The sequence below is a fragment of the Bradyrhizobium sp. BR 1433 genome, from assembly GCF_051547665.1.
In the GTDB taxonomy this organism is placed as follows: Bacteria; Pseudomonadota; Alphaproteobacteria; order Rhizobiales; family Xanthobacteraceae; genus Bradyrhizobium; species Bradyrhizobium australafricanum.
In genome coordinates this window covers 7062888-7985633 of sequence record NZ_JBPUGG010000001.1, presented here as the reverse complement: position 1 = coordinate 7985633, position 922746 = coordinate 7062888, and the positions used below count along the sequence as shown (strand labels likewise).

Here is a 922746-nt window from a genome sequence, read left to right as displayed (position 1 = left end):
GTACAAGGAGTTGAAGCCAACCCTGCTCAAGATCGGCGCCGTGACGCTGGCGCCGTCGACCGTGTCAGGCAAGAGCTCCGGCCTCACCTTCCACTACCCGCCCTATGCCGTCGGCCCCTACGCCGAAGGCCAATACGTGATGTTCGTGCCGTGGGAGACGTTGAAGCCCTATCTGACGCCGGAAGGCGCAAAGATCTTCGCCGGCGCACGGCCCAAGGGCGATGCGGACGAGCAGCAATAGTTCGTAGCCCGCATGAGCGAAGCGATATGCGGGGCCGGTTTCCCCTGACATCGCGGAGCCTGTCATCGGGCGCGCGTTCGCGCGACCCGTTGGCTCACCCGGGCTACGGGCGTCTGCACGATTTCTGGATAATGGAAGAATGCCGCTGAGTTGCCCGACGTGTCAAGTAGCCTTGTCGAACGCCGGCAGCCAGCCGCCGGCTCCTTTGCATGGGGTTGTTTTCGACATTTTGGCAGTGCGCCCCTGCGACGTGCCAATCCGCCTCCCCCTCGCCTGCAACAGCCAGCCGTTGTAAACCAAAACCATGAACGCCTCGAAGCCTGCCGCTCCCGACATCAGCGCCCTCGCCAAGGGCCTCCGTGCCGGCCACCGCGCCGCGCTGGCGCGGGCGATCACGCTGGTCGAGAGCCGGCGCGGCGATCATCAGGCGGCGGCGCGCGAGTTGGTGCAGGCGCTATTGCCCGACACCGGCAAGGCGGTGCGGGTCGGCATCACCGGCTCGCCCGGCGTCGGCAAGTCGACCACCATCGATGCGCTCGGCATGTTCCTGATCGAGCGCGGCCACAAGGTCGCGGTGCTGGCGGTCGATCCCTCCTCGGCGCGCACCGGCGGCTCGATCCTCGGCGATAAGACCCGGATGGCGCGGCTCGCCGTCTCCGACCAGGCCTTCATCCGCCCCTCGCCCTCATCGGGCACGCTCGGCGGTGTCGCGGCGAAGACTCGCGAGGCGATGCTGTTGTGCGAGGCCGCCGGCTTCGACGTCGTGCTGGTCGAGACCGTCGGCATCGGCCAGTCCGAGACCGCGGTCTGCGATATGACCGATTTCTTCCTGGCCTTGATGCTGCCCGGCGCCGGCGACGAGTTGCAGGGCATCAAAAAGGGCCTTGTCGAGCTCGCCGACATGATCGCGATCAACAAGGCCGACGGCGACAACCTCAAGCGCGCGAACCTCGCCGCCGCCGACTATCGCAGCGCGCTGCACATCCTGGCGCCGCGCTCCGAGCACTGGCATCCGCCGGTGGAGACCTATTCCGCGCTGACCGGCGCCGGGCTCGACCGGCTCTGGCAGAAGATCCTCGACCACCGTACCGCGATGAACGCCTCGGGCGAGGTCGCCGGCCGCCGCAGGGAACAGCAGGTGAAGTGGATGTGGTCGATGCTGGAGAGCCGGATGATGGCGCGGCTGCGCTCGGATGCCGCGATCCGCGCCAAAGTGAAGAAGATGGAGGCCGAGGTCGCCGGTGGCCGCATCTCGCCCGCGGTCGCCGCCGAACAGATCGCGGAGATGCTGCATTGAGCGGCAGGCTGCGCATCCTCGTCACCGGCTTCGGGCCGTTTCCGGGTGCGCCGTTCAACCCGACCATGCCATTGGTGAAGCGGCTGACCGCCCTGCGCCGCCCGGCCTTCGACGACGTCGCGCTGTCGAGCCACATCTTCGACGTCACCTACGCGGCCGTCGATCGCGAATTGCCGGAGCTGATCACACAACACCACCCGCAGGCGCTCTTGATGTTCGGCCTCGCCGGCCGCACCGGCTATCTGCGGATCGAAAGCCGTGCCCGCAACGCGGTGACCACGCGCTTCCCCGACGCCGGCCGCCAGCATGCGCGCAAGGGATCGATCGAGGGCGGCGCCGATGCGCGCATGTTCGGGCCTCATACAGAAAAACTACTGCGCGCCGCGCTGGCGACCGGGATCGACGCGCGAGCCTCGCGCGATGCCGGCAGCTATCTCTGCAACTACCTGAGCTGGCGCGCGATCGAGGCCGTCAACCACGACAATGACTTGCGCCTCGCGCAATTCGTCCACGTCCCGCCGCTCGCCCATGACGGCACGGCTGCACCCGGCAAATCATCCATCACGCTGGAAGCGCTCGTCGATGCCGGCGAGGCCATGCTGATCGAACTGGTAAAGCTAACGCGGCAAGCCGCACGCGCGTGAGCGTGCGGATCGGGCGGTGTAAGTACACGCCCTAGTTGGCATCCTCCAACTCACGCGTACGCAAGCTGCGCATCATTTCAATGAATTCAGGCTCCGCGGGATCGATCTTGCGGAATCTGTAAGGTTCGAACCCAATCATCGGGGGAGGTAACGCGACGCCTGCTAGCCCGACGGTCAGACTCCCCGTCCAGGTCGTCCCGATGAAATTGACACGGTAGATGCGCCCCTTGTGCAGCAGATGATGGATGGGCACGACCGGCCCAATGGCTCCTTTCTTCGGGCCATTGTCGATGCAGACAACCAGGTCTCCCACGTCAAACACCGGTCTCTCCTCTCAAGCCAGCGGACGAGCAATACTCCAGACGCGTCAACCGTAGACCCCGGCAAATACTAAAATTGGATCGAATGACGAGGTCTGCAGCGGCGTGAATCGGTTGCACCCGCGATTAACCCTACCGCCAACAATCGCCGCGCTGCGTCGGCGTGTTCACCATGCCGCGCCGCCTTTCGCGCTACCACTCGACCCGCGAACGTCACCGCTCGCGAATGTTGCGAGGGCCTTGCCCATGGACGTCAACCGCCGCCATCTGATCGGAGCAACCGCCGCCGGCGCAGCCGGCGCGCTTGCGATGTCGCCGGACGCCGCGCGTGCCGCCGCGCCATCGACCGGCTCGCTCGGCCGCGACGTCACGCAATATGGCGTGCATCCCGGCAGCCCCGACGACCAGACCCGCAATCTGCAGCGCGCGATCGACGACGCCGCGCGGGCGCAGGTGCCGCTCGCGTTCCCGCCCGGCGTCTACCGGACCGGCCCGTTGCGGCTTGCCCCCGGCAGCCAGCTGATCGGCGTGCGCGGCGCCAGCCGGCTGCTGTTCAACGGCGGCGCCTCGATGCTGGAAGCCGAAGGCGCCGGCGGCGTCGTCCTGATGGGCCTCAGCTTCGACGGCGGCAACGTCCCGCTGCCGAACCGGCGCGGCCTCGTGCACTGCCTGTCGGGCCGCGACATCCGCATCACCGAATGCCGGTTCACCGGCAGCGGCGGCAACGGCATCTGGTTCGAGCAGATGTCGGGCGACGTCAGCAACAACGTCTTCACCGAGATCGCGACCACGGCGCTGGTGTCGTTCGACGCGCTGGGCCTGATGGTGTCGCGCAACACCATCAAGGGCACCAACGACAACGGCATCGAGATCCTGCGCACCGCGATCGGCGACGACGGCTCGATCGTCGCAGACAACCGCATCGAGGACATCAAGGCCGGCCCCGGCGGCTCCGGGCAGTACGGCAACGCCATCAACGCCTTCCGCGCCGGCAACGTGATCGTGCGCGGCAACCGCATCAAGAACTGCGACTTCTCGGCGGTGCGCGGCAATTCGGCCTCCAACATCCACATCACCGACAACAGCGTCAGCAATGTCCGCGAGGTCGCGCTCTATTCGGAGTTCTGGTTCGAGGCCGCGGTGATCGCCAACAACACCGTCGACGGCGCCGCGATCGGCATCTCCGTGTGCAATTTCAACGAGGGCGGCCGCATCGCGGTGGTCCAGGGCAACATCATCCGCAACCTGCTGCCGAAGCGCCCTGCAGGCACCGACCCGAACGACGGCGCCGGCATCGGCATCTATGTCGAGGCCGACAGCACCGTGACCGGCAATGTGATCGAGAACGCGCCGACCTTCGGCATCGTCGCCGGCTGGGGCAAGTACCTGCGCGATGTCGCGATATCAGGCAACGTGGTCCGCAACGCCTTCGTCGGCATCGGCGTCTCGGTAGTGCCGGGCGCCGGCACCGCGTTGATCAACAACAACATGATCTCGGAAACCCCGCGCGGCGCGGTGGTCGGGCTCGACCATGCCCGCCCGATCACGCCGGATCTGTCGGCAGGCGGCGCCCAGCAATATGCGCAGCTCGTGGTCGGCGCGAACGCGGTGCGGCGCTAGATCCGGAAAAGGGCGAAGCGGTTTTTCCTCGCGACAAGCACGGAGATCACGCTCAAAAAATAAGCGAGAGCGGTCGCCTACAGCGTGTTGCGCAGCAGTGGATAGCGCCGCTGGATGGTGTCGAGATCGAGCACCGGCGGCGGCATGACCGGCGGCATCTCCAGCGGCGGCGCGTCGGCCACCGTGGGCGGCTGCTCCAGCACCTCGGCCGCCGTTTCCAGCGCGGCCGCGACCGCTTTCATCGCCGCCTCGGCCAGGACCGCAGCCTCCGGCCGACGCTCGGGCGGCGGCGAGATGGCGGCCGGCGGCAGTTTCGACCTGCCGCGGCCAAGCCAGGACAGATCGATTGGCGAATTGTCGAGCGAGGCTTCGCGCGACAGCAATTCGCGCCAGATGTCGACCGCGGCGCGGGCTTCCCTGATGTTCTCGAGGAAGGCCTGCTCGCTGTGATAGCGCCGCCAGCGCCCGGTATCGAACAGTTCGGTAAGGTGCTCCAGCCTTTGCTCGGCGAGGTTGCACCAGCGTGCAACGATCTCTTGGCCTCTGGCCACGTCGGTCCGATGTGTCATTCAAGTTGCCCGCAGGAAAAGAAACGGACGCAGACGCAACCGAACCGAATCAACTGGACGTGACGCCGATATTCTGTGGAAAAGGTAAATAAAGTCTAACTAAATTCTTAATCGCGAACGGACGATCGAAGAAGTCCGCTCTACTACGGAGTTTCTCGCTCGAACTGCCTCAAGTCATCGACTTGCCGTGGTGGCGATGCGCACCGCTCCTGGGGCGGAATGATCCACAGCAACCGCCGCCGTCGCGCGTCTGCCCATCCCGTTGCGATCGGTCGGCGCCATCGTGCCGCGCACCGTCGAGTCCGTCACGCAAGGGTGCCCCCAAAATGAAAGACCCGTCCGGGGGGACAACCGGACGGGTCAAAGCCATATGGGCGCTTGGGGTGGATGGGCGCTCGCGCCTGATATAGCCGGGGAGGGTTAAACCGCTCCCACACACATAAGTCGTGAGAGAAAGGCGGACGTTCAAATCGCCGGCGATTTTTTTAACCTTCTCGCGCCGCGGTTCCATCGCACCGTTGCAGGCGTTCGGCGTCGAAATTCACTGCGCAGCACCGCGATTTGCAGCGGAATCCTCCGATGCGATCGACGGCGCGGGTTCATTCGACGTGCGGCTCACGGAAGTGTTATTGCCGTCGGCCTGCTGTGCAGGCTGCGACGGTTTGTCCGCGGCAGAGGCAACGGGAGCACTGGTCGCCGCCATCACCGCGGCAAGCGCATCCGCTTCCCCCGCACCGAACAGATCGTCACGTCCAGGTGTCCCGAGATCGCGCGCCGTGCTGGCCAGGACCCGTCGCACCTCGGCAGGCTTCAATGCCGGATTGCGTTCCAGCACCAAGGCCGCGATGCCGCTGACGAACGCGGCCGAAAACGAGGTGCCCGACATCAGCTGGTATTTGCCATCGGGCACCGGCACGAGGAGGTCGGCGCCCGGCGCCGCCAGCGCGATATGGCTGCCGCGGTTCGAGGCGGCCATCAGCCGGTCGCCGGCATCGGTGCCACTCACTGCGATCACGTCGGGATGGGCGGCCGGATACAGCGGCGGCGATGTCGCGCCGGCATTGCCGGCCGCGGCGACCAGCACGACGTCCCGCATCACGGCAGCGGCCACCGCGCGCTCGACCAGGGCGTCCTTCGGTCCGGCGAAGCTCATGTTCACGATCTGCGCGCCATGCGCCACCGCGTAGTCGAGGCTCCTGAGGATCACAAAGGAGGTGCTCCCGGCGCCGCCCGCGACCGCACCGAAGGCGTGGATCGCCAGGATCCGCACTTCCGGCGCGCTCCCCGTGAGCCTGACACGCGCCGCAATCGCGCCGGCAATGGCGGTGCCGTGGGCGTTTGGAGCATCCTTGCTGCCGAGCGCATCGAACGTATCGGCGACCGTATTCGCCAATTCCGGATGGGCGGCGTCGACGCCGGAATCGATCACGGCAATGGTGACATTCATCCCGCGCGCCAGCTTGTGGGCCGCGGGCAGATGCAGCTGTGTCTGGGCATATTGCGCCGGATCGCTGCCGCCCGACGCCTTCTGGTCCTGCAACGCGTAACGGTAGTTGGGCTGTACGGAGCGGATCCCGGCATCGCTTGCGAGCTCGCGGCTCGCCATTTCGGCGGAACGATTGCCCAGGATGCGGAACAGGCCGATGGTCGCACCCAGCAGCGCGACATTCTGCGAGGCGATCCGCCTCAACCCATGACGGCGCGCGAGTGCATCGGCCTCCGCCGCCGTCAAGGCACCGTCGATTTCGGCCACGAGCTCGTTCGGCACGGTTCGCACGCTCGACGCATCCTGCGCACGCAAACTGCCGCCACCGCCGGCCCTGCCCTTCCGCGCTGCGCCCTTGCCGCCGCCGTTGCCGGCAACCGGCCGGTCGGAACATTGGCCGCGATCGCCGTCGTGGCAATTGGCGGAGCGACGGGGCGCGGAGCGCACAGGGAGCGGCACGTACGATCGCGGCCCATCGTCGGTCCACGACGTGGCCGGGCCGCGGTTCACCGATGGCGGCATGCGGCCAACTGGGCCGCCGACGGGATTGCCACCAACACGGCCCATACCGGGATTGGCCCGCAGCCCAGGCGAGACCTGTGGCGCGCTACCCGGCGGCGATCGCATGAAATTCTGGGCGGAGGCGGAGCCGGCAACACAGACCAGCAACAATGCTGCGGCTGCGGCGATCGCGTGGTTCGTCGATCTGGTCCGGCCGTTGGCGGCCATGGCGACCTCAACTCGGCGTAGAAACCGTCAGCCGCCGATCACGGCGTTTCCACCGCGAGGCTGACGATCTTCTCCTTCTGCAAACGCGCAATCAGCGCAGCGACGCTGCTGTTGTCCATTGCGCGGAACTGCAGCCGGAACATCCCGCCCTTCCCGTCGAGGATCGAGGCCTGGTAGTTGTCGAGCAGCGACGTGATGTCGGCGACCCTGGCATCGGGTGTGAAGCGCACCAGCAGCCGGGTCGGCGTCGCCGCCACGCTGGCGCCGAGGTCGCGGGTGATCGGCGCACTGGGCGCGACCGGCGCACTGCGCTCGGCGACATCGAGCGACGCCGTCTGGAACAAAGCCGGCTGGCTGCGCATCAGCACCGCGCCAATCACGCCCGCCTGCAACAACACCACGACCGCACCGAGGCCGGACGACCACGCCAGCGTCCGCGGCGACAATTTCGAAAAGAACTCCGAGACGGAGGCCGACATGCGCGAGCGCATCGACGGCTTATGCTCCGGCTCGGCATCGATCGCGGCGAACAGCTTCTGCATCGCGCGCGCCGAGGGCGCACCGAGGCTCTCGTTGAGGCCGATGGTCTCGGCATATTCCTCGCGAATGACGGCATATTGCCGGGCGAGTTCCGGATCGCTCGCAAGCGCGTCCTCGACGCGGCGCGCATCACGCGCGTTCAGCGTGCCGGCCGCGTGCCAGGGCAGCAGCATCTCGATATCGTCAGGCTCTTGCACCTTTGTTCTCGCAGCCATCATGGCCAACCTCGCTCGACACCGGCTGCCTTCAGCAACTCGGCAAGTTTCTTGCGCGCATAGAACAGGCGCGTCTTCACGGTATTCTCCGGAATCCCCACGATCTCAGCGACATCTTCCACGGATTTCTCGTGATAGTAGACAAGATCGACAATTTCCCGATGTTCCGCCGATAGTCCCGTCAGGCACCTGCGCCAGCGTGTCACCGGTGTCCTTCTTCTGCACCACCGTTTCCGGATCGTCGGACGTGTCCTCGATCGCGTTCGCGGCCTCATCGTCCAGCTCGGCGTCCTTCCTTCGCCGCAGCGAAGACAACGCCTTGAACCGGGTAATCGCCAGAAGCCAGGTCGAAACGGCGGATCGTCCCTCAAACTTGCCCGCCTGACGCCACACGTCCAGGAAGACCTCGCTGATGAGGTCTTCCGCCACCTGTTCGTCCCGCACGAGCCGAAGCCCGAAGCGGTACACCCTGACATGGTGCCGCCCGTACAGCACCTGCATGGCAAGCCGGTCGCCTTGAGCGATCCGAGCGATCAGAACGTCGTCTGAAGCCGCCTGTGTCGCGCTCAATGCCCGTCTCGCAAAGTTGGTCTGAAGGGGGCGGTGCGTGGTTCGACGCGAGAGCCAAAATTCTTCACATTACGGCAATGTCCGCACTGCATGTGTGATCTATGCCACAGTCGGCGCTTCCAATGAGGAAAAATCAGACGAGACTCGATAAACGGTATCATGATAGTGAAAACTCTCGCGGACAGGCACCATCCGGCGCGACCATACCAAGGCTTTATCGGCAAGCCAGCACCGTCACGAAGTCCGCCACGGCGCACGCTTGCCGCACATCGCTCCCGTCTCGCCTCTGCGAACGGATTCCCCTTACGAAACAAGGGCGATGACCGGGTTACACCGGGGGTAAATTCGGTTCCAAAAGATACCAAACCTAAAGGCTTTCCCACGTAGATTTTTGCCGGATTTCACCAATGGCGGGACCATGGGCAGCGCTGCGTCGTCACTTCCCAGCCCGATCGCGGGCGCATCGGAAAGCGGCCGTCCCAGGCTGACGGCCGAGCGCCTGGCGCGCCGGGCCAAGCAGCGCCGACAGATCCAGTCGATGATCGCGGCCTGCTTCGTGCTCGACGCCGTCGTGCTGCTGATCTACGCGCATGGCGGCACCACGTCGGTTTGGGTGGCGGCCGCCTACGCGCTGACCGGCCTGTCTTTGGTCGCCGTCTACGTGGTGCTCTCCGAGCGCGGCTTTCACGAGCGCTTCCGCGACCACTATCTGGTCGCGCCGCAATCGGCGATCAACATGGTGAACCTGCTGGTGTTCACCTACATCGCGCCGGAAGTCGGCGTGCTGTTTCTCTGCAACCTGTTCGTGGTGTTCGGCTTCGGCGCGCTGCGCACCTCGGCGCGGCAGACTGCGATCGTCTGGACCGTCATGGTGCTGGGCCTCGCCGCGCTGTTCCTCGGCACCGACAAGGCGATCGGGATGCCGACCGCGACCCGGATCGATCGCCTCGCCACCATGCTGGTGTTCGCGCTGACGATCGGGCGCTGCATGTGCCTCGGCATCTTCTCCAGTTCGATGCAGCAATCGCTGTACCAGAGCGGACTGAAGCTGAAGGAGGCCTACCGGCGCATCGAGGAGCTCGCGGAGCTCGATGAACTGACCGGCGCCTCCAATCGCCGCAGCATCATGCGCACGCTCGAGGAGGAGATCGCGCGCTGCGCCCGCAACGGCAGCTCCTGCGCGGTTGCGCTGATCGACCTCGACCATTTCAAGCGCATCAACGATGTCTACGGCCATCCAATCGGCGACGAGGCGCTGCGCACCTTCGCCATCGGCATGTTCGCCAACCTCCGCAGCGTCGATCGCTTCGGCCGTTACGGCGGCGAGGAATTTTTGCTGGTGCTGCCCGACCTGTCGCAGGATCAGGCGATGCGCGCGCTCGAACGGCTGCGCGCGATCATCGCCGATCTCGACTGGAGCGCATTCTCGCCCGGCATGCGGGTGACGATCTCCGCGGGCGTCACGACGCTCAAGCCGCGCGAAAACTCCGATACGTTGCTCGCCCGCGCCGATGGCGCGCTGTACGCAGCCAAGGCCAGGGGACGCAACCGCATCGCCAGCGCCTGAAATCCATTTCCCTCTTCGGCGCCGGAGAAGCCGTCGCCACCGCTCCAGGACAGAGTCATGAGTTTGAAGCCCGAGACCGCCCCCGAAAGTCTGCTCGAACGAGCTGCAGACGACGCTCGCGCACGGCACCGTCGCACGCCGCGTCGAGACGCTGCGCCGCGTGACCGACCTCTTCATCAACGGCTCGGTGAACTATTCCAACGAGCAGATCGTGCTGTTCGACGACGTTTTCCAATGCCTGCTCGAGCACATCGAGAACTCGGCCAAGGCGCTGCTCGCCGACCGCCTCGCCCCGATCGACACCGCACCGCCGCAGACCATCCGCACCCTTGCCTTCGACGACCTGATCGAGGTCGCGGGCCCCGTGCTGACGCTGTCGCCGCGGCTCGACGACGACACCCTGATCGAAACGGCGCGCAGCAAGAGCCAGGCGCATCTGCTCGCGATCTCGAACCGCAAGACGCTGAGCGGCGCCGTCACCGACGTGCTGGTGCTGCGCGGCAATGACGAGGTGATCCAGAGCGCGGTCAACAATCCCGGCGCGGAATTCACCGAGCGCGGCTTCACCCGCCTGGTCAGCCGCGCCGAGGGCGACGACAACCTGTCGACCTGCGTCGGCCTGCGCCCGAACATCCCGCGGCATCTCTATCTCAAGCTGGTCGCCAAGGCCTCGGACGCGGTCAGGCAGCGGCTCGAGACCGCCAATCCGCAGCAGGCCAAGGAGATTCCGATCGCGGTGAAGGAAGCGACGCGGCGCGCGCGCTCGGCGCCGGCCGCCGTGACGCCGGACACCACGATCGCGCATGCCTTGGTCAAGTCGCTCTACCAGGACGGCCGGCTCGACGAATTCCAGCTCGCAGCTTTCGCCGAGGCCGGCAAGTTCGACGAGACCAATGCCTCGCTCGCCGCGCTCGCCAACGTCTCGGTCAGCGTCGCCGAGAACATGATGATCGAAACCCGCGCCGAGGGCGTCATGATCCTGGCCAAGGTCTCGGGCCTGTCATGGTCGACGGTGCGGGCGATCATCAACCTGCGCGACGACATCTCGGGCGGCGAGCCGACCGATCTGCAGGCATGCAAGGACACCTATGAGCGGCTGCGGCCGTCGACCGCGCAGCAGGTGCTGCGCTTCCATCGCATGCAGCAGTCCGCGCCCGCGGCTTAGTAGCGTAGCGCCCGGTTTCCCATCAGCGCGCCGACGCTCGCGACGATCGCGGTCGCCAGCGTGTACCAGGTGGCAACGAACAGCGGCGAGTCATCCGTGCAGTGCGACGCGTAGACGGTTGCCGCGAGCCCTGCCGAGAGCAGGCCGGCTATCGCACCGGCGACCGCCGGCCGCGCCGGCGCGCCCTGCCGCAGCCCGTACAGCGCGCCGACCAGCAGCGGCAGCGACATCGCGGGGATCGCGGTCATGCAGGCCATCGAATTCTTGCCGATCAGCCGCGTCATCATCGGCGTACGCTGCGGCATCATCATCTCGCCGCTGATGGCGGCGACGAGGATGCCGGCGGGAAATCAGCAACCACCAGCCGAAGCCGCGCAGCGAAGCCTCCGGGCGCGACAGATGCAGGCTGACCGCGATCGCCGAGGCGGCCAGCGCCAGCGTCACGGCGAATTTTAGGTCGAAGAACGGATTGTGCATCGCGCTCATCACGTCGGGCCGCACGCCGAGTTCGGCGAAGAAGATCAGGAGCGAGACCGGCGCCGCCGCCAGCAGTGCCAGCATCAGCGCAAGACCGATCGGACGCGCGCGATAGGCATTGTCGGCAGCAAGGGTTCGAATGAGTTGATCGGTGTCCATGCTCATCGATCCCGTAATTTCGCAGTGAGGCTCGCAAGCCCGCGATGCAGCGCGACCCGCACCGCGCCCTCGGTCATCGAGAATTTCGCCGCGGTGTCCTTGATCGAGGCGCTGTCGACCGCGATCGATTGCAGCACCTCGCGCTGCCGCGCGGGCAAAGCCTGCAGCTGGGCGCTCACCTCGCCCGGCGAGGCCGTCGGTTCCGGTGTTTCCCCGGGCAGCGTCTCGGCGAAATCATCGATGTTGACGAAGATCCGCTTGCCGCGGCGGCGCAGCGCGTCGATCAGCTTGTTGCGCGCGATCGCGAACAGCCAGGGCGCGAACGCCGCGCTGGTGTCCCAAGTCTGTCGCTTCAAATGTACCGCCAGCAAGATGTCCTGCACGATGTCCTCGGACTGATCGACCGGTTGTCCCGCGCGCGCCAGGCCGCGGCGCGCCGCAGCACGGAGTACCGGCGTGATGGCCTTGAGCAGGCGATGGTACGCCGCATCATCGCCTGAAATGGCCGACCGCATCAGGCCGGTCCATTCATCCTCACGTTCGCGCACGCAGGCTCCTGAATTGCAATTCGGCCGATCTTTCAGTTCGTTACGCGGCACGCCAGACGATCACGAATTCGTGATCTCTATTCTCCGGCAAGCCCGCGCCGAGGATCGGCCTCAAAGAATCGCTCCGGCGGGTTTCCAGACGTCACGGCTCATAACACCGATCGGTCCGACAAACATCGGTGCTGCTGCCGTCGATGGGCCACTGGGAAGAAATTGCCCAGCTTTTGCCCCCGGATGCCCGAAGATTCCCTTTTCTGCCCCGGTGTGGACACGCAGCGGGGTCTCTTTTCGCCCTTGGGCGGGCGACATGGGGAGATCATCAAAATGAAGATCAAAGCCAGCGGGCGCTTGGCATTGATGGTTGCGACAGGACTGACAGGGCTTCTTGTGTGTCTCGCGGCTCCGTTGCCGGCGCATGCGGCCGGATCGGACGCATCGGCATCGAAATCCGACAGCGCAACGACCGACAAGTCCGCCGGGCAGAGTTCGCGGCATGGCCGGCGCTCGGCACGCCACCGGTCCTCCAGGACCGCTGACAAATCCGACAGCAAGAACGCCACCAATAACGACGCCGGCAGGGTCACCTCGGCAGGCATTCCCGCTACCGTCGCCAACGCCAATGCGGAGCTGACCTCCGGCGACGACAATGCAGCGGCGACGCCGGTGAAAGCCAATGTGTTGATTGCCGCGGCCGACAAGCCCGCAGATCAGTCCGACGGTAATGTGGTCGCATCCGACCAGCTCAACGAGGTCGACCGCGCCCTGCAGCAGGAGCAGCCGGCGGAACAGCCGCAGCCGGCCCAGCCGCAGACCGCTCAACAGGAGGCATCGCCGGCGCCGCCGCCGACGGTTGCCGTGGCTGCACCCAAGCCGGCCCCGGTTCTGGCGAGCAGCGACAGCGCGAGCTGGGACCAGACCTCGCTGATCGGGAAGATCTTCATCGGGTTCGGCGCTTTGCTCACGGTGGCCTCCGCCGCGCGCATGTTCATGGCCTAGCGGAGGCGCCTGCGGTGCGGCGCGGGGGGGCGCCGCACCGCAGCCCAAAGCCTCGTTTCAGCCACTTGAAGCGCATCCCGTCAGCGGGCACATTGCCCGGCAAATCAGGCACGGGGTTTGCGTCCATGGCTACGTTCGAATTCATCATTGTCGAAAGCAAGGGACCGGTCGGCGTCATCACGCTGAACCGGCCGAAAATGCTGAATGCGCTCTCGTTCGGCGTGTTCCGCGAGATCGCCGCGGCGGTCGATGATCTCGAGGCCGACGACAAGATCGGCTGTATCCTGATCACCGGCAGCGAGAAGGCCTTCGCGGCCGGCGCCGACATCAAGGAGATGCAGCCGAAGGGCTTCATCGACATGTTCAACAGCGATTTCACCGCCATCGGCGGCGATCGCGTCGCCCGTTGCCGCAAGCCGACCATTGCCGCGGTCGCGGGCTATGCGCTCGGCGGCGGCTGCGAGCTCGCGATGATGTGCGACATCATCATCGCCACCGACACCGCCAAGTTCGGCCAGCCGGAAATCACCCTCGGCACCATTCCCGGCATCGGCGGCACGCAGCGCCTGACCCGTGCGATCGGCAAGTCGAAGGCGATGGACCTCTGCCTGACCGGGCGGATGATGGATGCGGCGGAAGCCGAACGCTCGGGCCTCGTGTCGCGGATCGTGTCGGCCGACAAGCTGCTCGAGGAGGCGCTCGCGGCAGCCGAGAAGATCGCCTCGATGTCGCGTCCGGCCGCCGCGATGGCCAAGGAAGCCATCAACCGCGCGTTCGAGACGCCGCTCGCGGAAGGCATGAATGTCGAGCGCAACCTGTTCCACTCGACCTTCGCGCTCGAGGATCGCTCCGAGGGCATGGCGGCGTTCATCGAGAAGCGCAAGCCGGTCAACAAGAACCGCTAAAGCATGATCCGGAAAAGTGCGAAGCGGTTTCCGGACAAGATCATGCGCAGACGACAGGCTAAAGCGCGATGGTCTCATCGCGCTTTAGCCCATCCGGCTCCGTTGCAAGGCCGCGGTGACGAGCGCGCGATAGGCGCGCTCGGCGAAATGCGTCGGCTTGTCGAGACCGAGCCGCGCCAGGCATTCGCGGTCGGCGGCATCGGGCGGATGCCGCATGCCCTGCCACAGCAGGCCGGCGAGTTGCAGCGGCGTGTGCTGCGCCTGCTGCAAGATCTGCAAGGCCGGAATCAGCCGCTGCTCCACATCGGTGAAGTCGCTGCCGAACGGGAATGACGGCAGCAGCCCGGCGTCGCGCGCGGGCTTCAGCGCAGCACCGATGCGCTCGGGATAATTTTCGCGATGCGCCGCGGGAATCTCGTGGCTGCGCGGCAGCTTGCCGGCGTCCTTGGCCTGCCGCATCAATTCGCCCTGGAAGCGGGAGTCCGAGACCTGCAGCATTGCGGCGATCACGTCGGCATCGGATTTCCCCCTGACGTCGGCGACGCCATATTCCGTGACAAAGATATCGCGCAGATGCCGCGGGATGGTCTCATGTCCATAGGACCAGCGGATGTTCGACTGCGCCTGCTTGCCGGACTGACGGGTCGCCTCCAGCGCCAGCACAGAACGTGCGCCCTCGAGCGCGAATGCCTGCGCCACAAAATTATACTGACCGCCGACCCCGCTCACCACCTGGCCGTTCTCGAGGCCGTCCGAGATCGCAGCGCCGAGCAGCGTCGCCATCATCGCATTGTTGACGAAGCACGCATCGACCCGGGCGCGACGCTTGCCGTCCTCGTCGCCGAAGATCTCGTTGGTGAAGGAAACCGGCATCATCTGGATTCGCGCCAGCTGCTCCGGTGCCATCTCGCGCAGCGCCCGGTAGAATGATGGCGGGCCCAGGAAGAATGCGCCGTGCAGGATCACGCCGCCGACCTCGCGCTTGAGGATGCCGGCGTCGATCAGCCCGAGGAACGCCTCGAACAGCATCTCGCTGACGCCGTAGAGACCCTTTTCGAACGACCCGGTCTCGGCCGCGGCGAGTTGCCCGGTACCGGGCGCAAGACGCTGCATGATGCCGTGGAATTGGGCGTTGTCGCGATGGCGGACCACGAGCCCCTGCGCCAGCGCGTCGCCGACCTGCCCGATGCCGATCTGCAACGTGCCGCCGTCGCGGACCAGACCGGCGGCGTGCAAGCCGATCGCATATTTGGTGTCGCTGATCGGCTCGGACGGCGGCGCGAACAGCGGGAAATCGGTCTCGGGACTGTCGAGCACCGCGGCGAATTCATCCGCCGGCAGATCGCCAGCGCCGGGCATGAACGGCAGCTCGGAATTGACCTGGCCGATCAGCTTGAACGACACCCGCCCTTGCGCACGGGCGCGCAGCACGTCGAGCGTGGTGTCGGTGTTGCAGCTCAGGCTGTAGCGCGGCGCGCCGTCGACCATGCGCTTGGCAACGAGCTGAGGCACGACATTCAGTCCGCGCGACAACAAATATGACGCCGCATGGGTGTAGTTGGCGGAAATGTAGTGCTGTTGCGCGAATGGCTGGTGCAGCCACTGCCCCGCGAGGAAGAAGAACTCGATCACCTTGATGTTGGGCGGAAGTGCGCCATGATGCAGCGCATCCGCGTAAGCGAGATCCGGATAGCCGCCGAACAGGCGATCGATCACCGGACCGATGAAACGCCGTTCGAGCAGGCTCTTCGGTTTCGGCTTTTCCAGCGTCAGCGCGGAGAACAGCGTCAGGTTGATGGAGCGGTCGGCCACTGCTCGCGCATACAGCGCGTTGACGATGTGGTTGGCCTTGCCGAGGCCGAGCGGCAGCCCGACCACCAGTTCGGTTCCGACGTCACGAATGATGTGCTCCGCGATCGCCTCGGGGTCGGAGAAGAATATCGGCATCAGCAATGGACCCGGACGAGACGGTGGATAACCGGCATCGTTGAATCGACGGCCGGCGGTTCAAACTTATACTTCATATGACCGATACGTGCGCCTGTGACGAACCGGCAACAGACAAGAACTGAAATGATGTGCAGATGTCGCGCGGCGGTTTGTCTGTGGCGGCACCGCCCCGTAAACAGGTAGATGTGTCGGCGGCGTCGGCGGGGGCGCACTGCCGGAGTTTTGGTTTGCGGGATCACATGGTTGAGCGTGCCGCGAGGGTCGGCGACGTAGCGAGGCGCGTGCTTTTGTCGGGCATCGGCCTTGGCGTGCTGGCATGTGCGCTGCTGACGGAGACCGCGGCCCGCGCCGAGAGTCTGCCGGACGCCCTGGTCAAGGCATATCAGACCAATCCGCAACTCAACGCCGAGCGGGCGCGCCAGCGTGCGACCGACGAGAACGTGCCGCAGGCGCTGGCCGGCTACCGTCCCCAGATCATCGCCGGCCTGTCGGTTGGTCTGCAAGCGGTGCGCGACCAGCTGCCCGGCAATGTGATCCAGACCGCAACGCTGAAGCCGTGGCAGATCGGCGTCACGGTGACGCAGACCCTGTTCAACGGCTTCAAGACCGCCAACAGCGTCCGCGTCGCCGAGTTGCAGGTGCAGTCCGGCCGCGAGGCGTTGCGCAATGTCGGCCAGGGTGTGCTGCTCGACGCCGTCACCGCCTACACCAACGTCCTGGCCAACCAGACCCTGGTCGAGGCGCAGCGCGCCAACGTCGCCTTCCTGAAGGAGACACGGGCAATCACCGAACGACGCCTCAATGCCGGCGACGTGACGCCGACCGATACCGCCCAGGCCGAGGCGCGGCTCAACCGCGGTCTTGCCGATCTCAACGCCGCCGAGGTCAATTACGCGATCAGCCAGGCCACCTATGCGCAGGTGGTCGGCAACGCGCCATCCCAGTTGCGTCCGGCCGAGACCATCGACCGGCTGTTGCCGCGCAGCCGCGAGGATGCGATCGCGCTCTCGCTCCGCGAGCATCCCGCCGTCACCGCGGCAGGCTTCGACGTCGACGTCGCCTCGACCTCGATTCGCGTCGCCGAGAGCAGCTTGATGCCGAATGTCTCCGTGCAGGGCAGCGTCAGCCGCAGCCGCGACACCGACACCACGCTCGGCAGCTTCGGCACCGATCAAGCCTCGGTGATCGGCCAGGTGACGCAGCCGATCTATGACGGCGGCACCGCCGCGTCGCAGACCCGGCAGACCAAGGAGGTCGCGGCGCAGAGCCGGCTGGTGCTGGATCAGGTCCGCAATCAGGCCAAGACCGCCGTCGTCAGCGCGTGGGTCGCCAATGAGGGCGCCAAGATCGCGGTATCGGCCTCCGAATCCGAGATGAAGGCCGCGGAGGTTGCGCTGGCCGGCGTGCAGAAGGAAGCCGCGGGCGGCCAGCGCACCACGGTGGACGTGCTCAACGCGCAGCAGGATCTGATCACCGCGCGGGCACGGCTGATCGGTGCGCAGCGCGACCGCGTGATCGCCTCCTACACGCTGCTCAGCGCGACCGGGCGCCTCGACGTCAAGACGCTGAACCTGAAGACGCCGGATTATCTGCCCGAGGTGCACTACCATCAGGTGCGCGACGCCTGGCACGGCCTGCGCACGCCGTCGGGACAATAGGCACTACGGAACCGTTCGCTCCGCGAACGGGCCCTTCCCGCCCGCTCTCTCCGCCGATAACCTCCGCCCCCGCCGGCAACCCATAATGCCGGCGCGCGTATGACGCGCATAACAGCCGAGCACGCAGGGAGACGTCCAATGCTGACGCGACGCGATATGATGCTGGCTTCCATCGCAGCCGGAGTGACCATGACCAGCAGCAACGCATTTTCCAAGGCAGCGCAACCATCGACCGCGGTAAACTTCGACGTGCCTGCCGGGGCGTGCGACTGCCACACTCACATCCATGGCGACCCCGAGAAATTCCCGTTCTTCGCCGGCCGCGTCTACACGCCGGAACCGGCCTCGCCGGAGGAGATGAGCGCGCTGCACAAGGCGCTGCATGTCGAGCGCGTGGTGATCGTGACGCCGAGCGTCTACGGCCCCGACAATTCGTCGACCCTGTTCGGCATCACGGCCCGCGGGCCGACCGCGCGCGGCGTCGCCGTGATCGACGACAAGACCAGCGAGAGCGATCTCGATGCCATGAACAAGGCCGGCTTCCGCGGCATCCGCCTCAACCTCGCGACCGGCGGCGTCAACGATCCGAATGTCGGCCGGCAGCGCTTCTCGGCCGCGATCGAGCGGATGAAGGCGCGCGGCTGGCATGTGCAGCTGTTCACCAGCCTCGCCATGATCTCCGCGATCAAGGACCTCGTCGCCACAGCGCCGGTGCCGGTCGTGTTCGACCATTTCGGCGGCGCCGAGGCCGCCCTCGGCACGGACCAGCCGGGATTTGCCGACCTGCTCGCGCTGGTCAAATCCGGCAAGGCCTATGTCAAGATTTCCGGCGCCTACCGCGCCTCCAAGCTCGCGCCCGATTATGCCGACGCCACGCCGCTGGCGCAGGCGCTGATCGCGGCCAATGCCGAGCGCATCGTCTGGGGCACCGACTGGCCGCATCCGGATTCGGTGACGCCGCAAGGCAAGAAGGTCACCGACGTGACGCCGCTGTTTCAGATCGACGACGGCCGCCTCCTCAACCAGCTTTCGGTCTGGGCGCCGGACGCCGCGGTCCGCAAGGCGATCCTGGTCGACAATCCGGCGCGGCTCTACGGCTTCACCTGAGGCTGTCCTTCGGCCGGCGCGAGAAGTAGGAGATCAAGACCGGCAGCGTGATCAGGATCACCAGCGGCGCCAGCATCATGCCGGTGACGACGACGATGGCGAGCGGCTTCTGCACCTGCGAGCCGATGCCCTCCGATACCGCCGCCGGCAACAGGCCGACGCCCGCCACCACGCAGGTCATCAGCACCGGACGCAGCTGCAGCTCGCCGGTGCGGATCACCGCGCGCATCCGGTCGTAGCCTTCGTCGATCAGCTGGTTGAACTGCGACAGGATGATGATGCCGTCCATCACCGCGATGCCGAACAGCGCGATGAAACCGATCGCCGCCGACACGCTGAACGGAATCCCCGAGATCAGAAGCCCGAGCACGCCGCCGAAGATCGCCATCGGGATCACGCTCATCGCGAGCATGGTGTCGACCATCGAGCCGAAATTGAAGAACAGCAGCACCGCGATCAGCGCGAGGCTGATCGGCACCACGATCGACAGCCGCCTGATCGCGTCCTGCAGGTTGCCGAACTCGCCGACCCACTCGACACGCGATCCCGGCGGCAGCTGCACCTGCTCGTCGATCTTCTGCTGCGCCTCCCGGATCGCGCTGCCGAGGTCGCGCTCGCGCACCGAGAACTTGATCGGCAAATAGCGCTCCTGCTGCTCGCGGTAGATGTAGGCCGCGCCGGAGATCAGGTTGATCGAGGCCACCTCCGAGAGCGGGATCTGCGTGATGCCGCCATTGGCGTTGGCCACCCCGATCCGCAAGTTCTGGATCGCCTCCGCGCTCTTGCGATATTCCGGCGCAAGGCGGACGATAATCGGGAAGTGCCGGTCGCTGCCGGGCTCATAGAGGTCGCCGGCGCTGTCGCCGCCGACCGCAACCCGGATCGTGGCGTTGATGTCGCCCGGTGACAGGCCATAGCGCGCGGCGCGCGCACGATCGACGTCGATCTGGATGGTCGGCTGGCCGAGCGAGGTGAACACCGCAAGATCGGTGACGCCCTGCACCGTCGACAGCACCGACTTGATCTTGTTGGCGGTGTCGGTCAGCGCCTGCAGATCATTGCCGTAGAGCTTGATCGAGTTCTCGCCCTTCACGCCGGACACCGCTTCCGACACGTTGTCCTGCAGATACTGCGAGAAATTGAATTCGACGCCCGGGAATTTCTCCTGCAACTGCGCCAGCAATTGCGCGGTCAGCACGTCCTTGTCGTGAGTATTTGGCCATTCGCTGGCCGGCTTCAGCGGCGCGAAGAATTCGGCGTTGAACAGGCCGGCCGCATCGGTGCCGTCGTCGGGACGGCCGTGCTGCGACACCACCGATACCACCTCGGGACGGCTGCGGATCAGCTTCCGCATCTCGTTGACATAGGCATTGCCCTCCTGCAGCGAGATCGTCGGCGGCAGCGTGGCGCGGATCCACAGATTACCCTCTTCGAGCTTGGGCAGGAATTCGAGGCCGAGGAAGCGCGCGAAGATAATGGTCATGACCACGAGGCCGGCCGCGCCGGCCATCACCAGCTTGCGGTTGGCGATCGCCCAGTTCAGCACCGGCAGGTAGATCGCGTCGAGCTTCTTGACGATCCAGGTCTCGGTCTCGTGGATATGCGCCGGCAGGATGATCGCGCTGAGCGCTGGCGTCACCGTGAACGTCGCCAGCAGCCCGCCGGCCAGCGCGTAAGCATAGGTGCGCGCCATCGGGCCGAAGATGTTGCCCTCGACGCCGGACAGCGTGAACAGCGGCAGGAACGCCGCGATGATGATCGCCGCGGCAAAGAAGATCGAGCGCGACACGTCGGCGGCCGCCGACAGGATCGCGTGGCTCTTCATCCCCATCACCGTGTCCTCGGAGATGTGGCTTCGCTCGTCTTCCGACAGCGCGGTGGTCTGGGACAGCCGGCGGAAGATCGCCTCCACCATGATCACGGTGGCATCGACGATCAGGCCGAAATCGATCGCGCCGACCGACAGCAGATTGGCGGATTCGCCGCGCAGCACCAGGATGATCACCGCGAAGAACAGCGCGAACGGGATCGTCGCGCCGACGATCAGCGCGCTGCGGAGGTCGCCGAGGAAGATCCACTGCAACAGCACGATCAGGAGGATGCCGACCACCATGTTGTGCAGCACGGTGTGGGTGGTGAGCTCGATCAGGTCCTTGCGGTCGTAGATCCGCTCGATCTTCACGCCGGGCGGCAGGATCGAGGAATGGTTGATGTCGTGGACCAGCTGCTCGACGCGGGAAATCGTCGGCGAGCTCTGCTCGCCGCGGCGCATCAGGACGATGCCCTGCACGATGTCGTCGTCATTGTCGAGGCCAGCGATGCCGAGCCGCGGCTTCTCGCCGATCGTGACATGGGCGATGTCGCGCACCAGCACCGGATTGCCGCCGGACTGCGAGACCATGGTGTTGGCGAGGTCGTCGATCGAGCGGATCAGGCCGACGCCGCGCACCACCGCCGATTGCGAGCCGATGTTCACGGTGTTGCCGCCGACATCGATGTTGGCGTTGGACACAGCCTGCAGCACCTGCGGCAGCGTCAGGCCGTTGGCGACCAGCTTGTTGAAGTCGACCTGGATCTCGTAGGTCTTGGTCTTGCCGCCCCAGCCGGTGACGTCGATCACGCCGGGCACCGCACGGAAGCGGCGCTGCAGCACCCAGTCCTGCAGCGTCTTGAGGTCGAGCACGCTGTAGTTCGGCGGTCCCTTCAGGCGGTAGCGGAAGATTTCGCCGATCGGGCTCAGCGGCGAGATGCCGGGCAGCACGTTGCCCGGCAGCGGCGCGAGCTGCGACAGGCGGTTGAGCACCTGTTGCAGCGCCTCGTCATAGGTGTAGTCGAAGGAGAACTGCAGCTTGACGTCGGAAAGGCCGTACAGCGAGATGGTACGGATGGTCTTGAGGTTCTTGATGCCGGCGACCTGGGTCTCGATCGGGATCGTGATGTAGCGTTCGATCTCCTCGGCCGAGAGGCCCGGGCTCTGCGTCACGATATCGACCATCGGCGGGGTCGGATCGGGATAGGCCTCGATGTTGAGCTGCTTGAACGCGAGCAGGCCGCCGATGAGGACGGCCACGAACATGGCCACCATCAAGTAGCGGCGATTGACGGCAAGGGCGACGAGGCGATCCATTCAGATCGGCGCTTTCAACTGGAAGGGAATTTTCTTATTGAGCGTGATCTCCGCGCAAACGCGTTGCGCGTTTGTCGGGAGGGAAAACCACTTCCCGCTTTTCCGGATCATGCGCTTAGGTGCCTGATGCGGCGCGGTCGATGAAGAGGCTTCCCTTCGTCACGATCTGCTCGCCCGGCTTGAGGTTGCCGGCCACCTCGACGAGGTCGCCATTGATGAGGCCGGGCTTGATCTGACGCAGCTCGATGGTCTTGTCGTCGGCCCTCGCGACCCAGAGCCGAACCTGGTCGCCCTCGTAGATCAGCGCCTGCTTCGGCACGCCGACGGCCGGGTGATCGCCCTTCGAATACAGCGTCACATTGGCGAACATCTCGGGCTTCAGCCGCTTGTCGGCGTTGTCGATGGTGGCGCGAACCAGGAGCCGGCGCGAGGTCGCGTCGATCGCCGCGGCGACATAGTTGACCCGGGCGTTCAGCGTCTTGCCCGGCAGCGCCATCACGCTGAAGGTGAGGTCCTGGCCGACGGCGACATTGTCGGCGTCGGATTCGCGGACGAAGGCGATCAGCCAGACCGTCGACAGATCGCCGATCACGTAGACCGGGTCGCTGGCACCGGTCGAGACATACTGGCCGGGACCGGCCTTGCGCTGGACCACGGTGCCGCCGATCGGCGCGAACACCGTCGTCTCCGGATTGAGGCGGCCCTTCTGGCGCAGCGTCGTGATGTCGTCGTCGCCGAAGCCGAGAATGTGCAGCTTGTTCTGCGCCGCTTCCAAAAGCGTCTGCGCCGAGCGTGCATCGTTCTGCGCTTGCACCAGCGCGGTCTGGGCCTGCTGATAATCCTTCAGCGGGATCGCCTTGCCCTCGGACAAATCCTTGGCGCGCTTCTCCTGGATCTGCGCCAGGTCGAGCGCCGACTGCGCCTTGTTGAGGCCGGTCATCGCCGCGATGTAATCGTTCTGCGCCTGCACGGTGTCGGCCGCCTCGATCACGAACAGCGGCTGGCCCTTCACCACGGCATCGCCCGGCCGCACCATGAGGCGGGTGACGCGTCCGGTATAGGGCGAGTAGACCGGGGTGGAGCGGTCCTCATCGATGCCGATCTTGCCCTCGGTCACCAGCTCGGAGCGGAAGGTGTGCTCGCTGACGGTCTGGAAGGTCAGGCTGGCCCACTCGGCCGCCGACGGCGCATAGCGCGCGCCGCCCTTGCGGGACTGGCTGGAGACTTCCGAAGATGTCTGCTTTTCTGAGCCGAAACGCGTGTAGCCATAGGCACCCGCGCAGGCAACCGCCAGCAGCGCCGCGGCCACGACCAGGCGCGGGCGGCTAAAGCTCTGCATTCTCTTGGTAAACTCTTTCACCATGCGGTCCGCGGGGTCAATCGTTGCAGCATCCGGCGGGACGGCCCCAGCGGTGCGCTAATAGTGCTGAATTGGCGTCTCAAACAACCTAAAAATCGCCCTTCGGCGATGCCTGTCGTTAAAGTTTGCATAGCCTGAACGGCAGCTGAATGTCTCATCCGGGAAACTCCGGGGCAGGAAACTCCGGAGGGTGGCTGCCGAGCGGCATGGCCGGACGGGACCAATGGGCCGGGGTCCTGGACAGCACGGCGGCATGCCGGACCGAACTCAGCGTGCCAAAGCCTGACGGCAGCCGTTCGATGAAGGGCTGCACCGCATCCGCCTTCAGGTCCTCGGTCGCAAGGCCTCCTTCGAGGCGGCCGAGATTCCACAGCCAGCGTCCGGTCTGCGCCAGCGATACCCGGACGTGCCAGCTGCCGCCTTCGCGGGCCTGGCGGGCCTTCGCCATCATCGCACCGAACGCCATGAAATATCCGGTGGCGTGGTCGAGCATCTGGGCCGGCAATTCCTTCGGCCCATCCGTGCCGGCCGCCTGTCCTTCGGCGTGATTGAAGCCGGTCGTGGTCTGTACCAGCGAGTCGAAGCCGCGGCGCTCGGCCCATGGTCCGGCATGGCCATAGGCCGACAGCGTCACATAGACGATCCCGGGATTGATCCGCGCCGCTTCCTCCGGCGAGAAGCCGAGCCGCGCGATCGCCTGCGGCCGATAGCCCTGCGAGAGAATATCGGCCTGCGCCACCAGACACTGCATCACGCCCCGCCCCTCTTCGCTCCGCAGCTCGAGGAAGCTCGTGAGCTTGCCGCGGCCGGTGTCGATGGTGAGCCAGGGGATCGCCGGCAGATCGGGACCGGAGATCAGCAGCACGTCGGCGCCCTGCGCCGCGAGGGTGCGGCCCGCGACGGGACCGGCGATCACGCGCGACAGGTCGAGCACACGGATGCCGGCCAGCGGCCGGTTGCCCGCAGGCCACGGCTTCGGCGCGGCCTCGCCGATCTTCTCGATCGAGATCAGCGGCAGTTTTGCCAGTTCTTTGGCATGCGTCGTCGCCGACCACTCGTCGTGCGAGCGCATCAAGGCGACGACGCCGCCGGCGGCGTAGGCCGCGGTCTCGAACGCCTCGCCGTCCCATTGCAGCAGCGCGGCCTGGACCTCGTCACGCTCGGCGTTGCAGCCGAGCACCTTGCAAACGGCGTCGCGATGATGCGGGAAATTGGTGTGCAGGCGGACAAAGCGGTTGTCTTTGACACGATAGACGCCGGCGATCTTGTCCCAGGCCGGCGGCGGCGGCTTGTCGTCGACGCGCAAATAGCGCTCGCTGCGGCATTCGACGACGGCATGGCGGATGTCGACCGCGACGTCCTGCTGCTCGCCGCTGCGGGCCTTCCAGATCTCGGCCGCGGCGAGGCCGGCTGCTGCGATCGGCGCCTGCGCTGCGGCTGCGACCCGAAACGACGACGGCAGCTGCGGCTCGCTGCCGGTCAATGTGACCGCATCGAGCGCGGCCGGCGCGCCGCCGGCGCCGGTCCAGACATCGGAAAGGATTTCACGAATGTCCTGCATGCGCATACCCGTTTGCGATTATCCTATGCCCGAGCATGATGACAAAAAGGCGGTGCCCGATCCCAACAATCATTTCCGGCCCTGCTTATATCCAGCTCTGCCCGACCCACACAGGAGTTGCAATGGCTGCCATCGATCCTCTCACCGCCGGCGCTGTCTTCCTCGCGACCGCAGCGACCGACGCGGTCTATGTCATGTTCACCTCGGCGGTCGTGGCGCGCAAGCGCGTGCCGGCGGCGACCTGGAGCAGCGTCTGGTATGTGCTCTCCTCCTATGCGGTGATCAGCTACACCGAAAACTGGCTCTACGTCGCCTTCGCCGCGCTCGGCTCGTGGGTCGGCGCCTACGCATCGATCACCTTCCTGCACCGCCCGCCGGGCGGACCGCCGGTCGGCGCCGCGGTGGAGTAGCATGCAGCGGCCGAGGAAGTCATCCATCGTGATGCGACATGGGGCCCGTCCGACAGGACCAGCTGTAAGCTACGTGTCAGCATTGGCGTGTAGGCTACACGTTCGCATTCGCGCGACATCAGTCGATGAACTGGTTGGATGGACAATGGCGCGTTCGCGCCGCATGAACTCGGAGAACCCATACGCCGCGGCGAATGTTGTAGGCGGGACTCGCCGTTGCAAGAGTGCATGGCAATTTGCTTCGGTGGTTAAGTCCCAGGCGTCGTCCCGGCGAAGGCCGGGACCCATACGCCGCAGCGGATGTTGTGGATGGCACTCGTCGTTCCAGCATCGCGTAACCATTTGCAACGGTGGTTATGGGTCCCGGCCTTCGCCGGGACGACGGCGAGGATGAGTCGCAATCCAAGATGTCAAACAGCGCGGTGTCATCACCCGCGCATGCGGGTTTTGAACCGAGAGGACACGTCCTCCGCTGTCGTCCCGGCGAAGACCGGGACCCATACTCCGCAGCGGGTGTTGTGAATGGGACTCGTCGTTCCGGCGTCGCGCAAGACAATTCCCATTTGTGGTTATGGGTCCTGGCTTTCGCCAGGACGACATTGCGTGTGTGGCGCGGTATGTGAGTCATACATCCGCATTCTCGCGACACGATCTATCCGAGCTTTCGTTTCGCTCGCGATAACGTGGATAGAGGATACCGTCATCCTGAGGTGCGCGCGCTTGCGCGCCTCAGGATGCACGGCCCCGCTGGCAGTCGCGCGGAGAAAGCCGGGCCGTCGCCCTTCGAGACGACCGCTCCGCGGCCTCCTCAGGGTGACGGTGAGAGAGCCGTCGCACGCGGTTCAATGGAAATCGCGGGACGGCGGCAGGATGCGGACGTTGCGCGGGTGGCGGATCTTTTGCGGCGAGTTGTCGCCGTGATCGCGGCGGTCGTCGTTGAGCGGCTCGATCAGCGCGGGGCCCGCCGGCACCGGATGCTTGCGGCTCAAGGATTTATTGGCGAGGCCGATCAGATCGTGGGAGCGATCGGTCATGCGCTGCGCCACCAGATGCGTCACGCCCTCCGGGCTGCTCTGGATATAGCCCTCGACCAGGATCAGGCGCGCGCCCATCACCTCCTTGCGGTACTGCTCCATCACCTTCGGCCACACCACGATGTTGGCGATGCCGGTCTCGTCCTCCAGTGTCATGAACACGACGCCCTTGGCGCTGCCCGGCCGCTGCCGCACCAGCACGACGCCGGCACAGCGGACGCGGCGGCGGTCGTTGCTCCGGTTGATGGTGTGACAGGCGACGACGCGCTCCTTTGTAAAGGTGTCGCGCAAAAACTCCATCGGATGGCCCTTCAGCGACAGGCGGATGGTCTGATAATCGGCGACCACCTGCTCCGGACGCGGCATCTCCGGCAGCGGCTTGGCGCCCTCATCCGGCTGCTCGCGTGCGGTGGCGGCCTCGAACAACGGCAGCGGCACGTCGTCGGGCAGCCGGCGCACCGCCCACAGCGCCTCGCGGCGGTCGAGCCCGAGCGAGCGGAACGCATCGGCGTCGGCGAGCAGGATCAGCGCGCGCTTGGGCAGGCCGGTGTCGCGCGCGAAGTCTTCCAGCGAGGTGAACGGCCGGCGGTTGCGCGCGGCAACGATGCGGTCGGCCCAGTCCGTCTCAACACCGTCATTCCGGGGATCGCGAAGCGAGAACCCGGAATCTCGAGATTCCGGGTCTGGTGCTAGCGCACCATCCCGGAATGACAGTTGAAGCTGTTTCAGCCTCTCCTCGTCCTCATCCAGCCAGTGAAATCCGTCGATCTGGCGAAAGCCGAGCCGCACCGCGCAATGATCGCCGACCTTCTCCTCGAGCGTGTTCTGCGCAAAGCTATGGGAGACATCGACTTCGCGCACCGTGACGCCGTTCTTGCGGGCGTCGCCGACGATCTGGGCCGGGGCATAGAAGCCCATCGGCTGCGAGTTGAGCAGGCCGCAGCAGAACGCATCCGGATGATGGTGCTTCAGCCATGAGGAGATGTAGACGAGTTGGGCAAAGCTCGCGGCATGGCTTTCCGGGAAGCCGTAACTGCCAAAGCCCTTGATCTGGTCGAAGCAGCTGCGGGCGAAATCCGGATCGTAGCCGCGCGCCACCATGTTGCCGACCAGCTTCTCCTCGTAGCTGCCGATCGTGCCGAGATTGCGGAAGGTCGCCATCGAGCGGCGCAGGCCGTTGGCTTCCTCCGACGTGAAATGGGCCGCCTCGATCGCGATCCGCATCGCCTGCTCCTGGAACAGCGGCACGCCGAGCGTCTTGTGCAGCACGTTGTAGAGCTCGTCCTTGTCGCCGTGGTCGGGCGCCGGCGATGGATAGCTCACCTTTTCCTGGCCGTTCCGCCGGCGCAAATAGGGATGCACCATGTCGCCCTGGATCGGCCCGGGCGCACGATCGCGACCTCGATGACGAGATCGTAGAAGGTCTGCGGCCTCAGCCGCGGCAGCATGTTCATCTGGGCGCGGCTCTCGACCTGGAACACGCCGAGCGATTCACCGCGGCACAGCATGTCGTAAACTTTCTTGTCGTCCTGCGGGACCGAAGCTAGCTCCCAGTGCTCGCCCTTGTGGTCGGCGATCAGGTCAAAACATTTGCGGATGCAGGTCAGCATGCCCAGCGCCAGTACGTCGACCTTCATCATGCTAAGGGCGTCGACGTCGTCCTTGTCCCATTCGATGAAAGTGCGGTCGTCCATCGCGGCGTTGCCGATCGGCACATAGGTGTCGAGCCGGTCCTGGGTCAGTACATAGCCGCCGACATGCTGCGAGAGATGACGCGGAAACTCGATCAGCTCGGTGGCGAGCTCGACCGCGAGGTTGATCATCGCATTTTTGGGATCGAGCCCGGCCTGTCGCACCTGCATGTCGTTGAGGCCCTTGCCCCAGCTGCCCCACACGGTGTCGGCGAGCGCCGCGGTGACGTCCTCGGTCAGCCCGAGCGCCTTGCCGACGTCACGGATCGCGCTGCGCGGGCGATAATGGATCACGGTGGCGATGATCGCGGCGCGGTGGCGGCCGTAGCGGCGGTAGACATATTGCATCACCTCCTCGCGCCGCGAATGCTCGAAATCGACGTCGATGTCGGGCGGCTCCAGCCGCTCCTTGGAGATGAAGCGCTCGAACAACAGATCGACCTTGGTCGGATCGACCGAGGTGACGCCAAGCACGAAGCAGACCGCGGAATTGGCTGCCGAGCCGCGTCCCTGGCACAGGATGTTCTGGCTGCGCGCATAGTGCACGATGTCGTGCACGGTGAGGAAGTAATGCGCGTATTTCAGCTCGGCGATCAGCGCGAGCTCCTTGTTCAGGGTGGTGCGAAGCTTTTCGTCGATCTCGCCGCCGAAATATTTGTCGACACCGGCCCAGGTCAAATCTTCCAGATGCTGCTGCGCGGTCTTGCCCGGCGGCACCGGCTCGTCGGGATACTGATATTTGAGCTGGTCGAGCGAGAAAGAGATGCGTGCAGCAAAGCGCATGGTTTCCGCGATCGCGTCCGGCAGATCGCGAAACAGCCTGATCATTTCATGCGCCGGCTTGAGATGCCGCTCGGCATTGGCCTCGAGCCTGCGGCCGACCGCCTCGATCGTGGTCTTTTCGCGGATGCAGGTCAGCACGTCCTGCAGCGGGCGGCGCGCCGGATGGTGATAGAGCACCTCGTTGGTGGCGATGAGCGGCACACCGGCGTCGGTGGCGAGGCCATGCAGCCGCGCGAGGCGGCGCCTGTCGTCGCCGCGATAGAGCAGGCTTGCGGCGAGCCAGACGCCGTCGGCGGCGCTTGCCTTCAGCTTTGCAAGCAGATCGAGCGTGCCTGCCTCCTCAAAGCGATGCGGCAGCGCCAGCACCAGGAGCTGCCCCTCGACGAAGTCGAGGAGGTCGGCGAGCTTCAGATGGCACTCGCCTTTCTCGATCCGCACGATGTCGTCGCCGCGCTTGCCGCGGGTCAGGAGCTGGCACAGCCGGCCATAGGCGGCGCGATCGCGCGGATAGACCAGGATGTCGGGCGTAGAGTCGATGAAGACGATGCGGGCGCCGATCAAAAGCTTTGGCGGATGGGCAACCTTCTCGCTGTCGAGCTCCTTCCAGGCGCGCACCACGCCGGCCAGCGTGTTGTGATCGGCGAGCCCGATCACGGGAATCCCGAGTTCGCTCGCCTGATGCACATAGGCGCGCGGATCGGAACCGCCGCGCAGGAAGGAGAAATTGCTGGTGATGCCGATCTCGGCATAATCAGGTGGAGGTGCGCTCATGCGAACAGCCCATGCACATACCAGTTGGCCGGAACGGGCTTGCCCTCCTCGTCGCGCAGCTCGCTCTCGTAGAGACCGTCGCGAAAGATCCAGAAGCGCTGGCCTTCGGCATCCTCGACGCGGAAATAATCGCGCGTCAGCGACGCGCCGTCCTGCTTCCACCATTCCATCGCGATGCGCTCGGGGCCCTCGACCCGCACCACCTCGTGCTGCGCGCGCCGCCAGGTGAATTGATGCGGCGGACCGTCGGGCACGGTCGCGAACGGCACCTTGATCGGTTCGGGCTGCTCGAATAGCCGCAAGGGACGCAGCGGTGGTTCGCTCGCAACGTGCTCCGGCCAGGCGGCGGCGCTGGCCGCGGCCAGATGATGCTGCGCCGGCAGCGCGAGCGCCGATCGTTCGGGGATGTGGCTCTCCAGCGGCAGATGCACGACGACGCGTTTTCCGCCGATGCGGGCGGCGATGCGATCGATCAGCACCGAGAGCTCGTCATTGTCGTGTATGGTGGCGTCGAGATCGCGCTGCTGCTGCACCACAATCTCGGTGCGGCCGGCGGCGAGGCGAATGAGATCGAAGCCGAAGCCGGGATCGAGCGGATCGTTCAGCGTATCGAGCCGCTCGCGGAACAGGCGATCGATCATCTCGGGCCGCGTCACCGGACGCCCGGTCTCGACCATGATCGCGCGCACCGCGCCGTCGGTGCGGAAGAAGCTCGCCTTCAGCTGCCGGGCGCCCTTGCCCTGCTTGTCCATCGCCGCAACCAGCATCTTGGCGAGGCTTGAGAGCGTCAGCGCGATCACGGTGTCGGTCGCGATCGGCTCGGGGAAACGCTTCTCGACGATGTAATCGGGCAGCGGCTTGCGCGGGCTGATCGGGGCATCGCCCTGCCCGAGCGCGTGGCCGAGCAAGGTGGTGAAGGCCGCACCGAACCGCGCCGAGATTTCATGCGGCGCGCGCGAGGCAACATCGCCGATGGTCTTCAAGCCGGCGCGGCGCAGGCCGGTGGTGACAGCGGCATTGGCACCGAGCGCCGACACCGGCAGCGGGCCGACCGCCGCCGCTTCCTCGCCATCGGCGACAATCCTGCCCGAGGCGGTGCGCGTCAGCGTACGCGCCGCGATCGAGGTGCCGGCAATCGCCGCGCTGACGGCAAAGCCGCGCCGGCTCAGCGCCCCCGTCACGGTCTGCAGCAGCACGCGCTCGCCGCCGAACAGATGCGCGCAGCCGGTGATGTCGAGAAACAACCCGTAAGGCAGATCGAGCGCGACCAGCGGCGTGAAGCGATCGCACCAGTCGGCGATGTCGTTCAGCGTCTTCAGATCGGCAGCGGGATCGGCATCATAGACCGTGAGCTCCGGACAGATCGCCCGCGCATTGGCGAGCGGCAGCCCGATCGACAGCCCGGCGCGCACCGCGGCCTCGTCGACGGCATGCAGCAGGATCGCGTTGTGGTCTTTTGTGACGACGACGCTGGGGAGTTCTGCTTTCTTCGCCTCTCCCGCTTGCGGGAGAGGGAGCCCTGCCACCTCCCGTGCATCAACTTGCGAGGCGATGTCCTGCGCGAGCTTGCGCTTGATGCGGTCGATGGGCAGGCGTGGCAGCCACAGGCTGAGGATACGCCGACGGTTCACTGAATTGGCACTCATCACATTTCCATTCCATGATCCATCGCCCGACCGGGCCATGACGATTGCGCACGAGTTCGGCCTCGAAGCGCGGCGCGCCCCACACGCTCGCGGCATTGCCCGGCGGCGAATGCGCCGCGCGCACGATCCAGCGCGTCTCCGCGGTCGAGGGGATCGGGGTTGTCGCGATCCGCAGCACCAGCGCGGTGACGCCGGAGGCCTGCGCGGCCAGGGTCAATTTGCGGCTGGCGACGAGATCGAGCTGGCGCGCCTGGCCCCAGACCTCGAGCACGACCGCGCCGAGCGCATCGCAGGCGAGCGCGTCGGCCGCGGCGCGCAGGCCGCTATCGACATCGGCAGCGCGCACCGTGACCAAGAGGCGCGGATCGAGGCCGAGCTCGGCAAGCCCGCGCATCGATAGCGCGCCGTTTTCGCGATCGGAAAAATCCTGCCGCACCCAGACCAGCGGCTTGCGTGCCGACAGCCGTCCGGCGAGCCCCGCAATGAAGCCGGTCGCCGCGCCGCCTTGATGGCCGGCCGCGAACACCTCGTGCAATGCCGCCGGCGCAAGCCCGCCGCGCAGCATCGCATCCGCGCCGGCGTGTCCGAGCGCGACTCGGTTCGGCATCGCCGCATCCGATGGCGCCTCGATGCGCGCGATGCTGCCGCGCAGAGACGCAAGCGTACCCATGCGTGCGGCGGCGCATGATCCGCCAAAGTGTGAGCGGTTTGGCGACAAGATCATGCGCCTTTCTTAAAAAAGAGGAGCGCGATCGGACGCAAAACCGGCGACCACTTTTGCTGATCGCGCTCCGGCATATGCGCCGCTCCTTCCAACCAAAATTTGAGGCCGTCACTGGTCTGAACAGAGAACCAGGGACTGGCTCATTTGTTCATGATATGTTCTAATATAAAGCTAACAGGGCCCGCAGAGTCAATCGGATTGGTGAGCTCATTGATTCATGAGTGGAATCAATGGGATCAGCAGCCGCCGAACCGGACGGGCCCTGATCTTCCGCAGTGTTAGCCACGCAGCCCCGAAAATGGCGCGTGACGGAAACGGAGCAATCGCATGCGCATCATCGTGCTCGACAACGACACCGATTTCGAGGGCTGGCGCAAGGCCGCGCGGCGATTGGCGCTGAACGATGTGAAGCCCGCAGAGATCACATGGACCGTACGCAGCGACGACGAATTGTCGTCGGCATCCTGCATGAATGAATTGCCGGATACGCCGCAGGCGCGGTTCAATGTGTCGGCCAAATTCGTCGAGCTCGCAAAGGCCGCGATCCTGCATCGCAGTGACGAACGCTTTGCCCTGCTCTATCGCCTGCTGTGGCGGCTGCGCAGCCGTCACGATCTGCTCAGTGCGACCGATGATCCCGATATCGCCGAGGTCCACGCGATGGCGCGCGCGGTCTATGTCGATATCGACAGGATGCATGCGCATCTGCGCTTCCGCGAGATCGGCCGCGAGCGGACGGCGCATTACGTCGCATGGTTCGAGCCGGAGCATCACATCGTCGAGCTTGCCGCGCCGTTCTTCGCCGGCCGCTTCGCCGACATGCCGTGGTCGATCCTGACCCCCGACGTCTGCGCACATTGGGACGGGCACGCGATCTCGATCACGCCGGGCGTCGCCAAATCCGAAGTGCCGACCGAGGACCGGCTCGAGGAGGCCTGGCGGCGTCACGACAACGGCCGCTTCAATCCCGCACGGCTGAAAGTGATGGAGATGCCGCAAGCCTATTGGAGGAACCTGCCCGAGGACTCGATCATTAAACCCCTGATCGAAGACGCAATGCGCATGACCAGCGGCCCCTTCATCGCACGCAAGGCGGCCGAGCCGCAGAAGCGGCAGGATACGCCGATGCCCCGCAAGCAAGTTCAAGGCAAGCAAGTTCAAGACAGGCAAGCTCACGACACGATCGCGGCCTTGCGCGAGGAGGCCGCCGATTGCCGCGCCTGCCCGCTATGGAAAGACGCAACCCAGACCGTGTTCGGCGAGGGACCGCAGAGCGCAACGCTGATGCTGGTCGGCGAGCAGCCCGGCGACAAGGAAGATCTCGCAGGCCACCCCTTCGTCGGACCGGCCGGCCAGATGCTCGATCGCGCGCTGCAGGAAGCCGGCATCGATCGCCGCAAGGTCTATGTCACCAACGCGGTGAAGCACTTCAAATTCGTGCCGCGCGGCAAGATCCGGCTGCACCAGAAGCCGAGCACACCGGAGATCCGCGCCTGCCGCCAATGGTACGAGCGCGAGCTCGCCACCATCAAGCCGGACCTCGTGATGGCACTCGGCGCCACCGCCGCGCAGAGCGTGCTCGGCAAGATCACGCCGATCAACAAGAACCGCGGCCATCTGATCGACCACGACGGAACCAAGGTGCTCGTCACCGTGCACCCATCCTATCTGTTGCGGCTGCCGGATGAAAAAGCCAAGGCGCTGGAATATCAGCGCTTTATCGACGATCTGAAAATCGCCGCACACCAGTTGCGCAGATCAGCCGACGCAGCGTGAGTTCCGCAAAATCGACGGAACCGAAGAACCACATCGCAACGAGAAATTGTTCTAAGCTGCGGACAAATACCTACAACCTTGAATTGATCCGTGGTAAGGTGGCGTGTTCCGCAGGTATCGGGCGTCATGTTCACGCCATGACGTACCCTGAGGCGGGCGCGCTGCGCGGTTTGCTAGCCCCGATCGTGCGGCGCGCCACCTCATCTCTCAATCCCCCTCCCTCATTTCGCAACCTTTCACTCGCAGGCGTCCGCCGAATTCTCCGGCTGCCCGGCCGGCCGGATGCCGGTGTGATGCCGTCCGCACATTGTCTCGTCCTGCGAAACGCAGGCCGCAGCTTTCCGTCGCGATCAGCGATCCCTTGTTGCTGAAGATTGCCACGAGGCCGCGAAGCCACGTGCGCGCTCAATGCGTTGCACAAAACTTCGGCTCGATGTCCACCGCCACGGGAGACCGGCGCGGCTCGCGGGCCGGATTTCAATTGCTTGTCATATGCATCGATCAAAATCGGGAGCATTGGGACAGGAGTTTACCATGAGCGATATGGCGTTACCCGGCTCGATCGAGCCCGCCCTGAAAAAGGGTCCGGACCTCGACAAGGGCTTTCATCCTCTCACCGGGGTTATCTATTTGGGCGTGGTTGCGGCCGCGCTGCTGTTCGTTGCCTACAGCATCTATGTCGATGTCGACGCCACCGGCACGCGCATCACCTCGTTCCTGCCGTATATCCTGCTGTTCGTCGCGCTGCTGATCGCGCTCGGCTTCGAATTCGTCAACGGCTTCCATGACACCGCGAACGCGGTCGCCACCGTGATCTACACCCGCTCGCTGCCGGCGCATGTCGCCGTGGTGTGGTCGGGCATGTTCAACCTGATCGGCGTGCTGCTCTCCAGCGGCGCCGTCGCGTTCGGCATCGTCTCGCTGCTTCCGGTCGAGCTGATCCTGCAGGTCGGCAGCAGTGCCGGCTTTGCCATGGTGTTCGCGCTCTTGATCGCCGCCATCATCTGGAATCTCGGCACCTGGTGGCTCGGCCTGCCGGCCTCGAGCTCGCACACCCTGATCGGTTCGATCATGGGCGTCGGCATCACCAACGCGCTGCTGCGCGGCCGTGATGGCACCTCGGGTGTCGACTGGTCGCAGGCGACCAACATCGCGAAGGCGCTGCTGCTGTCGCCGCTGTTCGGCTTCGCGCTCGCCGCCGGCCTGCTCTACCTCCTCAAGATCGCGCTGCAGCGCGCGACGCCGGCGCTGTTCGGCGAACCGGTCGGCGACCAGCCGCCGCCGTGGTGGATCCGCGGCATCCTGATCCTGACCTGCACGCTGGTCAGCTTCTTCCACGGCTCCAATGACGGTCAGAAGGGCATGGGCCTGATCATGCTGATCCTGATCGGCACCGTGCCGACCGCCTATGCGCTGAACCGCGCGATGCCCTCGAGCCAGATCGAGCTGTTCACGGCGCACTCGACCGCGGCCAGCAAGGTCATCGAAGGCAAGGCCGCCGGTTACAACGTGATCGGCAATCCGCGCCCGGCTGTGACCAACTATGTCGCGCAGCACCAGATCAACGAAGGCACCTTTCCGTCGCTTGCGGTGCTGGTGCGCGACATCGGCCAACAGGTTGCCCAGTATGGATCGCTGGCCAAGTTCCCGGCTGACGCGGTCGGCAACACCCGTAACGACATGTACCTGGCGTCCGAGGCGATCCGTTTCCTGATGAAGGACAAGGAAGCCGAGCTGACCGCTGCCGACATCGCCACGCTGAACGCGTACAAGGGCTCGCTCGATGCCGCGACGAAGTTCATCCCGAGCTGGGTGAAGTTCGCCGTCGCCATCGCGCTCGGCCTCGGCACCATGGTCGGCTGGAAGCGTATCGTCGTCACCGTCGGCGAGAAGATCGGCAAGACCCACCTGACCTACGCGCAGGGCGCCTGCGCCGAGATCACGGCGGCCGCGACGATCGCGGCGGCCGACGGCTACGGCCTGCCGGTCTCGACCACGCACGTGCTGTCGTCAGGCATCGCCGGCACCATGGCCGCCAACGGCTCCGGCCTGCAATGGGCCACGATCCGCAACATCGCGATGGCCTGGGTGCTGACGCTGCCGGCGGCGATGATCATCTCGGGCGTTCTGTACTACGTGTTCTACCACCTGTTCTGACGCCCCACGCTTTCGGCGCAGCAACGCGCCGGACAAAGGCCCGCACTCCGGTGCGGGCCTTTTGCTTTGGACCTGCAGCCCGGCTCCTTGCTCAGGCGGCGCAGGCCTTCGCAACCTCGGCCAGCAGGCCGCGCGCCCATTTGTGCAAGCCGGATTTGGCCGTCCTGGCGCCCCAGTGCATGTCGATCGAGATCGGCACGCGGAACGGCAGCGCAGCGACATGGAGGCCGCCGCGCATCGCCCGCGCCAGATGATGCGGGATAGTCGCGACGAGCCTGGTGCCTGTGATGATGCGCTCCAGACTGTCGTGGTTGGGCAGGCTGACCACTGGCTCGATCTCGATCTTCCTCGCCCTCAGCGCCGCGAGATAGAGCGGCTGCCACTCACCGCTGTGGGTGATGAAGACATGCTCGGCCCTGGCATAGGCCGACAGCGCGATCCGGCCGCGCGCGAGCGGATTGGCCGGATCCATCACGCAGACATAGTGATCGGCGAGGATATGGCGACGGAAGAAGCCTTCGCCGGCGATGCCGACCGGACCAAGCACGATGTCGCACTGGTTCTGCTTGAGATGGACATTGCCGTGGCCCGCGGCATCGAGCAGGACGAGACGGACCCGCGGCGCGCCGGCGCGCAGCCGCGTGCTGAACTGCGGGATCAGGGTCTGGCGTTCGTGATAGTTGCAGGAGATCGTCACGCTGCCCTGCGCCGTCGCCGGATCGAACTCCGCCGGTGAGGCAAGCCCGTCAATTTCGCCGATCATCTCTCGCGCCCAGGCGACCAGCGCCGCGCAGCGTTCGCTCGCCGTCACGCCATTGCCGCTGCGGACGAACAGCGGGTCATGCAGCGCGCCGCGCAGCCGCTCGATCGCATAGCTGATGGTGGACTGATTGACGTCGAGCCGCTTGGCGGCGGCGGAGAACGACTGCAGGTCATAGACCAGCACAAGGGTCCGCATAGTTCCGATGTCGATCGGATCGATCGAGGAATTGGCCGCCACGCTGCACCTCCCGCATTGCTGGCGGCCCAGCCTAGCACAAGGTCATGGAATATTTCGATGGGCCAGATCAATCCCATCGAATTGAGCGATCGCGCACCCGGAGCTAGCCTTCGCGAAAAAGCGCTCCCGGGAGGACCAATGACCAGCGCCGTGCCTGTCGTCACCGATATCGCGTATCAGGATCTGCTCGACGACCCGTATCCGATCTTCCGCCGCCTGCGCGAGATCGCGCCGGCGGTCTTCGTCGCGCCCGCGAAGCTGACACTGGTGACGCGCTTCGACGACATCATGCGGATCGAGCGCGATCCCGCGACCTACTCGGCCGACAATCCGGCCTCGCTGGTCAACAAGGTGATGGGGCCGACCTTCATGCGCAAGGACGGCGCTGAACACGCGATCGGCCGCAAGGCGATCGAGCCCTCGTTCCGACTGGCCACGATCAAGGAGCATTGGGCACCGAAATTCACCGCGATCGCAGAAAAGCTGATCGACGAGCTGGCCGGGAGCGACGGGGCCGATCTGTTCTCCGCCCTGGCCGCGCCGATGGCCTCGACTCAGCCTGATGGCGATGATCGGCTTTCGCGTGATGCCGTGGCAGACCCTCGCCGAGTGGTCGCAGGCGCTGATCGACGGCGCGGGCAATTACGCCGCCGACGCCGAGATCGAGCGCAAGGCGATGCAGGCGAGCGCCGATGTCGATGCCGCGATCGACGCGGTGCTCGACGATCTCCGCAGCCAGCCAAATCCTTCGATCCTGTCCTCGATGGTCAATGCCGATCCGTCGATGCCGATCGAGGGCATTCGCGCCAACATCAAGGTGATCATCGGCGGCGGCCTGAACGAGCCGCGCGATGCGATCCTGACGCTTGTGCTCGGCCTACTGGAAAACCCGGCACAGAAGGACGGCGTGCTGGCGAAGCCGGAGCTGTGGCCGGCCGCGCTCGAGGAAGCGGTGCGCTGGATCTCGCCGATCGGCATGTATCCGCGCCGCGTCACCCGCGATGTCGAGCTCTCCGGCACCACGCTGCCGCAAGACCTTCAGATCGGCCTCTGCGTCGGCGCCGCCAACCGCGACGGCAGCCGCTTTGTCGAGCCCGATCGCTTCGACGTGACGCGGCCCAAGCAATCGCATCTGGCATTCGGCGCCGGACCGCATTTCTGCGCCGGCACCTGGGTGTCACGGCTCACCGTCGGCAAGATCGTGGCGCCGATGCTGTTCGCGCGCTTGCGCAATCTGCGCCTCCGCGCGGAGGCGCCGCCGGTCGTGCGCGGCTGGGTGTTCCGCGGACCGGTGACGCTGCCGGTGCGATGGGACGCGTGAGCCTCACGCCGCCAGCGCGTTCTCCACGATCTTCACGAAATACGAGGTCCCATAGACGATCGCCTCGTCGTTGAAATTGTAGGCAGGGTGATGCAGGCCGGCGCTGTCGCCATTGCCGCAGAAGATGAAGGCGCCGGGTCGCGCTTCCAGCATGTAGGAAAAATCCTCGGCGCCCATCAGCGGCGGCATCTCGTGCACGTTGGACGCGCCCGCGACCTCGCGCGCGATGCGGCTCGCGAATGCGGTCTGCGCCTCATGGTTGACGGTGACCGGGTAGCCGCGCTCATAGGTCAGATCGATCTTCGCGCCGGTCATCTTCGCAACGCCGTCGACCACCTCGCGCACGCGCTTCTCGATAAGGTCGCGCACCTCGCGGGTCAGGGTGCGCACGGTGCCGCGCAGCTCCGCAGTCTGCGGGATCACGTTGCGGGCGTTGCCGGCGTGGAATTCGCACATCGAGATCACGGCGGAGTTGAGCGGATCGACGGTGCGCGCGACGATCTGCCGCAAGGCGGTGACGAGCTGCGCGCCGACCAGCACAGAATCGATGCATTTGTGCGGACGCGCGGCGTGACCGCCGAGCCCTTCGATCTTGATGTCGATCGCATCGGTCGCGGCCATGATCGGGCCGGTGCGGATCGCGAACGAGCCGATCGGAATCCCGGAGCCGTTGTGCATGCCGTAGACCTGCTCGATGCCGAAGCGGTCCATCAGGCCGTCCTTGATCATCGCGGCCGCACCGGCACCGCCCTCCTCGGCCGGCTGGAAGATCACGACCGCGTCGCCGGCGAAATTGCGCGTCTCGGCGAGATAGCGCGCCGCCCCCAGCAGCATCGCGGTGTGGCCGTCATGGCCGCAGGCGTGCATCTTGCCCGGCGTCTTCGAGGCGTAGGGCAAATTCGTCTGTTCGTGAATCGGCAGCGCGTCCATGTCGGCGCGCAGGCCGATCACCTTGACGTCGCCCTTGGCCGGCCCCTTCTTGCCCTTGATGACCCCGACCACGCCGGTCTTGCCGAGCCCGGTCGCGACCTCGTCGCAACCGAACTCGCGCAACCGGTCGGCGACGAATGATGCAGTGCGATGCACATCGTAGAGCAGCTCGGGGTTTTCATGGATGTCGCGGCGCCAGGCCTGGATATCGGGTTGCAGATCGGCGACGCGGTTCACGATGGGCATGAGAATTCTGGCCTCAGAGGTTGGACGTAAGTCATCTCTAGCATGCAAGAGCCGGTCCACCCAAACAGATGTGGCATGCTCGCGGCTGGGGCCTGCATTCGCAATCGGGATGCGGGCCGTCCCTCGCTGGACTTTGCGCAGACCTCGGGCCTGAAATCATCGCATCCGACCAAAGCCTAATAGTGCGGGACCTATCCCGCACGGATACTACCCCAGGTTTCCCGCACCGAAATCCTCTCGCCTTCCAACACGGAGCGGCTGCATGACGCCGGATCAGGCGGTGTTGTTTTCCACCATCATCCTGCTGGTGCCGATGGGATACTTCCTGCTGGCGGCGCCGGCGTTCCTGCTTGTGAAGCTCGACGTCCCGCCAGTCACGCGGCTGCTGCGCGGCATGTTCAATGCCTACTTCCTCGTGCTCACTGTCTCGGGCGTGATCGGCGCGCTCGCCTTTGCCACGGCCGGCCGGTTCGCCGTTGCGCTTGGCATCGCCTTGATCGCGGCGTTCGCGGTGCTGGCGCGCCGATGGTTTTTGCGACGGCTCGATGCCGAGGCGGACGCGCGAGAACTCGGGTGATCCGACCGCGGTGCGGCGGCTACGCCAGCTGCATTGGGGCGGCATGCTGTGCAACGCGGTGCAGGTGTTCGCTCTGGTCGGCAGCATTCCCTACATGGCGCCGCTGCCCTGATCGCGGTTTGCTCGCTCGTCCGGATGCGGTTCCCGGCTGCCCGCTATGCGTCACGTTTCCGATGCGGATCGTACTTCGAAAGGACGTCCTTGAGGTAATCCCGGCTTTTCCATTCCGGAGCGGGCGGCTCGTACCCGGGCCGAGGCACGTACAGATTCGCCGGTACGTCCGCTGAGGCGCCCATCAGGTCCGGAACGTAGCGCGGGCAATTTGGAAAGATCTCGCATTTGACGCGCACGACGACCTTCGCGCCATGATGCCCGGCAAGCACTTCGGCGCCGTCGTGGATCGTTGCCTTGCCTCGGATGCGCGTGCGAAACGTCTTGCCGTCGAGCCGTACGAACAGCAGCCCGACATTCGGGTTGCGGTGAATATTGCCGAGCGTGCGGTACATGTTGTTGCCGTCGTACTCAGGGAATTCAAGCGTATCAGGCCCGGTGATCTTCACGAAGCCGGGATCGCCGGAACGCATCGAGCAATCGACGTTGTCCTGATAGCTGGTCGCGATGAAAAAGAAGCGCGTCTCCTCGATGAGCTTGCGGTCCTGTTCCCAGAACTCGAAGTGGAGGCGATGCTTCTCGAGGCCGTCGGCGACACGCCGACCGTCGAAGCGGTCCTGCAACTCACGCATTCCGTCGTGATAGAAAGGGGCGCGGACTGGGTCGGCCACGGGAATCCTCCGGCAAGTTGAGCAATCGATCTGCACTTTGACGTGGCCGCGATTTTCCTTGGCAGTTCATCCGGCCAGCAAAGCGAAAGACTATTCATTCGGCACGGGCGTGAAAAGCCATCCAGGTCCGGAGCGGGTGAAAAGGGCGTCGATGACGGCCGTTCCCTACCCTGATGTGAGCATCTGGCTGCGGATCTCCTGCGCCGTGCGGCGCAGCGGCAAGAGATACTTCTTGCGCGCGCCGGCTTCGCTCACCGTCCCCGAGATCGTGTTGACGCTGAGCGCGGCGACTACCGCGCCCGCGGGATCGCGCAACGGCACCGCGATGCCGCAGATCGCCGGATCGAGTTCGCCGTCGACCCAGGCATAGCCGTCGCTCTCGACCCGCGCGAGCAACTCGCCAAGACGCTTCGGATCGGTGACCGTGCGCGGCGTGACCTGCCTGAAGCCCCCGGTCGCGAGATAAGCCTCGCGGGTGCCGGGCGGCAGCGCCGCGAGCATGACGCGGCCGAGCGAGACCAGATGCGCGGGCAGTCGGCTGCCGACGCCGAGATTGGCGGAAAGAATCCGCCGCGCCGGCAGGCGCAGCGCATAGACGATCTCATCCTCGTCGAGCACCGCCATCGCGCAGGACTCGCCGATCTCGTTGCGCAGGTTTTCCAGCGCACGCTGCGCATGACCCCAGTATGGCAGCGCGTTGAGATAAGACAGGCCGAGCCCGAGCGCGCGCGGCCGCAGGCTGAAATAGCGTCCGTCGGAGGCGCAATATTTCAGCGCGATCAGGGTCGCGAGGATACGCCGCGCGGTGGCGCGGTTGAGGCCGGCAGTATCGGCGGCCTCCGCCAGCGTGTGCCGCCCCGGCGGCTTGCCGAGTGCCTCGATGATCGAGAAGCCGCGCGCAATCGCGCGCACGAAGCCGTCACTCTCTTTGCTCATGGCGGGCGCCCAGCTGGTTCCGTCATCGCGCTCATGACATCGCAGCCCGCATGGCTGCCTGCACATGACGCGGCCCTGCGCGCTTGTCAGGGGCTCCCGACCGCGCTAGCGTGAATTCATACAGCGAATTAATTGTTCGCCTGACGAACTCAATAGCAGGAGGATGCACGATGGCGCAAGCAGAAAGTTCTGCGGCCACCCCGTTCGAAACCGATTTCTGGAAAGACGCGAAGCTGCGCAAGGTGTGGGACGACATCGTCCCCGGCGAGCCGCGCAAGACGCTGCCCTACAAGCTCACGCAGGAAGCGATCGCGCTGTACTGCCGTGCAGTCGGCGAGACCAATCCGCTCTATCTTGACGAAGCAGCCGCCAAGGCCGGACCCTATGGCGGGCCGATCGCGCCGCCCGCGATCCATATCCTGCTGATGTTCGCCTGCACGCCGGCCGACGACTGGATGCGCTCGCCGGGCACCGTCAATGCCGGGCAGTCGTGGAGCTACAACATCCCGGCACGCCCCGGTGACACCATCACCCTGCAGGCGCGCGCGCTCGACAAGTTCATCAAGCGCGAGCGGCTGTTCGTGGTGCACGACAACGTCTTCTTCAACCAGCATGGCGACGTGATCTGCTCGGGTCGCGGCCAGACCATCCGTCCGATGTAAGGAGGATCACCATGACCACGGCGAATTTCGAATCTCTCAAGGCCGGCGACACCATCGACGGCCCGGCATTCGCGGTTTCGCGCGAATCGATCCGCCTGTTCTGCGATGCGTCGCTCGACTACAACCCGCTGCATCTCGACGACAACTACATGAAGGGCGATTTCGGCAAGACCAATTTCGGCGGCATCATCATGCACGGCATGAACAATTTCGGCCTGATCTCGCGCATGCTGACCGACTGGGCGCTTCCGGCCGGCGCGATCCATCGCAGGCTCGAAACGCGCTGGCTGAAGCCGGTGAAGCCCGGCGACACCATCCGCCCGGCCGGCACCATCAAAGCCAAGCAAACGACCGCGAAGTCACGCTGGGTGCTGGTCGACGTCGCCGTACAGAACCAGCGCGGCGAGACGGTCGCGGCCGGCGAAGCGATGCTGGAGTTTCCGCCGAACGCGAAGGCGGGATAGCCGCGCGCACTCGATCGGAGCAACGGGCTCGACTTACCTCGCCCCGCCTGCGGGGAGAGGTCGGGAATGCATCGCTAGATGCATTCCGGGTGAGGGCGAGCCTCCGCGAGGGTTGCTGTCACCGTCTATGGGGAGACGGTCCCTCACCTCAACCCTCTCCCCCTAAGAACGGGGCGAGGGAGCCTGCCGCCGTCGCGGCACCAACAAACAATCAAATAATCACTTGAGGAGACTTTCATGCAGGATGCGGCCCATTCGCGGCTCTATGGACGGATCGCCTGGCGCCTGATCCCGTTCCTGCTGGCTTGCTACACGGTTGCGATCATCGACCGCTTCAACATCGGCTTTGCCAAGCTGCAATTCCTGCACGACCTGCAGATCGACGACGCCGTGTTCGGGCTTGCTGCCGGCATCTTCTCGGTCGGCTATGTCGCGCTCGAAGTGCCGAGCAATCTCCTGCTGGTCAAGGTCGGTGTCCGCAAGACGCTGCTGCGGATCATGGTGCTGTGGGGTGCTGTCACCATCCTGCTCGCGCTGGTGCAGAACCAGTATCATCTCTATCTGCTGCGCTTCCTGCTCGGCGCCGCCGAGGGCGGCTTCTTCCCCGGCATCCTGTATTATCTGACGCTGTGGTTCCCGGATCGCGTACGCGGCCGCATGACGAGCCTGTTCGTGATGGCGGTGCCGCTCGGCGGCGTCATCGCGGGTCCCTTGTCGGGCCTGATCATGGATCACATGCAGGGCGTCCATGGCCTGCATGGCTGGCAGTGGCTGTTCATCCTCGAAGGCGGCCCGGCCGTGCTGCTCGGCATCGCCGCCTATTTCTACCTCGCCGACGGACCGCAGGTCGCGAGCTGGCTGAGCGCCGACGAGCGGCGGCAGGTCGCAAGCGACCTCGCCCGCGACCGCGCCGCTGTTCCCGGCACCACGCGGAGCTTCGCGGCGGCGCTGCGCGAGCCGCGCGTCTATCTGCTCTCCTTCATCTACTTCGCGTTCTTCTGCTCGCTCAACACCATCCTGCTGTGGACTCCGACGCTACTGAAACGCGTCGGCGTGGCGACCACCACCGAGATCGGCTGGCTGAGCGGCGCGATCTCGGTTGCGTCCGCGATCGGCATGGTGCTGATCGGCTACAGCTCCGACCGCACACGGGAACGGCGCTGGCACGTGGTCTGCTGCGGCCTCGTCGCAGCGGCCTGCTTCATCGCCTTGCAGGCCGCGCAAGACAGCGTGCTCCTGACCGTCACGCTGCTTGCCGTCGCCTCGATCGGCATCTTCGCGATCCTGTCGCTGTTCTGGACGATTCCGAACGCGATGCTGGAGGGCAGCGCCGCGGCCGGCGGCATCGCGCTGATCTCAGCGATCGGCTCGTTCGGCGGCGCGGTCTGCCCTGCCCTGATCGGCTGGATGACTGCCGCAACCGGGAGCATCTACGCACCGCTCGACCTCGTTGGCGCCGTGCTCGGCATCGGCATGCTGACGCTGATCGTCTGTGTTCCCCGCGCGAGACATGAGGTCACACTGGCCGAACCGAGCCGCCCCTGATCATCCAGCGCACGCCCGGCATCCACTGCCGGGCTTGTGTCGGCCCGCTGCGTCTGGATAGAACTCGGTCCTGACTCTGTCAGAACCGAGTTCTATTTTCTTGTGTTGACGCGTTTTCTTCACGCGAACCGGGCTCCACTTCGCTCGAAAACGCTATAGAAGGGGCCCGAACAAAAGACGCTTGCCGGGAAAGAGGACATGCCGCGAAGGCTCGAGGGTGATTTCGACTACATTATCGTCGGCGCAGGCACGGCGGGCTGCATCATGGCCAACCGCCTGTCGGCCGATCCGAAGAAGCGCGTGCTGCTGCTGGAAGCCGGCGGCAACGACAACTGGATCTGGTTTCATATCCCGGTCGGCTATCTCTTCGCGATCGGCAATCCGCGCTCTGACTGGATGTTCAAGACCGAGGCCGAACCGGGCCTCAACGGCCGCGCGCTCGCCTATCCGCGCGGCAAGGTGATCGGCGGCTCCTCCGCCATCAACGCCATGATCTCGATGCGCGGCCAGGCCGCGGATTACGACCACTGGCGGCAGCTCGGCCTCACCGGCTGGAGCTACAGCGACGTGCTGCCGGCGTTCAGGCGGCTGGAGGATCATTTCTTCGGTGAAAGCGAGCATCACGGTGTCGGCGGCGGCTGGCGCATCGAGGCGCCGCGGCTGTCGTGGCAGATCCTCGACGCGGTCGGCGATGCCGCCGAGGAGATGGGCATCAAGCGCATCCCGGATTTCAACACCGGCGACAACGAGGGCACCAGCTACTTCCACGTCAACCAGAAGCGCGGCCGGCGCTGGTCGTCGGCGCGCGGCTTCCTCAAGCCGGTGCTGAACCGCAGCAATCTCAGGCTCGAAACCGACGTGCTGGTCGACCGCCTGGTGATCGAGAGCGGCCGCGCCGCCGGCGTGCTGTTCCGGCAGGGCAATGAGACGGTGGAGGCGCGCGCCCGGGGTGAAGTGATCCTTTGCGCCGGTTCGATCGGAACCACGCAGGTGCTGCAGCGCTCCGGCATTGGTCCGTCCGAATGGCTGTCGCCGCTCGGCATCGACATCGTGCTCGACGTGCAGGGCATCGGCCATAATCTGCAGGACCATCTGCAGCAGCGCGCGATCTACAAGGTCTCCGGCGTGCGCACGCTGAACGAGACCTATTACAATCTGGTTCGCCGCGGCCTGATGGGCCTCGACTACGCATTTCGCCGCCGCGGGCCGCTGACCATGGCGCCGTCGCAGCTCGGCATCTTCACGCGCTCGGACGCGACGCGCTCGCGCGCCAACATCCAGTTCCACGTGCAGCCGCTGTCGCTCGACAAGTTCGGCGATCCGCTGCACCGCTTCCCGCGATCACGGTGAGCGCCTGCAATCTGCAGCCGAGCTCGCGCGGCACCGTGCGCATCAAATCGTCCGTTCCCGACGACAAGCCGTCGATCGCGCCGAATTATCTGTCGACCGACGACGACCGCCAGGTCGCGGCCGACGCAATCCGCACCACGCGCAGACTGATGAAGCAAAAGGCGCTGGAGAAATATCATCCCGAGGAATTCCTGCCCGGCCCCTCGGTCGGCGACGACGATGCCTCGCTTGCCAAGGCTGCCGGCGACATCGGCACCACGATCTTCCACCCCGTCGGCACCGCGAAGATGGGAACGGCCAACGATCCGATGGCCGTGGTCGACGAGCGGCTGCGCTTCTACGGCCTGCACGGCCTGCGCATCGCGGATGCCTCCGTGATGCCGACCATCACCTCGGGCAACACCAACACGCCGACGGCGATGATCGCCGAGAAGGCGGCCGCGATGATCCTGCAGGATGCGCGATAGAGCGACGATGAACGCCCCGAAGCGCTTTCTGGTCGGCGATACCGGTGCACAGGTTGCGGTGGCGCAATGGGGCGAGCCGGCCTCGGACAAGCCGCCGGCGCTGCTGCTGCACGGCACAGGCTTTGTCGCGGAGGTATGGACCGAGGTCGCGGAGGCGCTTGCTGCCGATCACGCCGTCTATGCGCTCGACCGCCGCGGCCATGGCTTGAGCCACAAGCCGCCGGCCGATCGTTATCACTTCCAGGATTTTGCCGAAGACGTCCGCATGGTGGTGGAGCGCCTCGACCTCCATGACATCTACGGCATCGGTCACAGTGCCGGCGCAACCGACCTGTTGCTCGCAGCCAGACTGATGCCCGGTCGCTTCGCGCGCCTGCATGTCACCGAGCCGACCGCGATGGACCCCCGCGCGCCGCGCGCCGGAGGCCTCAGCGACATCGCGAACGGCTCGGTGCAGGGCGTGCTGCGCCGCCGGGCCGAGTTCGACAGCGCCGACGATCTGTTCCAGCGGCTGCGCGCCGCGCCGGCCTTCGCACCATGGACCGAACGGTCGCTGTGGGCCTATGTCCATCACGGCTTTGCGCGGCTCGACGACGGCCGCATGCGGCTGCTTTGTACGCCGGAAATCGAGTTGGCCCTGCTCGGGCCGATCTTCCAGGCCATGGAGCAAATCTACACCGGCGACGCCCGCGGTAATCCGTTCCCCTGGTTCTCCGACATTGCCTGCCCGGTCTGCATCGCGACCACCGAGCAGTCATGGCCGATCTACAAGGAAATGGCCGACCGCGCCGCGGCGCTGATCCCGCATGCGAGCCGCTGGACCTTCGACGGCGTCGGCCATTGCGTCGCGCAGGAAGCGCCGGAGCTGCTGGTGGCAGCGCTCACGACATTTGCCGCGCGTGCGCGTTAAGGCGTGCACGTATCAATGCGTTGCGTCTAGCCGTAGTGATCGAACTCGCTCAGGGCAATTCGGACCTCTCGCGCGAAATCGACCAACGACACGATGAAAGCCACAACGGCAACAATGAAGAGAATGGCAACGCCCCGCTCGTGCTGGATGTGAAGGAACGCACTCACAAAGCCGACGACGATGACAACGCTGATCGAGATGCTTCCCATGATGGACCAGAAGATCGCACGATTGATCATGGTGGCGCGCCGAGCAAGACGCGGCAGGTCGGCCTTGAGCCGGCATCTCGCCTGATCCTGATCCGAAATTTGGTTCAGGTAAATCGATCTGTCGATGATCCGGTTCAGGCGGGAAATCAGCACCGCGATAAAGGCCGCCAATGCGCCAAGCAGAAATGCGGGCGCAGCCGCTTGAGAAATCACTTGAGAGAGCTGACTGACCGACGGCGTATCTGGCAGCATCAACTCAACTTTCGGGTTACACAATCGAAGCCAGCAACAGCGCTGCTATTTTGTCACGACCCGTCGGGTCGGCGTCACGGTGCTGGTCGGCGCCATCGGAGAGATCGAGAACGTCAACCAGGTATTCCAGCCGGCCGGGCGGTTCTCTGCTGAAAATTCTCCATACCCTTTGAGATTCAGATAACCCTGCATGTCGCCTACGGGAAACAGGAAACCGATCTGCGGACCAACGCCAAGCACGCGGGACCGGAAGCCTCCCAGGACAGGGTGCTGGCCGAAATCGTCGGTGATCTGCTGATAGGCATATCCAACCAGGCCAACGAAAACCTGCTTTGATAGGAATTGGGAGGCGCCCCAATCCAGATGGAAGTCGACCCCGTTCTGGTACTGGGTATCCGGATTCTTGAAATTGTAGGTGAAGCCTGCGACCGCGGAAAATTCGTGGCCCGCCTGCTGGTTGAAGTAGGTGTAGCCGCCGCCGGCATCGATGGCCGCGTGACCGATGCCGAGATTGGCAAGGCTGCTCGCGCTGTATGCTCCGACCGGAACGTCTCCCGTTACATAGCCCATGAAATTGTGCACCCCTGGCGTTCCACTTCAGCGTCGCCTGCGGGTAGAGGTCGCCGACCGATGTGATCGAATCGCCGAAGCTGCCGGTGCGGGTTGTCGCCAGCGGACCGACGGCCGCCGTCAGCGTCCCCGCAAGATCCGCGCTCGACCGTCCGAACAGCCCGGTCACGCCGATGGCAAGTTGGCCACCCAGCACCGGCGTTGCGAACGTATAAGTGGGATCGAGAAGGATGAGATCCGCCTGCGCGTTGAGATGCAGGTTTAGGTTGACGTTAGCCGCGGCGGGGATCTTGCCGACCTGGATCTCCCTGGCGGCCGCGGCATTGCCGAATGCACTTACGCTGGTGTGATAGTAGACCTCCGCCATCGACCAGCCGGGGACCTGCGGGTCGCTGCGAGGCTGCCGAAGCGACCGGGAAGCCAATATGAAACTCCCCCTTCGTCGGCACGGGCGACCCCAGACGAGAACGACGCCATGACCATTGTCATGGCGATGGCGACCTCCCTGAGTGTCTTGCCTCGCCCGTTTGGTCGCCGCCTCTTCGAAAGATCATGATGCCGCATTTCGCACCCACCCACCTTTGGCGCATCGCAGAACAATCTGGTCCGGCTCGCGCAAGCGTACGATTCGCGACCGCAAAATCGAAGCACGTTGGTTCGTGCCGGCCCCGGTGGCGCCGGCACGAAGCCAGATCTCAGCTCGACCTTCTTGACGGCAGGCACCGTCCACGTGCCGTTGATGATCGATGGGTCCGTTTCCTGCGGCCAGTACATGCGCAGCATGAGGATGAAATCCCCCTCGGGCGCAGGGAGCCAGTTGGATTCCTTGTCTTTGCCGGGCGAGTCTCTTCTGAATGTAGAGATCGGTCGAGCCGTCCGGATTCTCCTTCAGATTTTCCCGCGCACTGATCGAATATCGGTTGAGCGGATTGTTCACGAAGAAGTAGCCGCTGTCGTACATCGTGAGCGACCAGAATCCTCGGCCGGAGGCAGGTGGCCTTTGGGAAACCGCATGACGTACTTGTTCGCGCCATTGTACTTGCGGTCCTCCGCATCCTTTTGCGAGGTCGGGTAGACCGCGTCCTGCGGACGATTGGCGCCAAGCCCGATCGCAGTCACCAGGGCCCGCATCAGGTAGTCGGTGCCGTAGATGCCGGTTTTCGTCGTGAACGCAAAGCCGTTCTCGTCCTTGACCGCCTTGTTGACCTTGAACTGAAGCATGATCCTGTCGAATGACACCTCCGGGACGCGCTTCAGGAAGTCCGCCTTCAGCTTGCTCTCGTCGAAATCCTGTCCGGGGACGATGCCGATGCGGGCAAATTTGGCGAGCTGGGGCGCGTCTGCCGCATATGGCGGGTTGGCTTTCATCAGTTCGCACAGCAGCTTGAGATACGACACCGCATCCATGCGATTGACCTGTTCGCGGACCGCCGTCTTCATGTCGATCGAAGGATCGACCTTGCCCGGAGGTGGCGTGTACGGCTTGCCGTAAGCGCTGAGCGGAACGAGCTTGCACTCGTCCTGCAGCTTGTGGACGGCTGCATAGTCCTCCGGCGTGCCGGTGCAATAGATGCGGCCGAGCAGCCACACGATGTTGGTGGGCGATTTGTACTCCTTCACGCCATCCGGCAGCGTGCCTTTCCAGCCCGGCCCGGTGATCGCGTAGGTCTGTGCGCCCGTGCCGGTGGTGCGCTTGCCCGGCACCTGGAACACCGTGGTCCAGCCGTCCAGCATGGGCATCAGGAAATAACGCCCCTTCATGTCCGGGATGCTGAGGACCCACGGTTCTTTCCCGACGTCGAAGAAGGACGTGGTGTAGAGCGTGTCCGCATTGGGTGCGGTGACATCGCGGAACGACGCATCCGGATACTGGCGCAGCTTGATGATATGGCCCATCGGCCCTCGCGTGCCGACAGGCTCGGCGACGTTGGTGATGATCCGGCGGGTCATCTCCATCGTCACCAGCGGATAGCCGAATATGTAGGCGTCGCTCGCGAGCCAGAAATCCTCCAGGCCTTGACCGATACCCAGGAAAGCACCTTCCTCGGCGACGGCCGGTCGACCCATCGCCGCTCCGGTGAGCAGACCCATTCCGCCAAGCGCAAGATTGCGACGAGTGATGTCCATGGTTCTCTCCTTGTGTCAAAATCGAATGATCTTCAAACGATCGCCAGGCTGCTCCGAGGTCGGCCTGTCGTAAAAGGTGTCCGAGCTCGCGATTACGGCTGCATCCTGATCCCGAGCGCCGCTCTCATATCCTTGAAGACTACTGCGATCGCCTCGATGATGAGCTGGTCGGGATGAGCCTTGCAGTGCTGGATCACCTCGTGCTCGGCCTCACGGGACTTCTTGATATCGAGGTAATGCTTGCGCGCGAGGCCGTTGTACCAGCCGCTGTACCAGGCAGTGAGGAGATCGGCGTCTCCCTGCCACGTTCCGGCGAGCTGTGCGCATGTCAGTTTCTGAACATCCAGATAGCCTTCCGCGTTGGCGTAAGCGCTGAGGTCGGTCTGCGCATGCGCTGAATGAACGCCGGCGACAATGAGTGATGCTGCAATCATGGCGGTTGGTCTCATGATCCCCTCCTGCGAGCTTGTGTGTTCGGCTTAAGTCCGGCCGACCTTGCATCAGTCGACCCGGAGGCTGCGACGTAGCCAGTCGCGCTGCTCAGTAACAAGGCGGATACGGATAGAATCCGCACCGCGGGGCGTAATAGGGATAGGCAGCCGCGGCGCCAAGGGCGGCTGCACCGGCGACTGCAGCGCCGCGATAATAAGCCCCTCGCCAGGCGGTTCGACGGGCAACGCCGGCAAAGGACAGCGGCGTGAATGGGCGACCAATGATGTCGATAAAGATCGACGCCGGTCCATCAGCTCCAGCAAGGTCACCTTCGAGCAGATCGACATCGAAAGTCAGCTTGTCGCCGTCGAGCTTGGGCGACTTCAGGACGACGACGGCGTCGGCTACCGACGATCCGTCTTTCCTGAACCCGGACACGGTGGCGTTTGGAGGATCTTTCGCGAAATTGTCGGTGCCATTGCCCCAATCCTCGACAATTCGCGATGTGAGATCGTGACCGGCTGCCCGCACGGGCCGATCGGCGAACACGATCGCATTCGGTGAAACCCCCGTCAGCACGAGCTTGCCGTCCTTCAAGCTCGCACCGCGCGAATTGAGGACGAACAGCGATGGCACGACCTCCGGCTTTGCCTGACCTATCGACTTCTCAAGCGGTACGTGTGGTTTGGTCTCGGGTGCAGATTGGGAAAGCACCTTATGGGGAGCGGCAATCAATCCGGCGACGCAGAATACCAGCAGAGCTGAGCGAAGGGTCATGGTTGTTATCTCCTTTGGCGCCCTTGGGGGAGCGCCGCAATTATTTCGGCAATCAGCTTCGCTACGCATTTCGCGCCAATTCGGATCGCGCGTCTTGCCATTTCGCGCCAATGATACAACTTCTCATCGCCCGGCGGCGTGAGATCTCTTGCGATGGTTCGCCCGGCCCGGCCAATCGGCAAGTTGCTGCCGCCTGTACGCGATGGGTTTGATTTTCATCAAACGCACGAAAGTGCGGCTGAAGCTGCTGGCGTTGCTGTATCCCACGAATTTCGCGATGTCCGACAGGCGCTTGCTTGAGTCCACGAGCAGGCGGCAGGCGATGTCCAGGCGAACTTCTGCGAGCATTTCGCTGTGGCTGGTGCCCAGGCGACCAAGGTGCCGCTGCAACGTGCGCGAGCTGATCTTGAGGGCCTGAGCGGTACTATCCAGAGTTGCGTCACCGTGTCGCAGCGACGCGACAATGGCCGCGCGGACCGCCTGGGCTGAAGGCAATCGGACAGCTCTCATCGGTTGGTTTGAGGCGTAAGGCCCGTGCTCCTGCAAGAGAAACGACGCTTCAGGATAGAGCCGCTTCCGGGATCAATCTGGCCATCAGCCGCCAAAATTGTCGTCAAGCGAAATTCGCGAATACGTTGTCACGTCGGCTGCTCGATAAAGACAACGCAAGAGGAGTTCCGGTCTGCTAAGCTGCGATCGCGGCAAAACTTCTTGGGCAGGTAGTAATGACCGTCATTCCATTGACCCGTTGTCAATTTCTGATCCCGTTCGCTGAGCTCCATTCTGAAATAGGCGGCCCGACGGCAGCACTTCTCGCCAGATTTCAACTCCCGACGTCCTTTGAAGAAAAAGCGGATCATTACGTGCCTTTGCTGCCGGCGGTTCGGTTCGCGACGGCCGCTCAGCAAAAGCAGGGCCTATCGGAAATTGCCTTTCGCGCAGCCCAGCGGCTCTCGTTCGAACATTTGAGCGAAGCCATGCGGGCGCGGGTGCGCCATGCGCCAACGCTTCTGGTTGCCCTGCAGCAAATATGCCGGTGGGCGCCGTGCGAAGATACGATCCTCCAGCTATGGCTCGAGCCAAGCGGCGAGAGTTTGAAGATTTGCAGCAAGCTTATTGGAACGGAGGGCATTTCCCATCTTGAGATATCCCAGTGGCTTCAGAACATATTCGTCCTGCACATCGTCCGTCAGTTCGCCGGGATCAGTTGGTCTCCGAGAGTGATTGCGTTTGAAGCACTCTACACGCCGAGCCCGGAGGTCCAGTCGCATTGGCCGAACACGCGCTTCATGTCGGGTCAAAAGGCGTCATCGATCGAAGTGCCGGTAGAACTCCTCAGTCTTGCAAATCCCGCAAGCGACGTTCGGCCGACGCCCGCCGATCACGAGCCGCAGTCATTCGGAAAGGACGTCGTCAGCGCACTGAAGCTAAGCTTGCCCTCCTACCTTGATCAAGGAGGCCTCACGATCATGCAGGCCGCCGAGATGATGGGCGTGAGCACCAGGAGTCTGCAGCGGAGGCTTTCGCTCGCTGGTCTGACATACTCGGGTCTGCTTGAGCAGGCTCGCTTCAACAATGCGGCCAAGCTTCTGGGCAGCACAGAAATCAAGATCATCGACGTTGCATTCTCGTCGGGCTATGCCGACCCTGCCCACTTCACGCGGGCTTTCCGCCGGATTTCCGGCTGCACCCCACGGGAGTTTCGGCAGAGGTCGAGGAACGGACAAGCCACGATCGATCGGCCTGCCTCCCGATCCAATGGCAATCGCCGCGCCTAGGGAAGGTTCTCGCCTTGAACGCGCCGCCACGTAACAACGCGGGGCTCCTGGCTCCCGGATCGATCTTGAGCGCGGCATTGTGCGCGCTGCTTATCGCCGTCCCGGTTGCGCAGGCCTTTGCCGCAAACGATGATGGCCTTGCCAATGCTTCGGTGCCGACGATCTATCTCGACCTCAGGACGATCTACGCACAGGTTCCGGCAGGATCGCTCGCGTTCGGCTTTGGCCATCCGACGCTGTTCAATACGCAGACGCTTGCAACATCAGGCGGCGCGGCATTTCCGGTCGGCCTGCCAGCAGCGAAATCCCTCAATATGGATTTTCCGCTGACGGTCGATGTCACCGAGAGCGCCTCGCTCTATGCCGGCGTCTCCGGCAGTTCGACGAGCTTTGGAAGCTCCGGCTTTTCGTCCCTTCAAATCACAAGCTGGAACATCGGCTTCCAGGCCGACCTTTACGAGCAGAACGGTGGAACCTTTCCTACCGTGACGCTGCAGTCGACTATCACAAAGTCGATTCCCGATGGTCCACTGAGCACAACCTCCTTCAACAACATTCTCGAATTTGACTATGCGCTCGATTCCGATGAGACCAGAGGCTTCCTCAGCGGTTTCCAATACACGCGAACCGACGTCGACGGTGCGCTGGGCAGGATCAACCCGAACACGATTGCCTATGTCGGCGGCTACTATCAATGGCCGAACAATTGGAAATTTACCGGCCGCGTGGGCGTGCAATCCTTCGAGGGCGCGCAGCTTCTGAACCTCGCATCGATTCAGCCCTTTGCGCAACCGATCGTGCGGATCGATCTCGACCGCGTGGACGATAATGACAACCGACTGTTTGGCGTCACAGCCGAAATCATGTGGGTGCCGAAACCGGCCTATCAACTGACGTTCAGAACGCCTCTGTATGCCGTCAAGAACTCGCCGGCGCCCCGGCCGCCCGAGCAAGCAAGCACCGAGACCATCCGACGAGGGTGCGAGCGACCCGCCCCCGACCGTGCTCCTACGACAGGTAGTTCTGCCCCGGTCACTTTGACTGCGTCCTCTGCGGCCGTCACCGGGTCGGCCATCGGCGCGCCGGGATGCTGCGCCAATCGGTGCAGTGACACGGCCAAACAGTCATGGCGTCAGCCGTTACCTCAAAAACCGAAGCGCGCTCGCGGCAACCAATCGTCCGGCTATTGTTGATCGTCGATCGGTTTGACCGAGTAGGCCGGCGCGCGCACCGGCTGGATCGTCAGCCGATAGGCGATCAGGTTGGTGCCATCGAAGGCCTCGAGCAAGTAGTCGCAAACGGGACAGCGATACTCACCCTTGGCGCCAGGTTCGGACCATAGCTCCAACCGTCGGAAACCTGCGCCACAGCACGCGCACGTCACATCCGCTTTGCGCACGTTGATCCTCTTGGCTGCGTTCCGCAGGACGTAAAAACACCAGGTGAACTCGGCAATGAAACGATGGCTGTCGCCTGACTGAGGCGAAAAGCAAATGCCATGGAACTCACGTTCGCATTCCAGGCAAGATGCTTCGGCAGCAAAGTACAGATTGTACCTGGGGTTGATGACAGCTGCCTGACCCTTTTGGAATGCGCGCCCTACTGCATTCCGTTGATCTACGTCAATCTCGCGAGGCGAAATTGTCGCAGTGTCGCCGTTCGCAAATTGTCCCATAGGGAGGACACGCCATGCTTCGTTGCATCCTCGCCGCTCTGGCGGCTCTGGTTCTCGTCGCTGTCTGCCTGATTCCTGATGACGCCTATGCCCGTCGCGGAGGAGGCGGCGGCTTCCGCGGCGGCGGAGGCGGCTTTCACGGCGGCGGGATGCGTGGCGGTGGCATGCATGTAGGCGGCGGAAGAGTTCACGGTGGAGGATATCGCGTTGCCGGCCGTCCAGGTGGCCGACCGATTGCAGGGCGTCCGGGCTATCCCGGTCGACCGATTGCAGGGCGCCCTGGCCGCCCGGTCGCCGGCTATCCCGGCTACGGCAGAGGCTACTATCGGCCGGGCTGGGGTTATGGTGCTGCCGCCGTCGGCGCTGCAGCCGCAGCCGGCGCGTATGGCGCCTATGGCTACTACGGCAACCAAAGCTGCTACTACAATGAATACGGGCAAATGGTCTGCCCGCAGTATTGATCCGGCTGAGCTGCAATGGATGGACATGCGGTTGCACCGCACCGGCTCGCTGTCGAGCTTCGGTCAGGCATCGGCATGTCCATGTTGAATGGATCGACCGCAAAGAGACGCCGCGATCGCCATCGTGGCGGTCCCTTGAATTTTGCTTTTCCAAGGAGACGGCTCGATGGAGTACGACGCCTTCACCGACGCGAGCCTTAAGATGATGTATGAGGCTGTTCGCGGCGCGCTCGAAGCCGACGATGAGTTCGAGGCAAACGGTGAAGATCCAAAATTCCGGGTCCGGTCGACGGCCGAATGGAAGCGGCATGCCAGCAATCTTGAGGCCGAGATTCTGAAGCGGGGGCTCCAGATCGACATCATCGACTGGACGCGCGGTCAGAGCGAGCTACCGCACTAAAGCCATCAGGGGTCCGCGTGAACGCGACGAAGAACACGCGCCCTCGTCCGGATTGGTGCCGGCAACGCTCGCCGTTGATCAAACCGGGCCGTGCGATCCAGGTGGCACCATGTACAGGGTCATGGCGAAAATCACGTAGATGAGCACGAGCAAGGCGCCGATAAACCATGCCGACCGTCCGCTGTTGGTGATGAAGCAGGACGTCACGGAGGCGATCATGACCATCGTCACGGCGCCCGGCCAGAACTGCAAATCCATCGGCTTCGGACCGACGACGTAGCTCAGAAGCACCAGTGCCGGCGCGACAAACAAGGCGATTTGAGACGCGCTGCCGAGCGCGATGCTGACGCTCATATCGAGACGGTTCTTGCGCGCCGCAGAAAACGCGACCGCCATTTCTGCCGCGGCGCCGACCAGCGCGACGATGACGAAACCGACGAACGCCGGGCTCAATCCCAGCGTCTCGCCCGCTTTCTGCACCGAGCTGACGAATATTTCGCTGACCAGCGCAACCAGCACCGTGACGACGAGAAGGGTGCCTAACGCAAGTCCGATCGGCCAGCCGGCGCCGCCGGTTTCGCCATGCTCCTCGCTTGCGAACAGCTCCTTGTGTGTCTTGAGCGAGAACAGCAAGCCGAGCCCATAGGCGCATATCAGCAGCACAGCGAGGCCCGTACTGAGAGCCAGCGCCATGGCCTCGCCGCGCGCCGGATCGAGGTCGGCAACAGCCGAGGGCGCAAGCAACGCAATCGTGGCCATCAGCAGCAGCGCTGCGTACATCCTCCCGCCGGCCCGATTATACTCCTGAACGTGATGGCGGAGCCCACCGAGCAGGAACGATGCGCCGAGCATGAAGAGTGAATTGGTGACGATCGCACCAGCGATCGATGCCTTGACCAGCATGTACTCTCCGGCATGCAGCGCAGCGATCGCGATGATCAGCTCGGTCAGATTGCCCAAAGTTGCGTTGAGCAGGCCTCCGACTGCGTCGCCGGTTTTCTCTGCGACGCTCTCCGTCGCGTGGCTGAGAAGGGCGGCCAACGGCACGATGGCCAGGACGGCGAGCACAAACAGGGCGGTGTGGGCGGACGGAGCTGCCGTCTCGACCGCCAGCACGATCGGTACGAAGACCAGCATCCAGAGCAGTGGATTATGTCGAATTTCCTTGAGCAGAAGGTGCATGGTGCCGCCCGGTCGAAATGAGTTCGACGCCAGTTTCTGAACACCGCAGGCAGCGTAACCTTGATCTAGCTCAACAATCCGGCGCCGCCGTCGCGCCGGTCATGGCTTGAGCCGGACCAACCGATCCGGAGCCTCACGGAACTTCCCGAACGGTCAGAAGCGCGTCCATATTTTCCGGCTCCCTCTCCCGCTTGACCTAGATCAACCCGTGGCTGACGTGATTGTGGTTGCTCTCGCGGACATCCTTGATGACCAGCTCAGGAGCTTACAATGACGAGGAACGCAGCTGTCGCAGCGATTGCATTTTTGGTGACGACCTCGTCTCTCGCTTTTGCAGCAGAGACATCCACAACAGTCGGAGCCGCGCAACCCAGTGCAGCCGATCTGAAGAGCCTGACGGACATGCGTGTCGGGATCGTCAGGGCCGCCTTGCAGCTGACACCCGATCAGGAGAAGTACTGGCCGGCCATCGAGGATGCCATCCGTGCGCGAGCGAAAAACCGGCAGGCTCGGTTGGAGCGAATTGCCGAACTCCAGGAGAACGGACCGATGGAGGCCCTTGGTGGAAGCAATCCGGTCGAGATGATGCAACGCAGGGCCGACCGGCTAATTCAGCGCGGGACCGATCTCAAGAAGCTCTCCGATGCCTGGGAGCCGCTCTACAAGACATTGAGCGATGATCAGAAGCGAAGGATGGCATTCGTGTCGTTCGCCGTCATGCGCGGCGTGCGAAACGCGATCGAGCAGCGTGGCGGTCCGGACGACGAAGACGAATAAGGCCAACCGGACGCAAGCGAACGGCCCCGCGCTGGTTTGTGCGTGAAATGGACGCTCGACCAACGCGAGCGTCACGCGCAGCCGCCAAAAAGAAAACGCCGTATTGCAACCGTCCATCTATGTTGCGGGCGCGGCGCGCATAGCCGCGTCGCCGGAAAGCGCCGCGTTCATCAACCCGGTCATTCCGGCGGCGGAAACCGGTCGAAGGTCGGCAGCTCATGCGCATCCTCCATCCAGCGCAGCCGCTCCGCGACCTGGATATGCATCGTGGCCGGCGCCACGTCGGGATCGTCATAGGTACCGCTCTGGATGTCGATGAACCCGGGCAGCATGTTGCCATTGGTATAGAAAAGTCCGCTGCCGCAGTTCGCGCAGAAGTGCCGCCGGCCGTGCTCCGAGGATCGGTAGATCCTGGGCTGCCCCTTCGTCACCTTGACCATGTCCTCGGCAACCATGACCCAGCCAACCATCGGCGCGCCGGCGTGGCGCCGGCAATCGGTGCAGTGACACAAAGCATGGACGACCGGTTCGCCGGTCACCTCGTAACGGATCTCGCCGCAGTGACAGCCGCCGGTGACGTCAGCCATGTTTTCCTCCGCTCGATCAGTGGTTTGCCGGATCGATAACGCTGCGAGCAGCAAAGCTTCAATTGCGCATCTTGCCCTTGCGTCGAGCTGTCGCGCGGTCCCCTGCGCCTGCCGATCATGCGGGCCGGCGTCGCACCTCACGAAATCGTCATCCCTGCCCTCGGCCCCGCCCAGGCCTCGGGAATAAAGCCCCAGCCCCGCCGATCACCTCCCCGGAAACCCAATCCCTGGGCCCACGGGAGACTTGCCATGAGCGGACACGATCACGACCATCGCGATGAGGAAAAAGGCGTCAGCCGACGCAAGGTGCTGGAATGCATGACCTGGGCCGGCACCGGCGTGCTGTGGACCGTCACCGGCGGCGTGCCGCATTCGCTCGGCATCGTCGGCTCGGCCGCGGCTGCGGAAGCTGCGCCTGGCATGACCTTCATGCAGATCAGCGACAGTCATGTCGGCTTCGACAAGCCGGCCAACCCGAACGCCATCGGCACGCTGGAAGAGGCCATCAACAAGGTCCGGGCGATGCAGGTCAAGCCGTCCTTCATGATCCACACCGGCGACATCACGCATCTGTCGAAGGCATCCGAATTCGATGACGCCGATCGCATCATCTCGCAGGCCAAGCTCGACGTGCACTACGTGCCGGGCGAGCACGATTTCATCGACGAGGAGGTCAAGCTCTACAAGGAGCGCTACGGCCGCGGCACCAAGGGTCCGGGCTACTATTCGTTCGATGCCGGCGGCGTGCATTTCATCGGCCTCGTCAACGTCGTCGACCTCAAGGGCGGCGGCCTCGGCAATCTCGGCAACGAGCAGCTCGAATGGCTGGAGAACGACCTCAAGGGCCGCTCGAAGTCGACGCCGATCGTGCTGTTCGCCCACATCCCGCTGTGGACGGTCTATCCGCAATGGGGCTGGGGCACCGAGGACGGCGCCCGTGCGCTGGAATACGTCAAGGGCTTCGGCTCGGTCACAGTGCTCAACGGCCACATCCACCAGGTGATGCAGAAGGTCGAGGGCAACGTCACCTTCCACACCGCGCGTTCGACCGCCTTCCCGCAGCCGGCGCCGGGCTCCGCCCCCTCGCCCGGCCCGATGAAGGTGGAGGATGCCAAGCTGCGCAGCATGCTCGGCGTCGCCAGCATCAACTTCAAGCAGAACAGCCAGCCGCTGGCGATCATCGACACGCCGCTGCAAGGCTAAGGGACAAGACCGATGAGTTCGATCAATCGACGCGACTTCGGGATCGCCGTGGTCGCGACCATGCTGCTGCCGGTCACGGCGGCCCGCGCCGAAGATACCGCGGTCCATATCGACAACTTCTCGTTCACCCCGCCCCAGCTTGAGGTGAAGGTCGGCACGACAGTGACCTGGACCAACCGCGACGACATCCCGCACACCGTGGTGTGCGCGGGCAAATTCCGCTCCAAGACCATGGATACCGACGGCACCTTCTCGTTCACCTTCACGGAGCCCGGCGAGTACAAGTATTTCTGCTCGCTGCATCCGCACATGACAGGCAGTGTCAAGGTTGGGTAACGTGACAACCCATACAATCACAACCATGCCCGGCCGGTGGCCCTCCGCCCCGGCCGGGCACGAGCCGTTTCTCGACATGCCGGGCAGGACACGATGGTTGTCAACGCGTCGCAAGACGATCCCGAAAAGGCGCGACGCTTCCGCGAGGCCGCGCTGCCGTATCTTGACGACGCCTATACGCTGGCCCGCTATCTGCTGCGCGATGCCGCCGACGCCGAGGATGCGGTGCAGGAATGCTATCTGCGCGCCTATAAGCATTTCGACAGCTACCGCGGGCCTGCGATGAAGCCGTGGCTGTTCGCGATCCTGCGCAATGTCTGCCGCGCCGAATATGCAAGGCGCAAGACCGCCCCGACCGCGGTCGAGGAGTTGCCCGAAGGCGGCGAGCAGACCCCGCTGTGGAATGAAGCCCCGGAGACCCCGGAAAAGCAGCTGCTGCGCCGCTTCGACGGCGAAACCGTGCGCAAGCTGGTCGCGGCGCTTGCCGAGCCGTTCCGCGAGACCTTCGTGCTCAGGGAAATCCAGAATCTTTCATACCGCGAGATCGCCGATGTCGCCGCCGTGCCGGTCGGCACCGTGATGTCCCGCCTCGCGCGCGCCCGCGCCATGCTGAGATCGGCCTGGCTTGCGGAACAGGAGCAAGCGAAATGACCTGCGAGGAAGCCGAAGTGCTGATCCACGCGCTGATCGACGGCGAACTCGACGCCGGCCATGCGCGCGAAGTGGAAGCCCATGTCGAGGGGTGCGCGCATTGTGCCGCGCTCATGAAGGAGTATCAGGAGATCCGCCAGGCGATCGCCGAGAGCGATTTGCGCTACAAGGCACCGCTCGAGCTGCGCCGCAAGATCGAGAAGTCACTGCCGCAACCACAAGTGCAGGCGGCGCCGACACGGCGCTCGGTGCTGCGCGGCTTTGCGCTGGGCTCCGCGGTGTCGGCGATGGCAGCGACCGGCCTTGTCGCGATCGTGCTGCGCAACGATGACGAGCAGCGCATCGAGAACGAGGTGGTGTCGGCGCATCTGCGTTCGCTGCAGGCCGGCCACCTCACCGACGTGATCTCGACGGATCAGCACACGGTCAAGCCCTGGTTCAACGGCAAGCTCGACGTCTCGCCGCCGGTGATCGATCTCACCGCGCAGGGCTTTACCCTGATCGGCGGCCGGCTCGACTACGTCAACGCCCGCGAGATCGGCGCCGTGGTCTACAAGCGGCGCCAGCACGTCATCAACCTGTTCGTGGCGCAGACCGCGAACACCGAACGCAAGGCGGCGAAGATCTCGACGCTGCAGGGCTTCAACATCCGCCGCTGGAGCGACCGCGGCCTGAACTACTGGGCGGTCAGCGATCTCGGCGCCGACGAGCTGAGTGAGTTCGGCGACAAGTTCGAGGGCGCGATGCGCGCGAACAAGGAGGGGTGATTTGCTTCCCTTGGCCGACCGTCATTGCGAGCGACAGCGACGAAGCAATCCATATCTCCGTCTGTCGCGCGATGGATTGCTTCGCTGCGCTCGCAATGACGGATAAGGCTCCTTCGTAGCCCGGATGGAGCGCAGCGCAATCCGGGAACGGTCTTGCCGGTTGTGAGAATCCCGGATTTCGCTTCGCTTCATCCGGGCTACATCGTGAGGCCTACGCCGACTTGCGCACCGCGTTGTCAACCAGCGTCTTGCCGAGCGACCAGATCGCGCCGGGCACCTTGTGGCTGCCGGCGATCACGTCGTCGAACGACTTCTCGATCCAGGTGCAGTCCTCTTCGGTGATCATGAGCGGCGGCAGCAGCTTGATGGTGTGGAGGCCGTGGCCGGCGACCTGGGTCAGGATCTTGTGATCCTTGAACAGCGGTACCGTGATCAGCTGGCAGAACAGGCCCTTGTTGGCGGTCTCCAGCAGATTCCACGACGCCTTGAGCCGCAGCGATTTCGGCGGACCGAACTCGACGCCGATCATCAGGCCCTTGCCGCGCACTTCCTTCATCAGTTCATAGCCGGGCACCATGCGCGTCAGCGCAAGACGGAGCTCGGCGCCGCGTTTGGCGGCGTTCTCGACGAGCTTCTCGGCCTTGATGACGTCGAGCGTGGCGATGCCGGCGGCCATCGCCAGATCGTTCTTGGCAAAGGTCGAGCCATGCACGACCGCGCGGTCCATCTGGTTGAAGATCTTGTCGAAGATGTTCTTGCGCGTCAGCAGCGCGCCGATCGGCACATGACCGCCGGATAGCGCCTTCGCCAGCAGCACCATGTCGGGCTCGATGCCCCAATGCTCGATCGCGAGGAATTTTCCGGTGCGGCCGATGCCGGTCTGGATCTCGTCGGCGATGAACAGCGTGCCGTATTTGCGGCACAGCGCCAGCGCGCCGGGCAGGAACTCGTCGGTGGGCATGTTGACGCCCTTGCCCTGGATCGGCTCGACGATGAAGGCGCCGACCTGGCGCGACGACAGCGCCTTCTCCAGCGCTTCGAGATCGTTGAAGGGAATCGGAGTGCAGCCCGGCAGCAGCGGCTCGAATCCGCCGCGGAAATTCGAATCATCCGTCAGCGACAGCGCGCCGTAGGACAGGCCGTGGAACGAATGCCCGCAATAGACGATGCCGGGGCGGCCGGTCGCGCCACGCGCGAACTTGATCGCGGCTTCGACGGTTTCGGCGCCGGAATTGGCGAAAAACACCTTGTCCAGATATGGAACATGTTCCAGAAGACGTTCAGCGAGCACGCCGGCGAGCGTCGAGACATCGAGCTGCACGAGATTGGGCAGATCGGCGTCGAGCACGCTCTTCAGCGCCTGGCGCAGGGCCGGATGATTGCGGCCAATCGCAAAAACGCCAAATCCGCTCAATAGATCAAGGTAACGAGCCCCCTGACGATCGAAGAGGTATTGGCCTTGCCCCTTCTGGAAGCCGACGTCGTAGCCGATGGTCTTGAGAACGCGAACGAGCTGCTCGTTGAGGTGACGCGTGTGCATGGCACCGCGCTGCCCCTCGCGCTCCACAAAAATCTCGGAAACGTCTAAATTGGAACTTACCATTCGTTACATACGTCGGTTGATGGCCATCTCGTCAACTTAAAACGCCCGCTAGCGGCGTTTTGACCCCCGCTCGGATCGTCCAGTTAAGCACAGGTTTGGACCATGTTGCACTGCCCAAGAACTTTCGCGCGTACAATAGCCTTTTCAGGTTTATTTTTGGCCACCGTATTATCACCGGCACTTGCAGCGGACCCGACCGGCGACTGGAAGGTCGCTGACGGTGTCGCCACCATCCGCGTCGCCCAGTGTAATGGCAACATGTGGGGTGCGGTATCCTGGGAAAAAACCCCGGGCGGCAAGGATAAGAACAATCCTGATCCTGCGAAGCAGAGCAGGCCGACGCTCGGCATGCCGATCCTGATCGACATGAAGAAGAAGGCCGGCGCCGATGCGTGGGAAGGTCAGGTCTACAACGCCAAGGACGGCCAGCTCTACAGCTCGACCATCAAGCCCATCGGCACCGATCAGCTCGAGATCCAGGGCTGCGTGCTCGGCTTCCTGTGCGGCGGCGAGACCTGGACCCGCGTGGGTCCGCCGATTCCGGTGAGTGCCGCTGGCAATCCGGCGGCGAAGGGCACCCAGCCCAAGTCGACAGCGCCGCAGAAAACCACCGGCGCCGTAGCGCCGGCCACCAAGCCGGCTCAAAAGCAGGTTCCGGGCAACGCCAATGCGCAGGCTGACGCCGTGGGCGATATTTGCCTGCTCCCGGACATCGCGCGATCGACGCATTAGCGGAAGCCTGCGGGGAACACCGCCGCTGACATCGCGGCTCCGCGGCGCCTGCCGCCAGGCCGGTTCGACAGCGAATCGCCAACGCGTCAGGTGACGTCGTTGGCGATATCCTCCTCCTTGACCTCGCGCGGCTTGCCCATCAGCGCCGGCTGGAACAGCAACACCGCCGCGAGCGTGGTGACGAGCGAGAGCGCCAGCAGCTTGCCCATGCTGGCGGTGCCGGGATGGCTCGACAGCCACAGGCTGCCGAACGCGGTCGCCGTTGTCAGCGCGCTGAAAAAGATCGCGCGCGTCAAGCTCGACTGCAGCAGATTCGTCCTGCCCTGGCGCCACGCCGTGACATAGTAGATCTTGAACGCCACGCCGACGCCGAGCAGCAGCGGCAGCGCGACGATGTTGGCGAAGTTGAGCGGCAGCCCGATCAAGACGCAAATCTCCAGCGTGACGATGCCGGCGACGAGGAGCGGCACCAGCGTCATCAGCACGTCGACGACGCGGCGCAGCGTGAGCCACAGCAGCAGGCTGATCGTGACCAGCGCCAGAATGCCGGCGTGGATGAACGCCTTCACGATGACGTCGCCCGACTTCAGGATCGAGACCGGTCCGCCGATCGCGGTCGGCTCGGCGGCGAGCACGGCGTCGGCAAAGCGGCGCAGATTGTCGTTGTCGTTCGGATCGCCCTTCGGCTCCACCTCGACACGCATCAGGCCGTCCTTGGTCTTCCAGCTGGCGACGAGTTCCGGCGGCAGGTTCTGCAGCGTGACGGTCTGGGCCTGCAGCGTATTGCGGAGCTGATCGAACACGATCTTCATCGGCGCGACGAATACGTCCTGCGCCTTGTCGCGGGTCGCCTCATTCGCATCGGCGAGCTTCTGCAGCGCGTCGGCGAGCCGGCGCGCGGCCAGCGCACCCGGCCCCTTGCCGTCGCCCGCGGTCTTGCGCAGGCCGTCGACTGAGCTCTTCAGCGACTCGACATTCTCCTGATCCGACGGCGCCGGATCGACCGAATCCGGGTTGAGCGCAGGGCCGAGCGTCTTGGCCGCCTGCGCGATCAGCTTCAGCTTGGCCGGCTGGTCGTCGGGCACGAAGCTGTCGAGCGACATCACGCGCGACACTTCCGGCAGCTTCTCGAGCTTCGCCTCGATCTTCTTGGCGTCGGCTTCCGAGCGCGTCATCACATTGATGGCATTGGCGCCGGTGTTCGGATCCTTCCTCAGGTCGAGGAAGGTCGCGATCAATTCCACCTTGGAATTGCGCAGATTGATCGGGTTGAAGTCGAACTTCATGTAATGGAGCAGCGGCAGGCCCGCGACCGTGACCAGCAGCGTGCCGACGATGATCGGAACGCGATGCTTCTCCAGGAAGTTATCGAGCGGCGCCAGGAAGGCGTAGCCGACCGGCTCCTTCTCGCCGGGCGGATTGAGCAGATCGAGCAGCGCCGGCAGCACCGTGATGCTGGTGACGAACGCCACCAGCATGCCGGCGCCGGCGATCTTGCCGAGCTCCGAGATGCCCTTGTAGTCGGTCGGCAGGAAGCAGAGGAAACCGGCAGCGGTCGCCATCGCGGCGAGCGACAACGGCACCGCCGAGCGGCGCGCCGCGTTTTCCAGCGCCAGCGTCAGATTGTCGTTCTTGAAGCGCTCGGAGCGGTAGCGGACGCTGAACTGGATACCGAAGTCGACCCCGAGGCCGATGAACAGCACGGCGAAGGCGATCGAGAGCAGGTTCAGCGAGCCGACCATCATCAGGCCGACCGCCGTGGTGATGGCAAGCCCGATGAACAGGTTCACGAACACGGCGAAGATGATCTTGCCGGAATGCAGCGCCATCCAGAGGATGACCAGCACGATCACCACGGTGCCGATGCCGTTGGTGATCGCGCCGTCCTGCACGGTGGCGTATTCCTCGTTGGCGATCGGCACCGGTCCGGTCAGGCGAACGCGCGCGTGATATTCAGTCGGGAATTTCAGATCGGCCGCCGCCTGGCGGATCGCATCGGTCGCGGCCTTGCCCGGCTCCAGCGCCGAATAGTCGATGATCGGCTTGATCTCGATGAAGGCGCGCTTGTCCGAATCGGTCAGCGGCTTGTCGCTGGTGAGCTCGCGCCACGAGAAGGTCGCGTTGCCCTTGGCGAGGACGGTCTCGACCGTCTCGGAGATCAGGTTGAAGGGCGGCGCGGCATTGTCGAGCTTGACCTGCCCGCGCTTGACGCCGGCAAGGCCGGTCTCGAGCGCGCCGGTCAGGCCGCGTATCGAGGGATCGCCGGCCATGATCTCGATCAACGGTGCAGCCAATTCGAGCTGGCCCGCGACCTTGCCGACCTCTTCGGTCGGCAGGAACAAGAGGCCATTCTTCTCGAAGAATTCGCCGGAGCCGAGCGCGGTGATCGCTTCGAAGTTCTTCTTGTCGGCCTGCAGCTTCGCGGTGAGCGCCTTCGCGGCCGAGCTGGTCAGCTCCGGCGTCGCTGCCTCGACCACCGCCAGGATCAGCCGCTCGCGATCAAATGCTTCCTCGAACTGGTTGTCGCGCTTGCGCCAATCGAGATCCGGCGAGATCAGCTTGTTGATGTCGGTGTTGATCGAGAAGTTGCGGGCCGTGTAGAAGCCGGCGCCGATCGACAACAGGACAGAGATAATCACAACCGGAAGGGCAAAACGCGTACAGGTTCTAACAACGGAGACGACAATATTTGTCAGCACTTCGTTTCTTTCTATCTCGGGGAAGCATGGCCGAAAACGCCCGCTCTGTAGCGGAGTTCCCGGGACCGATCTAATGTTGTTTTGGTTATCTTCCTCGACGGGACGGCGAGGAGGTTCCAAACCACAGGAACGGCCACGAATGGCCGGTATAAACCGCATCAGTGGGCGATAAAGTGACGAACAAGTGAGGGAGACGGACGGTCGCGGGGTCGAAACCCACACCATATTACCTCTAACGCCCCTCGTCCGTGACCACGCCCCCATCGAACCGCTACCTTTTTGCCACAAATCGCTGTATTTCCATGCGCTTGGGGCGCAGATCCCGTCCAGGAACTGTGATGGCTCAGACATTGCAACTGACGTTGCGACGTCCGACCTGTGGAGTGCGTTGCCGAAAAGGCCGCAGGGCATTGAACGAGATTGGTGCAATTTGCGTAACGGACGTCAGATGGAAGTGTTTCTTGCTCAGCCGCGCGGCTTTTGCGCGGGCGTTGTGCGCGCGATCGAGATCGTCGAACGCGCGCTCGAGAGGTATGGGCCGCCGGTCTATGTCCGCCACGAGATCGTGCATAACAAACACGTCGTCGAGAGCCTGAAGAAGAAGGGCGCGATCTTCGTCGAGGACCTCTCGGAAGTGCCGGCCAAGGCGGTGACCGTCTTCAGTGCCCATGGCGTTGCTAGGAGCGTCGAGGAGGAGGCGGAAGCCCGCGATCTGCCGGTGCTCAATGCCACCTGCCCGCTCGTCACCAAGGTCCACAACCAGGGCAAGCGCTATATCTCGAAGGGCCGCGCCCTGATCCTGATCGGGCACGCCGGCCATCCCGAGGTCGAGGGAACCATGGGCCAGGTTCCGGGGCCGGTCCTGCTGGTCCAGAGTGTCCAGGACGTGGCGGAACTGAGGCTGCCGAGCGATACGCCGGTCGCCTACATCACCCAGACCACCCTGTCCGTGGACGACACCAGGGACATTATCGCGGCCCTTCAGGCAAAATTTACAGATATTCAAGGCCCGGATATCAGGGATATCTGCTATGCGACACAGAACCGCCAATCTGCGGTAAGGGACCTCAGCAAACTGGTTGACGTCATTTTGGTGGTGGGGGCCGCCAACAGTTCCAACTCGAACAGGCTTCGTGAAATCGGCACCGAGGTCGGCGTCGCGAGTTATCTCATTGCCGATGGGAGCGAACTCAATCCGGATTGGCTCAAGGATGCGAAGGCCGTCGGCATTACCGCGGGCGCTTCTGCGCCCGAAGTTTTGGTCGACGATGTGATCGAGGCTCTGCGGCGGATCGGACCGGTGTCGGTCTCGGTCGTTCCGGGCCGAGAAGAGAATATCGAATTCCGGCTGCCGGCCGAACTGACTGCGGGCTGATCTGAACCCACATCCCTTTGATAAGTGCAGAAAGAAATCGTCTAATGGCTATACCGTTCTTCAAGGAAATGCGTATCGGCGGTTATCTGATCAAGCAGAAACTGCTTGGCCGCAAACGCTATCCGCTCGTGCTGATGCTGGAACCCTTGTTCCGTTGCAACCTCGCCTGCGTCGGCTGCGGCAAGATCGACTATCCCGATGCGATCCTCAATCGCCGCATGACGGCGCAGGAATGCTGGGATGCGGCCGATGAGTGCGGCGCGCCGATGGTGGCGATTCCCGGCGGCGAGCCGCTGATCCACAAGGAAATCGGCGAGATCGTGCGCGGCCTCGTCGCCCGCAAGAAGTTCGTCTCGCTGTGCACCAATGCGCTGCTGCTCGAGAAGAAGCTCGATCTGTTCGAGCCGTCGCCCTATTTGTTCTTCTCGGTGCATCTCGACGGCCTGAAGGATCATCACGACAAGGCGGTGTCGCAGAAGGGCGTGTTCGATCGCGCCGTCTCGGCGATCAAGGCGGCGAAGGCGCGCGGCTTCACGGTCAACGTCAATGCCACAATCTTTGATGGTCACCCGGCCGAGGAGATCGCCAAGTTCCTCGACTTCACCACCGAGCTCGGCGTCGGCGTCTCGATGTCGCCGGGTTACGCCTATGAGCGTGCGCCCGACCAGGAGCACTTCCTCAACCGCACCAAGACCAAGAAGCTATTCCGCGACGTCTTTGCGCTCGGCAAGGGCAAGAAGTGGAATTTCATGCATTCCGGCCTGTTCCTCGACTTCCTCGCCGGCAACCAGGAATACGAGTGCACGCCCTGGGGCATGCCGGCGCGCAACATCTTCGGCTGGCAGAAGCCCTGCTATCTGCTCGGTGAGGGCTACGCCAAGACCTTCAAGGAGCTGATGGACACCACCGACTGGGACACCTACGGCACCGGCAAGTACGAGAAGTGCGCCGACTGTATGGCCCATTGCGGCTACGAGCCGACCGCGGCGACCGCTGCGATCAACAATCCGCTGAAGGCGATGTGGGTTGCGCTGCGCGGCATCAGGACATCAGGCCCGATGGCGCCCGAGATCGACATGTCGAAGCAGCGTCCGGCGCAGTACATCTTCGCCGAGCAGGTGCAGAAGAAGCTCTCGGAGATCCGCCGCGACGAGGCTGCGGCCGCCGCCGCCAAGCAGCAGGCGAAGGCCTCGACCGCCGCCTGACGCGCGATGTGAGCGAAAGCAACATGAAAGCCCCGGTTCAGCGAACCGGGGCTTTTTTCGTTCAGGATGCCGCCTGCTCTTCCAGTCTCGTGCGCAGAAGCAATTTCTCGATCTCCGCCGCGCGCGGAGCGCTAAGTGTACCGCGCTCGATCCCGAGCGGGACATTGCGCAAAGCGAGCTCGCGATACAGCGCGCCGGATGGAGGAAATCGCTCATCCAGCGCCCGGAGGTGCTTGAGGATCGTTCCGACGTCGCCGCGCGCCACGCAGCCGCCCATGCCGTTGGCGAGGCCACCGTCGAGAACAGCCGCGACCGTCCCCCGCAGCAGCGGCATCATCGCGCGCAACGCGTCGGCCTCGCTGGCGCCAAAGCTCTTCCAGAGCTCGACGCCCTCCTTGAGCAGCGCGATCAGGAACGGACCGACGTAATAGGCCGACGCATGATAGAGCGCCCGCGCACCGGCCGGCAGCGCCAGCGGTTCACAACCGATGCGGGTCGCAAGCAATTCCAAGTCACGCCTGAAGTCGCCCTCTGCCTCGATGCCGACGGTGCATCCGCGCAACCCCTCGAGCGCGACGTCGGGATTGGCGAACATCTGCATCGGATGAAATCCGCCGGTCGCGGCGCCTGCGGATTTCGCATGATCGAGCGCGGCCAGTTCGGTCGCGCCGCTGCAATGAACCACGCGGTGACGCAGCTCCCAGCGCAAGTCCCGGCAGACCGGCAGGATCGCGTCGTCGCTCACGGTGAGGAACACCATGTCGCAGCGGTCAACAACCTGCTGCGCGTCCGTCATCGGCCGCGCCGACGGGATGCGGGATCCGAGCCGCTGCGCGGCATCGGCACCGCGGTTGTAGAACGCCGCGACGTTCAGCCCCGCGCGGGCGAACGCCGGCGCGAGCGTTTGCGCCACGCGGCCGGCGCCGATGAAGCCGATCCGCAACGCCGCCAGCGCCGTGCTCATTGCGCGTAGCTCCCGTCGATGCGGTCGAGCCTGCGCCGCAGCGCCGGCCATTCCAGCAGGCCGTAGCCGGCCTGCAGATTTTGCGCCGCTTCATTCAGCACCGGATTGGTGTCGCGCTCATTGTCCAGCGTGATCTCGGTGCCGGCAAAACAGGTCACCGTGTTGCCGATCGCCATCTCGGTCGGCGCATGCAGCAGCCGGCCACAGCCGAGCGCGTCGACCTGGATCCGGCAGGCCTGCTCCAGCCAGTAGATCGCATTGAACGCCTGCGGAATCGTGTTGCCGCAAACCAGCAGTCCATGATTGCGCAACACCAGCACATTGTTGCGGCCGAGATCGGCGACGACCCGGTCGCATTCGTCCCGATCGATCGCCGGCCCCTCGAAATCGTGATAGCCGATCCGACCGTGAAACCGCATCGCCGTCTGCGACAGCGGCAACAGCCCTTCGGCAAGCGTGCTGACGGCGGTGCCAGCCCTGGTGTGAGTATGCAGGACGCACTTCACGTCGGGCCGCGCGCGATGGATCGGGGCGTGCAGATAGAAGCCGGCCACGTTGACGTTGTAGCCGTGGTCGGGCTGCAGCAGGGTGCGGCCCTCGATGTCGATCTTGACGAGACTCGACGCGGTGATTTCCTCATACAGCATGCCATAGGGATTGATCAGATACTGATCGTGATGCCCCGGGACCTGTGCACTGATGTGGTTGTAGATCAGGTCGGTCATTCCGTAGAGCGCGACCAAGCGGTAGCACGCCGCAAGATCGACGCGGGTTGCCCACTCCTGTTCTCCCACGACGGCCCTGATATCGTTGACGGCACAAACTTCGATCTGACGCATGTTACTGGGGCCCTTGGTGTCGGATGACGGATGCGCGCTCGACGATATGGCTGAGGCTTTCCGTCGATGGAAGCCCGCCGAATACCTGCATCCCGTCCGCGCCAAGCCTGGATTTCACGAACAGATCGGCGGCAGCGGCGTCGCCACGCCTCAGCATCTCGGCAGCCTGCAGCGCATGCGCCATGCGGGTGACGAGCGCTCTCGCGTGCCCGTCGTCCGGGTATCGAGCACGCAAGCGATCGGCGAGATCGTCCGTGCTTCGGTCATAGACCGGATTGAGGCCCCTGCTCGCACGCAACTCGTCGACGAATGCGTCCCGGCAATTCGCATCGCGTTGCATGGCGCGCAAAACGTCCATGCACATCATGTTCGAGGTGCCTTCCAGATCGAATTCAACGGCGCCTCGCGATAGAGCCGGGCCATCGGATTCTCCATGATGAAGCCGTTGCCGCCATGCACCTGCAGGCATTCATAGGTGAAGGCCGGCGCGCGCTGACAGTTCCAGAACTTCATCACGGGTGTTGCGACCCGCGCCAGCAATCGCTCGTGTTCGCTTGACTGCAGGCCATCGGTCGCGCGCGCCACCCGAAACGCGCCGAGCATCGCCGCCTCGCTCTCGAGCGCGAGGTCGGCGAGCACGTTGCGCTGCATCGGAAGCTCGGACATCGGCTTGCCGAACGCCGTTCGCGTTTGCGCGTGGTTGAGGGCGAGGCTCAGCGCCTGGCGCATCAACCCGGCGGAGCCGACTGCGAAATCCAGCCGCGTCAGATGCGCATGCGAAAGGATTTCCGCGATGCCGCGGCCCTCTTCGCCGACCAGGATCGACCACGTATCGTGGTACTCGATCTCGCTCGATGCGTTCGATCGGTTACCGCACTTGTCCTTCAGGCGCTGAATGTGGATACGGTTGGCGCTGCCGTCCGGCAACAGGCGCGGCACGAACAGGCAACTGACGCCTGACTGGGTGCGCGCCAGCGTGTAAATCCGTCGGCCGCCGGCACCGAGAAGAACCATTTGTGGCCGGTGAGCGCATAAATCTCGCCATGCGCGCCGCGCTCGACAAAGCGCGCGGTGGTCTGGGTCTCACGCAGATCGGAGCCGCCCTGCTTTTCGGTCATGGCGTAACCGATGACCGCGGCGCGCTTGGCCTCGATCGGAAGCCGCCGCGGATCGTAGTCCGCCGCCAGCGTTCGCTCCAGCCACAAATTGAATTGCGGCTTGCCGGAGAACCCGGCGATCGCGGCGTACGCCATCCCGGTGGGGCAACCGACGCCGTTCTCGATCTGGTTCCAGAGATAGCTCAGCGCCGCACGCACCAGATGGCCGTGTGGTTCGCGCGTCGACCAGGCGAGGCTATGCACCTCGCTCCGGAACGCCAGCGCCATCAATTGATGCCAGGCCGGATGAAATTCGACCCAATCATTGCGGTTGCCATACCGGTCATGGGTCAGGAGCTTCGGTTCGTGCTCGTTGGCCAGCCGTGCCGCCTCCTGCACGGATTCGCTGCCGGCATGAGCTCCGAGCGCGGAAAGCTTGTCTTTCGCCCACGGCGCGATCGTCGCGATCAGGCCACTCAGCGCGCGGTCGTCATCGAACGCATTGAAGCCGAGCGCCGGCCGCGCCTGATTGCGTACGTCATGGGTCGCAAACGGAGCGGCTTTCGCTTCGGCGGCGGCAACCGGCTGGACGCGCGCATTCATGCGGAGACTCGCGATACGGGGGTGAGTTCGGGCGTGGCGTGGCGAAACAGCATGCGCGCGGAAAGCCCCGCGATCGATTGTGCGATCGCCCTCGCCGCGTCGGAATCGGGGGCCGCTTCGGGCGCGAGGGGACCAACCAGCGCCTCCATGAAGGCGCCGGTCACGCAGGATGCCGCGACGTTCGCGTCGATCTCGACGAACTCACCGCAGGCGATGCCGCGCCGGACCAGCCTTGCGATCTGATCGGCCAGGGCCGCCCGGTATTTCAGGCGCGCCGCGTCGATCTCGGGTTCACAGGGTTCGGCGATCAACGCGTAGGCCAGGCGACGGCCGCGCATCGCTCGGACCGAGAAGGTGTAGATCGCATCCACCAGACATTGGGACGCCGAGCCTTCCGCCTCGACGATCGCGGCGACGACGGCCACCTCGCGCTCGGACACCAGTGCGAGCACCTGCGCGTACAGATCCGCCTTGGAGTCGAAGTAGCGATACACGCTGCCCGTGGCCACGCCGGCCCGTGAGGCGATCAGGGCGATCTGGGCGTCCTTCCAGCCACTCAGCGCCACGGCCTCCCTGGCGGCACCGAGAATGCGCGCTTTGGTTTCGACCAGTTGGTTGAGACGAACGGCAGCGATTGCCATCGTGAACCTTAATTCATGAATAGAGGATCATAATTCATTCTCGGACGGATAACCGTCGCTGTCAAGGATCGACCCAGCGCGGTCCGCGTATGGCCCCTTCCCGGGGCGCCGGCACGCTGCTGGCAAGTCGTCAGAGGCTGGCCGCGCGACCACCGGCGCGAGGTACACGGATATGCGGGGTCTCTCACCGCACAGCCGACCGCAACTCCCAGCTGATCGCGGGGGCCGGCATCGAGCGAAACCTTTGGGCATCAAAGCAAAAGGCCCGATCGCGATGCGACCTGGCCTTTGTTTTGAGCTTGATACGGCGAGAACCCGGTCCCGGCCCGGCGCAGCGGATCAGGCCGCCTTCGCCGTGATCAGAACGTCTTCCACCGGCATCAGCACGTCATTGCCGAGCAGGAAGCCGCGGCAGCTGCGCAGCGAGCGCAGCGCGCGGTTGAAGTCGATTCCGGTCGACACCAGCGCGCGCAGCGTCCGTGGATTGCGCGCGATGCCGCGCAGCACCTTGCGCAGGTCGATGTCGCCGTTCGGCTTCACCGCGGATTTCGCAAGTTCCGGTAGCGCCCGGTGCGCGGGATCGCTGATTACGCGCAATGCGGCAAACGGAATGCGGGCCTTGGCGGCATAGGCCGCCGCAATATGGCTCTCCATGTCGACTGCGGCTGCGCCCGTCATCGAGCGCAGAGCGGCCTTGCAGGCCTTTGCCGCGATTACCTCTTCCACGCCGGCGAGACTGCCGCGGACGATCCTGCGGCGCTTCAGCGCGGCGCTGGCGATCATCTCTTCGTTCAGCGCCGATGCGGCCAGAAAGCGGGTATCGCCCGACATCACCTCGGTCGCGACCACGACGTCGCCCGACTTGAGCGACGGATCGAGCCCGCCGGCCACGCCGAACGAAATCACGCCACGGAAGGTGGTCGGATCCAGCGTCGCCAGCAACTCACGCAGCTGCTGCGGATCGCTCGAACTGCAGATTACGATCATGCCGGGGCCTGCCGCGATGCGGGCCTCCTGCACCAATCCAGTCACAATCAATACCGGCCGAGGATCAATTCTACTGCCCACGGTCTCGGCGGCCCCCGCCTCAACAATCACATCCCGACCCCTACCACCCTGCTATTGGTGCTTCTCAAATTTCGATACCGCGCCAGCGCCCAGAGCGGAAAGAACTTCGAGTAACCATGATATCGCAAGTAAAATACCCGCGGAAACCCCGTAGCTGTGTATCGCTGCTCGTCCCACAGCCCTTTTTCCGTCTGTGTTGCCTTTAGGTACTCCACACCCCGCGCAACAGCGCGATTTTCGACCTCTCCGGCCGCCATCAATCCAAGCAAAGCCCATGCCGTTTGCGAGGAGGTCGACGGCGCAACTTCATAACCCTTGTAATCCAGCCGGTAACTGACGGCGTCCTCGCCCCAGCCGCCGTCCTGATTCTGGACTGACGCCAGCCAGTCGACCGCCTTCCGAATCATCGGGTCGTTGCGATCGACCCCTGCGACATTTAGCGCCGAGAGCACCGACCAAGTGCCGTAGATGTAGTTCAGGCCCCAGCGGCCGTACCAGGAGCCCTCGGCAAGCTGGGTGCGGCGCAGATAGGCGACGCCGTCAGCCATCGCCTTGTTGCTCTCGGCGGTCTCGCCGAGCTGGCCCAGCATCGAGATGCATCGCGCGGTGACATCCTCGGTCGGCGGATCGAGCAATGCGCCGTGATCGGAGAACGGGATGTTGTTGAGGTAATATTCGAGGTTGTTGACGTCGAACGCGGCCCAGCCGCCGTCGCGGCTCTGCAGCCCCTCGATCCACTCGCGGCCGCGCGCGATGGACTCATCATATTCGCTGGTTCCGGTATGACGCCGCACGCGATCCATCGCCATCACGACCACCGCGGTGTCGTCGAGATCGGGATAATGGTCATTGTTGTACTGGAACGCCCAGCCGCCCGGGCGGACGTCCGGCGCCTTGACCGCCCAATCGCCCTTCAGCTCCAGCACCTGGCGCGGCTTCAGCCAGTCGAGGCCTTGCCTGGCCTTGGCCAGGGTATCGTCGCCGCCCGCTTCCTGCAGCGCATGACAGGCCAGCGCGGTGTCCCACACCGGCGAGACGCAGGGCTGGCAATAGGCCTCGTGTTCGCTAATCACGAGCAGCTTGTCGATGCCGCGGCGGGTGGTGGCGCGCGGCGGGAAATTCTCGTCCTTGCCGAGCGCCTCGTACATCATGACGATGTTGGCCATCGGCGGATAAATCGCGCCCATGCCGTCTTCGCCGTTCAGCCGCTCTTCGGTGAAGGCGAGCGCCGCATCGATCGCGCGCTGGCGCAGGCTCTGGGGAAACATCGGCTCGATTACCCGCAGCACGGCGTCGAGCGAGCGGAACAAATAGAACCAGCTCGCGCTCTGATGCGGCGCCTTCGGCGCCATGCGGACCGATTTCGGATCCTCCAGGAACAGCTCGTCGATGCCGACGCCTTTCGGATTCTTCGCACGCGGCTTCAGCGCGGCAAGCACCATCAGCGGCACCATAGTGGTGCGCGCCCAGTAGGAGATCTTGTTGATGTGGAACGGCGACCACATCGGCAGCAGCATGATCTCGATCGGCAGCACCGGCGTCGCGCGCCAGCTCACGACGCCATAGAGCGCGAGCAGGAATCGCGTGAACACGTTGCTGCCGGAAGCGCCGCCACGCGAACGGATCGCCTCGCGCGCCCGCGCCATGTGCGGCGCGTCGACGGAATCGCCGATCATCTTCAGCGCGAAGTACGACTTCACGCTGGCGCTCATGTCGAACGGGCCGTCATGCACCAGCGGCCAGCCGCCATGGGCGCCCTGGACGCGGCGCAGATAGTTGCCGATCTTGGCCTCGAGCCCGGCATCGATCGGCTCGGCCAGGTAGTGACGCAGCAGGACATATTCGGCCGGAATGGTGCTGTCGGCCTCGAGCTCGAACACCCAATGTCCGTCGGACTGGCGATAGCCGAGCAGCGCTTCGGTTGCCTTGGAGATGCTCTTCTCCAGCGCGACCGGGTCGACTGCAACGCTGTGATCTCTCGCAAGCATTTCGCTCGATATCCTCTTCATCGCGGCCCGGCTGATCGAAAGCCGCGGCCGCTCCAGAGCATGATCCGATTGCATCGGATCACGCTCTTGTCCTTTGTTCAGTCGCGTTTGCTTAACGCGAACCGGTAGCCACTTCGCTCGAAAACGCGCCAACAGGTCGAATCTAACGTCTGGCCAGAACCAGATCTGCGGCGCGATCACCGGATCGCACCGATCCCTCGATGGTTGCCGGCAACCCGGTAGCAGTCCAGTCGCCGGCAAGGAACAGGTTTTTTTGCGCCGTCGCGGGCCCCGGACGCAGGGCATTCTGTTCCGGCGTCGCCTCAAATGTGGCACGGCGCTCGCGCACGATCTGCCAGGGCGGCAGGTCGCCGGAAACCCCCGAGGCCTCGCAGATGTCCTGCCAGATCGCCAGCGCGAGCTCCTCGCGCGGCATGTCGACCAGGCGGTCGCCGTTGCTGATCGTCACCGACAGCCGTTGCGGGAACGCGAACAGCCACTCCACAAGGCCGCCGACCACGCCGAGAATGGGCACAGCGTCGCGCGGCGGATCGACGCGGAAATGCGCATTGACGATGGCGCGGAATTTGGTCGGGGTTTTCAGGCCGGGCAGCAGGGATGCCGCAGCGCGCGGCGGCACGGCGAGCACGACCGCATGGTCGGCTCCCAGCGCAATCTTGTCGCCATTGCCAAAATCAAGCTCACTGATGCGATCACCCGACATGCCGAGCGCACGCAATTCGTGGCTGAACTGAACGCTGTGGCCCCTCCCCTGCAGCAGCTTCACGGCCGGCTCGATCAGGACCGAGCTCAGGCCGTCGCGCGCGATCAACGGACGGCAGGCCTGCCCGCCCGCGAGCAGCGTCTCGCGCACGATGGCGCCGGCGAGCCCGGCCGAGCCCTCCGGCGGATCGACATTCAGCGCGGCGAGCAGCAGCGGCTGCACCAGGCGGTCATACAGCGTGCCCTTGCAGGGAATGGTGTTGCCGACCAGCGCGCCGGTGCCGGCCCAGGCCAGCGGTGCCAAGGCGAGATAGTCGCGCAGGGTCGTATCCGGGACGCGGCGCGCCTCGTCGAACACCCACAGCGGCAGGCGGGAATCGCCGAGGTCGAGTTGCCAGCGCCGGCCGCTGGCAAGATCGACGAACGGAAACTGCGCGCGCGCGGGCCCGACGAGGCCGGCCTCGGTGCCGATCGCGCGCGCGTAGCTCAGCGCATGGCGATTGCCCGACAGCAACAGATGGTTGCCATTGTCGATGGTGAGACTGGTGGCGGCGTCGAAATAGGAGCGGCAGCGGCCGCCGGCCTGCTGCGTCGCCTCATGGACGAACACCTTGTAGCCGCCATTGGCGAGGCGCACGGCCGCGGAGAGGCCGGAAATGCCGGCGCCGATGATATGAACGGTCTTTTGCATCAGATGATCGCGTAACGAAGAAGGATGCCGATCTTGGCGGCCTTGGACACACGTACCGGCGCGCGCGGCGCGGTGAAGCCGCGCGCGATCAGAAGATCGAGAATCGCGCGGTAGTATTTCGACATGATCCGCGGCGCGCGCACGGCGCGGCGCGAATTGCGCTTCATGATCTCGTCGGATTTCTGGAAATGCATCTTGGCCCGCTCGGCCAGCGGCGCGCACACTTTCGGCAGCGCGCGGTCGGCGGTGACGCGGGCCGGATCGTTATTGGTGATGCCGGCGTGCCAGAGCCATTCGCGCGGCAGATAGAGCCGGCCGAGGCCGGCATCCTCGTCGATGTCACGCAGGATATTGGTGAGCTGCAGCGCGCGGCCGAGGTGGTACGCGAGCTGGATGCCATCGTCCTCGGGCAGGCCGAACACGCGCACCGACAGTCGGCCGACCGCGCTCGCGACGCGATCGCAATACAAATCGAGCGTCGCGAGATCCGGCGCGCGGATGTCCTGCGGCACGTCCATCTCCATGCCGTCGACGATCGCGACGAAATCCTCGCGCTTCAGGCCGAAGGTCTTCACCGAGGCGACATAGTCCTTCAGGCGCTCCGGCGGATGCCCCGCATAGAGCGCGTCGATATCGTCGCGCCACTGCTGCAGCGCGGCCAGCCGCTCCGGCCGCGGGCCGTCGGAATCGGCGATGTCGTCGACCTGCCGGCAGAAGCTATAGATCTGGAACATCGCCTCGCGCTGCGCGCGCGGCAGAATGCGCATCGCGGCGTAGAACGAGCTGCCCGACGCGGTGCTTCCGTAATTTGCGTTGGCCGCCGCCTCAACGCTCATGCGCCAGCCGCAGATTTGGAGACCGCACGCCGTCCGGTCGCACGCCGCGCCGTCTCGCCGGCCACGCCGCCAAGGCTCTGCAGCAGCAGTTCGAGCGGGCTCAGATGCACGCGCTCGCTGAGCGGATCGCGCACCTTCAGCATGTTGACGATCTTGTCGGCGAACGCCTGGATCACGGAGATCTCGAGCCCCAGCCTGAAATCCTTCACCTTGGCGGCGAGCGACTTGCTCTGGTCGAGCAGCGCCTCGGTGCGCACGGCGAGCGCCTGCAGGCATTTGAGCAGGGCCGGCTGCGACTTCGCCTCGCCGAGCATCTCGACGGTCGCGCCCGCGGCGGCCAGGGCATCGCGCGGCAAGTAGACACGGTTCAGGTTGCGGTAGTCCTTGCCGCAGTCCTGAAGATGATTGTTGATCTGCAGCCCGGCGCAGAGCGCGTCCGACGCCGCCCAGGTCGAGGTATCCTCGCCGTGCACGTCGAGCATGAACCGCCCGACCGGCATCGCCGAGTACCGGCAATAATCGATCACGTCGTCCCAGTTCTCGTAACGCAGCTTGGTGACGTCGAGGCGGAACGCCACCAGCACGTCGAGCGCGTGCCGCGGCGGCATGCCGCGCTCGGCGAAGGCGCGGCGCAGATTAACCGCTTCCTTCTGGGTGTCGCCGTTGCCAAGCAGCTCGGCCTCCATGAGGTCGAGGTAGCGCAGCTTCTCCTCGGCGGGCAGCGTGGCGTGATCGGCGATATCGTCGGCGGTGCGGACGAAATTATAGAAGGCCAGGATCAGGGCACGATGCCGCGGATGAATGATCCACGACGCGACCGGGAAATTCTCGTCGCGGTGGGTCTTTCCGGATCGCAGGTCGCTCGCGGTGGTCATGGGAAATTTGGGCTACACTGGTCATGGCACGACGCAGGCGCGAAAGGTCAGCGCATGCGGGGGATTTGCGAGCCCCATATAGGGGAATACGCCACCAAAACCAATGCTGTCCGTGACCGCCAGCATACCAAGCCCGTGGCCGGCACACATGCCGAGCACGGGCCTTGCGGCGATCCATGGGGCCCGAAGCGGCCTTACTGGCCGTGGGTCTTCGGCACCTGGTCGCAGGCGGTGCTGATCTTGCTACGGTTCTGCTGCAGGCAGGCGAGAATGGTGAAATCGCCCTGATCGATCACGGCGCGGCAGTGACGCTGCACGTCGCGCGTGCAGGCCTTCTGCTCATCGGGTGTCCCGCGCGTCTGCTGCTGGGCGAAGGCGCTGGACGAGAGCGGGATCGACAACAGGGCAAGAGCCAAGAGAAATTTACGCATCGTATTCCTTCATTTCCGACAGCAGAAAATCTGTTCCCGAAAAGCGCTTCGGCATGGCCGGGACGGATTTTGGGGATTGCAGACGCCACGTAACGCGGCAATGGATTGACGACAAGCACCGTTAAATGCGGCTAAATTTGCGGCGCTGTAAACCCCTACATAAGTTATTGATTCGCAATGACAATTCGTGCCATCACTTTGTCGCGTTCGGCTATTGCGGATAGCAGTTGCGCAAAGCTACATGCCGTCACGAAGCCGACGGTTTCTGATTCTGTTCGATGACAATATGGGCGCCGCGCGCCGTTTCTGTCGTTTGAACCTAACATTCTTCGGTGACACTAAACCTTCGATGCGGCGAGACGCTTTCTTGCGTAGGAAGCGTTGATTTTGATGGGAAAATTCACAATGAAACGGTTTGGTTCCAGCCTTTATGGTCAGGCTCTCAGGGCTGTGGGCGTCGGCGCCGCACTGATGCTCTCTGCCTCCGCCGTCCACGCCCAGGCCAGCGGGCCGTTTGCCGGTTTTGCCGGCTCGTGGACCGGAACGGGCACGGTGGCGCTGTCCAACGGCACGACTGAACGGATTCGTTGCAAGGCGGATTACAAGGTCGCGCCCTCGGGCATGAGCCTGAAACAGTCCCTGCATTGCGCCAGCGACAGCTACAAGTTCGACCTCTCCAGCGACGTCACCAGCCAGGGCGACCGGATCTCCGGCAACTGGAGCGAGGCGAGCCGCAACATCTTCGGCAATCTGCAGGGCACCGCGGGCGGCGGGCGGATCGACGTGTTCGTCGAGGCATCCGGCTTTGCCGCGAACCTGAACCTGCAGACCAACGGCTCCAAGCAGGTCGTGCAGATCGACTCCAAGGGCGAGATCCGCGGCGTCTCGATCACGATGACGAAGAGCTGACGCTCCCGGCCGATTGCGCCCACAAGACACAAAGGCCCGGTTCCGAACGCTTCGGAACCGGGCCTTTGCTGCAGCTTTTTGATCGCTCGTCGATCAGGCCTTTTCGATCGGCGCGGGCTGGCCGCCCCTGCCGCGGAGCTTTTGCGACAGGTTGATCAGGAACATCGAGGTCGGCCGCAGGATGAAGAGGTCCGCGACCAGGGCTGCTACCATTGAGAACGCGCTGAGCCAGCCAAACAGGCGCAGCGACGGCAGGTCGGAGAACACGGTGACGACGAGACCGCAGGCCAGCACCACCGTGGTCAGGATCAGCGCAGGACCGACCAGGACGGTGGCGCGCTCCACCGCAAGTTCCGGCGTGACACCCGGCTTGGTCTCGAGCCGCAGGCGATTGAGGAAGTGGATGGTGGCGCTGAGGCCGAGGCCGAACGAGACGGTAAGTGCCACGACGCTGGCGAATTGCAGCCCCTCCCCGAGCAGCCACAGCACCGTGCCCGACAGCACCACCGGGAAGATGCCCGGCAGGATGCAGGAGAACATCACCACGATCGAGCGGAATGCGAGCCCGATGAAGATCGCGACCAGCAGGAATTCGATGGTGAGGCCGTGGTTGAGCTTTTCGATCATGCTGGCGCTGTTGCGTGCGGCAATCACCGACAGACCCGTGACCGCGATCTCGTAGCCGGGATGCTCGGCGCGCACCTTGTCCAGCGAATGATCGAGTTTGTTCACCACCGGAAGCAACTGGCTCGAGTCCACATCCGGGACGCGGCCCGACACCACGACAGCATCCTGATTTTTGTCGATGAACCGGCGCACCAGGTGTTCGGGGATCAGGTCGACATATTCCTTCAGCGTCGCGACATCATTGCTGCCAGCCTTTTCGGCGAGCCAGCGCCGCAAGGTCTCCAGCGACCAGACGTTGCCGACGCCGGCAGAGTCCTCGACCATTGCATGGACATCGGCAATCGTCTTCAAGGTCTCCGGCGAGTACAGCGATTGCCCCTTGGGGAATTCGATCAGCACATCGACCGGATTGGCGCCGGTCAGCTTGGCGTCGAGCCGGCTCGACGCCGCCACCGCCTGCCGCTTGTCCGGCACCTGATCGGCGAGCCGGTAGCGCGGCTCGAGATTGGCGTAGATGATGCCGAGGCCGCCGACCACGATCAGCGCAAGCAGGCTGAACAGCCCGGGACGGCCGACCATGCGCACCGCGATCCAGTAGCAGAAATTGCGCAGCGCCTGCACGCCGGCATCCGCGCTCTGGAACTTGACCGCAAAGATCTTCTCGTTGCGCACGAACAGCACGCCGAACACCGGCACCAGCGACAGCACCGCGATCAGAGCGATGATGGTCGCCGCAAGCCCGGCCTCGCCGAACTTGCGGATCAAGTCGGAATCCGAGAACTGCAGCGCGATGAAGGAAATTCCGGCCGTGCCGTGCGTCAGCACGCAGGCCGGTCCGACCACCAGCACCGCATTCTTGAACGCGGTGAACTTGTCCTGCCCGGCGATCAGCCGGTCGCGCGCCGCGAATGTCAGCTGCATCGAGTCGGAGAAGCTGATCACCATGATGAGCGGCGTCATCACGTTGAGGAACATGTTGAGATTGAAATTGGCCCAGCCGAGGCCGCCGAGCGCGAGCAGGATCGCGATCATCGGCGGGAACGCCGCCGCCACCATGAAGGATATCTTGCGGAAGAAGATGATCGCGATGATGCAGCCGGCCAGGATGCCGAGGATGTTGTAGGTCAGGCCGTCGCGCTCGACCGCGTTGCGGATCTCGAGCTGCATGACCGGCACGCCGGACAATTGCGCATTGAGCCCGCTGCCGCCGAGGTCGTCGGCCATGATCTTCCTGATGTCGCCGACCACCTTGCTGAGCTTGTTGCTGCCGACCACCTCGGGCTCGAGCGACAGCACGATCAGCGCGAGCGTGCCGTCCTCCGACAGCAGCTTGCCGCGGATGATCTCGTTGCTTTTGACGGTCTCGACGAACTTGTCGTAGGCCGCGCCCTCGGGCAGCTCGTTCGGGAACAGCGCCGCCGGTAGCTTGCCGGGCTCCGGCGCCTGGCGCGCGGAGAACAGCGACACCAGGCCGCGCACGCCCTCGACGAGCTGCAGGTCGGTGACCATATCGCGCAGCTTGCCGAGATTGTCGCGCTCGAGCAGCGTCTTGCCTTCGACCACGACGAGCACGTCGAACTCGGTCGCCGGGAAGCGCTTGGTCACCGCCTCATACTGCTTGTAGTCCTTGGAGTCGGAGCGGAACAGCTGCGACAGCGAGTCGTCGATCTTGATCCGGTGCACGCCGAACACGGCGCCGATCAGCAACAGAACGAGGACGATGCAGGACAGGATCGGCGCCCGCATCGGGATCAGGCCGAGACGCTCGATCCCGAACGCGATGCTGAGGCCCGACCGCGGCTCTTCGATCTTCTCGACGTGGACCTGACTTTCGGAATTCTTTTCGAGCATGCCCTGTCCAGTTCTGAAAACGGCTCAATCTGTCTAGCTTGGGTCTCGGGGCGCGAATGAGGCGGGTGAGCGCAACTGATCGGCGCTAGTCCTTGAAAACACGCGAATATTGACCGGCGCCGGTTTTACCTGCCGCCCCTTTGCTCGCAAGCGCGAGGGGCTGACCAAATCGACAGGGAACCGCCGATCCCCGCCATTAAGTATCTGATTTGTCACACCCTGGTAGCGCATTCCTCGACGATCCACCGCCGCTTTCATCTTTCAGCGCGACCCCTGTGATCTGGCGTGCCAGGCCCTCGCGCACAAGCCACGAAATCCTGAATGCGGCCTCCGCATAGCTCAGCCCGGCATGGTGGATGTTAGAGATGCAGTTGCGGTCGGCATCGGTGAGGCCGATCCGCGGCGCGAAGGTGAGATAGGCGCCGAGGCTGTCGGGTGCGGACAGGCCCGGCCGTTCGCCGATCAGCATCACCAGCATGCGCGCGCCGATGATGGCGCCGATCTCGTCACCGAGCGCGACCCGCGCCCCGGACGCTGCGATCACCGCGCCGGCGTCGATCTTGTCGGCCGCAAGGCGCGGCACGAGATGCCGAATCAATTCGACGGCATGCACATTGACCGCCGTGGGCGACAGGCCGTCGCCGATCACGATGGCGCAGGGGCATGTTGTGATGCCGCAGGTCTCGAGCGACCGCCGCGACGCAGAATCCAGCATGCGCCCGAGATCGGGCCGCCGCAGATAGTCGCGCCGGCTGTGCGCCTGGCTCGATACCTCAAGCGGCGTGATGCCGAGGCCGGCAAGACCGGCCGCGATCCCTCTGACATCGAAGGCGGCGTGGACGGCGTCGCGGGCGCGGGCATGGTCGAGCGTGAACGACAGCAGCGCATCGGTCGGCAGGCTGGCCCCGGACCGGCCAAGGCCGACGCGCGCCGGCGTGAGCTCGCGCAGATCGGCAAGCGAAGGGGACAAGGGCGCCGGCGGTGTCGTCATGCTGTTATTCGGCGGGGACGGAAGCCTCGCGCAGCCGGATCGAGTAGTTCGAGGCGTTCTGCCGGCCGCTGGAGGCTGCACGCGCAAAGGTGATCAAATGATGCGCAACCAACGTCGCCGAGATCAATCCCTCGATGTCGCCGCGCTTGAGCCGGCCGAGCGCAAACTTCCAGAACACGCGCTTGTAGTCGCCGAGCACGCCGACCTTCCAGAAGATGTTGCGGAGCATGATCAGGCCGCGCCGGATGTTGGCCCAGCTCTTCATCTCCGGGCTAACCGGCACCTTGATGCGATTGGCATAGGTGTAGTTGCATTGATGCAAATAGCGCGCGAACAGCTTCTTCGGCTCGTAGGCAACTTCCATGCATTTGCGCCAGGAACTGACCACGTCCTCGTAGGGCAGCAGGAACTCGACATTGGAGTCGCGGCCCTCGTCATCGATCAGGCGCCCGGCTTTTTCGAGCCGATCCCACAATGGCGTCTTCGGCAGCGCCTGCAGCAGGTTGATGGTGAGCAGCGGAATCCGCGACTCCTCGACGAAGGAGAGCAACGCGTCGCCGGTCTGGGGCTTGTCGGTATCGAGCCCCATGATGATGCCGGAGACGACCTCCATGCCGAACGAATTGATGGTGCGCACGCCCTCGAGGATCGGAACCATCATGTTCTGATCCTTGTGCATGGCCTTCAGCGCGTCGGGATCGGGCGTCTCGATGCCGACGAAGATCGTCACGAAGTAGGCTTCGCGCATCTTCTCCAGGATCTCGGGACGCTTGGCGATGTTGAGCGTCGCCTCGCAAGCGAGGCGCGTGACATATCCGGTCCGCTTCTGCCACTCGATCAGGTGCGGCAACAGCTCGCTCGCGGCCTTGCGGTTACCGATGAAATTGTCGTCGACGAAATACACGGTGTCGGTGGCACCACAGGCGCGCAGGCTTGTTCGAGCTCGGCGATGATCTGCTGCGGCGACTTCAGGCGCGGATTGCGGCCATAGAGCCCGGGGATGTCGCAGAACTCGCACTGATAGGGGCAGCCCGAGGAGAACTGGATGCTGCCGAGGAAATACTTCTTGGTTTCGGCGAGCTCATAGGCCGGCAGCGGGAATTCCGTCATCGGCCAGCCGGTCGATGGTTTTAAGCACCACCTGCTCGTCGGGACGGCTGGTATCATCAGCCAGACGCTTGATCAGCTCATTGGTCGCATCGCCGAGCTCGCCGACGTGGAGGTAGTCGAATGAGGGATAGTAGTCCGGGCAAGCACTGACCGACGGGCCGCCGATCGCGACCACCAGGTCATGGTCATGCGCGCGATGGCAGATGTCGTTCATCTGCTGGCGCTGGATATGCATACCGCTGACGAACACGGCATCCGCCCATTCGAAATCCTCCGCCGTCGCCGGACGCAGATTCTCGTCGACGAAACGCACCGGCCAGTTCTCGGGAAGGTATGCGGCGATCAGCAGCAGGCCCTGCGGCGGCATGAACGCCTTGACGCCGTCAGTGAGGGGGTAGGCGTGCTCGAAGGTCCCAAACGACGACGTATAGCGCGGAAAAACGCAGAGGATACGTCGTACTGTCTTTATGCCCTCAGCTCTCATCAAACGACCCCGAAGCACCGGCAAATCTAACCACGGCGCGGAACGCTGGGCCAGAAATTCTTCAACATTGTGGCACTACTTAACGTCATAACGACGAGATAGTTGCTCTGCAGAATTTCGCTATCCCCCTCAGGTCAGCAGCCTGGCAGCGAGGTCGGGCAGCCGCTCCGCACCGGCCACGAGGCGGAAGTCCTGCCCGGCAAGGCCGACGCGCGCGAGCCAGTCGTCGAATTCGGGAGCCCGCTTCAAGCCGAACAAGTCGCGGACATAGAGCGCATCGTGAAACGATGTCGACTGATAGTTCAGCATGACGTCATCCGCGCCCGGCACGCCCATGATGAAGTTCACGCCGGCGGCCGCGAGCAGCGTCAGGAGATTGTCCATGTCGTCCTGATCCGCCTCGGCGTGGTTGGTGTAGCAGACGTCGATCCCGAGCGGCAGGCCGAGCAGCTTGCCGCAGAAGTGGTCCTCGAGCCCGGCGCGGATGATTTCCTTGCCGTCATAGAGGTACTCAGGACCGATGAAGCCGACCACGCTGTTGACGAGCAGTGGATCGAACGCGCGCGCCACCGCATAGGCCCGCGCCTCGCACGTCTGCTGGTCGACCTGGTGATGGGCATTGGCGGACAGCGCCGAGCCCTGCCCGGTCTCGAAATACATCACATTGTCACCGACCGTGCCGCGCCGCAGCGACAGCCCCGCTTCCCGGGCTTCCCGCAGCAGCGAGAGGTCGACGCCGAAACTGCGATTGGCCGCCTCGGTGCCGGCGATCGACTGGAACACGAGATCGACCGGCAGCCCCTGCCCGATCAGTCCGAGCGTGGTCGTGACATGGGTCAGCACGCAGCCCTGCGTCGGAAGCTCGAGCCGCGTGATGATGTCGTCCAACAGCCGCAGCAGCGTGCCGATGACTTTCGGATCGTCGCTCGCCGGATTGATGCCGATGCAGGCATCGCCCGATCCGAGCAGCAGCCCATCGAGAATCGAGGCGGTGATGCCCTTGGGATCGTCGAAAGGATGGTTCGGCTGCAGCCGCGTGCTCATTCGCCCGCGCAAACCGATGGTGTTGCGGAAGCGGGTCGTCACCTCGCATTTCTTCGCGACCAGGATCAGATCCTGGTTGCGCATCAGCTTCGACACCGCCGCAACCATCTCTGGCGTGATGCCGCGCGAGATCTTCTTGATCGCTGCCCCGCTGGCTGCATCCGACAGCAGCCAGTCGCGGAATCCGCCGACGGTGAGCGACGACACCGGCAGAAAGCCGGCAACGTCGTGGCTGTCGAGGATCAGGCGGGTGACTTCGTCATCCTCATAGGGGATGACAGGCTCATCGAGGAATTGCTTGAGCGGAACGTTGGCCAACGCAAGCCGTGCGGCGATCATCTCCTCCGCGCTGTCGGCCGCGATGCCGGCCAGGCGGTCGCCTGAGCGCGGCGGCGAGGCCTTGGCAAGCAGGATGCGCAGATCGTCGAATGCGTAATTGGTGGCGTCGATGGTGTGACGATAGAGCATGGGAGGTTCGTCGCGGGCTGGGGCAGCGCAATCTAGCACCTCTTTGCGAAAGGCGTGCCATCGGCTTCGCCCCGCGTGCTGGCGCCTTTGCCGGCAACGGCGGCGCAGCCTCGGCACGACCGCAAGCCGCGAGCACCCGGCAGACTCAAAAGCGGCCCATAAGACATTGGGATTATTTACAGATTTTAACGGTTGCGGCTGCACAAATCTCGCGCGTTAAGAAATTGTCCATGAAAATTTTGCATAAGCTTTAATCGGCCGAAGGTACTCCCGGCCTCTTGGAGTGCCCCGCAATGCCCGCCCCCGTCACATCCCCCATCTCCACATCCCGGCCTCCAATGGCATCCCGATTCTCGCTTGCTGCCAGGCTGTACTCGACGTTTGCGCTGATTGCGGCGCTGACCGCGGCCATCACCTTCCTGTCCGAATACAATGCGCGGCGTAATGCCGAGCTGACCGAGGCCGTCGACCTCGCAAGCCGTGCAGCACTCAATGTCGAGCGGGTCAATTCACTGGTCTACGCCGTGGTGATGGAATCCCGCGGCATCTACATGTCGACCGATCCGGCAGCGGTGAAGAAATACGGCGACGGGCTGCTGGCGTTCAACGAACGCATTCTCGGCGTGGTCAAGAACTGGGAAACCCTGGTGCAGGCCGACGACGCCGCCCAGTTCGCGGTGTTCAAGAAGCGCATCGAACAGTTCATCGATTTCCGCAAGGAGCTGGTACGCCGCGGCATCGAGATCGGCGCCGCAGCCGGGCGGAGTGGGGCGACAACGACGCCAACCGCGACGTGCGCACCGCGCTGAACAAGGATCTCGAGGCGCTCTCCAAGGTCTATGCCGAGCGCAGCAAGAAGCTGGCGCGCGAGACCGACACCAACCGCACGATGGCGCTGGTGCTGACCGGCCTCGGCGCCGCGGCCTTGATTGTGGTGGTACTCGGCGTGCTGATCATCGCCCGCTCGGTGGCCCGGCCGCTGTCGCAGATCACCATGACGATCAAGCGCGTCGCCGAGGGCACCGACCATGTCGAAGTACCGCATGTCGGGCGCAGCGACGAGATCGGCGCACTGGCACGCGCCATCAAGGTCTTCCAGGAGGCGATGGACCGCAATCGCAGCCTCAACGCGCAGGTCGTACAGGATTCCGAGGCGCGCGACGCGCGCGGCCGGCATATCGAGACCTTCGTCGAAGCGTTCCGTGGCACGATCGGCGAGGTGCTCCGCGCGGTGCACGACAACGCCGCGACGATGCGTCAAACCGCGCAGACCATCGCAACCGTCGCGTCGGACGCCAGCGGCCGCGCGGTGGCGGCGGCAGGCGCCACCGAACAGGCCTCGAGCAACGTCTCCGCGGTGGCGGGCGCAGCCGAAGAACTCTCCGCCTCGGTCGAGGAGATCGGCCGCCAGGTCAAGCAGTCGTCCGGCGCAGTCGATCAGGCCGGTGCGCGCACCGACCGCTCGATCACCGAGATCGAGGGCCTTGCCGCCACCACCCAGCGCATCGACGGGGTGCTGAGCCTGATCCAGGCGATCGCCGAGCAGACTAACCTGCTCGCTCTCAACGCCACCATCGAAGCCGCCCGCGCCGGCGATGCCGGCCGTGGCTTCGCCGTCGTCGCGCATGAGGTCAAGGCGCTGGCCGGCCAGACCGCGAAGGCAACCGCCGAGATCAGCGAGAATGTGGGCCTGATCCAGGCCTCGACCCGCAACTCGGTGGCCGCCGTGCGCGAGATCGGTCAGGCGGTGCGCGAGATCAGCAACGTCACCGCGAACATCGCGAGCGCGGTCGGCCAGCAGGACGCGGCGACGCGCGAAATCTCCGCCAATGCCCAGATGGCCGCCCAGGGCAACGAGACCCTGGTCACCAATGTCGGCTCGCTCCGCGATGACATGGACCAAACCAGCAAGGCGGCGGAATCGGTGCTCGCGGCCTCGAACGATCTGACCACAACTGCCGAGACGCTGTCGCGCGAGGTCGAGCAGTTCTTCCGCAACCTGCGCAGCGACGCGGCCGACGGCCTGCAGCGGACCGGAACCTGAGCGGCGATCTGGCGGGGCCCTGCGACAGGGCCCCGGCAATCCGGATGGTTAAGACTTCTCCCAACGCACGGACACAAATTGCCTCCGCTTCGGGTCGCATTTCTCAATTTGATGCCTCCATAGAAAAGCGTCGCTGCGCGAGGGCGCGGGGAAGTGGAACCGAGCAATGAACGGGCTTTTGCCAAAGCCGAAGGCAGTGCCGACCAAACGGCTCCTTGCGCTCGGGATCGGCCTCGTTCTCTGCTTTTCGGCGATCTGTGCATCCATCCTCTGGGAGATGGCGGGCAAGGACTATCAGCATGCGAAGCAAGGTGCGACCAACCTCGTCGCCTCCATCGCCAGCGAGATCGACCGCAACATCGACCTCTACGACCTCTCGCTCCAGGCGGTCGCCGACGGCGTCAAGCTGCAGGAGCTGGGCAAGATCAGCCCGGAGCTTCGCCAGGTCGTGCTGTTCGACCGCGCCGCCACGGCCAAGGATCTCGGCTCGATCCTTGTGCTGAATGCGGCGGGGACGTCACGCTCGATTCCAGGACGTTGACGCCGCGGGCCGCAAATTTCGCCGATCGAGACTTCTTCCGGGCACATCAGACGCGAGCGGACGGCGGGCTGTTCATCAGCGCTCCGTGGATTACCTCTGACGGCGAATATCTGATCAGCCTCAGCCGCCGCATCAACAATGACGACGGTTCCTTTGCCGGCGTGGTCGCGGGCAGCATGCGGCTCAGCTATTTCCACAATCTGTTTCGCAAGCTGAATTTCGGCTTCGGCGACAGCATGGCGCTGTTCAACAGCGATGGCGTCATACTGATGCGCGCCCCGTTCGACATCAGCAAGATCGGGCAAAGCATCAAGGACTTCTCTGGTCTTCAAGCAATTTCCGGCACGGCAATCCGGCTCCTACATCACGAAATCGATCGTCGATCATGTCAGCCGGCTCTATGTTTTCCAGGCGGTCGGACACAATCGCCTGCTCATCGCCGAGGGTCTTGCGCTCGACGGCATCTATGCCGACTGGTGGCAGCAGGTCTGGCTGATCGGCAGTGTGGTGGCAGCGCTCTGCGGCTTCTCGATCGTCCTGATGTTCTACCTGGTGGCCGCTCTCAAACGGCGGGCCGCCGCGGAAGATCGGCTCGCGCACCTCGCGAGCACGGACGCACTGACGGGCCTCGCCAACCGTCGCCGCCTCGACGATACCCTTGACGTCGAATGGCGCCGTGGCATGCGCGCAAAGGCGCCGGTCTCGCTTCTGATGATCGACGTCGATCATTTCAAGATCTACAACGACACGTACGGGCATCAGGCCGGCGACGCCGTGCTCACCACCGTGGGACGGTGCATCGCAGGCAGTGCCAAGCGTGCAACTGATCTCGGCGCCCGCTATGGCGGCGAAGAGTTTTCGGTGTTGCTGCCGGGCATCGGCAAGGCGGGCGCCCTGGAAATTGCCGAACGGATCCGCGCCAAGTTGGCGGCCGTGCGGGAATCCGAGCCTGAGTTGCCGACCGTCAGCATCGGATTGTCCTGCCTCGTCCCGGACCATGAGCGCACATCGCGCGATCTGCTCAAGGCCGCGGACCTTGCGCTCTATCAAGCCAAGCGTGAAGGCCGCGACCGCGTCGTCGTCAGCCCGATCGGGTGGGACAAATCGGGCAAGCGGCACGTCGCCTGATCGCGACCGGATTGGCGCGGTCGAACGCGCCGCGCGCCCATGCCGGCTCACTCCACCGGCAACACGTCGACCGCAACGGCGAGCTTCTGCTTGCGCGCGCCGACGATGACACCATCGACCGGCGAGACGTCGGCAAAGTCGCGGCCGATGGCGAGAATGATGTGGTCGCTCCCGACCATCAGATCGTTGGTCGGGTCGAACCCGACCCAGCCGAGCGCGCTGCCGCACCAGACCGAGACCCAGGCATGGGTGGCGTCGGCGCCCTGCAGCCGCGGCTGGCCCGGCGGCGGAATGGTGCGCAAATAGCCGCTGACATAGGCCGCGGGCAGGCCGAGGCCGCGCAGCCCCGCGATCATCACATGGGCAAAGTCCTGGCACACGCCGTGGCGCTTCTCGAACACGTCGCGAAGCGGTGTCGAGATCACGGTCGCCTTGGGATCGTATTTGAAGTCGTTGCGGATGCGGCGCATCAGGTCGGCCGCCCCGGTGAGGATGCCGCCGCCGGGCAAAAAGCTCGCGGAAGCGTAGGCCGTCACGGGCCGTAGCACCGGCACCAGTGCGCTGGCAAAGACGTAGCCGACCGGCGAGGCCGCATCGAGGCTCAATGCCTCGAACGCGTTGTCACGCACGTCCTCCCAGGGCGGACTGGCGGCGTCGCGCGCCGGCGGCTGTCGCGCCACCGAGACCCGCGAGCGGGCATCGATGCGCAGACTGCGATGCGCGGTCTCGATCAGGACGCTTTCAGTGAGCGTGCCGAAGAAGTCGCGCCTTGCGGTGCGTTCCGCGGGCCTCGGACGGATCTCGACCGAATGCGAGATCAACTGCTGCCCGTCGCCAGTGACCGGCTCCAGCCGCAGCGAGCAGCGCGCGAAGCTGACCTGGGTCTCGTAGCTGTAGGTCGTGACGTGACGGATGTCGTAGATCACGCCAGCCCCGTGAGCTTCTCCGGCCGGCTGGCATTCGGTCCGTGCGGGAAATAATGCAGCCCGATCGCGTCGGCGAGGTTGAGCAGATCCTGCTCCAGCGCGAACAGCGTCTTGACGTCGAGGCTCGAGGCTTCAGCCGTTGTGAGCATTGCCTCGACCGCGACGGCAAGACGCTGCGGCCGCTCGATCAGGCCATGCTCCTTCAGGCTCGGCAGCGCGGCAATATGCTCGTTCAGCGCCGCGACCTGGAATGCGACCGAGCGCGGATTGTAGGGGTCGAGCACCGCCAGATCGCGCACCGGTGCGAGCAGCGGCTGCACCAGATAGCGCGAGCGATAAGTGATCTGGCAGTCGACCAGCGTGAGCAGAACGTCGAGGTCCTCGTCACCGGCTTCGTCATAGGCGAACTGACGGGCAAAGCGCGTGGTGTTGACGGCGCGCTCGGCGCGGCGGCCCATCTCGAGGAAGCGCCAGCCGGCGGCGCGGTTCATGTTTTCCTGCGCGAGGCCGGCGAAGCTTGCGAGCTCCTGCAAGGTCAATTCGGCGGCGCTGACGACGCCGTCATCGTCATGAACCTCGATGGCGAGCCGATCAGCCATCTCGGTGATGACCTGCCAGGCGTCCGGCGATAGCCGCTCGCGGAGCGAGGTCGCCGTGCGCTGCGCGGATCGCACCAGCGACAGCGCCGAGCCGAATTTCTCCTCGCTCTGCAGCGCTTCGAGCGCGACCTTGGCGAGATTGGCGCGCGCGGTCTGCGAGGCCGCGCCCCAGGCGACCAGCATGCGCTGGATGCGCTCGGCCGAATGCATCGCCGGCGCCGAGCCGTTCGAATTCGCGCGCGCAGGATCGCGCAACGGCGTGCACAGCGCGCGGATCAGCCGGATGGTGGCCTCGGCGCGCTCCAGATAGCGGCCGAGCCAGAACAGATTGTCGGCGGCGCGGCTCGGCAGCACGCCGGCGATGCGGCGGATGCGGACGGTGTCGACCGCCGGCAGCAGGGTCGAGGTCTCAACCGCCTTGTCGGAAACCACCCAGACATCGGCGGACACCGCGCCATCGCCCATCGACACCGCGCGCGCATCGGCCCGATCGGCGATCCGGCAGAAGCCGCCGGGCAGCACAGTCCAGCCGCTCGGCGTCGCCGCCGCGAACACCCGCAACACGAACGGACGCGGCGCGATGCGGCCGTTCTCCCATACCGGCGTGGTCGACAGCCGCACCAGCTCCTGACCGACATAATCGATGCCGCGATGGCTGATGGCATCCTTCAGGCGGTCGCGGTCCGCGGCCGACAATTCGCCCGGGAGCACCGGTCCGTTGCCGGGAAAATCCGCAACGCCGCGGCCATAGGCGCCTTCGATCGCGAACTCGTCGAGCCGCGACAGCACCTCTTCGCGGGCGGATTTCTGACCGCACCACCAGGTCGCGATGTGCGGCATCATCAGGTCTTCAGAGAGCAGGCGCCGGCACAGATTGGGCAGGAAGCCGAGCAGCGCCCTCGCCTCCATCACGCCGGAGCCCGGCATGTTGGCGACCACGACGCCGCCCTTGCGCAGAACCTCGACGAGCCCGGGCACGCCGAGATAGGAGGAGGCGTCGAGCTCGAGCGGATCGAGCATGTTGGAATCGACCCGGCGCAGCAGCACGTCGAGCCGCTTCAGCCCGGCGACGGTGCGGATGTGGACGCGGTCGCCGGAGACCGCGAGATCGTCGCCCTCGACCAGCAGGAAACCGAGATAGCGCGCCAGCGTGGCGTGCTCGAAGTAGGTCTCGCTGAACGCGCCGGGCGTCAGCAGGCCGATCCGCGGCTCGTCGCGGTCGGCGCTGGCGCGCAGCGAATCGCGGAACGCCTCGAAGAACGGCGCGACGCGCTCGACATTCATCGACTTGTAGAGATTGGAAAAGGCGCGCGACAGCACCAGGCGGTTTTCCAGCGCATAGCCCGCGCCCGACGGCGCCTGCGTGCGATCGCCGAGCACCCACCAGCGGCCGTCGGGCCCACGGCCGATGTCGGCGGCATAGAGATGCAGATAGCGGCCCCCCGGCGGCTTGATGCCGCTGACCGCGCGCAGATACTCGCTGCTGCCGGCGATCGCAGCGGCAGGGATGGCGCCGTCGGCAATGAGGCGGCCTTCGCCGTAAAGATCGGCCAGCACCATCTCCAGAAGCTGCGCGCGTTGCGCGACACCAGCGGCGAGCTGGCGCCAGTCCGCCGCGTCGATGATCAGCGGCAGATGGCTGAGCGGCCAGATCCGGTCGGAAGTGTCGCCCGGCGCGCGATAGGTGACGCCGGCCTCATGCAGATGGCGATCGGCGGAGGCGAAGCGGCGCTCGATATCGGCCGGCGACAGCGCGGCAAAGGCGTCGAAGAAGCGGGCCCAGACCGGCCGCGGCGCGCCGTTGTCTGCAATATACTCGTCGGGAATGCCGGGCAGCCGAACATAGTCGCGGGTCCACTGCGCCATCCGGCGCTGACCGGGACGGGCCCTGCTCTCCTGACTGCTGCCTTGACTATTGCCTTGGCCACCCGATGCGGACATTCCACTTCCCCTTGACACAATTAGTGCAGGAGCGGCGTCCGCAAGTCGAGGGTCAAGGGAAACTCAATTGTGCGTTCCTCGGGCGGCGTCTCGATCTTGCCGGGGGTGTGGCCGTGCTCCTGGAAGCGCGCCAGCCGCCGCGCCTCGGCCTCGTAGGAATTGACCGGCTTGGTCTCGTAGTTGCGGCCGCCGGGATGGGCGACATGATAGACGCAGCCGCCGAGCGAGCGGCCGTTCCAGGTGTCGATCAAGTCAAACGTCAGCGGCGCATGCACGGGAATGGTCGGATGCAGGCCGGAGGCCGGCTGCCAGGCCTTGAAACGAACACCGGCGACCGCCTCGCCGGCACGGCCGGTCTCGGTCATCGGCATCCGTCTGCCGTTGCAGGTGATGACATGGCGTCCCTCGACGAATCCGGTCGCCTTTACCTGCAGCCGCTCGACCGACGAATCGACATAGCGCACGGTGCCGCCCGAGGTGCCCTCCTCGCCCAGCACATGCCATGGCTCGAGCGCCTGCCGCAGTTCGAGACCGACGCCACCATGATGAACGCGGCCGAAGGCGGGGAAGCGGAATTCGAGCTGCGCCTGGTACCATTCCTGCTCGACGTCGTAACCAGATTGCTTCAGCTCGGCGAGCACGCCCAAGAAATTCTCCCAGAGGAAATGCGGCAGCATGAAGCGGTCATGCAGCGCGGTGCCCCAGCGCACGAACCGGCCCTGCTGCGGCTCACGCCACAGCTTTGCGATCAGCGCGCGGATCAACAGTTGCTGCGCCAGCGACATCCGCGGGTCGGGCGGCATTTCGAGCGCGCGGAATTCGACGAGGCCAAGCCGGCCGGTCGGGCCGTCGGGCGAATACAGCTTGTCGATGCAGATCTCGGCGCGATGGGTGTTGCCGGTGATGTCGACCAGGATATGCCGGAACAGGCGATCGACCAGCCACAGCGGCGCATCCATGCCCGGCGGCGGCACGTGCGACAGCGCAATCTCCAGCTCATAGAGCCCGTCATGCCGCGCCTCGTCGATGCGCGGCGCCTGGCTGGTCGGGCCGATGAACATGCCGGAAAACAGATAGGACAGCGACGGATGCCGCTGCCAGTACAGCACGAGGCTCTTCAACAGATCGGGCCGGCGCAGGAACGGTGAATCCTCCGGCCTGCTGCCGCCGACCACGATGTGGTTGCCGCCGCCGGTGCCCGTGTGGCGGCCGTCGATCAGGAAACGGTTGGCCCCTAACCGCGTCTTGGCGGAGTCCTCATAGAGGCCGAGCGTGATGTGGACGGCTTCGCGCCAGCTTTGCGCCGGCTGCACGTTGATCTCGATCACGCCGGGATCCGGCGTCACCTTGATCACCTCGATGCGCGGATCGAAGGGCGGCGCGTAACCCTCGACGTGGACCTGCAGCTGCAACTCTTCGGCGGCGGCTTCGATCGCTGCGATCAGGTCGAGATAATCCTCGACCTTCTCGACTGGCGGCATGAAGGCGCACAGCACGCCGTCGCGAACCTCGATCGACATCGCGGTGCGCACCGGCAGCGGCTCGGGAATCTCCTTCAAGGCTTGCTGCAGCTCGTCGGAAAGCACGTCGCGCGGCGCCATCGGATCGCGTTCGACGACGTAGGGATAATCGTCCGGCGGCACATATTCGAGCGAGGCGATCGGAAGCCGCAAGCCCAGCGGCGAGTCGCCGGGTGACAGAAACAGATGGCTGCGCCGGATCTTCCAGCGCTCGCTGCGCCAGCGTGCCGGCACGCGATCACCGAGCGGGCTCCAGCGCTGGATCGGCAGCACGTAACCTTTCGGCGTGGTCAACCCCTCGTCGAACACCCGCGCCATCCGGGCGCGCTCTTCCGGATCGGTCAGCTTGGAATTCGCCGGGCTGACATTGGCCGGCAGGCCGGCTTCACGCTGCAGCCAGAAGGCGGGATCTTCATAAGCCGGCATGGCATAGTCGACGCCGAGACCAAGCTTGGTTGCTGTTACTTCGACGAAACGCTGGGCCTCCGCGATCTCGGCCCTGCGCGAATTCTCAATGCCGGCGATCAACTCGGCATTCTTCCAGATCGGCTTGCCGTCCTTGCGCCAGTAGAGACCGAACGCCCAGCGCGGCAGGCTCTCGCCGGGATACCATTTGCCCTGGCCGTAATGCAGCAGGCCGCCCGGCGCGAACCGCGTGCGCAGCTTGCGGATCAATTCGTCGGCGAGCGCGCGCTTGGTCGGGCCGACCGCGGCGACATTCCACTCCGGCGATTCCAGATCGTCGACCGAAACGAAGGTCGGCTCGCCGCCCATGGTCAGGCGCACATCGTCTTTCCTCAGATCGGCATCGACCTGCTCGCCGAGCCGGTCGAGCCGCGCCCAGGATTCATCGGAGAATGGTTTGGTGATGCGCGGCGCCTCGCCGATGCGCCTGACGCTCATCTCGAAGCCGAATTCGACGTTGGCGACACCAGCGGTACCGGTCACCGGCGCAGCCGAGCGGTAGTGCGGCGTGGCGCAGACCGGAATGTGGCCCTCCCCCGTCAGCATGCCGGAGGTGACGTCGAAACCGATCCAGCCCGCGCCCGGCAGATAGACCTCGGCCCAGGCGTGCAGGTCGGTGAAATCGCTCTCGACCTCGCGCGGCCCCTCGAGCGGATCGATGTCCGGCCGCAGCTGAATGAGATATCCGGAGACGAAACGCGCGGCGAGCCCGAGGTGGCGCAGCGTCTCGATCAAGAGCCACGCCGAGTTGCGGCAGGAGCCGGAGCCCGCGGCCAGCGTCTCCTCCGGCGTCTGGATGCCGGCCTCCATGCGGATGACGTAGCTGATCTTTTTCTGCAGCTGCGCGTTCAGCTCGACCAGGAAGTTGACGGTGCTGTCGGCCTGGCGCGGAATCTCCTTCAGGTAAGCCGCGAGCAGTGGCTCGGCCTCATCGGTCTCGAGATAGGGCGCGAGCTCGGTCTTGAGATCGCCGGGATATTCGAACGGAAAGCTGTTGGCATAGGGCTCGACGAAGAAGTCGAACGGATTGACCACCGTCATGTCAGCGGTGAAATCGACCTCGACCTTGAGCTCGGTCGCCTTCTCGGGGAAGACGTAGCGCGCCAGCCAGTTGCCCTGCGGGTCCTGTTGCCAGTTGACGAAGTGATTGGCGGGCGTGACCTTGAGCGAATAGCTCGTGATCGGCATGCGCGTATGCGGCGCGGGCCGAAGCCGAATGGTCTGAGGCCCGAGATCGATCGGCCGGTCGTATTTGTAGTGCGTGACGTGATGCAGTGCGACTGATATCGACACGGACCGAGGGCTCCAGCAGCTTTTTTGAGCAGAACACTGCTGCCGGTCGACATCAAGCACTAACAACGGGCACGGGGTGCCCAAGGTAAGGGCGCGATCCGTAGCCCTGATGGAGCGAAAGCGAAATCCGGGGCCTTCATCCGCAGGAAGAGTCCCGGATTGCGCGGAGCCTGTCATCGGGCGCGCATTCGCGCGACCCGTTGGCTTCATCCGGGCTACGCGATTGCTAGCGGCCGATCGCGCCGGATACCTGCGACGCGAGTTGCTCGGCGAGCATGTGATAGCCCTCGGGGGTCAAATGCACACCATCGGGCTGATGGGGGAGTCCACCCAGCATCCCGTTAGGGAGCATGATCACCGCGATGCCACGGGCGCTGAGACGACTTTGGATATCCGCGGTCCGGTCAGGGCTGCCCTTGCGCCGGTCATTGCCGCCTGGCTGCAAAATAACCGCACGGGTCCCGTTCGGGACGGCGCGGTCCAGGCGTTGCAGCATCCCTTCCGTGGTGTCGCCGTTGATGCCGGCGTTCACGATGCGGACGCTCAATCCCTTCGCCCGCAAGATCGCTTCGAGCTGCGCGGGATAGGCCTGGTTGCGCGCCACGCCCTTGCCGTAGGTATTGCTCGCGCCAAGCGCGACTATGGTTGCGGCGTCAGCCGAACCGACGCCGAGGCTCAAAGCGGCGAGAAATGCGACGCATCCAACAATTCCCAACCGCCGCGCGCGCATGCTTCCTCCGTCCAATCCGAAGCCCGGATGGAGGGCAGCGTAGTCCGGGAAGCTTCATTCGCCAACGTACTTCCTTGTCGTCCCTGCGAAAGCAGGGACCCATACCGCGTGATCCTAATGATAAAAGACGGTGGCAGACACCTTTCGCATAACCGCAGCCGGTGGTTATGGGTTCCTGCTCCGTGCGCAATAGCGCACTCGGCAAGGACGACACTGAAGTGTGGGCTATATCGAGCCTCTCTCACATCGTCGCGCCGAGCACCCAGGGCGCGAACTCGGCGCCGCCGAAGTCAAAACTCTCGCTCTTGGTCGGCTGGCCCGAGGCGGTCTTGAGGATGAGGTCGAAGATGCGCTGGCCGCATTCCTGCACGCTCTCCTCGCCGTCGAGGATGGTGCCGCAATTGACGTCCATGTCGTCCTCCATCCGCTTGTACATCGGCGTGTTGGTGGCGAGCTTGATCGACGGCGCAGGCTTGCAGCCGAACACGCTGCCGCGGCCGGTGGTGAAGCAGACGAGGTTGGCGCCGCCCGCGACCTGCCCGGTCGCCGCGACCGGGTCGTAGCCGGGCGTGTCCATGAACACGAAGCCCTTCTTGGTGACGGGCTCGGCGTAGTTCAGGACGTCGACGAGATTGGTGCTGCCGGCCTTGGCCATCGCGCCGAGCGACTTCTCGAGGATGGTGGTGAGACCGCCGGCCTTGTTGCCGGGGCTCGGATTGGCGTTCATCTCGGCGCCCTCACGCTGGGTGTACTCCTCCCACCAGCGCATCAGGCCGACCAGCTTCTCGCCGACCTCGCGGCTGACGGCGCGTCGAGTCAGAAGATGCTCCGCACCATAGGTCTCGGGCGTCTCCGAGAGGATCACGGTGCCGCCGTGACGGACCAGCAAATCGCTCGCCGCGCCGAGCGCCGGATTGGCGGATACGCCGGAGTAACCATCCGAGCCGCCGCATTGCAGCGCCACGGTGAGTTCGCTCGCCGGCACCGCTTCGCGCTTGACCTTGTTGGCATCGGCGAGCGCCTCCTTCACGAAGGCAACGCCGGCTTCCACCGTCTTGCGGGTGCCGCCGACCTCCTGGATGTCCATCGCGCGGAGGCGGCCGGCGAGCTTCTGCTCCTGCATCAGGCCGCCAATCTGGTTCACCTCGCAGCCGAGGCCGAGCACGATGACGTTGGAGAAATTGACGTGCCGCGCATAGCCGCCGAGCGTGCGGCGGAGCAGCGCCAAGGGCTCGTCCTGGGTCATGCCGCAGCCGGTCTTGTGGGTCAGCGCCACGACGCCGTCGACATTCGGGTAATCGGCGAGCGGATTGTCGCCGGTGAACGGGTTCTTCTTGAACATGTCGGCCACGATGCCGGCGACATGGGCGCTGCAATTCACCGAGGTGAGGATGCCGATATAGTTGCGGGTCGCGACGCGGCCGTCGGCGCGGCGGATGCCTTCGAAGGTCGCCGGCAGATCGAAGTTCGGCACCGGCTTGACGTCGGCGCCGTAGGCATAATCCTTGGCGAAATCGCCCATGCCGCAGTTCTGGGTATGCACGTGCTGGCCGGGCGCGATCGCCTGGGTCGCGAAGCCGATGATCTGGCCGTAGCGCCGGATCGGCTCGCCTTGCGCGATCGGCTTGATCGCGACCTTGTGGCCCGCGGGGATCCGATCGACGGTGGTGACGCCATCGGCGACCTCCAGCCCCGGCGGCAGGCTCGCGCGCGCGATCAGGACGCTGTCGTCGGCGTGCAGGCGGATCACTTGTGCCGTGGCCATGGGAGTTCTCCTTGGTGTCTTCTTCACTCCTCCCCGTCCTTTACGGGGAGAGGTCGGATCGCGTCAGCGATCCGGGTGAGGGGCGAGGCACGATGTCACTTACAACGATGGTGCTCGCCGGATAGAGGCCCCTCACCCCAACCCTCTCCCCGCATCCGCCTTCGCCCGAAGGCGGGCTTCGGCGGACAAGAGAGCGGGGCGAGGGAGCAGAGCTAAAATCGCGGACAGAACTTACGCCTTGCCGCCGGACTTCTCGCGGGTCGCGTTGACCTGCATCTTGGCGTAGACCTGCATCAGGCCGACCTCGTTCGACAGCGTCACGAGCTTGAAGCCCATGTTGATCGCGCGCACCGCGCCTTCGGCGCCCGAGCAGTGGATGCCCGGGTTGAGGCCGCGCTTGCCGCACTCCTTGATGATCTTCTCGTAGATCTTGAGGATCTCCGGCTCGTCGCGATCGAGCTTCGGCACCAGGCCGTAGGAGAAGCCGAGATCGGACGGGCCGATATAGACGCCGTCGATGCCTTCGACATCGAGGATCGCTTCCATGTTCTCGACCGCGGTCTTGGTCTCCATCATCGGCAGCAGCACGATCTCGTCGTTGGCGGTCTGCTGATAGGTGCCGGCCGAGCCGTACATGCCGGCGCGGATCGGGCCGTTGGAGCGCACGCCCTTCGGTGGATATTTGGCGTAGGAGACCAGGTTCTTGGCTTCCTGCGGTGTGTTGACCATCGGGCAGATCACGCCATAGGCGCCGCCGTCCAGCACCTTGCCGATGATGCCGGGCTCATTCCAGGGCACGCGGACCATCGGCGTCACCGGATGGGCGTGCATCGACTGAAAGCACTGCACCATCGACTGATAATCCTGCACACCGTGCTGCATGTCGACGGTGACGCTGTCGAAGCCGCATTGCGCGATCACTTCGGCGGAGAATCCCGAGGGGATCGCGAGCCACGCGTTCACCACCGCCTTGCCGGATGCCCAGACTTGCTTGACCTTGTTTGCCATTGATCGCGTTTCCCTTTGCGGTTTATTGGGGGACGAGCCTCTAGCTGGTCGCCCGCTGGATAGAAACTTCGCTGACGCCGACTTCGCGCGCAGTATTCACTATCGCCGCCCAGGTGTCGTCAGGCAAGGGGATGCCATTCCTGGTGCGATCGGCACGGGTTTTCCGCTCCGGATCGCCCGGAACCAGTACGGAATCCGTGCCTGCGATCGGCTTGGTGGCGCGGATGAAATCGGTATAGCGGGTGATTTCGTCGTCGAAGAAATTGCTGGTGTCGATCACCTTCGGGTCGATGTAGAATGCCATCATGCCGTTGGCGAAGCGCCGGTCCGACGACGTCGCGCCGGTGCCGGTCAGCGCGCCGCCGAGCAGTTCGCAGATGAAGGCGAGACCCGAGCCCTTGTGATCGCCGAAGGCGCGGATCGCGCCAGTTCCCTTGGTGTGGTCGCGCGGTCCGTCCGGCGTGTACGGCCCATACAGCACGTGGGGATCCTCGCTCAGCGTGCCGTCGGCATCGACGAGCGCGCCGATCGGCAGCTTCTTGCCGCCGCGGCTTGCCACCAGGCACTTGCCCTCGGCGACAACCGAGGTCGCAAAATCGAGCACGATCGGATCCTGGCCCTGACGTGGAATGCCGACGCAATACGGCGCCGTGGACAGGCGCTTCTCGACGCCGCCGTAAGGCGCAACCAGCAGCGAGCCGGCCGCGGTCACGAAATGAATTGAAACAAGGCCTTCGGCGGCGGCCATCTCGGCCCAGTCGCCGACGCGGCCGAGATGACCGGAGTTGCGCAGCGCGACCGCGGCAAGCCCCGCCTTCTTGCACTTCTCGATGCCGAGCTTGACCGCAACCGGCGTGACGGTCTGCCCATAGCCGAACTTGCCGTCGACCACCGCGAGCGATGGCGTGTCGACCACCACCTCGGGAGTTCTGGTTCGGCACGATCGAGCCCATCTTTTTCCACCTGACATAAACCGGCACGCGGATCACGCCGTGGCTGTCATGACCTGTAAGATTCGCGGTCGTCAGATAGGTCGCGATGCGCTTCGCCTCTTCCGGAGAGGACTCCGAATGGGAAAACACCTCGGACACGAAGTTGATGAGGTTATCGACCTTGATGGTGACCATGAAAAACCAGCTCGCTCAGTAAAGCACGGGACGTTGTCAGGCGTGGGTTTTGGCGTGGCCGCCGAGATAGGCCGCGGCGATGGCCTCATTGCCCCACAATTCGTCGGGCTTGCCGCCCAGCACGATCCGCCCCGTTTCCAGGACAAAGCCATGATCGGCGACCGAAAGTCCCATGCGCGCATTTTGCTCGACGAGCAAGACCGTGGTGTCCTTCCTGATCTGCGAAATGATGCGGAACACCGCCTGCACGATCACAGGCGCCAGCCCGAGCGACGGTTCGTCGAGCAGCAGCAGCCGCGGCTTGGCCATCAGGCCGCGCGCCACCGCGACCATCTGCAGCTGGCCGCCGGACAGCGTCCAGCCGAGCGCGTTGGAAAAGGCGCGGATGTCCGGGAACAGATCGAACATCGCGTCGGCCTCGCGCGAGATCTGCGACGCCGGCACCTTCCGGTTCGATGCGCCGAGCATGATGTTCTCTTTCACGGTGAGGCCCGGAAACACGCGGCGGCCTTCCGGCACATGCGAGATGCCGAGCCGGACGATCGCTTCCGGCCCGAGGCCCGCGATCGAATGGCCGTCGAACATGATGTCTCCGGAGGCGGGCTTGGCGAGGCCTGAGATCGCGCGCAGCGTGGTCGACTTGCCGGCGCCGTTGGCGCCGAGCAGCGTGACCACCTGGCCCTGCTCCACGGCGATAGTGACGCCGCGCAGCGCCTCGATCTCGCCGTAGCGGACCACGAGATTACGGATTTCGAGCAGCGGCATCATTCGCTCCCGAGATAGGCGGAGACGACGTCGGGATGGCGCAGCACCGCCATGGACTCGCCGTCCGCGATGCGGCGTCCGAAGTTCAGCACGGTGATGTGCTGGGCAGCTTCCGACACCAGCGTCATGTCGTGATCGATGATCAAGATGGTAAGGCCCTGGGCTGCGATGCGCTTGAGCAGCTCATGCAGCTCGAGCTTCTCGGTCGAGTTGAGGCCGGCGGCCGGCTCGTCGAGCAGCAGCAGCGTCGGGTTCGACGCCAGCGCCCGCGCGATCTCGATCAACCGCTGGTGGCCGTAGGAGAAGCTCGAGATCAATTCGTTGGCGCGGTTGCCGAGCCCGACGAAGGTCAGCGCCTCCATCGCGCGCTCCGTCAGCGCGTCCTCGCCCTTCCCGATCATGGTGTTGCCGGGCCGCTCGGCGCCGATCTCGACATTCTCCAGCGCCGTCATCGAACGGAACAGGCGGATGTTCTGGAAGGTGCGTCCGAGGCCGGCCGCTGTGCGCTGATGCGGCGCCATGTTGGTGATGTCGGTGCCGTCGAGCACGATCCTGCCCGCGGTCGCCTTGTAGAGACCGGACAGCACGTTCAGCGTCGTGGTCTTGCCGGAGCCGTTGGGCCCGATCAGCGCATGCACACTGCCGCGCTTCACCGCGATATCGACGCCGTCGACCGCCTTGAGGCCCCCGAAATGCTTCGAGAGCCCGGTCACTTCGAGCACGATGTCGCCGCCTGACGTCGCCGGCTTGAGCTGCAAGGCCGCCGCGGCCGGCGGCGCCTTGGTGTGCGCACGCCAACGCGTGAACGCGTCCGACACAAAACCCCAGATACCGTCGGGCATGAAGCGGATGATCAGGATGACGAACAGGCCATAGATCGCCAGATAAAGTCCGGGCACGCTCTTCAGGAAGCGCAGCCATTCCGGGATCAGGATCAACAGGCCCGTGCCGATCACCGAGCCGATCGGCGAGGCCACGCCGCCGAGCAGCGACATGGTCAGGAACACGATCGATTCCGCGAACGAGAACTGGTCCGGGCTGACATAGGCGAAGCCGCCGGCGAACAGGCCGCCGGCCAGACCGCCGAGCAACGCGCACAGCCCGAAAGCGTAGATCTTGGTGCGGAACACGTCGATGCCGTTGACGCCGGCCGCAAGCTCGTTGTCGCGCACCGCCCGCATGGCGCGGCCGAGCTTGGTATCAGGGAGATGCCAGACCAGGTAACCGACGATCGCGAGCATCGCGACGCAGAAGGCCAGATAGCTCTGCGAGGACTGGAACAGCTCCGGCCGGCGAATGTTGGCGACGCCGTCCGGCCCGTGGGTCACGCCGATGGCATTGATCATCACCAGCGTCACGATCTGCTGGAACGAGATCGTCACCATCGCAAGGTAGTGCCCGCCCAATCTGAGCGTCGACATGCCGAGGAACGCGCCGGCGATCAGCGTGATCGCGCAGGCGCCAACCAGGCAGAGCCAGAAGTTCAGGTGCAGGTCCGCGGTGCCGAGCCCGACCACATAGGCGCCGAAGCCGAAGAACGCGGCCTGCGCCAGGTTGATCTGGCCGCACAGGCCGAGCACGACCGACAGCCCGAACACCGCGATCGAGAAGGTCGTGGCCTGCAGCAGGATGTTGAGGATGTACCCGTCGAACCGCATGCCGGCGGCGAGCGCCACCAGCACCGCGGCGCCGATGAAATACGGCAGATGACGGATGATCAGCGGCTTCGAGCGCACGGCCGGCGCGGGGATCATGTTGTCGCTGACGCTCATGCTTTCTCCGCGACACGTTCGCCGAAGATGCCCTGCGGCCGGAACACCAGGAAAGCGATCAGCACCAGGAAGGCAAAGCCGTCCTTGTACGGCACCGAAATATAGGCGGCGCCGAACGTCTCGATGACACCGAGCGCGAGGCCACCGACGATGGCGCCGGCAACGTCACCGAAGCCGCCGATGATGGTCGCGGCAAACGCCTTCAGCGCAATCGTCGAGCCCATCTGGATCGAGACGAACAGCACCGGCGCCACCAGGATGCCGGCGAGACCGCCGAGCACGGCCGAATAGATGAAGGTGATCATGATCATGGTGGAAACGGAAATGCCGAGCAGCGAGGCCATTTCCTTATCCTGCGAGGTCGCCTGCAACTTCTTGCCGAGCAGCGTCTTCTCGAAGAACCAAAAATTGAACAGCACCAGGAGGATCGTGACGCCGATGATCAGAAGATACTGGCTGTCGAGATAGACCGGGCCGAGCTGGATGCCGGGCGTATCGAACCAGCCCTGCAGCACCTGCGGCTGCGGGCCGTAGATCGCAAGCACCGAGTTCGACAGCAGGATCGAGGCGCCGATGGTGGCGATGATCACGGGCAGATAGGTGCGATTGCGCAGCGGATAATAGACGCCGAGATTGAAGATGACGCCGAACAACGCCATGCCGGCGAGCGCGATCAGGAACGACAGCCAGTAAGGCCAGCCGAGATCGACCGAGAACACCACCATCAGATAGGCGGCGACCATCGAGAACTCGCCTTGCGCGAAGTTCACCACGTTGGTGGCACGGAAGATCAGCACGAAACCGAGCGCGACCAGCGCGTAGACCGCGCCGATGCCGATGCCGGTAAAGAGCAGTTGGAGGACGAGATCCATGACGAGCGCTCGATCTGAGAATTGTGTCGCGGGCGAACGGCCTCTCCGAGGTGGCCCGGAGAGGCCGAACCGCTATCAATCGTTGAAGTCGATATGCTTGTCGTAGACGATCTTGCCCTTGTCGTTCTTCACGACATTGTAGCCGTGCAGACCGTCGCCGTTCTTGTCGAAATTGTACTCGCCCTCGGCGCCGGCGAACTTCTGCGTCGCGAGGATGGCGTCGCGGATCTTGTTCGGATCGGTCGAGCCGGCCTTGTTGATTGCCGCCGACAGGATGGTGATCGCATCGTAGGGCCAAGCGCTCTGGTTGTCGGGCGCGGTCTTGTAGGCATCGCGATAGGCCTTGCCGAACGCCTTCGCCGCATCGCTTGAATCCTCGGCGAAGTCGGCGACGCCGTAGGTGTTGAACAGCGCGGGGCCGGCGAGCTTGGTCGAGGAGACCGCCACCACCGAGGGCGAGCCGACCCAGGGAATGTTGACGCCGAGCTGGCGCAGCTGCCGGGCAAAGATGCCGAGATCGTTCTCGAAGGTGAAGTAGGTGCCGAGCACGTCAGCGCCGGACTGCTTCACGGCCAGTACGACCGGGGTGAAGTCCTGACTCTGATTGGCATAGCCCTGGTCGAGCACCGGCGGCGCGCCGAGCTTGGTCAGCGCTTCCGAGAGCGCCTTGCCGCCCGCCGTGCCGAAGGCGTCGGTCGAATGCACGATCGCCCATTTCTTCTTTCCGAGCGTATTGACGCCGAAGTCGGCGATCACGCGGCCGGAATAATTGTCGTTCGGACGGAAGCGGAACAGCCAGGGATTGCCGGAATGGGTGAGGTCGGGATTGGTGCCGCCGATCATCACCGGCTTGCCGACCTTGATCACGTCGGGCGCCATCGCCTGCACCTGGGTCGAGCGGATCGAGCCGAGGAAGGCGACGATGTCGGATTGCGCGGCGAGCTTGGAGAATGCCAGCACGATGCCCGGATTGGTGGTCTGATCGTCCTCGATGACGAGTTCGACCTGCTTGCCGAGCACGCCGCCGGCCTTGTTGACCGCGGCCAGCGCCAGCTTGGCGCCGTTCTGGGCCCACAGCCCCTGCTCCGCCGCGGGTCCGGTCACCGGCACGCACATGCCGATCTTGATCGTCGCACCCTGCGCCCAAGCGCTGCGCATCAGCGCGGGTGCAGCGAGACCTGCCGCCAAGCTGGCGGAAAACTCACGTCTCGTCAGTTTCATTCCATCCTCCCTGTGATGCGCCGAACTTGCTGTCGGCTGCGTTGAGACGAGCTGACGCGTCGATCTGTTGGCCCGTCCGCAGCCATCAAACGGCGCGACGAGCAAACGTGAGCACCGCTGCAGCGCGCAAGCCGTGCAACGGCGACCATCAATCTGGCGTTTGACCCAGCTAAACATGATTGCACATTGCACGCAATAGTCAAAAGTTCGCTGGCAGAGGTGCGTAAATGCCTGCTACGAGCGACCATGACGCGATCACGTGATAGTGTGGCCAGCGGGCAGCCATTCCATGTCGATTCCACGAGCGAAATCGCAAACCAGACGAAAACAGCCGGCCTACGCGCTGATCAAGAGCGCATTGGCAAAGCACATCCGCGCTGGTGACGTGCCACCTGGCACGGTTCTTTCCGAATCGGCGATCGCGACCTTGTTCGGCTCCAGCCGCTCTCCGGTGCGGCAGGCTTTCGAACAGCTCGAGCATATCGGCCTGGTGCGGCGGTTCGACGGTCGCGGCGTCATCGCCGGCAAGCGCAAGGTCGACCCTCGGCGCGTCCCGATCACACCGGAAATGTTTGGGCTGACCGACGGCCCCGTCGATGCCGTGCGCAGCGACGCCTGGGATACGCTCTACTACAAGCTCGAACGTGAGATCATTTACCGGTCGCTGTTCGGACGCTTCCGCGTCAGCGAGCTCGCATTGGCGCGGCATTTCCGGGTGGGGCGCACGGTGGCGCGCAACCTGCTGCTGCGCGCGCAGGCGATCGGCATCCTCGAGAAGGGCGCCAAGGCGCACTGGTACGTGGTGCCGTTGGACGAGGACCGCCTCCGCGACATCTTCGAGGTGCGCGCAACGCTCGAGCCGCTGCTCCTCAAATCCGCGACGGCGACAATTCCTGCCGCCCTGCTCGACCGCATGGCGGAGCGGCTGCGCGAGGGGATCCAGCACCGCGACCGCGTCGGCGTCGGCGAACTCGATGAGATCGAAGGCGACCTCCATATCCGCTGCCTGGGTTACGGCGCCAATCGCGAGATGATCGAAGCCCTCAAGCGCACCCACTGCGCTTTCGTGATCGGCAAGCACATTCAGGTCGCCCTGACCGCGCCGCAGATCGATTCCTTCATGGACGAGCATCTGGTGATCATCGAGGCCTTGCGCACGCGTGACGGCGACGCGGCGGCAGCCATCTTGCGCCGCCATATCGAATGGTCCCACTCGAAGGTCGCGGGCTGGATTGCCGAATTCCGCGCCATCAACGTGATTTCGCGCGTGCCCTACATGGCCTGAGCGCGAATGCCGCGCATGATCGAAGCTACTCGTCAGCCTCGACCTCGGCGTCATCGGACGAGCCCATTCCGGCCAGGCTCGCTTCGAGCGCGCCCAGCATCTCCTGCAATTCGGCAAGCTTGCGCGCCCCGAAGCGCCGGGTGATCTCGGCATAGATCGTCTCCGACGTCGGCGCCACCGCCTCGATCAGCTTCAACCCCTTGGCGGAGATCGAAACCACCGCGCGCCGCGCGTCGTTCTCCGCTGCCTTGCGCTCGATCAACGCGCGGCCCTCGAGATCGCGAAGGATTCGCGACAGGCTCGGGCCGAGCAGAAACGCCATGCGGGCGAGTTCGGTGACCTCGATCTCGTCGACCGCGGTGAGCGCGCGCAGGATCCGCCATTGCTGCTCGGTCAGCCCGTGATTGCGCAGCGACGGACGGAATTGCCGCATCACCGCCTCGCGGGCGCGAAGCAGCGACATCGGCAGCGAGCGCGAGAACTCGCGCATCGGGGTCCGTCGCGCCGCCACGTCCTCGCCCTGCCCCGGCCGAATGTCGTTCGAATTTTTGCGCGCCATTACCTAATCCTGCGCAACGAAATTTTGCGTTGCAACATGCCTTGATTCAGTTTGCGGGAATTCACTTAACATGTTAATCATCTCCCGACATCCACTTTTGTGTAGCACGCATGGCCCTCTCCAAGGACGATATCCGCGCTGCCGCCGAACGGCTCGACGGCGCGGAAAAGACCCGCAAGCAAATCCGCCAGCTTCTCGCTGGAATACCCCCGCATCACCCTCGAAGACGCCTACGCGATTCAGAAGGCCTGGGTCGAGATGAAGGTGGCGCAGGGCCGCGTCGTCAAGGGCCACAAGATCGGCCTGACCTCGAAGGCGATGCAGAGCGCGCTCAATATCGACGAGCCCGATTCCGGAATCCTGCTCGACGACATGTTCTTCGCCGATGGCGGCCTGGTCCCGACCGACCGCTTCATCGCCACCCGCGTCGAGGCCGAGCTTGCCTTCGTGATGAAGCATCGCCTGACCGGGCCGAACTGCACACTGTTCGATGTGCTGAACGCGACCGATTTCGTGGTACCGGCGCTGGAGATCCTGGATACCAGGGTCGAGCGCGTCGATCCCGAGACCAAGGTGACCCGCAAGATCTTCGACACCATCGCCGACAACGCCGCCAATGCCGGCATCGTGCTCGGCGGCCGGCCGATCCGCCCGCTGGACGCCGACCTGCGCTGGATCGGCGCGCTGTGCTTCCGAAATGGCCAGCTCGAGGAAACCGGCCTGGCCGCCGGCGTGTTGAATCATCCGGCGACCGCGGTGGCGTGGCTCGCCAACAAGATCGCGCCGAACGGGCTGGCGTTGGAAGCCGGCCAGGTCGTGCTGGCGGGCTCCTTCATCCGTCCGATCGAGACCCGCAAGGGCGACACCATCCAGGCCGACTACGGACCGTATGGTTCCGTAAGCTGCTACTTCGCCTGACGCCTTCAGGAGGAGCGCTGCATGCCGCATTTCACGCTTGAATACTCTGCCAATCTCGACGATCTGGTCGACATGGGCGCGACGGTCGAACTGGTCCGCAAGGCCGCGGTCGAGACCGGCATCTTCCCGCTCGGCGGCATCCGCGTCCGTGCCGTCAGATGCGAGCACTACGCGATCGCCGACGGCCGCAAGTATTACGGTTTCCTCGACATGGTGCTGCGGCTCGGCGAAGGCCGCGATCTCGCCACCCGCAAGAAGGCCGGCGAGTACATCTTCAAGGCGCTATCGGCTCATCTCGATCCGGTCTTCGCCAACAGCAAATTCGCGTTGTCGTTCGACATGCAGATCAACGACAAGGAAACTAGCTGGAAACGCAACAACATCCACGACGCACTGAAGGTGGAGACGGTCAATGGATAAAGCGACAGCGAAATCGCCAGCCGACGTGTTCCAGGCCAACCGCGATCGCGCCGGCCCGCTGCTTGCAAGCTTGAAAGCCGAAGGCATCGGCCATGTGATCGACGGCAAGATCGTGCCGGCGGCCTCCGGCCAGACCTTCGAGACGAGATCGCCGATTGACGGCACGGTGCTGGCGACGGTCGCACGCGGCAATGCCGAGGATATCGACCGTGCCGCAACCGCGGCGTCCAAGGCCTTCAAGGCCTGGCGCGACATGCCGGCGGCGCAGCGCCGCAAGCTGCTGCATCGCGTCGCCGATGCGATCGAGGCGCGCGCCGACGACATCGCCGTGCTCGAATGCATCGACACCGGCCAGGCGCACCGCTTCATGGCCAAGGCCGCGATCCGCGCCGCGGAGAATTTCCGCTTCTTCGCCGACAAATGCGGCGAGGCCCGCGACGGTCTCAACACGCCTTCGGACGAGCACTGGAACATCTCGACCCGCGTGCCGATCGGCCCGGTCGGCGTGATCACGCCGTGGAATACGCCGTTCATGCTCTCGACCTGGAAGATCGCGCCGGCGCTCGCGGCCGGCTGCACCGTGGTGCACAAGCCGGCGGAATGGTCGCCCGTCACCGCCGATCTGCTGGTCAAACTCGCAAAACAGGCCGGCATCCCCGACGGCGTGCTCAACACCGTGCATGGTTTCGGCGAAGAGGCCGGCAAGGCGCTGACCGAGCACCCCGCCATCAAGGCGATCGGCTTCGTCGGCGAGAGCGCGACGGGCTCAGCGATCATGGCGCAGGGCGCGCCGACCTTGAAGCGGGTGCATTTCGAGCTCGGCGGCAAGAACCCGGTGATCGTATTCGATGATGCCGATCTCGATCGCGCGCTCGATGCCGTCGTGTTCATGATCTACTCGCTCAATGGCGAGCGCTGCACGTCGTCGAGCCGGCTGCTGGTTCAGGAGAGCGTCGCCGGCAAGTTCATCGAGAAGCTGACCCAACGCGTAAAGGCGCTCAAGGTTGGCCACCCCCTCGATCCCGCCACCGAGATCGGGCCGCTGATCCATGAGCGGCATCTCGCCAAGGTGTGCAGCTATTTCGACGTCGCCAAGAACGACGGCGCCACGATCGCGGTCGGCGGCAAGCCGCATGACGGTCCTGGCGGCGGCCACTATGTGCAGCCGACGCTGGTGACCGGCGCGAACGCAAAAATGCGCGTCGCGCAGGAGGAGGTGTTCGGCCCGTTCCTGACCGTGATCCCGTTCAAGGACGAAGCTGACGCCATCGAGATCGCCAACGGCGTGCAGTACGGCCTGACCGGCTATGTCTGGACCGGCGACATGGGCCGCGCGCTGCGCGTGGCGGATGCGCTGGAAGCCGGCATGATCTGGCTCAATTCGGAGAACGTCCGCCATCTGCCGACCCCGTTCGGCGGCATGAAGTCGTCAGGCATCGGCCGCGACGGCGGCGACTACTCGTTCGACTTCTACATGGAAACCAAGCACGTCTCGCTCGCGCGCGGGACGCACAAGATTCAGAAACTGGGAATTTAGCCAGCCGTCGTTCCGGGGCGATGCGCAGCATCGAACCCGGAACCTCGAGATTCCGGGTTCTCGCTTCGCGAGCCCCGGAATGACGATAGAATTGAGGGGAAACACCGATGCCCGTTCCAACGCACGTTTTCGATCCGCCGTTCAACATCATCCGCTGCAGCCACGCCGTGCTCGACGTCACGGACCTCGACAAGAGCGCCGCCTTCTACGAGAAGACCGTCGGCCTCCACATCGAGGACCGCGACGACAAGTCGGTGTATCTGCGCGCGAGCGAGGAGCACCAGCATCACTCGGTGGTGCTGCGCAAGGCGCCGAAGGCGGCCTGCAACCGGCTTGGCTTCAAGGTCGGCAACGACGGCGACCTCGACAAGGCCGCCGCCTTCTTCTCCGAGAACGGCATCGCCTACGCTTTCGTCGACCAGCCGTTCCAGGGCCGCACCCTGCAATTCACCGATCCGTTCGGCTTCCAGATCGAGCTTTACGCCACGATGGAGAAGCGCCCGCATCTCTTGCGGCGCTACGATCTCTACAAGGGCTGCCATCCGCAGCGGCTCGACCATTTCAACGTGTTCGCCGCCGAAGTGCAGGACACCGTCGATTTCTACGCCCGGCTCGGCTTCCGCCTCACCGAATATGCCGAGGAGGACGGCGACAACGGCCGCATCGCAGCCGCCTGGATGCACCGCAAGGGCAACGTCCACGACTTCGCGATCACCAACGGCCGCGGCCCGCGCCTGCACCACATCGCCTATTGGGTACCGACCGCGATGAACATCGTGCATCTCTGCGACGTGATGGCCTCCTCCGGCTACCTCAAGAACATCGAGCGCGGCCCTGGCCGGCACGGCATCTCCAACGCCTTCTTCCTGTACATCCGCGATCCCGACGGCCACCGCATCGAGCTCTACACCAGCGATTATTTCACCGGCGATCACGACCATGAGCCGCTGCGCTGGTCGCTGCGCGATCCGCGCCGCCAGACGCTGTGGGGCGCGCCGGCGCCGCGCTCCTGGTTCGAGGAAGGCTCGACCTTCGCCGGCCAAGCGGTGCGCGAGCCGCGCTTCGTCGCCGACGTGCTGGTCGCGGACTAGTGCGCGCCTTCCTCCTCACGTCGTCCCTGCTTTCGCAGGGACGACACCGATTATGGGACTACTGATGCCCTCTCCTCGCCTCGCCACCTATTCCTTCAACGGCGCCACCAGCTATGGCGTCGTCACCGACACCGGCATCGTCGACCTCTCGTCGCGCTTCGCCAAGGACTATCCGACGCTGCGCGAGGCGATCGCCGCCGGCGCGCTGAGCAGGCTCGTGGAGGATGCCGCCAGGCGCGCGCCCGACCATGCGCTCGACGCAGTCGACTGGCAACCGCCGATCCCGGCGCCGGAAAAGATCATCTGCATCGGCGTCAACTACCCGGACCGCAATGCCGAATACAAGGACGGCTCGGACGCGCCGAAATACCCGAGCATGTTCCTGCGGGTGCCGCGCTCCTTCGTCGGCCACAACACGCCGGTGGTGCGGCCGCGCATCTCGCCGCAGCTCGACTATGAGGGCGAGCTGGTCCTGGTGATCGGCAAGGCCGGCCGGGACATTGCGGAGAGCGCCGCGCTCGATCACATCGCCGCGGTCACGCTCTGCAATGAAGGCACCATCCGCGACTGGGTGCGGCACGCCAAGTTCAACGTCACCCAGGGCAAGAACTTCGATTCCACCGGCAGCCTCGGCCCGTGGATCGTGCCCTACACCGGTGAAACGCAGATCGCCGATATCCGTCTGACCACGCGGGTGAACGGCGAGACCCGCCAGGACGACCGCACCTCGCGCTTGATCTTCGGCTTCCGCTACCTCATCAACTACATCTCGACCTTCACGACGCTGGTTCCCGGCGACATCATCGTCACGGGCACCCCAACCGGCGCAGGTGCGCGGTTCGATCCGCCGCGCTATCTGAAGCCCGGCGATGTCGTCGAGGTCGAGGCCGAAGGCGTCGGCATCCTGCGCAATGGCGTCGTCGACGAAGCCACCTAACCTCGCAAGCAAAGTGGACAGTGCCATGACCTCAACATCCGGCGGCGAAGCGATCGTCAACGGCCTTGTCGCCCACGGCGTCGACACCGTGTTCGGCCTGCCCGGCGCGCAGATCTATGGCCTGTTCGATGCCTTCCACCAGGCCCAGCTCAAGGTGATCGGCGCCCGGCATGAGCAGGCCTGCGGCTACATGGCGTTCGGCTATGCGCGCTCCAGCGGCAAGCCCGGCGTGTTCAGCGTGGTGCCCGGCCCCGGCGTGCTCAACGCCTCGGCGGCGCTACTCACCGCATTCGGCTGCAACGAGCCGGTGCTGTGCCTGACTGGTCAGGTGCCGACGCAGTTTCTGGGCAAGGGCCGCGGCCATCTGCACGAGATGCCGGACCAGCTGGCGACGCTGCGCACCTTCGTGAAATGGGCCGACCGGATCGAATATCCCGACAACGCGCCCGCGCTGGTGTCGCGCGCGTTCCAGGAGATGCTGTCGGGCCGGCGTGGCCCGGCCTCGCTGGAGATGCCGTGGGACGTGTTCACACAGCGCACCCAGGTCGCCCCCGTCAAGCCGTTCGATCCGTTGCCGGCGCCGCAGCCCGATCCAGACCGTATCAAGGCAGCTGCCGACCTGATCGCCGGCAGCAAGGCGCCGATGATCTTCGTCGGCAGCGGCGCCATCGAGGCGCGCGAGGAGATCCTCGAATTGGCCGAGATGATCGACGCATCGGTCGTCGCATTCCGCAGCGGCCGCGGCATCGTCTCCAACGCGCATGAACTCGGGCTCACCATGGCTTCGGCCTACAAGCTCTGGCCGAAGACCGATCTGATGATCGGCATCGGCACGCGCCTCGAGCTGCCGACGATGTCGCGCTGGCCCTACCAGCCCACCGGACTGAAATGCGTGCGCATCGACATCGATCCGGTCGAGCTGCGGCGCTGGCCGGCCGATGCCGGTGTGATCGCGGACGCCAAGGCCGGCACCGCCGATCTCGTCGCCGCCGTGCGCAAGGTGGGTTACCGCAAGACCTCCGGCCGCCGCGCCGCGATCCGCGAGGCGACGGCCGCGACCGAGCAGGAGATCCAGCGCATCCAGCCGCAGATGGCCTATCTGAAGATTTTGCGCGAGGTGCTGCCGGCGAGCGCCATCGTCACCGACGAGCTGTCTCAGGTCGGTTTCGCCTCCTGGTACGGCTTTCCGATCTACGAGCCGCGGACCTTCGTCACCTCAGGCTACCAGGGCACGCTCGGCTCGGGTTTCCCGACCGCGCTCGGCGCCAAGGTCGCCAATCCGGACAAGCCGGTGGTCGCGATCACTGGCGACGGCGGCTTCATGTTCGGCGTGCAAGAGCTTGCCACCGCCGTGCAGTTCAAGATCGGCGTGGTGACGCTGGTGTTCAACAACAACGCCTATGGCAACGTCCGCCGCGACCAGCGCGAACGCTTCGACGGCCGCGTCGTCGCCTCCGACCTGGTGAATCCGGACTTCGTGAAGCTTGCAGAATCCTTCGGCGTCGGCGCCGCGCGCGTCACCTCGCCGGATCACTTCCGCCCCGTGCTGGAGAAGGCGCTGGCCGACGGCGGCCCTTACGTGATCTCGGTGGAAGTGCCGACGGATTCGGAAGTCTCGCCCTGGGCGTTCATCCATCCGGCGCGCAACAGTTAGCCGTCATTCCGGGGCGATGCGCAGCATCGAACCCGGAATCTCGAGGTTCCGGGTTCGCGCTGCGCGCGCCCCGGAACGACGGTGAAGACTAAGCGCTCTTCACCACGCGTTGCAGCCGTGACGCGGCGATCACGAGCAGGCCGGCGCCGGCGACCGACCAGCAGGCGACCGGCGCCCAATGCACCAGCGGCGCATAGTCCGGCATCTTCTGCAGGCCACCCGCGACGGCCGCCATCCGCGCAAAGGTCGCAAGCGCCAGCGCCGAGAACACGAGGCCGGTGACCTTGCCTTCCGCGCCGGTCTCCCCGATCGCGAGCGCCGCGGACACCGCGCTCATCAGCATGCAGCCCCAAGCGGCCCCCGCCATGAATTGCGCCACGATCAGGACGTTGAGACTGCCGGCGATCTCGGCGGCGATGATCGCAAAGGCACCGAGCAGTCCCGCCGCGCCCATCACGATCAGGCCGCCGCGATGCTTGACGACGATGCTTGCCGGAAACATCGCGATGTTGAAGCCGATCCAGAATACCGGCATCAGCCATTGCAGCTCGCCCGCCTTGGCAAAGCGCAAATAGAACGGCGCGCTGTTGATGTTGAAGTGCAGCTGGTAGCCGAGCGACAGCAGCACCATCGATCCGATCAGGAACATCGGCACCGCGCCGAGCCGCTTCGCCGGGGGCGCCAGCCGCGCCGGCTGCGCCTCTGTCGCGATGCGGCGCTCGACGCCTGAGAAGGCGAGCGCGGTCAGCAGCAGCACGACGCCCGACAGCATGAACGGCAGCCGTGCATCGTGGTTGCGCAGCACGACGCCAAGATAGGGCGAGACCGCGCCCGCAACGCCGTAACCCAGCATCGCCAGCGCCGCGAGGAACGGCACCGAGGGTTGCGCGCGATACTTGCCGAGCAGCGTCAGCGGCGGCGCCCGCAAGGCCGACGACGTCACGGCCCAGATCACGATCAGCACGATCAGCCAGACCCTCGCGCCCGGCCCGGTGCCGGCGACGTAAGGCAGCGCGATGAAGGCGGCGCAGGAGATCGCGGCAAGGATACCGACAAACAAGCCAAGGCGGCCGACCAGGCTCGAGATCCTGTCGGCAGCCATGCCCATCGCCGTGTCGGTGACGGTGAAGATGCCCTGGTCCATCATCAGGATCAGGATGACGGTCAAAGGCGCGATGCCGACATCGGCGCACAGCTTGGGCAGGTAGATCAGGTAGGTGGTCCAGCCCAGCGTGAAGACGAGCTGCAGCACGGCGAGATAGACGCCGGTGCGGTTGACGGCGCGGTTGGCCTTGGTGATCATGATCCGAGTTTAGACCACCAGGCCCGCTTGCGGGAGGCCTTTGGTCTGACTGCGTCGGATGCTCCCTTCGTCGTCATCGAGAGGACCTCGCGACAAAGTTGCATAGCAATTTTGCACTGAAGCGGCGAAGCAAGGGTACACGCTACCAAAATATCGAAAACAACCCCATGCAAAGGAGCAAGCGGCCGCCAGCATTCAGAATAGCGCTTGACGCGTCGGGCAAATCAGCAGTATATTTCCATTATTCCGAAATTGTGTAACCGCCCGCCGCCGCGCAATAGCTAGCGCACCTTGCGGAACGTCAAATTGATGCGCTGGCGGCCGAGCACGCTGTGCTCGCCATCGGCGAGCGGTGCCACGCCGTGATAAAATAGCCGTGACGGGCCGCCCCACACCGCAACGTCGCCATGTTCGAGTCGATAGCGGCGCGGCGTGTCGCTGCGCTGCAGGCCACCGAACAGGAAGATCGCCGGCAGCCCGATCGAGATCGACACGATCGGTGCGCGGTAGTCGAGCTCGTCCTTGTCCTGATGCAGCGACAGTTTTGCGCCGGGGACGTAGCGATTGATCAGGCAGGCCTCGGGCGCGAAGCCGTTGAAGCCGGCTTCATCAGCGGCGCCTGCGGCGAGCCTGCGCAACACCTCCGGCATTTCAGGCCAAGGCTGTCCCGAGTCTGGATCGATCGGATCATAGCGATAGCCGCGGGGATCGGAGACCCAGCCGAGGCTGCCGCAATTTGTCATCGCGACCGACATGCGGTGGCCGCCCGGCGTGATCAGATGCCGGAACGGCGCCTGCTTGACGATGACGCGCAATGCCGGGATCAGCTCGGCCTCGAACGGCCGGACAAAGCCGCGCAACAGCACCGCGCCATCCGCGATCGTCTCGCGCGATGGCCGGGCATCGCCAATGGTCTCGAACAGATCGGTGGCCACGCCTCTCTCGCACTCACTTCGCGTCGTGGAAGATCACACCAACGGTGTGGCGATGGCCGGAGCGAATCCTGCTAACGCCGTGGCGCAGATTGACACGATACGGTCCGCGCGTCCCCTGCACCGGTCGATGATGCACGGCAAAGGCCACCGCGTCGCCCTTGGTGAGCGGTACCACCTCGGGCCGCGACTGCATCCGCGGTCGCTGCTCGGTCAGCACGAATTCGCCACCCGTAAAATCGCGCCCGGGCTGCGACAGCAGGATCGCGACCTGGATCGGGAACACATGCTCGCCATAGAGATCCTGATGCAGGCAATTGTAGTCACCCTCGCCATATTGCAGCAGCAGCGGCGTCGGCCGCGTCTGTCCGGCGTCATGGCAGCGCTTCAGGAACGCCGCGTGCGACGGAGGATATCGGATATCGATCCCCATCGTCTCGTTCCAGCGATTGGCTGTCGCGGTAAGCCGCGTATAGAGCGCCGGCCGCAGCTCTGCGATCAAATCCGGCAGCGGATAGGAGAAATACTTGTACTCGCCGCGGCCGAAGCCGTGACGGCCCATCACGATCCGGCTACGGAACTGGCTGTCGTCGGGATACAGCGCGGCGATGGCATCGCATTCCCCAGGCGTCAGCAGGCCGTTGAGGACAGCGCATCCCTGCCCGTCGAGGTCGGTGTTGATCCGGTCCCAGTCGAGCCCGTCGACGCGGGCCGGGATGCCGGTGGGTGGACGCGTGATGGTTTTGGCTGTTGCTGTCATGGGACGGAATCTGGCCCCTGATTGCGGCCAGCGCCACCCGATTTCCGATCGAAAGATGCAGAGAACGTCACCACAATTACGGTGTCGTCCCGGCGAAAGCCGGGACCCATAGCCACCGTCGTCAGTTGTTGAGATCGGTGGGGCCACAGCGTGCCAACCACAACACTCTGTGGTCATGGGTCCCGGCATTCGCCGGGACGACGCGTGGAGAGAGTGTTAGCCGACTTTTTCTGGCACGACCTGCGACGAAATCAGCCCCTCACCGGCAGCGTCACCACATCGTAGCCGTGGCTGATCTTCCGCTTCAGCACCGGGTCTTCCAGCTCGAACTCGAACCGGCTGGCCGGGCGGATGCCGCCCTTGGCGGCGAAGGTGCCGCCGAACATGGCGCAACCGTCCGGCAGCGCGCCCTGGTCGAAGCCGCGCGCGATCAGGTCCTTCACCGGCAGCATGTGATCGAGCGTGCCTTCCTGATAGAGCACGCGCTGGCCGCCGATCACGGCCCAGGAGCGCAGCACCAGCTGGTCCCAGTGGCCGATGACGTCCTCGAGTTCCCACAGCTCCGACGCCATCGGCTTGTCGCACATCTGCTTCGACACCGTGACGCTGTAGCTCTCGACCTTGCGGTCGGTGTGGTCGGAGCCGCAGCCGACGAAAATGCGGCCCTGCCAGCCGATCAGCACGAACTCGACCTCGCCGCTCGAGTCCTCGCCGCAGACTTCGATGGCATCGGCGAAGGTGAGCCGGCGCGCCGAGCAGCGGTAGTAGATCGGCGTCGTCGCGGGCCGCGCGATGCCGAGCGCCTCGAGCTCGGCGATATGCTTGTCGCGCGCCACCGGATCGCGGCCGGTCCAGCCGGCGATCACGGCCTGCCTGATTTCCAGTGTGAGCGGAGTGGCGACGCCCTTGTCGTCGACATTGAAGGTGAGATCAAACACGGATCACGGTCTCCATTCCGGCAGCGAGCTCGAAAATGCGCCGATCCGAACCGCCCGCGGCGGCGAGCATCAGGCCGACCGGCGCCTCGCCCTCGTGATGCGCGGGCAGCGAGATCGCGCAGCCGTCGAGCACATTGATCAGCGTGCAATTGCGCAGCGCGCGCAAATTCTCGGTGGCGAACGCCTTGTCGTCGGCGAGGCTGGCGATCGTAGGCGGCAGGTTCGCCGTGGTCGGCAGCACCATCGCATCATAGGCCGCGATCCGCTTCTCGGTACGGGCGATGAAGGAGCGGCGTGCGTTGAGCAGATCGATATAGTCGGCGGCCGGAAAGCCCTCGCCGCGCTGGATGCGCACGGCGACGCGCGGATCGTAGATGTCGCCCTTGCTGGCCAGCAGGAAGCGATGCCAGGCATAGCTTTCGGCGGCGGCAAAGCCGCCCTTGGCGTTCATGACGCCGACATCGAGCAATTCGGGCACCTCGATCCGCTCGATCAAGGCGCCTGCGCGCGACAACGCCGCGAGCGCGCGCTCGAAGGTTTTCGCGACGGCATCGTCGAGGTCGTCGAGAGCGACCGTGGTCGGCACCGCGAGCCGCATGCCTTTCACCGGGCGCGGCGAGACCGGCGTCACCGGCTGATCCGCCAGCACCGCGTCGAGCGCGGCGCAGCAGGCCACCGAATTGGCCAGCGGGCCGTAGCTGTCGAGCGTGAACGACAGCGGCACGCCGCCATCGAGCGGAATCCGGCGTTGCGTCGGCTTGTAGCCGACGATGCCGTTGAAGGCGGCGGGAATCCGGCAGGAGCCGCCGGTATCGGTACCGAGCGCGCCGAACGCCATGCCGTCCGCGATCGAGACCGCCGCCCCCGAGGACGAGCCGCCCGGCACGTGGCCGGCGCTCCGGTTCCAGGCGCTCTTCGGCGTGCCGTAATGCGGATTGATGCCGATGCCGGAATAGGCGAACTCGGTCATGTTGGTGCGGCCGATCACGATGAAGCCGGCGCGCTTGAGCCGCGCCACGACAGGTGCATCGGCATCCGCCGGCGCGGAATCCTCCAGCGCGCGCGAGCCCGCCCGCGTCACCTGCCCCTTGATGTCGAACAGGTCCTTGATCGAAACCGGAATGCCGGCAAATGGCGACGGCGCGGCATTGGCCTTGCGCAGCCGGTCCATGGCGTCGGCGGCCTCCAGCGCGGCGTCGCGGTCGACATGGATGAAGGTGCGTTGGCCCTCGCCTGAGGGATCAGCGATTTTGGCGATGCACTGCTCGACGAGCTTGCGGGCAGAGGTCGCGCCGCCGGCGAGATCGGCGGCCAGGGAGGCGAGTGTCGGATTCTTGGGCATGGCTTTCACTTCACGGCTTGCACTTCACGGCTGGCACTTCATGGCTTGCAGCTGATTGTCGCGCGAACCGGGGCCGATTTCCAGTCCGCCGGCCCCTCACCTCGCATCACTTCAGCCCGAAATAGGCGCGGTGCAGCTCTTCATTGCCGCTCATCTCGGCAACCGTGCCAGAGAAACGGATCCGCCCGCCTTCCAGCACGAATACGCGGGTGGCAATCTCGAGGAAACCGATATTTTGCTCGGCGATCAAGAGTGCCAGCCCGCGGCCCTGCAGGCTCGACAAGGCGCGCAGCACTTCCTTGACGAACAGCGGCGACAGCCCGGCCGAGGGCTCGTCCATCACCAGCAGCTTCGGCTCGGCCGACAGCGCCTTGGCGATGCCGAGCATCTTGCGCTGACCGCCGGACAGGCTGGACGCGGGATCGCGGCGCTTGTCGCGCAGCACCGGGAACAGGCCGTACAGTTCGTCGACCCGCGCGCCCGGATTGGCATGCCCCAGCGCCTGCGCGCCGACGCGGATGTTCTCCTCGATCGACAGGTCGGGAAACACCGCAAGCTCCGACATGTAGGTCATGCCGCGCTTCATGCGGTCCGACGAGCGCATCCTGGTGATGTCCTCCCCGCCGAGCTTGATGTGGCCACTGCGGGCTTCGATCAGGCCCACCAGGGACTTCAGGAACGTGGTCTTGCCCGCGCCGTTGGCCCCGAGCAGCAGCACGGTCTCGCCGGGGCGGACGTCGAGATCGACGCCCCAAAGCACCTGCATGGTGCCGTAGCCGGCATCGACGCCCCTGGTGTCCAGAAGCGACACCGCATCAATGGGCATGCTCGCCTCCCAAAAATACCTCAACCACCTGCGGCTCGCGTACAGCGGTCGCCAGCGTGCCCTCGAAGATCTCCTTGCCCGCATTGAGCACGATGACGCGATCGGTGATCTGCTCGATGAACCCCATCAGATGCTCGACCACGATGATCGCCATGCCGGTCGCGGCCAAGGCCTTGATGCGGCCGGCGATCCAGTCGAGCTCCGCCGGGTTGAGGCCGGCCGCGAGTTCGTCGAGCAGCAGCAGCCGCGGCCGCGTGGCGAGCGCACGGGTCAGATCAAGCATCTTCTGCTGCGCGCTGTTGAGATCGGCGGCCGGACGGTCGGCGACCTCCTTCAGCCTGAAATCCTCGAGCAGTTCGGCGATCGACGGCGCGCCGGTCGCGCCGCCATAGGCCAGCGCCACCTGGATGTTCTCGCGTACCGTCAGCGACAGGAACGGCTTCGGCACCTGGAAGGTGCGGTTGATGCCGCGATGAACGAGCTTGTGCGAGGCGACGCCTCCGGCGGATGCGCCGTCGAACACGACCTCGCCGCCGTCGGGCGCATAGAGACCGGAGATCACATTGATCGCCGTGGTCTTGCCGGAGCCGTTCGGGCCGACGAGACCGAGGATCTCACCCGGCACGACGTGAAAGCTGAGGCCGTCGAGCGCATGGAAACCGCCGAAGCGCTTGACCAGCTTGGAGACCTCAAGGATCGGGCTTTTCTCAGGGGACATGCCACCCCCTGCGGGTTGCCAGCGACACCAGTCCTGCGGGCAGGAACAGCACCAGGCCCATGATCAAAAGGCCATAGATCAGCTGAAAATATTGCGGCGTCGTGAACCCGATCAGATTGTAGATGCCGTAAAGGATCAGCACACCGACGATCGGGCCGGTGATGGTGGCAACGCCGCCGAACAGCGCGAACACGATCGCGAAGATCGAGAACTCGCCGGAGAACACGTTGTCCGGATAGAACACCGAGACGTACCAGGCGTAGATGCCGCCGGCGAGGCCGGCGACCAGCGCCGAGGCGAGCCAGGCAATCACCCGCATCTTCACGATATTGACGCCGGCCATCGAGGCCGACACCGCATCCTCGCGCACGGCCTGCAGCGCCAGCCCGAACGGCGAGTTCTTCAGATAGACCACGGCGCCGACCGTCAGCGCCATCACGACGACCGCGGCATAGTAGGCGTGGGTCGGGTTGAAGGTGCCGGTGAGCGACACGCCGTAGGGGCCCTTGGTGATCCCCTCCAGCGCGGGGTTGGCGACGAAATGCAGCACCGCGAGCGAGGCCGCGAGGTTGGCGATCGCAAAATATGCACCCGACAGCCGCAGCAGTGGCGTCAATAGCAGGCCGAGCGCAACCGCCACGACGCCGCCGACCAGCACGGCGAGCGGCGCCGGCGTCTGCAGATGCATCACCATGATGGCGAAGCCATAGGCGCCGGCGCCGAAGAAGCCGACATAGCCGAATGGCAGATAGCCGGTGAAGCCATAGATGATGTTCACGCCTTGCGCGAGGATCAGGAAGATCACGAAGTTGAACAGCAGCAGATGGTTTTGATAGACGCCGGGCAGCAGTGCGAACACCACCACCAACGGCGCCAAGATGAACAGCAGGTGTTTCGAGGCGTTATGCAACGCGCACCCGCCTTCCGAGCAGACCGCTCGGGCGCAACAACAGGATCACGATCAGCAACACATAGGGCAGCAAGTCGGCCCAGGAACTGAGATAGGTCTGCACCAGCATGTAGCAGAGACCGTAGACGACACCGCCGAGCGCGGTGCCGAGCGGATTGCCCAGCGAACCCAGCACGACGATCGCAAACGACGTCACGGTCGCGTCGGCGCCGAACGCCGGCGTCACCGAGCCGAACATGAAGGGCGCGAACACGCCGGCGACCGCCGCGATGCCGAGGCCGATACCGAACGCCGCAGCCGAGACGCGATCGACATCGATGCCGGTCGCCAATGCCTCGTCGCGCCGTGACATCACCGCGCGGGTCAGGGTGCCGAGCCTTGTGTGGTAGAGGTAGAGGTAGACCAGCGCGATCGCGATCAGGCTGGTGATGGCCGCGATCACCCAGGGCGCGGGAAAGCCCTGGCCGAAGATCTGGATCGGCCCTGCCCCGCCCGCCTTGCCGCCGAACCACTTCACCTTGATGGTCGTGAACACGGTGCCGAGCAGCCGGCTCTGGATCGAGCGCTCGCTGGTGCCGGCGAAGATCGTGGTGACGGCCTCGATCACCTGCGACAGGCCGAAGAACAGGATGATCGACAGCATTTCCGGATTGGCCGAGCCCTGCAGCCGCGGCACCAGCACCCAGTACAGCAGCACGCCCACCAGCACGAACACCACGAAGGCGAGCGGCACCGCGAACAACGGGTCGATGCCGGCTAGGCCGACCACGCCGAGCGCGATGAAGGCGCCCAGCATCAGGATGTCGCCATGCGCAAGGTTGACGATGCGCATGACGCCGAACACGAGATTGAGACCGATGCCGACCAGGCTGAAATACAGCCCGAACAGCACGCCGGCAACGAGCGCATAGGTCATGCTACCGCTCGCCGCCGAAGGTTACGCCTGCCGCACTCACCTGCATCACGGCGCCGGATAGATCGGCTTGCCGGTGGCGGTCTCGTGCGGATAGATCGAGACGAACTTGATGTGATCGTGCTCGTCGACCGTGAGCTGGCCGAGCGGCGTCAGTTCACCGATCTGACCGCCGGTCTCATCCAAGGCAAAGGTGCCGTCCAGCGTCTTGAGCTGGCCGCTGAGCGAGAAAACTGCCCGGCGCAGCTCCATCTGGTCGAGGCTGGTCGCAACCGACAGCGTCTTCTCGATCACCAGCGCCGTGGTGTAGCCGGCGACCGCGTTGAAGCCGAACTCCATCTTGCCGTCGTTGTACTTCTTGATCCAGGCGGCGCGGAAATCCTTCATGTTCATCCCGAAATTGACGGGATAGTCCAATTCGGACGGCGGCACATAGGTCCAGATGTGCTCGAGGCCCTTGGCGCCAACGTTCTTCTCGAGCAACTCGGTCTCGAGGCCGGCATAGATCGCGAACAGCATCTTGAACTTGGTGCCGACGTCCTGGACGTTGCGCAGGAAGGCGATGTCGTTCGGCGCATAGCCGAAATGGATCACCGCGTCCGGATTGGCGTTGCTGATGTTGTTGATGATGACGTTGTAGTTGGTGGTCTCGGTCGGAACGCCCTGGTCATAGACGATCTCGATCGGCGCGCCGGACTCCTTGACGAACTTGCGGAACGCGTTGGCCTGGGTGCCGGTGAACTCGTTGGTCGAATAGAGGATCGCGACCTTCTTGATGCCGAGGCCAGGGCCGTCATGGCTGATGAAGTCCGCGACCGGCTTCGGCCACACCGTCGACACCGGATCGGCCATCAGCGCGATGTAGGGATTGTCCTTGGAGAAGAAGCTCGCGCCGGTGCCGGTCTGGTCGAACAGGAACATCTTGTGATCGCGCGCGATCGCAACCGCGGGCGCCGTCAGCACCGATCCGGAATCGGCGACCAGGAGATCGACCTTATCCTGGGTGACGAGCTGATTATAAAGCGTCGAGGCGGTCGCGGTGTTGCTCTGGTCGTCATAGGAGACGAGCTTGATCGGGATCTTCTTGTCGAACGCCTTCACGAACACGCCGCCCTCGGCGTTCTTCTGTTCGACCCACAATTTCAGCGAGCTGTAGACCGGCATCGAGATCGAGGCGTAGCGCCCCGACGACGCATAGAGCGTGCCGATCTTGATCTCCGACGGTGCGTCGGCGGCCATCGCCTGCGTGGCAAATGCGAGGCTGGCAGCGAGTGCCGCGCCGATGATCCTCAGCATGATATGTTCCTCCCGGCTATCTTGAACGTGTCTTGGACGTATCTTGGACGCGGCCCTTCTACGCGCCGGATCGGAGCGACACAAGCAGCGCGGCCTTAGCAATTGTGCGAGGGGCGGAATATGCGGCATGCGCGGGACACAGGCCGCTGCGCGGAGCATGGATGGACCGTTGACGGGCCTTGGTTCAATGTCGCATCAAGACTGTAACGATTTCGGGAGGAGACATCAGACATGGCCGAGCCCGCGCGCGCGAAACCAAAGCCGACACCGGAGACCCAGCATTTCTGGGATGGCACCAAGGCTGGCGAGCTGCGCCTGCAGCACTGCGATGCCTGCGCCAATGTCTACTTTCCGCCGCGGCCGTTCTGCCCCTCCTGCGCCTCGCGCAAGGTCTCGATCTTCAAGGCCAGCGGCAAGGGCAAGCTCTACAGCTACGTCATCAACCATCGTCCCGCCGCGCCCGGCTTCACGCCGCCTTATGCGATCGCCGTCGTGGAGCTCGACGAGGGTCCGCGCATGATGAGCAACATCATCGATTGTCCGCAGACGCCGGAAGCGCTCGAGCTCGACATGCGGCTCGAGGTCGCCTTCGAGGCGCTCGACGACAAGATCACGCTTCCTTTGTTCCGTCCGGCAAAGGGATAACGCAATGCGCAGGAACCAGGTTGCCGTCGTCGGTGCGGCCGAAACCACCGAACTCGGCGTCATCCCGAACATGTCGCAGATCCAGTTGCACGCGGACGCGGCGCTGAATGCGATCGCGGATGCCGGCCTGAAGCTGTCGGACATCGACGGCTTCGCTACCGCGGTCGAGACCCCGCAGCAGATGGCGCACTATCTCGGCATCACGCCGACCTGGGTCGACGGCACCTCGGTCGGCGGCTGCTCCTTCATGCTGCATGTCCGCCACGCCGCCGCCGCGATCGAGGCCGGCCTGTGCAAGACCGTTCTGATCACGCATGCCGAAAGCGGCAAGTCGATGATCGGCAAGCAGCCGCGCTTCACGCCCGCCGACAGCCTCAACGGCCAGTTCGAGGCACCGTTCGGTGTCTACGGGCCGCCGAGCATGTTTCCGATTCCCGTGCTGCGGTTCATGAAGACCCACGGCATCACGCATGAGCAGCTCGCGATGGTCGCGGTGGCGCAGCGCGAATGGGCGGCGAAGAACCCGCGCGCGACCATGAAGGATCCGATCACCGTCGCCGACGTCCTGAACTCGCGGATGATCGCCTATCCGCTCCGGCTGCTGCAATGCTGCCTCGTCACCGACGGCGGCGGCGCGCTGATCCTCACCTCAGCCGACCGCGCCAAGGATTTCCCGAACAAGCCGGTCTACATCCTCGGCACCGGCGAGAGCGTGGAAACGCCGATGGTCAGCCAGATGAAGACGTTCGACTGATCGCGCGCCTTCAAAGTGGCAGGGCCGCTGGCCTTCAAGGAGGCCGGCATCACCCACAAGGACGTCGATCATCTGATGATCTACGACGCATTCGCGCATCTGCCGCTCTACGGCCTCGGCGACCTCGGCTTCATGCCGTACGAGGAGACCGGCAAGTTCATCGCCGACGGCAACACCCGCCCCGGCGGCAAGCTGCCGCTCAACACCAATGGCGGCGGCCTCAGCTACATGCACTCCGGCATGTACGGCATGTACGCGCTGCAGGAGAGCGTGCGGCAGATGCGCGGCATCGCGCCGGCGCAGGTGCCGAACGCAAAGATCTCGGTCTGCCACGGCGTCGGCGGCATGTTCGCCGCAAGTGGCACGATCATCTTTACGAACGAGAAGTAACAACTCCGTCGTTCCGGGGCGCGCGAAGCGCGAACCCGAAACCTCGAGGTTCCGGGTCTGGTGCTTCGCACCATCCCGGAATGACGGAGAGCAAACCAGGAGAACCGACATGGCAAAATCACTGCAGGATAAAGTCATCATCGTCACCGGCGCGGGGCGCGGCATCGGCCGCGAAATCGCGCTGCTCTGCGCGGCGGAAGGCGCCAAGGTCGTGGTCAACGATCCCGGCGGCGCCGCCGATGGCGCCGGCACGAGTGCCGCGCCCGCCGAGGAGGTGGTCGAGGAGATCAAGAAGCGCGGCGGCACCGCGGTCGCCAATTTCGAGTCGGTGGCGGAAGCCATCCCCGCCAGCAAGATCGTGAAGACCGCGACCGATCATTTCGGCCGGCTCGACGGCGTCGTCAACAATGCCGGCATCCTGCGCGACATGATCTTCCACAAGATGAGCGTGGAAGCGTTCGAGGCCGTCATCAAGGTGCATCTGATGGGCTCGTTCTATGTCAGCCACGCCGCGGCGCGGATCTATCGCGAGCAGGAGTCGGGCTCCTTCGTGCACTTCACCTCGACCTCCGGCCTGATCGGCAATTACGGCCAGGCCAACTACGCCGCCGCCAAGCTCGGCATCGTCGGCCTGTCGAAATCGATTGCGCTCGACATGGGCCGCTTCAACGTGCGCTCGAACTGCGTGTCGCCGTTCGCCTGGACCCGCATGATCGGCACCATCCCGACCGAGACCGACGCCGAGAAGGCGCGCGTCGAGAAGATCAAGCAGATGGGGCCGGAGAAGATCGCGCCGGTCTGCGCCTATCTGCTGTCGGACGCGGCCAAGGACGTCACCGGACAGATCTTCGGCGTGCGCATGAACGAGATCTTCCTGTTCGGCCAGCATCGTCCGGTGCGCTCGGTGCATCGCGGCGAAGGCTGGACGCCCGAGACCATTGCCGAACACGGCATGCCGGCGCTGAAGGGATCGTTCGCCAAGCTCGACCGCTCGGCCGACGTCTTCACCTGGGATCTGATCTGAACCCGATTTGATCCTCCGATCTGATCTGACAGTTTTGTGAAATCGTCGCCTCCGCGAACTCCGCGCGCAATCGCGCGCTAGGCGGAGGCGACACACTCTTTGGTTGTTTCATCATGGCGTGCCCGCATTGTGCCAGAATTGCGGGGGTATGATCGTCCTCCCGATAACAAAAAAGCCTGGGAGGACTTTCGTGACAAATCCAAGCAACATTCAGAAACACGAGGGCGACGGTGCGAAGGCGTTCGACCGTCGGACAATCTTGCGCGGCGCAACCGCGCTTGCTGCAACCGCGATGGCCGCATCCGGTGCCGCAGCGCGCGACTTCGGCCCCAACGCGGAGCCGCAGCGCTATCCCGATCCAGACGTCGTCGTGATCGACGACAAGCGCTTCAAGGCCAAGGTCGGCAACACCGCGATCAAGCGGCTCTACACCGGCTGCCTGTGGGCGGAAGGCCCGGCCTGGAACGCGCAGGGCCAGTATCTGGTCTGGAGCGATATCCCGGCCAACCGGCAGTTGCGCTATCTCGACGATGACGGCCACATCTCCGAGCAATTCCACAAGCCGTCAAACGAGGCCAACGGCTCGACCTTCGATTTCGAGGGCCGCCAGATCACCGCCGAGCGCACCCGGCTGGTGCGCTACGAGCACGACGGAACCGTCACGCCCTTGGCGGAGCAGGCCAATGGCAAGCAGCTCAACGGGCCGAACGACATGGTCGTGCATCCCAACGACAAGTCGATCTGGTTCACCGATCCCGGCTACGGCGCGATCTCGATCTATGAGGGCCAACTGGCCAACACGGGATCGAAGCAGCCCTACCAGAAGGAAGCCGTGTATCGCATCGATGCTGCGACCGGCCAGATCACCAAGGTCGCGGACGAGCCGTTCAAGCCGAACGGCATCGCCTTCAGCCACGACTACAAGAAGGTCTATGTCTGCGACACCGGCACCACGCATTACCCGAATGCCAAGAACATCGTCTGGCAGTACGACCTCAACGGCGACAAGCTCTCCAACCCGCGCACGCTGATCGACATGACGCTGGACGGCAAGTCAGGCTTCCCGGACGGCCTGCGTGTCGACGTCGACGGCAATATCTGGGTCGGCGCCGGCTGGGTCGGACCGGGCTACGACGGCGTGCAGGTGTTTGCGCCCGACGGCCAGCGGATCGGCCAGATCCTGCTGCCGGAGACCTGCGCCAACCTCACCTTCGGCGGCAAGAAGCGCAACCGCCTGTTCATGACGGCAAGCCAGTCGCTCTACGCGGTCTATGTCGAGACGAAGGGCGCGCACAACTGTTGATCTAACCGTCGTCCCGGCGAAGGCCGGGACCCATTACCACTGCAGTTGGTTGTTGAAGAAAGCTGGGGCCCACATCGTTCACGACACTCCCGGTCGTGGTTATGGGTCCCGGCCTTCGCCGGGACGACAGCGTAGCTAGCCGCTATTCCTCAGCCCCGCCGAAATCCCGTTGATCGTGATCTGAATCCCGCGCAGCACCTGCTCGTCCGGGTTCTGCGCGCGATACTCCTTCAGCAATTCCACCTGCACGTGATTGAGCGGATCCATGTAAGGGAAGCGGTTGCGGATGCCGCGCTCCAGCAGCGGATTGCCCTGCAGCAGCCGGTCGTGCCCCATGATGTCGAGCAGCGTCTCGATCGACAGGTGCCATTCGCGGCGGATCTGGCCGAAAATCTTCTCGCGCAACGCGACGTCAGGCACCAGCTCGGCATAGCGCGAGGCGATCGCGATCGAGCTCTTCGCCAGCACCATATCCATGTTGGAGAGCAGCGTGCGGAAGAACGGCCATTCCCGATAGAGCTCCTGCAGGAACGCCATGCCCTGCTCCGGATGCTCTGATATCCAGCTCTCGACCGCGCTGCCGAAACCATACCATCCCGGCAGCATCAGCCGGCATTGCGCCCAGGAGAACACCCACGGAATGGCGCGCAGGTCCTCGATCTCGCGGGTCTTCTTGCGCGAGGCCGGGCGGCTGCCGATGTTCAGCGTCGCGATCTCGTTGATGACGGTCGAGCCCCAGAAATAATCGGCGAAGCCTTCGGTCTCATAGACGAGGCCGCGATAGGCCTTGAAGGCGAGCGCGGAAATCTCCTCCATCGCCTTGAGATATTCGGGGCGCGGCGCGCTCTGCCGAGGCTGCAGCAGACTGGTTTCCAGCGTCGCCGCGGCGAGGATTTCCAGATTGCTGCGGCCGACCTCGGCATTGGAATATTTCGACGAGATGATCTCGCCCTGCTCCGTGATGCGTATCTGGCCGTTCACGGCGCCGCCGGGCTGCGCGATGATCGCGTCATAGCTCGGGCCGCCGCCGCGGCCGACCGAACCGCCGCGGCCGTGGAACAGGCGCAGCCGCACGCCGTGGCGCTCGAACACCTCGACGAGGCCGATCTCTGCCTTGTAGAGCTCCCAACCCGAGGTGACGAAGCCGCCATCCTTGTTGCTGTCGGAATAGCCGAGCATCACCTCCTGCACGCTGCCGAGACTGTCGACCAGCTTGCGATAGTCGTGCAGCACCAGCATGCGGTCCATGATGCCGCTGGAGGCCTGCAGATCCTCGATGGTTTCGAACAGCGGCACGATGTTGACGGCGCTGCGGCCGGACGGGTTGACGAGCCCGACCTCCTTCAGCAACACCGCGACCTCAAGCATGTCGGACATGCCCTGGCACATCGAGATGATGCATTGGGAGATCACCTCCGGCCCGAACCTGGCGTGCGCCTCGGCCGCGGCTCGGAACACGGCGAGCTCGCTCTGGGTCTCCTCGGAATATTTCACGAAGGGCGAGGCCAGCGGCCGCGCATTGCGCAGCTCGCCGAGCAGCAGGCTGACGCGGGCGTCCTCGCCGAGCGCCAGATAGGACATCCCCGGATTGGCGGTGTCGAACAGTTCGGCGATGGTGCGCTCGTGCACCGCCGAGTTCTGGCGGATGTCGAGTCGCGCCAGATGGAAGCCGAAGCAATCCACCGCCCGCCGCAACAGCCGCAGCCGGCCGCGCGCGATCACGCTGGAATTGTTCGCAATCAGCGAGCGGTTGAGCACGTCGAGATCGGCCTGGAATTCCCTGGCGCGCGCATAGGGCTCGGCCTTGCCGACCGGCGGCCGCGTGGTCTCGACCTCGAGCCGGGAGGCTGTCGCCGCAAGTCTCGCATAGATGCCCGATACGGCCAGACGATACGGCTCGCCGCTGCGATGCGGTGAGGTGTCGGGCGAACGCTCGGCGAGGCTCCGCAGCTCGTCCGAGACGTCGGCGAGATGCGCCGCCAGCGACAATTCGGCGCCAAGCGCATGCAGCTCCTCGAGGTAGAAGTTGAGCGCCTGGCTCGACTGCAGGTGCAGCGTGCCGCGCATCACCTCCGCGGTGACGAAGGGATTGCCGTCGCGATCGCCGCCGATCCAGCTTCCCATCCTGAGGAAGGAAGCGAGTTCGCCGGCCTCGCCGCCCTCCTTGTTCAGGCGGTCCTCCAGCGCGCAATGCAGCCGCGGCACCTCCTGCAGGAAGGTGTAGTCGTAGAACGACAGGCCGTTGGCGACCTCGTCGAGGACGGTCAATTTGGTCCGGCGCAGCAGATTGGTCTGCCACAGCGTCACCACGGCGCGGCGAAGCTGCTCGTCGCTGGCCTCGCTCTCGTCCGGCGTCATCTGCAGCCGCTCGCGGCGGTCGAGCAGATCGGCGATCTCCATCTCGCGGTCCATCGTGCTCTTGCGGCGGACCTCGGTCGGATGCGCGGTCAATACCGGGCTGACCAGTGCACTCTTGAAGAAGCTGCGCAAATCGGCCGGGCTGATGCCGGCCTGACGGGCATGCACCAGCGTCTGTTCCAGCGTGCTCGGCCGCGGCGCCCCGCTCGGGCCGCGGCTGCGCATCTGGCGGATGTTGTTCTGGTCCTCGGCGATGTTGGCGAGGTGGGAGAAATAGCTGAAGGCGCGGACGATCCGCAGCGTCTCGGCAATCGACATGCCGTCGAGGATGCTCTCCAGCTCCCGCCGCGCCAGCTTGTCCTCGTCGCGATGGAAGCGAACCGAGGTCTGGCGGATGCGCTCGACCAGGTCGAATGCATCGGCCCCTTCTTGGTCGCGCACGGTGTCGCCGAGAACGCGCCCCAGCAGGCGGATGTCGTTCCGGAGCCGCGCATCCTCCTCCTGCGCAGTCGCTTCCAGAAGGCTGGCCTCTGCGGCACGTTTGGCGCGGATTTCCGTCTCGGGCGGCATGGTCTGGGGAGGCATTACCTGGGGAGACATGGCTCGGCTACTCCGGAGGCTGCCCGGCTCCTCCCGAGTGTGCGCTTTTTTTGCCGCAGCGCAAGATGAACTTGGTGGCGGTGCACACACCAATGTCGTCCCGGCGAAAGCTGGGACCCATCACCACCGGCGGCTGCGGTCAAAGCAAGCTGGGGCCACTGCAGCGCGCAACACGGAGATTGGTGGTTATGGGTCCCGGGTCGCGCGGAGCCTGTCATCAGGCGGCGCTTCGCGCCGACCCGTTGGCTTGCCCGGGACGACGGGCTAGATCCTCCGCCCCGCCCGCTCCCAATAGGGATCGCGCAGCCGGCGCTTGAAGATTTTTCCGGAATCCTCGCGCGGCAGGCTGGTCTGGATCTCGATGTGCTTGGGCACCTTGTAATCGGCGAGCGCGGTCTTCAGCTGGGCGCGGACGGAGGCGATGTCGAGCACGACGCCGGGCTGCGGCTCGACCACCGCCATCAGCGCCTCGCCGAACTCGGCATCGGGAATGCCGAACACCGCGCAGTCGTGCACGCCGGGGACGGCATGCAGCACCGCCTCGATCTCGGCCGGATAGATGTTGACGCCGCCCGAGATCACCATGTCGCGCTTGCGATCGCAGATGAAGACGTAGCCGTCGGCATCGATATAGCCGACGTCGCCCGAGGTGATGAATCCCTGCCGGTCGATCTCGGCGCGCTTCTCGGCCTTGTTGTGATAGGTGAAATCGGGATTGCCCTTGATCCGCGAATAGATCTCGCCTATCTGGCCCTGCGGCACCTCCTTGCCGTCGTCGCCGATGAAGCGAAGCTCGGCACCGGGCGAGATCTTTCCGACCGTGCCGGGCTTCTTCAGCGCGTCCTCGGAATTGGCGAAGGTCACCGCGCCTGACTCGGTCGAGCCGTAGAACTCGTAGATCACCGGCCCCCACCATTCGATCATGGCGCGCTTGACATCGGGCGGACAGGGCGCGGCGGCATGGATGATATGGCGCAGCGACGACATGTCGTACTTCCGGCGCACCTCCTCTGGCAGCTTCATCAGGCGGATGAACATCGTCGGCACCATGAAGATGGTGTCGATCCGCTCGCGCGCGATCAGCTGCAGAAACTCCTCCGCGTCGAAGCGCGGCATCAGCACCAGCGCGCCGCCGAGCTTGCCCGAGCGCAAGCCGAAGGAATTCGGCGCGGAATGGTAGAGCGGTCCGGGCAGGATCGCGCGTGCACCGGGCTTCAGGCCGTAGATCATCGCGCGCATTGCTTCCGCATTGGCGGTCTGCTCCGGCGTCGGCGCGAAGCGGCGCACGCCCTTGGGATGGCCTGTGGTGCCCGAGGTGTAGATCATGTTCTGCGGCTGCGGCACCACCGGGCCGTCATAGCGCGGGAACTGCGCCAGCCAGGCTTCGAAATCGATCGCGAAATCCGGTGTCGCCAGATGATCGGGATTGATCTTGTAGTTGGCGAGGATTTCCGGTGGCGTCGGCACGCTGAGCACGATGACGCCGGGCGGGATCGCGCCGCGCAGCGGATGCAGCATGTCGGCATGACCGATCAGGACGCGCGTGTCGGAATCCGTCAGCACGTAGTTGATCTCCTCCGGCTTGAAGTGCCAGTTGATCGGCACGCCATAGGCGCCGAGCCGCATCGCGGCATAGGCAGCCTCGATGAAGGCGATGTCGTTGCGCATCAGCATGCAGACGCTGTCGCCCGGCTTGACGCCGAGCTCGTTGAGGCCGCTGGCAATACGGTCGGCGCGCTCGGCCACTGCAGCGTGATCGCGCCGGCGACCGCCGCTGACGATGCCGAGGAAGGGCTGGGACGTTTCCATTGTCGTTGTCCGATCTTTCGTCGGGTTAATGTCATTCCGGGGCGCGCAGAGCGCGAACCCGGAATCTCGAGATTCTCCGGTGCGCAATTGCACACCATGGTTCGATGCTTGCGCATCCCCCGGAATGACTGCGGTCGTTACCCCGCATCCGCAAACCTTGGCGCGCGCTTCTCCAGATTGGCGCGCACGGATTCGGTCTGGTTCGGGCTGCCGAGCAATTTCTGCTGCTCGACCGATTCCGCGAGCAGCGGGGCCGCCGGGTCGACCGACAGATTGTTGAGCATGCGCTTGGCGGCACGGATCGCATCCGGACTCTTGCCGGCGATCTCGCGGGCGACCTCGAGCGCCGCGGCGCGCGGGTCGTCGCAGACGCGGGTGGCAAGGCCGTAACTTCGGGCCTCCTGCGCCGAGAAGATGCGCCCGGTATAGGTGAGCTCGCGCAGGATGTCGTCGCGCACGAGGCTCGCCAGAATCGGCGTGCCCGCCATGTCGGGCACAAGACCCCATTTGATTTCCATGATCGACATCCGTGCATCCTGCGAGAGGAAGCGCATGTCGGCGCCGAGCGCGAGCTGGAAGCCGCCGCCGAACGCGACACCGTGAACCGCTGCGATCACCGGCACCGGAAGCTGGCGCCAGCCCCACACCGCCTGCTGCGGGAAATTGGCCTTGCCGTGGGTGCGGATGGTGAGATCGCGCTTCTCGCCGCCCGGCACTCCGTTACCGCCGTCCTTCATGGCGGCGAAACGGCCCATGTCGAGCCCGGCGCAGAACGCCCGGCCCTCGCCGGACAGCACCACCACCCGAACGGCTTTTTCCCTGGAAAGCCGGTCGGTTGCGGCGACCAATGCCTCGAACATCGCGGCGTCGAGCGCGTTCATCTTGTCCGCCCGCACCAGGCGGACATCGGCGATACCGTCCGAAATCGATATCGAAACGCGATCTTCCATTGAAATCTCCTCCGCTGTTCCTTGTTGGCGCTTTACAGAAAGGCCGTTGTCCGCTTTTAGTCAATCGACCAATTAACTGACAACCCCCGTGGAGGGAACGATGTTCTCTGATCAGCTTCTTGCCGGGCGGCGCATACTGGTAACCGGTGGTGGCACCGGTCTCGGCAAGTCCATGGCCTCGCGGTTCCTGCAGCTCGGGGCGGAGGTGCATATCTGCGGCCGCCGCAAGAGCGTCTGCGACGAAACCGCCACCGAGCTGATGGCCGAGTATGGCGGGCGCGTGGTCAGCCACGGTGTCGATATCCGCAACGCCATGGCGGTCGACGAGATGATCGAGGCGATCTGGACCACCTGCGGCCCGCTCACCGATCTCATCAACAACGCCGCCGGCAATTTCATCTCGCGTTCGGAAGAATTGTCGCCGCGCGGCTTCGATGCGGTCGCCAACATCGTGATGCACGGCACCTTCTACGTGACGCACGCGGTGGGCCGGCGCTGGATCGCCGGCGGCCATCGCGGCAACGTGGTGTCGATCACCGTGACCTGGGTGCGCAACGGCTCGCCTTACGTGGTGCCGTCGGCGATGAGCAAGTCGGCGATCCACGCCATGACCATGTCGCTGGCGATCGAATGGGGCCGTCACGGAATCCGCCTCAACACCATCGCACCTGGCGAGATCCCGACCGAAGGCATGAGCAAGCGCATCAAGCCCGGCGACGAGGCCGGCGCGCGCACCAAGGCGATGAACCCGATGGGCCGCGTCGGCACCATGGAGGAGTTGCAGAACCTCGCGGTGTTCCTGATTTCCGGCGGCTGCGACTGGATCAACGGCGAGACCATCGCCATGGACGGCGCGCAGGCGCTCGCGATGGGCGGCAATTTCTACCAGCTGCGCGACTGGAGCGACGACGACTGGACCAAGGCGCGCGAGTCGATCAAGGCCCAGAACGAGAAGGACCGCGCGGCGCGGGGCTGAGGCCCGCGCTTGCTCCTCAATCACCACTGTCGTCCCTGCGAAAGCAGGGACCCGAACCACCGCTGCGCGTTGTTGAGCTCGCTGTGGCCCCAGCGTCGCGCCACATACAGATTCGTGGTTATGGGTCCCGGCCTTCGCCGGGACGACGATGTTGAAACAGCGCGGCCAATTCCTCCGTATTGTTTTTCCCGCGCGATGCCGCCACACTCCCTGCAACCAAAACAAGACGTCACGGGGGAACATGTCCGACGCGCAGAAACTAACCAATCTTGCCGACATGGTGCGCGAGCGCGCCAAGAGCCGCGGCGATGCGCTGGCCTATGAATTCGAGGGACGGCAAACCAGCTTCGCCGAGTTCGACATCAAGACCAACCGCGTCGCCAACGCGCTGATCGCGATGGGCGTCGAGAAGGGTGAGCGCATCGCCTATCTCGGCAAGAACAGTGACTTCTATTTCGAGCTGTTGATGGGCGCGATGAAGGCCGGTGTGGTGATGGCGCCGGTGAACTGGCGCCTTGCAGGCCCCGAAGCCGCCTTCATCGTCGACGACTGCAAGGCCCCCGTCCTGTTCGTCGGCCCCGAATTCATCACGCAGGCGCGCAACATCCGCGACAAGCTGCCGAGCGTTCGCACCATCATCACGACCGAGGGCGGCGCGCCGGAATGGCCCGACTTCGTCGCCTGGCGCGATGCGCAGGGCGGCGACGACCCGCGCGTTGCGATCGAGCCGAAGGACATCGCGATCCAGCTCTACACCTCGGGCACGACGGGCAAGCCGAAAGGCGCGATGCTGTCACACGCCAATTTCCTCAACCTCGTGCAAAGCGGCAACGAGGCCGAGAAGCCGGAGTGGAACCGCTGGACCACCGACGACGTCTCGCTGGTCGCGATGCCGATCTTCCACATCGGCGGCTCCGGCTGGGGCGTGATGGGCCTCTATCACGGCGCCCGCGGTGTAATCGCGCGCGAGTTCGACCCGACCAAGGTGCTCGACTTCTTCGAGCAGTCCGGCATCACAAAGCTGTTCATGGTGCCGGCGGCGATGCAGTTCGTGGTGCGGCAGCCGCGCGCGCGGCAGGTCGACTTCTCCCGCCTGAAATACATGCTCTATGGCGCCTCACCGATTCCGGCGGCGCTGCTGAAGGAGTGCATCGAGGTCTTCAAATGCGGCTTCGTGCAGATGTACGGCATGACCGAGACCACCGGCACCATCGTCGCGCTGCCGCCGGAAGACCATATCGAAGGGCTCGACCGCATGCGCTCGGCCGGCAAGGCGTTGCCCGGTATCGAGCTTGCGATCCTCGATCCGGACGGCAAGGCGCTGCCGCCGGGCGAAGTCGGCGAGATCGCCACCCGTTCCGGCTCCAATATGGCCGGCTACTGGAATTTGCCCGAGGCCACCGCGCGCACCATCGACAGCGACGGCTGGCTGCGCACCGGCGATGCCGGCTACATGGACAAGGACGGCTACCTCTACATCCACGACCGCATCAAGGACATGATCATCTCCGGCGGCGAGAACATCTATCCAGCCGAGGTCGAGAGCGCGCTGTGCGACCACCCCGACGTGGCGGAGGCCGCTGTGATCGGCATTCCCGACGACAAATGGGGTGAAGCGGTGAAGGCGGTGGTGGTGATGAAGCCGGGAAAAGCCGCGACCGCGGCCGACATCATCAACTTCACGCGCGAGCGGATCGCCGGCTACAAGACGCCGAAATCGGTCGACTTCATCCCGGCGCTGCCGCGCAACCCGTCGGGCAAGATTTTGCGGCGGAGCCTGCGTGAACCGTATTGGGCGGGCAAGGACCGGCAGGTGAATTAGCCCTCGCTGTCGTCCCGGCGAAGGCCGGGACCCATAACCATCGTTGTTCATTGTCTGTCGACGCTGGGGCCACATCTCGTTCAACCAATAGCCGACTGTGGTTATGGGTCCCTGCTTTCGCACTAGCGTGTCTACACGGTTTTGGGGCGCGACAGATTCAACTCGGTGCAGCAAGAAGTGGCGTCTCTGCAGCATGTTGTATGATTCTCTCACCGGCGCTTTGATTCGAAGGAGCGCCAGCGATGCAGCCGGATTTGTCTTTGGGTGAGTTCGGGGACGTTCGTCTCGACAAAAGGGGGCGACGCTTCTCCGGGCTATGCTTTGCACGCGCAGCGTCTGCTTGCGCCAGATGGCCCGGGGCGATTGGGCTGCCAATATGGCGTTCTGGCGGTTTGTGAACAACCCCCAAGTCACGATCGATAAATTGATTGAGGGCTGGAGCGCGCAGACGCGGACTGCGGTCAGCGGGCGTCATGTGCTGGCGATCCAGGATACGAGCGAGGTCAAGTTCCAGACCCAGGCGGGACGGCGGCGCGGGCTGGGCAAAGTCGGCAAGGGCAATGCTCGCGGCGTGCTGTTGCATGCGATGATGGCGGTGGATGCCGACAGCGGGGTCTGTCTTGGCCTTACTGGCGGCAACGTTTGGACGCGCAAAGGCAAGGTAAAAATCCCGCATGAGCGGCGCGCCTTGGCCGACAAGGAGTTGGCGCGCTGGGTGACGGCCGCCGAGCAAGGCCGCGACGTCCTGGCAGATGCCCGCATGATCACCGTCGTCAACGACCGCGAGGGGGATTTCTTTGCTCACTGGGCGCTGACGCCAGCTGAGAATGTCCATCTTCTGTCGCGTGCCATGCACGACCATGCGCTGGTCGATGGCGACACACTTTATCAGGCGGTCGAGCGGAGCCGCTTCTGCGACAACGCGGTGATCGATCTGCCGCAGCGAATGGATCGGCGCGGCCGGCAGGCCCATCTCTCGATGCGCTTCGGAACCGTCGTGCTCAAGCGGCCGCAGAGGCCCGGCGTCACCGACTTGGCGGAGGGCATCAAACTCAGCTTCGTAGAAGTGGTCGAGTTGCATCCGCCGAGAGGTGCGGAGCCCATTCGCTGGCTGCTCCTGACCACTCATCCGGTCGCCACCGTTAAAGACGCCTGGCAGATCGTCTCCTGGTACCGCCAGCGCTGGATCATTGAGCAACTCTTTCGCTCGCTGAAGAGCCAGGGTTTGCGCATCGAGGATAGTCAGATCGAGAGCGCCGAAGGCCTGATCAAGCTCGTGGCGGTCGCCACCAGAGCGGCATGTATCGTCATTCAACTCGTTCAGGCCCGCAACAGTGGCGAAGAATTGCCGGCTGAATTTGTCTTCACCGCAGAAGAGATCGAGACGCTCAGGGCCATCAACAAAACCATGAAAGGTCGCACCGAGCTTCAGAAAAACCACCATCGCCCCAACACTCTTGCTTGGGCGGCATGGATCATCGCAAAACTCGGCGGATGGACCGGCTACGCCTCCCACCGTCCACCTGGACCAATCACCTTCCACACCGGAATGGCCCGCTTCCAAATCCTCGCAAATGGCCCGACAAACGTGTAGATGCACTAGTGCTTTCGCAGGGACGACGGTGGAGGGAGTGTCGCACTTCACTTCTTCCCCGTCCTCTCCCGCAAGACGCGCCACCGCTCCTGCGCCTCTTTCGGCCAGACCTCTTTCCGATCGTAATACTCGGCGAACACTTTCGCGCCCGGCGGGAACGTCACCCAGGGCTGCTTCGACGAAGTGAAGATGTGCGCATCCGGCGGGCACTGGCTCGGATCGTCCAGCGTGCCGACGCGGACGAAGCGAACTGCCGGTCCTGCGCCCGGATAGTTGCTCCACACCGCGACCTTGCAGATGGGGCAGCGCGCGATCTTCTGCCCCTTGCCGCTCGCCGAGGGCGTGTCGACGATCTCGGGCTCGGCCGCGATGTGCTCAACCCGCTCGGCCTTGTACAACGCGTTGAGCGCGTGCACGGTGCCGGTCTCGCGCTGGCACCAGGTGCAGTGGCAGGCGTGCACGATCAGCGGCCTGCCGGTCAGGCGGTAGCGGACGTTTCTGCAGGTGCATCCACCTTCCATGCTCATGCCGCCTCCTCTGCGTTAGTGCTTGCCGGCTCCCATGTAGCCGAACAGGAAGCCGGCCACCTTGCGCTTCTGGATTTCCTCGCTGCCTTCGGTGATGCGATAGCGGCGGTGATGGCGGTAGATGTGCTCGAACGGCTTGTGGCGCGAATAGCCCATGCCGCCATGCACCTGCATCGCGCGGTCGGCGGCCTCGCAGCACAGACGGTTTGCCCAGAAGTTGCACATCGAGACCCGGTCGGACAGCGTGTGCTCGACCTGGGCCTGGGTCAGTTGATCCATCTCCCAGGCGGTCTTGCGGATCAACAGCCGCAACATCTCGGCCTGGGTCGCAAGCTCGACCAGCGGCCACTGGATCGCCTGGTTCTCGGCCAGCGCCTTGCCGAACGGCTTGCGCTCGCGAGCATATTTCACGCTCTCATTGATGCAGTACACCGCAGCGCCGAGCGAGCTCGCCGCCTGGCGGATGCGGTTCTCGTGCACGAAGCATTGCGCCAGCGACAGGCCGCGGCCGACCTCGCCGAACTGCGCATCCTCCGGCACGAACACATCGGTGAAGCTGACCCGCGGATGGTCGGTCGGCATGTTGAAGGTCCACATATACTCTTCGACCTTCACCCCCGCCGATTTCGCCGGCACCAGGAAGCAGCTGATGCCGCGCGCGTCGCCGTCATTGCCCGAGGTGCGGGCAAACAGCGCGCAGTGCGTGGCGACATGCATGCCTGTCGTCCACATCTTCTCGCCGTTGATGATCCAGCCCTTGACGTTGTCGCGCGTGGCCTGAACCGCTTTGGTTTCCATATGGGTGGCGTCCGAGCCGTGCTCGGGCTCGGTCAGACCGAACGTGATGCGGTACTTGCCGGTGATCGAGCCGTCGATCATCGCCTTCTGCTCGTCGGTTCCGTAGCGGTCGAGCATGGTCACGATCGGCAGATTGCCGACGATCGAGTGTTCGTTCTGCAGGTCGTTGTGCAAACCGAGACCCTTTGAGGCAAAATGTTCGCGGATCACGGCCATCCACAGGTTGGAGCCGTCCTTGCCGCCATAGCGCTTCGGGATCGCGAAGCGCAGATGGCCGGCGGCATCGGCCAGGTTCTTGGCCTTGCGCAGCAAGAGCTCCCATTCATGGCGCGGCAGGCCGCCCTTGTCGAAATCGGTGCGCGCCCATTCACGGCGATGGTCGAAGAAGCGGATGTTGTCGTCAGCCTCTTCCAGCGGCTTGATCTCGCGTTCGATGAAGCGATCGAGCTCGGCGAGATAGGCTGTCAGGTCAGCCGGCAAGTTGAAATCCAAGGCGGTCTCTCCCGGAAATATTGTCGATTCTGATTTTGCGTCTAGACGCTGTCGCGCATCCGCGTTCGGATTGATTAAGGTGAGAAGCCTGTCGCCAAGTCAAGCAGGCGAGCGAGGCTTGCACGCGCGGTCGCCTTGCGTAATTGGATGGCACGGAACGACGCGCAGGCGCTAGGATATCAGCAATATTCTTCGCCGCAGAAAATCGACGGGAGCAAACATGGATCTGAAATTCTCCAAGGTGACGCGCAAGGGTCCCATCACCATCGTGACGCTGTCGCGGCCCGAGGTCTACAACGCGCTGCATATCGACGCGCATTTCGAGCTCAACAAGGTGTTCGACGAGTTCTCCGCCGATCCCGAGCAGTGGGTCGCGGTCGTCACCGGCGCCGGCGACAAGGCGTTCTGCGCCGGCAACGATCTGAAATGGCAGGCCGCCGGCGGCAAGCGCGGCTGGGACAAGGGCGGCTTCGCCGGCCTCACCACCCGCTTCGACTGCGACAAGCCGATCATCGCCGCCGTCAACGGCGTCGCGATGGGCGGCGGCTTCGAGATCGCATTGGCATGCGACCTGATCATCGCTTCCGAGAATGCGACCTTCGCCCTGCCCGAGCCGCGCGTCGGCCTCGCAGCGCTGGCCGGCGGCCTGCACCGGCTGCCGCGCCAGATCGGGCTGAAGCGCGCCATGGGCATGATCCTGACCGCGCGCCATGTCAGCGCCAAGGAAGGCCTCGAGCTCGGCTTCGTCAACGAGGTGGTGCCGCAGGGCGAGGCGCTGGCAGCCGCCGAGCGCTGGGCCGAGACCATCACCAAGAACTCGCCGATGTCGATCCGCGCCTCCAAGCAGGCGATCCAGAAGGGCCTTGAAGTGTCGCTGGAGCAAGCGCTGGCCGAGCAGCGCGAGTATCCGGCGGTGAAGGCGATGGCCGCCTCGCAGGATTACATCGAGGGACCGAAGGCGTTTTCGGAGAAGCGCCCGCCGAAGTGGCTGGGGCGGTGACACGTCCCTTCTGTCATTCCGGGGCGATGCGAAGCATCGAACCCGGAATCTCGAGATTCCGGGGCTGGTGCTGACGCACCATCCCGGAATGACGGCGATCCTGTCATGACGACGTAGGATGGGTAGAGCGCAGCGAAACCCATCGACGCTTGCCCGCGTGTCGTGATGGGTTTCGCTGCGCGCTACCCGTCCTGCTTGGTCTCCAGTTCCCGCTTGTAGGACGCGTAGTTCGGCTGGTCGACGGCGAGCTTGTCCAGCGTGGTCTGCCAGAGATGCTCCGATAGCCCCGGCGTTTTCAGATCGACCTCGCCGCCTGCGATCTTCTCCGACAGCACGCGGTTCAGCTCCATCAGCGTCCCGTCGGCGCCCAGCAATTGCTTCAGCCGCGCGGCCTCGGTCGCATCGCCGGCCTCGGCGAGCGCGAGCTGCCGCGTCACCAGATCGAGCGCGTTGATGCCGACACGCAGCTTGAAGCCGTTGTGCCCCTTGATCGCGGGCGCGATCTCGCTGCGCAGGAAATCGGCGACGGCCTTGATCAGTTCGGTGGGTGTCGGTTCGTCCTGCATGTCACTTGCTCTCTTTCTGGCGCATGATCGGTTCCGAAAACCGGTCTCCAGGTTTCGGAATCATGCGCGCGGCGCCAGCAACCGCAGCAGATCGATCTCGGTTTCCGACGCGCGCCGCCCTATCATGGCGCGCTCCATCGAGTGATCCGGGCCGCTTCGGAAGCGCTGCATCATGCCGCAACACATCACGCCCCAGCGCAGCGTGCCCATCACTTCCCAGAACATCACGCGCTCGGGGTCGGCCTTGCGGCCGGCTTCTTCATAGCCCGCGAACAAATCTTCGCGCGTGCCGAAACCGCCGACCGGCTTGTCGATCTCGCCGAAGCGCCATGAGTTGACGCAGATCCATCCGAGATCCTCCATCGGATCGCCGGTATGCGCGAGCTCCCAGTCGAGCACCGCGCGCACCCCGTCGTGACCGATGATCAGATTGCCGTGGCGGAAATCGCCATGCACCAGAGTCGTCTCCGACGACGGACCGGGATCGTGATCGCGCAGCCAGCGCAGCGCCAGCTCGAACACCGGCCGCGGCCAGTTGAAGCTGTGATACTCGCGAGAGATCCTCGATCTCCCTGGTCGCGGTCAGGCTGCGCAGCTTCGGCAGTTTGGCCTGCGGCAAGCCATGGATGCCGGCGATGACGCGGCCGAGCTGGCGGGCGAGAATCGGCCGCGCGCCAGCGAATTCCTCGTCGCGCAAAATTTTCCGCGCGATGGTCTCGCCTTCGACCCGCGCCATGATGAAGCCGCGGCCAAGGCCGTCCTCCGGCCTCAGGACATGCATCACCTTCGGCGACGGCAGGCCGGCGTCATGCGCGAGCTGCATCAGCGTCGCCTCGGCATCGAGGCCGGCGGCGCGGCCCGGCGCGGCACCGTAGCCCGGCGGCGCGCGGCGCAGGATCGCGCCGACAGTGCCGTTCGGATGCACGATGTCGAACGTCCAGGTCTCCTGGCTGGCGCCGCCGGAGAGCTTTGCGGCGCCGGTGACGCCGGTCGCGCCCGGATGAAACGAGGCGACGCAGCGGGTGAGTTCGGTCTCGATCATTTGCCCTTGAACTTCGCCGGCCGCTTCTCGAGGAAGGCGGTGACACCTTCCTTGAAATCCTCGGCGCTGCCGGCAAGGCGCTGCGACTCGAATTCCAGATTGAGCTGATCCTCGAGGGTATTTTCCGGGCTGTCCCAATAGAGCTTGCGGATCAGCGACAACGCCACCGTCGGGCCGTTGGCGAGATCGTGCGCGAGCTTCATGGTTTCTTCCATCAGCGCGGCGTCGTCATAGACGCGGTTGACGAGACCCCACTCCAGCGCCTTCTCGGCCGGCAGCCGCTCGCCGAGCAGCGACAGCTCGACCGAGCGCGCCTTGCCGATCAGCCGCGGCAACAGCCAGGTCGAGCCGCAATCCGGCACCAGGCCGATGCGGCGGAACGCCTGCAGGAAATAGGACGAGCGCGCGCACAGGATGAGGTCGCCCATCAGGGCGAAGCTCATGCCGGCGCCGGCGGCCGGGCCGTTCACCGCCGTCACGATCGGACAGTGCAGCTTACGCAATCGGCGCAGGAACGGATGGAACGCGGTCTCCAGCGCCGCGCCGGCATTGCTCTTGCCGGGCTTCTGCTGGTTGCGGCCCTGCAGATTGGCGCCGGTGCAGAAGGCACGGCCCGCGCCCGTGATCACCAGGCAGCGCACCTCGTCGCGCTTGTCGTCGATCGCATCGAGCGCCTCGGCAAGCCCGCCCAGCATGTCGATCGAGACCGCGTTCATGACTTCCTGGTGGTCGAGCCTCAGGATCGCGACCGATCCGTCGAAGTCGAGCGTGACGTGTTTGAACTGCATGGTTTCCTCTTCACCTTGTTTCGGCGGCGGGTACCGCGGTAGGTCGATGCTTCGACCCATATTTGATTTTTGTGCCGGGCTTGTCCATGGTCGGCGGCAAGCCCATCCGTGAACGCGTGATTAGCGCGCACCAAACCAAATGGAAACCCCAATGAGTGGCATCTTCGATCTCACCGGCCGCGTCGCTGTCATCACCGGCGGCAATGGCGGCATCGGCCTCGGCATCGCGCAGGCGCTGAACGCCGCCGGCTGCAACGTCTCGATCTGGGGCCGCAACGCGGAAAAAAATGCCAACGCCGCGGCCTCGATGAAGGCCGGCCCAGGCAAGGTCGCGACGCAATTCTGCGACGTCAGCGATCCCGGCTCGGTCAAGACCGCGATGAAGGCGACGCTGGACACCTTCGGCCGCGTCGACGGCTGCTTCGCCAACGCCGGCATCGGCGGCGGCGGACGTAGAGCCTTCATCGACCGCACCGAGGAGGAATGGCGCAAGATGTTCGCGACCAATCTCGACGGCGTGTTTCACGTATTCCAGGCTGCGGCACGCCACATGACCGACCGCGCCGAGGCCGGCGACAAGTTCGGCCGGCTGGTCGCGACCTCGAGCCTCGCCTCGCTGTTCGGCACCGCGCGCAACGAGCACTATGCCGGCACCAAGGCGGCGCTGAATGCGCTGTGCCGTGCGCTCGGCGTCGAACTCGCGCGCCACGGCGTCACCGCGAACGCGATCTTGCCGGGCTGGATCAAGAGCGACATGACCGCCGGCATCATGGCCAACGACAAGTTCGTCGCCAATGTGATGCCGCGCATCCCCCTGCGCCGCTTCGGCGAGCCAAGCGATTTCGGCGGCATCGCCGTCTACATCATGAGCAAGGCGTCGTCCTATCATACGGCGGATTGCTTTGTGATCGACGGCGGGTACACGGCGTTCTAGCCCGGCTCTTGCCGCATCAACGCCGTCGTCCCGGCGAAGGCCGGGACCCATACGCCGCGGCGGATGTTGTGAACGGGACTCGTCGTACCAGCATCGCACCACAAATGACATCGGTGGTTATGGGTCCCGGCCTTCAACGGGACGACGCTGAATATGTGGCGCGCGGTTGAGTCATACATCCGCACCCTCGCGGCGCAGTTGCGTGACGTGGAATGACGGCCGGAGAGTGACGGATAGAACAACGCGCGACGCAGCGTCGCTTCCGTCGTGGCAAAACTGCTGCTAGCGTTTGGGCCGCAAGGGACGCAATGAGGCGGCTTTTAACAAGCAGGGAGGATATTTCAGATGTTTTCACACGTGATGGTTGGCACCAACGATCTCGACAAGGCCAAGGCATTTTATGATGCGCTGCTTGGCACGCTTGATGTCCGGCCGGCCCGGGTTGACGGTCACCGCATCATGTACCTCACCAAGGCCGGCATTTTCATGGTGTCCAAGCCGATCAACGGCGAACCGGCGACGCATGCCAATGGCGGCACGATCGGCTTTGCCTGCTCTTCGCCAGAGCAGGTCCATGCCTGGCACGCGGCCGGCGTCGCCAATGGCGGCAAGCCTTGCGAGGACCCGCCGGGCGTACGGGAAGGTTCTGGCGTGAAGCTCTATCTCGCCTATCTGCGCGACCTCGACGGCAACAAGATCTGCGCGATGCATCGGATGAGCTAACCGGCGTCCGCCGGACTCTTTTCACGCTGTACGCGGCGGCGTTCAAACAACGTTTGAAACGCCGTCGCGAAATTCCGCGATGCGGTAGAGGTGATCGGAAAATCGGTACTCGCGCTTCGCGTCGCACGCGTCTATTGTCCGCCGCGAAACGCGCCTTCGCGAGGGAGAAAAGACAGTGAAACATGCCTATGTGCCGCGCACCACGAACTACACGCTCAGTCCAGGCGACGAGCTCAATGACCTGCGCATGTCGGACAAGGTCCGCCCGCTCTACGACCATGTGAAGCAGTTCATCCGCGACACGGTCGACCCGATGTCGGTCGAGTTCTATCGCGCCGGCGAGAAGAAGACCAACCGCTGGAGCTTCACGGACGAGCAGCTCGCGATCCTGCAGAAGGCCAAGGACAAGGCCAAGGAAGTCGGCCTCTGGAACTTCTTCCTGCCCGATGCAGAAACCGGCGAAGGCCTCAACAACCTCGACTACGCCTACATCGCCGCCGAGCTCGGGAAGAGCCCGCTGGCCTCCGAGACCATGAACTGCTCGGCGCCCGACACCGGCAACATGGAGGTGCTGGAGCGCGTCGGCACCAAGGCGCAGAAGGAGAAGTGGCTGAAGCCGCTGCTCAATGGCGAGATCCGCTCGGCCTATGCGATGACCGAGCCGAACGTCGCCTCCTCCGACGCCAAGAACATCTCGACCACCGCAAAGCTCGTCGGCGACGAGTGGGTGATCAACGGCGAGAAGTATTACATCTCCGGCGCCGGCGATCCGCGCTGCAAGATCATGATCGTGATGGTGAAGACCAATCCCGACGCCGCGCCGAGCAAGCAACAGTCGCAGATCCTGGTGCCGATCGACACCCCCGGCGTCGAGATCCTCGGGCCCATGCACGTGTTCGGCCACGACCACGCGCCGCGCGGCCACATGCATCTGCGCTTCAACAATTGCAAGGTGCCGAAGGAAAACATGCTGCTCGGCGAAGGCCGCGGCTTCGAGATCTCGCAGGTCCGCCTCGGACCGGGCCGCATCCATCACTGCATGCGCACCATCGGCAAGGCCGAGAAGGCGCTCGACATGATGGTGCAGCGTGGCCTGACCCGCGAAGCGTTCGGCAAGAAGATCGCCCATCTCGGCGGCAACATGCAGATCATCGCCCAGGCTCGTTGCGAAATCGAGGCTATGCGGCTGATGGTGCTGAAGGCGGCCAAGGCGATGGACGTGCTCGGCAACAAGGAAGCCCGCGTCTGGGTCTCGATGGTCAAGGCCATGGTGCCCGAGCGCGCCTGCAAGGTGATCGACCAGGCGATCCAGATGCATGGCGCCACCGGCATCTCGCAGTGGTCGCCGCTCGGCGAAATGTACCAGGACGTCCGCCATCTCCGCTTCGCCGATGGTCCGGACGAGGTGCACTGGATGGTGGTCGGCCGCCACGAACTGAGCATGCCGTAGTCTTGTCTTCCCCTTCTCCCCGCGTGCGGGGAGAAGGTTGGGATGAGGGGGAGTCTCCGGGAAGTCGGTGAGAGACGGGATTCGCGGAGAGTCCCCCTCACCCGGATTTCAAGCTACGCTTGAACTCCGGCCTCTCCCCGCAAGCGGGGCGAGGCAAGCAAGAAGTCCTCCGATGGAATATTCCCCAAGCGACCTCACCCAGCGCGAACGCTACAAGGTGCTGACCTCCTTCGTACTGCCGCGGCCGATCGCCTGGGTGACGAGCACGAGCGCGGACGGCGTGGTCAATGCGGCGCCGTTCTCGTTCTTCAATGTGTTCTGCGAGGATCCGCCGCTCTGCATGTTCGCGGTCAACCGCAGGCCCGACGGCCGCGAGAAGGACACCCTGGTCAACATCCAGCGTCTCGGCGAATTCGTGGTCAACCTGACCGACGAGCCCCTGGCGCAAGCGATGCATGAGACCTCCGGCGACTTCCCGCCCGAGATCGGCGAGCCCGATTATCTCGGCCTCAAGCTCGCGCCGTCGAGCAAGATCGCGGTGCCCCGGCTTGCGGATGCGCCGTTCGCGATGGAATGCAAGACCTGGAAGCTGATCGACGTCAATGGCGACCGCCAGCTGATCATGGGCGAAGGCATCCATTTCCACATCCGCGACGAATTGTGGGACCGCGAGGCGATGCGCGTCCACATGGAGCGCTACCACCCGATCGGCCGCATGTTCGCCGACCGCTACTGCCGCACCGACGACCGCGTGGTGTTTCCCGCGGCCGAGGGCACAAAGAAATAGAGGATCAGACAATGAGCGAAACATTCCGCGACAACGAAGCGCAGAGCCGGTTCGAGCTCGCCGTCGACGGCTCAACCGCTTTCGTGGTCTACCGCAAGACGCCGGACACGATCACGCTTGTGCACACCGAGGTGCCACCGGAGCTTGGCGGCCGCGGGATCGGCTCCAAGCTCGCACGCGCCACGCTCGACGCCGTCCGCGCGCAGGGCATCAAGCTCGTCGTGAAATGCGAATTCATCCAGGACTTCATGAAGAAGCATCCGGAGTATGACGATCCGTTGGGGTGATCGCAGGGCGGGTTGGCAAAGCTGTCATTTCGTCACGACGCCACCGGCTCGCCGATCTTGTCCTGCGTCTTCGTTTCGAAATCGCTGGCGTCGTGGCGCTCATGGAGCTGGCTCGACGGCTCGCCCCAGGTGCGGTTGACCATGCGGCCGCGCTTCACCGCCGGCCGTGCCGCGATCGCGTCGGTCCAGCGCTGCACATTCTTGTAGTCCTGCACCGAAAGGAATTCGCCGCCGCCGTAAAGCAGACCCTTGGCAAGACTGCCGTACCACGGCCACACCGCCATGTCGGCGATGGTGTAGACATCGCCCGCGAGATACTCATTGTCGGCGAGCCGTCGGTCGAGCACGTCGAGCTGGCGCTTCACTTCCATCGCGAAGCGGTCGATGGCGTATTCGATCTTGGTCGGCGCATAGGCGTAGAAATGCCCGAAGCCGCCGCCGAGATAGGGCGCGGCGCCCATCTGCCAGAACAGCCAGGAGAAGGTTTCGGCACGGGTCTTGACGTCGGTCGGCAGGAACGCGCCGAATTTTTCCGCGAGGTAAACCAGGATCGAGCCCGACTCGAACACCCTGATCGGCTCCCTCCCGCTGCGGTCCATCAGCGCCGGGATCTTCGAGTTCGGATTGACCGCGACGAAGCCGCTGCCGAACTGGTTGCCGTCGATCTTGATCAGCCAGGCGTCGTACTCCGCGCCCTTGTGACCCACCGCCAGCAGCTCTTCCAGCATCACGGTGACCTTGACGCCGTTCGGCGTCGCCAGCGAGTAGAGTTGCAGCGGATGGCGGCCGACCGGCAGTTCCTTGTCGTGGGTGGGACCGGCGATCGGCCGGTTGATGCTGGCGAAGCGCCCACCGCTCTCCTTGTTCCAGGTCCAGACTTTCGGCGGCTCGTAGGCAGGAATGTCATTCACGTCGTTGGCTCCCGATTCATGTTCTTGCTAGGTGGCGCGGCGGCGCCGTGCCCATCCCCATGTCCGCACTAGATGGTGCGCGGGCTGCGCTTTGCCCACCCCGCGGATCGCATTTTCTATCCAGCGGAATGCGCTGCTAGGGATGCAGCCGGAGCAGCGCCTGCACGCAAGATCGCCGTGGCCGAAACCCGCTTGGCTTCGCGGACCGTGATGCGCTAGCGTTGCAACGGCTGACGCCAACAAGCACAAGAAGCAGCCGCCGGGAGAGAACCAGTCCATGAAATCACCGATCTGCGACATGCTCGGGGTAGACTTCCCCCTGCTCGCCTTCAGCCATTGCCGCGACGTGGTGGCGGCGGTCAGCCGCGCCGGCGGCTTCGGCGTGCTCGGCGCGACCGCGCATTCGCCGGAGACGCTGGAGCAGGAGTTGACGTGGATCGACGCGCATGTCGACGGCAAGCCCTATGGCATCGACGTGCTGATCCCGGAAAACATCTCGACCGCGGGCGAGAAGAACGTCACCTGGAAGAGCCTCGAGGCGCGGGTCTCGCAGGAGCATCGCGACTTCACCCGCAATCTCTTGAAGAAATACGACATCGAGCTGACCAGCCGGAACGTCGCCGACAACCAGCCGCAGCCGTTCGACGCCGAGACCGCGCTGCAACTGCTCGAGGTCTCGTTCCGGCATCCGATCCGGCTGATCGCGAATGCGCTCGGCGTGCCGCCGAAGGCGATGATCGAGATGGGGCGCAAGCACGGCGTGCCGGTGGCGGCGTTGGTCGGCTCCAAGGAGCACGCGCTGCGCCAGGTCGCGGCCGGTGTCGATATCCTGGTCGCGCAGGGCACCGAGGCCGGCGGCCATTGCGGCGAGGTCTCGACCATGGTGCTGGTGCCGGAGGTGATCAAGGCGGTCAAAAAGATCCGCGACGTGCCGGTGCTCGCCGCCGGCGGCATCATGACCGGCAGCCAGATGGCGGCCTGCATGGCGATGGGCGCGGCCGGCGCCTGGACCGGCTCGGTGTGGCTGGCCACGGTGGAATCGGAGACCTCGGAGATCTTCCGCGAGAAGATGATCGCGGCTTCCTCGCGCGACGCGGTGCGCTCCAAGGGCCGCACCGGCAAGCCGGCGCGGCAGCTCCGCTCGGTCTGGACCGACGCCTGGGACCGCTCGCCGGAGAGCCCCGGCGCGCTGCCGATGCCGCTGCAAAGCATCATCAGCCGCGACGCCTTCAACGCGATCGACCGCGCCGCAGCTGGTGGTAACGAGAAGGCCCGCGATCTCGTCAGCTATTTCGTCGGCCAAGGCGTCGGCCTGATCGACAGCGTCAAATCCGCCGGCGCCGTGGTGCAGGAGTTCAAGGAAGAGTTCGTCGAAGCTGTCGAGCACATGAACGCGCTGGTGGCGGAGTGACGATCCCTCCCCGCCGTCATTGCGAGGAGCGAAGCGACGAAGCAATCCAGCTTTCCCCGTGTCGGAACATGGATTGCTTCGCTTCGCTCGCAATGACGCCCATAACGACCATCGAGTCCAAGACCGCAGAGTGAACCAACAAGAATGTCGAACAGCATCCCCGAAGACCGCATTCCCGTCATCGTCGGCGTCGGCGAAATTGTCGATCGTCCGAAGGACATCGCCGCCGGCCTCGAGCCGCTCACGCTGCTTGAGGAGGCGCTGAAGCGCGCCGAGGCGGACAGCGGCGCCAGGCTGCTGTCCGACGTGCAGTCGCTCGACGTCGTCAACTTCCTGAGCTGGCGCTACCGCGATCCCGAGAAGCAGCTCGCCGCACGGCTCGGCATTCAGCCTTCGCATCTCTATTACGGCCCGGTCGGCGGCGAGAGCCCGATCCGCTATCTGCACGAGGCTGCGCAACGCATTGCGCGCGGCGAATGCAGCGTCGCCGCGGTCTGTGGCGCGGAGGCGCAGTCGACGGCGACCAAGGCGCAGCGTGCCGGCGTGGAGCTGCCGTGGACGCCGTTCGCGCACGACGTGGAGGAGCCGAAGCGCGGCGCCGCGTTCCAGAAGCCGATGGCCGTGAGCCTCGGCGTGTTCAGGCCGATCACGGTCTATCCGCTCTATGAATCCGCAACATCGGCGCATTGGGGCCAGACGCCGCGCGACGCGCTGAAGGAATCGGGCGAGCTATGGTCGACCTATGCGCGCGTCGCGGCCGACAATCCGAACTCGTGGCTGAAGAAGACGTTCACCGGCGACGAGATCACCACGGCCACGCCCGACAACCGGATGATCGCCTGGCCGTATACAAAGCTGATGGTGGCGAACCCGACGGTGAACATGGGCGGCGCGCTGATCCTGACCAGCCTCGCGAAGGCGCGCGCGGCCGGCGTGCCGGAGGACAAGCTGATCTATCCGCTCGGCGGCGCCTCGGCGGAAGAGCCGCGCGACTATCTGATCCGCGATCAGTTCGTCGAAAGCCACGCGCAGACCGCGGTGCTGAAGGCGGTGATGGATCTCGTCGGCGGCGACGGCAAGAAGTTCGACGCGATCGAGCTCTATAGCTGCTTCCCCTGCGTGCCGAAGATGGCGCGCCGGACGCTCGGCCTCGGTGCCGACGTGCAGCCGACCGTGACGGGTGGTCTGACGTTCTTCGGCGCGCCGCTCAACACCTACATGACGCACTCGGCCTGCGCGATGGTGCGCAAGCTCCGAAGCGGCGGCACGCTCGGCCTGCTCTATGGCCAGGGCGGCTTCGTCACCAAGCATCATGGCCTCGTGCTGTCGCGCGCGGCGCCGAACGTCGCGCTCGAGCAGGACACGTCCGTGCAGGCGGAGGCCGACCGCAACAGGCGCAACGTGCCCGACTTCACCGCCGAGGCTGCGGGAAAGGGCAAGGTCGAGGCCTTCACCGTGATCTATCGCGCCAATGGCGAAGTCGAGCATGGCGTCACCATGCTGCGCACCGAGGACGGCCGGCGCGCGCTCGGCCGCATCCCGGCGAGCGACACGGCGACGCTGGCCTATCTGCAGGACATGGACCGCACGCCGGTCGGTACCACCGGCGACATCGTCACCGCCGGCGATGGCATGCTGGAATGGCGGGTGGGCTGACAATTCCTGCCACGCCGCAAAATCCGCCGTCATCCTGAGGTGCGAGCGGAGCGAGCCTCGAAGGATGGGCTGCGAACACCGTCGTGATCCCATCCTTCGAGGCGCGCAAGGGCGCGCACCTCAGGATGACGGCAGAGCAAGCGGCTTGAGGTGAGAGGCAGGAACGAGCTTACCTGTCATCCCCTACCCCTTCACGTCCTGCTTTTCGGATGCCGTGGTCGGCTTGCCCTTGGCGCCGGCACCGGTGACGCGGACATGGTCGCCGTCGGCGAGGCCGTCCGGCGGGGCGGTGATGATGCGATCGTCCGGCGCGAGGCCGGTGGCGATCTCGATCTCCTTGCCGAGGTCGCGGCCGATCTTCACGGTCTTGAACAGCACCTTGTCGTCAGGACCGACGGTTGCGACCCGCAGGCCACTGCTGTTGAAGATCAGCGCGCTGGCGGGAATGCTGAGCGGCGTGGATTCGCGCTGCAGATTGAGCTTCACGCTGGCATAGCTGCCCGGCATCAATTCGCCGGAGGAGTTGTCGAGCCCGAGTTGCATCCGCGTCGTGCCGGAGGCGACATCGACCGCCTGCGAGGAGGCTTCCACCGTCGCCTGGAAGGTGCGGTTCGGGTAATCCGGCAGCGCCAGCGTCGCCTTGGCGCCGATCTTGATCGCCGGGACGTAGTTCTGCGGCACGTTGACATAGACGCGCAGCTTGGTGATGTCCGAGATCGTGAACATCGCCGGGCCCGAGTTGCCGCCGGCGTTGATCAGCGCGCCGACGTCGGTGTCGCGCGAGGTCACCACGCCGTCGAACGGCGCCGTGATCTTCTTGTATCCGGCGAGCGCTTCCAGCCGCTCGACATTGGCCTGGCCGGCCTTGACCGCACCGTTCTTGTTGGAAAGGTCGGCGGTGCGCTCGTCGATCTCCTGGGCGGAGACGAAGTTCGAGGCCACCAGCGTCTTGCGCCGGTTCAACGTCGGCCTCGGAGAGCTTGGCCGAGGCCTGGGCGCTGGCGAGATCGGCGCGCGCCTGCAGCAATTGCTGGTCGAGGTCGGGCGCCTCGATCTCGGCGATCACCTGGCCGGCCTTGACGCGGGCGCCGATGTCGGCGTCCCAGTTCTTGAGATAGCCGGACACCCGGGCATAGATCGGCGCGCGGGAATAGGCCTCGAGCCGGCCCGGCAGGTCGATCGTGGGGCTCAGCGCCTTGGCATTGGGCAGCGCCACCGCGACGGTCGGAATGGCCTGGTCGTCGGTCCATTCCTTCAGCCGCGTGTCCTGTTCCTCACGGGCGCGGATCCCGGTGCCGACGATCAGGCCCGCCCCGACCAGGGCCACCACGCCGAAGATGCCCAGCTTCCGGCGTGAGACCGGGGGGCGCTTTTCAGTGGGCGGCATGCGGAATCTCCGATGAGGCGGCGGCTTTGGCGCCTTGCTTCTTGTGTACCATACTGAATACCACGGGAACAAACATCAGCGTCGCGAAGGTGGCGAAGATCAGGCCGCCGATCACGGCCCGGCCCAACGGCGCGTTCTGCTCGCCGCCCTCGCCCAGCCCCAGCGCCATCGGCGCCATGCCGATGATCATGGCAAGCGCGGTCATCAGCACCGGGCGGAACCGGACGAAGCCGGCTTCCAGGGCCGCCGCGACGGGATCGCCGAGTTCCTCATAGCGCTCGCGGGCGAAGCTGATCACGAGCACGCTGTTGGCCGTCGCCACACCCATGCACATGATGGCGCCGGTGAGCGCCGGAACCGACAGCGTGGTCTCCGTCGTGAACAGCATCCAGACAATGCCGGCGAGCGCAGCGGGCAGCGCCGTGATGATCACGAACGGGTCCGACCAGGACTGGAAGTTCACGACGATCAGGAAGTAGATCAGCACGACGGCGCCGAGCAGGCCGAACAAGAGGCCGGTGAAGGCCGAGTTCATGGTCTGCACCTGGCCGAGCAGCACCACGGACGAGCCCTTCGGCACCTCCTTGGCAGTGTCGGCGATCAGCTTGCGCACGTCGGTCGCGACGCCGCCGAGATCCCGGCCTTGCGTCGTGGCGTAGATCTGCACCAGCGACTGGATGTCATATTGCGACACCACCGCACTCGAGGTCGCGCGCTTGATGTCGGCGATGCCGCCGAGGATCGGTGCCTGGGTGTTGCCGGTCGCGGTGATCGGCAGGGTCTGCAGCGCGCTCAGCGAGTCGATCTGGTATTGCGGCGTCTGCATCACGATCGAATACGACACGCCGTTATCGGGATTGAGATAATAGGTCGGCGCCACCTGCGAGGAGCCGGCGAGGTTGACCACCAGCGAGTTGGTGACGTCGCGCTCGGTCAGGCCGACATATTGTGCGCGGGTGCGGTCGACATCGATGTTGAAGGTCGGGTTGTTCGGCGACTGCTGGATCCGCGCATCGGCGATGCCGGGGATGCGCTTGATCCCGGCCAGCAGCTTGTTGGCATAGGCGAAGTTGGCCTCGAGATTGGCGCCGCGGATCTGCAGGTCGATCGGCGCCGGCGCGCCGAAGTTCAGGATCTGGCTGACGATGTCGGCCGGCAGGAACGCGAAGCTGGTGCCCGGGAACAGCCGCGGCAATTGCTCACGCAGTGCGCGGACATGCTGTTCGGTCGGCTTGTGGCCTTCCTTGAGGCGGATCTGGATGTCGCCATCCTGCGGACCGATCACGCCGGTGTTGTTGTAGGTCATGTTGATGCCGGAGATCGGCATGCCGATGTTGTCGGTCATGGTCTCGATCTCGCCGGGCACCAGCTTGCGGATCGCCTTCTGGATGTCGGCGAGCTGGTTGGCCGTCTCCTCGACGCGGGTGCCGACCTGGGTGCGGACATGCATCAGGATGTTGCCGGCATCGACCGACGGGAAGAAGTTGCGCCCCAGGAACGGCACCAAGAGGAACGACGCGGCGACGACCGCGAGAAAGCAGCTCACGAACACCGTGCGATAACCGAGCGCCATCGCGAGCAGGCCGCGATAGCCGGCGCGGATGCGCTCGAACCGCGCCTCGAAGCCGCGCTGGAACCAGACCAAAGGATTGCGCGACTTCGGCGGCGCGCCCTCATGATGCACATGCGCCTGCAGCAGATAGTTCGCCATGGTCGGCACCAGGGTGCGCGACAGGATGAACGACCAGATCATCGCGAACATCACCGCTTCGGCCATCGGCACGAACAGGAAGCGCGCCACGCCGGTGAGGAAGAACATCGGCACGAACACGATGCAGATACAGAGCAGCGAGACGAAGGCCGGCGTCACGATCTGGTTGGCGCCGTCGAGGATCGACTGCTCGACCGGCTTGCCCTGCTCGAGGTGATAATTGATGTTCTCGATCGTCACCGTGGCGTCGTCGACCAGGATGCCGACCGCGAGCGCGAGGCCGCCGAGCGTCATGATGTTCAGCGTCTCGCCGATCAGGGACAGCATGATGATGGCGCCGAGCACCGACAGCGGGATCGACACCGCGATGATGACGGTCGAGCGCCAGCTGCCGAGGAACAAGAGGATCATGATACTGGTGAGCAGCGCGGCGATCACGCCCTCGAAGGCGACGCCGGTGATCGCGCCGCGGACGAACACCGACTGGTCGCCGATGAAGCCGATCTTGAGCGCATCCGGCATCTGGTCCTTGACCTCGATCACCTTCTGCTTGATGCCGGAGATGATATCGAGCGTCGAGGTGGCGCCGGCCTTCAGCACCATCATCAAGACCGAGCGGTTGCCGTCGACATGGACGATGTTGGTTTGCGGCGGGTTGCCGTCGCGGACCGAGGCGACGTCACGCACATAGACCATCGCGCCGTTGACCTGCTTGATCGGCAGGTCGCCGAGCTCCTCGAGCCGCAGCGGCGAGTTGTTGAGGTTGATGGTGTATTCGAAATTGCCGATCTTCTGCGTGCCGACCGGCGTGATCAGGTTCTGCGCGGCGAGCGCGTTGGCGACGTCCTGGCCCGACAGGCCGCGCGCCTGCAGCGCGGTCGAATTGAGATCGATCTGGACCTGGCGCTGCTTGCCGCCGAACGGATACGGGATCGCCGCACCAGGCACCGTGACCAGCGGCGTGCGCAGCTGGTTGATGCCGATATCGGCGAGGTTCTGCTCGGTCAGTCCCTCGCCCGACAGCGCGACCTGGATGATCGGAACCGTCGAGGCGCTGTAGTTCAGGATCAGCGGCGGCGTCGCGCCCGGCGGCATCTGCTTGAGCAGGGTTTGCGAGATCGCGGTGACCTGCGCATTGGCGGTGCGGATGTCGACGTTGGGCTGGAAGAAGATCTTGATGATGCCGACGCCGTTATAGGAATTGGCGACGATGTGCTCGATGTCGTTGACGGTCGTGGTCAGCGCGCGCTGGAACGGCGTGGTGATGCGGCCGGACATCTGGTCCGGCGGCAGGCCGGTGTACTGCCAGACCACGCCGATCACGGGGATGCGGATGTCCGGGAAGATGTCGGTCGGCGTGCGCAACGCCGCCAGCGGTCCGATAATCAACAGCAGGATCGCGAGCACGACGAAAGTATATGGCCGGCTCAGCGCGATACGGACCAGTGCGATCATAAAACAAGCGTTCCCGAAATGAAGCCCGCCCAGGCAGAGGAATCGACATTGCAAAAGCCGTTCCGTAGCGGCCGATTTACCCGATGCCGGGCAAAACGCCAACCCGCGGAGCCGCGGCGGCTTTCACTTCCTCGGCATAGTGCGTGAGGCTGCGCGCTCCGAGCGACCATGCCGGGCGCAGTGCCGCCGATCGCGTGCGGATCATCGTCAAAAAGAGACGGCTCTGCTGCGAATGCGAGCCGGCCGAGGATGCTATTTCGGCCGACGCGAGGTTAACGCATCGCTGCTCTGCGAAAATGTAAAACGTGGTGGGCCGGGTCAGCCCACCACGTCGGCATCGGTTAGGCGAAGGATGGCGGCCGCCCGAGCGGCGCCGCCGGATCAGGCGGCGCGGACGGCGTCGAGGAACTTGCTGACCTCGAGCTTGAGGCGGCTGCTGTCGCCCGAGAGCGATTGGGCCGCCGACAGCACCTGGCTCGACGCCGAGCCGGTCTCGTTGGCGCCATGCTGGACGTCGGTGATGTTGGCCGAGACCTGCTGGGTGCCTTGCGCCGCCTGCTGCACGTTGCGGGAGATTTCCTGCGTCGCCGCGCCCTGCTCTTCGACCGCGGCCGCAATGGTGGACGAGATTTCCGACAGCCGTTCGATGGTCGAGGAGATTTCCTTGATCGCGCCGACCGACTCCTGAGTCGCGGTCTGGATGCCGGCGATCTGCTGGCCAATCTCGCCGGTCGCCTTGGCGGTCTGCTCGGCCAGCGCCTTCACCTCGGACGCCACCACGGCGAAGCCGCGGCCGGCGTCGCCGGCGCGTGCCGCCTCAATGGTGGCGTTCAGCGCCAGCAAATTGGTCTGGCCGGCAATGGTGTTGATCAGCTCGACGACGTCGCCGATCCGCGCGGCGGCCTTCGACAGCTCGCTGACGCGATCGTTGGTGGTGCGCGTCTGGCCGACGGCATCGCCGGCCATCCGTGCCAACTCCTGCACCTGGCGGCTGATCTCGGTCACCGACGACGACAGCTCCTCGGTCGCCGACGCCACCGACTGGACATTGGTCGAGGCCTCCTCGGACGCCGCGGCAACCGAGGTGGTCAGCTCCTGCGAACGCCGGGCGGTCGACGACAGCGTGCCGGCGGAGGCTTCGAGCTGGGTCGAGGCCGACGACACGGTCTGCACGATCTCGCCGATCATCTGTTCGAAATTGCGGGTGATGGTGTCGACCCGGCGGCCGCGCTCGATCTTGGCTGCGGCGTCGGCAGCCGCGGCTTCATCGGCCGCCTTCTTGGCGACCAGGGCTTCCTTGAACACCTGCAGCGTATCGGCCATCGCGCCGATCTCGGTCTTCTCGCCCTGATGCGGGACGTTTGCGGTCAGGTCGCCGCGGCCCAGCGCCTGCATCGGGCTCACGATCGAGGCGATGCCGGCCGAGACGTCGCGGATCATCAGGAAGCTGACGCCGACGCCGACGATGATGGCGGCGCCAAGGATCATCGCAAGCAGCATGACGGCCGACGCGTAGCTGTTTGCCGCCTCCTGCGCCGCCTTGTCGGCGCCGGCATTGTTCGAGCTCGATGTCCTTGCGCAGGATCTCGTCGGCCTCGAGGCCGATCTTGTTGACGGTCTTGGCGTTCAGCTCATGCGCATCGTGCGGGGCCTTGCCGACATCCCTGCGCGACAGCGCCATCACCTCCTCGGTGCCCTTCTTGTAACGGGTCCAGGCATCGACCCATTGATCGTAGAGCGCGCGCTCCGCGGGGGTCGCGATCAGCGGCTCGTAGATCGCGCGGACCTTGAGGTTGGCGTCGACCACCGAGGTCAGGGTCTTCTCCTGCGCGAGCTTGTCCTCCAGCGTCTCGGACAGCATGTGTTCGCGGATCACGTTGCGATAGGTGATGACGCCGGCGCGCAGATCGCCGAGCGCACGCACGCTCGGCAGCCAGCTCGTCGTGATGTCGACGGTGTTGGCGTTGATCGACCGTAAATTCACGACCGCGAGCAGGCCCATGCCCGTCATCGCGACAAGCAGGAACGCAACCACGGCAATAATCTTGGCGCGGATCGAGAATTTGGCGAACATCGTGGGGGTCTCTTGATATCGGGCTCGCGAAGCCCGATCGAATGGCTGGGGGCGTGGCGGGACGCCGCAGACATCAAAGCCAGCCCCCCTCCTTAAGTAGGGTTAATTTGGTTCCCCGTTGAACTACGGAGGCGCTCATCTACGGCGTGGCATGATGCGCGCCAGCCGCATCAAGGCATCAACACGAGCGCATCCGAGAAAAACTCCGGCCCGCCGAAATTGCCTGATTTCAGGGCAAGCACCATCTCACCTCTCCCGGCGCCGACCGCTCGCAGAACCGGCACGCCGGCGGCGATTTCCGCACCGACCAGGAATCCAGGAATGCGCAGGCGATCGACCACGGCGCCCGAAGTTTCACCACCGGCGACCACCAGCCTGTGCACGCCCGACTGCACCAGACCATCCGCGATGTCGGCCATCGCCTGCTCGATGGCATGCCCGGCTGCATCGCGACCATGACGGGATTGCACGGCTGCCACCTGATCCGGGGTCGAGCTGCTCGCAATCAGGATCGGCCCCGCCCCGAGCCGGTCTCTGGCCCAGGCGAGCGCACGCTGCGTTTCGTCCTTGCCGGCGACCACCCGCTCGGGATCGAGGTGCAGGACCGGCATCACCTTCTCGGCGTTTGCGATCTGGCGCAGGGTCGCCTGCGAGCAACTGCCGGCAAGGCACGCCGCCGGGCCGCCGACCGGCGTCGTCAGCATCGCATCCGCGCTGTCCGGTTTGGCCTTGCTCGCGGCGACCAGCGCCCGCGCCAGGCCAAGCCCGATCCCGGAAGCGCCGACTGAAAGACGGTGATCCAGCGCGACCTGCCCGATGGTCTCGAGGTCGCGGTCGAACACCGCATCGACGATGGTGGCGCCGATGCCGCTTTGCGTGAGCTCGGCGAGCTTTGCCCGGACGGCGTCCGCGCCACGGCTCAGCGTCGCCAGATCGACCAGGCCGACCTTGGTCGTGCTTTGCCGCGCCAGCACGCGAACCAGATTGGAATCATGCATCGGGTTGAGCGGGTGGTCCTTCAGCGGACTCTCGTTCAGCGGCACCGAGCCGACGAACAGATTGCCCTGGTAGACGGTGCGGCCGGTCTCCGGGAATGCCGGAGTCACCAGCACGATGGCATCCCTGGAATCGGCGCGCAGCGCGTCCATCACGGGGCCGATGTTGCCGGCATCGGTTAAATCGAAGGTCGAGCAGATCTTGAACAGGATATGTTTGGCACCGCGGCCGCGCAGCCAGGCCTCCGCTGCGCGCGAACGCGTCACGGCGAGGCCGGCCTCGATCGAACGGCTCTTCAGCGACACCACGACGGCGTCGACCTCGGGCAGCGCGAGATCGTCCGCAGGCACGCCGATGGTCTGCACCGTGCGCAGGCCGGCGCGGGTCAGCGTGTTGGCGAGGTCGGAGGCGCCGGTATAGTCGTCGGCGATGCAACCGAGAGACAGTTTTCCGGCTCGCGTCACGGCTTCACTCCGGCATAGGGCTTGAACCAGGCGAGACCGTCGGTGGTCTTGCCGCGCGGATTGTACTCGCAGCCGACGAAGCCGCCGTAGCCGAGCCGGTCGAGCTCGCCGAACAGGAACGGATAGTTCAGCTCCTCGCCGTCGGGCTCGTTGCGCGAGGGGATCGACGCGATCTGGACGTGGCCGATGATCGGCATCATTTCACGCAGCCGCATGGTGACGTCGCCATGGATGATCTGGCAGTGGTAGATGTCGAACTGCAGCTTCAGGTTCGCGATACCAAGCTCGTTGATCAGATCGCGCGCGAAGATGAAGTCGTTGAGGAAGTAGCCGGGCACGTTGCGCGGATTGATCGGCTCGATCACGACGTCGAGGCCGTGCGGCGCGAAGAACTCTGCGGCATGGGCGACCGATTTGCGAAACGCGGCGACCGCCCTGGCATCGCTGCGGTCGGCTATTCCCGCCATCAGATGCACCCGCTTGACGCCGGTCGCCTGCACATAGGGCAGCGCGGTCTTCAGGCTTTGCTGGAGGTCGGCGAAACGGTCCGGCAGCGCGGCAAACCCCTTCTCGCCGGCGTTCCAGTCGCCCGGCGGCAGGTTGAACAGCGCCTGCGTCAGCCCATTGCCATTCAGCCGCTTGCCGACCTCCTCGGCCGGATGGTCGTAAGGAAACAGGAACTCGACCGCGGTGAAGCCCGCTTTCGCCGCCGCCTCGAAGCGGTCGAGGAACGGGACCTCGTTGAACATCATGGTGAGGTTGGCGGCAAAACGGGGCATTGCAGGATCCTCTTATTTCTCGCCTGGAAGCTTGGTGCCGGTAACCTGCGCATACATCCGCGCCACCGACGCATCGTCGTCGCGGCCCATGCCGGCGGCCGCGGTCATCAGGAACATCTGCAAGGCCGCGGCCGAGACCGGCACCGGGAAGCGTGCATTGCGCGCCATGTCCTGGATGATGCCGAGGTCCTTCACAAAAATTTCGACGGCGCTGCGCGGCGCATAGTCGCCGTCGAGCACATGCGGCATGCGGTTCTCGAACATCCAGGAATTGCCGGCGGAGGCGGTGATCACCTCATAGACCTTGCGGATGTCGAGCCCCTGCTTGGCGGCGAAGGCGATCGCCTCGGAGGCGGCCGCGATATGCACGCCGGCCAGCAGCTGGTTGATCATCTTGAACGCGGCGCCCTGCCCCGCGGCATCGCCGAGCTCGTAGAGTTTCGCCGCCATCGCATCGAGTGCCGGCCGCGCCTTCGCAAATGCCGCGGCGCTGCCGGAGGCGAGAATCGTCAATTCGCCCTGCGCCGCGCGCTGCGCGCCGCCAGAGATCGGGGCGTCGAGATAGTGCCGGCCGGTCGCCTCGAGCTGCTTTGCGAGGCGCCGCGCGATATCAGGGTCCATGGTCGCCGAGGAGATGAAGACGGCGTCCTTGGCCAAGGTCTCGGCAACGCCGTCCTTGCCGAACAGGATCGCTTCAGTCTGCGCCGCGTTGACGACAACGCTGACGACAATGTCGGCATCCCGGGCTGCCTCGGCCGGCGACTTGGCGCCCTTGCCGCCGTCGGCGACGAAGCGCGCCACCGCATCGGCCGACACGTCGCAGCCGGTCACCTCGAAACCGGCCCGCCTGAGCGAGGTCGCCATGCCGTATCCCATCGAGCCCAGCCCGATGACGGCGACACGTGATGTTGCGGAACTGGACATTTGGCGATCCCTGAACATTTTTAGTTGTTTGAGCATGACCTTTTCGGAAAACCGGCTGTCACTTTGCGCCAGCGCGGCCTTCCGGGCCCGGTTCATGCTCGTTGCTGCTTGCCTATCACGGCTTGGCCGCGCTGCCAAAGCATGAGACAAAGCGGAAAACGGATAGCGCCAAAGATGGCGCCACGAGCGAAACCGGATGAGCGAAACAAAGCATCGTGAGGACATCTGCCGCTTCGGCCGCTCGCTGTTCGAGCGCGGCCTGACGCCGGGCTCCTCGGGCAATATCAGCGTCCGGCTCGCGGACGGCGGCTGGCTGGTGACGCCGACCAACGCCTCGCTCGGCTTCCTGGATCCGGCGAAAATGTCACGGCTCGACGGCAACGGCCGGCTCGTCTCCGGCGATGCCCCGACCAAGGAAGTGCCGCTGCACACCGCGCTCTACCAGACGCGCGCCTCCGCCGGCGCCGTGGTGCACCTGCACTCGACCCATTCGGTCGCGCTCTCGATGCTGCCTGAGATCGACCCGCGCGCCGCGCTGCCGCCGATGACCGCCTATTACGTCATGAAGTGCGGCCAGACCGCGCTGGTGCCCTATTATCGCCCCGGCGATCCGGCCGTTGCCGACGCGATCCGGGGACTGGCCGGGAAATATTCATCGGTGCTGCTCGCCAATCATGGGCCCGTCGTGTCGGGCGATACGCTGGAAGCGGCGGTGTTCGCGACCGAGGAGCTGGAGGAAACCGCAAAGCTCTATCTGCTGCTGCGCGGGCTGAACCCGCGCTATTTGTCGCCCGACCAGGTGGCGGATTTGACCAGGACGTTCGGGCTCGTGCTGCCGGATCACCCCCACTAGATCAAGCGGAGGATCGATATGCGGAAGACAGTCATGATGAGGTTCACAGGCTTGGCGTTAGCGATTCCGTTCGCCGTCGGCCTTGCGGCGTCGGACGGACGGACCGAAGAGACCTTGCAAGGCATGCTGGCAACCCAGCTGCGCGCGCAAGGCTATGCCTGCGATAAGCCGCTCAAGGCCGAGCGGGACGACAAGCTCTCGAAGCCCGACAACGAGGCCTGGACGCTGACATGCAGCAACGCGACCTATCGCGTCAGCCGCGTGCCGGACCTCGCCGCCAAGGTCGAGAAGATCGACGAGAGCAAGTAGGCTGCGTGGGCTGGATCAGTAGCCCGCATGAGCGCAGCGATATGCGGGACGCCCCGGATGTCGCTGCGCTCATCCGGGCTACGGGCTGGATTGCGCGCACCACATACACTGGCGTCATCCCCGCGCAAAGGCAAAGCCTTTGTCGCTGGAGGTGCGAGCGGAGCGAGCCTCGAAGGATGAGCCACAGCGCCCGCGGCCATCCTTCGAGGCGCGCCGAAGAGGCGCGCACCTCAGGATGACGTCGGTGTGCGCGGAGAATCCCGCTACAGCCCCAGATACGCCTTGCGCACATCCGGATTGCCGCTGATCTCGGCGGCGGTGCCCTGCATCAGCACGCGGCCGGTCTGCAGGATGTACGCGCGGTCGGCGATCTCGAGGCATTCGGCCATGCGCTGTTCGACGATCAGCACCGTCATGCCGGCGTCGCGGATGCGCTTCACGGCCTGGAAGATCTCGTCGACCAGTTTCGGCATGATGCCCTGCGACGGTTCGTCGAGCATCAGAAGCCGCGGCCGCGTCATCAGCGCGCGGCCGATCGCAAGCATCTGCTGCTCGCCGCCGGACAACGTCTCTGCGCGCTGGTCGAGCCGTTCGCCAAGCCGCGGGAACAGCTTGAACACCAGATCGAGCGGCGCGTCGCGGTCGGATTGGCTGCGATAGAGATAGCTGCCGAGGCGCAGATCGTCGCGCACCGAGAGCCGCGGAAACAGCCGGCGGTTCTCCGGCACGTAAGCGATGCCGCTTGACGTGATGACGTGCTGCGGCTGGCCGTCGATGCGCTTGCCGTCGAAGGTGACGGTGCCAGCGCGCGGCCGCTCGGCGCCGGCGATCGATTTCAACAGCGTCGACTTGCCCGCGCCGTTGGCGCCGGCGACGCAGACGATCTCGCCCTTGGTGACGTCGATCGACACCGAGGAGATCGCGACCAGGCCCTGATAGGCGGTGGTGACTTCACGCACCGACAGCATGACGATCCCCGAGATAGGCAGAAATGACTTCCGGATTGCGGACGACCTCAGTCGGCTTGCCCTCGACCAGCACCTTGCCGAGATTCAGCACGATGGCGCGATCGACCAGCGGCATCACGATCTCCATCACATGCTCGACCATCAGCACGGTGATGCCGGCGGCGCGGACCTTCCGCACCAGCTCGACGCCGGTCTGCGCCTCGACCGGCGTCAGCCCGGTGAGGACTTCGTCGAGCAGCAGCAGCTTCGGCTCGGTCGCGAGCGCGCGGGCCACCTCGAGCCGGCGCTTCTCCGACGGCACGAGGTCGGCGGCGAGCTTGTCGGCGCGCGCCGCAAGGCCGCAGAACTCCAGCACCTCGTAGGCCTTCTGCCGCGCGATGCGCATTTTGGTGTTGCGGATCAGCGCGCCGACGATGACGTTGTCGATCACGGTCATGGTCTCAAAACTCTTGACGACCTGGAAGGTACGCCCGACGCCGCGCTGGCAGCGTTCCGCCGCCGGCAGCTTGGTCACGTCCTCGCCGTCGAAGATGATCGAGCCCTGGGTCGGCGGCAGCACGCCCGCGATCAGGTTGAACAGCGTCGACTTGCCGGCGCCGTTGGGGCCGATCAGGCCGACGATCTCGCCGCGCCCGACCGAGATCGAGACATCGCTGTTGGCGACGAGGCCGCCGAAGCGCTGCCATACTGCGCGCGTTTCCAGCAGCGCCGTCATCGTGCAGCTCCCTTGCGCAGGGAGAACACGCTGACCAGGCCGCGCGGCAGCGCCAGCGAGATCACGACGATCAGCGTGCCGTAGACGATGAGGTCGACGCCGCGCCCGGAGCCGCCGATGAACGAGCGCGTCAGTTCGGTGAGCGGGATCAGGATGACAGCGCCCAGTACCGGGCCCCACAAGGTGCCGATGCCGCCAAGCACCGCAGGCAGCGCCATCAGCAGCGAGAACTGGAAGCCCATCACGCTTTCAGGATCGATGTAGGAGACGAACTGGGCGTAGAAGCTGCCGCCGACCGCAACGAGGAAGGCCGAGACCGCCGCCGCGCCCATCTTGGAATTGAACACGACCACGCCGAGGCTTTCGGCCGCATCGGGATTGTCCTTCACCGCGCGCCACCAGTAGCCCCATTTGGAATCCTCCAGCCACCAGGTGACGAACCAGGCGATGCAGGCCAGCGCCAGCGCGAAATAGAAGTAAGGCAGCTTCGAGCGGGTGAACTGGAATTTCAGCCAGCTGTCGCCGCGCACCGGGATGTCGATGCCGAGCGCGGCGCCGGCCCAATCCCAGTTCTGGATCAACAGCAGCGCGATCTCGGCGATCACGATGGTCGCGATCACGAAATAATGCCCGCGCAGGCGGAAGCAGGGGTAGCCGAGCGCCATCGCGATCAATGCGGAGATCGCCCCGCCCGCCAGCATACCGAACCACGGCAGCACGCCGAACTTGGTGAACAAGAGCGCGGTGGTGTAGGCGCCGAGCCCGAAATACAGCGCATGGCCGAGCGAGATCTGTCCGCAATAGCCGGACAGGATGTTCCAGCTCTGCGACAGCGCCGCATACATCAGCGTCAGCACCATGATGTTCTGGACGTAGACGTCCTTGACAAACAGCGGCACCAGCGCGGCGATCACCGCGAGGCAGGCCGCCACGATCAGGTCACGCCTGCGGCGTTGGGCGAACTGGGTGTCCATCACATCGATCCGAACAGGCCACGCGGGCGGATGAAGACGACCAGCAGGTAAACGGCATAGATGCCGACCGATTTCAGCGACGGCGGCAGGATCAGCGCGGTGGTTGCTTCCACCAGGCCGACGATGATGCCGCCGGCAAAGGCGCCGAACACGCTGCCGAAGCCGCCGAGCGCCACGGTGACGTAAGCGATCAGGGCAAACGACGCGCCGACATCGGGATAGACGTAGAAGAAGATCGCCATGATGGCGCCGGCGAGGCCGACCAGCGCCGCACCAAGGCCCCAGCCGAGCGCGAACACGCGGTTCTTGTCAATGCCGACCAGCGCCACCGCGCCGGCGTCTTCGCGCGTCGCCTCGAGCGCGCGGCCGAAATCGGTGCGATTGATGAAGAAGTACAGCGCGACAAAGGCCGCGATCGACAGCATCGCGCCGATCAGCTGCGGCTCCGGCAGATAGATGCCGGCGATCGACACCGTCTTGCCGCCGACCCAGGAGTTGGTGACGCTGCGGTAGTCGGGCGTGAAGAAGAACTGGGCGAGGCCCCGCATCACGATCGCCAGCCCGAAGGTCGAGAAGATCTGCACCATGCCGGCATTGGCCTTGGCGCGCATCGCGAAGCGGACGATCAACAGATAGACCACCGCACCGAACACGAACAGTGCCGCGGCGACCAGCGGCGCCGAGAGCAAGGGATCGATCGCGAAGAACGCGAACAGGAAGAAGGTCGCGTACATCGCGATCATCAGGAACTCGCCGTGCGCGAAATTCACGACGTCCATCAATCCGAAGATCAATGCGAGGCCTGCGGCGATCAGTCCGTAGAGCAGCCCCATCAACAGGCCGCTCGCCAAACTCTGGATAATGGTCTCGGCTGTCACCGTCGACGCTCCATGTTCCGACCATTGTCTTTAGCCCCCGTCATTGCGAGGAGCGAAGCGACGAAGCAATCCATGCTTCCTTTTCGCGGAGACGTGGATTGCTTCGCTTCGCTCGCAATGACGGAACATGCGAGACTCTGAATGATGTCTTCGGCTGTCACCGCCGTTTGCCCCCTCAATAGCGTTTTCGAGCGAAGTGGATACCGGTTCGCGCTAGGAAAACGCGTCGCAACAAGAATCCAGAGCTCCGTTCCGATACGATCGGAACGGACGCTCTGGCGCCCGACCGATCAGCTGTTCATCGGCCAGATCGCCTCGGAGACGGCGGCCTGTTCCGGGAAGATCGTCACGAAGTTCTTCGCGGAGTACTGCAACAGCACCGGATCGGCGAAGTTGTTCTGCCCCATCTCGTCGAACTTGACGCGCCGCCACGGCATGATGGTCTGATCGCCCGGCATGTCGGTGGCGACCAGCGCCTCGCGGATCTTGTCGCCGTCGGTCGACTTGGCGCGGTTGATGGCGTCCGCCATCACGATCAGGCCCATGAACTGGCGCGACGAATAGTCGTTGAAGTCCTTGCCCGACTTGGCGCGGTACATCTCGTTGATCAGACCGACCATCGGCCGCTTCTGCGCCAGGTCGAGCGAGAAGCTGCCGCGCGAGATCACGCCCTCGAGCTTGTCGCCGACCGCGTCATAGGTCGCCTTTTCCGAGAAGCCGGCGTCCTGCGCCATGATGTTCTTCGGCTTGTAGCCGAGCTCGGCCATGGTCTTGACCAGGAGGATCGCGTCGGTGGTGTAGCTCGACGGCATCAGCACGTCGGCATTCGCCGCCTTGAGCTGCTGCACCTCGGCGGTCAGCGACGGCGAGTTGGCGCGGTACTTGATGTCGGCCACGATCTTGTAGCCGCGCTCGCCGGCGAGCTTGGTCTGCGCGTTCGCCGAATCGGTGCCGAAGATGGTGTCCTCGTGGAACAGCGCCAGCGTTTCGATCTTCTGGCCCTTCTTCTTCATCGCATCGAAGAAGTCGAACATCGCTGTCGAGAACATCTCGTCATGCGGCGAGGCGCGGAAATAGTATTTCAGGCCGCGGCGATGCAGGCTCGGCGAGGAATTGTCGGCCGAGAGGAACGGAACGCCGTAGCGCTCGCAGATCTGGCTGACGGTGACGGCGACCGCGCTCTGATAGGTGCCGATCACGGCGCAGACCTTCTCCTGCGTGATCAGGCGCTCGGCTTCGGCGCGGCCCTTCTGCGGATCGGCCTGGTGGTCGGCGAACACGAGCTTGACCTTGGCGCCGCCGAGGCCGGACAGGCCCTCGCCCTTGGCGAGCGGCAATGCGAAATCATAATTCTTGTTGATGATGTCTGCCGCGGTCTCGAACGCGCGCTGCGCGTCGACGCCGATCTGGGCGCTGGCGCCCGACAGCGGATAGATCACGCCGATTGCCACTTCACTGGTCTGCGCGCGCGCGGCCATCGGACCGAGCGCCGCGGCGGCAGTGGCACCCAGCAACACGTTACGGCGAGAGATCGTCATCGAAATTTCCCCTTGGTCAGCTTGTTATCATCGATGTGACGCTTGTAGCGCGCAGTAAAGCCTCAATGAATTGCACGAATTGCCTATTCAGAGCACAGCGAGCTGCTTGTTCCTGAGATCGGTCACCAGCATCAGGCCCGGCGAATGCGTGATCGCGAACGGCAGCTTCGCACTTGCGATCACCGATTGCGGCGTCACGCCACAGGCCCAGAACACCGGGATCTCGTCATCGGCGACCGGTACTGCATCGCCGTAATCGGGCTTGGCGATATCCTTGATGCCGATCGCATGCGGATGGCCGAGATGGACCGGCGCGCCATGCACCGACGGGAAGCGCGAGGTGATCTGCACCGCGCGGATCGCATCCGCCGGTTTGAACGGGCGCATCGACACCACCATGGGTCCCGCGAACGGCCCGAACGGGCTGCAGGCGATATTGGTGCGGTACATTGGCACACGCAGATTGCGTTCAATGTGACGGATCGGCAGGCCCTCATCCAGCAGCGCCTCCTCGAACGAGTAGGAGCAGCCGAGCACGAAGGTGACGAGATCGTCGCGCCAGTATTTGGTGATGTCGGTCGGCTCGTCCGCCACCTCGCCGTCGCGCCAGACCCGGTAGCGCGGCACGTCGGTGCGGATGTCGAGGTCGAGACCAAGGGCCGGAATGCGGGGATCGCCGACGTCAGACATGCCGATGATCGGGCACGGCTTCGGATTGAGCTGGCAGAAGCGGTGGAAGGCGCCGGCGAGCTTTTCCGGCAGGATCGCGAGATTGCCCTGGACGAAACCGTTGGCGAGGCCGGCTGTGGTGGCCGAGGCCACGCCGTCACGGCAGGCGCGGCGCGCTTCGACGCTCGCCGGCACTGGTTCCCCCTGAGATCGCTGCACTGCCGCAAAAACAGTCATGGGATTCTCCTGCCCATAATCTCGACAAGGACAAACCAACACCAAGCGTGATATAATGTCTAATCGTCCTTTCTAATCAAAATCGATAAAACAGATTTATCGATCGGGAAAATGCTTCCAATGACGGACTTCCGCTCGATCGAGACATTTCTTTGGGTCGTCAAGCTCGGCAGCTTCCGCGGCGCCGCCCAGCGGCTCAACACCACCCAGCCGGCGATCTCCCAGCGCATTGCCCAGCTCGAGCGCGAAATGGGCGTCAAGCTGCTCAACCGCGACCACCGGGTGGCCTCGCCGACCCCGAGTGGACGGCTGATGATGATCTATGCCGAGAAGCTGATCGGCCTGCGTTCGGAGATGATGGCCGAGGTCGGCGACCGTTCGGCGATGCGCGGCGCGCTGCGGCTCGGTGTCGCGGAGACCATCGTGCACACCTGGCTGCCGCGCCTCGTCAAGAGCGTCAACGAGGTCTACCCGAACCTGTCGTTGGAGATCGAGGTCGACATCACGCCCAATCTGACGCAGCGGCTGCTGGCGCAGGAGATCGAGCTCGCCTTCGTGCTTGGACCGGTCTCGGCGTCCGGCGCGCACAACCACGTGCTGTGCGATTACCCGATCGGTTTCCTGGCGAGCCCGGCGCTCGGCCTCGGCGACGGCCCGGTGGCGCGGCAGGACCTGGCGCGGTTTCCGATCATCACCTTTCCGCGCAAGACCCAGCCCTACGAGACCGTGCGCGCGCTGTTCAACGCCCCCGATCTGCCGCCGATCCGGCTGCACGCCTCGACCTCGCTCGCGACCGTGATCCATATGGCCAATGAAGGGCTTGGCATCGCGGTGATCCCGGCGGCAATCGTCGAGAACGAGCTCGCCGACGGGCGCTTGCTGCTGCTCGATACCGACCTCAAGCTGCCGCCCCTCACCTTCACCGCGAGCTGGCTCGCCTCGCCCGATGCGGTCGCCATCGAGCGCGTCGCCAATCTCGCCCGGCAGATCGCGCAGGCGAGCGTGGCGGTTGACGGCGCGAGAGTGGCGCGTCATTGAACGATTGCCGGATAGATGAAGTGTCATTCCGGGGCGATGCGTCAGCATCGAACCCGGAATCTCGAGATTCCGGGTTCGGCTCTTCGAGCCGCCCCGGAATGACAGATGAAATGGACTGACGACATGAGCCGAGCCGCCACCAACCTGCAGATCAATTCCGCCCGCCTCTGGGGCACCATCCACGAAACCGCGCAGTTCGGTGCAACGCCCAAGGGCGGTGTGCGGCGGCTGACCTTGAGCGCCGAAGACAAGCAGGTGCGCGACTGGTTCCGCAAGGCATGCGCGGACGCCGGCCTCGAGGTGCAGGTCGACGCGCTCGGCTCGATGTTCGGGTTGAGGAAAGGACGGGATATGTCGAAGCCGCCGATCGGCGTCGGCTCGCATCTCGACACCCAGCCGACCGGCGGCAAATATGACGGCGTGCTCGGCACGCTGGCGGCGCTCGAAATGGTGCGCACGCTCAACGATGCCGGGATCGAGACCGAGCTGCCGATCTGCATCTGCAACTGGACCAATGAGGAAGGCTCGCGCTTTGCGCCGGCAATGATGGCATCGGCCGCCTATGTCGGCGATTTCACCACCGACGACATCCTGTCGCGCAAGGACGCCGAGGGCGTCACGGTGGCGCAGGCGCTGGACACGATTGGTTATCGCGGCGACGCCCCGGTCGGCCGCCAGAAGTTCACCAGCTTCGTCGAGCTGCATATCGAGCAGGGTCCGATCCTGGAGGCCGAGGGCAAGACCATCGGCGTGGTCGATTCCGGCCAGGGCGTGTTGTGGTACGACGGCAAGATCACCGGCTTCGAGAGCCACGCCGGCTCGACCCCGATGCCGCTGCGCCGCGATGCGCTGGCGACGCTGTCGGAGATCGTGCTGGCGATGGAGAGCATCGCGAAGAAGCACGGCCCGAAGGCAGTCGGCACCATCGGCGAGGCCGTGATCGCCGCGCCCTCGCGCAACGTCATCCCCGGCGAGATCGCCTTCACGGTGGATTGCCGCAGCGCCGACGCTGGAATCATGGATGCGCTGGATCGCGACCTGCGTGCCGCTGTGAGCGAGATCGCAGCAAAGCGCAAGGTCGAGGTGCAGCTTGATCTCGTCTGGCGCAAGGCGCCGACGCACTTCGATCCGAAGCTGGTCGACGCGGTCGAGAACGCCGCCAAGCAGCTCGGCTATTCGCACCGCCGCATCACCTCGGGCGCCGGCCACGACGCCTGCAACCTCAACACGGTGATGCCGGCAGCGATGGTGTTCGTGCCCTGCAAGGACGGCATCAGCCATAATCGAGCTGGAAGATGCCAAGCAGACAGATTGCGCCGCTGGCGCCAACGTCCTGATGCATACGGTGCTGGCGCTCGCCGGCGTCGCGTCCTGATCATCATTTCTCCTCATCGGATGGAGGCTTTCGTGCGCGCAGTGTTTGTCGACGCCAATGAATCGCTTGCTGTCATCACGGAACGACTGGAAAAGGCCGGCGATCCCAGGATGCGGATCAATCGCAACCCGGACATCAAGTCCGAGGACTATCCGGCGGTGCTCGACGGCGCCGAGATTGCGGTGGTCGACCACACCGCGCTGCCGACCGATGTTGCGAAGAAGTGCGCCGGCCTGAAGCACGTCGTGTTCCTCGGCACCGGCGCGCGCAGCTACATGAACCCGGAAGAGCTTGCCGAGCTCGGTATCTCCGTGCACCTGATCAAGGGCTATGGCGACACCGCGGTCGCGGAATCAGCGATCGCGCTGATGTGGTCGTCGGCGCGCGTGATCGCGCAGATGGACCGCGAGATGCGCGCCGGCAACTGGCTGCGCGAGGACGGCATGCAGCTCACCGGCAAGACGCTCGGCCTGGTCGGCTTCGGCGGCATCGCCGCCGAGGTCGCCCGCATCGCACTCGGCAGCGGCATGAAGGTGATCGCCTGGAACCGGTCGGCCAAGAGCCATCCGGGCGTCGAATTCGTCGATCTCGACACCGTGCTGGGGAGCAGCGACGTGGTCTCGATTCACCTGCTGCTGAACGACGAGACCCGCGGCCTGATCACGCGCGACAAGATCGCGAAGATGAAAAAGGGCGTGGTGCTGATCAACACCGCGCGCGGCGCGATCGTCGACGAGCAGGCGATGATCGATGCGCTCAATTCGGGCCACATCCGCCACGCCGGCCTCGACGTCTACAACATCGAGCCGCTACCGAAGGATCACCCGCTTACCAAAATCCCGAACGTGACGCTGTCGGCGCACTCCGCCTTCCGCACGCCCGAGGCGAGCGAGAATCTGATCCACGCGGCGTGGGAGCACTGCCGCAGGATCGTGAAGGGGTGATCGTAGGGCGGGTTAGCGAATCGTAACCCGCAGACTTTGTACCCGTGGAAAGAAACGGTGGGTTACGCCTTCGGCTAACCCACCCTACGCACTACTCCACTGTCGTCCCGGCCAAGCGAAGCGCGAGCCGGGACCCATAACCACCACTGCGCATTGTCACGAAGGCTGGGGCCACAGCCCGTCACAATAACTAGAACTCTGTGGTTATGGGTCCCTGCTTTCGCAGGGACGACGATGTGGCGATGGCGCGAACTAATCCACCATCTCTGCGACGGCCTTGCCGCACGTCGTGGTATCGGCATTGCCGCCGAGGTCGCGCGTGCGCAGCGTGCGTTCGCCGAGCGTGCGCTCGATCGCGCCGACGATCGCAGCCGCCGCCTGCTTCTCGCCGAGATGCTCCAGCATCATGGCGCCCGACCAGATCATGCCGATCGGGTTGGCAATGCCCTGCCCGGCAATGTCGGGCGCCGAGCCATGCACCGGCTCGAACACCGAGGGGAAATCGCCTTCCGGATTGATGTTGCCCGACGGCGCGATGCCGATCGTGCCGGTGCAGGCCGGGCCGAGATCGGAGAGGATGTCCCCGAACAAATTGGAGCCGACCACGACGTCGAACCAGTCCGGATGCAGCACGAAGTTCGCGGTCAGGATGTCGATGTGGTACTTGTCCCACTTCACGCCGGGATACTTCTTGGCCATCGCCTCCACGCGCTCATCCCAATAGGGCATGGTGATGGAGATGCCGTTCGACTTGGTCGCCGACGTCAGATGCTTCTTCGGCCGCGACTGCGCCAGATCGAACGCGAATTTCAGGATGCGGTCGACGCCGGTGCGGGTCATCACCGTCTGCTGCGTGACAAATTCGCGGTCGGTGTCCGGGAACATGCGGCCGCCGATGGAAGAGTATTCGCCCTCGGTGTTCTCGCGCACCACCCAGAAATCGATGTCGCCGGGCTTGCGGTTCGCCAGCGGCGACGGCACGCCGGGCATCAGCCGCACCGGGCGCAGATTGACGTACTGGTCGAACTCGCGGCGGAATTTTATGAGCGATCCCCACAACGAGATATGGTCAGGTATTTTCGCCGGCCAGCCGACCGCGCCGAAATAGATCGCATCATGCTTGCCGATCTGGTTCTTCCAGTCGGCCGGCATCATCTCGCCGTGCTTCTCGTAATAGTCGTAGGAGGCGAAGTCGAAATGGTCGAATTTCACGTCGACGCCGTGCTTCTTCGCCGCCGCCTCGATGACGCGCAGGCCCTCCGGCATCACTTCCTTGCCGATGCCGTCGCCGGGAATGACCGCGATCCGATACTGCTTCTTTGCGCTGCTCATCGAGAACACCCTTGTGATTTGCCCGGCCGGCAATGCCGCCTATTCTGATGGCCCTGCAATGGACCAAACTTCGCGCGAGCGCAACGCTGCAGTGCAGTGTTGACCGCGGCGCGACCCTGCCCACCAAATTCGCCGACACCCACTCCTCATACCCAAGCGAGACATCCCATGGATCTGCATCTGCGCGGCAAGCGTGTCCTGATCACCGGCGCCTCCAAGGGCATTGGCGCGGCCGCCGCCGAGGCCTTTGCCGAGGAAGGCGCCAACCTGCTGCTCGCGGCCCGCAACGGCGACCAGCTCAAGGCGCTCGCCGAGCGGCTGCGCTCCGCGCACCAGATATCTGCCGCGACCAGCGTGGTGGATCTGCGCAAGTCCGAGGATCTCGCGCGCCTCGCCAAGGAGGCCGCCGACATCGATATCCTCGTCAACAATGCCGGCGATATCCCCGGCGGCTCGATCGACAAGATCGACGAGGCGACCTGGCGGCATGCCTGGGAGCTCAAGGTGTTCGGCTATGTCAACCTGACGCGCGCGATCTACGAGCAGATGAAGGCGCGCGGCGGCGGCGTGATCGTCGACGACATCGGCGCGGCCGGCGAGAAGTTCGACGCCAATTACATCTGCGGCAGCGCCGGCAATGCGGCGCTGATGGCGTTCACCCGCGCGCTCGGCGGCAAGAGCCTCGCCGACAACATCCGCGTCGTCGGCATCAATCCCGGCCCGGTCGGCACCGACCGCCACGTCACGCTGCTCAAGACCCGCGCCAAGAACCAGTTCGGCGACGAGAACCGATACAAGGAGTTCCAGAAAGGCCTGCCGCTCGGCCGCCCCGCGCATGCGCGCGAGATCGGCGACCTCATGGCGTTCCTCGCCTCCGACCGCGCGGGCTATACGTCGGGCGTGATCTACACGGTCGATGGCGGGCTGACGTCGGGGTGGGGTTAGAATCGCCCCCTCCGCTTGTACCGCCGTCATCCTGAGAGCCTGACTGAAAAATGGGTGAGTGATCTCAGTGGGGTGTGATTCCATCGGATTTGCAAAGATTCGAGGGAGAGCACGATGCCCTGGACCAAGATCACTCGGAGCAATATCGGCGGGACGATCTGCGTTATGCAAGCGATATGACCGATGCGGAGTGGGCGCTGATCAGACGCCTGTTGCCGCGAGCGAACCGGCGCGGCCGGCCGCGTAAGACGGAGCTGCGTCGTGTGATCGAAGCGATCCTCTATATCGTTTCGAACCGGCTGCCAGTGGCGGGCGTTGCCGCAGGAGTTCCCGCCCTATTCGACGGTGCAGGGCTATTTTTATAGATGGCGGGATACAGGCCGGTGGCAGAGGATTGTCAGCGTGCTTGTCCGACGGGCGCGAAAAAGCTTGGACGGACACCGAAGCCGACGGCAGCCGTGATCGACAGTCAAAGTGCGCCAACCACGCAAGCTGGCGGACCGCGCGGCTACGATGCAGGCAAGCGCATCTACGGCCGCAAGCGGCATATCGTGACGGATACCAATGGCCTCCTCCTCGGGGTTCATGTTCATCCGGCCAACGTTCAGGACTGCCATGGCGCCGTACCGCTGCTGAAGAACGTGCGGATGAACTTCCCCCGGCTGCGCCACGTCTTTGCCGACCGGATCTACCGCGGAAATCAACTCCTCGACGCGCTCTCAGACTGCGGTCCATGGACTGTCGAGATCGTCGAGCGGCCCCAAGGCGTCAAAGGCTTCCAGCTTCTGCCGAGGCGGTGGGTGGTTGAACGCACATTCGCTTGGTTCGGCAGATGCCGCCGCCTCGCCAAGGACTTCGAGGCGACGGTGGCAACCGAAGCTGCCTGGCTGCTGATTGCACACATCAGGCTCCTGACCCGCAAACTCGCGGCTGCACCTAAGGTTGGGTGATTTATGAGTCGAACTCTGAGGAGCCGCGCGTAGCGCGACGTCTCGAAGGATGGGCCACGGGCTACGTCATCCTTCGAGGCTCGCGAGAGCTCGCACCTCCAGCGACAAAGGCGAAGCCTTTGCGCGGGGATGACGTCAACTCGCCGTCCGCTCGAACAGCTGCCGGATCAACGTCGTGATGCGGCCCTGCGGCGCCAGCATCTGGTTCATGATGGAGAAATGATCGGCGCCGGCGATCTCCTCATAGGTCACCGGCAGGCCGTAGCGGGCGCGATGGCCGGCGAAATCGGCGGTCTGCTTGCGCAGCAGCGGCAATTCGGCGCTGCCGACCACCAGTGACAGCGGCTTTGCCGTGCCGCCCTCTTGCATCATCGGCGAGTTGCGCCGCGACGCCGCTTCGTCGAGCCTCAGCTTTTCGTTGAGGTAGGAATGCCTGATCGGCTCGAGGCCGTAGATTCCTGAGATCGCCATGCCGGCCCGGACATGGGCGTTCGACAGCGCCATCGATGTCAAATGTCCGCCGGCCGACCAGCCCGACACCACGATAGCATCGGCAGCGGCCCCGAGCGCGGGCAACTGCCCGGCCAGATAATCGATGCCCGTGTGGATCTCGGCGACGATGTCATCGAGCGTCGCATCCGGCGCCAGCGTATAGCCGATCAGCGCGACATTGATGCCGTGGGCCATCGGCCCCGCGGCGAAGATCGTGAACACTTCCTTGGCACGGGTCTGCCAATAGCCGCCGTGGATGAACAATAACGTCGGCGCGCCGTCGCGGGCTTTCAGGAAGTCGATCCGGTTGCGCTCGCGCGGGCCGTATCTGAGGTCGAGATGGCCGGCGTGCTTTTGCCGCAGCGCTGCCGAGCGCTGCTCCCAGCCGGCGGCGATCTCGGCGCTGCCCTTGACCGCAACGCCGTTGTTCAAACCGAGATCGCGCTCCTGCTGGCTCATCGCGCGCCAGTCCAGCGCGGAAAACAACGCTGCCATCCCTGCCCCTTCCGTTCACGTCGCATTGCCACGACGGCAAAAAGTGTTCTACAGCACAAGCAAACAGAAGGCATAGGAGCAACGGCGCATGGCTGATCAGGGCTTGGTGAAGGAAACGGCGTGTGCCGTCGTCGAGAAGCTGAAGGCCGGTGACGTCACGCCGCTCGATCTGCTCGACGTGCTGGAGACGCGCATCGCCGAGGTGGACGGCAAGGTCAACGCACTGCCGACGCTCTGCTTCGACCGCGCCCGCACCCACGCCAAGTCCCTGATGCAGAAACCGGTCAGCGAGCGCGGCCTGCTCGCGGGCCTTCCGGTTCCGATCAAGGACCTCACCGCCGTCTCCGGCGTGCTGACCACGCTGGGCTCGCCGATCTTCAAGGACAACGTCCCGGCGAAGTCGGACATCCTGGTCGAGCGGCTCGAAGAGAATGGCGGCGTGATCTACGCCAAGTCGAACACGCCGGAATTCGGCGCCGGCGCCAACACCTTCAACGAGGTGTTCGGCCCGACCCGCAATCCCTGGGACACATCGCGCTCGGCCGCCGGCTCCTCCGGCGGCGCCGCGGCGGCACTTGCGAGCGGCACCGCGTGGCTGGCGCACGGCTCCGACATGGGCGGCAGCCTGCGCAATCCGGCGAGCTTCTGCGGCATCGTCGGCCTCCGGCCGTCGATCGGCCGCGTCGCGCAGACGCCGAAATTCGGCGTCGACCGCACGCTCGGCCAGCAGGGACCGATGGCACGCAATGTCGAGGACCTCGCGCTGCTGCTCGACGCGATGAGCGGCGAGCATGCCGCCGATCCGCTGTCGCTGCCCGCACTGCCGACGTCGTTCCTGTCGGCGGCGCGGTCAGGCAGCAGGCCGAAGCGCATCGCCTATTCGCCCGATCTCGGCATCACGCCGGTCGATCCCGAGGTCAAGGCCGTGACCCGCAAGGCGGCGGAGCGGTTCGCGGCAGCCGGTGCGATCGTCGAGGAGGCGCACCCCAATTTCAGCGAAGCCCATGAATGCTTCCACGTGCTGCGCGCGTTCGATTTCGCAATCAGCAAGGCCGAACTGCTGCGCACCAAACGCGATCTGCTGAAGCCCGAGGTGATCTGGAACATCGAGGAAGGGTTGAAGCTCACGGTCGAGAAGCTCGAACGCGCCGAGGGCGCAGCGCGTCGCGATGACGGCGCGTGCGCTCGAATTCTTCGACAAGTACGACCTGCTGCTGGCGCCCGCGACCATCGTGGCGCCGTTTCCGGTCGAGAACCGCTATGTCGCCGAGTGCGACGGCAAGAAGTTCGACAATTACGTCGAATGGCTCGGCATCGTCTACGCGATCACGCTGGCCTGCTGCCCGGCGCTGTCGCTGCCCTGCGGCTTCACCGCCTCGGGCCTGCCGGTCGGCCTGCAGATGGTCGCAAAGCCGCGCGCCGAGGCGCAGCTTCTGGCCGGCGCGAAAGTGCTGGAGGACATTCTGGGCGTGCGCGGCACCACCCCGATCGATCCGCGGCCGCCGCAATCCTGACCCTTATGGTGGAGAGGCGGGCGATACCCTCCACTTCGTCATTGCGAGCGAAGCGAAGCGATCTGTCACCGAGCGCGCAGAACGATGGATTGCTTCGTCGCTTCAGCGCAAAATTGCTCTGCAATTTTGTCGCGAGCTCCTCGCAATGACGGGGCTATCTATCTCTATGGCACGAAGGGATAGGCTGCAGACGATCTGCCCTACGCCTTATCCTCCGTCGCCTGCAGCGCCACGGTGAGTGCTGCCTTGGTCTGCTCGACGATTTCGTCCAGCAACTCCTCGCGGCTGATCTGCGCGGACTCGCCGGTCAGCAGGCCCTGCTCGGCGAGCATCACGATGCCGTGCAGCCCGGCCCAGATCTTCAGCGCCTGCCGCTCGCGCAATAGCCCGACCGCCGGCGCCTCGAACAACTCGATCAGCAGTGCCAGCGTTTCCATCGCCGCGGTGTGCAGCTCGCTGCCCTTGGGCGCGCAGGCCATGGTGCGCGACGCGAACATCAGCCGGTAGATGCCGTGGCGCTCGAGCCCGAAGGCGAGCGCGGCCTGGGCAAAGCGCGACAGCTTCGAGCCCTTGCCGGACTGCTCGATCGCCTCGCGCATGACCACGTTGAACTGCCGGAACGCTTCCGCGGTCACCGCCTCCAGCAGCGCCTCGCGGTCGGCGAAATGCCGGTACGGCGCCGGCTGCGAGACGCCGAGCTGCTTGGCCAGCGCCTTGATGCTGATCGCCTCGGGACCACCGAGTTCGACCTCGCGTAACGCGGCCTGGATCAGGGCTTCGCGGAGGTCGCCATGGTGGTAGGTTTTGAACGGCTTACGAACGATTTGTCCCATTGCGGCAATGATCGCTGAATTTTCGCTTGACGCGCAAGCGCGACGATAATGTAATATACTATAACTTGGTGATCCGGTTAAGAGGCCGGCCGCCAAGCAAGCCAAGAGCTTGCCTAAACAAGAACTTGCCTAAACAAGGCTTGCATAAACCGGAATGAGGAACCCGGCGCAACCCACAATGCGCCAGAGCCGAGGGAGGTGCTTGCATGTCCAAGCTCAAAATCCGCGTCGACCAGGACAAGTGCCAGGGTCACGCCCGCTGCAAATCACTCGCCCCGAACTGTTCGAGCTCGACGAATACGGCAATGCCCATGAGGTCGGCGACGGGACCGTCCCGGCCGGGCTCGAGGACAAGGCCTGGCTCGCGCAGACCAATTGCCCGGAAATCGCGATCGAAGTCACCGAGGAATGACGGCCAGCCGGGGACGGCCGTGCGCCGCCCGTTGAGCCAACCAGCGTTTGATCGAACGAGAAGGAAACGAGCTGATGTCCGATTCCCCGTCCGCAAGCTATCTGCCCGAACATCCCCCGGTCTCCGACTGGGTCCATGATTTCGACCATACCGATCCGGTCTGGACCGACGACCCGTTCCCGATCTGGGAGACGCTGCGCGCGGCTTCGCCCGTCGTGCATACCGAGCGCTTCCTCGGCTGCTACATGCCGACCACCTATCAGGCGGTGAAGGAGATCGCCTACGACACCGAGCACTTCTCCTCGCGCCGCGTCATCGTGCGCGACATCCGCCCCGAGATCACCGCTCGCGCGCCGCCGATCACCTCCGATCCGCCGGAGCACAAGCCCGCCAAGCAGGTGCTGCTGCCGCCGTTCACGCCGGACGCGATGAAGCGGCTGGAGCCGCGGGTGCGCGCGATCTGCAACGAGCTGATCGACGAATTCATCGCCGATGGCCATTGCGACGCCGCCGCGCGCTACACCAAGCACATCCCGGTGCGCGCCATCGCTCACATGCTGGGAATTCCCGAGAAGGACGGCGATCTCTTCATCAAATGGATCCACCAGATCCTCGAGCTCGGCATCAAGAACGAAGACGAGCTGATGAACGGCGTGCGCGAGATGACCGGCTACTTCGTGGCCCATCTCGAGCAGCGCAAGCTTGAGCCGGGCGACGATCTGATCTCGCAGCTGCTGCGGGCAAAGGGCCCCGGCGGCCAGCCGCTCACCGACGAGCATGTGCTCGGCTCGCTGCGGCTGCTTCTGATCGCCGGCATCGACACCACCTGGAGCGCGATCGGCTCCTCGCTCTGGCACCTCGCCAAAACGCCGGCCGATCGCGAGCGCCTGATCGCGGAGCCGGCACTGATCCCGACCGCGATCGAGGAATTCCTGCGCGCGTATTCGCCGGTGACGATGGCGCGCGAGGTGATGAAGGAGACCACGATCTCCGGCTGCCCTGTGAAGGCAGGCAACATGGTGCTGCTGTCCTTCCCCGCCGCCAATCGCGATCCCGCCATGTTCCCCGATGCGGACAAGGTGGTGATCGACCGCAAGGAGAACCGCCACGCCGCCTTCGGCCTCGGCATCCACCGCTGCGTCGGTTCCAACCTTGCGCGGATGGAGATGCAGGTCGCGATCGAGGAATGGCTGAAGCGGATCCCGGATTTCCGGCTCGATCCGGCCGGCAAGGTCACCTGGTCGGAAGGCACGGTGCGCGGCCCGCGTCAACTGCCTGTTCTGTTCGGCAACAACGCCTGAGGAACCGGACAGCGGTTACATCACGTCACCCAATGAGGTAGCTTGCCCGGAATCGAACCGACGAGTCCGGGAGCAATGCAATGTCCGAACAAACCGCTCAGCCCGCGAGCGATCATCTCGACATCCACGACGTCGAGCGGCGGGTGAAGGCGATCTTCATCGGCTCGGTCGGCAATCTCGTCGAGTGGTACGATTTCTACGCCTACACGGCGTTTGCGCTGTATTTCGCGCCGGCGTTCTTCCCGCACAGCGACCCGGTGGTGCAGCAGCTCAATGCCGCCGTGCTGTTCGCCGCGACCTTCCTGATGCGTCCGCTCGGCGGCTGGCTGTTCGGCTTCATCGCCGACCGCTATGGCCGCCGGCTGTCGTTGACGCTCTCGGTGGTCTGCATGTGCTTCGGCTCGCTGATCATCGCGGTGACGCCGACCTATGCCTCGATCGGGATCGCGGCCCCGGCGATCCTGGCGCTGGCCCGCGTGATCGAGGGCCTGAGCCTCGGCGGCGAATATGGCGCCAGCGCCACCTATCTCAGCGAGGTCGCCGATCCCAAGCACCGCGGCTTCTATTCCAGTTTCCAGTACGTCACGCTGATCGGCGGTCAGCTCACCGCGATCATCGTGCTGCTGTTGCTGCAAAAGGTGTTTTTGACGCCGGACGAGCTGAAGGCCTGGGGCTGGCGAATTCCGTTCGTGATCGGCGCCATGCTCGCGATCGTCGCGGCGGTGATGCGCCGCAGCCTGCATGAGACCGAGGCCTTCGAGGAGGCCAAGAAGGTTTCCAAGCCGACCGGCTCGATCGTCGGCCTGTTGAACTATCCGCGCGAATTGCTGCTGGTGGTCGGCCTCACCGCCGGCGGCACCGCGGCGTTCTATACCTTCACCACCTACATGCAGACCTTCGTGAAGCTGTCGGTCGGCCTCACCGAGGACCAGACCACCTTCGTGATCTTCGGCTCGCTGATCTTCGCGACCATTCTGCAACCGATCTATGGCGGGCTCTCCGATAAAATCGGCCGCAAGCCGCTGCTGATCTTCTTCGGCATCGCCGGCACGCTCGGCACGATCCCGATCCTGACCGCGCTGAAGGATACCAAGTCGCCGTTCGTGGCCTTCCTTCTGATCTGCGGCGCCTGGATCTTCGTCGCCGGCTACACCTCTATCAACGCGATCGTGAAGGCCGAGCTGTTTCCGACCAATGTCCGCGCGCTCGGCGTCGGCCTGCCCTACGCCATCACGGTGTCGATCTTCGGCGGCACCGCGCCGGCGGTCGCGCTCTATTTCAAGAGCATCGGGCATGAGGACTGGTTCTACTACTATCTCAGCGGCATGATTTTCCTGTCGCTGCTGATCTACTCGACGATGCGCGATACCAAGCGCGACTCCGCGATGCATCGCCACGAATGATCGCACGACGCCATGACCGACGATAACGAACCGCCCGAGAGCAAGCTGACGCGCAGCAAGCAGCGCTGGGCACGCGAAGGCAAATTCCTCACCGGCAAGGTCACCCGGCCGGAGGAGCAGCGCCTGCCGCCGGGCCAGCATCTGACGGCGGATTGGCCGGTGCTCGATCTCGGGCTGATGCCGAACATCTCCCAGGAGCGCTGGCGGCTCGACGTCTACGGCGCGGTCGAGCAGACCATCTACTGGACCTGGCAGCAGTTCATGGCGCAGCCGCAAACGCAATTCGTCTCCGACATTCACTGCGTCACGACCTGGTCGCGCTACGACAACCAGTGGGAAGGGCTCGCCACAAGCGACCTGCTCGCCGCCTGCCAGCCGCGCGAGGATGCGCGGTTCGTGGCACTGCATTCGTATGACGGCTATACGACAAACCTGCCGATCGAGGACTTCGCCGCCGAGGACGCGCTGCTCGCCCATAGCTGGTCGGGCAAGCCGCTGGAGCAGGAGCATGGCGGCCCGGTGCGGCTCGTGGTGCCGCACCTCTATTTCTGGAAGAGCGCGAAGTGGCTGCAGCGCATCGAATTCCTCACCGAGGACGCGCCCGGCTTCTGGGAGGTCCGTGGCTATCACAATCGCGGTGATCCCTGGGCCGAACAGCGCTATTCTGGCGACTGACACACCAACAGAATGATGGAGCCTGCCCGTGCCGCACGAACGCTTTCAATTCACCGGTGTTGGCGGCCATCAGCTTGCTGCCGCACTTGATACGCCCGACGGGCCGATCAAGGCCTATGCGCTGTTCGCGCACTGCTTCACCTGCGGCAAGGACGTGTTGGCCGCGAAGCGCATCGCGGTCGCGCTCGCGGCCAAGGGCATCGCCACGCTGCGCTTCGACTTCACCGGTCTGGGCTCCAGCGAGGGCGAGTTCGCCAACTCGACCTTCTCGTCGAACGTCGCCGATCTGGTCCGCGCCGCCGACCATTTGCGCGCGACGCACAAGGCACCCGCGATCCTGATCGGCCACAGCCTCGGCGGCGCCGCGATCCTCGCCGCCGCGGGTCAAATCCCCGAGGCCAAGGCGGTCGCGACCATCGCCGCGCCGTCCGATCCCGTCCATGTCACGCATTTCTTCAGGGACCGGATCGAGGACATCCGCACCCAGGGCGAAGGCGAAGTCTCGCTCGCGGGCCGCCCGTTCCGCATCAAGCGCGAATTCCTCGACGACGTCGCCGAGCAGAATTTGATGGCGCAGGTGAAGCAGCTGCACAAGGCGCTGCTGATCATGCATTCGCCGACCGACGACACCGTCGGCATCGACAACGCCACGCATATCTTCAGCGCCGCCAGGCACCCCAAGAGCTTCGTCTCGCTGGCCGGCGCCGATCATCTGTTGAGTGGCAAGCAGGATGCCGCCTACGTCGCCGACGTGATCGGCGCCTGGGCCGAACGCTACATCGATATCGCGCCGCAGCCGGCGGCAGATACCGGCACTGCCCCGCGCAACGTCGTGGTGCAGGAGACCCGCGCCGGCAAGTTTCAGCAGATTGTCACGGCAGGCCCGCATCGCATGCTGGCCGACGAGCCGGTCGCGGTCGGCGGCCAGGATTCCGGCCCCGGGCCGTACGACTTCGTGCTGGCCGGGTTAGGTGCCTGCACCTCGATGACGATGCGGATGTATGCCGACCGCAAATCGCTGCCGCTCGATCGCGTCACCGTGACGCTGACGCACAGCAAGATCTATGCGAAGGATTGCGAGGAGTGCGAGACCCGCGAGGGCATGCTCGACCAGATCGATCGCGTCATCAGGATCGAGGGCGAACTCGATGCCGACCAGCGCAAGCGGCTGATGGAGATCGCCGACAAGTGCCCGGTACACAAGACGCTGACGTCGGAGGTGCGGATCGTCACCAAGGCCGCGGAATAAGCCTGCGACGCAGCGAGACGGTCCGAGCCGTAACAGCATGTCAGCGGCATCGGCCCTCGCGCCTGCGGGCCTCGCAGGGGTGCGTTGAAAAATATCGAAAACAACCCCATGCAAAGGTGCCGGCGTCCGACAAGGCGACTTGACACGTCGGGCGACCCAGGAATATATTTCCAATATTCCGAAATTGCGCAAGCGCCCCTCTACCCACGCGCAGCGCGCTTCCCCGTCAGGCAGTTCGCCATGATCCGCACCGCGGCGCCGATCTCGCTCTCGCGCCAGGCGGCGAAGCCGAGCAACAGGCCGTGGTCGCGCGGCCGCTCCAGCGCGAGGCTCGACAGTGCGCGCACCTCGACGCCGGCGGCGACCAGCCGTGCCACGGCGTTCCGGTCCGCGGTGCCATCCTTGAAGCGGGCAATCAGCTGCATGCCGCCCGGCGGCACCTCGGCGGTGAGCACCTCGCCGAGCTGCCGCGCCAGCGCCGCCGCGAGGTGGTCGCGGCGCGCGCGATAGATCCGCCGCATCCGCCTGACATGCGCCAGGAAATACCCGTCGGCCATGAAGCCGGCCAGCGCCTCCTGGACATGCACGGAGGCGATCAGCCCGAGATGGCGTTGCGCGATCTCCATCGTCCGCGCCAGTGATGGCGGCACCACCAGATAGCCGATGCGGATATCGGCGGTCATCGCCTTGGCGAAGGTGCCGAGATAGAGCACGCGTCCCTCGCGATCGAGCCCCTGCAGCGCCGGCATCGGGCGGCTGTCATAGTGAAACTCGCCGTCGTAATCGTCCTCGACGATCCAGGTCTTGCCGGGCTCGGCAGAAGCCAACAGCTCGGTGCGGCGCGCGACCGGCATCACGCGCCCTGTGGGGTGCTGATGTGACGGCGTCGCGAAGATGAGCTTCGGCGCGCGCGTCGCGCGCATCCGCATCATGCCCCATTGATCGAGCCTGGCACCGACGACGTTTGCACCGGCGGCACGAAACGCCGCCGCCGCACCGGGATAGCCGGGATCCTCGGTCCAGACCGCATCGCCGGCGACGATGGCGGTCGCGGCGATCAACGTCAGCGCCGCCTGCGCCGTCGGCAGCATCAGGATCTGATCGGCCTCGGCGCGCACGCCGCGGCTGACTTCGAGATAATCGCGCAAGGCTTCGCGCAGGCTCGGCCGGTTGACCACGGTCTGGTCATTGAAGCGGCGGCGCAATGCGCTGCGACGCAGGCAGCGCGCCCAGATCTCGTGCGGAAACTCCCGTGCATCCGCAAGCCCGGGACGCAGCGGCCGGAAATCGGCCTGGTAGGACAGCGGCCAATCCGTATCGGAGAGCTGCAACGCCCAGGGCGACAGCAGCGGCTTGCGGGCGGCATCACGGCGTGGCGCGGGCAGAGCCTTGGCGAAGCGCGCCTCGATATCGTCGGTCACAACCGGCCGCCGCCGCGCCGCGACCCGCAGATACCCTTCGGCGACGAGCTGCTCATAGGCATGCGTCACGGTGTTGCGCGCCACGTCGAGCTCGGCCGCAAGGCTGCGGCTCGATGGCAGCATGGCGCCGCTCCTGATCCGGCCGCTCGCCATCAGCGCGCGCAGCTGTTGCGTCAGCTGCGCGGCCAGCCCGGCATCGTCCGATCGCTTCAGCGCGAGCAATTCGGCGAGGATCAATCTGGCTCCCTCGTTCTACAAAATCTGGCTCTTTGGATAGAGCCAGCATGATCCTATTCACAAGCGGTATCGCCTGCAAGGATTCTGCCGTGAACCAGTCCCTCTCCCCCGCCAGGGCCGCCGCCCTGTTCATCGTCGTGGTGCTGGCCTGGGGTATCAACTGGTCGGTCACGAAATCGCTGGTCGAGGCGGTGCCGCCGCTGTGGACCGCCTCGATCCGCAGCTGGGTCGCCCTGATCGCCCTGCTGGTGATCCTGCGCGCCAGCGGCAATCTGATCATTCCGCGGATCGCCGATGTCCCGGTCGTGCTCAGCGTGGCGCTGCTGCACATGACGTTCTTCTCGACGCTGGTCGCCGCCGGCCTGCGCTATCTGCCGGCCAGCAAGGGCGTCGTGCTCGGCTACACCACGCCGCTCTGGGTCGCACTCGCCGCCGGCGCCGCACGGACGGAACGGCTCGGGACATTGAAGCTGATTGGCGTCGCCTCCGGCCTCGCCGGCCTCTGCGTGATCCTCAACCCGGCGTCGCTGGACTGGAGCAATCTGCATGTCCTCGCCGGCGCCGGCATGATCATCATCGCCGCAATCTGCTGGGCCGCGAACATCATCTATATCCGCTCGCACCGCTGGATCGCGACGCCGCTGCAATTGCTGCTGTGGCAGGTGCTGGTCGCGACGCTGGTGCTAACGATGTCGGCGCTCGTCACCGAAGGCGTGCCCGAGGTGAAATGGTCGCCACACCTCCTGCTGCTGTTCCTCTATTCCGGCTTCATCGGTACGGCGTTGGCCTATTGGGCGATGTCCATGGTCAACAAGAGCCTGCCGGCACTGACCACCTCGCTCGGCACCACGGCGACGCCGATCGTCGGTATCGTGACCGCAGCCCTCTTGCTCGGCGAGCCGATCGATCTCTCGCTGGCGATTGCCGCGGCCCTGATCGTCGGTGGGATCGCGCTGAGCTCGCTCGCGGATGCGCCATTACGTGTAATTAGGGCCTGTGCTCATAAATTCGTCACGTCCGCTTCGGTCTCGGAAGCTGACGTCGAAACCGACGCGCTGCATGTCGGCCTTGGGCCCAGGCTGTGTGAGAACCCTGTTTTCAATTGGCGGGCGAGATGTTCCCGCACCGGTTTCGTAGCTCGTCTGGGCTGCCAATGAGCTGCCAGAAGGTTCTAAGCGCTGAGGCGCCGGTACAATGTCGGGTTACGTCTGCATCGCTTCCAGCAGTGTGGCGCAGCCCAGAATCGCTATTACGCGTTTCATGTTGTAGGCGAGCACATTAAGCGCCATTTCGGTCGCAACCTTGTGTCGTCGTCGCATCAGGAAGTGCGTCGCACCCATCCAGGCCTTGATGGTCCCGAACGGATGCTCCGCCGTCTGCCGGCGTAAGGTCATCTTGTTGGGGTCTTGGTCAAGTCGCTGCTGAACCTTCTCCAGCACAGCTTCGTGCTCCCAGCGCGTGATACGCCGTTCGGGGCCGGTCGTGCACTGAGCCTTGAGCGCGCAGATGCGGCAAGCAGTCGTCCAGTAACGGCGGAGTATCTTGCCATCCTCCTCGACGGTGAAGCGATACGTCAGCCGTTCACCAGCAGGACAGCGGTAGATGTCTTCGGTCGCGGCATAGATGAAGTCTTGCTTGCCGAAACGGCCTGCAGCTTTCGCACCTGAGGTCATCGGTTTCGGCAGTGTGACCGTGATGCCAGCCTCCTCGCAGGCGCGAATCTCTTCGCTGTCGTAGTAGCCGCGATCAGCAACGGCATCGAGTGTCTCGACAGCCATCTCGGCACGCGCCTGCCCGGTCATGTTGGCGAGCTGGTGGCGATCGCTGCCCACATTGGTCACCTCGTGAGCCACGATGAGATGATGCTGCGTATCAACTGCAATCTGCACGTTGTAGCCAACGATGCCAGTATCCTTGCCACTTGTCGCCATCGAGCGAGCGTCAGGATCGGAGAGCGAGATCTGCTTGTCTTCACTCTTCATCATCTCTGCGTTGATCGCGTTGAGCCGGACGATTTCCTCCTTGAGCTTCTCGATCTTGCCCTTCAACCGCTCAACCTTCACCTCCGGCACCGCATCGCCATGCCGATCGGCGGTCTCCAGTTGAGAGAGATAGCGGGCGATGCTCTCATCGATCCGCTCAAGACGCCTCTTCATCTTGGCCTCGGTGAAGTTCTTGTCCCGGGCATTGATAGCCTTGAACTTCGATCCATCAATGGCGACGCTCGCGGCACTGAACAGATCAAGCTTGCGGCACAGCGCGACGAACTCGCGACAGACCTGACGGATGGCCTTGCCATTGTCCTTGCGGAAATCCGCGATGGTCTTGAAGTCCGGTGCTAGCTGCCCCGTCAACCAGATCAACTCGATGTTGCGCTGGCATTCCCGCTCGAGGCGCCGGCTCGACGGAATCCGATTAAGGTAGCCGTAGATATAGAGCTTGAGCATAGTGCCGGGATGATAACTGGGGCGGCCGGTGTCGAGTGGCTGGACACCTGCAAACCCGACCTTGCGGAGATCGAGACCGTCAACGAACACGTCGACCGCTCGCACCGGATTATCCTCGGTCACATAATCGTCGAGCGATGCCGGAAAAAGTGTGCTCTGCCCGCGATCCAACCCTTCGACGAAGCGCTTCATCTGATCCCCCGCAAGTCGTCGGAGAATCTTATCGCGCGAATCACTTCAAACAGAAGGTTTTCACGGTTTTCACACAGCCTGGGCCAAAAGGAGACATCCGGTCGTCGCCCGATCATGGGAGTTGGAACGCCTTTTTGAAGATTGCCTTGACGGCTTGCTTGGCTTCACGGGTAGCGACCGGATCGTGGCCGATGTGCACGCCGTGCACGACGCACGTGTCCGTATAGGCGAATGGCCGCTTGGTGTCGGTGTTAATGAGCAGCCCATCGGCATCCTCTTCGATCAAGCAATTGCGCACACTCTGGTATCCAGGCAGCATCGCTGCAGGCTGCGCACCGCGCGGGTTGTCGAATGCGTGCGAGGCGTTTGGATACTCGGTCAGTTGGACATCTGCGCCAGCGGCTCGCAGCCGCTCGACGTACGCCTTACAAGCGGCAATCGGGTTGTAGTTATCCGGCGTACCGCCGAAGATGCGGATGGGTCGACCGACGACATCGGTATCGGACAGGAATTTCGTCGCGCAATCCGGGTAGAACGAAACGTAGGCCGCAAGCTCTACGCCTGACCTATTCCACAGCCGATGAAAGCGCTTGAGGCTCGCATAGAGGCTGGCCTGGCCCCCACGCGAAAAGCCCATCAGCGCGATGCGTGCCGGATCGACTTTCGGATGTTTCGCCAGCACCTCGAGGGCACGATAGATGTCGAGTATGAAATTGAGGCGGCCGAGCAGGGCTTGATTGGTGTTTACCTCGATGAGCCCACGTCCAGTGAAGCCGTCGAGCGCAAATGTCGAAACGCCGATCTTGTTGAGCTCCCTGACCCACATCTCGACGTTAGGCGCCATACCGGCGGAACCATGCTGCAGGACCACGACCGGCAACTGACCAGAGTTCGTCGCGAGCCGGAGCTGTCCAGAAGTCGTCGTTGCCTTCCCGACGGCCTCACCGCGCAAAAATTGCGTATCCGATAGCGTCAAGGTGTCAATCGAATGCAGTTCGGTGCGTGCAGCCATATCCGGCAAGATGGGCTCGATATTCGCCTCGTCTGCCGACGGCACGGCTGCTTGTCTCCGCTCCACGCGCTCGTCGCTCATGACGCCCCCCGCCCGGGAAATCCGATACCACATGTAGCAGAAAAATGGCTCGACGTTTGCCGAATGTCCGAGCTGGGTCATAAGCCGCCGATAACTACCGAACCGGGCAACTTCCGCTTTATGACGGGAAGCCGACGGTTATGAGTACACGCCTAGGCCGTCGCAAGCGGCCTGACCCGCAAGCTCCCGCGCAGGCCGGCGCCGGTGCCGAGCATGATGCCGGCGATCGCGATGAGGGACGACAGCGAGAGCGTCGACAGCCCAGTCAGCCCCTGCCCGACCGAGCAACCGAACGCCATCACGCCGCCCGCGCCCATCAACGCGGCGCCGCTCGCCGAGCGCAGCATATGCTGCGGCGACCGGTAGCCTTCGAGCTGGAAGCGCCCGGTGGCGATGGCCGTGATCAGGCTGCCGGCGAACACGCCGAACACGGTGACGATGCCGAAATTGAGCGTCGAGCCGGTCGACAGCATGACGTATTGCAGGGCGTTGGCGATCGGCGCGATGAAGGTCAGCGACGTCACCGGCACCGGATTGAAATCATCGGCGCCGAGATAGCCGGTCGCGTACCAGCCCCCCGCCACCAGCAGGCCGACGATCAGGCCGGCCGCGATCTGGCCCGGCGACTTGCGGAATGGCGCATGGGCAAAGGCGAAAATAATCAAGACGGCTGCGAGAACCGAGGCCGCCACCATCCGCGCCGGCACCGCGCCGAGCCCGATGTCCGCCAATAGCGCCGGCACCGAATTGGCTGACACTGTGGCCTGTGACGCCTGCACCATCGCGATTCGCGCCGGGGCGATCAGGCCCTTCAGCGTCATCTCGGCGAAAATGCCGAGCACGATCACGACCACGAAGGAGCGCAGATTGCCGCGCCCGAGCAGCACCAGCGCCCGCGAGCCGCAGCCATTAGACAGCACCATGCCGTAGCCGAACAGGAGCCCGCCGAGGAACATCACCGGCGCCGAGAAGGACGGTTGCAGATAGATCGACTTGCCGAGATCGACGAGGCCTGCCGCCGCCAACAGCTGCGAGGCCGCGATCGCGACGCCCATCGCCAGCGCATAGGTGCGCGCCAGGCGGCCGTCGCCCTCCGCCCACCAGCCGCGCAGGCCGCTCATCATGCAGAAGCCGCTGAGCAGCCCGACCGAGCCATAGATGAGGCCGATGGTCAGGGCGGCAATGATGACGATCGTGGCGGGGTCCATAATAGTCCTTCAATTACGTTCGTCATTGCGAGCGACACGAAGCAATCCATACTATCACGCTGGAGAGAATGGATCGCTTCGTCGCTTCGCTCCTCGCAATGACGGTGAACTAGGGTCGCAAAATCACGCGGTCGCGCGACGAGCCTGCCACGGCAACAAACGCCGCCTTGGCCTGTTCCAGCGGGTAGATCGCGCTCGGCTTGATCGGGAATGGCTTCAGATGTCCGCCGGCAAAGCCCGGCGCGAGCTCGCGCAACACCTCGCCGGTCGCAACCGACGACAGCGCAAGCGTATCGATGCCGACATAGGTGTGCTGGCCGCGGTAGAATTCGAGGATGTTGAACTGCACGATGCGGTCGACCGCCGCGATCAGGATCTGGCGGCCGCGCAGCGCCAGCGACTTGTGCGCGGCCTGGAAGTAGGGATCGCCGACCGTGTTGTAGACGATGTTGGCGCCCTTGCCGCCGGTCAGCTCGCGCACGCGAGCGGCGACGTCGGTGGTCGAGGCGTCGATCACCTCGACCGGCGAATTGCTGTGGCCTTCATAGGGCTCGCTCTTGCGCACCACGCCGATCACGCGCGCGCCGTGCCAGCTCGCGATCTGCACCGCGGCCTGCCCGACCTTGCCGTTGACGCCCATCACGAGCACGGTCTCGCCCGCCTTCGGCAGGCCGGCGCGGCGCAGACCCTCCATCGCGGTGACGAAGGGCACGCCGATCCCGGCGGCTTCGTCCCAGGAAATGCCGGCGGGTTTTTCCACCACGGCATCGCGCTCGACCACCAGATGCGTGGCATGGGTGCCGTCGCGGCGGATGCCGAGGTCGCCGGACGAGCCGAACACCTCACGCCCGATGAATTCAGCGGGACCATCGATTACGACACCGGCGTAGTCGCGGCCCGAGGTACGCGGGAATATGGCATAGGGCATCAGCCCGGTCGCGGCCTTGACGTCGGACGGATTGACCGCCGCCGCCTTCACCTCGATGAGCAGATCGTCCGCCCCGCGCGACAACGCAAGGGTCTCGACCGCTGGCGCCACCGCCGCCGCGTTCTCCGCCTTCGTCAGCAGGCGGACGCAGCGCGCGTCGACAGGATGACGATTTGCTTGCGGGGCCGGCGGCATCAGCGTTCCAGTCTCGGTCATGGAGCGCGCCGCAAGGCACGCGGATGGTGGCGGCCGGATGGCCTCGGGCCATGACTAATCGACTGACCGATCAATTCAAGGGGCTTGTTGCGACAGGCCGAGTTCAGAGCTTCGGCGGCGGGGCCGTGCCCAGGATCGCCTCGATCGACAGGCCGAGCCCAAGCAGCCTGGCGTCGCTGCCGACCGGACCGTCGAGCTCGAGCCCAACCGGCAGGCCATCGGACGTCATGCCGGCATAGAGCGACAGCCCGGGAAGGCCGGCATTGCTGCCGGGATCGGTGTTGCGGATCAAGGTGCCGAAGGTCGGCACCTGCGCGCCGCCATTGACCGACATCTCGCCGGACCCGGTCTTTTCGTCGATCAGCGGCGCGGGCGCGACCGTGGTCGGAAACAGGATGGCGTCCAGCCTGTTGTTCCTGATGTAGGTGGCATAGATCGCCTGCAGCGCCGGCCGCTGCACGTTGATTGCATCATCATAGGCGGCGCCGAACGCGTCCGTAGTGATGGCACCGAATGCGCCGACGACATCAGGACTGGCGACGCCGGCCGCGATGTCGGACAGCGTGATCCCCTCGATCCCTGAAGCGGCAAGCCAGGCCGGGATATCGGCGATCGGTTCGTGCAGCGCGACCACGAAGGACACCTTGCCGTTCTGCTCAAACAGATCGGGCATATCGACATCGACCAACACCGCGCCGGCCGCCGAGAGCCGGGCACAGGCTGCGCGGGCGACGGCTTCGACATCGCGATCGAGGCCGCTCCAGAAACAGGCGGGAATGCCGAGACGCACGCCGCGTAGCGGAACGGTTGACGCCAGCGGCGTGCCTGATATCACGGCATCGAGCAGCACGACATCGGCAACTGTGCGTCCCATCGGGCCGACGGTGTCGCGGGTATGGCTGATCGGAACCACCTGGTTGTCATCGTGATAACGCCGCTCGGCGCCGCCATCGCCGACTGAAGGCCGAAGGCCCACGGTCCCGGTCAACGCCGCGGGCACGCGGGTCGAGCCGCCGGTGTCCGATCCGAGGCCGCAGGTGGCGATGCGCGCGGCGATCGCCGCCGACGTTCCGCCGGACGACCCGCCCGGGATCCGGCTGGTGTCGTACGGATTCCGCACCGGTCCTGCGAACGGCGCGAGATTGGTGCTGGTGATACCGAAAGCGAGCTCGTGCAAATTGGTCTTGCCGATGACGACAGCGCCCGCATCGAGCAGCTTTTGTAGCGACGGCGCGTTGCGCGCAGGCCGCGCGTGTTGCAGCGCCGGCGTGCCGCCCGATGTCGGCAGATCTGATGTGTTGATGTTGTCCTTCACGACGATGGGAAGACCGGCCAGCACGCCGGTCCGCGTGCCGGCATCGACCTCGCGCGCCGCGGCCAGCGCACCGTCGCGGTTCAGCACGATGAAGGCGTTGAGGTGCTTGAGCCGCTCCGCACGATCGAGCGCGGCCTCGACGACACTGACCGCCGTTACCTTGCCGGCGCGGATATCGGCCAGGATCTCCGCAGCGGTCGTTTCATTGGTATCGGCCATACCCTGCGCCCTGTTGAATTGCAGGGATTAGGCTATTCTTTCGGCCGCTTGTCGTAAACACGTTTCGCCTTGCCGAGCGAACGCTCCAGCGTCTCGGGCGCAACGACGCGGACGCGGGTGGAGATGCCGATCGTGTTCTTGATGAAGGCAGAGACCTTCTCGGCGTGTGCAGTCAGCCCCTCGCCGTCCCAGCTCTCGGGCCGTGCCTCGGCGAGCACCGTCATCTCGTCCATGCGGCCCTCGCGGGTCAGCTCGATGACAAAGTGACCGCCGCACCAGTCGGTCGCCAGCAGCGCTTCCTCGATCTGGGTCGGGAACACGTTGACGCCGCGCAGGATGATCATGTCGTCGGAACGGCCGGTCACCTTCTCCATTCGCCGCATGCCGGGCCGCGCCGTGCCGGGCAACAGCCGCGTCAGGTCGCGGGTGCGGTAGCGGATGATCGGGAAGCCTTCCTTGGTCAGCGAGGTGAACACCAGCTCGCCTTTCTCACCGTCGGGCAGCACCTTGCCGGTCAGGGGATCGATCACCTCCGGATAGAAGTGGTCCTCCCAGATGTGCAGGCCGTCCTTGGTCTCCACGCATTCCTGCGCGACGCCGGGACCGATCACCTCCGACAAGCCATAGATGTCGGTGGCGTCCATGTCGAACGCCTGCTCGATCTCGACGCGCATCGCGTTGGTCCAGGGTTCGGCGCCGAAGATCCCGAACTTCAGCGACGATTTGCGCGGATCGAGGCCCTGCCGCTTGAACTCGTCGAGGATCGCCAGCATGTAGCTCGGCGTCACCGTGATGATGTCGGGCCGGAAGTCGTTGATGAGCTGCACCTGCCGCTCGGTCATGCCACCGGAGATCGGGATCACCGTGCAGCCGAGCCGCTCGGCGCCGTAATGCGCGCCGAGGCCGCCGGTGAACAGGCCATAGCCATAGGCATTGTGCATCAGCATGCCGGTGCGGCCGCCGGCGGCGCGGATCGAGCGCGCCATCACGTCCGCCCAGGTGTCGATATCGGCTTTGGTATAGCCGACCACGATCGGCTTGCCGGTCGTGCCGGAGGACGCATGGACCCGTACCAATTGTTCGCGCGGCACCGCGAACATGTTGAAGGGATAATTGTCGCGCAGATCCGTCTTCACCGTGAACGGAAATTTGGCGAGATCGGGAAGCTGCCTGAAGTCGGACGGCTGCACGCCGGCGGCATCGAACGCCTTCCTGTAGTGCGCGACGTTGTCGTAGGCATGCTCGAGCGACCAGGCCAGCCGCCTGGTCTGCAACGCCATGATCTCGTCGCGCGAGGCGCGTTCGGCCGCATCGAGCTCGGCGTGATAACCGCTATCCCTAACCTTGAGCTTTGCCGTTGCCATCGACGTTTCCCCTGAAGCCTTTATGCCTTGATGTCCGTGTCGGGCAGCCAGCTGCCCGATATCACCCGCGAATGCCCGCGGAATTCGGCGATCACGCTGTCGCCGGCGGTGACGCGCACGTCGTAGATTCCCGAACGGCCGCTGCGCGAGACCTCGCGCGCGGTTGCCACCAGGCGGTCGCCGAGCTTACCCGGCCGGATGAAAGTGACGTTGCCCTGCGCCGCCACCGCGCGATCGTTATGGCTGTTGCAGGCAAAGGCGAAGGCTGAATCGGCCAGCGTGAAGATGTAGCCGCCATGGCAGATGCGCTGGCCGTTGACCATGTGCGGTTGCACCGTCATCGCCATCACCGCCTGCCCCGGCCTGATCTCGACGAGCTCCATGCCGAGGCCCTTGCTGGCGTCGTCCTCCTTCCACATCGCGTCGGCGCAGGCGCGGGCCAGATCTTCCGGCGTCAAGTCCTCGGGCGATAGCGTGGCCTTCACGTTCACATCGAACTCCCTGTGCGCGGGCCCGTTGCGGAGGGCCTCTTGTGCCGAACTTCAATTTCAAGCGCGACGCACGAGGCGTCAACGCTACTTCCGTCATTCCGGGGCGATGCGCAGCAGCGAACCCGGAATCTCGAGATTCCGGGTTCGCTTCGCGACCCGGAATGACGACAATCTCAGACGTGGTCGTAGTCGACCACGACCTTCTCAGAGCACGGCTTGGCCTGACAGGTGAGGATGAACCCCGCCTTCAGCTCCCACGGCTCCAGCGAATAATTCAGGTCCATCGGCGCCTCGCCTTCGACCAGCTTGGCGCGGCAGGTCGAGCACATGCCGCCCTTGCAGGCGAACGGCAGGTCCATGCCGGCGCGCAGCGCGGCGTCGAGGATCGACTCGCCGTCGGCCACCGGGACCTCGCGGCGCTTGCCGTCGATGATCAGCCCGGCAATCGCCTTCGGCGGCGCGCCGGCCGGAACGACGACCTTCGCCCGCGGCTTGCCGCCGAATTCCGACACGAAGCGTTCGACATGGATACGCTCGTCGGCGATGCCGATCTCGCGGCAGGTGGCCTCGATGGTCTCGCTCATCGCGGCCGGACCGCAGACGAAGACGTGATCGACGGTCTCGGCCGGCACCAGCGAGCGCAGCAGCACCCGCACCTTCTCGCCGTCGAGCCGGCCGTGCAGGATCGGAATGTCCTGCTCCTCGCCCGAGATGACGTGGAATACCGAGAGCCGCTGCATGAAGCGGTCCTTCAGCTCCTCCAGCGCCTCGCGGAACATGACGCCTTCGGTCGAACGGTTGCCGTAGAACAGGAAGAAGCGGCTGTCCGGCTCGCGCGCCAGCACGCCCTTGATGATCGAGAGGATCGGCGTGATGCCGCTGCCGGCGGCGAAGCCGACATAGGTCCGCGCCTCGCCCGGCGCGTGGGCGACGCCGAAACGCCCGGTCGGCGTCATCACGTCGAGCTCGTCGCCGGTCTTCAATTCCTCCGCCGCCCAGTTCGAGAACGCGCCGCCGTCGACCTTCTTCACCGCGATGCGCAGCTCGCCATCGTCGGGGCCGGAACAGATCGAATAGGAACGGCGAACCTCCTCGCCGTCCATCGTGGTGCGCAGCGTCAGATACTGGCCCGGCGTAAAACGGTAGTCGCCCTGCAGATCGTCGGGGATCGCAAAAGTCATCGAGATTGCGTCCGACGCCTCGCGGCGCAGATCGCTGACGGACAGGCGGTGGAATCGTGGTGTCGACATGGTCAATGACACTTGAAGTAATCGAAGGGTTCACGGCAGCTCTTGCAACGCCACAGCGCCTTGCAGGAGGTCGAGCCGAATTCGGAGAGCAGCTCGGTATCAACGGAGCTGCATTGCGGGCACGCGACCTGCTGTTCGCCGAACAGCGCGCGGCGCGAGGAGCCCGGCAGCGGCGGCGCGATGCCGTACTCCTTCAGCTTGCGGCGGCCGTCCTCGCTCATCCAGTCGGTGGTCCAGGCCGGCGACAGCACGGTGCGGACCTTCGGCCCATGAATGCCTTCGCGCTCCAGCGCGAGCTCGATCTCCAGCGCGATCATGTTCATCGCGGGACAGCCGGAATAGGTCGGCGTGATCGCGACCACGACGTGACCGTCGCGGACCGCGACATCGCGCAGCACGCCGAGATCGGCGATGGTCAGCACCGGGATTTCGGGATCGACCACCTGCGCGGCCGCGCTCCAGGCGCGCCGGCGCAGATCGGCATCGCTGAGCGCGACGGTCACCATGTTGCCCCCGGAAAGGTCCGCTGCATCGATTGCAGCTCGCTGAGGAGATGGCCGAGATGCTCGCTGTGCCGGCCGCTGCGGCCGCCCTGCTGCATCCAATCGCTCTTCGGCAACGCCAGCGTCGCCTCGTTGACGATGCCGGTGACGGTCTTCAGCCAGCGCGGCTGCAAAGTGGAAGGATCAATCGCAATGCCGGCGGCGATCAGGCCGCGCTCGCCGTCGTCGACCGCGAACATCTCACCGGTATAGGCCCAGAGGTCGTCGATCGCATCCTGCGCGCGGCGGTGGCTCTCCTCGGTGCCGTCGCCGAGCCGGACGATCCATTCCGACGAATGCCTGACATGATAGGCACTCTCCTTCTCCGACTTCGCCGCGATCGCGGCGAGCGTCGGATCGGACGAGGCCATCATCGCGCGCCAGTACAGATCGGCGAATGCCGCATAGAAGAACTGCCGCACCATGGTGCGGGCAAAGTCGCCGTTCGGCTGCTCGACCAGCAGCAGATTGCGATACTGCCTGACGTCGCGCAGATAGGCGAACTTGTCTTCGTCGTTGCCTCGGCCCTCGACCTTGGCCGCGTAGCTGTAGAGCTCACGGGCCTGACCGAGCAGGTCGAGCCCCATATTGGCGAGCGCCATGTCCTCTTCCATGGCGGGCGCGTGGCCGCACCATTCGGACAGCCGATGGCCGAGGATCAGCGCATCGTCGGCGCGGCGCAGCGCGTAGAGCACCAGCGGCGTTTCGGAGACTTCGATGTTGGCGGTCGCCATGTTCTCTATTCCACCTGCATCCACTTGCTCGACGTCATCCTGAGGAGCCTGCGCAGCAGGCGTCCCGAAGGATGGCCGCGGTTACGATCGGGCGTCATGGTTCGAGACGGCGCTGCGCGCCTCCTCACCATGACGGGTGAAATTCACATATGCCCGACTTCGTCGGGGACGTCGTAGAAGGTCGGATGGCGGTAGATCTTGGATTCCGCCGGCTCGAACATCATGCCCTTCTCGGACGGATCGGACGCGGTGATCGCGTTCGAGGGCACCACCCAGATCGACAACCCCTCGCCGCGGCGGGTGTAGATGTCGCGCGCTGCCTGCAGCGCCAGCGTCGCATCGGCCGCGTGCAGCGAGCCGACATGCTTGTGCGCGAGGCCATTGCGGCTGCGGATGAAGACCTCCCAGAGCGGAACGTTCGGCGTGGCCATCTCGGCGCTCCCTTATTCTGCGGCTTGCGCGAGCTGGCGGCGCTTGCGCTTCTCGGCATAGGCCATCGCGGCCTCGCGCACCCAGGCACCCTCCTCATGCGCCTTGCGGCGCGCGGCGAGACGATCGCGGTTGCAGGGGCCGTTGCCTGCCAGCACCTGCTTGAACTCGTCCCAGTCGATCGGGCTGTGTTCCCAATTGCCGTTTGCGTTCTGCTTCATGCCGGGATCGGGGATCGTCAGGCCCAGGAATTCGGCCTGCGGGACGGTGGCGTCGATGAATTTCTGGCGCAGCTCGTCGTTGGAGAAGCGCTTGATCTTCCATTTGGTCGAGGTGTCGCTGTGCTGGCTGACCTGGTCCGGCGGACCGAACATCATCAGCACCGGCCACCACCAGCGATCGAGCGCGTTCTGCGCCATCGCCTTCTGCTCCGCGGTGCCGCGGCACAGCGTCACCATGATCTCAAAGCCCTGGCGCTGGTGGAACGACTCTTCCTTGCAGACGCGGATCATCGCCCGCGCATAGGGGCCGTAGGAGCAGCGGCACAGCGGGATCTGGTTCATGATCGCCGCGCCGTCGACCAGCCAGCCGATGGTGCCGATGTCGGCCCAGGTCAGCGTCGGATAATTGAAGATCGAGGAATATTTCGCCTTGCCCGATAGCATCGCATCGACCAGCTCCTCGCGCGAGGTGCCGAGCGTCTCGGCGGCGGCGTAGAGATAGAGGCCGTGGCCGCATTCGTCCTGCACCTTGGCGAGCAGCGCAGCCTTGCGGCGCAGCGACGGCGCGCGGGTGATCCAGTTGCCCTCGGGGAGCATGCCGACGATTTCGGAATGGGCGTGCTGGGAAATCTGCCGCGTCAGCGTCTTGCGGTAGGCGGCGGGCATCCAGTCGTTCGGCTCGATGCGTTCGTCGGCATCGATGCGGGCCTGGAACTGACTGGCACGGGCGGCATCCTCGACGCCGCGATCGTCGCCGTCGGATGAGTTGAGCGCCTGCGTGTACATGGCCGACCTCCCAATGTGTTGTTAGGCAGGAATATATAACACAAATTTTCGAATGCAAGAAGTTTTTGTAATATGTTCAGACACCCTCGAAACGGCGCGCCACCGCCCCGTTTGGCTTCGGCAGCGGCCCGTCCTGGTTGGTCGCGTGGTCGTCAAGCCATTGTTCCGACGGCGAAAGCAGCCCGCGATAGATCTCGCCGCAGAGTTTCCGCGCCGCCCTGCCCGGCCAATCCTTCGGCAGCAGCGGATACGGCAGCAGCGGATCGCGCAGCACGACGCGGCGGTAATGGTGGATCAAGAGAATGCGCGCGGTGAAGGCGTCGGCGTCGCTCAGCGTCTCGCCGCGGATGATGGAGCCGTGCAGCGGCTCGAACGTCTTCATGAACTTCAGATAGGCGTCCGCGGTGCGGTCGAGCGGCCAGCTTTCGCTGAGCAACCGGCGTCCGCTGTCATCTTCCGCGGAGACTTCGAGCCGGATCGCACGCGACGCTTCATCGGGGATCGGTACGCCCGACGGCGCGACCCACACGCCGGGCAGCGGGCTGCCGAAGCCGGCATTCTTCAACGCCTCGCGCGCGGCGTCGCGGTCCTCGGCATTGCCGATCAACAACAGCTCGAAGCGGCCGGTCCAGTCCGACGGCGGCGGATCGTAGATGTGCCGCGTCGCAGTGTCGAAAGTCTGCCGGCCCTTGGCGTTCAGCCGATAAAAACTGTTGCGGCCGACCTTGTTGCGCTCGAGCCAGCCGTCGGCGGCGAGCCGCGACATCGCGGTGCGCACCACATTGCCGTCGATGTCGAGCGACTTGAAGAATTCGAGCAGCGTGCCGAGCCACACCGAACCGCCGCGCGGCACGATGGAATCTCCGAACACGGTAATGATGATCGAGCCGGTGCGTGACGGCTCGCGCTTCAGCTGATCGACGATGCGGGCAAGCGGCTGTGGCATGCCTCAACGCATAGCGCGTTTTGTCGATTCACGACAATGCGGGTTCTTCTCCTTCTCCCCGCGTGCGGGGAGAAGGTCGGGATGAGGGGGCTCTCCGCAATCACGGTGCGAGTTGCGCTCGTGGAGACTTCCCCTCACCCGGATCGCATTGCGCTGCGCTTCATGCGATCCGGCCTCTCCCCGCAAGCGGGGCGAGGCAAGGAAGAGACATGTCAGCGATTGGGATCCGGATAGACGATGCTGCGCCAGCCGCTGCGATCGAACGGCGCCCACTCGCCTTCCTTCTGCGCGAGGCGATCGGCAACCGCGTAGACCACGGCCGGGTGATGACCCATGCCGCAATGGCTGCTCTCGACCTCGATGCTGTCGGTCATCGACGAGGCCTGCTCGCGGCAGCCCTGCCAGGCACAGACGCCGTCGGTGCGGCTGAAGATCGCGGTGGTCGGCACCGGCGGCGCGCTGGCGAGCGAGCCGCCGAAACGGGAATCCTCCTCGTCGGCGCGGCGGCCGCTGGCCATCTCATAGACGCGCCAGGCGTTGGTCGACTTCGGGCCGGCGGCAAACGGGCTGCCGAGCGTGATCACCTGGCGCACGCGCTCCGGCATCATCTTGGCGAGCTGGCGCGCATAGAGGCCGCCGAGGCTCCAGCCCACGACCGAGACCTTGCAGCCGGTCGTCTCATTCATCTCCTGCAGCAGCTCGACCATCCCGTCCTGCACGCCGGCGCGAAGCCCGAGATTGCGGCCCTGGCGCCAGCCGCTGACGGCGTAGCCCTTGCTCCTGAGAAAGTCGCGCAGCGGCCGGGTCGACATGTCGGAAGCAATCAGCCCCGGCAGCACCAGCACCGGATGCCCATCGCCGCGCGGCGCGAGGCTGAGCAACGGCAATGCACCGAGGAAGGCGCCGAGCTCATGAATGGCGCGGCCTTCCAGAAACATCAGCGTCCTGGACGGCGGGCGTAGCGTCTGCGCAGCAACGGACATTTCAGCTCCTCTTCCGGCAGGACCGCCGGCGATGGGACCAACGAGAATGGGTCAACGGGATTGACTCAAACCCGGCGGAATCGTTCCGCAACGCAACAATCTGTCCTGAAAAGCTAGGGAACCGGACACTTTCGTGCAAGCGGTCCGGGTCACACTTGCCACAACTAAAGTGACGTTCGTGCCCAATCGGTCACAGCAGCCGCAGCGTGTATTCCAGGGTGTAAAGCGCAAGGCCGGCAAGCCCGCCGATCAGCGCGCCGTTGAAGCGGATGTATTGCAGATCCTTGCCGACATTGACCTCGATCAGGGAGATCAGCTGCTCCATGTCCCAGCTCTTCATCTGGTCGGCGATGAAGCCCGAGACGCCGCTCTTCTGCTCGGCGACGACGGTGCGCAGGATCGCCACCAGGCCCTGATTGATCTCGCCGCGCAGGTCGGTGTCGCCGTCGAGCGCGTCGCCGGCCTCGACCAACATTCGCGCCAGCTGATGCTGCAGCACCTGCGACTCGCCCGAGGCGCTGCGTTCGATGAAGTCCTTGACGTTGGCCCAGATGGTGCGCCCGAGATTGGCAAGCTCCGGCCGCGCCATCAAATCGCGCTTGAGACCATCGATGCGGTCGGCGAATGCCTTGTCGCTGCCGAGCCGGTCGACAAAGGACAGCAGCATGCGGTCGAACTCGCCGCGGAACGGATGCTGCGGGTCGTTGCGCACTTCCTCGAAGAATTTCGTGGCGGACGCGATGATCCGGTTCACCACGAACTTGTCGGCACGATAGAGCCTGAGCAGCGTCGGCATCTCGGCGCGGACCTTGTCGCGGATCACCGCCATGGTCTCCTGCTGCGTCAGCGTCTGGTGCAGCACGCGCAGGATGTCGTCGAGCAGGCCGCCATGCTTGCCCTCCTGCACGAAGCCGCGCAGCGCGCCGGCCGCGAGCGGCGCGAGGTCGATCGAGAGCACCTGCGTCGTGACGCGGCGGCTGATGAACTGCATCAACCCCGAGCTCTCGGTCGCCGCGAATGCCTCGGGCAGCATCCGCAGCACGAAGCGGGCGAGATCCTCCGAACGTTTGCGGTCGCGCAGCCAGTCGGCGATGAACGAACCGAAATCGATCTCGCGCAGCTTGGCCTCGACCGGCCCGGATTCCAGGAAATTGTTCTCGATGAATTCGCCGAGCTTCTCGGCGATGCGCGCCTGATTGCTCTGGATGATCGCGGTATGCGGGATCGGCAGGCTGAGCGGCCGCTTGAACAAGGCGACGACGGCATACCAGTCGGCGAGGCCGCCGATGGTTGCGGCCTCGGCAAACGCGGCGATGAAACCGAACACCGGATGCACCGGCAGCAGTGCTTTCGCTGCGATGAAGATGATGAAGGTTGCCGCCAGCACGCCGGTCGCCAGCCACTTGACGCGCCGCAGCTCGGCCGCGCGTTCGACGTCGACTGGCGTTGCGATGAGGGCGGCGGGAAGGGTCATGGGGTTTCGCGGGGGTGACGAACGAAGCATAGCATGGCTCACCGCCGTCATTCCGGGGCGTGCGAAGCACGAACCCGGAATCTCGAGATTCCGGATCGCCGCTTCGCGTCGTCCGGAATGACGGTGGACACATGAGCTATGAAGGACACCGCCAAAAAAGAAGGCCCGCAAAATGGCGGGCCTTCGAAAAGGGCAGTTGGTCAGCGCGGCCGCGATCAGGCGGTCTTGCCGTAGACCTTGGCGAAGTTGTCCTGCGCGGTCTTCGCACCATCGGTGACGAGCTTGCCGAGATACTCGGTGGTGGCCTTCGCCCGCGAGACGAACAGTTCGCCACGCGCACGGGCCAGCTCCGACTGGATCTGGGCGGCTTCGCTCAGCGACTTGGCCGACGCGAGCTTGTCGATGCCGGCGAAGAACGCCTCGGCGTCCTGGTAGATCGCCTGCTGGATGTTGCGGCTGATCTTGGCGGCTTCGGTCACCGAACCGGCAACAGCGAACTCGATCACGTTGGTCACCTTCTCCGAGCCGGCATAGGCATCGGCAGCGCGGGTCTTGGCCGCCTCGGCCTGCTTCTTCACGAACTCACGGGCGGCTTCCGGAACTTCCAGGTTCTGAAGCTTGGTGAACGCCTCGGTGACGGGCGCGAAGGCTTCCTTGACGCTGTTCAGCACGGAATTGGTTTCGGTGGTCATTGGGGTCTCTCCATCCTCAGGTTTGAGCTATGGGCTCACCCCGTCCGGTTTGGCCCGGGGCAACGGTGTTATGACACGCCTCATGGTGCGCCGCAACATCTATGTTGCGGCGCGATATCACGAACCTGTGAACAGTACGAAGATCCGGCAGATTGCCTAGAGAACCAGCAGGAAACGGTTTCTAATTACCATTGACCGCGTCGGACACCCCGTACGCCTCCATCTGTGCCTGGACCTGCGCCACGTTGTGCCCGAGCACGACAATGTCGTGGGTCTTGCCCTCGACGTCGCGAACATGGTCGCGCAGCAGAGCCTCCGCCTTGAAGCCGAGGCTTTCGAACAGCGCGATCGCCGCCTGCTGGTCGACGGTCATCTGCACCGAGAACTTCTCCAGCCCGGCACCGAGCGCGATGGCGAAGGTCTCCTGCGACAGCGCCCGGCCAACGCCCTGCCCGCGCACGTCGAGCGACACCACCATCCGGATCTCGCCGACATGCGGCGACCAGGAATGCGGATCGCGCACCAGGGTGCCGCAGCCGACCACCTTGCCGTCCTTGATCGCGAGCAGGCTCGTGATGTCGCCGCGCTCGATCTCGTTGATCCAGGCCGACAGCACCTTCGGCTGGCTGATGTTGCGCGGCAGGAACAAGAGATCATGCGTCGGCAGCTTTTGCGCGAAGGCAAGCACCGCGGCCTCGTGGTCCCGAATCATCAGGCGAAACTCGATGTCGCCCGCCTCGGTCTTGACGCGGCGCGGATAGGAACGTTGTTCGGTCATGTCGATCTCTCTCAAGTCGACCCTTCTTAGGTCGATCTCTTGCCCAGCCAGGAGTCCAGTTTCGGCCACAGCCGCTTGATTGCGTTGGCGCCGGCGACCAGCGAGACGTGACCGCCTTTCAGCATCACCTCCTCCTTGTCCTCGGAGCCGATCTTGGTGATCAGATGTTTTGCCGCATCATACGGCACGATGTGGTCGTGCTCGGCGACCGCGTGCAGGATCGGCACCTTGATGTCGGCAAGCTTGGCCGCGCGGCCGCCGACCGTCATGGTGTCGTTGTAGAGCTTGTTGTCCCACATCAGGTCCTTGGTGATGGAGCGGAAATATTCGCCCGCGAGCGGCAGCGTGTCGGTCGCCCAGCGATCGAACATCCGGTACGACTTGACGAACTCGTCGTTCCAGATGTTGTCCCAGAGCTGGATCTGGCCGACGACACGCGCGGCCGGCCGCAACATGTCGAACGATTGCAGGATCAGTTCGGGCGGCATGTTGCCGGTGCTGTCGATCAGGCGGTCGACGTCGAAATAGCGGCGGTCGGCGAAATTCGAGAACAGCTTCATCTCGCGGAAATCGATCGGCGTGGTGAAGCAGATCAGGTTCTTCATCGGCCCGTCGTTGAAGATCGAGCCGTACAGCAGCGACAGCACGCCGCCGGAGCAATAGCCGATCACCGAGACGTCCTTTTCGCCGGAATCCTGCTGCACGCGGCGGACCAATTCCGGAATGAAGTCGAGGACGTAATCCTCCATGCGCAGCGATTTTTCCTCCGGCTTCGGCGCACTCCAGTCCAGCATGTAAACGTCGAAGCCGCGCCTGAGCAGAAATTCGATGAAGCTCTGCCCCGGCACCAGGTCGAGGATGTAGCCGCGGTTGGTGGTCGCCATCACGATCAGCACCGGCACGCGATAGACTTCGCTGGCCAGCGGCCGGTAGTGATAGAGGTTCATGGTGCCGCGCGAATACAGCACGTCTTTCGGCGTCGAGCCGAGCGACGGGCCGGAGCTCGAGAAATACTCGACGCCCTTGATGCTGCGCTGGATCGCGCGCTGCACCTCGGACTGGACCCGCTCGGAAATCGAGGCGAAATCAAAGGGGGTGGGAGCATTCATTTGCTGCCTCCCTCCGCTGGTGGCTGCTTGGTGCGCGGTGGCCGCGGCGTTGCGCCATGGCCGTCGTCCGGCGCCAGCGAATTGTGGTGCACCTGCTGCAGCAGCGTCTTGATCTCGTTGAGCTGGTTCTCCATCGATTGCAGGCGCTCCGCCATGCCGACGAGCTGGGCGCGGCTCGGCAGATTCATGGCGAGAAGATATTTCTCCATCAGCTCGCCGAGCTGCTTCTGCGCGCCGGCCGCGACGCCGCCGGCCTGGTTCATCGCCTTGGAAAATTCCGGCGAGCTCATGAGCTGGTTGCCGAAGGAGTTGAACCCCTTCTCCATCTCGCCAATCATCGTCTGCCAGATCACGGCAGGGTCGTTGCCCTTGTCGGCCATGCGGCGCTCCTCCACACCAATTTCGGGCGCTTGCCGCGCTTCGATTTGTTTCTGCCATACGACACTGTTGCTGCTGATCGGTCAACTGCGCGGCGCGACCGGCGACGCCGAGGCTCTTCTGCGCTGCGTCAATCCGTGGCATAGAGGTTCCTGACCGCGACACCAGCAGGGGACGCCCGTGACCACGCTCGCCCATCAGCCGCCGCAGATCATCCGCGCCAATGGCATCGACATCTGCTACGAGATTTTTGGCGATGCGAATGCCGAGCCGCTGCTCCTGATCATGGGCCTCGGCGCCCAGATGATCCATTGGGACGACGAGTTCTGCCGCCAGCTCGCCGCCCGCGGTTTTCGCGTCATCCGATTCGACAACAGGGATATCGGCAAATCCTCCCGCCTGAGCGGCGGCAAGCGGCTGACCGCGCTCGAATTGCTCAAGCTCCGCTTCCTGAAGATCCCGGTCGCAGCGCCCTACAAGCTGGCCGACATGGCGAGGGATACGATCGGGCTGATGGATGCGCTCGGCATCCGCACCGCGCATCTGGTCGGTGCATCGATGGGCGGCATGATCGCGCAGGAGGTTGCCATCACCTTCCCCGAGCGCGTGCGCTCGCTGACCTCGATCATGTCGACCACGGGCAATCCAAAGATCCCGGGCCCGACCCGCGAGGCGACCGCAGTGCTGATGGCGCCGCCACCGAAGAGCAAGGAAGAGTATTTCGTCCGCTTCGGGCAGACCTGGAAAGTCCTGCGCAACGGCTCGTTCCCTGAAGATGAGGCGCTCGATCCCGAACGCGCGCGGCGCACCTTCGAGCGCGGCCTCAATCCGGAGGGCGTCGGCCGTCAGCTCCGCGCGATCCTCGCCTCCGGCAGCCGCAAGGAGCGCCTGCGCGGCGTCAAGGCGCCGACGCTGGTGATCCACGGTACCATCGATCCGCTGGTGCATCCCGAAGGCGGCAAGGACACCGCGGTCTCGATCCCGGGCGCGAAGCTGGTGATGATCGAGGGCATGGGCCACGCCCTGCCGATTCCGATGTGGCCACAGATCATCGACGCCATCGACAAGCACGCGCATGGCGCGGCGGCGAAGGCGGCGTGAGGCCGGAGCGTTTTCGAGCGAAGTGGATACCGGTTCGCGTGAAGCAAACGCCTCAAAGCCAGAATCGAGAGTCCCGTCCCGATTCAATCGGAACGGGGCTCCGGTATCTCCCGGTAACCATGTGAGCCGGGAGTGCGTTCTTCCGGGCGCGGCATGGACGCTGTAGAGAGCGCTATCCACCGCTCAGCCACCGGGAGCAACCAGATGAAGACGCTTCTCCGGCCACGGACGGCCGTCGCCGCTCTCCTCCTCGCACTCGCGTCTTCATCGGCAATGGCGGCCGCCGGCGAGGCGCAGCAAGAGGCCAACCGCAAGGCGGTGCTGGCGTTCTACGAGAAGGGGCTGAACCAGAAGGACGCCGACGCAGCGCTCGCCTATGTCGGCAACCGCTATGTGCAGCACAATCCCGGCGCGGCCGACGGCCCGGAAGGCTTCCGCAAGTTCATCGGCTTCCTGCGCGAGAAGTTTCCGAACTCGCACAGCGAGATCAAGCGCTCATTCGTCGACGGCGACTACGTGATCCTGCACGTCCACGCCGTGCGCGAGCCCGGCACCCGCGGCAACGCGATCGTCGACATCTTCAAGCTCGAGGACGGCAAGATCGTCGAGCACTGGGACGTGGCGCAGCCCGTTCCGGAGAATCCCGCCAACAACAACACGATGTTCTAAGGCATCGTGACGGCTTGTGCTCAGTCACTGGCATGATCAGGCTGGCGAGCGCGCCGGGACGCCGGCTATTGCTTGACCGCGATCCAGATCACGTGGCGGACACCGCGGCCCCGGCCGGTGGCTCGGACGGCAATTTCGTTGACCGCGAACCCGGCCCGGGTCAGCGATTTCGGGAACTTGGCGTTCGGACCGGACGACCAGACCGCAAGCACGCCGCCGCGCCGCAATGCCGCGTGTGCGATCTTGAGCCCGGAGACATCATACAGCGCGTCATTGGCCTTGCGGGTGAGACCTTCAGGCCCGTTATCGACGTCGAGCAGGATGGCATCGAAGCTGAGCGGTTGGCGTTCGATCACGCTGGCAACATCCTCCTCCCGGATATTCACACGCGGATCGTTCAGGCTGTCGCCGAAGATCTCCGCCATCGGGCCTCGCGCCCAGGCAACGACAGCCGGCACCAGTTCGGCCACCACGATTCTCGCCTCGGGCCCGAGCACGGCGAGTGCGGCCCGCAGCGTAAAGCCCATGCCGAGGCCGCCGATCAGAAAATGCGGCCGTTCGACCGTCTCGATCTTCTTCGCGGCAAGCGTCGCCAACGCCTCTTCCGAGCCCGACAGGCGGCTGTTCATCAGCTCGTTAGTGCCGAGCATGATCGAGAATTCGCGGCCTCGCCGCATCAGACGCAATTCACCCTCGGTGCCGGGAATGCGCGTGGTATCGATCTTTTCCCATGGAATCATGCGGCGGTTTGTATCATGGCAGGCACCTCTGCCGTAGCCCGGATGGAGCGAAGCGCAATCCGGGAACAGCGTCGCCGCAGGAGGAGATTATCCCGGATTGCGCTTCGCTCCATCCGGGCTACAACGAAGCAGCTACCCACCTGTCCAGACGTCGAGCACGTAGCGGTTCCTGGTGCCCATTTCCTCGATCCAGCGCGCGGCGGCGTCAGTGTCGACACCGGTGCGCTCGCGATAGATCGACATCAGGGTCGCCTTGACGTCGGGCTCCATCCTGCCGCCGTCGCCGCAGACATAGACGATCGCGCCCTTCTGGATCAGCTCCCAGACCCGGTCCTTCTGCGCGGCGACGAGGTGCTGCACATAGGTCTTCGGGCCATCGGCACGCGAGAAGGCGGTGTGGAGTTCACTGACGCCATCGGCTGCGAACGCCTTCAGCTCATCCGCATAGATGAAGTCCTGCTCGGGATGCCGGCAGCCGAAGAACAGCATCGCCGGGCCCAGCGTCGCGCCCTGCGCCTTGCGCGCGGCGCGCTCCTGCAGGAAGCCGCGGAACGGTGCGAGCCCGGTCCCCGGCCCGATCATGATGATCGGCACGGCGTTGTCGTCGGGCAAGCGGAAGCCGGCCTTGGTCTCCTTGATGGTGGCCTGGACGGTGTCGCCGGCGCGGCGACGCGCCAGATAGTTCGAGCAGACGCCCTTGTAGATGCCGCGCCCGGAACTTGCCGGCGCCTCCACCACGCCCACGGTGACACTGCAGCGCTGCGCCTCGCCGGCCGGAGACGACGAGATCGAATAATAGCGCGGCGCCAGCAGTGACAGCATTTCGAGATAGAGGTGGAACGGCAGCTCGCAGGCCGGATATTCCTCGAGCAGGTCGAACACCGATTTGCGCTTCGCCAAGACGTCGGTGCGATAGCACCCGGCCGACGCCTCGTCGTCGCCGACATAGGCCATCAGCTTCGGCTTGGTCACCGGGCAGCGGGTGTGCTCGGCCATGATCTGGATCTGCTTGCGGGTCGCGACCTGCTGCAGCTCGACGAACTCGGTGAGCAGCCGTCCGACCGAGACGGCGTTGCCGACCGGCAATTGCGCGCGGCGACCTTCGGAGACCTGCAGACGGATCTGGTCGGCCGGCAGGAAGCCGAAGCGGCGCGCAACGGAATCGACCAATGTCGGATCGTTGCGCGGCACCACGCTGAGATGATCGCCGACGCGGTATTTCAGACTGGCCGGCAGCTCGACCTCGATATGCCGGGTCGAACGCTCCGACGGATGAGCGCCTGCCTTGGTCTGCAGCTCGCTGTTGGCGAGCACCTTCATCGGCACCGCGCCGCCTTGCGTGACGATGGTGTTGACCGCACCCTGCGCCACCGGCTCGATCGCGTAGAGCGGCTCGTCCTCGGCGGTGCGGGTGAAATTCCAGTCGATGCCGAATTCCTTGGTCGCGACCTTGGCCGCCTCCGGGAACCATTTCTGGAACTGGCCGTCGAGATCGCTGCGCGCATCGCCCTCGCCGCGCGGATAGACGGCGCGCGCACCATGCTTGGTGAGCTGCTCGTCGATGAAGCGCGGCACCGACTGGTAGGTCGCCGCCCAATCGCTGTTGCCGCAACCGAACACCGCGTAGCGGACCTTGGCGAAGGCGTCCTTCGGCAGGTCGCTCTCGAGCCATTTGACGAACTGGGTGGCGTTGTCGGGCGCCGCGCCATTATAGGAGGCGCAGATGATCAGCACGCCGCCCTCCTCCGGCAGCTTGCCGACATAATCGTCCAGCGGACCCAGTCGCGTGGCGAAGCCGTTGATCTCGGACAGATCGGCCATGCGGGTCGCCAGCTCCTCGGCGGAGCCGAGATTGGAGCCGTACAGCACCAGCATCGGCGTGTTGTGGCCGGGACGCGTGGCCGGCGCGCGCGGTGCCTTCGGCGCGGCCGCAACCGCGCCCGTGCTGCCGGCGAACGCGCCGCGGTCCTTGTCGTCGCGCGGCCGCACCTTGATCCTGAAGCCGTCGGGCTTGACCGTCAGCGTCTCCTTCAGATGCATCTGGTAGCGATGCACGTCGATCAGCTTGAAGCGTTGCAGGATCATCCCGATCGCCAGCGCCGCCTCGTGCATGGCAAAGCCGCGGCCGATGCAGGCGCGCTGGCCGTTGCCGAACGGCTTCCAGGCATTGATCGGGCGCTTGGCCTCCGCCTCGCGGCTGAAATTCTCGGGATCGAACACGTCGGGGTTCGGACCCCAGACGCTGGGATCGCGGTGCAGCGCCATCACCAGGATGGTGATGAAGGTGTTCTTCTTCAGCTTGTATTTGCCGCCGATCATCTCATCGTTGAGCGGCGCGATGCCGTAGGCCGGCGCCGGCGGCCACAGCCGCAGCGCCTCCTTCAGGCATTGGGTGATGTAGGTGAGCTGCGTCACCTGCTGATAGGTCGGCCGCGCGTTGACGTCGGGCCCGAGCACACGATCGACCTCCTCATAGGCCTTCTTCAGCACCTCCGGATGCTTCAGCAGCGCATAGATCGTGCACGACAGCAGGCCGCTGGTGGTCTCGTGGCCGGCGATCAGGAAGGTATTGATCTGGTAGCGGATGTTGACGTCGTCGAGCTGCTCGCCGGTGGCGCGGTCGACGCCGGTCATCATCGCCGCCAGCATGTCCTTTTTGTCGTCGGTCGCGGCGGTGTTGCCGCGCCGCTCGGCGATGATCTCGTCGACCATCTTGTTCATGAAGGCGACGTCGTCGGCGAGCGTCTTGCGCCGCTTCTGCATCCACAGACCCTCGAGCGGCAGGCCGCGGGTCATCATGATGGTTTCGAGCGAGCGCACCAGCGATTCCACGAACGGGTGGTAGTCGCGGCGGTAGAACGAATTGAAGCGGTAGTCGAAGCCGCAGAGGCCGATGGTGTCGAGGGTGAGCGCCGTCATGTCGTGGACGACCTCGATCTCCTCGTCGGCGTTGAGGCGCTCCCATTTCTTGACCAGCTGCTCGGCGATGTCGACCATGCTCGGGTGGTACGACTGCATGGCGCGGTTGCCGAACGGCTGCATCAGGATGTTGTGCGCCTTGCTCCAGTTCGGCTCCCTGGTGTCGGCGGTGAACAGGCCGTCGCCGCCGACCGCGCGCACCCGGCGCAGCGAGCCGCGCACCGCCTTGTCGAAGCGCTTCTCGTCGGAGAGCTCGTCGACCAGGTCGTGGCCGGACACGATCACGAGCGGCGCGCCCATCATGTCGAGCCAGAAGATCGGTCCGAGCTCCTTGGAGAGCTTGACGAGATGCTGCACCGGCGCGGTCGAGTCCAGCGACAGCATATTGCCGACCACCGGCTTCGTCGGCGGATGCGGAATCGGACTCAGTCTGTTGCCGGACGCCATGTTGAGATTGCCCCTCTAACCTCAGTCATTCCGGGATGGTCCGAAGGACCAGACCCGGAATCTCGAGATTCCGGGTTCGATGCTGCGCATCGCCCCGGAATGACGACGTCGTCGTCACCCAAATCGCTTCCTGCGCCATTCGATCAGCTTCGCACTGACTTCGTCAGGCTTTTCCTGCTGCGTCCAATGGCCGCTGTCCTTGACCAGGTACTTCTCGAGGTCCGGCACCAACTTCTCCATGCCGTCGGCGGCCGAGGGCGGCAGCACCGCGTCGTTCTCGGCCATGATCATCAGCGACGGCACCCGGACGTGATGGTCCAGGCCGGCCGAGCGCTCCCAGTTGCGGGTGAAATTGCGATACCAGTTGATGCCGCCGGTGAAGCCGGTCTTGGTGAAGGTGTCGACGAACACCTTTTTCTCGTCCGCGGACAGGATCGGCGTGCGCGGATCATGCTTGGCGTCGTAATTCGCGATCATCTGCGGAAACGCCAGGTTGAGCCGCGCCGAGGCGCCGACGCCGGCGATCGGCTGTTCGGGTGGCGCGTCCGCCGGACGCGGCACCGGCTTGCGCATGAAGGCGTCGAAGGTCTGCTCGACCCGGCTGCCGAAGATGCGGTCGGGCTCGCGCGCCGGATCCTGGAACTGGACGATGTACATGTGATCGCCGAAGCGCTGGCGGAACAGCGCGACCGGATCCATCGGTGCGCGGTCCCAATGCGGCGTGTTGACGCCGACGACGCCGGCGACCCGCGCAGGATGCCTGAGCGGCATCTGCCAGACGACAAAGCCGCCCCAGTCATGACCGACGAAGATGGCCTTGTCGATCTTGAGATGGTCGAGCAGGCCGACGAGGTCGCCGGTCAGGTGCTCCATGTCGTAGGCCTCGACCGGCTCCGGCCGGTCGGTCGCGCCATAGCCGCGCTGATCCGGCGCAATCACCCGGATGCCGGCCTCGCCCAGCGCCTTGATCTGGTGGCGCCAGGAGAATGCCAGTTCAGGCCAGCCGTGGCACAGCACCACCGGCGGCGTGTCGGTCTTGGGGCCTGCTTCATAAAACCCCATGCGGATGCCGTTCGTCTCGGCGAACTGCAGCGGTGGCATCTCAATCATCGACAGGGATCCTTATTCGGCTGCGCCCTTGATGTCCGCAGGCGGGGGAGCGAACGCCGCCTCGAGTACATCGAACTCGAGCGGCAGCATGTCGCACATCACCTGCACGTGGGGAATGATGTTGGCGCCCACGATGAAGCCGAAATCGAGCTGATCGCGGTAGCTCTGCACGGTGATGTTGAGCGCCACGCCGTGGGTTGAGATCGAAACCGGGAAGATGTGCAGCAGCTCGGCACCGGCCGCATACAGCGTCTGCCGCGGCCCCGGCACGTTCGAGACCGTGATGTTGGTGGCCGGCGGCAGCACGTTGGAAAGGTCGGAGCGGCTGTAGAGCAGCGCCAGGATCTGCACCAGGATCGGTGCGCCCAGCAGCGAGATGTTGGTGACCTGCGGCACCAAGGCGCGCAGCGGATGCGACATCTCCTTGGACTTGGTCGACTGCGCGATGATGGTTTCCAGCCGCTTCCGGGGGTCCTCGATGTCGGTTGCGATCGAGCAGATCATGCCGAATACTTGGTTGTTGGATTCGGCGTTACCCTCCTCGCGCAGCGAGATCGGAACACCTGCCGTCAGCGACTTGTTCGGCAGCGCGCCCTGGCTGATCAGATAGCGCCGCACCACGCCGGAGGCGAGCGCCAGCACGACGTCGTTGAGCTTGCCGCCGGACACCTTCGCCAGTGCCTTGGCACGCGACAACGAGATCGAGGTGCCGGCAAAGCTGCGTTCGGACGAGATCGCCTTGTTGAGGATGGTCGGCGGCGAGGACATCGCCTGCAGGCTTTCGCGCGATCTCGGATCGGCAACCTTGGCGACGACGTCGGACAGGCTCTTCATGACCGTCGGCATGGAGCCGGCGAACTTCACCGCGCTCTCGATCTGGAACATGGCGTTGTCGAACAGGATCGAGCCGAGGTCGCTCTTGCCGGAACGCGGCAGCTCCAGGCTCTTCTGCGCGGCGGCGGCCGCCTCGAACGGCTGGGTCCAGAGTTGCTGATAGGCATCGATCAGATTGGCCGCGATGTCGCGCGGTTCCTGCGCGACCTTCTTCGCGCTCGGCGGCTCGATCTCGCGCGGCACCGGCGTCAGGTCGTAGATCATGCTGGTCAGCGCGGCGCCGGCGCCGCCGTCGATGCAGGCGTGGTGCATCTTGGAATAGAGCCCGATCTCGTTGTCCTTCATGCCCTCGAAGACGTAGAACTCCCAGAGCGGGCGGGCGCGGTTCAACAGCTTGGCGTGCATCCAGCCGACGATACGCTCCAGCGTCGCGCGATCGCGCGGCGCCGGCAGGCTGGCGCGGAAGATGTGACGGTCGATGTCGAACTGATCGTCCTCGACCCAGGACGGATGGTCGATGTCGAGCGGCGCCTTCTGCAGGCGTGCCTTGAGGATCGGCGCGATGTGCAGCCGCGAGGCGATCATCGCCTTGAACTCCTCGAAGAAGTCGCCCTTGTAGCCGTCGGGCAGGCGGAAGATCGCCATGCTGCCGACATGCATCGGCATTTCCGGCGTTTCCAGATAGAGAAACGATGCGTCCAGCGAGGACAGCTTCTTGGCGTCGCTCATGATCTCCTCCCGAGAGCCTACTTACGCGGGCGCCTTGGGCGGCGCTTCTCGTCGTTTGGTCAGGATAGTGCCTGTTCTGCCGGCCCGTAGGCAATGGCAAAGGGGCCCGAGCGGTCAAAATGCCGGAATTCCCCCTCCGGTTGGGCCAGCCGGTCCGCAATCGCCCACAGCGCCGCGGGATTGACGCCGAGGCCGATATGGCTGGCGAAATGCACCTCGATGTTCTCGGCGGTGGCCGACGGCCGCACGCGCGAGGTCCGCCAGTTCACGATGCCATCGGTGCGGGAATAGATCGAGGTCGTCGGCACCGGCATGTCGCCGGCGATCGCGGCGCGGATCTCAGGGATGTCACCCACAGCTTCGCCGGACAAGAGCTCATAGAGCCGCGTCGCATTGGTGGCGCGGATGTCGTCGGCGAACGGGCTGCCCAGCGTGATGATGGAGCGCACCAGCTGCGGCATCTGCGACGCCAGGTCGCGCGCATAGACGCCGCCGAGGCTCCAGCCGATGATCGAGACCTTGCGCCCGGTCGCCTCATGAACCCGCTTCAGCAGATCGCGCAGCGCAGCCCGCCTGCTGGAAATCCCGCCGAAATTGCGGCCCATGTTCCAGGCATAGGCGTCGTAGCCGAGCTCCTTCAGATAGCGCCGCATCGGCGCCATCGACAGGTCGCTGGCGAGGAAGCCCGGCAGTGCCAGCACCGGATGACCATCGCCCTTCGGCGCCTGCATCAGGAGGGGCGACAGCAGCAGGCTCGAATTGAGTTCGAGCACGCCGCGCGCCTCCGCCAGCATCAGGAACAGGCTCGGCGGGCGCAACCGGCGTTCGGTCCCATCAACGCTCCTGTCCATGCCGGTCACTATTTCTTCTTGCTCGCGCCGCCGAAGCCGGCCATCGCCACGAACATGTCCTGGAAGCGCTCGGCGAGCTTGGGATCGAAGGTGAACCAGCTCTGCATCAGCGATTCCGGTGAGATCTTGTCGATGTTCGACGTCATCTGCTGCTGCAGCTTGTCCATCACCGCGGTCTGCATCGGTCCCACATCCGGCAGGCCGAAGAACTGCCGCGCTTCGAGGGGCGTACAATCTATCTCGACGTTGACCTTCATATCCGCCTCCTCAAATGCGCCTTGGCCCGCCACAGTATCGCCGGGACGGGGCGAGTTGCGCAAGCGAGCCGTACCTGCCCCGGGGGGCAGTCGGCCTCGATCATCCGTTATGGTCAACCAAACCGTTTGGAGCGGTTGCTCCAAACCGTCAGGAGCGGTTGCTCGAGGCGCGCCGGTGATCCTTCCCGTGACCGACAAGCGGCACTCCGAAAGTCGAATGTCACGCGTTCGCGCCAACAGCCTACTCTCCAATCCGGTTCATTGCGCTGCACCCGCGCGGACGGGTTAACCCCTTGGCAAATCGCGCTTGCGCGGCCGGTAAACTCTGGCAACATGGATCAATAATACCAGCCGGACAAAGCAGCCGGCGGACAAGAACGGGGACGCGGGATTACATGTCGGTACGTTGGAGTTTGTTTGCGGCGACTGTCGCCGCACTCGTCGCCTTTGCTTTGCCGGCATCGGCCCAGACGCTGAAGTATGCGAACCAGGGCGAGCTGAAGTCGCTGGATCCCTACACGCTGAAGGAAACCACGACGATCGCGCACCACGCCCACGTCTACGAAGGCCTCACCGCGCGCGACAAGGACCTCAAGATCATTCCGGCCCTGGCGGAAAGCTGGGAGACGCTGAGCCCGACCAAATGGCGCTTCCATCTGCGCAAGGGCGTGAAATTCCACAATGGCGATCCCTTCACCGCCGACGACGTGCTGTTCTCGGCCGAGCGCGTCCGCGCCAAGGGCTCCAACTTCCTCAGCAACGTCCCGGCCGACGCCAAGTTCAGCAAGGTCGACGACTACACCGTCGACGTGACGCTGGACTCGCCCAATCCCATTCTGATCTCACAATGGGATAGCTGGTACATCATGGACAAGAAGTGGTGCGAGGAGAACAACTCGGTCGCACCGACACCGGCCTCCGCAACCACGCCGAGCTACGCGGCGCTGCACGAGAACGGCACCGGCCCCTTCACGATCGAGAGCCACCAGCCCGGCGTGAAGACCGTGTTCAAGGCGTTTCCAGGCTATTGGCGCAAGCCCGAGCATAATCTCAAGGAGATCATCTTCACCCCGATCGGCTCCGACGCCACCCGCGTGGCCGCGCTGCTCTCGGGCGAAGTCGACGTGATCGAACCGGTTCCGCTCCAGGACATCCAGCGCGTCAATTCCAGCGGCGTCGCCACCGTCATGACCGCGCCGGAGATCCGTACCATCTTCATCGGCATGGATACGGCGCGCGACGAGCTGCTGTATTCCAACATCAAGGGCAAGAATCCGTTCAAGGACATCCGCGTCCGCGAAGCTTTCTACAAGACCATCGACGTCGATCTGATCAAGACCCGCGTGATGCGCGGCATGTCGACCCCCTCGACGTTGATGATCGCCCCCGAGCTCTATCCGCTGTCGAAGGAATTCACCCGGCCGAAGCTCGATCCTGATGGTGCCAAGAAGCTGCTGGCCGACGCCGGCTATCCGAACGGCTTCGAAGTCACGATGGACTGCCCGAACGACCGCTATGTCAACGACGCCGCGATCTGCCAGGCGGTGGTCGGCATGCTGGCCCGCATCGGCGTCAAGGTGAACCTGCTGGCGCAGCCGAAGGCGCAGTATTTCGCCAAGGTGCTGAAGCCCGGCGGCTACCAGACCTCGTTCTTCATGCTGGGCTGGACGCCCGCGACGTCCGACTCGCACAACGTGCTGCACGACATCCTCGGCTGCCGCGACGATCCGAAGGATGCCACCCGGGGCGAGGCCAATCTCGGCGGCTATTGCAACAAGGAAGTCGACGCGCTCACCGACAAGGTCCTGATCGAGGGCGACACTGCCAAGCGCGACCAGTTGATCAAGCAGGCCTACGACATCGTCATCAAGGATTACGGCTACATTCCGCTGCATCAGCAACCGCTGGTGTGGGGCGTGTCGAAGAAGGTCAAATTGACCCAGCGCGCGGACAATCAGGTGCTGCTCTACTGGGCGACCAAGCAGGGTGAATAGTGGCTTTGGCGAATTCGGGTCCCGGAAGCGCAGGCTTCCGGGACCTCGCGTTTTCCGGCCGCGCAAAGCCGCGCGCCGAATGTCAAAGGCAGTGAAAGGTAGAGATGCTGGCTTTCACTCTTCGCCGCTTCCTGCAGGCGATCGGCGTGATGCTCGCCGTGGGCGTGATCGCGTTCGCGATGTTCCGTTTCGCCGGCGACCCGGTGAACCAGATCGTCTCGATCGACACCTCGGCCGCGCAGCGCGCTGAAATCCGGCACTCGCTCGGCCTTGACGATCCCGTGCTGGTGCAGTTCGGCCGCTACTTCATCAATGCGCTGCAGTTCAAGTTCGGCGTGTCCTACCAGTTCCGCCTGCCGGTCTCCTCGCTGCTGGCGGAGCGGCTGCCGGCGACGCTGGAGCTTTCGATCTGCGCGACGCTGTTCGCGATGGTGGCCGGCATCCTGATGGGGGTCTACTCGGCGCTGCGCCGCGACACCGTGCTTGCCAAATTATTCCAGGCGGTATCGCTGATCGGCATTTCGCTGCCGACCTTCCTGATCGGCATCCTGCTGATCTATCTGTTCGCGGTGACGCTGGGCTGGCTGCCCTCGTTCGGCCGCGGCGAGGTGGTGAAGCTCGGCTGGTGGACCACCGGACTGCTGACCGTCTCGGGCCTGAAGGCGCTGATCATGCCGGCGATCACGCTCGGGCTGTTCCAGATGACCCTGATCATGCGGCTGGTGCGCGCCGAAATGCTGGAAGTGCTGCGGACCGACTATATCCGGTTCGCCCGCGCCCGCGGGCTGACCACGCGCGCGATCCATTTCGGCCATGCGCTGAAGAACACCCTGGTTCCGGTGATCACGGTGGCCGGCCTGCAATTTGGCTCGGTTATTGCTTTCTCGATCATCACCGAAACCGTGTTCCAATGGCCGGGCATGGGACTTCTGTTCGTGCAGGCCGTGCAGAATGTCGATATCCCGATCATGGCCGCGTATCTGTTGATGGTCTCGCTGATCTTCGTCACCATCAATCTGGTGGTCGACATCCTCTACACCGTGGTCGATCCGCGCTTGCGCTCGACCGTCGGCCGCGCGGCGTGAGGGCTGACCGATGTCCGATGCCGTCGTCCCCCATCGTTCCAGGACCACCAGGCCCCTGCCGGCTGGTTCAGGCGCGCGCTCGACAGCGACATCTTCTATTCGTTCCGCCGCTCCAGGCTGACGATGGTCGCCGGCGTGATCACGCTGCTGTTCTTTCTGCTCGCAATCTTCGCGTCGTGGCTCGCGGTGCAGAACCCATTCGATCCGGCGCAGCTGCAGCTGATCAACTCGCGGATCGCGCCGTTGTGGACCGCCGACGGCCAAAGCCCGTTCCTGCTCGGCACCGACGAGCAGGGCCGCGACGTGCTCTCGGCGATCCTTTACGGATTGCGCATCTCGCTTGCGGTCGGCCTGGCCGGCGTGGTCTTTGCCGGCGCGCTCGGCATCGCCCTCGGGCTGATCGCAGGCTATTTCGGCGGTGTGGTCGATACCGTGATCATGCGGATCGCCGACGTGCAGCTCACCTTCCCCGCGATCCTGATCGCACTGCTGGTCAACGGCGTCGCCAAATCGCTGCTCGGCAACCGGCTCGACGAGATAAGCACGCTCGGCGTCCTGATCATCGCGATCGGTCTCAGTTTCTGGGTGCAATATGCCCGCACCGTGCGCGGTTCGGTGATGGTCGAGAAGAACAAGGACTACGTGGCCGCGGCGCAGCTGATCGGCCTGCCGGCGCCGAAGATCATGCTGCGGCACGTGCTGCCGAACACGATGGGCCCGATCCTCGTCATCGCCACCATCAACCTCGCGCTCGCGATCATCACCGAGGCGACGCTGTCGTTCCTTGGCGCCGGCATGCCCGACACCATGCCCTCGCTCGGCACCCTGATCCGGATCGGCAACAACTATCTGTTCGCCGGCGAATGGTGGATCGTCGCCTTCCCCGGCATTGCGCTGGCCGGCCTGATCCTCTCCATCAACCTGCTCGGCGACTGGCTGCGCGACGCCCTCAATCCGAAGCTCCGATGACCAAGCCTGTTCTTTCCGTGCGCAATCTCGAGGTGGAATTCGTCACCCGCCGTGCGACCTTGCGCGCCATCAACGGCGTGTCGTTCGACATCGCCAAGGGCGAGGTGCTCGGCGTGGTCGGCGAGTCCGGCGCCGGCAAATCGGTCACGGGGCTAGCCGTGATCGGCCTGATCGATCCGCCCGGCCGCATCTCCGGCGGCGAGATCGAACTGTCGGGCACGCGGATCGACCATCTTCCGCTGGAGGAGATCCGCCGCATCAGGGGCAAGCGGATCGGCATGATCTTCCAGGATCCGCTGACCAGCCTCAATCCGCTCTACCGGATCGGCGACCAGATCATCGAGACCATTCGCACCCACAGCAATCTGAGCGAGAGCGCCGCGCGCAGGCGCGCCATCGATCTGTTGGCCGAGGTCGGCATTCCCGCGCCGGAAAAGCGCATCGACGGCTACCCGCACGAATTCTCCGGCGGCATGCGCCAGCGCGTCGTGATCGCGCTTGCGATCTGCGCCGAGCCCGAACTGATCATCGCCGACGAGCCGACCACCGCGCTCGACGTCTCCGTGCAGGCGCAGATCATCGCGCTGATCAAGCGGCTCGGCCGCGACCACGGCACCGCGGTGATGCTGGTGACCCACGACATGGGCGTGATCGCCGAGACCTGCGACCGCGTTGCGGTGATGTATTCCGGCCGCATCGCCGAGATCGGCCCGGTGCAGGAGGTGGTACGCAATCCGCTGCATCCCTACGCCAAGGGCCTGATGGGCGCGATCCCGACGCTTGCCGGCGAGGACAAGCGCTTGGTGCAAATCCCCGGCTCGATGCCGCGGCTGTCGGCGATTCCGCCGGGCTGCCCGTTCAATCCGCGCTGCGCGTTTGCCTTCGATCGCTGCCACGTCGAACGCCCCGAGCCGATCCGGCAGGGCACGCAGTTCGTTGCCTGTCATCTGTTCGAGCCGGCGAAGGAGACAGCGGCATGAGCGGAACATTGATCGAGGTCAGGAACCTGCGCCGCGTCTTCGACGTCTCCAAGCCGTGGCTCAACCGCGTGATCGAGGGCGGCCATCTCGAATTCCTGAAAGCCGTCGACGGCGTCTCCTTCGACATCAAGCGCGGCGAGATCTTCGCGCTGGTCGGCGAATCCGGTTCCGGCAAGACGACCGTCGCGCGCATGGTGGTCGGCCTGCTGCCGCCGAGTTCGGGCGAGGTCGTCATCGACGGCGTCTCGATGACCGATCCGCGGCAGGGCCAGGCGCGCCGCCGGCTGCGCCGGCGCATCCAGATGGTTTTCCAGGATCCCTATGCGAGCCTCAATCCGCGCTACCGGGTCGCCGCTATCGTCGCCGAGCCGATCCGCGCCTTCGACCTGATCCAGGGCGAGCGCGACATCAAGGCCCGGGTCGGCGAATTGCTCTCGCTGGTCGGCCTGCACCCCGACGACGGCCAGAAATTCCCGCACGAATTTTCCGGCGGCCAGCGCCAGCGCATCGCGATCGCCCGCGCGCTGGCGTCCGAGGCCGAGTTCATCGTCTGCGACGAGCCGACCTCGGCGCTCGACGTTTCCGTGCAGGCGCAGATCCTCAATCTGATGCGCGACCTGCAGGACAAGTTCGGCCTCACCTATCTCTTCATCAGCCACAATCTCGCAGTGGTCCGCCACATGGCGAGCCGGATCGGCGTGATGTATCTCGGCCGCATCGTCGAGATCGCCGAGGGCAGAGAATTGTTCGAGAACCCGCGGATGCCCTACACGAAGATGCTGCTCGGCGCGGTTCCGGACCTTGCGATGTCCGGTCGCCAGCGCATCCCCGTAAAGGGCGAGATTCCGAATCCGATCGATCCGCCGCCGGGCTGCTCGTTCAACCCGCGCTGTCCCCTCGCCTTCGATCTCTGCCGCCAGAAGACGCCGGAACTGATCGACGGCGTGGCCTGCCATGCCGTCAACAGTCCCGCCGCCGTTCCGGCATGATCACGCGGATGGGAGCGGCCATGTGCACCAAGCGGTTCGGCATACCAGCCGGCCTGTGATCAAGTGCGCCCGCCGAGAAGGCCCAACAACAAACCGACGAACGGTCAATCGCCATGAGCAACATCAACCCCGATCCGTTCACAACCCGGCCCGAGATCGAAGGCACCTTCGGCGTCGTCACCTCGACGCACTGGATCGCCACCGCGGTCGGCATGGCAACGCTGGAGAAAGGCGGCAACGCCTTCGACGCCGGAGTGGCCACCGCCTTCACGCTGCAGGTGGTCGAGCCGCATCTGAACGGCCCCGGCGGCGACGTTCCGATCATCGTGCACGACGTCAAGCGCGGCAAAAGCGAAGTGATCTGCGGCCAGGGCCCGGCGCCGGCGAAGGCAACCATCGCGCATTATCGCAGCGAGGGCCTCGAGATGGTGCCCGGCACCGGCCTGCTTGCGGCCTGCGTGCCCGGCACATTCGAATCCTGGATGCTGCTGCTGCGCGACTACGGCACCTTGAAGCTGCGCGACGTGCTGGAGCCCGCGATCGCCTACGCGCGCGACGGCTATCCGCTGGTCGAGCGTGCATCGGCCACCATCAAGACCGTCGAACAGCTGTTCCGGAAATACTGGACCACATCGGCCGACGTCTATTTGCCAAATGGCGAGGTGCCGAAGCCCGGCACCATCTTCACCAACAAGAAGCTCGCGGAGACGTACGCACGCATCCTGACCGAGGCGGAGAGCGCCGGCGGCGATCGCGTGGCGCAGATCGAGCGCGCGCGGCAGGCCTGGTCGAAGGGCTTCGTGGCCGAAGCGATCGACAAGTTCTGCCGCACCCAGGAGGTGATGGACGTTTCCGGCTCGCCACACCGCGGCGTGCTGTCGGCCGACGACATGGCGCGCTGGCAACCGACCATCGAGGCGCCGCTCACCTACGACTACGGCCGTTACACCGTGCAGAAGGCCGGGGTCTGGAGCCAGGGTCCGGTGATGCTGCAGCAGCTCGCGCTGCTGAAAGGTTTTGAGCTCGACGGGCTCGATCCCGCAGGCCCCGACTTCATCCATTTGCAGATCGAAGCCGCCAAGCTCGCCTATGCCGATCGCGAGACCTTCTACGGCGACCCGAAATTCACCGAGATCCCGATCGAAACGCTGCTGTCCGATGCCTATAACAACCAACGGCGCAAGCTGATCTCGAAAGACAAGGCGTCGCTCGACTTCCGCCCCGGCTCGGTCGAGGGCTTCGGCGGCGTCGTGAAGTTGCGACACGCCGAAGGGCATCGTGAAGCGGTCGGCGCCATGGGCGCGGGCGAGCCGACCGTCGGCCGGTTCGGCGAGGTGCGCGGCGACACCGTGCATTTCGACATCATCGACAAGGCCGGCAACATGATCTCGGCGACGCCGTCCGGCGGCTGGCTGCAGTCCTCGCCGGTGATTCCCGAGATCGGTTTCTGCCTCGGCAGCCGCGCCCAGATGTTCTGGCTCGAGGAGAACCACCCTGCCTCGCTCGCGCCGGGCAAGCGGCCGCGTACCACACTCTCGCCGACCATGGCGCTGCGCGACGGCGAGCCGTATCTCTCCTGGGGCTCGCCGGGCGGCGACCAGCAGGACCAGTGGATCACGCAGTTCTTCCTGCGCCACGTCCACGCCAAGCTCAATCTGCAGGAGGCGATCGACGCGCCGGCCTGGCACTCCGAGCATTTCCCGATCTCGTTCTGGCCGCGCACCTCGCGGCCCGGCGTCCTGGTGCTGGAAAACCGCGTGCCGAAATCGACCATCGACGAATTGAAACGCCGCGGCCATGTGGTCGAGATTGGTCCCGATTGGTCGGAAGGCCGCCTCACCGCGGCCTCGAAGGTCGGTGCCCGCCGCCGCGCCGCCGCCAATCCGCGCGGCATGCAGGGATACGCCGCAGGCCGCTAGACACGAAGGTTTGAGATGACCTGGTCGATCATCGCCCGCGACAGCGCCACCGGCCAGCTCGGCATCGCCGTCGCGACGCGGTTCTTCGCGGTCGGCGCGCTGGTGCCACACATCGCACCCGGGATCGGCGCGGTGGCGACGCAGGCGCTGGTCAATCCTTATTACGGCATCGACGGCCTCGCGCTGCTGCGCAGCGGCAACAGCCCGCATGAGGTGATCGCGGCGCTGATTGCGCCCGACAGCGGCCGCGAAAGCCGGCAGCTCCACGTCATGGACGTCAGGGGCCGCATCGCGGCGCATTCCGGCAAGGACTGCATCGACTGGTTCGGCCATATCGCCGGCGACGGGTTCTCGATCGCCGGCAACATGCTGGCCGGCCCCGCGGTGCTCGACGAGACCGCGCGCGTCTATGCCGAGAACGAGAAGCTGCCGTTCGCGGAGCGGTTGATCAAGGCGATGTTCGCCGGCGAAGCGGCCGGCGGGGACAAGCGCGGCAAGCAATCGGCGGCTCTTCTGCTCCACGGCGCGGAGGAATGGCCATTCCTCGACCTGCGCGTCGACGACCACGCCGATCCCCTGCGCGAGCTTGAGCGGCTGGAGGCCGTCAGCCGCGAGCACTGGGTGCCATTCCGGAGCTTCATGCCGACCCGCGACAACCCGGCCGGAACCAGCGATCGCGCCACCATCGACGCTGGCATCGCGGCGGCAACCACGAGCCGTAAATGACAGCAGGCCCGCTGATCGAGATCGAAGGCCTGCGCGTCACCTTCCAGGGCGATGACGGCCGCACCACGCATGCCGTCGACAGCGTCGATCTCTCCGTCGCCAAGGGCGCCACGCTCGGCCTGGTCGGCGAGTCCGGCTGCGGCAAGAGCGTGACCTCGCTCGCGATCATGGGGCTGTTGCCGAAGCAATCCGCCGCGGTGTCCGGCGCGATCCGCTTCGACGGCTTCGACCTGCTCGAGGTGCCGGACGAGACGTTGCGCGACCTGCGCGGCGATCGCCTCGCGATGATCTTCCAGGAGCCGATGACCTCGCTCAATCCGAGCTTTACCATCGGCGACCAGATTACGGAGACGATTCTGCGCCATCGCGGCGGCTCCCGCGGCGCGGCGCGCGAACGCACCATCGAGCTGCTGCGCCGCGTGCATATTCCCTCGCCCGAGAAACGCATCGACGAGTTTCCGCACAAGCTGTCCGGCGGCATGCGCCAGCGCGTGATGATCGCGATGGCGCTGGCCTGCGATCCGCAGCTTCTGATCGCCGACGAGCCGACCACCGCGCTCGACGTCACCTTGCAGGCGCAGATCCTCGATCTGATGCGGGAGCTGAAGGCTGCGAGCGGCGCCGCGATCATCCTGATCACCCACGATCTCGGCGTCGTCGCCGAAGTCTGCGACGAGGTCGCGGTGATGTATGCGGGCGAAATCGTCGAGCGCGCGCCGGTCGACGAGCTGTTCGCCAATCCGCAGCATCCCTATACGGTCGGCCTGCTCGGCTCGATCCCGCGGCTCGATCGCCGCACCAGCCATCTCGCCACCATCGAGGGCATGGTGCCGAACATGGCGAACCCGCCCGCCGGCTGCCGCTTTGCCGCGCGCTGTCCGTTCGTCGAGGATGCCTGCAGCAAATCACCGCCGCCGCTCGCGCTGCTGAGCCCGACCCACGCCTCGCGCTGCATCCGCGCGCCGCTGGAGCGACTGGTGTCATGACTGCGCTGCTCGAGGTCGAAGGGCTGGTCAAGCATTTCGTCGCCGAACGCTCGCTGTTCGGCCGGCCGACCGCCCATGTGAAGGCGGTCGACGGCGTCAGCTTCACGGTCGAGGCCGGCAAGACGCTGGCGCTGGTCGGCGAATCCGGCTGCGGCAAATCCACCGTCAGCCGGCTGGTGCTGCGGCTGATCGAGCCGGATGCCGGACGGATCCGCTTCGAAGGCCGCGACCTCGGCACGCTCAATGCCGAGCAGCTCCGCGCATTCCGCCGCGACGCGCAGCTGATCTTCCAGGACCCCTACGCCTCGCTCAACCCGCGCATGACGGTGAGCCAGATCCTGACCGAGCCACTGGCGCTGCACAATCTCGTCCCGGCCGCGGACCGCCGCGCGCGGGTCGAGGAGCTGCTGCGTCTGGTCGGGCTCGAGCCGCGCTTTGCGCGGCGCTATCCGCACGAATTCTCCGGCGGCCAGCGCCAGCGCATCGCGATTGCCCGCGCGCTCGCGGTCGAGCCGAAGCTGATCATCTGCGACGAGCCGGTGTCGGCGCTCGACGTCTCGATCCGCTCGCAGATCCTGAACTTGCTGCGCGACCTGCAGGACCGCCTGAAGCTCGCCTATATCTTCGTCTCGCACGATCTCGCCGTCGTGAAGCACATCGCCGATCGCGTCGCCGTGATGAATCTCGGCACCATCGTCGAGACCGCCGATGCACAGGCGCTGTTCGCGGCCCCGCGCCATCCCTACAGCCGTGCGCTGCTATCGGCGATCCCGGTGCCGGAGCCGCGCGCCAGGCGCAGCCGCATCGTGCTCGAGGGCGAGTTGCCGAGCGCGCTCAATCCGCCCTCCGGCTGCCGCTTCCATACCCGCTGTCCCTATGCGATCGCGCGCTGCCGCAGCGAAGTGCCGCAATTGCGCGAAGATGGCACCGGATATGCAACGGCCTGTCACCGGACGGGCGAGCTGCCCGGCGCGGAGGCGATCGTGCCCTCCGATGGCGGGTTCTCGCCGACACTGGAAAAGCTGGTGGCGGCGTTCAATGCGGCGGAAGCCTCGGGGCAGCCTGGGGTTATTTCACAGGGAACAGAGGCCTAGGGAATAAGGGGTTGGCGATGAGATTTTGGCGCTTGGCGGTCCTGATGGCGGCCCTCGTGACCTGGTGCGGAACGAGCGCGCGTGCCGAGACGACACTTCGCATCGGGCTCGCCGAGGACCCCGACATCCTCGATCCTTCAATCGGACGCACCTATGTCGGCCGCATCGTCTTTTCAGCCTTCTGCGACAAGCTGTTCGACATTGACGAGAAACTGAACATCGTTCCGCAGCTCGCGCTGTCTTACGAGAACTCGGCCGACGGCAAGGAGATGACGATCAAGCTACGGCCGGGCGTCAAGTTCCACGACGGTGAGCCGTTCGACGCCGAAGCCGCCAAATTCTCGCTGGAGCGCCATCTGACGCTGCCGACCTCGTTTCGCAAACCGGAATTGGCTGCGCTCGACCACGTCGACGTCGTTGACCCCCTAACCATCAAGCTGGTGCTTAAGACGCCCTACTCGCCTCTGATCGCCCAGTTGACCGACCGCGCCGGCATGATGGTTTCGCCGAAGGCGGTGAAGGAGGCGGGTGACAAATTCGGACTGCATCCAGTCTGCGCCGGACCCTACAAGTTCGTCGAACGCGTGCAACAGGACCGCATGGTGTTCGAGAAATTCGGGGATTACTGGAACAAGGACAACGTCTTCATCGATCGCATCGTGTTCCTTCCTATCGTCGATGCCACGGTGCGGCTCGCCAATCTGAAATCCGGCGGGCTCGATCTGATCGAGCGCGTGCTCGCCACCGATATCAAGGACGTCCGCGCCGACAAGCGGCTCGTGCTGTCGACCGCACCTGAGCTCGGCTATCTCGGCCTCACCATCAACATCGGCAACGACAAGAGCAAGGGGCCGCTCAGCCAGTCGGAAAAGGTGCGCCAGGCGCTCGATCTGTCGATTGACCGCGAGGCGCTCAACCAGGTCGTCTTCAACGGCGAGTTCACGCCGGGCAATCAGTGGGTCAGCCCGACGCACCCTTACTATCAGAAGGCGTTTCCGGTTCGGGGCCGCGACATTGCCAAGGCCAAGGCGCTGCTGAAGGAGGCCGGTGTCACGCTGCCCGTCGCCATCGACTACATGGTCCCCAAAGGCGCCGAGAACGAAGCCGTAGCCCAGGTCGTGCAGTCGATGGCGGCCGAAGCCGGCTTTGACATCAAGATCCGCGTGGTCGAATTCGCGACGACCTTCAAGCAGGCCCAGGCTGGCGAATTTCAGGTGTTCCAGATCAACTGGAGCGGCCGGATCGATCCTGACGGCAATTCCTATGTCTTCCTGCACACCAAGGCGCCGCAGAACGACGGTGGCTATTCCAACGCGGAAGCCGACAAGCTGATGGAAGATGCGCGGCTGATCAACGATCCCGCCCAGCGCAAGGCGATCTACGAGAAGATGACCAGGACCGTGCTCAATGACGAGCCGATCATCTATCTCTATCACCGCACACTCCTGATCGCGCATTCCATCAAGGTCGAGGGTTACCGGCAGATGCCGGACGGATTGGTGCGCGTGGTCGGGCTGAAATTGAAATGATCGCCACAGCGCAGGACACGCGGGGCCGACAATGCTGAACTTCCTCGCCAAGCGGCTGGTTCAGCTGGTCCCGACGCTGTTCTTCGTCTCGCTCCTGATCTTCTCGCTGCAACATTTGCTGCCCGGCGATCCGGCACTCGTCATGGCCGGCGAGGAGCGCGATCCGGCCGTCATCGAACAGATCCGCCGGCAATACCATTTGGATCAACCGATTCCGGTGCAATATGCCTATTGGGTCAAGGGCGTGCTCACGGGCGACCTCGGAGAGTCCCTGCGCAACAAGATGCCGGTGTCGAGCCTGATCGCGCAGAAGCTGCCGGTTACGATGCAAATCGCCGGCATGGCGATCGTGGTCGCCTTCCTGATCGGCATTCCCGCCGGCATCATCTCGGCGGTGAAAATCGGCACCGCGTGGGACTATGGCGCCAATTTGTTCGCGCTGTGGGGTATCTCGACGCCGAATTTCTGGCTCGGCATCATGCTGATCTTCCTGTTCTCCGTCGAACTTGGCTGGCTGCCGGCCTCCGGCTACGTGCCGCTCAGCGAAAACTGGCGCGCGAGCCTCGCCGCATCGGTCATGCCGGCCTTCGTGCTCGGCAATGCGATCGCGGCGATCCTGATGCGGCATACGCGAAGCGCGATGCTGCAGGTGCTGGAGAGCGACTATGTCCGCACCGCGCGCGCCAAGGGCCTGTCCGAGCGCACCGTGATCCTCAAGCATGCGATGCGCAACGCGCTGACGCCGATCATCACGCTCGGCGCGCTCGAGCTCGGCACGCTGCTGTCGGGTGCGGTGCTCACCGAACAGATCTTCTCGATCCCTGGCTTCGGCAAGCTGATCGTCGACGCCGTGTTCAACCGCGACTATGCCGTCGTGCAGGGCGTGGTGCTGACCACGGCCACGATCTACATCACGCTCAACCTGATTGCCGATATCGCCTACATTCTCGTCAACCCGCGGCTGAGGGGCTGATCGGATGACCGACGCTGCACTCAGCCCCCTCGCTCCGCTTGCCGTCGCCGAAACGCTCGAGAGCCCGGCGCGGCGCGCCTGGCGGCGGCTGATCCGGCGCAAGGGTGCCGTGCTCGGGCTCACCGTGATCGCGCTCTTCATCCTGCTCGCCGTGTTCGCGCCGCTGATCGTGCCCTATGATCCCATTGCGACGAGCTGGTCGCTGGTACGCAAGGCGCCGTCGGCGCAGCACTGGTTCGGCACTGACGAACTCGGCCGCGACGTGTTCGCCCGCGTCGTGTTCGGCGCCCGCGCCTCGCTGCTTGCCGGCGTCATCTCGGTCGGCATCGCGCTTGCGATCGGCGTGCCGCTCGGCCTCGTCGCCGGCTATCGCGGCAGCTTCATCGACGCGCTGATCAGCCGCATCACCGATGCGATGCTGGCCTGCCCGTTCCTGATCCTGGCGATCGCGCTCGCAGCGTTCCTCGGCCCGAGTTTAGCAATGCCATGATCGCGATCGGCGTCTCGGCGACCCCGATCTTCATCCGCCTGACCCGCGGCCAGGTGATGAGCGTCAAGGTCGAGGACTATGTGGAGGCGGCGCGCGCCATGGGCAATCCGCGCTGGCGCATCGCGCTGGTCCACATCCTGCCCAACATTCTGCCGGCGCTGCTGGTGCAGGCGACGCTGTCGATTGCGGCTGCGATCATCGCCGAGGCCGCGCTGTCCTTCCTCGGCCTCGGCCAGCAGCCGCCGGCGCCGTCCTGGGGCAGCATGCTCAACGCCGCGCAACGCTTCCTGACAAGCGCGCCCTGGATGGCGGTCTGGCCGGGGCTTGCGATCTTCCTGGTCGTGTTGTCGTTCAATCTGGTCGGCGACGGCCTGCGCGACGCGCTGGACCCGAAGGCGCGGTGACCGCGGCGACGGCCAAGTCTTCCGTCATTGCGAGCGAAGCGAAGCAATCCATTGTCACCGAGCATGCGGAGGTATGGATTGCTTCGCTTCGCTCGCAATGACGACGGAAGCTAGATCACCACCTCGCGCAGCACCCTGCGGCAATCCATCTCGTATTCGAGATCGACCACCGGCGGGCGGCAGAAGTGCCATGTCAGGCCGGAGCGGGTGGCGCCGCGGCGGACCAGCTCGTCGACGAGCACGGGATGGATGTCGTGCACGGTGTAGGCCTGCACCGCCGTCGTCTCCTGCCAGCCGAAGCTGAACTCCGCCAGACGGCGTTCCATCTCGCCCGCGGTGAAGCGAACCTTCTCCCGCCACGCGCCGGGACTGAGATCGCGATAGCAAACGATGCGGTCGGGATAGCTGGCGGTGCCGCCGCGTGCCTCGGCGCCGCCGGCGATCACGAAGGAGGGCGACGTCGTCGTGCTCGGCCGCGTGAACGAGAACGCATGGAACGACGGCTCGGCCGGCGGATCGATCTCGGGACAGACGTTGCTGCGCGCCACCGGATTAATGGTGCCGTCGAACAGGCCCCATTCGGCGAGCGTCTTGACGTAGTGCTGATTGAAGGCGCGGAAGCCGTCTTCGGTGAAGGCGGCCGGCGAACGCAATTCGCAGGCGCAGAACGCGGTCAGCGGCCGGCCGGCGTCGCGGATGTAGGCCGCGATCCGCGCAAAACCTTCCGCGAGCGGCAGCAGGCGATCGAAGCGCACCCGCTCGATCTCATAGCCCGCGTTCGCCTGCGCGCCGCTTGAATATTGGAACACGGCCGGAATGAACCGGTAGTTGCCCGCCGCAAACTCGCTCGCCATGCCTGTTTCCTCCGGATTTCCTTAAGGCGAGTGCTTTCTGCCCGCCGTCGGCAAAGGCTATCACGAGACAAAGAAAAGGCGGCAGTGGCTTTCGCCAGTGCCGCCTTCCCTGCGAGCATGAGCTTGGAGGGCTCAGGTCGGTTTCAGCGCGCCGCCGCGACGGTCGAGCTCGTAGTCGGCGATCTGCTTGGCGCGATCGGAATGGGCCGCGGCCTGGTGGTCGGTCGCGATCACCGTGTAGACCATCGGCAGCACGAACAGCGTAAACAGCGTGCCGATCGTCATGCCGGCCACGACCACAAGTCCGATCGAGAAGCGGCTGGCAGCGCCGGCGCCCGAGGCCGTGAGCAGCGGCAGCAGGCCGGTGACCATGGCCGCCGTCGTCATCAGGATCGGACGCAGACGGATCCGGGCGGCCATCTCGATCGCCGCGCGGCGGTCCAGTCCCTCGTTGAGCTGCAGCTCGTTGGCGAACTCCACCATCAGGATGCCGTGCTTGGTAATCAGTCCGACCAGCGTCAGCAGGCCCACCTGGGTGTAGATGTTCATGGTGGCGACGCCGAAGAACAGCGGGATCAAGGCGCCGACGATCGCCATCGGCACCGAGATCATGATCACGAACGGATCGCGCAGGCTCTCGAACTGCGCCGCCAGCACCAGGAAGATGATGATGATGGCGAACGCGAAGGTGACCAGCAGCTGGTTGCCTTCGTGGACGTATTGCCGTGAGTCGGCCAGGAAGTCGTAGCTGAAGCCGGACGGCAGCTTCTTGGCTTCACCCTGCAGGAACTCCACCGCCTGGCCCATCGAAACGCCGGGCATCGGCACCGCCTGGAAGGTCGACGAGTTGAGCTGGTTGTAGTGGGTCAGCGCATTGGGATCGACGCCGGTCTCGACCGAAACCACGGTCGACAGCCGCACCAGCTGCCCGGTCGCCGTCGGGACGTAGTAATCGTTGAACGCCTCAGGCGCGAGCCGGCTGGCGCGCGGCACCTGCGGGATCACCTGATAGGAGCGTCCTTCCAGATTGAAGCGGTTGACATAGTTGCCGCCGAGCAGCGTCGCCAGGGCGCCACCGATCGACTGCATGGTGATGCCGAGGTCGCTCGCCTTGGAGCGATCGACCTTCACCCGGACCACCGGCTGGTTGAAGTCGAGATCGCTGTCGGTGACGATGAACAGGCCGCTCTTGCGCGCCGCATCCTTCAGCTTGCTCATCTGGTCGAACACCTGCTGGAATCCGGCCGTCGAAGAGATCACCATCTGCACCGGCAGACCGCCGGGGCCGCCGGGCAGCGGCGGCAGGCTGAACGCGAACGCGCTGATGCCCTCGATTTTGGACAGCTCGGCCTGAACCAGCGGCTGCAGCGCCTGCGCGCTGCGCTTGCGCTCATCCCACGGCTTGAGCAGCATGCCCGCGAAGCCGCCCTGCGGACCGGTGATGCCGTTCAGGATGAACCGCAGGTCGGTCTCGGGAAACTTCTGGAACTCCTTGTCCATCTTGTCGCCGTAGAAATCGATGTAGTCGATGTTGGCGTATTTCGGCGCCTTGGTCACCGCGAACACGATGCCCTGGTCCTCCTGCGGCGCCAGCTCCTTCTGGATGTGCATATAGAGGAAGCCGACCAGACCGAGGATGGTCACGGCGAACAGCGCCGTGATCGGGCGGTAGTCGAGCGAACGGTCGAGCTGACGGCCATAGGCCCGCGTCAACGCGCCGAACACGCGATTGACCACCCTGGCGAAACGCCCCTCCTCCGCGCTCTTGAGGAACACCGAGCACATCATCGGCGACAGCGTCAGCGCGATCACGCCCGACACGATCACCGAGCCCGCCAGCGTGAAGGCGAATTCGCGGAACAGCGTGCCGGTCACGCCGCCGAGGAAGCCGATCGGCGCGTACACCGCCGCCAGCGTGATCGTCATGGAGATGACGGGACCGACGATCTCCCGGGCACCCTTTAGCGATGCCTGCACCGGTGGCAGGCCCTCCTCGAGATGTCGATGGATGTTCTCCACGACAACGATCGCGTCGTCGACCACGAGGCCGATCGCCAGCACCATCGCCAGCAGCGTCAGCAGGTTGAAGCTGAAGCCGGCGGCCAGCATCAGGATGCAGACGCCGATCAGCGACAGCGGGATGGTGACGACGGGAATGATCACCGACCGCAGCGAGGCCAGGAACAGGAAGATGACGACGACGACGATCAGGACCGCTTCGGTGAGCGTCTTCTCGACCTCATCGATCGACGATTGAATGAACTTGGTGGAATCGTAGGCCACCTTCATCTTCATCGACGGCGGCAGGTTGCGCTCGAGGTCGGGGAACAGCGCGCGCACGCCCTTCACCAGGGTCAGCGGGTTGCCCTGCGGCGTCGCCTTGATGCCGATGAAGATCGCATGCTCGCCGTTGAAGGCGACGCTGGCGTCCGTGCTCTGCGCGGCGAGCTCCACCGTCGCGATGTCCTCGATGCGCACAAAGCCGCCGTCCTTCGCCTTCACGATCATCCGCTTGAACTGATCGATGTTCTGAAGGTCGGTATTGGCCGAGACGTTGGAGACGATGAAGAAGCCCTTGGTCTGGCCGGCGGCGGCCTGGAAGTTGTTGGCGGCGATCGCGGCGGCGACGTCGTTGGGCGACACGCCGCGTCCGGCCATGCGGGTCGGATCGAGCCAGACGCGCATCGCGAAGGTCTGGCCGCCGAGGATGTCGGCCGAGGCGACGCCATCGACCGTCGAGAGCACCGGCTGCACGACGCGGGTCAGATAGTCGGAGATCGACGATCCGGTCAGCTCCTCGCTGGAGAAGCCGAGATACATCACGGCGATGGTGTCACCGGTCGCCTTGGTCACGACGGGATCGAAGGCTTCCTTCGGGATCAGGTATTTGACCGAGTTGACCTTGGCGAGCACCTCGGTGAGCGCCTGGTTCGGATCGTGATTGAGCTTGACGTAGACCTGAATCGTCGAGGTGCCGAGCACCGAGTTCGACGTCATGTAGTCGACGCCTTCGGCCGACGCGACGGCCTGCTCGATCGGCGTGGTGATGAAGCCGTTGATCAGCTCGGGGGACGCACCGGGATATGACGTGGTGATCGTCACGACGGTGTTCGAAAGATTCGGATATTGCCGGATCGGCAAAACCATCGCCGCGCGCAGGCCGATCAGCAGGATCAGCAGACTGACGACGACCGACAGCACCGGGCGCTTGATGAAAATATCAGTGAAGGCCATCGCCAACTCGATTCGTGTTCTGCCGGCTTGCGGCAAGATGTGGCGGAGGGCCGATGGCCCTCCGAGTTCGATGAATGAAGATCAGTAGCGCGGCGGTTCGGCCGGAACCGGCGGCGGCGGATCGGTCGAGATCGCAACCGGCATGCCCGACTGCAGCTTGATCTGGCCGACTGCGACGACCTTGTCCCCCGCCTTCAGACCCTTGAGGATCTCGACACGGCCCTCGACGCGGTTGCCGGTCTTCACGAAGGTGCGGTCCGCGGTCAGGGTGGTCTTGCCGTCGTCGCCCTTCTTCTCGGTGATCAGGAACACCGAGTCGCCGTACAGCGTGTAGTCGACCGCGGTTTCGGGAATGGTCACGACCGGCGGCTTCCCGGGCAGCACGATCGTGGTGGTCGCGAACATGCCGGGCTTGAGGATGCTGTCCGGATTCTGGATCGTGGCCTGCACCCGGATGTTGCGGGTGTCGGTCGCGATCTGCGGCTCGATGGTCGTGATCTTGCCCTCGAAGGTGCGGCCCGGATAGGCGTCGACCGAGACCCGTACGGCCTGGCCGACCTTGATCTGCGAGCTCTGCTTCTCGGTGACGGTCAGGTTGGCGTACAGCACCGACAGATCGGTCAGCGACACGATCTGCGTGCCGGCCGTCAGATACTGGCCGACTTCGACCTGGCGCACGCCGAGATCGCCTTCGAACGGTGCGCGCACCAGCTTCTGCGAGATCAGCGCTTCGGTCTTGGCAATGCCCGCCTTGGCCTGGTCGTAAGCCGCCTGCGCCGTATCGACGGTCGACTGCGGACCGAACTGGCGCGACGCGAGTTGCTTGGCGCGGTCGAGCTGCAGCTCGCCCACGGTCGCCTGCGCCTTGTAGTTGGCGAGGTCGCCCTGCTCCGGTGCGTCGAACAACTGCACCAGCGGCGTGCCGGCCTTTACGTGGCTGCCGGCGGTGAACTGGATCTCGGTGATGCGGCCCGGCACGTCGGTCGTGACGTTGACCTGGTGCACGGCGACGAGATCGCCGACAGCGGTCAGCAGGTTCGGAATCACCTCCGTCTTCGCCTCGACGGCCGACACGTTCGCCGGCGGCGGCTTATTGTTGGCAAAGAACTGCGCGATCATGTGGCTGCGGAAGGCGTTGAAGCCGACCAGCGCACCGACGAGCAGGGCCAGCAACAGGCCTACGATGATGAACCAGCGCACCATGCGGACGGGACGCTTGGCTTGCTTCTCCTTGATCGGTTGCCCCGAGATGTGGCTTTCGGTCTGAATATTCATGTCATGCACTTTCTGCAGTTACCGACGGTCCTGCGATCGGCGACGGCTGGCGGCCCAAATGAGTTGAAATTGCGGCTTCGGTAAGTCCGATGCCGCGAAGGATGAATTGGCAAAGCTGCCGCTCGGCCGCAGCGGCATCGCCGTAGGGGAGACATGGTGTCGCAGGCAGCTGGGTCAGCGCACCCATCAGCACGGTATGGTGCGCAAACCAGAATAGGTTGAGCGGCTCGTCGCCGATCTTCGTGGCCTCGCCGGCGGAGATCGCCCGCTCGAGCGAGGCGGCGAAGGTCGGGCCGATCAGCTTGCCGACCTTGTCGTAGAGCAGGCGCGCAAACTCGCCGTCGTCGAGATGGCTCGTCACCATCAGCCGCATGCGCTGCGCCTCTTCCTGGTCCGGCGCATCACGCAGCTGCATGAAGTGACCGACCATGCCTTGCACCAGTTCCACAAGCGTCGCGGTCGAGGGCTCCTGCCCGAGCAGATGCGCGAGATCGGGATCCGCCTCGCACTCCTCGGCAAGGATCTCGGCATAGAGCGCCGCCTTGGACGGGAAGTGCTTGAACAGCAGCCCTTCCGAAATGGCAGCCGCGGCCGCCACGCTCTTTGTCGTGGTGCCGGCAAAGCCGTTGCGGGCGAAACACCGCTTTGCGGCGCTCAGGATCAACTGACGCCGCAAGTCACTCGTCATGCGTAAGGTAGACATTTGGGTCGTGAGTAATCACTCACTTTACCAAAAGTCAAGGTTCTATTGCACCGCGAAAGCCACTTTAAATAGGAGTGTGGCCGATCGACCCTCTGATGCGGTTCACGAGGTAGGTGCCGTCGCGGCTGGACAGCACGCGCTCCAGATTGGCCCCGTCGATCTTCGCGCTGGCGAACCGCGGCCCCGCCGTAACGTCTTGCAAAGACGAGGCAAAAGCCTCGACCTCAGCCATCGTGCTGATCGCCCGGCTATCCCCGATTCCGCAGGCTTTGGCAACACCCACGAGGTCGGCGGTTCCGCCGGTGTGGCTGGCCTGGCCGCCGGTCTCGCCGTAAGCCTCATTGTCCAGCACAATGATCGAGAGATTTTTGGGCTGCTGCAGGCCGACGGTGGCGAGGCTTCCCATCCCCATCAGCATCTCGCCGTCGCCGGTGATCACGACGACCGGCAGCGTCGGCTGGGCCAGCGCGAGGCCGAGCCCGATCATCACGGCGCCGCCCATGCCACCCCAGAGATAAAAGTTGCGGTCGTGGTCACCAGCAGCGGCGATGTCATAGGTCGAGGCGCCGAGGCCGCCGACGGCGAACGCGCCCTTGCGATCCTTCAGCAGTTCGGAAACGACGGCACGGCGGTCGAGGAGATTGGCTTTGCTCATTTGGTGAAGACCTTTGCCCCGATCAGGCGCTGCGACAGCAGGACGGCGGTGGGCGTGCAGGCGTTAAAGGCCTGCGCTGCGCCGGCCTCGACGACTTCGCGGACTTCTTCAGGGTGCGAGGCGCGCAGCACCTTGATCCCGGACAGTTCGAGTATCCCTTGCGTGTTCGAGCCCATCGGCACCTGCCAGGGATTGAACTCGCCCCATTCGCCGCGCATCGTCACCAGCGTCAGGAACGGCAGGCGGAAGATCTGCACCAGCGACAGCATGTTGATGCAATTGCCGACCCCGCTCGACTGCATCAGCAGCACGCCGCGCTGGCCGCCGGCCCAGGCGCCCGCGAGCAGCGCCACGCCCTCTTCCTCGGTGGTCAGTGCGATGCCGCGCATCGAGGACGACCCCAGCACCCGCTCGATCAGCTCTGAATGGCCGGCGTCGGGCACGTAGGGCACCTGACGCACCTCGAAGCGCTGCAATATCGAGAAGATCTCCTCGGGCCAGGAGGCCGCAGTGTCGGCACGGGCATGCATTGGCGTTTCCGGTCTTGTTGTTTGGTCGCGACTGTAGAGGGGCGCGCGCGCTTCATCAAAGCGCAAAACCGCATATGGCTCTGCGATTTGCTCGCACCACGCGACGCCCCGGCGCGCTGTTCCCGGCCCCAGCAAATTGTGTTGCGCGGCCGCCGCCCGCGGCTTACGATAGTTGCAAATGAAACTAATTGGGTTGGATGCGCCATGAACGGACACGCGCGCGAGCTGGCTGACGGCTTCGACCTCGAGAAGCTGACGCCGGAGTTCTATGCCGACCCCTACCCGACCTATCGCGCGTTGCGCGAGAGCGCGCCGGTCAAGCGGCTGCCGAACGGCTGCTATTTTCTCACCCGCTACGACGACCTCATCGCCGCCTACAAGAACACCAAGGCATTCTCCTCCGACAAGAAGAAGGAGTTCTTGCCGAAATACGGCAACTCGCTGCTCTACGAGCATCACACGACCAGCCTCGTCTTCAACGATCCGCCCGCGCATACCCGCGTGCGGCGGCTGATCATGGGCGCATTGTCGCCGCGGGCGATCGCCGGCATGGAGCCTGACCTGATCGCGCTGGTCGACAGCCTGCTCGACCGGATCGAGACCCGCGACCGCTTCGAGCTGATCGGCGACTTCGCCTCGGCCATTCCGGTCGAGGTGATCGGCAATCTGCTCGACGTGCCGCACGACGAACGCGAGCCGCTGCGTGACTGGTCGCTGGCGATCCTGGGCGCGCTGGAGCCGGTGATCGGCAAGGAGGCGTTCGACCGCGGCAACAATGCGGTGAAGGATTTCCTCGCCTATCTCGAAACGCTGGTTGAACGCCGCCGCAAGAAGCCGGGCAATCCCGAACGCGACGTGCTGACAAGGCTGATCCAGGGTGAGGACAATGGCGAGCGGCTGACCGCGAAGGAATTGCTGCACAACTGCATCTTCCTGCTCAACGCCGGCCACGAAACCACGACCAATCTGATCGGCAACGGGCTGGTGACGCTCAGCCAAAATCCGGATCAGAAGCAACGGCTGATCGCGCAACCCGAACTCATCAAGACCGCGGTCGAGGAGATGCTGCGCTACGAAAGCTCGAACCAGCTCGGCAACCGCATGATCGTGGAAGAGACCGAGCTCGGCGGCATCAAGCTGCCGGCGGGCACGCTGGTCACGCTGTGCATCGGCGCGGCCAACCGCGACCCCGCGCAATTCCCCAACCCCGAAGCTTTCGACGTCGCGCGCACGCCGAACCGCCACCTCGCCTTCGGCACCGGCGCGCATCAATGCGCCGGCATGGCGCTGGCGCGCCTCGAAGGCGCCATCGCGATCTCGCGGTTCCTCAAACGCTTGCCGAACTACGCGCTCGACGGCGCGCCGGTGCGCGGCGGGCGGGTGCGCTTCCGCGGCTTCCTCAGCGTGCCCTGCAGCATCAGCGCATAAGACGACACATTGTCGCCTGCGAATTTGGCTGGCGACACACTTCCCTGTGGAGGAACTGATGCCCAAATCAACTGCAGGCACGATTTGATGTAGTCTCTCGTACGCTGCAGCGGGAGTGACGCATGATGAATGCATCGGTCACTGATTTCCTCGCAACCGAAGCGCAGTTCGGCACCTACAACTATGAGCCGATCGGGGTCGTGCTGTCGCGCGGCGAAGGCGTCTGGGTCTGGGATACCGATGGCAACCGCTATCTCGACTGCCTCTCCGCCTATTCGGCGGTGAGCCAGGGCCACTGTCATCCGAAGATCCTCGCAGCCATGATCGAGCAGGCGCATCGGCTGACGCTGACCTCGCGCGCCTTCCACAACGACCAGCTTGCTCCCTTCTACCGCGAGCTCGCGGAGCTGACCGGCTCGCACAAGGTGCTGCCGATGAACAGCGGCGCCGAGGCGGTGGAGAGCGCGATCAAGTCGGTGCGCAAATGGGCCTATGAGGTCAAGGGCGTGCCGGACGGGCAGGCCGAGATCATCGTCTGCGCCAATAATTTCCACGGACGCACGCTCGGCATCGTCGGCTTCTCGACCGATCCCGGCTCGCGCGACCATTTCGGCCCGTTCGCGCCGGGCTTCAAGATCATCCCGTTCGGCGATGCCGCCGCGCTCGAGCAGGCGATCACGCCGAACACCGCGGCCTTCCTGGTCGAGCCGATCCAGGGCGAAGCCGGCGTCGTGATTCCTCCGCCAGGCTATTTCGCCCGCGTGCGCGAGCTGTGCACCACGCATAATGTGATGCTTGTGCTCGACGAGATTCAGACCGGGCTCGGCCGCACCGGCAAGCTGCTCGCCGAGCAGCACGAAGGGATCGAGGCCGACGTGACGCTGCTCGGCAAGGCGCTGTCGGGCGGCTTCTATCCGGTGTCGGCGGTGCTTTCCAACAACGCCGTGCTCGGCACGCTGCGGCCCGGCCAGCACGGCTCGACCTTCGGCGGCAATCCGCTGGCCTGCGCGGTGGCGCGGGCGGCGCTGCGCGTGCTGATCGACGAGGGAATGATCGAGAACGCCGCGCAACAGGGCGCCCGCTTTCTCGCCGGATTGCAGGACATCCGCGCCAACGTGATCCGCGAGGTGCGCGGGCGCGGGCTGATGTTGGCGATCGAGCTGCATCCCGAAGCCGGCGGCGCCCGCCGCTACTGTCTGGCGCTGCAGGCGCGCGGCATCCTCGCCAAGGACACCCACGAACACACCATCCGGATCGCTCCACCGCTGGTGATCACGGCCGATCAGGTCGACTGGGCGACGGAGCGGATCGCGGCGACCCTCACGCAGGACGTCTCCTGACGGTTCCCCTCGCCGGAAGACCGTAACGCCGGCCGTAGCCACAACGAACGAATCCGACGTCGGTGCGTTAAAGCACTGCGGGCGACTGTTGAACGGAGAGCCAAGCTCATGCTTTCCCGCAGCGCTTTGTTTGTTGTCTTTTCGATTGGCAGCTCGATGCTCGTGCCGCACGGCGGCGCGTCCGCCCAGCCACACGGAAAGGGTCCACCGGCGGCAAGGCCGGCTGCACCGGCCGCAATGGCGCGTCCCGCCGCGCCGATGGTACACGCCGCCCCTCCCGCAATGGCCAGGCCGCCCGCAATGGCGAGACCGCCTGCAATGGCTCGGCCACCCGCGATGGCACGGCCGGCAGCACCCGCGTTCCACGCCCCGCAGCGACCGGCGATGGCGCCGCGCCCGACCCCGCATTTCGCCGCCCCGTCTGTGCGCCAGGCCCCCCATATCGCCGCGCCGCGTGTCGCAACGCCACGCCCCGAATTCCGTCGAGGAGCACCGCAGCGCCAGGCTCCGCATATCGCGGCACCATCACGTCCGAGCCCACCTTCGCGCTTGAGCGAGCGGCCGTCGCCGACGGAGCGCGTTCAACAGCGCGCGCAGCAGCATCAGCAAATGATCCAGCAACGCCAGCAGGCGGCGCAGCAGCGGCAGCGTGACGCGCTCTCGCGCCAGACCACCGAGCGGCAAACCCGGATCGATCGCCTGCAGCAGCGCGTGCAGCAATTGCAGTCGCAAAGGGTCCAAGGCACACGCGCGCAGCGCATTCATGACCGCGCCCTGCAGGCGCAGAACCGCCTGTTGCAGCGCGAGCAGCGTGCGCAGCAGGCCGACGTTGCCCGCCAGCAGAGATTGGCGCCGGCAGCGACGGTTGGAGCCGCGGTCGCGACCACAGCCGCGACGCAGGCGGCGCAGCGCGAGCGGTTTGCCGCGCACTTCCGCGAGCAGGCAGGCGCGCAAGGCCAGGCAGGGCTTGCGGCGCGCCAAGGCGGCTGGGCGCCCCGACATGCCTGGCGACGCGGCAGCCGCGCGGCCTTCGTGGCGTGGCTTGGGCCGGTGTTCTGGCCCTACGCCTATTCGGACATCTTTGACTACACGTTCTGGTCCTATGCCTACGAGCCCGGCTATTGGGCCTACGCCTATGACGACTTCGTCGACACCGTGTTCTGGGACACCAACAGTCCCTACTCCGCCTATGCCAGCATCAATCCTGGCGACTATCCGGCGACCGCGGGCCGCGATCGGTCCCGTCAGCGCACCGACACGAGCCCGCAGGCAGTCAAGCAGCTCTGCGGCGAACCGGACAAGGGCGTCACGGCCTGGCCGCTTGCCGACATCGCGCGGGCGGTACGGCCGGACCAGCAGCAGCGCGCCCTGCTCGACGAGTTGAAGACATCAGCGGCAAAGGCCGCCGATATCTTCAAGGACTCCTGTTCGGACAGCTATGCCATGACGCCCACCGGCCGCTTGCGGTCGATGCAAAACCGCATCAGCGCGACGCTCGAGGCGATCAAGATCGTGCGGCCTGCGCTGGAGAATTTCTACAGCTCGCTCAGCGACGAGCAACAGGCCCGCTTCAATGCGCTCGGTCCACATGTCGGCGAGCGTTCGCCGCAGCAGGAGGCGACCGCGCAAGCCGGCAATTGCGGCGATTCGAAATCCGACCTGGCGCACCTGCCGATCAACCGGATCGCGGCCTCGCTTCATCCGGCCGGCAAGCAGAAGGAGGCGCTCGACCGCCTGAGCGATGCGACCACAAGAGCCATAGCGGACCTGCAGGCGGCCTGCCCGAACGACGTGCCGCTGACGCCGGTCGGCCGGCTGGAGGCGATGCAGCACCGGCTCGAAGCCATGCAGAAGGCCGCGAAGCTGATCGAGCCCGCACTGGACGAGTTCTATGCGATGCTGAGCAGCGAGCAGAAAGCCCGCTTCAACACGCTGCAGCGGGTCGCGAGCCCCTCAGACGGCCGGACGGCGATCCGGATCGCCGGGCGCGCCACAGAATGCCAGCCCCCCATCTTGCCTTTGCGGCCGGCGCGCAGCAATGTCTGGTACCGGCATCCTGATGCAATGCCGAATGACGGGGCGGGAATGAAGCGCGGCTGGATGAGCACTGGCGAGCTACGCGAGCGCTGGGGCGATTCCTTGTTGACGGTGCTCACTGTCCTGCTCCTGGTCATGATTTTCGTGGTGGCGCCGTTGCAGGCGTTGGGGCTGTTCGAGTTCCAGATTTTTGAGCTCCTGCTCGCGCTGGTCCTGGTCGGCGGCGTCTTCCTGATGTCAGGCAGCACGCTGGCGGTCGTCACGATGCTGGTCGCGCTCGTCATGATCGTCACGGGCGGGATCCTGAGACTACGCTCACCTTCAATTTTCGATCTCAACCTGTTCGCCGCATCCTGGCTGCTCGTCGGCCTCACCATGGCCGTGACGGTGGCGCGCGCGACGTTCGCGCCAGGCCGCGTCACCTATCACCGTGTGATCGGCGCCGTCCTGCTCTATCTCACGGTCGCCGTGATCTTCGCGGCGCTCTACACCTTTGTCGGCACGCTGAGGCCCGACGCATTTCCCGGCATGAAGGTGGAAGACAGCCCGACATTGGCGAGTCGCGTCCTCTATTTCAGCTTCGCCACGCTCACGACGACAGGTTATGGCGACGTCGCTCCGCTGCATCCGATCGCGCGGAGCCTGTGCAATCTCGAGGCGATCTTCGGCCAGCTCTATCCGGCAACGCTGCTGGCGCGGCTCGTCACGCTGGAGATCGAGCACCGCAACGAGGAGTCCTGATGAGGCGGGAAGCGGGCAAGCAGCGCTGTGTCCACCTGCCGGCGTTCTAGACCACCGTCCGGTGCCGCTCGATGCAGGTTCGCAGCACCTCGTCCAGCGGACGGCCCCACCAGTCATTCGAGAAGATCTCGATCTCCGAATAGCCGTCAAAGCCCTGCGCCTCGACGGCGGCGCGCACCGATCTGATGTCGATGACGCCGTCGCCCATCATGCCGCGGTCGTTGAGGATGTCCTTGGTCGGCACCAGCCAGTCGCAGACATGGAACGCGAGCAGGCGATCCTGGCCGGCGCGTGCGATCTGGCGCATCAACTCCGGATCCCACCAGATGTGATAGACGTCGAGCGCGACGCCGATCGCGCCGGTTCTGTCGGGATCGAGCGCGTCGCAGATATCGAGCGCATGCTTCGTGGTGTTCACGCAGGCGCGGTCGGCGGCATAGGCCGGATGCAGCGGCTCGATCGCGAGCGGCAGCTTGGCCTGCTTCGCGTAATCCAGCATCTCGGCGATGCCGTCGTGCACCTGATTGCGCGCGGCCGCGATGTCCTTGGACGCGGCGCTGCCTGGCCGTGAATATTGCGGCAGGCCGCCGACCACCAGCACGATGCAGGAGGCGCCGAGCGCCGCCGCCTCGTCGACAGCACGGCGGTTGTCGTCGCGCGCTTCGCTGCGATGCGCGCCATCTGCCGTGAACATGCCGCCGCGGCAATAGCCCGACAGATCGAGCCCGGCATCCTTGACCGCACGGACGGCGCGATCGAGGCCGACGGCAGCGACCTGGTCGCGCCAAGGATCGATGGCGCGGATGCCATGGCGCGCGCAGGCCTCGACGATGGCGAGGAGATCGCCCTGCTTGCGGACGGTCGCCGTGTTCAGCGACAGCCAGCGATGATCGTTGGAGAAGTTGCGCATCAGGCGTCGATGCCGCGGATGGTCAGGATCGTCGTCATCCGGCGCGTCGCGAGCCCCGGATTGGCGAGCAGACCGGCCTTGTCCGCGAGCCGGAACAGCTCGGCAAGATGCAAGGTCGAGCGCGCGCTCTCTTGCCCGCCGACCATGGTGAAATGATCCTGGTGCCCGTTGAGATAGGCCATGAACACGATGCCGGTCTTGTAGAAGCGCGTCGGCGCCTTGAAGATGTGGCGCGACAGCGGCACCGTCGGTCCAAGCACATCGTGGAAGCCAGTCTCATCGCCCGCGGCGAGCCGCGACAGCGCATAGGATGCCGCCGGCGCGATCGCATCGAAAATGCCGAGCAACGCGTGGGAAAATCCCTTGTCGTCACCGGCAATCAGTTCGGCATAGTTGAAGTCGTCGCCGGTGTACATTTTGACCCGCGGATCGAGCCGGCGCCGCATGTCGATCTCGCGCTGCTTGTCGAGCAGCGAGACCTTGACGCCATCGACCTTGGCCGCATTGGCGTTGATGATCGCAACCGCCGTATCCATCGCCTTGTCGAGATCGGCCGTGCCCCAGTAGCCTGATAGCGCCGGATCGAACATGTCGCCGAGCCAATGGATGATCACGGGCTCACGAACCTGCGACAGCACGCGGTCGTAGACCCTGGCGTAGTCGTCAGCGCTCTTGCCGAGCTTTGCCAATGCGCGCGAGGCCATCAGGATGATGCGGCCACCGGCCTTCTCCACTGCCGCGATCTGCTCCTCATAGCCACGGATCACATCATCGATCGACCTGGCATCTTCCACCGCGAGATGGTCGGTGCCGGCGCCGGAAAACACCAGCGCATTGCCCCTGGCCTTCGCCGCCTTCACCGAGCGCTGGATCAGTTCGAGCGAGGTCGCCCAGTCCAGCCCCATGCCACGCTGCGCGGTGTCCATGGCTTCCGCGACGCCGAGGCCGAGGTCCCAGACGCGCTCGCGAAACGCGATCGTCTTGTCCCAGTCGATCGCCGCGGCCAGCCAGGGATCGACGTCGGCGCGCGGATCGGCCACCACATGCGCGGCCGAGAATGCCACGCGGTTCAGCGTACCCTCGAGCTTCGCCGGAAAGGTCCGCGACGCCGCCAGGCGATAGGTCTCGAGGCCGCCGCCAGCGGTCGGCAGTTTCAGCGACAGCGATGACATCGGTCGGACAGGCTTGTTCATGACAAAGTCCCTTCTCAGACTGATATCGGGGCGACGTCGATCCAGCGCCGCTCCTTCCAGCTCTTCAGCGCGCATTCGGCGAGCTGGACGCCCTTGGCGCCTTCGAGCAGGGTGTATTTGTAGGGCGCGTCCTCGCAGACATGGCGGATGAACATCTCCCACTGTTCCTTGAAGCCGTTGTCGTAGACGACGTTCTCAGGGAGCTTTTGCCAGTCGGTATAGAAATCGTGCATCCGCTTCTCGTCCGGATTCCACACCGGCCGCGGCGTCGCCTGGCGTGCCTGGATCACGCAGTCGGTCAGGCCCGCCACCGCCGAGCCATGGGTGCCGTCGACCTGGAAGGTGACGAGGTCGTCGCGGTAGACACGCGTCACCCAGCTCATGTTGATGTGCGCAATGACGCCGCCCTTCAGGCGGAAGGTGGCGTAGGCGGAATCATCGGCGGTCGCCTGGTATTTCTTGCCCTTCTCGTCATAGCGCTCGGGGATGTCAGTCGTGCCGAGGCAGGTCACGCTCTCGACTTCGCCGAACAGATTGTCGAGCACGTAGCGCCAGTGGCAGACCATGTCGAGGATGATGCCGCCGCCGTCCTCGGCGCGGTAGTTCCACGACGGCCGCTGCGCTTCCTGCCAGCCGCCCTCGAACACCCAATAGCCGAACTCGCCGCGCACCGAGAGCATGCGGCCGAAGAAGCCGGAGTCGCGCAGGAAAGCGAGCTTCTTCAGGCCCGGCAGGAACAGCTTGTCCTGCACGGTGCCGTGCTTGAGGCCCCTGGCATTGGCGAGCTTCACGACCGCAACGGCCTCCTCGAGGTTGGTCGCGATCGGCTTCTCGCAATAGACATGCTTGCCGGCGTTGATCGCCTTGGTCAGCAGCGAGGGCCGCGCCTGCGTGGTCGCGGCGTCGAAGAACACGGTGTCGCCCTTGTCCGCGAGCGCACGATCGAGATCGGTGGTGTGGCGTTCGATGTTGTAGCGTTTTGCCAACGCGCCGACCTTCTCGGCGTCGCGGCCGACCAGGATCGGATCGGGCATGACGCGGTCGCCGTTCGCGAGCTGCACACCGCCCTGCTCGCGGATCGCGACGATCGAGCGGATCAGATGCTGGTTGAGCCCCATCCGGCCGGTGACGCCGTTCATGATCAGGCCGAGGCGTTTGGTCGTCATACTGCTTGCTCCTGCGAAACGCGTGGTGTTGGCCGCTTGAGCGGCTGCATGGTGGACCAGTCCGGATGGATCGAACTGGCAAAGCCCGGCGCGGCGGCGATCGATCCGGTCAGCAGATCGCCGTCATGGATCGCGAGGCGGACCTTGCTGCGCTCGCGCGTGTAGAGATCGGAATGCGCGGTGAAGAAGGCGTCGGCCTCGTCAGCCGGGGTGTCGGCAAAGCCATCGACATAATGATGTCCGTTGCGCTCGGCATGGGTGACGCCGATCAGCGCGCCGAGCGCGAGGTCCTGCTGCACGCCGAGCCCGGCCTGGCAGGTCAGGTCCTCGCCGCTGACGAAATACCGCTCGCGGTCCGCGCTCCACGCCGCCGCGCGGGTGGCGTTGATGATCGACTTGTAGATGCCCTTGCAGGATTTTGAGGAGATGCCGCGATAGCCGAGCACGCGGGCCTGCGGGAATGCGTCATAGGAATCGTCGGCTTCGTCGATGATGAAGCCGTACGCCGCCAGTTTCCCGAGCGGCGAGGCTCTTGTGATATCGCGCGGCATCGGCTGCTCGATATAGAGCAGGTTTGCCCCGATCGGCTGCAGCGCCGCGTCATGGTCGAGCCGGTCGACCAGCGCGTTCAGCGCGGCAAGGTCGGCATATTGCTCGTTGGCGTCGAGCGTGATCCTGGTCGCGTAAGGCAGCTTTGCGAGCTCGCCGCCGATCCGCGCCAGCCGCGCCGCGTCATGTGCGGGATCGCCGTTCAGCTTAAGCTTGAAATAGCGCGCACCGGCGTTCTCGTTGCGGTCGGCGACGCCGCCCTCGCCTTCAACCTTGTCGTCCATTCCGACCGTGTGCCTGACGGCGACACGCTCGAGCCGTCTGCGTGTTGAAAGGAACCGCGCGATCGCGCCGTCGTCGAGATCCGGCGTCAGCCGCGCGTCGATGCCGGCGACATTGCCGGCCATGCCGTCGAAGAAGTTCGCGCCGGCCGCGCGCAGCAGCGCATCCAGGATTGCCTTGTCGATCTCGGCCGGGCCAAAGCCGGCGGCAAGCGGCGGAATGTCTTCGGCAGCGCAGGCCGCAACCTGCGGGCCGATACGTTCGGCGTGGAGGCCGAACGCGGTCTCAAAACCCTTGTTCGCCAGATAGAGCTCGCGTGCAATCGCAAGCGAGCGGCGAAGTCCGTCGAGCGACTGCGCTTCGGTCAGATGCGGCCGCTTGTCGAACCATTTCGGCGCCAGCATCTCGGCGCTGGCGCCGGTGGCGCGGCCCTTGCCCTCCACCTCGATCTCGACCCGCACGAACATCTGCGTCGACGCGGTGATCGTCACCGCGCCGAAGCGGAACGGCCGGGCGAACACCAGCGGCCGTTCGAAGAAGGCGATATCGTTGACCTTGAGGCGAAGCGGCATTGACGGCTCGGGTGTTAGTCCAGCGACCCCTGTGAGAAGAAATGCTTCCGGATCCGCTGCACCAGTTCGTTGAAGACAGGATCGGACATCGTCTCGAGCGAGCGCGGCCGCGGCATCGGCACGTCGTAGATCGCGGCGATCGCGCCGGGCCGCTCGGTCATCACGAGCACGCGGTCGGCGAGGAACACGGCCTCGGGAATCGAGTGCGTGATCAGCAGCACCGTCTTGCCGGTCTCGCGCTGGATCCGCATCAATTCGACGTTCATCCGCTCGCGCGTCATGGCGTCGAGCGCGCCGAACGGCTCGTCCATCAGCATGATCTTGGGGTCGTGCACCAGCGCGCGACAGATCGAGGCGCGCTGCTGCATGCCGCCGGACAGCTGCCAGGGCAGCTTCTTCTCGAAACCTTCGAGGCCGACCAGCTTCAGCAGATCCTTGGCGCGCGCGAGATACTTGTCCCGCGGCAGCTGCTTCATGTCGATCGGCAGCATCACGTTGGAGAGGATGTTGCGCCACGGCAGCAGTAGCGCGTTCTGAAACACGATGCCGACATTGCCGTGCGGCTTGGTCACCGGCTCGCCGTCGACCAGCACCTCGCCGGTCGTCGGCGGTAGCAGGCCCGAGATCATCTTGAGCAGCGTGGACTTGCCGCAGCCGGAGGGCCCGACCACGACAAAGAACTCGCCGTCGTTGATGGTGAAGTCGAGCGGCCGCAGCGACGGCACATCGCCGTCGCGTGACCGGTAGGTCTTCGAGACGCCGGAGAGTTTGATACCCGGCGTGGCATCCGCGGCGCGGTCCGACACCAGGCGCAGATGCGCGGCGGGCTGAACATCGGCTGGTTTGGTTGCAGGATTCATTCTGTCGAATCCACTGGGATGTAGAATGCTGTCATTCCGGGATGGTCCGAAGGACCAGACCCGGAATCTCGAGATTCCGGGGTCGATGCTTTGCATCGCCCCGGAATGACGGTGTTTGTTGCGCTCACGAGTCACCCTTCGGCAGATAGTCGTTGGTGTAGAACGCCTTCGGATTGGCCTTGGCCTTGGCGTCGAGGCCGCCATACTCGACCATCAAATTGACCGACTCGGTCATGTTCTGGTCGGTGACCTGGAACGGCCGCTTGGTCCTGGTCTCCGGCGTGCGATAGAGCGGAATCGTCAGCTCGAAGCCTTGCGTCAACGTGTCGATCTTGCCGCCCTTCGGGTTGGCGTCGAGGATCGACTGCGCAGCCGCCTTGGGGTCCTTCTCCGCGGCTTCCACCGCCTTTGTCGTCGCCGACATGAAGCGGCGGACCAGGTCCGCATTGGCCTTCACATAGTCGGAGTTCGCGATGATGCCCGACGACACCATGTTGATACCGTAGTCGGCGAACTTGATCGGATAGACGTCCTTGCTGGTGGCGTCCTTGATCTTCATCGACTGGTCCATGACGTAGCCGAGCAGCAGGTCGGCCTGGCCGTTGATCACGGCGTTGAGCTTGGTCTGGCCGTCGCCGGCGACGGTGTTGAAATCGCTTTCCTTCAGGCCGGTCTTCTTCAGGAACAGCGGCCAGATCTGCGTCATCGAATCCGCCGGCGTGATCGCGACCGTCTTGCCCTTGATGTCCTCCGGCTTCCTGATGTTCTTGTCGGCAAGGCTCATCGCCGACATCGGGCTAGTCTGCAGCAGCACGCCGGTGGCGATCACGGGCGCGCCCTTCACCGCAGCGCGCATCATCGTCGGCACGTCGACATAGCCGAAATCGGCGGTCTTGGCGGCCACCGCCTGCGTGGTCGCGGCCGAGCCGCGGCCTTCCTGGATCTCGAGGTCGATGCCCTCAGTGGCGTAGATGCCCTTGGCCTTGCCGTAATAGAACGGCGCATGCTCGCCATAGACGTACCAGTTCAGCATCAGCACGACCTTGTCGGCCGCGGATGCAGGGGCCACCGCAAGCGCGGTCCAGGCCAGCGCGGCAATGACAGCAGTGATCAATCGCATCGGATATTCCTCCCGTCGTCCTTCTTCGTCATTGCGAGCGAAGCGAAGCAATCCAGCGTGCAGCAAGTCGAGAAATGGATTGCTTCGTCGCTGTCGCTCCTCGCAATGACGCTTGCTGTTGTTCCTGTACACAAGTCTTAGGAAGCGAAAATGATGTCGTCGCGCTGGCTGACGTGCCAAGGGATCACCAGCCGCTCGATGCGGTCGACGATCCAGAACAGGATGACGCCGAGCAGCGCGAGGATCACCAGCGCGGCGAACATCGTCGGCAGGTCGAAGGTGCCGATCGAGCGCTGCATCACATAGCCGATGCCGGAGTTGGAGCCGACGAACTCGCCGACGACGGCGCCGACCACAGCGAGCGTCACCGAGACTTTCAGGCCGGAAAAGATCGCGGGCATCGCGTGCGGCAGGTTGACCGCGCGGAACACCTGGAAGCGGCTGCCCTGCATCGCGCGCGCCAGATCGACCATGTCAGGGTCGACCGACTTGAAGCCCTGCACCGCCGAGACCACCACGGGGAAGAAGCCGAGCAGGAACGCGGAGATTACCTTGGGGATGATGCCGAAGCCGAACCACACCACGAACAGCGGCGCGATCGCGATCTTCGGCACCGACTGGGAGAACACCAGCAGCGGATAGACGTAGCTCTCGACCGTCTTCGAACCCGCGATCAGCATCGCAACGGGAATGCCGAACAGCGCCGAGAGCAGGAAGCCGCAAATCGTTGCATAGGTTGTCGGCCAGGACTGCCGCAACAGCTCCGGCCAGTCGCTCCACAGCACCGCGACGACGTCACCGGCCGAGGGAATTTGGTAGGCGGGAATATGGAACAGGCGGATCGCGAGGTCCCAGGCCGCCACGATGACGACCAAAAACAGGAACGGACGTACCCACGCCGCATTCAGCACCTTCGACAGGCCCGAAGGGCTCTTTGCCTCCGCCACGTCACGCTCCCTTTGCAGTCTCTCCGTTCGTTCAGAAATTAACCCGTTGGATAAATACTGTCCAGCCCCAAGCGCGCGGCAAAATCGCGCCGAAATACGCAACTTTCGTCAGGCGAGAATTTTTGTCGGATGAGACTTCGTAGCCCGGATGAAGCGCAGCGAAATCCGGGACCGCTATCCGCGGATGCAACTCCCCGGATTGCGCGGAGCCTGTCATCGGGCGCGCGTTCGCGCGACCCGTTGGCTCAATCCGGGCTACGGATCACCGCAATGATCGCAAGACCTCACACCACGCGGTGCTCGGCCGCGCGCAGCACCGGCATCGCGCCGCCGAACGCCGCCGTAGATTTGCCGGTCAGCGCCGCCAGCACCAGCGCGGTCATGTGCTCGAGGCGCTCGTCGCGGGCGTCCTTCTTCAAGAGGTCGCGGCCGAAGATCACGCTCAGCGTGGCGCTGTTGGAGAGATAGAAGAACGCCAGCCCGGCGATCGAGATGTAGAGCTGCACCGGATCGACCGCGACGCGGAAATCGCCACTCTCGACCCCGCGCGTCACCACGGTACGGATCATCTCGACAAAGGGCGAGTGCATCGACTTGACCTTGGTCGAACGCTTCAGGTGTTTTGCCTTGGAGAGGTTTTCGGTGTTCAGGAGCGCCAGGAACTCGGGATTGCGCAGAAAATAGTTCCACGTGAAGTCGATCAGACGCCCGATCGCCTCGGGCGGATCGAGATGCTCGAGATCGAGGGTGCGCTCCTCGGCGCGGATCTTCTCATAGGCGCCTTCCAGCACCTCGAGATCGAGATCCTCCTTGTTGCCGACGTGGTAGTACAGCATGCGCTTGTTGGCGTCGGCGTTGGCCGCGATGCGGTCGACCCGCGCCCCGGCGAGGCCATGGGCGGCGAATTCCTGCTTGGCCGCCTCGAGAATCCGCAGCCGCATCCCCTGGGGGTCGCGTTGCCATCTCTGAATTCGCTTTGCCTTGGCCAAATCGATCGCCCGTGATGCTGAATTGATGAATGTAGCATGACGAACGACGTTTGAGAACGAATGTTGTCGTGACGGCCATGCGGGAATATTTCTCGCAGACGCGGCATGCAGCGTCCTCCCTGCCATTCCCGGATGCACGCTGTCGTGACGACGCGCGCATGAAACGCGGCCTAGTCCGGTTTTCCTTGCGAAGGCTGCACCAGCAGCGTCGGCACGCCGCAGGTGCCGTTGCGCACGGTCATCACGCGCGTGCCGGGCTTGCGGCCGGTACGAACCTCGGAGACGTCGACGCCAGCGGCGATCAGCCGCGCACGTGTGGCATCGATATCGGCGACGCGCCAGCAGATGCCGCGCAGCCGGTCCGGCGCGTCGGCCTCCGCCTTGTCGTTTTCCTTGCCCGGCCGGTGCGTGACCTCGACCACGAGGTCGCCGCAGCGGAAGAACATCAGTCGGCCCCACTCCGGATGCGACCGGTCGAGCGCCATGTCGAGCCCAAGCCGCGCGCCATAGAGCGCGGCGGCGCGTTCCGGATCGGCGGTCGAAACCACCACATGATCCATCGCCGTGATCGATGCGGTCGTGGTACGCACCGACAACGGCCGCTCCTGCTCGCGTTCCAGGAAGAACATGCGCACGCCGCGCGTCGCATCGGTCGCGGCCCGCGTACGCTTCCACGACAGCACGGCGCCGCTGGTCTCGTCGCGGCTTTCGACTTCGGTGACGGGTTCGGGCTTCAGCGTCAAGCGGTCGAGCCTGCGGTGTGTCCTGGCGATATCGCTGGTGCGGAAGCACAGGCTCGCAAGCCCCTCGCCCTGGGTGGCAAGCGCGCTGCGGACGCGTTGGGCTGCATCATCGTCGCCGTGCGGCGCCACCAATTCCAGCGTGGTGTTGTCGAGCGTGAACAGCGTGCGGTCCGCGCCGCCGCCGCTATAGCGCCAGGAAGGCGTCCGCGCGAACAGCGTCTCGTAGGCGGCGCCGGCAGCAGCGATGTCGCTGGTCAGGACGACGACGTGATCGAGACCGGTAATCATGGCTGCAACCTCCCCGAATCTGCCGTCATTGTGTTTCTCCCTCAACCTAACCCGGAACCACGGACTGCCGCCGGCCGTTATGCCGCATGCCAGAACGGCCCGGCGCAGCCATCATCTCTACCTGTAAACCAGGCAGGGTTGCGAATATTTTCAGCGATCTCGGCCGATCAGCAATGCTAGTCTGGAACCGCCGGCCGGGACCACACCAAGCCACGACGGAAAGCGAATGCAGGCTCTCTTCATCGGACAGACCTATATCGACGTCACCTTCATCACAGATCACATGCCCGTCGGCGACGAAAAGCACGTCGCCGACGCCTATGCGGTGTCGTTCGGCGGCAACGCCGTGACGGCAGCATTCTGCTGCGCCAAGCTCGGCGTCCCGCCGGACCTGATCGCCACAATGGCCAATGACTGGCTGGGACGGATGTTCTGGGACATGGCCGACCGGTACGGCATCTCGTTCCACCCCCGCAAGGTCAACTCCTCCTCGCTGTCCTTCATCATGCCGAACGACGGCAAGCGCGCCATCGTCCGCTGCCGCGACGACCAGCACATTCACCCCTTCCCGCTGCTGAACATCAAGGGCTGCCGTGCGCTGCACATCGACGGCCACCAGCCGGACGCCGCGATCCATTATGCGAAGCTGTGCCGCGAGGATGGCATCCTGACCTCGCTCGACGGCGGCGGCCTGCGCACCAACACCCACGAGCTGCTCGCATTCATCGACATTGCGATCGTCGCCGAACGCCTGTGCGAGCAGATGGACAAGACGCCGGAGCAGATGCTCGACTATCTCAAGAGCCGCGGCTGCAAGGTCGGCGGCGTCACCATGGGCGAGCGCGGCCTGCTCTGGTATGACGAGGCCGGCACAGTGCGCACGCTGCCGGCTTTCCCGATCCCGCGCGCGCGCGTGATCGACACCAACGGCGCCGGCGACGTCTTCCACGGCGCCTACATCTACTCTTACCTTTCGAACCCGAGCAAAGGCTGGCATGAGCACTTCAAGTTCGCGCGTGCAGCCTCGACCTTCAAGATCCAGAAGCTCGGCAACGAGGCCGGCTTGCCGACACTCGCCGATATCGCAGCGGTCAAGCAGGAATTTCGCGCCGAGGCCTGATATCGGTGAACGGGGCTAGTCATGAGGCACGTCTTCGTCGCCGGCAGCATCAATATGGACGTGGTGGCGACCGCCGAGCGCCATCCGCGGATCGGCGAAACCGTCGCCGGCGAGGCCGTGCTCTATTTTCCCGGAGGCAAGGGCGCCAACCAGGCGGTGGCTTCGGCCAAGCTCGGCGTAGCGACCACGCTGATCGGCCGGCTCGGCACCGATGCGTTTGGCAAGGAGCTGCGGGCGTTCCTTGCCGCGCAAGGCGTCGATCTCACCTCGGTCAAGACCACGCACGGCACGCATTCCGGCACGGCGATCATCACGCTCGCCAATGCCGACAACACGATTGTCGTCGTGCCAGGCGCCAACGGGCTCGTTGACGCTCATGATGTCAAGGTCCCCTCACTTATGAAGGGTGACGTCGCGGTCAGCCAGTTCGAGATCCCGCTGCCGGCGATCGCGGCCTTCTTCCGGCGCGCCCGCGCCGTCGGCGCCACCACGATCCTCAATCCGGCACCGGCAAAACAGGCCGACAAGGCTCTGCTCGATCTCGTCGACATCCTCGTTCTGAACGAGACCGAACTCGGCTACCTGACTGGCACGGAGCTGCGCGACAGCGACACGCCGGAGCGCTTCTCCGAGGCGGCCCGGGCGTTGGGGCAAGGCAGGATCGTCTGCGTCACGCTCGGAAAGCGCGGCGTGCTGGCGCTGGTCGACAACCAGCCGCGGCTCGTGCCGGGACGCGAGGTCAAGGCCGTCGACACCACAGGCGCCGGCGATTGCTTCGTCGGCGCCCTCGCCTCACAGCTCGCCATCGGCAAGCCGCTCGGCGACGCACTGGCTTACGCCAACGCCGCCGCCTCGATTTGCGTGCAACGGATGGGAGCCGCGCCGTCGATGCCGACGGCGGATGAGGTGGAGGACGCTCTCTCCCAAGTCGTCCCGGCGAAGGCCGGGACCCATAACCACCGGCCACAGTTTGGGGGCACACGCGTGGCAACTGCGTTCGTCTCCGCCAACGACTGCCGCGGAGTATGGGTCCCGGCTTTCGCCAGGACGACGCTTGCTTATATTTGCGCCAGCGCACTCTTCAGGTCGAAGCTCGCATCCGCCGCCTGCTCCGGCGTGATCGAGCCGCCGGCGCCGAGCAGCCTGCGGCCGAACATGTGATCGCCGGCGCGGTTGACCGACTCGATGCCGAGCAGTTTGTCGCCGCGATAGCAGAACGCCGAGAACGCGCCCTGCGCGCGGTCGCCGCGCACCACGACGTGGTCGTAGCCGGTGGTGAGACCCGCCATCTGCAGCTTGTTCGGGGCCCTGGTCGCTCCAGAACCACGGCAGGCCGTCATAGACCTCGGTCTTGCCGGTCAGCCGCGACGCCACGCAGCGCGCATGGTCGGTCGCATTCTGCACCGACTCCAGCCGCAGCGACCCGCCGAAGCGTTTGCTGGTGTAGAGCGCGCAATCGCCGATCGCGGAGACATTCGGATCGGCGGTCGACAGATGCCCGTCGACGATGATGCCGGATGCCACCGGCAGCCCGGCCTCCGCCGCAAGCTCGACATTCGGCAGCACACCGACGCCGACCACGACGAGGTCGGCCGGGATATGCGTGCCGTTGCTCAGGCTGACACCGGTAACCTTGCCGCCATCGGCCTCGATCGCCGTGACCTGCACCCCGAGGTGAATCCGGATGCCGGCGGCGCTGTGGCGGGATTGCGAGAACTCGGAAATCTCCGCGGTCACCGCCCGCGCCATCACACGGGAGGCGAGTTCGACCACGTCGACCTCGAGGCCCTTGGCCCGCGCAGTGGCGGCGAATTCGAGCCCGATGAAGCCCGCACCGATCACGACGACGCGCATGCCGGGCGCGATCAAGTCGCGCAGCGCCTGGCTCTCATCCAGGATGCGCAGGTAACGGACTGCGTCGAGCTTGGCGTTGGGGATATCCAGCAGCCGGTTCCGCGCGCCGGTGGCGAACACCAGGTGTCCGTAATCGAGCGACGCGCCGGAGGCGAGCGCCACCTTCCGCGCATTGCGGTCGATCGCATGGGCGCGATCGGTGATCAGCTCGATCTTGTTGTCCTGGTAGAACTTGTCGGGCCGGAACATCAGGCTCTCGGGCCCGCCGGTCCCTTTCAGATAGGCCTTCGACAGCGGCGGCCGCTGATACGGCAAATGGCCTTCGTCATTGATCAGGGCGATGCGCTCGGCGAAGCCGGCCTGGCGCAGCGACGCCGCGAGCTGGAAGCCGGCGTGTCCGGCGCCGACGATGATGACCGAGCCTGTCATCGGAACAACCCAAATACGCGCGAGCAGGAGTGACCCATGCCGTTTCCTCTTGTCGATGTTAGCTTGCTTGCCCCGTCCCCACAGCGCTCGTGTCTGCGTACCGAAGGCGCATGCCATTTGGCCTCATGGCTCGTACCGATGCAAGGGGGTCCCGGGCGATTCTGGGCGCGCCCGCGGCCCCCGGGCGCCGGGCCGGATTGCCACGGCTCCCGCCAAGGCCTTAAATGTCCGGAACCAACAAGCCCAAGGTCTTCAATATGCCAGCACCCGCCCCCTCCGCCACCGACCCCGCTTTGCTCCGCATCGACGGCGCCATCGCGACCATCACACTGAACCGGCCGGCCGCGTTCAACGCGATCGACATGACGATTGCCAAGAAGCTCGAGCAGCTCAGCGCCGAGGTCGAAGCCAACAAGGACGTTCGCGTACTGGTCATCGAGGGCGAAGGCCGCGCCTTCTGCGCCGGTGGCGATTTGCAGACCATCGGCGCCGCGACCGAAGCCAACAATGTCGCCCCCGTGGTCGGCGAGATGCTTCACCACTACCATGCCTTCATCGAGACGGTCCGGCGGATGCCGAAGATCGTTCTATCCAGCGTGCATGGTTCGGCGGCCGGCGCCGGCATGGGCCTCGCGTTCGTGACCGACCTTTGTATCGCCGCGGACGATGCCCGCTTCACGCCCGCCTATGCCAAGATCGGCGTGTCGCCGGATGGCGGCAGCACGGTCGGCATCGTCGGCACGGTCGGTACCCGCCGCGCGCTGCAGATTTTCCTGGCCGAGGATGGGTTCACCGCGCAGCAAGCCTATGAATGGGGTCTCGTCATCAAGACCGTCCCCGCGGCCGAGCTGAAGGCGGCGACGCGACAGCTCGCCGAGCGCCTGGCGCAAAATCCGCCCGCCGCGATCGCGGGGACCAAATCACTGGTCTATCAGGCCGCCACCACGCCGACCAAGCAGCAGCTCGACGCCGAGGAACACAAGATCATCACGGCGATGCATACCGATGATTTCCGCGTCGCCGTGAAGAAGTTCACCAGCAAGTCGAAGTAGGGGTTTGGCTAGTTCGGGCAAATGTACCCCGTGCCGCCGGGTGCCTTGAAGCAGCCGACCGATTCCGGGATCACCTGTTTGGGCAGCCACAGCACGACCTTCGGAAAATAGATCGTGAAGCAGATCGTGACCAGGAACACGACATAGATCGGCAGCGCCGCCCGCAACGCTTTTGCAAAACTGATGCCGACGAATTTCGAGGCCATCAGCAGCACGAGCCCGTAGGGCGGCGTGATCAGGCCGAACGCCAGCGTTGCGATCAGCACCACGCCCATATGCACGCCGTTGATGTCGCCCGCCTGGGTCAGCGCGTTGACCAGCGGCATGAAGATGATGATGGTCGGCACCGGCTCGATGAAGTCGCCGACCACGGTGAACAGCAACACCATCAAGAGCATGATGAGGTGCGGGTCGTTACCGGCGATCGAGGTGATCCAGTCGGCGATGTAGATCGCGCCGCGCAGATAGGCCAGCATCCAGCCGAACGCGTTCGCCGCGCCGATCGTGATCAGCGGCAGCGAGAAGATCAGGCCGGCGAGGCAGAAATCATACGGGATCTTCTTCAGGTGCCCGCGGTTCAGCGCCGGGATCACCACGACGATGATGTAGGCGACCGCGACGACCCCGGCCTCGGTCGGCGTGAACCAGCCGGTCAGGATGCCGCCCAGCAGGATCACCGGGATCATCATCGGTAGCGCCGCGTCACCGGCGGCGAACGCAACCTGGCGCAGCGGCGCGCGCGGCTTGCGCAGGCCCGAGGGACCGAAGAAGTAGCAGTAGATCATCAGCCCGAAGCCGATCATCAGCCCGGGGACCACACCGGCCATGAACAGCCCGGCGATCGAGACATTGCCGACCGCGCCATAGACCACCGCCGTGATGCTCGGCGGCACCAGCGCTGCGATCGTCGAAGCCGAGGCGATGATCGCGGCGATGAAGGCCGGCTCATACCCTTCCCGCCGCATCGGCCCGCCGAGCGCCCGGCTCATGACCGCGACATCGGCGGTGGTCGAGCCGGACATTTCCGAGAAGAACATGCTGAAGACGACAACGACCTGCGACAGCCCGCCCCTGATGTGACCGACCAGCGAGACCGACAGATTGGCGATGCGGACCACGACATTTGCCGAGCTCATGAGCTCGCCGACCAGCAGGAAGAACGGGATCGCAAGCAGCGCCTCGGAATCGACGCCGTCGAAGATCTTCTGGATGATCGCCGCCAGCGAGACGTCTGATAGCACTGCGCCGACGAACACGCCGGCCATCAGCGAGAACGGCACGGGCACGCCGAGATAGCCGAAGAACAGGAAGCAGAACGACATCAGCAGAAGCACGACCGGTGCGCTCACGGCTGCACTCCCGTCGTCGCGCGGGTATCGATCGCAGGAATCGGAAGGTGGTCATCCGGCGGCTCTGGATGGTCGAAGCCATTGCGGATCCCGTTGACGAGCTGCTCGATCGTGAACAGGCCGATCAGGATGCCGGACAGCGGGATCACCGCATAGAGCGAGGCGATCGGCGTACCGGACGGCAGGCGGAAGCTGCCGAAGCCTCGGAGGTAATTTTGATAGCCGTACCAGACCAGGCAGAAGGCGACACCCAGCACCACCAGACGGATGACGATCTCGACGATCAGCCGCGACCTGCCATGCAGCGCTTCGGAGATCGCGGTGAGATAGAGGTGGTCGTTGCGCCGTGTCGCGACCGCGGCCCCGATGAAGATCGCGTAGATGAACAGCGTCGAGGTCATCTCCTGCAGCCACAGCCAGGGATGACCGATGGTGCGGGTGACGATGTCGGCGGTGACAGAGAGCGAGAAGCCGAAGCACAGCAGGCCGCACAGCATCATCAGCATCAGCTCGAGCCGGTCGAGCGCCCGCCATTTCAGATGCCGCTGCCGTTGCAGCACCAGTGTGTCGGCGATGGCCATCGAATGCTCCGTCCTCGTATGCCGTCCCGGCGAAGGCCGGGACCCAACCACCGGCGCCTGATGCTTTGAGAAAGAACGGCGGCCCGGTGCTTCAATGGACGAGCCGCGGCGTATGGGTCCCGACCTTCGCCGGGACGACGCAGGAAGTGGGCTAGTTGATCGCGCGGATCAAATTCTTGATCTTCTCCGCATGCGGGCCGAGATCCTTGGCGAGCTTGTCGAGATAGGGATCGGCGACCGCGGTAAAGCTCTTCTTGTCCACATCCTCGACCACCTTGACGCCGAACGACTTCAGTTTTGCAGCCGCGTTCTTCTCCAATTCGAACGCCTTCGCCGGCTCCTTGGCGCTCACCTCGGCGGCCGCCGTCGTCACCCAGGCCTTCTGCTCGGCTGAAAGGCTCTGCCACAGCTTGTCGCTGATGAACAACAGCGCATTGTTGGCCTCATGCTCGGTCATCGAGAGCACCGGCGCGACTTCGTAGTGCTTGTTGACGAGGTAAACGTTCACGCTGTTTTCCGCCGCCTCGACGACGCCGGTCTGCAGCGACGTGTACACGCTGCCGAACGGCATATGGACGGTTTGCGCCGCGTAAGCCGGGAAGATCGTGTCTTCCGTGGCCGTCGCCTGAACACGAATCTTCACCCCCTTGAGATCGTTGACGTTGTGGATTTCCTTCCTGGCGTAGATGCTCCTTACGCCTTGGCTGCCGGTCGCGATGACATGAAGACCTTGCGACGTGTCGTCGATCATCGCCTTGATCGCATCGATCACCTTCGGATCGGCAAGCGCCTTCACCACATGGTTGGCGTCGCGGAACAGGAAATGCAGCGACATCACACCGGCCTGAGGCGAGATAGTCGCGGTGTTCGCCGATGAGATGATCGCGAATTCGATGTCTCCGGATTTCACGAGCTGCAGCAGCTGCGGCTCCTGTCCGAGTTGGGCGCCCGGATATTGATCGACGATCATGGTCCCCTTGCTCAACTCCTTGAGCTTGGCGGAGAACATGTCGTAGGCGACGCTATAACCGGTATTGAGCTGCTGATCGTGCGCGAAGCGGTAGTGCTTGACTTCCTGCGCGCCGGCGCGCGGCGGCAACAGCAACGCTGCCGCCGCCATGGCGATCCCGACGATCCTGGCTGAATAGCCCATCGCGACGTTCCCCCTGTTTTTAATTAAGGGGATCATCCCACCAGTCGCGCAGGATTGTCAATAAAACAGAGGTAATCAGCTCGTCGCAGGCGCCAACGAGCACCACATCGCAGAAATTATCGACAATTCGGCAGGTGCGCCGAACTTTGCAAGCTACTTCCCCTTGGCGCGCATGAAGTCGAAATCGCAGCCCTCGTCGGCCTGCAGGATGGTCTCGTTGAAGAGATGCGCGTAGCCGCGCCTGGCCCAATCGGGGGTAGCGGCCGGCGCGAGCGCGTCGCGGCGCTTCTGCAATTCGGCCTCGTCGACCAACAAATCGATGCTGCGCTTGGCGACATCGAGCCGGATCATGTCGCCGTTCCGCACCAGGCCGAGCGGACCGCCGACGGCGGCTTCCGGCGTGATGTGCAGCACGATGGTGCCGAACGCGGTGCCGCTCATCCGCGCATCGGAGATGCGGACCATATCCTTCACGCCGGCGCGCGCGAGTTTCTTCGGGATCGGCAGGTAACCCGCCTCGGGCATGCCGGGCGCGCCCTTCGGGCCGGCATTGCGCAGCACCAGCACGTCGTCGGCGGTCACATCGAGCGCGGGATCGTCGACCCGCAGCGTCATGTCCTCGACCGACTCGAACACCACGGCGCGGCCGGTGTGCTGCAACAGCTTCGGGCTCGCCGCCGACTGCTTGATCACGGCACCGCGCGGCGCGAGATTGCCGTGCAGGATCGCCATCGCGCCTTCGGACTTGATCGGGTTCGCCTTGGAGCGGATCGCGTCCTGCCCCGGCACATCCTCAGCATTGGCGACGACCTCACGCAAGGTCTGGCCGGTGATGGTCTTGGTATCGAGATCGATGAGGTCGCCGAGCTGCGCCATCAGCTTCGGCACGCCGCCGGCGTGATGGAAATGCTCCATGTAGTGTTCGCCCGACGGCTTGAGGTCGACCAGCACCGGGACCTCGCGGCCGAGCTTGTCGAACGCCTCGAGGTCGATCCTGTGCGGCGAGCGGTTGGCGATCGCCGTGAGATGGATCAGCCCGTTGGTCGAGCCGCCGATCGCCTGCATGACGACCTGGGCGTTGCGGAACGAGGACGGCGTCAGGATCTCGCTCGGCTTCGGTCCCTTGGTCTTCGCCATCTCGGCGGCGACGCGGCCGCTGGCCTCGGCGGAACGGAAGCGTTCGGCATGGGGCGCCGGGATCGTCGCGCTCATCGGCAGCGACAGGCCGAGCGCCTCGGTGATGCAGGCCATGGTGGAGGCAGTGCCCATCACCATGCAGGTGCCGACCGAGGGCGCGAGGCGGCCGTTCACCGCCTCGATCTCGTTGTCGTCGATCTCGCCGGCGCGATACTTGCCCCACAGCCGGCGGCAGTCGGTGCAGGCGCCGAGCACCTCGCCCTTGTGATGGCCGACGACCATGGGCCCGACCGGAATCACCACCGTCGGCAGATCGGCGCTGATCGCGGCCATGATCTGCGCCGGCAAGGTCTTGTCGCAACCGCCGATCACGATCACCGCATCCATTGGCTGGGCGCGGATCATCTCCTCGGTATCCATCGCCATCAGGTTGCGCAGATACATCGAGGTCGGGTGCGCAAAGCTCTCCGCGATCGAGATGGTCGGGAACACGAACGGCATCGCGCCCGACAGCATCACGCCGCGCTTCACGGCCTCGATGATGTCAGGCACGTTGCCGTGGCAGGGATTGTAGTCGCTGTAGGTGTTGGTGATGCCGACGATCGGGCGATTGAGCGCATCGTCAGAATAGCCCATCGCCTTGATGAACGCCTTGCGCAGGAACAGCGAGAAGCCGGCGTCACCATAGCTTGTCAGTCCCTTGCGAAGTCCGTCGGCCATTTTCTTCTCGTCCCGTGGTTGTTCGGCCGCACTTAAGGAGCGGCAGGAATTATTGTCGATATGAGATAATCCGGTCGCGGCTTGTGGCTGGTCTGCGGCAAAATCGCCCCCATTATTGACAATAACCGTGGCGCCATGCTGACCTCAGGCACCGATCCAAAGCCGAGAGCGCATGACAGCCGAGCCCACATTGCCCGAACTCCAGGCCCCCTCGCGCGAGGAGGAACAAGCGGAGGTGATCCGCCGGCTGGAGGAGGACATCATCTTCGGCCGCTTCGCGCCCGGTTTGCGGCTGGTCGAGGATAACCTGATGCAGCGCTACGGTGCGAGCCGGCATTTCGTCCGCCAGGCCCTGTTCCAGCTCGAGCGCCAGGGCATCGTGCTGCGCGAGAAGAATGTCGGCGCCACGGTGCGGTTCTATTCGGCCGAGGAAGTGCGGCAGATCTATGAGGTGCGCGAGATGCTGACGCGGCAGGCCGCGCTGATGATCGCCCTGCCCGCGCCGCAAAGCCTGATCGACCAGTTGAGCGAGCTGCAACGGCACTACTGCATCAAGGCCGAGGCGCAGGACATGCGCGGCATTCACGAGACCAACGATGCGTTCCACCTCGCGCTGTTCTCCGCCTGCGGCAATCCCTATCTGGTCCGCTCGCTGCAGGACTACATGAACCTGACGCTGCCGATGCGCGCCAAGAACCTCGCCGACAGCGAGGGCCTCGCATTGTCGCGCCGCCAGCACGAATTGATGATCGAGCTCTTGAAGGGCCGCGACAGCTGGGCGCTGGCGCAGCTTTGCGTCGATCACATGCAATACAGCAAGGCGGATTATCTCGTCCGCATCTCCAACGACAAAAAGCCGCAATAGCGCGATACGCGGCCTCCTCGTGAAGGAGACCGCGATGCGCTATGTGGCTATATTCCTTGGATCGATGGCCGTGCAGCTTGCGCTCGGCCGCGTTGGCGAAGCGGCCGATCCGCGCGCGACGCAGCTCACCTACGAGCCCTGGACCAAGACGTGCCTGACAGAGGCGAGTTGCTTCGTCGGCGCTGCCGCGCGCGGTCAGTGCTCGCCGTCGGGCGGCACACTGAGCGTCTCGCCGCAGAGCAGCAAGCGCGCGATCGTGAGCGCCAATGTCGGAACGCGGACCATGCTGGAAGGCACGATCAGCCTCCGCATCGATCAGGACGAGCCGATCCGGATCGCCAGGCCGCATTGCTACACGCTCGGCTGCGGCGGCACGCTCGAGGCCGATGGCGAAATGATCGAGCGGCTGAAGCACGCGCAGACCATCGCCGTCGAAGCCAAGAATCTCACCGGGCAGACCATCAGCCTCGCCTTTCCCCTCACGCACTTCGCCGAGACCTTTGACGGGCCCGGCAGCCCGCCCAAGACATCCGGGCAAGGTTCGAAGGACGCGCAGCAGCACACCGAATCCGTGAAGCAACTGCCGCAATGCGAGGATTGATCACTTCTTCCAGTCGATCGCCCTCTCCTTGTCGCCGTCGAACTCCATGCTGCAGAACGCTCCGCCCTGGTAATAGTCGCCGACCGGATCCGGCGGCAGCTTGGCCTGCTCGGCCATCGCGTGCTCGCGGAAATCCTCAGCCCTTCCGGTCGGACGATAGCCGAGATCGTAGGCGCGGTGATTGTCCCACCACGAGCGCTCATTGTAGGACGCGCCGTACAGCACCTCGAAATGGATGTCGGGATGCTCGAGCCCGATGCGGCAGAGCTGGACGAGGTCTTCCGGCTTGAGCCAGATCGAGAGCCTGCGGTGGTCGAGCGGCGCCTCGCCGAAATTTCCGATCCGCAGGCACGTGACCTTGATGCCGTGCTTGTCGGCATAGAGCGCGCCGACGCCTTCGCCGAACACCTTGCTCACACCGTAGCGACTGTCCGGCCGCGCGGTAACGTCGGTGCCGATGCGGTGATGACGCGGATAGAACCCGACCGCGTGATTGGATGAGGCGAAGATCACGCGCTTGACGCCCTTTTTGCGCGCCGCCTCGAACAGATTGTAGCAACCGATGATGTTGGACTGCAGGATCGCGTCCCAGGGGCCTTCGACCGAATAGCCGCCGAAATGCAGAATGCCGTCGACGCCTTCGCAGATCGCCTCGACCTGTGCGAGGTCGGCGAGATCGGCCGCCTTGAACTTTTCGTTGCTGCCGAGATCGGAGGGCTGCTTGATATCGCTCAGCAGGAGATCCGGATAGATCGGCGGCAGCAGCTTGCGCAGGCTCGTTCCGATTCCCCCTGATGCGCCGGTCATCAATATGCGTGGCATGCCGTCCCTCTTCTTTCCTGATTGCTCCGGTCGAATTGCGGTCGCAGGCCGACAATGATAGCAAACCAGGCGCTCAAGGAAACACCATCGAAACACAACAACGAGAACAGCAAATGTCCGATGTTCATTCCGCCGGCTGGCGTCCCGCGACCTGCTATCCCGATCCCGCGATCCGCACGCTCGATCCGCGCTTCGAGAAATACTGGCTGAAACTCTCCGCCGTCGAACGCATCGCCACCGGCCTGCGCTGGGCCGAGGGTCCGGTGTGGTTCGGCGACGGCCGCTATCTGTTGTGCAGCGACATCCCGAACCAGCGCATCCTCAAATGGGAGGAAGAGACCGGCGCGGTCAGCATCTTCCGCAAGCCGTCGAACTTCGCCAACGGCAACACCCGCGATCGCCAGGGCCGGCTGATCACCTGCGAGCATGGCGGCCGCCGCGTGGTGCGCACCGAATATGATGGATCGATTACGGTGCTGATCAATTCCTTCGGCGGCAAGCGGCTGAACTCGCCAAACGACGTCGTGGTGAAATCCGACGGCTCGATCTGGTTCACCGATCCGATCTTCGGCCTGCTCGGCAACTACGAAGGCTACAAGGCCGATCCCGAGATCGAGCCCAACGTCTACCGGCTCGATCCCGCAACCCGCGAGTCCACCATCGTCGCCGAGGGCGTGCTGGGACCGAACGGGCTGTGCTTCTCGCCGGACGAGAAGATCCTCTACGTCGTCGAATCCCGCGGCGAGCCGAACCGCAAGATCCTCGCCTATGACGTCGCAGCCGACGGCAAGACGATCTCCAACAAGCGCGTCTTCATCGACGCCGGCCCGGGCACACCCGACGGCATGCGCTGCGACATCGACGGCAATCTGTGGTGCGGCTGGGGCATGGGTGATCCCGAACTCGACGGCGTCGTCGTGTTCGCGCCCGACGGCGTCATGATCGGCCGCATCGCGCTGCCGGAGCGCTGCGCCAACCTCTGCTTCGGCGGCGTCAAGCGCAACCGCCTGTTCATGGCGGCGAGCCAGTCGATCTATGCGCTCTACGTCAACACCCAAGGCGCGCTCGGCGGCTAGCCCGGCCGTCATTGCGAGGAGCGAAGCGACGAAGCAATCCATCTGTCCGCCCGTGAGGAGAGATGGATTGCTTCGCTTCGCTCGCAATGACGGCGAGACTGCAACCTTCATCTTCGCAAGATTCGCACTCTTCAAGACCTTGCGCCCCCAAAATGGCTGACGCCGGAGCAGTTGCCTGCCCCGGCGCCGAAAGTCGCGTCTCTCGTGGCTCGGCTTACGCGGCGTTGTAGCCGGCGACCGCCTTGGCCTCGAGATATTCTTCCAGACCGTAGCGGCCCCATTCGCGGCCATTGCCGGACTGCTTGTAGCCACCGAACGGCGCGGTGCGCTCGTTCGGCACGCCCTGCAGGTTGACGTTGCCGGCGCGGATCTGGCGGCCGACGCGGCGCGCGGTTTCCACGGTGTCTGCGGAGACGTAACCGGCGAGACCATACGGCGTGTCGTTGGCGATCTTCACCGCGTCGGCTTCGTCCTTGGCGCCGAGGATGGTCAGCACCGGTCCGAAGATCTCTTCGCGGGCGATCGTCATGTCGTTGGTGACGTCGGCGAAGATGGTCGGACGGACATAGAAGCCCTTGTTGACGCCCTCGGGCAGGCCCGGGCCGCCGGCGACGAGCGTTGCGCCCTCGTCGATGCCCTTCTGGATCAGCGCCTGGATCTTGTCCCACTGGCCGCGGTTGACCACCGGACCGATCGTGGTGCCGTCGGCACGCGGATCGCCGGCCTTGGTCTTGTCGGCGATGCCCTTCGCGATGGCGGCCACTTCCTTCATCTTGGAGAGCGGCACGATCATGCGCGACGGCGCGTTGCAGGACTGGCCCGAGTTGTTGAACATGTGCATCACGCCGCCGGTCACCGCCTTGGTCAGGTCGGCACCGTCGAGGATCACGTTCGGCGACTTGCCGCCGAGCTCCTGGCTGACGCGCTTCACGGTCGGGGCCGCACGCTTGGCGACGTCGACGCCGGCGCGGGTCGAACCGGTGAACGAGATCATGTCGATGTCCGGGTGCTCGCTCATCGCGGCACCTACCTCCGGGCCGAGGCCGTTGAGCAGGTTGAACACACCCTTCGGCACGCCGGCTTCATGGAGGATTTCCGCAAAGATCAGCGCCGAGGTCGGGGTGAACTCCGACGGCTTCAGGATCATGGTGCAACCGGCGGCGAGCGCGGGCGCGACCTTGCAGGCGATCTGGTTGAGCGGCCAGTTCCAGGGGGTGATCATGCCGACGACGCCGACCGGCTCGCGCACGATCACGGCGGTGCCCATGGTCTCCTCGAACTCGTACTTCTTCAGCACTTCGAGGGTGTTCATGAGGTGGCCAAGGCCGGCGCCGGCCTGCAGCTTCTCGGCCATCGGTAACGGCGCGCCCATTTCGTCGGAGACGGCCGCGCCGATCTCCTTCATGCGGCCCTTGTAGACCTCGACGATCTTGGTGAGCAGCGCGACGCGCTCCTCGCGGCTGGTCCGGGAAAAGGTCTCGAAGGCGCGCTTGGCGGCGGCGACTGCCTTGTCGACATCGGCCTTGGAGCCGAGCGCAATCTCATACATCGCTTCTTCGGTCGCCGGATTGACGACCGGGGTGGACTTGCCTTTGACGACGGGATCGACCAGGCGCCGTCGATGTAGAATTGCATGCGATTGACCATCGGAAACCTCTTGTACGGGGCGTATGGAATGGGGAACGAAAGCGTTCGGCAGGCATCCTTGCACGAAAGCCCGGCGAATTGAACCCGCCATATGCGGGACGCGGCTCGTGCGCGCGAACAGCATATAATGTCGCTATCGCGCAGGTGGCAAGGTTGGTCTCGTCGCCCCGGCGAAGGCCGGGGCCCATAACCACCGCCGGCAATTGGTAAAGGGTGCTGTTAAAACGAGTCGCGTTTACTTGCTGCCAGTTGTGGTAATGGGTCCCGGCCTTCGCCGGGACGACGATGTGGCTACACCGCCATCTTGCGATGCCGCACCGGGGCGCCGACCGAGACGCTTTCCGCCGCGTCGATGATGGCATTGGCGTCGATGCCGTAGTGGCGGTAGAGGTCGCCGATCGTGCCGGTCTGGCCGAAATGCCCGACACCGAGCGCCTCGACGCGGTGGCCACGCACGCTGCCGAGCCAGCCGAGCGTTGCCGGATGGCCGTCGATCACGGTCACAATGCCGCAGTCGCGGCCGAGCGGCGCCAGCATGCGCTCGATATAACTCAAATGCTGCGCGCCGCGGCGGTCGCGGCGCAAATTCCGCGCGGCGGACCAACCCGCATAGAGCCGGTCGGCGGAGGTGACCGCCAGCAGACCGACGTCGCGGTGGCTCTCGCCGATCAGGCCGACCGCCTCGATCGCCTCCGGCGCGACGGTGCCGGTATACGCAATGACGATGTCGCAGTTCGGGCCCGGCTTGCGCATCCAGTAGGCGCCGTCGGTGATGTCGCGCTGCAGGTCCGGGGTCATGATCCGTTGCGGCTGCTCCAGCGTCCGGGTCGAGAGTCGCAAGTAAACCGAACCACCCTCGGCGCCCTCCCGCTGCATGTGGCCGAACCCCCAGCCCATGATCACGGCAAGTTCATCGACGAAGGCCGGATCGAACGAGGCGAGCCCGTCCTGCCCGATCCCGATCAAGGGCGTCTTGATCGACTGATGCGCGCCGCCTTCCGGCGCCAGCGAGATGCCCGACGGCGTCGCAGCCACCATGAAGCGGGCATCCTGGTAGCAGGCGTAGTTCAGCGCATCGAGACCGCGTTCGATGAAGGGATCGTACAGCGTGCCGACCGGCAACAGCCGCGCGCCGTTGATCTGGTGCGACAGGCCGAGCGCCGACAGCATGATGAACAAATTCATCTCGGCGATGCCGAGCTCGAGATGCTGTCCCTTCGGCGAATATTCCCAGGTGTAGGCCGACGGGATCTTCTCCTGCCGGAACAGGTCGTGGTTCTCCGCCTTCGCGAACAGGCCGCGGCGGTTGACCCAGGCGCCGAGATTGGTCGACACGGTGACATCGGGCGATGCGGTGACGATGCGCGAGGCGAGTTCGCTATCGCCGCGCGCCAGCTCGTGCAGCACGAGACCAAAACCCTGTTGCGTAGACATCTGCGCCGAGGCCTTGAAGGCAAGCCGTTCCGGCACATCGACTTCAGGCGCCGACAGGCGGCGGCGCCCCTCGCGGTTGAACGACGCCTCGGCGAGGAAGGCCTCGAGCCTCGCAGGCTCCTGCGACAGGCCCTCGAACTTGTCCCATTCATGACCGGGGCGGATGTTCTGCGCGGCGCGCCACTTCTCCATCTGGGCCACCGTCATCAGGCCGGCGTGGTTGTCCTTGTGGCCCTGCATCGGCAGGCCGACACCCTTGATGGTATAGGCGATGAAGCAGACCGGCCGATCATGGTCGATCGCCTCGAAGGCCTCGATCATGCTCGCCATATCGTGGCCGCCGAGGTTCGACATCAGCGCCAGCAACTCGTCATCGCTGCGGCGCTCGATCAGCGCCGACACCTCGCCCTGGTCGCCGATGTCGTCGCGCAGATGCTTGCGGAACGCGGCGCCGCCCTGGAAGCAGAGCGCGGCGTACATCTGGTTCGGGCAGTTGTCGATCCAGCGCCGCAGCGCCTCGCCGCCGGGCTCGGCGAACGCCTCGAGCATCAGCTTGCCGTACTTCACGATCACCACGTCCCAGCCGAAGTTGCGGAACATGGTCTCGAACTTGGCCCACAGCCCCTCGCGCACCACGGCGTCGAGCGACTGCCTGTTGTAGTCGACCACCCACCATGTGTTGCGCAGGCCGTGCTTCCAGCCTTCGAGCAGCGCCTCGAAGATGTTGCCTCGTCCATCTCGGCGTCGCCGACCAGCGCGATCATGCGGCCCTCCGGCCGGTCCTGCAGCCAGCCATGCGCCTTGACGTAGTCCTGCACCAGCGAGGCGAACAATGTCTGCGCGACGCCGAGGCCGACCGAGCCGGTCGAGAAGTCGACGTCGTCGCTGTCCTTGGTGCGCGAGGGGTAGGACTGCGCGCCCTTGTAGCCGCGAAAATTCTCCAGCTTGTCGCGGGTCTGGTGGCCGAACAGATACTGGATGGCGTGGAACACCGGGCTCGCATGCGGCTTCACCGCGACGCGGTCCTGCGGGCGCAACACCGAGAAATAAAGCGCCGACATGATGTTGGCGAGCGAGGCCGACGAGGCCTGGTGGCCGCCGACCTTCAACCCGTCGGTAGAGGGCCGCACATGGTTGGCGTGATGGATGGTCCACGACGACAGCCACAGCACCTTGCGGGCCAGGGCGGACAGCATGTCGAGGCGTTCAGGCGCGATTCCCATGGCAATGCTCCGGGCGATATGCCGGAATGTTACTGCCGCAGGCGGCGGCGAAAATCTCAATTCCACGCGACAGCACAGGAAAAATTGGGATAAATTCCCACGATCCGACTTCAACTGACGAGTTCATCCCAATGCCTGCCCTCGATGCCATCGACCGCAAGATCCTGAGTCTGCTCCAGACCGACAGCCGCATGACCATGCAGGAACTCGCCGACAAGGTCGGGCTGTCGGTGTCGCCCTGCCACCGCCGGGTCAAGCTGCTCGAGGAGCGCGGCGTGATCTCTCGCTACATCGCAACCGTCGACCAGAAGTCGATCGGGCTGCACGTCTCCGTCTTCATCTCGATCAAGCTGGCGCGGCAGAAGGAGGAAGACCTCAACCGCTTCGCGCGCGCGATCTCGAAATGGGACGAGGTGCTCGAATGCTATCTGATGACCGGCAACCGCGACTATCTGCTGCGCGTCGTCGCCGCCGACCTTTCCTCCTATGAGGCATTCCTGAAGAACAAGCTGACCCGGCTCGACGGCATCGCCTCGATCGAGTCGAGCTTTGCGCTGAGCCAGGTGAAGTATTCGACGGCGTTGCCGGTGTGAGGGCGTTGGTTGGTCACTCGAATGACGCCAACCCCACAGTGTCGTCCCGGCGAAGGCCGGGACCCATACGCCGCAGCAGTTGTTGTGAGAGGGACTCGTCGTTGCAGCATCGCTTAACAATTTGCATTTGGGGTTATGGGTTCCCTGCTTTCGCAGGGACGGCACTGAGTGTGTGAATCGTCCGAGCTTTGCATCTCGTTCCGTTTTGCAAAAGAGGCTTGCGCCGTCGGGCAACTCAGTGATTGGCGCTGGCGCCCTGCCCGGCTGGACGGCCTCGCCGCGACAACCAGGCTACGGCGCGATCCATATCCCAATCACGATGATGGCCAGTGAGACGGCAATGACCAGCATATCGGTGGTGAGCCAATCCGGCATTCCGTTTGATGGCTGCTCGCTCATGTCCGCGACTCCTTCTGTTCGCGTCGAGCCAACATGCTGGAGCGGACCGGCGCGAACGAGGATGAACTGGTTCACATAAAGCTAGGAAAAAGCGGCAAATTCCGCGTGGTTTAGCGCGCTCAAGTTGCGCCACACGGTCGATCTGCCGCGCAGGTTTCTGAACATGTTCGACAACGCCGACGCTTCGGCACAGTCACCATCGTCGTCGTTCAACGCGCTGCGAGAGGCGGCTGAACGTCGCCGGATTGTCGGCGCAACTCGGCGCCGACCTGCCGCCACGCGACAGGCCGCACACGGCCGACGAAGTGGCCGAGGTAGTGGACTCGCCGCCCCGTCCTGATCCTCACAGCACCTTGCGCTGTGCGAGGTTCTTCATCAGCGCACCGACGCCGAAGGTCCAGGGCTCGCATTCGTCGCTATTGCGCATCCGGTTGACCAGCTTGCCGAGCTGTGGTGCGGCGATGGTCACGATGTCGTCGCGCTTGTGGGTAAAGCCCTCGCCCTTGGCATCGCGATCCTTGACCGGCGCGAACATCGTGCCGAGGAACAGCGCAAATCCATCAGGATATTGATGCACGGGGCCGATGGTCTGGGCGACCAGATCGGTCGGGTCGCGGCTGATCTTGCTGATCGAGGAATGGCCCTCGAGCACGAAGCCGTCCGCGCCAGTCACGGTCAGGCCGACATCCATCTTCCTGACATCGTCGAGCGAGAAGGTCTGGTCGAACAGCCGGAGCAGCGGACCGATCGCGCAGGACGCGTTGTTGTCCTTGGCCTTCGACAGCAACAGCGCCGAGCGCCCCTCGAAGTCGCGCAGATTGACGTCGTTGCCGAGCGCGGCGCCGACGATCTTGCCGGCGGCGGAGACAACAAGCACGACCTCCGGCTCCGGATTATTCCAGGTCGACTTCGGATGCAGCCCGGCATCCATGCCTGATCCGACCGAGGACAGCGTCGGCGCCTTGGTGAACACTTCGGCGTCGGGACCGATGCCGACCTCGAGATACTGGCTCCAGGCATTCTGATCGATCAGCACCTGCTTCAGTTTCATCGCCTGCTCGGAGCCGGGCTTCAGCTTGGAGAGATCGTCGCCGACCAGGCGCACCACCTCCTTGCGGATCGCGTCCGCCGAGGACGGATTGCCGCGTGCCCGCTCCTCGATCACGCGCTCCAGCATCGAGATCGCGAAGGTGACGCCGGCGGCCTTCAGCACCTGGAGATCGACCGGCGCCAGCAGGTGCGGCCTGGCCTTGTCGCGGCCGTCGGGCGGGGTGTTGGCGAGGATCGCCTCGAAATCGCCGATCCGCTCGCCGCGCGTGGCGCGCAGCGCGGCCGCGGGATCGCTTTCCTCGCAGAGCGCGCTCACCGTCGGGAACCGCGCCGTGACATCGAACACACCGTCTGCCCGCACCGCGACGACGGCCGGCCCGCCGGCCTGCGGCAACCAGACCCGCCCGACCAGCGTGCCGGCGGTGCCGTCCTCCGGCAGGACGTCTTTTGGCGTGAGCGAAATCATCGGCACATCTCCCTTTTTGGTTTTGTCGGCTTGTTAGCACAGTCCGCCCGGCGGCGTGAAACAGCGGTCACGGCATTGTCATAGAGGGGTAACATCGCCCGTCAATGCTGCCGTCCGATCCATCTAACACACTGAAAGACGGACCTTCATGACGACCTCCGCCCTCACCGACGAAGCCTCCCGGGATGAAGCCTTGCGGGACGAAGCCTTGCGGGACGAAGCCTTGCGCGCCCGCATCCATCAGGAGATGGCCGACAGCCTCGACGAGGAACTCGAGCTCGAGCTCGACGACATGAGGCTCGACGAGCTCGACCATGACGGCGCCGCCGGCAGGCCGTCGATCGACCGCAAGTTCTATTTCCGCGAATTGCTGCGGCTGCAGGGCGAGCTGGTCAAGCTGCAGGACTGGGTGCAGCACGAGAAGAAGAAGGTCGTCGTGCTGTTCGAGGGCCGCGATTCCGCCGGCAAGGGCGGCGTGATCAAGCGCATCACCCAGCGGCTCAACCCGCGGGTGTGCCGGATCGCGGCGCTGCCGGCGCCGAACGAGCGCGAGCGCACGCAATGGTACTTCCAGCGCTATGTCTCGCATCTGCCGGCCGGCGGCGAGATCGTGCTGTTCGACCGCAGCTGGTACAACCGCGCCGGCGTCGAGAAGGTGATGGGGTTCTGCAGCGACGAGCAGTATGAGGAATTCTTCAACTCGGTGCCGGAATTCGAGCGCATGCTGATCCGCTCCGGCACCGTCCTCCTGAAATACTGGTTCTCGATCACCGACGAGGAACAGGCGTTCCGCTTCTCGATGCGGATCCAGGATCCGCTGAAGCAGTGGAAGCTGAGCCCGATGGACGTCGAGGCGCGGACCCGCTGGGAGCTCTACACCAAGGCCAAGGAAACGATGCTGGAACGCACGCACCTGCAGGACTCGCCGTGGTGGATCGTCGATGCAGTCGACAAGAAGCGCGCGCGGCTCAACTGCATCTCGCATCTCTTGAGCCAGATCCCCTATCAGGCGGTCACCCACCAGCCGGTGGTGCTGCCGCCGCGGGTGCGCAACCCGGACTACCACCGCGGCCCGATCCCGCAGGAGATGTACGTGCCGGGACGATATTGATTCTGGGCGCGCGCACGCTCTGTCCTCCCCGCTTACGGGGGAGGATCACTAAATCGCGATTGTAGATTGTGAGGCAGCTCACTGGTCCTTTTGCGCCCTCCCTTTAAACCAGAGGTTGCTCGCAATTCGCGGGCTAGAAGGAGGCGTACGCTATGTTGAAAGAACATCTTGAAAGCAAAAGCTCGGCGACCGACCAGCCAGAAAGCTATAAGGGTGTTGCGACACATGCTATCCAAACCCTTGACCTCAGTTGGAGCGCGCCTATTCGTTACGGCGATTGCAAGCTGTCCGGCTTCTTGAACGGCACCCTGAACAACGGCCCCACTCTCAGGCTTCGTTCTGACGGAACAGCAGAATTGCTGGCAAAATTTTTCTCGACCGACGACGGTGATGTTTGGGTTATCGATCGTCTCGTTCTTTTGGACATTCACGGGACGGTGCTTTTTCAGTTTCCACACCTTTCAAGCCCAGAAACCCAGACAGACAACCAAGTGCTCGATTGGGTAGCCGAACTGAGCTTCCCCGCCGTTTTCTTTTCTTCGGTCACAGGGGCGAACATGACCTATCGTTGCTAACCCCTAAGGGCGCGGTTCGCGGCTTATTCGACCTCCCCCCACAAGCGGGAGGGGTGAAGTCCGGCACGTAGGCGACCGCGCCCTCGCCTACCAATGGTGCAGGCGCGCACCCTTGCTGGCACCGGATACCGACGCTAGGCTTCCCCGATCTGGTGCAGGGAGGCCCGCTTGACTCAATCCGACGACATCAAAATCTCCGAAGATCGCCGCGACGCGCTGCGCTATGCGCTCGGAATCGGCAGCGGCGCGGCGCTCGCGGCCGCGATGGCAACGCCGGCCTCGGCGCAGACGCCAGCCGACAACACGCTGGATCGCATCCGGGCCAACAAGGTGCTGCGGATCGCGGTGCTGCCGGGCGAGCTGCCCTATTTCAACAAGGACCTCGCCTCGGGCACCTGGTCCGGCTTCTCGATCGAGATGGCCAACGACCTGGCCAAACTGCTCGACGTCAAGCTGGAGTATGTCGAGTCGACCTACGGCAATTCAATCCTTGATCTGCAGGCCAACAAGATCGACCTCGGCTTCGCGCTCAACCCGACGCCGCAGCGCGCGCTGGTGGTCGATTTCACCAATCTGGTGTTCCCGCATCCGTTCGGCGCGATGCTGAGGAAGGGGCTGGAAGCCAAGACCTGGGCCGACATCAACAAGCCCGAGGTCAAGATCGCGGTCGACGTCGGCTCGGCCAACGAGGCGGTGGCGCGCCGCTTTGCGCCGAACGCCACCATCAAGTCGCTGAAGTCGCGCGACGAGGTGATGCTGGAAATGTCGTCGGGTCGCGTCGATTGCGTGGTCAACGCGCTGGTGCTCGGGCTGACCGCGATCGCCAAGAACCCGAACCTCGGCACCTACAAGATCCTGGCCTCGCCATCGGTGACGATCGCGAGCGGCACGGCGGTACGGCGCGAAGCCGACAAGCGCTGGCGCGATTTTCTCTCGGTGTGGATCGACTACAACCGCGGCATCGGCCAGATGCGCGAATGGTTCGTCAAGGGCCTCGGCCTTGCCGGCGTCAAGCCCGAGGATGTACCGGTGGAGTTGAGTATCTGAGGCGATTGCCGAGACGGCAGTGATCTCCCTCTCCCGCTTGCGGGGAGGGCCGGGGTGGGGGTGTCGCCACAAGCGACACCCTATGTATGGAGAGAGCCCCCACCCGGATCGCATCTAACGATGCGATCCGACCTCCCCCGCAAGCGGGAGAGGTCAAGCAACTCACACCTTGTCGTAGGTCAGCCCGCGCTCCAGCCGCCTGGCCACCAGCGTCGACGGGAACAGGATCGCGAAATAGATCAGCGCCACGATGGTGTAGACCTCGAGCGGCCGGTAGGTGTCGGCGTTGATCAAGGTCGCGTTGTAGACGAGATCGGGTACCGCGATGATCGAGACCAGCGAGGTGTTCTTGAGCTGCGTGACCGACTGGTTGACATAGGGCGCCATCATCGGCTTCAGCGCCTGCGGCAGGATCACGAGCCGCATCAGGCGCCAGCCGCGGAAGCCGAGCGCCTTCGCCGCGTCCCACTGCCCGACCGGCACGCTCTCGATCGAGCCGCGCACGATCTCGGCATAGAACGCGCCGCCATAGAGCGACAGCACGCTGACGGCGGCGACATGCGCCGGGATGTTGACGCCGATCACGACCGGAAACGCGTAGTAGAACCAGATGATCTGCACCAGCAGCGGCGTGCAGCGGAACAATTCGATATAGGCGATCAGGAGCCAGTCGATCACCGGGATGCGCCGCAGCCGCAGCATGCCGACGATCAGGCCGATCAATGTCCCGAGGATGATGGTGCCGATCGTGTAGGCGATGGTCCAGCCGAGCCCGAGCCAGAACAGATGGCTGTACTTGGCAAGGATGCCGAAATCCCAGACGTAGTTCATCCTGCCCCTCGGTTGCCGCGCGCTTGATCGCCAAACATCGCAGGCGGCCTCGCACGTGTCACGCGATATACCGGTTCGGCGAGAATGCCCGCACCTCGAACGGCGGCGCATCGCCCGCGATCATCGCCGCAATTGCGGCGCCCGTTCCGGGGCCGGTGGTGAAGCCGATATGCTGGTTGCCGAAGGCGAACCAGAGCCCGCGATGTCGCGGCGCCGCGCCGATCATCGGCAGGCTGTCGGGCAGCGTCGGCCGCGCGCCGCGCCAGCGCTCGCCGACCGCATCGCCGAATTCGACTACGCTGCGCGCCATCGGCACCACCGCCTCGAGCTGCGAAAAATTCGACGGCGCATCGCGCGCAGTGAGCTCGACGCCGCTGGTGACGCGAACGCCCTGCTCCATCGGCGTCATCAGAAAGCCGCCCTCCGCATCATGGATCGGCCGCAGCAATTTGCGTGCCGGATTCGACACGAAATGCTGGTGATAGCCGCGCTCGAACGCCAGCGGCACGCGATAGCCGAGCGGCCGCAGCAGCTCGGCCGACCACGGCCCGAGCGCGACCACGACATGGCGCGCGGCGATCTCGCCGTCGGCGAGCTGCACGCGCCAGCCGTCGCCGTGCGGCTCGATCCGCCGGACCCCGGATTGCCTGATCGTGCCACCACCAGCGGCGAGCATCTGCGCGTAGGCCTTGACCACAGCTCCAGGTGAATCGACCGATGCCGTCTGCGTGTGCAGCAGGCCGACGCTATAGGCAGGAATGATGTTGGGCTCGAGCGCGGAGATCGCCTGCCGATCAAGCACCTCGCTCCGGATGCCGAACTCGGCGAGCGCTGCCTGCTCAGCCTGGGCGGCGGCGAGCCCGTCGCTGCGCCAGGCCTTGAGCCAGCCGGTTTCGCGGATGCGATGGCCGGCGCCGGCCTGCACGATCCAGTCGCGATGCAGCTTCAGCGAGGCCCCGATCAGGCCGTGCAGCGCGGCGGCGCGCGGTTTGGTCTGCGACGGCGTTGCCGCCGCGAGGAAGCGGATCACCCAGCCGGTATTGGCGAGCGCCCACGCAATGTTCCAGCGCAGCGCCGGATGCGCGTTGGTCAGATATTTCGGCAGGTTCTTCAGCAGCGACGGCGTATTGAGCGGCAGGATCGAGCCCGAGGAGATGATGCCGGCATTGCCGTAGGAGGTTTCGCTGCCGGGCTCGCGGCGATCGACGACGACGACGGAGAGCCCGCGCTGTTGCGCGGCGAGGCCCGCCGAGACGCCGACCATGCCGGCACCGAGCACCGCAACATCGACCTGCTCTGTTGGTTCGCCCTCGCTCATGGCGTCACATCAAGGTCAGGCCGCCATCGACCGGCAGCGTCGCGCCAGTGACGTGGCATGCTTCCGGCGACAGCAGGAAGGCGACGACGGCCGCGACCTCGTCGGCCTCGGCCAGCCGCTGCATCGGATTGGCCTTTGCGACGCTCTCCCAGGTCGCGGTATCAAGCGCGCCAAACAGGCCGGGATCCTTGCGGGTGTAGCCCGGCATCACGGCGTTGGCGGTGGCGCCTGACGCGGCGAGCTCGATCGCGAGCGACTTCACCAGCACCTCGAGCGCGGCCTTCGCGGCGGCCGATCCCGGATAGGTGGCGCCGGGCACGAAGCGATGCGGCCCGAAGCTCGACACCGCGACGACGCGGCCTTGCGCGCTGCGCGTGAGGTCGGACAGCGCCGCCGCCGCGATTTCATGGAAGGCCGCAGCCATCACCGCGAAGGCGCGCTCCAGCGCCTCGCGCGGCAGGCTTAAGAATTCGCGCCGGTCGGCAAAGCCCGCGGCGTGCACGATGGTGTCGATCGGCCCGAACGCGGCCCGCGTTGCCGCGACCAGCGCGCTGCCGGCGCCGGCCTTGGCGAGATCGCCGGTGCTCGACCTCGACCTTCGCGCCCTTGCTGCGGCATTCCTCCGCGACCGAATTCAGCCGCGCGAGGCCAGCGGCCTCGACGCCCTGTCCGTGCAGCATCAGGGATTGAGCGGGGCCGGCGAGCCGGCGCGCGACTGCGGCGCCGATGCCGGAGCCGCCTCCCGTGATGATCGAAATTCGCATGAGGTGCGTGCTGTCAGTGCGATACGAGACAGCGAACTATAGATTCGGCGTCACGAAATGCAAACCGCGCCCCTGGCCATCAGTTTAGCGCCAGGTTCAACGCCAAATCAGCGCCACGGCTCGACCAGGATCTTGGTGTGCGCCTCGGGATTGGCGAGATCGGCAAACGCCTGCGCGACGCCGTCGATGCCGACGCGGCCAGTGACCAGCGAGGCGGCATCGACCTGGCCTTCCGCGATCAGGCGCAGCGAATAGGCGAATTCCTCGGGCGTGTAGCCGAGCACATATTGGACGTTGAGCTCCTTGATGATGCCGAGCATCGGCTCGGACTTGTCGGTCTCCATGCAGACGCCGACCACGACGACACGGGCGCTGCGCGGGGCGCCCTCGAACACCTGCTGCAGCACGCCGGGCACGCCGACGCATTCGAAGATCAGCGCAGGCTTCAGCGGCGGCAGCAGCGCCTGCATCGGCGGACGCGCCGCCTTCTCCGCATCGGTCATCTGGGCGTGCTCGGCCCAGCTCGCATAGGGCTGCGTCCTGGCGGGATCGACCACCACATCGGCGCCCATCTTCTCGGCGAGCAGGCGCCGCGCCGGCGAATAATCCGCAGCAACGATCGGTCCGAGCCCCCTGATCTTCAGCGCCGCGATCACCGCCAGCCCGACCGGTCCGCAGCCGATCACCAACGGCACCTCGCCGCCCTGGATGTTGGCCATCGCCACCGCATGCACGCCGACCGCAAGCGGTTCGGTGAGCGCGGCGTGCTCGGCCGCAAGCCCGTTCGGCACTTCGAGCAGCAGCGGCTCGCTGAGCAGCATCTGCTCAGCATAGCCGCCGAGATAATCGTTGGAATAGCCGATGCCCTTCGGGCCCTCCGGCGTCAGCAGCGCCGGCAGCGAGCACACTTTCGTCCCGGGCTTCAGCTTGCGCGTCGTGTTCGGGCCGTAGTCGAGGACCTCGCAGCAGAACTCATGGCCGAACACGACGTCGCGCGACAGATCCATCGGGGTGCGACCGGGCAGGAACTTGCTCAGCTCCACCATGCGGTGGGCATGCTTGCGTGCGTGCAGATCGGAACCGCAGATGCCGCAGGCGAGCGATTTGACCAGCACCTGGCCGGCGCCGGGCTTCGGCTCGGGTACCCGGTCGACGACAATCTCGCCGTTCCTGAAGATCGCTGCGCGCATATTCCCTCCCGCGTGGGTTTTGTCCCACTCATTTTGATGCGTATTTCGTCTCGCGAAATGCTGTCGCGGATCAAGTCCGGGACAAGCTTTCGCCGCAGGAGGCTATAGCACGGAGGGTCACCACGTATAGCGCATAACGCCCTTGCCGGCGTAAGACTGTGTCACGTTGGAGAATTCGCCCTCGAAGGTCGCGGCGGCCGACCAGCCGTTGCGCCACTTCAACTCGGCGGAGGCCGTGGTCAGCGCCGAGTCGCTGGCCTGCGCCGCGCCGTTGACCACGAAGGCCGCGCCGGGCAGCGTCTGGAACACCGCACCAACGGCGCAGTCCGGATTGAAGTCATGCGCCCAGGCAACGCGGCCGCGCAGCGTGAAGATGCCGCCGTCAATAACGAACGATTTGTCGGAGCGCAGACCGAGTTCGCTCCGGACGTCGGTGACGCTCTTCGCGGCATAATTCAGCGCGAAGGCACCGCCGCCGGAGACCACGCTCTCCGCATAGGCCGGCAGCTCGAAGCTCGTGAACTGCGCCGCCGCATAAGGCGTCAGCCCGATCCACGGCGTGGCAGTGCGATAGCCGCCCTCGAGTCGGCCCGACCAGGCATTGGCATTGAAGTTGGCGCGCAGATGATCGGCGCCGGCCGCGGCGACGATGCGATCCGTGGTGACATCCTGCCAGCCATAGGCGAGCGCCGCGCTCAAGTACGCCGCGCCGACGCTGTGGCGAACGAACGCACCGGCCTGGAACAGATCAGAGCGGCCCCAGCCGAGACCGTTGACGCTGAAGCTGCTCGCGCCGCCGGCGAGCGCAAAGCCGGCAATGGTGTTCGGCGAGAAGCGGTAGTCGGCGCCAACCGCGGTGCCATAGAGGCTGCTGCTGGTGTTGTTTGAGCCCAGCACCGCATTGCCGCTGGTGGTCTGCGAGCCGCCATAGCCCGCCGCCCATACGCTCCAGCGCTGCTCGAAATCGACCAGCCGCGGCGGCGCCTTGGTGTAGATCGCGGCCAGCGCATCGCGCGGCTCGCTCCGGCGCGCCGCATAGGCGAGCGGCATGCTCTTCTCGGCGAACGGCGTCGCCCCCGCGCCGCCGCCAAACCCACCATCGCGCCCGGCGACGAACGGATCGGTCAGCAGACCGAGGAACAGGCCCATCGCGTTGAACGTCGCCTGCTGCGAACCGGTCGCGCCCTCGCCCGAGGCCTGCGTCAAGCCGGCCGGCGACAGCCCGGCGAACACCGCGTTGATACCGCCATTGGCGTTGAAGAAGTTCTGCAGTGTGGCGGCGACGTTCTGCCGATTGACGTTCAGCTTCGACTTCGCGCCGTAATCGAGCGTGAAGTTCAGATAGGTGTTGCTCGCGTCATAGCCGAGCGTCGCGACGAGGTTCGACGGCAGCCCGGTTGAATCGATACCGGCGAACGTGCCGTTGCGGCCGCCGGCCGCCGACAGGATGGTGTATTGCTTGGCAATCGTACTGCCGGCGGCGACGCTGACGCCGACCGATCCGGCCAGCGTCGCACTGCCGCTCACCTTGGCCAAGGTGGACGCCGTCGAATCGAGCCCGACGAGGTACAGTGCCCCCGACTGGAAGGCGAGGTTGCCCGCCACGTTCAGGGATGTGCCTGGTGTCGCGTTGCCGGGCATCAGGATGCCGCCGCTTGCAATCGTCGTGTTGCCGACGGTGCCGATGCCGGAGAGCGCGCCGCCGGCATTCACCGTGGTGAGGCTCGACGAGGCGATCGAGCCGTCGACCTGCAGAATGCCGCCATTGACGACGGTGGTGCCGGTGTAGGTATTGGTGCCCGACAGGGTCAGCGTGCCGCTGCCGGTCTTTTCAAAATTCGCCGGACCGGTGCGACCGCCGCCGAAACAGCCACAGATATGGAATGGGTTCAACGGATCGAAGTCGGCAAGCACGCCGCTGAGCGTCGTCGAGAGATTATTGCTGCCAACGGCGAGGGTGTTGCCTGAGCCGATATAATAGAAGCCGGAGCCTGCGATCGAACCCGCGGTGATGCGCCCGTCGCCGTTCAGCCCCGTGCTGAGCGAGAAATCGACCAGTCCGGTGCCGTTGGTGATGAACTGTGCGTTGCCGCCGGTCGCGTTGTTGAAGAACTTGATGGTACTGCCGCCTTCAGTGGTAATGGCGGCGTCGCCCGCGGTAGCGAACGCCGTGAAGATGTGTTGGCTGCCGGCCTGGTTGTCGATAATCGCATTGCCCGCGGTGGCATAGGCATCGAACTGGAGAACGCCGCCAGCCCGATTGACGATCGTCGCGTTGGCCGCGGTCGGCGCTTCTACCGGGTTGATACCGACAGATCCGAAATAGAGCACGCCGCTGTTGTCGAAACTGGCGTTCGCCGCCGTGCTGTTCTGAAAAAAGGCGACCTGACCGCCCGCGAGCGTAACGATGGTTGCCGAAGCCGCAGATGAGGACTCGAAAACTGCGTCGAGCCGCCATTGGTGCCGTTGGTGATGGTGGCCTGCCCTGCATTGGTGTGGCCCAGAAACACCGCGGCGCCGCCGTTGGAGTTGTCGATCACGGCCTTGGCGGCCGTGCTGGTGTCGGAGCCGCCGGGAGGACCAAACGCGTCGCCGAACACCACAGTGCCGCCGTTGGTGTTGGTGAACCTGGCGTTGCCGGCAGAACTGGTGTCGCGGAACACTGTGAGCGCACCATTGGTGTTGCTCACGGTGGCATTGCCAGCGCTGCTGCTGTCGCGAAACTCCGTGATGCCGAAATTCTGGTTGACGATCGTCGCCGTCGACGCCGTGGTGGAATCGTAGAACATCGTGGTGGCGATCCCGTTGAAGCCGTCGTTGACGATCTTGGTGATGCCCGCGGTGTTGGCATTCACGATGTCGAACTTGCCGTCGACGGCGACCTCGCCGACGATCGAAGCGGTGTGGCTGGCGTCGCCGAGTTGCAATGTCGCGCAATCGCAGATCGTGGTGCCGCCGGTGTAGGTGTTGGTGCCGAGCAGCACCACGCGGCCGAGGCCGCCTGAATTATCCAGCACGGTCAGCTTGCCGGGGCCGTTGCCGTCGGCGATGTTGCCGGCGATCGTGAGCGTGACGCCATTGGCATCGATCGCGCTGCCGATGGCCGACGTATTGATCTTGAAGTTGTTGGCGAAGGTCAGGTTGCTGAGGCCGTCGGCCTGAAACGAGGCATTGTCGAGCGTGACGGTGCCTGACCCGACCGAACTGTTGTTGCTGACGACAACGGTCGTATCGACCACCAGCGTGCCGCCGGAATAGGTGTTGGCGCCGGAGAGCTGCACATTGGAGAATCCGGACGCGGACGAGTCGATCAGGCGCAGAACCCCGGCGCCGACGCCGTCGGCGATCACGCCCTGGAGATTGACCTGGGCGCCGTTCGCATCGACCGTGCCGCCGGCCGCATTGACCGCGATGTTGTTGGCGAAGGCGACGCTCGAGACCGTCGGCGACTGCATCTGGAACGTGCCGCCATTGAGCGTGATGGTGCCGGTGCCGACCGAATCCGCATTCGTCACCTGCACGGTTCCGGCGGAGATCAGCGTGCCGCCGGAATAGGCATTGGTGCCCGCGAGCGCCAGCGTGCTGTTGCCGAGCTGCTGCACCATCGCCGGACCGCCAATGCCGTCGGTGAGGTTGGCGTTGATCGTGATGGTCTGGCCGTTGTTGGCCTGGTTGATCAGGCCGCCGGTCGGCCCGGACAGGCTGAAGCCAACCGGGTTGCCATTGATCGTGTAGGATTGCGAATTGGCGGTGAAGGTCCGAGGACCCGGCAGCATCAAGCCGGGCCCGATGGTGACCGTCGCCGATCCTGATGAATCGAAAATGGCCGACTGGTTCGGGAGGATCGGCGGCGCGCCGGCCGACGTGGTCGACCAGTTGGTCGGGAGTTCGTAGACATCGGTGCTCGTCGAACTGCCCGTGCCGCCCCAGGTGTAGCTCTGCGCTCGTGCCGAACCGATCGGCAACGCGATTGCGCTGGTCAGGGCGCAGAGTGCCAAGGCCATCGCAGCGCGAGACGACCGATCGCCTGACAGGAAAAAGAACGAACCAAAATGCACGTACCCGACCCCCAAACGCTCTGCGGCGCTCTTGGGGCTAGGGTTAGCACGCGGCGAACCGTGAGGTTGCCGATCGTTTCCGAAATCCGGTGATTCAGCGACCCGACATCAAAGATTCCGGCCCGACTGTTGTACCCGCGCAACGCTACTTGATGCCGGCTTCGCAACCAACGCACGATTTCGTCCGGACGCTCAGGCGTTCGGCGACGGCTCGCTGGCCACGGTCAGCAGCTGCGACCGTCGGACGCGCTCACGGTGCGCAGTGTAGAGGCCTGAGGCGACGATGAAGCCGGCGCCGAGAATGGTCCAACGGTCAGGCACTTCGCCGAAGATCATGAAGCCGAGGATGCTGACCCACAGCAGCTGCGTGTAGGAGAACGGCGCCAGCACCGAGGCATCGCCATAGCGGAACGCCAGCACCACGATCCACTGTCCGACGGTGGACGCAACGCCGATCAGGATGCCGAACATGATGTCGTGCCAGCTCGGCGTGACCCAGACGAACGGCACCAGCGCGCTGACGATGGCGACGCCGACGATCGACGAATAGGTCATCACGGTGATCGGGCGCTCGCTGCCGCTCATCATGCGCGTCAGGATCAACGTGGCCGCCCACGCCAGCGCCGAGACGATCGGAAAGATCGCGGCGGGATGGAAGGCACTGGTGCCCGGCCGCAGGATGATGAACACGCCGGCGAGGCCGACCGCGGTCGCGATCCAGCGTCGCATGCCGACCCTCTCACCGAGGAAAGCGATCGACAGCGCGGTGACGAACAGCGGCGAGACGAAGCTGGTGGCGGAGGCTTCGGCGATCGGCAGGAAGCCGAGCCCCGTGATGAAGATCAGCGAGGAGCCGAGCAGCGCGGCGCCGCGCAGCACGTGCAGGCCGGGACGGCTGCTGCGCAGCGCGAACAGCGGCGAGCCTGGCAGCATCGCCGGCGTCATGATCATCGCAAACACCAGGAAGCGGATCCAGGCGATCTCGATCGAGGGCAGCGTGGAGGAGAGATATTTTGCCGTGACGTCGGAGGTGCCCAGGAACACGGTCGACAGCAGGATCAGCGCGATGCCTTTGAACGGCCGGTCGGTGCGGGCGGGCGCCTTGCTTGTCGCTGCGGGCGCGGTCTTTGCGGGCAATGAAAGGGGAACGCTGTCCAGCCTGGCGGCCACGGCTGCGGGGGGCGGTGTCACGGCAATCTCGAAGGCAAAATAAAGGGAATCTGCTCCTCGTACAAAACGCCAATTCCGCCGCGAGAACAATGCCCGAAAACGGGACTCCGATATGCGCCAGCGCGCGCGACCGCCCGCCGCAGGCCGTGTGCCGCCGCAACTGCAACAGTTTGTTAAGAACTGTGTGGAGCGGAACGCCCTCAGAGCATCGGCAGCGAGCGCGGCTTCGGCCCGCGCGGGAACGCGGCATCGAGCGCGGCGAGTTCATCGCCGCTGAGCTTGAGCGCGCCGGCAGCAGCATTCTCCGCCGCGTGTTCCGCGTTCGACGCCTTCGGAATCGCGAGCACCGACGGCAGCCGCGTGAGGAAGCCTAACGCCACCTGGCGCGGCGTTGCCTTGTGCGCCTGCGCGATCGATTGCAGCACCGCGCCGGCCCTGCTCGATGGCGAGGAAAATCATTGTGACCGAACGGCGAGTAGGCGACGACGGCAACGCCGTGCTGCTCGCACCATGGAATCACGGCGTGCTCGATGGCGCGCTCCTGCAGATGGTAGAGCACCTGGTTGCAGGCGATCTTGCCTTCTCCCGCGACATCGAGCAGTTCGTCGAGATCCTCGGTATCGAAATTGCTGACGCCCCAAGACCGGATCTTGCCCGCCGCGATCAATTCGTCGAACGCCGCGACCGTCTCGGCAAGCGGAGTGGTTCCGCGCCAGTGCAGCAGATAGCAATCGAGGCGATCGGTCTTCAGTCGCTTCAGCGAGCGCTCGCAAGCGGTGATGGTGCCGCGCCGCGAGGCGTTGCTCGGCAGGACCTTCGAGACCAGGAACAGCTCGTCGCGCCGGCCTGACACCGCATCCGCGATCACAAGCTCGGCGTCGCCATACATCTCGGCGGTGTCGATATGCGTCATGCCGGCATCGATGCCGCGCTTCAGCGCAGCGACGGCCGCCTTGCGGTCACCGCGATCGAGATACCAGGTGCCCTGCCCGATCACCGAGACCTGCGGGCCGTTGCCGCCGAATTTTTTCGTCTGCACGATCGCCTCGTTCCGCGTGGTTCGCTTTTGGTCCCCCGCACGACGATAAAGCAAACGGAAGACCATGTCTCCACATCGTCGTCCCGGCGAAGGCCGGGACCCATACTCCGCAGCAGTCGTTGCTGGCGGGACTCGTTATTCCACCCGCGTGCAACAACAGATATTCGTGGTTATGGGTCCCGGCCTTCGCCGGGACGACAGCTGTATTGTGACGCGCGCTCTCGCGTCTCTCAACGCACGGTTAAACGTTGAGGTTCATCCACACCGCCTTCGGCTCGGTAAAGTTATCGAGCGCGGCAGTGCCGTGCTCGCGGCCGAGGCCGGAATCGCGCTCGCCGCCCCACGGCAGCCGCACATCGGTGTAGCCATAGGTGTTGATCCACACCGTGCCGGCGCGGGCCTTTTTGGCGAAGCGCTGCACGCGGCCCATATCGGCGCTCCAGACGCCGGCGGCTAGGCTGTAGGCGGTGCCGTTGGCGATGCGCAGCGCATCGGCCTCGTCCTTGAACTTGATCACGCTGACGACGGGGCCAAAAATCTCCTCCTGCGAGATCCGCATCTCGTGCGCGACGTTGGCGAACACTGCAGGGCTGATGAAATAGCCGCGGTCACCGACCCGCGCACCGCCGGTGGCCAGCAGCGCGCCCTCTTGCTTGCCGATCTCGACATAATCGAGGATCGAGCGCATCTGCTTCTCGGAGATGACGGGCCCGAGCGCGGTGGCGCGATCGGCGGGATCGCCGATCCGCAACGCTTCGGCGCGGGCGACCAGACGCTCGACCACCTCGTCATAGGCATTCTCCTGCACCAGCACGCGCGAGCCGGCCGAGCAGACCTGCCCGGCGTTGAAGAAGATGCCGGCAGCCGCGGCCTTGGCAGCGGCTTCGAGATTGGCATCGTCGAAGATCACATTGGCGGACTTGCCGCCGAGCTCGAGCGAGACGCGTTTGAAGTTGCCGGCGGCGCCCTTCATGATGCCGCGGCCGACGCCGGGCGAGCCGGTGAACGTCACCTTGTCGACATCGGGATGATTGACCAGCGCGTCGCCCACGACGCGGCCGGGCCCGGTCACAATGTTCAGCACACCCTTCGGCAAACCGGCCTCGAGCGCGAGCTCGCCGATGCGCAGCGCCGACAACGAGGTCAGCTCGGCCGGCTTCATCACCACCGTGCAGCCGCAGGCGAGAGCCGGCGCGAGCTTCCACATGCCGATCATCAGCGGGAAATTCCACGGCACGATCGCGGCGACCACGCCGACCGGCTCGCGCACCGTATAGGTCAGCGCGTCGTCGCGCGCCGAGACCACATCGCCGCTGATCTTGTCGGCCCAGCCGGCGTAATAGGTCAGCGTGTCGATGGCGGCGGGAAAATCCTGGCGCAGCACACCCGCAATCGGCTTGCCGGCATCGAGGCTTTCGAGCGCGACAATCTCGTCGGCATGCTGCTTCAGCAGCTCAGCCCATCGGAGCAGGATGTGGCCACGTTCGGCCGCGCGCATGGTGCGCCACTGCCCCTCGAAGGCGCGGCGGGCAGCCGCCACGGCACGATCGACATCGGCCTCATTGCCTTCGGCAATCGTAGCGATCACCTGCTCGGTGGCGGGATTGAGCGACTTGAAGGTATTTCCGGACAACGAACGGACGCGGGCGCCATCGATCAGCAGCAGTTCGTCCCTGATGGTCGGGGCGCGGCGGGCGTCACGCTCATAGTCATATGCAACGGACATCATATTTCCTCCTGGTGTTGTCACTCAACCTAGGAGGCCATGATCAGCAGTAAATATGATATCTTGTGCCTATTGGCATGCCAAGATATGAAGTAAACTTCATAAGCGGTGACCACGATGCTGCAGATCGAGATCGAGACCGTCTGGCGCTTTCGGAAAGAGGACAGCCCGCAGACCGCGGTCGTGATGCTCGGCATCCTCAACGAGATCCGGAAGACCGGAAAGATCACCAGTGCCGCCAGCGACGCGCAGCTGTCGTATCGCCATGTCTGGAACCTGATCGAGCAATGGACCGAGTTCTTCGGCGTGCCGCTGGTTGAAACCCACCGCGGCAAGGGCTCGAAGCTGACGCCATTCGGCGAGAAGCTGGTGTGGGCCGGCGAGCGCATGCAGGCGCGGCTCGGGCTGCAGCTCGAGAATCTCGCGCAGGAACTGGTCACCGAGATCAAGCCATTTCTCGAGCAGCGACCGTCGGTGATCCGGGTCCATGCCAGCCACGGCTTTGCGGTGTCCAAGCTGCGCGAATTCCTCGACCGCGCGGGCGGCGTCGGCGTCGATCTGCGCTATGTCAGCAACCAGAACTCGCTGGTCTCGCTGGCGCAGGGCGCCTGCGATCTCTCCGGCGTGCACCTGCCGCGCGGCGAATTGCGGGCGCAGGGCATCAAGGCCTGCCGCGAATGGCTCGATCCGCGCGAGGACCGCGTCATCAATTTCGTGACGCGCGAGATGGGCCTGATGGTCAAGCGCGGCAACCCGCTGAAGATCACGACGCTGAAGGACCTGGTCGAGCGCAAGGCCCGTTTCGTCAACCGCGACCACGATTCCGGCACGCGGCTGCTGTTCGATCAATTGCTGGCGCTGCACAAGATCCCGGAAGGGCGGATCAACGGCGCCCAGCACATGGAATTCACCCATGCGGCGGTCGCCGCCTATGTCGCGAGCGGCATGGCGGATGCGAGCTTCGGCGTCGAGGCCGCGGCGCGGCAGTTCGGGCTCGATTTCATCCGCCTGCTCACGGAAGATTATTTCTTCGTCTGCAAGCGCGCCTTCCTCGAGACCGAGCCGATGCACCGCGTGCTCGACATCATGAAGAGCAGCGAGTTCCACAAGGCGGTGGGCGCCCTTCCCGGCTATGTCGCCTCCCATACCGGCGCCGTCAACGGGGTGAAGGAGTTTCTCGAGAAGCTGCATTCCGACCGCTGATCAGCCACGCCCGGCGGCGGCCAACCGCGCGTCACGAGGCCAGTTCCCGAGCCGGCATCTTGGGCTCGCCTCGAAAATCGTCGATCCTTCGAGACGCGTACAGGTGCGATGACGAGGATAGATGGACAGGGAAATATCTAGCCGAGCCCGCTTGTCGGCGACCAACACCGAGCCAGTCACCGATTCCGTGATGTAGAGGCGGTCGCGGTCGGCGCCGCCGATGGCGACATTGGTGCAGCTCGGCCCGGCGCAGGACTTGATCCGCGCGATACACTCGCCGTTCGGCGCAAACACGAAGACATGGCCGAGCGAGGCGTGCGCGACGAACAGCCGACCGGCGGCGTCCATCGTCATGCCGTCGGGCCCGCTCGGGCCGAACAGCGAGCAGAAGCGGCCGACCTTGGAGACGCTGCCGTCCTTCATGAACGGCGCGCGCCAGACCGCATTGTCGCGCGTCATGGCGACGAACAGCACCGCCTCGTGCGGATCGAGCACCAAACCGTTCGGGCTGATGCCGGTGTCGATCAGACAGTCGAGCGCTCCGTTCACCCGCAGCCGATAGACGCGGCCGGTCGGATCGTGCAGCCCGGTCTGGCCCTGATCGGTGAAATAGATGTCGCCGTTCGATGCGATGTGCAGGTCGTTGCAGCCGCGGAACGATTCCGAATTGCGCGAGCGCAGCAGCGGCGTGACCTCGCCGGACCTGGCGTCGAGCTCCATCAACCCGTGCCGATAATCGGCGATCAGGATGCGGCCCATCGCATCGATCTTCAGCCCGTTCGGCCAGCCGTCATATTCGGCAATCTGCGACCATGACTTGTCCGGCGCGATCCTGAAGATGCGGCCGAACGGAATGTCGACGATGTAGAGATTGCCGTCGGCATCGAACGACGGTCCCTCGATGAAGCAATCGGTCACCGCGCCCGGCCGGTTGGCGTCGGCCCATTCGCTCGCCACCCTGCGGCGGAATTCGGCCGGCACGGCGGAGAAGACTTCGGTCGGGATCAGTTTCGGCGGCGATTCCAGATACATCATTTTCTTGGTTCACCCGTTGGCGGAACGGGCGAACCATAGATGCTTGCGTACGTCATTGCGAGCGCAGCGAAGCAATCCATCTATCCGCCTGAGCGATGGCCGGACGGAAGGGCACTTGCAGCACCGTGGAAGGCTTCAGTCTGTCGCCGCCTGCTATTCGGCCGGCTGCGCCGGGCCATAGGCTTCCGAAATCATGTAGCCGGACAGCGTGCCGTAGGCCGCGGTCCACGCGGCGGCGACGTCAGGCGTCCAGGCTTCGCCGAGCCCCTTCTCCAGCGTCCACAACAACGCGCCGCCGACCACCGGATAATGCTCGGGCCTGGCGCCGTAGCCGACATGCCGCTTGGCCAACGCACTCGCGGCCGGCAGGATCGTGTCGAGATTGCTCAGCCCATTCACGACGACGGCAAGCGTCGTCATCAATTTCTTGCGCTGCTCCTTCATGTCGACCGGAAACATCGCCTTCACGGCGGGCGCGACTTCGAACAAGCGGTCGTAGAAAATGACCGCGGCCTGCTCCGAGATCGGCGCGACCTTGCCAAAGCTGTCCTGAACCAGCTTGATTTGGGTCGGATTCATCTCAATTCTCCTCGGTCATGAAATAAGTTCTGAAGCGATTTTTCAAAACGCGAGCATTGGTAACCGAAGCCGGCGCTTCGGTTCAAAGCGGAAACGCTTGCCGTCGACGTGATCATCACGCCGCCTCGACGAAGCTGTGGCGCTCATAGAGGAATTCGAGCACGCGCTGCCGGCACTTCAGGTAGCCCTGGTTGGTCGCGAGCTCGAGCCGCTTGCGCGGCCGCGCCAAGGGCACTTCGAGCACCTCGCCGATCCGCGCGCTCGGACCGTTGGTCATCATCACGATGCGGTCCGACAGCAGCACCGCCTCGTCGACGTCGTGGGTGATCATCAGGATGGTGTTGCCGAGCTTCTGGTGCAGCGCCATCACCGAATCCTGCAGATGCGCGCGGGTCAGCGCGTCGAGCGCGCCGAACGGCTCGTCCAGCAGCAGCACCTTCGGCTCCATCGCTAGCGCACGCGCGATGCCGACGCGCTGCTTCATGCCGCCCGAGATCTCGCTCGGCCGCTTATCCTTGGCATGCGCCATTTGCACCAGGCTGAGATTGTGCATAACCCAGGCGTCGCGCTCGGCCTTGCTCTTGGTCCTTGCAAACACCTTGTCGACGCCGAGCTTGACGTTCTCGTAGACGGTGAGCCACGGCAGCAGGCTGTGGTTCTGGAACACCACGGCCCGATCCGGCCCCGGCGAATTGACCTCGCGGTTCTCCAGCAGCACGCCGCCATTGGTGGCGCCGGTGAGGCCGGCGACGATGTTGAGCAGGGTCGACTTGCCGCAGCCGGAGTGACCGATGATCGAGACGTATTCGCCCTTCTCGATCGTCAGGTTGATGTCCTTCAGCACCTCCGTGGTGGCGTTGCCGCGGGTGAAGGTCTTGTCAATGTGATCGAGCTTCAGATAGGCCTGCATGACTTCCTCCTCAGTTCGCCGCCGTGCCGCGGGTCACCACTTTGCCGAGGCCCGCAATGAGCCGGTCGAGCACGAAGCCGATGATGCCGACATAGAACAGCGCCAGGATGATTTCGCTGATATGCGAGGAATTCCACGCATCCCAGATGAAGAAGCCGATGCCGACGCCGCCGATCAGCATTTCCGCGGCGACGATCGCGAGCCAGGACAGACCGATGCCGATGCGCAGGCCGGTGAACATGTAGGGCGCGGCCGCCGGGATCATGATCTTGGTGAAGAACTCCAGCGGATTGAGCTGCACGACGGCCGCGACGTTGCGGTAGTCCTGCGGGATGTTGCGGATACCGACCGCGGTGTTGATGATGATCGGCCACACCGAGGTGATGAAGATCACGAAGATCGCCGAGGGCTGGCCGTCGCGGAATGCGGCCAGCGACAGCGGCAGCCAGGCGAGCGGCGGGATGGTACGCAGCACCTGGAACAGCGGATCGAGCCCGCGCATCGCCCAGACCGACTGTCCGACCAGCGTGCCGAGCGCGATGCCCGCAATCGCCGCCAGCGAATAGCCGTAGGCGACGCGCTGCAGGCTGGCGGAGAGATGCCAGAACAGGCCCTTGTCGATGCCGCCATTGTCGAAGAACGGATCGAGGATCAGCTCCTTGGTATCTTTGAACACTTTCGACGGCGGCGGCAGGCTGGAGCCGGCGCGCCGGCAGATCAGCTCCCACACCACCAGCAGCAGCGCGACCACGATCAGCGGCGGCACCACGCGCGCCGCGGTCTCCTTCGCCATCCTGGCGTAGGTCTCGGCGCGCGGCGCGCGCTTCGGCGTCATGGTCACGACCGGCGCCGCGGCAGCGGCCGGCGGGATCGCGACCGCCGACACTTCGGTCTTCATGGCAGGCATCGACATTGAACGAAAATCTCCATGGTCAAAAAAAAGGAGAGCCGCACTGCTCGCGCGGCTCGCTCAAATCAGACGTCAACACGCTTGATGGACAACGACTTCAGATAGGCCGCGGGATCGGCGGGATCGAACACCTTGCCGTCGAAGAAGGTCTCCTTGCCGCGCGAGGTCGAGGCCGGAATGTCGGACACGCCAAGCTCCTTGGCGGCCTCTTTCCAGAGATCCTCGCGGTTCACCTTGGCGATCAGCGCCTTGGTGTCGAAGCCTGCCTCGTACTTGCCCCAACGGATGTCTTCCGTGAGGAACCAGAGGTCGTGGCTCTGATAGGGATAGGAGGCGTTGTCGCTCCAGAACCGCATCTGCTGCGGCGAATTCTCGACCACGCGGCCGGTGCCGTAGTCGAACTTGCCCTTCATGCGGTCGGTGATGTCCTCGACCGGGCAGTTGATCCACTGCCGCTTGGCGCAGATCGCCGCGGTCTCCGCGCGGTTCTCCGCCTTCTCGCACCACTGCTGGGCTTCCATGACAGCCATCAGCAGCGCCTTCGCGGCCTTCGGATTCTTGTCGACCCAGGCGGCGCGCAGGCCGAACGATTTCTCCGGATGCTTGTCCCAGAGCTCGCCGGTCGTGATCGCGGTATAGCCGATCTCCTGATGTATCAGTTGCAGATTCCACGGCTCGCAGACGCAGAAGCAGTCCATCGTGCCGACCTTCATGTTGGCCACCATCTGCGGCGGCGGCACCACGATGGTCTCGATGTCCTTGTCGGGATCGATGCCGCCAGCGGCGAGCCAGTAGCGGATCCACAGATCATGCGTGCCGCCGGGAAAGGTCATCGCGGCCTTCACCGCCTTGCCGGAGGCCTTCTTCTTCTCCAGCGCCGCCTTGAACGGCGCGGTGTCGATGCCGACCTTGAGATCGGCATATTCCTTGGCGACCGAGATGCACTGGCCGTTCAAATTGAGCCGCGCCATGATGTACATCGGCGTCGGCTGATTGTTCTGCGTCACCTTGCCGGCCGAGATCAGATACGGCATCGGGGTCAGGATATGCGCGCCGTCGATACCGTTGCCCTCGGAGCCGAGCACGAGATTGTCGCGCGTGGTGCCCCACGAGGCCTGCTTCTGCACCTCGACATCGGGCATGCCGTATTTGGCGAAGATGCCCTTCTCCTTGGCGACGAACAGCGGCGAGGCATCGGTCAGCGCAATGAAGCCGAGCTTGGCGCCCTTCACCTCGGGACCGGCGCCCTGCGCGAACGCGCCTGCGGGAAAGTTGAGCTTGGCCGCGGCGAGCAGCGCGGCGGCGCCGCTGGTTGCCTTCAGGAACTGACGGCGGCTGAGGCCGCGGCTTGGCGGCTTGTCGGTGGGCTTGGTCATCGGTCGTCCTTTGCGTCGTTGCGTTGCGGTGTTGCGTCAGTGCGTCGAGCGCCGTCCTCCGGATGGCGACGCGCGCAGGGCGCAAAAAGGCGTGCACCGGGAAGGCCCCAGTCTGGCGGCGTCAGAAATCCGATGGGGTAGCCTCGAGGGACGGCTTCAATGGCGTCGGCTAATGATTATTCAAGCCTTGTGCCAACCTACCGCAGCGCGAAAATGGATTTCGTTGCAAAGCCTTGCGCAACATGTCGCAGCGCGCGCGAGTTTTCCGCGCGCTGCCAAAACTTGCGATTCGCCCAATCTTTGTGCGGCGCACAAGAATTGAGCAGAAACGTTCAGAAACCGATCAGGCGTCCTCGGTGACCTTGGTGCCGAGCGGCGCGGGCGCGATTCCGCCGCCGGGCTTCACACGGAATTCGTAGGTCATCAGGCTCCACGGCCCATCCGATCGCTGGCCATCGGGCATGACAGGATCGGTGCGGCGCTCGACCTTGGCGATCAATTCATCCTTCACGCCGAACACGACGTCGGAATCGATGTACTTGTCGCCCTCGACGAAGACATGCGTGATCAGAGGCTCGTAGCCCTTGGCGTTGACCAGGAAGTGCACATGCGCCGGCCGCATCGGGTGACGGTTGGTCTGCGTGATCATCTGCCCGACCGGGCCGTCGGTCGGGATCGGATAGCTGCACGGCACGATGGTGCGGAAGAAGAAGCGGCCGTCGGCATCGGTGATGAAGCGCGCCCGCGACGACGGACCTTCGGTGGCATAGCTCGGCTTCTGCGAGTCATAGAATCCGTCATCGTCCGCGTGCCAGATATCGACCGGCACATTGGCCAGCGGCTTGCCGTCAAGGTCGGTGACGCGGCTCTGCACGAACATGCGCTCGCCCGGCAGGCTTGCCGAGATGTCGGTGCCGTGCGGCGTCACCTTGTGCTCGCCGACATAGAACGGGCCGAGCACGGTGGTCTCGGTCGCGCCGTCGCGATCGCGATGGTTGACCGCATCGACCAGCATCGACACGCCGAGCACGTCGGACAGCAGGATGAACTCCTGGCGGATGTCGGTGCACTTTTGCCCGGTGCGGGTCAGGAAGCCGATCGCCTGGTCCCATTCCTCGAAGGTGAGATCGGTCCTGCGCACATAATCGTGCAGCGACTTCACCAATTCCTGCAGCAGGAACTTGGCCCGCGGATCGGGTGTCTGGTCGAAGCTGCGGATGACGGCGGCGGTGAGCTCGGTTTCGTTGAACTGGGTCATCTCGGCGTTTCCCTTGACGGATACCTTGGCAGATACTTCGGGCCCCTTCGGGGGCGCGATTGCAGGGGCGACGGTACACCACCAGCTCAATGCCGGTAAGCGGCAGCGGATTGGTGCAGCAGACACTTTTCGGCTATCAAGGCTGCCTTGCAAGCCGGAGAAACGCCTGATGCTAGCCCCCACGCCTGCCTCGCCCGAATCCGCGGGAATGTCGACCACTGCCCTCAACCGCCTCGAAGCGCATCTGAAGAGCCGCTACATCGATGCCGGCCGTTTTCCTGGCACGCAGGTCCTGATCTATCGCCGCGGCAAGATCGTGCATTCCACGGTCCAGGGCTTTGCCGATCTCGAGCGCAAGGCGCCGGTCAAGGACGACACCATCTACCGCATCTATTCGATGACCAAGCCGATCACATCAGTCGCCTTCATGATGCTGGTCGAGGAAGGCAAGGTCGCGCTCGACGAGCCGGTCGCGAAATATATTCCGGAATGGAAGAACCTCGGCGTATTCGTCGCCGGCACCGCGCCCGCCTTCCTGATCCGCCCACCGACGCGGCCGATGCAGATCGTCGACCTCTTGCGCCACACTTCGGGCCTCACTTACGGCTTCCAGCAGCGCTCCAATGTCGACGCGGCCTATCGCGAGAAGAAGATCGGCGAGGTCATCAAGGCCGGCACGCTCGACGGCATGATCGAGGATCTGGCGAAGATCCCGCTGGAATTTTCGCCGGGCGAAGCCTGGAACTACTCGGTCTCGACCGACGTGCTCGGCTATCTCGTCGGCAAGATCTCAGGTGTGCCGTTCGAGCAATTCCTGAAGGAGCGCATCTTCAAGCCGCTCGGCATGAACGACACGGATTTCTTCGTACCGGCCGACAAGGCGCATCGGTTTGCCGCCTGCTATTCCGCCGATCCGCAGGGCGGCTTTAACCCGCTCGCCGCCGAGCGCAAGGGCACACTGACGCTGCAGGACGATCCGACCACCAGCTCCTTCCTGGCGCCGCCTTCGCTGATCTCGGGCGGCGGCGGACTGTGCTCGACCGCGGCCGACTACCTGACCTTCTGCCGGGCGCTGCTCAATGGCGGCGAGCTCGGCGGCGTCAGGCTGCTCGGCCCGAAGACGCTGAAGCTGATGACCTCGAACCATCTGCCCGGCGGGGTCGACCTGCCGGCGATGTCGCGCTCGATGTTCGCCGAAGCCGCCTATAACGGCATCGGCTTCGGCCTCGGCTTCGCCGTCACCATGCACCCGTCGCAGACGCTGATCGCCGGCAGCCCGGGCGAATTCAACTGGGGCGGCGCCGCGACGACGTCGTTCTTCATCGACCCGGCCGAGGAGCTGATCACGATTTTCATGACCCAGGTGCTGCCGTCGAGCGCCTATCCGCTGCGGCGCGAGCTGCGCACCATGGTCTACGCCGCGATCACCGAGAGCAATCTCTGACATGACGTCATTCCGCGGCGCACACCTCGTTTGAGCATGATCTCCGCGCGAACGCGTTCCGCGTTTGCCGCGAGGGATCATGCTCAAAGCGCCGCGGAACCTTTCTGATATAAAACTGTTTCCTTTGGCGAATTTTTCCCGCCTCCCCTAAGCTCGCAGCGAATGGGCACCGACCCGGGGACTTCGTGCCGAAACTGACATTGCCAGTCCGTCTCGCGCTTCTGGTCGCGGGAACGATGTTGCCGCTGATCATTTTCGCGGTCGGGATCGCCTTCCACAATTATCAGCGGGATCGCCAGGCCGCCACGCAGCGCGTGCTGGAGACGGCGCGCAGCATCCGCCTGCTGCTCGATGCGGAAATGCAGCGCATGACCGGCGGGCTGCAAGTGCTGGCCCTGACCAACTCGCTGCGCAACAGCGACTTCGACAATTTCCGCCGCGTCGCGATCGGCTTCATCGACCAGTACGGCAAGGATGGCGTGGTGCTGGTGGCGGACCGCGCCGGTCGCCAGGTATTCTCCTCGCTGACGCCGGACACTGCGAGCCTGCCGCCGCGCAACAATCTCGAGATCCTCGAGAAGGTGTTCGCGACGCGGCAGCCGCAATACTCCAACCTGTTCTTCGGCGCGGTGAAGCAGCGGCTGATCATCACCGTCGAGGTACCGGTGATGCGCGACGGCGAGGTGCTCTACGACATCTCCTTCAGCCCGCCGATCGAGGTGTTCCAGGCCATCATCGAGAAGCAACGCCTCAACCAGGACTGGACCATCTCGATCTTCGACAGCGACGGCGTCAACCTCGCGCGGGTGCCAAATCCGCAGGCGACCATCGGCCAGCGCGCCTCGCCATCGCTGTTTGCCGAGATGTTCCGCCGCGGCGAGGCGACGCTGCCGACCGTCTCGCTGGAAGGCGTGGCGCTGATCACCGGTTTCACCCGGTCGCGCGTCACCGGCTGGACCGTCGCCGCGGGGATCGCGGAGAACTCGCTGGTGGCGCCCCTGTGGCGCTCGCTGGCGATCACCAGCGTGATCGGCGGCGTCCTGCTGCTGGTCGGGCTCGGCTTTGCGGTGCGGATGGCAACCACGATCGCGCGCGGCGAGATGCTGCACGACCTGCTGATCGAAGAGCTCAACCACCGCGTCAAGAACACACTGGCGATCCTGCAATCGATCGCCACGCAGACCTTCCGCAGCGCAAGCCGCGCCGAGCGCGACAAGTTCGAGGGGCGGCTCGGCGCGCTGGCCGAGGCGCACAATCTGCTCTCCACCGACAAATGGCAGGGCTCCGACTTCCAGGACGTCGTCAGCCGCGTGCTGCGGCCCTACCTCTTGAACACGTCCGCGCGGGTCAGGATGTTCGGCCCCCGCGTGCCGCTGTCGCCCCGGCTTGCCTTGGTGCTGTCGATGATCCTGCACGAGATGGCGACCAACGCCGCCAAATATGGCGCACTGTCCAACGACACCGGCACGGTGACGCTGGATTGGGAAATCCTCAACGAGAGCCCCGGACCGAAGCTGCGGATGATCTGGACCGAAACCGGCGGCCCACAGGTCACCGCGCCGGTCCAGCGCGGCTTCGGCTCCCGGCTGATCGAGCGCAGTGCCCGCGACCAGCTCGGCGGCGAGGCCACCGTGGATTTCCTGCCCCACGGCGTCGTCTACACCGTGACCAGCACCCTCGAAATCGACGGCTGACCCGGCAGGAGTGGCCGATCCTGCGACATCTTGGCACACAAGTTGCTATGATTGGCGGGTTCGGCCGGCCAGAAACAGGGGGAAGTCATGTCGACCATCGCAGCGGAAGCGACAGTTGCGCGCAAGCCGCTTTACACATCACTGTTCGTGCAGGTGCTTGTCGCGCTGCTGCTCGGCATCGTCATCGGCATGGCCGCGCCCGATTTCGCGATCGGGTTGAAGATATTCAGCGATGCCTTCCTGAAGCTGATCTCGATGATCGTGGCGCCGATCGTGTTCTGCGTTGTCGTGCACGGCATCGCGGGTGCCGGCGACCTCAAGAAGGTCGGCCGGGTCGGCGTCAAGGCGCTGGTCTATTTCGAGGCGATGACGACGGTCGCGCTCGTGGTCGGCCTGCTGCTCGCCTATCTGTTCGGCCCCGGCCACGGCATGAACATCGACACCTCGACGCTGGATGCCAAGGCGCTCGGCAACTATGCCAGCAACGCGCAGAAGCTGAAGGGCGAAGGCATCGGCAGCTTCCTGCTCAACATCATCCCGACCACCTCGTTCGACGCACTCTCGCGCAACGACGTGCTGCAGGTGTTGTTCTTCGCCATCATCTTCGGCGTCAGCCTGGCACTGGTCGGCGGCGAGAAGGGCGAGAAAATCTCCTCCTTCATCGACGCGGTCTCGACCGTGCTGTTCCGCGCCATGGGCCTGATCGTGCGCTTCGCTCCGATCGGCGTGCTCGGCGCCGTCGCCTATACGGTCGGCAAATACGGCGTCGGTTCGCTGAAGCAGCTGCTATCGCTGGTCGCGCTGTTCTACGTGTCGGTCGCGATCTTCGTGCTCGGCGTGCTCGGCGCCGTGATGGCGCTCGCCGGCATCAACATCCTCAAGTTCCTCGGCTACCTGCGCGAGGAGCTGATGATCGTGGTCGCCACGGCATCGTCCGACGCGGTGCTGCCGCAGGTGATGCGCAAGCTGGAGCGTTTCGGCGTCAAGGATTCGGTGGTCGGCCTCGTGATCCCGACCGGCTATTCCTTCAATCTCGACGCCTTCTCGATCTACCTGACGCTCGCGGTCGTGTTCATCGCGCAGGCGACCAACACGCCGCTGTCGTTCGGCGACCTGATGCTGGTGCTCGGCGTGTCGCTGATCACCTCGAAGGGTGCGCATGGCGTGCCCGGCTCGGCGATCGTCATCCTGGCGGCGACGCTCAACGCCGTGCCGAGCATCCCGGCGATTGGCCTCGTGCTGGTGCTCTCGGTCGACTGGTTCATCGGCATGGCGCGCGCAGTCGGCAATTTGATCGGCAACTGCGTGGCCACCGTCGTGGTCGCGGCATGGGAAGGTGACCTCGACCGCGACAAGGCCCGTCGCGTGCTCGAAGGCGCCGAGGCGGTTGACGTGACTGCGGGCTGAGCCGCGCGTCCCAAGCCGAGCGGCGTCCCGCGCGTGGCGCGGGGCGCTGACTTACTTGATCAGCCTCAAATACGGCGGCAGTTGCCGGGCCGTCGATTGTTCCAGCACGGGCTCATCCGAAGCGATCATGTCACAGAGGGCCTTCAGCTCGGAATCCGTCACCTTGTGGAGCTCCATCCGAAGCTCGAGGATGGCGAGGGACAACAGCCGTGCCGTCTCCGTGTTCGCCCGGTCGGTCAGGAACGCCTGACATTCCTCCAGCGTTGCAAGCAGCGCCAGCAACCGTTCTTCCGTGTTTGCGACCGGCATATCTTCAACTCCCGAAGCCGCGAGGTAGAAGTTCGAGGCGTTCCCCTCTTTCGCTTCATTGGCCCCTCCCGCCAGAGTTCGCCGGCTTGTCGTAGGCACACATTTGTTCCAGATGATTGAGAACTTTTGGGCAATTGTCCAGCAACATTCCGAAAGCCTGACTTGGACTTACGTCAAACTCTTGCAAATCGGATGATTCAGTCAAGCACCCGCCGGCCCCTTCTCGACCTCAGGCTGCACTAGCTGGGGTTGCATCCGTGCAACGACGCCCGTACAATATAGTGGCCCGTAGAACTACGGGCGCTGTGCATTGACGCCTATTATGCATGTGCGCAAAATCTGTGTCGATCAAACTCGCGCTAGTTGTGGTTTGGTCAATATTTTGCCAAATGTAGAGGGCGGGGTGTCGACAGACACCTTGGCGCGGTCGACTTCAGGTAGTCGACCGAGTCGGTACTAGGGTGTTTCCTTGCGCGTTTGCGTTTGGATACCATCCCGCGATCTTCCTGGATGTCGTAGTTCAGACGAACTGGCGATCCACTCGAGCTTAACGCGGTACATCATGAACGTGTCCCTGACCCAGCCGGGCCAGGGATTCTCGATTTGAAGGACGGGTCACAAGAATGAACAGATCAGCAGCAAAGAAGATGAAGCAGCGCAGTGCCGGCAAGCCGGACATTGAGTTGGGCAAGCGGATTCGCCTGCGCCGTGTCGAGCAAAAGATCTCGCAGGCCGAACTCGGCGACAAGCTTGGCGTCAGCTTCCAGCAGGTTCAAAAGTACGAGAAGGGCGTCAACCGTGTCGGCGCTGCCCGCCTTCAACAGATCGCGACCGCGCTAGATGTGCCGGTCACCTTCTTCTACGACGGCGACAATAAGGCCCGCGAAGTCGAGAGCCTGCTGTTCCTCGACAGCGCGTTCAGCCTCCGGTTGCTGCGCGCCTACAGCAAGATCAAGGATCAGACGGTGCAACGTCAGCTGGTGTCGCTGATGGAATCGATCGCCGCCAACGAAGACTGAGCGCGGATCGGGTCGCGTCACCGCGAACGCGATCCCACCACACCGCAACGGCCGGTCACCGGCCGCTGCGGCTGCACACGCCGGTCGGGCCAGGAAGACGTCGAAGCGCTGCCATCGCCGATGGCGGCGCTTTTTCTTGAGGCGCGGCTGTCTTTCAAGATTTTGTGATCCAGGCGGATAGCTTCAGTCCCCGCCGGATGCGCGGTCATGAAGCGGCGACGAGCATCGCGTCATGATCTCGCCGCTCCACGTGAGCATGATCTTCGCGCAGATCGCCGCGCATGCTCGCCGCGCTTTTCCAGCTCGCGCTTCGACTGCCCATCTCGCGCAGCGCATGCGCGCGCAATGCGTCGCTATTCTGTCGCGCGGCCAATTGTCGCCCGCACATCAGGCGACCTCATAACTCCCGCATTTCCTCAGTTGAACCGGCGCCGCCAGAACCAAGTGCACGAGCCTGTCTTTTTTGTCGCAGCAACGAAGTGGCCCGCACGAACGTTCTCAGGCTTCAACCAAGGAGATCTCGATGAATATCAAGCTTGCCGTTATTGGACTCGCCGCGCTTGGAAGCGCAGCGTTGATGTCCGGCGCGGCATCCGCGATGCCCAACGGGCTTCCGCAAGCCGGTCACATCGCGGGCGAAACGTCCAATGTCGACAAGGTGCGTCAGGTCTGCGATCGTTGGGGCCGCTGCTATTGGCGACCGGGCGCATACGGCTACTACGGACCGCGCCATCACGGATGGCATCATCGTCCGCAATTCAACCATCGCCCGCATCATTACGGGCACCGCCCTCATCACGGCGGACATCATGGTGGCCATCACGGCGGACACCATCGCTAATCATCAGCGAGGGGGCTTCGGCCCCCTCACCCTTCCGCGCTAGAGCGCTGCCAATACCGCCTTCGCGACATCGGTCGTGCCGTTGCTGCCGCCGAACTCAAACGGCTTGATGCCATCGGCGTAGACCTTGTCGACCGCGTGCTCGATCCGTTCGCCGGCTTCGGCGGCGCTTTCGAGTCCATGCTTGTCGGCGAGCCAGTCCAGCATCATCGCGGCCGACAGGATCATCGCGGTCGGATTGGCCATGCCCTGCCCCATGATGTCGGGCGCCGTGCCATGACACGGCTGAAACACCGCGTAGCGGTCGCCGATTTCGGCTGACGGCGCCATGCCCATGCCGCCGATCAGACCGGCGGTGAGATCGGACAGGATGTCGCCGAACATGTTCTCGGTCACCATGACGTCGAAGTCCCACGGACGCTTCACCAGCGCAGCCGCGGCCGCATCGATGTAGAGGTGGTCGGCCCTGACGTCGGGATGACGCTTCGCAGTCTCATCGAAGATGTTCCGGAAGAATGCGAACGCCTTGAACACGTTCGCCTTGTCGACGCAGGTCAGCCCGTCATTGACCTTGCCGCGCGCCTTGCGGCGTTCGGCGAGCCGGAACGAGAACTCGAACAGCCGCTCGGAGGTTTGGCGCGTGATCACCATCGTCTCGCGCGCCTCGCTGTCGGTGACGACGCCCTTGCCCATCGAGGCGAACAGGCCCTCGGTCGATTCCCTGATCACGACGAGGTCGATGCCCTTCTGGTCGGCGCCGACGATCGTGCTCGATACACCGGGGATCAACCGCGCGGGCCGCACGCCGGCATAGAGATCGAAGATCATGCGCAACTCGATCTGCGGCGCGATCTCGGTGTTGTCGGGGTAGCGCACCGACGGCAGGCCGCAGGCTCCGAGCAGGATCGCGTCGGCCTCCTCGCACAGCCGGATCGTGCTTTCCGGCATCGACTTGCCGGTTTCCTTGTAATGGCCCGCGCCGGCCGGCGCCTCGGTGAAGCGGAATTTGAGGCCGGCCGACGCCTCGATCTTGCGCAGCACGTTCGAGCGCCGGCGCCATCACCTCGGGGCCGATGCCGTCGCCGCCGAGGACGGCGATGTGGAGTGCGTCGTTGGCGGACATGAGGACTCCCGAAAGATGATCGTCATTGCGGGGCGATGCGGAGCATCGAACCACAGATGCGCAATTGCGCATCGGGAATCTCGAGATTCCGGGTTCACGCTTCGCGTGCCCCGGAATGACGGAAGGGAGACTACGGCGTCAGCACCGCGCGGCCGACCAGCTGGCCCTTCTGCAGATTGGTCAGCGCCTCGTTCGCCTTTGCCAGCGGCATCGGCGTGACCGGGATCGCCGGAATCTTCTTGGTCCGCACGAGGTCGAGCAGCTCCTGGGTCTCGCGCAGATTGCCGACATAGCTGCCCTGGATGGTGACCGCCTTGATCGGGATCAGCGGCAGCGCCCAGGGCGCGCCGCCGCCGAACAGGCCTACGATCACGAGCTTGCCGCCCTTGGTCAGGCAGTCGAAACCGAGCTGCGAGGTCTGGGCGTTGCCGACCAGATCGATCGCGGCGCGGATCGGCTGGCCCGCCTTCTTGACGAGCTGTTCCAGCGCGTCGGGCGCCTTGCCGTCAACGGTCGCGAGCGCGCCGGCGGCTTCGGCCGCCTCGCGCTTCCTGGCGTCGATATCGACCACGATCGCACCCTTGCCGCCCATCGCCTTCAACAGCGAGAGCGCCATCAGGCCGAGACCGCCGGCGCCGAAGATCACGATCGGCGTGTCGAGATCCTTCTCGACCTTCTTCAGCGCGCTGTAGGTCGTGACACCGGAGCAGGCATAGGGCGCGGCCGTGACGGGATCGAGCCCCTTGAGGTTGAGCAGATACTTCGGATGCGGCACCGTCATGTGGTCGGCATAGCCGCCGTCGCAATAGACACCGAGCGCATTGGGCTTGATCGCGCACATGTTCTCGTCGCCGCCGAGGCAGGTCGGGCATTTGCCGCAGCCGAGCCAGGGATAGGCCAGCGCGACATCGCCGACCTTGAGGCCGCCCTTGTCGGCGTCCTTGACGTCGGGCCCGAAGGCCACGATCTCGCCGACCGTCTCATGGCCCATCGTGCGCGGCAGCGAGACGCCGCGATCCTTCAGGGACAGCGGCTTGCGGCCGTGGCCGAGATCATAGCCGCCCTCCCAGATATGCAGGTCGCTGTGGCAGACGCCGGCGGCCTTGACCTTGATCAGCACCTGCGTGCCCGACGGCTGTGGCGTCGGCTGATCGACCTCCTTCAAGGGGGCGTTGAAATCGACGACCTGGAAACTCTTCATCGCTGTTCTCCCGTAGCTTGTTCTTGCGGCGGACCTTGCCACGCCTGCCCGTCCGGGACAAACGCGGTGTCGGCCTCCGGATATTTAGATCAGGGGATGATGGCAAGCCGCGAACTGGCCGGGCGCAACCACGCGCAGTTCCGGCACTTCGCTGGCGCAGCGCGCGTCGGCCCGCGGGCAGCGGGTGCGGAAGCGGCAGCCGGAGGGCGGCGCAATCGGCGACGGCGGCTCGCCGACCGGCACGCTCTGGGTCGGGCGGACATCCGGATCCGGCACCGGGATCGCCTCGATCAGCAGCGCGGTATAGGGATGCGCCGGCCGTGCAAACAACTGCTCAGACGGGCCGACCTCGCAGAGCCGGCCGAGATACATCACCGCGACGCGATCTGAGACCGCCTTCACCACGGCGAGGTCGTGGGCGATGAACAGCAGGGTCAGGCCGTAGCGCGCCTTCATCTCCTCCAGCAGATTGAGGATCTGGGCGCGGATCGAGACATCGAGCGCGGACACCGGCTCGTCGCAGATCACGAATTCCGGATTGAGCACCAGCGAGCGGGCGATGCAGATGCGCTGGCATTGTCCGCCGGAGAATTCATGCGGCAGGCGTCCGCTCACCAGCGCCGGATCGAGGCCGACCGCCGACAGCACGTCGCTGACGCGCCGCCGGCGTTCCTCGGGATCCCTGACGCCCGCGATCACCAGCGGCTCGGCGACGATGTCGCCGATCCGCCGCCGCGGATTGAGCGAGGCAATCGGGTCCTGGAAGATCAGCTGCACGCGCCGGCGCATCTTGCGCAGTGGCTCGCCCTTCAGCGTGGTGAGATCGTGCCCATCGAACAGCACCTTGCCGGAAACGGCCTGGCGCAGTTGCAGCACCGCGCGGCCAAGGGTGGACTTGCCGCAGCCGGATTCGCCGACCAGCCCCAGCGTCTCGCCGCGCGCGATCTCGAGGCTGACATCGGAGACGGCATGGATGGTCTTGCCCCTACCGAATATTCGACGACGAGGTTTTCCACCTTCATCAGCGGATCGGGTGCTGCCTGCAGCATCATGCGCCGACCCCCGCGGTGATCGGATGGAAGCAGGCGTAAACATGCTCCGGCGTTTCCGCCCGGCTGAGCTGCGGCTTCTCCGCGCCGCAGCGCTCCGCGGAATAGCGGCAGCGCGGCGCGAACGAGCAGCCCTTGAGCGGCCGGGTCGGATCGGGCGGCCGCCCCGAAATCGCCGGCAGCGGCGTATGCGGCGCGACGTCGAGCTTCGGCAGCGCGGCGAGCAGCGCCTCGGTGTAGGGCATCCGCATCTGCTTGAACAAGGCAGGCGTCGGCGCGCGTTCGACGACGCGCCCGGCATACATCACCGCGACCTCATCGGTGCGGCCGGCGACCACGCCGAGGTCATGCGTGATGATGATCATCGCCATGTGACGGCGCTGCTGCTCGCGCGCCAACAGATCGAGGATCTGCGCCTGGATCGTGACGTCGAGCGCGGTGGTCGGCTCGTCCGCGATCAGGAGCTGTGGCTCGCAGGACAGTGCCACCGCAATCGCGACGCGCTGGCGCATGCCACCGGAGAGCTGGTGCGGATATTGCGCGAGGCGCTGCTCGGGCGCGGGAATGCCGACCGCCGCCAACAGTTCGATGCTGCGCTGCCGGGCCTCCGCAAGATCGAGCTCGAGATGTTCCACAATGGTCTCGATCAGCTGGGTGCCGATGGTCAGCACCGGATTGAGCGAAGTCATCGGGTCCTGGAACACGACCGCGAGCGAGCGACCGCGCAGCTTGCGCAATTTCTCGGCCGGGAGTTTCGTCAGATCCTGCCCGTCGAACATCACGCGGCCGGACAGTTTCGCCTTCTTGGGCAGCAGCTGCAGGATCGCACGCGACAGCATGGTCTTGCCGCACCCGGACTCGCCGACGATGCCGAGCGTCCTGCCGGCACCGACGGCGAGATCGACATGATCCACCGCCCGCAGATTGCCGCGCGGCGTCGGCAGGTCGACCACCGCATTCTCGACCGAAAGCAGCGTCCGGCTCATAGCGCCCCCTGCCTGGGATCGGTCAGCGCGCGCATCGTATCGCCGATCAGGTTGAACGAGAGCACGGTCAGGAACATCGCGATCGCCGGAATGAAGGCGAGCCGCGGCGCCACCTCGAGGCTCTCACGTCCCTCCCCGATCATGCTGCCCCAGCTCGAGATCGGCGGCGGCACGCCGAGGCCGAGAAAGGACAGCGAGCCCTCGACCACGATGGTGACGGCGACGCCGAGCAGGAAGAAGGCGAGCAGCGGCAGCATCACATTGGGCAGCAGCTCGCGCAACAGGATGCGCGCATGCGTGGCGCCGAGCGCCTGCGCCGCGATGACGAATTCGCGTCGCGCCAGCGACAAGGTCGCCGCCCGCGCCACCCGCATGAAGGCGGGAATGCCGAGGACGCCGAGGATGCAGGTCAGATTGAAGATCGACTGGCCGAGATAGGCGGTGACCGCAAGCGCCAGGATCAGCGGCGGGAACGCCAGCAGCACGTCCATGCTGCCGACCACGAAGGATTTCGAAACGGCCGCGGAAATAGCCCGCGAGCATGCCGAGCGCGCCGCCGATGGTGACACCGATCATCGGTGCGCAGAGGCCGACGATCAGCGAGATGCGCGCGCCATAGATCAACCGCGACAGCTCGTCACGGCCGAGACCGTCGGTGCCGAGCCAATGCTCGGCGGAGATCGGCGCCCGCCGCTCCAGCATGTCCATGTCGGTCGGGCTCGGCAGCGGCAGCAGATCGGCAAAGATCGCGACCGCGAACACCAGAGTCATCCAGCCGATCGCGATCCAGAACAGCATGCCGAGCCCGCGGCGGCGCCGGGCGGGCGTCGCACCGGCCTCTTCCTCGAGGCTGAGCTCAAGCGTGGCCATGGCGGATCCTCGGATCGAGAAGGGCGTAGAGCATGTCGACGATGAAGTTCATGATCACGAAGCCCGCGGCAACCAGCAGCACCACGCCCTGCAGGATGATCAGATCGCGGGTATAGATCGCGCCGACCAGGAGGCGGCCGATCCCCGGCAAGGCGAAGATCGACTCGACGATGACGGCGCCACCGATCAGGCGGCCGATATTGATGCCGGTGATGGTGACGAGCGTCAGCGAAGACGGCTTCAGCGCGTGCACGAACAGGATGCGCGACGGCTTGAGGCCCTTCGCCTTGGCGAGCGCGATATAGTCCTCCTGCAGCGCTGCGATCATGTCGGAGCGGAGCACGCGCATGATACCCGGCCATTCCGCAAGCCCGAGCGTCAGCGCCGGCAGCACCATGAAGCGCAGATTGGCGACCGGGTCCTCGGTGAACGGCACGTAGCCGGTCGCCGGCAGCAGGCGCAGCTCGACCGCAAACAGATAGATCAGCAGGATCGCGGACAGGAAGGTCGGCACCGAGAGCATGCCGAAGGCCGAGCCGGTCATGAAGCGGTCGAACGCGCTGCCGGCCTTGGCCGCGCAGGCGATCGCCAGTGGCACGCCGATCGCGAGCCCGATCAGCTCGGCGAGGATCATCAGCTCGAACGAGACCGGGACGCGGTCGCTGACAGCCTGCAGCACCGTCTGCCCGGTGCGGAAGGATCGTCCGAAATCACCCTGCAGGATGTGCCACAGCCAGCCGAGATAGCGCAACCAGATCGGCTGATCGAGCCCCATGTCGTGACGCAGGGCCGCGACGTTCTCCGGCGTCGCCTGGTCGCCGAGGATCACATAGGCCAGATCGCCGGGCAACAGCGAGGCGATCACGAAAGTCAGGACCGAGACCGCGATCAGCACCGGTACAAGGTACAGGAGCCTGCGCGCGACGAAGAACAGCATGAAAGGCTATTCCTTCCAGGCGTCGGAGACGTCGAGCACCCCGTTGAACATCTTCGGCACGCCCTTCACCTTCGCGCTCGAGATTGCGTAGTAGGTATTCTGGAAGGTCCAGAACCAGATTGCTTCCTTGTTGATCAGGCGGCTGATCGCGCAATAGTCCTCAGTGCGCTGGGCGACGTCGGCCGTGGTCCGCGCATGCTCCAGCAACCGGTCCAGCTCCGGATTGGAGTAGTTCGCCAGCGCCACCGGGCTGCCGGTGTGAAAATTGGCGTACATCTGCGGATCGGGATCGGCGAGATCGACGATGCGCCACGGCGTGAGCTGGAACTGGCGCATGAAGGCGCGCGGCGGAATGGTCGCCTGATCGACCTGCTCGATCTCCATGTTGGCGCCGATGCGCTTCCAGAATTGCTGCAACACTTGGCCCCCGGTGCGGCCGCGCGGCGTCGCCGTGACTAGCATCTTGAATTCGACCGGCTTGCCGTAATCCTTGATCAACGCCTTGGCCTTTTCGACATCGTAGGGCAGCGCACCATCATCCTTGCACTTCACCCAGGACCCGTCGCCATAGGGATTACTGGCCGGTCGCGCCAGGCCATTGGTAATCGCCTGCGACATTTTCGTGCGGTCGAGCGCCATCACCAGCGCCTGGCGCACGCGCACGTCGTCGAACGGCGGGACCTTGGTGTTGAAGGCAGCGACTGCAGCCCCCGAGCCTTCATAGGTATGCACGGTCAGGCTTGTGTCCTTGCGCGCCCTGATGATGTTGTCAGCATCGGCTTCGTCGTCCCAGATGATATCGGCCTCGCCCGATTGCAGCGAGGCAAAGCGCGACTGTGCATCCGGCAAGGGCTTCAGGACGATGCGGTCGAGATAGGGCTTGCCCTTGTTCCAGTAGTCCGGGTTCTTCTCGAGCACCATGCGGTCGCCGGCGGTCCAGGACTTCAGGATGTAGGGACCGGTGCCGACCGGGTTGCGGTTGTAGTCGTCGCCCTTGGTCTTCCATGCGGTCGGCGACTGCATGACGTTGTTGGAGCTTTGAATGGTCTGCGTCGCCGGGAAGTTCACGGCCGGGTCGCTGAAATTATAGACCACCGTCAGGTCGTCGACCGTGTTCACGCTGATGATGTTCGTGATGTAGAAGGCGCAACGGCATTTGTTGGCGGGATCCTTCTGGCGGTCGAAATTCTCCTTCACAGCCTGCGCGTTGAACGGCGTGCCGTCATGGAATTTGACGCCTGGACGCAGCTTGATGGTCCAGGTCTTGAAGTCTTCCGAATGCTCCCACGACAGCGCGAGCTTCGGCTTCACCTCGCCCTTGTCGTCGAGTGTGGTCAGCGTGTCGAAGATTGCGGCCGCCGCGGTATTGGCTGAGGTGTCGTAGACGCCGACCTTGAGCGGGTCGAAGCCGGGAATGTCGAGTTCCTGGCCAACGTTGAGCGTGCCGCCCTGCTTCTGCGCATTGGCCGGTGCAGCGAATGCCGCGGCACTGAATCCCGCCACAAGAAATATGCGCGCAACGGCGTGCGCGCGCCCGACCAGCTTCATCAATGCTCCCTCCCAGGTGGGCGACGTCCGGTGTTCCGGATCGTCGTCTGTTGGGCGGCAGATCGTCCGGAATCGCCGCGCGCGACAAGACCGTAATACGGATGAAAAGCCGCAGGCTTAATGACGCGCCGTCTTCGCCGGTTGCGCTGCGAAGCCTGCGATCTGATCCTCGGAGAGCCCGATCTCCTTCAGATAGGACAGCGTGTGCTCGCCGAGCGTCGACATCCGCTTGCGCGCACCGACCGTCGCGCCTGACATGCGGAATGGCAGATCGAGCACCTTGAAGCTGCCGCCGCCGTCCGCAACCTCGGCCAGCGCCCCGCGATGGGCGATTTGCGGATCGGCGAGTGCCTCGCGCACGGTGCGATAGGCCGATGACGGCACGCCATACTCGTTGAGCGCGGCAAGGCAGGCCTGCGTGCTGACCGAGCGCGACCACGCCTCCACGCCCTCCATCAGGCCCGCCCAGTTCTCCCGCCGATCGGCATATTTGGCGAAGCGCGGATCGGACACCCAATCGGGACGGCCGATCACCTGCATCAGGTTCTGGAACGTCTTCTCACTGGCGATCGCCACCATCACGTAGCCGTCGGTGGTTTCGATCGGGCCGAACATCGGGCGCTGGGTTTGCTTCACCTCGAATTGCGACCACTGCAACTCGTTCAGGGTCAAACTCAGCATCGATTCCAGCATCGAGACGTCGATGTGCTGGCCCTTGCCGCTGGCGGCGCGCTGGTAGAGCGCCGCCGAGATCGCACCGAAGGCGTAAACGCCGGTCAGCACATCGGCGTGGTAGATGCCGCAATAGTCCGGCCGGCTGCGGCCCGGTTGGTAGGCGAGATGCGCCATCTCGTAGCCCGAGGCGGCATGGATCACCGGCGCATAGGCCGGCAATTCCGCCGACGGGCCGGTCTGGCCGTAGCCGGAGATCGAGCAAAAGATCAGTTTTGGATTGATGTCGCGGATAGAGGCGTAATCGAGCTTCAGCCGCCGCATCACGCCGGGACGGAAATTCTCCACCAGCACGTCGGCGGTGGCGATCAGCCGGCGCACGGCTTCGACGCCGGCCGGCGACTTCAGGTCGAGCACCAGGCTGTTCTTGCCGATATTGAGCTGGCCGAACGCCGTCGAGCAATTGTTGCGCACCGGCGGCCGCGTCCGCATCGTCTCGCCTTCAGCGGGCTCGATCTTGATCACCTCCGCGCCCATGTCGGCGAGCATCCGCGTGCAATGAGGTCCGGCGATCGTGGTCGAAAAATCGAGCACGCGAAGGCCGTCGAAGCTCCGTGTCAAATTCCCTCATCGTCAGCGGCTATGGTCGTCGGCAAGGCTTCCTCCACCTTCGTCATTGGTTGTTCGGCGTCGCGTGACCCTAAAGTGAGCCGCCCTGGCAGGAAAGCGTCTCGTCCAGACCGGGAGCGCGGGCCGTCTTGCATTTTACTCAAAGGCAGATTGGACCCGATCTTGCATAGCCATGTCACGGGCTGGAACGAGGGCGCTTGTTGAAGGTCTTATTCGTCACGACGGAGATGGACGATTTCGTCCGCGTGGGCGGGCTCGCCGCCGTTTCCGCTGCCCTTCCGCGGGCGCTCCGCCCATGGAGCGACGTCAGGATCATTCTTCCCGGCTACCGGGATGTGGTCGAACAGTTCACGCATATTGAAATCGTTGGGCAATGCCGAGCGCTCGCCGAGATGCCGGCCTGCACTCTCGGGCGTGCGTCGACCAGGGACGGACTTCCGGTCTACGTGCTGCTGTGCCCGCAACTCTACGAGAGGCCGGGCAATCCCTATGGCGATGAGACCGGCCGCGACTGGCCCGACAATGACATCCGCTTCGGCCGCTTTGCCTCGGCCGCTGCCGAACTTGCAGCCGGAATGCTGGACAAGAATTGGGCAGCGGACCTCGTACACGCCAACGATTGGCAGGCCGCGCTCACACCGGCCTACCTCGCCTGGCGCGACGCACGTATTCCGTCGATCCTGACCATCCACAATCTCGCCTATCAGGGCCTGTTTCCGAAGAACTCGCTGCGGCGGATCGGCGCACCGGAAAGCTCGTTCCACATCGACGGGCTGGAGTTCTACGACAAGCTCTCCTTCCTCAAGGGCGGCCTCGTCTACGCCTCGCATCTGACCACGGTCAGCGCGACCTATGCCAGGGAGATCACGACCGCAGAGCTCGGCTGCGGCCTGGAAGGCCTGCTCCGGGTACGCTCCGATGCCGACCAGCTGACCGGCATCCTGAACGGCATCGACGAAAGCTGGGACCCGCGCCACTGCGCGCAGCTCGCACAGCCGTTCGGCTCCGGCGACTGGAAGGGCAAGCAGGCCAACGCCGACTATGTCCGCCGCCAGTTCGGCCTTGCGGTCTCGCGCGGGCCGATCTTTGGCCTCGTCGCCCGCCTCGTGCATCAGAAAGGCGTCGACCTCGTGCTGTCGGCCGCCGACGAGATCGTCAGGGACGGCGGACAGATCGTCGTCACCGGCAGCGGCGAGCCGGCCATCGAGGATGCGCTGGTGGCCGCGCATCGCCGCCGGCCCGATGCGATCGGCGTGATCATCGGCTTCAACGATGGGCAGGCGCGCCGAATCTTCGCCGGCAGCGATTTCACCCTGATGCCGTCGCGCTTCGAGCCCTGCGGCCTCAGCCAGATGTATGCGCAGCGCTTCGGCTCGCTGCCGATCGGCCACCAGACCGGCGGGCTTGCGGAAACCATCGCCGACGGCGAGACCGGCTTCCTGTTCGCGCAGCCGTCGGCGGAATCCTTCCTCGGCGGCGTCAGGCGCGCCTTCGACGCCTACCGCGCCAAGGACCGGCTCAACGCCATGCGCTCCAGCGCGATGGCCAAGTCCTACAGCTGGGACCTGTCGGCCGCCTGCTACGGAGCGCTGTACAAACGGCTGGTCATGCCGCGCGTGATGGCGTAGGCGGCCCGCGTCGCGGGCTTGTGAAGCCGGGCGGCTGTGGGATCCCACCGGCCCGGTAACAATCGGGTCATTGCACCGAACCTTTCAGGCGATCACGTCGCCCCACGGCTGGACGACGACGCATGCGTGAAATTGCGAATGATGACTTTTGGCCAAACGCGATTGCGATGGAGGAACATCATGGACGTCAACGAAGAGCGCCTCAATTCATTCATGGGAAAGATGATCGGCGATGTCGGCGCGGCGATGAATGCCTCGTTGATGCTGCTGGGCGACAAGCTCGGGCTGTACAGGGCCCTCGCGCAGGGCGGGCCGATGAATGCCGCGGCCCTGGCGAAGGCAACCGGAACGGCCGAGCGCTACATCCAGGAGTGGCTGTCGGCGCAGGCGGCCTCCGGCTACATCGAGTACGACAAGGCATCCGGAAAATTCTCGATGCTGCCCGAGCAGGCGCTCGCGCTGGCTGACGAGGACAGCCCGGTCTTCCTCGGCGCCGTCGGAAGCCTTGTCGGCGCGACCTTTCTCGATGAGCCTAAAATTACCGACGCCTTCAAGACCGGCAAGGGAGTTGGCTGGAACCGGCGCAGCGAGTGCCTGTTCTGCGGCACCGCCCGCTTCTTCCGCACCAGCTACAAGCACTATCTGGTGCAGGAATGGCTGCCGGCGCTCGAGGGCGTCGTCGACAAGCTGAAGAAAGGCGCGGTCGTCGCCGACGTCGGCTGCGGGCACGGCGTCTCGACACGATTGATGGCGGAGGCGTTTCCGAAGTCGACCTTCTACGGCTTCGACTATCACGACGGCTCGATCGAGGCGGCGCGGAAGTCCGCGCGGGAGGCGGGACTGTCGGACCGCGTTCATTTCGAAACGCACTCGGCCAAGACATTCCCGGCCAAGGGCTATGACCTCGTGTGCTTCTTCGACTGCCTGCACGACATGGGCGATCCGGTCGGCGCCCTCAAGCACACCCGCTCCACCCTCGCCGACGACGGCACCTGCATGCTGATCGAGCCGTTCGCCAACGACCGGCTGGAGGACAACCTCAATCCGATCGGGCGCGTCTACTACGCCGCCTCGACGATGATCTGCACGCCGGCGTCGCTGGACCAGGAGGTCGGGCTCGCGCTCGGCGCGCAGGCCGGAGAGGCAAGACTGCGCGAGGTGGCGCGCCAGGGCGGCTTCTCGCGGTTCCGCCGCGCCGCGGAAACGCCGTTCAACCTGATCCTGGAAGCCCGCCCGTAAGACGGGCAACCGCACAATGCGATTGGGCGGCGGCATCACGCCGCCGCCCAACGCTGCAATGCTGATCTGCCCCCGCGGCCGCTCATTGCGGCCTACGTCCTCGCCGCTCCGCTACCAGTCCTGTTGCGATTGCCAGAAGTACTGGCCGCCGCGCCGGCGCGGATTGGCGGCTTGCGGATTACCGTAAATCTGGGGATTGCCGTACTGGGGATTGCTGTATTGGGGACTGCCATACGGGGTGCCGTACTCGAGTGCCCGATCGAGGATTCCAGCTGCGCTGACTGAAGAAGCCGAAGCCGTCGTCCCCGCTCGCCACCATGTCGTCGTTCATCATGGGCCGGGTCGGCTTGCGCGTGATGAAACCGCCCTGGGGCTGGTTGCTCAGCACGGCGACGAACTCGGTGCGATAGTTGGTCTCGGCGCTCAATGGCTCGTCCGAGATGATGATCGAAGAGCGCGCAACGGCAGTCGGCGCGATGCGATCCAGCACATCCTGCGGGATGGTGACACGGTCGAGCGCATTCCTGGCGTTGTCGCCGTCGTCGATCGACACCTCGGTCCAGCGCAGACCGCCCGCGTCGTTCCGCGCCATCGCCGTGTAGATGTGCGTCCCGATCGGTTTGTCCGGATCGCGAATCGTGACGGGAACCTCGATGCTCGAGTTCGAACACCTCGCCGCCGTCAGCCCACGGCTTGTGGGTGTTGCGCCGGACGTAAAGCTTCTGCGTCGCGCGGCTGATGTAGACGGACACCGGCTCCAGCGCGAGCTTCGCCTCGGTCGCTGCCTTCTGGCTATCCGCCTTCTTGGTTTCGGCCGCCTTGGCGGCGTCCTTGGCGGCGGCTGCGGCGTCGAGCTTCGGCTTGGCGTCGCCCTGCGCGGCCTCGAACTGCGTGGTCGCTTCCGCGGCCTTTGCCACCGCCTTCTGCTTCAGATCCTCGGCGCGCGCCTTGGCCTGGTCGGTCTTGGCCGCAGCGAGCGTCTTGTCGGCCAACGCAACCGCAGCGTCGGCACGGGTCTTGATCTGTTGCAATTTGCGCAGCGACGCAGGCGTGAACAGTGCGGCCTCCTTGGTCGCGGCTATCGAAGCCTTCTTCGCCTCGTCGGCTGCCTTGGCGGCATCCGCGGCCTCGCGGCTGAGTTTCTCGGCGCGCGCCGGAGCCGACGCAATGGCTTGCGCGTTCGGCACGAACAGCGCCGGGTGGGTGAAATCGACCGGGGCCGGATCGTTCGGCGCGATGATCACCCGCATCCCGATCCGGGTCTTGTCGAACAGCTTCTCGGCAAAATCGTAGGGCATCCGCACGCAGCCATGCGAAGCCGCATATCCCGGCAGCGGCCCGCCATGCAGCGCGATGCCGTTCCAGGTGATGCGCTGCATGTTGGGCATCCAGGCATCGTCGTACATGGTTGAGTGATGGTCCTTGTCCTTCTCGACCAGCGCAAAGACGCCGGCCGGCGTCTCGCGTCCCTTGACGCCGCTCGACACCGGCGCACGGTAGATCCAGCCCTCGGCGTCGTAGAGCGTCACCTTCTGGGCCTTGATCGACACGATCGCCATGATCGGCTCGCCCGCGGTGCGCGGCGCGGTCGCCTCGACGGCTGCCACGGGACGCTGGTCTTTCGCCGCGACGCCAGCGGTCAGTGACGCAAGTGTGACCATCGCTGCGAAAGTCACAAAGGCGGGTTGGCCCCAACGCCGCATCGCTCCGGTGGTTTGCGCCGTCGTCGTTCGATGTACCATGCCGCTCCTCGGTCGAAATGCCTGCCCGCGCTCCGTCAATCCCGTACCAGACCGCGATTTTGGATTGATTAATCGCCGCCACGGTCCAACGCGCGAACTCGCTCCTGGGGACCATCGGACTCGTTTCAGCAGCAAATCGCTTATGTATTTACTCATATATGACGGCACATGCAGGAGAAAGGGTGCCGCGCAGCAAAACCGGCCGGTAGCCGCATCCCCAGTCTGATCGGCGGCGGCCAATGGTGCCGCGGTTGCTCCCCCCATCATGCCGTCCGCCGCGTCTCCGGCATCACCAGCCAGATAACGAGCAGCCCGAACGCGGCGACGCCGGCGAGGCCCATGAAGGCGGTGCTGCTGCCGAGCTTGTCGCTGACATAGCCGGCCAGCACCGTGCTGAGCGACGCGCCAATGCCGACCGCGGTGCCGACAATGCCCTGCGCCAGGTTGAAATGGCCGCTGCCGAAGGCGACGTCGGCCACGATCAGCGGCACCATCACGCTGAAGATCGCCGCGGTGATGCCGTCGAAAATCTGCACGATGACCAGCAGATAGGGATCACGCACGGTTGCAAACAAAAGGCCGCGGACCGCCAGCGCGACGAATGCGATCAGGAGCAGCGGCCGCCGGCCCCGGATCTGGGCTATGCGGCCGACCGAGGGCGAGGACAAAGCGACGATCGCCTGCGGCACAATGATGCAGGCCGCGATCAGGACCGGCGCCCATTGGCTCGACCGTGTCGTCACCACGCCCGCCATCAAGGGCAGCATCGCGGCATTGGCGAGCTGGAACAGCATCATCGCGCCGGCAAAGATCAGGAGCGGCCGCTGCCGCACCAGCGCGAACACGCTGGTGGCGCGCTTGTCGGGGACTTCCCGTTTCACCTCGCCATGGGCCTGCGCGATGTCGATCTCGCGCTCGCGGATCCGGGCCAGCGACAACAGCGTCGGGATCGCCAGGATGAAGGTGACGAGGAACACCGAGCGGCTCGACAGCAGATAACCGCAGGCGCCCATCAGTGCCGCGGCCGAGCCGCTGCCGAGCGAGGCAAAGCGCGCGTTGCGGCCGAGCCGCTCGCCGATCGCAAGCGGCCCGACCAGACCGAGGCTGATCGCGGCGATCGCTGGACCGAGCACGCAGCTTGCTAGCGCGTGCAGCGTCGCGGCGAGCGTCACCACGGGAAAGATCGGCCAGAGCGCATAGGCCAGCGCGCTGGCGCCGATCGCGGCCACCGCGCAGCCCGCAACGACCCGCTCCGAGCGCGCCGCATCGACGATCGCTCCGCCGGGCATCTGGCCCAATAGGCCGATGATGCCGCCGATCGAGAGCACGAAGCCGATCTCGACCTGGGTCCATTTCTGCGTCGTCAGATAGACCGCGACGAACGGGCCGAAGCCGGTCTGCACGTCGGCCAGAAAGAAGATGAACCAGTCGAGCCCGCGCTGGCTTTCCCGCGACGGCCCGCGCGGTTCCTCCGGGGTGGGCTGATCGGGGACAATTGACACAACGCTGGTGCTGCCGGCTGATCGCTCGCCACGATCGTCGCCAACCGTCTCTAAAGAAGAGTTCGGACGCGCGACCAGTTCTACCCCCTAATGTTCGTAATCCCATGGATGCAGGCTTCCCGCCGCGCCCAGCACGATCAGCGGCGTATCTTCCTTGTACTCGGGCGCAGCGCTCACCTGCTGCTTGTTGAGGTCCAGCGTGATGCTGTCGCTCTTGCTGGAAACACCGGCGAAACGCAGCGCGTTCCAATCGACCACGATCTTGCGGCTGCCGACGCCGAGGAAGCCGCCGAAATCGATCACTGCGGCGCGGACCTTGCCGTCGCGGTCGACAATGACGTCGACGATACGGCCCATGTTCTCATTGGCGGAACTGCGAACGTCGCGCCCGAGAATGCCGTGCGCATCGCGCGCGCCGATCACGGTCACCGACGGCGGCGGCGACGGTTCCTTGGACGATTCCTTTGAGGGCTCCTTCGCCTGCTCCTTCGGCGTCGCAGAGGCTGCTGGCGGCGCCTGGGCTGCCGGCGGCGCAGGAGTTGCTGGCGTTGCTGGCGGCGCCTGCGCTGCCGGCGGCGATGGTGCAGGCGCCGGCACTTCGTCGTCGGCGGCACAGACACCCGCGCATGTCAGCAGCGCCGCTGCGACCAGCATCATCATAATCCTCGGACGCATGTTACTCTCCCCGCGATTTCCGGCGCACGCATGCAGCGTGACGACGCTCAATGCGTCAGCACGATCGACACCTGGATCTGGCCGCGTGTGCGCAACACTTCGAGCGACACCTCGTCGTCATGGCGGCGCAGCCTCAAATCGACGCTGGAGGCGCCGAGCCTGAGGTCGCGCAGCACCACGTCGTTGAGGAACTCCGGCAGCCGGGGATCGCGCAAGCGAATCTCGCCGCGCGCGGTGTCGAACTCGAGGCCAAGCGCCGCCTCGAGCAGCGTGAACGGCGTCGCGCTCGCCCAGGCCTGCGGTGCGCAGGCCACGGGATAGAGCACCGGGCCGCGCCGGCGCTCGCGGCGGAAGCCGCAGAACAGCTCCGGCAGCCGCCGCAGTTCCATATAGCTCGCGGCGTCGAACAGGCCATTGAACAGATGCGCGACCGAATGCTTGAGGCCGTAGCGGGCAAATCCGAGCGCGATCAGCGCATTGTCATGCGGCCAGATCGAGCCGTCGTGATAGGACATCGGGTTGTAGCGCGCTTCGCCCGCGGCGACGGTGCGAATGCCCCAGCCCGAGAAGAACTTCTGGCTCATCAGGTCGGCGGCGACCCGTCGCGCGCGGTCTTCCCGCACCATGCCGGAAAACAATGTCTGGCCGGCATTCGACGTGCGCACCTTGCACGGCTGCTTGGCGCCGTCGAGCGCGACCGCATAGGTGCCGAGCTCCTCGCACCAGAATGCTTCCTCGAACCGCTCGCGCAGCCGCTCGGCCTCGGCTTCCAGCTTCGCGGCCTTGTCGGCAAAGCCGAGCTTGCGCGCCGCGCGCGCGGCAAGCTGCTTGCCGGCAAACACGTAGCCCTGCACCTCCGCCAGCGCGATATTGCCCTCGGCAAGCGTTCCGTCGGCGTGGAAGATGGCGTCGAACGAGTCCTTCCAGCCTTGATTGCGCAGCCCCTCCTCGGTGGCGCGCTGATATTCGACGAAGCCGTCACGGTCGGGATCGCCCGGGCCGTCGATCCATTGCAAGCCGGCCTCGACCGCGGGCCACAGCTCGCGCAGCGTCTCCAGATCGCCGGTGCGCTCCAGATAGAGCCCGGCGAGCAGCACGAACAGCGGAGTCGAATCGACGCTGCCGTAATAATGCGCGAACGGCACCTCGCGAAGCGCGGCCATCTCGCCGCCGCGCATCTCATGCAGAATCTTGCCCGGCGCGGCATCGGCCAGCGGATCGACCGCCTTGGCCTGGAACAGCGCGAGCCGCTTCAGCACGCCCTTGGCGATCCGTGGATCGACCCACAGCATCTGCAACGCGGTGATCAGCCCGTCGCGGCCGAACGTCGTCGAATACCAGGGAATGCCGGCATAGGGGTAACGGCCCTGCGGCGTCTCGGTCATCAGCATGTTGAGGTCGGCCATCGCCTGGCACAGCACCTCGTTGAAGATGTTGTTCGAGGTCTCGATGCTGGCTGCGCCGGCCGACGACGTCCGCATCTCGCGGCGATGCGCCAGCAGGCCGCGGAAGAACGGCACCGGCTTCTGCATGATCGGCTTGTTGCAGGAGACCGCGACGAACAGCGACGTGACTTGCCCGGGCTCGAGATCGAAATGATAGGTCGCCGCGTTGACCGACAGCCGCGTCGGCCGCGGATCGAAATGCAGCGCGGTGATCCGCGTCTGCTCGTCGAGGCCGCAATATTCCAGCACCACGTCGGTCGGGCCGAGCAGCTTGCTCGAGCCGATGCCACGCCGCGGCCGGCGCTCGCCGCGCACCTCGAACAGATCGGCAAAGTCATTGTCGAACAGCAGCGTGAGATCGAAGCTTGCGGCATGATCGCCGTGATTCTGCAGACCGATGCGCTGATAGGCCGTGCCGCGCCACAGAAAGATCGAGCGCACGATATGCAGCGTGTCCTTCGGCAGCGTGAGGCGGTCGTCGCGATAGACGTCGGAATTGGTAAGGTCGACCGTCAGCGCCGAATTGTCGTCGCGCATGTTGGAGCCGAGCAGGAGCGGCTGCACGTCCTCCAGCACCATTTCCAGCCGCGCCAGGTAGCGGGTGTCGGCGTTGAACAGGCCGTCCGGCCCGCCGGCCGAGGCGCCGATGTCGCCATGGCTGTCGAGCACGATGAAGGTGTCGTCATGCTTGAGCGAGCGCCGCGGCCGCGCCGCGGGCCCGGTCATCGGAATGTAGAACGGCGATTCGGCGACGTGCTCCGTGATGCGAGCGGTGATGATCTGCGTAACGACGTCAGCTGCCATCTGAACCTCTGGCGACTTTGCTTGGCCCGTATCCTGGTTCGAACGAACGCACCGGAACGCACAAACGCACTTGACGACGCGGGGTCAGGCCGCGCTGGTGGAAAGGCGGCCCATTTCACGCGCGACCAGGTCGCGGTAGGGGCCCCTTCCCTTCACGAGGATATCGGGCGGACCGTCCTCGACGATCCGGCCACCCTGCAGCACAAGCACGCGGTCGAAGCTGCGCAACGTCGCGAGGCGGTGCGCGATCGCGACCACGGTACGCCCGCGCATCAGCCGCGACAACGCCTCGCGGATCGCCTCCTCGGAGTCGGCATCGAGCGCCGCGGTGGCCTCATCGAGCAGCAGGATCGGCGCATCCTTCAGGAAGGCGCGCGCGATCGCGATGCGCTGGCGCTGGCCGCCGGAGACCTTGACGCCGCGGTCGCCGACGATGGTGTTCATGCCCTCGGGCAAGCCCTCGATGAAGTCGCAGCGCGCCGCGATCGCCGCCCGCAGCACCTCGTCGTCGGTGGCGTCCGGCCGGCCGTAGCGGATGTTCTCCAGGATCGAACGGTGGAACAGCGAGATATCCTGCGGCACCACCGAGATTGCCGCGCGCAAGCTCTGCTGGGTGACGCGCGAGATGTCCTGGCCGTCGACGGTGATGTTGCCCTGCTCGACGTCGTAGAAGCGCTGCAGAAGGGTAAACAGTGTTGACTTGCCGCCGCCGGACTGGCCGACCAGGCCGACCCGCTGGCCGGGCTGGATGCGCAGGCTGAAGCGCTCGAACACCTGCAGGCCGCCCGGATAGCGGAACGAGACGTTGTTGAAGGCGATCGCGGCGCCGCTCTTCACCAGCGCCTCGGCCTCCGGATGGTCCTTCAGCTCGTGCGGCTGCAGCAGCGTCGCCAGGGCCTCGGTCAGCCGCGCGACATGCTGGGTGACGTCGACCAGCGCGACCGCGAGATCGCGGGTGGCGCTGAGGATCGAGATGCCGAGCGTGCAGACCAGCACGACATCGCCGGTGGTCGCCGCACCCTGCTGCCAGAGACTGAGCGCCCAGGCCAGCATCGCGATGGTCAGGATGACGGTCACGCCGGCGTGAATGAGACGAAGCTTCTCGAGGTAGCGCAGGGAACGGCCACGCGCGACGAGTTCCCGATTGACGGTCGCATCGAAGCGTTCGTGCTCATAGCCGAGGCCGCAGAACGCGCGTACCAGCGGCAGGTTGTTGATGACGTCGACCATTTCGCCGTCCACGGCAGCCGCCCTGTTGGCGAAATCGTCATGCAGCGGCCGGCCGGCGGCGGCGATGCGGAACATGGCCACCACCATGGTTCCCGCGATCAGGATCAACACTGCTGACATTGTCACGCTGACTGTTCCAACCAGGGCGATCGCCGCGAAGGTCGCGATGCAGGGCGGCAGCACGTTCCATACGAACATGTTCTCGACCGTGAACACCGCGTTCGAGGTCGCCGTGATCCGGCTGGTCAGCATGCCCGGTAGCCGATCCGTGAAATAGCTCGGCGCGTGGCCGGTGAGATGGCGGAACATGTCGCGGCGAAGATCGCCGGTGACGCTGACAAAGGTGTAGCTCGCGGTCCAGCTCGCGATCCGCCACAGGAAGTTGTCGGCTGCAATCAGTGACATGAGCAGAGCGAATGCCAGCCATACGCCATTCGCGGCCGACGGCCCTGCCGACAGCGCATCGACCAGATTCTTCACGCCGTATTGCGTGCCTACCGAGCAGGCAACCGCCGCAACAACGGCTGACAAAATCACAACATGCGACGGCAGACGCCGGCGCAGATAGCGCAACACAAAGGGAAACGGACGATGCGCGTATCCTGACAGATGGTCCATGACGTCCTGCAAAGCTGTTGAAGGTGAACGAGAAAATTCTAGTCGAAGCTCTCGCGCACGATGACGTGAAGGGCGGCGGTGGGATTCCTCGATGCAGCCATCACTGCGCAACAATTTTGCAACGCTGGCATAGGCAAAACCGTGTTGGAGCGTGATGGCATCAGCAAGACCACAGTGTGATGGAAGAAAGAAGCGGCAGATCTCCCACATCTAAGGAACCTCGCACGTGCGAGAACGTTCCCGTCTTTGGCATGTCGGTGCCAACTGAGGGCTGAGGGTAGTTCATTCCACATTACAAACAGGAGACGGAGAGATGCGCATCGCGCAGGTTGCCCCGCTGACGGAGGCTGTTCCCCCAAGCTCTACGGCGGCACCGAACGGGTCGTGCACTGGCTGACCGAAGAACTTGTAACACTTGGACATGACGTGACGTTGTTCGCCAGTGGCGATTCTCAAACCTCCGCGAAGCTCGATGCGACCTGGCCGAAGGCACTGCGGCTCGACGGCTCGGTCCGCGATCCCAATGCGCTCCACATGGTGATGCTGGAACGCGTGCGGCAGAAGGCCGACGACGAGGAGTTCGACTTCCTGCACTGCCATCTCGACTATTATCCGTGGTCGCTGTTCGCGCGGCAGCCGACGCCGTTCGTCACCACCTTGCACGGACGGCTCGACCTGCCGGAGCATCAGCCGGTCTTCAACACCTTCTCGAAGATTCCGGTGATCTCGATCTCCAACGCGCAGCGGCGGCCGGTGCCGCAGGCGCATTGGGTGCGCACCATCCATCACGGCCTACCGGAGAATCTGCTGACGCCGCAACCGGCGAAGCCGTCCTATCTCGCGGTACTCGGGCGCATCGCGCCGGAGAAAGGCGTCGATCGCGCGATCAAGATCGCAACCCGCTGCGGCATTCCGCTGAGGATCGCGGCTAAGGTCGATCGTGCCGACCAGGAATATTACGATGAGTTGATCAAGCCGCTGATCACCAGCAACCCGTTGGTCGAGTTCATCGGCGAAATCAGCGACCGCGAGAAGCCGGATTTTCTCAGCGGCGCGATCGGGCTCCTGGTTCCGATCGACTGGCCGGAGCCGTTCGGCCTCGTGATGATCGAAGCGATGGCCTGCGGCACGCCCGTCATCGCCTATAACCGCGGCTCGGTGCCGGAGATCATCGAGGATGGCCTGACCGGCTTCATCGTCGAGGACGAGATCAGTGCGATCTCCTCCGTCGGCCGCCTAGGAACGCTCAATCGCGACGCGATCCGCAAGCAGTTCGAGACCCGCTTCACCGCGCGGCGCATGGCGCTCGACTATCTCGCCGCCTTCCGCGGCCTGATGGAAGCCGAGCCGCGCTTCAAGCTGGTGGCCAGCGCAGAGTAGCAGTTGCAGCGGCCGATCGAATGATCCGGCGGGCCGGCCGGCACCATCCGTGCCGGTCCGTCGGGTCGTTCGATTGTCAATAATACCGTCGTGCGCGGCGGCAACTCTCACGCAGCAAAACACTACGCATGCCCGCGTCGCACGATTGCTGCGACGCACCAGCGATGACAGGTTTCCCCATCAGTTCGGCTGATATCGCCTTTGCGAATGCCGAATTACGTGCTCTTATGCGCCGCGCTTGAGCAAAAAATAATAAGCGAGCGGACGGAGCAACCGTGCCGTGATCGCGCAGGGGGAACGCCATGACAGGGGACCGCAAGCCGTCGGCCATTAATAATGCCGCACCGACCAGAGCCTCACAAAACAAGCTGAACCGCCGCAAATTCCTCGCCAAGACCGGCGGCGTGCTGGCGGCAGGCGCGTTCGGCGCCGTTCCGCTGCGCGGCTGGGCGGCCGATCCGATCAACATCGGCGCGCTCTATCCGACCACCGGCAGCATGGCGCAGATCGGCGTCGGCTGCGTGGCTGCGGCCAAGCTCGCGGTCGACATGGTCAACGAGGCCGGCGGCATCAAGTCGCTCGGCGGCGCCAAGCTCAACCTCATCGTCTCGGACGTGCAGAGCGACACCACGGTGACGCGCACCGAGACCGACCGCCTGATCACGGGCAACAAGCTGTCGGCGATCCACGGCTGCTATGCCAGCGCGCTGACCTTGATCGCGAGCGAAGTCTGCGAACGGGCGAAGGTCCCGATCATCACCGGATCGAGCTCCGATCAGCTCAACAAGGGACGCACCTACACCTTCACGCCGTTCGCGCGCGCTTCGCAGTTTGCCAAGGCGCAGCTGCAGATGGCCAAGCTGGTCAGCGAGCAGGCCAAGGTCGCCGTAATCTTCGAGAACACCGCGTTCGGCACCTCGACCTCGAACGGGCTGAAGGAGCTGGCGCCGGGCGAAGGCGTCGAGATCGTGATGTTCGAGCCCTACTCGGCCGGCTTCACCGATGCGAGCCCGCTGGTCAACAAGGTCAAGGCCTCCGGCGCCAACACGCTGTTCTCACTGTCCTATCTTAACGACCTCATCCTGATCGTGCGCACCGTGAAGCAGGTCGGGCTCAACATCGCGATCAACGGCGGCTCCGGCGGCTTCGTGATGCCGGACTTCTACAAGAATGTCGGCAATGCCGCCGAGGGCCTGCAGGGCGTTGCGCACTGGAACCACGACGTCAGCGACGACGCGCAGAAGGTGAATGCCGAATTCAAGAAGCGCACCGGCGAGTTCGCGTTCGAATATGCCGGCGGCCTGGTCGCGCAGACCTTCATGCTGGCCGACGCGCTGGAGCGCGCCGCCTCCGCCGATCCCAAGAAGGTGCGCGAGGCGCTCTCGACGCTCGATGTTTCCTCGGGCTTTGCTGCGATGGCGCCGGGCGGCAAGGTGAAGTTCGGGCCGGACGGCAAGAACGTCTACGGCCGCCCGGTCGGCGTGCAGTGGCAAAACACCGATCTCGTCAGCGTCTTCCCGAAGGAAGACGCCCGCGCCCCGCTGATGAAGACCTGAACCGCGGTCGCATCGCATGTGGGAGACACTGGCCCAGGCCGTGATCAACGGCCTGCTCATCGGCGGCATCTACGCGCTTGTCAGCATCGGCGTCACGCTGATCTTCGGCGTGGTCAAGATCGTCAACTTCGCCCAGGGCGAGTTCGTGATGATCGGGATGTATATCTCGTTCTTCCTCGCCACCCAGTTCGGCATCGATCCACTGGTCTCGCTCGTGGTCTCGATGCCGGTGCTGTTCCTCGCCGGCGTCCTGATCCAGCATTTCCTGATCCGCAGGGTGCTGGGGCCGAACGACATGCCGCAGATCTTCCTGACCTTCGCGCTGTCGCTGTTGCTGCTCAATCTCTCGCTGATGTTGTTCAGCGCCAATTACCGCACAGTCCACACGTCCTATTCGGATGCGGCGTGGCATATCGGCGGGCTGTACATCCCGGTGGCGAAACTGATCGCCTTCGCGGTCGCGATGGCGCTGAGCGGGCTGCTGTGGGTATTCCTGCACACCACCGATCTCGGCCGCGCGATGCGCGCCGCATCGCAGAACCGCGACGTCGCGATGCTGATGGGGATCAATCCGAACCGCGTGTTCGCGGTCGCGTTCGGCACCGCGCTGGCGCTCGCGGGCGCCGCCGGCTCGCTGCTGATGCCGTTCTATTCGGCCTATCCATTCGTCGGCCAGGTATTCGTGCTGATGGCGTTCGTCGCGGTCGTGATGGGCACGCTCGGCAATGTGATGGGCGCGCTGATCGCAAGCCTGATGATGGGCGTCGCGGAATCGCTCGGCATCCAGTTCGTCGGCGCCGATTCCGGCTTGATCGTGGTGTTCGCGCTGCTGCTGCTGACGCTCGCGTTCAGGCCGAGCGGGCTCGGCGCCAGGAGGGGCCGGTGATGCAGACGTCCAGCAACTTCAAATGGCTGTGGCTCGCGATCGGGGCGGTCGTCATGCTCGCCTTGCCCCAGCTCGTCACCTCATCGTTCGCGATCGACATCTTCATCCGCATCCTGCTGTTCTCCTTCATCGGCGTCGCCTGGAACCTGATGGGCGGCTACGCCAAGCAGCTGTCGCTCGGCCACGCCGCCTATTTCGGGCTCGGCGCCTATACCTCCACCATCATGCAGGTGAACTACGGCATCTCGCCCTGGATCGGGATGATCGCGGGCGGCGTGGTCGCGATGCTCGCAAGCCTGCCGATCGGCTGGCTCTGCTTCCGCCTGCGCGGCCCCTATTTCACCATCGCCACCATCGCGACCGCCCAGGTGCTGATGTTGATCTTCCTCAAGTTCCGCGACTTCGCCTGGGGCGCCGAAGGCACCACGATCCCGAACCTCGGCAGTGCGCCGTTGATGATGCAGTTCGAGGAAAAGTCGTCGTACTATTACGTCGTGCTCGGCCTGCTCGTGGTCGGGCTGTGGATCACCCACAGAATCGAGAAATCCTGGATCGGCTACTATCTCGTCGCGATCGGCGAGGATGAGGACGCCGCCGAGGCGGTCGGTGTCAACGCGCCGAAGGTCAAGCGCGACATCTACATGATCAGCGCGTTCCTGACCGCGCTCGCCGGCACCTTCTACACGCAATACATCTACTTCATCGATCCCGCGACCGCGTTCAGCTTCAACGTCTCGATCGAGGCGGCGCTGGTGTCGATCGTCGGCGGCATCGGCACGCTGTGGGGACCGGTGATCGGCACCGTGCTGCTGGAGACCACGTCGGCGCTGCTGCAAAGCTGGCTCGGCAGCTCGGTCGGCGGCATCCAGCTCACGGTCTACAGCCTGATCCTGATGGCTGTCATCCTGTGGCGGCCGACCGGACTGATCGGGTTCGCGACCGACATCTATCACCGCACCGCCCGGCGCAAGCCGGCGCGCGCCTGAGGTCGTCGCGATGGCAGAAGCACTCGTCATCAAGGGTCTCAGCAAGCGCTTTGGCGGCCTGCGCGCCGTGCAGGACGTCAGCTTCACGGTGCAGGAGAACGAGACGGTCGCGCTGATCGGGCCGAACGGCGCCGGCAAGACCACGAGCTTTCATTTGATCACGGGATTTCATCGGCCGGATTCCGGCTCGGTGCTCGCCTTCGGTCACGAGATCGTGGGGCTCAAGCCGCATGACGTCTGCGCGCTGGGCCTTGCCCGCACCTTCCAGGTGGCAAAGCCGTTCGGCGCGATGACCGTGCTCGCCAATGTGATGACCGGCGCGTTCCTGCGCGACCGGCATATCGCGGCCGCGCGCAACAAGGCGCTCGAGGCGATCGAGTTCGTCGGCCTCGGCGCCAAGGAGCAGACCCCGGCCAAGGACCTCACCACCATCGACCAGCGCCGGCTGGAAATGGCCCGCGCGCTGGCAACGCAGCCAAAGATCCTGCTGCTCGACGAGGTGATGGCCGGACTCAACCCGGCCGAGATCGACCAGGCGGTGGCGCTGGTGAAGAAGCTCTCCGCCAGCGGCCTCACCATCGTGATCGTCGAGCATGTGATGCGCGCGATCATGGCGGTGGCTCGCCACATCGTGGTGCTCGACCACGGCCAGAAGATCGCCGAGGGCGCGCCGAAGGAGATCGTGGAGAATCCGGAAGTGATCCGCGCCTATCTCGGCTCCTATGTGCATCCGCCGGCGCAGGGAGACGCCCATGCTTGAGCTCTCGCGCGTCAGCGCCAGCTACGGCTCGGTCCCTGCCATCACCGATGTCAGCATCTCCATTGGCGAGGGCGAAGCCGTCGGCCTGGTAGGTGCCAACGGTGCCGGCAAGAGCACGACGCTGCGCGCCGTCTCCGGCCTCGTCAAGCTGTTCGGCGGCAAGGTCACGTTCGACGGCGTCGACCTCGCCACGCTGCCGCCCTACCGGATCCCCGAGCTCGGCATCGCGCATGTGCCGGAAGGCCGCCAGGTGTTCCCGGAAATGACGGTGCAGGAGAATCTCGAGATCGGCGCCTACACGCCGAAGGCCAAGGCGGATCGCGCGCGCACGATGGAGCTCGTCTACAGCATCTTCCCGCGGCTCGCCGACCGCAGGAGACAGCTCGCCGGCACCATGAGCGGCGGCGAGCAGCAGATGGTCGCGGTCGGCCGCGGGCTGATGCTGAAGCCCCGCCTTCTGATGCTGGACGAGCCCTCGCTCGGCCTCGCGCCCGTCATGACCGACGTGACCTTCGAGAAGATCGGCGAGATCCACAAAATGGGCACCGCGATCCTCTTGGTCGAGCAGAATGTCAGCCGCGCGCTGTCGCTGGTGCAGCGCGCCTATGTGCTGGAAAGCGGCAACGTGATCATGCAGGGCACCAGCGCCGAGCTCGCGGGCAACAAGCAGGTGCAGGCGGCGTATCTCGGGATTCGAAACCGCGCCCGAGGGCGACCTCTCCCGTCAGTGCGAGCGAAGCGAAGCAATCCATCTTCCGCTTCCTCACAATGACGCAAACACATCTGCCATCCCGTCATCCTGAGGTGCGAGCCTTGCGGCGCAATTGCGCCGCTGGGCGAGCCTCGAAGGATGAATCGGCCGGTCTGTCACCCTTCGAGACGCCGCTGCGCGGTTCCTCAGGGTGACGGTCGTTGTTCTGCATGTGCGGCCCTACGTCACCGCCGTCCGCTTCGGCTCGACGATCTCGAACATCCGCGGGAATTCGTCCATCAGCGCCATCAATTCATCGAGCCGCTGCAGCTCGCCGGATGTCTTGATCCTGCCGGCATCGACGGCGTCCGGGAAAGTGGTCAGCTTGGCGATGACCTCGTCCAGCACGCTGCGTGCTAGCGTGAAGCTCGCCTGCGCATCGGCCGCCTGCGCACCCCTAACGTAGGTCAGGGCGGAATTCTCGAGATTGAGCACGAAGGTCTCGCCGGTATCGGTGAAGCTCCAGTTCAGCACGATGCGCTTGCCCTCGGCCTTGGGGCCGTTGAGGCGGACGCCGAGCACGTCCCAAAGCTGCTCGGTGCGCAGCGCAGCCAGCGTCTCGCGCGGCATCGGCGAGCGCGGCGGCGTCTTCGGCATGCCCTGCCGCAGCTCCTGCGCACCGAACAGATAGGCGTTGCGCCAGGTCGAGCTTTCCGCGGCATAGCCGAGCTGCTCGAACGTGTCGGCGAGGAGCGAGCGCGCGGCTTGATTATCAGGCTCGGCGAACACGAGATGGCTGACGGCCTGCGCCACGAAACGGAATTCGCCCTTGGCAAAATCCGCCGCGGCGCGTTTCAGGATCGCGTCGGCGCCGCCCATATACTCGACATATTTCTTGCCGGCCTCGACCGGCGGCAGCGGATCGAGGTTGACCGGATTGGCATCGTACCAACCGAGATATTTCTGGTAGATCGCCTTCACATTGTGCCTGATGTGGCCGTAATAGCCGCGGCCGTGCCAGGCGCCCTCCAGGCTCTGCGGCAGGCGGATCGTCTCGGCGATCTCGGCTGCATTGAGCCCATGGTTCATCAGACGGATGGTCTGGTCGTGGGCGTATTTGTAGAGGTCGCGCTGCTCGCGGATCATACTGTCGATCCGCGCCTGCCCCCACACCGGCCAATGATGCTGGCCGCACATCGCCTCCGCCTTGCCGCCCCACATCTGCAAGGCCTCGCCGAGATATTTCGACCAGGCCAGCGCGTCGCGCACGTCGGCGCCACGGAACGGCAGCAGATTGTGGAAATTGTGGGTGCAGTTCTCCGCAAGATTCAGGAGCTTGTAGCGCGGGATGAAGAAATGCATCTCCGCCGGCGCCTCGCTGTTCGGCGCCATCTGGAATTCGAACTCGACGCCGTCGATCACGCGCTTGTCGCCGGTCGCGATGATCAAATCGGTCGGCCGCAGCAGCGCCACGCCGCCTGCCGCCATGGTCTTGCCGAGGCCGCAGTCGACATGCCCGCGCGCGCCCTTGGCGAGGAACGGCCCGAACTGGTATTGCGCACGGCGCAGCATCGCCGGCCCGGCGATGATGTTCTCGGAGACCGCGTGCTCCATGAAGAAGTTCGGCGCGACGATCGGCACGCCCGCCGCCAGCATGGCGTCGTCGAGCACACCGCGCGCGCCGCCCCAATGGTCGGTGTGGGTGTGCGTGAAGATGACGGCGGCGACCGGCCGCTTGCCGCGGTGCCGGAAGTACAATTCCATCGCGGCGCGCGCGCCCTCGATCGAAGTCAGCGTGTCGACCAGGATGACGCCCTTTTCGCCCTCGATCAGCGTCATGTTGGCGATGTCGAGGCCGCGCACCTGATAGACACCCGGCACCACCTCGAACAGGCCGTGATGCATGTTGAGTCGCGACTGCCGCCACAGGCTCGGATCGACGGTCGCGGGCGCTTTCTCCTCGGACAGGAATCCGTAGGGCTCGAGACTCCAGACCACCCTGCCCTGGGCCGAGGTGACGCGTGCGTTCTCGATGGTGCCGAGAAAGCCGCGCGCGGCGTCGTCGAAGTCCCTGGTGTCGGCGAACGGCAGCGCCTTCAGCGTCGCCGCGTGCTGCGCGATGACCGGCGCGGATGCCGCCTTCGGACCTTCGTGCGGCGTTTCGCTTGCGGTTGTCTGGGCCATACTCAAGCACTCCCTCGATTGGCGGAAATCGGTTCCGATCGCGCTTCCCTCAGCGGAATTGCACGCCCTCGAACTGGCCGCTGCGGCGCCAGCCGTCGATATATTTGAAGTAGGCCAGCGCGCCCGAGGGATGGCCGACATTGAGCTTGGCCGCGGGACCCGGCTCGCGGCCCTCATTGTTGTAGTAGCCGGGCGTGCAATCCGGCCCGCCGATCATCCGGCCGACGCCGGTCAGCAGCAGCTCGACCCAGCGATCCTCGGCTTCCTTGCTGACTTCGATTTCCTTGAAGCCGTTGTCCCGCGCGTGGCCGACCATCAGCGCGATGGTGCGCGCCGCTTCGGTCAGGTTGTGCGGCACGTTGGAGATCAGATTGGCGCCCTGGGTCGGCTGCACGAAGAACACGTTGGGGAAGCCGTGCACGTGGATGCCGTGCTTGGTACGCATGCCCTCGGCCCAGTGCTCCGATAGCTTGATGCCGTCGCGGCCGGTCAGATCGAAGCCCGCGCGCCGCTTGTACTCGGTACCGACCTCAAAGCCGGACGCATAGATGATGCAGTCGAGCTGATACTCCTTGCCCGCAACGACGATTCCGTTCTCGGTGATCTCCTCGACGCCCTTGCCGTCGGTATCGACCAGATGGGTGCCCGGCGTATTGAACGCCTGCAGATAGGCGTCGTGGAAGCATGGCCGCTTGCAGAGCTGGCCGTACCAGGCCTTGAGATTCCTGGCAGTGTCGGCATCGCGGACGATGGTGTCGACCAGGTTGCGGATTTCCTCCATCTTCTCGAAGTCAGAATCCTCGAACGCGGCCCGCATGTTCTCCACGCTTCGCTGCTCGCGCGGCAGCAGCATGATCTTGGCGCGGATCCGCTTCGACAGGTCGGTCCAGCCGTCCTGCACCAGATCCTCCTCGGCCGATCCGCCGGCCTGGTTGGCGGTGAAATTCTCCAGCCAGCGCTGTTGCCAGCCCGGCGTCGCGATCTCGGCAAACCAGTCGGGATCGATCGGCCCGTTGCCGCGCACATCGACCGACGACGGCGTGCGCTGGAATACGTAGAGCTCCTTGCAGGCGCGGGCGAGGTGCGGAATGCACTGCACCGAGGTCGCGCCGGTGCCGATGATGCCAACGCGCTTGTCGGCAAGCTTGTCCATCAGCGCGCCCTTGGGGTCACCGCCGGTGTAGTCGTAATCCCAGCGGCTGGTGTGGAACGAGTGGCCCTTGAAGCGCTCGATGCCGGGTATGCCGGGCAGTTTCGGCACGTGCAGCGGGCCTGTGCCGATGCCGACATATTGCGCGGTAAACGCGTCGCCCCGCGTGGTGCGGATGATCCAGCGCGATTGCGCGGCGTCCCAATCGAGGCTCGTCACCTCGGTGTGGAACAGCGCGTTGTCGTAGAGACTGAATTGCCGGCCGATCCGCTGGCAATGCGCGAGGATCTCGGGCGCATGCGCGTATTTCTCGGACGGCATGTGGCCGGTCTCTTCCAGCAGCGGCATGTAGACCATCGACGCCGTATCGCATTGCGCGCCGGGATATCGGTTCCAGTACCAGGTGCCGCCGAAATCGCCGCCCTTCTCGACAATGCGGACGTCCTTGATCCCGACCTCGGTCAGCCGCGCCGCGGTGGCGAGCCCGGCGAAGCCGCCGCCGATAAAGGCGAAGGTGACGTGATCGGTCTTCGGCGCGCGCTCAACGACCGGCGTGTAGGGATCGTCGAGATAATGCGCGAGCTGGCCCTTGATCTGGAGATACTGGTCATTGCCGTCGGGACGCAGCCGCTTGTTGCGCTCCTCCTGATACTTCAGGCGCAGCCTCTCCTTGTCGATCGCGGCGGGCTTTGCGTCTCGGGCTTGCTCGGTCATCGTCATCGGGAGTCGCCTCGCTCCAGCGGTTCCTTGTCCTTATTCCCGGCAGATAAACCGATATCGACACGATTTGCAAATTCATTCCGATATATTGACAAATCAGGCCATCTGCGACCAATATTCCGTATGATAGCATCTTCCCCTGCCGAGACTCAGGCGGATCCGTCCTTTGCGACCACCCTGGCCCATGGGCTCGATGTACTGGCGGCGTTTCGCCGTCATCCCGGCTCGCTGTCGAACGCCGAACTCGCGTTGCATACCGGCCTGTCGCGGCCGACGGTGTCGCGGCTGACCTACACGCTCGAGCAGCTCGGTTATCTCAGGCGCGACACCAAGGGCCGCTTCGTGCTCGGGCTGGGTGCGCTCGCCGCCGCCTATCCTGTGTTGTCCGCGCTGAAGGTGCGTCAACTGGCACGTCCGCTGATGCGCGACTTCGCGACCTATGCCGGCGGCACGGTGTCGATCGCGATGCCGTTCGGCATCGACTTCATCTATGTCGAGACGCTGCGCACGACGGATACGGCGCCGCACGTGCCCGACGTCGGCTTTGTCAGCACGCTGGCGCCGACCGCGGTGGGGCGCGCCCTGCTGTCGCTGTTCACCGAGGACGAGCTCGGCGCCTATGTCGCGCGCGTCAAGGCCGAGCGCCCTGACGAATTCGATTACGTGCAGAAGCGCACCTTGCCCGACATCGAATTGTGCCGCGAGCGCGGCTTTGCCGTCTCGCTCGGCGAATGGCGGCGCGAGATCTTCGGCGTCGCCGCCCCGCTCTATCGCACGCCGACGGGCGAATGCTTGTCGGTCAATTGCGGCGTTCCCTCCTTCCGCTTCAGCGCCGAGCAGATCGAGCGCGAATGCGGCCCGCGCATCCTCGGACTAGCCCGCAGCATCCGCGCGCTGGTGGAAGAAGGTTAGGCGGCGAACCGACGGCACGCTCACATCATTGCGAGGCGGCGACGGCCGCGGCGCCACTAATCATGCGATGCCGGCCCGCTGTCGCTATAGGCCCACAGGCATTCGCGCGGCAACGCGACCTGTGCCTCGACGCCGACCTGATGGCGCGCGGCGGTGCCGAGCTCGATCGCTTCCAGCCGTTTGCCGAACAGCTCGATGCCGTAGGCGGTCTGGGTGCCCTGATATCTGCGGTCGAGCACCTTTGCCGAGAACGTGTTGGCGCCGTCGGGCCGGCCGATCGCGATGTTCTCGGGCCGCAGCGCGATCCGCACTTTCTCGTCGGGCTTGAGCGCCTGGCACAGCGCGACCTCCCCCTGCCGGCCGTCACCGAAATCGACCACCCCATAGCGGCCGTTGCATGTGACGAGCGTGCCCGCGAGCTCGTTGGTGGCGCCGGTGAAATTGGCGACGAACAGATCGGCCGGACGGTTGTAGATCACGTCGGGCGTGTCCATCTGCAGCAGCTTGCCGTCGCGCATCACCCCGATCCGGTCGCCGAGCACGACCGCCTCGGCCTGGTCATGGGTGACGTAGAGCGCGGTCATCCCGGTCTGCTTGAGGATGACGCGAAGGTCGTCGCGCAGCCGCAGACGCAGTTTGGCATCGAGGTTCGACAGCGGCTCGTCGAGCAGGAGGAGTTGCGGCCGGTACACCATGCTGCGCGCCAGCGCGACGCGCTGCATCTGGCCGCCCGACAGCGCCACCACCGGCCGGTCGGCATAGTCGGACAGTCCGACCAGCGCCAGCGCCTCCTCGACCATGCGGGCAGCATCGGTGCGCCCGATCTTGCGGTGCTTCAGCGGATAGATCACGTTCTGCCGCACCGTCATATGCGGCCACACCGCATAGGACTGGAACACCATGCCGAGATCGCGCGAACGCGGCGGCACGAGGATGCCGCTTGCCGGCGAGGAGACCACCCGCCCGGAAATGCTGATCTCGCCACCGGTCGGATGCTCGAGCCCGGCGACGCAGCGCAGCGTCGTGGTCTTGCCGCAGCCGGACGGCCCCAGCAGCACCACGATCTCGCCGGCCGGCACGCCAAAGCTGACGCCGTCGATGGCCGGGCGGCCGATCGAGAACTGCTTCCTGAGATCGGTGACTTCGAGCGTCGCCGTCATCGCTGCACCATCAGCCTATTGCCGGTAGCCAAACGTCTTGTCCCAGTCCGCGACCCACGCCGCGTGCAGCTTCACATACTCGTCGAACTTCGGATACCAGAGCTTGACCACCTTTGGATCGAACCCCTCCGGATATGCCGGCGGCGCCTTCAGGGATGTGAGATTGCCAAGCTCCTTGATCATGAAGGTCTGTCCTTCCTTGGACAGACACCAGTTCAGGAACAGCTTTGCTGCATTGGGATGGGCCGCCGTCTTCGGAATGCCGGTCGCGTAGGGATTGACCGGAGCGCCTTCGGGCGGAAAGAAGATCTCGATCGGCGCGCCGTCCTTCTTCTTTTGGTAGATCACGTTGTAGAGCAGCGGCGCGATCGCGATCTCGCCGCGCACCAGCGCATCGGCCGTCGGCGCGCCGGAGGGATACAGCACCGGATGGGTCGCCGCCTGCTTGGCCCAGTAGTCTTCGCCGAGCACCTGGCGCTCGAACATGATCCGCGTCCAGGTGGTGCCGCCGGACTGCGCGAACACCTGCCCGATCAATTTGTCATACCGCGGCTTGGTCAGGTCCATCCAGGATTTCGGCGGGTCCTTCACCAGCTCGGTGTTGTAGGCGATCGACCAGGCGATCGTCGCGCGCGGCCAGTATTTCGGCGAGATCAGCGCGTGCGGATCGTAATCGGCCGCGTTCGGCGGCGCGTAATCCTGGAACAGGTCTTCCAGCGGCTGCATCAGCGCGCGGTCGGAATGGTCGACGACGTCGGCGATCAGCTTGCCGGCCGCGGCCTCAGTCTTCACGCGGGTGATCAGCTGGCCGCCGGGCGCCCGGACCATCTCGACCTTGATCTCGGGAAAGCGCTTATTGAAGGCCTTGATGACCTGCTGCTCGATCTCGGCGAAGTTCGCGGTGTAGTAGACGAGCTTGCCTTCGGACTTGGCCGCCGCGATCAACTCCGCCGAGCCGAACTCCTGCGCCTGTGCCGCAGGCGCCAATGCAAGCGTCACCACGCTTGCCAAGGCCAGTGTGGTGAAGGTTCGTCTATCCATCGCAATCCTCCCCTTATTCGTTGTTATCCGGTCCGCGCCACGTTGCCCTGCGCCGATCCGCGCGACAGCCAGTTGGCGCCGCCGATCAGGACACCGAGCAGCACCGTCTGCACCAGGCTGAAGGCCGCGGTCTTGCCGATATTGCCGCCCTCGTAATAGTCGAGCAGCAGCACCGACATCACCATGGTGTTGCTGGTGTAAAGGAACAGCGACGAGCCGAGCTCGCGGATCGCCAGCACGAACAGCAGCGTCATTGACGCCAGCACGCCCGGCCGCGCCAGCGGCAACACGATCGTCCTGATGGTGCCGAGCATGCCCTTGCCGCAAACCCAGGCCGCCTCCTCGAGCTCGCGGTGGATCTGCAGGAACGAGGTCGACAGCGCCTTCACGGTGTCCGGCATGAAGCGCGCAATGAAGGCCAGCGCGAGAATCCAGATCGTGCCGTAGAGCCCGCCCGGCACGCCGATCCAGGCCCAGAGATAGGCGACGCCGACCACCAGCCCGGGGATCGCGACCGGCAGGGTCGAGATCAGGTCGATGGCGCCGCGTCCGCTGACGCGGGTGCGATGAATGGTGTAGCCGATCGCAAAGGCGAGCCCGCCGCCGACAACAGCCGTGATGACGCCGACCTCGACCGCATTGTAGATCGAGCGCATCGTCAACGGATTGTCGAAGATGCTCTCGAAATGCGTCAGCGAATATTGCCGCATGTCGAACAGGCTCGCGACGTCGCGGATGAACATGAACTTGCGGAACGCCGCGACGATCAGCGCCAGCGACGGCAGCACCACGACGATGAGGAGGTAGACGATCCCGATCGCGAAGGTGAGCCAGCGCCATGGGCCGAGATCGAGGCTGCGCGGCCGGAACGCCTTGCCCGCGACGGTGGTATAGCTGCGTCCGCTCAGCAATTTCTGCTGCAGATAGACCAGGAGCCCCGTGACCACCATCAGGATGATCGCGACCGCAGCCGCGGTGTTGTAGAGCGGCGGCGACCAGTTGGTGAGCTTGAAGATGTAAGTGGTGAGCACGTTCAGGTTGGTCGGCGCGCCGAGCACGGCGGGGATGCCGTAGATGCCGAGCATCACGATGAAGGACAGCAGCATGCCCGAGACGATCGCCGGCATGATCAGCGGGAACGTCACCGTGAACAGGGTCGCGACCGGGCTCGCGCCGGAGATTTCCGCGGCCTCCTCCAGGCTCGGGTCCATGTTGCGCAGCGCCGACGAGGTGAACATGTAGACATAGGGCGCGTAGTAGATGCCGAAGACGAACACCAGGCCCCACATCGAATAGAGATCGACGCGCAGGTCGGAGCCCATCCACTTGAACATCGTGTTGATCAAGCCGGTCTTCGGCGAACCGAGAATGGCCCAGGCCACCCCCGCGACCAGCGGCGGCGCGAACAGCGGCAGGATGCTCGCCGCGGCGATGAAGCCCTTGAACGGCGTGTTGGTGCGCACCACGATCCAGGAGAACAGGAGCCCGATCGCGACCGCGATCACCGTGCCGCCGCCGCAGGCAATCAGCGTGTTGAGCAGCGCTTCGGCGACGTTCGGATTGGCCAGCACGGCGAGGAAATTGGCGATCGACAAATGGCTCAGGCTGAGACGGATGCCGTCGACCACCGGATTGGTGTCGGTGAGCGCGCCGAGCAGCAGCATGAAGACGGGATAGATGACCAGGAAGGTCAGGATCGCCAGCAATGCCGCGACCCAGAGTCCGGTGAACGCGCGGCGGCGAGTTCCCTCGCTGGCGCTTCGCATGGCTTCGCTGCGCCGGTCGGCCTGTCCGTGCAATGCGCGTTCCCTCTTGCGGCCCGATCTGACGCCGGGCCTGCTTGTATACCAAGGGTAGTCGATCGCGACTGTGACGCAAGCTATCCGAAAGTCGCTTCGGCGCGTTTCTGTGACGCACCATGGGAACACGAAATCGATTGATCGCGCTCGCACGCTGCATCCACCGCCGTCGTCCCGGCGAAGGCCGGGAGCCATACTCCGCGGCGGATGTCTTGAACGGGACTTGGCGTTCCAACACGCCCGATAAGCAGCATCGGTGGTTATGGGTCCCGGCCTGCGCTGGGACGACGATGCGGGTGGGGCGGAATTCGAGATGTCAAAACAGCCACTCGGTGTCATCACCCGCGCAAGCGAAAGCGGGTGATCCATCACTGACACCTCACTCCAAGGCATGGACGGCCTCCCGAATTGGACCAATCCAGCCGAATGTTCCAATGTTGATGTGTCGGCTATGTCTCCGAACACCCGTCAGTGATCTGTCCGGGCTGAACATCGAGCCGGGCGATGACAGATGTGGATGGGACGCAGTTGCGTCGCCACAGGCTGCCGGGACGCCGGCCCGGAACGATCCGGGCCGGCGTCGGCATCCTAGGCAAGGTAATTGCCTTCGAGCGCCGGCATGATGTCGAGCACTTCGAAATAGTGGTCCCAGAACCTCGTCTCGCGCAGGTGGTTGCAGAACCACGCCCAGGCCGAGAGGTCATCGGTCTCGCAGATCATGACGTCGGTCGCCCTGGTCGAGAAGGCCTCCGGCTCGAACCAGCGCACCTTCAGCTCCGGACGGCGCCGGAGCAAGGGAATGACCTCCTCGTGCAGGAAGGCGAGGCGCTGGTCGGTCTTCAGATCGAGCCAGTGCCGCGTGGTCTTGACCATGACGAAGATATGAAACCTGTGCGGATCGTCCTCGTGCTCGGGAAGCACGGGGACGAGGTCGTTTGCAGTGTCACCATTGATCGGTTCTCCTTTCACGGCCATAATGTGAGCAATTGCTCATATTCCACAACTCGCGTTTTGGGAGATGCCCGCCATGCCGGCGAAGCGGCGCACAAAGTCCCGCAAACAGCCGCTTCAGCAGCGTTCGCGGGAAACCGTGGCGGTGATTCTGGAAGCGGCGGCTCGCGTTCTGGAGGCGCGTGGGCTCGAGGGCTACAACACCAATGCGGTCGCCGAGCGCGGCGGGATCAGCGTCGGCTCGGTGTACCAGTACTTCCCGAACAAGGACGCGCTGACGCTGGCTTTGATCACGAGGTTCGAGGACGCGCTGCTGGCGAAAGTGCGGGATGCGGTCGCGGCATCCGAGGGCAAGAGCCTGACGGTATCGCTCAACCTGATCGTTCGGGCCCAGCTCGAGGCGCATGCCGAGCGGGCCCGGCTCAATCGCATTCTGGAGGCCGAGGAGGATCGCCTGCGCCCGGCGTCATCGGGCACGTCAGCGGCCGGCGAATTGAAGGAACTGGTCGCTGCCCTGCTGGCCCGGCATCGTCGTGAGATCGCAAGGCCAGTCGACGATGACGCCGTCGAGGATCTGATCGTGATCAGCCGCGCCATGGTCGACCATGCGCTTCAAAGCAACCTCTCGCAAGCCACGGCCGGCCGTCGTGTCCTGCGCGCGATCGAGGGATATCTGTTCGGTCCGCGGCCGGACTCTCGAGGCTTCCGGCAAGGCCGCTTCGCATACGCATCATGCAATGGCGCGGCTGGGGAACGGGATGCCGGCGTAGTACATGGCGGCCCCGGAGACATTTTCAGGCATGCTCGAGAAGACCCCGACCACCGCGGCTGCGGCACCGATCACCGATGGTTTGCCTTGGGAGACCCGCCGCTGGGCGGTGGCCGCGATCTTCACGGCGCTGGCGATGGCCTCGCTCGATACCGCGATCGCCAATATCGCGCTGCCGGCGATCGCGAGCGATCTGCATGTCAGCCCTGCGGAAGTGGTCTGGGTCGTCAACGTCTATCAGATCGCGCTGGTCGCGACGCTGCTGCCGCTCGGCGCGCTCGGCGATATCGTCGGCCACCAGCGAATTGATCTCGGCGGCCTTCTGCTGTTCACATTGGCGTCACTCGGCTGTGCCCTGGCGTGGTCGCTGCCGAGTCTGCTGGTTGCGCGCACCTTGCAGGGGCTCGGCGCCAGCGGCCTGATGAGCGTCAACACAGCGCTGGTGCGCTTCGTCTATCCGAGCCGGATGCACGGCCGCGGCTTCGGCCACAATGCGCTCGTGGTCGCGACCGCCTTCACGCTGGGGCCGACCATCGCCTCCGGAATCCTCGCGCTCGGCCCATGGCCCTGGCTGTTCGCCGTCAATATTCCGTTCGGCGGCGTCGCGTTGCTGATCGGCATGAAGACGCTGCCGACGACGCCGCGCGCCACCCACGCCTTCGATTTCGCCGGCGCGGCGCTGGCCTGCGCCTGTCTCGGCCTCTTCATCATCGGCATCGGCAGCGCCGCGCACAAGGCCGCGCCGGCGCTTGTCATCGCCGAGCTTGTCGGCGCCGTCCTGTTCGGATGGATCCTGACCCGGCGGCATGCCAACCATCCGGCGCCGATGCTGCCGATCGACCTGTTCCGGCGGCCGATCTTCGCGCTGTCCGCCGCGACCGCCGTCTGCTCGTTCGCTGTGCAGGGCCTCGCCTTCGTGTCGCTGCCGTTCTACTTCGAGGACATATTGCACCGCTCGCAGGTCGAGACCGGCTTCTTCATGACGCCCTGGCCGCTGGTGGTCGCCTTCATGGCGCCGATCGGCGGCCGGCTGTCGGACCGCTATCCGGCCGGCATTCTCGGCGGCATCGGCATGCTGCTGCTCGGACTCGGCATGGTGCTGCTCGCGACCCTGCCGGCCGAGCCCAGCGTCGCCAACATCGTCTGGCGCACGATGATCTGCGGCATCGGCTTCGGCTTCTTCCAGACTCCCAACATGAAGGCGATCATGTCGAGCGCGCCGTCGCATCGCAGCGGCAGCGCCAGCGGCATCGTCGCGACCGCGCGGCTGACCGGGCAGACCACCGGCGCCGCCCTCGCCGCGCTCTGCTTCGCGCTGGCCGACCGCGAGGGCGCCACCGTGGCGCTGGCGCTGGGTGCCGGATTTGCCGCGCTCGGCAGCGTCATGAGCTTCCTGCGTTTGGCGGTCGCTTCACCGCAAAAGTCATGACAGGTATGCGGCGCGCACAGTCCGCGGCCAAACACCACAGCATCAACTTTCTTTCGCGCTGCGAGCGCATTTTCTTGATTCGAACCGTTCCAGTTTCAAGGCCAACATCGCACTGCAGTCCGGTCGGAGGATCGGACCATTCAGGGGATCGCGATGGCAAACCTCAAAATTAACGGCAAGACAATCACTGTAGACGTCGAGGACGATACGCCACTGTTGTGGGCAATCAGAGAGAACGTCGGACTGACGGGCACCAAATACGGCTGCGGCATCGCCCAATGCGGCGCCTGCACCGTGCATATCGACGGCGTCGCGATGCGCTCCTGCGGCGTCACGGTGAGCGAAGCGGCCGGCAAGGAAATCACCACGATCGAGGGTCTCGCGGCGGGCGGCGTGATGCACAAGGTGCAGCTCGCCTGGATCGCCAGCGACGTGCCGCAATGCGGCTATTGCCAGAGCGGCATGATCATGGCCGTCGCGGCGCTCTTGAAGGACAATCCGAAGCCGACCGACGACGACATCAACGACGCCATCACCAATATCTGCCGCTGCGGCACCTTCCAGCAGGTGCGCGAGGCGATCCATGCTGCCGCGAACGCATAAGGACGCAGCGATGAACCAGCACGTCATGCCAAAACTGAATCGCCGCGCCTTTGTGATCGGCACCGCAACCGCCGGCGCCGGCCTCGCGCTCGGCCTCGACCTGCCGTTCGGCGGCCCCGCCGTGGTGCGCGCGGCCGACGGCGCGCCCGAGGTCGACGCCTGGGTCGTGATCCGGCCCGACGACACCGTGGTGATCCGCATCGCCCGCTCCGAAATGGGCCAGGGCACGCTCACCGGCCTCGCCCAGCTCGTCGCCGAAGAACTGGAATGCGACTGGTCGAAGGTCACGACAGAATATCCGACGCCCGGCCAGAGCGTCGCCCGCAAGCGCGCCTGGGGCGACTTCTCGACCGGTGGCAGCCGCGGCATCCGCACCTCGCAGGACTATGTCCGCAAGGGCGGCGCCACCGCGCGCGTGATGCTGATCCAGGCGGCAGCCAACGAGTGGAAGGTGCCGGCCTCGGAGTGCAAGGTCTCTAACGGAGTCATCACCCACACGCCCTCGGGCAAGACGACGACCTACGGCAAAGTCGCGGAAGCCGCGGCCAAGCTCGAGCCGCCGGCCAACGTCAAGCTGAAGGACCCGAAGGACTGGACCATCGCCGGCAAGGGCCTGAAGCGGCTCGACACCGTCGACAAGACCACCGGCAAGATGGTCTACGGCATCGACGTCAAGCTGCCGGGCATGTCGAACGCCGCGATCAAGGATTGCCCGGTGTTCGGCGGCAAGGTGAAGAGCTTTGACGAGGCCAAGGTCGCCGGCATGAAAGGCGTCAAGAAGGTGGTGCAGGTCGGCGACAGCGCGGTTGCCGTCGTCGCCGACACCTGGTGGCACGCCAAGACCGCGCTGGATGCGCTGCCGATCGTCTGGGACGAAGGCCCCAACGCCAAGGTCTCCAGCGAGACGATCGCGACATGGCTCGCCGAAGGCCTCGACAATGCGCAGCCGGCCTATGTCGGCAACCAGAACGGCGACGCCAAGGCGGCGATCGCCAGCGCTGCCAAGAAGGTCGAGGCGGTCTACAGCTATCCCTACCAGAACCACGCCACGATGGAGCCGATGAACGCCACCGTGCTCTATACGCCTGACAAATGCGAGGTGTGGTGCGGCACGCAGAATGGCGAGGCGGCCTTCGCCGCGGCGCTCGAGGCCTCCGGCCTGCCGGCGGAGAAGGTCGACGTGCACAAGCTGATGCTCGGCGGCGGCTTCGGCCGGCGCGGCATGACCGACTATGTGCGGCAGGCGGTGGCGATCGCCAAGCAGATGCCGGGCACGCCGATCAAGCTGCTGTGGTCGCGCGAAGAGGACATGCAGCACGGCAAGTATCACCCGATCACGCAGTGCAAGCTGACCGGTGCGTTCGATGCCGACAACAACCTGGTCGCGCTGCACTACCGGCTGTCGGGTCAATCCATCCTGTTCTCGGTGCGCCCGGAAGCGCTGCAGAACGGCATGGACCCCGCCGCGTTCCAGGGCGTCGCGCAAGCCGGCGAGGCCGCGATCGGCTATTCGGTGCCTAACCTGCTGGTCGAGCATTCGATGCGCAACCCGCACGTTCCACCGGGCTTCTGGCGCGGCGTCAACGTCAATCACAACGCGATCTACATGGAATGCTTCATGGACGAGCTGGCGCTGGCGGTCGGGCAGGACCCGCTCGAATTCCGCCGCAAGCTGATGGGCAAGCACCCCAAGCATCTCGCCGTGCTCAACGCCGTGGCCGAGAAGATCGGCTGGGGCACGCCGGCGCCGCAGGGCGTCTATCGCGGCATCGCGCAGGTAATGGGCTATGGCAGCTATGTTGCCGGCGCCGCCGAGATCTCGGTGACCGACGGCAGCAAGATCAAGGTGCATCGCATCGTCGCCTCCACCGATCCCGGCTATGTCGTCAACCCGGCGCAAGTCGAGCGGCAGATCGCGGGCTCCTTCGTCTACGGCCTCAGCGCGCTGTTCTACGGCGGCTGCACCGTGAAGGACGGCCGCATCGAGCAGACCAATTTCGACACCTACAACTCGATGCGCATCAACGAGATGCCGAAGGTGGAATCGGTGATGGTGCCGAGCGGCGGATTCTGGGGCGGCGTCGGCGAGCCGACCATCGGCGTTGCGGCGCCGGCGGTGCTGAACGCCTATTTCGCCGCGACGGGAAAGCGCATCCGCAGCTTCCCGCTGCGCAACCAGAACATCAGCTTCGCCTGATCAAACCGGAAGCGGCGGCCCGACCGGCCGCCGCTTCCTTTTTCGGATTCTCGTGCATGGCCGTCACGCGTCATCACACGCGCAGGGATGTGATCCGTGGCGCCGCTGCCGTCGCAGCGGCCGCCTTGGCGCGTCCGGCGTTGGCGCAGGCGGCGCCGCGCATCGCGGTGATCGGCGGCGGCTTCGGCGGCGCGGCCTGCGCGCGGGCGCTGCGGCGGCTCGACACCAAGCTTCAGGTCACGTTGATCGAGCCGAACAAAACTTTCACCGCCTGCCCGTTCAGCAACGAGGTGATCGCAGGTCTGCGCGAGCTTGCCGCGCAGCAATTCACCTATGACAAGGTTGCGGCCGACGGCATCACGATTGCCGCACAGGCGGCGACGAAGGTCGACGCGCAGGCGCGCAGCATCGCGCTCGCTGATGGGACAACGCTGTCCTATGACCGGCTGGTGCTGGCCCCCGGCATCGACATGCGCTTCGACGCCCTCTCCGGCTATGACGAGGCAGCGGCCGAGAAGATGCCGCACGCCTGGAAGGCCGGCGAGCAAACCATGCTGCTGCGCAAGCAGCTTGAAGCCATGGACGATGGCGGCCTCGTCGTGATCGCGGTGCCGGCTGCGCCGCTGCGCTGTCCGCCCGCCCCTTACGAGCGCGCCAGCCTGATCGCGCATTATCTGAAGACGAACAAGCCGCGCTCGAAGATCCTGGTGCTCGACGCCAAGGACAATTACTCGCAGCAGAAGCTGTTCGAGAAGGCCTGGACGGAGCTCTATCCCGGCATGATCGAACGGATCGCGCTGTCGCAGGGCGGACGGGTGACGTCGGTCGATCCGGCGACCAACGAGATCGTCACCGACTTCGGCAATTACACCGCCGCGGTCGCCAATGTGATCCCGCCGCAAAGGGCCGGCCGCATCGCTGACATCGCCGGAGCAGCCGACCACACCGGCTGGTGCCCGATCGATCCCGTCACCTTTGCTTCAAGGCTCGTGCCCAACATCCACGTCATCGGTGATGCCGCGATCGCCGGCGGCATCCCGAAATCCGCCTCCGCGGCGGCAGCGCAAGGCCGCGCCTGCGCGGCGGCGATCGTGAGCGCGCTTGCCGGCAAGGCGCCGGAGACGCCGCGGCTGGATGGTGCCTGCTACAACACGGTCGCGCCGGGCTACGCCTTCTCGCTGAAGGGCATCTATCAGCCGAAGGAAGATCAGTACGCCGAGGCGGAGATCACCACGAGCCCGGTCGATGCGCCGCACGAGGTGCGCCAGCGCGAGGCAAATCAGGCGCTCGACTGGTTCAAGAGGATCACGGGAGATGCCTTTGGCTAGGCTCGCCCTCACAATGCTTCTCGCCGCGGGACTGTTCGCGGCCTGCTGGCCCGTCGGCGCCGAGGAGCCGCGATCCTACACCGTCGTGGGCGATGCGATTCCGGCCTCGCTGACGGGAACCAGGGGCGATGTGGCGCGCGGCCGCGCGCTGATCGTCGAGCGTTCCTCCACTTGCATCCTCTGTCACAGCGGCCCATTTCCCGAGCAAGCGTTCCAGGGCGACCTCGCGCCGAACCTTGCCGGAAGCGGCAACCGCTGGTCCGAAGGACAGTTGCGGCTCCGCCTGGTCGATGCGTCGCATCTCAACGCGGCGACGATCATGCCGTCCTACTATCGGGTCGAAGGGCTCGTGCGGGTCGGCACCTCTTGGCGCGGCAAGCCGATCTTGTCGGCGGAGCAGATCGAGGATCTCGTGGCTTACTTGACGACACTGCGGAACTAGGACCAATCAATCGATGGCGAATTCGGACCACACCACACGCCGGACGTTTCTGAGCCTGACTGGCGGCGCCGCGGCGCTGGTGATCGTGCGCCCCGTGGACGCGACGCCGGCGATGCTGTCGGCCGCGATCCGCAATGTCGTCGGCGAGGCCGATGTGCACACCGGCAAGGTCAAGCTCGACATTCCGCCGCTGGTCGAGAACGGCAACACGGTGCCAATGACGGTCAGCGTCACCAGCCCGATGACGGCGGACGAGTATGTGAAGAGCATCCACATCTTCAACGAGAAGAATCCGCAGCCGAACATCGGCAATTTCTATCTCGGGCCGCGCGCCGGACGCGCCCAGGTGTCGACCCGCATCCGCCTCGCCGACAGCCAGAAGGTCACCGCCATCGCGCGGCTGTCCGACGACACGTTCTGGTCTGCAACCGCCGACGTCGTGGTGACGCTCGCTGCCTGCACCGAGGAGGCGATCTGATGCCGTCGGCCCTGATCAATGTCCCAGCCAAGGCCAAGCGCGGCAGCGTCATCGAGATCAAGACGCTGATGTCGCACATCATGGAGACCGGCTATCGCCACACCGCCTCGGGCAGCGTGGTGCCGCGCGACATCATCACGAGCTTCACTTGCCGCTTCAACGGCGAGGAGGTGTTCCGTGCCGACCTTTATCCCGCGATCGCGGCCAATCCGTTCATCACCTTCTTCACGACGGTGACCGAGAGCGGCAAGTTCGAATTCGAGTGGGTTGGCGACAAGGGATTTTCGGAGACCGCCCAAGCTTCGATCACGGTCGAATGAAGATTGCGGTCTGCATCGCGCTGCTGACGGCGATGGCCGGCGCTGCGCTCGCGACCGAGATCCCCAGGGCGAACGCCGCTCGGGCTACAGCTTCATGAGCGCGGACAGCAAGGCGATGCAGGACGAGGACACCGCCAATCCCGGCATGCTGTCCGTGCTCGACGGCGAGGCCTTGTGGACGCGCAAGGCCGGCGCCGCAAACAAGGCCTGCGCCGACTGCCACAACGACGCCAGCGCCAGCATGAAAGGCGTCGCGGCGCACTATCCGGCCTTCGACAAGGCGCTGCAAAAGCCGGTCGACCTCGAGGGACGGATCAACCTCTGCCGCACCAACGACCAGCAGGCCTCGCCTTTCGCCTATGAAAGCCGCGAGCTGCTGGCGCTGACCGCCTATGTCGCACGGCAATCGCGCGGCATGCCGATTACGGCCGGCGACGATCCGGAGCTCGCGCCGTTCGTCGAACAGGGCCACGCGCTGTTCATGCAACGGCAGGGCCAGCTCAATCTCGGCTGCACCAACTGCCACGACGATAATTGGGACAAGAAGCTCGCGGGCAGCGCGATCACGCAAGGCCAGCCGACCGGCTATCCGCTGTACCGGCTGGAATGGCAGGCGCTCGGATCATTGCAGCGGCGGCTGCGCGCCTGCATCACCGGCATCCGCGCGCAGGCCTATGATTACGGCTCGCCCGAGCTGGTCGAGCTCGAGCTCTATCTGATGACGCGGGCGCGCGGCATGCCGGTCGAGACGCCGGCGGTCAGGCCCTAGCGCCAACCCTCATGGTGAGGAGCGCGAAAGCGCGTCTCGAACCATGAGGCCCCAGTCGGGCCTCGCCCTTCGAGACGCTTGCTGCGCAAGCTCCTCAGGGTGAGGAGATGGAGTTATTGCGTAGCGGTCAGCGCTCGGCGAACGCCTTCTCGACCACGAATTGCGCGGGCTCGCCGTGATTACCCTCGACGAAGCCGCGGCCATTCAGCAGCGTGCGGGTGTCGGCGACCAGCGCGGGCGAACCGCAGATCATGACGCGGTCATGGGCGGCATCGAGCGCCGGCAGGCCGATGTCGGTGAACAGCTTGCCCGAGGTGATGAGGTCGGTGATGCGGCCGCGGTTGCGGAACGGATCGCGCGTCACGGTCGGGTAGTACATCAGCTGGTCGCGCACCAATTCGCCGATCAGTTCGTCCTGCGGCAGCTTCTCGGTGATCATCTCGCCATAGGCGAGCTCCTTGACGCGGCGGCAGCCGTGCAGCAGCACGACCTTCTCGAACCGGTCATAGGTCTCGGGATCCTTGATCACGCTGAGGAACGGCGCGAGGCCGGTGCCGGTGCCGACCAGATAGAGGTTGCGACCATCCTCGAGGTTGTCGATGACCAGCGTGCCGGTCGCCTTGCGGCTGACGATGATCTCGTCGCCTTCCTTCAGGTGCTGGAGGCGCGAGGTCAGCGGGCCGTCCGGAACCTTGATCGAGAAGAACTCCAGCGTGTCCTCGTAATTCGCGCTGGCGACGCTGTAGGCCCGCAGCAGCGGCTTCTCGCCGATCTTGAGCCCGATCATGGTGAACTCGCCGTTGCGGAAGCGGAACGACGGGTTGCGCGTGGTCTTGAAGGAGAACAGCGTGTCGGTCCAGTGGTGAACGCTGAGGACGCTTTCCTGGTTGAAATTGCTCATCGTCAGTTTCCTTGACGCGCGGGCCGGATTGGCGGCAAAATCATTTGTACACGATCGTTCGTATACAAATGAATAATCCAGCTTGATCCGGCCGTCAAGCCACGGGCACAATGGCCGGCGAAGGCGTTGAACCTAAAGGAAAAACCATGGCGCACGATGCACCCCAGGCGACCGGTCCGAGCAAGCTGGTGATCCGCAATATCGGGCTGTTGCTGTCGGGGGCCCTGGAAAAGCCGATCCTGGATGCCGACACCATCGTCGCCGAGAACGGCAAGATCACTGCGATCGGCCGCCTCAAGGACGTCGACACCGAAGGCGCCACCACCATCGTCGATGCCAATGGCACGACGGTCGCGCCCGGCCTGATCGACAGCCACGTCCACCCCGTCGCCGGCGACTGGACGCCGCGGCAGAACCAGATCAACTGGATCGACAGCTATCTGCATGGCGGCGTCACCACCATGATCTCCGCCGGCGAAGTGCACATGCCCGGGCGGCCGCGCGACGTCGTCGGGCTGAAGGCGATGGCGATCTTCGCGCAACGCGCGTTCTGGACGCTGCGTCCGGGCGGCGTGAAGGTGCATGCCGGCGCGCCCGTGATCGAATGCGAGATGGTGGAGAACGACTTCAAGGAGATGGCCGCCGCCGGCGTCAAGCTGCTCGGCGAGGTCGGGCTCGGCGGCGTCAAGGACGGACCGACCGCGCGCAAGATGGTCGGCTGGGCGCGCAAATACGGCATTCAGAGCACGATCCACACCGGCGGCCCGTCGATCCCGGGCTCCGGCCTGATCGACAAGGACGTGGTGCTGGAGGCCGACACCGACGTGGTCGGCCATATCAATGGCGGCCACACCGCCCTGCCCGACGACCAGATCCGCTGCATCTGCGAGGGCTGCAAGCGCGGGCTCGAGCTGGTGCATAACGGCAATGAGCGCTCGGCGCTGTTCACGCTGCGCACCGCGCGCGAGATGGGCGATTTGCACCGCGTCATCCTCGGCACCGACGCGCCCGCCGGCTCCGGCGTGCAGCCGCTCGGCATCTTGCGGATGGTCTCGCTGCTGTCCTCGCTCGGCGAGCTCCCGGCCGAGCTGGCGTTCTGTCTGGCGACCGGCAACACCGCGCGGATGCGCGAGCTCGATTGCGGCCTGATCGAGGTCGGCCGCTCGGCCGATTTCGTGCTGATGGACAAGGCACAGCATTCGCCGGGCAAGAACATCCTGGAGAGCGTTCAGCTCGGCGATCTCCCGGGCATCGGCATGACCATCATCGACGGCATCGTCCGCACCCAGCGCAGCCGCAACACGCCGCCCGCGGGCAAGGTGCCGGAGGTGGTGGCGAAGTGACGTGCACCAAAGCCGTTGCGCGGAGGTGACGGGGTGAACAGCGGTGCAACATATCCGTTGTCGCCCCGGCGAAGGCCGGGACGGCGCTGAGCGTTTGGTGCCACTCGTCAGTCATACATTCACTTGCTCCCAGGCTGACGTGCTGGATCGGTTGCTCAACCCCTTGAGCGGGCTGCCAGATCGCGCGCCCGGCGGCGCGCGGCTTTGCCGCGCCGCCTGCGTAACCGAACCTTGTTTTCACCTGTCACCATTGCGGTGTATTCTCACCGCAAGCGAACCTTAGCCGGCGGCACTCGCAAGAGGCATTTTTCGATCCGGAATAGTTCTTGCTGCTGCGTGCCGCCATGCCGTGTTGATCTACACCAGGCAATCAGGAGGCAGCCGATGACGATGAGGCCAGATCCTACGTTCCACGCGTCGCCGAAGCTCGCGATGGAAGCGCCGGCCGAGAGCTTTGCCTACACCGTGCTGCTCAGTCCGGATTTTTCAAAGCCGGACGCGCTCGCGGTGATCGACGTCAAGCCCGGCTCTCCGACCTACAGCAAGATCGTCCACACGGTGACGATGCCCAACAAGGGCGACGAGTTCCACCATTTCGGCTGGAACGCCTGCTCGTCGGCGCTGTCCCCGCTGGCCGGACACGCCTTCCTCGAGCGTCGCTATCTCATCATCCCCGGCATGCGATCCTCCCGGATCTATATCGTCGACACCAAGCCGGACCCGACGCAAGCCAAGATCCACAAGATCATCGAGCCCGGGGAAATCTTCAAGAAGACCGGCTACTCGCGACCGCACACCATCCACTGCGGGCCGGAAGGCATCTATGTCAGCACGCTCGGCGGGAGCGGCAAGGACGGCACCGACGGGCCGCCCGGCATCTTCATCATGGACTGCGAGACATTCGAGGTGCTCGGCCGATGGGAGATCGATCGTGGCCCGCAGACCAAGCATTATGACTTCTGGTGGAACCTGCCGCGCGACTACATGGTGAGCAGCGAATGGGCCCTGCCGCCACAGTTCGAGAACGGCATCGTGCCGGAAGACCTGCTGTCGAACAAATACGGCCATCGGCTGCATTTCTGGGACCTGCGCGCCCGACGCAATGTCCAGACCATCGACCTCGGCGCCAACCATCAGATGGCGCTTGAGGTGCGTCCGGCGCACGATCCGGTTCGCGAACACGGCTTCGTTGGCGTCGTGGTCGATACCACGAACCTCGAGGGTTCGATCTGGACCTGGTGGCGCGAGGGCGGCAAGTTTCACATCGAGAAGACGGTGACGATCCCGCCCGAGCCCGCATCGAAGGACCAGCTGCCGCCGCTGTTGCAGGGTTTCGGCGCCGTACCTCCGCTGGTGACCGATATCGACTTGTCGATGGATGACAAGTTTCTCTACGTCGCCTGCTGGGGCACCGGCGAGATGCGCCAATACGACGTCAGCGATCCGCGAAAGCCAAGGCTCGCCGGCTCGGTCCGCATCGGCGGCATCGTTCATCGTGCGCCTCATCCGAACGGACAGGCTTTTGCCGGCGGGCCGCAGATGGTCGAGATCAGCCGCGACGGCAAGCGGGTGTACTGGACCAATTCGCTCTATTCGACCTGGGACGACCAGTTCTATCCGCAAGGCGTTCCCGGCGCCGAGGTGATGGCGAAGGCAAGCCCGGGCGGAGGGCTCGAACTGGCGAAGGACTACTGGGTCAGCTTCCCCGACGGCTATCGGGCGCACCAGATCCGGCTCGATGGCGGTGACTGCTCCACCAACTCGTTCTGCTATCCGTCGGTCTAGAGCGTTTTCGAAGTGGGTACCGGTTCGCGTGAAGAAAACGCGTCAAAACAAGAATCCAGAGCCCGTTCCGATTCGATCGGAACGGAAAAGGCCCTGACGTGAGCCCGGCCGACTGGACTCCGGCCTGGCTGTGGCTGGCGGTCATTGCGAGCGGCCTCTACCACGGGATCAACCCGGGCATGGGCTGGCCGCTCGCGGTTTCTGCGGGGTTAATGCAAAGGAGTTCGCGTGCGCTGGTGACCGCGCTTGGCCCGCTCGCGATCGGTCATTTGCTGGCGATGCTGCTGGTGATCCTTCCGTTCGCGCTCTTGATCACCGTCGTCGAATGGCAGCGCACGATCCGGATCGGTGCCAGCCTGCTCGTCATCCTGTTCGGTGTCTATCGGCTGATCGACCGGCGCCATCCGCGGGCCCTGGCGCGGATACCGCCGGCGCAACTCGCGCTGTGGTCGTTCGCGGTGGCGATCGCCCACGGCGCGGCGCTGATGCTGGTGCCGATCTATCTGGGGCTGTGCCGCGAGGCTGAAGCCGACCAAGGCCATGCGGCCGCCAACAGCCTGATCGACACCAGCCTCACGATGGCCGTGCTGGTCTCCGTCGTCCATGCCGGCGCGATGATCGCCGCCGGCGGATGCCTGGCGTGGCTGGTCTACCGCTACCTTGGCCTGAAATTCGTGGCCCGGAGCTGGTTCAATCTGGACACGGTTTGGGCGCTCAGCCTCGTGCTGGTGGGTGTCGTCGCGCTGGTGCTTGCTCTTGCGACGTAGTGCGGGCGCGGCACGCTGCCCGTAGGTAAGACGCTGGAGATCGCACGAAGTAGTAGCGGCGACCCGTCACCCTGAGGTGCACGCGCAAGCGTGCCTCGAAGGGTGAACGGCCCACGGCAGAAGTCGGGGCCGTCGACCCTTCGAGACGCCACGCTGCGCGTGGCTCCTCAGGGTGACGGGGATCGATAATGTCACCGCAGCCTGCCGAGCAGCGCGATCAGCGTCTCGCGCTCCTTGGCGTCGAGCGGCGCCAGCGTCTCCCTGGAGATCACGAGCGCATTGGGCGCGGCCTTGTCGGCCATCTGCTGGCCGGCGCGCGTCAGGCTCACCAGCAAGCGGCGGCCGTCGTCGGGATCGGGCGAGGTCTCGGTCAGGCCGCGCGCGGTCAGGCGATCGATCACGCCCTTGATGGTCGCAACGTCCATCGAGGTCAGCCGTCCGAGCTGGTTCTGCGAGCAGGCGCCGACCTCCGACAGCTTCGACAGCGCCGCCCACTGCGTCGGCGTCAGATTGATGCCGATCTCTCGGGCGAAGATCACGGCATGGCGCTGCGACACCTGGCGCAGGATGAAGCCGATCTGCTCGTCCAGCACGTATCCCGGCCTGGTCGCCTTCCCGTTTCGCTTCGGTGCCGCACTCCTCGCCATTGTCCACTCCGCCCTTACAGCGACAGATGCGCGTCGCGGATATCCGGACGCGCATCGAGCTCCGCCATGGTACCGCCGAAGCAGATCCGGCCGCGCTCGATGATGTAGGCGCGATCCGAGATCAATCGTGCGAAATGCAGATTCTGCTCGGAGACGACGATGCTGACGCCCTCTTTCTTCATCGCCAGGATCGCATCGACCATCTGCTCGACGATTTTCGGCGACAGCCCCTCCGAGGGCTCATCGAGCAGCACCAGCGACGGATTGCCCATCAGCGTACGCGCGATCGTCAGCATCTGCTGCTCGCCGCCGCTCATGCGCCCGCCGGGCCGGCCGCGCATCTCGCCGAGGTTCGGGAACAGCTTGAACAGTTTTTCGCGATCCCATTGCGGCGCGCCTGCCCGCTTGGGCTGCCGGCCGACCTCGAGATTCTCCTCGACCGTCAAATCCGTGAAGATGCGCCGCTCCTCCGGGACATAGCCGAGCCCGCCGCGCACGATCGCATGCGTCGGCAGATCAGAGACGTCCCGGCCCTCGAACATCACGCGGCCGGAGCGGTTCTGGACCAGGCCGACGATGGAGCGGAACGTGGTCGATTTGCCGGCACCGTTGCGCCCGAGCAAGGCGACCACTTCGCCCTCGCCGACCTCGAGCGCGATGTCGAACAGGATATGCGCCGGGCCGTAGAAGCTGTTGAGGTCCTTTACCGTCAGCTTCATGCCGATGCTCCCTCGCGGTGCCGGGCGTCATAGACGAGACCCTCGCCGAGATAGATCGCGCGCACCTGGGCGTTGCCGCGGACTTCTTCGGGCGAGCCTTCGGCAATCAGGCTGCCGCGGTTCAGTACCAGGATGCGGTCGGCATGCTCGAACACCACGTCCATGTCGTGTTCGGTGAACAGCACGCCGATCGATTGCTCGCGCGCGATCCGCGCCGTCAGCCGCATCAGCTCGACGCGCTCGCGCGGCGCCATGCCGGCGGTCGGTTCGTCCATCAAGAGCAGCTTCGGCTGGTTGGCGAGAGCGATCGCAAGCTCGAGCCGCTTGACGTCGCCATAGGCGAGCTCGCCGCAGGGCCGCTCCGCATAGGCGCCCATGCCGACCAGATCGAGCAGCCGCCCGGCCTCGTCTCGAGCGTGGCGGGCGGTCGAGGCCCACAGATTGAACAACTGCCCGCCATGCGAGACCAGCGCGACCTGCACGTTCTCGCGTACCGTCATGGTTGGAAACGTCGCCGCGATCTGGAAAGTACGGCCGACGCCCATGCGCCAGATCACGCGCGGCTTCTTGCCCGTGGTCTCCGCGCCCAGCACGCGAATGCGGCCGCTGTCGGGAATGTTCTGGCCGTTGAGCATGTCGAAGCAGGTGCTTTTTCCCGCGCCGTTCGGCCCGATCAGCGCCAAAATCTCGCCCGCGCGCAGTTCGAAGGAGACGCCGCGCACGGCATGCACGCCGCCATAGGATTTGGTCAGCCCCTCGACCGACAGCAATGTGGGAACCATGCTCATTCGGCGCTCTCGATGCGGGAGGTCAGCAAGGGCGATACCGACGACGAGGATTTGCGCCGGCGATGCATGAAGGCTTCCAGCGTGCCGACGATGCCCTTGGGGAACGCGACCACGATCAGCACCACGAACGCGCCGAGCACGAGTTTGACCAATCGGTCTGGCTGACCAGCCAGATGTTGAGCGCCTTGTAGACGATGGCGCCGACCACCGCGCCCGACACCGTCTCGACACCGCCGAGCAGCACCATGACCAGCGCATCGACCGACAGCGAGATACCCATATTGTCGGGGAACACGCTGCCCTTGAGATAGGCGAACAGCGCACCGGCAAGGCCGGCGACCGTGCCCGCGATCACGAAGGCGGTCCACTGGATCCGCTTGCCGTCGATACCGATGGCTTCGCTGCGCAGCGGCGAATCGCGCGTGGCGCGCAGCGCGAAGCCGAAGGGTGAGAACACGATGATGCGGAGGATCACCACCGCAAGCGTGGCGATGCCGAGCGACAGCCAGTAGAAATGCGACGGGCTCGCCGCCCATTTTTCCGGCCAGACCCCGAGGATGCCGTTGTCGCCGCCGGTGACCGACACCCACTGGAACGCGATCGACCAGACGATCTGCGCGAAAGCCAGGGTCAGCATCGCGAAATAGACGCCGGAGAGCTGCACGGCGAAGAAGCCGAATACGGCCGCGCCCATTAGCCCGAGCAGCGGGCCGAGCAGCAGGCAGGCGATCATCGGCAAACCGGCCATCTTGGCGAGCAGCGCCACGCCATAGGCGCCGAGGCCGAAATAGGCCGCGTGGCCGAACGAGGCGAGCCCGCCGACCGACATCAGGAAGTGCAGGCTGACCGCGAAGATCACGAAGATTGCGATCTCCGAGCCGACCGTGAGCAAATAATTGCCGGCGACGAAGGGCAGCGCGGCGGCGAGGACGAGCACGGCAATCGCGGCGAACCGCTCGTTCATCGTCAGCGGCCGCCACGGATTGACGGTCAGCCCCGGCGTGCGCCGCGCCGGTGCCTCCGGCTTGCCGAACAGCCCCCAGGGACGGACGATCAGCACCACCGCCATCACCAGGAACACCAGGATGATGGAGATCTTCGGGAAGATCAGGATGCCGAAGGCGTTGAGCTCCGACACCAGCACCGCCGCGACGAAGGCGCCGATGATGCTGCCGAGGCCGCCGATCACGACCACGACGAAGACCTCGACGATGACGCGCAAATCCATCGCGTGGTTGACCGCATCACGCGGAATCTGCAGCGCGCCGCCAAGCGCGGCAAGGAAGACGCCGAGCGCGAACACGCTGGTGAACAGCCATTTCTGATTGACGCCGAGCGCCGCCACCATGTCGCGGTCCTGCGTCGCCGCGCGCACCAGCACACCCCAGCGGGTGCGCTGGAACAGCAGCCAGAGCACGCCGAGCACGACCGGCCCGAGCACGATCAGGAACAGATCGTAGCTTGGAATATTTTGGCCGAAGAAATCGATCGCGCCCTTGAAGCCGGGCGCGCGGCGGCCGACCAGATCGTCCGGGCCCCAGATCAGCACCACGAGGTCCTCGACCATCAGCGTCAGGCCGAAGGTCGCGAGCAACTGGAACAGCTCTGGCGAATGATAGATTCGGCGCAGCAGCACCATCTCAACCAGCACGCCGATCGCAGCAACGGCCAGCGCCGCAACGACGATGCTGCCCCAGAAGCCGAGCGCGCCGGAAAAGCGCTCGGTCAGGGTAAAGGCGACATAGGCGCCGAGCATATAGAACGCGCCATGCGCGAAATTCACGATCCGCGTCACGCCGAAGATGATCGACAGACCCGAAGCGACCAGGAACAGCGACGCCGCGCTGGCAAGACCGGTCAGGAACTGGACGACGTAGAAAGCCATGGGCGGTCCGCGTTGGAGTTTCCGTTCACCTCGCCCCGCCTGCGGGGAGAGGTCGAACTCAAGCGCCAGCTTGAGTTTCGGGTGAGGGGACTCTCCGCGCGCTCGTTCGCGGAGATAGCCCCTCACCCCAACCCTCTCCCCGTAAGAACGGGGAGAAGGAGAAGTTTAAGCCTCTCCCCGCAAGAGCGGGGCGAGGGAGAAGAAAAAATCAATCCTTCGGCCGCAGCTTCTCGATCTCGGCATCGCTGGGCAGATAATCCGCCCCCTTGCGATAGGCGGTGTCGACCATGATGCCCTTGCCGTCCTTCAGCGCGGTCTTGCCGGTGAAGGCGCCCAGCGTCGACTGGTGATCGATCTTGCGGAAGGTGATCTCGCCGAACGGCGACGGCATCGAGATGCCTTCCGCCGCCGCGATCAGCTTCTCCGGATCGCTCGAACCTGCCTTGGCAAGGATCGCCGCCGCCGCCTTGATGGTTTGGTAGCCGACGATCGAGCCGAGCCGCGGATAGTCGTTGTACTTGGCCTGATAGGCCTTCAGGAACGCGTCATGCTCCGGCGTCTTGATCGCGTACCAGGGATAGCCGGTGACGATCCAGCCCTCCGGCGTCTCGTCCTTGAGCGGATCGAGATATTCCGGCTCGCCGGTCAGGAAGCTCACCACGGTGCGGCCCTTGAACAGGCCGCGGGTGTTGCCTTCGCGCACGAGCTTGACGAGGTCTGCGCCGAAGGTGACGTTGAGGATCGCTTCCGGGTTCGCCGCCGCAACCGCCTGCACCACCGGGCCGGCGTCGATCTTGCCCTGCGGCGGCCACTGCTCGTCGACCCACTGGATATCGGGCCGCTTCGCCGACATCAGCTTCTTGAACACCGCGACCGCCGACTGGCCGTATTCATAGTTCGGCGCGATCGTCGCCCAGCGTTTTGCAGGCAGTTTTGCGGCTTCTTCCACCAGCATTGCCGCCTGCATGTAGTTCGACGGACGCAGGCGGAACGTGTAGCGGTTGCCTTTCGACCACGTGATCGCGTCGGTCAAAGGCTCAGCCGCAAGGAAAAACACCTTCTTCTGGTTGGCGAAGTCGGAAACGGCAAGGCCGATGTTGGAGAGGAACGTGCCGGTAAGCATCGCGACGTTCTCGCTCGACACCAGCTCGTTGGCCGCGGTCTGCGCATCCGCCGGCTTGCCGCCGTCGTCCTTGGAAACGACCACGAGCTTCTTGCCGCCAATACCGCCGGCGGCATTGATCTCCTCCACCGCCAGTTGCCAGCCCTTGCGATAGGGCTCGGTGAACGCCGGCAGCAAGGAATAAGAGTTGATCTCGCCGATCTTGATTTCGCTCTGCGCCATGGCCTGCGTCGTCATGGCGCTCGTTGCCATGGTCGCGACCGCGATCGCCAATCCCGCCCCTACGAAATAACCACGCATCCCGTCCTCCAGTTTTTCTTCAAAGAGATTATCGCAATCCGTCTTCGCCTTTGATCTCGCCGACCGTCAGCCCGCCGACGCGCGGCAGCGGCCGTCCACTGTCGGTCACCGCGACCGCGACCATGATCTCGTTGGCCCGCGGCGCGTCGTTGATCTGCACCTCCATGCCGTCGAAATGGCTGCGCACGAAGGCCGCGTCCTTGTGCCCGAGCGGAATATCCAGCGTGGTGCCAGGCCCCGAGCGCTTCTTCGACGACGGGATCAGCGCCGCGCCCTTCGACAGCACCTTGCGCACCGGCGCGCCCATCTTCGGATGCAGGATCGCCGCCGCATGCTCGAGCTCGCCATTCTCGCCGACGGCGGCGGCCTTGCCGTAGCTGTGCGCCTTGGCGCCGTCGATGCCGAGCGCGGCGACGGCCCGCTTCGAGAGCAGTTCGCCGAGTTCCTCGCCGATCGCGATCAGCGGCGACAGATCCTCGACATAGCGGCCGGCAAAGGGGTTCTCGATTACGGCGATCGCGGCGGCCCGCCTTGTCGGCGGTGCGATGGTCTTGCCCATCTCCAGATGGGTCTCCTCGACCACTGTGACGATCTTGCGAATGACGGCGCTCATCTTGCCTCGCTCCCGGTCATGCCTGCAGCAGGTGTTCTGTCGTTCTTCTCTGTAACGCGTGCGATGCCGGCGCCCCAATCCCAGTTGCACCGACAAGCCGCGTTTCGCCCAGTAGACGCAATGCCGCGCCCTCGATCAATCCCGACATCAGGAGGTCGCGCGCCCGCGCCGCCCCCGCCTCGAGCGCCTGCTCGACCTCGTGTTCCGCCAGCCGCCCGACATCGCGGGTCACCAGCCGCGCGCCGAGGTCGCTGTCGGGCTGCAGCTCGCTCGCCGGAACGCGCAGGATCGTGGGATGATTGGGCAGATCGACCGCATTGGCGATCACCGTCGCCGCGGCATCCGCCTGCGAGGCCGTCCGCGCCAGCACGGTGACGGCATCGGCAATGCCGAGCGAGAAGCTGCGGCCGTGGCGGCCGCTGGTCGCGATGCCGCGGACCGGCGTGTCGGCATCGACCGTCATGGTGCGCATCACGCCATGGCGGTCCGGGCGGTCCATCAGACCGACGGTGAATTGTTCGCCGTCGCCGAGATGCAGGGCAATGTCGCCGCCGTTGTTGACATAGGCACGGTCGAGCGGCGCGGCCTCAAGCATCGCGCCCAAAATTTCCTCGGCGACCGAGCCCGCAACCGCTGCCATCGGCGTGATGAAGCAATCGGCGGCAAACGGCGCGACCGCCGCATGCATGCGCTGTGCGACCACACCTTTCAGCGTGCACCCGCCCGGAGCGGCTGCGCTGCGCAGTTCGGCCAGTTCCGCGCAGAGTTCGTCGAGCAAGCCGGTGAAGCGCGCCGCCGCAGCCTGATAGGCGGCGCTGACGTCCTTGTCATTACCCTTGGCCTCGATGACCAGATCAATCGGGCCGTCCTGCAAATGCAGCCGCTTGCCGTCAGGAAGAAGCGCGATTTGCGGGAGGCTAGAGCCTTTTCCGTTCCGATGGAATCGGAACGGGGCTCTAGATTCTCGTTTTGACGCGTTTTCTTTGCGCGAACCGGTATCCACTTCGCTGGAAAACGCTCTGGTCATGCGCGCCGCCCGGGGAGAAACGGCATCGGCCGGACTTCGGCACTGTCCCGCAGCGATGACAGCGGCCGGACGTAATCCATGTGGCCGCCTAGCGCCGCGTAGTCCGACAGCTTCATCGTGAACTCGATCGGCGCCACCAGCGCCGGCGTCGGCACGTAGCCGAAGGCGCCGGCCGGCATCTGCGTGACATCGACCATGAAGGTGATACCGCCGCCGGGCCAGACATAGACCGGCGCACCGCCGCTGGTCACCCGCGTCAGCGCGTCCTTCACCGAGCGCGTCAGCCGCACCGGATTATCGGTGACGCCGGCGCGCAGCGATCCGCCCGCGCCGCCCATGAACAGCACGGTGCACAGCGCCGGCTCGCGATTCTCCTGGATGCGCTCGACCGAAAATTTGAGGTCCGCCGGCATCTCGGTCTCGATCGGCTTCAGCGCCTCGTCGAGCACGTAGTAGGACGCATGCTCGCCGGTGGTCGAGACCATCAGCATGGTGAGCCCGGGCCGCGCCTCCTTCGCATTGAAGGGGCCGAGGATCGACAGCGGATCGGAGATGTTGGTGCCGCCCCATCCGGTGCCGGGATCGGCGACCTGGAAATAGCGGCCGGGCGTCGAGCGCCGCCCCTTCATCTTGATGCCGGTGTCGGCGATGTCGAGCAGCTTGCCGGCCTGGTGTTCGCTGAGCACGCCGGTGATGTGATCGTCGACCACCACGACCTCATCGACCTTGCCGTGCCATTGCTTGGCGAACATGCCGATCGTCGCCGAGCCACAGCCGACCCGCATGCGCTCTTCTGCCACACCATTGACGATCGGCGGCCTGCCGGCCTGCACCACGACGGTGGCGCCGCCGTCGATGGTCAACTCGACCGCCTTGCAGTTGGAGAGATCCATCAGCGTGTCGCAGGTGACGCGGCCTTCCTTCTTGGAGCCGCCGGTCAAATGATGCACCCCGCCGAGCGAGAGCATCTGCGAGCCATATTCGCTGGTCGTGACATGGCCGACCGCCTCACCGTCCGCGCGCACGGTCGCGGTTTCCGGGCCGAGGTAGCGGTCGGTGTCGATCTTCACCTTGACGCCGCAATACGAGAAAATGCCTTCAGTCACCACGGTGACCATGTCGACGCCGTCGACCTCCGACGACACGATGAAGGGCGCCGGCTTGTAATCCGGATAGGTTGTTCCTGCGCCGATCGCGGTGACGAACAGTTCGGGCTGGCGGACGATCTTGCCGTCCCAATCGCCGCTCACCTGGAACGGAACCAGCTTGCCGCCATGCGACACGGTGCGCTCCAGCACGACATGCGGATCGACGCGCACCAGCGTGCCGTCATGGTTGGCATAGCGGTCGCAGGCGCCGGCCGCGCCCGGCTTGATGTAACACATCACCGGACAGGCATCGCAGCGGATCTTGTCGCCGGCGGCGACGGTCATTGTGTCAGCCATCGTGACCAAGCCTGGACTTCTGGCGGCGGTCGATCATACTGCGCTTCCGCCTCCTATGCATATCGTTCGTATACGAATGATCCTGCGCGCGAGCCCGTTACCTGTCAAGCGGCCTTTGCAATCAAACCGTGCCCTTCGCGTGCGCACCCTGTTCATAAAGCGGGCACGCGCTGCAGCGCGGCATGCCGCCGCTTGCACGTTTGTATACAAACGTTATCCTCGTCGGCGATCCGACGCTGACGTTGCAGCGCAAACATCAAGGGAGAACCGGGGCAATGCGCCTGACCGTGAACGGCAGGAATCATGATGTCGACGCCGCTCCCGACACCGCATTGCTTCACGTGCTGCGCAACGACCTCGAATTGAACGGGCCGAAATATGGCTGCGGGCTCGGCGAGTGTGGCGCATGCGCGGTGCTGATCGACGGAGTCGCCGCCCGCGCCTGCGTGATTCCGATCGAGGGCTGCGCCGGACGCAATATCGTCACGCTCGAAGGCCTCGGCAGCCGCGAGCATCCCGATCCGGTGCAGGATGCCTTCATTCGCGAACAGGCCGCGCAGTGCGGCTATTGCCTCAACGGCATGATTATCACCACCAAGGCCTTGCTGATGCGCAATCCCAATCCGTCCGAGCATGAGGTGCTGGAGGCGTTGCGCTACAATCTCTGCCGTTGCGGCGCGCATATCGAGATCATCCGCGCGGCGATGCGCGCGGCCGGTCACGCCCTTGAGGCGCGCGATTGATGGTGGACGCACGGGCTCCTGAGCAACGCCAGCGCGGCTCGCTGTCGGTCGTCCGCCCTGCGGTGCTGGGCGCCGAAGATGAGTTCGAGACCTTCATCACCATCACGGCCGACGGCACGGTCAATGCCTATAACGGCCATGTCGATCTCGGCACCGGCATCCGCACCGCGCTCGGACAGATCGTTGCCGAGGAGCTCGACGTCTCCTTTGCCCGCGTCGTCGTGATCCTTGGCGACACCGCCGTGGTGCCGAACCAGGGCCCGACCATCGCAAGCGAGACCATCCAGATCACGGCCGTTCCCCTGCGCAAGGCCGCCGCGCAAGCGCGACACTTCTTGCTCGCACGCGCGGCCGAGCGGCTTGAGCTGCCGGCGAGTAGCCTCGCGATCGAGGACGGCCTGATCCGCGGCCACGACAACCGCAGCGTCAGCTATGGCGAGCTGATCGCGGACGAAACCATCCGGCTCGATCTTGCCGACGACGTTCCGGTCAAGGCCGTGAGCGCCTATTCCGTCGTCGGCAAGTCCGTGCCGCGCGTCGACGTGCTGGCGAAGGCCACCGGCGAGCTTGTCTACGTTCACGATGTGCGCGTGCCCGGCATGCTGCACGGCCGCGTGGTCCGCCCCCCTTACGCCGGCGTCGATGCCGGCCCGTTCGTCGGCACCAGCCTGATTACGGTCGATGAAGCTTCGGTGCGCGATATTCCAGGCCTCGTCGCGGTGGTGCGGATCGGCGATTTCGTCGGCGTCGTTGCCGAACGCGAGGAGAATGCGATCAAGGCCGCCGCGCAGCTCAAGGTGAGCTGGAAGCCGGGACCGGCGCTGACCGATCTTGCCGACGTGGAGAAGGCGCTGCGCGCCAATCCCTCGACCTCGCGCCAGCTGATCGACAAGGGCGACGTCGACGCCGCGATCAAGGCGGCCGCCAAGCCGATGCAGCGGACCTATCTCTGGCCCTACCAGATGCACGGCTCGATCGGGCCATCATGCGCGGTTGCCGATTACAGCGAGGGCGCGATCCGGGTCTGGTCCGGCACGCAGAACCCGCACATCCTGCGCGGCGACCTCGCGCTGCTGATCCAGCGACCGGAATCCGAGATCGACGTGATCCGGATGGAGGCAGCCGGCTGCTACGGCCGCAACTGCGCCGACGATGTTTCCGCCGATGCGCTATTGCTGTCGCGCGCGGTCGGCCACCCGGTGCGTGTGCAGCTCACCCGCGAGCAGGAACATGCCTGGGAGCCGAAGGGCACCGCGCAGCTGATGGACGTCAACGGCGGGCTCAACGCCGACGGCAGCGTCGCCGGTTACGATTTTGCGACGCGCTATCCGTCCAACGGCGCGCCGACATTGGCGCTGCTGCTCTCGGGGCGGATCGCGCCTGAAGCCGCGGTGTTCGAGATGGGCGACCGCACCGCGATCCCGCCCTACGACTACGAGAACATGCGCGTGATCGCCAACGACATGCCGCCGATCGTGCGCGCGTCATGGTTTCGCGGCGTCTCGGCGCTGCCGAACACCTTTGCGCATGAATCCTACATCGACGAGCTTGCGGCGGAGGCCGGGGTCGATCCGATCGAGTACCGGCTGCGCTATCTGAAGGATAAGCGCGCGATCGATCTCGTCAATGCCGTTGCCGAGCGCGCCGGCTGGACGCCGCGCCCGGTGTGGAAAGAGCCCGAGGCGGACGGCGACATCGTGCGCGGCCGCGGCTTTGCCTATGCGCTCTACGTGCACAGCAAGTTTCCCGGTTACGGCGCGGCGTGGTCGGCATGGATCGCCGACGTCGCGGTCAACAAGGCGACCGGCGATGTCAGCGTGACCCGCGTCGTCGCCGGCCAGGATTCCGGATTGATGATCAATCCGGAGGGGGTGCGGCACCAGATCGAGGGCAACGTCATCCAGTCGACCAGCCGCGCGCTGATGGAGGAGGTCTCCTTCGAGCGCGGCGCGGTGGCGGCGCGGGAATGGGGCGCCTACCCCATCATCAAGTTTCCTGAGCTGCCGAAGATCGATGTGTTGATGCTGCCGCGGCAGGATCAACCACCGCTCGGCGTCGGCGAGTCCGCCTCGGTGCCGAGTGCCGCCGCGATCGCCAACGCGATCTACGACGCGACCGGGGTCCGCTTCCGCGAATTGCCGTTCACGCCGGAGCGCATCCTGAAGGGACTGCGCGGCGAGCAGCCGGTCGCGCCCGCCCCGCTCCCGCCGCCTGCGCGGACGGCCGACCTCAACAGATGGCAGAATCCGTTTGTAAAGCGTGGCGGGATCCTTGCCGGCATCGCCGCACTCTGCGCAGCCGCGATCGGCATCGGCGCGGCCGTGCTGCCCTGGCGCGCGATCGCGCCAATCGCCCGGCCCGACGCCTCGGTCTATTCCGCTGCGACGATCGCCCGTGGCAAGGAGCTTGCAGCGCTCGGCGCCTGCGCCGTCTGCCACACGTCGGAGCATGGCGTCCTGAATGCCGGCGGCCGGCCGCTGGAGACGCCGTTCGGCACCATCTACACCACCAACATCACGCCCGATGTCGACACCGGCATCGGCGCCTGGTCCTATCCCGCCTTCGAGCGCGCGATGCGCGATGGCATCCATCGCGACGGGCGCCATCTCTATCCGGCGTTCCCGTACACGCACTTCGCCAGGACCAGTGATGCCGACCTGCAGGCGCTCTATGCCTATCTGATGGCGCGGACGCCGGTGCGCGCGGAGACGCCGGCCAACGCGCTCGCCTTTCCGTTCAATTTGCGTCCGCTGCTTGCCGGATGGAATGCGCTGTTCCATCGGCCCAACACGTTCCAAGGTGATCCCACTAAATCGGAAGTGTGGAATCGCGGCGCCTATCTGATCGAGGGGCTCGGTCATTGCAGCGCCTGCCACTCGCCGCGCAATGCGCTCGGCGCCGAACGGCAGCGCGCCTATCTCGCCGGCGGCTTCGCCGAGGGCTGGGAGGCGCCGGCGCTGACGTCGCTGTCGAAGGCGCCGATCCCCTGGAGCGAGGACGAGCTTTACGCCTATTTGCGCACCGGCGAGTCCGCCTGCACGGCGTCGCCGCGGGACCGATGGCGCCGGTCGTGCAGGAGCTCGCCGCGCTGGCCGACCAGGACATTCGCGCGATGGCGGTCTACCTCGCCTCGTTCAACCAGGGCACCGATCGGCCGGCCCACGATGCCATTGCCGCGAAGCTCGAAGCCGGCACCGTCGTCACCACCGCCGCCTCGGCCGGAGCGCGGATCTATCAAGGCGCCTGCGCGGTCTGCCATGAGGTCGGCGGCCCGCCGCTGTTCGGCAGCCGGCCGTCGCTGGCGCTGAACAGCAATCTGCACAGCGACGCGCCCGACAATCTGATCCAGGTGATCCTGCACGGCATCGCCAAGCCGGCCGTGACCGATCTGGGCTACATGCCGGCGTTCAAGGACAGCATGAGCGACGGCCAGGTCGCCGAGCTCGTCACCTTCCTGCGGCGGCAATTTGCCCCTGACAAGCCGGCCTGGGCCGATGTCGCCGCCACCGTCGGCCGTATACGGCAGACCATAGCGCGCTGACCTGCCATGTTCCGCCCGATACCCACTGGGCGGGCGGCGCCCGGCAGGCTAAGGTTCCCGCATGACCGTGACAGATATCGCGACCCGGACCTACAACCACGGCTGGCGGCTCGACCCGATCGTGCGCAGCCTGCTGGACACCGATTTCTACAAGCTGTTGATGCAGCAGATGATCCGGGAATGCTATCCGGACACGCGCACGACCTTTTCGGTGATCAACCGCTCGACCCATATCCGGCTCGCCGAGGTCATCGACGAGGCCGAGCTGCGCGCCCAGCTCGACCACGCCCGCACCATCCGCTTCACCAAGAAGGAGCTGATCTGGCTCGCGGGCAACACGTTCTACGGCAAGACCCAGATGTTCTCGCCCGACTTCATCAACTGGCTCTCGACCTTCCGGCTGCCCGAATACGAGCTGCACAAGGTCGACGGCCAGTACGAGCTGCATTTCCACGGGCCGTGGACCCACACCACGATGTGGGAGATTCCGGCGCTCGCGATCCTCAACGAGCTGCGCTCGCGCGCGGCGACCAAGACCTACGGCCGCTTCGCGCTCGACGTGCTCTACGCCCGCGCCAAGGCGAAGCTGTGGGCCAAGGTCGAGCGGCTGCGCAAGCTGGACGGCTTGCGGCTGTCCGATTTCGGCACACGCCGCCGCCATGGCTTCCTCTGGCAGCGCTGGTGCGTCGAGGCGGTGAAGGAAGGCCTCGGCCCCTCCTTCACCGGAACGTCGAACGTGCTGCTCGCGATGGACAACGACCTCGAGGCGATCGGCACCAACGCGCACGAGCTGCCGATGGTCGCCGCCGCGCTCGCCAATGACGACGAGGCGCTGCGCTGGGCGCCCTATCGCATCCTCGACCAATGGCGCCACACCTATGGCGGCAACCTCTTGATCGCGCTGCCCGATGCCTTCGGGACAAAACCGTTCCTGCGCGACGCGCCCGATTGGGTCGCCGACTGGACCGGCTTTCGTCCCGACAGCGCGCCGCCGATCACGGCCGGTGAAGAGATCATCAAATGGTGGAAGCAGAAGGGCCGCGATCCCAAGGAGAAGCTGCTGGTGTTCTCCGACGCGATGGATGTCGGCTCGATCGAGGAGACGTTCCACCATTTCAAGGGACGCGTGCGCGTCAGCTTCGGCTGGGGCACCAACCTCACCAACGATTTCGTCGGCTGCGCGCCCGACGGCACCGCCGAGCTCGACCCGATCTCGATCGTGTGCAAGGTGACGTCGGTCGACGGACGACCAGCCGTCAAGCTCTCCGACAATCCGGAGAAGGCGACCGGCATCCCGTCCGAGGTCGAGCGCTATTTGCGTGTGTTCGGCAATGTCGGCCGTGTTCGCACCGCAGTTCACGTCTAACAAAGCGTTTTCAAGCGAAGTGGACACCGGTTCGCGTGAAGAAAACGCGTCAAATAAAAGACTCCTCGCCAACCCACCATTCCATCGACTGACCTGACGAGTTTCGCATGCCCGCACCCAAGCCGCCTGCCTTCGAAACCCTGAGCCTGCACGCCGGCCAGCGCCCCGATCCCACAACCGGCGCGCGCGCGGTTCCGATCTATCAGACCACGTCCTACGTGTTCCAGGATGCCGATCATGCCGCGGCGCTGTTCAATCTAGAGCGCGCCGGCCACATCTACACCCGCATCTCGAACCCGACGACATCAGTGCTGGAGGAGCGGATCGCCGCGCTTGAATGCGGCGTCGGCGCGATCTGCACCGCCAGCGGCATGGCCGCGATGCATCTTGCGATCGCGACGCTGCTCAATGCCGGCGACCACATCGTCGCCTCCGCCTCGCTCTATGGCGGCACCATCAACCTCTTGGCGCACACGCTGCCGCGGTTCGGCATCACCACGACGTTCGTGAAGCCGCGTGCGCTCGACGAATTCCGTGCCGCGATCAAGCCGAATACCCGCCTCGTGATCGGCGAGACCATCGGCAATCCCGGCCTCGAAGTGCTCGATATCCCCGCCGTCGCGCAAATCGCGCATGATGCGAAGATTCCGCTGCTGATCGACAATACCTTTGCGACGCCCTATCTCAGCCAGCCGATCGAGCTCGGCGCCGACATCGCGATGAACTCGGCGACCAAGTGGATGGGCGGCCACGGCATCGCGATCGGCGGCGTCATCGTCGATGGCGGGCGGTTCGACTGGCGCGCCTCCGGCAAATTCCCGCAGCTCACCGAGCCCTATGCCGGCTATCACGGCATCGTCTTCGACGAGCAGTTCGGCAAGGCCGCCTTCATCATGCGCGCCCGCACCGAAGGCCTGCGCGATTTCGGCGCCTGCCTGTCGCCGACCAACGCGTTCCAGCTGCTGCAGGGCATCGAGACGCTCGGCGTCCGCATGGACCGCCATGTCGAGCAACACCCACGCGGTGCTGGACGCCCTCACCGCGAACAAGGCGGTCGACTGGGTGCTGCATCCCTCGCTGGAGACGCATCCGGATTACGCGCTGGCCAAGAAGCTGTTGCCGCGCGGCGCCGGCTCGATCGTCAGCTTCGGCATCAAGGGCGGCCGCGCCGCCGGCAAGAAGTTCATCGAGTCCCTGAAGCTGATCAGCCATCTCGCCAATGTCGGCGACGCCAAGACGCTGGTGATCCATCCCGCCAGCACCACGCATCAGCAGATGGATGCCGAGCAGCTCAAGGCCGCCGGCATCGGCGAGGAGCTGGTGCGGCTGTCGGTCGGCATCGAAACCGCTGAGGATATCATCGACGATCTCGGCCAGGCGCTGCGCGCCTCGCAAAGGACTTGAGCGCCATGCAGCTTTCCGTGAACGGATCAGACACCTTCATCGCGACCGGCGGCAAGCCGTTCGATCCGTCGCTGCCGGCGGTGGTGATGATCCACGGCGCAGGCTTCGATTCCTCGACCTGGGCGCTGCACAGCCGCTGGTTCGCCCATCACGGTTTTTCCGTGCTGGCGCCGGATCTGCCGGGCCACGGCCGCTCCGCCGGCAAGCCGCTTTCGACCATTGCCGAAATGGCCGACTGGATCGCCGCACTGATCAGCGCCGCCGGCGCGGCGAAGGCCCGGCTGATCGGCCATTCGATGGGCTCGCTGATCGCAATCGAGACCTCGGCGCGGCATCCCGACAAGGTCTCCGGCCTCGCGCTGATCGGCACCGCCGCGACCATGACGGTCGGTCCCGATCTGTTGAAGGCCGCCGAAGCCAATGACGTCGCTGCGATCGACATGGTCTCGATCTGGGGGCTCGGCTTCAAGGCCGAGCTCGGCGGCAGCCTCGCGCCGGGCCTGTGGATGCACCAGGGCGCGCAGCGGGTGCTGCAGGAGGCGAAGCCCGGCGTGCTGTACAACGACCTCAACGCCTGCAACGCCTACCAGAACGCGCTCACGGCGGCGGCCGCGGTCAAGGTGCCCGCCACCTTCATCCTCGGCGAGCGCGACATGATGACCCCCGCCAAGGCCGGCAAGACACTCGCCGCCGCGACGCCGAACGCCCGCACCGTGGTGCTATCGGGCGCCGGCCACATGATGATGGTCGAGCAGCCCGACGAGTTGCTGGCAGCGCTGCAGTAGCCACGCCGCAAGCTCCCCTTCCCCTCTCCCCTCATGTCCGCCGTAGCCTTGGCGAAGGCGGATGTGGGAGAAGGTGACATAGGCGGCAAACGGCCGCCGTTTCTAAACAACGCCGACGCGCAGCGTCGGCTACGGCGCCGGATGAGGGGTCCCTATCCGCGGAGACAGACCCTCGGCCGGCTCCGATGCCTTCGCATTCGAAGTGCCTTTTGCCGCTACCACCCCAAAATATCGAAAACAACCCCATGCAAAGGAGACGGGCGGGCGCCGGCAATCGGAGAAACCACTTGACGTGTGGGGCAACTCAGCGATATCTTCTATTATTCCGAATTCATGCAGTGGGATGAGTTTTGCTTGAATCGGCTTGCCGCGCTTTTGGTTCACCTCTCCCCGTCGGGGAGAGGTGAACTTTCGACACCGTTCCAGCGCAGCTTAATCTCACCATGCTCGAAGGCGCCTGCGCTACAGCGTACGCGTCCGTCGCGATCGCGGCCGAAAATTCTCACCCACCATGCCATTGCAAGGGCAACTTGGCGGGTAAGCACTTGATCCGTATCAATGACCAATGGCGGGTCGTGTTCCGGTGGACCGACGCGGGTCCGGAAGAACTGGAGATAATCGACTATCACGAGCCAGGACGTGTACTCATAAATCGAGGCGGCTCGGACCACGCGCATTGGATGTCTGCTATGGCCCAGACAGGAGCGCGAAAGCGGACATGGTCGAAAGTCCGAGAGGGACCATGAGCAGAACTGCAAGTAGCTGCCGTTACGCTCACCACGTGTACCGCACGACGCCCTTGCCGGCGTAGGAGCGCGTGACGTTGGAGAACTCGCCCTCGAAGGTCGCGGCCGCCGACCAGCCGTTGAGCCACTTCATCTCGGATGACGCCGTGACGAGCGCGGAATCGGCGGCCATCGCCGCGCCGTTCACAACGAAGCTGGCGCCAGGCAAGGTCTGGAAGGTGGCAGCGACGTCGCGGTCCGGGTTGAAGTCGTGCGCCCAGGCGAGACGCCCGCGCAAGGTGAGGATGCCGTCCGGCATGGCGAAGGATTTGTCGGTGCGCAGGCCAAGCTCGCTGCGCGTATCGGTGACGCTCTTCGAATTATAGGCCAGCGCAAAGATGTTGCTGCCGACGATCGCCTGCTCGGCGTAGGTCGGCAGATCGAACGTGACGAACTGCCCGGCCGTATATGGCGTGACGCCCAAACCCTGCGTGACGAAGCGATAGCCGCCCTCGACGCGCCCCGACCAGGCATTGGCATTGAACTGCGCGCGCAACTGATCGACGCCAGCCACCGTCACAAACCGATCGGTGGTGACGTCCTGCCAGCCATAGGCCACGGCGCCGGTGATATAGGCCGGCCCGACATTGTGCCGGATGAAGCCACCGGCCTGGAACAGGTCGGAGCGGCCACCGCCGAGATTGTTGGCCACCGCGAAATTGGTGCCGCCGCCGGCCAGCGCGAACCCCACGATGGTGTTCGGCGAGAAGCGGTAGTCGGCGCCGACCGCCACGCCATAGACGCTGCTCCGGGTATCGTTGGAGCCGACGACCGTATTGCCGTCGGTCCGCTGCGATCCGCCAAAACCGGCCGCCCACACGCTCCAGCGCTGCTCGAAGGAAGGCTGCAGCGGTGGCGCCTTGGTGTAGAGCGCAGCGTAAGCGTCGCGCTCGCTCCTGGCGCGGCCACTGCCCTTGGCGGCATAGGCCATGCTCTCGTCGGCATAGGCATTCGGACTGCCGCCCCCACCGATGGGATCGCCGCGCCCGGTGATGAAGGGATCGCTGATCACGCCCATGAACTGGTCCATCGCGTTGAACGTCGTCTGCTGAACGCCGGTGCCGATCTCGCCGGACAGCTGGGTCAGGCCTGTCGGTGTTAATGTGCCAAACACCAGCGGAATGCCGCCGGTGGTGTTGAAGAAGTTGATCAGCGCGTTGCCGACGTTCCGCTGGTTGACGTTCAAGCCGCTGCCGAAGTCCGGCGGCGTTGGACCGTTCGGCGGCGTAAAATTGAGCGCAAGATCGAGATAGGCGTTGTTGCCGTCGTAGCTCAGGCTCGGGGTAAAGCCCGACGGAAGGTTGGTGTTCACCAGCGAACTGAATGTGCCGATCACGCCGCCGCTGGCATTGACGATCGTGTATTGTTTGGCGACGTAGGTGCCGGCCGCAAACGTCGCGCGCACGGTGGCGCCACCGAGCGTCGCAGTGCCTGCCACATTGGTGCGGTCGGCGCTCGCCGGCGAGACCTCGATCAGGTAGCTCGCAGCCGACGTGAACACCAGATTGCCCTGCACGGTCAGCGTGCCGATCGAGTTGCCGGGCGCCAGCGCACCGCCATTGATGGTGGTGTTGCCCACCGTGCCGCTGCCGCCGAGCGTGCCGCCGGCATTCACCGTCAGGGCCGAGTTCGCGATCGAGCCGTCCACAATCAAGGTGCCGCCGTCGACCGCGGTCGCGCCGGTATAGGTGTTGACGCCCGCGAGCGTCAGCGTGCCGGTGCCAGCCTTGGTGAGCGAGCCGCCGCTGCCGCCGCCGAAACCTCCATCCTGCAGAACGCCGGAGAATGTGGTCGCCAGGTTGTTGCCGCCCACCTGCAGGTTCTTCGAGCCGAGGAAGATCGCGCCGGCGCCCTCGATCGAGCCTGCCGTGATGCCGGCACTGCTGAGCAGCGACAGATCAATGCTCCCGCCCGCGCCGTTGATGAGCCGCGCCGTGCCGCCCGTGCTCGTATTGACGAACCGAAGGCGGCCGTTGTTGGTGATGCTGGCGCTACCTGCCGTGCTGGTGTTGAAGAACTGGGTGAGGTTATTGTTGGTGATGGTGGCGTTGTCGGCCGTGCTGCTGTCGCGGAATCCCAGGGCGCTGCTGTTGGTAATGGTGGCGCCGCCGGCCGTGCTGCTGTTCCTGAAATTCAGGAGGGAGCCGTTGGTGATGGTGGCACTGCCCGCCGTGCTGCCGTTGCGGAATTCCACAATTCCCAGGGTGTTGGCGATCGTGGCGCTGCCCGCCGTGCTGGTGTCGGCGAAGAACAGGACGCCGCTGTTGGTGATGGTGTTGGCGATGGAGGCGCTACCCGCCGTGCTGGTGTTGAAGAAGCCAACGGTGCCCTGGTTGGTGATGGTGGCATTGCCGGCGCTGCCGGTGGCGCCGAAATTGACCGTTGCGCCGGTGTCGTTGATGATGGTGGCACTGCCGGCCGAGCTGGCGCCGGCGAAACCGACGCTGCCGGTAGCTGTGTTTGTGATGGCAGCGCTGCCGGCAGTGCTGGCGCCGTTGAAATTGAGGGCGCCGTTGTTGGTGATGCCGGCGCTACCTGCCGTGCTGGTGTCGAAGAACTGGATAAGAGCGTTGTTGGTGAGGGTGGCGCTGCCAGCGGTGCTGGTGCCGTGGAAGTTGAGTACGCCGGCGCCGTTATTGGTGATGACGGCGGCGCCGGCCGTGCTGCTATCCCTGAACTCGATACCGAAGTTGTTGGTGATGGTGGCGGCGCCGGCCGAGCTGTTGTTGAAGAAGTACAGGTTGGCAAGGCCGTTATTGATGGTGGCGCTGCCGGCGGTGCTGGTGTCGAAGAACTGGATGGTGCTGTTGTTTGTAATGGAGGCGCTGCCAGCGGTGCTGGAGTTGAAGAAGTTGAGGCTGCCACCGCCGTTGTTGATGATGGAGGTGCTGCCAGCACTGCTGGCGCCGCTGAAGTTGAGGGTGCCACCGGCGTTCACCGTCAGGGTCGAACTGGCGATCGAGCCGTCCACGGTCAAGGTGCCGCCGTCGACCGTGGTCGCGCCGGTATAGGTGTTGGCGCCCGAGAGCGTCAGCGTGCCGGTGCCGGTCTTGGTGAGCGAGCCGCCGGTACCGCCGCCGAGACCTCCATCCTGCAGAATGCCGGAGAACGTGGTCGACAGATTGTTGCCGCCCACCTGCAGGTTCTTCGAACCGAGGCTGATGGTGCCCGCACCCTCGATCGAGCCCGCCGTGATACCGGCACTGGTGAGCGACGACAGATCGATGTTCCCGCCCGCGCCGTTGATGAGCCGCGCCGTGCCGCCGGTGCTGGTGCTGAAAAAGCGGAGGAAGGCGTTGTTGGTGATGGTGGCGTTGCCAGCCGTGCTACTGTTGAAGAATTCAAGAGCGTCCTGGTTGGTGATGGTGGCACTGCCGGCGGTGCTGGTGTTGAGGAAACGGGCCGCGCCGATGTTGTTGGTGATGGCGGCGTTGCCGGCCGTGCTGGTGGCTAGGAAAACCAAAGTGTTGTTGTTGGTGATGGCGGCACTGCCGCCGTTGATGACGATGCCGGCGCCGTTGAAGGCCAGAGTTTGTCCGTTGGTGAAGGTGTAACTCGACGCCCCGGCATTGAAGGTCCAACCGCCGACGAAGGTATCGGCCAAGAACGACACGTTGTTCTGGTTGGAGGTGCCGAAGAAGGCGGTGCCGGTCGGGACCGCGGCCGGGGTCCAGTTGGCGGCCGCGTTGAAATCGCCGCTGGTCGGGCTGGTGAGCCAAGTGGCGTCCTGCGCCGATGCCGGCAGCGCCGCGGCGACCAGCGCCGAGGAGACGAGCAGAACGGCGCGAGCCGCCCTGCCCACTCGGTGCGTTGTCCGCGCCGATCGCATTTCCACCTTTGCCACGCCCTATTCTCCCATTCAGGCCCGAGCACCGCATTCGGCGATCGGGATTATCGACTCACATTGAAGTTGGGTGTCGCCGTTGATGTTGATGGTGGCCTTGCCGGCGGTGCTCGTGCCGGAGAAAAGAAGGATGGCGTTGTTGGTGAAGCTCGGTGCAGATGCGGAATCGTTGACGATGCCGGTGCCGTTGACGGTCAACGTAGTACCATTCCCCTGAAGGATGAAACTGTAGGCCGGCACGCCCACGCTGAACTGGATCGTGTTGATCGATGTACTGGCGCTGATGGTCACCGAGGTGGGGGTGCCATTGTTGGCGAAGGTCGCGCTGCCGTCGGGAACGGTCGGCGTGGAGCTCCAGTTGACGCCCGTGGTCCACTCACCCCCGGGGCCGTTCCAGGTGCCGTCGACGGCTTGCGCGGCGTCCGGGGCAAGCATCGCGATGACGCCGAGGCACGTCGATGCGAGCAGCGCAGCGCGCAATGCACGCCTGCACGCCCGGCGCTCCGATCGCAGCATCCTGCCGTGGTCGGCCACCGGCAGATCCTGAGCTGACGCCCGCCCCCTGAAAACGACAATCCTTGAGGAGACCGCGATGGAAATGAACGCGCACAATTGACGCTCAAGCATTCTCGCTTCCCGAGCAAACTTTTGAAAAAACCAGCCAACGCGGGAAATATAGGCAAAGCGACAGACTCGGGATGTAGCCGGGTTGCAACAGCAACCGATGACACCATTTGCTGAGCGACGCTTGCTCCCAGCGCGGACCGCAAAACGACCTGAACAAATCTCCAATTCCCCCAGCCAATCCGCGACTTGCGACCTTTGGCGCGACCACACTGAGGTCTCCCGCCGGAAAGGTTGAGCCGGGGAAATGAGACACCGGGTCGACAGAATGAGACGCCTTGCAAACCGAGAGCTCGCGCGGCACGCTGAGCACAGAAATCAAACGGAGAGTTCCTTGAAGCGGTCGGCGACTCGGATGCGTGGCAGGATGCCGTCTCAATTCCGCTTGGACCTGTCAGTCGCGCCGGGCAACGCGCACGAATTCGATCTCTGGCGCGGCGGCATGTCTCCTCTGTTCGCGCTGGACGCCGCGGATGCCGAGGCGCGCTCCTCCTTCGCGGTCCAAATGACCAGCTATCAGTTTGCGGACGTCGCCATCGTCTCCGGCCGTTCATCGGCCGCCACGTTTGAACGGACGGCGCCGTTGATCGCACGTAGCGGCATCGACAACATCTCGCTCGTTGTCTACGCGGAAGGCGGGTGTGCGTTCGACGCCGAGGGACGCGCCGCCGAGGTTCGCGCCGGAGACGTTGGTTTTCTCGACCTGTCGCGCCCCACCTCCTTGCGCGCCCCCAACTACGAGAGCCTCACACTGATACTGCCGCGCGCTGCGCTTCAACCGCACCTCGCCGACCTCGACGGCCTTCACGGACGGGTGCTGCAAAAAAGGAATCCGCTGAATGCAATGCTGGTCGGACATCTGCGGACGTTGTTCGCGGAAGCCCCGGCGCTGAGTCTGGCGGATGGCCGCGCGGCGGTGAACGGAACCGCGGCGCTCATTGCCGCGTTCGCCGGGCCGTCGGCCAACGGTCGAGACGTGATCGCGCGGTCCGAATCCGCCGCACCGATGGTTACCTTCCGGCGATTTATCGAGGCGAACCTGCATGATACGGAGCTGGGACCGGAGTTCATATGCCGCAAGCTTGGCGTATCGCGCGCGAAACTTTATCGGACGTTCGAACCGATGGGCGGCGTGAGCTCTTATATCCAACAGCGTCGACTGGGGCGCGCGCGTCAATTGATCACAGATCCGGCGCACGCCCACCAGCGCGTCGGCGTCATCGCCGCTCGGTGCGGGTTCGGCAGCATCTCGGTGTTCAGCCGCGCTTTTCGTCAGGCCTTTGGCCTGCCTCCCACGGAAATGCGTGAAGCACTTGAACGCGCCGAATTTGCCGATGTCGTGTTTTCCGGCGAGGCCGGTTTCGGGACCATGAGCCGGTGGCTGCTCGGCCTCGACACGGGCGGGACCTGAACTGCCCTCAGTTTCCGCTTCCAGCGGCGCGGTTGCCAGCCCGAAAAGTTCGACGTCCGCTCCAGGTCACAACCGGTGAAGCTCAGGACGAGCACAAGGTTTCCGCTTCGCCTCCAAGACCCGACATTTTGCACGTCTATGCGTACAGGCCTGGCCTGGTCGGTCCACACGGATCGCGTAGCCAAAAACGCTTACGCGCACGACCACGCAGGCGGTCGGAAGCAATTTCCAGGCGGCTGCTAGCGGCACGCGTCGGACGACGAAGGCACCGTTTGGCGGACGATGCCGCGACGCCGAACGCCCGCATTGTGGTGCTGCCGGATGCCGGTCACATGATGATGGTCGAGCAGGCCGACGAGTTGCTGGCAGCGCTGCAGTAGTCACGCTCGCGGTCCCTCTTCCCTTCTTCCCTTGTGGAAGAAGGTGGCGCGGACGCAGTCCGCGACGGATGAGGGGTCTGATCCGCGGATAGAGACCCCTCACCCGGCTTCATCTCGCTCCGCTCAATTTCGCCACCCTCTCCCACAAGGGGAGAGGGTGCATCTCGTGCGCGGATGGGCTCAGGATTACTGCTTCGCCGGCTTCCTTCCGATCGGGTGGATGTCGATCGCGCGCAGGCGGCCGAGGCGGAGTACGTCCATCGACAGGCTCCGGTCGATCCGGCTGTGGTCGAGCGCGCGGATCAGGTCGTCGACACCGTTGATCTCGATGCCGTCGAGCCTGATCACGACGTCCCCGGGCAGCAATGCCGCGCGCGCGGCCGGGCTGTCCGGCTCGATCTGCATCAGGAGCGCACCCATCTTGTTCTCGACCCCGGCCAGCACCGCGTGCCGCCGCGGCACCGGCGCGGTCTGCCCGGCGACGCCGATATAGGCGCGGCGGACATAGCCGTGGCGGATGATCTCCGACAGCACGAACTGCGCGGTGTTAGAGGCGACCGCAAAGCAGATGCCCTGCGCGCCGTTGATGATCGCGGTGTTGATGCCGATCACCTCGCCCTTCGACGACACCAGGGGTCCGCCGGAATTGCCGGGGTTGAGCGCGGCATCGGTCTGGATCACGTCCTCGATGGTCCGCCCGCTGACCGAGCGGATCGAGCGGCCGAGCGCCGACACCACGCCGGCGGTGACCGTCGATTCGAAGCCGAGCGGATTGCCGATCGCGACCACCAGCTGGCCGCGCCGCAGCGTCTTGGAGTTGCCGAGCGACGCGTAAGGCAGATCGCGCGCGCCATCGGCCCGCAGCAAGGCGAGATCAGTGTCGGGATCGACGCCGAGCACATGGGCGTCGGTGACGAAGCCCTCGGTGTCGCGCAGGCGGATCTCCTTCGACGATCCGACCACGTGGCTGTTGGTCAGCACGAAGCCGTCGGGCGAGATCACGATGCCCGAGCCAAGCCCGCCGCGCTCGCGCGCATTGCGCACCTTCGGCCCGGTTTCGACCCGGACCACGGCGGGACCGACGCGGTCGGTGACGTCGATCACGGCATTCGAATAGGCATCCAGCAAAGCCCGGTCGTCTTCCCGGGCAGCATCGGCCGTCGCCGCTGACGGCGTGTCACCGGCGGTATCTGAGGTAAAATCCAGCATGGCGAGAGTCCTTTGGCCTCCACAGATGGTGACCGGCTCCCCGCGCCGCAAGTGGTTACGCCCCCGCGCAGCCCTGCCCGGCTGGCTAGGGCAAGTTAAGTCTAGGACCGAAGCCGCTCGGCCACGCACTTGCTTCACCTCTCCCCGATGGGGAGAGGTCGATTTGCGAAGCAAATCGGGTGAGGGGCCGCAGCTCCAATGATGGACCGTAACCCCTCACCCGGCGCTATGCGCCGACCTCTCCCAAGGGAGAGGTGAAGCTCCGCCGTCGGTGCAGATCAGCCCAATCTCATCAGGCTCTACGGCGCCCGCCGCAACGTGCCGCCGCGCGCTTTGACCGGATCGAGCAGCGACCAGTCGCCCTCCGGCAGCACATGGCCTTTCGGGAACGGCGCGCGCAGCTCGAGGCCGAGCGAGCGCAGCACGCGGTCGTCGCGGTAGTAGCATTGCAGCACCACGCGGACGAGCGTCGCCGCGGCAGCGCCGCCATGGCTACGAAACTCCCGCGCCACCGCATCGCGCCCGGCATCGTCGAGCTCGGCGAGCGGCTTGCCCGCGAGCTTTGCCAGATGATCCAGCGCCTGCGCGACCAGCGCGGTGTCGCGGCCGAGCGTCGCCAGCATGTCGGCCTGGATCGCGGCATCGTCCGCCCCCGGCACCTTGTACTCGTCACTGGCGGGAACGATCATCGCGGCGACGGTGCGCAGATTGGCGCGCTGGGCTGCGGTCAGTTGATTGCTATCGGACATGTCGGTCTCGGGCGGTCTCAGTCGAACAGATTGGCGAGGCGCTGCTTCATCTGATCGGCGATGTAGAGCGCAAGGGCCTGGATGGTGGAGGTCGGATTCACGCCGCCCGAGGTGACGAAGATGCTGCCGTCGACGATGAAGAGGTTCTTCACGTCGTGCGAGCGGCCCCATTCGTTGACCACGGAGCGCGCCGGATCGGTGCCCATCCGCGCGGTGCCGAGCAGATGCCAGCCGCCCCACGGGATCGGATCGTTGATGCAGATGTCGGTGGCGCCGGCGGCCTCGAGGATCTCCCGGCCGCGCGCCAGCCCATGGTCCATCATCTTCCGGCTGTTCGCGCTGATCGTGTAGTCGATCTTCGGCGCCGGGATGCCGTGGCTGTCCTTCAACACGGGATCGAGCGTGACGCGGTTGTGCTCCTCCGGCAGATCCTCGCAGATCGCGGAGACCGCGAGACGATGGCCGTTGAGCCTGCGGAACACGCGATGATGATCCTTGCCCCAGGGCAGGATGCCCTTCTGCTCGCTCGCGACCGCCTCGAACACCGGTCCGGCGCCGCGGCCGAACTGGATGCCGTAGCCGCGGACGAAGCCGCGCGACAGATCGGTGTCGTAGAACTCCTTGCTCCACAGGCAGGTCGGCGGCGCGCGGTTGCTGTCGGTCGGCTCCTTCACGAAGCCGTAGATCTGCGCATAGGGGTGGAACATCAGGTTCTTGCCGACCAGGCCCGACGAATTGGCAAGGCCATTCGGGAATTTGCCTGACACCGAATTGAGCAGCAGCCGCGGCGTGCCGACACCGTTGCAGGCGATGATGACGACTTCGGCCGGCTGAAACTGCTCGACGCCGTCCTTGTCGTAATAGACGACGCCGGAGGCCATGCCGTGCTCGTTGGTCAGGATCTCGCGCACCCGGCAATGGGTCTTGAGCTCGACCCCGGCACGGACCGCGTGCGGCCAGTAGGTGATGTCGGTCGAGGCTTTGGCACCCTGCGCGCAGGCCGGCGTGCAGTGGCCGAGATTGATGCAGCGCGCCCTGCCCTCATAATCCATCGTCGCCACTGTCGTGTCCGACGGCCACCAGTGCCAGCCAAGCTTGTTCATGGCGTTGCCGATCAGCGGGCCCGACAGGCCGAGCGGCTGCTGCGGCATCGGCGGGCGGCTCAGCGGCGACAGCGGATCACCCGACAGGCCCGAGACGCCCATCATCCGATCGTTCTCCTCGAAGAATGGGGTGAGCGCGTCGTAGTCGATCGGCCAGTCGTCGGCAACGCCGTCCAGCGTCTTCACCTTGAAGTCGGACGGATGCAGCCGCGGCCAGTGCGCGGTGTACATCACCGTCGAGCCGCCGACGGCGTTGAAGTTGACGACCTTGATCGGCGAATTGTCGTCGTTGATCGGATAGTCCTCGGGACGGCGGCGGACATTCGGGCTGGACGACCACTCACCGTAGAACTTCGCCTCCCAGTCGCGCCCGGTGCTCGGATATTCAGCAGGATTCATCCAGCCGCCCTGATCGAGGCAGAGGATATGCATCTTGGTATCGGCAAGGCTCCAGGCCACCGCGGCGCCGGACGCGCCGGCGCCGATGATCAGGACGTCAACGGGATCGTTCTTCATTCTTGTTCCTTGGAGTTTCTTCTTCTGTCATTGCGAGCGAAGCGAAGCAATCCATTCTTCCCCAAGCGGCGAGATGGATTGCTTCGTCGCTTCGCTCCTCGCAATGACGGGGTGATGCAGCTCAATTCACGATTCTCACCGGCAAGCTTCGTATACCGCGGATGAAATTGGAATAGAGCCTTTGCGGCGGGCCCATCAGCTCAAAACGCAGGTCGCGTGCCAGAACCTCCTCCCAGAGGATACGCAGCTGCTGCTCGGCGAGGCGATCGCCGACGCAGCGGTGGACGCCGGCGCCGAAGGCGAGATGCTGGCGCGGCTTGGCACGGTCGATGATGAACTCATCGGCGCGCTCGATCTTGTCCTCGTCGCGGTTGCCCGAGATGTACCACATCACGACCTTGTCGCCCTTCTTGATCCGGCGGCCGGCGAGTTCGACGTCGTTGCGTGCGGTGCGGCGCATGTGCAGCACCGGCGTGTGGTAGCGGATGGTCTCCGACACCAGGTTCGGGATCAACTCGCGCCTCGCGCGGACCAGCTCGAACTGCGCGGGGTTCTCGCACAGCGCCATCAGCCCGGCCGACATCGAGTTGCGCGTGGTGTCGTTGCCGCCGACGATCAACAGCCCGATCGTGCCGATGAACTCGCGCGGCTCCAGATTCCGCGTCGCCTCGGAATGCGCCAGCATCGAGATCAAATCGAAGGTCGGCGGCGCATCGGCCCGCGCGTCCCACAGCTTGCGGAAATATTCTCCCATCTTGACCAGCTCGGCCGTGCGTTCGGCCTCCGAATGCACCACCGCGTCGGGGGATTCGACGTTGGCGATCGCGACATCCGACCACCAGGTCGAGCTTGGCGCGGTCTTCCGAGGGAAAATCGAACAGCGTCGCCAGCATCATGTTGGTGAGGTCGACCGAGACCCGCTCGGCCCAGTCGAAGGTCTCGTTGCGCGGCAGCGCATCGAGCACGGCTGAGGTGCGCTCGCGGATCAGGGCGTCGAAATTGGCAAGGTTCGACGGCGCCACGATTGGCGCCACGGTGCGGCGCTGCGCGGTGTGGCCGGGCGGATCCATGCGGATGAAGCTCGGCCGCTCCTGCCCTTCGGCTGGTCCGCGACCTGGATACCGCCGAGCTCGGAGGCGGAGGAATAGTTCTGGTGATCCAGCTCGACCGCGAAGATGTCGTCGTAGCGCGTCACCGACCAGTACGGGCCGTAGGCCGACGCCTCGCAATAATGCACGGGATCGTCGCGGCGGAGCTGCGCGAACAGCGGCCGCCAAATGTCATCCTGATAAAGCCGGGGATTGCTGACGTCTATGGACGTCGGCCTGCGCAGCGCCTCTCCCATCGCTTCACTCCCGTTAGGTTCCGTCGCCGCTTGGCGGGCGATCGTCGTGTCGGGCCGACGATAGAGGGAGATCCCGCGGCCGAGTAAAGCCGCGGGGCGGACAGTCCGCCGTGCGGAATGCGCGCAACCCGACGCACCCGGCAAATCCCGATAGCTGCCCCGCTCCGCGATGTTTGTCGGCAGCAGGAAGACCGGCTAGCCTTGCCGGCAATCAAACCATCGGGGAGCAACGACAGGTGGCCGAATTGCGCCAGGACAACACCGCCCAGACGGCTGCGCTGGACTACGACGTCATCATCATCGGCGCCGGCCTGTCCGGCATGTACCAGCTCTACCGGCTGCGCGAGATTGGTCTCAGCGCGCGCGTGTTCGAGGCCGGCACCGGCGTCGGCGGCACCTGGTACTGGAACCGCTATCCCGGCGCACGTTTCGATTCCGAGAGCTATTCGTACGGCTACTCGTTCTCGAAGGAGCTGCTCGAGGAATGGGAGTGGTCGGAGCATTTCGCCGGCCAGCCCGAGACCTTGCGCTACTGCAACCATGTCGCCGACAAGTTCGACCTGCGCCGCGACATCCAGTTCGAGAGCCGCGTCACGTCCGCGATCTTCCAGGACGACACGCGAAGCTGGCAGATCACGCTGGAAAGCGGCGCGCAGCACTCCTGCCGCTTCCTGATCACCGCGATCGGTCCGTTGTCGACGCCGACCCTGCCGCGCATTGAGGGCCGCGACGATTTCAGGGGCCAGTCGTTTCACACCGCGCGCTGGCCGAAAGAGAAGGTGGATTTCACCGGCAAGCGCGTCGCCGTGATCGGCACCGGCGCGACCGGCATCCAGACCATCCAGACCATTGCCGGCGAGGTCGGGCATCTCACCGTATTCCAGCGCACCGCCAACTGGGCGGCGCCGCTGCACAACGGCAAGATCGACGCGGAAACGCAAGGCAAGATCAAGGCCGGCTATCCCGAGATCTTCGCGCGCTGCAAGGAGACGTTTGCATGTTTCGTGCATACGCCCGATCCGCGCGGCGCGTTCGAGGTGAGCGAGGCGGAGCGCGAGGCGTTCTACGAGAAGCTCTATGGCGAGCGCGGCTTCGGCATCTGGCAGGGCAACTTCAAGGACATCCTGATCGACCGCAAGGCGAATGCGACGATCAGCGATTTCGTCGCGCGCAAGATCCGTCAGCGCGTGAAGAACCAGGCGGTCGCCGAGATGCTGATCCCGAAGAACCACGGCTTCGGCACGCGGCGGCTGCCGCTCGAGACCTTCTATTACGAGGTCTATAATCGCGACAATGTCGAGCTCGTCGATATCAAGGAGACACCGATCGAGCGGATCACGCCCGAGGGCATCCGGACCAGCGACAGGGACTACGCCTTCGACATCATCATCTACGCCACCGGCTTCGATGCCATCACCGGCAGCTTCGACAGGATCGATATCCGCGGCGCGCACGGTGCGCGGCTGAAGGAGAAATGGACGCACGGCCCCGAAACCTATCTCGGGCTGATGGTCGACGGCTTCCCCAACATGCTGATGTTGATGGGCCCGCACACCGCGCTCGGCAACATCCCGCGCAGCATCGAATACAGCGTCGATTGGGTCACCGGGCTGATCCGCTTCGCGCAGGAGAGAGACCTGACCTTCCTCGACGCCACGCCTGAAGGCACCGCCGACTGGACCGAGCATGTCAAGGCGCTCGGCGTCGGCCTGCTCTCCAACGAGGTCAATTCCTGGATGACCGGCATCAACCGCAACGTCGAGGGCAAGCAGACCCGCATCGTCGCCCGCTACAGCGGCAGCGCCCCGGCATATCGCGCGCGATGCGACGAGGTGGCGGCGAAGGGGTATGCGGAGTTGCGGTTGGGCTAACGTGCGTATTGAGACGATGCGCGAGCCACACCCACCGCCGTCGTCCCGGCGAAAGCCGGGACCCATAACCACAGGGTTGAGTTGTTGAAGGAGGCTGTGGCCCCGGCACCGTGCAACAATGACCATCGGTGGTTATGGGTTCCGGCTTTCGCCGGGACGACACAGAGTGTGTTGCGCCGTCACCTCACCACGCATCGATACACGGCCGCTTGCGGTGGGTCCGCGGCTCGACTTTCGGCACCGAGCGCAGGCCGGCCATGATCCAGTGCCTTGTGTCGGCGGGATCGATCACCTCGTCGATCTCGAGCACCGAGGCGATCGAGACCGCCTTGCCGTTAGAGCGTTAGCCGATCAGGTTGCAAGTAGCCCGCGGCGATGAAGTAGTTTGTGGATTCCGTGGGCGTGTAGGTGTCGATGATGCGCCCGACAGCATCCCAAAGGCCGCCGACGGTGCGTTCGGCGGCCTTCCGCAGATTTGCTTTGAGCTTGGCGAAGGCATTCTCGATCGGATTGAGGTCGGGACTGTAGGGCGGAAGATAGAGAAGCGTAGCGCCGGCCGCCTCGATCATCTCACGTATGCGGGGCCCTTTGTGGCTGGAGAGGTTGTCCATGATGACGATGGCGTGGTCTGGCAGCTCAGGAATGAGCACCTTTTCGACATAGGTCTCAAAGGCGTTGCGGTTGATGGGGCCATCGAGCACCCAGGGCGCGATGATGCCGCGTGTGGTTAGAGCGGCTACGCAGGTAGTTGTTTTCCAGTGGCCGTGAGGAACGCTGGCCCGCAGACGTTCTCCGCGCTGGCAGCGGCCATGGGTTCGCGCCATGTTGGTCGACGCCCAGGTCTCGTCGATGAAGACGAGCCGATCCCGGTCGAGCTTGCCCTGGCTCTCGCGCCAGGCCTCGCGTCGCTTCAAGACGTCCGGGCGATCCTGCTCTGAGGCATGGGCGGTCTTTTTTTACGCGTGATCTTGTGGCGCTCGAAGAAGCGGCGGATCGTGCCATAGCCAAAGGACAGGCCTTGTTTGCTCAAGCCGTCACGCAATTCCTCGATGGTGATATCCGGCGCCGTCTCGAGCAGAGCCATGATCGTCGCCTGATGAGTATCAATCCGGTGGGACTTGCGGTCGCCGCCCTGAGCCCTCGGCTGGGCATCGCCTTGCTCCCGCTCGCGCGTTCGCCAGCGGCTTACGCTTGCCGCGCTGACGCCAAATCGCTCGGCAGCCTGCCGGCCTGAAATGCCACTCTCAATACAGGCAAGCACACGTTCGCGAAGATCCATCGACAGCGGTTTCGCCATGCCCGCCGGCCTCCAGCTCCGGCGACCAGCTTGAATCACCAAAACGCTGATTTGTGAATCCCCAACGATTCAGTCAGATCGGCCAACGCTCTAGCGTAGAGCTCGGCGACCTTGGTCTGGAAATACTTCTCGCGCTCGACCGGGTCCTCGATCGCCTCCATCTCCTTGCGGAAGCCGAGGCGGACATAGCCTTCGAGACCCATGCCGCCGAACTCGCCGGTCGGCCACGCCACCGTGAAGAACGAGGCGTGGAAGCCGCCGCCGATCATCGATTGCGCCCCTAAGCCATAGCCCTTGCGCAGCACGACGCCGAACAGCGGCACCGTGATGCTGGCGCCGGTGACGAACATCCGCGCGACATGGCGCACGATCGCGGTCTTCTCGGCCTCGGGGCCGACCATGAAGCCCGGCGTGTCGCAGAGCGAGACGATCGGGATGTCGAAGGCGTCGCACAGCTGCATGAAGCGCGCGGCCTTGTCGCCGGCCGGCGCATCGATCGCGCCGCCGAGATGCTTCGGATTGTTGGCGATCAGGCCGAACGGCTTGCCCTCGATGCGGATGAAGGCCGTGATCATGCCGACGCCGAAATCCCTGCGGATCTCCAGCACCGAGCCCTCGTCGGCGATCAGGTCGATCACGCTGCGGATGTCGTAGACGCGCAGGCGATTTTCCGGGATCGCACGGCGCAGCAGCCGCTGGTCCGGCGCCTTCCAGTCCTGCACCGCGCCCTGGAAGTAGGACAGATATTTCTGTGCCACCGTGGTCGCCTCGGCTTCGTCCTCGACCAGGATGTCGATCACGCCGTTCGGCGACTGGAAGGAGACCGGGCCGACCTCGGCCGGATGGTAGACGCCGAGCCCGCCGCCCTCGATCATCGCCGGACCGCCCATGCCGATCGACGCATTCCGAGTGGCGATGATGACATCGCAGACGCCGAGCATCGCGGCATTGCCGGCGAAGCAATAGCCGGAGACCACGCCGACCACGGGCACCAGTCCGGAGAGTTTTGCGAACTGCACGAAGGACGGGCCGTCGAGGCCGGTCATGCCGAGCCGGTCGGTATCGCCGGGACGCCCGCCGCCGCCCTCGGCATAGAACACCAGCGGCATGCGCCACTGCTCGGCGAGGCCGAGCATGCGGTCGATCTTCTTGTGGTTCATATGGCCCTGGGTGCCGGCGAGCACGGTGTAGTCGTAGGAGATCACCATGCAGCGCGCGCCATCGGCGCCGAAATCCTTGGCGTTGACGGTGGCGACGCCTGATATCAGGCCGTCGGCCGGGGTGTTCTTGATGAGATCCTCGACCTTGCGGCGGCGGCGCTGCGCCGCGATCGCGAGCGACCCGTATTCGACGAACGAGCCCTCATCGACCAGCTGCGCGATGTTCTCGCGCGCGGTGCGCTGGTTGGTCTTGCGGCGGCGCTCGACCGAGGCCGGGCGGTTCTCGTCCAGTGTGATCGCCTTGCGCGAGATCAGCTCGGCGAGGTCAGGCCGGATGTGATCGAGATCGATCGCGGCCTCCTCCGCCGCGTGATGGCCGTCGACCTCGGCAGGCTCAAAGAACAGGATCGGCTCGCCATGCATCAATGTGACGCCGATGCCGCCCGCGATTCTGGTCACCCGGCCGCCATGCGGCGCCGTGACGAGATGCTCCATCTTCATCGATTCCAGCACCGCGATCTGCTGGCCGGGCCGAACCAGATCGCCCTCCACGACCTCGATCGCCACGATCGTGCCCTGCAGCGGCGCGGGCACCGGGAGCGATCCCTCGGGAGCGGCTTCGGCAGCAACGGCCTTGGTCGCAGCCGCCTCGCTCACTTCGATCAAGGGTGCGGCGAGATCCTGCGCCGCGCCGACCAGCGCCGCAACATGGGTATCGATGAAGTTGGTGCTGATCTTGTTTCGCCCAAAACTCTGATGCGCCAGGACCGCGCCGAGAAACGGGATGTTGGTGGCGACGCCGCCGATCCGGAATTCACGCAAGGCGCGCGATGCCTTGTGCACCACGTCGGTCCATTTTGGGCTCGGCGAATGCACGATGACTTTTGCCAGCCAGCGAGTTCGAACGCGGCAGAGGTCCGGTAGCCGGAATAGCCGAACGTATCGACGCGAACGCCGGGCCCGGACGGCAGGTCGAACACGGCGAGCGTGCCGCCAGTCGGCTTCGTGATGCCCTTCTCGTCCATCACCTCCATGTTGACGCGCAGCTGCATGGCATAGCCGCGCGGCAGCGGCACCGCTGATTGCGCCAGCCCGAGCGTGGCCAGCGTGGCGCCGGCGGCGACCGCGAGCTGCGAACGCACGAGGTCGACGCCGAGCACCTCCTCGGTGACGGTGTGCTCGACCTGGAGCCGCGGATTGGCCTCGATGAAAGCGAACGCGCCCTCACCTTCGCCGGCTTCATCATCGACCAGGAATTCGAAGGTGCCGAGATTGTCGTAGCGCGCAGCCGTGGCAAGCTGCTTCGCCGCCTCGATGATGCGCGCGCGCATTCCCTCACTCAGCGACGGGCTCGGCGCTACCTCGATGAGCTTCTGGTTGCGGCGCTGGATGGTGCATTCGCGCTCCCAGAGATGGCTGATCGCGCCGTGACGGTCGCCGATGATCTGCACCTCGATATGGCGGGCCTTGCGGATCAGCCGTTCGACATAAACGGCATCGCTGCCGAACGCCGCCTTGGCCTCCGACTGGCAGCGCGCATAGGCCTCGTCGAGCTTGGCGGCATCCTCGACCACGCGCATGCCGCGCCCGCCGCCGCCGGCGATTGCCTTGATCATCACGGCGGCGCCAGCGCCGAGCGAGCCGAAGAACGCCTTTGCCTCGTCGAGACTGGTCGCGCCCGAAGTACCGGCAATGATCGGGACGTCGCATTTTTTCGCCAGCGCCTTTGCCTTGGCCTTGTCGCCGAACAGATCGAGCGCCTCCGGCGACGGGCCGACGAAGGTGATCTTCTCCTCGGCACAGCGCCGCGCCAATTGGGTGTTCTCGCTGAGGAAGCCGTAGCCCGGATGCAGCGCGTTCGCAGCCTGCGGCCTTGGCCGCCGCAACCACCGCCTCGATGTCGAGATAGGCCCGCGCGCCGCGGCCGGAGATCTCGCGCGCCTCGTCGGCTGCGCGGACATGGAGAGAAGCCGCATCATCGGCGGGATAGATCGCGACCGTGGCAAGGCCGCTTTCGCCGGCGGCGCGAGCAATCCGGATCGCGATCTCACCGCGGTTGGCAATCAGCAATTTCTTGAAGGACATGGACGGTTCCGTAAGTTGCTTACCTCGCCCCGCTCGCGGCGAGAGGTCGAAGCCGAAGCGAAGCGTAGGCTTCGGGTGAGGGGAGTCTCCGCAGGCTCGCTCGTGGAGACTTCCCCTCACCCGAAATTCGCGCTGCGCGCAAATTTCGACCTCTCCCCGCAAGCGGGGCGAGGTGAACACAGCGCGGCATCCCGTCAGCATTTGCACCCCTAGCGATCCTTCATGGTCGGATCGAGCACGACGCGCAAGGACTCTCCGAGCGCATTGAACGCCAGGGAGACGACGAGAATGGCAAGGCCCGGTGCATACATCTGCTCCGGGGCGATTTCCATGTATTGATAGGCGCGCGCCAGCATGGCGCCCCAGCTCGGGTCCGGCGGCTGGATGCCGAGGCCGAGGAACGACAGGCTGGCTTCGGCCAAGAGGGCAGCGGCGAGCAACAGCGTCACCTGTACGATGACCGGCTGCAGCGTGTTCGGCAGCACGTGGCGCCACAGCACATGCCAGGTTGGCGCGCCGAAGCCTCTGGAGGCATCGACATAGAGCTCCTGCCGCACGATCAGCGTGCGGGCGCGGACGATGCGCGCCAGCGCCGGAAACATCGTGATGCCGACCGCGATCATGCCGTTGGTCAGCCCGATACCGAGCGCACCGGTGACGGCGATCGCCAGCACGATGGCGGGGAACGACAGGAAGGTGTCGATGATGCGGCTGATGATGTCGTCGATCCAGCCGCCGAAATAGCCGGCGATGAGCCCGACCGGCAGCCCGATCAGGACCGCAACGCCGACCGCAAGCAGGCTGGCATAGACGGTGGCCGGTGCGCCGTAGATCAAGCGCGAGAAGATGTCGCGGCCGAGATCGTCGGTGCCGAGCAGATGGGCCGGCCCCGGCGGCGCCAGCATGTTGTTGACGTCCTGCGCAGTCGGCGCATAGGGCGCGATCCAGGGCGCGCCGATCGCGACGACGACGAGCACCACGAGCACCAGGATCGACAGCGCGGCGCGGAGGTCGCCGGCGAGCCAGCGCGCAAAGCGCCGTAGCCGCGTCGGCCGCGCCGGTGCCTTCAGGGGAGCGAGCGCCACCTCGGTCATTGCTCGATCCTCGGATCGACCGCGGCGCAGAGCAAATCGGTGATCAGGTTCACCGCGATCACAACCACCACCATGGTGAAGACGACGCCCTGCACGATCGGGAAATCGCGCTGGATCGCGCCGCGCACGATCAGGCTGCCGAGTCCGGGAATGGCGAACACCGCCTCGATCACCACGGTTGCCGCCAGCATGCGGTTGACCAAAAGGCTGATGATGGTGAGCAGATTGACGCCGACATTCTTCAGGCCGTGCTGCCAGAGGATGCGGGACATCGACAGCCCCTTGGCATGCAGCGTGCGGACATATTGCGACGACAGCACCTCCAGCAGCGCGCCGCGCAGCTGGCGCGCGACCTCGGCCATACCGTAGGCCGCGATCGCGATGCCAGGCAGCAGCGCATGCCTGATCGCATCGACCGGCGAGGCGCTGAAGGATTTTGCGCCGGTCGCCGGCAGCCAGTTCAGCTTCAGCGAGAATTCCGCCACCAGGATCATCGCGAGCCAGAAGCCGGGCACCGCGACGCCGAGCGACGCCAGCATGCTGATCAGCTTGTCGATCCAGCCGTTCGGCTTGATCGCGGCCATCACGCCCATCGGGATGCCGGTGACCAGCGCCAGCGCCAGCGCGATCACGACGATCAGCAGCGTGTTCGGAAACGCGCGCCCGATCGAGTCCGCGACCTTCTCGCCGGTCAATAGCGATTGCGAGAGATCGCCTTGCGCGACATTGCCGAGCCAGGCGCCGAATTGCACCAGGAACGGGCGGTCGAGGCCGTAGATCTTCCTGATCTCGGTGATCCGCGCGTCGGTCGCGTTGTCGCCCGCCAGCGTCACGGCGATGTCGCCGGGCACCAGCTTGAGCAGCGCGAACACCATGAAGGTCGCGAGCAGGATCACGGGCAGCGCCTGCACGAGGCGGCTGCCGACGACCCTGACCGGTGACCGTCGCGCCATCGTTAAAGCGCGATAAAATTTAGAGGGAACATCATCGCGCTTTAGCTCCTTTTTGAGCATGATCTTTTTCGGAAAACCGCTTCGCACTTTTCCGGATCATGCGCCCTCGAGCCAGACGTCGTCGTATTTCGGCTTGCCGAGCAGGTTCGGCCGATAGCCCTGCACCTTCTTGTTCATGGCGACCAGCTCGAACTGGAACGCCAGCGGCGCGACGAAGGCGTTCTCCATCACCAGCCGCTGCACGGTGGAGAACGCCTTGCGCCTGGTGTCGATGTCCTCCGAGGCGCGCGATTCCCTGATCGCAGCCTCGAGCTCGGCCGGCACCGGCGCGCGGCCGCCATTGTAATAGGCGTCCTTGGTGAACATCAGTGAATAGGTCAGGCTCGGGTCGGGCCGTCCGGTCCAGGCCGAGAGCAACCCTGCCCCTTTCTTCTCCGGACCGAAGAAGGCGGCAGAGGCCTCCGCGACCGGGGCGTTGACGAATCGCGCGTTGATGCCGGCCTTGCGCAGCTGCTCGATCAGGATCTCCTGACGCTGCACCGAATCCTGGTCCGGATAGCCGCCGAACTCGATCGGGGTGCCGTCCTTGAAGGCGGCCTCAGCGAGCAGCTTGCGCGCCTTGTCGGGATCGTACGGATAGAGCTTTGCGACCTCGGCGTCGTAAGCCCAATGCGCCTTCGGCAGGTTCATGTAGGCCGGCTCGGCGAGGCCGGCGAGCGCGGCCTTGACGAAGGATTCGCGGTCGATCGCGAAGTTCAGCGCCTGGCGGACCTTGATATTGTCGAACGGCGGCTTGGCCCAGTTCAGAAAGATCTGGAACACGTACAGCGTCGGGCCATGCACCACCTTGACGCTGGAGGCGCGCTCGATGATCACCTTCTGCCGCGGCGGCAGCTGGTAGATCAGATCGTTCTGCCCGGCGGTGACCGAGCGGGCGCCGGTGGTGAGCTCGGGAATGATCGAGATCTCGATGCTGTCGGGAAGCGGCCGTTCCGGCTTCCAGTATTTCTCGTTACGCTTGACCACGATCTTCTCGCCGTCGGCCCAGCTGACGAACGAATAGGCGCCGGCGCCGACCGGCTTGCGTGTCACGACGCCGCCCTCGGCCGCCTTCAGCGCCGCCGGGGACACCATCATGCCGGCGCGGTCGGAGAGATCCCGGGCAGCGCGGTATCGGGTGTCTTCAGCTTCAACGTCACCTGCTGCGGGCCGGTGACCTCGACCGCGGTGACCGAGAGCAGATCGGCCTTGATGTTCGACTTCGCATCGCTGCGGTTGCGCTCGAGATTGAACTTGACGGCTTCCGCATCGAGCGGCGTGCCGTCATGGAAGGTGACGCCGGCGCGGATGTTGAGCACCAGCGTGGTGGGGTCGGTGAACTTCCAGCTTTCGGCAAGGCCGGGCTTCGGCTTCAGCGTGTCGAACTCCCATTCGGTCAGCGTGTCGTACATCGTGAACAGGAAGGCGTGGTCGGAGCCGGCGCCGCCGGTCGCGGGATCGAGGCTCGACGGATTGGCCGGCGCCGAGATGCGCAAGGTGCCGCCCTTCTTCGGCGCGCCTTCCGCGAAGGCTCGGCTGCCGAGCGTGGTGCTGGCGAGTGCGCCCGAGATCAGCGCCATAACCTCGCGTCGTGTCGTCATCGTCATGGCAGGTCCTCCATTATCCCAGGGCGTCAATTTGAATTGGCTTAGCGGCAGACTGGCTGCAGCTCTCCCGCTTGCGGGGGAGGGAGTGCAGTTCCTTCGGGGTCGCTATTCGAACTGATCTCATCACGCGCTAACTCGGCGAAAAATTCGGGCGGTCGGCGAAATGGCAGGCCACCCAGTGATCGGGCTTCAGCTCGCGCCACTCCGGCACGCGGTCGGTGCAGAGTGGCTGCGCGTGCGGGCAGCGGGTGCGGAAGCGGCAGCCCGAGGGCGGATCGATCGGGCTCGGCACCTCGCCCTGCAAGACGATGCGGCTCTCCTGCCGCATCGTGGACGGCAGCGGCCGCGGCTCGGCCGACAGCAGCGCGATCGCGTAGGGATGCAGCGGTCGCTCGGCGACCTCCTCGGTCGGCCCGAGCTCGACGAACTGGCCGAGATACATCACCGCGACGCGCTCGCTGATATGCGAGACCACGGCGAGATCATGGGTGATGAAGACGTAGGTCAGCCCGAGGTCGCGCTGCAGATCGGCAAACAAATTGAGCACGTCGCCGCGGATCGACATGTCGAGCGCGGCCACCACCTCGTCGCAGACGATCAGTTTGGGTTTGAGCGTCAGCGCGCGGGCGATCACGACGCGCTGCTTCTGGCCGCCGGACAGCTGATGCGGGTAGCGCGCGCCGAACTCCTGCGGCAGGCCGACGCGCTCCAGCGCTTCCCGCGCCTGCCGCTCGCGCTCGGCACGGCTGCCGACACCTGCGAGCTCCAGCGGCTCCAGCACCGAGGCCAGAATGGTCATGCGCGGATTCAGCGCGGCGTTCGGGTCCTGAAAGATGATCTGGTAGTCGCGGCGATGGTTTTGAAACTCCCGGCGCGGCAGCGCCATTGGATCGATGCCGTCATGCAGGATGGCGCCGGCGCTGGGATTGAGCAGGAACACCAGCGCGCGGCCGATCGTGGTCTTGCCCGAACCGGACTCCCCGATGATGCCAAAGGTCTCGCCGCGGCGGACGTCGAAATTGACGCCGTCGACCGCCTTCACGGTGGCGCGGCGGTCCGAGGTCTGGAAGCGGACCTGAAGGTCGCGCACCGAGACGATGGCATCGCGGCGGGGCTCGGCACCGGCTGTGGTCATTGCGTCGCGACCTTCGCAGCCGCCGGCGCGCCGGGCGGATGCAGCGCACCCGGCAGATTGAGCTCGGCAAAGCGCCAGCAGCGCACTCTTCTGCCGCCGCCGGCGTCCTGCAGCCTCTGCCCGGCCTCGCAACCCTTCACCGCATACGCGCAGCGGGCCCGAAAGCGGCAGCCGTTCGGCATCTCCGCGATCGACGGCACCCGGCCCGGGATCGACGGCAGCCGGCCGTGGCGCGGGCTCAAATGCGGCAGCGAGCGCAACAGCCCCGACGTATAGGGATGCAGCGGCCGCACCAGCGCCTCGTCGACGGTAGCGTCCTCGATCACCTCGCCGGCATACATCGTGATCATCCGCGTGCAGGTTTCGGCGACGACGCCGAGATCGTGGGTGATCAGCATCAGCGCGGTCTTCGAGGTCTCGCTGATGTCGCGCAGCAGCTCGAGGATCTGCGCCTGCACGGTGACGTCGAGCGCGGTGGTCGGCTCGTCCGCGATCAGAAGCTGCGGCCCGCAGATCAAACTCGCCGCGATCATCACGCGCTGGCGCATGCCGCCGGACAGCTGGTGCGGATAGTCGTCGATCCGCCGCTCGGGCGAGGCGATGCCGACGCGGCGGAGCATCTCCAGCGTTTTGGCGCGCGCCTCCTCATGGGAAACATCGGTGTGGACGCGCAGCGTCTCGGCGATCTGGTGGCCGACGGTGAAGACCGGGTCGAGCGCGCTCATCGGCTCCTGGAAGATCATCGCGATCCGCTTGCCCCGGATCGCGCGCATCTGCCGCGCGCTGCAGGAGGCGAGATCGACGCCGTCGAACAGGATCTTGCCGTCGAGGCCGGCAAAATTGCCTGGCAACAATCGCAGGATCGACAGGCCGGTGATGGTCTTGCCGCAGCCGCTCTCGCCGACGATGCCGACGCGCTCGCCGGGCGCGACGTCGAAGTCGATGCGGCGCGTCGCCTGCCAGACGCCCTGCGCGGTCTTGAAGCGGATGCCGAGCCCCCGCACGGACAGCAGCGGCCGCGCGCCGTCGCGCGCACCCTCCACCCTGCGCTGTGCCGGCTGGCCTGCCTCCATCAGCCCGCCGCCCGCTTCTTTTCTTTCACCAGCTGCTCCTCCATCAGCATCTCGGTGCCGATGATGCCCTCGCGGGCGAGCTCATCGAGCTCGGCGTCGGAGAGCCCGAGCATGCCGCCGAGGATCTCGCGGTTATGCTCGCCGAGCGTCGGCGGCACCGAGCGGATCGCGAACGGCGCATCGCTCTCGCGAAACGGCATCGACGGCTGCGGATGCCGTCCGATGAAGGCGCGGTCGACCTGCTGGATGAAGCCGCGGGCGTGGAGCTGCGTATCCTCCAGGAGATCGATCGGCAGCCGCGCGACGCCGGAGGCAACGCCGGCAAATTGCAGCGCGGTCATCGCCGCATCGGCATCGCGCGCCGCGGTCCAGGCCGTGATCGCAGCCTCGATCTCGGCCTCGAGGGCGCGGCGGCCCGCGGCCGTCTTGAGCGTCTCGTCGGCCGCCCAATCCTCGCGGCCGAGCAGCCGCGCGAGCTTTGGCCACATCGCTTCGTCGGACACCGCGACGACGATCCAGTTGTCTTCTCCGGCGCAGCGAAAGCAGCCATGCGGCACGAAATCCGGATGGCGGTTGCCGTATTTGGTCGGCGGCTTGCCACTGGTCGAATGCGCGACGATCCAGGGCGCGGCGAACGGCATCATGCATTCGATCTGGGCGAGATCGATGAATTGCCCCTGCCCCGTCAGTTTGGCGTGGATCAGCGCGGTCAGCACCGCGGCGGCGCCGTTGAGGCCCCCGACGGCGTCGCCGAACGCGGTATGGCTCATGACCGGCGGACCAGCGGGATCGCCGACCACACTGGGCAGGCCGGAGCCCTGCTCCAGCGTCGAGCCGTAAGCGCGGCAATCGCGATGCACGCTGCCGGCGCCGAACGCCGACATCGACATCATCACCAGCTTTGGATTGATCTTGCTCAGCACGTCGTAGCCGAGACCGAGCTTGGGCAGCACCTCGACCGAATAATTGTCGACCACGAGGTCGGCATCGGCGAGCAGGCGCTTCGCCAATTCAAGCCCCTTCGACCGGGTCAGATCGAGCGTGATGCCGCGCTTGTTGCGGTTCATGATGCAGTAGCGCACCGACTTCTCGTACATCTGCTCCAGCACATAGGCCGGACGGCGGTCGACGCCGCGCCACCAATCCGGATACTGGGTCGCCTCGATCTTGATGACGTCGGCGCCGAGATCGGCGAGCGTGCGGGTGCAGATCGGCCCGGCCCAGCCCATCGAAAAGTCGACAACGCGGATGCCCTCGAGCGGCAAGCGGTCGGTTGCGGCGGGCTTGGGCGCCGGCACGCGCGGCGTAGCCTCGCGCCTCGCCTGCTGCTCGCCGAGATCAGGCACCCGGCCGCCGCGCAGCGGCGGCGTTGCGGTCAGCCGCTGTATCGTGCCGGCGGAAAAGCCGGTCTCGTCGCCGACGGTGATCGGGACGATAGCGCCACGCCCACGCTTCTCCTCGTCGGCGATGAGATCGGATATCTCCGGCACCGGCACGATCGGGATCCTGCGCTTGAGCCCTTCGGCGAACCACTCCTGCGCGGTGCGCTGCTTCAGCTTCGGCAATATCCTGCCTTCGATCTCGGCCACATGGCGCAGCCGGTCGACACCCATGACCAGCGTAGGATCGTCGCGCAACTCGTTGAGCCCGAGCATCTCGCAGAACGCGCGCCATTGCGCCGGGGTCACCGTGGTAACGCCGAGCCAGCCCTGCTTGGTCTCGTAGATGCCGACTGGAAAGGTCGGCCAGAACCGGTTGACGCCGATCCGCCGCATGATGTCGCCGCGCTGGAATGCCTCGAACATGATGTATTCGGTGACCGCGATAGAGGCCTCGAACAGGCTGAGATGGTTTTCGCGCCCGCGCCCATCGTGCATGCGGCCGAGCACCGACGAAGCGGCCGCGATGAAGCCCCACAGCCCGCCCAGAATGCCGGTCTGGAAATCCGGCGCATGCATCGGCGGCCCCTGCTCCGGACCGACCAGCTTCACAAGTCCGGTCAGCGCGCGGATCGTGGAGTCCGTCGCCGCGAAATTGGCGTAAGGACCGCGATCGCCGAACCAGGCGAGGTCGAGATGGATCAAGCCGGGATTGTCCCGCTTGATCGCGTCGAGCTCGATCTCGGGACAATCCGCCGCAGCGATGCCGCGCCCGTCGAGCAGGATGTTCGCAGCCGACAATCAGCTCCCGCAAGCGCGATGCCGCGCCCGCATCGCCCGTGTCGAGCACGACACTCGACTTGTTGAAGTTGAGAAACGCGAACCACGCGCTCCGGCCCTTGGGCGTCAGCGGCGCGGTGCGGCGAAGCGGATCGCCGTGCGGCGGCTCGACCTTCTGCACATCGGCGCCGAAATCGGCAAACAGCCGCGCGCAATAGCTCGTCGCGGCAGCACTTCCGATCTCGACAATCCGCAGATGCGACAACGCGCCCATCACGCTTCCTCGCGACAAAATGACCAGCCGGTGACAGCGGCTGATTCAGTTTTCTTGTTGGGTGAACTTGAAGCCGCGCGACGAGTGTGATGCAAGTGGAATTTTCTTCCGCTTGACGGAATTAGCAAGCGTATGACCGAAGTTGCTGCTCGGCGCGAAGCGAAGATTGTGCAGCTAATTGCAGGTGAGCTGCGCTTCGAACCAGTGTTGCACCGAGTTCGACAATCGCGGCCATGCGCGCAAGACATGCGCGTATGTGGCCGCGCTCGCGCGGGTGATGCCGCGCAGTTCCTGCTCAATGGCGGGAAGATCAACACCGAGGCACCGGCCGGCCTTGGCGACGGTGCGACCATCGACCACAAGCTCAGAGATCAGCGACGCATTGCCGCGCGCGAACAACAGGTCGAGCGGATCGACATCGAGAATCTGATCGCGCTCGAGGCGGTCGAGATCGATGCCGACGAAATCGGCCGGCGCACCGACTGCGAGCTCGCCGGTGCCCGGCGCACCGGTGGCGCGGCGGCCGTTGCGGATCGCGAGCGTGAAGAATTCCTGAGCAGTCCATGTACGCTTGAAGCCGAGGCCGCCGTGCGTCATCTGCACCAGCCGCATCTCGCGCAGCACGTCGTCATCCTCATCGAGCGCGAGGCCATCGACGCCGACGGCAATCCCGCAACCGCAGGCGTGCGCCGCGGCGATCGGCGCGAGCCCCGAGCGCAGATGCAGGTTGGAGGAGAAATTGGTGACAATGCGCGCGCCCGACGCCGCGATCATCTCGAGCTCGTCGGGCCGCGCGTGGATGCAATGCGCGAGCGTCAGCCGCTCCGAGAGGAAGCCGATATCGCGGAGATAGCGCACGATGCCGCCGGGAAAATGCTGGTCGGCCCAGGTGCGCTGGTAGGTCGTCTCGAGCAGATGCATGTGGATGCGGCGGCCGGTCCGCGCCGAGTTCTCCGCGACCGCCTCCAGCAGCGGCTTCGAGCACCACTGCACCCCGGCCGGCCCAAGCTGCACATCAACCTTCGGCCCGCCGATCGCAGCCGCGATCGCGTCGGTCAGCTCGATATACGCTTTTGGCGACATCGGGGCCCGCACGAACAGCTGCTCGATCGTCTTGCGGTCGTCGGCCGGAAGGTCTGACAGCACCGGTTTGCTGTCGCCATAGACGATCGGGTTCTGGTCGCGCACCGCGATCGCAAAGGCGATGCGGATGCCGACATCGGCGGCGGCGCGCGCGATCGCCCTGGCTTCATCGACGAGCGGCATGGTGCCACTCGGACGGGTGTAGTGCACCATCATCGCCGCGCAGCCGGCCTGCGCAGCGCGGGCAAACGCCGAAGCCGCGGAGAGATAGGGATCGACCGGCGTGCCGACCACCGTGCGCAGGATCCAGCTCTCCAGCGGCATGCCGACCGCGCCGAAGCTCGAGGCGCGCGGGCGGGCATGATCGTGGGCGTTGACGAAGGCGGGAAGGATGAGGGAACGCGGGCCTGTCGCCGGGCGCGCGGATTCGGAAATATCGGTGATGACGCCGCCGTCGTGACGGAGCACGACGTCGTTGCGGATGTCGTGGTCAGAACCGCAGAACAGACGGGTTGCCGTGACGTCCATCGGTCCCTCCGCCGTCATTGCGAGGAGCGGAGCGACGAAGCAATCCATCTATTCCCGTGCCGAAGAATGGATTGCTTCGCTTCGCTCGCAATGACGAGTTAAACTTAATTCGCCGTATACACCAACTCCCGCTCCGCGCGTGGCGGCAGGAATTCCCGCGAAAACACCTCGGCCGGGGCCGGCGTGCGGGCGAGCTGGTAGCCTTCGACGATGAAGCCGATGGCGCGCGCCATGCGGTCGTCCTTGACGTCGCCGATGCCGATGTCCTTCATCTCCGGCGAGACGATCAGTTTCTCGAAGGAATATTGCAGCCGGCGCTTCTCGACATCGACATTGATCAGATTGTCATAGTTCAGCGCCGCCTTCATGGCCGCGTTCTGGTCCTTGGCGACCGCGATCGCGCCCTTGTTGATGGCGCGCACCAGACCGGCGACCGCCTTCGGGTTCGAGGCGATCAGCTTGCGCGAGACCATCACGCCGTTGGAATAGAGGTCGAGCCCGTAATCGCCGAACGAGAACCATTTGAAGTCCTTGTCGGGGTCCTGGCGGTTCAGCACGAGGTTGAAATAGCTCGTGATGTTGAACACCAGCGCGGCGTCGATGTCGCCCTTGATCAGCATCGGCTCCTGCAGGTTCGGCGCCATGTTGGAGACCTTGATCTTCTCGCCATCGAGCCCGTTCTTGTGCACGAATACCGGCAATAGCCGCGTGGTCGGCGTGCCCTGCGCGCCGCCGAGCGTGTGGCCCTCGAAATCCTTGATCGTCTTGATGCCGCTCGAGTTCTTGGCGACGATCGCGAATGGCGGCTGGTTCCACATCATGTAGACCATGACCGGCGCATCCTGCGGCTTGGTCGCGGCGTTCTGGATGATCGCGTTGACGTCGCCGAAGCCGGCGTCATAGGCGCCCGACATGATGCGCGTCACGGTCGCGCCGGAGCCCTCGCCCTGGTCGATCACGACGTTGAGGCCCTCCTCTTTGAAGTAACCATTGTCCTTGGCATAGAAGAACGCGGCGTCCGAGCCTTGCGTCTTCCAGCCCAGCGTGAACTTGATGGTGGTGTCCTCGGCGCGCGCGGGACCGGCGGTCAGGGCCAATCCCAACAGTGCGGCGCTTACTTTTCTCAGCATCGAGATCTCCTTAAGCTTCATTGCTTGACGGTTGACGAAGTGTCTCAAGTGGCGATGACATTGTCCTTGCGCGTCGCCCAGCCGGTGACCTGGCCCTCGATCAGCGAGAACAGGACGTAGAGCGCGACGCCGAGGCCGGCGAGCACGAACAGCCCGGCGAACACCAGCGGCACGTTGAAATTGGAGGACGCGGTCATCATGACGTTGCCGATGCCGCGGTTCGAGGCGACGGTTTCCGACAGCACCGCGCCGACGAAGGCGTAGGAGACCGCGACCTTCAGCGAGGCGAAGAAGAACGGCATCGTGCGCGGCAGCCCGACATTCCACAGGATGTCGAACTTGCTGGCGCCGAGCGCCTTCAGCACGTCCTCGAGCTCGGGCTCGGTGGTGGCAAGGCCGGTGGCGATATTGACGACGATCGGGAAGAAGCAGATCGACAGCGAGGTCAATACCGCCGGCACGGTCCCGGAGCCAAACCACAGCACGAAGATCGGCACCACGGCGACCTTCGGGATCGACGAGAAGCCGACCAGCAGCGGATAGCAGGTGTCGTAGGCGGTTTTTGACACCCCGATCACGGCACCGAGCGCGACGCCGAGCGCCACGCCGAGCACGAAGCCGATCATGGTGGTGACCAGGGTCTGCACGATGTGCGGCCACAGGATCGGGAGTTTCTCGAACAGCGTGACGAAGATCTGCGACGGCCGCGGCAACACGAGGTCCGACATCCCCGTCATCAGGCAGAACAATTCCCAGGCGACGAAAAACAGTACGATCAGCGCCGCGGACCAGGCCTTCTGCCTGATGTCTGACACGGACATGGTCAGGCTCCCTCTCGCGCGGCGGTGCGCGCATCGACAATGAAGGCGCGGAGCTTCTGGTTGAGCGCGACGAAGTCGGGCTCGAAGGTCATCGCCACGGTACGCGGACGGGCGAAATCGACCCTGGAGTTGTCGAGGATGCGGCCGGGCCGCGCGCTCATCACGCAGATGCGGCTGGCGAGGAAGCCGGCCTCGCGCAGATCATGGGTGACCAGCAGCACGGTCGGCCTGTGGGTCATCCAGAGCTGCTGGAGGATTTCCCACAGCTCCTCGCGGGTGAACTGGTCGAGCGCGCCGAACGGCTCGTCGAGCAGCAGCATGCGCGGCTCGTGGATCAGCGCGCGGCACAGATTGGCGCGCTGGAGCATGCCGCCGGAGAGCTGCCAGGGATAGCGGCCGCCGAACCCCTTCAGCCCGACCTGCTCGAGCAGCGCGTTGGCCTTGTCGCGGAACTCGGTCTTGCGCAGCTTGCGGAACTGCGAGCGGAACGGCTCGACGATCTTCAGCGGCAGCATGATGTTCTTTTCGATCGTCATCCACGGCAGCATGGTCGGGTTCTGGAACGCCATGCCGACCCGCACCGCGCGCGCCGCGACCTCGCGGCCGCCGACGATGACGACGCCGGTGGTCGGCCGCGCCAGGCCACTCACCAGCCGCAGGATGGTGGACTTGCCGCAGCCGGACGGGCCGACCAGCGCGACGAACTCGCCGTCGGCGATCCGCAGCGTGGTTGTTGACAGAGCCGGCACGGCGCGGGCGCCGCGGCCGAAGGTCACGGAGGCGTCCGACAGCTCGATCGCGGTCGGCGCGGATCCGGCGGCCATCGGCTCGCCGGCAAATTCGGAGTTTGGTTGCATGCGCATCACGAGCAAAGTGCATGCAAGCCGGATGCCAGCGGCCGTAGCGTTGAAAATCAAGGAGATCGCGCGGTCCGCGCCTCAAAGGCCGGATTTCTTTTGGGCAATCCGCGGCTCAAACTGCATGCAATTCGAGCGCCCGATTGCTCTGGCGGTATGATAAAGAGGCGTTCGAAGCACCTTCGAGAGGGATTTGCGGCAATGGCGGGGCGCGCCGACAGCAGCAAGACGGCTGAATCGTCAGACAAGGTCAGCGTGATCTGCCGCGCGCTGCGGCGCGCGATCATCGAGCAGGCGCTGGAGCCCGGCGCCAAGCTGCCCGAGGATTCGCTCGGCGAGCGCTTCGGCGTCAGCCGCACCATCGCACGGCATGCGCTCGGGCAATTGGCGGCCGAAGGCCTGGTCGAGCTGCGCCGCAACCGCATCGCCGTGGTGGCGACGCCGAGCTGGCAGGAGGCGCGCGATGCCTTCGATATCCGCATCGAGCTCGAGCGGCTGGTGGTGCGGCAGCTCGCGGGCAAGCTGACCAAGGCGCAGATTGCCGAACTGAATGCCCATGTCGACGCCGAGGATCGGGCCCGTGACGGCACCGACGCGGTGTCGATCCGACTCGCCACCGAATTCCACATCCTGCTCGCCCACATGACGAGCAGCCCGATCCTGGTGCGCTATGTCAGCGAGGTCGCGTACCGCTGCTGCCTGACGCTGTCGCTCTACAGCCGGCCGCATTCATCGGAATGCGCGATCAACGAGCACCGCGCGATCATCGCCGCGCTGGCGAAAGGCGACGTCGACAAGGTGATGGGGCTGATGCACAGCCATCTGGATTCCGTGGCGACCCGTGCGCTGGTCGCGCCAAGCCCGCAGCGCGGCCGCGATCTGCTGGATATTCTGGCCCCGTATGCCGACGAGGCAACCGGCGAAAAGGTGGTGAAGCTGCCGAAGGCCGCGCGGCGCTGATGCTCCATCACCGTCATCCTGAGGAGGCCGCAACGCGGCCGTCTCGAAGGATCGACGGCCACCGGTCGGGCCGTGCATCCTTCGAGACGCGCTACGCGCTCCTCAGGATGACGGACTAACACGGTGAAGCGGTTGCTACGCCTCGATCCCTCGCTGCACCAGGATCCGCTCGGCGCTGTCGTTCCAGACGTCCATCTTGACGATCTGCCCGCCCCGCACCACGAAGCGGTCGACATAGCGGTTGCCTTCGAACGGCGTGCCGTCGGTCCATTCGCCGTAGAGCGTGCCGACGCTGTAGACGACGGTCTCGTCCGTGCCGGGGCAGACATCGAAGCGGTCCATCTTCTTCTTCACCCAGCGATAGCGCTTCGCGTTGAAGCCGGTCGGCCCGCGCGGATGGTCGAATTCGCGCCCGCCGGTGAAGGTGATCACCGTGCCCGGCTTCATATAGGCCGCAGCCGCATCCGGATCGGGGATCATCGACGCCGTCAAATAGGCCTCGACGATCTCGGCATCGGACATCGGGCGGGCATCGGCTTTGGCGGGTGCGGACATGGGGGCCTCCGGAGATAATCAGGACTTTACAATCTGGCCGCCAAAGTGTATGCATATTTTTTAGACAATCGAACCATAAAACTGCACACAATCTGGTGCTGCCGGATCCTGGCCGTTCCGCTAGGCTCAGACCACCCTGATGTTTCCCTCGCCGATGATCGCGAAACCTGCCTTCGACCTCGTCTTCCGCAATGCCGTGACGCGCAGCTCTGCCGCCGCGGTCGATATCGGCATCGCCGGCGGCAGGATCGCCGCGATCGCGCCGCGCCTCGTGTGCGAGGCGGTCGAAGTCGACCTCAACGGCCGGCTGGCGTTGCCCGGCTTCGTCGACACCCATATCCATCTCGACAAGGCCTGCCTGCTCGGCCGCTGCGGCCACGATCACGCCAGCCTCGGCGAGGCGATCCGCGCGGTATCGGCGATGAAGCGCGACTTCACGATCGAGGATGTCCATGCGCGCGGCTCAAAAGTGATCGAGCGCGCAATCACGGCGGGCACCACGCGGATGCGGACGCATGTCGAGATCGACCCGAGGATCGGGCTGCGCGGCTTCGAGGCGGTCAAGGCCTTGAAACGCGACTATGCCTGGGCGCTCGACCTCTCGCTCTGCGCCTTTCCGCAAGAGGGCCTGACCAACGATCCCGGCGCCGACGAGCTCTTGGTCGCGGCGCTGCACGACGGTGCCGAGGCGGTCGGCGGCTGCCCCTATGTCGACAGCGATCCGAACGCGCATATCGCGCGCATCTTCGATCTCGCGCAGCAATTCGACGTCGATGTCGACCTCCATCTCGATTTCGACCTCGATCCCTCCTGGTGGCACATGGAGGAGGTCTGCCGGCAGACCGAGCGGCGCAACTATCACGGGCGCGTCGCGATCGGGCACGCCACCAAACTCTCCGCGCTGCCGCCTGATCGGTTGAAGAAAGCCGGCGCTCGGCTCGCCGAGGCCGGTGTCGCGGTCACCGTGCTGCCGGCGACCGATCTCTATCTGATGGGCCGCGACGCCACCCACAACGCGCCGCGTGGGCTGACCGCCGCGCACCGGCTCGTCGCCGATGGCGTGCTGTGCTCGGTCGCGACCAACAATGTGCAAAATCCCTTCACGCCGTTCGGCGATGCTTCGCTGCTGCGGATGGCCAATCTCTACGCCAATGCGGCGCATGCCAGGATCGGCGAGTTCGACGCCTGCCTCGATCTCGTCACCGACCTGCCGGCACGGCTGATGAACCTGAAGGATTACGGCATCACGGTCGGCAATCCCGCCGACATCGTCGTGCTCGATACCGACAGCGGAACCAACGCCATCGCCGAGCTGCCCGACGTGCTGATGGGCTTCAAGCGCGGCCGCAAGACCTTCGAACGGCAAAGGCCGACGCTGTTCCGGCCTGACACCGAGATGTTCGTCCCGTCATCCTGAGGCGCGAGCTCTTGCGAGCCTCGAAGGATGCACGGCCCCGTGAGATCCACACGGAGAGAGCCGGGCCGTCGCCCTTCGAGACGCGCGCAAGAGCGCGCTCCTCAGGGTGACGGTGAACGAAGAGGCGAGTGCCGCCTTGCCAATACGCATTGTCGCCTTGCCCTGGCGCGAATTGACGTCTTCGCCGATCCGTTGTTGGTACTTCCCAACAGCAACAAACAACCCGGCGGGAAACCATGAGCAAATCCACCACGATCAAAAGCGTCGAGACGCTCGCCTGCGATGCCGGCTGGCGGAATTATCACTTCGTCAAGGTGACGACCACGGACGGGCTGGTCGGCTGGAGCGAATATGACGAGGGCTTCGGCGCGCCCGGCGTGACGGCGGCGATCGAGCGGCTGTCGGCGCGGGTGGTCGGCAAAAATGCGTTCGAGCACGAGCGGATCTATGTCGAGCTGTTCGCCGCGACGCGCCCTGCCGCCGGCGGCGTGGTGGCGCTGGCGCTCGGGGCGATCGAGAACGCGCTGCTCGACGTCAAGGCCAAGGCGCTCGGCGTGCCCTGCTACGACCTGCTCGGCGGCAAGATCCGCGACCGCGTGCGGGTGTACTGGTCGCATTGCGCGACCTGGCGCATCAATCATCCCGACTGGTACAAGCCGGCGATTACCGATCTCGACGGCGTCAAGGCGATCGGGACCGAGGTGCGCGAGAAGAAATTCACGGCGATGAAGACCAACATCTTCGTCTACACCGACGGCAAGCCGCAAGGCTGGCGCCCCGGCTTCGGCTCGCCGTTCCAGCCCGAGATCAATATCGACCGCACCGTGCTGCGCAATCTCTGCATGCACCTGGAGGCGATCCGCGACGGCGCGGGACCGGATGTCGATCTCCTGCTCGACCTCAACTTCAACGCCAAGACCGAGGGCTATCTCAAGATCCTGCGCGCGATCGAGAAGATGGACATGTTCTGGGTCGAGATCGATACCTTCAACCCGCAGGCGCTCGGCTATATCCGCCGCCAGAGCCCGCACCCGATCTCGTCCTGCGAGACGCTGCTCGGCCTGCGCGAATTCCTGCCCTATTTCACCGAGCAGGCGATGGACGTCGCGATCATCGACACGCCGTGGAACGGGGTCTGGCAGTCGATGAAGATCGCCGCCGCCGCCGAGCATTTCGAGGTCAACGTCGCGCCGCATAATTTCTACGGCCACCTCTGCACCATGATGAACGCGCATTTCTGCGCCGCGGTGCCGAACCTGCGGATCATGGAAACCGACATCGATCGGCTGGCCTGGGACGACGAGCTGTTCACCCACGTGCCTGAATTCGTCGACGGCCATCTGGTGATCCCGGATCGTCCGGGCTGGGGCACCGAGCCGAACGAGGAAGGGCTGCGCGCGCACCCGCCGAAGAACAAGGGCGGGCTGTTGAATTATGGGTTGAAGAAGTAAACTCTCTCCACACCGTCGTCCCGGCGAAAGCCGGACCCATAACCACCGCTGCGTGGTGTGAAAAGGATTGTTGCCCCAGCGACGCACAAACAACTGAGAGTTGGGGGTAATGGGTCCCGGCCTTCGCCGGGACGACGCATAACCCAACTCAACGCCCCTCAATTATCCTCCCGCACCGCCGTGAACGCGCTGTCGATCACGTCGCCGATCGGCTGCCAGGCATTGCCGTCGAACTGCACCAGCCGCATCTGCTTGATCGGGCGGAAGTCCTTCGGTCCGGTGTTGATCACGATCCCGGGCAGCGCGATCGGGCTCTGGTAGTCCTTCAGCGACGCGGCCTGCCGCATGATGTTCTCGCGCGACAGATCGTCGCCGCACTGGCGCAGCACCTGCATCAGCGTATCCGCGGCGGCGTAGCCGAACACGGCGTAGATGTCGTCCTTGTCACCGTCGGGATAATATTTGTCCATGAAGGCGAGCCACGCCTTGATCTGCGGATCGTCCTTCCAGGAGGCATCGCCGGCATCCTTCAGGAATGAGGTCGAGATCACGCCGAGCGAGTTCTGCAGGCCCGCCGGCCGCAAGGCGCTGGCGATCGAGGCCGACGCATTGTCGAGGATGAACACCGGATGCCAGTCGAGGTCGGCGGCGACGCGGATCGCGCGCGCCGCGATAGCCGGCGCGCCGTCGAACACCAGGATGTCGGCGCCGGAGTTCTTCAAAATTCCGATCTGGTTCTGGATCGCGGTCTCCGATGCATCGAAGGCGAGATCGGCGACGATCATGCCGGCGGTGTCGCCGAGCCCCTCCTGCAATCCCTTGAACAGGTCGCGGCCGAACTGGTCGTTCTGCCAGAGCACCGCGATCTTGCGCGAGGGATAGGCGGCCTGGATGTAATTGGCGTAGATCCGCCCCTCGGCGCGGAAGGTCGGCTGCCAGCCCATGGTCCAGGGAAAGGTCGCAGGATGCGCCCACGCCTCGTCGCCGGAAGCGACGAACAGCTGCGGGACCTTGTTCTCGTTGAGGTACTTCCGGACCGCGAGGTTGCTCGGCGTGCCGAACGAGCCGAACATCAACAGCACATCCTGCTTCTCGACGAGATCGCGGGTCTGCTCCATCGCGATCTTCGGATTGGAGCTGTCATCGACCGAGACGAACCTGACCTTGCGGCCGTTGATGCCGCCATGCTCGTTGACCATGTCGAAATAGGCCGCCTCCGCCCGCCCGATGGTCGCGAACGCGGCGAGCGGCCCGGTATAGGGCATGACGTTGCCGATGCGGATCTCGTTGCCGGCCGCCGCCGTCTGCGCCTGCTGCGCGCGCAACGGCGCCGCCGCGAGGACAGCTGCGAGGACGAGGGATATCGAAAGCGCAGTTTGTCTTTTTGTTTGCATCAACATCGCCACAAACGCGCCGGCACCAGGCCGGCGCTCCTCCCGAGCGAGCGGAGCTTATCGCCCAAGCCAATGCCGGAAAAATGAAATGTTGATGGCGGAGGCAGGCCTTCTTTCACCTCCCCCGCAAGCGCAGGGCAATCGCATATGGCAGCGAAAAGCTTGGCGGCGCTATTTCCACATCGTCATGGCCGGGCTTGTCCCGGCCATCCACGTCTTTTTCGCGCGGAAACCAAGACGTGGATGCCCGGCACAAGGCCGGGCATGACGAGTCTGTGGAGGGATCGAGCGCACATGCGATAGCCCTGCCCGCAAGCGGGAGAGGGAGTGCAGTTCCGACTTGACGATCAGCGCAATGTTATATCGAGCCAGCCCAGCGGGTTGACCGCGACGCGGTCGCCGCTGTCGACCAGGACGGTCGTGGTTTCGGCCTCAATGATCGCGGGACCGGCCAGCGCTTGGCCCGGCCCGAGATCGTCGAGCGCGTAGACCGGCACCTCGCGCCAGGCACCGAACCAGGCCTGCCGCTTGCCGCGCGGCGCGCAGGGCGCAGCCGAGCTGGCCTTTCCGGCATCACTGCTGCCGCGCGCCACCTTGCCGACGGCGGCAACGCGGGCGTTGACGAACACCACCTCCTGCCCGCGCGAGGCATAGGTGTAGAGCTCCTCGTGGCGGCGATGGAAGCGTTCCTCGATCTGCGCCACCAGGTCCGCGGCGCCGAGATCGAGCTCGCCGAGCGGCACGTCGATCTCGAACACCTGCTCGCCGTAGCGCATCTCGGCCGAGCGCTCGATGCCGATATCGCCCTTGAACCAGTCGCGCAGCCGCCCCGCCGCCTGCTCTTCCAGCCCGGCGAACAAGGCGCGAACCTCGTCGGCGGAAATCCGGCCGGTGCCGTAATGGGTGCGGCTGACCTCGTAGCGCAGATCGCTGGTCAGCATGCCCCAGGCCGAAAGCACAGAGGCGACCGTCGGCACGATGATGCGCTTGATCTCGAGCTCGCGCGCGACCTCGGCGGCGTGCATGCCGGCGGCGCCGCCGAAGCTGAGCAGCGCGAATTTGCGCGGATCGACGCCGCGGCGCAAGGTCATCAGGCGGATGCCGTCGGCCATCTTCAGATTGATCATCTTGTAGATGCCGGCGGCGGCCTCGATCCGCGACAGCTCGAGCGCTGCGGCGATCCGGTCCACCGCGGCTTCCGACGCCGCACGGTCGAGCGGCCGCGCGCCGCCCATGAAGGCGGCGGCGTCGAGATAACCGAGCACGACATTGGCATCGGTGACGGTGGCAGCCGTGCCGCCATTGCCGTAGCAGGCCGGGCCCGGCACCGAGCCCGCGCTCTCCGGCCCGACCCGCAGCGTGCGGCCGCCGTCGACGCTCGCGATCGAGCCGCCGCCGGCGGCGATGCTGGCGATGTCGAGGCTACGCAGCGCGATGCGCTGGCCGGCGAGCATGCCATCCGCCGACAGCGAGGCCTGGCCATCTGCGATCAGCGAGATGTCGGTCGAGGTGCCGCCCATGTCGAACGGCACGAGATCGGGGATCCCGAGCATCTCGGCGCAGCGGCGGCTGCCGGAGATGCCGCCGGCCGGCCCCGACAGCACCGTGCCCGCGGCGAGCCGCGAGGCTTCCTCCACCGGCGCCATGCCGCCATGCGACAGCACGACGAACAGCGAGCCCTTGAAGCCCGCCTCATGCAGGCTACGCTCCAGATTGGTGAGATAGCGTCGCACCGTCGGCGCGACATAAGCGTTCACGATTGTGGTCGAGACACGCTCATATTCCTTGATCTGCGGCAGTACGTCGCTCGAGCGCGACACGCTGACGTCGGGCAGCTCCTTCGCCAGCTGCTCGACGGCGGCAAGCTCATGCGCCGGGTTGAGATAGGCATGCAGAAAGCAGACCGCGACGGAATTCGCACCCGAACGTTTCACTTCCGCGATGACGTCGCCGAGCGCGGCGGCATCGAGCGCAACCGCAGCGCTGCCGTCGGCCTTCAGCCGCTCGCGCGCGCCAAAGCGGCGCTCGCGCGGCACCAGCGGCTCGGGCGGCGGCGTGCGCAGATCGTAGCGGTCCGGCTTCAACCCCTCGCGCATCTCGACGACGTCGCGATGACCTTCGGTGGTCAGCAGCGCAACTTTGGCGCCCTTGCGCTCGAGCAGCGCATTGGTCGCAACCGTCGTGCCGTGCACCAGGCGATCGGTCGCGGCGAGCATCGCCGCGCGCGTCACGCCGAGGCGGCGCGCCAGCTCTTCCAGTCCCGCCATCACGCCGATCGACTGATCGGCCGGCGTGGACGGCGATTTCGCGAACACGGTGCGCCCGCTTTGATCCGTCGCAACCAGGTCGGTGTAAGTGCCGCCGACGTCGACCCCAATCGTATACATCGCTGCCCTACACCGCTTTCGAAACCAAACCTTGCGCAAGATCGCGCGCCCGCGCTTCCGCCGAGCGCTTCTCGGGTGGACCCCAGCCGCCGCCGCCGGAGGACCGGATCTCGAGGCAGTCGCCGGGGCGCAGCTCGATGCCGACTTCCTTCGTCTTCAACACGCGCGGCGCGCGGCCTTCCGAGAGCAGCCGGTAATGATGCGGCTCGCCGTCCTTGCCGCCGAGCATGCCGCAGGGACCATGACGCGCGCCGTCGCCGGCGGTGTTGCCCTTGGCCGGCTTCTGCGTCTCCAGCACCATGTCGAGCGCGACGCCAAGCCCGCCGCGATGCTGGCCGTCGCCGCCGGAGTCCGGCCGGAATTCGTGCTGGCGGAAATGCAGGGGAAAGCGCACCTCGCCCACCTCGATGCTGCCGAATTTGAGACCGCCGACCGAGTGCCATTCGCCGATCGACGAATAACCGTCGCCGCCCGGCGAGGCGCCGCCGCCGGGCCGAGCCTGGAACATGTGCCAGATGAAATTGCGTCCGTTGCGCGGGTCCTCGCCCTGGATCGCGATGCGGAAGCGGCGCCCCCACCCGCCCATGACGCGATCTGGACAGGACGCCGACATCGCCTTGATGATGGCTTCAACGATCTCGTTGGAGGGATGGCTGGTGCACAAGGTGACGGGACGGCCGGGATCGGCCCAGACAATCGTGCCCTGCTTCGCCACCACCTTCAGCGGCCGCAGCGCGCCGGTGTTCTTCGGAATGTCGGCGTCGATCAGATAGGCAAAGGCCATCGCGACCGCTGCCTGCATGTTGGCGTGTGACGAATTGACGAAACTGGTCGACTGCGGATCGGAGCCGGTGAGATCGACCTCGATGTCGCTGCCCTTCTTGGTCACCTTGGCGGCGATCTTGATGTCGGTGCGGCCGTGGCCGTCATCGTCGAGCAGAGCTTCGCCGTAGAACACGCCGTCCTTCCAGGCGGACACCACGGCGCGGGTCTGCTGCTCGGTCGCATCGAGAATGGCCTCGATCGCGGCTTCGACCGTATCCGCGCCGAACTCGCTGAACAGTTTTGCGACACGGCGCTCGCCGAGATGCGCAGCGCCCAGCATCGCCGCGAGGTCGCCGCGGAATTCTCTGGGGTTACGGATGTTGAGCGCCAGGAGATCGAGCAGATCCTCGCGCGGCTTGCCGGCCTCGTAGAGCTTGATCGGCGGAATGCGAATGCCTTCCTGATAGATCTCGGTGGCGGCCGGATTGTAGGCGCCGTGGGTGGCGCCGCCGATGTCGCTCTGATGCGCGCGCACGATGGTCCAGAGCAGGCGCTTGTCGCCATCGAACACCGGCACGAAGGCTGTGAGATCCGGCAGGTGGCTGCCGCCCTGATAGGGATCGTTGAGCAGGATGACGTCGCCGGGCGCGACGTCCTTGAAGCGCTCCTCGACCGCCAGCGTCGCCCAGGGCAAGGCGCCGACGTGAACCGGAATGTGGTCGGCCTGTGCGATCAGCCGCCCGTTGGTGTCGCAAATCGCCAGCGAAAAATCGCGGCTGGAATTGAGGATCTGCGAATAGGAGGTGCGAAGCATGGCTTCGCCCATCTCCTTCACGATCGACGACAGGCGGTGCTGGACGACGGAGCGGGTGATCGGATCGATCTTGGCGGACATTTTGGCCTTCTTGGCGCGAGGACTTGCGCAGGGAGGATCGTGGAACCGGTCGATCGAAACCGGAATTCCTTCTATAGCCAGTGGCTTGCGGATCGCAAATCGGCTGGCCCGGCCGAAACGGATCATTCCGGCGATCAGCAAGTCGTGATCGACAAGAATCTGCCTGACGACGGAATAGAACTCACGCTGCCGCGTCCCACCCAAGCAAGCCGGCCCAAGCCCGTAACCGCTCGGGCCTCCCCGACAACTCCCAGGGTGAACGCAAATGCTTCCTCGATTCCTTAAGTCCGGCCTCGCGCCGCTCGCCGGCGCCGCCCTGCTCGCTTTTGCAGCTGCGGCGGCTGCTTTCGCGCATGACGACCATCATCCGGTCCAGACCGGGCAGACGGCCGAAGAGAGCGCCTTCCTTGCTGAAAACGATACCGCGATGACCAAGATGATGAATGACATGGCGGCCAAGCCGAGCGGCGACATCGACCGCGACTTCGTCGCGATGATGACGCCCCATCATCAGGGCGCGATCGACATGGCGGTGATCGAGCTCCGCTACGGCAAGAACGAGCAGCTGCGCCGGATCGCCCAGGAAATCATCGTCGAGCAGCAGCAGGAGATCGACGCCATGAAGCTCGCGATCGGAGACCCGGTTACGGCCTCCGCGCCCGCCCCGACGCAGCAGACCCCGGCGCCCGCCGCTCACGATCATATGAACATGTCCCACGGAATGAAGAACTAGGAGTTTGGAGCGATGAACCGTCAAGTCCTCAAGAGCCTGCTGGCCACGACCGTGCTGGCGATGTCGAGCTCCGCTTTCGCCGGACAGGCGCCGGGCGCTGCGTCCTCGCCCGACATTCCGGTCAGCCATCACGATCGCGTCTACGCCGCCGAGCAGTTCTCCAACACGGTGTCGGTCACCGACCCGGCCGACAACAAGCTGCTCGGCGTGATCCGGCTCGGCGACCCGCAGCCGGGCAATTTCAGCCCGCTCTACAAGGGCCAGGTGCTGGTCCACGGCATGGGCTATTCGCCCGACCACCGCACCCTCGCGGTGGTCTCGATCGGTTCGAACTCGGTGAGCTTCATCGACACGGCAACCAACGCGGTCAAGCACGTCACCTATATCGGGCGGTCACCGCACGAGGCGTTCTTCACGCCCGACGGCAAGGAAGTATGGGTCACGGTGCGCGGCGAGAATTACATCTCGGTCATCGACGCGCAGAGCTTCAAGGAAACGACGCGCATTGAGGTGCCCGCGGGACCCGGCATGCAAATCTTCTCGCCCGACGGCAAGTACGGCTACATCTGTTCGTCGTTCAATCCGGAAACCGACGTGGTCTCGGTGGCAGACCATCAGATCGTCGCGAAGGTGAAGCAGGAAAGCCCGTTCTGCCCGAACATCGCGGCCTCGCCCGATGGCGACCAGGTCTGGTTCACGCTGAAGGATGTCGGCAGGGCGCAGGTGTTCAACGCCAAGCCGCCGTTCAACCTGATCAAGACCATCGACAGCGGCCCGATCACCAACCACGTCAATTTCGCGAAGACGCCTAAGGGCACGCTCGCCTATGTCACGATCGGCGGCACCAATGAGGTCAAGGTGTTTCGAACCGACGACTTCTCGCAAGTCGCGACCATTCCCGTCGGCAATCTGCCGCACGGCGTCTGGCCGTCCGGCGACGGCACGCGGGTCTATGTCGGTCTCGAAAATGCCGACGCGCTGGCCGCGATCGACACCGCGACCAACAAGGTGATCGCCAACATCCCGATCGGCCAGGCGCCGCAGGCGATCGTCTATGTGCCGAACGCCGCGCCAAATCCGGAAGATCGCCAGAACCTGCAAGCCCTCGGCGTCGCCGGCCAGGCCGCTCACCTCGCGCTCGCACCGAAAAAGCAAGCCAAGGACGAGAAGCCGCCGACCAGCGTATCGCTGTTCGATCAAGGGCTGATCCAGGTGCTGCAGGCTTCCGTGACCGGGCTCGAGCCGAAGCAGCGCTACGTGCTGGGATTGGCCGAACACGCTGACGGTGGCGGCATGGTGGAGCCGCTGGCAGCCTTCATGACCAATCCGGCCGGCTCCGCGATCGTCAACGCGGCCGGTCCGATCCGTCAGATCGTGCAGAGCGCGGCCAGGGCGGAGCGACGCTACCTCGTCATCGCAGCCGGCGAGCCGGCGAAACTCGGCGCGGTCGTCCAGGTCCAAGCGCCATGAGCGACATGCTGCACCTGGTCGAGCCGCTGATACCCGCCTTGCGGCGGTATGCGCGGGCCCTGGTCCGCGATCACGCCGCGGCCGACGACCTGGTGCAGGATTGCCTGGAACGCGCCGTCATCCACTGGGAGCAGCGGCGGTCGGACAATCCGCGCCCGTGGCTGTTCGCGATCCTGCATAATCTCGCCATCAACCAGTTTCGCCGCGCAACGGTGCGCGGCGTTCATGTCGCGATCGACGAAACCAACGAGGATGCATTCGGCCAGGAAGCGGCGCAGGAGCACAAGGTGATGTATCGCGACGTCATGGCGAAGCTTGCCAAGCTTCCGCATGACATGCGTGCGGTGCTGCTGCTCGTCGGCGTTGAGGATTTGTCCTACGCCGATGCCGCGAAGGTGCTCGGTGTGCCTGTTGGCACGGTGATGTCACGCCTCGCGCGCGCCCGCGAGCGGCTGCATCACGAACTGGAGGGAACTCCCGGCGACCTGGATCATAATGTCGTGCAATTGCGGAACAAGACATGAGCAACCGACCCATTACAGAAGACGATCTGCACGCCTATGTCGATCGCGCGCTCGAGCCGGAACGCGAGGCCGAGGTCCGTGCCTATCTGGACAAGCATCCGGACGTGGCCAAGCGCATCGCCGCCTACTCCGATGAGCGTAACCTCTTGCGATCGGCGCTGCTGCCGATCGCCGAGGAGCCGCTGCCGCCGCGGCTCAACCTCGCCAGGATGATCGAGAGCCCACGCCGCCGCCCCTCGTCGTTGCGCTGGGCCATCGCAGCGATGCTGATGCTCTCGATCGGCGGCCTCGGCGGATGGATGATCCGTGGCGCGACACAGGCACCGGCCGGCGGAATTGTGGCGCTCGCCGAGGAGGCCAGCGATTCCTACAAGGTGTACGCCTCCGACCACACAAGGCCGGTGGAGCTGCGTGACAGCACGGAACTTGCAGCGTGGGTTTCCAGCCGATTGCGCCAGCCGGTCAAGCTGCCTGATCTGAGCAAGTCCGGATACCGTTTCATGGGCGGACGCGTGGTGCCGACTGCGCACGGTCCTGCGGCCATGTTCATGTACGACGACGATCGCGGCGAGCGGCTTGTGGTTCTCACCCGCCCGATGACGTCAGACCAGAACGCGCCGATGGCCGCGCATTCGGGTGGCGACGTCGCGGGCTTCTCGTGGGCCGACGGCGGTACGGGCTACTCCCTGGTGGGGCCGCGCGGGGGCGATTCCCTGCGGCCGCTTGCCAACGAGATTCGCAAGCAGGCGCAGACGATCTGATCGGAACGGCGCGCTAAAGCATGATCCGGAAAAGTGCGAAGCGGTTTTCCGAAAAGATCATGCTCGAAACAAAGAGCCAAGGCGCGATGACAATTCAACCCGATCTCATCGCGCTTTAAGGCCTGGTGTAAATCAGGAACAGCACGATCCCGATCACCAGCGCGCCGGCGATGAACAGCAGCACCGCGGGCAGCCCGAACAGCGCGGCGACGCCGGCGGTGCTCGATTGCAGCAGCGCCGCGCCGAGGAAGAACGCGAGATTGACCGACGATAGCGCCTTGCCGGTATTCTGTGCGTCGACGAGCTGCCGCGTCATACCGTAGATCAGCGGCTGCGCCGACGTCGCGAGCCCGATCAGGATCAACAGCACCAGGTCATATTGCGTCGGCATCACGGCAACGCCGAACAGGTTCGAGACCGGGAAATGCGGCGCACCGGCCGCCATCAAGACGAGCAGCAGCGCGGCGATGGCGTGCGTCACCGCCACCATGGCGCGGCGGTGCCCGAACTTGCGATCGAAAGCGCCGATGCAGGCCGGGCCGACGATCATCGCCAGCGTGAACAGGCCGAGCACATTGCCGGCCTCGATCCGGCTCAGCCCTTTCTCGTCCATCAGCCACGGGCCGCCCCACAAGCCGCGCAGGGTCAGCGACGCGCCGAGCGACACCAGCGACAGCGCGATCAGCCCGCGCAGGCCACGCGACATGCCGAGCCGGAGCACCTCGGCCATCTGGTGCAGCGGCGAGGAATCATCCGCATGCGCCGCCAGCTGCCGCGGCACCAGCGCGAACACCGCGATCAGCACCACAATGCCGAAGCCGGCCGAAACCCAGAAACCGGCGCGCCAGCCGAACTGATCGACCACGAAGGCCAGCGGGCTTGCCGACAGCAGCATGCCGATATTGCCGATCGAGAGGATCAGGCCGGACCACAGGCCGAACTTCGCCGCCGACATCTGCTTCGCCGCGAGCGTCATCGGGCACATCAGCATGCCCGAGGTGGCGACGCCGAGCATCAATTGCCCGAGCACAAAGCTCGCGGGCCCCGTCGCCAGCGCCGAGACCAGCGTTCCGATCACGGTACCGGCGAGCAGGCTCAGCGACACCGGCCGCACGCCGAAACGATCCATCGCGGCCCCGACCGGAATTTGCGAGGCGGCAAAGGAGAAATGATAGATCGAGGTGAGGCTCGCCAGCGCCTGCGGCGAGGTGCCGAAATCCGACGCCATCAGATCGAGGCTGATCGCCGGGATGGTCCGCAGCAGCGTCGACAGCATGTGGCCGGAGGCCAATGCCAGAAGTGCAAGCACCAGGGCGCGGAACCCGATCCCCGCCTCTTCCTTCGTCACCACGCCGTCCACGAATCGCCTCTTCCCCGAGCGGTTTGGCGACGGGCGTAACATTATTGGGCGGATGGTGCCAATCGGTTAGCCCTCTCCCCGTTCTTCACGGGGTCGAGACGAGCGAAGCTCGCTCTAAAGGGTTGGGTGAGGGGCTGCACCCGCGAACACGGTGACAATTGGATGTGCGGAGACTCCCCCTCACCCGGAACGCATCTAACGATGCGTTCCGACCTCTCCCCGCACGCGGGGCGAGGTGACTTCACTGCTTATGGAACACCAGCGTGCGCAGCTCGATGCTCTCGCGCGGCGCGGCGTCCGCGGGCGTGGTGGGATCGACAAACGCGGTATGCGGCCCGAACCGCGTCCGGCCGTCGGTCGCCGAGTCGTAGCATTTCAGCAGGATCGCCTCGTCCGGCGTCATCTCGGGAATGTAGAACCAGCGATGGTTCGGATTGTACTTCACCGAATAGGTCTCGCCGCTGCGGTTCGGGTAGATCAGGTCGGAGGCGATCAGATCCTCCGGCGCAACCGTGGTGCCGTCGGCCATCGCAAGCGGTGAATCGCGCAATGGCCCGCGGATCGGGCGCCACAGGTTGATCACCTGGACGCGGCCCTTCACCAGTTGCTCGGCCTCGTCGGGCAGATGCTCGAACACGCGGTTGCGGCCGGAGACGGCGGTCTGGTCGACATGGACGCGAGTTGCCGGCTGGCGCGGTCCGCCGCCGCGGATGTCAGCCGCGCCCTCCACGCGCTTGCGCACGGTGTGATCGAAGATGACAACGCGATCCGCCTTCAGCGTCGCCTTCAGGAAGGCTTCGACGGCGGGATAGTAGACGTTGCGGACTTCGTTCTCGTCGTAATAGTCCCTCACGCTGGTCGGATGCTTGACCAGCGCAAAGCCCTCGCGGTCGAGCGAGAAACTGTCGGCGATCAAACGCCCGTCAAAGATCGGAACATTGTGGGCTTCGGGCAGCGCGGTGGATTTGGGTTCGCCGGGCGGCGGATCGAAGGCGTAGGTCCGGGGCTTGCCCGGCGTCGGCGCGAGATAATTCAGTTCAGCGGTCACAAACGGCAGCGACTCGATGCGAGTTTGTTGAAGGCCCATGGTGATCTCCCGGACTCGATTGTTCGTGCTTTTGATCTTGGCGGCGCCGGGCGGGGTGGCAAGGTCGTGGCGAAAATAGCAACGTTGCGGTTTTGGAATGTGCCAAACGGGGAAAATCCTTGCCGCGCGGCAGCCCGCGGACGAATGGATGTTTTGAATCACGGGTTCGTTAGCGGTGCGATGGTGCGGAGTTGAATCGCTTCCGCGCAGACGGTCCACGTCTCCCACTTGCAGGGCCGCCGCAGGCGCGCTGGCAAAATATCGAAAACAACCCCATGCAAAGGAGCTCGCGGCTGCCGGCCTTCGACAGGGCAGCTTGACACGTCGGGCAAATCAGGGATACATTTCCAATATTCCGAAATCGTGCAAGCCCCGTCGTCCTGGCGAAAGCCAGGACCCATTACCACTGAATTTGATAATGAACGGGATCGCGGCCCCGGTGTCGTACAACAACTGCCATCCGGGGCAATGGGTCCTGGCTTTCGCCAGGACGACGCCGAATGTTTGGTGTCGCTTGCAAATTGCCTACAGTCCCGCGCCCTTCTCCACGGCTCCAGCGAACGACCGATCGACGATATCGGCGGCGTTGATCTTCTGCCGGATCAGGCCCCAGCGGTCGTAGAGGTCGATGGTCTTCTGCTCGTCGGCCACCACGCTGTCGTCGATCGGCGCGATGCGGATCCTGGCGCGCGTCAGCCAGTTGAGCGGTACCGCGGACGGGATGTTCATCAGCCTGCCCCAGGTGGCGGCGTAGCCCTCGACGTTGTTCTGCGACCAGGCGCGCGCGGCCGCCAACCGCCGCACGAAATCCTCGAGCTCGGCGCGCTTGCCCTTGATCGCGTCGGGCGTTGCGACCTGGAAGCCGAGGCCGGGCGTAATGCCGTCGGCCGTGATAACGCGGCGCGACTTGAACAGCACCTCTTCCTGGCTCACATACGGCTCCCAGGTCGACCAGGCGTCGACCGCGCCCTGCGTGTAGGCGACCTTCGCATCCGACGGCGCGAGGAACACGATCTGCACGTCGTTCGCCTGCCAGCCTTTCGATTCCAGCGCCGCCAGGATCAGCTGATGGCCGATCGAACCGCGGCCGGTTGCGATCTTCTTGCCGCGCAGATCGTCAAAGCTCTTGATCGCAGAGCTTTCCGGCACCAGGACCGCGAGCCCGTCGCGCGACTGCCGCACGGCCGCAATCGCCTTGACCGGAATTTTGGCGGCCGCCGCGAAGGTGAACGGCGCGTCGCCGACCAGGCCGGTGTCGATCGCGCTTGCGCCCAGCGCCTCCAGCAGCGGCGCGGCCGCGGCGAACTCCTTCCACTCGATCTTGTAGGGGACGTCCTTGAGCACACCGGCCGCTTCCATCACGGCCTGCGAATTGCCCTTCTGGTCGCCGACGCGCAGCGTGGTCTGCGCGGCCGCGACATCGACGGCCGCGAGCGCAAGTGCTGCCGCAACAATGAGACGGATCATTCGGCGGCAATCCCCCGCTGCTGGTCCCGCGCTTCGATCAGCTTGCGGGTCAGCGGGATCAGCGCCCGGCCATAATCGATCGCATCGACCAGCGGATCGAAGCCGCGGATCAGGAAGTGGCTGACGCCGAGATCGTAATAATCGCCGAATACCTCGGCGACCTGCTCGGGTGTGCCGACCAGCGCCGTGGTGTTGCTGTTGGCGCCCGTCAGTTTGGCGATCTCGGTCCACAGCCGCTTGTCGATGCGCGTGCCCTGATCGGCGAGCGCCAGCAGCCGCTTGGCGCCGTCGGTCGCATGGTTGGGACGGCGATAGCCGGTCTGGTCCTGCAGCGCGGTGGCGCGCTCGAGGATATGTTCCGCCTTCTTCCACGCCTTCTCTTCGGTGTCGGCGAGGATCGGCCGCACCGACAGGCTGAAGCGCGGCGTCGGCCTTCCGTGCCTGGCCGCGGCGGCGCGCACCCGCGCGGTGACGTCGCGCACCTGCGCGTAGGACTCGCCCCACAGCGCGAAAGTATCGGCGTGCTTGCCCGCGACCTCGACCGCGGCGTCCGAGCCGCCGCCGACGAAGGTGTAGATGCCGCCCTTCTGCAACGGCTTCACCTGCGAGAAGCCGTTCTCGACGTTGTAATACTTGCCGCTGTAGTTGAACGGCTTCTCGCTGGTCCACTCCAGCCGCACCACGTCGAGGAATTCGCTGGTGCGGGCGTAGCGCTCGTCCTTGTCGTCGAGCGTGTTGCCGTCCTGGCGCAGCTCGATGGCGTTGCCGCCGGTGATGACGTGCAGCGAGACGCGGCCGCCATAGAACTGATCCAGCGTCGCGAGCTGGCGCGCCAGCAGCGTCGGCGCGGTGAAGCCCGGTCGCTGCGCGATCATCACCTTGAGCTGCTTGGTGATGGTCAGGACATGCTGCGCGACCTGCAACGCGTCCGGCGTGGTGGAGTGGAACGCCAGCAGCGCGCGATCGAATCCGGCGAGCTCATGCGCCTTGGCCACCGTCTCGATATAGGGCGGATCGAGCACCGGGCCTGAGCGGACGATGGTCTCGGAGGCATTGTTGTTGGTGATGAAGCCGATGAACTCGACCGGCATGACGGGAACTCCGTTGTTGTTGGCTGTTGTTTTCAGACGCCCAGCGCGGAGCGTCCGGCGGAGACACGGGTGGCATCGTCTTGCGGGGTATGGACGCGGCCGCACAGCACGTCGCGGTAATGCCGCTCCAGCGGATTGGTGCGCGACAGGCCGTGATTGCTGGTCAGCGACAAGGCATCCTCCACCACTGCCGCGGCGTTATTGGTCACCGTCAGCTTGATGATGTTAGACTCGATCGCGGACAGCTGGAAGCCGTTATCGAAATCGGCGGCGAAGCTGTCGATCAGGCGGGCATTGACCGCAAGCCGTGCCTCGATCGCGCCGACGACCTCCTGCATCCGTGGCAAGTTCGCGAGCGGCGCGCCGAGATTGGCGGGCACCCGCTCCTTCAGGAATTTGACCAGCCAGTCGCGGGCCGCACGGGCGATGCCGTCATAGATCGCCGCCACAAATATTGCATGCACGGTCGCCTGGGTCACGTCAGGAACCTTCCAGTCGTCGGGCGTGCGGACGTCGATCTCGTAATCCAGCGGAAACACCACGTCGTCGAAGATCACGGTGTGGCTGCCGCTGGCGCGCAGGCCAAGATGGTCCCAGCTCTCCTCGATCCGCGTTCCCGGCAACCCGGCCGGAACCAGAAACAAGCCGACGCGGGTCTCCGGCTCGTCGGTCTTTGCCCAGACCGAATACCATTTCAGGATCGGCGCGCCGGTCGAATAGATCTTCTTGCCGGTCAGCCGCCAACCGGTCTCGGCGCGGCGCGCTGTGGTTGCTGGCAGGCCGCCACGCGCGGGCGAGCCGAGCTCAGGCTCGACGCGGAGCGCATTGATCAGCGCCACGCCCTCGACCGTCTCCTTGGCGAGCTTGCGCGACAGCCGGCCCGGCCAGCGCGTGCTGCGCGCCATCACCAGATGCTGGATGTAATGCATCGACAGCACCAGCGCGGTCGACGGATCGGCCTTGCCGATGATGCCGAGCACGCGCGTGGCGTCGCGGGCGCCTGCTCCGCCGCCGCCGAGCGCGGCCGGCACGGTCAGCGCCAGCAGGCCTTCGCGCGAAAGATCCGCGAAATTCTCGAACGGAAAGCTGGCGTCGCGGTCGTGCGCCGGCGCACGCGCTGCAAACACGTCGGCGAGCCGCAACGCGCGCGCGATGTGCTCCGGCTCGTCCGCCGGATGCAGCTCCCTCGCAGCTGATGTCACCATGTCGCCTCCAGTCCGAGCAGGCCGAGAATCTGCTTGCGCAGCTCAGCCAGATAAGGATCGCCGCGATGCCGCGGGTACGGCCGGGCGACAGCGATGTCCGCCTTGATCCGCGCCGGCCGATCGGAGAGCACGATGACGCGGTTGGCCAGCACCAGCGCCTCCTCGACGTCGTGGGTGACCAATAGCGTGGTAAAGCCCTTGCGCTGCCACAGCGCGACGAGTTCTGACTGCATGGCGATCCGCGTCAGCGAATTCGAGCTTGCCGAGCGGCTCATCGAGCACCAGGATCTTCGGATCGTTGACCAGCGCGCGCGCCAGCGCCACGCGCTGCGCCATGCCGCCGGACAGCTGGTGCGGATAAGCGTTGCGGAACGAGGACAGGCCGACCAGCTCGATGACATCATCGACGCGGTGGCGCTGCGCCTTCAGGATGCCCTGCGCTTCGAGCCCGAGCGCGACATTGTCCCACACCGTGCGCCACGGAAACAGCGTCGGATCCTGGAACACGACGACCCGCGACGGATGCGGGCCGGCGATGCGGACTTCATCCTCGCGCAGCGAGCCCGCGCGCGGCTTCTCCAGCCCCGCGACCAGCCGCAGCAGGGTCGACTTGCCGCAGCCGGACGGGCCGAGCAGCGCGACGAACTCGCCCGGCGCGATCGCGAGATTGACATTGTCGAGCACCGGCAGCGTGGCGCCATCGATATCGAAGGCGTGGCTGACGCCTTCGATATCGAGCTCGGCGCCGACCGCCGGATAGGTGATCGCCTCAGCTGCGGACTGCGCTACCATTTGACGACGCCCTTCTGCCAGACCAGCAGGCGGTCGCGGGTGCGGAACAAGAGCGTGATCGCGCCGGAGCAGAGCAGCGACATCACGATCAGCGCCGCATACATGTTGGCGTAGGCCGCCCAGCCCTGCGCCCATTGCAGGTACCAGCCGAGCCCGGCCTTGACGCCGATCATCTCGGCGACGACGAGCACGGCGAAGGACGAGCCGAGCCCCATGAACAGGCCGACGAATACATGCGGCAGCGCAGCGGGGATCGCGACCTTCAGCACCAGGAATGACGGTTTTGCGCCGAGCGTGCGCGCGACGTCGTAATAGGCGCTGCTGACGCTCGCGACGCCCGACCAGGTCAGGACCGTCACCGGGAAGCCGGTGGCGAGCGCGATCAGGAAGGTCGAGGCGCTCCAGCTCGACGGAAAGGTGAAGAAGGCGATCGGTAGCCAGGCGGTGGCGGGCAGCGGACCGATGAAGCGCAGCACCGGATGCACCCAATAACCGATCTTCTGCGACCAGCCGATCGAGACACCGGTGATAAAGCCGACGGTTGCGCCGATGACGTAGCCGCCGAGCTGCAGCTTGATCGAGGCGAACACGCTGTCGAGCAGTTTTGGCAGATCGTCGGTATAAACTTCGAGGATCGACTGCGGCGGCGGGAAGAACGGCAGCGGCAGCCAGGCGAACTTTGCGGTGGCCACCTCCCACAATGTCACGAAAGCGCCGAACGCCACCAGCCATGGCGCGCGCTTGCGCAACGCCTGCCCGGCGCTGCTGAGATAATCCGCGCTGAATGTGCCGAACAGGATGAAGGCGGCGATGACGATCGCACCGATGCCGAGCGATCCGGTCCGCGACCAGTCGCCGACATCGGGCCAATAAAGGCATGAGAGGCCGAATGCGAGCCAGACGAGGCTCGCCGCAAGGCCGACACCGTAACTGCCGGAGAGGTCCGCGAGCGTGATCGCCGCGCGCGGCGCGGCCGCGGCCGTCGTGTCAGACACTGAATACGTCGACATAGATCCGCTCCGCGAATTTGGCCGTGTCAGTGCTCTGCTTGAACACCTGCACCGTCTTGAGGTCGTCGGCGTAGCCCTTCAGCTCGCGCTTCAGCACTTCGCCGGTCGGGTGATGATGATGGGTGTGGTAGCGCGCCATTGCCTCGAGATCGGCGAGGCTGGCCGCCTTCGGCGCATAGGGCTGGAACGACTTTGCCGCCTTGTCCGGGTTCTGCGAGGTGAACATCGCGGCGTCGAGCAGCGCCTGGGTGATGGCGCGCGCGACCTGAGGCTCTTCCCGTACCAAACTTCCGCGCAGGCCGACGATGCAGCAGCTCTTGTCGCGATATTCGCCGTCGAGGTTGGAGGCGACCTCCTTGTACTGCGCATCCTTCAGCCAGAGATAGGCCAGCGGGTCCGACGACAGGAAGGCCTGCACCTCGCCCTTCTCGACCGCGACGTTCAGGAGATTGCCGGGATAGGCGCGCCAGTCGACGTCCTTGATCGGGTCGATGCCGAGCTTGGCGAGCTGGATCGAGAAGAAATTCTTGTCGGGACCGGCGAGATCGCCGACCGCGACGATCTTGCCCTTGAGATCGGCGAGCTTGTCGACCCCGGAATTGGTGCGGGTCAGGACGCGCATGCAGCCGCCATGGGTGCCGGCGGCGATCTTGACGTCAAAGCCCTGCTCCAGCGGCTTCAGCCAGCGCAGCGCCATGCCGAGACCGGCGTCGCTCTTGCCGGTGGCGATCGCCTCCAGCAGTTGGTCGGTCGAGCCCGAATAGTTGACCAGCTCGACGTCGAGATTCCGTTTCTGGAAGAAGCCGTGGTCGATCGCGACCGGCAGCGGCGCAAGGCAGACCGCGCCGGCGTTCCAGGACAGCTTCAGCTTGCGCGGCGCGCCGGTCAAAGCCGGTGCATCGGATGCGGTCTTGCAGACCGGGAATTCGGAGAAGTCGATCGCCGGCGTGATCGGCCGTGGCGCGAATGCCTGCGCACTATACGCCCCGATCGGCGCGGCAATGGCCGCGGCGGCGCCCGCACGCAGCAATGTGCGGCGATCAATCACCGTCTTCTTGTTATGTCTCGACATCATCACTCCTGCATTTCGGCAAGGCTCCGCCCCGCGCGCAAAACGTGTCTGCGCGCCCCGTCGTTCGAAGCTCATGGTTCAGAAAAAAGCGGATTTCTCCGGCGCGATTGCACTCAAAGCAACGTGCAAATGATGCGGCGCGACAAGATCATCGTCAATGAAATGGAATTTCGAATGTTGTCGACGCCACAGCTGAACTCTCCACGATCGCATCGCGCGGCGATGAAAGGATTTTCACGATCGTCCCAGACGGAGTTGCGGCGCGATCACCCGTGGTTGCATCAAATTTGAGCGTTTTGCGGCCGCGTGCGCGATGTCTTCTACGCGCGGCCCGCTTGACGAGATCATCCTTGCCGCGCAGCGGGCGAATTCAGATTTCCGTTTCGTTGACGGCGAACGGCTTGCTCATAGACTTGATCGAACGCTGCCGCGCGTTCCGCCGCGCAGCGAATGAATCAGAAAGAAAAATGCATATGCGCAAACTGACCCGCTCGGGTTCTCCCTATACTTTCACCCGCCGCACCGCGGCCGCGTTCATCGCAGCCGTGATCACGCTGTCGACGTCGGCCGCGGCACTCGCGGCCGACGCGATCGTGCTGCGCGTCGGCGACCAGAAGGGCGGCAACCGCTCGCTGCTGGAGATTTCCGGCCTCGCCAAGGATCTGCCCTACAAGATCGAGTGGTCAGAATTCCCCGCCGCGGCCCCGATCCTGGAAGCGATCAACGCCGGCGCGCTCGACGTCGGCTACACCGGCGATCTGTCCTTCCTCACGGTCTATGCGTCGGGCGCGCCGATCAAGGCGATCGGCGGCACGCGCTCCGATGCGCGGACGCAGGCGATCCTGGTGCGCGGGGATTCGCCGATCAGGACGGCAGCCGATTTGAAGGGCAAGCGCCTCGCCGGCACGCGGGGCGGCTGGGGCCAATTCCTGATCAATGCGACGCTGGAAAAAGCCGGCAGCAGGATCGAGGACGCAACCTTCGCCCCGCTCGGCCCGGTCGACGCCAAGATCGCGCTGCTCGCCGGGTCGATCGACGCCTGGGCGGTGTGGGAGCCGTATATCTCCTACGCCACGCTGAAGGACAAGGCGCGCGTCGTCGCCGACGGCGAAGGGCTGACGCCGACCATCACCTTCATCGTCGCCTCCGACAACGCGATCGCGACCAAGCGCGCGGCGGTGCAGGACCTGGTGCAGCGGCTCAACAAGGCGCGGCTGTGGTCGCTCGATCATCTCGCCGAGTACGCCAGGAACACGGCCGAGCTCACAAAACTGCCGGAAGACGTGCTGCTCGCCGCCTACACCGCGCAGAAGACGAGCCCGATCGCGATCGACGAGGCCGTGGTGAAGGAGGTGCAGGCCGCCTCCGACCGCGCCACGCGCTACGGCATCCTCGGCAAGACGCTGGATGTCGGCAAGGCCGTCGACCGGAGCTTCACGGCGAGCGCGAGCTTGAACTAGCGCGAGCCTTCACCTCCCCCTGAAAGGGGAGGTCGGATTGCGCAGCAATCCGGGTGGGGATCCTGCCTCCTCAGACGCCGGCGTCAGTGGAGAGCAACCCCCACCCTGCCCTCCCCCTTTCAGGGGAAGGGAGGGCAAACAGCGGTGCCCACATAACGGCGCATCAGGCCGCGCACCACAATGGAGACATCCGATGTCCGGTCCGCTCCATCTCGCACTGATCGTCGCAGCGCATCTTGCCTGCATGACGCTGCTGGTGATGCTGTCACTCTAGAGCTCCCGATACGCACAATGGCAATCAGGGTACAAGCGGTTTTTGTGATCGAGAGGCGCCAGCGTGCGGCATTCGCGTTTGAGGCTGCGAGCCTTGCGCAGGCCCTGCAATTGCTGCGGACACCGTGGCTCGCCGCGGCCTTAGAGGAGTTTCATCGTCGACACCGCCGGCCTTCGCAGCGATGCGAGCCCGCTCGCATCCGTGCGGCCACCCCCGAGGAAGCGATGGTGTATCGCGACGTCGCCGATGAATTTGCCGACGGCTCTGATCGCTTCCTGGTCGCCGAGTTGCCCGATGAGACCGGCGCTCCCTAGCAAACTCCTTTGCTCGGGAACACGCTGGAGCTTGCCTATGGGGGAGTGCCGCCGGCTCACTCCGTTTTCCATTCGGCATCGAATACGTTGATCGGCTTCGGGATCAGCTTGAGGCGGGTGAAGACATCGGCAATCTTCTGCTGCTCCGCAAGCACGGAAGCGTCCACGCGCCGCGCGCCGAGCTCGGCGCGATTGACCGAGCGCTCGATGATGTCGGCCGGCAGTCCGATCTTCGGACTGAGTTCGGCCGCGTACTGCTTGCGATTGTCCCTGATCCATAGATCGATCTCGTCGATCGCCGTCAGCACGGTGGTCAGCACCTTCGGATTCTCTTCCGCGATCGGTCGCGATGCGATGTAGAAGGATACATTGGCTGCAAGGCCGCTCGCGTCCGCAATTCTGCGCGCGCCAAGGCCGATTTCCGCCGCAGCATAATAGGGATCCCAGATTACCCAGGCGTCCACCGCGCCGCGTTCGAACGCCGCGCGTGCATCCGCCGGGGCAAGGTAGACCGGCTCGATATCCTGATAGGTCAAACCGTTGGCCTCCAGCGCGCGCACCAGGAAATAATTGACGTTCGATCCCTTGTTCAACGCGACGCGCTTCTTTCGCAGATCGGGTATCGTCTTGATCGGGCTGTCCTTCGGGACGATGATCGCCTCGTTTCGCGGCGAGGCGGGCTCGTAGCCGGCATAGACGATGTTGGCGCCGGCGGCCTGCGCGAAGATCGGTGGCGCCTCGCCCACCGGACCGAAATCGGCCGCGCCAATATTCAGGGATTCGAGCAGCTGCGGACCGGCCTGAAATTCGTTCCAGCTCACCGTCCAGCCCAGCGGCGCCAATTTCTGCTCAAGGATACCGCGCTCCTTGAGGAAGATCAGATTGCCGCCGCCCTTCTGGAACGCGATGCGAAAGACCTTGTCTCTTGCCTGCGCGGACGGAAGCGCGCTCCAGCCCAGAAGCAAGCCAACTATCGCCAGCGCAAGACTTCGACCCAGCCAGTTTCGCATGCTCGCTTTCCCCCTCGAAAGACAGTATTGGAGGGGGCAAGCGTGTTTGATTTTGCTGATCGCAGCAATTTCAAAGATGGGCGATTTCCGGTTTAAGCCTTTCACGCAGCATCGGTGCGGCAGAATTTCTTTGACGCCGTCCGCAACGACAACAGGGAGAGCAGCATGCAACTATCAATGAAGGACCGCGTCGCGGTGGTCACCGGGGGCAGCAAGGGCATCGGGATCGCGGTGGCGCGGCGGTTTGCCGAATCCGGCGCCAAGGTCGCCATCCTCGCCCGCGGCGCGGCCGATCTCGCTGCGGCGCGCGAAGCGCTCGCCAGGGACGGCCTTGTGGTACGCGATTATGTCTGCGACGTCGCGAAGGCTTCCGATATCAGCAAGGCTCACGACCAGATCGTTGCCGATCTCGGCAAGATCGACATTCTCGTCAACAACGCCGGCACGGCACGCACGCTGGCGTTCGAGAGCATCAGCGACGAGGCCTGGCAGGAGGACCTCGACCTGAAGCTGTTCGCCGCGATCCGCTTCAGCCGTCTGGTGTGGCCGGGCATGAAGCAGCGCAGATGGGGCCGCATCATCAACGTGCTCAACACCTTTGCCAAGGCGCCGGCCGGCAATTCCGCGCCGACCTCGGTGTCGCGCGCGGCCGGCATGGCGCTGACCAAGGTGATGGCCAATGAAGGCGGCGAGCACAACATCCTGGTGAATGCGCTCTTGGTCGGCCTGATCATGAGCGATCAATGGGTCAAGCGGCATGCTGCCCAGGCGCCGAACACGGATTTCGGGGAATTCGCCAAGGGCCTTGCCAAGGGCACGCCGCTCGGCCGCATCGGCACGGCGGAGGAGTTCGCCAACCTCGCCTGCTTCCTGGCCTCGGAGCAAGGCTCCTACATCACCGGCACCGCCATCAATGTCGATGGTGGCCGGTCGCCGGTGGTCTAGAGCCCCGGTCCCGGTTCAACCCGGTCCGGAGCTCCAGATTCTGCTTTGGCGCGTTTTCTTCACGCGAGCCGGTGTCCACTCGCTGGAAAACGCGGGCTGGCAACCAACGGCAGGAAGCGACGGCTCAAAAGCAAAAGGCCCCCGTCACCGGAGGCCTTTTCGTCTTAAACCGCGTCCTTGGCGGCCTTGACCGGCCGTGCGCGGACGATCTTCCGGGCTGGCTTGGCCTTGAACATCATCTCTTCGCCGGTGAAGGGGTTGGTGCCCTTGCGCGCCTTGGTCGCAGGCTTCTTGACCACAACGAACTTCGCGAAGCCGGGGACGAGGAACACCCCGGCCTTCTTCAGCTCCTTGTGGCCGACATCGACGAGCGAGTCCAAAACGTTCTTGACGTCGCGCTTGGAGAGTTCGGTGGTGGTCGCGATCTTCTCGATCACTTGCGACTTCGACAGTTGGGTAGCCATGGTTGCTCCATTGATTCTGGAGTGGGCACGATATGGCGGAAAACGCCGAGAAAAACAGTGTTTTCTGCACTCCCCACCACAATATCGCTGTGGACAGCCGCCGAATCAGGGTTTTTTCCAGTGTTTTTTCAAGTCAAGGCGCTTCCGACCCCTAAAATTACAGGGTTTGCGCGGCTTCGGCGCTCCCGAAACGTCCCCTCGAGGGAATCACTCGACGCATCCCGCGCGGCCCAAACTGCGACAATGCGGCGCTCGATCCGGGTTGCGAAGCGCCGCAGTGCGCCACTTCAGGTTTCGGAAACGATCCTCCAAAAGGCCGAGGCATTAGAAAATGACTCGGATTCCCATTCCATCGTAACATCGCAAAGGGGCGCCACGACCGATCGGCTGGCGGCCCGATGCAAGCCTTTATGTAAGTACCGGAGACCCGCGTATGGATTTGAGCCGCCTTGAGATCAACCGCCGCACGGCCCTTCTGACCTCGGCCGCGATTGCGGCCGATGTCATCAATCCGATGCGGGCCTTCGCGCAGGAAACCCCGCGCAAGGGCGGCGTGTTCAACGTCCATTACGGCGCCGAGCAGCGCCAGCTCAATCCCAGCATCCAGGCCTCGACCGGCGTCTACATCATCGGCGGCAAGATCCAGGAGAATCTGGTCGACCTCGACGCCAACGGCCAGCCGGTCGGCGTGCTCGCCGAGAGCTGGGAGGCGACCCCGGACGGCAAGACCGTCACCTTCAAGCTGCGCAAGGGCGTCACCTGGCACGACGGCAAGCCATTCACCTCTGATGACGTCGCCTTCACCGCGATGAACATGTGGAAGAAGATCCTCAACTACGGATCGACGCTGCAGCTGTTCCTCACATCGGTCGATACGCCCGATCCGCAGACCGCGATCTTCCGCTACGAGCGGCCGATGCCGCTGAACCTGTTGCTCCGGGCCCTGCCCGACCTCGGCTACGTCTCCGCCAAGCATCTCTATGAGAGCGGCGACATCAGACAGAACCCGACCAATCTGGCGCCGGTCGGCACCGGCCCATTCAAATTCGTCAAGTACGAGCGCGGGCAATACATCATCGCCGACCGCAACCCGGACTATTGGCGGCCGAACGCGCCCTATCTCGACCGCATCGTCTGGAAGGTGATCACCGACCGCGCCGCCGCGGCCGCCCAGATGGAGGCCGGCGAGCTGCATTACAGCCCGTTCTCGGGCCTCACGATCTCGGACATGGCGCGGCTCGGCAAGGACAAGCGCTTCATCGTCCAGACCAAGGGCAATGAGGGCAACGCCCGCACCAACACCATCGAGTTCAACTTCCGCCGCAAGGAGCTGTCCGACATCCGGGTCCGCCGCGCCATCGCGCACGCGATCAACGTGCCGTTCTTCATCGACAATTTCCTGGGCGATTTCGCCAAGCTCGGCACCGGCCCGATCCCCTCGACCTCGACCGACTTCTATCCCGGGCCGAACACGCCGCAATATCCCTATGACAAGGCCAAGGCGATCGCGCTGCTCGACGAGGCCGGCTTCAAGGTCTCCGGCGGCAACCGCTTCTCGCTGAGGCTGTTGCCGGCGCCGTGGGGCGAGGACATCTCGCTGTGGTCGACCTTCATCCAGCAGTCCCTGGGCGAAGTCGGCATCCAGGTCGACATCGTGCGCAACGACGGCGGCGGCTTCCTCAAGCAGGTCTATGACGAGCACGCCTTCGATCTCGCGACCGGCTGGCACCAGTATCGCAACGACCCCGCAGTCTCGACCACGGTATGGTACCGCTCCGGCCAGCCCAAGGGCGCGCCGTGGACCAACCAGTGGGGCTGGGAGGACAAGACCGTCGACAAGACCATCGACGATGCCGCCACCGAAGTCGATCCGGCCAAGCGCAAGGCGCTCTATGCCGATTTCGTCAAGGAGGTGAACACCGAGCTGCCGGTCTGGATGCCGATCGAGCAGATCTTCGTCACCGTGATCACGGCCAAGGCGCGCAACCACTCCAACACCCCGCGCTGGGGCTCGACGAGCTGGCACGATCTGTGGCTGAGTGCATGATGCCACATCTGCGCTAGGCGTGGCGCCCTCTTCTCCCTCGCCCCGCTCTTGCGGGGAGAGGGTCGGGGTGAGGGGCTCGCTCCACGATATTGCTCCATCGATAGACCTGTACCCCTCACCCGGATCGCATCTGGCGATGCGATCCGACCTCTCCCCGCAAGCGGGGCGAGGTAAGAAGGGGCCGGTGCCCACCCCGAACCGGTGTCCACATCGTTCGAAAACGCTATAGATAAAATATGCGTATCCTGAGCCTTGCGGGGCGGCGGCTCGCCGCCTCGATCCCGACCCTGTTCCTGATCCTGATCGGCGTGTTCCTGCTGCTGCAGCTTGCGCCGGGCGACACCGTCGATGCGCTGATGGCGCAGATGGGCGGCGGCGACGCCGCGACCGCCGAGGCGCTGCGCAAATTCTACGGGCTGAACCTCTCGGTTCCGGCGCAGCTCGGGAACTATCTGTGGCACCTGGTCCGGCTCGACCTCGGCTTCTCCTCGATCTACGGCAAGCCGGTGGCGACCGTGATCCTGGAACGGCTGCCGCCGACCATCCTGCTGATGACGGCGTCGCTGTCGTTCGCATTCTTCTTTGGCCTCGTGTTCGGCGTGATCGCCGCGCGTGGCGTCAACCGCTGGCCGGACACGATGATCTCCACCCTCGGCCTGATCTTCTACGCCACGCCCTCGTTCTGGTTCGGGCTGATGGCGATCGTGGTGTTCTCGGTCTATCTGCAGTGGCTGCCGCCGGGCGGCTTCGAGGATATCGGCAACGTCCAGACCGGAATCTGGCGCATGCTCGACATCGCGGCGCATCTGGTGCTGCCGACGCTGACGCTCGGGCTGATCTTCCTCGCGATCTACTTGCGCATCATGCGCGCCTCGATGCTGGAGGTGCTGAACCTCGATTTCGTCCGTACCGCCCGCGCCAAGGGGCTGGACGAGACGCATGTCATCACCCACCATGTGCTGCGCAACGCGCTGCTGCCGATGGTGACGCTGATCGGCCTGCAGGCCGGCACCATGCTCGGCGGCTCGGTCGTGGTCGAGAGCGTGTTCTCGCTGCCCGGCCTCGGCCGCCTCGCTTATGAGTCGGTGGTGCAGCGCGACCTCAACACCCTGCTCGGCATCGTCTTCGTGTCCGCGCTGCTCGTCATATCCGTGAACTTCGTCGTCGATCTGCTCTACGCGCGGCTCGATCCGCGCATCGCGGCGGAGGGCTGACGATGGATGCCGTGAAACGCTACTTCCGCAGCCCGGCCGCGGTGATCGGCCTGATCCTGCTGCTGCTTGTGATCGCGATGGCAATCAGCGCGGGTCTCCTCTATCCGCGCGATCCCCTTGCTCTCGCGGGCCGGCCGCTGATCTGGCCGTTTTCCAATCCGCGCTTCCTGCTCGGCACCGACAATTCCGGCCGCGACATCGCCGCCCAGATATTCTACGGCGCGCGGATCTCGCTGCTGATCGGCGGCGTCGCCACCGTGATCGCGATCCTGATCGGCATCCTGGTCGGCGCCTTCGCCGGCTATTACGGCGGCTGGGTCGACAATGTCTTGATGCGGATCACCGAAGCGTTCCAGACGCTGCCGAACTTCGTGCTGCTGCTGGTGCTGGTCGCGGTGTTCGGCTCGACCCTGACCACAGTGACGATCGCGGTCGGCGTGGTGTCGTGGCCGGCGCCGGCGCGGCTGACCCGCGCCGAATTCCTGTCGCTGCGCAACCGCGAATTCGTGCAGGCCGGCAAGACGCTCGGCATGAAGGACGTCCAGCTGATCCTCGGCGAAATCCTGCCCAACGCGCTGCCGCCCGTGATCGTCTATGCCAGCGTGGTGATGGCGGTCGCGATCCTGCTGGAAAGCGCGCTCGCCTTCCTGCGTCTGTCCGATCCCAACGTCGCCTCCTGGGGCAATCTGATCGGGCTCGGCCGCGATGTGCTCCGGGTGCAGTGGTACGTCTCGGCGATCCCCGGCATTGCGATCCTCGTCACCGTGCTCGCGGTGTCGCTGGTCGGCCAGGGCCTCGACGATGCGCTCAATCCGAGGCTGAAGAGCCGATGAGCGAGACGGTCCTTTCGCTCGATGCCCTGACGGTGCGCCTGCCCAAAGGCGCCGACCGCCCGCATGCGCTGTCCGACGTTTCGCTTTCAATTGCCTCCAACGAGATCCTCTGCGTGGTCGGCGAGTCCGGCTCCGGCAAGTCGATGATGGCGAACGCCATCATGCGGCTGCTGCCGAACGAGGTGACGATCGAACGGGGCCGGATGATGTTCGACGGCCGCGACCTCTGCGCCGCCGATAGCGCAGAGATGCGCGATGTGCGCGGCGCCGGGATCGCGATGATCTTCCAGGAGCCGATGACCGCGCTCAACCCGCTGCGCACCATCGGCGACCAGATCGGCGAGATGTTTGCGATCCACACCGCTCTCTCGAAGGCCGAGATCAATGCTCGCGTGCTAGCGCTGCTCGAGGACGTCCGCATTCCCGACCCCAAGGCTGCCGCAAAAGCCTACCCGCACGAGCTGTCCGGCGGCCAGCGCCAGCGCGCGATGATTGCGATGGCACTCGCGCTCGACCCCAAGCTCCTGATCGCCGACGAGCCGACCACCGCGCTCGATGTCACGACGCAGGCGCAGATCCTGAAGCTGATCCGCGATTTGCAGCGGCGCAAGAAGACCGCGGTGCTGTTCATCACCCATGATTTCGGCGTCGTCGCCGAGATCGCCGACCGCGTCGTGGTGATGCAGCACGGCGCGATCGTCGAGCAAGGCGCGGCCGATGAGGTGCTGAACGATCCGCAGCATGCCTACACCAAGCAGCTGATCGCAGCCGTTCCGCCGCTGAAGGCACCGCCGCCACGCATCCTGTCCGGCAAGGACATCCTGACCATCGACGGCGTCTCCAAGACCTACCGCACCGGCGGCTTCCTCGGCCGCGGCGCGCGGATCACGGAGGCCGTCAAGAACGTCTCGCTGCACCTGCCGCGCGGCGCGACGCTCGGCATCGTCGGCGAATCCGGTTCGGGCAAATCGACGCTCGCGCGCTGCATCGTGCGGCTGATCGATCCCGACACCGGGTCGATCGTGCTCGACGGCAAGGACTGGGCAAAGCTCGGCCGCGACGACATCAGGCGCGAGACCCGCCACATCCAGATGGTGTTCCAGGATCCGTTCGCCTCGCTCAATCCGCGCCGCAAGGCGGCCGAGCTGGTGGCGCAGGGACCGATCGTGCACGGCACCGACCGCGCCACCGCGATCGCGGAAGCGCGAAAGCTGTTCGGGCTGGTCGGGCTCGATCCGTCCGCCGGCGATCGCTACCCGCACGAATTCTCCGGCGGCCAGCGCCAGCGCATCGGGCTCGCCCGCGCGCTGGCGCTGAAGCCGGATGTGCTGGTCGCCGACGAGCCGGTCTCGGCGCTCGACGTCTCGGTGCAGGCGCAGGTCTTGAAGCTGCTCGCCGGGCTGCGCCAGCAGCTTGGCCTCTCCATCATCTTCATCACCCACGATCTGCGCGTCGCCGCCCAGATCTGCGATCTCGTCGCCGTCATGAAGGACGGCGCCGTGGTCGAGCAAGGGCTGACCGCCGAGGTGTTCGGCAGGCCGCAGCATCCCTATACGCAGGCGCTGCTGTCGGCGATCCCCGGCGGCGCGTTTGCGCGCGAGCACGGCACCGCAACCGTGTAGCCGAGCACGCGCGACCCTACTCCGCCGCTTGCGGCTTGTGCTCCTCGCGCAGCCGGAAGCGCTTCAGCAATCCGGATACCGTGTCGCGGAAGCCGCCATATTCCAGCTCTGAATAAGGCAGCATCGCAGCGCCGGACCAGCCCTGGCTGCGCATCTCGATCGCCTTGCGCTGCGCGCGCTGGCGGACCTCGTCCCAGGCAAGGTTGTCAAAGAAATCGGTATAGGACTCCGAGAACTTCCCGTCCCGGTCGATCGAGAAGCCGACGCAGGAAACGATCGGCAGGCAATACATCCCCGTCACCGGGGTGTTGAGCGGCACCGGCATGAGCGGCATCACATGCGAGCCGCGCGCATCGCCGCCCACGAAGTGCGCCTTGGTGAACGGCGAGATGATTTCTTCGGGCGCCGCGAAAATGCCCTGGTTCCTGACGACCGCGACCGGATCATCCTTGCCGGTGTACTTGCCTGCGATGGAGTGAAGGCGCTGCGCCGAAACGGCGACGGCGACCTCGCCATAGGTTTTCGAGACGATGCGATCAATGCCGAAGCGCTCGTTGTCGCGAAGCAGCGCCGCAATGTGGTAGCCGTCCGCGGGCGCATCGAGTTCGATCACGCTGTCGCCGGCCGTGTTGTCCATATCGATGATATGGAAACGGAAGCCCTTGATCATCGGGGGCAGCATCAGCCCGGCGCAATACATGGGATCGGCAAAAGCCAGATAGAGCGGCAGGTTGTAGGCGCCGGGGCCGCATTTGTCTGCGGCGAACACCATGAAGGACTCCGCGGGTCTCGCGCCCGAGAGGCTGTGGTCGAAGCTGAGTTCGGCGACGGCCGGGCCCGCGCCGCGAACGTTTCCGGACGGGGCGTCGACGAGGAGATCCTGGCCGGCGCCGTAGAGCCCGGAGGCCTTCGCAACCGCAGTGGCCGCGAGAAACGTCTTCCAGGCGAATTGGTGGACTTCGGAGCTCCCTTCGCCCCGCGTGTGCGTCATGACGATCGCAATATCGTCGCCGGTATGGCGCACGAACCCGTCGATCAGGAGACCGTTTTCGATCGCTTTCGCGACCTCCCCTTCGACAGCCGCCATCATGCGCGCAGATGGTTTCGTGTGGCCCCCAACGGAGCCAATGTCAGCCTTGATGACCGAAATGGTGAGTTTCATGAGCATCCCTCCGACCGCAGCGCAGCGCCTTCGCCTCGGCGCTCGCTGCGCCGGGGGCGACGGCGCGCTCATTTGCGAAAAAGAACGTCGCTTGGTGCGACAGGTTCCCCGCGCAAATTCCTTGCGGAACTATGGCCCCTCCGTCACCGCGTGTCGATACGGGCTATCGACGCATCTGGAATAACTCGTCATGCCCGATGGGGTTACCACCCGCCCTATGAAGCGCGGTTGAGAAAGATCGGCAGGCCCCGCTTGTTGGAATAGAGAGGACGGTAGCGCTCAGTGTTGTACGCGCTTGCGACGTCCAATTTGCGTGGCCCGAGCTTGGCGTCGGGGATCGGCACGAGGTCGTAGCGGCCCTCGACCAGCGCCGACATGAGGCCCGTTTTGCCTTCCAGGATCGCATCGTAAGCCATGTTGCCGAACGTCAGCGCCACAAGCTTGTCGATGAAGTCCGGATCGCCGGACCGCAGGTCGTAGGTGAGGTCAGAGACGATGGTCTCCTCGCCGGTGCGCCGCTTGATCTCGTCCGCGAACGCTTCGGCCACGCTCGCCTTCCTGCGGTGACCGTAGGCGTCAGGCTCGCCGAATTCCTGCACCTTGTAGCCCTCCCACTCGGCGCCCTCGCTCAGCACGATCAGCGCGTAGTTGCTTGGGTTGCCGTGCTTGTCATCGAGGAGAAGCTGGATCAGCTTGTCGAGATTGACCTTGTACTCCGGTATGGCGCATCGGATCGAGGTTGCGTATGCGGTATAGAGTGCCGTAAAGCCGGCATCGCGACCAAAGACGCGGAAAATGCCGATTCGCTCGTGCGAGCCGACGGTGGTGCGCTGGCGCTGGATGGCATCGCTGGCACGGGTGATCGCGGTCGAGAAGCCGATGCAGTATTCGGTGTTGCGAACGTCGTTGTCCATCGTCTTCGGGATGGCAATGATCTTGACGCCTCGCCTGTTGAGCTTGTCCGCGTAGCTGAGCGTATCGTCGCCGCCGATGGCGATCAGATGCTCGATACCGAGCCCCGCGAGGTTCGCGAGCACCTCGTTGGTGAGGTCCCACGTCGTGGTTGCGATGCCACCCTTGGTGCTCTGGGAAACCGGAAAGTCGCGACCCGCGAGATGATCGGGCAACTTCTTCATTTTGGAGGGATTGGTGCGGCTCGAGTGCAGCACGGTGCCGCCGCGCCGGTCGATGACGCGCGTATTTTCGCGGTTCAGCGGGATGATGTAATGGGACTTGCTCGACGGGTCGTCGAGGTTCAGGTGCGTGAGGGCCTCCCAGCCCCGGCGGAGACCGACAACCTCGATGTCGTCCTCACTGCCGCGATAAGTCACGCTCTTGATCACCGCGTTAAGGCCGGGGACGTCACCGCCTCCCGTGAGAATACCAATCCGCTTCCTCGCCATGCCCACCTCCCAGGGTTGCTATCTGGCAATAACGCCTGCGTCGCGTCGGGGTTTCCACAACGCTATCCGCCAACGGCGGAATCCTCGTGATCGCGGCACCCACCCGAACCTGCTTGGGCCCCAATCTTCCAGCGACGTCCTCTGACCAGTCCCCAACTCGGGCGGCTTGCCCCTCCATGCCCTTTATCTCGCGTGCGTGGCGCGACGTTGCTCCGCGCTTACCGCGAACGGCGCGAGGCGAGGAAGTACTCGGCCCAGCGCAGCAACTCGAATCGATCGCCCTTGACCAGCTCCTGTGCATCGCGGCGCCGGTAGAGCACCAGCATCCAGGGCGCCAGCTTGCGGAGCAATCCATGCGCCATGTACTGCACCGGCTCGGAGAACGGCAGCGCCAGCTCGCCTTTCGGGACGCCTTGCACCGCGCGTGCCAATTCGCGACCGAGCGGGATCGTCAACGCGACCGCGCGGCCATTGCAGCCGGTCCAGCCATAGGCGTTCGGTCCCAACCGGTGCATGCGCGGCAGGAAATCCGCGGTCATCCCGACATAGCCGTTCCAGACATAGTCGAACGAGACGTCGCCGATCTGCGGCCACAAACGCTGCAACCGCTCGGTCACCCGCGCCTTCAGCCGCCCGGTCTTGTCGCCCGGACCGAGCACGGCGCCGCCGGTGACGAGGCGGTTGCGGGCGTCGTAGCGCGCGAAATAGAGTTCGCCATGGGTGTCCGACATCGCCTGCCGGCCGGGAATGATGGTCTTGCGCACATTGTCCGACAGCGGCTGCGTCGCCATCTGCCACGACAGCACCGGCATCACCTCGGTTGCGATCTCAGGCACCAGCGATTTCGCGAACTCGCCGCTATAGGCATTGGTCGCGACCACCAGCGCGCGGCCGGAGATCTCACCCTTTTCCGTCTTCACCACCCAGCGATCGCCGCGGCGCTCGAAACTGAGTGCCGGCGAGCGGGCATAGATCCGCGCACCGAGGCCGAGCACGGTGCGCGCAAGGCCCCGCGCCAGCGCCAGCGGATTGACGTGGCCGCCGGTCCTGTTCCAGAAGCCGCCGTACCACGCATCCGAGCCGAGCATGTCGCTGGTCTGATCGCGCGACAGCAATTCGACCGGCGCGCCGAATTTCGACCATTGCTGCACCCGCCGCTCGGCGATCTTGATGCGGCCGGGCGAATGCACCGGCTGCACCCAGCCGGCCTGCTCCTGCTCGGCCTCGATGTTGTAACGCCTGACGACGTCGAACAGCATGGCCGCACTGTCGCGCAGCATCGCGACGAAGCGCTCGCCGGCCGCGCCGTGCCTCGCGATGATGTCGTCGGGATCGGGACGCGACAGCGTCGGGATTACCTGGCCGTTGTTGCGCCCCGAGGCGCCCCAGCCCGGCTCCGCGGCCTCGACGATCGCAACATCGACATTGGCCTCGCGCAGATGCAGTGCGGTCGATAGACCCGTGAAGCCGCCGCCGATGATGACGACGTCGGCCTGCTGCGCGCCAGTCAGTTCGGGACAATCGGGGCCGGAGGGCGTCACTGCTGCCCAGAGCGAATTGGGCCAGCGCACGGCATTGCTGTTCATCATGATCCTTCCTTGCGGCCGCCCGGTCATTCTGGTTAGCTTTACTCTACTCTCCTATTCCAGCCGGGAAGACAACAAGTGGCACTCAAGAACGTCATCGGAATCGATCACGCCGTGGTCATGGTGAAGGACCTCGACAAGGCGGCCGAGAACTACAAGCGGCTCGGCTTCACCGTGTCGCCGCGCGGCACCCATAGCGCGCATATGGGATCGGGCAATTACACCATCATGTTCGACCCCGATTATATGGAATTGCTCGGCGTGCTGACCCCGACCGAACACAACGCTCCGGCGCGCGCCTTCCTCGAGAAGCGCGGCGAGGGCATCGAACGCATCGCGTTCACCGCGGTGGATTCCGCTGCTGGCGCCGAGGAGATTCGCGCGCGCGGCTATGCGCCGATCGGGCCGACCGATTTCGAACGCCCGGTGACCTTGCCTGATGGCACGGTCTCCGCGGCGAAATTCCGCACCTTCCAGTGGCCGACCGCGGAGGCGCCCGGCGGCGTCCGCATCTTCGCCTGCCAGCACAAGACCCGCGAGACGGTGTGGATTCCCGAATTGATGACGCACGCCAATGGGCAAAACGCCTCAAGCAGGTGCTGATGGTCTCGCCCGATCCCGCAGCCGATGCCGCGCATCTCTCCAGGATGATCGACGTCGCCGTCAGGAACGACGCCGACGGTGCGGTTGCGGTGCCGTCCGGCGGCAACCGCGCCGACTTCGTGTTCCTGACCAGGGACCAGCTCGGCAAACGTTATCCCGGCGTATCGCTGGACGGCCTGCCCGACCGCGGCGGCGCCGGCCTCGTGATCGCGGCCGACCTTGCCGCGACCGAGAAAGCGCTGGGCTCAGCCGGCGTGAAGAGCGGCAATAGCATCACCGTGCCGCCGGCTTCCGGCAACGGCACCCTGCTCGCTTTCGTCAAGGCATAGCTGCCATACCATGCGCGGCGCAGCGTTATGCAACGGCGCCGCGCATGTGGGACTAGGCACAGAAAGTTGAGGCGCTAGTATCTCTCCCAAACAAGAACCGTCCAGGGAGAGAAACATGTCGCATCACCTGATCTCGCGCCGGCAGATGCTGGCCGGCACCGCGGCCGCCGGCGCGGTTGGACTGACCGGATTTCCGGCCCGCGCCGACGTCAACTGGAAGAAATATTCCGGCACCACGCTGGAGGTGATTCTCGCCAAGGGGCCGCGCGGCGACGATCTGCAAAAATACATCAAGGAATTTACCGAGCTCACCGGCATCAAGGTCGAGTCGGAGCAGATCCCCGAGCAGCAGCAGCGCCAGAAATGCGTGATCGAGCTGTCCTCGGGCAAGCCGAGCTTCGACGTCGTGCACCTCAGCTATCACGTGCAGAAGCGGCAGTTCGAGAAGGCCGGCTGGCTCGCCGACATGTCGGGCTTTCTGAAGGATCCGAGCATGACGCCGCCGGACCTCGTCGAGAGCGATTTCTCGGCGGCCGGGCTGCAATATGCGCGCAACGACAAGGGCCAGATGCTGTCGCTGCCATGGTCGGTCGACTATTTCATCCTCTACTACAACAAGGAGCTGTTCCAGAAGAAGGGCGTCGAGGTCCCGAAGACGCTCGAGGAGATGGCAATCGCGGCCGAGAAGCTGACCGATCCGAAGGAAGGCATCTACGGCTTCGTCGGCCGCGGCCTGCGCAACGCCAACATGGCGATGTGGACCAACTTCTATCTGAACTATGGCGGCGAATTCCTCGATGCCAAGGGCAACATCCTGACCGACGGCCCCGAGGCGATCGAGGCCACCAAGCTCTATCAGCGCCTGCTGACGAAATGCGCGCCTCCCGGCGTCGCCGGCTTCAACTGGATGGAGTCGATGGCGTCCTTCACGCAGGGCAGGTCCGCGATGTGGATCGACGCCGACGGCTGGGCGCCGCCGCTGGAAGATCCCGCCGCCTCGCGCGTCGTCGGCAAGGTCGGCTACACGCTGGTACCCGCCGGTCCCAAGGGCAAGTTCTCCTCGACCTATGGCGACGGCGTCGGCATCGCCGCGGCGAGCAAGAACAAGGAAGCCGCCTATCTGCTCTGCCAATGGGTGGTCTCGCGCGGACAGGGCGCGCGCCTGCTGCAGGCCGGCGGCGGCGTGCCGTTCCGCAACTCCATCGTCGACGATGCCGAGGTCGCCAAGGGCGTGAAGACCAAGGAATGGCTGCAGTCGGTGGTCGATTCCGCCAAGATCTCGAAGCTCGGCCTGCCCGTCATCATCCCGGTCGCCGAATTCCGCGACATCGTCGGCGCGGCGCTGACCGCGACGCTGTCGGGCGCCGACCCCGCCACCGAGCTGAAAAAGGCGCACGAGCAATTCCGCCCATCCTGGAGCGTAGCGAAAAAGCGTGAGCGTGGTGACTCAGACTGAGCCGGCGGCGGCCAGCAAAGCGTTTTCAAGCGAAGTGGGTACCGGTTCGCGTGAAGAAAACGCGTCAAAGCAAGAGTCCAGAGCCGCAGGCTCTGGAGAGGCCGCCCCGGCGCGTGAATGGCGTCCGCCGTCCTATTGGCCGTTCGTGATCGCGGCGCTCGTCGTGGTGCTGGCGGTGATCATCTTTCCGTGGGTCTTCACGATCTGGATGAGCCTGCAGGAATGGAAGGTCGGCTCCCCGACCGTGTTCGTGGGGCTCGCGAACTATCTGCGGCTGCCGACCGATCCGCGCTTCGTCGAGGCGGTCGGGCACACGCTGTCCTATACAGCGCTGTCAGTGCTGTTGCCGCTGGTGTTCGGCACGCTGGCGGCGGTGGTATTCCATCAGAAATTCGCCGCGCGCGGTTTCCTGCGCGGCATCTTCATCATGCCGATGATGGCCACGCCGGTGGCGATCGCGCTGGTGTGGACCATGATGTTCCACCCGCAGCTTGGCGTCTTGAACTATCTGCTGTCGCTGGTCGGGCTGCCGCCGCAGCTCTGGGTGTTCAACCCGGCGACGGTGATCCCCTCGCTGGTGCTGGTCGAGACCTGGCAATGGACGCCGCTGGTGATGCTGATCGTGCTCGGCGGCCTCGCCGCGATCCCGACCGAACCCTACGAGAGCGCGCAGATCGACGGTGCCAATTTCTGGCAGGTGTTCCGCTTCATCACGCTGCCCTTGATCATGCCGTTCTTGTTCATCGCCGGCATGATCCGCATGATCGACGCGGTGAAAAGCTTCGACATCATCTTCGCGATCACGCAAGGAGGGCCGGGCTCGGCGTCGGAGACCATCAACGTCTATCTCTACAGCGTCGCCTTCGTCTATTACGACCTCGGCTACGGCTCGGCGATCGCGGTGGTGTTCTTCCTCCTGATCGTGGCGCTGGCGGCACTGCTGCTTTACTTGCGCAAGCGCCTGCTGTGGACATCTGAACTCGGGGGCGAGGCATGAACCCGCGCCAGATTCTCGGGCGGATCGGGCTTTGGCTGTCGGTGTTCGTCATCGTCTCGCCGGCGATCCTGTTCTTCCTCTGGATGGCCTCGCTGTCGCTCAAATTCGAGATCGACAACGCCTCCTACCCGCCGGTGTTCTTTCCGGAGCATATCGCCTGGAAGAACTATGCCGACGTGTTCGCGTCCAACCGGTTCCTGACCTATTTCAGCAACAGCCTTGTGGTCACCGGCTGCGCCACGGGGCTTGCGATGCTGGTCGGCGTGCCCGCCGGCTACGGCATCGCGCGGATGGCGGCGCATAAATCGGCGATCGTGATCCTGATCGCGCGCATCACGCCGGGCCTGTCGTATCTGATCCCGTTGTTCCTGCTGTTCCAGTGGCTCGGCCTGCTCGGCACGCTGGTGCCGCAGATCATCATCCATCTCGTGGTCACGGTGCCGATCGTGATCTGGATCATGATCGGCTATTTCGAGACCACGCCGCTGGAGCTGGAGGAAGCTGCCCTGATCGACGGCGCGACGCGCTGGCAGGTGTTCCGCCATGTCGCGCTGCCGATCGCCAAGCCCGGCCTTGCGGTTGCCTTCATCCTCGCGGTGATCTTCTCCTGGAATAATTTCGTGTTCGGCATCGTGCTGGCCGGGCGTGAGACCCGCACGCTGCCGGTCGCGGTCTACAACATGATCTCGTTCGATCAGCTGAGCTGGGGCCCGCTCGCCGCCGCCGCGCTGATCGTGACCGCGCCGGTGCTGCTGCTCACCGTGATGGCGCAGCGGCAGATCGTGGCGGGACTGACGGCGGGTGCGGTGAAAGGCGGCTAGAGCGCGTACTCGTAAGTCCGCCTGCCGAATGACGCCTGCATTACCGTCAGAAGCGGACAAACGAAACGCGCTCGGTCATGTCGGCTGAGGCCAATAGCGGAAGCCGATGGCACCCGGCCCCATTAAGTCTGAGGACACTGAAATCTACATCTTGTCGGTGATCGACCAACCACCGACTTCGGACGCGCTCTCTTTAGCAGCGGCCGCGACAATCGCGGGGATTACGTCCTCGGCACGATCAACGATAATGGGTTGAAGCAGGTGGTCTCTATGAAGGAAACCTGCGCTGCGTATGTGGTCCAGCATTGCCATCATCGGCGCCCAAAACCCTTTGATGTTCACCAGGACCATCGGCTTACGGTGCTGCCCAAGCTGGGCCCAAGTCATGATTTCCACGATTTCCTCGACGGTACCGATGCCACCCGGAAGTGCCACGAAGGCATCAGAACGCTCGAACATTCTGTGTTTGCGCTCGTGCATGGTGTCTGTGATCGTCAAGTCTTCGAACATCTTGAGCGCATCAGTCGTCGTTTCCCAGTTTGTGAGAAATCTCGGAATGATCGCGCCGACCTTGCCGCCGTTATTCAGTGTGCCGCGAGCGACCGCGCCCATCACACCATGGGTTCCGCCGCCGTAGATCAGCGTCAATCCCGATGCGGCAAGAGCGTGTCCCAATCGTTCGCCTGCCTCGACGTAGGCAACATCATGACCGGGCGAGGAGCCGCAATAGACGCAGACTGCTTTGATCGTGCTCATGTGGAGGATAAACGCGATGCACGGCCATAGCGTCAAGCTTGTTGTGCTCGCCAGAGTCCGCTTTGGGTCACAAAGGCGATATCCCTGACGCGTCGCTCGCCCCTCTAGCCAGCGAGCGCCTCCAGCCTTGTAGCCCGGATGAAGCGCAGCGTAATCCGGGATTCTGGGCCTGCGTGAAGACCGGTCCCGGATTTCGCTTCGCTGCATCCGGGCTACGAAGTCTTCTCTTTCCCACACGCGTGAGAGGGAGCCCGGTGCCTTCGCGGTCGCATGCTCTATGCAGCGAGCGCCTCCAGCACCGCGGCCGAATCGGTAACCCAACCGAAAATGCCGCCCTGGGCCTTGATCATCTTCAGGCCCATCTCGTGGAATTCCGGAAAATAAGACGCGCAGCCGTCGGAGATCACGATGCAGCGGTAGCCGCGGTCGTTGGCCTCGCGCACCGTGGTGTTGACGCAGACCTCGGTGGTGACGCCGCAGACCAGGAGATTCTCGATGCCGTATTTCTGCAGGATGTCGCCGAATTCGGTGGCGTAAAACGCGCCCTTGCCGGGCTTGTCGATCACGATCTCGCTGTCGAGGGGATAGAGCTCCGGAATGATGTCGTGCCCCGCCTCGCCGCGGATCAGGATTCGTCCCATCGGTCCGGGATCGCCGATCCGAAGCGACGGCGCGCCGCGCTCGACCTTCGCCGGCGGCGCGTCGGAGAGATCGGGCAGATGGCCCTCGCGGGTGTGGACCACGAGCAGCCCGGCGTCGCGCACCGCCGCGAGCACCGCGGCGATCGGCTGCACCGCGCGGGCAAGCCGGCTGACGTCATTGCCGAGCGTCTCGCCGAAGCCCCCTCGCTCCATGAAATCGCGCTGCATGTCGATGATGACGAGCGCGGTCCTGCTCCAGTCGAGCGTGATCGGCGCCGGCTCCGCCGCGATTGTCCCGCTTGAATTCGCCATGACGCACGCCCCGAATGCGAGAAAACCCGCATTGATTAAGCAAACCGCGTGCCATTGCGCAATGATGCGGCGCATCGCGGCGATCCCGATCAGCATGCGACCGTACGCTGCATTTGCGCATTCTGCGATCTTGCTGGCATGATCGTTGCTAGCTGGGAGCCCGACCGAACGAAGATCATCGTTCGCGAAATGACAGCCCATTTCAAACAGGCGGGAGGACAGGCATGAATGGACTTGGCGGTCTCAACAAATCACCGAACGGCGTCGTGATCGGACTGGTGCAGCTGCAGTTGCCTGTGGTTGCGACAAGGTCCGACCTGGCACGGCAGACGGAGCGCATCGTATGGATGGTCGGCAAGGCGCGGCGCAACCTCGGAACCATGGACCTCGTCGTGTTCCCCGAATACTCGCTGCACGGCCTCTCGATGGATACCAATCCGGAGATCATGTGCCGGCTCGACGGGCCTGAAGTCGCGGCTTTCAAGCGGGCCTGCATCGAGAACAAGATCTGGGGCTGCTTCTCCATCATGGAGTTCAACCCGCATGGTAATCCCTATAATTCAGGGCTGATCATCGACGATCACGGCGATATCAAGCTGTACTACCGCAAATTCCATCCCTGGATTCCGGTCGAGCCGTGGGAGCCCGGCAACATCGGCATTCCCGTGATCGATGGACCGAAAGGCGCGAAGATCGCGCTGATCATCTGCCATGACGGCATGTTCCCGGAAATGGCCCGCGAATGCGCCTACAAGGGCGCGGAGATCATGATCCGCACCGCAGGCTACACCGCGCCGATCCGCGACAGCTGGCGCTTCACCAACCAGGCCAACGCGTTCCAGAACCTGATGGTGACGGCCAATGTCTGCATGTGCGGCTCGGACGGGTCGTTCGACTCGATGGGCGAAGGCATGATCGTCAATTTCGACGGCAGCATCATCGCGCACGGGACCACGGGGCGGGCCGACGAGATCATCACCGCCGAGGTGCGGCCCGACCTCGTGCGCGAGGCGCGGATCAACTGGGGCGTCGAGAACAACATCTATCAGCTCTGGCACCGCGGCTATGTCGCGGTGAAGGGCGGTGCGATGGATTGCCCCTACACGTTCATGCAGGACATGGTGTCCGGCCGCTTCCGCCTGCCTTGGGAAGATCAGGTCAAGATCACCGACGGCACGTCCTGCGGCTTTCCCGCACCGACACGGATGTTCGGCAAGACCGCGAAGGCCGCCGAGTAGCCACCTCCGGCGGCTACTTGAAGAAGTGCACGAGGCCGATGCTCAAGCCCAGCAGCAGCATCAGCGACAGCGTGACGGCGGCCGTCACCCGGCCGCCGACGGTCGAGAGCACCCGCACATCGACACCGAGCCCGAGCGCTGCCATCGAGACGACGGTAAGGATCGCCGCCGTCTTGGTCACCGGCGCGATCGCGATGTCAGGCACGAGCTGGAACGAGCGCAGCGCGCCCAGCGCCAGGAAGCCGATGATGAACCAGGGCACCAGCTTGAACGGGCTGATCGAGGCGGCCTTCGAGGTGCCCTCCCTGGCGGCGCCGGCCTTGCGCCGCCGCGCCACCAGCAGCGAGAGGCCGATCACGATCGGGCCCAGCATCAACACCCGCACCAGCTTGACCAGCGTGCCGATCTGGGTGCTGACGATGCCCGCTGGCACGGTCGCTGCCAGCACCTGCGGCACGGCATAGACGGTGAGGCCGGCGAGGATGCCGTATTGCGTCGCCGTCAGCTTCAGCAGCGGGATCAAGAGCGGCAGGCCGAGCACCATCAGCACGCCGAGAATGGCGGTGAACGAGATCGACGAGGCGATGTCGTCGCCATCGGCCTCGATCACCGGCGCCACCGCCGCGATCGCCGAGTTGCCGCAGATCGAATTGCCGCAGGCGATCAGGATCGCGAGTTTGGTCTTGAGCCCCAGCATCCGGCTGAGGCCATAGCTCACCGCCAGCATGATCACGACGGTCACCGCGATGGCGCCGATCAGCAGCCCGCCCGACGCCACGATCGCGGCAAAGCTGATGGAGGCGCCGAGCAGCATCACCGCGACCTCGAGCAGCTGCTTGGCGCTGAAGGCAATGCCCGAGCGCCAGCGCGCCGACGGCTCCCAGGCGGTGCGCACCGCCATGCCGAGCAGGATCGCGACGACGAGGGCCTCGATATAGGGATGGTCGAAAACGCGCTCCTCGGCGGCCTGGATGCCGAGCGAGATGACCGTGACGACCCCGCAGAGCAGAATCCCCGGAATGAGCTGGAATATGCGCCGCAGCGCCCCCTGCTTCTGCCCCTGGTCTTGTTCTTGTTCCGGCACAAAATCCTCTTTTCGGAGAAGATTTTATGCGCCAAGGCACACCTCTTGGCTAATATATTTTCGGACTGCCCCGATAGAGAGAAGTTATGTCCCTCAACCTGCATCTGCTCCGCCTGTTCGCGGCCGTGGCGAGAACCGGAAGTTTCTCCCGCGCCGCCGACCTCCTGCACATCAGCCAGCCGGCGATCTCCAAGGGCGTGCGGGATTTCGAGCTGCAGGTCGGCTGCCGGCTGCTCGACCGCACGCCGAAGGGGGTGCGGCCGACCCGGGAGGGCGCGGCGCTGGCGCGGCATGCCGAGACCCTGTTCGCGGCCGAACGCGCCGCCGAGGACGAACTGCAGGCGCTGCGCAACCTCGACAGCGGCTCGCTGCGGATCGGCGCCAGCACCACGATCGCGACCTACATGATCCCGGAATATCTCGGTGTGTTCCACCGTGCCTTTCCCGGCATCGATCTGCACGTCGTCAGCGCCAACACCAGCGACATCGCCGCGCTGATGCTGGGACACGAGATCGAGATCGCGCTGGTCGAGGGCCCCGTCGAGGACGAGAATTTGATCAGCGAAGCCTGGCGTACCGACATGATGGCGCTGATCGCAGGTCCGGATCATCGCTTCGCAGCGGTCCAGGAGCCGATCGACATCCGGTCGCTGAACGACGAGATCCTGATCGTGCGGGAACCCGGCTCAGGCACGCGCGAGGTGGTCGCGCAGGCGCTGGCGGCCCACCACGTCGAGCCGCAGCGGACGCTCGAGATCGGCAGCACCGAGGCGATCAAGCAGGCGGTGGCATCAGGCGTCGGCGTCGCCATCGTGTCGATCGCAACGATCGACGATCAAGTGAAGCTCGGAAAGCTGAAGGTGATCCCGATCAAGGGCATCCATATCGAGCGCACGCTCTGGCAACTGAAATCGCCCGGCCGGCTCGAGGTGCCGGCAGCGGTGGCGTTCGAGGGGATCATCCGGGAGACGCGGGCGGCGAAAACGGCGCCGCGGATGCCGGACGCTAAAGCGCTATGAGACCAGGATTCGTACTCAAAAAACCTGAGACGCCCACGTTCAGGAGCGAAGCGGAGACGCGATCCGACCCAAGCAGTATTGTCTTGTGATCCAAGGCGGCCCTCAGCACGGCCGGCATCAATAACAAGCAAAGCCAATTGTTCCTGCGCGGATTCACGGCTAATTTGCTTTTCCTCGCTGACCGAGAGCCGGAGGCGAATATGGTACGATTGGGAGCGGCCTTTCAGGCGTTAGTGGCACTGACTATAATTTTCGTATCTGCGGCGGTCGCGCACGCGCAGACCACCGACAAACCGCCGTTCTGGGCCTATACCTACAACCCGCCTGACTTCAAGCCGCCGCCCGATGACGGCCAACCTCGCCACGTTCCCGACAGCATGGCGAGCTATACAGTTCCACAAACGCGCGATCGCTTCCTAGCACCGGATTGGCACCCAGCTGAACATCCGGCGATGCCGACGGTGGTCGCGAGCGGACGCCCGCCTGACGTCTACGCGTGCGGCTTCTGCCATCGTGCCTCTGGGACGGGAGGTCCGGAGAACGCAGACATCGCCGGCCTGCCCGTGGCCTATTTTATTCAACAGATGCAAGACTACAGGAGCGGCAAACGCTCGACAGCACTACCCGACCGTATTCCGCAAGCATGGATGATCTCGCTTGCGAAGGCAGCGAACGACGATGAGATCAAGGCGGCGGCTGAATATTTTGCCGCCATCAAGCCAAAGAAGTTGGTTGATGTGGTGGAGACTGAGGCCGTACCGAAACCTACGGTCGCTGGCTGGTTCTTCATCACCAAAGGCGATGAACGCGAGCTGATCGGCATGCGCATCATCGAGACACCGGCGGACGTTGGCCGCTTCGTCAACCGCGACGCGCGTGTCCGCTTTACCGCCTACGTGCCCCCCGGTAGCGTCGCTGCCGGCCGCGGGCTGGCCACGAAGCCGGAGATCGCCTGCGCCGCCTGCCATGGCGAGAAGCTAGCCGGTACCGACGTCGTGCCGAGCATTGCCGGGCGCTCGCCGACCTACATCTTCCGCCAACTCTATGAATACCGGCACGGCTTCCGTGCTGGGCCGCAGAGCACGTCGATGATCGATGTGGTCAAAACGCTCAACGAGGCGGACTTTTTGGCGCTTGCCGCCTATCTTGGCACGCTCGAGCGGTGAAGCGGCCGACTTTCAACGGCAGAGCTTTTGTTTGAAGCAATGACGCGATCCGTGCGGAGCCGAATGCTCACGCCCTAGATCGAGCGGGAGCGGCGTCGAAAGCTCACCTCTCCCTTTGGAGAGGTCGATTTGCGCAGCAAATTGGGTGTGGAGTTACGGTCTATCGAGAGAGCAACGGCCCTTACCCGAGAGGTGAGAGACCAGAACTCATCCCACCTCAGAGCGCGGCGAACAGACCCTGCGCCCAGGCAACGGCATGCTCGAAGCTGAACACGCCGGGCTCGAAATAGACGGCCCGTGCCAGCACGATGCCGACCACCAGCACCCAGAACACGCTGGTGCCCGCGGTCTTCAGCCATTTCGACACGCCCTCGCTCGCGATCGAAGGATCGACCGCGGGGACCGGCTCGCCGAAGGGATCGAATGCGGATTGGCTCATCGTCGTAACCATCAGGAATACCCTGAGAATGTCGCGACGACGGGGGCAGAAGCAAGGGTAGTGGAATGCCTTTTGCGGCGGTTACTTGGAAGGACGTTTTCCGGTCCGAAAGCCGGGGAGCATTTCCTTCTCGGCCTCCCCTGTAACCATCAACCATCGGTCACGCGCTGCGGCGCCACGCGTGGCAGCGTAATCCGCATGCGTGTCCCCATGCCCGGGGCACTGTCGAGATGGAGCTCTCCACCCAGCCGGTTCGTGACGATGTTATGAACGATGTGCAGACCAAGCCCGATACGGCCGATATCGCGGCGCGTGGTGAAGAATGGATCGAAGGCTTGCCGCAGCACGTCGTGATCCATCCCGCAACCGTTGTCGGCGAACAGGATCTCGACCTGATCCGCGCCTGAGGCGCGGAGCCGGATCGCGATGATGCCGCCCTTGCCATCGGGAAACGCATGCGCCACCGAATTGACGAACAGGTTGGTCAGCACCTGGCCATAAGGGCCGGGATAGCGGTTCATGGCAAGACCGGGCGGGCAATCGACCTCAAGCGCCAGGTTGTTCTTCGGCAAGGCCGGACGCAGGCTCGAGAGAACCTGCTCGGTCGCCGCGCCGAGATCGAACTGGCTCCGGTCGAAATAGCTGCGATCGACGGCCACCTGCTTGAACGATTGCACCAGGTCTGCCGCGCGCTTGAGGTTGCCGACAAGCAGCGACGAGGCGCTTTCGACGACCTCGATGAAATCGCTCAGGCTGGATCGCTTCAGCTTGCCGCGCGCAGCCTCGGCAGCGAAGTCGGCGCATTTCTGCTCCAGCACCGAGGCGACGGTGAGACTGGTGCCGACCGGACTGTTGATCTCGTGCGCGACGCCGGCCACCAGCCGGCCCAGCGCCGCGAGCTTTTCCGCCTCGATCAGCGACGCCTGGGTCTCCTGCAGATGGTGCAACGCCTTCTCGGCTGCATCGCGCGCGGCGCGGATCTCGCGTTCGCTGCGCTTGCGATCGGTGATTTCTTCGGCCGCAACGTTGACGCCGACGATGCTGCCGTTCGGTTCGCGCTGCGGATGCCAATGCGTGATCCAGCATCGCTCGTCATTGTGGCCGGGGCGCTGGCCGTAAACCTCCACGTCGGTGACGGGCTCTCCGGTCTCCATGATCGACTGAACGATACCTTCGACGGCCGAAGCCAGTGCGGGCACGCAATCGTGCACCGTACGCCCGAGGTGACCTTCGACCGAAATGCCGCAGATTTCGGTGAGACGCTGGTTGATCTGAAGGTAACGGCAATCGGGTGAGAGATAGGCGAGCCCGATCGGTGCAGTGTCATAGATCAGCTGCAGCGCCGGTTGTTTTGGGAACTGAACGTCCTGGACGACGGACGACCTCATGTCCACTACCCCCCGTTGCACCAAGTCTAGCGCTTCACGCCCGGCCCGCAAATAGGCCAGCTGAGCCGGAAACGTTGGTCTGATCTGTCCGGATCAGGCACGGGTCGGGCCGGCAGCGGCCCCTGACCAGTGCCTGCGGCGTGCTGACGCAACGTGGGCAGCAAGCGCCCCTCGGCGCAGGCCTGCGAAGCGCGCAATTTTAGCTATTCACTACACCGTGCGGACGAAAATTCTCGACGACGCGCAGCAGCACCCGCGCGCCGGTGTCGGCATCGGCGGGCTCGACATGCTCGGCCGGATTGTGGCTGATCCCGCCGCGGCAGCGCACGAAGATCATGCCGATATCGGCGACATCGACCATCGCCATCCCGTCATGCCCCGCCCCGCTCGGCAGCTCGAACGCGGCATAGCCCTCGGCCGCGACGGCCTCGGCGATCTGCGCCTTGAGCCACGGCGCGCAGGGCACGCTGCGGTTCTCGTGGGTGACGTCGATCTGCAAGGCGAGCTTGCGGCGTTTTGCGATCGCCTCGATCTGCCGCACGATGTCGGCGACGGCGCGCTTGCGATGCGTGTCGTTCTGCGAGCGGATATCCATGGTGAAGGACACCTTGCCCGGGATCACATTGGTGGCGCCCGGCATCGCGTTGAGATAGCCGACGGTGCCGACGAGGCCTTGTTCGTCGGACCTGCAAAACTGTTCGATCGCAACGATGCATTCGGCAGCACCCGCCAGCGCATCGCGCCGCAGCTTCATCGGCACCGTGCCGGCATGGCCGGCGACGCCGGTGAGACTGGCGGCAAGCCGGGTCGCGCCCGAAATCGCGCTGACGACGCCGACCGGCAGCGCCTTCTCTTCCAGCACGGGACCCTGCTCGATGTGCAGCTCGACATAGCCGAGCAACTCGCGGCGGGCGCGCGCCGCCTTGCCGATATGATCGGGATCGAGCCCGAAGGCGACCAGCGCATCGCGCATCGAGATGTCGGCGCGATCGCGCGTGTTGAGCACGCTCTCGTCGAAGGTGCCGGCGACCGCGCGGCTGCCGAGCAGGGTCGAGGCGAAGCGCACGCCCTCCTCGTCCGCAAAGCCGACGATCTCGATCGCAAACGGCAGTCGCCTGCCGTGCCGGTTCAGATCGGCGATGCAGGCGATTGCGGTGATGACACCGAGCGGGCCGTCCCATCGGCCGGCGTCGCGCACGGTGTCGTAATGCGAGCCGAGCATCAGTGCCGGCAGGCCCGGCCGCTCGCCTTCATAGCGGCCGCAGACATTGCCGATGGCGTCGAGATGCGCGCTCATGCCGGCCTCGCGCATCCAGGACAGGATGAGATCGGCCGCCTTGCGGTGCTCCTCGGTGAGGAAGATTCGCGCCAGATGCTCAGGCGTCTCGGAGATCGTCGCGAGCTGATCGATCCGCGCCACGATCTCTTCGCCAAGGGAAGACGGTTTTGTCTCGTTCATGGTGTTTCCCATCAGTCCAACGCGGCCGCCGGAGCCCGCTTCACTCGTAGCAGGCCCGATCCGATTCACCAGCCGGCAAATGGCGCCTCGTGCGCGGGCCGCGACCGGGCTCGCACCGGCTGTCCGGCGGTTATCGACTGCTTAACGGCATTGCATACAACAACGATCGATCGCTCATAAAATAGGCAAATCGATCTCAATCGGCTTCCGAGCGTTCCGGGACCGATCACCATTCTCACGTACATTCAATCATTTACGGAAGACTGATCGCCAAACATGCTCTGGCATGAAGCTTGCGACACTTCCCCCAAGCTCCGCCGACAGGCGGCTGCGACAGGGACAGGCGGGCCGGACCCGCCGGAGGGAGCGAGCGATGGATTTTGGCAGGATTTCAAGAAGGCATTTATTGCAGGGGAGTGCCGCACTGGCGCTCGGCGGCACGCTTGGCATTCGTGGCGCGGCGGCAGCGGAAACCACGATCGGCTTCATCTATGTCGGGTCGCGCGACGACTACGGCTACAACCAGGCGCACGCGCAAGGAGCCGCGGCGGTGAAGAAGCTTCCCGGCATCAAGGTCGTCGAGGAAGAGAAGGTGCCGGAGACCGATGCGGTCGAGAAGACCATCGAGTCCATGATCAGTCTCGACGGCGCCACGCTCATGTTCCCGACCTCGTTCGGCTACTACAACCCGCACGTCCTCAAGCTGGCAGGCAAGTTTCCAAAACTGCGCTTCGAGCACTGCGGCGGCCTGTGGTCCGACAAGGACCCGAAGAACGCCGGCAGCTATTTCGGCTATATCGACGAGGCGCAATACATCTCCGGCATCGTGGCCGGCTATTCGACCAAGAGCGGCAAGCTCGGCTTCGTCGCCGCCAAGCCGATCCCGCAGGTGCTGCGCAACATCAACGCGTTCACGCTCGGCGCCCGGCTCGCCAATCCGAAGGCGACCACGCAGGTGATCTTCACCGGCGACTGGTCGATGCCGGTCAAGGAAGCCGAGGCTACCAACAGCCTGATCGACCAGGGCGTCGACGTGCTGACCTGCCATGTCGACGGACCGAAGACGATGGTCGAGAACGCCGCGCGCCGCGGCGCTCTCGTATGCGGCTATCACGTCAACCAGTCGCCGCTGGCGCCGAAGGCCTATCTCACCGGCGCCGAGTGGAATTGGGAGGCGCTCTATCCGAAATTCGTCAAGATGATCACCGCCGGCGAAGCGATCCCGAACTTCTATCGCGGCGGCCTCAAGGAAGAGATCGTCAAGGTGTCGCCCTATGGCGAGATGGTGTCCGCCGAGGCGCGCAAGCACGCCGACGACGTCAAGGCCAAGTTCATGGCCGGCGAGTTTACGATCTTCAAGGGCCCGCTCGTCGACAACAAGGGCAAGACGGTGATCGCTTCCGGCACCGATCGCGGCCAGCAGGATCCCGAACTCGAGAAGATGGACTATCTCGTCGAGGGCGTGATCGGAGCCACCGCGTGACGACCGAGACGGCGGAATCGGTGGAGGCGGCCGGCATCGCTCCGGCCGCCGATCCCGGATTCCTCCAGCGCCACGGCGCGCGCATCGAATACATCCTGATCCCGGGCGCGGCGCTGGTCGGCGCGCTCGCGGTGTTCGGCGGCTTTGTCGCGCTCTACGGCAAGAACCCGCTCGATCTGTATTTCTACATGTATTACGGCGCGTTCGGCACCGCCTTCTCCTGGCAGAACACGTTGACCCGCGCCGCGCCGCTGATCCTGACCGCGCTGTGCACGGCGCTGCCGGCGCAGCTCGGCATGGTGATCATCGGCGGCGAAGGCGCGTTGTTGATCGGCGCGCTGTCGGCGACCGCGGCCGCCTTGGCGTTGCAAGGCGCAGCGCCGATCGTGGTGCAGATCGCGATGGTGATCGCGGGCATGATCGGCGGCGGCCTCTGGATCACGCTGTCGGGCGGCCTGCGGCAATATCGCGGGGTCAACGAGACGATCTCGAGCCTGCTGCTGGTCTATATCGCGCTTGCCATCCTCAACCATCTGGTCGAGGGCCCGATGCGCGATCCGGCGAGCCTCAACAAGCCGTCGACGCGCGAGATCGGCGCCGCCAACATGATCGGCACCATTCCCGGCACCGACGTGCATTCGGGCCTGGTGTTCGGCCTCGTCGCCGCCATCGCCGCCTACATCCTGATCTATCACACCACCTTCGGTTTCGCCGCGCGCGTCGCCGGCGGCAACATCCGCGCCGCCAAGATCGTCGGCCTCAGTGTCGGCAAGTTGATCCTGACCGTCTGCTTCCTCGCCGGCAGCTGCGCCGGACTTGCCGGCATGATCGAGGTCGCGGCCGTGCAGGGCCGCACCAACGCCAACCTCGCGGCGGGCTACGGCTTCACCGGCATCCTGGTCGCGTTCCTGGCGCGGCAGAATCCGCTGGCGATCATTCCGGTGGCGATCCTGCTTGGCGGCATCTCGGCCTCCGGCGGCCTGTTGCAGCGGCGGCTCGGTCTGCCCGATGCTTCGGTGCTGGTGCTGCAAGGCATCATCTTCGTGTTCGTGCTGGCCAGCGACGCGCTCTACGGGCGCATCGGCTTCCTGAAGGGAAGGTCCTGACATGGCGGATGCATCGCTCGGGCTCTGGACCGTTCCGCTCGCCGTGTTCGGCGGCGCCATCCGCGTCTCGACGCCGTTCCTGTTCGTCAGCCTCGGCGAGTGCATCACCGAGCGAAGTGGCCGCATCAATCTCGGCCTCGAGGGCACGCTGGTGATGGGCGCGATGAGCGCCTACGGCATCTCCTATCTGTCGGGCTCGCCGTGGCTCGGGGTGCTCGCGGCCGGCATCACCGGCGCGCTGTTCGGCGCGCTACATGCCGGCATCTGCTCGCTGCCGCGCGTCAACGACATCGCGGTCGGCATCGCGCTGATGCTGCTCGGCACGGGGCTCGCGTTCTTCCTCGGCAAGCCGCTGATCGAGCCGACGGCGGCCCGGCTGCCGGCGATCGATTTCGGCTGGTGGAGCGACATCCCGCAGGTGCGCGCGGCGCTGCGCATCAACGTGCTGTTCCTGATCGGCGTCGCCATCGCGCCGCTGCTCTATTGGGCCTTCAGGACCACGCGCTGGGGCCTCTTGATCCGCACCGCCGGCGAGAGCGCGGATGCGGCGCGCGCGATGGGCCATTCGGTGCTGCTGATCCGGCTGCGCGCCACCATGGTCGGCGGCTTCCTCGCCGGCATCGGCGGCTCGTTCCTGTCACTGTTCTATCCCGGCAGCTGGAACGAAGGCCTCTCCTCGGGACAAGGCATCACCGCGGTGGCGCTGGTGATCTTCGCGCGCTGGGACCCGATGCTGTGCCTGTGGGCCTCGCTCGCCTTCGGCGGCGCCGCCGCGCTCGGGCCCGCGCTGCAATCGGTCGGCATCACCTCCGGCTATCATTTGTTCAACGCCGCGCCCTACATCCTGACGCTCGCAATCATGATCATCACCTGCTCGCCGAAGCGCACGCTGACCGGCGCACCCGCCGAATTGTCCATCACCCGATAGCATCTCGAAAGATCATTTCATGCCCGAGCGCTTCATCAAGTCCGAGCCCTATGCCTGGCCCTATAATGGCGATCTGCGGCCAGAGAATACCGCGCTCATCATCATCGATATGCAGACCGACTTCTGCGGCGTCGGCGGCTATGTCGACAAGATGGGCTACGACCTCTCGCTGACCCGGGCGCCGATCGAGCCGATCAGGAAGCTGCTCGCGGTAATGCGCGCGCAGGGCTTTCACATCATCCATACGCGCGAGGGGCACCGGCCTGATCTGGCCGACCTGCCAGCCAACAAGCGCTGGCGCTCGCGCCAGATCGGCGCCGGCATCGGCGACCCCGGCCCCTGCGGCCGCATCCTGGTGCGCGGCGAACCCGGCTGGGAAATCATTCCGGACCTCGCGCCGCTGCCGGGCGAGCCAATCATCGACAAGCCCGGAAAAGGCTCGTTCTGCGCCACCGACCTCGAGCTGATGCTGCGGCTGCGTGGCATCGAGAACATCGTGCTGACCGGCATCACCACCGATGTCTGCGTCCACACCACGATGCGCGAGGCCAACGACCGCGGCTTCGAATGCGTGCTGGTCGAGGACTGTTGCGGCGCGACCGACAAGGGCAATCACGACCACGCGCTGAAGATGATCAAGATGCAGGGCGGCGTGTTCGGCGCGGTGACCAAATCCGCCGACCTGATCGGGGCGCTGTCGTGATCATCGGCGAGCCGCCCGCACCATCAGGCGCGTTCGGCGTCGACGCCATCGCCATGACGATGCGGTTCGGCGATTTTACAGCGCTCGACAATGTCGAGCTCAAGGTGCGTCCCGGCTCGTTCCACGCGCTGCTCGGTGAGAATGGCGCGGGCAAGAGCACGCTCGTCAAATGCATCATGGGCTATTACCACGCCACCGAAGGCGACATCCTCGTCGGCGGCCGCCAGCAGGCCATTGCCAATCCGAAGGACGCGCATGCGCTCGGGCTCGGCATGGTCTACCAGCACTTTACACTAGTGCCGGCGATGACGGTCGCCGAGAATTTGGTGCTGGCGCGCGACGACGTGCCTGCCGTGGTCGACTGGCGCAAGGAGAAAAAGGAGCTCGAGGCCTTCCTGGCGCGGATGCCGTTCAAGGTGCCGCTCGATGCAAAGGTCTCCGACATCTCCGCCGGCGAACGGCAGAAATGCGAGATCCTCAAGCAGCTGTACCTGAAGCGCCGCTTCCTGATCCTGGACGAGCCGACCTCGGTGCTGACGCCGGGCGAAGCCGACGAGGTGCTCGGCATGCTGCGCGCGATGGTGGTCGCGGGCGAACTCACCATCCTGATGATCACGCACAAGTTCCGCGAGGTGATGGCCTTTGCCGACGAGGTGACCATCCTGCGCCGCGGCAAGCTCGCCGGCAGCGGCCGGGTCGCCGACCTCACGCCGGACGAGATGGCCCGGACCATGATCGGCGCCGAGCAGTTGACGGTGCAACCGCCGCGCACCGGCGAGACCGGCGCGCCGCGGCTCGAGCTCGACGGGCTCACCGCGCTTGACGATGCCGGCGCGATCGCCGTGCACGGCGTGTCGCTGACCGTGAAAAGCGGCGAGATCGTCGGCATCGCCGGCGTGTCCGGCAACGGCCAGCGCCAGCTCGTGGAGGTTTTGGCCGGCCAGCGCGAGGCCGAGAGCGGCGTGATCCGCGTCCAGGGCGAGACCTATGCGGCGAGTCGCGCGGAGATGCGGCGCCACAGGATGTCGCTATTGCCGGAAGAGCCGCTGAAGAATGCCTGCGTCGGCGGCATGAGCGTCGCCGACAACATCGCATTCCGCGAGTTCGATCGTGCCCCGTTCGCGCGCGGCGGCTGGTGGCTGAACCGCTTGGCTTTCCGCAACGACGCCGAGCGCAAGATCAACCGCTACAAGATCAAGACCCGCACGCCAGAGACGCCGATCGCGGCGCTGTCGGGCGGCAATGTGCAGCGCGCGGTGCTGGCGCGCGAGCTCTCGGGCGACGTCGAGGTGCTGATCGCCGCCAATCCCTGCTTCGGACTCGACTTCGCGGCGGTGGCGCAAATCCACGCCGAGATCATGGCCGCCCGCAATCGCGGCGCGGCGGTGCTCTTGGTCAGCGAGGACCTCGATGAGCTGCTGGAGCTGTCGGATCGGCTGGTCGTGATGTTCCACGGCGCGTTCGTGCATGAGGCCCGCGCCAGCGAGGCCGACCTCACCGAGATCGGCCGGCACATGGCAGGGCATTGAGGTCGAAGAAAAGGGCGGATGGTGCCCGCGACGGCACTGCGCCCCCTCGCCCCGTTCTTACGGGGAGAGGGTTGGGGTGAGGGGCTCTCTCCGCGCAAATGGCGGCAGCTGGAACTCGCGGAGACTCCCCCTCACCCGGAACGCATCTGTCGATGCGTTCCGGCCTCTCCCCGCAGGCGGGGCGAGGCGAAGAGGCAGCGGCCCGCTAACGATCGCCTACCCGATCTCGAACGCCTGCTCCGCGAGATGCTTCAGATTGGCGTGCCAATGCTCGGCGATCTGAAGCCGCGTCGGCACCCAGACGTGCTCGTGCTTCTGGATGTAGTCGAGAAAGCGCATCAGCGCGGCGGCGCGGCCAGGACGCCCGACGACGCGGCAATGCAGGCCGACCGACATCATCTTCGGTGAGGTCGCGCCCTCCGCATAGAGCACGTCAAAACTGTCTTTCAGGTAGGTGTAGAACTCCTCGCCGCCGCCAAAACCCTGCGCGTTGATGAAGCGCATGTCGTTGGCATCGAGCGTATAGGGGATCACGAGATGCGGCTCGGTGCCGGCTGCCTTGATCCAGTACGGCAGATCGTCGGCATAGGAATCGCAGAGATAGCGCAGGCCGCCCGCCTTCATCAAAAGCCGCAGCGTGTTGATCGAGGAGCGGCCGGTGTACCAGCCGAGCGGCCGCGCGCCGGTCGCCTCGGTATGCACGGCAATGGCGCGGGCGATCTCCTCGCGCTCCTCGTCCTCCGACATGTCCTTGTGCTCGACCCAGCGCAGGCTGTGGCTGGCGATGTCCCAGCCCGCCTCCTGCATCGCGGCGACGACGTCCGGATTGCGCTTCAGCGCCATCGCGACGCCGAACACCGTGGCCGGCAGCTTCCGCTCGGTGAATATCCGCCACAGCCGCCAGAAGCCGGCGCGTGAGCCATATTCGAACATCGTCTCGATATTGGCGTGCCGCCGGCCGACCCAGGGCTGCGCGCCGAGCACGTCGGACAGAAACGCTTCCGAGGCGCGATCACCGTGCAGAATGTTGTTCTCACCGCCCTCCTCGAAATTGACCACGAATTGCACGGCGATGCGCGCCGCATCGGGCCATTTCGGATCGGGCGGATTGCGGCCGTAGCCGCGGAGATCGCGCGGATAGAGGGCCTCGGTCACATCAGATTTCCTCGAAGCGGATGTTCTGCGCGCCCTTCCACAACACGGTCTTGCCGAACGCGGTGAGGTTCTCCAGCCCCGAGGTCAGCGTGATGAAGTGATTGCCGGCGAGCTGGCCCATCTTGCTGGCGAAGTGCACGCCGCCATAGGCGAGCAGGATCTCGGTCTCGCTGATGCCGCCGGGATAGAGGATGATCTGGCCCGGCGCCGGGTAGCTGGTGTGGTTCTCGTAGGACACGCCGAAGTCGAGATCGCCGAGCGGCATCCAGACGCCCTCGCCGCTCCAGCGCACGTGGATCGCCTGGCTCTCGAACGGCATCGCCTTGCGGAACGCGGCGACCGTCTTCGGCGCGAGCTGTTCCTCGAAACGGGCGTCAAAGGTGAAATCGCCGGCGCGGACAATCAGTTTGCTCATCGGACTCTCGTAGGTGCGCTAATCATCGGACTCTCGTAGGTGCGCTAAGAAGTGATGTCCCAACCATTGCCGCCGGCCCGGGCCGGACGCAAGGCCGATTCCGGCCCCGGAAGCCGGTTTTTCGCCGCCCGGCGGCCTCCAACGCAGATTTGAGCAGAGTTGCATTGCGCCGCGCCGTCCCGTTTGCGAGCCTGCGAGGGTACGTCGAACAGGGTGACTTTGATGACAACAAGCAGTCTGCACGGACATGTGGCGCTGGTGACCGGCGGATCGCGCGGCATTGGTGCTGCGATCGTCAAGATGCTGGCGGATGCCGGCGCCGCGGTCGCCATCAATTATCGCGAGCGCTCGGCCGAGGCGGAGACGCTGGCGAAGGGCATCACCGCCGCCGGCGGCCGCGCCGTCGCGATCGCCGCCGACGTCTCGGAAGCTGCCGCCGTCGCCGCGCTGGTCCAGCGCGCCAAATCCGAGCTCGGCCCGGTCGACATCCTCGTCAACAATGCCGGCATCGCGATCGTCAGGGGTGTCGACGACCTCACCGAAGAGGATTTCGACCGCACCATCACGGTCAATCTCAAATCGGCGTTTCTCTGCACACAGGCGGTGCTGCCGATGATGCGCGCCCGCAAATGGGGCCGCATCGTCAACATCTCCTCCGGCGCGGCGCGCGGCGCCGGCTCGATCGGTCCGCACTACAATGCATCCAAGGCGGCGATGGAGGGGATGACCCGCGGCTACGCCGCACGCCTCGTCAAGGAAGGCATCACCGTCAACGCCGTCGCGCCCTCGCTGATCGAGACCGACATGATGAAGGGACAGAGCGAGCTGGTCAGCCGGATCCCGGTCGGCCGTTTCGGCACAGCCGAGGAGGTCGCGCAGGCCGTGATGCTGCTGGTCAACAATCCCTACATGACCGGACAGACCATCGCGATGAGCGGCGGCATGGCGTTCGACTAGGGCGCCAGCGGCATAATGCGATGAAGCTTACGTCCGCTTTGTCCTTATAGCGGTCATTTTGTGCAGCATCGGAATATGTCGCGATGGGCCAACTCCGAACTCTTGCATCGCAAGTGTCCCGCAAAATGACGGGCCAATTCAAATGTCCGCCCGGAGTGGTGCCTGCTACTTGCAGCCGCGGCAAATCGTAAGCTTGCCCTTTAGTTTGTCATCGTCCCCGGGATCGACCGATTGCTGCCGAGAGACACGATCCGCTTCTTGATCGAGCTTGGGCTGCTTTGCCCGGTGTGACCCGACGGGTCGCGTCGTCCGGCTAGACGTGTCGTCGTCGATGCCGACGCTAAAACCATCATAATCGGGGACCGGTCCAGCCGACGGCGGCGACCTGTCGATCACTTGTGCTGGCGAAGCGCTGCCTGACTCTATCGGCGTGTGTTCGACAGTGGCAGATCGCGGGGCAGTGGAGCGTGGCAAGGAATCTTCAGCGGCCCGGGGCGGTACCGAACTCTTAGCGGTCGCCGTCGGCGGCCAGACGCTGTTGGTTGCGCCCGGAGATGCGGATCTCTCATCCGGCGGCGGCGGCGCAAGCGAAAGCGGAGGGGAAAGCGAGGTCTGACATCTCGCGCTGTCTTGTGACCAAACTCCCGCCGCCAACAAACCAAGGGCCAACAGTGTTGCGTTCTTCATTACTCGTCCTGCAAATCACTTGGAATGAAAGCATTGATCGCGTGACTCCTATCGCCACGCTTCGGCAAGAATTTCCACATCTGACATGGCGATCAAAAATTGACGGAAGTTGGGAGCCATGGGCGTATACATGCGCGCTTCGGTCCACCCTCGTTCTGGCCCCACTGCCCGCTTCGGGTCCAATCGCGACCGCTTGGCCCGGTCTCGGTAAGATCCGGTATGCACCTCACAGCGGACCGTTTGGCGGTCGGGTGCATTGATCGCGATGGGCCATCCGCGGTGGTTCAGCCTTACCTTATCCCGGGTAGCCCCCCCAAAACCAGGGCTCGACAGGCCTCCGGGCCACCAGGCTCCGGCCCAATTCGCGGGACCAACAACCCGGTGACGAAATACCCAAACCGGCATAGCATCCGCGCATTGGAGGCGATCATGTTCAACCCAACTCAAATTGTCATCCAAGCGTTTGTCGATCAGCTTAAGGGTACATACGGCCAAATCTACGGAATCCTCGAGCCCGCCTATCCGGACATCATCGGTTTCGTTGGGCGCCTCGCGTTGGAGAATATTGCCAATAGCGATGCGGCCTACCACGACATGAACCACACCATCATGGTGACGTTGGTCGGACAGAACATTTTACTCGGGAAGCATACGAGCGAAGGCGGCGTCAGGCCGCGCGACTGGCTCCATTTCATGATTTCGCTCTTATGCCACGACATCGGCTATGTACGCGGGGTATGTCGAGGCGACCGGGACGGACTTTATGTTTGTAACGAAAACGGTGATCGCGTCCGGATATCTGCTGGAGCCACGGACGCATCCTTGACCCCCTATCATGTGACACGATCCAAGCTCTTTGTCCGCGAGCGTTTCGGCAAGGTGAGCTTGACCTCCATCGACACAAAGGAAATCGAGGCGAACATCGAGCACACGCGCTTTCCGGTACCGGGGGAAGAGGAGCATACCAGTACGGCAGATTATCCCGGCCTGCTTCGTGCCGCGGATTTGATCGGCCAATTGGCCGACATTGACTATTTGCGGAAGACGTCAGCCTTGTTTGCCGAATTTCAGGAGACTGGCGCAAGCGAGAAACTCGGATATCAGACCCCCGATGATCTACGTGCAGCGTACCCTGCTTTCTTCTGGAAGGCCGTCTGCCCCTATATCGGCGACGCACTTCGATATCTGCGGGTCACGCAGGAAGGTAAGCAATGGATCGCCAACCTTTATGCGCACGTGTTCTCGGAGGAGCACAGGGGAGCGATTACTCGAGCATAGCCGGGTCGACCAATCCACGGTAATCTTAACGCGTGGATCCGGGATAAGCACTCATGCAGCGTTCCCGTGCAATAGTCCGTCCACGATTCCAGCAAGAATGACTGGCTATGCCGTCTTGACCGGCTCGTTCGATTGCCTTACGCCTCACGCCATGAACCGCTCGATCCTGATCGCCAATCTCTGGTGGCTCGCCGACTGACAGGCGGGCCGAACGCGTTCATGCATTTCGGGGCCGCCGCATTGGGCGGCCTTTTTCTTCACCTCATCCAGCCCGCCTGCGGTGTCCCCATTCAACCGAATGGAGATAAGCCGTGACCAAACCGATCATCCTCACCGGCGACCGCACCACCGGGCGGCTGCATCTCGGCCATTACGTCGGCTCGCTCAGAAGCCGCCTCGCGTTTCAGGACAGCCATGAGCAATACCTGCTGCTCGCCGACATGCAGGCGCTGACCGACAACGCGCACGACATCGGCAAGGTCCGCGGCAACGTCATCGAGGTCGCGCTGGATTATCTCGCCGTCGGCATCGATCCCGAACGGACCTCGATCTGCCTGCAGTCGCAGCTTCCGGCGCTCGCCGAATTGTCGATGCTCTATCTCAACCTTGTCACCGTCGCGCGGCTGGAGCGCAATCCCACCATCAAGGACGAGATCCGCGCCCGCGGATTCGGACGCGACATCCCTGCGGGCTTCCTGTGCTACCCGGTGGCGCAGGCCGCCGATATCACCGCGTTTCGGGCCACCGTCGTACCGGTCGGCGAGGACCAGGCTCCCCTGATCGAGCAGACCAACGAGATCATCAGGCGTGTCAACGCGCTCGCCGGTCGTGCGCTCCTGCAGGAGGCGGTGGCCGTCATACCGCGCGCGGGACGGCTGCCGGGCGTCGACGGGCGCGCGAAGATGAGCAAATCCGCCGGCAATGCGATTGCGCTCTCGGCCTCGCCCGGCGACATCTCGGCCGCGGTGCGCGCGATGTTCACCGATCCCGATCATCTGCGCGTCGGCGACCCCGGCAAGGTCGAGGGCAATGTCGTCTTCCTCTATCTCGACGCGTTCGATGACGATCAGCACGCCGTCGAAGAATTGAAGGCGCGCTATCGGCGCGGCGGTCTCGGCGACGCTGCCGTCAAGCGGCGGCTGGAGGACATCCTGCAAGCCCTGATCGCACCGATCCGGGCCCGGCGCGCCGAGTTGGCAAGCAATCGCGACCATGTCGCTGACGTGATCCGGCGGGGAACCTTGAAGGCCCGGGAGATCACCGAGCGCACCAAGCGCGATGTGATGGCGGGACTCGGCTTGTTCCAGCTCTGAATGCCCTGTCATCAAACCATGGCAGGAACTGTGCTTGCCTGTAACAGTTGTCCGCTTGGCGAAAACCGGATTTGGAGCCTGCCGTGATCGATCCGAAAACGCTTCTCGAACGCGCCGCGCAATTGGCCGATCAGGCCAAAAGCGAGGAAGACGCCGGCATCCGCGAGCGGCTGCTCCGCATGGCCGAGCATTACCGAGACCTTGCCGCGCATGAGGCCTGGGCGAACGAGAACCCGCCATCGGTCGGCGCGATCACCAGTGCGCTCAGCCCCCGCGCACATTGACCTGTTCGTCAGCTCACGCGAATGCGATAGCCCAGTGACTGCCGCGCACCCGGCGCGATGTGCATGAGGCCGGGCTTGCCGGCGAACTCGCCGTCGAATTCGACAGGGCTGGCGAAACCGTGCCACGGCTCGATGCAGAGGAACGCCGCGCCACCGACCTTCGACCAGATGCCAAGTTCGCGAAAGCCGCGCCAGGACAGCTCGATCGCGGGTCCCTGCGCAGCAGCAAAGCGAACCGACGCGCTCGCAACCTGATCGAGGATCATGGCGTCGTCATCGAACAATTGCTCCGACAACTTCAGCACCCTGCCCTTGATCGAACTTGGCTCGGATCGCTGCCGCATCAGTCCTTCCGTCAACCGCCGGATCGGCGCCGGCTCATCCTTCGCGAAGGTCAGCGCGTAGGCTTGCTTCTGCACCCCCGGAAGCAGCGGCCAGTTGAAGGCGGGATGACCGCCGAGCGAAGCCGGCAGCGTCTCGGCGCCGGTGTTGACGATGTCGAAGGCGACATCGAGATCGGCGCCATCAACGGTGTAGGTGACCTCGAGCCTGAATGCGAAGGGATAGCGCGCACGCGTCTCCGTATCGTCGGTGAGCGCGAGCTTGCAGGATCGGCGCCCCTGCTCCACCCAGGCAAAGCGGCGATCCCGCGCGAAGCCGTGCTGCGTCATCGGATAGGTCGTGCCGTTGTGGCGCAGCGTATCGTTCTTCAAGCGGCCGACGATCGGGAACAGGATGGGCGCATGGCGCGGCCATTGCGGGCCGGCCTGCCACAACAGTTCGGTCCCGTCGGCATTTCTGAGCGACGACAATTCGGCGCCCTGCGCCAAAATAGTCGCGGCGATTCCATCGCCGCGCAGCGTGTGACTGTCGCTCATGCCTCGCCTCGCCGGGTTGCGGTATGCCCGACAGGAGATGTTCGAAGCCGGCGAGGCCGTCAACCCCAAAGCAATAGCGCCGCCCACGCGTGGCGGCCCACGCTCCGGGCCTAGCCGGTAATCTTGGAGAAATCGGGCTGGCGGCGCTCGGCAAAGGCGGCAAAGGCCTCGCGTGCTTCCGCACTCATCAGCCGTTCCTGGAAGATCTCGCCCTCGCGCGCCATTTGCGCGCTGATCCTGGCGGGGTCGCGCATCAGCGCCTTGGTGTGCTGGAGCGAGCCGAACGGCCGCTGCGCCAGCGCGTCCGCCGCCGCGCGGGCCTTGGCGCGGAGGTCCGCGAGCGGCACAACCGCGTTGGCGAGGCCGATCGAGACCGCCGTCTCCGCCTCGACCGGTTCGCCAAGCGCGAACATCGCATAGGCCCGCGCATAGCCGATGCGCTGCGGCAGCAGATAGGTCGAAGCCGCCTCCGGCACCAGCGCCAGATTGACGAACGGCGTGATCAGCCGCGCAGTCGGCGCGAGGTAGACGAGGTCGCAATGCAGCAGCATGGTGGTGCCGATGCCGACCGCATTGCCCTGCACGGCGGCAACCAGCGGCCGCGTCGCCTTGGCAAGTCCGGCGAGGAAGCGCGTCACGTGGCGCTCGCCCTGCACGCCGCGCGACACCGCCGCGAAATCGGCGAGATCGTTGCCTGCGGTAAAGCTGTCGCCGTCGCCCCGCAGCAGCACGGCGCGGATCGCAGAATCGCCCTCCGCGCGCTCGAGCGCATCGGCCATCGCGCCATACATCGCGTTGGTGATCGCGTTCTTCTTGTCGGGGCGCGCCATCGTCACGGTGAGGATACCGCCGTCCAGCGCTACGACCACTTCACTCATGCGTCACTCCTATTGCTCGGTTCTTGTTTGACGCGTCTTCTTCACGCGAACCGGTAGCCGCTTCGCTTGAAGACGCTCTAGCTCTCTTGTCCTTCGGAAACTTGTCTTGCAGGCTGGTCAGCCAGCGCGACACCACGTCGATCTCCGCGTCCGAGAACCCGTCCATCAGACGGTTGTTGATCGCCCTGGTCCGCGTTGCGGCGCGCTTGCCGAGTTCCTGCCCCGCCGCGGTCAGATGGAGCCGCTGGCTGCGGCCGTCCTCGCCATCGCGCCGGCGCTTCACGAGGCCTGCACGTTCCATCCGGTCGGCGAGCCCGCTCATCGCCGACGGCACGATGTCGAGCGCCTGCGAGACGTCGCCGATCAGCGCGCCGTCATTGCGCCCGAGAAAGAACAGCACGCCGGCCTGGGCCGACGTCAGATCGTGCGTGGCCGTCTCCTGCTCGATGGCGCGCTGCAACCGGCGATAGGCCACGGTCAGAAGAAAGATCAGCCGGTGTTCCGCTTTCATGCCGCCTGTTATATATTTCGCACGCGAAATATCAAGATATTTCGTGCACGACATATCCGGCGCTGCGGCGAACTCCGCCTCTCCTTTTGCCGCGGCTTCGAAACTTGGTGTTCCCTCGAAAGTTTCAGCCCGCATACCGACCGAAACGAGCTCCCGCCGTCGGATTGATTGCGACATTTTGATCGCGTCGCCGCATCGCTGCGCTGCAGCCAGCAGAAAACGCTTGATCGACATCGACCAAACGGGAAGTCTTTGCATCCGGGAGCCGCGTTGCGGCTCTAGCGGGGTCACGAGAGTGTCATGACGTTAGCGGCAAGTCCGGCCAGGGAGCGTGTTGTCCGCCCGAAGCGGCCGCGCCATCTCAGCGAAGCCATGCGTTGTGAGACCGCGTTCCGCCTGATCCTGTCCGAATGCCTCGAGGAAGTCGCGACCAATCACGAGGCCATGAGTTCCGGCAATTCCGCCGCGCTGCACCAGACCCGTATCGCGCTGACGCGGCTGAAGGCGGCGATCGCCTTCTATGGGCCGATGGTGGCGGACACCGAATGGACGCGACTGAAATCCGAGTTGAAATGGCTGAGCGCCCATCTCGGCGCTACGCGCGACCTCGACGTCGCGATCGAGAACAGCAAGGGCCTGCCTGAAGAAGGCATGCTCCAGACGGCGCGAACCGACGCGTTCGAGGCGCTCAAGGAGGCGTTGCAAAGCGATCGATACTGGCGATGGTTCGACGGCATGTGGGACTGGGTCGGCAGCGGCCCCTGGACCACGCGGCAGGACCCCCGCGCCGCGCAGCGGCGAGCCGTGCCGGTCGCGGTGTTTCACGCGCGGCGGCTGGCGCGATGGCATGGCAAGCTGTGCCAGAAGAGCCGCGGGCTGCAAGGCATGGGCAAGAACAAGCGCCACCGCGTCCGTCTCGCCAGCAAGCGGCTGCGTTACGCGATCGAGTTCTCGGAGGGCGGCTTGCCCCCCGACGAATACGCGTCATGGCGGATCATCCTGAAGCATCTGCGCAAGGGACAGCAATTGCTCGGCGAATTGAACGATGACGAGGTCCGTCGCGGGCTGCTCGAGAGCGTCGATGCACCTGCGCAGCGCGCCCACGAGCGCAAGGCCAAGCACCAGCGCGTGCACGAACGGAAGCGCAAGAGCCGGCTGCTGCGCCACGCTGCGGCGGTCTATCGAAAAATCTCCGACTGAGCGCGCATCAGCGAAGCCTCGTCGGCGCGCGGATACCGCTCGCGTTGAAGACTGCGCCTAGGAATGATGTATAAAACATCACTTATTGCCCTTGTGCCATCATTACTTGGTGTGCATAAATGACATTCAAACAGACGCGACTCTCATATCGACGGCCATCAATCGATGATCACCGCGGCGCAGCTACGAGCGGCCAGAGCCTTGCTCGGCATCGACCAACGGCAGCTCGCCGAACTGTCCGGACTTTCGGTGCCAACCATCCAGCGGATGGAGGCGAGCGAAGGAACCATTCGCGGCAACGTCGACTCGCTCGTGAAACTGATCGACGCGCTCGGCACGGCCGGCGTCGAGGTCATCAATGAGGGTGCCGTCAGCAGCGGCGGCGGCCGCGGAGTGCGATTGAAGGCCGGATCAGGCTCACCGAGGGTGCAGACATGATCCCGGCGGTCACTCAGCAGATCTGGTGTGTAGCCGCCCTGCTGGGAACGACCGCTCTCGCGATTGTAACGAGCAGATCGCGCCAATCGACAGCCATCGTCTACGGCGCGACTTTCGCGATTTCGTTGATCGCGCTGGCCGGGGCCATGATTTCGCTCATCTCCCGTACCAGCGCGACGGAACTGGCTCTGCCGATCGGGTTGCCCTGGCTGGGATCGCATTTCCGCCTTGACGCGCTCGCCGCATTCTTTCTCGTCGTGGTCAATCTCGGCGGTGCGGCCGCAAGTCTTTATGGCCTCGGCTACGGCAGCCACGAATCCGCGCCACAGCGCATCCTCCCCTTTTTCCCGGCGTTCCTGGCCGGCATGAATCTCGTCGTGCTCGCCGACGATGCGTTCACCTACCTCTTGTGCTGGGAATTCATGTCGCTCGCCTCGTGGGCGCTCGTCATGGCGCATCACCGTGACGCGGATAATGCCCGCGCAGGCTACGTCTATCTCGTGATGGCAAGCTTCGGAACGCTGACTCTGTTGCTTGCCTTCGGCCTGCTGGCGGGAGCCGGCGGCAGCTACAGCTTTGCGGCCATCCGCGCTGCTCAGCACACCCCGTCCGAAGCCGCATTGGTGCTCGCGCTGATGCTGCTCGGCGCCGGGTCGAAAGCCGGCCTGATCCCGCTGCACGTGTGGCTTCCGCTGGCTCATCCGGCCGCGCCGAGCCATGTCTCGGCGCTGATGAGCGGCGTGATGACGCAGGTCGCGATCTACGGATTCATCCGGGTCGTGTTCGATCTGCTCGGGCCGCCAAGCTGGTCGGCGGGTGTCGCGGTTCTCATCCTCGGCGGCGCCACCGCCGTCATGGGAATCCTCTACGCGCTGATGGAGAAGGATCTCAAGCGCCTGCTCGCCTACAGCACGATCGAGAACATCGGCGTCATCTTCGCAAGCCTCGGCCTTGCGCTGGCATTTCAGGCGAACGGCCTCGGCCTCGCGGCCGCCCTCGCCTTCACGGCCGCATTGTTCCACGTGCTGAACCATTCGTTCTTCAAGAGCCTGCTGTTCTTCGGGGCCGGCGCGGTGCTGACGTCGACCGGCGAACGCGACATGGAGAAGCTGGGCGGCCTGATCCACCGCATGCCGCTCACGAGCTTCGTCTTTCTGGTCGGCTGCGTCGCGATCTCGGCGCTGCCGCCGTTCAACGGGTTTGTGTCGGAGTGGCTGATGTTTCAGGCCGTCCTGCAGAGCCCCGACCTGCCGCAATGGCTGCTGAAGATCATGGTGCCGGCGGTCGGCGCCTTGCTGGCGCTGGCCGCGGCGCTTGCCGCCGCATGCTTCGTCAAGGCCTTCGGAATCACATTTCTCGGCCGCGCGCGGAGTCCGGCCGCGGAAGCCGCCGGCGAAGTCGATCGCTATTCGCTCGCCGCGATGTTCAGCCTTGCCGTGCTCTGCTTCCTCGCCGGCATTCTGCCCGGCCTGGTGATCGACGCGCTTTCGCCGGTTGCGCAGACCGTGATCGGCCACCGGATGCCGCTTCAGGCGGACGATCCCTGGCTCTCGATCGTTCCGATCGAGGAGAGCCGCAGTTCCTACAACGGATTGCTCGTCTTTGCTTTCATCACCGCCGCGGCGTCGCTCGCGGTGTACTTTATCCATCGCTTTGCGTCGCGCGCGATCCGGCGCGGACCGGCCTGGGGTTGCGGCTTCTCCGACCCGACACCGGCGGCGCAGTATTCCGGCGTGAGCTTTGTGCAACCGATCCGCCGCGTGTTCGGCACGCTGGTTTTCCAAGCCCGCGAGCATGTCGACATGCCCGCGCCGGGCGAACTGCGGCCGGCCCGCCTCAGGGTCGATATGCACGACCTGGTCTGGGAGCGGCTCTACACACCCGTGACTGAACTCGTGTGGTTCTTCGCCGATCGGCTGAACCAGCTCCAGTTCCTGACCATCCGCCGCTACCTCAGCCTGGTGTTCGCAACCCTCGTCACATTGCTGCTGGCGCTCGCGATATGGTCGTGATCTCGGACATCCTCGTTCAGCTCGGCCAGATGGCGCTTGTGCTGATGCTCGCGCCGCTCCTGACCGGCGTCGTGCGCAAGATCAAGGCGCGGCTGTTGCGGCGAAAAGGACCGTCGATCGTCCAGCCCTACCGCGACCTGCTGCGGCTGCTGCGCAAGGAGGTCGTGCTCGCCGAAAACGCGTCCTGGCTGTTCCGTGTCACACCCTATGTGACGTTCGCGGCGATCTGGGTCGCGGCGGCGCTGGTCCCGACATTCGCGACCGGCCTGCAATTCAACTGGAGCGCCGACCTGATCGCGATCGTCGCCCTGCTCGGCAGCGCGCGCTTCTTCCTCGCGCTGGCCGGCATGGATGTCGGCACCAGCTTCGGCGGCATCGGCTCCAGCCGCGAGGTGATGATCGCCGCGCTCGCCGAGCCGGCCATGCTGTTGATGGTGTTCTGCGTCGCGCTGATTGCCGGCTCGACGCAGCTGTCGACGGTCGCGACCTTCATGGCGTCGTCGGAAGTCGGACTGCGCGTCTCGCTCGGCATGGCGATGATCGCCCTCATCATGGTGGCGCTCGCCGAAAACGCGCGCATCCCGGTCGACAACCCGGCGACGCATCTGGAGCTGACCATGGTGCACGAGGCGATGATCCTCGAATATTCCGGGCGTCACCTCGCCATGATCGAGTTCGGCGCCTTCCTCAAGCTGCTGCTCTACATCTCCCTGATCATCTGCGTGTTCTTCCCGTGGCAGATCACCACCGAAGGCGCGGGGCCGCTGTCCTATTTCGTCAGCGTCGCCGCCTACATCCTCAAGCTTGCGGTCGCGAGCTTCCTCCTTGCCGTGTTCGAGACCGCGACGGCCAAGATGCGGGTGTTCCGCGTCCCCGAATTCCTCGGCGCGGCGCTGATGCTCGGCCTGCTCGGCACGCTGCTTCGGTTCGTGTCACGGGGCTTCTGATGCACAATCTCGCCTTCGACATCGCCCATCTGCTCGCCGGCGGGCTCGTGCTGATCAGCTTCATGATGCTGTACCAGGATCGCCTGTATGCGCTGCTGAACATCTTCGCACTTCATGCCGTGGTGCTCGCAGCTTCCGTCGCCTGGCAGGCCTTCATCCAGAATGCGCCGCATCTCTACGTCACCGCGGCCATCGCACTGGTATTCAAGGCGATCGTCATCCCGGTGGCGTTGCATCGGATCATCAAGCAGCTCGGCATTCACCGCGATATCGAGACCGCGGTGAGCATCGGCCCGACCATGCTTGCCGGCATGGGGCTCGTCGCGCTGTCCATGGTGCTGATGCTGCGCGTCACCGGCGCCGCCGATCCGCTGGCGCGGGAAGACCTCGCCTTCGCGCTGTCGGTGGTGCTGTTGGGATTGCTCGTCATGGTGACGCGGCGCAACGCCGTCAGCCAGGTCGTCGGCTTCATGTCGCTGGAAAACGGCCTGGTGCTGGCCGCGACCGGCGCCAAGGGCATGCCGCTCGTCGTCGAGATCAGCGTCGCCTTCTCGATCCTGATCGCATTCATCGTGATCGGCGTGTTCCTGTTCCGCATTCGCGAGCGGTTCGACACCGTCGACGTCGGCGCGCTCGATGAATTCAGGGGGGAGCGCCGATGACTGCCGCGTCGGATGCCGTCACCTGGGTTTTGCTGATACCGATCACCGCCGCGGCGGTGCTGGCCGCGCTGCCCGGTTACCGGCTGACCGCGGGCCTCAATGTCCTGGCCAGTCTCGGCACCTTGCTGGCCGCGCTTTCGCTGCTCGTGGTCGAGCGCCCGCAACCCGGCCAGTACCTGCTGATCGACGATCTCAACATCGTCTTTATCGTGCTCAACACCTTCGTGGGATTCACCACGAGCGTGTTCAGCGCAAGCTATATCGCCCATGAACTCGAAAGCGGACGGCTGACGCCGGGCTATCTGCGATTCTACCATGCCATGTATCAGGTGATGATGTTCGGCATGAACCTCGCATTCGTGTCGAACAATATCGGCCTGATCTGGGTCGCGGTCGAGGTCGCGACGCTCACCACCGTGCTGATGGTCGGCATCTACCGGACCCATGCGGCGCTTGAAGCGGCCTGGAAGTATTTCATCCTCGGCAGCGTCGGCATCGCGCTGGCGCTGTTCGGCACGATCCTGGTGTACATGGCCGCGCTGCCGGTGGTCGGCGAGGGTCAGGACGCCATGGTGTGGACGGTGTTGATCAGCCGTGCGGCGACGTTCGACCCGGCATTGCTCAACGTCGCCTTCATCTTCCTGCTGCTCGGATACGGCACCAAGGTCGGCCTGGCGCCGCTGCACGCCTGGCTTCCGGATGCGCATGCCGAGGGCCCGACCCCGATCTCCGCCGTGCTCTCCGGCCTGCTGCTCAACGTCGCGCTCTACGCGGTGCTCCGCTTCAAGATCCTGCTCGCCGCCAATCCGGATGCGATATCGCCCGGGCCGCTGATGGTGACGATGGGGCTGACGTCGCTGCTGTTCGCGGCCTTCATGCTTTACCGCCGCCGCGACATCAAGCGGCTGTTCGCCTACTCCTCGATCGAGCACATGGGCATCATCGTGTTTGCGTTCGGCATGGGTGGCCCGCTCGCCAACTTTGCCGGCCTGCTGCACATGGTGATGCACAGCCTCACCAAGTCGGGAATCTTCTACGCGGTCGGCCACATTGCGCAGGTGAAGGGCACGCAGCGGATCGCCAACATTCGCGGCCTGACCGAGACGCATCCGGCACTCGGCTGGAGTCTCGTGATCGGCGTGGTCGCGATCGCCGGCCTGCCGCCGCTCGGTATCTTCATGAGCGAATTTCTCATCGTCAGCTCCACCTTCGCGCGCCAGCCGCTGCTCGCCATCCCGCTGGTGTTCGGCCTGCTGCTCGCCTTCGGCGCGCTGATCCTGCGCCTGACCAGCCTTGCGTTCGGCGAGCCGCGCGGCAATGCCGCGCCGGCGGATGCGTCCTATTTGCCGATGTTCGCGCATTTCGCACTGGTGCTGACTGCGGGCATCTACCTTCCGGGACCGCTGGTCGTCTGGTTCCAGCACGTCGCCAACCTGCTGGGTTAGCGCGAGGGAGAGCAGGATATGCCGAGGTTGATCGATCTGATCCGGGCGGGCCACAGGATCGAACGACATCATCCATGGCCGCGCGCCGTGGTCGACGGCGATACCTGGCGCGCCGCCGCTCACGCGCTTGCGGATGGCGGCCTGAGCCTGCTCGGGCTGTGGGGCGAGCCCTCGCGCGTGCACATGGCCGTCCTCGACGACCGCACGTCCGATATCGGCGTGATCAGCCTGGATTGTCCCAATCGCCAATTTCCTTCGGTTGCGGCCCATCATCCGCCGGCGCTTCGATTAGAGCGCACCCTGCACGACCTGTTCGGATTGCAGGCGACAGACACACCGGATTCCCGTCCCTGGCTTGATCACGGCCGTTGGCAAACGCGCTTCCCGCTCGGCGAACATCGCGATGCATCGGCGGACGCAGCGCTTTATCAATTCCTTCCGGCCGAGGGGGACAGTCTGCATCAGATCGCAGTCGGTCCGGTGCATGCGGGCATCATCGAGCCCGGGCATTTCCGCTTTACCGCGAGCGGAGAGACGGTCGTCCGCCTCGAGCAGCGGCTCGGCTACACCCACAAGGGCGTCGAAGGGCTGATGGCGGGCAGCACGATCGAGCAGGCCGCGCGGCTCGCCGGCCGGGTCTCCGGCGACAGCACGGTCGCCTATGGGCTGGCGTTCGCGCAAGCCGTCGAGGCCGCGCAGCGGATTGCCGTGCCGCCGCGCGCGCTGTTGCTGCGCGCGCTGATGGCGGAACTCGAGCGGCTGGCCAATCATCTCGGCGATATCGGCGCGATCTGCAACGATGCGTCATTTGCGTTGATGCAGGCGCATTGCGCCGTGCTACGCGAATCCGTGCTGCGCGCGGCCGACGCTGCATTCGGTCACCGCCTGATGCGCGACCTCATCGTTCCCGGCGGCGTCGCGCGCGATATCGCCGGCCATGGAGCCGACGCGATCCGGGCCGCGCTCGACCAGATCCGCCGGCATTTCCCTGCGCTGGTCGAGCTCTATGACAACACCGCCTCGTTGCAGGACCGCACCGTCAGCACCGGCATCGTTGCTCCAACGCTCGCCCGGCAATTCGCCGCCGGGGGCTATGTCGGGCGCGCGAGCGGCCGCGATCATGATGCCCGACGCAAGCCCGGCTATCTCCCCTATGATGGCCTCCGCTTCGAAGTCCCCGTCCTCAGCGACGGCGACGTCAACGCCCGGGTCTGGATCCGGATCCGCGAGGTTGAGCAGAGTCTCGCGCTGGCGTACCAGATCCTTATCGGCCTCGAGGCCGGCCCGGTGCGAGTGCCGCTGCACAATACGGCGGAGCCTTGCGAAGGCATGGCCCTCGTCGAAGGTTTCCGCGGCGACATCCTGGCCTGGCTGCGCCTGAACGGCGATCGGATCGAGCGATGCCATCTGCGCGATCCGTCGTGGTTTCAGTGGCCGCTGCTCGAGGCGGCCATCGAAGGCAACATCGTGGCGGACTTCCCGCTCTGCAATAAGTCGTTCAACTGTTCCTATTCCGGGCAGGATCTCTGAGGGCTCGAGGCGATGCGCAAACTTCTGTTCCAGAGCCTGTTTCGCCAGCCATTGACGGAGCAGGCGCCGCGCCCGGACGAGGCTGCGCTCGCGGAGCTCGCGGCCATGGTCGGCCGCACCGCACGGCGACGCCTCGGCCGCAGCCTCTCGATCCGTGAGGTTGATGCAGGCTCCTGCAACGGATGCGAGCTGGAAATACACGCGTTAAGCAATGCGTATTACGACGTCGAACGGTTTGGAATCCGGTTCGTCGCCTCGCCCCGTCACGCCGACGTGCTGCTGGTCACGGGTCCGGTCACCAAGAACATGCGCGAGGCGCTGGAGCGCACATACCGTGCGACGCCAGACCCCAAATGGGTTGTCGCCGCGGGCGATTGCGCCAGGGATGGCGGATGCTTCGCCGGCAGCTATGCCGTGGTTGGCGGAGTCTCCGCGGTTGTTCCGGTCGATCTCCATATTCCGGGTTGCCCGCCTTCGCCGATCGCCATCCTGCGGGGCCTCGTGACCTTGCTCGAGGCGGTCGACGCCGGGGTTGCGGCAAGGTGAAGGCACGGAAAGAAACGAGCACCTCCGCCCGCACCGTGGGCGAGGCGCGCTAGAGCGTTAGCCGATCAGGTTGCAAGTAGCCCGCGGCGATGAAGTAGTTTGTGGATTCCGTGGGCGTGTAGGTGTCGATGATGCGCCCGACAGCATCCCAAAGGCCGCCGACGGTGCGTTCGGCGGCCTTCCGCAGATTTGCTTTGAGCTTGGCGAAGGCATTCTCGATCGGATTGAGGTCGGGACTGTAGGGCGGAAGATAGAGAAGCGTAGCGCCGGCCGCCTCGATCATCTCACGTATGCGGGGCCCTTTGTGGCTGGAGAGGTTGTCCATGATGACGATGGCGTGGTCTGGCAGCTCAGGAATGAGCACCTTTTCGACATAGGTCTCAAAGGCGTTGCGGTTGATGGGGCCATCGAGCACCCAGGGCGCGATGATGCCGCGTGTGGTTAGAGCGGCTACGCAGGTAGTTGTTTTCCAGTGGCGTGAGGAACGCTGGCCCGCAGACGTTCTCCGCGCTGGCAGCGGCCATGGGTTCGCGCCATGTTGGTCGACGCCCAGGTCTCGTCGATGAAGACGAGCCGATCCCGGTCGAGCTTGCCCTGGCTCTCGCGCCAGGCCTCGCGTCGCTTCAAGACGTCCGGGCGATCCTGCTCTGAGGCATGGGCGGTCTTTTTTTACGCGTGATCTTGTGGCGCTCGAAGAAGCGGCGGATCGTGCCATAGCCAAAGGACAGGCCTTGTTTGCTCAAGCCGTCACGCAATTCCTCGATGGTGATATCCGGCGCCGTCTCGAGCAGAGCCATGATCGTCGCCTGATGAGTATCAATCCGGTGGGACTTGCGGTCGCCGCCCTGAGCCCTCGGCTGGGCATCGCCTTGCTCCCGCTCGCGCGTTCGCCAGCGGCTTACGCTTGCCGCGCTGACGCCAAATCGCTCGGCAGCCTGCCGGCCTGAAATGCCACTCTCAATACAGGCAAGCACACGTTCGCGAAGATCCATCGACAGCGGTTTCGCCATGCCCGCCGGCCTCCAGCTCCGGCGACCAGCTTGAATCACCAAAACGCTGATTTGTGAATCCCCAACGATTCAGTCAGATCGGCCAACGCTCTAGTGTCCCGAATCCGAAGTTCGCATCATTTGCCGCACCTTCGGAGCGAACTTCGGATTCGATAAGGACACTAGCAAACTTATGATTTTAGTGTGCTTTATGAATGCGAAGTTCGTGAAAGTGGCTGCCGCGAAATCACACGAACTTCGCATTCAGCACACTAGCCGCTGTCGCGCAGCACCAGTTCGAAGCCGAGATCGACGCGGCGCTCGCCGCCGCGCTCCAGCGTCAGCGTCGCCGCGGTACGGCCGATCGCGTCGCCATGCACGCTGATCGTGCTCAGGGTCGGCGAGATCAACTGGCCCATTTCGAGATCGCCAAGCCCGATCACGGCGACCGGCTGCGCCGATGCAGGCCCGTCGCGCAGCAGCCCGGCCTTGCGCAGCCCGGACATGAAGCCGATCGCATGCGCATCGTTGGCGGCGAACACCGCGTCGACACCAGGCAGGCGTGCATGCGCCGCCACGCTGCCGGAATCCTTGCGGTCCAGGATCAACCGGCGCGGCTCGGCAAGACCGCCGGCCAGTGCCTCGTCCCTGAAGCCGAACCAGCGGCGCGTGCCGCGCGGATCGTCGCCGCCGATGAAGGCGAGCTGCTTGCGGCCCTGCGCGACCAGATGCTTCGCGACGGCGACACCGGCCTTGTAATTGTCGAAGCCCGCGACCGCGTCGATCGGGTTTGCCGGCAGATCCCAGGTCTCGACGATCGGGATGCGCGCATTGCGCAGCAGACGGCTGCCCTCCTCGGTCGCCGGCGAGCCGACCATGATGATCGCCTCGGGCCGCCGCGACAGCAGCGCCGCCAGCATGCGGTCCTCGCGCGCCGCGTCATAGCGCGACTGCGCCAGGATCACGGAAAAGCCGAGCGGCTCGAGCTTGTCGGACAAGCCCTGCACCGTGTCGGCGAAGATCGAGTTGGCGATGGTCGGCACCAGCACGCCGACCGAATTGGTCCGCGCGCTCGCCAGCGCGCCCGCCACCAGGTTCGGGACATAGCCGAGATCGCGCATCGCCCGCTCGACCCGCGCCCGGGTCTCCGGGGCAACCAGGTCGGGCATCCGCACCACCCGGCTCACCGTGATCGAGGAGACGCCGGCGCGCTTGGCCACCTCTGAAAGGGTGGGCGCGGCACCGGCCGGGCCGGTCCCGGGGGCGGTCAGTTCGGAGCTCATGGGCCGGAGCCTGCACGATTCCGGGTTGCCAAGCCATGATGTTAGCGCTAGCATGGCCTCATGTTAGCGCTAACATGGAACAAAATGGGAGAAACGGCATGATTTCGGACGAACAGGCCCAGGCTTACAAGCGCGACGGGGTGATCGTGGTCCCCGAGGTGCTCGACCAGGAGACCCTGGCGAAGGTGCGCACGGTACTCGCGGAGCTGGTGGCCGGCGCCGCCAGCGTGAGCGAGCACACCGACGTCTACGACCTCGAGCCGGGCCATTCGCCTGACAATCCGCGCGTCCGCCGCATCAAGGCGCCGCACAAGGTGCACCCGATCTTCGACGAGATCGTGCGCAGCCCCGCCGTGATCTCGATCCTCACCAAGCTGATCGGCCCCGGCCTTCGCTTGCACGGCTCCAAGCTCAACATGAAGTCGGCGCAATACGGCTCGCCGGTTGAGTGGCATCAGGACTGGGCATTCTATCCGCACACCAATGACGACATCCTCGCGATCGGCGTGCTGCTCGACGATTGCGATATCGAGAACGGTCCGATGCTGGTGACGCCGAGGTCGCACACCGGCGCCACGATGTGGGATCATCACGGCGAGGACGGCCACTTCGCAGGCCTGATCGATCCGGACCAGATCGCGGACGACATCAAGCGCGCGGTGCCCTGCATGGGCAAGGCCGGCAGCATGTCGTTCCATCACGTGCGCGCGCTGCACGGCTCGGCGACCAACACATCGAACCGGCCGCGCAACCTGCTGCTCGATGAAGTGGCCGCCAGCGACGCCTGGCCGCTGATGGGCGTGAAGGACTTCGACGAATTCAACAGCCGCCTGCTGGCGGGTCCGCCGGTGGTCGCGCCGCGGCTCACCGATGTGCCGGTGCGGATGCCGCTGCCGCCGGCCAAGCGGCAAGGATCGATCTACGAGACCCAGTCGGCGTCGAAGAAATCCTACTTCACGCGCGCCGCTTGAGACCGACCACAATGCCCGCGGCCAGGCCGCGGGCATCGCTGCTTTCACCGAGCACGATTCGCCGCGACAACGCGGAGATCGTGCCCGATCAAAACGACCATAAAAACCAAAACAACGGGGAAACGAATGACCGAGATGGCAAGAGATGGCGCTCGCACATCGCGCCTGCGTGTGATCCTGGCCGCAAGCATCGGCTCCGCGCTCGAATGGTACGACTTCTTCCTCTGACGGCACCGCAGCGGCGCTGGTGTTCGGCGAATTGTTCTTTCCGAAGAGCGATCCGGTGGTCGGCACGCTGTTGTCGTTCCTGACCTTCGGCGTCGGCTTCGTGGTGCGGCCGTTCGGCGGCCTCTTGTTCGGCATCCTCGGCGATCGCTATGGCCGCAAGCCGGTGCTGGTCTCCACGCTCCTGATGATCGGCATCGGCACCACCGCGATCGGCTTCCTGCCGACTTATGGCCAGATCGGCGTCTGGGCGCCGATCCTCCTGGTCGCGATGCGCGTCATCCAGGGCCTTGGCGCCGGCGCCGAATATGGCGGCGCGGTGATCTACCTGGTCGAGAACGCACCGCCGAAGCATCGCGGCTTCTGGGGCGGCTTCGCGCCGCTCGGCGTCTCCGTCGGCAATCTGCTTGCGGCCGGCGCCTTCGCGCTGGTGACCATGCTGCCGCGCGAGGATTTGATGAGCTGGGGCTGGCGCCTGCCCTTCCTGGCGAGCTTCCTCCTGATCGTGGTCGGCATCTTCGTCCGCATGCGCATCACCGAGACGCCGGTCTACACCGAGGCGGTGGTCGCGCGCGGCAAGGTCGAGAGCAATCCGGCGATGGAGGCATTGCGCCGGCACCCGCGCAACTTCTTCGTCGGTGCTCGGCGCCCGCATGGCCGAAAACGGGCTCGGCTATTTCTTCCCGGTGTTCGGCCTCAGCTACGTGATCACCACGCTCGGCGTGCCGAAAGCCGAGGCGCTCAGTGCGCTGATGCTGGCATTCACGGTCGAGTTGTTCGCGATCCTCGGCTTCGCGGCCTTGTCCGACCGGATCGGACGGCGGCCGGTCTACATGTTCGGCGCGCTGGCCGGCGTGGTGCTCGCCTTCCCGTTCTTCTGGATGGTCGGCACCAAGGAATGGATCATGATCGCGCTGGCCTTCATCCTGGCGCGCGCGGTGGTGACGGCGGCGATGTTCGGGCCGCAGGCGGCGTATTTCGCCGAGCTGTTCCCGCCGCAACGCCGCTTCGCGGGCTTTGCCTTCGCCCGCGAGCTCGGCTCGCTGCTGTCGGGCGGTCCGGCGCCGTTCGTCGCCACCGCACTGGTGGCAGCCTACGGCACCTGGTGGCCGGTCGCCTGCTACGCGATGTTCCTGTCCGCCTGCACCGTCGTCGCGATCTGGATCGGGCCCGAGACCTACCAGGAGAACATCGCCGCCGACGAAGGCGAACAGGCCGAGCTTCCCGCGGCGATCCCGGCGCGGGCCTGATCGGTGGCGCAGCAACTGCGCGTCCTGCAGTCGCTCTGGGCGATGGAGCGACGGCTGGCCGATGAGGGCGAATGGCCGCTGCAAACCCAGCTCGCGATGATCCGCGATGCCGGGTTTGACGGCGCCGGCGTTCGCTTCGTCGATCCCGCCTTCGCGCGCGAGGTGACGAGCTTCCTTCGCGCGCATGGCATGATCTGGCAGGCGCAATGCTACCCGAAGAGCGTCGACGAGCTGAAACCGGTGCTCGAGCTGGTCGCCCGGCTCGGCGCCGATCACGTCAACCTGCAGCCGGACGTTCGGCCGCGCCGGCTCGCGGATTGCATTCCGCTGCTCGAAGGCTGGCGGCGGCTTGCCGCGGAGGCCGGCGTCGCCGTGCATGTCGAGACCCATCGTGACCGCATGACGACCGACCTGTTCTTCATGCTCGACCTGCTCGACTGCTTTCCCGATCTGCGGCTCACCGCCGATCTCTCGCATTATCTGGTCGGCCGCGAATTCGCCTGGCCGGTCGACGACGTCAACCACGCGATGATCCATCGCATCCTCGACAATGCCTGGGGCATCCATGGCCGCATCGCGAGCCGCGAGCAGGTGCAGGTCTCGCTCGGCTTTCCGCAGCACCAGGGCTGGGTGTCGCTGTTTATGGGCTGGTGGGACTACGGTATCCGCTCCTGGCGAAAACGTGCCGGTCCCGACGCGACCCTGACCTTCCTGTGCGCAGCTGGGTCCCCGCCCTATGCCATCACCGGGCCCGACGGCAGGGAACTGTCCGACCGCTGGCAGGATGCGCTGGTCATGAAGGACATGATCCGCGCGCTGTGGGATCGTATCGCGAACGAGCCGCAAGGCGCGCTCCCGCATTGATTTAAACAGGCCGCGGCGGCATCCTGAACGCCCACAATCCGGAACGCCGCGAGGACCCGTGCGCGACCGCTGGGCTTATCCGCTTCGATGCCTCGTCGCCGTCTCGGCCATGGCAGCCTCCGCGCATACGAAGGCGGCCGCGGCAGAGTTCGGCCTGAATGTCGCGACCCTGCCGCGCGTCGCGACCATCGACCCGCGCTTTCAGTCCTACAACATCGAGATGGTCGAGGTGACCGGCGGACGGTTCTGGAAGCCCTACGCAACCGCCGCCACGCGTCGGCGTGCAGAGACGGAGCGGTTCGCAGCTCGCACTCCGATCGACCTGCACGATGGCAGGCTTCGCAAGCTCGCCGCAGCCCTCTCACCCGCCTATCTGCGCGTCAGCGGCACCTGGGCCAACAGCACGTTCCTTGCGGATTCCGAGACGCCACCGGCTGCACCGCCGGCCGGCTTCAACGGCGTGCTGACGCGACGGCAGTGGCGGGACGTGATCGAGTTCTCGCGTGCCTGTCGACGCTCCGATCGTCACGTCCTTTGCGATCAGCGCGGGCGCGCGTGACGCCGCGGGGCAATGGAGCCCCGAGCAGGCCCGGCAACTTCTCGCTTTCACGCGATCTGCAGGCGGGCGGATCGCCGCAGCCGAGTTCATGAATGAACCCGATCTGCCGGCCATCGGCGGCGCCCCTGACGGCTACGATGCTGCGGCCTACGGCCGGGATTTTGCAGCGTTCCGCACCTTCATGAAGGACACCGCGGCCGACGTGACGATCCTCGGCCCCGGCACGATCGGCGCCGGCGCTGAGGCCCAAGCGCTTTTCGCCGTATCGGCGGCAGGCATCGACGCGGTCTCCTACCATCATTATGGCGCGCTGTCGGCGCGATGCGGCGGTGATCGCAGGGCAAGGCATGCATTGTCGGACGAATGGCTGGCGCGAACCGGCAACAGCCTCGCCCTCTACGAGGCGCTGCGCGACCAGCTTGCACCGGGCAAGCCGATCTGGGTGACCGAGACGGCCGAGACCGCATGCGGCGGCAATCGCCTGGCCGCGACCTTCACCGATACGTTCCGTTACCTCGATCAACTCGGACGGCTGGCCAAGGCCGGCGTTCAGGTGGTGATGCACAACACGCTTGCGGCGAGCGACTATGGGCTGCTCGACGAGCGCACGCATCTGCCGCGGCCGAATTATTGGGCTGCGCTGCTATGGCGACGGTGGATGGGCACCACCGTGCTCGACGGCGGTATCGCGGAGCGTCACGGCTTCCATGTCTATGCGCATTGCGCGCGCGACATGCCCGATGGAATAGCCCTGCTCGTCATCAACAACGACCGGCGGATGCGGCACAAGCTCACGCTCTCAGCCGTCTCGCAACGTTACACGCTCGCGAGCGAAAGGCCTGCCGACGGCAAAGTTCAGCTCAACGGCGCGACGCTCTTGCTCGGAACCTCTGATGGTATCCCCGCCCTCAACAGCGACGCGGCTGTCGCCGGAGCGATCGTCTTCGCACCCAGAACGATCACGTTCCTGATCGTCGCCGACGCGGGCAACGCCAATTGCCGGTAGCGGCCCCGACGTCGCCTTACGCCGCGTCGCGGCTGGCGTTGGAGGATTCCGGCGGGTGCGCCACCAGATGGCCGAGCATGATGGCGGTCATCAGCCGCTCCATCTCGAGCCGCGCGGTGACATGCGACATGGTCGGCCGGCTACCGAGTGCGAGCTGGCTGACGTCGTCGATCGCCGTCAGTCCGCGCGGGTAGAATTCGCGGAAGATCACGCGTTCGGCCAGGCCATCGACCAGGCGGAAATTCAGCGTCTTGGACAATTCGCTCAAGGCTTCGCCGACCAGGCGCTTGTTGCGTGACCCGAGCGTGGAGAGACGGTTGCGCAGCACCACCCACTCGAATGCCGGCTGATCGTGTGCGCTGCGCTGGCGCCGCGCTTCCTCCACCATCTTCGAATAGTGGCTGATGCCGGTCACCTTGAACTCGTTCGGATCGACGGTGCCGAGCACGTCGAAATCGAGGAAACTGTCGTTGAGCGGCGTGATCAACGTGTTCGCCAGCGAATGCGTGAACGTCGTCAGATAGGTGTCGTGGCCGGGACAGTCGATGACGACGAAATCGTGCGACCGGCCGAGCCGCTCGACGATCTCGGCAAGCGCGCTGCGCCCGAGCGTCTCGACCTCGCTGCTCCGGCCGCTCACCGTCTCGAAGCACATATGCGCGGGAACGCCGAGATCCAGCGAGGTTTCCCGCGCCCAGTCCCGCCGGTTCTCGACGTAGTGCGTCAGCGACTTCTGCTTGTTATCGAGATCGATGGTGGCGACGCGCTGCCCCGCCTTGATCAGCGCGATGGCGACGTGCATGGCAATTGTCGACTTGCCCGAGCCGCCCTTGTTATTTCCGACAACTATTACTCGTGCGTTTGTCATGGGAATCCATACCGGACGCTTGAGTGAAAGCAGGACGAAACAGAATTTAATGAATGGCTCGAATCTCCCTGATTCGACGAATCTCGACAAGAGTCGCTGCTACATTGTCGTGATCGAAATCAAGAAGCTGCGACATCATTGTCACAGCTTCTTCGAGCACGTATCGTGAACGCAACTAGCGTCCCTGAAACACAGCCGCGCGGCGCTCAACGAACGACTTGATGCCCTCGGCCGCGTCTGATGTGTTGAGCACGCGTTCGCGGATCTGCGGGATGATCGCAATCGCCGCCTGCTCGCCGGCTTCGATGAACTTGCGGCCCGCCTCCTTGGTCACCTGAATTCCAAGCGGCGCATTGCGCGCGATGATCTCCGCGAGCGCCATCGCGCGCTCGACCTGCTGGCCCGCCGGCACGACTTCCTGCACGAGACCGATCCGATGCGCCTCGGCGGCGGTGAACTCATCGCACAGCAACAGGTGATACATCGCATCGCCCCACCCGGCGCGGCTGATATAGCGGAAATGCGCGCCCGCCAGCGGCGCGATGCCGCGTTTGGCTTCCATCTGGCAGAAGCGGCTGTCGTCCGCGGCGATCACGATATCGCCGGCCAGCATCATCTCGATGCCGACGGTGAACACGATACCCTGCACCGCCGTGACGATCGGCTTTCGGCAGCGCTTCGACAATCCGAACGGGTCGACGTTGCCCTCCGGCAGCGGCTTGCGCGTCGCCGTCGGACCGAAGAATTTCGGCATGTCGAGACCCGCGGTGAAACTGCCGCCGGCGGCGCAGAGCACCCCGACCCAGAGGCCGTCGTCATTGTCGAGCAGCGTCAGCGCGTCGGAAAGCTCAGCCATCATCTCCGGACTGAAGGCATTCTTCTTCGCGGGATTGTCGATGATGATCTTGAGGATGTGGTCGTGCCGCTCGTGGCGGACCCGCCCTTCGCTCGCGCCGCCGGACATCAGTTCCTCCCTGCTTTGTGACTGGATGATTTCTGGATGATGCTTGTCATCCATATGCATGATGGTCATAATCCAGAAAGAGAGTCAAACAGGGGGCCAGGCGAGATGGGCCATTCCCAGGCCGACAAGGCCAGGAGCCGTGAGCGTATTCTGAACGAGGCTGCAACGCAGATCCGCGACAAGGGCCTCGAGGCGCTCAGCATCGGCGGCCTGATGCAGCAGGTGAAGCTGACCCATGGCGGTTTCTATGGGCACTTCGCCTCGCGTTCCGACCTGATCGCCGCGGCACTGGAACAGGCGCTGAATGCAGGCGAAGCGTCGGCTCACGCGGCGCGCGGCCCCGACAAGCCGGTCAACATCAACGCATTGGCGCGGAGCTATCTGAGCCGCGCCCATCGCGACTTCGCCCAAGTCGGGCTGCGCGATCGGCGCGCTGATCTCAGATGTCGGCCGCGCCGATGCGCAGTGCCGCGCCGTGATGGAGCCCCACATCGAAGCCTTCATCGCCAAGGTCGCCGAGACGTTCGGCGACGATGACGACGGCAACGCAATCCTCGCGGTGAGTGCGATGGTCGGGGCGCTGGCGATCTCGCGCGTCCTCACCGATCAGAAGCGGTCCGATGCCGTTCTGCGCACGGTGCGCGACAGCATCGTCGCGATGGCGTCCGACGAATGATTTCGCCCGCGCCGCGGGCAGCTTGATGGAGTGAGCCATGAACGACCGATCCGCCCTCGAGGCGACCGCCGTGCAAGGAAGCGTGCTGATTGCCGGCGTCGGCGCGTCGAACGGCCTCGGCGCCGCGATTGCGCGTCGCTTTGCCGCTGGCGGCTATCCCGTCGCGATCGCCGGCCGCAACGCCGACAAGCTCGCCGCGACCGCGGCCGAGCTGGCCGCAAGCGGCGCAACGGTCGCGCATGTGGTCGGCGACGCCTCCACGGCGGCCGACGTCGCGCGCTTCGTCGCGGCGGCCGAGCGGCTCGCACCGCTCGCGATGGCTGTGCACAATGCAGGCTCCAACCGACCGGCACCGTTTCTGAAGGTCAGCGAGCAGCGCTTCGAGGAGCACTGGCGCGAACACGCGCTCGGCGGTTTCCGGCTGGCACAGGCCGCGATCCCCGCTTTGCTTGCGCGCGGCGGCGGCACGCTGGTGTTTACGGGCGCCAGCGGTTCGCTGCGCGGCAAGGCCAACTACTCACCGTTCGCCGCCGCCAAGGCCGCGCTGCGCGCGCTGGCGCAGAGCGTGGCGCGGGAATTCGGGCCGCAGGGCATCCATGTCGGCCATGTCGTGGTCGATGGCGGGATCGAGGGCGACCGCCTGCTGAGCATGCGTCCGCAATTGAAGGACGAGCGCGGGCCGGACGGCATGCTCAACATCGCGGCCATCGCCGACGCCTATTGGGTGCTGCACCACCAGCATCGCAGCGCCTGGACGCTGGAGCTCGACTTGCGGCCGTGGGCGGAGCAGTTCTGAACACGCTGCGCCACCCTTCTCGCCCGTGAATATTGGTTGCGATCGGCCGGAATCTTGTCAGCTTATGCGGCAAGGTCCGTCGAGATCGCACCCTGTCCCGGGAGAAGGCCATGTCGCAGCCCACGCCGATCCTGCACCACTTCGATCAATCGCCGTTCTCCGAGAAGATCCGCATCATCTTCGGATTCAAGAAGCTCGCCTGGAGCTCGGTGCGGATCTCGCGGATCATGCCGCGGCCGGACCTGATGCCGATGACCGGCGGCTATCGCCGCACGCCGACGATGCAGATCGGCGCCGACATCTATTGTGACACCCAGATCATCATCCGCGAGCTGGAGCGGCGCTACCCGACGCCGACGCTATTTCCGGCGGGCAATGCCGGCATGCCCTGGGCGCTCGGCATGTGGACCGACCGGCCGTTCTTCCAGAACACGGTCAACCTCGTGTTCGGATTCATCGGCGACAAGGTCCCGCGGGATTTCATCGAGGATCGCGAGAAGTTGCGCGGCGGCAAGTTCGACGTCGCCGCCATGACCGCGGCGCTGCCGCAGATGCGCGACCAGTTCCGCGCCAATATCGACTGGATCGAGGCGCAACTCGGCGACGACCGGCCGTGGCTGTTCGGCGAGTTCAGCCTCGCGGACGTCAGCGCCTACATGAACGTGTGGTACGCGCGAGAGAGCCTCGCCACGATGGACGAGATCATGACGTCCTTTCCGCGCGTTGCGGCATGGGAGGAGCGCATCCGCGCCATCGGTCACGGCAGGCGCACCGAGATGTCGTCGGCCGACGCGCTCGAGATCGCGGCGAAGGCACGGCCGGAGTCACCTGTGTTCGGCGACCCCACGGACCCGAACGGTCGCAAGCCCGGCGACGTCGTTGCCGTGATGCCGGATGACTACGGCAAGACCCCGGTGCGTGGCGAGATCGTCTCGCTGTCGGCGCAACACATCGCGATCCGCCGGTCGGATGAGCGCGTCGGCGAGGTGGTGGTGCATTTCCCGCGCGCCGGCTTCCTGGTGGTCCCGGGCTGATTGCCGCGGGCTGCTCCATATCGGGCCTGGAAACGCTGCGTTTCGCGGCGTGACCTTGCCGGCCCGCTGAACCGGCAATAGCTGCCGATTATCTCCAACCCAAGGCTCCACAGCGCAGGCTTGCGGATAAATCCGCAACAACCCGACCTTTCGGCCTGCGTGCGATGGGTGGCCCGTGGCGGATGCTCCGCCACGCCGACAACCGGACTGACCATGACGACCTCCGTCGAATTCGGGCTTGATACGTTTGGCGACGTCACCAACGACGCCGCCGGTACGCCGCTGCCCCATGCCCAGGTGATCCGCAACGTCGTCGATGAAGCGGTGCTGGCCGATCAGCTCGGGATCGATTTCATCGGGCTCGGCGAGCACCACCGCGCCGATTTTGCGATCTCCACGCCCGAGACCGTGCTGGCGGCAATCGCCGCACGCACCCAAAACATCCGCCTCAGCTCGGCGGTGACCGTGCTGAGCTCGGACGATCCGATCCGCGTCTTCCAGCGTTTCGCCACGGTCGACGCGGTCTCGAACGGCCGCGCCGAGGTGATCCTCGGCCGCGGCTCCTTCACCGAGTCGTTCCCGCTGTTCGGCTTCGACCTCAGGCAATACAGCGAGCTTTTCGAGGAGAAGCTCGATCTGTTCACCGAACTGCTCAAGCAGGAGCCGGTGACCTGGCAGGGCAAGCTGCGGCCAGCGCTCAAGAGCCAGTCGGTCTATCCGCCGGTCGAGCACGGCCGGCTGAAGACCTGGATCGGCGTCGGCGGCAGTCCCGAATTGGTGGTGCGCGCGGCGCATTACGACCTGCCGCTGATGCTTGCCATCATCGGCGGCGATCCCAAGCGCTTTGCGCCCTATGTCGACCTGCACCAGCGCGCCTACCAGCAGTTCGGCCGCGAACCGAAGCCGATCGGCGTGCACTCGCCGGGCTATGTCGCCGATGCCGACGCGCAGGCACGCGAGGAGCTGTGGCCGGACTACAAGGTCATGCGCGACCGTATCGGCAAGGAGCGCGGCTGGCCGCCGATGGGCCGCGACGAGTTCGTGGCCGAGGCCGAGCACGGCTCGCTCTATGTCGGCGCGCCGGAAACCGTTGCCCGCAAGATCGCGGCGACCGTCAAGGCGCTCGGCGCGGCGCGCTTCCAGCTGAAATACTCGGCGGGCCCGCTGCCGCACGACAAGCTGATGAAGAGCATCGAGCTCTACGGCCGCAAGGTGGTGCCGATGGTGCGCGACATGCTGGCCGCGTGATGCGGCAGAGCCAGCTTCACAAAAGCAAAACCCCCGGCGTTTCCACCGGGGGCTCTGTTAGGTCACAATCAGATCAACCGGTATTACCAGTTGCGCTGAGCGCGGAGCAGCAACATGTAGGTGTTCTGGTCCTTCAGCTCGTACACAGCGGCCGGCTTGCCGATCCCTGCGGCGCCGGGGAAAGTGAGCGTACCGGCAAAGCTCTGGTCCAGACGGGTGTAGGTGAAGTCGGCCGAGAAGGTCAGGTTCTTCACCGGGGTCCACTGGGTCTGCGTACCGATCTGCGCGATGCTGTAGTCGGGGTTGCAGGACGTCAGGTTGGAAGCGGCACTAAAGAAGTTGCTGAGCGAACCACCCACGCCAGTGCCGGTCGGGCCGCAGAGGTAGCCCTTGGCCGTACCGTTGTAGTTAACCTGGGCCCAGGCACCGTAGATGCTGGTGTTCCAGTTCGGGTTCCAGTTGTGCACGTAGGCACCGCGGAAGCCGTAGGTTGTGATCAGCTGCTGCTGACCGCCGGTCACGAAAATCGAGTCCGGCGCGAGGCCGAAGCCGATGCTCTGATAGGCGCCCGGAATGTTGGTGCCACCGAAGATGGTGTTGGCACCAGCCGAACCGGCGAGGTCCTGGATGTTGTAGCGGGTCGCACCGTTGGTGTAGACACCCTGCAAGTTGATGGTGTCGCCAGGTCCGGTCGGGATGTTCTTGATCGACAGAGCCAATTGACCAGCCCAGCCCCACTTGTCGTCCGGATGACCGGTCAACTCGGTGCCGCCATAGTAGGCCACGTGGTTGTTATGCGCAGCGAACGATGCCTGGAACAGACCCCAAGCCTGGTCGACGCGCAGCATCGCGACGAGATCCGGAGCGATCGTGCCAGCGTAGTCGCTGAGGCCGAACGTGTTGGTGTTACCGACAACGCCGAAGGTTGCGGGAGCACCGAGGTTGGCCACACCAGCCTGATAATACTGGGTCTGATCCTGAGCCGACAGAGACAGCGACACGCCGTTGCCGAACTGTGCGGTGTAGGTGAACTGGTTCACACCAGTGATCGTGCCGCCGCCGCCGACGAGACCGTCGTAGCTGTTGCCCGGGTAGTTGGCCCACGGAGCCGAGAACTGCGAGACCGCCTTACCGATGGTGAAGCCCGCGAACTGGATGAAGGCGTAGTAGACGCCGACCGTACCGCCAGCAACTGCGCCAGAGCTGGCGTTGTTCGGAGCCTGAACAGTGCCGATCGGCGAGTAGACGGTCGCGCCGTTGCCCTGACCGGCATAGTTGTCCGTCGTCCAGGAGAACGTCGCATCGAAGAAGGTGCGGACCACGCCGTATTCGGTCGCGGTGCGCGTATCGATGTTCAGGTCTTCACGCGAACGCCAAGTGTAACCGTTGGTGAAGCGGTTGTTCGCACCACCAGCACCCGAGGTGTTGCCGGTGTGGTCCGAGTTGGTGTTCGCCAAGACGTCGACGCGCAGGTAGCCGCCCAGCTTGATACAGGTATCGGTGCCCGGGATGTAGTAGAATCCGGGACCATACAGGGAGCAAACCTTCACGTACTCGACCGCTTTGGCCTTGACGGGAAGATCGGCCGCCTGAGCTCCGCCGACCGCGACGAGAGCCGCCGCCGAGCCGAGGATAAGGCTCTTAACCATCTTCATGTTAAACCTCCAAGTTGCTCTATCTCAGGGAAGGTTCCGGATCCGCCGGGTAAAACACCCTCAGGTTGGTTCCCTTGTCCCTTAAATCCCCGCTTAGTCGCTTCGCGTCTTCGGACACACCCGCATGAACGCGAGGGACTTAAGCGAACCACCTAGAACGGGACGACCTCGGGATGCCCCCCTCCGTCGTAGTTCCATATGAGACAGAAGGCCCCCGATCACGCAACAAAAGACCGCTCGGTTTCGGGCGAGTTGCGGCTGTTTTCGGGCAAATGTTGCACAAATATCACGGGCTTTTGAATTGCGACATTTCCGCAAGCCATTGAAATATAATACGAATATTTCAGTTACCGCTATCGGGCACAAGATTGGGCAACACCGCGCGGAACGGTGTGCAAAACGCGTAGTCCTACCGAGAAAGCGAAAGCCGGAATCGGCTTCGGCAGCGCTGATTCCGGTATCCGGGCACGACATTTCGGCCCAAAACGCCGCGATTTGAACAACATAACCCGCCCTGAATACCGTCGACTTGCGCCTGGAAGGGGGCTTTCCGATGGCTCGGAGCAGGCCGAATGACGGCGGGCGGTTCGCCACGGATGTCCAGTAACGATGCTACATGTCACTGGGATGTCAGCGCGCAGAATCGGTCGATTTGTTCTCCGCAGCTCCGGCGCGCTGAAATATCTCTACTGCGCGCGGCGCACCCGCAAGGCTCGTCTCCGACGGAGCCGCGTCGCCCTCACTCGTCCAAAATGTCCAGGAGATCCTCGATCCGCTCGAAAGGCGGCTCGTGTATGTTGTCCGAATAGAACACGCGATCGCCGTCGCGCTGGAGCGAACGTGCTCTGGATTTGAGCAGCCTCCCGGGAAGGAACGTCGCCGCGACGGCCTCCGGGCCGACATCGAGCCTCACGATTCCTCGCCGCTTGCAATCGATCCTGAGCCTCGCCGCGGCGAAGAAGTCCCGCCCCGCCGACGGCAGCCTGCCGAAGCGGCGCGAGGTCTCTTCCTCGAGATCTTCCAGATCGTCTTCGCTCTGGCACCTCGCGGCACGGCCATAGATTTCAAGCCGCACGGATTCCGATTGCACATAGCTCCTGGGCAGCAAATCCGCGAGCGGAAGGTTGAGATCGGGCACCCACATATCGGCGGACCGGTCGTTGGTCTTCTCCGAGGCTTGCTTGAGAAGGTGGCTGTAGAGCACCGGACCGAAAACCTGCACGTGGCCGGATTGCCGCTCCGAAAGCAGATCCCCGGCGCCTCTGAGGTCGAGATCCCGCTCGCTGATCGCAAAACCGGCGCCCGGTCTGCTGAACTCCTCCAGAACGGCCAAACGCCTCCCGGATTGTTCCGAACTGGATTCGGTCAGCATGTATGCGAAGGCGCGTGTCCCGCCGCGTCCCACCCGGCCTCTGAGCTGGTGGAGCTGTGCCAGACCGAACTTTTCCGGCCAGCAGACCACGATGGTGTTGGCCCGGGGGATGTCGAGACCGCTTTCCACGATGTTGGTCGCAAGGAGGACGTCCGCCTCGCCTTCGACGAAGCTCATCATTCGATCGTCGATTTCGTCGACGGGTAGCTTGCCATGCAGGCAGACGATGCGGAGCTCCGGGGCCATCGACTGCACGCGCGCCAGCATCGGATCCAGATCCTGGATGCGCGGACAGATCAGAAAGCTTTGCCCGTGACGTCGCTGCTCGCGCAGCAATGCTGCGGCGATGGCGGCGTCCGAGAGCGGAGCGATCTTGGTCGCGACCGGAAGCCGATGAACGGGCGGGGATGCGATCACGCTCAGCTCCCTGAATCCCGCAAGGCCCGCCGCAAGTGTGCGCGGAATCGGCGTGGCACTCATCCACAGCGTATGGGCGCCCTTCGCCAGCCCTGAAAGCTTCGCCTTCTCGGCCGCGCCGAAGTGCTGCTCTTCGTCGACAATGACCAGGCTCAGCTTGGCGAACCTCACGTCCTTCGATGCGATCGCCTGCGTGCCGACCACGACCTTCATCTTGCCGCTTCGCAGGCCCTCCTTGGTCTCCTTCATCTCCGGAGCCGACGTCGCCCGCGACAGGCTTCCCACTTCGATGCCAAGCGGAGCAAACCGTTTGCGGAAGGTTGCAACGTGCTGCCTTGCCAGAACAGTCGTCGGCACGACGACGGCGACCTGCTTGCCCGACAGCGCAACGGCCGCCGCCGCGCGCAATGCCACCTCGGTCTTGCCAAACCCGACGTCGCCGCAGACGACCCGATCCATCGGATGACCGGACGCCAGATCATCGAGGACGTCGCGAATTGCCTTCGCCTGGTCGACGGTCGTGAAATACGGAAAGCGCGCGACGAACCGCTCATAGGCGGGACCGGGAGCGACCAGCTTGGGAGCGCGCCGGCGGCGCCGTTGCGCGATGTGTTTGGCAAGCGCCTTGGCGGCAGTCTGGATTTCCCGCTCCGCCTTGCCACGCCGCGTCCACCACGTACTGCCATCGGCCCTGTCCAATGCCAGCTTGCCGAGCTCCGCGGCATACGGCCAGATCAGCGCAAGATCGGCCGGCGGAACGAGGACGGCATCATCCCCCGCGAATGCCAGCCTGATCATCTCGCGCGATGATCCCTTCCCCATATCGAAGGTCTGCAAGCCATCGAGCACGGCCAGCCCGCGCTGCAGATGCACGACGACCGCGCCGCGCTCCGGCACGTCGGGATGATCGAAAGCCGAACTCCAGGCTCTGGCCATGGGCTGCGGATGATGCGCCCTGCTGCCGAGCACGTCGGTCGCCGTCACGACGACGAGCGGCTTGCGCCCTGAGCCGATGAAGCCGGTGTCGAAGTCGGCCAGCAGCGCGCCTTCGCCGCCCCGCCCCTTCGCCGCCTCGTTCCAGTCTGCGAAGCGCTCCGCCTTGATCCCGCTCATTCGCTCCATCGCGCGCAGATCGTCTTCGACCGCCGCGACAAACAGCAGCCGCGATCCGGCGCGCTCGATGTCGGCGACGAATGCGCGAAGAGCTTTCCGCGACGAGGCGACCTTCGAGAAGTCAGGCGTGGCGGTGAAAGCTGCCTTTCGGGGCAGCGAGCTCATCTGTTTGGTCAGCCGTTTCCAGTCAGCGGGCCCCAGATACTCGCGCTCCGCCTCCCTGCGGCCGGCCGCCTCCTTGATCGTGCTCAGCCAGCTATCAGCGTGGCCCGAAACGCCGGCGTCCGCGATCCAGCGCGCGCGCTGACAATAATCCGGCAGCGCCGCCCGCTGTGCCCGCTTGCCGCCCAACGCGATCCGTTCGGACATCGGGTCGATGTGCAGTTCCTCCGCGTCGAACACGACGTCGTGCTCGTTCGGATCGACACCGGCGATTCTGCGGATCACGCCACCGGAATGCTCAATTCTGAACGGCCCCAGCGCGCCCGCGGGAAATACCTCGAACGTCATTCCGTGGAACAGAGCGCTGCCGGGATAATCCGCCTCTTCGTCGAGATCGTATCCCAGAGCTTCCAGACGATCCTTGAGTTCCTGCTCGGAATAGCCCGCCCCCACCTTCAGGCTGATGCTGAGGCGCGCCGAGCTGGCGGGCAACGGCAACCGCTCCATGATCGCCTCGGCCGTCGATACCAGGAAGACCGGGTTCTTGCTCCGGGCGAGGCGCCTCAACACCGAACTGCGCCTGCCGGCGATCTCTCGTGACGGCTCCAGCCCGTCAAAGGGCAAGGTATTCAGCCTCGGGAACACCATCACCTCGAGCGAGGGACCGAGTGAATGCAGCACACTGCCCAGCCGCTCGGCCCTGTTCTCGCTTTCCGCAAGGAAAACGATGCCGTCCCGCCCGGACTTCTTCCATTGCTCGAGAAGATGGAGCGCCAGCATGCCAAGCGGTGAGGAAGACGAGATCCCGGAACGCGCCGATCCCTTGCTTTTCTTCTTCGCGCCAGCAGCAGCGCGGGCCTTCTTGGTATTCGCCACGTCAGATCCGTCGTTATGTCGTGATTACGATCGCCCGTTGACCTGGATCTCCGGGCGACTCGGGGCTTGTCGCCCGCCGCCATGGAAGCGAAAGCGGCACAGATTTCCAGCCAAGCCGGCCCAATCCGCCCGAAATGGCGGCGGGGGCGGCCGGCAAAAAACGATTCCTCTCTTGAAATCAACGGCTTGCTTGCTGGCTGGGGCGGGAGGGATCGAACCTCCGAATGGCGGAATCAAAATCAGCAGGGACGTGCTGAAGTATCAACGACCATTCTGAATTCTGCGCGGTTTTCGGCTCCAATCAGGTCAATAGGTTAGACTGAAATTCAGAATAACTCCCTGGAGCAGGCCTGGGCCGGCGCGGTGTCGCTTTACTCTCTGTCTCAAACAATGGCCGAACGATTAGATCCTCCCTCAATCCTGGAACGGGCTGTTCCGGATCAGCGCCTATTCCTTAGTGATTCAAGATAGGCATCCTTGCGAGCATAGAAACCAGCCCACCCTTCAGGCTCTGGATGCTCTACCGCATACCGCTCGCGATGAGCGGGCTGAAGTGTAAGCGCGAATTTCGTCGCACCTTTTGCTTTTGAGTGCTCTGATGCATGAGGTGTCCACTTAAATAGGTGGACACCTTGTGATGGCAGACGACGATCAGAAACTGCGGGTCAGGCTTGTTGGCCGAAACGGTCGCCGGCGTTACGAGACGACATCGAAGGAGCGTCTTGTGGCGGCCTGCCTTGAGCCTGGCGTTTCGGTCTCGAGACTTGCGCTCGAACACGGGGTCAACGCGAACCTCCTTCGGAAGTGGATCAAGAAGCACACCGCGGCCAGGTCGCTGCCGCCGCCGTCATGCCCGGCGTTCATCCCGGTTCAGCTTGAGGGGACCTCCGAGCGGGCTCTGTCGCGGCAAGGCGGCGTTGCGGCGGTGGATTTTCCGGCGACTTGCGATGAAGTGCGTGGGTCGGAACCCAGGAGATCTCCAGCTTTTTGTTCTCCGGCTAAAGTGAGCGTGTCCTTGCCGAACGGCGTGAAGGTCGCGCTGGAATGCGGCGATGTGGGTGCATTGACGGCGATCATCGGAGCCCTGGGCCATGTTCAGACTGGGCGGTGACCTGCAGGTCTATCTGCACCGTGAGCCGATCGACTTCCGGGTCGGCATCAACAGCCTTGCGGTCCTGGTCCAGGAGACGATGGCGCTCGATCCGTTCGCTCCGGCGGTTTTTGCGTTCTGCAATCGCCGTTGCGACCGGATGAAGCTGCTGTTCTTCGATCGGTCCGGCTTTGTGCTGGTCCTGAAGCGGCTGACCGAGGACAAGTTCCGATGGCCGCGCCGCGAGGCAGCGGTTGTCCGACTTACGACCGAGCAATTGCACTGGATTCTTGACGGCATCGATATTGATGCGATGGTCCGCCATCCGGTGCGGCAATACAAGGTTGCCGGCTGAGCTCTTGAGTTGAGCGGTTGACGCGTCGGTACGGTTCAGATTTAAGAATCCGATGAATCGAACCGGCGATCCGAGTGTTGAGATGCTGTTGGCGCGCATTGCCGCGCTGGAGGCGGAGAATCGTCAGCTCACGGAGCGCGTCGTCAAGCTCGAGGAAGAACTGGCGCTGGCAAGCCTGCATCGTTTTGCGCCGCGCAGCGAAAAGCACGTCGATCGTCTCTTCAATGAAGCCGAGCAGGCCACCGATGAGGATGACGCCGGCAGTGAAACGAACGATATTGCCGAACTTCCGGACACGGGCTTGCCACCCGTCGAAAGCGCGCCGGGAAAGAAGCGCGGCCGCAGGCCGCTGCCGGCCAATCTGCCGCGCGAGCGCGTCGAGTATGACCTGCCCGACGATCAGAAGGCGTGCCCTTGTTGCCGTGGCCAGATGCATCGCATGGGCGAGGCTGTCACCGAGCAACTTCATATCGAGGTGAAGGCGAAGGTTTTACAGAATGTGCGCTTCAAATATGCGTGCCGCCATTGCGATCGCACCGGGATCAACGCCCCTGTCGTGACCGCGCCGATGCCGACGCAGCCGTTGCCGGGCAGCGTTGCCACGGCCTCGACGCTGGCGTTCGCGCTGGTTCACAAATATGTCGATGGCACGCCGCTCTACCGCCTGGCGCAGGCCTTTGAACGCGCAGGTGTTCCTGTCAGCCGCGGCGCTTTGGGCCACTGGGTGATCGGCTCGAGCGAGAAGCATCTGCATCGCATTTATGACGCCCTGAAGCTGCGGCTCAGATCACAACCTCTCATCCATGGCGACGAGACGACGGTTCAGGTCCTCAAGGAGAAGGGCCGGGAGGCCACCAGCACCTCGTACATGTGGGCCTATCGCAGCGGCAAGGGCAGTCACGAGCCGATCGTTCTTCTGGATTATCAGCCAGGCCGCGGCCAACTCCACCCGCAAGCCTTCCTCGGCGATTACCGCGGCATTGTGATGAGCGACGGCTATACCGCATGGCGCACGCTGGAAGGGGCTACCCACATTGGATGCATGGCCCACTCCCGGCGGCGCTTTGTCGATGCACTCAAAGCAAGAAGAAGGGTGGCGGGCCGCCAGAACAAGCGCTGCGGTTCTTCGAACAGCTCTACCGGGTTGAAAGGCAGGAGCAGGACGAGAAACCGGAGAAGGGTGAAACACAGGCCGACTGCATTCGCCGCTTCCGCCAGCAACACAGCATTCCCGTCCTGAACGCCCTCAAGGGATGGCTCGATGACATGGCCCCGAAGGTCTTGCCTGACAGCAAGCTCGGCGACGCCGTGTCCTACACCCGCAACCAATGGGACTATCTGACGCGTTACACCGAAGATGGCAGGATGCCGATCGACAATAATCTTCTGGAGCGCGACATCAGGGTTTTTGCAACTGGCCGAAAGTGCTGGCTGTTCAGCGACACCGTCGACGGAGCCAGGGCCAGTGCCGTTGTCTACAGTCTGATGCTGACCTGCCGCGCCTCACGCGTCGAGCCGTTAGCATGGCTGCGCCACGTGCTCACCGAGTTGCCTCAGCGCGCGGTCGATGCAGATATCGACGACCTGATGCCCTTCAACTTCGCAAAATCTGCCACGGCCTGAAATCGCCAGGCACCGTCTTCGATACCGAAGGCGAGCCGTCAACACCGCCGGCCTCAGCGTGCCGCGAAACTCGCGCTTACGCTGAAGTCGTCGATACCATTCATCGAACTTTCGCCAATAATCTTCGCCTTCCCCCATGCGCCAGCCCGCGGAGCCGAGCGGTATTGTCGGGAAGGCGGACCATGGCGGTTGCATACTGGCAAGTTCCTAGGCAACAAAACTACGGCGTAAATTTTTCGCAGATTTCCAATGATTCCGCATCAACAAACAGCTTAGATCGAGCATATAGACCGACGTAATAATGCTCTCTCGGTAGTTGCGCTTCTGTGCCCGGACGCACCTCTTCGCCGGGCAACAACGCTCCGGGATCTACACCGATTCTGATCGTCCCTCGGTGCGCATCGTAGAAGCTTCCGAGGACTATTCCGGTCACTGGCCCTTTGAAGCGAACGAAGAAGTTCCCATCTTCCATCGCGCGCACATTGAAGTCGGGAGCGCCATTTAGCCCCACACTATCTGATCCATGATGCACATACCGAAATGCGAAGTTCGCGCCGTCTACGACGAACACACGATACGTGTCTATCAAGCCTACAACGACGAAATTGCAGACACAGCTCTAACTCGCGGCACATTCGTTTCACCTCCCTTCAAGATGGGCCGGATGACATGGATAAAACCGTCATTTCTTTGGATGATGTACCGCGCCGGATGGGGGTATAAAGAGGCCGGTCAACGTCGGATTCTAGCGATCGACATCACCCGAGAAGGGTTTCAATGGGCTTTGGAAGCTGCCCTAGTCACCCCGAGCCCTCGATGAGCAAAGACGACTGGGATAGCCTAAAGGCCGGTGCGCCGGTACGCATTCAGTGGGACCCCGAGCGCGATCTTCATCTTCGAGCGCTACCTTATCGCACCGTACAGATTGGCATTGGCAAAGACGCAGTTCCTTTTTTTGTCAATCAGTGGATCAAGTCGATCACAGATGTTAGGATCTGGCTCACTCAATCCACAATCTGGTTATGAAGGGTCGACTGGATCAGGCTCAAGCAAACCTTCCTGTTGAGCGTCCCTTACAACACGGTCGATTCCTCCGATAGGATTTGCGCACCAGATGCCAACAATATCTGCTTAAAGGCACTGATCCGCGGCGGAACACCTGTCACTTCTAAGACGACTAGCACTTCGTTTCCTGATCGCTCATAGCCCCACCACTTCCAGTCGCGTTCACGTATGGCCTCTAGCCATGAGCCAAACTCCCAAGGAAGCTCGTCCCATTGCCCGCGTGGCGTGCGAGCCATAGCCACACGCGCCTCCTCCTCCGTAATCATAGAGGAGGACAACCATTTCGGCAGCGTGGTCTTCCAGTAATCATCATTTGGCCAACTGTCGTAGTTGTAAGCGACTATGCTTTGGATGACGTCGATAACGCGAATCCAGACGTCGTCCGGACTAAGACCAAGATCGATCTTAAAGCTCCATCTTGCATCGGGCAAAGTTGGGCCGAGCCCCGTGTGATTGACCCGATCAATTTCCGCCTGGTCTGACACTTCTACCGGTCCCTTGAAAAATTGAGTCCAAAAGTTGCTGAAACTGCCCTTGCCGTAAACCGAACTGACCAGGATAGGGATCCCTGCTGATTATTGGTGCGCCAGGATACGTCTTTGCCAAATTCTCCGGGACCGCTGTATTTCTCAATTGATCCAAGAACCTCGCATCGACGTCGAATGACTTCAATTGCGCATCTGGGAGGCCTTGTGCCGCCTTCCTAGAAAGATAGCTTGTAGCACGACTTTCCTGACCGAAATTCAACCAAATTGTCCGGTTACCGGGCGTAAGCGACACTCTCCCAGCCTCGTCGATGGTTAAACATTGATGTCAGGCCAGCCGAAGCCCGGATTCCATCGGGCTCCTGCGGCGAAACTGACGCCGGTGTTCAGCGCAACGTACACGCCGTCGGACGCAAACCCCACGACGTCAGGCAATCCGTCGCCATTCACATCCGCAAGCATGCGCGGGTAGCCGCGCCGCGACCCTGAACGGCCTATTCGACGAGTGGATGGACGCTCGAAAGGGCTCCCCGTGTCGAGCGAGGCTGCCCGCGGATCGGAACGATCGATTGGCTCTTTCAGGAATATAAGCAAAGTCGCGCCTATCTCGAAAAGGTCAAACCACGATCGCGCCGGAATTACGAATGGAATATGCGCGAGATTTGCGACACGCTCACCAAGCGAGGCGATCGCATCGGCGGCCGGCCGATCAAGTCCGTCTCGCCACTGGGCGCGGACAAGCTGTACGACGCTTTCGTCAAGGGCGGAAAAGGCAACCGTCTGCGGACCGCTGAAAAATTGGTCGTGCTCTGTCGTAAGGCCTGGCGTGTCGTTCATCGGATCCACCCGGCCGAGTTTCCAGCCGATGTCCCGAACCCATGGCTGGGCGTCACGATGGCGACCCGCGTCAAGCTGATCAAGCACGCCGTCACGCGGGAACAGGCCTACAAATTCGCCCACGGCTGCGTGGAGCGTGGCGAGCCGGAGTGCGGCGTTACCGCGGTTATCTGTTTCGAATGGCTGCAACGCCCGGAGAACGTGATCGCCGGCCACATCAAATGGACGGGCCATCGGACCGGATCAAAGCCGACGATACGGATCGAGCACCATAAAACCGGGGCCGTAATCGACCACCCGCTGGAAGAGCGCCTGGCATCAGGCGAGATAGTCAGGTTCTATGAGGAGGCCGAAGGCGTGCTCGCGAAGCTCCCCGCCGCGGCGTACCGATGATCCTGAGAGAAGTCAAAAACGGGGTCGCGAAGCCATACTCGTTCTCCGGCATGCAGAAGATTGTCCAGCGCATGAGGAAGGAGATCGGCTTGCCAAAGGAGTTCACTTTGGACGCCTGCCGGCACGGCGGCATGACTGAGCTTGAGGAGGCGGAACTGACGGAAGGACAGGGTCGCGCCTTATCGGCCCACCGTACCCGGGAGAGCTATGCCGGGTATGCCAAGCGGACCGAGGCCCGGATGCTGTCTGCGACTCGGAAGCGCCATGCGCATCTGCTGGCGAACCAAGCGGCAACAGACGTTCAGAATGCGGTTGCGGACTGCGTTCAGAATACAGAACAAGAACAATCAAAAACCGCATGATAAATCAATGCGATAGAATGGCTGGGGCGGGAGGGATCGAACCTCCGAATGGCGGAATCAAAATCAGCTTGATTATTCAACGATTTCAAGGCGCATTTGGAAAAAGTATCACGAACGCGCTCCAGTAAATTCAATAGCTTGGCAATCGTTTCCAAATGAAGAAGCCCGTCCGCGTGCAGCGCGGCCCCCGATGCGACCGCGCGGCAAGCTTAGGACGCGCCGACTGGCAAGTGAACTTCCGAAACAACCAATGAGTAGGTGAGATTGACGGCGCATAGCCAAATCGCACGGCCGTCGTACTAGGTGATGGAGCGTCGAGGGAAAGTCCATGCTCCGCTACGAAGGATCCAACGTTTGCACATCCCTCGGGACGGCAGATTGCAAGCTGTCGGTTGTTCGAGATCGCTAGCGCCTTTCAGCACCTCACCTTCCAGCTGCTTCATCAAACGAAGCGCCACATAAAGAAAGTTGCCCGTCCCGCACACCGGATCGAGCACCCAAACGCTAGACAAGCGTTTCAGAAAATCTCCAACTTCCTAATTGTGTTCGACTTTGATCCAGATCGCAGTGCTCTTTCGGCGGATGCTTGCGCCGGCAATCCAGCCCTCGGTCAACGGCTCCAAGGGACCCGCACAGATCGAGAAAGATGGCCACTTTGCTGAGAAGCTGACCAAAGAACAAGCTGAGATCGTAGCGAAGGAGCTGAGGAACCGAATTCGCGCGGCGGAGGTTGGGGCCGGCCGGCAGCATTCGCAATGCGTCAAGGCCGCTCTAAACGCACGTGCGTTGCAGAGGTTTGCACGGGGTGAAATAACCCACGTTAATCCCCGTGATAATGCTGCCACTGTTTCCCGGCGGCGCGCCGCGGCGCTCCGGTTAGCGCTTGTCTCCTCATCGGATTCGGAGTGCGATCGAACTGACCACTCTCGTAACGAGAGACTGGTCATCGCGGCCTCAGCAATTGCCCTAGGACCTCCAAGGTTTGCTGAGGCCGCCTCGTTTGGATTCGCAAATCCAGCACTAGGTACGTATCGTGCTTGCATGCCCAAATTCGAGTTCCGCCTGCAGACCGTGGGAAAGGTGCCCGGCCGGCCCGCAGTGATTCCACGAGATCACGTACGACGGCTATCGCCTGCGCCTCGAGCGTGCTGTCCAAGTCAGTTCGCCCTTCGGACCGCAGGCGACCACGAACCGTCGATAAGATCCGAGCGCAGGCAAACGCCGCAGGTGTCAGGGCTACTTTGCGTCTTGTGCGCTACGAGATGGATAGTCCGCGCGGCGTAATTCGGGAAAATCCGCTGGAGAGAAAAGTCTGAGGCTGCGCGGACAAAGAAGCGGCCCCAGCGACCGTGGAAGCTGGGGCCAAGTTTGTAGCTGGGCGTCTAGGTGCCGGTAGCGGTGCGGCACCGAACAAGGCGACCAATGCCAGTGGATGCGCTTCGTTCCTATGGAAAAAAGGCCCTGACGCATCCGGCGCTGCACCGACGGACGCGCTGTCCTGAACGGCGCAAAGGCCGATTATCCGCTGTGCATTTTTTTTGCTTGGACGTTCTTGACACCGCCAAATCGCGTTCTAATTCCATCTCCGCGCACGTCATCCGTTAAGGGTGCCGGCGCCCTGGACGCCAAACGGGTCCAGGCAAACGGGCACCGGTCGTGTCCGGTGCTTCTCATACCCATCTTGCTCTCTGGAGGATTTGGCTATGCGCACATATGACTTCTCTCCCCTGTTCCGGTCGACAATTGGATTCGATCGCCTCTTCGACCTGGCCGAAACGGCCCAGCGAGCCACCGAAGACAACTACCCGCCCTACAATATCGAACGACTTTCGGATGACCGCTACCAGATCGCGCTCGCGGTCGCCGGCTTCTCGCCGGACGAGATCTCGGTTACCGCCGAGCAGAACGTCCTGACGATCGAAGGCAACAAGGTCGAAAAAGCTGACCGGGATTACCTCTATCAAGGCATCTCGACCCGCCGATTCAGACGGCAATTTAGCCTGGCCGACCATGTTCTGGTGAAGGATGCCGCGTTTGACAACGGTCTACTCAAGATCGAGCTGGCCCGCGAAATTCCGGAAGCCATGAAGCCGCGGCGGATCGCAATCAACGCAACGCAGCCGAGCCGGCCACAACAGCTCGAGTCCTCTGCAGCCTGACAGCCGCGAAGCCGCATCCGGATCTGCCGCACGCGGCTTCAGTCACTCAATTCTCGTCTTGGAACGGAGGCAAACATGCGGCCGACGACCGCGAACGTCATTTCCTTGAACACATCTGACCGCAAAGAGGCGCGGTTTAATCATCCCCGAGATGTCCTGGCGGATCTGTCCCTGACCACGGAAGAAAAACGCGCTCTCTTGGCGTCATGGGCGTCTGATGCTGCCGCGATTCCGTGCCGCCCAGACTTTCGGGCACCTCGGGATTTACGGTCACCGGTGAAGCTCGAGGCTATTCTCGACGCCCTATGCCGTCTCGACAGCGATCCTCATCATCCGCCGGGAGGTAGACCCCGTCGTCTTCGCTCAACCGCGCGTCCGCTCGCCGCTTAGGAGGGTGACATGAACGACATCAACCTTCCGAAACACATAGTGGACAGGATCGAAGCCCGCTGGTGCGCCCGGCAGGTCTCGACAAAAGAAAAGCGCGAGATCGTCGACCGCCAGCTCGAACTGCTTCGGGCGCATCGCAACAACATCCAGCGGTATCGATGGCTACTCAGCACACAGCTGAGCGACCTCGAGCGCAACTTTATCGAACGACGTCTGTCCGAGGAATCGTCGGCGATGGAAAATCTGGCGGCTGACATTCCCCTTCTCGTTCATGAACAACCACTCGGCACGGCCAGTCGATCGGAAGGTGCCTCACCATGAGCACGACGAAATTTCTGATACGTGGAAGCCAGAAGGTTATTAGTCACTATCAGTTTTTGTTGGACACGGCCCAATCGGAACAGGAGCGGAACACGTTCGCGAAACGGATCGAGGAAGAGAAGCGGAACCTGGAACGGCTGCAGGCTGATCTCGCTCGGCCAGCCCAAGCGGCCTGATCAGTACCGTTCAAGGCAACGTGGACGGCAAGGCTTAGACGGCATGAGGACGCCAATATCGGTGAAGGACCTGGAGCTGATCGCGCTGCGCGAGATTCGCAGTTTTCCCGGCGGTGAATATGTGTGCCATGTGGAAGTTATTCCATCGAGCGCGGATTGGAGACTTCATGCGACGGTCAGGGACGGCGCCGATCTCAACCGAATCCAGCACGCCGCGGGAGCCACGACGTTTAGATTGAAGCAACGGTATCAACTAAGAACCGATTGGTGACGACTTCAACGGGCCGACAAAGGCCGCCTCAATTCACTCTGAAGAAGTGGCCCCAGCATCCGGATCATGCTGGGGCCAAGCCAAATCGCCGAGCCGCGTGCCGTATCGGTTTTGCCCTTGGCCAGCACCGGCACCGTCGAATGGGCGCCGCGCATGGACCCAACACGCCGCTTCCCGGATCGGTCCGGGCGCTTGGGGATGCTCGCCCCTGCGGTCACGTGAGTAATAGAACATCGTGCTTGTTTCCACTACGGCGGGCGCCGTCGGCGGCGCTGCGACGGGCGGGGTCATCGGCGCGCTAACCCAGGCGGGCGTGCCCGAAGATGAAGCCTCGCGATACGACGAAGGCGTTCGTCGCGGCGGCACGCTCGTCTCCGCGCGCGTCAACGAGCAGGATCGCTTGCGAACCGAGGCTGCGCGCCGCCCTTTCGGGATCGGCTGCGACCGCAGCTCCCCTCAGCCCCTCCGGAGCGAGCTCGCCCGAACTCTCCGGCATTCGCCAGGTCCGGCTCGTCTGCAACGAGTACGGTCGCTGCTTCCGCAGCCATGGTCCCCGCTACGTCCAGCGCTATTACGGCGATGACGGCTATGTGGCGCGCCGGAGCTACGGTTCCTACGGCGGACCCGCCTACTATGATCGCGGCTATGGTTATTACGACAGCGGCCCCGGCGTCGGCTTCAGCTTTGGCACCCGCGGCCGATAGCCGCTACACAGGGGCCGCTCCTTCGGAGCGGCCTTTGCAGTAGCGGTGTGGCGGTCCGACCTCGACAAGAGATGACGTCTTGAGGAAGCAGCGCGAATTCTTCGTCGGCGTGAATCCTAACCACAGGGTCGGCATCCTGGGGAGCACTCGAGGTCTGCGCCACAGAGCGTCCGACTAAGTTACTAGGCGCGAGTGTCAGGAAAAACTGGAAACATCGGCCCGAGCGCGAGTTGGCTTCACAGTATTTTTCTTGCTGGAGCCGATACATGGTCGACGACGTGCCGCTCAGAAGCGTGGTGGATACGGTTTGGTGCCTCTATCGGGCAAAACATCGCGATGTCGACATTGCGGACAGCCGTCGTTGTCTGCTGGAGCGTCACCTTCAAGGGAGATGGGAAGCGAACGTGAGCGAAGCCGATGAACTCACTGGATTCGGCCTGGCTTATCTCGACCGTCTTCCCAAGGACGAATGTTGAGGCTGATGGAGGAGTTCGTCAGGTACGCGGTGATCGGCAGCGCAAGACCGGAGTGGACGCTGCTGGTCATTGCTGAACTCGCTTCAGCGGCCATCGTCTTACTCCTCGGAGCGATGCTTCCTATCTAACGGATCCATTGATGCGCATCGCTCAACTTGCTCCCCTCGCTGAAAGTGTGCCCCCGAAGCTCTACGGAGGCACCGAGCGCGTGGTGGCGTGGTTGGTTGACGAACTGGTCGGGCTCGGACACGACGTCACGCTGTTTGCAAGTGGAGATTCCAGGACGAAGGGCAAGTTGCATCCCGTATGGCCGCGCGCCCTGCGCCTAGGACGTAAGGGCGTCGATCCCAGTGCAGCCTGTGCCATGCTCCTGGAATCCGTTGCGCGACGCGCGAAGGACTTTGATGTGATCCACGCTCACATCGATTGGCTGCCGCTTCCGCTGCTTGGCCGGCTCTCCGTGCCCTTCCTGACCACAATGCATGGCAGGTTGGACCTCCCGGGCCTTCCTGACGTTGTGCGCCAATTTCCGGACGCGGGGTTCGTCTCGATCTCTGAACATCAGCGGCTGCCGCTTCCAGGGGCGAACTGGATCGCGACAATTCAGCACGGGCTGCCATCGCATCTCTTCAACCCGTCGAATGAGCAGGGATCCTATCTCGCGTTTCTCGGCCGCTTCACCGCGGAGAAAGGTCCCGAAGATGCAATCCGAATCGCACAGGCGGCTGGAAAGCCGCTGCGAATCGCGGCCAAGATTCCTCGCGGTGAGACCCGATACTTCAAGAAAACCATTGAACCGCTGATCGATGGCCGAGCGGTTCACCTGGTGGGGGAAGTCGATGAGGCAAAAAAGCAACCTTTTCTGGCCAACGCGGCGGCCCTCCTGTTTCCGATTGATTGGCCCGAGCCGTTTGGTCTCGTCATGATCGAGGCCATGGCTTGCGGAACGCCCGTGATCGCCTACCGATCCGGCTCCGTGCCGGAAGTTGTAGAGGACGGTGTAACGGGCTTCATCGTCGAGAATGTAGACCAGGCGACAAGAGCGGTGGCCGAGCTCGGTCGGTTGGATCGGAAGAGGATACGCGCCCGGTTCGAGGCGCGCTTCTCCGCGAGCCGGATGGCGAGAGAGTACGAGCAAGCCTACCGCGGCCTAATCGCCACCTGAAGGGCCCCCCTTTCACCTGCCCTGAGTGCGGTTAAGCGGCCACTTCCACCGACGGCGCCGGGGGTCTCCGCGGCGCGCTTGCGATTTATCAGGTTCAGTAGCCTGGCAGCGGCGCGGGCGTCGCACAGCGCGCGATGGTGATCCTCGAGCTCGATGCCGTAGATCGCGCAGAGCTTGCCGAGAGCATAAGATTTGTGTCCAGGATATCTGCGACGCATGCCAGCGCAAGTACAAAGCTTCGGAAAGCGGAAGCGCCGCTCCAGCCGTTCGTATTCGTACGATAGAAAACCATAATCAAAGTTCACGTTGTGGGCGACGAAGATGCCGTCGCCCATGAACGTCATGAAGCTGTCCGCGATGTCGGAGAACAAGGGCGCGTCTCGAACCATCTCGTTCGTGATGCCGGTCAGTTGCACAATCCTAGCCGGGATCGACCGCTGCGGGTTCACCAGTGAATGCCACTCGTCGACGACTTCATGATTCTGGACCTTCACTGCGCCTATTTCGGTGATGCGGTCGCCCGATGACCACGCGCCGGTAGTCTCGATGTCGACGATGACATAGTCCTGCTCCGGATCGAACCGGTAGTCCACGCGGCCGATTTCGGTCGGGATCCCGGCATGTGCGAGCTGGCGAAGACGCGTGAGCTGGTTGCGCCGTATGGCGTCGCCTTCGGCCTTTACCTCCACGAACGTGACCTTGCCGTCGCGGACGTGCATCAGGTCGGGAAACCCGTCCCGCATGCCACGAAAGTCGTCACACATCGTTCGGAGGATTTCGGCAAGGCCGGACGCGCTTGTGCCCTCGAACAAGACCCGCAGCGCCGCCATCTGGACGTGGTCCCAGGAGAAGATGCCGTTGAGACGCCCCCATCTGGCGGCAACGGTGCGGAGAACGATCGGCAACCCACCGCCGGATCCGAGCGCCATGAGCTTAGCATCGATCTGCGTGGCAAACCGCTTGCGGAACGTGCGATCGCGCAGGCAGTGCGGGATCCAGTCGAACCCACTGGTCATCTGGCCGGACTCGAAAAGCTCGTCCCAAAAAGAAGTCCAAACAGCGAAAGCCAGAGCGTGTTCTCGGCAAAGAACACTTGTCCGCCCTGACGCCGCAGCACTCCGGCCACGCCCGCCTCGGGATTTCCGCGATGCGTGTCGTCAACCGTGATCGTGCGTCCCGCCCGCAGAAGGTCGGTGCACAACCCGGTCCGTCGTCCCCGAACTTGCGGGCGTAGAAGTCGCCGGCGAACAGATGCTCGTCGTCGCTCTCCGGATCGTCGATCATCTGCCGCAGCAGATCCTCCGTCGCAGACTTGTCGCCCCGCGCATGCAGGAGCCGGACGAGGCGCTCTCGGCATTCGGCGGAGCCGCCAAAGCGGTAGAGTCGCTCTGCGAGATCCTTGTCGCCCTGCCTTTCAAAGAACTGCCCAACCTGGCAGGCCGCACGGCCCGCAAGGTCCGTGGCATATTCGGTCGTCCGTTCCGGTCCCTCTAGGATGTCTACAGCAGCCTTCTCGCATATCTCGGCGGAGCGGATTTCGATGCGGTCCAGCACCTGACTGTAGTGGAAGCACGCATGCGCCTCTTTGGCATCGGCGAAGCGTGCGCTGAACGAAGTTTCCCGATTAGTCCGCAGCACACCGAGGTCGCGAAGCGCGAAGTTCTTCAAATTCTCGGCGGTCTTCCCAAAATACAAGTAAAGCAGGAACTCGATCGGTCGGGTATCGGCCAGCGCGACGAAGCTCTCGCCGCCGCAATGTTCGACCGCTACGGCAAAGGGAATCCGAGCGACGAAGAAGTCGACGAAGACCTGCTTCGACCATGACGCCCGGACCTCGGACCCGAAGCCGGCAGCGCGGGCCCCGTCAAGAAGCGCAACCTTCGTGAGGCACGCGACGAAAGCCGAATAGTCCTGGCTTGCCAGCGCGCGGACGTGGCCGCAGTCCATGAGCGCGTCGGTCGCGGCCTGGATGTCGGAGATCTCGGCGTATCTGAACAGCGCGCGATTAAAGATCGCGCCGCGTCGGTTGACCATACGGATCAGAAGGCATTGCGCGTCGTGCGATAGGCCATAGAAGCACGCGACAAATGCGCGATGCTCCTCAGTCAAGATTTCGCCGTAAGTCCTCTCTGCAAACTGCAGCATCTCGACGAAATGATCGCGATAGTAATACGTCGGTAGGACGGGAAGCGTCATCCGGGGACCTAATCTTCTGGCTCCGCATCGTCGCTATCGCGTGCAGGCACCGTTCCTTTTTTGTTCTAGCGCGCGAGTTTGTCAAGCGGCCCGCGGTCTGGAAGCGTTCAACGGGTTCCACCAACGCGTGCACGCTTGAGGGCGGCCTCCAAGCGCGAGCTCTCCTTTTTCCAGCGCTCGTCGTCGACCCGAAGCTTATTTTCCAGCACGTCGATCTGAGCGCGGATCTGGGCTACGCGCCCCTCGTGTCGTTCGCGCGCTACATCCAACGTCAGCTGCGCTTTCTCCATCGCCAGTTGCCTGCGCTTGCGCAGTCGGTCGCGCGCGGCCTGCTCCTTTGCTCGCTGGCGATCTCGGTGCCGCTCCCCAAGCTCATAGGCCGCTGCAACCTTGCGTTCCGCCGCCGGATCGGACTGTCGCTTGGGTCAAGTAGCTTGGGGCCGCTTGCCGGCCTTCGCCTTCGCGGTCTTTTTGGACGCATTTTCCACCTCCATCTCGGTCGGGAGATCCGCACGCTCCCTGAAGGCGCCGCGCGATCCGACCGGGCGCTTCAGGACGAGGCCCGGCGCAGCCATCATCGCCGCGACGATGTCCGGATCGTCGGTCTCTTTGGCCGCTCCCTGATGGAAGAGGTTGCTGTCGGCTCCCCAAGCCACCAAGGCGGCTTTCATCGACCGTGCAGCGATCGCCTGGTCGAAGAATCCCAGCGAGGTCACGAAGGTTTTCAGCTTTCTGGCCATCTGCTTCAGCGTATCATGTCTGAGGCGCCGGACGGAAAATCCACTCACGCCACATCGCCAGAAGCGCCGCCATGATAACCGGCCCGACAAATCGTCCGATCAGGCCAAACGCGGCTAGGCCGCCGAAGATTCCGATAAAGGCCAGCAGGAACGGGAGCCTTGCAGCGCCGCCGACGCCGACGGCCCTGCCATGACTCGGCGCGAAACACGACCCTGGCGCTCTTGCGCGCGCCCGGGGCGAGCGGCAGCGGCTTCCGTATCTCAGCGCGAGCGGTCACAGCTTTGGATTTCTTCGCGCCTGCTTTCGTAGCATCTACCATGGGCGGCGCATCTAACGCGGACCTTTAGCGTGGCGCGGCGCACGGTCGGCAGAAGAAACGGGCGATGACACCGAGCGCTTGCGCCGGCGAATGCGGACCACGAGGACTTCGCCGGCAATGGACACGGGCCTACCGCCGCGCTTGCTGCGCCAAGCAGCCGCGTCGGCCTCCAGGCTGGGGGATCCGGCGGCCTCCCCGCCGCGGTCTTCGATGGTGGCGCGCATCTCGTCTCCCTTCCCCATTGCCCGCCGCATAAAACCGGCAGAAGTGCCCTATGTTCCAGCGTCCGGAACGTCCGGACGTCGTCGCAGTTAGCTCGGCAAGGAGACGTCCGCGCATGAGCCTGCGACGGTCGATCGAAGGTCTTGGACCCTAACCCTTCGCTGCTGCTCTTGGCGCTTCCGATCGCGACGGTCGAGCCGCTGAAGCTTGCTGCCGTGGCGCTGGCGGGCAAGGGTCACTGGATCACCGGCACGGCGATGATTGCAGCCTGCTACGCCTTCAGCCTCCTGATCGTCGAGAGGCTGTTTGTCATCGTGAAGCCGAAGCTCTTGAGCATTTCCTGGTTCGCAAGGCTGTGGGAAGGATTCATCTCCGTCCGGGTCCGGGCCCGCTTGTGGCGGGTCCTCAAGCATTGTATCGGACTTCGCCCTGACCGAGGTTCTTCCGCGCCCTCCCCACGGCCTTGGCACACCGAGCCGTTCTCCGACCGACGGTATCCCCGGAGATGAGCCGCAAGTCGACACTGCCAAAGCGCCTACAGCCGATGCTGGCCAGTTTGACCGAGGCGCCCTTTGACGATCCCGGCTGGGTGTTCGAGGACAAGTATGACGGCTTCCGGATGGTCTCGGATATCCGCCGCGGCAAGGTCGCGCTTTACAGCCGCAACGGCAAGATCATCAGCCACTCCTACATCGAGGTCGCGAAAGCGCTCGAAGGCGTGAGGCGCGACGCGGTCATCGATGGAGAACTCGTCGCCATCGGCCACGACGGCGTCTCGCATTTCCAACTGCTGCAGAATGCGCTGCGCCACGAAGCCAAGCTGTTGTACTGCGCATTCGACCTTATGTTCGCGGACGGCGAAGACCTGCGCGAACTGCCATTGATCGAACGCAAGAAGCGGCTCAAGACCATCCTGCCACGCCACAAGCTGATCGCGTTCAGCAAACACCGGAAAGGCAGCGGAAAGAAGTTTTTCGCCGAAGCCGAGCGCAGACACCTCGAAGGCATCATGGCCAAGCGCGCCGACAGCCCTTATGTGTCCGGCAGCCGTACGGCAGACTGGCTGAAGGTAAAGACTGCGCAGCGGCAGGAGGTCGTGATCGCAGGCTTTACGGCGCCGCGCCGCACGCGGCCGTACTTCGGCGCGCTCGTTCTTGCGGTGCAGGAGGACGGAGCGTGGAGGTACATCGGACACGTCGGCACCGGCTTCAACCACCAGATGCTCGAGGAGCTCCATGGCAAGCTCGTGAAGCTGAAAGCCGCCAAATCGCCCTTTCCCGCCAAGGTGAAGAACGAGGCCGTCACGACTTGGGTCCGGCCGTCCTTGGTCGCCGAGGTGAAGTTCGCGGAGTGGACGAGCAAAGGCGAGCTCCGCCAGCCGGTCTATCTCGGGCTTCGCGCCGACAAGATGGCGAACGACGTCGTGCGCGAACGGCCGCGGGCAAGAAGATAGCTGCCGAAGGCCGCCGCGGTCCGCAGCGCGGAACCAAATGCGAATCCAACCTTCTCCTATCGAGGACTTTGATCGTTGCGCTATCCGGCAAGGACGCGAAGAACGTTGCGGAAGGCAAGGACCGTGAGATTCTGGACCGGACGGCCTTCGTCGGACGGCCTACGCTAGCGACGCGACGCCGGGCTACCGCCGCAAGCGCACCGACACGTCGTTCTCCTACTACGACAAGGACGGCATGCGCGTCACTGACAAGGCTGTTCCGCCGCATCAAGTCCATCGGCATCCCTCCAGCGTACGAATTCGTCTGGATCCGTTCCACTTCCAACGGCCACATACAGGCGACCGGTCTCGACGCGCGCCAAACGCAAGCAATACCGGTACCATCCGAAATGGCGCGAGCTCCGCGAGCAGAGCCCATACGAGCATGTTATGCAGTTTGCGAACACCCCGCGGGCCTTGCGCGCTCGCGTTGCGTCGGACATGAAACTGGACGGCCTCCCCCGCCAGAAGGTATTGGCGACAATCGTGAGCCTGCTCGAGAAGACGCGCATTTGTGTCGGCAACGCAGAATACGCGGAGAAGAACAAGTCCTGCGAGCTGACGACGATGCGGCGGAGGCACGTGAGGATCGGGCGAGGCGTACTAGGCTTCGACTTCATCGGCAAGTCCAGCAAAGCAATGGACGCTGCAGATAGAAGACAGGCGCACCTCGGCCATCGTGAAGCGCTGCGCCGGGATGCTTGATGCCGGCCATATCTCAGATGAAGGGCTTGCCCCCGGTCACCGCGACGGTCGTGCCCGACGTATAGCTGGACAGAGGATCGGCGAGCATCACGTAGGCTGTGGCGAGCTCCGCCGGCTGGCCAGCCCGCTTCAGCGGCACCTGCTTGCCAAAGTTCTTTACGGCGTCCTCTGGCATCGTAGAAGGAATGAGCGGGGTCCAAATCGGACCGGGCGCCACGGCATTCACCCGAATGCCCCTGTCCGCCAACATCTGGGCGAGGCCGCCGGTAAAGTTCTGGATCGCGCCCTTCGTCGTCGCGTAGGCAAGCAGGATCGGGTTCGGCATGTCGGAATTCACCGATGCCGTATTGATGATTGCGGCTCCGGGCTTCATGTGTGGGACCGCGGCCTTGGCGAGGTAAAACATCGCATGGATGTTCACCTCGAAGGTCATGCGCCATTCATCGTCGCTGATCTCGCCGATGTCAGCGAAGGTCGCCTGATGCGCGGCGTTGTTGACGAGAATGTCGACGCCGCCAAGTTCCCGAACGGCGCGGCTGACGACGGCGCGGCAATGATCGGCCGAGCGGAGGTCGCCCTCGACACGGATGGCTCTGCGCCCTTCCTTCTCGATCAGCGCCACAACCTCCTTCGCGTCGTCGCTCTCGTCGAGGTAGGCGATCAGGATATCTGCGCCCTCGCGGGCGAACGCGATGGCGACCGCGCGCCCGATGCCACTGTCGCCGCCGGTAATGATGGCACGCCTACCTTGAAGCCGTCCCGCGCCCTTGTAGCTGGTCTCACCGTGATCCGGACGCGGATCCATCTTCTTGGTCGAGCCCGGCATGGGCTGTCGCTGGCTTGGGAATGGCGGCTTGGGATAATCGGGCATAGTCCTCGCCTTCACTTCGTCTGGACGGCCTTAGCGCCTGCGGATGTCAGCGCGTCCGCGACGCGCTTCGGATCGTCGCCATGGAAGTTCGACGGACACTTCGATCGGGCCTTCGAGCTTCCCGCCCTGCTCCGCCTCGGCGCTGTCTTCACGACAACACCGGCCGGTCGATCGCCTGACGTGTTGTCGGCGCCCGCCGGCTGTACGAACACGTAGGTCCTCTGGACGCCGCATTCCTGCACCACGTGCTCAACCGCGAGCTCCGCCGCGCGGCGGGTATCGAATTCGGCGATCGGAGTGCGTTCCATGCGTGTCTTTTTCCGGCGTACGATGGCAAACAACCAATCGGGCGCACCGCTGTTCCTACGGAGCTAGGCCCCCGTCGCAGTGAAGTTCCGCCAATAAGTCAGAGGGCCCGCTTCAAATATTCTGCTGTCCGGCTCCCGGAGGCAGCAACTCGATCCGGCGGTCCGCACGCCACGATGCGGCCTCCTCTGTTTCCGGCGCCAGGGCCGACGTCTACGATCCAGTCGCTCTCCGCTGCAACCGACATATCATGCTCGATCAGAACGACGGTGTTTCCCGCCTCGACGAGGCCTTGCAGCTGACTACCGAGCTTTGCGACGTCGGAGGGATGCAGTCCAGTTGTCGGCTCGTCGAGCACGTATAATGTACCGCCCCGATGAGCGCGTTGGAGCTCGGTGGCAAGTTTGACGCGTTGCGCCTCTCCTCCTGAAAGTTCGGTGGCCGACTGACCGAGCCTAATGTAACCAAGCCCAACCTCGCGCAGAACGCCCAGAGAGCGAGAAAGAACGTCATCGTCTCCAAAGAACTCAAAAGCCGCGTCGACGGTCATCGCCAGCACGTCGGCGATCGACTTGTGCCGTATCTTGATCTCGAGCGTCTTCGCGTTATAGCGAGCGCCCCTGCAGGTCGGACACGGAGCATAGACGCTCGGAAGGAACAGCAGCTCCACGCACACGTAGCCTTCGCCTTCGCAGGTTTCGCAACGGCCCTTGGCCACGTTAAAGGAAAATCTGCCCGCGTCGTAGCGCCTGGCACGCGCCTGCTTCGTCCCGGCGAAAAGCTTTCGCACGTGATCGAGCAAGCCGGTGTAGGTCGCCAAATTGGACCTCGGGGTCCGCCCGATCGGCTTCTGATCGACCACGACGAGCCGCTTGACGTGGTCCAACCCTTCCGTGATCTCCCCACTCAGCGTTCTCACCGTCTCCTGCAATTCAACTTCTTCCGGATCGGTCTCGCGGCGCTGACCCAGCGTCTCCGCGATCGCCTCGACGAGAAACTGGCTGATGAGAGTGGACTTGCCCGAGCCCGAGACGCCAGTCACGCAGGTAAGGACGCCGAGAGGAAGATCGGCATTGAGACAGTTCAGGTTATTCCGCGTCACGTTCCGCAGCTTCAGCCAGCCGCTCGGCCGACGGACTTTGCGTTGCGGTTTTGCGGCGTCTTCGAACAGATAGCGGCGTGTTTGGGAAGCCTCCACTTCTGCCAAACCGGCAAGGCACCCGCTGTAGAGGATTCGACCGCCCCGGTCTCCCGCAGCGGGTCCGACGTCGACGATCCAGTCGGCCTCGCGCACCACGTCCAATTCGTGCTCAACGACAAAAAGCGAGTTTCCCGATGCCTTCAGGCGTCCGAGCGCCCGCAGGAGCGCTTCGGTGTCCGCCGGATGCAAGCCCGCAGAGGGTTCGTCCAGCACGTAGACGACCCGAACAGGTTCGATCGGACTTGCGTCGCGAGCCGCAAGCGCTGCAGTTCGCCCGGCGATAACGTCGGCGTGTTGCGCTCCAAGGTCAGATAGCCGAGGCCGAGATCAAGCAGAACTTCGAGACGCTCGACGAGATCCTCGACGATTCTCTGAACGACAAGCACCTTTTCTGAATGACCGTCGGTTTCGTCCCGTTTGCTTCCGTCGATGTATGGTTTGATGAGCTCGTCGAGCTTTCCCAACGGCAGGCGAGACATCTCGGCGATGTCCATTCCCGCGAATTTGACCGAAAGTGCTTGCGGCTTTAGCCGCTTCCCGTCGCAGACCGGGCAATCGTCGCTCGACAGAAACTCCGCTACACGCCGCTTCATCATTGCGCTCTGCGTAGTGGCATATGTCTGGAGTACGTATCGGCGAGCGCCGGTGAAGGTGCCCATATAGCTTGGCTCCTCCTTGCGCTTCAGGGCTTTTCGCGTTTCGGCTGCGGTGTACCCCGCATACACAGGTACGGTCGGCTGCTCGTCCGTAAAGAAATCCAGTCACGATCCTTCTTCGTAAGCTCGCGCCACGGCCTGTCGACGTCGTACCCCAAGGTGACAAGAATGTCCCGAAGGTTCTGGCCCTGCCAGGCGGAAGGCCAGGCCGCGATGGCGCGCTGGCGGATCGTCAGAGTGTCGTCGGGTACCAGACTTCGTTCGATGACCTGATGAACTCGCCCGATGCCGTGGCAGTTCGGACAGGCGCCTTCCGGCGTGTTAGGCGAGAAGGACTCCGCGTAAAGCAAGGGCTGCCCGCGCGGGTATCTTCCAGCCCGCGAATACAGCATGCGCAGGAGGTTGGACAGGGTAGTGACGCTTCCGACCGACGACCTGGTCGTCGGAGAACCGCGCTGCTGCTGAAGGGCTACCGCCGGCGGCAATCCCTCGATCGTGTCGACGTCGGGCACCTGCATCTGATGGAATAGGCGACGTGCGTAAGGTGAGACGGATTCGAGGTAACGGCGTTGAGCCTCTGCGTATAGCGTCCCGAACGCTAGGGAGGACTTGCCGGATCCGGACACCCCTGTGAAGACCACGAGCTTATTGCGCGGGATGTCGAGCGAAACGTTCCGGAGGTTATGCTCCCGCGCTCCGCGGACGCGGACGAAAGCGTCGGCCGTCTCGGAAGTCAGTTCTTCACTTGTTTCGGCTTTCCCGTCCATAGGGAGGTAAAAGCCCGGCCGCATCGCGTGGTTCCCGAGGGACACCAACTGCACTGCACCTCTCCCTCGGCGTCATACCCGCGTGATGGCGATACCAACAGGAGAATTTACAAACCGAATGGCTCTCATTGTCCTTCCGGTCGGGGAACATCCCGGACCATTGCGGCCGGCCGGATCGCCAGGGTGCGTCAAGGAACCACGAAGGAATACGCTTGTAGCGTCTGATAGTGCTGCAAAGTCGTCGACACGGAAAACGCGCGACGCGGCATGCACTCCGAGACCTCGCACGTTTGCATCTGGAACTACTAAAACCAGCCCAGCTCGAAGCCGACGATGCGCGCTTGCTCGCGGGAAGACCGACAAAGAAGGTGGCCAGTGATATTTTGCCATGGTCGTCTTCAACGAAATACACGTCCTCTTCGTCATGGACAGGAAGGATTGCCGACATCTCAGCGCCTCCAGCTGAACAGCAAGCGCTGGCGACTGACGCTAGCAGCGCTTGCGGCAGTTAACGCAGCAGTGCCGCCTTTGGTCCACTATTCGGTCTGTTCAACGGCGGCCGGCATCTTCGCGACTGACATCAACGATCGGGCGACCTGGTTGAGCAACTGGTCAGCGTTTTCCTCTTCCGCGAGTGATTTCGACAACAGGCTAACAATGGCGCTATGGCGAAGCTGCTGAGCAAGGTTGCGCGCGGTCGTGTAGCCAGCAATCTCGTAATGCTCGACGCGCTGGGCCGCGCCGATCAGAGCAAGGTCAGCCGCGGCATCTTCCTTTTTCTCACCCTCGTCCATGATTTCTTGACCTTCTTCGACAAGGCCTGTCATTCCCTTGCAAGGCTTGGCGCGGCCGGGCTTGCCGAGCAACTCAAAGCATTCGTTTATCCGCTCGATCTGCGTTTCGGTCTCGCCGAGATGCTGTTCGAACAGCTCGCGCAATTGATCGAAACGCGCCGCTTCCGCCATCTTGGGAAGCGCCTTCGTCAATTGCTTCTCGGCGTGCAAGATATCGCGGAGTTCGTCGACCAGCAGATCGCCAAGGCTGGCCTCGTCAACCGGCGATGAGCTTTCGGTGACGATAGCTGACGCGGGCCCGGGTTCGCCGGCCTGGATGGCTGGCGATTCCGTGAAAACCCATTCCCCGCCCTCGTTCCAGGCCCCGCGCGTATCGATCTCGCCGTGATCGCCCGTGCCCGTGGAGTCGTTGAAGAACTGATCGACAAGGCCGGGCGTAGGCGCGAGACGGCCGATGCTGAAGGCCGGCTTGCTCATGCTTTCGAGCGCGAGCGAAAAAGCCTTCATGTGGGTGATTTCGCGGGTCATCAGGAATTGCAGCGCATCCTTGGTGCCGGCGTCGTCGCAGAAGTTGATGAGACGTTCGTAAACGATCTTGGCCCGCGCCTCGGCGGCGATATTGCTGCGCAGATCAACGTCAAGTTCCCCGGTGATCTTCAGATAATCGGCGGTCCAGGCGTTACCTTGCGAGTTGAAGAGGTTCACCCCACCCCCACCCGCGATCACGATCAGCGGATCGGCCTCCGCCGCCTGGCGGTCGAATTTTGCTGGCTTGAGATGCATGCGCGCCAGTGTACCGACGACCTCCAGATGGCTCAGCTCCTCGGTGCCGATATCCATCAGAAGGTCCTTGCGATCGGGGTCTTCGCAATTGAGGCCCTGTATCGAATATTGCATGGCGGCCGCGAGCTCGCCGTTGGCGCCACCAAATTGTTCAAGAAGCATATTGCCAAAGCGGGGGTCCGGCTCATCGACACGGACCGTGAACATAAGCTTCTTGACATGGTGATACATCGGAGGCCTCGGGCTGCAGGAAGATCTAATCCCGAACGGACAGGCGCTGTGGTTGTTCCTATCGCTGTCCAGTGACGAAAGTCCCACACCAAGAGACGTTGCAAAAGCATATCCTCTCGCTGCAGACCGGCCTCACGCCCTCGCTCGGCAGATTTTTAGGCCTCCACGGGTCCAAGGCGGACACGGCCGGCGCATTGATGGGCTGCCCGTTTGGCGCAAAGATCGAGCCATGGCACGGGCAGTCGCAGCAACTCTCAAAACTGTTCCAGTGCAGATGACAGCCAATATGGGTGCAACTGGCCGAGTGAAGATGCAGCTCGCCACCCATGTCCTTGTAAGCAGCAATCTTTTCGAGACCTTGACGCAGGATGGCACCCTCGCCCCGCCCAAGCTCTTCGAGCGAAGCGATTTCGCCGGGCGCCACATACTCGGCGAGGTTCTGCAGAATCGTCATATTCTCGCGCAAGAAATTCCTGGCCGCCGCGAGCGATTTGCGATCGGCGTATAGACCGGCTTCCACGGATGATCTTCGCCCATAATGAGGGACGCGTTTAGCATCGCACCCATCCCTCCATGGGTCAGACCCTGGCCTGAATCGCCCATCGCGAGGTAGATGCGCCCGCTACCGGGCTCGCAGCCGATAAAGCCGGCATAATCGATCGTATCGAGAACTTGGCCCGACCAACGATGGGTGATACGGCCAAGGGCCGGGATCAATTCGCGTGCCCAGCTTTCCAGCCGTGCAAAGCGCTGCTCGGCGTCATTGGCCTCGCCGCTCTTATGGTCTTCGCCGCCGACAAGAACACAGTCATGATCGCCGGCGCCCGTTTGCAGCCGCACATAATGGTAAGGATCTTCCGTATCCCAATAAAGCGCGTCGGCAAGTTCACCCCGCGCGACGGCAAAAGCGAGCACGTAGGTACGGTAAGGAGCGACTTTGGTATGGAGTTGAAAGCGATCGGCGATAGATGCGTTGGTCGCGATCACGGCGTGTCCGGCAGTGATCTGTCCTTGGGCGGTTCGCAGCGTAATGCCGCCGTCCCGCTCCGGACGTCTTCGACTGGACTATTGGCAAAGAAGCGCACGCCGCCGGCCTCGCAAACGGCGGCAAGACCCGCGAGATATTTGAGAGGATGGAATTTAGCCTGGCGCGGATACCGGAGCACAGGCCGGTGCTTGCAGCCTTTGAGCGGGACGCCAACCAGCCGATGGACGGGCGCGCCAACCTCGCGCACCGCGTCCAGTTCCTCATCGAAGATGTCGGCCGGCATGCCGTTGCCCTGGAACAGATAGCCGTCCAGGCGACGAAAGTCGTAAGCGATCTTCTCTCTTCTGGATCTGCTCGATGCGGTCGACGGCGGCGGCCTGACTTTCGTAGAAAAGCTTCGCGTTCTCAGCACCGCGCAGTTTTCTGAACTCGCTCATCAGATCGTCGCAAAGCGGCGCTAAGTGCACCGACGTGCGCGCTGTCATACCACTTGCGATACCTTTACGGTCAATGACAATGACAGATTGACCGCGCTTCATCAGTTCATAGGCCGTCGAGACCCCGGCAATACCGGAGCCGACGACGGCCACATCGCACTGCACCTCGCCCTTGAGCGTGGGCGCCCCGGGCCGGACCTCGGTCTCCATCCAGAGCGAGCTACTGACCATCCTGGACTCCATGCAAAGAGACAAAATACCGCCTACTTACGCGGGTTCCTGCAAGCGTGGGTAGCCCTTCGCCGCAGTGATCGCGCGGCCGGAAGCAGCGACAGCCAGGAACAAAGCTCTGCTGCCGCCGTTCCATCGCATTGAATTCGAGGAGGGACGCCATGGGAATATTCACGAAAGACATCAAGACGATGGATGACCTGCTGCTGCATAGTTTGCAGGACATTTATTACGCGGAGCAGCAGATCACCAAGGCCTTGCCGAAAATGATCGACAAAGCGACCAACCGTGATCTGGCAACAGGACTCAAGAACCATCTCGAGGAGACCAATAAGCAAATCGAGCGTCTCGAGAAGGTCTTCGAGAAACTCGGCCAATCGCCAAGCGGCACGCAATGTCCGGCTATCGACGGTATCATCAAGGAAGCCGATGAGACCGCCGGCGAGATCGAGGACAAGACGGTGCTCGATGCGGCGATCGTCGCCAACGCTCAGGCCGTCGAACATTACGAGATCTGCCGCTACGGCACGCTGATCGCTTGGGCGGAACAGCTCGGCCGCGACGATATCGTGCGTTTTCTGACGACGAACCTCAACGAGGAGAAGGTGGCTAACACCAAGCTCAACACAGTTGCGCTGCGCAAGGGCGTCAACAAAAAGGCCTCGACCGTCGCCTGATCCGGCGGGCCTGACGGATCAATTTTCTGTCGGACCGCTTGCTCCTTTCGAGGCCCAATCGATCGACGGCACCATGACCAATCTAACCAAACTGCCGAGCTGGGCCGACGACGGCAATATCTTTGCCGTGGTCGAGACGCCGCGCGGCAGTACCTGCAAGCTCGATTTCGACCCCAAGCTTGGCGTTTTTTCCCTGGCAAAGCCGCTGATGGCGGGTCTGACCTATCCTTACGATTGGGGTTTTATTCCCTCGACCAAAGCCGAGAATGGAGACCCCCTGGATGTGCTGATCCTGCATGATGCGCAGACTTATCCGGGGGTCGTGCTGCGCTGCCGTCCCATCGGCATTCTCGAAGTCGAGCAGAAGAGAAAGCGCAAGACCGAGCGAAACGACCGCATTTTTGCAGTACCTGACCGGTCGCCGCTCGAGACGGATCTCAAGGACATCCGTAATCTCCGTTCCCGTGCGCGCGATGATCTTGAGCAGTTTTTTCGGCGACGAACGCGCTGGAGAACAAGGACCTGAAATTTCTCGGCTGGCACGGGCCGAACCGGGCGACCAAAACCATCAAACGGCTCGCCCGTTAACCCACGGTCCTTACAGAGGGGGGCGGACTAGAACTTCAGGGTCGTTCGCAAGCCAAGCACCGTTGCATTGTGAAGAACCTTGCCGGGCATCGCGCTGGAAGGGCTGGTGGCACCTCCGCCAGGGTGGATGATGTATTGAAGACTGGGCTGCAACGTCCAGCCGTCCTTGATCTGATATTGATACGCGGCTGTAAAAAGCCCCTCGAAACTCCGCACCGGCCAGACAGGATCGACCAATGTGCGGTAATCCACATCGAGCGCCTGTGCGCGTTTCGACACATGCGCATAGCCGGCCGCGATCCCGAACTTGTCGTCGGGACGGTGATCGTCGAGCCCGATGAATTCGATGCCGGCGTCGGCGTAGCGATCGATCAGATTACGGTCTGCTGGTGCACCCGAGACGCGCGCAAAAATGCCGATGCCGCGATCATCGCTTTTCGGTACACGATAGATCTTCTGCTCAAACACCATCCAGCCGCCGATATCGCCGGACAGGAGAAAGGGTTCGCCGGTGCTGGTTGGGGAGGCAAGCGAGACACCATTGGATGCCAATCTCTGATCGGCGAAAGACCCAAAATGTCGCCAGCCGCCGAATTTGATTTGGCCGGCAAGATTTGGATCGCCCTTTCTGTTGTTCCACGCATACTGGATCTGACCGAGCAGGAGGGGTGGATCGTTGACGCGAAAGTTGAGGCCATATCGGTTGCGCTCTTGCGGATCACCGGGGCCAGGTCCAGCCTGGTCGCCATCGAAGATGCCGCCAAGAACAGACAACTGGTCGGTGAAGTTGACGAGAAGACGGGCTCCCATCGCGGCCAATGGCGGCGATGGACCGCCGCTCGGCAGATCCAGCGAGGTGATCGCTGGCCAACCCATCGAGGCGTTTGTCAACACGTCGGTGTATTTCGTGTTGAAGAACTCGCTGTCGGCCGCGAGTTGTCCGACTTTTAGCGAGACTTTCTTGTTGTCCCACCGCTTTTCGAAATAGGCCTCATAGAGACGGGTGGATGGCAACGCCTCGATGCCGCTGACCACGAAATAATTCTGCAAACTGCCGCGCGACAGGCCGCCGCCATGGATCTGGAACATGTTGGCATGGAATGTTAGTTGGTCGAGACCGGCGAGCTTTTGCAGGTCCAGATCAACGGCAAGGTTCAGGCGCCCTTCATAGACAGACCCCTGTTTCAATCCGCCGGATGGATTGCCCAACGTTTCGCCGATATAGGTGGCTGCAAACTTGACGCCGTACTTTTGCAAAGGATTAGGGAGAAGACCAAGCGTCTTTTCCTCCACGGTGCTTTCGCCCGTGTCGGGGTCGGACGGCTTATCCTCGTCGGTCTTCTTGTCCTCCTGGGCGGCCGCTGTCCCCGCCGCAAGCAACGTGGCGGCGAGAAGTAGTTCTCCAAGGCGCCTCCTGGTACGTCTCACAGTTTCGATCCTGAGCGGCGGGATGCAAGCGTATCGAGCCATGTGGTCGCTTTGAATTCAAGTCCACTGAGCTGCGGAGCGATATTGCCGTGAATCACCTAACCTAGGTTAACGACGAAACGAAAAGTTCCCGTCGGAATCGGGTGGGCGGTCATCGACCGACCAACGCAACGGAGCCACCTCGATCTTCGAGCTGAGGCGTCCTGGTCTAGAGATTGAGCAGCGCGGCACGGCTTTCATCGGAGCAGCTGCAGAGCCATTCCAGCATCACGCGATAGCCACGATCAACCGTAGCCAACGCGGTTGCCAACGCAAAGACGTCCGTCTCACCGCCGGCAACGATCAGCGTGTCTACCTGACGCTCATTCAGGAAGGAATGCAGCCTCCCATTCCCGCGCGCCAGATCGAAAAGCGAGCCCGGGTCACCCGCCATCGTGACAAAGACATCACACAAACGAGACGTCCAACCTCAGCCACATCCTCGCGTAAAGACCGTTGCGGTACAGCAGACAATTCCTGACAGCGCACGCGCGCGCATGCCGGTGCATTGGCCTCATATGTTCGCAATTTATTCCCGACGATCTTCGATTCGTGTGGCAGTGAAAGTTCACTGTGTCTCCCATTCGCACGCCAGGTTTGTCAGACACTTGCCTGCAAGCATGGCAACTGCTGGATTCGTAGGCTGTGAACACGTTGCCAAGAAGCCACGTCATCGAACGGAATGGACATTGGCGGCGTCATTATCGTGGCGGCGCTCGCGCTCCCAGCTTATTGGTGAGGAATAATTGGGGCGACTATCTTTGAGCCCCGCCAGTTTGTTTCTAATAAGTTCATTGATCAGCGCCAGAACTGGCGGCAAGCCAATTCGAGATGTTATTGGAGCTAGTTACGAAATGAATTTTGACAATCGATCCAGGACTAACCATTCAGTCCCCACGCATTCAGCTACGACTTCTGCCGATCCAGCGAATGAAGGCCAGTGCAGTGAAACGCGCTTTGGATTCAAAGCAACTGACTCGATCGTTTACCCTGCACACGGTGTCGGACAAATCGTTGCGCTCGAAGAGCAGACGGTGGCCGGCGTTCGTCTCGAGTTCTTTGTCATCTACTTCGCAAAGAGCAAGATGACGCTACGCGTTCCAACGAGCAAAGCGACAAACACCGGTATGCGTCACCTATCCGATCCGGGCTCCATCCAGCACATACGACGAATCCTGGGTCAACCACCTCATAAGGGACGGGGCAATTGGCCTCGACTTGCTCAACAGTACGAAATCAAGATCAATTCGGGTGATATTGTCGCCATTGCTGAAGTGATGCGCGACCTCCACCGACGCGCTAACAGCCCAGACCAGAGCTACGCCGAACGGCGACTCTACACGGCGGCGGTTGATCGCTTGTCCGAAGAAGTTGCTCTTGTAAGCGGCATGACCGAAGAAGAAGCCGGGAAAGAGCTGGAAAGCCTGATGACAGCCGAGGCCAGGCGCAGCGCCTAGTCGGGCCTTCGGACAGTCGCGGCTTTGCTTCCATCGAAAACGGCCGCGCGCGGTCAGGCGCGAGGCCAAAATTTCCGCAATGTGCCGGGCCACTTTCGCGTGGCCCCGGCGCGAATCTCGATTCGGCCGCTTGCGAGAAGATGCCTCCACCCTGGGAATCGCTGGATGCATCGACCAGATCTTGCGGCTTAACCGTCCTCAGCAAGGAACGCAGCCAGTCGGTCGCGGCTAGCGACTGCTTGGCAGCTTCTGCCATGTCGACCTTCTTCCTGTCCGCCAAGCTGGCCGCTTCCTCGCTCACGCCTTCGCAGACTGCCTCCAGAATACGCGCCTTGGTGACGCGTCGGCCGCCAGTAGCCCATCATATCGACGGACACGGCCTCCGCGAGCCGATCCGGGGTAGCAAGTGCCAGAGCGAGCCGAGCGGAGGGGATCGCCCCCGGCGTGATACCAAATTCGAGCCGCCCGAACGAACCAAGGGATGAAGCGTCGCGGCGGGTTCGAGTCAGTGGAGCGTTACCGCCTTTCCCCACACCCGGAAAACCTTCGGTACCTTCTGCAATCAAATCGGCCGCTATGCCACGCGGGCCAAGTTAAGCTGACGCCGCGCGTGTGTGCCCTCGACAGTCAACATACCAGTGAGGAACCCTGCCACAATCAAACTGACCCACTGCCGCCGCCTGACATCGTCATGGGCCGCAAGAAGAAGAGCCGTTCCCTCGAGAGGAACTTAGATACGGCATGAGGTCTATTGAGGCGTTGTTGAAATCGATCCGGTGAGCCGGAACGGTCGCGCGCTCCCGTCATTAACGCGAGCAGGAAGCCGTCCAAAGAGTATTCGCGGCTGGAACGTCACTAAGCGTTGGCTGCCGACGCTGCCCCTGATCGACATTCGCGGCAACAACTTAGCACGCTTGCAGATAGCTATCGCGTGCTCGCCGAAAGCGCTCGCCTTCTAGAGCAATCTGGCAAGGTCGTGAACCGGATGGTCGAGCGGAAGGAGTAACGCCGCGCCCTGGCCGCCCTTTAACCTAGCTAAATGCAAGATTGGTCAGGGGGCCTACCGTAGACCATCGCCAAAGGCCTGACGGGTCACCGTCGGAATGACCAAGCCACCACTGATTATTCTCGACGTATCGAACCCCGCTGCGTTTTCGGGAACAGACAGCATCATCATTCTGGAATACACAGACGAGGATACCCGCCATGAGGGCTGCCCGGAAGTTGCCGGCCTCGCAGAATAGGTATCAAATTCATCCGGGTCGCTGCGAGGCCAGCGCAATGCCGTGGACCGATCCCCTTGCAGATCCTGATGAGTTGCGGCGTTGTATGCGCGACGTTGTCGCCCTTTCGATGCTTCCGAAGGCGTGGCGAAACTATGATTTGCGGCGGATGTGCGACAGCATCGCCGGCGCGCTATTCACGATGCTCCGCGCTGACTTTGTCCTCATTATCCCGCAGAATCATGACACTCACCTCACGGAGCTGCTCCGCTGTGATCCTGACTTGGATCCTGCAAGTGTGGATCATGTACGGGCCGTGCTGAAGCGCGAAAGAGCGACATTTGGCGACGATCAGGGGTTTATCGTCGCCAACGGATCCAGCGGCCGCAACCTGCAGGTCGCAACCGCACCAATCGGGCTAAGCGAGTATGCTGTGCTTGCTGCCGGCTCCTTTCGCGCCGCGTTTCCAACCAAAGCGGAACGATTGCTGCTCACTATCGGGGCTAATCAGGCGGCGATCGCGTTCCAGCACTGGTTGGGCGATGCCGACAAGAGACGATTCACCATGTTGGCGCAGCGATCGACTGACTTTATAGGCATTGCCTCATTGAGCGGTCATATTCAATACGTCAACCCGGCTGGCCTACAATCGGTGGGTCTTGCCACGCCCGACGATGCATTGCGACTTCGCGTACTCGACTTCGTATCACGCGAAAACCGGCAGGTCGTCCGGAAAACGATTTGGCCCTTGGTGCTGCGTACAGGTCAATGGAAAGGAGAACTCGATCTTGTGCACTTCGGGTCCGGACTTCCGATTCCTTTCCTTGTGGATTGCTTCAGGATCGACGATCCGCGAACCGGGCAACCGATGAACGTCGCAACCGTTAGCCGCGATCTAAGCTTGGAGACTCATGCCGAGGCAGAATCGCGCCACCTCAACGAAACTCTCGAACGACGCGTGGAGCAGCGAACAATCGAACTGGCCGCGGCACACAAAAAGCTCATGGCGGAACAATTCGAACGTGAGCAATCCGATCGCCGCTTCCGGACATTGCGCGACGAAATGTTTCGTATGGCGCGCTTCACGGCAGCTGGCCACATGGCTGCGTCGATTGCCCACGAAATCTCACAGCCGCTCACGGCAATCATCAACTCGATGAATGCGACAAAACGGCTTCTGAATCGCACGGACCGCGCCAGCCTCGCGATAGCGCAGGGCGTTGCGAGCGAAGCAGCTGCCGAGGCGCTCCGAGCAAGCGAAATCCTCCGGCGGCACCGCCAGTTCGTCAGACCAGAGGAGAAGGAACGACGAATCGAAGCATTGTCTTTGATCATTGAGGAAGCCAGCGAGCTCGCGTTGGGCAGTGCTGCTTCGCCCGGGGCAAATCTCAAGTTTGAACTAGACGCTAGAGCCACGCACGCATTTGTAAGTCGGGTCCAAATCCAACAGGTCCTAGTAAATCTCATTCGCAATGCGCTTGAAGCGATGGCAGATCAGGAACAGCGCGAAATTACTCTGGCGACAAGAGTAGTAGACGATAGGATGGTCGAGGTCACAGTCGCTGACATCGGCCCTGGAATCAGCGAAAATATAGCCTGCCGGCTCTTCGAGCCGTTCGTTTCAAGCAAGCACAATGGGATGGGACTTGGCCTGCCAATTTCACGCTGGATTATCGAGACGCATGGCGGACAGTTGACGGCAGAGTCAAAGGCGGGCGGCGGCACCAGCTTCCGCTTCACCATTCCGTCCGAAGGTCTAGGCGATGCCAATTGAGCGAACCGTCTACGTTCTCGACGACGACGAAGCCGTGCTTCGTTCGCTGGAACGTCTATTGAGTTCCGCCAATTTCGAGCCGGTTACCTTCGAAAGAGCGGATCAGTTCTTGGCAGCCGCCATGGGGTTCAAACCGGCATGCGTGCTGCTTGACGTGCGTCTGCCAGACACGAACGGGCTGGAAGTCCAGGCACAATTGACCCGGATGCGGAGCGACCTGTCGGTCATTATCGTCACCGCCCAGGGCGACATCCAAACGGCAGTCCGGGCGATGAGGGCGGGTGCCAGCGATTTCCTAGAAAAGCCGTACAGCGATCATGCGTTGCTTGGGGCAATCGAGGCGACATTCACTAAGGAGTCCCAGATCACGGGCGATCTTGAGGGCGCCGACGCAGTCCGGCGGGTGGCAAGCCTCAGCCCACGCGAGCGGGACGTTCTTGACGGGCTGATGGCCGGTCGTCCCAACAAGTTGATTGCATACGAGCTCGGCCTCAGCGTCCGTACCGTTGAGGTACATCGCGCGCGCATGATGGATCGGCTTGAAGTACGCCAGCTCTCAGAAGCCATCCGGCTCGGCGTCGTGGCGAGGCTTAGGCCTGGCTGATCCGCAGTAACTCTGTCCAATGGCATTGTTCGACAGGAGGAAGCCGCGCCTCTTTGCTTCGTGCCGGAAATCATCGCTGTGCTAAGATCTTAGCCTCGCTAGCACGAACGTCTCGCTAAGTCGTAATGGCTTGCGGGATCTTGCCGATCTCAGCCGTCGTCAAACGTCTTGTAACAGGCCGTTGATGTAGCAGGCAGGCTAAACAGATGGGTGATGCATCGTTCGTCGAGGTGTCGAAGAGGCGAGCGCGATCACTCGGAGCACCACCGCGACGTACTATCAAGGCAAATGAACGCGACACGTCGACCGCGCCACCCAAAATGTGGCGGGATCAGCGCGTAGAAACGCGGCGGATCGGTGATATTGCATCGAGGCTAATGGACAGACGACAATCTACTTTTTCTCCACGACGATTTTCCCCCTGATAATATAGAGGGTTCTTGTGCCGTTGGAAATTTCTGTCGCCGCGTGAACATCAGGTTGTTGCTGGCCAAGAGCTCGACTAAGCGCACCTGGCATGCGACGCACAGCGTAACTGCATGCTGCGCCGGCGTCGTCAAGCACTACACCCTTTTGATCTATTACCGCCTGCCCGTTCAGGTGTCGATGGAAGTAAAATCGGGTCATACCAAGGAATGAGGAGGGCTAGCTTTCGTTCCGATCAACAAGATTATTCTGGCTGTCATAAACCGCAAATCAGCCCTAAGTTCCGTCAGAGTTTCCGAAAGCCGCGCCCATCACGCTTCAACAATTCGGCGCCTCGCTGACCGGCCGCCTAAAATTCCAAATCTTTGTTTGCAGCTACCTTCTTCCAGGCGTCAAGAAAAGGCTGCACCGCCCGCCAGCGGGCTACCAGCCACTTGCCTGGGATTTGGTCCTCCCGCTGCGCGGATCGCCTCGGCCCGGTTGACCGTCGTCATGGTGGAACCAAACGCGGCAACCTAGTTTGCCGAACCCGAGACGGGGGGAACCAACAGGAGATTCTCCCATGAGGATTAATTGGCTTTACACGACGGCGATGGCGTTGGTGATTGGCGCCGGTCCCGCCATTGCGCAATCGCCGGAAGGTTCGCAGAAGCGCGAGGAGAGCCCCCGCGCCCAGTCACCAGCGTCTCAGTCTAGGGAAATGGACCGTCCAGCCGCCCAGTCGAAGGAGATGGATCGCGACGGCGCGGCCGATCGCATCAAGGAGCGCGCGCAGTCCGAGCCGAAGGGTGGCACCAAGGATATGCAGCGCCGTGAGGTCCCATCGCCGGACGAGCGCAGTAAGGAGGCGCAGAAGTCGCAGGGCCGCGAGTCCAAGGAACCGACCCGGCAGAGCCAGGATCAGCCCAGCCGTGGCGAGCGCGCTCCCTCGAGCACAGCGCAGCAGAAGGAACTGCAGCAGGGCCGCGATGCCAAGCCGGCTGCCGATCAGAAGCAACAGGCTGAGGAAAAGCTGCGGGGCCGCGAGGGTCAGGCCAAGCAGGACCGCGCGCAGGACGCCACCAGGCCGGCCGATACGAAGCAGCAGCAGACCCAGCAGCAGATCGATCGCGATCGCAAGGAGCAACGCGATCAGGCGGCCCGGCCCTACACGTCCTCGCAGCAGAACGCGCGGCCGGCAGACAACACACAGACCCAGAAGACTGGCCAAGAGCCGGACCAATCGAACGGCCAGACTTCCTCGGCCGCACTCAACGACGATCAGCGCCGGCAAGTCGTCGATCAGTTGCGGCGCGACAGGACTGCCACCAGCCAAAAGCTCAATGTTCAGGTCAATGTCGGCACGCGGTTGCCGCGGGGCGTGCAGGCGCGCCGGTTGCCGCCCGATATCGTGCGGATTATGCCGCAATACCGGGACTATGAGTACACGGTGATCGACAACCGCGTTGCCATTATCGATCCGCGGCGGCGCGAGGTTGTCGATATTCTCGACGACGGGCCGGGTTACGGCAGGGCAGCCGCTTACAGCCGCGATCATGTCGTCATCAGCGATGACATGCGCAGACGGTTCAGAGAATTGGTGCGGAGCTCTTCGACGACGGTCGGCTCGACCTCGCCTTCGGCCGGCGGCGGAACCTCCGCGTCGAACTGTCTGTCGCTGCAGCCGGTGCCGGAAGAACTGGCGCGCAACCATCCGGAGCTCGCCAACTACCGCTATCTCGCCATCGGCGACGAGGTGGTGCTGGTTGACCCGCAGCAGCAGAAGATCGTCCAGGTGATCGACTGAGGCTGGCTGTTCTCCCTCTTCCCGTTCTTACGGGGAGAGGGTCGGGGTGAGGAGCTGCACGTTTCCGCGGCAACCCGGTTTGCAGACACCCTGGTGGTTAACCTCGCCGACCGGCTTCCTGATGTGGACATAGACGAAAACGGCGATCGCTGATTCCTCTTGAGCTTGTGCCGGCCCCGGTGCGCATCCTTTCGCGTCGGATTGAATTCGCGGACTTGGTTGCGGTTCAATGCCGCATGACGCCGATCCGCGCCAGCATCACCGGGCCGCCGCTCTCCGCCACCAGGATCAGCGCTTCCATGGCGGCTTGCCCGTCCGGCAGGGTAAGTTTCGCCTCGGGCAGCTTGCCGACGTACTCGGTGGCATCTCTGAGGGTGATGAACGCGCACCAAAGAAAGAGGCCTGAAGCGAACCTAGATCAGCCAAGTGCTGATTGCAATTACCGGCCCAGCTCAGTGCCGACAGGGCAACCCAAAAGCGCGGAATTGCCTACAAGGATGGTGAGTGCCGCTCGCGTGGCTGTCCGCGTTCGAGAATCAATAGGGAGAGCATCTTTCCTCAAAGGAAGACGCGCATTTTTGTCGTTGCTCGACAAGAATCCCGATCGGCCTCGCATCTCAATTAAACTCACGTGAAAAGCTTTCATCCGGCACACCTAAATGGGCCGACTGACGGCTCGCGAAAGTCCGCTATGCCCCCGTAGCGATCAAATTCCGCATCGCAGCGAATGATACGACGGGCCATTAACGACATCGGAAGCTCGCCTATTCTAGTGCGGCGCTGATCGCGTTAACTAGTTCGTCTTCCGTGAACGGCTTCAAAATAATTCGCAAGTCGTTCAACTCATTCAGGGCGGCGCGATCGCCATAGCCGGTGATAAGGATGACTGGCAAAGTTGGCCGCATCGCACGGATCGCTTTCGCAAGCTCGCCGCCGCTCATTTCCGGCATGGCGAGATCCGCGAGAACGAGATCTATTTCCTGATTACTTGCGAGCATGCGAAGCGCTTCGCCGCCGCTCTCCGCCGACACCGTTGCATATCCGAGAAGATCGAGCATCCTAACCATGGACTTCAGGACAGCCTTTTCGTCATCTGCGACCAGAACACGAAATCTCTTGGTGGTCTGCAGAGGCTTGCTCGCATCAACGGTGTCCGCATGGTGATCAGCATTGTCGACCCCCGCGCGCGGCAAGAAAACCTTCACCGCAGTGCCCTGACCGAGGCGAGTCTCAATACGCACGCCACCACCGGACTGTTTGGCAAAACCGAAGACTTGCGCCAATCCGAGGCCCGAGCCCTTTCCTGGTTCTTTCGTCGTGTAGAAAGGCTCGAACACATGCAGCAGGACATCATCTGGGATACCAGTGCCGGTATCATTGACGGCGAGAACCACGTAGTCTCCCGGCAACGGCTCTTCCGGCCGAAAGGACTCGCTTTCGATGACGGTGTTGAACGTCTCGATAGTGAGCGTGTCGCCCGGCTGCATCGCGTCCCTGGCGTTGATGGCGAGATTGAGAACGATCATCTCGATTTGGTTTGGATCGACCAGAGCGGGCCAGAGATCCGGAGCAAATATTGTTTTGAGTTGCACCGTCCCGCCCAAGGTGGCGCCGAGCAGATCGCCGATTCCGGCGATCTTTCTGTTTAGATCAACCTCGAGGGGTGCAAGTTGCTGTTTCCGCGAAAAGGCGAGGAGTTGCGCAACGAGCTTCCTGCCCCGGTCAGCAGCGGTCCGGATGAGTTCGATGCCTTCCCGATCGTCAGGGCGTTCCATTGTACGAGCGAGCAGACGCGCATTGGTCAGCACGACTGTGAGTAGGTTGTTGAAATCGTGCGCCACTCCTGACGTGATCTGCCCGATCGCATCGAGCCGCTGCAACTGCTGGACTTCGGTTTCGGCAAACTTACGTTTCTCCATTTGAGAGCGGAGCTGCCGGTTGGCCTCCTCCAGTTCGCGCCTCCGGTCTTCAATGCGGCGCTCGAGCCTTTCTTCAATACGTTTGCGCTCGGTGACCTCCAAGGCGATACCGAAAAACGCAACTGGCGTTTCGTTCTCGAAATTGGTCCGCCCGCGCGTCGCGATCCAGCGTTCCACGCCGTCCGTATTTCCGATGACCCGGTACTCGATATCGTAGACCCCATCGCCCCGCGGGTCGACGGACCGCTGGACCGCAGCCTCGACACGTGCAAGATCGTCTGGATGAACGCCGGCCCTCCACACCTCGTAATCGACAGGCGTGCCTGCAGCCAGGCCCCACATTGCCCGCAACGTGTCATCCCATTGCAACTCATTGGTTTGCGGATTCCAAGCATAGCGGCCGAGCCGCGCGAGATCGACGGCCGCCTTCAGCCGTGCTTCGCTCTCGCGCAGACGCGCTTCGGCATGCTTCTCCTCTGTGATCTCGCGTATGGCACCGATGAATCCGACCGGCTGTCGGCCTTCAAAGAAATTTTGGGCGTGGGTAGAGACCCAACGTTCTATGCCATCCTCGATTCCCTGCACACGGTACTCGGCCACGAAAACGCCATCGCTATCGGGGTCGAGTGAGGCCTCCCACGCCGCTGCGACCCGAACCTGGTCGTCACGGTGTATGGCCGCGACAGCCATCGGCGCGTCGACGGTGGTGTCAGCGGGTAATCCCCACATTGCCTTAAGGCGTGCATCCCAGTCGAGAGCGCCGGTCCTAGGGTCGCCAGAATAAGGCGATAAGCCGATCAGTTCGACTGCCGCCTTTAGCCGCGCTTCGCTGGCCAGCAGCAACGCTTCTGCTTGTTTACGCCGATCGATGTCTCGGAACGCAACAGAAACGCCCGTCGAGACTGGATAGATGTCGACCTCGAACCAATGCCCAATCAAAGGCGAGGTGCTCTCGAAATGCTGGGCCGTGCCAGTCTCGAGTGCGCGCCGCTGCGCCTCATATTCCAGCGCGCCGACAGCGTTCGGGAACGCTGAGAGAAACGGGACGCCTATCAAATCGTCGGGCTTCTGTCCCAAATCTCGAGTGCCTTGCGGCTTGCGTAAAGAAAACGTTGATCCCGATCAAGCGCATAAAAGGCCTCGCCGATCCCTTCGAGTACCTCGCGCAGGCTGGCTTCGCTCTTGCGCAAGGCCCGTTCGGCCTGGTCTCGCGCCGCCTTTACCTTTATGGCGTTGGTGGTTTCGAAAGCAGTGGCGAGATTGGCGACGACCGCGCCCGTCTCGTCGCGGATGGGCGTAAAGTAAGACGTGAAAAACGCTTCCTCAGGACCGTCGTCGCGCAGAAGCGTCCAGGGATGGTCTTCCAGCGTAACGGTCTCGCCCGCGAAAACACGGCGGTGGATCGCCGCTTCAGCCGCCTCCCATACCTCGCCCCAGACTTCGCGCCCCGGTCGACCGAAGGCACGAGGATGCATCGTCCCCATGAACGCCCGATGGACCTCATTGTAGATTAGGATGCGCTCGGGACCCCAGATCAGATTCATCGCGAGTTGCGATGCCATCATGAGGTCAATGGTGGTCTTGAGGCTCTGGGGCCAACTGGCAATCGGCCCAAGCGAAGTCTTCTCCCAATCGAACGCGCGAACGCGCGCGCCCATCTCGCCGCCGTTGGATGGCCAAGCTGATCGTCCTAGGTGAAGGTCCTTGCCCACCTGGGCTTCTCGCGGGCGCTGGCGAAAAGGACATCATTGTCCTGACGTACGATCGCGCGCGCCCATCTCGCCACCGCTGGACGGCCAAGCTGATCGTCCTCGGTGAAGGTCCTTGCCCACTGGGCCTTCTCGCGGGCGCAGGCGAAACGGACGTTATTGTCCTCAAGTACGATAGATTGGCCCGGGCAATCAAGCGTCAAAAAGTTGGCTTGGTCCCCGCAATTATGGGTCCCTCGCGAGGAGGTCTCACGGGGAAGATACACGCGGACACCGACGGGCTACCGGTCCGTCTCGTGCTCACGCCCGGTGAGGCACATAATAATCGGCTGTGTGTTCGGTCCTCCTCGTACCTTGCTCCCCCCAGAACGTGTTCATAGCCGCGCAGCAATGGCCCGGCTCAAAAACGGACTTCTGTGATGACCGGGGTGAAGTCGACTTGGCGGCTCGCGGAAATCGCTTATCGTCGCACAGCCGGCCACCTCTCACGGCCGAACCAATTGTTTCATGCGCTCTTAGTTCCTAAAAGTGCATAGTTCACCGACCGTTCAGCTGGCTTGTGAACATAACAGGGCGGCCATGCCGAGCGGTCCCTGGAGGGAGGGATGTTGTTGCGGCGGGCTAGGAACCCGGGCGCCCTCCCCGGGTTCCGCCTCCGCGGGCCACCCCACGTCTACGCTCGCTTCTATCCCGGTGGGATACTTCAGCTTAATCGCCCGCACACATGGCTGTCCGGCTATGAGGCGCCGTCGATCAGCACGACGTCATTCCCTTTTAATGCAGCTTGCGCCTGGCCTGCGGCGCCTCGAACTGGGCTACCTCGGCGGTCTGCGCCGCCTTGCCATTGAAGGTCAGCACATTGCCTTCGCTCGAGATCACAACGCGGTCCCCGTCGGCGACCTCGCCGGCCAGGATCATCTCGGCCAGCGGATCCTGCACGCTGCGCTGGATCACCCGCTTCAGGGGGCGCGCTCCATAGGCGGGGTCCCAGCCTTTGTCGGCCAGCCAGTCGCGTGCGGAAGCATCGAGCGTCAGCGCGATCTTTCGATCCTCGAGCAGCTCTTGCAGCCGCGCGAACTGGATCTCGACGATCCGGCCCATCTCGCTCTTCTGCAGGCGGTGGAACAGGATGATCTCGTCGACGCGGTTGAGGAACTCAGGGCGGAAATGTGCCCGCACCATCCCCATCACCTGATCGCGAACGGCCGAGGTGTCCCCGCCTTCCGGCTGGTTCACCAAAAATTCCGAACCGAGGTTCGACGTCATGATGATCAGGGTATTGCGGAAGTCGACGGTGCGGCCCTGCCCGTCGGTCAAGCGGCCGTCGTCGAGCACCTGCAGCAGCACGTTGAAGACGTCCGGGTGCGCCTTCTCGATCTCGTCGAACAGCACGACCTGGTAGGGCCGCCGCCGCACCGCTTCCGTGAGCGCGCCGCCCTCGTCATAACCCACATAGCCCGGAGGCGCGCCGATCAGACGGGAGACCGAGTGCTTCTCCATGTATTCGGACATGTCGAGGCGCACCATCGCGGTCTCGTCGTTGAAGAGATACTCCGCCAAGGCTTTCGTCAGCTCGGTCTTGCCGACGCCGGTGGGTCCTAAGAACATGAACGAGCCGGTCGGCCGGTTCGGATCCTGCAGGCCCGCGCGCGAACGCCGAACGGCGGTCGCCACCGCGTGCACCGCTTCGGCCTGGCCAACGACGCGCCTGGAAAGCGCCTCCTCCATCTTGAGGAGCTTGTCCTTTTCGCCTTCCAGCATCTTGTCGACGGGCACGCCGGTCCAGCGCGACACGACCTGCGCGATGTGGTTGGCGGTGACCGCCTCCTCCATCATTTCGCCGGGCGCCTCGTTGTCCTCGATGGAGGCGAGTTTCTTCTCAAGCTCGGGAATCTTGCCATAGGCAAGTTCGCCCGCGCGCTGGAATTCGCCGCGGCGCTGCGCGTTGGCAAGTTCAATGCGCAAGGCATCGAGCTCGCTCTTCAGCTTCGCCGCATCGGAAAGCTTGTTCTTCTCCTTGCTCCAGCGCGCCGTCAGCGCCGCGGATTTCTCTTCGAGATCGGCAAGTTCCTTCTCCAGCGTCTGCAGCCGGGTCTTGGAACCCGGATCGCTTTCCTTCTTTAGCGCCTCCTGCTCGATCTTCAGCCGGATGATGTCGCGATCGAGCGAATCGAGCTCTTCCGGCTTCGAATTCGACCTGCATCTTCAGCCGCGCCGCCGCCTCGTCCATCAGGTCGATGGCCTTGTCCGGCAGGAAGCGGTCGGTGATGTAGCGGTTCGACAGCGTGGTCGCGGCCACCAGCGCGGAATCGGTGATGCGCACCCCATGATGCTGCTCATATTTGTCCTTCAGGCCGCGCAGGATCGAGATGGTGTCCTCGACTGTGGGCTCGTTGACATAGATCGGCTGGAAGCGCCGGGCGAGCGCGGCATCCTTTTCGACATGCTTCTGGTATTCGTCGAGCGTTGTGGCGCCGATGCAGTGCAGCTCGCCGCGCGCGAGCGCAGGCTTCAACAGGTTGGACGCGTCCATCGCGCCGTCGGCCTTGCCGGCGCCGATCAGCGTGTGCATCTCGTCGATAAACAGGATGATGCTGCCCTCCGCGGAGATGACCTCCTGCAGCACGGCTTTCAGCCGCTCCTCGAACTCGCCGCGATACTTTGCGCCGGCAATCAACGCGCCCATGTCGAGGGAGAGCAGCTTTTTGTCCTTCAGGCTTTCCGGCACGTCGCCATTGACGATGCGCAGCGCGAGGCCCTCGACGATAGCGGTCTTGCCGACGCCGGGCTCGCCGATCAGCACGGGATTGTTCTTGGTGCGGCGGGAGAGCACTTGAATCGTGCGACGGATCTCCTCGTCGCGGCCGATGACGGGATCGAGCTTGCCGTCGCGTGCGGCCTGGGTCAGGTCGCGGGCATATTTCTTCAGCGCGTCGTAGGCGTTTTCGGCCGTCGCGGAATCCGCGGTGCGGCCCTTGCGCAGGGACTCGATCGCCGCGTTAAGATTCTGCGTCGTGACGCCGCCCTGGCTCAAAATATTGCCGGCTTCGCTGTTCTTGTCCATCGCGAGGCCCAGTAGCAGCCGCTCGACGGTGACAAAGCTGTCGCCGGCCTTGTCGGCCGCCTTCTCGGAAGCATCGAAGGCGCGCGCCAGTTCCGGCGCGAGATAGACCTGTCCAGCCCCGCCGCCGGACACTTTTGGCAATTTATTCAGCGCGTCCTCGGTCGCTTTCAGGATGGCGCGGGAGTTGCCGCCCGCACGGTCAATCAGGCCGCTCGCAAGGCCCTCATTGTCATCCAGCAGCACTTTCAACACATGCAGTGTCGAGAACTGCTGGTGGCCCTCGCGCATGGCGAGCGATTGCGCCGACTGGATGAAGCCGCGCGAACGCTCGGTATATTTCTCGATATTCATCGGTTTGCTTCCTTCAGCGCGACGCTCAAGCCCGAAGGCACTCCCTAATATCATTATTGAGTTTCCGCCTGGCCGCGTTGATATCGGTCAACCGGCCGGTGGTCGTCGACCTCATTTGGCATAGCCGCGCCCCCGCCGCAGCGGTGCCGCTCTCCGCCGGCTACCAGCCAGACTAGTATCTCTAGCTCGGCGCGCCGGTTGAATGAGGGAATTGCATCCGATTGTGTGGCAAGACGTTTACGGTCCACGTCCTGTTTTTCGATCGTCCAGGCCGAACCCACAGCGCGTTGACCTCCATAAAGCTTCCCGAAAGCTTTGGCTGTCACTCAGTCGTATAGCACAGCCTGCATACCGTGCTTGCGCGCGCACGATCCGCATCGCGATTGCTGCACCGAGCGGCCGACAAAGATATTGGCCGCTGAAAACCCTCAAGCAAGCTGACGTCAATCAAGGTGCTCGCGATGCGGGAGCCCCTAGATTTCGGTGAATGATGGATTGCGCTGTTGCAACCAGGGAGACCCGGTCGAACGCTGGTAGCCATTACCGAGCGGCGCAATGGTCGCACCTAGAACAGTCCGGACATGGACCCGTCCAAGGACCCCCAAGCGCTGGTCTCCCGTCTCGCGGTCGCGCTCGGCATCGGGCTATTGGTCGCCTCGAACGGGGCTGGCGTCGACGTTAAGCGAGCCCTGGATGTCCATGGCGCGCCTCACACCTGACATCTTGAGCACGTCAGATGCGGCGGTGGCCATTCTTGGCGTCGTACCGTCAGCAAAATCGCTACCTGGTCGGAGCAGTTGCGCTGTGGTGGCCTTTGTCTTCGCTGCCTGAACGGCGGTTGATTGCCAAGGCCGAGGATTGCCGCTCGCTGGCACCGTCAAATCGAAGATGCTCGGTCGTTGCAGATGACAATGCTATCGAAGAAGGAGAAATCGATGCGGATCGAGCCCGTCTTTATATTTGACCTTGATGGAACCCTGGTGGACAGCGTGTACCAACACGTCCTTGCCTGGAAGCACGCGCTTGACGCTGAAGGCATTGAGCTATCGGTGTGGCGCATCCATCGCAAGATCGGCATGAGCGGCGGCTTGTTCACCGACCAGCTTCTGCGCGAGACCGGGTTCGAGATTAGCGATGAGCGCGCGGAACGGCTGCGCGAGGGCCACGCCGCCGCGTACCGTCAGCAGGCCAGATACATCCGGCCTCTGCCGGGAGCGCGAGAATTGCTGTCGTGGTTGTCGGAGGCCGGTATTCCGTGGACGATTGCGACCAGCGGCCGCATGGAAACCGCAGCCGTCAATCTGGCCGCGCTCAGCGTCGATCCAGACAGGATCCCGGTAGTGACGCGCGATCAGGTCAAATATGCCAAACCCGATCCGGACCTGTTTCTCGCGGCCGCCGCCCGACTGGAAGCACCTATCGAAACAGCAGTGGTTGTGGGCGATAGCGTCTGGGACATGCTGGCGGCAATACGATGCCGGGCCCTGGGTGTTGGTCTTTTGAGCGGTGGCTATGGGCAAGACGAGTTGAGGCAATCCGGTGCAATCCGCGTTTACGATGATCCGGCCGATCTGTTGAGGCATGTCGACGAGGTTGGCGGCCGTCGATGACGCCTGCACGCGCAGCACGGCCACGCTCAAGATACCTCACGCACCTTCCTGGCACAGCCGCGGAACCCCATTTTGCAGGCGCAATCAGCCGCGTTGAGAGGAAACTCTCGTTCGCACGGCAGCCTTTTTGTAGCGACTTCTGGCTCGCTTGGTCCTTGTCGTCAGTGCATGAGCCGCGTGTGATCGTCTCAGATGTCTAACGACGTCACCTCCTCCGGCCTGCTCACGACAGCCGCCCTTGATGAGAGGGCCGCTCTTGTCACGAAGTGGCGATCGAGGCACGCACGAGACAACTGCGAGTTTCCCCTGATCACGGGCATACGGAGAATTTCGAAATTCTTAGCGTGTTCGGCCTGCAACGATATGACCGTGAGCCGGGGGTCGGCCTCGAAATATGCAAGCGGATTGACACCGTTGGGGTTGCGGTTTGTCAGCGCAGCAGCAGGACAGCCGCTTCATCCTGCCCCTGCCCCGAAGCTCGACCGTTGTGAGGCAAGCCATGTCTTGGTACCTGAAGCTCGGCTCCATCGCCGGAACAGCCGTCCGAATCCACATCACTTTCCTCCTCTTCCTCGCCTGGATTTTCGGCGCGAGTTACGTCTCGGGCGGGACCAATGCGGCCTGGAGCAGCCTTCTGTTCATGATGCTCCTGTTCATCTGCGTGCTGGCGCATGAGTTCGGCCACATCCTGATGGCGTGCGCCTTCGGCGTTCTGACACCCGATGTCATTTTGCTTCCAATCGGCGGCGTCGCGCGGCTGGAACGCATTCCGCAAACGCCGCTTGAGGAATTTCTCATCGCGATCGCGGGCCCACTGGTCAATGTCGTGATCGCGTTCGGTCTCGTCCTCCTCACGAGCGCGACACTGGACGGCGGCTCGCTCGCGGCGGTCGAAAGCGCCCAGGTCTCGATGGTCGACCGGCTCGCATCGGTGAATCTGTTCCTCGCGCTCTTCAACCTGGTCCCCGCCTTCCCGATGGATGGCGGACGCATCCTGCGCGCGCTCCTCTCAGCGCGGCTCGGCCTCGTTCGCGCCACCGAGATCGCTGCAATGATCGGTCAATGGGTCGCGTTCGCGCTCGGCTTTATCGGTCTGTTCGGAAGCCCGATGCTGATCTTCATCGCGATCTTCGTTTATCTGGCGGCCTCCTCGGAGGCCCATATGGTCGCCCTCCGCTCCTTGTCGCAAGGCGTGCCGGTCGACGCCGCGACGATGACGCAGTTCGCAATGCTCACGCCGGAATCGCGTCTCAACGAGGCGATCGAGCTCCTGCTGCACACGAGCCAGAGCGAATTCCCGATCGTCGATCATGCACAGCGGCCAGTCGGTATCCTGTCCCGCGCCGACCTGATCCGCGCTCTGAAAGAGCTCGGTCCCGAGGCTCGGCTAAAAGACGCGACATTGTCGCCTTTCCCGACCTGCAATCGTCGCTGCACGCTGGAAGACGCACTCAAACTCCTGCAGGAAAAAGGTGCGCCCGCCGTGGGCGTCCTTGATGGTGCGGACCGGCTGGTTGGACTTGTGAGTTCCGAACGGCTAGGCGAAATGCTGATGATCGCGAGCGCCATGCCGCCTGGATACCGACTGAGCAGCGGCCACCGGCCCGCGGCAGCCTGAACGGACCGGTTATCGCCGACGTTGTCGGTTTCGATAACCCTTTGCGGCCGTCGATTTTGATCTTGCGAGGCTGCGGGCTCGCGACCTCGAATATATTCCTGATTGTCTCGTTCGAGCCGTGGGCGTTCGCAGCGCCGGGTGTGAATGACGAATTGCAATACCCAGTTGCCTCCTCAGCCAAGCAGTATTTCTCGCATTGAATTTCTCCATTGCATCGCTCTTGGGCGCCGAAATTGGTGTCGCCTACTCCCAGAGCCAAGTCAGGGCTTCCGATCCGAATTTGCCAATTTGCAGCACCACGGCCGCCCACAGGAATGCCGAAGCGAAATTGGCGACCTGAAAGGGCCAATAGGGCATGGCGAAGATGCCAGCGACAAGTGGAACGACCGCGCGCAACGGGCCGAAGAAACGACCGATGAAGACGCCGGACACGCCCCATTTCCTCACGAAGGACTCCCCCTTCGAAATGAGATGCGGATGCCGGGAGAAAGGCCACCTGTGGTAGATGGCCTTCCCCAGTTTCAAGCCGATCCAGTAGGATACCCAATCGCCGAGCCCAGCGCCCGTCGAGGCGGCGACCCAGATCGGCCAGAACTTGATCTCGCTCACGCTGACCAGCCCACCAATCGCGATCAACGCAGCCCAAGCCGGAACCAACACCGAGATGAATGCTAGCGACTCACCGAAAGCAAGCGCAAAAACAATCGGCGGCGCCCAGGCCTCGTTCTGACGCACGAAGTCGATGATTTGCTGTGCGTAAGATTCCATCGGCATTCGCATCAACCAAGCATCTACAGAAATGTGAGAAGACAGCAGTTACCTATACTGACCAATCGCTCCGCGTGCGGCCCGCCCTCGCTTTGTCCGACTTGGCTGAACTCGCTGACGAGTAGTCGGTAAACGGTCTTGACATCCCTGACGTAGGCAGCCTGCGAGAACTCCGCCTCTAGATGTCTTACGTCCAGGCTTCGCGCAGCGGCCTCGAAACGGTAGTTCAACCGATCCCTTGCCGCCTCTTCGCGGATCGAGTTCACCCAACGAGGTGTCTGTAATACCACCGACGCGCCAGCGCTGCCACTTCGTCCAGCGCAACGGGCTCCTCGAAGAAGCGTGTTGCGCCTGGCACGAGGGCGAATTGCTTTTCGCATTTCAGCTGCTTGAACGCTTCCCGGTTCGGCTTAACCGCCTCAAGGTCGTTTCCGCCTACTATGAGCAGCGTCGGTGCGCAGACGCGCACCAAGGCAGCACCGGCGAGATCGGGACGGCCTCCTCGCGACGTGATCGCACCAACTTGATCGGAACGTATCGCCGCCGCTTCCAATGCTGCCGCTATGCCGGTGTCAGTTCCGAAATAGCCGAGCCGTAGGCCCTTCGTATCCGGGTATTGCGTGATCCAATCGGCTACACCAATCAGCCGTTCGGCGAGCAGCGCAATGTTGAGCCGCAACCTTTTCGTGCGGAGGTCTATTTCTTGCTCCTCGACCGTCAGCAAATCAACAAGGAGAGTCGCAAGATTGGACTCGTTGAGCAGACGCTCCACATAGCGATCCAGGTAGCGACTGCGAGGATTGTGAAAGCCACTGCTGCCTTGCGCGAAGAGAATAAGGCCGCTGGATTCTAGCGGCACCGTCAGCCTGCCGTAGAGCGATTCCGAGCCCGCTGGGATGGCTACCAACTGGTCTTCAATCGCTAGAGCAGCAGGATTGCGCATTGTTACTTTCCTTCCTGGAATGCGCTGCGGCGACCGCTATCTCTCCCGCCTATCCGCTGCGAACGAAAACGCCGCTTGCCTTGCCAATAGGCACTGATCGCGAGCAACACACCTTGGCTCGCAGCTTGGTTCGCAGCAAGCTTTTGAAAGAACTTTGCCCAACAAGGTCTCGCCCGACCATGACGTCCGTCAATGGAAGGATGATCGTGCCGCTTCTCGGCAGAGTATGATCACGAAGCACTGAGCCGGCACCCATTGCAGGAACAGCCAGAACGGCTTCGTGTGCAAGCAGGAGAACGCGAACTGATTGCGAAGCTCGCAAATCAGCCCTCTTGCAACGAGAATTCCATAGGCATCGCGCGGAAGATTCCGAAATGGCCTTCCCCGCGGCGATCGGAAACTCGACGGACGGATCAGCCTCCTCCTTGATATTTGTCATCAGTTTCGCATTCTCTCACACACCACCACCACCCGGCCCGGACCGGGCACGAAATTGATCTTTATCACGGCGCCCTGTTCGACATTGCAGTATCTTTGCACGTGGTGCGGAGTTCCCCTATGGTTGCGGCCATTCACGTTTTTCCCGACGACAATTTCGACGACTGGGTCGTTCGCGACGACAAGGGGTGCGAGCTCGGTCACTATCCGACCAGGGAAAACGCCGAATTTGCCGCGCAAGCAATTGCGCGGGAATTGGGGACCAGGTTCGTCGTTCATCTCCCTGACGGAAGAACGAGTTGCACTAATTTTGCGAGGGGATGGCTCGCCAGATTGTTCGGTTCGGTCGGCCTAAGAAAATGGTAGCGCCTCTGTTGGAAGAGGCATCAATTACAATGCGACACGAAGGTCAATTTGCGCCGCCTTGAGCCACGAAATATTGACAACGATCATGGTGCACGACACGACGGCGCTCAATGTTCCCCGCGCGAGTTCGGATGAAGACGAAATCTCTGTGCTCTGCACGCGGAGCAGCGTTTTGCCTTTGGCCTAGTCGTTACGACTAACCAGCGTTCCGCTCGCTGAGGAGGACACGATGTCGACAGGCGATATTGTCTGGATGTTCTTCATATTCTCAGCGCTCCAACCGATGCTGCGGCAGCAGTTTCTCGAAGTCTTGCGGGTACGCAAGATTTCGCAGATCGAGCGCGAGCGACAGTCCCGGGTGATCCTGCTGGTGCACCGGCAGGAAACGATGCGGTTTCTCGGCTTTCCGCTTGCGCGCTACATCGACATCAACGATTCCGAGGACGTGATGCGCGCTATCCAGATGACGGACGCCGATGTGCCGATTGATCTCGTGCTTCATACTCCGGGCGGACTCGTCCTGGCCGCATTGCAGATCGCCAAAGCCGTACGGGAACACAAAGCGAAGGTCACCGTCTTTGTACCGCACCACGCCATGTCGGGCGGTACGCTGATCGCACTCGCCGCCGACGAAATCGTCATGAGCAAGCATTCCATGCTGGGCCCGATCGATCCGCAACTCGGGGACTCACCGGCCGCCTCGCTGATCAAGGTCTTGGCAGACAAGCCGATTGCAAAGGTCGACGACCGCACGCTGATCATGGCCGACGTCGGCCGCAAGGCGATCACGCAGGTCAAACAGGCCGCATGCGAGCTGCTGACCCGTCGACTATCCGCGGAGAAAGCCGGTGCCGTCGCGGACACCCTAACCTCCGGCACGTGGACCCACGACTATCCGATATGGGCCTCCGTCGCGACGTCGCTCGGCTTGCCCGTGAGCACCGACATGCCGCACAACGTCCTCAAGCTGCTCAAGCTCTATCCGCAACCCGTCCGAATGCAAAGCGGCGGCGGCGTGGAGTACCTGCCGGTCGAGCGGCGCGGATCGGAAGGACCGAAGATGGATGCGTTCGGATGGCCGCGGGTTCCGTAACGCATCCAAGTCGCACGATCAATTCGCCCTCATTAATTATCAAGTCACGAAACTCGTGTGAACTTGACGGCAGTCAACGTGCCCGGCTCTGTCACATGTATAAATACCTGATCACCAAGCGGCTCGAGTGTCGTGGTATCCCCGACCGCCTCGGTTGATCCCTCACTCTATTCAGGAGACGATCATGCACCAACTAATTCGCGGAGGCGCGATCGCCGTTGCGCTTCTTGGCAGCGTAAGCTTCGCCGCCGCCCAGCGCGCCTCTGGCGACGTTCACCCCGATTTGACGGCAAGTCAGCAACAGGCTGTCAGCCAGGGACTCGCGTCTTCGCCATCACAGCCCGCGCCGTCCGGCGAGCAACCGCAGGTTGGCAATAAAGTTCCCGATTCCATGTCAGCGCAGTCGATGCCGGGCAACGTTACCGATAAGGTTCCCGAGACGAAGAACCTTCTCTTCGTCAAACTGCCGGACCGGATCGTGCTGATCGATCCCGACAACAAGCTCGTCACGCAGATCGTCATGGACAGCACCACGACGGATTCGAGCACCACGGGATCGAATACCAGCGGATCGACGACCAATACCTTGGACCGGCCTTCTCGGTAACGATCCGCAGCTAGATTGATCTCGTCAGATGATACCGGCGACGCGCGTGTATCGTATGGCGCGTCTCCGGGCAGCAACCGAAAGTGATTTGATTGTCAAATCCCATTTCTCGTTGCCATCGCCAGCGACGGTCGTCTCGACGATCGTCGCTCTTGCTCCGTGGATGAATCGTGCTGCCGCGGGAAACTCGGGCTCACGCACTCAAGACGAACGATCTTGCCCAAGGCTACCGTTCTGTAGCCCAAAGCTAAACCTTGACGTCAATAAGAGCGAGACGGTCGGAGGATCAAGGATTTCATTCGGCAAAGACGGTAATATCGATGCCATCGTCGCCGTCAACGATTTCGCCCGTCTCGTAGGCCAGCCTACGCTATTCCCAATTACCTTATCAACCTTTCCCTCCGTCGGAGGTAGTGCGCCCCAAAACTGCCGGCTTTCGTCAGCGGTTGATAGCGCTTCGTACTAACGTCAGGCCATCTCGTCCTCCGCCAGATCGCGACGACCTATCAGCCAATAGATAACGCCGAGCGCGACGATCGCCGCCGCCAGCGACAAGATGTGCAGCGCGTCCGTCTCTGTGAGATCGAGGATGATGACCTTCCGGCAGATAGCCAATAACGTGATCATCACGACCGAGCGTATCTGGACAACGGTATCACGGCGCTCAGCAACCACCAGAAGCGTTTTCTTGAACTCGAGTGCAATGATCACCGTCAGGATCATGCCGAATGCAGCCTGAAACGCCGAGTAGTCGGATGGATCGAATCCTCCAGCGAGAACCAGGCCAAACAAGATCTTCAAGGTCAGGGTCCACATGGCGGCGACGACGATGACGGCAATCAACGCCGTGAGGAACATGACGACGACGTACTCGAAGCGTTGATACAGCGACAGCAGCCCCAATCGTTCTCTCGCATCCCTCAACTCGTGCTTGATCGACATCAGGGCCTCCGACACGCCGCGTCTCACGCTTCTGGCGTCTCACGCTTCCACAATCCTTCCTGGCGGACTCTCTTTCCAGGCGCTCGGGGTGGACGTTGTATCAGTATTACCAGCGGGATCGCCAGCAAGGACACGAACATCATCAGCTTGAAATTGTCGATGAACGCGACAGCTTCTGCCTGTGCAGAAACGAGCTGGGCAAGTGCGGCCCGCCCCTGAACGGTTGCGAGACCGAAATGCTGGGCATGGTCGCGTATCACCTGCCGGTAGGGGGTGATGTGCTCGACCAGCTCGGCCTGGGCGGTGGCTGAATTGCGCACCAGCAGATAGCTCATCAGGGAAATGCCGATGCTCGCCCCGATATTTCGCATCAAATTGAAGAGCCCGGTTCCCTGCGTGCGCAACGTCGAGGGAAGGGTTCCGAACGCCACCGTGCCGAGCGGTACGAAGACGAATCCAAGGCCGAAACCCTGCAGTAAACCGGTGCGGACCAGGGTGCCCTGCGATACGTCGGGAGTAAAGCCGGTCATGAAATAGAGGGACAGCGCCGTCAGTCCGAAACCAGTCGCGATCAAGATGCGTCCGTCGATATGGCGGATGAGTTGCCCGACCAACAACATCGCGACCATGGTCCCGACACCACGTGGCGCTAGCACGAGGCCCGCCGTCAGCACTGGATAGTTCATGAGCTTTTCGAGATAGGGCGTCAGCATCGATAGCGTCGCTAGCAGCACGACACCGACGATGAAAATCAGGATGACCCCGACGACAAAATTCCGGTCGCGGAACAACGCAAGATCAATGAAAGGATCGGCCATCGACAGGGAGTGGACCGTAAAGAAATAGAAGCCGAGCACGAAAAGGGCGGCTTCCAACTGAATCTCGGGAGAGGAAAGCCAGTCGAGGCGCTCGCCCCGGTCCAGGAAAAGCTGCAATGCACCAATGCCCAGGCTGAGCGACGCAAATCCGAGCCAATCGAGCCGCCGCGCAAGGGGCCGATCGGTGCGCCGTCCGAGAAACAGCAAAATGCCAAGCGCGCACAGCAGGCCAACCGGCAAGTTGACATAAAACACCCAGCGCCAGCTATAGGAGTCGGTCAACCAGCCGCCGAGTGTCGGCCCGAGAATCGGGCCCAACATGACGCCGAGGCCGAATATCGCCGTCGCCTGTCCTTGCCGCTCCGGCGGATAAACGTCGAGCAGCACGGATTGCGAGAGCGGCACCAGCGGCGCGCCAAAGATACCCTGAAGCAGTCGAAAGACGACCATCTGTCCTAGCGATACGGCCGCCCCACAGAGCATCGAGGTCACAATGAAGCCGATCACCGCTGTCAGGAATAATGGCTTGCGGCCGAGCCTTGCTTCGAGCCAGCCAGTCGCCGGCGTAACGATCGCCGCTGCGACGATATAGGAAGTCAGGACCCAGTTGATTTGGTCGCTCGTTGCCGACAGGCTGCCCTGCATATATGGCAACGCGACATTGGCTATCGTGGTATCAAGCGCCTGCATCAGGGTCGCAAGCATCACGGTTACTGTGATCATTCCGCGGTTCATGATGCTGCTATCTGCGGCGCTGCTCGCCATGTCAGGCCCCGAAAATCGCGGTGAAGTCACGCCACAGCTCGCGGAGCGATCGCTGGTGGCCGGTGTCGATCGAGATCTTGACACTCATCCCTGCGCGCAGTGGCGGGTGGTTCGCGGGTTGATCGAAAGAAAGACGAACCGGAATGCGCTGCACGACTTTCACCCAGTTGCCTGTGGCATTTTGCGGCGGCAGTAGTGCGAAGACCGATCCACTCGCGGGTGCCAGCGATGTTACCTGCGCTGCAATCGGCGCGTCCGGATAGGCGTCAACGATGACCCGCGCCGGATTTCCTTCCCTCACATAGGTGAGATCCGTCTCCTTGATATTGGCTTCGACATAGAGATCGCCCGTCGCTACCAGCGGAAACGCGGCTTGTCCGGCATTCAAAAAAACGCCTATCGCGATGCTCTCGACGTTGTGCGGAATGCCGTCGAAAGGTGCGACGATAGAGGTCAGTCGCAGGTTGCGCGCGGCGAGATCGACGGCCGCCTGCGCCTGTTTGACCGTGGATTGCTGGTCGACCGGCAAATCCAGGTTGCCGCCAATCTGGGCGAGCGCCGCTGCTGCCTCCCTCTCCAAGCTGGCCAGATTGGCCTTCGCCGCCTGAAAGTCGCGGATTGCGGCATCGAGCGTCGCCCGAGGCGAGGTGCCAGTGTTGTAGAGCTGCTGCTGGCGTTCATAATTGGCCCGCGTGTAGTCGACCGAGGCCCTTGCCTCATCGATCTGCTTCTGGCGTGCTCGGTAAGTCTCGATCAGCGTGTGCGCCTGGTCGCGTGCAATGCCGAGCTGCGCTTCGGCGTTGGCTAGCGCAACCCGATATGTCTCCGTATCGATGTTGAAGAGCGGGTCGCCTTTCTTCACCGGCGCGTTCGACCTTGCCGCGATGCCGATGACCTGGCCCGAGATCTGCGCGCTGATCGACGCGCTCACCGCCTGAACATAAGCGTCTTCCTCGGACACGTAGCGGCCGGTCATCAGATAAAGCGCGAGCGCGCCGGCAACCAGCGCGACCGGACCAAGGGCCAACAGCGGTCGGCGCCAGCGGCTTCGCGATGGCGCCGGCTCGCCTTCTACGCCAGGCTTCTCCGTCGAACCCTGAAGTTCCCGATCCAGGTAAGGAGAACGCCTCGGGAGTGCGCGGGCCGCGGTGGGTTCGCCAACTTCCGTAAATGCTTCGAAGCCGCTATCTGGCATGGCGCGATACTCGCCGTCCCGGTTAGTGGCAATGTTGCGTCAATCGATCGTCGGCACCTTGATGGGTGTCAGCCTCTCGCGAAATACAAAATCCAGGCAGAAAATTGAGCCTCGACAATGCATGAGGCTGCTCGATTTGCGATTTGACTTTGGCGCCCCCGCGTCGCTTGCCCTGCGTGGGCGCTCCTCCCAAGACTTGGACCGCCGGCGAAAGCCGCGCGGTCCGCTTTTCCGCCCGATGAACGACGAGAGCAACGGGACCTCGTGACGGTCACCCCCAACCCTCACTCCCGAATGCCGATCCATTCACGCCATACGGTCAGGAGCGCCGCCATGATTACCGGGCCAAGAAAGAGGCCTACCAATCCAAACGACTGCATCCCGCCGAGAATTCCGACCAGCACCAGCAGGAAGGGCAGCTCAGCGCTGCCTCCGATAAGAGCCGGCTGAATGAAATTGTCGCCGATCAGAAGCACCGCCGCACCAAAGACAAACAGTCCGATAGGCGCCAACAAGCTTCCGTCTTGAACAACCAAGGTCAGAGAAGCCGCCGCAAGCGCAACCCAGGCGCCGAGCGGCACCATCGCCAACACAATTGTCATCACCGAAAATAGCAGCGGGCGCGGCACGCCCACCATGACGTAGGCGATACCGACGACAGCGCCCTTCACAATTGCCGCTGCGATCGTTCCGTTCACAGTGGCGCGAGTTGCGTCGGCGATCTTGCCGATCAGGCGAGTGCCGGGTTTGCCGAGCAGCCGCCGAGCGGTGACGACCGAACGGTTCGCAAGCCATGTTCCGTCACGCAGCATCAAGGAAAGCGCGATCAACGTAATGGCGAAGAGAAAGAGACGATGTAGCAGTGCGCCGCCGAGCGTTCCGGTCCAGCTCGTCAGACTTTCGATGTTTACACCGCGAAGCCATTCCGTGAGAGCCTCGGGTCTGCTGAGGTTGGCACGCCACCAGAGATCGAGGTATTTGCCGGCAATCGGCAGCTGCGCGAACCAAGCAGGGACAACAACGCCGCCCTCGCGCAGGCGATTGAGCACGTGCACAAGAGCGTCGCTCCCCTGGGCGACCTGACGCACGGTCAAGACAATGGGTACGAGAAGAACAAGGCCGATTATGCAAGTAAACAACAACGATGCTAGCAGTGATGAAGGACGGCCAGAAATCAGCTGCGCAAACCTAACATCAGATCGGCCAGGTCGTGATGGCAATCACGCCTGCCGAAATCAATGCAACCAGGAAATCGCGCGCGACCCAAAGCGCGAGCAACACCACTGCGACTGCGATACCGGTCTGGGTGATCGCCCGCATGTGCGATTCGAATGGGGGTGGAGGTTCTTCCAGCGTGCGAAGTCTACTTCCGTCGTCGCTTCGCACGAAGTCATGGCGCTGCATTGGGGATCCATCGTGCTGGCACCGATCCGTCTGCTCGCAGGCTACATGGCTAGCTACTTCCGCACGTTGATGGACATCAACTTGCCGATGCCGATGCGCCGTTCGAGTGGGTGGCGCTTTCGCGGGCGCGGTTTTCAATTCACCCAGATCGAATTGACAGGCATCAGGTGGTTTCGCCGCGGAGCTGAGGTTATCTGTTCCAGTGTCTCGGCCGGCCTTGCTGTTGATGCCCTTGCTCAAATCGTTCGAACCCGAACTCATGAGGACGTCGCCAGGCACAGCTTGCTCCAATTTGTGCTACGCAGCACGACCATCCGTATCCTGCGCATCTCGCCATTTCCTCCTCATTGCGCATGAATTTCGGGCGCGTTCTCCACCCCGAACCCGCGATTGAAGGCCGTTAAGGTTGGTCCACGCGGCGGAACGACAGGGCGGCGCGGCGGGCTCACAGGCGGACCCTCGCATTTCCTTCCGAAATTGACCGACGTCAGCGTCGCTGCCGGCAATTTCCTCCATGCAGGCGGAAAGCCCACGCGAGATAGCCACCATGCTCGATCGTCCCCGCAATGCTTTGCTTTTTCGGCATCACACGATGCACGTCCCCCGCACCATGTTTGCGGCGGCCATCGACCGCTTCGGCGGACCGGAGGTGATCACTGGTCATGCTTTAGCGGTGCCGCCGCTGGACGCTGACGAAGTCATGATTGCCGTCGACACCGCCGGCGTTGGCGGGTGGGATGCCGACGTCCGGGAGGGGTTCTATGCGCCCCGCAAGCCGCATTTTCCATTGGTACTAGGCTACGACGGTTCCGGAATCGTCGTCTCTGTCGGCTCGCGGGTACGACGGTTGAAAGTCGGCGACGAGGTCTATTCCTACAATTGGGAGAACCCGAAAGGCGGCTTCTACGCCGAATACGTCGCCGTGCCTGCCGACAAGGTCGCGCCGATCCCAAAACGGCTTGACCTGCGACATGCTGGCGCGATCCCGATTACGGGATTGACGGCACTGCAGGGGATTGACGACGCACTGAAGCTGAAGAAGGGCGAGACCATCATCATTCACGGCGCTTCCGGCGGCGTCGGAACGCTTGCCGTGCAATTCGCAAGACTTCGCGGTGCCCGGGTATTCGCAACAGCATCAAGCCAGGAAGGCGTGGAACTCGTGCGGGAGATGGACGCGCATGTCGTCGTCGACGGCAAGCGCATCGACATCGATGACCAAGCGCGCCGCTTCGCGCCCGACGGCGTCGACGCCATCTTGGCGCTCGTGGGTGGAGATGCGCTGGAGAAATGCCTGAACGTGCTGCGGCCCGGCGGCCGGCTGGCGCACCCGAACGGCATCGAGCCGGCCCCGAAGAAGCGGCGCGGCACGGAATTGATCCGCTACGACGGCATTTCAGGCGTTCGCGAGTTCGAACGCCTCAACGCGGCGGCCCACGCAGCGAAACTCAAAGTTCCGATCGCGGAATGCTATTCCCTGGCTCACGCGCACAAAGCGCACGAACGTCTAGCCGAGGGTCATGTAGTCGGCAAAATTATCCTAGCGATACACGCTTCGTAGTGGCGAGACATGTATCTCGGCGCTCCGCGCCCAAGCTCGCCGACAGGGGGCAATTTCCACGTACCCGCGATTACATCTGCCACTAGATCAGAAATGGCCGATCGGAAATCGGCAGTTCGTTCATATTGTGCTCGCCATCAGACGAATTTGGGGCGGGATAAAGCGTTTCCTTTTCCACCGGAACCTTGGGAGAAGAATGCCGTGGTCTCCAGTTCGAGAACGACCGAGAGAATTCCAACAATTTCGACTGAGCGGTCACCCGCGAAGATCGATACGGCCCAAAGGTGCACGGAAACATTTTTGACGCCCGTCAAGGCGCCCGTCATCCGGCACGCGCTAAGCATCACCAAAGGTCAATCAGATTGCGGGAGCATGTCATGACCAGCACGACGTTCACTGGCCCCTCGGACGCCAATACCGATGCTGCCACGGCGGCGCTCGCTCCAACCTGGTGGCTGTTCCTGGTGCGAGGCATTCTGGGCATCATCTTCGGATGTCTCGCATTGATCTTTCCCGGCCCGACAATGCTGTCGCTGGCGCTCCTGTTCTCCTCGTACATGCTGGTCGATGGCGTGGCCGGGATCGTCTCGGCGGTCCGCGCGATGCGCCGCAGGGGCCGCTGGGGATTTCTGATCTTCGAAGGGCTGGTCAATATCGCCGTGGGCATCGGAGCCCTCCTCTGGCCGGGCCTTACCGTGCTTGCCTTCGTGTTACTGGTCGCCTCATGGGCGATCGTCACCGGCGCGTTGATGACGGCTGCGGGTTCTCGCCTCAACCTGGAGCATGGCCGATGGTGGCTGGTCTTGGGTGGCATTCTGTCGCTGGCATATGGCGCGCTGCTTTTCTTCACGCCATTAATCGGAGCTCTCGTTCTGACTTGGTGGATGGGCGCGTACGCCATCGCCTTTGGCGTCGCCCTGATCATATTCTCGTTCCGACTTCGAGCGCGGCAGCAGCAGGCGACCAATCCTGCGGCCGTGGGCACGGTTGCCTAGCGGACCTGTGATGACGCCACGACGATCGAGCCATCAAAGTCACAAGAGCGGGGCCAAAGCCCAGCTCCCCCGCGAAATTGAGACGACCCCGGCTGAGGACGAATTCGTCCTGATGAGCCTAATCGAGACATTTCCGGCAAGCGATCCTCCCGCCTGGATACCTCTCACTCGCGTTGGCGTTCCTGAGCGACGGGCCAAATCCAAGTCTGCTCGAAAACGGCATTGGTGACCGGCACAATCTTTCCTGCAAGGTCGGGTAGCTAAGAACCATCAACCTTCGCTCTGCGGTCCCCGATCGCCGCTCTTGGGCGTCGCCGATCGAATTGGCGGAGGCAAACAGGACGCGCTCGTGGCGGAGACTGCGCCCGCAAGCCGGTTTCCGCATTGAAAGTTTGTGAAGCGAACCGCTGCATATCGCGCGCCTCTCGGCCGCCAGCCAGATGGCCGCAGGGCTCACTCACGATTTGAACCAACCGCTCACGGCAATCATCAACTCGGTCGATGCTGCAAAGCGATTACTGGATCGCGAAGATCGTACCGAGAAACCTGTTGCGAAAGTTGATGAGCATCATGGCTGGACGTGTGACACCTCCTAGGATTGCCGTTGATCGGCAGCGTAATTGACCCGCCGATCCCACAATCCGCATTGTACAGACCAGGAGCCAATCATGAGATCCGACCGTGAAATAGAACGCGACGTCCGCGAAGAGTTAAACTGGGATCCCGATCTCGATGCCGAGGACATCGCCATCTCAGTGAAGGATGGCGTGGTCACACTGGCTGGATTCACCAGAAGTTACAGTGACCGGCTGGAAGCCGAGCACGCGGCGAAGCGCGTCGCGGGCGTGCATGCCGTCGCGAATGACATCGAGGTCCGGCTACCGTCGATCGATCAAAGGCCGGATCCGGACATCGCGCGCGATGCGATTGACAGTCTGAAGGCTCAACTGCCCCTTTCGCACGAAAATATCAAGGTCGTCGTCAAAGACGGCTGGCTGACCCTCGAAGGCACAGTGGAATGGCAATACCAGAAAACCACCGCCGAAAATGCCGTGCGAAAGGTAAAAGGGGTCAAGGGCGTGACTAACGTCATCTCACTGAAGCCCAAGGTCGAGCCTACCGACATTCAGCGCAGGATCCAAGAGGCGTTCAAGCGGAATGCGGAGGTCGATGCCAATCGCATCGCCGTCGAAACCCACGGCAGCGAGGTCATCCTGAAAGGCACCGTTCGCTCGTGGATCGAACGCGAGGAAGCTGAGCGTGTCGCATGGTCGGCACCAGGCATCACCCGTGTCGAAGACCGGATTGTGGTCAGTCCATAACGGCCCCGGCCTGTTATCCGCCCGTTAGTTAACGTCTTATCGAGGCAAAAGGAGAGTGCCAAGGTCATTGGTTCCGTTTCGTGAGAGCGGCGCACCGACGCGACCGAATTTCAGACTGTTCGGCATCGACGGGCTGTTCAACGAGCTCGTGCAAACGACGGCACGAAGTCGCTCACCCATAACATCGAAATCACCGGACCGACGAGGCCGTTGAGGTAACCGCTGAGATGCCCCGGCCTTGAAGGCAAGGACGTCGAAATATCGATCGAGGATAATACCCTCACGATCAGGGCGAGAAAAAAGATCGAGGATAATCAAAAAGACAAGAACGTGCAGCACAGCGAACGCATCTACGGTATGTTCATGTGTGTGTTACAGTTGCGTTCCGGCATTGATCCGTCCAGCGTCCAGGCAGCCATGTCCGACGCCGTCCTCAAGGTCACAATACCCAAACCGGCCAAGTCCATGCCGAAGAAGATCGAGGTCGAGGACGCCTCGCAGGCGGAGGCCAAGAAAGCCGCCTGAGCCGGCAGCAGCGGGACGCGTGGTAGCACCTCCTCCTCGGCCAATGCGTCCCGCATACGATCGCCGACAGCCCATCGCGGCGCCTCACCCCTCATTCCCGCAGAGATTGCTGTCGCCACGAAGCAGCCACTCCTGGTCAAAAGCAATTCGGATCGATCTCGGAACCACCAACTCTTGCGTCGTCGTGACGAAGGGAAGTAAGGCCAGTTGATCGAAAATGTCGACGGCGCGCCCGCGCCCACACCACCATGGTTGCGTTCATCGACGATGGGGAAGTCCTGGTGGGGCACCGGCAGAGCATCATCAATCCGGAAAACACGGACGCAGCAACGGAGGTGTCCGACCGAACTGTGGCGACACCTGACGGCGGCCTGACCTGCTTCAATGGAATGCGTAGCGGAGGATGGCGGTGAGTGGAGCCCGATTCGGTAGTTCATGTTGCTTGGCGCCCATGACCCTAGCGCCGGTGGCCAGCGCCCGCCGCGCGACTTCGTCGACGACGCTGTAGGTTTCGGCATCATCAGAAGCTGAATATGTCACGCTGCCATCGAAGCCGCTGACGAGACCCGGTACAACTGCATCAAGATCGACAACGAGCTGATCGATAGCACCTGCAGTCGCAGCATGCACCGCATAGGAAACGTCAGTAGTTGCACGTCGGGGCTTGAGCTCGTCGTAGCGCGCGATCACAGCTCTCAGTTCGCGGGAATAGAGACGGTCGAGAATCGGAATCGCTGTATCTCCCAGTTCGGTATCCGTCTTCCGGCCTGGGTTTCCCTCGATCGTCTCGTCGGCCAGCCTTGAATACGTTGTGACGGACCGGAACATCGACGCGAGAGGCTCCTCCGCCGCAAGAGCCAGAGGTGGTGCATTGCGTCCCGAAAGCAGGCTGCGGGTGGCGTGCTCGACCTTCCTGACATACTGGTGCAGCAGGACCTTTTCGCCTTCGAGGTTCTGCAGTTTGCCGCGCGGGGCGCGTACGTGAAATGACGGCCGCCGGGTCGCTTCCGCCGCGTTCTTGGGCAGGCCACGAACCTGCAGCCGTTCTGGCGGAAAATTGGCGAAGGCGTGAATTAGCCGAACGCTCTCCTCCGCCAACGCAAGCACGAAGATATCGTGCGGCGACGTCATGGCGCGGATCAGCGGTGTTAGATGGAAGCGGTCCGCGACTTCGGCGAGCGGCTTTGGGGACTCCGGCAGGCGGAACGTCCGCATTGTCGCGGACGTGGTGAGCACCGCCAATCCAGTAGACAGGTAATGCCAGAACGAATTGACCGGGTCCGGCTTTCGACGCTGGAGCCTTCTGATCTTGTCTTCATCCTGGACATTGTGCTCTACGCCCGCGAGGTGATCGAACTGCCCCTCGAAGGCAACGATCTTGCTGTTGTCGGCGCCGCCTACCTTGAGCTGCGATAGCGCGTCCCTGGCCAAGTCCTTGAACACAGTACGGTTGAGCTGGGCGTTACTCCCCAAGGGAGATGTCGGCAGATACAGGGAAACGCAGGTCTCGCCCTTGATCTGCGCCAGCGCCCTGAACTCCTCCAACGTTGGAATATCGATATGCAACATTGACCCTCGCCCGGCAGAACCCTTCGCTCGCCTGTGGCATTGAGAGACCGACCTTGGCCGAAGCGCGGCACTCCGACATTGACGGCGATCAATCAGGGCGGCAATTCCAACGCCCACGCAAAGACGCCACAGGCTGCGAATCCGATCAGCGCGTACCCCCATTCCAAGAGCCCCCAGTCCCGCATCAGCCTGCGCAGCGGCGAAACCGGTTTTCCGATCTCGAACAGCAAACAGCCAGACGTTCACTGGCATCATTACAAAATAGGTATACGGCCAGCTTGCCAGAATCGTAGTGCCCCCAATGATCCACCGAACGTCGCCACTCTGCCTGAACTGTACAAGCGCGATTGCGGCCGACAGCACGGCCACACCCGACAGCACCAGCGTGCCGCGCCGATTGCTCAGTTTCCATTCCTCGATCATCGCACGAGTATTGAGCCTGAGTCGCGCTGGCTGCTCAACGAGGCCGATGTAAACCGTAGCGCCGGAAAAGGCCGCGGCGACAGCAAATGCGTAAAGACCGAGCCGCATCGATCTCACTCCTGGCGCAGGCGGTTGTCGTACCCTTCAATGCGACATGAACACGGGCACCGTCATCGACTTCATCATATCGTGGGTCACGCCACCCAGAATGACTTCGCGCAGCCTCCCGTGACCGTACCCCCCCATCACGATCAGGGTCCCGGAATTATCTGCGACATAGGAAAGGATCGCATTGGTAACATCAGTGTCAGGGGTCACAACAGTCGCGATCTCGACCTTGACGTCATGATGCGCGAGGTGAGCCGCCATCTCAACACCGCGGACTTCCTTGTTCTCCGCGTTGGTCTTCCCGTTCAGCACGATCAAAAGATCCACAGCCGTCGCCTTCGCGAGCAGCGGCAACGCGTCGCTGAAGGCGCGTGCCGCCACGCGGCCGCCATCCCAACAGCACACCACGCGATCGAGCTTCAACCCGTCTTTCTGCACGTAAGGCACAACAATCAGCGGACGCCCTGACTGGAACAGCGCGGTTTCGATCATGTCATCGTTGTTCGCGCGAGACGGCTCGGATTGCATGAACACGCTCAGATCGAAGCGCCGAGCCAGGGCGGCAAAGATCGCGGGCGCCTCCGCCCCTATCGTCCTCAGCAAGCGGTGCTCTGTTGAAACAAGGCAACGCGCGGCCGCCGCATCGAAGCGTTCGATCGCGGCGAGCGCAGATCTTTCACTGCTCGCGACCATCTGGGCCAGGACATCAGGCGGAAGCTCCATCACGGGGTAGCCCGGAAACTCAGGGGAATATGCGAAGGCAACACCGGCAAGGTGGGTGCCAAACATCTCCGCAATCGAAATGGCAAACTCACCTGCCGGATCGCGGGTTACCTGATGCTCGAGATTGATGACAATGTCCTTGATCATCGAACCGTTCCAGCAAATATACGATGCGGCCCCTGAGCGCAGTCTCAGACTTACGGCGCAACGGGCATTGATGACGATCAATCGGCGGGCCGCAGTTTTAACGGTGCAACGTAGCATCGGAACGATACTCACTCCGACAGATCGAGGAGAAACCTGACGTCACCCCTCGCCAGGGTTCCCTTGCCGGACCGCCTCCCGAACGTGAGAGTATCAGTAGCAATCCTCGATCCGGCGAACTCGCCACCTCCAACCGTCCCAGAAGCGTTCACGCCTAACGCGACAGTACGGCCCGAAATCGACGGGCTCATAGGCGTAGCTATAGTAGTATGGCTTCGGTGCGGCGAGTGCGGCGCCAATGAGTGCGCCCGCCGCCAGGCCGCCGACGACCGGAGCGACAGGAAATCCATGACGCCATCGAGCGTCCGCCGAGGTTGAGCTTGCCACCGAGCCGACGACAACGGTCGCACCAACCGCGAGTGCAATCATTGTTTTCCTCATCATGAGACCTCCGCTTCTTCACTTGTGACGAATCAACCGCCCGGTGTCCGAGATCCCGGACGCCAGCCCGCAGCGACGCTGACTCTAGCCGCCTGGAAAATGGTCCACATTGGCGTCTGTCAAGAATCGCTTGCCGCCTGTGTCGCTTCGCCCTGCAACGCTGTACAAAGACAATTGGGAAATTGATGGTCGTCAACGCGGCAGGCCGCGCGTCCACGTCGCCGCCGAGCGCGCACAGGCGACTGCTGCAAGTACAAGTGTCGCATGGGGCCGGCATACTGCCCGTTAGCTCCGACGCCGCGTCAACGGTTCGCGACCCAAAGAACGAGGCTGAACACCAAGCTGATAAGTATACAAGTCATCAGCGGGAAATAGAACGTCGTGTTTCCCCGCTCGATGACAATGTCGCCGGGCAGCCGCCCCAATCCGAGTTGGCTCAGATAGGGCCAAAGCAGGCCAACCGCCAGGATCAGCGCGCCTAGTCAGGATCAGAACACGTGTCATCGCTATCAATCCGTGCGCCGCCTAATTGTCGCGGCGGTGACCGAACAATTGGAGCAGCATCATGAAGAGGTTGATGAAATCAAGGTAAAGTGCCAGCGCGCCAAGCACGGCCTTCTTGCCGGCGATTTCGCCGGTATCGGATTCAAGATACATCTCCTTGATGCGCTGTGTGTCGTAGGCAGTGAGGCCTACGAACACGATGACGCCGATGATCGAGATAGCGAACTGAAGCGCGCTCGATCCGATGAAGATATTGACGAGGGATGCGATCACGATACCGATCAGCCCCATCATGAGAAACGATCCAAAGCGGGAAAGATCGGCTCTGGTGGTATAGCCGTAGAGGCTCATCGCGCCGAAGGTCGCCGCCGTGATGAAAAACACACGCGCAATCGATTCCCCGGTGAATACCAGGAAGATGCCTCCCAGCGACAGCCCCATGACGGCGGCATAGAGCCAGAACAGCAGCATCGCCGTTCCTGCGGCCATACGCTGGATCCCGAAGCTCAAGAGCAGTACGAAGCCGAGGGGCGCCAGCATGACAAGCCAAATCAATGGCGTCGCCGCGATAGACTGGTAGAAACCGGAGGCCACGGCCAGGTAGGCCACGAGGCCGGTCAGCGCGAGGCCACCGGCCATATAGCCGTAGATGCGCTGCATATGGGCCCGCAAGGCGGCGTCGATCTCGGCGACCGATGGTGGAAAGCCCGCGTCCCGTGACTTGCGAGCATCAAAATCATAATAGCTCATGGCTTACTCCTGTGCGGTCGACTGATCGAGCAGCCTTGAACGTCAGTTGCCGATAGGCCTGCTAATTCGTATGCAAAGCGCGCTCGTTCCGTACCTGGTCAGCGCTATAGGGCACGGCGTTTGGATCGAACGCCTGCCAGCCCGACCTGCGGTATAGCTCGCAGCGTTCCTGAAGCCTTACCGCTGACCGGTTCATAATCGGCTCTATTCGCGGCATATCGGCCGGAGGCACCCGCGCGGCGACCAATGTTCCTCCGCGGCGAACGCCCTCGGCAAAGACGTGCGCATCTTCTTCGCTGATGCCGGCGTTGGTCAGCGCTCCCAGCAGGCCGCCGGTAACGCCACCGATCGCCATGCTACCCAACATCGCTGCAAGCCATCCCACGCCCACCACGGCGCCGATGCCGGGAAGCGCCAGCATTGTAACGAGACTGGCAGCGGTCGCCGCCGTTGCGCCGATTGCGGCTCCAACGGCCGCACCCTCGAGCTTTCCGTCGCGGGCGGTGTCGCTGCTCGTAACCTGTTTCCGCAAAGGCACAACATTCGTGCTCTCGGTAGCTCGGTACCAGGTGTCGGAATTGTTCGAAATCACGCTAGTCTCCGAAGGCGGCAGACCCGCGATCGCAAGCGCGAAGATGACCCGGCGTGCGTCAGCATGTGAATCATAGAGGCGGCAGATAGTGATTGGCATGACACGCTCCCGTTGCGTGAAAGTGCCACGGATCGGCCACTTGCGGATTGGCAGGTAGCACCACTATTCTTGTCAATTGCGAAGAAACGTCACCTTGACGAGCGTCAACGGAACATGGCGGATTTCGTCGAGTTGTGCGCCTACCGTTGGTCTCGCTTGCGACGCTGAGGATTTGCTTGCGGCGCTGAGGAGTTGCGTTGGCCAGAGACGAGCGGTGCGCCCCTGCGGAACAATCGGGCTGCCTTTGCGCTCCACCTTCACGAGAAACGACCTCACCGCGCCTAACAGCGTGTTCCCGGGGTCCAGCGCTCACGCTGCAGCAAAGCAATCATCTGCCGGCGGCAATCTCGCAGGATCCGGCCGACACCGCCATTTGGACGGCTGCCTGCCAGTCTTGCCACGATGTCGGATCGACTGGCGTCCCGTCGGCCCACTTCAAGCTACCGAGCAAGAATGCGATCTGCTCGACCGGCCTACCATGGCGACGCCAAACGGCCTCGAGAAAGATCCGGATCGCGTCATAGCCTTCAATCACCGTAATAGTGTCGGTTGCTTTGAACGTGGCCATATTCAGTGACTCCGAGTTGCGCCCGTCATGCGGATTTTCTGCTGCGTAGCGCAACGGTCATAGCCCTCGGGACAAAATGCTTATCCTTCATCCGCCTCGTCACATTGACGGTTGTCAGCCGCTGAGCGCTGAAACATTTTTCTCCGATTAGCGGAACTTGATGCTCATCACGGCAATGACAAATCTGGACAACGAACTGGGGGGCGAAGCGCATCGGAGCTGCGCATGGCCGACGACCTATTGATCAAGACACTAATCGTGATCCTTGCCTCGGTCTGCGCCATCAGCCTGGTCGCGCGTCTGAGATTTGCGGCAGCCGGCGGTTACCTGCTGGCCGGCTTGGTAATCGGGCCACACGGTTTGCAACTCATCACCGCAAGCGATGAAGCAAGATTTCTGGCCGAGCTCGGCATCATTTTCCTAATGTTTATGGTCGGCCTCGAGTTTTCGCTCTCGGCAATGATTGCCGCACGCCGCGACGTTTTCGGCGCCGGCAGTCTGCAAGTCGGGTTCACCGTTTTTATCGTGACGGGAATTGCGACGCTTTCGGGTGTGAGCTTATCCGGCGCGGTCCTGCTCGGTGGTGCAGTTGCGATGTCATCGACCGCCATCACACTCAAGCAATTGGTCGATCAGGGAGAGGTCAGCAGCCAACAAGGCCGCCTTGTGCTGGGAATCCTGCTCTTTCAGGATCTTGCTGTCCTTCCCTTTCTCGTCGTGCTGGGTGGGTGGCAACCAGGCGGTGGGCCGGAACCGTTGGGAGCACTGCGCCAGCTCGCAACAGCGACGATTGCACTCGGCGCCGCGGCTTTCGTCTGCAAACCGGTTTTTCGCACGTGGCTTACCTGGGTTGCCCGGACCAGCTCGGCGGATCTATTTCTGCTCACCGTTCTGTTGCTCGCGCTCGGTACGGCGTTCGTCGGACATGTCGCCGGTCTTTCCGGGCCGATCGGAGCATTCCTCGCCGGTATGGTGGTCAGCGAAAGCGACTTCCGTCATCAGGTAGAGGACGATATCCGACCCTTTCGTGACATCCTGTTGGGCCTATTCTTCGTCACCGTCGGCATGGAGGTGGATCCCTCAACCATGGCTGTGGCGCCCATGACCGTCCTCGCGTGGATAGCCGTATGCCTGCCAGGAAAGGCCGTCGTCGTGATCCTGGTTGGTGCAATCATGCGCTGGCCAGCACCGGTCGCAGTGCGAGTTGCCCTTATTCTAGCACACGGCGGAGAAGCCGGTTTACTCCTACTCACACAGGCGGTGCGAGTGAATGCCCTGGAAGCGGGCGTTGGGCAGCCTGCTCTGTTGGCCCTAGCGGTCACCATGGCGCTCGGTCCAATGCTGATTTAAGCGAGCTACCGATTTGCAGAACTCGTTCGCGGAGCATCACATCGCCTCAAAGCACATGCCGAAGAGGCTGCCATCCGCCAGGAAAGCCGAGATCTCAGCGATCACGTGATCCTGTGTGGCTGTGGACGCGTGGGCCGTCCAGTGGCGCTCGTGCTGGAGGCAGCAAAGGCTCCGTACATTGCGATCGAGTTCTGACTTAATGCGCTTTCGCAGGGCAAAACAGTCTGGACACAAGGTCGTCTTCGGCGACGCGGGCCGCAAACGGGTTATGGAAGCTGCCGGCGTCGCCCGAGCGCGCCTCGTCGTGGTAACCTTCGATCGACGTCATTTGATTGAACGCATTCTTCACTATGTGCGCCAGCAAAATCCAGCGGCATCCTCCGTCGTAAGTGCTGCCGATGATGAGGGAATCTCATCGCTGGCGCTGGCGGGCGCCAGCACCGTGTTTCCAGAGAACATCGCGGCCGGCCTCGCGCTGGCTGACCAAGTGCTCCTTGTTTGCGGTTTCTCCCAGGATGATGCCGCACGCATCATCACTGCAGTTCGAGCCGAACTCCATCCGGAACTGCGTGGGCACGTCGGCCGCTAAACCGCGAGATCCCATACATTGGAAACTAGACCAGCCACAGGTCCAGCCCGCAACGTTCGGCAACACTATAGCATAGCCCATGCTGACGCGCTGTTTACTCTCGCTGCGCTCGATTTCCCTAAGTGCAATTTGGCGCACGCCTCCCAAAGAGCAACGATGCAATGACCCCGCTTGCCAAAAGGATCGCTACGGCACCGAGCGTAAGGAACATGCTGGTCGGTCCTTCAACGAGAACGTCCTTCAGCAGTAGCTTGATCCCGATCAGCACCAGGAGCAGCCCAAGCGAGGTTCTGAGATAGCGAAACCGATCGACGGCTCCGGCCAGCGCGAAATAGAGCGAACGCAAGCCGAGCAGCGCCATGATATTGCTCGTGAACACCAGGAACGAATCGCGCGTGATGGAAAAAATCGCCGGAATGGAATCCAGAGCGAAGATCAGATCAGACGCTTCGATCATGATCAATGCCAGCGAAAGCGGCGTAAGGGCCAGCTGCCCTCTTCGCCTCACGACAAATCGTTCACCCGCGAATTTCGGGAAGACAGGAAAGAAACGCCTTATCCATATTATGATCGGATTCTTTTCAATATCCGGGGGGTGTCCGACCAGTCCCATCCTGACACCGCTGACAATCAAGAACGCGCCGAAAATGTAGAGAATCCAGTCGACACGCTCGATTAACGCGGTGCCGGCAAGAATCATCGCGGCGCGCATGATTACTGCACCCAAGATTCCCCAATATAGTACGCGATGCTGAGACGCGATCGGAATGCGGAAGTACGAAAAAATCAAGGCGATGAAAAAGAGATTGTCCAGGCCGAGCGATTTTTCGATCAGGAAGCCTGTAAGGAATAGAACCGCGGCCGCTCGTCCGTCTGGTTCACTCCCGGCAAGATCAAGCCCGCACCAATGATTCTCATAGAGAAAAAAGATCACGACATTGAAAGCGAGAGCGACGGTGATCCACCCCGCGCTCAACATCAGCGCCTCCTTGAAGGCTATCGTGCGAGCCTCGCGATGAAGTACACCGAGATCCAATGCCACCAAGAAGAATACGAAAACAATGAATGCCACCCACAGCCACATCAGGAACTCTCCAGATTCCGAAGACTCTTAAGTGGTGGTGCCGCGCCTCCATTTTTGCACTTACCGGACCAATCCTACGGGGTCCCATGCGCTCCGCATTGACAGAGGCCAAGTCGCGAAGGAACTCTGTGAGGGATAAGGTTGCCAGTCCCTGCCATGCTAACGAATTGACCCACGCGGCAGATGCCGCTCCTCCGATCGGCAGCCGCGGCTGCATTCAGACACGCTGCCGGCCAGGTCGAGGCTTTGCTGGTTTTCTCTCCCTGATTTCCTTCATGCGGCGGCCGGTAAGAACAGAGCGATCGAAACGTGCGCTCTCGATGTCCCACGACGGATCGGCGTACTCGTCGCGACTTTTGACGAGCAACCAATAGTCTCTTCGGCCACAATTCGTGGATCGATGTTTGGTTTGGATTAACGTGAAACCGCCGCGCAGTTTTTCTCCCTGCAGCACAATTTGAACTTTGCCGCGAGCCAGTTGCTCCTCTGGCGGCTGATTTTCCAGTGGCTCATACGTTCCCAAGTCCCAGACCATCACGATCCCTGCTCCGTACTGGCCGGGCGGGATCACGCCTTCGAACTTCGCATATTCGAGCGGATGGTCCTCCGTCCTTACGGCCAAGCGCTTGTCTGCAGGGTTCATTGAAGGGCCTTTTGGCACTGCCCAGGATGCCAAAACCCCATTTACGGCGAGCCGGAAATCATAGTGAAGCCGGCTGGCAGCGTGTTTTTGAACCACGAAGGCACGCGTGCGACCGCGTCGCCGCACTCGCCCGACCGGTTCGGGCGTTTCCGTAAAGGCTCTTTTGCCTCGATATGCTGCGAGCGACACCTGTTGTCCTTTAGACCGATTTAGAGTTCCGCCGGCGGTATTTGGCGATGTCGCCTCATTGCACATCAACCCTCACGCACGACATCCTCCGGCCGCTTGTCATCCCGCAGGCCGAGAAATCGAGGGTGTCTTAACTTACCTCCTACCGTCCACTCGGTGAATCCGATCTGCGCGACGAGCTTCGGCTTCACCCAATGCACGCCGCGCCGCGGCAACCCATCCTCGGCAAAGGGGGAAATGGGCGTCTCCAGCCGAGCGAGCATTTTGCCAAGACGCCGCAGCAGATCGTCGGCGAACCCCGTCCCTACTTTCCCGGCATACACGAGCTTTCCTCCGCGGTAGTAACCCAGCAGCAACGCTCCGAATCCGCCGCGGCTACCTCGTGGATCGGTGTAACCGCCAATGACGAACTCCTGTTCTCGCTTGCACTTGAATTTGATCCAATCGCGCGTTCGCTTGGACACGTACACACTGTCCGCGTCCTTTGCGATGATACCTTCCCCTCCCGTCCGACACGCCTGTCGGTAGTAATCCTCGCCTTCAGTCGTGCGATGTTCCGTGAACCGCAAGGCGTCATGGAAGTCAAAGGCCTGGCGAAGTACCTGCTTTCGGTGCCGGAGCGGAACCCGCCGGATGTCGTACCGGTCCAGGTAGAGCAGGTCGAACATATAGAACCATACCGGCACCTTGCGAACCAGTTCAGTCGGCGGACGCACCACCTGCATGCGAGCTTGCAGCTTTGCGAAGCTAGTGATCTGGCCGTCGAACGCGACAATCTCACCATCCGCAATAAAGGACGTGGCTTCCTGCTGATGCATCGCCTGAACCACCTCGGGATATTTTGCATTCAGTCGAATTCGATTCCGCGAAAAGAGAGCGAGATCGCGACCTCGGCGAAAGGCGAGGCAGCGCTCCCCATCCCATTTCGGCTCAAATATCCATCCCTGTCGCGAGAAGACTTCATTCGTAAGCGTCGCCAACATGGGCGCAACCCATTCTGGCTGCGCGCGCTTTCGAAGCCGGGCCCTGGCGTCAGTGGGTAGTCGGTCGAGCAGATCGCAGCCGAACATGGGCGCTCACCTACCAACCGGAACGCGAGCGAAAGCCCCAGCGTTAGTACCACTCTGACCTCGAAAGAAGTTGCTCGACACCATCGTTTTGCCTCACCAGAACGGCTCCAACCGTCTAAAGCGACGAATACGCTTTCTGATTTCGGATGGCGTTCAGCCAGAACCCGCTCATGCTAACCTAGCACGATCCCTCCCGCACGATTGATCGCGCGAACATCCCGGTTCGTTGCGTTACCAATCTGATCAACGAGATCGTGGGCGACGCGCACGTCATTTGTATAGCCGAGATCGTCCTGCAAAGACTTCAAATATCCGACGAACGTTCGAATTCTGGCCCTGCTAAACAGGCTTCCCAGAAATTCGACGATGTAGTGCAAATGCTTCAGCGCGATACGCAGCCTGTGCCGCTGAGCTGCCGTCAACTCTTCGAACTTCTTGCTACGTTTGCAAGCCTTGCGTTGATGCCGATCGATCAGGTCGGGAGCGACATCGACGATAGGCGCTAAAAGAACGACCGCATGTTCTGATATTTCCTGATCACGCCACCCACGGGCCGCAAACCATCGCAACAGCCGCAACATCGACGTAGCGTATCTTTCAGACATGATCGCCTGTTTAACATGCTCAAGCGCCGCATCTCGCTGGCGCTCCGTGGCATCGATGAGATGTTCGAAGTCTGAGCTGGCAGGCAATGCATGGGTGACCGCGCCGACCAGGGAGGCGGCAAAACTGTCCAGATTGCGCACCGGTGCAAGGGAGTGAGCGAGCCATCTCAATTCCTCCGAGGCCCAGTGGTAATGCTTCTCCTGCAGGAGCCGCTTCAAGGCCAAAAGCGCGGAGCGAAGACGGCGAACGGCGACCCGCATCTGGTGGATGCCTTCCGGATCACCCGTGAGAACGGCCTGTTCGTTGCTAAGAACGTGGGTGAGGCAGTGTCGCCCGATGCGTTGTAGCGCGGCCTCGACGCTCATGGCAGGATCGAGCGTGATAGGTCCCACATGGACTGCCTGCGGTATCAACCTATCGGCTCCAAGCAGTCGATAACCTCGCTCGGCCTTGCTGCAAGGCTCGATGCGGATTGGCTCAGTTTCGAGCAGTCGCAACGCTACATCGAAGATCACTCGCGGATCGCCCTCCTTGAGCTCAAGTTCGATTTCGCTGACCGGCGCGCCTGCACCGCGGGTGCAAGAGCGGATCTCTCCCTCGTCAATGGCCGCCTCGATCCGCGCGGATGGGCCCCGAGTAATTTCGATCGTTGTTCGCGTGACTATCGTCATGAAGACGGGACGCAACTCCTCATCGCGGACCAGGTCGCGCAGCCACCTTCCAGTCATCGGCGCATCGAGAATCGGCCATTTGCTCCGGATATGGTCCTCCCACTCGCCCCTCTCCAAAGTATCCAACCGAGCTGGATCTTCGACCTTGACGGTCTGGACGAACTCCGAGCCCTGCTTGCGTACCCGAAGCGATAACCGCTCGCGGTGGAGCGCAAGCGTAGGTGTGTCGTAGTACGTACTGACTAGCGTGGCCTCCGATTTTGCGGTCGGCATCGCCAGGAGCATGCGCTTCAGCTTTTCGAACTTCTCCGGCGGTGCGGCGCATTTCAGTTCGAACTCGGTTGAAATGGGACTTCTCCTTGCACGCAGTTAGGGATCATGCGCACTTTTGATCGGGGCGGCCAAGGGGCCGAAGAACCCGCGCTAAATTCTCACGCCCGGTTCCGTCAGTGCTGCCGCTGAAGATTTTTGCACAAAATTGTCGAGAACAGCAGCCGCCCCCGCAGCAATGATGCCGACGACAAAGCATGCGACGATGAACGCGCGCATTGTATTTCTCCTGTTTCCGGTTACATCGAACGCAAGATGACACTATCCCGTTCCGTTATCGCTCGCGCTCTTGTCTTACTTTCCGATGCGAGGACGTCTGTTTGGTCACGTTGGCGCTTGACGAAAGGACGATCGACATGATGCTCGGCGATGAACTGGGCGACAATCTTCACGACGTCCGGCGGCATTGGCACGGCTTCCACATGGTTGGTTTCCGCGTTGGTGAACCCTTCTCCCTCGGCTGGATCGGCCGTTACGGCGAGGATTTCATACGGCCCTCGCTCCGAGGCAACTGGACGCAAGGCCGTCCATAACGCCGGTGTTCCCGACGCGAGGTTGTCGTGATAGTTGGCAGTCTCGGTTCGGTGCAGTTCGATCACGGCTTGACCTACAAAAAACAAGGTCGTGTCCTCTCGCGTGTCAACTGGTGTCCAAGGAGCGGCCGTTGGTGTTCCGGCAAGCACTGAAACCGGTCCCCACAGAAAGTCAGCCCAGACGCTTCTCGCCTTGCGCCGTTCAACCAAGACGCCGACCGGAATCACCGCAAGAGCTGTTGATCTCAATGAAACGCCTCCTTTCGGGCCGCCGGCAATTGCTCCTTATGCAGACTGACGATGAGCCAGATGCGGCGCGCCGGCTGGGATCGAAGCGCGCCGTCCCGCCAACGCTCATTCCGCCAAAGTCGCCGAAGGCGGCCTCAACCGAACTTCATTTGCCAGTTGTTGAGCGATCCAATGATCGTGGTGTTCTTTAGCCCAGTTGAGATCGACCTCGCCGGTACCCATGGCCTCGAATGCACCCTCCATTCCGATCGTACCGATATAGATGTGGGCCAAGATCAGGGCGACGAGCAGAACGGCCACCACAGTATGAACGATCTGCGCGAGTTGCATCCCGGCGATGCTCACACCATAAAAAGGAAACAGCATCAGGAACCCCGATACGGAGACCGCAGCGCCAGCCGCCACTGAAAGCCAATAGACAAGCTTCTCGCCAAAGTTAAAGCGCCCGGCCGGGGCATGTTTGTTCTTGATGAAACCCCCGCCCTGCTTAATCCAGTCGAGGTCAATTTTTTGGAAAAGGTTGTCCCTGAAGAAGATCACGGCAATGAGGACGAGGCCGATCGCAAACGAGAAACCTGTGAAGTTGTGCACGTACTTTGCCGCCTGCGAGACGAGCGTGAACGCGTCCGGGCCGATCACCGGCAACAGCAACACTTTACCGAAGGTAACGTTAAGGCCGGTCAAGGCAAGAACGACGAACGACACCGCCGTCAGCCAATGTGCAAATCTCTCATACGCCTTGAAGCGGAAGATTTTCTTTCCCGAGCGCCCCTCGGCAATCCGGATCGGTCCCACAATCAAGTACGCCAATCCGAGGATCGCGATGGTGCCGAGGATTATGACTGCGCTGGCCCGATGCAGCAGCACCTCATGGACATACTGCCACGTTCGTCCAGCCGGTTCGATCAAAACACCGGCCTTGGGGTCGGGAATATCTACCCGACCTTCGACACGGGGGGCCTGACTCAGAAGCGTCTGCTCATCGATGACGCTGGCTGTTGGGTTAGGCGCGCCATCCGGGCCGCGTTTTTGCGCTTGGGTCGGAACCGCCGCGGCAATCGAAAGGAGGGCGACTGCGACGACAAGAAGGCGAACACGCACGCGAAACGCCATGACGACCAGCCTCTCCGCATTTCCACCTAGCACTTCACTGCCCACTCCGCGTTGCGGTTCAAACTCGAACTGCCTCGCCATAAGCAGTCATCCAACCCCATGAGCCAGAACCGTAGCCCCGCTTGAATACTCGTTCCTTGTAGATCTGAGCAATGACTTCGCCGTCGCCGGCCAGCAACGACTTGGTCGAGCACATCTCGGCACACATCGGTAACTTACCCTCCCCGAACCGGTTCGATCCATATTTTGCGAATTCCTCGGCACTGCCCGGCGCTTCGGGTCCGCCGCCGCCGGCGCAGTAGGTGCATTCATCCATCTTGCCGCGCGAGCCGAAATTGCCGACCTGCGGATATTGCGGCGCGCCGAATGGGCACGCATAGAAGCAGTAGCCGCAGCCGATGCACAGATCCTTCGAATGAAGCACGACGCCGTCTTCGGTCGGATAGATGCAGCTGACCGGACAGACGGCCGCGCAGGGCGCATCGGTGCAATGCATGCAGGCCATCGACACCGAGCGCTCGCCGGGCTTGCCATCGTTGATCGTGACGACCCGCCGGCGGTTGATCCCCCAAGGCACCTCGTTCTCATTTTTGCATGCGGTGACGCAGGCGTTGCAGTCGATGCATCGATCCGCGTCACAAAGGAATTTCATGCGCACCATCGCTTTCTTCCTTTCATTCCCCCCGGATCTGGCCGTGGCTCGCCTTCGGCTCCTGCGTGACAGTCGCCGGATCTTAGCCGCATGTCGCACGTGCTCATGCTCTTGCCGACCACCGGGATATTTGACAGCCCTGCCGGTCGCCGGCTCCCCTACCACGGGCAACCGGCGGGCAACCGGCGGCAGCTCCCGTACCGCCAATCGCAAAGCGAAGCAGGTCGCGCTGGTCCACCTTCGTCGCAACATAAGTACGCTATCCATAGATTCGACCGCTAAAGCTGACTGGGTTTCGGCTTTCCGCCTTGAGTAACGCATTGGCAACGGGATTGAAAATGACGGACGTCAACTACGAAAGATCAAACAGATCCCGACGACGAGAGCCGTTGCATAGAATGTGGCGGCGACCTAGATGGCAGCGGCGACGATTAGCAAGGCGCGTCCTGCACTGATGGACATTTGACGTTTGTCAACGACATTTCCGTCGGGCAATACCATGCTGCTAAGAACTCGATTGCGGTACGTGGATGCGAACGCTCGCAAATTGCGATCCTTGATCAATTCTAGGTTCATCTCGATCCTGGCGTAGCAAATCGAGAGCTGGTGCCCGGCTATGATTCATTCTGTGATCGTGCGAATTGTCGATTTCTGCGCTCGCAATCGGTGGACGATCGTTATTGCCGGCGCGCTGCTGATGCTTGGAGCCTCGGCCTTTGATGCCGCCCGATTCTCGATCAATACTAACATAGAGGGTTTGATTTCCCAGGATCTGCCATGGCGTCAGCGCGAGCTGGAATTGTCCGAGGCTTTTCCGAGGAAAGGCATTCTGGTTGTCGTGAAAGCGACGACGCCTGATAACGCCGAGCGGGCGACTGGCACGCTGGCGCAGGCCCTCTCGAAAAACTCTGATCTGTTTCCCACCGTGGAATTACTCGACAGCGGGGATTTTTTCGAACGCAATGGATTATTGTTCGAGTCTCCGGCGGATGTCAAAAGGACCGCGGAGGGATTGACGAGAGCCGAGCCGCTCATTGCGGCGCTCGCAAGCGATCCGAGTCTGCGCGGCGTGATGACGGCGCTCTCGTTTGCGGCCGAGGGCATACGGGCAGGCCAAATCACGCTGGATCAGCTTGCGTGGCCTCTGTCATTGGCAGATCGAACACTCAACCAGGTTCTGTCCGGGAAACCGGCCACGTTTTCCTGGCAGGAACTGTTGGAAAATCAGCTGCCGCCGGCAAGGCGGCTGCGGCACCTTATTGGAGTTCAACCCACGCTCGATTTTGCCGCGCTTCAGCCTGGTCACAAGGCGGAAGACGGAATACGGCAAGCAGCCTCGGATCTGGACTTGCAAAACAAATTCGGCGCGACGGTTGATCTAACCGGTGAGGTGCCGATGAATGATGATCAATTCTCGGTCATCAGATACAGTGCTGTGAGCGACACGCTGACGGCGGTGTTCGGCGTTCTGATCATTCTCTGGCTGGGTCTTCGTTCCTGGAAAATCATTGCTGCGGTCTTCTTCAGCCTGATTGCCGGGCTTGCGGCGACGGCCGCTCTCGGCCTCGTTCTGGTCACCTCTTTCAATTTGCTCTCGATCGCATTGTTCGTGCTTTTTGTCGGCCTCGGAGTAGATTTCGCCATCCAATTCAGCGTGCGCTATCGCGCCGAACGGCACGAGCACCCTGACTTGTACGACGCTCTGCGATCGGCTGCTCGCAAGGCGGGCGATCAGCTCTCATTGGCTACCGCGGCCACCGCCATCGGATTTTTCGCATTTCTGCCCACCAGCTATCGCGGCCTGTCGGAGTTGGGCCTGATCGCCGGTTGCGGCATGCTGGTTGCATTCGCCTGCAGCATCACATTGGTACCGGCGAGCCTAGCGCTGCTCAAACCTCCAGGCGAGCCCGCGCCGGTTGGCTTTCGAAGCCTCGCACCGCTCGACAATTTCCTTCAACGGCATCGCATTGCGGTAATCGTTGGCACGTTTCTCGTCGTTCTCGCCGGTATACCGCTGTTGCTCCATTTGGAGTTCAACTTCAATCCAGTCGATCTGCAAAATCCGAATTCTCCTTCCGTGGTGACCTATCGTGAATTGCAGAACGAGCCGGAAGCCAGCGGCAACGATGCTCAGGTATTGGCGCCGTCACTCGAAAGGGCGGATGAAGCGGCCAAACGTCTAGCTGCACTTTCCGAAGTCTCACGAACATTGACGCTGAGCAGTCTGATCCCAGCCGATCAAGACAAAAAAATTGCCGCGTTGAAGGCCGCCTGGAAACAGATTGGCCCAGCCCTCAATTCTCCGATGCGGCGGCCTGGCCCGAGCGATCGGGAGAATATTGCTGCGATTCAAAAGGCAGCCGAAGTTCTTGGCCTGGCCGCAGGAAGCGGAAACGACTCCGGCGCCGAGGCCGCACGGCATGTTTCGGATTTGCTGAGGCGCCTCGCGAGCGCAGATGCCGATATTCGGGCCAAGGCCGACGCCGCGGTCGTGCAGCCGCTCATTTACGATCTCGACCTTCTACGCAAGTCTCTTGTCCCGGAAGTGGTGACCATCAAGACGATGCCGCCAGATCTCCTACGCAATTGGCTAACGTCCGATGGTAGAGCCCGCGTTCAGGCACTGCCAGCCGGCGATCCGAACGATACCAACGTGCTGCGAAATTTCGCGACCGCAGTACTTCGTATCGAACCGTTGGCGGCGGGGGGTGCGATCAGCCTCTATGAAGCTGCGAGGACAGTCATGTCAGCTTTTGTCGAAGCAGGTGTTCTGGCAATCAGTTCGATCGCCATTCTGCTTCTTATAGCGCTGCGGCGCTTGACCGATATGCTGCTGACACTCATCCCCCTCCTCCTCGCCGGTGTCCTTACGCTCGAGGCTTGCGTGCTGATTGGCGTCTCGCTCAATTTCGCAAATATCATCGCACTTCCGCTGCTGCTCGGCGTCGGCGTCGCATTCAAGATCTACTACGTCATGGCGTGGCGCGCCGGAAGAATCGGTCTGCTACAATCGACGCTGACCAGGGCGGTACTATTCAGCGCCATGACCACCGCGATTGCGTTCGGGAGCATGTGGGCGTCGAGCTATCCCGGCATGTCGAGCATGGGCAAGCTGATGGCCTTGTCACTGCTGTGCACGATGTGGGCGGCGGTGTTCTTCCAGCCGGTTCTGATGGGGCCGCCGCGGCAAGTGAAGGTATATTCTGATCAGGACGCAAATTGGCGCCAAGCCGCGGAATAGGCGTCAGTGCCAGTGCCACCACAAGACTTCCGACGCAAAGTGGACGACGACGCGCTCGGAAAGACGCCGAAGTCCTTTCTGCGGTTCGAGTCCCATTCTGAAGTTCGTCGGCGCGGCGGGAGAAATGTGACGATTGGCACGGCATTACGGTCAATGGAGTTTTGACGGCCGTTCAAAGACAATTCCACTGGTGATCCCCATCATGGGATTATCCATCCTGGATGATGATGATATGTTAACCAGGACAACTCTCATGACAACGACACTGGCCATATTCGTGGCCGCCCTCCTGCATTCCTCGGTACCAAGTGATGCCCTACAAAGCCCCTTCTCAGGCTTGAGCGGGAGTTGGTCGGGCGGCGGCTTCATCAAACTGGCTAGCGGCCAACGTGAACGCCTACGCTGCCGGGCGACCTATTCCGTCACCGAAAGCGGTACACGACTGCAGCAACGTTTGCGCTGCGCAAGCGACAGCTACCGATTTGATGTCGATAGCAACATTGTTTCAGAAGGCGGGGCACTGCATGGAACCTGGACCGAAACCAGCCGCCACGCCTCCGGTGGTGTTTCCGGCCGCGCGAGTGGTGGCGAGATCGAGGCCAGAATTGACGGTGCCGGATTTTCAGCCCGTTTGACCCTGAATACGCGAGGTGACCGGCAATCCGTGGTGATTGAGTTGCCGGGTCACGATATCACTGAAGTCTCTGTATCACTGAAGTCTCTGTCGCGCTCGCCAGAACAAGGTGAGGAGAACTCGATCTCCCCACTATCGGTAAAACGGCTTGCCGCCCACCCGCTGTGCAAGTCTGCCCAAAAACGTCACCGTCGGCCGCAGGATCAAGAGGTCTGCGGTCAACGCCGCGAGCATGGCAAACGCGCTCAACCAACCGAACAGGCGGAGCGACGGCAGACCGGAGAAGACGGTTACAATCAGGCCGCACGCAAGCACGATGGACGTCAGAATTAAAGGCGGACCAACCAGGACGGTCGCCCGCTCAACGGCAACGGCCGGATCCTCGTACGGTCGTTCCTCGTGCCGTAGCCGATTCAAAAAGTGAATGGTAGCGCTCAGGCCCAATCCAAAAGATACCGTCAGCGCCACGACGCTCGCGAACTGCAGGCCTTCTCCCAGAATCCATAACACGAATCCAGAGAGCACGATCGGGAATATTCCGGGCAGGATGCTCGCCAGCATGACGACGAACGAGCGGAACGCGAGACCGATGAAGGCGGCGACAAACAGAAACTCAAGCGTCAGACCTCTGTTCAACTTGTTGATCATGAGGGCGCTGTTCCGGGCGGCAATAGCCGACAGGCCCGTCACGGCTACTTTGTAGCTCGGATGTTTTGCGCGGACAGCATCCAGCGCTTTGTCGAGGCCTTCGATGACGGGCAGAAGCTGACTGGAATCGACGTCCGGAACGCGGCCGGAAACCAGAACGGCGTCCTGTTCCGCAGAAATGAAGCGACGCGTCAGATATTCGGGCAGGATATCGACATACTGCTTCAGCGTCGCCACGTCGGACTTGCCCATCTTCTCCGCAAGCCAGCGCCGCAGTGTCTCCAGCGACCATACATTGGCGATGCCAGGCTGCTTGTCGAGGGTTGCATGCACCTCCGCTATCACGGCAAGCGTTTCCGGATCATAAAGTGATTTGCCGTCAGGAACCTTGATCAGGATATCGATCGGATTGGCACCATTGAGCTTGGCATCGATACGATGGCTCGCGGCAACGGCCTGTTCCCTGTCGGGCACCTGATCGGCCAATCGATAGCGGGGTTGAAGATTGGCGTAGACTAGCCCAAGGCCGCCGACAACCAGGACGCCGAGCAGGCTGTACAGCCCCGGCCGGCTCACCATCCGGGCAGCAACCCAGAAACAGAAACGCCGCAACACGTCTAAAGCGGAGTCCGCGCCTTTGACTTCCACAACAAACATCGCTTCGTTCCGGATCAGCAGAACACCGAGAAGCGGCACCAACATCAGAACCGCGAACATGGCAATTAGAGTTGCGACCAGGCCGGCCTCGCCGAACGTCCGGATCAGATCGGATTCTGACAATTGCAACGCAATAAACGAAAGACCAGCGGTCACATGCGTCAATACGCATGCCGGCCCGACCACAAGCATGGCGTTGCGAAATGCTTCAAACCTCCCCTCGCCCTGTAGCAGCCGGTCGCGGCCTGCGAACGTCAATTGCATGCTGTCCGAAAAGCTGATCACCATGATCAGCGGCGTCATGACGTTGAGAAACATGTTGAGGCGAAAATCAAGCCAGCCAAGAGCGCCGAGAGCTAGCACGATGGCGATCAAGGGTGGGCCGGCGGCGATGATCATGAATGACAACCGGCGGAAGAACAGGATCGCGATCAAAGCTCCAGCTGCGAATCCGAATGCATTATAGAGCAGCCGATCGCGCTCCACGGCATTGCGGATCTCGAGTTGCATGACCGGTACTCCGGACAGGCGAGCGGTAAGTCTGCTGCCGGCCAGGTCATTATCGATTGTTCTCTGAATTTCGCCGATGACCTCGCGCAAACGGCTGCTCGCAACGACATCCGGGTCCAGTGCGAGCACAATGAGGGTCAATTGTCCATCTTCGGACAGCAATTTACCGCGAATGATCTCGTTGTTCAGTACGCGCTGGACTAGCCGGTCATATTCGGCGCTGGCAGGGAGTTGATCCGGAAACAGCGGCGCGGGCAAGTCGGTGCCCTTTGGCGGCTCGCGCGCCGAAAACAACGAGATAATGCCTCTTGTGCCTTCGATCAGTTGCAGGTCGGTGACTAGATCCCGCAGCTTTTCGACCGAATCGCGCACAAGCAGATCTTTGCCCTCCACCACGATGAGGACGTCGAATTCGTTCGACGGGAAGCGCCGCGTCACTTCTTCGAACGTCCTGAACTCGGGTGTCTCGGACCGGAACAACTGGCTAAGGGAGTCATCGACCTTGATACGCGCTATCCCGAATGCTCCCACTATCAACAGCACGACGGTGGCAAGCCAAACGAGCCATGGAAAACGTAGCGAGACCAGACCGATGCGCTCGAGACCGTATGCGATGCTCCGCGAGGCGCTTATTGGACGCGAGTTGGGCTCTGGCTCTGTATATCGCGACGTATCCATGTTCCGTGGCCTGCGCGATGAGCATCCACGCGGCCAGCCGGACTTTGCCGCGAGCTTTCGGGTACGTCTCAAGTCTACGACCGTGCCTGGGCCGCCACTATGACGGGCATCAAATCCGTGCTGCCAAGCGATCGATTTCGATTTTGGTTCATACCTGCTCGCCTGTTCGGACTTTGGCTTGGGGCCCTCAGCGCTATCAAACCCCACTGCCGGAGGAGGACAGTCAACGATCCTGCGACGGAGTTCGTCGGGGGCGGCCTACCCGGTCGCAGTGGCTTAAGCGGCCACGACGAGGTAGCGCTTGAACCAATCGCGCGCTAAGCTCGCCACTTCATCCAGCGCTCCCGGTTCTTCAAACAAATGCGTTGCTTGCGTTACGATCGCCAATTGCTTTTCGCAGCGCAGCTGCGCGAGAGCAGCCCGATTTAACTCAAGGACTTGCTTGTCGTGTTCTCCAACGATCAATAGCGTTGGAGCCCGAACGCGCGTCAAGGCAGCACCGGCCAGATCCGGTCGGCCTCCGCGCGAAACAACCGCCCCTACTGGATCGGCGCGGATCGCTGCGGCCGCCAGCGCGGCTGCGGCCCCGGTGCTGGCGCCGAAATAGCCTATCGGAAAGTTCTTGGTATCGGGGAATTGGATGAGCCAGTCGGTTATATCGACGAGCCTTTCGGCCAACAGGTCGATGTCGAAGCGCAAGTGCGTCGTGCGCGCATCGACCACTTCCTCGTGCACCGTTAACAGGTCGATCAGCAAGGTTGCCAGTTTCGCCTCGTTGAGCACACGGGCCACATACCGGTTGCGGGGGCTGTGGCGGCTACTGCCGCTCCCGTGAGCGAAGAGCACCACCGCACGTGCGTCCTCCGGCATAGTCAGATTGCCGTTAAGCGTCACGGAACCAGCAGGGACGCTGATCAATTGCCCCTCAATCATTTGAGCTGCGGAACTGTTCATGGCATGCTTCCTTTTCGCTTGCTATGGCCCGACGTTCATACCGCGAACGGGAATGTTTCCGGAAGTTCGCCGGCTTCCCACGCCTCGGTGGTTTCGAGCGGCTTGACCGCACATGTCTCATCGAAATGCAGGACTGCATCAAATTGGTCCGGCAGCCGCGCCTGGAAATAGTGACTCTGCCGCTCGGTTTCGGGGCGGTAGATCACGCCGATCGCGCGCTCGAGCCGAGGCGCGCCCAATTGCCGCACCATCACATCGCTGTCGTCCATGATCAGTAGGAATTGGTCGTGCCCTGCAGCATGGAACAGCGCCTCGTAGCTGCCGCCGAGCGCCGGCCGGACGCGCTTGCGGTCGGCCGCGCTGCCCCAATCGGAAGCGGCCGTTACCGTGCCACGATGCGTAGTAAAGCCGATCAGAACCGCATCGTCGGCGTATTTATCGCGTGTGAGCTGGCCTACATTCAGTTCGCCGCGCCGGCCCATTTCCGTCGCGCGAGCGTCGCCGAGATGCGAATTGTGCTCCCAGACGGCGATTTTGGCGCGACCGGATTTTCGATCAAGGTAGCTGACCAGCGCCTCAAGCGTCTCAGCCATATGTCGGTCGCGCAAATTCCATGATGACACCGCCTCGAGGAACACCGAGCGGTAATAGGCCTCGGCGTTCTTCACCAGGCGAGCATTCTGTTCGGCATAGAAGAGATCATCATCCAAGGCGCCGCCACGGCGCGTACGATCGGCCGCCCGGCGCTGCAACTCGAGCAACTGGTTGACAACCTCCTCCTCGCACGATTTGGAAAGATTCAGGCGCGTCATCAGGCCGTAGGCCTGTGTATCCTCGCCGACATGATCGAAGCAGGCGTAACGTTCACGCGCCTGGATCGCCGCCCCGGGATCGACCTTCTCCAGATAACGGAGCACGGCTTTCATCGATGCGTGCAGGCTGTAGAGATCGAGCCCGTAGAAACCGACCTTTCCGACACCCGGAGGAAGTCCATCATTGTGTGCCCGAAGCCACTCAATGAACTCGACCACCACCGCGTTACGCCACATCCAGGTCGGGAAACGACGAAAATCGGCGAGCGCATCTACCGCATCGACATCGTCGCCAGCGCCGCGCACATAGCGATTGAGACGATAGGCGTCAGGCCAATCTGCCTCCACCGCGACCGCCGTGAACTTCTTTTCGATGATGAGCCGCTTCGTGATTTCGGCCCGCTCGCGATAGAACTCGTGGGTACCGTGGGACGCTTCACCGAGCAGAGCGAAGCGCGCTTCACCGATCCGTCCGATCAACGGATCATAGTCGCGTACGGATCCGACCAGGGGATACGCAGTCTCGCGCAAGGCATTGACGAGCACATCATCTGCTGCGGGAAAAAGTGCGACTTCAGCGTTGGACTTGCTTTGGCTCGCCAACAGCTCGCGCACCTCATCGTCCGTAGTCTGTGAAAACTCCTGATACCAACGACCCACCGCCTGGAATGGCTCCGGCGTAATTGCGCAAATGACCTCGTCGGCCCTTTTCTTCATTTCCTCACAGGCGTCGCGCGATGCCGTCGGAACCGCGACGACAATGCGCGCAGGCCCCTGCTGTCGTAACCCTTCGATCGCGGCGTACATGGTGGCACCTGTCGCTAACCCGTCGTCAACCAGGATCACCGTGCGGCCGCGCACGTCGGGCTGCGGACGGCTGCCACGGTAAAGCCGCTCGCGCCGTGCCAGCTCCAGGCGCTGGCGTGCCGCAACCGCATCAATGATAGGCGTGGGAATGCCCAGGGCTTCGACGATCTCGTTGTTGAGCACGCGCACGCCACCTGTCGCGACCGCGCCCATCGCCAACTCCTCATGGCCGGGGACGCCGAGCTTACGGACCACAAGCACGTCCAGAGGTGCGTTGAGCGCGCGGGCTACCTCATAGGCGACGGGCACGCCGCCGCGCGGCAGCGCCAAAACGAGCACGTCCGGGCGACGGGAGTAGCCTCCAAGCTTCTCGGCGAGTCGTCTGCCCGCGTCTCGACGATCGAGAAACAGTCCTGGCATCATATCTCCTCCCTTGCCTGCGCAGCCGTTCGGCGCAGGCTTTTCGAATGAAGCTCGCCGCGCGGGCCGTCGGCTGCCAGTCGCTTCAAGGCAGAGGCCAGCGGCGGCGCAATGGAGACCGTTCGCAGTTCAGGCCAGTTCTCCTCGTGCACGTCCACCGAATCCGTCACCAATGTCCGCCACCACCGCGATGACGGCGAGTTCGATACCGTTCTTGATGTCCATCGGGTTCATGCCGGCGGCGACTGCCTTGGCGCCCTCGCGGACGATCGCCTGCCCGAGCAGCGTCGCCGTAGTCGTGCCGTCGCCGGCGAACTCGCTCGTCTTCAGCGCGACCTGCTTGAGCAGCTGGGCGCCGACGTTCTCGAACTTGTCGGCGAGCTCGATCTCGCGCGCGACCGTGACCTCGCGCGCGACCGTGACGCCGTCCTTGCTGATGCGGGGCGGCCCGAACGACTTGTCGAGCACGCCGTTGCGGCCCTTGGGCCCGAGCGTGACCTTCACCGCATCGGCCAGAATGTCGACGCCGCGCAGCAGCTTCTCGCGCGCCTCGCCGCTGAACCGGACTTCCTTGGCAGCCATTGGCTTACTCCTTGAAGACGAAATCGATGCCGTGGACGCCTGCGTGCTACGCCGCCTTGGCGTGCGCGCGAGTTTTTCCTTCGATCACGCCGAGGATGTCAGCCTCCTTGAGGATGAGCCGGTCCTCACCGTCGATGATCACATCGGTGCCAGCCCATTTGCCGAACAGGATGCGATCGCCGACCTTGACGTCGAGCGGAACGATCCGGCCGTTCTCGTCGCGCGTGCCGGCTCCGACCGCCAGCACCTCGCCTTCGACTGGCTTCTCCTTTGCGGTATCGGGGATGATGATGCCGCCGGGCGTCTTCTCCTCGGCCTCGATGCGTCGCACCAGGACGCGATCGTGCAGCGGTCTGAATCCTTTCATGATCGAAGTCTCCTGGTCGCCGTCATTGGCGGTCAGCATGCGCCGACGCGCACGCCCGGTCATTGACGGTCATCAAGCAACACGCAATCAAGGAACCGCTGCGAGGACGCCTGCAGAGCCTAGACGGCAACTTGCCGGTCGATCGTCGCCGCGAAGTCGGCGTTGCGTTCCAGTTCGTCCCGCAGGCTCACTCTCATGGACGGCGCCGTGAGCGGCTGCAGTCTCTGTCCCGGCACCGTCCCCGGACGGCTGCGAAAGATCAGCATCATGCTGCGCCTGCCGCTGTACATGGACTGTCACGGCTTCCAGCTCATGCGTCGCCTCGGCGCTGAACATGACGCGATCTTCGCGCAACCGCGTGCCGGCGCGGATCGGGCCGGGGGTGAGCACTTCGATGCTTCTGATCGAGCGCGATGTCGGGCCAATCGGCGACGTTCGCAACGATCGCAAATGCCGTGGCGGGTGTTGCAGCGATGAGCTTCGCAACCTTGATCTGAATGGAACTGTCTCCTCGATCGGCTTCGGCGAGAAATGATTATGCGCATCGCGCCGCCGGTTCCATGACGACCGTCAAGGGCCAAAGGAACGATTCTCGGCCGCAATGATGGAATGCTCGCCGCTTCCATCGCCGCTTGCCGGCGATTCATTGACAACACCGAAAGGCCGACTGCGTTTGTCGAACCTCGACCAAGCTAACTAGTCTGATGAAAGCGCTTCGGCAGAGCGCTGCGGCGACCGCAGTGGTTCTCGCAACCAACGTCGTCGGCACACCTCCACGGATCACCGGCGAACGCTCCCGAAGCGTTCAATCGCGAGGAACCGACGAGTCAATGAAGCATAGGAGCCTCAATAGCGAGAAAATCGGATCTTTGAGTAATTGTGCGCGTTGAAGCGGCGCATAAGATGGGTGCGCGCAATGGCCACCGCAACGCAAAAGCAAGCAGGCAAAAGCAAATTGCGCAAGGTGCAGCGGTCGCCTTCGCGGACCGGACTTGGGCGGCGCGGCCGCGCCAAACCGGGCACACGCGGCGGCGGACAATTCTTCCAAATTGAGGTGGCGCCGGCACGCCAGTTCGTCGCGTTCGGGTATCATGATGTCGGCACGAAAAGGGGGGTCGAGCGCATCGCCGGTCAACGACAGGATGGCACGTGCGAAACGGCGCGGCTCATCAGCAAAGCTATGGCACATGTCGAGCGCGCTCGGCACGCGGCGTCGAGCGCGATGGTCCCACACCGACTGCCTGCGGCATTGCTTGAAGACTGCATGGAGCAACTCAGTCGACGAACTTAAGGCTGAGGTGCATGGAGAAAACATCGGCCTGATCCAACTTTTTCCACAATTCTGGTATCCAGGAGCCATTGCAAACATGGGGCGACGTAAGCAATCTCGGCAGAACAAGCTGGCCAGCGAGGTCAAGGCGGAAGAGCCGGTAACTTACAAAGTTGTCAATCCGGTCGCACGCGCAACTGCGACATCGCGGCAACCGACTGGGGTGCAGCCCGCAGGGGCGGAGCGCACATCCACCGAGGTCATGGGCGTTGTCATTTCAAAGCCCGACAAGGAGTTGTGGCCGGACGGCGGCGACGGGAGGCCAGTGACGAAGCTCGACCTCGCCCGATATTTTGAGGCGGTCGGCGAATGGCTGATTCCCCACATCAAGGGCCGACCCTGTTCGATCATCCGCGGTCCCGACGGCATCCACGGCGAACGTTTCTTCCAGCGTCATGCCATGCAGGGAACACCGAAATATCTCAAGCTCGCAAAAGTCTCCGGCGGCCGCAAACCATACTTGCAGATTGATCGCGTCGAAGGGCTTGCCATGGTCGCGCAGATCGGTGGCCTCGAACTGCATCCATGGAATTGCGCGCCATATGCCTATGACACGCCGGGCCGGCTCGTGTTCGACCTTGATCCGGCGCCCGACGTCGATTTCACCGAAGTGGTCACTGCGGCCAAGGAGATGCGACAGCGCTTGGCCGATGTCGGCATGGAAAGCTTTTGCAAGACCACTGGCGGCAAGGGTCTGCATGTGGTCGTGCCGCTGCTCTATCGTGCAAAAGACAAGCTGAGCTGGAAGGAAGCCAAAGGCTTCGCGCAAGGCATTTGCCAGTGGATGGCCAGGGACGCGCCCGACCAGTATCTGCTCTACATATCGAAGCGGCTGCGCAAGGGGAAGATCTTCCTCGACTATCTGCGCAACGATCGCACGTCGACGGCAGTCGCACCCCTATCGCCGCGGGCGCGTGACGGAGCCACCGTTTCGATGCCGCTGACCTGGGCGCAGGTGAAAAGTGATCTCGATCCGGAGCGCTACACCGTGCGCACTGCGCCAGCGTTGCTCGCCAGAGGCACGGCATGGCAGGGTTATGACGAGGCCGCGTCGTCGATCAAGTCGGCGATCAAGAAATTGGCCGGCAAATAGCAAGGTTGATCTCGGGTAGTAAGAGACGCAATGCGATCATCACCGGCACTTCACCACGCGAGCGTCAGCGACACCAATGTTTGGCAATTCGCCCCTTTTGCCAAGCCCGAGGCATATTGAGCCGCAACACCGGCTGAGTGTTCGCCCTTCTTCGGCACCACAGTGTCGTCGATAACCAGCACCGCATCACCGCCGCCGACAAGCCGGTCGGCGTCTTTGAGCAGCTCTGTCTCCACCGGTGTCGCATCCCAGACGTGCAATCGGCGATGAAATGGTGCAGCTGATCGTAATCGCCCGGCCGCCGTCGATCTTGTGAAGCTTGGCCGTTAAGCGTGGAATCCACAAGCCAACGAATTGCAATGGGACGACAGGATCAGAGCAATGTGGGGTCTGCCTGCTGGCGCGCCGATCGACCAGGAGGTGTGGCGCCCCGGCGTACATCCGGATGATCTCGTCCGCACGGGTTGTTCCAACATTATACTGAGAGCGGCCACCGCCCGCATAAACGGGGAGGTAGCGGCTCATCGTCCGGTCTCGACCGGGCGCGCCCATGCGGCGACTGCTCGCACATTGCCGCGACAAGCGCTGTTGGAACAAGGGAGCTGGGCCAGCAATTATCACAACTTCGTCGCCTCGTTGACGGGTTGACGCCGGTCAAGGTCTATGGCCGGTGGGGGCGCCAGCCTGCCGCATTGAACGAACTTCGGTGGCGAGAGTTGGGAACGGAACATGTCACAGACAGTTGCCGGCATTCTGGTAAGTGCCCTCGAACAGATCGGCGTTCGGCACATCTTCGGATTGATCGGCGACTCGCTCAATCCGCTTGCCGATGTGGTCCGACGCAGCAAGATCGAGTGGGTCGGCGTCCGCCACGAGGAAGGCGCGGCGCAGGCCGCCGCCGGCCAGGCCAAGATCACGGGCACGCTCGCAGTGTGTGCCGGCACCACTGGACCTGGCAGCAATCATCTGGTTGCTGGTCTTTATGAAGCGGCCCGCGATCATGCGCCAGTGCTGGCCTTGTCTGGCGACATGCCGCGCAAGCTACATGGCACCGATTACATCCAGACCACTGAACCCGATCTTTTGTTTCGTGACGTGTCGCTCTACACCGAGACCATCTCGACCGCAGCGCAAGCACCGGCGGTCATCCATCAGGCGATAGCGGCCGCTTATGCCGGCCCGGGCGTCGCACATCTGACGCTTCCGCAGGACGTGATCGCAGCGAAAGCGCAAGGCACCGTTCCCAGCATCCCAACCTTGAAGCCCCGGTCGGAAGTCACCGCCAGCGAGGCAAGGATCGCCGAACTAGCCCGGCGGATTGAACAGGCGGGCAAGATAGTGATGATGTGCGGCGCCGGCTGCCGCGGCTCCGTTGACCTGTTGTGCGCTCTTTCGGATCGGCTCAAGGCTCCGCTGATCCATACAGTTAAGGGCAAAGACCTCCTGCCCTACGACGATCCCCGCTGGATGGGCGGTCTCGGCATGATCGGGACGCGGCCCGTCTACAATGCCGTGATGCGTTGCGACCTCCTCCTGATGATCGGCACTGATTATCCTTATTCCAACTTCCTTCCGACCAAGAGCACGGTGATTCAGATCGATGAACGACCACAGGTGCTAGGACGGCGCGTTCTGACCGCGCTCGGCGTTGCCGGATCGGTCCGGCCGACGCTGAAGCAATTGCTCGGCCGGGTTTCCCAGAAGACCGATACCGAATTCTGGGACGAGGTCGCCGACGAGCGCAGGAAATGGGACGCCATGCTCAACAAGCAAGCGGATATCAAGCGGAGCGACCATCAGATCCATCCACAGGCGGTTGCCCGCGCGGTTAGCGATCTCGCCCGTTCCGACGCGATATTCGTCCTGGATACCGGCCTAAACACGCTATGGTCCGCCAATTGGATCCGTCAGACCGGGACGCAGCGGATCATCGGATCCTTCAACAATGCGGCGGTGGGAACGGCCCTCGGCCAAGCCAATGGCATACAGGCGTTGGATCGCTCCCGTCAGGTGATCGCGCTGACCGGCGATGGCGGGTTCAATATGCTGATGGGCGAATTTCTGACAGCAGTGCATCACAACCTGCCGGTCAAGGTCATCATCTACAACAATTCGTCGCTCGGACTGATCACGCTGGAAGCCGAAAGCGTCGGACTGGTGCCATTTCGCGAAGCCATCGACTTTCCAAACCCGGATTTCGCAGCATTAGCCCGTGCGTGCGGTGGCCACGGATACATGGCCAAACGCCCGTGGGAATTGATGGCAGCGGTAGTCGAAGCTCTCTCGATCGATGGCCCGGCAATTGTTGACGCAACCGTCATTTCAAATGAAATGCCCAATTTACCGCACGTCGATTTGGAGATGATCGGGCATTTCGGGCTGGCCAAGATCAAGGAAGCCGTTCTCGCCGTAACCGGGGGATAGCGAGAGCAGGTCCGCCCGGACGTACCGAAACCCGCAGCCGGCGGCGACGCTTGGCCCTCCCCGCCCGAAAATTGACGATCGTCATGGTCCGTCCAGGAATCTGGGCGCAGTATCTACCGGGCATCGCGGAACGGTTACGAAGAGACGCAGATGTTCCCGATCAGGAATACTGTCCCGACCCGTTACCCGCCGGTGATCACGTGGGTGCTGATCGCCACCAACTGTATCGCGTTCCTGTTCGAGATTAGCCTTAGCCCCTACGAGCTTGAGCAGCTGCTGTATCAATTCGCGCTTGTCCCTGCGCGTTATTCCGGGATTCTTGCCTCCGACGGGATCGACCCGGCCATCGACGACGTCCTGCCGCTCTTCACTATGATGTTCCTGCACGGCGGGTGGCTGCACCTCATCCTGAACATGTGGACGCTATGGCTGTTCGGTCCGACGATCGAAGATCGGCTGGGTCATGGCCGCTATTTGGCATTCTATCTTGCCTGCGGCGTTGCGGCTTCTGTCGCGCATATCTTCTTCAACCCGGTCTCGATCGTACCGGCATTGGGCGCCTCGGGAGCGATCGCCGGTGTCCTCGGGAGCTACATGCGCCTGTTCCCCTTCGCCCGGGTGGTCGTGGTGATCCCGATCCTGTTCATCCCGCTGTTCTTCGAAGTCTATGCCTTCTTCTATGTCGGATTCTGGTTCCTCATGCAGATCTTGCAGGGAATCCCGGACTTGGCGGTAACGCCAATGCGCGCGGACGTCGCGTGGTGGGCCCATATCGGCGGGTTTGTGGCAGGCTTCGCACTTGTCTCTCTCATCGTCCAGTCCGAACGGCGTTACCGGGCCTACTATCGGGACGAAGGCGTGCTCGGCTTCGATCCTGAAGGGCGGATGTGAGGTGCTATTCGTGGAGGCTTCCATGTCGATCGGTGATCTCTTCTGGATCTTCTTCATGTTCTCGGCGATCCAGCCGCTGTTGCGCCAGCGCATGCTCGAGGCGATGCGCGTGCGCAAGATCTCGCAGCTGGAGGCCCAGCGAAAATCGCGGGTGATCCTGCTGGTGCACCGGCAGGAAACCATGCGGCTACTGGGTTTCCCGATCGCGCGTTATATCGACATCAACGATTTGGAGGAGGTTCTGCGCGCCATTCAGATGACAGACGAAAATGTGCCCCTCGACCTCGTGCTGCACACGCCGGGAGGACTCGTGTTGGCAGCGCTGCAGATCGCCAGGGCGATCCGCGAGCATAAGGCGAAAGTCACGGTCTTCGTGCCGCACTACGCCATGTCCGGCGGTACGCTGATCGCGCTGGCGGCCGACGAGACCGTGATGAGCAGCCATGCCGTGCTCGGCCCGATCGATCCGCAGCTCGGACAGTCGCCGGCAGTCTCGCTGATTAAGGTTGTCGAGGAGAAGCCGCTAGCCAAGATTGAAGATCAAACGCTGATAATGGCCGACGTCGGCCGCAAGGCTATTGCGCAGGTCAAACAGTCGGCAAGCGAGCTGCTGGAGCGGCGGCTGCCCGCTGAACAAGCCGCCAAGCTGGCGGAACAGCTCGCATCCGGTGCCTGGACGCATGACTATCCGATCTGGGCGTCGACAGCGAAGCGGCTGGGCCTGCCCGTGAACACTGACATGCCTGACGGCGTTTTCGAGCTCCTGAAACTGTATCCGCAACCCGTCCGCATGCAAAACAGCGGCGGCGTGGAATATCTGCCGGTGCGGCGAAGTCTGCCGGCCGGAGGGGATTCTGTGGAGGCGGACTGACGTTCAGCGGGGCCGCCTCAGACCGTTGCCAAATTAGCATGGCATGCCGATGCGGTCATTGATGGGTCGTCTCGTCAACGCGCCCACCGACTATTCAGGCGCTTGCGTGAGCGGATGCGACCCCATCCAATACGAACTGAACCGAGAAAGCCGCGAGCAATATCCCGAGCAGCCGGGAAAACACGGCATTTCCAGTGTTGCCCAGTGTTTTCGCGATCGGCACGGCCAGAGCAAAGCAAATCATGCAGGTCAGGCACACGAGCAGAATGACCAGAATGAGCACAACCAGTCTCGACGTCGTGCCTGCGGCGCTGGACAACAATAGCGTGGTGGCAATTGCGCCTGGTCCGGCCATCAGCGGGATAGCCAACGGAAAGACGGCGATATCCGAAACCTGCTCGGCCATCGTCTTGTCGGTTTCGCGTGCCTCCCGGTGCGGCCGGTCACCGAAGACCATCTGGTAGGCAACAGCGAACAAAAGAAGTCCGCCCGCGATCTGAAAAGCTGGAATGCTGATCCCAAGCTGGCCCAACAGCCAGTTCCCGCATAATGCAAGACCTACAAGGATCCCCGCAGCGATCAGCGGAGACCGGACGACGATTCGCGCCCTGTCTCGGCTGACCGAGTTCGCCTGCTGCCGCGAGAAACGCCGGCACCAATCCGACGGGGTCGACGACCAGTAACAGGGTCACAAAGGCCGACATAGCGAAGTCGATCACGGCGAATACCCGCCGCGAGCGGCAGGCAGATCGTGGTACGGGATGTACGCAGCTCGACCTGAGCCGACGCAAAGTACAGTAATAAGCAATCCACCAGCAGTCCTCGCCACTCTATGCACTGCGCAGAAATCATGCGTATCCTTTTCGCCTTGAGGGCTCGGCCTGGCCGAGTCCGGGGCGCCGAGCACGCCGCGCTGACCAAGCAGTTCGCGCTGAATAACGTCCTCGGACCTCTCGGGTTCTTCGCCGTTGAGCGGCTGTACTCTAACCATGATCCTGTTCTTCCCTTCTTCTGCCGCTGCATGCAAAGAAATATGACTATTTCGGCGGCCTGAGCTCGCTTCTAAGCCAACCTACCGCATCACTCCTGAGCGGATCGATGGGGATTGAAAGTGTCGTGGACTGGCCGCACGTCGAGCAAGCAAAAGTGAGTTCTTGATGACCGAGCGCGCCTGGCGCGGCCCTGCCCGCGGCCATAGCGCGTCCACATTTCGGGCATGCGGGCTTCTTGATTGTCGCAAACCCTCTGAGCGTATCAGATGGAGCCAGGAACATTGGTTTCGCCGACGCGAGCCGCTCTCGTTTTTGTGTGTGCTGCGAGCAGACGCATGACTGAACCGCGCAGCCTACGCACTTATGCTATATCGGCCACACGCAGGATGCGCTATGTCGTATTTTTACGTAGGCATCAACTTACGATCGGTCCATCGCCGCTCGTAGAATAATTGGCCAATGATGACTGGCTCACGCCGTCGATACACGACTGTCAATGCGGGGCGCGACGAGACATACGCACATATAAAATTATACGCTCACCGTCTCAGTGCTTCGTCAGGTTGTGAAATGCAGTTGGCTAGGCTTGCGATCAAGCTGCCAGAATTCGAGATCGGCAAATACTGGCACGAGTGTGCCGATTTACCTGACCGACAGTCGGTGGCCGCGATCCTGGACAATGGCGGGAACGTGCCGCCAAGGAAGAAATAGTGTTGAAGCGCTCACCCTTTGAAGCGAGCAACGAATTTCGCGAAGGCCGCGAGCTGATCGGCAACCACCTTCCTGGTCGGGTCGTCCTTCAGTTCGAGCGTATGCGGATCAAATTTGGTCTGGGCTAGTCCGACGAATACTTCCGGTATCCCAAACACGAAGGCGCTGAGATAGGTAAGCGCCATTCGCAGATGATACTGCATTCGCGCCCCGCCCAGGGGACCGCCGCTGGCGGACTGAATGGCGACTGGCTTCTCCCTGAAGGGCTGATTTTCCAGGCGCGATACCCGATCCAGCGCGTTCTTCAGGCCTCCGGGAATAGTCCAGTTGTATTCGGGCGAGACGATGATTATGCCATCGGCTTTCCTGATGGCTTCAGCGAAGGTCGTCACTTCACCTGGAAAGCCGGCGGCTTGAACGTCCACATTGTAGGGGCATGCCGTCGTACGGCGGCGCCTCGGAAAGATGAAGATTCGAAGGCGCAAGCTTAGGCAACGCCCGCATCAGCGCGGTATTGTACGAGCCCTTGCGCAGGCTGCCACTGATCGTCACCACGTTGAGTACCATTGACTACTCCTTTTGCTTGCATGAGACGCTGAAAACACATCACCTCAAGCGGGATATTTGTCTTTGACGATTGCCCGTTTTCGCCACCGCCAGCAGCAGAAAAATGGTATTCGAAGAACCACAACGGCTGGTTGACATTGCCCGCGGGCCGCTGTCCAGCAGGAACGTCTACGTCAGTCCGGCTCCGTTGCGGCTTGCGGAATCGGACGCATCGCTGGGCGCTGCGGCTCGGCGCGTTCCTTCGCAGGACACGTTCCCCGGGTGAGATTCAAGGCGCAACAGATCAAACCCACATGGCTGTAGGCTTGCGGAAAATTGCCCAGCATGCGGCCGGCGAACGGATCGTATTCCTCGGCGAACAGTCCCACGTCATTGCAACGCGATAGGAGGCGGTCGAACAGCTTGCGGGCCTTCAAATAGCGGCCCTGCAGAATGTAATTGTCGGCCAACCAAAAGCTGCATGCCAGAAACGCTCCTTCTCCCGGGGCAGGCCATCACCGGGATTTGCGCGTTCATACCGCAGAACAAACTCGTCCTGGACCAGCAGTCTCTTTTCAATGGCCTGCACGGTATTCCTCACGCGCGGATCCGTTGCAGGCAAAAAGCCAACCAGCGGCATCAGCAACAAGCCAGCGTCGAGCCGTTTTGAGCCGTAAGCCTGCACGAAACTTTCGAGATCGCGGTCGAAGCCGCGGTCGCACACGTCGGCGCGGATCTCGTCGGCGACCGCTCGCCAATGCCGAGATGCTTCGATTGATCCGCGGGTGGCGAATTCACTCGCGGCACGATCGAACGCAACCCAGGCCATGACCTTCGAATGGACGAAGTGCTGCCGCTCGCCGCGTACCTCCCAAATACCTTGATCCGGCTCGCGCCAAGCGCTGGCGAGATATTTCAGCATGATGGGCTGCAGGGCGCGGCCGCGGTCGGTTAAACCTATACCGCCCTTCCCGGCGTGGAACATGGCGTCGGCGACCTCGCCGAGGACGTCCAGTTGGAGTTGCTGGTAGGCGGCGTTTCCGATGCGCACCGGCGACGATTTTTCATAACCGCCGAGCCACGGAATGGTCAGCTCCGGCAGCCAGCGTTCGCCTCCCACTCCGTACACGATCTGCACCTGCTCCGGACTACCGGCGATGGTGCGAAGGAGCCAGTCTCGCCATGCCCGCGCCTCGTCGTAGTACCCGAGGTGCATTAGGGCCAGCAGGGTGAACGTGGCGTCACGCAACCAGCAAAAGCGATAGTCCCAATTTCTGATTCCACCAATAAGCTCCGGCAGAGAGGTCGTGGGCGCGGCGATAATCCCGCCGGTCGGGGCGTAGGTCAGAGCCTTCAATGTAATGAGCGAACGTTTGACCGCTTCCGTCCAGCGACCGAATTCGGGACACCGATCACTCCATCCACGCCAGAATGCTTCCGTTCGTTTCAGCGCGTCGAAGGCATCAATCGCCGAAGGAGGATCTTGAAACGACGCCCCGTAGGAGAGGATGAACGGGATTGACTGGCCGGCCGTGACCGTAGGTTCACCAACTGTTTTTAGGTCCTCGCCGTGAAGCGCGGCTGTCGTACGCAGCACCAGACGCTCCGGACCGGCGATTGCGCTGATGCTGCCGTCATCAAGCCGGTTGACCCACGGCACCGTCGCCCCATAGTCGAATCGCACTACAAATTCGGAGTGAAACTCAACTCGCCCCTGTCGACCTACGAGGATGCGTACAAGCTCGGCCCGATTTCCCGGTGCCATGAAATCGATAAGCGTCGCAGTGCCACCCTTCGTTCTGAATTCCGTTTCGAGGACCAACGTGCCTGCGCGGTAGCGCCGCGACGTCTCGATCGGCTCATCCTTCGGCGCAATGAGCCACCGTCCATTTTCTGCGTCGCCAAGCAAAGCGGCAAAGCACGCAGCCGAATCAAATCTCGGCAAGCACAGCCAATCGATCGAGCCATTGTGCCCGACCATGGCTGCTGTCTTGCAGTCGCCGATCATCGCATAGTTTTCGATTTTGAGCGCCATACACAACTCTCGGCCTGGGCTCGCTGCCCACGCAACCGCTCTCAGATATTGATCCCTAAATTTTCTTCGTCGAAGCACAGCCCCGTTGAAACTGCCGGTGCTCACAACCCTTGATAAGCGATAAGTGAGCCGATTCCACAGTATCGCGGTCGACACTGAATCCAGGCCCACAATCTCTCGGCGGCTGTTTCCCCGAGCGCATCGCTGTCAGAGCTTCCGCCAGCTTCGGCCATCGCGCTTCAAAAGTTCAAACGCGCCCGGAGGGCCCTCACTGCCCGCAGGATAGAATTCCAACCCCTTGCTGCCCACTCGTTTCCAGGCGTCGAGGAGCGGCTGAACCGCGCGCCAGCCAGCCTCCACGCCGTCGGCGCGTTGGAACAGAATGTTGTCGCCAATCATGCAATCGTAAATCAAGGTCTCATATCCCGTCGCAGGCTCGGACTTGAAGTAGTCCTTATAGAGAAACTTCATTTGCACGCCGTCGATCCTGATCACTGGCCCCGGCACCTTGGTGTTGAACTGCAGCGTGATGCCTTCACTCGGCTCGACGCCGATGACGAAATAGTCTCAGCCAGTTGCTCGATGGGCGTGCATCGAAACATCGCAAACGGCGCCTCGCGGAATTTGATCGCCACTTCCGTGCGCTTCATGGCGAGCGCCTTTCCGGTGCGCAAATAGAAGGGGACCCGGCCCAGCGCCAGTTGTCAATATTCAGTTTCATCGCAACGTAAGTCTCCGTAGCGCTGTCCGGCCGGACGTCCGGGGTATTTCGGTAATCAGGAATCTCCGTGTCGCCGATTTTCCCGGCAGTGTACTGGCCGCGCACGGAGTTTTTCAGCGCCTCCTCTTCGCTCTGACAGTGGATCGCCGACAGCACTCCGTCCTTTTCCGAACGCACGTTATGGGCATCGAAATGTCTCGGCGGCTCCATAGCGACCAGCGATAACAGCTGAAACAGATGGTTCGGCACCATGTCGCGAAGCGCGCCGGTCGCGTCATAAAAGCTACCGCGATGGCCAACACCGAGCTGCTCATCCACGATGATCTGCACGTGATCGATGTGATGGCGGTTCCAGATCGGCTCGAACATTCCGTTGGCGAAGCGCAGCACCAGGATGTTCTGGACGGTCTCTTTGCCAAGGTAGTGATCGATTCGGTAGATCTGGTGTTCGCCGAGGATGCTCAACAATTCCGCATTCAGCGCGCGCGCCGATGCCAGATCGGTCCCAAACGGCTTTTCGATCACGACCCGCCGCCAGGCGCCGGGGTCCTCCTTCAACAAGCCGAGACGGCCGAGTTGGCGCACGATCGGCGCGAAGGCATCAGGCGGTGTCGCCAAATAAAACAGCCGATTGCCCCCGGTGCCGCGCGCGGCTTCCAACCGTTCAAGCTGCTCCTTGAGACGATCGTAAGAAGGGCCGTCGCCGGGATCGGCCACGACCGAGGTGATGCATTCCAGAAGGCGATTCGCGACCGCGTCTTCCACGGGGCGGGTCGCGAACTGATGCAGACCCTTCATTAGGCTCTCGCGCAACGCTTCGTTCGATATGCCGCAGCGCGCGACGCCGACGACGCAGATCTTTCCGGCAACAGTTCGGCTGCCGCAAGATTATAAAGCGAAGGAATCACCAGCCGTTTGGTCAGGTCTCCTGTGACACCGAAGATGACAAGGGCGCAGGACTGCGGCTTCGGGCGGGCCTGGACGTTTCTCACGAACGCTTGACGAGATATCGCGTCGCCCTCTGCGCCCCTGAGGACGGGAGCAGCACCAATTATCCGGCCGGACCTATGATGCCTGTTGAGCAGGTTCGATCTCAACGCGGTCATCCTGCTCGGCCGAGTAGACGGGGGCGAGCCCAGCGTGATCGCCGCTCTTCTTTCTCAGCCAGACAGCTGGCAATTGAAGCACCCGAGCATGCTGTCCTTCCGACAGGAGATTCACAAGAACGATGGTGCCGTCGGGAAACAGCAGGGCATCGTGGTGCTGCCCCGGCGTTTTCGGTTTGATCACGCAGAATTGGGCGACACGGAAGCCGGCGCTCTTGGTCAACAACCAGTTGCGATTGTATCTCACGTCCTGCTCGAATGCGAGCTCGGTGCCCGGCAGCAGACAAACGGCGACGGTGGGTTCGTCCTTGGTGGCAAAGCCGCGGGTCGATGTGCCGCGAAAGCTGGTCGACACCAAACTCTCTCCCACCTTTGCGGGGCGTGACGTAACGGCATGTAGGCTGTAGTCGCACATGGATTTTCTCCGCTGGGTTCCTTGACCCGAACGATGATGCCGCAAACCGCCGAGCTGACCCTTGACCGCCGTCAAGATACTCGTGGCTTGTTTGAAATCGCGAAACGGCCGGGTACGGTGGTTTTCATGATCGCATTCGAAAAGCTAGTCAAAGCCGCGGCAGCAGCGCGATGTCCGAACGGGATCGTATCCAGTCCACCCCTGCCGACCTTGGCAATGGTCAACTTCGCAAGTCGTGGCCGTGATACATCTCGGCATCGCCGCTGCTCACTGCTGTGATGGGACTGCAAGTGCGTTTTCGGTTTCGCGCGAGTCTTGACTGGCGCGTTGTTCACTCTTGTCTCGCACTTGGCCGTTGGCAAGCGCAATGTGTAGCTCCGCCCCGACGACGGCACCCTCACCGATCGCAGCACCCACGCGCTTGACCGACCCAGATCGCACGTCGCCGGCGGCGAATACACCGTCTACGCTGGTCTCGAGTAGCAACGGACGGCCAACGCCACCCTTCGAGCGGATGGTGGAGGGAGTGTCCCATCCAGTCAGTACAAAATTCTTGCTGTCCAACGCGATCCCGGCGCCCTTAAGCCAAGCCGTTGCCGGCTCCGCGCCAATGAAGAGGAAGAGGTGGCGGATTGGCTTCTCGGTTTCCTCGCCGGTCGAGCTGTTGCGCCAGCGTACGCGCTCCAATTGCCCTTCCCGGCTGCCATAAAGCGCGACCACCTCAGTGTGAGTCAGCACCTCGATATTATCGAGATTCGCGATACGGTCGATCAGGTAACGCGACATGCTCTCCGTGATGCTTGGTCCACGAACCAGCATCCAGATTTTTTTTGCGAAGTTGCGCAGGAATACGGCGGCTTGGCCCGCTGAATTTCCGCCTCCGACCAGGACGATCTCCTCGCCCCGACACAGGCGTGCCTCGATCGGCGAAGCCCAATACCAAACGCCGCGTCCCTCGAAACTCGGCAGATTCGGCACGTTGAGGCGGCGGTAGCGGGCGCCGCTCGCAACCACAACCGTCGAGGCCCTCACACACCGCCGATCCTCCAGGTGCAGCGTGAACGGCGATTCCCTCGAATCGAGCCGCGAGATCCCCGCAGGGATCACCATCCGCGCGCCAAATTTCTGCGCCTGGACGTAGGCGCGGCCGGTGAGTGCTTGGCCGGATATGCCGGCGGGAAAACCGAGATAGTTCTCGATCCGCGCGCTGGCCCCGGCTTGCCCGCCGAAGGCACGGGCGTCGAAGACGACGACCGACAAGCCCTCTGATGCGGCATACACCGCCGTCGAAAGGCCCGCCGGGCCAGCGCCAACGACTGCGACATCATAGGTTCGGCTCTCGTCGTCGATCGGCACCATTCCAAGCGCGCGCGCCAGCTCTGCTTCGCTCGGATTTTTCAGGATTGTTCCTTTCGGACACACCGCAAGCGGCAGGTCGGCCGGATTTGGTGCATACTGCTGGACAAGCTTCGCCGCGTCGGGGTCCTTTGCTGGATCGAGCACTTGATGTGGATACGCATTGCGGGCGAGAAAGCCTTGCAGGCGCACAACGTCTGGGCTCGATTCGGGGCCGATTAGGACTGGACCACCGGCGCCTGCCTCCACCAGCGCAATGCGGCGGAGGATCAAAGCCTGCATGATCCGTTCGCCGAGTTCGGGCTCCCCAATCATCAACGCACGTAGATTCTCCGGCGGGATCAAGAGGGCTTGGACATCGTCGATGGCGTGAACGTCGACAAAAGCGGGCTGGCCTGACAATTGTCCCACTTCGGCGACGAATTCACCGGGTCCCTGCTCCACAATCGGCGCGCAATGGCCTAGCGGATCGCGCCTGACGACGCGCACCGAGCCCTTGATCAGCACACACATGCCCGGGGCGACTTCTCCGGTCACGAACAGCGCTTCGCCGGCACGGTAGTTCCGCACCGCGCCGAAGCGGCGAAGACGGTCGATTTCATGCGGCGCAAGCTTGGGAAACATCTGCTCGCGGCGGCTATCAATCGTCGGCATCTGCAATCTCGCTGTCGGGGCAAGGTGCGACGTGTCCTAATGCGCCATCAGCAGCGGGATAGGCGCTTCGTGCAACAGGCTGTAGGTCACCCCGCCGAGCAGCCGCTCGCGCAGGCGCATGTGACCATATCCGCCCATAACGATAAGGTTCGCCTTCCGGCGCTCGGCCTCAGCCATCAATTGCGGCCCGACTTCGCTTGAGCGGCACTTGATGCGATGCAGACTGGCCTTGATTCCATGATGCCGAAGATGATTAACGGCATCGATCCCCATCACCGCCTCCTCCTCGGTAGGCTTTTCGCCAGTCGCAACGATGACCGACACACTTTCCGCCTTGTGAAGAAACGGCATCGCTTCGGCAAGCGCACGAGCCGCTTCCCGGCTCCCGTTCCAAGCGACCATAATGCGATCGAAGGCGATCCTCGGCCGCTCCGTCTCGGGAACGAGATAGACATTCCTGCCAGAGCCGAACAGCACGCCTTCGACGAGCTGTTCCGGATCCATCGCGCCATTGGGACGAAGTGCCACGAAGGTGTCGGCGGAGCGCGCCTCTCGCGCGGCAATTTTGGCTACGTCATCGGACAAGACATCGAGGCGCCGGACCTCGACCATCCGATCCAGCATTCGCAGCCGCTTGGCTAGTGCCTCCTCCACCGCATTGCCAGTTTGGCGCGCATGCTCGACGATTGTGGCGGTGACGTCGCCCTCGATCGGCCCCGGCAAAGGCAGAACGTTGAGATACAACCCGATGACCACGCGGGTCTCCAGCTGGCGGGTCATGTCGGCGACAGCTGCCAGACGAATTTCGTCGGAGGCGCCGCCGTCCAGCCACACCATTACATCCCTGATCATCGCTCTCTCCTCGCTCGCGACAGCCGTCGCGATGTTTGGCTACTCGGCTGTTCGCGCAGCTACGGCAGCAAGTCGAAAATACGAAAACACTTCCGCCAGTGCTCGTTCGATCGATTCTACAACCCGGGGGCGATGATGTTGAACGTATGCGCGAGCGCGACACTCAGACCTCCCACGATGTCCGGTAGGCGAGCCTCGATCCTCTCCGTAAGCAAGATCAATCGGCGGGCGCGTGGCGACGCGGTCGAGGATCAGCCGCGGCTCGATCTCTTCGTCGAGTCTCACGAATTCATGGATGCATTCCTGCAATCCCCTGGTGACCGGCAGGTCGAATGGCTCCAGGATCACGCCGCCGTTCGCCTTGGCGACCGCCTGGGCCCGCGGCAGGAAATCATAAAGTTTTTGGTTGATAAAATTGCTGTAGCGCTTGATGTCCTGCTTGTCGACATCGACGCTGGCTACGATCCGAAAAAATCGCTCGAATCTCGCCATGCGCATAACATGGCTGGCGCGCGGCTGGTTCGATTGCACGGCGGCGATAATCATAGGCAGCGTCTCCTCGCCGCACGATACCGTGCGCAGGCCAGCCTCCCCCTTGACGGTCGTCAGTTTCGCGCGATCTTCTCGCACGGACACGAAATTGATCTTTGTCACGGAGCAATTCTTCGAAGTTGCGACATCTTTGTTGCGTGTGTGGACTTCAGCGCGGGTCACCATCCCGCGGGTCTCTTCATCCTCGAAAGGAGGGAAACATAGACGAAGCCACCATCGTTGCGGCAGCCCTCGCGTCAGGCAGACGGCGGACACCAACACGCTGTTCCTGCCGTACCGGCTGGGTCCTTTTCAGGCTGCCGCATCGAATGGTCATGGCGTCGTTGACGCGCTCGCGGGCGCGTCAACCGGCAACGTGCCCTCGCGGCCTGCTACTACAAGCAACTGTCGATGCAAGGCCAACCTGGCCCCCGGCATCCACGCCGCAAGCAGGAGGCACGGCGTGAGGTCACGAGAGCGGCGGACCAGGCTGACGGATTGATTATCAATCAGCTCTGGCACGCCGGGCGCATTTCGCGTCCGGCGCTGCAGCCCGACAAAATGCTTTCCGTCTACCGACGACCTAGCGACCTCCTTAAGTTAGCCGCGCCCAGTTCCAGCGCCCGCTGCTCCTCGACGGACATCTCGGGTTCGAAAATCCGAAGCACTCCCTCGCGCCCGACGACGCTTGGAAGTGAGAGAGTAACGCGAAATTTGCCGTTATAGCTGCCGATCGGAATCACCGCTCGTTCATCGCGAAGAACAATTTCCGCGATCCGCGCCGCAACGATACCAATGCCAAACTGGCTCGCATCGTTGCCTTCGATGATAGAGATATTCGCGTAACGAACGTCTGCCTCGATCTGCCTGCGTAAACTGTGAGGCACTCGGCCACGAAGTCCGACGAGTTCGCCGACCGGCACGCCGGCGATCCGGGCGGTTGACCAGAGGAATACCTGCGAGGTCCCATGTTCGCCGACCACCTGCGCCTCTACATGATTGGCATCGACGCCGAAATGCGCCGCCAGATGAACGCGGAAACGCAAGGAATCCAAAAACGTACCGGTACTTAGCACGCGATCATGGCATACGCTTGCGCGCGCAATATCGGCGAGCGGATCCGGCGGATCGGTCACGACCAATATCACCGCGCTAGGCGCGGCGTGCACAATGCGCGGAACGATCTCGCGGTAGATTTCAGCATTCTTGTCAAGCAACCGCAACCTGCCCTGGGAATCGCTGCGGTCGGTGGCGCCCCCCGCCTTTTCATTGATGCCTGCGGCAATCATGACCAGCTGAGAATCGGCAAGCTCTTCATAGTCGCCATCGACAATGGTGGTCTTTGGGCCGAGCGGCGCTCCGTAACGAAGATCGGTGGCGACCGCCCTCGCCCGCTTAGACGTTCGGTCCACGATCACAATTGTCCGGGCACTCCCCCGTACCACCATGGCAAGAGCACAGGAACACCCTACCCTACCTGCTCCAACAATTCCGACTTTCATGATCAACCTGCGTTCCAAAGACCGTCAACCGATGCCCCAACACCAGTAGTACATTGTTTGTCGATCGCGTGAGCGCCGGTTCGCAATGTTTGCTGGCGTTCCGGGACTTAACAATCGAGAACATCAAAATGTCTGAGCAGGCTTCATGCGGATACAATCTCCGCATGCTTTACAGGACAAAACCCGGACCGGCCGGCCTGGGCGGAAGCGGGCGGGCCGGGTAGTATCGCAAGAGCGATGCATATTTTCCCGAGCCGCATAGAAACTTCCTTCGCTGCTGGCATCACAAGGAATCATGAACTCCGCAACGGCTTCAGGCATTGACCATCGTCAATGAACAGGTCCTCTCACGAGCGCCTCGAAGTAATCGGCGCAGGCTTGATGCGTCTTCCGTCGACAGTGACGTCGATCGGCTCGGGCGCGGTCGGGTCGCAATCCTACACCTGTGATGAACAAGCATATATTCCCAGTTGCCCCTGCTCGCCGAATAATACGGGCGATTGATGGTTATCAAGGGAACTAGGAAGTAACTGTCATAGTTTTCGCTACGCATGTTGGGGCTCGGCTCCATCTTGTCGTCCGGCAGGCGCCTGATCGGGTTGGCGAGATTGGACGCATCGAGATGAGGCCTCTGCATCGATCACCATCGCCCTGACCGGCAGCTTGGACTCGCTCAGTCATCAAGGTCGAGTGCGGTGCCGTTGCCCACGGCTGTCCGATCGGAGCGCCCGGCGCGGTTCTGACCGCTCGCCTGCTCTCTGCAATGAAACGCGACTATGCCTAGGCGCAGCGTGGGAGGATAGCACCGGTGACACTGGGGCATCGCCTGATGCTCGAGACGATTCACTCGATTGGCAAAATCGAACGTAGGAGAATGGTTATGAAAGCGCTGGTATACCAAGGCCCCGGAAAGAAGGCGCTTGAGGATCGCCCAAAGCCGAAGATTGCCGCGCCAACGGACGCTATCGTCAAGATCGTCAGGACGACGATTTGCGGAACAGATTTGCATATCCTCAAAGGCGACGTGCCGACCTGTACACCAGGCCGTATCCTTGGCCACGAAGGTACCGGCGTCATCGAAGAAGTCGGCGCCGCCGTCACCGCCTTTCGGGCCGGCGACCGCGTGATCGTGTCCTGCATCTCGTCCTGCGCAAAATGCGACTATTGCCGCCGCGGAATGTACTCGCATTGTGTCAACGGGGGCTGGATCCTCGGCAACACGACTGACGGCACCCAGGCCGAGTATGTCCGCATTCCCTTTGCCGAAACCAGCCTATACCGCATCCCCGCCGGAGCGGATGAGGAAGCATCAGTAATGCTGAGCGATATCCTGCCCACCGGGTTCGAATGCGGCGTGCTCAACGGCAAGGTTCAACCCGGCGCGACCATCGCGATCGTCGGAGCCGGCCCGATCGGGCTTGCGGCGTTGCTGACGGCTCAATTCTACTCACCGTCGGAACTCATAATGATCGACTTTGACGACAACCGGCTCGAAATGTCGTCCCGCTTCGGTGCGACCACAACAATAAACAATAGGGACGGCAAGGCAGTCGAGAAAATCATGAAGATGACCGACGGTCGTGGCGTCGATACCGCGATCGAAGCCGTCGGCCTTCCCTCGAGCTTTGTCACTTGCGAGGACATCGTGGCGCCTGGTGGTGTCATCGCTAACATCGGCGTCCATGGCGTCAAGGTAGATCTGCATCTAGAACGCCTCTGGGACCGTAACGTCGCGATCACGACAAGACTCGTCGATACCGTCACAACGGCGATGCTGCTTAAGACTGTACAATCAAACAAGATCGATCCCAAGCGACTGATCACGCACCACTTCAAGCTCGACAATATCATGGACGCCTATGCGACGTTCGGCGAGGCGGCCAAGACGAACGCTCTCAAGGTCATCATCTCAGTAACTGAAGCTTGAAAGATAATCTAGGTCGACAGACTTGACGGCGGTGCGAGATTGATGGCGCGCAAAAAGCTGAAAGGTTCGGCTCTCTGCCCGAACTGACTCGCCGCCGAGAGCTGAAGGCAGCTTGTTGGCAAGGTTCTCGAATGGATGAAATTGATGAAGAGAGCGATCAGATAAACGGCTTTCCGCCCGTCACCGCAACAGTTGTTCCTGAAGTGTAGCTGGACAGCGGGTCCGCCAGCATGACAAATAAGAAGGCTCGGTAACGGAGGAGGCCGAAGAACCTTAATGGTGCTGCCCAATACCGTATATCGAATTTTATCGCTCGTCTGGCTGGTCGTCGTTGTAGGGTGCGTAGGATATTTTTCGATAGCGGAGGCCACTCAGTTGGCGGCCTCTTCGCGAAATGGCCCCAGCGCGGTGGGGGGCGCCGAGGCCGAGTTGCCATGATTACCTTCCCGCCAGAACCAGCACTCGGCCGTTTAGTTCCTATTTCCCGGTCGTCCTTCGAGAGGACGAAATGACAGCTCGAGCAGGCACGCCGCGGGGGTGCTTTGCTCGGGCGCCGACAACCTGCTCCCGCTTTCTGATGATCGTAAGCCGACTGCTTACCGCAGCCTCCGTTCGTCCAAGCTTCCGGGCGATCTCCAACTGCGTTAGGGCTGTCTCTCGTATCATTTTTAGCAACTGTTGCTCGTCCTCTTCGGACCACGGCTTGGCAGGCATAACTCACTCCGGCATTAATCCAACGATAACAGCGCGGCTAGCAACGGTTTGCATCGGGTGGAAATAACCCACGTTAATCCAGTGGCGGTAATGTTGCCACTATTTCCCCGCGTCGCGACGCGGTCTGGTTTTCGAGCTGCCCGCTTAGCGGGTACCCGGCGGAAAAAAGCTGCGCTTTATCCGCTCCACAGCTACGGCCCCCATGGGAATGAATCGCGAATGTGCCCCGGGTCTTTGGGGGGCAAGAGCCGGGGCACCTTCATTCGCGAATGCGCTGTGCCGGGGAGCGGCACGTTGCTAACCACGCTTCGAAGGTGCCGTTCCTAACGACTTCTTCATCGCCGACCTCAGCCGGCCCTCAACTCGCTTGCGGCTATTGCCGACCTTATTGACGGCCTTTGCCGGCGCCGCCATCCAGTTCAGCGAAAGCTTCGCGATCGACGGCCCCAAGATGTTCACCCATGCTTGCAAGCTCGGCTACGAGGGCGTGGTGTCGAAGGTAGCAAACAGTGTCTATCCGACCGGCGCCCGCAGCCGGGACTGGGTCAAGAAGACCTGCGCCCAGCGCTAGACGCTGACAATCGCGGGCTTTGCACTGGACGACAATGGGACGGGATTTACGTGGCCGGCGCAAGGGTGACGAACTGACCCGCCACGGAATAGCAGCCTGATGCCCAGCTATAGGAACTCTTCTGACGATCGATGAAATCGATGCTGTGCTCGACAGCGCACGCTACGGGCTGTTCGGCGATAATCCAGCAGATGACCCGTAGGCATCGTGATCAGCGATGACGCTGCAGCTTCTATCTTCTGCAAAGAACACGCCATTGCCTGCGACTTCCTTCCACCAACCGCGGCCAATCCGAGATCGACGCATACTGACCACGCCAAAGCGCCACGCGCTCATATCACCTTAGAATGGCTGCTCGGAGAGCAAATCTTGATATCCCGGCACATGCCAGGTGTTATCCAGCACATCCCCACTCGGTGAGATTGCCTCCAAGCCAAGCATTAAAATGATCCCTGACCTTCGTTCCGGAGGATTCGGAAACAGGGAATTGATGCAGGCTGTTCCGTCCGCGTCCAACTCGTGGGAAGAGCCACGACAACTCTTCGCAGAAGCTCAGTACCGTCTATTCCACCGCTCCAAAAATTATCGCTCGCCTTGGCGGCAGTGTCCGGTGCGTAGGGAACCTTAGATACCAGCAGATCACATGTTCGGGCGATCGAATCGAAGAGATCACTTGTAACAAAATCGACGCCTTCATCTCGGCGATGTCCTTGGTGGCGACCGCGAGCTGTGAGCCCAATGTCTGCATCCGTGTGCGAGCTCGCGTTCGGCAAGACCGAGATCCCCCAGCGCCGCTCGGGCGCCGTCGACGGCGACGCCGGCGGCCGCACGGCCGAGGATCAGTCCAACAAGATGGCCAAGACGGCCGACCGCAACAAGCAGTGCGCAAGAGCTATAACCCGGTCAATGTCGCCAGCGTTCGGCGCTTCGATCAGGCGCGCGCGATCGGCGCGACGAAGCTCGAGGCAGCCGACCAAGATCCAGCCGGCAAGGTGACGCTGACATCGCTTGCAATGCTGTTGAAATCCAGAAGCAAAAATACGTCGACAGTTCTAAGCGGACCGCCGATGGAGGTCGGCCACGATTTCCTCCCGAAAAGCGCGCCCAGGGTCAGGGCCGACCATCTTGCCGGGATTGCGCCGCTGCTTTCTGATACTCGCGCGGTGAAACCCCATAAGCCCCTTTAAAGCAGCGGCCAAAATGCGTCATGTCCGAAAACCCCCATCCCTGTGCAATTTCGGCTATGGTTCGATGGACTTGGTTGGGGTCTTCAAGAGCAAATCGGCAACGCGAGAGCCGTCGGGACAGAATGAGACGGTGAAGTGAGGAGTCCTGTTCGGCAAGAAGCGCATTGGCGTATCGGACGCTTATTCCAACGATATCGGCGACCTTCTGTCCGTCGAGGTCGGGATCGGTGAGCCTCGCTTCCACCACTGAACGAATCTGCCCAGCAATAGCGCTTTTGGATTCGAGACGCGAACGGTAGCGCTCCCAATTGTTCTCGCAATGGATAGTCCGAGTAAGTCAAGCACGTGATTGCCGACCATTTCTTCTGTTATGGAAGCTGTCCTCCCAGCGAGCGACGGCAATTTTGCAGCGACCGAAAGCGCCAGATCATCGTCCGTCCGCTCGGCAGTCACGCGACGCCCGATCAACTCGCGGTTTGTACCGATCCGTGCGCGTAGCTCACGGCGCGGAACCTTGATGAGGAGAGTTTTCGAGTTTGGCGAAAACTTCGCATCATAAGGCAACAGCGGCTCAAGCAGCATCAAAGAACCGGCGTCCAGGTTAACCTCGCGCGCGTTCTGGACGATAAGGACCCGGCCCGACAATTGGTAACACAGGAACAACGTGTCGGGGCCGGTGCGCTCGACGTGGGCCAAGGTGTGAGAGACCTGCATCGGTGAGTTGCTGAATTCAACCAAGTCCAGGTTGCCGAACTTCGCGGCTTTGATCTCGGCTTGGAATGTCAGGCGATTTTCCGGCACAGAGTCATGACCCACGATCTTCTTGCAGGCCAGGCTGTGCCAATAATCAAATCGGTCGCGGGGATGAACCGAGGAGGTCGAGAAGATAGTTTCCACGTGTTTGCCGTTCGTTAACCGTAGATCAGCCGACGAATTGATCCATGGCCGCCGATTGAAATCACAGAGCATCTGCTAGAAACAAACGCAACTCGAGACTGCGTTGTTGCACGTCCACTCTAAGGAAACTTAGTAGCTTTTCGCCGGAATGCGCAATAACGCGGAGGCTGCAGATTTGACGACCCACGATGCATCACCGTCAGACGTCTCGGCAGACAGAAACACCGCCAGTGGAGCCCGGAAACGTTTCGTTCCCGCGAGCCAATGTCCTCCACAAAAAGGATAGGAACAAGCAAACGCTGGGGTTCCCGCCCTTAAATCTAGCGGAGCCGAAGCGCGTAGTTTTCTCCACCCCACTTTACGCCAGATGCAGGTCGATCGATGGTTTGTGGTCGAACAAACTGCTTGGTGTTGAGCGCTTGGCACACCGGCGCACAACTTGAGGCAAGTCTCCCGGCTGATCTCACTGAGTTCTATCTTTTATTCACGTCCCGTCCAAAGCCGGTGTCAAGGCAATGTAGAAGAGTCTAGCACACGCGGCAACGTGATCGAAGTCGCGTGTCTGCGGAAGCAACCGGCCTTCCTCCTGAACGTGGGGCTGGATTTATGAACCGCGAACGTAGCTTCCACGTCGATGAAACGTTGTCGGCATCCTGGGATCAGCGGCTTGCAGTAGATCTCGCCTCAGAGGTAGAACATTTCTCCTTCGACAGGCGCTGCACAATTCCGGAATTGCGGACATTTTTCGCCATCAAGTGCTATCGCGACCTGCTCGCTAGGCTGACGACAGCACGCGAGGGCAAAACGTCCTTTGATGCTCTTAGGTCAGTTGCCCGAGAAATGCGACAATATGCGTTGGAGCGTCCCGCCTTGTGGGCTGCCGGATCGAGAACGTCCACAAGCGATTGCGCTGAGTGGAGGGCAAGCCACGGAGAACTTTGCGACCTCATCAAATCTGTTCTCGCCGAATGTGGGGTGCATGGGCAACACGCAGAAGACGCCTTGGATATGCTTCGGAGCTTAGTGCGCGGCTTTGCCGTGCATCAGATCCTAGGCTCATTCTTGGACGTCTATTCATATGACGAGAGCTTCGAAAGGGTAGTCGAGATATACGTAGCTGGGGTGGGGTCAATCGGGGCTGCTGCTGCTAGGGCTCGCCGGCGATTAAGACGGCCTTGCGCCCCTCGTTCTCGACCAACGCCTTGACCTCCTGCGCATCTCGTGCTCGATTAGATAGGCGATAAGAACCACCTTCGCGCGCATAGGCGATTGCCATCGCTCGTCCAATGCCGCTGTCGCCGCCCGTGATGGCGGCCCGCATGCCTTTCAACTTACCTGTGCCACTGTAGCTGTGCTCGCCATGATCCGGACGCGGGTCCAGCTTGGCGGTCCAACCGGGTGCTGATTGGGGTAAGGCGGCTTCGGATAGTCAGACAACATAAATTATCTCCACTTTCGCGTGCGCAAGTCTCCTTTTGATCGCGTGGGCGCGCCTCTGATTTTCAAGACATCGAGAGCGCATTAGCTGTTCATTGGCGCTTTCCACTCTCACCTCTCGAAGTGTCCTGCCTCGTCGATAAAATGTCCGGGTGCGATTTGTCATAGTACGTACGCGCTAATGGGTCTGATTTGGTCTCCGGTCTCCCGCGCTCCGCTGGGCCAACAGCGCGGATTCCGCGTTTCCAATCCAAGGGCTTGTTCGATCAGCTTGAGCTAATCTCACGACGCTCCTCTCGGCCACCATGATCGTGCTCGTCAGGGCGTGGGCGCCTCATCGCCCCAGGATATTCCGAACTTGTCCAGGCCCTCAGCCAGGAAATCGCCCAACAGCGGTTCGCCGAGCAGGTAGCGCACGGTCTCCCAACGCGGGTTGCGGTATTCGCTTCGCCGTTCGGCCGCCTGGCTACGCAGATCTTCCCACTCGTCGATCGTGCCATCGCCCCGTCCGAGCCACATCAACGCGACAAGGTCGATCTGTTCGTCCTCGTTCAATGCCCTGATGAAGCTCGCCAGCTCGGCAGCGACAGCGTCGCAACCATCGTCCTGCAAAACGTCGACTTCAGCATCATCAGTAGGATTTGATCCGGACTCTTCATCGGCCGGCAGGTCCTTGACATCAAACTCATGCGCTTTTTCGATCAGAAAGCTGACCTTTTCGCGTGAAACGGTTAGCTCGGACATCGCTTGCTCCTTAGTTGCGGGCGTTTCGATCAACGCGCTGGGCCACGAGATGATCCATGGCGCCATACCGCGGAAATGCGCCGCCGGCCCTCCCGAGCGACACGTTCCGCCAATCATCTATTGCGACCGATTGACAGATTCGTGGAGTTGAATGCCTGAGTCGGAGCTGTCTTCGTCTTGCAGCACTGTCAGGGCCCCTCGATCGCTTTCGACGGCTGAACCGGGCTGTTGCTGCGGCATCCCTTCCAAATTTCGCTTGTGCGAAGAGCCGTTTAAAACTATGACGCCTGAGCATATGCTACTTCTGTTGGAGCGCGTCCGGGCTCTCATCGCGAGCAGACGCCCGATTGGATAATCGCGGCATAAAGCATGAGCATTCGTTTATTTCTTTGAATTGGTGTAAGATCAGCCCGCCCTTACCGCAGACGGCGCCGGCAGCATCAGAGGATCTCTGAGGACGACGATCTGACGCACGCCGTCCGCGTCGATAACCTCAAGGCTGGACAACTCCAGGCCTTCGCCTTCGATGTATATTTCTCTCGGTTTGCGGATCAGATGGTCGTGTCCTTCGAGCACGAGCGAGATTAGGTCGTCCTTTGGATCATAGGAAACCCCAAAGAACGGCAGCCAGTGCGCCTCGACCTGATCACCGAGCTTAAGCGACGTCACCTCGATCTCGGCATGTTTGCCGCCCAGTGCTTTTGAAATGAGATCGAAATAGACGCTCCACTGCGATTTTTCGAGCTTCTTTGCCATTGTTCGGAGTCTCCGAGTCAGATTCCGCCGGATTCCCCACGCCAGTAACTGACAGCCCGTTTCTACGCGCTGACAACGATCAACTTTTCACAAATTTTGCCATGCTCACACAACGCATCCCGTCAAAGCCCGAGCTCAATCATTTTCAGAAGTGATCCTAATTATTCATCGCGCGATAGCAAAGTTCGGCGCCGTCTTCGGCGAAAGAGCGCTTTTTCCGCCGCATATACTTGACTGTTTCGTTGATCGTGACTTCCAGCGTCGGCCGCACTGAACCTGACAGAAAGTGACCACCGCGCACCGAGCCACCCGCAGACCAGCACAGCGTGAAGGTGAAGGCTGGCCTTGCCGCTATCGCTCTCCGCCACACCGCCGATCAGGTTAAGGACTTCGCAGCTCGTTGACAGCAGTGCGCTTGTAGCCTTTGGCCGCGAGTTGGAACCAGCGCGTTTGGGTCTAACGTCTGGCTGCGACTGCTCAGTTGATTGGCTCGAACGAAGTCGCTCCCGCTATGGCGGTGAATTCGTATCTTTCGCACCATTGTCATTGGTGCCTCCTGCGATTCCACGGCGAGGCGCAAGCGGCCCCGGCGAGACGAGGACGCCCCCGCTTCGGCCGCTATTGCACCACAACGGCCGACACACGGTGGCTAGGCTACGTTTCGCCTGACATGGCGGCCTTCCTTGACCTCCTCGATGATCTTCGCGCTGAACGCTTCGAGGTCACCGGGGTTCCGCGAGGTGATCACACCCTGGTCGACTACGACCTGGGAGTCCTCCATTTCGCACCGGCATTGATGACGTCGGTCTTGATCGACTTGTAGGACGTCATCATCCGTCCCTTCGCGATCCCGGTCTCGATCAACAGCCACGGTGCGTGGCAGACCGCGGCGACGATCTTCTGGGCGTCGAAAATCTCCTTAATGAACTTGAGGGCTTTCGGTTCGACCCGGAGCAGGTCGGGATTGATCTGGCCGCCCGGTAGCACGATGGCGTCGTAGTCCGACGACGACACTTGATCGAGCGACTTGTCGACCTTCACCGGCCGACCCCAGTCCTTCATGTCCCACCCCTTGATTTCGCCAGTAGCCAACGAAATCACCTCGACGGTTGCACCCGCTTTCTTCAAACGGTCGCGAGGCACTTCAAGTTCGGATTGTTCGAAGCCATGGGTCGCCAGGATGGCGATCTTCTTGCCTTTCAGATCCATCAGGAAACTCCTTCAGACGAGCTCCTCTATCAATCCGCTTTTCGCCCTATCGTTCCTGCGGCTTCAAACGCGGAATTTTTTACCTGATTGCGGTACGAAGCGATCGACTGTCCTGGCAGTGGCTAGATCATCACTCTTTCGATGGCCGCGTAGATGCTGTCCCATCGTTGAGTTCGAGCACAAAACCAACGGTCGCCGAAGCTTGGTTGCGCATGGGCATCTTTCCAGTGGGTCCCCAGTGGCGGCTTGTGGTCCACTCCCCTCAAGTACTCCTAGCCAACCCGGTTCAAAATTCCGAACGACAATGCTGATACTTGTCAATTGAGGATAGAAATAATTCACCTGTGTATCGGTGCAGCCTCGTTCCGCATTGAACGTTGACTGCGTCGCTTATAGACGGGCAAGCCGGGGGAGACCTAGAACTCTTTGCAAGGCCGTCACTGCGCAGTGCTTACGGTCAGGGCAAATGCTCCGAATTGACGCCCATCAAGGCGCCTCAGGCGGTCGCGCGCAAAATCTTAAAGCTTTGGGGGGCGTGACCGATCACTCGGGCTCGACCCGCATTTGGAATGTTAGCATTCAATCCGGAAGGTGTGATCATGAGCTTGACCGGCCTAGAAGTGTTTGACGAAACGCTTCACAAAACGAACACGTGGCTCAAAGAAATCGGCGAGATGCTAGGCTCTGATCGTCACGAGGCCTATCAAGCGTTGCGAGTGGTGCTGCATTGCCTCCGCGACCGCTTGACAACCGATGAGGCGGCTCATCTCGGCGAACAACTCCCGATGCTAATACGTGGCATCTACTACGAGGCATGGCGTCCGGCCCGGAAGCCGGAAAAGATTCGGTCGCGGGACGAATTCCTAGCCTGGATTGACACGCGCCTCCCCAACACAGCGCTCGTCAACCGCGAAGATGCTGTACGTGCCGTCTTCAAGACCCTTGAGAACCATGTCTCCGCAGGAGAAATCGGCCACGTAGTTCAGTCTCTGCCGAAGGAGATCCGCGCGCTTTGGCCAGTCACCTGGGCGTCGTCTGGCCCTGTCGCAAAGTAGACAGCCCAGTCAGAAACTCATTGCAACTAGCTGACACACGATAGATTTGCGAATGGAGAGGTTGATGGGTCCACGTGCTTACTGGAAGGGCTATCTGCGTGTGTCGCTAGTATCGTGTCCGATCCAGCTGTTTCCGGCGATCTCTGACCGCGAGAAAGTCCGATTTCATCTGATCAACAAGAAGACCGGGCACCGGATCAAATACTGCAAGCTCGATGCCGAGACGGGTAAGCAGGTAGACCCGCAAGACATCGTCATGGGCTACGAAGCCGGCAGGGGCCGATATGTCGCCCTCACCGAGGATGAGCTCAAGGCGATCGAGATCGAAGGGACGCATACAATCGAGATCGACCAGTTCGTGCCACGAAGCGAGATTGACGATCTCTATTTGAGTTGTCCCTACTACATGACCCCGGCGGGAGAAATCGGCCGGCAGGCGTACGTGGTCATCAGAGAAGCAATCAGGAAAGAGGGTATGGTAGCGCTCGGCAGGGTGGTGCTCACGACGCGCGAACATGTGATGGCGGTTGAGCCGCGTGGCAAGGGCCTGTTGGGCATGACGCTGCGATATCCCTATGAAATCCGGGACGAAAGGGATTATTTCGCTGATCTGCCAGAGGAGAGAGTACCGAAAGAAATGCTTGAGCTAGGGAGGAAAATACTCGCGATGAAGGCTGGTCACTTTCATCCCGAACAATTTGAAGATCACTACGAGCGGGCCCTGCGAGCGATAATTAAGAGGAAACAACGCGGCGAAAAGATCGATAAACTAAAGGAGCGGCCCTCGGCTGAGGTTATTGACCTGATGGATGCATTGCGCCAGAGCGCAGCAGGTGGCCGCAGCACGCCTTTAGCGCATCATCAGCGTGCCACTAGGAGATCCAGGCAAGTCGCGGCGAAACGGTCGTCGATGCGGGCGAGGAAGGCAAGCTAATTGGCGTCGCAACTATACCTGCGAGGGCACTTAGCATCGCCTCCGAAGACCAATCCTGCAGTCTATCGCTTCGGCGCATTTTTCCGCGTTACGCTCGCCCACGGAACTAGCGTCGGCGTCGACAAGCCGCGCGATGATAGCCACGCATTCATGCGTTCAGCTGTATCAACCTGGCTGAGTTTCCTGACCAATACATCCCTTCCGGAACCAGCAGGCAGCTTCGCGACCTCTTGTTGCAGCCGCTCCTTTGCTACCGCTAGCTGGTCTTCAAAACGGTGTGGCTTTGATCGATGGCGCATGGCGGACGGGACCTTTACCGAGCACGACCGTCAGGCGAGGGCCCGACGGTGCCCGCGAAAGACGGTGCGTTCCCTGTGATTTGCGCTTGCTTACGCAGGTCCGCCGCAAACTCACGAAGCTGCCGCGCCAGCCTGCCGTTGTAGATTCGCGCCTCCTAATCCGTAGCCAGATCAGCAATCAAGGCCGATTCGGCCGCCTGGACCTCTATCTCATCGATCCGCTTCTGAATGTCCTGCATGCAACGCCTCAATTCGCTTTGGCTTCAGTGACCGGTAACTACTAAGAGTTGACGCAGTCGAAAATTCAGTACTTTTACGTAGCTGCCTGTCCGGTCGATCATCGAGAGGAATTAGAACTTCTCGATGATTATCTTCCCCCCTGGTCGCGGCACGCTGCGCTACAAGCCAAAAGCCGGAGGCGGAACGCTCTTCCTGTTTACCTTGCCTTCTGCCAAAGCCGGCTGATGATGGTTGAAACATGAGTCGTCGGTTTTGACAACCGTCAACGCCTATTGAAGTCTCCTAGAATACTCGTCGACTAAGCAGGAAATACGGAGTGGGAAGATGCTTATATTCGGTGAACCTCGCCAACTTGATGATGGACTGCCACGCAAGACCGAGGATGACATCCAGCAGGAGTTGCTTGGGCCTCGTGGTGTTCCCGGCAAGCCATCGCCGGCAAAAATGACGCCGCAACGCGCGAAAAAGACGCCGACATATCTGGATCCACCGCACACGGCCTAGCGTTGGCGATTTGCGCTCCATCATTCAATTCCCGCAAATCTTGACGATGGTCTCCAGGCCTGCCGCCTTGCCGTTCCTTGCGAGTACAATGGCCAACGCACGACGCCGGGTCCCGATCGAAGAGATAACACCATGAAGAAACCCCTTTGTGCAGTCACCGTCACCCTTGCACTTCTTGGCAGCGCAGGTTTCGCCGCTGCTCGGAAGGCCGACACCGCCCAAGCTGATCTGACGTCGAGTCAGCAACAAGTAACTGGCCAGGGACTTGCGGCCTCGCCACCGGAATCCGCGCCCGGCGGCACGCAACCGCAGGTCGGAAGCAGGCAGCCGGACTCGATGAAGGCGCAAGCGCTTCCCGACAACATCACCGATCAGGTGCCGGAGGTCACGAGCCCTCTCTTAGTGAAGCTGCCCTACCGGATCGTGTTCATCAATCCCGATACGAAACTCGTGACCGAGATTGTAGGGGAGCCAAATACCAGCGGCTCGAGCTCCGAGAACATCGTCCGTCGTTCGAGCTGTGGCGCCGGCACCGTACCGCCATGCTCGTAACGCGCAAACGCCTCTACGGCACTCGACGGAAGCCGCCCCAAGGAGGGCTTCCTTCGCCGTGGCTTGCTGCGGTTGCCGTTGTCCTCTGTTGTTTGCCGGGGCAATACTCGGCGGCGCAACCAGTCGGGCTTGTTACGCTTGACGTCAACGAGGTCGCGAACGGTTATCCCGCCGAGACGCTGAAGTTGAAGATAATCGTCAATGACAAGAACGAGACGATCGGGAAGATCAACGATTTCATCTTCAGCAAGGATGAACGTATCTTCGCCGTGCTTTCCGTGGGCGACTTCATCGGCGCCGGACCCCGCTTGGTCGCCGTTCCCTTCAGCAGTTTGAAGCTGGACGATTCACGCGGCTTCATCGTGCTTCCGGGGCAAATCGCGCGGCATTGGAGAAACTGCCTGTTTACCTGTACAACGCGCAACCTCAGGCGTCCTCGTCCACGCGCTGATCGCGGTCGCGCACCAATCAGTAGACGATGCCCGGCGCTCCACGAGCACGCAGCGAAGTATCCGCCCACGGGTCACGAAGGTTGAACGGAAATTGAGCGTTGTCAATGCGGAGCCCCGTTCTATTCGTAGTCTTGCATGATCGGCAGTATCCTCCTGCCGGTGCCCCCTCCCCGGGGGCTCCTCCCCCGACTTGGACCGCCGGCGAAATCCGAGCGGTCCTTCTTCTTCGGCGTGCTGGCGACGTCTTGTGAGGTCATCATGATCAAGGACATCTTGCCTCGGTTGGATGGGACAGCAGAAGACTTCGCGCGGCTGGCCGCTGTCAGCCGGATCGCCGCAACTTTCGAAAGTCATATCGCCGAGCTGCTATTCAACGTCTTGCCGGCGGCTATATCAGATTTGGTCCAGGATGCAGGGTCCAGCGGACCGGCAAAACTGCCGCACGATGCAAGGAAGGCCGGCGACGCCGCCGAAGCCACGGCGCTACAGCGGCTGGAGCGGTTGCAGCAACCAACCGCCGATACCTTCGTGGCGCTTCGCCTGAACGGCCAACCAAACGAACCGCGGGGTCTGATCGAAGAACTCCTCTACGGTGCGGGACGTCATCTGCTCTTGTTCCGAAGGACGAGAAAACCATGGCGCCTCTCGATCACGTCGTGGTTGCCTGGAACGGAAGCCGTCTGCGCGCTCTCTGTCCGCATCCCTCTCCTGTCTGCAGCCAGCGAGGAAAGTTTGGCTTCTCGTGGTGGAATACGAGCGTCCGGCCCAGACCGATGCGCCGAGGAGCAACGATGCCGCGCAGCATCTGCGGCATCACGCATCAACGCGGTAAAGTATCGCGCGGTCGGAGAGGACGACGAAATTGCCGACATCGTGATCGAAGAATGCCGGCGACTGGATGCCGACCCTCTCGTGATGGCAGCTATGGCCACTCGCGCTTGCACGTATTCTTGTCAGGCAGCACGACTTCACGACTCCTGCATCATTCACCGGTACCACTGGTCATCGCCCACTACGACGATGCCGGATAGCTGCCGGTTGACGATCGTCAAGGTCACCTCTGGAGTTGCGTCATAGGCTCGACGGGCACGCGCGCGAGGATGACATGGCCGCAGTCGATCCAGGAACTCTTATGTGGGCCACTGCCTGCGAAATGATTGAGCGCGCCGAGCGCTTGCATCGTCAATTCTTCCAGCCGATCACCGCCATCGCTTCCGCAGCCCGTTGGGAGCCTCCAATTGATATCGTTGCGACCGATTCCGAGGCTCGAATAACGGTCGCTCTTCCCGGCGTCGACCGGGACGACTTGAATGTGGCGATCGACGATGATGGCGTTTCGGTCGTTGGCCTTCGCCGTCAGGGCACGATTCCGCGCGATGGCACCGCGGTCCGTCTCGAAATCCCCTACGGGACATTCGAGCGCCGGATTGCGTTTCCGACTAAGGGCCTACGGTTCGGTCAATCGGAATACCGCAACGGATGTCTCGTGCTGGCCTTCTTCAAGCAATCTATAGAAGGATCGATCGATGGTTGACGCATCCAAACGCGAATCCGGCACCACGACCGATCAAAACCAGGCTGGTGTGCCCGAGGATGCAATCATCATCTTACCGATTCGCAGTACACTGCTGTTCCCCGGTGTCGTGCTGCCTTTGACGATTGCCCGGCCGTCGTCCATCGCTGCCGCACAGGAAGCCGTCCGCAGCGGCCGCAAAATCGGTCTGCTGTTACAGAAGGACCCCACCGTTGAGGAGCCGGGGCCAGAGGATCTGCGGCACGTCGGTACGGTGGCCGAAATTCTGCGCTATGTCACTTCCGAGGCGACCCACTATGCGATCTGCCGCGGCATAAACAGATTCCGCGTCAAGGAATTTCTTTCCGGTTTTCCCTACATCGTAGCGCGCATCGAGGAAGTCGGCATATCAGAGGTGATGACCCCCGAGGTCGAGGCGCGCATGAATCTGCTCAAGATGCGCGCCCGGGAAGCGATCCAGTTGCTACCGAATTTGCCGCCGGAAATTTCAGCGGCGATTGAAGGTCTGGATTCGCCGTCCGTGCTCGCCGACTTTCTCGGCGGCATCATCGATATTCCTGTAGGCGAGAAGCAGGATCTGCTAGAAACCTTCGACGTAACCCAGCTTCTCGAACAAGCTGCTCGGCCTGCTGGCGAAGCGAATTCAGGTCCTGCAGCTTTCAAAGGCGATTGGCGAACAGACGCAACAGACCCTTTCGTCGCAGCAGCGCGAACACATTCTTCGCGAACAGCTTCGCCAGATTCAGAAGGAACTAGGCGACGACGACGCCAAGTCCATTGAACTGAAGGAACTCAGTGACAAGATCGACAAGGCCGGGATGCCGAAGGAGGCCGAAGAGCAGGCCAGGCGGGAATTGAAAAGGCTCGAGCGCATGCCGGAGGCCGCGGCAGACTATGGGTTGACGCGAAGCTACCTCGAATGGCTGACCGAGCTGCCTTGGTCGAAGCTGGATCCGGAACAGATCGACATTGTCAAAGCGCGGCGAATTCTCGATGACGATCACTATGGCCTTGAGAAGGTGAAGCGGCGAATTCTTGAACACCTTGCTGTGCGCAAGCTCAATCCGGAAGGCAAAAGCCCAATCCTCTGCTTTGTCGGCCCTCCCGGCGTCGGCAAGACCTCGCTCGGCCAAAGCATCGCCCGCGCCACGGGACGCAAGTTCGTGAGATTGAGCCTCGGCGGCGTCCATGACGAAAGCGAAATACGCGGACACCGCCGAACTTATCTCGGTGCGTTGCCGGGTAACGTCATCCAATCGATCCGGAAGGCAGGAACGCGCAACCCGGTACTGATGCTGGACGAGATGGACAAGCTGGGTGCGGGATTTCACGGCGACCCGGCGGCGGCGCTGCTCGAAGTGCTCGATCCCGAGCAGAACGCGGCGTTTCGCGACAACTACCTTGCGATTCCCTTTGATCTCTCCAAGGTCATGCTGATTGGCACCGCCAACGTTATCGACAATATCCCGGCCCCGGTGCGCGACCGCATGGAAATCATCGAGATGCCGGGTTACACTGAGGAGGAAAAGCTGGCGATCGCCAAACGCTATCTCCTCGCGCGTCAACTGAAATCCGCTGGTCTAACCAGCGAGCAATGTGAGATCTCGGACGACGTCATTACAGCCGTCATCCGCAACTACACGCGCGAAGCCGGCGTGCGCAACTTGGAACGCCATATCGGCGCCATTTGCCGGCACGCGGCTATGCGGATAGCCGAGGCGAGCGTCACACGCTTTATCGCCGCCCCGACGGACCTTCCTGCCATTCTTGGGCCGCGGCGTTTCGAGCAGGAGGTTGCGATGCGAACTAGCGTGCCCGGCGTCGCTACTGGCCTCGCCTGGACTCCCGCCGGCGGCGATATTCTCTTTGTCGAGGCGGCCAGCATTCCCGGCCGGGGCAAACTGATCCTCACCGGTCAGCTGGGTGCGGTGATGAAGGAAAGCGCGCAGGCGGCACTCTCCCTCGTCAAGTCGCGCGCCATTGAATTTGGCATCGATACGATCGCGCTGCAGAAGTCCGATGTCCACGTTCACGTCCCGGCGGGCGCCATTCCCAAAGATGGCCCAAGCGCGGGCGTGGCTATGTTTCTGGCACTGACTTCACTTCTGACCCGCCGCACGGTCCGGAGCGATACAGCGATGACCGGCGAGATTTCACTGCGCGGCCTGGTCCTCCCGATCGGTGGCGTGAAGGAGAAAGTGCTCGGCGCGCTGCAGGCCGGGATTACCACGATCATGCTCCCTGCCCGCAATCGAAGGGATATCGAGGAGGTCCCTGAAAATGCGCGCAACCGATTGCGCTTCATATGGCTTGAGCGGGTCGACGACGCGATTGATGCTGCGCTAAATCGCCCGCAGAAGCTCGATCCCCGTTTCGAGGAAACACCACAAGTAGCGCCCGCGGAACGGCAGGCGGCGCGTTCCCGATAACCGGCATCTTCTGGAAGACACACCAGCCACGTCAGCTATCTATGGGCTCTGCCGGTGATGGATCATCGTGCGACAGCGGGTACCCAGTGCCGCGAGCTTTTCGAAAAGACTACCCGAGCCACACTGACGGGCGTCAATGCATCCCTTGGGCGCATGGAATAGGAGAATTATGGTGCGGAGGCAGCGACACTTCAATTTGGTCGGAAACCAGGTTGCACTTGGGAGAATGCCATGCCGATTAGCACAGTTAATTCCGGTTTCGGCACCGAGTCCACCTCGGCGAGCGAGAATTTGGCTCAGAATTGGTGGCTGTTCCTGCTGCGAGGCATTTTAGGAATCCTTTTCGGCGTTGTTGCGCTGATCTTTCCCGGCCCAACGATGCTCTCCCTGGTACTCCTGTTCTCGGCTTACACACTTGTCGATGGCGCTGCCGGCATCATCTCGGCCGTAAGGGCGATCCAGCGCAAGGAGGAGCGGTGGGGATGGCTGATCTTCGAAGGCGCTGTCAATATAGCCGTAGCCATCCTTGCCTTTCTGTGGCCCGGCATGACTGTTCTGGCCTTCGTGTTGCTTGTTGCCGCCTGGTCAATCGTCTCGGGCGCGTTGATGACGGCCGCTGCTTTCCGGCTGAGCGTCAGCCACGGCAGGTGGTGGCTCGTTCTGGGCGGATTGTTGTCCGTCGGCTATGGAGCGCTTCTGGTCGCCACGCCGCTCATCGGGGCGATCGTTCTGACATGGTGGATGGGGGCCTATGCCATCGCATTTGGCTTCGCGCTTGTCATCCTATCCTTCAAGCTGCGGCTCAGACAGAACCAACAGATCAACCGAACGGTTGCCCGAACGGCCGCTTAATAGAAACAGGCAACGGCATTAATGTAAGAATAGTGGATCGCCTCAGCGCGGTCGCGCGACCCAAGCCAAGTTCGGCCGAACAGACCCTTTTGATTCCAGACACGTCAACTTCGTTTTTTGATTGCTTATCCCCAAGATGGTACCATGCCCTACGAGGCATAGTTACAATGTGACTGTGATCGATCACGAGGCCTACGGCCATCGATTGACGGTCGCACCAGATACAGGCGAGACGATCGTTTCCTTACGACGTGTCGATGCCCACGGGACGAGCTGTCGATCTCGACGACCGTGAGCTAGTCCGCCCCTGCATGGAGCGACTTTTGCGCTCGGCGAAGTTCGACTCCGTCACCTTCGAGCATCCGGCCGCGTTCCTCACAGTTGCGAAACCGATCGAGGCGGGTTGCGGGTTGCCTCTTGCTCGATATCCGGTTGCAAGGCATGACGAACTGGGGCCCAGCAACGCCTCAGACGCGATCTCCGGTAATCGTAGTGACCGCTTCGGGCGATCGATTTCCTTGAGAAGCCATACAGCGAACGTGTGCAGTCCGATTACAACGACGAGGTTGCGGACGCAGCACGGCGCGCGAGCGGCAGGTGGCTGACGGCTTGATGGACGGTCACTCCAACAAGGCGCTCGTGTACAATCTCGGCCTCGGCGATGGTCGAAGTTCACCGCGCGTATGATGGACCGGCTTGGCATGCGCGAGCTCGCGCAAGCCCTTCTTTTGAGAAATCACTTCGACGCTCAACAGGCTTAAGAGATAGAGTTAGGCCCCGGCTCCCTGGTTCGCCAATATTATCTTCCAGCGCAGCGCGGTTCAGGATTTTGACCGTACGCTTGCCCGCCAGCCTAATGGCACCCCGCTGCTGCAGATTGGTGAAGGAGCGACATACCGTCTCGACCGAAACCGCAAGGTAGTCAGCGATATCGTAGCGCGAGACGGGCAGCACAACCTGTCCATCTTCGTCCGAGGAACGACGGTCGAGGGAAAGGAGAAAGGAACCGACCTTCTCGAGTGCGGTGACGCCGCCAACAATCATCAACTGGGCTTGGGATCTGCCTAACGCCCGGAAGGCTACGTCGCGGAGCTCGCGCGCAAACTTCGGATCACGCTCGGCCAGCTGTTCGATTCCGTCGCCGGGATAGCTGGCAAGCGCCGTCTCGTCCACAATCGCTTCGATGGTGACCTCGTCCCCGTCGCCTCTCACAAAGAAGAAGTCTCGGGGCAGCATCAGATCAAGGATTTGCCGCCGTCCGTCGGCTCGGAGCGCGCACCTGCGAACCGCCCCGGCAATGACGCAATACCATTGACCGGCGGAACTCACACTTCGTGGAATTTTCTGACCACGATTACAAAGCACAATCTTGGCGAACGCATCTAGTTGCGTCAACGAATGGGCCTGCCCGAAGAATCCGCCGATAGTAGTCTGCCGCGTGCGCGCTTTTTTTCATGATTTCAACCCTTTTCGAAGGTCGCCGGCACTATCTGGCTCCATAAACAATCCAGGATGCCCGCGTTCCAAAGATTCGAGGGATTTGCGTACCGTAAAATTACGTAACGCCGGCCGGATCAGGGCGACGCAGCTCCGCAGCCATGTGAAGATTTGGACACCAAACAATTGACGGCAATCAACGAAGCAAGTGGCTCATTCCTCTAAAACGGCATCGATTCAATTCGGGCCGCAAGTCACGCACCAGGAAGACGATGTCATTCACCCTGAGCCGCGGGTATCGTCGCGCCGAGCTTTATGCTGCATGTCAGCCACGACCAAATGCTCACGTTGTCCGATCTCAGGGGCAGGCCTGTCATTCTGGCGTTCTACCCAGCTGACTGGAGTCCAATCTGCGCCGATCAGGTGACGCGATATAACGAGTTGCTTTCGGACTTGCACAAACACAGCGCGGAAATACTCGTAATTTCCGTCGACGGAGCTCGGTACCACGCGGCGGCCTTCGCTGTGACCGGCATTTGCATTTTCCCCTGCTCGGTGACTTCGAGCCTAAGGGCGCAGTAACAAAGAGATACAGCGCCTATCGTGATAGCGACGGCGTTTGCGAGCGTTCACTATTCGTCCTGGGCCGCCAGCGAACGATCGCGTGGAGCTATTGCTGACCGGTTGCGGTCAATCCCGGCGAGGATGGCATTCCCGCGGACCGCCCCATGCTGGGATAAGTCTCCTTGAGTATGGCGACCATCAGTGACCATTTTGCGCTTCGGCTTGTGCCGTCGTCGACCAACTGGAATCGAATTTCTAAGGATAGATGCGATTTGTCTTCCGCCCTTTTCCGCTAACCGAAGTGCATCCCTATGCCGAGGTCGCGGCCAAAAGCGCCGAATTTTCCGATGCGGCGGGCATCTTCTGTAAAATGCATGTGTTTCGAAACCAAGTAATTCTGAGTGTTCCGACGATCATGCTAATTGCCGAGAAGCTCAGGCTTTCCGAGACAATGATGCGCCATGTTCTCGAAACGAGACAGTTCAGGTGCAAAGTACGGAACGACTTCATGGGCGGTGTACGCAGTGGCGTAAACGGCACACCGACCCTTTTTCATCAATGGTGTCCGTCATGAAGGTCCGTTTGACTTCGCTTCCCTGACCTCGGCAATTCAAAGCCCCCTACAGCCGATAGCCATGCCTGACAAGCCAACAGGTCGGCGTTGGACGTGCCCGAGCGATTAGCGGTCCGCCACATTGATAACCGTCATCGCCGCTGCCGGGATTGAGGGTTTAATTCTGCAGTGATGATCAAGCCCAGGAGATACCCATGATTGCATTCAACAGACTTGGAGCCTCTCTTGATTCTGACACCCGCACTGCATCGCCGCACTCACCTAGTCACGCCTTGGCAGCGCACAGGACCGCTCCCGACTGGATGATTTGGTTTGCGCTCGCGTCGATCACGGCATTGACTACCACTCCGGCACTTCCGCAAGCCGGCGTAAGTCTCGTCAAGGTCGACTTCTCGGTTGTGGCCAATGGCTACCGCATGAGCAAGCTGCTCGGCAGCAACGTTATCAACGACAAGAACGAAAAGATCGGGACCCTCGATGATGTCATCGCGGACAAGAAGCAAGTGAACTTTGCTGTGCTGCAGGTCGGCGGGTTCCTCGGCGTCGGCGGCCGCCTGATAGTCGTGCCCTATGAGAGCCTCGCCATCGACGACAACGGACAAAAGATCACCTTGCCCGGCGCATCAAAGGAGGAGCTAAAGAAGCTGACGGAATACCATTATAAATCGTCCTAGTCGGACAGGAGCGCGCGTCCGATGTCCGGACCTTCCGATGTCCTTGACCAGCTCCGCACACGAGAGGTGACGGGCGTCTTCCATTCCCGGAGAGCGCTCGACACCGCCGCCCAGGATTTGTTGTCCTCGGGATTTGACCGAGCCGACATCGACATCAGCGCCTCGCCCGATGAACAGCAACGGCGGCTAAACTATCAGGCTATTCCGGCCGCCGACCTTGCCGACATACCGGCAGCGGCGCGGAGGCCCTACGTAGGCGGAGACGATCGGCTTGGCCTCGAAGTCGTCACGGCCAGCGTGGTCGGCTGCGTTGTCGCCCTTGCCATCGCGCTCTATCTCATATCGCGCGAAATAACGCCACCGAGCGTTATCCTCGTTTCTGTCCTCGGCGGGATCGTCGCCGCCGCCGTTGCGATACGTCCGCTGCGACGGGTGATGCAGCGTGACCGGGTTCGCGGATTGGAACCTGCCGCCGAATGGGACGGGTTGCTGATCTGGGTACGGGTTCAGTCCCCGGAGAAGGAAGCATTGGCACAGGAAATTCTGCTTCGCCACGGCGGAGAGGCCGTTCACATCCACGAAATCGATATCGCCAAAACGACCGACGATCTCCCGTTTCACTCGCTGCGGCCCGATCCGTGGTTAGGGAACGAACCCTTGGGGCGGCCATAGTTCATCGTTCGTTGGAGCCAGCATTGCGAAGCACTCTCGGGAAACGGCTTCATCGACCGCACAAAACCTTGTGAGGAAGTTGATGGTCGTCATGGCCGCCTCCATTGGCCAGCATAGATTCCAACTCTATCGTCAAAAATGATGTGAGACAGTTTACCGAGTTCTCGTGCAGACCAGGAGAACAACATGAAGTCCGACAGCGAAATAGAGCGCGATGTTCGGGACGAACTGAAATGGGATCCCGATCTGAATGCCGACGATATTGCCGTGTCAGTCAAGGATGGTGTCGTCACGCTAGCGGGGTTCACCCACAGCTACACCGACAGGCTTGAGGCCGAGACAGCCGCGAAGCGGGTCGCCGGTGTTCTTGCCGTCGCAAACGACATCGAAGTGCGGCTACCAGCGATCGACCAACGTCCGGATCCCGACATCGCCCGAGACGCAGTTGCCGCGCTGAAGTCACAACTGCCAATTTCCCACGACCAGATAAAGGTCATCGTCAAGGATGGCTGGATCACGCTCGAAGGCACGGTGGAGTGGCGATACCAGAAGACCACCGCAGACGCGGCGGTCCGCAAGGTCAAGGGCGTGAAAGGCGTCACCAACGTCATTACACTGAAGCCCAAGGTCCAGCCCACCGACATCCAGCGCAAGATCCAGGATGCCTTCAAACGAAGCGCCGAGGTTGATGCGGAGCGCATCAACGTGGACGTGAGGGGCAGCGAAGTGGTGCTGGAAGGCACCGTTCGCTCCTGGATCGAGCGCGAGGAAGCCGAACGTGTTGCATGGTCGGCGCCCGGCGTCACAAAGGTCGAAGACCGGATTGTCGTCCGGCCTTACTAGTCCTCCCCAAGCCAGCAGAACTTCACTCAAAGAAGGAGAATGCAATGAGGTTAAAATCACTGGTCCCGTTTGGAGATGCGGGCGCATTGATGCGACCCGATTTCGGGCTATTCGGTCTGCATCGGGAGATCGATCGGCTCTTTAGCGAGTTCGCGCAAGGCATCGGCCCGAGCGGCAAAGCGAACATCGTGCCGAACATCGAAATTTCCGAAAGTGACAAGGCGATCGAAGTTACAGCCGAGATGCCCGGACTCGAGCGCAAGGACGTCGAGATATCGATCGAGGACGACGCTCTCACCATTCGTGGCGAGAAGAAGGTCGAAGAACAGCAGAAGGACAAGAACGTCCAGCACAGCGAGCGCAGCTACGGCGTGTTCTATCGCGTGCTGCAATTGCCTTCCGGTATCGACCCTTCGAGCGTTCAGGCAACCATGTCGAACGGTGTGCTGAAGATTACGATTCCGAAGCCTGCCAAACCGGAGCCGAAGAAGATCGAGGTCAAGGAAGCCGCCTAGCCCCGCGGCTGCGGGGCGCGCAAATCGTTCTCCTCCCGGCGCTTTGCGCGTCCCGCTCAACCTGCTGATGCAAAATCACACCAACACATCTGGCGGTCGACGACCGCTCCGCAACCGAGCCAGCGCGACTACATCGAAAGGAGCCAGTCATGGCGAAAGCAATCGGCATCGATCTCGGGACCACCAATTCCTGCGTCGCCGTGATGGAAGGAAGCAAGGCCAGGGTCATTGAAAACGCCGAGGGCGGCCGCACGACGCCGTCGATGGTCGCTTTCACCGATGAAGGTGAGGTCCTTGTCGGGCAACCCGCCAAGCGGCAAAGCATCACCAATCCGGAGAACACCGTCTACGCCATCAAGCGGCTAATCGGGCGGCGCTATGACGACCCGATCACCGCGAAAGACAAGGGTATGGTTTCTTATCACATCGTGCCCGGCGACAACGGTGACGCATGGGTCGAAGTGAGGGGCAAGAGGTACAGCCCAAGCCAGATCAGCGCTTTCATTCTGACCAAGATGAAGGAAACTGCCGAAGCCCATCTAGGGGATAAGGTAACGCAGGCTGTAATAACCGTGCCGGCCTATTTCAACGATGCCCAGCGTCAGGCAACCAAGGACGCCGGACGGATTGCCGGCCTCGAGGTACTCCGTATCATCAACGAGCCGACCGCGGCCGCGCTGGCCTATGGCCTGGACAAGAAGGGCAGCGGAAAGATCGCCGTCTACGATCTCGGCGGCGGCACATTCGACGTTTCAATCCTTGAGGTCGGAGATGGCGTGTTTGAGGTGAAGGCTACCAACGGCGATACCTTCCTCGGTGGCGAAGATTTCGACAAGCGCATCATCGACTATCTGGCAGACGAATTTCGCAAGGAGAACGGCATCGATTTGCGCAGGGATCGCCTTGCACTACAGCGGCTCAAAGATGCCGCCGAGAAGGCCAAGATCGAGCTCTCGAGCGCCACCCAGACCGACGTCAATTTGCCCTTCATCACGGCCGACCAGAACGGGCCGAAACATCTCAATATCAAGCTCTCCCGGGCGAAGCTGGAGGCGCTGGTCGACGATCTGATCGAGCGCACCGTCGGACCCTGCAAGGCAGCGTTGAAGGATGCCGGGCTGCAGGCGTCCGACATCAACGAAGTGGTGCTGGTTGGCGGCCAGACCCGCATGCCGAAAGTGCAGGAAACCGTGCAGAACTTGTTTCAGCGTGAACCGCACAAGGGCGTCAACCCGGACGAAGTGGTGGCGATCGGCGCCGCAATTCAGGCCGGCGTGCTTCAGGGCGACGTCAAGGACGTGCTGCTGCTCGACGTGACGCCCCTGTCGCTGGGCATCGAGACGCTGGGCGGTGTTATGACCAAGCTGATCGACCGCAATACAACCATTCCGACCAGGAAGAGCCAGGTATTCTCAACTGCGGAAGACAACCAGACGGCGGTCACCATTCGCGTCTTTCAAGGCGAACGGGAAATGGCAGCCGACAATAAGCTGCTGGGGCAATTCGACCTCGTCGGGATTCCGCCGGCACCCCGCGGCGTGCCACAGATCGAAGTCACCTTTGATATCGATGCCAATGGCATTGTCAATGTCTCCGCCAAGGACAAGGCCAGCGGCAAGGAGCAAAGCATCCGGATCCAGGCCTCCGGTGGTCTTAGCGAGGCGGATATCCAGAAGATGGTCAGGGAAGCCGAAGCCCACGCCGAGGAGGACAAGCGCCGCAAGGAACTCGTCGAAGCACGCAACCAAGCCGATGCGGCGATCTACAGCACTGAAAAGGCCCTGAAGGAATCGGAATCGAAGATCCCTGCCAATCTCAAGAAGGAGGTCGAGCAGGCAATCTCCGATGCAAAGCAGGCCCTCACTGCCGAAAACCCGCAATCGATTCGCCAAGCGACGGATCGTTTGCAACAGACCGCCGCCAGGATCGGCGAGGCACTGAACCGCGCCGCCTCGCAAGGCGCCGACGCGCAGGCGTCGTCGAGCGGAAGCGGTTCTTCCGGTGAAGACGTCGTCGATGCCGAATTCGAGGAAGTCGACCCGCGCGATCGATGAGGATCGTGAAGCGCGAACTCGCACATGAAAACAGGCGAATGACATGGCAACAAACCCCGTGGACGAGGATCCTAATAAGGCGCAGGCGAATAGCCGCGAAACGCAGGTGAACAGCGTCGAGACCGGGAGCGGCGATCTCGAGGTCGAGAATGAACTTTTGAGGGAACGTTTGATGCGCGCGCTCGCCGAGACCGAGAATACCCGCCGGCAAGGCGAGCGGCGCACAGAGGAGGCACGGAGGTACGCTATCGCGAGCTTCGCCCGCGAACTGCTGCAGGTGGTCGACAATCTGCGGCGGGCGATCGGTGCCGGCAGTAACCGGGCTGACACTGGCCAGCAGGATCCATTGATCGAAGGCGTGACAGCAACTGACCGCATCCTGACGGAGGTCCTGAAGCGGTTCGGCGTGGAGGAGATGAAGGCGCTGGACGCACCGTTCGACCCCGAGAAACACGAAGCGGTGCTGGAGATCGATGCAGCCGGGCAGCCGTCCCGCAATGTGGTTCAGGTTCTCGAGAATGGCTACACGCTGCACGATCGTCTACTGCGGCCGGCGCGCGTCGCGGTAGCCAAAGCCCGACAGCCATCTCCGCAGGCAACACGACAGTGAGGCGGGCTGCGCGCGGCCCAACCGCGTACAAAAGAACGGGAGCGGATATTGGCTGCAGACCCCTATACGACGCTGGGAGTAAAAAAGGATGCCACGCAAGCAGATATCCAGAAGGCCTATCGCCGTCTCGCGAAGAAATCGCATCCTGACCTCAATCCCGGCGACAAGGCCGCCGAGGAAAAATTTAAGGAACTCTCCGCCGCCTACGATCTGTTGAACGATCCGGAGAAACGCGCACGCTTTGATCGCGGCGAGATCGACAGTTCGGGCGCTGAGCGACCGAGGCGGCGGTACTATCGGGATTTCGCCGATCAGGACGGCTGGTCGACCTACACCAGCAATTCCGGTTTTGCCGATTTTGGCGACTTTTCCGGTAGCGAGGATATCCTCTCGGAGATTTTCGGTCGCGCGGGCCGCGGCAGCCGCAGACGGGGCCAAGATGTCCGCTATCATATCGACCTCGCCTTCCTCGATGCCGTCAACGGCGGCAAGCAATCGCTTGTGCTTCCCGATGGATCCAGGCTCGAGGTCAACATTCCTCCGGGTGTGCGGGACGGCCAGACACTGCGTCTGAAAGGCAAAGGCCGTCCGGCGGCCGGCGAAGGTCAACCCGGCGATGCCCTGATCGAGATCAGCGTTCAGCCGCACCCCTACTTCACCCGCAAAGGCGACGACATCTATCTGGATCTACCGATCTCGCTGAAGGAAGCGGTGCTGGGCGCAAAGATCAGCGTCCCTACGCCGAGTGGGACGGTTACGGTGACGGTGCCGAAATGGTCGAGCACCGGTCGCTTGCTCCGGCTCAAGGGGCGCGGCGTTCCGCGTCCTGACGGTGGCAAGGGCGACCAATACATTACACTGAAGCTGGTGCTGCCGCAAAAGCGGGATCCGGAACTCGAGAAATTCGTCGCCCGATGGCAGCCGGCCACGGAAAGCCCGCGGCAGTCTATGGGGGTTTGACATGCAAATGCAGGAATTCATCGACCGATCACATCTCGACCTCCCGACACTAAATGTGTGGATCGAAGCGGAATGGCTTATCCCCATCGCTGCCAAAAGAAGATTGGACTTTTCTGATGCCGAACTTGCGCGGGTGCGCTTGATCCAGGACCTCAAGGCCGATTTCGGCGTAAACGACGAAGGCATTTCGATAATCTTGCACCTGCTGGATCAGCTGCACGGGCTGCGTTGCCTAGTTCAGGATATCCACACCATGGAGACGCTGGATCGCAGGAAGCATGGCGGCTGAAGCCGCAGAAAACTGAACAGAGCCAATCCTGCGTTCAAAAAAAAAGGAACGACTGATGTCAATTCCCAAGGGCCTCGGTTCGTGGCTGGTCATCATTCTATTGTTGTTGCTGCTGGCAGCCGCCGGTTTCGTTGCGAATGAGGGCTTGCGCCTCGGAGATGCCGAGGTACCCGCATCGGGTTACATTGCCATGGCACTCGGCGTGACCTTCTCGCTTGTCCTCGGCTTCGGACTCATGGCCCTGCTCTTTTACAGCAGCCGCAAGGGGTACGACGAACCTGCCGTGCTGATAAAGGACCCCAAGCCAGGAGCCGATTCAGCGTCACCCGCCTCGGATTCGAAGTAGCAAGCTTCGGATTCAGAGCAGCAATCTTGTGCCAACGCGGGACGTCAATCAAGCCGGCCGATCGGCCTCTGCGCTTGTGGCGAAGGAACGCAACGCCTACGCTATCGCCATTGACCGACCCAGCGCATAGCGCCGATAGGCTGTTTTGAGGAAAGCAGAAGAGCAAATTCTTTCGAGTTCAGACCTCCAATCGAAGCCCTTACCGTTAGATGCCGGGCACAATCGCTACGCAGATTAGCGAGATCGACAAAGCAGTCTGCTCGTCTACGCAATTCGTCAGCGGCCATTGCCGGGCTCGTCGTAATCATCGAAAACGACATTGACGCGCACCCCTTGTCGCTGCACTTGCCTTAACGACAGGCTGACAATTTCCGCTTCCTGAGAATAGCACCATCTCGTCTAGTTGCTCCACCAACACCATCGCATCGACATGTGCACATTGCCTCTGACTTTCCGTCGCCTGCCAGCGTCCACATACTCCTTGGTTGACTTCGATACGATACTGAAGCCGTTATAAGCCAGCCAATCGACAAGCGGCCGAATACTGGAATGCTGCTCCTGATTCTGAGCTATTTGCTATGTAGTAGATGGCGCGCAAGACAGTCCCTCCGACTGCGGAATTTCTCGAGCACTTTTCGATAGTCGAGGTCAAAGCCGAGAGCTTTCGCACTGAGATGAAGGTTTTCCCCGTCGATAAAGAGCGCGATCTTCTCTACTCGGGTACGTGTTCCTCCGCCGCCGCATGTCATAGGACTCAACCGCTGTGTTCGCCTTGCGGTGCTAGAAGCCGAAACACGCCGTGAGCAATTGATCAGCTTTTGCGCCTAACTGGGCAACCGCTCGTCAGCGAAGGCGCTGCATCACCTACTCCCACGTGGCTTCTCGAAGCCATATGCAATTACCCAGGCGCCTTGGCGGCACGGTCCGCAACCAAGTTTGTGACCGCAACTTTGCGTGTTCGTCTGTTATTGCTAGGGCAAGATCGCATTGTTCCGGCAGGGACAATGGCAGCCCGGCTTGCAAACTTTCCCAACCTGTTGAGCGGACACTACCCCTAGCTTCTTACCGGCTGATTCTTCTTATCGCCTCAGAATCCTGAAGCAAGGTCGACAGGAGCGCCGCCTCGAACATCTCGCTTCACAGACTATCAGCCTCGTCCTGAAGTCCTGCATTTCCGGCGATATCGGCGCCGGGCTGGCGATAAGCACAATGGAGGGCTACGCCCCGCTGGATGTTGGGCCTTCCGGCCACAAGCGGCATTGAAGTGTTGGAGGCGCGGCATCGCATCCGAGACCATTTGCGGCCATCGCCATGGCGGCCCAGGCAGTATTCAGGTTGCTGCTCGCGCCATGCGGGCGTACTCGAATTTCTGAGACACCACATAGCGAGCAAGCATAGCTGGAAGCCATTGAGGCCGCCTTCGTGAACGGAGGGACGACTGTTCGTGCCGAAGGACCGCCGATGCCACGCGCCGCGTCAATATCCTTACGCGAAAGCAAAGCACTTCAGTCGCTGATCGACGACAGCTCCAATAAGATGACCGCTTATCAGCGGGCCTTAGCGTGCGCACGATCGAGGCTCAGCGCGCCCGTATAATGGTGCGGCCCGGCATGCGATCAAACTGCGGAAGCGCTTTGTCTCGGCATCAGGGCGCGGCTGGCCTAACGCAGTTCGTGGTCAGCGCTATAGCTCAGGTCGATAAGTTGGGTCGGAATTGCTAGCCGCCGAGCCGCACGGAATCATGTTCGTTCTTCTCCTTAAGACATTTCGATCGATAATCCTGACGGTGCGTTTTCCCGACAGCGTGATCGCGCCGCGCTGCTGCAGGCTAGTGAAGCAACGACAAACGGTTTCGACCGAAACTGACAGATACTCGGCGATGTCGTAACGGGTCAGGGGCAATACGACCTGCCCCTTATCATTCGACGAACGGCTCGCCAACGCAAGCAGGAATGAACCGACCTTTTCGACCGCCCTTACGCCGCCGATGATCAGCAATTGGTCCTGAATCCGCGACAGGGTCTGAAATGCGACACTGCGGAGCTCGCGGGCGAACTCCACATCGCGCTGCGCCAATTGCTCGACCCTTTGACTAGAGTAACTAGCCAGCGCTGTTTCCTCGGCGATCGCCTCAACCGTTAGATCTTCGTTTCCATCGACGACGACGAAGAAATCTCCCGGCAACATCAAGTCGAGAATCTGCCGCCGCCCGTCTGAACGGATGGCGGATCGCCGAACCGCTCCCGAAATTACGAAGTACCAATGGGCCGCCGGCTCCGAATTGACTGGAACCTCCTGGCTCCTGGCAATCAGCATTATCTTGGCATGCTCATCGAGCTGTTTCATCGCATGGTTCTGCGCGGCTAACATTCGCCGATAGTAGTCTAGTGCGCGCGTTTTCGCCTTCATCGCTGCACCTTTCTGTTCTCGTTCTTCTTCATGCTGCCCATTCCCACCACACTAACCCTGCTATCGCCCTGATGATCCGACCTTTTTACAAATCTCCGTACCGTAAGAATACGTAATCGGCCGCCAAGGAGCTCCCTACGGACCGCAATAATTGATCGCAGTCACAACACGCTGGCGCTGCGTGCGGTGTAAGAACGAAAGTTGGAAATCAAGCGTAGGCGGAAGAACACTCATGGCCCCCTTGAAGGCGCAGATCAACCAAAGTGTAACATCCGCGGACAGATGACGTCCGCCAGACCAGCAGCCGGGCTACTGGGGGAAGCTGACGCATTGCTGGAGAAGCATTTGATTGAAGATCCTGACGCGCTGAGACGCCTTTCCGTTTCGCAAGCGCGGACGCGACCAAGCCGCGGTCGAAAGAGGCGGTGGAGGGACTTTATCAGCTCGCCACAAGGAGCGATGAAAATGCTGAAGTGGTGAAGGCGGTCGCAAGCTGGAGGTTTTGATATAGCGCTAACACGTTTATCCTCAGTGTTTGGCGCGTGCCTCAAGGATGGCAATCACTGCATCATCAAAGGCCTTGCTGTGTGCCACCGACATCGAGTGGCCTATCTTAAAATTACGGTGGCCTAATTTGATTTGAACGAATGCCGAGTGCATGAATTTGGCAATTCGTCATGAAAGACCATGCTACGGACCGGCAAGGCCAGCCTCTTTCAGGACAACGAAGACGCGTCAACCGTCGATCTCATCCCGAATGAACTTAAGACGTTAATACCGAGGACGACTGCAAGACCTGCAAGGCACCGGTGAAGTCATAACGCTGAAGCAGGGCCGCATCAGTTGGCGGCCTCTTTCATTGCATCGTGCCCATGCGGGCAGGCGCAACGTGTGGCCGTACATCAGCGCCCCGGTTGCCGCAGGCCATGCAGACGAACCGCAGCTCGGTCTCCGATCGCCGGGCTTCGTCCGGCCATCGATCGGAGGCCATCTCGATTGAACGACTGCAGCGATAGTCTGGCGGCTGACGCGTTCCAACCATTTTGTCGTAGTCATATCGTTGCTCTGACCGTTTGGTTGACAATCGTCAGTGAGGGCGGTTCTCGAGGTGGCTAGGATTGCAATGAGGTTCTTCCTTATGCAGGAGCAGGCGATGGATGACGTGGTGACAGCGACACCAACGCAAGAAGCGAGCCGGAAGACGGATACCGCACCACTGTTCCTGCCGTACCGCCTTGGTCCATTCAATCTGTCCCATCGCGTGGTTATGGCCCCGCTGACGCGCTCGCGCGCTCGACAGCCCGGCAATGTGCCGGGCGCGTTGGCGGCTTGCTACTATGCGCAGCGCGCCTCGGCCGCGCTGATCGTCAGCGAAGCGACGCAGGTGTCGATGCAGGGTCAGGGCTATGCCTGGACACCCGGCATTCATAGCCGCGAGCAGGTCGAGGCGTGGCAACGTATTACCGACGCGGTGCATCAGGCGGCGGGCCTGATGTTTTGCCAGCTCTGGCACGTCGGCCGCATTTCACATCCTGCGCTACAGCCCGACAACATGCTGCCCGTCGCTCCCTCGGCCATCATCCCTGCTGGAAAGGCCTTCATCGAAAACGAACGGGGGGAAGGCACGCTCGTTCCCTTTGTACGACCCCGCGCGCTTGACATCGAGGAGATGCCCTACGTGGTGGCGCAATATGTGCGTGCGGCAAGGAATGCAGTGGCGGCCGATTTCGACGGCGTGGAGATCCATGCAGCCAACGGCTATTTGCTCGACCAGTTTATCGAAAGCGGCACCAATCGGCGCGCCGACGCCTATGGCGGCGCGGTGGAGAGCCGCACCCGCCTGCTATTTGAAATCGTCGAGGCCCTGACGCCGGTCTGGGGACCGGATCGCATCGGCGTGCGCATATCCCCGTTGGGAAAATTGAACGACATACATGACGACAACCCACAAGCAACCTTTGGCTATGTGGCCGAACGCCTGAGCGAATACGGGTTGGCCTATCTGCATATGGTCAACCCCGCGCTCGAGCAGATGCAAAGCGGGAAAGAACCGGATCCAGCCGCTCTGGATATGGCGAAGCTGGTCCGGAACAGGTTCAGGGGAACCCTGATCGTGGCAGGCGGCTTCGATGCCGAGAGCGGAGCGCAGTGGCTTCGGGAGGGATGGGCCGATCTGATCGCGTACGGCCGGAAATTCCTCGCCAACCCCGACTTGCCAGACCGTCTGCGTCTGGGCGCGGCACTCAACGCCGATGATCCCAGCAGTTACTACGGCGGAGGTGAGAAGGGATACACCGACTACCCGTCGCTGGCCCAGGACCGCGGCGAACAGCCCAAGGCGTGCGTGGACCAGAGCTGGCGATAATCAAAGCTTGCATTGCAAGAGCGCAAATTGACGGCCGTCATGGTCTATCGAACCCCGCATACTCATGGTGATCGACGCAGCGAGTGCCGCCCGGCCGAGCGCGATGCGAGGACCATCCGCGATGACATTTCAATCCGTCAACCCCACCACCGGTGAGCCATTTGCGACATATGAGGAATGGTCGACCGAGAAGGCGCAAGACGTCGTCGGCACGGTTCACCAGGATTACCTCGCCTGGCGCCGCACCGGTTTCGAACACCGCGCTTCGCTGATGCGCAACGCAGCCGAGATCCTGAACAAGGAGGCGCGCGAATATGCAAAGTTGATGGCGGAGGAGATGGGAAAGCCCTTCCACGAGGGTGTTGCAGAGGCCGAGAAATGCGCCAAGACTTGCGAGTACTTTGCCGACAATGCGGAGAATTTCCTGACACGTCAGCCGGTATGGACGGAAGCATGCAGGACTTTCGTCGCGTTCAACCCGCTCGGGGTAGTGTTGGCGGTCATGCCCTGGAATTTTCCATTCTGGCAGGTCTTTCGTTTCGCAGCACCGAGCCTGATGGCGGGCAATGCCGCGTTGCTCAAGCATGCCTCGAACGTTCCGGGTTGTGCGCTTGCGATCGAACAGATCTTTCGCGACGCCGGCTTTCCCGAAAATCTGCTCCGCACATTGATGATCACAAGCAAGCAAGTCGAGGCCGTGATCGAGCATCCGCTCGTGCGCGGGGTGACCCTGACGGGCAGCGGCGCCGCCGGGCGCGCAGTCGCGAGCAAGGCTGGCGCCATGCTCAAGAAGACGGTGCTCGAGCTGGGCGGCAGCGACCCCTATCTGATCCTGGAAGATGCCGATACCGATTCCGCCGCCGCCATATGCGCCAGAGGCCGGCTGCTGAATTCGGGCCAGAGCTGCATCGCTGCCAAGCGATTCATCGTGGTCGAAAAGGCCAGGCCGGCTTTCGAGAAACGCTTTGTCGAGCTGATGAGCCAGACCAAGATGGGAGACCATTCGAACATGGGACAGAGATAGGTCCGCTGGCGCGGCACGATTTGCGCGACTCCTTGCACCGGCAGGTCGTCGCAAGCGTCGGAAAGGGAGCGCGCCTCCTCCTCGGCGGCAAGGTGCCCAATCATCCGGGAGCCTACTATCCGCCGACAGTCCTCACCGACGTAGGGAAAGGCATGCCGGCCTATGAAGAGGAATTGTTCGGTCCGGTTGCGGCAATCATCCCGACCCGGAACGAGGCCGAGGCGATTGCGGTCGCGAACGACAGCCCATTCGGACTTGGCGGCGGCGTGATCACCCGCGATCTTGTGCGCGGAGAAAGGATTGCAGAGTTCGAGATTGAATCGGGAATGGTCTTCGTCAACGACAACGTTCGTTCCGATCCGAGAGTGCCTGTTGGAGGCATCAAGGAAAGCGGCTATGGGCGTGAATTGTCCTGCTACGGCATCAGGGAGTTCGTCAACATCAAGACTGTGATGGTGTACTCATGAGGCTGCAGGCGCGGCCGATGGCGCATGCTGGCGTAACCATTGGCGCAACGCCTCGGCACCCACAGCTCCAGTGCGTTGGGCGACGATATTGCCTTTATGGAATAGCATCAGCGTTGGAATGCTTCGAATGTTGTAACGGCCTGACAGCTCGGCCTCGGCCTCTGTGTCAACCTTCAGAAAACGAAGTTCGGGTTCGAACTCGCCGGCGGCGCGCTCAAAAGCCGGTGCCATCCCCTTGCAGGGCCCACACCACTCCGCCCAGAAATCGACCACGACGGGAATATCGTTGCGCTGGATGTGGGTGGCAAAGCCGCGAGCGGAAACCGGCGTCGGATGCCCCGTAAACAGGAGTTGGTGGCAATGGCCGCATTTCGCCCGGCGCGCATCCTTCCCGGCCGGAATTCGGTTGATGCTTGTGCAATGCGGACAGACGATGTGGCGGATTTGTGTACTCATGTTAGGATGGCTCCCGAACTGGGCTCAATGCGTCGCCAGAGGTTGTTTGCGGTGCGGCGGCGGAAAGGTTTCATCGAGATCGGCGAGATCCTGTGGCGTCAAGCGAACGTCTAGGGCGCCACGATTCTCGCGAACATGTTCCGGCTTGCCCGACTGCGGTATCGCACATACGCCGTCCTGGCGTAGCACCCATGCCAGCGCCACTTGTGCCGGGGTCGCGCCGAGACGAGCGGCAATGGTCTTGAGTGTGACATGACGCAACACTCGGCCCTGCTGGATCGGCGAATAGGCCATAACGGGGACGCCGCTGCTCTGGCACCATGGCATGAGGTCGAACTCGATGCCCCGACGCTCGAGATTGTAGAGCACCTGATCGGCCGCGACGTTGGCACCATTGGGCAAGTCGACGAGTTCCTGCATGTCGCCGATATCGAAATTGCTGACGCCCCAGTTCCGAATCTTGCCTGCGCCCACCAAAGCCTCGAAAGCATCGACGGTTTCTTCCAGCGGAGTGAGTCCTCGCCAATGCAGCAGATAGAGATCGATCTCATGCACCCCAAGCCGGGCAAGACTTCGGTTGCAAGCCGCTATCGTGCCCTGTCGTGTGGCGTTCTGAGGCAGCACCTTGCTCACCAGAAAACTCTCGTCGCGCCGTCCCTTGATGGCCTCGCCGACAAGCCTTTCGGCGCCACCGTCGGCGTACATTTCGGCCGTGTCGATCAGATTCATGCCGAGATCGATGCCCAGACGTAGCGCTTTGATCTCGTTGGTCCGGTTCAGCGGATTCTCGGCCAGGTGCCAGGTCCCTTGGCCGAGCATTGGAATGTGTTCACCTGAAGGTAGTTCGATAGTACGGGTGGCCTCCGTCACGGTCATGATGTGACTCCTCTGTCCTTCACGGCAGACTAATTTTCACGCATAGGCCGGCGTGACGAATGGCGCAAAACTGAACATCGCCGCTGCCTGGATGGATAAACCAGATCACCGGCAGGAACGGGTTCAATATCGTGGACCCCGTCACTGGATGGGCCACATATGTCTCGTTTAGCGATGGCCGGCCGATCGTCGGGTCGAGCTTGACGCACGAACCATTGTTCGCTGTCAGGTCACGATAGTTGTAGCGCGCCGAACATACAAACATTTGATTTTCCTTCTTGTCGACTACATAGGCCGTAGCCGTCCGATAAGAGGTGTTGGATTTGACATCCGGCTCAGGGAGCAACTCGTAGCGTACGTTGCCTTGGGCGAACGCTGGCGATACGACAGCGATCGCGAAAACCGTGGCGATGCCTTGCATCATCTTTCGCATGGCCAATCCCGAATGAATAACCCACGCTAGCCCGCTCCTGGAGAGGAAGCGTTGACCGCTGTCAATTCAGGAATGGAACCCGGCATTGCTGGCCGATAGCTGGCAAGAACTGATCAGTCGGTGACTACCCCTCGCCGCGCCGTCGGCGTTCGTGGCGCGCATGATCGCACAGTGTCCGCTCGACAAGATACGCCTCTCATGGAGCTGTGAGATGAGGCGTTACCTGCAAAGGAACGTTGCCCAAGTTGCCTGTCCGGTACGTGGAGCGCTTTGCAGCGACGGGTACACTCGAACTAGTATACATCAATTGTCCGGGCGGCGATCCGCTCTATGGCCCCGCCTCTCCACACTTGCGAATAGCGAACTGCATTCGTCTCAGTGAGGGCTCGCATCTAGCGTGAAGAATAGGCGATCAGCAACCCTCATCACGTCGAGACCTGTTCCAACTCCGCATCGCGGCAGATCCACGCCGCCATCGAGCATTGGCCGCATGGTGACTTCGAGTGTGCGATTGCTCTGGCCAGTACCGGGGCGGAAATGTTGCCCGACGTCGACGAACCCCATTTCCGGGAGCTGCCAAACATCTCGCGCGTCAGTGAGATATCCAACTGGTTGATCCGCGGCGCATCTCGAGAGTGCCTGAAAAGCGGTCAAATCGACACGGTAGTTATTGAAGAGCTCGACACCGTCCTCGCGATCCATCGCGCCATCCTGAAGTTCGAAGCGGTCTTTTGGAAGGACAAGACCCCGCAGATGAAGAGCTTGCGCAATGCACGCGCACGCAATGCAGGTCAAATCCCAATCATTCTAAAATTGCTCGTTGTCAACGACAGCGTTGACTCATGACGTTACCATTCAGATCGCGCCCGCAGCTCCAACATCCCGACGCGAGACTGATGTGTTCGCAACGCGCTTGAAACGACCTATTGCCATTTCGGCTGCTTGTATCCTGGCGCTGGCATCGCCGATACTATCGGCGCACGCCCGCGACGACGGCCGCCACGTCAATTCGCCGCTAAAAGCCTGGTTCGACCAGCTCAGATCGGGCAAGGGACCCTGCTGCTCCGACGCCGACGGCACGGCGGTCAGCGATGTCGATTGGGAAACCCGCGACGGCCACTACCGCGTACGGCTCGACAACCAATGGATTGACGTTCCGGATGAGGCCGTCATCACCGAGCCGAACAGGGTGGGAAGAACCATGGTTTGGCCGATCCGCGACTACATGGGAGCCACGGTCCGCTGCTTCATGCCGGGCAGCATGACTTGATTTGAAATGCCGAGGCACCTGATCTTAGCCCAGCGCCAGGGTGACTTCCTCCGCCAGTTCGTTGAGTCCATGGCTTCTGTAAAATCGGCTTCTGAAGAACCCGCATCCTGCAATTTCTTTCATGATCCATCTCACCATTCTCGCTCATCAATATGAATGGTAAAGAGGGTGCAATCGGCTCACCGTTTTGGCAAGATCGATGGTATTCTTTTCCGAGATGGGGATGTAAGCCGAAGGTGACGTAGACTTAATCGCGAGGCAGTCTGCGGGCACGCCGACTCCGGCCATCGTATAATACCAGGTGCCTCCGAGAACGGCGAGCCATGTGCCGGCGGCCGCAAAGTAAAGACAAAGCAGAGCAAAGATCGTATCTGAGCACACCGGTCGAGAAAGCAGCATCAGCAATATGGACCATTCGAGAGCGTCTGGTGGCCCAACTGGCGCGGGCTGCTTTTCTAGCTCTGCCGCTCGAGTGCGCCCTTGACAGCCGTCAATTTCCGGCCTGCGCCTCATGTGCTTTATTTTCGCAACCGACGGCAACATCCAACATCGCCAAGCGTTGGGCCCCACTGCCAACCGGTCAAATTGCAAGGAGAGACAGCATGAGAATTTTCGCGATAGGCCTTGCGGTCATTATGACGACTTTGGCCGCATGGCCCAGCTCAGCTCAGGTCTGGGAAGAAGAAGTCGTTCGTCCTCCACCTCGCGTGGTCGAACGCGACGTGATCGTGCGCGAGCCGGCGTGGCGTAGCTACGCCTGGGACGACTGCCGGATAGTAGTCGAGCGCCACCACCGGCCCGACGGCACATTGATCGTTCGCAAAGTCCGGCGCTGTTAGAACTCGCGGACGTGTTCCTGCGCTGGCAGGCGTCGGCGCGGCGAGGATCACGCCATGCCCGCTACGGCGGGCGGCCCGCGAAGAAACCGTCCATCTCAATACGACCGTAGCGGCGTTGGGGGGCCGCGGCGTCACGGATGTCGCAGGTTGGGGAGCTTGGGCTGCACCATGATATTGACCATCTCCTGTCGAGGCAGTGAGTTGCGCCCTTTGGCACTCCCGAACAGTCGACGTTGGATTCGGATTTATGCGAATTGCACAGATTGCCCCCATTGGCTGTTTTCCAATCGAATGGCCAGAGCCGTTCGGCCTTTTATGATCGAAGCAATGGCATGCGCGACGCCAGTAATTGCCTATCGATCCGGCTCGGTGCCAGAGATAGTGGAGGAAAACGTTACGGGCTTCGTGGTCGAGGGTGAGGAGGAAGCATTTCATGCAGTAGCCGCCTCTGCCAGATTGACCGCCGCAGGGTACGTGTACCTTTCGAGGAACGCTTCACACAAATCGTATGGCAAAAGAATACCTCGATAAGTACGAGTCCTTGATGCGCGTCCGAAGGCTCTCGAGGGCAATCTGAGCCCACCGCGCGTTACGCTTCCAAAGTAATCGTCGCCGAAGGAAACACGAGCGTATAAATTCGCATCAGTCAGCTAGGACGCGCCGTCGAAGCAGGTCATGAGAGGCCGGTCACAATGCTATCTGTTTGCTAAGGTTTCGTAGAAATGTCGCTTGCCTGCTGCAGGTCGCGTTAGCTCCTCGAGCATTGACGGCCGGAAAAGTCGCGTCAGATCGCCAGTCCTCGCGTGCGGGGACGCGCTGCGCGACCTTCGAATTGGCCAGCCCGGCCGGTGGTTTAGCGGCTTCAGTAGCGGTGAGCGACGCCTAGCGTGCCAATGGACGCTGATCCCTGACGTTCAATTGGCGTTCTTTACACGCCGCAACGCTCTTCACTTGACGCAAAGGTCGCTATGCGAGCTGGACGTCGAGTTCACCAAACGCGAGCATCCGCAGACCGTGCACGTGCGTTGACGGCCATCAATGCAGCCGACGCGATGGCAGCGTAGCGCTTAGCTGCATGCAATAGGGTGCAAGCCTCCGAAACCATCGATTGGTAATCTGGGGGCCGATGCTCTGATTTCGAATGCCAATCAAGGAGACAATCAATGGTGACTGACAATGCAGCGCGCACCCGCGACGGAGAGCGGAACTGCGTCTTCCCTGATCGCAAGCGATCGCGTCGAAGGCACTGCGGTCTATGATCCACAGGGCAAGCGCATCGGGAAGGTCGAGCGGCTAGTGATCGACAAGGCCGGCGGCCGCATCGCCTACGCGGTCCTGAGTTTTGGGGGATTCCTCGGTATCGGTGGGACCCACTATCCGATTCCCTGGCCGATGCTGAACTACGATGAAAAGCTCGGTGGATATCGCGTCGACATCACCGAGGAGCAACTCAAGAAAGCGCCGAAGGCCGAGCCAGTGGAAAGCTGGGAGCAAGCGAACCCGAACCGCCACGAGCGGGTCTATGGTTATTGGGAGCAACCCGCCCCGATGCAAGAGGGCCATACTTCTTCCCTCATCATTAGCGACAGCGTGGAAGGAATGCCGGTCTATGACGTACACGGCAAGCGCATCGGGAAGGTAGAGCGCCTGATGATCGACAAGCTCACAGGCCAGATCGCCTACGCAATCCTGAGTTTCGGCGGCTTCCTCGGCATCGGAGAGGACCACTACCCTATTCCCTGGTCGATGTTGACCTGGAATGAAAAGCCCGATGGCTTCCAGGTGGACATCACCGAAGGGGAGCTTAAGAACGCGCCGAAGATCGAGCAAGGGGAACATTGGGAGCAAACAACTCGGGCCCGCAACCAGGACGTCTACGACTATTGGCAGGTCAGATATTATTGGATTGTTGCTGCTTCCGATGTCCCGTGAACACTATCGCGAGGCCTCTCATCGAAGCATCACACCTCGGCGCGCCGCCGAAATCGTCGATTCCTGCGCGCCGGACGCAGTAGCTTCGGTTGGCAAGCCCGCCCCGGGCGCGCGCTCGAACTGACGGCAGAGGGGATAGCTGAGCGGTTCGGTCGCTACGATCTCGCACTGGAAATTGTACATCATAGCGAGCAAAGTCGTGCACTTGGTAGCTGAGGTCCGCCACTAAACCTTGATCCGCCGCAGGGCCTGCCATGCGAACGCCCGTTTGGCGCACCACCATGTATCAGCCGGGCGATCGCAGATGTATCTGTATCGCTGCACTAGACTAACAGCCAACCTTCCAGGATCGCGGCGAGTTTCCGGCGCAACGTCAAATGTCCTGCCCGCACTCCGGTCAGGATTGGTGCCCTCGCGATCCAGCACAGACCACTGCGCTTGCGCGCGTACGCCCGCAGTCCGCATTGCCGACGCGACCCCCGCGACGTCTTGCCGCGAAACTCGAAATTGACCATCGGATATTGCGGCGCCGCGAGTGGGCGGGCATAGAAGCAGTAGCCGCAGCTGATGCACAAATCTTTCGAAGCAGCCTGAGGGCAATCGTCTGTCGGATTGATGCATGTTACACGGCCCCCCCCACAGGGCCGGACCGTGCAATGCATGCATCGAAACCGAACTTACTTGGCTTGCCGTCATTCTCCAGGAGACGTCATTCTAGTTTTTGCGGATGGTGACGCAGGCATTGCAGCATCTACAAAGGAATTTCATGCACGCCATGGCTCTATCCTCTTACGCCGCCCTGATCTGACAAAGGGTGGCCTTCGGCTCATGCATGCCGGTCGATGGATCGTATCCGTAGGTCGTGAGCGTGTTCACGCTCTCGCCGAGTACGATCGGATCGGCACCTTTCGGATACTTGGGACGCAGATCGATGCCTTCGTACCAACCGGCAAAGTGGAAAGGCATCCAGGCAACTCCCTCGCCTACTCTTTCCGTCACAACGGCCTTCATGCGAGCCCTCGAATTACTCTCCGGCCCGGTTACCCAAACCCATCCGCCATCCTTGATTCCGCGGGCGCCTGCATCCACCGGATTGATTTCGACGAACATGTGCTGCTGCAGTTCTGCTAGCCATTTACTGGATCGCGTCTCTTCGCCGCCTCCTTCGTATTCTACAAGCCGTCCCGAACTCAGGATCAGGGGAAACTGCTTGGCAATGCCTTTGTCAACGGCAGCCTTCTGAATGCTGAAGCCGATATTGGGCACGCGGAATTGCCTGGCATCCGGCAGCGTCGGATAATCAGCCACGAGATCCGGACGGGGGGTGTAGATCGGTTCGCGATGGACCGGAATTGGATCAGGCAAATTCCAGGCGATCATGCGGGCCTTGCCGTTGCCGTGCGGCGAGCAACCGTGCTCGATCGCGACACGTTGAATGCCGCCGGAAAGATCCAGCGCCCATGACACCGCATCGGGATTGGCACGATTGACGCGTTGGATGACCTCCATTTCCTGCGGAGTCAGGTCCTTGTCCCAGCCCAGTTTCTTCAGCACGGCCAGCGTAAACTCGGGGTAGCCGTCCTTGATTTCGGAACCGACCGAATACGACCCATCGGCAAGCAAATTGTCGTGTTGCTCCTTTTCGACTTCCTGCCCGTTCTCCATCACCTTGCGCTTGACGATGCGTTCGACGCCGAACCGCGCGCGGAACGTGCCGCCGCCTTCGCTTACCGGAAGATTGGTATTGTAGAGAATCGGCGTGCCGGGATGTCTGTACTCGGGCGTCCCCCAACACGGCCACGGCAGGCCGTAATAGTCTCCACCCACTTCCGGATCATCCTTCGGCGCCCGCAGGGTGACCAGATCGAATTTGGCTTGGTTCCTCATGTGCGCCTTGAGCCTCTCCGGCGATTGTCCGCAATAGCCCGTCGACCAGCCGCCGCGATTGATCTCGCGCAGAATATCCTCCGCCGGCACCGCGCCGTTTTCTACCTTGATGTTCTTGAACATACGGTCGGCGAAACCCAGCTTGCGCGCGAGCAGATAGAACGTCTCGTAGTCGTTTTTCGATTCGAACGCTGGGTCCACGATCTTCTCACCCCACTGCAGCGAGCGGTTCGAGGCGGTTCGCGAACCATCCATCTCGAAGCTGGTGCAGGCCGGTAAAAGATAGATGCCGTTCTTGCGTTCCGAGAGCACCGACCACGCGGTCGGATACGGATCACACACAACCAGCAGTTCGAGCTTTTCTATCCCTCGCTTGGCTTCCGGCATCCGGGTGATCGTGTTGACGCCATGCCCCATGACGAACAGCGCCTGCACATTGTCGGGCTGTGTGACCTGATCCTTCGGCAATAAACTCGCGTCGAACCAGCGCGTGCTCGGAATTCCCGGACTTTCCATCAGCGTTTTGCTCGCGAAGCGCGAAGCGATCCAGTCGTAATCGATCTCCCATACCCTGCACCAATGCTGCCAGGCATCCTGGGTCAGGCCGTAGTAGAGTGGCAACGTCGTCACATCGAGGCCGAGATCGGTAGCGCCTTGCACATTGGTGTGGCCGCGAAAAATATTGGCGCCGCCTCCGGGACATCCGACGTTGCCTGTCGCCAGCAGCAGTATGCAGCTGGCACGGACGTTCGCTGTACCGGTCGAGAATTGCGTCTGCCCCATAGCCCAGATCAATGTTGCGGGCTTCTCTTTGGCGAACATTTCCGCGACATGGCTGACCTGTGCTTCAGGCAGACCTGTAATACGCTCGACTTCCCGGGGCGTCCACTTCGCGACTTGCTTGCGGATCTCGTCAATGCCGTACGACCGCTGGTGGATAAATTCCTTGTCCTCCCAGCCGTTCTGAAAGATGTGCCAAAGCATGCCGTAGATCGTCGCGATGTGGGTTCCGGGGCGAACACGAAGATACTCCGTCGCGTGCGCGGCCGTCCGCGTCATTCGTGGATCGATGACGATCATGTTGGCCCGGTTCAGCTCCTTGCCTTCAAGAATGTGTTGAAGCGAAACCGGGTGCGCCTCGGCTGGGTTGCCGCCCATAACCATGATGGTCTTGGCATTTCGAATATCATTGTAGCTATTGGTCATCGCGCCATAGCCCCAGGTATTGGCTACCCCGGTGACCGTCGTGGAATGGCAGATACGCGCCTGGTGGTCGGCATTGTTCGTGCCCCAGAAGGCCGCAAGCTTGCGGTTGAGGTAGGCGGCTTCATTTGTGAACTTGGCGGATCCAAGCCAGTACACCGAATCCGGTCCGGACTTCTCGCGAATTTCAATGAGCTTGTCCCCGATCTCGTCGATGGCCTGCTCCCATGACAGACGCGTCCATTGGCCATCGACAAGCTTCACGGGGTAGCGCAAGCGGCGCTCACTCAAGACGTCATCTCGAACCGCAGCGCCTTTGCAGCAATGCGATCCACGATTGATCGGGCTGCCATAGTCTGGCTCCTGCCCGGTCCACACGCCGTTCGTGACTGTTGCGATAACCGAACAACCGACGGAACAATGTGTGCAGATGTTCTTACGGGTGTTAACTGTGGCACCCGCGGGAGGCGGCGGGCCGGCTTCCGCCTGGCGAACGCAACCGAGCGGTAAGTCGCCAAGCACCGCCAGCGCACCGATGGTGACGCCCGAGCGGTTCAAGAAGGTACGGCGATCGATGCCCGTGCGTGGTTGACACGGCGCGACAGCTGCTTGCCCACGACTGCGACGTTCCGACTTCCTGAACAGCATGCGCGCCTCCTTATCGGGCGGGATAGCTGTTGACGCGATAGAAGTTTTGAACCTCGGCTGAGTTCGCCCGGTAACGGGGCTTCCGCTTACCGCTACCCGAGGGCTCAGCCACGATGGGCTCGATGGTCAACGTTCCAGCGGTCGCGGCGGTAGTGCTTACAATCGCCAGGCGAAGCAGATCACGCCGGTACACGGCTGCCTGGACACGTCCCTTCATACACAAGCCTTTCCAAGCGGTTCCAACGGGCGTTGGAGATCAAACTCAATTGCCACTATGCGCACAGCACGAGACGTAGGCATCATGACAAACATCATTTTCTAGACAGATTTTTTCCTCCTGCCCCGTCTACTGCGCGTCGATAGCACAGCTCTCTCCGCTGTGATTGCGAACAGTGAGAGTACCGAGGCCTCCTGCCCTGACCCCGTAGATGCAACAGCAAACCGCAAGGCCGGATCGGCGATGGGGCCATTCATCGGGGCTCTCCCTTCGTGCAGCCACGTCACGCGTTAGTACTTAGGAGAAGGATCAACGATGCTCTTGGTCGCACCGCCCGGCGCGGGTTGCATGTCTGGCGGTGTGCCCCCCTGTGGACTTGTCGGTGGAGCGCCGCCAGTGCCGGTCGATAGTGGGCCGGTCCAGCCCTGTGGCTGGGGTTGACCCTGATTGTCCGGCAAAACTGTGCGCCCGGTACTCCAAGGAGCATCTCCCGACTTTTTATCTTCACTCTGCGGCTGGGCTGCACCCATGGAGCTGCAAATGCCCAGGATGAACGCGGCAAGCGCGACGCAGGTACACGAACTTCGCATGCAGTCTCTCCCTCTTGTCGGACCAGCGGAGCGATGAACCTAAGCCTAGACGCATGATTTCGGTCAGCATCGGCTGGTCGTAATCGAGATTGGCAACCGCAATTCCACCCGAAGCGGCCGTAACAGCGACACAGCTCGAGGAAAGGGTCGGCGGACGACTCAACGACACCTCTGCTTGGCCTACATGATCGACATGGGACATGCGGCAGAAGTCCAACTTTGTTCAGATCAGCCTATTCAGCAGCGTCGAATCTTCTCAACACTCGGCCGTCTTTCGTTCCGGGAGTACGGAAGCGTGGCACAGTATGCCGCTGCAGTTGTCTTAGGGCCTTGACGGGGATCAGTTTTCATGAATGGGAGATGCTCAGCTGAGATCCCCATCAAATGATGATGCTTCAACAACAGACATTCCACGAAAGAGGCCGCGCACCAACTCGTCGCCTTTATCTTGGGGCCGATCACGAGAGTAATCCGGCTCGAAATCAGAGGGACCTGGTCTCTGGTAAAACCGAACAGGCGCTCGACCAGGACGAGCTTCGAAAGTTCACCGACAATCAATGTGACGCGACAACAACCAAAAGCCTGTGCCAATCAGCGCTGGTTTGACCTTTGACGGCAAAATTGATGACCCTCAATGAACATCGAACCATGATGCCCGATGCTCCGCCACCAAGTGCCGAGCAGAGGAGTAAACCTGAGATGAGGATATTGATCGTACTAACCTCGCACGACCGACTTGGGGACACTGGGAAGAAGACTGGCCTCTGGTTCGACGAACTCGCTACGCCCTATTACATCTTCAAGGACGCCGGCATCGTTCTCACACTTGCATCTCCCGACGGAGGCCTGCCCCCGGTCGATCCAAGAAGCGAGTGGGCCGAAGCGGAGACCGAAGCGACTATTCGCTTTCAGCGCGACAGTCATGCACAAGCCGAGTTGACGAACACCCGGACGCTGTCGAGCATTTCGGCCCGCGACCATGATGCCGCCTTCTATCCAGGCGGCCACGGGCCGTTATGGGATCTCGCCAATGATCCCCACTCAATCGCACTGATCGAAACCATGGCCCGCACGCGTCGTCCATTAGGGCTCGTCTGCCATGGGCCCGGCGCGTTGCGTTCTACCAGGGCATCCAATGGGCTGCCCCTTGTCGCCGGCAAATCCGTCACCGGATTTTCCAACCTCGAGGAGGCTGCAATTGAACTGACTGACGTCTTACCGTTCCTGGTCGAAGATATGTTGAGGAACAACGGCGGCAACTATTCCCGGAAAGAGAAATGGCAGCCCTATGCCATCTCCGATGGCGACCTGATCACGGGACAAAATCCAGCATCCTCGGAAGCTGTTGCCAACGCTCTACTCGATCGACTGGGGATCAAGGGCCAGACGCAAAAGTTGGTGACGTCGCGGCTCGGAGCGTTTGAATAGTACTGCGTCCTGCCCGAATGCGGCGCCGGTCAATTGGGAAAATCAAGCAGGCGCTCGTCGAGTGAGCAGCAGCGGTCAGCGACGGGACAGCGCCATCGCCAAAATGATACGGTTATGGCTGTGATCTTTGCGCTGCGCTCAAGTTCATTCTTGGGTTTGATATTCCAGGCAAAGGAGAACTCCCGTGAGCCCCGAAAGCCTTATGCCGTCCTGGTCATCGTCTGTTTTGCAATCGTGCTGATGCGGTGGGCACGCATCAATGGACCTGCCAGCATGGACGCATAAAGAAAGTCGCCCCGAACATCCCGGACGCCGCGGCTGTGCTGGCTCTGCTAAGCGCTTGAAACCCTTTCTATGTTCACTTAACCTGTTGACCGGCGACTTTACCGACTTTTCGCTCCTGCCCCTCCGCCAGCAATGCCTTGCGGACCAGCTTGAACTCCTGCAGCGAAGCAGGGTCGATCTTGGGGAACTGCAAATCGAGCCTGTTGAGCGCGCTGACGACAGTGGAGCCGATCACCACTCGCGCGAACCATTTGTGATCGGCCGGTACCACATGCCACGGCGCCGCCTCGCTTGAGGTATGCCTGATAACCTCCTGATACGCCGCTTGGTATTTCTCCCACAGTGCGCGCTCGGCGATATCGGCCATCGAAAACTTCCAGTTCTTCGAAGGCTCATCCAGTCGCGCGAGAAAGCGCTGGCGCTGTTCTTCCTTCGATATGTTGAGGAAGAATTTCAGGATGATTGTGCCATTGCGCGCGAGGTAGCGCTCAAAGGAAGAGATGTCCTCAAACCGCTCGCGCCAGATATTCCTGGTAATCAGCCGGTCGGAATCTTCTCCTTAGCGCGAATCTCCGGATGCACCCGCACCACCAGGCACTCTTCATAATAAGAACGGTTAAAGATGCCGATGCGGCCACGCCGCGGCAGCGCGATCACGCTGCGCCACATGAAATCATGATCGAGCTCAAGCGTTGACGGCTGCTTGAAGGAATGGACCTCGCAGCCCTGCGGGTTGATGCCCTTGAAGATGCTCTTGATGGCACTGTCTTTGCCGGCGGCGTCCATGCCTTGGAAGATCAGCAGCAACGACCAACTGTTCTGCGCGTAGAGCTTTTCCTGGAAATCACTCAACCGTTTGTGGTTGGCCTCGATGATCTCCTCGCCCTGGCCCTTGTCGAGACCTCCCCTCTCCCTGGTCTTCTGCGATTTGAGGTGAAACTCGCTCGATCCGTCGAAGCGGAACGGAGCTACAAAAGGCCTCAACTCGGCTGCGAAAGAATGCGAAGGCTTTTTGTTCATGGTGGTTGAGGTGTTGGTCGGGGGTGGCCCGCAGTATGAAATCCGGTGCAAAGGTATCGAAAGCGCAATTCGCTTCTTCCTGTTCAACGATCAGCATCGTCTCGTTGGCTGGAATCAATTTCAGCGTGCAACTCTGCGCCGCTTCGTTTGTGACATCGGCGACCGCATTACGTACTTTTACGGTGCGGGAATTCGCAGCATTTAGTTGAACGTTCTTGCGAGGCGATCGTTCATCTTTCCGGTCGGTTCCCTCGAAAAGCGTTACCCCCAGCCAAAGCAAGGGTGCGAGTATGAATATAAAAACTTATCCCGTGGCCTGCTATCGGCGGATACTCTCGGTACAACGGCGCGCAGTGAAGCGGCTGGATCGTTCGCCAAGATTAGGCCCGCCATCATGTTCAGGAAATTCCCAAATAATGGGCCGTGCGTCCGGACGGTTAGCGGCAGATCGTTGATCTAATGCTTCCGCAGGATTTCGCTGTCTCGGATATTCAGAACGAAGCGACGATTGAGGCCATCGCCAAGATCGCTTTGTCATCTCGCAGCCAAAGGAAGGCCAGAATGCCCAAGTTGAAGACCAAATCAGGCGCAAAGAAGCGCTTCAAGGTGACTGCCACCGGCAAAGTAATGGCAGCCCACGCTGGCAAGCGCCACGGCATGATGAAAAGAACCAAGAAGCAGATTCGGCAGCTTCGCGGCACCCGCGTGCTGTTCAAGACCGACGGCGACAACATCAAGAGATACTTCTTGCCGAACGTCTGAGCGCGACCCGTGATCACGCTCCCTCGCGCCCCCGCTCGACCCGGCATGTCGCTTTTCCTCTGCTGGTGGGGACAAAACGGACATTGAATAAGGGAAATGTGAGCAGTTGCGAATTTTACGCTCACGCGAAACGGGCCAAACTGTTCAGTGGTTCTCCTTAGCTAACCACCCCTTGGATCCGCCACCCACCGGCTTGCGATCCGTCAATGCGAATGGCCGGGCCGGGAGGGATATTGAGCCAGCTCAAGCGGAGTGGCGAACATGGATACGGAACAAATCATTCTAGGCCTGTTGCTGCTGCTGTTAGTCGGTGGCGTCGCTTATTACCTGTTGCAGCATGGATCGCAGTCCCTGCGGCCGGATCCGGCAACGCGGCGACAAGCCGACTTGCGACGGCAATCGGAAACCCAGCGGGATTTTCAGCGCGTCTTTTCAATGACGAGCGCGCAGGGGAAGGAGGGCCTGATCAAGCGCTGGATGGATCGGACCGGTTGCGACCGCACGGAAGCCATGCGCCTGGCAACGGAAGAGTGGCGCCGGGATAACCGCTGAAACCCAAGTCTATCTCCAAGTCAGTTAAGCGCTAGGTCCGGTTGCGCCTTTAGCCCTGACTTGCTTTACGGCCGTCAACCAGCCTTCCGACGGACCAACCGGCGCGCATTCTTTCGATCAGGCGGCCGACGACATCTGTCATGAGACCATTCATGACGCCGCCGGACGTTCTTCAGAAAATCAGCTGCACCGTATGCCTCGACCAGCGCATTTTCGCCCGCTGCTTGGATCGACTGTTTGCTGATGCCGCGCCTCGATGGCGTTTCGGGCGCGAGACCTCTATCTAACCATCTCCTGAACTCAGTGCGCTAGTGAGGATTGTCCACGGCCAAGTAGCGACGCATCGTTATATTTGTTAACCATCTGCCATGACATGCACTCATCGATGCGCCGGCCATGTCGAGTGATGTTACGGCAGGACCCGGTCAGAAAACGCGTCGCTTTGAGCTCGGCAGCGTCCAATTCTCCCGGCGCCCTGGCCGTCAGATAGAGTTCGATCAACGGCGTTGCGCCGAACCCTGCGAGCTCAAGGCGCATCATACGACGACATCGGCCGGTCCGCTCCTTGCGTGCGCACATGATGCAGGTAGCTCTGTTCGAGAGTCGCGGAGGTTGCGTGATATCAACGCGCCGCGCCGTCCGACCTCCATGATTGATGAGATGGCTGGCACACTGGTTGCCACATTCGCTGTGCCCGAGCGCGAAGGAGCATCGCATGAACAGAAATGTACCCTTAAATTATCTTCCTGATCGCGATGGTCTGCGTTGCCATAGTTCTGATGATCTGGGCCATGAAAGAAACAAGCACCGGACGACGGGAGTTCCAAGCCTCTGAGACGCCGCGAAGCACATATACGCAACCCAATGCGAGCCCCGTTCCAGCGGTTCCGGCGCCCAATAACGATACCCATGCCGGCAGCGCCAGGGGCAGCAGCAGTCCCCAAAACAAAAGCCGGTAGCGTAGTTTATCAGGGGGGAATTGGCCTACTGAGCAACATCGTCCGTGCTATGCACCTTCAGGACCATGGCCCCTGTACGGCGGAAGCATTCCAGGGAAAGCCTCGCGGCGCGTGCTGTGCTGTCAGCCACTGATCGGTAGTGAAAGCCTCGATGGCCCAAGAGCCGTTGAACCGGCCGAGGCCGGAGTTCTTCTCGCCGCCAAACGGACAGGTCGGCAAATCGATGACAGGCTGATCATTGACATGGGCCATACCGACCTGCATTCGCTGGGCAAAGTGCATGCCCCGGTGCACGTCGCGCGTGAACACGGCGCCGCTTAATCCAAAACTCGTTTCATTGGCTACAGCCAACGCTTCTTCGGCATTGCCGACTCGGAGAATTGGCGCCACCGGCCCGAATATTTCCTCTGCTGCAAGTTCCATTTCGTTAGTAACGTTTACGAAGATATGCGGTGGCAACACCAATCCGTTCGGTTCGCCGCCGAGCACCTGCTTCGCGCCGTCTTCGCGCGCGCGGCCAATGCGTTCCATCAACTTGCGAAGCTGCGAGTTGTTGATGATCGGGCCGACCATGGTGTCACTGTCGCTGGGATCGCCGATTTTCAGCCTCGCGACCCGCGCGGCGAAGCGCTCGACGAACGTATGATAAACGGCCTCCTCGACGATGATGCGGTTAACTGCGATGCAGATCTGGCCCTGGTGCAGAAACTTGCCGAACACTGCGGCCTCGACGGCCTGATCCAGGTCGGCGTCCGCGAGCACAACGAAGGGAGCATTACCACCGAGCTCCAGATCGACACGCTTGATGATCGGCGCCTTCGCCGCAAGTTCCGCGATGTTGCGGCCGACTGGCGTCGAGCCGGTAAACGAAACCACCCGCGGAACGGGATGACTGACGAAAGCGTCGCCGATTTCGCTGCCCGCGCCGACCACGACGTTGAGGAGACCCGCCGGCAGGCCGGCTTCCTCGAAAATTTTCGCTAACAGTAATCCCCCTGTCACCGGTGTATCGCTCGCCGGCTTCACCACGACGGCATTTCCCACCGCCAGTGCCGGCGCGATGGTGCGGTTGCTCAGGTGCAGCGGCCAGTTCCACGGACTGATCGCGCCGACAACGCCGACCGGTTTGCGCCGCACCTGATTTTCCTTGCCCGGAATGTCGGACGGAATCATGCGGCTTTCGACGGCATGCGGCACCGAGGTGGCCCAAAGCATGACGGTATGAGTCACTTCCCACTCGAGGTTCGCCTTGAGCCGCGTGCTGCCGGATTCACTGATCAGCCAATCAACGATTTCGCCGCGGCGCGCTTCCATGATCTCTGCTGCCCGACGAAATACATGCGCTCGGGCGGGCGGTGCTGAGGCAGCCCACTCCACCTGAGCCTTGGCACCCCCTGCAAATGCCGCATCAAGATCGCTGCGATCGGCCTGCTTGATTTCGAGGAGGACATCGTCGGTATAAGGATTTGTGTCAACCAACCTGCTTTCTGACCGGCCGTGGCGACAGTCGCCAGCGATCGGAAGCAGCTCGAAGTGGTCATAAGGTTGCAGGTCTATCGTTTGAACTCGCGCGCCAGGCTGTTTTGTGGCTTCGGCTCGATCCGGAATTCCGTTTGGCAGTACGCGCGGCCATGTCCTTCACCTTACCAGATTGGCTTTCGTGACCGACTATGACGATGCTCCACCTTGAGGGCCGTCAACGTCGGGAGCATCATGCGCCGTCAGTCAGTCTCGCTTAGGGCGGCATTGCCCACGCCTTTACAGCCCACCTGCAGCGCGGCATGGCATCAATACAATCTCGGGATCGGGCCTCCGTGCGGCGTCGGCCGATCCGACAAGTCAAGCATGATTTCATCAACGTAACACCAGCCCCAGCCTTCGGGCGGATCATAGGCTTCAATGATCGGGTGATTGGTTGCATGAAAATGCTTCGTCGCGTGGCGATTGGGCGATTGATCACAGCAGCCGACATGACCGCAGGTTCGGCAGACGCGCAGATGCAGCCATGGATCGCCCAGTTGCAAGCATTCTTCGCACCCAAGGGCACTGGGAACGACGTCGTGAATTCCCGCCAAATGCCTGCAGCCTTGTGCCATTCCGTACTCAATGTCTGTTCTACTTCAATGATAGCATAGCGTGCGGGCCGCCTGGCCTGCCTTGATGGTCGTCAACTTTCCAGTGCTTCTGCCTATCGGGGCTGCATCCGCCATGCGTAGCACTCACCATCATCGGCTCGACAATTGTAGATCGTGCTTGTGGGTTTCAATGAGAGAGCCCAATCGTTGGAACTGTCGACGCGCGACCCCGTTTCACTCACGATCAGTCATGGCCGCCAGCACCCCGCCAAAATCAGAGAAGGTCATCTACGCTGCCGTGTGGGCAATCTCCTGGTGGCTCTTACCAAGCTAACGGCAGCCCGGCTGACCGGCAGCTCTTCCATGTTCAGCGAAAGTACGCACTACTTTGTCGATACCGGCAACGAGGCACTGCTGCTCCATGGTTACTACCGGTCGCGCCGGACAACAGATCGTGCGTATCCGAAATGATTCCAATCCGGAACATCATGTCCCCGCGCCCTCAACCGCAATCGCCAAAAGACGATCGAGAAAGTCAGCTTGAGCGGACAGCATCTTGGTCCGCGCGAGCTCTATATCGAACCATTCGGCGCGGTCGACTTCGGGAAAGCTCTGCCGTCGACCGCTTCGGGGCGGCCATTCGATATCGAAGGTATTGCTGGTCAGCGTTACCGGGTCAAAGTGGCCCTCGCCGGCGAATGCGATGACGCGCTTCCCTCCTCGCTGTCGGACTTCCCCCAGCGCCTGGAGTGGACCAATCGAAGCGCTCGGGCCGAGTTCTTCGGCAAACTCGCGTCGAGCGACGTTCTCCGGAGCATCATTGGCATCGATTTCGCCCTTTGGAACGGACCAAGCGGCTTCTCTCGCGGGAATGGGCGCGATCATGGGGAATGGGATCCAAGTCTCGGGAGTATATGTTCGGCGCCACCGTCCGGCATCTGGCCGAGCGGGCGAAGGAAGCCAGACTGACGGCCGACACCGCGGCCTGCCAAGCCTGGAACGCCCGCATGCTCGCTTTCCAAGGCCCTGCTCAGCCCTCCCCAGCTCTCGGCGACGCGCTCAATGCCGGCTACCGCTATCTCGAGGTGAAGTGCCTCGGCTGTGAAACCCATCAGACCGTCGCGCTGGACATCGTCAGGCGGCCGAAATGGACGCCCATCCACGAGCTCGAACGCTACATGCGCTGCAAGCAGTGCTCTCGCTCGAACGGCTATCCGTTCAAGCGTAGGCATCTGGTGGCGTTGCGAACGAACAAGATCTCGGCCATGAACCCGTCCTCGACGTGGTGGCCGGGAGAGCGTTGACACATTGCGGCAGCGCCAGAAGAAAGTCCCGTGCCTCATTGGAACGCTATCAACAGGACAATTGTTGTCTGGGAACACCGGCGGAGGCCGCGGAAGTGGCGGACGAACTTGGATATTCGGGTCACCGGCTAGTGGTCGTCGAGCAACCCGGCGGCGGATTCTGGTTGAGATCGCGCCTCTCGACCGCAGCGGCCAAACCATTAGAACCATGACCTATCAAAGTTCGCGAGAAGCGATTGCCGCAGCAAAGAGGACCATTGACGAGCACCCCGGAAACAGACGCGCCTCGTAGCGCCCTCTAGAGGATCCTCGGATCGGTCCCCGCCGCTCTATCCGAACTGCTTATCGTGCGCCGAACCGTGATCAGCGGCGACAAGCTGGAGAGCGACTTCGTGGTGATCCAATCCAATGACGTCTTCCCAGTAGTCTCTTTGGACAAAAAGTACCTGTGCCCGCTGTGCGGTGAGGCTGCGGTGACCGTTTCTGCTCAGAGCGCCGCGTTTTCGTCTCGGGCGATATCTGACCTGGCTTGCTCCAATGGACACAGACTTATAATCACACCAGGGGGCAAGATCGTGGTTACCCGAAGCTCGAGAACGGACCAATGGTAGACCTCACTGCAGAAACGGCGCGACTGATGAAGGTCACTGAGGCGATCGTCGCTGAGCTGGATCGACAAGGTGTCGCCGAAGCGGTCGCCGACCTGGGCTTCGATCCCCTTGAGGTGGCCCGCGTCGTCATCCGCGCAGCAGACGTAGACCTGGTGCCCGTTTCGAAAGCCGCGGACCTGATGCACCTGACAGACACCCCAGCTGAGACCGCACGACTAATGAAGGTCGCAGAGGCGATCGTCCACGAAATGAACTGTCAGGCCGTGGCGGACACGCTCGAAGACCAAGATTTTGCCGTCATGGAGCTGGCCCGGGTGGTGACCCGCGCCGCGGATGGCGAGGTAGTGCCATTTCGTCGGCCGTATTTCTGATGGATTTGTTTCTCTGCCCCGGGACGCGGCGAAGGGGCGCGAGCGATAGTCCATTCGGGCCAGGCGCTCTGGTGCATCTTATGCTATAAATGTCCGTCTTAGCCAAAGCTGAGTTGCCGACCGCTCAGGGGCACGCCATGGCTGAAATCTTATATCGTTCGAGCATCATCATCTTGGGCTTAAGCCCTATCGCAATCACTGCAATTGTAGTGTTTATGTGAAGCTGCCTCGATCAGCAGACTAAACAGACAAGCGATGAAATACATCGGCGACCGCCCCTACTCCGACCCCGAGAAGGCCGCCCGCAGGCTCATGGAGCACGCGCGAGCATTCGAGCCGATCCAGGATGGCCGGATCTATCGAGAAGATCAACTATCCAATGCTCTACCAGGACAAGGCGACGCCGGCCGAGTACTGGGCTGGGTTGGAGTATGCCAAGGACCAAGGCTGGCTCGAGTACCACGAGAGTGGGACGCCTGCCGATAACCGCCCGAGCGAGGACCTGTTCCTGACTAGCCAAAAATAGGCCGGATTTCTGATTAGAAACAATCCGCTCAGGCACGGTTTTATGGCTATGCGGCCGGCTAGCGAAGTTCATTTAGTCCGCGTGACGACCGATAACGGCGAGGTCCAAATCTGGCTCGCTGCGACCTCGCGCGAAGAAGCGGTTGATCGGGTGCTGGACGAAATCCCGGAAGGTGGGCTGTTAGTCTCATTCAGCGACAGCTTGCCGCCGAGCACATCCCGGCGCTCAACATGGAGCCCGGAGAAGTGCGCAGGCATTGGGTGTCCTGAAGAACCGGCCCCAGCGCTTGGGAGCACGCTGGGGCCATGGGCATCACACTGACCGAATGCGGCTTGGTCGAGCTGATGAATGCCGCATTCGTCAGATGAACAAGCTTCCGCCACGTTCGTTCCTAGCTAGCCATGGGAACACTGGGCTAGTTCTCTTCCGCGCTTCGCCTCAGGCGCGCGCTGACTGCAGCCTCCGTTCGCCCGAGCTTGTAGGCAATCTCGCGCTGCGTCAGATTTGTGGTGCGGAGTAACTGCAATAGGCGCTGCTCGTCCTCTTGGGACCACGCTGGCACTGGAATCCCCCAAAATTGCTTGGTCAGGAAATGCCAGTATCGATTGCATGTTCCTCGATTCCCGTCTATCCGGTCCGGAAATCAGGGCCGTTACTTAACCCGATAAGTTTGCCCATGCGCCCGACAAGGAAAGGCCCCAGCGACTCGCGGAGGCCAGGGCCAGTGTCTGACTGGGCGTTCTCAGCGCCGGTAGCGATGCGGCGCCGAACACGGCGACCAATGCCACTGCATCCGCTTCGTTCCTAATCGAAAAGGCCCCAGCATCCGGATCATGCTGGGGCCAAGTCGGATTCGCCGAGCCGCTGCCCGCCGAGAAGCAGCGGTCGTCGTTATCAGGGCCGAAAGAATACGAAATGAAAATTACGTGCCCCGTTGCGAGGAGCCTCCCAAATGAGGCCCGGCTCCGGAAATTACGTCTGTGAATCTCGCTGGATTTTTTTCCCCGGCGGGCAAGGAACCATCGAGACGGCATAGCGTCTAATTGACGCTTCTGGTCAGCCAAGGTGCCCCCCCGACTGCCAGAAGAAAACCCGTATCGCTCGGGTTGGCGGCCCCCGGTTGGGGCCGCTTTTCAGCGAAGTTAAGACACTCAGGGCATCTGGGAAAACGTGGCAATTCCTAACACTGGTGTTAGTCTCGGGCTTCTCGGGTCACGTCCCGATTCATCATAGAATGACTAGGCCCCGGCACCGGCCTCTAGGCCCCCAGAGGTGCTGGGGCTTTTCTTAGGTGGGCGGCGGCGTCAATCGTCAGTTCTGCTGCCATTATTTCGATATTGCAGGTTCCTGGGAACAGGCACAAACTGCATGTATGTATGGATCAGACCATCACTTAGACGCAGTAGAATACGGCTTCCTGGGCTTTGCCTGCGCGTCCTTTGTCGGGCTGCTCGTTAGCATGAGTTGGCTTCTGATGGGTTGAACGGCCTACGTTATGGACGACCAAAACTCAGCCTCAGCTTGTACCCCTGCTAAGGCCTTTTCTTGGGATTTGCCAACCGACCTCTCCTTCTTTGACCTGCGCGGCACCGCGAATTTCTGCTTAACCGACATACTAACATAAGTTAAAATGTGGCTTTTGCTGCATTAGGTAGCTTATGTCCGAAACGGACGTTCGTATCCGAGCGCTCGAGGATCAGATCGCAAAGCAGATCGAACTGGTCGCGCAACTGATTTGCGAGAACAAGAGCGCGGTCGAGGCAGAGCGAGAGCTTAACCGGCTCGAAAGAAAACTGGTCGAGGAAAGTATGCGATCGGACAAGGCTGGCTTGAGTATCGCGAGAGCGCGACGTTCATGAGGATGCTGCAGCCGGGCAAAGATCTGCTCGCCTGAGCAAGGTCCCCAGGCCTTCTCAATTGTGCCTATCGCCTCTGCCGTTCTGACACGATGTACCAATATCCCGTCCCGACCGCAGCAGCAGCGCTGAGCACTCCTACGATTGCGACGACGCCTTCCGCTAGCTCCATACGGGCCTCATCAAAATCCTGAAGGCTTAGAAGATAAAATCAACCACCAGCACTGCGCCGACGACGCTCAGGACTACGATGATCAGAATCCAATCACCTCGGCGTTCTTCCGTCATAGGGCCTTGCAAGGCGAGGCGCCGGATCGTCCACATCGGGGCCTCCAGCGCGGATTCGTAATCCTGCCCACGATACTTATCTTTCCAACATGCGCAAATCCGATCTCTGCCTGCCAACCGTTGGGAACGTGGTTCCGGCCGGGCCCGAGTGGTTCGACTATACTCGCCGTCGAAGTCGTCGCGGGAGTTTTGAATGACGAAGGACGCTTTCGACCAATGGTGGGAATGGGCCCGGAAGCCGCTGGAGAGCGAGCTGGCGATACCGGTCGAGATCTGGCGTCCGGTCTCGCGGCTCTCACCGGATGAGAGGCTTGACCGTCAGAAGGTCAATGAGGCTGTGGCAGCGCACAAGGAGCCCGACGCCGGTTAAGGCGCCGGGCAAGTCTCTGGGAGGAAACAGCCTGAAGGCTCAGGCCGAGCTACCGTCTGTCCAGACGATCAGACGGATTGGGCGGCGAGACAGCCACCATCCTTGAATTGCGATACCGATGGTCAGGGCAGAGAGAACGATCATGAAGGCCGCAAGCCAGCGGATCCAGAACTCCATCACATCCTGGCTTTGATGAAGTCCGCAAGGTGGTTCGCGGCGCGCGCCAGTGATGCGGATGCTTCCTTCAGCTCATCCTGAGCTTTCTTCAGCCGCTCTTCCTGTTGGGTGAAGTCTTTGTCCCCGCGGCCGTCGTCGGCGAAGATGCGTCGAAACTGGTTTATGATCTGGTTCATCGCTTTGCCCGTATCTCAGAGGTCAGGGCTTCCAACGCGGTACGCGTGCTGTGAATGGCTTCGGCGAGGCGGTCGGCTGCCAACACGCGCTCGTCATAGCTTTCCGTCAGCTGGTTTTCGAGCAATTGGATTCGGATAGGTCAGCAGCAATCTTGTTATCGACGTTCCCGGCCTTCAGCTTTTCCCGATATGCATTGATCAGGCCCTTGATGACGGGCCCCCCGATGAAGCCAATGATGGTTTCCCACATCGGTTAGGTCTTCCCGACCGACCGCAGCCGCGCCGCGATGGTGATGGCCGAGATCCCCATCATCACGTAGGCGAGATACAGCGGATTGTCCTTCAGCGCCTCCATGACCTGGGCCTTCAAGTCGGGGTCACCCAAGGCGGAGGCAATCGGATCGAGCCACTGAAACACGGTTCCGATGCCGGTCAGGAACAGGCCCCAGAGCACCGTGACCGACCGGCCCATGAGAGCCCAGACCTTGCCCCAGAACGTGTCGGCCTCGGCGTAGAAGGACTTCAGCGCGGGGATCGCATGGAGAACCGGCCGCAAGAACATAAAATACGCACACAGCACACCCGGCACGATCAAAATCAGCCAAAGCATCGTCATTTCCTTCCGAAGAGAGATTTGAAGAGGTCAACAAAAAAGGCCCCGATGGAGCCTTTGGCGGGAGACGAGACTGAGGGGGTTGCCGGCGGCGCCGGAGGCGGCTTTAGTGTCGGCGTAGTCGCGGCCCCGCAAACGATATCGTCGGATCGATCTGCATCATCGCAAGGATGAGGCCAGCACAGCCGAGCTGCCTATCCGTAACGTGCTCGATCGGGCCGTGATCAACGAGGATCTTGCCGCCAGGTCCCGTGGGCGGATCATAGATGTCAGTGCCGGCCCAAATGTATGGCGACGGTCGCCCTTTGTTGGCATAGCCCCGCCGATCTCCTTGCCGAACCGATTGATGAGCTGATCGCGCCCGAGATATCCGCGGAAGGCCTCCCACTCGACTTCATCCCAGGTCCGCGAGATCGAATGCACGAAATCGCCGCGCTGGTAGTATTCCAGCAGGACATTTTCCGACTTCAGGATCGTCTGCGGGCTCGCGTAAGCTTCCTTGGCCTGCTCCTCCAGGTCCCGCGCCGGATCGATCGCCGCGTCATCCAGCTGACCGGCCTTCCGGGTTACGGTGTCGAACACCGGAGAGTATTTCACCCGCGCGATACCGCGCGCATAGAGCAGGTAATCGTCTCGCACCTGAAGGAACTTTGACATGTAGTCGTTGGCCTCGAAGGTGAAGTTGATCGCGCGCTGCAACATCTCAGTTGCCTTGCTCGCAACCGGATCGCGATCCTTCCATCGCTGCTGCACGGCTCCTTTCGGCAGCTTCGACATGACGGCCGGCTTCATGGTCTCCATATTTGACCAGAGCATCTGATTGCCGCGCTTCCGAGCCGTCGCCGACGCCTCATAGCGGTACTTGTCGCGGATCTTGCGGCAACGATCCTCCCAGCGCTTCATCGCCGTCGTGTTCTGGGCGCGTTCGATCTCGGTCAGCCAGTGAGCGACGTCACTGTCTTTGCCGCTATCGTCCGGAGTATCATCAGCCAAGGTGTTCACTCACAGTGTTTCCCTCGCAAAACTGTCGTTCTGCCCGTCGCCTGCCCATTCATCGAACGTCATTTAACAGCGGTTTCGCAACCGGCGGCGCGGGCTGTTCAACCTGCTGCCAGCCCATCGCCAGATATCGGAAGGCATCCGCGCCATGGCTGGCCCAATTGTGCAGCGGCGTGCTCTTGAAAACCTTGCGGTCGTCGTCCCACTCTTTCGAGTACTGACGCAGAGCCTCACAGCCCGCCGTCGTCTTGGTCTCGTTGAACCAGCACCGCGGCAACGTTAGCCGGACCGCGTTGACACCATCATCCACGCGATGGTCGGGGCACAGCACCGGCCGGCGCTTCTTGCTGAACATCGTCTCGATGCGGGTACGACCAGAGCCGAGCTCGGGCGCCTTTGCATCGTGCGGGACAATGTCCTCACCGTGATAGCCGCGATCGTTCAGCAGATCGCAATAGTCAGGAATGAACGACGTCTCGCCCCTGGAAGTAGTCGACCAGCCTGATCTGCCCAGCCACGATCTGCCAGCACCAGATCGCCATGTGATCGCCCTTGCCAAGGTCCCAAGCGGTATTCACCGGGACGCTCGGCTCGATCGGAACGATGCCGATCCGCTTCTCCTGGTCGGCGCGCAGCATCTCGCGGCCGTAGTAGGCGCCCAGGATCGCGCCTTCGAAGGAGCAATTGTACTCCTGCTCGATCAGGGCATCGCCTTCGTCGACGCCGTAGATCGAGTGATACTCGAGCCGCTGCTCCTCGATCGTCTGCTGGCTCACCGCGCCAGTGTCGGCGGCGCGCAGGATCTGAGCGAACCACTCCGGATTGCCCTTCGCCATGTCGTACATCGTCTTGACATGGTTCCGACCGCGAGGCGTCGTGATGAAGGTTGCCCAACCGTTGTTTTCAGCCAGGATCGGCGCCAAATAGGCCCACGCCGACGGGTTGCAGATCGCCCACTCCGAGAACGCTATGCCGGCCGGCGGAGCGCCGACCAGGCTGTCCGGATTATCCGATCCAACGACGCGCCAGATCGAACCGGACTGGAACTCAATCACCATCGACGAGTTGTCGATCCGGCGTCGCAAAGGCGCCGGAAACGCTTCGTCTATGCGTCGCTTCCCCGTGTGCGGGTTGATCGCCTCCCAGATCGCTTTCCGGGCCTGCTCGTATCGTGGCAGGCAATGCCAATAGTTGGCCACGCGCTCGTGAGCGGCAATGGCTGTCCGATGCAGGATCAGATCGTCCTTGCCGGCACGACGGTGCCACACGAGCAGAGAGCGCTTCACGCCTCGCTCCAAGGCGTACCACGCTGGCAGCTGATACGGCCTCGGCTCCCACTTATGCGGGAGCAGAAGTTCCGTCATCCGAGAACCTGCGGATCACCACCGTCAATGGCTGGTCCTTGTCACCGGCCAATTCCAGCTTGTCGCCGTAGATCTTCGGCAACGCCTTCGACAGCAGCCACCGGCGCGCATCGAACCGAAGCCGCGAGCGCTGAACATGCTCCCCGTTCAGCTTGTAGACCTTCTGATCACCCTCGCCCTGCTGCTCAATCCAGTCGTTCCGACCATCGTCAGCGAGCTCGAGCACCTCGTCGGCCATCGTGTGATAGCCGATCTCCCGAGCGAGGCGATACCGGTCCTGGAAGCCTTCACGGTTCTCTGCGACCCACGTCCGGACCGTCGACTCCGGCGGCATGCTAGTGTCCCGGCACACCGCGCGCAGCGTCTTCCCTTCCATGAGACGGGCGAGAATGACCGCGGCGATCTCAGCCGTGTAGACGCTCGGGCGTCCGGACCTTGCTTCCTGTTCTGACATCTCGGCTCGGCTTTTGATCGCCGTTCCCTGGCTACAAATGCAAAACCCGCCGCGGCGGTGCCGGGCGGGCGCATCTATTCACTCAAGCTGATTTGCACGCGAATATTGGCTATGCGGCTGCAAAAGTCAATCGGCTGGCGCCTCACGCTCTACAAGGGCTGCTGATTACCGGAAATACGTCATGCCGCCGACGACGATGGACAAGACAAAAACCAAAACAGCAGCCCCAATGATCCACGGCATGTCACGGCGTTCTCTGGGGGTCATGCAGCTTCCTTCTCCGGTCGCGATCGCGTCCTCATCGGGATTTTCAACCTTGGTCATTCAGGTCGCCTTCTCGGCCCAGCTTCACCGTTCCGGCGATGTGTACTTTCTCGACCGCCTTAGGCGGCTGTAGCCCAGGCGACGTCAGCCACTCGTGAATATGGGCTGCTGTTTCGGCCTGACGGGCTCGGCGCAGGTATAGCTCGCGTTGAGAGCACGGCGGGAGCTGCGCGGCAGCTTCCCTGAAGCGAATTGCCTCCTCGGCCAATCTCTCTTCGAATGTCTTGGTATGCTTGATCCGCTTGCGACGCTTGATGACCATAGCGCGCTCCTTCCGTTGGAGGACGGCGGGAGCGCGGTGACAGCGTTCTCATCACCGATAAATACCGTGGGGCTGCGCGGTGATGAGGAACGAATACGACGGGCGAGCACGGGATTCAATGTCCCATGTTACTCCGTAAATAATTGTTTTTCTTGAGAAATACTCAAATAGTGCAGAACACTAATTCCGCGCCTAATGACAGTTTCGCCGTGAATTGTCACGCCGCGATCTCCCGCCATCGCTTCAACAACTCGCCGTGCCAGAGCATTGTCGCGCCCGGGTGGATCCTGAACGCTGCGAGGTCAACCGCCCGCTCCATCGTCGCGCCCGGCGCCTCATACCAGCCGCCTGCCCGCTTGATCGGCATCATGTCGCACTGGACAGCCCGGGAGATGTTGGTCGCGATCGCGCGGTTCGGCCCCCAAAGAGCGGCATGAACGGCCAGCGGTGCCGGGCTAGACGCCTGCAGCCGGCCGATCGTGGCGACCAGGTCGAGCGCATAGCCAACACGGCTCATTTCCGTCCTGTGAATCCCCACCTCGGACGTCACCACATACACCGCGGCGAACTCGCCTTGCCGCAACTGATCGCGGATCGGCTTGGCATAGTCGGCAAGGTCGATCATTGGCCGTTTCCCATTTTAATGAGACGGCGGATTATCTCGGCATGATCTGGGGAGCTCTGGCACGATGACATCACTACGCCTGTTGGTTTGAGTGGATGTTGCCAATGGACCGGCCTTTCGCAGATCTGCGCGGTCTCTTCGAGGGCTTCATTGCGAGCCTGTTGAAGGGCCGTATGCATTGTCTCAATGGCCGCCGCCGCAAGTTCATACCAGATGCGGGCCAAAGGCTGATTGATCAGCTCCGCGCGCCGTTTCTCCATCGCCGCTGCGACCAGTCCTTGCATCTCGCTCATCGCCGCCCCTCGAAACGAGCAGCCTTGTGTTGCCCGTCATGCCAGCGCTTGCCGTCCTTCATCCACCCGACGCCGCCGATCCAGACCTTGCCATGCGGGTTAACGACCGGGTTAACCCCGGCTATGGCCCGCTCAGTCAGGAAATTCGGCAGATGGGCCCGCCCGCCGGCTCTTCGATGGTCTCGACGCCGTGCTCGACGCCGCCGAAATGCTCCAGGATCAGTGCGACGGATTTATCGATCCGGTTGTGAATTGTCCGCTCGCTGCATCGCTCTCGCTCCGCCATGCGCCAGATCGGCTCATCGTTCGCCCATGCCACCAACCGCGGTACGCCGCCATGGTGATGCCCAAGCCATGCCAGCCAATCCGCAACGGTTTCGGCCTGCGCAATTTCTCGCGCCGTCGGCACGATCCGAACACGGGTTTCGTTGTAGCCGTGTGCCAGCGTCGCATCTTCGGTCGCTCGGCTCCAGACCTGCGAGACGTTGAGGAAACGCATCTCGCTATCGCCAAGGGCGTCGAGGACGACAATCGCATGCTTGATCGCGACCTTTCCTGAAGCGCAATCCGGGCGATGAGGTTGGTGTCATCGAGTCGGATGAGCAATTGGCTGCCGCTGTCGTTTACTCAGGCCTGATGCGGCGTGGCCTGGTTTTTGGTTCTCTGACGCCCGGGAAGGGCGGTTGCTTCCTTACGCCGGCTGGCGAGCTCCATTGCCGAGATCGGCACAGCGCAATGACGCGAACTGGTACCTCACCAGTCCTCGATCTGAGCCCGGCCACGTTAGATGGTCTTCGCGCAAAGGCCGGGCTTGTCGAAGTCGTCATGGACGATTGGGCGGATTTTCCCGGCGGCGTCCAGCTCGAACGAACTGCAGAGCACGCTCATTCTCTCGCTCGCGAAGGATGTCATCCGCTTTCAGCGGACGGCGATGATCGAGAAACCCTTCACGGTCGACGGCTTCAGCGGTTGGATGCGCGACGAGATGGACGAAGCGAACCTGCCGCTCGATCGTCGGATATTCGACGGATATTCGACGTAAAACCCCGCGGCGAAAGCTATGTCGAAGACACTCACCGAGGCTCAGATCACGACGGCTAAGGCGCGCTCCCGGCTCGAGCTTGGTGTGCATTGGCGTCGCCTCGATGCCGAAGCGCATCTGGGCTATCGCAAAGGAAAACGGGGTGGCGTTTGGCTTGTCCGCTGGCGCAATCACCACGAAGGCGGCAATTACAAACAGGCGCCAATTGGCATCACCAATGACATCAATGACAGGCCCGCCGACGGAATTCTAACCTTCGAACAGGCCGTCAGAACGGCCCGGGAGGCGGTAGCTCGAGCCAGAACAGAAGCCGCGGCACAGGCGGCGGGCCCGGCTCCTACCGTGCGATCGGCCGTTGAAGCCTACGTCAAGGAACGAGATGCTCGAGAAAGACGCCGAACAGGTCGCGACGTCCAATCCGACGCCGGCACGAAGCTGCGGCGCTACCTTCTTGGTCAGGAAAAGCGCGGCAATCAGGAAGCTATGGACGCTGCTCCTCTCGCATCGGTGCATCTGCATGCCTTGAATGAAGACGACTTGATAGCTTGGCGTGACGGTTTACCGGTGGACTTAAAGGTCACTACCAAGCAGCGGTTCGTCAATGACCTCAAGGCCGCACTAAATGCCGCGTGGCCGCGGCTTTCCGCAGATCGGAAGAAACTAAACCCGGCGTTCCTCGCCATTGTGAAGGCCGGCTTCAAAGCCGAGCGGATCGATGATGATGATGACGTGTCGGTCGCTCGGGATAACCAGATTCTCACGGATGAGAAAGTTGGCGCGATCCTTCAAGCTGCGTGTGAAGTCGATCAGGAGCAAGGATTCGATGGCGATCTATATCGGATCATCGTATGTCTGGCCGCGACGGGCGCGCGGTATGCGCAGGTCAGGCGAATGCGCGTAGGCGACGCCCAGGTTTCTGCACGGCGTCTGATGCTGCCGGGCTCTTACAAGGGACGTGGCGGCAACAGCGGCTCAGAGCCGGTTCCAGTAGGTGACGATGTGGTTGAGGTGCTTTTGCCCGCAATCGCCAGGCGGCCAAGCGATGCACCTCTTTTCGAGCGATGGATCCACGCGTTCGCGATGTCCGATGCCTCTCCGATGCGACGCAATGGCAGCCGCTCCGCAGCGCCGGCGAACATCTTCTCGCGCTCTGCCACGGCCATGCCGGACCACATCGGCGTCGCGACCAGGCCGGGCGAAACCGCGTTGACCCGGACCGGCGCCATCTCGAGCGCAAGCCCGCGTGTCAACGCCTCGAGCGCAGCGTTCACGGCCCCCTGCAGCACGGTGTTGGCGGAGGGGCGTGCGCTCCGAAAGCCGGAAACGAAGCAGAGCGAGCCTCCGTCCCGGATCTTCGCCGCTCGGGCGACATGATAGGCGCCCCAGAACTTGCTCTCCATGGTGGCGCGTGCGTCCGTCAGGTCGGATTTTCGGAGCGGACCGCTGGTCGTCTGCGCTGCCGATACAACGACGTGATCCCATTCCCCTTCGCCGGCGAAGAAGGACTGATCGAAGGATAATCGGCGGTATCTATCCGGGCCGCCTTGGCGGTCCGGGGAGGCCCGGCGAGCGCGGCGTCGAGCTTGGCCGCGGAGCGGGACGCCATGGTGACCGACGCGCCGGCCTCGCACGCCTGCTTCGCGACGCCAGTCCGATACCCGAACTGCCGCCCACGACCAGAAGGCGCTCTCCTCGAAGACGTCCGTACATGCCTGCTCCTGACATCGATGCGTTCACGCCCACGTCACGCAGCCGAGGTGAGTTGGCTTCGCGCGGTCTCTCCTCCTCCGCCTTCGTCGCGAAGGCGTTCGCCGGCGCCAAGTTCGTGAAAGGTTTCAATCACCTGATTGCGGCCACCCTGGCTGCCGATCCGATCGTCCAGGGCGGCCACCGGGTCGTCTTTCTGTCGAGCGACGACGAGGACGCGCCGCTCCCGTGGCGGCCTTGGCCAAACAACTCGGGTTCGCACCCGTCAAGCTGGGAAAGCTCAACGAGGGTGGCGCGCTGGTGCACGCACGCGACCGCACTTGGGGCCAGCTCATCTTCCAGGATCTGTTCAAGAAGGAGCAGTAATCGCCTCATCGCCACCGATCGCGGCTATAGCAAAGCCCGGCGTATGTACGACAGACATTCTTCTACCGGCTAACGCGACGTCCTAGTCCTTGAGGGTCGTGAACGCGTAGCAACCAGGGACCGGCAACCAGAACCAAAATTTGGTTCGATCATTTATCTCTTCTTGATCGGCGCTTCACTCGTGTTGCGAGGCCATCAAGGATCAGCTTCAGCCCTTCTTCGAAAGCGGCTTCGTGATCGATCCGCGGAACGCCGATCAAATCGTCCGCGGTTGCGCCGAGACTGGCTTCGGCCTGTTCCTCCAGCACGCTTCCGACGGTGAAGTGGCTGGACGCAAGCATCGCCATCTGAGCGTCTCGCTCAGGCAAACCGGACGCGATCAGAAAGGCCATCTTGTGCGCGATCCGATCGATGTCCGTGGCGCTGGGACGGCTACCCGCGTGGAGCTTTGCGCCGTCGCGCCGTCTCAGCAGCGTTCGCCGGAAGCTGCGCGTGTTGTCGAGAAACCAATCACGCCAGTCGTCGGATGGCACTGGAAGCGGAGTGGTCGCGTGGGGCTGCATTGCAGTCTCGGCCATGGCGGCGAGCAGTTCCTCCTTCTTGCGAAAATGCCAATACAGCGACGGTTGTTCGACGCCGAGCCGCTTTGCGAGTTGTCTCGTGCTGATGCCCTCGAGGCCAACCTCATCAAGCAGATCTAGTGCTTCGGCAATTACGGCTTCACGATTCAGCTTAGTCATCTTGACAATCTATCAGCGATAGGGAAACTCGTAAACTAGCCTATCACTGATAGATTCGAGTTGCGGGCATGATGGTTGAAACTGGAAGTCGTTCTCTCAAAATTCTCATCTGCGGCGGTGGGATCGCAGGGCCGGCGTTGGCCTATTGGCTCGCCCGAAGCGGCCATCGAGTTGTGGTAGTGGAGCGTTTCCCAGCTCTCAGGGCCACAGGTGCGCAGGTGGACCTGCGCGGGAAAGGCATCGAGGCCGCGAAGCGCATGGGCCTGATCGGTGCCGTCCGGAACAACCTTGTCGATGAGGCCGGCGTCTCGTTCGTCGATTCCCAAGGCCGTGCCAAGGCGACGATGATGGCTAACCGATCTGGTCGAGGCGCCCAATCCCTCACGTCCGATTATGAGATCATGCGCGGCGATATGGTGCGCATTCTCCATGACGCGACCAAGGACGGCGTAGAATACGTCTTTGGCGAGACCGTAGTTGAGTTCGCCCAGGACGATGAGAAGGTCCTAGTTTTCTTCTCGGATGGCACTGCCGACAGGTTTGATCTGCTCGTCGGAGCAGATGGTCAGGGATCGCGTATTCGCAAGGGCATCCTGCCGCCCGATGCAGGGGATCCTTTCCTGCGAATGGGCATCCACATGGCCTATTGGTTCATCCCTCGCACACCGGCAGACGATGGCAACATCCGCAACACATACCTCGCTCCTGGCGGTCGGATGATCATGCGACGAAGCCATAACGCGACGGAAACGCAAGTCTACTTCGTACTCAGGGAGAGCTCTGAAGAGGCTTCAGCGATTCACAGAGCGCCGCTGGACCAGCAAAAGCAATTCTGGATAGAGCGGTTCCGGGACGCCGGCTGGCAGACCGATCGGTTCATCCAAGGCATGATGACGACGCCCAACTTCTACTCTCAGGAAGTGGTACAGGTCCGCACAGACACCTGGTACAAAGGTAGTGTCGTTCTCGTCGGTGATGCCGCACATTGTGCATCCCCATTTAGCGGCATGGGCGTATCCGGCAGTCTGGTCGGAGCTTATGTCTTAGCGGGTGAGATCAATCGCAATTCGGGGAATCTCGCGCGAGCCTTTGCGCACTACGACAAAACGCTGCGGCCCTTCGTCAACGAAATACAGAACGTAAACCCATCGCTCCTGCGCCTGGGAATGCCCAAGACGAGTCTTGCGATAAACGTCTTTCTTTCCGTAACAGGCTTGGCCGCACTGCTCCGCATCCCGGACCTAGTCGCCAAGTTTTCGTCGGAAGACAGGGACGGCGGCTGGCTTTTACCCGAATATACGGAGCTGCATCCGATCCTTCGGACTGTGCAACCGGATTAGGTGAGAACTCGGGATGCAGGCCATTAATTCACTGCACTCTCTTTCCTGCGCAAGCCTGCGATCAATTGACGACAGAAGAAGTTCGGCAAGTACCGTTTCTCGCGATGAACTTTACGAACAGGTCTGGTCAAGGCCGGTGACCAGGGTCGCCGCCGACTATGGCGTAACCAGCACGGCCCTCAAGAAAACCTGCAAGCGCCACAAAATCCCTACACCCAAACGAGGATACTGGGCAACGCTTGAGCATCGTAAACCGGCTCCCAAGACAACTCTTCCCAAACTGAACGACACACGCCTCGAAGCGATGAAGAAGCGATCAGGCCGCAGCAAACTCCCGCCCACAGGGACGCCCGATCGGACGACTGCGAGGGCTGCGCGACAAGATCGTAACCGCAACACGCGAATTGTAGCGAACAGCAATGCGAGACTCCACCTTGGCATCGATTTCGCGCGTGCGGCGAGCGTCGATCCGATCGCGAGGCCGAGCTGTTGCCGGTGCCGTACGATCACGTGGTGTTCACGCCGCCGGCAGCGATCGCCGGCATCGCCCACCAGGAAGAGACCTTCCTCTACAAGGTCTCGGCCGAGACCATGCTGACCATGGCCGCCGATCCGAAGAACCTCGGCGCCAGAGCGCGCTCAGCTCCGTCAATCGTCGCAAATCGTCGTGCAACTTGTGGGCTTCGACACCGCGCCCCGCTCTCTCATCGGCCGCTTCACTGTCGCACAACTCGTTGGACCAGCTCGATCCCAATCGGTCAGCTCGCCCGCGGCGCTCAAATTCCGATAGCGCCTGCCGCACCGCCTTCCGTTCTCTCAAGCGCGGATTCCTCCCCTACAGGCTTTCGGACGCCGGCCGCCGAGCAGGCGGCGACCTCGCTCAAGCGGCCGGGATCCGAAACCTTCACAGAAGCGGTATTGGACCGTCGCGTTGACAAAGGAGCGACATGACATTAAGCCGGCCCTTACAGCTTCTATCCAAGCTGCCGTAGGCGTTACCGTGATCCAACGCGCCTTTTCGAGAAGGTCCCAGCAGGGAGATCTCGAAGCAAAAGGCTTACGGTACGCTATCCTTCTGATACCATCGCGTTGGTCGACTATCTACGAACGACACGCGGGATTCCACGTGCCATTTGGGTCTCTCGCGATCGCCCAAAGCACGGAGCTACGCCGTAGCCTTTCCTTGAACAATAGATGGAAAGGTATAACCATGAAAATGAGCGGCAACACCATCCTTATAACTGGCAGCACCAGCGGCATCGGACGCAAACTCGCGGAAGCATTCCACGATCGGGGCAACCGGGTGATCGTGGCTGGGCGACGCCAAGGTCTGCTTGATGAAATCACAGTGGCGCGTCCCGGTATGGTTGGCATGTTTCTTGATCTCGATGCTCCACAGTCTTTGGCTCGCCTGGCAGATGACGTTGGTGCTCGCTTTCCCGATTTAAATGTACTGATTGCCAACGCAGGCATCTCGCGAGCGGAGGACATGGCTGCTGATGACTGGAATGCTGCGGACGCCGAGGCGATCGTCCAGACCAACATTCTGGGCGTGCTAAGGGTGACGGCGGCAATTCTGCCGATGCTTAAACAGCAGCGTGAGGCGGTCATCATGGCAACCAGTTCCGCCCTGGCTTTTCTGCCCCGTACGGAGTTTCCAGCCTACTGCGCGAGCAAGGCGTTCCTGCACTCCTGGCTGACTTCGCTGCGACACCAACTCCGCAAGTTTCCTATCGAGGTGCTCGAATTGTCTCCTCCTTACGTGCAGACGGAACTGACCGGCGCTCAGCAGGCCACCGACCCGCGTGCCATGGCTCTCGAGGCGTACGTTACGGAAGTGATGCAGATGCTCGAACGGGGAAACCACACTCGAGGTGAACTGCTACTGGATCGCGACTATCCTAGACGCTGGGCTGAGCGTGACGGAAACTGATGATGTGATGTTTGCTGCGATGAATCCGACTTAAGATCCGCGCCATGACGATCACCAGCTAAGTGTACGGCTGGCAATCGTTAGACTTCTGCACCTTCTGACTGCATTTGCGCGTGTGAGAGGTGCAGAAGCCTTTGGTCAAAACCACTCAGGGGCCTAACCGGACCAACCATCCCATCACCAATTGAACCGATGCAACCTAGCGGATATCGGTTGCGCCCTTGATGGTATTTGTCATCGCGCCCTACTTTTTGACCAGCGGGCAGAGCGTGTCCGAGAGTGGCTGGAACGTCTCATCCGCGGGCACCGCTTCCCGTGGCCTCCAGCCACTTCTCGGTCAAGCACCATCCGTCAATCGTCACGTTCCCATGCCGCTCGGCATACATTTCGCTGATCCGCGTTCCCCTCATTTACCACAACAAGGCTCCGGAATCGGCAGCGTTGGCCGCGTTGGACCGCCTTCAGATATGCAGGGTCGATAGAGCCACGCCTGATTGGCAACCCGTCCGAGCCCGGCAAGCGGGGGCCGTGACCTACAATGAAGTGCCATTGCAGCCAATACTGCAGTGCCAAAGAAACGCAAGGGCCACAGGCTTTTCGGCGCCGCGTTGACCTGCATCTCCTGAGGCGTTTTACTGCAGGGATGAGCATCAGGAGCATCGATCTAAACCTGCTTCCGGTCTTGCGAGCGTTGCTCGAAACCCGGAGCGTTTCGGCGGCAGCCCGCACGCTAGGTTTGTCCCAACCGGCCGTCAGCAATGCTCTCACCCGGTTGAGGGGGCACTTCGGCGACCCCCTTTTTCACCGAACGCGTGGACAAATGGAACCGACGGCCCGCGCACTAGAAATCGGTTCGATCATCACGGATGCATTAGCTCGTATCGAGTCCACGTTGGAACGCAAGTTTGACCCGTATACTCTTGTCCGAACCTTCAAACTCGGGCTCGTCAGCTACAGCGGATTTTATTTTTTGCCCGCTCTGATCGAGAAGCTGAGGTTCGAAGCTCCGCATGTCCAAGTCCTCCCGGAACATATGACGGAGGCATCCGCGTACGAAGCTCTTGAAGCGTTGGAGCTAGACTTTGCGATGGGCATCTTCTGGAGAAAGGCCCCGTCCCTCACCAGGTCAGTTCTGCTCGACACTTCCTTTAAGGTGATCATGAGACCGGGCCACCCTATCGCCGCTGGAGCAATCACGCCCGAGAAAGTGGCAGGCTATCCGCACATCCGCCTTCCCGTGCTAGACAATGTGGAAAGAATGCTTGACGCAAATGGACTTAAACGTCACTTCGCGGCGACTTCACCGAATCCGCTGGCTGTGCCCTTTTTAGTTTCTCAATCAGACATGCTCGCCATACTGCCCAGCCGATTGGCAATGGCCTTTGCGACGGTCTGCCCATTGCAGGAGGCATCGCTTCCCATCGAAATGCCCCGATGCGAGATTGAGCTGGTCGCACATCCGAAGCACGACACGGAAGCGGGATTCCAATGGTTTGCTGATTGTCTTCGGAACCTGACACTCGATCTCGATAGGACCATGCAGCCTGCAGACGACAAGACGGCCGCGATCTGACGCTCAAGCTCGGTGAGCTCCTTCTGGGGCTCAACATCCCCTCTGCCCGCCAGCCGCCATTCTCTCGATCTTTGGCACTCTGGTTCCTGAGGAATCCCGCCAGATTGACAGGACGCCGGCCCGTATTGCGGCTTGATCGTTGCAGAAGAAGCTTCCGTTCTCCGGAGCCAAATGACATCCCCTATCAAGCGAGATGTTTTCATTGCGTGTTCAATCGAAGCCTGGTCCGACACTGGTCCAGAAATTCTGCGAACTCTTCGCGTTGTCGTGGTCATGCAACGTCCATGACCGGCAATTAAGTTTCATCTGCCGGCATAGCCACCTTGACTTTTTTTAATCGAGGAATTGGTATAGCAAATCGACATAGATCTCCGGTTGATCCACCTCGATGTTGTGTGCCGCGTCGTCAATGTAGACGATTTTCGCGCGGGGAATGTGCTTCTCAAGGATCAGCGGCGTCTCCGGTGGCACTACACCGTCCTTTCTGCCGTACAGGATCAGCGTGGGACAGGTGATCGCGTCCAAACGCGAAACGAGTGACGCGTCATATCTGACGGCGCCGCTGTAACGGGCCGCTCGTGCGCGATTGGCAGCGATCATCTCTGGTGTTTTCGTTTCAGGACGACGCTTCTCCGGGTGCGCAAAAGCTCGGCTTAGAAAGGTCGCAGGATCTCCTTCCAGTGCCTCGTCCGTTCTCGGATTCAACCCTGCCGGGCACTGTAAGATCAGTCGGCATACAAGATCTGGACGCTGAGCGGCCAACCAGCAGGCAATCCATCCCCCGAACGAGTGTCCTGCGACGTCGGCTGGCCCGCGGATAGTCGACGCGATGAACGTTGCGATGTGATTGGCCAGGTCCGCCATCCCGACAACCCTATCGAGGTCCTCCGTCCCGTCGAAGCCCGGCGCGATCGGAAGATAGATCCTCCGTGCCCGCGCCAGAGTTTCGACGGCAGATGTGATGCGCACGCCGCTTGCGCCATGCAGAAACAACAGCCGGGGTCCGGCTCCGCCTTCAAGGTACTCGGCGGCTCCGTGACCCAGGTCAACGCGCTTCCTTTGGAACTTCATGATGGTTTTCTCCACGCTCCGGATGCGGCGTGCCGATCGCCGTCTTCAGTTGGGAAGTACGGTGCGCAGGACCCGCAGCAGATTTCCCCCGCTGATCTTTTGAACATCCTCTTCAGAGTATCGCTCCTGGAGCGCAGCGATTAGCCTTGCCCGTCCGAGAACCTTCGGGCCGAGCTGATCCTCCATGCGATAGATGCGGTATTCCTCACCGAATGTGCGCTTGGATTTACCGGCGACGGAGTCGTAGCCCGGCAAGTAGGGCTGGATGCGCCGCGCATCCTTTTCGGATCGGTGCCAGTCATCCTGGGCGGTGAGACCGACGTGATTCGCTCCCACGAGCGATACGAGATGATCGATGTGCTTGAGAAAATTCTCCATGCTACCGGCCATTCTCGCGTCAGGACAGATCACTCCTCCCTTTTTTGCGGCAGCTTCGATCAACTCATCGGGCGCCGCCCGAAGGACCGCGTTGTTCTTCACACCAGCCCATTCGACCTTGGGGCCCGCTTGCATCAGGCGTCGGGCCATCGAATGCGAGAAGATCGTCGGATGCTCCGACAATTCGACGGCATCCATCGCCGTCTTGTCACCGACATGAGACAGGTCGATGACGATGCCACGGCGGTTCATGGCGCGAACTGCGCGCTGGCCGACCTCGCTGAGCCCCGAGTCATTGGCGGAGGAGAAACCACAACCGTAATAACTGTTCTCCCGAAATGCGAGACCGCAGCATCGTAGTCCCATGTCGGCGAACGCCTCGAGGAAATTCATGGTATCGCTGAGTGGCTTGGGATTCTGCAAACCTAGAAGCACACCGACGCGCTTGTTGGCGAGGCCGTTCTCCAGATCACCTTTCGTCTCGAGGAGGTAAGCGCGATCATGGCCTTCGACGATGCGTTTCACGGTCTGCAGGTTCTCGATGCTCTCGAGCGTATCGTCCCACGTATCATTCGCCGTGCAGCCGACTGCACCAACGCCTAGTTCGAGGCACTCGTCCAGGAAGCCGGGCGAAAGATCCTCGAACCACGAAGCTCCGATGCCGTTTACGATTGCGTCTGCTTCAACTTTCGCGTCCATGGAGATTTCCTTTCATGCTGAGGGGTTTCGAGTGGACAGCGGCACATCAGCGCCGATCATCGGCTTGCTGATCAAGCTGGGAGAACCTGACTGGCGGCGGGCGAGCGCAAAGCAGGCGATCCCGGACACCAGAAGAGGAGCGGCCGCCAGAAAGAACAGTTCGCTGAGCCCAACGCCGTGGGCGGCGAGTTCACCTGCCGCGACCGTGCTTAAAATGGCTCCTAATCGTCCAGCGCCAAAGGCCCATCCAGCTCCGCTGGAGCGGATAAAAGTGGGATAGATCATCGCTGCTATGGCGGCGAAACCGTACGCCGTGCCGAGAATGCAGAACCCCGCGGCGAATTCGGCGGCAAGCAAGACCGCGGCACTCGCCCTGTCGGCGAAACCGATAGCGACAGTCGGCGGGATGGAGAGCAGCATGAAGAACGCCATCACCGCCGAACCACGAATGTCGAGCGAACGCCCCAGCACTATTCCACCAACAACTCCGCCGATCTGGAAAACCGTCTGGCCAAGCGAAGCGACTACGGGTGGCAGATTTGTCGTGCTGAGGAGAGCCGGCGTCCAATTCAGGAGAAAAAAGTATGTCATGAAGTTGCCGATGATCGCGGTCCAGAGCAGGAGCGTTGACGATGTAAGCCCACCGCGGAAGAGTTGACTGAGGCTCACACCCGCTGGTCCGGCTTCTTGCCCGATGAGCTGTGCAGCCGATACGCTACGCAGTGGCTCGTGCGCCAGCATACGGAGCGTCCTCAATGCTTCGTCGTTTCGCGATCGAGCGACGAGGTAGGCTGGCGACTCGGGAAGCCAAATTGAGCAGGCAACTGCCACGATCAGCGGGAGGACTCCCCCGATCCAAAAGAGCGAGTGCCATCCATACGTGGCCATGAACAGCGATGAGACCACGCCCGGGAGAGCTCCGCCGAGCCCAATCCCCGAGTACATGACGGTGACCAGCATCGCTCGCTGTCTGGCAGGAGCAAACTCTGACGTGAGGGCTATCGCATTCGGAGCTGCACCGCCGAGGCCTACACCGGCCAACAGTCGCAGCACGAATAACTGATCCAGGCTGGTTGCGAATAGAACCAGGCCGGTGAACAGCGCGAACATACTGCATGCGCCGATAATCAACTTACGTCGCCCGAACCGGTCCCCCAACTGGCCGAAAAGCGCAGAGCCGATCATCATTCCTATGATCGACGCGCTCAGGACGGGTCCGAGCGCGGCAGCATTGTCGATACTCCAGGCCTTGGACAAACTCGGCAGGGCAAATGCCAGCACTGAAACGTCGTACCCTTCTAAGAGCACGACCACAAAGCAGATACCTATCACACGCAGGCTGAAGCTGTTCAGGCCTTGGTTATCTATGATGTGGGCAACGCTTATCCCGCGACAATGCGCTTCCTCCACGACGTCCTCCAATCCGGGCTTTTTGATTTTTCTTTTTTGATCTTTGCTTTCGGCGCCTCCGTGTTCGCGAAATGCTGCGCCGAAGTTCGGATTCATCTATCGGTCTGAAGGAAGAAGGCCCAATATTTATTTCGTAATTTAGTATTCACGGGAATGATAATGAAGCCGCGCGGGCGGGACCGGTCGGGCTATGCCATGCTTCTTTCGTTAGATGGCGGTAACCAGGCCGCTTACACCATTACTACACGACGTCGAGATGATCAGGCCGAGCCCACTTGAGCTGACGTTGGCATTCCGTGGACGGCTTGCGTTCGTGCGTCGGCGGTAGCTGCGCCCAGATGTTGCCGTGACGAAAGGCAGCTCCAAGCTTCGGAGGAAGTGCGTCGCAGTAGAAGGCACTCGCTCGGCCTATAGAGCAACCTTTCCGACTTCGAACGTGTAGCCTCCCCTCGGAAAGGTGGCGCAATATTCCGCTGTACTACCGACGCATTTTGAATCTGGCACATTCCTGGATCATTTTGTCGTTGTTTGCCCGGTGAGCGCCACGCATCCGAATTCCACGGTCGACCAACGCGTCTGGTCTACAATTGTCGCCACTTACGAGAGCTTGAATTGAGCTATCAGCATGTCACTGAGGAGATCGGCCTGGCGGATGAGATACGCCCCGGAAGTCTGCTCGTCCGTTGTTCTCTCCGCGAAACTCGTGATCAGCAGCACGACGAAATTGACATTGAAATCGAGCTCGTCGGGCGTCTGGTCTTTCACCGCTTCCTTAATGAACCCTCCGATGAGTTCCACACCCTTCGAGATCAGAGCCTGGAACTCCTCCGTATCCTTCAGGTCGATCGAGGCGGCACGCAAGGCCCGCCGCAGGTCCGCTTCGGCCGCCTCGACTATGAAGAATTCGCGGATGAAGTCCCTTAGCCTCCTCGCGTGATCGCGACCCCGTTGACGTAGAATGGGCAACAGCTTGGCAAGCTGCTTCTCCCAGTTCAACTTGATGATGTGGAAGAGGAGCGCCTCCTTATTCGGGAAGTACTGATAGAACGAGGCAATGTTGACGCCCGCCTTCTCGACGACCTTGTTGGCCGTGAAACCCGCCCGCCCGTGATGCGTCAGAATGTAAGTAGCTGCCTCGACGATAGCGCCGACGGTCGCGATCGATCTCTGCTGCTTTGCACGTTTTTTCAGTACGATATCGATCTTCCGTGTCATCCGAACGAACCTCATCGGGAATATGATTAGCAATGTAACTTTTCACTTATATACTTTAAGCCACCAATATCCAACAGGAACGGTGGAAGGAATACTCATGACATCTAGTCGCGAAGAGACCGCGGTGGTCATTATCGGAGCCGGGGTGGCCGGACTGACGCTTGCGACCTTCCTGCAGAAATCCGGTGTGCCTTGCGTCGTGCTGGAGCGGCGCCACCGCGCGTACATCGAACTGCGTCAGCGCGCCGGTGTCGTCGATGCCCGCGGGGTGCAGATGTTCGAACGCTGGGGGCTAGCTGATCGGCTGCTCGCCGGCCCGATCGCCCAGACGATCGATTATCGGGTAAACGGCCGCGGTCGCGTTTTCAAGATCATCGCGGACGACGGAAGCGCCGGTCGGTTCTGCACCCAGCAAATGCTCATCAGCAATCTCTTGCGGGAGTTCATCGATGCCATGAGCGGTAACATTCGGTTCAACGTCACCGACGCGGTGATCCGAAACGAAGAGAATCATCGTCCGCAGGTCACCTATTCCGATGCGAGCGGATCTCACGAGTTGGTCTGCGACTATATCGTCGGGTGCGATGGTGATCGCGGTATCAGCCGATCGTCGATCCCGCCTGGCACCTTGACCAAGTACAGCCATGAATTCGGCTATGCGTGGCTGGCCGCCCTCGTGGACGCGCCTGTCACCGGACATCCGATCATGGGCGTGAGTGATTACGGCTGTGTTGCACAGCTTCCTCGTGGCCCGCACAGGAGCCGCTATTACCTGCAGTGTGCACTAAGTGATGGTCCCGAAGACTGGCCAGATCAACGGCTCTGGGACGAGATCCGGCTACGGCTCTGCGATAAGACGATCGAAAACGCCACGGTTCACGACAAATTCTTCGTTCCGCTGCGTTGCGTTGTCTATTCGCCAATGCAGTACGGTAATCTGTTCCTTGCCGGGGATGCCGCGCACCTTGTTCCTCCAGCCAGTGCCAAAGGGATAGATCTCGCTTTAGGGGACGTGGACGTTCTGGCCGAGGCATTACTGCTCGCCGTACGCGATGACGACTTATCGGCGTTGAAGAACTATTCCGCCACGTGCCTGCCGCGTATCTGGAATTATCAGGATTTCAGTGTTTGGATGACCGACATGATGCATGATGCCGGGGATCCCACGCAGCAAGGTACGTTTCGTCAGATGACGGCACGCGCTCGTCTCGACAACTTGATCAACTCGTCGACGGCTGCTCGCCTGCACAGTGAATACCATCGAGGAACGAACTGAAGCTACGCCGGCGGGCCAGATGGCCCGCCGGCGGTTCCTATCGCGAACATCAGGCCCGATATCGCCACAGTGATAACCTTCTAGTGGAGCGGATTCTCAGGCGCGCAACTGGCCCCCCAAACCGCATTGGAGACGCGTCCAGGATCGGAAACGCTTTCGTTGTCGTCGGCTAACCGAGATGTGGATTGAGGTTATCACCAGGCTCAGCGCCGCGGTTACCCACACCGGACCCGTTCTTTGGGCACCGGTGATGCTGGCAGCCGCCTAAACCGAAATAGCTATCGTAACAGCAAAACCCTGTTCAAGGGCGCGCCGTTTCCCATCTTTCAACTTGGCGGAGTATGAATATGAGGGAGCTTGATAACACAACCAGCAAGCGGCGTACATTTGCGATCGATCTACAGCACCTTCGATTTGCCGTTGCCGCATCTGAGTGTGGAAGTCTTCGGCAAGCTGCCGAGCGGCTGGTGGTTCCTCATTCCGTGCTAAGTCGTTCAATTGCGCAGCTAGAACATCTGGTTGGGACGCCACTGTTTGAACGGTCGAGTGGCGGCGTGAAACCCACGCTAGCAGGCCGAGGCGCTTTGCGCATTGCAAGTCTGATCCTGGAACAGGTTGATTCGCTCGTCGAGACCGGACGCTCGATTGGTGGAGGAAAGGTTGGTCGTATTTCGCTAGGTCTTTGCACCTCTATCTCCGCGGGAAACCTGCGCGCCACGCTTCTCGAGTTTCGGAAGCGCTTCCCGCAAATCGAGCTGGCCGCGCTGGAACGCTCGCGTCTCCGCCTAATGAATGCCCTTCGTGATGGGACAGTCGACGTCGTTATCAGTCCTGGACGTTTGGCCTCGGCAGGCAGCAGGACACTTTCGCTCTGGAGCGAGCGAATACTAATCGCATTGCCGCAAAATCACGTCTTCGCAACCCGCGACGCGATATATTGGACGGATCTTCGGAGTGAGACGGTACTTTTAAGTCGGTATGATCCAGGCCGTGAACTCGAGGACCTCCTTGTCTCCAAGCTCTTATCACCTGAGGATCGGCCCAAGGTCGAGTGGCACGATGTAAGCTGCGGGATTATTAAGAGCCTCGTGAGCATGAGCCTCGGAGTTAGCCTCGTCATGGAGTTCTGACAGTGGCGCAAGTTTCGCCGGCCTCGTCTATCGTGAACTGCGAGACGGAGTGGGATCGAGTAGGATAGAGTTGTCGGCTCATTGGCGACCTGACAATGACAATCCGGCATTGAACAAGCTGCTGGATCTCCTAACCGAGCGCTACCCCTCTCCCTCGCCGCCCCTCGGTGAATGACTGGCGTGCCGCAACTTCGAAAAGGCCCTGTCAGTGGCCATAAATCGAGTGAGCATTGGAGCAATCAACTTTGCCGGATCTACAGATTGACCTGTCTGTTGTGCCAAAGCTTCAGCGTAGGCGACTAGATCTCGATGTACGGGCGCTGGTAGCTCGACAGTTACCTTCACTGGCTTTTCGTCTTGAAGGGCCACGATTTTTAGCTTTGCCATTGGGTTGTCATCCTCTGTATGGCTCAAGAACGAGATCGCGATCGACAATGACACGGACCGGGAAGCCTGGGCGTATCGTCAGCGTCGGCTGAATATTGAGGCTGCGCCGAACCACCTGCTGTCCAGTTTGGTTCAGCGAGTCGGAGGCGCCATGCCGCAACGCCTGGATGATGGCGCTGTCGTTGCTATTGGTGTCGGATCCTGCACCGAGTTCTGTCCCGACAGCCAAGAACGTCGACAGCGCAGCCGCCTTGAATAGCTCACCCCAGTGATTGTCGACCTGGTCTTCGAGGCCTGCATAGCCGGCGGTGTCAGCGCCAGGCTGCCGCTCGAGAACGATGGACCGTCCATTCGGCATGATCAGCCGGGTCCAAACGAGGAGGACGCGGGACTGGCCGAAAGTGACCTCGCTATCGTAAATGCCGATCAGACGCGCTCCCTGAGGCACAAGAAGAAAGCGGCCAGTCGGCGTGTCAAAGACATTCTCGGTGACCTGCGCGGTAATTTGGCCAGGCAGGTCGGATCGGATTCCGGTGATCAGCGCTCCTGGAATGACCGTCCCAGCCTGCACAATGTATGGTGAAGCAGGCTTGGTGACGCGGTCCGGGCTTACCGTGCGACGTTCCACAGAAGCGTTCACAAAAGCAAGTTTTCGGTCCTGCGCGTTTTGCGCAGATCCATCGTCGCCGGTGCTCGTTGCGTTCGGCGGCACGACGCGTTCGCTTCCAACCGCCGCAGCCGCGGGCGGACGCGTATCTCGTCCATTGGTCGAAGCGAACAGATGACTGGTGCGGGCTGCTTCGGTCTCTTGATCCCGGCGCTGCTGGTCCGGATCAGCGCCGATCGTCGGCAACTGGCCTTGAGCGGCAAGGATCGGTCGACCGAGGTCCCCGGGGAGCGGCGGACCGAGCTGCGGGATTGGCTGGCGCGGAACAGCAGCGTAGTCCTTCGGCAGCATCGTAATGCCGTCGGCAACATTGTGGTGATCGGTGCTGTAAAGCTCATCGGCCGCCTGGTTTCGAGGACGGTTGCTCTGTAATGACCACAAAACAGCGCCACTGATGACAAGCAAGGCAACCGCGCTGGCTCCGGCAAGGACCTTGCGCGACAACCGTGTCACGCGCGGATGCTCCGCTCTCAGGCGGAAGCTCCCGGGCCGGTCCTCTTGTGTCTGTGGCGGCACCGATTGCTCGTGATCGTTCCCACTCCCGCTGTTCATGACGACGGCCTCCCGTCCGTCCTGACAATCCTGACATTCTGCTGGTGCTCACCGCCGAGCCGGAGTTCGGCGGCTGCAAACAGCCGATCGACGATCAATACGTTGCCGTAGGTGCGATAGTTGACGACCTCGGTCTTGCCATCCGGGCCGATGACAAAGAGCGGTGGCATCTCGCCCTGCACAATGCCTTTAGGGAATTCGACATAGACCTTGCGGCCATCGTCATATGCGGCGAGCGGTCGCCAGGCCGGGCTGTCCCCTTCAATCGCGTAGCGGGAGATGCGCTGCGCCTGCTCCGGAAGAACGGGTCGCAAAGCGACTGAACGCGACTGTTCGCGCACGGTCTCCGGATAGTACCAAGCTACGGTTGGCATGTACGGCCGCGCGCGGGAGCGGAGCTCGATCAGGTAGGTACGCCGGTCGGTGTTGACGACGAGGTTGGTCTCGATCGACGCGCGGGTTGGCTTTACCAAGATATGGACGCGTCGCGTGTCGCCGTTCCCACTCTCGGTATCGCCTACGACCCAGCGCACCGTGTCGCCGGCCGCGATGGGTCCTGATCCCGTCAACTGCTCTCCTTCCTCGAGCGCAATATCCGTAATTTGTCCGGGAGCGGCGTACACCTGGTAGAGCGCTCCCGGACTAAAGGCGTAGATTTGAGCCGCGTTGAAATATCCCCGCTTGCGCGGTTCGACCCGGGCCGCGCTGTTTGCTGTCTCAACGCGGCTCACGGGTTCAGGCTCTTCCTTCCCCCTGACTTGCCGCCCAGAGCCGGCTTCCAGAGCGGTGGGACATGAAGCGGTCGCGGTCGGTCGTCGAGAGACACTGGAGGTGCCGGCAACGGAGGAACTTCAGCGTCGTAGCTGATCTCCGGGGGTATGTAAGTCGCGCATCCACCAAGCGCTGACGAACAAGACAGGAGAGCGAACAGAAATGCTCGCCTCGAGGTCACGAACCCAGACCAGGGCGAATTGAGCCTCCTGTTCTGAACGGGACGCTTCAAGTAAACGTCAGACGGCATCTCGGTCACTGACTCAACTCCTTCGACCAGTTGATGGCGTGGACGTAGACGCCAAGGGGATTCTTGCGCAGGCGTTCGGCATCGCGCGGCGGCTCGATCACGATCGTGAGAATGGCGGTCCAACGCTCGGTCGAGCTCAGCGAACCGTTGTCGTAGGTGCGCTGGGTCCACGCGACTCGAAAGCTTTCCGACGACGCACGAATGACGCTCGAGACGTCGACGGAGATTTGCGCCTTCCCCAGCTTGGCAAAGGGGTCATTGTTGCGCGCGTAGTCATTGAGCGCGGCCGCGCCGCGATCAGTCGTAAAATCATAGGCCCTGAGCCAGTTCTGGCGCAGTACGATCCCGTCCGCCGGCAGGCCTCTCACATCTTCGATAAAGCGCGCCAGATGGTAGGCGATCTGCGCGTCAGTAGGCTGATAGTCGAAGTTGGCTGGCGCAACCCTTTGCGCCTGTCCCAGACGATCGACTTCGACCACCCAAGGCGTGATCGATCCTTGGCTCGAATGCCAAACAAGGCCCACGGCGAGGCCAGCGGACAGCGTCAAGCAGCCGAACGCCATCAGGCGCCAGTTCTTGGCTTGCAAGCGCGCCGAACCAATGCGTTCGTCCCAAACCTGCGCTGCCTTTTGATAAGGCGTAACCGGCTCGGGCATGCGCCCGTAGTGAACGGATGGTCGTTTGAACATCGATGATTGCCCCTGAGCTCAAGTGATCAGTTTCAAGTCGTGCGGTATCCGGATTTCTGATGCGGTCCGTGACGCGTGACGAACGTGCATTGGCCGCGTGTCAGCGCTCTCCTTCAGACAAATCGACAGAAGAGCCGCTGCCGCCGTGATCGCCTGAGCGAACCGCCTGTCCGGCTGCCGACGCACCGTGCCGAATGGTCTCGGCACGCTTCATGCGCCGCGCCCAATCGGGCTGCCCTTCGGCCGAAGTGCTCGCGGCCTGCTCGCCCGCTTGCCCCCCGCTGAGGGCAACCCCGGCGCGGCGCAACGGGCTCATGGCAGCCGAACCACCAGCCTCTGCGACGCCGGTAAGGCCGCCTCTTCGATAGGCGGCGGATGCGCCGCTCAAGACGGCACCGCCACCACGAGCGACGCCTGCCATCGCTCCGCCAGCGACACCAGCACCGCCGGCGGCGAGGCCTGCACCAGCCGCAACAATGCCGCCAGCGGCAAGGCCCGTTCCAATCGCGGCGCCGGCGCCGAGCTGCGGCCCGCCGGACACCAGGCCGTTTGCGATTCCTGGACCGAAGATACCCAGCCCGAGCAAGGAGAGCGCCGCGAGCACCAAGGTCATAGCGTCCTCAATGGTCGGCTGTGCGCTGCCAAAGCCAGTGGTGAATTGCGAGAACAGGGTAGATCCGATGCCGACAATGACGGCCAGGACCAAGACCTTGATCCCGGAGGATATGACGTTGCCCAGGACCCGCTCTGCCGCGAAGGCGGTCTTGCCAAACAAGCCGAAGGGAATGAGGACGAAGCCGGCCAGCGTCGTGAGCTTGAACTCGATCAGGGTGACGAAGAGCTGGATCGCCAGAATGAAGAAGGTGAGCAGCACCACGACCCACGCGAACAGGAGAACGACGATCTGAACGAAATTCTCGAAGAAGCTGATGTAGCCCATCAGGTTCGAGATTGAGTCGAGCAGCGGTCGACCGGCGTCGAGCCCGACTTGGGCGATCTTTCCCGGCCGCAGAAAATCAGATGCGGATAGGCTTGCGCCGGATGCTTTCAGCCCAAGACCGGCAAAGCTCTCGAAGACGATGCGCGCCAGGCTGTTCCAGTTGCCGATGAGGTAGGCAAAGCAGCCCACGAAAAGCGTCTTCTTGACGAGGCGCGCGATGATGTCCTCGTCCGGCCCCCAACTCCAGAACAACGCGGCGAGCGTGATGTCGATCGCCGCAAGGGTCGTTGCGAGATATCCGACATCGCTACCCAGTAGCCCGAAGCCGTTGTCGATATAACGGGTGAACGTTTCCAGGAACTGGTCGATGATTCCGGTGCCGGTCATGGCTTGCTCGCCTCAGGCGCCGCCAGATGATGATATCCTTGCGGGATCCGGCTCTGATCCTTTGGGGCTGGCGCCAAGCGTGCGACAGAATCACCGCGGCCAGTACCTGCGGCACCGTCATTCTTGACAAAGAAACGGCGGCGGTTTTCGGCCCAAACCTCCCTGCAATGCTGATAACGTGCCGCTTCCACAGCAGTTACGCTGCCGCAGCGTGCGAGGTCAGAGCTCGTTGCACCAGTCGTCTGCTCCGCCTTCGGCGACTGCGGAGAATCATCTCCACCGCGGAGCTGAATCGTGCAGGCAGCAACGGCGAATACGCCGATCGTCGTAAGCAGCGACAACGCCTTGAACGCCCTTACATCGGTCATCAGTGGAACATCCGCACGTCTTGGGACTGATAGCCCTGTCCCGGTGTCAGAAACCGCCTAAGCTGTTCTCTTCCCTGGTCCTGGGCCGAGGCGCGCTGCGCCGCTTCAAGGCTCTGTGCCCTGCCCTGCGCCGCCACGGCAGCTGTCAGATCGGCGAGTTGTTGTGCCTGAAGCGCAAGGATCTGATTGCCGGCCTGGGTTGCCTGCAGGGCGCCACTGGCACCCTGGCTCGAGGTCACGAGCGCAGTCGTCTGGATTCGGTTGGTGTCGAGATTACCGACGACGCCGGCCTGGACACGGAGCGCATCCTGTAATGCGGCGACAGAATTCTGCCACCGCGACTGAGCGTTGGTGATCAGCGCCTGGCCGGTTTGGCTGCCCGTAACCGGCGCATAGCTGGTCGAGAACGCGCGATCGATCTGCTGGACGTCGTAGGCGATCCGCTGGGCCTGCGCCAGCAATTGCTGGGTGCGCTGGATCGATGATTGCAGTTGCTGCAGCGACGAATACGGCAAGTTTGCCAGGTTCTTTGCCTGATTGATCAGCATCTGCGCCTCGTTCTGCAACGAGGTGATCTGGTTGTTGATCTGCTGCAGCGTCCGCGCGGCGGTCAGAACATTCTGAACGTAGTTGCTGGGATCGAAGACGATCAGCGCCCGTGCGGGCATCGCGACGCCAAGTACGAGAGCGATGGTACAAGCAGTCACCAAGACGCCAAGACGCCTCATAGCGATTTCTCCAGATTGACGAGATTGGGGATCAGGTCCGTGGCCCAGGCGACGCCACGGTGCTGCAACCAAGCCGGCACGAAACCATCAGCTCCATGTTCGGCGAGGATCTGCGCGATGGCGGCCTGGTCCGTCTTGGAAGAGGCTGCGGTGAATGCGAGCGCGACCTCACCGAGGCCAAGTTCGAACATCCGGTTGCCGCGACGGGACTGGCAGTAGTAGTCGCGCTTCGGCGTGGCCCGGCTCAGGAGCTCGATCTGGCGGTCGTTGAGGCCAAAGCGTCGGTAAATGGCCGTGATCTGCGGCTCGATTGCCCGCTCATTTGGCAGCAACAAGCGCGTTGGGCAGCTTTCGATGATCGCCGGCGCGATTGCGGAGCCATCAATGTCCGAAAGCGACTGGGTGGCGAAGATGACGGACGCGTTCTTCTTCCGAAGCGTCTTCAGCCATTCCCGGAGCTGGCCGGCAAAATCCTCGTCGTCGAGGGCAAGCCAACCTTCATCGACAATCAGGAGGGTCGGCCGGCCGTCGAGGCGGTCCCCAATCCGGTGGAACAGATACGCCAGCACGGCAGGCGCTGCGCTCGTTCCGATCAGCCCTTCGGTCTCGAACGCCTGAACCGCCCCTTCCCCAAGGCGCTCGTATTCGGCATCTAGCAGGCGCCCGGAGGGACCGCCCAGACAATAGGGCTGCAGAGCACGTTTCAGGGAGTTCGATTGCAGCAGGACAGACAGGCCCGTCAAGGTCCGTTCCTGCATCGGCGCCGAGGCGAGAGACGTCAGCGCCGACCACAGATGATCCTTGACCTCAGGGGTGATCTCGATCTTTTCCCGCGCCAGGATCGCGGCGATCCATTCGGTTGCCCATCCGCGCTCGGAAGGATCGTCGATCCAGGCCAGCGGCTGCAACGCAACCGGCTGGTCACCTCCGTCAGACAATGCGCCGCCGAGATCGTGCCAATCACCGCCCATGGCGAGCGCGGCCGCTCGGATCGAACCGCCAAAATCGAACGCAAAGACCTGAGCATTTTGGTAGCGGCGGAACTGCAGCGCCATCAGCGCCAGCAATACGGACTTACCAGCCCCCGTCGGTCCCACTACGAGGGTATGGCCGACGTCACCGACATGAAGCGAGAATCGGAACGGTGTTGATCCCTCAGTCTTGCCGAAAAGGAGGGGCGCACCTTCGAAATGCAGATCCCTCGCCTCGCCCGCCCACACGGCCGACATCGGAATCATGTGAGCGAGGTTGAGCGTCGAAACCGGCGGCTGCCGCACGTTGGCGTAGACGTGCCCGGGCAAGCTGCCGAGCCAGGCTTCAACGGCATTCACCGTCTCGATCATGCAGGTGAAATCGCGGCCCTGGATGACCTTCTCGACCAAACGGAGCTTTTCATCGGCTGCACCGGGATCGGCGTCCCACACGGTGATGGTCGCCGTGACAAAGGCTTGTCCGATCTGGTCCGAGCCCAACTCCTGCAGCGCTGCGTCGGCGTCGATTGCCTTATTGTGGGCGTCGGTATCAAGGAGCGTTGACGCCTCGTTGGTCATGACCTCCTTGAGAATGGCGCCGATGGATTTCCTCTTGGCGAACCATTGGCGGCGGATCTTGGTCAGCAGCTTGGTGGCATCGGTCTTGTCGAGCATGATCGCGCGAGTTGACCAACGATACGAGAATGCCAGGCGATTCAGGTCATCTAGAATTCCCGGCGTCGTCGCGCCCGGAAAGCCGACAATCGTCAGAACGCGCACGTTGGCTGACCCCAGCATCGGCTCGAGCCCACCTGTCAGTGGCTGGTCGGCCAACAGCGCATCGATGTACATCGGTATTTCGGGCACCCGAACGCGATGACGCTTGGTCGAGATGGTCGAGTGCAGATAGGTCAGCGTGTCCTGATCATCGAGCCAGCCGCATTCGGGCATGAACCCTTCAACTAGTTGCAGTACGCGGTTGGTTTGATCGACAAACCCGCGGAGCACCTCGCGCGCGTCGGCTCCAACAGTGCGATCGCGGCCTTCATAGAGCAGTCGCTCCGCCCTAGCGGCCCCCTCCTCCGGCGGCAGATAGAGGAACGTCAGATAATAGCTGGAACTCGTAGTGGGCGCCCGCCTCTTCGAACTGGGCTCTGCGCTCGGCGTCGACCAGTGCGGATGCGACATCCGGAAAGGTGTTCGGCGGGTAAGCACCCGCAAAATGGCGCTGAGCCTCAACGAAGACGGCCCAACCTGATCCCAGTCGGCGCAAGGCGTTGTTTAGACGCCCGGCGACGGCGACAAGCTCAGCCGGCACCGCGCTATCAAGGTCGGGGCCGCGAAATTTCGCCGTCCGTTGGAATGAGCCATCCTTGTTTAGGATGATGCCCTCGTCGACGAGGGCTGCCCATGGCAGGAAGTTGGCGAGACGCGCGTTGGAATGGCGGTATTCGGCAAGGTTCATCATGATGGGAGCTCAGGTGTTGAGATGGCCAGGAATGCGCAGATGTCGGCGCACGACGTCGACGAAAGCGGGATCACGCTTTGCGGCCCAGACGGCGGCCATATGGCCGATGAACCAGAGCACGAGACCGGCGATCCAGAGCCGCAGTCCAAGTCCAAGGGCCGCCGCAAGCGTGCCGTTGACGATCGCGACCGACCGCGGCGCGCCGCCCAACAGAATTGGTTCGGTGAGTGCGCGGTGAACGGGCACGACAAAACCTGCGACCGGTTCATCCATCAGATCACCACGCCGCCGCCGAAGGAGAAGAACGACAGGAAGAAGCTCGAGGCTGCAAACGCGATCGACAGACCGAACACGATCTGGATCAGCCTGCGGAAACCACCGGACGAATCGCCGAACGCGAGCGTCAGCCCGGTCACGACGATGATGATGACGGCGATGATCTTGGCGACTGGGCCTTCGACCGATCTGCAGGATCTGATTGAGTGGCTGCTCCCACGGCATGTTCGAGCCAGCGGCCCATGCCGGCGCCGGCGGCAAAAGCACCATGCCGGACGCGGCTAGCGATGCGGCCTGCCGAAGAACGCGAAACTCCAAACGCATGTCAGTCTCCTGCTGATGAAACGACGTAGTCGCCGGCGGCACCAAGCCCCGTGACGAGGGCGAGCTCAGCGAGGCGGCGGTCAGCGCCGCGCCCCGCAAGCACAGCAACGAGGTTGATGGTCTCGGCGATTAGGGCGCGCGGAACCGTGATGACGGCTTCCTGGATGAGTTGCTCGAGCCGCCGTAGCGCGCCCAGCGCGGTACCCGCATGGATGGTCCCGATGCCGCCGGGATGACCGGTGCCCCAGGCCTTGAGCAGATCGAGCGCTTCCGCACCGCGGACCTCGCCGACGGGAATGCGATCCGGACGCAGTCGCAGCGAAGAGCGGACAAGATCCGACAGCGTCGCCACGCCATCTTTAGTCCGCAAAGCTACAAGATTGGGCGCCTTGCACTGAAGTTCGCGTGTATCTTCGATCAGCACGACCCGATCGGTGGTCTTAGCCACCTCGGCCAAGAGCGCATTCGTCAACGTTGTCTTGCCGGTCGATGTGCCACCGGCGACGAGGATGTTCTTACGAGCGGCGACCGCATCCCTAAAGATCTTGGCCTGCTCTGAATTCATGATGCCCTTGGCGACATAGTCGTCGAGCGTAAACACGGCGACCGCGGGCTTGCGGATGGCAAAGGCAGGGGCAGCAACGACCGGAGGCAACAGACCTTCGAAGCGCTCGCCAGTCCCAGGCAGTTCAGCCGACACGCGCGGCGAGCCGGCATGCACCTCCGCGCCGACGTGATGCGCCACCAGCCGGACGACGCGCTCACCATCCGCCGCGGAGAGAGTTTCTCCCGTGTCGATCAACCCATTTGACAGCCGGTCGATCCACAGCCGCCCATCTGGATTAAGCATGACCTCGATGATCGCTTCATCATCGAGGTAGCCCGCGATCGCTGTGCCAAGCGCGCTGCGCAGCATTCGCGCACCGCGCGAATTCGCCTCCGATTGAATGGACTGGATTGCCATTGCCGCCCCACCGAACGAGAACGTCAAAAGCCGCTCTCAGATGGGGATGATTAGAAAAGGCACTAATGGGCATAGTGCAAGAAGCGCTCTCGTTGAGCGTAGATCAGCGTATAAAAGGAAAGGTTGGGAATTATGGCCCGGGCTCACCGCGCAGCTTGGCCTGATCGAATCGACGGGATCGAGGGCCTATGCCGTCAAAAGCGGCGTTGGGCCAAAATTTATCCGCTATGCAATCGCACCGAGAAGTTCTGCATTCGAGGTTCCCGTTCGAGAGCGCGAATCATGCGCTGGGCGCGACGATATATCCGCTTATGTCGCTGGTCGTCCCGATCGACGGTGATCAAAGGCTGACGGCCACGAAGAAACTCGCGTGGGTCCCCTTCAAGACCCGAATCAAACGTCGAGGCCCTCCTTGCATTTTGAACCTCGATGGGTTTTAAGCCCGGTGACTTCTTGACGCCGGTGGGATCGAAGAGCGCATCGCGATCGCGCTTCGAACAGAATGACGCATCCACGTGGCTCGTTTACTTTCTCTCCCACGGGGACCTATCATGGCAAAGATGACCAAGAACCAGCTGATTGACGCGATTGCGGATTCGACGCAGCTTTCGAAGGGGGATGTAAAGGCCGTCATCGAGCAGATGGCGACTGTGGGATATAAGGAGTTGAATGAATCTGGCGAATTCGTCATCCCGGGATTTGTCAAAATGTCAGTCGTAAACAAGCCCGCTACCGAAGCTCGCAGCGGCGTAAACCCTTTTACGAAAGAGCCAATGGAGTTCGCGGCCAAGCCGGCTAGCAAATCGGTCAAAGCGTCGCCGCTGAAGGTCGCTAAAGACGCGGTTTGATCAAACGGCGCTCGCCGGCGCCGACGGATCGTCAAGCAAACCATGTAAGGTCGATTATTGGTCCTCCGACATTCCGTTGCTTCACAACAATTCCTTCGTTCTTGGAGCGACGATCGTAGGTTGTCGTAGGCAAGGAACGGCGCAACAGCCTTTCTACCTAAATCATTCAGGTTTCGCTGCCCAGCTCCTGACGGTGGATATCTTCTGGCATCTCGCGCAGAAAGCTCTGCCCCTTCTGCATGCGGCGCCCGAGGGCTTCGATAAATCCTTCAAAGCGCTCCCTGCCCTTTATCTGCGCGGCTGCCTGGGCGTCGTTGGGCAACGGTGGCGTGATCGTCAGCCAGAAGCGGACGAAGAGCGCCGAGGTCTCGGCCGTCAGACCGACGTCACGCTCCAGCCTCTGCATCTGACGTGAAAGCCGATCCAGGCGACGGGTAAATGCTGCCTCCCGCCTGTCCGCTCCGTCCGGTGATAGAAACGAAGCGACAGCCGCTTCCACGATTGCAGACCGAGAAAGGTTCTTGCGATCGGCCAGATCCAGATCTGCTTCAGGAGTTCTGGCGGGAAATACACGTTCATCCGGTCGCGCATGTGTCTCAGAGCTCCATCCCTTCATCCGGGTCCATTGCGATCTGACGCGCGACGCCTCGCATCTGCTGGCGGAGAAGCCGGGTCTGGCGGACGGCATCCTCGTCGTCGTCAAGAACGGCGGCAAATTCTTCTACCGGCGTCGGTTCGGTCGTCTCCTTTGCGATCGCGACATGATCGGGAAGTTCGGGCTCGCGACGGAGGCCGCTATTCGCCGTGTCTTCCGCCGGTTGCTCCGCTTTGTCGGTTGGACGGGCGGCCGGCATCAGGGTTCCAGTTGTCGACCATCCGTCCGTTCGCGATGATCGACCTGATGCCGCCGGATCGGGTGGCGGCAAGACCCGCTCGGTGAACCGCCGGTCCTCGTAGTAGCGCACCTTTTTCGCCCGGATCGGCGGTGTGCCCGCCACCATCACGACTTCGTCCGTCGGCAGAAGCTGCATGACCTCGCCAGGGGTCAAAAGCGGCCTTGCCGTCTCCTGCCGTGAGACCATGAGGTGCCCCAGCCAGGGGTTCGACCTGTGCCCGGCATAGTTCTTCATCGCCCGCATCTCCGTCGCCGTACCCAGCGCGTCGGATACCCGCTTGGCCGTACGCTCGTCATTGGTCGCGAAGCTGACGCGGACGTGGCAGTTGTCGAGAATGGCGTTGTTGGGCCCATAGGCCTTCTCGATCTGATTGAGCGATTGCGCGATCAAGAAACTCTTGATGCCGTACCCCGCCATGAAGGCGAGCGCGGACTCGAAGAAATCAAGCCGCCCGAGTGCCGGGAATTCATCGAGCATCATCAGGACGCGATGCCGGCGGTTGCGGGCGTGCAGGTCCTCTGTGAGGCGCCGGCCGATTTGATTCAGCACCAGGCGGATCAGGGGCTTGGTCCGCGAGATATCGGAGGGCGGCACCACAAAATAAAGCGTCATAGGGCGGCTATCTGCGATCAGATCCGCGATCCGCCAGTCGCAGCGACAGGTTACCTGGGCCACGACCGGATCGCGGTAGAGCCCCAGGAACGACATCGCGGTGGATAGAACACCAGAGCGTTCGTTCTCGGATTTGTTGAGGAGTTCGCGCGCGGTCGAGGCGACCACGGGATGAGCGCCCTGCTCGCCAAGGTGCGGCGTGGTCATCATCGCCTTCAGCGTCGCCTCGATCGGACGCTTCGGGTCGGACAGAAAGCGGCGACGCCCGCCAACGTCTTGTCGACCTCGGCATAGAGGACATGGAGGATGGTTCCCACCAGAAGCGAATGACTGGTCTTCTCCCAGTGGTTCCGCTTGTCGAGCGAACCTTCGGGGTCGACCAGGACGTCGGCGACGTTCTGGACGTCGCGAACCTCCCATTCCCCGCGCCGAACCTCGAGAAGCGGATTGTAGGCCGAGGACTTTGGGTTAGTCGGGTCGAACAATAGGACGCGGCCATGCCGCGCGCGGAAGCCCGCGGTCAATTGCCAGTTCTCACCCTTGATGTCGTGCACGATGGCCGAGCCCGGCCAAGCCAGCAACGAGGGAACGACGAGGCCAACCCCCTTGCCGGACCGGGTGGGTGCAAAACACAACACATGCTCCGGTCCGTCATGGCGGAGGTAGTCATGGTCGATCTTGCCCAGCACCACGCCATCCGGACCGAGAAGTCCGGCCGCTCGAACCTCTTCCGCATCTGCCCAGCGCGCCGAACCGTAGGTCTCGACATTCTTGGCCTCACGCGCCCGCCAAACCGACATGCCGATCGCCGCCGCGATCGAAACGAAGGCCCCCGACGCCGCGATGAAGGCTCCCTCGACAAAGACCTGTGGTGCATAGGCGTCATAGACGAACCACCACCAGAAGAAGACGGGCGGGTAATAGACCTTGAATCCCATCAGTTCGAACCAAGGCCGCCCGAGTTCTGGCTGATAAGCGAGCCGCCAGGCCGTCCATTCCGGTTGCTCCCCAGATGGCGAGCAAAACGATCAGGCCGACAACGATCACCTGGCCCCAGAGGATTCTGGTTCCGGACATCCCAAGCGCCCTTTCGCAACGGAGTTGGCGAGATACCTAGAGGCCCAGATCGCGCTTTCGACCAAAGCCCCATTCGATGCCGCCGCCGTCCTTCACGACGCCGGTGACGTGTTGGCCCAGTCTCTTTTCGAGTTCGCGGGACCAAGGCACGAGTTGAAAGCCAAGACCGCTGTCGATCATGGCAAAGCGTCCCGAGGCGAGCGTCAGCCGCTGGCGATACGTGCCCGCCACGTGCTCCCCGGAGGCGGCGGCCGTCAGAGGCAGTCCGGTACTGGCCGAGACTTTTGCTGCCACCTCGTCCAGTTCGCGTCGGCGCAACGTGTTGAGGAGGTCGCGGTGCAGGATGAGACGCTGGCCCTGCCGCCGTGCCAGGCCCGCCTGAACCAGATGCTCAGTACGGGCTTCGATGGCGTCGCGAGTCTCGCGGCCGAACCCGCCCATGGCAAGCGGCAAGGGATCGCGCTCGACCAGCCGGTGGTCGAGCCAGGTCGCTCCTCTTGCGGTGACCTGCCCGATTGAGGTCGAGATCGGAGCGGATCGCGAGCACCAAGGTGGGGCGCGGATCCGCGGTTCGGCCGAAGCGCCGGACTTCGACGATGCCGCCGACCGGCGGCGCCTGGTCGAAGGCCTCGACCCCACGGAAGCGAACGTGGTGCGCGCGTCCGTCTGTTCCGTCGATCAGGGCGTAGGCCTCGCCGGTCAGTTCGTCATGCAATCCACGGGCAACCAGTCGTCCGACGATCTGGGACGTCGACGGTCCACCTTCGATGACGTAGTCGGAAACGCCGCGCGCTTCCCCTCGCTCGGCGAAGGCGCGGTGCATGGTCTTGATGATGTCGCCGCGCATGCCGAGGTCGCGCAAGCTACGCTCGGCCCTCGAGCCCGACCATCCATTCTCCCGGCGCGGCGGGTGCAGCAAGGCCCATCTTCTCCAAGTGCTGAAGGCGGCCGACCATCAGGCGCCGGATTTCGGGATCGAACGGTCCGGGATTCTCGGGGCGTAGATCGATGGCACCGGTGTCGTCGGCTGCCAGCCGGATCTCCTGATCGAGCCGCGTCCATCGCTCTGCCGTGACTTCTCTCTCCAGCGAACTGCGAATTTCGTGCTCCGGCTTTGGACCCAGTTCGATGGCGACCAGTTCCTCGGCCCGTGAGCGCAGGCCTCGGCTGATGTAGTCGCGGGAGATCACGAGATCTGCCCCCTCCTCATCGACTCCCCGAACGAGAAGATGGACGTGCGGGTTATCCGTGTTCCAGTGATCGACGGCCACCCAGTCGAGCCGCGTGCCAAGATCAGCCTCCATCTGCTTGGCCAGATCGCGCGCGAAAGCCCTAAGGTCAGTCATGTCGCCAGCGTCCTCGGGCGAGACGATGAACCGAAAATGATGCCGGTCTTCCTTGCAGCGTTCCGCAAAAGCCGTGCCGTCAGCACGGTCGCTGTCGGCATCGAACATCTCAGCTCGCTCGCCGCCTCGGGTCACGCCATCGCGCTTCAGATATGAGAGATGGGCCGTCAGTGGTGCTGAGCGGAAGGCGCGCCCTTTATGGCAAACCACGCGCGCCTTCACCACGACGCGGCGTGTGGGGTTAAGCAACCTGCCGCGACTAAAGGCGAGCCGGCCGCGGCCAAATGTCGAGCGTCCATAAGCTGCAGAACGCCTGCCAGCCGCAGCTTGACCCGAGATGTGTCCGGACATCTTCGCGGCACGTAGCACCTGATTGATGAAGCTCTTCGGCTTCGGCGCACGGGTGCCGCGGATGCGCCCGGGCCGAATGCGCAGATCGCTGTCGCGCACGGTCATGACCGAGCCTCGAAAACCACAACGGCGCCTACGGTGCCGAAAACATCCTTGAATACTCTGGCGAAAATCTTGAGCGCGGCACGCGCCCCGACCGACCGGCACGCCGGAACCCGAAGCCATGTCAATGGCTTGCGGTTCGACCGGCGAGCCCCTTTTATCTCGCCCTCCTGCCGTCGAATCTGCCGACTGCTCTCGCCCATCCGCCAATTGCTCGCCGAAGGACGCCATTGCTTGCGAACCCGCGCGCCTAGTCATCGCGATGACCCCGCATCCGATCGAGCGATAAACACGCCAGCAGCCCTGGGCACCATCTGCAAAATATCGCGTGACGAGATTGCAGTCGCTGTGCTGGTCGGAGGCATGAACGCCGACGTCCGATCGCCCGCCTTGATCAGGTCAGGTCGCGCGACGAACAACGTCGTTGCTGCTGATAACTGCTGGCTCGCGATCCAAGTCGGTGGTAGTTCGATGCCAAGCAGCTTTGCAAGCTTTGACACGTAGGCTCGCGTCTCGTCTGGCAAAGGGCTGCCCGCGAGGTGCTCTTCGTAGCGAGATGGTCCCGCATTATACGCGGCAAACACGCCAGGCGAACCATAGCGGTCGAGCAGTTCACGCAGATATGCCGTGCCTGCCAGAATGTTATCGCGCGGGTCGTATGGATCGCTGCCGAGATCATAGCGCTCGCGAAGTTCCGCCCAGGTCGCCGGCATGATTTGCATCAGACCCCTTGCGCCTTTGGGCGACCTGGCGTGCACGTCACCAGAACTTTCAATACTCAAAACTGAGCATATCCACTGCGCCGGGATCGCGAAGCGTTGCGAAGCTTCCTCGATGAATTCCGACGACGAGATGGACGCCTCACAGATCGCTGGAAGCGCGGCGGACTCGTGATGGGCCAGAGCAGCACAATGTGTGGCAAGAAGCAGCGATACTACAACCCAAACACGCGCGCCCGACTGAGCCAAGCATGCCGTCGTGCTCGCGCCCGTCCAGGGTAAAGCTGCTTCGCGCCGGCCTTTCGGCCGCCCTGGACCGGCGCTGCGCGCGCCGGCGGCCTTGAAAAACCTCAGTCGGGACGGAGGAATGGTCCCGCAATCGATCGAACAGAGGAATGGCGAGGCGAACACGTGAAATGCGCACGATCACTCCTCCCACGTCCATATCGGAAGCGCACGGCCGATCACGGCTGACGCAGGCAGAAATCCAAAATATCGACCATCAAGAGAGTTGTCCGATTGCCAATTCATGAGAAACAGCTCGCCCTCCACGACGACGTGGCAGCCCTGCCATTTCGGCAGCGGCCGGCCGCGTCCGTCGCGATCCTGCGCCTCACCCACCGCGATGGTACCGACCGAAATCGTGAGCCCATTTCTGCAGACGGTCTGCCCCGGCAGCGCCAGCACGCGCTTGAGCATGGGGACGCCAATGGGCAGATAACCGTTCAGGTCGAGGAAGGTCGCGAGCGGCTCCGGCGGCGTGACGGCGAGCAGCTCGGTGACACGGAAGCTGTTCGCCGGTCGTAGGCGATAGAGACCGATCGGCACACTTTTGGACGCATTCCAGATGTAAAGCGGCAACGGCTCCAACACCAATGTCGCTATCAGTGCAGCGGCGGCCACACTGGTTGCGGCCAGCGTCGTCACGCGGTGCGTCATCGCATCGTCCTCTGACGATGGAGCCAGGCCTGGTGGCGCGCCTTCGTGTAGGGACGCGGGTCTTCGTTGACCGACAAACGGTTATGAACGTGATGCCAATGATCGGGCGCGACATCGGCCGGATCGACGCCGAGCGCCTCAATGGCATCAATCATCTGCAGTACGCGCTCAACCTTCGGCCAACCAGAGAGCCGTAGTAGAATCTCTCCACCGGGCTTCACGTAGGGAACTGTTACGCAGGGCTGTCCGGGCGCGATCGCGCGCAAGATGTCGATACGCGAAATGATCGTGCCAAAGTCGTTGGAGGTCCAGCGGACAAAGGCAAAGATGCTGTCTGGCGCGAATGAAACGACGCGTCGGTGACGATCAATCTTCCGCTCCGCGACAACGCGACCGAACCGAATGCGGTTTTCGATACGCTTCTCAAGCCACAGCACTTCCACTTCGGTGAGGTCGCTCATGCTGCCGACCCCTGCAGCTGGCACTGGGCACCTTGTGCTTGAGGTTCGGCGATAGGCGTATTCGGCCTGCACAGGCGGGCAGGACTCGCGGGCCGCCGCTGCCGGCGGTCTCCATCGCCTCTCTCGGCCTGGTCCGTTAGAAGAAATCCGAAGGATTTCTGGTTAGTAAAGTTACGGTGGCTGGAAAGCGCCGAGAAACAACGGCTTAGGCCCGATTTCGGTCCCCGATAGCACGAGGATTGGGTCCCCGATAGCACGAGGGTTGCGGTCCCCGATAGCACGAGCTGATTCACAGATTGTCCTCCGAAGTTGAAATGAGACCGCGCCGGCGCAGGCGTGCCGTTAAGGGATCAACAGGCGTAGGCGCGAAGTTCAGTCGCTCGGCGCCGTTCGGATCGCGCGCGAGCACGAGCTGATAGCCGGGCAATGTCTGGCGCTGGACGATCTGACGAACGTCGTAGGCGAAGTGCTTAAGCGGCGAGAGGATGCCGGACTTGGCATGGAGGTGCGCAAGATCAAAACTCCAGCCGCCGCTCTGCCGACCACCGTGCTTGCGAACGAGTTGGTAGAGCCACCGCTCGAGTCCTCCCGTCAACGCGAAGTAAGCGCGATCGATCGTGAGCACGAGCGCGTCATCGATGACGCCGGCGTAGAACCAATCAGGCAGGATCAATTCGAGTCCAAGTGGGCGACCATTTGCATCTGCTGTCTCCTTCCACTCGTTGATCCAGGAGAAACGATGCCGTCGCCGCTCTGCCGGCTGGCGGATCGATGTCAGCACGGTCGTCGACTGAAGTCTGTCGAGACCCGCCTTCAGTCGGTCATAGTCGCGCGCGCCGGTGCCGCGGCCGACAAACGTCAGGATCTCGTAAGGTGTTGCCGCCATCAGGCGCGACGTCTTCAAGCCGGCGTCACGGGCTTCGACGATCTGGGAAGCAGCCCAGATCAGAACGTCCGCATCCCAGATGGTCGCCATGCCGTGTTCCGCCACGGCCTCGACACGAATTGCAATCGCACCCGCGCGGAAGTCGATCGGCACAACCCGCTTTGTTTTTGCGAGCGAGAAGAAGGGATAAGCCATCAGATCCTGTGCGTCGCGGGGCGCAAGATCGCCGGGTAGCGCCCGAAAGAGCTCAAGCTGATCGCGCTCGGAATGGTGTTTGCGCCGCATGGTCACTGCTCTAACGCGGCAATCAGCGACGTTCCTGGCCCGCATACGGGCGCAGCACCGGGTGCTTCTTGGCCGGCAGCACGGTTCCCTTCCCGGGGTCGGACGTCGATGTCTTGGTGCCGAGGTCAGCCCACGCTTTCAGGTCGTCCACGGCGTAGACGACACGTCCGCCGATCTTGCGATACGTTCGCCCGGTACCGTACGTGCGGTGCTTCTCAAGCGTGCGTCCCGAGAGGCCAAGATAACGCGCGGCCTCCGGTGTACGCAGGAAGCGCGGGGGTAGGCCGGCCATCGGATCGGGCATTTGAGAACTCCAGGGTGACGGCGCACCGCGCATGGCGGCGCCGGCGTGTGTGCGGTCATCATGGAGAAGCGCGGTATCGGAGGGGGATGCCGAAGATCGGGGCCACGATTTTCGATACCCCTGGCGGAGCGCTATTCGTCCCTGCGCTCTGGGCGTAGAAGCTTGCGGTAGCCACCTAGCATCAGTGCGAGGCCGCCTTGCACCAGGCGGATCGTTCGATTGCGTAGATCGTGCGTCTTCCAGGCACGATCGGGGATGCGCCTTTTGCCGAATAGCGCTTCGGCTATGATGCGATAGCTGCCGCCGGAACTGTGAGCATCGAGCGCACGGATTGCAGCGCTCAGGCGTTCGCGCCGCTGCTTGGATAATTGATGAAGCGCGGGCCCTGGCGTGCGTCCGTTCATCGCGCGCCACAGCCGGCGGGCTGCATAGGCGCGCGCTTCGAAATCGCCGTCAAATGGCAATTCGGCCGCGTATGACGCACCGAGCACCGGTGGCTCTTTGGACCAGACCCGGTGGTCCACCGCACCAATGCGCAGCACGGCATGCCAGCCGTCGGCGGCGCGGCGCACCTTGCCAGTTGCAAGGTCGAGCAGGCGCTGAGACGCCGAACTGCGATCGGCGGCCGAGGCGACCGTCACCGGAACGACCGCAGCTAGAACCTCAGGCGCCCAAAAGATCGTCTGCTCGTCGAAGGACCTCTGAGGTTCATGGGCGAAAGCAGATGCCCCACTTCCTCCTGAATTCGGCGGTCACTCCGCCATCTGGGCTGTTGGCGATCATCGCTTCGTAGTCGCGTCGATAGTCCGCGTTGCGGCGAAGACATTCCCAGGCGATGTCGGTGATTTCGGCGTCTTGTAGGCTCTTATAGGAATCCGGCGACCGCCAGTCGAATTCAGGCATTGCTTCCGCCCCATTGCACGCAGCTAACAAGGATTGCGGTGCAGTAACTATGAACGAGAGGGTTGCAGGAAGCCCCTGAGTTTGGCACCACGTGGTGCTTGAGAATGACCACCGGTTAGCCGGAGCAAATAGTTTAGGCTGCAAGTCTCTAGCCGACGATTCGTCTATTTTGAGCCGGCGCCGCGTAAAAGACGCCCCTGCTGGGTTACCCATTTGGCGCGCGCAAGATGGCTCTGAAATGCGGTCCGCGCGCGATCCGGCTCTCGCTCCGGATCTATATGCAAGACCACTCGAGCAACTTCGCGCCAGTCGGCTCCCTCACCCTCCGCCTGCAAAAGGCGAATGTACGTGACAACATGCTGCTCGTCATAGGCTGTCAGCGCCGGCTCGTTCGGTGCAACATCCGCGACGTCAGGATCTAGCTGCGGTTTCGTCATGACCATCCCAGCAAATAGCGAATGATCTCGAGTCTCCCTGGAAGCCCGAGATTGTCCCGACGTCTCATTTTAGCCTCATTGCGACCTAGCCGACCAGCGAGCAGCTCGAAATACACACTATAGGAGATAAACCTCATAGTATGTAAAGACGCAACTTACGCCGATGGATATGCGCAAGTTGGTCGGTCGGAATTTCGCAAGACTGCGGAAGCAAAAGCGCTTCACGCAGGAGAAATTCGCCGAAGCGTCCGGCTTCACGCAGCAATATATCAGTGACCTGGAGCGCGGCCGCCGCAATCCAACTGTTGTAACCCTGTTTGAACTCGCCAGCACGTTGGGCATCAGCCACGTCGATCTCGTTCTTCCAGACGAAGAGGCCCGAACCGAACGATCAAAACCCACTAAGCGGAAGTGATCGGACCGTTAGAAATCCATTTGAACAATCGTAGAGCCTGACCTTCCGCGAGCCGGGCCGGAGGCCCGGCGAGCGCCGGACGCGGACACGCGTCACCGCCTCCGATCCGGCTTGCCGGGTCGGCGGCGACGCACTAGCCCTTGGAAGCAAGGCAGCGTAACCGGTGCCCGGTTACGCTGCCCTATCTTCAGATAGCCCGTTCCATCAAGCGCTTTGCTTTGCCTTCCAGTTCAAGACGCGTGTCCTGATGAGCCTTGCCGCGAGCGAATGCTGTGATGCCCTGCACGAAATCAAAGATGCTTTCCGGCTTGCGATTTTCCTCGCCCAAAACGGTTTCGATCGATCTTCGATGCTTCGGATTTGGAAAACCCGCCCTTGCGGAGGAAATTCTCCCGGTCCTCGTCTGTGCGGGCAACGATCCGCTCCCGCGCTGCGTTGATCCCTGCGACAAATGGCGCGGGCGAGGAATTAGCGAAGCGCGTCAACGCAGGGGCCGCCTCATGCGCAAATCGTTGGGCGGCAAACTTGGAGTGCCGGATGGTGATCTCCTCGAAATTCTCGACGCCCCACAAATTGCGGTTCATGCAGACAGCGCGGAGGTAAAAGCTGGCAATGCCGAGCGTCTTGCTGCCGACTTCACTATTCCAGCAATAGAATCCCCGGAAATACAAATCCGGCGATCCATCCGGCAACTTGCCCGCCTCGATCGGATTGGTGTCGTCGACCAGGAACAGAAACACGTCGCGGTCACTGGCGTAGAGCGTCGTCGTGTCCTTGGTCACATCAACAAGGGGATTGTGGGTCATGGTGGACCAATCCAGTACGCCCGGCACCTTCCACCGGGTGTCACCCGTGCCATTGCCCGCGATCTTCATGACTGCGGCGACGAGTTCGTGGTCCCAGATACGGCCATAGTCCGGCCCGGTGACAGCCCGCAACTCAACGCGTCCATTGTCGGTCTCCAGAGTTTTCACGAGCTCGGCGCGATGCGACAGCAAGCCGTGCTGCAGGTTGATGGCCGACAAAGTCGCAGGTAGTTGCCGCAGGTAGGAGGTTGGCGCGCCGACCATCGTGCACAACTGGCCAAAGCTCCAATGGGTCGGCGCCACCGGCTCGTCGCGTCCCGGCACTACCAGCGCCAGCCGCTCGGAACTGTCGCGGTTCGCCTCCACGCGGATGGCCCGGCTTTCCACCGTTCGCGCCTGCGCGCGTTCGGCGCGTCCCCGCACTGATTTAAAGAGGTCTGGCAGGTTCAAGTAACGCTCATCATCCGGCCGCGCAAACCACTCGGACGACACGCGGCCGACCCGCTGGCCCCGCGAGACATCCACGCGAAAACCGCCGGACGCAGGCTGTTCGCTCTGAGACAGGTTCATCATGTTCATGGTCGTTCTCCTATTGGCTGAGGTTGAAGCGCAGCGCTGCGCTGCAACCCTGCCCGTCGGCGAGACCTGGGGTAGCAAGGGCAAGGGCGGCCGGGGCGGAGGGGGATCACCCGCCTGACAAGGGCGCGCCGAAGGCCGCGCGTCTGCACGCGCGTGACGACGACGTCGTCGTGAATATTCTTGGCGCGGAAGACCGGGGATACCGCTCCGGCCGGCACGGCGCGCCGTGCTTCACCCTTGCCCACGCGAGGGCGGAGCCCTTAGCGATTTCCTTCAACAAAAAAACCTTCTCCCTGCAAAGTGGCGCAAGAAGCAGAAAGGCCCCGCCTCCGAGGAGGCGGGGCCGAGGATCCGGTCGGATCAGTCGCCGGTGCGGCGGGACCAGATCAGGGTGTAGCCCTCGTCGCCTTCGACCTTCACCAGCGAGGCGTAGATCGGAGCCGGGAAGCTCGGATCGTCGAGCTTGACCGAGAGGTACTCGCGCTCGCTGTCGCGGGCGGTCTTCTTCCAGGCGGCGCCGAACTCGGTCACGCCGGCGAAGATGCGGTAGTCGGGCGCCTTGTCGTTATCCTTGTCCGATGTGGCGAACCTGGCCTTGATGTTGAGCGTCAGCGTCTTGATCGAGCCGATGTAGCCGTTGTCCGAAGCGGTGAAGGTGCCGATGGTAGCCATGATAGTCTCCGTTTGTTGTTCGGGCCGCGCCCATCGCGGCCTCGATGGCGATCCTTGGCCCGGGGAGCGATCGGCCCGCAGCCTTCAGGCCCGCAGTGCAGCGGAGGACGGCGAAAGCCTGCTTTTTTGTCTTTCCGCGAGGAATGCCGCGTCTTCGCGGCAGGGGAAAAAGCAGGCGCAGCCGTTGCGGGAAGGCGATCGAGGCTCTTGCCGTCCCTCGGGCCTGATCAGCCCATTCGAGGTTGCGTTGGACGCGAGCCATGAACGAACTGACGGAGACAACCATGGCGGCCGCCACCGACGACCCACAAGGACGTGGCTCGATCGATCGGGCACATGCTGACATCTGCGCATCAACGGCAAGGAAAACGCATCGTGGCAAACGCTGGCGTCCCCCGCGCAGCCTTGCTCACGAGACCGACGTCGCCGCCGGATCAACCGCCGGGCCGTGAACGCGGGATTCGCGACCATCACCCGATCCAAACTGCCAGCCTCAACTGCCAATCGCCGAAGGGCACGCCACGACGATGCGATCCCGAGGCCACCCGCAGGTGCAGACCGAAGCGATCAAGGTCGCGCTCCATGGTTGGGCCTCCTGCATCGATCGCCGTTTTGCCTCAGACGAATTCGGCCGCGCGCCGGTCAGGCGCGCGGCCGAAATTTTTGAACTTGCCGGGACCGCGTCAGCGGCCCCGGCTCGAACCTCACTCTGCAGCTTGCGAATGCATCTGCTCGTCGCCTGCTGCGGTCGGACCTTCCGTTTCTTGCTGCGGCTTAGCAGTTTGCAGCAGCGCGGGCAGCCAGTCGGTCGGGGCCAGCAGCTGCTCGGCGGCTTCTGCCATCTCGATCTTCTTCATATCTGACAGACGTTCCGCTGCCTCCGCGCTCACGCCTTCGCGGACGGCCTCGAGAATGGCGGCCTTGGTGACGCGACCGAGATAGCTGCGCGCAGTCGGACGCCAGTAGCCGGTCATGTCGAGGGCCACGGCCTCCGCCAGATGATCCGCAGCCGCGAAGGCGCGCGGCCTGCGCTCCCACGGCAGCCTGACCGCATTGACGGTGAGCGCCACGCAATGTGCGAACAGCGCCATACGGCTATCGTGATCAAGCTCAGCCACGAACGTCCACAAATCGGAAACGTCGCGCGGCATCTGCCGTGCCCAATTCGCATGGCGATCCGCCCATTCCTTGCCTGCGGGGGCATCCTCAATGCCGTCAGCATGAGCCGAGAGGTCCATCCTGACCGGCTGGATGCCGACAACCCGCGCGTCCGCGCCGACATAGAAAATCTGCGCGGCAAGCGCATGCGTCACAGCGACGACGGCGACCTCGGGCTGTTCGCTCAGATTGAGCCGCAGGCCGAGGGTGCGATGGGCGGTGAGATCGCGGACAAGAACATCGGATAGCGACGGGCCTTCATCTTCATCGTCGCCGTCATCCTCGTGCTCGCTGGGATGATCCGCCTCCCCGCCTTCGCCGACGTTCTCATCTGGCATCTGACCGTCATCGCCCTGCTCGGCCTCCGATTGCGGCTTCTCGTCGCCTGGACGAATGAAGCCACGTTCGATCCGCAACGTGCCGTCATGATTGAGGATCACGAACGCTCCGCCGCGTCCGATATCCTCAGGATCATAGGCGTGACGCTTGGCTTCCAACCGCTCGATGTCGGCTTCGAGTTCGCCGAACCGCGCGTCCACCTCGTCCGAAAGCTCCTCCGCTGTCTGATGCTGTTCGGTCAGATGATCGAATTCGGATTGTGCCGTTGCTAGCGCCGCCTGATCTTCCGCCGAAAGCTCGACCGGATGCGGATAGGTCCGCCTCATGCCATGGGCGTGCGGAAAATCGAGATGAGCCTCCGTCCATTTCCATCCTTCGGTGGCCCGCACGGCATCGGCCTCGCGGCCGAGCCTTGCGGTCACCAGAAGATCGAGCAACGCGACGTCTTCCAGATAGCCGCCGCAATCCTCGGTAAAGAGATCGCGCAGGATCGTGCCGCCTGCCTCGGTGTAGGCTTCGATCCCGACAAAGCGCACGCGGCGGTCGGTCGCGGCGACGTGGATTTCCGTGAGCATGCGACGGATGGTGCTGGCGTCGCGGTTATAGGATAGCCGCTCATAGACGCCTTCCTGCCGGGCATGATCATCGGTGATGGCGAAGGCTATCAACTGGTCAAGCGACAGTTCGCCCTCGCGATAGACCTGCATCAATCGTGGAGACACCGCGCCGAGCCGCAAGCGCTGCCGCACGACGTGCGGCGTCACGCCGAAGCGGGCCGCGATTTCCTCCGCGCCGAAGTTTCGTTCTTCCGCCAGCTTCTTGAACGCCTCGAACTGATCGGCGGGATGCATGTTTTCCCGGGTGACATTCTCGTCCAGGCTGATTTCATGCGGATCGTTCGCGGTGTCGACGATACAGCGGATCGGCTCGGTCTTCTTGATCTCCTTCCGCTTGACCCGCAGAAGCTGGGCAAGCCGCCTGCCCTCGCCGATGGTCACGCAATAGAACCCCGTGACCGCTCCTTCTCCATCCAACTCCGGTTCAATGACCAGATTTTGCGAAATGCCCTTGGCGGCGATGCTCGCCGCATACGCCTCGATCGCCGCCTCACTGTGCGGCGTCTTCCGCGCGTTCTTCGGTGACTTCTTGAGCTTGTTGAGCGGAATGAAAATCTCCGTCCCGGTCTCGGGGTTGGTTTCAACATTCTTGGCCGACATGATCAATCTCCTTTTGGCTTCATGGGTGCAGCGCGCACTCCGCGCCTGCGCCGCCGCGGATTTGGCAAGAGATCGGTCGCGCTTCCTTTGCAGGGTGCAGCAGCTGCTGCTGCAACCCTGCCCATCGGCGAGATTGGGGTAGCAAGCGGAAGGCCCCTTCGCGGGGAACCAGAACGCAAGAAAATTGACGCCCTTCGCTTGGCGGCAGTTTCTTGCGTTCTGGGCGGAAGGGGCTTGCAGCGCGCGAGGGCGAAGCCCTTAGGCCTTTGCGGCAGCAGCCGCATAATGAAGCGTCGCGCCGAGGGAACGAAAAAACGCAAAACAGGGTTTGGCCGTCAAGACGGTCAAGCGTCTTCCAAACATTTGCGCCAGTCGCGGCCGGCGCTATCTAAAGAATCTCTACGAGGGAGCCTGGGTCTCTTCGCGGTCTAATCAGCGCAATTTCGTCAAGCTGGCCGCATGATAGGGTTCGTTCAGAAGAGGGTGCCGCCATGGGTAGCTCGGCGTGTCGATCGACAAATGGTCAATTATCGCCATCCCGGTCCTGCGCGGTCACCATCCCTTCCGTCCCCTCGCGGAGATACCTTTCGGCGTGAGCCGAAAGGATTCCTCAGGCCGCTGCCGAGCTGGCCAATTCGCCACCTTCTGTCTTGTTGCTCCAGCGGAAATCCTGCTCGTTTATCCACATACGGTGCAGGACGATGGCCAACTTGCGGGCGACGGCAATGCGCGCTCTGTTGAAGCCACGCCTTTTGGCAACCTTCATTCCCCAGGCCCTGAGTGTCGACCATTTCCTGCTGGATGACAGCAAGACTGTGGCGGCCTGAACCAGGTGAACACGCGTCATGGAGTTGCCGAGCCTGGAAATGCCCTCTTTATAATCCGTTTCTCCCGACCGGTACTGCTTTGGTGTGAGGCCGAAATAGGCACCGATATCTTCGTCGTTGGAGAAGCGGAGCGGATTATCGACGGCTGTGACAAAGGACAGCGCGATGATCGGTCCGACACCCGGCGCGGTCATCAGCCGTCGGCAGACCGGGTTATTTTTGGAAACTGCTTCCACACGCCGGGTCAGAATGTCCAGGTGCTTGCAGAGGTCCTCGTAGAGGTCGAGGGACGGCATGATCCCATCGCTCAATGTGAGGCCAAGCTCGTCAGCCTTGACGAGAGTCGCCATCACTCGTTCGCGGAAAGTCTTGCTGTTGACGTTGCCGCGCGGCACGAGGAGCCCGAACGGTTTGAGGCTGCCGGTGATGTTGTTCTCGAGCCCGACCCTTTGCTGCACCAACTGTTGCCGTAAGGTGAGCAGCGTCCGATCCTCCTGGCTGCAGCGAGCGCGGACGGTGACGGGCCGGATAAACTCTCCTCCCATACGCACGAGCTGCGCGAGACCGCGGGCATCGTTCTTGTCCGTCTTGTTGCGGTACGTCTTGAGAAACCGGTGCGCTTGGAACGCTTCAAGACATATCAACGGCAGCCCCAGCTTCGTCAGTTCGATGTGCAGCCAGGCGCTCATCGCTCCTGCTTCAATGCCGATTCTGACGATGGAAGAGATCTGAATATCCTTGGCAACCAGCCAGCCGTGAATGTCGCTTGGCCGCGTCAGTGACTTCCCTTCGACAACTATCTTGCCTTTAGCATCTACAACGCAGATTGCCGTCTGACGCTGCGATACATCCAATCCAATGTAGCATTGCATAGATGCTTCTCCTGTTGGGCTGCAGAAAAGCAAAAGGTACTTCATTCGCCACAGAACCGGTCCGCGGCTACACTATGGGTAGCAAGTGCCAGGGCAACGCGAGCGGAGGGGGATCACCCGCCCGTAAGGGCCGCTCGTAGGAGCGGGTCTGCACGGGCGCATGTCAGTCGTTCTCCGGAGTGAAGGACCAGAGAAAGCACGGAAGACCGGGGAGACCGCTCGTGGCGGCGCCGGCGCCAAGCCGGCGCTTTACCCTGGCGCGCGCGAGGGGCGGAGCCCATTAGATCTCTAACGGGAGAATGCTGGGCAGCTCGCGAGGGTGAAACACGAGAGGCAAGAGTGAGGGAATCAAAAGAGGCACCCGCAGGAGGGTCAGCATAGCGCCGACGCGTAGCGGCGGGACCCGGGACCGAGTGCAGTCGCAAGACCGGTTAAGAAGGCACCCGAACGCGGGACAGTGATAGCGACGCCGGCATGCAAATGACGGCGGGGCCCGCGAGCGAGTGCCTCCGGCGAGCGACACGTTATGTTGCGCGAGGGATCAAAGCCGGAGGCCGAGACGCTACGCGGCTCGGTTCACGCGAGCCCGGTGCGGCGCTAGCCGCGCGCGCCCAAACGAAATCCGGGAAAGCCAAGACGAGAGAATCTGCGACTTCCTCGCGAACTTTGGTCTGCGCGTCAAAGATTCGGATCTGAGGCATCGGGAAATGATTTGCAGCTCTTCGAATGCCGTGGCGCGATCGCTCATTGCACGCCAAACCTTGCTCCTTCGTCATTACGAATCCCAGCCCTGTGCTAACGGGGGAACGAATGACGGACATAACGATTCGTCGTACTGGAGCTATTTCAAGCTGATGACGCGAGCACGAAGGCCAGCGATACGGACGCTGCACGGATGGGCGATCCAGGTGCTCCAGGAAGCGGCCGCCATCCGCGAGTGCAATGAGCACGGTTGGATGTAAGATCGCGCCGATCCGCACGCAAGGGAGCGGGCGTTTGAAATCGCCCGCGGAGACCCGCCAGCAGGTGTCTCCCCTGATGCCGCGGTGGTAGAGGTTCGCGACGTGCTGAACTCGATCGGTGATACCTGCCCGGAATGCCCTCAAGACTAGAACGGCTGGTGCCGAACCTCAACGCCAGCCCGGCCCTTTTATTTCAGCGGCCCAGCTTTTTCTCCACGCGCTTCCGTAGTCACCGGATGCTTCACGACACCTAAGCCGACTTCCGCTGCGGCTTGGCCGCCGGCTTCTTCGCCGCGGCCTCTTTTGCCGGCTTCTTACCTGCGATCGGCATCAGCATTTCCTTCTGCCCGGCCGCCGCCTTGCGCGGCTTTTTGCCTGGCTTCTTGGGTGCCTCTGTCGCGGCCGCCGCGTCTCTGCCAATACTCTTACGCAGCGCGTCCATCAGGTCCACCACGTTCTCGCCGCGAGGACGCGCTTTCGCGGTGATGGGTTTGCCGGCGCGCTACTGGTTGATGAGATCGATGAGGGCGGTCTCGTACTGATCTTCGAACTTGTCCGGCTCGAAGTGGCCTGCCTTCTGATTGACGATGTGCCTGGCCAGGTCGAGCATGTCCTTCGTGACTTTGACGTCCTGGATATCGTCGAAATACTCGTCGGCGGATCGGACTTCGTAGGGATAGCGCAGCAGCGTCCCCATCAGCCCCTTGTCCAGCGGCTCCAGCGCGATGATGTGCTCGCGATTGGTCAGCACCACGCGACCGATCGCGACCTTGTTCATCTCACGGATGGTCTCGCGGATCACGGCGAACGCGTCGTGCCCAACTTTGCCATCTGGGGTCAGGTAGTAAGGGCGGATCAGATAGCGTGGATCGATCTCGCTACGGTCGACGAACTCGTCGATCTCGATCGTTCGCGTCGATTCCAGCGCGACGTTCTCGAGCTCCTCCTTCGTCACCTCGATGAAGGTGTCGGTGTCGACCTTGTAACCCTTGACGATGTCCTCGTTGTCGACCTCCTCGCCGGTATCGGCGTCGACCTTGGCGTACTTGATCCGATGGCCGGTCTTCCGGTTGAGCTGGTTGAACGAGACCTTTTCGGATTCCGACGTGGCCGGATAGAGCGCTACCGGGCAGGTGACCAGGGAAAGACGCAGGAAGCCTTTCCAGTTAGCGCGAGGGGCCATTGCGAGGGAACTCCATTACTGACGCCGGATTCTAAGACGAGCGGGCCGGCTTGGTTCCGACATCGCGTCCCCCTCCAACAGGATGATTTTTTCACGATGAGGGTCGGAGCGGACTCGACTTTTGTTCTTGTTATGTTCTAATTCGGAATGACCGATCGACCCGCGAGCTGGCGTATGCCGACCCCGAAGCAGATGGAAAAACTGGCCGCTGAAGCTGCTCGTAGGCCCGGCCCCTCCGCGACGGCTCCGGATGCGCCGCTCCCGGCGGAATATTGGGAATCGGTCCTGAAAGGCCCTCGCGCCAACGAGACCGGAGCCGAGAGGCGGCAGCAACGTCTTTCCGAGATTCAACGCCATGTGCTGCGCATCTCATGCCGTCGGTGCGAGCGGACCGTGGAAATCCAGACTGGCGATGCAGTCCGATTGTATGGCGGCAACGCGCTTTGGAAGGACGTGGCGCAGCGATTGCTCGACAACACCTGCCAGCAGCGCACCGGCCGGCATGAAGAAGACGGGTGCTGGCCGGCGTTCGAGACGTCCTAGACGGTTCCGGATCGCGATCCGATCTCTTGCGTTTGGACAGTCCGGATGGCCCCGAAGTATCACCCCACGCCCCTGTCGGGCGGCGATCGCAAGGCTCTGGCGAAAGAGCTCGGTAAGGCACGCGCGATGGCCAACATGCTTGCTGCCCAATCGGCGGAGATGCGGGCCAAGGGTGAGGCCATGATCCAGCAAGCTGAACAGGCTGCTTTGCGAAAGCTGGAATGAGCGCATGTGGAGCGATGGAGAACCTATCGATCCATCGCCCACCATCGACCAGGCCGTGAACGGAGGCTTCCCTTGGCTCGAGATCAGGTGCACGCGCTGCAAGACGCCCAGCGACGTCGATCTGGCGGCGATGAAGCACCCTCCAACCACCTTCGTGGACGATCTCGCAAGCCGACTGCGCTGCCGCAAATGCGCCAAGGCCGGCCGGCGTCCGTCTGCGACTCTGCTACAGTTGGCTTGGCAACCTCGCCACCCTCGAACCGAAGCCTGATTGATGTGCAATCTCTATTCGATCACGACAAACCAGGCCGCGATCAGCGCGCTGTTTCGCGTCGTGAACCGATACGTCGGCAATCTGGCGCCGATGCCCGGCGTGTTTCCGGACTACAAGGCACCGATCGTGCGCAACGGAGCCGAGGGGCGCGAGCTCGCCACGGCGCGGTGGGGAATGCCGTCGTCATCAAAGGCGTTGATGGACGCCACCAAAAAGCGAGCCGAAAAACTGCAGGTCAAGGGCAAGCCGGTCGATTTTAAGGAATTGCTCAGAATGGAGCCGGACGGTGGCGCGACCAACATTCGCAACGTGAAGAGCAAACACTGGGCCCGCTGGCTCGGCGTCGAAAACCGCTGTGTGGTGCCGTTCAACTCCTTCAGCGAGTTCAATAAGGCCGAGGGCGGCGACATCTGGTTCGCGCTCGATGAGACCCGTCCCCTCACCTGCTTCGCCGGCATCTGGACCAACTGGACGTCGGTCCGGAAGGTCAAAGAAGGCGAAACCACCAACGACCTCTACGCGTTTCTCACGACGGGGCCTAACGCCGAGGTCGGCGCCATCCATCCCAAAGCGATGCCGGTGATCCTGACGACGCCCGAAGAAGTCGATGTCTGGATGACGGCCCCTCCAGACGAGGCACTGAAGTTGCAGCGGCCGCTCCCGGACGGGACAGTCCAGATCGTCGCCCGCGGCGTCAAGGAAGATACAGCCGAGCTAGAACGTGACCATCGAGAACGGTGACGATCGAGCAGCTTCGTCGGTCCGCCGTGCCACAAAACAAGGGTTACCCGCCCTGATTGTACCGCGCCGTCTTCGCCGCCCAAAACGTGCTTGCCGATCCGCCTGATGGCCTTGCCGATTTGCTTTGCTTTCTGCGTTATGGTTCCGCCGTTGACGACGGCCGCGACTGCGCCGATGGCTGCAACGCTATCCGCCTTCATTAGCGCAAGGAGGCCAATGGAGGAGACCAGGAGGGCACCTTTAGACGTGTTTGTTAGTATCTCCTCGCTCTTTTTGTTCCACCACTGGTCGATGCCCATGCGGAAGGTCTTAGTAGCGTTTAGGACCTCCTGCTCCGGCGCTCGCCCCTTCTTGAACGCCGCGACCATTTCCCGGATGCGCTCGAGCTCGGCCTTCATCCGCTCTAAGTCGGAAAATTCAGCGGCTACCCGCGCCCGCGCCTCGTCAGAATTCGGCCGCTCGGCGTTCAACACTTCAAGCTTGGCATCGATCTGCAGCACAAGGCCATCGATCGCGAGATTGATCTCTTTCGTATTGGCGACGACGGCTTTGCCGATTTTGCTGTTAGCCTTTTCCTTCTTGGGCTTGGGGATTACCAGTAACTTGCGAAGCTCGGCCACGTCGAGAGCTCGAAAGTTGCGATCGTTGCCCGGTCGCTTCCGCATCGGCTCGCGGCTAAACGTCTCGCCGATTAGCCAGAACTCGTCGAAGCTGGAAAGGGGCTGCTTGGCATGCCGCGAGTAGTCACGGAAGCGCTCGTAGCTCCGCTGCAGCCGGACAGGATCGATCACCTTGGCAAGGTCGAGCACGTACCTGCGCTGGCGGTCCAGGTCCGGGCGCTCAATCATCATGTCACCCGGAAATATGCGGCCGGCGCCGCTGTCGCGGACCACCTTCCATTCCGCCGCGGTGAAGATTTCGGTGACCCGCCGCTTGAACTCCGTCTCTGTGATGCGATCCCGCTCACTGAGCTTCCGCAGATTCTCGGCGAACTCTCTATCGACTTTAGTCTGCTTCTTCTTTGTCATTTCTTCTCCCCTGCGTAGTACACACGCAGAAGGAGCGAATTGCAACCGGCTCACGTAACGCCAGCGGCACTGTTTGAGTTGCTAACCTGACGCTGCCACCGCCATTGCGCCTTCCGCAGGACGATAAGTCCACTCGACACCTTCCTGTCCAGTTCCTAGCAAACTGAGGACGGCACAGGGCAGGTCTCTGGACGCAACCTTGCGCCGCAGAAACTCTGCTTGGGCGCGATCATGCGTGGAGAGCAGAACTTGATATTTGCGGTCGGCGACTAAATTGCAGACGAAGTCAGCGAAGGCTGCCGAATGAATCGCATCATTGTGTTGCAGCGGATCGTCAAGAACCAGCCCCCGCCACCGAGACCACGGGTAGGTTAGGCTGGCTGCACAGAGCATACTGACAGAAAGGGCTGCCATCTGTCCCTCGCTGTGCACCAGAACCGGGTCAATTGATCCGATCTCAGCGGGGACCTCACCTTCCTTAGTAGCGGTCTGTTCAACACGGCGATTCTTGACGTGCAGTTCAATTCCAACTCGTGGGTCACACAAAATTGCCCGATTGATCGACTTCATCAAGCTGTCAAGCGGCCGCATGTAGCTGGTATTGAAATCTGCCAACTCGTCGAGTATGTCCGCGCTAGCGGCTTGAGCAATATCTTTCGTCTCGCGCGTTGCTCGGGCAAGTCGTGATTTCGCGGCAACGCTGTCGGTCGCCTCTTTTCGAAGCTGTAATCTGTCGCTGTTTGGTGCGCCGCTCACCGCCGTTCTTAAGCGCTCTAGGGCGGTGAGGTGGTTGTCGACCAATGTCTTGGCTGCCCGACCATCACGCAATTGCCTTAGTAAATCGTCCGCTTCTCTCAGCTTCTCTCGGGTTGCAATAACGACCGTCGTCAATTCTCTGAGTGAGCGTGTGTTGGGTTCCTGCGATTGGGTGACATTCAATGTCTTCCAGGTTTTGACCGCCTCGGTCTTTCCTCGGGTCGCAGTAGCGATCTGGTCAGCTGCTTGCAGCTGACGCGCTCGTGCAGAAGCTGCTGCAACGTCAAGCGATGCCAATTGATGTACGAGCGTCTCCCGTGTGGAAGTCGCCTCTTGACTGGCTTGCTCCGCGGAGATCAGGTCACCTTCCAGTCCAAGTATCGCCTCAGCAAGTTTAGTCTCACGAAGCCCGCCGACGACTTCGTCGAGCTCGCGGACCGAAGCAACTGCAGCGTCGAGCTCTCTCGCGACGCTAGTTTGCGCCTGAGCTGCAGCATTGAATTGCACCTGAGCTCGATCGCGTCGCCTCACCGCCGACGCGTGCTCTCCTCCGGGCACAAAAAAACTTCCTGTGAGCCGATTCCGCCAATACCACTTGCGCTGTCGCAGCCTAGCCATCTCCTCTGCGCTGGCAAGCAATTGTCCTTGACGTGCGTCGGCGGTCGCACGGTCCGCTCCGTCAGCGCCGAACACACCAACGCCTAGTTCCCTATTCGCCTGCTCCTCCGATTGGCATTCTAGAATGAGCGATTTGAGGTCGCCCTTGGCTGAGCGAAGTTGTTCGAGTTGGCCACTCGCCGCATCCGCTCGCTGCCCGGCAGATCGAGTGCGTTCTTCCTGGTGCTAGGACTAGCGGTGCTAACCGAGTAGCCGCACTCGACGCCCGGCTGTGCAGTTCCCCTTTGACTTCGAAGTGCGTTGCACAAACGGGGCAGTCGCATGCATCGTTCGGCAGGTTCGCCACAATGCTCGCCACGGCGCTCGACATCGCCGTAACGGACTTTCTCAACTCGACAAGAATATCATTCTGCTCGCTAAGAATATTCTGAAAGTCCTGAACCGCCCCTTCAGCCCGTTCGATGTCCGCGTCGAGATTGGGAAAGCGGAGTTGCAATGCCCGAATCGAAGAGCGCAACTCGGCAACCCTGGCGTCCCGCGCTAACCAGAGAGCGACATTTTGTCGTTCTCGTTGTGCTAGTTTCCCACGTTCATCAAGCCGCCCAACCTCTTCCTCAATTCGACGCACGATCCGAAGTCGACGCTCCAAGACTTCCACAATTGCGCTCTCACGATCGAGATTGTTTCGAGCGGCTGCGACAGCAGCATCCGTTGCGTCTTTTCGAATCCCGGTCGATGCTGCAACTTCGAGGACATCTCGTAGCTCGATAAGGAGCCCAAGCGCATCCCGAGTATTCTTCGCGGAGGTAGCGGCGTTGACCTCGCTGGCTTTGGCCAGCTCAAGCAACGCGGTGATGTCCCTGCGCTCCGTTGTGAGCTGCGCCACCTGTTCATCCGCGGTTGCTTTTGCCGCCTCATGCTCCAACGACTGCCGCGATGAATTATCCCACGCGGCGAGTGTAAGAGTAACTTTCTCTACGCTTGCCTCAAGGGTGCGGAGCCGGCTGCGTTGCGCCGCAAGGCGGTCTTCTAGGTTAACGATGGTCCCCTGATTGAAGGCTACGGCCGACGGGGTTTCGATACCAGCGGCGGCGTCGAGCAAACGCGAGATCGCCCGGGCCAGCTGAGTGGCCGCCTCGTCGGTAACAGCTCCTAGGCCTGTTAGCCCTGACCACAAGTCCGCTTCTGTATCGAGGAGGCCCTGCAGCGTAGAAGCCTCGTCGTTCAACGTTCTGATGCGACCGGAGTAAGCGCGGCTGGCCCTTGTATTTCCTCTGCCATGCAATGCATTGGCGATGTCTTCGATTTCTTTGCTTTCTGCGGCTTCTTTTAGGATGTCGAAACGTTCACTGGGGTCTCGGTTGGTTAGCCGGGAGATCGTGGACTGTCCGAGGAAATGCGTGAGTAGCAGATAGCTCGAGAGGCCGGAAATGCTCCGCTTCCAGTTTTCTCCCCGGAGGAATTCGGTGATGTTGCCGATGTTGCCGCTGGTAACGGACTTGGTTGCCTCAGGCGAGGAAAGAGTACGTGAAATGATGTTATCGCCCGAAAATTCCATGGTCACGGTCGTTGGGCCTGGAGCTCCTTCGCGCCACCGACACAAATAGCTTCCAACCTTCTTGACGCCATCGGCACCTCGAAAGTGGTCGATTTTGTCGGTTAGGGCCCACTCCAGACCGTCAAACAGCGAGGATTTGCCGATGCCATTGCTACCGTGAACGACGAGCACTCCGGGCCCATCAGGCAATTGAATGTTAAGTGACTTGAAGCTTCGATACTGCTCCAAGCGGACACCGGTGAGGTAAACGCCGCTCATTTCGACGCCTCCTTGGCGTGAACTAGCTCGGTCACAAGGCTTTCAGCATCGTCCATCAACTGCTCGGTTAAGTTGACCCAACGTTGCGCAACCTCGCGCTCCAATCCGTGCTTCTCCAAGATACGTTGCGCGAGCTCGTGCGTCTGATCGAGGGGAGCGTCACTAATGGTCTCAACATATGCCCACGGCATCGCCAAAAACGTTCTGGCCAGAAAATTCGTGAATGACTGCTGCATTGCCGTCTGGCTCGGAATCCAGACCACCTTCCGGCAAACGGCTTCATCGCGTTCAATGAGATCCACCAACCGCCGCCAGTCGCCAGTGGGGGTCGGGGATGTCGCGCAGAGGAACAGATGCGCATTGATCACCTCGCGTTCGTACATGAAGGACCGAGCCACGACCATTTGTGCATGAAGTTTCTTGAGCGCCGACTTTACGCTGTCGACCGTGTCAAGTGCGATCGGTGCAACGATAACCGGGTATTGGCCTATACGAAGTCCGAACAGGTCCTGGATGGGTTGTACGTCAGGTTCGGCCGGTCTGCTACGGAATGTGGGAGAGGTGAAATCCCTAACTTCGTCAGCCTGCAAACCAAGTTGGTTTGCGGCCTTTTCCAACAGCGATTTCAAGATCCCAGGTGTCATGTGAGGACTCTGTCCCGATCATCGTTTTGCCGCTTACGCCACTGTTGGAATTCGTCGTGAATGGCAGTCTTCCATGCCGGGAGACCAGCTCTTAACGCGGTGCGCCAAGGCACGTCATTGCGGACGATCGCCGGCCTGGTTCGACGTGCTACATCGAGGCCGGTTCCCGGGTCTCCTCCGTTAAGAATGGAGTTGTCTGGTCCAGTGACCCTGACCTCGGAGCTCCCTGAGAGGATCAAAGCGTCAACGTCCCAGTGCTCCGGCAGATCCCACTCAGTCAGTAAGCTGCCATCGTCTACCCTCGTTGCCGCAGAACCGAGGGCCAGACCATCCTTGTCGAAGCTGAGGTTGCCCCTTGGCACGGATGCCGGTTGGAGTGGCTCACCCAAATGGGTCGCAAGTATCAGGACCAGAGCGCTTGCCATCCGCTCGATGACTCCCACGTCGCCGTTCCATGACTTCGCCCTTACAGGGCCAATGTTGCCCAGCCAAGCGAGGAAGTCACGGCGCAAAGTTGGTGATGCATCAAGCGTCTGACGCCATCCCGCCCAGATGGCTAGCACAGCCGCGAGAACATCCGGCGCTATCATCCCTAGAGTGTCACACTTGCCGACCGCCTTCGCGTTGACGAGTAAAGCTTCCAACTGGCGAACAAGGGAGGCGTCAACTTGGTCGCTGATATTGATCGCGCCGATTTCTCGGTATAGATATCGTGAGGATGTTGACGTTGCGATCGGCACGTTTGGTAGCTTCGCCTGCCAGGCTGCTTGAACCGTGGTTCCCAAGCTAAACGATATTTTTCCGCCGCTCGCCTTGCTTAGACGGATTAGATTGTCTGCATCTGCTTGGTCCGGCAGCACCTCCAGCTGGAGTACGATCGGCGCGGCCGCCGTTTCGCATTGCCTGGCTAGGTCCTCCAATGCAAACTTGCCGCGCGGAACCAGTGTCTGGGTGGCCCTATCCCACGTAATTAGAATCGTAGAGGCCTCACGGGCCGTCTGTCCCTCGAGTTGCTGTCGTCTGGCAGCGTCGGCAAGCCTATGGCGCCACAACTCAAAGAACAGAGTGTACGTTTCCGGGTCGAGCGTCGGCGGCACAAGCAGTTCCGGTTTGGCCTTGAATCGCGCCTCCGATATTTTCGCGTACTCGTCGAACAGCACTTGGGCTGGACGATATCGTTCTCGCTTGTTCGGTCCGTGGCGAAGGATCACGTGCTGGAAGTGCTCGGATAGTTTGGTGCCGCCGAGTGTCACCCCGACGGGCTCAAGTCCGTCAACATGTTTGATCACATTGGAGATCGTGCCAGAACTGCGGCGAACGACGATCCCCGCTTGCTGAGCCGCGTGCAGCACCGCGAAAACCATCGATTGGTTAAGCGGTGCGGCCTTTCCAACCGACAACAGATGACCACTTGAATTAATGGTCAAGTGCCGATCGGTTCGCAATTGCGGGATCAGCCGATCGAAAATTCCTCGTTCGCGAAAGGTATTGAGTACATCTTTTTCAAACGCCGGCTCCAAGTCTGCCTCTGGCTCCAGACCATTGTAAGCTTTCGATACCGAGGTTCGTAGAATGTCCTGATTGAAATACCCGAGGAAGCTTTCGGTGAACGATACGTGTTCGAACCCTTTGATGAGCAGGTTGAGGATATCAGTGAGAGCACCATCGCCATTGCCGCTTACGAGATACGTGGCTGGAGCGTTGACCTCTACGGCAGCAGTGCCGACCCCTCGTTCTTTCCAGTAATCGTAGGTGTCGGCAGCACCAGCAGTTCGTTCGTCACCAAAACCGATGGCCAAGAAGATCTTCTGAACGATCTTAACGGCGCCATCCGCGAAGGTGAGCCGCCACTCGAGACCCGACCTTTCGAGTTTGTCTAGGCGAGCTCGCCTTTGCCATATGAGCTTTGGAAGTAACGCATTGTGACTGTGAAACTCAGCTGCCAACCTTTCGGCTATCGGATTTCCAGTATCCAAATGCCAATCGAGGAATGGCAACCCCGCGTTTTTGTCCAATGAGCCAAGGGCCGGCCACTCGTAAATATGAGGATGCAAGAGTTGAGGGGAGGCGCTTTGAAGCTGAAGCAGTTCATCTGCGGGATCAAATAAAGTGACGTCGTAGTCAAGAAGACCTAGCGCCAACGCACAAGTCACTCCTGCGGCACCGCCGCCAACGACCGCAACCGTGTCGTTCGGCTTGAGCATGCATCTCTCGTGGAGGGCTCTAATGAGGCGAAATGCACGCACCTGCTGTGAATAGAAGGTTATGCGGCGTTCGAACGTACCTAGAAAATATAGGCCCTCGCTACCAGGCAGTGTGCTTGTCGTTATCCAGTCGTCGAGCGAATCTGTGCTACTTGTCATGAGTGCGTTTTGTAGTCAGGTGCCCGCGCTGACAACGCGGCACCCGCCAAATGCCCTAAATCCTTTGTTTCCCCACTTCAGGAGTTCCCAAGAAATCCGAAGCGAGCGGGACAATTTTTGCCTTCAAAACACGGACTATGCAACCGTCGCATCTGGGCGGGGACGTTCTTAGTTAGCGGCCATGACTATGCGGTCGCATTTTGGCATCATGTGAACGTCTGCTACAGAGCAACCCAAAGCCCGATAGTCGCGCCCTGTCAACTTCCGCAGGTCAAGCTCGGCGACCTAATCCTGGGCAGCGCGGCACGTAATCTGGAGCTCTTGCGCGATCGTGCCAGCGGATGCGATTGGGCTTCTCAGCAGAAAGTCGCCCCTCCGGTAGTCGCGACGTGGACAGGCGACGCCAAGCTTGCAGGCGAGCAAGGAATTTGGACGCCAGCCAAGTCGATTTTGGAGATCGGAACAGCGTGGGCGATGCCTGCTGCCCGGGAGCCCGCTATTTTGTTACAAGCCCCAATGGTATTTCTTGTTGGTTGGCAACAATCAAGGCTGAAAATCACTTCAAATTCAGATGGTTATGAGACCAGACGATTGCTGGCCAGAAACTGCTGTGTCGCGGTAAAACAAGGATACCACTGCAGGTCCCTTCACCATCTCATTTCTGCGCTGAACCACAGCGCTGGCGGGGCAGCCCGATCTCGACGCGCCCGCGGACAGCCAATCGAGCATTTTGCGGCCCGGCCTATTTCCGCTCCAGCCGCTGCACCCAGCGGGGCTGAACCGGCGGCCAATCAACGGCATTGAACTGGTCGAGCAGCCGCCCCCCGAAATCAGGTTCGACGCTTACGGCCCAGCCGATCAGCCCTCGCACATGATGGTAAAGGCTGGACACCGAAGTTCGCCGATGCAGCGCGTGCGCAGACGGACCATGGTCGGTTGAGCTGAGATAGTGCAGGTGCAGTCGCAGCATGTCCTTGAACTCGCGTGGCAGCCGCGGGACAGCGCCGTCGACCAGCATACCGAGCACAATTCGCCGCGCTCCAGGGCCTCTGATGACGGTCTTTCGTCGATTGTGCTGAAAGCCCTCCCGCGCCAATTCAATCAGAACAAGACGCTTGAAGCGGTCGATATCCTTGCGGTCGCACGACTCCAGCGTTGAAAAGGCGAGGTCATCGGCATAGCGTGTGTAGCGCATCCCATGCTGTGCCGACAGGGCGAGCAGTCGCTCATCGAGATCTCGCATTACGAGGTTCGACAGCATTGGGCTAGTCGGAGCGCCTTGCGGCAGCACGCCCTCATAGTCGGCTTGATAGTAAGGGATCGATGGCCAACGCAAAGTCTGGCTTCCGCGCAGCAGCGTAGGGCTTTCAACCATCATCGTCGTTAGTCGCGCCAGTTCAAAAGCCAACAGTCGCGGGTAGCCCAGCCGGAAAAACACCGCCGCGACCTGACGCTCCGTCACGCTGTGGAAGAAGTCCTCGATGTCCACCTTCAGAAGCCACTGACAGCCACAGTGCTCCTGTGCCGCAAGCACTGGGCTGCTGTCCGGATGATAGGCGAAGCTCGCGCGCGATGGCGTCGTATAGCACAGGATGTTCTGGGCGATCCATTGCTGCACGAGCAACAGATCCTTCGGCGGGATGCTGATCAGACGTCGGCGATTGCGGCCTGGCACGCGCTTCTTCAGCCATACCCGACGATAGTTCGAAAGCAACCGACCCACCCTGCGCCGGAGATAGCCGTAAGGCGAGCCGGTCAGCTCACTCAAATGCTTCAGCGTCAGGACCGGGATCATTCTCGGATCAGAGCGCCGGATCCGCTCGATTGCGGCCACCGCGCGGTCGAGCGTCCGTGGATCAACTCCAAGTCGGCGTCCCCGCGACCGATAGCGCTGAAGGCTCGGCGGGGTCATCTACTTCGACCCACGATGGTGGGTGATACTGCAAGTCTCGACCAAGACGCCGCCAGGCGTGCCTTGCAGTAACGCGCAGCGCGAAGGTATCGCTCCGCTTGATGGATGGAGGAAATCCCACACCCCAGGCCCCCAAAGGACCTGTCGCCGCTTTCGCGGCGCATTCCTAGACGCCCTCACCGTGCCCTCAGCTGAGTTGGATAATAGAAGAGCGGCTCCGATTTGGAAAGTATCGGTTCGCGATCCCGCCGTCGCCGCAACCGCTCCAGCTCACGTCGGCCAAGCGCCGTCAGCCGGTTGCGTTCGGTCGTCCAGTGTACGATGCGGGTGTATCCGAGAATCTCCTCGATCTGGGACAGCTGCAGGCCGGTCTGCGCCGATACTTCACCGGCAGAGCGGGCTCCGTCCTTGAGGGCGGCCAGCGCCATCATGGTCGTGACCCACCGTTTACCGTTTGGATTGGCTAGAAACTTGGTCGCATTGGCGATCCGCAGCAGCCTAGCCGCGCGATCTGCCACCGTCTCGATGGCATCGCGCGGAAAGCTCATCTCGGCGGCTACGGTGCTGCGCTTGCGAAACAGCGGCGTCCAATTGTTCAGGCTGCTGTGCAGAATGGCCGGCGCGTTGTTGGGCATGCCATGCGCGAATGCAATTAATGCGCCCCCAGACAGAAACCCGAACGGCCAGCGGTGACGCCTTGGATAAGTCCGGCAAAGCATCTGCACGTCGCGCAGGCGAGTCCCGGAGAAGGTGGACCAGAGGGTCGGACAACCCGTGACCATCGATATCTCTGGCTTGAGCCGGCTGGACCTCACGTGACGCACCCCCTGCTCAGTGCCGGAGTAAGCGACCACGTTAAACGTGATCAGCCCATACGACCGCCAGCTGCGTAACGTCGCTACGGCGCGGAACGCCTCCAGCATCTCCCACACCCGTTTGCCGGAGCCGATGAAATCGGTCACAATAACGATGTTGCGAACACGCTCACGACGCATCCGAGTCGGCCCAGGGTGCGAAAGCACGTCAGCGCCGTGATGGCGAACCAGGTTGGTGATCAAATTTGCGATGAGCCCCTCGCTGCCGACCTCTTGATCGTTCGGATCCACCTCGATCGGAGGGACACCTGGTCCAGTGGCGCGTGCCGTTTCGGTACCCGGGAAGAACGGAAGCGCCTTGCCAGCTCGCTTCGGAACGGCGCGTTCCGAGAACAGAGCGATCGGCCGTTCGGGATCGGCGCGTTCCTTCAGGATCGCCTCGACCAGAGAGCGAACACCGCGCAGGAACGTTGTCCGATCCACCAGAAGGATCTCGTCCATCAGTGCGGACGCTGTCGCCCGCTCGCTATCGTCCACGAAATGCGCGAGCCACGCCTCTCCAAGCGGGGTCTCCGATAAGCTCGTCATCTAACCGTCCGACTGGCTCGCCGCCCGCATTGGGATGCCTTGGTTCGCACCGCGCGGGCAACCTGCAACATACGCCTAACGCGCGCCGGTAAAAAGCGTTGCCGACTGCAATTCCAGTTCATCGAGCTGTATCCCGGCAAGGAGAATCCCTGGCAGCGCTGCCCCACCCCGGCCTATCAAAAATCCCGAGGCACGGTCGCCTACGGCGACATCAGCGGTATGCAGCCAATCGATATCACGCCGTCTGGACTGCCATCAAGCAGCTGAAGCACCGAGCGCCGGACACTGCTGATGCTGACGCTGTCGGCGATCGGAAATTCGTCGATTGACGCTTCCGCTTTCGCCGCGAGCTGAAGTAGCTCTGCGCTGTCACCATCGAGAGATCAATGGCAAGCAAAGCGTCACTTGCCTCCAACAGCCGGGAACACCATCGCAAGTACGCATTTACGATCACACGGCTGCCAAGAGGACCTGTCTAGCGATACAAGGAGCGCCCGGAGGCGCTCCCCTTCATAGCTGTTAATATTCGTCGGCCCTCATAATCGTCATCACGCGCCGCGTGACGTCCAGGTCGGCTGGATCAGGTGAGTGAACAGTTTTTTGTCAGATCGTAGTAGTCGATCTTCCAGAAGTAGCGGACGGCATTCAGGTCAATAGCGCCGAAGTCGTGCTCGCCGTGCGGGTCGTTGTCCTCCGTGAAGCTATCGAACTTGCGCACCGCTTCGAGCAACTCGGCCAGTCGATCGGATTCGAGGCAGGTCACGCCCGGAGTGAGCAGAACGGTGCAGCCGATGATCAGGTTGTGGCAGAAGCCGTCGTTAAGGTCGCGGATTTTCTCGGCATTGATGTCGTTGAGCATTTTGAGTTTCTCCCGTTGGTTACCGACAGCGCCATCGCGGCCGGTCGGGAGAGTTCGAGGGCAGCAGGCCCGAGCGACCAGTCAAGGAGGCTCCGCGTGCAACGCCGCGTGGATGCCTTGACGGGTTGCGCTGCTGACCTATTCCCGACCTTACCGGCCGGGTGGTGCGAATATCGCGCGGAGGGGAAACCCTGATCGAAGGACAGTCGCAAATCAAATCCAGACATACTGCGCTAGGGAGCGAGCAGCACATCGGCAATACCTTTGTCCGCGCGCCGGCACGGCGCCGGCCGAGACTATGGGTCACGTATATGCGCGAGGTCTTGCCGGTCGACCGCCTAAGCGCGAGCGTAACGGCGTCGGCTTGCTATGCGCTGGTAGGCACCGGTCACGTTAAGGCGCATCCTCACTAGCGGCTCGCTTGCGCCGTACATATCGGAGGCCTTGGATATGGTCAGTCCGAGGGCGGCGATATGCATAGCCGCTTCCTCCGACACCAAGAGCGCAGGGCCGAGCCAATTGGCCTCCTCCTCCATCGTCTTGTCGTAGTTGCGCGTGCCCGATGGGTCGAAGATTTGCATGGGCGGGTGCAGCAGCAGGCCGTGCGCCAGCTCGTGGCTGATATCTGCGGCCTGCCGCTTCTCGTCATGGGCATCGTTATGAACGATGAAGCGCTCCTGTCCGACCGCAAGTGTCACGGCCGAGAAGTCTTTCTGCCCATTGACGGTGCGGAGATAGGTTACGGCCTCGGGAGCCAACTTCGTGTAGTCGCTGAGCGGGAAGACCGGAAACTCCAGATGCTCAGCAAGCCGCCAGGGACAGAGTGGCAAATGGGGCGCGATATCCAGCTCCCTGCGGAGGCTGGTCGCATACCAGTTCGCTTCTGCTTTAAACCCCCGACGCAAGGCCATTTCCCAGCTATTACCTCTTCCTGAATTGCTGGTACGCGGCCTTGATCAGCGCCTCGAGCGCCTTGGCCCCTTCTTTCGACAGATTTGGATCGGCTCGAAGATGCGCGGTCAGCTCCGCGAGGGGCTCCCTTGCCTCTTTTGATTTCGTTGTGCCGCCGGTGAATTGGTCCGCCTTGAGACCCGACCAGGCGCATAGGGCCGCGAAGCTGTCCACGTCTGGCCGCCGTCCCTGGGACATGCGGGTCAGGCTCGACGCTGGTACGCCCGATTGCTCGGCCACCTTCTTCCAAGTGAGGTCACGCGTGATTCGCACGCCGTCGATTGCAGCAAAGAATGCCTCCCCGTCGAATTTTCCTGACGCCATTATCCCTTGATCCGCCTGTCTTGATCTTGGGCCCGAATCGAGCCACAATTGCAAGATAGCAATCAATTCCGATCCGGCAATCGCAGAATTGGAGATATCAACCATGCCGAAATCATCTAAAGGCAACGGCCCCTACCGCAGCGCAACATCGGGGCAGTATGTGACTCCCAAATATGGACGCAGCCACCCGAACACAACTGTCCACGAGGCACCCGGCAAGCACGGCTCCAGCGGGCCGCACTACCGGAGCGCCATCTCTGGCCGCTATGTCACGACCAAGCATGGCCAGTCTCATCCGAACACGACAGTGAAGGACAAGTAGCGATGAATTTCATTCACAACGACCTCGGCTATTTGAACGGCGGAGAGATGGTCGAGGTCAGCCTCGACCATGCGGCCAACGTGAAGTTGATGGATGCCAGCAACTTTCAGAATTATCGGCAGCGCCGACAACATCAATTCTTCGGCGGCGAGGCTCGGCAGTCGCCGGTCAGGCTGCGGGTGCCGCAATCGGGCCACTGGCATGTTGCCATCGACCTGGGTGGACGTGCCGGCACGATCCGGTCTGGCGTCCGGGTGTTCTCATAAGGAAGCCAGCCAATGAACGCGCTCGACGGATACGGTGTCGTCAACCCCCAAGGCTGGCGAATGATGTCGGAGCAGGACTACCTGAACGCCATCTTGGGGCGTGAATTGGTTGGCACCAGCCTGTCCTCGCCCGCGCTCTTCGTCCCGGGCGTGATAAGACCGGTCATCGAGCAGTGGGCAGGCCGGTTTCTTCTCGACGTCACGGCGAGTGGCTCATACGCAAAAGGCACAGCCAACCGCAGCGGCACCGACCTTGATCTCTTCATCTCGCTCTCGCCGGACACAGCGGAAACCCTTTCCGAGGTGCATAAGACCCTGGCGACGACCTTGAAGGCCGCCGGCTATCAGCCGCGCCTTCAGAACGTATCAATCGGGATCAACGTCCGCGGCTATTCCGTCGACCTGGTGCCGGGCAAGCGTCAAAACTGGCTGTTTAACGACCACAGCCTGTACAAGCGGCGCGGCGACACGTGGACCAAGACTGATATTTCGCAGCACATCACCAAGGTGAAGGACTCGGGCCGGCAAGCAGAAATCCGGCTGGCCAAGCTTTGGCGCGCGCAGAAGGGCCTGGAGTTCCCCTCGTTCTATCTCGAACTCGCGGTCATCAAGGCGCTGGAGACCGCCTGGTTGGCGCCGCTGGCCGACAACATGCGGACCGTGTTCATTTATTTGCGCGACAACCTCGCTACGGCGAGGTTTGTAGACCCCTCAAACACCAACAACGTCATCTCGGACGATCTCACCGTCGCCGAAAAGCAGGCCATCAAGACCGCGGCCGCGTCGGCGCTGGCGGCACCCTACTGGCGTGACATCGTCGTATGAGAGGCTGGTCACTTGAAAAGCTGTTGGCTGGGCTCCACGAGGAAATTTCGCTGCGGCTGGAGCGCAGCCGGGCGGCAATCGGCCACCCCGTGGCCAAGGGCGACGCGACCGAAGGCATCTGGATTGAGTTGCTTAAGAACTATCTCCCGGAACGCTATCGCGTCCACCGCGCCTTCGTGATCGACAGCACCGACACCACCAGCCAGCAAATCGACATCGTCATCTATGACCGCCAATATACGCCGCTGATCTTCAAGCAAGACGGTACGTTGGTCATTCCCGCAGAAAGCGTCTACGCGGTATTTGAGGCCAAGCAGTCGATCGATGCCGATCAGCTCGACTATGCCGCCGGGAAGATCGCCAGCGTGCGCGCCCTGTGCCGGACCAGCCTGCCGATACCTTCGGCTGGCGGCATGCAGCCGGCTAAGCCCCGGGACACATCATTGGTGGCCTCCTCACATTCGAAAGCGAATGGAATCCGCCGCTGGGCGGCCCGCTACTGAAGGCGCTAAAAGCGGCGGATGCACTGGCGCCGCTCGACCTCGGATGCGTGGCAGCTCACGGCATCTTCATGAGGCAGGACGGCGGTTACGGCGTCGAGGCTGACAAGCGCGCGGCGACGGCATTCCTTCTGGAACTGATCGCGAGGCTGCAAGCGGTCGCGACCGTGCCGATGATCGACGTTCGGGCGTACGCCAAGTTCTTAAAGGGCTAGGCTGCCCGCCGATTCGCTATTTCGCACACAGGCACCATCCATGATCGACCCGCTAAATTCCCTCGCCTTCTCTGTCTATGAGAATAAGGCGGTCTATTGTGTTCTGCTCGGGTCGGGCGTGTCGCGCTCAGTCGAGATTCCGACCGGCTGGGAGATCACGCTCGATCTGGTGCGCAGAGTCGCGGCGCTTGAAGGTGTAACCGATCAACAGGATTGGGCCGCCTGGTATAGAAGCACCCATCAGGTTGATCCCGGCTATTCCGACCTATTAGACCAGCTGGCGGCTACGCCCGACGAACGTCGCTCGATCCTGCACAGTTACATCGAGCCAACAGCGGAAGATCTTGAGGCCGGAAAGAAGATTCCAACGCAGGCGCATCGGGCGATCGCCCGGTTGGTCCAAGCCGGCTACGTAAAGGTTATCCTTACGACTAACTTCGACAGGCTGATGGAGGGCGCGCTACGTGATGTCGGCGTCGAGCCTACGGTCATTGCCTCGGAGGACGCTCTCAAGGGCGCCGTTCCGCTGATTCACAGCCGCTGCTATGTGGTCAAATTGCACGGCGACTATCTCGACACCCGTATTCTGAATACCGAGACGGAGCTCAGCAAATATACGTCAGCGATGAACAAGCTCCTCGACCGCATCATCGATGAGCACGGGCTGATCGTCAGTGGCTGGTCCGCCGACTGGGACCCTGCCTTGAGAGCGGCACTCACGCGGGCGCCGACACGGCGATATCCCATGTACTGGGCAGCGCGAGGCGAACCTTCCAAGATTGCCACTGACCTGATTAGCCAGCGGGCTGGCAGAATCATCCGCATTGATAGTGCTGACACGTTCTTTGAAAGCTTGGAGCGGCTGGTCAGCAGCCAGGCTGAAAATCAAACGGCAAAACCCGCAGAGCGTCAAATTGATGGTGGCCAGCGCCAAGCGCTTTCTGGCGAAGCCTGAGTTCCGCATTCAGCTCGGTGATCTCATTGGTGAAGAAGCGCGAAAGCTGGAAAGGACGCTGAATAGCCCGGATTTTGCGGTGACGGGCGCCTTCTCCAACGAGGTGGTCGTCCAGAGGGTGGCGCGGACCGAGAGTGCGACGGAGTCACTCGCACGTATTGTGGGTGTTCTCGGGCGTTGGGGCACCGGGTCAGAGCTACGCTTGGTGCTCGACCTGCTGATCGAATTCGGCGTCAGGGAAAGTGTCGGCGGGTTGGTCATCTTGATTAATCTACGGACCTATCCGGCCGTCCTCCTCCTTTACGCGTATGGCCTCGCGTTACTTGCTGCCCGTCGATACACCGATCTTTTCAAACTCCTCAGCGCCACCATCGTGACCGAACGCGACAACACTTCAACCGTGGTGAATCACTTGTTTCTCACGGCTTGGGCGGGCGGCGAAAACAACTCTTGGAAACTTCTGCCAGGGCTAGAGCAGCGCAAAACTCCCCTCGGCGACCATTTGCACGACATCTTTCAACCTTGGACCGGCGACTATCTGTATTCGTCGAATGGTTACACCGCTCTTTTCGAAGAGTTCGAGCTGCTGTGTTCGCTCGCATATATCTCGATCGGGACAAGCAAAGAGGACCTACAGCAAGTGACCAGCGGCACCGCCGGCAGAAGCTTTGCTTGGTGTCCGATGGGCAGGGTCTCATGGGACGGGCAGACGCGCAGGCGCATCATGGAAAGATGGACCCTTCCTGAAGCGGCTAATGAACTGACGAGGGCTGGATTCGCGAGGGGAGAGCCAGAGTATTTGAAGTTGGCGATGGGCAGCCTCAACAACTTCGCTGGGCGCCTCAGCTGGTAATGGAGGTCATCGGGTGCGTTTCTCGACGCGATCAGGAAATGGCAGCCTAGCAATGCGATCAGTACCAACTTCGGATTGGGATCTCACTAATCTCAACGACGTAGAGCGGCGCATACACCTGCTGGAAGAGGTTTCCGGGGATGACTTGATCTCTGGGCTCACCACGGCTGCGAAGAAAGCTGCGGGTGAAGGCCAAGCAGATTTTGAGTGGCAGCGCGCCGCCGACACGGAAGCTCCGCCAAACACCTTCCGAATTGTCAGCCAAATTCCCCTGCCCGAGCGCTTCTTCGACCAGTTGTTCAACGGCCGCTCGGGCTACCGGGCTCAATATTATCTAAGTCCTCAAGAAGGCGAGGCCTTCAATCGACGGATCATCGACGCCTTGGAATCAGAACTGGCGCATCCTGCGTCCATCACGCTTGGGGTCTCCCGGTCGTTGATCGCGCGTTCATTCATGGGGGCTTATTCAAAGATATGGGTGGCCAACGAGAGGGAAGCGTTCGACGCGGCGCCCTCGGGAAGGCTAATGCCCCCGCAATGGAGATGCTGCGCCGGCCGAGGCACGCGTCTCCCGTTGGCTAGCCATCTCGATATTAAAGGCACCTTCATTCAGCCCGACGAAACAGAGTGGGTCGACCCGTTGAAATTGGGGCGGGCCATCGATCTTCATACTCGCGGCTACACATAGCCGCAGTGCAAGTTCAACCCGCGCCTCATCATCGTAAAATCGCATATGCGATTGTGTGACGGCTGACAGAACAACGAGCTCAGTCGAGATCCTCCGGCGTGATATCGCGTGCTCCGTGCAGCACCCGCACGATGTCAACGCCATTGGGAAATGCTTCGTAGAACAGTACGTAGTTGCCGACCGGAAAGCTCCGTATATTCCTGCCTAGCTCGGGCCGGTGGCGGCCCGCCTGTGGATTCTCGGCAAGCATCTGAAAGCCGTTGCCGATACGGTCGAGCAAGCGATCCGCGGCGACAATATTGTCTGATGCGATGAAAAGCCAGATCTCCTCCAGGTCGGTCTCAGCCTGGGGCCGCCTGGTCAGATTACCCGCCATGCTTCCCGGCTTTCAGCCGTTCACGTCCTCGGGCCTTAGTTTGTTCGACCAGTTCGCCGGGCTCAAACGGTTCGGCCGGACCGCTTTCAAGGCCTTCCTGTATGGCGGCACGCAATGCTTCAAGCTTCGCCTTGCGACGCTCCTCGCGTTCTTCAACAAGACGCAGTCCCTCCCGCATTACTTCGCTAGCGGTTGCATAGCGACCGCTGTCAACGAGATCCTTGATGAAGCTCTCGTAGTGTTTGCCGACAGTATAACTTGTGGCCATACGCACCTCCTTGCCTCATAATATATTACTTTATGCTATAGCTCGCAAGGGGTACCTGAATACCGCGCATCGGTGCTCGAAGGACGGGGCAAACGGTTGGTAAGTGACGAAATCTCTTGGCCCAGCCCATCCGAGGCGCTTTTGCTAGCGCCCACGACTCATGTGGGCGAGCCATGAACAACGACCAAGAGGATCACAACCCAATCAAGCCACCGGAGAAGAACCCTCCGGACGACAAAGTACGAAGTTTCATTGAAGCCGTGGCCGGCGAAGTCCCGCTCGGCGGCGTGGTGGTCAAACTGGCCGGCGAATTGATCCCGAGCCAGGCGCAAAAAGCCCGCACTGATTGGGAAGGTGCAATCTCAGAACGCACCAACGAGCATTCCGAACGGCTGGATCGGCATGCGCAAATGCTGGCGCCAAGTACAACGCTGGTCGGTTCTAGTTTGGATTTGGCCGTGGCTCTCGCACGCGCGCCTGGCGATGGCATGGCAGGGCGAGGCCTTACCGTTGACGATCTGTGCAAGCTGCTGCCGCAAGTCGATCCAAAGGACATCGAGAAAGCCGCTTTCGATCTGAATGCCCTAGGTTTGACCAGCATTCAGCGGGCGTTCGGTGGGTACTGGTCGCTGCGGTTAAACCAAAGATTCTACGAACAAGTCGATCACCAAGTCATGGGTTGGGGATCTACCACGGAGCGGGATGCCCGGACGTTGGCCAACTTGCTCTTGGAAGACGAAGAGCGGGAACGAACATCCGCCCTCTACACGGCAAGCGGCTGGGAAAAGCGTCGTTTCAATCCGGCCTTCCAATTCCTTCTGAACGTCATTCCGAAAGAGCGCGCGAGCCAGGAAGTTCAGGCGGACTATCCGTCAAGCAGCATCTTCCTATTGGAAGAGGACAAGGCTTTGTTGCGCAGGTTCATTACGGCGCGATAGGCCGCGTCATCGAGCATCAGCAGCTTATCTAAACGATGGTTCGATATTTGAGGGTTGGAAATGAAGCTAGCTATCGCCGGTGTCCTGTTGGCCTTCCTGAGTGGCTTCGCGAAAGCCGACGGCCTCTATAATGGAAATGAACTGTTTACACAGTGCACCACGAACAAGTCGTTTGTCGCGGGTTATGTGGCGGGCGAAATCGACAAGGCGAAAGCCGACTACGCGCCCATGATGATTCTATTTCTTGGCTTCTACGACAAAGCAAAGCATGCCGAGCACACCAAGAAGCTGGAGAGCAGCGCGGCGCTTGTTGAGGGTTATTGCATTCCTGGCGGCGTAACGCTCGGCCAATTGACTGACGTGTTCTGCAAGTACTTAGGAGATAATCCCGCATCTCGTCATGAAATCGGCGCCACTCTGATCCGGTCCTCGTTCGTTGCTGCGTGGCCGTGCGAAAAATGAGCGGATGCCGACCCGCCAGCACTCTATTGGTATCCAGGGCGTTTATCTGCCAGGACTGGGTGTAGGTAATTTACAATGCAATCGACGTATTTGATGGCGGTGTCCGCAGAATAGCCGGCGCGGATTAGCTCGGTAGATGTCTGGGCTGGGAATGTAACTCCCGCGACCCGCATACAGATGGCGCGCGCTTCGGCGCCACGCGGACCAGCCATCTCTTCGTCGACATCTCGTTTGATTTTATCCACAAAGGCCGTGAACGCCGGCGGCAGGTCTGGGGCAGGTTGATTGGCTCTTGCATACAGCAGCCAAATCGCGCCGATTGCCAAGACACCGAACAATAGCCTGCGCACTTCCTTACTCCGTCTAGGGACTCTGTCGGCTATGCGGCAGGCGTCCTCAATTTGCCTTTGCCAACAAGGTGCAGCCAGCCGAAATGCGTCGCGATGACAATTGCAGCTCCAAGGTCAAGCCAGAACCAAGTTTGACGTTGGAGGTATACAGGAAAAACCGGATTAAAGAGGAGCGCCAAAAGCAGGAACGCAAGCCCCCAAAAGGATGTTTTTTCCAGGAAAGAGAGAGCAGCTACGACACCACAAAAGCCAAAGATCGCAACCCGGAGAAATGTGTAATATCCGTACGGCAGCTTCAATATCGCAAAAAGAAGAAGGGCAACTGCGACAGGCCAGAGTATCTTCGGCAACCTCTCCATCGGCTCACGCTCGCCTTTCGAAGAGCATCGCAAGACCTCCTGTTGCCATCATAACCAGCCAGAGCGCTATGCCGGGCACCGCGAGCGCAATGGCTTGCCACCACTCCCAATACCAACCATACCGAGCCCCGTAATACACGGCGGCGGCGGACAGAACAGAGCCGACCAAGGGCACTGCATAAGACAGCAAAAACAATAGAAAGCTCGCGAAAGTACCGACACCCAGGTAGAGGTGCATTGCCTCCATGCCAGCAGAAACTTGGGCAATCGCGATGAATATCCAAGCTATAGTGAAAACCAACTGCATCTCAGCATCCCCAGCGCCGAAAACGAGAGATATGCTAGCACCCGCATAGGTTTAGTCAAATCTGCAATTATCCGCTTTATCGATAGCCGCATTTGAGCTTGCGCGCACAGTTCATTGCCATGGCGACATCCGCCGTCCCCCGGCTTCCATGTGTTTCGACGCGTACCGTACCAGCGCGACCGATACGCCCCCATTCCCGTACAAGGGACCATTCACCGAAGAGTGTCGGCTGAATATCCAGTTTGTAAAACCGCTCCATATTGCGACGATCATCGATACGGGTAAGCATGATGGCGGTCATGCGATTTCCTCCTCTTGTTTTTGATTGGCCCCCGGCGCCGGTGCGGCTGTGCCCAGGTAGCGGTGAACGGTTTCGCGACTGACGTGGTACTCCCGGGCAAGCGCTACCTTCATGGCGCCGCCTGCCACCTTCACCTCTGGTCCGGCGAAGGCGCCCGGCGACGCCCCCTGTAGACGCCTTTCGCCTTGGCAACAGCGATGCCTTCGCGCTGACGTTCGCGGATCAGCGCCCGCTCAGACTCCGCGAATGAGCCCATCACGTTGAGCAAGAGCTGGGACATCGGCGAGGCCTCAGCAGTGAATGTGAGGCTTTCCCTTGAGAAACTGAACCCCAACGCCTTTGGCTGTGAGCTCCCGTACTAGGCGGCGCAGATCCTCAAGGTTGCGAGCCAGGCGGTCCATTGAGCGAACCACGACCGTGTCTCCTTCCCGGACATAGACAACGAGCTGCGCCAGTACGGGGCAGTCGGTATCCTTGCCCGAGGCGTGATCGGTGAAGGTACGGCGCAGATGAATGCCAACGAACGATCGGTCTTCGGTCGAATGTGCTGACCCGTACGTAACCGACAATATGTCCGTCAAACTCCTACGCTTTCATTCTGTGAGATGAGGTCTGAGTGATGAGCCCCGTGTCAAAAAAATCGAAATGGACCCTAAGCAAACTGACCTCAGCATTGAGGATCAGGTCGCGCTGTGCGGCGCGATCTGTGAGCGCGAAGGATTGATTGTCGTTAGCGTGTAGGATGACCGCGCCATTTCCGGTGCGAGCACATTGAACCGCCTGGGTTGGCAGCGCCTCATGCGTGACGCCAAGGCCGGCAAGTTTGATGTTGTTGTCGCAGAACCGCTCGACCGCATCTCCCGCGATCAGGAAGATCTGGCGGGCATCCACGAGCGGCTCCGGTTTGCCGGCATCGAAATGCGCACGGCGCAGGAGGGCGTTGCCGGCGATATCCATATCGGCGTGAAGGGCCTTCTTGGTGCACTCTATCTCACAGACTTAGCGCAGAAAACCCAACGCGGGCAGGCAGGCGTTGTTCGCGACGGCCACCACAGCGGCGGGCGTAGCTAGGGATAGACCCCAACCGGCACAAAGCTTAACATGCAGGTTCATCTCGATATCAACGATGGCCGAACGGCCGGCCGCTGCTTCACGCATGTCGGCAAGTTTGGGCAGCTGAGATCGCGTAGGCGCGAGCAAACTCCACGAAGAAAAGTAGTCCTGAACGAGATAATGACGAAACGCCACTTCGGGGAGCGAGCCGTCTGCCAATCCGTTCTTGAAGGGATGCTCGGTGTAGGCCCGCCACTCAGCGAATGCTCCTGTCTTTAGAACTTACGATCGCCGTTACTGGTTACTGTTTCTAGAAGTAGACCGCGTTTCCGTCGCCGCGGTAGCGAACCACCGACCTCCTGTTCCACAGTCGGCAGCGACCTCGCACGCCAAAAGCACTAGGTGACAGAACAAGCATCTGGGACCACGACCTGCGTCTCCGCGAGCCTGAGGAAAAGTGCGTTCAAGTTGGGGTTCTCCCCTAAGTCGCACGTCCATTAGTTCGACATGTTGGTATCAAGGAGCGACAGCAGCGAGCGCACCACTACTAGTCGCCGGCGTCCGATCGTTGTCGTGACGATACGGCCAGCTCCTATCAACTCGTAAAGCTTCGTGCGTCCCAAGCCGGTCACTTCGCATGCATCGTCAATCGTGCAGGTGAGCCGCTCGGCGAATGGCATTGTGCTCGATTCTGCGGCTTTCGGAGCGGATAGACTGACTTGTGATGGCTGTCCGCCCGTTTTCTCTCGTCGATTGTATCTCACGTGGCCCACCTATTCGCACAAAGCTCGACAGGACAAGAGTTGATTGTGCGACGAGCAACGTCAATGCGAATAGCCGAGGGCGCTCGCGTACGACAGCGCACGTCGGCGGCCCTTTGAATATTTCCGGACACCAAGGGCGACGAGGAAATTTTTTGCGAATGCGCCAGCCACAGTGAGGCATCGCGCCGAGGCCGGTCTGCCTATATCTGGAGCAAATTCCGCAAGCGTTCGCCGCTGTTCACCAGCGTCTTATTCAACCATTATTCAACGAACGCGGCTGGTGGGTACCTAAGTGCCTGAGTTTGCTGGCGCTCCCTCGGGAATTCGAACCCCTGTTTCAGCCTTGAGAGGGTAAATTCGATCCGCTTGAACGCCGCATGATAGCTCTGCGGTAGATGGGCTTCTTTTCTCCTCAGCGTTCCAGGATGTTCCTCTACTCAACCGCCAACTGCGGTTGCTCAGCTGAAGTCATAATGGGCACTCAACAAACTTCATTGCAACAACAGCGACAAGAACGCACATGATTTGCAGCAGCGTCCTGGTCGAGAACACTCTATTGAAGAGCATCATAGAGCCGCCTCTAGCGCTGGTGACCGAGCCGGATTCCAAGCTTAAGCGCCTTTTGGCGGAGTGAGCCTTCGGAGCGCTTTGTGAGCTTCGCGATTTTTGCAACGGGCGTCTTCGCTTTCGAATGAGCGCGCAGCTCTTTCACGTCAGCGTTTGTGTATTCGCGACGCACAGTTTTCTTCTTCGTAGCCGTCTTCCTTGCCTTCTTCGCCACTTTTAGCTCCTCGATTTCGAGAGTGGGCGTACTAGCACAGCCGCATTGAGGCGCAACTCTCCATCAGTTGACTCTATATGCTGGTACGATCCGTGAACTCTCTGGTGACATCCGCATTGCAGGCGATTTGCCCGAGCTATCAATTGTTTCGGCAACTCTTGGTGGGCCAACATTACAACTTGAAATAATCTGATCGAGGGAGTTGAGATCACCGATGCACAAATCGGTCTATCGGCGCTTCGGAACAGGATCGGCTCTCCTCTACGACCGCATGGCGGCCTATCGGCCGGGCAACATGAGGGTGCACGTCGACTTCAAGCACTATTTCGATGCCAGCGCGGCGCAGCTGCCCCAATGCGTCGTCGATGACATGGAACAGAAGTGGGAAAATGCCCGCTATGTTGGGCGGTTCTAACTCGGATACACATTGAGGAAGCGGTTCTATCTGGCCGCCTTCGACTCGGCTTCGCGTCCGCTGGGGCGAGTAAACAAGATCGCAATGCCGAGAGTTGACTTCGCCGACCGACCGCCAAGACACCGTGTGTTTTAGTTCGGCCTTCTCAAACGGTTTCTCTCGCTAAGGTCTTGATTTGTATGGTGAGCGCTCCAGGGCTCGAACCTGGGACCGGCAGATTAAGAGTTCAGGACCATCGCGATCTTCTGGGCTTGGAGCTGCTGCTCTGCCTCGTCGCTTCGACGGGTCCCTTCCTGCCCCGGGGCCTACCCACGGCGCGCTCTAGCATCGGAGTTAAGTAGGTCCGAGGTGTCCTTTTCAGGCGCTGCACTACGCTCCTGTTCGATCCGGTTGCCGTCGCAGTTTCAAATCCTGCTGGTGATCATCATGATGGGCAGTACGGGCAAGAACCAATTTCAGCAGCTCACGCCATTATCCGATGACACGTCCTGCCATAATTCCAGCGGGTTCTTGGCCGCGCCGTATGTCTGCTGGAATTGCAGCAGGGTACTGCGGAGAATTGACTGTCGAATCCTTTCTCAAACGGGTCGGTAAGGAGTATCCTCGACCACGTGTGAAAGAAGGGAGGCGTCAGCTGTGGTTGAGAGACGATCTGGACCGAGCCATCGCTCCGGACATGGTGCCGGGCGACCTCGCCGAGGATTTGTGACGCTGGAGCGCCCACTTCCACGCTTCGTCGAGGTACGGCGGCTTGCCCGTGGAGCTGCCGCTTTCTACTTCCGCATCCCCACTCACCACAGGAAACTCGGCTGCGAGATGGCGAATGAGCCACTTGGGACGAGCTACGAAACCGCATGCGGCGGCGATGGCAAAGGCGGACGCGCTGCCACCCTCAATGCCTTGTTCGATGAATGGAACAACCACCGCAGAGGGCAGCCGGGCGACCAAGGAAAGATCGCGCGCTATGGCACGATCGATTGGCTGTTCCGTCAATACAAGACGGAGAAGGCGTATACCGAGAAGGTCTCACCTCGGTCCCGCCCCGATTACGAACGGATCATGCAAATGATCTGCGACACCGTCGATAAGAATGGACGGCGGATTGGCGAACGGCAGATCATGGAAGTTACACCACGAGCTGCTGACAAGATTTACGACAAAATCATCAACGGCCCAAACGGGATCAGGCTGCGGCAGGGAGAAAAGGTCGTCGGCCTCTGCCGAAAGGTATGGCGGATCATGCGTCGGCTGCACCCGGAGTTGTTCGATAAGAAGCACCCGAACCCCTGGGACGATTTCACCCTCAAGAGCCGTACCAAGACCAAGAAGCACGCGGTCACTCGAGAAGAGGTCTATAAATTTGCATGGGGCTGCATCAAAGAAGGGCGGCCTGAACCAGCGGCCGTCGCGGTGATCTGCTTTGAATGGCTGCAACGGCCGGAGAACGTGGTGGCCGGGTTTTTGACTTGGCCCGACTATCGCAGCAAAAACTGGCCACACGCTGTGCGCATCGAGCACCACAAGAACAAGGCGTTGGTCTGGCATCCGCTCGAAGAGACTCTCGATGGAGAGACCGTCAAGTTTTACGCCGAAGCGGAGGACATTTTGAGCCATCTGCCCAAGCTCGGCGTCCCGATGATCATGCGTCGGATACAAAAGGGTGAACGCAAGGGCGATGCGAAAGTGTGGTCCTACCCTGGCATGGAAAAAGTGGTGCAGCAGATGCGCAAGAAGATCGACGGCGTATCAAAGCTTTTCACGCTTGATGCCTGTCGACACGGCGGCATGACCGAACTCGAGGAAGCCGAACTGACGGACGGCCAGGGTCGTGCACTCTCGGGCCACAAGACCGCACAGGCCTATCGCGGTTATGCCAAGGAAACGATGATGCGAGCGTTGGCTGCGACCCGTAAGCGGCATGCACATCTCTTGGCGCAGAAGGAACTCGATCAACATAATGCTGATGGAGCAGCATCACCTCGAGACGAAACGCAGACCTCCCCAATTTCTGAAGACCAGCGTCCGATCTCAAGGATAGATCTCAAGGATAGATCTCAAGGATAGACTTCGCGCTTCGTTGAAAGCTGCAAAAGGCGGCGGTGGGTGCCACCGTCGATCCGGACGCGATGTCGACGGCTGCGATCGGAACTTTACAACCCGCAGACAGATCCGCTCAATGTTTTGATAAATTGAGCGACGTTCAACGCGCGACGACTTTCATCTTCTGCCTTCGACCAAAAACGAAACCAGCACAGAATTTCCAAATGGGACGCAAAGGGAATTTCCAAATGCGCGGGAAATTCCGCCTTGAGCAAGGCCGTTTTCATAACAAAATCAGCGCCTTGTATGTGGCTGGGGCGGGAGGGATCGAACCTCCGAATGGCGGAATCAAAATCCGCTGCCTTACCGCTTGGCTACGCCCCAACGCGCCGATCGAAGGCCACGTCGGTCTATAGGGTGAGTCCCGCCATTTCAACAGGGCGGCAATCGAAAAGGCACGAAAGCCGCAGGATGATGACAGTACTCTTATTATAAGGCGACGCCGCGGTGGCCGAAACCGACCGTGCGATGTCCGTTCGGACTGTTGAGAGGCCGCCGGTTTCATGGGATGACAATTTGCAAACGCCTCGTCGGGAGTAACGCCATGACCTATCGTGCACCGATCAACGATATCCTGCTGTCCCTCAATCACGGTGCGGGGCTCGCTGCCGCCGTGGAGGCCGGCCACTACGGCGATTTCGATGGCGACATCACCGCTGCGGTGCTGGAAGAAGCCGGCAAGTTCGCCTCCGATGTGCTGGCGCCGCTGAATCGTGTCGGCGACGAGCACGGCATCAAGCTCGACAACGGCAAGGTGACGACCGCGCCGGGCTGGCCAGATGCCTATCAGCGCTGGACCGCCGCGGGATGGAACGCGGTCTCGGGGCCGGAGGCGTTCGGCGGCCAGGGCCTGCCGCTCGCGGTCAACGCCGCCTGCACCGAGATCTGGAGCGCGTCGAACGTCGCCTTCGGCCTCTGCCCGCTGCTGACGCTGTCGGCGATCGAGGCGCTCGATGCCCATGGCAGCGCCGAGCTGAAGAAGACCTATCTCGAGAAGCTGGTCACCGGCGAGTGGACCGGCACGATGCAGCTCACCGAGCCCAATGCCGGCTCCGACGTCGGCGTGCTGCGCACCCGCGCCGAACGCGCCCCCGACGGCACCTACCGCATCAAGGGCACCAAGATCTTCATCACCTATGGCGAGCACGACATGACCGACAACATCGTGCATTTCGTGCTTGCACGATTGCCCGATGCCCCCTCGGGCACCAAGGGAATCTCGCTATTCCTGGTTCCGAAATTCCTGGTCAATGCCGACGGCTCGCTCGGCGAGCGCAACGACATCCATGCCAGCGGGGTCGAGCACAAGCTCGGCATGCACGCATCGCCGACCTGCACCATGACGATGGGCGATAAGGGTGGCGCGATCGGTTATCTGGTTGGCGAGGAAAACCAGGGCATGCGCTGCATGTTCACGATGATGAACCAGGCCCGCCTCGGCGTCGGCCTCGAAGGCGTCGGCATTGCCGACCGCGCCTATCAGCAGGCGCGGGCCTATGCGCAGGAGCGCAGGCAAGGCAAGGCTATCGGCCACAAGGGCGACGGCATGGATCCGATCATCGTGCATCCCGACGTCAAGCGCATGCTGATGCAGATGCGCAGCATGACGGCGGCGGCGCGTACGATCTGCTACGCCACCGCGGTCGCGCTCGACGTTTCGGTGCGCGCCAGGGACGCCAAGGTGCGCGCCGAGGCAGCGGCCCGCGGCGCGCTGCTGACCCCGATCGCCAAGGCCTTCTCCACCGACATCGGTAACGAGGTCGCCTATCTCGGCGTGCAGATCCACGGCGGCATGGGTTTCATCGAGGAGACCGGCGCCGCGCAGCACTATCGCGACGCCCGCATCACCTCGATCTACGAGGGCACCAACGGCATCCAGTCGATCGACCTCGTCACCCGCAAGCTCGGCGCCAATGGCGGCGCCTCGGTCTGGGCGCTGCTGGACGAGCTCGCTGCTGTCATCAAGCAGGTCGAGACCTCCAACGATCCGGCGTTCGGCACCACGGGCGCCAAGCTGCGCGACGCCCACGCCGCGCTGGAGCGCACCAGCAAATGGCTGCTCGAGCGCCTCGCCTCGGCGCCGAACGAGGCACTGGCCGGCGCAACGCCCTATCTGCGGCTGTTCGCCGCAACGCTCGGCGGCTGCATGCTCGCCGGCGAAGCGCTGGCCGCCAAGACGAACGGCGAAGCCGAGCCGCAGCGCTATGTCGCGCTGGCGCGCTTCTTCGCCGAGAACATCGCCGTGCAGGCGCCGTCGCTGGAAAAGACCGTGACCGAAAGCGCCGAGGCGGTGACCGGCGCGGATGCGGTGCTGGCGGGCTAGGACACTCTCAGCTATCTCGGCCGTCATTGCCATGTTCGTGGCATGCCGGTTTGACGCACAAGTTGCGCCTCACTCGCCGTCGTCCCTGCGAAAGCAGGGACCCATAACCACAGCCTTCCGTTGTTGAAACGAGCTGCCGCTCCAGCTTTGCAAACCAACCGGCATTTGTGGTTATGGGTCCCGGGTAGCGCTTCGCATGCCCGGGACGACATCGAGTTTTGCGTCTACCGCCGAATCATACGTTTCGTCAGCGATCCGCGCGAAACGCGCGAAATTCCTCCGGGCCGTCGAGCAAGTCACGCTTGCGCGCGGTCTGATCGAACTGGCTGACGGAATGATCTGCCATTGCGTTAATGGCCGTGCCGGCCAGGTTCTGTGCACGTCGCCGTTGATCGTCCTGCCTCGATTGAACATCCCGATCCACGGCTCGCCGACGACAGATCTCATCGGAGATGCGTTCCTGGAGGCATCCGTTGCCTCGATAAGATCGCCGCGTCATCCTGCACGATCCTTCCAGCAGGATCGGTACGGGCTAAGTCTCCCGTGTGCCGCCTGCTTGCTGTGGCGATTGTGGTGATTGCCTTGGCGCCGAAGGTTTGGACGCCGGGAATTTGGGTTTCCGCGGAGGCGCCGCGATCAATCCATCCCGTATCGCCTGCTTGCGGGCAAGCTTGCGGGCTCGCCGCACGGCCTCGGATTTCTCTCGAGCCCTTTTTTCCGATGGCTTTTCGAACGATCTGCGGCGCTTCATCTCTCTAAAGACGCCCTCGCGCTGCAACCTCTTCTTTAGAACTCGAAGCGCCTGGTCGATGTTGTTGTCCCTGACAAGAACTTGCAACGGATCACCTCTCTCGCGGTACAACGCACTTTGAATGAACAAGACCAGAGCCCGCTCCATCAGTGACAGAGCGGGCCGCACTGCCATTCCAGTACATCCGTGGAACGGCAGCCGACCGACAACGTCGCGGAAGCTTCAGCCGCGGTGCTACAAGCACGCGTCCTCGCTTTCATCCGACGATGTCTTTGGAAAAAGGTCCTGGGACCGATCTACAAGGCTCAAGGCCAGTCGATCTAGTACAGTTATGCACTTATCTCAGCTATGCAAGACACAATCGCAGACCGTGAGAATTATATCCGACGGTTCAGCCACGGCGAGATCATGGCTGAACGGCGATGGCGGCTTGACCGCGAACGCGAAAAGCGGTTCCCCAAAAATCTCCATCGTTGCCGAGTAGCAAATTCGCTCCAACAGGCGCAGAGTACGGCGCTGCCGGACGACTGTTGAGCGCCGGCACCTGAGAGCCTGGGCAGCTCCCGCCACCAAAGGGAGCCGAAGATGGCAACCCGCTTCTATTTCGATATCCGCAACGGCGAGCAACTCTATGCCGACAAACAGGGCATCGAGCTACGCGACGAGGAAACTGCCGCGCACGAAGCGATGCAGTCATTGCTCAGCATAGCCAAGGAGAACCTGCCTTTGGATAAACACAGGCTGCTGGCGTTTGAGGTCCGGACGGACGAAGGGCCGCTGTTTCAGGTCAGTCTCAGTCTGGGTATCACAAGGTGCTAACTGCCGCGCTGCGCAGCCAAACTCAAGAATCCAGCCGGCAACTGCGCCAAGCGATAGCCACCTCAAGCACGGGCCCGTCGCCGTCCCGGACCTCGATGGCAATCTGATGGAAATTGTGACCGCGAAAGGAATCCCGAATGACGTCGGCCAAGGCGCGCGCAGCCTCCTCCTGAACCGCACCGAAGTTGGACATCTCCATGCCCTCTTCGTCGATCGCCAGGCCGCCGCCGTCGCGAAGATCGAAATAATAGCGCGTCATCGGCATGGTAATTTACCCCGGCTCTCGATTGTTCCTGCGACGACCGACGAATGTGGCCGGTGAGGACAGAGGCGCGCGAGCCGTCCGGGTGAGTCATGACCGCAAAAGCGAGAGAGTTCCTTGATTTCTGGATTGAAAACAGCGTCCACGCTGCCGAGCAATATGGAACGCCGGGTGCCTCGCAGGACGTTGCCGAGTTGGCGCGCCGGTGCATCGAGATGGCGGGACAGCAAGGCCTGACGGAACAGGATCTGCGTGATGCGGCCGGCGATATCACTGACTACATCAGGATCAGACTGAAGGCGGCGAACAGGAAGGAAGCCGATCGTCCCAAATAGTTCGGGCCACGGCCTGGCTTCGCGGCCTGAACTGGCTACCGAGGCCGCGAAACAACAGGTCCGCTTCAGCAACGTATCAGCGACGGACTCGAAGACGTGCGTGATTGCGCGGCTTAACGCACGATGCGCTTGACCCGTTTGGTTCTCTTGGCAGCCACAGATGCCGTGCCAGCGGGTGCAGAGCCAGCCTGCGCGGCGGCCGCCTCGGCGTCACGCGCTTCACGGAGAGCCCGCAGACGCACCATGTTCTTGCGCACGGCGATCGCATCGCGCTCGACTTCAGCGATTGCCTGCGCACCGGCCTCGGCGGCAAGCCGCTGGCGTTGGGCCTTGGCCAGGCGCTCGGCAGAGAGTTCTTCCGGCTTCTTGGCCATGAGCGAATGAGCCCTTTGAAAAGCAGCGAGACCCGCTCAACCCATCAGAGGATCGAGCGGGCCGCGGCTGTCATCCCAGTACATCCGTGGAATAACAGATCGATTCAAGCCAGCCGAAGATCTTCGGCGCTGGTCTTGCCACGCATCTTGTCGACCTTGAGTTCGAACGACAGCTTCTGGCCCTCGGCGAGACCGCCAAGTCCGGCCCGCTCGACAGCGCTGATGTGAACGAACACGTCATTCGTGCCATCATCGGGCTGAATGAAACCGAAGCCCTTCTGGCCGTTGAACCACTTCACAGTACCTGTAGGCATTTGTCTTCTCCAAAGCGGACGCACGTCAATTCGCGCCTGGTTCCGCATCATCCTTCAACCGACGATGTTCTTTGGAAAAGGGCCGCTTTGACCATTCAACAAGGCACAACGGCAAATCGAACGCTGCAAGCATACACACTTAATCCGCTAGGGCAAGCTCGGAAGCGCAGCTCGGAAGCGCCGTCGATCGGGGCGAGCGGAGCTTCACCGAGCTGCCGTTCCGATAAACCGAACCATGTTTCGCGTAAGGGCTTGCGCCGCCGCGCAACTCGGTGATCGGTGACGCGGACGCAAATCGCGATATTTAACCGCCCGAACTTTTCGCCTTGCGTGGAACTCGCCTGGCGCGCGTCTGAACACTTGCTTTTGCCGCTGCCGGTTCCGTCGGGCGCGTGATCGGAAACGTCTCCCGCATATGCGCTGCCAGCATTGCACAGTAATCGGTCGCGAAACGAGGCAACGGACGCCGCTTGTCCCATGAGATGGTCAGAGGCTCCTGCAACACGCGGCGCCTGTGCGTGAGACCAACAATCCTTAATTCGTAGCGCCAGCACTGAAGCTGGGAGGGAACGATCGCGACGCCGTGCCCCGCCTCGGCCAGTGCCAGCAAGGTGTGCGGACTGCGACTCTCGAACGTGATCTTCGGTTTCAGCCCCGCCATACGGCTTGCCGCATCGAAAGCACGCCGAAATCCGAACCCGCTGTCCAGCAGCAGCAATGGAAGTTCGGCGAGGTCAGCGATCTCGATTGTGCGACGGGAACCAAGTGGCATCGACGGATGGCAAGCAGCCAGTAACTGCACGGATCCAAGCGGAAGGCTGCCGAAGTGCTGTTCGTTCAGTCTGACGGCGTGCAGCAAATTTTGGCCGAGATGAACTTCGCCGCGCTCGAGCATCGCCAATATCTCGCTGCCCATCCCCTCCCTGATCCTGATCTCGACTCTGGGATATCGCTCCGCGTACCGGTGCAGGAATTCCGACAGCACGCTTTCGATGTGTTGCGGCGAGCCGGCGATCCTTCAGGACCCCGGCATCTCCTTGACGAAGCAGCTGAGCCTGCTCCTTCAAGGAATTGACGCTGTTGAGCAGCAGACGGCAGCCCGCAATCAACTGCTCGCCTTCGCCGGTCAATAGAAGCCGGCGCCCGACGCGATCGAAGAGCTGCAAGCCGAGCTCCCGTTCGAGACCGATGATTTGCCTGGACAGGGCGGGTTGGGCGACACGCAACCGCAATGCGGCCTTTGAGACCGTGCCGAGCTCGGCCACCGTCAAGAATGTGAGGGCCTGTTGAAGGTTCATGCCCGCTTATACCATTCGAGCATAAGGTTCGAGAAAATATATGTATTGGACGTATTCCGAAGCCTCGTGGAGAGTCCTGCTAGGCTGCGGCTTGCGGCACCAGCACGGCATCGGAGGAGGCTCCCATGAATTCTGGAGGCAAGATGGCTCTGGTCATGTTGAGTTGTACCGCTATCGGCGCTCTTGGCACCGAAGCACTGCATGGCGAAGCCAGGCCGCCCGCCTATCTGATCGGCCAAATCGAGGTCACCGACTCCGATGGTTATGCCAGGGAATATCTCCCGCAGGCGAAGGAGATCATCAAGGCGCATGGCGGCAAGCTGATCGCGGCTGCCGGCGCGGCGGCAACCGGTTCGCAGGTCGTTGCCGTCGATGGAGATCCACCCAAGCGCGTCGTCATCTACATGTATCCGAGCATGGAGGCGCTTTGGGCCTGGCGACACGATCCGGCCTACGTGCAGGTTCGGGCCGTCGGCGAGAAATACGCGAGGTACCACACATTTGCGGTCGAGGGCTCCGTCGCCAATTAGCCCTCATCACGCCGTCGGTCGCTGCGACCTGCAACGTGCGCCACCTAATTCCGAAACACCAGGCAGCGCCCGCCGACTGCCTCCAACCGGGCGCACAGCTGATTAGCTCGCTCACGGGTCGTCTCGGCGACCCGGAGCAGATACCAGGTGGCCGAGCCTGGCCCGGCCATGCGCGATCTCAGAACGAGCGGTGCGCGATCGCCGAGCACGGACGCAAATCGTTTCTGAAGTTGCTGGTAGTCGGCGAGTACGCGCGATTGCGACGGGCCGCCGGCCAATTGAAGTCCCCAGGGCCCCCACGCAGCTTGCTGCGCGATTGTCGCGGACTCTCTTGGGCCCGCGGGAAGCGCCCGAACGAGCATGCCGCGCACGATGTCACCGCAGGCCATGGCCGCATCGGTGTCGACCCGATCCTCAAGCGAGCCTTGCGCCCATTCCTCTGCGGACTTGCCGGTGATGATCCTGACATAGGCGCGCGTTTCGCCCGGCAGGCTTCCACGTCCCGCCAACCAATCCTGAACGCGCCGTGGACCACCATTATAGGCGGCCGCCGCAAGGCCGAGATTGCCGAACTGCGCGCGCAGCTCGCGGAGCCAGCGCGCGGATTCCTGCAACGCAGGCAATGGCTCGAACGGGTCGGCCAGACCGCGCCACCGCGCAGTACCGGGCATGAACTGGGCGATCCCCTGGGCACCGGCCGAACTGACCGAGTTGGGATCGAAATTGCTTTCCTGCCAGATCAGCCGGACGAAGAAATCCGGCGGCAAGCCGTTCTCCAATGCAGCCTCCTCCAACGCCTTGCAGTACTGCTGCGGCCCATCGGGCTTTGGACGCAAAGCTGTCGGCGCCGGCGACGGAACGGATGACGATTGCTGATCGGACGCCGACCGATCGGCCTCAGCGTTGCGCACTGCGGCGTTGCTATCCGGACGAGACGTTTCCGTTTGCGATGTTTCTGTCTGCGCCGGCTCTGCGCGTTGCGCGCCGGGCGTGACCGCTGGATCGCCGGGAGGTTGGGCGCTTGCGACGGGGACGAACAGCAGCAGGCAAGCCGAGCCGATAACCGCTCGTGGAATCGATCGATGAACCCGCCGCGGCCCGAAAATCGACTGCATAAAGCGATCATCAAATTGGATGCACTTGCGGAATCATATCATCGGCGCCGCCCGGGCGGCCAGAAAATTTGCTGCCTAGCGGTTGGACAGGCTTCCAACGATCGATGCGCGGCGGGACAGTTCGATCCAGTTGCCATCGGGATCGAGGATCATGGAGATCCGTGCGACCTCGCCGAGCGTCACCGGCGCAAGGCCTTCCCGCACGCCCTTGGCGCGCAACTCGTCATGCACGGCGTCGATGTCGGCGACCTGCAGCGTGATGTAGCGCCAGCCGCGCGCACCCCGAACCGGATCGATGGTTGCGGCGCGATCTTCCCTGAGCAGGATCAGACTGTCGCCGAGGCGAAACGCCGGACCATCAGACCATGACTGCTCGGTGAAGCCGAGGATGTCGCCGTAGAACCTGCGATGCGCGGCAAGGTCGCGCACCGCCATCACGACGCCGATCTGGGCGATGCCGTCATGTCCGGGCGGGACGAGGCAAACGCTGTTGCCGTCGGGGTCGGCCATGCGTTGCGGTGCGTCGACGCCGGCGCGCGCAATGATCAGCTCGCGATAGCCGCTCGGCGCCACATCCGGCAGCGGCTCGACATGATGGTTGAGCTTGATGACCGAACCTTGCGCGTCGTGCCGGTACTGTTTCTGCCCGCGGCGGATCGGCTGCACATGATCGAAGCGAAGTCCGGCCTCCTGCTGCCAGAACCGCAGCATCGGTTCGAGATCGTTGAAGGAAAGGCCGACGTCGATCACGTTCTTTGCCAGTTGCATCTGCTGCCGCCTTCGGATGAAGTGCACCACGATGGATTAGCTATGCGAGGATCAAGTCACCAACGCAAGCACCACGATCACTGTCGCCGGTCGGCCGGCCTGCCGGTGCACCTGCCTGAAACAGTCAATCCAGTGAGGACCGATATGCAAGCAGGCCTCGTTCAAACCTTTCGCGCTTTTGCGTACAATAATGCCTGGGCCAATCACCGCCTGCTCACGGCCTGCGCCGGTCTCAGCCAGGCGGAGTTCGCCGCCGCGCGGACCGGGTTCTTCCCGAGCCTGCAGGCGACGCTGAACCACATTCATGTCATCGATCTCTTCTACATTGATGCGCTCGAGGGCGGCTGGCTCGGGCCGAAGGCGTGGGCCAACGAGGTGCCCTACCCGTCAGTCGCCGCACTGAAAGACGCCCAGCGCGCGATCGATCAGCGGCTGATCGTGCACTGCGATGCGCTGACGGCTGAGCGGCTCGATGATGTGGTGAAGATCAATCGCGACACGAGCGTGCAGACCGAGCGGCGCGACCGCCTCTTGATGCATCTGTTTCAGCACCAAATTCATCATCGCGGCCAGGCCCATGCGATGCTCTCGGAGACCACGGTGAAGCCGCCGCAGCTCGACGAATTCTTCGCCGCCGGCGAAGCCCCGCTCCGGGCAGCCGAGTTCAGGGATCTCGGCTGGAGCGAAGCCACCGTGTGGGGCGGCTGATGGTTCCGCCCGCCATCAGCGATGCGGTTCCTGATCCGGAACGAGGTCTTGAAACCCGGCGCCTCCACGCTCACCTCTGGTAAAACGTGGGGAACTCTATCCGATGCCATTCGCCAATCACCGGGGCCAGCGTATCCATTACACCGTCGAGGGATCCGGGCCGCTGATCGTGCTGCAGCACGGTCTCTTGCTCGACGCCGCGAGCTGGAAGCAATGCGGCGTGGTCGACGCGCTTGCCGATCGCTTTCGTGTCGTCTGCGTCGATTCGCTCGGACATGGCCTGAGCGACAAGCCCGCCGATCCGGCACTTTATAACCAGGCACAGCGCGCCGGCGACATCGTCGCCGTGATCGACGATCTCGGGGACGAGCGCGCCCATGTGGTGGGACACTCGATGGGCGGCTGGGTCGCGGTCGGCGTCGCCCGGTTTTTCCCGGCACGGCTGGCGTCGCTGGCAATCGGCGGCTGGGACTTTCTCACCGGACTGCCGCGCGGCAATGCCGGCCCGCTGACCTATGGCGCCTTCATCACCTTTGCCCGCCGCACCGTGCCGGAGCTCGCCGAATGGGTGACGCCGGATCTCGAAGGCGGCGTGCGTGCCTGCTTCAATGCGCTCGGCCAGGTCGATGGCGCCAAGGATGCGGTGCTGTCCTCGCGCGTGCCGGTGCTGTTGTGGAACGGACAGGACGACGGACCCCATGCGCCGATGCAGCGCTTCGCCGCGGAGAACGGCCTCGATGCGATGTCGGTGCCCGGCGATCACCTCGGCGCGCTGTTTCAGCACGGCGCCGCGATCGGCCGGGGCATCGGCTCGTTCGTCGGGCGCGGCTAGGTGCGATGAGACAGGCGAACTCCCTCTCCCCGCACGCGGGGCGAGGTGAAGCGTCCCGCGCTACGCCGGCTCCGGCATCCCTGAGAGCAGCTTGTTGAGCGTGATCGGATAGTCGCGCACGCGAACGCCGGTCGCGTTGTGGACCGCATTGGCGACCGCGGCGGCGACGCCGCAGATGCCGAGTTCGGCGACGCCCTTGGCCTTCATCGGCGATGAGATCGGATCGATCTCGTCGAGGAAGATCATCTCCTGATGCGGGATGTCGGCATGGACCGGCACCTCATAGGCAGCAAGGTCGTGATTGATGAACAGGCCATGACGCCTGTCGACGACGAGATCTTCCATCAGCGCCGCGCCGACACCCATGGTCATTGCGCCGATCACTTGGCTGCGCGCCGCCTTCGGATTGAGGATGCGGCCCGCCGCGCAGACCGCAAGCATCCGCCGCACCCGGATTTCAGCCGTGTCGGCGTCGACGCCGACCTCGACGAAATGCGCGCCGAAGGTCGACTGCTGGTAGGTTTTCGCGAGATCGCCGTATTCGATGGCATCCTCCGCCACGAGGTCGCCGCCGCCGGCGGCCTGCGCCAGCGGCACGCTGCGATTGCCGGAGCGGACCACGCCGTCGGCAAACACCGCCTCCTCGGAATTGAAGCCGAGCTTCTGCGTAATGGCCTCGCGCAGCTTGGTGCAGGCGGCGTAGACACCGGCGGTGGAATTGTTGCCGCCCCACTGCCCGCCCGAGCCGCAGGACACCGGGAAGTCGGAATCGCCGAGCCGCACCGCGACCTTCTCGAGCGGCACGCCCATCATCTCGGCCGCGGTCTGCGCGATGATGGTGTAGGAGCCGGTGCCGATGTCGGTCATGTCGGTCTCGACGGTCACGATGCCGTTCTGGTCGAGACGAACGCGTGCCGCCGACTTGGTCACGAGATTGTTGCGGAACGCCGCGGCGACGCCCATTCCCACCAGCCAGCGCCCGTCACGGACGGCGCCGGGTTTCGGATTGCGCTTGTCCCAGCCGAACCGCGCCGCGCCATCGCTCAGGCACTGCACCAGTTGCCGCTGCGAAAAGTGCCGCTCCGGATGCTCGGGGTCGACCTGGGTGTCGTTGCTGATGCGCAGCACGACCGGGTCGATGCCGAGCTTCTCGGCGAGTTCGTCGATCGCGATCTCGAGCGCCATCATGCCGGAGGCTTCTCCGGGCGCGCGCATCGCATTGCCCTCCGGCAGATCGAGCGCCGCAAGCCGCGTCGCCGTCATCCGGCTGGCGCCGGCATAAAGCAGCCGCGTCTGGCTCACCGCCATCTCGGGCTCGCCGTCCTTGACGTTGCCAGACCAGCTTTCGTGGCCGATCGCCGTGATCTTGCCGTCGCGCTCGGCGCCGATGCGGATGCGCTGGATCGTCGCCGGACGGTGCGTCGTGTTGTTGAACATCAGCGGACGTTGCAGCGCGACCTTGACCGGCCGGCCGGCCGCGCGGGCGCCGAGCGCGGCGAGCAGCACCTCGGCGCGCAGGAACAGCTTGCCGCCAAAGCCGCCGCCGATATAGGGCGACACCAGACGGACATTCTCCTTGGGGATGCCAAGCGTCTTGGCCATATCCTCAGCGCCCCAGGCGATCATCTGGTTTGAGGTCCAGACCGTGAGCTTGTCGCCGTCCCAGGCCGCGATCGAAGCATGCGGCTCCATCATCGCGTGGCCCTGATCGGGAGTGGTGTAGGTGGCATCGAGCTGCACGGGCGCACCAGCGAAGGCGGCGGCGAAATCGCCGACGGCGGTATCAGCCGGGCCGCCGAATGACGGGTGCGGCGTGACGCCCTTGTCCCGCTCCGCGGCGAGATCGAACTTGCCGTCGCCTTTGACGTAATCGATCCGGACCAGCTGCGCCGCGGCCCGCGCCTGCTCGAAGGTCCCGGCGACGACGACGGCGACGGCCTGGTGATAATGCGCGATCTCGGGCCCGCCGAGCAGCGGCGCCGCATTGCGCTCGCCCTTGCCGAGCTTGCCGGCATTGTCCGATGTGACGATGGCGAGCACGCCGGGCGCAGCCTTCGCCGCCTCGAGATCAATCGAACCGATCCGCCCTTTGCCGATCGCCGAACCGACCACGTAGCCATAGGCCTGGTTGGCCACGACGTCGTGCCGCTCATAGGCGTAAGGCGCGGTGCCGGTGGTCTTCAGCGGCCCGTCGATCCGGCTGGTCGGGTGGCCGATCACCTTGAGCTGGTCGATCGGATTGAAGGTGGCAGGATGTTCAAATCGCATGATGTCAGGCCCTCTTCTTAAGCCTTGGATCTTAAGCTCTGGCCTCGCGCAGCACCGCCGCCAGCGTTCGCTCGGCGAGCGGCAGCTTGTACGCATTGTCCTTGGTCGGCTTCGCATCGGCGAACAGGCGCGCGGTGACGGCCTTGGCGCCAGCAGGCAATTCCGCCTCCGCCGCCTCGACGCGCCACGGCTTGTGCGCCACGCCGCCGAGCGCGACGCGGCCGGTGCCGTCGCGCTGCACGATCGCGGCAACCGAGACCAGCGCAAAGGCATAAGAGGCGCGGTCGCGCACCTTGCGATAGGCCTGCGCGCCGCCGACCGGTTTCGGCAGCACCACCGCGGTGATCAGCTCGCCCGACACCAGGCTGGTTTCGATCTCGGGGCTGTCGCCGGGCAGACGATGCAGCTCGGCGATCGGGATGCTGCGCGTGGTGCCGTCGGGCCGCACCGTCTCGACGACGGCGTCGAGCGCGCGCATCGCCACCGCCATGTCGCTCGGATGGGTCGCGATGCAGGCGTCGCTCACACCGACCACCGCATGCTGGCGGCTGAAGCCGCCGATCGCGGCGCAGCCGCTGCCGGGCTTGCGCTTGTTGCAGGGCAGATTGGTGTCGTAAAAATAGGGACAGCGCGTCCGCTGCAGCAGATTGCCGGCGGTCGTCGCCTTGTTGCGCAACTGGCCGGAAGCGCCAGCGAGCAGCGCGCGCGACAGCACGCCATAGTCGCGCCGCACGCGGATATCGGCGGCGAGATCGGTGTTGCGCACCAGCGCGCCGATCCGCAAGCCGCCGTCCGCGGTCTCCTCGATGCGGTCGAGCGCCAGGTCGTTGACGTCGATCAGATGCGCCGGCGTCTCGATCTCGAGCTTCATCAGGTCGAGCAGATTGGTGCCGCCGGCGATGAACTTGGCGTTCGCGGTCCCGGCGGCGGCTGCGGCCGCCGCGCCCGGCGCGGCGGCGCGCTCATAGCTGAATGATCTCATGCGCTCCTCCCGGCGACCTCGCTGATCGCCTCGGCGATGTTGGAATAGGCGCCACAGCGGCAGATGTTGCCGCTCATGCGCTCGCGGAGCTCGGCATTGGTCAGTCGCAGCGGCGCATTCAGATCCGCCGTGACATGGCTCGGGATGCCGGCCTTGACCTCGGCAAGCACGGCGACCGCCGAGCAGATCTGGCCGGGCGTGCAATAGCCGCACTGATAGCCGTCATGCTCGACGAATGCCGCCTGCAGCGGATGCAGCCCGTCCGGCGTGCCGAGCCCCTCGATCGTCGTGATCTCGTCGCCCTGATGCATCACGGCGAGCGTCAGGCAGGAATTGATCCGCCGGCCGTCGACAATCACCGTGCAGGCGCCGCATTGGCCGTGGTCGCAGCCCTTCTTGGTGCCGGTCAGATGCAGGTGCTCGCGCAGGGCATCGAGCAGCGTGGTCCTGGTGTCGAGCTCGAGCTGGTGGGTTTCGCCGTTCACGTCAAAGGATACTCTCGTCATCACGGGCGCTCCGGTCGGGGCAGATTGGGCGGCCGCAGGCGGAGGCGTCGCGATCGACGACGCCGCAAGCGAGGCGGCTCCAACAATCAACAGATGGCGCCGCGATAGTTCCAAACGTCCGGAGATCTGCATGCCGCCGCTCTCCTCAAGTCAGCCGGACGCGGAACCACGACAACGACGTGTCGAGGTCTGCTCGGCCTGTCAGCAAAGGGGGGAATGCCGCGAACAGCGGAATGTTTCTCGCGGGGAAGTTAAACTCGTCGCGAGCGCCACGGGCGCGGCGGGCGGGCAGCATCGGCGCCATCTTGGCGCGGGCGGAAGGCAGCATCGCCGTGCGCGTCCGGCCTACGACCAATGTCCCCTGCCCGGAATCGCAAGATTCCCGTTATCTGCATTGCGCCGTTCTCATGCTCGCCCACGGGGAAAAGCGGCCCGGAACACGCCGGAGCTCTTGGGGCTTGCACGGGATCATGTAGGATGGCGGCACGACCTCCACCGGCGACGATGCCGGCCGACCCTGGGACCGCTCGATGACCGCGCATGTCATAGTGACCGACGAAGCCGCCACGCGCGTGATCCGGCTGCGCAGGCCCGAGAAGAAGAACGCGATCACCCAGGAGATGTTTCGCGCGATCAGCGACGCGATCGACAAGGCGCAGAACAATCCGAAGATCCGCTGCCTGATCATCACCGGCGGCTCCGGCGTGTTCACCGCGGGCAACGACATCGAGGACCTGCTCGCGCAGGGCACCTCGACCAGTGAGACGCCGCCGGCCTCCGACCTCGTCAAGTTCCTGTATTCGCTGGCCCACAATGTGAAGCCGATCATCGCCGCCGTCGACGGCGTCGCGATGGGCATCGGCACCACCATGCTGTTTCACTGCGACTATGTGCTCGCCAGCAAGACCGCGCTGTTCTCGACGCCGTTCTCCAATTTCGGCCTCGTGCCGGAAGGCGCCTCAAGCCTGTTGATGCCACGCATGATGGGCCACCAGCGTGCCTTCGCGATGCTGGTGATGGGCCGCACCATGTCGGCCGACGACGCCCGCGTCGCCGGCTTCGTCAACACCGTGGTGGCGCCGGGGCATGCCGAGGTGGAGGCGCACAAGGTGGCGCGCGAGATCTGCGCGCTGCCGGCCGAGGCGGTGGCGATCTCGCGGCGCCTGATCCGGCTGCCGCCGGAGGACGTCACCCGCCGCATCGAGCAGGAGAACCATCTGTTCAGCGAACGGATGCGCTCCGAGGAAGCAGTCGAGGCGTTCAAGGCATTCATGGCTCGCCCGAAGGATTGAAACGAAGCGTCGCAAAATTGTAGTGGCGCGGCGCCATGATCCCGTGCTCCATGGACAGGTCATGAGACAGCCCCGCCTTTCCCCTCTCGCCGCGCTCTGCGCGTTCGGACTGGCCGCAGCAAACCCCTGCCCGGCGCAGGCCGCGGAGCCGGTGAGCCTGCGCATTCTCGCGATCAACGATTTCCACGGCTATCTGCGGCCGCCGCCGGGCGGCATCCGGATCACCGACCCCGCTGACGCGACCAGGAAGATCATGGAGCCCGCCGGCGGCGCCGAGCGGATGGCCACCGTCGTCAAGCAGCTGCGCGAGGGCCATAAGAACAACATCTTCGTTGCGGCCGGCGACCTGATCGGCGCAAGCCCGTTCCTGTCGGCGATGTTTCATGACGAGCCGACCATCGAGTCGCTCTCGCTGATGGGGCTTGCGATCTCCTCGGTCGGCAATCACGAATTCGACGAGGGCAAGGACGAGCTGCTGCGGATGCAGAATGGCGGCTGCCATCCGATCGACAAATGCCAGGGGCCGCACCCGTTCACGGGGGCAAAATTCCGCTATCTCGCCGCCTCTACGATCGAGAAGGCGACCGGCAAGCCGGTGTTTCCGCCCTACGAGATCAAGCAATTCGACGGCATTGCAGTGGCCTTCATCGGGCTGACGTTGAAGAACACCCCGAACCTGGTGTCGCCGGCCGGCGTCGCAAGCCTCGATTTCCGCGACGAGGCCGAGACCGTCAATGCGCTGGTCCCCGAGCTGAAGGCGAAGGGCGTCGAGGCGATCGTGGTGCTGATCCACGAAGGCGGCTTTCCGACCGGCGACTATAATGAATGTCCAGGGATCTCCGGGCCGATCGTCGACATCGTCAAGAAGTTCGATCGCGCGGTCGACGTCGTGGTCTCCGGCCACACCCACCAGGCCTATGTCTGCGAGATCGACGGACGGCTCGTCACCTCCGGCGACAAATACGGCACCCTGGTCACCGCGATCGATCTTCAGCTCGATCCGAACAGCCATGACGTGATCAGCGCCAGGGCCGCCAACACCATCGTGCGGATCGCCGGCACAGCCAAGGATCCCGAGCAGAGCGCGCTGCTGGAATCCTACGACCGGCTGGCCGCGCCGATCGCGAGCCGCGCGGCAGGCTCGGTCACCGAAACGCTGTCGCGTACACCTGCCGAAACTGGCGAGAGCCCGCTCGGCGACATCGTCGCCGATGCACAGCTGCTTGCAACCAGCGCTGAACCGAATGGCGGCGCGGTGATCGCCTTCACCAATCCCGGCGGCGTGCGCACCGACATCGTCAAGCGCGAGGACGGCGCGGTGACCTATGCCGATATCTTCGCAAGCCAGCCGTTCCGCAACCAGCTGGTGACGATGACGCTGACCGGCAAGCAGCTCAAGGACGCACTGGAGCAGCAATGGGCCGATCCGAAGCGGCCGCGCGCCCTCCAGGTCTCGAAGGGGTTCTCCTATGCGTGGGATGCGAGCAAGCCCGATGGCGCGCGCATCATCGCCGCACGGATGTCGCTGGACGGCAAGCCGATCGACCCGGCCGCGAGCTACCGCGTCACCGTGAACAATTATCTCGCCGAGGGCGGCGACGGCTTCACGGTGTTCAAGCAAGGAACCGCGCAGCAGTTCGGCATCTACGACGTCGATGCGCTCTATGCCTACTTCAAGGCCAACAGCCCAGTAGGCCCAACGGCAGGCAAGCGGATCGAGCGGATCAACTGAGCGGCAAACTCGTCTTCGTCATGGCCGGGCTTGTCCCGGCCATCCACGTCTCTCTAGCGTTAGCGCCTTCGGACCAAGGACGTGGATGCCCGGCACAAGGCCGGGCATGACGAGTTCGGGGATCAGGCGGGCGGACTCTCAGAGACCTTGGCAAGGTGTCGAAGAACGAGCACCGGAACAGCGAGATCAAACGCGGCCCTTTCCGGAACGCCGCTAACGGCCTAGATTAGGGCCTGCTCTTGCATGATCTTGGTCGGAAAACCGCTGCGCACTTTTCCGGATCATGCGTCCTCGCACGCGCATCGATTGCGCCGGGAATCTGCATGACACTGCTTCTGACGCATTCCGCCTGTCTCGACCACCTGACCCCTCCCGGACATCCCGAACGCCCCGACCGTCTGCGGGCGGTCGCCGAGGTGCTCGGCGAGGATCGCTTCAAGGCGCTGGTGCGCGATTCCGCGCCGGAAGGCGACCTCGACACCGTGCTGCTCTGTCACGGTGAGCACTATGTCGGCGAACTCCGCCACATCGCGCCGACCTCCGGCATGATCTATATCGACGGCGACACCTCGATGTCGCCGGGCACCTGGGAAGCGGTGATGCGCGGCGTCGGCGGCGCGGTGGCCGCCGCCGATGCGGTGATGGAGGGCAAGCATCAAAACGCGTTCGTCGCGGTGCGCCCGCCCGGGCACCACGCCGAGAAATCGACGCCGATGGGCTTCTGCTTCTTCGACAATGCCGCGATCGCCGCCCGCCACGCGCAGCGCAAATACGGCATCAAGCGCGCCGCAATCATCGATTTCGACGTCCATCACGGCAACGGCACGCAGGATATCTTCTGGGCCGACCCGACCGTGATGTATTGCTCGACGCACCAGATGCCGCTGTTCCCCGGCACTGGGGCCGCCGGCGAGCGTGGCGAGCACGACACTGTCGTCAACGCGCCGCTGGCGCCCGGCGACGGCGGCGCCAAGTTCCGCTCCGCTTTCGAGAACCTGATCCTGCCGCAGCTGGAGAAGTTCTCCCCGAACTTATCGTCATTTCGGCGGGCTTCGACGCGCATCACCGCGATCCCTTGGCCTCGATCAACCTGACGGGCGAGGATTTCGGCTGGGTCACGCGCAAGCTGATGGATCTCGCCGACAAGAGCGCCGGCGGCCGCGTCGTCTCCGTCCTGGAAGGCGGCTACGACCTGCAGGGCCTGAAAGAGTCGGTGGCATCTCACGTCACCGCATTGATGGACGGGTAAATCCCCGCCACAATACGCCCGCAAAAATTCGATTGATTCTGCGCCGGGGCGAGCATGGCCTGCGACAGGTCATGTTTGGACGACAAGATCAGGTTGCGATCTGATCCACGCAATCGGGAACGCAAGAATGGCCGAGAATACCCAAGCCGACGTGAAGAAGCTTTCCTTTGAACGCGCGATCGAGGAACTCGAATCGATCGTCAAGCGGCTCGAGGACGGCAAGGTCCCGCTTGAGGAATCGGTCGCGATCTACGAGCGCGGCGAGGCGCTGAAGCGGCGCTGCGAGGAATTGCTGCGTCAGGCCGAAGCCCGCGTCGACAAGATCACCACCGACGCCTCGGGCCAGCCGACCGGCACCGAGCCGCTCGACGTGCAGTAGCGCTACCGACCACGTCGATCGTGCGGCGCGATGTCCGCCACGGCGGGCAATTGTTGCTGTGCATTTCCAGCCACCCGTAAACCTCCGGGGCTACCCGCGGGGTCGGGTACGGCTGCGAATCAGGCCGAGCCGGCCCGGCCGGCTGCCGCCAAATTAGGCGAATTGGAACCCAGCTCCCACCCAAGCATTGAAAAGACTAGATTTTTCAGCGCGCCGCATAGGAACCCTGCGCTCCCTATCGGGTTGGCTTTGGCTGCGGCTTTGGTGTAATGCTTCCAGTTCTATGGGCATTTGAGAGTGGCGGGCAGCCCGACTTTTCGGGCGGCATGCGTCTCAAATGGTTCGACAAAACTGAACCGGGACGGGTGAAGAGCGACCAAGGTGATGCATATCACGTGGTCCAATCCGGAGTGAATTTAGGCTTACAACCAGGCACCGGCCTGCCGGGGCGGCACCCAGTGTCTGGCATTCGCTGCGCGGTGTGCGCGCCATCCCATCTCGCGTCGGGCGGTTCGTTCCGACAGGCAAAAATTGGAAATTCGCTGTGACCACATTTAGTAAGACGCCGCTTCTTGACACTATTCACACGCCGGATGACCTGCGCAAGCTGAAGGTCGAGCAGGTGCAGCAGGTTGCCGACGAGCTGCGCCAGGAAACCATCGACGCGGTGTCGGTGACCGGCGGCCATTTCGGCGCCGGCCTCGGCGTGGTCGAACTGACCACCGCCATCCACTACATCTTCGACACCCCGCGCGACCGCCTGATCTGGGACGTCGGCCACCAGGCCTACCCGCACAAGATCCTGACCGGACGCCGCGACCGCATCCGCACGCTACGCACCGGCGGCGGCCTCTCCGGCTTCACCAAGCGCACCGAAAGCGACTACGATCCGTTCGGCGCCGCGCACTCCTCGACCTCGATCTCGGCCGGCCTCGGCATGGCCGTGGCGCGCGATCTCTCCGGCGGCAAGAACAACGTTATCGCCGTGATCGGTGACGGCGCGATGTCGGCGGGCATGGCCTATGAGGCGATGAACAACGCCGGCGCGATGAACTCGCGCCTGATCGTGATCCTCAACGACAACGACATGTCGATCGCGCCGCCCGTCGGCGCGATGAGCGCCTATCTGTCGCGCCTCTACTCCGGCAAGACCTACCGCTCGCTGCGCGAGGCCGCCAAGCAGATCAACAAGCGCCTGCCGAAGATCCTCGCCAACCGCGCCAACCGCGTCGAGGAATATTCCCGCGGCTTCATGATGGACGGCGGCACGCTGTTCGAGGAACTCGGCTTCTACTATGTCGGCCCGATCGACGGTCACAATCTCGACCATCTGCTGCCGGTGCTGAAGAACGTCCGCGACATGGAGACCGGCCCGATCCTGGTTCACGTCGTGACCCAGAAGGGCAAGGGCTACGGCCCGGCCGAAGCCTCCGCCGACAAGTACCACGCCGTGGTCAAGTTCGACGTCGCGACCGGCACCCAGGCCAAGGCCAAGCCGAATGCGCCGGCCTACCAGAACGTGTTCGGCCAGAGCCTCGTCAAGGAAGCCGAGAAGGACGACAAGATCGTCGCCATCACCGCGGCGATGCCGTCAGGCACCGGCGTCGATATTTTCAACAAGGCGTTCCCGGACCGCACCTTCGACGTCGGCATTGCCGAACAGCACGCGGTGACCTTCGCCGCCGGCCTCGCCACCGAAGGCTACAAGCCGTTCTGCGCGATCTATTCGACCTTCCTGCAGCGCGGCTATGACCAAGTGGTCCATGACGTCGCGATCCAGAGCCTTCCGGTCCGCTTCGCGATCGACCGCGCCGGCCTGGTCGGCGCCGACGGCGCGACGCACGCGGGTTCGTTCGACAATGCGTATCTCGGCTGTCTGCCGAACATGGTGATCATGGCCGCCGCCGACGAGGCGGAACTGGTCCACATGGTGGCGACGCAGGTTGCGATCAACGATCGTCCGAGCGCGCTGCGCTATCCGCGCGGCGAAGGCCGCGGCATCGAGATGCCGGAAGTCGGCGTTGCCCTCGAGGTCGGCAAGGGCCGCATCATCCGTGAGGGCAAGAAGGTCGCGCTGCTGTCGTTCGGCACCCGTCTCGCCGAGTGCGAGAAGGCGGCCGACGAGCTCGCCGCGCACGGCCTTTCCGCCACGATCGCCGACGCGCGCTTCATGAAGCCGCTCGACGAAGAGATGATCATGAAGCTCGCCCGCGACCATGAGATCCTGATCACGATCGAGGAAGGCTCGATCGGCGGCTTCGGCTCGCATGTCATGCAGTTCCTGTCGGACAACGCCATGCTCGACAGCGGCATGCTCAAGTTCCGCTCGATGATCCTGCCCGACGTGTTCCTCGACCACGACACGCCGGCGGCGATGTATGCCCGCGCCGGTCTCGACGCCAAGAGCATCGTTGCCAAGGTGTTCGAAACCCTCGGCAAGGACTACAAGGCCGAGACCGTCAAGCTCGCCTGATCGTGACGGGCGGCGCTCACTGGAGCATTTTCGGTTCTGATTGAATCAGAACCGAAGCTCCAGGTTCTCGCTCGAAAACGCACCAGCCCCGGCAAGTCCATGAAGATCTATCTGGCAGGTCCTGACGTGTTCCTGCCGGATGCCGTGGAGATCGGCCGCCGCAAGGCGGAGGTTTGCGCCTATCACGGGCTGACCGGGCTGTATCCGCTCGACAACAGCATCGATCCCACCGCCGCCGGCGTCTCGCTCACCATCTTCAAGAGCAACGAGGCGATGATGGAGTCTGCCGACGCCATCATCGCCAACTTGACGCCGTTTCGCGGCCCCAGTGCCGACGCAGGCACGGTTTACGAACTCGGCTACATGGCGGGACGCGGCAAACTGTGCCTCGCCTATTCCAACGATCCCACGTCCTACGCCAATCGCGTGGCGCGGCTCAGCCAGGTCGTGCCGGCATCCGACGGACGCCTGATCGATGCGGAGGGGCTGACGGTGGAAGAGTTTGGATTGCCGGACAATCTGATGATGATGCACGCGCTCGACCTGCACGGCAGCCCGCTGGTGACCCCGCGCGAGCCGTCGGTCGACCTATGGCACGACCTCACCTCCTTCGAGGCCTGCGTGCGGCTCGCTGCCGCGCAGCGCCGGCAGGCGGCGAAGTGACCAGAGCGGGCGACAACGACAACGACGCATCCGCCGGCAAACGCATCGACGTGCTGCTGGTGGAACGCGGCCTGTTCGAAAGCCGGGCGCGAGCGCGCGCCGCCATCGACGCCGGCCTCGTCACCGCCGACGGCAAGCAGATCGCGAAGGCGTCCGAGATCGTCGCACCGGGCGCGGCCCTCTCGGCCGAGCCGGCGCATCCCTATGTCTCGCGCGGCGGCGTCAAGCTCGCCGGCGCGCTCGAGCACTATCCGATCGACGTCGAGGGCCATGTCTGCCTCGATGTCGGCGCCTCGACCGGCGGCTTCACCGAAGTGCTGCTCGCCAATGGCGCGAGCCTCGTGTTCGCCATCGATGTCGGCCACGGCCAGCTGCATCCCTCGCTGCAGGGGCATCCGAAAGTCGTCTCCATGGAGGCGACCGACATCAGGAGTTTCGAGGGCAAGCGCCTGCCGGCGCGGCCCGACATCGTGGTGATCGACGTCAGCTTCATCTCGCTGAAGCTGGTGCTGCCGGTTGCGCTGTCGCTGGCGGCCGCCCCGATGCATCTCTTGGCGCTGATCAAGCCGCAATTCGAGGCGGCGCGCAAACACTCCAAGCGCGGCGTGATCCGCAACGCGATGGTGCACCAGGAGATCTGCGACGATATCGCCGCCTTTGCCGCCTCGCTGGGCTGCACCGACATTCAGGTGTTCCCGTCCTCGATCTCGGGCGGCGACGGCAATATCGAATTCTTCCTCGGCGCGCGCCGTGGCTGAGCTTCTCACCATCGACCATGTCGGCCACCGCGGCGACGGCGTCGCGATCGAGGGATCGCAATCGATCTTTGTGCCTTATGCGCTGGCCGGCGAAACGGTCGAGGTCGACGACGTCCCGGGCAACCATCCCGATCGGCGGCGGCTGCTGCGGGTCGCGCAGGAAAGCCCCGAGCGCATCGCGCCGTTCTGTCCGCATTTCGGCGTGTGCGGCGGCTGCGCGATCCAGCACTGGAACGATGCGCCCTACCATGCCTGGAAGCGCAACATCGTGGTCGAGACGCTGGCGCAGGCGAAGATTGCGGCGGACGTCACAGCCCTGATCGATGCCCATGGCGCGGGCCGTCGCCGCATCACGCTGCACGGGCGCATGGGCCCCCATGAGGTCCTCAAGGTCGGCTACGCCGCGGCAGGTTCACACGACATCATCCCTGTCGATCGCTGCCCGATCCTCGATCCTGCGCTCGACGGTGCGCTTGAGGCGGCCTGGGCCACCGCCGAGCCGCTGACCGCGATCGGCAAGCCGCTCGACATCCAGGTCACCGCAACCGTCAACGGCCTCGACATCGACGTGCGCGGCTCCGGCGCGCTGCCGACCAGCCTGATCACCACTCTGTCGCGCGTCGCGCAGAAGCACCGGCTGGCGCGGCTAACACGCCACGGCGAGCTGGTGCTGCAGCGCGGCTCCCCCGAGATTGCGATCGGAAAGGCGAAGGTCGTGCTGCCGCCCGGCTCGTTCCTGCAGGCGACCGTCAAGGGCGAGGAGACGCTGGCCGCGCTGGTTCGCGAGCATTGCGGACGCGCCAAGCATATCGCCGACCTGTTTTGCGGCGTCGGTCCGTTCGCGCTGCGCCTCGCGGAGAAGGCGCGGATCGCAGCCTTCGATAGCGATGCCGGCGCCATCACGGCGCTGCAGAAGGCCGCGCAATCGACGCCGGGGTTGAAGCCGCTCAAGGCCGAGGCGCGCGACCTGTTCCGCCGTCCCCTGATGCCGCAGGAGTTGCGCGACTATGACGCCGTCGTGTTCGACCCGCCCCGCCAGGGCGCGCAGGCGCAGGTCACCCAGCTGGCGGCGAGCAAGGTGCCGGTGATCGTCGCGGTGTCCTGCAACGCCGCGACGTTTGCGCGCGACGCGAAAATCCTGATCGACGGCGGCTACAAGATCGCAGCCGTCACACCGGTCGATCAGTTCCGCCACACGGCGCATGTCGAGCTGGTGGCGCGGTTCGCGCGCTGACAGGACACAGCGACTATCGCTGAGCGCGGGCAGTCTCGCTATAGTCTGCGCTCCATGTCCGACGATCCGCTGCTCGCACGCATCATCCCCGTTATCGCCGCCGTATCGGGCGTCGCCGCCATCGTACTCGGCGGCTCGCGGGCGCGCGGCACGGCGCATGACGCCTCCGACACCGATATCGGCCTCTACTATCGGGATGGCGCCGCGCCGGATATCGATCGGCTGCGCGAAGCTGTAACGGGTCTGGTCGACGATCCCGCTGTTGCGCATGTCACGCCGGTCGGCGAATGGGGACCGTGGATCGTCGGCGGTGCCTGGCTCACGATCGGCGGCCGCAAGGTCGACCTGCTCTACCGCAGCATCGATCAGGTCTCCGCTGTCATCGATGCTTGCCGGAACGGCGAGATCAGCATGCACTACCAGCCCGGCCATCCGCACGGCTTCTGCTCGGCGATCTGGATGGGCGAGGTCGCGCTGTGCCATCAGCTGCACGATCCCGACGGCCTCGTCGCGGCGCTCAAGGCGAGGACCGCGCCCTACCCGCCGGCCCTGCGCGATGCGCTGATCCGGCGCTTTCAATGGGAAGCCCTGTTCAGCATCGAGAATGCCGAACTTGCTCTGCCGCGCGGCGACAGCACGCATATCGCGGGCTGCGCCTATCGCGCGCTGGCCTGCATCGCGCAGGTGCTGTTTGCGCTGAACGGGACGCATCTGATCAACGAAAAGGGCGCGCTGGCCCAGGCCGCGAATTTTCCGGTGACGGTTCGCGGCCTCGCTGGCCGCGCCGCGGAGGTCTGGCGGCAGATCGGCGCGACCGAGCATGCCGCCGCGTTGCAGATGCTGCGCGCGATAGAGAGTGAGCTCCAGAAGATCTGTAGGGCGAGTTAGAACCGTAGGATGGGTAGAGCGCAGCGAAACCCATCATTCGCGCCATAGACATGAATTGATGGGTTTCGCTGCGCTCTACCCATCCTACGAGGTCCACATGATCGCTACCGCCCCCAGCGGTCCTGCCAGATCTTCTCGCCGATCAGGCAATTGACCCGCGGCTCCTTCTCGGCGGTCCGCATGATGGGGCGCTCGGGGGTGCGGCCGGCGACTTCGAGCAGCAGCTTGGTGCGGATCGCCTCCTTGAACTTCTCACGATCCTTGATCGTCACCACGAAGGAGCCCGGTCCGCCGATCACGCAGTCCTCGTAGTAATAGTCGAGATTCTCGATATCCATCGTCGAGTAGGACGGTTCCTTCACCATGATCGGCAGACCGTTGATGACGATGCCCTTGTCGAGCGCCGCATCGCGCGCGGGCGTGATCGGCGTGCCGTTGTTGTTGGGCCCGTCGCCGGAAATATCGATTACGCGGCGCAGCCCGCGATGCGGATTCTCGTCGAACATCGGGATCGCGAAATAGATCGCGCCGGAGATCGAGGTGCGCGAGGCGCGGCGCACCGGCGTCTTCATGATCTCGGCGGCGACCGCATCGGCGGATTCAGGGCCGTCGATCACCCGCCAGGGGATGATGATCTTCTGATCGTTGGAGGCGGCCCATTCGAAATAGGTGATCGAGATCTTGCCGTTCGGACCGGCCTTCAGCGCCTGCAGGAAATCCTTGGAGACGATCGCCTGCGCATAGCCCTCGCGCTGGATCGCGAGTTCGTCCATGTCCATCGAATAGGAAACGTCGACCGCGATGATCAACTCGATGTCGACGCTCGGTGTGGATTTCTTTTCAGCCAGGCGATGGCCGGGCTGGGTTCCCGGGCCGGGCGCGGCAACACCGGCCACATCGCCGCTGGCCAACATGCCCGCGACAAGCACCGCTCCGATCGAGACATACCAGCGCATTGCGGCCCTCCCGTCGTATGAGTGTCATGGTGACACGCAATTCAGGCGGCGAAAAGCGCAGATATCAGCTGTCCTTCACATTCAGGTTAGACGTCTACGCTCAAGTCAGACTTCGCTTGCCTCGAATGCGGCGACACGCGCCGTGCCGTTGCCGCAATGACGCCGTGCAAATCGAACGGTTCCAAGGCGCACCTGAAGACGGTATTCTTACGGGGCAATCGCGAGGGAGTGCGATGCCAGATACCGTCGTCAAGCCGAAAACCAGGACGAAGACCAAGGTCGAGCGGCCGCGCCTGCACAAGGTGATCCTGGTCAACGACGACTACACGCCGCGCGAATTCGTCGTCACCGTGCTGAAGGGTGAATTCCGCATGACCGATGACCAGGCCTACAAGGTGATGCTGACGGCGCACCAGCGCGGCGTCTGCGTCGTCGCTGTCTTCACCAGGGACGTCGCCGAGACCAAGGCGACGCGCGCCACCGACGCCGGCCGCGCCAAGGGCTATCCGCTGCTGTTCACCACCGAGCCCGAGGAATAGCGCGCCAGCGCCAGATTGCCACAGGCCTTGCCGCGAATTTTAGCGATCGCGGCGACCGGTGCTTTAGGGATCGCATGGCATGAACGCGGCATGTCCGTCGCGCTGCGCCAACAACTTTCCCTGCGGAAGACCCGCCCTGAGACCTCGTTCGGGCCATTTCGCCCGTTGCCCGCCCTGCCCTGGCTCATCATGGCGGCGGCGCTGCGGATCGTCGGTTTCGGCAGGCCCGGCCTGACGCTGCCCGCGCTGGTGCTGGCCGACATCTGCGTGCTGCTCGCCTTCTTCGCGACAGCGCGGGACTCGATCCAGGCTGCCGGAGGCCAATCGTCGCTCGGCGAATGGACCCTGGCCGAGCAGACCAGACTGTCGGCGTCGATCCTGTGGCGGATCATGCTCGTGATGATCGTGGCATCAGTCGGCACCGCCGCGGTCGGCTTCACGTCGTTTGCTCCGCATTTGATGTGGGGCCTCGACGGCATGGCCTTCGATCAGGACTCCGATCTCGGCCGGTTCTGGAGTGCGGCGATCGCAGCGCTGGTGCTCTTGATCATCGTCAATGCGGAAGGCAATGGCGGCCGTGTCGCACTGTTTGCCGCCGTCAAGAGCCTTGGCCGGCACGCGCTCTGGCTTGGCGCGGCGGTGCTCGTGCTGGGCACGATCAACGTTGCGCTGGGCTACGGGCAGGCGCTGGTGCGCACCGCGATCTGGCACTTCTGGCAAATCTCGATGGTGGACCAGCCGCTCAAGAACCTTATCTACGTCGTCTTCATCTTCAGCTTCGCCATGCTGCGGCTGTGGATCACGCTGTCGATCCTGACTTTCGGCCTGAAGCAGTCCTACGCCCGCGGCGGCCAGCTCGCAGCAGCGACCGGCGCCTCGTCGTACAGGCCGTAGAACTCGTTCGGCCTTGGCAAATCCCGCGATCGGAAACTCGCCGAGATCGCTCCAGCCGCCGTCGCTGATGCCGGCGAAGCGCTCCGAGGCCACCACGGTGCGGCCGAGACGGCCGGCGATCTTCTCCAGCCGCGCGGCGAGATTGACCGCCGGACCGATGCAGGTGAAGTCGAGCCGGTTGCCGCCGCCGATATTGCCGTAGAGCACGCGCCCGAGATGCAGTGCGAGGCCGAAACGGAAGCGTTCGACGGCATCGCCATTGGCGAATTGCAGCGCCTCGACGCCGGCGCGGGACGCGCGCGCGGCCTCCAGCACGCGTGAGCAGACCTGCACCTCGTCACCGAGATATTCGTCGACCGGGAACACCGCGAGCAGGCCGTCGCCCATGAATTTGAGCACCTCGCCGCCATGGTCGCGGATCGCGGTGACCTGGCAATCGAAATAGAGGTTGAGGATCTCCACGACAGTCTCGGCCGGCAGGCGGTCCGACAGCGCGGTGAAGCCGCGCAGGTCCGACAGCCAGATCGCGGCATCCATCGTATCGGCATGGCCGCGCCGGATCTGGCCGCCCATGATGCGCTCGCCGGCACGGTTGCCGACATAGGTGTCGAGCAAGAGCGAAGCGGTGCGGCGCAGGGTGATGATTTCGATATAGCGCGCCAATGGCACGGCGATCGACCGGATCGCATCGAGCTGCTCGTCGGTGAAGCCGCCCGGCTGCCTGGTGGTCCAGCTCGAGGCATTGACGAAGCCGTCGGTATAGACCAGCGGCACGGCGATGTAGTCGGTGACGCCTTCGGCGTGCAGGTCCACGACGATCGGAAACCGGGCGCTTGCGGGATCGTCGAGCCGCGCGCGCACTTCAACGCCCTGCCTGAACACGGTCGACAGCGGGCTGACGGCAAATTCCGGGAAGTCCAGGATGTTGTGATCGACGGTGCCGGTTTCGACCTCGGCGCCGGGCTTCCAGAAGAAATGGCGGCCGTAGATCTCCGGATGCAGCGTGCGCACGAAGACGCCGATGCGCCACAGCGGCAGGCCGGCCCGCACCAAGCGCTCGCAACATTCCGCCATCATCTGCGGCGGGGTCGGCGCCGACCGCGCGCCGCCGATCATCCACTCGATGATGTCCCGAAGCTCCGACGCGTTCATGGCATTCCCCCAGGGCGGTCTGGTGACCGCCACTATATAAGGGATCAGCGCCCGGTCTGCCCGCGGTCGCGCAGAAAATGATCGGCCAACACGCAGGCCATCATGGCCTCGCCGACCGGCACCGCCCGGATGCCGACGCAGGGGTCGTGGCGGCCCTTGGTCAGGATGTCGGTATCCGCGCCCTTGCGGTCTACGGTCCGGCGCTTGGTCAGGATCGAGGAGGTCGGCTTGACCGCAAAGCGCACCACCACCGGTTGCCCGGTCGAGATGCCGCCGAGCACGCCGCCGGCGTGGTTGGACAGGAAACGCGTTCCGTTGTTGCCGGTCCGCATCTCGTCGGCGTTCTCCTCGCCCGACAATTCGGCGGCGCCGAAGCCGGCGCCGATCTCGACGCCCTTGACCGCGTTGATGCTCATCATCGCCGCCGCCAGGTCGCTGTCGAGTTTGGCGTAGATCGGCGCGCCGAGCCCGGCCGGCACGCCCTCGGCGACGACCTCGATGACGGCGCCGATCGAGGAGCCGCTCTTCCTGATGCCGTCGAGATAGCTTTCGAAGAACGCCGCCTTGTCCTTGTCGGGACAGAAGAACGGGTTGTTGGCGATCTCGTCCCAGTCCCACTTCTCGCGGTCGATCTTGTGCGGCCCCATCTGCACCAGCGCGCCGCGCACCTTCACCCCGGGCAGTACCTTGCGCGCGATCGCACCGGCCGCGACGCGGGTCGCGGTCTCGCGCGCGGAGGAGCGTCCGCCGCCGCGATAGTCGCGCAGGCCGTATTTCGCTTCATAGGTGAAGTCGGCGTGGCCGGGCCGGAACTTGTCCTTGATCTCGGAATAATCCTTCGAGCGCTGGTCGGTGTTCTCGATCAGCAGCGCGATCGGCGTACCGGTCGTCACCTGCACCCCGCTCTCCGGATGCGCCATCACGCCGGACAGGATCTTCACCGCATCCGGCTCCTGGCGCTGGGTGGTGAAGCGCGACTGGCCGGGGCGGCGGCGGTCGAGGTCGTGCTGGATCTCCTCCACGGTCAGGGGGATCAGCGGCGGGCAGCCGTCGACGACGCAGCCGATCGCGACCCCATGGCTCTCGCCGAAGGTCGTGACGCGGAACATATGGCCGAAAGTATTGAAGGACATGGCGTGTCGTAACGCGCAGAGGCAGCGGGGTCAAACAGCCAGCCTGTCATTCCGGGGCGATGCGGAGCATCGAACCCAGAATCTCGAGATTCCCGGGGCGCAATTGCGCCCCTGAGGTTCGCTTCGCGCCCCGGAATGACAGTGCGAGTTAACTATGCTTCCGCAGCCCCTGCTCACCGAATACGTAGACCGCCCCCTGCTCGATATAGAGTTCGGCGGCCGAGGCCGGCGTCTCGAAGCCGAGCGCCACCATCAGCGCCCGCGCCGTACCGCCATGGGCAACCGCGACCGTGTCCGACGTCACCGAGCGGTACCAGTCGGTCATCCGCGCCTGGACGTCGACATAGCTCTCGCCGCCCTCCGGCGACACCGTCCACTTCTCGGCCAGGCGGCGGGCATAGACGGCGGGGTCGGCGGCCTGCGCCTGCGCCAGCGTCGAGCCTTCCCACGTCCCGTAGCCGATCTCGCGCAACCGCGCGTCGAGGGCGTAGTCGCCGGGTGGCAGGCCGAGCTCGGCGCGCACCAGCTCCATTGTGGCGCGCGCCCGGATCAGCGGGCTCGCGACAAACGGCACCGTCGTCTTGTCACGGCCGTCGCGCACCAGGAGATCGCCGAGGATGCGCCCGGCATGCGCCGCCTGGGCGCGGCCGCGCTCATTGAGGGCGATGTCCTGCACGCCCTGGAGCCGGCCTTCGGCGTTCCACGCGGTCTCGCCGTGGCGGATGTAATAGATCGTCGGTACCGGCATTCCCGTAACGGCTGGTCCCTGCTGCGCGAGAGGTCGGCCGCCTCAAGGCTTCCACGCTTCGAATTTTTTCGGCTCGGAGGTACACCAGCACTTCGGCCGGCGACAAGTCCAAATCGGCCGCAGCTTGGGCGGTATGTGCGCAGATCGGCGCGGACGGAATAGCCACGCCGCCAGGGTGTTATGTTGAACAAGGCGGCTATCGCCGAGACCATCGAAGACTGGGATGCATGACCGCGTTTCGTCAAAGTGTCGAAGCCATGATACCGGCGCTGCGTCGCTATGCGCGCGCGCTGGCGCGTGACACGGATATCGCCGACGATCTGGTGCAGGACACGCTGGTGCGGGCGCTGCGCTCGGAGCGGCTGTTTCTCGGCGGCGACGTCAGGAGCTGGCTCTACACGATCCTGACCAATCTGAACAAGAACCGCCGGCGCTCGCTGGCGCGGCGGCCGGCGTTCGTGCCGCTGCTCGATAACAATGCCGACGCCAGCGGCACCGAGGCCGAGGGACGCGACATCGAACGCGCGCTGTCGACGCTGGTCGAGGAACAACGCTCGGTGCTGCTGCTCGTCATGCTGGAGGGCATGAGCTACCGCGAGGTCGCCGATATCCAGGGCGTGCCGATCGGCACGGTGATGTCCCGCCTCGCCCGCGCCCGCGCCCATGTCCGGGCCTCGATCGAGGGCCAGCGCCCGGCGCTCCGGCGGGTGAAATGATAATGTGCGCGATGGCCGGCGTTATGCATGAACGATTTTCGAACAAGATTTGGCAGAGACCACTGATATGACCGACCCGAACATTCCCGTCACCGAAGACGAGTTGCACGCTTACGTCGACAACGAGCTGCCAGCCGAACGCCGCGGCGATGTCGAGGCGTGGCTTGCCGCGCATCCCGACGACGCGGCGCGGGTGCAGTCATGGCGTGCGATGGCCGAGACACTGCATGCACGCTACGACACCGTGCTGGACGAGGCGGTGCCGAAACGGCTCGAGCTCGAGCGGCTGGTGCGCCAGCCGCGCCGCTGGGTCTATGGCGCGGTGGCGGCGACGGTCATGGCCTTCGTCGCCGGTGGCGGCGCCGGCTGGATCGCGCGCGGAGCGGCGGCGACGCCGTCGGCATTCCAGAGCTTCACGGTCGATGCACTCGATGCGCATCGGCTCTACGTGGTCGAGGTCCGGCATCCCGTCGAGGTGCCCGGCAGCGAGCGCGACCACCTGCAGCAATGGCTGACCAAGCGCTGCGGCTGGGACGTCCGCGCGCCGGAGCTGACCGGGCTGAAGCTGGTCGGCGGCCGCCTGCTGCCCGGACCGAGCGGCCCGGCGTCGTTCCTGATGTATGAGAGCACGTCAGGTGAGCGCTTCACGGTCTACACCGCCAAGGTGAAGACCGAGGCGACCCAGATGCGCTACGCCGTGCAGGGCAGCGACGGCGCGCTGTTCTGGGCCGATCGAGGCGTCGCCTATGTCGTCAGCGGCGGCACCGATCGCACGCGCCTGACCCAGGTCGCGCAGGCCGTCTACGATCAGATGGAGAAGAGCGGCGGGTGATCTTCCGTAATTTTACGGAAGATCAGGTCGTCGAAATTGCGTCATTTCGAGCAAGTGAATCCAGCCTCACTCAGCGTCCCAATTCCGACATCGAAAACTTCGATTCGCGTCATCGACGCGTCTCATTATCGCACCGGATGCTCACGCGAAGATGATCCGCGCCCGATCCGCCGATCGGCGCACGCGGCCTCGATTGGGGTTTTGTGTACCGCGCTGGTCCCCCTCTCGAGGCCGCACTCCTTTTCCGTCATCCGGTCTGCACGCCGCAGACCTCGGACGGCCCATCATCCTTTGTGACGCGCTCACGATGCCCGCGTCTACCCCGATAGAGTCCGGGGTAGTGCAGTTTCGCGTCTTCGCGTCTTTTGGGGCGCGTTATCGGCGGTCAGCCGAGATCGCTACGCGGATTGTAGGGTTTTTGATCCCGCCATGTCTGCATCAATGCCTCAAGCTCGGCATCGTTCCCGTCGGGAAGGATGATGCGGGTCGTGACATAGAGGTCGCCGGTCGCGCCCGCCTTCGACAGCCCCTTGGCCTTGAGGCGGAAGGTACGGCCGCTCGAGGTGTTCTTCGGGATCGACAGTTCGACCGCGCTGCCGAGCGTCGGCACGCGGACCTTGCCGCCCAGCACCGCCTCGTAGAGGGTGATGGGCAGGTCGATCCTGAGGTCGTTGCCGTCGACCTTGAAGAACGGGTGCGGCGCGATCGAGATCGTGATCAGGAGATCGCCGGGCGGATGGCCTTGCGCGGTCTCGCCCTGCCCCTTCAGCCGGATCTGCTGACCCGCAGCGACCCCGGCGGAATCTTGACGTTGAGCTCGCGGCCGGTCGGCAGGCGGACGCGCTTGTCGCCGCCCCTGACCGATTCCTCCAGCGACACCGTCATAGCGACCGAAAGATCGAGGTCGACGCCGACCCCGCCGCCGTCAAACTCGAACGGACTGGCCCGGCCCGCGCGGCTGCCGCCTCCGCGAGCCGCATTGCCAAACATGCTGTTGAGGATGTCCTCGAAGCTGCCGCCGCCCATGCCGCCGCCGGGCCCGGAGCGGAAACTGTACTCGAAGCCGCCCGGACCGGCACGGCCGCCGGCACCGCTGCCGCCAGGGAAACCCTGGAAGCGCGGCTTGCCTTCGGCATCGATCTCGCCACGGTCGAACTGCTTGCGCTTGTCCTCGTCGCCGACGATCTCGTTGGCCGTGTTGATCTCCGCAAAGCGGGCCGCCGCCTTCGGGTCGTTCTTGTTGTTATCAGGGTGATGCTTCTTGGCGAGCTTGCGATAGGCGCTCTTGATCGTCGCAGCGCTGGCGCTCCGCTGCACCCCCAAGACCTCATAGGGGTCGCGCATCCGTCACGTCTCCTTCACGGGAAAAATCAGTCCTGGCCGGGAACCCGTCCGGGCCCACTTTGCCTTCATGTGGGGGCTCAGTGGCATTTTTGCAACTAGTCCGGCTTCGCCGGAATTCTCAGGATTTTCTCCAGGGCTTCAGGCTATGGATTTCCCACCGCCCTTGTCCAGCCTTGCATGCGGCGCCCTGCAGCCAGCTCTCGGTGGCTCCATTGACGTAGCTGGCAAGGAAATCCCGGCACGTCTTGCCATCCTCGCCCGAATAGGCCTGGGCCAGCGGCGTCACCGAGCCGCGCGCGCCGGTTTCAGGATTTTCCCAGGGCTGGCTGGAATCCTTGTCGCCCTTGGTCAGCACGTCGGAGGCGGCATTGCGGGCGAAGGCGAGATCGCTGTCGGTCGGCATCACCGCATTGATCTGGGTCGGCCTGATCGAGCCCGTCACATCCTTGTCGTCCAGCTTGGCGAAGGCGTCGCTGCGCGAACAGGCTGCAGCCGCTTGCGCCGACGCCGATCAGGATCAATGTCACCACCGCGCCTGCGGGGTGGATCGCCGATAGGCCAACGCGCCCCCATGCCCTATATAGGGCTAGTAACGCGCTTTCAGACGCGGGCGGATGCAAATCGGGACTCCTGACATGACCGACACGACCTCCATCAAACACCCGACACCGTTAACATCGGGTGATTTCACCGCGGCGGAGGAGCCGTTCGCCCTGTTCGCCGAATGGTTTGCGGAGGCGATCAAGTCCGAGCCGAACGATCCGAACGCGATGGCGCTTGCGACCGTCGATCCCGACGGCCTGCCCGACGTGCGGATGGTGCTGATGAAGGGCTTCGATGCCGACGGCTTCGTGTTCTACAGCCACATTGCGAGCGCCAAGGGCCGCGAATTGGCCGCAAATCCTGAAGGCTGCTTTACTCTTCCACTGGAAATCGCTGCGCCGCCAGGTGCGCATCCGCGGGCCGGTCACGCCGGTGACCGATGCCGAGGCCGACGCCTGATTTCGCCACCAGGCCGAAGCAGGCGCAGATCGGCGCTTGGGCCAGCAAGCAGTCGCAGCCGCTGGAGAGCCGCTTCGCATTCGAGCAGGCGATCGCCAAGACCGGTGCGAAATACGTCATCGGCGAGGTGCCGCGGCCGCCGGGCTGGAGCGGCTGGCGGATCACGCCGCAGCGCTTCGAGTTCTGGCACGACCGCCCGTACCGCCTGCACGATCGCATCGAATTCCGCCGCGACGGCGCCGGCAGCGCCTGGTCGAAGGTGCGGCTCTATCCCTGAAAGCTGCGACCGTCATGGCCGGGCGAAAGCGCGAAGCGCATCTTCGTGTAAGATGACCCGGCCAGCGACGTCTTGATCCCAAGTCATCCCAAGTCGTTCGAAGGCGTGGATGCCCGGCACGCCGCCGCGCATGACGAAAACGAAAGAAACCGTCGATGCCCCACCCATCCAATGCGCCGCGGCGCACGCTGCTTCTGACCGGCGCAAGCCGCGGCATCGGCCATGCCACCGCGATCCGGTTCTCGTCCGCCGGCTGGCGCGTCATCACCCTGTCGCGGCATGCGTTTCCCGAGGTCTGCCCCTGGGGCGCCGGGCCGGAAGACCATATCGAGGTCGACCTCGGCAGCCATGACGACACCGTTCGCGCGATCTCTGAGATCCGCAGGCGGCTCGAGAACGATGAACTGCACGCGCTGGTCAACAACGCCGCGATCTCGCCGAAGGCTGCGGGCGGCGGCCGGCTCGGCACCATGGACACCGACATCGAGACTTGGACCCACGTTTTCCACGTCAACTTCTTCGCACCGATCATGATCGCGCGCGGGCTGATCGAGGAGTTGAAACACGCCAAGGGCGCGGTGGTGAACGTCACCTCGATCGCCGGCTCGCGAGTGCATCCGTTTGCCGGCGCGGCCTATGCGACGTCGAAGGCCGCGCTCGCGGCGCTGACGCGCGAGATGGCATCGGACTTCGGCCGCGTCGGCGTCCGCGTCAACGCGATCGCGCCGGGCGAGATCGATACCTCGATCCTGTCGCCGGGCACCGAGAAGATCGTCGACCAGCAGATCCCGATGCATCGCCTCGGCACGCCGGACGAGGTCGCCAAGATCATCTACGTTCTCTGCACGGAGACCAGCTCTTACGTGAACGGTGCGGAGATCCACATCAACGGTGGTCAGCACGTCTGAGCTTGGGAAGAGCCGTATTTCGGGGAAGGAAGTTTTGAGGCGATCCCGGCCGCCGCCGCGGCCGTCATTGGGATTGCTTCACTTGCAGGCGTAACAACGCAAACGAGGCTTCTGCCTCCGAGGCTTCGGCCTCTAGTCTGCGTAGAACCGACGCGACTTCTTCTCGGGCTGCCGCAGCGCGACGTCGTTCAGCGCGCTGGAGCATTCGTCTTCGTCCTCGCCATCCAGCAACGCAGCGCCACAGTAACGGCAAAGTCTCGGCGGGATCGCCTGCACCTTGCCTGCTGCGCGGTCCTGTTGATAGCGCGCAAAGTCGATGACGTTACGCCGTGGCGTTATGATCTTCTCAACCATTGCTGTCCTCCGGCTTCGAGGCGGGCGTTATCGCAGACAAGTTTCGCCCAAACGTTCAGCGCAACGCTCAAATTTTAGCAGAGGAAATAAGGCAGAAAGCGCGTCCCAAAACGCGACGCGTGGAACCGGTTTACAGCCACTTTTTCCACTTGAAGATCCAGTAAGGCACGATCGCCGCGATCAGCATCAGCACCAGTGCATACGGATAGCCGTGCGCCCACTCGAGTTCCGGCATGATCTTGAAATTCATGCCGTAGATCGAGGCGATCAGCGTCGGCGGCATCAAGACCACCGCCATCACCGAGAACAGCTTGATGATGTTGTTCTGTTCCAGATTGACCACGCCGAGCATGGCGTCGAGCACGAAGGTGATCTTGTTGGAGAGATAGGAGGCGTGGTCGGTCAGTGAGGCCACGTCACGCTGCATGGTCTTGAGCTGCTCGCGCATGTCCTTGGACCATTTCACGCCCTCGACCACCGCGGAGAGGAAGGTGACGAGGCGGCCGATCGAGACCAGGCTTTCGCGAACCTTCGAGGTCAGGTCGCCCTTGCGGCCGATCGCGATCAGAATTTGCGAATATTGCTTGGCGTGGCCGTGGCGCTCGCTCTCCGGCTCGAAGATGTCGTGGGACACCTGGTCGATATCGGCCCCGCAGCGCTCCAGAATGTCGGCGCAACGGTCGATCACCGCGTCCAGCAGTTCCATCAGCACCTGCTCCCCGGTGATGCCGGGAACAGGCGCGCGCCAGCTTGTTCTCGACCAGCGCGAACGGCTTCGGCAGGTCGTAGCGCACCGTCACAAGCCGATGACCGGTGAGGATGAAGGTCACCGCCGTGGTGCGCGGCATGTCGGTGTCGGACTGGCACATCAGCGTCGCGGTCATGTAGCGCGCGCTGTTCTCGATATAGAGGCGGCTGGAGATCTCGATCTCCTGCATGTCTTCCCGGGTCGGCACCGCGATCCCCGCGAGCTTCTCGACCGCCCGGTCCTCCTCCACGGTCGGATTCACCAGATCGACCCAGACCGCTCCCTCGGGTAGCGCGCCGAGGTCCGTCGCGGTGGCCTTCTTGAGCGAAAACTCGGACGGAACGAACACCGACAGCATCACGAACTCCACGAAACAGGGCTGGCAGGACCCGCCGACTTAGCGCGATTCTGGGGGGCGCTTCATGACCGGGGTATTAACCGGGCATCCATACTTGTGGCGGCCAGGCGGCAACGACGTGACGCCGACTCGTCGACCGTTGCCTGTTTGCACAAAAACCAACCCGGCACCAGAACAGTTGCGGCAAAAAAGCCACAGACAGCGTCCCGCGATGCGGGAAAGGCATCTAGACTCTGGGAATAATGGCACGTTTCGGCAATAATGCCGCTAATGGAATCGTGGCGTTTGGGGCGTAATAGTGGCGCTTTCGGGCGCGGATTTTCGATTGGAATGTAATCATGTCGTCGCTCAAAGTTACCCTCGGGATCCTGGCCGCGGGCCTGATGTTGTCGGGCTGCATGCAGGCCACAACCTATGAGGCAACCAACACCGCGAACTTCAAGCCGCGTGACAAGGAACTCCTGGCCAAGACCACCTACGTCAAGACACCGGTCGCTGAACCGTTCCGCCGCGCCATCGTCGAGTATCACCGCAAGGAAGCCCCCGGCTCGATCGTGGTCGATTCCGACAACCATTACCTCTATTACGTGCTGAACGACGGCAAGGCGATCCGCTACGGCATCACTGTCGGCGAGGAAGCCATGGCCTGGTCCGGCATCGCCAAGGTCGGCAGCATGACCGAATGGCCGGCCTGGCACCCGACCCCCGGCGAAATCTCGCGCCTTGGCGTGCCGACCTTCGTGGCCCCGGGCCCCGACAATCCGATGGGCTCGCGCGCGATGTATCTCTATTCGGGCGGCAAGGACACGCTGTTCCGCATCCACGGCACCAACCAGCCGGAATATATCGGCGCGTCGATCTCCTCGGGCTGCATCCGCATGACCAACGAGGACGTCATCGACCTCGACAACCGCGTCAAGCTCGGCACCATCGTCGTGGTGCTGGAGCCGAAGCACGGCGACTCGCCCTACAAGCCGCAGATGGCGCTGCAGGGCGGCGGCGGCACGACCTATTGATCCAATCGCAATCGCGATCAAAAGCGCCGGCTTTGCCGGCGCTTTTTTGTTGGCTGCGGTTTGGTCTCGGCGCTGCGGTCGGGCGCGGCCGCATCATCTGATTTTGTGGCGTCCGGCTTGCCGGTGCCGGACTTGCCGGTGTCAGACTTCCCGTGGTCAGCTTTGGATGTGTCCGCTTTCGGCGCGTCGGATTTGGCGGCGACCTCGCGCGGCGGCGCCTCTTCGGGGCGCTCGGCCGGCAACAGCGGCGCGACCTGCGGCAGCGGGTTGTCCACGTTCCACTGGCAGATCCGGTAATTGTTACGACGCTCGATCAGATCGAGATGGATGTGGTCCTCGTGGTACCAGTCCGAGCCCGGGCCGAGCACTGTGGAGAAGCGGGCGCAGACCGAATGCAGCACGGTCTCGCGCAAGGTCCGCGGCACGCTGCGGTCGGTCAGCGAGATCGACTTGCCGTTGGCGAGACCGAGCGCGCGGACGTCGAGCGCATTGGCGCGGCCGTGCTCGGAGAGTTGCGCTCCGGCGACCCGATTGCGGCCGCGGCACTCGAACGAGTTGAAATTGTCGAGATTGCTGATCCCGCCCCCGAGGTTCTGCGCGAGCGGCGCGATATCGGTGCGGACCCAGTCGGCGACCGCAGCGGCCATCTTGCAGCGGAGGATCGCGGCGGGCTTGACCGCGACCTTGCGCTTGTCCGCCAGCACGATCGCCTCGAGCCGCACCAGATCCTCGCCGCCGCAGCCCCCGGCGCCGTGGATGTCCGGAATGCTCGGGGCGATCGCGATCTCCTCGGTCAGCGCCTGCCGGCAGGCCGAAAGCTGCGGCGCGGCGGACTCGGCCGGCTTGGCGGCATCAGCGGGCTTGGCCGTCTCGCTGGGCCTGGCCGCCTCGGCAGGTGCGGCCGGAGACCGCGTCCCGGCCGCGGGCGGCTCGGGCTCGTTCGCCGCCGGCGCGTGAGCTGCCGCCGGCGCCTCAGCCGGGCGTGGCTTCGGCAGCGGCACCGCTGAGCGGCGGGCTGCCTTGTGCGGCCTTTGCGGCCGGGTGCCGAACAGATCGTCCCACGGAAAGCTGGGCGCGCGGCGGGCGGCCTCGGCTGGGCCTGCTTGCATGCCAAGGCAAAGCAGCACGGCGGCGGCGGTAACCATTGCCGCGCCCCCGCGACGAAACGCGCCAACAGGCCATTTTCGGCTTGCTTTCTCCGCGCTAAAGTTCATGTCAGTTCCATGATTTTACTGCCGGCCGTCCAAGATGCCGGCGGATCATGTGTGAGGATCGAGGAGGGATTCGCGTATGCTTGGTTTGATGCAAGATTGGCCCTTGCTGTGTCACAAGATTATTGAGCATGCCGCCAAATATCACGGCACACAGGAAGTCGTGACGCGGTCGGTCGAAGGCCCGATTCATCGCACCACCTACGCCCAGATCCACACCCGCGCACTGAAGGTCTCGCAGAGCCTGGAACGCGACGGCATCCAGCTCGGCGACCGCGTCGCCACCATCGCCTGGAACACCTGGCGCCACCTCGAGGTCTGGTACGGCATCATGGGGATCGGCGCGATCTGCCATACGGTCAATCCGCGCCTGTTTCCGGAGCAGATCGCCTGGATCGTCAACCACGCCCAGGACCGCATCGTCATCACCGACCTCACCTTCGTTCCGGTGCTGGAGAAGATCGCAAGCCAGCTGCCGAGCGTCGAGCGCTACGTGGTGCTGACCGACAAGGCGCACATGCCGCAGACCACGCTGAAGAACGCGGTCGCCTATGAGGACTGGATCGCGGCATCCGACGGCAAGTTCGAGTGGAAGACCTTCGACGAGAACACCGCGGCGGCGATGTGCTACACCTCCGGCACGACCGGCGATCCCAAGGGTGTACTTTATTCGCACCGCTCCAACGTGTTGCACGCGCTGATGGCCAACTCGAAGGACGCGCTCGGCACCTCCGCGTCGGACACAATGCTTCCGGTGGTCCCCTTGTTCCATGCCAACAGCTGGGGCATCGCCTTCTCCGCGCCGTCGATGGGCACCAAGCTCGTGATGCCGGGCCCGAAGCTCGACGGCGCCTCGGTGTACGAGTTGCTGTCGACCGAGAAGGTCACGCACACCGCCGGCGTGCCGACGGTGTGGCTGATGCTGCTGCAATACATGGCCGCCAACAACGTCAAGCTGCCGGATCTGCAGATGGTGATCTGCGGCGGGTCGGCGATGCCGCGCTCGATGATCAAGGCGTTCCTCGACATGGGCAGCCAGGTGCGCCACGCCTGGGGTATGACCGAGATGAGCCCGCTCGGCACGCTGGCGACGCTGAAGCCGCCGTTCACCGAGCGCACCGGCGAGGAGCGGCTCGACATCCTGCAGACCCAGGGCTATCCGCCGTTCGGCGTCGAGATGAAGATCACCGACGATGCCGGCAAGGAGCTGCCGTGGGACGGCAAGACGTTCGGCCGTCTCAAGGTCTCGGGCCCGGCGATCGCCAAGGCCTATTTCCGGATCGACAGCAACATCCTCGACGATGCCGGCTATTTCGACACCGGCGACGTCTCGACGATGGACGAGCACGGCTACATGCGGATCACCGACCGCTCCAAGGACGTGATCAAGTCCGGCGGCGAATGGATCTCCTCGATCGATCTCGAGAACCTCGCAGTCGGCCATCCGGCGGTCGCGGAAGCCGCCGTGATCGGCGTCCAACACCCCAAATGGGATGAGCGGCCGCTGCTGATCGTGCAACTCAAGCAGGGCCAGAGTGCCACGCGCGAGGACATCCTGAAGTTCATGGACGGCAAGATCGCCAAATGGTGGATGCCCGACGACGTCGCCTTCGTCGACGGCATTCCCCACACCGCGACCGGCAAGATCCTGAAGACGGCGCTGCGCGACCAATTCAAGGATTACACGTTCCCGACCGCCGCGGCGTGAAAACAAACGCTCGTCATGCCCGGGCTTGACCCGGGCATCCACGACTTCATCGTGCGGCAAGACATGGATGGCCGGGTCAAGCCCGGCCATGACGATTTGGGGTAAAGCCCAAATCCCTTGAATTCGCCGCAGGTCCGTGGTCTCACACGACTGATCGCGGCGGCCGAGGTCGCCTGAGGACATCTCAACCGGCAGATTTTTCGACGATGGCGCGCAGGTTTTCCGCTCCCTACCAGCAGGAGCCCGTGTCCGGTCTCGCCACCTGGTCGCGCAACCTCGCCATCTTCTCCGTCGTCGCGGTGGTCGTTTCGATCCTGATCGTCCGCTTCGGGTTCCTGGAGATCAAACCGGCGCTGGCGACCTTCTTCGGCGCGCTGGGCCTGGCCGGCCTGTCGATCCTGCTTGGGCTGGCCGCCTTTGCCGCGATCTGGCAGAACGGCACCCGCGGCATGGGCCGGATCCTGCTCGCGCTGCTGATCGACGCGGCGATCCTCGCCTACCCGGCCTATCTCATCTATCAGTACCGCAAGCTGCCGCGGATCTACGACGTCACCACCGACGCGATCGACCCGCCGAAATTCGAGGCGCTGGCGCGGCTGCGCACCGGGGAAGGCACCAATCCTGCCGCCTATGCCGGCCTCGATCGGCCGAGCGGCAGCGCGCGGCCTATCCCGATATCGAAACCGTCGAGCTCGAAACCCCGGTCGACCGCGCCTATGAGCTGACGCTGCGGCTGGTGAATCGCCGCAAATGGCTCGTCATCGACGCGCGCGCGCCGCAGCCGCCGCGCCGCATCGGCCGCATCGAGGCGGTGGCGCGGACGCCGATCATGGGTTTCCGCGAGGACGTCTCGATCAGGGTCACGCCTGACGACGAGGACTTCCGCGTCGATATCCGCTCGGCGTCGCGCTATTTCGACACCGATCTCGGCAGCAACGCCGCCCGCGTCAAGAAGCTGATCGAAGACCTCAACAGCGCGGCCGAGAACGACAATGCCAAGCCGGCGAAGAAGGCGGCTCCTGTCGCGCCAAAGGCGCCGCCGGCGAAGACGGTGAAGAAGTGAGGCGGTAGCGTCATTCCGGGGCATCGCGCAGCGATGAACCCGGAATCTCGAGATTCCGGGTCTGGTGCTTCGCACCATCCCGGGATGACGAACTACGCCATCCTATACGTACCGCCGATCACCGGATCGCCGTCCGTCGCCACGACGCCGCGCGCGACGAGGTCCTCCAGATGCGCCAGCACCGAATAGCCGGCGGCATTGGCGAGCCGCGGATCGAGCCCGATATAGATCGCCCGCACCATGGTCGGAATGTCGGCCTCGCCCTTGCCGAGACGATGCAGGATCGACGCCTCGCGCGCCCGGCGATGCCGCGCCAGGAAGCGGACGTAGCGCGGGCCCTCCGGAATCTCCGGGCCGTGCCCGGAGAAATACAGCTGCTCGGGCCGCTGCTCCAGCCGCTCCAGCGAGGCCATGTAATCGATCATCGAGCCGTCCGGCGGCGCCACGATCGAGGTCGACCAGCCCATCACATGATCGCCGACGAAATTGATGCTGCGCTCAGCCCATGCAAACGCCAGATGGTTGGCGGTGTGGCCGGGGGTCGCGACCGCCTCCAGCGCAAAGCCCGCGCCCTCGATGACGTCGCCGTGCCTGACCTGCACATCGGGCCGGAAATCGCGGTCGGCGCCGGATTCCGGATTGTGCTTCTCGCTCTCAAAGCGCGGGCGCGAAGCGCGGTGCGGTCCCTCGGCATAAACCGGCGCGCCGGTCGCGGCCTTGATCCGCGGCGTGTTCGGCGAATGGTCGCGATGGGTATGGGTGACCAGGATATGCGTCACGGTCTCGCCCTTGACCGCATCGAGCAGCGCCTTGGCATGCGCATCGTTATCGGGACCGGGATCGATGATCGCGACCTTGCCCTCGCCCACGATGTAGCTGACCGTGCCGGTGAAGGTGAACGGGCTCGGATTGTTGCAGAGGACACGGCGAACGCCGGGGCGGACCTGTTCGACCACGCCGGGCTTCAGCGGAAAGTCGCGGTTGAACGGGATGTCGTCGTTGTCGGCCATGGGGATTTTCTCTGCATCGTCATTCCGGGATGGCCCGCAGGGCCAGACCCGGAATCTCGAAAGAAGGGAAAGGAACGCGGCGCGAGATTCCGGGTTCGCGCCGTCCAAGTCGGCTGTTGCCGACTTAGACATTTAAAATCTGCCGAACTTGGGTAAACCTGAGTTCGGTTGGCGCGCCCCGGAATGACGAGCAAGCGCCGTTACGAGAACGCCTGGATGCCGGTGATCGCGCGGCCGAGGATCAGCGCATGGACGTCGTGCGTGCCCTCATAGGTGTTCACCGTCTCGAGGTTCGCGGCGTGACGCATCACGTGATACTCGATCTGGATGCCATTGCCGCCGTGCATGTCGCGCGCCATGCGGGCGATGTCGAGCGACTTGCCGCAATTGTTGCGCTTGACGATCGAGATCATCTCAGGGGCCATCTTGCCCTCGTCCATCAGGCGGCCGACTCGCAACGAGGCCTGCAGGCCGAGCGCGATCTCGGTCTCCATGTCGGCGAGCTTCTTCTGGACCAGCTGGGTGGCGGCGAGCGGCCGGCCAAACTGCTTGCGGTCGAGCGTGTATTGCCGCGCGCGATGCATGCAGTCCTCGGCGGCGCCGAGCGCACCCCAGGAGATGCCGTAGCGGGCGCGATTGAGGCAGCCGAACGGACCCTTGAGGCCGGAGACGTTGGGCAGCAGCGCGCTTTCCGGCACCACCACATTGTCGAGCACGATCTCGCCGGTGATCGAGGCACGCAGCGACAGCTTGCCGCCGACCTTCGGCGCTGAAAGGCCCTTCATGCCCTTCTCGAGGATGAAGCCGCGGATCTGGTTGTCGTGCGCAGCCGACTTGGCCCACACCACGAACACGTCGGCGATCGGCGCGTTCGAGATCCACATCTTGGCGCCGTTGAGCTTGTAGCCGTCGGCGACCTTCTCGGCGCGGGTCTTCATGCCGCCGGGATCGGAACCGGCATCCGGCTCGGTCAGGCCGAAGCAGCCGACCCATTCCCCGGTCGCAAGCTTGGGCAGATATTTCTTGCGCTGGTTTTCGTCGCCATAGGCGTAGATCGGATACATCACCAGCGACGACTGCACCGAGTTCATCGAGCGATAGCCGCTATCGACGCGCTCGATCTCGCGCGCCACGAGGCCATAGGCCACGTAGCTCGCATTGGCGCAGCCATACTCCTCGGGCAGCGTCACGCCGATCAGGCCGAGCTCGCCCATTTCGTTGAAGATCTCGCGGTCGGTTTTCTCTTCCAGATAGGCCTTGGTGACCCGCGGCAGCAGCTTGTCCTGCGCATAGGCCCGCGCAGTGTCGCGGATCAGGCGCTCGTCTTCGGTGAGCTGGTCGTCGAGCAGGAACGGATCATCCCACTGGAAGCTGGCGGCAGCCGGCTTGTCCTTGGCCTGAGGGCGCACGCTCATGAAACATCCTTTCGCATCGTCTATCGGAAATTGGCGGATAAATTAAAGCGCTATGCTGCGAAGCGCAATTGAATTGGGACCTTCGTCATTCCGGGGCGATGCGTCAGCATCGAACCCGGAATCTCGAGATTCCGGGTTCGCGCTATCGCGCGCCCCGGAATGACAGTGCTAGGTCTCCAGCTTCTCGTTCGACACGATCTCGATGCCGAAACCTGACAATCCCTTGTAGTCATGCACCGACGAAGTCAGGTGCCGGATCGAGGTGACGCCGAGATCACGCAGGATCTGTGCGCCGACGCCGACCTCGCGCCACTGCCTGTGGCGATCGGCCTCCGCCGTCTTCTGCTCGCCAACCGGCTCGACCGGAACACCGGCGGCACCATCGCGCAGATATACCAGCACGCCGCGGCCGGCATCCTTGAAGTGCCGCAGCACGGCTTCCATGCGCGCCGGCCCGGTGAACAGGTCTTTCACGATGTTGGGCTTGTGCAGCCGCGTCAGCACGTCCCGGCCGTCGCCGATGCCGTTATAGACGAAGGCGGCGTGCATGATCTCGTCGAACGGCGAGCGATAGGCATAACCCTGCAGCGGGCCGATCGGGCTTTCGGTGGTGAAGGTCGCGACCCGCTCGATCAGCTTCTCGCGCGCCTGGCGATAGGCGATCATGTCCGCGATCGTGACATGCTTGAGCTTGTGGGCGGCGGCGAATTTGGCGACCTGCTCGCCCTTCATCACGGTTCCATCATCGTTCATCAGCTCGCTGATGACGCCGACCGGTGGCAGGCCGGAGAGCCGGCACAGATCGACCGCCGCCTCAGTGTGGCCGGAGCGCAGCAGCACGCCGCCGTCGCGCGCGATCAGCGGGAAGATGTGGCCGGGGCGCGCGAAATCATTGGCGCCGGCGTTGGGATTGGCGAGCGCGCGGCAGCAGGAGGCGCGCTCCTCGGCCGAGATGCCGGTGCCGCCATCGGGCTTGTAGTCGATCGAGACCGTGAAGGCGGTGGTGTGGTTGGACTCGTCGTGCGCCACCATCGGGTCGAGCCGCAGCCGGCGGGCGTCCTCGGTAGTGATCGGCGCGCAGACGATGCCGGAGGTGTGGCGGATGATGAAAGCCATCTTCTCCGCCGTACAGAACGACGCCGCGACGATCAGATCGCCCTCGCCTTCCCGATCGTCATCGTCGGTGACGACGACGAGTTCACCCTTCGCAAAGGCTTGCAGCACTTCCTGGATCGTATCGGCCATTGTCCTGACATCTCGCTATATGCAGGCAGTGGATTAGCCGGGTTCCGATGTCAGCGCCAGTATCATTATGCAACCCGCCATGCATCCGGCAGGGATACCAGGAGGGGAGATTTCACCTCTCCCAAAGGGAGAGGTCGGATCGCATCGCTCGATGCGATCCGGGTGAGGGGTTCAGCCCTCTCGTGGGACTTCGAGCCCCTCACCCGCTGCGCAAATCGACCTCTCCCCGATGGGGAGAGGCGATGGACAGCCTTGAGACCGGCGTTACGGCAGCACCTCGCGCCGGTCGCTGAGCTGGGCGTCCAGTTCGGCGCGCTTGTCGTCGAGCAGACCGGCGTCGGCCGCCTCGATCACGGAATAGAGCTCGCCGGCGTCGCTGAGCCGGGTCACCGTCACGTAGTCGGCGCCGGCGCTGTAGAGGTCGTCGACGCCGGTCAACAGGTCCGCGGTGGCAACGATCCGCGCGGTCGGATTGAGGGCGCGGACGTGGCGCACCAGCTTCTCATTGTCGGCGCCGACCAAGAGGAAATCCGGCACGCTCAGGATGATGATCTCGGCCTTGCCGATGCCGGCATGAACCAGGGTGTCGACATTGCTGATGTCGCCATAGATCACATGCATGCCGCGGTCGGACAGCGTGCGGAACACCAGCGGGTTGAAATCGATGACGCTGATCTGCTCGAGCAGCGACTGGTTCTGCCGCTCGATCTGGCTGATCAGCGCGCTCGCCGCGCGGAAAAAGCCGAGGATGACGATGCGCCGGATCTCGCCATGTCCGCCCTCGTGCCCGGCCTCGGCGCGGCCCTGGCCTTCCTGATCGAGGTCGCGCAGCCCGATCCGCTTCAACGGACCGATCAGGCCGCGCACGATCTGGTCGCTGCGCCCCATCGCGAAGGTCGAGAGCACCGCCAGCACGACGAAGGCGAACGAGGCCGCACTCGCGGTTTCGGTTCCGATGTGGTTGGCGGCGACGCCGGTCTGGATCACGACCAGCGAGAACTCGGAGATCTGCGCCAGGTTGATCGCCGGCAGCAGGCTGGCGCGCAGGCCCTGCTTCATCAGATAGAGCGGCGTGAACGTCGTGATCAGGCGGCTCGCCACCGTGAAGGCCGCGATGACGAGCGCAAGCCAGATCACCGAGAGGCCCGGAATCGGGATCGTCATGCCGAGCGCGACAAAGAACAGCGTGATGAAGAAATCCCGCAGCGTCGTGACCTTGGCGGTGACGTCGAGCGCATAGGGAAAGGTCGAGATCGAGACGCCGGCGACCAGCGAGCCCATCTCGCGCGACAGATGCAGCCGCTCGGCGATCTCGCCGATCAGGAAGCACCAGGCGAGCGCGCCGAGCAGCACGAGCTCGGGCCGCCGCGCGATCTGGTGGAACAGCCGCGGCAGCACGTAGCGGCTCAGCACCAGCGCGGTCGCGACCAGCACCGCGACGCGGGCAATCGACAACAGCACGACGCTGATCTGCAGATTGTCGAGGCTCGGCTGCACCGCCAGGAACAGGATCGCGAAGATGTCCTGCAGAACCAATACGCCGAGCGTGATGCGGCCCGGCAGCGTATCCAGCTCGCGCTTCTCGTAGAGCACCTTGACGATGATCACGGTCGACGACAGCGCGCAGGCGACGCAGAGATAAATCGCGTCGAACTTGCCGCCGCCGACCGCAAGCCCGAGAGCGGCAAAGAACGCCACGCCGATCAGGCAGCCGCCGATCAGCTCGCCGGCTCCCGCGAACAGGATGACCTTGCCGGCACGGATGATCTTCTTGAGGTCGATTTCCAGCCCGATCATGAACAGCATGAAGATCAGGCCGAGCTCGGAGATGACGCTGATCGATTCCTGGGACTTGACCCAGCCCATGCCGAATGGACCAATGAAAAAGCCGGCGATAAGGTAGGCCAGTATCAGCGGTTGCCGGGAGAAGTGGGCGAGCAGCCCAATCCCCCAGGCAAACAGGATACAGAGCGTGATATCGGGAATCAGTTCATGCATGCGTCAAAGACTTCCTGTTGCCGCAACCTAGAGGGCCGGGCGTGAGGATCAACCGAGCAATGTGTCACATCCGCGCAGGCGGCATTTTTCTCGCAGTCTTGCTCTGCCTGCTCACCGTGCGCATGTCAGAGGCGCTAGCACAATCCTCGGCAAGTATTGAACAAAATTTCGCGAACTCGTTGACGACGGTGCCATCGGAGGGCCTCACCGCCTCCGGTGCATTCTACGTGCCGGTGTATTCCAGCGTGTCGATGAGCCAGGGCAAGCTCAGGGCCGATTTTTCGGTGACGCTCAGCGTGCACAACGCCTCCGAGACGAAGCCGCTGGTGCTGAAGCGGATCGCCTATTTCGACACATCAGGCAAGATGGTGGAGAGCTACCTTAAATCGCCGGTCGCGCTAAAACCGTTTGCGACCGTCGAGGTCGCGATCGCCACGACCGATACCCGCGGCGGCACCGGCGCGAATTTCGTGGTCGATTGGGCGGCCGCCGGCGAGATCGCGGAACCGGCGGTCGAGGCCTTGATGGTCGGCAGTGTCGGCGCAGGGCACTACGCCTTCATCAGCCAGGGCCGGCCGATCCGGCCGGTCGGCAAGAACTAACCTCATGGAAGGCCGCTTGCCGCGGCCTTCTCAACGATAACAACACGGAGCGAAACGTCCATGTCCACCTCAGCCCAGTTCGACTTTACACCGCTACTCGCGGCCGGCCTGCCTGCCCCGGCCGCACGCTGGACCGGGCTCGCCAAATACAGCTTCGTCGGCGGCAACAACGATCCCGACCAGGTCCCGGTCGACGGGCTGCTGGAGGCGGTCAACGCCGTGTTGAAGCGCGAGGGCAGGAATTTGGCGACCTACAATCTCGCGCACGGGCCGCAGGGCTATCTGCCGCTGCGCCAGTTCCTGACCGAGAAGCTGAAGCGCGACGCCGGGATTGCCTGCACGCCGGACGAGATCATGATCGTCTCCGGCTCGCTGCAGGCGCTCGATCTTGTCAATCACACCTTGCTCGCCAAGGGCGATGCCGTGCTGATCGAGCAGGAAACCTATCAGGGCTCACTGAACCGGCTGACACGGCTCGGCGTCAATGCGGTCGGCATTCCCCTCGATGGCGAGGGCATCAGGATCGATGCGCTGGCTGCGGCACTCGCCGATCACAAGCGGCGCGGCATCACGCCGAAATACATCTACACCATCCCGACAGTGCAGAACCCGACCGGCTCGATCCTTTCCGAGAGCCGCCGCGCCGAGATGCTGAAGCTGTCAAGGGAATACGGCGTGCCGATCTTCGAGGACGATTGCTATGCCGATTTGATCTGGAACGGCGAACGGCCGCCCGCGATCTATGCGATGAGCAAGCATGGCGGCGTGATCCATATCGGCTCGTTCTCCAAATCGATCGCGCCTGCGCTGCGGGTCGGCTTCATCGTCGCGCCCTGGGGGATCATGTCGCGAATGCTGCCGCTGAAGACCGACGCCGGCTCCGGCGCACTGGAGCAGATGGTGCTCGCGGAATATTGCGCACCGCATTTTTCGACCCATGTGCCGCGCCTGACCAAGGGCCTGCGCGCCAAGCTCGATACGCTGATGGAGGCGTTGAACGAGCAGTTCGGCACCGCGGCCGAATTCGAGGCGCCCAAGGGCGGCATCTTCCTCTGGGTCAAGCTGCCCGACAATGTCGACACGCTGAAGCTCTATCAGGCGGCGCTTGCCGCCGGCGTCTCGATCAATCCGGGACCGGAATGGTCGACCAGCAAGGCCCATTCCGGCAGCCGGCTCCGCCTCTGCTTCGCCAGCCCCTCGCACGAGCAGATCCGCGAGGGCGTTGCCGCGCTGGCCGAGGTGTGCCGCAAGGAGTTCGGCGTGCCGGCGCGCAGCAGCAATGTGGAGAAGCGCTGCTAGAGCGTTAGCCGATCAGGTTGCAAGTAGCCCGCGGCGATGAAGTAGTTTGTGGATTCCGTGGGCGTGTAGGTGTCGATGATGCGCCCGACAGCATCCCAAAGGCCGCCGACGGTGCGTTCGGCGGCCTTCCGCAGATTTGCTTTGAGCTTGGCGAAGGCATTCTCGATCGGATTGAGGTCGGGACTGTAGGGCGGAAGATAGAGAAGCGTAGCGCCGGCCGCCTCGATCATCTCACGTATGCGGGGCCCTTTGTGGCTGGAGAGGTTGTCCATGATGACGATGGCGTGGTCTGGCAGCTCAGGAATGAGCACCTTTTCGACATAGGTCTCAAAGGCGTTGCGGTTGATGGGGCCATCGAGCACCCAGGGCGCGATGATGCCGCGTGTGGTTAGAGCGGCTACGCAGGTAGTTGTTTTCCAGTGGCCGTGAGGAACGCTGGCCCGCAGACGTTCTCCGCGCTGGCAGCGGCCATGGGTTCGCGCCATGTCGGTCGACGCCCAGGTCTCGTCGATGAAGACGAGCCGATCCCGGTCGAGCTTGCCCTGGCTCTCGCGCCAGGCCTCGCGTCGCTTCAAGACGTCCGGGCGATCCTGCTCTGAGGCATGGGCGGTCTTTTTTTACGCGTGATCTTGTGGCGCTCGAAGAAGCGGCGGATCGTGCCATAGCCAAAGGACAGGCCTTGTTTGCTCAAGCCGTCACGCAATTCCTCGATAGTGATATCCGGCGCCGTCTCGAGCAGAGCCATGATCGTCGCCTGATGAGTATCAATCCGGTGGGACTTGCGGTCGCCGCCCTGAGCCCTCGGCTGGGCATCGCCTTGCTCCCGCTCGCGCGTTCGCCAGCGGCTTACGCTTGCCGCGCTGACGCCAAATCGCTCGGCAGCCTGCCGGCCTGAAATGCCACTCTCAATACAGGCAAGCACACGTTCGCGAAGATCCATCGACAGCGGTTTCGCCATGCCCGCCGGCCTCCAGCTCCGGCGACCAGCTTGAATCACCAAACGCTGATTTGTGAATCCCCAACGATTCAGTCAGATCGGCCAACGCTCTAGATCATGATGACTTTGCGCTGAAGCGAGTTGCGGACTCCGCTTCACCTCGCCCCGCGTGCGGGAGAGGTCGGAACGCATCGTCAGATGCGTTCCGGGTGAGGGGGAGCCTCCGCAACCTCAGCTATCACCGGATACGCGGAGGCAGCCCCTCACCCCAACCCTCTCCCCGTAAGAACGGGGCGAGGGAGCGCAGCGCGCTTGCGGTCGCCATTCGATCTGATCTCATCATGCTCTACCGATCTGCGCGCCTACCTCACCGAGAACGGCGCCTGATAGGGCCGGCCGAACGGCACGCCGTTGACCACGGTCTGCACCGGCCTCAGCAGCAGATTGCCGTCGCGCTTGTTGTTGCGGGTATCGACGAAGGAGACCGGGCCTTCGACGAGATCCATGATCGCGACGTCGCCGGGCGCGCCACGCTGCAGCGTGCCGACCTTCGGGGTCCGGTTGATGATCCGCGCCGGCGCCGAGGTCGCCATCGCCACCACCTGATCCAGCGACGAGCCCATCGCCAGGAACTTGCTCATCACGTTCGGCAGGAACGGAATGCCGGGCGAGTTGCCCGAGAAGACGTGGATGTCGGAGGAGATCGTATCGGGCGCGCAGCCGGCGGGGATCGCGACTTCGGCCACCGTGAAATCGAAGCTGCCGCCGCCATGGCCGACGTCGAACAGCACGCCGCGCTGCTTGGCCGCGAGCGCCGCCGGCAACAGCTTGCCCTCCTGGACGATATTGGTGAAAGCGCCGGACATGTTCGGCGCGCCGGAATAGGCGTGGGTCAGGATATCGCCCGGCCGCAGCAGATCGAGGATGTCGGACATCAGCTCCCTGGTCTCGACGCCGCCGATATGTACCATCATCCGCGCCGGCCAGCCGCACATCTCGCAGGCCAGGATGCCGCGCTTCAGCGGCTCGAGGCCGTGCTTGAAGATGACGTTTTCCGACATCCGCACCTTGACCCCGATCAGGAAGTCGGGGTTCTCGGCCAGCGCCATCGCGCAGGCTTCGACCTGGGCGTTGTCGATGTTGTAGAGCTCGGCCACCGGGAATGCCGACAGGCCGTTGTTGGCGATGTGGACGAAGGCGTAGATCCGCGCCCGCGATTGCGCGACGATGAAGCGCCGCAGCGCCGCGAGGTTGTTGACGCCGGCGTCGCCCGCCGAGACGACCGTCGTGGTGCCCTGGAATTGCACCAGCTCGTCGGCGGGAATGCCGATCGCCGATCCGTACGGGTAGACGTGGCAGTGCAGATCGACCAGACCCGGCATCACGAGCTTGCCCGACGCGTCAATGGTCCTGGCGGCGCGAGCAGCCGGGATCTCGTCTTCGATCGCCTCGATGATGCCCCAGCGGATGCCGATGTCGCGCTTGCCGCGCAGCGACTGGCTGGGATCGATGACATCGCCGTTCTTGATCACGAGGTCGAACTTGTCGTCCGGCCCCATCGCCGCAGCGGCCGGCCTCGCGATGGCTGCGGCAGCGGCCGATCCCGTCACTTTCAAAAAATCCCGGCGTGAAAATTCGCTCATGGCAACGTCCCCCGAACATTGATTTTTATGGCGCGATGATGCGTCGGACGCCGAGGTTAGGCAAGGCCGCCGGCGGCGCTCGCTGTCGGTTGTGCAGCCTGCTCGCGGCGAACGCCGCGACGGCTGTTATTGCTGAACAAGTGTTCAGAAAACTCCTCTGGTTCCTGAGGAACGTTTCAATATCCGCACGGTTTTCTCTTCACTTATTTGAGGAGGATGAGATGAAAAAGATTGGCTTTGTTCTCGCGGCGGTTGGTGCGCTTGCGGTGGCCGTTCCGTCGATCGCGAGCGCCGAGACGGTCGTGATCAGACATGGCGGTCATCATCACTGGGACCGCGGCTGGGGCGCACGCGCCGAAATGCGCCATGACCGTGGCTGGCACCGCGGTTGGCATCATGGCTGGCATCGCGGCCATGACCGGACGGTGATCATCAAACGTCATCACTACTAAAAACCGACACAACGGAAAATGGCTCCTCACGGAGCCATTTTCTTTTCTACTTCCTCAGGGCCAGCGGCCTCAATCCCACGCCGGCGCAAACCCCGGATTGACGCAGCGCATGTCCTTGGGCAGCGCCGCAATCGCCTTGCGGTCCGCGTCGTCGAGCTTGACCTTCAGTGCGTCGAGATTTGCCTTTTGGCTTTCGGCGCGCGAGGCTTTCGGAATAGCCGCCACTCCATCCTGATCGAGCAGCCATTTCAGCGCCACCTGCGCCGCGGTCGCATCATGCTTGCTGCCGATTTTCGCCAGCGTCTCGTCGGTGGCGAAGCGGCCCTGGGCGAGCGGACAATAGGCCACCAGCGGGATCGATTTCGCGGCGAGATATTTGCGCACCGGCGTCTGGTCCAGCATCGCGTGATATTCGATCTGGTTGCAGGCGATCGGCGCCTTGATGTCCTCGACCACGGTCTTGAGCAGCGCGGTGGTGAAATTGGCGACGCCGATCGCACGGGTCCGGCCTTCCTCTTTCAGCTTCATCAGCGTCTCGAAGACGGCAGGCAGCTTCATGCTCCGCGACGGCCAGTGCACCAGATAGAGGTCGACGTGATCGAGCCGCAGCTTCTTCAGGCTGGCGTCGAACGCTGTCCGGATCGCATCCGGCGCCAGGTTCTCGTGCCAGACCTTGGTGGTCACGTGCAGGTCCGTGCGCGCGACATTCGAGGCAGCGATCGCCGCCCCGATCGCCTCTTCATTGCCGTACATCTCGGCGGTGTCGATATGCCGATAGCCGAGCCCAAGCGCGCTCTCGACCGCCGCGCGGCAGGTATCGCCCTGCATGCGGAAGGTGCCGAGCCCGAGCTGCGGCAGGCTGATGCCCTGTGTCTGCAGATTTTCCATGGATAGCTCCTGACGCGTGGGAAGCCGATGCCATCGACGACCTCACGCCAGCAAATCGTTTCGTGGGAATGAAATTGGCAGGACTGCCAGGTGCAGTCTGCACGCAAACCGGCCCCTCGGGCAAGACGCCGGCAATCAAGATGTCGCGACGGGATCAGAGACGGCGCTAGATGTGCTGCGCCATGATCTGGCCGGGCCGCGCGTCCGGCCGCGGCTCGATATCGACCGACCAGAGGTCGTGGTTGTCGACGTCCTTCAGCGTCACCGTCATCACGCCGGTCTTGCCGTCGATGTCGACGCGGCCGAAGAATTGCAGCCCGAAGCACGGCGCGAGATTGTCGCCCTGTTCGGCCGAGCAGCCCTTCTGGTACATCGCCTTCGGGCCAAACGTGTTGTCGAGTTCGCCCGGCGACCAGGTGCCGGCATGCAGCGGGCCGGAGACGAACTCCCAGAACGGCTCGAACTCCTGGAACACCGCGCGATTCGGATCATAGTGATGCGCGGCGGTGTAGTGCATGTCGGCGGTGAGCCAGACCGTGTTGCGGACCCCGGCGCGCTTCATGAAGGACAACAGATCGGCGATCTCGTGCTCGCGCCGCGCGGGCGGGCCGTCACCGAGCGCGACCGCATCGAGGCTGACGAGGCCGATCGGCAGATCCGCCGCGATCACCTTCCACACAGCATCCGACGCCACCAGCTCCCGCTTCAGCCAGGCGAGCTGGCTCTGGCCGAGGATGCAGGCCTGGTCCGGATCGCCCTGCTTGTTCCAGCTGGAATCGCGATAGGAACGCATGTCGATGATGAAGACGTCGAGCAGCGGCCCGTAGGGAATCTTGCGGTAGACGCGGCCATCGCGCTCCGGCATCAGCCGCATCGGCATGAATTCGTGGAAGGCGCGGCGTGCCCGTGCCACCAGGCGCGAGCTGCCGTCCGCCTCATAGCCGGTCGCATCGGTGGTGCCGAGCGGCGACCAGTCGTCGGCCACCTCGTGGTCGTCCCACTGCGCGAACATCGGCACCTCGGCGTGGAAGGCGCGGAAATTGTCGTCGAGCCAGTTGTATTTGTAGTTGCCGCGAAACTGATCGAGGCTCTCTGCGACGGCGGATTTCTCCTCGGTGACGATGTTGCGCCAGATCTCACCGTTGGGGAGTTTCTGCTCCGACGGCACCGTGCAATCGGCGTAGATGTGATCGCCGGAATGGATGAAGAAGTCTGGGCGCTCGTCCAGCATGGTGCGGTAGCTGCGCAAGCCGCCGCGCGCGGGGTCGATGCCCCAGCCCTGCCCGACAACGTCGCCGGACCAGACGAACGAGACCGGACGCCGGTCGGCCGGCGCGGTGCGGAAATGGCCGATGCGGCTTTCGCCTGATGTGCCGTCGCGGTCCTCGAAGCGCACGCGATAGAGCAGGTCCTGGCCCGGCGGCAGGCCGTTCGAGCAGCAGCTTGGCGGTGAAGTCGCGCTCGGGCAGCGCATCGGCGGACGCGGTGCGCAGGATGCGGGCGAAGCTTTCGACCGCGGCGCATTCGATGTGCATCCGCGCGGCGCGATCGGCGCGCGCCCAGATGACAGCGGAATCGCTTGCCACGTCGCCGGACTGGATGCCCGCAATCGCGGGCCGATCCGCGGCGCGGCTCAGATACGGTCTTGCCAGCGCGCCGAATCCCGCCAGCGCCGCGGTCGACGCCGAGCGCACCAGAAGCTGGCGCCGGGTGAGGCCACGCCGCCTCGCGGAGTTCGCAGTCGGCATCGAATAACCTTCGTCGAATCGCAACGAAGGTTTTGCCTGCGCTCCTTGACTCCGGCCTTACGGTTTCTTGACTCTCCGCCGACGGTTTTGCGACGGCGGGATGACTCGGGGGCGGCTGCTGGGACGGCGGCCCCGGATATCGAGCGCTCAAGCACCAAACCCGTCATCCTGAGGAGGTCGCGAAGCGGCCGTCTCGAAGGATGAACGGCCCGTCCGTGGCCGATCCATCCTTCGAGGCTCGCTTCGCTCGCACCTCAGGATGACGGGTCAAGGATTGACGCACTTCGAGAAAGCAGAGGCGCGAGAGCGCCGCCTCACCGATGCCAGTTGCAGATGCCGCCGGTGCGGCACGGCCAGGTCTGGATCCGTGTGTCACGGGCCTCCGCATCGAGCGGGTTCGAGTGGCGGCGCGCGAGCTTGGCACGGGCGGGCACGCGCGCTTCCGCGCGCTTCTTCTCGTGCGACGCGGTCACCCTGGTGGTCCGCACGGCTTTCTTCGGCGCGACTTTCGGCTCCTCGACCTGCGGCTCGACATTCGCATGCTGATCGGGGCCATGGTCGGTCTTCGCCTCGACCGGAACGGGCTCGAACTGCGTCGGCGGGCCAAGTCGCTTCGGCGACAGCACCGCCTTGGAGAGATCGAGGCTGAAGAATTCGCTGGGCCGTACTCGTCGGCCAGCGCCACGCCGCCCCAAGTCAGGCACGCGGTGCAAACGATTGCAACAAAAGCGTTTTTCAGGACCATCAAACGGCCTCCTGAAATCACTCGAACAGACAGCCATCATGTAAGGGCTCGGCCGCGCGAATCCAGCCGCTGGTCGAGGGCAGGGTTACCGATCAACCAGGGCGGCCGTGGAAAGTTCCCCCTACTCCGCTGCCTGCGCCAGCGGCTGGCCGATCGCGCGCTCCAGCCGCGCGCATTCGGTGCGGTAGCGGGCGACGTTGCCCTCCTTAATGTGGCCATAACCGCGCACGAGGTCCGCAGCCTTTGCCAGCGCCACGAGGCGCGGCAAGTCGAGCGGCTTCTTGCCGTCGAAATGGCGCAGGATCATCGCCGAATACTCGACCGGCAATGCGCGCTCCATCTTGCGCTCGGCGGTATAGCCGAAGATGTCGAGCGCGGTGCCGCGCAGGCCCTTCAGCTTTGCGAGCATGCCGAACGCGCTGAAAATCCACGGACCGAACTCACGCTTCTGCAGCCGCCCGGTGACGGGATCGCGCTGAGCCAGCAGCGGCGGCGCCAGCAAGACCTTCAAGCCGGAATTGCCATGGAACTGTTCCCTCAGGGCCTTGCTGAACTCGCCGTCGGAATAGAGCCGCGCGACCTCGTATTCGTCCTTGTAGGCCATCAGCTTGAACAGGCCCTTTGCGAAGGCCTCCGTCAGGTCCTGCGAGCCCGGCGCGGCCGCCGCCTCGGCGGTGCGGACGCGCGCTACATCGTCGAGATAGCGCCTGGCGTAGGCCGCGTCCTGATAGTCGGTGAGGAATTTGGCGCGGAAGGCAATCGCCTCGTCCAGCGTCTTCTTGGCCGGCGCGGCGCCGGCGCTCTTGAAGCGCGCGGCGCTGACCACACGTTGCAGATCATGCGCGGCGAGCCGGCCCCATGAGAAGGCGGTCTTGTTCATCTCGATCGCGGCGCCGTTGAGCTCGATCGCCTTCAGGATCGCGTCCAGCGACAGCGGGATCGCGCCGCGCTGGAAGGCGAAGCCGAGCATAAAGGCGTTGGTGGCGATGCTGTCGCCCATCAGCGCCGTGGTAAGCCCGGTGGCATCGAGGATGTCGAGATCGCCAGGCGTCACCGCACCGTTCAGCGCATCGCGCATCGAGCTGGCTTCGAAGTCGATATCGGGATCGATCACGAAGCTCGCGGTCGGCAAAAGATCGGCGTTGACGACGGCGCGGGTGACGCCGCGCTCGGCGCGGCTCAGCGCCGGCACGCTGGTAGCGACGACGAGGTCGCAGCCGAGGATCAGGTTGGCATTGCCCGGTGCGATGCGCACCGTGGTCAGCATGTCGGAGGCGGGCGCGAGCCGGACATGGCTCATCACGGCGCCGTTCTTCTGCGACAGGCCGGTGAAGTCGAGCGTCGAACAGGCGAGCCCCTCGACATGCGCGGCCATGCCGAGCAGCGCGCCGATGGTGATCACACCGGTGCCGCCGATGCCGGTGATCAGGATGTTGTAGGGATTGCTCAACGCGGCCACAGGCGGCGTCGGCAAATCGGCGAACAGTGCCTTGGGATCGGCGGCAGCGCGGTCCGCCTTGCGCAGCTTGGGGTCCTGCACCATCACAAAGCTCGGGCAAAAGCCCTCGATGCAGGAGAAATCCTTGTTGCAGTTCGACTGGTCGATGCGGCGCTTGCGGCCGAGTTCGGTCTCCAGCGGCTGCACCGAGACGCAGTTCGACGCCACCGAGCAGTCGCCGCAACCCTCGCAGACGCGCTCATTGATGAAGACGCGCTTGGCCGGATCGGGAACAGCCCGCGCTTGCGGCGACGGCGCTTCTCGGCGGCGCAGGTCTGGTCGTAGATCAGGACGGTGAGGCCCTCGATCTCGCGCAGGGTGCGCTGCACGGCATCGAGCTCGCGGCGATGATGAATGGTAGCGCCGGCCGGGAAATAATTGGCGGGATATTTGTCGGGATCGTCGGAGACGATCGCGAGCCGCTTGGTGCCCTCCGCCCAGACCTGGTGTGCGATCTGCGACACCGTAAAGCCGCCCTCGGCCGGCTGGCCGCCGGTCATCGCAACCGCATCGTTGTAGAGGATCTTGTAGGTGATGTTGACGCCGGCCGCAGCCGCCGCGCGCAGCGCCAGCAAGCCGGAATGGGTATAGGTGCCGTCGCCGAGATTCTGGAACACATGCTGTTCGCTGGTGAACGGCGCCTGCCCGATCCAGCTCACGCCCTCCGCGCCCATATGCGAGATGGTCTGGGTGTTGCGGTTCGGCACCGACAGCGCCATGCCGTGGCAGCCGATGCCGGCCATGGCGCGGCTGCCCTCGGGAATCTTGGTCGACGAGTTGTGCGGGCAGCCCGAGCAGAAATACGGCGTGCGCTGCAGCTTCGCGGTGCCCGTGCCCTCGGCCGGGCGATCGAACGCCTCGAGTTTTGCCAAGCGCTGCTCCAGCAGCGGGCTGCGGTGACCGAGCCGGCGCAGCCGCGCCACCACGGCGGCGGCGACCATGGTCGGCGTCAGCTCGCCCTCGCTCGGCAGCAGCGGCGCGCCGCTCTCGTCGCGCTTGCCGACCACCGAGGGACGCTTCGAGGCATCCATGTTGTAGAGGATGCGGACCAGCTGGTCCTCGATGAAGCCGCGCTTCTCCTCGACGACCAGCACATCCTGCAGACCCTCGGCGAAGGCGCGCGCGCCGCGCGCTTCGAGCGGCCAGGTCAGGGCGACCTTGTAGATGCGCAGGCCGAGCGCCTGCGCATCGGCATCGGTGATACCGAGATCGGCGAGCGCCTGGCGCAGATCGAGATAGGCCTTGCCGGTCGCCATGATGCCGAGCCGTGCCGGCTTGGAATCCAGCACGATGCGGTCGAAGCGGTTGACGCGGGCGAAGGCCGCGACCGCCTCCATCTTGGGCCCGTGCAGCCGGCGCTCGGCCTCGAGCGGCGGATCCGGCCAGCGGATCGAGAGCCCGTCCGGCGGCATCTCGAAATCGTCGGGCATGATGATCTTGATGCGATCGGGATCGCTGACGATCGAGGCCGAGCTTTCCACCGTCTCCGAGATCGCCTTGAAGCCGACCCAGCAGCCGGAATAGCGCGACAGCGCGAAGCCGAGGATGCCGAGGTCGAGATAGTCCTGCAGCGTCGCCGGATTGACCACCGGCATCAGCGCCGAGGCGAACACCTGCTCGCTCTGATGCGCCAGGGTGGAGGATTGGCAGCCATGGTCGTCGCCGGCCAGCGCGATCACACCGCCGTTCGGCGAGGTGCCGGCGGAATTGGCGTGCTTGAGCGCGTCGAGCGAGCGGTCGACGCCGGGGCCCTTGCCGTACCAGATGCCGAACACGCCATCGACCTTGGCGCCGGGGAACATGCCGACCTGCTGGCTGCCCCACACCGCGGTCGCCGCCAGATCCTCGTTGAGGCCCGGAACGAAGGCGATGTCATGCTCCTTCAGGAAGGATTTCGCCCGCCACAGCGCGTGGTCGTACATGCCGAGCGGCGAACCGCGGTAACCGGAGATGAAACCGGCGGTGTTCAGCCCGTGCGCGCGGTCGCGTTCGCGCTGCAACATGGGCAATCGGACCAGCGCCTGGGTACCGGAGAGGAAGATTCGTTTCGTGTCCAACCGGTACTTGTCGTCCAGTCCAACTTCCATCAACGCCATCAGTTTCCCCGTCAGTCAGCCACGCCGGTCCGGACCGGTCTGATTATCTTCCGAAATGATCATGCATCAGCATGCACTGATTTTGTTATGCATGAACAGCCCCGTTCCATGGCCGCAGCACATATCTCATGTTGCCCATGCGAGGCCTTGTCGTTCTGCAAGGCCTTGCCGAACCCCGGCATCTTTGAAACGGTGGCGCGCAAAGGGAGACCAAGGATGATTACAGTCGAATCCGCGTTCACGACGGAAATCGTGGAGAACGGCGATCTGCTGGTGGGTCCCTGGCGCAGCCCGAAGCAGATGCTGCAGGCCCAGACCTACGACTCCCACGCCTCGATTTCACGACGATGCAACCGCGCAGAAGCTCGGCTTTCGCGGCGGCACGATCGAGGGACCGACCCATTTCAGCCAGTTCGCGCCGCTGTGCGAGCGGATCTGGGGCCGCGCCTGGTTCATCACTGGCTGCCTATCCGCGCATTACCGCAACCCGGTGTTCGAAGGCGAAGAGGTGCAGGCCCAGATCGAGAAGCCGAAGCCGGGCCAGACCGTTTGCACGATCGGGATGGTCAAGCGTGACGGCACCGAGATCCTGCGCGGCACCGCCTCGATCGATGGCGACGGCAACGAGACGGCGCTCAGCCGCCGGCTCGGCGAATTGAAGCCGCTGACCGATCCCGTCATCCTCGCCGACATCAAGGTCGGCATGAAGACGCCGCGGCAGGCGATCAAGATGGATTTCGACCAGAACATGGGCGATCTCTATCCGTTTTCGCTTGCCGACAAGCTCAGGGTGATCACCGAGCCATCGGACTATTATTCGCTGGAGCACAATTCCTGGGCCGCGCCATCGTCCCGATGGAGATGCTGAGCGTGCTGTTCCAATACCGCGCGCGCGAGGACCGGTTGCCGGTCCGCGGCCCCGCGGTCGGGCTGTTCGCCGACCAGGAGATCCGTCTTTTGCGCGGGCCGCTATTCCCCGGCGAGACCTATTGGGTCGAGCGCGAGGTCGTGGCGCTTTCCGGCAGCAAGCGCACCGAGAGCATGTGGGTGCGCTCGACCGTGTTCGATGCCGACAACGCGGTGATCGCAACGATGCTGCTCAACGGCGCCAGCATGAAAGACTCCTACGCCAACTACGAAAGCGAGCACAAAGCCCTCTACGGCTGAAGCGCTAAGCATGATCCGGAAAAGTGCGAAGCGGTTTTCCGAAAAGATCATGCTCAAACAATGAACTAAAGCGCGATGACGATTCAACCCAATCTCATCGCGCTTTAGCTGCCTCTTCCGCAAGCCGCCGAAAAAAGGACAACAACAATGGCCCGCCTGCCCTATCTCGAAGCCGATCAGGTCGCCCCCGAATATCGCGACATGCTCAAGCGCAATACCAATCTGCACAAGCTGCTGGTGAACTCGCCGGACATGGCGCGCGCCTTCAACGGCATCGGCGGCTACATCCGCTTCAAGAGCAAGCTCGATCCGCGCTTACGCGAACTCGCGATCCTGCAGGTCGGCTGGCTCGAGCAGTCGGAATACGAGTTCACCCACCATGTGAAGATCGGCAAGGAGTTCGGCGTCACCGACGAGGATATAAAGGGCCTGATCGCGGAGACCAGTGGCCAGCCGTCGAAGCTCGAGCCGCTGGCAAAGGCGATCCTCAGGGGCGCCCGCGAGATGGTGCGCGAGCTCGCGATGTCGGAGGCGACCTTCGCCGAGATCAAGCAACATCTCTCCGACGAGCACATGACCGATCTCGTGCTGACGATCGCATTCTACTGCGCCGTGGTGCGGGTGCTCGCCACCATGCAGATCGACAACGAACCTTACTACAAGGAGGTACTGCAGCAGTACCCGCTACAGGGAGTGAAGTGAGATGCGCCTGCAAGATCGCGTCGCCATCGTCGTCGGTGCCGGCCAAAGCCCCGGCGAGGGCATCGGCAACGGCCGCGCCACCGCGCTGACCTTCGCGCGCGAAGGCGCCAGGGTGCTGTGCGTCGATTACAATCTGGCTTCGGCGCAGGAGACGGTCGACCTGATCGCGGCCAAGGGCGGGACTGCAGTCGCCTTCAAGGCCGACGTCACCAAAAATGCTGACATCAAGGCGATGGTGGCGGACGCACATGGCCGCTGGGGCAGTGTCGACATCCTGCACAACAATGTCGGCGTCAGCCTCTCCGGCGGCGATGCCGAACTGCTTGATATCACCGAGGAGGCGTTCGACCGCTGCGTGGCGATCAATCTGAAGAGCTGCATCCTCGCCGCCAAGCATGTGATCCCGATCATGCGCGCGCAGCAGCGCGGCTCGATCATCAACATCTCGTCGATGGCCGCGATCACGACCTATCCCTACGTCGCCTACAAGGCAACCAAGTCGGCGATGATCGCCTTCACCGAACAGCTCGCCTACCAGAATGCGCAATATGGCATTCGCGCAAACGTGATCCTGCCGGGATTGATGAACACGCCGATGGCGGTGGACACCCGCGCCCGCGAATTCAAGAAGAGCCGCGCCGAGGTCGAGGCCGAGCGCGACAGCAAGGTGCCGCTGCGTCACAAGATGGGTACCGGCTGGGACGTCGCCAATGCCGCGCTGTTTCTCGCCTCCGATGAAGCAAACTTCGTGACCGGTGTCACGTTGCCGGTCGATGGTGGCGCAAGCGTGCGGCGCGGTTAATCGAGACGGTTAACCCGTGTGACAATTTGGGATTAATCACTGTGACGAAATCACGCGTCATTGCGCCGCAATGATTCAAAAAAATTGAAGTATTCCAATGACACAGCGATGTGACGACGCGTCCACATAAATCGAAATCCTGACTCGTTGTGGTCGCACGAAATTCATCTGCGCTCTGTATCTCGCACGCCAAGAACTTCTGGAGTGCCTGGACCGATGAGCGAAGAATTCGAACTCAGACCCGATCAATGGGATGCGCTGAAAGCGCTGCGGGCTCCCGCAGCAAACCCTACCCGGCTGAACCGGTTTGCCGTCGAGAGCCTGATCACGCTCGGCTATGTTGCGGTGCGAGGAGACTCGTTTGAGCTGACGCCCGCGGGCCGCAAGGTGCTGGTCCGCGGTTCGTCACTGTTGCTGCTCGATATCGCAGCCTGATTCCGTTCGAAGCTGACACGAACGAGAGCTTCAGTTTTGATTGAATCAAAGCTGAAGCTCTCGTTTTCTTGTCTTGCCGCGTTTTCTTCACGCGAACCGGTATCCACTTCGCTCGAAAACGCTCTGCACACGCGGCATCATGCCGCGTGTGCTTTTCCGGGGATGGTCGTCTCGCCGTGCTGCGTCAGCGGCTTCATCCCGGTGAGGCTGCGCAGCAGCACGTAGAACACCGGCGTCAGGAACAGGCCGAACACCGTGACGCCGATCATGCCGGAGAACACCGCAACGCCCATCGCGCGCCGCATCTCCGAGCCCGCGCCGGTCGACAGCACCAGCGGCAGCACGCCCATGATGAAGGCCATCGACGTCATCAGAATTGGTCGCAGCCTTAAGCGACTCGCCTCGATCGCGGCACGGATCGGTGACCGCCCGGCGAATTCGAGCTCGCGCGCGAATTCGACGATCAGGATGGCGTTCTTGGCCGACAATCCGACCAGCACGATCAGGCCGATCTGGGTGAAGACGTTGTTGTCGCCCTTCGACAGCCAGACCCCGAACATCGCGGCCAATAGCCCCATCGGCACGATCATGATGATCGAGAGCGGCAGCGCCAGGCTTTCATAGAGCGCGGCGAGCACCAGGAACACCAAGAGGATCGCCAGCGGAAACACCCAGATTCCGGAGTTGCCGGCGATGAACTCCTGATAGGTCAGGTCGGTCCATTCGAAGGCAAAGCCGGGCGGCAGCACTTCGGCCGCGATCCGCGTCGCCGCCTCCTGGGCCTGGCCGGAGGAATAGCCCGGCGCGGCAGCCGCGTTGATATCCGACGACAGGAAGCCGTTGTAGCGGATCGCGCGTTCCGGCCCCGCGCTCTGGCGGACCTTCAGCAAGGCCGACAGCGGCACCATGTCGCCCGACGACGAGCGCACCTTCAGCTGCCTGATGTCGTCGGCACGCGCGCGGAACGGCGCGTCGGCCTGCACATAGACCGAATAGGTGCGGCCGAATTTGTTGAAGTCGTTCACATAGTAGGAGCCGAGATAGATCTGCAGCGTGTTGAAGACCTCCGTGACGGGCACGCCGAGTTGCAACGCCTTGGTACGGTCGATATCGGCGAACAACTGCGGCACGTTGACCTGGAAGCTGGAGAACACGCCGGCAATCTCCGGCGCCTTCTGCATCGCCGCCATGAACGCCTTGGTTGCGTCGTTCAGCGCCTCATAGCCGAGGCCCGCGCGGTCCTCGATCTGCAGCTTGAAGCCGCCGATGGTGCCGAGGCCGTTGACCGGCGGCGGCGGGAACATGGCGATGAAGGCATCCTGGATGCCGGCATATTTCTTGTTCAGGGCGGCCGCGATCGCCGGACCGCTGAGCGAGGGATCCTTACGCTCGTCGAACGGCTTCAAGGTCGAGAACACGATGCCGGCGTTGGAGGAGTTGGTGAAGCCGGAGATCGACAGGCCGGGGAACGCCACCGAGCTTTCGACGCCGGGCTGGGTCAGCGCGATGTCGCTCATCTTGCGGATCACTTCCTCGGTGCGGTCGAGCGTCGCGCCATCGGGCAGCCGCGCAAAGCCGACCAGATACTGCTTGTCCTGGCCCGGCACGAAGCCGCTCGGCACCTGCTTGAACAGCACGCCGGTCAGGCCGATCAGCAGCACATAGAGGCCGATCACCACGGCCTTGCCGTAGATCACCTTGGTGACGGTGCGGCCGTAGTTCTCGGAGGACTTGGTGAAGACCTTGTTGAAGCCGCGGAAGAACCAGCCAAGCGACCTTTCCATGATCCGGGTCAGCCAGTCCTTCGGCTCGTGATGCCCCTTCAGCAGCAGCGCCGACAGCGCCGGCGACAACGTCAGCGAGTTGATCGCTGATATCACGGTCGAGATCGCAATCGTCAGCGCGAACTGCTTGTAGAACTGTCCGGTGAGGCCGGAGATGAAGGCGAGCGGCACGAATACCGCGATCAGGACCAGCGCGATCGCGATGATCGGGCCGGACACTTCGCGCATCGCCTGGTTGGTGGCATCGCGCGGCGACAGGCCGGACTCGATGTTGCGCTCGACGTTCTCCACCACGACGATGGCATCGTCGACCACGATGCCGATCGCGAGCACCAGGCCGAACAGGCTGAGCGCGTTGATCGAGAAGCCGAACACATGCATCACCGCGAAGGTGCCGACGATCGACACCGGGACCGCGATCAACGGGATGATCGAGGCGCGCCAGGTCTGCAGGAACAGGATCACGACCAGCACGACGAGCGCGATGGCCTCGAGCAGCGTGTGGATGACAGCCTCGATCGACGAACGCACGAACTGCGTCGGATCGTAGACGATCTGGTAGGACACGCCTTCCGGCATGTTCTTCTTGATCTCGGCCATCGTGGCGCGGACATGGTCGGAGATCTCCAGCGCATTCGACCCCGGCGCCTGGAAGATCGGGATCGCGACCGCCTGCTTGTTGTCGAGCAGCGAGCGCAGTCCATATTCGGAGGCGCCGAGTTCGATCCGCGCGACGTCGCGCAGCCGCACCACCTCGCCGGCCGAACCCGTCTTCACCACGATGTCGCCGAACTGCTCCTCGGTCGACAGACGTCCCTCGGCGTTGACGGAGAGCTGGAGGTCGATGCCCTTGACGCTGGGCGAGGAGCCGACCACGCCGGCGGCGGCCTCGACGTTCTGGGCCTGGATCGCGCGCACGACGTCGCTCGCGGTCAGCGAATGCTCGGCGGCCTTCTGCGGGTCGAGCCAGACCCGCATCGAATAATCGCCGGCGCCATAGAGCTGGACGTCGCCGACGCCGTCGATCCGCGCCAGCCGGTCCTTGACGTTGAGTACCGCGTAGTTGCGTAGATACGTCATGTCGTAGCGGTTGTTCGGCGACAGCAGATGCACGACCATGGTGAGGTCGGGCGAGCTCTTCTTGGTGATGATGCCGAGCTGGCGCACCACGGCCGGCAGGCGCGGCTCGGCCTGCTGCACGCGGTTCTGCACCAGCTGGGTCGCCTTGTCGGGGTCGGTGCCGAGCCGGAACGTCACCGTCAGCGTCATCGCGCCGTCGGTGGTCGCCTGGCTCGACATATAGAGCATGCCTTCGACACCGTTGATCTGCTCCTCGATCGGCGTTGCCACCGTCTCGGCGATCACCTTCGGATTGGCGCCTGGATAGGTTGCGCGCACCACGACCGACGGCGGCACCACGTCGGGATATTCCGAGATCGGCATCGCCAGCAGCGAGATCAGGCCGGCCAGGAAGATCAGGATCGAAAGCACGCCGGCGAAGATCGGCCGGTCGATAAAGAATTTTGAGAGATTCGATGGCTCCGCCCCCGCGCGCAGCGCCTAGCGCTGCACGACGTGCTGGTTGGTTTCAGTGGATGCCTGCTGCACGCCGCGCGCGCCCATTTCGGCGACTTCCATCTTCAGGAGTACGCCGGGACGCACGCGCTGCAGGCCGTTGACGACGATGCGGTCGCCGGACTTCAGGCCGGCGGAGACGATCCGCAGGCCATCGACCGAGCCGCCAAGCGTGATGGAACGATAGACCGCACGGCTGTCGTCGCCGACCAGCATTACGAACTTCTTGTCCTGGTCGGTGCCGACGGCGCGCTCGTCGATCAGCACCAGCGTCTGCTGCTTGGGCTGACCCATGCGCACGCGGGCGAATTGCCCCGGGATCAGCCGGCCGTCATCGTTCTTGAACACGGCGCGGACGCGGATGGTGCCGCTCTGCCCGTTGACCTGGTTGTCGATCAGCTGGATGTGCCCCTTGGCACTGAGGCCGCCCGACGTCACCATATCGACCGGAATCTGGTCGAGATCGCCGCGCTTGCCGAAGGCGTCCGCGATCGAGTTCAGTGCGCGCAGCACGACCTCCTCGTCGGCATCGAAGCTCGCATAGATCGGATTGACCGAGACCAGCGAGGTCAGGACCGGCGACGAGGTGCCGGCGGCGACGAGATTGCCGACGGTGACTTCGATCCTGCCGACCCGGCCGTCGACCGGCGCCCGCACCTCGGTGTAGTCGAGATTGAGTTTGGCCGTCTGCAGCGCGGCCTCGGCGGCCTTGACGTTGGCGACTGCCTCGCGATTGGCGTTGTCGCGCTGGTCGAAATCGCGCTTGGTCACGATGTTGTTGCCGACCAGTTGCGCGCCGCGCTCGACTTCGCTCGTGGTGAACACGACGCGGGCCTTGGCGGCCTCGAGCTGCGCCTGGGCGCGATCGACCTCGGCGGCGTAGGGCGCGGGGTCGATCTTGAACAGGATGTCGCCGGACTTCACCAGCGCGCCCTCGGTGAAGTTGGTCGAAAGGATCGCGCCCGCCACCCGCGGCCGGAGTTGGACGCGGTCGACGGCTTCGTAGCCGGCCCGAGAAGTCATCGAACAGCGTGGTCGGCCGCGGCTGGATCACCGCGACGGTGACCGGGACCGCCGGCTCGGGAGCCGCGGCAGTCGCGGTCGCCTGTGCGGCATGAAAATAGTGGCCGGTCGCGATCGAACCGGCCACCGCGAGGGCGCCAAGGATCACGATACCGCCGACGACACGTCGGAAGCGGCCGGAACGGGGATTTTGGATTGACGAAGGCATTTACGCGCTCCAGATATCTGTAGTGTTCGCTACAGATGTGGAGCTGGACGCCAGTTCGCAAGATACTTATGTATCGAGCACTATGAATTTCTTATCTCATTCATGGGGAAATGGGAAGTCGCGGAAAAACATCACGTGCAACAAGAGGATAAGCCAGGGACAATCCGTCATAGAAACGGCACCCGGCTTACGGAGCAACGAAAAATGGGAATGGGACGCCCCCGCGCTTTCGACGCGGACGCCGCTTTGGACCAGGCCATGGACGTGTTCTGGCGCCATGGTTACGAGGGCGCGACGATCGCGCAGCTCACCGAGGCGATGAATATCAATCCGCCCAGCCTCTATGCCGCCTTTGGCAGCAAGGAGGGCCTGCTGAAGGCCGCGCTCGACCGCTATACCGAGAAGCGCGACGCCTGGATGGAAAAGGTTTTGGGTGCCTCCACCGCCCGAGAGGTGGCCGAACGATTTCTGATGGAGCACGCGGACGCCCAGACCGATCCCGCCAACCCGCCCGGCTGCCTGCTGGTCCAGGGCGGCCTTGCCTGTGGCACCGGCTCGGAGAATGTTCCATTTGAACTGGCAGCGCGCCGCACCCGAACCGAGGACCAGTTGCACGAGCGTTTTGTCCGCGCGAAGGCCGAACGCGACCTGGGCGAAAGCGCCGATCCGGCCACCCTTGCCCGCTATCTCTCCGCGGTGACATCAGGCATGTGCGTGATGGCTTCCTCGGGCGCCGACCGCAACGCGCTGCGCGAGATTGCAGCGGTGTCGCTGAAGGCGTTTGATGAGCAGGCGAAGGGGTAGAGCGGTTCAAGTCAAGCGCCTGCGGCCCCAACGACGTTGGGAGTGACCGGCGATGAAGCATTGGACCGGCTGGCTGCCGGGTCTCACCACGCTGCGTCGATATCAAGCGGCGTGGCTTCCACACGACATCGTCGCCGGGCTGGTGCTCGCGACCATGCTGGTCCCGGTCGGCATCGCCTATGCGGAAGCGTCCGGCCTGCCCGGCATCTACGGGCTCTATGCGACGATCATCCCGCTGCTCGTCTACGCGCTGTTCGGGCCGAGCCGCATCCTTGTCCTTGGGCCGGACTCGGCGCTTGCAGCCATTATCCTCGGCGTCGTCGTTCCGCTGTCGGGCGGCGATCCGATGCGTGCGGCAACCTTGGCCGCCATGATGGCGGTCGTCTCCGGAACGATATGCATCGTCGCGGGCATCGCGCGGCTGGGATTCCTGACCGAGCTACTCTCCAAGCCGATCCGCTACGGCTACATGAACGGCATTGCCCTGACCGTGCTGATCAGCCAGCTGCCAAAGCTGTTCGGCTTTTCCATTGAAGGCGATGGACCTCTGCGCAGTCTCTGGGCGGTCGTCGGAGCAATCGTCGACGGAAAGACGAATTGGCCGACCCTCGGGATCGGCCTTGCCACCCTGGCGGTGATCCTGCTGCTCGCCCGGAACAAGCGGTTGCCCGGCATTCTGATTGCCGTCGTTGCGGCGACGGTCGTCACCGGCGTTCTCGATCTCGGGGCCCGCTTCGGCGTGACGGTCCTGGGCTCGCTTCCGCAGGGCCTGCCGGGATTCGCCATTCCCAGGATCGGCTATGGCGACATTGTGCAGGTGCTGATCGGCGGCTGCGCCGTCGCGCTGGTGTCGTTCGCCGACACCAGCGTGCTGTCGCGCGCCTATGCGGGACGATTGGGCGATCGCGTTGATCCGAACCAGGAGATGGTGGGGCTCGGCGCGGCCAATCTGGCGGCCGGCTTCTTTCAGGGTTTTCCGATCAGCAGCAGCGGATCGCGCACGCCCGTTGCGGAAGCTGCCGGAGCGCGCACGCAATTGACCAGCGTCATCGGCGCGCTGGCCATCGCCTTCCTGCTGCTGATAGCGCCGAATTTGCTGCAGCACTTGCCCAACGCCGCGTTGGCCGCCGTCGTCATCGCCGCTGCGCTCGGCCTGTTTGAGATCGGCGACCTCAGGCGAATCTACCGCATTCAGCAGTGGGAGTTCTGGCTATCGATGGTCTGCTTCGTCGGCGTGGCCGTGCTCGGCGTGATTCCCGGAATTGGCCTCGCCATCGTGCTCGCGATCGTCGAATTCCTGTGGGACGGCTGGCGGCCGCATTCCGCCGTGCTGGGCCGCGCCTCCGGCGTGAAGGGCTATCACGACATCACGCGATACCCGGATGCGCGCCAGATCCCCGGCCTGGTGCTGTTCCGGTGGGATGCGCCGCTGTTCTTTGCCAATGCCGAGTTCTTCAAGGAACGCGCGCTGGATGCGGTGGCGAAATCCCCGACGGCGGTGCGCTGGCTGGTGGTCACGGCCGAGCCGGTCACCAGCGTGGACGTGACCGCCGGCGACATTCTCGCCGAGCTCGACGAGGCGCTGCACGCACAGAAGATCGAGCTGTGCTTTGCCGAGCTCAAGGATCCCGTCAAGGACAAGCTGAAGAAATTCGGCCTGCTGGCGCAGCTTGGCGAGAACAACTTCTTCCCGACCATCGGCGTCGCCGTTGCGCGCTACCTCGAGATCAATACTGACGTGACCTGGGAGGACTGGGAAGACCGGGCCGAAGCCTAGCATCCGGGCGCGTCACCACATCGTCTGCCGCGCTCGCTCCGGCCATTCCCGATCGTATTCTTCGCCCCCGACCGTGTGCTCGCTCATCTCGGCGAGGATCTGGCCCGGCGTCGGCAAAACCTTCGGATCGACCCGCTTGTCCGGATTCCAGAGATCCGAGCGCACGATCGCGCGCGCACACTGGAAATAGATCTCCTCCACATGCATCACGATCACCGTGCGCGGTGCCTTGCCTTCCATCGTGAAGGAGGCGAGCAGCTCCGGTTCGGCCGTGACATAAGCGCGGCCGTTGACGCGCAGCGTGCTGCCTGAGCCCGGAATCAGGAACAGCAAGCCGACGCGGGGATCGCGAACGATGTTGCGCAGCGAATCGCAGCGATTGTTGCCGCGGCGATCCGGCATCATCAGCGTCTTCGCATCATGGATGCGCACGAAGCCCGGCAGGTCGCCGCGCGGCGAGCAATCGAGCCCTTCGGGGCCTGCGGTCGCAAGCGACACGAACGGCGACTTCTCGATGAGCACACGATAGAGCGGCGTCACGTGATCGGCGACCTTCACGGTCGACGCGTCGTTCGGGAAGCCGTAGATCGCCTCAAGTTGCTCGATCGTAGAGATCACCGACATTCGTGCTGTTCTCCTTTGTGGCGTGGCTACTCGTCCCAGCGTTCGCCCTTGATGATGCGGACCAGCTGTCGCGCGTGATATTCGGCGGTGCCGGAATTGACGATGGTGAAATCGGGTATCGACGCACTCTCGTCGACGGTGCGGGCCAGCCGCTGCGCGAGCAGGCCGTCGCTGCTGCGCGCCCGCGCGGCCAGCCGCGCCGCCAGCACGTCCGGCGGCGCCGTGATCGACACCACGACGGCATTGGCATAGTCGCGCCGCGCCGCTGCGATCACGGTGCGCGAGACGTTGGCGATCACGGTGCGCCCGGCGCGGATCTCGTCGTCGATCGCCCGCGACAGCGCATAGCGATGGCCATGGGCTTCCCAATGCATGGCGTAGTCGCCGGCAGCAGAAGCGCGCTGGAAATTCTCCGCGCTGACCTCATCATTGTCTTCCGACGCCGAGGCCTGGCGCGTGATCAACCGGCGCGCAAACACGACGTCACGGTCATCGGAGCAGGCAGCTTTCGCCAGCCCCAGCAGCGTATCCTTGCCGGCGCCGCTCGGGCCGACCACCAGGATCAAGCGGCCGGGACCGATCGTGCTGGCGGGTTGCCCGGCGATGACGGACGCGTCGGTCAAGCGACCCTCCCCCCTCGCGCCAGACGCTGCGCACGACAGGCAGGTCGCGCGCGACGTGCACGCGGATCAGATCGGCGCGCCGGCCGACCGCGATCTCGCCGCGGTCGGTGAGCCCGATCGCTTCGGCCGGTGTCTTGGTCACGGTGCGCACGGCGGAAGCGAGATCGATCGCCGGCACATGCCGCGGCAATTGCAGCGCCGCCATCAGCAGGCTGGACGGGATGTAATCCGACGACAGGATATCGAGCATGCCCTCATTGGCGAGATCGACGGCCGCGATGTTGCCGGAGTGCGAGCCGCCGCGCACCACATTCGGCGCGCCCATCAGGATGTCGATGCCGGCGGCATGCAAGCCCCGCGCAGCTTCCATCGTGGTCGGGAACTCCGCCACCGCTACCTTGTCGTTGACGGCGTCGACCACGTTCTCATCCGTGGTGTCGTCATGGCTCGCCAGCGGGATCCGGTATTCATGCGCCAGCGCGACGATCGCGCGGGTGTTCGCCACCGCATATTCCTTCTGATAGGCGAAGCGCCGCGCGAACAGCACGTCGAGCTGGGCGTCGGTCATGCCGCCGCCCTTGCCGCGATAATAGTCGCGCAGCTTCACCTCGTCGCGGAACTGGCGCTGGCCGGGCGTGTGGTCCATCAGCGACATCAGCCGCACGTCCGGCCGGTCGATCAGTTCCTTGGCCTCGGCGACCACGTCCGGCATCGGGACCTCGCAGCGCAGATGCAGGAAGTGATCGGCGCGCAGCAGATTCTCCTCGCGCGCCGCCGCGATCGCCGCCGCCAGCACGCCGGCGCGGCCGTCGACATCCTCGGCGCCGTCCTCGCGCCAGACCCGCAGCGAATCCAGCACCGTGGTGATGCCTGAGGTCGCGAGCTGCCCGTCATAGGAGATCACGGCTGCGACCGGATTCCAGAACACCTTCGGCCGCGGCACATAGTGCATCTCAAGATGGTCGGTGTGCAGCTCGATCAGCCCGGGCATCAGGAGGTCGCCGCCGGCATCCTCGGCGGCCTCGGGTGCCCGGCCCTCGCCGAACTCGGCGATCTTGCCATCAGCAATCGCGACCCAGCCCTGCTCGATCACGCGATCGGCGAGGACCAGCCGGGCGTTGCCGATGATGGTGTCTTGCTTGGCGGTCATTTCAAACGGTCCTTCAGGCAGCAGCCGCGAACGAGGTCACATCGACGATGCGGTCGGCGATCAGATGGCGGATTTCGTCGTCATGGACAATCGCGACCATCGCGACGCCCTTGGTCTTTTTTTCCGCAATCAGCTCGACCACCACGGCGCGATTCGCCGCATCGAGCGAAGCGGTCGGCTCGTCCAGCAGCAGGATCGGCAGGTCCGAGATGAAGCCGCGCGCGATGTTGACGCGCTGCTGCTCGCCGCCGGAGAAGGTCGAAGGCGGCAAGGTCCAGAGACGCTCCGGTATGTTCAGACGGCGCAGCAGCTTTCCTGCGCGCTCGCGGGCCTCCTCGCGCGCCACGCCGTTGGCGATCAGCGGCTCGCCGACGACGTCGATGGTCGCGACCCGCGGCACCGCGCGCAGGAACTGGCTGACATAGCCGATGGTCGAGCGGCGGATGCTCAGCACCTGGCGCGGCTCGGCGGTGGCGAGGTCGATCACCTTGCCATGGTGGCGGATGCCGATCCGGCCGCTGTCGCAGCGGTAATTGCCGAAGATCATCTTCAGGATCGAGGATTTGCCGGCGCCCGACGGGCCCGACAGCACCACGCACTCACCCGGGTCGGCGTGGAACGAGACGCCGCGCACCACCGGCAGCTCGACGCCACCTTGCAGATGCATCGTGAAGGTCTTCTCGGCATTGGCAAGTTCGATCATCGCGGTCATTGGCAAGCTCATGGCGGCAGAATCGAGGAAACGAGCAGCTGCGTATAGGGCTCACGCGGATCGTCGAGCACCTGGTCGGTCAGACCGGTCTCGATGACGTGGCCGCCCTTCATCACCATCACGCGATGCGAGAGCAACCGCGCCACCGCCAGATCGTGGGTCACGACGATCGCGGCAAGCCCGAGCTCGCTGACGAGGTTGCGCATCAGGTCGAGCAAACGCGCCTGCACCGAGACGTCGAGGCCGCCGGTCGGCTCGTCCATGAACACCAGCCGCGGCTCGGTGACGAGGTTGCGGGCGATCTGCAGCCGCTGCCGCATGCCGCCGGAATAGGTCTTCGGCGCGTCGTCGATGCGGCCGGTATCGATCTCGACCCGTTCCAGCCAGGTCGACGCGGTATCGCGAATGCGGCCGTAATGATTCCAGCCGACCGCCATCAGCCGCTCGCCGACATTGGCGCCGGCCGAGACGCCCATGCGCAGGCCCTGCGCCGTGTCCTGGTGCACGAAGCCCCAGTCGGTGCGGAACAGGAAGCGTCGCTCGGCCTCGCCGAGTTCAGCGAGATCGCGCAGCACGCCGTCGCGCATCCGGTAGGACACCCGGCCCGCGCTCGGCGCGAGCTGCGCCGAGAGCAGCTGCAGCAGCGTCGACTTGCCCGAGCCGGATTCGCCGACGATCGCCAGCACCTCGCCGGGATAGAGCGCGAACGAGACGTCGCGGCAGGCCGGAAGCCGGCCGTAGTTCTTGGCAAGCCCCACGGCCACCAGCAGCGGCTCGTCGTTCTCGAGGCTCGAGAGCTCAGACATGCGCCTTCTCCTTGTGCGGCGCTGCGCTCTCGGTGCCGTGATGGCCGGCGGCCTGGCGCTGCTCGCAGAAGTCCGTGTCGGAGCAGACGAACATCCGCCCGCCCTTGTCGTCGGTGACGATCTCGTCGAGATAGGAATTGTCGGCGCCGCACAGCGCGCAGGGCGCGTTGAAGCGGTAGCGCGTGAACGGGTGATCCTCGAAGTCCAGCGACACCACGGTGGTGTAGGGCGGGATCGCGTAGATGCGCTTCTCGCGGCCGGCGCCGAACAGTTGCAGCGCCGCGCAATTGTCCATCTTCGGATTGTCGAATTTCGGCGTCGGCGACGGGTCCATCACGTAGCGTGCGTTCACCTTCACCGGATAGGCATAGGCGGTCGCGATATGGCCGAAGCGCGCGATGTCCTCGTAGAGCTTGACGTGCATCAGCCCGTATTCGGCGAGCGCGTGCATGCGCCGCGTCTCGGTCTCGCGCGGTTCGAGGAAGCGCAGCGGCTCGGGGATCGGCACCTGATAGACCAGCACCTGTCCGGCGTGCAGTGACGCCTCGGGAATGCGGTGCCGGGTCTGGATCACGGTCGCGTCGGTTGTCGAGGTCGTGGTCGCAACGCCCGCGGTCTTGCCGAAGAACTTGCGGATCGAGATCGCGTTGGTGGTGTCGTCCGAACCCTGGTCGATCACCTTCAGCACGTCGTCGGGACCGAGGATCGCCGCCGTCACCTGCACGCCGCCGGTGCCCCAGCCATAGGGCATCGGCATCTCGCGGCTCGCAAACGGCACCTGATAGCCGGGAATCGCGATCGCCTTCAGGATCGCGCGGCGGATCATCCGCTTGGTCTGCTCATCGAGATAGGCGAAATTGTACGTCGGCGCGTTCATTCCGCGGCCTCCTGGAGTTCGACCGCCTGATCGGCTTCGGCGAATTCCTGCCGCAGCTTGCGCAGCAGGCCGAGCTCGGACTGGAAGTCGACATAATGCGGCAGCTTGAGATGCTCGACGAAGCCGGTCGACTGCACATTGTCGGAGTGCGACATCACGAACTCCTCGTCCTGCGCCGGCGCTCCCACCTCCTCGCCGAGCTCGCCCGCGCGCAGCGCGCGATCGACCAGCGCCATCGACATGGTCTTGCGCTCGCTCTGGCCGAAGGCGAGGCCATAGCCGCGGGTGAAGCACGGCGCTTCGGTGGTCGAGCCCTTGAACTGGTTGACCATCTGGCACTCCGTCAGCTCGATCGAGCCGAGCGGCACGGCAAAGCCGACGTCCTCGGCGAACAGCTCGACCTCGACCTCGCCGAAGCGAATCTCGGCGGCGAAGGGATGGTTGCGGCCATAGCCGCGCTGCGTCGAGTAGCCGAGCGCGAGCAGGAAACCCTCGTCGCCGCGCGCCAGATTTTGCAGTCGCAGATCGCGATCGGCCGGGAAGCTCAGCGGCTCGCGCGTGAGGTCGCCGACCGGCGCGTCGCCATCTGCCTGCGGCGAGGCTTCGATCAGGCCGTCGCGACCGAGAATGTCGGTGACCCGCGGCGTTGCCGCCTGCGAAGCTTCCGCGGTCGCCGGCTGCTCCGGCACGAAGCCTTCCGTGAGCTGCGGATCGAGCAGGCGATGGGTGTAGTCGAACGTCGGCCCCAGGATCTGGCCGCCCGGAACGTCCTTGAAGGTCGAGGAGATGCGCCGCCGCACCTGCATCTCGCCGGTATTGACCGGTTCGGTGGCGCCAAACCGCGGCAGCGTGGCGCGGAAGGCGCGCACCAGGAAAATCGCCTCGATCATGTCGCCGCGGGCCTGCTTGATCGCGAGCGCCGCAAGCTCGCGGTCGTACAGCGAGCCCTCGGTCATCACGCGGTCGACGCCGAGCGCGAGCTGCTCGGAGATCTGCGCCAGCGTCACCTCGGCCACATCGCGATCGCCGCGCCGCTCATGCGCGAGCAGACGATGAGCGTTCTCGATGGCGCGCTCGCCTCCCTTGACGGCTACATACATCGCTCACACTCCACTTGCGATCAGCCGCGTGGTGCGCGGGATCGCGACAATATTGTCGTCATGGACCAGCACGACGTCGATGCCGCGCGGAAACAACGCCTCGTTGATCGCAAGCCGCTGGAACAGGTCGCGCGGCTTGATCATCGCCTGCAGCACGGCGCTGCCGTCGATGCCGGGTCCTTTCAGCTCGAAGGCCGGGCCCTGCGACAGGCTGTCGACCTGCAGGATCAGTGTGGTCGACCTGTCAGGATATTCGCTGCTGCCGAATGCGAAGCGATCGAGCGCCGGCAGGCTCGCGGCATCGCCGATCAAAGCGAAGCTCGCGATCGAGGAATTGGCCACCACCGGCGCGCTGGCGTGAAACTTCAGCCAGCGGGCGGCGTCCGGCGTCGCCGACATCGCGGCGTCGAGCCAGATCGGCGTGTCGTGATCGAACAGCGTCAGCGCGATCGCGGCCGAGCCGCGCATCATGCCGGCCGGTGTTCCGACGCTCGCGGCGACGCGCTGCACGCTGCCCGGGCGCGCCATCGCATCCATCACGGAACGGAAAGTCGACTGCGCCGACAGCACCTTGTCGGCAAAGCCCGCGGGCATTTCGGCAATCGTCGTCATTGCATCATCCCTCACCGCGCACCATCGTGTAGAAATCGACCCGCGTCGCCGCGGTTTCCGCTGCCTTGCGGCCGCGTTCGGCGTTCATGGCGACGCGCAGCGGCGCGATCACCTTGGCCTCCACCTCGCCGGACAACTCCGCCGACTGCACCATGGCGTCGCACAGCGCGATCATCTGCGCCTTCCGCGCGTCGCGGCCGAGCGTGTAGCCGAAGCCGACCTCGCCGGTCGCAAGCCGCACCGCCGCGCGCGACACCGTCGCCTCGCCGAGATTGAACGGCGCACCGTCGCCGCCGATCCGCCCACGCAGCATCACAAGGCCGTTTTCCGGCTCGCGCAGGTTCTCATGCGCGGGCACCGCGATCGCCGCCAGCCTGCCGGCGATATCAGCAGCGGCGGCGTGCGCCAGCACCGTCATCGCGGCCTTGCGCTGGGCCTGTTTGCTGTTTGGTCCGGTCGAACTCATGGGCAAACCTTTGGGCAACCTTGCTTGCATCAAGTTGTCTATGATACTAGACAACTTGATAGCGGAGCGCCATGACTGTTTCGTGACAAACCAAAGATTTCTGGTATCACCGCGCCATGAGCATGCAGGAAAGTTCCGGCGTCGCCTTGTGGCGGCAGGTCGCCGACGGCATCGAGCGCGGCATCGCTGACGGCCGCTTCGCCGCCGGCGAAAAGCTGCCCGGCGAGATGGAGATCGCCGAGACGTACCGGGTCAACCGGCACACCGTGCGGCGGGCGCTCGCCGCATTGGCCGAGCGCGGCCTGGTGCGCGCGGAACGCGGTAGCGGCACCTATGTCGAAGCCCAGCGCCTCGCCTATCCCTTGCGCTCACGCACGCGATTTTCCGAGATCGTCGGCGCCGGCGGTCACGAGCCGCGCGGCCAGCTGATCGATGCGAGCAGCGACACCGCCAATCGCGAGATTGCGCGCGAGCTCGGCCTGAAGATCGGTGCGCCGCTGATCCGGATCGAAGCGGTGCGGCTCGCCGACCGGACGCCGATCTGCGTCTCCACCACCTGGCTGTCGGCCGAGCGGTTTCCCGATGCCGGCAGCGTGTTCGCCAACGTCCGCTCGATGACGAAGCTGCTCGGGCATTACGGCGTCAAGGACTACCACCGCGCCTCGACCCGGATCACCGCGGCGATCGTCGATGCGACCGACGCCGCGCGGCTCGACCTGCCGCTGGGACGGCCGGTGCTGGTGGTCGACGCCACCGACGTCGACATGCTGGACCAGCCGCTGGTAACCAAGCGCTCGCGCTTCGCCGCCGAGCGCGTGGAGTTTCTGGTCGAGAACGGCTGACGTGCTTCTGCTCCCTCGCCCCGCTCTTGCGGGAGAGGGGCCGCCTCCACAAAGCGGATAAATATGAGTGCGGGGAAACACCCTCACCCGGATTGCTGCGCAATCCGACCTCTCCCCGGGGCGAGGTAACTTTCTACACCACCGCCCTTTGCCCGATGATCGCAAAGCGCAGCTTGCTCGAGATGAAGTCGATCGCGGCAACCGCGATCAGGATCATCAGGATCAGGAACGACACCTTCTGCCATTCCAGCACGCGGATCTGTTCGGCAAGCTGCAAGCCGATGCCGCCCGCGCCGACGATGCCGATGATGGTGGCCGAGCGGGTATTCGACTCGATGAAGTAGAGCACCTGCCCGGCGATCACGGGCAGCACCTGCGGCAGCAGGCCGAAGCGGATCTCGTGCAGCGCGTTGCCGCCGGAGGCGCGGATGCCCTCGACCTGCTTGCGATCCGCGGCCTCGATCGCCTCGGAGAACAGCTTTCCGAACGCACCGAAGTCCGACACCATGATCGCCAGCACGCCGGCGAACGGACCGAGGCCGACGACGTTGATCCAGACCAGCGCCCAGATCAGCGTATCGACGCCGCGGATCGAGTTCCAGGAAGCGGCGCACCGGAAAGCGGATCAGGTTCGAGGGGATGATGTTGCGCGCCGCCAGCAGGCTGACCGGCAGCGCCAAAACCGCGGCAAGCGTGGTGCCGAGCACCGCGATCGACAGCGTCTCGCCGAGCGCCTGCATGTAGAGCGGGAACGACGAGCCCGGATTCGGCGGGAGCATCAGCATGGTGATCCAGCCGAGCTGGCCGAGGCCCGCGATCAGCCTGGACGGCGAGAAATCGAGATCGACCAGTCCGAACACGAAGATCGCGAGCGCCGCCGCGATCATGGCCGGCATCGCCAACCGTGCCGATGCGGGACGTTCGAAGACGTCGGGGTACTTCGCGCGCAGTTCCGTGGTGTCCGGCCTCGGCATCTGGCTCATCGACGGGTCTCCTTGCCGAACAGCCGGCCGCGCAGCCAGCCGGTCGAGATGTCGATGATGAAGACCGTGACGATGATGGTGATGAGGATGGCGCTGACGTCGGAATAGTAGAACTTGCGGATCGCGACCACCAGCTCCTGGCCGATGCCGCCGGCGCCGACGAAGCCCATCACCGACGCCTCGCGGACGTTGATCTCGAAGCGCAGCAGCGCATAGCTGGCATAGCCGGCCGAGACCTGCGGCAGCACGGCAAAGCGCATGCAGGACAGCCAGCTCGCGCCGGTGGAGCGGATGCCCTCGACCGGCTTTATGTCGGCATTCTCGACGATCTCGGCGAACAGCTTGCCGAGCGCCCCGGTGGTGTGGATCGCGATCGCCAGCACGCCGGCCATCGGCCCGAGGCCGAACGCGATCACGAAGATCAGCGCGAACACGATGCCGGGGACGGTGCGCGCGAATTCCAGCAGGCGGCGGATCGTGAAACGTACCCATGGGCCCGGCGACGTATTCTGGGCCGCGAAGAAATTGAGCGCGAAGGCGAGCACCGCACCCGTCAGCGTGCCGACATAGCTGATCAGGATCGTCTCGCCGAGCATCTTCAGCCACTTATGCCAACCCCAGAACCATTCGGCGGGATCGGTCCAGACCCGCGCGCCGGAATCCAGCGTCAGGATGCGATCGAAATAGCTGACGAAATTGCCGAAATAGGTGAACAGCGTGCGCAGGTTCACTTCCGCGCCGAACGCCGCGATCACCAGCACCGCACAGAATGCCGCCGTTGCCAGCGCGGCCTTCAACCGCTTGCGTGCGACGGACTTGCGGTAGGCGTCCTCCAGCGTCGCCAGCTGCTGCGCTGGAAGAATGGATACGGCGGTCGCCATCGACGCGTGCCAGTCCGGTTCGGAATTGAGTGGGGAGAAAGGGCCGGGCTATACGCCCGGCCCTCGTGACGTCAGGCGTGCGATCAGCTCGCCTTCTTGCGCAAGCCGTCGACGAACTTGATCAGCTCGATGGTGCCGTCCCAATCCTTGGTGGTGGCGGGATGGAAGCCCTTCTTCTGACCGTCGGACAGACGGTCGAAGGCGGCCTTGTCCTTGGTCGGGGCGTCGAAGAAGGCCTTTGCGATCGCAGCCTTCAGGTCCTCCGGAAGATCGGTGTTGTACGCATAGGGGCCGTTGATGATCAGCGCCGACTTGTGGATGATGCGGAAATCATCCTTCTTCATCGCCGAGCCGTCGGCATTCTTCAGCATGCCCTTGGTCAGCATCTGGGCGAGCGTGGAATCGTCCTCGTTGGTCCACTGGTTGGCGGCCACATCAACAGTTCCCTGCGACAGCGCCAGGACGGCGTTCTCGTGGCTGCCGGTGAACACGACCTTGCCGAAAAAGCCTTCGGCGTTCGCGATGCCCATCTTGTTGAGTTCGAAGCGCGGCACGTTGTTGCCGGACGTCGAGTTCGGATCGACCAGGCCGAGATTCTTGCCTTTCAGGTCCTCGACGGTCTTGTACGGGCTCGACGCCTTGACGAAGAACACCGAGTAATAGCCGGTCGAACCGTCGGCGTTCATATCGTTGGCGAACGCGTCGGTCTTGACGCCGGTCAGGCGCGCGCGAGAGAACGAGGCCGAGCCGTAGCTGGCGATCTGGATGTTGCCGGCGCGCTGGCCTTCGATGACGGCCGCGTAGTCGTTGGCGATGCGCAGTGTGACCTTCACGCCGAGCTCCTTCGACAGATACGCCACGAACGGCGTCCAGCGCTCGGTGACGCCGGAGGCGTTCTCGGCCGGCACCACCGCGAAGGTGAGCTCCGGATACTTTGCCTTCCAGTCCTGCGCGGAGGCCGAACCGGCAAATGCCAGCGCGGCGGCGCCAGCCAGAATGATGCGACGAGTGAACATGACTACCCCTCTTTTGTTGTAGTTGCACCTGTTGGCCGGGCAAAATGCCCGGCCTCCCAGATTGAAAAATGCGCGACGCTCAGGCCGCGGCTGCGGTGCCGAGTGCCGGCGCAGTTGCACCGTCGGGCGCGGGCAGCGGTGCTGCGCCGATGACGTCATTGGCCTCGAGGTCATAGAGCTCGCGGACGATATGGTCGGTGAGCGCCGCGGGGGCGCCATCGAACACCACGCGACCTGCGGCCATGCCGACCAGGCGGTCGCAATAGGTCCGCGCCAGGTCGAGCGAGTGCAGATTGCAAAGCACCGTGATGCCGAAATGCTTGTTGATGCGCAGCAGCGCGTCCATCACGATCTTGGTGTTGCGCGGATCGAGCGAGGCGATCGGCTCGTCGGCGAGAATGATGTCAGGCTCCTGCACCAGCGCGCGGGCGATCGCGACGCGTTGCTGCTGGCCGCCGGAGAGCTGGTCGGCGCGCTGTGCCGCCAGCTGGGCGATGTCGAATTGCTCGAGCGCCGACAGTGCGAGCGCCCTGTCCTGCTCCGGCCAGACCTGCGCCAGCGAGCGCCATGACGGAATCTGGGCCAGCCGGCCCATCAGCACGTTGGTCAGCACATCAAGGCGGCCGACCAGATTGAACTGCTGGAAGATCATCGCCGAGCGCGCGCGCCACCGCCGCAGTTCCTTGCCGCGCAACGCGGTGACGTCGGTGCCCTCGAACAGGATACGGCCGGAGGTCGGATCGGCGAGACGGTTGATCATCCGCAGCAGCGTCGACTTGCCGGCGCCGGAGCGGCCTATCACGCCGACAAAGCTGCCCGGCGCGATCGAAAAGGACGCGTTGTCGACTGCGGCTTTCGTGCCGAAACGGCACGTCAAACCTTCCACCACCAGCATGTAATGCTCCAACCGCGCCTCGTTGGGCCATCGCTATCCCCGGCGTTTTACAGTTATGTGACGACAGCGCTGCGGTGCGGCGATCGTCCACACCCCTCCCTTGTCGCTCCCTTGCCGTCATCGCAACGTCATGATGTTGTCATCGAGCATCCCGATGACGAGCGCGCATCCCCCGGAAGCCCAAGATTCTTGAAGATTTGCGGAGGCCCTGATGGCCGGAAAAACACTCTCGGTTGTGCCGACCGTCGACCCGACCGCGTCGGTCCGTGAGAGCAAGCTCGGCAAATATACCGAGGTCGGCGCGCGCACGATCCTGCTTGAAGTCAGCATGGATGACTATTCCTACGTCGTGAACGACAGCCAGATCACCTACACCTCGATCGGCAAGTTTTGCTCGATCGCGGCGATGACTCGCATCAACCCCGGCAACCACCCGATGCATCGCGCGAACTCAAGCGCATTTCACCTACCGCGCCAGCGCTTATTTTCCCGGAGAGAGCGACGACACCGACTTCTTCAACTGGCGACGTGCGCATCACGTGCATATCGGCCATGACGTCTGGATCGGGCACGGTGCGATCCTGTTACCAGGACGGAACATCGGAACCGGCGCTGTCGTCGCTGCCGGCGCGATCGTGACCAAGAACGTTCCCGCATACACCATCGTTGCCGGCAATCCGGCGCGGCCCGTGAAGCGGCGCTTCTCCGAGACGATCGCCGACCGCCTCGCCGCGCTCGCATGGTGGGACTGCGATCACGAGACGCTCCGCCGCGTCCTGTCCGACTTTCGCAAGCTCGCGGTCGAGGAATTCCTCGACAAGCATGAGGCCGAGGCCGTATCCCAATCACAGAACAAACAACGGAGCGCCGCATCGTGACGGACATTTTCATCGAGGGCGGGCGCACGCTGGTTGACGGCGCCTTGGTCGAGACCTCGCTGCGGACCGCTGGTCGCGACATCGGCGCGCTCGACGCCGAGCAGGGTCGCGCCGCGCTTCACATCGATGCTAGTGGCCTCCTGGTGCTGCCCGGCATCATCGACCTGCATGGCGATGCGTTCGAGCGGCAAATGATGCCGCGCCCCGGCGTCGACTTCCCGACCGACGTGGCGCTGATCGACAGCGACCGGCAGGCGATCGCCAACGGCATCACCACCGTGTTCCACGGCACGACCTGGTCGTGGGAGCCCGGCCTGCGCAGCGCGGAGAATGCGCGCAAGCTACTCGATGCGATCGAGGCGCTGCGGCCGCAGCTCGCCGCCGACACCCGCCTCCACCTGCGTCACGAGACCCACAATCTCGAGGCCGAGGCCGAGATCATTCAATGGCTCGGTGAAGGCCGCATCGATCTGTTCGCCTTCAACGACCATAGCAACGTCAAGCCGAAGAAGCGCAACCAGCTGGCCGAGCGCACCGGGCTCTCCGTCGAGGCCGTCAACGACATGCTCGACCGGATCGTGGCGCGCCGCCCCGAGGTGCCCGCCTCGATCGCGCGACTGGCCGCCGCCGCGCGCGCGGCCGATATCCGCATGCTGTCGCACGACGACAACAGCCCGGCGATGCGCCAGGAGTTTCGCGCGCTGGGCGCCACGATCGCCGAATTCCCCGTCAACGAGGAGACCGCGCGCGATGCTGCGGCGGCGGGCGACTTCATCGTGTTCGGTGCGCCCAATGTAGTGCGCGGCGGCAGCCACACCGGCTGGACCAAGGCATCCGACATGATCGCGCAAGGCCTGTGCTCGGTGCTGGCGTCGGACTACTATTATCCGGCGCAGCTGCTCGCGGCGTTCCGCCTCGCCGCCGACGGTATCCTGCCGCTCGCCAGGGCCTGGGACCTGATCTCGTCGGCGCCGGCTCGTGCGGCAGGGCTCGGCGATCGCGGCGTGCTCGCCGCGGGCCGCCGCGCCGACATCGTCGTCGTCGACGACAAGGTGCCGCTGCGGCCGCGCATCGTCGCCGTGATAGCGGCCGGACGGCTGGTGCACCTGGCAGACGCGAGCTGTCTCGTTCATTCGCTCGCGCCGCGCAAGACGGTTGCGGCGGCGTAGCCCAGTCCCATGGCCAACACTCCGCGCTACGCGATCTACTATGCGCCGTCACCCGACAGCGCCCTGCACCGCTTCGGCTCGACGCTGCTCGGCTACGATGCCGTGTCAGGCGCCAACCTGCAGTTTCCCGACGGCGTCACGCCCGACTGGCGCGAGGTGACCGAAGATCCGCGTAAGTATGGATTCCACGCCACGCTGAAAGCGCCCACCGCGCTCGCCGACGGTCGAAGCGAGGCCGAGCTTCTCGATGCCTGTGCCGCCTTCGCCGGCCGCGCGCGGCGCATTCCGGTGATCGAACCGGTGGTCGATGCGATCAGCGGCTTCATCGCGGTGATCCCGGCCAGCCGCTCGGACGACCTGCAGCAGCTTGCCGCCGATTGCGTCACCGAATTCGACGCGTTCCGCGCGCCGCTGACGCCGGAAGATCGCGCGCGCCGCGGGCCAGAGAAACTCACCGCGCGGCAGTGCGACTATCTCGACCGCTGGGGCTATCCCTACGTCATGGAGGAGTTCCGCTTCCACATGACGCTGACAGGGCGGCTGAGCGACGAGCGGCGCGGCCCGATCGTGGCGCAGCTGCGCATACGGTTCGTGGCGGTCGACCTCGCGCGGCTCGCAATCGACCGCATCGCGCTGTTCAGGCAGACCGACAGCGCATCGCGCTTCCGCATCATCGGCAGCTGGCCATTGCGGGCTGATCGGGATTAGGCCTCACGCACCGGTGTCGTCCCGGCGAAAGCCGCGACCCATAACCACCGTCGGTAGTTGTTCAAGCGAGCTGCGGTCCCAGCATCGTCCCACAACCAACATTCGTGGTTATGGGTCCCGGCTTTCGCCGGGACGACGTGGGATGGATATCGCTATTCGTCGATCCGGGTGCGGGCGATGATCTCGGCGGCGCCCCTCTCCAGCAGCTCCATGCCCACGGCGCGGCCGAGTTCGCGCGGCCGATCCGCCGGTCCGCGCCGCGTCACCTCGATGAAGCCGGCGCCGGCCTCGTCGAGCACGGAGGCGCGCAGCGTCATCTCGGCTCCCGCGAGCGTGGCGTGGCCCGCGATCGGCGAATTGCAATGACCGTTGAGCACCCACAGCACCTCGCGCTCGGCCTCGGCCGCAAGCCGCGACTGCACGTTGTCGATCCCGGCAAGCCGCGCACGCGTCGCCCAGTCGGTCTCGACGCATTCCACCGCGACAATGCCCTGGCCGACCGCCGGCAGCATCTCGCCGACCGAGAAATCATGCGCGATGCGCGCGGTCATGCCGATGCGCTCCAGGCCCGAGCGCGCCATCACCAGCGCATCCGCCGGCCCCACGTCGCCGCCACCGGGCAGCCGCTGCTTGTCGCCGCGATCGAGCTTGGCCACGCGCGTGTCGGCGGCGCCGCGATAATGGATCACGGTCGCTTCCGGAAACAGCCGGCGCAGATAGGCGGCGCGGCGGACGGCGTTGGTGCCGATCATGAAGCCCTTGCCGCGCGCGGCGCGTAGGGTGTCGAGCGACAGGCCGGGACGCAGCACGAGGCTGTCATTGGCGGCATCGCGCGCCAGCATCGCGGCGATGACGAGACCCGGCGTCTCCTCGTTGCCCGGCACGTCCTTCAGCGAATGCATCGCCGCCTGCAAGGTGCCGGCGCGCATGGCTTCGCGGATCTCGGCGACGAAGGCGCCGCCCTTGCCGCCATGGCGCAACAGCTTGCTGGTCTGGTCCTGGTCGCCGCGGGTCTCGAACTTGACGATGTCGACGGCAAGGTCCGGCGCCGAAGCGCGCAGCAGCCGCGCGACCTCATCCGTCTGCGCGAGCGCCATCGCGCTCTTGCGCGTCCCAATCCGCAAAACCTGTCCCGACACGAAAGCTCCGCTGCGCGTGATCATCAACGGCTGGGGATTAGAACAAAAAGCCAGTCAAAACAACGGTTTTCGCCCCTCTTTGGCGATGCTCAGACGAGCTCCTCGACAAGCTCCACCCCGGCCGCGCGCATCGCCGCGGTGGCGACGGCAAGCGAACCGCCGAGATCGATGGCGCGGCAGCCTGCCAGCACCACCGCGGTCTCGAAACCGAGCCGGCGCGCATCGAGCGCCGAATACTGCACGCAATAGTCCGTGGCGAGCCCCGCCATCACGATGCGCCTGAGGCCGCGCTCGCGCAGATAGCCGGCGAGCCCGGTCGGCGTCTTGCGGTCGTTCTCGAAGAACGCCGAATAGGAATCGATCGCGGCCCGGAACCCCTTGCGGATCACGAGCTCGGCCTGGTCGATTGCGAGGTCGGGATGGAACGCGGCGCCGGCACTGCCCTGGATGCAATGATCCGGCCACAGCGTCTGCGGCCCATACGGCATGGCGATCGCGGAGAACGGCGTCGCGCCCGGATGCGAGGTCGCAAACGAGCTGTGGCCCGCCGGGTGCCAGTCCTGGGTCAGCACGACATGGTCGAAGCGGCCGGCCAGCCGGTTGACCACCGGCACGACGGCATCGCCGTCCGCGACCGCCAGGGCGCCGCCGGGGCAGAAATCGTTCTGCACGTCGATGACCAGGAACAGATCGTCGGGCGCAATCTTCATCAGGTGCCGATCCGCAACGATGCGCGCAGCTTGCGCAGGCAGGCGATCACCGACAGCGCGGTGATGCGGCCGGTCTTCGGGTTCTCCGAGGGAATGTTCTCGATCATCATCGAGAACCGCGCGGAATCTGAATCGACCTCGATCCGGTGGGTGTTGCGGGTCACGGTCGGATCCGCCCAGATCTCGACCCTCGTGCGGTCGGGGCCGATGCCGGCCAGCGACAGCGCCACCGCGACGTTGAGGTTGGCCGGAAAGCCCTTTGCGGCGTCGCGCGCGCTGCCCTCGAAGATGCGCAGCGGCTCGGCGATGCCTTCGATCCGGATGTTGTTCTCGACCAGATGCGGCGCGCCGACGAGGCCCGCGACCGGCTTGCGCGTCACCAGCCTCGCCGAATGAATGGTCCCGATCGCCGCGGCGGTCACCGCATCGAGCCCGATCAGCGCGCCGGTCGGCACGATGATCTGGCCGCCATGGGCCTTCGCGAGATCGACGAGGTCCTCGTTCTGCAGCAGCGCGCCGACGCTGAGCACGACCGCGGTCTTGCCGCGCTCGACCACCGGCGCCACGATTGCGCGGACCAGCTTGTTCGGCGCGCACTCGACCACGATGTCGGCAATCTCGGCCAGCTGCTCGATCGGCACCAGCTTCGGCGCAGACTTGAGCTCCGCCACCCAGCCGCGATGCTTGTCTGGGCTGTTCGCCGACACCGCAACCAGCGTCAGACCCTCGATGCCCTGATCGAGCGCCTTGACGACGTCGGTGCCGATCGCGCCGAGGCCGGCGACCGCAACCCGTGTCCTTGTCTTGCTGTCAGCCATCATTTCCCGCCGGCGAGCATCTTGACCAGGCGATAGAGATACTCTTCGCCCTCGTAGAACGACTTGACGAGCACGCGCTCGTCCTTGCCATGGATACGGTTGTCGTCGACATCGGCGGCCAGCCCGGAGTGGCCATAGGTCGGAATCCCCGCGTTACGCAGATAGCTGCCGTCGGTCGCGCCGGTGCTCATGACCGGAACGATCGACGCATCCGGCCAGAACTCCTTCGACAGCTTCTCGATCGAACCCATGATCTCCTCGTTGAGGGGCGACGGCGGGCTCAGCACGGCCTTGCCGGTCGGAGCCACCGCGATCTCCTTGTCGGCGAGCACGCGCTCGATCGTCGCCTGCACGCCCTCGACCGGCTCGCCGGGCAGGATCCGGCAGTTCACCTTGGCGGTCGCCAGCTGCGGCAGCGCGTTGATGGCGTGGCCGCCCTCCAGCATGGTCGCGACGCAGGTGGTGCGGAGCTGCGCATTATAACCCGGATTCTCCGACAATCGCGCCAGCGCCGCCGGGTCGGGCTGCGGCTCCAAAATGGCCTTGATATCGTCGGCATGCGACGTGTCGACCTCGGCGGTCTTGGTGAAATAGATTCGCGTGGTCTCGTTGAGATTCATCGGGAAGTCGTATTTGGAGAGTCGCACCAGGCCTTCGGCGAGGTGATAGATCGCATTGTCCTTGCGCGGCAGCGACGAGTGGCCGCCGCGATCCTTCACCGTGAGCTGGTAGCCGATCGAGACCTTCTCGCTGGTCTGCACGCTGTTGCGGATCGCCTTGCCGTTCTTGAGACCGACGCCGCCGCCTTCATTGAGCGCGAACTCGGCATCGATCAGGTCGCGGTGGTTCTTGATCAGCCACTGCATGCCGAGACCGTTGGCATCGAGGATCTCCTCGTCGGTCTCGAGCGCCACAATGATGTCGCGATCGGGCTTGTAGCCCTCCTTCTTGTAGCGGATCAGATTGGTGATGAAGGCGGATGCCATGTATTTGTCGTCGCTGGAACCGCGGCCGTAGAAATAGCCGTCCTGCTCGGTGAGCTTGAACGGATCGACCGACCAGTCCTCGCGATTGGCGGGGACGACGTCGATATGGGCGACCAGGAGGATCGGCTTGCGCGCGCCGGAACCGTGCAGCCGCGCCACCAGATTGCCCTTGTGCGGCGCCGGCGAGAACACGTGCACGTCGGCCTCGGGGAAACCCGCCGCGCGGAGCCGCGCGCCCATCGCCTCCGCCGCCTTCTGGGTATCCCCGGTCGCGGTGGTGGTGTTGATCTCGACCAGCTCCTGGTAGATGCCGCGGGCGAATTGCTGCTGCTCGGTCAGCCCCTGCGCCGCGGCGCCGGTTGCCAGCAGCACCGGACCGAGCGCCGCCGCAAGCCGCAGCGATCGAACCGTGTCTCTAGCCTTGTGCGACATCATGCTCTCCCGGAATTCCGCCACCTGATCGGAGACGAATTCAGACAGGCGACACGCGCTTTGGCAAGACGGCGAGCCCTTCAATTTCCGCGCGCATGCTCCGCGGTTTCGCGCACGCTATTTGCAGTCCTTATTTCGAATCCTTGGCCGCGATCACCTCGATCTCGACCAGGAATCCGGGATTGGCGAGCGCCGCGACGCCGACCACCGAGCGCGCCGGCAGATTCGGCTGGCTGCCGCCGAAGAACTGGGTGTAGCCCTCCATGAAGGCCTTGAAGTCCATCGGCGCGGATGCGTTGTGCACCAGGAACACCTGCATCTTGACGACGTCCCCCATGCCAAGGCCCTGGCCTTCCAGAATGCCCTTGATGCGGTTGAGCACGCCGACGGTCTGCGTCTTGGTATCGCCATAGGCCTGCGGGCTCGACGGATCGGCGTCCTTGTTGATCGCCGGCGGCACCTGGCCGCTGACATAGACGGTCGTGGTGTTGCCGGTGACGGTCACGGCCTGCGCGATCGGGAAGGTCGAGTTGGGAATCGGATGCCTGACCACGTCAGCCGAGGCAGCGGTCGCCATCGCCGACAGCGCGGCGCCCAGTGCGATATCGATGAATTTCATCAAACTCTCCCCGAGTGTTTTTGTCAGCGGCGGGCGTCCTGGACATCCTTGGTCGTCACCGCGTCCTCATAGTTGTTGCTGAAGTGCGTCCGCAGATAATTCACAACGGCGGCGATCTGACCATCGGTCATCATGTCGCCGAACGCCGGCATGCCGCGGCGGCCGTTGATGACCAGGAAGACCGGATAGCTGCCGGCCTCGAGATTCCTGTTGCCGGCCAGCGACGGGTAGCTGCCCGCCCCGCTGGCGCCCGTCGCATCCGGCATGTGGCAGCCCTGGCACACATTGGCAAACAGCTCCTCGCCGGTCATCTCGACGAAGCGGTAGCCCGAAGAGAAGGTGCGCTTGCCCGCGCCGCTGTCCTGCCCAAGGGCTGCCGTCGCCGACAGCAGCGCCAGTGCAGCTATGACGGATGTTGCGGTCCGCATCATCATGTCTTCACCACGCGTTCGTGCAGCCGGGAGATGACGTCGAGCGCGGACAGGATCGCGCCCTCCTGCCAGGCCGGCAGTTGCGAGGCGTGCTCGCCCGCCAGCACGATACGGCCGTCGATCTGGCAGAGATTGCGGTAATGCTGCGCGCGGGCGGCCTCGGTCCATTCGCCGGCGCAGCCGAGCGTGAACGGCACGCGATGCCAGGCCACCGCGACGCCGTTTTCGAATTCGTTTCTGTACTGCGGATGGATTGCCGCGCCGAACTCGACCGCGCTGGCGACCCGCTCGGCCGGCGTCATCGCGGTGAACTCGAACGAATTGGCACCGCCATACATGTAGGCGCCGAGCAGGATGCCGCGGCCGCCGCGGTTGAAGCCATAGTTCGGATAGGCGATCTGCCGGATCGGCAGGTCCGTATAGCTGATGCCGCCATAGATCGCGTCATCCTCCTCCCAGAACCGCCGCTTGAACTGCAGGCCGATCTTCACCGAGGCGGCATAGGGCACGGAGTCGATCGCACTCTTCATCGGCGCGCTGACATCGACCGGCAGCTGGCTCAGGATCGGCAACGGGATGGTGCAGATGCACCAGTCGGCGGTGGCCTGCTGCACCGTCGATGGACTGGCAGTGTCGACGTAGCTCACGGTGACGCCGGAGCCGTTCTGCTGGATTTGCGTCACCTTCGCGCCATAGCGGATGAGATCGCCGACCTCGCGCGCGAACGCCTTGCCGATCATGTCCATGCCGCCGACCGGCTGGAACATGGTGGTCTGGAAATCGTAGCGCGCAAAGGTCTGCAGATAGCGCCACATCCGCGACCGCAGCAGCTCCTGCAGCGGGATCGGCTCGCTGGGCAGCGGATCGCCCATCAACCCGCCGCCGGGATCGCGCGCATACCCACGGAACTCGGCCGACACGAGGTTGGCATTGTACTTGTAGTCGCGATCCAGCGCGCCCCAGTCGCGCAGCGACTGCAGCAGGATCTCCTGATCCTCCTTGCCCACGGTCTCGTCGAGCCGGCCCTGCTGGGTGACCTTTGCGAGCAGCTCCGAGACCCCGCCCTGAAAATCCGCCTTGATGCTGCGAAAGCGCTGCGGCTTGCCGCCGAATGCACGCGTCGCGTGCAGATAGGCGTTGTGATTGAGCTGGATGAAGGGTTCCAGCGTCACATTGAGCCGGCGACAGTAATCGAGCAGCGCTCGGTGATGATAGGGAATCCGCCACGGGCCGGGATTGAGATAGAGCCCCTGCTCGAACTGACTGGTCTGCCTGAAACCGCCGAGCTCGACAAAACTGTCGCCGCCGCGGATCGACCAGTTGCGGCCGCCGGCGCGGCTGTTGAATTCGAGGATATGGACCTTGTAGCCAGCCTTGCGCAGCTCCAGCGCCGCCGTCATCCCGGCAAGCCCCGCGCCGAGAATCAGCACCGAGGCGCCCTTCACATCGCCTGCGAGCTTCAGCGGCCCCTTGTAGGCGGATTCGGACGCGAAGCCGAGGCTCGTCATCGCGTGATACATCGCCGAACTGCCGGCAATGGTGCCAATCAGCGCCAGCAGATCACGCCGCCTGATCACAGATTCGTTCTGCACCCGCGTTCACCCAGCCGCTGACGTCGATGGCGAAGGGAAACGGCTCGCGCGATCCGTGTCAAGAAAGGGCGCACGCTTCCACATCCACCCACACGCGCTTTTGATGCGTCACGCGACCGACACGTCACACCACGCGCTCGCGATGCACGCGCCGGCAATCCATTTCGAAGTCGAGCCCAACCACCGGCGGCCGGTCGAAATGCCAGGTCAAGCCGTTGCGCAGCACGCCGCGGCGGCCGAGTTCGCTTTCGAGCACCGGATAGGCGTCGTGCACGGTGTATAGCTGCACCGCGGTGGTGTCCTGCCAACGGCCGCCGAACGCGCTCATCCGGCGTTCCATCTCGTCGGCCACGAATTTCGCCTTCGCCAGCAGGCCGGCCGGGCTGGTGTCGCCGAGAGCTACGGTATGATCGCGGTAATTGGCCTTGCCCTCGACCGACTCACCGCTGCCGGCGACGACAAAGCTGGTTGGTTCGTCCTTGGCGGCAGGCACCGTGTAGCAGAAGGCGTGAAAGCTCGGCTCGCCCGGCGGATCGAGCTTCGGACAGACATTGCTGCGCGCCACCGGATTGACGCCGTCCCGCATCACGCCCCAGGCGACCAGTGTCTTGATGTAGATCTCGTTGAAGGCCCTGAACCCGTCCTCGGTGAACGGTGCCGGGGAACGCAGCTCACAGGCACCGAATGACGTCAGCGGACGGCCCGCCGCTTTGATGATGTCGGCAATCCTTGCAAAACCCGCGCCCAACGGCACCGGTTCAGAGAACCTGACGCGCTCGATGGCAAAGCCGGGCAGCGCACCGATGCCGCAGGAATACTGGCTGACGCCGGGCATGAAGCGGTAGCCGCCGTCGGGAGCCTCGATGGTGTTGGTCATGGTGCCTCGTGATTGAAGTTGACGTCCTCGCCGCTACGGTATCCAACGCAGAGGATATACGCGAACAACTCATTTTCATCACGGCTGTTGTCCTGGCGAAAGCCAGGACTTACCGCATGTGTGGCCGGCCTGCATCCACAATCGTCGTCCCGGCGAAGGCCGGGACCCATACGCCGCGGCGGATCATGTGGATGGGACTCGTCGTTCCAACGCTGTACAGCAATTTGCAACGGTGGTTATGGGTCCCGGCCTTCGCCGGGACGACAATGAAGATAGGTCCCGATTCAATTGCCACACCCCGCGACGAGCCGGGCGGGCGTCGGCCGACAGCGATCGTTAGTCGGCCGGGATGAAGCGGAGTGTGCCTGCCCGGCGCGTCGGCTTGCCGGTGTCGTTGGTATGATTGACGCCGTCCATCACAGGCACCTCTCGGAAGTCGAACGGGCTTACGCCGTCCAGGCAGGCCACGTTGACGGCATACAGGTTCTGGTTCGATCGCCGTTGATGATGGGTGTAGATTCCGCAGCGCGAACAGAAGAAGTGCTGCGCCGATCCGGTGTGGAAGCGGTAGCTTGTCAACGCATCCTCGCCGCGCAGGATCTTGATCCCGCCCATTTCCGCCATGGCAACGACGGCGCCCCGCATCCGGCAGTAAGAGCAGGTGCAGCGGCGGATCGAATTGAAGCCGTCGCTGAGCGTGACCTCGAAACGCACCGCGCCGCAATGGCACTGGCCAGCCCGAACACCCGTGTCGCCCGTCATGTCGCTGCGTCTCCTGTCCAGATCGTCTCTGCGCCCGGTCTTGCCGGGCGGACGAGCAGGTCTCAGCGACGTCAACGCACAGCAAGCCCGCGGTTCGCGCGGAACCGCGCAGGAGCATGATCTGCCAACTAAGACTGATCTCAATCCGAACGTATCGTCAGGATCGGCGCCGGACAACCGATCAAAACTCGCGCATGATAGGAGAAAAACTCACGCGAGGGCTCGATGCAAATTTCTGACAGGGCTAGTGCGACTTGGCAACGTAGGGGCAGCCGCCCTCATCGAGCGGACGGAAGGCCTGGTCGCCCGGCACCGTCGCGAGATACTCGTAGAGGTCCCACTTGCTCTTGGACTCGTCCGGCTTCTTGATGCGCATCAGGTACATGTCGTGCACCATCCGGCCGTCCTCGCGCACGAGGCCGTTCTGGGCAAAGAAATCATTGACCGGCGTGTTGCGCATCTGCGCGATCACGGTTTCCGAATCGACCGAGTTGGTGGCGGCGACCGCCTTGAAGTAGTGCCTGAGCGCCGAGTTGACGCCGGCCTGATAGGCCGTCGGCATCGCGCCGTGCCGCTTGAAGAACTCCTGGGCGAACACGCGCGTCTCGGGCGTACGATCCCAATAGAAGGAATCGGTGAACAGCAGGTCGTGCGCATGCGCGAGGCCGAGCGCGGGCACGTCGGTGAGCGTCACCTGCAGCGCGACGAGTTGCATGCTGGCGCGGATGTTGAACTCGTCGGCCTGCGAGACCGCGTTGCGGAAGTCGGAACCGGCATTGGCGAGTGCCAGGATCTTGGCGCCGGAGGACTGGGCCTGCAGCAGGAAGGACGAGAAATCGGCGGTGTCGAAGGGGTGGCGGACCGCGCCCAGCACCTTGCCGCCGGCCGATGTCACGGCCTTGCTGGCATCGCGCTCCAGCGCCTGGCCGAACGCATAATCCGCCGTCAGGAAGAACCAGGGCGTGCCGCCGCGCGCAACCACGGCCTTCGCCGTCGCGTTCGAGGAGGCGTAGGTGTCGTAAGTCCACTGCACGCTGGTCGACGAGCATTGCTTGCCGGTGAGGTCGGACGAGCCCGAGCCCGAGATCAGGAACAGCTTCTTGCGTTCGCGCGTCACGGTCTGGATCGCGAGCGCCACCGCGGAATTGACGCCTTCGGCGATCACGTCGACACCCTTGTTGTCGATCCAGTTGCGCACGATGCCGGTCGCCACGTCAGGCTTGTTCTGGTGATCCGCCGAAATGATCTCGATCTTGCGTCCGGCGACCGTGCCGCCGATTTCCTCCGCCGCCATCTGTGCCGCGATCACCGATCCCGGGCCATTGCCGTCGGAATATTGCCCGCTCATGTCGGTGATGATGCCGACCCGCAGCACGCCATCGTCCGCTCGGGCAGCGCCGGCCGCAAATGAGAGACACACGGCAATTGCGACCAGGACATGCGAGCGTTTCGTGATGGACATTTCGTTCCCAGGGGTTTCGACGTTTCGGACGAACTCCTGAAGCAATCAGGGACCGCCGACAACCCCGTCGCCGGCATGGCGCTCTGCGATGCCGTTGAGAAATTCCGGGAGAAGGAACGCAGCTGGACCCCGGCACGCTCGCATTTCCGATCATGCGAACGCCGCGACGAAATTTCGCCGCGGCGTGCGTTGAATCATACGAATGGATAATGCGTGGTGGCGTCGAGATCGCCTCAGCGCCGCTGCCACAATTGCCGTGCCAGAACGCCGGCCTTGCGTTCGATCGCCTCGGCGGCGTCGAGACACATGTCCTCGCGATAGCGCGAGCCGACGATCTGGACGCCGACCGGCAATCCTTCATCGAGGCCCACCGGCACCACGGCCGCCGGCAGCCCCAGCACGTTCATCGACGAAATGAAGCGCAGGTCGTTCCAGAACAAATCCTTGACGCGCTGATCGCCGCCGAGATCGGCATTGACCTCCGGCGTCTTGCGCACGGTGGTCGGCATCAGCACCAGCGGATACTGCTCGAGGAACGTCATCCAGTTCCGGATATGGCGCGAGCGCTCGGCGATCGCCTTCATGTAGCCGGCCTGGTCGAGCGGGTTGGCCAGCGCCATGAAACCGCGGAACGTCTTCTGGAAGTCGGCGCTGGTGATCGCCAGCATCTGGTCCTGCTGCAACACGCGGGTCTCGGTCATGATCAGGTCGCACCAGAGCTGCCAGACCTTGTTGAGGTCGGGGACCTCGACCTCGCTGACCGCATAGCCGGCATCGGCGAGATGATCCGCCGCCTTGCGCTGGACCGCAATCACGCCGCGATCGGTCGCCATGTCCTCGGGAATCCTTGCGAGCGCGACCTTGATCGGCCCCGCCGGCTTCGGCCCCGTCAGCGGCGCCGGCACGTACCAGGGATCGCGCGGGTCGCGCTGCGCCATCACCTCGAGACCGAGGCGCACGTCGGCGACGTGGCGCGCCAGCGGCCCTTGCGACGACATGAACTGCGCCATCAGCGGCCGCTCCGCGGTCGCGCTCGGATTGAATGCCGGAATGCGGCCCTGGGTCGGCTTGATGGTGGCGATGCCGTTGCAATGCGCCGGCCAGCGCAGCGAGCCGCCGATGTCGTTGCCATGTGCGATGGTGCCGATGCCGGCGGCAATCGACGCGCCGGCGCCACCCGAGGATCCGCCGCAGGTCACGTCGGCATTCCAGGGATTGCGCGTCAGGCCGTGCAGCGGGTTGTCGGTGAAGCCGCGCAGCGAGAACTCCGGCGTGTTGGTGAGGCCGATGATGACGGCGCCGGCCTTCTTGAGATTGGCCGTCACCGGCGAGTTGCCCGGCGCGATGTTGTCCTTGAATGCCACCACGCCGTTCGAATTGGCCTGGCCCTCGACGTCGATGTTGATCTTGATCGTGACCGGCACGCCGTGCAGCGGCCCGACGGCGCCGCCTCCGCGCTTGCTCGCGGCCAGCGCCTCGTCCGCGGCCTTCGCCGCCTGCATCGCCGACGCGCCGAGATCGACCACGACGGCGTTGAGCGCCGGATTGGCTTCCCGCATGCGGTCGAGATGGGCGCGAACCACCTCTTCCGAAGTCACTTCGTTGTTTCGGATCGCCGCGGCCGTGTCGACGGCGGACCATTGCCAGATCGGTGCATTCGTCACGTGATGTTCTCCCATGATGTTCAGTGCTTGTTGTTGGTTCAGTCTCGCGGGTCGATCGGCGTCAGCTTGGATGCGCGCGCCTCGATCAACTCGGCCACTGCGAGACAGACGTCTTCCCGGAAGCGGCCGGCGATCACCTGCACGCCGACCGGCACGCCCTCGGCGGTCCCGGTCGGCACCACGACCGACGGAAAGCCGAGCGCGGGCACCGCAAGCAGCGGCCGCTGCGCGTCGAGCAGCGCGCAGACCACGTCCGCGTCTTCCTGATCCTGATCGAAACGGAACGGCAGTTGCGCTGAGACCGGCAGGATGATGACGGGATAGCGCTCCTGGAACAGCTGCCAGGCCCGCACGATCGCCAGCCGCTGCTCGAAGCAGGCGAGCACCTGATCGCCGTCGAGCTCGGGCGCGTAGGCGATATGGCACTCGAGATTGTAGCGGCTCCGATCGTCGCCGAACTTGTGGATCATCGGCGCCAGCACACGCCGTTCCTCATTGATGACGAGGCGATGCCAGAGATCAGCGGCCTCCGCGAGTTCGCGGCGGCACGGTCTCCTCCACGGCAAAGCCGGCCTCCGCGAGCCAGAGCCCGGCAGCGCGCACCGCCGCGCTCACCTCCGGCGCCTCGTCGCCGAACGGCGCCGCTGCGATCGCGACGCCGATTGGACGCTTGAGCTCTGGACCTTGCAGCGGCACCGGCAGCCAGGTGCCGTCGCGCGCGTCTGCCTGTGCCATTGCGGCGAGGCCGATGCGCAAGTCCGCGACCGAGCGGGCAAGCGGCCCCTGCACCGACATCATCTGCGCGGTGATCGGACGGTCGCTGGTTGCCGACGGATTGAACGCGGGGATCCGACCCGGCGTCGGACGCAGGCCGGCGACGCCGCAGGCGTAAGCCGGATAGCGGATCGAGCCGCCGAAATCATTGCCGTGCGCGATCGCGCCCATGCCGGAGGCGACGGCCGATGCGGCGCCGCCGCTGGAGCCGCCCGGCGTCAGCCGACGGCTCCACGGATTGTAGGTCGCGCCGTGCAGGTCGTTGTTGGTGAACCAGCGATGCGAGAAGGCCGGCGTGTTGGTGCGCCCGACAATGACGGCGCCCGTCTTGCGAAGATTCGCGACCACCGGGCTGTCCTCGGTGGCGATCACGTCGCGGAATGCAACCACGCCATTGGTGGTGGCGCAGCCGCGCTGGTCGACATTGACCTTGATGGTGACCGGAACGCCGTGCAGCACGCCGAGCTCCGCGCCAGACTTCACCGCGGCGTCCGCCGCGTCCGCGGCAACCAGCGCTTCGTCGCCGAGCACAGCGACAATGGCGTTCAATGCCGGATTGACCTCGGCGATGCGATCGAGGCTGGATCGCACGGCTTCCCGGCTGGAGATCGCGCGCGTCGCGATCGCACGCGCCAGATCGACGGCCGACCAGCTCCACAACTCATTCTCGCGCCGCGTGTCCATTGTCGTTTTCTCCAGGGCGTGATGCAGCAGTCGGCCGATGCGGTTCAATCGAGCCGCAACGGCTGATGAAAGACGGGCAGATCGATGCGCCGGTCTTCCGCGGGAACGACCACCGCTTCGGCGCTCAGTACATGATCGAGCATCACGCGCCGGGCGCGCACGGCATTGCCGGAGCGGAACGCGGCCAGCAGACGCTTGTGAAAATCGATATTCTCGCAGGTGAAGCTGGATGCGAATTCCTGCACGCCGAGCTTGCCGATCAGATGCCTGATGGCTTCGTTGACGAACCGGCACATCAGGCCGAGCAGCGGGTTGGGACAGGCCTCGATCAGGATGTCGTGGAAATCGATCTCGGCGTGGCGATGATGTTCCCAATCGGCATCGCCGTCGGGATGATGCTCCTGGACCGCGATCGCCTTTTCCAGTGCGGCGAAATGCTCCGCCGTAAGGTGGCCGATCACGCTGAAGGCGAGCTCCGGCTCGATCAGCCGGCGGATCTGGTAGATCTGCGCGGTGCTGGTCGACTGGAAATAGAAGTAGTTGCTGAGCAGGCCGACGATCCGGTTGATCGACACCGGCGCCACCCGCGCGCCGCCGCCGGGACCGGTGGTGTTCTGCACCAGCCCCTGCACCTCCAGGGACTTGAGCGCCTCGCGGATGGTCGAGCGGCTGCAGCCGAACATCTCGATCAACTCGCCCTCCTGCGGCAGCCGGTCATTTGGCTGCAAGCCGGCCTGGAAGATGTGGCTGCGGATCAGGTCGGCGACCGCGTCCGAGCGCTTGCGCTTGATCGAGGCGCGGCGCGAGGGGTCGAGGGACGGGAGAGCCGATTTATCCATTTTATGATCATAAATAGGTCCGGCACGGTATGGCAAGACGTTTCCGCCGGCCGCCCGGGCTACATCGGTCAATAGTCCCGTTCCAGAAACGCAGAAATCGACGCTGCGGACTCAGGATCGATCAACATCTGATGCCTAGAATGCCACGGCAAATTCCAATGAGGCCGGTATGACAGGCGACGAAGTTCGAGATCAGGCTCAATCCGGTGGCGGCGTGGGACTGTCCGACGAAAACCTTGCGCTCCACCGAAGCGCCATCCAGAGCCGCATTACGTTTCAAGGCCTTGCGACCCGGCCATTCGAGGGGCTGTCGTGGGACTACTTCCTCGCGGATGTCGAGCTGGAAGCGCGCGCTGCGCGCATCGGGATGCGCGACACGACCATCGGGTCGTACTGCGACACCATACAGTTGCTGCCTGCGGCCGCGATCGTCCGCCTGGATGCAGCGCTTTCCGTCTACTTCCTGCCTCCCGAGCCCGAGAGCGAGGCTCACGTCGATTACCTCTTGCGACCGCTGGACGCCGCGACGGCAAAGCGGATGCGGCAGCGTCGGCATGCCGTTCACGCCATGCAGGCCGTGGCGCAACAGCAGGAAGAGGCCAGAAAAAGGCGGCTGCGCCGGACGAAGAACTCAAGTCGCAATATTGGCCGTGTCCGCATGCGGCGCTGAGTACCGAGCCCGACGACTTCCTGCTCTGGATCAAGGATCAGACGCCCGACACCTGGCACGTCATCGTCGACAGCTGGGATCACAACAGCGACGATCGGGATAGCGTGATCGAATGGATCTTCGAGCAGCCGAACTGCGACCTCGGCACGGCCGCGCAATACTTTTTCATCGCGGCATTGGGGCTCGCCAACGAGGAGCCGGCGCAACTCAGTTCCGGCTATCGGCGCAAATGGCATCTCATGAAGCGCGTGGCCGACAACTGGCAACGCGGACATTATCTGCGCAATGAATTGCAGCCCTCAATTCAGCCGTCCGACGTCCAATACTACGACGAGTTGGTGGCGCGCCGGGAGGCCAGTGGTCGTCCGCTGCCGTGGACAGTGCCGGGACCGAAACTGCGCCGGTTTGGCGGACGGCAGGCGAATTCAGCGTATTACTACGAGGACTGCCATTTGAGGCTGGGCTTTACGGCTTGGAAACAGCAGCGCGAGCAATTCGGGTGCGGCAGGGACTTTCCGCGCTGTTGCCAAGAATGATCACGCCTCCTCAATTCGACAGGCGCTGCGCCTCGAGGCCGCGGCTGTAACGCGACATCGCAAAGCAGAACACGAAGTAGATCACGCCGACGAACAGCGTACCCCCCGGTCGCTTGGCATCGCCCCGAGGCAAAGCGCCTACGCGGTCAAAGGGTCGACCGGACGCTGGACGATGGTGATGACGAGGAGCCCGCGGAACCGAGGCGGCGTCTCGCTTAAAGCGGACTATGGTTCACGGTGTGGCGCATCTGGCGACAAAAGCCCTCCACGAACTGCGCGAGCGCCTCGAAATTGACCAGCAGCCTTTCGGCCTGCTCCCGGTCAACCGAACCAGGGGCAAACGATTCCGCCAGACGCCGCTGGCGATCTGCGCGATCCCGGCACGCTGCGGCCCTGCTTTCGGCAAACTCCAGTTGCTCGTGTCGGCGGCCGAGCTTGTCTTCTTCCTCAAGCAGCCGCCTGTTGAGCATCGATCTCGTGTTGGTTGGAACGTCCGGGCGCTTCAGCAGATCCAGATAGTGGTCGATGTTTGCGCGCGCGGTATACTCGTTCACGTATGTGCCTCCCGCCAGTCGCAGTCTCGGTCGGCGAGGCTTGGCTTCAACATTCAGGAGTTGCTCGATCTCCGCCAGGAGTTGGCGAAGCTCATCGGTCGAAAACCCTTGCAGGGCATCGTGGACCTGGTTTCGGGTACTCTCGGGATAGGAGGCGTTGTCTTCGGCCATTGGCGTACGGCAAAAATCAAAGTAACGCCCTGTCAGGGCCGAACCAAATCAACAAATCAACGGCAGCATTTGCGTTCAGTCCAGATCGAACGATGCCCGCGCGAACAATGATTTCTGTCATCGCGCGCGCTCGCGAATCCAATGGCGCTCAAGATAAGTTACGGGCGGAACATCGCCTAGTGCACTCTGTGCCAGCCGCGCCTTTGCGCCAACCATCGGCCAAGTCTTGGTTGCCGCATCGTTAAAGCCAGAACAGGCCGCTCCAGAAATCAAAGCACACGGCTGCGGATGCGAACAGGCCGGCACCGAAGGATGCAGCATGTGAGGGAGGCAAGCGAGCGATGGGCCGCTATTGTGAAAACGCCCAGTAAAGGTGCTTCTCGTCTTCCGACAACAGCCTCACATGGTTGATAAAGTCCCAGACCATTTCTCCGAAGGCACTGCCGCCGCCCTGGCTCGACTTGGCGGATACCATATCGAGCTCGTACCAGCCCCTGTACATTTCCTCGTCGATGCCTTCCAAGCGGTCCTTCATGGCCTGAGCATTGAAAGCGCCGCAAGATTCGGTGAACAGGCTTCTGACCGGATGGATTTGCCACATGCCGCGATGGCGCTCTTCGCTGCCCTGCTGCCCGTAGACACCCGACTCTCCACTGAACGGAAACGCGCCGCGCGTCGCCTTGATCATCTCGCGGCGCTTGGCGTTGCCTTCCTTGATGTCGACATACACCGACATGACCATATCGTTGTAGTACCAGAGGTCCAGGCACGCCGGATATCCAGCGTTCAGGATCACTTGCACGAGCTTTTTGATACGCTGCCCCTTGTAGCCCTTCATGCCCTGCGCAAGCGCAAGCAGGCGCATCAGAAACGTCTTGGCATCATTTGGAGTTCAGACGCAGATATCCTCGGCCTCGAAATCGATCGGATCATGATCGACGGGCGGGATGTAGATGATGCCGGGATTGGCCGAATTGCTGAACATCCAATTGTTGCCGCTAGGGCTGACCTTGACGCATCCCACATAGTGGCTGAGGTACCAGTTCACGACATCGGGGTCGTCGGTCATGAAGTTGAAATAGATCAGCTCCTTGACTCCGACACTGAACTTCTCGGCGACGGTGTGCCAGTCTTCCTGGGGCCGGGTATCTCCCGGTCGGACGGGCCCGTGGGGCCGGTAGGGAATGCCGCCTTGCATCAATCCCCAATTGCGTGGGACGGGCATGCCCTTTGGCGGTCGCTCGATCGGGTGAGGCGAGCGTTTCGGGGGCGCCATGGCATCGATCTCCTCATATGCGGCGTGATCGCATCACATGAGTGCAAGTTGCCGCTGCCGGGGTTCACACACTCACGGAGATGTTTTCCACTTTCTCAAGCTTGTCCGGATGGGGCATATCAGGTTCCGCGCAAAGCGGATCGATCCATCACGGCAGGCTGCAAAAACGTCCCATGCGACGAAGGAAAATGCGATGCGACCCAGACAAACGCATAGAGGTCGAGGCTTCGCGCTCGAACGTGATCACCACCTCAGCCGTGCGCGCGCTGCACCTCGAGGCCGCGGCTGTAGCGCGACATCGCAAAGCAGAACACGAAGTAGATCACGCCGACGAACACATAGACCTCGACGCTGAAGGCCTGCCAGGCCGGATCGACGATCGCGGTCTTGGCGGTGGTCAAGAGATCGAAGATGCCGATGATCAGGACCAGGCTGGTGTCCTTGAAGAAGGCGATGAAGGTGTTGACCAGCGGCGGGATGACGTGGCGGATCGCCTGCGGCAGCACGATCAGCGCGTTCTTCTCCCAGTAGGACAGCCCGAGCGCGTCGGCGGCCTCATATTGTCCGCGCGGCACCGCCTGCAGACCGCCGCGCACCACTTCCGCAAGGTAGGCGCCGGCATAGAGGATGAAAGCGATCTGGGCGCGCAGCAGTTTGTCGATGTTGACGCCGTCGGGCATGAACAGCGGAAACATGACGCTCGCCATGAACAGCAGGCTGATCAGCGGCACGCCGCGGATCAGCTCGACATAGAGCACGCAGAGCGAGCGGATCGCCGGCAGCTTGGAGCGGCGGCCGAGCGCGACCAGGATTCCGAGCGGGAAACCGAACGCCAATCCGAAAGTCGCCAGGATCAGCGTCACCGGCAGCCCGCCCCAGCGGTCCTGCGTGACAAAGGACATGCCGAGAAAGCCGCCCACATCAGGCACCCGATCGCGATCAAGGCCGCAGCCCACAGCAGGAACAGCTCCTTGCGCCAGAAGCTGCGGCGGCTCGAGATCACGAACAGCGCAATGAAGATCACGACCGCGAGCGCCGGCCGCCACTGCTCGCTGAACGGATAGGTGCCGAACAGGATGAAGCGGTACTTCTCGGGGATCACCGCCCAGCAGGCGCCGACGCCGCGCAGCGCGCGGCAGGCGCTGGTGTCGTTGCCCGAGACGATCCAGACCGCGTTGGCGATGCCCCACTGCCAGAGCGCGATGCACGCCTTGCCGAGCACGAACAGCAGCAGCAGCGTCATGATGCTCGACGTCACGGACGCGAACAGGTTGGCGCGCAGCCAAGCCACGATCTGGCCGCCGAGCGTGCGCCGCGCGCGGCGCCGGCCGATCGGCAGCGGATCCTGCGGAAGGTGTGCGACCGAGCTCATGTCAGCGCTCCACCAGCGCGATCCGCGCATTGTACCAGTTCATGAACAGGCTGATGCCGAGGCTGATGGTGAGGAACACCATCATGATCAGCGCGATCGACTCGATCGCCTGCCCGGTCTGGTTCAGCGTGGTGTTGGCGATCGAGACGATGTCCTGGTAGCCGACCGCGACCGCGAGCGACGAATTCTTGGTCAGGTTCAGATACTGGCTGGTCATCGGCGGGATGATGACGCGCAGCGCCTGCGGCAGCACGATGTGTTGCAGCACGAAGCTGCGCTTCAGCCCGAGCGCCTTGGCGGCGTCCGACTGGCCGCGCGGCACCGCCTGGATGCCGCTGCGTACGATCTCGGCGATGAACGCCGAAGTATACGTGACCAGCGCGATCAGCAGCGCGAAATATTCCGGCGCAAGGGTCAGCCCGCCGACGAAGTTGAAGCCGCGCAGCTCGGGCAGCATGACGCTCCAGCTCGCACCCAGAAGCCACGACACCAGCGCCGGCAGCGCGATGATGAGGCCGAGCGCGTAGGGCCATGCCGGCCGCGCCTTGCCGTCGAGCATCTGCTGCGCGATCAGGCGGCGCCTGACGATGATGAAGACGATCACGCCGGCGACCAGCGCAACGAGCGTCCAGCCATTGGCCTCATGCAGCGGCACCGCCGGCAGCACCAGGCCGCGGTTGGACAGGTAGACCCCATCGACCGGCTTCCAGGCCTGGCGCGCCGCCGGCAGGCCCTGCATCAGCACGTACCAGAACAACAGCTGCAGCAGCAGCGGCAGGTCGCGCAGCACCTCGACATAGACGGCGGCGAGCCGCGCCAGCAGCCAGTTCGACGACAACCGCGCGATGCCGACCAGCGTGCCGATCACGGTCGCCAGCACGATGCCGATGACCGCGACGCGCAGCGTGTTGACGACGCCGACGATGAAGGCGCGCAGATAGGTGTTCTTCGGCGTGTAGTCGATCCAGCTGTCGGCGATCGGCATGCCGGCTTCACGGCCGAGGAAGGCAAAGCCGGTCGAGATGCGCCGCACCGAGAGATTATGAACCGCGTTGGACCACAGCCATGCGACGACGGCGACCGCGATGGCGACCACAAGGATCTGCCAGAACAGGCCCGCGACGCGGGGATCGCTGAGCGAAAGCCGCCAGGGCCGGGCGGGAGGGCGTTTCGGCGTCGATGTCGTCACAGCACAAGGACCCCAGTGAGAAGCGATCTTCTGCCATGCGCAAGAGCGTTTTCGAGCGAAGCCTGTCCCGGACTTGATCCGGGATGGGTACCGGTTCGCGTGAAGAAGACGCGTCAACCTCAAATCCTGCGCGCGTCATATGTTGCACCAAATTAATATTTGTGCAACATATGTTTCATGGCCCAGGCTCAGCCGAAACCATCGCCCCTGAACGAATTGTGCAGCGCACTACCGTCGCTGCCGATGCGCTTGCAGGAGGTCGGCCGGTTCGTCGCCGCCAATGATTACGACGCCACCACCCGCTCGATGCGCGAGCTCGCCTCCGTCGCCGGCGCCGATCCTGCCTCATTCACCCGTCTTGCCAAGGCGCTCGGCTATTCCGGCTGGGACGAATTGCGCGCCGCGCTCACCGAGGCGCGCCGGCCGGCGCAGGGCTCGCCGTTCTCCGGCCGCGCCAGGAGCCGCCGCGCCGGGCCAAATGCCGATGTCAAACTGGTGCACGACAAATTGGAAGCCGAGACCGCGGGCCTTGCGCGGATTTCAGCGAGCGCGATCGCGGACGCCGCGCGTGCGCTGCACTCGGCTGACCGGATCTGGATATCAGGGTTTCGCAGCTGCCGCAGCGTCGCGGAACTGCTGACCTATCAGCTTCGCCTGTTCCGCCCCGATGCCGTGCAACTGGTCGGCGGCTCCGGCCCGTTCGATCTCGACCACGGCGCCTTCCGCTCAGGCGACGCCGTGGTCGTGATCGGCTTTGCGCCCTACACCCTGGTCAGCGTCGAGACGGCGCGCGCCGCGCATCAGGCGCGCGCCGCGCTGATCGCGATCGCCGACACCATCACAGCTCCGATGGCCGAAGGCGCCGATCATCTGCTGCTGTTCGAGGCCGCCTCCTCGCCCGGCTTCTTCCCGAGCCTGACCGGCGCGATCGCAGTCGCCCAGTCGCTGGCGGCCGTCGCCTTTACGCTGGGCGGCGCGAGCGCAAAACGCAAGCTGGAGGAGACCGAAGGCCGGCTTGCCGAGATGTCGCAATATTTTGTCGAGAAAGGATGAGTGTCATGGCAGCCAACAAGAGCCGCGTGATGCATCGCAGCCTGCGCGAGACCCCGCCGAAGGCCGTCGGCGGCGACGGCGTCTGGCTGATCGCGGAGGATGGCCACCGGATTCTGGATTCCTCCGGCGGCGCCGCGGTGTCGTGCCTCGGCCATCAGCATCCGCGCATCCTGGCCGCGATCGCCAAGCAGGCTTCAAAGATCGCCTATGCCCATACCGGCTTCTTCTCCTCCGAGCCTGCGGAAGAGCTCGCCGAGCGGCTGGTCGGCCACGAGCCCGGCGGCCTCGGCTATGTCTATTTCGTCAGCGGCGGGTCGGAGGCGATCGAGGCCTCGATCAAGCTGGCGCGGCAATATTTCATCGAGCGCGGCGAGCCGAAGCGCGCGCGCTTCATCGCGCGCCGCCAGAGCTATCACGGCAATACGCTCGGCGCGCTGTCGGCCGGCGGCAATGCCCTGGCGCCGCGAGCCCTACGCGCCGCTGCTGTCGCCCTCGTTCAGCCATGTCACGCCGGCCTTCGCCTATCACGAGAAGCGCGACGATGAATCGGAGGCGGCGTTCGTGGCGCGCCTTGCCGCCGAACTCGAAGCCGAATTCCAGCGGCTCGGCCCCGAAACGGTCGCGGCGTTCATCGCCGAGCCCGTGGTCGGCGCCACCGCCGGCTGCGTGCCGGCGCCGGAGGGTTACTTCAAGGCGGTGCGCGAGATCTGCAGCCGCCACGGCGCGCTCCTGATCCTCGACGAGGTGATGTGCGGCATGGGCCGCACCGGCACGCTGCACGCCTGGGAGCAGGAAGGCATCTCGCCCGACATCCAGGCGGTCGCCAAGGGCCTCGGCGGCGGCTATCAGCCGATCGGCGCGATGCTCGCCAGCGGCGCGATCGTCGACACGGTGCGCAGCGGCTCCGGCGCATTCCAGCACGGCCACACCTGATCTGGCGCATCCGCTCGCCTGCGCCGCCGCGCTCGAGGTGCAGAAGGTGATCGCTGAGGAGAAGCTGCTCGACCAGGTCAGGGAGCGCGGCCGCCAGCTCGAGCAGCGGCTCACCGAACGCTTCGGCAATCATCGTCATGTCGGCGACATCAGGGGCCGCGGCCTGTTCTGGGGTATCGAGCTGGTCGCCGACCGTGCCACGCGGCAGCCGTTCGATCCCAAGCTGAAGCTGCATCAGCGGATCAAGTCCGCGGCCTTCGCCGGCGGGCTCGGCTGCTATCCGTCGGGCGGCACCGCCGACGGCCAGCGCGGCGATCACGTGCTGCTCGCCCCGCCCTATATCGCGACGTCCGGCGACATCGACATGATCGTCGAACGGCTAGGCGCTGCGGTAGACAGCGCGCTGAAGGATATTGGTCACGGAGCATGATCCGGAAAAGTGGGCACCGGTTTTCCCGCGACAAACGCGAAGCGTTTGCGCAGGGATCATGCGCAAACATGAGGAGGAGGAAGACATGCTGAGGGGTATCATCACTCTAACCGTTCTCGCCGCAGGCATTGCGGGCGCGAGCGCGGCGACGCTCGACACCGTCAAGCAGCGCGGCACGCTGGTGTGCGGCGTCTCGACCGGCTTTGCCGGCTTCTCGGCGCCGGACTCGCAAGGCAACTTCAAGGGTCTCGACGTCGACTATTGCCGTGCGCTTGCCGCCGGCGTGCTCGGCGATCCCGCCAAGGTGCGCTACGTCGCGCTGACCGCGCAGAACCGCTTCACCGCGCTGCAGTCGGGCGAGATCGACGTGCTCTACCGCAACTCGACCCAGACCTTTCTGCGCGGCACCACGCTTGGGCTGCGGCAAGGACCAGTCAATTTCTACGACGGTCAGGGCTTTGTCGTGAAGAAGGACCTCGGCGTGAAGGAGTTGAAGGACCTCAAGGGCGCCACCGTGTGCGTCGCCCAGGGCACCACGCATGAAGTGACGCTCGGCGACTACGGCCGCGCCAACGGCATCGACTGGAAGCCGCTGGTGTTCGACCGCGTCGACACCATGTACCAGACCTTCTTCGGCGGCCGCTGCGATGCCATGACCCAGGATGCTTCCGCGCTCGCGGGCGCGGTCGCGACCGCAGCCCCGAAGGCCGATGACTACGTCGTGCTGCCGCAGACCATCAGCAAGGAGCCGCTCGGCCCGTTCACCCGCAACGGCGACGAGGTCTGGAGCGACATCATCACCTGGCTGCACTACGGCCTGATCGAGGCCGAAGAGCTCGGCGTCACCCAGGCCAATACCGACGAGATGGCGAAGTCGCAAATCCCGGCGATCCAGCGCCTGCTCGGCGCGTCGGGCGATCTCGGCTCGCGCCTCGGCCTCGACAACAAATGGCTGGTCGCCGCCATCAAGGCCGGCGGCAATTACGGCGAAATCTTCGAGCGCAATGTCGGCAAGGCCAGCCCCTTGAAGCTCGAGCGCGGCCTCAACGCCACCTGGAGCAAGGGCGGGTTGATGTACGCGATTCCGTTCAAGTGACCGAAGTTACCTCGCCCCGCCTGCGGGGAGAGGTCGGATTGCGAAGCAATCCGGATGAGGGGGCGCCTCCGCATACCCTCCTCTCACCTGTTACGACGATAGAGCCCCTCACCCCAACCCTCTCCCCGCGAAAGAGCGGGGAGAGGGAGAGCAAGAAACATCGATGCGCATCACCCTGATTCACGCCCTGAAACACTCGATCGTGCCGATCGAAGCATCGTTCGCACGGCATTGGCCGGAGGCGCGGCTGATGAACCTGCTCGACGATAGCCTGTCGGCGGACCTCGCGCGCGACGGCAAGCTTGACGAGCGCATGACCGAGCGATTTCTGACCATGGGCCGCTATGCGGCAAGCACCGGCGCCAATGGCATCCTGTTCACCTGCTCGGCGTTCGGGCCGTGCATCGAGGCGGTGGCGCGCGCGCACGCGCCGATGCCGGTGCTGAAGCCGAACGAGGCGATGATCGAGCAGGCGGTGGCGAAGGGCAAGCGGATCGGCCTGCTCTCGACCTTCCCGCCGACGTTGGTGTCGATGCCGCCGGAATTTCCGCCACAGGTCACGCTGGTGCCGAAACTTGCCGATGGCGCGCTGGCAGCGCTCGACCGCGGCGACCGCGCCGAGCATGACCGCATCGTCGTCGAGGCGTCCAAGGAGCTGCGCAACTGCGACCTGATCGCGCTCGCGCAGTACAGCATGGCGCCGGCGGCCGAGCGCGTCGCCGAATTCACCGGCCGCGAGGTGCTGACGACACCCGACAGCGCGGTGCTGAAGCTAAAGGCGATGCTGGGGGTTTGATCTCCGTCATTGCGAGCCACCCGGTCGGCGCGAAGCGCCGCCGGATGACAGGCTCCGCGAAGCAATCCATTTCACCGCATACGCGGATCGATGGATTGCTTCGTCGCTTCAGCGCAAAATTGCTTCGCAGTTTTGTCGCGAGCTCCTCGCAATGACACAAGGTCGCGGCTCACGCCCCCGCGTCGTGCACGTTCAGATCGACGCCTTGCGGATCCCTAATCGTCGACACCGTGATGAGCGAGATCAGCGACAGCACCGCGATGTAGACGCCGACGCGCCAGGACTGGCCGTAGGTGCCGATGATCCATTGCGCGATCATCGGCGCGAAGGCGCCGCCGAAGATGGCGCCGAGCGCATAGCCGATCGAGACGCCGGAATAGCGCACCTTGGCCGGAAACAGCTCGGCATAGAGCGCCGCCTGCGGGCCATAGGACAGGCCGAGCGCGATGGTGAGCCCGACCGCGCTGACGAAGAACAGCAAGAGGTTCTTGCTGTCGATCAGGAACCACATCGGCACCGCCCACAGCACCATCAGGGTGTAGCCGATCTGGAAGCAGCGCACGCGGCCTATTTTGTCGCCGAGGATACCGCCGAGCAGCGTGAAGATGAACCAGCTCACCGCCGCGAGCGTGCCGATCAGCAGCAGCTGCTCCGACGGCATCTTCAGCGTGTTGGCGCCGTAGCTGATGATGAACGCGATCAGGATGTAGCCGGCTGCATTGTTGGCCATGAAGATCAACGCGGTGCGCAGGATCTCCTTGCTGTGATTGCGCATCAGGTCGCGCAGCGGTGCAGAGGATTCCTTGTGCCGCCGCTGCATCGCCTGGAACACCGGAGACTCTTCGACCGTGCGGCGGATCACGATGCCGACGACGATCAGCACGATCGACAGCAGGAACGGAATCCGCCAACCCCATTCGATCATCGCCTGCTTGCCGAGCGTCGCGGTGAGCACCCACAGCACGCCGGTCGCCAGGATCATGCCGAGCGGCGTGCCGATCTGCGGGAACGAGCCGAAGAAGCTGCGCTTGTCGACGGGCGCCGATTCCACCGCCATCAGCGCCGCGCCGCCCCACTCGCCGCCGGCCGAGAAGCCTTGCAGGATGCGCAGGAGAATGAGGAGTGCCGGCGCCCAGGCACCGATCTGTGCGTAGGTCGGCAGCAGGCCGACCAGCGCGGTCGCCGCCCCCATCAACAACAGCGTGACGACGAGCATGTTCTTGCGCCCGAAGCGGTCGCCGAGATGGCCGCAGACGATGGCCCCGAACGGGCGGAACAGGAATGAGAGGCCGAGCGTCGCGAACGAGACGATCTGCGCCAGCAGCGGATTGTTCGCGTTCATCGGCGCGAAGAACAGCGCGCCGAACACCAGGCCCGCCGCCTGGGCATAGACGAAGAAGTCGTACCACTCGATGGTGGTGCCGACGAGCGTTGCAGTGAGGACCTTGCGCTCCTCATCCGACAGTTCAGCGCCGCGCGAGCGCGCGGACAGTTCGATGGACATGTCGCCTCCCCAAAACCCGTTCTTGAACCTGTTCTTGGCCGCGCGGGCGTGGTCGGCGGCGATGCGCCTGCCCCGCACGGATGCTGGGCCCGGGATTAGCAGAGGTTTCCGCACCACACGAGCAAAATAGTTGCATCCGCAACGATATTCGGCGAATTGTGCTTTTGGCCCGGTTCCCGACTCCGCTACCTCGACCGCGATCGGCGGGCAGCTATCCCGAAACGCCGATTGTGCATCGCAACACGATCGCTACGATGCGAGGATTGCCAAGAGGTTGCTAAGTGTCTGACATTAATGCCGATGCCTGGGTTTCCTCAGGCCACCGCCCGATGGGCTTTCCCGAATTCGTCGTCGTCATCGCCTCGATCATGGCGCTGAACCCGCTGGCGATGGACATGATGCTGCCGGCGCTGCCGAACATCCGCTCCGCGTTCCAGATCGCCGATGCCAACCGCCCGCAGATGGTGCTGTCGATCTTCCTGGTAGGCTTCGGCGTCGGCCAGTTCGTGATGGGCCCGCTGTCGGACCGCTTCGGCCGCCGCCCGGTGCTGCTCGGCGGCATGACCGTCTACACCATCGCCGGCCTGCTCGCGATCATGGCGCCCTCGTTCGAGACGCTGCTGCTGGCGCGCGCGCTGCAAGGGCTCGGCACCGCGGCGACCCGCGTGATCGCGACCTCGATCGTGCGCGACTGCTACGCCGGACGGCGGATGGCGAGCGTGATGTCGCTGGCGATGATGGTGTTCATCGCAGTTCCCGTAATCGCGCCGTCATTCGGCCAGGCGGTGATGCTGCTGACGCATTGGCGCGGCATCTTCGTGCTGCTGATGATCTATGGCGTGATCGCGCTGGCCTGGAGCGCGATGCGGATGCCGGAGACGCTGCCGCTGGAATTGCGCAAGTCGCTGGCGATCCCGGAGGTCTTGTCAGCGTTTCGCCAGACCGTCACCAACCGCCAGACGCTCGGCTATGCGCTCGCCGCCGGTGGCGTGCAGGGCTCGCTGTTTGCCTTCGTGTTCTCCTCGCAGCAGATCTTCACGGAGATATTCAAGCTCGGACACTACTTCCCGGTCGCGTTCGCGGCATGCGCCGTCGGCGTCGCGATTGCCGGCTTCCTCAATTCGCGCATCGTCGGCCGCATCGGCATGCGGGTGATCTCGCACGCCGCGCTGACCGGCTTTGCCGTCGTCGCAGGCGCCCTGCTGCTGGCGGTGAAGACCGACACGCTGTCGCTGCCGCTGTTCATGGTGCTGTCGGGCCTGATGATGTTCGCGTTCGGGCTGATGATGGCGAATTTCACCGCGCTCGCGATGGAGCCGCAGGGCAAGATCGCCGGCACCGCCTCCTCGCTGTACGGCACGATCACGACGCTGCTCGGGATCGGCGTCGGCACCACGATCGGCCAGGATTACAACGGCACGCTGGCGCCGTTCGCGACCGGCTTCTTCCTCTGCACGCTGGCCGCGCTCGCCGTCGTCTTGGTGACGGAGAAGGGCCGGATGTTCCGGCCGCATCATCATCCGATTTGATTGATCCGTAGCCCGGATGCAGCGCAGCGCAATCCGGGACGGTGTTACCTGCGGCACGAACCCCGGATTTCGCTGACCCTGTCATCGGGCGCGCGTTCGCGCGACCCGTTGGCTCCATCCGGACTACGATCCTGACTTGACCCGCTGCTGTAGCCCGCATGAGCGCAGCGATATGCGGGGCAACTGTTCCCGGATATCGCTTCGCTCATCCGGGCTACGATTCTGAGATCGCGTCAGGCTTCGCGAGTCCGTCCGACGCTGCTTTGCGCCCGGGCGGGCGCCACCGCACGCCGCGTCGCCGCGAATCCCTCCATCCCGAGTTGCCACTGCAATCCGACGATCGCGCCCTTGGTCGGCTGCAGCAGCGCGAGCGCGCTAAACAGCGTGAACGGCAGCCAGATCGCCAGTTGCAGCCAGGCCGGCGGCGCGTAGTTCATCTCGAGCCACAGCAGCGCCGGCACCACGACGTGGCCGACCACGACGATCACGAGATAGGCCGGGAAATCGTCCGCGCGCTGCGGGGTGAAGTCCTCGCTGCAGACTTCACAGTGATCGGCGACCTTGAGGAAACGGCCGAACAGATGGCCGCGCCCGCAGTTCGGGCACTTCATGGTGAAGCCGCGCCACATCGCCTTTGGCAGGGAAACCGTCTCGGTCATCGTCGTTTTCCTTTCGCCGTCGTCCTTGACCTGATCTGCATGATCCATACAATATGCATTCGAGCACCTACAATCAAAGACAAAGCGTCGGATTGCATGGATTGGATCCCTACATTTTCGGAATGGCACGGCCCGATGTTCCTGCGCATCGTCGATGCGCTGGCCGCCGACATCGCGAGCGGTCGGCTGGTGCGCGGCCAGCGGCTGCCGACCCATCGCGCGCTGGCGTCAGCGCTCGATATCGATCTGACCACGGTGACTCGCGCCTATGGCGAGGCGCGGCGGCGCGGACTGCTCGACGCCCGTGTGGGCCAGGGTACGTTCGTCTCGGAGACCACCGCGCGCGCCACCTCCGACCTGCCCGCGCCCGTCAACATCGACCTGTCGATGAACCTGCCGCCGCAGCCGGTCGAGGCCAATCTCGACCTGCGCATTGCGCAGGGACTTGCGACCATTCGCTCCGAGGCCGGGTTCTCCGCCTATCTCGGCTACACGCGTCCGGGCGGCACCACTGAGGAGCGCGAGGCCGGCGCCGCGTGGCTCGCGCCGCGGGTGCCGCAGGCGGCGGCCGACCGCATCGTGATCTATCCGGGTTCGCAGGCGATCATCTTCAACACGCTGCTGGCGCTGACATCGCCGGGCGATGTCGTGGTGACGGAGGCGTTGACCTTTCCCGGCATCAAGGCCGCGGCGGCGCGGCTTGATGTCCGCCTGGTCGGGGTTGCGATGGACGCCGAGGGCGCGCGGCCCGAGGCGCTCGACGAGGCCTGCCGCAAGCACAAGCCGAAGGCGGTCTATCTGGTGCCGACGCAGCAAAACCCGACCACGGCGACGATGAGCGCGATCAGACGCAAGGCGATCGCCGATATCATCAGCAAGCGCGGCTGCGTCCTGATCGAAGACGACGTCTACGGGCCGCTCGAACCACAGATGGCGCCGATCGCAACCCTGATTCCGGAACGCACCTACTACGCCGCGAGCATCGCAAAATGCATCGCGCCCGCCCTGCGCGTCGCCTATCTCCTGGCGCCCGATGCCGCCGCCGAGCAGCGCATGCGCGCCGGCATGCAGGCCACCATGCAGATGCCGCCGTCGCTGATGGTCGCGCTGGTCACGCAATGGCTGCGCTCCGGCGTCGCCGCGGACATCATCCGCGCCATTCGCAACGAGGCGGCCGCGCGCCAGCAGCTTGCGACCCGCTTCCTCAAAGGCGTCAGCTATGCGGCGCGGCCGGCGAGCCACCATCTCTGGATGCCGCTGCCGAAGCATTTCGACGGCACCGACCTGCTGTCGCACCTGATGCGCAACGGTCTCGCCGTGGTCGGCGAAGACGCCTTTGCGGCGGGCGAAGCCGCGCCGCGTGGCCTGCGCGTGTCGCTGGGTGCGGCGCGCAACCGCGCCGAACTGAGCCAGGCGCTGCAGGTGCTGTCGAATGCGGTGCGTACGCCCGTCGGCGCTACCCAAATCGTATAATTCCGGCGATCGCCGGGAATAAACTCGCTCCAAAATGATTATGGTGCGCGGGAGCGCACGCCGTTAAAACTCTGCGCTCAGGGCATCAGGCAGGGGCAGGCTTTTCAATGTCGTGCGGGTATGATCGGGCAGTCCACCGTGCTGTGCTGACGCTTCGCGGAGCAGTGACCGCGATCGGTTGTCTTGCAGTTGTCATATCAGGCGCGGCGCGCGCCTCCGATGCCCCTGCCCCGGTGCCGGAAAAACTCGAACGCATCACCGCATTCTTTGACAACGAGGTTGCGGCGGGAAAAATTCCGGGCGCAGTCATCCTGATCCAGCAACACGGCAAGCCGGTCTATCTGAAGACCTTCGGCTATCGCGACGTCACAACCAAGTCGCCGATGCGGCCGGATACGATGTTCGCGCTGCACTCGATGACCAAGCCGATCACCAACACCGCCGCGATGATGCTGGTCGACGAAGGCAAATTGTCGCCGCAGGACCCGCTGTCGAAATACATTCCGGCTTTCGCCGACGTGAAGGTCGCCATCGAACCGGATGGTGGAAACGATCCGGCCAAGGTTGAGCTGGTGCCGCCGATCCGGCCGGTGACCATCGAAGATATCATGCGGCACACGTCGGGCATCACCTACGAATATATCGGTGCCGACTGGATCCAGAAGATCTACCGCGCAGGACATCTGTTCGACGGCAAGTTCGACAACGAGGAATTCGTGGCGCGGCTAGCCAAGCTGCCGCTGTCGCGGCAGCCGGGCACGCTGTGGCGCTACGGCCATTCCACCGACGTGCTCGGCCGGGTGATCGAGATCGTCTCGGGCAAGACGCTCTATCAGTTCGAGAAGGAGCGCCTGTTCGATCCCCTGAAGATGAACGACACCAGATACGTGCTCGATGCGGAGACCGAACGGACAAGGCTCGCCGAGCCGCTGCCCTCGGATACCATCCTGATCGAGGGCGAGAACGACCGGCGCGCGCATCCGGAATGGGAATCCGGCGGCGGCGGCCTGGTATCGACCATCCTCGATTATGCGCGCTTCGCGCAGATGCTGCTCAACGGCGGCGAGCTGGACGGCAAGCGCTATCTCAGCCCCGCAGCCTTCAAGACCATGACGACGGACCATATCGGGCCGGGCTCCGGTGTCGGCCGCGACTATTGGTACTTTCCCGGCGACGGCTTCGGCTATGGCTACGGCATCGCCGTGCGCACCGATCCCGGCATTGCCAAGCCACCGCCGCCCGGCTCGATCGGCGAATTGAAATGGGACAGCGGCAGCGGAACCTATTTCGGCGTCGATCCGAAGCTCGACATGATCTACATCATGCTCGAGCAGACCCAGAACGAGCGCCAGCGCATTACGCCCGCGTTCCGCAAGCTGGTCTACGACGCGTTCCGCCCGGATTGACCTCCGCGATATCTTCGTCATTGCGAGGAGCTCGCGACAAAATTGCAGAGCAATTTTGCGCTGAAGCGACGAAGCAATCCCCAGGCCTATGAGGCACACATCCGCGCCTGGGTGGCGAAGGTCAACCATCTGGTGTGATGATCTCCTGCGAGTTCGGGCACGCAACGCCCGTCACACGCACTCCACTGTCGTCCCTGCGAAAGCAGGGACCCATACTCCGCAGCGGATATTGTGAACGGACTCGTCGTTCCAGCAAAGCAAGATAATCAGCATCGGTGGTTATGGGTCCCTGCCTTCGCAGGGACGACACTGAGATTGTTGCATCTATCCTCCGCTGCTTCCCTTACGCTATATACTATCGTATATATCGAGACGACAAGGCAGGCGGGTGAACAATCCGGTCGGGAACCCTGCAGACAACAACCATCGACCGGAGACGATCGCCAAGAAAATCCTGCCTGGTCCAACCAGGTTCATTGAGGAAACGCGATCATGATAAAGAACAATGCCGCCGCGGGACGTCCGCGCGCAACGGGAGAACTGCTAAAGATCCGCCGCGCATCGCTAGCGGCCATCATCCTTGCGCTCGGTGCGGCCGGCGCAGTGCGCGCCGAAACAGCTCCGGTCGGCGTTCCCGACAAGAGTTTTCCGGAGAGCGTGACCTCGACTTCCGACGGGACGCTCTACGTCGGCAGCTTCAACCATGGCGGCGTGACGAAGATCTCGGGCGGCAAGGCCGAGCAGCTGGTCAAGCCGGGCGCCGCCGACAGCCGCTCGACGCTGGGTGTGCTCGCCGACGAGAAGAGCGGCACGCTCTATGTTTGCTCCAACGACATCAGCGCTATGGGCGTGGCGGGGCCGAGCGACACCAAGGGCGCCTGGCTGAAAACCTTCGATCTCAAGAGCGGCGCGCCGAAGGGCAGCTTTGCCTTGAGCGATCCGAAATCGTTCTGCAACGACATCGTGGTCGGTGTCGACGGCACCGCCTATGTGAGCGATTCCTTCGGCCGTTCGTCTACAGCCTGAAGGCGGGCGGCACGGCGCTGGCGACGTTCGCGACCGATCCGCAGCTCGCGCCCGCCAAGGACGGCGTCGGGCTCGACGGCATCGCGATCGGCGCCGACGGCAATCTTTACGTCACGACCTTCATTCCGGCCAAACTGTTCAAGATCGAGATGAAGGACGGCAAGGCCGGCGCCGTGACCGAGCTGAAGCCGTCGCGGCCGCTCGACCACGCCGACGCGTTGCGTGCCCATGGCGGCGGCTTCCTGCTGATCGAGGGCAACGGCAAGCTCGACAAGGTCACGGTGAAGGGCAGCGAGGCTACCATCGACACCATCAAGGATGGCCTCGCCGAGCCGGTCTCGGTGACGCAGGTCGGCGATGTCGGCTGGGTCGCCGAGGGCAAGCTGTCCTACGTGATCGGCGACAACAAGGGCAAGGACCCCGGCCCGTTCAAGCTGACGCCGGTGGCGTTGCCGAGGTGAAGAGCGGGCTGAGTTACGTTTCGCGGCAAACTCCCGCTTGCGGGGTCGAGACGAGCGGAGCTCGCTCTTGGGTCGGATCGCATCGATAGATGCGATCCGGGTGGGGCTTTCTCCACGAGTCGCCGCGGCCGCTCGGCTCAAGCACGAACGCCTCTGGAATACTGGATCAGCCGCATGCGCGGGTGATGACATCGCGCTGTTTGACATCCTGAATTGCGATCCATCCTCAGCGTCGTCCCGGCGAAGGCCGGGACCCATAACCACCGCTGCAAATGGTTTACGCGATGCCGGAACGACGAGTCCCATCCACAACATCCGCTGCGGCGTATGGGTCCCGGCCTTCGCCGGGACGACGCCTGGAGGGAGCTGCGGCCGCTCCTGTCTCTAGAATATGGATCACCCCGCACGGGCGAGTGATGACCCTGCGAGGGGCATCTGCACGATTTCTGAATAGTAGAATAATACCACTGATTTGCCCGACGAGTCAAGTTGCCGTGTCTGCCGGCAGCCACCGGCTCCTTTGCATGGGGTTGTTTTCGATATTTTGGCAGTGCGCCCCTGCGTCTCGGCACCGATGCGGTCGCCCCGCCGTCACCACGTCATCCGCTAGATTACATAGAACCCGTGCGTGCCGTCGCGGCGCAGCTGCTCGACGAGGCCGTACTCCCAATCGAGATAGGCCTGCATCGCCTGCTCCGCGACGCCGGTGCCCTCATAGGGTCGCCGGTAGCAGTGCGCGGGATCGGGCCGCGGCACGATGCGCGGCGGGCCGACTTCGAGCCGGCCGTCATAGCCGCCGTCGAGCACATAGACCTCCCAGCCCATCTGCGCGAGCCAGGACGCCGTCATGTCGGCGCGGATGCTTTTGTCGTCGCTCAGCACGATGCGCGCGCCGCGCACGGGCGCGGCCATGTCGATTTCCTGCACCAGCTGGCCGCCGGCATAGTGACGGAAGCCGGCAAGGTGACCGGCCGCGTAATCCTCGGCATCGCGCACGTCGAAGCGATACAGCGTACGGTGCGTGTCCTCGTCCAGCGCGGCGAGTTCATCGATCCCGATGTGACGGACGCCGGCGCGATAGGCGACGTCGCGCGCATTGTCGCCTGCGCCCTCGAACGGACCGATGCCGCCGCGCTTGCTGGCGCCGTGCTCGAGATCGTGCTTCGCCAGCGTCCAGCCGATCGTGCCGTTGCGCAGCGCCCGCACCTTGTTGGGCAGTCCGGCATTGATCAGCGACTGCGTGCCGATGATCGAGCGGGTGCGGCCAGCGCAGTTGACGATGATGGTGGTGTCGGGATCGGGCGCCGCGCCGCCGGCGCGCAGCACCAGCTCGGCGCCGGGCACGCTGACCGAGCCCGGGATGTTCATGGTGGCATATTCGTCGAAGCGGCGGACATCGAGGATCGCGATGTTGGCCTTGTCCGAGATCAACGCGGCGACCTCGTCGGCGCTCAGCGACGGCGTATGCCTGCGCAACTCGACCAGCTCGCCGAACGCCTTGGCGTAGGAGTTGACGTCCTCGAACACCTCGTAACCGGCCGCCTTCCAGCCCCGCAAGCCGCCGGCGAGCGCGGCGACATCGCCATAGCCCAGCGCCATCAACTGCTCCGCGGCGGCAGCGACCAGCCCCTCGCCATTGTCATAGAGAACGATCGGCACGTCCTTGCGCGGCAATCGCAGCTCGGCTTCGAGCGCGATCCGGCCGGCCGCCATGTTGGCGGCAAACAGCGGATGGCCGCTAGCGAATTCCGCCTCATGCCTGACGTCGAGCAGCGCGATCTCCCGGCGCAGCAGCAGCGTTGCGCGGATGTCCTGGGGCGTGACGGAAGCAAGTGTCATGGAATGCTGGCCTGACAGAAGAAAATGGCAGGCTTGCTCTAGGCCGAAATCACGTCTCGTCAATGGCTTTAACCGACCCGCAACCCCGATCTTCACGAGCGGGGGTCCGGGGAACGAAAGCCCGCCATCCCGCTTTGCTCAACCGGGATGCACTTGCTACGTTCCCAATCGGCCCCGTTGGCGCCCGATCAGGCCTTCCGGACAAGAGAAGGTAGCGAGGCCAGCCTGAAGTTCTGGGAGGATGACCATGAGATCAGTCGGAAATGAACCCTTGTCGCGTCACGCCCTCGCCTTCGTGCTGGCCGGCGGACGCGGCAGCAGGCTTCAGGAGCTCACCGACAAGCGCGCCAAGCCCGCGGTCTATTTCGGCGGCAAGTCGCGCATCATCGATTTCGCACTATCCAATGCAGTGAATTCGGGCATCCGCCGCATCGCGGTGGCGACCCAGTACAAGGCGCACAGCCTGATCCGGCATCTGCAAGGCGGCTGGAACTTCTTCCGGCCGGAGCGAAACGAGAGTTTCGACATCCTGCCGCAAGCCAGCGCGTCTCCGAAACGATGTGGTATGTCGGCACGGCCGACGCGGTCTACCAGAACATCGACATCCTCGAAGCGCACGGCACCAAGTACATCCTGGTGCTCGCCGGCGACCACGTCTACAAGATGGATTATGAGATCATGCTGAAGCAGCATGTCGAAAGCGGCGCCGATGTCACGGTCGGCTGCCTTGAAATGCCGCGGGCTGATCCAGCGCCTTCGGCATCATGCATATCGACGAGACCGGCCTGATCCAATCCTTCCTCGAGAAACCCGCCGATCCGCCGCCGATGCCCGGCAAGCCCGACAAGTCGCTGGCCAGCATGGGCATCTATGTCTTCAATTCGGAATTCCTGTTCGACGAGTTGCGCCGCGATGCCGTTGACCCGAACTCGGCCCACGATTTCGGCAAGGACATCATCCCCTATATCGTGAAGCACGGCCGGGCGATCGCGCATCAGTTCAACGATTCCTGCGTCCGCTCCGGCGACGATCCCCGCTCCTACTGGCGCGATGCCGGCACCGTCGATGCCTATTGGGGCGCCAATATCGATCTCACCGACGTGGTGCCCGAGCTCGACCTCTACGATCGATCATGGCCGATCTGGACCTATGCCGAGATCACCCCGCCTGCCAAGTTCGTGCATGACGAGGACGGACGGCGCGGCCAGGCGGTGACCTCGCTTGTCTCCGGCGCCTGCATCATCTCAGGCGCGTCGCTGCGCCGCTCCCTGCTGTTCACCGGCGTGCACGTCAATTCCTACGCCAATATCGAGAATGCGGTGATCATGCCCTATGTCAATGTCGGCCGCGGAGCACGGCTCCGAAACGTCGTGATCGATCGCGGGGTGAGGATTCCGGAAGGGCTCGTGGTCGGCGAGGATCCCGAATTCGACGGCAAGCGCTTCCGCACCACCGAGAACGGGATCACGCTGATCACGCAGTCCATGATCGACAGGCTGGGAACATGACGCCCATCCGCGTCCTCGCAGTCGCCTCCGAAGTCTACCCGATCGTCAAGACCGGCGGCCTCGCCGACGTGGTCGGCGCGCTGCCGGCGGCGCTGAAGCAGCACGGCGTCACGACGCGGACGCTGGTGCCCGGCTATCCCGACGTGCTCAAGGCGCTGGCTTCGGCGGAGACGCTGCTGCACCGGCCGGAATTCTACGGCGGGCCGATCCGCGTGCTGGGTGGCACGCATGATGCCCTCGATCTGTTCGCGCTCGACGCGCCGCATCTCTATGCGCGGCCCGGCAATCCCTATGTCGGCCCGGACGGACGCGACTGGCCGGACAACGGCATCCGCTTTGCCGCGCTGTCGCGGATGGCGGCGGAAATCGGCCAGGGCGCGATCACCCCCTTTGTCCCCGACATCGTGCATGCGCATGACTGGCAGGCGGGCCTCGCACCCGCCCTCCTGCATTATGCCGGGCAACCGCGGCCCGGCACGGTGATGACCGTGCACAACCTCGCCTATCAGGGCCAGTTCTCGCCGGACATGCTTGCCGCGTTCGGCCTGCCGGGCGAATCCTACGCGCTGCATGGCGTCGAATATTACGGCACCATCAGCCTGTTGAAGGCCGGCTTGCAATTCGCCGACCGCATCACCACGGTGTCGCCGACCTATGCGCGGGAGATTCGAAAGCGACGAGGGCGGCATGGGGCTCGGCGGCCTCTTGCGCGAACGCGCCGACGTGCTGAGCGGCATCCTCAACGGCATCGACATATCGGTGTGGAATCCAGCCACCGATCCCGACATCGCGGCGCGCTTCAGCTCCGAGCAGCCGGCGGATCGCGCGATGAACAAGGCGGCGCTGCAGCGGCGCTTCGGGCTTGATCCAATGCCGGATGCGATGCTGCTCGGCGTCATCAGCCGGCTGTCATGGCAGAAGGGCCTCGACCTGCTGCTCGAGAACATTCCGACGCTGCTCGGCGAAGGCATTCAGCTTGCGCTGCTCGGCAGCGGCGATCGCGACCTGCAGGATCGCTACGCCGCGCTGGCGCGCGACAATCCCGGACGGATCGCGGTCGTGATCGGCTACGACGAGGCGCTGGCGCATCTGATCCAGGCCGGCGCGGACGCGCTCGCGGTGCCGTCGCGCTTCGAGCCGTGCGGCCTCACCCAGCTGTGCGCGCTGCGCTACGGCGCGGTCCCTGTTGTCGCCAATGTCGGCGGCCTTGCCGACACCGTGCTCGACTTCGACGAAGTCGCGATCACCGGCGATGCGCCGACCGGCGTCAAGTTCGCACCCGTCACCTCGGATGCGCTCGCCCACGGCTTGCGCAAGGCAAACCTGCTGTTCAACGACAAGGTGACATGGCGCCGGCTGCAGCAGGCCGGCATGGCCACCGATGTCTCCTGGCACAATCGCGCCGGCCGCTACGCCGCGCTCTATCGCGAGCTCGCGACGACGCGGCGCTAGAGCACGATCCGGAAAAGTGCGAACCGGTTTTTCCGCGACAAAACGCGAAGCGTCTTGCGCTGAGATCAGTTCAGCAGATCGCAGGACGCGATGCGGTTGATGTCGGCGAGGCGCCGGTCGGGATTTCCCTTGAGATCAAGGCTTGCGACGAGATCGAGCAGCCGGCCATAGGCGCGGTCGGCGACCGCGACCGGCAGCGGCTCCTCGTCGAAGGTTTCGACGTAGTTGCCGACGAGTCCGCTCAGCAGCCGGCAAACGCCGCGTTGCTCCGGGTCGTCCTTGCTCAGAATCTCGAGTTTTTGCTGGAAGGTCCTGAAGGTTCGCAACCCATGGGGCTGTTGCGAAAGCCAATTGTGCAAATCAGGATACAGATCGGTCATATCAGCCTCTTCAAAATGGAGAAGAAGCTACCGGCTTATACAGCTCATCACGGTTCCGCGCCATCGCGATTTTTGCATGCATCCTCTGCCCTGCCGCGCAGGCCGTGTCATTGGACCGGCACGTCCTGCGATTAAAGTCGCGCGAGGGCCGGCAAGATCCTGTAGCGCGCGATCTCGTGCGGATAGTCGCCGCGATTGGCGAGCAGCACGATGCCGAGCCTGCGCGCCGGCACCAGGCCGACATAGGCTGAGGCGTTATTGAGACCGCCCGGCTTGTCGATCACGGTGATGCCGTCCAGCCGCACATGCTCCCATGCCATCGCCTGGCCGAACTTTTCGTCGACGCGAAAACTCTCCCGCTCGGTCATCTGCAACGCTGCGCGCAATTCGGGATCGATCACCGCGCCGTCGAGGCAGGCGCCCAGCAATATGCCGAGATCGCGCGCCGATGAGAACATCTGGCCGGTGCCTGGAAAATCGTAATAGCGCTGCTGATTGCCCGGCGCACCGATCGCCGTGCCGTCGTGGGAGTAGCCCTGAACCACCCGCTGCATCATCTCGGGCGCCATCCTCGCGCGGTCGTCCTCGCTGCGGTCCGGAACGAAGGTCGACGTCATTCCGAGCGGCTTGAGGATTCGGCTCCCGATCAACGTCGCGATCGGCATCTCATAGCGCCGCTCCAGCACCAGCTGCAGCAGGACATAGCCGGCATGGCTGTAGATGCGCTGCTTGCCCGGCTGCTCTCCTGCCGGCGGCGTCCATGCATTGAGCATCGCGATGAACTGATCACGGCTGAAGGTCCCTCCGGCCATGGCGGATGATCGGTCGGCAGCAGCAGCCCCGATGTATGATCGACGAGCTCGCCGATGGTGACGCGGCTGACGTAGTCGCCGTTGAGCTCGGGCAGATACTTGCCAACCGGATCGTCCAGCCGCAATTCGCCGCGCTCGGTGCCGAGCGCGACCAGCGTCGCCTCGAACAGCTTGCGCAACGAGGCGAGGTTGAACAGCGTGTCCGGGGTGACCGGTCGCTTCGCCGCGGCGTCAGCGAAGCCGTAATTGAAGAAGCCGACCCGCCCGCCGGCATAGACCGCCGCGGCGAGGCCGCCCGGATCGGCCGCGGTCGCAGTCGGCGCGAGTTCCGTCGTGACGATGTCCCTGATCTGCGCATCCATGTCGGAATCCGCGCGCGCCCCTCCAAGCACGCTACCAGCGACCACGAACAGGACGGCCGCGATCCGAACGGTGAGCCATTGTCTCATGATGAACGAAATCGGGACGATGTTGCGATGCGACCTGCAGACTAGTCTGTTCACCATCGAGAGATGGCGACATCACGATCCTAGCGGTGGAACCCAAGCGTCCGAATTCACGATTGCGCGTCTTGCGCCGTTACCCGCCCGGCTGGGGACGGGGCGGCCCGATCGCTGTTCCGGTGGTCACTTCCGGATGCCGCGATCGCGACCGCCCTCCCACTCCAGCCACGGTGCGGGAACTGCAATCGAACTAAAAAATGCGGGACGTTTGAAAATGACGGGAGTGGGCTTCGACGAAAAGGCAAGATCGGCGCTTGCCGATCGGGCCAAGGATATTTCTGACTTCGTCACATTCCGCTCCCAACCGGGGACGTTTCTTCCGTAGCAACAATTCGTCAATCGAAGGTTGCATAAGCCGATCGGATTCGATTTTCAAGACACGGTCGTCCGCGACGTTTTGTCCTGTTCCAGATGCCGGATGCGCGCGATGACTGTTTAACCATTGGTTAACCATCGATGCGCGGCGCGACACCTATTTGGCGCGCGAGCGGACGATCGACCGCGGCAACGACGCCAACAGCAGCACGAGGCAGACGCACAGAAGCACGATGTCCTTGAACAGGAACTCGCCGGCCAGGTTCCAGGTCATAGGATCGGTCGACAGGCTCCATTTGACCACCCCCGGCGTCGTGAAGAAGAACGACCACGTCACCGCGAAGGTGATGACGCCCATCAGCGCGCCGATCGCTGAGAGAACCGGGCTGAACGCGCCGGCGGCGAGCAGCGCCGCGATGCCGAACTCGGCGACGCCGAGCACATAGGCCTCGCCCCGGAGACCGAACACCGACAGCCACGAGATGAACGGGCTGTTGCTGATGAACTGCGCGATGCCTTGCGCCGATTGCAGTGTGAACTTCTGCATGCCGAACGACACGAAGATCACGACCATGACCCAGCGCAGGATCGCGAGCGCTCGATAAGACCCCTCGCCCTGTTCGGCGATGTTGAACGACAGATTCATGTGGTTGTTGCTTCCCTCGCTGCGGAGCCACCATCGGCCGCTGTTGCGGCGTTCGTGGCAGAACTACGCCGCGCGCCGTGCGCGCGTTACGCGCGGGACAACGTCTCGGCCTTCACGATGATGTGCAGATGAGATGAGGAATAATCGCTGCGAGAGATGTCTTCGGCGCGAGGTCGCGAAGCGCGCCCCGATGGCCTCACGCGCGCTGGCGCAGCGCACGCGCGGCGTCCTTTGCCGGCACCGGCATGGTGAAGCCGTACAGGAACAGGTCCACCACCATGTCGGCGAACTCCCTTGGATCGATCCCGCCCTTCGGATCGTACCAGGTGTGGCTGAAGTTCAGGATGCCGAACAGCATCATGCTGTAAATCTTCTTGGTCCGCTTGACGATCTTGCCTTCCTTGTCGAGCTTGACCAGCAGATCCGAGACCGTGTCGACCAGCTGGCGCTCCAGCGCCTTGATCGCATCCTGCTCGGTCTCGCCGAGGAACGAGAGGTCGTTGAGGATCACGCGCTGCTCGTCGCTCGAACGCGCATTCAGCGCGACGATGGCCTGGATCGCGGCGCGGAACTGCTCCAGCGTCGTCGCCTTTGCGGCCATCGCGGCCTCGACGTCGGTGATCATCTCGCGGATGTGGGCGTCGAGGATCGCGAACAGGATCGCTTCCTTGGAATCGAAATAATGGTACAGCGCGCCGCGCGACAGCTTGCAGGCATCCGCAAGGTCGGCGATCGAGGCACGCATGTAGCCCTGCCGCGCGAACAGGCCGCAGGCGGTGGTGAGAATGTTCCGCTGAATCTCGTCATAATCTCTGAGCGCGTCCGCGCCATTGCCGTCTCTCTCGTGCACCATCGGCGCCGCCGGAATCGGGCGACTGCCTCTCTCTATACTACCGCAGCCCCAGGCTCTCCTCCCCTTTGCGGGCACCATCCACCAGAACTCTTCGATCGCCCGTGCGACGAGCGACCTGCGTCAAAAAATAATTTGAACGACCGGTCGGATTATATTAGACTGCCTTCCATCAAGCAAGCGGATTGCGCATGCCGGGACCAACCCGGCGGCATCGCGGGAGGTTGCGCGTGGATTCTCAGAGGATCGATGCTGTCGTGATCGGAGCCGGTGCCGGCGGGCTGTGTGCCGCGGCGCGTCTCGCCCATGGCGGGCTGCATACGCTCGTCGTCGACGACAAGGACCGGCTCGGCGGGCGCGCCTCGACCGAGGAGATCGACGGCTTCAAGGTCAATATCGGGGCGATCGCGATCGAGTTCGGTGGCGTGTTCGAGGAAACCTTCAACACCATCGGCGCCCCGCTCGACATCCGCGCGCCGGAGCCGGCGAGTTCGTTCTTCATCGACGGCAAGGTGATCGATGTCGGCCGCGGCGGCTGGTCGCTGCTGCTCGGGCAGCTCACAAAACAGGCCTCACGCATCCTGGAGAAATTCGCCGACGCCCGCTCCGGCAATCTGCCCGACGGGCGGCAATCGACCGAGGACTGGCTGAAGGGCTACACCAGCAACGCCACCGTGCACGCGCTGTTCCGCAATCTCTGCGCGGCAATCTTCGCCTGCAACGCCGCGGAGCTGCCGGCCCGCGCCTTCCTCACCTATTTCACCAGCAAGGGCGCCTTCAAGAAATTCGGCTTCTGCCCGCAGGGCACGATCGGCGTCTGGAACAGCCTAGGCAGCGCGATCAGGCGCAACGGCGACATCTGGCTCGAAACGCCGGCGACCACGATCCACACCGCTAACGGCAAGGTCGAAGGCGTCACCGTGCTCAGGAACGGTGAACCGGTGCGGATCGACACCGATCTCGTGATCAGCAATGCCGGGCCAAAGGCCACGGTCGCGCTTGCCGGCAGCGAGGCGTTCCCGGCGGATTATATCGCCAGGGTGAAGAACGACCTCCGCCCGGCCGCCAACATCGTCATCAATGTCGCGAGCCGCGAGCCGCTGATCAATCATCCCGGCATCGTCACCTTCGGCAAGACGCGCCGGCTCTGCAACATGGCCAACCTCTCGGCCACCTGTCCGGAATTGGCGCCGCCCGGCTGGCACCTCTATGTCGCCTATGCCGTGCCGGTACCCGCGCTCGGTGACTTTGACTCCGATGCAGAAGTCCGGCTCGCGCTCGAGGATCTGCGCGAGCAGTTCGCGAATTTCGACCAGGCAAAAATCCTGTCGATCCGGGTGATGCGCGACAACTGGCCGGCACAACGCAGCTGCGCCGGCTACGATTTGCCGCGCGAGACCGGTATCGAGGGCCTGTGGTGCGTCGGCGACGCGGTGAAGCAATATGGCAATGGCGGCACGCAGGCCTGCGCCGAGACCGCCAAGATCGTCACCGATGCGATCCTCGCCGCGCGCCCGCGCTTATCGGCAGGCCGGGTCTGAGCACGATGCCGACGACCATCCCGCATCCGATGCCGCAAGCAGCGCCAGTCGCCGTGCCAGAGCAGTGCCTGCTCGAATTCCGCAACATCCGGATCGTCTACGACAATGCGATCGAGGCGATCCGCGACATCTCGATCGCGGTGCCCGAGGGCAGCATCGTCGCCCTGCTCGGCTCCAACGGCGCCGGCAAATCGACGCTGCTGAAGGCGATGTCCGGCATCCTCTATACCGAGGAAGGCGTGATCGAGAACGGTAGCATCCGCTTCCGCAATGACGAGGTGCATCGCCTTGCGCCGGACGAACTGGTCCGCCGCGGCATCGTGCAGGTGCCGGAGGGCCGCCGCGTGTTCGCGGCGCTCACCATCGACGAGAACCTGCAAATGGGCGGCTACACCAGGACCAGCGCCGAGGCGCGCGAGCGCCGCGACAAGGTGTTTGCGCTGTTTCCGCGGCTATATGAGCGGCGCGACCAGATCGCCGGCTACATGTCCGGCGGCGAGCAGCAGATGCTAGCGATCGGCCGCGCGTTGATGACCGATCCCGTGCTGCTTGCGCTCGACGAGCCGTCGCTCGGCCTCGCGCCGCTGATCATCGACCGCATCTATGAGGTGATCGTCCGGCTGCGTGACGAACTAAAGATGACGGTGCTGCTGGTCGAGCAGAACGCGCAGCGCGCACTCGACATCGCCGACTACGGCTACATCCTGGAGACCGGCCGCGTCGTGCTCGACGGCACCGCATCGAGGCTCACCGCCAACGAGGACGTCCAGGAGTTCTATCTCGGCGCCTCCTCCGCCGGCCGCAAGAGCCTGCGCGACGTCAAGCATTACAAGCGCCGCAAGCGGTGGCTGTCGTGACCGCGCTGCTCACGGTCGAGAACCTGTCAAAGCGCTTCGGCGGCCTGCAGGCCGTCGCCGATGTCAGCCTGCGCGTCGCGCCCGGCGAGATCTGCAGCGTGATCGGTCCGAACGGCGCCGGCAAGACCACGCTGTTCAACATGATCTCGGGCGTGCTGCGGCCGAGCGGCGGCCGCATCACGTTCGACGGCATCGACCTCTCGACGATCTCGCCATGGAAATTCGCCGCCGTCGGCATCGGCCGCACCTTCCAGAATCTCGCGCTGTTCAAGCACGGTACTGTGGTCGAGAACATCTTGACCGGCCGCCACACCCACCTGCGCTCGACCGTGCTCGATGCGGTGTGGTTTTACGGGCGTACCCGCAAGGAGGAAATTGCGGCGCGGCAGCGCGTTCGAGCACATCATCGAATTCCTCGAGATCGAGCACATCAGGGACGCCGTGGTCGGCACGCTGTCCTACGGCCAGCAGAAGCGCGTCGAGCTCGCCCGCGCGCTCGCCTGCGAGCCGAAGCTGTTGCTGCTCGACGAGATGGTCTCCGGCATGAACCAGGAGGAGACCGAGGACATCGCGCGCTTCGTGCTCGACATCCGCGACGAGCTCGGCATCACCGTCGTGATGATCGAGCACGAGATGCGCATCGTGATGGACATCTCTGACCGCGTCCATGTGCTGAATTTCGGCCGCAAGATCGCCGAAGGCACACCTGGTGAGATCAGGCGCGATCCGGCAGTCGCGGAGGCCTATCTCGGCGGCCAGCGCGCTGACGCGATGTCAAAGGCGGGCGCGTGATGTCGACGCTGGATAGCCTGCGCACCGCTCATCCGCCGCTGCAAGCGAGCGCGCCGCGCAACCCGCCGGTAACCGGCACCGACGCGTTCCAAACCGCGCTTGCCGATGCCGCGATCACTATCCCGCAATTGCTGCGGCAGCGCGCCGCGATGCACGGCGAGGCGCTGGCGCTGCGCGAGAAGGACCACGGCATCTGGAATCCCTATTCCTGGCGCCACTATTACGACACTGCGCGCGCGGTGGCGCTCGGCCTGCTCTCGCTCGGCATCAAGCCGGGCGACCGGATCGCCATCGCCGGCGAGAACACGCCGGAATGGCTTTATGCTGATCTCGGTGCGCAGATGATCGGCGCGGTCGCGGTCGGCATCTATCCGACCAACCCCTGGGTCGAGCTGCAATATATCGTCAAGCATTCGGGTGCCCACATCGTCGTCACCGGCGACCAGGAGCAGACCGACAAGGTGCTGGATGCGATGGCGGGCAATGGCGGCCTGCCGGATCTGGAGGCCATCGTCTGCATCGACATGAAGGGCCTGCGGCATTACCGGCAATCGGAGTTGATGTCGTTCGCCGCATTGTGCGAGCGCGGCAGGGCCTACGCGCAGCAGAACCCGGAGGCCGACGCCACGCTCGACCGCCTGATCAGCCAGGGCGCGCCCGACGACGTCTGCATCCTCGTCTACACCTCGGGCACGACCGGCCCGCCCAAGGGCGCGATGCTGACCCATCGCAATCTCGTCTATGCCGCCTATGCCTACGCCAGGACCGTCGGGATCGCCGACGAGCCGTTCGAGGCGGTGAGCTATCTGCCGCTGTGCCACGTCGCCGAGCGTTGCTACGGCACCGTGACCCATCTCGTGCTCGGCGGCACCGTGTCCTTTGCCGAATCGATCGACACGGTCGCGATCAACATCCGCGAGATTGCGCCGACCTTCTTCGTCGGCGTTCCGCGCATCTACGAGAAGCTGCAGCAGGGCTTTCTGTTTCGCCTCGGCGAGAGCGGTCGCCTGCGCCAGAGTTTCACCAGGGCCTGCCTCGCCTGGGGCCGCACGCTGTCCGACCGTCGACAGGCCGGCAAAGACAATTGGCTCGATCGCGCCGCCTACGGGCTGCTCTATCTCCTGATGTTCCGCAATTTGCAGCGCCATCTCGGCTTCGCCTACAGCCGGCACCGGCTGTGCGCCGGCGCCTCGATCTCGCCGGAGACGCTGCGCTTCTTCGACATCATCGGCCGTCCGGTGTCGCAGGGCTATGGCCTCACCGAAAGTGGCGGCGTCGCCTTCATCCAGACCGCAAGCCATCATCGGATCGGCGGCTGCGGCGTGCCGCTGCCGCAGACCGAATGGAAGTGCGACACCGACGGCGAGATCCTGCTGCGCAACCCCGGCGTCTTCAAGGGCTACTTCCTCGACGAGAAGGCCTCGACCGCCTCGCTGGAGCCCGGCGGCTGGCTGCGCACCGGCGACATCATCGATGTCCTCGACAATGGCGAGATCGCCGTGGTCGACCGCAAGAAGGCGATCATCATCACCGCTGGCGGCAAGAACATCGCGCCGTCCGAGATCGAGAACGCGCTGAAGGATTCCGAATTCATCAAGGAAGCGATCGTGGTCGGCGAGGCCAAGAAGTATCTCGGCGCCATCATCCAGGTCGATTACGACAATGTCGGCCGCTGGGCGCGCGAACGGGCGCTCGCCTACACCAACTACAAATCGCTGTCGCAGCTTCCCGAAGTGAATGAGCTGGTCGGGCGCGTCGTCAACGAGACCAATAAGCGGTTCGCCCGGGTCGAGAACATCAGGCGGTTCGCCATCCTGGAAAAGGAGCTCGACCATGACGACGGCGAGCTGACCGCCACCCAGAAGGTACGCCGCGCCATGATCGAGAAGAAGTTCGCCCGTGAACTCGCCATCATCTACCGGGCGGAGGGCTGAATGCAGTATCTCATCCAGCTGCTGATCTCGGGGCTCGCGATCGGCGCGATCTACGGGCTGATCGCGATGGGCTTTGCGGTGATCTACAAGTCCACCGGGCTGGTCAATTTCGCACAGGGCGAGATGACCATGATCACCGCCTATATCGCCTGGACGATCTCGACCACGGTCAGCGGCAATGTATTCGTCGTCGCGGTGGGTGCGATTCTCGCCGCTGTCTTGCTCGGCCTGATCATCGAGCGGCTCGTGATGCGGCCGATGCTGGGCGAGCCGGTATTCGCGACCGTGATGGTCACGATCGGGCTCGCCGTGATCCTGCGCTCCGCCATCAACTTCATCTGGGACGCCTATCCGCACGGCCTCGATATCGGCATGGGCCGCGGCATCGTGCATCTCGGCGGCATCGGCGTGCGTACCGGGCAGATTGCGGTCATCGCGACGCTGCTTCTGCTGATCGCCGCGATCTGGGCGTTCTTCCGTTACAGCAAGGTCGGGGTTGCGATGCGCGCGGTCGCAGCCGACGATCGCACGGCGCTGTTGATGGGCATCAGCGCAACAAGAGTTCATGCGCTGGCCTGGGCCGCGTCTTCGGTGATCGCCGGCATCGGCGGCGTGTTCTTCGCGCTGTCTTATGATCTATCGCCGGCGATGTTCCAGCTCGGGCTAAAGGCGTTTCCGGCCACCATCCTCGGCGGCCTCGACGCCGTGCTCGGCTCCGGCCTCGGCGGCCTCCTGATCGGCATCACCGAAAACCTGGCCGGCGGCTATATCGGCTCCGGCATGAAGGAGGTCGCGGGCTTTGCCATGATCATCATCGTGCTGATGATCCGCCCATTCGGCATCTTCGGCGAACGCGACATCGAGAGGGTGTGATGCGCACCGGCGATTACAAGCAGAGCTACGGCGAACTGGTTGCGCTGATCGATTCCCCGCCGGTGTGGCTATGGTCGGCCGTGTTGCTGCTGGCGCTGATCACCGCTCCTTTTGTGCTGAACTCCTACGCGCTGTCGTTCCTGATGATCATCCTGATCACGGTCACCGGTGCGCTCGGACTCAACATCCTGACCGGCTACACCGGCCTGATCTCGCTCGGCCATGTCGGTTTCCTCGTCACCGGCGCCTATGCCTATGCGGTGCTGGTCTCGAAATATCACATGCCGCCGCTGGTCGGCTTCCTCGGCGCCGGCGTGGTGCCGGCGCTGGCGAGCCTGATCGTCGGTGCGCCGTCGCTTCGGCTCAAGGGACTTTACCTCGCCATCACCACGCTCGCCTTCTCCTTCATCATCAACACCGTGATCCTGGAGATGCGCTGGCTCACCAACGGCGCACGCGGCATTCAGGTGCAGCGGCCCGAGATCCTCGGCATCAGCTTCGACGGCGATGCGGCCTTCACCTACCTCTGCCTCGGCATCGCGGGGCTGACGCTGTTCGCCACCCTCAATATCCGCCGCAGCCGGGTCGGCCGCGCCTTCGTCGCGATCAGGGACAACGACACGGCGGCGCGCGTCATGGGCATCAACCTGCATGCCTACAAACTGTTCGCCTTCGTCACCTCGGCATTCATCACCGGCATCGCCGGCGCGCTGTACAGCATCTATCTCTCCTTCGTCAGCGTCGAGGGCTTTCCGTTCCTGCTATCGATCGAGGCGCTGGCGATCCTGATCGTCGGCGGACTCGGCTCCGCGCTCGGGGCGGTGCTCGGCACCATCCTGATCGTGCTGCTGCCGGAGGCAACACGGCTCGTCTTCAGCCTGTTCAGCGCGCAGATGGATGCGACCTTCACGACCGGCGCGCAGGAGCTGAAGAGCATGCTCTACGGCCTCGTCATCATCCTGTTCCTGCGCTTCCAGCCGCGGGGGCTGGTCGGCGCCTGGCACGACATCAGGCGGGCCTGGGTGCACTGGCCGCTGCGCTACTAATCAAAAAAAGACGCAACACCATGAGGAGGAGACAATGATCAAACACCTGGCGGCGGCCGCGCTGCTGCTTTCCACGGCCTATCTCGCGACCGGCCCGGCCGCTGCCGCCGATCCCGGGATCACCGACAGCGAGATCCTCATCGGCGACGTCGAGCCCCTGACCGGCCCGCCGGCGCTGCTGGGCGTCGCCGCCTCGATCGGCCACAAGATCGCGATCGCCGAAGCCAACGCCGCCGGCGGCATCAACGGCCGCAAGATCAAATATGTGCTGGAGGACGACGGCTACGTTACCGCGCGCACCATCCAGGGCGTCAAGAAGGTGATCGACGTCGACAAGGTGTTTGCGATGCTCGGCATCTCCGGTTCGGGCCAGTCGATCGCCGTGATGCCGGTGCTGGAGAAGTCCGGCATCCCGACCGTGATCGACGTCGCGCCGGTCAAATTCCTGTGGGAGCCGGCGCGCAAGAACGTGTTCGTGGTCGGGCAATCCTACGAGGAGGGCATCATCCACCTCGTCAACTTCCTCGCCGACAGGAACCCCGGCAAGAAATGGGGCCTGATCACCCAGGACGACGATTACGGCATCACCGTGCGCGACGGCTTCGATTCCGTGGTCAAGGCCAAGAAGCTGAACGTCGTCTACAGCGGCAACTACAAGAAGGGCCAGCAGGACTTCTCGTCCGACATGCTGCAGCTGAAGGATTCGGGCGCCGAGGTGTTTTTGGCCGGCGGCATCATCGCCGAGAACATCGCGATGACAAAGGAGCTCGAGAAATTGAACATCAAGCCGGTGACCGGCATCTTCTGGCCCTGGCCGCATCGAGCCGGTGCTGAAGCTGATGGGCCCGGCGGGCGACGGCATCTACGCGGTCGACTATGTCGAGCCGTTTGCCGGCACGGCGGGCAAGGCGTTCCTCGAGAAGGCCAAGCCGCTGGTGTCGGAGGCTGAGTTCAAGGGCATCAACCGCTACACCATGACCGGCTATGCCGCCGCGAAGGTCTTGATCACCGCGATCGAGCGCTGCGGCAAGCAGCCGACCTGGGCCTGCACCATCTCGGAGCTGGAGAAGACCAAGAATGTCGAGACCGGCGTGATGGCGCCGATCAGCTTCGGTCCCGGCGTCCGCTTCTCCAACCAGAAGCTGCAGATCATGCAAGCCGATGCCGCGACGCTCAGCTTCAAGCCGGTAAACTAGAGAGATGAAGGTCCTGATCGTCTTTGCCCATCAGGAGGCGCAGTCGTTCAACGCTGCACTGCTGGCGCGGTCGGTGGCGGAACTGACCGCGCTCGGGCACACGGTCAGGATCTCCGATCTCTACGCCATGCGGTTCAACCCGGTGGCGACCGCCGAAGATTTTGGCGCGCGGCGGTTTCCCGACCGGCTGCAATATGACCGCGAGCAGAAATACAACCTGCAGCACGGGGCGCTCAGCAGCGATATCGCCGCCGAGATCGAGAAGCTGCTGTGGTGCGACCTCTTGATCCTGCAGTTTCCGCTGTGGTGGTTCTCCGTCCCCGCCATCATGAAAGGCTGGATCGACCGCGTGTTCGTCAATGGCGCAATTTACGGCAGCGGCCGCCGCTACGACACCGGCGGCCTCAGCGGCCGCCGTGCCATGGTCGTGACCTCGACCGCCGCCTATCCCGGCATGTGCGCGTCCGACGGGCTGGTCGGTGCGCTCGATGTGGTGCTGTGGCCGATCCAGAACGGCATGCTGGCCTATGCCGGCTGCAAGGTGCTGCCGCCGTTCGTGTCGTATTCAGTGAACTTCGTCGACGAGGCCACGCGGCGCCGCTATCTCAACGACTATGCCGAACGGCTGCGGCAGCTCGAGACCACCGAGCCGCTGTTCTTCCACCCGCTCGCGGATTTTGGCGAGGACTGGCGGCTGAAGCCGGGCATTGCGGCGCAGACTGTCGGCCAGGGCGCTCGTGCCCAGAAATGACATGACCCGGACGTAGGTCTGCTCCCTCGCCCCGTTCTTACGGGGAGAGGGTTGGGGTGAGGGGCCGCATCCGCAGACGCGCTGCCAGAAACGCTCGTGGAGACTCCCCCTCACCCGGATCGCATCTCACGATGCGATCCGACCTCTCCCCGCAAGCGGGGCGAGGTAAGAAAGAGCGCCGGCGTCACATCCTTTTCGCCACTTCCTCCAGCATCACCTCGGTGGCGCCGCCGCCGATCGTCAGCACCCGCGCGTCGCGCACCATGCGCTCGATCGGGGTGCCGCGCATGAAGCCTGAGCCGCCGTGCAGTTGCAGGCAGCCATGCACGACCTCGTGCAGCACCTCGGGCGACAGCGCCTTCACCATCGACACTTCGCGCAGGCAATCCTGCCCGGCCGCCGCGAGCTCGGCGGCCTGATAGGCCAGCGCCCGCGCCGCCGCCGCCTTCGCGGCAAGCTGGGCGAGCTTCAGCCGCACGCCCTGCTGATTCCAGAGCGGGCCGCCGAATGCCTGCCGCGTCTTCACGTAATTCGTCGTCAGCTCGATCGCCTTGGCGGATTCGCCCGCGCAGATGCCGCCGATGCAGATGCGCTCGTTCTGGAAGGTCTCCATGATGCCATAGAAGCCCTTGTTCTCCTCGCCGAGCAGGTTTTCCGCCGGCACGCGCACGTCCTGGAACGCGATCTCGGCGGTGTCCGAGCAGAGCCAGCCATGCTTGTCGAGCTTGGTCGCCGTGATGCCCGGCGTGTTGCGCTCGACGATGAACAGCGAGATGCCGCGGCTGCCCTTGGCATGCGGGTCGGTCCGCGCGGCGACGATCAGGATGTCGCCATAGACCGCGTTGGTGATGAACATCTTTGCGCCGTTGATCACCCAGCTGTCGCCGTCGCGCCGCGCCCGCGTCTTGAGGCCTGCGACGTCGGAGCCCGCATCGGGCTCGGTCACTGCGATCGAGCAGACCGTCTCGCCGCGGATAATCGCCGGCAAATACTTCTGCTTCTGTTCCGGCGTACCGCGCAAGGAGATGTGCACCGCCGACATGTCGGTATGCACGAGGATCGACGAGGTGAAACCGCCGAAGCTGGAGCGCCCCAACTCCTCGGCGAATACCATCGAGGCCAGCGGCCCCATGTCGGTGCCGCCATGGTCGACCGCATGGCGCATGCCGAGAAAGCCGAGCGCGCCCATGCGGCGATAGATCTCGCGCGGGATCTTGCCGTCGCGCTCCCACGCCTCGGCATGCGGCACCACCTCCTTCTCGACGAAGCGGCGCACCTGCTCGCGCAGCATGCGCAGCTCCTCGGGCAGATTGGGCTGCTCCGAAAAGTGGAATTCGGTCTCAGTGAGCTGGCGCGGATCCGACGTCATGACGTTCATTGTGGCGCCCTCTCATGGCCGATGTGAAGATGGTTGCGCAAAAAAGCTGCCAGCGATGCGATCGCCTCTCGCGCCTGCGGAATCTCCGGGAACATCTGGAAGACGTGGATCATGCCGTCCCACACCTGCAGCTTGACGTCGACTCCGGCAGCCTTCGCCCGTGCGGCCAGTTCCGTCGCATCGTCGCGCACGGTCTCACGGTCGCCGACCTGCACCAGCAGCGGCGGCAGACGGGTGAGATCGGCATAAAGCGGCGAGGCCAGCGGATCCCGGACATTGCCGTCCTTGCCAAGGTAGTTCTTCGCCAGCGCCAGGATCATCGCGCGCTGGTGGATCGGATCGGCCTCGGCCCTGCTCTCATAGCTGGCGCCGCTCGCGGTAAGATCGGTCCATGGTGACATCAGCGCGGCGGCGGCGGGCAGCGGCAGGCCACGGTCGCGCGCCGCCAGCATCGTGCACAGCACGAGATTGCCGCCGGCCGAATCCCCGGCGAAGGCGATATCCGCCGGATGCAGCCCCTGATCGCGCAGATATCGATAGGCAGTCAGCGCATCCTCGAGTGCCGCGGGGAAGCGATGCTCCGGGGCAAGCCGGTAATCGATCGAGAGCACGCGGGAGCCGGATGCATCGGCGATCCGTGCGGCCAGGTCGCGATGCGACGCGACCGAGCCGATGCGGAAACCGCCGCCGTGAAAATAGAGGATCACCTTGTCGCGCGATGCGTCCGTCGGCACGAGCCATTCGCCGTCGACCCCGCCGGCGGCGACCGGCTGGCACGTTACCGGCACCGAGCAGCCGGCAAAGGCGGCGTCCCAGTCGTCGCGCATCTGCGCCACCGATGTATCGCGGGTCCAGCCGCGATAGATCGCGCGCAAACGCTCGATCGCGCGATCGACCGGCGTGATTGCGATATCGTCGTCCGCGCTGCCCATTTCAGCCGCCGATGCCCATGCCGCCGGAAATGCCGAGCGTCTCTCCGGTGATATAGGCGGCCTGGTCGGAAGCCAGGAACAGCGCGGCAGCCGCGACCTCCTCCGGCTCGCCGAGGCGGCCGAGCAGCGTTGCGCCGGTCATTGCCTGCAGGATCCTGTCGCCGCCCTTTGCCACCGCCTGCTCCAGCATCGGCGTGCGGATCGGTCCCGGCGCGATCGCGTTCGCAGTGATGCCATAGCGTGCATTCTCCCGCGCGATGCTCCGGGTGAACGAGATCACGCCGCCCTTGGCCGCGGAGTAGACCGCGCCGCCCTTTGAGCCGAGCCGCGCCGCTTCCGAGGTAACGTTGATGATGCGGCCAAAGCGCGCCGCCTGCATCGCCGGCAGCGCGGCGTGGGTGCAGGCCAAGACCGAGGTGAGATTGACCGCGATCAGCCGCGCCCAATCCTCCGCCGTGGTATCGGTGAAGAAGGCGTGCTGATCGATGCCGGCATTGTTGACGACAATGTCGAACGGGCCGTCCTGCGCCATCATAGCCTGCACTGCCGTCGCATCGCTGACGTCTAATCCTGCAACGCCGGCGCCGGTCTCGCGCGCCAGCTCCGAGGCCGCGGCGACATCGAGATCGGCGATCACGACCCTGGCGCCCGCGCCGGCAAAGCTGCGCGCGATCGCAGCACCGATGCCCCGCGCGCCGCCGGAGACGAAGGCGCGGCGGCCATCGAGACGTCCGAATGGCAAGGTCGCCACCTCAGCGCCCCGTGAATACGGGCTGGCGCCGCTCGATCACCGCGGCGAGGCCTTCGCGTGCATCGGCCATCCCCGAGAGTTCCGCGACGGTGCGCGCCTCTTCCGACAGGCACTGCTCGATGCTGGTGCCGGTGCCGGCCCAGACCAGCCGCTTGGTCGCCGCCAGCGCCTTCGGCGCGCCGGCCGCAAGTTCGCGGGCCAGCGCGAGCGATGCCTCGGCGAGCTCGGCATCGGGCACGACCCTGGTGACGATGCCGATCTGCAACGCTTCCGCCGCCGGGATCACCGGATTGGTCAGGAGGATCGACATCGCGCGCCGCAAGCCGACCAGCCGCGACAGCGTAACGGAGACGCCGGCATCCGGCGCCATCGCCACCCGTGTCGCGCCGGCGAGGAATTTTGCCGACTCCGCCGCGATCACGATGTCAGAGGCGCAGACCAGACCAAAGCCGCCGCCGCCCGCCGCAAAGCCCTGCACCGATGATATGACCGGCGCCTCCAGCCGCAGCAATCCGGTCACGGCATTCTGCAGATAGGCGGTGGCCTGGCGGATATAGTCCGGCAGCTTCTCGCCCATGGAGGCGAAGGCGCGGACGTCGCCACCGGCGCAGAAATTGGTGCCCTCGCCGCTCAGCAGCACGACGCGCAGATCGGAATGACCATGACAGACCATGATGGCGTCGCACAGCGCGCGGAGCAGCTCGACACTCATGCCGTTGGCCGCATCGGGGCGGTTGAGCCGCAGCCGCGCGATGCCGTCGGTGATGTCGAGCAGAACGGGGCCCTTGTCGATCATGGCGCGTTTTCCTCTAGACCAGGAACGAGAGCGTGTAGATCGCCTTGTCGTTGTTGACGAGGATGACCTTCTTGGCGGCCATCCGCAATTCGCCATCGACATGGCGCAACCGGTATTCATTGCGCGCCGCCCACAGCGTGTCGTCGCGCAGGCTCGATTCGAAAATGAGGCTGTTGCTGGCAACCGCGATGTCGCCGTCGTCAGGCTGCTCGTCCATCAATTCGATGTTGGAGATCAGCCGGCGCAAATTCGACTGCGGCGTCTGGGTGAAGTGCTTGCCGGTCATCAGCTGCCGGACGCGCAGCGCGATCCGCGAGCGGTTGTCGTAGATGATCGACATCTGCCGTTCCGGGTCGATGTCGGCGCCGTTGGCCGGTACCCAATAGACGCCGTCGTCGGTCCAGAGCTTTTCCCAGGCCTCGTATTGATGCTCGTCCTGCAGCCGCGCCTCGCGATAGAGGAAGGCGGTGATGGCGCTCATCAAGGTGGCGCTGCTCTCGCGCGACAGCATCAGTTAGGCTCCATCAGCTTGCGATAATGGGTCCAGATGCCGCGCGACGGCACCTCGTCGGTGACGTGGCCGACCGTGAAGCCGAGTTCGTCCTGCCGCTCGCGCTTCTCGCCGCGGCCGAGGAAGATCCACTCGGGATTGCGCGCCAGCACGCCGCGATGGCAACGCTCGTACATTTCGGAATCGTCCGCGAGCAGGAAGCCGGCCGGGCCGACCGAGCCCATGGTCTGCTGGCGCAGCCTTCGGTTCAGATCGGGCGCGCCCTTGAACTGCAACGCGGTGACGTGCTGCACGCTGTCGTCGACGCCGAGCGGCTGGATCACGAACATCTGGATCTCGGCGATGAACAGGTTCGGGAAGATCATCACATGCGGCGTGCCGTCGATCATGATCTCCCGCGCGGCGGTGTCGCCATGGGCAGCCTTCATGCGCGCCGTATAGTCCGGCAGCCGGTCCTCGCTGGTACCGAACCAGCTCATCGGCGCATCGCGCCTGCGGAACTCGGGCCGCAGGTCGATCTCGGTATGGCCGTTGCCGTAGTCGCGCGTCAGCGCAGTCGAGGCGCCGCCATAGAGCTTGCCGATCATGCTGTCGGCGACGCCGAAGATCGAAGTGTGCACGAAGGCCGGGTGATAGCCGTCGCACTCGTTCTCCAGGATGAACTTCCAGTTCGCCTTGACGCGATGCTTGAGGAAACCCGCCGTGATCTCGACCTCGCCCTCGGGCGACGTCCGCACCAGCCGATCGATGGTCTCGGCGGCGCCGCCGAGGTGCTCTTTCAGGGTCGGACCATCGGCCGCGAACGAGCCGAACACGAAGCCGCGATAGGACTCGACGCGCGTCACCCGCCCGAGCGCAAGCTGCGACTTGTCCTGCCCCTCATAGCCGTCGGGGAAGGCATAACCGACCAGGCGGCCGTCATTGGCAAAAGTCCAGGAATGGAACGGACAGGTGAACGAGCGGGCATTGCCGCGCTCATAGGAGCAGACCTGGTTGCCGCGATGCGAACAGCGGTTGAGCAGCAAATTGACCTTGCCCTGCTCGTCGCGCGTCATGATCACGGATTGCGGGCCGATCGACTTGACGACGTAGTCGTTGGCGTTCGGCACCTCGCTCTCGTGTCCGACATAGACCCAGGTCCGGTACCAGATGTTCTTGAGCTCGGCCTCGAAGATGTCGGGATCGGTGTAGAGCGACCCATGCACCCGATCTGGCCGGATCAACCGTTCCCATGGCGAGGCGCCGGTCATCATGTTCATCGTTCCGTCTCCCTCGCCGGCCGCTTGCCGCGGATGCCTTCATCGATCGTCAATAATAATCCGAACGACCGTTCGGTGAATTAATAGCATGGGCACCGCGGGCCGGCAAGCTTCTTTCCCGGCGCCATTAATGATTCCCGGAACACTGCGCAAAGATGCAATTCCGGGTAGTCGGCGATGCAACTGACTCAGTCCTGCGCCGCGCCACCGTCGCGTTCGCCGCCTGCGATCTGCTGCAGCATCGACTTCGGCGTCGTCGCAAGCTCGATCTTGAGCTGGTCGCAAATCGCCCGCCGCAGCAGGCGTTCGATCTCGGTCGCGGCATTGGCATTAGCCGCCCGTACGTCCTCCCCGCTCGCCCAGAGCAGAAGTTGCCCAGCCGCCGGTCGCCATCGTCGCGCAATGCCTCGATCGCGGCAACGTCGGACGTGCCGCCCTGGATGCGCGGCGTCGAAGGAACCTCCGGATGCGCCATGCTGCCGGCCAGTCGTTCGACCGTCGCGAAAGTATCGTCCTGCAGACGCACTTGCTCGAGCAGCGGCTCGGCCTTCCAGTCGGCTGCGAGCTTCAGCCCGTTCAGCGCGTAGATCGCGGAGAACACCTGACCGCGGACGAAATCATCGCTGCTGTTCGGCACGACGTGGCTTTGCAGCGCATCGATTATGCCGTCGATCAACCGCTCGAAGGATGCACTCATGCCGCGGCCTCCAATGCGCGCTCGAAGGCCCGCACGATCGAGGGCATCTGGCTTGCCATCACGGCGAGCCGCATGTCGTTGAAGCGATCGACCTCGAAGGCGCGCACCGCGCACATCTGGATCGCTGCCGCCTGATACAGCGCATAGGCCTCGTAGAAGGCGAGGCTCTTGTCCGAGACCGGAATGCCGGAGGCGCGCTGATAGAGATCGATCACCTCCGTGCGCTCGAGCACGCCATAGAGCTTGCGGCTCCCGGCATTGAAGGTCGGCATCATTGCCCAGGCCAGATCTTCATGCGGATCGCCCAGATGCGTGAGCTCCCAATCGAGAATGGCGGCGATCTTTCGCTCGCGCTCGATGAAATTTCCGATCCGGTAGTCGCCATGCACGATGGTGCGGCGCGGCGGCTGCGGGCAGTTATCGTGCAGCCAGCGTCCGCCCCAATCGAGCAGCGGATAATAACGCGCCGTCGGACGCGCCAGCGACGCGCGCCAGCCGGCGATCGCGCGCAGCTCGGCGCGTTGCTCGCCCTGTTGCAGCGAGGCGAATGGCGTTGTGCCCGGATCGATCCGGTGCAGCGACGCGAGGATCTCGACGAACTGCCGGGCGATGGTGCGCTTGTGGTCCAGATCGAGTTCGCTCGCCGCCCAAGGCGCGGGAACATCACCCTCGATGTGCGCGCAGATGAAAAAGGGAAAGCCGATCTCGGCGCCGTCCTGTTCTGCCGACACCAGCGCCGGCACCGGCACGCCGCTGCCATGCAGCGCCTGCAGCGCATAAACCTGCGGCAGCACCGAATACGGCGCAAACAACCCCTTCGGCGGACCGACACGCAGGATCAGCTTGCGATCCCCCTGAGCGGCGGAACGCGCCACGAAGGCGTAGGTGATCCAGGAGAAGCCCGACGATTTACGGCCGAACCTTGCAATCTTCGTCCGGCTTCCGGATATCCGCGACAGATGCTGCGCCAGTGCGGCCCGCACTGTATCGTCATCCACCGCGACCGGGCGAACAGGCTCCGGCGCGGCCCGTGCATCATCGGATCGTTTCGCAGCCTCCTGCATCAATTGACCGACCTCGTATAGCCTTTCCACTTCTCATCGCGCAGCGCCGACTTCATGATCTTGCCGGAGCCGGTCAGCGGCAACGGCTCGAGACGGACGTCGACCGAGCGCGGACATTTGTAGCCCGCGATCAGGGTGCGGCAATGCGCGATCACCATGTCGGAATCGAGCCGCGCGCCGTCCTTCGGCACCACGATGGCGTGCACCGCCTCACCCCATTGCGGATCGGGCACCGCGATGACGGCGCACTCCTTGACGTGCTCGTGCTGGAAGATCGCGTTCTCTACCTCGCCGGAATAGACGTTCTCGCCGCCGGAGACGATCATATCCTTGAGCCGATCGACGATGTAGACAAAGCCGTCCTCGTCCATCCAGGCGCCGTCGCCGGTGTGCAGCCAGCCGTTGCGCAGCACGCGCGCGCTTTCCTCGGGCTTGCGCCAATAGCCGAGCATCACGCCGGCGCCGCGGATCGCGATCTCGCCGACGGTGCCGCGCGGCACCTCATTGCCCGCGGGATCGATGATGCGGATTTCGACGCCTGGCGCTGCCCGCCCCGCCGATTTGCGCTTGCCCGCCAGCGGCCCTTCCAGCGCGTGATACTCCCACGGCAGGATGGTCGCCAGCGCTGCGCTTTCGGTCATGCCGTAGCCCTGGTGAAAGCGCCAGCTCGGCAGCACGCGCATCAGCTTGACCAGCAGCGCGTCGGGCATCGGCGAGGCGCCATATTCGCAATCCTTGACGCTGCTCAGGTCATATGTGCCGAAGGACGGATGATTGAGCATCATGTTGAGCATGGTCGGCACAAACAGGCAGTAGTCCACTCTGTGTTCGGCGATGGTCCTCATCGCGAGCTCGGGCTCGAACTTCGGGATGGTGACGTGGGTGCCGCCCACGAGCGTGAGCGCGATCATCGGCGAGGTGCCGGCCAGATGGAACATGCCGGCCGAGTGCAGATACCGGGTATCTTCACGGAACCGGAGCGCATAGATCCAGACCAGCGATTCATAGATGATATTGGCATGTGACAGCATCACGCCCTTGGGAAACCCGGTGGTACCGCCGGTGTAGAAGATGCCCGCGAGATCGTTGTAGGCGCCGGAGGCGTCCTCGATCGGCGCATGCGCAATGAGCTCGTCATAGCTTTGCATAGCGTCGGGGACTTGTCCCTCGTCGAGATAGACCATAGCGGTGAGTGATTTTGCGCCGCGCAGCGCGGACGCAATCTCGGCAAAGGCCTTGTCGACCAGCAACAGTTTTGGCGTGGAATCGTCAATCGCATAGGCGTTTTCGGCGACCGCCCAGCGCGTGTTGAGCGGCACCGCGACCGCACCGGCCCAGGCGATGGCATAGAGCGCCTCGATATAGAGGTCGCTATTGTGCGCGAGGATGGCGACGCGATCGCCGGCATCGACGCCGAGCCATCGCAGCCCGCCCGCGGCACAGGCAACGCGATGGCCGATCTCCTTCCAGCTCCGCGACCGTCCGGCGTGGATGGTGCCGGGTGCGTCCTTGCGCAATTGCACCGCCGCGATCAGCGCCTGCGTCAGCTTCATGTTTCCTCCACACCGTCATGCGGCCGCGCACGCCTGCGGATGTTTCCGTCACGCATGAGGCCGATACGCCGTCCGGAGATTCCAGTTGATAATCCGGACAGACGGTCTATTATTGCATAGCCGATGCGAGGGGTAAAGCCTTTCAAGGCTTCCATCGCCGGATCAACCAGCCCCGCAAAAGAGGGCGTCATGGGAGGGGAAGATGCGGAAGCCAATCGTCACGCTTGCGGTGTGGGCGTTCGCGCTCGCCGGCGCGCTCGGAACTGCGAACGCACAGAAGGCCTATGGTCCCGGGGTCAGTGACAGCGAGATTCTGCTCGGCGCCAACGCGCCCTACAGCGGACCGGCGTCGATCTATGCGAGCTTCCCGAAAACCATGCTCGCCTATTTCACGATGCTGAACGAGAAGGGTGGCATCAACGGCCGCCATATCAACTTCCTGACCCGCGACGACGCCTACAGCCCGCCCAAGACCGTCGAGGTGACGCGCGCGCTGGTCGAAAACGACAAGGTGCTCGCGATCATGGCGCCGTTCGGCACGCCGACCAACGCTGCGATCCAGAAATATCTCAACAGCAACGGCGTTCCGCATCTGCTGGTGCAGAGCGGCGGTACGCGGTGGAACGATCCAAAGCAATTTCCCTGGACAACGCCCTACTCGCCGACCTACGTCAACGAGTCGCGGATCATCGCGCGCTACGTCCTGCGCGAGAAGCCGGACGCCAGGATCGGCGTGCTGCTGCAGGCCGACGACATCGGCAAGGACTTTGTCCTTGGCCTGAAGGAAGGGCTCGGCGCCAAGGCCGAGACGATGATCGTCAAGGAGGCGATGTATCAGTCGACCGAGCCCACCATCGACTCCCAGATCGTGAACCTGAAGGCATCAGGCGCCGATACCATCCTGATCGCCGCGCAGAACAAATTTGCCTCGATGGCGATCCGCAAGATCCACGAGCTCGGCTGGAAACCGCTGATCTTCCTCGGCTCGACCGCGAATTCGATCGCCGGCGTGCTGGTGCCGGCAGGCACCGAGGCCTCCACCGGCATCCTGACCACGACTTCCTACAAGACGCCGAACGATCCGGCCTGGGCCAATGACAAGGGCATGAGCGACTATCTCGCCTTCGCCGCGAAATATATGCCGGGGATGGACCCGAACGACGTGATCGCGGTGACCGGCTACACCACGGCCCAGCTCGGAGCCATCATCCTGCAGCGCTGCGGCGACAACCTCACGCGGGAGAACGTGCTGAAGCAGGCCACCAGTCTCAGCGGCATCAAGCTGCCGATGCTGCTCCCGGGCATCACGATCCAGACCACGCCGCAGGACTACGCAGCGATTACCGAGCGCCGTTTCGCCCGCTTCGACGGCAAGACCTGGGTGCTGTTCGGCGACATCGTGGGCGCCGGCCCGGCCAAGGACTGATCCCGCGCTACCCATCCGACCGAACCGGCTCAAACACAAGGACAAGAACAATGCTGACAGCCCAGGACGATCTCATCGGCCACCAGACGCCGCAGCCGTTTGCCAAGGCAGGCGGCGGCGATGCAAGGTTCACCGAACGCTACTGGTACACCGCGCATCCGATCGACGGCAGCGAACTGCTGATCGACATCGGGCTCGGCTATTACCCGAACCGCAACGTGATCGACGGCTTTGCCGGCATCACCATCGGCCGGCGTCAGCACAATTTCCGTGCCTCGCGCCGGCTCGGGACCCGTCCGCTGGAGACGGAAGTCGGCGGGCTCAGGATCGAGATCGTCGAGGGTAACAGCCTGCATAGGATCTCGCTCGCCGACAATCCGTCCGGCATCAGCTTCGCGCTCGAATTCAAGGCGAGCTTTCCGGCGGCGCAGGAGAAGCAGAATTTTCGCGAGCGCAACGGTGTCGTCGAGGAAGACCTCGCGCGCGTCTCGCAATTCGGCCGCTGGCGCGGCTGGATCGTCGCCGACGGCAAGCGTTACGAGATCGAGCCCGAGCTGTGGTGGGGGCAGCGCGACCGCTCCTGGGGCCTGCGATCCGAGATGCGCACCGACGAGACCAGGCCGCCGGTCGCGACCCATCGCAATTTCTTCTGGACCTGGTCGATGTTCCAGTTCCCGGAGTCGGCGCTGTCGATCTTCATCAAGGAGCGCACGCCGGGCAAGCCGCATTACCTCTCGGGCACCGAGTTCCGCCGCGAAGCCGACGGATCGGTGTCGCATCGCGAGGTGACCTCGCTGGAGCACAAGATCGAGTGGGCTGACGATCCGCTCGGTCAGACCATCGCGTCGGCCGACTTCACCTTCACATTCGATCGCGGCGAGCCGCGCCGCGTCAGGATGCATGCACTGCCGACGCGCTTCTATCTGAAGGCCGGCATGTATGGCGGCCTGCAGGGCTGGACCCATGGCGGCGACCGCGGCGAGAACCATGCCGCGTACGATATCTGGAACCTCGACGACGCGACGACGCGTGCTGTCGCACGGACGCTGTCGGATCATGTCGTCCGGCTCGAGAGCGGCAACGAGACCGGATTTGGCATCAGCGAATACGGTGTCGCCGCCGGCTATCCGCTCTATCCCGGACCACAGAAATTCCCGGCGATGTGATCGGAATGGACGGGCAACGCAAGCGCGTCGCGGAAGGCAGCGAATCCACGTGCGATCAATGGGACAATCAGGCAGCCGAGGCGCTGGTCTCGCTCGAGACGATCGCCCCGCTCCGCTATCGCAGCCGCTTCGGCGACGGCAATCTCAACGGCCGCTCCTATGGCGGCCAGATCTTGGCCAGGCCATGATGGCCGCAACGCTCAGCGCGCCCGAAGATCGCCCGGCGGCGATGCTGCAGCTCTTGTTCCTGCGCGGCGCCGATCCTGTCAGGCGCATCACGTTTGACGCGGAAGTTCTGCAGGACGGCAAGCGATTCTCCTCCCGCCATATCGTCGGCACGCAAGGCGACGGGCGTACCGTGCTGAGCGCGCAGGCCACATTCTGCACGCCGCAGCCGGGCCCGCGGCACGCGGTGCCGTTCGCACGATCGGAGGATCCCGAAAGCCTGCCCGATCTGAGCATGATCCCCGACGCACTGATGGCGCAGTTGCGGCCGCTCGGCCCATATTCCCAGCACATCAAGCCCAGCATGGATTTCCGCATTCCGGAGATCGAACGCCGGCTCTCGGCCACGACGGCAGGGCCATGTCTGCGCTTCTGGATCAGATGCCGGCAGCCGCTCGCCGCCGGTTCCCGCGCCCAGGCCGCGGTGTTCGCCTATCTCTCGGACTGGTGGCTCAACTTCTCCAGCGTCGGCGGCCATCTCGGCGATCTGCAGTCGCGCGCGCCGCTCTATCTGTCGAGCCTCAACCATTGCATCTGGTTTCATCGCGTATTTTCGCCCGACGCCTGGATGCATGTCGAAACCGAGAGCCCATGCGCGGATGGCGGCCGCGGGCTGTCGATCGCGCGCGTCCACGACCGTGACGGCGCGATGCTCGCCACCGCGATCCAAGAGACGCTGATGGTCCATCCAGAGGGCGATGCGTAGACGCCACGACGGTTGAGCTGATGCCGCGATCGCGGCTTAGTTGCAGTGCCGAGCTACGGCAAGTTCCACCCGGTGTTGAATCCTGGCAACACCGGCCAACAAAATGAACAAACGTTCAGCTTAGCTCGATCGCGACCACGACTGTGCCGCATCCCTGTCAAATCCTGCCTGCGGGTGGCGCAACAAAAACACTTTGGGGAAAACCTACATGCAGCAGGCACCGCTGGCCGCACGGAGTGCGGAATCGTCTGGATATGTTCTCTACTTCCAGCTCGCCAGCAACGGCACGAGGCGCGCGTGCAGTCTGACGATCCAGGCGGAAAGCGCCAACGAGGCGGCGCGGATCTTTCGCGAGAACTGGGGCACGATCGAATCCATGGCCCGCGACGGCGTCAGCACGGGAGTGGTCGGCAAGACGCCGGTCAGCCTGGCGTTGTCGTGAGGCGCATCGCGCGGCCTACGGCAAACCGTACACCTGAGATGTGACAGGACGACGGCTGCAGCCTTAGGCGACGATCGCACGGCCATTTGACGCGCAGACGCGACAAGCAGGTCACGAGGTTCAGGGCTCGCGCACGCGCGCGGGCCCTGTCGTGTCTTAGAATGATTCAAATCCATTCCGGTTAGAAGATTCAAGTCTGCTCCGGTTCTTTTCGCGCACGCCGACTGCTAGAGGCGCGCCGTGAACGAGTTCGCGTGAATCGGAAGTCCAAGAGTGCCTGTGAATGCTGATGGCCGGGTTGTCGGCGACCGTCGAAATGCCGCCGACAAGGGCCGAACCCATCTGCTGATCGGCGCAGCATTCCTGCTCGCCGATGTCGCCTCCGCGGCGACGCAGGCAAACGCCCAATCGAGCGTCCCGTTGCCGCCTGTTTCGGTCGACCAGCCGACGCCGAAGCGCAAGCCGGCTGCCGCCGCGGCAAAGCCGGCGCAGCGAACGCTGGCGGCCGCCGCGGCACGGCAGCGCAGCCGGAATGCCCAACCGGCGCCGCCGACACTATCGGAGCGCGCGGCAGCCAGCGCCGCCGTGCTGAACGAAGCCAAGCTGCACTATCGCGCGATGCCAAGCCCAACCACACTGCGCAGCGGCGCCTCGCCGCTGGACACCTCGCAGACGGTCAACGTCGTGCCGGAGCAGGTGTTGAAGGATCAGCTGCCGCGCAACCTCGATGACGCGCTCGCCAATGTCAGCGGCGTCACCCAGGCCAATACGCTGGCCGGCACCCAGGATGCGGTGATGCGCCGCGGCTTCGGCGACAACCGCGACGGCTCGATCATGCGCAACGGCATGCCGCTGGTGCAGGGTCGCAGCCTCAACGCAGCGGTCGAAAGTGTCGAGGTGCTGAAGGGCCGGCGTCGCTGCTCTACGGCATCATGGATCCCGGCGGCATCGTCAACACGATCAGCAAGCGCCCCGAGCTCTATCAGCACGGCTCGGTGACCTTGCTCGGCTCGACTTACGCCAACAACAAGACCGGCGCCGACGGCACCATCGACATCACCGGCCCGATCGGCGATGGCGGTCTCGCCTATCGCTTTATCGGCTATGGCGTGAGCGAGGATTACTGGCGCAATTTCGGCCGCCATCGCGAAATGCTGGTCGCGCCGTCGCTGGCCTGGTACGGCGAGAACATCACCATCCAGCTCAACTACGAGCACCGCGAATTCATCACGCCGTTCGACCGCGGCACCGCATTCGATTCCGTGACCAAGGCGCCGCTGGCGATCCCGGCGACGCGCCGGCTCGACGAACCGTTCAACAACATGTGGGGAACCTCCGACCTGATGCAGGCGTCGGTCGAGCACCGGCTGAACCAGGACTGGAAGCTGTTCGCGGCCTACAGCTACAACACCGAGACCTTCAGCGCCAACCAGCTCCGCATCACCGGCGTCAACGCCAAGACCGGCGTCGAGACCCGCAGCAATGACGGCACATGGGGCTCGCTCAGCAATGCCAGCTACGGCACCTCCTATCTGCAGGGCAATGTCTGGCTCGGCAACATTCGCAACGAGGTGCTGTTCGGCGGTGACGGCCAGTACCGCACGATCTACCGCGACGACCTGATCCGGCAGGCGACGCCGAGCTTCAACTTCTACAATCCGATCTATGGGCTGATCACGCCGGGGACGACGGTGTCCGCCGCCGATAGCGCGCAGACCGACAAGCTCGGCCAGTGGTCGCTGTTCTTCCAGGACACGCTGCATCTGACCGAGCGCTTCGCGCTGGTCGGCGGCGTACGCTACATGGATTACGACCAGCTCGCCGGCAAGGGCCGCCCGTTCATCACCAATACCAATGTCTCGGCCGACAAGGTGCTGCCGCTCGGCGGCGCCATCTTCAAGCTCACCGACCAGGTCTCGCTTTATGCGAGCTACACGCAATCGCTGAAACCCACCTCGACCATCGCGCCGCTTACCGGCGGCGTCGTGATCGGCTCCAACATCGCGCCCGAAGAGGGCACCCAATGGGAGACCGGCGTCAAGTTCGACTTCAACAAACAGATCTCCGGCACGCTTGCGCTCTACGACATCGACAAGAAGAACGTGTTGGTTTCGCAGCTCAACGCCACGACTGGTATCGTCGAGTACCGTACGGCGGGCAAGGTTCGCTCGCGTGGCGTCGAACTCGACGTCACCGGCAGGCTGACTGACAGCTGGAGCATGATCGGCAGCTATGGCTATACCGACGCACGCGTAACCGAGGACCCGACGCTCGCCGGCAAGGCCCTGCAGAACGTCGCGCTGAACACCGCATCGCTCTACCTCGTCTATGATTTCGGCACCACCCTGCCCGGCCGGCTTCGCCTCGGCGGCGGCGCGCGCTATGTCGGCGACCGGCCGGGCGATGCCGCGAACAGCTTCGTGCTGCCGGCCTACACGGTCGCGGACGTGTTTGCGACCTACGAGACCAACGTCCAGTCGTTCCCGGTCATCTACCAGTTCAACGTCAAGAACCTGTTCGACACGGTCTACTACCCTTCAGCCAACAGCATCCTGACGGTCGCGATGGGCGACGCGCGGCGCTTCTCGCTCTCGGCGACGGTGAAATTCTGATGAGTGACGTTTGGCGCCCGATCAAGGCTGCACTGCTGCAGGTCCATTCCCTGGCTGGTCTTGTGCTGGCGCTGCTGTGGGCCGTGGTCGGCCTCACCGGCGCGACGATGGCCTTTGAGGATGAGATCGAGGCCAGCCTGAACAGTCAGATGATGCGCGTCGAGGCCAGCGCGACCCCGCGGCTCACGCCCGACGAGTTGATCGCGCGGCTGACGGCGGCAGGCGATTTCGGCAAGGTCTCGGCCGTGACGATGTCGAGCGATCCATCCGCCGCGGCCCGCATCCGTTTCGCTCGCAGCGAAGGCGGCACGCGGCCGTCCTCGGTCTATGTCGACCCCTATGACGGGCACGTGCTCGGCTCGCCGCGCGGCGAGGACTTTTTCGCAACCGTCCGCAAGCTGCATCGCTGGTTGCTGTTGCCGGGCGACGGCAATGGCATCGGCCGCAAGATCACCGGCTCAGCCGCGATCTGCCTGATCGTGATGCTGATCACCGGCCTCGTGCTGCGCTGGCCGCGTCGTGCGCGCAGCGTCAAGATGTGGCTGAAGCCGAATCTGGGACTGCGCGGCCGCGGCCTGCATCGCTCGCTGCACGCCGTGATCGGGACCTGGGTGCTGCCGGTCTATCTGGTGATGACGCTGACCGGCCTGTGGTATTCGTTCGAGTGGTACAAGGCCGGCGCCAACTGGCTGTTCGCGCGGCCTCAGGCCACGGCAAACGCGATGCAGTCCAAGCCGCCGCGCGGCGGCGCCGAGAGCAAGGGTGAAGCTAAGACCGAAGCGAAGGCCGAGGCAAAGCCGCTTGCCTTCGATCACGCCTGGTCGGCGTTCCTGCAGCAGGAGGACAACAGTTACGGTAGGGCCCTCCTGACCATGCCGGCCGGCGCGGGCACGGCCGTGCGCGTGCGGTCATGGCCGCGGGACTCGTCGCGCGAGGCCGTGCGTGACGAATTCCGTATCGACGCCCTCACCGGCCGCGTCGTCTCATCGGATCGCTACGCCGACAAGACGTTTGGCGAACGCGTCCTCGCCAGCGTACTCGACATCCACCGCGGCGCCATCCTGGGATGGCCCGGCAAGCTCGCCTTCATGCTGGCCGCCGCCATGATGCCGCTGTTCGCCGTGACCGGCCTGCTGCTTTATCTGTCCCGTCGCAGGCACCGGCGCCTGGCACGGCCGCCGGTCGGCCACCTCGTTCCCGGCGAATGAAACCGTTTCATCAATTTTGGCGATCAGCGAAATCGCACGCCGCGAGCCGGGCACGTAACTCGGCGTCCGTTTCGGCCGCGAGCTCAAGCAATCCACGATAGGGATCGCCCGATATCCCGAGCACGATAGCGAACGCAGGTTCGGTCTTGAGACCGCCTGCCCTTAATTCGCTGACGGCTCGCCGCAGCCGTCCATCATCCAGTGCAAGCAGCCGCCGTTCGACCTCGAAGTGGATCCAGCCCCGTTGCTGCTCCACCGGACGCTGATCACCGAACAGTTCGAACGGCCAGCCGTCGCACACAAAGCGGGCAATCACCGGCCGCGTCCCCGAGGTCCACCGGAAGAGGACGAAATCATCGCACGCTTGATAGTGAGCCCAAACGATGTCCGCGAATGCGTTCGGGTCGGACGCATGGCAGACGATATCGATGTCGCTGCCGGGCACGGCGAGGCCGAGCTGCAGCGTTCCGACGATACGGGGATCGAACGGCTTCAGCAGTTCCATCACGGCGGAGCTGGTGACGGCGGATGCGTAGTGCCCGACACTCATCGCTTGGCATGCCCTCGAGATCGCAGCGACGCATTACCACACGCGCGTGGAACGCGCGAACCACTGCAAATGGGCGGGCTCGAGGGGAAGCGGGCCTGAAAAAGTCGCGGGGCGATCTCGACCGCGTTGCCGAGGTCGAAAATCGCCCCGCCAAGGCGGACAGGCTAGGCTGCTCGCGCGCCAGCCCGTCCAGCCGATGTCGGAATGATCCGTTCGATCGATCAGCCGAACTGGTTCATCGTGTTGTGGGCGCCGCCCGCCTTGAGGGCAGCCTCACCGGCGAAGTACTCCTTGTGATCGTCGCCGATGTCGGAGCCCGCCATGTTCTGATGCTTGACACAGGCGATGCCCTGACGGATCTCCGCGCGCTGCACGTTCTTGACGTATCCCAGCATGCCCTGCTCGCCGAAATACTCCCTCGCGAGATTGTCGGTCGACAGCGCAGCCGTGTGATAGGTCGGCAGCGTGATCAGATGGTGGAAGATGCCGGCGCGCTTGGCCGAATCCGCCTGGAAGGTACGGATGCGCTCGTCGGCTTCCTTCGCCAGCGGCGTGTCGTCGTACTCCGCCTTCATCAGCTCGGCGCGGTTATACTTGCTGACGTCCTGGCCGGCTTCCTTCATCGCGTCATAGACCTGCCAACGGAAGTTGAGGGTCCAGTTGAACGACGGCGAGTTGTTGTAGGCCAGCTTCGCATTCGGAATGACCTTGCGGATACGATCGACCATCGAGGCGATCTGCTCGATATGCGGCTTCTCGGTCTCGATCCACAAGAGGTCGGCGCCGTTCTGCAGCGAGGTGATGCAGTCGAGCACACAGCGATCCGCACCGGTGCCGGGACGGAACTGGTACAGGTTGCTGGGCAGACGCTTCGGACGCATCATCTTGCCGTTCTGGTTGATGATGACGTCGCCGTTGCGTGCGTTGGCGGCCGTCACTTCCTCGCAATCGAGGAAGCTGTTGTACTGGTCGCCGAGGTCGCCGGGCTTGTGGCTCACGGCGATCTGCTGGGTCAGGCCGGCGCCGAGCGAGTCGGTACGGGTCACGATGATGCCGTCTTCGACGCCGAGCTCGAGGAACGCATGGCGGCAGGCGCGGATCTTCGCGATGAACACCTCGTGCGGCACGGTCACCTTGCCGTCCTGGTGGCCGCACTGCTTCTCGTCGGAGACCTGGTTCTCGATCTGCAGGGCGCAGGCGCCCGCCTCGATCATCTTCTTGGCGAGCAGATAGGTCGCCTCGGCATTGCCGAAGCCGGCGTCGATGTCGGCGATGACCGGCACGACGTGGGTCTGGAAGTTGTCGATCTTCTCGATCAGCGCCTTTTCCTTGGCCTTGTCGCCTTCCTTGCGGGCCGCATCGAGCGCGCGGAAGATATCGTTCAACTCACGCGAATCCGCCTGACGCAGGAAGGTGTAGAGCTCCTCGATCAGGGCCGGCACCGAGGTCTTCTCGTGCATCGACTGATCCGGCAGCGGGCCGAACTCGGAGCGCAGCGCCGCGATCATCCAGCCGGAAAGATACAGATAGCGGCGGTCGGTATTGCCGAAGTGCTTCTTGACCGAGATCAGCTTCTGCTGGGCGATGAAGCCGTGCCAGCAGCCGAGCGACTGGGTGTACTTGGTGCTGTCGGCGTCATAGGCCGCCATGTCGGCGCGCATCAGCGCAGCCGTGTAACGGGCAACATCCAGACCGGTCTTGAAGCGGTTCTGCAGGCGCATCCGCGCCACGGCTTCGGCGGTGACGCCGTTCCAGGTGTCCTTGGTCTTGAGCAGCGCTTCGGCCGCCTCGATCTCGCTCTGATACGAAGCCGGTCCCTGGATGGCCCGGTCGCTGATCCCGCGCGGTTGGAAGTTCATGTCCGTGATCCCTTCGGTGACGAAATAACTGCACCGTTTGTGACGCGCGGCGTCATAGGGAGCTAGACCTGGCGCGGAAAACTTGTCATAACTTACAAGAAACCGATGTATTGTTGTAAGAATCTTACAAACCTTGGATAAGGCGATGGTAACCTCAAGCGCCCGTTCCGTTTTCATGGGCCCACGACTGCGCCGGCTGCGGCGCGACCTCGGGCTGACCCAGGCCGACATGGCCGCCGATCTCGAAATCTCGGCCCCCTATGTGGCGCTGCTGGAACGCAATCAGCGCCCGGTGACGGCCGACATGCTGTTGCGGCTTGCCCGCACCTACAAGATCGATCTGGCTGATCTCGCTGGCGATGGCGGTGCCGATCACACCGCCCGCATGCAGTCCGTCTTGAAGGAGCCGATGTTTGCCGACATCGACATCCCCGCGCTTGAGGTCAGCGACCTCGCGGTCAGCTATCCCGGAATGACCGAGGCCTTCCTGCGCCTCTACACCGCCTATCGCGAAGAGCAGCTGGCGCTTGCGGAGCGCAGGGCTCCGGACATGGCGATCGCTTCACCGGGCCAGGAGAACTTTGACGCCAACGATCCCGTTGCGGAGGTCCGACGTTTTCTCGCCGCGCGCCGCAACAATTTTGCCAGCCTCGACGATGCCGCCGAGCGGCTCGTCCACGAACCTGCCGGGCCCGCCGGATTTATCGAGCGGCTTCGGGAGCGACATAAACTCCAGGTCCGCTATCTGCCGCCGAACGTCATGCTGGGTTCGATCAGGCGACTGGACCTTCATCGCAGACAATTGCTGCTCGAGGACTCGCTCGATACCGCGGGGCTCAATTTTCAGCTGGCCAAGCAACTTGCCTATCTGGAACTGGAAAACGAGATCGGCGCCGCCGTCGAAGCCGGCAAGTTCACGACCAAAAGCGCCGAGCTGCTGGCGCGCCGTGCGCTTGCGGCCTACGCCGCCGCCGCACTCATCATGCCGTATTCGGTGTTCGCGAAAGCGGTCGAGGCCCGCCGCTACGATCTGGAGGCGCTGGCGCGTCAATTCGGCACCAGCTTCGAGCAGGTCGCGCACCGCGTCACGACCCTGCAACGGCCGGGTCTCGAAAAGGTCCCGTTCTTCCTGATCCGGGTCGATCCGGCCGGCAACATTTCCAAGCTGCTTGACGGCGCCGGCTTCCCGTTTGCAAAGCACGGCGGCGCATGTCCGCTATGGTCAGTGCACGACATCTTCAAGACGCCGCGCCAGATCGTCACCCAATGGCTGGAACTGCCCGACGGACAGCGGTTCTTTTCGATCGCCCGCACCGTGACCGCCGGCGGCGGCGCGTTCGGCGCCATCCGCGTCGAGCGGGCGATCGCGATCGGCTGCGCCGCCGAACATGCGGGCCAGTTGATCTACACGCGCGACGGACAGGGACCGAATGCCGACGAGCCGACGCCGATCGGCGTCGCATGCCGGGTCTGCCATCGGCCGAGATGCGCGGCGCGGTCGGCGCCGCCGATCGGACGCGAGATTCTTCCGGACGATTTCAGGACCTCGAGCGTGCCGTTCGGCTTCTCGGCGGATTGACGAAGTCGATCACCCCTGCGGCCGGTTCGCGTCATACAGCACCCGCACGCGGATCGTGCCGTCAATGGCTCTCAAATCGGCCAGCAGCCCCTCGCCCTCGCCGCCGACCACGTCGGTCTCGAGCACGACATAGCCGACTTCCGGATCGGTCTGCAGATATTGCGCCAGGATGTTGATCCCGTGCCGGGAGACCGCGTCGTTGACCTGGCGCATGACGCCGGGAACGTTGCGATGAACATGGATGAAACGGGTGCCGGTCGGTCGCGCCGGCAATTGCACCTGCGGAAAATTGACCGCGCCGAAGGTCGACCCGACATCGGAATAGTCGATCAGCTTGCGCGCAACTTCGCCGCCGATGCGATCCTGCGCTTCTTCCGTCGAACCGCCGACATGCGGCGTGAGGATGACGTTGGGCAGACCTTGCAGCGGCGAGACAAAGCGCGCCTCGTTCGACACCGGCTCGACCGGAAACACGTCGACCGCAGCACCCGCCAGCCGGCCCTCACGCAGGGCGCTCGCCAGCGCCTCCAGATCGACCACGGTGCCGCGCGAGTTGTTGATCAGATAGGCCTCAGGCTTCATCAGCTGGAGCTGGGCGGCGCCAATCATGTTGGCGGTGGCCGGCGTCTCCGGCACATGCAGCGATACGACATCGCTGGCTGCGAGCAACGCGTCGAGCGATTCGGCGGGCTCGGTATTGCCATGGCGGAGCTTGTCGGTCTGATCAAAATAGATCACGCGCATGCCCATGGCTTCGGCGAGGTTCGACAGCTGCGAGCCGATGTTGCCGTAGCCGACGATGCCGAGCGTCTTGCCGCGCACCTCGCGGCTGCCTTCGGCGGACTTGTCCCAGCCGCCGGCATGTGCGGAGACCGAGCGCGGAAAGATCCGGCGGAACAGCATCACGATCTCGGCGATGGTCAGCTCCGCCACACTTCGGGTGTTGGAGTATGGCGCGTTGAAGACGGGGATTCCCAGCTTCCGCGCGGCGTCGAGATCGACCTGATTGGTGCCGACCGAAAAGCAGCCGACAACGAGCAATCGGTCGGCGGCCTCCAGGATGTCCGCGGTCAACTGGGTCCGCGAGCGAATTCCCAGCATGTGGATGCCCGACAGCGCCTGCCTGAGTTCTTTTGGTCCCAGCGCCTTGGGCAGACGCTGCAGCTCGGTATAGCCGTTCGCCTCGACCATCCGGGCCGCGGATTCGTTCACGCCCTCCAGCAGCAGCACGCGTATTTTGGTCTTGGGAAGCGACAGCATCATCGAGATCCGGATTCGTAAGGTTCGGGCAGATCCTGCCACGAGCGCAGTTTCGACGGATCGCGTGATAGCATGGAAAACGGTCGCGTCAGAAGCGGCCGTGGGCCGCCCGCTCCGCGATTCCCGATGAAGCCTCTCGATCCGCGCATCCAGGCGCGGAACGGGAACCCGTTCAGTCAAAGGTCCTGGCCAATTCGCCGGCAGAAGCCGCGTTTGTGGCTCCTGGGGCGCTCGAAAACCTGCTCCGGCTCACGGGCCGGAGCTCCACTCGTGCTCAGCGCGGCGCCGAGGGTTATTGTCTGGCGCGGCAGTTTCACTCCGCCGTTCCGGCGCCGCAAGCCTGCGGCAGTCTCACTGGCAGGGATACCGCCGGCCGTCCTTTGCCTGGAACGTATTCGACGCCGCATCGTAGGAGCGATAGCGCTGGGCGCAGGACGCCGCGTGCTGCTGGGCGGCGGCAGCTTCCTGCTGCGCGGCGGCGTTGGCTGCGCCGGCCGCGATGACGCCGCCGATGAGGCCACCGACCAGTCCGCCGACGGCAGCGCCGCCGCCATTGTCATAGCACTGCCCGTAACGGCACCAGACCTTCTCGGTCAACGACGGCACTGCCGCCGCAACGCCGGCGCCGTGCTGCAACGGAGCCGAAATGGCGGAGGCCGAAAACACCATGGCACCGGTGGCGGCCATCAAAACAACTTTCACAAAGCGAGCCCTGCGCATCATATCTCCTGCTTCATTGCTGTGGGCGCAGGCCGGCACCTGCGTCCCGATTCCCTCGACATGGATGAGCTCGCCTGGTCCCGGACCGGACGACACCCGGACACGCGCGGCCGGTTACAATTCGCGCGTCAGCCTGCTTCACAGATGGGCGGAGTTCATTGGCCGGCTGCGTTCACGACGCGGCAGAGGTTATCGCCGACACCTGGAGCCAACTGTCCCGGCGGCAAGATGAAGGTCGCATCGACGCGGCTGCCTTTGCCGTCCTTGCGGACGACGACTTGCAGCGTTTGTGGGCGGCCGGATCCGGTGGTCTCCTGCTGGGTGGTCAGCGTGCCGAGTTTCTTGTCGACGTTCACGCCGACAAAACCCTCCGCCAGAACGGCGCGGGACACCTTGTCGAGGGCGGCACCGGGATTGACCGACGGGAAGGTCATCCAGGTCTTGTGCGTCATGCCCGTTACCATCGGAACGCCGGTGCTCTGGACGTGATCTGCGCAACCATCGGCCAGCGCAGTCATGGACGAAAGAACTGTAAGCGCGAGTACGCAAGTAATCCTTGTAAGCATGCTTTCATAACCCGTTTGAGTTGGTCGTGACGATTTAGGCCAAATGGGCTACGAGTCCATGGACGACGTCGCATTCCGGATGGAGGCGTTCGGATTGTGGCTAGAACAGTCGATCGCGAATGCTGTGCATCCGCTGCTGCTCTCGGACGTCGGCGCGCCGGATTGAATCGGAACGTTCGCTCGATGCAGGCGAGCGGATGAGATCAAATGCCAGCTTTCGCGGCTCGATTGCGCGATCTGGATATTCTGTTCGATATTCGGATATTGAAGAAATTGTGAGAAAGGGCACGCGGCCCGAAATCACCTAAGCTGTGCTAGTGTGGTGATGCGGTCTATGCGTGTGGCGCACGCCCCTCAACAGTGGAAAACCGGTCTGATGGATCGGGCAATCCGCGAACAGCAAACATCCGATGGTTGGGATTTGATGGTCGAAGACGTACTCGCTGCACCTCCCACGCGATCGGGATCTTCGTTCGAAGAACTCCTTGAAATGCTCCACCCCCACGGGATCAATGCGCATTCCTCGCCGCGGCCTGACGAATCGTTTCGCTGGCATGCGGACATAGCCATCGGCGCGGAAATTGACGTCGTGCGAGCCGATCTGTCGGCCGGTTGGGATTGGCGCTATTCATACGAGAATTCTGCCGGAGAGCTTGCAATAAGCCTGCTGAATGCCGGCCAGGCCGAAATGCTCATTGCAGGAAAGAGTATCCAGCGGACCCCCTCCGAGATCGCCATCGTGCCCCTTCCGACGATGCAAGCGCAGCGGGTCGAAGCGGTCGATGGACGATACTCAAGCGTCACGCTCACCTTGCATACGGGCGCAGTTACCAAGGTGCTGTCGGCGACGTTCGGGAGCACAGCGCTGGAAGATCTCAATCTGACGCCGATCGTCGACTTGTCGACCGGCATTGGACAGACCCTTCTTCAGCTTGTCCGTACGAGCACCACCGGTCTGTATGACGGGATCCTGGTACGCTCTCCGAAAGCCAGCGCGCTGCTATCCGAAGCGGCGATACAGCTCATCCTTGAGAACGTCCCTCATCGGTTGACCGGCCGGTTGAGCCGCCACCCGCTGGATGCGCCGCCGCGCTACATTAGGCGTGCGGTCGAGTATATGCGGGCCAATCCGCATCTGCCGCTGACGATATCGGATATTGCCGCAACGGTTGGGGTCAGCAGCCGGTTGCTGCAATTGGGCTTCCGCAAAATCCACGGCACGACGCCGGTCGCCTATTTGCGGCAAATTCGGCTGGAGGCAATCCACGATGAGCTATCGCGACCGGAGAACATGCTCCCGGTCAGCGAAGTTGCCCTGAAGTGGGGTTTTACGCATATGGGCCGTTTCGCTGCGGTGTACCGCTCGGCCTTCGGCCTGTATCCGTCCGATACGGTCCGGCGCGCGCGAGGTTTCTTAAGCTAGGCAGGCGGTTGTCGAGCCAGGCTGCGGCGGATCAGTAAATAGCCGTCCCAGACGCCTTGTCGAACAAGTGCGTTCGCTCAAGATCGAGCGCGACGTCGATGACATGATCCGGTTCCGCGGCGACGCCGACCGGCATTTGCGCCGTGAACGCGAATGGGCCGACGGTCCCGATTACCAGCGTGTGCGGCCCGAGCGGCTCCACGTCTTTCACAAGGATCCGGATCGAAGAGCCCGCCGGCGCATCTTGCCGCAACACATGATCGGGCCGGACACCAAGCACAACGGGCTTGCCGACGCTGGCGGCATAGGCCGCCTCGCGTGACTTCGGCACTCTCAACGCCGTGCCCGACGGCTCGGTGAAAATGAGCGCGCCGTCGCGGGCGGCGAGCTCGCCATGGATGAAATTCATGCTGGGCGCGCCCATGAAACCGGCGACGAAGAGATTGCTGGGCTTCTCGTAGATCGTAATCGGATCGGCCGCCTGCTCGATGCGGCCGCGGTTCATCACCACGACGCGGTCGGCCATAGTCATGGCTTCGACCTGGTCGTGCGTGACATAGACGATCGTCTTGGCGAGACGGCGGTGCAGCGCCTTGATCTCGGTCCGCATCTCGATGCGAAGCTTGGCGTCGAGATTGGACAATGGCTCGTCGAACAGAAACACATCCGGGCTGCGCACGATGGCGCGGCCGATCGCCACGCGCTGGCGCTGCCCGCCCGAGAGCTGTTTGGGCCGGCGCTGCAAATATTGTTCGAGGTCAAGCACGCGCGCCACGTCGCTGACGGCCTTCTCGATGCTGGCGCGCGATTCCCCGCGCACCTTCATGCCGTAGCCGATGTTCTCTCCGACCGTCATATGTGGGTAGAGCGCGTAGTTCTGGAACACCATCGCGCAATTGCGCAGGCCGGTACGCAATTGCGTCACGTCGCGATTGCCGATGCGGATGGTTCCGCTCGTCACCGCCTCCAGTCCTGCGATCATGCGCAACGTCGTCGTCTTGCCGCAGCCGGACGGGCCGACAAGCACGACAAACTCCTCGTCGGCCACGTTGAGGTCGAGCCCTTCAATGATCTTGTAGGGCCCGTATGCCTTGCTGACATTCTCGATCTCGACGTGCGCCATGGATTCCTTTTCCGTCCCTTCATCGACGGCAAGTAAAGTCCCGGACGATGCTCGCGCATCATCCGGGACGTCTCACTGGAAAGCTAGTTCTTCGGCGGAAGGCCCATCGCCGCGCGATAGGCCGCGAGCTGCTTGGCCCGGCCGAACTCGTCGGTCAGCCAATTCCACTCCTTGGCCATCGCGTCGAGCGCCGCCTGCGGCGTGGTCTGGCCGGCCAGCGCCTTGCCGAGCTCGATCTCGACCACCTCGGTGTAAGAGAAGTAACCGGGCAGACGCATGTCGAGCGCGACGTTCTTGGCATTGATGGAGTCCGATTGCGCGCCGAGATATTCCTTGGCCTCTTCCGGCGAGAAGATCTTGCTCCACAGTTGCAGATTGGCAGTGTGCGATTTGCGATAGGGATTGACGCCGCTGCCGCCGGTGATCGCCGCCTGGCCCGACACTTCAGGGCTTGTCAGTGTCTTGACGAAATCCCATGCCGCCTTCTGGTTCTTGCCGGCCTTCGGCACCGCGATCTGCCAGCCGCCGAATGCCATGAACGGGCCCGGAAGCACGCTCGGGAACTTGTCCCACTTCTTGGTCTTGGCGTTCCAGATCTCGTCCGAGCCGGGCAGCATCGCCGAACCGACCTTGCCCGAGATCTTCGACTGCTTCGGGTCGGCGGCGATGACGCCGGTGTCGCCCCAGCCGATCGATTCCGCTACCTGGCCGCCGGCCACGGCAGCGTTCACCTCGCCGAACGAGAAATTCAGCGCGTTGGGCGGCCCGAGCTTCGATGCCCTGATGTATTCCTCGAGCCCCTTCACCCAGCCCGGGTTGTTGATCTGTGCGTCCATCGTCTCGGGGTCGAAGAACATCGCGCCCGGATAGTTCGGATTGTTGGTGTAGGCCGCCGCATGGCTGAAGAAGAACCAGAACTGCTGACCGCCGCGGCGGAAGGCTTCCGCCGTTCCCCACAGCCCCTTGTCTGGCCGCTGGAAGAACTCCGCAATGTCGAGATACTGCTTCCAGGTCTTCGGCGGCGCGAGGTCGTAGCCGTATTTGGCCTTGAACGCATCCTTCTCCTTGGGATCGCTGAACAGGTCGGTGCGGTAGGTATAGGTGTGGACGTCGCCATCCATCGACTGCGAGTAGATCTTGCCCTCCCACACCATCAGCCGTTCGCGATAGGCCGGCTCGATATCGTCCCAGTCCTTGCCGGACTGCATCTCCTTCGGCATCTCGCTGAGATAGGGCACGAAGTCCGGCAGCCACGCCGGCGCGAAGCTGACGAGGTCGAACGTCGCGTCCGACGCCGTCAGCGATGTCGCGATCTTCGGATAGAGCTCGGACCACGGGAATTCGACGACATTGACCTTGCCGCAGGTCTTCCTGGCCCATTCGTCCGCGCCGAGCTTGAGCGCGGAGGCGATATACGGCCCGGTCTGCGACGCCACCGTCAGGGTGACGCCGGTATAGTCCGGGCTGCAGGCGGCATTCGCCTGGCTCGCGGCACAGGCCATCGCGAGCGAGGTGGTCAGCATCAGGAACGTCCGTCGCATCATCGTCTAGTCCTCCCTACAAGGTTTTTTGCTATTTGATGGCCCCGAGCAGCAGGCCCGACCGCATCATTCGGCTGAGCAGGCCCGCCATGATCATCATGGGAACGATGGCGACGAGCGCCGCAGCCGATATCGCCCACCATTCGTCGCCGCGCTGGCTGTTCTGTCCCGCCACCAGGATCGGCAGCGTCTGCCATCTGGAATTGGTCAAGAACAGCGCGAACAGAAACTCGTTCCAGACGAAGGCCAGCGTGATCATGAACGTCGCCAGCAGCCCGTTCATCGACATCGGCACCACGATGCCGAAGAAGATGCGCCAGCTCGGCACATTGTCGACCATCGCCGCCTCCTCGACCTCGATCGGCACAGCCTCGAAGAAGTCGCGCATCAGCCAGACGACGATCGGCAGCGAGAAGGCGACGTAGCAGAGCGTCAGGCCGACAAAGCTGTCGATCAGCTGGAAGCCCAGCCGCCCGATCTCGCTGTAGAGCAGATACAGCGCGAAGGCGGTGACGATGGGCGGGAACATGCGCTGGCTGACGAACCAGAACAGGATGTCCTCATTGCCGAGGATCGGTCCGGGCAGCGGCAGGCGGTTGGCGGCGACGGCCACGATCAGCGCGATCGGAAAGGCCAGCAACAGGGCCTGCGGGCGGGTGAACCCGAACGTCGTGTTGAACAGCAGGTAGCCGCCGAGCGCGAGCAGGAAGAACGCGAGGCCCGCGCCGAAGCGGACCTTGAATTCGAAGCGCACCAGCGCATAGGCCGCCATCGCGCCAATCGCCGTGGCGATCGCTGCCGCGGATAGGCCAACGATGGTCGAGTTCAGGAAGGTCCGGAAGAACTCGCCGCGGATGCCCTGATAGAGATCGATGAAGGGCTGCAAGGTCGGCGTGAAGTCGATGAACGGCAGATAGGTCGGCCCGCCGACGACGCCGGGCGGCGTCTTGAATGCGGTCACCACCACCCAATAAAGCGGAAACACCGTGATCAGGCACCAGATGAGAACGCCGGCCGCGACCAAGCGGCGGCTCCATGGCGACAGCCCCGTCAAGCTCAGCCCGCTCATCGGCGCTTCTCCAGATGCGGCCGCAGCAGCGCCAGGTAGGTCACGCCGATGATCGTGATCGCGATCAGGAACAGGAAACTGAGCGCCGATGTGTAGCCGAGATTGAACTTCTTGAAACCTTCCTGATAGGCGAACAGCGTCAGCGTCTCGGTGTCGACGCCCGGCCCGCCGCCGGTCATCACGAACACCGTGTCCATGATCTTATAGCTCTCGATCAGGCGGATGAAGACGACGGCGGCCGAGATCGGCAGCATCATCGGAAAGGTGATGCCCCAGAACTGCTGCCAGGCGCTGGCATTCTCGAGCTCGGCGGCCTCGTAGACATCTTCGGGAAGCGTTTGCAGCCCGGCTAGCATCATCAGGATGACGAACGGGGTCCACTGCCAGACCTCGACCGCGATGATGCAGGCGAGTGCCCAATGTCCATTGGTAAGGAACGGCAGGTTGACCAGGCCGAACTTCGACAGGAACTGATTGAGCGGTCCCATCGTCGGATTGAAGATCATGCGCGCCACCAGCGCGACCGCGACGGGCGCCAGCAGCATCGGCAGCAGCAGGGCGACGCGGAACAGCCGCTCACCCGGCACCCGCGCATTCAGCGCCAGCGCGACGCCGAACCCGATCGCGTATTGCAACCCGACCGCGATCAGCGCAATCAGCGTCGTGGTGAAGAGCGCATTCCAGAACCGCGGCTCCTGCAACAACGCCGCATAATTGCCAAGCCAGACGACGCGCGGCGGGATCGGCGGAATCAGCCGGTAGCTGAGGAAGCTCGTAGTCAGCGAATAGATCAGCGGAAATATCGAGATCGCCAGCACGACGAGCACCGCCGGCCAGATGAAGACATGCTTGATCGGATCATTCCGCATCATCGCAGCATCATCCCCTCAGCAGCGCTTCGATCTCCGCGCGCCGCGGCATCGCGGGCGCGGTGCCCGGCCGGGTCACCGAGATTCCCGCCGTGGCCGAACCGAAGCGCGCAGCCTCGAGCGGATCGACGCCGTCGGCGAGCGCCGCCGCGAAGCCGCCGACGAATGCATCGCCCGCGCCGGTGGTTTCGACGACCTTACCGGCCGCGAAAGGCGGCACGTGCAGCGAGCGATCCCGCGCATGGAACAGCGCGCCGCGCTCGCCGAGGGTGATCAGCGCCGTCCCGGCGCCTTTGGCCAACAGGGCGTCGCCGGCGCGGCGGGCGCCGGCAAGGTCGCTCACCGCGATGCCTGTGAGCGCTTCGGCCTCGGTCTCGTTGGGAACGACATAATCGCACAGCGCAAACAGGCCATCGTCGAATTGGATCGCCGGTGCCGGATTGAACACCGTGATGCTGCCGGCGGCGCGCGCAATCTCGAGCCCGCGCCGCGCTGCATCGACCGGCTGCTCGAGCTGCGTCACGAACACGCGGCTGTCGCGGATCGCGTCCGCCACCGCGTCGACATCGGCCGGGCCGATACCGCCCGCTGCACCCGGCACGACGATGATGGCGTTGTCGCCGCGCGTCTCATGGACGTAAATGAAGGCTGCGCCGGTCGGCGCTTCCGCCGTCCTGGCCACGCGCGGCCGGATTCCCTCGGCCTCCCAGGTCTTGATCGCAAGCTCGCCGAAGGCGTCGCTGCCGATCCGCGAGATAAAGCTCACGCCGGCGCCGGCCCGCGCGGCCGCGACAGCCTGGTTGGATCCCTTGCCGCCAGGCCCCATCGCGAATCCCGATCCGGCGATCGTCTCGCCGATCGCCGGCATGTTGCCGGCGCGGAACGCCAAGTCGACGACGAAGACGCCGAGGACGGCGACGCCACTCTTGCTCATCTCGTCACTCCCCGTCCGGCCCGATCACGCCCTTGCTGAACAGGAAGCAGCCATAGAAGCGCCGCTCGCCCGTCGCGATCACGCAATAGGCCGTCTTGGCCTTCTCATAGAAAGCGTGGCGCTCGACGCCGACCAGCGGCCAGGACCGTCCCTCCGCGCGATCGATCGCGGTCTGCACCTCGCGCTGCACGGGTGGCACTTCCTGAGCCTGGCCGACAATCTCCATGCGGCTGGCCGCATCGTCGACGAAGGTGTCGAGCGGCATCACCGAGAGGATCGCCTCAACCGCCCTGGCCGCGTTGACATTGTCGATGCGCAGCAACCGGCCGAGAACCGTCTGGCGCGCGATCGAGTCGGCCGGAAAATTGGTGTCGCACACCACCAGACGATCACCATGCCCCATCGCCCGCAGGGCGTAGAGTACGTCGGCATTGAGCAGTGGATCGATGCCCTTGAGCATGTTGCGTCCTTCCCTTGTGTTCAAACTCGCCGGACTCTGACGGTCCGAACCCCATCGATATCACCGCGAGGTGACGTCGCTAGTCACCGTACGGAATCCAGATGTTCTTCACCTGCACCGCGTGGCGGAGCAGGATCGGGCCCTCGCTCGCGGCCTTGTCGTACCAATCGAGCGCGAGGCCATGATCGACCAGCGTCCGTTTGAGATTGCCGATCGACAGCCGTTCGGCGGCCGCTGAGGCGTCCTGCGATCCGAACGCCCAGAGCGCGTCGACATCGTCGTGCTCGGCAAGCACCTTGACCAGCTCGCTGTGATCGCCGGTGACGATGTTGACCACGCCGCCCGGCACGTCCGAGGTCTCCAGCACCTGGTAGAGGTCGGTCGCGGCGAGCGGATGCCGCTCGCTGGGCACGGCGACGACCCGGTTGCCCATCGCAACCAGCGGCGCCACCAGGCTGATGAAGGCAAGCAGCGGCGCCTCGTCGGGGCAGGCGACGCCGACCACGCCGATCGGCTCATGCATCGCGAGCGCCACGCCGCGCAGCGGCGGCGCGTGGATGGATCCTTCGAATTTGTCCGCCCAGGCGCCATAGCTGAACAACCGCTCGATGCTCGCATCGACTTCCGCGCGCGCCTTCGCAGCCGACACGCCGGTCATGTCGGCGATACGCCGGGCGAATTCGTCGCCGCGCGCGGAAAGATTCTCGGCAAGGTAATAGAGGATCTGGGCGCGATTATGCGCCGTCGCCCGCGCCCAAGACTCGGCGGAGTGCGCCGCGGCCACCGCATTGCGGATATCCTTGCGATTGCCCTCGCCTGCCTCGCCGAGGCGCCGGCCCTTCGGCGACAGCACCGGACGCGAATAATTGCCGTCCGGACGCACCTGCTTGCCACCGACAAACAGTTTTGCCGTCCGATCGATTGGCGGCACATCGAATCCGGCACTTGCGCCAGAAGCCGTCGGCTGCGGCGATGCCTTGGCCCGCGCCTTGCGCCCACTCCAGGCCTTCGGCTTGAGATACTCGTACATGCCTTCACGGCCGCCCTCGCGGCCGAATCCGGACTCGCGGTAGCCGCCGAAGCCGACGCTGGCGTCGAACAGATTGGTGGCGTTGACCCAGACCACGCCGGCCAGCAGCTTCGGCGCGATATCGAGCGCCAGCCCGATCGTCTCGCTCCACACGCTGGCGGCCAGGCCGTAGCGCGTGTTGTTGGCGAGCATCACGGCCTCGTCGGGGGTGCGGAACGTCATCGCCACCAGGACAGGGCCGAAGATCTCTTCGGTCGCGACCGTCGAGGACGGATGCACGTTCCAGAGCAAGGTCGGCGGATCAGAACATCCTTCCGCCGGGATCGCACCGGAAGCCTGATATTTCTCGGCGCCTTCCTTCACCCCGGTCTCGACCAGCGACTTGATCCGATCGAGTTGCACCGGCGCGACCACCGCGCCCATGTCGATCGCCTTGTCGAGCGGCATGCCGACGCGAAGCGTCTCCATGCGACGCATCAACCGCCTGCGGAAGGTCTCGGCGATTCCTTCCTGCAGCAGCAGCCGCGAGCCGGCGCAGCAGACCTGGCCTTGGTTGAACCAGATCGCATCCACCACGCCTTCCACCGCGCCGTCGATATCGGCATCGTCGAACACGATGAACGGCGACTTGCCGCCGAGCTCCAGCGTGAGGGACTTGCCGGTGCCTGCGGTCGACTGGCGGATCAACCGCCCGACCTCGGTCGAGCCGGTGAACGCGATCTTGTCGACGCCCGGGCTTTCGACCAGCAGCGCGCCGGTGGCACCGTCGCCGGTCACGACGTTCAACACGCCCGGCGGCAGGCCGGCCTCGGCCGACAGTTCGGCGAACAGCAGCGCGGTGAGCGAGGTGAACTCCGCCGGCTTCAGCACCACCGTATTGCCCGCGGCCAGCGCCGGCGCGATCTTCCACGCCAGCATCAGCAGCGGAAAATTCCACGGAATGATCTGCCCGATCACGCCAACGGGCACCTGATCGGCGAATTCGCGCTCCTGCAACTGCGCCCAGCCGGCGTGATAGAGGAAATGGCGCGCGGCGAGCGGCACGTCGAGATCGCGGGTTTCCCGGATCGGCTTGCCGTTGTCGATTGCCTCCAGCACGGCGAACAGCCGGGCGTGACGCTGCAGCATGCGCGCCAACGCATAGAGATGACGGGCGCGGCCGTGGCCGCCAAGCTTCGCCCACGCTGTCTGCGCGGTGCGCGCGGCGTTGACCGCCGCCTCGATATCGGCGGCGGCGCCCTGCGCGATGCGCGCCAGCGTCTTGCCGGTGGCGGGCTCGGTCGTCGTGAGGTGTTTGCCGGCATGCGGCGCCGTGAGCTTGCCGGCGATGAAATGCCCGAAGGTGGCGCCATGCCGCGCCAGCCAGGCGCGTGCCTCGCCGTCCGCCTCCGGCGCGGGGCCATACTCCATGGTCTCGAAATAGCTTGCGACGCTCATCGCTGGAGTCTCATCCCACGGGGTGGCGGTTGAAAGCCGAGTAGTGGCCGGTCACGTGATGCTCGAGCTGCCGCTCGATATCGGCGAGCAGGCTGGAGGCGCCGATACGGAACAGGTCCGGCTCGAGCCAGTCGCGGCCCAGTTCCTCCTTCATCAGGAACTGATAGTTGAGCACGTCCTTTGCCGTCGAGATTCCGCCGGCCGGCTTGAAGCCGATCTGGTAGCCGGTGCGCTCCTGATAGACGCGGATCATCCGCAGCATCGCGAGCGTCACCGGCAGCGTCGCGTTGACGCCTTCCTTGCCGGTGGAGGTCTTGATGAAATCGGCGCCGGCCATCATGCAGACCATCGACGCCTTGGCGACATTGCGCAGCGTCTTGAGATCGCCGGTGGCCAGGATCGTCTTCAGATGCGCGTCGCCGCAGGCGGCGCGGAAATCCTGCACCTCGGCGTAAAGCGCCCGCCAATCGCCGGTCAGCACATGCTCGCGCGTGATGACGATGTCGATCTCCTGCGCGCCGTCGCGGACCGACGCTTCGATCTCCTTCAGCTTCAGATCGTGCGGCACAAGGCCTGCGGGAAATCCGGTCGAGACCGCGGCGACCGGGATGCCGAATCCATCGAGCGCTTCGACGGCCGCCGCCACGAACCGATGGTAGACACAGACCGCGCCGGTATGCAGCTCGCGGCCGGCAAAGCCGAGCCGCTCGAGAAGGTCGCCGCGCACCGGCGCTTTGGCCTTGGCGCAGAGGCGCTTCACCCGTTCGGTCGTATCGTCGCCATTGAGCGTCGTCAGGTCGATGCAGGTGATCGCCTTGAGAAGCCACGCCGCCTGAGCGTCTTTCTTGACCGTGCGCCGGCCCGGCAGGCTCGCAACGCGGCGTTCAGCGGCCGACAGATTGATCCTGATCTCGTCGACCCAATCCATCTCGAGCGCGCGGCCGCTGTTGCGCGGGAGCTGATGCCCGCCGCCCGGGGAAGGCGGCTGCGCGGCCAATGGGGACGGATCCTGTATGAAGACGCTCTGCGTCATGGAGGCGCCGTGCGGTCCTCGCGAATCGACGAGATCGCCAGATAGACTGAATGTGTCGATCGCAACATGTGATCCTCCCCCTGACCTTGCCGCGGGGTTTGCCGACTGCCTGAGGACGACACCGTCCCCGACCCTCGATCAGCCCGCCGGACTGGATGTTATTATTGTAACAAATCGACGTTGATAAACTCACAACATTGTAAGATCATTGTCAATCGGATAAGCAAGCCCGGCGATCAAAATGGCTGAAACATCGAACGCACGACCAAGCGAGACGCGCGTGCAGCGCCTGCAGAGGCTGCGCCGCGCCGTCGAATCGAGCGGCACGCTGCATCTGAAGGACGCCGCCGAGCTCCTCAAGGTTTCCGAAATGACGGTCCGGCGCGATCTCGCCGGGCCGGACGCCGCGCTGGCGCTGCTCGGCGGGTACGTCGTCAATGCGGCGTCGCCGACCGGGGTCAAGTACACGTTCGAGCAGGAGATCGATCAGCACACCCAGGACAAGCGTCTCGCCTGCCGGTCTGCCGCGGCCTCGATCAAGGAAGGCGATACGATCTTCATCGATTGCGGCACGACGATGCAGTCGCTGGCGGACTGCCTGCCGGAGGACCTGCCGCTTTCGGTGATCTGCTATTCGATGAACGTGGCGTCGATCGTGACGCGCCGGCCGGCCACGCAGGTGATGCTGATGGGCGGCCTCTACCATCCGTCGTCGCAGTCCTTTGCGTCGGACGACGGCCTGTCCTATCTGCGGCGGCTCGGCATCAACAAGGCCTTCATCTCCGCGGGCGGCGTACACTGGACCCGCGGCGCGAGCTGCTCGAATTTTCACGAGGTCGCCGTCAAGCAGGCCGTCATCGAGACCGCGATGGAGAGCATCCTGGTGATCGACGCCAGCAAGCTCGGCAGCCTCAAGTCGGCATTCTTCTCCGATATCGGCGCGTTCTCTCGCATCATCGTCGGCGGCGCGGCGTCAGCGGACATGCGCAAGCACTTCCGGAGCCTCCCCGTAGAATACGTGACCAGCGCAACCTGATCCGAGCGGGGGCTGGCACGCCCGGATCAGGCTGCTCACGATGCGCGGGCTCGCGTGACCACACATCGAACTCCTGCGGCTCAGTTGCAGGCAGGCTTCGCCTTGTTGCAGGCGTCGGTCAGCTCCGGCGGCGGCTCCTTCTTGAACACCGTCTTGTAGGATTCCAGCACGTTGGACTGCGTCACCGGCAGCGACTGCACACCGATCCAGCCCGGCGTTTCCTTGCCGAGCAGCGCGTTCATCATGGCCATCGCTTCCGCGACACCCTGATCATAGGGGCGCTGCGATCCGGTCGCCTTCAGCGGTCCGCCCTTGGCAATCTCGATCGCCGATTGCAGGCCGAGGTCGACGGTGGTGACCGGAATGTCGATGCCCTGCGCGCGCATCGAGCTCAGCGTATCGAGCGCCGGCTGGTCCCAGACCGCGAACAGGCCCTTGATATCAGGATTGCCGGTGAGGAAATCGCCCGCGATCTGCGACACTTTCGGCGGGTCGGTGAAGTCGACCTGCTTCATCTTGATGTCCGGGCGGTTCTTCTGCATCCACTCACGGACGCCCTTGGTGCGCTCGTTGGTGCTGAAATAATCGACGCCGAAATTGACGAGGCCGATGGTGCCGCCCTGCGCGACGCAGGACGCCAGGATCTGGGCCGCGATCAGGCCGTTGCCCTGGCTGTCCGCGGAGATCATGGACGCATATTCCTCGGGATGCTTTAGTCCGGTCGGAATGCTGTCCATCAGCACGAGCTTGATGCCGGCCTTGGCGATCTTCTTGTAGGTCGGCGCGGTCGCGGTGAAATCGACCGGGATCGAGATGATGCCATCCGGATGCTGCTGGATGGTATTCTCGATGTCGGCGATCTGCTTGTCGACCTGATATTCGGCGGACGCGACGCCGGTGACGGTGACACCATACTTCTTCAGCGTGTCGGTGATGCCCTGGATCTGCAGTTGCGCCCAGTCGAGATCGACGGTCTGCATGGAGATGCCGACCTTGAAATGCTTCTCCCTGATCTTGGCGGCGTCGGCGTCCGACAGCGCCAGCACCTCGGGCGAGGCGGCCTTCTCGCCGTGCGGCCCCTGACCGACGATCGATTTCGGTCCAAGCGTCGCGAGATCGACGCCCTTGACGCAGGTTGCAGGCACTTCGGCGCGGGCCGAGGCGGCGATCGAAATGGCCATCGCCGCGATCAACGCGGTCAGCGGCAGGGTTTGTCGCAAGATCGGCTTCATTGTTTCCTCCCGTTTTGGTCGCCGATTGACCGGAGGCCGGCGACCTTGCCCTACCCTTGCAACGCCTGACCTTGCGGCCCATGCGCTGCACCGTCGTGCTCTAGCGTTTCGTGAAGGCGACCGCGGCCACGATGATCGCTCCCTTGATGACGAGCTGCAGCGGCGAGCTGACGCCGAGCAGCACGAGGCCGTTGTTGAGTGTGCCGATGATGAGGCTGCCGAACAGCGTCCCCAGGATGTAGCCGCGCCCGCCGAACAGGCTGCAACCACCGAGGATCACGGCGGCGATGACGTCGAGCTCCATGCCCTGCACGACGTCGGGCCGCGCGGCGTGCGAGCGCGCGGACAGCACCAGCGCCGCGAGCCCGGCCAGCGCGCCGGTCAGCACAAAGGCCGCGGTCGTCACCCACTTGGTGTTGATGCCGGAATACAGCGCCGCGGTCGGATTGCCGCCGACCGCATAGATGCGGCGGCCGAACACGTTATAGTGCAGCAGCAGGATGCCGACGATCATCGCCACCAGCGTCCAGGCGATCGGAACCGGTATGCCCAGGAACGAGCCTTCGCCGAAGATCGCAAAGTAGGTCTCGTTGGTGATGATGACAGGCTTGGTATTGGTCACCATCATCGCCAAACCGCGCGCCATGCTCAGTGAACCCAGCGTCACCAGGAACGACGGGATCGAGAGCTGCGTGGTCAGGATGCCGTTGAGCAGCCCGACCAGCGCGCCCGTGCCGAGCCCGGCAACAGCGCCGACGATCCAGCTGTTGTTGATCTGACTCATCGCGAGCGCCGCGGCCATGCCCGACAGCGCCAATGTCGATGCGACCGACAGATCGATCTGGCGCGCGATGATCACAAAGGTCATGCCGACCGCGATGATCGAGACCAGTGTGGTCTGGCGTCCGATGTTCAGGAAATTGTCGACCGACAGGAACCAGGGCGAGGACAGGCTGAACACGACCAGCAGCACCACGAAGGCGATGTACAGCATGTAGGGCCGCTCGCCCCGCAGCAGATTCTGCAGCAGCTTGCGGCGTCGATCGGATCGGGTCGATGAGGCGACGAGGTTGGGCGCGGTCAGTTCGGTCATGCGGGCAGCTCTTGCAATACACCTTGTTCGGAAGCCTGGTAGATCTGCAGCAGATGATGGAGCTCTTCGGCATCATCGATCTCCCCGCGCACCAGCGTTCGCGCCACGCGTCCATCGACGATCACGGAGATGCGGTCGCAGAGCTCGATCAGTTCGACGAGGTCCGACGAGACCACCAGGACGCCGGTGCCGTCGCGGGCGGCATTCCTGATCACGCCGTAGATCTCCTCGCGCGCGCCGACGTCGACGCCGACCGTCGGCTCGTCCAGCAGCAGCACGCGCGGCCGCGGATCATTCCATTTTCCGAACACGACCTTCTGCTGGTTGCCGCCGGACAATGTCCTGACGAGGCTCGAGGCGCCTTGCGCCTTCACCGATAACCTCGCCACCGCAGCGTCGGCACGCCGGGCGGCGGCGCGCTGCTGCATGAAGCCCCAGCGCGAGAAATGCGGAATCCGCGGCAAGGTGATGTTGCGCTCGATCGAATGATCCAGCACCAGGCCCTGCACGTGCCGGTCTTCCGGCACCAGCGCGACGCCATGCGCGATCGCATCGGCCGGGCTCCTCGGCAGCCATGGCCGGCCGTCGATCAGGCATGTGCCGCTGTCGACCGGCCGAAGACCGAAGATCGTCTCCAGGACCTCGGTACGTCCGCTGCCGATCAATCCGGCAAGGCCGTGGATCTCACCCTTCATCACGGACAATTCGACGGCCGACAGGCGGTCGTTGGACACGCCCGACAGCGACAGAACCGGCGACAGATCGAATGAACGCGCAACTGCAGATTCGGCGCGCGACGCCGCGGGCGCCAATCGATCGGTGCCGATGATGGCGTTCACCAGCCGCTTCATGTCGGTCTCGGCGGTGACGAACGTGCCGGCATTGGCGCCGTCGCGGAGCACCGTGACACGCTGCGAGATCTCGAACACCTCGTTGAGCCGATGCGTCACATAGATCACGCCGACGCCGCGGCGCGTCGCCTTGCCGATCGCGTCGAACAGGATACGAACTTCATCCGAAGTCAGGGACGATGTCGGTTCATCGAGGATCAACAGGCGCACCTCGCCCATCAGTGCCTTGGCGATCTCGGTCATCTGGCGGTAGGCGAACGGCAGCGAGCCGACTGCTGCCTTGGTATCGAGGGGAATGCCGAGCTCGCTCAGGAACGCCCCGGCCCTGGCCATCAGTTCGCGCTTGCGGACAAAGCCGAACCGCGTACGCGGCTCGCGGCCGAGCAACAGATTGTCGGCGACGCTCAGCAACTCGACGAGACTGAGGTCCTGATAGACGACGGCGATGCCTGCCTCGCGCGATCTAGCCGGACTGTCGAACGTAGCTGGTTTGCCGGCGATCTCGATCGTGCCGCTGTCGGCCGCGTGGACACCACTAAGGATCTTGATCAGCGTGGACTTGCCGGCCCCGTTCTCGCCCAGCAGCGCGTGCACCTCGCCGGCCCGGACCTCGAGGTTGACGTCGCGCAACGCCCGCACGCCGCCGAAGCGTTTGTTGATGCCACCGACCATCAACAGCGCCGTCGACGGCCGAGGCTCGGCTGCGATCGAACCGGACAATTCCAAATTTTCCTCCCGTCGCCCGCGCGAGGCGCTGGTACGATGGTGACATATTGTTATTTTTGCAACTTATCTTGTTATAATTCTATCACATCGACCGAACTGTCAATGGGAGATCGCGCCGGCGGGCGCTCGAAATTGAAGGCGGCGATCGGATCCTGCACCGCCATACGTGCGGCCGGCCTCCGCCAGGCACGATGGCAGCCGAAAGGTTGTGCTAAGCTGCAATTGCTCTCTTCATCAAAGCCAACGCCGGTGAATCACGATGAAACTGAGTGCCGCGATTGCCGTCGCCCTGATCTCGTCTTGCCTGCCCGCCGCGGCGCAGCAAGCCGGTGCCGATCTCTACGCGCAACGCTGTGCGCAATGTCACGACAGCAGCAACGCGGCTGTTCGCGCGCCGAGCCGCACCGCGCTGCAATCCAGATCGTTCGACGAGGTGCTTGGTGCGATCACCACGGGCCCGATGGCATCCTTCGCGCAGGGACTGACCAGCGACGAGCGTGCGGCGATCGCCTCACTCGTCACGGGAAAGGCCGCGTCGCTCGCGGCAACCGAGAGCGCGGGCCAATGCGCGCAGAACGAGACCGGCTTTCCGACGCCGATCGACGGGCCGCGGTGGAACGGTTGGGGCGCGGATATCAACAACAGCCGGTTTCAGCCGGCGGCAATGGCCAGCCTCGCGCAAGACCAGGTCCCGCGGCTGCGTCTGAAATGGGCGTTCGGATTTCCTGACACGTCCAACGCCAACGCGCAGCCGGCTGTGGTCGGCGGCTTGCTGTTCGTCGGTGGCGGCGACCGTAAGGTCCACGCCCTCGACGCCAAAAGCGGCTGCACGCGCTGGGAGTTTCCGACCGAGGCGCCGGTGCGGACGGCCATCAGCTTTGCCCCGCTGGACAACGGCCAGCCTGCCATCTTCTTTGGTGATGTGCGCGCCAACGTCTACGCCCTGAATGCCGCGACCGGCAAGCTGATCTGGAAGAGCAAGGTCGACGATCATGTGGCGGCCCGGATAACCGGTGCGCCAGTGTTCTATTCCGGCGCCGTCTATGTCGGGGTTTCATCGATCGAGGAGGCCATCGGATCTCGCCCCACCTACCAGTGCTGTACGTTTCGCGGCAGCGTCGTTGCGCTGAAGGCCGAGACCGGCGCGCAGATCTGGAAGGCCTATACGATTCCCGAGGCACCGCATCCGACACGGGCGAACGCCCTCGGGACCCAGCTGTTCGGTCCGGCCGGCGCGTCGGTCTGGTCCGCGCCGACGATCGATGTGCAGCGCCAGGCGCTCTATATCGCGACCTCGAACAGCTATGCCGACCCGGCAACCGACACAAGCGATGCCATCCTCGCGTTCGATCTCACGACCGGCCGAATGCTGTGGCATCAGCAGGCCACACCGAAGGACAGCTTCGTCGTTGCGTGCTTCGGCACCGATCAGAGCAATTGCCCGGAAGACCGCGGCCCCGACCATGACTTCGGCCAATCGCCGATCCTGGTGAGCCTGCGTGATGGACAGCGCGTGCTGGTGATCGGCCAGAAATCCGGCGTGGTCCACGCGCTCGACCCCGATCATGAGGGCAAGATCCTGTGGCAGACGCGGATCGGCAAGGGTGGTGCGTTGGGCGGGACCGAGTGGGGTTCCGCCTCCGACCAGGACCAAATCTATGTCGCCAATTCGGACGTACGATTTCTAAGGGACGGCACGCGACGTCTGAATTCAAGCGAAGGTGGCGGCCTGTTCGGGCTCGATCTTGCGACCGGGAAGATCGCGATGCAGGTCGCGCCGGTGGCCTGTGGCGACCGCCCGCAGTGCAGTCCCGCGCTCTCCGCGGCGGTCACCGCCATTCCCGGCGTCGTCTTCTCGGGCGGCGTGAGCGGCTTCCTGCGCGCCTACGCGACCGATGACGCACGACTGCTGTGGGAGATCGACACCGCCCGCGACTACACCACGGTCAACGGAGTTGCGGCTCGCGGCGGCGCCATGGACGGACCCGGCCCGGTCGTCGTCGACGGCATGCTGTACGTCAATTCCGGCTACGCACAATGGAGCGGCCTGCCCGGCAACGTTCTGCTGGCCTTTGAGGTCGGCAACCCCTGACAGGTATCTGCGCCGGCAAGCTGAGCACTACTCGCGGCGGCCTATTCGTGCTTTGATGTCGGACAGGATCAGCCGAGAGATCCGAAGGGAGACCGTGTGGTGCTTGGTGACGTGCTACGCAATTTCACGTCAGGGGCCGCTTCCCTCGCGCGCTCCAATGGTCCCGAATCGCCGATATCAGAGACAGGCGTCCCGAAATCGACCGACATGGCAGCCGCGCTTCAAATCGATGCGCATGTCGTTGCGCACGAAAAACACAGAAACTATAAGTGCTTGAAAGAATGGTCGGAGTGGCAGGATTCGAACCTGCGACCCCTGCGTCCCGAACGCAGTGCTCTACCGGGCTGAGCCACACTCCGACTGAGGGCCGGCTTATAGCGTCGGGTTTCGGGGACCGCAAGGGACCACGAGCCACCCAATTGAGGAATCTAGTCACAGTGGATACAGGTCTGAAAACGCACGTTTTGTCCGCAGGCGCCGCCGCCACGGCGACCGCCGCCGGGGTCTTGGCCGAGGGCGGCCTGGTGGCGTTTCCGACCGAGACGGTTTATGGCCTCGGCGCCGATGCCGGTAACGCCGCCGCGATCGCCCGGCTTTACGAGGCCAAGGGCCGGCCGGCCTTCAATCCCCTGATTGCCCATGTCGCCGATCTGGGCGCCGCCCGCCGGATTGCCCTGTTCAATGGGCAGGCCCTGCGATTGGCGGACGCGTTCTGGCCGGGTCCCCTGACCCTGGTGCTGCCGAAGGCGCTGTCCTGCCCGGTTGCGGAACTCGCGACCGCCGGGCTCGACACGGTCGCCATACGCATCCCGGCCCACAAGGTGGCGCGCGACATCATCAAGGCTTTCGGCGGTGCCGTGGTAGCGCCGTCGGCCAATCTCTCCGGCCACGTCTCGCCAACCACCGCCGAGCATGTGAACGGCGATCTGGCGGGCCGCATCGACCTGATCGTCGACGGCGGGCCGGTCGAGGTCGGCGTCGAATCCACCATCGTCGGCTGCTTCTCCGATCCGGTGCTGCTGCGACCGGGCGGGCTGACGCGCGCAGAGATCGAGCGCGTGCTCGGCCAGCCCTTGCAGTCGCCGCCGCAAGACGCGGAAAGCGACGCCCAGCCGGTTGCCCCCGGCATGCTCGCCTCGCACTACGCACCGCGGACACCGGTCCGGCTCAATGCCAGCGACGTCCATGTCGGTGAAGCCTTGCTGTCGTTCGGGCCGGCGAAGGTCGCGCGGCGCGAATGCGCCTCCGTGGAGATGAACCTGTCCGAGCGCGGCGATCTTGCCGAGGCCGCCGCCAATCTGTTCGGCTACCTTCGCACCCTCGACAAGAGAAACGCGGATGCGATCGCGGTGACGCCGATTCCCGAGGAGGGATTGGGCGAAGCCATCGATGACCGGCTGCGCCGCGCAGCCGTTGGGCGGTAACAAGCATGACCCGGACCGGAACGGCCGCGTTGGCGCCAAGCGGGAACCGGTTTTCCCTCGCGACAAACGCGAAGCGTTTGCGCGAAGGGCATGCTTAGGCAAAGATCCCCGACTGAGTGAAAGACCAAGAAAAAATGAACATCGTCCAATCAGCGGTGCCGCCGCTTCCGCCCGAATTGCTTGAAAAATTCCGCGCCATCGTCGGCGCGAAATATACGGTGACCGATGCTGCCGACATCAAGCCTTACGTCACCGAGGAACGCGACCTGTTCCACGGCCGCTCGCCGCTGGTGCTGCGCCCGGGTTCGACCGCCGAGGTCGCTGCGATCTGCAAGCTTGCGACCGAGCACAGGATCGCGCTGGTGCCGCAGGGCGGCAATACCGGCCTGGTCGGCGGCCAGACGCCGCACAATGGCGAGGTCGTGGTCTCGCTGCGGCGTCTCGACAAGATCCGCGATATCGATGTCGAATCCAACACCATGACCTGCGAGGCCGGCGTGGTGCTGCAGGTCGCGCAGCAGAAGGCAGTCGAGGTCGACCGGCTGTTTCCGCTGTCGCTCGGCGCAGAAGGCAGCTGCACGATCGGCGGCAACCTCTCGACCAATGCCGGCGGCACCGGAGCCCTTGCCTATGGCGTGGCGCGCGAAATGGCGCTCGGGGTCGAAGTCGTGCTGGCTGACGGCCGTGTGCTGAACGCGCTGTCGAAGCTGAAAAAGGACAACACCGGCTACGATTTGCGCAACCTCTTCATCGGCGCCGAAGGCACGCTCGGCATCATTACCGCGGCCACGCTAAAGCTGTTTCCGCGGCCGCGTGCGGTCGAGACCGCCTATGTCGGCTTGGCTTCACCGGCGGCCGCACTCAAGCTGCTGTCGATCTCGCGCGATCAAGCGGCCGGTGCGTTGACGAGCTTCGAGCTGCTCGCCGACGTCGCGGTCGACTTCTCGATCCGCCACGGCATCGATATCCGCGATCCGCTTGAGAGCAAGCACCCCTGGTACGTGCTGATGGAATTGTCGTCGTCGCGCGACGATGCACGCGACACGCTGGAGGCTATCCTGGCCCAGGGCATGGAGGACGGCATCGTCGATGACGCTGTCATCGCCGCCAATCTGAGCCAGCGCCAGGCGTTCTGGAAGCTGCGCGACGAGATGTCGGCGGCGCAAAAGCCGGAAGGCGGCTCGATCAAACACGACATCTCGGTGCCCGTCGCAGCCGTGCCCGCCTTCATCGAGGAAGCCAATGCTGCCGTGGTGAAGCTGATCCCCGGTTCGCGGCCGGTGCCGTTCGGCCATCTCGGCGACGGCAACATCCACTACAATGTCAGCCAGCCGGTCGGCGCCAATGCGGCCGACTTCCTGGCGCGCTGGCACGACGTGAATGCCGTCGTGTTCGAGATCGTGCTGCGGATGGGCGGCTCGATCTCGGCCGAGCACGGCATCGGCGTGCTCAAGCGCGACGAATTGCCTGACGTCAAGGATAAGGTCGCGATCGAGCTGATGCGGCAGGTCAAGGCGATGCTCGATCCGCTCGGCATCATGAACCCGGGCAAGGTGCTGTGACCGCGCAGGCGACGATGCCCTCCTCCTCTGCCTCCCTCGCCATTGCTGAGATCACCGATAACGACATCGCCGATGTCGTCGCGCTGTGGCAGGCCTGCGGCCTGACGCGGCCATGGAACGATCCTGCTGCCGACATCGCGCTGGCGCGGCGCGGACCGAATTCAGCCGTGCTGGTCGGCCGCGACGCCAATGCGATCGTGGCGACCGCGATGGTCGGCCACGACGGTCATCGCGGCTGGGTCTATTACGTCGCGGTCGATCCCAACCGCCAGGGCAAGGGGCTTGGCCGCACCATCATGGCGGCGGCCGAGGACTGGCTGCGCGCCGCCGGCGTGCCGAAGCTGCAACTGCTGGTGCGGCGGGAGAACGCCAAGGCCGGCGCGTTCTACCAATCGCTCGGCTATGACGAGTCGACCTCGGTGATGCTGGCCAAATGGCTCGACGGGCGCGAAGCGACGCCGTGAGAGGGCTGAGGGCCGACGCATGAGCATCGCCGACCGCGTTCGCGTCAAGCACGTCGAGCTGCTTTCGAAGCGCCGCTACGAGCTGAAGAGCGCGACGTTCGACTACCGGCGCGCCAACGGCGAATGGCAGACCCAGGTGCGCGAGGTCTACGATCGCGGCAACGGCGCGGCGCTGTTGCCCTACAATCTGACGACCCGCTGCGTCGTGCTGGTGCGCCAGTTCCGCTTCCCCGCTTTCGCCAACGGTTATGACGATCTGCTGATCGAGGTTGCCGCCGGCATGCTCGACGATGCCGAGCCGGAAGCACGCATCCGCGCCGAAGCGGAGGAAGAGATCGGCTACCGGCTCGCGCATGTGCGCAAGGTGTTCGAGGCTTTCACGTCTCCGGGCGCCGTGACAGAGAAGCTGCATTGCTTCGTCGCCGAATACGATGCCGCGATGCGCATCGGTGACGGCGGCGGGCTCGCCGACGAGGGCGAAGACATCGAGGTGCTCGAGCTCTCGATCGACGACGCGCTCGCCATGATCAGCGACGGCCGCATCGTCGACGCCAAGACCATCATGCTGCTGCAATACGCCGCGCTGCATCTGTTCAGGTGAACGCGGCTTTGCCCCGGCCGGTGCCGGCACGGCCTTGCGGCTTCGCACACTCAACGCTTTAGACTAGCTGTCCCCGTCGTCCCTGCGCAATGGCTATGCCATTGTCGCTGGAGGTGCGAGCCACTTCGGCGAGCCTCGAAGGATGAATTGGCCACCAGCCGGGCCGTGCATCCTTCGAGACGCGCGAAGACGCGCTCCTCAGGATGACGGGGATAAACTGAACGAAATGCGCTACCGCATCGTGATCGCAAGGCCGCTCAGATCGGCGTTGGCCATCAGACCGACCTGATGGCCGGTCAATTCGAGCACCGCGCCCTTCTGATTGGTGAGCACGATCGCGCGTGCCCCGCGGCCGACGGCAAGCCCCGCGCCGGCCGCACCGTAGACGCCGGCAACGTCGGACGGACGGTTGATGTTGCTGACCCGGCCGCGCAGCACGGTCTTGGAGCCGCCGAACACCAGTCCGTAGTCGAGGCCGCCGGTGGAGAGCCGGTAGGAGCGGCCGCGGAAGGTCAACACGCCGCTGCCGCCGGAGCCGCCGATGATCCATCCGGCCTTGTAGATCGTGAGCGTCACGAAGCCGCTGTCGGCGCGGGCCGCGGAAGAGAACGCAAGGCCGGTGAACGCCAGCAGCGCGACAAGCGCAGCACGCAGGGTGGATGAAGGTTTCATGTGTGGTCTCCCCAGGATTTACTCACGTCGATTTGCTCTCGTCGATTTGCTCGCGTCGTGACACGGCTGCGAATCGCGATGCTCCGACTGTAGCAAGCGCGTAAACAGGCGCAATTTGGCACAGCGATGGCCGATTTGTTGACGGGTGCTTTCGCACCACCGGTGTTGAACCTGTTCCCGGGGTTGCAATACTCACTGCATGTCCGGGGCGATCGGCCCCTGAGCTCCAGGATTGCCCGTGGAGCATTCATTTTTCAAACCGGAGATTTCCCATGCGTCGTCTTGCGATTGCCTGTGCCGCCATTGCCGCCACCGTGTCCGTGCTTGCTGCGGCAAGCCCGGCAAGCGCCACGCCCTATCATCTGATCCGCTGGCAGGACACCGGCTTCTGCCAGATCTGGGACCAGAGCATCCCGACCACGCCGTGGCCGGCGAACTTCTCCATCGTCAGCGAGGAGCTGCCGACCTTCGACGCTGCGTTCAGCTACAAGACCGGCCTCCTGAACAACGGCACCTGCGCGTTCTGAGCGAACGCCATTCGATCACGCACAGGGCGGACACGCGGCAACAGCGCGGCGTCCGTCCTTGTGCTGTCAGATATGACGCCATCCAGCGTCAGTGATGCTTGATCAGGGCGTCACGCGCGGCGGCGAGTTCGAGGAATGCCGCGCCGTTGCCGCCGCCGTCGGGATGCACCGTCTTGGCCGCGCGCTTGAAAGCCTGCTGGACTTCGGTCGCAGCGAGGCGGCGACCCAACGGCAGGCCGAGCAATTGCCGGTACTGCTCCTCCTGCGTCAGCGCCTTCGGCACCAGGCCGCGCTGGCCAAACCGCGGCGCCGACAGCATATGCAGTGCATCGCTGATGATGCCGAGACGGCGCAGTGCCATCGATTTGGTGCGGCGGTCAGCCGATCTCAGCGCCGCCTGGCGCAGGATCGGCAGCACCTGTGCGGCCGCATGCCGCAGCGTCTCGTCGATGTCGGTCGCGGCGATCTCCGCGATCATTTTGGCCATCTCGCGGTAGTCGGGATCCGGCGCCGCGCAAAAGCGCTCGATCGCAACTTTCCAGTGTCTGATATGCGGGTCCATGTCCGCGGTCCGTAACTGACATCCGAATCCGGATAACAGCAACGCGCAAACGCGGCTTGGCGTTTCGGTTGGCGCAGTTTTGAATAGTGTTGTCGACAACGCTCACAAATCAGAACGAGGAAACGCCATGGCCCTTCTCGACAATCACATCGCCGTCATCACCGGTGCGGGCTCGGGCATCGGGCGCGCCATCGCACTGGGCTACGGCCGCGAGGGCGCGCGCGTGGTGCTGCTCGACATGAACGGCGATGCGGCGGCGGAAGCGGCCAGGGAGATCCGCAATGCCGGCGGCAAGGCGGAGAGCTTTGCGCTCGACGTGACCAATCGCGACGCCTGCGTCGCGATGGCAAAGCAAGTGGCCGACAAGGCCGGGCCGGTCTCGATCCTGGTCAACAATGCCGGCATCGCGCGCCGCAACGGCATGCTCGGCACCGACGAGGCCGTGATCAAGGATTGGGAAGACATCATCTCGATCAATCTCACCGGCGTGTTCAACGTGACGCATTCGTTCCTCGCGCCACTGCGCAAGAACAAGGGACGCATCGTCAACATCGGCTCGATCCAGTCCTTCGTGCATCTGCGCACGCCGAGTTCGCCGGCCTATACCGCCTCCAAGCACGGCGTGCTCGGCTTCACCAAGGCGCTGGCCGCCGAACTCGGCAAGGATGGTGTGCGCGTCAATGCAATCGGGCCGGGCTTCATCGAGACGCCGTTGAACGAGAAGGTGCGCGCCACCAATCCCGACCTCGTCAAGGTCTTCATGGACCACACCCCGCTCGGCCGCGCCGGCAAGCCGGAGGACATCGTCGGCCCCGCCATCTTCCTCGCCTCGGACCTGTCGGCCTATGTCTCGGGATCGATCGTGATGGTCGATGGCGGCTACCGCACATTGTGACGGATGGAACCGCAATCGTGGCGATTTCTGGGTATTTTGCTTACAGAGCAGGGAGTTAGGGGCGCGTTAAGGGCTTGTTAACCAAACCGGCACACCGTTGATCTACGGGGTAGTTGGTTCTCGATGTCTTCGCTTCACCGACGAAGCGGGCGTTGATCGGGAGGAGTTCATGTCTTACGCGTCCACCGTACCGTCGCCGGAAGCTCTGCTGCCGTCGCTGGCTCCAAATGAAATCGTCCCACTGCTGATCGGCGCGACCGTCGATGAAGTCGAGCGCGAGCTCGTGCTGCAAACGCTCGCGCGCTGCGACGGCAACCGCACCCGCGCCGCGCGCGTGCTCGGGCTGTCGGTTCGGACATTGCGGAACAAGATCCGCGAATATTCGGCCGACGGCATCGACGTGCCGCTGAGCGAGCACGCCGCAGCCTAGAGCAAGATCCGGGAGCGCGCGAAGCGGCTTTCCGGGAAGATCGTGCTTGGACAACGAGCTAAGCGTGATGACAATTCAACCGGATCTCATCACGCTTTGCGGCACGTCGACGCTAGATCGGCAGGTCGATCGAAAGCCGCCGCCAGCGCGACAATAGCTCGCTGCCGTCGGCATCGAGGCAGCGAGCGAGACGCACCTCGGTCGTCGCTGCCTGTTGCAGCGTCTGCGCGACCAGCGCCGTCGCATAGTCCCAATAGTCGCGCCGCCCCTTCGGATCGTCGTCGACCAGCGATTTTGCGAGGATCTCGACATAGATCGCAGCGACGGCTCTTTGCCAGAGCTCACCCGCGCGCTCGCCCTCCGCCGAGGGCGCGCCGGTCCGCGACTGCCAGGCCAACCAATAATTTTCCTCCGCGCCGACCCAAGCGGATGGCAATAGCGATGGATCGAGGCATGGCGAGCGACACTCAAGCGGCTGCATGCCGCGCGCGTCGCAGAAGAAGCAATAGCCAAGCTTGTCGTACCAGTTGACGCGCAGCAATCTGCGAATCTCGGTCTGTTGATCCGCTGCGAGCCGCCTCACGCCGGTCCGTTCGAGATCGCCGATGATCGCCGCCAAGCGATCGCGATCATACGGCTCGACCTCGAGCACCACGCCGATATTGCGCGGAAACAAGGCGTCGAGCATCTCGATCATCTCGCGATAGAACCGGCCCGCCAGGCCGCCGCCGCGCCACGCCTTCGCGACGCCGACATAGTTGCAGTAGATCAGCTCGCTTGCGTGATCGTAGGTGAAGAAGCCGAGGCCGATCGCGCGCCCTTCCGCGCGCAGGATGAAGCAGCGCGAGTCGAGGCAATATGACAGCTGCTGATCACCGACGCTGAACTCTCGTCGCTCGCCGACATCATCTGACAGCACCCAGCGCACAATGTCGTCGGGGGCGTCGCGCTCGTTCGGAGGAAACAGCTCGGCATACAGATTGAGGACGCCAGTGTTGCGAAACGCCACTTCGTCGCGCAGATCGTGCCGCGTCACCACGATGTCGAACGTCAGCGCCCCTGTTGCGTCGCCTGCAACTGCCCCGCGCCTGTCGTTCAGAATCCGCAACGCGTCCTCCCGTCACGATCTTCGCATCGAATTATGACTGTTGATCGCTTGCATCAGCCGCGCCCGGCAGAATTGAAGCCGTCATCCAACCTCTGTTACAAGCGGCTTGAAATCGCGACGGAGCATATCAGTGGCTGACGAGACAATCTCCCGCCAGGGGTCACGAGGGGCGCAGGGGCCGCAGGGCCGTCAGGGCGAGCCGGGTCGGCCCGGTCCGCAAGGACATCCGGGGCGGCCGGGGCCGGAAGGTGCGCGCGGCAAGCCGGGTCCGCAGGGCAAGCCCGGACTGGTCGGGAAGGCGGGGCCCCAGGGCAAGCCGGGAGCGCAAGGCAAGGAGGGCGTGCAGGGTCCGCGCGGCGAAGCTGGCCCACAAGGACCGCAGGGACCGGCCGGCCCGCGCGGTGAAGCCGGCCCGCCCGGACAATTGCCGTCGATCGAACAGGTGATGCCGTGGCTGCACATGATCTTCGACGCCTGGGAAGACTACAAGCGCACCAAGGAGCGTGAAGCCGCCGAGTTCGCCGAGCGCGATGCCGCCGAGCGCGCGGCAGCGGAAGCGATCGCGCTTGACGTCGACGCCATCGACTTCGCGGAAGATGACGACGAGGACGACGATCACAAGAAAAGGAAGAAGCACCGCAAGAAGGACAAGAAGTAATCCTTCCTGTCCTGGCGCGGCGACGCGGCCAGCTTTGTCCGTGCCGCGCCCGATGCCTACCGCTCCACGCCCGGATTGGCCGGAGGATCGGCGGTTCGAGCGAGGTGCATGAGCTGGAAGACCCAGCGCATGGCGTAATACCAGGCAACGCCCGCGAGCGCCCCGCAAGCCGACAGGATGATGACGTTGGCAAGGTCGATCGTCCCGCTCGACCACAGCATGCCGCAGGTCCAGAGCACGGCGAACGCAATCGAACAGGACGTGAGCAGGGCAGGCTTCATGGCGTTGCTCCGGGATCGGGTGAACTGCACCGATGCCCGGACGCGTGGCGCCGTACCGTGATCTGCATCACGGTGCGCCCCGCCCTCAGCCAAACCGCAGGCGCGAACGCTCCCTCGCCTTCTCCGCCTCCACCTCGCGATCGCGCGCCGGTGCCGTGGTCTGCAACGAGATCAGGAGCTTGCGCGCGGCATTCGAGACCTCGGTCACGGCCAGGTTGAAGGCGGCCTCATTGGACTGCGACGGCTTGTTGAACCCGGACAGTTTGCGCACGAACTGCAGCGCCGAGGCGTGGATCTCGTCCTCGGTGGCGGGCGGCTCGAAGTTGAACAGCGTCTTGATATTGCGGCACATGTCGGTCTCCCTCGCCCGCGGCAACGGGGCGGCTCTCTCAAGGACGATCGGCTGCTGCAAAATACGACATCGTGGTCTATTCTGGCAGTGTCATCGTCCACGGTGGAGCGAGGTTCCGGATGAGCCACGTGATCTACAAGGTAGTCCAGCACGACGGCGGCTGGGCCTATACCGTCAACGGGGTGTTCTCGGAACCATTTCCTACCCACGCCGCGGCACTCGCCGCTGCCCGACGCGCCGCCAACGAGCAGCGCGTCCCCGGCCGCACCGAGGCGATCCAGTACGAGACGTCGGACGGCAAATGGTTGACCGAAACCGCATCCGGCAACGACCGCCCGGAGACCGAGGTCGAGGACGGCCGCTAGATCATCTCGTCGCCTTCAGAACGGAACCTGGACGCCAAGCCGGTCGAAGAACGCCCGCCCCGGTCGGTGATCCGCAATGCGCGCGGAATCCGATGCGGCGCAACGCCGCGCATCTCGATCAGCCGCGCCAGCACGGCATTGGCAAACGGACCGGCGAGATGCGGCACGCGCTCGGTCCAGTCGTTGCAGAGCCGCAGATGCGGCTGCCGCGCCGGATCGAAATCGATTGCCTCGGCCCGGCACCAGGCCAACCCCTGCTCGGTCACCCGACCATCGCGGCCGTCGATCACGACCAGGCGGCGGCGGATCAGCGCATTCGACAACAGCACGCCGAGCTGACCCGCAAGGTGGTGGTAGCAGGTGCGCGATTGCCTGAGCTGCTCGGCCGGCATCGCACGCCGCCCCACGGTGGCCTTGGCCGCAAGATCGACGAGATTCTCGATCAGCGCCGCGACGTCGTCGTCCCTGATCCGGTAATATCTGAACCTGCCCTGTGCCCACACGGAAAGCACGCGGGCGTCGACCAGCTTCTGCAAATGCGCGCTGGCGCCTTGCGGCGAAATGCCGGCGACCGCAGCAAGCTCGCCCGCCGGCAACGCCTTGCCGTCGGCCAGCGCACTGACCATCGCCTCGCGGACCGGATCGCCCAAGGCCTCGGCGATCCGCGAAAATCCTGTCTGCAAAGCCTGGGATGATCCCACCGCATCGTCCTCCAGATCGCGCCGAAACGTCCTACCCGCATACGCCGTGCCGCGCAGTTCATTTCAGATTTTCCTGAAACGTCGCGGCGGCCTGTCCGTTCAAATGGGCGGCAGTCGATCAAACACAAGGGAACGATCATGACAGCCGGCAGCAACGACGCGGAACGCATCTACAGGCTCTGGGATGAGGCGCTCGGTAACAAGGACCTCGAGGCGGCGCTCGCGCTCTACGCAGCCGACGCCTCGATCGAGAGCCCGCTGGTCCAGCATTTGATGCAGACCAAAGACGGGATCGTCCGCCGCCGCGACGCGCTGCGCGAGTTCATCACGCGCGTGTTCCGCACCAGCCCGCCGCAACGGCGGCGCTTCAAGCAGGGTTTCTTCAGCGACGGCCGCGTCCTGACCTGGGAATATCCGCGGCAGTCTCCGGACGGCGATCAGATGGATCTGGTCGAGGTCATGGAGATCGATTACGGCCTGATCCAGCGTCACCGGGTCTATTGGGGATGGTTTGCGCTGAACGTGCTCAAGGAGAGCTAGCCAAACACGTCTGCCAGCCGCGCCGCGCAGCTCTCGGACAACGCTTTCGGTCATGCTAGGCTTGCACCGAAGCGGCTGGACAAACGCGCCGCGCGTGGGAAGAAGCATGATGATCCGTTGGTGCGCGGCGCTCGTGGCCGCTCTCGTCTCGATCTCGGTACCGGCCATGGCTGCAGATTACCCCTCGCCGCAGGACGGCGAGTGGACCGCAAAGGACTTCAAGTTTCACAGCGGCGAGGTGATGCCGGAATTGCGGCTGCACTACACCACGGTCGGCGCACCGACCGGACAGCCGGTGCTGGTGCTGCACGGCTCCGGCGGCTCGGCCGCCAGCATGCTGACGCCGAGCTTTGCCGGCCAGTTGTTCGGCCCCGGCCAGCCGCTCGACGCGGCGAAATACTACATCATCATCCCTGACGGCATCGGGCACGGCAAATCGTCGAAGCCGTCGGACGCGATGCGGACGAGCTTTCCGAAATACGACTACAACGACATGGTCGACGCGCAGTATAGGCTGGTCACCGAAGGGCTCGGCATCAGGCATCTGCGGCTCGTGATCGGTAACTCGATGGGCGGCATGCACACCTGGATCTGGGGCGTGCGCTATCCGCGGATGATGGACGTGCTGGTGCCGATGGCCTCGCAGCCGACCGCTATGGCGGCACGCAACTGGATGCTGCGGCGGACGATGCTGGAAACGATCCGCAACGATCCCGACTACAATGGCGGCAACTACACCAGCCAGCCGCGGATGATGAAATACGCCGTCGCCGCCTATCGCTTCGCCAGTGCCGGCGGCACGCTCGGCTACCAGACGCTGGCGCCGACCGCGGCGCAGGCCGACAAGCTGGTCGACGACCAGCTGGCGCTGCCGGTCACATCAGATGCCAACGACTACATCTATCAATGGGAGGCCTCGCACGACTACGATCCCTCCGCCGGAATGGAGAAGATCGAGGCCACCCTGTGTGCCATCAATGCCGCCGACGATGAACGCAACCCGCCGGAGACCGGCGTCACTGAAGCTGCAGTGAAGCGGATCAAGAACGGCAGGGTTGATCTGATCCCGGCAAGCAGCGAGACACGCGGCCATCTCACCACCGGCGATGCGAAGTTCTATGCCAGGCAATTGCAGGAACTGTTGCAGGCGGCGCCGACGATGTAGCGATCGAGGCCCGGGCAATGTCCGCTGATCGCTTCCGCCGCATTGCGCTGAGCCTGCCCGAGGTCGTTGAAGGCGCGCATCACGGCACAACCGATTTCCGCGTCGGCAAGCGCATCTTCGCAACCCTCGGCTATCCCGACCAGGATTGGGGCATGGTGAAGCTGACACCTGAGCAGCAGGCGATGGTGATCGAGGCCGAGCCGGAGATCTTCCGGCCGGTGCCGGGCGGCTGGGGCAAGGGCGGCGGCACCAATGTCCGCCTCGCGAAGGCGGATCAGGTCACGCTGCGCAGCGCACTCAAAATGGCGCGGGACAATATCGCGGTGAAACCCGCGAAGAAGGCGCGCGCGAAGCAACCAACCTGAGCGCAACAACCCCGCACTGCATCACGCCTGACTGCGCGGTTTCGCCGATTCTTTGAGCATGCATCCCGCGCGCGGTTCGTGCCTAATCGCGCAAACACCGGATTTGCGTGACGCTATGCGCGGGTCACGTAGAAGTTTTCGCCGGAGGAAGGCAATGCGAAGGCTCACGCATGTGGCGGCGCTTGCGTGGCTCGCCATGATGGCGGGCGCTGCACTGGCGTTCGACAACGGCCAGTACGACAACGTGCCGCCCGATATCCGCGCCTGGTTCAAGAGCGTGATCGCGCCGAATGGCGTGCCGTGCTGCGACATCTCCGACGGCCATCGCACCAGCTACGACGTTCGGGGCGGCAGTTATTGGGTGCCGATCGAGGGCGAGTGGATGATGGTGCCGGAGCGCGCCGTGATCCGCGATCGCGGCAACCCGGTCGGCGAGGCCGTGGTGTGGTACGTGCACCACCGCGGCAGCATCATCATCAGCTGCTTCGTTCCGGCGGATGCGGTCTGAACGGCGCCCGCCACCTGCGCGGGAAGCCTGCGCGCGAGCTCGCGTCAATTTGAAACAGTTACTCCCTGTTAACCTTACTTTTTAACCAATAATTAAGGATGAGTTTGCTGGCGCCATGAGGCGCGGCCTAGCGTCTGCAGAAATGCTCCGTAACCGCGAGTTGGTGCGTGCCATGAGCTTTCGAAGGTTGGCGTATCGAACAACTGGGGCGCTGATCGCGTCCCTTGGTGTTTCCCTTGGCGTTGCAGCGCTGCTGCTTGCTTCCCCGACCGAAACCTATGCGAGATCCGGATCCGCAGCGCGCGGCACGTTCTCCTCGCACCATCCAGCCTTCCGCCATCATGTGCGGGTCCCCGGCATCGTGTTGCCGGACGCGGGCGGTTATTATGATGGCGCGGCGAGCGTTCCCTTCGCTGCCGACGTCCCGGCGCCGGTCTCGAGCGACGTCCGTTACACCTACACCCAGGACGTGCCGTGGGATTGGGCGCATCGCTATCCGCCGGCCGTGGTGCCGTCGGATCGCCCCTATGTGTCGAGCTGCCCCACCGAGAGCGTCACGGTGCCCGGCCGCGGCGGCGACCGCACCATCAACATCACGCGGTGCTACTGACGAATAGCTCGTTCACAAAAACAAAAGAGGCCGCCCGCAAGGACGGCCTCTCGTATTTTGGCAGACGCTCGGCGCGCCGGCAGACAGCCGGTCAGGAATCCTCGCCCTTCAGATGACCGACGTGCTTCTGGGTGTAGAGCTCAAGGCCGATGCGCTTGATCAGGTCGAGCTGGGTCTCGAGGAAGTCGATGTGGTCTTCCTCGTCCTTCATCAGCTGCTCGAACAGGTCGCGGCTGACATAGTCCTTGACGCCATGGCAGTAGGTTGCCGCCTCCTGATAGAGCGTGCGCGCGCCGATCTCGGCGGCGAGGTCACACTCGATGATCTCCTTGACGTCCTGGCCGATCTTCAGGGGATCGAGCACCTGCAGGTTCGGGAAACCGTCGAGGAACAGGATCCGATCGACGAATTTGTCGGCGTGCTCCATCTCCTCGATGGACTCCTTGCGCCAGACCTTGGCCATCTCCAGGAGGCCCCAATTGTTGAGCATCCGGTAGTGCAGCCAGTACTGATTGATGGCGGTCAGTTCGCTGCGCAGCCCCTTGTTCAGATAATCGATGACCTTCGGGTCGCCTTGCATGATCCACTCCACCTGTCGCGCCCAAGCTTGGCCGACGCTAAACTTAGAACGTTTCTAAATCAGATTACCGGCAAGAGCAACCCTTCGCAGAAGCAGCGCGTGGATAACCGGATTTGAAGGATTTGGCGCAGCGTCTTGCAACGAAGCGGAAGCCGGTTCGCCGTCAGGAAGCGCGTCGAAACAAGAAGCGTTAGCAGGCCGCGAGCGCGAATTCGGCCGGCTCGGCATCCTCGTTGGCGGCGTGCGGATGGCCGCTGTGGGGGCAGCCGGAGCAGCAGGCCTTGGCGCAGGGACCGAGCGCCTCGTCGATGATCGCCTTGATGGTGCGCGCGCAGCGGCCGCATTCGGCGCTGCAGCCGAGGCAGCCGTACACCTGCTTGGCATTTCGTGTCACGGACCCACCGCCATTGACGGCATTGCGGACATCGTGGTCGCTGAGGACGTTACAGGAACAGACAATCATCGGAGAAAGGCGGGTCCAACGGTGATGCTTGGCAATATGGATATTGTCGGCTCCCGCGGGATGCAAAAGGAAAAAGCGGTTTTTGTAGCAATTCCAAACTGATGAGGGATTCATATTGGAATGAGTTTAAATTGGTCGGAGGTCAGGAATCCGACACCCGCCGGGTGGCTGGTAGGCCAATAACCGCTTCCTTCGCCGCCGGCCCCCATGAGCACACGCCTCGCTGCGGCGCTATCGGGCTTGTGCGTTGCAAGATATTGCAAAAGCTGCAAGCATTTGGTCGCGAATACGGCAGCGTCGTTCATTGATCATTCAAGCTGAATATGGAACCCTCCGGCGAGACAGATCGCCAATGCACGCTGTCCCTGCTGCCGCGAGAAAGGTGAGGCCATGAAGAAGACATTGCTGGCGCTTTGCGCCGTTGCCGCTGTGGCGGCTTCGACTGTGGCGGTGCCCGCCCCCGCCCAGGCACAACGCGGTGTCGCCGCCGGCGTCGCTGCGGGATTGATCGGTGGCGCCATCGTCGGTGGCGCGATCGCATCGCAGAACCGCTATTACGGTCCCGGCTATGGCTATTATGCGCCCGGCCCGGCCTATGTCGCCGAGCCCGGCTATGGTCCCGACTGCTTCTGGCAGCGCCAGCGGTTCTGGGACGGCTACACCTGGCGCGTTCGCAGCGTCCGCGTTTGCGATTGATCGCCGTTCATCTCGATTAAATCGAACCAGATGTCCCGGAAAACCGACTGTTTCTCCGGGACATCTGCTGCAGATGGCCAGAAAAAACCGCTTTTCTGCGCGATCAGCCTGCGGACGTTTACTTTCGGTTGACTGTTCTGCGCTGTTTAGCAAGACAGCAGTTCGAGATCAGCGTGTGAAGTCACCTCAACCCGGCGCCGAACCACGACGCCACCACCTTCCAGGAGAGCCAAAGACATGAAGAAGACTTTAGCTGCCCTTGTCGCCGTTACCACGATTGCCGGTTCGCTGGCCGTTGCTCCGGCTGCCAAGGCTGGTGACGGCGGCGCCGTCGCGGCCGGCGTTGCCGGCGGCCTGATCGGCGGCGCCCTGCTGGGCGGCGCTATCGCAGGCGCTCGCCCCGCGCCGGTCTATGTCGCACCGGCGCCGGTCTACGTCGAAGAGGCCCCGTGCCGCATGGTTCGTGAGCGCTTCTGGGACGGCTACGGCTGGCGCTTCCGTCGCATCCAGGTTTGCGACTGATCGACCGACACGTTTTCAGCATCACACTCGAAAACCCGGCCTCGCGGCCGGGTTTTTGCTTTGCGCCACCAAGCGGTCTTGCGAGCCAGCCCGGTCAGCGCTGCCCATTCATCGCGCGCAGCACCGCCTCGCTCGGCCAGCAATCGACCTTTAGCCCGGCCTGCTTCTGATAGGCGCCGAGCGCCGCGCGGGTCTGCATCCCGGCCTTGCCGTCGAGCTTGTCCTTGTAGAGACCGATCTTCGTCAGCTGCTGCTGCATCGCCTCGACATCGGCGGAGCGCAGCTGCTTCGACGCCGACCATGGCGTCGCGAATGGCTGCGGGCTCGTCATGCGGTCGGCGAGGTGGCCGACGAACAGCACGTAGAGATCGGAGAAATTGTATTCCTTGATCACGAAGTAGTTCGGCGTGGTCAGGAAGGCGGGACCGTAGCTGCCTTCCGGCTGCAGCAGCGACGCCGATTGCGCCTGCTCGGCGGCGCCGAGCTTCTGCCCGCGCACCGGCACGAAGCCTGCGCGCAGCCACTGGCTGATCGGCTTCGTCACTTCAGGCACGCCCATCGTGCAGTCGGCATTGGCCGGCGCCTGCACCTCATAGGCCCAGCGCACGCCGGGCTGCCAGCCCTTGTTGACCAGCTGCTGCGCGGCGGAGGCGAGCGCGTCCGGCACCGAATGCCAGATATCGACGCGGCCGTCGCCGTCGAGATCGACGCCGTGCTTGTAATATTCCGACGGCAGGAACTGGGTGTAGCCGGTCGCTCCGCCGACGATGAGCGCATCTCCTTGCGCGTCACCGCGCCCTCGCCGAGGATCTTCAGCGCTAGGATGAACTCGGTACGGTACTGATCCTTGCGACGGCCGACATAGGCCTGCGTTGCCACCACGCGCAACGTGTCGTAGGGCAGAGAATAGCGTCCGTAGTCGGTCTCGCGGCCCCAGATCGCCAGCACGACGGTGGCCGGGACGCCGAACCGCTTCTCGATCGCATCGAGCGAGGAGCGATACTTCTGCATCAACCGCTGCCCTTCGGCGGCGAGCCGCGCGATCGAGGCTTCCCTGATATAATCGGCCGGCACCTGCACGAACTCGGCCTGCGCCGGTGCGCCGGTCTTGGGACGTCCTGGCAGGATCAGGTCGGGCAGCTTGTAGTCGGGCTCGAGCGAGCGCGTCTCGCGATCGAAGGTTTCGCGCGACACGCCGGCGGCCTTGGCCTCCGGCCACAGCGAGGCGATGAATTGGGTGAACGCGGCATCGGCGGCGCGCGCGGGTGAGACGACGGATGCGAGCAGGAGCCCGAGGGCAAGCGCGCGGAGGAATGTCAAATCCAACAACCTGTTCACGCAGCGGTCCAATGGGCGCGGCATCAGGCCAACGCCCGCGATATCAGTGTCGTGAGCCTTACCACGACACCGGATTGCTGTGAACCTTGGCGGCCGCGCTCAATGCGCGGCCTGCTTGGCGCCCTCGATCGAGTCGTTCGACAGCTTGTCGACGATGGCGATGCCGATGGCCGACAGGATGAAGACGCAGTGGATGATGGTCTGCCACATCACGCCGGTCTCGGTGTAGTTGCCCTTGCCTGACGACAGCGCGCCGGCCTCGATGAAGGTGCGCAGCAAATGGATCGAGGAGATGCCGATGATGGCCATCGCCAGCTTGATCTTCAGCACGCTGGCATTGACGTGGCTCAGCCATTCCGGCTCGTCCGGATGGCCCTGCAGATTGAGGCGCGAGACGAAGGTCTCGTAGCCGCCGACGATCACCATCACCAACAGGTTCGAGATCATGACGACGTCGATCAGGCCGAGGACGGCCAGCATGATCTGCTGTTCGCTGAAATCGAAGGAATGGGCGAACAGGTGCCATAGTTCCTTGAGGAACAGCACGACATAGACGCCCTGAGCGATGATCAGGCCGACATAGAGCGGCAATTGCAGCCAGCGCGATCCGAAGATCAGCATCGGAACGGGACGCAGCGAGCGACCCTTCAGGGGGGTGCGCGCGTCTGAAACAGCGGACATGTTGGAGTGCTCGCAGGATTGAAAATTGCGGAGCGCTCTATCTACGCAATCCCGCGTGCGTGCAAAGTGACAACTGGCCGCAGATTGCGCCGCGATGCCGTCACGATCCTGCCAACGAAGAACGGTCGAGCGCGGCGAGATGCCGCGTTCGACCGTTCATACTGGTCAGCGCGTCAGCTTCTTGTACTTCACGCGATGAGGAATGATGCTGTCCTGGCCGAGCCGGCGCATCTTGTCCTTTTCGTAATCCTGGAAGTTGCCCTCGAACCATTCGACATGGCTGTCGCCCTCGAAGGCCAGGATATGGGTCGCGATGCGGTCGAGGAACCAGCGGTCATGGCTGATGATGACGGCGCAACCGGCGAAATCCTCGAGCGCCTCTTCCAGCGCGCGCAGCGTGTCGACGTCGAGGTCGTTGGTCGGTTCGTCGAGCAGCAGCACGTTGGCGCCCGACTTCAGCATCTTGGCGAGATGCACGCGGTTGCGCTCACCGCCCGACAGCGCGCCGACCTTCTTCTGCTGGTCGGCGCCCTTGAAGTTGAACGCCGAGCAGTAGCCGCGCGAATTGACTTCCTTCTTGCCGAGCAGGATCAGCTCGTTGCCGCCGGAGATCTCCTCCCACACCGTCTTGTTGCCCTCGAGCGCGTCGCGCGACTGGTCGACATAGCCGAGATGCACGGTCTCGCCGACCGTGATGGTGCCCTTGTCCGGCGTCTCCTGCTCGGTGATCATCTTGAACAGCGTGGTCTTGCCGGCGCCGTTGGCACCGATCACGCCGACGATGCCGCCGGGCGGCAGCTTGAAGGTGAGCTCGTCGATCAAGAGGCGATCGCCAAACCCCTTGCTGAGACCTTCGAAGTCGACGACGTTGGCGCCGAGCCGCTCGGCGACCGGAATGATGATCTGCGCGGTCTGGGTCTGCTTCTCGCTCGCCTTCTTGAGCAGATCCTCATAGCGCTGGTAGCGCGCCTTCGACTTGGCCTGGCGCGCCTTCGGCGAGGACGCCACCCATTCCTGCTCGCGGGCCAGCGTCTTCTGGTGCGCGGCGTCCTCGCGGCCTTCCTGCTCGAGTCGCTTCTGCTTCTGCACCAGCCAGGACGAGTAATTGCCCTCGTAGGGGATGCCGCGGCCGCGGTCGAGCTCGAGGATCCAGCCCGTGACGTTGTCGAGGAAGTAACGGTCGTGGGTCACGATCAGGATCGCGCCGGGATAGTTGCGCAGATGACCTTCCAGCCACGACACCAATTCGGCGTCGAGATGGTTGGTCGGCTCGTCCAGCAGCAGCAATTCCGGCTGGTCGAGCAGCAGGCGGCACAGCGCCACGCGGCGGCGTTCACCGCCGGACAGTTTTGTGACATCGGCATCGTCGGGCGGGCAGCGCAGCGCGTCCATCGCCTGGTCGACCTTGCTGTCGAGATCCCACAGGCCCTGGGCCTCGATCTCGTCCTGCAGCTTGGTCATCTCGTCGGCGGTCTCGTCCGAATAGTTGACCGCAAGCTCGTTGTAGCGGTCGAGGATCGCCTTCTGCTTGGCAACGCCCTGCATGACGTTCTCACGAACGTTGAGTGCCGGATCAAGGTGCGGCTCCTGCTCGAGATAGCCGACGCGGGCGCCCTCGGCGACCCAGGCCTCGCCGTTATACTCCTTGTCGAGGCCGGCCATGATCTTGAGCAGCGTCGACTTGCCCGAGCCGTTGACGCCGAGCACGCCGATCTTGGCGTCCGGGTAGAAGCTCAGATGGATGTTATCGAGCACCTTGCGGGTCGGGTACGCCTTGGTCAGACCCTGCATGAAATAGATGAACTGGCGAGCCATCCGCTGTCCCTGGAATTGATCCGATTTGTGGAAATTTTGCTGCCGCCGATGTAACGGCCGGCCCCCGAAAGCGCAACCGCGGGACCTCTGTTTTCCGTCCGTTCACCACGTTTCGCGGCTTCACCACGGGTGATTACGGGTTCGACGTCATGTGTGCGCCGAATCACGACAATTGAAACCATCTTTTAATAAATCAGGCCAAAACTCGTTCTCAACGTCGAAAAACGGCGATTTTCGCGGCAGAACCGCGGCCAAAACAGTTGAGGCCACGTCATGGCTACCATCATTTCAGCACCCCTTCCGCGCCCGACGACCAAAGGCGAGGCGACGCTGTTCGCCGAATTCCGCGCCTTTTGGCGCGCCTTCGTCGCCAAGGCTTTCAATCCCTACCGGCCGGAACTGCACTATATGCGCGGCCCGGGTCCGGCCTGCCGTGCCAAGCAGATGGCGCTGTCGCCGGCGGTCCGCTCGATGCTCGCCGATATCCGCGCCACGAAGAAGCCGTCGCCGCGCGTGTGACAATCGCCGCTTTTGAAACCGCGGCCGCTTGCGCGCCTGCCGATTGCGCGCGACCATGACGGGTATCCCGACGGTTGATCTCCCGCCGTCGTCCTCACCCTGAATGGACCTCCCCGATGACGCGGCTCCGCTGTGCAATCCTCGACGACTATTTTGACATCGCGCTTTCGGTGGCCGACTGGCCGAAGGTCAAGGACCGGGTCGACGTCACCGTGTTCGACAAGCCGTTCGCGAGCGAGGCGGAAGCGGCGACGAAGCTGAAGGATTTCGAGATCATCTGCGCGATGCGCGAGCGCACCCCGTTCCCGAAGAGCCTGCTCGAACGCGCTGCCCAGGCTGCAGCTCCTGATCACGTCAGGCATGCGCAACGCGGCGATCGACATGGAGGCCGCCAAGAACCGCAAGGTGGTGTTGTGCGGCACCCAATATAGCCGCGATCCCACCGCGCCGCTGACCATGGGCCTGATCCTGGAACTGACGCGCGGCATCGGCCGCGAGAATGCGCGCATGCACGCCGGCGAGGCCTGGCAGACCTTTGCCGGTACCGAGATCGAGGGCAAGACGCTCGGCATCATCGGCCTCGGCAAGCTCGGCAGCAAGGTCGCCGGCATGGCCAAAGTGTTCGGCATGAACGTCATCGCCTGGAGTCCCAATCTGACGCCGGAGAAGTGCAAGGAGGCCGGCGTCGGCTATGCCAGCAAGGACGAGCTGTTCGCGACATCAGACATCATCACCATCCATGTCGTGCTGAGCCCGCGCTCGCGCGGACTGGTCGGCGCCGCCGATCTCGCCCGCATGAAGCCGTCGGCCTATCTCGTCAACACCGCGCGCGGGCCGATCGTCGATGAGGACGCCCTGTTCGCGGCGCTGCGCGACAAGACGATCGCCGGCGCCGGCATCGACGTGTTCTCGGTCGAGCCGCTGCCGTCGGATCACCCGCTGCGCAAGCTCGACAACGTCGTGATCACGCCGCATCTCGGCTACGCGACGCGCGAGAGCCTGCAGGCGCATTATCAGCAGATGGTCGAGTGCATCGATGCTTTCACCAAGGGCAACGAGCTGCCGCGGCGCCTGGCCTGACAGCGGCATTCACTGCGGCTAGCCGAGCCAGCGGAACGCGCGTTCGAGCTCGGCGCGGCCGTCCCGGTCGTACCAGCGCCCGTGGGCGAGAATGATCCGCTCCGGATCCCATTCGATCATGCGGGCGACGGCGGCCTTCATCGCGTCCCTGTCCTGCAGGAAGGTCGAGCGCAGATCGGTTGGCGTGCTGCCGTCGGGATCGCGCACGCCGCCGAGCCAGATCAGGAACCGCATCAACGGCGAGCGGACTCGTCCGGCCTCAAAATTCTCGATCAGGTCCGTCAGCAGCAATGTCCGCGACGGCAGATGGAAGAACACGACCTCCGTCATGTAGCTGCCTGCCACCGGCAGCGTCGCGATCCACTCATCCCAGGGATAGCCGGATGATCGTTCCAGTCGCTCGCCTTCGAAGGTCAGCCGATTGTCCGCCTGTTGCTTGATCCCGGGCGCAAGGAAGATGCGCGCGTCGGGATAGGCAGCATTCCATTCCGGAATCCACCAGTAATGCAGACGGTTCGGACCGATGATCCAGCGCGGTACGCCCAGCTCAACGATTGCGGCCTTGAGCTCGGCCAGCAATGGTGTCGGCGAGTGAATGAACAGCCGCCCACCCGGCAGACGAACGATCGTCGCGCGCGTTGGAACGGCATCTTGAACCAGCGCGGACCGAACCGGATGATCGGACCATCGATCATCCATACGTCATCGGCGACAGGCTTTGGCGCATTCAGCCGCGGATAGGTCTCGCAGACGTCCTGCATCGCATTGCCTCCCGGGCGGCAACGTCGGATTGCGCGGCTTGTTGCAACAAAAAAGACGCGCTGTTCGCGCGCCTTTTTCAATGATGAACTTGCCCGTTGGCCTAGCGCACCGTCACCGGTGCGGGCAGCGGCTGCACCGTGGTCGGCTGCGTGCCGGGCAGCGGCGCCGCCGCCTGAGCCGACGCGGGAGCCATTGGGTTCGGGGGCGCGGCAGAAGCCGTCGCCGTTCCCGGCGGCGGACCACCGGGCAGCACAACCACGCGGGTGCCGACCTTGGCGCGCTCGAACAGGTCGGAGACGTCTTCGTTCAGCATGCCGATGCAGCCCGA

783 protein-coding genes, 2 tRNA genes and 101 pseudogenes (2 of these 886 running past the window's edge) are annotated in these 922746 nt (G+C 63.5%); 388 read left to right on the top strand and 498 right to left on the bottom strand.

The genetic code is table 11. From position 1 onward, the window contains the following. The 3 genes from ACSKB9_RS38325 to ACSKB9_RS38315 form a co-directional block, all read left to right on the top strand. On the top strand, nt 1-241 hold the 3' portion of the coding sequence (locus ACSKB9_RS38325; RefSeq protein WP_438079556.1) for an RsiV family protein. Its footprint begins 542 nt before the window's first position; 241 of the gene's 783 nt are visible here — the last part of the coding sequence; its start codon lies off the left edge, out of view; the stop codon is at nt 239-241. A 304-nt stretch (nt 242-545) separates the two neighbouring features. Beyond that, nucleotides 546-1538, top strand: a complete 993-nt coding sequence (gene meaB / locus ACSKB9_RS38320; protein WP_438079555.1) for a methylmalonyl Co-A mutase-associated GTPase MeaB — start codon at nt 546-548, stop codon at nt 1536-1538. Beyond that, nucleotides 1535-2182 (top strand): pyroglutamyl-peptidase I, encoded by a 648-nt coding sequence (locus tag ACSKB9_RS38315; RefSeq protein WP_438079554.1) that lies wholly within the window; start codon nt 1535-1537, stop codon nt 2180-2182. The genes meaB and ACSKB9_RS38315 overlap by 4 nt, the downstream gene beginning before the upstream one ends. A gap of 31 nt (nt 2183-2213) precedes the next feature. Here the strand turns inward: ACSKB9_RS38315 and ACSKB9_RS38310 are convergent, their stop codons facing one another. Further along, a complete protein-coding gene (locus ACSKB9_RS38310; protein WP_057015652.1) occupies nt 2214-2504 on the bottom strand; it encodes a hypothetical protein in 291 nt (96 codons plus the stop codon). 244 nt (nt 2505-2748) lie between these two features. Between ACSKB9_RS38310 and ACSKB9_RS38305 the strand changes: the two genes are divergently transcribed. After that, entirely contained in the window at nt 2749-4122 is a 1374-nt protein-coding gene (locus tag ACSKB9_RS38305) for a TIGR03808 family TAT-translocated repetitive protein (protein WP_438079553.1), read from the top strand. Between the two features lie 77 nt (nt 4123-4199). On the opposite strand, the gene ACSKB9_RS38300 is transcribed toward ACSKB9_RS38305, so the two are convergent. From ACSKB9_RS38300 to ACSKB9_RS38285, 4 genes and pseudogenes are all read right to left on the bottom strand, one after another. After that, nucleotides 4200-4691: a TIGR03809 family protein gene (locus tag ACSKB9_RS38300; RefSeq protein WP_438079552.1), complete on the bottom strand. Its 492-nt coding sequence runs from the start codon at nt 4689-4691 to the stop codon at nt 4200-4202. 541 nt (nt 4692-5232) lie between these two features. Next, nucleotides 5233-6906, bottom strand: coding sequence for a S8 family serine peptidase (locus ACSKB9_RS38295; RefSeq protein WP_438079551.1), 1674 nt, complete (start codon nt 6904-6906; stop codon nt 5233-5235). Between the two features lie 38 nt (nt 6907-6944). Then, nucleotides 6945-7664: a hypothetical protein gene (locus tag ACSKB9_RS38290; protein WP_438079550.1), complete on the bottom strand. Its 720-nt coding sequence runs from the start codon at nt 7662-7664 to the stop codon at nt 6945-6947. After that, nucleotides 7661-8231 (bottom strand): annotated as a pseudogene (locus tag ACSKB9_RS38285) (sigma-70 family RNA polymerase sigma factor). Before ACSKB9_RS38285 ends, ACSKB9_RS38290 begins: the two are co-directional and overlap by 4 nt. Nucleotides 8232-8649: 418 nt before the next feature. Here ACSKB9_RS38285 and ACSKB9_RS38280 point away from each other — a divergent pair. After that, on the top strand, nt 8650-9798 hold the full coding sequence (locus ACSKB9_RS38280; protein ID WP_438079549.1) for a GGDEF domain-containing protein: 1149 nt from the start codon (nt 8650-8652) through the stop codon (nt 9796-9798). A 160-nt stretch (nt 9799-9958) separates the two neighbouring features. After that, nucleotides 9959-10963: a DUF2336 domain-containing protein gene (locus tag ACSKB9_RS38275; RefSeq protein ID WP_438079548.1), complete on the top strand. Its 1005-nt coding sequence runs from the start codon at nt 9959-9961 to the stop codon at nt 10961-10963. Here the strand turns inward: ACSKB9_RS38275 and ACSKB9_RS38270 are convergent. Continuing rightward, nucleotides 10960-11599: pseudogene (locus ACSKB9_RS38270) on the bottom strand (NrsF family protein). The gene ACSKB9_RS38275 and the pseudogene ACSKB9_RS38270 overlap by 4 nt on opposite strands. Before the next feature lie 2 nt (nt 11600-11601). Continuing rightward, nucleotides 11602-12147, bottom strand: a complete 546-nt coding sequence (locus ACSKB9_RS38265; protein ID WP_076833573.1) for a sigma-70 family RNA polymerase sigma factor — start codon at nt 12145-12147, stop codon at nt 11602-11604. Nucleotides 12148-12381: 234 nt separating this feature from the next. Between ACSKB9_RS38265 and ACSKB9_RS38260 the strand changes: the two genes are divergently transcribed. Continuing rightward, the gene (locus ACSKB9_RS38260) at nt 12382-13143 is read left to right on the top strand and encodes a hypothetical protein (protein ID WP_438079547.1); all 762 of its coding nucleotides are present in this window, start codon (nt 12382-12384) and stop codon (nt 13141-13143) included. Between the two features lie 125 nt (nt 13144-13268). After that, nucleotides 13269-14048: an enoyl-CoA hydratase gene (locus ACSKB9_RS38255; protein WP_438079546.1), complete on the top strand. Its 780-nt coding sequence runs from the start codon at nt 13269-13271 to the stop codon at nt 14046-14048. 84 nt (nt 14049-14132) lie between these two features. On the opposite strand, the gene ACSKB9_RS38250 is transcribed toward ACSKB9_RS38255, so the two are convergent. Further along, nucleotides 14133-15995 (bottom strand): acetyl-CoA hydrolase/transferase C-terminal domain-containing protein, encoded by a 1863-nt coding sequence (locus ACSKB9_RS38250; RefSeq protein ID WP_438079545.1) that lies wholly within the window; start codon nt 15993-15995, stop codon nt 14133-14135. 242 nt (nt 15996-16237) lie between these two features. Here ACSKB9_RS38250 and ACSKB9_RS38245 point away from each other — a divergent pair, with 242 nt between their 5' ends. Next, a complete protein-coding gene (locus tag ACSKB9_RS38245; RefSeq protein WP_438079544.1) occupies nt 16238-17656 on the top strand; it encodes a TolC family outer membrane protein in 1419 nt (472 codons plus the stop codon). A gap of 138 nt (nt 17657-17794) precedes the next feature. Beyond that, complete coding sequence (locus ACSKB9_RS38240) at nt 17795-18763, top strand: amidohydrolase family protein (RefSeq protein ID WP_438079543.1); 969 nt, start codon at nt 17795-17797, stop codon at nt 18761-18763. Here the strand turns inward: ACSKB9_RS38240 and ACSKB9_RS38235 are convergent. The 3 genes from ACSKB9_RS38235 to ACSKB9_RS38225 form a co-directional block, all read right to left on the bottom strand. Continuing rightward, nucleotides 18756-21890, bottom strand: coding sequence for an efflux RND transporter permease subunit (locus ACSKB9_RS38235; protein ID WP_438079542.1), 3135 nt, complete (start codon nt 21888-21890; stop codon nt 18756-18758). The genes ACSKB9_RS38240 and ACSKB9_RS38235 overlap by 8 nt on opposite strands. Before the next feature lie 115 nt (nt 21891-22005). Then, nucleotides 22006-23253 (bottom strand): efflux RND transporter periplasmic adaptor subunit, encoded by a 1248-nt coding sequence (locus tag ACSKB9_RS38230; RefSeq protein WP_057015665.1) that lies wholly within the window; start codon nt 23251-23253, stop codon nt 22006-22008. A 151-nt stretch (nt 23254-23404) separates the two neighbouring features. Beyond that, a complete protein-coding gene (locus tag ACSKB9_RS38225; RefSeq protein ID WP_438079541.1) occupies nt 23405-24811 on the bottom strand; it encodes a CoA transferase in 1407 nt (468 codons plus the stop codon). 122 nt (nt 24812-24933) lie between these two features. On the opposite strand from ACSKB9_RS38225, the gene ACSKB9_RS38220 reads away from it, so the two are divergent. After that, nucleotides 24934-25221: a hypothetical protein gene (locus tag ACSKB9_RS38220; RefSeq protein WP_018270628.1), complete on the top strand. Its 288-nt coding sequence runs from the start codon at nt 24934-24936 to the stop codon at nt 25219-25221. A gap of 842 nt (nt 25222-26063) precedes the next feature. On the opposite strand, the pseudogene ACSKB9_RS38215 reads toward ACSKB9_RS38220, so the two are convergent. From ACSKB9_RS38215 to ACSKB9_RS38205, 3 genes and pseudogenes are all read right to left on the bottom strand, one after another. Beyond that, nucleotides 26064-29500, bottom strand: a pseudogene (locus ACSKB9_RS38215) (error-prone DNA polymerase). Next, a complete protein-coding gene (locus tag ACSKB9_RS38210) occupies nt 29497-31146 on the bottom strand; it encodes a Y-family DNA polymerase (RefSeq protein WP_438079540.1) in 1650 nt (549 codons plus the stop codon). The pseudogene ACSKB9_RS38215 and the gene ACSKB9_RS38210 overlap by 4 nt, the downstream one beginning before the upstream one ends. After that, nucleotides 31037-31870, bottom strand: a complete 834-nt coding sequence (locus ACSKB9_RS38205; RefSeq protein WP_438079539.1) for an ImuA family protein — start codon at nt 31868-31870, stop codon at nt 31037-31039. Before ACSKB9_RS38205 ends, ACSKB9_RS38210 begins: the two co-directional genes overlap by 110 nt. Before the next feature lie 327 nt (nt 31871-32197). Between ACSKB9_RS38205 and ACSKB9_RS38200 the strand changes: the two genes are divergently transcribed. Both ACSKB9_RS38200 and ACSKB9_RS38195 read left to right on the top strand, forming a co-directional pair. Next, nucleotides 32198-33646, top strand: coding sequence for a UdgX family uracil-DNA binding protein (locus ACSKB9_RS38200; RefSeq protein WP_438079538.1), 1449 nt, complete (start codon nt 32198-32200; stop codon nt 33644-33646). Nucleotides 33647-34180: 534 nt separating this feature from the next. Further along, nucleotides 34181-35803, top strand: coding sequence for an inorganic phosphate transporter (locus tag ACSKB9_RS38195; RefSeq protein ID WP_438079537.1), 1623 nt, complete (start codon nt 34181-34183; stop codon nt 35801-35803). 91 nt (nt 35804-35894) lie between these two features. Here ACSKB9_RS38195 and ACSKB9_RS38190 read toward each other — a convergent pair whose 3' ends face one another. Together ACSKB9_RS38190 and ACSKB9_RS38185 are read right to left on the bottom strand one after the other, a co-directional pair. Then, the gene (locus ACSKB9_RS38190; RefSeq protein WP_438079536.1) at nt 35895-36803 is read right to left on the bottom strand and encodes a LysR family transcriptional regulator; all 909 of its coding nucleotides are present in this window, start codon (nt 36801-36803) and stop codon (nt 35895-35897) included. A 42-nt stretch (nt 36804-36845) separates the two neighbouring features. Then, on the bottom strand, nt 36846-37253 hold the full coding sequence (locus tag ACSKB9_RS38185; RefSeq protein ID WP_438079535.1) for a hypothetical protein: 408 nt from the start codon (nt 37251-37253) through the stop codon (nt 36846-36848). A 112-nt stretch (nt 37254-37365) separates the two neighbouring features. Between ACSKB9_RS38185 and ACSKB9_RS38180 the strand changes: the two genes are divergently transcribed. Next, nucleotides 37366-38124 (top strand): cytochrome P450, encoded by a 759-nt coding sequence (locus tag ACSKB9_RS38180; protein ID WP_438079534.1) that lies wholly within the window; start codon nt 37366-37368, stop codon nt 38122-38124. 3 nt (nt 38125-38127) lie between these two features. Here the strand turns inward: ACSKB9_RS38180 and ACSKB9_RS38175 are convergent, their stop codons facing one another. Continuing rightward, the gene (locus tag ACSKB9_RS38175) at nt 38128-39300 is read right to left on the bottom strand and encodes a M20 aminoacylase family protein (protein WP_438079533.1); all 1173 of its coding nucleotides are present in this window, start codon (nt 39298-39300) and stop codon (nt 38128-38130) included. A 262-nt stretch (nt 39301-39562) separates the two neighbouring features. Between ACSKB9_RS38175 and ACSKB9_RS38170 the strand changes: the two are divergent. Continuing rightward, nucleotides 39563-39989, top strand: a pseudogene (locus ACSKB9_RS38170) (hypothetical protein). Nucleotides 39990-40032: 43 nt separating this feature from the next. On the opposite strand, the gene ACSKB9_RS38165 reads toward ACSKB9_RS38170, so the two are convergent. Both ACSKB9_RS38165 and ACSKB9_RS38160 read right to left on the bottom strand, forming a co-directional pair. Next, a complete protein-coding gene (locus ACSKB9_RS38165; RefSeq protein WP_438079532.1) occupies nt 40033-40659 on the bottom strand; it encodes a pyridoxamine 5'-phosphate oxidase family protein in 627 nt (208 codons plus the stop codon). Between the two features lie 165 nt (nt 40660-40824). Further along, entirely contained in the window at nt 40825-41595 is a 771-nt protein-coding gene (locus ACSKB9_RS38160) for an IclR family transcriptional regulator domain-containing protein (RefSeq protein ID WP_438079531.1), read from the bottom strand. A gap of 170 nt (nt 41596-41765) precedes the next feature. On the opposite strand from ACSKB9_RS38160, the gene ACSKB9_RS38155 reads away from it, so the two are divergent. The 5 genes and pseudogenes from ACSKB9_RS38155 to ACSKB9_RS38135 all read left to right on the top strand — a co-directional run bounded on the left by ACSKB9_RS38155 (nt 41766) and on the right by ACSKB9_RS38135 (nt 46993). Further along, the gene (locus ACSKB9_RS38155; RefSeq protein ID WP_438079530.1) at nt 41766-42257 is read left to right on the top strand and encodes a MaoC family dehydratase; all 492 of its coding nucleotides are present in this window, start codon (nt 41766-41768) and stop codon (nt 42255-42257) included. Between the two features lie 11 nt (nt 42258-42268). Next, complete coding sequence (locus tag ACSKB9_RS38150; RefSeq protein ID WP_016847524.1) at nt 42269-42721, top strand: MaoC family dehydratase; 453 nt, start codon at nt 42269-42271, stop codon at nt 42719-42721. A 237-nt stretch (nt 42722-42958) separates the two neighbouring features. Continuing rightward, complete coding sequence (locus ACSKB9_RS38145) at nt 42959-44266, top strand: MFS transporter (RefSeq protein WP_438079529.1); 1308 nt, start codon at nt 42959-42961, stop codon at nt 44264-44266. A 198-nt stretch (nt 44267-44464) separates the two neighbouring features. Next, a pseudogene (locus ACSKB9_RS38140) lies at nt 44465-46083 on the top strand (GMC family oxidoreductase). Between the two features lie 7 nt (nt 46084-46090). After that, nucleotides 46091-46993, top strand: coding sequence for an alpha/beta fold hydrolase (locus tag ACSKB9_RS38135; RefSeq protein WP_438079528.1), 903 nt, complete (start codon nt 46091-46093; stop codon nt 46991-46993). A gap of 26 nt (nt 46994-47019) precedes the next feature. On the opposite strand, the gene ACSKB9_RS38130 is transcribed toward ACSKB9_RS38135, so the two are convergent. The 6 genes and pseudogenes from ACSKB9_RS38130 to ACSKB9_RS38105 form a co-directional block, all read right to left on the bottom strand. Then, nucleotides 47020-47454, bottom strand: coding sequence for a DUF2721 domain-containing protein (locus ACSKB9_RS38130; protein WP_057015678.1), 435 nt, complete (start codon nt 47452-47454; stop codon nt 47020-47022). A 45-nt stretch (nt 47455-47499) separates the two neighbouring features. After that, nucleotides 47500-48513 (bottom strand): annotated as a pseudogene (locus ACSKB9_RS38125) (SphA family protein). A 213-nt stretch (nt 48514-48726) separates the two neighbouring features. Continuing rightward, a pseudogene (locus ACSKB9_RS38120) lies at nt 48727-50151 on the bottom strand (DUF1254 domain-containing protein); the annotation flags it as partial. A 92-nt stretch (nt 50152-50243) separates the two neighbouring features. Continuing rightward, on the bottom strand, nt 50244-50585 hold the full coding sequence (locus ACSKB9_RS38115; protein WP_438080572.1) for an HdeA/HdeB family chaperone: 342 nt from the start codon (nt 50583-50585) through the stop codon (nt 50244-50246). 106 nt (nt 50586-50691) lie between these two features. Beyond that, a complete protein-coding gene (locus tag ACSKB9_RS38110; protein ID WP_198400294.1) occupies nt 50692-51360 on the bottom strand; it encodes a hypothetical protein in 669 nt (222 codons plus the stop codon). Nucleotides 51361-51483: 123 nt separating this feature from the next. Then, nucleotides 51484-51855, bottom strand: coding sequence for a helix-turn-helix transcriptional regulator (locus ACSKB9_RS38105; RefSeq protein ID WP_438079527.1), 372 nt, complete (start codon nt 51853-51855; stop codon nt 51484-51486). A gap of 230 nt (nt 51856-52085) precedes the next feature. Between ACSKB9_RS38105 and ACSKB9_RS38100 the strand changes: the two genes are divergently transcribed. Together ACSKB9_RS38100 and ACSKB9_RS38095 are read left to right on the top strand one after the other, a co-directional pair. Beyond that, entirely contained in the window at nt 52086-53138 is a 1053-nt protein-coding gene (locus ACSKB9_RS38100) for a helix-turn-helix domain-containing protein (protein ID WP_438079526.1), read from the top strand. Nucleotides 53139-53203: 65 nt separating this feature from the next. Further along, entirely contained in the window at nt 53204-54331 is a 1128-nt protein-coding gene (locus ACSKB9_RS38095; protein ID WP_438079525.1) for a hypothetical protein, read from the top strand. On the opposite strand, the gene ACSKB9_RS38090 is transcribed toward ACSKB9_RS38095, so the two are convergent. Beyond that, entirely contained in the window at nt 54322-54813 is a 492-nt protein-coding gene (locus ACSKB9_RS38090; RefSeq protein ID WP_438079524.1) for a hypothetical protein, read from the bottom strand. The genes ACSKB9_RS38095 and ACSKB9_RS38090 overlap by 10 nt on opposite strands. 14 nt (nt 54814-54827) lie before the next feature. Between ACSKB9_RS38090 and ACSKB9_RS38085 the strand changes: the two genes are divergently transcribed. Both ACSKB9_RS38085 and ACSKB9_RS38080 read left to right on the top strand, forming a co-directional pair. Further along, a complete protein-coding gene (locus ACSKB9_RS38085) occupies nt 54828-55274 on the top strand; it encodes a hypothetical protein (RefSeq protein ID WP_076833062.1) in 447 nt (148 codons plus the stop codon). 166 nt (nt 55275-55440) lie between these two features. Beyond that, nucleotides 55441-55674 carry a hypothetical protein gene (locus ACSKB9_RS38080; protein ID WP_438079523.1) on the top strand — a complete coding sequence of 78 codons (234 nt, stop codon included), beginning with the start codon at nt 55441-55443 and terminating at the stop codon, nt 55672-55674. A gap of 78 nt (nt 55675-55752) precedes the next feature. Here the strand turns inward: ACSKB9_RS38080 and cax are convergent, their stop codons facing one another. Further along, the gene (gene cax, locus ACSKB9_RS38075) at nt 55753-56856 is read right to left on the bottom strand and encodes a calcium/proton exchanger (RefSeq protein ID WP_438079522.1); all 1104 of its coding nucleotides are present in this window, start codon (nt 56854-56856) and stop codon (nt 55753-55755) included. A gap of 270 nt (nt 56857-57126) precedes the next feature. Between cax and ACSKB9_RS38070 the strand changes: the two genes are divergently transcribed. Beyond that, nucleotides 57127-57633, top strand: a complete 507-nt coding sequence (locus ACSKB9_RS38070; RefSeq protein ID WP_438079521.1) for a Spy/CpxP family protein refolding chaperone — start codon at nt 57127-57129, stop codon at nt 57631-57633. Nucleotides 57634-57812: 179 nt separating this feature from the next. Here ACSKB9_RS38070 and ACSKB9_RS38065 read toward each other — a convergent pair whose 3' ends face one another. Further along, nucleotides 57813-58220 carry a GFA family protein gene (locus tag ACSKB9_RS38065; RefSeq protein WP_438079520.1) on the bottom strand — a complete coding sequence of 136 codons (408 nt, stop codon included), beginning with the start codon at nt 58218-58220 and terminating at the stop codon, nt 57813-57815. A gap of 249 nt (nt 58221-58469) precedes the next feature. Between ACSKB9_RS38065 and ACSKB9_RS38060 the strand changes: the two genes are divergently transcribed. The 4 genes from ACSKB9_RS38060 (at nt 58470) to ACSKB9_RS38045 (ending at nt 61177) form a co-directional block, all read left to right on the top strand. Beyond that, the gene (locus tag ACSKB9_RS38060) at nt 58470-59423 is read left to right on the top strand and encodes a metallophosphoesterase family protein (RefSeq protein WP_057015687.1); all 954 of its coding nucleotides are present in this window, start codon (nt 58470-58472) and stop codon (nt 59421-59423) included. Nucleotides 59424-59435: 12 nt separating this feature from the next. Continuing rightward, the gene (locus tag ACSKB9_RS38055; protein ID WP_028331706.1) at nt 59436-59759 is read left to right on the top strand and encodes a cupredoxin domain-containing protein; all 324 of its coding nucleotides are present in this window, start codon (nt 59436-59438) and stop codon (nt 59757-59759) included. 93 nt (nt 59760-59852) lie between these two features. Then, complete coding sequence (locus tag ACSKB9_RS38050) at nt 59853-60410, top strand: sigma-70 family RNA polymerase sigma factor (RefSeq protein WP_018270594.1); 558 nt, start codon at nt 59853-59855, stop codon at nt 60408-60410. Beyond that, complete coding sequence (locus ACSKB9_RS38045) at nt 60407-61177, top strand: anti-sigma factor family protein (RefSeq protein WP_438079519.1); 771 nt, start codon at nt 60407-60409, stop codon at nt 61175-61177. Before ACSKB9_RS38050 ends, ACSKB9_RS38045 begins: the two co-directional genes overlap by 4 nt. A gap of 211 nt (nt 61178-61388) precedes the next feature. Here ACSKB9_RS38045 and hpnO read toward each other — a convergent pair whose 3' ends face one another. Continuing rightward, complete coding sequence (gene hpnO / locus ACSKB9_RS38040; protein ID WP_057015689.1) at nt 61389-62780, bottom strand: aminobacteriohopanetriol synthase HpnO; 1392 nt, start codon at nt 62778-62780, stop codon at nt 61389-61391. A 102-nt stretch (nt 62781-62882) separates the two neighbouring features. Between hpnO and ACSKB9_RS38035 the strand changes: the two genes are divergently transcribed. After that, nucleotides 62883-63512 (top strand): DUF2147 domain-containing protein, encoded by a 630-nt coding sequence (locus tag ACSKB9_RS38035; RefSeq protein WP_438079518.1) that lies wholly within the window; start codon nt 62883-62885, stop codon nt 63510-63512. An 86-nt stretch (nt 63513-63598) separates the two neighbouring features. Here ACSKB9_RS38035 and ACSKB9_RS38030 read toward each other — a convergent pair whose 3' ends face one another. Next, nucleotides 63599-66211, bottom strand: coding sequence for an MMPL family transporter (locus tag ACSKB9_RS38030; RefSeq protein ID WP_438079517.1), 2613 nt, complete (start codon nt 66209-66211; stop codon nt 63599-63601). Between the two features lie 448 nt (nt 66212-66659). Here ACSKB9_RS38030 and ispH point away from each other — a divergent pair, with 448 nt between their 5' ends. Both ispH and hpnH read left to right on the top strand, forming a co-directional pair. Further along, nucleotides 66660-67586 carry a 4-hydroxy-3-methylbut-2-enyl diphosphate reductase gene (ispH, locus tag ACSKB9_RS38025; RefSeq protein WP_438079516.1) on the top strand — a complete coding sequence of 309 codons (927 nt, stop codon included), beginning with the start codon at nt 66660-66662 and terminating at the stop codon, nt 67584-67586. Nucleotides 67587-67630: 44 nt separating this feature from the next. Beyond that, a complete protein-coding gene (gene hpnH, locus ACSKB9_RS38020; protein WP_028331712.1) occupies nt 67631-68791 on the top strand; it encodes an adenosyl-hopene transferase HpnH in 1161 nt (386 codons plus the stop codon). Nucleotides 68792-68852: 61 nt separating this feature from the next. Here hpnH and ACSKB9_RS38015 read toward each other — a convergent pair whose 3' ends face one another. The 12 genes from ACSKB9_RS38015 to ACSKB9_RS37960 all read right to left on the bottom strand — a co-directional run bounded on the left by ACSKB9_RS38015 (nt 68853) and on the right by ACSKB9_RS37960 (nt 79547). Continuing rightward, complete coding sequence (locus ACSKB9_RS38015; RefSeq protein ID WP_438079515.1) at nt 68853-69755, bottom strand: Rossmann-like and DUF2520 domain-containing protein; 903 nt, start codon at nt 69753-69755, stop codon at nt 68853-68855. Beyond that, nucleotides 69752-70594 (bottom strand): class II aldolase/adducin family protein, encoded by an 843-nt coding sequence (locus ACSKB9_RS38010; protein ID WP_438079514.1) that lies wholly within the window; start codon nt 70592-70594, stop codon nt 69752-69754. Before ACSKB9_RS38010 ends, ACSKB9_RS38015 begins: the two co-directional genes overlap by 4 nt. A gap of 1 nt (nt 70595) precedes the next feature. Then, nucleotides 70596-70952 (bottom strand): hypothetical protein, encoded by a 357-nt coding sequence (locus ACSKB9_RS38005; protein ID WP_438079513.1) that lies wholly within the window; start codon nt 70950-70952, stop codon nt 70596-70598. 5 nt (nt 70953-70957) lie between these two features. Continuing rightward, nucleotides 70958-71521, bottom strand: coding sequence for an acyl-CoA dehydrogenase family protein (locus ACSKB9_RS38000; protein ID WP_438079512.1), 564 nt, complete (start codon nt 71519-71521; stop codon nt 70958-70960). Next, a complete protein-coding gene (locus tag ACSKB9_RS37995) occupies nt 71479-72294 on the bottom strand; it encodes a hypothetical protein (protein ID WP_438079511.1) in 816 nt (271 codons plus the stop codon). The genes ACSKB9_RS38000 and ACSKB9_RS37995 overlap by 43 nt, the downstream gene beginning before the upstream one ends. Next, nucleotides 72291-72935, bottom strand: a complete 645-nt coding sequence (locus ACSKB9_RS37990; RefSeq protein ID WP_438079510.1) for a TetR/AcrR family transcriptional regulator — start codon at nt 72933-72935, stop codon at nt 72291-72293. The genes ACSKB9_RS37995 and ACSKB9_RS37990 overlap by 4 nt, the downstream gene beginning before the upstream one ends. Before the next feature lie 339 nt (nt 72936-73274). Next, nucleotides 73275-74033 carry a phosphorylase gene (locus ACSKB9_RS37985; RefSeq protein ID WP_376708411.1) on the bottom strand — a complete coding sequence of 253 codons (759 nt, stop codon included), beginning with the start codon at nt 74031-74033 and terminating at the stop codon, nt 73275-73277. Further along, entirely contained in the window at nt 74030-75991 is a 1962-nt protein-coding gene (shc, locus tag ACSKB9_RS37980; protein WP_438079509.1) for a squalene--hopene cyclase, read from the bottom strand. The genes ACSKB9_RS37985 and shc overlap by 4 nt, the downstream gene beginning before the upstream one ends. A gap of 163 nt (nt 75992-76154) precedes the next feature. Beyond that, nucleotides 76155-77405, bottom strand: a complete 1251-nt coding sequence (gene hpnE, locus ACSKB9_RS37975) for a hydroxysqualene dehydroxylase HpnE (protein WP_438079508.1) — start codon at nt 77403-77405, stop codon at nt 76155-76157. Next, entirely contained in the window at nt 77405-78241 is an 837-nt protein-coding gene (hpnD, locus tag ACSKB9_RS37970; RefSeq protein WP_076833035.1) for a presqualene diphosphate synthase HpnD, read from the bottom strand. The genes hpnE and hpnD overlap by 1 nt, the downstream gene beginning before the upstream one ends. Further along, nucleotides 78238-79116, bottom strand: a complete 879-nt coding sequence (hpnC, locus tag ACSKB9_RS37965; protein ID WP_438079507.1) for a squalene synthase HpnC — start codon at nt 79114-79116, stop codon at nt 78238-78240. Before hpnC ends, hpnD begins: the two co-directional genes overlap by 4 nt. 194 nt (nt 79117-79310) lie before the next feature. Beyond that, the gene (locus tag ACSKB9_RS37960; protein ID WP_438079506.1) at nt 79311-79547 is read right to left on the bottom strand and encodes a hypothetical protein; all 237 of its coding nucleotides are present in this window, start codon (nt 79545-79547) and stop codon (nt 79311-79313) included. Nucleotides 79548-79952: 405 nt separating this feature from the next. Here ACSKB9_RS37960 and ACSKB9_RS37955 point away from each other — a divergent pair, with 405 nt between their 5' ends. Then, nucleotides 79953-80456: a hypothetical protein gene (locus ACSKB9_RS37955; protein WP_028331723.1), complete on the top strand. Its 504-nt coding sequence runs from the start codon at nt 79953-79955 to the stop codon at nt 80454-80456. Nucleotides 80457-80549: 93 nt separating this feature from the next. On the opposite strand, the gene ACSKB9_RS37950 is transcribed toward ACSKB9_RS37955, so the two are convergent. The 4 genes and pseudogenes from ACSKB9_RS37950 to ACSKB9_RS37935 all read right to left on the bottom strand — a co-directional run bounded on the left by ACSKB9_RS37950 (nt 80550) and on the right by ACSKB9_RS37935 (nt 87031). Then, complete coding sequence (locus ACSKB9_RS37950; protein WP_438079505.1) at nt 80550-82934, bottom strand: efflux RND transporter permease subunit; 2385 nt, start codon at nt 82932-82934, stop codon at nt 80550-80552. A gap of 196 nt (nt 82935-83130) precedes the next feature. After that, nucleotides 83131-83925 (bottom strand): ethanolamine ammonia-lyase subunit EutC, encoded by a 795-nt coding sequence (gene eutC, locus ACSKB9_RS37945; RefSeq protein ID WP_438079504.1) that lies wholly within the window; start codon nt 83923-83925, stop codon nt 83131-83133. A gap of 4 nt (nt 83926-83929) precedes the next feature. Further along, nucleotides 83930-85519 (bottom strand): annotated as a pseudogene (locus ACSKB9_RS37940) (B12-binding domain-containing radical SAM protein). Between the two features lie 129 nt (nt 85520-85648). Continuing rightward, nucleotides 85649-87031: an ethanolamine ammonia-lyase subunit EutB gene (locus ACSKB9_RS37935; RefSeq protein ID WP_438079503.1), complete on the bottom strand. Its 1383-nt coding sequence runs from the start codon at nt 87029-87031 to the stop codon at nt 85649-85651. 338 nt (nt 87032-87369) lie between these two features. Between ACSKB9_RS37935 and ACSKB9_RS37930 the strand changes: the two are divergent. Continuing rightward, nucleotides 87370-89075, top strand: a pseudogene (locus ACSKB9_RS37930) (methyl-accepting chemotaxis protein). 166 nt (nt 89076-89241) lie between these two features. After that, complete coding sequence (locus ACSKB9_RS37925) at nt 89242-89616, top strand: hypothetical protein (RefSeq protein WP_438079502.1); 375 nt, start codon at nt 89242-89244, stop codon at nt 89614-89616. A gap of 309 nt (nt 89617-89925) precedes the next feature. Here the strand turns inward: ACSKB9_RS37925 and ACSKB9_RS37920 are convergent, their stop codons facing one another. Beyond that, nucleotides 89926-90345 (bottom strand): hypothetical protein, encoded by a 420-nt coding sequence (locus ACSKB9_RS37920; RefSeq protein WP_438080674.1) that lies wholly within the window; start codon nt 90343-90345, stop codon nt 89926-89928. Here ACSKB9_RS37920 and ACSKB9_RS37915 point away from each other — a divergent pair. Next, nucleotides 90235-90744 carry a diguanylate cyclase gene (locus tag ACSKB9_RS37915; RefSeq protein WP_438080569.1) on the top strand — a complete coding sequence of 170 codons (510 nt, stop codon included), beginning with the start codon at nt 90235-90237 and terminating at the stop codon, nt 90742-90744. The genes ACSKB9_RS37920 and ACSKB9_RS37915 overlap by 111 nt on opposite strands. A 47-nt stretch (nt 90745-90791) precedes the next feature. Here ACSKB9_RS37915 and ACSKB9_RS37910 read toward each other — a convergent pair whose 3' ends face one another. From ACSKB9_RS37910 to ACSKB9_RS37860, 11 genes and pseudogenes are all read right to left on the bottom strand, one after another. Continuing rightward, nucleotides 90792-91670: a transglutaminase family protein gene (locus tag ACSKB9_RS37910; RefSeq protein WP_438079501.1), complete on the bottom strand. Its 879-nt coding sequence runs from the start codon at nt 91668-91670 to the stop codon at nt 90792-90794. Then, nucleotides 91667-94210: a circularly permuted type 2 ATP-grasp protein gene (locus tag ACSKB9_RS37905; RefSeq protein ID WP_438079500.1), complete on the bottom strand. Its 2544-nt coding sequence runs from the start codon at nt 94208-94210 to the stop codon at nt 91667-91669. Before ACSKB9_RS37905 ends, ACSKB9_RS37910 begins: the two co-directional genes overlap by 4 nt. Before the next feature lie 20 nt (nt 94211-94230). After that, on the bottom strand, nt 94231-97488 hold the full coding sequence (locus ACSKB9_RS37900; RefSeq protein WP_438079499.1) for a DUF2126 domain-containing protein: 3258 nt from the start codon (nt 97486-97488) through the stop codon (nt 94231-94233). A gap of 226 nt (nt 97489-97714) precedes the next feature. Continuing rightward, complete coding sequence (locus ACSKB9_RS37895; protein WP_438079498.1) at nt 97715-98218, bottom strand: GDSL-type esterase/lipase family protein; 504 nt, start codon at nt 98216-98218, stop codon at nt 97715-97717. 241 nt (nt 98219-98459) lie between these two features. Then, nucleotides 98460-99983 (bottom strand): UxaA family hydrolase, encoded by a 1524-nt coding sequence (locus tag ACSKB9_RS37890; RefSeq protein WP_438079497.1) that lies wholly within the window; start codon nt 99981-99983, stop codon nt 98460-98462. Nucleotides 99984-100214: 231 nt separating this feature from the next. Continuing rightward, nucleotides 100215-100991: an HpcH/HpaI aldolase family protein gene (locus ACSKB9_RS37885; RefSeq protein WP_018270573.1), complete on the bottom strand. Its 777-nt coding sequence runs from the start codon at nt 100989-100991 to the stop codon at nt 100215-100217. Between the two features lie 40 nt (nt 100992-101031). After that, a pseudogene (locus ACSKB9_RS37880) lies at nt 101032-102118 on the bottom strand (malate/lactate/ureidoglycolate dehydrogenase). Between the two features lie 36 nt (nt 102119-102154). Then, on the bottom strand, nt 102155-102883 hold the full coding sequence (locus tag ACSKB9_RS37875; RefSeq protein WP_057015754.1) for an ABC transporter ATP-binding protein: 729 nt from the start codon (nt 102881-102883) through the stop codon (nt 102155-102157). Continuing rightward, nucleotides 102883-104655 (bottom strand): branched-chain amino acid ABC transporter ATP-binding protein/permease, encoded by a 1773-nt coding sequence (locus ACSKB9_RS37870; protein WP_253609601.1) that lies wholly within the window; start codon nt 104653-104655, stop codon nt 102883-102885. Before ACSKB9_RS37870 ends, ACSKB9_RS37875 begins: the two co-directional genes overlap by 1 nt. After that, entirely contained in the window at nt 104652-105527 is an 876-nt protein-coding gene (locus tag ACSKB9_RS37865) for a branched-chain amino acid ABC transporter permease (RefSeq protein WP_016841141.1), read from the bottom strand. The genes ACSKB9_RS37870 and ACSKB9_RS37865 overlap by 4 nt, the downstream gene beginning before the upstream one ends. A 75-nt stretch (nt 105528-105602) precedes the next feature. Continuing rightward, on the bottom strand, nt 105603-106748 hold the full coding sequence (locus ACSKB9_RS37860) for an ABC transporter substrate-binding protein (protein WP_092083322.1): 1146 nt from the start codon (nt 106746-106748) through the stop codon (nt 105603-105605). A 289-nt stretch (nt 106749-107037) separates the two neighbouring features. On the opposite strand from ACSKB9_RS37860, the gene ACSKB9_RS37855 reads away from it, so the two are divergent. Further along, nucleotides 107038-108033: a GntR family transcriptional regulator gene (locus ACSKB9_RS37855; protein WP_092083321.1), complete on the top strand. Its 996-nt coding sequence runs from the start codon at nt 107038-107040 to the stop codon at nt 108031-108033. A gap of 25 nt (nt 108034-108058) precedes the next feature. Here ACSKB9_RS37855 and hpaR read toward each other — a convergent pair whose 3' ends face one another. Further along, the gene (gene hpaR / locus ACSKB9_RS37850; RefSeq protein ID WP_057015717.1) at nt 108059-108592 is read right to left on the bottom strand and encodes a homoprotocatechuate degradation operon regulator HpaR; all 534 of its coding nucleotides are present in this window, start codon (nt 108590-108592) and stop codon (nt 108059-108061) included. Nucleotides 108593-108702: 110 nt separating this feature from the next. Between hpaR and hpaH the strand changes: the two are divergent. From hpaH to ACSKB9_RS37820, 6 genes and pseudogenes are all read left to right on the top strand, one after another. Next, nucleotides 108703-109510 (top strand): annotated as a pseudogene (hpaH, locus tag ACSKB9_RS37845) (2-oxo-hept-4-ene-1,7-dioate hydratase). 21 nt (nt 109511-109531) lie between these two features. After that, entirely contained in the window at nt 109532-109930 is a 399-nt protein-coding gene (locus ACSKB9_RS37840) for a 5-carboxymethyl-2-hydroxymuconate Delta-isomerase (RefSeq protein ID WP_438079496.1), read from the top strand. Then, nucleotides 109923-111467 carry a 5-carboxymethyl-2-hydroxymuconate semialdehyde dehydrogenase gene (gene hpaE / locus ACSKB9_RS37835; RefSeq protein WP_438079495.1) on the top strand — a complete coding sequence of 515 codons (1545 nt, stop codon included), beginning with the start codon at nt 109923-109925 and terminating at the stop codon, nt 111465-111467. Before ACSKB9_RS37840 ends, hpaE begins: the two co-directional genes overlap by 8 nt. Before the next feature lie 107 nt (nt 111468-111574). Further along, nucleotides 111575-112558: a 3,4-dihydroxyphenylacetate 2,3-dioxygenase gene (gene hpaD / locus ACSKB9_RS37830; protein ID WP_092083316.1), complete on the top strand. Its 984-nt coding sequence runs from the start codon at nt 111575-111577 to the stop codon at nt 112556-112558. Nucleotides 112559-112622: 64 nt separating this feature from the next. Beyond that, nucleotides 112623-113495 (top strand): fumarylacetoacetate hydrolase family protein, encoded by an 873-nt coding sequence (locus ACSKB9_RS37825; RefSeq protein ID WP_438079494.1) that lies wholly within the window; start codon nt 112623-112625, stop codon nt 113493-113495. Nucleotides 113496-113520: 25 nt separating this feature from the next. Then, on the top strand, nt 113521-115149 hold the full coding sequence (locus tag ACSKB9_RS37820) for a thiamine pyrophosphate-dependent enzyme (protein ID WP_438079493.1): 1629 nt from the start codon (nt 113521-113523) through the stop codon (nt 115147-115149). Nucleotides 115150-115237: 88 nt separating this feature from the next. Here the strand turns inward: ACSKB9_RS37820 and ACSKB9_RS37815 are convergent, their stop codons facing one another. The 10 genes from ACSKB9_RS37815 to ACSKB9_RS37770 all read right to left on the bottom strand — a co-directional run bounded on the left by ACSKB9_RS37815 (nt 115238) and on the right by ACSKB9_RS37770 (nt 125087). Then, nucleotides 115238-116452, bottom strand: coding sequence for an MFS transporter (locus ACSKB9_RS37815; protein WP_438079492.1), 1215 nt, complete (start codon nt 116450-116452; stop codon nt 115238-115240). Nucleotides 116453-116733: 281 nt separating this feature from the next. Beyond that, a complete protein-coding gene (gene alkB / locus ACSKB9_RS37810) occupies nt 116734-117387 on the bottom strand; it encodes a DNA oxidative demethylase AlkB (protein ID WP_438079491.1) in 654 nt (217 codons plus the stop codon). Nucleotides 117388-117400: 13 nt separating this feature from the next. Continuing rightward, on the bottom strand, nt 117401-118144 hold the full coding sequence (locus ACSKB9_RS37805; RefSeq protein ID WP_438079490.1) for a 2OG-Fe(II) oxygenase: 744 nt from the start codon (nt 118142-118144) through the stop codon (nt 117401-117403). Nucleotides 118145-118395: 251 nt separating this feature from the next. Next, nucleotides 118396-119082 (bottom strand): DUF2848 domain-containing protein, encoded by a 687-nt coding sequence (locus ACSKB9_RS37800; protein WP_028331749.1) that lies wholly within the window; start codon nt 119080-119082, stop codon nt 118396-118398. Continuing rightward, nucleotides 119075-120424, bottom strand: a complete 1350-nt coding sequence (locus tag ACSKB9_RS37795; RefSeq protein ID WP_438079489.1) for an amidase — start codon at nt 120422-120424, stop codon at nt 119075-119077. The genes ACSKB9_RS37800 and ACSKB9_RS37795 overlap by 8 nt, the downstream gene beginning before the upstream one ends. A 106-nt stretch (nt 120425-120530) precedes the next feature. Beyond that, on the bottom strand, nt 120531-121250 hold the full coding sequence (locus tag ACSKB9_RS37790) for an ABC transporter ATP-binding protein (protein ID WP_438079488.1): 720 nt from the start codon (nt 121248-121250) through the stop codon (nt 120531-120533). Next, nucleotides 121240-121968 (bottom strand): ABC transporter ATP-binding protein, encoded by a 729-nt coding sequence (locus tag ACSKB9_RS37785; RefSeq protein ID WP_438079487.1) that lies wholly within the window; start codon nt 121966-121968, stop codon nt 121240-121242. Before ACSKB9_RS37785 ends, ACSKB9_RS37790 begins: the two co-directional genes overlap by 11 nt. Next, entirely contained in the window at nt 121958-122878 is a 921-nt protein-coding gene (locus ACSKB9_RS37780) for a branched-chain amino acid ABC transporter permease (protein ID WP_038386389.1), read from the bottom strand. The genes ACSKB9_RS37785 and ACSKB9_RS37780 overlap by 11 nt, the downstream gene beginning before the upstream one ends. Then, nucleotides 122871-123794, bottom strand: a complete 924-nt coding sequence (locus tag ACSKB9_RS37775) for a branched-chain amino acid ABC transporter permease (RefSeq protein WP_050386056.1) — start codon at nt 123792-123794, stop codon at nt 122871-122873. Before ACSKB9_RS37775 ends, ACSKB9_RS37780 begins: the two co-directional genes overlap by 8 nt. Before the next feature lie 45 nt (nt 123795-123839). After that, nucleotides 123840-125087, bottom strand: coding sequence for an amino acid ABC transporter substrate-binding protein (locus ACSKB9_RS37770; RefSeq protein ID WP_438079486.1), 1248 nt, complete (start codon nt 125085-125087; stop codon nt 123840-123842). 231 nt (nt 125088-125318) lie between these two features. On the opposite strand from ACSKB9_RS37770, the gene ACSKB9_RS37765 reads away from it, so the two are divergent. The 4 genes and pseudogenes from ACSKB9_RS37765 to ACSKB9_RS37750 all read left to right on the top strand — a co-directional run bounded on the left by ACSKB9_RS37765 (nt 125319) and on the right by ACSKB9_RS37750 (nt 129203). Next, on the top strand, nt 125319-125732 hold the full coding sequence (locus tag ACSKB9_RS37765; RefSeq protein ID WP_438079485.1) for a Zn-ribbon domain-containing OB-fold protein: 414 nt from the start codon (nt 125319-125321) through the stop codon (nt 125730-125732). Nucleotides 125733-125736: 4 nt separating this feature from the next. After that, a pseudogene (locus ACSKB9_RS37760) lies at nt 125737-126876 on the top strand (thiolase C-terminal domain-containing protein). A 109-nt stretch (nt 126877-126985) separates the two neighbouring features. Further along, a complete protein-coding gene (locus ACSKB9_RS37755) occupies nt 126986-127900 on the top strand; it encodes an SDR family oxidoreductase (RefSeq protein ID WP_438079484.1) in 915 nt (304 codons plus the stop codon). A gap of 190 nt (nt 127901-128090) precedes the next feature. Continuing rightward, nucleotides 128091-129203, top strand: a complete 1113-nt coding sequence (locus ACSKB9_RS37750; protein WP_438079483.1) for an SMP-30/gluconolactonase/LRE family protein — start codon at nt 128091-128093, stop codon at nt 129201-129203. A 135-nt stretch (nt 129204-129338) separates the two neighbouring features. Here the strand turns inward: ACSKB9_RS37750 and ppc are convergent, their stop codons facing one another. The 3 genes from ppc to ACSKB9_RS37735 all read right to left on the bottom strand — a co-directional run bounded on the left by ppc (nt 129339) and on the right by ACSKB9_RS37735 (nt 134920). After that, nucleotides 129339-132146 (bottom strand): phosphoenolpyruvate carboxylase, encoded by a 2808-nt coding sequence (ppc, locus tag ACSKB9_RS37745; RefSeq protein ID WP_438080567.1) that lies wholly within the window; start codon nt 132144-132146, stop codon nt 129339-129341. 279 nt (nt 132147-132425) lie between these two features. Continuing rightward, nucleotides 132426-133970, bottom strand: a complete 1545-nt coding sequence (locus ACSKB9_RS37740; RefSeq protein ID WP_438079482.1) for an acyl-CoA synthetase — start codon at nt 133968-133970, stop codon at nt 132426-132428. 137 nt (nt 133971-134107) lie between these two features. Continuing rightward, nucleotides 134108-134920 carry a crotonase/enoyl-CoA hydratase family protein gene (locus ACSKB9_RS37735; RefSeq protein ID WP_438079481.1) on the bottom strand — a complete coding sequence of 271 codons (813 nt, stop codon included), beginning with the start codon at nt 134918-134920 and terminating at the stop codon, nt 134108-134110. Nucleotides 134921-135020: 100 nt separating this feature from the next. Between ACSKB9_RS37735 and ACSKB9_RS37730 the strand changes: the two genes are divergently transcribed. From ACSKB9_RS37730 to ACSKB9_RS37720, 3 genes are all read left to right on the top strand, one after another. Beyond that, on the top strand, nt 135021-135896 hold the full coding sequence (locus ACSKB9_RS37730; RefSeq protein WP_438079480.1) for an SDR family oxidoreductase: 876 nt from the start codon (nt 135021-135023) through the stop codon (nt 135894-135896). 241 nt (nt 135897-136137) lie between these two features. Beyond that, nucleotides 136138-137718: a fatty acid--CoA ligase gene (locus ACSKB9_RS37725; protein ID WP_438079479.1), complete on the top strand. Its 1581-nt coding sequence runs from the start codon at nt 136138-136140 to the stop codon at nt 137716-137718. 376 nt (nt 137719-138094) lie between these two features. Further along, nucleotides 138095-139312 carry an IS4 family transposase gene (locus ACSKB9_RS37720; protein WP_438076344.1) on the top strand — a complete coding sequence of 406 codons (1218 nt, stop codon included), beginning with the start codon at nt 138095-138097 and terminating at the stop codon, nt 139310-139312. A gap of 47 nt (nt 139313-139359) precedes the next feature. On the opposite strand, the gene ACSKB9_RS37715 is transcribed toward ACSKB9_RS37720, so the two are convergent. After that, a complete protein-coding gene (locus ACSKB9_RS37715) occupies nt 139360-139839 on the bottom strand; it encodes a GFA family protein (RefSeq protein ID WP_438079478.1) in 480 nt (159 codons plus the stop codon). A gap of 15 nt (nt 139840-139854) precedes the next feature. Beyond that, complete coding sequence (locus ACSKB9_RS37710; RefSeq protein WP_038388013.1) at nt 139855-141129, bottom strand: acyl-CoA dehydrogenase family protein; 1275 nt, start codon at nt 141127-141129, stop codon at nt 139855-139857. A gap of 220 nt (nt 141130-141349) precedes the next feature. Between ACSKB9_RS37710 and ACSKB9_RS37705 the strand changes: the two genes are divergently transcribed. Continuing rightward, a complete protein-coding gene (locus tag ACSKB9_RS37705) occupies nt 141350-142129 on the top strand; it encodes an enoyl-CoA hydratase-related protein (RefSeq protein WP_438079477.1) in 780 nt (259 codons plus the stop codon). A 182-nt stretch (nt 142130-142311) separates the two neighbouring features. Here the strand turns inward: ACSKB9_RS37705 and ACSKB9_RS37700 are convergent, their stop codons facing one another. From ACSKB9_RS37700 to ACSKB9_RS37690, 3 genes and pseudogenes are all read right to left on the bottom strand, one after another. Next, nucleotides 142312-142695 carry a DUF6285 domain-containing protein gene (locus ACSKB9_RS37700; protein WP_438079476.1) on the bottom strand — a complete coding sequence of 128 codons (384 nt, stop codon included), beginning with the start codon at nt 142693-142695 and terminating at the stop codon, nt 142312-142314. A 60-nt stretch (nt 142696-142755) separates the two neighbouring features. After that, nucleotides 142756-143737, bottom strand: a pseudogene (locus ACSKB9_RS37695) (phosphotransferase family protein). Then, complete coding sequence (locus ACSKB9_RS37690; RefSeq protein ID WP_018270541.1) at nt 143734-144525, bottom strand: enoyl-CoA hydratase/isomerase; 792 nt, start codon at nt 144523-144525, stop codon at nt 143734-143736. The pseudogene ACSKB9_RS37695 and the gene ACSKB9_RS37690 overlap by 4 nt, the downstream one beginning before the upstream one ends. 151 nt (nt 144526-144676) lie before the next feature. On the opposite strand from ACSKB9_RS37690, the gene ACSKB9_RS37685 reads away from it, so the two are divergent. The 5 genes from ACSKB9_RS37685 to ACSKB9_RS37665 all read left to right on the top strand — a co-directional run bounded on the left by ACSKB9_RS37685 (nt 144677) and on the right by ACSKB9_RS37665 (nt 148706). After that, nucleotides 144677-145459, top strand: coding sequence for an SDR family NAD(P)-dependent oxidoreductase (locus tag ACSKB9_RS37685; RefSeq protein WP_016845858.1), 783 nt, complete (start codon nt 144677-144679; stop codon nt 145457-145459). A 345-nt stretch (nt 145460-145804) separates the two neighbouring features. Continuing rightward, the gene (locus tag ACSKB9_RS37680) at nt 145805-146182 is read left to right on the top strand and encodes a VOC family protein (RefSeq protein WP_057015741.1); all 378 of its coding nucleotides are present in this window, start codon (nt 145805-145807) and stop codon (nt 146180-146182) included. 175 nt (nt 146183-146357) lie between these two features. Beyond that, on the top strand, nt 146358-147632 hold the full coding sequence (locus ACSKB9_RS37675) for an acyl-CoA dehydrogenase family protein (RefSeq protein ID WP_076827195.1): 1275 nt from the start codon (nt 146358-146360) through the stop codon (nt 147630-147632). Between the two features lie 172 nt (nt 147633-147804). After that, a complete protein-coding gene (locus ACSKB9_RS37670) occupies nt 147805-148419 on the top strand; it encodes a flavin reductase family protein (protein ID WP_225648500.1) in 615 nt (204 codons plus the stop codon). A gap of 11 nt (nt 148420-148430) precedes the next feature. Further along, nucleotides 148431-148706 (top strand): GNAT family N-acetyltransferase, encoded by a 276-nt coding sequence (locus tag ACSKB9_RS37665; RefSeq protein ID WP_438079475.1) that lies wholly within the window; start codon nt 148431-148433, stop codon nt 148704-148706. A gap of 32 nt (nt 148707-148738) precedes the next feature. Here ACSKB9_RS37665 and yghU read toward each other — a convergent pair whose 3' ends face one another. Beyond that, nucleotides 148739-149617, bottom strand: a complete 879-nt coding sequence (gene yghU, locus ACSKB9_RS37660; RefSeq protein WP_438079474.1) for a glutathione-dependent disulfide-bond oxidoreductase — start codon at nt 149615-149617, stop codon at nt 148739-148741. A gap of 277 nt (nt 149618-149894) precedes the next feature. On the opposite strand from yghU, the gene ACSKB9_RS37655 reads away from it, so the two are divergent. Both ACSKB9_RS37655 and ACSKB9_RS37650 read left to right on the top strand, forming a co-directional pair. Continuing rightward, nucleotides 149895-151028 (top strand): nitronate monooxygenase, encoded by a 1134-nt coding sequence (locus ACSKB9_RS37655; RefSeq protein WP_438079473.1) that lies wholly within the window; start codon nt 149895-149897, stop codon nt 151026-151028. A gap of 144 nt (nt 151029-151172) precedes the next feature. After that, nucleotides 151173-152684, top strand: coding sequence for an acetyl-CoA acetyltransferase (locus ACSKB9_RS37650; RefSeq protein WP_438079472.1), 1512 nt, complete (start codon nt 151173-151175; stop codon nt 152682-152684). Between the two features lie 183 nt (nt 152685-152867). Here the strand turns inward: ACSKB9_RS37650 and ACSKB9_RS37645 are convergent. From ACSKB9_RS37645 to ltnD, 6 genes and pseudogenes are all read right to left on the bottom strand, one after another. Further along, a pseudogene (locus ACSKB9_RS37645) lies at nt 152868-154071 on the bottom strand (efflux RND transporter periplasmic adaptor subunit). Further along, the gene (locus tag ACSKB9_RS37640) at nt 154058-157237 is read right to left on the bottom strand and encodes an efflux RND transporter permease subunit (protein WP_438079471.1); all 3180 of its coding nucleotides are present in this window, start codon (nt 157235-157237) and stop codon (nt 154058-154060) included. The pseudogene ACSKB9_RS37645 and the gene ACSKB9_RS37640 overlap by 14 nt, the downstream one beginning before the upstream one ends. A gap of 381 nt (nt 157238-157618) precedes the next feature. Then, nucleotides 157619-159311, bottom strand: a pseudogene (locus ACSKB9_RS37635) (methyl-accepting chemotaxis protein). A gap of 170 nt (nt 159312-159481) precedes the next feature. Continuing rightward, nucleotides 159482-160771, bottom strand: coding sequence for a 3-oxo-tetronate kinase (gene otnK / locus ACSKB9_RS37630; RefSeq protein WP_438079470.1), 1290 nt, complete (start codon nt 160769-160771; stop codon nt 159482-159484). Then, a complete protein-coding gene (gene otnI / locus ACSKB9_RS37625) occupies nt 160768-161550 on the bottom strand; it encodes a 2-oxo-tetronate isomerase (RefSeq protein WP_057017649.1) in 783 nt (260 codons plus the stop codon). Before otnI ends, otnK begins: the two co-directional genes overlap by 4 nt. Before the next feature lie 12 nt (nt 161551-161562). Further along, nucleotides 161563-162492, bottom strand: a complete 930-nt coding sequence (gene ltnD / locus ACSKB9_RS37620) for an L-threonate dehydrogenase (RefSeq protein WP_225160788.1) — start codon at nt 162490-162492, stop codon at nt 161563-161565. A 178-nt stretch (nt 162493-162670) separates the two neighbouring features. Between ltnD and otnC the strand changes: the two genes are divergently transcribed. Together otnC and ACSKB9_RS37610 are read left to right on the top strand one after the other, a co-directional pair. Continuing rightward, nucleotides 162671-163327, top strand: coding sequence for a 3-oxo-tetronate 4-phosphate decarboxylase (otnC, locus tag ACSKB9_RS37615; RefSeq protein WP_438079469.1), 657 nt, complete (start codon nt 162671-162673; stop codon nt 163325-163327). 33 nt (nt 163328-163360) lie between these two features. After that, a complete protein-coding gene (locus ACSKB9_RS37610) occupies nt 163361-163636 on the top strand; it encodes a hypothetical protein (protein ID WP_057017646.1) in 276 nt (91 codons plus the stop codon). 263 nt (nt 163637-163899) lie between these two features. Here ACSKB9_RS37610 and ACSKB9_RS37605 read toward each other — a convergent pair whose 3' ends face one another. The 6 genes from ACSKB9_RS37605 to ACSKB9_RS37580 all read right to left on the bottom strand — a co-directional run bounded on the left by ACSKB9_RS37605 (nt 163900) and on the right by ACSKB9_RS37580 (nt 169615). Further along, nucleotides 163900-164604: an ABC transporter ATP-binding protein gene (locus ACSKB9_RS37605; protein WP_438079468.1), complete on the bottom strand. Its 705-nt coding sequence runs from the start codon at nt 164602-164604 to the stop codon at nt 163900-163902. Then, nucleotides 164588-165319, bottom strand: a complete 732-nt coding sequence (locus ACSKB9_RS37600; protein ID WP_438079467.1) for an ABC transporter ATP-binding protein — start codon at nt 165317-165319, stop codon at nt 164588-164590. Before ACSKB9_RS37600 ends, ACSKB9_RS37605 begins: the two co-directional genes overlap by 17 nt. Beyond that, the gene (locus ACSKB9_RS37595) at nt 165316-166293 is read right to left on the bottom strand and encodes a branched-chain amino acid ABC transporter permease (protein WP_016842863.1); all 978 of its coding nucleotides are present in this window, start codon (nt 166291-166293) and stop codon (nt 165316-165318) included. Before ACSKB9_RS37595 ends, ACSKB9_RS37600 begins: the two co-directional genes overlap by 4 nt. Continuing rightward, on the bottom strand, nt 166293-167171 hold the full coding sequence (locus ACSKB9_RS37590) for a branched-chain amino acid ABC transporter permease (protein WP_026192487.1): 879 nt from the start codon (nt 167169-167171) through the stop codon (nt 166293-166295). The genes ACSKB9_RS37595 and ACSKB9_RS37590 overlap by 1 nt, the downstream gene beginning before the upstream one ends. Nucleotides 167172-167461: 290 nt before the next feature. After that, nucleotides 167462-168709: an ABC transporter substrate-binding protein gene (locus ACSKB9_RS37585; protein ID WP_076827180.1), complete on the bottom strand. Its 1248-nt coding sequence runs from the start codon at nt 168707-168709 to the stop codon at nt 167462-167464. A gap of 87 nt (nt 168710-168796) precedes the next feature. Further along, nucleotides 168797-169615: a putative hydro-lyase gene (locus ACSKB9_RS37580; protein ID WP_438079466.1), complete on the bottom strand. Its 819-nt coding sequence runs from the start codon at nt 169613-169615 to the stop codon at nt 168797-168799. A gap of 120 nt (nt 169616-169735) precedes the next feature. On the opposite strand from ACSKB9_RS37580, the gene ACSKB9_RS37575 reads away from it, so the two are divergent. The 3 genes and pseudogenes from ACSKB9_RS37575 to ACSKB9_RS37565 all read left to right on the top strand — a co-directional run bounded on the left by ACSKB9_RS37575 (nt 169736) and on the right by ACSKB9_RS37565 (nt 172972). Beyond that, the gene (locus ACSKB9_RS37575) at nt 169736-170653 is read left to right on the top strand and encodes a LysR family transcriptional regulator (protein ID WP_438079465.1); all 918 of its coding nucleotides are present in this window, start codon (nt 169736-169738) and stop codon (nt 170651-170653) included. A 123-nt stretch (nt 170654-170776) separates the two neighbouring features. Next, nucleotides 170777-172028: pseudogene (locus tag ACSKB9_RS37570) on the top strand (Zn-dependent hydrolase). A gap of 32 nt (nt 172029-172060) precedes the next feature. Further along, entirely contained in the window at nt 172061-172972 is a 912-nt protein-coding gene (locus ACSKB9_RS37565) for an NAD(P)-dependent oxidoreductase (protein WP_438079464.1), read from the top strand. Nucleotides 172973-173224: 252 nt separating this feature from the next. On the opposite strand, the gene ACSKB9_RS37560 is transcribed toward ACSKB9_RS37565, so the two are convergent. Beyond that, nucleotides 173225-174304: a tartrate dehydrogenase gene (locus ACSKB9_RS37560; protein ID WP_438079463.1), complete on the bottom strand. Its 1080-nt coding sequence runs from the start codon at nt 174302-174304 to the stop codon at nt 173225-173227. 168 nt (nt 174305-174472) lie between these two features. On the opposite strand from ACSKB9_RS37560, the gene ACSKB9_RS37555 reads away from it, so the two are divergent. Both ACSKB9_RS37555 and ACSKB9_RS37550 read left to right on the top strand, forming a co-directional pair. Continuing rightward, a complete protein-coding gene (locus tag ACSKB9_RS37555; RefSeq protein ID WP_438079462.1) occupies nt 174473-175249 on the top strand; it encodes an SDR family oxidoreductase in 777 nt (258 codons plus the stop codon). A 114-nt stretch (nt 175250-175363) separates the two neighbouring features. After that, a pseudogene (locus ACSKB9_RS37550) lies at nt 175364-176199 on the top strand (IS5 family transposase). A 135-nt stretch (nt 176200-176334) separates the two neighbouring features. Here the strand turns inward: ACSKB9_RS37550 and ACSKB9_RS37545 are convergent. Next, entirely contained in the window at nt 176335-177186 is an 852-nt protein-coding gene (locus ACSKB9_RS37545) for an alpha/beta hydrolase (protein WP_438079461.1), read from the bottom strand. A gap of 88 nt (nt 177187-177274) precedes the next feature. Here ACSKB9_RS37545 and ACSKB9_RS37540 point away from each other — a divergent pair. Continuing rightward, nucleotides 177275-178700: pseudogene (locus tag ACSKB9_RS37540) on the top strand (amidase). Nucleotides 178701-178900: 200 nt separating this feature from the next. On the opposite strand, the gene ACSKB9_RS37535 reads toward ACSKB9_RS37540, so the two are convergent. After that, nucleotides 178901-179533 (bottom strand): TetR/AcrR family transcriptional regulator, encoded by a 633-nt coding sequence (locus tag ACSKB9_RS37535; RefSeq protein ID WP_438079460.1) that lies wholly within the window; start codon nt 179531-179533, stop codon nt 178901-178903. A 206-nt stretch (nt 179534-179739) separates the two neighbouring features. On the opposite strand from ACSKB9_RS37535, the pseudogene ACSKB9_RS37530 reads away from it, so the two are divergent. The 5 genes and pseudogenes from ACSKB9_RS37530 (at nt 179740) to ACSKB9_RS37510 (ending at nt 184573) form a co-directional block, all read left to right on the top strand. Then, nucleotides 179740-179945 (top strand): annotated as a pseudogene (locus ACSKB9_RS37530) (ferredoxin). A 74-nt stretch (nt 179946-180019) separates the two neighbouring features. Beyond that, on the top strand, nt 180020-181246 hold the full coding sequence (locus ACSKB9_RS37525; protein ID WP_141340861.1) for a cytochrome P450: 1227 nt from the start codon (nt 180020-180022) through the stop codon (nt 181244-181246). 80 nt (nt 181247-181326) lie between these two features. Then, nucleotides 181327-182649 (top strand): MFS transporter, encoded by a 1323-nt coding sequence (locus tag ACSKB9_RS37520; protein ID WP_092083277.1) that lies wholly within the window; start codon nt 181327-181329, stop codon nt 182647-182649. A 12-nt stretch (nt 182650-182661) separates the two neighbouring features. After that, on the top strand, nt 182662-183324 hold the full coding sequence (locus ACSKB9_RS37515; RefSeq protein ID WP_438079459.1) for a sulfite oxidase-like oxidoreductase: 663 nt from the start codon (nt 182662-182664) through the stop codon (nt 183322-183324). 28 nt (nt 183325-183352) lie between these two features. After that, nucleotides 183353-184573 carry a bifunctional alpha/beta hydrolase/OsmC family protein gene (locus ACSKB9_RS37510; protein ID WP_438079458.1) on the top strand — a complete coding sequence of 407 codons (1221 nt, stop codon included), beginning with the start codon at nt 183353-183355 and terminating at the stop codon, nt 184571-184573. A 200-nt stretch (nt 184574-184773) separates the two neighbouring features. On the opposite strand, the gene ACSKB9_RS37505 is transcribed toward ACSKB9_RS37510, so the two are convergent. Next, on the bottom strand, nt 184774-186231 hold the full coding sequence (locus ACSKB9_RS37505; RefSeq protein WP_438079457.1) for a PLP-dependent aminotransferase family protein: 1458 nt from the start codon (nt 186229-186231) through the stop codon (nt 184774-184776). Nucleotides 186232-186320: 89 nt separating this feature from the next. On the opposite strand from ACSKB9_RS37505, the gene ACSKB9_RS37500 reads away from it, so the two are divergent. Then, nucleotides 186321-187388, top strand: coding sequence for a DMT family transporter (locus tag ACSKB9_RS37500; protein ID WP_438079456.1), 1068 nt, complete (start codon nt 186321-186323; stop codon nt 187386-187388). Nucleotides 187389-187433: 45 nt separating this feature from the next. Here the strand turns inward: ACSKB9_RS37500 and ACSKB9_RS37495 are convergent, their stop codons facing one another. From ACSKB9_RS37495 to ACSKB9_RS37405, 19 genes are all read right to left on the bottom strand, one after another. Continuing rightward, nucleotides 187434-188870, bottom strand: a complete 1437-nt coding sequence (locus tag ACSKB9_RS37495; RefSeq protein ID WP_438073243.1) for an IS1182 family transposase — start codon at nt 188868-188870, stop codon at nt 187434-187436. A gap of 112 nt (nt 188871-188982) precedes the next feature. Then, complete coding sequence (locus ACSKB9_RS37490) at nt 188983-189963, bottom strand: dienelactone hydrolase family protein (RefSeq protein WP_438079455.1); 981 nt, start codon at nt 189961-189963, stop codon at nt 188983-188985. A 152-nt stretch (nt 189964-190115) separates the two neighbouring features. Beyond that, a complete protein-coding gene (locus tag ACSKB9_RS37485) occupies nt 190116-191171 on the bottom strand; it encodes a YeeE/YedE family protein (RefSeq protein ID WP_438079454.1) in 1056 nt (351 codons plus the stop codon). A gap of 109 nt (nt 191172-191280) precedes the next feature. Further along, entirely contained in the window at nt 191281-192315 is a 1035-nt protein-coding gene (locus ACSKB9_RS37480) for a quinone oxidoreductase family protein (RefSeq protein ID WP_438079453.1), read from the bottom strand. Between the two features lie 103 nt (nt 192316-192418). After that, nucleotides 192419-193849, bottom strand: a complete 1431-nt coding sequence (gene iaaH, locus ACSKB9_RS37475) for an indoleacetamide hydrolase (protein WP_438079452.1) — start codon at nt 193847-193849, stop codon at nt 192419-192421. Nucleotides 193850-193881: 32 nt separating this feature from the next. Beyond that, entirely contained in the window at nt 193882-195213 is a 1332-nt protein-coding gene (gene paaK / locus ACSKB9_RS37470) for a phenylacetate--CoA ligase PaaK (RefSeq protein ID WP_438079451.1), read from the bottom strand. A 20-nt stretch (nt 195214-195233) separates the two neighbouring features. Continuing rightward, nucleotides 195234-195704: a hydroxyphenylacetyl-CoA thioesterase PaaI gene (gene paaI, locus ACSKB9_RS37465; RefSeq protein ID WP_438079450.1), complete on the bottom strand. Its 471-nt coding sequence runs from the start codon at nt 195702-195704 to the stop codon at nt 195234-195236. Nucleotides 195705-195877: 173 nt separating this feature from the next. Further along, nucleotides 195878-196954 (bottom strand): 1,2-phenylacetyl-CoA epoxidase subunit PaaE, encoded by a 1077-nt coding sequence (paaE, locus tag ACSKB9_RS37460; protein WP_057017627.1) that lies wholly within the window; start codon nt 196952-196954, stop codon nt 195878-195880. Nucleotides 196955-196956: 2 nt separating this feature from the next. Then, nucleotides 196957-197460: a 1,2-phenylacetyl-CoA epoxidase subunit PaaD gene (paaD, locus tag ACSKB9_RS37455; RefSeq protein ID WP_438079449.1), complete on the bottom strand. Its 504-nt coding sequence runs from the start codon at nt 197458-197460 to the stop codon at nt 196957-196959. Next, complete coding sequence (gene paaC / locus ACSKB9_RS37450) at nt 197454-198230, bottom strand: 1,2-phenylacetyl-CoA epoxidase subunit PaaC (RefSeq protein ID WP_438079448.1); 777 nt, start codon at nt 198228-198230, stop codon at nt 197454-197456. The genes paaD and paaC overlap by 7 nt, the downstream gene beginning before the upstream one ends. A 143-nt stretch (nt 198231-198373) precedes the next feature. Then, nucleotides 198374-198661 (bottom strand): 1,2-phenylacetyl-CoA epoxidase subunit PaaB, encoded by a 288-nt coding sequence (gene paaB, locus ACSKB9_RS37445; RefSeq protein ID WP_016842890.1) that lies wholly within the window; start codon nt 198659-198661, stop codon nt 198374-198376. A 12-nt stretch (nt 198662-198673) separates the two neighbouring features. After that, nucleotides 198674-199666, bottom strand: coding sequence for a 1,2-phenylacetyl-CoA epoxidase subunit PaaA (paaA, locus tag ACSKB9_RS37440; protein WP_438079447.1), 993 nt, complete (start codon nt 199664-199666; stop codon nt 198674-198676). Between the two features lie 76 nt (nt 199667-199742). Continuing rightward, complete coding sequence (paaX, locus tag ACSKB9_RS37435) at nt 199743-200612, bottom strand: phenylacetic acid degradation operon negative regulatory protein PaaX (RefSeq protein ID WP_438079446.1); 870 nt, start codon at nt 200610-200612, stop codon at nt 199743-199745. A 212-nt stretch (nt 200613-200824) separates the two neighbouring features. Next, nucleotides 200825-201595, bottom strand: coding sequence for an esterase/lipase family protein (locus ACSKB9_RS37430; protein WP_438079445.1), 771 nt, complete (start codon nt 201593-201595; stop codon nt 200825-200827). A gap of 190 nt (nt 201596-201785) precedes the next feature. Then, nucleotides 201786-203069 (bottom strand): DUF445 domain-containing protein, encoded by a 1284-nt coding sequence (locus tag ACSKB9_RS37425; protein ID WP_438079444.1) that lies wholly within the window; start codon nt 203067-203069, stop codon nt 201786-201788. Between the two features lie 215 nt (nt 203070-203284). Continuing rightward, nucleotides 203285-203761 (bottom strand): phasin, encoded by a 477-nt coding sequence (locus ACSKB9_RS37420; protein ID WP_438079443.1) that lies wholly within the window; start codon nt 203759-203761, stop codon nt 203285-203287. Nucleotides 203762-203942: 181 nt separating this feature from the next. Beyond that, nucleotides 203943-204539, bottom strand: coding sequence for an N-acetyltransferase family protein (locus ACSKB9_RS37415; protein WP_438079442.1), 597 nt, complete (start codon nt 204537-204539; stop codon nt 203943-203945). Nucleotides 204540-204565: 26 nt separating this feature from the next. Next, on the bottom strand, nt 204566-205648 hold the full coding sequence (locus ACSKB9_RS37410; protein WP_438079441.1) for a PHA/PHB synthase family protein: 1083 nt from the start codon (nt 205646-205648) through the stop codon (nt 204566-204568). Continuing rightward, nucleotides 205645-206028, bottom strand: coding sequence for a hypothetical protein (locus ACSKB9_RS37405; protein WP_057017659.1), 384 nt, complete (start codon nt 206026-206028; stop codon nt 205645-205647). Before ACSKB9_RS37405 ends, ACSKB9_RS37410 begins: the two co-directional genes overlap by 4 nt. Before the next feature lie 178 nt (nt 206029-206206). Between ACSKB9_RS37405 and ACSKB9_RS37400 the strand changes: the two genes are divergently transcribed. Next, the gene (locus ACSKB9_RS37400; RefSeq protein WP_438079440.1) at nt 206207-207127 is read left to right on the top strand and encodes an alpha/beta fold hydrolase; all 921 of its coding nucleotides are present in this window, start codon (nt 206207-206209) and stop codon (nt 207125-207127) included. Nucleotides 207128-207400: 273 nt separating this feature from the next. Beyond that, nucleotides 207401-207796: a nuclear transport factor 2 family protein gene (locus tag ACSKB9_RS37395; RefSeq protein ID WP_438080565.1), complete on the top strand. Its 396-nt coding sequence runs from the start codon at nt 207401-207403 to the stop codon at nt 207794-207796. Nucleotides 207797-207861: 65 nt separating this feature from the next. Here ACSKB9_RS37395 and ACSKB9_RS37390 read toward each other — a convergent pair whose 3' ends face one another. The 6 genes from ACSKB9_RS37390 to ACSKB9_RS37365 form a co-directional block, all read right to left on the bottom strand. Continuing rightward, entirely contained in the window at nt 207862-208536 is a 675-nt protein-coding gene (locus tag ACSKB9_RS37390) for a spermidine synthase (protein WP_141340840.1), read from the bottom strand. A 132-nt stretch (nt 208537-208668) separates the two neighbouring features. Then, nucleotides 208669-211902 (bottom strand): bifunctional cytochrome P450/NADPH--P450 reductase, encoded by a 3234-nt coding sequence (locus ACSKB9_RS37385; protein ID WP_438079439.1) that lies wholly within the window; start codon nt 211900-211902, stop codon nt 208669-208671. A gap of 114 nt (nt 211903-212016) precedes the next feature. Beyond that, entirely contained in the window at nt 212017-213012 is a 996-nt protein-coding gene (locus ACSKB9_RS37380) for an alpha/beta fold hydrolase (RefSeq protein WP_438079438.1), read from the bottom strand. 12 nt (nt 213013-213024) lie between these two features. Continuing rightward, nucleotides 213025-214575, bottom strand: a complete 1551-nt coding sequence (locus ACSKB9_RS37375; protein ID WP_438079437.1) for a WS/DGAT/MGAT family O-acyltransferase — start codon at nt 214573-214575, stop codon at nt 213025-213027. 59 nt (nt 214576-214634) lie between these two features. Next, nucleotides 214635-215426: an esterase/lipase family protein gene (locus ACSKB9_RS37370; RefSeq protein ID WP_438079436.1), complete on the bottom strand. Its 792-nt coding sequence runs from the start codon at nt 215424-215426 to the stop codon at nt 214635-214637. Between the two features lie 8 nt (nt 215427-215434). Further along, nucleotides 215435-215683 (bottom strand): DUF6489 family protein, encoded by a 249-nt coding sequence (locus ACSKB9_RS37365; RefSeq protein WP_137477030.1) that lies wholly within the window; start codon nt 215681-215683, stop codon nt 215435-215437. Between the two features lie 395 nt (nt 215684-216078). Between ACSKB9_RS37365 and ACSKB9_RS37360 the strand changes: the two genes are divergently transcribed. The 12 genes and pseudogenes from ACSKB9_RS37360 (at nt 216079) to ACSKB9_RS37305 (ending at nt 229821) form a co-directional block, all read left to right on the top strand. Further along, a complete protein-coding gene (locus tag ACSKB9_RS37360) occupies nt 216079-217677 on the top strand; it encodes an ABC transporter substrate-binding protein (protein ID WP_438079435.1) in 1599 nt (532 codons plus the stop codon). 104 nt (nt 217678-217781) lie between these two features. Continuing rightward, nucleotides 217782-218762, top strand: a complete 981-nt coding sequence (locus ACSKB9_RS37355; RefSeq protein ID WP_028331828.1) for an ABC transporter permease — start codon at nt 217782-217784, stop codon at nt 218760-218762. 10 nt (nt 218763-218772) lie between these two features. Continuing rightward, nucleotides 218773-219731 (top strand): annotated as a pseudogene (locus ACSKB9_RS37350) (ABC transporter permease). After that, nucleotides 219728-220711: an ABC transporter ATP-binding protein gene (locus ACSKB9_RS37345; protein WP_438079434.1), complete on the top strand. Its 984-nt coding sequence runs from the start codon at nt 219728-219730 to the stop codon at nt 220709-220711. Before ACSKB9_RS37350 ends, ACSKB9_RS37345 begins: the two are co-directional and overlap by 4 nt. After that, nucleotides 220708-221700 (top strand): ABC transporter ATP-binding protein, encoded by a 993-nt coding sequence (locus ACSKB9_RS37340; protein WP_438079433.1) that lies wholly within the window; start codon nt 220708-220710, stop codon nt 221698-221700. The genes ACSKB9_RS37345 and ACSKB9_RS37340 overlap by 4 nt, the downstream gene beginning before the upstream one ends. A gap of 113 nt (nt 221701-221813) precedes the next feature. Further along, the gene (locus ACSKB9_RS37335) at nt 221814-223619 is read left to right on the top strand and encodes a gamma-glutamyltransferase family protein (protein WP_438079432.1); all 1806 of its coding nucleotides are present in this window, start codon (nt 221814-221816) and stop codon (nt 223617-223619) included. A gap of 15 nt (nt 223620-223634) precedes the next feature. After that, nucleotides 223635-224345 carry a DUF1028 domain-containing protein gene (locus tag ACSKB9_RS37330; protein WP_438079431.1) on the top strand — a complete coding sequence of 237 codons (711 nt, stop codon included), beginning with the start codon at nt 223635-223637 and terminating at the stop codon, nt 224343-224345. Continuing rightward, nucleotides 224342-225331, top strand: a complete 990-nt coding sequence (locus ACSKB9_RS37325; protein ID WP_438079430.1) for an ABC transporter ATP-binding protein — start codon at nt 224342-224344, stop codon at nt 225329-225331. Before ACSKB9_RS37330 ends, ACSKB9_RS37325 begins: the two co-directional genes overlap by 4 nt. Next, a complete protein-coding gene (locus ACSKB9_RS37320; RefSeq protein ID WP_438079429.1) occupies nt 225328-226425 on the top strand; it encodes an ABC transporter ATP-binding protein in 1098 nt (365 codons plus the stop codon). The genes ACSKB9_RS37325 and ACSKB9_RS37320 overlap by 4 nt, the downstream gene beginning before the upstream one ends. Nucleotides 226426-226442: 17 nt before the next feature. Then, entirely contained in the window at nt 226443-227954 is a 1512-nt protein-coding gene (locus ACSKB9_RS37315) for an ABC transporter substrate-binding protein (protein WP_438079428.1), read from the top strand. 31 nt (nt 227955-227985) lie between these two features. After that, the gene (locus ACSKB9_RS37310) at nt 227986-228927 is read left to right on the top strand and encodes an ABC transporter permease (protein ID WP_438079427.1); all 942 of its coding nucleotides are present in this window, start codon (nt 227986-227988) and stop codon (nt 228925-228927) included. A gap of 4 nt (nt 228928-228931) precedes the next feature. Continuing rightward, nucleotides 228932-229821, top strand: a pseudogene (locus ACSKB9_RS37305) (ABC transporter permease). 110 nt (nt 229822-229931) lie between these two features. On the opposite strand, the gene cnbZ (ACSKB9_RS37300) reads toward ACSKB9_RS37305, so the two are convergent. The 6 genes from cnbZ (ACSKB9_RS37300) to ACSKB9_RS37275 all read right to left on the bottom strand — a co-directional run bounded on the left by cnbZ (ACSKB9_RS37300) (nt 229932) and on the right by ACSKB9_RS37275 (nt 237072). Then, complete coding sequence (gene cnbZ, locus ACSKB9_RS37300; protein ID WP_057017604.1) at nt 229932-230675, bottom strand: 2-amino-5-chloromuconate deaminase CnbZ; 744 nt, start codon at nt 230673-230675, stop codon at nt 229932-229934. 132 nt (nt 230676-230807) lie between these two features. After that, nucleotides 230808-233909, bottom strand: a complete 3102-nt coding sequence (locus ACSKB9_RS37295) for a multidrug efflux RND transporter permease subunit (protein ID WP_283062979.1) — start codon at nt 233907-233909, stop codon at nt 230808-230810. Nucleotides 233910-233990: 81 nt separating this feature from the next. After that, a complete protein-coding gene (locus ACSKB9_RS37290) occupies nt 233991-235184 on the bottom strand; it encodes an efflux RND transporter periplasmic adaptor subunit (RefSeq protein ID WP_076827115.1) in 1194 nt (397 codons plus the stop codon). 1 nt (nt 235185) lies between these two features. Further along, complete coding sequence (locus ACSKB9_RS37285) at nt 235186-235887, bottom strand: TetR/AcrR family transcriptional regulator (RefSeq protein ID WP_438079426.1); 702 nt, start codon at nt 235885-235887, stop codon at nt 235186-235188. A 64-nt stretch (nt 235888-235951) separates the two neighbouring features. Further along, nucleotides 235952-236542 (bottom strand): thiamine pyrophosphate-dependent enzyme, encoded by a 591-nt coding sequence (locus ACSKB9_RS37280; protein WP_028338816.1) that lies wholly within the window; start codon nt 236540-236542, stop codon nt 235952-235954. Further along, complete coding sequence (locus tag ACSKB9_RS37275; RefSeq protein WP_057017601.1) at nt 236539-237072, bottom strand: thiamine pyrophosphate-binding protein; 534 nt, start codon at nt 237070-237072, stop codon at nt 236539-236541. The genes ACSKB9_RS37280 and ACSKB9_RS37275 overlap by 4 nt, the downstream gene beginning before the upstream one ends. A gap of 204 nt (nt 237073-237276) precedes the next feature. On the opposite strand from ACSKB9_RS37275, the gene ACSKB9_RS37270 reads away from it, so the two are divergent. Next, nucleotides 237277-238500: a cytochrome P450 gene (locus ACSKB9_RS37270; protein ID WP_253609676.1), complete on the top strand. Its 1224-nt coding sequence runs from the start codon at nt 237277-237279 to the stop codon at nt 238498-238500. A 125-nt stretch (nt 238501-238625) separates the two neighbouring features. Then, nucleotides 238626-239840, top strand: coding sequence for an ornithine--oxo-acid transaminase (gene rocD / locus ACSKB9_RS37265; RefSeq protein WP_168857811.1), 1215 nt, complete (start codon nt 238626-238628; stop codon nt 239838-239840). A 525-nt stretch (nt 239841-240365) separates the two neighbouring features. Here the strand turns inward: rocD and ACSKB9_RS37260 are convergent. Beyond that, nucleotides 240366-240821 (bottom strand): hypothetical protein, encoded by a 456-nt coding sequence (locus ACSKB9_RS37260; protein ID WP_438079425.1) that lies wholly within the window; start codon nt 240819-240821, stop codon nt 240366-240368. Between the two features lie 51 nt (nt 240822-240872). Between ACSKB9_RS37260 and ACSKB9_RS37255 the strand changes: the two genes are divergently transcribed. After that, the gene (locus ACSKB9_RS37255; protein ID WP_438079424.1) at nt 240873-242618 is read left to right on the top strand and encodes a Spy/CpxP family protein refolding chaperone; all 1746 of its coding nucleotides are present in this window, start codon (nt 240873-240875) and stop codon (nt 242616-242618) included. 46 nt (nt 242619-242664) lie between these two features. On the opposite strand, the gene ACSKB9_RS37250 is transcribed toward ACSKB9_RS37255, so the two are convergent. The 9 genes from ACSKB9_RS37250 to ACSKB9_RS37210 all read right to left on the bottom strand — a co-directional run bounded on the left by ACSKB9_RS37250 (nt 242665) and on the right by ACSKB9_RS37210 (nt 252237). Next, a complete protein-coding gene (locus ACSKB9_RS37250) occupies nt 242665-243528 on the bottom strand; it encodes a sugar phosphate isomerase/epimerase family protein (protein WP_438079423.1) in 864 nt (287 codons plus the stop codon). Continuing rightward, the gene (locus tag ACSKB9_RS37245) at nt 243528-244721 is read right to left on the bottom strand and encodes a dihydrodipicolinate synthase family protein (protein ID WP_438079422.1); all 1194 of its coding nucleotides are present in this window, start codon (nt 244719-244721) and stop codon (nt 243528-243530) included. Before ACSKB9_RS37245 ends, ACSKB9_RS37250 begins: the two co-directional genes overlap by 1 nt. Before the next feature lie 14 nt (nt 244722-244735). Continuing rightward, on the bottom strand, nt 244736-245887 hold the full coding sequence (locus ACSKB9_RS37240) for a Gfo/Idh/MocA family protein (RefSeq protein WP_438079420.1): 1152 nt from the start codon (nt 245885-245887) through the stop codon (nt 244736-244738). Beyond that, nucleotides 245884-247290, bottom strand: coding sequence for a hypothetical protein (locus tag ACSKB9_RS37235; protein ID WP_438079418.1), 1407 nt, complete (start codon nt 247288-247290; stop codon nt 245884-245886). Before ACSKB9_RS37235 ends, ACSKB9_RS37240 begins: the two co-directional genes overlap by 4 nt. Before the next feature lie 14 nt (nt 247291-247304). Continuing rightward, nucleotides 247305-248150: an ABC transporter ATP-binding protein gene (locus ACSKB9_RS37230; protein WP_438079416.1), complete on the bottom strand. Its 846-nt coding sequence runs from the start codon at nt 248148-248150 to the stop codon at nt 247305-247307. Nucleotides 248151-248274: 124 nt separating this feature from the next. Continuing rightward, nucleotides 248275-249270, bottom strand: a complete 996-nt coding sequence (locus ACSKB9_RS37225; protein ID WP_438079414.1) for an ABC transporter substrate-binding protein — start codon at nt 249268-249270, stop codon at nt 248275-248277. Nucleotides 249271-249407: 137 nt separating this feature from the next. Next, a complete protein-coding gene (locus ACSKB9_RS37220; RefSeq protein WP_438079412.1) occupies nt 249408-250217 on the bottom strand; it encodes an ABC transporter permease in 810 nt (269 codons plus the stop codon). 284 nt (nt 250218-250501) lie between these two features. Continuing rightward, on the bottom strand, nt 250502-251158 hold the full coding sequence (locus tag ACSKB9_RS37215; protein WP_438079410.1) for a TetR/AcrR family transcriptional regulator: 657 nt from the start codon (nt 251156-251158) through the stop codon (nt 250502-250504). A 218-nt stretch (nt 251159-251376) separates the two neighbouring features. Further along, the gene (locus ACSKB9_RS37210; RefSeq protein ID WP_438079408.1) at nt 251377-252237 is read right to left on the bottom strand and encodes a VOC family protein; all 861 of its coding nucleotides are present in this window, start codon (nt 252235-252237) and stop codon (nt 251377-251379) included. A gap of 226 nt (nt 252238-252463) precedes the next feature. Here ACSKB9_RS37210 and ACSKB9_RS37205 point away from each other — a divergent pair, with 226 nt between their 5' ends. Both ACSKB9_RS37205 and rbsK read left to right on the top strand, forming a co-directional pair. After that, on the top strand, nt 252464-253357 hold the full coding sequence (locus ACSKB9_RS37205; protein WP_018270479.1) for a sugar kinase: 894 nt from the start codon (nt 252464-252466) through the stop codon (nt 253355-253357). A gap of 21 nt (nt 253358-253378) precedes the next feature. Beyond that, nucleotides 253379-254278 (top strand): annotated as a pseudogene (gene rbsK, locus ACSKB9_RS37200) (ribokinase); the annotation flags it as partial. A gap of 137 nt (nt 254279-254415) precedes the next feature. On the opposite strand, the pseudogene ACSKB9_RS37195 reads toward rbsK, so the two are convergent. Beyond that, a pseudogene (locus ACSKB9_RS37195) lies at nt 254416-255640 on the bottom strand (NAD(P)/FAD-dependent oxidoreductase). Nucleotides 255641-255897: 257 nt separating this feature from the next. Between ACSKB9_RS37195 and ACSKB9_RS37190 the strand changes: the two are divergent. Beyond that, a complete protein-coding gene (locus ACSKB9_RS37190; protein WP_438080564.1) occupies nt 255898-256692 on the top strand; it encodes an enoyl-CoA hydratase/isomerase family protein in 795 nt (264 codons plus the stop codon). 8 nt (nt 256693-256700) lie between these two features. Here ACSKB9_RS37190 and ACSKB9_RS37185 read toward each other — a convergent pair whose 3' ends face one another. The 4 genes from ACSKB9_RS37185 to ACSKB9_RS37170 form a co-directional block, all read right to left on the bottom strand. Further along, nucleotides 256701-258041, bottom strand: a complete 1341-nt coding sequence (locus tag ACSKB9_RS37185; protein ID WP_438079405.1) for a TRAP transporter large permease — start codon at nt 258039-258041, stop codon at nt 256701-256703. Next, nucleotides 258038-258622 (bottom strand): TRAP transporter small permease, encoded by a 585-nt coding sequence (locus ACSKB9_RS37180; RefSeq protein WP_438079403.1) that lies wholly within the window; start codon nt 258620-258622, stop codon nt 258038-258040. The genes ACSKB9_RS37185 and ACSKB9_RS37180 overlap by 4 nt, the downstream gene beginning before the upstream one ends. A gap of 151 nt (nt 258623-258773) precedes the next feature. After that, entirely contained in the window at nt 258774-259775 is a 1002-nt protein-coding gene (locus ACSKB9_RS37175; RefSeq protein WP_438079401.1) for a TRAP transporter substrate-binding protein, read from the bottom strand. 153 nt (nt 259776-259928) lie between these two features. Continuing rightward, the gene (locus ACSKB9_RS37170; RefSeq protein WP_438079399.1) at nt 259929-261632 is read right to left on the bottom strand and encodes an IlvD/Edd family dehydratase; all 1704 of its coding nucleotides are present in this window, start codon (nt 261630-261632) and stop codon (nt 259929-259931) included. 172 nt (nt 261633-261804) lie between these two features. Between ACSKB9_RS37170 and ACSKB9_RS37165 the strand changes: the two genes are divergently transcribed. Further along, nucleotides 261805-262497 carry a GntR family transcriptional regulator gene (locus ACSKB9_RS37165; protein ID WP_057017495.1) on the top strand — a complete coding sequence of 231 codons (693 nt, stop codon included), beginning with the start codon at nt 261805-261807 and terminating at the stop codon, nt 262495-262497. A gap of 34 nt (nt 262498-262531) precedes the next feature. Continuing rightward, nucleotides 262532-263098: an invasion associated locus B family protein gene (locus tag ACSKB9_RS37160; protein WP_438079397.1), complete on the top strand. Its 567-nt coding sequence runs from the start codon at nt 262532-262534 to the stop codon at nt 263096-263098. On the opposite strand, the gene ACSKB9_RS37155 is transcribed toward ACSKB9_RS37160, so the two are convergent. Beyond that, on the bottom strand, nt 263099-263920 hold the full coding sequence (locus ACSKB9_RS37155) for an NAD-dependent epimerase/dehydratase family protein (protein ID WP_438079395.1): 822 nt from the start codon (nt 263918-263920) through the stop codon (nt 263099-263101). Between the two features lie 113 nt (nt 263921-264033). Here ACSKB9_RS37155 and ACSKB9_RS37150 point away from each other — a divergent pair, with 113 nt between their 5' ends. After that, nucleotides 264034-264996, top strand: coding sequence for an SMP-30/gluconolactonase/LRE family protein (locus ACSKB9_RS37150; protein ID WP_438079393.1), 963 nt, complete (start codon nt 264034-264036; stop codon nt 264994-264996). Between the two features lie 214 nt (nt 264997-265210). Here the strand turns inward: ACSKB9_RS37150 and ACSKB9_RS37145 are convergent. Both ACSKB9_RS37145 and ACSKB9_RS37140 read right to left on the bottom strand, forming a co-directional pair. Further along, nucleotides 265211-266643 (bottom strand): annotated as a pseudogene (locus ACSKB9_RS37145) (aldehyde dehydrogenase family protein). Nucleotides 266644-266934: 291 nt separating this feature from the next. Continuing rightward, nucleotides 266935-269300 (bottom strand): annotated as a pseudogene (locus ACSKB9_RS37140) (transketolase). 131 nt (nt 269301-269431) lie between these two features. Between ACSKB9_RS37140 and ACSKB9_RS37135 the strand changes: the two are divergent. Further along, nucleotides 269432-269893, top strand: a complete 462-nt coding sequence (locus tag ACSKB9_RS37135) for an Lrp/AsnC family transcriptional regulator (RefSeq protein ID WP_016841346.1) — start codon at nt 269432-269434, stop codon at nt 269891-269893. Nucleotides 269894-270635: 742 nt separating this feature from the next. On the opposite strand, the gene ACSKB9_RS37130 is transcribed toward ACSKB9_RS37135, so the two are convergent. Further along, nucleotides 270636-271808: a fumarylacetoacetate hydrolase family protein gene (locus ACSKB9_RS37130; protein WP_438079391.1), complete on the bottom strand. Its 1173-nt coding sequence runs from the start codon at nt 271806-271808 to the stop codon at nt 270636-270638. A 247-nt stretch (nt 271809-272055) separates the two neighbouring features. Between ACSKB9_RS37130 and ppk2 the strand changes: the two genes are divergently transcribed. From ppk2 to ACSKB9_RS37115, 3 genes are all read left to right on the top strand, one after another. Then, the gene (ppk2, locus tag ACSKB9_RS37125; protein WP_253610070.1) at nt 272056-272919 is read left to right on the top strand and encodes a polyphosphate kinase 2; all 864 of its coding nucleotides are present in this window, start codon (nt 272056-272058) and stop codon (nt 272917-272919) included. Nucleotides 272920-273071: 152 nt separating this feature from the next. Then, on the top strand, nt 273072-273494 hold the full coding sequence (locus ACSKB9_RS37120) for a DUF6294 family protein (RefSeq protein ID WP_028331873.1): 423 nt from the start codon (nt 273072-273074) through the stop codon (nt 273492-273494). 168 nt (nt 273495-273662) lie between these two features. Beyond that, on the top strand, nt 273663-274541 hold the full coding sequence (locus tag ACSKB9_RS37115; protein ID WP_057017505.1) for a transporter substrate-binding domain-containing protein: 879 nt from the start codon (nt 273663-273665) through the stop codon (nt 274539-274541). 162 nt (nt 274542-274703) lie between these two features. On the opposite strand, the gene ACSKB9_RS37110 is transcribed toward ACSKB9_RS37115, so the two are convergent. From ACSKB9_RS37110 to ACSKB9_RS37070, 9 genes and pseudogenes are all read right to left on the bottom strand, one after another. After that, complete coding sequence (locus tag ACSKB9_RS37110) at nt 274704-275372, bottom strand: amino acid ABC transporter permease (RefSeq protein WP_016839817.1); 669 nt, start codon at nt 275370-275372, stop codon at nt 274704-274706. A 58-nt stretch (nt 275373-275430) separates the two neighbouring features. Continuing rightward, entirely contained in the window at nt 275431-276690 is a 1260-nt protein-coding gene (locus ACSKB9_RS37105; RefSeq protein WP_438079388.1) for an NAD(P)/FAD-dependent oxidoreductase, read from the bottom strand. Nucleotides 276691-276694: 4 nt separating this feature from the next. Next, nucleotides 276695-277454: pseudogene (locus ACSKB9_RS37100) on the bottom strand (SDR family NAD(P)-dependent oxidoreductase). A gap of 107 nt (nt 277455-277561) precedes the next feature. Next, a complete protein-coding gene (locus ACSKB9_RS37095) occupies nt 277562-278644 on the bottom strand; it encodes a zinc-binding dehydrogenase (protein WP_057017508.1) in 1083 nt (360 codons plus the stop codon). Between the two features lie 117 nt (nt 278645-278761). Further along, nucleotides 278762-280975 carry an autotransporter outer membrane beta-barrel domain-containing protein gene (locus ACSKB9_RS37090; RefSeq protein ID WP_438079387.1) on the bottom strand — a complete coding sequence of 738 codons (2214 nt, stop codon included), beginning with the start codon at nt 280973-280975 and terminating at the stop codon, nt 278762-278764. Beyond that, entirely contained in the window at nt 280939-282648 is a 1710-nt protein-coding gene (locus ACSKB9_RS37085; RefSeq protein ID WP_438079385.1) for a beta strand repeat-containing protein, read from the bottom strand. Before ACSKB9_RS37085 ends, ACSKB9_RS37090 begins: the two co-directional genes overlap by 37 nt. A gap of 246 nt (nt 282649-282894) precedes the next feature. After that, on the bottom strand, nt 282895-283839 hold the full coding sequence (locus tag ACSKB9_RS37080) for a DMT family transporter (RefSeq protein ID WP_253590479.1): 945 nt from the start codon (nt 283837-283839) through the stop codon (nt 282895-282897). 233 nt (nt 283840-284072) lie between these two features. Beyond that, nucleotides 284073-284911 (bottom strand): annotated as a pseudogene (locus tag ACSKB9_RS37075) (aldo/keto reductase). Between the two features lie 241 nt (nt 284912-285152). Then, nucleotides 285153-286637: an aldehyde dehydrogenase family protein gene (locus ACSKB9_RS37070; protein ID WP_438080562.1), complete on the bottom strand. Its 1485-nt coding sequence runs from the start codon at nt 286635-286637 to the stop codon at nt 285153-285155. 117 nt (nt 286638-286754) lie between these two features. Here ACSKB9_RS37070 and ACSKB9_RS37065 point away from each other — a divergent pair, with 117 nt between their 5' ends. After that, nucleotides 286755-287840, top strand: coding sequence for a substrate-binding domain-containing protein (locus ACSKB9_RS37065; RefSeq protein ID WP_438079383.1), 1086 nt, complete (start codon nt 286755-286757; stop codon nt 287838-287840). Here ACSKB9_RS37065 and ACSKB9_RS37060 read toward each other — a convergent pair whose 3' ends face one another. The 6 genes from ACSKB9_RS37060 to ACSKB9_RS37035 all read right to left on the bottom strand — a co-directional run bounded on the left by ACSKB9_RS37060 (nt 287841) and on the right by ACSKB9_RS37035 (nt 293908). Continuing rightward, nucleotides 287841-288875, bottom strand: coding sequence for an SMP-30/gluconolactonase/LRE family protein (locus ACSKB9_RS37060; protein WP_438079381.1), 1035 nt, complete (start codon nt 288873-288875; stop codon nt 287841-287843). A 153-nt stretch (nt 288876-289028) separates the two neighbouring features. Continuing rightward, a complete protein-coding gene (locus ACSKB9_RS37055; protein WP_438079379.1) occupies nt 289029-289454 on the bottom strand; it encodes a globin family protein in 426 nt (141 codons plus the stop codon). A 115-nt stretch (nt 289455-289569) separates the two neighbouring features. Further along, nucleotides 289570-290364, bottom strand: coding sequence for an ABC transporter ATP-binding protein (locus ACSKB9_RS37050; RefSeq protein ID WP_057017512.1), 795 nt, complete (start codon nt 290362-290364; stop codon nt 289570-289572). 10 nt (nt 290365-290374) lie between these two features. Next, a complete protein-coding gene (gene ntrB / locus ACSKB9_RS37045; RefSeq protein ID WP_076827017.1) occupies nt 290375-291277 on the bottom strand; it encodes a nitrate ABC transporter permease in 903 nt (300 codons plus the stop codon). Nucleotides 291278-291339: 62 nt separating this feature from the next. Further along, nucleotides 291340-292650 carry a CmpA/NrtA family ABC transporter substrate-binding protein gene (locus tag ACSKB9_RS37040; RefSeq protein WP_438079376.1) on the bottom strand — a complete coding sequence of 437 codons (1311 nt, stop codon included), beginning with the start codon at nt 292648-292650 and terminating at the stop codon, nt 291340-291342. A 343-nt stretch (nt 292651-292993) separates the two neighbouring features. Next, nucleotides 292994-293908: an intradiol ring-cleavage dioxygenase gene (locus tag ACSKB9_RS37035; protein ID WP_438079374.1), complete on the bottom strand. Its 915-nt coding sequence runs from the start codon at nt 293906-293908 to the stop codon at nt 292994-292996. Nucleotides 293909-294077: 169 nt separating this feature from the next. Here ACSKB9_RS37035 and ACSKB9_RS37030 point away from each other — a divergent pair, with 169 nt between their 5' ends. The 3 genes from ACSKB9_RS37030 to ACSKB9_RS37020 all read left to right on the top strand — a co-directional run bounded on the left by ACSKB9_RS37030 (nt 294078) and on the right by ACSKB9_RS37020 (nt 298453). Further along, on the top strand, nt 294078-295352 hold the full coding sequence (locus ACSKB9_RS37030; RefSeq protein ID WP_438079372.1) for a serine hydrolase domain-containing protein: 1275 nt from the start codon (nt 294078-294080) through the stop codon (nt 295350-295352). Nucleotides 295353-295588: 236 nt separating this feature from the next. Further along, the gene (locus ACSKB9_RS37025) at nt 295589-297046 is read left to right on the top strand and encodes a sensor histidine kinase (RefSeq protein ID WP_253610072.1); all 1458 of its coding nucleotides are present in this window, start codon (nt 295589-295591) and stop codon (nt 297044-297046) included. Nucleotides 297047-297133: 87 nt separating this feature from the next. Then, entirely contained in the window at nt 297134-298453 is a 1320-nt protein-coding gene (locus tag ACSKB9_RS37020) for a dicarboxylate/amino acid:cation symporter (protein WP_304499220.1), read from the top strand. A 51-nt stretch (nt 298454-298504) separates the two neighbouring features. Here ACSKB9_RS37020 and ACSKB9_RS37015 read toward each other — a convergent pair whose 3' ends face one another. After that, nucleotides 298505-298762, bottom strand: a complete 258-nt coding sequence (locus ACSKB9_RS37015) for a hypothetical protein (RefSeq protein ID WP_057017519.1) — start codon at nt 298760-298762, stop codon at nt 298505-298507. 623 nt (nt 298763-299385) lie between these two features. Here ACSKB9_RS37015 and ACSKB9_RS37010 point away from each other — a divergent pair. Then, entirely contained in the window at nt 299386-299781 is a 396-nt protein-coding gene (locus ACSKB9_RS37010; RefSeq protein ID WP_016844123.1) for a helix-turn-helix domain-containing protein, read from the top strand. Between the two features lie 205 nt (nt 299782-299986). Here ACSKB9_RS37010 and ACSKB9_RS37005 read toward each other — a convergent pair whose 3' ends face one another. Further along, nucleotides 299987-300154 carry a hypothetical protein gene (locus tag ACSKB9_RS37005; RefSeq protein ID WP_438079369.1) on the bottom strand — a complete coding sequence of 56 codons (168 nt, stop codon included), beginning with the start codon at nt 300152-300154 and terminating at the stop codon, nt 299987-299989. A 90-nt stretch (nt 300155-300244) separates the two neighbouring features. On the opposite strand from ACSKB9_RS37005, the gene ACSKB9_RS37000 reads away from it, so the two are divergent. Continuing rightward, nucleotides 300245-300622, top strand: a complete 378-nt coding sequence (locus ACSKB9_RS37000; RefSeq protein WP_438079367.1) for a hypothetical protein — start codon at nt 300245-300247, stop codon at nt 300620-300622. 39 nt (nt 300623-300661) lie between these two features. Here the strand turns inward: ACSKB9_RS37000 and ACSKB9_RS36995 are convergent. The 8 genes and pseudogenes from ACSKB9_RS36995 to ACSKB9_RS36960 all read right to left on the bottom strand — a co-directional run bounded on the left by ACSKB9_RS36995 (nt 300662) and on the right by ACSKB9_RS36960 (nt 309629). Beyond that, nucleotides 300662-301745, bottom strand: a pseudogene (locus ACSKB9_RS36995) (isocitrate/isopropylmalate dehydrogenase family protein). A 130-nt stretch (nt 301746-301875) separates the two neighbouring features. Further along, nucleotides 301876-302946: an alcohol dehydrogenase gene (locus tag ACSKB9_RS36990; protein ID WP_028334327.1), complete on the bottom strand. Its 1071-nt coding sequence runs from the start codon at nt 302944-302946 to the stop codon at nt 301876-301878. An 84-nt stretch (nt 302947-303030) separates the two neighbouring features. After that, nucleotides 303031-304041: an ABC transporter ATP-binding protein gene (locus tag ACSKB9_RS36985; RefSeq protein ID WP_438079365.1), complete on the bottom strand. Its 1011-nt coding sequence runs from the start codon at nt 304039-304041 to the stop codon at nt 303031-303033. After that, a complete protein-coding gene (locus ACSKB9_RS36980; protein WP_438079363.1) occupies nt 303995-304981 on the bottom strand; it encodes an ABC transporter ATP-binding protein in 987 nt (328 codons plus the stop codon). Before ACSKB9_RS36980 ends, ACSKB9_RS36985 begins: the two co-directional genes overlap by 47 nt. Then, nucleotides 304978-305484 carry an ABC transporter permease gene (locus tag ACSKB9_RS36975; protein ID WP_438079361.1) on the bottom strand — a complete coding sequence of 169 codons (507 nt, stop codon included), beginning with the start codon at nt 305482-305484 and terminating at the stop codon, nt 304978-304980. Before ACSKB9_RS36975 ends, ACSKB9_RS36980 begins: the two co-directional genes overlap by 4 nt. Nucleotides 305485-305837: 353 nt before the next feature. Then, nucleotides 305838-306788, bottom strand: coding sequence for an ABC transporter permease (locus ACSKB9_RS36970; protein ID WP_057017526.1), 951 nt, complete (start codon nt 306786-306788; stop codon nt 305838-305840). Between the two features lie 6 nt (nt 306789-306794). Continuing rightward, nucleotides 306795-308336, bottom strand: coding sequence for an ABC transporter substrate-binding protein (locus ACSKB9_RS36965; RefSeq protein ID WP_092082772.1), 1542 nt, complete (start codon nt 308334-308336; stop codon nt 306795-306797). Nucleotides 308337-308453: 117 nt separating this feature from the next. Further along, the gene (locus ACSKB9_RS36960) at nt 308454-309629 is read right to left on the bottom strand and encodes a CaiB/BaiF CoA transferase family protein (RefSeq protein ID WP_438079358.1); all 1176 of its coding nucleotides are present in this window, start codon (nt 309627-309629) and stop codon (nt 308454-308456) included. Between the two features lie 209 nt (nt 309630-309838). On the opposite strand from ACSKB9_RS36960, the gene glgA (ACSKB9_RS36955) reads away from it, so the two are divergent. Together glgA (ACSKB9_RS36955) and ACSKB9_RS36950 are read left to right on the top strand one after the other, a co-directional pair. Next, nucleotides 309839-311266 (top strand): glycogen synthase GlgA, encoded by a 1428-nt coding sequence (glgA, locus tag ACSKB9_RS36955; protein ID WP_438079357.1) that lies wholly within the window; start codon nt 309839-309841, stop codon nt 311264-311266. A gap of 180 nt (nt 311267-311446) precedes the next feature. Beyond that, the gene (locus ACSKB9_RS36950) at nt 311447-312505 is read left to right on the top strand and encodes a class I SAM-dependent methyltransferase (protein WP_176936872.1); all 1059 of its coding nucleotides are present in this window, start codon (nt 311447-311449) and stop codon (nt 312503-312505) included. Between the two features lie 178 nt (nt 312506-312683). Here the strand turns inward: ACSKB9_RS36950 and ACSKB9_RS36945 are convergent. The 5 genes and pseudogenes from ACSKB9_RS36945 to ACSKB9_RS36925 all read right to left on the bottom strand — a co-directional run bounded on the left by ACSKB9_RS36945 (nt 312684) and on the right by ACSKB9_RS36925 (nt 320521). Next, nucleotides 312684-314247: pseudogene (locus tag ACSKB9_RS36945) on the bottom strand (L,D-transpeptidase). A gap of 263 nt (nt 314248-314510) precedes the next feature. Next, nucleotides 314511-315749, bottom strand: coding sequence for an MFS transporter (locus ACSKB9_RS36940; protein ID WP_438079355.1), 1239 nt, complete (start codon nt 315747-315749; stop codon nt 314511-314513). 87 nt (nt 315750-315836) lie between these two features. Then, the gene (locus ACSKB9_RS36935) at nt 315837-316424 is read right to left on the bottom strand and encodes a PRC-barrel domain-containing protein (protein ID WP_438079353.1); all 588 of its coding nucleotides are present in this window, start codon (nt 316422-316424) and stop codon (nt 315837-315839) included. Between the two features lie 47 nt (nt 316425-316471). Next, nucleotides 316472-318673 carry an amylo-alpha-1,6-glucosidase gene (locus tag ACSKB9_RS36930; protein WP_438079351.1) on the bottom strand — a complete coding sequence of 734 codons (2202 nt, stop codon included), beginning with the start codon at nt 318671-318673 and terminating at the stop codon, nt 316472-316474. A gap of 84 nt (nt 318674-318757) precedes the next feature. Further along, nucleotides 318758-320521: an ABC transporter ATP-binding protein gene (locus tag ACSKB9_RS36925; RefSeq protein ID WP_438079349.1), complete on the bottom strand. Its 1764-nt coding sequence runs from the start codon at nt 320519-320521 to the stop codon at nt 318758-318760. 313 nt (nt 320522-320834) lie between these two features. Between ACSKB9_RS36925 and ACSKB9_RS36920 the strand changes: the two are divergent. The 6 genes and pseudogenes from ACSKB9_RS36920 (at nt 320835) to ACSKB9_RS36895 (ending at nt 326861) form a co-directional block, all read left to right on the top strand. Next, a pseudogene (locus ACSKB9_RS36920) lies at nt 320835-321901 on the top strand (glycosyltransferase family 4 protein). Nucleotides 321902-322203: 302 nt separating this feature from the next. Beyond that, a complete protein-coding gene (locus ACSKB9_RS36915) occupies nt 322204-323457 on the top strand; it encodes an ABC transporter substrate-binding protein (protein ID WP_438079347.1) in 1254 nt (417 codons plus the stop codon). Nucleotides 323458-323473: 16 nt separating this feature from the next. Then, nucleotides 323474-324343, top strand: coding sequence for a branched-chain amino acid ABC transporter permease (locus ACSKB9_RS36910; protein WP_028334343.1), 870 nt, complete (start codon nt 323474-323476; stop codon nt 324341-324343). Continuing rightward, complete coding sequence (locus ACSKB9_RS36905) at nt 324343-325329, top strand: branched-chain amino acid ABC transporter permease (RefSeq protein WP_076827047.1); 987 nt, start codon at nt 324343-324345, stop codon at nt 325327-325329. The genes ACSKB9_RS36910 and ACSKB9_RS36905 overlap by 1 nt, the downstream gene beginning before the upstream one ends. A gap of 10 nt (nt 325330-325339) precedes the next feature. Further along, entirely contained in the window at nt 325340-326089 is a 750-nt protein-coding gene (locus ACSKB9_RS36900) for an ABC transporter ATP-binding protein (RefSeq protein ID WP_438079344.1), read from the top strand. Beyond that, nucleotides 326082-326861 (top strand): ABC transporter ATP-binding protein, encoded by a 780-nt coding sequence (locus ACSKB9_RS36895; protein ID WP_438079342.1) that lies wholly within the window; start codon nt 326082-326084, stop codon nt 326859-326861. Before ACSKB9_RS36900 ends, ACSKB9_RS36895 begins: the two co-directional genes overlap by 8 nt. Nucleotides 326862-327020: 159 nt before the next feature. Here ACSKB9_RS36895 and ACSKB9_RS36890 read toward each other — a convergent pair whose 3' ends face one another. Next, the gene (locus ACSKB9_RS36890; RefSeq protein WP_438079340.1) at nt 327021-328964 is read right to left on the bottom strand and encodes an alkyl/aryl-sulfatase; all 1944 of its coding nucleotides are present in this window, start codon (nt 328962-328964) and stop codon (nt 327021-327023) included. Between the two features lie 49 nt (nt 328965-329013). Then, nucleotides 329014-330834 (bottom strand): flavin-containing monooxygenase, encoded by a 1821-nt coding sequence (locus tag ACSKB9_RS36885; RefSeq protein WP_438079338.1) that lies wholly within the window; start codon nt 330832-330834, stop codon nt 329014-329016. 123 nt (nt 330835-330957) lie between these two features. Here ACSKB9_RS36885 and ACSKB9_RS36880 point away from each other — a divergent pair, with 123 nt between their 5' ends. Next, complete coding sequence (locus tag ACSKB9_RS36880) at nt 330958-331746, top strand: IclR family transcriptional regulator (protein ID WP_057017541.1); 789 nt, start codon at nt 330958-330960, stop codon at nt 331744-331746. 56 nt (nt 331747-331802) lie between these two features. Here ACSKB9_RS36880 and ACSKB9_RS36875 read toward each other — a convergent pair whose 3' ends face one another. The 4 genes from ACSKB9_RS36875 to ACSKB9_RS36860 form a co-directional block, all read right to left on the bottom strand. Beyond that, a complete protein-coding gene (locus ACSKB9_RS36875; protein WP_438079336.1) occupies nt 331803-332906 on the bottom strand; it encodes an ABC transporter ATP-binding protein in 1104 nt (367 codons plus the stop codon). A 15-nt stretch (nt 332907-332921) separates the two neighbouring features. Then, nucleotides 332922-333947 (bottom strand): ABC transporter substrate-binding protein, encoded by a 1026-nt coding sequence (locus ACSKB9_RS36870; RefSeq protein ID WP_438079334.1) that lies wholly within the window; start codon nt 333945-333947, stop codon nt 332922-332924. A 23-nt stretch (nt 333948-333970) separates the two neighbouring features. Continuing rightward, nucleotides 333971-335746 (bottom strand): ABC transporter permease, encoded by a 1776-nt coding sequence (locus ACSKB9_RS36865; RefSeq protein WP_246786855.1) that lies wholly within the window; start codon nt 335744-335746, stop codon nt 333971-333973. 588 nt (nt 335747-336334) lie between these two features. Then, nucleotides 336335-336667, bottom strand: coding sequence for a darcynin family protein (locus tag ACSKB9_RS36860; protein WP_438079331.1), 333 nt, complete (start codon nt 336665-336667; stop codon nt 336335-336337). 97 nt (nt 336668-336764) lie between these two features. On the opposite strand from ACSKB9_RS36860, the pseudogene ACSKB9_RS36855 reads away from it, so the two are divergent. From ACSKB9_RS36855 to soxA, 9 genes and pseudogenes are all read left to right on the top strand, one after another. Next, a pseudogene (locus ACSKB9_RS36855) lies at nt 336765-336974 on the top strand (helix-turn-helix domain-containing protein); the annotation flags it as partial. 523 nt (nt 336975-337497) lie between these two features. Then, a complete protein-coding gene (locus ACSKB9_RS36850; RefSeq protein WP_438079329.1) occupies nt 337498-338895 on the top strand; it encodes an MFS transporter in 1398 nt (465 codons plus the stop codon). Between the two features lie 153 nt (nt 338896-339048). After that, complete coding sequence (locus ACSKB9_RS36845) at nt 339049-339498, top strand: (2Fe-2S)-binding protein (protein ID WP_016846497.1); 450 nt, start codon at nt 339049-339051, stop codon at nt 339496-339498. 10 nt (nt 339499-339508) lie between these two features. Beyond that, on the top strand, nt 339509-341695 hold the full coding sequence (locus ACSKB9_RS36840) for a molybdopterin cofactor-binding domain-containing protein (protein ID WP_438079327.1): 2187 nt from the start codon (nt 339509-339511) through the stop codon (nt 341693-341695). A 56-nt stretch (nt 341696-341751) separates the two neighbouring features. Beyond that, nucleotides 341752-343023: an FAD-dependent oxidoreductase gene (locus ACSKB9_RS36835; RefSeq protein WP_438079325.1), complete on the top strand. Its 1272-nt coding sequence runs from the start codon at nt 341752-341754 to the stop codon at nt 343021-343023. Nucleotides 343024-343036: 13 nt separating this feature from the next. Next, nucleotides 343037-343465 (top strand): sulfur oxidation c-type cytochrome SoxX, encoded by a 429-nt coding sequence (gene soxX, locus ACSKB9_RS36830; protein ID WP_438080560.1) that lies wholly within the window; start codon nt 343037-343039, stop codon nt 343463-343465. A gap of 13 nt (nt 343466-343478) precedes the next feature. Continuing rightward, on the top strand, nt 343479-343943 hold the full coding sequence (locus tag ACSKB9_RS36825; protein ID WP_438079323.1) for a SoxY-related AACIE arm protein: 465 nt from the start codon (nt 343479-343481) through the stop codon (nt 343941-343943). Further along, on the top strand, nt 343943-344263 hold the full coding sequence (soxZ, locus tag ACSKB9_RS36820) for a thiosulfate oxidation carrier complex protein SoxZ (protein ID WP_438079321.1): 321 nt from the start codon (nt 343943-343945) through the stop codon (nt 344261-344263). Before ACSKB9_RS36825 ends, soxZ begins: the two co-directional genes overlap by 1 nt. Continuing rightward, nucleotides 344260-345032 (top strand): annotated as a pseudogene (gene soxA, locus ACSKB9_RS36815) (sulfur oxidation c-type cytochrome SoxA). The gene soxZ and the pseudogene soxA overlap by 4 nt, the downstream one beginning before the upstream one ends. A 127-nt stretch (nt 345033-345159) precedes the next feature. Here soxA and ACSKB9_RS36810 read toward each other — a convergent pair. Further along, the gene (locus tag ACSKB9_RS36810; protein ID WP_438079319.1) at nt 345160-345933 is read right to left on the bottom strand and encodes a ferredoxin--NADP reductase; all 774 of its coding nucleotides are present in this window, start codon (nt 345931-345933) and stop codon (nt 345160-345162) included. 146 nt (nt 345934-346079) lie between these two features. Between ACSKB9_RS36810 and ACSKB9_RS36805 the strand changes: the two genes are divergently transcribed. From ACSKB9_RS36805 to ACSKB9_RS36795, 3 genes are all read left to right on the top strand, one after another. Then, nucleotides 346080-347276, top strand: coding sequence for an amidohydrolase family protein (locus ACSKB9_RS36805; RefSeq protein WP_438079317.1), 1197 nt, complete (start codon nt 346080-346082; stop codon nt 347274-347276). Between the two features lie 384 nt (nt 347277-347660). Next, nucleotides 347661-349061: a selenium-binding protein SBP56-related protein gene (locus ACSKB9_RS36800; RefSeq protein ID WP_438079315.1), complete on the top strand. Its 1401-nt coding sequence runs from the start codon at nt 347661-347663 to the stop codon at nt 349059-349061. A gap of 98 nt (nt 349062-349159) precedes the next feature. Further along, on the top strand, nt 349160-349828 hold the full coding sequence (locus ACSKB9_RS36795) for a hypothetical protein (RefSeq protein ID WP_438079313.1): 669 nt from the start codon (nt 349160-349162) through the stop codon (nt 349826-349828). 191 nt (nt 349829-350019) lie between these two features. Here the strand turns inward: ACSKB9_RS36795 and ACSKB9_RS36790 are convergent, their stop codons facing one another. From ACSKB9_RS36790 to ACSKB9_RS36755, 8 genes and pseudogenes are all read right to left on the bottom strand, one after another. Beyond that, a complete protein-coding gene (locus ACSKB9_RS36790; RefSeq protein WP_229192287.1) occupies nt 350020-350475 on the bottom strand; it encodes a MarR family winged helix-turn-helix transcriptional regulator in 456 nt (151 codons plus the stop codon). A gap of 14 nt (nt 350476-350489) precedes the next feature. Next, nucleotides 350490-351194: an ABC transporter ATP-binding protein gene (locus ACSKB9_RS36785; protein WP_431016792.1), complete on the bottom strand. Its 705-nt coding sequence runs from the start codon at nt 351192-351194 to the stop codon at nt 350490-350492. Continuing rightward, nucleotides 351191-351982 carry an ABC transporter ATP-binding protein gene (locus tag ACSKB9_RS36780; protein WP_016842451.1) on the bottom strand — a complete coding sequence of 264 codons (792 nt, stop codon included), beginning with the start codon at nt 351980-351982 and terminating at the stop codon, nt 351191-351193. Before ACSKB9_RS36780 ends, ACSKB9_RS36785 begins: the two co-directional genes overlap by 4 nt. Continuing rightward, nucleotides 351979-353867 (bottom strand): annotated as a pseudogene (locus tag ACSKB9_RS36775) (ABC transporter permease). Before ACSKB9_RS36775 ends, ACSKB9_RS36780 begins: the two are co-directional and overlap by 4 nt. 208 nt (nt 353868-354075) lie before the next feature. Then, nucleotides 354076-355290 carry an ABC transporter substrate-binding protein gene (locus tag ACSKB9_RS36770; protein WP_438079310.1) on the bottom strand — a complete coding sequence of 405 codons (1215 nt, stop codon included), beginning with the start codon at nt 355288-355290 and terminating at the stop codon, nt 354076-354078. A 28-nt stretch (nt 355291-355318) separates the two neighbouring features. Further along, the gene (locus ACSKB9_RS36765; RefSeq protein WP_016842455.1) at nt 355319-355903 is read right to left on the bottom strand and encodes an amino acid synthesis family protein; all 585 of its coding nucleotides are present in this window, start codon (nt 355901-355903) and stop codon (nt 355319-355321) included. A gap of 16 nt (nt 355904-355919) precedes the next feature. Next, on the bottom strand, nt 355920-356930 hold the full coding sequence (locus tag ACSKB9_RS36760; protein WP_438079309.1) for a UPF0280 family protein: 1011 nt from the start codon (nt 356928-356930) through the stop codon (nt 355920-355922). Beyond that, on the bottom strand, nt 356927-358375 hold the full coding sequence (locus ACSKB9_RS36755; RefSeq protein ID WP_438079307.1) for a 6-hydroxynicotinate reductase: 1449 nt from the start codon (nt 358373-358375) through the stop codon (nt 356927-356929). Before ACSKB9_RS36755 ends, ACSKB9_RS36760 begins: the two co-directional genes overlap by 4 nt. A gap of 275 nt (nt 358376-358650) precedes the next feature. Between ACSKB9_RS36755 and ACSKB9_RS36750 the strand changes: the two genes are divergently transcribed. From ACSKB9_RS36750 to ACSKB9_RS36730, 5 genes and pseudogenes are all read left to right on the top strand, one after another. Next, nucleotides 358651-359118, top strand: coding sequence for a (2Fe-2S)-binding protein (locus ACSKB9_RS36750; protein ID WP_438079305.1), 468 nt, complete (start codon nt 358651-358653; stop codon nt 359116-359118). Beyond that, nucleotides 359118-362659 (top strand): annotated as a pseudogene (locus tag ACSKB9_RS36745) (molybdopterin cofactor-binding domain-containing protein). Before ACSKB9_RS36750 ends, ACSKB9_RS36745 begins: the two are co-directional and overlap by 1 nt. A 61-nt stretch (nt 362660-362720) precedes the next feature. Then, nucleotides 362721-364025 carry a nicotinate phosphoribosyltransferase gene (gene pncB / locus ACSKB9_RS36740; RefSeq protein WP_028334374.1) on the top strand — a complete coding sequence of 435 codons (1305 nt, stop codon included), beginning with the start codon at nt 362721-362723 and terminating at the stop codon, nt 364023-364025. Between the two features lie 107 nt (nt 364026-364132). Further along, nucleotides 364133-365429: pseudogene (locus tag ACSKB9_RS36735) on the top strand (O-acetylhomoserine aminocarboxypropyltransferase). Nucleotides 365430-365434: 5 nt separating this feature from the next. Then, entirely contained in the window at nt 365435-366214 is a 780-nt protein-coding gene (locus ACSKB9_RS36730; RefSeq protein ID WP_438079303.1) for an alpha/beta fold hydrolase, read from the top strand. A gap of 774 nt (nt 366215-366988) precedes the next feature. Here ACSKB9_RS36730 and ACSKB9_RS36725 read toward each other — a convergent pair. Together ACSKB9_RS36725 and ACSKB9_RS36720 are read right to left on the bottom strand one after the other, a co-directional pair. Then, nucleotides 366989-370801: an autotransporter domain-containing protein gene (locus ACSKB9_RS36725; RefSeq protein WP_438079301.1), complete on the bottom strand. Its 3813-nt coding sequence runs from the start codon at nt 370799-370801 to the stop codon at nt 366989-366991. Between the two features lie 57 nt (nt 370802-370858). Then, entirely contained in the window at nt 370859-371470 is a 612-nt protein-coding gene (locus ACSKB9_RS36720; protein ID WP_438079299.1) for a hypothetical protein, read from the bottom strand. Nucleotides 371471-371834: 364 nt separating this feature from the next. Here ACSKB9_RS36720 and ACSKB9_RS36715 point away from each other — a divergent pair, with 364 nt between their 5' ends. Together ACSKB9_RS36715 and ACSKB9_RS36710 are read left to right on the top strand one after the other, a co-directional pair. Beyond that, nucleotides 371835-372878, top strand: a complete 1044-nt coding sequence (locus tag ACSKB9_RS36715) for a helix-turn-helix domain-containing protein (protein WP_438079297.1) — start codon at nt 371835-371837, stop codon at nt 372876-372878. 272 nt (nt 372879-373150) lie between these two features. Beyond that, the gene (locus ACSKB9_RS36710) at nt 373151-373258 is read left to right on the top strand and encodes an alpha/beta fold hydrolase (RefSeq protein ID WP_438079295.1); all 108 of its coding nucleotides are present in this window, start codon (nt 373151-373153) and stop codon (nt 373256-373258) included. A 186-nt stretch (nt 373259-373444) separates the two neighbouring features. On the opposite strand, the gene ACSKB9_RS36705 is transcribed toward ACSKB9_RS36710, so the two are convergent. The 4 genes and pseudogenes from ACSKB9_RS36705 to ACSKB9_RS36690 all read right to left on the bottom strand — a co-directional run bounded on the left by ACSKB9_RS36705 (nt 373445) and on the right by ACSKB9_RS36690 (nt 378180). Continuing rightward, nucleotides 373445-374467 (bottom strand): S1C family serine protease, encoded by a 1023-nt coding sequence (locus ACSKB9_RS36705; protein WP_438079293.1) that lies wholly within the window; start codon nt 374465-374467, stop codon nt 373445-373447. A 299-nt stretch (nt 374468-374766) separates the two neighbouring features. Continuing rightward, nucleotides 374767-375216 (bottom strand): hypothetical protein, encoded by a 450-nt coding sequence (locus ACSKB9_RS36700; protein ID WP_438079291.1) that lies wholly within the window; start codon nt 375214-375216, stop codon nt 374767-374769. Nucleotides 375217-375233: 17 nt separating this feature from the next. Further along, nucleotides 375234-376835: a GMC family oxidoreductase gene (locus tag ACSKB9_RS36695; protein ID WP_438079289.1), complete on the bottom strand. Its 1602-nt coding sequence runs from the start codon at nt 376833-376835 to the stop codon at nt 375234-375236. Nucleotides 376836-376956: 121 nt separating this feature from the next. Then, nucleotides 376957-378180: pseudogene (locus ACSKB9_RS36690) on the bottom strand (cytochrome P450). A gap of 236 nt (nt 378181-378416) precedes the next feature. Between ACSKB9_RS36690 and ACSKB9_RS36685 the strand changes: the two are divergent. Further along, on the top strand, nt 378417-380051 hold the full coding sequence (locus ACSKB9_RS36685) for a flavin-containing monooxygenase (RefSeq protein WP_438079287.1): 1635 nt from the start codon (nt 378417-378419) through the stop codon (nt 380049-380051). A gap of 184 nt (nt 380052-380235) precedes the next feature. Here ACSKB9_RS36685 and ACSKB9_RS36680 read toward each other — a convergent pair whose 3' ends face one another. From ACSKB9_RS36680 to ACSKB9_RS36610, 15 genes and pseudogenes are all read right to left on the bottom strand, one after another. Further along, nucleotides 380236-380361 carry a hypothetical protein gene (locus ACSKB9_RS36680; RefSeq protein ID WP_438079285.1) on the bottom strand — a complete coding sequence of 42 codons (126 nt, stop codon included), beginning with the start codon at nt 380359-380361 and terminating at the stop codon, nt 380236-380238. A 25-nt stretch (nt 380362-380386) separates the two neighbouring features. Then, nucleotides 380387-381348, bottom strand: a protein-coding gene (locus ACSKB9_RS36675) for an IS630 family transposase (protein WP_438071698.1) whose coding sequence is annotated in 2 segments (ribosomal slippage) — nt 380387-381009 and nt 381009-381348 — 963 coding nt in all. Because the reading frame shifts where the segments join, the coding sequence is not laid out codon by codon here. A gap of 80 nt (nt 381349-381428) precedes the next feature. Beyond that, a pseudogene (locus ACSKB9_RS36670) lies at nt 381429-384593 on the bottom strand (carboxyl transferase domain-containing protein); the annotation flags it as partial. A 209-nt stretch (nt 384594-384802) separates the two neighbouring features. After that, nucleotides 384803-385687 carry an ABC transporter permease gene (locus ACSKB9_RS36665; RefSeq protein WP_028343670.1) on the bottom strand — a complete coding sequence of 295 codons (885 nt, stop codon included), beginning with the start codon at nt 385685-385687 and terminating at the stop codon, nt 384803-384805. After that, entirely contained in the window at nt 385684-386640 is a 957-nt protein-coding gene (locus ACSKB9_RS36660) for an ABC transporter permease (protein ID WP_438079282.1), read from the bottom strand. Before ACSKB9_RS36660 ends, ACSKB9_RS36665 begins: the two co-directional genes overlap by 4 nt. A gap of 96 nt (nt 386641-386736) precedes the next feature. Next, on the bottom strand, nt 386737-387777 hold the full coding sequence (locus ACSKB9_RS36655) for an ABC transporter substrate-binding protein (RefSeq protein ID WP_438079280.1): 1041 nt from the start codon (nt 387775-387777) through the stop codon (nt 386737-386739). Next, a complete protein-coding gene (locus ACSKB9_RS36650; protein WP_438079278.1) occupies nt 387774-388286 on the bottom strand; it encodes an ABC transporter substrate-binding protein in 513 nt (170 codons plus the stop codon). Before ACSKB9_RS36650 ends, ACSKB9_RS36655 begins: the two co-directional genes overlap by 4 nt. A 130-nt stretch (nt 388287-388416) precedes the next feature. Further along, nucleotides 388417-389421, bottom strand: coding sequence for an ABC transporter ATP-binding protein (locus ACSKB9_RS36645; RefSeq protein WP_438079276.1), 1005 nt, complete (start codon nt 389419-389421; stop codon nt 388417-388419). Next, on the bottom strand, nt 389418-390494 hold the full coding sequence (locus ACSKB9_RS36640; protein WP_438079274.1) for an ABC transporter ATP-binding protein: 1077 nt from the start codon (nt 390492-390494) through the stop codon (nt 389418-389420). Before ACSKB9_RS36640 ends, ACSKB9_RS36645 begins: the two co-directional genes overlap by 4 nt. After that, the gene (locus tag ACSKB9_RS36635; RefSeq protein ID WP_438079272.1) at nt 390494-392674 is read right to left on the bottom strand and encodes a CoA transferase; all 2181 of its coding nucleotides are present in this window, start codon (nt 392672-392674) and stop codon (nt 390494-390496) included. Before ACSKB9_RS36635 ends, ACSKB9_RS36640 begins: the two co-directional genes overlap by 1 nt. A 55-nt stretch (nt 392675-392729) precedes the next feature. Further along, nucleotides 392730-392927: pseudogene (locus ACSKB9_RS36630) on the bottom strand (CoA transferase); the annotation flags it as partial. Nucleotides 392928-393101: 174 nt separating this feature from the next. Beyond that, nucleotides 393102-394538 carry an amidohydrolase family protein gene (locus ACSKB9_RS36625; RefSeq protein WP_438079270.1) on the bottom strand — a complete coding sequence of 479 codons (1437 nt, stop codon included), beginning with the start codon at nt 394536-394538 and terminating at the stop codon, nt 393102-393104. A 104-nt stretch (nt 394539-394642) separates the two neighbouring features. Continuing rightward, the gene (locus tag ACSKB9_RS36620) at nt 394643-395668 is read right to left on the bottom strand and encodes an ABC transporter substrate-binding protein (RefSeq protein WP_438079268.1); all 1026 of its coding nucleotides are present in this window, start codon (nt 395666-395668) and stop codon (nt 394643-394645) included. Between the two features lie 44 nt (nt 395669-395712). Continuing rightward, nucleotides 395713-396489 (bottom strand): ABC transporter permease, encoded by a 777-nt coding sequence (locus ACSKB9_RS36615; protein WP_137477149.1) that lies wholly within the window; start codon nt 396487-396489, stop codon nt 395713-395715. A gap of 2 nt (nt 396490-396491) precedes the next feature. Beyond that, nucleotides 396492-397346 carry an ABC transporter ATP-binding protein gene (locus ACSKB9_RS36610; protein ID WP_438079266.1) on the bottom strand — a complete coding sequence of 285 codons (855 nt, stop codon included), beginning with the start codon at nt 397344-397346 and terminating at the stop codon, nt 396492-396494. A 201-nt stretch (nt 397347-397547) separates the two neighbouring features. Here ACSKB9_RS36610 and ACSKB9_RS36605 point away from each other — a divergent pair, with 201 nt between their 5' ends. After that, complete coding sequence (locus ACSKB9_RS36605) at nt 397548-398306, top strand: GntR family transcriptional regulator (RefSeq protein ID WP_438079264.1); 759 nt, start codon at nt 397548-397550, stop codon at nt 398304-398306. Between the two features lie 135 nt (nt 398307-398441). Here the strand turns inward: ACSKB9_RS36605 and ACSKB9_RS36600 are convergent, their stop codons facing one another. Continuing rightward, nucleotides 398442-398861, bottom strand: a complete 420-nt coding sequence (locus tag ACSKB9_RS36600; protein WP_438079262.1) for a nuclear transport factor 2 family protein — start codon at nt 398859-398861, stop codon at nt 398442-398444. 154 nt (nt 398862-399015) lie between these two features. Here ACSKB9_RS36600 and ACSKB9_RS36595 point away from each other — a divergent pair, with 154 nt between their 5' ends. Beyond that, nucleotides 399016-400278 (top strand): amidohydrolase family protein, encoded by a 1263-nt coding sequence (locus ACSKB9_RS36595; RefSeq protein ID WP_438080558.1) that lies wholly within the window; start codon nt 399016-399018, stop codon nt 400276-400278. 236 nt (nt 400279-400514) lie between these two features. Further along, nucleotides 400515-401729: a mandelate racemase/muconate lactonizing enzyme family protein gene (locus ACSKB9_RS36590; RefSeq protein WP_438079260.1), complete on the top strand. Its 1215-nt coding sequence runs from the start codon at nt 400515-400517 to the stop codon at nt 401727-401729. Nucleotides 401730-401887: 158 nt separating this feature from the next. Here ACSKB9_RS36590 and ACSKB9_RS36585 read toward each other — a convergent pair whose 3' ends face one another. The 3 genes from ACSKB9_RS36585 to ACSKB9_RS36575 all read right to left on the bottom strand — a co-directional run bounded on the left by ACSKB9_RS36585 (nt 401888) and on the right by ACSKB9_RS36575 (nt 407170). Next, nucleotides 401888-403123 carry an ABC transporter substrate-binding protein gene (locus ACSKB9_RS36585; protein WP_253602988.1) on the bottom strand — a complete coding sequence of 412 codons (1236 nt, stop codon included), beginning with the start codon at nt 403121-403123 and terminating at the stop codon, nt 401888-401890. Between the two features lie 347 nt (nt 403124-403470). Beyond that, a complete protein-coding gene (locus ACSKB9_RS36580; protein ID WP_253640409.1) occupies nt 403471-405510 on the bottom strand; it encodes a hydantoinase/oxoprolinase family protein in 2040 nt (679 codons plus the stop codon). A 7-nt stretch (nt 405511-405517) separates the two neighbouring features. Then, nucleotides 405518-407170 carry a hydantoinase B/oxoprolinase family protein gene (locus tag ACSKB9_RS36575; protein ID WP_438079258.1) on the bottom strand — a complete coding sequence of 551 codons (1653 nt, stop codon included), beginning with the start codon at nt 407168-407170 and terminating at the stop codon, nt 405518-405520. A gap of 265 nt (nt 407171-407435) precedes the next feature. Here ACSKB9_RS36575 and ACSKB9_RS36570 point away from each other — a divergent pair, with 265 nt between their 5' ends. Genes ACSKB9_RS36570 through ACSKB9_RS36555 form a run of 4 tightly spaced genes read left to right on the top strand, consistent with a single transcriptional unit; the run spans nt 407436 to nt 410658 of the window. Then, entirely contained in the window at nt 407436-407903 is a 468-nt protein-coding gene (locus tag ACSKB9_RS36570) for a DUF305 domain-containing protein (protein WP_438079256.1), read from the top strand. Between the two features lie 12 nt (nt 407904-407915). Continuing rightward, nucleotides 407916-409373: a YncE family protein gene (locus tag ACSKB9_RS36565; protein ID WP_438079254.1), complete on the top strand. Its 1458-nt coding sequence runs from the start codon at nt 407916-407918 to the stop codon at nt 409371-409373. Beyond that, nucleotides 409370-409897 carry an RNA polymerase sigma factor gene (locus ACSKB9_RS36560; protein ID WP_438079252.1) on the top strand — a complete coding sequence of 176 codons (528 nt, stop codon included), beginning with the start codon at nt 409370-409372 and terminating at the stop codon, nt 409895-409897. Before ACSKB9_RS36565 ends, ACSKB9_RS36560 begins: the two co-directional genes overlap by 4 nt. Beyond that, nucleotides 409894-410658: an anti-sigma factor family protein gene (locus tag ACSKB9_RS36555; RefSeq protein WP_438079250.1), complete on the top strand. Its 765-nt coding sequence runs from the start codon at nt 409894-409896 to the stop codon at nt 410656-410658. The genes ACSKB9_RS36560 and ACSKB9_RS36555 overlap by 4 nt, the downstream gene beginning before the upstream one ends. Before the next feature lie 115 nt (nt 410659-410773). Here the strand turns inward: ACSKB9_RS36555 and ACSKB9_RS36550 are convergent, their stop codons facing one another. The 8 genes and pseudogenes from ACSKB9_RS36550 to ACSKB9_RS36515 form a co-directional block, all read right to left on the bottom strand. Further along, a complete protein-coding gene (locus tag ACSKB9_RS36550) occupies nt 410774-412009 on the bottom strand; it encodes an MFS transporter (protein ID WP_438080557.1) in 1236 nt (411 codons plus the stop codon). 250 nt (nt 412010-412259) lie between these two features. Next, entirely contained in the window at nt 412260-413105 is an 846-nt protein-coding gene (locus ACSKB9_RS36545) for a CmcJ/NvfI family oxidoreductase (protein ID WP_438079248.1), read from the bottom strand. 525 nt (nt 413106-413630) lie between these two features. Next, nucleotides 413631-414572, bottom strand: a complete 942-nt coding sequence (locus ACSKB9_RS36540; RefSeq protein ID WP_438079246.1) for an ABC transporter substrate-binding protein — start codon at nt 414570-414572, stop codon at nt 413631-413633. Further along, complete coding sequence (locus ACSKB9_RS36535; protein ID WP_106328824.1) at nt 414569-415663, bottom strand: LLM class flavin-dependent oxidoreductase; 1095 nt, start codon at nt 415661-415663, stop codon at nt 414569-414571. Before ACSKB9_RS36535 ends, ACSKB9_RS36540 begins: the two co-directional genes overlap by 4 nt. Nucleotides 415664-415695: 32 nt before the next feature. Continuing rightward, nucleotides 415696-416868 carry an acyl-CoA dehydrogenase family protein gene (locus ACSKB9_RS36530; protein ID WP_438079244.1) on the bottom strand — a complete coding sequence of 391 codons (1173 nt, stop codon included), beginning with the start codon at nt 416866-416868 and terminating at the stop codon, nt 415696-415698. Continuing rightward, a pseudogene (locus ACSKB9_RS36525) lies at nt 416862-417660 on the bottom strand (ABC transporter ATP-binding protein). The gene ACSKB9_RS36530 and the pseudogene ACSKB9_RS36525 overlap by 7 nt, the downstream one beginning before the upstream one ends. Then, entirely contained in the window at nt 417654-418670 is a 1017-nt protein-coding gene (locus ACSKB9_RS36520) for an ABC transporter permease (RefSeq protein WP_438079243.1), read from the bottom strand. Before ACSKB9_RS36520 ends, ACSKB9_RS36525 begins: the two are co-directional and overlap by 7 nt. Further along, nucleotides 418648-419745 (bottom strand): ABC transporter substrate-binding protein, encoded by a 1098-nt coding sequence (locus ACSKB9_RS36515; RefSeq protein WP_438079241.1) that lies wholly within the window; start codon nt 419743-419745, stop codon nt 418648-418650. Before ACSKB9_RS36515 ends, ACSKB9_RS36520 begins: the two co-directional genes overlap by 23 nt. Before the next feature lie 470 nt (nt 419746-420215). Between ACSKB9_RS36515 and ACSKB9_RS36510 the strand changes: the two genes are divergently transcribed. Next, nucleotides 420216-421202, top strand: coding sequence for an ABC transporter substrate-binding protein (locus tag ACSKB9_RS36510; protein WP_438079239.1), 987 nt, complete (start codon nt 420216-420218; stop codon nt 421200-421202). Nucleotides 421203-421846: 644 nt separating this feature from the next. Here ACSKB9_RS36510 and ACSKB9_RS36505 read toward each other — a convergent pair. Then, nucleotides 421847-422800 (bottom strand): sulfonate ABC transporter substrate-binding protein, encoded by a 954-nt coding sequence (locus tag ACSKB9_RS36505; RefSeq protein WP_438079237.1) that lies wholly within the window; start codon nt 422798-422800, stop codon nt 421847-421849. 165 nt (nt 422801-422965) lie between these two features. Between ACSKB9_RS36505 and ACSKB9_RS36500 the strand changes: the two genes are divergently transcribed. Continuing rightward, nucleotides 422966-423745, top strand: a complete 780-nt coding sequence (locus ACSKB9_RS36500; RefSeq protein ID WP_438079235.1) for an SDR family oxidoreductase — start codon at nt 422966-422968, stop codon at nt 423743-423745. A 164-nt stretch (nt 423746-423909) separates the two neighbouring features. Here ACSKB9_RS36500 and ACSKB9_RS36495 read toward each other — a convergent pair whose 3' ends face one another. Next, nucleotides 423910-424209: an HU family DNA-binding protein gene (locus tag ACSKB9_RS36495; protein ID WP_021077434.1), complete on the bottom strand. Its 300-nt coding sequence runs from the start codon at nt 424207-424209 to the stop codon at nt 423910-423912. Between the two features lie 433 nt (nt 424210-424642). Between ACSKB9_RS36495 and ACSKB9_RS36490 the strand changes: the two genes are divergently transcribed. The 4 genes from ACSKB9_RS36490 (at nt 424643) to ACSKB9_RS36475 (ending at nt 429925) form a co-directional block, all read left to right on the top strand. Next, nucleotides 424643-426256, top strand: coding sequence for an ABC transporter substrate-binding protein (locus ACSKB9_RS36490; protein WP_438079233.1), 1614 nt, complete (start codon nt 424643-424645; stop codon nt 426254-426256). 236 nt (nt 426257-426492) lie between these two features. Further along, complete coding sequence (locus ACSKB9_RS36485; RefSeq protein ID WP_438079231.1) at nt 426493-427470, top strand: ABC transporter permease; 978 nt, start codon at nt 426493-426495, stop codon at nt 427468-427470. 2 nt (nt 427471-427472) lie between these two features. Further along, the gene (locus ACSKB9_RS36480; protein ID WP_438079229.1) at nt 427473-428303 is read left to right on the top strand and encodes an ABC transporter permease; all 831 of its coding nucleotides are present in this window, start codon (nt 427473-427475) and stop codon (nt 428301-428303) included. Beyond that, a complete protein-coding gene (locus ACSKB9_RS36475) occupies nt 428300-429925 on the top strand; it encodes an ABC transporter ATP-binding protein (RefSeq protein WP_438079227.1) in 1626 nt (541 codons plus the stop codon). Before ACSKB9_RS36480 ends, ACSKB9_RS36475 begins: the two co-directional genes overlap by 4 nt. 16 nt (nt 429926-429941) lie before the next feature. On the opposite strand, the gene ACSKB9_RS36470 is transcribed toward ACSKB9_RS36475, so the two are convergent. From ACSKB9_RS36470 to ACSKB9_RS36460, 3 genes are all read right to left on the bottom strand, one after another. After that, complete coding sequence (locus ACSKB9_RS36470; protein ID WP_438079225.1) at nt 429942-431087, bottom strand: fructose-1,6-bisphosphatase; 1146 nt, start codon at nt 431085-431087, stop codon at nt 429942-429944. A gap of 215 nt (nt 431088-431302) precedes the next feature. Then, complete coding sequence (locus ACSKB9_RS36465; RefSeq protein WP_283090066.1) at nt 431303-432490, bottom strand: 6-phosphofructokinase; 1188 nt, start codon at nt 432488-432490, stop codon at nt 431303-431305. Between the two features lie 218 nt (nt 432491-432708). After that, complete coding sequence (locus tag ACSKB9_RS36460) at nt 432709-434076, bottom strand: NAD(P)/FAD-dependent oxidoreductase (RefSeq protein WP_438080556.1); 1368 nt, start codon at nt 434074-434076, stop codon at nt 432709-432711. Nucleotides 434077-434154: 78 nt separating this feature from the next. Between ACSKB9_RS36460 and ACSKB9_RS36455 the strand changes: the two are divergent. The 4 genes and pseudogenes from ACSKB9_RS36455 to ACSKB9_RS36440 all read left to right on the top strand — a co-directional run bounded on the left by ACSKB9_RS36455 (nt 434155) and on the right by ACSKB9_RS36440 (nt 438282). After that, nucleotides 434155-435008, top strand: a pseudogene (locus ACSKB9_RS36455) (VOC family protein). 115 nt (nt 435009-435123) lie between these two features. Further along, nucleotides 435124-436445 (top strand): annotated as a pseudogene (locus ACSKB9_RS36450) (ABC transporter substrate-binding protein). Between the two features lie 164 nt (nt 436446-436609). Beyond that, nucleotides 436610-437461: a carbohydrate ABC transporter permease gene (locus ACSKB9_RS36445; RefSeq protein WP_438079223.1), complete on the top strand. Its 852-nt coding sequence runs from the start codon at nt 436610-436612 to the stop codon at nt 437459-437461. After that, nucleotides 437458-438282, top strand: coding sequence for a carbohydrate ABC transporter permease (locus ACSKB9_RS36440; RefSeq protein WP_038383999.1), 825 nt, complete (start codon nt 437458-437460; stop codon nt 438280-438282). The genes ACSKB9_RS36445 and ACSKB9_RS36440 overlap by 4 nt, the downstream gene beginning before the upstream one ends. Nucleotides 438283-438426: 144 nt before the next feature. On the opposite strand, the gene ACSKB9_RS36435 is transcribed toward ACSKB9_RS36440, so the two are convergent. Further along, entirely contained in the window at nt 438427-439038 is a 612-nt protein-coding gene (locus tag ACSKB9_RS36435; protein ID WP_438079221.1) for a TIGR00730 family Rossman fold protein, read from the bottom strand. Between the two features lie 275 nt (nt 439039-439313). Next, nucleotides 439314-439991 carry a cysteine hydrolase family protein gene (locus tag ACSKB9_RS36430; RefSeq protein ID WP_438079219.1) on the bottom strand — a complete coding sequence of 226 codons (678 nt, stop codon included), beginning with the start codon at nt 439989-439991 and terminating at the stop codon, nt 439314-439316. Nucleotides 439992-440215: 224 nt separating this feature from the next. Here ACSKB9_RS36430 and ACSKB9_RS36425 point away from each other — a divergent pair, with 224 nt between their 5' ends. Continuing rightward, entirely contained in the window at nt 440216-441229 is a 1014-nt protein-coding gene (locus ACSKB9_RS36425; protein WP_028339439.1) for a formamidase, read from the top strand. 13 nt (nt 441230-441242) lie between these two features. On the opposite strand, the gene ACSKB9_RS36420 is transcribed toward ACSKB9_RS36425, so the two are convergent. Further along, the gene (locus ACSKB9_RS36420) at nt 441243-442313 is read right to left on the bottom strand and encodes a YeiH family protein (RefSeq protein WP_438079217.1); all 1071 of its coding nucleotides are present in this window, start codon (nt 442311-442313) and stop codon (nt 441243-441245) included. A gap of 86 nt (nt 442314-442399) precedes the next feature. Here ACSKB9_RS36420 and ACSKB9_RS36415 point away from each other — a divergent pair, with 86 nt between their 5' ends. Together ACSKB9_RS36415 and ACSKB9_RS36410 are read left to right on the top strand one after the other, a co-directional pair. Further along, the gene (locus ACSKB9_RS36415; protein ID WP_438079215.1) at nt 442400-443332 is read left to right on the top strand and encodes a LysR substrate-binding domain-containing protein; all 933 of its coding nucleotides are present in this window, start codon (nt 442400-442402) and stop codon (nt 443330-443332) included. A gap of 200 nt (nt 443333-443532) precedes the next feature. Further along, nucleotides 443533-444498, top strand: a complete 966-nt coding sequence (locus ACSKB9_RS36410; RefSeq protein ID WP_438079213.1) for a c-type cytochrome — start codon at nt 443533-443535, stop codon at nt 444496-444498. Nucleotides 444499-444715: 217 nt separating this feature from the next. Here ACSKB9_RS36410 and ACSKB9_RS36405 read toward each other — a convergent pair whose 3' ends face one another. The 3 genes from ACSKB9_RS36405 to ACSKB9_RS36395 all read right to left on the bottom strand — a co-directional run bounded on the left by ACSKB9_RS36405 (nt 444716) and on the right by ACSKB9_RS36395 (nt 447784). After that, complete coding sequence (locus ACSKB9_RS36405; protein ID WP_038377517.1) at nt 444716-444937, bottom strand: hypothetical protein; 222 nt, start codon at nt 444935-444937, stop codon at nt 444716-444718. 149 nt (nt 444938-445086) lie between these two features. After that, nucleotides 445087-446325 carry an ATP-binding protein gene (locus tag ACSKB9_RS36400; protein ID WP_438079211.1) on the bottom strand — a complete coding sequence of 413 codons (1239 nt, stop codon included), beginning with the start codon at nt 446323-446325 and terminating at the stop codon, nt 445087-445089. 199 nt (nt 446326-446524) lie between these two features. Beyond that, nucleotides 446525-447784 carry an allantoate amidohydrolase gene (locus ACSKB9_RS36395; protein WP_438079209.1) on the bottom strand — a complete coding sequence of 420 codons (1260 nt, stop codon included), beginning with the start codon at nt 447782-447784 and terminating at the stop codon, nt 446525-446527. A 373-nt stretch (nt 447785-448157) separates the two neighbouring features. Between ACSKB9_RS36395 and ACSKB9_RS36390 the strand changes: the two genes are divergently transcribed. From ACSKB9_RS36390 to ACSKB9_RS36370, 5 genes are read left to right on the top strand one after another with little or no spacing between them, the layout of a single operon-like run. Next, nucleotides 448158-449267: a BMP family ABC transporter substrate-binding protein gene (locus tag ACSKB9_RS36390; protein ID WP_438079207.1), complete on the top strand. Its 1110-nt coding sequence runs from the start codon at nt 448158-448160 to the stop codon at nt 449265-449267. Beyond that, nucleotides 449264-450373, top strand: a complete 1110-nt coding sequence (locus tag ACSKB9_RS36385; protein ID WP_438079205.1) for an ABC transporter permease — start codon at nt 449264-449266, stop codon at nt 450371-450373. Before ACSKB9_RS36390 ends, ACSKB9_RS36385 begins: the two co-directional genes overlap by 4 nt. Before the next feature lies 1 nt (nt 450374). Beyond that, the gene (locus ACSKB9_RS36380) at nt 450375-451301 is read left to right on the top strand and encodes an ABC transporter permease (protein ID WP_018270387.1); all 927 of its coding nucleotides are present in this window, start codon (nt 450375-450377) and stop codon (nt 451299-451301) included. 19 nt (nt 451302-451320) lie between these two features. Continuing rightward, nucleotides 451321-452004, top strand: coding sequence for a biuret amidohydrolase (biuH, locus tag ACSKB9_RS36375; protein ID WP_438079203.1), 684 nt, complete (start codon nt 451321-451323; stop codon nt 452002-452004). Next, nucleotides 452001-453533 carry an ABC transporter ATP-binding protein gene (locus tag ACSKB9_RS36370; protein ID WP_438079201.1) on the top strand — a complete coding sequence of 511 codons (1533 nt, stop codon included), beginning with the start codon at nt 452001-452003 and terminating at the stop codon, nt 453531-453533. The genes biuH and ACSKB9_RS36370 overlap by 4 nt, the downstream gene beginning before the upstream one ends. A 216-nt stretch (nt 453534-453749) precedes the next feature. Here ACSKB9_RS36370 and puuE read toward each other — a convergent pair whose 3' ends face one another. Beyond that, a complete protein-coding gene (puuE, locus tag ACSKB9_RS36365; RefSeq protein WP_438079199.1) occupies nt 453750-454688 on the bottom strand; it encodes an allantoinase PuuE in 939 nt (312 codons plus the stop codon). A gap of 1 nt (nt 454689) precedes the next feature. Then, nucleotides 454690-455103: a DUF3830 family protein gene (locus tag ACSKB9_RS36360; RefSeq protein WP_021077459.1), complete on the bottom strand. Its 414-nt coding sequence runs from the start codon at nt 455101-455103 to the stop codon at nt 454690-454692. A gap of 222 nt (nt 455104-455325) precedes the next feature. On the opposite strand from ACSKB9_RS36360, the gene ACSKB9_RS36355 reads away from it, so the two are divergent. The 4 genes from ACSKB9_RS36355 (at nt 455326) to ACSKB9_RS36340 (ending at nt 459622) form a co-directional block, all read left to right on the top strand. Continuing rightward, entirely contained in the window at nt 455326-456060 is a 735-nt protein-coding gene (locus ACSKB9_RS36355; RefSeq protein ID WP_438079197.1) for an SDR family NAD(P)-dependent oxidoreductase, read from the top strand. 1116 nt (nt 456061-457176) lie between these two features. Continuing rightward, nucleotides 457177-458025 (top strand): Npun_R2479 family HD domain-containing metalloprotein, encoded by an 849-nt coding sequence (locus ACSKB9_RS36350; protein WP_057015250.1) that lies wholly within the window; start codon nt 457177-457179, stop codon nt 458023-458025. 311 nt (nt 458026-458336) lie between these two features. Next, nucleotides 458337-459338, top strand: a complete 1002-nt coding sequence (gene trpS / locus ACSKB9_RS36345; RefSeq protein WP_438079195.1) for a tryptophan--tRNA ligase — start codon at nt 458337-458339, stop codon at nt 459336-459338. A gap of 83 nt (nt 459339-459421) precedes the next feature. Continuing rightward, the gene (locus ACSKB9_RS36340) at nt 459422-459622 is read left to right on the top strand and encodes a hypothetical protein (protein WP_438079193.1); all 201 of its coding nucleotides are present in this window, start codon (nt 459422-459424) and stop codon (nt 459620-459622) included. 8 nt (nt 459623-459630) lie between these two features. Here ACSKB9_RS36340 and ACSKB9_RS36335 read toward each other — a convergent pair whose 3' ends face one another. From ACSKB9_RS36335 to ACSKB9_RS36325, 3 genes are all read right to left on the bottom strand, one after another. Continuing rightward, nucleotides 459631-460500 (bottom strand): aldose 1-epimerase family protein, encoded by an 870-nt coding sequence (locus tag ACSKB9_RS36335; protein ID WP_438079191.1) that lies wholly within the window; start codon nt 460498-460500, stop codon nt 459631-459633. Between the two features lie 110 nt (nt 460501-460610). Continuing rightward, complete coding sequence (locus tag ACSKB9_RS36330; RefSeq protein ID WP_438079189.1) at nt 460611-461378, bottom strand: enoyl-CoA hydratase-related protein; 768 nt, start codon at nt 461376-461378, stop codon at nt 460611-460613. After that, nucleotides 461371-461889, bottom strand: coding sequence for a MarR family winged helix-turn-helix transcriptional regulator (locus ACSKB9_RS36325; RefSeq protein ID WP_438079187.1), 519 nt, complete (start codon nt 461887-461889; stop codon nt 461371-461373). The genes ACSKB9_RS36330 and ACSKB9_RS36325 overlap by 8 nt, the downstream gene beginning before the upstream one ends. 300 nt (nt 461890-462189) lie before the next feature. Here ACSKB9_RS36325 and ACSKB9_RS36320 point away from each other — a divergent pair, with 300 nt between their 5' ends. The 8 genes from ACSKB9_RS36320 (at nt 462190) to ACSKB9_RS36285 (ending at nt 470669) form a co-directional block, all read left to right on the top strand. Then, nucleotides 462190-463089: a CHAD domain-containing protein gene (locus ACSKB9_RS36320; RefSeq protein WP_438079185.1), complete on the top strand. Its 900-nt coding sequence runs from the start codon at nt 462190-462192 to the stop codon at nt 463087-463089. A gap of 165 nt (nt 463090-463254) precedes the next feature. Then, a complete protein-coding gene (locus ACSKB9_RS36315; protein ID WP_438079183.1) occupies nt 463255-463527 on the top strand; it encodes a helix-turn-helix domain-containing protein in 273 nt (90 codons plus the stop codon). After that, nucleotides 463524-465539 carry a hydrogenase 4 subunit B gene (hyfB, locus tag ACSKB9_RS36310; protein ID WP_438079181.1) on the top strand — a complete coding sequence of 672 codons (2016 nt, stop codon included), beginning with the start codon at nt 463524-463526 and terminating at the stop codon, nt 465537-465539. Before ACSKB9_RS36315 ends, hyfB begins: the two co-directional genes overlap by 4 nt. Then, nucleotides 465530-466486, top strand: a complete 957-nt coding sequence (locus tag ACSKB9_RS36305; protein WP_438079179.1) for a respiratory chain complex I subunit 1 family protein — start codon at nt 465530-465532, stop codon at nt 466484-466486. Before hyfB ends, ACSKB9_RS36305 begins: the two co-directional genes overlap by 10 nt. Then, a complete protein-coding gene (locus tag ACSKB9_RS36300; RefSeq protein WP_016843065.1) occupies nt 466486-467148 on the top strand; it encodes a hydrogenase-4 component E in 663 nt (220 codons plus the stop codon). The genes ACSKB9_RS36305 and ACSKB9_RS36300 overlap by 1 nt, the downstream gene beginning before the upstream one ends. Continuing rightward, on the top strand, nt 467145-468593 hold the full coding sequence (locus tag ACSKB9_RS36295; protein ID WP_438079177.1) for a hydrogenase 4 subunit F: 1449 nt from the start codon (nt 467145-467147) through the stop codon (nt 468591-468593). The genes ACSKB9_RS36300 and ACSKB9_RS36295 overlap by 4 nt, the downstream gene beginning before the upstream one ends. A gap of 18 nt (nt 468594-468611) precedes the next feature. Further along, a complete protein-coding gene (locus tag ACSKB9_RS36290; RefSeq protein WP_438079175.1) occupies nt 468612-470123 on the top strand; it encodes an NADH-quinone oxidoreductase subunit C in 1512 nt (503 codons plus the stop codon). A 12-nt stretch (nt 470124-470135) separates the two neighbouring features. Further along, nucleotides 470136-470669, top strand: coding sequence for an NADH-quinone oxidoreductase subunit B family protein (locus ACSKB9_RS36285; protein ID WP_438079173.1), 534 nt, complete (start codon nt 470136-470138; stop codon nt 470667-470669). A gap of 49 nt (nt 470670-470718) precedes the next feature. On the opposite strand, the pseudogene ACSKB9_RS36280 reads toward ACSKB9_RS36285, so the two are convergent. After that, a pseudogene (locus ACSKB9_RS36280) lies at nt 470719-471679 on the bottom strand (IS630 family transposase). 251 nt (nt 471680-471930) lie between these two features. Next, nucleotides 471931-472941, bottom strand: coding sequence for a LacI family DNA-binding transcriptional regulator (locus tag ACSKB9_RS36275; RefSeq protein ID WP_076824410.1), 1011 nt, complete (start codon nt 472939-472941; stop codon nt 471931-471933). A 98-nt stretch (nt 472942-473039) separates the two neighbouring features. Here ACSKB9_RS36275 and ACSKB9_RS36270 point away from each other — a divergent pair, with 98 nt between their 5' ends. The 6 genes and pseudogenes from ACSKB9_RS36270 (at nt 473040) to ACSKB9_RS36245 (ending at nt 477816) form a co-directional block, all read left to right on the top strand. Further along, nucleotides 473040-473912, top strand: a complete 873-nt coding sequence (locus ACSKB9_RS36270; RefSeq protein ID WP_438079170.1) for a phytanoyl-CoA dioxygenase family protein — start codon at nt 473040-473042, stop codon at nt 473910-473912. A 247-nt stretch (nt 473913-474159) separates the two neighbouring features. Further along, nucleotides 474160-474699, top strand: a pseudogene (locus ACSKB9_RS36265) (MFS transporter); the annotation flags it as partial. A gap of 91 nt (nt 474700-474790) precedes the next feature. Then, nucleotides 474791-475387 carry an MFS transporter gene (locus tag ACSKB9_RS36260; protein ID WP_438079168.1) on the top strand — a complete coding sequence of 199 codons (597 nt, stop codon included), beginning with the start codon at nt 474791-474793 and terminating at the stop codon, nt 475385-475387. A 3-nt stretch (nt 475388-475390) separates the two neighbouring features. Further along, complete coding sequence (locus ACSKB9_RS36255) at nt 475391-476251, top strand: sugar phosphate isomerase/epimerase family protein (RefSeq protein WP_438079166.1); 861 nt, start codon at nt 475391-475393, stop codon at nt 476249-476251. A gap of 58 nt (nt 476252-476309) precedes the next feature. Then, on the top strand, nt 476310-476810 hold the full coding sequence (locus ACSKB9_RS36250) for a hypothetical protein (RefSeq protein ID WP_438079165.1): 501 nt from the start codon (nt 476310-476312) through the stop codon (nt 476808-476810). Next, nucleotides 476755-477816 carry a hypothetical protein gene (locus tag ACSKB9_RS36245; protein WP_438079163.1) on the top strand — a complete coding sequence of 354 codons (1062 nt, stop codon included), beginning with the start codon at nt 476755-476757 and terminating at the stop codon, nt 477814-477816. The genes ACSKB9_RS36250 and ACSKB9_RS36245 overlap by 56 nt, the downstream gene beginning before the upstream one ends. 16 nt (nt 477817-477832) lie before the next feature. Here ACSKB9_RS36245 and ACSKB9_RS36240 read toward each other — a convergent pair whose 3' ends face one another. Further along, nucleotides 477833-478684 (bottom strand): division plane positioning ATPase MipZ, encoded by an 852-nt coding sequence (locus tag ACSKB9_RS36240; RefSeq protein ID WP_438079161.1) that lies wholly within the window; start codon nt 478682-478684, stop codon nt 477833-477835. Between the two features lie 175 nt (nt 478685-478859). Then, nucleotides 478860-479648 carry a crotonase/enoyl-CoA hydratase family protein gene (locus tag ACSKB9_RS36235; protein WP_438079159.1) on the bottom strand — a complete coding sequence of 263 codons (789 nt, stop codon included), beginning with the start codon at nt 479646-479648 and terminating at the stop codon, nt 478860-478862. A 36-nt stretch (nt 479649-479684) separates the two neighbouring features. Between ACSKB9_RS36235 and ACSKB9_RS36230 the strand changes: the two genes are divergently transcribed. From ACSKB9_RS36230 to ACSKB9_RS36210, 5 genes are all read left to right on the top strand, one after another. Next, entirely contained in the window at nt 479685-480185 is a 501-nt protein-coding gene (locus ACSKB9_RS36230; protein WP_438079157.1) for a TetR/AcrR family transcriptional regulator, read from the top strand. Next, complete coding sequence (locus ACSKB9_RS36225; RefSeq protein ID WP_438080672.1) at nt 480124-480324, top strand: hypothetical protein; 201 nt, start codon at nt 480124-480126, stop codon at nt 480322-480324. Before ACSKB9_RS36230 ends, ACSKB9_RS36225 begins: the two co-directional genes overlap by 62 nt. A 37-nt stretch (nt 480325-480361) precedes the next feature. Continuing rightward, nucleotides 480362-481120, top strand: coding sequence for an SDR family NAD(P)-dependent oxidoreductase (locus ACSKB9_RS36220; RefSeq protein WP_438079155.1), 759 nt, complete (start codon nt 480362-480364; stop codon nt 481118-481120). Between the two features lie 110 nt (nt 481121-481230). Continuing rightward, nucleotides 481231-482154 carry a glutathione S-transferase family protein gene (locus tag ACSKB9_RS36215; protein ID WP_438079153.1) on the top strand — a complete coding sequence of 308 codons (924 nt, stop codon included), beginning with the start codon at nt 481231-481233 and terminating at the stop codon, nt 482152-482154. A 213-nt stretch (nt 482155-482367) separates the two neighbouring features. Further along, nucleotides 482368-483402, top strand: coding sequence for an LLM class flavin-dependent oxidoreductase (locus ACSKB9_RS36210; RefSeq protein ID WP_438079151.1), 1035 nt, complete (start codon nt 482368-482370; stop codon nt 483400-483402). A gap of 83 nt (nt 483403-483485) precedes the next feature. Here ACSKB9_RS36210 and ACSKB9_RS36205 read toward each other — a convergent pair whose 3' ends face one another. Both ACSKB9_RS36205 and ACSKB9_RS36200 read right to left on the bottom strand, forming a co-directional pair. After that, nucleotides 483486-485057: a porin gene (locus tag ACSKB9_RS36205; protein WP_438079149.1), complete on the bottom strand. Its 1572-nt coding sequence runs from the start codon at nt 485055-485057 to the stop codon at nt 483486-483488. A 739-nt stretch (nt 485058-485796) separates the two neighbouring features. Further along, complete coding sequence (locus ACSKB9_RS36200) at nt 485797-488901, bottom strand: DEAD/DEAH box helicase (RefSeq protein ID WP_438080554.1); 3105 nt, start codon at nt 488899-488901, stop codon at nt 485797-485799. A 733-nt stretch (nt 488902-489634) separates the two neighbouring features. On the opposite strand from ACSKB9_RS36200, the gene tnpA reads away from it, so the two are divergent. The 3 genes and pseudogenes from tnpA (at nt 489635) to tnpC (ending at nt 492065) form a co-directional block, all read left to right on the top strand. Next, the gene (gene tnpA / locus ACSKB9_RS36195; RefSeq protein WP_438073869.1) at nt 489635-490108 is read left to right on the top strand and encodes an IS66-like element accessory protein TnpA; all 474 of its coding nucleotides are present in this window, start codon (nt 489635-489637) and stop codon (nt 490106-490108) included. Continuing rightward, the gene (gene tnpB / locus ACSKB9_RS36190; RefSeq protein WP_438074153.1) at nt 490089-490442 is read left to right on the top strand and encodes an IS66 family insertion sequence element accessory protein TnpB; all 354 of its coding nucleotides are present in this window, start codon (nt 490089-490091) and stop codon (nt 490440-490442) included. Before tnpA ends, tnpB begins: the two co-directional genes overlap by 20 nt. A gap of 52 nt (nt 490443-490494) precedes the next feature. After that, a pseudogene (gene tnpC, locus ACSKB9_RS36185) lies at nt 490495-492065 on the top strand (IS66 family transposase). A 220-nt stretch (nt 492066-492285) separates the two neighbouring features. On the opposite strand, the gene ACSKB9_RS36180 reads toward tnpC, so the two are convergent. Next, nucleotides 492286-492636, bottom strand: coding sequence for a hypothetical protein (locus ACSKB9_RS36180; protein ID WP_438080670.1), 351 nt, complete (start codon nt 492634-492636; stop codon nt 492286-492288). Here ACSKB9_RS36180 and ACSKB9_RS36175 point away from each other — a divergent pair. After that, nucleotides 492589-493091 (top strand): annotated as a pseudogene (locus tag ACSKB9_RS36175) (DUF4291 domain-containing protein). The gene ACSKB9_RS36180 and the pseudogene ACSKB9_RS36175 overlap by 48 nt on opposite strands. Nucleotides 493092-493138: 47 nt before the next feature. On the opposite strand, the gene ACSKB9_RS36170 reads toward ACSKB9_RS36175, so the two are convergent. Further along, nucleotides 493139-493615, bottom strand: coding sequence for a hypothetical protein (locus ACSKB9_RS36170; RefSeq protein WP_438079147.1), 477 nt, complete (start codon nt 493613-493615; stop codon nt 493139-493141). A 651-nt stretch (nt 493616-494266) separates the two neighbouring features. Here ACSKB9_RS36170 and ACSKB9_RS36165 point away from each other — a divergent pair. Then, a complete protein-coding gene (locus tag ACSKB9_RS36165; RefSeq protein ID WP_438079145.1) occupies nt 494267-494845 on the top strand; it encodes a hypothetical protein in 579 nt (192 codons plus the stop codon). Then, nucleotides 494842-495207, top strand: a complete 366-nt coding sequence (locus tag ACSKB9_RS36160; RefSeq protein ID WP_438079144.1) for a hypothetical protein — start codon at nt 494842-494844, stop codon at nt 495205-495207. The genes ACSKB9_RS36165 and ACSKB9_RS36160 overlap by 4 nt, the downstream gene beginning before the upstream one ends. A 299-nt stretch (nt 495208-495506) precedes the next feature. Here ACSKB9_RS36160 and ACSKB9_RS36155 read toward each other — a convergent pair whose 3' ends face one another. After that, on the bottom strand, nt 495507-495728 hold the full coding sequence (locus ACSKB9_RS36155; protein WP_438080552.1) for a DNA methyltransferase: 222 nt from the start codon (nt 495726-495728) through the stop codon (nt 495507-495509). Between the two features lie 1182 nt (nt 495729-496910). Between ACSKB9_RS36155 and ACSKB9_RS36150 the strand changes: the two genes are divergently transcribed. The 6 genes from ACSKB9_RS36150 (at nt 496911) to ACSKB9_RS36125 (ending at nt 500869) form a co-directional block, all read left to right on the top strand. Continuing rightward, complete coding sequence (locus tag ACSKB9_RS36150; RefSeq protein WP_438079142.1) at nt 496911-497366, top strand: Hsp20 family protein; 456 nt, start codon at nt 496911-496913, stop codon at nt 497364-497366. 399 nt (nt 497367-497765) lie between these two features. Then, nucleotides 497766-498077 carry a hypothetical protein gene (locus ACSKB9_RS36145; protein ID WP_438079140.1) on the top strand — a complete coding sequence of 104 codons (312 nt, stop codon included), beginning with the start codon at nt 497766-497768 and terminating at the stop codon, nt 498075-498077. A 237-nt stretch (nt 498078-498314) separates the two neighbouring features. Beyond that, nucleotides 498315-498524: a hypothetical protein gene (locus tag ACSKB9_RS36140; protein WP_283090045.1), complete on the top strand. Its 210-nt coding sequence runs from the start codon at nt 498315-498317 to the stop codon at nt 498522-498524. Nucleotides 498525-498847: 323 nt separating this feature from the next. Beyond that, on the top strand, nt 498848-499228 hold the full coding sequence (locus ACSKB9_RS36135; protein WP_438079138.1) for a hypothetical protein: 381 nt from the start codon (nt 498848-498850) through the stop codon (nt 499226-499228). 266 nt (nt 499229-499494) lie between these two features. Further along, nucleotides 499495-499704, top strand: coding sequence for a hypothetical protein (locus ACSKB9_RS36130; RefSeq protein WP_225646023.1), 210 nt, complete (start codon nt 499495-499497; stop codon nt 499702-499704). A gap of 139 nt (nt 499705-499843) precedes the next feature. Beyond that, nucleotides 499844-500869: a glycosyltransferase family 4 protein gene (locus ACSKB9_RS36125; RefSeq protein ID WP_283090044.1), complete on the top strand. Its 1026-nt coding sequence runs from the start codon at nt 499844-499846 to the stop codon at nt 500867-500869. Here the strand turns inward: ACSKB9_RS36125 and ACSKB9_RS36120 are convergent. The 5 genes from ACSKB9_RS36120 to ACSKB9_RS36100 all read right to left on the bottom strand — a co-directional run bounded on the left by ACSKB9_RS36120 (nt 500845) and on the right by ACSKB9_RS36100 (nt 504349). Continuing rightward, nucleotides 500845-501885 (bottom strand): exonuclease domain-containing protein, encoded by a 1041-nt coding sequence (locus ACSKB9_RS36120; protein ID WP_438079136.1) that lies wholly within the window; start codon nt 501883-501885, stop codon nt 500845-500847. The genes ACSKB9_RS36125 and ACSKB9_RS36120 overlap by 25 nt on opposite strands. Then, on the bottom strand, nt 501803-503065 hold the full coding sequence (locus ACSKB9_RS36115; protein WP_438079134.1) for a hypothetical protein: 1263 nt from the start codon (nt 503063-503065) through the stop codon (nt 501803-501805). Before ACSKB9_RS36115 ends, ACSKB9_RS36120 begins: the two co-directional genes overlap by 83 nt. Nucleotides 503066-503172: 107 nt before the next feature. After that, a complete protein-coding gene (locus tag ACSKB9_RS36110) occupies nt 503173-503355 on the bottom strand; it encodes a hypothetical protein (protein WP_346283731.1) in 183 nt (60 codons plus the stop codon). A gap of 135 nt (nt 503356-503490) precedes the next feature. Beyond that, nucleotides 503491-503805: a hypothetical protein gene (locus ACSKB9_RS36105; RefSeq protein WP_346283730.1), complete on the bottom strand. Its 315-nt coding sequence runs from the start codon at nt 503803-503805 to the stop codon at nt 503491-503493. Nucleotides 503806-504136: 331 nt separating this feature from the next. Next, nucleotides 504137-504349, bottom strand: coding sequence for a hypothetical protein (locus ACSKB9_RS36100; RefSeq protein ID WP_438079132.1), 213 nt, complete (start codon nt 504347-504349; stop codon nt 504137-504139). 168 nt (nt 504350-504517) lie between these two features. Between ACSKB9_RS36100 and ACSKB9_RS36095 the strand changes: the two genes are divergently transcribed. The 4 genes and pseudogenes from ACSKB9_RS36095 (at nt 504518) to ACSKB9_RS36080 (ending at nt 506544) form a co-directional block, all read left to right on the top strand. Continuing rightward, nucleotides 504518-504856 carry a hypothetical protein gene (locus tag ACSKB9_RS36095; protein ID WP_438079130.1) on the top strand — a complete coding sequence of 113 codons (339 nt, stop codon included), beginning with the start codon at nt 504518-504520 and terminating at the stop codon, nt 504854-504856. After that, nucleotides 504853-505800 (top strand): non-homologous end-joining DNA ligase, encoded by a 948-nt coding sequence (ligD, locus tag ACSKB9_RS36090; RefSeq protein WP_283090040.1) that lies wholly within the window; start codon nt 504853-504855, stop codon nt 505798-505800. Before ACSKB9_RS36095 ends, ligD (ACSKB9_RS36090) begins: the two co-directional genes overlap by 4 nt. Continuing rightward, a pseudogene (locus ACSKB9_RS36085) lies at nt 505698-506108 on the top strand (hypothetical protein); the annotation flags it as partial. The gene ligD (ACSKB9_RS36090) and the pseudogene ACSKB9_RS36085, both read left to right, overlap by 103 nt. A gap of 121 nt (nt 506109-506229) precedes the next feature. Next, nucleotides 506230-506544 carry a hypothetical protein gene (locus ACSKB9_RS36080; protein WP_283090039.1) on the top strand — a complete coding sequence of 105 codons (315 nt, stop codon included), beginning with the start codon at nt 506230-506232 and terminating at the stop codon, nt 506542-506544. Between the two features lie 13 nt (nt 506545-506557). Here the strand turns inward: ACSKB9_RS36080 and ACSKB9_RS36075 are convergent, their stop codons facing one another. From ACSKB9_RS36075 to ACSKB9_RS36055, 5 genes and pseudogenes are all read right to left on the bottom strand, one after another. Continuing rightward, a complete protein-coding gene (locus ACSKB9_RS36075) occupies nt 506558-507415 on the bottom strand; it encodes an SDR family oxidoreductase (RefSeq protein WP_411781353.1) in 858 nt (285 codons plus the stop codon). An 11-nt stretch (nt 507416-507426) separates the two neighbouring features. Next, nucleotides 507427-507723 (bottom strand): hypothetical protein, encoded by a 297-nt coding sequence (locus ACSKB9_RS36070; RefSeq protein WP_438079127.1) that lies wholly within the window; start codon nt 507721-507723, stop codon nt 507427-507429. A 98-nt stretch (nt 507724-507821) separates the two neighbouring features. Beyond that, nucleotides 507822-510345 (bottom strand): annotated as a pseudogene (locus tag ACSKB9_RS36065) (excinuclease ABC subunit A). 536 nt (nt 510346-510881) lie between these two features. Beyond that, a complete protein-coding gene (locus ACSKB9_RS36060) occupies nt 510882-512153 on the bottom strand; it encodes a DUF892 family protein (protein ID WP_438079125.1) in 1272 nt (423 codons plus the stop codon). A 166-nt stretch (nt 512154-512319) separates the two neighbouring features. Further along, nucleotides 512320-513809: pseudogene (locus ACSKB9_RS36055) on the bottom strand (FAD-dependent oxidoreductase); the annotation flags it as partial. Nucleotides 513810-513970: 161 nt separating this feature from the next. Between ACSKB9_RS36055 and ACSKB9_RS36050 the strand changes: the two are divergent. Both ACSKB9_RS36050 and ACSKB9_RS36045 read left to right on the top strand, forming a co-directional pair. Beyond that, on the top strand, nt 513971-514486 hold the full coding sequence (locus ACSKB9_RS36050; protein ID WP_411781355.1) for a YciE/YciF ferroxidase family protein: 516 nt from the start codon (nt 513971-513973) through the stop codon (nt 514484-514486). A 73-nt stretch (nt 514487-514559) separates the two neighbouring features. After that, entirely contained in the window at nt 514560-515012 is a 453-nt protein-coding gene (locus ACSKB9_RS36045) for an inorganic diphosphatase (RefSeq protein ID WP_438079123.1), read from the top strand. A gap of 89 nt (nt 515013-515101) precedes the next feature. On the opposite strand, the gene ACSKB9_RS36040 is transcribed toward ACSKB9_RS36045, so the two are convergent. After that, nucleotides 515102-516502: a carbohydrate porin gene (locus tag ACSKB9_RS36040; RefSeq protein WP_438079121.1), complete on the bottom strand. Its 1401-nt coding sequence runs from the start codon at nt 516500-516502 to the stop codon at nt 515102-515104. Between the two features lie 208 nt (nt 516503-516710). Beyond that, nucleotides 516711-516956 (bottom strand): isochorismatase family protein, encoded by a 246-nt coding sequence (locus ACSKB9_RS36035; RefSeq protein ID WP_283090030.1) that lies wholly within the window; start codon nt 516954-516956, stop codon nt 516711-516713. A gap of 439 nt (nt 516957-517395) precedes the next feature. Here ACSKB9_RS36035 and ACSKB9_RS36030 point away from each other — a divergent pair, with 439 nt between their 5' ends. The 4 genes from ACSKB9_RS36030 (at nt 517396) to ACSKB9_RS36015 (ending at nt 521599) form a co-directional block, all read left to right on the top strand. After that, nucleotides 517396-517998: a CarD family transcriptional regulator gene (locus ACSKB9_RS36030; RefSeq protein ID WP_283090029.1), complete on the top strand. Its 603-nt coding sequence runs from the start codon at nt 517396-517398 to the stop codon at nt 517996-517998. Between the two features lie 1103 nt (nt 517999-519101). After that, nucleotides 519102-519242 carry a hypothetical protein gene (locus tag ACSKB9_RS36025; RefSeq protein ID WP_438079118.1) on the top strand — a complete coding sequence of 47 codons (141 nt, stop codon included), beginning with the start codon at nt 519102-519104 and terminating at the stop codon, nt 519240-519242. A 37-nt stretch (nt 519243-519279) separates the two neighbouring features. After that, nucleotides 519280-520995: an ATP-binding protein gene (locus tag ACSKB9_RS36020; RefSeq protein ID WP_438079116.1), complete on the top strand. Its 1716-nt coding sequence runs from the start codon at nt 519280-519282 to the stop codon at nt 520993-520995. Beyond that, entirely contained in the window at nt 520985-521599 is a 615-nt protein-coding gene (locus ACSKB9_RS36015) for a response regulator transcription factor (protein ID WP_283090027.1), read from the top strand. Before ACSKB9_RS36020 ends, ACSKB9_RS36015 begins: the two co-directional genes overlap by 11 nt. 393 nt (nt 521600-521992) lie before the next feature. Here the strand turns inward: ACSKB9_RS36015 and ACSKB9_RS36010 are convergent, their stop codons facing one another. Next, entirely contained in the window at nt 521993-522226 is a 234-nt protein-coding gene (locus ACSKB9_RS36010) for a DUF6894 family protein (protein WP_411781362.1), read from the bottom strand. A 319-nt stretch (nt 522227-522545) separates the two neighbouring features. Here ACSKB9_RS36010 and ACSKB9_RS36005 point away from each other — a divergent pair, with 319 nt between their 5' ends. Beyond that, a complete protein-coding gene (locus ACSKB9_RS36005) occupies nt 522546-523811 on the top strand; it encodes a DUF1236 domain-containing protein (RefSeq protein WP_283090026.1) in 1266 nt (421 codons plus the stop codon). A gap of 764 nt (nt 523812-524575) precedes the next feature. Here the strand turns inward: ACSKB9_RS36005 and ACSKB9_RS36000 are convergent. Together ACSKB9_RS36000 and ACSKB9_RS35995 are read right to left on the bottom strand one after the other, a co-directional pair. Beyond that, on the bottom strand, nt 524576-526807 hold the full coding sequence (locus ACSKB9_RS36000) for a PAS domain S-box protein (RefSeq protein WP_438079113.1): 2232 nt from the start codon (nt 526805-526807) through the stop codon (nt 524576-524578). Next, nucleotides 526783-527442, bottom strand: a complete 660-nt coding sequence (locus ACSKB9_RS35995) for a hypothetical protein (protein ID WP_438080668.1) — start codon at nt 527440-527442, stop codon at nt 526783-526785. The genes ACSKB9_RS36000 and ACSKB9_RS35995 overlap by 25 nt, the downstream gene beginning before the upstream one ends. A 224-nt stretch (nt 527443-527666) precedes the next feature. Here ACSKB9_RS35995 and ACSKB9_RS35990 point away from each other — a divergent pair. Further along, nucleotides 527667-527768 (top strand): annotated as a pseudogene (locus ACSKB9_RS35990) (IS5/IS1182 family transposase); the annotation flags it as partial. Nucleotides 527769-528213: 445 nt separating this feature from the next. Here ACSKB9_RS35990 and clpB read toward each other — a convergent pair. Next, nucleotides 528214-530854, bottom strand: a pseudogene (gene clpB, locus ACSKB9_RS35985) (ATP-dependent chaperone ClpB). 935 nt (nt 530855-531789) lie between these two features. On the opposite strand from clpB, the gene ACSKB9_RS35980 reads away from it, so the two are divergent. Continuing rightward, nucleotides 531790-532464: an HAD family hydrolase gene (locus tag ACSKB9_RS35980; protein ID WP_225646015.1), complete on the top strand. Its 675-nt coding sequence runs from the start codon at nt 531790-531792 to the stop codon at nt 532462-532464. Between the two features lie 499 nt (nt 532465-532963). Further along, entirely contained in the window at nt 532964-534082 is a 1119-nt protein-coding gene (locus ACSKB9_RS35975) for a site-2 protease family protein (protein WP_438079111.1), read from the top strand. A 243-nt stretch (nt 534083-534325) separates the two neighbouring features. Here the strand turns inward: ACSKB9_RS35975 and ACSKB9_RS35970 are convergent, their stop codons facing one another. Beyond that, nucleotides 534326-534850 (bottom strand): DedA family protein, encoded by a 525-nt coding sequence (locus tag ACSKB9_RS35970; protein ID WP_438079109.1) that lies wholly within the window; start codon nt 534848-534850, stop codon nt 534326-534328. A 262-nt stretch (nt 534851-535112) separates the two neighbouring features. Further along, the gene (locus tag ACSKB9_RS35965) at nt 535113-535793 is read right to left on the bottom strand and encodes a dienelactone hydrolase family protein (protein ID WP_438079107.1); all 681 of its coding nucleotides are present in this window, start codon (nt 535791-535793) and stop codon (nt 535113-535115) included. Between the two features lie 558 nt (nt 535794-536351). Here ACSKB9_RS35965 and ACSKB9_RS35960 point away from each other — a divergent pair. From ACSKB9_RS35960 to ACSKB9_RS35950, 3 genes are all read left to right on the top strand, one after another. Further along, entirely contained in the window at nt 536352-536597 is a 246-nt protein-coding gene (locus ACSKB9_RS35960) for a DUF2188 domain-containing protein (RefSeq protein ID WP_438079105.1), read from the top strand. Between the two features lie 229 nt (nt 536598-536826). Continuing rightward, a complete protein-coding gene (locus ACSKB9_RS35955; protein ID WP_438079103.1) occupies nt 536827-537690 on the top strand; it encodes an SDH family Clp fold serine proteinase in 864 nt (287 codons plus the stop codon). A 184-nt stretch (nt 537691-537874) separates the two neighbouring features. Then, entirely contained in the window at nt 537875-538297 is a 423-nt protein-coding gene (locus tag ACSKB9_RS35950) for a hypothetical protein (RefSeq protein WP_411781369.1), read from the top strand. A 468-nt stretch (nt 538298-538765) separates the two neighbouring features. Here ACSKB9_RS35950 and ACSKB9_RS35945 read toward each other — a convergent pair whose 3' ends face one another. The 5 genes from ACSKB9_RS35945 to ACSKB9_RS35925 all read right to left on the bottom strand — a co-directional run bounded on the left by ACSKB9_RS35945 (nt 538766) and on the right by ACSKB9_RS35925 (nt 543337). Next, the gene (locus tag ACSKB9_RS35945) at nt 538766-539239 is read right to left on the bottom strand and encodes a phosphate-starvation-inducible PsiE family protein (protein WP_225646010.1); all 474 of its coding nucleotides are present in this window, start codon (nt 539237-539239) and stop codon (nt 538766-538768) included. Between the two features lie 23 nt (nt 539240-539262). After that, nucleotides 539263-540822, bottom strand: a complete 1560-nt coding sequence (locus ACSKB9_RS35940; RefSeq protein WP_438079101.1) for a DHA2 family efflux MFS transporter permease subunit — start codon at nt 540820-540822, stop codon at nt 539263-539265. 1 nt (nt 540823) lies between these two features. Then, nucleotides 540824-542017 (bottom strand): HlyD family secretion protein, encoded by a 1194-nt coding sequence (locus tag ACSKB9_RS35935; RefSeq protein ID WP_438079099.1) that lies wholly within the window; start codon nt 542015-542017, stop codon nt 540824-540826. A gap of 284 nt (nt 542018-542301) precedes the next feature. Next, the gene (locus ACSKB9_RS35930; protein ID WP_438080550.1) at nt 542302-543156 is read right to left on the bottom strand and encodes an AI-2E family transporter; all 855 of its coding nucleotides are present in this window, start codon (nt 543154-543156) and stop codon (nt 542302-542304) included. Between the two features lie 55 nt (nt 543157-543211). Beyond that, on the bottom strand, nt 543212-543337 hold the full coding sequence (locus ACSKB9_RS35925; RefSeq protein ID WP_438079097.1) for a hypothetical protein: 126 nt from the start codon (nt 543335-543337) through the stop codon (nt 543212-543214). Nucleotides 543338-543409: 72 nt separating this feature from the next. Between ACSKB9_RS35925 and ACSKB9_RS35920 the strand changes: the two genes are divergently transcribed. After that, nucleotides 543410-543778, top strand: a complete 369-nt coding sequence (locus ACSKB9_RS35920) for a hypothetical protein (protein WP_438079096.1) — start codon at nt 543410-543412, stop codon at nt 543776-543778. A gap of 190 nt (nt 543779-543968) precedes the next feature. Continuing rightward, nucleotides 543969-544982 (top strand): NADP-dependent oxidoreductase, encoded by a 1014-nt coding sequence (locus ACSKB9_RS35915; RefSeq protein ID WP_283090014.1) that lies wholly within the window; start codon nt 543969-543971, stop codon nt 544980-544982. 137 nt (nt 544983-545119) lie between these two features. On the opposite strand, the gene ACSKB9_RS35910 is transcribed toward ACSKB9_RS35915, so the two are convergent. Further along, nucleotides 545120-545296, bottom strand: coding sequence for a hypothetical protein (locus ACSKB9_RS35910; protein ID WP_438079094.1), 177 nt, complete (start codon nt 545294-545296; stop codon nt 545120-545122). Between the two features lie 63 nt (nt 545297-545359). Here ACSKB9_RS35910 and ACSKB9_RS35905 point away from each other — a divergent pair, with 63 nt between their 5' ends. The 5 genes and pseudogenes from ACSKB9_RS35905 to ACSKB9_RS35885 all read left to right on the top strand — a co-directional run. After that, complete coding sequence (locus ACSKB9_RS35905) at nt 545360-545977, top strand: HdeD family acid-resistance protein (RefSeq protein ID WP_438079092.1); 618 nt, start codon at nt 545360-545362, stop codon at nt 545975-545977. Nucleotides 545978-546417: 440 nt separating this feature from the next. Next, nucleotides 546418-546573 carry a hypothetical protein gene (locus tag ACSKB9_RS35900; RefSeq protein ID WP_438079090.1) on the top strand — a complete coding sequence of 52 codons (156 nt, stop codon included), beginning with the start codon at nt 546418-546420 and terminating at the stop codon, nt 546571-546573. Between the two features lie 72 nt (nt 546574-546645). Further along, on the top strand, nt 546646-547299 hold the full coding sequence (locus ACSKB9_RS35895; protein WP_283090013.1) for a BON domain-containing protein: 654 nt from the start codon (nt 546646-546648) through the stop codon (nt 547297-547299). 222 nt (nt 547300-547521) lie between these two features. After that, nucleotides 547522-547824: an Hsp20/alpha crystallin family protein gene (locus ACSKB9_RS35890; RefSeq protein ID WP_438080548.1), complete on the top strand. Its 303-nt coding sequence runs from the start codon at nt 547522-547524 to the stop codon at nt 547822-547824. A gap of 109 nt (nt 547825-547933) precedes the next feature. Further along, nucleotides 547934-548144: pseudogene (locus ACSKB9_RS35885) on the top strand (Hsp70 family protein); the annotation flags it as partial. 61 nt (nt 548145-548205) lie between these two features. Here the strand turns inward: ACSKB9_RS35885 and ACSKB9_RS35880 are convergent. The 6 genes from ACSKB9_RS35880 to ACSKB9_RS35855 all read right to left on the bottom strand — a co-directional run bounded on the left by ACSKB9_RS35880 (nt 548206) and on the right by ACSKB9_RS35855 (nt 553805). Then, nucleotides 548206-549924 (bottom strand): baeRF11 domain-containing protein, encoded by a 1719-nt coding sequence (locus tag ACSKB9_RS35880; protein ID WP_438079088.1) that lies wholly within the window; start codon nt 549922-549924, stop codon nt 548206-548208. Nucleotides 549925-549960: 36 nt separating this feature from the next. Continuing rightward, on the bottom strand, nt 549961-550794 hold the full coding sequence (locus tag ACSKB9_RS35875; protein WP_283090010.1) for a universal stress protein: 834 nt from the start codon (nt 550792-550794) through the stop codon (nt 549961-549963). An 800-nt stretch (nt 550795-551594) separates the two neighbouring features. Continuing rightward, a complete protein-coding gene (locus ACSKB9_RS35870; protein WP_438079086.1) occupies nt 551595-551717 on the bottom strand; it encodes a DUF2905 domain-containing protein in 123 nt (40 codons plus the stop codon). A gap of 100 nt (nt 551718-551817) precedes the next feature. Beyond that, a complete protein-coding gene (locus ACSKB9_RS35865; protein ID WP_283090009.1) occupies nt 551818-552546 on the bottom strand; it encodes a Bax inhibitor-1/YccA family protein in 729 nt (242 codons plus the stop codon). Nucleotides 552547-552607: 61 nt separating this feature from the next. After that, nucleotides 552608-553237 carry a hypothetical protein gene (locus tag ACSKB9_RS35860; protein WP_225645997.1) on the bottom strand — a complete coding sequence of 210 codons (630 nt, stop codon included), beginning with the start codon at nt 553235-553237 and terminating at the stop codon, nt 552608-552610. A 328-nt stretch (nt 553238-553565) separates the two neighbouring features. Beyond that, nucleotides 553566-553805: a hypothetical protein gene (locus ACSKB9_RS35855; protein ID WP_225645996.1), complete on the bottom strand. Its 240-nt coding sequence runs from the start codon at nt 553803-553805 to the stop codon at nt 553566-553568. A 225-nt stretch (nt 553806-554030) separates the two neighbouring features. On the opposite strand from ACSKB9_RS35855, the gene ACSKB9_RS35850 reads away from it, so the two are divergent. Then, nucleotides 554031-555155, top strand: a complete 1125-nt coding sequence (locus tag ACSKB9_RS35850) for a cation:proton antiporter (RefSeq protein WP_438079083.1) — start codon at nt 554031-554033, stop codon at nt 555153-555155. A 199-nt stretch (nt 555156-555354) separates the two neighbouring features. Then, the gene (locus tag ACSKB9_RS35845) at nt 555355-555744 is read left to right on the top strand and encodes an NAD-binding protein (protein WP_438079081.1); all 390 of its coding nucleotides are present in this window, start codon (nt 555355-555357) and stop codon (nt 555742-555744) included. 118 nt (nt 555745-555862) lie between these two features. On the opposite strand, the gene ACSKB9_RS35840 is transcribed toward ACSKB9_RS35845, so the two are convergent. The 8 genes from ACSKB9_RS35840 to fdh3B form a co-directional block, all read right to left on the bottom strand. Beyond that, nucleotides 555863-556828, bottom strand: a complete 966-nt coding sequence (locus tag ACSKB9_RS35840) for a TerC/Alx family metal homeostasis membrane protein (protein WP_438079079.1) — start codon at nt 556826-556828, stop codon at nt 555863-555865. 217 nt (nt 556829-557045) lie between these two features. Further along, nucleotides 557046-557660, bottom strand: a complete 615-nt coding sequence (locus ACSKB9_RS35835) for a DNA polymerase ligase N-terminal domain-containing protein (protein WP_438079077.1) — start codon at nt 557658-557660, stop codon at nt 557046-557048. 65 nt (nt 557661-557725) lie between these two features. After that, nucleotides 557726-558730 carry a non-homologous end-joining DNA ligase gene (gene ligD, locus ACSKB9_RS35830; RefSeq protein WP_438079075.1) on the bottom strand — a complete coding sequence of 335 codons (1005 nt, stop codon included), beginning with the start codon at nt 558728-558730 and terminating at the stop codon, nt 557726-557728. Between the two features lie 173 nt (nt 558731-558903). Continuing rightward, the gene (locus ACSKB9_RS35825) at nt 558904-560337 is read right to left on the bottom strand and encodes a CYTH and CHAD domain-containing protein (RefSeq protein ID WP_438080546.1); all 1434 of its coding nucleotides are present in this window, start codon (nt 560335-560337) and stop codon (nt 558904-558906) included. A gap of 93 nt (nt 560338-560430) precedes the next feature. Continuing rightward, the gene (locus tag ACSKB9_RS35820; RefSeq protein ID WP_283090002.1) at nt 560431-560556 is read right to left on the bottom strand and encodes a hypothetical protein; all 126 of its coding nucleotides are present in this window, start codon (nt 560554-560556) and stop codon (nt 560431-560433) included. Between the two features lie 20 nt (nt 560557-560576). Beyond that, nucleotides 560577-561119: a DUF3305 domain-containing protein gene (locus tag ACSKB9_RS35815; RefSeq protein WP_438079073.1), complete on the bottom strand. Its 543-nt coding sequence runs from the start codon at nt 561117-561119 to the stop codon at nt 560577-560579. Nucleotides 561120-561224: 105 nt separating this feature from the next. Further along, the gene (locus tag ACSKB9_RS35810) at nt 561225-562313 is read right to left on the bottom strand and encodes a formate dehydrogenase subunit gamma (protein ID WP_438079071.1); all 1089 of its coding nucleotides are present in this window, start codon (nt 562311-562313) and stop codon (nt 561225-561227) included. After that, nucleotides 562291-562893, bottom strand: a complete 603-nt coding sequence (gene fdh3B / locus ACSKB9_RS35805; RefSeq protein ID WP_438079069.1) for a formate dehydrogenase FDH3 subunit beta — start codon at nt 562891-562893, stop codon at nt 562291-562293. Before fdh3B ends, ACSKB9_RS35810 begins: the two co-directional genes overlap by 23 nt. 607 nt (nt 562894-563500) lie before the next feature. On the opposite strand from fdh3B, the gene ACSKB9_RS35800 reads away from it, so the two are divergent. Further along, entirely contained in the window at nt 563501-566125 is a 2625-nt protein-coding gene (locus tag ACSKB9_RS35800) for an MMPL family transporter (protein ID WP_438079067.1), read from the top strand. Between the two features lie 766 nt (nt 566126-566891). Here the strand turns inward: ACSKB9_RS35800 and ACSKB9_RS35795 are convergent. The 6 genes and pseudogenes from ACSKB9_RS35795 to ACSKB9_RS35770 all read right to left on the bottom strand — a co-directional run bounded on the left by ACSKB9_RS35795 (nt 566892) and on the right by ACSKB9_RS35770 (nt 573463). Beyond that, nucleotides 566892-569252 (bottom strand): efflux RND transporter permease subunit, encoded by a 2361-nt coding sequence (locus tag ACSKB9_RS35795; protein ID WP_438079065.1) that lies wholly within the window; start codon nt 569250-569252, stop codon nt 566892-566894. Nucleotides 569253-569528: 276 nt separating this feature from the next. Then, nucleotides 569529-570206 (bottom strand): dienelactone hydrolase family protein, encoded by a 678-nt coding sequence (locus ACSKB9_RS35790; protein ID WP_283089996.1) that lies wholly within the window; start codon nt 570204-570206, stop codon nt 569529-569531. A 35-nt stretch (nt 570207-570241) separates the two neighbouring features. Next, on the bottom strand, nt 570242-572248 hold the full coding sequence (locus tag ACSKB9_RS35785; RefSeq protein WP_438079063.1) for an erythromycin esterase family protein: 2007 nt from the start codon (nt 572246-572248) through the stop codon (nt 570242-570244). Nucleotides 572249-572416: 168 nt separating this feature from the next. After that, nucleotides 572417-572827 (bottom strand): annotated as a pseudogene (locus ACSKB9_RS35780) (TCP-1/cpn60 chaperonin family protein); the annotation flags it as partial. A gap of 46 nt (nt 572828-572873) precedes the next feature. After that, complete coding sequence (locus ACSKB9_RS35775; RefSeq protein ID WP_438079061.1) at nt 572874-573194, bottom strand: co-chaperone GroES; 321 nt, start codon at nt 573192-573194, stop codon at nt 572874-572876. A 119-nt stretch (nt 573195-573313) separates the two neighbouring features. Next, nucleotides 573314-573463, bottom strand: coding sequence for a hypothetical protein (locus ACSKB9_RS35770; protein ID WP_438079059.1), 150 nt, complete (start codon nt 573461-573463; stop codon nt 573314-573316). Between the two features lie 125 nt (nt 573464-573588). Between ACSKB9_RS35770 and ACSKB9_RS35765 the strand changes: the two genes are divergently transcribed. The 3 genes and pseudogenes from ACSKB9_RS35765 to ligD (ACSKB9_RS35755) form a co-directional block, all read left to right on the top strand. Further along, nucleotides 573589-573729, top strand: coding sequence for a hypothetical protein (locus tag ACSKB9_RS35765; RefSeq protein ID WP_225645982.1), 141 nt, complete (start codon nt 573589-573591; stop codon nt 573727-573729). A 381-nt stretch (nt 573730-574110) separates the two neighbouring features. Further along, nucleotides 574111-574485 (top strand): hypothetical protein, encoded by a 375-nt coding sequence (locus ACSKB9_RS35760; protein ID WP_438079057.1) that lies wholly within the window; start codon nt 574111-574113, stop codon nt 574483-574485. A 232-nt stretch (nt 574486-574717) separates the two neighbouring features. After that, nucleotides 574718-575617 (top strand): annotated as a pseudogene (gene ligD / locus ACSKB9_RS35755) (non-homologous end-joining DNA ligase); the annotation flags it as partial. A 10-nt stretch (nt 575618-575627) separates the two neighbouring features. On the opposite strand, the pseudogene ACSKB9_RS35750 reads toward ligD (ACSKB9_RS35755), so the two are convergent. Continuing rightward, nucleotides 575628-575924, bottom strand: a pseudogene (locus ACSKB9_RS35750) (transposase); the annotation flags it as partial. A gap of 422 nt (nt 575925-576346) precedes the next feature. Here ACSKB9_RS35750 and ACSKB9_RS35745 point away from each other — a divergent pair. From ACSKB9_RS35745 to ACSKB9_RS35735, 3 genes are all read left to right on the top strand, one after another. Then, on the top strand, nt 576347-578041 hold the full coding sequence (locus ACSKB9_RS35745; protein ID WP_438079055.1) for a thiamine pyrophosphate-dependent enzyme: 1695 nt from the start codon (nt 576347-576349) through the stop codon (nt 578039-578041). A 150-nt stretch (nt 578042-578191) separates the two neighbouring features. Continuing rightward, nucleotides 578192-578932, top strand: coding sequence for a rhomboid family intramembrane serine protease (locus ACSKB9_RS35740; protein ID WP_438079053.1), 741 nt, complete (start codon nt 578192-578194; stop codon nt 578930-578932). 22 nt (nt 578933-578954) lie between these two features. Further along, nucleotides 578955-579803, top strand: a complete 849-nt coding sequence (locus ACSKB9_RS35735) for an SDH family Clp fold serine proteinase (protein ID WP_438079051.1) — start codon at nt 578955-578957, stop codon at nt 579801-579803. A 94-nt stretch (nt 579804-579897) separates the two neighbouring features. On the opposite strand, the pseudogene ACSKB9_RS35730 reads toward ACSKB9_RS35735, so the two are convergent. The 9 genes and pseudogenes from ACSKB9_RS35730 to ACSKB9_RS35690 all read right to left on the bottom strand — a co-directional run bounded on the left by ACSKB9_RS35730 (nt 579898) and on the right by ACSKB9_RS35690 (nt 591224). After that, a pseudogene (locus ACSKB9_RS35730) lies at nt 579898-580522 on the bottom strand (MarC family protein). A 995-nt stretch (nt 580523-581517) separates the two neighbouring features. Further along, the gene (locus ACSKB9_RS35725) at nt 581518-581931 is read right to left on the bottom strand and encodes an NADPH-dependent FMN reductase (protein ID WP_438079049.1); all 414 of its coding nucleotides are present in this window, start codon (nt 581929-581931) and stop codon (nt 581518-581520) included. Between the two features lie 315 nt (nt 581932-582246). Then, nucleotides 582247-584087: pseudogene (locus ACSKB9_RS35720) on the bottom strand (glycoside hydrolase family 15 protein). A gap of 207 nt (nt 584088-584294) precedes the next feature. After that, nucleotides 584295-585800: pseudogene (zwf, locus tag ACSKB9_RS35715) on the bottom strand (glucose-6-phosphate dehydrogenase). 73 nt (nt 585801-585873) lie between these two features. Then, nucleotides 585874-586329: a hypothetical protein gene (locus ACSKB9_RS35710; protein ID WP_438079047.1), complete on the bottom strand. Its 456-nt coding sequence runs from the start codon at nt 586327-586329 to the stop codon at nt 585874-585876. A 267-nt stretch (nt 586330-586596) separates the two neighbouring features. Continuing rightward, nucleotides 586597-588339, bottom strand: coding sequence for an FAD-dependent oxidoreductase (locus ACSKB9_RS35705; RefSeq protein WP_438079046.1), 1743 nt, complete (start codon nt 588337-588339; stop codon nt 586597-586599). 36 nt (nt 588340-588375) lie between these two features. Then, entirely contained in the window at nt 588376-589191 is an 816-nt protein-coding gene (locus ACSKB9_RS35700; RefSeq protein WP_283089980.1) for a universal stress protein, read from the bottom strand. 39 nt (nt 589192-589230) lie between these two features. Next, complete coding sequence (locus ACSKB9_RS35695) at nt 589231-589845, bottom strand: DUF1931 family protein (protein WP_438079044.1); 615 nt, start codon at nt 589843-589845, stop codon at nt 589231-589233. A 449-nt stretch (nt 589846-590294) separates the two neighbouring features. Beyond that, a complete protein-coding gene (locus ACSKB9_RS35690; protein ID WP_301322233.1) occupies nt 590295-591224 on the bottom strand; it encodes a lactate/malate family dehydrogenase in 930 nt (309 codons plus the stop codon). An 880-nt stretch (nt 591225-592104) separates the two neighbouring features. Between ACSKB9_RS35690 and ACSKB9_RS35685 the strand changes: the two genes are divergently transcribed. The 4 genes and pseudogenes from ACSKB9_RS35685 to ACSKB9_RS35670 all read left to right on the top strand — a co-directional run bounded on the left by ACSKB9_RS35685 (nt 592105) and on the right by ACSKB9_RS35670 (nt 595623). Continuing rightward, entirely contained in the window at nt 592105-593151 is a 1047-nt protein-coding gene (locus ACSKB9_RS35685) for a zinc-dependent alcohol dehydrogenase family protein (protein ID WP_253587574.1), read from the top strand. Between the two features lie 1114 nt (nt 593152-594265). Then, nucleotides 594266-594524: pseudogene (locus ACSKB9_RS35680) on the top strand (DNA ligase); the annotation flags it as partial. A gap of 650 nt (nt 594525-595174) precedes the next feature. Then, a complete protein-coding gene (locus tag ACSKB9_RS35675; RefSeq protein WP_438079042.1) occupies nt 595175-595432 on the top strand; it encodes a hypothetical protein in 258 nt (85 codons plus the stop codon). After that, on the top strand, nt 595318-595623 hold the full coding sequence (locus ACSKB9_RS35670; RefSeq protein WP_438080666.1) for a hypothetical protein: 306 nt from the start codon (nt 595318-595320) through the stop codon (nt 595621-595623). The genes ACSKB9_RS35675 and ACSKB9_RS35670 overlap by 115 nt, the downstream gene beginning before the upstream one ends. On the opposite strand, the gene ACSKB9_RS35665 is transcribed toward ACSKB9_RS35670, so the two are convergent. After that, on the bottom strand, nt 595547-595867 hold the full coding sequence (locus ACSKB9_RS35665; RefSeq protein ID WP_438080544.1) for a helix-turn-helix domain-containing protein: 321 nt from the start codon (nt 595865-595867) through the stop codon (nt 595547-595549). The two genes, ACSKB9_RS35670 and ACSKB9_RS35665, sit on opposite strands and share 77 nt — an antisense overlap. Further along, nucleotides 595804-596520, bottom strand: a complete 717-nt coding sequence (locus ACSKB9_RS35660) for a cupin domain-containing protein (RefSeq protein WP_438079040.1) — start codon at nt 596518-596520, stop codon at nt 595804-595806. The genes ACSKB9_RS35665 and ACSKB9_RS35660 overlap by 64 nt, the downstream gene beginning before the upstream one ends. Before the next feature lie 606 nt (nt 596521-597126). Between ACSKB9_RS35660 and ACSKB9_RS35655 the strand changes: the two genes are divergently transcribed. Continuing rightward, nucleotides 597127-597726 carry a TetR-like C-terminal domain-containing protein gene (locus ACSKB9_RS35655; RefSeq protein WP_438079038.1) on the top strand — a complete coding sequence of 200 codons (600 nt, stop codon included), beginning with the start codon at nt 597127-597129 and terminating at the stop codon, nt 597724-597726. Here ACSKB9_RS35655 and ACSKB9_RS35650 read toward each other — a convergent pair. The 4 genes and pseudogenes from ACSKB9_RS35650 to ACSKB9_RS35635 form a co-directional block, all read right to left on the bottom strand. Then, a pseudogene (locus ACSKB9_RS35650) lies at nt 597674-597957 on the bottom strand (SDR family NAD(P)-dependent oxidoreductase); the annotation flags it as partial. The gene ACSKB9_RS35655 and the pseudogene ACSKB9_RS35650 overlap by 53 nt on opposite strands. A 318-nt stretch (nt 597958-598275) precedes the next feature. Then, nucleotides 598276-598701, bottom strand: a complete 426-nt coding sequence (locus ACSKB9_RS35645; RefSeq protein ID WP_225645966.1) for a DUF3775 domain-containing protein — start codon at nt 598699-598701, stop codon at nt 598276-598278. A 405-nt stretch (nt 598702-599106) separates the two neighbouring features. After that, complete coding sequence (locus ACSKB9_RS35640) at nt 599107-599457, bottom strand: DUF5335 domain-containing protein (RefSeq protein WP_283089973.1); 351 nt, start codon at nt 599455-599457, stop codon at nt 599107-599109. Nucleotides 599458-600106: 649 nt separating this feature from the next. Beyond that, nucleotides 600107-600666: pseudogene (locus tag ACSKB9_RS35635) on the bottom strand (type 1 glutamine amidotransferase domain-containing protein). A 599-nt stretch (nt 600667-601265) separates the two neighbouring features. On the opposite strand from ACSKB9_RS35635, the gene ACSKB9_RS35630 reads away from it, so the two are divergent. The 9 genes and pseudogenes from ACSKB9_RS35630 (at nt 601266) to ACSKB9_RS35590 (ending at nt 609517) form a co-directional block, all read left to right on the top strand. Then, nucleotides 601266-601721, top strand: a complete 456-nt coding sequence (locus tag ACSKB9_RS35630) for a DUF2267 domain-containing protein (protein WP_438079036.1) — start codon at nt 601266-601268, stop codon at nt 601719-601721. Between the two features lie 64 nt (nt 601722-601785). After that, nucleotides 601786-602655: a Ku protein gene (locus ACSKB9_RS35625; protein ID WP_438079034.1), complete on the top strand. Its 870-nt coding sequence runs from the start codon at nt 601786-601788 to the stop codon at nt 602653-602655. A gap of 863 nt (nt 602656-603518) precedes the next feature. Then, entirely contained in the window at nt 603519-603698 is a 180-nt protein-coding gene (locus tag ACSKB9_RS35620) for a hypothetical protein (protein ID WP_057836313.1), read from the top strand. Between the two features lie 132 nt (nt 603699-603830). Next, entirely contained in the window at nt 603831-604250 is a 420-nt protein-coding gene (locus ACSKB9_RS35615) for a hypothetical protein (RefSeq protein WP_438079032.1), read from the top strand. After that, the gene (locus ACSKB9_RS35610) at nt 604241-604786 is read left to right on the top strand and encodes a PRC-barrel domain-containing protein (protein ID WP_438079030.1); all 546 of its coding nucleotides are present in this window, start codon (nt 604241-604243) and stop codon (nt 604784-604786) included. The genes ACSKB9_RS35615 and ACSKB9_RS35610 overlap by 10 nt, the downstream gene beginning before the upstream one ends. A gap of 174 nt (nt 604787-604960) precedes the next feature. After that, nucleotides 604961-605779 carry a hypothetical protein gene (locus ACSKB9_RS35605; RefSeq protein WP_438079028.1) on the top strand — a complete coding sequence of 273 codons (819 nt, stop codon included), beginning with the start codon at nt 604961-604963 and terminating at the stop codon, nt 605777-605779. 28 nt (nt 605780-605807) lie between these two features. Further along, nucleotides 605808-606236: an Hsp20/alpha crystallin family protein gene (locus ACSKB9_RS35600; protein ID WP_438079026.1), complete on the top strand. Its 429-nt coding sequence runs from the start codon at nt 605808-605810 to the stop codon at nt 606234-606236. Next, nucleotides 606229-608665 (top strand): annotated as a pseudogene (gene lon / locus ACSKB9_RS35595) (endopeptidase La). Before ACSKB9_RS35600 ends, lon begins: the two are co-directional and overlap by 8 nt. A gap of 231 nt (nt 608666-608896) precedes the next feature. Then, a complete protein-coding gene (locus tag ACSKB9_RS35590) occupies nt 608897-609517 on the top strand; it encodes an HdeD family acid-resistance protein (RefSeq protein WP_438079024.1) in 621 nt (206 codons plus the stop codon). 672 nt (nt 609518-610189) lie between these two features. Here the strand turns inward: ACSKB9_RS35590 and ACSKB9_RS35585 are convergent. Continuing rightward, a complete protein-coding gene (locus tag ACSKB9_RS35585) occupies nt 610190-610912 on the bottom strand; it encodes a helix-turn-helix domain-containing protein (RefSeq protein ID WP_438079022.1) in 723 nt (240 codons plus the stop codon). 357 nt (nt 610913-611269) lie between these two features. On the opposite strand from ACSKB9_RS35585, the gene ACSKB9_RS35580 reads away from it, so the two are divergent. The 11 genes from ACSKB9_RS35580 to ACSKB9_RS35530 all read left to right on the top strand — a co-directional run bounded on the left by ACSKB9_RS35580 (nt 611270) and on the right by ACSKB9_RS35530 (nt 619055). Further along, on the top strand, nt 611270-611536 hold the full coding sequence (locus ACSKB9_RS35580; RefSeq protein ID WP_438079020.1) for a redoxin domain-containing protein: 267 nt from the start codon (nt 611270-611272) through the stop codon (nt 611534-611536). 247 nt (nt 611537-611783) lie between these two features. Next, nucleotides 611784-612092: a DsbA family protein gene (locus ACSKB9_RS35575; protein ID WP_438079018.1), complete on the top strand. Its 309-nt coding sequence runs from the start codon at nt 611784-611786 to the stop codon at nt 612090-612092. A 194-nt stretch (nt 612093-612286) separates the two neighbouring features. Then, entirely contained in the window at nt 612287-612766 is a 480-nt protein-coding gene (locus ACSKB9_RS35570; protein WP_411779887.1) for a PRC-barrel domain-containing protein, read from the top strand. Nucleotides 612767-612787: 21 nt separating this feature from the next. Continuing rightward, nucleotides 612788-613438, top strand: coding sequence for a hypothetical protein (locus ACSKB9_RS35565; RefSeq protein ID WP_411779888.1), 651 nt, complete (start codon nt 612788-612790; stop codon nt 613436-613438). A 186-nt stretch (nt 613439-613624) separates the two neighbouring features. Then, on the top strand, nt 613625-614281 hold the full coding sequence (locus ACSKB9_RS35560; protein ID WP_438079015.1) for a BON domain-containing protein: 657 nt from the start codon (nt 613625-613627) through the stop codon (nt 614279-614281). Next, complete coding sequence (locus ACSKB9_RS35555) at nt 614224-614796, top strand: Hsp20/alpha crystallin family protein (RefSeq protein WP_438079013.1); 573 nt, start codon at nt 614224-614226, stop codon at nt 614794-614796. The genes ACSKB9_RS35560 and ACSKB9_RS35555 overlap by 58 nt, the downstream gene beginning before the upstream one ends. A 149-nt stretch (nt 614797-614945) precedes the next feature. Beyond that, nucleotides 614946-616850: a molecular chaperone DnaK gene (gene dnaK, locus ACSKB9_RS35550; protein WP_438079011.1), complete on the top strand. Its 1905-nt coding sequence runs from the start codon at nt 614946-614948 to the stop codon at nt 616848-616850. 43 nt (nt 616851-616893) lie between these two features. Beyond that, complete coding sequence (locus ACSKB9_RS35545) at nt 616894-617460, top strand: nucleotide exchange factor GrpE (protein ID WP_283089956.1); 567 nt, start codon at nt 616894-616896, stop codon at nt 617458-617460. Nucleotides 617461-617508: 48 nt separating this feature from the next. Then, nucleotides 617509-618420: a DnaJ C-terminal domain-containing protein gene (locus ACSKB9_RS35540; protein WP_438079009.1), complete on the top strand. Its 912-nt coding sequence runs from the start codon at nt 617509-617511 to the stop codon at nt 618418-618420. A 7-nt stretch (nt 618421-618427) separates the two neighbouring features. Then, nucleotides 618428-618709, top strand: a complete 282-nt coding sequence (locus ACSKB9_RS35535; protein WP_411779891.1) for a chaperone modulator CbpM — start codon at nt 618428-618430, stop codon at nt 618707-618709. A 55-nt stretch (nt 618710-618764) separates the two neighbouring features. Then, on the top strand, nt 618765-619055 hold the full coding sequence (locus ACSKB9_RS35530; RefSeq protein WP_283089953.1) for a hypothetical protein: 291 nt from the start codon (nt 618765-618767) through the stop codon (nt 619053-619055). 569 nt (nt 619056-619624) lie between these two features. Here ACSKB9_RS35530 and ACSKB9_RS35525 read toward each other — a convergent pair. Both ACSKB9_RS35525 and ACSKB9_RS35520 read right to left on the bottom strand, forming a co-directional pair. Then, on the bottom strand, nt 619625-619804 hold the full coding sequence (locus ACSKB9_RS35525; protein WP_438079007.1) for an NYN domain-containing protein: 180 nt from the start codon (nt 619802-619804) through the stop codon (nt 619625-619627). A gap of 934 nt (nt 619805-620738) precedes the next feature. Then, nucleotides 620739-621464, bottom strand: a complete 726-nt coding sequence (locus ACSKB9_RS35520) for a helix-turn-helix domain-containing protein (protein ID WP_411779893.1) — start codon at nt 621462-621464, stop codon at nt 620739-620741. A 1153-nt stretch (nt 621465-622617) separates the two neighbouring features. On the opposite strand from ACSKB9_RS35520, the gene ACSKB9_RS35515 reads away from it, so the two are divergent. Beyond that, complete coding sequence (locus ACSKB9_RS35515; RefSeq protein ID WP_283089950.1) at nt 622618-623829, top strand: alkene reductase; 1212 nt, start codon at nt 622618-622620, stop codon at nt 623827-623829. Between the two features lie 64 nt (nt 623830-623893). Next, nucleotides 623894-625320: pseudogene (locus ACSKB9_RS35510) on the top strand (NAD-dependent succinate-semialdehyde dehydrogenase). On the opposite strand, the gene trxC reads toward ACSKB9_RS35510, so the two are convergent. Genes trxC through ACSKB9_RS35495 form a run of 3 tightly spaced genes read right to left on the bottom strand, consistent with a single transcriptional unit; the run spans nt 625315 to nt 627085 of the window. Beyond that, on the bottom strand, nt 625315-625776 hold the full coding sequence (gene trxC / locus ACSKB9_RS35505) for a thioredoxin TrxC (protein ID WP_438079004.1): 462 nt from the start codon (nt 625774-625776) through the stop codon (nt 625315-625317). The pseudogene ACSKB9_RS35510 and the gene trxC sit on opposite strands and share 6 nt — an antisense overlap. 24 nt (nt 625777-625800) lie before the next feature. Continuing rightward, entirely contained in the window at nt 625801-626652 is an 852-nt protein-coding gene (locus tag ACSKB9_RS35500; RefSeq protein ID WP_438079002.1) for an aldo/keto reductase, read from the bottom strand. Nucleotides 626653-626671: 19 nt separating this feature from the next. After that, nucleotides 626672-627085: a hypothetical protein gene (locus ACSKB9_RS35495; protein ID WP_283089946.1), complete on the bottom strand. Its 414-nt coding sequence runs from the start codon at nt 627083-627085 to the stop codon at nt 626672-626674. A gap of 537 nt (nt 627086-627622) precedes the next feature. Between ACSKB9_RS35495 and ACSKB9_RS35490 the strand changes: the two genes are divergently transcribed. From ACSKB9_RS35490 to ACSKB9_RS35465, 6 genes and pseudogenes are all read left to right on the top strand, one after another. Next, a complete protein-coding gene (locus ACSKB9_RS35490) occupies nt 627623-627931 on the top strand; it encodes a hypothetical protein (RefSeq protein ID WP_438079000.1) in 309 nt (102 codons plus the stop codon). Nucleotides 627932-627998: 67 nt separating this feature from the next. Continuing rightward, nucleotides 627999-628355: a hypothetical protein gene (locus tag ACSKB9_RS35485; protein ID WP_438078998.1), complete on the top strand. Its 357-nt coding sequence runs from the start codon at nt 627999-628001 to the stop codon at nt 628353-628355. A gap of 602 nt (nt 628356-628957) precedes the next feature. Then, nucleotides 628958-629194, top strand: coding sequence for a hypothetical protein (locus tag ACSKB9_RS35480; RefSeq protein ID WP_283089943.1), 237 nt, complete (start codon nt 628958-628960; stop codon nt 629192-629194). 280 nt (nt 629195-629474) lie between these two features. After that, nucleotides 629475-629771 (top strand): annotated as a pseudogene (locus ACSKB9_RS35475) (glycosyltransferase); the annotation flags it as partial. 599 nt (nt 629772-630370) lie between these two features. Beyond that, nucleotides 630371-630727 (top strand): annotated as a pseudogene (locus ACSKB9_RS35470) (PRC-barrel domain-containing protein); the annotation flags it as partial. Between the two features lie 15 nt (nt 630728-630742). Next, nucleotides 630743-631126 (top strand): PRC-barrel domain-containing protein, encoded by a 384-nt coding sequence (locus tag ACSKB9_RS35465; protein ID WP_438080543.1) that lies wholly within the window; start codon nt 630743-630745, stop codon nt 631124-631126. A 789-nt stretch (nt 631127-631915) separates the two neighbouring features. Here the strand turns inward: ACSKB9_RS35465 and ACSKB9_RS35460 are convergent. Then, nucleotides 631916-634864, bottom strand: a complete 2949-nt coding sequence (locus ACSKB9_RS35460; protein ID WP_283089942.1) for a formate dehydrogenase subunit alpha — start codon at nt 634862-634864, stop codon at nt 631916-631918. 1191 nt (nt 634865-636055) lie between these two features. On the opposite strand from ACSKB9_RS35460, the gene ACSKB9_RS35455 reads away from it, so the two are divergent. Next, entirely contained in the window at nt 636056-636277 is a 222-nt protein-coding gene (locus ACSKB9_RS35455; protein WP_438078996.1) for a hypothetical protein, read from the top strand. 93 nt (nt 636278-636370) lie between these two features. Next, nucleotides 636371-637099 (top strand): type 1 glutamine amidotransferase domain-containing protein, encoded by a 729-nt coding sequence (locus tag ACSKB9_RS35450; RefSeq protein WP_438080542.1) that lies wholly within the window; start codon nt 636371-636373, stop codon nt 637097-637099. Between the two features lie 358 nt (nt 637100-637457). Here the strand turns inward: ACSKB9_RS35450 and ACSKB9_RS35445 are convergent. Then, nucleotides 637458-638404 (bottom strand): annotated as a pseudogene (locus ACSKB9_RS35445) (polyphosphate kinase 2 family protein). Between ACSKB9_RS35445 and ACSKB9_RS35440 the strand changes: the two are divergent. The 3 genes from ACSKB9_RS35440 (at nt 638403) to ACSKB9_RS35430 (ending at nt 639718) form a co-directional block, all read left to right on the top strand. After that, nucleotides 638403-638609 (top strand): hypothetical protein, encoded by a 207-nt coding sequence (locus tag ACSKB9_RS35440; RefSeq protein WP_283089939.1) that lies wholly within the window; start codon nt 638403-638405, stop codon nt 638607-638609. The pseudogene ACSKB9_RS35445 and the gene ACSKB9_RS35440 overlap by 2 nt on opposite strands. A gap of 356 nt (nt 638610-638965) precedes the next feature. Further along, a complete protein-coding gene (gene rpmI / locus ACSKB9_RS35435; RefSeq protein WP_438080540.1) occupies nt 638966-639166 on the top strand; it encodes a 50S ribosomal protein L35 in 201 nt (66 codons plus the stop codon). 261 nt (nt 639167-639427) lie between these two features. Further along, complete coding sequence (locus tag ACSKB9_RS35430; RefSeq protein WP_283089938.1) at nt 639428-639718, top strand: hypothetical protein; 291 nt, start codon at nt 639428-639430, stop codon at nt 639716-639718. A 1016-nt stretch (nt 639719-640734) separates the two neighbouring features. Here the strand turns inward: ACSKB9_RS35430 and ACSKB9_RS35425 are convergent. Both ACSKB9_RS35425 and ACSKB9_RS35420 read right to left on the bottom strand, forming a co-directional pair. Then, nucleotides 640735-642156: an aldehyde dehydrogenase family protein gene (locus tag ACSKB9_RS35425; protein ID WP_438078993.1), complete on the bottom strand. Its 1422-nt coding sequence runs from the start codon at nt 642154-642156 to the stop codon at nt 640735-640737. A 308-nt stretch (nt 642157-642464) separates the two neighbouring features. Further along, nucleotides 642465-642773 carry a UBP-type zinc finger domain-containing protein gene (locus ACSKB9_RS35420; RefSeq protein ID WP_438078991.1) on the bottom strand — a complete coding sequence of 103 codons (309 nt, stop codon included), beginning with the start codon at nt 642771-642773 and terminating at the stop codon, nt 642465-642467. Between the two features lie 186 nt (nt 642774-642959). On the opposite strand from ACSKB9_RS35420, the gene ACSKB9_RS35415 reads away from it, so the two are divergent. Further along, nucleotides 642960-643223, top strand: a complete 264-nt coding sequence (locus ACSKB9_RS35415; protein WP_283089935.1) for a cation transporter — start codon at nt 642960-642962, stop codon at nt 643221-643223. Nucleotides 643224-643238: 15 nt separating this feature from the next. Here ACSKB9_RS35415 and ACSKB9_RS35410 read toward each other — a convergent pair whose 3' ends face one another. Further along, nucleotides 643239-643637 (bottom strand): NUDIX domain-containing protein, encoded by a 399-nt coding sequence (locus tag ACSKB9_RS35410; protein ID WP_438078989.1) that lies wholly within the window; start codon nt 643635-643637, stop codon nt 643239-643241. Nucleotides 643638-643642: 5 nt separating this feature from the next. Here ACSKB9_RS35410 and ACSKB9_RS35405 point away from each other — a divergent pair, with 5 nt between their 5' ends. From ACSKB9_RS35405 to ACSKB9_RS35395, 3 genes are all read left to right on the top strand, one after another. Beyond that, on the top strand, nt 643643-644056 hold the full coding sequence (locus ACSKB9_RS35405) for a hypothetical protein (protein WP_283089933.1): 414 nt from the start codon (nt 643643-643645) through the stop codon (nt 644054-644056). Between the two features lie 604 nt (nt 644057-644660). Further along, nucleotides 644661-645038 (top strand): hypothetical protein, encoded by a 378-nt coding sequence (locus ACSKB9_RS35400; RefSeq protein WP_283089932.1) that lies wholly within the window; start codon nt 644661-644663, stop codon nt 645036-645038. A 346-nt stretch (nt 645039-645384) separates the two neighbouring features. Beyond that, entirely contained in the window at nt 645385-645564 is a 180-nt protein-coding gene (locus ACSKB9_RS35395; protein WP_346283727.1) for a hypothetical protein, read from the top strand. A 2054-nt stretch (nt 645565-647618) separates the two neighbouring features. On the opposite strand, the gene ACSKB9_RS35390 is transcribed toward ACSKB9_RS35395, so the two are convergent. Beyond that, a complete protein-coding gene (locus tag ACSKB9_RS35390; RefSeq protein ID WP_283089931.1) occupies nt 647619-647744 on the bottom strand; it encodes a hypothetical protein in 126 nt (41 codons plus the stop codon). 157 nt (nt 647745-647901) lie between these two features. On the opposite strand from ACSKB9_RS35390, the gene ACSKB9_RS35385 reads away from it, so the two are divergent. Continuing rightward, nucleotides 647902-648078, top strand: coding sequence for a hypothetical protein (locus tag ACSKB9_RS35385; RefSeq protein ID WP_283089930.1), 177 nt, complete (start codon nt 647902-647904; stop codon nt 648076-648078). A 176-nt stretch (nt 648079-648254) separates the two neighbouring features. Here the strand turns inward: ACSKB9_RS35385 and ACSKB9_RS35380 are convergent, their stop codons facing one another. From ACSKB9_RS35380 to ACSKB9_RS35325, 12 genes are all read right to left on the bottom strand, one after another. Then, nucleotides 648255-648431 (bottom strand): hypothetical protein, encoded by a 177-nt coding sequence (locus ACSKB9_RS35380; protein ID WP_172646947.1) that lies wholly within the window; start codon nt 648429-648431, stop codon nt 648255-648257. 106 nt (nt 648432-648537) lie between these two features. Continuing rightward, nucleotides 648538-648681: a hypothetical protein gene (locus tag ACSKB9_RS35375; protein ID WP_438078985.1), complete on the bottom strand. Its 144-nt coding sequence runs from the start codon at nt 648679-648681 to the stop codon at nt 648538-648540. A gap of 3 nt (nt 648682-648684) precedes the next feature. Further along, complete coding sequence (locus ACSKB9_RS35370) at nt 648685-649041, bottom strand: hypothetical protein (protein WP_283089928.1); 357 nt, start codon at nt 649039-649041, stop codon at nt 648685-648687. Nucleotides 649042-649203: 162 nt separating this feature from the next. Continuing rightward, nucleotides 649204-650046, bottom strand: a complete 843-nt coding sequence (locus tag ACSKB9_RS35365) for a hypothetical protein (RefSeq protein WP_438078983.1) — start codon at nt 650044-650046, stop codon at nt 649204-649206. A gap of 49 nt (nt 650047-650095) precedes the next feature. Beyond that, on the bottom strand, nt 650096-650398 hold the full coding sequence (locus tag ACSKB9_RS35360) for a hypothetical protein (protein WP_438078981.1): 303 nt from the start codon (nt 650396-650398) through the stop codon (nt 650096-650098). Nucleotides 650399-650501: 103 nt separating this feature from the next. Then, nucleotides 650502-651329, bottom strand: a complete 828-nt coding sequence (locus tag ACSKB9_RS35355) for a hypothetical protein (protein WP_438078980.1) — start codon at nt 651327-651329, stop codon at nt 650502-650504. A gap of 52 nt (nt 651330-651381) precedes the next feature. Next, nucleotides 651382-651861 (bottom strand): terminase small subunit protein, encoded by a 480-nt coding sequence (locus ACSKB9_RS35350; protein ID WP_438078978.1) that lies wholly within the window; start codon nt 651859-651861, stop codon nt 651382-651384. A 165-nt stretch (nt 651862-652026) separates the two neighbouring features. After that, nucleotides 652027-652185, bottom strand: coding sequence for a hypothetical protein (locus ACSKB9_RS35345; protein ID WP_283089924.1), 159 nt, complete (start codon nt 652183-652185; stop codon nt 652027-652029). Then, nucleotides 652172-652447, bottom strand: coding sequence for a hypothetical protein (locus ACSKB9_RS35340; RefSeq protein WP_346283725.1), 276 nt, complete (start codon nt 652445-652447; stop codon nt 652172-652174). The genes ACSKB9_RS35345 and ACSKB9_RS35340 overlap by 14 nt, the downstream gene beginning before the upstream one ends. A 217-nt stretch (nt 652448-652664) precedes the next feature. Further along, a complete protein-coding gene (locus ACSKB9_RS35335; RefSeq protein ID WP_283089923.1) occupies nt 652665-653072 on the bottom strand; it encodes a hypothetical protein in 408 nt (135 codons plus the stop codon). Next, entirely contained in the window at nt 653069-653365 is a 297-nt protein-coding gene (locus tag ACSKB9_RS35330) for a hypothetical protein (protein WP_438078975.1), read from the bottom strand. Before ACSKB9_RS35330 ends, ACSKB9_RS35335 begins: the two co-directional genes overlap by 4 nt. A gap of 136 nt (nt 653366-653501) precedes the next feature. Next, the gene (locus ACSKB9_RS35325) at nt 653502-653864 is read right to left on the bottom strand and encodes a DUF6362 family protein (RefSeq protein ID WP_438078973.1); all 363 of its coding nucleotides are present in this window, start codon (nt 653862-653864) and stop codon (nt 653502-653504) included. A 288-nt stretch (nt 653865-654152) separates the two neighbouring features. On the opposite strand from ACSKB9_RS35325, the gene ACSKB9_RS35320 reads away from it, so the two are divergent. After that, nucleotides 654153-654407, top strand: a complete 255-nt coding sequence (locus ACSKB9_RS35320; protein ID WP_438078972.1) for a hypothetical protein — start codon at nt 654153-654155, stop codon at nt 654405-654407. 18 nt (nt 654408-654425) lie between these two features. Next, nucleotides 654426-655472 (top strand): annotated as a pseudogene (locus ACSKB9_RS35315) (tyrosine-type recombinase/integrase); the annotation flags it as partial. A 62-nt stretch (nt 655473-655534) separates the two neighbouring features. Here the strand turns inward: ACSKB9_RS35315 and ACSKB9_RS35310 are convergent. Continuing rightward, a pseudogene (locus tag ACSKB9_RS35310) lies at nt 655535-656038 on the bottom strand (SDR family oxidoreductase); the annotation flags it as partial. 143 nt (nt 656039-656181) lie between these two features. On the opposite strand from ACSKB9_RS35310, the pseudogene ACSKB9_RS35305 reads away from it, so the two are divergent. Then, nucleotides 656182-656480 (top strand): annotated as a pseudogene (locus ACSKB9_RS35305) (NADP oxidoreductase coenzyme); the annotation flags it as partial. Nucleotides 656481-656629: 149 nt separating this feature from the next. Here ACSKB9_RS35305 and ACSKB9_RS35300 read toward each other — a convergent pair. After that, the gene (locus ACSKB9_RS35300) at nt 656630-657220 is read right to left on the bottom strand and encodes a TetR/AcrR family transcriptional regulator C-terminal domain-containing protein (RefSeq protein ID WP_438078970.1); all 591 of its coding nucleotides are present in this window, start codon (nt 657218-657220) and stop codon (nt 656630-656632) included. Nucleotides 657221-657288: 68 nt separating this feature from the next. Here ACSKB9_RS35300 and ACSKB9_RS35295 point away from each other — a divergent pair, with 68 nt between their 5' ends. The 4 genes and pseudogenes from ACSKB9_RS35295 (at nt 657289) to ACSKB9_RS35280 (ending at nt 662066) form a co-directional block, all read left to right on the top strand. After that, nucleotides 657289-658560, top strand: coding sequence for an FAD-dependent oxidoreductase (locus tag ACSKB9_RS35295; RefSeq protein ID WP_283089918.1), 1272 nt, complete (start codon nt 657289-657291; stop codon nt 658558-658560). A 468-nt stretch (nt 658561-659028) separates the two neighbouring features. After that, nucleotides 659029-659193, top strand: a pseudogene (locus ACSKB9_RS35290) (IS91 family transposase); the annotation flags it as partial. Nucleotides 659194-659770: 577 nt separating this feature from the next. Beyond that, nucleotides 659771-660493 (top strand): SDR family oxidoreductase, encoded by a 723-nt coding sequence (locus ACSKB9_RS35285; RefSeq protein WP_438078967.1) that lies wholly within the window; start codon nt 659771-659773, stop codon nt 660491-660493. 538 nt (nt 660494-661031) lie between these two features. Continuing rightward, nucleotides 661032-662066, top strand: a complete 1035-nt coding sequence (locus ACSKB9_RS35280; protein WP_438078965.1) for a LysR family transcriptional regulator — start codon at nt 661032-661034, stop codon at nt 662064-662066. A 333-nt stretch (nt 662067-662399) separates the two neighbouring features. Here the strand turns inward: ACSKB9_RS35280 and ACSKB9_RS35275 are convergent, their stop codons facing one another. From ACSKB9_RS35275 to ACSKB9_RS35260, 4 genes are all read right to left on the bottom strand, one after another. Then, on the bottom strand, nt 662400-663137 hold the full coding sequence (locus tag ACSKB9_RS35275; protein ID WP_438078963.1) for an alpha/beta fold hydrolase: 738 nt from the start codon (nt 663135-663137) through the stop codon (nt 662400-662402). Nucleotides 663138-663182: 45 nt separating this feature from the next. Continuing rightward, nucleotides 663183-664214: a dipeptidase gene (locus ACSKB9_RS35270; RefSeq protein WP_438078961.1), complete on the bottom strand. Its 1032-nt coding sequence runs from the start codon at nt 664212-664214 to the stop codon at nt 663183-663185. Nucleotides 664215-664226: 12 nt separating this feature from the next. After that, complete coding sequence (locus ACSKB9_RS35265) at nt 664227-665720, bottom strand: MFS transporter (protein ID WP_438078959.1); 1494 nt, start codon at nt 665718-665720, stop codon at nt 664227-664229. A gap of 501 nt (nt 665721-666221) precedes the next feature. Then, on the bottom strand, nt 666222-666839 hold the full coding sequence (locus ACSKB9_RS35260; protein ID WP_438078957.1) for a TetR/AcrR family transcriptional regulator: 618 nt from the start codon (nt 666837-666839) through the stop codon (nt 666222-666224). 124 nt (nt 666840-666963) lie between these two features. Here ACSKB9_RS35260 and ACSKB9_RS35255 point away from each other — a divergent pair, with 124 nt between their 5' ends. Further along, nucleotides 666964-668115 (top strand): 4-hydroxybenzoate 3-monooxygenase, encoded by a 1152-nt coding sequence (locus ACSKB9_RS35255; RefSeq protein WP_438078955.1) that lies wholly within the window; start codon nt 666964-666966, stop codon nt 668113-668115. Nucleotides 668116-668462: 347 nt separating this feature from the next. Continuing rightward, nucleotides 668463-669245: a LysR family transcriptional regulator gene (locus tag ACSKB9_RS35250; protein WP_438078953.1), complete on the top strand. Its 783-nt coding sequence runs from the start codon at nt 668463-668465 to the stop codon at nt 669243-669245. Between the two features lie 141 nt (nt 669246-669386). Here the strand turns inward: ACSKB9_RS35250 and ACSKB9_RS35245 are convergent, their stop codons facing one another. The 11 genes and pseudogenes from ACSKB9_RS35245 to trbB all read right to left on the bottom strand — a co-directional run bounded on the left by ACSKB9_RS35245 (nt 669387) and on the right by trbB (nt 678987). Then, nucleotides 669387-669632 carry a DUF2274 domain-containing protein gene (locus ACSKB9_RS35245; protein WP_283089908.1) on the bottom strand — a complete coding sequence of 82 codons (246 nt, stop codon included), beginning with the start codon at nt 669630-669632 and terminating at the stop codon, nt 669387-669389. A gap of 7 nt (nt 669633-669639) precedes the next feature. Beyond that, nucleotides 669640-670851, bottom strand: coding sequence for a TrbI/VirB10 family protein (locus ACSKB9_RS35240; RefSeq protein WP_283089907.1), 1212 nt, complete (start codon nt 670849-670851; stop codon nt 669640-669642). Next, a pseudogene (trbG, locus tag ACSKB9_RS35235) lies at nt 670848-671881 on the bottom strand (P-type conjugative transfer protein TrbG). Before trbG ends, ACSKB9_RS35240 begins: the two are co-directional and overlap by 4 nt. Then, a complete protein-coding gene (gene trbF / locus ACSKB9_RS35230; RefSeq protein ID WP_283089905.1) occupies nt 671878-672561 on the bottom strand; it encodes a conjugal transfer protein TrbF in 684 nt (227 codons plus the stop codon). The pseudogene trbG and the gene trbF overlap by 4 nt, the downstream one beginning before the upstream one ends. Nucleotides 672562-672661: 100 nt before the next feature. Further along, nucleotides 672662-673888 carry a P-type conjugative transfer protein TrbL gene (trbL, locus tag ACSKB9_RS35225; protein ID WP_438078950.1) on the bottom strand — a complete coding sequence of 409 codons (1227 nt, stop codon included), beginning with the start codon at nt 673886-673888 and terminating at the stop codon, nt 672662-672664. After that, nucleotides 673885-674256: a putative entry exclusion protein TrbK-alt gene (trbK-alt, locus tag ACSKB9_RS35220; protein ID WP_438078948.1), complete on the bottom strand. Its 372-nt coding sequence runs from the start codon at nt 674254-674256 to the stop codon at nt 673885-673887. The genes trbL and trbK-alt overlap by 4 nt, the downstream gene beginning before the upstream one ends. After that, the gene (gene trbJ / locus ACSKB9_RS35215; protein WP_283089902.1) at nt 674256-674984 is read right to left on the bottom strand and encodes a P-type conjugative transfer protein TrbJ; all 729 of its coding nucleotides are present in this window, start codon (nt 674982-674984) and stop codon (nt 674256-674258) included. The genes trbK-alt and trbJ overlap by 1 nt, the downstream gene beginning before the upstream one ends. Continuing rightward, a pseudogene (gene trbE / locus ACSKB9_RS35210) lies at nt 674981-677423 on the bottom strand (conjugal transfer protein TrbE). The gene trbJ and the pseudogene trbE overlap by 4 nt, the downstream one beginning before the upstream one ends. 9 nt (nt 677424-677432) lie before the next feature. Continuing rightward, entirely contained in the window at nt 677433-677696 is a 264-nt protein-coding gene (locus ACSKB9_RS35205) for a VirB3 family type IV secretion system protein (protein ID WP_283089900.1), read from the bottom strand. After that, nucleotides 677696-678023 (bottom strand): annotated as a pseudogene (locus ACSKB9_RS35200) (TrbC/VirB2 family protein). Before ACSKB9_RS35200 ends, ACSKB9_RS35205 begins: the two are co-directional and overlap by 1 nt. Before the next feature lies 1 nt (nt 678024). Next, nucleotides 678025-678987, bottom strand: coding sequence for a P-type conjugative transfer ATPase TrbB (gene trbB, locus ACSKB9_RS35195; protein ID WP_438080538.1), 963 nt, complete (start codon nt 678985-678987; stop codon nt 678025-678027). 551 nt (nt 678988-679538) lie between these two features. Between trbB and ACSKB9_RS35190 the strand changes: the two genes are divergently transcribed. Beyond that, nucleotides 679539-679835 carry an HU family DNA-binding protein gene (locus tag ACSKB9_RS35190; protein WP_438078945.1) on the top strand — a complete coding sequence of 99 codons (297 nt, stop codon included), beginning with the start codon at nt 679539-679541 and terminating at the stop codon, nt 679833-679835. Nucleotides 679836-680001: 166 nt separating this feature from the next. On the opposite strand, the pseudogene ACSKB9_RS35185 reads toward ACSKB9_RS35190, so the two are convergent. The 11 genes and pseudogenes from ACSKB9_RS35185 to ACSKB9_RS35135 all read right to left on the bottom strand — a co-directional run bounded on the left by ACSKB9_RS35185 (nt 680002) and on the right by ACSKB9_RS35135 (nt 689153). Continuing rightward, a pseudogene (locus ACSKB9_RS35185) lies at nt 680002-680426 on the bottom strand (CopG family transcriptional regulator). A gap of 5 nt (nt 680427-680431) precedes the next feature. After that, nucleotides 680432-682420, bottom strand: a pseudogene (locus ACSKB9_RS35180) (conjugal transfer protein TraG). Between the two features lie 36 nt (nt 682421-682456). After that, nucleotides 682457-684222 (bottom strand): annotated as a pseudogene (locus ACSKB9_RS35175) (relaxase/mobilization nuclease domain-containing protein). A gap of 251 nt (nt 684223-684473) precedes the next feature. Then, complete coding sequence (locus tag ACSKB9_RS35170; RefSeq protein WP_438078943.1) at nt 684474-685187, bottom strand: lytic transglycosylase domain-containing protein; 714 nt, start codon at nt 685185-685187, stop codon at nt 684474-684476. Between the two features lie 177 nt (nt 685188-685364). Next, complete coding sequence (locus ACSKB9_RS35165; protein WP_438078941.1) at nt 685365-685877, bottom strand: S26 family signal peptidase; 513 nt, start codon at nt 685875-685877, stop codon at nt 685365-685367. Continuing rightward, nucleotides 685874-686338, bottom strand: coding sequence for a DUF2840 domain-containing protein (locus ACSKB9_RS35160; RefSeq protein WP_438078939.1), 465 nt, complete (start codon nt 686336-686338; stop codon nt 685874-685876). The genes ACSKB9_RS35165 and ACSKB9_RS35160 overlap by 4 nt, the downstream gene beginning before the upstream one ends. A 289-nt stretch (nt 686339-686627) precedes the next feature. After that, nucleotides 686628-687509, bottom strand: a complete 882-nt coding sequence (locus ACSKB9_RS35155) for a replication initiator protein A (RefSeq protein WP_438078937.1) — start codon at nt 687507-687509, stop codon at nt 686628-686630. A 22-nt stretch (nt 687510-687531) separates the two neighbouring features. After that, entirely contained in the window at nt 687532-687813 is a 282-nt protein-coding gene (locus ACSKB9_RS35150; protein ID WP_438078935.1) for a helix-turn-helix transcriptional regulator, read from the bottom strand. Nucleotides 687814-687944: 131 nt separating this feature from the next. Beyond that, nucleotides 687945-688454: a DUF2285 domain-containing protein gene (locus ACSKB9_RS35145; RefSeq protein WP_438078933.1), complete on the bottom strand. Its 510-nt coding sequence runs from the start codon at nt 688452-688454 to the stop codon at nt 687945-687947. A gap of 67 nt (nt 688455-688521) precedes the next feature. Beyond that, complete coding sequence (locus ACSKB9_RS35140) at nt 688522-688716, bottom strand: transcriptional regulator domain-containing protein (RefSeq protein ID WP_438078931.1); 195 nt, start codon at nt 688714-688716, stop codon at nt 688522-688524. A gap of 164 nt (nt 688717-688880) precedes the next feature. Then, entirely contained in the window at nt 688881-689153 is a 273-nt protein-coding gene (locus ACSKB9_RS35135) for a DUF2285 domain-containing protein (protein ID WP_438078929.1), read from the bottom strand. A gap of 163 nt (nt 689154-689316) precedes the next feature. Here ACSKB9_RS35135 and ACSKB9_RS35130 point away from each other — a divergent pair, with 163 nt between their 5' ends. Beyond that, nucleotides 689317-689568, top strand: a complete 252-nt coding sequence (locus ACSKB9_RS35130; RefSeq protein WP_438078927.1) for a helix-turn-helix domain-containing protein — start codon at nt 689317-689319, stop codon at nt 689566-689568. 187 nt (nt 689569-689755) lie between these two features. On the opposite strand, the pseudogene ACSKB9_RS35125 reads toward ACSKB9_RS35130, so the two are convergent. Next, nucleotides 689756-690953 (bottom strand): annotated as a pseudogene (locus ACSKB9_RS35125) (DUF932 domain-containing protein). A gap of 360 nt (nt 690954-691313) precedes the next feature. Then, on the bottom strand, nt 691314-691625 hold the full coding sequence (locus tag ACSKB9_RS35120) for a DUF736 domain-containing protein (protein ID WP_438078925.1): 312 nt from the start codon (nt 691623-691625) through the stop codon (nt 691314-691316). 260 nt (nt 691626-691885) lie between these two features. Here ACSKB9_RS35120 and ACSKB9_RS35115 point away from each other — a divergent pair, with 260 nt between their 5' ends. Then, a complete protein-coding gene (locus ACSKB9_RS35115; protein ID WP_438078923.1) occupies nt 691886-692077 on the top strand; it encodes a hypothetical protein in 192 nt (63 codons plus the stop codon). Nucleotides 692078-692329: 252 nt separating this feature from the next. Here the strand turns inward: ACSKB9_RS35115 and ACSKB9_RS35110 are convergent, their stop codons facing one another. Beyond that, the gene (locus tag ACSKB9_RS35110; protein ID WP_438078921.1) at nt 692330-694339 is read right to left on the bottom strand and encodes a ParB/RepB/Spo0J family partition protein; all 2010 of its coding nucleotides are present in this window, start codon (nt 694337-694339) and stop codon (nt 692330-692332) included. A gap of 610 nt (nt 694340-694949) precedes the next feature. Next, nucleotides 694950-696038 carry an IS110 family transposase gene (locus tag ACSKB9_RS35105; RefSeq protein ID WP_438078919.1) on the bottom strand — a complete coding sequence of 363 codons (1089 nt, stop codon included), beginning with the start codon at nt 696036-696038 and terminating at the stop codon, nt 694950-694952. Nucleotides 696039-696892: 854 nt separating this feature from the next. Here ACSKB9_RS35105 and ACSKB9_RS35100 point away from each other — a divergent pair. Next, a pseudogene (locus ACSKB9_RS35100) lies at nt 696893-697150 on the top strand (hypothetical protein). Nucleotides 697151-697250: 100 nt separating this feature from the next. Here the strand turns inward: ACSKB9_RS35100 and ACSKB9_RS35095 are convergent. Continuing rightward, a pseudogene (locus tag ACSKB9_RS35095) lies at nt 697251-698183 on the bottom strand (Ku protein). A gap of 147 nt (nt 698184-698330) precedes the next feature. Here ACSKB9_RS35095 and ACSKB9_RS35090 point away from each other — a divergent pair. The 3 genes and pseudogenes from ACSKB9_RS35090 (at nt 698331) to ACSKB9_RS35080 (ending at nt 699966) form a co-directional block, all read left to right on the top strand. Further along, nucleotides 698331-698726 (top strand): hypothetical protein, encoded by a 396-nt coding sequence (locus tag ACSKB9_RS35090; protein ID WP_438078917.1) that lies wholly within the window; start codon nt 698331-698333, stop codon nt 698724-698726. Nucleotides 698727-698771: 45 nt separating this feature from the next. Further along, a pseudogene (locus ACSKB9_RS35085) lies at nt 698772-699222 on the top strand (hypothetical protein). A gap of 3 nt (nt 699223-699225) precedes the next feature. After that, on the top strand, nt 699226-699966 hold the full coding sequence (locus ACSKB9_RS35080) for an SOS response-associated peptidase (protein ID WP_438078915.1): 741 nt from the start codon (nt 699226-699228) through the stop codon (nt 699964-699966). A 1109-nt stretch (nt 699967-701075) separates the two neighbouring features. On the opposite strand, the gene ACSKB9_RS35075 is transcribed toward ACSKB9_RS35080, so the two are convergent. From ACSKB9_RS35075 to ACSKB9_RS35030, 10 genes are all read right to left on the bottom strand, one after another. Further along, complete coding sequence (locus ACSKB9_RS35075) at nt 701076-702257, bottom strand: hypothetical protein (protein ID WP_438078913.1); 1182 nt, start codon at nt 702255-702257, stop codon at nt 701076-701078. A 202-nt stretch (nt 702258-702459) separates the two neighbouring features. Then, entirely contained in the window at nt 702460-704184 is a 1725-nt protein-coding gene (locus tag ACSKB9_RS35070) for an AAA family ATPase (RefSeq protein ID WP_438078911.1), read from the bottom strand. Then, on the bottom strand, nt 704181-704813 hold the full coding sequence (locus ACSKB9_RS35065) for an ABC-three component system middle component 1 (protein ID WP_438078909.1): 633 nt from the start codon (nt 704811-704813) through the stop codon (nt 704181-704183). Before ACSKB9_RS35065 ends, ACSKB9_RS35070 begins: the two co-directional genes overlap by 4 nt. A gap of 11 nt (nt 704814-704824) precedes the next feature. Beyond that, nucleotides 704825-707032, bottom strand: coding sequence for an ABC-three component system protein (locus tag ACSKB9_RS35060; protein ID WP_438078907.1), 2208 nt, complete (start codon nt 707030-707032; stop codon nt 704825-704827). Nucleotides 707033-707933: 901 nt separating this feature from the next. Continuing rightward, the gene (locus ACSKB9_RS35055) at nt 707934-709025 is read right to left on the bottom strand and encodes a reverse transcriptase family protein (RefSeq protein WP_438078905.1); all 1092 of its coding nucleotides are present in this window, start codon (nt 709023-709025) and stop codon (nt 707934-707936) included. A 254-nt stretch (nt 709026-709279) separates the two neighbouring features. Further along, entirely contained in the window at nt 709280-710506 is a 1227-nt protein-coding gene (locus ACSKB9_RS35050; RefSeq protein ID WP_438078903.1) for a phosphoribosyltransferase-like protein, read from the bottom strand. A 519-nt stretch (nt 710507-711025) separates the two neighbouring features. After that, nucleotides 711026-711076: a hypothetical protein gene (locus ACSKB9_RS35045; protein WP_438080537.1), complete on the bottom strand. Its 51-nt coding sequence runs from the start codon at nt 711074-711076 to the stop codon at nt 711026-711028. Nucleotides 711077-711086: 10 nt separating this feature from the next. Beyond that, the gene (locus ACSKB9_RS35040) at nt 711087-711365 is read right to left on the bottom strand and encodes a DUF3768 domain-containing protein (RefSeq protein WP_438078901.1); all 279 of its coding nucleotides are present in this window, start codon (nt 711363-711365) and stop codon (nt 711087-711089) included. A 338-nt stretch (nt 711366-711703) separates the two neighbouring features. Continuing rightward, a complete protein-coding gene (locus ACSKB9_RS35035; protein WP_438078899.1) occupies nt 711704-712270 on the bottom strand; it encodes an ImmA/IrrE family metallo-endopeptidase in 567 nt (188 codons plus the stop codon). Nucleotides 712271-712286: 16 nt separating this feature from the next. Next, nucleotides 712287-712745 (bottom strand): helix-turn-helix domain-containing protein, encoded by a 459-nt coding sequence (locus tag ACSKB9_RS35030; protein WP_438078897.1) that lies wholly within the window; start codon nt 712743-712745, stop codon nt 712287-712289. On the opposite strand from ACSKB9_RS35030, the gene ACSKB9_RS35025 reads away from it, so the two are divergent. The 8 genes from ACSKB9_RS35025 (at nt 712744) to ACSKB9_RS34990 (ending at nt 717264) form a co-directional block, all read left to right on the top strand. Then, on the top strand, nt 712744-712962 hold the full coding sequence (locus ACSKB9_RS35025) for a hypothetical protein (RefSeq protein WP_438078895.1): 219 nt from the start codon (nt 712744-712746) through the stop codon (nt 712960-712962). The two genes, ACSKB9_RS35030 and ACSKB9_RS35025, sit on opposite strands and share 2 nt — an antisense overlap. Before the next feature lie 2 nt (nt 712963-712964). Next, nucleotides 712965-713228: a DUF1883 domain-containing protein gene (locus ACSKB9_RS35020; RefSeq protein WP_438078893.1), complete on the top strand. Its 264-nt coding sequence runs from the start codon at nt 712965-712967 to the stop codon at nt 713226-713228. Nucleotides 713229-713240: 12 nt separating this feature from the next. Then, a complete protein-coding gene (locus tag ACSKB9_RS35015; protein WP_438078891.1) occupies nt 713241-714053 on the top strand; it encodes a nucleotidyltransferase domain-containing protein in 813 nt (270 codons plus the stop codon). Beyond that, nucleotides 714050-714556, top strand: coding sequence for a DUF6602 domain-containing protein (locus ACSKB9_RS35010; RefSeq protein ID WP_438078889.1), 507 nt, complete (start codon nt 714050-714052; stop codon nt 714554-714556). Before ACSKB9_RS35015 ends, ACSKB9_RS35010 begins: the two co-directional genes overlap by 4 nt. Before the next feature lie 68 nt (nt 714557-714624). Then, nucleotides 714625-714768, top strand: a complete 144-nt coding sequence (locus ACSKB9_RS35005; RefSeq protein ID WP_438078887.1) for a hypothetical protein — start codon at nt 714625-714627, stop codon at nt 714766-714768. 40 nt (nt 714769-714808) lie between these two features. Then, nucleotides 714809-715723 (top strand): SIR2 family protein, encoded by a 915-nt coding sequence (locus tag ACSKB9_RS35000; RefSeq protein WP_438078885.1) that lies wholly within the window; start codon nt 714809-714811, stop codon nt 715721-715723. Then, nucleotides 715683-716576 carry a hypothetical protein gene (locus ACSKB9_RS34995; RefSeq protein WP_438078883.1) on the top strand — a complete coding sequence of 298 codons (894 nt, stop codon included), beginning with the start codon at nt 715683-715685 and terminating at the stop codon, nt 716574-716576. Before ACSKB9_RS35000 ends, ACSKB9_RS34995 begins: the two co-directional genes overlap by 41 nt. Nucleotides 716577-716589: 13 nt before the next feature. Continuing rightward, the gene (locus tag ACSKB9_RS34990; protein ID WP_438078881.1) at nt 716590-717264 is read left to right on the top strand and encodes a hypothetical protein; all 675 of its coding nucleotides are present in this window, start codon (nt 716590-716592) and stop codon (nt 717262-717264) included. Nucleotides 717265-717343: 79 nt separating this feature from the next. On the opposite strand, the gene ACSKB9_RS34985 is transcribed toward ACSKB9_RS34990, so the two are convergent. Both ACSKB9_RS34985 and ACSKB9_RS34980 read right to left on the bottom strand, forming a co-directional pair. Next, nucleotides 717344-717640, bottom strand: coding sequence for a type II toxin-antitoxin system RelE/ParE family toxin (locus ACSKB9_RS34985; RefSeq protein ID WP_438078879.1), 297 nt, complete (start codon nt 717638-717640; stop codon nt 717344-717346). Next, a complete protein-coding gene (locus tag ACSKB9_RS34980; RefSeq protein ID WP_438078877.1) occupies nt 717630-717908 on the bottom strand; it encodes a type II toxin-antitoxin system ParD family antitoxin in 279 nt (92 codons plus the stop codon). The genes ACSKB9_RS34985 and ACSKB9_RS34980 overlap by 11 nt, the downstream gene beginning before the upstream one ends. A 173-nt stretch (nt 717909-718081) precedes the next feature. On the opposite strand from ACSKB9_RS34980, the gene ACSKB9_RS34975 reads away from it, so the two are divergent. Continuing rightward, the gene (locus ACSKB9_RS34975; protein WP_438078875.1) at nt 718082-718846 is read left to right on the top strand and encodes a hypothetical protein; all 765 of its coding nucleotides are present in this window, start codon (nt 718082-718084) and stop codon (nt 718844-718846) included. Nucleotides 718847-718906: 60 nt separating this feature from the next. Then, a complete protein-coding gene (locus ACSKB9_RS34970; protein WP_438078873.1) occupies nt 718907-719308 on the top strand; it encodes a Rap1a/Tai family immunity protein in 402 nt (133 codons plus the stop codon). A 23-nt stretch (nt 719309-719331) separates the two neighbouring features. Here the strand turns inward: ACSKB9_RS34970 and ACSKB9_RS34965 are convergent, their stop codons facing one another. The 6 genes from ACSKB9_RS34965 to ACSKB9_RS34940 form a co-directional block, all read right to left on the bottom strand. Further along, nucleotides 719332-719658 (bottom strand): hypothetical protein, encoded by a 327-nt coding sequence (locus ACSKB9_RS34965; RefSeq protein ID WP_438078871.1) that lies wholly within the window; start codon nt 719656-719658, stop codon nt 719332-719334. Nucleotides 719659-719687: 29 nt separating this feature from the next. Then, complete coding sequence (locus ACSKB9_RS34960) at nt 719688-720008, bottom strand: DUF6804 family protein (protein WP_438078869.1); 321 nt, start codon at nt 720006-720008, stop codon at nt 719688-719690. A 13-nt stretch (nt 720009-720021) separates the two neighbouring features. Continuing rightward, complete coding sequence (locus ACSKB9_RS34955) at nt 720022-720324, bottom strand: hypothetical protein (RefSeq protein WP_438078867.1); 303 nt, start codon at nt 720322-720324, stop codon at nt 720022-720024. A gap of 76 nt (nt 720325-720400) precedes the next feature. Then, nucleotides 720401-720625, bottom strand: a complete 225-nt coding sequence (locus ACSKB9_RS34950; protein WP_438078865.1) for a WGR domain-containing protein — start codon at nt 720623-720625, stop codon at nt 720401-720403. 130 nt (nt 720626-720755) lie between these two features. After that, entirely contained in the window at nt 720756-720881 is a 126-nt protein-coding gene (locus ACSKB9_RS34945; RefSeq protein ID WP_438080535.1) for a recombinase family protein, read from the bottom strand. Between the two features lie 34 nt (nt 720882-720915). Then, nucleotides 720916-721194: a recombinase family protein gene (locus ACSKB9_RS34940; protein WP_438078863.1), complete on the bottom strand. Its 279-nt coding sequence runs from the start codon at nt 721192-721194 to the stop codon at nt 720916-720918. Nucleotides 721195-721423: 229 nt separating this feature from the next. On the opposite strand from ACSKB9_RS34940, the gene ACSKB9_RS34935 reads away from it, so the two are divergent. Continuing rightward, nucleotides 721424-721696: a recombinase family protein gene (locus ACSKB9_RS34935; protein WP_438078862.1), complete on the top strand. Its 273-nt coding sequence runs from the start codon at nt 721424-721426 to the stop codon at nt 721694-721696. Here ACSKB9_RS34935 and ACSKB9_RS34930 read toward each other — a convergent pair. The 3 genes from ACSKB9_RS34930 to ACSKB9_RS34920 form a co-directional block, all read right to left on the bottom strand. Next, nucleotides 721625-721897: a hypothetical protein gene (locus tag ACSKB9_RS34930; RefSeq protein ID WP_438078860.1), complete on the bottom strand. Its 273-nt coding sequence runs from the start codon at nt 721895-721897 to the stop codon at nt 721625-721627. The two genes, ACSKB9_RS34935 and ACSKB9_RS34930, sit on opposite strands and share 72 nt — an antisense overlap. A gap of 278 nt (nt 721898-722175) precedes the next feature. Further along, entirely contained in the window at nt 722176-722358 is a 183-nt protein-coding gene (locus tag ACSKB9_RS34925; protein ID WP_438078858.1) for a helix-turn-helix domain-containing protein, read from the bottom strand. Between the two features lie 664 nt (nt 722359-723022). Continuing rightward, nucleotides 723023-723223, bottom strand: a complete 201-nt coding sequence (locus ACSKB9_RS34920; RefSeq protein WP_438078856.1) for a hypothetical protein — start codon at nt 723221-723223, stop codon at nt 723023-723025. A 214-nt stretch (nt 723224-723437) separates the two neighbouring features. On the opposite strand from ACSKB9_RS34920, the gene ACSKB9_RS34915 reads away from it, so the two are divergent. Both ACSKB9_RS34915 and ACSKB9_RS34910 read left to right on the top strand, forming a co-directional pair. After that, on the top strand, nt 723438-723638 hold the full coding sequence (locus ACSKB9_RS34915) for a hypothetical protein (protein WP_438078854.1): 201 nt from the start codon (nt 723438-723440) through the stop codon (nt 723636-723638). Between the two features lie 705 nt (nt 723639-724343). After that, nucleotides 724344-725702, top strand: a complete 1359-nt coding sequence (locus ACSKB9_RS34910) for a hypothetical protein (protein WP_438078852.1) — start codon at nt 724344-724346, stop codon at nt 725700-725702. Nucleotides 725703-725987: 285 nt separating this feature from the next. Here the strand turns inward: ACSKB9_RS34910 and ACSKB9_RS34905 are convergent. Further along, nucleotides 725988-726062: transfer RNA gene (locus ACSKB9_RS34905), tRNA-Gln, on the bottom strand. 220 nt (nt 726063-726282) lie between these two features. On the opposite strand from ACSKB9_RS34905, the gene ACSKB9_RS34900 reads away from it, so the two are divergent. After that, nucleotides 726283-728061 (top strand): acyl-CoA dehydrogenase, encoded by a 1779-nt coding sequence (locus ACSKB9_RS34900; protein ID WP_438078850.1) that lies wholly within the window; start codon nt 726283-726285, stop codon nt 728059-728061. A 247-nt stretch (nt 728062-728308) separates the two neighbouring features. Here ACSKB9_RS34900 and ACSKB9_RS34895 read toward each other — a convergent pair whose 3' ends face one another. Further along, nucleotides 728309-728560 carry a hypothetical protein gene (locus ACSKB9_RS34895; protein WP_438078848.1) on the bottom strand — a complete coding sequence of 84 codons (252 nt, stop codon included), beginning with the start codon at nt 728558-728560 and terminating at the stop codon, nt 728309-728311. A gap of 33 nt (nt 728561-728593) precedes the next feature. Further along, on the bottom strand, nt 728594-728899 hold the full coding sequence (gene rpsU / locus ACSKB9_RS34890; protein WP_075968627.1) for a 30S ribosomal protein S21: 306 nt from the start codon (nt 728897-728899) through the stop codon (nt 728594-728596). A 498-nt stretch (nt 728900-729397) separates the two neighbouring features. On the opposite strand from rpsU, the gene ACSKB9_RS34885 reads away from it, so the two are divergent. Beyond that, nucleotides 729398-729631 (top strand): DUF6894 family protein, encoded by a 234-nt coding sequence (locus ACSKB9_RS34885; protein WP_057015230.1) that lies wholly within the window; start codon nt 729398-729400, stop codon nt 729629-729631. A gap of 22 nt (nt 729632-729653) precedes the next feature. On the opposite strand, the gene ACSKB9_RS34880 is transcribed toward ACSKB9_RS34885, so the two are convergent. After that, on the bottom strand, nt 729654-729896 hold the full coding sequence (locus ACSKB9_RS34880; protein ID WP_082653668.1) for a DUF6894 family protein: 243 nt from the start codon (nt 729894-729896) through the stop codon (nt 729654-729656). 89 nt (nt 729897-729985) lie between these two features. On the opposite strand from ACSKB9_RS34880, the gene ACSKB9_RS34875 reads away from it, so the two are divergent. Next, complete coding sequence (locus ACSKB9_RS34875) at nt 729986-730228, top strand: hypothetical protein (RefSeq protein WP_057015229.1); 243 nt, start codon at nt 729986-729988, stop codon at nt 730226-730228. 113 nt (nt 730229-730341) lie between these two features. On the opposite strand, the gene ACSKB9_RS34870 is transcribed toward ACSKB9_RS34875, so the two are convergent. From ACSKB9_RS34870 to ACSKB9_RS34860, 3 genes and pseudogenes are all read right to left on the bottom strand, one after another. Beyond that, complete coding sequence (locus ACSKB9_RS34870; RefSeq protein WP_057015228.1) at nt 730342-730602, bottom strand: hypothetical protein; 261 nt, start codon at nt 730600-730602, stop codon at nt 730342-730344. A 104-nt stretch (nt 730603-730706) separates the two neighbouring features. Continuing rightward, entirely contained in the window at nt 730707-730916 is a 210-nt protein-coding gene (locus ACSKB9_RS34865; RefSeq protein WP_028339489.1) for a cold-shock protein, read from the bottom strand. A gap of 304 nt (nt 730917-731220) precedes the next feature. After that, nucleotides 731221-732214, bottom strand: a pseudogene (locus ACSKB9_RS34860) (LysR family transcriptional regulator). 125 nt (nt 732215-732339) lie between these two features. On the opposite strand from ACSKB9_RS34860, the gene ACSKB9_RS34855 reads away from it, so the two are divergent. Further along, nucleotides 732340-732744: a DUF1330 domain-containing protein gene (locus ACSKB9_RS34855; RefSeq protein ID WP_438078844.1), complete on the top strand. Its 405-nt coding sequence runs from the start codon at nt 732340-732342 to the stop codon at nt 732742-732744. Between the two features lie 44 nt (nt 732745-732788). Here ACSKB9_RS34855 and ACSKB9_RS34850 read toward each other — a convergent pair whose 3' ends face one another. Together ACSKB9_RS34850 and ACSKB9_RS34845 are read right to left on the bottom strand one after the other, a co-directional pair. Next, entirely contained in the window at nt 732789-733859 is a 1071-nt protein-coding gene (locus ACSKB9_RS34850; protein ID WP_438078842.1) for a lytic transglycosylase domain-containing protein, read from the bottom strand. 75 nt (nt 733860-733934) lie between these two features. Beyond that, nucleotides 733935-734570 carry a VOC family protein gene (locus ACSKB9_RS34845; RefSeq protein ID WP_438078838.1) on the bottom strand — a complete coding sequence of 212 codons (636 nt, stop codon included), beginning with the start codon at nt 734568-734570 and terminating at the stop codon, nt 733935-733937. 201 nt (nt 734571-734771) lie between these two features. On the opposite strand from ACSKB9_RS34845, the gene ACSKB9_RS34840 reads away from it, so the two are divergent. Beyond that, nucleotides 734772-735335 carry a DinB family protein gene (locus ACSKB9_RS34840; RefSeq protein WP_057015223.1) on the top strand — a complete coding sequence of 188 codons (564 nt, stop codon included), beginning with the start codon at nt 734772-734774 and terminating at the stop codon, nt 735333-735335. A 103-nt stretch (nt 735336-735438) separates the two neighbouring features. Beyond that, nucleotides 735439-736167 carry an alpha/beta fold hydrolase gene (locus ACSKB9_RS34835; RefSeq protein ID WP_028334486.1) on the top strand — a complete coding sequence of 243 codons (729 nt, stop codon included), beginning with the start codon at nt 735439-735441 and terminating at the stop codon, nt 736165-736167. A gap of 60 nt (nt 736168-736227) precedes the next feature. On the opposite strand, the gene paoC is transcribed toward ACSKB9_RS34835, so the two are convergent. The 3 genes from paoC to paoA are packed head-to-tail and all read right to left on the bottom strand — an operon-like array spanning nt 736228 to nt 740055. Continuing rightward, nucleotides 736228-738435: an aldehyde oxidoreductase molybdenum-binding subunit PaoC gene (gene paoC / locus ACSKB9_RS34830; protein ID WP_438078836.1), complete on the bottom strand. Its 2208-nt coding sequence runs from the start codon at nt 738433-738435 to the stop codon at nt 736228-736230. A 31-nt stretch (nt 738436-738466) separates the two neighbouring features. Continuing rightward, entirely contained in the window at nt 738467-739417 is a 951-nt protein-coding gene (locus ACSKB9_RS34825; RefSeq protein ID WP_438078834.1) for an FAD binding domain-containing protein, read from the bottom strand. After that, nucleotides 739414-740055: an aldehyde dehydrogenase iron-sulfur subunit PaoA gene (gene paoA / locus ACSKB9_RS34820; protein WP_057015220.1), complete on the bottom strand. Its 642-nt coding sequence runs from the start codon at nt 740053-740055 to the stop codon at nt 739414-739416. Before paoA ends, ACSKB9_RS34825 begins: the two co-directional genes overlap by 4 nt. 398 nt (nt 740056-740453) lie before the next feature. On the opposite strand from paoA, the gene ACSKB9_RS34815 reads away from it, so the two are divergent. From ACSKB9_RS34815 to ACSKB9_RS34775, 9 genes and pseudogenes are all read left to right on the top strand, one after another. After that, the gene (locus ACSKB9_RS34815; RefSeq protein ID WP_092083615.1) at nt 740454-741215 is read left to right on the top strand and encodes a crotonase/enoyl-CoA hydratase family protein; all 762 of its coding nucleotides are present in this window, start codon (nt 740454-740456) and stop codon (nt 741213-741215) included. Between the two features lie 61 nt (nt 741216-741276). After that, nucleotides 741277-742947 carry a bifunctional metallophosphatase/5'-nucleotidase gene (locus ACSKB9_RS34810; protein WP_438078831.1) on the top strand — a complete coding sequence of 557 codons (1671 nt, stop codon included), beginning with the start codon at nt 741277-741279 and terminating at the stop codon, nt 742945-742947. Nucleotides 742948-743270: 323 nt separating this feature from the next. Continuing rightward, a pseudogene (locus ACSKB9_RS34805) lies at nt 743271-744196 on the top strand (histone deacetylase family protein). Nucleotides 744197-744323: 127 nt separating this feature from the next. After that, nucleotides 744324-744575, top strand: a complete 252-nt coding sequence (locus ACSKB9_RS34800; protein WP_028334494.1) for an exodeoxyribonuclease VII small subunit — start codon at nt 744324-744326, stop codon at nt 744573-744575. Between the two features lie 544 nt (nt 744576-745119). Next, nucleotides 745120-747048: a 1-deoxy-D-xylulose-5-phosphate synthase gene (gene dxs / locus ACSKB9_RS34795; protein ID WP_050387827.1), complete on the top strand. Its 1929-nt coding sequence runs from the start codon at nt 745120-745122 to the stop codon at nt 747046-747048. 99 nt (nt 747049-747147) lie between these two features. After that, nucleotides 747148-747711 carry a nucleoside 2-deoxyribosyltransferase gene (locus ACSKB9_RS34790; RefSeq protein ID WP_438078828.1) on the top strand — a complete coding sequence of 188 codons (564 nt, stop codon included), beginning with the start codon at nt 747148-747150 and terminating at the stop codon, nt 747709-747711. Beyond that, nucleotides 747708-748469 carry a TlyA family RNA methyltransferase gene (locus ACSKB9_RS34785; protein WP_438078826.1) on the top strand — a complete coding sequence of 254 codons (762 nt, stop codon included), beginning with the start codon at nt 747708-747710 and terminating at the stop codon, nt 748467-748469. Before ACSKB9_RS34790 ends, ACSKB9_RS34785 begins: the two co-directional genes overlap by 4 nt. Next, a complete protein-coding gene (locus ACSKB9_RS34780; RefSeq protein ID WP_438078824.1) occupies nt 748462-749703 on the top strand; it encodes a class I SAM-dependent RNA methyltransferase in 1242 nt (413 codons plus the stop codon). The genes ACSKB9_RS34785 and ACSKB9_RS34780 overlap by 8 nt, the downstream gene beginning before the upstream one ends. Before the next feature lie 54 nt (nt 749704-749757). After that, nucleotides 749758-750591: a nucleotidyltransferase domain-containing protein gene (locus tag ACSKB9_RS34775; protein ID WP_438078822.1), complete on the top strand. Its 834-nt coding sequence runs from the start codon at nt 749758-749760 to the stop codon at nt 750589-750591. Between the two features lie 104 nt (nt 750592-750695). On the opposite strand, the gene ACSKB9_RS34770 is transcribed toward ACSKB9_RS34775, so the two are convergent. Beyond that, nucleotides 750696-751547 (bottom strand): DUF1194 domain-containing protein, encoded by an 852-nt coding sequence (locus ACSKB9_RS34770; RefSeq protein WP_438078821.1) that lies wholly within the window; start codon nt 751545-751547, stop codon nt 750696-750698. A gap of 233 nt (nt 751548-751780) precedes the next feature. On the opposite strand from ACSKB9_RS34770, the gene clpS reads away from it, so the two are divergent. Further along, complete coding sequence (gene clpS / locus ACSKB9_RS34765) at nt 751781-752086, top strand: ATP-dependent Clp protease adapter ClpS (RefSeq protein WP_021076758.1); 306 nt, start codon at nt 751781-751783, stop codon at nt 752084-752086. Here the strand turns inward: clpS and ACSKB9_RS34760 are convergent. From ACSKB9_RS34760 to ACSKB9_RS34745, 4 genes and pseudogenes are all read right to left on the bottom strand, one after another. Continuing rightward, the gene (locus ACSKB9_RS34760) at nt 752050-752526 is read right to left on the bottom strand and encodes a hypothetical protein (protein WP_438080665.1); all 477 of its coding nucleotides are present in this window, start codon (nt 752524-752526) and stop codon (nt 752050-752052) included. The genes clpS and ACSKB9_RS34760 overlap by 37 nt on opposite strands. 396 nt (nt 752527-752922) lie before the next feature. Next, nucleotides 752923-754132: pseudogene (locus ACSKB9_RS34755) on the bottom strand (adenylate/guanylate cyclase domain-containing protein). 44 nt (nt 754133-754176) lie between these two features. Continuing rightward, nucleotides 754177-755265 (bottom strand): chorismate synthase, encoded by a 1089-nt coding sequence (gene aroC, locus ACSKB9_RS34750; RefSeq protein WP_438078818.1) that lies wholly within the window; start codon nt 755263-755265, stop codon nt 754177-754179. A gap of 148 nt (nt 755266-755413) precedes the next feature. Then, nucleotides 755414-756013 (bottom strand): histidine phosphatase family protein, encoded by a 600-nt coding sequence (locus ACSKB9_RS34745; RefSeq protein ID WP_438078816.1) that lies wholly within the window; start codon nt 756011-756013, stop codon nt 755414-755416. A gap of 227 nt (nt 756014-756240) precedes the next feature. Here ACSKB9_RS34745 and ACSKB9_RS34740 point away from each other — a divergent pair, with 227 nt between their 5' ends. Both ACSKB9_RS34740 and ACSKB9_RS34735 read left to right on the top strand, forming a co-directional pair. Beyond that, complete coding sequence (locus tag ACSKB9_RS34740; RefSeq protein WP_016844579.1) at nt 756241-756729, top strand: sigma-70 family RNA polymerase sigma factor; 489 nt, start codon at nt 756241-756243, stop codon at nt 756727-756729. Between the two features lie 67 nt (nt 756730-756796). Further along, complete coding sequence (locus ACSKB9_RS34735; protein ID WP_057015209.1) at nt 756797-757561, top strand: anti-sigma factor family protein; 765 nt, start codon at nt 756797-756799, stop codon at nt 757559-757561. Between the two features lie 385 nt (nt 757562-757946). Here the strand turns inward: ACSKB9_RS34735 and ACSKB9_RS34730 are convergent. Both ACSKB9_RS34730 and ACSKB9_RS34725 read right to left on the bottom strand, forming a co-directional pair. Next, nucleotides 757947-758905 (bottom strand): annotated as a pseudogene (locus ACSKB9_RS34730) (DnaJ C-terminal domain-containing protein). Nucleotides 758906-759023: 118 nt separating this feature from the next. After that, nucleotides 759024-759347, bottom strand: coding sequence for an RT0821/Lpp0805 family surface protein (locus ACSKB9_RS34725; protein WP_438078814.1), 324 nt, complete (start codon nt 759345-759347; stop codon nt 759024-759026). A gap of 193 nt (nt 759348-759540) precedes the next feature. Between ACSKB9_RS34725 and pdxH the strand changes: the two are divergent. Both pdxH and ACSKB9_RS34715 read left to right on the top strand, forming a co-directional pair. Continuing rightward, nucleotides 759541-760184: pseudogene (gene pdxH / locus ACSKB9_RS34720) on the top strand (pyridoxamine 5'-phosphate oxidase). A 155-nt stretch (nt 760185-760339) separates the two neighbouring features. Then, nucleotides 760340-761092 carry an SDR family NAD(P)-dependent oxidoreductase gene (locus ACSKB9_RS34715; protein WP_018270354.1) on the top strand — a complete coding sequence of 251 codons (753 nt, stop codon included), beginning with the start codon at nt 760340-760342 and terminating at the stop codon, nt 761090-761092. Nucleotides 761093-761224: 132 nt separating this feature from the next. Here the strand turns inward: ACSKB9_RS34715 and ACSKB9_RS34710 are convergent, their stop codons facing one another. Further along, nucleotides 761225-761446, bottom strand: coding sequence for a hypothetical protein (locus ACSKB9_RS34710; protein ID WP_438078812.1), 222 nt, complete (start codon nt 761444-761446; stop codon nt 761225-761227). Nucleotides 761447-761576: 130 nt separating this feature from the next. Then, nucleotides 761577-762552: pseudogene (locus ACSKB9_RS34705) on the bottom strand (magnesium transporter CorA family protein). A 338-nt stretch (nt 762553-762890) separates the two neighbouring features. Between ACSKB9_RS34705 and ACSKB9_RS34700 the strand changes: the two are divergent. Then, nucleotides 762891-763568, top strand: coding sequence for a L,D-transpeptidase (locus ACSKB9_RS34700; protein ID WP_438078810.1), 678 nt, complete (start codon nt 762891-762893; stop codon nt 763566-763568). A gap of 17 nt (nt 763569-763585) precedes the next feature. Here ACSKB9_RS34700 and ACSKB9_RS34695 read toward each other — a convergent pair whose 3' ends face one another. After that, complete coding sequence (locus ACSKB9_RS34695) at nt 763586-764782, bottom strand: extensin family protein (RefSeq protein ID WP_438078808.1); 1197 nt, start codon at nt 764780-764782, stop codon at nt 763586-763588. A 76-nt stretch (nt 764783-764858) separates the two neighbouring features. Between ACSKB9_RS34695 and ACSKB9_RS34690 the strand changes: the two genes are divergently transcribed. Next, on the top strand, nt 764859-766487 hold the full coding sequence (locus tag ACSKB9_RS34690; protein WP_438078806.1) for a fatty-acid--CoA ligase: 1629 nt from the start codon (nt 764859-764861) through the stop codon (nt 766485-766487). Nucleotides 766488-766693: 206 nt separating this feature from the next. Continuing rightward, nucleotides 766694-767550, top strand: a pseudogene (locus ACSKB9_RS34685) (DUF1499 domain-containing protein). A 92-nt stretch (nt 767551-767642) separates the two neighbouring features. Here ACSKB9_RS34685 and ACSKB9_RS34680 read toward each other — a convergent pair. The 4 genes from ACSKB9_RS34680 to ACSKB9_RS34665 all read right to left on the bottom strand — a co-directional run bounded on the left by ACSKB9_RS34680 (nt 767643) and on the right by ACSKB9_RS34665 (nt 773218). Further along, the gene (locus tag ACSKB9_RS34680; protein WP_438078804.1) at nt 767643-768560 is read right to left on the bottom strand and encodes an MBL fold metallo-hydrolase; all 918 of its coding nucleotides are present in this window, start codon (nt 768558-768560) and stop codon (nt 767643-767645) included. A gap of 200 nt (nt 768561-768760) precedes the next feature. After that, nucleotides 768761-769975 carry an acyl-CoA dehydrogenase gene (locus tag ACSKB9_RS34675; protein WP_028334515.1) on the bottom strand — a complete coding sequence of 405 codons (1215 nt, stop codon included), beginning with the start codon at nt 769973-769975 and terminating at the stop codon, nt 768761-768763. 168 nt (nt 769976-770143) lie between these two features. Beyond that, nucleotides 770144-771220, bottom strand: a complete 1077-nt coding sequence (gene ribB / locus ACSKB9_RS34670; RefSeq protein WP_438078802.1) for a 3,4-dihydroxy-2-butanone-4-phosphate synthase — start codon at nt 771218-771220, stop codon at nt 770144-770146. Nucleotides 771221-771484: 264 nt separating this feature from the next. Further along, complete coding sequence (locus tag ACSKB9_RS34665) at nt 771485-773218, bottom strand: cation:proton antiporter (protein ID WP_438078800.1); 1734 nt, start codon at nt 773216-773218, stop codon at nt 771485-771487. A gap of 59 nt (nt 773219-773277) precedes the next feature. Between ACSKB9_RS34665 and ACSKB9_RS34660 the strand changes: the two genes are divergently transcribed. After that, entirely contained in the window at nt 773278-773820 is a 543-nt protein-coding gene (locus ACSKB9_RS34660; protein WP_375162624.1) for a DUF3124 domain-containing protein, read from the top strand. Between the two features lie 60 nt (nt 773821-773880). After that, entirely contained in the window at nt 773881-775119 is a 1239-nt protein-coding gene (locus ACSKB9_RS34655; RefSeq protein ID WP_438078798.1) for a PLP-dependent aminotransferase family protein, read from the top strand. Here ACSKB9_RS34655 and ACSKB9_RS34650 read toward each other — a convergent pair. Then, nucleotides 775116-776077, bottom strand: a protein-coding gene (locus tag ACSKB9_RS34650) for an IS630 family transposase (protein ID WP_438078796.1) whose coding sequence is annotated in 2 segments (ribosomal slippage) — nt 775116-775738 and nt 775738-776077 — 963 coding nt in all. Because the reading frame shifts where the segments join, the coding sequence is not laid out codon by codon here. The genes ACSKB9_RS34655 and ACSKB9_RS34650 overlap by 4 nt on opposite strands. Nucleotides 776078-776418: 341 nt before the next feature. Further along, nucleotides 776419-777699, bottom strand: coding sequence for an amidohydrolase family protein (locus ACSKB9_RS34645; protein ID WP_438078794.1), 1281 nt, complete (start codon nt 777697-777699; stop codon nt 776419-776421). 221 nt (nt 777700-777920) lie between these two features. Here ACSKB9_RS34645 and ACSKB9_RS34640 point away from each other — a divergent pair, with 221 nt between their 5' ends. Continuing rightward, nucleotides 777921-778151: a hypothetical protein gene (locus ACSKB9_RS34640; RefSeq protein ID WP_438080533.1), complete on the top strand. Its 231-nt coding sequence runs from the start codon at nt 777921-777923 to the stop codon at nt 778149-778151. Nucleotides 778152-778220: 69 nt separating this feature from the next. On the opposite strand, the gene ACSKB9_RS34635 is transcribed toward ACSKB9_RS34640, so the two are convergent. The 4 genes and pseudogenes from ACSKB9_RS34635 to ACSKB9_RS34620 all read right to left on the bottom strand — a co-directional run bounded on the left by ACSKB9_RS34635 (nt 778221) and on the right by ACSKB9_RS34620 (nt 785126). Beyond that, nucleotides 778221-779039, bottom strand: a complete 819-nt coding sequence (locus ACSKB9_RS34635) for an aldo/keto reductase (protein WP_438078792.1) — start codon at nt 779037-779039, stop codon at nt 778221-778223. A gap of 166 nt (nt 779040-779205) precedes the next feature. Continuing rightward, nucleotides 779206-780787: pseudogene (locus ACSKB9_RS34630) on the bottom strand (alkaline phosphatase D family protein). A 314-nt stretch (nt 780788-781101) separates the two neighbouring features. Then, nucleotides 781102-781532 (bottom strand): annotated as a pseudogene (locus ACSKB9_RS34625) (hypothetical protein). A gap of 121 nt (nt 781533-781653) precedes the next feature. Beyond that, nucleotides 781654-785126 (bottom strand): annotated as a pseudogene (locus ACSKB9_RS34620) (indolepyruvate ferredoxin oxidoreductase family protein). A 490-nt stretch (nt 785127-785616) separates the two neighbouring features. On the opposite strand from ACSKB9_RS34620, the gene ACSKB9_RS34615 reads away from it, so the two are divergent. The 5 genes from ACSKB9_RS34615 (at nt 785617) to ACSKB9_RS34595 (ending at nt 788232) form a co-directional block, all read left to right on the top strand. Further along, complete coding sequence (locus ACSKB9_RS34615) at nt 785617-785994, top strand: hypothetical protein (protein WP_438078790.1); 378 nt, start codon at nt 785617-785619, stop codon at nt 785992-785994. 2 nt (nt 785995-785996) lie between these two features. Further along, a complete protein-coding gene (locus ACSKB9_RS34610) occupies nt 785997-786293 on the top strand; it encodes a hypothetical protein (protein WP_438078788.1) in 297 nt (98 codons plus the stop codon). Between the two features lie 147 nt (nt 786294-786440). Continuing rightward, complete coding sequence (locus tag ACSKB9_RS34605; protein WP_438078786.1) at nt 786441-786995, top strand: carboxymuconolactone decarboxylase family protein; 555 nt, start codon at nt 786441-786443, stop codon at nt 786993-786995. A gap of 1 nt (nt 786996) precedes the next feature. After that, complete coding sequence (locus tag ACSKB9_RS34600) at nt 786997-787797, top strand: SDR family NAD(P)-dependent oxidoreductase (RefSeq protein ID WP_438078784.1); 801 nt, start codon at nt 786997-786999, stop codon at nt 787795-787797. Between the two features lie 216 nt (nt 787798-788013). Beyond that, nucleotides 788014-788232, top strand: coding sequence for a hypothetical protein (locus ACSKB9_RS34595; RefSeq protein ID WP_168857210.1), 219 nt, complete (start codon nt 788014-788016; stop codon nt 788230-788232). 137 nt (nt 788233-788369) lie between these two features. Here ACSKB9_RS34595 and ACSKB9_RS34590 read toward each other — a convergent pair whose 3' ends face one another. Next, entirely contained in the window at nt 788370-791573 is a 3204-nt protein-coding gene (locus ACSKB9_RS34590) for an efflux RND transporter permease subunit (protein ID WP_438080531.1), read from the bottom strand. Between the two features lie 3 nt (nt 791574-791576). After that, a pseudogene (locus ACSKB9_RS34585) lies at nt 791577-792822 on the bottom strand (efflux RND transporter periplasmic adaptor subunit). A gap of 204 nt (nt 792823-793026) precedes the next feature. Between ACSKB9_RS34585 and ACSKB9_RS34580 the strand changes: the two are divergent. Next, nucleotides 793027-793626 (top strand): TetR/AcrR family transcriptional regulator, encoded by a 600-nt coding sequence (locus ACSKB9_RS34580; RefSeq protein ID WP_050387852.1) that lies wholly within the window; start codon nt 793027-793029, stop codon nt 793624-793626. Between the two features lie 52 nt (nt 793627-793678). Then, nucleotides 793679-795403, top strand: a complete 1725-nt coding sequence (locus ACSKB9_RS34575) for a SulP family inorganic anion transporter (RefSeq protein ID WP_438078782.1) — start codon at nt 793679-793681, stop codon at nt 795401-795403. A gap of 12 nt (nt 795404-795415) precedes the next feature. Here ACSKB9_RS34575 and ACSKB9_RS34570 read toward each other — a convergent pair whose 3' ends face one another. The 9 genes from ACSKB9_RS34570 to phnG are packed head-to-tail and all read right to left on the bottom strand — an operon-like array spanning nt 795416 to nt 802373. After that, nucleotides 795416-796027: a pyridoxamine 5'-phosphate oxidase family protein gene (locus ACSKB9_RS34570; protein WP_438078780.1), complete on the bottom strand. Its 612-nt coding sequence runs from the start codon at nt 796025-796027 to the stop codon at nt 795416-795418. Between the two features lie 26 nt (nt 796028-796053). Beyond that, nucleotides 796054-796632, bottom strand: a complete 579-nt coding sequence (phnN, locus tag ACSKB9_RS34565; protein ID WP_438080529.1) for a phosphonate metabolism protein/1,5-bisphosphokinase (PRPP-forming) PhnN — start codon at nt 796630-796632, stop codon at nt 796054-796056. Then, nucleotides 796517-797800: an alpha-D-ribose 1-methylphosphonate 5-triphosphate diphosphatase gene (locus tag ACSKB9_RS34560; protein ID WP_438078778.1), complete on the bottom strand. Its 1284-nt coding sequence runs from the start codon at nt 797798-797800 to the stop codon at nt 796517-796519. Before ACSKB9_RS34560 ends, phnN begins: the two co-directional genes overlap by 116 nt. Before the next feature lie 13 nt (nt 797801-797813). Next, nucleotides 797814-798512 carry a phosphonate C-P lyase system protein PhnL gene (phnL, locus tag ACSKB9_RS34555; RefSeq protein WP_438078776.1) on the bottom strand — a complete coding sequence of 233 codons (699 nt, stop codon included), beginning with the start codon at nt 798510-798512 and terminating at the stop codon, nt 797814-797816. A gap of 8 nt (nt 798513-798520) precedes the next feature. After that, the gene (gene phnK / locus ACSKB9_RS34550; RefSeq protein WP_438078774.1) at nt 798521-799318 is read right to left on the bottom strand and encodes a phosphonate C-P lyase system protein PhnK; all 798 of its coding nucleotides are present in this window, start codon (nt 799316-799318) and stop codon (nt 798521-798523) included. Further along, complete coding sequence (locus ACSKB9_RS34545) at nt 799311-800195, bottom strand: alpha-D-ribose 1-methylphosphonate 5-phosphate C-P-lyase PhnJ (RefSeq protein WP_016846424.1); 885 nt, start codon at nt 800193-800195, stop codon at nt 799311-799313. The genes phnK and ACSKB9_RS34545 overlap by 8 nt, the downstream gene beginning before the upstream one ends. Then, nucleotides 800192-801295, bottom strand: a complete 1104-nt coding sequence (locus tag ACSKB9_RS34540; protein WP_438078772.1) for a carbon-phosphorus lyase complex subunit PhnI — start codon at nt 801293-801295, stop codon at nt 800192-800194. The genes ACSKB9_RS34545 and ACSKB9_RS34540 overlap by 4 nt, the downstream gene beginning before the upstream one ends. Before the next feature lie 3 nt (nt 801296-801298). After that, nucleotides 801299-801907, bottom strand: coding sequence for a phosphonate C-P lyase system protein PhnH (gene phnH, locus ACSKB9_RS34535; RefSeq protein ID WP_438078770.1), 609 nt, complete (start codon nt 801905-801907; stop codon nt 801299-801301). Between the two features lie 4 nt (nt 801908-801911). After that, on the bottom strand, nt 801912-802373 hold the full coding sequence (gene phnG / locus ACSKB9_RS34530) for a phosphonate C-P lyase system protein PhnG (RefSeq protein WP_172648407.1): 462 nt from the start codon (nt 802371-802373) through the stop codon (nt 801912-801914). Between the two features lie 116 nt (nt 802374-802489). Between phnG and phnF the strand changes: the two genes are divergently transcribed. Next, nucleotides 802490-803215: a phosphonate metabolism transcriptional regulator PhnF gene (phnF, locus tag ACSKB9_RS34525; protein WP_028334541.1), complete on the top strand. Its 726-nt coding sequence runs from the start codon at nt 802490-802492 to the stop codon at nt 803213-803215. A 133-nt stretch (nt 803216-803348) separates the two neighbouring features. Here phnF and phnE (ACSKB9_RS34520) read toward each other — a convergent pair. From phnE (ACSKB9_RS34520) to phnC, 4 genes and pseudogenes are all read right to left on the bottom strand, one after another. Then, nucleotides 803349-804198: pseudogene (phnE, locus tag ACSKB9_RS34520) on the bottom strand (phosphonate ABC transporter, permease protein PhnE). Further along, nucleotides 804195-805079, bottom strand: coding sequence for a phosphonate ABC transporter, permease protein PhnE (gene phnE, locus ACSKB9_RS34515; protein WP_438078768.1), 885 nt, complete (start codon nt 805077-805079; stop codon nt 804195-804197). The pseudogene phnE (ACSKB9_RS34520) and the gene phnE (ACSKB9_RS34515) overlap by 4 nt, the downstream one beginning before the upstream one ends. Nucleotides 805080-805162: 83 nt before the next feature. Then, a complete protein-coding gene (gene phnD, locus ACSKB9_RS34510) occupies nt 805163-806095 on the bottom strand; it encodes a phosphonate ABC transporter substrate-binding protein (protein ID WP_057018814.1) in 933 nt (310 codons plus the stop codon). 79 nt (nt 806096-806174) lie between these two features. Continuing rightward, nucleotides 806175-806990 carry a phosphonate ABC transporter ATP-binding protein gene (phnC, locus tag ACSKB9_RS34505; protein WP_438078766.1) on the bottom strand — a complete coding sequence of 272 codons (816 nt, stop codon included), beginning with the start codon at nt 806988-806990 and terminating at the stop codon, nt 806175-806177. A 211-nt stretch (nt 806991-807201) separates the two neighbouring features. Here phnC and ACSKB9_RS34500 point away from each other — a divergent pair. From ACSKB9_RS34500 to ACSKB9_RS34490, 3 genes and pseudogenes are all read left to right on the top strand, one after another. Next, a pseudogene (locus tag ACSKB9_RS34500) lies at nt 807202-807868 on the top strand (chloramphenicol acetyltransferase). Next, nucleotides 807865-809037, top strand: coding sequence for an alpha-D-ribose 1-methylphosphonate 5-triphosphate diphosphatase (locus tag ACSKB9_RS34495; RefSeq protein ID WP_438078764.1), 1173 nt, complete (start codon nt 807865-807867; stop codon nt 809035-809037). The pseudogene ACSKB9_RS34500 and the gene ACSKB9_RS34495 overlap by 4 nt, the downstream one beginning before the upstream one ends. Nucleotides 809038-809046: 9 nt before the next feature. Further along, on the top strand, nt 809047-809745 hold the full coding sequence (locus tag ACSKB9_RS34490) for a DUF1045 domain-containing protein (protein ID WP_438078762.1): 699 nt from the start codon (nt 809047-809049) through the stop codon (nt 809743-809745). 152 nt (nt 809746-809897) lie between these two features. Here ACSKB9_RS34490 and hemC read toward each other — a convergent pair whose 3' ends face one another. The 14 genes from hemC to ACSKB9_RS34420 form a co-directional block, all read right to left on the bottom strand. After that, on the bottom strand, nt 809898-810908 hold the full coding sequence (hemC, locus tag ACSKB9_RS34485; RefSeq protein WP_438078761.1) for a hydroxymethylbilane synthase: 1011 nt from the start codon (nt 810906-810908) through the stop codon (nt 809898-809900). Nucleotides 810909-810973: 65 nt separating this feature from the next. Beyond that, on the bottom strand, nt 810974-811594 hold the full coding sequence (gene pncA, locus ACSKB9_RS34480) for a bifunctional nicotinamidase/pyrazinamidase (protein ID WP_438078759.1): 621 nt from the start codon (nt 811592-811594) through the stop codon (nt 810974-810976). Further along, a complete protein-coding gene (locus ACSKB9_RS34475; RefSeq protein WP_438080527.1) occupies nt 811594-812412 on the bottom strand; it encodes an aspartate dehydrogenase in 819 nt (272 codons plus the stop codon). The genes pncA and ACSKB9_RS34475 overlap by 1 nt, the downstream gene beginning before the upstream one ends. Further along, nucleotides 812412-813833, bottom strand: coding sequence for a M20/M25/M40 family metallo-hydrolase (locus ACSKB9_RS34470; RefSeq protein WP_438078757.1), 1422 nt, complete (start codon nt 813831-813833; stop codon nt 812412-812414). The genes ACSKB9_RS34475 and ACSKB9_RS34470 overlap by 1 nt, the downstream gene beginning before the upstream one ends. Nucleotides 813834-813960: 127 nt before the next feature. Further along, nucleotides 813961-814449, bottom strand: coding sequence for a RidA family protein (locus ACSKB9_RS34465; protein WP_438078755.1), 489 nt, complete (start codon nt 814447-814449; stop codon nt 813961-813963). 23 nt (nt 814450-814472) lie between these two features. Further along, on the bottom strand, nt 814473-814883 hold the full coding sequence (locus ACSKB9_RS34460; RefSeq protein WP_438078753.1) for a c-type cytochrome: 411 nt from the start codon (nt 814881-814883) through the stop codon (nt 814473-814475). Beyond that, nucleotides 814880-816472, bottom strand: coding sequence for an NAD(P)/FAD-dependent oxidoreductase (locus ACSKB9_RS34455; RefSeq protein WP_438078751.1), 1593 nt, complete (start codon nt 816470-816472; stop codon nt 814880-814882). Before ACSKB9_RS34455 ends, ACSKB9_RS34460 begins: the two co-directional genes overlap by 4 nt. 124 nt (nt 816473-816596) lie before the next feature. Next, nucleotides 816597-817349, bottom strand: a complete 753-nt coding sequence (gene cnbZ, locus ACSKB9_RS34450; RefSeq protein WP_438078749.1) for a 2-amino-5-chloromuconate deaminase CnbZ — start codon at nt 817347-817349, stop codon at nt 816597-816599. A 336-nt stretch (nt 817350-817685) separates the two neighbouring features. Further along, nucleotides 817686-818111: a GFA family protein gene (locus tag ACSKB9_RS34445; protein ID WP_438078747.1), complete on the bottom strand. Its 426-nt coding sequence runs from the start codon at nt 818109-818111 to the stop codon at nt 817686-817688. A gap of 244 nt (nt 818112-818355) precedes the next feature. Continuing rightward, on the bottom strand, nt 818356-819573 hold the full coding sequence (locus ACSKB9_RS34440; RefSeq protein ID WP_438078745.1) for an ABC transporter substrate-binding protein: 1218 nt from the start codon (nt 819571-819573) through the stop codon (nt 818356-818358). A 233-nt stretch (nt 819574-819806) separates the two neighbouring features. Then, nucleotides 819807-821252: an amidase family protein gene (locus ACSKB9_RS34435; RefSeq protein ID WP_438078743.1), complete on the bottom strand. Its 1446-nt coding sequence runs from the start codon at nt 821250-821252 to the stop codon at nt 819807-819809. 23 nt (nt 821253-821275) lie between these two features. Beyond that, entirely contained in the window at nt 821276-821719 is a 444-nt protein-coding gene (locus ACSKB9_RS34430; protein WP_438078741.1) for an amidase family protein, read from the bottom strand. A gap of 37 nt (nt 821720-821756) precedes the next feature. Next, nucleotides 821757-822695, bottom strand: a complete 939-nt coding sequence (locus ACSKB9_RS34425; protein WP_438078739.1) for an amidase — start codon at nt 822693-822695, stop codon at nt 821757-821759. Nucleotides 822696-822739: 44 nt separating this feature from the next. Continuing rightward, complete coding sequence (locus tag ACSKB9_RS34420; protein ID WP_438078737.1) at nt 822740-823534, bottom strand: FadR/GntR family transcriptional regulator; 795 nt, start codon at nt 823532-823534, stop codon at nt 822740-822742. Between the two features lie 169 nt (nt 823535-823703). Here ACSKB9_RS34420 and ACSKB9_RS34415 point away from each other — a divergent pair, with 169 nt between their 5' ends. Next, on the top strand, nt 823704-824204 hold the full coding sequence (locus tag ACSKB9_RS34415; protein WP_438080663.1) for a hypothetical protein: 501 nt from the start codon (nt 823704-823706) through the stop codon (nt 824202-824204). After that, nucleotides 824201-824740 carry a DUF4274 domain-containing protein gene (locus ACSKB9_RS34410; protein ID WP_438080525.1) on the top strand — a complete coding sequence of 180 codons (540 nt, stop codon included), beginning with the start codon at nt 824201-824203 and terminating at the stop codon, nt 824738-824740. The genes ACSKB9_RS34415 and ACSKB9_RS34410 overlap by 4 nt, the downstream gene beginning before the upstream one ends. A gap of 10 nt (nt 824741-824750) precedes the next feature. Here the strand turns inward: ACSKB9_RS34410 and ACSKB9_RS34405 are convergent, their stop codons facing one another. From ACSKB9_RS34405 to ACSKB9_RS34380, 6 genes and pseudogenes are all read right to left on the bottom strand, one after another. Further along, entirely contained in the window at nt 824751-824873 is a 123-nt protein-coding gene (locus ACSKB9_RS34405; protein ID WP_256520758.1) for a hypothetical protein, read from the bottom strand. 82 nt (nt 824874-824955) lie between these two features. Continuing rightward, nucleotides 824956-825465, bottom strand: a complete 510-nt coding sequence (locus tag ACSKB9_RS34400) for a hypothetical protein (RefSeq protein WP_438078735.1) — start codon at nt 825463-825465, stop codon at nt 824956-824958. Nucleotides 825466-825814: 349 nt separating this feature from the next. Then, the gene (locus ACSKB9_RS34395; protein ID WP_438078734.1) at nt 825815-826330 is read right to left on the bottom strand and encodes a hypothetical protein; all 516 of its coding nucleotides are present in this window, start codon (nt 826328-826330) and stop codon (nt 825815-825817) included. 27 nt (nt 826331-826357) lie between these two features. Continuing rightward, entirely contained in the window at nt 826358-826741 is a 384-nt protein-coding gene (locus tag ACSKB9_RS34390; RefSeq protein ID WP_438078732.1) for a hypothetical protein, read from the bottom strand. Nucleotides 826742-826992: 251 nt separating this feature from the next. Next, nucleotides 826993-828113, bottom strand: a pseudogene (locus ACSKB9_RS34385) (amino acid ABC transporter permease). 1 nt (nt 828114) lies between these two features. Next, nucleotides 828115-829302: an amino acid ABC transporter permease gene (locus ACSKB9_RS34380; protein WP_438078730.1), complete on the bottom strand. Its 1188-nt coding sequence runs from the start codon at nt 829300-829302 to the stop codon at nt 828115-828117. A gap of 177 nt (nt 829303-829479) precedes the next feature. Here ACSKB9_RS34380 and ACSKB9_RS34375 point away from each other — a divergent pair, with 177 nt between their 5' ends. From ACSKB9_RS34375 to ACSKB9_RS34360, 4 genes and pseudogenes are all read left to right on the top strand, one after another. Continuing rightward, entirely contained in the window at nt 829480-830355 is an 876-nt protein-coding gene (locus ACSKB9_RS34375) for a MurR/RpiR family transcriptional regulator (protein WP_438078728.1), read from the top strand. Nucleotides 830356-830360: 5 nt separating this feature from the next. Next, a pseudogene (locus tag ACSKB9_RS34370) lies at nt 830361-831718 on the top strand (aspartate aminotransferase family protein). Between the two features lie 85 nt (nt 831719-831803). Next, a complete protein-coding gene (locus ACSKB9_RS34365; protein WP_438078727.1) occupies nt 831804-832814 on the top strand; it encodes an amino acid ABC transporter substrate-binding protein in 1011 nt (336 codons plus the stop codon). Nucleotides 832815-832977: 163 nt separating this feature from the next. Next, nucleotides 832978-833610 carry an aspartate/glutamate racemase family protein gene (locus ACSKB9_RS34360; RefSeq protein WP_438078725.1) on the top strand — a complete coding sequence of 211 codons (633 nt, stop codon included), beginning with the start codon at nt 832978-832980 and terminating at the stop codon, nt 833608-833610. A 169-nt stretch (nt 833611-833779) separates the two neighbouring features. Here the strand turns inward: ACSKB9_RS34360 and ACSKB9_RS34355 are convergent, their stop codons facing one another. Continuing rightward, the gene (locus tag ACSKB9_RS34355; RefSeq protein ID WP_438078723.1) at nt 833780-835114 is read right to left on the bottom strand and encodes an MFS transporter; all 1335 of its coding nucleotides are present in this window, start codon (nt 835112-835114) and stop codon (nt 833780-833782) included. 329 nt (nt 835115-835443) lie between these two features. On the opposite strand from ACSKB9_RS34355, the gene ACSKB9_RS34350 reads away from it, so the two are divergent. Next, the gene (locus ACSKB9_RS34350; protein ID WP_249796145.1) at nt 835444-836643 is read left to right on the top strand and encodes a multidrug effflux MFS transporter; all 1200 of its coding nucleotides are present in this window, start codon (nt 835444-835446) and stop codon (nt 836641-836643) included. A gap of 233 nt (nt 836644-836876) precedes the next feature. On the opposite strand, the gene ACSKB9_RS34345 is transcribed toward ACSKB9_RS34350, so the two are convergent. After that, nucleotides 836877-837350: a DUF983 domain-containing protein gene (locus ACSKB9_RS34345; protein WP_438078721.1), complete on the bottom strand. Its 474-nt coding sequence runs from the start codon at nt 837348-837350 to the stop codon at nt 836877-836879. Between the two features lie 48 nt (nt 837351-837398). On the opposite strand from ACSKB9_RS34345, the gene ACSKB9_RS34340 reads away from it, so the two are divergent. The 4 genes from ACSKB9_RS34340 (at nt 837399) to ACSKB9_RS34325 (ending at nt 841668) form a co-directional block, all read left to right on the top strand. Continuing rightward, nucleotides 837399-838775: a PLP-dependent aminotransferase family protein gene (locus ACSKB9_RS34340; protein WP_438078719.1), complete on the top strand. Its 1377-nt coding sequence runs from the start codon at nt 837399-837401 to the stop codon at nt 838773-838775. Nucleotides 838776-838882: 107 nt separating this feature from the next. Then, the gene (locus ACSKB9_RS34335; RefSeq protein ID WP_438078718.1) at nt 838883-840181 is read left to right on the top strand and encodes a serine hydrolase domain-containing protein; all 1299 of its coding nucleotides are present in this window, start codon (nt 838883-838885) and stop codon (nt 840179-840181) included. Nucleotides 840182-840673: 492 nt separating this feature from the next. Beyond that, on the top strand, nt 840674-841207 hold the full coding sequence (locus ACSKB9_RS34330) for a hypothetical protein (protein ID WP_438078717.1): 534 nt from the start codon (nt 840674-840676) through the stop codon (nt 841205-841207). 149 nt (nt 841208-841356) lie between these two features. Next, nucleotides 841357-841668, top strand: coding sequence for a hypothetical protein (locus ACSKB9_RS34325; RefSeq protein ID WP_438078716.1), 312 nt, complete (start codon nt 841357-841359; stop codon nt 841666-841668). 606 nt (nt 841669-842274) lie between these two features. Here the strand turns inward: ACSKB9_RS34325 and ACSKB9_RS34320 are convergent. Continuing rightward, a complete protein-coding gene (locus ACSKB9_RS34320; RefSeq protein WP_438078715.1) occupies nt 842275-843507 on the bottom strand; it encodes a rhodanese-like domain-containing protein in 1233 nt (410 codons plus the stop codon). 247 nt (nt 843508-843754) lie between these two features. Between ACSKB9_RS34320 and glgC the strand changes: the two are divergent. Both glgC and glgA (ACSKB9_RS34310) read left to right on the top strand, forming a co-directional pair. Next, a pseudogene (gene glgC, locus ACSKB9_RS34315) lies at nt 843755-845015 on the top strand (glucose-1-phosphate adenylyltransferase). Continuing rightward, nucleotides 845012-846467, top strand: a pseudogene (gene glgA / locus ACSKB9_RS34310) (glycogen synthase GlgA). The pseudogenes glgC and glgA (ACSKB9_RS34310) overlap by 4 nt, the downstream one beginning before the upstream one ends. Nucleotides 846468-846532: 65 nt before the next feature. Here the strand turns inward: glgA (ACSKB9_RS34310) and ACSKB9_RS34305 are convergent. The 4 genes and pseudogenes from ACSKB9_RS34305 to ACSKB9_RS34290 form a co-directional block, all read right to left on the bottom strand. Continuing rightward, complete coding sequence (locus tag ACSKB9_RS34305; RefSeq protein ID WP_057018843.1) at nt 846533-846847, bottom strand: hypothetical protein; 315 nt, start codon at nt 846845-846847, stop codon at nt 846533-846535. A 131-nt stretch (nt 846848-846978) separates the two neighbouring features. After that, nucleotides 846979-848021 (bottom strand): annotated as a pseudogene (locus ACSKB9_RS34300) (serine hydrolase). Nucleotides 848022-848634: 613 nt separating this feature from the next. Next, complete coding sequence (locus ACSKB9_RS34295; protein ID WP_438078714.1) at nt 848635-849123, bottom strand: DUF417 family protein; 489 nt, start codon at nt 849121-849123, stop codon at nt 848635-848637. 196 nt (nt 849124-849319) lie between these two features. Next, nucleotides 849320-849976: a TetR/AcrR family transcriptional regulator gene (locus ACSKB9_RS34290; RefSeq protein WP_438078713.1), complete on the bottom strand. Its 657-nt coding sequence runs from the start codon at nt 849974-849976 to the stop codon at nt 849320-849322. A gap of 227 nt (nt 849977-850203) precedes the next feature. Between ACSKB9_RS34290 and ACSKB9_RS34285 the strand changes: the two genes are divergently transcribed. The 10 genes and pseudogenes from ACSKB9_RS34285 (at nt 850204) to ACSKB9_RS34240 (ending at nt 858963) form a co-directional block, all read left to right on the top strand. Next, nucleotides 850204-851514: a phytoene desaturase family protein gene (locus ACSKB9_RS34285; RefSeq protein WP_438078711.1), complete on the top strand. Its 1311-nt coding sequence runs from the start codon at nt 850204-850206 to the stop codon at nt 851512-851514. Between the two features lie 5 nt (nt 851515-851519). Then, nucleotides 851520-852371: an ABC transporter ATP-binding protein gene (locus ACSKB9_RS34280; protein WP_438078709.1), complete on the top strand. Its 852-nt coding sequence runs from the start codon at nt 851520-851522 to the stop codon at nt 852369-852371. Beyond that, nucleotides 852359-852673 (top strand): annotated as a pseudogene (locus ACSKB9_RS34275) (ATP-binding cassette domain-containing protein); the annotation flags it as partial. The gene ACSKB9_RS34280 and the pseudogene ACSKB9_RS34275, both read left to right, overlap by 13 nt. Before the next feature lie 73 nt (nt 852674-852746). Then, nucleotides 852747-853163, top strand: coding sequence for an ATP-binding cassette domain-containing protein (locus tag ACSKB9_RS34270; RefSeq protein WP_438078707.1), 417 nt, complete (start codon nt 852747-852749; stop codon nt 853161-853163). After that, nucleotides 853163-855097, top strand: a complete 1935-nt coding sequence (locus ACSKB9_RS34265) for an AMP-dependent synthetase/ligase (protein WP_438078705.1) — start codon at nt 853163-853165, stop codon at nt 855095-855097. The genes ACSKB9_RS34270 and ACSKB9_RS34265 overlap by 1 nt, the downstream gene beginning before the upstream one ends. After that, complete coding sequence (locus tag ACSKB9_RS34260; protein ID WP_168858856.1) at nt 855098-855970, top strand: branched-chain amino acid ABC transporter permease; 873 nt, start codon at nt 855098-855100, stop codon at nt 855968-855970. Then, the gene (locus tag ACSKB9_RS34255; protein WP_438078703.1) at nt 855970-857016 is read left to right on the top strand and encodes a branched-chain amino acid ABC transporter permease; all 1047 of its coding nucleotides are present in this window, start codon (nt 855970-855972) and stop codon (nt 857014-857016) included. The genes ACSKB9_RS34260 and ACSKB9_RS34255 overlap by 1 nt, the downstream gene beginning before the upstream one ends. Before the next feature lie 34 nt (nt 857017-857050). Then, nucleotides 857051-857965 carry an ABC transporter substrate-binding protein gene (locus tag ACSKB9_RS34250; protein ID WP_438078701.1) on the top strand — a complete coding sequence of 305 codons (915 nt, stop codon included), beginning with the start codon at nt 857051-857053 and terminating at the stop codon, nt 857963-857965. Then, nucleotides 857856-858212: an ABC transporter substrate-binding protein gene (locus ACSKB9_RS34245; RefSeq protein WP_438078700.1), complete on the top strand. Its 357-nt coding sequence runs from the start codon at nt 857856-857858 to the stop codon at nt 858210-858212. The genes ACSKB9_RS34250 and ACSKB9_RS34245 overlap by 110 nt, the downstream gene beginning before the upstream one ends. Nucleotides 858213-858216: 4 nt before the next feature. After that, entirely contained in the window at nt 858217-858963 is a 747-nt protein-coding gene (locus ACSKB9_RS34240) for an NAD(P)H-dependent oxidoreductase (RefSeq protein ID WP_438078698.1), read from the top strand. A gap of 184 nt (nt 858964-859147) precedes the next feature. Here the strand turns inward: ACSKB9_RS34240 and ACSKB9_RS34235 are convergent, their stop codons facing one another. The 9 genes from ACSKB9_RS34235 to ACSKB9_RS34195 form a co-directional block, all read right to left on the bottom strand. Further along, a complete protein-coding gene (locus tag ACSKB9_RS34235; RefSeq protein WP_438078696.1) occupies nt 859148-860341 on the bottom strand; it encodes an acyl-CoA dehydrogenase family protein in 1194 nt (397 codons plus the stop codon). Beyond that, on the bottom strand, nt 860338-861273 hold the full coding sequence (locus ACSKB9_RS34230) for an alpha/beta hydrolase (protein WP_438078694.1): 936 nt from the start codon (nt 861271-861273) through the stop codon (nt 860338-860340). The genes ACSKB9_RS34235 and ACSKB9_RS34230 overlap by 4 nt, the downstream gene beginning before the upstream one ends. A 1-nt stretch (nt 861274) precedes the next feature. Then, nucleotides 861275-862024, bottom strand: coding sequence for an SDR family NAD(P)-dependent oxidoreductase (locus ACSKB9_RS34225; protein ID WP_438078693.1), 750 nt, complete (start codon nt 862022-862024; stop codon nt 861275-861277). 1 nt (nt 862025) lies between these two features. Next, nucleotides 862026-862820, bottom strand: a complete 795-nt coding sequence (locus ACSKB9_RS34220; protein ID WP_225159227.1) for an enoyl-CoA hydratase/isomerase family protein — start codon at nt 862818-862820, stop codon at nt 862026-862028. A 13-nt stretch (nt 862821-862833) separates the two neighbouring features. Beyond that, the gene (locus ACSKB9_RS34215) at nt 862834-863331 is read right to left on the bottom strand and encodes an aromatic-ring-hydroxylating dioxygenase subunit beta (RefSeq protein WP_038387409.1); all 498 of its coding nucleotides are present in this window, start codon (nt 863329-863331) and stop codon (nt 862834-862836) included. Then, complete coding sequence (locus ACSKB9_RS34210; protein ID WP_438078690.1) at nt 863331-864590, bottom strand: aromatic ring-hydroxylating oxygenase subunit alpha; 1260 nt, start codon at nt 864588-864590, stop codon at nt 863331-863333. Before ACSKB9_RS34210 ends, ACSKB9_RS34215 begins: the two co-directional genes overlap by 1 nt. A gap of 127 nt (nt 864591-864717) precedes the next feature. Further along, the gene (locus ACSKB9_RS34205) at nt 864718-865287 is read right to left on the bottom strand and encodes a hypothetical protein (RefSeq protein ID WP_438078689.1); all 570 of its coding nucleotides are present in this window, start codon (nt 865285-865287) and stop codon (nt 864718-864720) included. Beyond that, complete coding sequence (locus tag ACSKB9_RS34200; RefSeq protein WP_438078688.1) at nt 865284-866381, bottom strand: phosphotransferase family protein; 1098 nt, start codon at nt 866379-866381, stop codon at nt 865284-865286. Before ACSKB9_RS34200 ends, ACSKB9_RS34205 begins: the two co-directional genes overlap by 4 nt. Next, complete coding sequence (locus ACSKB9_RS34195) at nt 866351-867904, bottom strand: acyl-CoA synthetase (protein WP_438078687.1); 1554 nt, start codon at nt 867902-867904, stop codon at nt 866351-866353. Before ACSKB9_RS34195 ends, ACSKB9_RS34200 begins: the two co-directional genes overlap by 31 nt. A gap of 202 nt (nt 867905-868106) precedes the next feature. On the opposite strand from ACSKB9_RS34195, the gene ACSKB9_RS34190 reads away from it, so the two are divergent. From ACSKB9_RS34190 to ACSKB9_RS34160, 7 genes and pseudogenes are all read left to right on the top strand, one after another. After that, complete coding sequence (locus ACSKB9_RS34190) at nt 868107-869330, top strand: ABC transporter substrate-binding protein (RefSeq protein ID WP_438078685.1); 1224 nt, start codon at nt 868107-868109, stop codon at nt 869328-869330. 50 nt (nt 869331-869380) lie between these two features. Beyond that, nucleotides 869381-870496 carry a hypothetical protein gene (locus tag ACSKB9_RS34185; protein WP_438078683.1) on the top strand — a complete coding sequence of 372 codons (1116 nt, stop codon included), beginning with the start codon at nt 869381-869383 and terminating at the stop codon, nt 870494-870496. Between the two features lie 5 nt (nt 870497-870501). Further along, complete coding sequence (locus tag ACSKB9_RS34180; protein ID WP_438078681.1) at nt 870502-870684, top strand: hypothetical protein; 183 nt, start codon at nt 870502-870504, stop codon at nt 870682-870684. Beyond that, nucleotides 870681-871427, top strand: a complete 747-nt coding sequence (locus tag ACSKB9_RS34175) for an acyl-CoA thioesterase (protein WP_438078679.1) — start codon at nt 870681-870683, stop codon at nt 871425-871427. Before ACSKB9_RS34180 ends, ACSKB9_RS34175 begins: the two co-directional genes overlap by 4 nt. Before the next feature lie 208 nt (nt 871428-871635). Further along, nucleotides 871636-871869, top strand: a complete 234-nt coding sequence (locus ACSKB9_RS34170; protein WP_159109512.1) for a hypothetical protein — start codon at nt 871636-871638, stop codon at nt 871867-871869. A gap of 279 nt (nt 871870-872148) precedes the next feature. Next, a pseudogene (locus tag ACSKB9_RS34165) lies at nt 872149-874481 on the top strand (TonB-dependent siderophore receptor). Further along, nucleotides 874481-875689 (top strand): PepSY-associated TM helix domain-containing protein, encoded by a 1209-nt coding sequence (locus ACSKB9_RS34160; protein ID WP_438078677.1) that lies wholly within the window; start codon nt 874481-874483, stop codon nt 875687-875689. Before ACSKB9_RS34165 ends, ACSKB9_RS34160 begins: the two are co-directional and overlap by 1 nt. Nucleotides 875690-875699: 10 nt before the next feature. On the opposite strand, the gene ACSKB9_RS34155 is transcribed toward ACSKB9_RS34160, so the two are convergent. Further along, a complete protein-coding gene (locus tag ACSKB9_RS34155; RefSeq protein ID WP_438078675.1) occupies nt 875700-876239 on the bottom strand; it encodes a DUF4269 domain-containing protein in 540 nt (179 codons plus the stop codon). Nucleotides 876240-876460: 221 nt separating this feature from the next. Beyond that, nucleotides 876461-878098, bottom strand: a complete 1638-nt coding sequence (locus tag ACSKB9_RS34150) for an isocitrate lyase (protein WP_106322241.1) — start codon at nt 878096-878098, stop codon at nt 876461-876463. Nucleotides 878099-878243: 145 nt separating this feature from the next. Between ACSKB9_RS34150 and ACSKB9_RS34145 the strand changes: the two genes are divergently transcribed. Then, the gene (locus ACSKB9_RS34145; protein WP_076829069.1) at nt 878244-879677 is read left to right on the top strand and encodes a helix-turn-helix domain-containing protein; all 1434 of its coding nucleotides are present in this window, start codon (nt 878244-878246) and stop codon (nt 879675-879677) included. Nucleotides 879678-879686: 9 nt separating this feature from the next. On the opposite strand, the gene serA is transcribed toward ACSKB9_RS34145, so the two are convergent. The 3 genes from serA to ACSKB9_RS34130 form a co-directional block, all read right to left on the bottom strand. Then, complete coding sequence (gene serA, locus ACSKB9_RS34140; protein ID WP_438078673.1) at nt 879687-880940, bottom strand: phosphoglycerate dehydrogenase; 1254 nt, start codon at nt 880938-880940, stop codon at nt 879687-879689. 348 nt (nt 880941-881288) lie between these two features. Then, on the bottom strand, nt 881289-881624 hold the full coding sequence (locus ACSKB9_RS34135; RefSeq protein ID WP_051003209.1) for a BA14K family protein: 336 nt from the start codon (nt 881622-881624) through the stop codon (nt 881289-881291). Nucleotides 881625-881812: 188 nt separating this feature from the next. Continuing rightward, nucleotides 881813-882109: a hypothetical protein gene (locus ACSKB9_RS34130; protein WP_438078670.1), complete on the bottom strand. Its 297-nt coding sequence runs from the start codon at nt 882107-882109 to the stop codon at nt 881813-881815. A 490-nt stretch (nt 882110-882599) separates the two neighbouring features. On the opposite strand from ACSKB9_RS34130, the gene ACSKB9_RS34125 reads away from it, so the two are divergent. Continuing rightward, nucleotides 882600-883646, top strand: coding sequence for a helix-turn-helix transcriptional regulator (locus ACSKB9_RS34125; RefSeq protein WP_438078668.1), 1047 nt, complete (start codon nt 882600-882602; stop codon nt 883644-883646). Nucleotides 883647-883677: 31 nt separating this feature from the next. Here the strand turns inward: ACSKB9_RS34125 and ACSKB9_RS34120 are convergent, their stop codons facing one another. The 8 genes from ACSKB9_RS34120 to deoC form a co-directional block, all read right to left on the bottom strand. Beyond that, a complete protein-coding gene (locus tag ACSKB9_RS34120; RefSeq protein WP_438078666.1) occupies nt 883678-884769 on the bottom strand; it encodes an ABC transporter ATP-binding protein in 1092 nt (363 codons plus the stop codon). Nucleotides 884770-884852: 83 nt separating this feature from the next. Continuing rightward, nucleotides 884853-886310 carry an extracellular solute-binding protein gene (locus tag ACSKB9_RS34115; protein ID WP_438080523.1) on the bottom strand — a complete coding sequence of 486 codons (1458 nt, stop codon included), beginning with the start codon at nt 886308-886310 and terminating at the stop codon, nt 884853-884855. Nucleotides 886311-886341: 31 nt separating this feature from the next. Then, the gene (locus ACSKB9_RS34110; protein WP_438080522.1) at nt 886342-887370 is read right to left on the bottom strand and encodes a carbohydrate ABC transporter permease; all 1029 of its coding nucleotides are present in this window, start codon (nt 887368-887370) and stop codon (nt 886342-886344) included. 5 nt (nt 887371-887375) lie between these two features. After that, entirely contained in the window at nt 887376-888251 is an 876-nt protein-coding gene (locus ACSKB9_RS34105) for a carbohydrate ABC transporter permease (RefSeq protein WP_253603297.1), read from the bottom strand. Between the two features lie 7 nt (nt 888252-888258). Next, a complete protein-coding gene (locus ACSKB9_RS34100) occupies nt 888259-889182 on the bottom strand; it encodes a ribokinase (RefSeq protein ID WP_438078664.1) in 924 nt (307 codons plus the stop codon). Nucleotides 889183-889186: 4 nt separating this feature from the next. Continuing rightward, the gene (locus tag ACSKB9_RS34095) at nt 889187-889642 is read right to left on the bottom strand and encodes an RbsD/FucU family protein (RefSeq protein ID WP_057018876.1); all 456 of its coding nucleotides are present in this window, start codon (nt 889640-889642) and stop codon (nt 889187-889189) included. Nucleotides 889643-889721: 79 nt separating this feature from the next. Continuing rightward, entirely contained in the window at nt 889722-892109 is a 2388-nt protein-coding gene (locus ACSKB9_RS34090; RefSeq protein WP_438078662.1) for an aldehyde dehydrogenase family protein, read from the bottom strand. 10 nt (nt 892110-892119) lie between these two features. Beyond that, entirely contained in the window at nt 892120-893142 is a 1023-nt protein-coding gene (gene deoC, locus ACSKB9_RS34085) for a deoxyribose-phosphate aldolase (RefSeq protein WP_438078660.1), read from the bottom strand. 280 nt (nt 893143-893422) lie between these two features. Here deoC and ACSKB9_RS34080 point away from each other — a divergent pair, with 280 nt between their 5' ends. Beyond that, complete coding sequence (locus ACSKB9_RS34080) at nt 893423-894178, top strand: DeoR/GlpR family DNA-binding transcription regulator (RefSeq protein ID WP_438078658.1); 756 nt, start codon at nt 893423-893425, stop codon at nt 894176-894178. An 80-nt stretch (nt 894179-894258) separates the two neighbouring features. On the opposite strand, the gene ACSKB9_RS34075 is transcribed toward ACSKB9_RS34080, so the two are convergent. From ACSKB9_RS34075 to ACSKB9_RS34065, 3 genes are all read right to left on the bottom strand, one after another. Continuing rightward, nucleotides 894259-895410, bottom strand: coding sequence for a substrate-binding domain-containing protein (locus ACSKB9_RS34075; RefSeq protein ID WP_438078656.1), 1152 nt, complete (start codon nt 895408-895410; stop codon nt 894259-894261). A gap of 100 nt (nt 895411-895510) precedes the next feature. Continuing rightward, a complete protein-coding gene (locus ACSKB9_RS34070) occupies nt 895511-896503 on the bottom strand; it encodes an ABC transporter permease (protein WP_092083818.1) in 993 nt (330 codons plus the stop codon). Then, nucleotides 896500-898080, bottom strand: a complete 1581-nt coding sequence (locus ACSKB9_RS34065) for a sugar ABC transporter ATP-binding protein (RefSeq protein ID WP_438078654.1) — start codon at nt 898078-898080, stop codon at nt 896500-896502. The genes ACSKB9_RS34070 and ACSKB9_RS34065 overlap by 4 nt, the downstream gene beginning before the upstream one ends. 259 nt (nt 898081-898339) lie before the next feature. On the opposite strand from ACSKB9_RS34065, the gene ACSKB9_RS34060 reads away from it, so the two are divergent. After that, nucleotides 898340-900172 (top strand): outer membrane protein assembly factor BamB family protein, encoded by a 1833-nt coding sequence (locus ACSKB9_RS34060; RefSeq protein WP_438078652.1) that lies wholly within the window; start codon nt 898340-898342, stop codon nt 900170-900172. A 282-nt stretch (nt 900173-900454) separates the two neighbouring features. On the opposite strand, the gene ACSKB9_RS34055 is transcribed toward ACSKB9_RS34060, so the two are convergent. Continuing rightward, a tRNA-Pro gene (locus ACSKB9_RS34055) sits at nt 900455-900531 on the bottom strand. Nucleotides 900532-900609: 78 nt separating this feature from the next. Between ACSKB9_RS34055 and ACSKB9_RS34050 the strand changes: the two genes are divergently transcribed. The 4 genes from ACSKB9_RS34050 to ACSKB9_RS34035 all read left to right on the top strand — a co-directional run bounded on the left by ACSKB9_RS34050 (nt 900610) and on the right by ACSKB9_RS34035 (nt 904223). After that, nucleotides 900610-901596 carry an L-threonylcarbamoyladenylate synthase gene (locus ACSKB9_RS34050; protein ID WP_438078650.1) on the top strand — a complete coding sequence of 329 codons (987 nt, stop codon included), beginning with the start codon at nt 900610-900612 and terminating at the stop codon, nt 901594-901596. Nucleotides 901597-901730: 134 nt separating this feature from the next. Next, nucleotides 901731-903158 (top strand): FAD-binding oxidoreductase, encoded by a 1428-nt coding sequence (locus ACSKB9_RS34045; protein WP_438078648.1) that lies wholly within the window; start codon nt 901731-901733, stop codon nt 903156-903158. Nucleotides 903159-903172: 14 nt separating this feature from the next. Further along, nucleotides 903173-903622, top strand: coding sequence for a GNAT family acetyltransferase (locus ACSKB9_RS34040; RefSeq protein ID WP_035632483.1), 450 nt, complete (start codon nt 903173-903175; stop codon nt 903620-903622). 19 nt (nt 903623-903641) lie between these two features. Next, entirely contained in the window at nt 903642-904223 is a 582-nt protein-coding gene (locus ACSKB9_RS34035) for a GDP-mannose pyrophosphatase (protein ID WP_438078646.1), read from the top strand. 231 nt (nt 904224-904454) lie between these two features. On the opposite strand, the gene ACSKB9_RS34030 is transcribed toward ACSKB9_RS34035, so the two are convergent. Beyond that, nucleotides 904455-904895: a hypothetical protein gene (locus ACSKB9_RS34030; protein WP_092087297.1), complete on the bottom strand. Its 441-nt coding sequence runs from the start codon at nt 904893-904895 to the stop codon at nt 904455-904457. A gap of 272 nt (nt 904896-905167) precedes the next feature. Here ACSKB9_RS34030 and ACSKB9_RS34025 point away from each other — a divergent pair, with 272 nt between their 5' ends. Beyond that, nucleotides 905168-905422, top strand: coding sequence for a hypothetical protein (locus ACSKB9_RS34025; RefSeq protein ID WP_225160034.1), 255 nt, complete (start codon nt 905168-905170; stop codon nt 905420-905422). 88 nt (nt 905423-905510) lie between these two features. Here ACSKB9_RS34025 and ACSKB9_RS34020 read toward each other — a convergent pair whose 3' ends face one another. Further along, nucleotides 905511-905984 carry a hypothetical protein gene (locus ACSKB9_RS34020; protein ID WP_438078643.1) on the bottom strand — a complete coding sequence of 158 codons (474 nt, stop codon included), beginning with the start codon at nt 905982-905984 and terminating at the stop codon, nt 905511-905513. 127 nt (nt 905985-906111) lie between these two features. Here ACSKB9_RS34020 and ACSKB9_RS34015 point away from each other — a divergent pair, with 127 nt between their 5' ends. Both ACSKB9_RS34015 and ACSKB9_RS34010 read left to right on the top strand, forming a co-directional pair. After that, nucleotides 906112-906879 (top strand): SDR family NAD(P)-dependent oxidoreductase, encoded by a 768-nt coding sequence (locus ACSKB9_RS34015; RefSeq protein WP_057019141.1) that lies wholly within the window; start codon nt 906112-906114, stop codon nt 906877-906879. Nucleotides 906880-907048: 169 nt separating this feature from the next. Continuing rightward, nucleotides 907049-907309, top strand: coding sequence for a helix-turn-helix domain-containing protein (locus ACSKB9_RS34010; protein ID WP_016840962.1), 261 nt, complete (start codon nt 907049-907051; stop codon nt 907307-907309). 112 nt (nt 907310-907421) lie between these two features. On the opposite strand, the gene ACSKB9_RS34005 is transcribed toward ACSKB9_RS34010, so the two are convergent. Next, nucleotides 907422-908417 (bottom strand): hypothetical protein, encoded by a 996-nt coding sequence (locus ACSKB9_RS34005; RefSeq protein ID WP_438078641.1) that lies wholly within the window; start codon nt 908415-908417, stop codon nt 907422-907424. Between the two features lie 130 nt (nt 908418-908547). On the opposite strand from ACSKB9_RS34005, the gene ACSKB9_RS34000 reads away from it, so the two are divergent. Then, entirely contained in the window at nt 908548-909075 is a 528-nt protein-coding gene (locus ACSKB9_RS34000; protein WP_438078639.1) for a collagen-like protein, read from the top strand. Between the two features lie 56 nt (nt 909076-909131). Here the strand turns inward: ACSKB9_RS34000 and ACSKB9_RS33995 are convergent, their stop codons facing one another. Next, the gene (locus ACSKB9_RS33995) at nt 909132-909356 is read right to left on the bottom strand and encodes a hypothetical protein (protein ID WP_438078637.1); all 225 of its coding nucleotides are present in this window, start codon (nt 909354-909356) and stop codon (nt 909132-909134) included. 85 nt (nt 909357-909441) lie between these two features. Beyond that, the gene (locus ACSKB9_RS33990) at nt 909442-909708 is read right to left on the bottom strand and encodes a DUF2277 domain-containing protein (protein WP_141342579.1); all 267 of its coding nucleotides are present in this window, start codon (nt 909706-909708) and stop codon (nt 909442-909444) included. 119 nt (nt 909709-909827) lie between these two features. On the opposite strand from ACSKB9_RS33990, the gene ACSKB9_RS33985 reads away from it, so the two are divergent. Continuing rightward, the gene (locus ACSKB9_RS33985) at nt 909828-910073 is read left to right on the top strand and encodes a DUF2188 domain-containing protein (protein ID WP_016840968.1); all 246 of its coding nucleotides are present in this window, start codon (nt 909828-909830) and stop codon (nt 910071-910073) included. Here ACSKB9_RS33985 and ACSKB9_RS33980 read toward each other — a convergent pair. Continuing rightward, entirely contained in the window at nt 910070-910774 is a 705-nt protein-coding gene (locus tag ACSKB9_RS33980; RefSeq protein WP_438078635.1) for an ArsR/SmtB family transcription factor, read from the bottom strand. The genes ACSKB9_RS33985 and ACSKB9_RS33980 overlap by 4 nt on opposite strands. 138 nt (nt 910775-910912) lie before the next feature. On the opposite strand from ACSKB9_RS33980, the gene ACSKB9_RS33975 reads away from it, so the two are divergent. From ACSKB9_RS33975 to ACSKB9_RS33955, 5 genes are all read left to right on the top strand, one after another. Next, nucleotides 910913-911314, top strand: a complete 402-nt coding sequence (locus tag ACSKB9_RS33975; RefSeq protein WP_438078633.1) for a nuclear transport factor 2 family protein — start codon at nt 910913-910915, stop codon at nt 911312-911314. Between the two features lie 109 nt (nt 911315-911423). Continuing rightward, nucleotides 911424-912479, top strand: a complete 1056-nt coding sequence (locus tag ACSKB9_RS33970; protein WP_438080520.1) for an alpha/beta fold hydrolase — start codon at nt 911424-911426, stop codon at nt 912477-912479. A 17-nt stretch (nt 912480-912496) separates the two neighbouring features. Next, nucleotides 912497-912844 (top strand): MmcQ/YjbR family DNA-binding protein, encoded by a 348-nt coding sequence (locus ACSKB9_RS33965; RefSeq protein WP_438078632.1) that lies wholly within the window; start codon nt 912497-912499, stop codon nt 912842-912844. 154 nt (nt 912845-912998) lie between these two features. Next, nucleotides 912999-913352, top strand: a complete 354-nt coding sequence (locus ACSKB9_RS33960; protein ID WP_438078630.1) for a hypothetical protein — start codon at nt 912999-913001, stop codon at nt 913350-913352. Nucleotides 913353-913524: 172 nt separating this feature from the next. Beyond that, the gene (locus tag ACSKB9_RS33955) at nt 913525-913962 is read left to right on the top strand and encodes a hypothetical protein (RefSeq protein WP_438078628.1); all 438 of its coding nucleotides are present in this window, start codon (nt 913525-913527) and stop codon (nt 913960-913962) included. Between the two features lie 91 nt (nt 913963-914053). On the opposite strand, the gene bfr is transcribed toward ACSKB9_RS33955, so the two are convergent. Then, a complete protein-coding gene (gene bfr, locus ACSKB9_RS33950) occupies nt 914054-914542 on the bottom strand; it encodes a bacterioferritin (protein WP_026193251.1) in 489 nt (162 codons plus the stop codon). Nucleotides 914543-914732: 190 nt separating this feature from the next. Next, nucleotides 914733-915005: a (2Fe-2S)-binding protein gene (locus ACSKB9_RS33945; RefSeq protein WP_016843730.1), complete on the bottom strand. Its 273-nt coding sequence runs from the start codon at nt 915003-915005 to the stop codon at nt 914733-914735. Between the two features lie 390 nt (nt 915006-915395). Here ACSKB9_RS33945 and ACSKB9_RS33940 point away from each other — a divergent pair, with 390 nt between their 5' ends. Both ACSKB9_RS33940 and ACSKB9_RS33935 read left to right on the top strand, forming a co-directional pair. Continuing rightward, complete coding sequence (locus tag ACSKB9_RS33940; RefSeq protein ID WP_016843729.1) at nt 915396-915701, top strand: hypothetical protein; 306 nt, start codon at nt 915396-915398, stop codon at nt 915699-915701. 237 nt (nt 915702-915938) lie between these two features. After that, entirely contained in the window at nt 915939-916223 is a 285-nt protein-coding gene (locus ACSKB9_RS33935) for a hypothetical protein (RefSeq protein ID WP_016843728.1), read from the top strand. Nucleotides 916224-916317: 94 nt separating this feature from the next. Here the strand turns inward: ACSKB9_RS33935 and ACSKB9_RS33930 are convergent. The 3 genes and pseudogenes from ACSKB9_RS33930 to ettA form a co-directional block, all read right to left on the bottom strand. Next, nucleotides 916318-917585, bottom strand: a pseudogene (locus ACSKB9_RS33930) (lytic murein transglycosylase). Between the two features lie 75 nt (nt 917586-917660). Next, nucleotides 917661-918242 carry a TIGR00645 family protein gene (locus ACSKB9_RS33925; protein ID WP_438078625.1) on the bottom strand — a complete coding sequence of 194 codons (582 nt, stop codon included), beginning with the start codon at nt 918240-918242 and terminating at the stop codon, nt 917661-917663. Between the two features lie 165 nt (nt 918243-918407). Continuing rightward, complete coding sequence (gene ettA / locus ACSKB9_RS33920) at nt 918408-920057, bottom strand: energy-dependent translational throttle protein EttA (RefSeq protein WP_438078623.1); 1650 nt, start codon at nt 920055-920057, stop codon at nt 918408-918410. 273 nt (nt 920058-920330) lie between these two features. Here ettA and ACSKB9_RS33915 point away from each other — a divergent pair, with 273 nt between their 5' ends. Both ACSKB9_RS33915 and ACSKB9_RS33910 read left to right on the top strand, forming a co-directional pair. Then, entirely contained in the window at nt 920331-920576 is a 246-nt protein-coding gene (locus tag ACSKB9_RS33915; protein ID WP_057019128.1) for a hypothetical protein, read from the top strand. 116 nt (nt 920577-920692) lie between these two features. Further along, nucleotides 920693-921656: pseudogene (locus ACSKB9_RS33910) on the top strand (D-2-hydroxyacid dehydrogenase family protein). 18 nt (nt 921657-921674) lie between these two features. Here ACSKB9_RS33910 and ACSKB9_RS33905 read toward each other — a convergent pair. Further along, nucleotides 921675-922355 carry a DUF4336 domain-containing protein gene (locus ACSKB9_RS33905; protein ID WP_438078621.1) on the bottom strand — a complete coding sequence of 227 codons (681 nt, stop codon included), beginning with the start codon at nt 922353-922355 and terminating at the stop codon, nt 921675-921677. Nucleotides 922356-922518: 163 nt separating this feature from the next. Beyond that, a protein-coding gene (locus ACSKB9_RS33900) for a L,D-transpeptidase family protein (RefSeq protein ID WP_438078619.1) crosses the window boundary here: on the bottom strand, nt 922519-922746 show its 3' portion. Its footprint extends 1011 nt past the window's final position; only the last 228 of its 1239 coding nucleotides appear in the window; its start codon lies beyond the right edge, outside the window; its stop codon occupies nt 922519-922521.

Excerpts from the sequence above, each read along its gene's own strand:
- meaB (WP_438079555.1), top strand. The coding sequence starts at position 546 with ATGAACGCCTCGAAGCCTGCCGCTCCCGACATCAGCGCCCTCGCCAAG.
- ACSKB9_RS38305 (WP_438079553.1), top strand. The coding sequence starts at position 2,749 with ATGGACGTCAACCGCCGCCATCTGATCGGAGCAACCGCCGCCGGCGCA.
- ACSKB9_RS38300 (WP_438079552.1), bottom strand. The coding sequence starts at position 4,691 with ATGACACATCGGACCGACGTGGCCAGAGGCCAAGAGATCGTTGCACGC.
- ACSKB9_RS38295 (WP_438079551.1), bottom strand. The coding sequence starts at position 6,906 with ATGGCCGCCAACGGCCGGACCAGATCGACGAACCACGCGATCGCCGCA.
- ACSKB9_RS38290 (WP_438079550.1), bottom strand. The coding sequence starts at position 7,664 with ATGATGGCTGCGAGAACAAAGGTGCAAGAGCCTGACGATATCGAGATG.
- ACSKB9_RS38280 (WP_438079549.1), top strand. The coding sequence starts at position 8,650 with ATGGGCAGCGCTGCGTCGTCACTTCCCAGCCCGATCGCGGGCGCATCG.
- ACSKB9_RS38260 (WP_438079547.1), top strand. The coding sequence starts at position 12,382 with ATGCCCGAAGATTCCCTTTTCTGCCCCGGTGTGGACACGCAGCGGGGT.
- ACSKB9_RS38255 (WP_438079546.1), top strand. The coding sequence starts at position 13,269 with ATGGCTACGTTCGAATTCATCATTGTCGAAAGCAAGGGACCGGTCGGC.
- ACSKB9_RS38250 (WP_438079545.1), bottom strand. The coding sequence starts at position 15,995 with ATGCCGATATTCTTCTCCGACCCCGAGGCGATCGCGGAGCACATCATT.
- ACSKB9_RS38245 (WP_438079544.1), top strand. The coding sequence starts at position 16,238 with ATGGTTGAGCGTGCCGCGAGGGTCGGCGACGTAGCGAGGCGCGTGCTT.
- ACSKB9_RS38240 (WP_438079543.1), top strand. The coding sequence starts at position 17,795 with ATGCTGACGCGACGCGATATGATGCTGGCTTCCATCGCAGCCGGAGTG.
- ACSKB9_RS38235 (WP_438079542.1), bottom strand. The coding sequence starts at position 21,890 with ATGGATCGCCTCGTCGCCCTTGCCGTCAATCGCCGCTACTTGATGGTG.
- ACSKB9_RS38230 (WP_057015665.1), bottom strand. The coding sequence starts at position 23,253 with ATGGTGAAAGAGTTTACCAAGAGAATGCAGAGCTTTAGCCGCCCGCGC.
- ACSKB9_RS38225 (WP_438079541.1), bottom strand. The coding sequence starts at position 24,811 with ATGCAGGACATTCGTGAAATCCTTTCCGATGTCTGGACCGGCGCCGGC.
- ACSKB9_RS38220 (WP_018270628.1), top strand. The coding sequence starts at position 24,934 with ATGGCTGCCATCGATCCTCTCACCGCCGGCGCTGTCTTCCTCGCGACC.
- ACSKB9_RS38210 (WP_438079540.1), bottom strand. The coding sequence starts at position 31,146 with ATGAGTGCCAATTCAGTGAACCGTCGGCGTATCCTCAGCCTGTGGCTG.
- ACSKB9_RS38205 (WP_438079539.1), bottom strand. The coding sequence starts at position 31,870 with ATGATCTTGTCGCCAAACCGCTCACACTTTGGCGGATCATGCGCCGCC.
- ACSKB9_RS38200 (WP_438079538.1), top strand. The coding sequence starts at position 32,198 with ATGCGCATCATCGTGCTCGACAACGACACCGATTTCGAGGGCTGGCGC.
- ACSKB9_RS38195 (WP_438079537.1), top strand. The coding sequence starts at position 34,181 with ATGAGCGATATGGCGTTACCCGGCTCGATCGAGCCCGCCCTGAAAAAG.
- ACSKB9_RS38185 (WP_438079535.1), bottom strand. The coding sequence starts at position 37,253 with ATGCTCCTTGATCGTGGCCAGTCGGAACGAGGGCTCGATCGCCTTGCG.
- ACSKB9_RS38180 (WP_438079534.1), top strand. The coding sequence starts at position 37,366 with ATGGCGATGATCGGCTTTCGCGTGATGCCGTGGCAGACCCTCGCCGAG.
- ACSKB9_RS38175 (WP_438079533.1), bottom strand. The coding sequence starts at position 39,300 with ATGCCCATCGTGAACCGCGTCGCCGATCTGCAACCCGATATCCAGGCC.
- ACSKB9_RS38160 (WP_438079531.1), bottom strand. The coding sequence starts at position 41,595 with ATGAGCAAAGAGAGTGACGGCTTCGTGCGCGCGATTGCGCGCGGCTTC.
- ACSKB9_RS38155 (WP_438079530.1), top strand. The coding sequence starts at position 41,766 with ATGGCGCAAGCAGAAAGTTCTGCGGCCACCCCGTTCGAAACCGATTTC.
- ACSKB9_RS38150 (WP_016847524.1), top strand. The coding sequence starts at position 42,269 with ATGACCACGGCGAATTTCGAATCTCTCAAGGCCGGCGACACCATCGAC.
- ACSKB9_RS38145 (WP_438079529.1), top strand. The coding sequence starts at position 42,959 with ATGCAGGATGCGGCCCATTCGCGGCTCTATGGACGGATCGCCTGGCGC.
- ACSKB9_RS38135 (WP_438079528.1), top strand. The coding sequence starts at position 46,091 with ATGAACGCCCCGAAGCGCTTTCTGGTCGGCGATACCGGTGCACAGGTT.
- ACSKB9_RS38130 (WP_057015678.1), bottom strand. The coding sequence starts at position 47,454 with ATGCTGCCAGATACGCCGTCGGTCAGTCAGCTCTCTCAAGTGATTTCT.
- ACSKB9_RS38115 (WP_438080572.1), bottom strand. The coding sequence starts at position 50,585 with ATGATTGCAGCATCACTCATTGTCGCCGGCGTTCATTCAGCGCATGCG.
- ACSKB9_RS38110 (WP_198400294.1), bottom strand. The coding sequence starts at position 51,360 with ATGACCCTTCGCTCAGCTCTGCTGGTATTCTGCGTCGCCGGATTGATT.
- ACSKB9_RS38100 (WP_438079526.1), top strand. The coding sequence starts at position 52,086 with ATGACCGTCATTCCATTGACCCGTTGTCAATTTCTGATCCCGTTCGCT.
- ACSKB9_RS38090 (WP_438079524.1), bottom strand. The coding sequence starts at position 54,813 with ATGGGACAATTTGCGAACGGCGACACTGCGACAATTTCGCCTCGCGAG.
- ACSKB9_RS38085 (WP_076833062.1), top strand. The coding sequence starts at position 54,828 with ATGCTTCGTTGCATCCTCGCCGCTCTGGCGGCTCTGGTTCTCGTCGCT.
- ACSKB9_RS38080 (WP_438079523.1), top strand. The coding sequence starts at position 55,441 with ATGGAGTACGACGCCTTCACCGACGCGAGCCTTAAGATGATGTATGAG.
- cax (WP_438079522.1), bottom strand. The coding sequence starts at position 56,856 with ATGCACCTTCTGCTCAAGGAAATTCGACATAATCCACTGCTCTGGATG.
- ACSKB9_RS38070 (WP_438079521.1), top strand. The coding sequence starts at position 57,127 with ATGACGAGGAACGCAGCTGTCGCAGCGATTGCATTTTTGGTGACGACC.
- ACSKB9_RS38065 (WP_438079520.1), bottom strand. The coding sequence starts at position 58,220 with ATGGCTGACGTCACCGGCGGCTGTCACTGCGGCGAGATCCGTTACGAG.
- ACSKB9_RS38060 (WP_057015687.1), top strand. The coding sequence starts at position 58,470 with ATGAGCGGACACGATCACGACCATCGCGATGAGGAAAAAGGCGTCAGC.
- ACSKB9_RS38055 (WP_028331706.1), top strand. The coding sequence starts at position 59,436 with ATGAGTTCGATCAATCGACGCGACTTCGGGATCGCCGTGGTCGCGACC.
- ACSKB9_RS38050 (WP_018270594.1), top strand. The coding sequence starts at position 59,853 with ATGGTTGTCAACGCGTCGCAAGACGATCCCGAAAAGGCGCGACGCTTC.
- ACSKB9_RS38045 (WP_438079519.1), top strand. The coding sequence starts at position 60,407 with ATGACCTGCGAGGAAGCCGAAGTGCTGATCCACGCGCTGATCGACGGC.
- hpnO (WP_057015689.1), bottom strand. The coding sequence starts at position 62,780 with ATGGTAAGTTCCAATTTAGACGTTTCCGAGATTTTTGTGGAGCGCGAG.
- ACSKB9_RS38035 (WP_438079518.1), top strand. The coding sequence starts at position 62,883 with ATGTTGCACTGCCCAAGAACTTTCGCGCGTACAATAGCCTTTTCAGGT.
- ispH (WP_438079516.1), top strand. The coding sequence starts at position 66,660 with ATGGAAGTGTTTCTTGCTCAGCCGCGCGGCTTTTGCGCGGGCGTTGTG.
- hpnH (WP_028331712.1), top strand. The coding sequence starts at position 67,631 with ATGGCTATACCGTTCTTCAAGGAAATGCGTATCGGCGGTTATCTGATC.
- ACSKB9_RS38015 (WP_438079515.1), bottom strand. The coding sequence starts at position 69,755 with ATGAGCACGGCGCTGGCGGCGTTGCGGATCGGCTTCATCGGCGCCGGC.
- ACSKB9_RS38010 (WP_438079514.1), bottom strand. The coding sequence starts at position 70,594 with ATGCGTCAGATCGAAGTTTGTGCCGTCAACGATATCAGGGCCGTCGTG.
- ACSKB9_RS38005 (WP_438079513.1), bottom strand. The coding sequence starts at position 70,952 with ATGGACGTTTTGCGCGCCATGCAACGCGATGCGAATTGCCGGGACGCA.
- ACSKB9_RS37995 (WP_438079511.1), bottom strand. The coding sequence starts at position 72,294 with ATGAATGCGCGCGTCCAGCCGGTTGCCGCCGCCGAAGCGAAAGCCGCT.
- ACSKB9_RS37990 (WP_438079510.1), bottom strand. The coding sequence starts at position 72,935 with ATGGCAATCGCTGCCGTTCGTCTCAACCAACTGGTCGAAACCAAAGCG.
- shc (WP_438079509.1), bottom strand. The coding sequence starts at position 75,991 with ATGCTTGCGAGAGATCACAGCGTTGCAGTCGACCCGGTCGCGCTGGAG.
- hpnE (WP_438079508.1), bottom strand. The coding sequence starts at position 77,405 with ATGCAAAAGACCGTTCATATCATCGGCGCCGGCATTTCCGGCCTCTCC.
- hpnD (WP_076833035.1), bottom strand. The coding sequence starts at position 78,241 with ATGAGCGTTGAGGCGGCGGCCAACGCAAATTACGGAAGCACCGCGTCG.
- hpnC (WP_438079507.1), bottom strand. The coding sequence starts at position 79,116 with ATGACCACCGCGAGCGACCTGCGATCCGGAAAGACCCACCGCGACGAG.
- ACSKB9_RS37960 (WP_438079506.1), bottom strand. The coding sequence starts at position 79,547 with ATGCGTAAATTTCTCTTGGCTCTTGCCCTGTTGTCGATCCCGCTCTCG.
- ACSKB9_RS37955 (WP_028331723.1), top strand. The coding sequence starts at position 79,953 with ATGAAACGGTTTGGTTCCAGCCTTTATGGTCAGGCTCTCAGGGCTGTG.
- ACSKB9_RS37950 (WP_438079505.1), bottom strand. The coding sequence starts at position 82,934 with ATGCTCGAAAAGAATTCCGAAAGTCAGGTCCACGTCGAGAAGATCGAA.
- eutC (WP_438079504.1), bottom strand. The coding sequence starts at position 83,925 with ATGACGACACCGCCGGCGCCCTTGTCCCCTTCGCTTGCCGATCTGCGC.
- ACSKB9_RS37935 (WP_438079503.1), bottom strand. The coding sequence starts at position 87,031 with ATGCTCTATCGTCACACCATCGACGCCACCAATTACGCATTCGACGAT.
- ACSKB9_RS37925 (WP_438079502.1), top strand. The coding sequence starts at position 89,242 with ATGAACGGGCTTTTGCCAAAGCCGAAGGCAGTGCCGACCAAACGGCTC.
- ACSKB9_RS37920 (WP_438080674.1), bottom strand. The coding sequence starts at position 90,345 with ATGATCGACGTCGATCATCAGAAGCGAGACCGGCGCCTTTGCGCGCAT.
- ACSKB9_RS37905 (WP_438079500.1), bottom strand. The coding sequence starts at position 94,210 with ATGTCCGCATCGGGTGGCCAAGGCAATAGTCAAGGCAGCAGTCAGGAG.
- ACSKB9_RS37895 (WP_438079498.1), bottom strand. The coding sequence starts at position 98,218 with ATGCGCGCGCGGCGGTTGGGAATTGTTGGATGCGTCGCATTTCTCGCC.
- ACSKB9_RS37890 (WP_438079497.1), bottom strand. The coding sequence starts at position 99,983 with ATGGCCACGGCACAAGTGATCCGCCTGCACGCCGACGACAGCGTCCTG.
- ACSKB9_RS37885 (WP_018270573.1), bottom strand. The coding sequence starts at position 100,991 with ATGGCAAACAAGGTCAAGCAAGTCTGGGCATCCGGCAAGGCGGTGGTG.
- ACSKB9_RS37875 (WP_057015754.1), bottom strand. The coding sequence starts at position 102,883 with ATGCCGCTGCTCGAAATCCGTAATCTCGTGGTCCGCTACGGCGAGATC.
- ACSKB9_RS37870 (WP_253609601.1), bottom strand. The coding sequence starts at position 104,655 with ATGAGCGTCAGCGACAACATGATCCCCGCGCCGGCCGTGCGCTCGAAG.
- ACSKB9_RS37865 (WP_016841141.1), bottom strand. The coding sequence starts at position 105,527 with ATGGATCTCGTCCTCCAACTGCTCTTTACCGGCATCGGCATCGGCGCG.
- ACSKB9_RS37860 (WP_092083322.1), bottom strand. The coding sequence starts at position 106,748 with ATGAAACTGACGAGACGTGAGTTTTCCGCCAGCTTGGCGGCAGGTCTC.
- ACSKB9_RS37855 (WP_092083321.1), top strand. The coding sequence starts at position 107,038 with ATGTCGATTCCACGAGCGAAATCGCAAACCAGACGAAAACAGCCGGCC.
- hpaR (WP_057015717.1), bottom strand. The coding sequence starts at position 108,592 with ATGGCGCGCAAAAATTCGAACGACATTCGGCCGGGGCAGGGCGAGGAC.
- ACSKB9_RS37840 (WP_438079496.1), top strand. The coding sequence starts at position 109,532 with ATGCCGCATTTCACGCTTGAATACTCTGCCAATCTCGACGATCTGGTC.
- hpaE (WP_438079495.1), top strand. The coding sequence starts at position 109,923 with ATGGATAAAGCGACAGCGAAATCGCCAGCCGACGTGTTCCAGGCCAAC.
- hpaD (WP_092083316.1), top strand. The coding sequence starts at position 111,575 with ATGCCCGTTCCAACGCACGTTTTCGATCCGCCGTTCAACATCATCCGC.
- ACSKB9_RS37825 (WP_438079494.1), top strand. The coding sequence starts at position 112,623 with ATGCCCTCTCCTCGCCTCGCCACCTATTCCTTCAACGGCGCCACCAGC.
- ACSKB9_RS37820 (WP_438079493.1), top strand. The coding sequence starts at position 113,521 with ATGACCTCAACATCCGGCGGCGAAGCGATCGTCAACGGCCTTGTCGCC.
- ACSKB9_RS37815 (WP_438079492.1), bottom strand. The coding sequence starts at position 116,452 with ATGATCACCAAGGCCAACCGCGCCGTCAACCGCACCGGCGTCTATCTC.
- ACSKB9_RS37805 (WP_438079490.1), bottom strand. The coding sequence starts at position 118,144 with ATGACAGCAACAGCCAAAACCATCACGCGTCCACCCACCGGCATCCCG.
- ACSKB9_RS37795 (WP_438079489.1), bottom strand. The coding sequence starts at position 120,424 with ATGCCCAAGAATCCGACACTCGCCTCCCTGGCCGCCGATCTCGCCGGC.
- ACSKB9_RS37790 (WP_438079488.1), bottom strand. The coding sequence starts at position 121,250 with ATGCCCATTGATGCGGTGTCGCTTCTGGACACCAGGGGCGTCGATGCC.
- ACSKB9_RS37785 (WP_438079487.1), bottom strand. The coding sequence starts at position 121,968 with ATGTCCCCTGAGAAAAGCCCGATCCTTGAGGTCTCCAAGCTGGTCAAG.
- ACSKB9_RS37775 (WP_050386056.1), bottom strand. The coding sequence starts at position 123,794 with ATGACCTATGCGCTCGTTGCCGGCGTGCTGTTCGGGCTGTATTTCAGC.
- ACSKB9_RS37770 (WP_438079486.1), bottom strand. The coding sequence starts at position 125,087 with ATGCTGAGGATCATCGGCGCGGCACTCGCTGCCAGCCTCGCATTTGCC.
- ACSKB9_RS37765 (WP_438079485.1), top strand. The coding sequence starts at position 125,319 with ATGGCCGAGCCCGCGCGCGCGAAACCAAAGCCGACACCGGAGACCCAG.
- ACSKB9_RS37755 (WP_438079484.1), top strand. The coding sequence starts at position 126,986 with ATGGCAAAATCACTGCAGGATAAAGTCATCATCGTCACCGGCGCGGGG.
- ppc (WP_438080567.1), bottom strand. The coding sequence starts at position 132,146 with ATGCCTCCCCAGACCATGCCGCCCGAGACGGAAATCCGCGCCAAACGT.
- ACSKB9_RS37740 (WP_438079482.1), bottom strand. The coding sequence starts at position 133,970 with ATGGAAACGTCCCAGCCCTTCCTCGGCATCGTCAGCGGCGGTCGCCGG.
- ACSKB9_RS37735 (WP_438079481.1), bottom strand. The coding sequence starts at position 134,920 with ATGGAAGATCGCGTTTCGATATCGATTTCGGACGGTATCGCCGATGTC.
- ACSKB9_RS37730 (WP_438079480.1), top strand. The coding sequence starts at position 135,021 with ATGTTCTCTGATCAGCTTCTTGCCGGGCGGCGCATACTGGTAACCGGT.
- ACSKB9_RS37725 (WP_438079479.1), top strand. The coding sequence starts at position 136,138 with ATGTCCGACGCGCAGAAACTAACCAATCTTGCCGACATGGTGCGCGAG.
- ACSKB9_RS37720 (WP_438076344.1), top strand. The coding sequence starts at position 138,095 with ATGGCGTTCTGGCGGTTTGTGAACAACCCCCAAGTCACGATCGATAAA.
- ACSKB9_RS37715 (WP_438079478.1), bottom strand. The coding sequence starts at position 139,839 with ATGAGCATGGAAGGTGGATGCACCTGCAGAAACGTCCGCTACCGCCTG.
- ACSKB9_RS37705 (WP_438079477.1), top strand. The coding sequence starts at position 141,350 with ATGGATCTGAAATTCTCCAAGGTGACGCGCAAGGGTCCCATCACCATC.
- ACSKB9_RS37700 (WP_438079476.1), bottom strand. The coding sequence starts at position 142,695 with ATGCAGGACGAACCGACACCCACCGAACTGATCAAGGCCGTCGCCGAT.
- ACSKB9_RS37690 (WP_018270541.1), bottom strand. The coding sequence starts at position 144,525 with ATGCAGTTCAAACACGTCACGCTCGACTTCGACGGATCGGTCGCGATC.
- ACSKB9_RS37685 (WP_016845858.1), top strand. The coding sequence starts at position 144,677 with ATGAGTGGCATCTTCGATCTCACCGGCCGCGTCGCTGTCATCACCGGC.
- ACSKB9_RS37680 (WP_057015741.1), top strand. The coding sequence starts at position 145,805 with ATGTTTTCACACGTGATGGTTGGCACCAACGATCTCGACAAGGCCAAG.
- ACSKB9_RS37670 (WP_225648500.1), top strand. The coding sequence starts at position 147,805 with ATGGAATATTCCCCAAGCGACCTCACCCAGCGCGAACGCTACAAGGTG.
- ACSKB9_RS37665 (WP_438079475.1), top strand. The coding sequence starts at position 148,431 with ATGAGCGAAACATTCCGCGACAACGAAGCGCAGAGCCGGTTCGAGCTC.
- ACSKB9_RS37655 (WP_438079473.1), top strand. The coding sequence starts at position 149,895 with ATGAAATCACCGATCTGCGACATGCTCGGGGTAGACTTCCCCCTGCTC.
- ACSKB9_RS37650 (WP_438079472.1), top strand. The coding sequence starts at position 151,173 with ATGTCGAACAGCATCCCCGAAGACCGCATTCCCGTCATCGTCGGCGTC.
- ACSKB9_RS37640 (WP_438079471.1), bottom strand. The coding sequence starts at position 157,237 with ATGATCGCACTGGTCCGTATCGCGCTGAGCCGGCCATATACTTTCGTC.
- otnI (WP_057017649.1), bottom strand. The coding sequence starts at position 161,550 with ATGCCCCGTTTTGCCGCCAACCTCACCATGATGTTCAACGAGGTCCCG.
- ltnD (WP_225160788.1), bottom strand. The coding sequence starts at position 162,492 with ATGTTCAGGGATCGCCAAATGTCCAGTTCCGCAACATCACGTGTCGCC.
- otnC (WP_438079469.1), top strand. The coding sequence starts at position 162,671 with ATGAGCGAAACAAAGCATCGTGAGGACATCTGCCGCTTCGGCCGCTCG.
- ACSKB9_RS37610 (WP_057017646.1), top strand. The coding sequence starts at position 163,361 with ATGATGAGGTTCACAGGCTTGGCGTTAGCGATTCCGTTCGCCGTCGGC.
- ACSKB9_RS37605 (WP_438079468.1), bottom strand. The coding sequence starts at position 164,604 with ATGCTGTCGGTGCGTGAAGTCACCACCGCCTATCAGGGCCTGGTCGCG.
- ACSKB9_RS37600 (WP_438079467.1), bottom strand. The coding sequence starts at position 165,319 with ATGACGGCGCTGCTGGAAACGCGCGCAGTATGGCAGCGCTTCGGCGGC.
- ACSKB9_RS37595 (WP_016842863.1), bottom strand. The coding sequence starts at position 166,293 with ATGGACACCCAGTTCGCCCAACGCCGCAGGCGTGACCTGATCGTGGCG.
- ACSKB9_RS37585 (WP_076827180.1), bottom strand. The coding sequence starts at position 168,709 with ATGACGATCTCTCGCCGTAACGTGTTGCTGGGTGCCACTGCCGCCGCG.
- ACSKB9_RS37580 (WP_438079466.1), bottom strand. The coding sequence starts at position 169,615 with ATGACTGTTTTTGCGGCAGTGCAGCGATCTCAGGGGGAACCAGTGCCG.
- ACSKB9_RS37575 (WP_438079465.1), top strand. The coding sequence starts at position 169,736 with ATGACGGACTTCCGCTCGATCGAGACATTTCTTTGGGTCGTCAAGCTC.
- ACSKB9_RS37560 (WP_438079463.1), bottom strand. The coding sequence starts at position 174,304 with ATGAGCAGCGCAAAGAAGCAGTATCGGATCGCGGTCATTCCCGGCGAC.
- ACSKB9_RS37555 (WP_438079462.1), top strand. The coding sequence starts at position 174,473 with ATGGATCTGCATCTGCGCGGCAAGCGTGTCCTGATCACCGGCGCCTCC.
- ACSKB9_RS37545 (WP_438079461.1), bottom strand. The coding sequence starts at position 177,186 with ATGGCAGCGTTGTTTTCCGCGCTGGACTGGCGCGCGATGAGCCAGCAG.
- ACSKB9_RS37535 (WP_438079460.1), bottom strand. The coding sequence starts at position 179,533 with ATGGGACAAATCGTTCGTAAGCCGTTCAAAACCTACCACCATGGCGAC.
- ACSKB9_RS37525 (WP_141340861.1), top strand. The coding sequence starts at position 180,020 with ATGTCCGATTCCCCGTCCGCAAGCTATCTGCCCGAACATCCCCCGGTC.
- ACSKB9_RS37520 (WP_092083277.1), top strand. The coding sequence starts at position 181,327 with ATGTCCGAACAAACCGCTCAGCCCGCGAGCGATCATCTCGACATCCAC.
- ACSKB9_RS37515 (WP_438079459.1), top strand. The coding sequence starts at position 182,662 with ATGACCGACGATAACGAACCGCCCGAGAGCAAGCTGACGCGCAGCAAG.
- ACSKB9_RS37495 (WP_438073243.1), bottom strand. The coding sequence starts at position 188,870 with ATGAAGCGCTTCGTCGAAGGGTTGGATCGCGGGCAGAGCACACTTTTT.
- ACSKB9_RS37490 (WP_438079455.1), bottom strand. The coding sequence starts at position 189,963 with ATGAGCGACGAGCGCGTGGAGCGGAGACAAGCAGCCGTGCCGTCGGCA.
- ACSKB9_RS37485 (WP_438079454.1), bottom strand. The coding sequence starts at position 191,171 with ATGGACCCCGCCACGATCGTCATCATTGCCGCCCTGACCATCGGCCTC.
- ACSKB9_RS37480 (WP_438079453.1), bottom strand. The coding sequence starts at position 192,315 with ATGACCGAGACTGGAACGCTGATGCCGCCGGCCCCGCAAGCAAATCGT.
- iaaH (WP_438079452.1), bottom strand. The coding sequence starts at position 193,849 with ATGGCCGATACCAATGAAACGACCGCTGCGGAGATCCTGGCCGATATC.
- paaK (WP_438079451.1), bottom strand. The coding sequence starts at position 195,213 with ATGGCAACGGCAAAGCTCAAGGTTAGGGATAGCGGTTATCACGCCGAG.
- paaE (WP_057017627.1), bottom strand. The coding sequence starts at position 196,954 with ATGTCGACACCACGATTCCACCGCCTGTCCGTCAGCGATCTGCGCCGC.
- paaD (WP_438079449.1), bottom strand. The coding sequence starts at position 197,460 with ATGGTGACCGTCGCGCTCAGCGATGCCGATCTGCGCCGGCGCGCCTGG.
- paaC (WP_438079448.1), bottom strand. The coding sequence starts at position 198,230 with ATGGCGACCGCCAACATCGAAGTCTCCGAAACGCCGCTGGTGCTCTAC.
- paaB (WP_016842890.1), bottom strand. The coding sequence starts at position 198,661 with ATGGCCACGCCGAACGTTCCGCTCTGGGAGGTCTTCATCCGCAGCCGC.
- paaA (WP_438079447.1), bottom strand. The coding sequence starts at position 199,666 with ATGTACACGCAGGCGCTCAACTCATCCGACGGCGACGATCGCGGCGTC.
- paaX (WP_438079446.1), bottom strand. The coding sequence starts at position 200,612 with ATGCCACAGCCGCTTGCCCGCATCGTCGATCAGCTGAAGCGCGAGCCG.
- ACSKB9_RS37430 (WP_438079445.1), bottom strand. The coding sequence starts at position 201,595 with ATGTCCGTTGCTGCGCAGACGCTACGCCCGCCGTCCAGGACGCTGATG.
- ACSKB9_RS37425 (WP_438079444.1), bottom strand. The coding sequence starts at position 203,069 with ATGACCCTTCCCGCCGCCCTCATCGCAACGCCAGTCGACGTCGAACGC.
- ACSKB9_RS37420 (WP_438079443.1), bottom strand. The coding sequence starts at position 203,761 with ATGACCACCGAAACCAATTCCGTGCTGAACAGCGTCAAGGAAGCCTTC.
- ACSKB9_RS37415 (WP_438079442.1), bottom strand. The coding sequence starts at position 204,539 with ATGACCGAACAACGTTCCTATCCGCGCCGCGTCAAGACCGAGGCGGGC.
- ACSKB9_RS37410 (WP_438079441.1), bottom strand. The coding sequence starts at position 205,648 with ATGAATGCTCCCACCCCCTTTGATTTCGCCTCGATTTCCGAGCGGGTC.
- ACSKB9_RS37405 (WP_057017659.1), bottom strand. The coding sequence starts at position 206,028 with ATGGCCGACAAGGGCAACGACCCTGCCGTGATCTGGCAGACGATGATT.
- ACSKB9_RS37395 (WP_438080565.1), top strand. The coding sequence starts at position 207,401 with ATGGCGGCCGCCGGCGAGGCGCAGCAAGAGGCCAACCGCAAGGCGGTG.
- ACSKB9_RS37390 (WP_141340840.1), bottom strand. The coding sequence starts at position 208,536 with ATGATTCCATGGGAAAAGATCGATACCACGCGCATTCCCGGCACCGAG.
- ACSKB9_RS37385 (WP_438079439.1), bottom strand. The coding sequence starts at position 211,902 with ATGGCGTCCGGCAACAGACTGAGTCCGATTCCGCATCCGCCGACGAAG.
- ACSKB9_RS37380 (WP_438079438.1), bottom strand. The coding sequence starts at position 213,012 with ATGATTGAGATGCCACCGCTGCAGTTCGCCGAGACGAACGGCATCCGC.
- ACSKB9_RS37375 (WP_438079437.1), bottom strand. The coding sequence starts at position 214,575 with ATGAGCGACGCCAAGAAGCTGTCCTCGCTGGACGCATCGTTTCTCTAT.
- ACSKB9_RS37370 (WP_438079436.1), bottom strand. The coding sequence starts at position 215,426 with ATGGACAGGAGCGTTGATGGGACCGAACGCCGGTTGCGCCCGCCGAGC.
- ACSKB9_RS37365 (WP_137477030.1), bottom strand. The coding sequence starts at position 215,683 with ATGAAGGTCAACGTCGAGATAGATTGTACGCCCCTCGAAGCGCGGCAG.
- ACSKB9_RS37360 (WP_438079435.1), top strand. The coding sequence starts at position 216,079 with ATGTCGGTACGTTGGAGTTTGTTTGCGGCGACTGTCGCCGCACTCGTC.
- ACSKB9_RS37355 (WP_028331828.1), top strand. The coding sequence starts at position 217,782 with ATGCTGGCTTTCACTCTTCGCCGCTTCCTGCAGGCGATCGGCGTGATG.
- ACSKB9_RS37345 (WP_438079434.1), top strand. The coding sequence starts at position 219,728 with ATGACCAAGCCTGTTCTTTCCGTGCGCAATCTCGAGGTGGAATTCGTC.
- ACSKB9_RS37340 (WP_438079433.1), top strand. The coding sequence starts at position 220,708 with ATGAGCGGAACATTGATCGAGGTCAGGAACCTGCGCCGCGTCTTCGAC.
- ACSKB9_RS37335 (WP_438079432.1), top strand. The coding sequence starts at position 221,814 with ATGAGCAACATCAACCCCGATCCGTTCACAACCCGGCCCGAGATCGAA.
- ACSKB9_RS37330 (WP_438079431.1), top strand. The coding sequence starts at position 223,635 with ATGACCTGGTCGATCATCGCCCGCGACAGCGCCACCGGCCAGCTCGGC.
- ACSKB9_RS37325 (WP_438079430.1), top strand. The coding sequence starts at position 224,342 with ATGACAGCAGGCCCGCTGATCGAGATCGAAGGCCTGCGCGTCACCTTC.
- ACSKB9_RS37320 (WP_438079429.1), top strand. The coding sequence starts at position 225,328 with ATGACTGCGCTGCTCGAGGTCGAAGGGCTGGTCAAGCATTTCGTCGCC.
- ACSKB9_RS37315 (WP_438079428.1), top strand. The coding sequence starts at position 226,443 with ATGAGATTTTGGCGCTTGGCGGTCCTGATGGCGGCCCTCGTGACCTGG.
- ACSKB9_RS37310 (WP_438079427.1), top strand. The coding sequence starts at position 227,986 with ATGCTGAACTTCCTCGCCAAGCGGCTGGTTCAGCTGGTCCCGACGCTG.
- cnbZ (WP_057017604.1), bottom strand. The coding sequence starts at position 230,675 with ATGGCGAGCGAGTTTGCGGCGGGCAACTACCGGTTCATTCCGGCCGTG.
- ACSKB9_RS37295 (WP_283062979.1), bottom strand. The coding sequence starts at position 233,909 with ATGGCCTTCACTGATATTTTCATCAAGCGCCCGGTGCTGTCGGTCGTC.
- ACSKB9_RS37290 (WP_076827115.1), bottom strand. The coding sequence starts at position 235,184 with ATGAATATTCAGACCGAAAGCCACATCTCGGGGCAACCGATCAAGGAG.
- ACSKB9_RS37285 (WP_438079426.1), bottom strand. The coding sequence starts at position 235,887 with ATGTCTACCTTACGCATGACGAGTGACTTGCGGCGTCAGTTGATCCTG.
- ACSKB9_RS37280 (WP_028338816.1), bottom strand. The coding sequence starts at position 236,542 with ATGAGCAAAGCCAATCTCCTCGACCGCCGTGCCGTCGTTTCCGAACTG.
- ACSKB9_RS37275 (WP_057017601.1), bottom strand. The coding sequence starts at position 237,072 with ATGCATGCCCGTGCCGACACTGCGGCCTCCTGGCCCGAGGAGATCTTC.
- ACSKB9_RS37270 (WP_253609676.1), top strand. The coding sequence starts at position 237,277 with ATGAACGGACACGCGCGCGAGCTGGCTGACGGCTTCGACCTCGAGAAG.
- rocD (WP_168857811.1), top strand. The coding sequence starts at position 238,626 with ATGAATGCATCGGTCACTGATTTCCTCGCAACCGAAGCGCAGTTCGGC.
- ACSKB9_RS37250 (WP_438079423.1), bottom strand. The coding sequence starts at position 243,528 with ATGCGCAACTTCTCCAACGATCATCGCTGGCTGTCGCTGAACACGGCG.
- ACSKB9_RS37245 (WP_438079422.1), bottom strand. The coding sequence starts at position 244,721 with ATGAACAAGCCTGTCCGACCGATGTCATCGCTGTCGCTGAAACTGCCG.
- ACSKB9_RS37240 (WP_438079420.1), bottom strand. The coding sequence starts at position 245,887 with ATGACGACCAAACGCCTCGGCCTGATCATGAACGGCGTCACCGGCCGG.
- ACSKB9_RS37235 (WP_438079418.1), bottom strand. The coding sequence starts at position 247,290 with ATGCCGCTTCGCCTCAAGGTCAACGATATCGCCTTCTTCGAACGGCCG.
- ACSKB9_RS37230 (WP_438079416.1), bottom strand. The coding sequence starts at position 248,150 with ATGAATCCTGCAACCAAACCAGCCGATGTTCAGCCCGCCGCGCATCTG.
- ACSKB9_RS37225 (WP_438079414.1), bottom strand. The coding sequence starts at position 249,270 with ATGCGATTGATCACTGCTGTCATTGCCGCGCTGGCCTGGACCGCGCTT.
- ACSKB9_RS37215 (WP_438079410.1), bottom strand. The coding sequence starts at position 251,158 with ATGCGGCTGCGGATTCTCGAGGCGGCCAAGCAGGAATTCGCCGCCCAT.
- ACSKB9_RS37210 (WP_438079408.1), bottom strand. The coding sequence starts at position 252,237 with ATGATTACCGGTCTCGATCACGTCGTCGTCCTGACCAGCGACATCGCT.
- ACSKB9_RS37205 (WP_018270479.1), top strand. The coding sequence starts at position 252,464 with ATGCAGGCTCTCTTCATCGGACAGACCTATATCGACGTCACCTTCATC.
- ACSKB9_RS37190 (WP_438080564.1), top strand. The coding sequence starts at position 255,898 with ATGCCAGCACCCGCCCCCTCCGCCACCGACCCCGCTTTGCTCCGCATC.
- ACSKB9_RS37180 (WP_438079403.1), bottom strand. The coding sequence starts at position 258,622 with ATGGCCATCGCCGACACACTGGTGCTGCAACGGCAGCGGCATCTGAAA.
- ACSKB9_RS37175 (WP_438079401.1), bottom strand. The coding sequence starts at position 259,775 with ATGGGCTATTCAGCCAGGATCGTCGGGATCGCCATGGCGGCGGCAGCG.
- ACSKB9_RS37170 (WP_438079399.1), bottom strand. The coding sequence starts at position 261,632 with ATGGCCGACGGACTTCGCAAGGGACTGACAAGCTATGGTGACGCCGGC.
- ACSKB9_RS37165 (WP_057017495.1), top strand. The coding sequence starts at position 261,805 with ATGACAGCCGAGCCCACATTGCCCGAACTCCAGGCCCCCTCGCGCGAG.
- ACSKB9_RS37160 (WP_438079397.1), top strand. The coding sequence starts at position 262,532 with ATGCGCTATGTGGCTATATTCCTTGGATCGATGGCCGTGCAGCTTGCG.
- ACSKB9_RS37155 (WP_438079395.1), bottom strand. The coding sequence starts at position 263,920 with ATGCCACGCATATTGATGACCGGCGCATCAGGGGGAATCGGAACGAGC.
- ACSKB9_RS37150 (WP_438079393.1), top strand. The coding sequence starts at position 264,034 with ATGTCCGATGTTCATTCCGCCGGCTGGCGTCCCGCGACCTGCTATCCC.
- ACSKB9_RS37135 (WP_016841346.1), top strand. The coding sequence starts at position 269,432 with ATGCCTGCCCTCGATGCCATCGACCGCAAGATCCTGAGTCTGCTCCAG.
- ACSKB9_RS37130 (WP_438079391.1), bottom strand. The coding sequence starts at position 271,808 with ATGATTTCGCTCACGCCAAAAGACGTCCTGCCGGAGGACGGCACCGCC.
- ppk2 (WP_253610070.1), top strand. The coding sequence starts at position 272,056 with ATGGCCGACAGCCTCGACGAGGAACTCGAGCTCGAGCTCGACGACATG.
- ACSKB9_RS37120 (WP_028331873.1), top strand. The coding sequence starts at position 273,072 with ATGTTGAAAGAACATCTTGAAAGCAAAAGCTCGGCGACCGACCAGCCA.
- ACSKB9_RS37110 (WP_016839817.1), bottom strand. The coding sequence starts at position 275,372 with ATGAACTACGTCTGGGATTTCGGCATCCTTGCCAAGTACAGCCATCTG.
- ACSKB9_RS37105 (WP_438079388.1), bottom strand. The coding sequence starts at position 276,690 with ATGAGCGAGGGCGAACCAACAGAGCAGGTCGATGTTGCGGTGCTCGGT.
- ACSKB9_RS37095 (WP_057017508.1), bottom strand. The coding sequence starts at position 278,644 with ATGCGCGCAGCGATCTTCAGGAACGGCGAGATTGTCGTCGACCGGGTA.
- ACSKB9_RS37085 (WP_438079385.1), bottom strand. The coding sequence starts at position 282,648 with ATGGCCTTGGCACTCTGCGCCCTGACCAGCGCAATCGCGTTGCCGATC.
- ACSKB9_RS37070 (WP_438080562.1), bottom strand. The coding sequence starts at position 286,637 with ATGTCCGTTGCATATGACTATGAGCGTGACGCCCGCCGCGCCCCGACC.
- ACSKB9_RS37065 (WP_438079383.1), top strand. The coding sequence starts at position 286,755 with ATGCTGCAGATCGAGATCGAGACCGTCTGGCGCTTTCGGAAAGAGGAC.
- ACSKB9_RS37060 (WP_438079381.1), bottom strand. The coding sequence starts at position 288,875 with ATGATGTATCTGGAATCGCCGCCGAAACTGATCCCGACCGAAGTCTTC.
- ACSKB9_RS37055 (WP_438079379.1), bottom strand. The coding sequence starts at position 289,454 with ATGAATCCGACCCAAATCAAGCTGGTTCAGGACAGCTTTGGCAAGGTC.
- ACSKB9_RS37050 (WP_057017512.1), bottom strand. The coding sequence starts at position 290,364 with ATGCAGGCCTATCTGAAGCTCGATCACATTGACAAGACCTTCACCCGC.
- ntrB (WP_076827017.1), bottom strand. The coding sequence starts at position 291,277 with ATGTCGATGCCTGCCATGAAGACCGAAGTGTCGGCGGTCGCGATCCCG.
- ACSKB9_RS37040 (WP_438079376.1), bottom strand. The coding sequence starts at position 292,650 with ATGACCAAGCCCACCGACAAGCCGCCAAGCCGCGGCCTCAGCCGCCGT.
- ACSKB9_RS37035 (WP_438079374.1), bottom strand. The coding sequence starts at position 293,908 with ATGACCCAGTTCAACGAAACCGAGCTCACCGCCGCCGTCATCCGCAGC.
- ACSKB9_RS37030 (WP_438079372.1), top strand. The coding sequence starts at position 294,078 with ATGCTAGCCCCCACGCCTGCCTCGCCCGAATCCGCGGGAATGTCGACC.
- ACSKB9_RS37025 (WP_253610072.1), top strand. The coding sequence starts at position 295,589 with ATGTTGCCGCTGATCATTTTCGCGGTCGGGATCGCCTTCCACAATTAT.
- ACSKB9_RS37020 (WP_304499220.1), top strand. The coding sequence starts at position 297,134 with ATGTCGACCATCGCAGCGGAAGCGACAGTTGCGCGCAAGCCGCTTTAC.
- ACSKB9_RS37015 (WP_057017519.1), bottom strand. The coding sequence starts at position 298,762 with ATGCCGGTCGCAAACACGGAAGAACGGTTGCTGGCGCTGCTTGCAACG.
- ACSKB9_RS37010 (WP_016844123.1), top strand. The coding sequence starts at position 299,386 with ATGAACAGATCAGCAGCAAAGAAGATGAAGCAGCGCAGTGCCGGCAAG.
- ACSKB9_RS36990 (WP_028334327.1), bottom strand. The coding sequence starts at position 302,946 with ATGAAGAGTTTCCAGGTCGTCGATTTCAACGCCCCCTTGAAGGAGGTC.
- ACSKB9_RS36985 (WP_438079365.1), bottom strand. The coding sequence starts at position 304,041 with ATGTTTACGCCTGCTTCCATCCGATCACCGCGGGGGTCGGCGCATGAT.
- ACSKB9_RS36980 (WP_438079363.1), bottom strand. The coding sequence starts at position 304,981 with ATGAGCCGGACGCTGCTTTCGGTCGAGAATGCGGTGGTCGACCTGCCG.
- ACSKB9_RS36970 (WP_057017526.1), bottom strand. The coding sequence starts at position 306,788 with ATGCTGTTCTTCGTCGCGCGCAGGCTCCTGTACCTTGTACCGGTGCTG.
- ACSKB9_RS36965 (WP_092082772.1), bottom strand. The coding sequence starts at position 308,336 with ATGAAGCTGGTCGGGCGCGCGCACGCCGTTGCGCGCATATTTCTTGTG.
- ACSKB9_RS36950 (WP_176936872.1), top strand. The coding sequence starts at position 311,447 with ATGGACGTCAACGAAGAGCGCCTCAATTCATTCATGGGAAAGATGATC.
- ACSKB9_RS36935 (WP_438079353.1), bottom strand. The coding sequence starts at position 316,424 with ATGCGTCCGAGGATTATGATGATGCTGGTCGCAGCGGCGCTGCTGACA.
- ACSKB9_RS36930 (WP_438079351.1), bottom strand. The coding sequence starts at position 318,673 with ATGGCAGCTGACGTCGTTACGCAGATCATCACCGCTCGCATCACGGAG.
- ACSKB9_RS36925 (WP_438079349.1), bottom strand. The coding sequence starts at position 320,521 with ATGGACCATCTGTCAGGATACGCGCATCGTCCGTTTCCCTTTGTGTTG.
- ACSKB9_RS36915 (WP_438079347.1), top strand. The coding sequence starts at position 322,204 with ATGACAGGGGACCGCAAGCCGTCGGCCATTAATAATGCCGCACCGACC.
- ACSKB9_RS36910 (WP_028334343.1), top strand. The coding sequence starts at position 323,474 with ATGTGGGAGACACTGGCCCAGGCCGTGATCAACGGCCTGCTCATCGGC.
- ACSKB9_RS36905 (WP_076827047.1), top strand. The coding sequence starts at position 324,343 with ATGCAGACGTCCAGCAACTTCAAATGGCTGTGGCTCGCGATCGGGGCG.
- ACSKB9_RS36900 (WP_438079344.1), top strand. The coding sequence starts at position 325,340 with ATGGCAGAAGCACTCGTCATCAAGGGTCTCAGCAAGCGCTTTGGCGGC.
- ACSKB9_RS36895 (WP_438079342.1), top strand. The coding sequence starts at position 326,082 with ATGCTTGAGCTCTCGCGCGTCAGCGCCAGCTACGGCTCGGTCCCTGCC.
- ACSKB9_RS36890 (WP_438079340.1), bottom strand. The coding sequence starts at position 328,964 with ATGGCCCAGACAACCGCAAGCGAAACGCCGCACGAAGGTCCGAAGGCG.
- ACSKB9_RS36885 (WP_438079338.1), bottom strand. The coding sequence starts at position 330,834 with ATGACGATGACCGAGCAAGCCCGAGACGCAAAGCCCGCCGCGATCGAC.
- ACSKB9_RS36880 (WP_057017541.1), top strand. The coding sequence starts at position 330,958 with ATGATAGCATCTTCCCCTGCCGAGACTCAGGCGGATCCGTCCTTTGCG.
- ACSKB9_RS36875 (WP_438079336.1), bottom strand. The coding sequence starts at position 332,906 with ATGACGGCGACGCTCGAAGTCACCGATCTCAGGAAGCAGTTCTCGATC.
- ACSKB9_RS36870 (WP_438079334.1), bottom strand. The coding sequence starts at position 333,947 with ATGGATAGACGAACCTTCACCACACTGGCCTTGGCAAGCGTGGTGACG.
- ACSKB9_RS36850 (WP_438079329.1), top strand. The coding sequence starts at position 337,498 with ATGCTCGAGAAGACCCCGACCACCGCGGCTGCGGCACCGATCACCGAT.
- ACSKB9_RS36845 (WP_016846497.1), top strand. The coding sequence starts at position 339,049 with ATGGCAAACCTCAAAATTAACGGCAAGACAATCACTGTAGACGTCGAG.
- ACSKB9_RS36840 (WP_438079327.1), top strand. The coding sequence starts at position 339,509 with ATGAACCAGCACGTCATGCCAAAACTGAATCGCCGCGCCTTTGTGATC.
- ACSKB9_RS36835 (WP_438079325.1), top strand. The coding sequence starts at position 341,752 with ATGGCCGTCACGCGTCATCACACGCGCAGGGATGTGATCCGTGGCGCC.
- soxX (WP_438080560.1), top strand. The coding sequence starts at position 343,037 with ATGCTTCTCGCCGCGGGACTGTTCGCGGCCTGCTGGCCCGTCGGCGCC.
- ACSKB9_RS36825 (WP_438079323.1), top strand. The coding sequence starts at position 343,479 with ATGGCGAATTCGGACCACACCACACGCCGGACGTTTCTGAGCCTGACT.
- soxZ (WP_438079321.1), top strand. The coding sequence starts at position 343,943 with ATGCCGTCGGCCCTGATCAATGTCCCAGCCAAGGCCAAGCGCGGCAGC.
- ACSKB9_RS36810 (WP_438079319.1), bottom strand. The coding sequence starts at position 345,933 with ATGAGCAATTTCAACCAGGAAAGCGTCCTCAGCGTTCACCACTGGACC.
- ACSKB9_RS36805 (WP_438079317.1), top strand. The coding sequence starts at position 346,080 with ATGGCGCACGATGCACCCCAGGCGACCGGTCCGAGCAAGCTGGTGATC.
- ACSKB9_RS36800 (WP_438079315.1), top strand. The coding sequence starts at position 347,661 with ATGACGATGAGGCCAGATCCTACGTTCCACGCGTCGCCGAAGCTCGCG.
- ACSKB9_RS36790 (WP_229192287.1), bottom strand. The coding sequence starts at position 350,475 with ATGGCGAGGAGTGCGGCACCGAAGCGAAACGGGAAGGCGACCAGGCCG.
- ACSKB9_RS36785 (WP_431016792.1), bottom strand. The coding sequence starts at position 351,194 with ATGAAGCTGACGGTAAAGGACCTCAACAGCTTCTACGGCCCGGCGCAT.
- ACSKB9_RS36780 (WP_016842451.1), bottom strand. The coding sequence starts at position 351,982 with ATGAGCATGGTTCCCACATTGCTGTCGGTCGAGGGGCTGACCAAATCC.
- ACSKB9_RS36770 (WP_438079310.1), bottom strand. The coding sequence starts at position 355,290 with ATGCGTGGTTATTTCGTAGGGGCGGGATTGGCGATCGCGGTCGCGACC.
- ACSKB9_RS36765 (WP_016842455.1), bottom strand. The coding sequence starts at position 355,903 with ATGAGCGCCGTCATTCGCAAGATCGTCACAGTGGTCGAGGAGACCCAT.
- ACSKB9_RS36760 (WP_438079309.1), bottom strand. The coding sequence starts at position 356,930 with ATGACCAGAGCGTTTTCCAGCGAAGTGGATACCGGTTCGCGCAAAGAA.
- ACSKB9_RS36755 (WP_438079307.1), bottom strand. The coding sequence starts at position 358,375 with ATGGCTGACACAATGACCGTCGCCGCCGGCGACAAGATCCGCTGCGAT.
- ACSKB9_RS36750 (WP_438079305.1), top strand. The coding sequence starts at position 358,651 with ATGCGCCTGACCGTGAACGGCAGGAATCATGATGTCGACGCCGCTCCC.
- pncB (WP_028334374.1), top strand. The coding sequence starts at position 362,721 with ATGACCGTGACAGATATCGCGACCCGGACCTACAACCACGGCTGGCGG.
- ACSKB9_RS36730 (WP_438079303.1), top strand. The coding sequence starts at position 365,435 with ATGCAGCTTTCCGTGAACGGATCAGACACCTTCATCGCGACCGGCGGC.
- ACSKB9_RS36720 (WP_438079299.1), bottom strand. The coding sequence starts at position 371,470 with ATGCTTGAGCGTCAATTGTGCGCGTTCATTTCCATCGCGGTCTCCTCA.
- ACSKB9_RS36715 (WP_438079297.1), top strand. The coding sequence starts at position 371,835 with ATGCCGTCTCAATTCCGCTTGGACCTGTCAGTCGCGCCGGGCAACGCG.
- ACSKB9_RS36705 (WP_438079293.1), bottom strand. The coding sequence starts at position 374,467 with ATGCTGGATTTTACCTCAGATACCGCCGGTGACACGCCGTCAGCGGCG.
- ACSKB9_RS36700 (WP_438079291.1), bottom strand. The coding sequence starts at position 375,216 with ATGTCCGATAGCAATCAACTGACCGCAGCCCAGCGCGCCAATCTGCGC.
- ACSKB9_RS36695 (WP_438079289.1), bottom strand. The coding sequence starts at position 376,835 with ATGAAGAACGATCCCGTTGACGTCCTGATCATCGGCGCCGGCGCGTCC.
- ACSKB9_RS36665 (WP_028343670.1), bottom strand. The coding sequence starts at position 385,687 with ATGACCGAGGTGGCGCTCGCTCCCCTGAAGGCACCGGCGCGGCCGACG.
- ACSKB9_RS36660 (WP_438079282.1), bottom strand. The coding sequence starts at position 386,640 with ATGGCGCGACGGTCACCGGTCAGGGTCGTCGGCAGCCGCCTCGTGCAG.
- ACSKB9_RS36655 (WP_438079280.1), bottom strand. The coding sequence starts at position 387,777 with ATGATGGTGTCCCCGGCGGCGCTGAAGGCGGCCGAGGGCGGCGTCGTG.
- ACSKB9_RS36650 (WP_438079278.1), bottom strand. The coding sequence starts at position 388,286 with ATGACGATGACGACACGACGCGAGGTTATGGCGCTGATCTCGGGCGCA.
- ACSKB9_RS36645 (WP_438079276.1), bottom strand. The coding sequence starts at position 389,421 with ATGACCACAGCCGGTGCCGAGCCCCGCCGCGATGCCATCGTCTCGGTG.
- ACSKB9_RS36640 (WP_438079274.1), bottom strand. The coding sequence starts at position 390,494 with ATGGAGGCAGGCCAGCCGGCACAGCGCAGGGTGGAGGGTGCGCGCGAC.
- ACSKB9_RS36625 (WP_438079270.1), bottom strand. The coding sequence starts at position 394,538 with ATGGACGTCACGGCAACCCGTCTGTTCTGCGGTTCTGACCACGACATC.
- ACSKB9_RS36620 (WP_438079268.1), bottom strand. The coding sequence starts at position 395,668 with ATGCTGAGAAAAGTAAGCGCCGCACTGTTGGGATTGGCCCTGACCGCC.
- ACSKB9_RS36615 (WP_137477149.1), bottom strand. The coding sequence starts at position 396,489 with ATGTCCGTGTCAGACATCAGGCAGAAGGCCTGGTCCGCGGCGCTGATC.
- ACSKB9_RS36610 (WP_438079266.1), bottom strand. The coding sequence starts at position 397,346 with ATGCAACCAAACTCCGAATTTGCCGGCGAGCCGATGGCCGCCGGATCC.
- ACSKB9_RS36605 (WP_438079264.1), top strand. The coding sequence starts at position 397,548 with ATGGCGGGGCGCGCCGACAGCAGCAAGACGGCTGAATCGTCAGACAAG.
- ACSKB9_RS36600 (WP_438079262.1), bottom strand. The coding sequence starts at position 398,861 with ATGTCCGCACCCGCCAAAGCCGATGCCCGCCCGATGTCCGATGCCGAG.
- ACSKB9_RS36595 (WP_438080558.1), top strand. The coding sequence starts at position 399,016 with ATGATCGCGAAACCTGCCTTCGACCTCGTCTTCCGCAATGCCGTGACG.
- ACSKB9_RS36590 (WP_438079260.1), top strand. The coding sequence starts at position 400,515 with ATGAGCAAATCCACCACGATCAAAAGCGTCGAGACGCTCGCCTGCGAT.
- ACSKB9_RS36585 (WP_253602988.1), bottom strand. The coding sequence starts at position 403,123 with ATGCAAACAAAAAGACAAACTGCGCTTTCGATATCCCTCGTCCTCGCA.
- ACSKB9_RS36580 (WP_253640409.1), bottom strand. The coding sequence starts at position 405,510 with ATGTATACGATTGGGGTCGACGTCGGCGGCACTTACACCGACCTGGTT.
- ACSKB9_RS36575 (WP_438079258.1), bottom strand. The coding sequence starts at position 407,170 with ATGTCCGCCAAGATCGATCCGATCACCCGCTCCGTCGTCCAGCACCGC.
- ACSKB9_RS36570 (WP_438079256.1), top strand. The coding sequence starts at position 407,436 with ATGCTTCCTCGATTCCTTAAGTCCGGCCTCGCGCCGCTCGCCGGCGCC.
- ACSKB9_RS36565 (WP_438079254.1), top strand. The coding sequence starts at position 407,916 with ATGAACCGTCAAGTCCTCAAGAGCCTGCTGGCCACGACCGTGCTGGCG.
- ACSKB9_RS36560 (WP_438079252.1), top strand. The coding sequence starts at position 409,370 with ATGAGCGACATGCTGCACCTGGTCGAGCCGCTGATACCCGCCTTGCGG.
- ACSKB9_RS36555 (WP_438079250.1), top strand. The coding sequence starts at position 409,894 with ATGAGCAACCGACCCATTACAGAAGACGATCTGCACGCCTATGTCGAT.
- ACSKB9_RS36545 (WP_438079248.1), bottom strand. The coding sequence starts at position 413,105 with ATGGGCCTTCAACAAACTCGCATCGAGTCGCTGCCGTTTGTGACCGCT.
- ACSKB9_RS36540 (WP_438079246.1), bottom strand. The coding sequence starts at position 414,572 with ATGATCCGTCTCATTGTTGCGGCAGCACTTGCGCTCGCGGCCGTCGAT.
- ACSKB9_RS36535 (WP_106328824.1), bottom strand. The coding sequence starts at position 415,663 with ATGCCGGTCGAGTTCATCGGCTTCATCACCAACAACAATGCCTCCGAG.
- ACSKB9_RS36530 (WP_438079244.1), bottom strand. The coding sequence starts at position 416,868 with ATGGTGACATCAGCTGCGAGGGAGCTGCATCCGGCGGACGAGCCGGAG.
- ACSKB9_RS36520 (WP_438079243.1), bottom strand. The coding sequence starts at position 418,670 with ATGTCGACGTATTCAGTGTCTGACACGACGGCCGCGGCCGCGCCGCGC.
- ACSKB9_RS36515 (WP_438079241.1), bottom strand. The coding sequence starts at position 419,745 with ATGATGTCGAGACATAACAAGAAGACGGTGATTGATCGCCGCACATTG.
- ACSKB9_RS36510 (WP_438079239.1), top strand. The coding sequence starts at position 420,216 with ATGCGCAAACTGACCCGCTCGGGTTCTCCCTATACTTTCACCCGCCGC.
- ACSKB9_RS36505 (WP_438079237.1), bottom strand. The coding sequence starts at position 422,800 with ATGCGAAACTGGCTGGGTCGAAGTCTTGCGCTGGCGATAGTTGGCTTG.
- ACSKB9_RS36500 (WP_438079235.1), top strand. The coding sequence starts at position 422,966 with ATGCAACTATCAATGAAGGACCGCGTCGCGGTGGTCACCGGGGGCAGC.
- ACSKB9_RS36495 (WP_021077434.1), bottom strand. The coding sequence starts at position 424,209 with ATGGCTACCCAACTGTCGAAGTCGCAAGTGATCGAGAAGATCGCGACC.
- ACSKB9_RS36490 (WP_438079233.1), top strand. The coding sequence starts at position 424,643 with ATGGATTTGAGCCGCCTTGAGATCAACCGCCGCACGGCCCTTCTGACC.
- ACSKB9_RS36485 (WP_438079231.1), top strand. The coding sequence starts at position 426,493 with ATGCGTATCCTGAGCCTTGCGGGGCGGCGGCTCGCCGCCTCGATCCCG.
- ACSKB9_RS36480 (WP_438079229.1), top strand. The coding sequence starts at position 427,473 with ATGGATGCCGTGAAACGCTACTTCCGCAGCCCGGCCGCGGTGATCGGC.
- ACSKB9_RS36475 (WP_438079227.1), top strand. The coding sequence starts at position 428,300 with ATGAGCGAGACGGTCCTTTCGCTCGATGCCCTGACGGTGCGCCTGCCC.
- ACSKB9_RS36470 (WP_438079225.1), bottom strand. The coding sequence starts at position 431,087 with ATGAAACTCACCATTTCGGTCATCAAGGCTGACATTGGCTCCGTTGGG.
- ACSKB9_RS36465 (WP_283090066.1), bottom strand. The coding sequence starts at position 432,490 with ATGGCGAGGAAGCGGATTGGTATTCTCACGGGAGGCGGTGACGTCCCC.
- ACSKB9_RS36460 (WP_438080556.1), bottom strand. The coding sequence starts at position 434,076 with ATGAACAGCAATGCCGTGCGCTGGCCCAATTCGCTCTGGGCAGCAGTG.
- ACSKB9_RS36440 (WP_038383999.1), top strand. The coding sequence starts at position 437,458 with ATGAACCCGCGCCAGATTCTCGGGCGGATCGGGCTTTGGCTGTCGGTG.
- ACSKB9_RS36435 (WP_438079221.1), bottom strand. The coding sequence starts at position 439,038 with ATGAGCACGATCAAAGCAGTCTGCGTCTATTGCGGCTCCTCGCCCGGT.
- ACSKB9_RS36430 (WP_438079219.1), bottom strand. The coding sequence starts at position 439,991 with ATGGCGAATTCAAGCGGGACAATCGCGGCGGAGCCGGCGCCGATCACG.
- ACSKB9_RS36425 (WP_028339439.1), top strand. The coding sequence starts at position 440,216 with ATGAATGGACTTGGCGGTCTCAACAAATCACCGAACGGCGTCGTGATC.
- ACSKB9_RS36415 (WP_438079215.1), top strand. The coding sequence starts at position 442,400 with ATGTCCCTCAACCTGCATCTGCTCCGCCTGTTCGCGGCCGTGGCGAGA.
- ACSKB9_RS36410 (WP_438079213.1), top strand. The coding sequence starts at position 443,533 with ATGGTACGATTGGGAGCGGCCTTTCAGGCGTTAGTGGCACTGACTATA.
- ACSKB9_RS36405 (WP_038377517.1), bottom strand. The coding sequence starts at position 444,937 with ATGAGCCAATCCGCATTCGATCCCTTCGGCGAGCCGGTCCCCGCGGTC.
- ACSKB9_RS36400 (WP_438079211.1), bottom strand. The coding sequence starts at position 446,325 with ATGAGGTCGTCCGTCGTCCAGGACGTTCAGTTCCCAAAACAACCGGCG.
- ACSKB9_RS36395 (WP_438079209.1), bottom strand. The coding sequence starts at position 447,784 with ATGAACGAGACAAAACCGTCTTCCCTTGGCGAAGAGATCGTGGCGCGG.
- ACSKB9_RS36390 (WP_438079207.1), top strand. The coding sequence starts at position 448,158 with ATGGATTTTGGCAGGATTTCAAGAAGGCATTTATTGCAGGGGAGTGCC.
- ACSKB9_RS36380 (WP_018270387.1), top strand. The coding sequence starts at position 450,375 with ATGGCGGATGCATCGCTCGGGCTCTGGACCGTTCCGCTCGCCGTGTTC.
- biuH (WP_438079203.1), top strand. The coding sequence starts at position 451,321 with ATGCCCGAGCGCTTCATCAAGTCCGAGCCCTATGCCTGGCCCTATAAT.
- ACSKB9_RS36360 (WP_021077459.1), bottom strand. The coding sequence starts at position 455,103 with ATGAGCAAACTGATTGTCCGCGCCGGCGATTTCACCTTTGACGCCCGT.
- ACSKB9_RS36355 (WP_438079197.1), top strand. The coding sequence starts at position 455,326 with ATGACAACAAGCAGTCTGCACGGACATGTGGCGCTGGTGACCGGCGGA.
- ACSKB9_RS36350 (WP_057015250.1), top strand. The coding sequence starts at position 457,177 with ATGTTCAACCCAACTCAAATTGTCATCCAAGCGTTTGTCGATCAGCTT.
- ACSKB9_RS36335 (WP_438079191.1), bottom strand. The coding sequence starts at position 460,500 with ATGAGCGACAGTCACACGCTGCGCGGCGATGGAATCGCCGCGACTATT.
- ACSKB9_RS36330 (WP_438079189.1), bottom strand. The coding sequence starts at position 461,378 with ATGAGTGAAGTGGTCGTAGCGCTGGACGGCGGTATCCTCACCGTGACG.
- ACSKB9_RS36325 (WP_438079187.1), bottom strand. The coding sequence starts at position 461,889 with ATGAAAGCGGAACACCGGCTGATCTTTCTTCTGACCGTGGCCTATCGC.
- ACSKB9_RS36320 (WP_438079185.1), top strand. The coding sequence starts at position 462,190 with ATGACGTTAGCGGCAAGTCCGGCCAGGGAGCGTGTTGTCCGCCCGAAG.
- ACSKB9_RS36315 (WP_438079183.1), top strand. The coding sequence starts at position 463,255 with ATGATCACCGCGGCGCAGCTACGAGCGGCCAGAGCCTTGCTCGGCATC.
- hyfB (WP_438079181.1), top strand. The coding sequence starts at position 463,524 with ATGATCCCGGCGGTCACTCAGCAGATCTGGTGTGTAGCCGCCCTGCTG.
- ACSKB9_RS36305 (WP_438079179.1), top strand. The coding sequence starts at position 465,530 with ATGGTCGTGATCTCGGACATCCTCGTTCAGCTCGGCCAGATGGCGCTT.
- ACSKB9_RS36300 (WP_016843065.1), top strand. The coding sequence starts at position 466,486 with ATGCACAATCTCGCCTTCGACATCGCCCATCTGCTCGCCGGCGGGCTC.
- ACSKB9_RS36295 (WP_438079177.1), top strand. The coding sequence starts at position 467,145 with ATGACTGCCGCGTCGGATGCCGTCACCTGGGTTTTGCTGATACCGATC.
- ACSKB9_RS36290 (WP_438079175.1), top strand. The coding sequence starts at position 468,612 with ATGCCGAGGTTGATCGATCTGATCCGGGCGGGCCACAGGATCGAACGA.
- ACSKB9_RS36285 (WP_438079173.1), top strand. The coding sequence starts at position 470,136 with ATGCGCAAACTTCTGTTCCAGAGCCTGTTTCGCCAGCCATTGACGGAG.
- ACSKB9_RS36275 (WP_076824410.1), bottom strand. The coding sequence starts at position 472,941 with ATGAGCTCCGAACTGACCGCCCCCGGGACCGGCCCGGCCGGTGCCGCG.
- ACSKB9_RS36270 (WP_438079170.1), top strand. The coding sequence starts at position 473,040 with ATGATTTCGGACGAACAGGCCCAGGCTTACAAGCGCGACGGGGTGATC.
- ACSKB9_RS36260 (WP_438079168.1), top strand. The coding sequence starts at position 474,791 with ATGGCCGAAAACGGGCTCGGCTATTTCTTCCCGGTGTTCGGCCTCAGC.
- ACSKB9_RS36240 (WP_438079161.1), bottom strand. The coding sequence starts at position 478,684 with ATGACAAACGCACGAGTAATAGTTGTCGGAAATAACAAGGGCGGCTCG.
- ACSKB9_RS36235 (WP_438079159.1), bottom strand. The coding sequence starts at position 479,648 with ATGTCCGGCGGCGCGAGCGAAGGGCGGGTCCGCCACGAGCGGCACGAC.
- ACSKB9_RS36230 (WP_438079157.1), top strand. The coding sequence starts at position 479,685 with ATGATGCTTGTCATCCATATGCATGATGGTCATAATCCAGAAAGAGAG.
- ACSKB9_RS36220 (WP_438079155.1), top strand. The coding sequence starts at position 480,362 with ATGAACGACCGATCCGCCCTCGAGGCGACCGCCGTGCAAGGAAGCGTG.
- ACSKB9_RS36215 (WP_438079153.1), top strand. The coding sequence starts at position 481,231 with ATGTCGCAGCCCACGCCGATCCTGCACCACTTCGATCAATCGCCGTTC.
- ACSKB9_RS36210 (WP_438079151.1), top strand. The coding sequence starts at position 482,368 with ATGACGACCTCCGTCGAATTCGGGCTTGATACGTTTGGCGACGTCACC.
- ACSKB9_RS36205 (WP_438079149.1), bottom strand. The coding sequence starts at position 485,057 with ATGAAGATGGTTAAGAGCCTTATCCTCGGCTCGGCGGCGGCTCTCGTC.
- ACSKB9_RS36200 (WP_438080554.1), bottom strand. The coding sequence starts at position 488,901 with ATGCTGGCGCTCCATCTTCTCGAGCAATGGAAGAAGTCCGGGCGGGAC.
- tnpA (WP_438073869.1), top strand. The coding sequence starts at position 489,635 with ATGGCAGACGACGATCAGAAACTGCGGGTCAGGCTTGTTGGCCGAAAC.
- tnpB (WP_438074153.1), top strand. The coding sequence starts at position 490,089 with ATGTTCAGACTGGGCGGTGACCTGCAGGTCTATCTGCACCGTGAGCCG.
- ACSKB9_RS36165 (WP_438079145.1), top strand. The coding sequence starts at position 494,267 with ATGCGCGAGATTTGCGACACGCTCACCAAGCGAGGCGATCGCATCGGC.
- ACSKB9_RS36160 (WP_438079144.1), top strand. The coding sequence starts at position 494,842 with ATGATCCTGAGAGAAGTCAAAAACGGGGTCGCGAAGCCATACTCGTTC.
- ACSKB9_RS36150 (WP_438079142.1), top strand. The coding sequence starts at position 496,911 with ATGCGCACATATGACTTCTCTCCCCTGTTCCGGTCGACAATTGGATTC.
- ACSKB9_RS36145 (WP_438079140.1), top strand. The coding sequence starts at position 497,766 with ATGAACGACATCAACCTTCCGAAACACATAGTGGACAGGATCGAAGCC.
- ACSKB9_RS36135 (WP_438079138.1), top strand. The coding sequence starts at position 498,848 with ATGAAGCCTCGCGATACGACGAAGGCGTTCGTCGCGGCGGCACGCTCG.
- ACSKB9_RS36130 (WP_225646023.1), top strand. The coding sequence starts at position 499,495 with ATGGTCGACGACGTGCCGCTCAGAAGCGTGGTGGATACGGTTTGGTGC.
- ACSKB9_RS36125 (WP_283090044.1), top strand. The coding sequence starts at position 499,844 with ATGCGCATCGCTCAACTTGCTCCCCTCGCTGAAAGTGTGCCCCCGAAG.
- ACSKB9_RS36120 (WP_438079136.1), bottom strand. The coding sequence starts at position 501,885 with ATGACCAGTGGGTTCGACTGGATCCCGCACTGCCTGCGCGATCGCACG.
- ACSKB9_RS36115 (WP_438079134.1), bottom strand. The coding sequence starts at position 503,065 with ATGACGCTTCCCGTCCTACCGACGTATTACTATCGCGATCATTTCGTC.
- ACSKB9_RS36110 (WP_346283731.1), bottom strand. The coding sequence starts at position 503,355 with ATGGAGAAAGCGCAGCTGACGTTGGATGTAGCGCGCGAACGACACGAG.
- ACSKB9_RS36105 (WP_346283730.1), bottom strand. The coding sequence starts at position 503,805 with ATGGCCAGAAAGCTGAAAACCTTCGTGACCTCGCTGGGATTCTTCGAC.
- ACSKB9_RS36100 (WP_438079132.1), bottom strand. The coding sequence starts at position 504,349 with ATGCGCGCCACCATCGAAGACCGCGGCGGGGAGGCCGCCGGATCCCCC.
- ligD (WP_283090040.1), top strand. The coding sequence starts at position 504,853 with ATGAGCCGCAAGTCGACACTGCCAAAGCGCCTACAGCCGATGCTGGCC.
- ACSKB9_RS36080 (WP_283090039.1), top strand. The coding sequence starts at position 506,230 with ATGCAGTTTGCGAACACCCCGCGGGCCTTGCGCGCTCGCGTTGCGTCG.
- ACSKB9_RS36075 (WP_411781353.1), bottom strand. The coding sequence starts at position 507,415 with ATGCCCGATTATCCCAAGCCGCCATTCCCAAGCCAGCGACAGCCCATG.
- ACSKB9_RS36070 (WP_438079127.1), bottom strand. The coding sequence starts at position 507,723 with ATGGAACGCACTCCGATCGCCGAATTCGATACCCGCCGCGCGGCGGAG.
- ACSKB9_RS36060 (WP_438079125.1), bottom strand. The coding sequence starts at position 512,153 with ATGTATCACCATGTCAAGAAGCTTATGTTCACGGTCCGTGTCGATGAG.
- ACSKB9_RS36050 (WP_411781355.1), top strand. The coding sequence starts at position 513,971 with ATGGGAATATTCACGAAAGACATCAAGACGATGGATGACCTGCTGCTG.
- ACSKB9_RS36045 (WP_438079123.1), top strand. The coding sequence starts at position 514,560 with ATGACCAATCTAACCAAACTGCCGAGCTGGGCCGACGACGGCAATATC.
- ACSKB9_RS36030 (WP_283090029.1), top strand. The coding sequence starts at position 517,396 with ATGAATTTTGACAATCGATCCAGGACTAACCATTCAGTCCCCACGCAT.
- ACSKB9_RS36025 (WP_438079118.1), top strand. The coding sequence starts at position 519,102 with ATGACCAAGCCACCACTGATTATTCTCGACGTATCGAACCCCGCTGCG.
- ACSKB9_RS36020 (WP_438079116.1), top strand. The coding sequence starts at position 519,280 with ATGCCGTGGACCGATCCCCTTGCAGATCCTGATGAGTTGCGGCGTTGT.
- ACSKB9_RS36015 (WP_283090027.1), top strand. The coding sequence starts at position 520,985 with ATGCCAATTGAGCGAACCGTCTACGTTCTCGACGACGACGAAGCCGTG.
- ACSKB9_RS36010 (WP_411781362.1), bottom strand. The coding sequence starts at position 522,226 with ATGACCCGATTTTACTTCCATCGACACCTGAACGGGCAGGCGGTAATA.
- ACSKB9_RS35980 (WP_225646015.1), top strand. The coding sequence starts at position 531,790 with ATGCGGATCGAGCCCGTCTTTATATTTGACCTTGATGGAACCCTGGTG.
- ACSKB9_RS35975 (WP_438079111.1), top strand. The coding sequence starts at position 532,964 with ATGTCTTGGTACCTGAAGCTCGGCTCCATCGCCGGAACAGCCGTCCGA.
- ACSKB9_RS35970 (WP_438079109.1), bottom strand. The coding sequence starts at position 534,850 with ATGGAATCTTACGCACAGCAAATCATCGACTTCGTGCGTCAGAACGAG.
- ACSKB9_RS35965 (WP_438079107.1), bottom strand. The coding sequence starts at position 535,793 with ATGCGCAATCCTGCTGCTCTAGCGATTGAAGACCAGTTGGTAGCCATC.
- ACSKB9_RS35960 (WP_438079105.1), top strand. The coding sequence starts at position 536,352 with ATGGTTGCGGCCATTCACGTTTTTCCCGACGACAATTTCGACGACTGG.
- ACSKB9_RS35955 (WP_438079103.1), top strand. The coding sequence starts at position 536,827 with ATGTCGACAGGCGATATTGTCTGGATGTTCTTCATATTCTCAGCGCTC.
- ACSKB9_RS35950 (WP_411781369.1), top strand. The coding sequence starts at position 537,875 with ATGCACCAACTAATTCGCGGAGGCGCGATCGCCGTTGCGCTTCTTGGC.
- ACSKB9_RS35945 (WP_225646010.1), bottom strand. The coding sequence starts at position 539,239 with ATGTCGATCAAGCACGAGTTGAGGGATGCGAGAGAACGATTGGGGCTG.
- ACSKB9_RS35940 (WP_438079101.1), bottom strand. The coding sequence starts at position 540,822 with ATGGCGAGCAGCGCCGCAGATAGCAGCATCATGAACCGCGGAATGATC.
- ACSKB9_RS35935 (WP_438079099.1), bottom strand. The coding sequence starts at position 542,017 with ATGCCAGATAGCGGCTTCGAAGCATTTACGGAAGTTGGCGAACCCACC.
- ACSKB9_RS35925 (WP_438079097.1), bottom strand. The coding sequence starts at position 543,337 with ATGCGGGCGATCACCCAGACCGGTATCGCAGTCGCAGTGGTGTTGCTC.
- ACSKB9_RS35920 (WP_438079096.1), top strand. The coding sequence starts at position 543,410 with ATGGCGCTGCATTGGGGATCCATCGTGCTGGCACCGATCCGTCTGCTC.
- ACSKB9_RS35915 (WP_283090014.1), top strand. The coding sequence starts at position 543,969 with ATGCTCGATCGTCCCCGCAATGCTTTGCTTTTTCGGCATCACACGATG.
- ACSKB9_RS35905 (WP_438079092.1), top strand. The coding sequence starts at position 545,360 with ATGACCAGCACGACGTTCACTGGCCCCTCGGACGCCAATACCGATGCT.
- ACSKB9_RS35900 (WP_438079090.1), top strand. The coding sequence starts at position 546,418 with ATGGCCGCAGGGCTCACTCACGATTTGAACCAACCGCTCACGGCAATC.
- ACSKB9_RS35895 (WP_283090013.1), top strand. The coding sequence starts at position 546,646 with ATGAGATCCGACCGTGAAATAGAACGCGACGTCCGCGAAGAGTTAAAC.
- ACSKB9_RS35880 (WP_438079088.1), bottom strand. The coding sequence starts at position 549,924 with ATGCGGCTCGGTCTTTACGCATTTGCTGTCGCCGCGGCCTTTTCCGGC.
- ACSKB9_RS35875 (WP_283090010.1), bottom strand. The coding sequence starts at position 550,794 with ATGATCAAGGACATTGTCATCAATCTCGAGCATCAGGTAACCCGCGAT.
- ACSKB9_RS35865 (WP_283090009.1), bottom strand. The coding sequence starts at position 552,546 with ATGAGCTATTATGATTTTGATGCTCGCAAGTCACGGGACGCGGGCTTT.
- ACSKB9_RS35860 (WP_225645997.1), bottom strand. The coding sequence starts at position 553,237 with ATGCCAATCACTATCTGCCGCCTCTATGATTCACATGCTGACGCACGC.
- ACSKB9_RS35855 (WP_225645996.1), bottom strand. The coding sequence starts at position 553,805 with ATGGCCACGTTCAAAGCAACCGACACTATTACGGTGATTGAAGGCTAT.
- ACSKB9_RS35850 (WP_438079083.1), top strand. The coding sequence starts at position 554,031 with ATGGCCGACGACCTATTGATCAAGACACTAATCGTGATCCTTGCCTCG.
- ACSKB9_RS35845 (WP_438079081.1), top strand. The coding sequence starts at position 555,355 with ATGCGCTTTCGCAGGGCAAAACAGTCTGGACACAAGGTCGTCTTCGGC.
- ACSKB9_RS35840 (WP_438079079.1), bottom strand. The coding sequence starts at position 556,828 with ATGTGGCTGTGGGTGGCATTCATTGTTTTCGTATTCTTCTTGGTGGCA.
- ligD (WP_438079075.1), bottom strand. The coding sequence starts at position 558,730 with ATGTTCGGCTGCGATCTGCTCGACCGACTACCCACTGACGCCAGGGCC.
- ACSKB9_RS35820 (WP_283090002.1), bottom strand. The coding sequence starts at position 560,556 with ATGCGCGCGTTCATCGTCGCATGCTTTGTCGTCGGCATCATTGCTGCG.
- ACSKB9_RS35810 (WP_438079071.1), bottom strand. The coding sequence starts at position 562,313 with ATGGCGAGGCAGTTCGAGTTTGAACCGCAACGCGGAGTGGGCAGTGAA.
- fdh3B (WP_438079069.1), bottom strand. The coding sequence starts at position 562,893 with ATGGTGCGCATGAAATTCCTTTGTGACGCGGATCGATGCATCGACTGC.
- ACSKB9_RS35800 (WP_438079067.1), top strand. The coding sequence starts at position 563,501 with ATGATTCATTCTGTGATCGTGCGAATTGTCGATTTCTGCGCTCGCAAT.
- ACSKB9_RS35795 (WP_438079065.1), bottom strand. The coding sequence starts at position 569,252 with ATGGATACGTCGCGATATACAGAGCCAGAGCCCAACTCGCGTCCAATA.
- ACSKB9_RS35790 (WP_283089996.1), bottom strand. The coding sequence starts at position 570,206 with ATGAACAGTTCCGCAGCTCAAATGATTGAGGGGCAATTGATCAGCGTC.
- ACSKB9_RS35785 (WP_438079063.1), bottom strand. The coding sequence starts at position 572,248 with ATGATGCCAGGACTGTTTCTCGATCGTCGAGACGCGGGCAGACGACTC.
- ACSKB9_RS35775 (WP_438079061.1), bottom strand. The coding sequence starts at position 573,194 with ATGAAAGGATTCAGACCGCTGCACGATCGCGTCCTGGTGCGACGCATC.
- ACSKB9_RS35770 (WP_438079059.1), bottom strand. The coding sequence starts at position 573,463 with ATGATGCTGATCTTTCGCAGCCGTCCGGGGACGGTGCCGGGACAGAGA.
- ACSKB9_RS35765 (WP_225645982.1), top strand. The coding sequence starts at position 573,589 with ATGCTTCTGATCGAGCGCGATGTCGGGCCAATCGGCGACGTTCGCAAC.
- ACSKB9_RS35760 (WP_438079057.1), top strand. The coding sequence starts at position 574,111 with ATGGCCACCGCAACGCAAAAGCAAGCAGGCAAAAGCAAATTGCGCAAG.
- ACSKB9_RS35745 (WP_438079055.1), top strand. The coding sequence starts at position 576,347 with ATGTCACAGACAGTTGCCGGCATTCTGGTAAGTGCCCTCGAACAGATC.
- ACSKB9_RS35740 (WP_438079053.1), top strand. The coding sequence starts at position 578,192 with ATGTTCCCGATCAGGAATACTGTCCCGACCCGTTACCCGCCGGTGATC.
- ACSKB9_RS35735 (WP_438079051.1), top strand. The coding sequence starts at position 578,955 with ATGTCGATCGGTGATCTCTTCTGGATCTTCTTCATGTTCTCGGCGATC.
- ACSKB9_RS35710 (WP_438079047.1), bottom strand. The coding sequence starts at position 586,329 with ATGTGCGACTACAGCCTACATGCCGTTACGTCACGCCCCGCAAAGGTG.
- ACSKB9_RS35705 (WP_438079046.1), bottom strand. The coding sequence starts at position 588,339 with ATGCCGACGATTGATAGCCGCCGCGAGCAGATGTTTCCCAAGCTTGCG.
- ACSKB9_RS35700 (WP_283089980.1), bottom strand. The coding sequence starts at position 589,191 with ATGATCAGGGATGTAATGGTGTGGCTGGACGGCGGCGCCTCCGACGAA.
- ACSKB9_RS35690 (WP_301322233.1), bottom strand. The coding sequence starts at position 591,224 with ATGAAAGTCGGAATTGTTGGAGCAGGTAGGGTAGGGTGTTCCTGTGCT.
- ACSKB9_RS35685 (WP_253587574.1), top strand. The coding sequence starts at position 592,105 with ATGAAAGCGCTGGTATACCAAGGCCCCGGAAAGAAGGCGCTTGAGGAT.
- ACSKB9_RS35675 (WP_438079042.1), top strand. The coding sequence starts at position 595,175 with ATGTCTGCATCCGTGTGCGAGCTCGCGTTCGGCAAGACCGAGATCCCC.
- ACSKB9_RS35655 (WP_438079038.1), top strand. The coding sequence starts at position 597,127 with ATGAACCGCGAACGTAGCTTCCACGTCGATGAAACGTTGTCGGCATCC.
- ACSKB9_RS35645 (WP_225645966.1), bottom strand. The coding sequence starts at position 598,701 with ATGTCCGAGCTAACCGTTTCACGCGAAAAGGTCAGCTTTCTGATCGAA.
- ACSKB9_RS35640 (WP_283089973.1), bottom strand. The coding sequence starts at position 599,457 with ATGGCAAAGAAGCTCGAAAAATCGCAGTGGAGCGTCTATTTCGATCTC.
- ACSKB9_RS35630 (WP_438079036.1), top strand. The coding sequence starts at position 601,266 with ATGAGCTTGACCGGCCTAGAAGTGTTTGACGAAACGCTTCACAAAACG.
- ACSKB9_RS35625 (WP_438079034.1), top strand. The coding sequence starts at position 601,786 with ATGGGTCCACGTGCTTACTGGAAGGGCTATCTGCGTGTGTCGCTAGTA.
- ACSKB9_RS35620 (WP_057836313.1), top strand. The coding sequence starts at position 603,519 with ATGCTTATATTCGGTGAACCTCGCCAACTTGATGATGGACTGCCACGC.
- ACSKB9_RS35615 (WP_438079032.1), top strand. The coding sequence starts at position 603,831 with ATGAAGAAACCCCTTTGTGCAGTCACCGTCACCCTTGCACTTCTTGGC.
- ACSKB9_RS35610 (WP_438079030.1), top strand. The coding sequence starts at position 604,241 with ATGCTCGTAACGCGCAAACGCCTCTACGGCACTCGACGGAAGCCGCCC.
- ACSKB9_RS35605 (WP_438079028.1), top strand. The coding sequence starts at position 604,961 with ATGATCAAGGACATCTTGCCTCGGTTGGATGGGACAGCAGAAGACTTC.
- ACSKB9_RS35600 (WP_438079026.1), top strand. The coding sequence starts at position 605,808 with ATGGCCGCAGTCGATCCAGGAACTCTTATGTGGGCCACTGCCTGCGAA.
- ACSKB9_RS35590 (WP_438079024.1), top strand. The coding sequence starts at position 608,897 with ATGCCGATTAGCACAGTTAATTCCGGTTTCGGCACCGAGTCCACCTCG.
- ACSKB9_RS35580 (WP_438079020.1), top strand. The coding sequence starts at position 611,270 with ATGCTGCATGTCAGCCACGACCAAATGCTCACGTTGTCCGATCTCAGG.
- ACSKB9_RS35575 (WP_438079018.1), top strand. The coding sequence starts at position 611,784 with ATGCGATTTGTCTTCCGCCCTTTTCCGCTAACCGAAGTGCATCCCTAT.
- ACSKB9_RS35570 (WP_411779887.1), top strand. The coding sequence starts at position 612,287 with ATGATTGCATTCAACAGACTTGGAGCCTCTCTTGATTCTGACACCCGC.
- ACSKB9_RS35565 (WP_411779888.1), top strand. The coding sequence starts at position 612,788 with ATGTCCGGACCTTCCGATGTCCTTGACCAGCTCCGCACACGAGAGGTG.
- ACSKB9_RS35560 (WP_438079015.1), top strand. The coding sequence starts at position 613,625 with ATGAAGTCCGACAGCGAAATAGAGCGCGATGTTCGGGACGAACTGAAA.
- ACSKB9_RS35555 (WP_438079013.1), top strand. The coding sequence starts at position 614,224 with ATGGTCGGCGCCCGGCGTCACAAAGGTCGAAGACCGGATTGTCGTCCG.
- dnaK (WP_438079011.1), top strand. The coding sequence starts at position 614,946 with ATGGCGAAAGCAATCGGCATCGATCTCGGGACCACCAATTCCTGCGTC.
- ACSKB9_RS35545 (WP_283089956.1), top strand. The coding sequence starts at position 616,894 with ATGGCAACAAACCCCGTGGACGAGGATCCTAATAAGGCGCAGGCGAAT.
- ACSKB9_RS35535 (WP_411779891.1), top strand. The coding sequence starts at position 618,428 with ATGCAGGAATTCATCGACCGATCACATCTCGACCTCCCGACACTAAAT.
- ACSKB9_RS35530 (WP_283089953.1), top strand. The coding sequence starts at position 618,765 with ATGTCAATTCCCAAGGGCCTCGGTTCGTGGCTGGTCATCATTCTATTG.
- ACSKB9_RS35525 (WP_438079007.1), bottom strand. The coding sequence starts at position 619,804 with ATGACATGCGGCGGCGGAGGAACACGTACCCGAGTAGAGAAGATCGCG.
- ACSKB9_RS35520 (WP_411779893.1), bottom strand. The coding sequence starts at position 621,464 with ATGAAGGCGAAAACGCGCGCACTAGACTACTATCGGCGAATGTTAGCC.
- ACSKB9_RS35515 (WP_283089950.1), top strand. The coding sequence starts at position 622,618 with ATGGATGACGTGGTGACAGCGACACCAACGCAAGAAGCGAGCCGGAAG.
- trxC (WP_438079004.1), bottom strand. The coding sequence starts at position 625,776 with ATGAGTACACAAATCCGCCACATCGTCTGTCCGCATTGCACAAGCATC.
- ACSKB9_RS35500 (WP_438079002.1), bottom strand. The coding sequence starts at position 626,652 with ATGACCGTGACGGAGGCCACCCGTACTATCGAACTACCTTCAGGTGAA.
- ACSKB9_RS35495 (WP_283089946.1), bottom strand. The coding sequence starts at position 627,085 with ATGCGAAAGATGATGCAAGGCATCGCCACGGTTTTCGCGATCGCTGTC.
- ACSKB9_RS35490 (WP_438079000.1), top strand. The coding sequence starts at position 627,623 with ATGTTGCCCGACGTCGACGAACCCCATTTCCGGGAGCTGCCAAACATC.
- ACSKB9_RS35480 (WP_283089943.1), top strand. The coding sequence starts at position 628,958 with ATGAGAATTTTCGCGATAGGCCTTGCGGTCATTATGACGACTTTGGCC.
- ACSKB9_RS35465 (WP_438080543.1), top strand. The coding sequence starts at position 630,743 with ATGCAAGAGGGCCATACTTCTTCCCTCATCATTAGCGACAGCGTGGAA.
- ACSKB9_RS35460 (WP_283089942.1), bottom strand. The coding sequence starts at position 634,864 with ATGCTGTTCAGGAAGTCGGAACGTCGCAGTCGTGGGCAAGCAGCTGTC.
- ACSKB9_RS35455 (WP_438078996.1), top strand. The coding sequence starts at position 636,056 with ATGATGATGCTTCAACAACAGACATTCCACGAAAGAGGCCGCGCACCA.
- ACSKB9_RS35450 (WP_438080542.1), top strand. The coding sequence starts at position 636,371 with ATGAGGATATTGATCGTACTAACCTCGCACGACCGACTTGGGGACACT.
- ACSKB9_RS35440 (WP_283089939.1), top strand. The coding sequence starts at position 638,403 with ATGGTGGTTGAGGTGTTGGTCGGGGGTGGCCCGCAGTATGAAATCCGG.
- rpmI (WP_438080540.1), top strand. The coding sequence starts at position 638,966 with ATGCCCAAGTTGAAGACCAAATCAGGCGCAAAGAAGCGCTTCAAGGTG.
- ACSKB9_RS35430 (WP_283089938.1), top strand. The coding sequence starts at position 639,428 with ATGGATACGGAACAAATCATTCTAGGCCTGTTGCTGCTGCTGTTAGTC.
- ACSKB9_RS35420 (WP_438078991.1), bottom strand. The coding sequence starts at position 642,773 with ATGGCACAAGGCTGCAGGCATTTGGCGGGAATTCACGACGTCGTTCCC.
- ACSKB9_RS35410 (WP_438078989.1), bottom strand. The coding sequence starts at position 643,637 with ATGATCGCGCCCATTCCCGCGAGAGAAGCCGCTTGGTCCGTTCCAAAG.
- ACSKB9_RS35405 (WP_283089933.1), top strand. The coding sequence starts at position 643,643 with ATGGGATCCAAGTCTCGGGAGTATATGTTCGGCGCCACCGTCCGGCAT.
- ACSKB9_RS35400 (WP_283089932.1), top strand. The coding sequence starts at position 644,661 with ATGGTAGACCTCACTGCAGAAACGGCGCGACTGATGAAGGTCACTGAG.
- ACSKB9_RS35395 (WP_346283727.1), top strand. The coding sequence starts at position 645,385 with ATGGCCGGATCTATCGAGAAGATCAACTATCCAATGCTCTACCAGGAC.
- ACSKB9_RS35390 (WP_283089931.1), bottom strand. The coding sequence starts at position 647,744 with ATGTGGACGATCCGGCGCCTCGCCTTGCAAGGCCCTATGACGGAAGAA.
- ACSKB9_RS35385 (WP_283089930.1), top strand. The coding sequence starts at position 647,902 with ATGACGAAGGACGCTTTCGACCAATGGTGGGAATGGGCCCGGAAGCCG.
- ACSKB9_RS35380 (WP_172646947.1), bottom strand. The coding sequence starts at position 648,431 with ATGAACCAGATCATAAACCAGTTTCGACGCATCTTCGCCGACGACGGC.
- ACSKB9_RS35375 (WP_438078985.1), bottom strand. The coding sequence starts at position 648,681 with ATGTGGGAAACCATCATTGGCTTCATCGGGGGGCCCGTCATCAAGGGC.
- ACSKB9_RS35370 (WP_283089928.1), bottom strand. The coding sequence starts at position 649,041 with ATGCTTTGGCTGATTTTGATCGTGCCGGGTGTGCTGTGTGCGTATTTT.
- ACSKB9_RS35360 (WP_438078981.1), bottom strand. The coding sequence starts at position 650,398 with ATGTTCAGCAAGAAGCGCCGGCCGGTGCTGTGCCCCGACCATCGCGTG.
- ACSKB9_RS35350 (WP_438078978.1), bottom strand. The coding sequence starts at position 651,861 with ATGTCAGAACAGGAAGCAAGGTCCGGACGCCCGAGCGTCTACACGGCT.
- ACSKB9_RS35345 (WP_283089924.1), bottom strand. The coding sequence starts at position 652,185 with ATGACCAAGGTTGAAAATCCCGATGAGGACGCGATCGCGACCGGAGAA.
- ACSKB9_RS35340 (WP_346283725.1), bottom strand. The coding sequence starts at position 652,447 with ATGGTCATCAAGCGTCGCAAGCGGATCAAGCATACCAAGACATTCGAA.
- ACSKB9_RS35335 (WP_283089923.1), bottom strand. The coding sequence starts at position 653,072 with ATGATCGACCTTGCCGACTATGCCAAGCCGATCCGCGATCAGTTGCGG.
- ACSKB9_RS35330 (WP_438078975.1), bottom strand. The coding sequence starts at position 653,365 with ATGAGCGAGATGCAAGGACTGGTCGCAGCGGCGATGGAGAAACGGCGC.
- ACSKB9_RS35325 (WP_438078973.1), bottom strand. The coding sequence starts at position 653,864 with ATGCGTTTCCTCAACGTCTCGCAGGTCTGGAGCCGAGCGACCGAAGAT.
- ACSKB9_RS35320 (WP_438078972.1), top strand. The coding sequence starts at position 654,153 with ATGGTCTTCGCGCAAAGGCCGGGCTTGTCGAAGTCGTCATGGACGATT.
- ACSKB9_RS35300 (WP_438078970.1), bottom strand. The coding sequence starts at position 657,220 with ATGACTAAGCTGAATCGTGAAGCCGTAATTGCCGAAGCACTAGATCTG.
- ACSKB9_RS35295 (WP_283089918.1), top strand. The coding sequence starts at position 657,289 with ATGATGGTTGAAACTGGAAGTCGTTCTCTCAAAATTCTCATCTGCGGC.
- ACSKB9_RS35285 (WP_438078967.1), top strand. The coding sequence starts at position 659,771 with ATGAAAATGAGCGGCAACACCATCCTTATAACTGGCAGCACCAGCGGC.
- ACSKB9_RS35280 (WP_438078965.1), top strand. The coding sequence starts at position 661,032 with ATGAAGTGCCATTGCAGCCAATACTGCAGTGCCAAAGAAACGCAAGGG.
- ACSKB9_RS35275 (WP_438078963.1), bottom strand. The coding sequence starts at position 663,137 with ATGAAGTTCCAAAGGAAGCGCGTTGACCTGGGTCACGGAGCCGCCGAG.
- ACSKB9_RS35270 (WP_438078961.1), bottom strand. The coding sequence starts at position 664,214 with ATGGACGCGAAAGTTGAAGCAGACGCAATCGTAAACGGCATCGGAGCT.
- ACSKB9_RS35265 (WP_438078959.1), bottom strand. The coding sequence starts at position 665,720 with ATGAATCCGAACTTCGGCGCAGCATTTCGCGAACACGGAGGCGCCGAA.
- ACSKB9_RS35260 (WP_438078957.1), bottom strand. The coding sequence starts at position 666,839 with ATGACACGGAAGATCGATATCGTACTGAAAAAACGTGCAAAGCAGCAG.
- ACSKB9_RS35250 (WP_438078953.1), top strand. The coding sequence starts at position 668,463 with ATGAGGGAGCTTGATAACACAACCAGCAAGCGGCGTACATTTGCGATC.
- ACSKB9_RS35245 (WP_283089908.1), bottom strand. The coding sequence starts at position 669,632 with ATGGCAAAGCTAAAAATCGTGGCCCTTCAAGACGAAAAGCCAGTGAAG.
- ACSKB9_RS35240 (WP_283089907.1), bottom strand. The coding sequence starts at position 670,851 with ATGAACAGCGGGAGTGGGAACGATCACGAGCAATCGGTGCCGCCACAG.
- trbF (WP_283089905.1), bottom strand. The coding sequence starts at position 672,561 with ATGTTCAAACGACCATCCGTTCACTACGGGCGCATGCCCGAGCCGGTT.
- trbL (WP_438078950.1), bottom strand. The coding sequence starts at position 673,888 with ATGACCGGCACCGGAATCATCGACCAGTTCCTGGAAACGTTCACCCGT.
- trbK-alt (WP_438078948.1), bottom strand. The coding sequence starts at position 674,256 with ATGACCGATGTAAGGGCGTTCAAGGCGTTGTCGCTGCTTACGACGATC.
- trbJ (WP_283089902.1), bottom strand. The coding sequence starts at position 674,984 with ATGAGGCGTCTTGGCGTCTTGGTGACTGCTTGTACCATCGCTCTCGTA.
- ACSKB9_RS35205 (WP_283089900.1), bottom strand. The coding sequence starts at position 677,696 with ATGGATGAACCGGTCGCAGGTTTTGTCGTGCCCGTTCACCGCGCACTC.
- trbB (WP_438080538.1), bottom strand. The coding sequence starts at position 678,987 with ATGGCAATCCAGTCCATTCAATCGGAGGCGAATTCGCGCGGTGCGCGA.
- ACSKB9_RS35190 (WP_438078945.1), top strand. The coding sequence starts at position 679,539 with ATGGCAAAGATGACCAAGAACCAGCTGATTGACGCGATTGCGGATTCG.
- ACSKB9_RS35165 (WP_438078941.1), bottom strand. The coding sequence starts at position 685,877 with ATGACGCACCGCGTGACGACGCTGGCCGCAACCAGTGTGGCCGCCGCT.
- ACSKB9_RS35160 (WP_438078939.1), bottom strand. The coding sequence starts at position 686,338 with ATGAGCGACCTCACCGAAGTGGAAGTGCTGTGGCTTGAGAAGCGTATC.
- ACSKB9_RS35155 (WP_438078937.1), bottom strand. The coding sequence starts at position 687,509 with ATGCGGCGCAAACACCATTCCGAGCGCGATCAGCTTGAGCTCTTTCGG.
- ACSKB9_RS35150 (WP_438078935.1), bottom strand. The coding sequence starts at position 687,813 with ATGCCCGATCCGATGGCCGGCCTACCCCCGCGCTTCCTGCGTACACCG.
- ACSKB9_RS35140 (WP_438078931.1), bottom strand. The coding sequence starts at position 688,716 with ATGCCTGAATTCGACTGGCGGTCGCCGGATTCCTATAAGAGCCTACAA.
- ACSKB9_RS35135 (WP_438078929.1), bottom strand. The coding sequence starts at position 689,153 with ATGACGAAACCGCAGCTAGATCCTGACGTCGCGGATGTTGCACCGAAC.
- ACSKB9_RS35130 (WP_438078927.1), top strand. The coding sequence starts at position 689,317 with ATGGATATGCGCAAGTTGGTCGGTCGGAATTTCGCAAGACTGCGGAAG.
- ACSKB9_RS35120 (WP_438078925.1), bottom strand. The coding sequence starts at position 691,625 with ATGGCTACCATCGGCACCTTCACCGCTTCGGACAACGGCTACATCGGC.
- ACSKB9_RS35115 (WP_438078923.1), top strand. The coding sequence starts at position 691,886 with ATGAACGAACTGACGGAGACAACCATGGCGGCCGCCACCGACGACCCA.
- ACSKB9_RS35110 (WP_438078921.1), bottom strand. The coding sequence starts at position 694,339 with ATGTCGGCCAAGAATGTTGAAACCAACCCCGAGACCGGGACGGAGATT.
- ACSKB9_RS35105 (WP_438078919.1), bottom strand. The coding sequence starts at position 696,038 with ATGCAATGCTACATTGGATTGGATGTATCGCAGCGTCAGACGGCAATC.
- ACSKB9_RS35090 (WP_438078917.1), top strand. The coding sequence starts at position 698,331 with ATGACCGATCGACCCGCGAGCTGGCGTATGCCGACCCCGAAGCAGATG.
- ACSKB9_RS35080 (WP_438078915.1), top strand. The coding sequence starts at position 699,226 with ATGTGCAATCTCTATTCGATCACGACAAACCAGGCCGCGATCAGCGCG.
- ACSKB9_RS35070 (WP_438078911.1), bottom strand. The coding sequence starts at position 704,184 with ATGAGCGGCGTTTACCTCACCGGTGTCCGCTTGGAGCAGTATCGAAGC.
- ACSKB9_RS35060 (WP_438078907.1), bottom strand. The coding sequence starts at position 707,032 with ATGCTCAAGCCGAACGACACGGTTGCGGTCGTTGGCGGCGGTGCCGCA.
- ACSKB9_RS35050 (WP_438078903.1), bottom strand. The coding sequence starts at position 710,506 with ATGACGAGCTTATCGGAGACCCCGCTTGGAGAGGCGTGGCTCGCGCAT.
- ACSKB9_RS35040 (WP_438078901.1), bottom strand. The coding sequence starts at position 711,365 with ATGCTCAACGACATCAATGCCGAGAAAATCCGCGACCTTAACGACGGC.
- ACSKB9_RS35025 (WP_438078895.1), top strand. The coding sequence starts at position 712,744 with ATGCCGAAATCATCTAAAGGCAACGGCCCCTACCGCAGCGCAACATCG.
- ACSKB9_RS35030 (WP_438078897.1), bottom strand. The coding sequence starts at position 712,745 with ATGGTTGATATCTCCAATTCTGCGATTGCCGGATCGGAATTGATTGCT.
- ACSKB9_RS35020 (WP_438078893.1), top strand. The coding sequence starts at position 712,965 with ATGAATTTCATTCACAACGACCTCGGCTATTTGAACGGCGGAGAGATG.
- ACSKB9_RS35015 (WP_438078891.1), top strand. The coding sequence starts at position 713,241 with ATGAACGCGCTCGACGGATACGGTGTCGTCAACCCCCAAGGCTGGCGA.
- ACSKB9_RS35010 (WP_438078889.1), top strand. The coding sequence starts at position 714,050 with ATGAGAGGCTGGTCACTTGAAAAGCTGTTGGCTGGGCTCCACGAGGAA.
- ACSKB9_RS35005 (WP_438078887.1), top strand. The coding sequence starts at position 714,625 with ATGAGGCAGGACGGCGGTTACGGCGTCGAGGCTGACAAGCGCGCGGCG.
- ACSKB9_RS35000 (WP_438078885.1), top strand. The coding sequence starts at position 714,809 with ATGATCGACCCGCTAAATTCCCTCGCCTTCTCTGTCTATGAGAATAAG.
- ACSKB9_RS34985 (WP_438078879.1), bottom strand. The coding sequence starts at position 717,640 with ATGGCGGGTAATCTGACCAGGCGGCCCCAGGCTGAGACCGACCTGGAG.
- ACSKB9_RS34980 (WP_438078877.1), bottom strand. The coding sequence starts at position 717,908 with ATGGCCACAAGTTATACTGTCGGCAAACACTACGAGAGCTTCATCAAG.
- ACSKB9_RS34975 (WP_438078875.1), top strand. The coding sequence starts at position 718,082 with ATGAACAACGACCAAGAGGATCACAACCCAATCAAGCCACCGGAGAAG.
- ACSKB9_RS34970 (WP_438078873.1), top strand. The coding sequence starts at position 718,907 with ATGAAGCTAGCTATCGCCGGTGTCCTGTTGGCCTTCCTGAGTGGCTTC.
- ACSKB9_RS34955 (WP_438078867.1), bottom strand. The coding sequence starts at position 720,324 with ATGCAGTTGGTTTTCACTATAGCTTGGATATTCATCGCGATTGCCCAA.
- ACSKB9_RS34950 (WP_438078865.1), bottom strand. The coding sequence starts at position 720,625 with ATGACCGCCATCATGCTTACCCGTATCGATGATCGTCGCAATATGGAG.
- ACSKB9_RS34945 (WP_438080535.1), bottom strand. The coding sequence starts at position 720,881 with ATGGGCTCATTCGCGGAGTCTGAGCGGGCGCTGATCCGCGAACGTCAG.
- ACSKB9_RS34935 (WP_438078862.1), top strand. The coding sequence starts at position 721,424 with ATGCGTGACGCCAAGGCCGGCAAGTTTGATGTTGTTGTCGCAGAACCG.
- ACSKB9_RS34925 (WP_438078858.1), bottom strand. The coding sequence starts at position 722,358 with ATGCCATTCGCCGAGCGGCTCACCTGCACGATTGACGATGCATGCGAA.
- ACSKB9_RS34915 (WP_438078854.1), top strand. The coding sequence starts at position 723,438 with ATGCACAAATCGGTCTATCGGCGCTTCGGAACAGGATCGGCTCTCCTC.
- ACSKB9_RS34900 (WP_438078850.1), top strand. The coding sequence starts at position 726,283 with ATGACCTATCGTGCACCGATCAACGATATCCTGCTGTCCCTCAATCAC.
- ACSKB9_RS34895 (WP_438078848.1), bottom strand. The coding sequence starts at position 728,560 with ATGACGCGGCGATCTTATCGAGGCAACGGATGCCTCCAGGAACGCATC.
- ACSKB9_RS34885 (WP_057015230.1), top strand. The coding sequence starts at position 729,398 with ATGGCAACCCGCTTCTATTTCGATATCCGCAACGGCGAGCAACTCTAT.
- ACSKB9_RS34880 (WP_082653668.1), bottom strand. The coding sequence starts at position 729,896 with ATGCCGATGACGCGCTATTATTTCGATCTTCGCGACGGCGGCGGCCTG.
- ACSKB9_RS34875 (WP_057015229.1), top strand. The coding sequence starts at position 729,986 with ATGACCGCAAAAGCGAGAGAGTTCCTTGATTTCTGGATTGAAAACAGC.
- ACSKB9_RS34870 (WP_057015228.1), bottom strand. The coding sequence starts at position 730,602 with ATGGCCAAGAAGCCGGAAGAACTCTCTGCCGAGCGCCTGGCCAAGGCC.
- ACSKB9_RS34865 (WP_028339489.1), bottom strand. The coding sequence starts at position 730,916 with ATGCCTACAGGTACTGTGAAGTGGTTCAACGGCCAGAAGGGCTTCGGT.
- ACSKB9_RS34855 (WP_438078844.1), top strand. The coding sequence starts at position 732,340 with ATGAATTCTGGAGGCAAGATGGCTCTGGTCATGTTGAGTTGTACCGCT.
- ACSKB9_RS34850 (WP_438078842.1), bottom strand. The coding sequence starts at position 733,859 with ATGCAGTCGATTTTCGGGCCGCGGCGGGTTCATCGATCGATTCCACGA.
- ACSKB9_RS34845 (WP_438078838.1), bottom strand. The coding sequence starts at position 734,570 with ATGCTGCGGTTCTGGCAGCAGGAGGCCGGACTTCGCTTCGATCATGTG.
- ACSKB9_RS34840 (WP_057015223.1), top strand. The coding sequence starts at position 734,772 with ATGCAAGCAGGCCTCGTTCAAACCTTTCGCGCTTTTGCGTACAATAAT.
- ACSKB9_RS34835 (WP_028334486.1), top strand. The coding sequence starts at position 735,439 with ATGCCATTCGCCAATCACCGGGGCCAGCGTATCCATTACACCGTCGAG.
- paoC (WP_438078836.1), bottom strand. The coding sequence starts at position 738,435 with ATGCGATTTGAACATCCTGCCACCTTCAATCCGATCGACCAGCTCAAG.
- ACSKB9_RS34825 (WP_438078834.1), bottom strand. The coding sequence starts at position 739,417 with ATGAGATCATTCAGCTATGAGCGCGCCGCCGCGCCGGGCGCGGCGGCC.
- paoA (WP_057015220.1), bottom strand. The coding sequence starts at position 740,055 with ATGCAGATCTCCGGACGTTTGGAACTATCGCGGCGCCATCTGTTGATT.
- ACSKB9_RS34815 (WP_092083615.1), top strand. The coding sequence starts at position 740,454 with ATGACCGCGCATGTCATAGTGACCGACGAAGCCGCCACGCGCGTGATC.
- ACSKB9_RS34810 (WP_438078831.1), top strand. The coding sequence starts at position 741,277 with ATGAGACAGCCCCGCCTTTCCCCTCTCGCCGCGCTCTGCGCGTTCGGA.
- ACSKB9_RS34800 (WP_028334494.1), top strand. The coding sequence starts at position 744,324 with ATGGCCGAGAATACCCAAGCCGACGTGAAGAAGCTTTCCTTTGAACGC.
- ACSKB9_RS34790 (WP_438078828.1), top strand. The coding sequence starts at position 747,148 with ATGAAGATCTATCTGGCAGGTCCTGACGTGTTCCTGCCGGATGCCGTG.
- ACSKB9_RS34775 (WP_438078822.1), top strand. The coding sequence starts at position 749,758 with ATGTCCGACGATCCGCTGCTCGCACGCATCATCCCCGTTATCGCCGCC.
- ACSKB9_RS34770 (WP_438078821.1), bottom strand. The coding sequence starts at position 751,547 with ATGCGCTGGTATGTCTCGATCGGAGCGGTGCTTGTCGCGGGCATGTTG.
- clpS (WP_021076758.1), top strand. The coding sequence starts at position 751,781 with ATGCCAGATACCGTCGTCAAGCCGAAAACCAGGACGAAGACCAAGGTC.
- aroC (WP_438078818.1), bottom strand. The coding sequence starts at position 755,265 with ATGTCCTTCAATACTTTCGGCCATATGTTCCGCGTCACGACCTTCGGC.
- ACSKB9_RS34745 (WP_438078816.1), bottom strand. The coding sequence starts at position 756,013 with ATGCCGGTACCGACGATCTATTACATCCGCCACGGCGAGACCGCGTGG.
- ACSKB9_RS34740 (WP_016844579.1), top strand. The coding sequence starts at position 756,241 with ATGACCGCGTTTCGTCAAAGTGTCGAAGCCATGATACCGGCGCTGCGT.
- ACSKB9_RS34735 (WP_057015209.1), top strand. The coding sequence starts at position 756,797 with ATGACCGACCCGAACATTCCCGTCACCGAAGACGAGTTGCACGCTTAC.
- ACSKB9_RS34715 (WP_018270354.1), top strand. The coding sequence starts at position 760,340 with ATGCCCCACCCATCCAATGCGCCGCGGCGCACGCTGCTTCTGACCGGC.
- ACSKB9_RS34710 (WP_438078812.1), bottom strand. The coding sequence starts at position 761,446 with ATGGTTGAGAAGATCATAACGCCACGGCGTAACGTCATCGACTTTGCG.
- ACSKB9_RS34700 (WP_438078810.1), top strand. The coding sequence starts at position 762,891 with ATGTCGTCGCTCAAAGTTACCCTCGGGATCCTGGCCGCGGGCCTGATG.
- ACSKB9_RS34695 (WP_438078808.1), bottom strand. The coding sequence starts at position 764,782 with ATGAACTTTAGCGCGGAGAAAGCAAGCCGAAAATGGCCTGTTGGCGCG.
- ACSKB9_RS34690 (WP_438078806.1), top strand. The coding sequence starts at position 764,859 with ATGCTTGGTTTGATGCAAGATTGGCCCTTGCTGTGTCACAAGATTATT.
- ACSKB9_RS34680 (WP_438078804.1), bottom strand. The coding sequence starts at position 768,560 with ATGGCCGACAACGACGACATCCCGTTCAACCGCGACTTTCCGCTGAAG.
- ACSKB9_RS34675 (WP_028334515.1), bottom strand. The coding sequence starts at position 769,975 with ATGAGCGTGCGCCCTCAGGCCAAGGACAAGCCGGCTGCCGCCAGCTTC.
- ribB (WP_438078802.1), bottom strand. The coding sequence starts at position 771,220 with ATGGCCGATACGATCCAGGAAGTGCTGCAAGCCTTTGCGAAGGGTGAA.
- ACSKB9_RS34665 (WP_438078800.1), bottom strand. The coding sequence starts at position 773,218 with ATGCATGAACTGATTCCCGATATCACGCTCTGTATCCTGTTTGCCTGG.
- ACSKB9_RS34660 (WP_375162624.1), top strand. The coding sequence starts at position 773,278 with ATGTGTCACATCCGCGCAGGCGGCATTTTTCTCGCAGTCTTGCTCTGC.
- ACSKB9_RS34655 (WP_438078798.1), top strand. The coding sequence starts at position 773,881 with ATGTCCACCTCAGCCCAGTTCGACTTTACACCGCTACTCGCGGCCGGC.
- ACSKB9_RS34645 (WP_438078794.1), bottom strand. The coding sequence starts at position 777,699 with ATGAGCGAATTTTCACGCCGGGATTTTTTGAAAGTGACGGGATCGGCC.
- ACSKB9_RS34640 (WP_438080533.1), top strand. The coding sequence starts at position 777,921 with ATGAAAAAGATTGGCTTTGTTCTCGCGGCGGTTGGTGCGCTTGCGGTG.
- ACSKB9_RS34635 (WP_438078792.1), bottom strand. The coding sequence starts at position 779,039 with ATGGAAAATCTGCAGACACAGGGCATCAGCCTGCCGCAGCTCGGGCTC.
- ACSKB9_RS34605 (WP_438078786.1), top strand. The coding sequence starts at position 786,441 with ATGGCCCGCCTGCCCTATCTCGAAGCCGATCAGGTCGCCCCCGAATAT.
- ACSKB9_RS34600 (WP_438078784.1), top strand. The coding sequence starts at position 786,997 with ATGCGCCTGCAAGATCGCGTCGCCATCGTCGTCGGTGCCGGCCAAAGC.
- ACSKB9_RS34595 (WP_168857210.1), top strand. The coding sequence starts at position 788,014 with ATGAGCGAAGAATTCGAACTCAGACCCGATCAATGGGATGCGCTGAAA.
- ACSKB9_RS34580 (WP_050387852.1), top strand. The coding sequence starts at position 793,027 with ATGGGAATGGGACGCCCCCGCGCTTTCGACGCGGACGCCGCTTTGGAC.
- ACSKB9_RS34575 (WP_438078782.1), top strand. The coding sequence starts at position 793,679 with ATGAAGCATTGGACCGGCTGGCTGCCGGGTCTCACCACGCTGCGTCGA.
- ACSKB9_RS34570 (WP_438078780.1), bottom strand. The coding sequence starts at position 796,027 with ATGTCGGTGATCTCTACGATCGAGCAACTTGAGGCGATCTACGGCTTC.
- ACSKB9_RS34560 (WP_438078778.1), bottom strand. The coding sequence starts at position 797,800 with ATGACCGCCAAGCAAGACACCATCATCGGCAACGCCCGGCTGGTCCTC.
- phnL (WP_438078776.1), bottom strand. The coding sequence starts at position 798,512 with ATGACCGCGATGATCGAACTTGCCAATGCCGAGAAGACCTTCACGATG.
- phnK (WP_438078774.1), bottom strand. The coding sequence starts at position 799,318 with ATGTCTGAGCTCTCGAGCCTCGAGAACGACGAGCCGCTGCTGGTGGCC.
- ACSKB9_RS34545 (WP_016846424.1), bottom strand. The coding sequence starts at position 800,195 with ATGAACGCGCCGACGTACAATTTCGCCTATCTCGATGAGCAGACCAAG.
- ACSKB9_RS34540 (WP_438078772.1), bottom strand. The coding sequence starts at position 801,295 with ATGTATGTAGCCGTCAAGGGAGGCGAGCGCGCCATCGAGAACGCTCAT.
- phnH (WP_438078770.1), bottom strand. The coding sequence starts at position 801,907 with ATGACGACGATTGCCGAAATGCCCGCGGGCTTTGCCGACAAGGTGCTG.
- phnG (WP_172648407.1), bottom strand. The coding sequence starts at position 802,373 with ATGAGTTCGACCGGACCAAACAGCAAACAGGCCCAGCGCAAGGCCGCG.
- phnF (WP_028334541.1), top strand. The coding sequence starts at position 802,490 with ATGAGCATGCAGGAAAGTTCCGGCGTCGCCTTGTGGCGGCAGGTCGCC.
- phnE (WP_438078768.1), bottom strand. The coding sequence starts at position 805,079 with ATGGCGACCGCCGTATCCATTCTTCCAGCGCAGCAGCTGGCGACGCTG.
- phnD (WP_057018814.1), bottom strand. The coding sequence starts at position 806,095 with ATGTTCACTCGTCGCATCATTCTGGCTGGCGCCGCCGCGCTGGCATTT.
- phnC (WP_438078766.1), bottom strand. The coding sequence starts at position 806,990 with ATGCTGGTGGTGGAAGGTTTGACGTGCCGTTTCGGCACGAAAGCCGCA.
- ACSKB9_RS34490 (WP_438078762.1), top strand. The coding sequence starts at position 809,047 with ATGGCCAACACTCCGCGCTACGCGATCTACTATGCGCCGTCACCCGAC.
- hemC (WP_438078761.1), bottom strand. The coding sequence starts at position 810,908 with ATGATCACGCGCAGCGGAGCTTTCGTGTCGGGACAGGTTTTGCGGATT.
- pncA (WP_438078759.1), bottom strand. The coding sequence starts at position 811,594 with ATGAAGATTGCGCCCGACGATCTGTTCCTGGTCATCGACGTGCAGAAC.
- ACSKB9_RS34475 (WP_438080527.1), bottom strand. The coding sequence starts at position 812,412 with ATGGCTGACAGCAAGACAAGGACACGGGTTGCGGTCGCCGGCCTCGGC.
- ACSKB9_RS34470 (WP_438078757.1), bottom strand. The coding sequence starts at position 813,833 with ATGATGTCGCACAAGGCTAGAGACACGGTTCGATCGCTGCGGCTTGCG.
- ACSKB9_RS34465 (WP_438078755.1), bottom strand. The coding sequence starts at position 814,449 with ATGAAATTCATCGATATCGCACTGGGCGCCGCGCTGTCGGCGATGGCG.
- ACSKB9_RS34460 (WP_438078753.1), bottom strand. The coding sequence starts at position 814,883 with ATGATGATGCGGACCGCAACATCCGTCATAGCTGCACTGGCGCTGCTG.
- cnbZ (WP_438078749.1), bottom strand. The coding sequence starts at position 817,349 with ATGACCAACACCATCGAGGCTCCCGACGGCGGCTACCGCTTCATGCCC.
- ACSKB9_RS34445 (WP_438078747.1), bottom strand. The coding sequence starts at position 818,111 with ATGACGGGCGACACGGGTGTTCGGGCTGGCCAGTGCCATTGCGGCGCG.
- ACSKB9_RS34440 (WP_438078745.1), bottom strand. The coding sequence starts at position 819,573 with ATGTCCATCACGAAACGCTCGCATGTCCTGGTCGCAATTGCCGTGTGT.
- ACSKB9_RS34435 (WP_438078743.1), bottom strand. The coding sequence starts at position 821,252 with ATGGGAGAACATCACGTGACGAATGCACCGATCTGGCAATGGTCCGCC.
- ACSKB9_RS34425 (WP_438078739.1), bottom strand. The coding sequence starts at position 822,695 with ATGGACACGCGGCGCGAGAATGAGTTGTGGAGCTGGTCGGCCGTCGAT.
- ACSKB9_RS34420 (WP_438078737.1), bottom strand. The coding sequence starts at position 823,534 with ATGGATAAATCGGCTCTCCCGTCCCTCGACCCCTCGCGCCGCGCCTCG.
- ACSKB9_RS34415 (WP_438080663.1), top strand. The coding sequence starts at position 823,704 with ATGACAGGCGACGAAGTTCGAGATCAGGCTCAATCCGGTGGCGGCGTG.
- ACSKB9_RS34400 (WP_438078735.1), bottom strand. The coding sequence starts at position 825,465 with ATGGCCGAAGACAACGCCTCCTATCCCGAGAGTACCCGAAACCAGGTC.
- ACSKB9_RS34395 (WP_438078734.1), bottom strand. The coding sequence starts at position 826,330 with ATGCGCCTGCTTGCGCTTGCGCAGGGCATGAAGGGCTACAAGGGGCAG.
- ACSKB9_RS34390 (WP_438078732.1), bottom strand. The coding sequence starts at position 826,741 with ATGGCGCCCCCGAAACGCTCGCCTCACCCGATCGAGCGACCGCCAAAG.
- ACSKB9_RS34375 (WP_438078728.1), top strand. The coding sequence starts at position 829,480 with ATGGCCCAGGCTCAGCCGAAACCATCGCCCCTGAACGAATTGTGCAGC.
- ACSKB9_RS34365 (WP_438078727.1), top strand. The coding sequence starts at position 831,804 with ATGCTGAGGGGTATCATCACTCTAACCGTTCTCGCCGCAGGCATTGCG.
- ACSKB9_RS34360 (WP_438078725.1), top strand. The coding sequence starts at position 832,978 with ATGCGCATCACCCTGATTCACGCCCTGAAACACTCGATCGTGCCGATC.
- ACSKB9_RS34355 (WP_438078723.1), bottom strand. The coding sequence starts at position 835,114 with ATGTCCATCGAACTGTCCGCGCGCTCGCGCGGCGCTGAACTGTCGGAT.
- ACSKB9_RS34350 (WP_249796145.1), top strand. The coding sequence starts at position 835,444 with ATGGGCTTTCCCGAATTCGTCGTCGTCATCGCCTCGATCATGGCGCTG.
- ACSKB9_RS34345 (WP_438078721.1), bottom strand. The coding sequence starts at position 837,350 with ATGGATCATGCAGATCAGGTCAAGGACGACGGCGAAAGGAAAACGACG.
- ACSKB9_RS34340 (WP_438078719.1), top strand. The coding sequence starts at position 837,399 with ATGGATTGGATCCCTACATTTTCGGAATGGCACGGCCCGATGTTCCTG.
- ACSKB9_RS34335 (WP_438078718.1), top strand. The coding sequence starts at position 838,883 with ATGTCGTGCGGGTATGATCGGGCAGTCCACCGTGCTGTGCTGACGCTT.
- ACSKB9_RS34330 (WP_438078717.1), top strand. The coding sequence starts at position 840,674 with ATGATAAAGAACAATGCCGCCGCGGGACGTCCGCGCGCAACGGGAGAA.
- ACSKB9_RS34325 (WP_438078716.1), top strand. The coding sequence starts at position 841,357 with ATGAAGGACGGCAAGGCCGGCGCCGTGACCGAGCTGAAGCCGTCGCGG.
- ACSKB9_RS34320 (WP_438078715.1), bottom strand. The coding sequence starts at position 843,507 with ATGACACTTGCTTCCGTCACGCCCCAGGACATCCGCGCAACGCTGCTG.
- ACSKB9_RS34305 (WP_057018843.1), bottom strand. The coding sequence starts at position 846,847 with ATGACCGATCTGTATCCTGATTTGCACAATTGGCTTTCGCAACAGCCC.
- ACSKB9_RS34295 (WP_438078714.1), bottom strand. The coding sequence starts at position 849,123 with ATGAATCTGTCGTTCAACATCGCCGAACAGGGCGAGGGGTCTTATCGA.
- ACSKB9_RS34290 (WP_438078713.1), bottom strand. The coding sequence starts at position 849,976 with ATGGTGCACGAGAGAGACGGCAATGGCGCGGACGCGCTCAGAGATTAT.
- ACSKB9_RS34280 (WP_438078709.1), top strand. The coding sequence starts at position 851,520 with ATGCCGACGACCATCCCGCATCCGATGCCGCAAGCAGCGCCAGTCGCC.
- ACSKB9_RS34265 (WP_438078705.1), top strand. The coding sequence starts at position 853,163 with ATGTCGACGCTGGATAGCCTGCGCACCGCTCATCCGCCGCTGCAAGCG.
- ACSKB9_RS34260 (WP_168858856.1), top strand. The coding sequence starts at position 855,098 with ATGCAGTATCTCATCCAGCTGCTGATCTCGGGGCTCGCGATCGGCGCG.
- ACSKB9_RS34255 (WP_438078703.1), top strand. The coding sequence starts at position 855,970 with ATGCGCACCGGCGATTACAAGCAGAGCTACGGCGAACTGGTTGCGCTG.
- ACSKB9_RS34250 (WP_438078701.1), top strand. The coding sequence starts at position 857,051 with ATGATCAAACACCTGGCGGCGGCCGCGCTGCTGCTTTCCACGGCCTAT.
- ACSKB9_RS34245 (WP_438078700.1), top strand. The coding sequence starts at position 857,856 with ATGGGCCCGGCGGGCGACGGCATCTACGCGGTCGACTATGTCGAGCCG.
- ACSKB9_RS34240 (WP_438078698.1), top strand. The coding sequence starts at position 858,217 with ATGAAGGTCCTGATCGTCTTTGCCCATCAGGAGGCGCAGTCGTTCAAC.
- ACSKB9_RS34235 (WP_438078696.1), bottom strand. The coding sequence starts at position 860,341 with ATGAACGTCATGACGTCGGATCCGCGCCAGCTCACTGAGACCGAATTC.
- ACSKB9_RS34230 (WP_438078694.1), bottom strand. The coding sequence starts at position 861,273 with ATGGGCAGCGCGGACGACGATATCGCAATCACGCCGGTCGATCGCGCG.
- ACSKB9_RS34220 (WP_225159227.1), bottom strand. The coding sequence starts at position 862,820 with ATGATCGACAAGGGCCCCGTTCTGCTCGACATCACCGACGGCATCGCG.
- ACSKB9_RS34215 (WP_038387409.1), bottom strand. The coding sequence starts at position 863,331 with ATGCTGTCGCGCGAGAGCAGCGCCACCTTGATGAGCGCCATCACCGCC.
- ACSKB9_RS34210 (WP_438078690.1), bottom strand. The coding sequence starts at position 864,590 with ATGAACATGATGACCGGCGCCTCGCCATGGGAACGGTTGATCCGGCCA.
- ACSKB9_RS34205 (WP_438078689.1), bottom strand. The coding sequence starts at position 865,287 with ATGAGTGCATCCTTCGAGCGGTTGATCGACGGCATAATCGATGCGCTG.
- ACSKB9_RS34195 (WP_438078687.1), bottom strand. The coding sequence starts at position 867,904 with ATGAAGCTGACGCAGGCGCTGATCGCGGCGGTGCAATTGCGCAAGGAC.
- ACSKB9_RS34190 (WP_438078685.1), top strand. The coding sequence starts at position 868,107 with ATGCGGAAGCCAATCGTCACGCTTGCGGTGTGGGCGTTCGCGCTCGCC.
- ACSKB9_RS34185 (WP_438078683.1), top strand. The coding sequence starts at position 869,381 with ATGCTGACAGCCCAGGACGATCTCATCGGCCACCAGACGCCGCAGCCG.
- ACSKB9_RS34180 (WP_438078681.1), top strand. The coding sequence starts at position 870,502 with ATGGACGGGCAACGCAAGCGCGTCGCGGAAGGCAGCGAATCCACGTGC.
- ACSKB9_RS34175 (WP_438078679.1), top strand. The coding sequence starts at position 870,681 with ATGATGGCCGCAACGCTCAGCGCGCCCGAAGATCGCCCGGCGGCGATG.
- ACSKB9_RS34170 (WP_159109512.1), top strand. The coding sequence starts at position 871,636 with ATGCAGCAGGCACCGCTGGCCGCACGGAGTGCGGAATCGTCTGGATAT.
- ACSKB9_RS34160 (WP_438078677.1), top strand. The coding sequence starts at position 874,481 with ATGAGTGACGTTTGGCGCCCGATCAAGGCTGCACTGCTGCAGGTCCAT.
- ACSKB9_RS34155 (WP_438078675.1), bottom strand. The coding sequence starts at position 876,239 with ATGAGTGTCGGGCACTACGCATCCGCCGTCACCAGCTCCGCCGTGATG.
- ACSKB9_RS34150 (WP_106322241.1), bottom strand. The coding sequence starts at position 878,098 with ATGAACTTCCAACCGCGCGGGATCAGCGACCGGGCCATCCAGGGACCG.
- ACSKB9_RS34145 (WP_076829069.1), top strand. The coding sequence starts at position 878,244 with ATGGTAACCTCAAGCGCCCGTTCCGTTTTCATGGGCCCACGACTGCGC.
- serA (WP_438078673.1), bottom strand. The coding sequence starts at position 880,940 with ATGATGCTGTCGCTTCCCAAGACCAAAATACGCGTGCTGCTGCTGGAG.
- ACSKB9_RS34135 (WP_051003209.1), bottom strand. The coding sequence starts at position 881,624 with ATGGCCGCCACCGGTGCCATGGTGTTTTCGGCCTCCGCCATTTCGGCT.
- ACSKB9_RS34130 (WP_438078670.1), bottom strand. The coding sequence starts at position 882,109 with ATGACGCACAAGACCTGGATGACCTTCCCGTCGGTCAATCCCGGTGCC.
- ACSKB9_RS34125 (WP_438078668.1), top strand. The coding sequence starts at position 882,600 with ATGGATCGGGCAATCCGCGAACAGCAAACATCCGATGGTTGGGATTTG.
- ACSKB9_RS34120 (WP_438078666.1), bottom strand. The coding sequence starts at position 884,769 with ATGGCGCACGTCGAGATCGAGAATGTCAGCAAGGCATACGGGCCCTAC.
- ACSKB9_RS34115 (WP_438080523.1), bottom strand. The coding sequence starts at position 886,310 with ATGCGACGGACGTTCCTGATGCTGACCACCTCGCTCGCGATGGCCTGT.
- ACSKB9_RS34105 (WP_253603297.1), bottom strand. The coding sequence starts at position 888,251 with ATGATGCGGAATGATCCGATCAAGCATGTCTTCATCTGGCCGGCGGTG.
- ACSKB9_RS34100 (WP_438078664.1), bottom strand. The coding sequence starts at position 889,182 with ATGAGCAAGAGTGGCGTCGCCGTCCTCGGCGTCTTCGTCGTCGACTTG.
- ACSKB9_RS34095 (WP_057018876.1), bottom strand. The coding sequence starts at position 889,642 with ATGCTCAAGGGCATCGATCCACTGCTCAATGCCGACGTACTCTACGCC.
- ACSKB9_RS34090 (WP_438078662.1), bottom strand. The coding sequence starts at position 892,109 with ATGAGCGTCGCAAGCTATTTCGAGACCATGGAGTATGGCCCCGCGCCG.
- deoC (WP_438078660.1), bottom strand. The coding sequence starts at position 893,142 with ATGACGCAGAGCGTCTTCATACAGGATCCGTCCCCATTGGCCGCGCAG.
- ACSKB9_RS34075 (WP_438078656.1), bottom strand. The coding sequence starts at position 895,410 with ATGAAGCCGATCTTGCGACAAACCCTGCCGCTGACCGCGTTGATCGCG.
- ACSKB9_RS34070 (WP_092083818.1), bottom strand. The coding sequence starts at position 896,503 with ATGACCGAACTGACCGCGCCCAACCTCGTCGCCTCATCGACCCGATCC.
- ACSKB9_RS34060 (WP_438078652.1), top strand. The coding sequence starts at position 898,340 with ATGAAACTGAGTGCCGCGATTGCCGTCGCCCTGATCTCGTCTTGCCTG.
- ACSKB9_RS34045 (WP_438078648.1), top strand. The coding sequence starts at position 901,731 with ATGAACATCGTCCAATCAGCGGTGCCGCCGCTTCCGCCCGAATTGCTT.
- ACSKB9_RS34040 (WP_035632483.1), top strand. The coding sequence starts at position 903,173 with ATGCCCTCCTCCTCTGCCTCCCTCGCCATTGCTGAGATCACCGATAAC.
- ACSKB9_RS34035 (WP_438078646.1), top strand. The coding sequence starts at position 903,642 with ATGAGCATCGCCGACCGCGTTCGCGTCAAGCACGTCGAGCTGCTTTCG.
- ACSKB9_RS34030 (WP_092087297.1), bottom strand. The coding sequence starts at position 904,895 with ATGAAACCTTCATCCACCCTGCGTGCTGCGCTTGTCGCGCTGCTGGCG.
- ACSKB9_RS34025 (WP_225160034.1), top strand. The coding sequence starts at position 905,168 with ATGCGTCGTCTTGCGATTGCCTGTGCCGCCATTGCCGCCACCGTGTCC.
- ACSKB9_RS34020 (WP_438078643.1), bottom strand. The coding sequence starts at position 905,984 with ATGGACCCGCATATCAGACACTGGAAAGTTGCGATCGAGCGCTTTTGC.
- ACSKB9_RS34015 (WP_057019141.1), top strand. The coding sequence starts at position 906,112 with ATGGCCCTTCTCGACAATCACATCGCCGTCATCACCGGTGCGGGCTCG.
- ACSKB9_RS34010 (WP_016840962.1), top strand. The coding sequence starts at position 907,049 with ATGTCTTACGCGTCCACCGTACCGTCGCCGGAAGCTCTGCTGCCGTCG.
- ACSKB9_RS33995 (WP_438078637.1), bottom strand. The coding sequence starts at position 909,356 with ATGAAGCCTGCCCTGCTCACGTCCTGTTCGATTGCGTTCGCCGTGCTC.
- ACSKB9_RS33990 (WP_141342579.1), bottom strand. The coding sequence starts at position 909,708 with ATGTGCCGCAATATCAAGACGCTGTTCAACTTCGAGCCGCCCGCCACC.
- ACSKB9_RS33985 (WP_016840968.1), top strand. The coding sequence starts at position 909,828 with ATGAGCCACGTGATCTACAAGGTAGTCCAGCACGACGGCGGCTGGGCC.
- ACSKB9_RS33975 (WP_438078633.1), top strand. The coding sequence starts at position 910,913 with ATGACAGCCGGCAGCAACGACGCGGAACGCATCTACAGGCTCTGGGAT.
- ACSKB9_RS33970 (WP_438080520.1), top strand. The coding sequence starts at position 911,424 with ATGATCCGTTGGTGCGCGGCGCTCGTGGCCGCTCTCGTCTCGATCTCG.
- ACSKB9_RS33965 (WP_438078632.1), top strand. The coding sequence starts at position 912,497 with ATGTCCGCTGATCGCTTCCGCCGCATTGCGCTGAGCCTGCCCGAGGTC.
- ACSKB9_RS33960 (WP_438078630.1), top strand. The coding sequence starts at position 912,999 with ATGCGAAGGCTCACGCATGTGGCGGCGCTTGCGTGGCTCGCCATGATG.
- ACSKB9_RS33955 (WP_438078628.1), top strand. The coding sequence starts at position 913,525 with ATGAGCTTTCGAAGGTTGGCGTATCGAACAACTGGGGCGCTGATCGCG.
- bfr (WP_026193251.1), bottom strand. The coding sequence starts at position 914,542 with ATGCAAGGCGACCCGAAGGTCATCGATTATCTGAACAAGGGGCTGCGC.
- ACSKB9_RS33945 (WP_016843730.1), bottom strand. The coding sequence starts at position 915,005 with ATGATTGTCTGTTCCTGTAACGTCCTCAGCGACCACGATGTCCGCAAT.
- ACSKB9_RS33940 (WP_016843729.1), top strand. The coding sequence starts at position 915,396 with ATGAAGAAGACATTGCTGGCGCTTTGCGCCGTTGCCGCTGTGGCGGCT.
- ACSKB9_RS33935 (WP_016843728.1), top strand. The coding sequence starts at position 915,939 with ATGAAGAAGACTTTAGCTGCCCTTGTCGCCGTTACCACGATTGCCGGT.
- ACSKB9_RS33925 (WP_438078625.1), bottom strand. The coding sequence starts at position 918,242 with ATGTCCGCTGTTTCAGACGCGCGCACCCCCCTGAAGGGTCGCTCGCTG.
- ettA (WP_438078623.1), bottom strand. The coding sequence starts at position 920,057 with ATGGCTCGCCAGTTCATCTATTTCATGCAGGGTCTGACCAAGGCGTAC.
- ACSKB9_RS33915 (WP_057019128.1), top strand. The coding sequence starts at position 920,331 with ATGGCTACCATCATTTCAGCACCCCTTCCGCGCCCGACGACCAAAGGC.
- ACSKB9_RS33905 (WP_438078621.1), bottom strand. The coding sequence starts at position 922,355 with ATGGATGATCGATGGTCCGATCATCCGGTTCGGTCCGCGCTGGTTCAA.